This is a genomic window from Streptomyces sp. NBC_01017, assembly GCF_045162795.1.
GTDB classification, from domain to species: Bacteria; Actinomycetota; Actinomycetes; order Streptomycetales; family Streptomycetaceae; genus Streptomyces; species Streptomyces machairae.
Genome location: NZ_CP108683.1, coordinates 803,808 through 1,726,553, shown reverse-complemented (window position 1 = coordinate 1,726,553; position 922,746 = coordinate 803,808). Strand labels below are relative to the sequence as shown.

Annotated in this window: 782 protein-coding genes, 73 pseudogenes and 1 riboswitch (2 of these 856 running past the window's edge); of the genes and pseudogenes, 424 read left to right on the top strand and 431 right to left on the bottom strand. The window is 69.4% G+C overall.

From position 1 onward, the window contains the following. A protein-coding gene (locus tag OG331_RS08190; RefSeq protein ID WP_406193465.1) for a (2Fe-2S)-binding protein crosses the window boundary here: on the top strand, positions 1-408 show its end. Its footprint begins 441 nt before the window's first position; the window shows 408 of its 849 coding nt (coding positions 442-849); the start codon falls outside the window, past its left edge; its stop codon occupies positions 406-408. A gap of 78 nt (positions 409-486) precedes the next feature. Here the strand turns inward: OG331_RS08190 and OG331_RS08185 are convergent, their stop codons facing one another. Further along, positions 487-2,241: an ABC transporter ATP-binding protein gene (locus tag OG331_RS08185; protein WP_406193462.1), complete on the bottom strand. Its 1,755-nt coding sequence runs from the start codon at positions 2,239-2,241 to the stop codon at positions 487-489. A 305-nt stretch (positions 2,242-2,546) separates the two neighbouring features. Here OG331_RS08185 and OG331_RS08180 point away from each other — a divergent pair, with 305 nt between their 5' ends. From OG331_RS08180 to OG331_RS08165, 4 genes are all read left to right on the top strand, one after another. Further along, entirely contained in the window at positions 2,547-2,798 is a 252-nt protein-coding gene (locus OG331_RS08180) for a hypothetical protein (RefSeq protein WP_406193459.1), read from the top strand. 158 nt (positions 2,799-2,956) lie between these two features. Then, positions 2,957-4,045: an S-(hydroxymethyl)mycothiol dehydrogenase gene (locus tag OG331_RS08175; RefSeq protein ID WP_406193456.1), complete on the top strand. Its 1,089-nt coding sequence runs from the start codon at positions 2,957-2,959 to the stop codon at positions 4,043-4,045. Next, a complete protein-coding gene (locus OG331_RS08170; RefSeq protein ID WP_406193453.1) occupies positions 4,045-4,674 on the top strand; it encodes an MBL fold metallo-hydrolase in 630 nt (209 codons plus the stop codon). The genes OG331_RS08175 and OG331_RS08170 overlap by 1 nt, the downstream gene beginning before the upstream one ends. A gap of 154 nt (positions 4,675-4,828) precedes the next feature. Beyond that, positions 4,829-5,743: an SDR family oxidoreductase gene (locus OG331_RS08165; RefSeq protein WP_406193450.1), complete on the top strand. Its 915-nt coding sequence runs from the start codon at positions 4,829-4,831 to the stop codon at positions 5,741-5,743. Here OG331_RS08165 and OG331_RS08160 read toward each other — a convergent pair. After that, the gene (locus tag OG331_RS08160) at positions 5,734-6,282 is read right to left on the bottom strand and encodes a hypothetical protein (RefSeq protein ID WP_406193447.1); all 549 of its coding nucleotides are present in this window, start codon (positions 6,280-6,282) and stop codon (positions 5,734-5,736) included. The two genes, OG331_RS08165 and OG331_RS08160, sit on opposite strands and share 10 nt — an antisense overlap. Before the next feature lie 50 nt (positions 6,283-6,332). On the opposite strand from OG331_RS08160, the gene OG331_RS08155 reads away from it, so the two are divergent. Beyond that, the gene (locus OG331_RS08155) at positions 6,333-7,130 is read left to right on the top strand and encodes an SDR family NAD(P)-dependent oxidoreductase (RefSeq protein WP_406193444.1); all 798 of its coding nucleotides are present in this window, start codon (positions 6,333-6,335) and stop codon (positions 7,128-7,130) included. Between the two features lie 160 nt (positions 7,131-7,290). After that, complete coding sequence (locus OG331_RS08150; protein ID WP_406193441.1) at positions 7,291-7,992, top strand: L,D-transpeptidase family protein; 702 nt, start codon at positions 7,291-7,293, stop codon at positions 7,990-7,992. A 32-nt stretch (positions 7,993-8,024) separates the two neighbouring features. On the opposite strand, the gene OG331_RS08145 is transcribed toward OG331_RS08150, so the two are convergent. From OG331_RS08145 to OG331_RS08130, 4 genes are read right to left on the bottom strand one after another with little or no spacing between them, the layout of a single operon-like run. Continuing rightward, on the bottom strand, positions 8,025-9,227 hold the full coding sequence (locus OG331_RS08145; protein WP_406193438.1) for a Gfo/Idh/MocA family protein: 1,203 nt from the start codon (positions 9,225-9,227) through the stop codon (positions 8,025-8,027). A 14-nt stretch (positions 9,228-9,241) separates the two neighbouring features. After that, entirely contained in the window at positions 9,242-10,579 is a 1,338-nt protein-coding gene (locus tag OG331_RS08140; protein ID WP_406193435.1) for an ABC transporter substrate-binding protein, read from the bottom strand. Positions 10,580-10,601: 22 nt separating this feature from the next. After that, positions 10,602-11,519, bottom strand: a complete 918-nt coding sequence (locus OG331_RS08135) for a carbohydrate ABC transporter permease (RefSeq protein ID WP_365063649.1) — start codon at positions 11,517-11,519, stop codon at positions 10,602-10,604. A gap of 18 nt (positions 11,520-11,537) precedes the next feature. Then, positions 11,538-12,503, bottom strand: a complete 966-nt coding sequence (locus OG331_RS08130) for a carbohydrate ABC transporter permease (protein ID WP_406193432.1) — start codon at positions 12,501-12,503, stop codon at positions 11,538-11,540. Positions 12,504-12,693: 190 nt separating this feature from the next. Between OG331_RS08130 and OG331_RS08125 the strand changes: the two genes are divergently transcribed. The 4 genes from OG331_RS08125 to OG331_RS08110 all read left to right on the top strand — a co-directional run bounded on the left by OG331_RS08125 (position 12,694) and on the right by OG331_RS08110 (position 15,089). Next, a complete protein-coding gene (locus OG331_RS08125; protein ID WP_406193429.1) occupies positions 12,694-13,854 on the top strand; it encodes an ROK family protein in 1,161 nt (386 codons plus the stop codon). A gap of 100 nt (positions 13,855-13,954) precedes the next feature. After that, the gene (locus OG331_RS08120; RefSeq protein WP_328884230.1) at positions 13,955-14,140 is read left to right on the top strand and encodes a hypothetical protein; all 186 of its coding nucleotides are present in this window, start codon (positions 13,955-13,957) and stop codon (positions 14,138-14,140) included. An 85-nt stretch (positions 14,141-14,225) separates the two neighbouring features. Then, positions 14,226-14,414, top strand: coding sequence for a hypothetical protein (locus tag OG331_RS08115; protein WP_406193426.1), 189 nt, complete (start codon positions 14,226-14,228; stop codon positions 14,412-14,414). An 87-nt stretch (positions 14,415-14,501) separates the two neighbouring features. Then, positions 14,502-15,089 carry an EamA family transporter gene (locus OG331_RS08110; protein ID WP_406193423.1) on the top strand — a complete coding sequence of 196 codons (588 nt, stop codon included), beginning with the start codon at positions 14,502-14,504 and terminating at the stop codon, positions 15,087-15,089. Between the two features lie 8 nt (positions 15,090-15,097). Here the strand turns inward: OG331_RS08110 and OG331_RS08105 are convergent, their stop codons facing one another. Beyond that, on the bottom strand, positions 15,098-16,456 hold the full coding sequence (locus OG331_RS08105) for a S1 family peptidase (protein ID WP_406193420.1): 1,359 nt from the start codon (positions 16,454-16,456) through the stop codon (positions 15,098-15,100). A gap of 185 nt (positions 16,457-16,641) precedes the next feature. Between OG331_RS08105 and OG331_RS08100 the strand changes: the two genes are divergently transcribed. The 5 genes from OG331_RS08100 (at position 16,642) to OG331_RS08080 (ending at position 21,885) form a co-directional block, all read left to right on the top strand. After that, positions 16,642-17,817, top strand: a complete 1,176-nt coding sequence (locus OG331_RS08100; RefSeq protein ID WP_406193417.1) for a MalY/PatB family protein — start codon at positions 16,642-16,644, stop codon at positions 17,815-17,817. Positions 17,818-17,906: 89 nt separating this feature from the next. Beyond that, a complete protein-coding gene (locus tag OG331_RS08095; protein ID WP_406193414.1) occupies positions 17,907-18,299 on the top strand; it encodes a PPOX class F420-dependent oxidoreductase in 393 nt (130 codons plus the stop codon). Between the two features lie 187 nt (positions 18,300-18,486). Continuing rightward, positions 18,487-20,322: a serine/threonine-protein kinase gene (locus OG331_RS08090; protein ID WP_406193411.1), complete on the top strand. Its 1,836-nt coding sequence runs from the start codon at positions 18,487-18,489 to the stop codon at positions 20,320-20,322. Between the two features lie 116 nt (positions 20,323-20,438). Further along, positions 20,439-21,242: an FHA domain-containing protein gene (locus tag OG331_RS08085; protein ID WP_406193408.1), complete on the top strand. Its 804-nt coding sequence runs from the start codon at positions 20,439-20,441 to the stop codon at positions 21,240-21,242. Between the two features lie 10 nt (positions 21,243-21,252). After that, complete coding sequence (locus tag OG331_RS08080; RefSeq protein WP_406193405.1) at positions 21,253-21,885, top strand: DUF3558 family protein; 633 nt, start codon at positions 21,253-21,255, stop codon at positions 21,883-21,885. Between the two features lie 17 nt (positions 21,886-21,902). On the opposite strand, the gene OG331_RS08075 is transcribed toward OG331_RS08080, so the two are convergent. The 4 genes from OG331_RS08075 to OG331_RS08060 form a co-directional block, all read right to left on the bottom strand. Next, on the bottom strand, positions 21,903-23,822 hold the full coding sequence (locus tag OG331_RS08075) for a protein kinase domain-containing protein (RefSeq protein ID WP_406193402.1): 1,920 nt from the start codon (positions 23,820-23,822) through the stop codon (positions 21,903-21,905). 240 nt (positions 23,823-24,062) lie between these two features. Next, positions 24,063-26,849 (bottom strand): alpha/beta hydrolase family protein, encoded by a 2,787-nt coding sequence (locus OG331_RS08070; RefSeq protein ID WP_406193399.1) that lies wholly within the window; start codon positions 26,847-26,849, stop codon positions 24,063-24,065. 243 nt (positions 26,850-27,092) lie between these two features. Next, positions 27,093-27,506 (bottom strand): Zn-ribbon domain-containing OB-fold protein, encoded by a 414-nt coding sequence (locus tag OG331_RS08065; RefSeq protein ID WP_406193396.1) that lies wholly within the window; start codon positions 27,504-27,506, stop codon positions 27,093-27,095. A 220-nt stretch (positions 27,507-27,726) separates the two neighbouring features. Further along, on the bottom strand, positions 27,727-28,449 hold the full coding sequence (locus tag OG331_RS08060; RefSeq protein WP_406209837.1) for a TetR family transcriptional regulator: 723 nt from the start codon (positions 28,447-28,449) through the stop codon (positions 27,727-27,729). Positions 28,450-28,788: 339 nt separating this feature from the next. Here OG331_RS08060 and OG331_RS08055 point away from each other — a divergent pair, with 339 nt between their 5' ends. The 7 genes from OG331_RS08055 to OG331_RS08025 all read left to right on the top strand — a co-directional run bounded on the left by OG331_RS08055 (position 28,789) and on the right by OG331_RS08025 (position 37,096). Next, positions 28,789-29,883, top strand: coding sequence for a substrate-binding domain-containing protein (locus OG331_RS08055; RefSeq protein ID WP_406193393.1), 1,095 nt, complete (start codon positions 28,789-28,791; stop codon positions 29,881-29,883). Between the two features lie 115 nt (positions 29,884-29,998). Further along, on the top strand, positions 29,999-31,333 hold the full coding sequence (locus tag OG331_RS08050; RefSeq protein ID WP_406193390.1) for an ABC transporter substrate-binding protein: 1,335 nt from the start codon (positions 29,999-30,001) through the stop codon (positions 31,331-31,333). Positions 31,334-31,578: 245 nt separating this feature from the next. Continuing rightward, positions 31,579-32,580 carry a carbohydrate ABC transporter permease gene (locus OG331_RS08045; RefSeq protein ID WP_406209834.1) on the top strand — a complete coding sequence of 334 codons (1,002 nt, stop codon included), beginning with the start codon at positions 31,579-31,581 and terminating at the stop codon, positions 32,578-32,580. Further along, complete coding sequence (locus tag OG331_RS08040) at positions 32,577-33,503, top strand: carbohydrate ABC transporter permease (protein WP_406193387.1); 927 nt, start codon at positions 32,577-32,579, stop codon at positions 33,501-33,503. Before OG331_RS08045 ends, OG331_RS08040 begins: the two co-directional genes overlap by 4 nt. Positions 33,504-33,550: 47 nt before the next feature. Beyond that, on the top strand, positions 33,551-34,555 hold the full coding sequence (locus OG331_RS08035) for a hydroxyacid dehydrogenase (RefSeq protein WP_406193384.1): 1,005 nt from the start codon (positions 33,551-33,553) through the stop codon (positions 34,553-34,555). An 83-nt stretch (positions 34,556-34,638) separates the two neighbouring features. Continuing rightward, a complete protein-coding gene (locus tag OG331_RS08030; protein ID WP_406209832.1) occupies positions 34,639-36,147 on the top strand; it encodes an HAD-IA family hydrolase in 1,509 nt (502 codons plus the stop codon). 106 nt (positions 36,148-36,253) lie between these two features. Beyond that, positions 36,254-37,096: a hypothetical protein gene (locus OG331_RS08025; RefSeq protein WP_406193381.1), complete on the top strand. Its 843-nt coding sequence runs from the start codon at positions 36,254-36,256 to the stop codon at positions 37,094-37,096. Positions 37,097-37,110: 14 nt separating this feature from the next. Here the strand turns inward: OG331_RS08025 and OG331_RS08020 are convergent, their stop codons facing one another. Continuing rightward, on the bottom strand, positions 37,111-39,555 hold the full coding sequence (locus OG331_RS08020) for a polysaccharide lyase 8 family protein (protein ID WP_406193378.1): 2,445 nt from the start codon (positions 39,553-39,555) through the stop codon (positions 37,111-37,113). A gap of 188 nt (positions 39,556-39,743) precedes the next feature. Here OG331_RS08020 and OG331_RS08015 point away from each other — a divergent pair, with 188 nt between their 5' ends. Then, on the top strand, positions 39,744-40,535 hold the full coding sequence (locus OG331_RS08015) for a cellulose binding domain-containing protein (RefSeq protein WP_406193375.1): 792 nt from the start codon (positions 39,744-39,746) through the stop codon (positions 40,533-40,535). 46 nt (positions 40,536-40,581) lie between these two features. On the opposite strand, the gene OG331_RS08010 is transcribed toward OG331_RS08015, so the two are convergent. The 5 genes from OG331_RS08010 to OG331_RS07990 form a co-directional block, all read right to left on the bottom strand. Beyond that, positions 40,582-40,956, bottom strand: coding sequence for a hypothetical protein (locus OG331_RS08010; protein WP_406193372.1), 375 nt, complete (start codon positions 40,954-40,956; stop codon positions 40,582-40,584). 422 nt (positions 40,957-41,378) lie between these two features. Continuing rightward, positions 41,379-42,299 carry a MurR/RpiR family transcriptional regulator gene (locus tag OG331_RS08005; protein ID WP_406209829.1) on the bottom strand — a complete coding sequence of 307 codons (921 nt, stop codon included), beginning with the start codon at positions 42,297-42,299 and terminating at the stop codon, positions 41,379-41,381. 80 nt (positions 42,300-42,379) lie between these two features. Continuing rightward, on the bottom strand, positions 42,380-43,930 hold the full coding sequence (locus OG331_RS08000) for an ArnT family glycosyltransferase (protein ID WP_406209826.1): 1,551 nt from the start codon (positions 43,928-43,930) through the stop codon (positions 42,380-42,382). Positions 43,931-44,176: 246 nt separating this feature from the next. Next, a complete protein-coding gene (locus OG331_RS07995; protein WP_406193369.1) occupies positions 44,177-46,099 on the bottom strand; it encodes a phosphatase PAP2 family protein in 1,923 nt (640 codons plus the stop codon). A gap of 181 nt (positions 46,100-46,280) precedes the next feature. Beyond that, the gene (locus OG331_RS07990; RefSeq protein ID WP_406193366.1) at positions 46,281-47,189 is read right to left on the bottom strand and encodes an N-acetylglucosamine kinase; all 909 of its coding nucleotides are present in this window, start codon (positions 47,187-47,189) and stop codon (positions 46,281-46,283) included. 269 nt (positions 47,190-47,458) lie between these two features. On the opposite strand from OG331_RS07990, the gene OG331_RS07985 reads away from it, so the two are divergent. The 5 genes from OG331_RS07985 to OG331_RS07965 all read left to right on the top strand — a co-directional run bounded on the left by OG331_RS07985 (position 47,459) and on the right by OG331_RS07965 (position 54,097). After that, complete coding sequence (locus tag OG331_RS07985; protein ID WP_406193363.1) at positions 47,459-48,580, top strand: ROK family protein; 1,122 nt, start codon at positions 47,459-47,461, stop codon at positions 48,578-48,580. Between the two features lie 270 nt (positions 48,581-48,850). Further along, entirely contained in the window at positions 48,851-50,182 is a 1,332-nt protein-coding gene (locus tag OG331_RS07980) for an ABC transporter substrate-binding protein (RefSeq protein ID WP_406193360.1), read from the top strand. A 160-nt stretch (positions 50,183-50,342) separates the two neighbouring features. Beyond that, the gene (locus tag OG331_RS07975; RefSeq protein ID WP_383602449.1) at positions 50,343-51,323 is read left to right on the top strand and encodes a carbohydrate ABC transporter permease; all 981 of its coding nucleotides are present in this window, start codon (positions 50,343-50,345) and stop codon (positions 51,321-51,323) included. A gap of 18 nt (positions 51,324-51,341) precedes the next feature. Further along, complete coding sequence (locus OG331_RS07970; RefSeq protein ID WP_328419979.1) at positions 51,342-52,229, top strand: carbohydrate ABC transporter permease; 888 nt, start codon at positions 51,342-51,344, stop codon at positions 52,227-52,229. A gap of 5 nt (positions 52,230-52,234) precedes the next feature. Beyond that, positions 52,235-54,097: a hypothetical protein gene (locus OG331_RS07965; RefSeq protein WP_406193357.1), complete on the top strand. Its 1,863-nt coding sequence runs from the start codon at positions 52,235-52,237 to the stop codon at positions 54,095-54,097. Between the two features lie 51 nt (positions 54,098-54,148). Here OG331_RS07965 and OG331_RS07960 read toward each other — a convergent pair whose 3' ends face one another. Next, positions 54,149-54,829 (bottom strand): nucleoside/nucleotide kinase family protein, encoded by a 681-nt coding sequence (locus tag OG331_RS07960; protein WP_406193354.1) that lies wholly within the window; start codon positions 54,827-54,829, stop codon positions 54,149-54,151. A 154-nt stretch (positions 54,830-54,983) separates the two neighbouring features. On the opposite strand from OG331_RS07960, the gene OG331_RS07955 reads away from it, so the two are divergent. The 3 genes from OG331_RS07955 (at position 54,984) to OG331_RS07945 (ending at position 57,993) form a co-directional block, all read left to right on the top strand. Continuing rightward, the gene (locus OG331_RS07955; RefSeq protein ID WP_406193351.1) at positions 54,984-55,382 is read left to right on the top strand and encodes a YybH family protein; all 399 of its coding nucleotides are present in this window, start codon (positions 54,984-54,986) and stop codon (positions 55,380-55,382) included. Positions 55,383-55,552: 170 nt separating this feature from the next. Continuing rightward, positions 55,553-57,049, top strand: coding sequence for a hypothetical protein (locus OG331_RS07950; protein WP_406193348.1), 1,497 nt, complete (start codon positions 55,553-55,555; stop codon positions 57,047-57,049). Next, positions 57,046-57,993, top strand: a complete 948-nt coding sequence (locus OG331_RS07945) for a YbhN family protein (RefSeq protein ID WP_406193345.1) — start codon at positions 57,046-57,048, stop codon at positions 57,991-57,993. The genes OG331_RS07950 and OG331_RS07945 overlap by 4 nt, the downstream gene beginning before the upstream one ends. 252 nt (positions 57,994-58,245) lie before the next feature. Here the strand turns inward: OG331_RS07945 and OG331_RS07940 are convergent, their stop codons facing one another. Both OG331_RS07940 and OG331_RS07935 read right to left on the bottom strand, forming a co-directional pair. Then, positions 58,246-59,205: a hypothetical protein gene (locus OG331_RS07940; protein WP_406193342.1), complete on the bottom strand. Its 960-nt coding sequence runs from the start codon at positions 59,203-59,205 to the stop codon at positions 58,246-58,248. An 11-nt stretch (positions 59,206-59,216) separates the two neighbouring features. Next, positions 59,217-60,701 carry an APC family permease gene (locus OG331_RS07935; protein ID WP_406193339.1) on the bottom strand — a complete coding sequence of 495 codons (1,485 nt, stop codon included), beginning with the start codon at positions 60,699-60,701 and terminating at the stop codon, positions 59,217-59,219. A 313-nt stretch (positions 60,702-61,014) separates the two neighbouring features. Between OG331_RS07935 and OG331_RS07930 the strand changes: the two genes are divergently transcribed. Continuing rightward, positions 61,015-61,518, top strand: coding sequence for a DUF5709 domain-containing protein (locus tag OG331_RS07930; RefSeq protein ID WP_406193336.1), 504 nt, complete (start codon positions 61,015-61,017; stop codon positions 61,516-61,518). Positions 61,519-61,533: 15 nt separating this feature from the next. Here OG331_RS07930 and sthA read toward each other — a convergent pair whose 3' ends face one another. Continuing rightward, entirely contained in the window at positions 61,534-62,937 is a 1,404-nt protein-coding gene (gene sthA, locus OG331_RS07925; protein ID WP_406193333.1) for a Si-specific NAD(P)(+) transhydrogenase, read from the bottom strand. Between the two features lie 211 nt (positions 62,938-63,148). Here sthA and OG331_RS07920 point away from each other — a divergent pair, with 211 nt between their 5' ends. After that, positions 63,149-64,288 carry a sulfite oxidase gene (locus OG331_RS07920; RefSeq protein ID WP_406193330.1) on the top strand — a complete coding sequence of 380 codons (1,140 nt, stop codon included), beginning with the start codon at positions 63,149-63,151 and terminating at the stop codon, positions 64,286-64,288. 86 nt (positions 64,289-64,374) lie between these two features. On the opposite strand, the gene OG331_RS07915 is transcribed toward OG331_RS07920, so the two are convergent. Together OG331_RS07915 and OG331_RS07910 are read right to left on the bottom strand one after the other, a co-directional pair. Continuing rightward, complete coding sequence (locus OG331_RS07915) at positions 64,375-64,581, bottom strand: hypothetical protein (protein ID WP_328430330.1); 207 nt, start codon at positions 64,579-64,581, stop codon at positions 64,375-64,377. A gap of 130 nt (positions 64,582-64,711) precedes the next feature. Continuing rightward, complete coding sequence (locus OG331_RS07910) at positions 64,712-65,920, bottom strand: beta-1,3-glucanase family protein (protein ID WP_406193327.1); 1,209 nt, start codon at positions 65,918-65,920, stop codon at positions 64,712-64,714. 475 nt (positions 65,921-66,395) lie between these two features. On the opposite strand from OG331_RS07910, the gene OG331_RS07905 reads away from it, so the two are divergent. Next, a complete protein-coding gene (locus OG331_RS07905; protein ID WP_406193324.1) occupies positions 66,396-67,292 on the top strand; it encodes a GNAT family N-acetyltransferase in 897 nt (298 codons plus the stop codon). 101 nt (positions 67,293-67,393) lie between these two features. On the opposite strand, the gene OG331_RS07900 is transcribed toward OG331_RS07905, so the two are convergent. Then, complete coding sequence (locus tag OG331_RS07900) at positions 67,394-67,759, bottom strand: peptidase inhibitor family I36 protein (protein WP_362386474.1); 366 nt, start codon at positions 67,757-67,759, stop codon at positions 67,394-67,396. Positions 67,760-67,923: 164 nt separating this feature from the next. Between OG331_RS07900 and OG331_RS07895 the strand changes: the two genes are divergently transcribed. Next, complete coding sequence (locus tag OG331_RS07895; protein WP_406193321.1) at positions 67,924-68,361, top strand: hypothetical protein; 438 nt, start codon at positions 67,924-67,926, stop codon at positions 68,359-68,361. Between the two features lie 37 nt (positions 68,362-68,398). On the opposite strand, the gene OG331_RS07890 is transcribed toward OG331_RS07895, so the two are convergent. Beyond that, a complete protein-coding gene (locus OG331_RS07890; protein WP_406193318.1) occupies positions 68,399-69,304 on the bottom strand; it encodes an AraC family transcriptional regulator N-terminal domain-containing protein in 906 nt (301 codons plus the stop codon). Positions 69,305-69,452: 148 nt separating this feature from the next. Between OG331_RS07890 and OG331_RS07885 the strand changes: the two genes are divergently transcribed. Then, positions 69,453-70,214, top strand: a complete 762-nt coding sequence (locus OG331_RS07885) for an SDR family NAD(P)-dependent oxidoreductase (RefSeq protein ID WP_406193315.1) — start codon at positions 69,453-69,455, stop codon at positions 70,212-70,214. A gap of 70 nt (positions 70,215-70,284) precedes the next feature. Here the strand turns inward: OG331_RS07885 and OG331_RS07880 are convergent, their stop codons facing one another. Next, positions 70,285-71,172: a Gfo/Idh/MocA family protein gene (locus OG331_RS07880; RefSeq protein ID WP_406193312.1), complete on the bottom strand. Its 888-nt coding sequence runs from the start codon at positions 71,170-71,172 to the stop codon at positions 70,285-70,287. Between the two features lie 97 nt (positions 71,173-71,269). Between OG331_RS07880 and OG331_RS07875 the strand changes: the two are divergent. Then, positions 71,270-71,356: pseudogene (locus OG331_RS07875) on the top strand (ABC transporter ATP-binding protein); the annotation flags it as partial. Positions 71,357-71,378: 22 nt separating this feature from the next. Here the strand turns inward: OG331_RS07875 and OG331_RS07870 are convergent. Beyond that, entirely contained in the window at positions 71,379-73,856 is a 2,478-nt protein-coding gene (locus tag OG331_RS07870; RefSeq protein ID WP_406193309.1) for a CBM35 domain-containing protein, read from the bottom strand. A 104-nt stretch (positions 73,857-73,960) separates the two neighbouring features. After that, a complete protein-coding gene (locus tag OG331_RS07865) occupies positions 73,961-74,998 on the bottom strand; it encodes a LacI family DNA-binding transcriptional regulator (RefSeq protein ID WP_406193306.1) in 1,038 nt (345 codons plus the stop codon). Positions 74,999-75,115: 117 nt separating this feature from the next. On the opposite strand from OG331_RS07865, the gene OG331_RS07860 reads away from it, so the two are divergent. The 4 genes from OG331_RS07860 (at position 75,116) to OG331_RS07845 (ending at position 80,318) form a co-directional block, all read left to right on the top strand. Beyond that, a complete protein-coding gene (locus OG331_RS07860; protein WP_406193303.1) occupies positions 75,116-77,263 on the top strand; it encodes an alpha-galactosidase in 2,148 nt (715 codons plus the stop codon). Positions 77,264-77,327: 64 nt separating this feature from the next. After that, positions 77,328-78,605: a glycosyltransferase family 4 protein gene (locus OG331_RS07855; RefSeq protein WP_406193300.1), complete on the top strand. Its 1,278-nt coding sequence runs from the start codon at positions 77,328-77,330 to the stop codon at positions 78,603-78,605. 11 nt (positions 78,606-78,616) lie between these two features. Next, positions 78,617-79,435 carry a transferase gene (locus OG331_RS07850; protein WP_406193297.1) on the top strand — a complete coding sequence of 273 codons (819 nt, stop codon included), beginning with the start codon at positions 78,617-78,619 and terminating at the stop codon, positions 79,433-79,435. 25 nt (positions 79,436-79,460) lie between these two features. Then, positions 79,461-80,318, top strand: a complete 858-nt coding sequence (locus OG331_RS07845) for an SDR family oxidoreductase (protein WP_406193294.1) — start codon at positions 79,461-79,463, stop codon at positions 80,316-80,318. A gap of 14 nt (positions 80,319-80,332) precedes the next feature. Here OG331_RS07845 and OG331_RS07840 read toward each other — a convergent pair whose 3' ends face one another. Together OG331_RS07840 and OG331_RS07835 are read right to left on the bottom strand one after the other, a co-directional pair. Continuing rightward, positions 80,333-80,959 carry a TetR/AcrR family transcriptional regulator gene (locus OG331_RS07840; protein ID WP_406193291.1) on the bottom strand — a complete coding sequence of 209 codons (627 nt, stop codon included), beginning with the start codon at positions 80,957-80,959 and terminating at the stop codon, positions 80,333-80,335. A 124-nt stretch (positions 80,960-81,083) separates the two neighbouring features. Next, on the bottom strand, positions 81,084-81,734 hold the full coding sequence (locus OG331_RS07835; RefSeq protein ID WP_406193288.1) for a TetR/AcrR family transcriptional regulator: 651 nt from the start codon (positions 81,732-81,734) through the stop codon (positions 81,084-81,086). Positions 81,735-81,872: 138 nt separating this feature from the next. Here OG331_RS07835 and OG331_RS07830 point away from each other — a divergent pair, with 138 nt between their 5' ends. The 6 genes from OG331_RS07830 (at position 81,873) to OG331_RS07805 (ending at position 98,447) form a co-directional block, all read left to right on the top strand. After that, positions 81,873-83,000, top strand: a complete 1,128-nt coding sequence (locus OG331_RS07830; RefSeq protein ID WP_406193285.1) for a VOC family protein — start codon at positions 81,873-81,875, stop codon at positions 82,998-83,000. Beyond that, positions 82,997-83,956, top strand: coding sequence for a fumarylacetoacetate hydrolase family protein (locus OG331_RS07825; protein WP_406193282.1), 960 nt, complete (start codon positions 82,997-82,999; stop codon positions 83,954-83,956). The genes OG331_RS07830 and OG331_RS07825 overlap by 4 nt, the downstream gene beginning before the upstream one ends. Then, complete coding sequence (locus OG331_RS07820; RefSeq protein ID WP_406193279.1) at positions 83,953-85,860, top strand: acyl-CoA synthetase; 1,908 nt, start codon at positions 83,953-83,955, stop codon at positions 85,858-85,860. Before OG331_RS07825 ends, OG331_RS07820 begins: the two co-directional genes overlap by 4 nt. 619 nt (positions 85,861-86,479) lie before the next feature. After that, the gene (locus OG331_RS07815; RefSeq protein WP_406193276.1) at positions 86,480-87,742 is read left to right on the top strand and encodes an MFS transporter; all 1,263 of its coding nucleotides are present in this window, start codon (positions 86,480-86,482) and stop codon (positions 87,740-87,742) included. Then, positions 87,742-91,113: a type I polyketide synthase gene (locus OG331_RS07810; RefSeq protein ID WP_406193273.1), complete on the top strand. Its 3,372-nt coding sequence runs from the start codon at positions 87,742-87,744 to the stop codon at positions 91,111-91,113. The genes OG331_RS07815 and OG331_RS07810 overlap by 1 nt, the downstream gene beginning before the upstream one ends. Beyond that, positions 91,110-98,447: a MupA/Atu3671 family FMN-dependent luciferase-like monooxygenase gene (locus OG331_RS07805; protein ID WP_406193270.1), complete on the top strand. Its 7,338-nt coding sequence runs from the start codon at positions 91,110-91,112 to the stop codon at positions 98,445-98,447. Before OG331_RS07810 ends, OG331_RS07805 begins: the two co-directional genes overlap by 4 nt. A 64-nt stretch (positions 98,448-98,511) precedes the next feature. Here OG331_RS07805 and OG331_RS07800 read toward each other — a convergent pair whose 3' ends face one another. Then, on the bottom strand, positions 98,512-98,859 hold the full coding sequence (locus tag OG331_RS07800) for a hypothetical protein (protein WP_406193267.1): 348 nt from the start codon (positions 98,857-98,859) through the stop codon (positions 98,512-98,514). Positions 98,860-98,969: 110 nt separating this feature from the next. Beyond that, complete coding sequence (locus tag OG331_RS07795) at positions 98,970-99,932, bottom strand: GlxA family transcriptional regulator (RefSeq protein WP_406193264.1); 963 nt, start codon at positions 99,930-99,932, stop codon at positions 98,970-98,972. A 156-nt stretch (positions 99,933-100,088) separates the two neighbouring features. Between OG331_RS07795 and OG331_RS07790 the strand changes: the two genes are divergently transcribed. Together OG331_RS07790 and OG331_RS07785 are read left to right on the top strand one after the other, a co-directional pair. Next, complete coding sequence (locus OG331_RS07790; protein WP_406193261.1) at positions 100,089-100,550, top strand: DUF2269 family protein; 462 nt, start codon at positions 100,089-100,091, stop codon at positions 100,548-100,550. A gap of 178 nt (positions 100,551-100,728) precedes the next feature. Then, the gene (locus tag OG331_RS07785; protein WP_406193258.1) at positions 100,729-100,947 is read left to right on the top strand and encodes a hypothetical protein; all 219 of its coding nucleotides are present in this window, start codon (positions 100,729-100,731) and stop codon (positions 100,945-100,947) included. A 24-nt stretch (positions 100,948-100,971) separates the two neighbouring features. Here OG331_RS07785 and tgmB read toward each other — a convergent pair whose 3' ends face one another. The 10 genes from tgmB to OG331_RS07735 all read right to left on the bottom strand — a co-directional run bounded on the left by tgmB (position 100,972) and on the right by OG331_RS07735 (position 113,843). Continuing rightward, positions 100,972-101,946, bottom strand: a complete 975-nt coding sequence (gene tgmB, locus OG331_RS07780) for an ATP-grasp ribosomal peptide maturase (protein WP_406193255.1) — start codon at positions 101,944-101,946, stop codon at positions 100,972-100,974. Between the two features lie 16 nt (positions 101,947-101,962). Next, positions 101,963-102,154, bottom strand: coding sequence for a putative ATP-grasp-modified RiPP (gene tgmA, locus OG331_RS07775; RefSeq protein ID WP_406193252.1), 192 nt, complete (start codon positions 102,152-102,154; stop codon positions 101,963-101,965). A 118-nt stretch (positions 102,155-102,272) separates the two neighbouring features. Continuing rightward, positions 102,273-102,569: a YkvA family protein gene (locus OG331_RS07770; protein WP_362386442.1), complete on the bottom strand. Its 297-nt coding sequence runs from the start codon at positions 102,567-102,569 to the stop codon at positions 102,273-102,275. 234 nt (positions 102,570-102,803) lie between these two features. Beyond that, positions 102,804-103,976, bottom strand: coding sequence for a hypothetical protein (locus OG331_RS07765; RefSeq protein ID WP_406193249.1), 1,173 nt, complete (start codon positions 103,974-103,976; stop codon positions 102,804-102,806). Between the two features lie 218 nt (positions 103,977-104,194). Further along, a complete protein-coding gene (locus tag OG331_RS07760) occupies positions 104,195-104,689 on the bottom strand; it encodes a lamin tail domain-containing protein (protein WP_406193246.1) in 495 nt (164 codons plus the stop codon). Between the two features lie 101 nt (positions 104,690-104,790). Continuing rightward, the gene (locus OG331_RS07755; protein ID WP_406193243.1) at positions 104,791-105,756 is read right to left on the bottom strand and encodes a DUF1152 domain-containing protein; all 966 of its coding nucleotides are present in this window, start codon (positions 105,754-105,756) and stop codon (positions 104,791-104,793) included. A 118-nt stretch (positions 105,757-105,874) separates the two neighbouring features. Next, positions 105,875-107,239: an FAD-dependent oxidoreductase gene (locus OG331_RS07750; protein ID WP_406193240.1), complete on the bottom strand. Its 1,365-nt coding sequence runs from the start codon at positions 107,237-107,239 to the stop codon at positions 105,875-105,877. A 179-nt stretch (positions 107,240-107,418) separates the two neighbouring features. Then, positions 107,419-108,231: a chitosanase gene (locus tag OG331_RS07745; RefSeq protein ID WP_406193237.1), complete on the bottom strand. Its 813-nt coding sequence runs from the start codon at positions 108,229-108,231 to the stop codon at positions 107,419-107,421. A gap of 134 nt (positions 108,232-108,365) precedes the next feature. After that, positions 108,366-111,143, bottom strand: a complete 2,778-nt coding sequence (locus OG331_RS07740; protein WP_406193234.1) for a SpoIIE family protein phosphatase — start codon at positions 111,141-111,143, stop codon at positions 108,366-108,368. A gap of 174 nt (positions 111,144-111,317) precedes the next feature. After that, positions 111,318-113,843, bottom strand: a complete 2,526-nt coding sequence (locus OG331_RS07735) for a SpoIIE family protein phosphatase (RefSeq protein WP_406193231.1) — start codon at positions 113,841-113,843, stop codon at positions 111,318-111,320. Positions 113,844-114,127: 284 nt separating this feature from the next. Here OG331_RS07735 and OG331_RS07730 point away from each other — a divergent pair, with 284 nt between their 5' ends. After that, positions 114,128-115,810 (top strand): hypothetical protein, encoded by a 1,683-nt coding sequence (locus tag OG331_RS07730; RefSeq protein WP_406193228.1) that lies wholly within the window; start codon positions 114,128-114,130, stop codon positions 115,808-115,810. Between the two features lie 5 nt (positions 115,811-115,815). On the opposite strand, the gene OG331_RS07725 is transcribed toward OG331_RS07730, so the two are convergent. From OG331_RS07725 to OG331_RS07715, 3 genes are all read right to left on the bottom strand, one after another. Further along, complete coding sequence (locus OG331_RS07725) at positions 115,816-117,609, bottom strand: SpoIIE family protein phosphatase (protein WP_406193225.1); 1,794 nt, start codon at positions 117,607-117,609, stop codon at positions 115,816-115,818. 52 nt (positions 117,610-117,661) lie between these two features. After that, positions 117,662-118,342, bottom strand: a complete 681-nt coding sequence (locus tag OG331_RS07720) for a class I SAM-dependent DNA methyltransferase (RefSeq protein ID WP_406193222.1) — start codon at positions 118,340-118,342, stop codon at positions 117,662-117,664. Between the two features lie 136 nt (positions 118,343-118,478). Next, entirely contained in the window at positions 118,479-119,882 is a 1,404-nt protein-coding gene (locus tag OG331_RS07715) for an MFS transporter (protein ID WP_406193219.1), read from the bottom strand. A 323-nt stretch (positions 119,883-120,205) separates the two neighbouring features. On the opposite strand from OG331_RS07715, the gene OG331_RS07710 reads away from it, so the two are divergent. Genes OG331_RS07710 through OG331_RS07660 form a run of 11 tightly spaced genes read left to right on the top strand, consistent with a single transcriptional unit; the run spans position 120,206 to position 130,314 of the window. Beyond that, positions 120,206-121,693 (top strand): aldehyde dehydrogenase family protein, encoded by a 1,488-nt coding sequence (locus OG331_RS07710; protein WP_406193216.1) that lies wholly within the window; start codon positions 120,206-120,208, stop codon positions 121,691-121,693. 23 nt (positions 121,694-121,716) lie between these two features. Further along, the gene (locus OG331_RS07705; RefSeq protein WP_406193213.1) at positions 121,717-122,691 is read left to right on the top strand and encodes a VOC family protein; all 975 of its coding nucleotides are present in this window, start codon (positions 121,717-121,719) and stop codon (positions 122,689-122,691) included. Then, positions 122,688-123,509, top strand: coding sequence for an aspartate dehydrogenase domain-containing protein (locus OG331_RS07700; RefSeq protein ID WP_406193210.1), 822 nt, complete (start codon positions 122,688-122,690; stop codon positions 123,507-123,509). Before OG331_RS07705 ends, OG331_RS07700 begins: the two co-directional genes overlap by 4 nt. Then, positions 123,506-124,321, top strand: coding sequence for an alpha/beta fold hydrolase (locus OG331_RS07695; protein WP_406193207.1), 816 nt, complete (start codon positions 123,506-123,508; stop codon positions 124,319-124,321). Before OG331_RS07700 ends, OG331_RS07695 begins: the two co-directional genes overlap by 4 nt. Positions 124,322-124,356: 35 nt before the next feature. Then, complete coding sequence (locus OG331_RS07690; RefSeq protein ID WP_406193204.1) at positions 124,357-124,878, top strand: cupin domain-containing protein; 522 nt, start codon at positions 124,357-124,359, stop codon at positions 124,876-124,878. Beyond that, positions 124,871-125,620, top strand: a complete 750-nt coding sequence (locus OG331_RS07685; RefSeq protein WP_406193201.1) for an SDR family oxidoreductase — start codon at positions 124,871-124,873, stop codon at positions 125,618-125,620. The genes OG331_RS07690 and OG331_RS07685 overlap by 8 nt, the downstream gene beginning before the upstream one ends. Positions 125,621-125,646: 26 nt before the next feature. Continuing rightward, positions 125,647-126,441, top strand: coding sequence for an SDR family oxidoreductase (locus tag OG331_RS07680; protein ID WP_406193198.1), 795 nt, complete (start codon positions 125,647-125,649; stop codon positions 126,439-126,441). Between the two features lie 11 nt (positions 126,442-126,452). Beyond that, positions 126,453-128,078 (top strand): thiamine pyrophosphate-binding protein, encoded by a 1,626-nt coding sequence (locus OG331_RS07675; RefSeq protein ID WP_406193195.1) that lies wholly within the window; start codon positions 126,453-126,455, stop codon positions 128,076-128,078. Between the two features lie 13 nt (positions 128,079-128,091). Next, on the top strand, positions 128,092-129,039 hold the full coding sequence (locus OG331_RS07670) for a PDR/VanB family oxidoreductase (RefSeq protein WP_406193192.1): 948 nt from the start codon (positions 128,092-128,094) through the stop codon (positions 129,037-129,039). Between the two features lie 17 nt (positions 129,040-129,056). Then, positions 129,057-129,290, top strand: coding sequence for a recombinase-like helix-turn-helix domain-containing protein (locus OG331_RS07665; RefSeq protein ID WP_406193189.1), 234 nt, complete (start codon positions 129,057-129,059; stop codon positions 129,288-129,290). Between the two features lies 1 nt (position 129,291). Then, positions 129,292-130,314, top strand: coding sequence for a Rieske 2Fe-2S domain-containing protein (locus OG331_RS07660; protein ID WP_406193186.1), 1,023 nt, complete (start codon positions 129,292-129,294; stop codon positions 130,312-130,314). Positions 130,315-130,351: 37 nt separating this feature from the next. Here OG331_RS07660 and OG331_RS07655 read toward each other — a convergent pair whose 3' ends face one another. Beyond that, positions 130,352-130,891, bottom strand: coding sequence for a MarR family winged helix-turn-helix transcriptional regulator (locus tag OG331_RS07655; protein WP_406193183.1), 540 nt, complete (start codon positions 130,889-130,891; stop codon positions 130,352-130,354). A 147-nt stretch (positions 130,892-131,038) separates the two neighbouring features. On the opposite strand from OG331_RS07655, the gene OG331_RS07650 reads away from it, so the two are divergent. Further along, positions 131,039-132,526, top strand: coding sequence for an amidohydrolase family protein (locus OG331_RS07650; protein WP_406209824.1), 1,488 nt, complete (start codon positions 131,039-131,041; stop codon positions 132,524-132,526). 30 nt (positions 132,527-132,556) lie between these two features. On the opposite strand, the gene OG331_RS07645 is transcribed toward OG331_RS07650, so the two are convergent. Beyond that, positions 132,557-134,371, bottom strand: coding sequence for an ABC transporter ATP-binding protein (locus OG331_RS07645; protein ID WP_406193180.1), 1,815 nt, complete (start codon positions 134,369-134,371; stop codon positions 132,557-132,559). Between the two features lie 232 nt (positions 134,372-134,603). Here OG331_RS07645 and OG331_RS07640 point away from each other — a divergent pair, with 232 nt between their 5' ends. After that, positions 134,604-134,777, top strand: coding sequence for a hypothetical protein (locus tag OG331_RS07640; protein WP_328877322.1), 174 nt, complete (start codon positions 134,604-134,606; stop codon positions 134,775-134,777). A gap of 58 nt (positions 134,778-134,835) precedes the next feature. Beyond that, complete coding sequence (locus OG331_RS07635; RefSeq protein ID WP_406209821.1) at positions 134,836-135,243, top strand: hypothetical protein; 408 nt, start codon at positions 134,836-134,838, stop codon at positions 135,241-135,243. Here the strand turns inward: OG331_RS07635 and OG331_RS07630 are convergent. Beyond that, a complete protein-coding gene (locus OG331_RS07630; protein ID WP_406193177.1) occupies positions 135,236-136,162 on the bottom strand; it encodes a GNAT family N-acetyltransferase in 927 nt (308 codons plus the stop codon). The two genes, OG331_RS07635 and OG331_RS07630, sit on opposite strands and share 8 nt — an antisense overlap. Positions 136,163-136,249: 87 nt before the next feature. Continuing rightward, a complete protein-coding gene (locus OG331_RS07625) occupies positions 136,250-136,624 on the bottom strand; it encodes an SH3 domain-containing protein (RefSeq protein WP_406193174.1) in 375 nt (124 codons plus the stop codon). A gap of 159 nt (positions 136,625-136,783) precedes the next feature. Between OG331_RS07625 and OG331_RS07620 the strand changes: the two genes are divergently transcribed. Further along, positions 136,784-137,584: a DUF817 domain-containing protein gene (locus OG331_RS07620; RefSeq protein WP_406193170.1), complete on the top strand. Its 801-nt coding sequence runs from the start codon at positions 136,784-136,786 to the stop codon at positions 137,582-137,584. 300 nt (positions 137,585-137,884) lie between these two features. Here the strand turns inward: OG331_RS07620 and OG331_RS07615 are convergent, their stop codons facing one another. From OG331_RS07615 to OG331_RS07605, 3 genes are all read right to left on the bottom strand, one after another. Beyond that, entirely contained in the window at positions 137,885-138,214 is a 330-nt protein-coding gene (locus OG331_RS07615; RefSeq protein WP_328877317.1) for an antibiotic biosynthesis monooxygenase, read from the bottom strand. Positions 138,215-138,285: 71 nt separating this feature from the next. Continuing rightward, positions 138,286-139,446 (bottom strand): alpha-lytic protease prodomain-containing protein, encoded by a 1,161-nt coding sequence (locus tag OG331_RS07610; protein WP_406193167.1) that lies wholly within the window; start codon positions 139,444-139,446, stop codon positions 138,286-138,288. A gap of 176 nt (positions 139,447-139,622) precedes the next feature. Continuing rightward, positions 139,623-143,711: a discoidin domain-containing protein gene (locus OG331_RS07605; RefSeq protein WP_406193164.1), complete on the bottom strand. Its 4,089-nt coding sequence runs from the start codon at positions 143,709-143,711 to the stop codon at positions 139,623-139,625. 284 nt (positions 143,712-143,995) lie between these two features. Between OG331_RS07605 and OG331_RS07600 the strand changes: the two genes are divergently transcribed. The 17 genes from OG331_RS07600 to OG331_RS07520 all read left to right on the top strand — a co-directional run bounded on the left by OG331_RS07600 (position 143,996) and on the right by OG331_RS07520 (position 160,542). Next, positions 143,996-146,104 (top strand): glycoside hydrolase family 27 protein, encoded by a 2,109-nt coding sequence (locus tag OG331_RS07600; protein ID WP_406193161.1) that lies wholly within the window; start codon positions 143,996-143,998, stop codon positions 146,102-146,104. Positions 146,105-146,180: 76 nt separating this feature from the next. Next, entirely contained in the window at positions 146,181-147,467 is a 1,287-nt protein-coding gene (locus OG331_RS07595) for an ABC transporter substrate-binding protein (protein WP_406193158.1), read from the top strand. Position 147,468: 1 nt separating this feature from the next. Beyond that, positions 147,469-148,404, top strand: coding sequence for a carbohydrate ABC transporter permease (locus OG331_RS07590; RefSeq protein ID WP_406193155.1), 936 nt, complete (start codon positions 147,469-147,471; stop codon positions 148,402-148,404). Then, positions 148,404-149,297, top strand: coding sequence for a carbohydrate ABC transporter permease (locus OG331_RS07585; RefSeq protein WP_406193152.1), 894 nt, complete (start codon positions 148,404-148,406; stop codon positions 149,295-149,297). The genes OG331_RS07590 and OG331_RS07585 overlap by 1 nt, the downstream gene beginning before the upstream one ends. Beyond that, positions 149,294-151,366: an alpha-galactosidase gene (locus tag OG331_RS07580; RefSeq protein ID WP_406193149.1), complete on the top strand. Its 2,073-nt coding sequence runs from the start codon at positions 149,294-149,296 to the stop codon at positions 151,364-151,366. The genes OG331_RS07585 and OG331_RS07580 overlap by 4 nt, the downstream gene beginning before the upstream one ends. Positions 151,367-151,408: 42 nt before the next feature. Further along, a complete protein-coding gene (locus OG331_RS07575; protein WP_406193146.1) occupies positions 151,409-152,191 on the top strand; it encodes an SDR family NAD(P)-dependent oxidoreductase in 783 nt (260 codons plus the stop codon). 40 nt (positions 152,192-152,231) lie between these two features. Continuing rightward, positions 152,232-152,972 carry a FadR/GntR family transcriptional regulator gene (locus OG331_RS07570; protein WP_406193143.1) on the top strand — a complete coding sequence of 247 codons (741 nt, stop codon included), beginning with the start codon at positions 152,232-152,234 and terminating at the stop codon, positions 152,970-152,972. Then, complete coding sequence (gene dgoD, locus OG331_RS07565; RefSeq protein WP_406193140.1) at positions 152,969-154,114, top strand: galactonate dehydratase; 1,146 nt, start codon at positions 152,969-152,971, stop codon at positions 154,112-154,114. The genes OG331_RS07570 and dgoD overlap by 4 nt, the downstream gene beginning before the upstream one ends. Then, entirely contained in the window at positions 154,111-154,965 is an 855-nt protein-coding gene (locus OG331_RS07560; RefSeq protein ID WP_406209818.1) for a hypothetical protein, read from the top strand. Before dgoD ends, OG331_RS07560 begins: the two co-directional genes overlap by 4 nt. Further along, a complete protein-coding gene (locus tag OG331_RS07555; protein ID WP_406193137.1) occupies positions 154,956-155,588 on the top strand; it encodes a bifunctional 4-hydroxy-2-oxoglutarate aldolase/2-dehydro-3-deoxy-phosphogluconate aldolase in 633 nt (210 codons plus the stop codon). Before OG331_RS07560 ends, OG331_RS07555 begins: the two co-directional genes overlap by 10 nt. Next, positions 155,585-156,532 carry an SMP-30/gluconolactonase/LRE family protein gene (locus tag OG331_RS07550; protein WP_406193134.1) on the top strand — a complete coding sequence of 316 codons (948 nt, stop codon included), beginning with the start codon at positions 155,585-155,587 and terminating at the stop codon, positions 156,530-156,532. The genes OG331_RS07555 and OG331_RS07550 overlap by 4 nt, the downstream gene beginning before the upstream one ends. A gap of 266 nt (positions 156,533-156,798) precedes the next feature. Beyond that, on the top strand, positions 156,799-157,740 hold the full coding sequence (locus OG331_RS07545; RefSeq protein ID WP_406209815.1) for a sugar kinase: 942 nt from the start codon (positions 156,799-156,801) through the stop codon (positions 157,738-157,740). A gap of 87 nt (positions 157,741-157,827) precedes the next feature. Continuing rightward, complete coding sequence (locus tag OG331_RS07540) at positions 157,828-158,118, top strand: hypothetical protein (RefSeq protein WP_406193131.1); 291 nt, start codon at positions 157,828-157,830, stop codon at positions 158,116-158,118. Positions 158,119-158,237: 119 nt separating this feature from the next. After that, positions 158,238-158,744 (top strand): SRPBCC family protein, encoded by a 507-nt coding sequence (locus OG331_RS07535; protein WP_406193128.1) that lies wholly within the window; start codon positions 158,238-158,240, stop codon positions 158,742-158,744. Next, positions 158,744-159,802 (top strand): LLM class flavin-dependent oxidoreductase, encoded by a 1,059-nt coding sequence (locus OG331_RS07530; protein WP_406193125.1) that lies wholly within the window; start codon positions 158,744-158,746, stop codon positions 159,800-159,802. The genes OG331_RS07535 and OG331_RS07530 overlap by 1 nt, the downstream gene beginning before the upstream one ends. Next, complete coding sequence (locus OG331_RS07525) at positions 159,799-160,302, top strand: winged helix-turn-helix transcriptional regulator (protein ID WP_406193122.1); 504 nt, start codon at positions 159,799-159,801, stop codon at positions 160,300-160,302. The genes OG331_RS07530 and OG331_RS07525 overlap by 4 nt, the downstream gene beginning before the upstream one ends. Positions 160,303-160,377: 75 nt before the next feature. Further along, entirely contained in the window at positions 160,378-160,542 is a 165-nt protein-coding gene (locus tag OG331_RS07520; RefSeq protein ID WP_406193119.1) for a hypothetical protein, read from the top strand. Between the two features lie 7 nt (positions 160,543-160,549). Here the strand turns inward: OG331_RS07520 and OG331_RS07515 are convergent, their stop codons facing one another. Beyond that, positions 160,550-161,959, bottom strand: a complete 1,410-nt coding sequence (locus OG331_RS07515; protein WP_406193116.1) for a M1 family metallopeptidase — start codon at positions 161,957-161,959, stop codon at positions 160,550-160,552. 109 nt (positions 161,960-162,068) lie between these two features. On the opposite strand from OG331_RS07515, the gene OG331_RS07510 reads away from it, so the two are divergent. Next, on the top strand, positions 162,069-162,620 hold the full coding sequence (locus OG331_RS07510; protein WP_406193113.1) for a YciI family protein: 552 nt from the start codon (positions 162,069-162,071) through the stop codon (positions 162,618-162,620). Between the two features lie 312 nt (positions 162,621-162,932). On the opposite strand, the gene OG331_RS07505 is transcribed toward OG331_RS07510, so the two are convergent. From OG331_RS07505 to OG331_RS07490, 4 genes are all read right to left on the bottom strand, one after another. Continuing rightward, a complete protein-coding gene (locus OG331_RS07505; RefSeq protein WP_406193109.1) occupies positions 162,933-164,009 on the bottom strand; it encodes an ABC transporter ATP-binding protein in 1,077 nt (358 codons plus the stop codon). Positions 164,010-164,376: 367 nt separating this feature from the next. Next, complete coding sequence (gene modB / locus OG331_RS07500; protein WP_406193106.1) at positions 164,377-165,225, bottom strand: molybdate ABC transporter permease subunit; 849 nt, start codon at positions 165,223-165,225, stop codon at positions 164,377-164,379. Next, the gene (gene modA, locus OG331_RS07495; RefSeq protein ID WP_406193103.1) at positions 165,222-166,043 is read right to left on the bottom strand and encodes a molybdate ABC transporter substrate-binding protein; all 822 of its coding nucleotides are present in this window, start codon (positions 166,041-166,043) and stop codon (positions 165,222-165,224) included. Before modA ends, modB begins: the two co-directional genes overlap by 4 nt. 61 nt (positions 166,044-166,104) lie before the next feature. Continuing rightward, a complete protein-coding gene (locus OG331_RS07490) occupies positions 166,105-166,491 on the bottom strand; it encodes a molybdopterin-binding protein (RefSeq protein WP_406193100.1) in 387 nt (128 codons plus the stop codon). Positions 166,492-166,629: 138 nt separating this feature from the next. On the opposite strand from OG331_RS07490, the gene OG331_RS07485 reads away from it, so the two are divergent. The 4 genes from OG331_RS07485 to OG331_RS07470 all read left to right on the top strand — a co-directional run bounded on the left by OG331_RS07485 (position 166,630) and on the right by OG331_RS07470 (position 171,382). Continuing rightward, positions 166,630-167,112 carry a molybdopterin-dependent oxidoreductase gene (locus tag OG331_RS07485; protein ID WP_406193098.1) on the top strand — a complete coding sequence of 161 codons (483 nt, stop codon included), beginning with the start codon at positions 166,630-166,632 and terminating at the stop codon, positions 167,110-167,112. Between the two features lie 169 nt (positions 167,113-167,281). Further along, complete coding sequence (locus tag OG331_RS07480; RefSeq protein WP_406193094.1) at positions 167,282-168,217, top strand: LysR family transcriptional regulator; 936 nt, start codon at positions 167,282-167,284, stop codon at positions 168,215-168,217. 105 nt (positions 168,218-168,322) lie between these two features. Beyond that, a complete protein-coding gene (locus OG331_RS07475; protein ID WP_406193092.1) occupies positions 168,323-169,483 on the top strand; it encodes an NAD-dependent formate dehydrogenase in 1,161 nt (386 codons plus the stop codon). A gap of 147 nt (positions 169,484-169,630) precedes the next feature. Next, the gene (locus OG331_RS07470; RefSeq protein WP_406193089.1) at positions 169,631-171,382 is read left to right on the top strand and encodes a protein kinase domain-containing protein; all 1,752 of its coding nucleotides are present in this window, start codon (positions 169,631-169,633) and stop codon (positions 171,380-171,382) included. 28 nt (positions 171,383-171,410) lie between these two features. Here OG331_RS07470 and OG331_RS07465 read toward each other — a convergent pair whose 3' ends face one another. The 8 genes from OG331_RS07465 to OG331_RS07430 form a co-directional block, all read right to left on the bottom strand. Next, positions 171,411-172,091, bottom strand: a complete 681-nt coding sequence (locus tag OG331_RS07465) for an ABC transporter ATP-binding protein (protein WP_406193086.1) — start codon at positions 172,089-172,091, stop codon at positions 171,411-171,413. Then, positions 172,084-172,995: an ABC transporter ATP-binding protein gene (locus OG331_RS07460; RefSeq protein WP_406209812.1), complete on the bottom strand. Its 912-nt coding sequence runs from the start codon at positions 172,993-172,995 to the stop codon at positions 172,084-172,086. The genes OG331_RS07465 and OG331_RS07460 overlap by 8 nt, the downstream gene beginning before the upstream one ends. Before the next feature lie 50 nt (positions 172,996-173,045). Continuing rightward, a complete protein-coding gene (locus OG331_RS07455) occupies positions 173,046-173,936 on the bottom strand; it encodes an ABC transporter permease (protein WP_406193083.1) in 891 nt (296 codons plus the stop codon). Between the two features lie 5 nt (positions 173,937-173,941). After that, the gene (locus tag OG331_RS07450; RefSeq protein ID WP_406193080.1) at positions 173,942-174,910 is read right to left on the bottom strand and encodes an ABC transporter permease; all 969 of its coding nucleotides are present in this window, start codon (positions 174,908-174,910) and stop codon (positions 173,942-173,944) included. A gap of 26 nt (positions 174,911-174,936) precedes the next feature. Further along, positions 174,937-176,526, bottom strand: coding sequence for an ABC transporter substrate-binding protein (locus OG331_RS07445; RefSeq protein WP_406193076.1), 1,590 nt, complete (start codon positions 176,524-176,526; stop codon positions 174,937-174,939). A gap of 300 nt (positions 176,527-176,826) precedes the next feature. Then, positions 176,827-178,041, bottom strand: a complete 1,215-nt coding sequence (locus tag OG331_RS07440; RefSeq protein WP_406209625.1) for an IS110 family transposase — start codon at positions 178,039-178,041, stop codon at positions 176,827-176,829. Positions 178,042-178,385: 344 nt separating this feature from the next. Continuing rightward, positions 178,386-180,059 carry a purine-cytosine permease family protein gene (locus tag OG331_RS07435; RefSeq protein WP_406193073.1) on the bottom strand — a complete coding sequence of 558 codons (1,674 nt, stop codon included), beginning with the start codon at positions 180,057-180,059 and terminating at the stop codon, positions 178,386-178,388. 237 nt (positions 180,060-180,296) lie between these two features. After that, positions 180,297-180,893, bottom strand: coding sequence for a TetR/AcrR family transcriptional regulator (locus OG331_RS07430; protein ID WP_406193070.1), 597 nt, complete (start codon positions 180,891-180,893; stop codon positions 180,297-180,299). A gap of 105 nt (positions 180,894-180,998) precedes the next feature. On the opposite strand from OG331_RS07430, the gene OG331_RS07425 reads away from it, so the two are divergent. From OG331_RS07425 to OG331_RS07410, 4 genes are read left to right on the top strand one after another with little or no spacing between them, the layout of a single operon-like run. Continuing rightward, complete coding sequence (locus tag OG331_RS07425) at positions 180,999-181,940, top strand: NAD(P)-dependent oxidoreductase (protein ID WP_406209809.1); 942 nt, start codon at positions 180,999-181,001, stop codon at positions 181,938-181,940. Further along, positions 181,937-182,716 (top strand): enoyl-CoA hydratase/isomerase family protein, encoded by a 780-nt coding sequence (locus OG331_RS07420; RefSeq protein ID WP_406193067.1) that lies wholly within the window; start codon positions 181,937-181,939, stop codon positions 182,714-182,716. The genes OG331_RS07425 and OG331_RS07420 overlap by 4 nt, the downstream gene beginning before the upstream one ends. Beyond that, positions 182,710-183,729: an MBL fold metallo-hydrolase gene (locus tag OG331_RS07415; protein ID WP_406193064.1), complete on the top strand. Its 1,020-nt coding sequence runs from the start codon at positions 182,710-182,712 to the stop codon at positions 183,727-183,729. The genes OG331_RS07420 and OG331_RS07415 overlap by 7 nt, the downstream gene beginning before the upstream one ends. Positions 183,730-183,746: 17 nt before the next feature. Continuing rightward, positions 183,747-185,432 (top strand): dolichyl-phosphate-mannose--protein mannosyltransferase, encoded by a 1,686-nt coding sequence (locus tag OG331_RS07410; RefSeq protein ID WP_406193061.1) that lies wholly within the window; start codon positions 183,747-183,749, stop codon positions 185,430-185,432. Between the two features lie 47 nt (positions 185,433-185,479). Here OG331_RS07410 and OG331_RS07405 read toward each other — a convergent pair whose 3' ends face one another. The 10 genes and pseudogenes from OG331_RS07405 to aceA form a co-directional block, all read right to left on the bottom strand. Then, entirely contained in the window at positions 185,480-185,644 is a 165-nt protein-coding gene (locus OG331_RS07405; protein ID WP_406193058.1) for a hypothetical protein, read from the bottom strand. An 80-nt stretch (positions 185,645-185,724) separates the two neighbouring features. Beyond that, positions 185,725-186,196, bottom strand: a pseudogene (locus OG331_RS07400) (serine hydrolase domain-containing protein). Between the two features lie 290 nt (positions 186,197-186,486). Further along, a complete protein-coding gene (locus OG331_RS07395; RefSeq protein ID WP_406193055.1) occupies positions 186,487-188,241 on the bottom strand; it encodes a fatty acyl-AMP ligase in 1,755 nt (584 codons plus the stop codon). Beyond that, positions 188,238-188,513, bottom strand: a complete 276-nt coding sequence (locus tag OG331_RS07390) for an acyl carrier protein (protein WP_406193052.1) — start codon at positions 188,511-188,513, stop codon at positions 188,238-188,240. Before OG331_RS07390 ends, OG331_RS07395 begins: the two co-directional genes overlap by 4 nt. After that, positions 188,510-191,455, bottom strand: coding sequence for an aldehyde dehydrogenase family protein (locus OG331_RS07385; protein ID WP_406193049.1), 2,946 nt, complete (start codon positions 191,453-191,455; stop codon positions 188,510-188,512). Before OG331_RS07385 ends, OG331_RS07390 begins: the two co-directional genes overlap by 4 nt. Positions 191,456-191,469: 14 nt before the next feature. Next, positions 191,470-198,981, bottom strand: coding sequence for an SDR family NAD(P)-dependent oxidoreductase (locus OG331_RS07380; protein WP_406193046.1), 7,512 nt, complete (start codon positions 198,979-198,981; stop codon positions 191,470-191,472). A gap of 265 nt (positions 198,982-199,246) precedes the next feature. Then, the gene (gene metE, locus OG331_RS07375) at positions 199,247-201,565 is read right to left on the bottom strand and encodes a 5-methyltetrahydropteroyltriglutamate--homocysteine S-methyltransferase (RefSeq protein ID WP_406193043.1); all 2,319 of its coding nucleotides are present in this window, start codon (positions 201,563-201,565) and stop codon (positions 199,247-199,249) included. Between the two features lie 178 nt (positions 201,566-201,743). Next, a riboswitch (cobalamin riboswitch) is annotated at positions 201,744-201,938 on the bottom strand. Positions 201,939-202,188: 250 nt separating this feature from the next. Then, positions 202,189-203,058 (bottom strand): 3-hydroxybutyryl-CoA dehydrogenase, encoded by an 870-nt coding sequence (locus OG331_RS07370; protein WP_406193040.1) that lies wholly within the window; start codon positions 203,056-203,058, stop codon positions 202,189-202,191. After that, the gene (gene aceB / locus OG331_RS07365) at positions 203,055-204,653 is read right to left on the bottom strand and encodes a malate synthase A (protein ID WP_406193037.1); all 1,599 of its coding nucleotides are present in this window, start codon (positions 204,651-204,653) and stop codon (positions 203,055-203,057) included. The genes OG331_RS07370 and aceB overlap by 4 nt, the downstream gene beginning before the upstream one ends. A gap of 82 nt (positions 204,654-204,735) precedes the next feature. Continuing rightward, positions 204,736-206,019: an isocitrate lyase gene (gene aceA, locus OG331_RS07360; protein ID WP_406193034.1), complete on the bottom strand. Its 1,284-nt coding sequence runs from the start codon at positions 206,017-206,019 to the stop codon at positions 204,736-204,738. 388 nt (positions 206,020-206,407) lie between these two features. On the opposite strand from aceA, the gene OG331_RS07355 reads away from it, so the two are divergent. Continuing rightward, positions 206,408-207,823: a short-chain fatty acyl-CoA regulator family protein gene (locus tag OG331_RS07355; protein ID WP_406193031.1), complete on the top strand. Its 1,416-nt coding sequence runs from the start codon at positions 206,408-206,410 to the stop codon at positions 207,821-207,823. Between the two features lie 19 nt (positions 207,824-207,842). On the opposite strand, the gene OG331_RS07350 is transcribed toward OG331_RS07355, so the two are convergent. Next, positions 207,843-208,481: a GNAT family N-acetyltransferase gene (locus OG331_RS07350; RefSeq protein WP_406193028.1), complete on the bottom strand. Its 639-nt coding sequence runs from the start codon at positions 208,479-208,481 to the stop codon at positions 207,843-207,845. Next, positions 208,481-209,557 (bottom strand): tRNA (adenosine(37)-N6)-threonylcarbamoyltransferase complex transferase subunit TsaD, encoded by a 1,077-nt coding sequence (gene tsaD / locus OG331_RS07345; protein ID WP_406193025.1) that lies wholly within the window; start codon positions 209,555-209,557, stop codon positions 208,481-208,483. The genes OG331_RS07350 and tsaD overlap by 1 nt, the downstream gene beginning before the upstream one ends. Positions 209,558-209,723: 166 nt before the next feature. Between tsaD and OG331_RS07340 the strand changes: the two genes are divergently transcribed. Both OG331_RS07340 and OG331_RS07335 read left to right on the top strand, forming a co-directional pair. Then, complete coding sequence (locus OG331_RS07340; RefSeq protein ID WP_406193022.1) at positions 209,724-210,881, top strand: HoxN/HupN/NixA family nickel/cobalt transporter; 1,158 nt, start codon at positions 209,724-209,726, stop codon at positions 210,879-210,881. 72 nt (positions 210,882-210,953) lie between these two features. Then, positions 210,954-211,595, top strand: coding sequence for a superoxide dismutase (locus tag OG331_RS07335; protein WP_406193019.1), 642 nt, complete (start codon positions 210,954-210,956; stop codon positions 211,593-211,595). A gap of 141 nt (positions 211,596-211,736) precedes the next feature. Here the strand turns inward: OG331_RS07335 and OG331_RS07330 are convergent, their stop codons facing one another. Both OG331_RS07330 and OG331_RS07325 read right to left on the bottom strand, forming a co-directional pair. After that, positions 211,737-211,961, bottom strand: a complete 225-nt coding sequence (locus OG331_RS07330; protein ID WP_406193016.1) for a twin-arginine translocase TatA/TatE family subunit — start codon at positions 211,959-211,961, stop codon at positions 211,737-211,739. A 90-nt stretch (positions 211,962-212,051) separates the two neighbouring features. Next, positions 212,052-212,627, bottom strand: coding sequence for a TerD family protein (locus OG331_RS07325; protein WP_406193013.1), 576 nt, complete (start codon positions 212,625-212,627; stop codon positions 212,052-212,054). Positions 212,628-212,783: 156 nt separating this feature from the next. Here OG331_RS07325 and OG331_RS07320 point away from each other — a divergent pair, with 156 nt between their 5' ends. From OG331_RS07320 to OG331_RS07310, 3 genes are all read left to right on the top strand, one after another. Then, entirely contained in the window at positions 212,784-213,194 is a 411-nt protein-coding gene (locus OG331_RS07320) for a BlaI/MecI/CopY family transcriptional regulator (protein ID WP_365056727.1), read from the top strand. Positions 213,195-213,200: 6 nt separating this feature from the next. After that, entirely contained in the window at positions 213,201-214,133 is a 933-nt protein-coding gene (locus OG331_RS07315; RefSeq protein WP_406193010.1) for a M56 family metallopeptidase, read from the top strand. A gap of 193 nt (positions 214,134-214,326) precedes the next feature. Then, positions 214,327-215,685 (top strand): LCP family protein, encoded by a 1,359-nt coding sequence (locus tag OG331_RS07310; RefSeq protein WP_406209807.1) that lies wholly within the window; start codon positions 214,327-214,329, stop codon positions 215,683-215,685. Positions 215,686-215,761: 76 nt separating this feature from the next. Here OG331_RS07310 and OG331_RS07305 read toward each other — a convergent pair whose 3' ends face one another. Further along, the gene (locus OG331_RS07305; protein WP_365056721.1) at positions 215,762-216,217 is read right to left on the bottom strand and encodes a tellurite resistance TerB family protein; all 456 of its coding nucleotides are present in this window, start codon (positions 216,215-216,217) and stop codon (positions 215,762-215,764) included. A 138-nt stretch (positions 216,218-216,355) separates the two neighbouring features. Between OG331_RS07305 and OG331_RS07300 the strand changes: the two genes are divergently transcribed. Beyond that, positions 216,356-217,465, top strand: coding sequence for an acyltransferase family protein (locus tag OG331_RS07300; RefSeq protein WP_406193007.1), 1,110 nt, complete (start codon positions 216,356-216,358; stop codon positions 217,463-217,465). 326 nt (positions 217,466-217,791) lie between these two features. Continuing rightward, on the top strand, positions 217,792-218,079 hold the full coding sequence (locus OG331_RS07295) for a DUF3040 domain-containing protein (protein ID WP_406193004.1): 288 nt from the start codon (positions 217,792-217,794) through the stop codon (positions 218,077-218,079). A gap of 405 nt (positions 218,080-218,484) precedes the next feature. Here OG331_RS07295 and OG331_RS07290 read toward each other — a convergent pair whose 3' ends face one another. Then, positions 218,485-218,625 (bottom strand): hypothetical protein, encoded by a 141-nt coding sequence (locus OG331_RS07290; RefSeq protein ID WP_406193001.1) that lies wholly within the window; start codon positions 218,623-218,625, stop codon positions 218,485-218,487. A 52-nt stretch (positions 218,626-218,677) separates the two neighbouring features. On the opposite strand from OG331_RS07290, the gene OG331_RS07285 reads away from it, so the two are divergent. Continuing rightward, a complete protein-coding gene (locus OG331_RS07285; protein ID WP_406192998.1) occupies positions 218,678-219,895 on the top strand; it encodes a cation:proton antiporter in 1,218 nt (405 codons plus the stop codon). A 112-nt stretch (positions 219,896-220,007) separates the two neighbouring features. Continuing rightward, complete coding sequence (locus OG331_RS07280; protein WP_406209802.1) at positions 220,008-221,057, top strand: PucR family transcriptional regulator; 1,050 nt, start codon at positions 220,008-220,010, stop codon at positions 221,055-221,057. Between the two features lie 32 nt (positions 221,058-221,089). On the opposite strand, the gene OG331_RS07275 is transcribed toward OG331_RS07280, so the two are convergent. Then, positions 221,090-222,349, bottom strand: coding sequence for a cation:proton antiporter (locus OG331_RS07275; RefSeq protein WP_406192995.1), 1,260 nt, complete (start codon positions 222,347-222,349; stop codon positions 221,090-221,092). Between the two features lie 6 nt (positions 222,350-222,355). Further along, positions 222,356-222,841 (bottom strand): TrkA C-terminal domain-containing protein, encoded by a 486-nt coding sequence (locus OG331_RS07270; RefSeq protein ID WP_365056709.1) that lies wholly within the window; start codon positions 222,839-222,841, stop codon positions 222,356-222,358. Between the two features lie 144 nt (positions 222,842-222,985). Between OG331_RS07270 and OG331_RS07265 the strand changes: the two genes are divergently transcribed. Further along, positions 222,986-223,435, top strand: coding sequence for a hypothetical protein (locus tag OG331_RS07265; RefSeq protein WP_406192992.1), 450 nt, complete (start codon positions 222,986-222,988; stop codon positions 223,433-223,435). Positions 223,436-223,439: 4 nt separating this feature from the next. Here OG331_RS07265 and OG331_RS07260 read toward each other — a convergent pair whose 3' ends face one another. Then, a complete protein-coding gene (locus tag OG331_RS07260) occupies positions 223,440-225,017 on the bottom strand; it encodes an MFS transporter (protein WP_406192989.1) in 1,578 nt (525 codons plus the stop codon). Positions 225,018-225,685: 668 nt separating this feature from the next. Here OG331_RS07260 and OG331_RS07255 point away from each other — a divergent pair. Then, entirely contained in the window at positions 225,686-226,672 is a 987-nt protein-coding gene (locus OG331_RS07255) for an MBL fold metallo-hydrolase (RefSeq protein ID WP_406192986.1), read from the top strand. Positions 226,673-226,733: 61 nt separating this feature from the next. Here OG331_RS07255 and OG331_RS07250 read toward each other — a convergent pair whose 3' ends face one another. Next, a complete protein-coding gene (locus OG331_RS07250; protein WP_406192983.1) occupies positions 226,734-227,120 on the bottom strand; it encodes a peptidase inhibitor family I36 protein in 387 nt (128 codons plus the stop codon). Positions 227,121-227,139: 19 nt separating this feature from the next. Beyond that, entirely contained in the window at positions 227,140-227,514 is a 375-nt protein-coding gene (locus tag OG331_RS07245) for a peptidase inhibitor family I36 protein (protein ID WP_328877250.1), read from the bottom strand. A gap of 253 nt (positions 227,515-227,767) precedes the next feature. Here OG331_RS07245 and OG331_RS07240 point away from each other — a divergent pair, with 253 nt between their 5' ends. Together OG331_RS07240 and OG331_RS07235 are read left to right on the top strand one after the other, a co-directional pair. Continuing rightward, positions 227,768-228,769, top strand: a complete 1,002-nt coding sequence (locus OG331_RS07240) for a helix-turn-helix domain-containing protein (protein WP_406192980.1) — start codon at positions 227,768-227,770, stop codon at positions 228,767-228,769. A gap of 79 nt (positions 228,770-228,848) precedes the next feature. After that, positions 228,849-230,351, top strand: a complete 1,503-nt coding sequence (locus tag OG331_RS07235; protein ID WP_406192977.1) for a HEAT repeat domain-containing protein — start codon at positions 228,849-228,851, stop codon at positions 230,349-230,351. A gap of 53 nt (positions 230,352-230,404) precedes the next feature. Here OG331_RS07235 and OG331_RS07230 read toward each other — a convergent pair whose 3' ends face one another. The 4 genes from OG331_RS07230 to OG331_RS07215 form a co-directional block, all read right to left on the bottom strand. Beyond that, entirely contained in the window at positions 230,405-231,892 is a 1,488-nt protein-coding gene (locus OG331_RS07230; RefSeq protein WP_406192974.1) for an APC family permease, read from the bottom strand. Next, complete coding sequence (locus tag OG331_RS07225; protein WP_406192971.1) at positions 231,889-232,014, bottom strand: hypothetical protein; 126 nt, start codon at positions 232,012-232,014, stop codon at positions 231,889-231,891. The genes OG331_RS07230 and OG331_RS07225 overlap by 4 nt, the downstream gene beginning before the upstream one ends. 91 nt (positions 232,015-232,105) lie before the next feature. Continuing rightward, positions 232,106-233,572 (bottom strand): aldehyde dehydrogenase family protein, encoded by a 1,467-nt coding sequence (locus OG331_RS07220; protein ID WP_406192968.1) that lies wholly within the window; start codon positions 233,570-233,572, stop codon positions 232,106-232,108. A gap of 182 nt (positions 233,573-233,754) precedes the next feature. Continuing rightward, entirely contained in the window at positions 233,755-234,654 is a 900-nt protein-coding gene (locus OG331_RS07215) for a DMT family transporter (RefSeq protein ID WP_406209799.1), read from the bottom strand. Between the two features lie 252 nt (positions 234,655-234,906). Between OG331_RS07215 and OG331_RS07210 the strand changes: the two genes are divergently transcribed. The 8 genes from OG331_RS07210 (at position 234,907) to OG331_RS07175 (ending at position 242,255) form a co-directional block, all read left to right on the top strand. Further along, positions 234,907-235,812, top strand: a complete 906-nt coding sequence (locus OG331_RS07210; protein ID WP_406209796.1) for a LysR family transcriptional regulator — start codon at positions 234,907-234,909, stop codon at positions 235,810-235,812. 154 nt (positions 235,813-235,966) lie between these two features. Next, positions 235,967-237,136 (top strand): CaiB/BaiF CoA transferase family protein, encoded by a 1,170-nt coding sequence (locus tag OG331_RS07205; protein ID WP_406192965.1) that lies wholly within the window; start codon positions 235,967-235,969, stop codon positions 237,134-237,136. Between the two features lie 28 nt (positions 237,137-237,164). Further along, entirely contained in the window at positions 237,165-237,938 is a 774-nt protein-coding gene (locus OG331_RS07200) for a crotonase/enoyl-CoA hydratase family protein (RefSeq protein ID WP_406192962.1), read from the top strand. A gap of 32 nt (positions 237,939-237,970) precedes the next feature. Next, positions 237,971-238,726: an acetoacetate decarboxylase gene (locus OG331_RS07195; protein ID WP_406192959.1), complete on the top strand. Its 756-nt coding sequence runs from the start codon at positions 237,971-237,973 to the stop codon at positions 238,724-238,726. Positions 238,727-238,758: 32 nt separating this feature from the next. Next, complete coding sequence (locus OG331_RS07190; protein WP_406192956.1) at positions 238,759-239,715, top strand: 3-hydroxyacyl-CoA dehydrogenase NAD-binding domain-containing protein; 957 nt, start codon at positions 238,759-238,761, stop codon at positions 239,713-239,715. Continuing rightward, positions 239,712-240,923 carry an acyl-CoA dehydrogenase family protein gene (locus OG331_RS07185; RefSeq protein WP_406192953.1) on the top strand — a complete coding sequence of 404 codons (1,212 nt, stop codon included), beginning with the start codon at positions 239,712-239,714 and terminating at the stop codon, positions 240,921-240,923. Before OG331_RS07190 ends, OG331_RS07185 begins: the two co-directional genes overlap by 4 nt. 101 nt (positions 240,924-241,024) lie before the next feature. Next, positions 241,025-241,819, top strand: a complete 795-nt coding sequence (locus OG331_RS07180; RefSeq protein ID WP_406192950.1) for an SDR family NAD(P)-dependent oxidoreductase — start codon at positions 241,025-241,027, stop codon at positions 241,817-241,819. Positions 241,820-241,919: 100 nt separating this feature from the next. After that, positions 241,920-242,255, top strand: coding sequence for a cytochrome b (locus tag OG331_RS07175; RefSeq protein WP_406192947.1), 336 nt, complete (start codon positions 241,920-241,922; stop codon positions 242,253-242,255). A 27-nt stretch (positions 242,256-242,282) separates the two neighbouring features. Here the strand turns inward: OG331_RS07175 and OG331_RS07170 are convergent, their stop codons facing one another. Next, positions 242,283-243,722: a carotenoid oxygenase family protein gene (locus OG331_RS07170; RefSeq protein WP_406192944.1), complete on the bottom strand. Its 1,440-nt coding sequence runs from the start codon at positions 243,720-243,722 to the stop codon at positions 242,283-242,285. A gap of 85 nt (positions 243,723-243,807) precedes the next feature. On the opposite strand from OG331_RS07170, the gene OG331_RS07165 reads away from it, so the two are divergent. After that, positions 243,808-244,329 (top strand): PadR family transcriptional regulator, encoded by a 522-nt coding sequence (locus OG331_RS07165; RefSeq protein WP_406192941.1) that lies wholly within the window; start codon positions 243,808-243,810, stop codon positions 244,327-244,329. Positions 244,330-244,371: 42 nt separating this feature from the next. Here the strand turns inward: OG331_RS07165 and OG331_RS07160 are convergent, their stop codons facing one another. Together OG331_RS07160 and OG331_RS07155 are read right to left on the bottom strand one after the other, a co-directional pair. After that, the gene (locus OG331_RS07160; protein WP_406192938.1) at positions 244,372-246,819 is read right to left on the bottom strand and encodes a SpoIIE family protein phosphatase; all 2,448 of its coding nucleotides are present in this window, start codon (positions 246,817-246,819) and stop codon (positions 244,372-244,374) included. A 150-nt stretch (positions 246,820-246,969) separates the two neighbouring features. Further along, positions 246,970-249,045, bottom strand: a complete 2,076-nt coding sequence (locus OG331_RS07155) for a SpoIIE family protein phosphatase (RefSeq protein ID WP_406192935.1) — start codon at positions 249,043-249,045, stop codon at positions 246,970-246,972. A gap of 255 nt (positions 249,046-249,300) precedes the next feature. Between OG331_RS07155 and OG331_RS07150 the strand changes: the two genes are divergently transcribed. Then, positions 249,301-252,675, top strand: a complete 3,375-nt coding sequence (locus OG331_RS07150; RefSeq protein WP_406192932.1) for a pyruvate carboxylase — start codon at positions 249,301-249,303, stop codon at positions 252,673-252,675. Between the two features lie 105 nt (positions 252,676-252,780). Here OG331_RS07150 and OG331_RS07145 read toward each other — a convergent pair whose 3' ends face one another. Both OG331_RS07145 and OG331_RS07140 read right to left on the bottom strand, forming a co-directional pair. After that, on the bottom strand, positions 252,781-253,617 hold the full coding sequence (locus OG331_RS07145; protein ID WP_406192929.1) for an alpha/beta fold hydrolase: 837 nt from the start codon (positions 253,615-253,617) through the stop codon (positions 252,781-252,783). Beyond that, complete coding sequence (locus OG331_RS07140) at positions 253,614-254,384, bottom strand: MerR family transcriptional regulator (RefSeq protein ID WP_406192926.1); 771 nt, start codon at positions 254,382-254,384, stop codon at positions 253,614-253,616. Before OG331_RS07140 ends, OG331_RS07145 begins: the two co-directional genes overlap by 4 nt. 63 nt (positions 254,385-254,447) lie before the next feature. Here OG331_RS07140 and OG331_RS07135 point away from each other — a divergent pair, with 63 nt between their 5' ends. Both OG331_RS07135 and OG331_RS07130 read left to right on the top strand, forming a co-directional pair. Beyond that, positions 254,448-254,921 carry a DUF6194 family protein gene (locus tag OG331_RS07135; RefSeq protein ID WP_406192923.1) on the top strand — a complete coding sequence of 158 codons (474 nt, stop codon included), beginning with the start codon at positions 254,448-254,450 and terminating at the stop codon, positions 254,919-254,921. A 56-nt stretch (positions 254,922-254,977) separates the two neighbouring features. Further along, on the top strand, positions 254,978-255,193 hold the full coding sequence (locus OG331_RS07130; protein WP_406192920.1) for a hypothetical protein: 216 nt from the start codon (positions 254,978-254,980) through the stop codon (positions 255,191-255,193). Positions 255,194-255,242: 49 nt separating this feature from the next. Here the strand turns inward: OG331_RS07130 and OG331_RS07125 are convergent, their stop codons facing one another. The 3 genes from OG331_RS07125 to OG331_RS07115 form a co-directional block, all read right to left on the bottom strand. Beyond that, positions 255,243-256,229 (bottom strand): Ku protein, encoded by a 987-nt coding sequence (locus OG331_RS07125; RefSeq protein WP_406192917.1) that lies wholly within the window; start codon positions 256,227-256,229, stop codon positions 255,243-255,245. 125 nt (positions 256,230-256,354) lie between these two features. Further along, on the bottom strand, positions 256,355-258,469 hold the full coding sequence (locus tag OG331_RS07120; protein ID WP_406192914.1) for a SpoIIE family protein phosphatase: 2,115 nt from the start codon (positions 258,467-258,469) through the stop codon (positions 256,355-256,357). Between the two features lie 64 nt (positions 258,470-258,533). Beyond that, positions 258,534-259,532, bottom strand: coding sequence for a YhjD/YihY/BrkB family envelope integrity protein (locus OG331_RS07115; protein WP_406192911.1), 999 nt, complete (start codon positions 259,530-259,532; stop codon positions 258,534-258,536). 366 nt (positions 259,533-259,898) lie between these two features. Here OG331_RS07115 and OG331_RS07110 point away from each other — a divergent pair, with 366 nt between their 5' ends. The 4 genes from OG331_RS07110 (at position 259,899) to OG331_RS07095 (ending at position 264,061) form a co-directional block, all read left to right on the top strand. Continuing rightward, positions 259,899-260,474 carry a GAP family protein gene (locus tag OG331_RS07110; protein ID WP_406192908.1) on the top strand — a complete coding sequence of 192 codons (576 nt, stop codon included), beginning with the start codon at positions 259,899-259,901 and terminating at the stop codon, positions 260,472-260,474. A 140-nt stretch (positions 260,475-260,614) separates the two neighbouring features. Beyond that, a complete protein-coding gene (locus tag OG331_RS07105; protein ID WP_406209794.1) occupies positions 260,615-261,109 on the top strand; it encodes a gluconokinase in 495 nt (164 codons plus the stop codon). Positions 261,110-261,145: 36 nt separating this feature from the next. Then, positions 261,146-262,093, top strand: coding sequence for a DUF389 domain-containing protein (locus OG331_RS07100; protein ID WP_406192905.1), 948 nt, complete (start codon positions 261,146-261,148; stop codon positions 262,091-262,093). A gap of 129 nt (positions 262,094-262,222) precedes the next feature. After that, the gene (locus tag OG331_RS07095) at positions 262,223-264,061 is read left to right on the top strand and encodes a glycoside hydrolase family 15 protein (RefSeq protein ID WP_406192902.1); all 1,839 of its coding nucleotides are present in this window, start codon (positions 262,223-262,225) and stop codon (positions 264,059-264,061) included. Between the two features lie 13 nt (positions 264,062-264,074). Here OG331_RS07095 and OG331_RS07090 read toward each other — a convergent pair whose 3' ends face one another. From OG331_RS07090 to OG331_RS07040, 11 genes are all read right to left on the bottom strand, one after another. Next, positions 264,075-265,853, bottom strand: a complete 1,779-nt coding sequence (locus tag OG331_RS07090) for a cation:proton antiporter (protein WP_406192899.1) — start codon at positions 265,851-265,853, stop codon at positions 264,075-264,077. 26 nt (positions 265,854-265,879) lie between these two features. Next, complete coding sequence (locus OG331_RS07085; RefSeq protein ID WP_406192896.1) at positions 265,880-266,917, bottom strand: cytochrome d ubiquinol oxidase subunit II; 1,038 nt, start codon at positions 266,915-266,917, stop codon at positions 265,880-265,882. Beyond that, positions 266,914-268,410: a cytochrome ubiquinol oxidase subunit I gene (locus OG331_RS07080; protein ID WP_406192893.1), complete on the bottom strand. Its 1,497-nt coding sequence runs from the start codon at positions 268,408-268,410 to the stop codon at positions 266,914-266,916. Before OG331_RS07080 ends, OG331_RS07085 begins: the two co-directional genes overlap by 4 nt. A 37-nt stretch (positions 268,411-268,447) precedes the next feature. Continuing rightward, entirely contained in the window at positions 268,448-269,287 is an 840-nt protein-coding gene (locus OG331_RS07075; protein WP_406192890.1) for an SDR family oxidoreductase, read from the bottom strand. 162 nt (positions 269,288-269,449) lie between these two features. Beyond that, positions 269,450-271,030, bottom strand: a complete 1,581-nt coding sequence (locus OG331_RS07070; RefSeq protein ID WP_406192887.1) for a GMC oxidoreductase — start codon at positions 271,028-271,030, stop codon at positions 269,450-269,452. A 126-nt stretch (positions 271,031-271,156) separates the two neighbouring features. Then, positions 271,157-272,068, bottom strand: coding sequence for a cyclase family protein (locus OG331_RS07065; protein WP_406192884.1), 912 nt, complete (start codon positions 272,066-272,068; stop codon positions 271,157-271,159). Between the two features lie 158 nt (positions 272,069-272,226). Further along, positions 272,227-273,675 carry a chloride channel protein gene (locus OG331_RS07060; protein WP_406192881.1) on the bottom strand — a complete coding sequence of 483 codons (1,449 nt, stop codon included), beginning with the start codon at positions 273,673-273,675 and terminating at the stop codon, positions 272,227-272,229. 18 nt (positions 273,676-273,693) lie between these two features. Next, positions 273,694-273,996: an SHOCT domain-containing protein gene (locus OG331_RS07055; RefSeq protein ID WP_406192878.1), complete on the bottom strand. Its 303-nt coding sequence runs from the start codon at positions 273,994-273,996 to the stop codon at positions 273,694-273,696. Positions 273,997-274,087: 91 nt separating this feature from the next. Beyond that, positions 274,088-274,531, bottom strand: a complete 444-nt coding sequence (locus tag OG331_RS07050; protein ID WP_406192875.1) for a DUF6325 family protein — start codon at positions 274,529-274,531, stop codon at positions 274,088-274,090. 170 nt (positions 274,532-274,701) lie between these two features. Beyond that, positions 274,702-276,711, bottom strand: coding sequence for a spermidine synthase (locus tag OG331_RS07045; protein WP_406192872.1), 2,010 nt, complete (start codon positions 276,709-276,711; stop codon positions 274,702-274,704). A gap of 146 nt (positions 276,712-276,857) precedes the next feature. Next, complete coding sequence (locus OG331_RS07040; protein WP_406192869.1) at positions 276,858-277,514, bottom strand: TOPRIM nucleotidyl transferase/hydrolase domain-containing protein; 657 nt, start codon at positions 277,512-277,514, stop codon at positions 276,858-276,860. A gap of 156 nt (positions 277,515-277,670) precedes the next feature. On the opposite strand from OG331_RS07040, the gene OG331_RS07035 reads away from it, so the two are divergent. From OG331_RS07035 to OG331_RS07005, 7 genes are all read left to right on the top strand, one after another. Beyond that, entirely contained in the window at positions 277,671-278,390 is a 720-nt protein-coding gene (locus tag OG331_RS07035; protein ID WP_406192866.1) for a DinB family protein, read from the top strand. Positions 278,391-278,484: 94 nt separating this feature from the next. Next, positions 278,485-279,591, top strand: a complete 1,107-nt coding sequence (locus tag OG331_RS07030) for a hypothetical protein (protein WP_406209791.1) — start codon at positions 278,485-278,487, stop codon at positions 279,589-279,591. Positions 279,592-279,837: 246 nt separating this feature from the next. Continuing rightward, the gene (locus tag OG331_RS07025; RefSeq protein ID WP_406192863.1) at positions 279,838-281,043 is read left to right on the top strand and encodes a glycoside hydrolase family 64 protein; all 1,206 of its coding nucleotides are present in this window, start codon (positions 279,838-279,840) and stop codon (positions 281,041-281,043) included. Positions 281,044-281,245: 202 nt separating this feature from the next. Next, positions 281,246-282,664, top strand: coding sequence for an MFS transporter (locus tag OG331_RS07020; RefSeq protein ID WP_406192860.1), 1,419 nt, complete (start codon positions 281,246-281,248; stop codon positions 282,662-282,664). Continuing rightward, the gene (locus tag OG331_RS07015; RefSeq protein WP_406192857.1) at positions 282,661-284,838 is read left to right on the top strand and encodes an FUSC family protein; all 2,178 of its coding nucleotides are present in this window, start codon (positions 282,661-282,663) and stop codon (positions 284,836-284,838) included. Before OG331_RS07020 ends, OG331_RS07015 begins: the two co-directional genes overlap by 4 nt. Positions 284,839-284,848: 10 nt before the next feature. Beyond that, positions 284,849-285,973, top strand: coding sequence for a PP2C family protein-serine/threonine phosphatase (locus tag OG331_RS07010; RefSeq protein WP_406192854.1), 1,125 nt, complete (start codon positions 284,849-284,851; stop codon positions 285,971-285,973). A gap of 177 nt (positions 285,974-286,150) precedes the next feature. Further along, a complete protein-coding gene (locus OG331_RS07005) occupies positions 286,151-286,822 on the top strand; it encodes a hypothetical protein (protein ID WP_406192851.1) in 672 nt (223 codons plus the stop codon). 61 nt (positions 286,823-286,883) lie between these two features. Here OG331_RS07005 and OG331_RS07000 read toward each other — a convergent pair whose 3' ends face one another. After that, entirely contained in the window at positions 286,884-287,702 is an 819-nt protein-coding gene (locus OG331_RS07000; RefSeq protein ID WP_406192848.1) for a polysaccharide deacetylase family protein, read from the bottom strand. Between the two features lie 219 nt (positions 287,703-287,921). On the opposite strand from OG331_RS07000, the gene OG331_RS06995 reads away from it, so the two are divergent. Together OG331_RS06995 and OG331_RS06990 are read left to right on the top strand one after the other, a co-directional pair. Continuing rightward, positions 287,922-289,016 carry a glutamate--cysteine ligase gene (locus OG331_RS06995; RefSeq protein WP_406192845.1) on the top strand — a complete coding sequence of 365 codons (1,095 nt, stop codon included), beginning with the start codon at positions 287,922-287,924 and terminating at the stop codon, positions 289,014-289,016. A 70-nt stretch (positions 289,017-289,086) separates the two neighbouring features. Continuing rightward, positions 289,087-289,545: an SRPBCC family protein gene (locus OG331_RS06990; protein ID WP_406192842.1), complete on the top strand. Its 459-nt coding sequence runs from the start codon at positions 289,087-289,089 to the stop codon at positions 289,543-289,545. A 174-nt stretch (positions 289,546-289,719) separates the two neighbouring features. Here the strand turns inward: OG331_RS06990 and OG331_RS06985 are convergent, their stop codons facing one another. The 3 genes from OG331_RS06985 to OG331_RS06975 form a co-directional block, all read right to left on the bottom strand. Further along, entirely contained in the window at positions 289,720-290,094 is a 375-nt protein-coding gene (locus tag OG331_RS06985; protein ID WP_406192839.1) for an SRPBCC domain-containing protein, read from the bottom strand. A gap of 61 nt (positions 290,095-290,155) precedes the next feature. Continuing rightward, the gene (locus OG331_RS06980; protein ID WP_406209788.1) at positions 290,156-290,800 is read right to left on the bottom strand and encodes a DNA alkylation repair protein; all 645 of its coding nucleotides are present in this window, start codon (positions 290,798-290,800) and stop codon (positions 290,156-290,158) included. An 86-nt stretch (positions 290,801-290,886) separates the two neighbouring features. Next, positions 290,887-291,300: a DUF1398 family protein gene (locus tag OG331_RS06975; protein ID WP_406192836.1), complete on the bottom strand. Its 414-nt coding sequence runs from the start codon at positions 291,298-291,300 to the stop codon at positions 290,887-290,889. A 111-nt stretch (positions 291,301-291,411) separates the two neighbouring features. Between OG331_RS06975 and OG331_RS06970 the strand changes: the two genes are divergently transcribed. The 5 genes from OG331_RS06970 (at position 291,412) to OG331_RS06950 (ending at position 294,915) form a co-directional block, all read left to right on the top strand. Next, positions 291,412-291,846 carry a MarR family winged helix-turn-helix transcriptional regulator gene (locus OG331_RS06970; protein ID WP_406192833.1) on the top strand — a complete coding sequence of 145 codons (435 nt, stop codon included), beginning with the start codon at positions 291,412-291,414 and terminating at the stop codon, positions 291,844-291,846. A 99-nt stretch (positions 291,847-291,945) separates the two neighbouring features. After that, on the top strand, positions 291,946-293,151 hold the full coding sequence (locus OG331_RS06965; protein WP_406192830.1) for an MFS transporter: 1,206 nt from the start codon (positions 291,946-291,948) through the stop codon (positions 293,149-293,151). 107 nt (positions 293,152-293,258) lie between these two features. Next, positions 293,259-293,840 (top strand): sugar O-acetyltransferase, encoded by a 582-nt coding sequence (locus OG331_RS06960; RefSeq protein WP_406192827.1) that lies wholly within the window; start codon positions 293,259-293,261, stop codon positions 293,838-293,840. A gap of 10 nt (positions 293,841-293,850) precedes the next feature. After that, complete coding sequence (locus OG331_RS06955; RefSeq protein WP_406192824.1) at positions 293,851-294,408, top strand: TetR/AcrR family transcriptional regulator; 558 nt, start codon at positions 293,851-293,853, stop codon at positions 294,406-294,408. Between the two features lie 216 nt (positions 294,409-294,624). Continuing rightward, positions 294,625-294,915, top strand: coding sequence for a DUF6355 family natural product biosynthesis protein (locus tag OG331_RS06950; protein ID WP_406192821.1), 291 nt, complete (start codon positions 294,625-294,627; stop codon positions 294,913-294,915). Between the two features lie 111 nt (positions 294,916-295,026). Here the strand turns inward: OG331_RS06950 and OG331_RS06945 are convergent, their stop codons facing one another. Next, the gene (locus OG331_RS06945; protein WP_328419638.1) at positions 295,027-295,170 is read right to left on the bottom strand and encodes a hypothetical protein; all 144 of its coding nucleotides are present in this window, start codon (positions 295,168-295,170) and stop codon (positions 295,027-295,029) included. Positions 295,171-295,367: 197 nt separating this feature from the next. Here OG331_RS06945 and OG331_RS06940 point away from each other — a divergent pair, with 197 nt between their 5' ends. Continuing rightward, entirely contained in the window at positions 295,368-295,916 is a 549-nt protein-coding gene (locus OG331_RS06940) for an NUDIX hydrolase (RefSeq protein ID WP_406192818.1), read from the top strand. Positions 295,917-295,940: 24 nt separating this feature from the next. On the opposite strand, the gene OG331_RS06935 is transcribed toward OG331_RS06940, so the two are convergent. Continuing rightward, positions 295,941-296,588, bottom strand: coding sequence for a dihydrofolate reductase family protein (locus tag OG331_RS06935; RefSeq protein WP_406192815.1), 648 nt, complete (start codon positions 296,586-296,588; stop codon positions 295,941-295,943). A gap of 367 nt (positions 296,589-296,955) precedes the next feature. Here OG331_RS06935 and OG331_RS06930 point away from each other — a divergent pair, with 367 nt between their 5' ends. Continuing rightward, positions 296,956-297,771 carry a DUF899 domain-containing protein gene (locus tag OG331_RS06930; RefSeq protein WP_406192812.1) on the top strand — a complete coding sequence of 272 codons (816 nt, stop codon included), beginning with the start codon at positions 296,956-296,958 and terminating at the stop codon, positions 297,769-297,771. A 43-nt stretch (positions 297,772-297,814) separates the two neighbouring features. Here OG331_RS06930 and OG331_RS06925 read toward each other — a convergent pair whose 3' ends face one another. Then, a complete protein-coding gene (locus tag OG331_RS06925; RefSeq protein ID WP_391402272.1) occupies positions 297,815-298,282 on the bottom strand; it encodes a winged helix-turn-helix transcriptional regulator in 468 nt (155 codons plus the stop codon). Positions 298,283-298,375: 93 nt separating this feature from the next. Here OG331_RS06925 and OG331_RS06920 point away from each other — a divergent pair, with 93 nt between their 5' ends. Further along, positions 298,376-298,876, top strand: a complete 501-nt coding sequence (locus tag OG331_RS06920) for a PaaI family thioesterase (protein ID WP_406192809.1) — start codon at positions 298,376-298,378, stop codon at positions 298,874-298,876. A gap of 43 nt (positions 298,877-298,919) precedes the next feature. On the opposite strand, the gene OG331_RS06915 is transcribed toward OG331_RS06920, so the two are convergent. Both OG331_RS06915 and OG331_RS06910 read right to left on the bottom strand, forming a co-directional pair. Further along, a complete protein-coding gene (locus tag OG331_RS06915; RefSeq protein ID WP_406192806.1) occupies positions 298,920-300,809 on the bottom strand; it encodes a propionyl-CoA synthetase in 1,890 nt (629 codons plus the stop codon). Between the two features lie 168 nt (positions 300,810-300,977). Then, positions 300,978-301,643 carry a TetR/AcrR family transcriptional regulator gene (locus OG331_RS06910; RefSeq protein ID WP_406192803.1) on the bottom strand — a complete coding sequence of 222 codons (666 nt, stop codon included), beginning with the start codon at positions 301,641-301,643 and terminating at the stop codon, positions 300,978-300,980. Positions 301,644-301,707: 64 nt separating this feature from the next. Here OG331_RS06910 and OG331_RS06905 point away from each other — a divergent pair, with 64 nt between their 5' ends. Then, complete coding sequence (locus OG331_RS06905) at positions 301,708-303,222, top strand: monooxygenase (RefSeq protein ID WP_406209785.1); 1,515 nt, start codon at positions 301,708-301,710, stop codon at positions 303,220-303,222. A 51-nt stretch (positions 303,223-303,273) separates the two neighbouring features. Here the strand turns inward: OG331_RS06905 and OG331_RS06900 are convergent, their stop codons facing one another. Then, positions 303,274-304,887 (bottom strand): FAD-binding oxidoreductase, encoded by a 1,614-nt coding sequence (locus OG331_RS06900; RefSeq protein WP_406192800.1) that lies wholly within the window; start codon positions 304,885-304,887, stop codon positions 303,274-303,276. 63 nt (positions 304,888-304,950) lie between these two features. Between OG331_RS06900 and OG331_RS06895 the strand changes: the two genes are divergently transcribed. After that, the gene (locus OG331_RS06895; protein ID WP_406192797.1) at positions 304,951-305,619 is read left to right on the top strand and encodes a TetR/AcrR family transcriptional regulator; all 669 of its coding nucleotides are present in this window, start codon (positions 304,951-304,953) and stop codon (positions 305,617-305,619) included. Between the two features lie 82 nt (positions 305,620-305,701). On the opposite strand, the gene OG331_RS06890 is transcribed toward OG331_RS06895, so the two are convergent. Both OG331_RS06890 and OG331_RS06885 read right to left on the bottom strand, forming a co-directional pair. Beyond that, complete coding sequence (locus OG331_RS06890) at positions 305,702-306,136, bottom strand: hypothetical protein (protein WP_406192794.1); 435 nt, start codon at positions 306,134-306,136, stop codon at positions 305,702-305,704. 28 nt (positions 306,137-306,164) lie between these two features. Then, positions 306,165-307,004: a DUF1206 domain-containing protein gene (locus OG331_RS06885; protein WP_406192791.1), complete on the bottom strand. Its 840-nt coding sequence runs from the start codon at positions 307,002-307,004 to the stop codon at positions 306,165-306,167. Between the two features lie 131 nt (positions 307,005-307,135). Between OG331_RS06885 and OG331_RS06880 the strand changes: the two genes are divergently transcribed. Then, positions 307,136-307,954, top strand: coding sequence for an alpha/beta fold hydrolase (locus tag OG331_RS06880; RefSeq protein WP_406192788.1), 819 nt, complete (start codon positions 307,136-307,138; stop codon positions 307,952-307,954). 98 nt (positions 307,955-308,052) lie between these two features. On the opposite strand, the gene OG331_RS06875 is transcribed toward OG331_RS06880, so the two are convergent. Continuing rightward, positions 308,053-309,273: an RNA-guided endonuclease InsQ/TnpB family protein gene (locus tag OG331_RS06875; RefSeq protein WP_406192785.1), complete on the bottom strand. Its 1,221-nt coding sequence runs from the start codon at positions 309,271-309,273 to the stop codon at positions 308,053-308,055. A 405-nt stretch (positions 309,274-309,678) separates the two neighbouring features. Here OG331_RS06875 and OG331_RS06870 point away from each other — a divergent pair, with 405 nt between their 5' ends. Next, entirely contained in the window at positions 309,679-310,341 is a 663-nt protein-coding gene (locus OG331_RS06870) for an Imm49 family immunity protein (RefSeq protein WP_406192782.1), read from the top strand. A gap of 11 nt (positions 310,342-310,352) precedes the next feature. Beyond that, positions 310,353-310,535: a hypothetical protein gene (locus OG331_RS06865; RefSeq protein ID WP_406192779.1), complete on the top strand. Its 183-nt coding sequence runs from the start codon at positions 310,353-310,355 to the stop codon at positions 310,533-310,535. A 58-nt stretch (positions 310,536-310,593) separates the two neighbouring features. Here OG331_RS06865 and OG331_RS06860 read toward each other — a convergent pair whose 3' ends face one another. The 3 genes from OG331_RS06860 to OG331_RS06850 form a co-directional block, all read right to left on the bottom strand. Next, positions 310,594-312,057, bottom strand: a complete 1,464-nt coding sequence (locus tag OG331_RS06860; RefSeq protein ID WP_406192776.1) for a tryptophan 7-halogenase — start codon at positions 312,055-312,057, stop codon at positions 310,594-310,596. A 100-nt stretch (positions 312,058-312,157) separates the two neighbouring features. Continuing rightward, positions 312,158-320,125 carry an SDR family NAD(P)-dependent oxidoreductase gene (locus OG331_RS06855; protein WP_406192773.1) on the bottom strand — a complete coding sequence of 2,656 codons (7,968 nt, stop codon included), beginning with the start codon at positions 320,123-320,125 and terminating at the stop codon, positions 312,158-312,160. Positions 320,126-320,314: 189 nt separating this feature from the next. Continuing rightward, positions 320,315-320,767: a hypothetical protein gene (locus OG331_RS06850; protein WP_406192770.1), complete on the bottom strand. Its 453-nt coding sequence runs from the start codon at positions 320,765-320,767 to the stop codon at positions 320,315-320,317. A gap of 160 nt (positions 320,768-320,927) precedes the next feature. Here OG331_RS06850 and OG331_RS06845 point away from each other — a divergent pair, with 160 nt between their 5' ends. The 10 genes from OG331_RS06845 to OG331_RS06800 all read left to right on the top strand — a co-directional run bounded on the left by OG331_RS06845 (position 320,928) and on the right by OG331_RS06800 (position 331,396). Then, positions 320,928-321,515, top strand: a complete 588-nt coding sequence (locus OG331_RS06845) for a short chain dehydrogenase (protein WP_406192767.1) — start codon at positions 320,928-320,930, stop codon at positions 321,513-321,515. Between the two features lie 103 nt (positions 321,516-321,618). Continuing rightward, positions 321,619-322,155, top strand: coding sequence for a hypothetical protein (locus OG331_RS06840; protein WP_406192764.1), 537 nt, complete (start codon positions 321,619-321,621; stop codon positions 322,153-322,155). A 383-nt stretch (positions 322,156-322,538) separates the two neighbouring features. Next, positions 322,539-324,665, top strand: a complete 2,127-nt coding sequence (locus OG331_RS06835; RefSeq protein ID WP_406192761.1) for a hypothetical protein — start codon at positions 322,539-322,541, stop codon at positions 324,663-324,665. An 86-nt stretch (positions 324,666-324,751) separates the two neighbouring features. Continuing rightward, the gene (gene pelF / locus OG331_RS06830) at positions 324,752-326,263 is read left to right on the top strand and encodes a GT4 family glycosyltransferase PelF (RefSeq protein ID WP_406192758.1); all 1,512 of its coding nucleotides are present in this window, start codon (positions 324,752-324,754) and stop codon (positions 326,261-326,263) included. Then, on the top strand, positions 326,260-327,672 hold the full coding sequence (locus tag OG331_RS06825; RefSeq protein ID WP_406192755.1) for a hypothetical protein: 1,413 nt from the start codon (positions 326,260-326,262) through the stop codon (positions 327,670-327,672). The genes pelF and OG331_RS06825 overlap by 4 nt, the downstream gene beginning before the upstream one ends. 87 nt (positions 327,673-327,759) lie before the next feature. After that, complete coding sequence (locus OG331_RS06820; protein WP_406192752.1) at positions 327,760-328,761, top strand: GDP-mannose 4,6-dehydratase; 1,002 nt, start codon at positions 327,760-327,762, stop codon at positions 328,759-328,761. A gap of 32 nt (positions 328,762-328,793) precedes the next feature. Continuing rightward, positions 328,794-329,507 (top strand): NDP-sugar synthase, encoded by a 714-nt coding sequence (locus OG331_RS06815; RefSeq protein WP_383240729.1) that lies wholly within the window; start codon positions 328,794-328,796, stop codon positions 329,505-329,507. 6 nt (positions 329,508-329,513) lie between these two features. Then, complete coding sequence (locus tag OG331_RS06810) at positions 329,514-330,440, top strand: NAD-dependent epimerase/dehydratase family protein (protein WP_406192749.1); 927 nt, start codon at positions 329,514-329,516, stop codon at positions 330,438-330,440. Then, complete coding sequence (locus OG331_RS06805) at positions 330,437-331,090, top strand: spherulation-specific family 4 protein (RefSeq protein WP_406192746.1); 654 nt, start codon at positions 330,437-330,439, stop codon at positions 331,088-331,090. The genes OG331_RS06810 and OG331_RS06805 overlap by 4 nt, the downstream gene beginning before the upstream one ends. A 63-nt stretch (positions 331,091-331,153) precedes the next feature. Next, the gene (locus OG331_RS06800; protein ID WP_406192743.1) at positions 331,154-331,396 is read left to right on the top strand and encodes a hypothetical protein; all 243 of its coding nucleotides are present in this window, start codon (positions 331,154-331,156) and stop codon (positions 331,394-331,396) included. A gap of 54 nt (positions 331,397-331,450) precedes the next feature. On the opposite strand, the gene OG331_RS06795 is transcribed toward OG331_RS06800, so the two are convergent. The 4 genes from OG331_RS06795 to OG331_RS06780 form a co-directional block, all read right to left on the bottom strand. After that, positions 331,451-331,957: a GNAT family N-acetyltransferase gene (locus OG331_RS06795; RefSeq protein ID WP_406192740.1), complete on the bottom strand. Its 507-nt coding sequence runs from the start codon at positions 331,955-331,957 to the stop codon at positions 331,451-331,453. A gap of 237 nt (positions 331,958-332,194) precedes the next feature. Continuing rightward, positions 332,195-335,167 (bottom strand): hypothetical protein, encoded by a 2,973-nt coding sequence (locus OG331_RS06790; protein WP_406192737.1) that lies wholly within the window; start codon positions 335,165-335,167, stop codon positions 332,195-332,197. Positions 335,168-335,303: 136 nt separating this feature from the next. Further along, on the bottom strand, positions 335,304-336,356 hold the full coding sequence (locus OG331_RS06785; RefSeq protein ID WP_406192734.1) for an alcohol dehydrogenase catalytic domain-containing protein: 1,053 nt from the start codon (positions 336,354-336,356) through the stop codon (positions 335,304-335,306). 25 nt (positions 336,357-336,381) lie between these two features. Next, entirely contained in the window at positions 336,382-337,389 is a 1,008-nt protein-coding gene (locus OG331_RS06780) for an NADP-dependent oxidoreductase (protein ID WP_406192731.1), read from the bottom strand. 218 nt (positions 337,390-337,607) lie between these two features. Here OG331_RS06780 and OG331_RS06775 point away from each other — a divergent pair, with 218 nt between their 5' ends. The 4 genes from OG331_RS06775 to OG331_RS06760 all read left to right on the top strand — a co-directional run bounded on the left by OG331_RS06775 (position 337,608) and on the right by OG331_RS06760 (position 342,622). Further along, positions 337,608-338,573, top strand: a complete 966-nt coding sequence (locus tag OG331_RS06775) for a YihY/virulence factor BrkB family protein (protein ID WP_406192729.1) — start codon at positions 337,608-337,610, stop codon at positions 338,571-338,573. Between the two features lie 182 nt (positions 338,574-338,755). Then, on the top strand, positions 338,756-339,001 hold the full coding sequence (locus OG331_RS06770; protein ID WP_406192726.1) for a DUF5133 domain-containing protein: 246 nt from the start codon (positions 338,756-338,758) through the stop codon (positions 338,999-339,001). A gap of 343 nt (positions 339,002-339,344) precedes the next feature. Further along, positions 339,345-341,042, top strand: a complete 1,698-nt coding sequence (locus OG331_RS06765; protein ID WP_406192723.1) for an alpha/beta fold hydrolase — start codon at positions 339,345-339,347, stop codon at positions 341,040-341,042. Continuing rightward, on the top strand, positions 341,042-342,622 hold the full coding sequence (locus tag OG331_RS06760; protein WP_406209783.1) for an alpha/beta fold hydrolase: 1,581 nt from the start codon (positions 341,042-341,044) through the stop codon (positions 342,620-342,622). The genes OG331_RS06765 and OG331_RS06760 overlap by 1 nt, the downstream gene beginning before the upstream one ends. 214 nt (positions 342,623-342,836) lie before the next feature. Here the strand turns inward: OG331_RS06760 and OG331_RS06755 are convergent, their stop codons facing one another. Continuing rightward, complete coding sequence (locus OG331_RS06755; protein WP_406192720.1) at positions 342,837-343,016, bottom strand: hypothetical protein; 180 nt, start codon at positions 343,014-343,016, stop codon at positions 342,837-342,839. Between the two features lie 41 nt (positions 343,017-343,057). Between OG331_RS06755 and OG331_RS06750 the strand changes: the two genes are divergently transcribed. Next, positions 343,058-343,231: a hypothetical protein gene (locus OG331_RS06750; protein ID WP_406192717.1), complete on the top strand. Its 174-nt coding sequence runs from the start codon at positions 343,058-343,060 to the stop codon at positions 343,229-343,231. A 5-nt stretch (positions 343,232-343,236) separates the two neighbouring features. On the opposite strand, the gene OG331_RS06745 is transcribed toward OG331_RS06750, so the two are convergent. Together OG331_RS06745 and OG331_RS06740 are read right to left on the bottom strand one after the other, a co-directional pair. After that, on the bottom strand, positions 343,237-343,866 hold the full coding sequence (locus OG331_RS06745) for a hypothetical protein (protein WP_406192714.1): 630 nt from the start codon (positions 343,864-343,866) through the stop codon (positions 343,237-343,239). Between the two features lie 389 nt (positions 343,867-344,255). Then, positions 344,256-345,218 carry a serine hydrolase gene (locus tag OG331_RS06740; RefSeq protein WP_406192711.1) on the bottom strand — a complete coding sequence of 321 codons (963 nt, stop codon included), beginning with the start codon at positions 345,216-345,218 and terminating at the stop codon, positions 344,256-344,258. 312 nt (positions 345,219-345,530) lie between these two features. On the opposite strand from OG331_RS06740, the pseudogene OG331_RS06735 reads away from it, so the two are divergent. After that, positions 345,531-345,869: pseudogene (locus tag OG331_RS06735) on the top strand (cytochrome P450); the annotation flags it as partial. A gap of 136 nt (positions 345,870-346,005) precedes the next feature. Here OG331_RS06735 and OG331_RS06730 read toward each other — a convergent pair. Together OG331_RS06730 and OG331_RS06725 are read right to left on the bottom strand one after the other, a co-directional pair. Beyond that, on the bottom strand, positions 346,006-347,244 hold the full coding sequence (locus OG331_RS06730) for an FAD-dependent monooxygenase (protein ID WP_406192708.1): 1,239 nt from the start codon (positions 347,242-347,244) through the stop codon (positions 346,006-346,008). Further along, complete coding sequence (locus OG331_RS06725) at positions 347,241-348,647, bottom strand: MFS transporter (protein WP_406192705.1); 1,407 nt, start codon at positions 348,645-348,647, stop codon at positions 347,241-347,243. The genes OG331_RS06730 and OG331_RS06725 overlap by 4 nt, the downstream gene beginning before the upstream one ends. A 207-nt stretch (positions 348,648-348,854) precedes the next feature. On the opposite strand from OG331_RS06725, the gene OG331_RS06720 reads away from it, so the two are divergent. Then, positions 348,855-349,487 (top strand): TetR/AcrR family transcriptional regulator, encoded by a 633-nt coding sequence (locus tag OG331_RS06720; protein WP_406192702.1) that lies wholly within the window; start codon positions 348,855-348,857, stop codon positions 349,485-349,487. Positions 349,488-349,510: 23 nt separating this feature from the next. Here OG331_RS06720 and OG331_RS06715 read toward each other — a convergent pair whose 3' ends face one another. Further along, positions 349,511-350,002 (bottom strand): flavin reductase family protein, encoded by a 492-nt coding sequence (locus tag OG331_RS06715; RefSeq protein WP_406192699.1) that lies wholly within the window; start codon positions 350,000-350,002, stop codon positions 349,511-349,513. Between the two features lie 198 nt (positions 350,003-350,200). On the opposite strand from OG331_RS06715, the gene OG331_RS06710 reads away from it, so the two are divergent. Both OG331_RS06710 and OG331_RS06705 read left to right on the top strand, forming a co-directional pair. Continuing rightward, the gene (locus OG331_RS06710; protein WP_406192696.1) at positions 350,201-350,659 is read left to right on the top strand and encodes an SRPBCC family protein; all 459 of its coding nucleotides are present in this window, start codon (positions 350,201-350,203) and stop codon (positions 350,657-350,659) included. Positions 350,660-350,761: 102 nt separating this feature from the next. Beyond that, positions 350,762-350,953: pseudogene (locus OG331_RS06705) on the top strand (hypothetical protein); the annotation flags it as partial. Positions 350,954-351,117: 164 nt separating this feature from the next. On the opposite strand, the gene OG331_RS06700 reads toward OG331_RS06705, so the two are convergent. Next, positions 351,118-351,831 carry a TioE family transcriptional regulator gene (locus OG331_RS06700; protein ID WP_406192693.1) on the bottom strand — a complete coding sequence of 238 codons (714 nt, stop codon included), beginning with the start codon at positions 351,829-351,831 and terminating at the stop codon, positions 351,118-351,120. A 58-nt stretch (positions 351,832-351,889) separates the two neighbouring features. Here OG331_RS06700 and OG331_RS06695 point away from each other — a divergent pair, with 58 nt between their 5' ends. Beyond that, positions 351,890-353,101: an erythromycin esterase family protein gene (locus tag OG331_RS06695; RefSeq protein ID WP_406192690.1), complete on the top strand. Its 1,212-nt coding sequence runs from the start codon at positions 351,890-351,892 to the stop codon at positions 353,099-353,101. Positions 353,102-353,911: 810 nt separating this feature from the next. Next, the gene (locus OG331_RS06690; protein WP_406192687.1) at positions 353,912-354,097 is read left to right on the top strand and encodes a hypothetical protein; all 186 of its coding nucleotides are present in this window, start codon (positions 353,912-353,914) and stop codon (positions 354,095-354,097) included. On the opposite strand, the gene OG331_RS06685 is transcribed toward OG331_RS06690, so the two are convergent. Further along, on the bottom strand, positions 354,087-354,497 hold the full coding sequence (locus OG331_RS06685; RefSeq protein WP_406192684.1) for a DUF6069 family protein: 411 nt from the start codon (positions 354,495-354,497) through the stop codon (positions 354,087-354,089). The two genes, OG331_RS06690 and OG331_RS06685, sit on opposite strands and share 11 nt — an antisense overlap. Next, positions 354,494-355,105: a TetR/AcrR family transcriptional regulator gene (locus OG331_RS06680; RefSeq protein ID WP_406192681.1), complete on the bottom strand. Its 612-nt coding sequence runs from the start codon at positions 355,103-355,105 to the stop codon at positions 354,494-354,496. Before OG331_RS06680 ends, OG331_RS06685 begins: the two co-directional genes overlap by 4 nt. A gap of 288 nt (positions 355,106-355,393) precedes the next feature. On the opposite strand from OG331_RS06680, the gene OG331_RS06675 reads away from it, so the two are divergent. The 4 genes from OG331_RS06675 (at position 355,394) to OG331_RS06660 (ending at position 359,112) form a co-directional block, all read left to right on the top strand. Beyond that, on the top strand, positions 355,394-355,807 hold the full coding sequence (locus OG331_RS06675) for a cytidine deaminase family protein (protein ID WP_406192678.1): 414 nt from the start codon (positions 355,394-355,396) through the stop codon (positions 355,805-355,807). A gap of 379 nt (positions 355,808-356,186) precedes the next feature. Next, a complete protein-coding gene (locus tag OG331_RS06670; protein ID WP_406192675.1) occupies positions 356,187-357,281 on the top strand; it encodes a serine hydrolase domain-containing protein in 1,095 nt (364 codons plus the stop codon). Between the two features lie 401 nt (positions 357,282-357,682). Continuing rightward, the gene (locus OG331_RS06665; RefSeq protein WP_406192672.1) at positions 357,683-358,414 is read left to right on the top strand and encodes a DsbA family protein; all 732 of its coding nucleotides are present in this window, start codon (positions 357,683-357,685) and stop codon (positions 358,412-358,414) included. A 23-nt stretch (positions 358,415-358,437) separates the two neighbouring features. Then, positions 358,438-359,112: a TetR/AcrR family transcriptional regulator gene (locus OG331_RS06660; protein WP_406209780.1), complete on the top strand. Its 675-nt coding sequence runs from the start codon at positions 358,438-358,440 to the stop codon at positions 359,110-359,112. 91 nt (positions 359,113-359,203) lie between these two features. Here OG331_RS06660 and OG331_RS06655 read toward each other — a convergent pair whose 3' ends face one another. Beyond that, complete coding sequence (locus OG331_RS06655; RefSeq protein WP_406192669.1) at positions 359,204-360,556, bottom strand: MFS transporter; 1,353 nt, start codon at positions 360,554-360,556, stop codon at positions 359,204-359,206. A 340-nt stretch (positions 360,557-360,896) separates the two neighbouring features. On the opposite strand from OG331_RS06655, the gene OG331_RS06650 reads away from it, so the two are divergent. The 4 genes from OG331_RS06650 to OG331_RS06635 all read left to right on the top strand — a co-directional run bounded on the left by OG331_RS06650 (position 360,897) and on the right by OG331_RS06635 (position 365,226). Then, on the top strand, positions 360,897-361,820 hold the full coding sequence (locus OG331_RS06650; protein WP_406192666.1) for a TauD/TfdA dioxygenase family protein: 924 nt from the start codon (positions 360,897-360,899) through the stop codon (positions 361,818-361,820). 394 nt (positions 361,821-362,214) lie between these two features. Then, entirely contained in the window at positions 362,215-363,921 is a 1,707-nt protein-coding gene (locus OG331_RS06645) for an aldehyde dehydrogenase family protein (RefSeq protein WP_406192663.1), read from the top strand. A gap of 371 nt (positions 363,922-364,292) precedes the next feature. Then, on the top strand, positions 364,293-364,799 hold the full coding sequence (locus OG331_RS06640) for a GNAT family N-acetyltransferase (protein WP_406209777.1): 507 nt from the start codon (positions 364,293-364,295) through the stop codon (positions 364,797-364,799). A 142-nt stretch (positions 364,800-364,941) separates the two neighbouring features. Then, a complete protein-coding gene (locus OG331_RS06635) occupies positions 364,942-365,226 on the top strand; it encodes a RidA family protein (RefSeq protein WP_406192660.1) in 285 nt (94 codons plus the stop codon). Between the two features lie 202 nt (positions 365,227-365,428). Here OG331_RS06635 and OG331_RS06630 read toward each other — a convergent pair whose 3' ends face one another. Further along, entirely contained in the window at positions 365,429-365,830 is a 402-nt protein-coding gene (locus tag OG331_RS06630; RefSeq protein WP_406192657.1) for a DUF3662 domain-containing protein, read from the bottom strand. Positions 365,831-365,884: 54 nt separating this feature from the next. Further along, entirely contained in the window at positions 365,885-366,979 is a 1,095-nt protein-coding gene (locus OG331_RS06625; RefSeq protein ID WP_406209774.1) for a YihY/virulence factor BrkB family protein, read from the bottom strand. A 227-nt stretch (positions 366,980-367,206) separates the two neighbouring features. Between OG331_RS06625 and OG331_RS06620 the strand changes: the two genes are divergently transcribed. The 3 genes from OG331_RS06620 to OG331_RS06610 all read left to right on the top strand — a co-directional run bounded on the left by OG331_RS06620 (position 367,207) and on the right by OG331_RS06610 (position 372,061). Further along, positions 367,207-367,773: a PadR family transcriptional regulator gene (locus OG331_RS06620; RefSeq protein WP_406192654.1), complete on the top strand. Its 567-nt coding sequence runs from the start codon at positions 367,207-367,209 to the stop codon at positions 367,771-367,773. 79 nt (positions 367,774-367,852) lie between these two features. Beyond that, positions 367,853-369,571 (top strand): acyl-CoA dehydrogenase family protein, encoded by a 1,719-nt coding sequence (locus OG331_RS06615; protein WP_406192651.1) that lies wholly within the window; start codon positions 367,853-367,855, stop codon positions 369,569-369,571. A 333-nt stretch (positions 369,572-369,904) separates the two neighbouring features. Next, on the top strand, positions 369,905-372,061 hold the full coding sequence (locus tag OG331_RS06610; RefSeq protein WP_406192648.1) for a SpoIIE family protein phosphatase: 2,157 nt from the start codon (positions 369,905-369,907) through the stop codon (positions 372,059-372,061). A gap of 42 nt (positions 372,062-372,103) precedes the next feature. Here the strand turns inward: OG331_RS06610 and OG331_RS06605 are convergent, their stop codons facing one another. Continuing rightward, positions 372,104-373,291 carry a type III polyketide synthase gene (locus OG331_RS06605; RefSeq protein WP_406192645.1) on the bottom strand — a complete coding sequence of 396 codons (1,188 nt, stop codon included), beginning with the start codon at positions 373,289-373,291 and terminating at the stop codon, positions 372,104-372,106. A gap of 492 nt (positions 373,292-373,783) precedes the next feature. Between OG331_RS06605 and OG331_RS06600 the strand changes: the two genes are divergently transcribed. From OG331_RS06600 to OG331_RS06590, 3 genes are read left to right on the top strand one after another with little or no spacing between them, the layout of a single operon-like run. Beyond that, positions 373,784-374,134: an ArsR/SmtB family transcription factor gene (locus OG331_RS06600; RefSeq protein ID WP_406192642.1), complete on the top strand. Its 351-nt coding sequence runs from the start codon at positions 373,784-373,786 to the stop codon at positions 374,132-374,134. Beyond that, positions 374,131-374,667: an SRPBCC family protein gene (locus tag OG331_RS06595; protein WP_406192639.1), complete on the top strand. Its 537-nt coding sequence runs from the start codon at positions 374,131-374,133 to the stop codon at positions 374,665-374,667. Before OG331_RS06600 ends, OG331_RS06595 begins: the two co-directional genes overlap by 4 nt. Further along, positions 374,667-375,332, top strand: a complete 666-nt coding sequence (locus tag OG331_RS06590; RefSeq protein WP_406192636.1) for a dihydrofolate reductase family protein — start codon at positions 374,667-374,669, stop codon at positions 375,330-375,332. The genes OG331_RS06595 and OG331_RS06590 overlap by 1 nt, the downstream gene beginning before the upstream one ends. Positions 375,333-375,425: 93 nt before the next feature. On the opposite strand, the gene OG331_RS06585 is transcribed toward OG331_RS06590, so the two are convergent. Together OG331_RS06585 and OG331_RS06580 are read right to left on the bottom strand one after the other, a co-directional pair. After that, complete coding sequence (locus OG331_RS06585; protein ID WP_406192633.1) at positions 375,426-377,015, bottom strand: mucoidy inhibitor MuiA family protein; 1,590 nt, start codon at positions 377,013-377,015, stop codon at positions 375,426-375,428. 4 nt (positions 377,016-377,019) lie between these two features. Beyond that, positions 377,020-379,230 (bottom strand): DUF4139 domain-containing protein, encoded by a 2,211-nt coding sequence (locus OG331_RS06580; RefSeq protein WP_406192630.1) that lies wholly within the window; start codon positions 379,228-379,230, stop codon positions 377,020-377,022. Between the two features lie 320 nt (positions 379,231-379,550). Here OG331_RS06580 and OG331_RS06575 point away from each other — a divergent pair, with 320 nt between their 5' ends. Next, positions 379,551-380,780, top strand: a complete 1,230-nt coding sequence (locus OG331_RS06575; RefSeq protein WP_406192627.1) for an MFS transporter — start codon at positions 379,551-379,553, stop codon at positions 380,778-380,780. Between the two features lie 128 nt (positions 380,781-380,908). Here OG331_RS06575 and OG331_RS06570 read toward each other — a convergent pair whose 3' ends face one another. The 8 genes from OG331_RS06570 to OG331_RS06535 form a co-directional block, all read right to left on the bottom strand. Then, positions 380,909-381,973 (bottom strand): glycoside hydrolase family 5 protein, encoded by a 1,065-nt coding sequence (locus OG331_RS06570; protein ID WP_406192624.1) that lies wholly within the window; start codon positions 381,971-381,973, stop codon positions 380,909-380,911. A 428-nt stretch (positions 381,974-382,401) separates the two neighbouring features. Beyond that, positions 382,402-383,991, bottom strand: a complete 1,590-nt coding sequence (locus tag OG331_RS06565) for a hypothetical protein (protein ID WP_406192621.1) — start codon at positions 383,989-383,991, stop codon at positions 382,402-382,404. Positions 383,992-384,130: 139 nt separating this feature from the next. Then, positions 384,131-385,630 carry an ISKra4 family transposase gene (locus OG331_RS06560; RefSeq protein ID WP_406192618.1) on the bottom strand — a complete coding sequence of 500 codons (1,500 nt, stop codon included), beginning with the start codon at positions 385,628-385,630 and terminating at the stop codon, positions 384,131-384,133. Positions 385,631-386,013: 383 nt separating this feature from the next. Continuing rightward, positions 386,014-386,259, bottom strand: a complete 246-nt coding sequence (locus OG331_RS06555) for a DUF5302 domain-containing protein (protein ID WP_406192615.1) — start codon at positions 386,257-386,259, stop codon at positions 386,014-386,016. A 245-nt stretch (positions 386,260-386,504) separates the two neighbouring features. Then, the gene (locus tag OG331_RS06550; RefSeq protein WP_406192612.1) at positions 386,505-386,990 is read right to left on the bottom strand and encodes a hypothetical protein; all 486 of its coding nucleotides are present in this window, start codon (positions 386,988-386,990) and stop codon (positions 386,505-386,507) included. Positions 386,991-387,160: 170 nt separating this feature from the next. Then, positions 387,161-388,189, bottom strand: coding sequence for a GDP-mannose 4,6-dehydratase (locus OG331_RS06545; RefSeq protein ID WP_406192609.1), 1,029 nt, complete (start codon positions 388,187-388,189; stop codon positions 387,161-387,163). A 52-nt stretch (positions 388,190-388,241) separates the two neighbouring features. Next, entirely contained in the window at positions 388,242-389,462 is a 1,221-nt protein-coding gene (locus OG331_RS06540; protein WP_406192606.1) for an ISAs1 family transposase, read from the bottom strand. A gap of 107 nt (positions 389,463-389,569) precedes the next feature. Beyond that, positions 389,570-390,769, bottom strand: coding sequence for a UDP-N-acetylglucosamine--N-acetylmuramyl-(pentapeptide) pyrophosphoryl-undecaprenol N-acetylglucosamine transferase (locus tag OG331_RS06535; RefSeq protein WP_406192603.1), 1,200 nt, complete (start codon positions 390,767-390,769; stop codon positions 389,570-389,572). 64 nt (positions 390,770-390,833) lie between these two features. On the opposite strand from OG331_RS06535, the gene OG331_RS06530 reads away from it, so the two are divergent. The 3 genes from OG331_RS06530 to OG331_RS06520 all read left to right on the top strand — a co-directional run bounded on the left by OG331_RS06530 (position 390,834) and on the right by OG331_RS06520 (position 393,356). Further along, positions 390,834-391,544: a response regulator transcription factor gene (locus OG331_RS06530; protein WP_406192600.1), complete on the top strand. Its 711-nt coding sequence runs from the start codon at positions 390,834-390,836 to the stop codon at positions 391,542-391,544. Then, entirely contained in the window at positions 391,541-392,974 is a 1,434-nt protein-coding gene (locus tag OG331_RS06525; protein WP_406192597.1) for a sensor histidine kinase, read from the top strand. The genes OG331_RS06530 and OG331_RS06525 overlap by 4 nt, the downstream gene beginning before the upstream one ends. A gap of 151 nt (positions 392,975-393,125) precedes the next feature. Continuing rightward, positions 393,126-393,356, top strand: a complete 231-nt coding sequence (locus OG331_RS06520) for a hypothetical protein (RefSeq protein ID WP_406192594.1) — start codon at positions 393,126-393,128, stop codon at positions 393,354-393,356. A gap of 214 nt (positions 393,357-393,570) precedes the next feature. On the opposite strand, the pseudogene OG331_RS06515 reads toward OG331_RS06520, so the two are convergent. Next, a pseudogene (locus tag OG331_RS06515) lies at positions 393,571-393,899 on the bottom strand (sugar kinase); the annotation flags it as partial. Positions 393,900-394,165: 266 nt separating this feature from the next. On the opposite strand from OG331_RS06515, the gene OG331_RS06510 reads away from it, so the two are divergent. Then, complete coding sequence (locus tag OG331_RS06510) at positions 394,166-394,354, top strand: transposase (protein ID WP_406209771.1); 189 nt, start codon at positions 394,166-394,168, stop codon at positions 394,352-394,354. On the opposite strand, the gene OG331_RS06505 is transcribed toward OG331_RS06510, so the two are convergent. Then, positions 394,351-394,563, bottom strand: coding sequence for a hypothetical protein (locus OG331_RS06505; protein ID WP_406210918.1), 213 nt, complete (start codon positions 394,561-394,563; stop codon positions 394,351-394,353). The two genes, OG331_RS06510 and OG331_RS06505, sit on opposite strands and share 4 nt — an antisense overlap. Between OG331_RS06505 and OG331_RS06500 the strand changes: the two genes are divergently transcribed. Next, entirely contained in the window at positions 394,486-395,694 is a 1,209-nt protein-coding gene (locus OG331_RS06500; protein ID WP_406192591.1) for an RNA-guided endonuclease InsQ/TnpB family protein, read from the top strand. The genes OG331_RS06505 and OG331_RS06500 overlap by 78 nt on opposite strands. A gap of 43 nt (positions 395,695-395,737) precedes the next feature. Here the strand turns inward: OG331_RS06500 and OG331_RS06495 are convergent. Beyond that, positions 395,738-396,174: pseudogene (locus OG331_RS06495) on the bottom strand (PfkB family carbohydrate kinase); the annotation flags it as partial. Positions 396,175-396,650: 476 nt separating this feature from the next. On the opposite strand from OG331_RS06495, the gene OG331_RS06490 reads away from it, so the two are divergent. Next, entirely contained in the window at positions 396,651-398,174 is a 1,524-nt protein-coding gene (locus OG331_RS06490) for a carboxylesterase/lipase family protein (protein WP_406192588.1), read from the top strand. A 168-nt stretch (positions 398,175-398,342) separates the two neighbouring features. Here OG331_RS06490 and OG331_RS06485 read toward each other — a convergent pair whose 3' ends face one another. The 8 genes and pseudogenes from OG331_RS06485 to OG331_RS06450 form a co-directional block, all read right to left on the bottom strand. Further along, positions 398,343-398,744 carry a hypothetical protein gene (locus OG331_RS06485; RefSeq protein WP_406192585.1) on the bottom strand — a complete coding sequence of 134 codons (402 nt, stop codon included), beginning with the start codon at positions 398,742-398,744 and terminating at the stop codon, positions 398,343-398,345. Between the two features lie 348 nt (positions 398,745-399,092). Then, a complete protein-coding gene (locus OG331_RS06480) occupies positions 399,093-399,566 on the bottom strand; it encodes a GNAT family N-acetyltransferase (RefSeq protein WP_406192582.1) in 474 nt (157 codons plus the stop codon). 556 nt (positions 399,567-400,122) lie between these two features. Next, a pseudogene (locus OG331_RS06475) lies at positions 400,123-400,519 on the bottom strand (hypothetical protein). Between the two features lie 246 nt (positions 400,520-400,765). Further along, entirely contained in the window at positions 400,766-401,926 is a 1,161-nt protein-coding gene (locus OG331_RS06470; protein ID WP_406192579.1) for an oxygenase MpaB family protein, read from the bottom strand. A gap of 110 nt (positions 401,927-402,036) precedes the next feature. Next, complete coding sequence (locus OG331_RS06465; RefSeq protein ID WP_406192576.1) at positions 402,037-403,092, bottom strand: polyprenyl synthetase family protein; 1,056 nt, start codon at positions 403,090-403,092, stop codon at positions 402,037-402,039. Then, positions 403,082-403,360, bottom strand: coding sequence for a polyprenyl synthetase (locus OG331_RS06460; protein WP_406192573.1), 279 nt, complete (start codon positions 403,358-403,360; stop codon positions 403,082-403,084). Before OG331_RS06460 ends, OG331_RS06465 begins: the two co-directional genes overlap by 11 nt. A 105-nt stretch (positions 403,361-403,465) precedes the next feature. Then, positions 403,466-405,139, bottom strand: coding sequence for a TlrC/CarA/OleB/SrmB family ABC-F type ribosomal protection protein (locus tag OG331_RS06455; RefSeq protein ID WP_406192570.1), 1,674 nt, complete (start codon positions 405,137-405,139; stop codon positions 403,466-403,468). 522 nt (positions 405,140-405,661) lie between these two features. Next, entirely contained in the window at positions 405,662-405,862 is a 201-nt protein-coding gene (locus tag OG331_RS06450; RefSeq protein ID WP_406209768.1) for an alpha/beta fold hydrolase, read from the bottom strand. Positions 405,863-405,960: 98 nt separating this feature from the next. Here OG331_RS06450 and OG331_RS06445 point away from each other — a divergent pair, with 98 nt between their 5' ends. Together OG331_RS06445 and OG331_RS06440 are read left to right on the top strand one after the other, a co-directional pair. Continuing rightward, positions 405,961-406,248 (top strand): transposase, encoded by a 288-nt coding sequence (locus OG331_RS06445; RefSeq protein WP_406192567.1) that lies wholly within the window; start codon positions 405,961-405,963, stop codon positions 406,246-406,248. 23 nt (positions 406,249-406,271) lie between these two features. Continuing rightward, entirely contained in the window at positions 406,272-407,162 is an 891-nt protein-coding gene (locus tag OG331_RS06440; RefSeq protein ID WP_406209765.1) for an IS3 family transposase, read from the top strand. A gap of 45 nt (positions 407,163-407,207) precedes the next feature. On the opposite strand, the gene OG331_RS06435 is transcribed toward OG331_RS06440, so the two are convergent. Next, positions 407,208-408,851 (bottom strand): IS4 family transposase, encoded by a 1,644-nt coding sequence (locus OG331_RS06435; protein ID WP_406192564.1) that lies wholly within the window; start codon positions 408,849-408,851, stop codon positions 407,208-407,210. A 313-nt stretch (positions 408,852-409,164) separates the two neighbouring features. On the opposite strand from OG331_RS06435, the gene OG331_RS06430 reads away from it, so the two are divergent. Next, on the top strand, positions 409,165-410,385 hold the full coding sequence (locus OG331_RS06430; RefSeq protein WP_406192561.1) for an RNA-guided endonuclease InsQ/TnpB family protein: 1,221 nt from the start codon (positions 409,165-409,167) through the stop codon (positions 410,383-410,385). Between the two features lie 31 nt (positions 410,386-410,416). Here the strand turns inward: OG331_RS06430 and OG331_RS06425 are convergent, their stop codons facing one another. The 3 genes from OG331_RS06425 to OG331_RS06415 all read right to left on the bottom strand — a co-directional run bounded on the left by OG331_RS06425 (position 410,417) and on the right by OG331_RS06415 (position 413,201). Beyond that, on the bottom strand, positions 410,417-411,007 hold the full coding sequence (locus OG331_RS06425; protein ID WP_406209762.1) for a transposase: 591 nt from the start codon (positions 411,005-411,007) through the stop codon (positions 410,417-410,419). A 31-nt stretch (positions 411,008-411,038) separates the two neighbouring features. Then, a complete protein-coding gene (locus OG331_RS06420) occupies positions 411,039-411,335 on the bottom strand; it encodes an alpha/beta fold hydrolase (protein WP_406192558.1) in 297 nt (98 codons plus the stop codon). 360 nt (positions 411,336-411,695) lie between these two features. Further along, complete coding sequence (locus OG331_RS06415) at positions 411,696-413,201, bottom strand: SulP family inorganic anion transporter (RefSeq protein ID WP_406192555.1); 1,506 nt, start codon at positions 413,199-413,201, stop codon at positions 411,696-411,698. A gap of 405 nt (positions 413,202-413,606) precedes the next feature. Here OG331_RS06415 and OG331_RS06410 point away from each other — a divergent pair, with 405 nt between their 5' ends. After that, complete coding sequence (locus tag OG331_RS06410; protein ID WP_406192552.1) at positions 413,607-414,017, top strand: MerR family transcriptional regulator; 411 nt, start codon at positions 413,607-413,609, stop codon at positions 414,015-414,017. Positions 414,018-414,174: 157 nt separating this feature from the next. On the opposite strand, the gene uppS is transcribed toward OG331_RS06410, so the two are convergent. The 3 genes from uppS to OG331_RS06395 are packed head-to-tail and all read right to left on the bottom strand — an operon-like array spanning position 414,175 to position 417,016. Next, positions 414,175-416,085 (bottom strand): polyprenyl diphosphate synthase, encoded by a 1,911-nt coding sequence (gene uppS, locus OG331_RS06405; protein WP_406192549.1) that lies wholly within the window; start codon positions 416,083-416,085, stop codon positions 414,175-414,177. After that, entirely contained in the window at positions 416,085-416,486 is a 402-nt protein-coding gene (locus OG331_RS06400) for a DUF6114 domain-containing protein (RefSeq protein WP_406192546.1), read from the bottom strand. Before OG331_RS06400 ends, uppS begins: the two co-directional genes overlap by 1 nt. Then, positions 416,483-417,016 carry a DUF6230 family protein gene (locus OG331_RS06395; protein WP_406192543.1) on the bottom strand — a complete coding sequence of 178 codons (534 nt, stop codon included), beginning with the start codon at positions 417,014-417,016 and terminating at the stop codon, positions 416,483-416,485. Before OG331_RS06395 ends, OG331_RS06400 begins: the two co-directional genes overlap by 4 nt. A 232-nt stretch (positions 417,017-417,248) precedes the next feature. On the opposite strand from OG331_RS06395, the gene OG331_RS06390 reads away from it, so the two are divergent. From OG331_RS06390 to OG331_RS06375, 4 genes are all read left to right on the top strand, one after another. Continuing rightward, positions 417,249-418,172 carry an oxygenase MpaB family protein gene (locus tag OG331_RS06390; protein WP_406192540.1) on the top strand — a complete coding sequence of 308 codons (924 nt, stop codon included), beginning with the start codon at positions 417,249-417,251 and terminating at the stop codon, positions 418,170-418,172. A 363-nt stretch (positions 418,173-418,535) separates the two neighbouring features. Beyond that, the gene (locus OG331_RS06385; RefSeq protein WP_406192537.1) at positions 418,536-419,120 is read left to right on the top strand and encodes a dihydrodipicolinate synthase family protein; all 585 of its coding nucleotides are present in this window, start codon (positions 418,536-418,538) and stop codon (positions 419,118-419,120) included. Positions 419,121-419,122: 2 nt separating this feature from the next. Further along, entirely contained in the window at positions 419,123-420,616 is a 1,494-nt protein-coding gene (locus OG331_RS06380; RefSeq protein WP_406192535.1) for an aminobutyraldehyde dehydrogenase, read from the top strand. 498 nt (positions 420,617-421,114) lie between these two features. Beyond that, positions 421,115-421,972 carry an MBL fold metallo-hydrolase gene (locus OG331_RS06375; RefSeq protein WP_406192532.1) on the top strand — a complete coding sequence of 286 codons (858 nt, stop codon included), beginning with the start codon at positions 421,115-421,117 and terminating at the stop codon, positions 421,970-421,972. Between the two features lie 294 nt (positions 421,973-422,266). On the opposite strand, the gene OG331_RS06370 is transcribed toward OG331_RS06375, so the two are convergent. From OG331_RS06370 to ltnD, 7 genes are read right to left on the bottom strand one after another with little or no spacing between them, the layout of a single operon-like run. Beyond that, a complete protein-coding gene (locus OG331_RS06370; RefSeq protein ID WP_406192529.1) occupies positions 422,267-423,019 on the bottom strand; it encodes a FadR/GntR family transcriptional regulator in 753 nt (250 codons plus the stop codon). Between the two features lie 5 nt (positions 423,020-423,024). Continuing rightward, positions 423,025-424,071 carry a D-erythronate dehydrogenase gene (denD, locus tag OG331_RS06365; protein WP_406192526.1) on the bottom strand — a complete coding sequence of 349 codons (1,047 nt, stop codon included), beginning with the start codon at positions 424,069-424,071 and terminating at the stop codon, positions 423,025-423,027. Further along, the gene (gene otnI / locus OG331_RS06360) at positions 424,068-424,880 is read right to left on the bottom strand and encodes a 2-oxo-tetronate isomerase (protein WP_406192523.1); all 813 of its coding nucleotides are present in this window, start codon (positions 424,878-424,880) and stop codon (positions 424,068-424,070) included. Before otnI ends, denD begins: the two co-directional genes overlap by 4 nt. A 44-nt stretch (positions 424,881-424,924) precedes the next feature. Continuing rightward, positions 424,925-426,235, bottom strand: a complete 1,311-nt coding sequence (locus tag OG331_RS06355) for an MFS transporter (protein ID WP_406192520.1) — start codon at positions 426,233-426,235, stop codon at positions 424,925-424,927. 54 nt (positions 426,236-426,289) lie between these two features. Further along, positions 426,290-426,982 carry an aldolase gene (locus tag OG331_RS06350; RefSeq protein WP_406192517.1) on the bottom strand — a complete coding sequence of 231 codons (693 nt, stop codon included), beginning with the start codon at positions 426,980-426,982 and terminating at the stop codon, positions 426,290-426,292. Further along, entirely contained in the window at positions 426,979-428,262 is a 1,284-nt protein-coding gene (gene otnK, locus OG331_RS06345) for a 3-oxo-tetronate kinase (protein WP_406192514.1), read from the bottom strand. The genes OG331_RS06350 and otnK overlap by 4 nt, the downstream gene beginning before the upstream one ends. A 1-nt stretch (position 428,263) precedes the next feature. Beyond that, positions 428,264-429,226 (bottom strand): L-threonate dehydrogenase, encoded by a 963-nt coding sequence (gene ltnD / locus OG331_RS06340; protein ID WP_406192511.1) that lies wholly within the window; start codon positions 429,224-429,226, stop codon positions 428,264-428,266. 706 nt (positions 429,227-429,932) lie between these two features. Here ltnD and OG331_RS06335 point away from each other — a divergent pair. The 5 genes and pseudogenes from OG331_RS06335 to OG331_RS06315 all read left to right on the top strand — a co-directional run bounded on the left by OG331_RS06335 (position 429,933) and on the right by OG331_RS06315 (position 436,678). Beyond that, positions 429,933-430,943 carry a LacI family DNA-binding transcriptional regulator gene (locus OG331_RS06335; RefSeq protein WP_406192508.1) on the top strand — a complete coding sequence of 337 codons (1,011 nt, stop codon included), beginning with the start codon at positions 429,933-429,935 and terminating at the stop codon, positions 430,941-430,943. Between the two features lie 189 nt (positions 430,944-431,132). After that, positions 431,133-431,603: an RpiB/LacA/LacB family sugar-phosphate isomerase gene (locus tag OG331_RS06330; protein WP_328430262.1), complete on the top strand. Its 471-nt coding sequence runs from the start codon at positions 431,133-431,135 to the stop codon at positions 431,601-431,603. Between the two features lie 101 nt (positions 431,604-431,704). Further along, on the top strand, positions 431,705-433,078 hold the full coding sequence (locus tag OG331_RS06325) for an MFS transporter (protein WP_406192505.1): 1,374 nt from the start codon (positions 431,705-431,707) through the stop codon (positions 433,076-433,078). Positions 433,079-433,348: 270 nt separating this feature from the next. Beyond that, positions 433,349-433,543 (top strand): annotated as a pseudogene (locus OG331_RS06320) (ADP-ribosylglycohydrolase family protein); the annotation flags it as partial. Between the two features lie 753 nt (positions 433,544-434,296). Then, a complete protein-coding gene (locus tag OG331_RS06315) occupies positions 434,297-436,678 on the top strand; it encodes a phosphoketolase (protein WP_406209759.1) in 2,382 nt (793 codons plus the stop codon). Positions 436,679-436,821: 143 nt separating this feature from the next. Here the strand turns inward: OG331_RS06315 and OG331_RS06310 are convergent, their stop codons facing one another. From OG331_RS06310 to OG331_RS06300, 3 genes and pseudogenes are all read right to left on the bottom strand, one after another. After that, on the bottom strand, positions 436,822-437,079 hold the full coding sequence (locus OG331_RS06310; protein ID WP_406192502.1) for an ANTAR domain-containing protein: 258 nt from the start codon (positions 437,077-437,079) through the stop codon (positions 436,822-436,824). A gap of 108 nt (positions 437,080-437,187) precedes the next feature. After that, complete coding sequence (locus tag OG331_RS06305; protein WP_406192499.1) at positions 437,188-437,538, bottom strand: PRC-barrel domain-containing protein; 351 nt, start codon at positions 437,536-437,538, stop codon at positions 437,188-437,190. A 320-nt stretch (positions 437,539-437,858) separates the two neighbouring features. Then, a pseudogene (locus OG331_RS06300) lies at positions 437,859-438,955 on the bottom strand (IS701 family transposase). A gap of 167 nt (positions 438,956-439,122) precedes the next feature. Between OG331_RS06300 and OG331_RS06295 the strand changes: the two are divergent. The 3 genes from OG331_RS06295 to OG331_RS06285 all read left to right on the top strand — a co-directional run bounded on the left by OG331_RS06295 (position 439,123) and on the right by OG331_RS06285 (position 440,729). Beyond that, on the top strand, positions 439,123-439,527 hold the full coding sequence (locus tag OG331_RS06295) for a type II toxin-antitoxin system PemK/MazF family toxin (protein WP_406192496.1): 405 nt from the start codon (positions 439,123-439,125) through the stop codon (positions 439,525-439,527). A 132-nt stretch (positions 439,528-439,659) separates the two neighbouring features. Further along, complete coding sequence (locus OG331_RS06290; protein ID WP_406190674.1) at positions 439,660-440,202, top strand: winged helix-turn-helix domain-containing protein; 543 nt, start codon at positions 439,660-439,662, stop codon at positions 440,200-440,202. After that, the gene (locus tag OG331_RS06285; protein WP_406190495.1) at positions 440,127-440,729 is read left to right on the top strand and encodes a transposase; all 603 of its coding nucleotides are present in this window, start codon (positions 440,127-440,129) and stop codon (positions 440,727-440,729) included. Before OG331_RS06290 ends, OG331_RS06285 begins: the two co-directional genes overlap by 76 nt. Here OG331_RS06285 and OG331_RS06280 read toward each other — a convergent pair. Continuing rightward, a complete protein-coding gene (locus OG331_RS06280) occupies positions 440,695-440,964 on the bottom strand; it encodes a transposase (protein WP_406192493.1) in 270 nt (89 codons plus the stop codon). The two genes, OG331_RS06285 and OG331_RS06280, sit on opposite strands and share 35 nt — an antisense overlap. A 364-nt stretch (positions 440,965-441,328) precedes the next feature. Here OG331_RS06280 and OG331_RS06275 point away from each other — a divergent pair. After that, a protein-coding gene (locus OG331_RS06275; protein ID WP_406191951.1) for an IS3 family transposase occupies positions 441,329-442,509 on the top strand; the annotation gives its coding sequence in 2 pieces (ribosomal slippage) (positions 441,329-441,593 and positions 441,593-442,509; 1,182 coding nt in all). A 277-nt stretch (positions 442,510-442,786) separates the two neighbouring features. Here the strand turns inward: OG331_RS06275 and OG331_RS06270 are convergent. Continuing rightward, on the bottom strand, positions 442,787-443,389 hold the full coding sequence (locus tag OG331_RS06270; RefSeq protein WP_406192490.1) for a TetR/AcrR family transcriptional regulator: 603 nt from the start codon (positions 443,387-443,389) through the stop codon (positions 442,787-442,789). Positions 443,390-443,517: 128 nt separating this feature from the next. Here OG331_RS06270 and OG331_RS06265 point away from each other — a divergent pair, with 128 nt between their 5' ends. From OG331_RS06265 to OG331_RS06255, 3 genes are all read left to right on the top strand, one after another. Next, positions 443,518-444,603: a DUF2855 family protein gene (locus OG331_RS06265; protein ID WP_406192487.1), complete on the top strand. Its 1,086-nt coding sequence runs from the start codon at positions 443,518-443,520 to the stop codon at positions 444,601-444,603. Between the two features lie 157 nt (positions 444,604-444,760). After that, positions 444,761-445,072: a GTP-binding protein gene (locus OG331_RS06260; RefSeq protein WP_406192484.1), complete on the top strand. Its 312-nt coding sequence runs from the start codon at positions 444,761-444,763 to the stop codon at positions 445,070-445,072. Positions 445,073-445,175: 103 nt separating this feature from the next. After that, a complete protein-coding gene (locus tag OG331_RS06255; RefSeq protein ID WP_406192481.1) occupies positions 445,176-445,307 on the top strand; it encodes a hypothetical protein in 132 nt (43 codons plus the stop codon). 134 nt (positions 445,308-445,441) lie between these two features. On the opposite strand, the gene OG331_RS06250 is transcribed toward OG331_RS06255, so the two are convergent. Beyond that, the gene (locus OG331_RS06250; RefSeq protein WP_406192478.1) at positions 445,442-446,659 is read right to left on the bottom strand and encodes a flavin-containing monooxygenase; all 1,218 of its coding nucleotides are present in this window, start codon (positions 446,657-446,659) and stop codon (positions 445,442-445,444) included. Between the two features lie 194 nt (positions 446,660-446,853). Here OG331_RS06250 and OG331_RS06245 point away from each other — a divergent pair, with 194 nt between their 5' ends. The 3 genes from OG331_RS06245 (at position 446,854) to OG331_RS06235 (ending at position 449,341) form a co-directional block, all read left to right on the top strand. Further along, positions 446,854-447,486, top strand: a complete 633-nt coding sequence (locus OG331_RS06245; protein ID WP_406192475.1) for an ABC transporter ATP-binding protein — start codon at positions 446,854-446,856, stop codon at positions 447,484-447,486. Next, positions 447,483-448,274: a hypothetical protein gene (locus OG331_RS06240; RefSeq protein ID WP_406192472.1), complete on the top strand. Its 792-nt coding sequence runs from the start codon at positions 447,483-447,485 to the stop codon at positions 448,272-448,274. The genes OG331_RS06245 and OG331_RS06240 overlap by 4 nt, the downstream gene beginning before the upstream one ends. 290 nt (positions 448,275-448,564) lie before the next feature. Continuing rightward, positions 448,565-449,341, top strand: a complete 777-nt coding sequence (locus OG331_RS06235; RefSeq protein WP_406192469.1) for an alpha/beta fold hydrolase — start codon at positions 448,565-448,567, stop codon at positions 449,339-449,341. A gap of 655 nt (positions 449,342-449,996) precedes the next feature. On the opposite strand, the gene OG331_RS06230 is transcribed toward OG331_RS06235, so the two are convergent. Continuing rightward, a complete protein-coding gene (locus OG331_RS06230) occupies positions 449,997-451,682 on the bottom strand; it encodes a ribonuclease J (protein ID WP_406192466.1) in 1,686 nt (561 codons plus the stop codon). Positions 451,683-452,144: 462 nt separating this feature from the next. Here OG331_RS06230 and OG331_RS06225 point away from each other — a divergent pair. Continuing rightward, positions 452,145-452,321 (top strand): annotated as a pseudogene (locus OG331_RS06225) (IS5/IS1182 family transposase); the annotation flags it as partial. A gap of 29 nt (positions 452,322-452,350) precedes the next feature. Continuing rightward, the gene (locus tag OG331_RS06220; protein ID WP_406192463.1) at positions 452,351-452,863 is read left to right on the top strand and encodes a GNAT family N-acetyltransferase; all 513 of its coding nucleotides are present in this window, start codon (positions 452,351-452,353) and stop codon (positions 452,861-452,863) included. 177 nt (positions 452,864-453,040) lie between these two features. Here OG331_RS06220 and OG331_RS06215 read toward each other — a convergent pair whose 3' ends face one another. Next, complete coding sequence (locus tag OG331_RS06215; protein WP_406192460.1) at positions 453,041-453,703, bottom strand: hypothetical protein; 663 nt, start codon at positions 453,701-453,703, stop codon at positions 453,041-453,043. A gap of 253 nt (positions 453,704-453,956) precedes the next feature. Here OG331_RS06215 and OG331_RS06210 point away from each other — a divergent pair, with 253 nt between their 5' ends. Further along, a complete protein-coding gene (locus OG331_RS06210) occupies positions 453,957-454,601 on the top strand; it encodes a hypothetical protein (RefSeq protein WP_406192457.1) in 645 nt (214 codons plus the stop codon). A 299-nt stretch (positions 454,602-454,900) separates the two neighbouring features. Here the strand turns inward: OG331_RS06210 and OG331_RS06205 are convergent, their stop codons facing one another. Further along, positions 454,901-455,512, bottom strand: a complete 612-nt coding sequence (locus OG331_RS06205) for a TetR/AcrR family transcriptional regulator (RefSeq protein WP_406192454.1) — start codon at positions 455,510-455,512, stop codon at positions 454,901-454,903. 95 nt (positions 455,513-455,607) lie between these two features. On the opposite strand from OG331_RS06205, the gene OG331_RS06200 reads away from it, so the two are divergent. Then, entirely contained in the window at positions 455,608-456,858 is a 1,251-nt protein-coding gene (locus OG331_RS06200; protein WP_406209757.1) for an NADH:flavin oxidoreductase/NADH oxidase family protein, read from the top strand. Positions 456,859-457,589: 731 nt separating this feature from the next. Here the strand turns inward: OG331_RS06200 and OG331_RS06195 are convergent. From OG331_RS06195 to OG331_RS06180, 4 genes and pseudogenes are all read right to left on the bottom strand, one after another. Then, on the bottom strand, positions 457,590-459,188 hold the full coding sequence (locus OG331_RS06195) for a succinic semialdehyde dehydrogenase (RefSeq protein ID WP_406192451.1): 1,599 nt from the start codon (positions 459,186-459,188) through the stop codon (positions 457,590-457,592). Positions 459,189-459,203: 15 nt separating this feature from the next. Further along, positions 459,204-460,124: an acetoacetate decarboxylase family protein gene (locus OG331_RS06190; RefSeq protein WP_406192448.1), complete on the bottom strand. Its 921-nt coding sequence runs from the start codon at positions 460,122-460,124 to the stop codon at positions 459,204-459,206. Between the two features lie 201 nt (positions 460,125-460,325). Beyond that, a pseudogene (locus OG331_RS06185) lies at positions 460,326-460,457 on the bottom strand (esterase); the annotation flags it as partial. Positions 460,458-461,008: 551 nt separating this feature from the next. After that, positions 461,009-461,617: a DUF2867 domain-containing protein gene (locus tag OG331_RS06180; protein ID WP_406192445.1), complete on the bottom strand. Its 609-nt coding sequence runs from the start codon at positions 461,615-461,617 to the stop codon at positions 461,009-461,011. 97 nt (positions 461,618-461,714) lie between these two features. Between OG331_RS06180 and OG331_RS06175 the strand changes: the two genes are divergently transcribed. From OG331_RS06175 to OG331_RS06165, 3 genes are all read left to right on the top strand, one after another. Next, positions 461,715-462,272, top strand: a complete 558-nt coding sequence (locus OG331_RS06175; RefSeq protein WP_406192442.1) for a TetR/AcrR family transcriptional regulator — start codon at positions 461,715-461,717, stop codon at positions 462,270-462,272. Between the two features lie 419 nt (positions 462,273-462,691). Then, positions 462,692-463,822, top strand: a complete 1,131-nt coding sequence (locus OG331_RS06170; protein ID WP_406192439.1) for a winged helix DNA-binding domain-containing protein — start codon at positions 462,692-462,694, stop codon at positions 463,820-463,822. 152 nt (positions 463,823-463,974) lie between these two features. Next, entirely contained in the window at positions 463,975-464,268 is a 294-nt protein-coding gene (locus OG331_RS06165; protein WP_406192436.1) for a hypothetical protein, read from the top strand. Here OG331_RS06165 and OG331_RS06160 read toward each other — a convergent pair. The 5 genes from OG331_RS06160 to OG331_RS06140 all read right to left on the bottom strand — a co-directional run bounded on the left by OG331_RS06160 (position 464,253) and on the right by OG331_RS06140 (position 470,688). Next, a complete protein-coding gene (locus OG331_RS06160; protein WP_406192433.1) occupies positions 464,253-465,554 on the bottom strand; it encodes a condensation domain-containing protein in 1,302 nt (433 codons plus the stop codon). The genes OG331_RS06165 and OG331_RS06160 overlap by 16 nt on opposite strands. Continuing rightward, a complete protein-coding gene (locus tag OG331_RS06155; protein ID WP_406192430.1) occupies positions 465,544-467,292 on the bottom strand; it encodes a non-ribosomal peptide synthetase in 1,749 nt (582 codons plus the stop codon). The genes OG331_RS06160 and OG331_RS06155 overlap by 11 nt, the downstream gene beginning before the upstream one ends. A 236-nt stretch (positions 467,293-467,528) precedes the next feature. Next, a complete protein-coding gene (locus tag OG331_RS06150; protein ID WP_406192427.1) occupies positions 467,529-469,043 on the bottom strand; it encodes an AMP-binding protein in 1,515 nt (504 codons plus the stop codon). Next, positions 469,040-469,279 (bottom strand): acyl carrier protein, encoded by a 240-nt coding sequence (locus OG331_RS06145; protein ID WP_406192424.1) that lies wholly within the window; start codon positions 469,277-469,279, stop codon positions 469,040-469,042. The genes OG331_RS06150 and OG331_RS06145 overlap by 4 nt, the downstream gene beginning before the upstream one ends. Next, positions 469,276-470,688 (bottom strand): condensation domain-containing protein, encoded by a 1,413-nt coding sequence (locus OG331_RS06140; RefSeq protein ID WP_406192421.1) that lies wholly within the window; start codon positions 470,686-470,688, stop codon positions 469,276-469,278. Before OG331_RS06140 ends, OG331_RS06145 begins: the two co-directional genes overlap by 4 nt. Positions 470,689-470,843: 155 nt before the next feature. Between OG331_RS06140 and OG331_RS06135 the strand changes: the two genes are divergently transcribed. Then, positions 470,844-472,094 carry an MFS transporter gene (locus OG331_RS06135; RefSeq protein WP_406209754.1) on the top strand — a complete coding sequence of 417 codons (1,251 nt, stop codon included), beginning with the start codon at positions 470,844-470,846 and terminating at the stop codon, positions 472,092-472,094. A 5-nt stretch (positions 472,095-472,099) separates the two neighbouring features. Here the strand turns inward: OG331_RS06135 and OG331_RS06130 are convergent, their stop codons facing one another. The 8 genes from OG331_RS06130 to OG331_RS06095 form a co-directional block, all read right to left on the bottom strand. After that, positions 472,100-473,440, bottom strand: a complete 1,341-nt coding sequence (locus OG331_RS06130; protein ID WP_406192418.1) for an acyltransferase domain-containing protein — start codon at positions 473,438-473,440, stop codon at positions 472,100-472,102. After that, positions 473,437-474,657, bottom strand: coding sequence for a hypothetical protein (locus OG331_RS06125; RefSeq protein WP_406192415.1), 1,221 nt, complete (start codon positions 474,655-474,657; stop codon positions 473,437-473,439). The genes OG331_RS06130 and OG331_RS06125 overlap by 4 nt, the downstream gene beginning before the upstream one ends. Further along, entirely contained in the window at positions 474,654-475,832 is a 1,179-nt protein-coding gene (locus OG331_RS06120) for an acyl-CoA dehydrogenase family protein (protein ID WP_406192412.1), read from the bottom strand. Before OG331_RS06120 ends, OG331_RS06125 begins: the two co-directional genes overlap by 4 nt. After that, positions 475,817-476,086 (bottom strand): acyl carrier protein, encoded by a 270-nt coding sequence (locus OG331_RS06115; protein WP_406192409.1) that lies wholly within the window; start codon positions 476,084-476,086, stop codon positions 475,817-475,819. Before OG331_RS06115 ends, OG331_RS06120 begins: the two co-directional genes overlap by 16 nt. A 1-nt stretch (position 476,087) precedes the next feature. Continuing rightward, positions 476,088-476,960: a 3-hydroxyacyl-CoA dehydrogenase family protein gene (locus tag OG331_RS06110; protein ID WP_406192407.1), complete on the bottom strand. Its 873-nt coding sequence runs from the start codon at positions 476,958-476,960 to the stop codon at positions 476,088-476,090. A gap of 56 nt (positions 476,961-477,016) precedes the next feature. Next, positions 477,017-477,754: a thioesterase II family protein gene (locus tag OG331_RS06105; RefSeq protein WP_406192404.1), complete on the bottom strand. Its 738-nt coding sequence runs from the start codon at positions 477,752-477,754 to the stop codon at positions 477,017-477,019. Continuing rightward, a complete protein-coding gene (locus tag OG331_RS06100) occupies positions 477,751-480,393 on the bottom strand; it encodes a type I polyketide synthase (RefSeq protein WP_406192401.1) in 2,643 nt (880 codons plus the stop codon). The genes OG331_RS06105 and OG331_RS06100 overlap by 4 nt, the downstream gene beginning before the upstream one ends. 186 nt (positions 480,394-480,579) lie before the next feature. Next, positions 480,580-481,296, bottom strand: a complete 717-nt coding sequence (locus OG331_RS06095) for a methyltransferase (protein ID WP_406192398.1) — start codon at positions 481,294-481,296, stop codon at positions 480,580-480,582. A gap of 409 nt (positions 481,297-481,705) precedes the next feature. On the opposite strand from OG331_RS06095, the pseudogene OG331_RS06090 reads away from it, so the two are divergent. After that, positions 481,706-482,216 (top strand): annotated as a pseudogene (locus OG331_RS06090) (hypothetical protein). A gap of 6 nt (positions 482,217-482,222) precedes the next feature. On the opposite strand, the gene OG331_RS06085 reads toward OG331_RS06090, so the two are convergent. Next, the gene (locus tag OG331_RS06085) at positions 482,223-482,489 is read right to left on the bottom strand and encodes a hypothetical protein (RefSeq protein WP_406192395.1); all 267 of its coding nucleotides are present in this window, start codon (positions 482,487-482,489) and stop codon (positions 482,223-482,225) included. Between the two features lie 1,033 nt (positions 482,490-483,522). Here OG331_RS06085 and OG331_RS06080 point away from each other — a divergent pair. Next, a complete protein-coding gene (locus tag OG331_RS06080; protein WP_406192392.1) occupies positions 483,523-484,023 on the top strand; it encodes a hypothetical protein in 501 nt (166 codons plus the stop codon). 414 nt (positions 484,024-484,437) lie between these two features. Here OG331_RS06080 and OG331_RS06075 read toward each other — a convergent pair whose 3' ends face one another. From OG331_RS06075 to OG331_RS06050, 6 genes and pseudogenes are all read right to left on the bottom strand, one after another. Next, positions 484,438-484,704: a hypothetical protein gene (locus OG331_RS06075; protein WP_406192389.1), complete on the bottom strand. Its 267-nt coding sequence runs from the start codon at positions 484,702-484,704 to the stop codon at positions 484,438-484,440. A gap of 248 nt (positions 484,705-484,952) precedes the next feature. Next, complete coding sequence (locus tag OG331_RS06070) at positions 484,953-485,927, bottom strand: GNAT family N-acetyltransferase (RefSeq protein WP_406192386.1); 975 nt, start codon at positions 485,925-485,927, stop codon at positions 484,953-484,955. 306 nt (positions 485,928-486,233) lie between these two features. Further along, a pseudogene (locus OG331_RS06065) lies at positions 486,234-486,590 on the bottom strand (hypothetical protein). After that, positions 486,587-486,932 (bottom strand): annotated as a pseudogene (locus OG331_RS06060) (winged helix-turn-helix domain-containing protein); the annotation flags it as partial. The pseudogenes OG331_RS06060 and OG331_RS06065, both read right to left, overlap by 4 nt. Before the next feature lie 306 nt (positions 486,933-487,238). Further along, positions 487,239-488,469: pseudogene (locus OG331_RS06055) on the bottom strand (PP2C family protein-serine/threonine phosphatase). Between the two features lie 437 nt (positions 488,470-488,906). Further along, positions 488,907-490,220 (bottom strand): cation:proton antiporter, encoded by a 1,314-nt coding sequence (locus tag OG331_RS06050; RefSeq protein ID WP_406192383.1) that lies wholly within the window; start codon positions 490,218-490,220, stop codon positions 488,907-488,909. 226 nt (positions 490,221-490,446) lie between these two features. On the opposite strand from OG331_RS06050, the gene OG331_RS06045 reads away from it, so the two are divergent. Continuing rightward, the gene (locus OG331_RS06045; protein ID WP_406192380.1) at positions 490,447-490,707 is read left to right on the top strand and encodes a hypothetical protein; all 261 of its coding nucleotides are present in this window, start codon (positions 490,447-490,449) and stop codon (positions 490,705-490,707) included. A 200-nt stretch (positions 490,708-490,907) separates the two neighbouring features. Here OG331_RS06045 and OG331_RS06040 read toward each other — a convergent pair whose 3' ends face one another. The 3 genes from OG331_RS06040 to OG331_RS06030 all read right to left on the bottom strand — a co-directional run bounded on the left by OG331_RS06040 (position 490,908) and on the right by OG331_RS06030 (position 492,738). Further along, positions 490,908-491,870, bottom strand: coding sequence for an SGNH/GDSL hydrolase family protein (locus OG331_RS06040; RefSeq protein WP_406192377.1), 963 nt, complete (start codon positions 491,868-491,870; stop codon positions 490,908-490,910). A gap of 299 nt (positions 491,871-492,169) precedes the next feature. Then, the gene (locus tag OG331_RS06035; protein ID WP_406192374.1) at positions 492,170-492,421 is read right to left on the bottom strand and encodes a hypothetical protein; all 252 of its coding nucleotides are present in this window, start codon (positions 492,419-492,421) and stop codon (positions 492,170-492,172) included. 29 nt (positions 492,422-492,450) lie between these two features. Next, entirely contained in the window at positions 492,451-492,738 is a 288-nt protein-coding gene (locus tag OG331_RS06030; RefSeq protein WP_406192371.1) for a helix-turn-helix transcriptional regulator, read from the bottom strand. Here OG331_RS06030 and OG331_RS06025 point away from each other — a divergent pair. Further along, entirely contained in the window at positions 492,737-492,931 is a 195-nt protein-coding gene (locus OG331_RS06025) for a hypothetical protein (protein WP_406192368.1), read from the top strand. The two genes, OG331_RS06030 and OG331_RS06025, sit on opposite strands and share 2 nt — an antisense overlap. Positions 492,932-493,337: 406 nt before the next feature. Here the strand turns inward: OG331_RS06025 and OG331_RS06020 are convergent, their stop codons facing one another. The 4 genes from OG331_RS06020 to OG331_RS06005 all read right to left on the bottom strand — a co-directional run bounded on the left by OG331_RS06020 (position 493,338) and on the right by OG331_RS06005 (position 499,371). Beyond that, positions 493,338-494,504 carry a hypothetical protein gene (locus OG331_RS06020; protein WP_406192365.1) on the bottom strand — a complete coding sequence of 389 codons (1,167 nt, stop codon included), beginning with the start codon at positions 494,502-494,504 and terminating at the stop codon, positions 493,338-493,340. 44 nt (positions 494,505-494,548) lie between these two features. Beyond that, entirely contained in the window at positions 494,549-495,367 is an 819-nt protein-coding gene (locus OG331_RS06015; RefSeq protein ID WP_406192362.1) for a dioxygenase, read from the bottom strand. A gap of 205 nt (positions 495,368-495,572) precedes the next feature. Continuing rightward, complete coding sequence (locus OG331_RS06010; protein WP_406192359.1) at positions 495,573-498,119, bottom strand: ATP-binding protein; 2,547 nt, start codon at positions 498,117-498,119, stop codon at positions 495,573-495,575. A 364-nt stretch (positions 498,120-498,483) separates the two neighbouring features. Beyond that, the gene (locus tag OG331_RS06005; RefSeq protein WP_406192356.1) at positions 498,484-499,371 is read right to left on the bottom strand and encodes a helix-turn-helix transcriptional regulator; all 888 of its coding nucleotides are present in this window, start codon (positions 499,369-499,371) and stop codon (positions 498,484-498,486) included. Positions 499,372-499,631: 260 nt separating this feature from the next. On the opposite strand from OG331_RS06005, the gene OG331_RS06000 reads away from it, so the two are divergent. The 5 genes and pseudogenes from OG331_RS06000 to OG331_RS05980 all read left to right on the top strand — a co-directional run bounded on the left by OG331_RS06000 (position 499,632) and on the right by OG331_RS05980 (position 503,615). Next, the gene (locus OG331_RS06000) at positions 499,632-500,648 is read left to right on the top strand and encodes a zinc-dependent alcohol dehydrogenase family protein (protein ID WP_406192353.1); all 1,017 of its coding nucleotides are present in this window, start codon (positions 499,632-499,634) and stop codon (positions 500,646-500,648) included. Between the two features lie 71 nt (positions 500,649-500,719). After that, the gene (locus OG331_RS05995) at positions 500,720-501,385 is read left to right on the top strand and encodes an SDR family NAD(P)-dependent oxidoreductase (RefSeq protein ID WP_406192350.1); all 666 of its coding nucleotides are present in this window, start codon (positions 500,720-500,722) and stop codon (positions 501,383-501,385) included. A gap of 204 nt (positions 501,386-501,589) precedes the next feature. Continuing rightward, positions 501,590-501,937, top strand: coding sequence for a cyclophilin-like fold protein (locus OG331_RS05990; RefSeq protein ID WP_406192347.1), 348 nt, complete (start codon positions 501,590-501,592; stop codon positions 501,935-501,937). 6 nt (positions 501,938-501,943) lie between these two features. Continuing rightward, positions 501,944-502,234: pseudogene (locus tag OG331_RS05985) on the top strand (hypothetical protein); the annotation flags it as partial. A 283-nt stretch (positions 502,235-502,517) separates the two neighbouring features. Beyond that, positions 502,518-503,615 (top strand): aldo/keto reductase, encoded by a 1,098-nt coding sequence (locus OG331_RS05980; protein ID WP_406192344.1) that lies wholly within the window; start codon positions 502,518-502,520, stop codon positions 503,613-503,615. Between the two features lie 247 nt (positions 503,616-503,862). Here OG331_RS05980 and OG331_RS05975 read toward each other — a convergent pair whose 3' ends face one another. After that, on the bottom strand, positions 503,863-504,309 hold the full coding sequence (locus tag OG331_RS05975; protein WP_406192341.1) for an anthrone oxygenase family protein: 447 nt from the start codon (positions 504,307-504,309) through the stop codon (positions 503,863-503,865). Between the two features lie 91 nt (positions 504,310-504,400). Between OG331_RS05975 and OG331_RS05970 the strand changes: the two genes are divergently transcribed. From OG331_RS05970 to OG331_RS05945, 6 genes are all read left to right on the top strand, one after another. Then, the gene (locus OG331_RS05970; protein ID WP_406192338.1) at positions 504,401-504,979 is read left to right on the top strand and encodes a TetR/AcrR family transcriptional regulator; all 579 of its coding nucleotides are present in this window, start codon (positions 504,401-504,403) and stop codon (positions 504,977-504,979) included. A 679-nt stretch (positions 504,980-505,658) separates the two neighbouring features. Then, the gene (locus tag OG331_RS05965) at positions 505,659-506,228 is read left to right on the top strand and encodes a dihydrofolate reductase family protein (protein WP_406192335.1); all 570 of its coding nucleotides are present in this window, start codon (positions 505,659-505,661) and stop codon (positions 506,226-506,228) included. Positions 506,229-506,290: 62 nt separating this feature from the next. Further along, complete coding sequence (locus OG331_RS05960) at positions 506,291-507,178, top strand: GNAT family N-acetyltransferase (protein WP_406192332.1); 888 nt, start codon at positions 506,291-506,293, stop codon at positions 507,176-507,178. 117 nt (positions 507,179-507,295) lie between these two features. Continuing rightward, positions 507,296-508,192 (top strand): virginiamycin B lyase, encoded by an 897-nt coding sequence (locus OG331_RS05955; RefSeq protein ID WP_406192329.1) that lies wholly within the window; start codon positions 507,296-507,298, stop codon positions 508,190-508,192. 38 nt (positions 508,193-508,230) lie between these two features. Next, positions 508,231-508,581: a YciI family protein gene (locus OG331_RS05950; protein WP_406192326.1), complete on the top strand. Its 351-nt coding sequence runs from the start codon at positions 508,231-508,233 to the stop codon at positions 508,579-508,581. Positions 508,582-508,633: 52 nt separating this feature from the next. After that, entirely contained in the window at positions 508,634-511,348 is a 2,715-nt protein-coding gene (locus tag OG331_RS05945; protein ID WP_406192323.1) for an AAA family ATPase, read from the top strand. A gap of 248 nt (positions 511,349-511,596) precedes the next feature. Here OG331_RS05945 and OG331_RS05940 read toward each other — a convergent pair whose 3' ends face one another. Continuing rightward, positions 511,597-512,124, bottom strand: a complete 528-nt coding sequence (locus OG331_RS05940) for a S1 RNA-binding domain-containing protein (protein WP_406192320.1) — start codon at positions 512,122-512,124, stop codon at positions 511,597-511,599. 59 nt (positions 512,125-512,183) lie between these two features. Beyond that, the gene (locus tag OG331_RS05935; protein ID WP_406192317.1) at positions 512,184-512,525 is read right to left on the bottom strand and encodes a hypothetical protein; all 342 of its coding nucleotides are present in this window, start codon (positions 512,523-512,525) and stop codon (positions 512,184-512,186) included. A 120-nt stretch (positions 512,526-512,645) separates the two neighbouring features. Between OG331_RS05935 and OG331_RS05930 the strand changes: the two genes are divergently transcribed. After that, the gene (locus OG331_RS05930; RefSeq protein ID WP_406192314.1) at positions 512,646-513,605 is read left to right on the top strand and encodes a 5'-nucleotidase; all 960 of its coding nucleotides are present in this window, start codon (positions 512,646-512,648) and stop codon (positions 513,603-513,605) included. A 298-nt stretch (positions 513,606-513,903) separates the two neighbouring features. Here the strand turns inward: OG331_RS05930 and OG331_RS05925 are convergent, their stop codons facing one another. From OG331_RS05925 to OG331_RS05915, 3 genes are all read right to left on the bottom strand, one after another. Beyond that, positions 513,904-517,290 (bottom strand): CARDB domain-containing protein, encoded by a 3,387-nt coding sequence (locus OG331_RS05925; protein WP_406192311.1) that lies wholly within the window; start codon positions 517,288-517,290, stop codon positions 513,904-513,906. Positions 517,291-517,810: 520 nt separating this feature from the next. Next, a complete protein-coding gene (locus OG331_RS05920) occupies positions 517,811-518,749 on the bottom strand; it encodes a sigma-70 family RNA polymerase sigma factor (protein ID WP_406192308.1) in 939 nt (312 codons plus the stop codon). Positions 518,750-518,759: 10 nt separating this feature from the next. Beyond that, the gene (locus OG331_RS05915) at positions 518,760-519,950 is read right to left on the bottom strand and encodes an NAD(P)/FAD-dependent oxidoreductase (protein ID WP_406192305.1); all 1,191 of its coding nucleotides are present in this window, start codon (positions 519,948-519,950) and stop codon (positions 518,760-518,762) included. Positions 519,951-520,494: 544 nt separating this feature from the next. Here OG331_RS05915 and OG331_RS05910 point away from each other — a divergent pair. From OG331_RS05910 to OG331_RS05900, 3 genes and pseudogenes are all read left to right on the top strand, one after another. Then, entirely contained in the window at positions 520,495-520,923 is a 429-nt protein-coding gene (locus OG331_RS05910; RefSeq protein ID WP_406192302.1) for an ester cyclase, read from the top strand. Between the two features lie 312 nt (positions 520,924-521,235). Next, positions 521,236-522,966: an IS1634 family transposase gene (locus tag OG331_RS05905; protein WP_406192299.1), complete on the top strand. Its 1,731-nt coding sequence runs from the start codon at positions 521,236-521,238 to the stop codon at positions 522,964-522,966. Positions 522,967-523,267: 301 nt separating this feature from the next. Further along, positions 523,268-523,540, top strand: a pseudogene (locus OG331_RS05900) (transposase family protein); the annotation flags it as partial. Positions 523,541-523,925: 385 nt separating this feature from the next. On the opposite strand, the gene OG331_RS05895 reads toward OG331_RS05900, so the two are convergent. Then, positions 523,926-524,243, bottom strand: coding sequence for a NucA/NucB deoxyribonuclease domain-containing protein (locus tag OG331_RS05895; protein WP_406209751.1), 318 nt, complete (start codon positions 524,241-524,243; stop codon positions 523,926-523,928). A 695-nt stretch (positions 524,244-524,938) separates the two neighbouring features. Here OG331_RS05895 and OG331_RS05890 point away from each other — a divergent pair. Continuing rightward, positions 524,939-525,625, top strand: a complete 687-nt coding sequence (locus OG331_RS05890) for a transposase family protein (RefSeq protein WP_406190792.1) — start codon at positions 524,939-524,941, stop codon at positions 525,623-525,625. Here OG331_RS05890 and OG331_RS05885 read toward each other — a convergent pair. Together OG331_RS05885 and OG331_RS05880 are read right to left on the bottom strand one after the other, a co-directional pair. Beyond that, a complete protein-coding gene (locus OG331_RS05885; RefSeq protein WP_406192296.1) occupies positions 525,607-526,296 on the bottom strand; it encodes a hypothetical protein in 690 nt (229 codons plus the stop codon). The two genes, OG331_RS05890 and OG331_RS05885, sit on opposite strands and share 19 nt — an antisense overlap. Positions 526,297-526,487: 191 nt before the next feature. Then, positions 526,488-527,093, bottom strand: a complete 606-nt coding sequence (locus tag OG331_RS05880) for a DUF6461 domain-containing protein (RefSeq protein WP_406192293.1) — start codon at positions 527,091-527,093, stop codon at positions 526,488-526,490. A gap of 328 nt (positions 527,094-527,421) precedes the next feature. Between OG331_RS05880 and OG331_RS05875 the strand changes: the two genes are divergently transcribed. Further along, the gene (locus OG331_RS05875) at positions 527,422-527,853 is read left to right on the top strand and encodes a PASTA domain-containing protein (protein ID WP_406192290.1); all 432 of its coding nucleotides are present in this window, start codon (positions 527,422-527,424) and stop codon (positions 527,851-527,853) included. 57 nt (positions 527,854-527,910) lie between these two features. Further along, a complete protein-coding gene (locus tag OG331_RS05870; RefSeq protein WP_406192287.1) occupies positions 527,911-528,333 on the top strand; it encodes a sigma-70 family RNA polymerase sigma factor in 423 nt (140 codons plus the stop codon). Positions 528,334-528,502: 169 nt separating this feature from the next. Here the strand turns inward: OG331_RS05870 and OG331_RS05865 are convergent, their stop codons facing one another. The 3 genes and pseudogenes from OG331_RS05865 to OG331_RS05855 all read right to left on the bottom strand — a co-directional run bounded on the left by OG331_RS05865 (position 528,503) and on the right by OG331_RS05855 (position 530,931). Further along, entirely contained in the window at positions 528,503-528,643 is a 141-nt protein-coding gene (locus OG331_RS05865) for a hypothetical protein (RefSeq protein WP_406192284.1), read from the bottom strand. 164 nt (positions 528,644-528,807) lie between these two features. Then, a pseudogene (locus OG331_RS05860) lies at positions 528,808-530,376 on the bottom strand (flotillin family protein); the annotation flags it as partial. A gap of 123 nt (positions 530,377-530,499) precedes the next feature. Further along, positions 530,500-530,931: a hypothetical protein gene (locus OG331_RS05855; RefSeq protein ID WP_406192281.1), complete on the bottom strand. Its 432-nt coding sequence runs from the start codon at positions 530,929-530,931 to the stop codon at positions 530,500-530,502. 247 nt (positions 530,932-531,178) lie between these two features. On the opposite strand from OG331_RS05855, the gene OG331_RS05850 reads away from it, so the two are divergent. The 3 genes and pseudogenes from OG331_RS05850 to OG331_RS05840 form a co-directional block, all read left to right on the top strand. Then, positions 531,179-532,237, top strand: a complete 1,059-nt coding sequence (locus OG331_RS05850) for a PucR family transcriptional regulator (protein ID WP_406192278.1) — start codon at positions 531,179-531,181, stop codon at positions 532,235-532,237. Positions 532,238-532,409: 172 nt separating this feature from the next. Continuing rightward, positions 532,410-533,261: a DUF389 domain-containing protein gene (locus OG331_RS05845; RefSeq protein WP_406192275.1), complete on the top strand. Its 852-nt coding sequence runs from the start codon at positions 532,410-532,412 to the stop codon at positions 533,259-533,261. A 278-nt stretch (positions 533,262-533,539) separates the two neighbouring features. Next, positions 533,540-533,965: pseudogene (locus tag OG331_RS05840) on the top strand (class I SAM-dependent methyltransferase); the annotation flags it as partial. Between the two features lie 183 nt (positions 533,966-534,148). Here the strand turns inward: OG331_RS05840 and OG331_RS05835 are convergent. Both OG331_RS05835 and OG331_RS05830 read right to left on the bottom strand, forming a co-directional pair. After that, positions 534,149-534,610 (bottom strand): hypothetical protein, encoded by a 462-nt coding sequence (locus OG331_RS05835; protein ID WP_406192272.1) that lies wholly within the window; start codon positions 534,608-534,610, stop codon positions 534,149-534,151. Then, positions 534,610-535,854: a molybdopterin-dependent oxidoreductase gene (locus tag OG331_RS05830; protein WP_406192269.1), complete on the bottom strand. Its 1,245-nt coding sequence runs from the start codon at positions 535,852-535,854 to the stop codon at positions 534,610-534,612. The genes OG331_RS05835 and OG331_RS05830 overlap by 1 nt, the downstream gene beginning before the upstream one ends. 113 nt (positions 535,855-535,967) lie before the next feature. Between OG331_RS05830 and OG331_RS05825 the strand changes: the two genes are divergently transcribed. Further along, positions 535,968-537,200 carry a hypothetical protein gene (locus tag OG331_RS05825; protein WP_406192266.1) on the top strand — a complete coding sequence of 411 codons (1,233 nt, stop codon included), beginning with the start codon at positions 535,968-535,970 and terminating at the stop codon, positions 537,198-537,200. A gap of 439 nt (positions 537,201-537,639) precedes the next feature. On the opposite strand, the gene OG331_RS05820 is transcribed toward OG331_RS05825, so the two are convergent. Continuing rightward, positions 537,640-538,749: an SPFH domain-containing protein gene (locus tag OG331_RS05820; protein WP_406192263.1), complete on the bottom strand. Its 1,110-nt coding sequence runs from the start codon at positions 538,747-538,749 to the stop codon at positions 537,640-537,642. Positions 538,750-538,778: 29 nt separating this feature from the next. Continuing rightward, positions 538,779-539,216, bottom strand: a complete 438-nt coding sequence (locus OG331_RS05815; protein ID WP_406192260.1) for an NfeD family protein — start codon at positions 539,214-539,216, stop codon at positions 538,779-538,781. Positions 539,217-539,779: 563 nt separating this feature from the next. Here OG331_RS05815 and OG331_RS05810 point away from each other — a divergent pair. Continuing rightward, positions 539,780-540,400 carry a hypothetical protein gene (locus OG331_RS05810; RefSeq protein WP_406192257.1) on the top strand — a complete coding sequence of 207 codons (621 nt, stop codon included), beginning with the start codon at positions 539,780-539,782 and terminating at the stop codon, positions 540,398-540,400. A 410-nt stretch (positions 540,401-540,810) separates the two neighbouring features. Here OG331_RS05810 and OG331_RS05805 read toward each other — a convergent pair whose 3' ends face one another. Next, positions 540,811-541,668, bottom strand: coding sequence for a universal stress protein (locus OG331_RS05805; protein ID WP_406192254.1), 858 nt, complete (start codon positions 541,666-541,668; stop codon positions 540,811-540,813). A 183-nt stretch (positions 541,669-541,851) separates the two neighbouring features. Further along, the gene (locus tag OG331_RS05800) at positions 541,852-543,579 is read right to left on the bottom strand and encodes a GAF domain-containing protein (protein ID WP_406192251.1); all 1,728 of its coding nucleotides are present in this window, start codon (positions 543,577-543,579) and stop codon (positions 541,852-541,854) included. A gap of 263 nt (positions 543,580-543,842) precedes the next feature. Between OG331_RS05800 and ppdK the strand changes: the two genes are divergently transcribed. Then, positions 543,843-546,530 carry a pyruvate, phosphate dikinase gene (gene ppdK / locus OG331_RS05795; protein ID WP_406192248.1) on the top strand — a complete coding sequence of 896 codons (2,688 nt, stop codon included), beginning with the start codon at positions 543,843-543,845 and terminating at the stop codon, positions 546,528-546,530. Positions 546,531-546,683: 153 nt separating this feature from the next. Continuing rightward, positions 546,684-547,148: a pyridoxamine 5'-phosphate oxidase family protein gene (locus OG331_RS05790; protein WP_406192245.1), complete on the top strand. Its 465-nt coding sequence runs from the start codon at positions 546,684-546,686 to the stop codon at positions 547,146-547,148. 110 nt (positions 547,149-547,258) lie between these two features. Here OG331_RS05790 and OG331_RS05785 read toward each other — a convergent pair whose 3' ends face one another. Both OG331_RS05785 and OG331_RS05780 read right to left on the bottom strand, forming a co-directional pair. Next, positions 547,259-547,921, bottom strand: a complete 663-nt coding sequence (locus OG331_RS05785; RefSeq protein ID WP_406192242.1) for a helix-turn-helix domain-containing protein — start codon at positions 547,919-547,921, stop codon at positions 547,259-547,261. Positions 547,922-547,939: 18 nt separating this feature from the next. Beyond that, positions 547,940-549,010, bottom strand: coding sequence for a zinc-dependent alcohol dehydrogenase family protein (locus OG331_RS05780; RefSeq protein ID WP_406192239.1), 1,071 nt, complete (start codon positions 549,008-549,010; stop codon positions 547,940-547,942). 277 nt (positions 549,011-549,287) lie between these two features. Between OG331_RS05780 and OG331_RS05775 the strand changes: the two genes are divergently transcribed. The 3 genes from OG331_RS05775 (at position 549,288) to OG331_RS05765 (ending at position 551,109) form a co-directional block, all read left to right on the top strand. Further along, positions 549,288-549,680: an STAS domain-containing protein gene (locus OG331_RS05775; protein WP_406192236.1), complete on the top strand. Its 393-nt coding sequence runs from the start codon at positions 549,288-549,290 to the stop codon at positions 549,678-549,680. A 125-nt stretch (positions 549,681-549,805) separates the two neighbouring features. Further along, the gene (locus tag OG331_RS05770) at positions 549,806-550,387 is read left to right on the top strand and encodes a hypothetical protein (RefSeq protein ID WP_406192233.1); all 582 of its coding nucleotides are present in this window, start codon (positions 549,806-549,808) and stop codon (positions 550,385-550,387) included. Positions 550,388-550,545: 158 nt separating this feature from the next. Next, the gene (locus OG331_RS05765; protein WP_406192230.1) at positions 550,546-551,109 is read left to right on the top strand and encodes a universal stress protein; all 564 of its coding nucleotides are present in this window, start codon (positions 550,546-550,548) and stop codon (positions 551,107-551,109) included. A gap of 39 nt (positions 551,110-551,148) precedes the next feature. Here the strand turns inward: OG331_RS05765 and OG331_RS05760 are convergent. From OG331_RS05760 to OG331_RS05715, 10 genes and pseudogenes are all read right to left on the bottom strand, one after another. Then, positions 551,149-552,329, bottom strand: a protein-coding gene (locus OG331_RS05760) for an IS3 family transposase (protein WP_406191951.1) whose coding sequence is annotated in 2 segments (ribosomal slippage) — positions 551,149-552,065 and positions 552,065-552,329 — 1,182 coding nt in all. Because the reading frame shifts where the segments join, the coding sequence is not laid out codon by codon here. 239 nt (positions 552,330-552,568) lie between these two features. Continuing rightward, positions 552,569-553,069, bottom strand: coding sequence for a flavodoxin domain-containing protein (locus tag OG331_RS05755; RefSeq protein ID WP_406192228.1), 501 nt, complete (start codon positions 553,067-553,069; stop codon positions 552,569-552,571). A gap of 16 nt (positions 553,070-553,085) precedes the next feature. Beyond that, positions 553,086-553,815, bottom strand: a pseudogene (locus OG331_RS05750) (CBS domain-containing protein). A gap of 12 nt (positions 553,816-553,827) precedes the next feature. Continuing rightward, the gene (locus tag OG331_RS05745) at positions 553,828-556,533 is read right to left on the bottom strand and encodes a GNAT family N-acetyltransferase (protein WP_406209748.1); all 2,706 of its coding nucleotides are present in this window, start codon (positions 556,531-556,533) and stop codon (positions 553,828-553,830) included. Between the two features lie 192 nt (positions 556,534-556,725). Next, positions 556,726-557,739, bottom strand: coding sequence for a type I glyceraldehyde-3-phosphate dehydrogenase (gene gap / locus OG331_RS05740; RefSeq protein ID WP_406192225.1), 1,014 nt, complete (start codon positions 557,737-557,739; stop codon positions 556,726-556,728). Positions 557,740-557,770: 31 nt separating this feature from the next. After that, entirely contained in the window at positions 557,771-560,152 is a 2,382-nt protein-coding gene (locus OG331_RS05735; protein WP_406192222.1) for a phosphoketolase, read from the bottom strand. Between the two features lie 104 nt (positions 560,153-560,256). Further along, on the bottom strand, positions 560,257-561,123 hold the full coding sequence (locus OG331_RS05730; RefSeq protein WP_406192219.1) for a universal stress protein: 867 nt from the start codon (positions 561,121-561,123) through the stop codon (positions 560,257-560,259). Positions 561,124-561,128: 5 nt separating this feature from the next. Further along, a complete protein-coding gene (locus tag OG331_RS05725; protein WP_406192216.1) occupies positions 561,129-562,151 on the bottom strand; it encodes a zinc-dependent alcohol dehydrogenase in 1,023 nt (340 codons plus the stop codon). A 25-nt stretch (positions 562,152-562,176) separates the two neighbouring features. After that, positions 562,177-563,133 (bottom strand): universal stress protein, encoded by a 957-nt coding sequence (locus OG331_RS05720; RefSeq protein WP_406192213.1) that lies wholly within the window; start codon positions 563,131-563,133, stop codon positions 562,177-562,179. A 165-nt stretch (positions 563,134-563,298) separates the two neighbouring features. Then, positions 563,299-563,934 (bottom strand): hypothetical protein, encoded by a 636-nt coding sequence (locus tag OG331_RS05715; protein ID WP_406192210.1) that lies wholly within the window; start codon positions 563,932-563,934, stop codon positions 563,299-563,301. Positions 563,935-564,170: 236 nt separating this feature from the next. On the opposite strand from OG331_RS05715, the gene OG331_RS05710 reads away from it, so the two are divergent. After that, a complete protein-coding gene (locus tag OG331_RS05710; RefSeq protein WP_406192207.1) occupies positions 564,171-565,886 on the top strand; it encodes a SulP family inorganic anion transporter in 1,716 nt (571 codons plus the stop codon). Here OG331_RS05710 and OG331_RS05705 read toward each other — a convergent pair. The 3 genes and pseudogenes from OG331_RS05705 to OG331_RS05695 form a co-directional block, all read right to left on the bottom strand. Further along, a pseudogene (locus OG331_RS05705) lies at positions 565,880-566,215 on the bottom strand (pyruvate formate-lyase 1-activating enzyme); the annotation flags it as partial. The gene OG331_RS05710 and the pseudogene OG331_RS05705 sit on opposite strands and share 7 nt — an antisense overlap. A gap of 30 nt (positions 566,216-566,245) precedes the next feature. Next, positions 566,246-566,583: pseudogene (locus OG331_RS05700) on the bottom strand (pyruvate formate lyase family protein); the annotation flags it as partial. Next, the gene (locus OG331_RS05695; RefSeq protein ID WP_406192204.1) at positions 566,580-566,720 is read right to left on the bottom strand and encodes a hypothetical protein; all 141 of its coding nucleotides are present in this window, start codon (positions 566,718-566,720) and stop codon (positions 566,580-566,582) included. The gene OG331_RS05695 and the pseudogene OG331_RS05700, both read right to left, overlap by 4 nt. 193 nt (positions 566,721-566,913) lie before the next feature. On the opposite strand from OG331_RS05695, the gene OG331_RS05690 reads away from it, so the two are divergent. From OG331_RS05690 to OG331_RS05655, 8 genes and pseudogenes are all read left to right on the top strand, one after another. Further along, positions 566,914-567,378: a cyclic nucleotide-binding domain-containing protein gene (locus tag OG331_RS05690; RefSeq protein ID WP_406192201.1), complete on the top strand. Its 465-nt coding sequence runs from the start codon at positions 566,914-566,916 to the stop codon at positions 567,376-567,378. A 37-nt stretch (positions 567,379-567,415) separates the two neighbouring features. Next, positions 567,416-567,993 (top strand): annotated as a pseudogene (locus OG331_RS05685) (CBS domain-containing protein); the annotation flags it as partial. A 255-nt stretch (positions 567,994-568,248) separates the two neighbouring features. Continuing rightward, entirely contained in the window at positions 568,249-568,950 is a 702-nt protein-coding gene (locus tag OG331_RS05680; protein ID WP_406192198.1) for a response regulator, read from the top strand. 604 nt (positions 568,951-569,554) lie between these two features. Beyond that, positions 569,555-570,292, top strand: coding sequence for a flavodoxin family protein (locus OG331_RS05675; protein WP_406192195.1), 738 nt, complete (start codon positions 569,555-569,557; stop codon positions 570,290-570,292). A gap of 539 nt (positions 570,293-570,831) precedes the next feature. Beyond that, a complete protein-coding gene (locus tag OG331_RS05670; RefSeq protein ID WP_406192192.1) occupies positions 570,832-571,827 on the top strand; it encodes a branched-chain amino acid ABC transporter permease in 996 nt (331 codons plus the stop codon). 10 nt (positions 571,828-571,837) lie between these two features. Beyond that, positions 571,838-572,830: a branched-chain amino acid ABC transporter permease gene (locus OG331_RS05665; RefSeq protein WP_406192189.1), complete on the top strand. Its 993-nt coding sequence runs from the start codon at positions 571,838-571,840 to the stop codon at positions 572,828-572,830. Continuing rightward, positions 572,820-573,692: an ABC transporter ATP-binding protein gene (locus tag OG331_RS05660; RefSeq protein ID WP_406192186.1), complete on the top strand. Its 873-nt coding sequence runs from the start codon at positions 572,820-572,822 to the stop codon at positions 573,690-573,692. Before OG331_RS05665 ends, OG331_RS05660 begins: the two co-directional genes overlap by 11 nt. Before the next feature lie 2 nt (positions 573,693-573,694). Continuing rightward, positions 573,695-574,435 carry an ABC transporter ATP-binding protein gene (locus OG331_RS05655; RefSeq protein WP_406192183.1) on the top strand — a complete coding sequence of 247 codons (741 nt, stop codon included), beginning with the start codon at positions 573,695-573,697 and terminating at the stop codon, positions 574,433-574,435. Between the two features lie 22 nt (positions 574,436-574,457). On the opposite strand, the gene OG331_RS05650 is transcribed toward OG331_RS05655, so the two are convergent. The 6 genes from OG331_RS05650 to OG331_RS05625 form a co-directional block, all read right to left on the bottom strand. After that, positions 574,458-575,705 carry an ABC transporter substrate-binding protein gene (locus OG331_RS05650; protein WP_406192180.1) on the bottom strand — a complete coding sequence of 416 codons (1,248 nt, stop codon included), beginning with the start codon at positions 575,703-575,705 and terminating at the stop codon, positions 574,458-574,460. A gap of 635 nt (positions 575,706-576,340) precedes the next feature. Then, a complete protein-coding gene (locus OG331_RS05645) occupies positions 576,341-577,597 on the bottom strand; it encodes an ABC transporter substrate-binding protein (protein WP_406192177.1) in 1,257 nt (418 codons plus the stop codon). Continuing rightward, positions 577,594-578,700, bottom strand: a complete 1,107-nt coding sequence (locus tag OG331_RS05640; protein WP_406209745.1) for a branched-chain amino acid ABC transporter permease — start codon at positions 578,698-578,700, stop codon at positions 577,594-577,596. Before OG331_RS05640 ends, OG331_RS05645 begins: the two co-directional genes overlap by 4 nt. Before the next feature lie 151 nt (positions 578,701-578,851). Beyond that, the gene (locus tag OG331_RS05635; protein ID WP_406192173.1) at positions 578,852-579,742 is read right to left on the bottom strand and encodes a branched-chain amino acid ABC transporter permease; all 891 of its coding nucleotides are present in this window, start codon (positions 579,740-579,742) and stop codon (positions 578,852-578,854) included. Further along, complete coding sequence (locus OG331_RS05630) at positions 579,739-580,731, bottom strand: ABC transporter ATP-binding protein (protein ID WP_406192170.1); 993 nt, start codon at positions 580,729-580,731, stop codon at positions 579,739-579,741. The genes OG331_RS05635 and OG331_RS05630 overlap by 4 nt, the downstream gene beginning before the upstream one ends. Continuing rightward, complete coding sequence (locus OG331_RS05625) at positions 580,728-581,633, bottom strand: ABC transporter ATP-binding protein (RefSeq protein WP_406192167.1); 906 nt, start codon at positions 581,631-581,633, stop codon at positions 580,728-580,730. The genes OG331_RS05630 and OG331_RS05625 overlap by 4 nt, the downstream gene beginning before the upstream one ends. 13 nt (positions 581,634-581,646) lie before the next feature. Between OG331_RS05625 and OG331_RS05620 the strand changes: the two genes are divergently transcribed. The 3 genes from OG331_RS05620 to OG331_RS05610 all read left to right on the top strand — a co-directional run bounded on the left by OG331_RS05620 (position 581,647) and on the right by OG331_RS05610 (position 583,971). After that, a complete protein-coding gene (locus tag OG331_RS05620) occupies positions 581,647-582,303 on the top strand; it encodes a hypothetical protein (RefSeq protein WP_406192165.1) in 657 nt (218 codons plus the stop codon). Then, positions 582,303-583,379, top strand: coding sequence for a hypothetical protein (locus OG331_RS05615; RefSeq protein ID WP_406192162.1), 1,077 nt, complete (start codon positions 582,303-582,305; stop codon positions 583,377-583,379). The genes OG331_RS05620 and OG331_RS05615 overlap by 1 nt, the downstream gene beginning before the upstream one ends. 415 nt (positions 583,380-583,794) lie before the next feature. Further along, on the top strand, positions 583,795-583,971 hold the full coding sequence (locus OG331_RS05610; protein ID WP_406192159.1) for a hypothetical protein: 177 nt from the start codon (positions 583,795-583,797) through the stop codon (positions 583,969-583,971). Between the two features lie 10 nt (positions 583,972-583,981). Here the strand turns inward: OG331_RS05610 and OG331_RS05605 are convergent, their stop codons facing one another. Beyond that, the gene (locus OG331_RS05605) at positions 583,982-584,566 is read right to left on the bottom strand and encodes a TetR/AcrR family transcriptional regulator (protein WP_406192156.1); all 585 of its coding nucleotides are present in this window, start codon (positions 584,564-584,566) and stop codon (positions 583,982-583,984) included. 130 nt (positions 584,567-584,696) lie between these two features. Between OG331_RS05605 and OG331_RS05600 the strand changes: the two genes are divergently transcribed. Beyond that, positions 584,697-585,695 carry an NADP-dependent oxidoreductase gene (locus OG331_RS05600; RefSeq protein WP_406209742.1) on the top strand — a complete coding sequence of 333 codons (999 nt, stop codon included), beginning with the start codon at positions 584,697-584,699 and terminating at the stop codon, positions 585,693-585,695. Here OG331_RS05600 and OG331_RS05595 read toward each other — a convergent pair. Beyond that, a complete protein-coding gene (locus tag OG331_RS05595) occupies positions 585,682-585,915 on the bottom strand; it encodes a hypothetical protein (RefSeq protein ID WP_406192153.1) in 234 nt (77 codons plus the stop codon). The two genes, OG331_RS05600 and OG331_RS05595, sit on opposite strands and share 14 nt — an antisense overlap. 506 nt (positions 585,916-586,421) lie before the next feature. Between OG331_RS05595 and OG331_RS05590 the strand changes: the two genes are divergently transcribed. Next, positions 586,422-586,625: a cold-shock protein gene (locus OG331_RS05590; protein WP_406192150.1), complete on the top strand. Its 204-nt coding sequence runs from the start codon at positions 586,422-586,424 to the stop codon at positions 586,623-586,625. A 150-nt stretch (positions 586,626-586,775) separates the two neighbouring features. Here the strand turns inward: OG331_RS05590 and OG331_RS05585 are convergent. After that, positions 586,776-587,381: pseudogene (locus OG331_RS05585) on the bottom strand (hypothetical protein); the annotation flags it as partial. A gap of 165 nt (positions 587,382-587,546) precedes the next feature. Here OG331_RS05585 and OG331_RS05580 point away from each other — a divergent pair. After that, a complete protein-coding gene (locus tag OG331_RS05580) occupies positions 587,547-589,139 on the top strand; it encodes an IS1634 family transposase (RefSeq protein ID WP_406192147.1) in 1,593 nt (530 codons plus the stop codon). A 45-nt stretch (positions 589,140-589,184) separates the two neighbouring features. Here OG331_RS05580 and OG331_RS05575 read toward each other — a convergent pair. Continuing rightward, positions 589,185-589,691, bottom strand: a pseudogene (locus OG331_RS05575) (hypothetical protein); the annotation flags it as partial. A 422-nt stretch (positions 589,692-590,113) separates the two neighbouring features. Between OG331_RS05575 and OG331_RS05570 the strand changes: the two are divergent. Both OG331_RS05570 and OG331_RS05565 read left to right on the top strand, forming a co-directional pair. After that, entirely contained in the window at positions 590,114-590,719 is a 606-nt protein-coding gene (locus tag OG331_RS05570; protein WP_406192144.1) for a TetR/AcrR family transcriptional regulator, read from the top strand. A gap of 29 nt (positions 590,720-590,748) precedes the next feature. Further along, complete coding sequence (locus tag OG331_RS05565; protein ID WP_406209739.1) at positions 590,749-591,717, top strand: DMT family transporter; 969 nt, start codon at positions 590,749-590,751, stop codon at positions 591,715-591,717. 504 nt (positions 591,718-592,221) lie between these two features. Here OG331_RS05565 and OG331_RS05560 read toward each other — a convergent pair. Then, positions 592,222-592,674 (bottom strand): annotated as a pseudogene (locus OG331_RS05560) (IS630 family transposase); the annotation flags it as partial. A gap of 24 nt (positions 592,675-592,698) precedes the next feature. Continuing rightward, a complete protein-coding gene (locus OG331_RS05555) occupies positions 592,699-593,853 on the bottom strand; it encodes a serine hydrolase domain-containing protein (RefSeq protein WP_406192141.1) in 1,155 nt (384 codons plus the stop codon). A gap of 330 nt (positions 593,854-594,183) precedes the next feature. Between OG331_RS05555 and OG331_RS05550 the strand changes: the two genes are divergently transcribed. The 6 genes and pseudogenes from OG331_RS05550 to OG331_RS05525 all read left to right on the top strand — a co-directional run bounded on the left by OG331_RS05550 (position 594,184) and on the right by OG331_RS05525 (position 599,540). Further along, positions 594,184-595,364, top strand: a protein-coding gene (locus OG331_RS05550) for an IS3 family transposase (RefSeq protein WP_406191951.1) whose coding sequence is annotated in 2 segments (ribosomal slippage) — positions 594,184-594,448 and positions 594,448-595,364 — 1,182 coding nt in all. Because the reading frame shifts where the segments join, the coding sequence is not laid out codon by codon here. Positions 595,365-595,416: 52 nt separating this feature from the next. Then, positions 595,417-595,476: pseudogene (locus tag OG331_RS05545) on the top strand (helix-turn-helix domain-containing protein); the annotation flags it as partial. Positions 595,477-595,632: 156 nt separating this feature from the next. After that, positions 595,633-596,376, top strand: a complete 744-nt coding sequence (locus OG331_RS05540; RefSeq protein ID WP_406209736.1) for a GbsR/MarR family transcriptional regulator — start codon at positions 595,633-595,635, stop codon at positions 596,374-596,376. Between the two features lie 303 nt (positions 596,377-596,679). Further along, positions 596,680-596,898 carry a hypothetical protein gene (locus OG331_RS05535; protein ID WP_406192138.1) on the top strand — a complete coding sequence of 73 codons (219 nt, stop codon included), beginning with the start codon at positions 596,680-596,682 and terminating at the stop codon, positions 596,896-596,898. 886 nt (positions 596,899-597,784) lie between these two features. Further along, a complete protein-coding gene (locus tag OG331_RS05530) occupies positions 597,785-598,972 on the top strand; it encodes an LPXTG cell wall anchor domain-containing protein (RefSeq protein ID WP_406192135.1) in 1,188 nt (395 codons plus the stop codon). Between the two features lie 232 nt (positions 598,973-599,204). Continuing rightward, a complete protein-coding gene (locus tag OG331_RS05525) occupies positions 599,205-599,540 on the top strand; it encodes an ankyrin repeat domain-containing protein (RefSeq protein ID WP_406192132.1) in 336 nt (111 codons plus the stop codon). Here the strand turns inward: OG331_RS05525 and OG331_RS05520 are convergent. Both OG331_RS05520 and OG331_RS05515 read right to left on the bottom strand, forming a co-directional pair. After that, positions 599,512-599,667 (bottom strand): annotated as a pseudogene (locus OG331_RS05520) (IS5/IS1182 family transposase); the annotation flags it as partial. The gene OG331_RS05525 and the pseudogene OG331_RS05520 overlap by 29 nt on opposite strands. A 10-nt stretch (positions 599,668-599,677) precedes the next feature. Beyond that, a complete protein-coding gene (locus tag OG331_RS05515) occupies positions 599,678-600,328 on the bottom strand; it encodes a hypothetical protein (protein WP_406192129.1) in 651 nt (216 codons plus the stop codon). Positions 600,329-600,512: 184 nt separating this feature from the next. Here OG331_RS05515 and OG331_RS05510 point away from each other — a divergent pair, with 184 nt between their 5' ends. The 4 genes and pseudogenes from OG331_RS05510 to OG331_RS05495 all read left to right on the top strand — a co-directional run. Then, complete coding sequence (locus OG331_RS05510) at positions 600,513-601,244, top strand: MerR family transcriptional regulator (RefSeq protein WP_406192125.1); 732 nt, start codon at positions 600,513-600,515, stop codon at positions 601,242-601,244. A 93-nt stretch (positions 601,245-601,337) separates the two neighbouring features. Beyond that, the gene (locus OG331_RS05505) at positions 601,338-601,640 is read left to right on the top strand and encodes a hypothetical protein (RefSeq protein WP_406192122.1); all 303 of its coding nucleotides are present in this window, start codon (positions 601,338-601,340) and stop codon (positions 601,638-601,640) included. Between the two features lie 91 nt (positions 601,641-601,731). After that, positions 601,732-603,081, top strand: coding sequence for a hypothetical protein (locus OG331_RS05500; protein ID WP_406192119.1), 1,350 nt, complete (start codon positions 601,732-601,734; stop codon positions 603,079-603,081). A gap of 233 nt (positions 603,082-603,314) precedes the next feature. Then, a pseudogene (locus OG331_RS05495) lies at positions 603,315-603,752 on the top strand (alcohol dehydrogenase catalytic domain-containing protein); the annotation flags it as partial. Positions 603,753-604,470: 718 nt separating this feature from the next. On the opposite strand, the gene OG331_RS05490 reads toward OG331_RS05495, so the two are convergent. The 3 genes from OG331_RS05490 to OG331_RS05480 form a co-directional block, all read right to left on the bottom strand. After that, positions 604,471-605,007: a phosphate-starvation-inducible PsiE family protein gene (locus OG331_RS05490; protein ID WP_406192116.1), complete on the bottom strand. Its 537-nt coding sequence runs from the start codon at positions 605,005-605,007 to the stop codon at positions 604,471-604,473. 370 nt (positions 605,008-605,377) lie between these two features. Beyond that, entirely contained in the window at positions 605,378-605,950 is a 573-nt protein-coding gene (locus tag OG331_RS05485; protein ID WP_406192113.1) for a YceI family protein, read from the bottom strand. 222 nt (positions 605,951-606,172) lie between these two features. Then, positions 606,173-606,343, bottom strand: coding sequence for a hypothetical protein (locus OG331_RS05480; RefSeq protein WP_406192110.1), 171 nt, complete (start codon positions 606,341-606,343; stop codon positions 606,173-606,175). A 230-nt stretch (positions 606,344-606,573) separates the two neighbouring features. Here OG331_RS05480 and OG331_RS05475 point away from each other — a divergent pair, with 230 nt between their 5' ends. Beyond that, positions 606,574-606,891, top strand: coding sequence for a hypothetical protein (locus OG331_RS05475; RefSeq protein WP_406192106.1), 318 nt, complete (start codon positions 606,574-606,576; stop codon positions 606,889-606,891). Between the two features lie 148 nt (positions 606,892-607,039). On the opposite strand, the gene OG331_RS05470 is transcribed toward OG331_RS05475, so the two are convergent. After that, positions 607,040-607,672 (bottom strand): type III effector protein, encoded by a 633-nt coding sequence (locus OG331_RS05470; RefSeq protein WP_406209733.1) that lies wholly within the window; start codon positions 607,670-607,672, stop codon positions 607,040-607,042. A 126-nt stretch (positions 607,673-607,798) separates the two neighbouring features. On the opposite strand from OG331_RS05470, the gene OG331_RS05465 reads away from it, so the two are divergent. The 3 genes from OG331_RS05465 to OG331_RS05455 all read left to right on the top strand — a co-directional run bounded on the left by OG331_RS05465 (position 607,799) and on the right by OG331_RS05455 (position 609,221). Beyond that, positions 607,799-608,230, top strand: coding sequence for an Hsp20/alpha crystallin family protein (locus OG331_RS05465; RefSeq protein ID WP_406192103.1), 432 nt, complete (start codon positions 607,799-607,801; stop codon positions 608,228-608,230). 99 nt (positions 608,231-608,329) lie between these two features. After that, positions 608,330-608,725 carry a DUF2267 domain-containing protein gene (locus OG331_RS05460; protein ID WP_406192100.1) on the top strand — a complete coding sequence of 132 codons (396 nt, stop codon included), beginning with the start codon at positions 608,330-608,332 and terminating at the stop codon, positions 608,723-608,725. A 58-nt stretch (positions 608,726-608,783) separates the two neighbouring features. Continuing rightward, positions 608,784-609,221: a DUF2267 domain-containing protein gene (locus tag OG331_RS05455; protein ID WP_406192097.1), complete on the top strand. Its 438-nt coding sequence runs from the start codon at positions 608,784-608,786 to the stop codon at positions 609,219-609,221. A gap of 526 nt (positions 609,222-609,747) precedes the next feature. On the opposite strand, the gene OG331_RS05450 is transcribed toward OG331_RS05455, so the two are convergent. The 12 genes from OG331_RS05450 to OG331_RS05395 form a co-directional block, all read right to left on the bottom strand. Beyond that, positions 609,748-610,494, bottom strand: coding sequence for a hypothetical protein (locus OG331_RS05450; RefSeq protein ID WP_406192094.1), 747 nt, complete (start codon positions 610,492-610,494; stop codon positions 609,748-609,750). Positions 610,495-610,518: 24 nt separating this feature from the next. Continuing rightward, positions 610,519-610,983 carry a hypothetical protein gene (locus OG331_RS05445; RefSeq protein WP_406192091.1) on the bottom strand — a complete coding sequence of 155 codons (465 nt, stop codon included), beginning with the start codon at positions 610,981-610,983 and terminating at the stop codon, positions 610,519-610,521. Positions 610,984-611,015: 32 nt separating this feature from the next. Beyond that, positions 611,016-612,293: an MCE family protein gene (locus OG331_RS05440; RefSeq protein ID WP_406192088.1), complete on the bottom strand. Its 1,278-nt coding sequence runs from the start codon at positions 612,291-612,293 to the stop codon at positions 611,016-611,018. Beyond that, positions 612,290-613,597, bottom strand: coding sequence for an MCE family protein (locus OG331_RS05435; protein ID WP_406192084.1), 1,308 nt, complete (start codon positions 613,595-613,597; stop codon positions 612,290-612,292). Before OG331_RS05435 ends, OG331_RS05440 begins: the two co-directional genes overlap by 4 nt. Beyond that, positions 613,594-614,676, bottom strand: a complete 1,083-nt coding sequence (locus tag OG331_RS05430) for an MCE family protein (RefSeq protein WP_406192081.1) — start codon at positions 614,674-614,676, stop codon at positions 613,594-613,596. The genes OG331_RS05435 and OG331_RS05430 overlap by 4 nt, the downstream gene beginning before the upstream one ends. A gap of 29 nt (positions 614,677-614,705) precedes the next feature. Further along, complete coding sequence (locus OG331_RS05425) at positions 614,706-615,875, bottom strand: MCE family protein (protein ID WP_406192079.1); 1,170 nt, start codon at positions 615,873-615,875, stop codon at positions 614,706-614,708. Next, positions 615,872-616,924 (bottom strand): MCE family protein, encoded by a 1,053-nt coding sequence (locus OG331_RS05420; protein ID WP_406192076.1) that lies wholly within the window; start codon positions 616,922-616,924, stop codon positions 615,872-615,874. Before OG331_RS05420 ends, OG331_RS05425 begins: the two co-directional genes overlap by 4 nt. Further along, positions 616,921-618,171 (bottom strand): MCE family protein, encoded by a 1,251-nt coding sequence (locus tag OG331_RS05415; protein ID WP_406192073.1) that lies wholly within the window; start codon positions 618,169-618,171, stop codon positions 616,921-616,923. The genes OG331_RS05420 and OG331_RS05415 overlap by 4 nt, the downstream gene beginning before the upstream one ends. An 8-nt stretch (positions 618,172-618,179) precedes the next feature. Continuing rightward, positions 618,180-618,995 (bottom strand): ABC transporter permease, encoded by an 816-nt coding sequence (locus OG331_RS05410; protein ID WP_362380237.1) that lies wholly within the window; start codon positions 618,993-618,995, stop codon positions 618,180-618,182. 3 nt (positions 618,996-618,998) lie between these two features. Next, positions 618,999-619,769 carry an ABC transporter permease gene (locus OG331_RS05405; protein WP_363040501.1) on the bottom strand — a complete coding sequence of 257 codons (771 nt, stop codon included), beginning with the start codon at positions 619,767-619,769 and terminating at the stop codon, positions 618,999-619,001. Continuing rightward, positions 619,766-620,713: an ABC transporter ATP-binding protein gene (locus OG331_RS05400; protein WP_406192069.1), complete on the bottom strand. Its 948-nt coding sequence runs from the start codon at positions 620,711-620,713 to the stop codon at positions 619,766-619,768. Before OG331_RS05400 ends, OG331_RS05405 begins: the two co-directional genes overlap by 4 nt. 141 nt (positions 620,714-620,854) lie before the next feature. Continuing rightward, positions 620,855-621,946 carry a sigma-70 family RNA polymerase sigma factor gene (locus OG331_RS05395; RefSeq protein WP_406192066.1) on the bottom strand — a complete coding sequence of 364 codons (1,092 nt, stop codon included), beginning with the start codon at positions 621,944-621,946 and terminating at the stop codon, positions 620,855-620,857. Positions 621,947-622,372: 426 nt separating this feature from the next. Between OG331_RS05395 and OG331_RS05390 the strand changes: the two genes are divergently transcribed. The 3 genes from OG331_RS05390 to OG331_RS05380 all read left to right on the top strand — a co-directional run bounded on the left by OG331_RS05390 (position 622,373) and on the right by OG331_RS05380 (position 626,437). Further along, the gene (locus OG331_RS05390; RefSeq protein ID WP_406190426.1) at positions 622,373-623,617 is read left to right on the top strand and encodes an IS110 family transposase; all 1,245 of its coding nucleotides are present in this window, start codon (positions 622,373-622,375) and stop codon (positions 623,615-623,617) included. 497 nt (positions 623,618-624,114) lie between these two features. Next, complete coding sequence (locus OG331_RS05385) at positions 624,115-625,191, top strand: polyprenyl synthetase family protein (protein ID WP_406192063.1); 1,077 nt, start codon at positions 624,115-624,117, stop codon at positions 625,189-625,191. 157 nt (positions 625,192-625,348) lie between these two features. Further along, positions 625,349-626,437: a polyprenyl synthetase family protein gene (locus OG331_RS05380; protein WP_406192059.1), complete on the top strand. Its 1,089-nt coding sequence runs from the start codon at positions 625,349-625,351 to the stop codon at positions 626,435-626,437. Positions 626,438-626,461: 24 nt separating this feature from the next. On the opposite strand, the gene OG331_RS05375 is transcribed toward OG331_RS05380, so the two are convergent. After that, on the bottom strand, positions 626,462-627,106 hold the full coding sequence (locus OG331_RS05375) for a hypothetical protein (protein WP_406192056.1): 645 nt from the start codon (positions 627,104-627,106) through the stop codon (positions 626,462-626,464). Between the two features lie 367 nt (positions 627,107-627,473). Further along, positions 627,474-628,532: a UbiA family prenyltransferase gene (locus tag OG331_RS05370; RefSeq protein ID WP_406192053.1), complete on the bottom strand. Its 1,059-nt coding sequence runs from the start codon at positions 628,530-628,532 to the stop codon at positions 627,474-627,476. 154 nt (positions 628,533-628,686) lie between these two features. Between OG331_RS05370 and OG331_RS05365 the strand changes: the two genes are divergently transcribed. The 4 genes from OG331_RS05365 (at position 628,687) to OG331_RS05350 (ending at position 631,735) form a co-directional block, all read left to right on the top strand. Next, on the top strand, positions 628,687-629,319 hold the full coding sequence (locus OG331_RS05365; RefSeq protein WP_406192051.1) for an ABC transporter ATP-binding protein: 633 nt from the start codon (positions 628,687-628,689) through the stop codon (positions 629,317-629,319). Then, a complete protein-coding gene (locus OG331_RS05360) occupies positions 629,316-630,140 on the top strand; it encodes an ABC transporter permease (protein ID WP_406192048.1) in 825 nt (274 codons plus the stop codon). The genes OG331_RS05365 and OG331_RS05360 overlap by 4 nt, the downstream gene beginning before the upstream one ends. An 85-nt stretch (positions 630,141-630,225) precedes the next feature. Then, a complete protein-coding gene (locus tag OG331_RS05355; protein WP_406192045.1) occupies positions 630,226-631,446 on the top strand; it encodes a hypothetical protein in 1,221 nt (406 codons plus the stop codon). 145 nt (positions 631,447-631,591) lie between these two features. Next, the gene (locus tag OG331_RS05350; RefSeq protein WP_406192042.1) at positions 631,592-631,735 is read left to right on the top strand and encodes a hypothetical protein; all 144 of its coding nucleotides are present in this window, start codon (positions 631,592-631,594) and stop codon (positions 631,733-631,735) included. Between the two features lie 691 nt (positions 631,736-632,426). Here the strand turns inward: OG331_RS05350 and OG331_RS05345 are convergent. Both OG331_RS05345 and OG331_RS05340 read right to left on the bottom strand, forming a co-directional pair. Next, the gene (locus tag OG331_RS05345) at positions 632,427-633,545 is read right to left on the bottom strand and encodes a fatty acid desaturase family protein (protein ID WP_406192039.1); all 1,119 of its coding nucleotides are present in this window, start codon (positions 633,543-633,545) and stop codon (positions 632,427-632,429) included. Positions 633,546-633,552: 7 nt separating this feature from the next. Continuing rightward, entirely contained in the window at positions 633,553-634,608 is a 1,056-nt protein-coding gene (locus OG331_RS05340) for a ferredoxin reductase (RefSeq protein ID WP_406192036.1), read from the bottom strand. An 87-nt stretch (positions 634,609-634,695) separates the two neighbouring features. On the opposite strand from OG331_RS05340, the gene OG331_RS05335 reads away from it, so the two are divergent. From OG331_RS05335 to OG331_RS05320, 4 genes and pseudogenes are all read left to right on the top strand, one after another. Beyond that, positions 634,696-635,835, top strand: coding sequence for a PucR family transcriptional regulator (locus OG331_RS05335; protein ID WP_406192033.1), 1,140 nt, complete (start codon positions 634,696-634,698; stop codon positions 635,833-635,835). A gap of 198 nt (positions 635,836-636,033) precedes the next feature. Then, the gene (locus OG331_RS05330; protein WP_406192030.1) at positions 636,034-636,612 is read left to right on the top strand and encodes an IS607 family transposase; all 579 of its coding nucleotides are present in this window, start codon (positions 636,034-636,036) and stop codon (positions 636,610-636,612) included. Then, a pseudogene (locus tag OG331_RS05325) lies at positions 636,605-637,267 on the top strand (IS200/IS605 family accessory protein TnpB-related protein); the annotation flags it as partial. The gene OG331_RS05330 and the pseudogene OG331_RS05325, both read left to right, overlap by 8 nt. A 527-nt stretch (positions 637,268-637,794) precedes the next feature. Beyond that, positions 637,795-638,871, top strand: coding sequence for an IS110 family transposase (locus OG331_RS05320; RefSeq protein WP_406192027.1), 1,077 nt, complete (start codon positions 637,795-637,797; stop codon positions 638,869-638,871). Here the strand turns inward: OG331_RS05320 and OG331_RS05315 are convergent. The 6 genes from OG331_RS05315 to OG331_RS05290 form a co-directional block, all read right to left on the bottom strand. Beyond that, positions 638,825-640,711 (bottom strand): IS701 family transposase, encoded by a 1,887-nt coding sequence (locus OG331_RS05315; RefSeq protein WP_406192025.1) that lies wholly within the window; start codon positions 640,709-640,711, stop codon positions 638,825-638,827. The two genes, OG331_RS05320 and OG331_RS05315, sit on opposite strands and share 47 nt — an antisense overlap. A 52-nt stretch (positions 640,712-640,763) precedes the next feature. Then, positions 640,764-642,833, bottom strand: coding sequence for an endonuclease (locus OG331_RS05310; protein WP_406192022.1), 2,070 nt, complete (start codon positions 642,831-642,833; stop codon positions 640,764-640,766). 310 nt (positions 642,834-643,143) lie between these two features. Then, positions 643,144-643,827 (bottom strand): hypothetical protein, encoded by a 684-nt coding sequence (locus OG331_RS05305; protein WP_406192019.1) that lies wholly within the window; start codon positions 643,825-643,827, stop codon positions 643,144-643,146. Between the two features lie 40 nt (positions 643,828-643,867). Next, positions 643,868-644,017: a M23 family metallopeptidase gene (locus tag OG331_RS05300; protein WP_406209730.1), complete on the bottom strand. Its 150-nt coding sequence runs from the start codon at positions 644,015-644,017 to the stop codon at positions 643,868-643,870. Between the two features lie 937 nt (positions 644,018-644,954). After that, positions 644,955-646,382 carry an IS1380 family transposase gene (locus OG331_RS05295; RefSeq protein ID WP_406191297.1) on the bottom strand — a complete coding sequence of 476 codons (1,428 nt, stop codon included), beginning with the start codon at positions 646,380-646,382 and terminating at the stop codon, positions 644,955-644,957. A 118-nt stretch (positions 646,383-646,500) separates the two neighbouring features. Further along, positions 646,501-647,250, bottom strand: coding sequence for a hypothetical protein (locus tag OG331_RS05290; RefSeq protein ID WP_406192016.1), 750 nt, complete (start codon positions 647,248-647,250; stop codon positions 646,501-646,503). Between the two features lie 1,023 nt (positions 647,251-648,273). Here OG331_RS05290 and OG331_RS05285 point away from each other — a divergent pair. After that, entirely contained in the window at positions 648,274-649,350 is a 1,077-nt protein-coding gene (locus OG331_RS05285; protein ID WP_406192013.1) for a M12 family metallopeptidase, read from the top strand. Between the two features lie 277 nt (positions 649,351-649,627). Here OG331_RS05285 and OG331_RS05280 read toward each other — a convergent pair whose 3' ends face one another. The 3 genes from OG331_RS05280 to OG331_RS05270 form a co-directional block, all read right to left on the bottom strand. After that, positions 649,628-649,819, bottom strand: coding sequence for a hypothetical protein (locus OG331_RS05280; protein ID WP_406192010.1), 192 nt, complete (start codon positions 649,817-649,819; stop codon positions 649,628-649,630). 54 nt (positions 649,820-649,873) lie between these two features. Then, positions 649,874-650,698: a JmjC domain-containing protein gene (locus OG331_RS05275; protein ID WP_406192008.1), complete on the bottom strand. Its 825-nt coding sequence runs from the start codon at positions 650,696-650,698 to the stop codon at positions 649,874-649,876. A 101-nt stretch (positions 650,699-650,799) separates the two neighbouring features. Continuing rightward, positions 650,800-651,165, bottom strand: coding sequence for a hypothetical protein (locus tag OG331_RS05270; RefSeq protein ID WP_406192005.1), 366 nt, complete (start codon positions 651,163-651,165; stop codon positions 650,800-650,802). Positions 651,166-651,219: 54 nt separating this feature from the next. Here OG331_RS05270 and OG331_RS05265 point away from each other — a divergent pair. Beyond that, positions 651,220-651,387: pseudogene (locus OG331_RS05265) on the top strand (DUF350 domain-containing protein); the annotation flags it as partial. 69 nt (positions 651,388-651,456) lie between these two features. Here OG331_RS05265 and OG331_RS05260 read toward each other — a convergent pair. From OG331_RS05260 to OG331_RS05245, 4 genes are all read right to left on the bottom strand, one after another. Continuing rightward, positions 651,457-652,692 (bottom strand): acyltransferase, encoded by a 1,236-nt coding sequence (locus OG331_RS05260; RefSeq protein WP_406192002.1) that lies wholly within the window; start codon positions 652,690-652,692, stop codon positions 651,457-651,459. Beyond that, positions 652,689-653,732 (bottom strand): alpha/beta hydrolase, encoded by a 1,044-nt coding sequence (locus OG331_RS05255; protein WP_406191999.1) that lies wholly within the window; start codon positions 653,730-653,732, stop codon positions 652,689-652,691. The genes OG331_RS05260 and OG331_RS05255 overlap by 4 nt, the downstream gene beginning before the upstream one ends. Positions 653,733-653,929: 197 nt before the next feature. After that, positions 653,930-654,610: a response regulator gene (locus OG331_RS05250; RefSeq protein WP_406191996.1), complete on the bottom strand. Its 681-nt coding sequence runs from the start codon at positions 654,608-654,610 to the stop codon at positions 653,930-653,932. Then, positions 654,607-655,962 (bottom strand): sensor histidine kinase, encoded by a 1,356-nt coding sequence (locus OG331_RS05245; protein WP_406191993.1) that lies wholly within the window; start codon positions 655,960-655,962, stop codon positions 654,607-654,609. The genes OG331_RS05250 and OG331_RS05245 overlap by 4 nt, the downstream gene beginning before the upstream one ends. Positions 655,963-656,045: 83 nt before the next feature. Here OG331_RS05245 and OG331_RS05240 point away from each other — a divergent pair, with 83 nt between their 5' ends. The 4 genes from OG331_RS05240 (at position 656,046) to OG331_RS05225 (ending at position 659,084) form a co-directional block, all read left to right on the top strand. Continuing rightward, positions 656,046-656,249, top strand: coding sequence for an AEC family transporter (locus OG331_RS05240; protein WP_406191990.1), 204 nt, complete (start codon positions 656,046-656,048; stop codon positions 656,247-656,249). A 44-nt stretch (positions 656,250-656,293) separates the two neighbouring features. Further along, positions 656,294-656,908 (top strand): AEC family transporter, encoded by a 615-nt coding sequence (locus OG331_RS05235; protein WP_406191987.1) that lies wholly within the window; start codon positions 656,294-656,296, stop codon positions 656,906-656,908. After that, complete coding sequence (locus OG331_RS05230; protein ID WP_406209727.1) at positions 656,874-657,308, top strand: transposase; 435 nt, start codon at positions 656,874-656,876, stop codon at positions 657,306-657,308. The genes OG331_RS05235 and OG331_RS05230 overlap by 35 nt, the downstream gene beginning before the upstream one ends. A gap of 471 nt (positions 657,309-657,779) precedes the next feature. Continuing rightward, positions 657,780-659,084: a ferric reductase-like transmembrane domain-containing protein gene (locus OG331_RS05225; RefSeq protein ID WP_406191984.1), complete on the top strand. Its 1,305-nt coding sequence runs from the start codon at positions 657,780-657,782 to the stop codon at positions 659,082-659,084. A gap of 232 nt (positions 659,085-659,316) precedes the next feature. On the opposite strand, the gene OG331_RS05220 is transcribed toward OG331_RS05225, so the two are convergent. From OG331_RS05220 to OG331_RS05195, 6 genes are all read right to left on the bottom strand, one after another. Beyond that, positions 659,317-659,493, bottom strand: a complete 177-nt coding sequence (locus OG331_RS05220; RefSeq protein ID WP_406191981.1) for a hypothetical protein — start codon at positions 659,491-659,493, stop codon at positions 659,317-659,319. Then, positions 659,433-659,918, bottom strand: coding sequence for a hypothetical protein (locus OG331_RS05215; RefSeq protein ID WP_406191978.1), 486 nt, complete (start codon positions 659,916-659,918; stop codon positions 659,433-659,435). The genes OG331_RS05220 and OG331_RS05215 overlap by 61 nt, the downstream gene beginning before the upstream one ends. Before the next feature lie 92 nt (positions 659,919-660,010). After that, positions 660,011-661,191 (bottom strand): IS3 family transposase gene (locus OG331_RS05210; protein ID WP_406191951.1). Its coding sequence is split into 2 segments (ribosomal slippage): positions 660,011-660,927 and positions 660,927-661,191, totalling 1,182 coding nucleotides; the frame shifts between segments, so codons are not numbered across the junction. Between the two features lie 20 nt (positions 661,192-661,211). Further along, complete coding sequence (locus tag OG331_RS05205) at positions 661,212-662,006, bottom strand: protein kinase domain-containing protein (RefSeq protein ID WP_406191975.1); 795 nt, start codon at positions 662,004-662,006, stop codon at positions 661,212-661,214. Positions 662,007-662,306: 300 nt separating this feature from the next. Continuing rightward, positions 662,307-663,101 carry a serine/threonine protein kinase gene (locus OG331_RS05200; RefSeq protein ID WP_406191972.1) on the bottom strand — a complete coding sequence of 265 codons (795 nt, stop codon included), beginning with the start codon at positions 663,099-663,101 and terminating at the stop codon, positions 662,307-662,309. 668 nt (positions 663,102-663,769) lie between these two features. Next, positions 663,770-664,831 (bottom strand): Lrp/AsnC family transcriptional regulator, encoded by a 1,062-nt coding sequence (locus OG331_RS05195; RefSeq protein ID WP_406191969.1) that lies wholly within the window; start codon positions 664,829-664,831, stop codon positions 663,770-663,772. 105 nt (positions 664,832-664,936) lie between these two features. Between OG331_RS05195 and OG331_RS05190 the strand changes: the two genes are divergently transcribed. Continuing rightward, on the top strand, positions 664,937-665,332 hold the full coding sequence (locus tag OG331_RS05190) for a VOC family protein (protein WP_406191967.1): 396 nt from the start codon (positions 664,937-664,939) through the stop codon (positions 665,330-665,332). Between the two features lie 111 nt (positions 665,333-665,443). Beyond that, positions 665,444-666,034 (top strand): hypothetical protein, encoded by a 591-nt coding sequence (locus OG331_RS05185; protein ID WP_406191964.1) that lies wholly within the window; start codon positions 665,444-665,446, stop codon positions 666,032-666,034. A gap of 193 nt (positions 666,035-666,227) precedes the next feature. Here OG331_RS05185 and OG331_RS05180 read toward each other — a convergent pair. Next, positions 666,228-666,482: pseudogene (locus OG331_RS05180) on the bottom strand (transposase); the annotation flags it as partial. Between the two features lie 191 nt (positions 666,483-666,673). Between OG331_RS05180 and OG331_RS05175 the strand changes: the two are divergent. The 4 genes and pseudogenes from OG331_RS05175 (at position 666,674) to OG331_RS05160 (ending at position 669,580) form a co-directional block, all read left to right on the top strand. Further along, entirely contained in the window at positions 666,674-667,177 is a 504-nt protein-coding gene (locus tag OG331_RS05175; RefSeq protein WP_406191961.1) for a hypothetical protein, read from the top strand. A gap of 37 nt (positions 667,178-667,214) precedes the next feature. Further along, positions 667,215-667,925, top strand: a pseudogene (locus OG331_RS05170) (IS5 family transposase); the annotation flags it as partial. Between the two features lie 87 nt (positions 667,926-668,012). Further along, on the top strand, positions 668,013-669,089 hold the full coding sequence (locus tag OG331_RS05165; RefSeq protein WP_406209724.1) for a dihydrodipicolinate reductase: 1,077 nt from the start codon (positions 668,013-668,015) through the stop codon (positions 669,087-669,089). Positions 669,090-669,091: 2 nt separating this feature from the next. Beyond that, on the top strand, positions 669,092-669,580 hold the full coding sequence (locus tag OG331_RS05160) for a carboxymuconolactone decarboxylase family protein (RefSeq protein WP_406191958.1): 489 nt from the start codon (positions 669,092-669,094) through the stop codon (positions 669,578-669,580). 83 nt (positions 669,581-669,663) lie between these two features. Here OG331_RS05160 and OG331_RS05155 read toward each other — a convergent pair whose 3' ends face one another. Then, positions 669,664-671,211, bottom strand: coding sequence for a GMC oxidoreductase (locus OG331_RS05155; RefSeq protein ID WP_406209721.1), 1,548 nt, complete (start codon positions 671,209-671,211; stop codon positions 669,664-669,666). Between the two features lie 755 nt (positions 671,212-671,966). On the opposite strand from OG331_RS05155, the gene OG331_RS05150 reads away from it, so the two are divergent. From OG331_RS05150 to OG331_RS05135, 4 genes and pseudogenes are all read left to right on the top strand, one after another. Continuing rightward, positions 671,967-672,764, top strand: coding sequence for a nucleotidyltransferase domain-containing protein (locus tag OG331_RS05150; protein WP_406209718.1), 798 nt, complete (start codon positions 671,967-671,969; stop codon positions 672,762-672,764). A 191-nt stretch (positions 672,765-672,955) separates the two neighbouring features. Continuing rightward, positions 672,956-673,102: pseudogene (locus OG331_RS05145) on the top strand (hypothetical protein); the annotation flags it as partial. Positions 673,103-673,258: 156 nt separating this feature from the next. Continuing rightward, positions 673,259-674,497 carry an IS256 family transposase gene (locus OG331_RS05140; protein WP_406209715.1) on the top strand — a complete coding sequence of 413 codons (1,239 nt, stop codon included), beginning with the start codon at positions 673,259-673,261 and terminating at the stop codon, positions 674,495-674,497. A gap of 31 nt (positions 674,498-674,528) precedes the next feature. Next, positions 674,529-675,899: a DUF4246 domain-containing protein gene (locus OG331_RS05135; RefSeq protein WP_406191955.1), complete on the top strand. Its 1,371-nt coding sequence runs from the start codon at positions 674,529-674,531 to the stop codon at positions 675,897-675,899. 125 nt (positions 675,900-676,024) lie between these two features. On the opposite strand, the gene OG331_RS05130 is transcribed toward OG331_RS05135, so the two are convergent. Further along, positions 676,025-676,276, bottom strand: coding sequence for a WD40 repeat domain-containing protein (locus tag OG331_RS05130; protein ID WP_406191953.1), 252 nt, complete (start codon positions 676,274-676,276; stop codon positions 676,025-676,027). Between the two features lie 33 nt (positions 676,277-676,309). On the opposite strand from OG331_RS05130, the gene OG331_RS05125 reads away from it, so the two are divergent. Next, positions 676,310-677,490 (top strand): IS3 family transposase gene (locus tag OG331_RS05125; protein WP_406191951.1). Its coding sequence is split into 2 segments (ribosomal slippage): positions 676,310-676,574 and positions 676,574-677,490, totalling 1,182 coding nucleotides; the frame shifts between segments, so codons are not numbered across the junction. Between the two features lies 1 nt (position 677,491). Here OG331_RS05125 and OG331_RS05120 read toward each other — a convergent pair. Both OG331_RS05120 and OG331_RS05115 read right to left on the bottom strand, forming a co-directional pair. Further along, a complete protein-coding gene (locus OG331_RS05120; protein ID WP_406209712.1) occupies positions 677,492-679,759 on the bottom strand; it encodes an NB-ARC domain-containing protein in 2,268 nt (755 codons plus the stop codon). Between the two features lie 320 nt (positions 679,760-680,079). Beyond that, a complete protein-coding gene (locus OG331_RS05115; protein WP_406191949.1) occupies positions 680,080-682,860 on the bottom strand; it encodes an AAA family ATPase in 2,781 nt (926 codons plus the stop codon). Between the two features lie 618 nt (positions 682,861-683,478). Between OG331_RS05115 and OG331_RS05110 the strand changes: the two genes are divergently transcribed. Continuing rightward, positions 683,479-684,447, top strand: a complete 969-nt coding sequence (locus tag OG331_RS05110) for a GlxA family transcriptional regulator (protein WP_406191947.1) — start codon at positions 683,479-683,481, stop codon at positions 684,445-684,447. A 378-nt stretch (positions 684,448-684,825) separates the two neighbouring features. Then, the gene (locus OG331_RS05105) at positions 684,826-687,840 is read left to right on the top strand and encodes an AfsR/SARP family transcriptional regulator (RefSeq protein WP_406191945.1); all 3,015 of its coding nucleotides are present in this window, start codon (positions 684,826-684,828) and stop codon (positions 687,838-687,840) included. 328 nt (positions 687,841-688,168) lie between these two features. On the opposite strand, the pseudogene OG331_RS05100 reads toward OG331_RS05105, so the two are convergent. Beyond that, positions 688,169-688,369: pseudogene (locus tag OG331_RS05100) on the bottom strand (hypothetical protein); the annotation flags it as partial. A 562-nt stretch (positions 688,370-688,931) separates the two neighbouring features. On the opposite strand from OG331_RS05100, the gene OG331_RS05095 reads away from it, so the two are divergent. From OG331_RS05095 to OG331_RS05060, 8 genes are all read left to right on the top strand, one after another. Then, entirely contained in the window at positions 688,932-689,714 is a 783-nt protein-coding gene (locus OG331_RS05095; RefSeq protein WP_406191943.1) for a class I SAM-dependent methyltransferase, read from the top strand. Between the two features lie 12 nt (positions 689,715-689,726). Beyond that, entirely contained in the window at positions 689,727-690,440 is a 714-nt protein-coding gene (locus tag OG331_RS05090; protein WP_406191941.1) for a 7-carboxy-7-deazaguanine synthase QueE, read from the top strand. A gap of 35 nt (positions 690,441-690,475) precedes the next feature. After that, complete coding sequence (locus tag OG331_RS05085) at positions 690,476-690,838, top strand: 6-pyruvoyl trahydropterin synthase family protein (RefSeq protein ID WP_406191939.1); 363 nt, start codon at positions 690,476-690,478, stop codon at positions 690,836-690,838. Between the two features lie 37 nt (positions 690,839-690,875). After that, positions 690,876-691,469, top strand: coding sequence for a GTP cyclohydrolase I (gene folE, locus OG331_RS05080; protein WP_406191937.1), 594 nt, complete (start codon positions 690,876-690,878; stop codon positions 691,467-691,469). 162 nt (positions 691,470-691,631) lie between these two features. Then, entirely contained in the window at positions 691,632-692,612 is a 981-nt protein-coding gene (locus tag OG331_RS05075) for an aspartyl/asparaginyl beta-hydroxylase domain-containing protein (protein ID WP_406191935.1), read from the top strand. Between the two features lie 32 nt (positions 692,613-692,644). Further along, positions 692,645-693,334 carry a 7-cyano-7-deazaguanine synthase gene (locus OG331_RS05070; protein WP_406191933.1) on the top strand — a complete coding sequence of 230 codons (690 nt, stop codon included), beginning with the start codon at positions 692,645-692,647 and terminating at the stop codon, positions 693,332-693,334. Then, entirely contained in the window at positions 693,331-694,356 is a 1,026-nt protein-coding gene (locus OG331_RS05065; protein ID WP_406191931.1) for an isopenicillin N synthase family dioxygenase, read from the top strand. The genes OG331_RS05070 and OG331_RS05065 overlap by 4 nt, the downstream gene beginning before the upstream one ends. A gap of 111 nt (positions 694,357-694,467) precedes the next feature. After that, complete coding sequence (locus OG331_RS05060; protein ID WP_406191929.1) at positions 694,468-696,300, top strand: BTAD domain-containing putative transcriptional regulator; 1,833 nt, start codon at positions 694,468-694,470, stop codon at positions 696,298-696,300. A 190-nt stretch (positions 696,301-696,490) separates the two neighbouring features. Here OG331_RS05060 and OG331_RS05055 read toward each other — a convergent pair whose 3' ends face one another. Continuing rightward, positions 696,491-697,672: a GNAT family N-acetyltransferase gene (locus OG331_RS05055; RefSeq protein WP_406191927.1), complete on the bottom strand. Its 1,182-nt coding sequence runs from the start codon at positions 697,670-697,672 to the stop codon at positions 696,491-696,493. 959 nt (positions 697,673-698,631) lie between these two features. Here OG331_RS05055 and OG331_RS05050 point away from each other — a divergent pair. Together OG331_RS05050 and OG331_RS05045 are read left to right on the top strand one after the other, a co-directional pair. Further along, positions 698,632-698,760 (top strand): hypothetical protein, encoded by a 129-nt coding sequence (locus OG331_RS05050; RefSeq protein WP_406191925.1) that lies wholly within the window; start codon positions 698,632-698,634, stop codon positions 698,758-698,760. Then, complete coding sequence (locus OG331_RS05045) at positions 698,757-700,919, top strand: recombinase family protein (RefSeq protein WP_406191923.1); 2,163 nt, start codon at positions 698,757-698,759, stop codon at positions 700,917-700,919. Before OG331_RS05050 ends, OG331_RS05045 begins: the two co-directional genes overlap by 4 nt. A 279-nt stretch (positions 700,920-701,198) precedes the next feature. Here OG331_RS05045 and OG331_RS05040 read toward each other — a convergent pair whose 3' ends face one another. Then, positions 701,199-702,347: a GNAT family N-acetyltransferase gene (locus OG331_RS05040; protein ID WP_406191921.1), complete on the bottom strand. Its 1,149-nt coding sequence runs from the start codon at positions 702,345-702,347 to the stop codon at positions 701,199-701,201. 450 nt (positions 702,348-702,797) lie between these two features. Here OG331_RS05040 and OG331_RS05035 point away from each other — a divergent pair, with 450 nt between their 5' ends. Then, positions 702,798-704,201 (top strand): hypothetical protein, encoded by a 1,404-nt coding sequence (locus tag OG331_RS05035; protein ID WP_406191919.1) that lies wholly within the window; start codon positions 702,798-702,800, stop codon positions 704,199-704,201. A 9-nt stretch (positions 704,202-704,210) separates the two neighbouring features. Next, positions 704,211-705,605: an MFS transporter gene (locus tag OG331_RS05030; RefSeq protein ID WP_406191917.1), complete on the top strand. Its 1,395-nt coding sequence runs from the start codon at positions 704,211-704,213 to the stop codon at positions 705,603-705,605. A 63-nt stretch (positions 705,606-705,668) separates the two neighbouring features. Here OG331_RS05030 and OG331_RS05025 read toward each other — a convergent pair. The 8 genes and pseudogenes from OG331_RS05025 to sbnA all read right to left on the bottom strand — a co-directional run. After that, positions 705,669-705,831: pseudogene (locus OG331_RS05025) on the bottom strand (EamA family transporter); the annotation flags it as partial. Between the two features lie 233 nt (positions 705,832-706,064). Next, complete coding sequence (locus OG331_RS05020) at positions 706,065-706,922, bottom strand: alpha/beta fold hydrolase (protein WP_406191915.1); 858 nt, start codon at positions 706,920-706,922, stop codon at positions 706,065-706,067. Next, positions 706,919-710,176: an amino acid adenylation domain-containing protein gene (locus OG331_RS05015; RefSeq protein WP_406191913.1), complete on the bottom strand. Its 3,258-nt coding sequence runs from the start codon at positions 710,174-710,176 to the stop codon at positions 706,919-706,921. The genes OG331_RS05020 and OG331_RS05015 overlap by 4 nt, the downstream gene beginning before the upstream one ends. 201 nt (positions 710,177-710,377) lie before the next feature. Then, positions 710,378-715,360 (bottom strand): amino acid adenylation domain-containing protein, encoded by a 4,983-nt coding sequence (locus OG331_RS05010; RefSeq protein ID WP_406191911.1) that lies wholly within the window; start codon positions 715,358-715,360, stop codon positions 710,378-710,380. 13 nt (positions 715,361-715,373) lie between these two features. Beyond that, positions 715,374-716,150, bottom strand: coding sequence for a thioesterase II family protein (locus tag OG331_RS05005; protein ID WP_406191909.1), 777 nt, complete (start codon positions 716,148-716,150; stop codon positions 715,374-715,376). Continuing rightward, on the bottom strand, positions 716,108-716,329 hold the full coding sequence (locus OG331_RS05000; protein ID WP_406191907.1) for an MbtH family protein: 222 nt from the start codon (positions 716,327-716,329) through the stop codon (positions 716,108-716,110). Before OG331_RS05000 ends, OG331_RS05005 begins: the two co-directional genes overlap by 43 nt. A 3-nt stretch (positions 716,330-716,332) precedes the next feature. After that, the gene (sbnB, locus tag OG331_RS04995) at positions 716,333-717,328 is read right to left on the bottom strand and encodes a 2,3-diaminopropionate biosynthesis protein SbnB (protein WP_406209710.1); all 996 of its coding nucleotides are present in this window, start codon (positions 717,326-717,328) and stop codon (positions 716,333-716,335) included. 38 nt (positions 717,329-717,366) lie between these two features. Next, a complete protein-coding gene (sbnA, locus tag OG331_RS04990; RefSeq protein ID WP_406191905.1) occupies positions 717,367-718,398 on the bottom strand; it encodes a 2,3-diaminopropionate biosynthesis protein SbnA in 1,032 nt (343 codons plus the stop codon). A gap of 554 nt (positions 718,399-718,952) precedes the next feature. Here sbnA and OG331_RS04985 point away from each other — a divergent pair. From OG331_RS04985 to OG331_RS04975, 3 genes and pseudogenes are all read left to right on the top strand, one after another. Further along, positions 718,953-719,510 carry a YcxB family protein gene (locus OG331_RS04985; RefSeq protein WP_406191903.1) on the top strand — a complete coding sequence of 186 codons (558 nt, stop codon included), beginning with the start codon at positions 718,953-718,955 and terminating at the stop codon, positions 719,508-719,510. A gap of 257 nt (positions 719,511-719,767) precedes the next feature. Beyond that, entirely contained in the window at positions 719,768-720,289 is a 522-nt protein-coding gene (locus OG331_RS04980; protein ID WP_406191901.1) for a DUF4328 domain-containing protein, read from the top strand. Positions 720,290-720,510: 221 nt separating this feature from the next. Further along, positions 720,511-720,639: pseudogene (locus tag OG331_RS04975) on the top strand (transposase); the annotation flags it as partial. A 10-nt stretch (positions 720,640-720,649) separates the two neighbouring features. Here OG331_RS04975 and OG331_RS04970 read toward each other — a convergent pair. Together OG331_RS04970 and OG331_RS04965 are read right to left on the bottom strand one after the other, a co-directional pair. After that, positions 720,650-721,623 (bottom strand): annotated as a pseudogene (locus tag OG331_RS04970) (Clp protease N-terminal domain-containing protein); the annotation flags it as partial. A gap of 167 nt (positions 721,624-721,790) precedes the next feature. Continuing rightward, positions 721,791-722,749 (bottom strand): annotated as a pseudogene (locus OG331_RS04965) (Dyp-type peroxidase). Between the two features lie 1,015 nt (positions 722,750-723,764). Here OG331_RS04965 and OG331_RS04960 point away from each other — a divergent pair. Continuing rightward, the gene (locus OG331_RS04960) at positions 723,765-724,301 is read left to right on the top strand and encodes a hypothetical protein (RefSeq protein WP_406191899.1); all 537 of its coding nucleotides are present in this window, start codon (positions 723,765-723,767) and stop codon (positions 724,299-724,301) included. Between the two features lie 174 nt (positions 724,302-724,475). Here the strand turns inward: OG331_RS04960 and OG331_RS04955 are convergent, their stop codons facing one another. The 7 genes and pseudogenes from OG331_RS04955 to OG331_RS04925 form a co-directional block, all read right to left on the bottom strand. Beyond that, positions 724,476-725,762, bottom strand: a complete 1,287-nt coding sequence (locus tag OG331_RS04955; RefSeq protein ID WP_406191897.1) for an IS701 family transposase — start codon at positions 725,760-725,762, stop codon at positions 724,476-724,478. A gap of 883 nt (positions 725,763-726,645) precedes the next feature. After that, entirely contained in the window at positions 726,646-727,197 is a 552-nt protein-coding gene (locus OG331_RS04950; RefSeq protein WP_406191895.1) for an SRPBCC domain-containing protein, read from the bottom strand. 285 nt (positions 727,198-727,482) lie between these two features. After that, positions 727,483-727,732, bottom strand: a pseudogene (locus OG331_RS04945) (IS110 family transposase); the annotation flags it as partial. Positions 727,733-727,849: 117 nt separating this feature from the next. Beyond that, a pseudogene (locus OG331_RS04940) lies at positions 727,850-728,749 on the bottom strand (IS3 family transposase); the annotation flags it as partial. Positions 728,750-728,763: 14 nt separating this feature from the next. Next, positions 728,764-729,051, bottom strand: coding sequence for a transposase (locus OG331_RS04935; RefSeq protein WP_030596003.1), 288 nt, complete (start codon positions 729,049-729,051; stop codon positions 728,764-728,766). A gap of 70 nt (positions 729,052-729,121) precedes the next feature. Beyond that, positions 729,122-729,436, bottom strand: a complete 315-nt coding sequence (locus OG331_RS04930) for a hypothetical protein (RefSeq protein ID WP_406191893.1) — start codon at positions 729,434-729,436, stop codon at positions 729,122-729,124. Then, a complete protein-coding gene (locus tag OG331_RS04925; protein ID WP_406191891.1) occupies positions 729,433-729,600 on the bottom strand; it encodes a hypothetical protein in 168 nt (55 codons plus the stop codon). Before OG331_RS04925 ends, OG331_RS04930 begins: the two co-directional genes overlap by 4 nt. 68 nt (positions 729,601-729,668) lie before the next feature. On the opposite strand from OG331_RS04925, the gene OG331_RS04920 reads away from it, so the two are divergent. Together OG331_RS04920 and OG331_RS04915 are read left to right on the top strand one after the other, a co-directional pair. Further along, complete coding sequence (locus OG331_RS04920) at positions 729,669-730,394, top strand: transposase family protein (protein WP_406191889.1); 726 nt, start codon at positions 729,669-729,671, stop codon at positions 730,392-730,394. Further along, a complete protein-coding gene (locus OG331_RS04915) occupies positions 730,310-730,936 on the top strand; it encodes an ISAs1 family transposase (RefSeq protein WP_406191887.1) in 627 nt (208 codons plus the stop codon). Before OG331_RS04920 ends, OG331_RS04915 begins: the two co-directional genes overlap by 85 nt. On the opposite strand, the gene OG331_RS04910 is transcribed toward OG331_RS04915, so the two are convergent. Continuing rightward, entirely contained in the window at positions 730,922-731,152 is a 231-nt protein-coding gene (locus OG331_RS04910) for a transposase (protein ID WP_406191885.1), read from the bottom strand. The genes OG331_RS04915 and OG331_RS04910 overlap by 15 nt on opposite strands. A 113-nt stretch (positions 731,153-731,265) precedes the next feature. Then, positions 731,266-732,486, bottom strand: coding sequence for an ABC transporter substrate-binding protein (locus OG331_RS04905; RefSeq protein WP_406191883.1), 1,221 nt, complete (start codon positions 732,484-732,486; stop codon positions 731,266-731,268). 383 nt (positions 732,487-732,869) lie between these two features. Between OG331_RS04905 and OG331_RS04900 the strand changes: the two are divergent. The 5 genes and pseudogenes from OG331_RS04900 to OG331_RS04880 all read left to right on the top strand — a co-directional run. Next, positions 732,870-733,082, top strand: a pseudogene (locus tag OG331_RS04900) (hypothetical protein); the annotation flags it as partial. A gap of 547 nt (positions 733,083-733,629) precedes the next feature. After that, positions 733,630-733,818 carry a hypothetical protein gene (locus OG331_RS04895; RefSeq protein WP_406210915.1) on the top strand — a complete coding sequence of 63 codons (189 nt, stop codon included), beginning with the start codon at positions 733,630-733,632 and terminating at the stop codon, positions 733,816-733,818. Positions 733,819-733,852: 34 nt separating this feature from the next. Then, a complete protein-coding gene (locus tag OG331_RS04890) occupies positions 733,853-734,104 on the top strand; it encodes a DUF5372 family protein (RefSeq protein WP_406191881.1) in 252 nt (83 codons plus the stop codon). Positions 734,105-734,331: 227 nt separating this feature from the next. Continuing rightward, positions 734,332-734,613 (top strand): annotated as a pseudogene (locus OG331_RS04885) (recombinase family protein); the annotation flags it as partial. A gap of 62 nt (positions 734,614-734,675) precedes the next feature. Beyond that, positions 734,676-736,172, top strand: coding sequence for a recombinase family protein (locus OG331_RS04880; RefSeq protein ID WP_406191879.1), 1,497 nt, complete (start codon positions 734,676-734,678; stop codon positions 736,170-736,172). 319 nt (positions 736,173-736,491) lie between these two features. Here the strand turns inward: OG331_RS04880 and OG331_RS04875 are convergent, their stop codons facing one another. Then, on the bottom strand, positions 736,492-739,935 hold the full coding sequence (locus tag OG331_RS04875; RefSeq protein ID WP_406191877.1) for a response regulator: 3,444 nt from the start codon (positions 739,933-739,935) through the stop codon (positions 736,492-736,494). Between the two features lie 197 nt (positions 739,936-740,132). Between OG331_RS04875 and OG331_RS04870 the strand changes: the two genes are divergently transcribed. Both OG331_RS04870 and OG331_RS04865 read left to right on the top strand, forming a co-directional pair. Continuing rightward, the gene (locus tag OG331_RS04870) at positions 740,133-740,264 is read left to right on the top strand and encodes a hypothetical protein (protein WP_406191875.1); all 132 of its coding nucleotides are present in this window, start codon (positions 740,133-740,135) and stop codon (positions 740,262-740,264) included. Positions 740,265-740,533: 269 nt separating this feature from the next. Continuing rightward, a complete protein-coding gene (locus OG331_RS04865; protein ID WP_406191873.1) occupies positions 740,534-741,034 on the top strand; it encodes a transposase in 501 nt (166 codons plus the stop codon). Between the two features lie 296 nt (positions 741,035-741,330). Here the strand turns inward: OG331_RS04865 and OG331_RS04860 are convergent, their stop codons facing one another. The 3 genes and pseudogenes from OG331_RS04860 to OG331_RS04850 form a co-directional block, all read right to left on the bottom strand. After that, entirely contained in the window at positions 741,331-742,629 is a 1,299-nt protein-coding gene (locus OG331_RS04860; protein ID WP_406191871.1) for an ABC transporter substrate-binding protein, read from the bottom strand. A 288-nt stretch (positions 742,630-742,917) separates the two neighbouring features. After that, positions 742,918-743,181, bottom strand: a complete 264-nt coding sequence (locus OG331_RS04855) for a transposase (RefSeq protein WP_406191869.1) — start codon at positions 743,179-743,181, stop codon at positions 742,918-742,920. A gap of 861 nt (positions 743,182-744,042) precedes the next feature. Then, a pseudogene (locus OG331_RS04850) lies at positions 744,043-744,398 on the bottom strand (transposase); the annotation flags it as partial. 473 nt (positions 744,399-744,871) lie between these two features. On the opposite strand from OG331_RS04850, the pseudogene OG331_RS04845 reads away from it, so the two are divergent. After that, a pseudogene (locus tag OG331_RS04845) lies at positions 744,872-745,483 on the top strand (transposase family protein); the annotation flags it as partial. 12 nt (positions 745,484-745,495) lie between these two features. Here the strand turns inward: OG331_RS04845 and OG331_RS04840 are convergent. Next, a complete protein-coding gene (locus tag OG331_RS04840; RefSeq protein ID WP_406191867.1) occupies positions 745,496-746,716 on the bottom strand; it encodes an ISAs1 family transposase in 1,221 nt (406 codons plus the stop codon). 151 nt (positions 746,717-746,867) lie between these two features. Between OG331_RS04840 and OG331_RS04835 the strand changes: the two are divergent. From OG331_RS04835 to OG331_RS04825, 3 genes and pseudogenes are all read left to right on the top strand, one after another. Continuing rightward, positions 746,868-747,008, top strand: a pseudogene (locus OG331_RS04835) (IS5/IS1182 family transposase); the annotation flags it as partial. Positions 747,009-747,347: 339 nt separating this feature from the next. Next, on the top strand, positions 747,348-748,772 hold the full coding sequence (locus tag OG331_RS04830) for an IS1380 family transposase (RefSeq protein WP_406190362.1): 1,425 nt from the start codon (positions 747,348-747,350) through the stop codon (positions 748,770-748,772). A 389-nt stretch (positions 748,773-749,161) separates the two neighbouring features. Beyond that, entirely contained in the window at positions 749,162-749,362 is a 201-nt protein-coding gene (locus OG331_RS04825) for an EF-hand domain-containing protein (protein WP_406191865.1), read from the top strand. A 146-nt stretch (positions 749,363-749,508) separates the two neighbouring features. Here OG331_RS04825 and OG331_RS04820 read toward each other — a convergent pair whose 3' ends face one another. From OG331_RS04820 to OG331_RS04810, 3 genes and pseudogenes are all read right to left on the bottom strand, one after another. After that, positions 749,509-749,952, bottom strand: a complete 444-nt coding sequence (locus OG331_RS04820) for a hypothetical protein (protein WP_406210912.1) — start codon at positions 749,950-749,952, stop codon at positions 749,509-749,511. After that, positions 749,946-750,236, bottom strand: a complete 291-nt coding sequence (locus OG331_RS04815; RefSeq protein ID WP_406191863.1) for a transposase — start codon at positions 750,234-750,236, stop codon at positions 749,946-749,948. The genes OG331_RS04820 and OG331_RS04815 overlap by 7 nt, the downstream gene beginning before the upstream one ends. Positions 750,237-750,261: 25 nt before the next feature. Then, positions 750,262-750,330: pseudogene (locus tag OG331_RS04810) on the bottom strand (hypothetical protein); the annotation flags it as partial. Positions 750,331-750,807: 477 nt separating this feature from the next. On the opposite strand from OG331_RS04810, the pseudogene OG331_RS04805 reads away from it, so the two are divergent. Beyond that, a pseudogene (locus OG331_RS04805) lies at positions 750,808-750,944 on the top strand (IS1380 family transposase); the annotation flags it as partial. A 321-nt stretch (positions 750,945-751,265) separates the two neighbouring features. Here OG331_RS04805 and OG331_RS04800 read toward each other — a convergent pair. The 4 genes from OG331_RS04800 to OG331_RS04785 all read right to left on the bottom strand — a co-directional run bounded on the left by OG331_RS04800 (position 751,266) and on the right by OG331_RS04785 (position 757,072). Beyond that, positions 751,266-752,264 (bottom strand): hypothetical protein, encoded by a 999-nt coding sequence (locus OG331_RS04800; RefSeq protein WP_406191862.1) that lies wholly within the window; start codon positions 752,262-752,264, stop codon positions 751,266-751,268. A gap of 147 nt (positions 752,265-752,411) precedes the next feature. Then, positions 752,412-753,650 (bottom strand): hypothetical protein, encoded by a 1,239-nt coding sequence (locus tag OG331_RS04795; protein ID WP_406191860.1) that lies wholly within the window; start codon positions 753,648-753,650, stop codon positions 752,412-752,414. 626 nt (positions 753,651-754,276) lie between these two features. Then, the gene (locus tag OG331_RS04790; RefSeq protein WP_406191858.1) at positions 754,277-756,811 is read right to left on the bottom strand and encodes a hypothetical protein; all 2,535 of its coding nucleotides are present in this window, start codon (positions 756,809-756,811) and stop codon (positions 754,277-754,279) included. A gap of 72 nt (positions 756,812-756,883) precedes the next feature. Beyond that, positions 756,884-757,072 (bottom strand): hypothetical protein, encoded by a 189-nt coding sequence (locus OG331_RS04785; RefSeq protein WP_406191856.1) that lies wholly within the window; start codon positions 757,070-757,072, stop codon positions 756,884-756,886. Positions 757,073-757,636: 564 nt separating this feature from the next. Here OG331_RS04785 and OG331_RS04780 point away from each other — a divergent pair. Together OG331_RS04780 and OG331_RS04775 are read left to right on the top strand one after the other, a co-directional pair. Further along, entirely contained in the window at positions 757,637-758,593 is a 957-nt protein-coding gene (locus tag OG331_RS04780; protein WP_406191854.1) for an IS701 family transposase, read from the top strand. Positions 758,594-758,971: 378 nt separating this feature from the next. After that, the gene (locus OG331_RS04775) at positions 758,972-759,772 is read left to right on the top strand and encodes a transposase family protein (protein ID WP_406209706.1); all 801 of its coding nucleotides are present in this window, start codon (positions 758,972-758,974) and stop codon (positions 759,770-759,772) included. A gap of 69 nt (positions 759,773-759,841) precedes the next feature. Here OG331_RS04775 and OG331_RS04770 read toward each other — a convergent pair whose 3' ends face one another. The 3 genes from OG331_RS04770 to OG331_RS04760 form a co-directional block, all read right to left on the bottom strand. Then, entirely contained in the window at positions 759,842-760,489 is a 648-nt protein-coding gene (locus tag OG331_RS04770; RefSeq protein ID WP_406191852.1) for a hypothetical protein, read from the bottom strand. An 84-nt stretch (positions 760,490-760,573) separates the two neighbouring features. After that, complete coding sequence (locus OG331_RS04765) at positions 760,574-760,885, bottom strand: hypothetical protein (protein WP_406191850.1); 312 nt, start codon at positions 760,883-760,885, stop codon at positions 760,574-760,576. Positions 760,886-761,119: 234 nt separating this feature from the next. Continuing rightward, the gene (locus OG331_RS04760) at positions 761,120-761,293 is read right to left on the bottom strand and encodes a hypothetical protein (protein ID WP_406191848.1); all 174 of its coding nucleotides are present in this window, start codon (positions 761,291-761,293) and stop codon (positions 761,120-761,122) included. 16 nt (positions 761,294-761,309) lie between these two features. On the opposite strand from OG331_RS04760, the gene OG331_RS04755 reads away from it, so the two are divergent. Together OG331_RS04755 and OG331_RS04750 are read left to right on the top strand one after the other, a co-directional pair. Continuing rightward, a complete protein-coding gene (locus tag OG331_RS04755) occupies positions 761,310-762,548 on the top strand; it encodes an IS256 family transposase (RefSeq protein WP_406209691.1) in 1,239 nt (412 codons plus the stop codon). A gap of 72 nt (positions 762,549-762,620) precedes the next feature. Then, positions 762,621-762,914: a DUF3303 family protein gene (locus OG331_RS04750; RefSeq protein ID WP_406191846.1), complete on the top strand. Its 294-nt coding sequence runs from the start codon at positions 762,621-762,623 to the stop codon at positions 762,912-762,914. Between the two features lie 464 nt (positions 762,915-763,378). On the opposite strand, the gene OG331_RS04745 is transcribed toward OG331_RS04750, so the two are convergent. Then, complete coding sequence (locus OG331_RS04745) at positions 763,379-764,299, bottom strand: hypothetical protein (protein WP_406191844.1); 921 nt, start codon at positions 764,297-764,299, stop codon at positions 763,379-763,381. Positions 764,300-764,426: 127 nt separating this feature from the next. Here OG331_RS04745 and OG331_RS04740 point away from each other — a divergent pair, with 127 nt between their 5' ends. Both OG331_RS04740 and OG331_RS04735 read left to right on the top strand, forming a co-directional pair. Next, positions 764,427-765,176, top strand: a complete 750-nt coding sequence (locus OG331_RS04740) for a transposase family protein (protein ID WP_406191842.1) — start codon at positions 764,427-764,429, stop codon at positions 765,174-765,176. Positions 765,177-766,056: 880 nt separating this feature from the next. Further along, positions 766,057-766,263 (top strand): DUF3303 family protein, encoded by a 207-nt coding sequence (locus OG331_RS04735; protein ID WP_406191840.1) that lies wholly within the window; start codon positions 766,057-766,059, stop codon positions 766,261-766,263. A gap of 557 nt (positions 766,264-766,820) precedes the next feature. On the opposite strand, the gene OG331_RS04730 is transcribed toward OG331_RS04735, so the two are convergent. Next, positions 766,821-768,248 (bottom strand): IS1380 family transposase, encoded by a 1,428-nt coding sequence (locus OG331_RS04730; protein WP_406191297.1) that lies wholly within the window; start codon positions 768,246-768,248, stop codon positions 766,821-766,823. Positions 768,249-768,518: 270 nt separating this feature from the next. Between OG331_RS04730 and OG331_RS04725 the strand changes: the two are divergent. Together OG331_RS04725 and OG331_RS04720 are read left to right on the top strand one after the other, a co-directional pair. After that, a pseudogene (locus tag OG331_RS04725) lies at positions 768,519-768,836 on the top strand (transposase); the annotation flags it as partial. A 907-nt stretch (positions 768,837-769,743) separates the two neighbouring features. Next, a complete protein-coding gene (locus OG331_RS04720; protein ID WP_406191838.1) occupies positions 769,744-770,448 on the top strand; it encodes a transposase in 705 nt (234 codons plus the stop codon). A gap of 45 nt (positions 770,449-770,493) precedes the next feature. On the opposite strand, the gene OG331_RS04715 is transcribed toward OG331_RS04720, so the two are convergent. The 3 genes from OG331_RS04715 to OG331_RS04705 form a co-directional block, all read right to left on the bottom strand. After that, a complete protein-coding gene (locus tag OG331_RS04715; protein ID WP_406191836.1) occupies positions 770,494-771,453 on the bottom strand; it encodes an ISAs1 family transposase in 960 nt (319 codons plus the stop codon). Next, a complete protein-coding gene (locus OG331_RS04710) occupies positions 771,450-771,713 on the bottom strand; it encodes a transposase family protein (protein WP_406190661.1) in 264 nt (87 codons plus the stop codon). Before OG331_RS04710 ends, OG331_RS04715 begins: the two co-directional genes overlap by 4 nt. A 107-nt stretch (positions 771,714-771,820) precedes the next feature. After that, complete coding sequence (locus tag OG331_RS04705; RefSeq protein ID WP_406191835.1) at positions 771,821-772,297, bottom strand: hypothetical protein; 477 nt, start codon at positions 772,295-772,297, stop codon at positions 771,821-771,823. 298 nt (positions 772,298-772,595) lie between these two features. On the opposite strand from OG331_RS04705, the gene OG331_RS04700 reads away from it, so the two are divergent. From OG331_RS04700 to OG331_RS04680, 5 genes are all read left to right on the top strand, one after another. Beyond that, positions 772,596-773,336 (top strand): DUF6879 family protein, encoded by a 741-nt coding sequence (locus OG331_RS04700; protein ID WP_406191833.1) that lies wholly within the window; start codon positions 772,596-772,598, stop codon positions 773,334-773,336. Then, the gene (locus tag OG331_RS04695; RefSeq protein ID WP_406191831.1) at positions 773,333-774,178 is read left to right on the top strand and encodes a helix-turn-helix domain-containing protein; all 846 of its coding nucleotides are present in this window, start codon (positions 773,333-773,335) and stop codon (positions 774,176-774,178) included. The genes OG331_RS04700 and OG331_RS04695 overlap by 4 nt, the downstream gene beginning before the upstream one ends. An 87-nt stretch (positions 774,179-774,265) precedes the next feature. Then, entirely contained in the window at positions 774,266-774,724 is a 459-nt protein-coding gene (locus OG331_RS04690) for a hypothetical protein (RefSeq protein ID WP_406191829.1), read from the top strand. Further along, the gene (locus tag OG331_RS04685) at positions 774,721-775,125 is read left to right on the top strand and encodes a hypothetical protein (RefSeq protein ID WP_406191827.1); all 405 of its coding nucleotides are present in this window, start codon (positions 774,721-774,723) and stop codon (positions 775,123-775,125) included. The genes OG331_RS04690 and OG331_RS04685 overlap by 4 nt, the downstream gene beginning before the upstream one ends. 269 nt (positions 775,126-775,394) lie before the next feature. After that, positions 775,395-775,955, top strand: coding sequence for a hypothetical protein (locus tag OG331_RS04680; RefSeq protein WP_406191825.1), 561 nt, complete (start codon positions 775,395-775,397; stop codon positions 775,953-775,955). Between the two features lie 46 nt (positions 775,956-776,001). Here the strand turns inward: OG331_RS04680 and OG331_RS04675 are convergent, their stop codons facing one another. From OG331_RS04675 to OG331_RS04660, 4 genes are all read right to left on the bottom strand, one after another. Then, the gene (locus OG331_RS04675; RefSeq protein ID WP_406191823.1) at positions 776,002-776,535 is read right to left on the bottom strand and encodes a hypothetical protein; all 534 of its coding nucleotides are present in this window, start codon (positions 776,533-776,535) and stop codon (positions 776,002-776,004) included. A gap of 9 nt (positions 776,536-776,544) precedes the next feature. Continuing rightward, complete coding sequence (locus tag OG331_RS04670) at positions 776,545-776,778, bottom strand: hypothetical protein (RefSeq protein WP_406191821.1); 234 nt, start codon at positions 776,776-776,778, stop codon at positions 776,545-776,547. 251 nt (positions 776,779-777,029) lie between these two features. Further along, positions 777,030-777,230 (bottom strand): hypothetical protein, encoded by a 201-nt coding sequence (locus tag OG331_RS04665; protein ID WP_406191819.1) that lies wholly within the window; start codon positions 777,228-777,230, stop codon positions 777,030-777,032. Next, a complete protein-coding gene (locus OG331_RS04660; RefSeq protein ID WP_406191817.1) occupies positions 777,217-777,606 on the bottom strand; it encodes a hypothetical protein in 390 nt (129 codons plus the stop codon). The genes OG331_RS04665 and OG331_RS04660 overlap by 14 nt, the downstream gene beginning before the upstream one ends. A gap of 50 nt (positions 777,607-777,656) precedes the next feature. Here OG331_RS04660 and OG331_RS04655 point away from each other — a divergent pair, with 50 nt between their 5' ends. Beyond that, complete coding sequence (locus OG331_RS04655; RefSeq protein ID WP_406191815.1) at positions 777,657-777,995, top strand: DUF6233 domain-containing protein; 339 nt, start codon at positions 777,657-777,659, stop codon at positions 777,993-777,995. On the opposite strand, the gene OG331_RS04650 is transcribed toward OG331_RS04655, so the two are convergent. Further along, the gene (locus OG331_RS04650) at positions 777,996-778,175 is read right to left on the bottom strand and encodes a hypothetical protein (RefSeq protein WP_406191813.1); all 180 of its coding nucleotides are present in this window, start codon (positions 778,173-778,175) and stop codon (positions 777,996-777,998) included. Between the two features lie 27 nt (positions 778,176-778,202). Continuing rightward, a complete protein-coding gene (locus OG331_RS04645; protein ID WP_406191811.1) occupies positions 778,203-779,105 on the bottom strand; it encodes a Ku protein in 903 nt (300 codons plus the stop codon). A 1,656-nt stretch (positions 779,106-780,761) separates the two neighbouring features. On the opposite strand from OG331_RS04645, the pseudogene OG331_RS04640 reads away from it, so the two are divergent. Further along, positions 780,762-782,005, top strand: a pseudogene (locus tag OG331_RS04640) (IS110 family transposase). Positions 782,006-782,374: 369 nt separating this feature from the next. After that, positions 782,375-784,351, top strand: a complete 1,977-nt coding sequence (locus tag OG331_RS04635; protein ID WP_406191809.1) for a PxKF domain-containing protein — start codon at positions 782,375-782,377, stop codon at positions 784,349-784,351. 684 nt (positions 784,352-785,035) lie between these two features. On the opposite strand, the gene OG331_RS04630 is transcribed toward OG331_RS04635, so the two are convergent. The 6 genes and pseudogenes from OG331_RS04630 to OG331_RS04605 form a co-directional block, all read right to left on the bottom strand. Then, positions 785,036-785,374 (bottom strand): carboxymuconolactone decarboxylase family protein, encoded by a 339-nt coding sequence (locus tag OG331_RS04630; protein WP_406191807.1) that lies wholly within the window; start codon positions 785,372-785,374, stop codon positions 785,036-785,038. A 529-nt stretch (positions 785,375-785,903) separates the two neighbouring features. Then, positions 785,904-786,164 carry a hypothetical protein gene (locus OG331_RS04625; protein ID WP_406191805.1) on the bottom strand — a complete coding sequence of 87 codons (261 nt, stop codon included), beginning with the start codon at positions 786,162-786,164 and terminating at the stop codon, positions 785,904-785,906. A gap of 1,603 nt (positions 786,165-787,767) precedes the next feature. Next, entirely contained in the window at positions 787,768-789,060 is a 1,293-nt protein-coding gene (locus OG331_RS04620) for an IS701 family transposase (protein ID WP_406191803.1), read from the bottom strand. Positions 789,061-789,134: 74 nt separating this feature from the next. Then, positions 789,135-789,515 (bottom strand): hypothetical protein, encoded by a 381-nt coding sequence (locus OG331_RS04615; protein ID WP_406191801.1) that lies wholly within the window; start codon positions 789,513-789,515, stop codon positions 789,135-789,137. An 867-nt stretch (positions 789,516-790,382) separates the two neighbouring features. Continuing rightward, positions 790,383-790,644, bottom strand: a pseudogene (locus tag OG331_RS04610) (transposase); the annotation flags it as partial. A gap of 582 nt (positions 790,645-791,226) precedes the next feature. After that, positions 791,227-792,972, bottom strand: coding sequence for a PxKF domain-containing protein (locus tag OG331_RS04605; protein ID WP_406191799.1), 1,746 nt, complete (start codon positions 792,970-792,972; stop codon positions 791,227-791,229). 643 nt (positions 792,973-793,615) lie between these two features. Here OG331_RS04605 and OG331_RS04600 point away from each other — a divergent pair. After that, entirely contained in the window at positions 793,616-794,158 is a 543-nt protein-coding gene (locus OG331_RS04600) for an integrase (RefSeq protein ID WP_406191797.1), read from the top strand. 74 nt (positions 794,159-794,232) lie between these two features. On the opposite strand, the gene OG331_RS04595 is transcribed toward OG331_RS04600, so the two are convergent. Then, the gene (locus OG331_RS04595; protein ID WP_406191795.1) at positions 794,233-794,616 is read right to left on the bottom strand and encodes a hypothetical protein; all 384 of its coding nucleotides are present in this window, start codon (positions 794,614-794,616) and stop codon (positions 794,233-794,235) included. Positions 794,617-795,665: 1,049 nt separating this feature from the next. Here OG331_RS04595 and OG331_RS04590 point away from each other — a divergent pair. Continuing rightward, positions 795,666-796,862, top strand: a complete 1,197-nt coding sequence (locus tag OG331_RS04590; RefSeq protein ID WP_406191315.1) for a S8 family serine peptidase — start codon at positions 795,666-795,668, stop codon at positions 796,860-796,862. Positions 796,863-796,987: 125 nt separating this feature from the next. On the opposite strand, the pseudogene OG331_RS04585 reads toward OG331_RS04590, so the two are convergent. Together OG331_RS04585 and ltrA are read right to left on the bottom strand one after the other, a co-directional pair. Further along, positions 796,988-798,035: pseudogene (locus tag OG331_RS04585) on the bottom strand (transposase); the annotation flags it as partial. A gap of 227 nt (positions 798,036-798,262) precedes the next feature. Then, complete coding sequence (ltrA, locus tag OG331_RS04580; protein ID WP_406191793.1) at positions 798,263-799,975, bottom strand: group II intron reverse transcriptase/maturase; 1,713 nt, start codon at positions 799,973-799,975, stop codon at positions 798,263-798,265. A gap of 1,272 nt (positions 799,976-801,247) precedes the next feature. Between ltrA and OG331_RS04575 the strand changes: the two genes are divergently transcribed. Continuing rightward, positions 801,248-801,694 carry a subtilase-type protease inhibitor gene (locus tag OG331_RS04575; RefSeq protein WP_406191791.1) on the top strand — a complete coding sequence of 149 codons (447 nt, stop codon included), beginning with the start codon at positions 801,248-801,250 and terminating at the stop codon, positions 801,692-801,694. 68 nt (positions 801,695-801,762) lie between these two features. Here OG331_RS04575 and OG331_RS04570 read toward each other — a convergent pair whose 3' ends face one another. Beyond that, positions 801,763-802,116 (bottom strand): glycine betaine ABC transporter substrate-binding protein, encoded by a 354-nt coding sequence (locus tag OG331_RS04570; protein ID WP_406191789.1) that lies wholly within the window; start codon positions 802,114-802,116, stop codon positions 801,763-801,765. Then, a complete protein-coding gene (locus tag OG331_RS04565) occupies positions 802,103-802,369 on the bottom strand; it encodes a hypothetical protein (protein ID WP_406191787.1) in 267 nt (88 codons plus the stop codon). The genes OG331_RS04570 and OG331_RS04565 overlap by 14 nt, the downstream gene beginning before the upstream one ends. 878 nt (positions 802,370-803,247) lie before the next feature. Between OG331_RS04565 and OG331_RS04560 the strand changes: the two genes are divergently transcribed. The 7 genes and pseudogenes from OG331_RS04560 (at position 803,248) to OG331_RS04530 (ending at position 809,830) form a co-directional block, all read left to right on the top strand. After that, complete coding sequence (locus OG331_RS04560; RefSeq protein ID WP_406191785.1) at positions 803,248-804,045, top strand: tyrosine-type recombinase/integrase; 798 nt, start codon at positions 803,248-803,250, stop codon at positions 804,043-804,045. A gap of 74 nt (positions 804,046-804,119) precedes the next feature. After that, positions 804,120-805,436, top strand: coding sequence for an IS701 family transposase (locus tag OG331_RS04555; protein WP_406191783.1), 1,317 nt, complete (start codon positions 804,120-804,122; stop codon positions 805,434-805,436). 211 nt (positions 805,437-805,647) lie between these two features. After that, positions 805,648-808,167 (top strand): tyrosine-type recombinase/integrase, encoded by a 2,520-nt coding sequence (locus tag OG331_RS04550; protein ID WP_406191781.1) that lies wholly within the window; start codon positions 805,648-805,650, stop codon positions 808,165-808,167. After that, positions 808,164-808,538, top strand: coding sequence for a hypothetical protein (locus OG331_RS04545; RefSeq protein WP_406191779.1), 375 nt, complete (start codon positions 808,164-808,166; stop codon positions 808,536-808,538). Before OG331_RS04550 ends, OG331_RS04545 begins: the two co-directional genes overlap by 4 nt. A gap of 167 nt (positions 808,539-808,705) precedes the next feature. Further along, the gene (locus OG331_RS04540) at positions 808,706-808,939 is read left to right on the top strand and encodes a hypothetical protein (RefSeq protein WP_406191777.1); all 234 of its coding nucleotides are present in this window, start codon (positions 808,706-808,708) and stop codon (positions 808,937-808,939) included. A gap of 104 nt (positions 808,940-809,043) precedes the next feature. Next, a pseudogene (locus OG331_RS04535) lies at positions 809,044-809,190 on the top strand (IS3 family transposase); the annotation flags it as partial. 181 nt (positions 809,191-809,371) lie between these two features. Then, positions 809,372-809,830: a transposase gene (locus OG331_RS04530; protein WP_406191775.1), complete on the top strand. Its 459-nt coding sequence runs from the start codon at positions 809,372-809,374 to the stop codon at positions 809,828-809,830. 31 nt (positions 809,831-809,861) lie between these two features. Here the strand turns inward: OG331_RS04530 and OG331_RS04525 are convergent. Beyond that, a pseudogene (locus OG331_RS04525) lies at positions 809,862-810,107 on the bottom strand (IS1182 family transposase); the annotation flags it as partial. A 60-nt stretch (positions 810,108-810,167) separates the two neighbouring features. Then, entirely contained in the window at positions 810,168-810,806 is a 639-nt protein-coding gene (locus OG331_RS04520) for a flavin reductase family protein (protein WP_406191773.1), read from the bottom strand. A gap of 72 nt (positions 810,807-810,878) precedes the next feature. Here OG331_RS04520 and OG331_RS04515 point away from each other — a divergent pair, with 72 nt between their 5' ends. Both OG331_RS04515 and OG331_RS04510 read left to right on the top strand, forming a co-directional pair. After that, entirely contained in the window at positions 810,879-811,211 is a 333-nt protein-coding gene (locus OG331_RS04515) for a hypothetical protein (protein ID WP_406191771.1), read from the top strand. An 88-nt stretch (positions 811,212-811,299) separates the two neighbouring features. Beyond that, a complete protein-coding gene (locus tag OG331_RS04510) occupies positions 811,300-811,773 on the top strand; it encodes an ATP-binding protein (RefSeq protein WP_406191769.1) in 474 nt (157 codons plus the stop codon). Positions 811,774-812,029: 256 nt separating this feature from the next. On the opposite strand, the pseudogene OG331_RS04505 reads toward OG331_RS04510, so the two are convergent. Further along, positions 812,030-812,230, bottom strand: a pseudogene (locus tag OG331_RS04505) (cold-shock protein); the annotation flags it as partial. 971 nt (positions 812,231-813,201) lie between these two features. Then, positions 813,202-814,152, bottom strand: a complete 951-nt coding sequence (locus OG331_RS04500; RefSeq protein WP_406191767.1) for a helix-turn-helix transcriptional regulator — start codon at positions 814,150-814,152, stop codon at positions 813,202-813,204. 63 nt (positions 814,153-814,215) lie between these two features. Here OG331_RS04500 and OG331_RS04495 point away from each other — a divergent pair, with 63 nt between their 5' ends. Next, the gene (locus OG331_RS04495) at positions 814,216-814,590 is read left to right on the top strand and encodes a VOC family protein (RefSeq protein ID WP_406191765.1); all 375 of its coding nucleotides are present in this window, start codon (positions 814,216-814,218) and stop codon (positions 814,588-814,590) included. A 1,507-nt stretch (positions 814,591-816,097) separates the two neighbouring features. After that, positions 816,098-817,012, top strand: a complete 915-nt coding sequence (rapZ, locus tag OG331_RS04490) for an RNase adapter RapZ (protein WP_406191763.1) — start codon at positions 816,098-816,100, stop codon at positions 817,010-817,012. 104 nt (positions 817,013-817,116) lie between these two features. Here rapZ and OG331_RS04485 read toward each other — a convergent pair whose 3' ends face one another. After that, a complete protein-coding gene (locus OG331_RS04485) occupies positions 817,117-819,603 on the bottom strand; it encodes a hypothetical protein (protein WP_406191761.1) in 2,487 nt (828 codons plus the stop codon). A 329-nt stretch (positions 819,604-819,932) separates the two neighbouring features. Between OG331_RS04485 and OG331_RS04480 the strand changes: the two are divergent. Together OG331_RS04480 and OG331_RS04475 are read left to right on the top strand one after the other, a co-directional pair. After that, positions 819,933-820,269, top strand: a pseudogene (locus tag OG331_RS04480) (Mu transposase domain-containing protein); the annotation flags it as partial. Positions 820,270-820,361: 92 nt separating this feature from the next. Beyond that, complete coding sequence (locus OG331_RS04475; RefSeq protein ID WP_406191759.1) at positions 820,362-820,619, top strand: hypothetical protein; 258 nt, start codon at positions 820,362-820,364, stop codon at positions 820,617-820,619. Between the two features lie 221 nt (positions 820,620-820,840). Here OG331_RS04475 and OG331_RS04470 read toward each other — a convergent pair whose 3' ends face one another. Then, positions 820,841-821,290, bottom strand: coding sequence for a single-stranded DNA-binding protein (locus OG331_RS04470; protein WP_406191757.1), 450 nt, complete (start codon positions 821,288-821,290; stop codon positions 820,841-820,843). An 828-nt stretch (positions 821,291-822,118) separates the two neighbouring features. Continuing rightward, positions 822,119-823,600 (bottom strand): helix-turn-helix domain-containing protein, encoded by a 1,482-nt coding sequence (locus tag OG331_RS04465; protein WP_406191756.1) that lies wholly within the window; start codon positions 823,598-823,600, stop codon positions 822,119-822,121. A 566-nt stretch (positions 823,601-824,166) separates the two neighbouring features. Here OG331_RS04465 and OG331_RS04460 point away from each other — a divergent pair. Beyond that, positions 824,167-825,411, top strand: a complete 1,245-nt coding sequence (locus OG331_RS04460; protein ID WP_406191754.1) for an IS256 family transposase — start codon at positions 824,167-824,169, stop codon at positions 825,409-825,411. A gap of 20 nt (positions 825,412-825,431) precedes the next feature. Here OG331_RS04460 and OG331_RS04455 read toward each other — a convergent pair. After that, positions 825,432-825,518 (bottom strand): annotated as a pseudogene (locus OG331_RS04455) (IS6 family transposase); the annotation flags it as partial. 132 nt (positions 825,519-825,650) lie between these two features. Here OG331_RS04455 and OG331_RS04450 point away from each other — a divergent pair. The 5 genes and pseudogenes from OG331_RS04450 to OG331_RS04430 form a co-directional block, all read left to right on the top strand. Next, a pseudogene (locus OG331_RS04450) lies at positions 825,651-826,275 on the top strand (Mu transposase domain-containing protein); the annotation flags it as partial. A 49-nt stretch (positions 826,276-826,324) separates the two neighbouring features. Beyond that, on the top strand, positions 826,325-826,471 hold the full coding sequence (locus OG331_RS04445; protein ID WP_406191752.1) for a hypothetical protein: 147 nt from the start codon (positions 826,325-826,327) through the stop codon (positions 826,469-826,471). A 268-nt stretch (positions 826,472-826,739) separates the two neighbouring features. Next, positions 826,740-827,210: a hypothetical protein gene (locus tag OG331_RS04440; RefSeq protein WP_406191750.1), complete on the top strand. Its 471-nt coding sequence runs from the start codon at positions 826,740-826,742 to the stop codon at positions 827,208-827,210. Positions 827,211-827,292: 82 nt separating this feature from the next. Continuing rightward, a pseudogene (locus OG331_RS04435) lies at positions 827,293-827,502 on the top strand (hypothetical protein); the annotation flags it as partial. Between the two features lie 425 nt (positions 827,503-827,927). After that, entirely contained in the window at positions 827,928-828,065 is a 138-nt protein-coding gene (locus tag OG331_RS04430; protein WP_406191748.1) for a hypothetical protein, read from the top strand. Between the two features lie 103 nt (positions 828,066-828,168). On the opposite strand, the gene OG331_RS04425 is transcribed toward OG331_RS04430, so the two are convergent. Both OG331_RS04425 and OG331_RS04420 read right to left on the bottom strand, forming a co-directional pair. Then, complete coding sequence (locus OG331_RS04425) at positions 828,169-830,718, bottom strand: hypothetical protein (RefSeq protein ID WP_406191746.1); 2,550 nt, start codon at positions 830,716-830,718, stop codon at positions 828,169-828,171. A 432-nt stretch (positions 830,719-831,150) separates the two neighbouring features. After that, positions 831,151-831,300 carry a hypothetical protein gene (locus OG331_RS04420; protein WP_406191744.1) on the bottom strand — a complete coding sequence of 50 codons (150 nt, stop codon included), beginning with the start codon at positions 831,298-831,300 and terminating at the stop codon, positions 831,151-831,153. Between OG331_RS04420 and OG331_RS04415 the strand changes: the two genes are divergently transcribed. Continuing rightward, complete coding sequence (locus tag OG331_RS04415) at positions 831,299-831,955, top strand: hypothetical protein (protein ID WP_406191742.1); 657 nt, start codon at positions 831,299-831,301, stop codon at positions 831,953-831,955. The two genes, OG331_RS04420 and OG331_RS04415, sit on opposite strands and share 2 nt — an antisense overlap. Positions 831,956-831,979: 24 nt before the next feature. On the opposite strand, the gene OG331_RS04410 is transcribed toward OG331_RS04415, so the two are convergent. Further along, positions 831,980-832,117 carry a hypothetical protein gene (locus OG331_RS04410; RefSeq protein ID WP_406191740.1) on the bottom strand — a complete coding sequence of 46 codons (138 nt, stop codon included), beginning with the start codon at positions 832,115-832,117 and terminating at the stop codon, positions 831,980-831,982. Continuing rightward, positions 832,089-832,952: a transposase gene (locus OG331_RS04405; RefSeq protein WP_406191738.1), complete on the bottom strand. Its 864-nt coding sequence runs from the start codon at positions 832,950-832,952 to the stop codon at positions 832,089-832,091. Before OG331_RS04405 ends, OG331_RS04410 begins: the two co-directional genes overlap by 29 nt. A gap of 376 nt (positions 832,953-833,328) precedes the next feature. Here OG331_RS04405 and OG331_RS04400 point away from each other — a divergent pair, with 376 nt between their 5' ends. Next, positions 833,329-833,568: a hypothetical protein gene (locus tag OG331_RS04400; protein ID WP_406191736.1), complete on the top strand. Its 240-nt coding sequence runs from the start codon at positions 833,329-833,331 to the stop codon at positions 833,566-833,568. A 201-nt stretch (positions 833,569-833,769) separates the two neighbouring features. Here OG331_RS04400 and OG331_RS04395 read toward each other — a convergent pair whose 3' ends face one another. From OG331_RS04395 to OG331_RS04380, 4 genes and pseudogenes are all read right to left on the bottom strand, one after another. Beyond that, on the bottom strand, positions 833,770-836,178 hold the full coding sequence (locus tag OG331_RS04395; RefSeq protein ID WP_406191734.1) for a putative Ig domain-containing protein: 2,409 nt from the start codon (positions 836,176-836,178) through the stop codon (positions 833,770-833,772). 253 nt (positions 836,179-836,431) lie between these two features. Beyond that, positions 836,432-836,632, bottom strand: a pseudogene (locus OG331_RS04390) (transposase); the annotation flags it as partial. 628 nt (positions 836,633-837,260) lie between these two features. Continuing rightward, positions 837,261-839,663, bottom strand: a complete 2,403-nt coding sequence (locus OG331_RS04385) for a glycine-rich protein (RefSeq protein ID WP_406191732.1) — start codon at positions 839,661-839,663, stop codon at positions 837,261-837,263. A gap of 1,223 nt (positions 839,664-840,886) precedes the next feature. Further along, a complete protein-coding gene (locus OG331_RS04380) occupies positions 840,887-843,277 on the bottom strand; it encodes an Ig-like domain repeat protein (RefSeq protein ID WP_406191730.1) in 2,391 nt (796 codons plus the stop codon). 408 nt (positions 843,278-843,685) lie between these two features. Between OG331_RS04380 and OG331_RS04375 the strand changes: the two genes are divergently transcribed. The 4 genes from OG331_RS04375 to OG331_RS04360 all read left to right on the top strand — a co-directional run bounded on the left by OG331_RS04375 (position 843,686) and on the right by OG331_RS04360 (position 847,046). Then, a complete protein-coding gene (locus OG331_RS04375) occupies positions 843,686-843,886 on the top strand; it encodes a hypothetical protein (RefSeq protein WP_406191728.1) in 201 nt (66 codons plus the stop codon). Positions 843,887-844,009: 123 nt separating this feature from the next. Next, a complete protein-coding gene (locus OG331_RS04370) occupies positions 844,010-844,225 on the top strand; it encodes a hypothetical protein (protein WP_406191726.1) in 216 nt (71 codons plus the stop codon). Positions 844,226-844,839: 614 nt separating this feature from the next. After that, entirely contained in the window at positions 844,840-845,892 is a 1,053-nt protein-coding gene (locus tag OG331_RS04365; RefSeq protein ID WP_406191724.1) for a fibronectin type III domain-containing protein, read from the top strand. 749 nt (positions 845,893-846,641) lie between these two features. Further along, positions 846,642-847,046, top strand: a complete 405-nt coding sequence (locus OG331_RS04360; protein ID WP_406209703.1) for an ATP-binding protein — start codon at positions 846,642-846,644, stop codon at positions 847,044-847,046. 465 nt (positions 847,047-847,511) lie between these two features. On the opposite strand, the gene OG331_RS04355 is transcribed toward OG331_RS04360, so the two are convergent. The 5 genes from OG331_RS04355 to OG331_RS04335 all read right to left on the bottom strand — a co-directional run bounded on the left by OG331_RS04355 (position 847,512) and on the right by OG331_RS04335 (position 850,702). Further along, positions 847,512-847,940, bottom strand: coding sequence for a hypothetical protein (locus OG331_RS04355; protein WP_406191722.1), 429 nt, complete (start codon positions 847,938-847,940; stop codon positions 847,512-847,514). A gap of 114 nt (positions 847,941-848,054) precedes the next feature. Continuing rightward, positions 848,055-848,231 carry a hypothetical protein gene (locus tag OG331_RS04350; RefSeq protein ID WP_406191720.1) on the bottom strand — a complete coding sequence of 59 codons (177 nt, stop codon included), beginning with the start codon at positions 848,229-848,231 and terminating at the stop codon, positions 848,055-848,057. A gap of 306 nt (positions 848,232-848,537) precedes the next feature. Continuing rightward, a complete protein-coding gene (locus tag OG331_RS04345; protein WP_406191718.1) occupies positions 848,538-849,389 on the bottom strand; it encodes a transposase in 852 nt (283 codons plus the stop codon). Between the two features lie 648 nt (positions 849,390-850,037). After that, entirely contained in the window at positions 850,038-850,349 is a 312-nt protein-coding gene (locus tag OG331_RS04340; RefSeq protein ID WP_406191716.1) for a hypothetical protein, read from the bottom strand. Positions 850,350-850,537: 188 nt separating this feature from the next. After that, entirely contained in the window at positions 850,538-850,702 is a 165-nt protein-coding gene (locus tag OG331_RS04335; protein WP_406191714.1) for a hypothetical protein, read from the bottom strand. A gap of 1,293 nt (positions 850,703-851,995) precedes the next feature. Here OG331_RS04335 and OG331_RS04330 point away from each other — a divergent pair. Then, entirely contained in the window at positions 851,996-852,199 is a 204-nt protein-coding gene (locus OG331_RS04330) for a hypothetical protein (protein ID WP_406191712.1), read from the top strand. Between the two features lie 955 nt (positions 852,200-853,154). Beyond that, positions 853,155-853,483, top strand: a pseudogene (locus OG331_RS04325) (transposase family protein); the annotation flags it as partial. A 561-nt stretch (positions 853,484-854,044) separates the two neighbouring features. Here the strand turns inward: OG331_RS04325 and OG331_RS04320 are convergent. Beyond that, positions 854,045-854,383: a VOC family protein gene (locus tag OG331_RS04320; RefSeq protein WP_406191710.1), complete on the bottom strand. Its 339-nt coding sequence runs from the start codon at positions 854,381-854,383 to the stop codon at positions 854,045-854,047. A gap of 107 nt (positions 854,384-854,490) precedes the next feature. On the opposite strand from OG331_RS04320, the pseudogene OG331_RS04315 reads away from it, so the two are divergent. The 3 genes and pseudogenes from OG331_RS04315 to OG331_RS04305 form a co-directional block, all read left to right on the top strand. Next, positions 854,491-854,598, top strand: a pseudogene (locus tag OG331_RS04315) (RCC1-like domain-containing protein); the annotation flags it as partial. 24 nt (positions 854,599-854,622) lie between these two features. Next, positions 854,623-855,054 (top strand): hypothetical protein, encoded by a 432-nt coding sequence (locus OG331_RS04310; protein ID WP_406191708.1) that lies wholly within the window; start codon positions 854,623-854,625, stop codon positions 855,052-855,054. Positions 855,055-855,360: 306 nt separating this feature from the next. Beyond that, a complete protein-coding gene (locus tag OG331_RS04305) occupies positions 855,361-858,123 on the top strand; it encodes a hypothetical protein (RefSeq protein WP_406191706.1) in 2,763 nt (920 codons plus the stop codon). A gap of 179 nt (positions 858,124-858,302) precedes the next feature. Here the strand turns inward: OG331_RS04305 and OG331_RS04300 are convergent, their stop codons facing one another. The 4 genes from OG331_RS04300 to OG331_RS04285 form a co-directional block, all read right to left on the bottom strand. Beyond that, positions 858,303-858,542, bottom strand: coding sequence for a hypothetical protein (locus OG331_RS04300; protein WP_406191704.1), 240 nt, complete (start codon positions 858,540-858,542; stop codon positions 858,303-858,305). Between the two features lie 18 nt (positions 858,543-858,560). Next, positions 858,561-858,998: a hypothetical protein gene (locus OG331_RS04295; protein ID WP_406191702.1), complete on the bottom strand. Its 438-nt coding sequence runs from the start codon at positions 858,996-858,998 to the stop codon at positions 858,561-858,563. A gap of 64 nt (positions 858,999-859,062) precedes the next feature. Beyond that, on the bottom strand, positions 859,063-859,578 hold the full coding sequence (locus tag OG331_RS04290) for a transposase (protein ID WP_406191700.1): 516 nt from the start codon (positions 859,576-859,578) through the stop codon (positions 859,063-859,065). Between the two features lie 132 nt (positions 859,579-859,710). Next, positions 859,711-860,358 (bottom strand): transposase, encoded by a 648-nt coding sequence (locus OG331_RS04285; protein ID WP_406191698.1) that lies wholly within the window; start codon positions 860,356-860,358, stop codon positions 859,711-859,713. Between the two features lie 105 nt (positions 860,359-860,463). Between OG331_RS04285 and OG331_RS04280 the strand changes: the two genes are divergently transcribed. The 5 genes from OG331_RS04280 to OG331_RS04260 all read left to right on the top strand — a co-directional run bounded on the left by OG331_RS04280 (position 860,464) and on the right by OG331_RS04260 (position 866,174). Continuing rightward, positions 860,464-860,772: a hypothetical protein gene (locus OG331_RS04280; RefSeq protein WP_406191696.1), complete on the top strand. Its 309-nt coding sequence runs from the start codon at positions 860,464-860,466 to the stop codon at positions 860,770-860,772. 259 nt (positions 860,773-861,031) lie between these two features. Beyond that, on the top strand, positions 861,032-862,312 hold the full coding sequence (locus OG331_RS04275; RefSeq protein WP_406191694.1) for a hypothetical protein: 1,281 nt from the start codon (positions 861,032-861,034) through the stop codon (positions 862,310-862,312). A gap of 798 nt (positions 862,313-863,110) precedes the next feature. Beyond that, positions 863,111-864,262, top strand: coding sequence for a site-specific integrase (locus tag OG331_RS04270; RefSeq protein WP_406191692.1), 1,152 nt, complete (start codon positions 863,111-863,113; stop codon positions 864,260-864,262). Beyond that, positions 864,259-865,188, top strand: a complete 930-nt coding sequence (locus OG331_RS04265; RefSeq protein WP_406190751.1) for a tyrosine-type recombinase/integrase — start codon at positions 864,259-864,261, stop codon at positions 865,186-865,188. Before OG331_RS04270 ends, OG331_RS04265 begins: the two co-directional genes overlap by 4 nt. Next, on the top strand, positions 865,185-866,174 hold the full coding sequence (locus OG331_RS04260; protein WP_406191204.1) for a tyrosine-type recombinase/integrase: 990 nt from the start codon (positions 865,185-865,187) through the stop codon (positions 866,172-866,174). The genes OG331_RS04265 and OG331_RS04260 overlap by 4 nt, the downstream gene beginning before the upstream one ends. Before the next feature lie 1,190 nt (positions 866,175-867,364). Here OG331_RS04260 and OG331_RS04255 read toward each other — a convergent pair. Then, complete coding sequence (locus OG331_RS04255; RefSeq protein ID WP_406191690.1) at positions 867,365-867,901, bottom strand: dihydrofolate reductase family protein; 537 nt, start codon at positions 867,899-867,901, stop codon at positions 867,365-867,367. Between the two features lie 387 nt (positions 867,902-868,288). Next, a complete protein-coding gene (locus OG331_RS04250) occupies positions 868,289-868,894 on the bottom strand; it encodes a dihydrofolate reductase family protein (RefSeq protein ID WP_406191688.1) in 606 nt (201 codons plus the stop codon). A gap of 205 nt (positions 868,895-869,099) precedes the next feature. Between OG331_RS04250 and OG331_RS04245 the strand changes: the two genes are divergently transcribed. The 5 genes and pseudogenes from OG331_RS04245 (at position 869,100) to OG331_RS04225 (ending at position 872,401) form a co-directional block, all read left to right on the top strand. Next, positions 869,100-869,363 (top strand): hypothetical protein, encoded by a 264-nt coding sequence (locus OG331_RS04245; RefSeq protein ID WP_406191686.1) that lies wholly within the window; start codon positions 869,100-869,102, stop codon positions 869,361-869,363. Next, the gene (locus tag OG331_RS04240; protein ID WP_406191684.1) at positions 869,360-869,737 is read left to right on the top strand and encodes a PIN domain-containing protein; all 378 of its coding nucleotides are present in this window, start codon (positions 869,360-869,362) and stop codon (positions 869,735-869,737) included. Before OG331_RS04245 ends, OG331_RS04240 begins: the two co-directional genes overlap by 4 nt. Before the next feature lie 112 nt (positions 869,738-869,849). Further along, positions 869,850-869,921, top strand: a pseudogene (locus tag OG331_RS04235) (SEC-C metal-binding domain-containing protein); the annotation flags it as partial. A gap of 786 nt (positions 869,922-870,707) precedes the next feature. After that, a complete protein-coding gene (locus OG331_RS04230; RefSeq protein ID WP_406191682.1) occupies positions 870,708-871,856 on the top strand; it encodes an IS1634 family transposase in 1,149 nt (382 codons plus the stop codon). A gap of 86 nt (positions 871,857-871,942) precedes the next feature. After that, the gene (locus OG331_RS04225; protein ID WP_406191680.1) at positions 871,943-872,401 is read left to right on the top strand and encodes a hypothetical protein; all 459 of its coding nucleotides are present in this window, start codon (positions 871,943-871,945) and stop codon (positions 872,399-872,401) included. A gap of 11 nt (positions 872,402-872,412) precedes the next feature. Here the strand turns inward: OG331_RS04225 and OG331_RS04220 are convergent. Beyond that, positions 872,413-872,858 (bottom strand): annotated as a pseudogene (locus OG331_RS04220) (transposase); the annotation flags it as partial. Positions 872,859-872,998: 140 nt separating this feature from the next. Here OG331_RS04220 and OG331_RS04215 point away from each other — a divergent pair. From OG331_RS04215 to OG331_RS04205, 3 genes and pseudogenes are all read left to right on the top strand, one after another. Continuing rightward, complete coding sequence (locus OG331_RS04215) at positions 872,999-873,244, top strand: type II toxin-antitoxin system Phd/YefM family antitoxin (RefSeq protein ID WP_406191678.1); 246 nt, start codon at positions 872,999-873,001, stop codon at positions 873,242-873,244. Continuing rightward, complete coding sequence (locus OG331_RS04210) at positions 873,241-873,690, top strand: PIN domain-containing protein (RefSeq protein ID WP_406191676.1); 450 nt, start codon at positions 873,241-873,243, stop codon at positions 873,688-873,690. The genes OG331_RS04215 and OG331_RS04210 overlap by 4 nt, the downstream gene beginning before the upstream one ends. A gap of 63 nt (positions 873,691-873,753) precedes the next feature. Continuing rightward, positions 873,754-874,222: pseudogene (locus OG331_RS04205) on the top strand (hypothetical protein). 63 nt (positions 874,223-874,285) lie between these two features. Here the strand turns inward: OG331_RS04205 and OG331_RS04200 are convergent. The 6 genes and pseudogenes from OG331_RS04200 to OG331_RS04175 form a co-directional block, all read right to left on the bottom strand. Continuing rightward, a pseudogene (locus OG331_RS04200) lies at positions 874,286-874,459 on the bottom strand (transposase family protein); the annotation flags it as partial. 20 nt (positions 874,460-874,479) lie between these two features. After that, positions 874,480-874,767: a transposase gene (locus tag OG331_RS04195; RefSeq protein ID WP_406191674.1), complete on the bottom strand. Its 288-nt coding sequence runs from the start codon at positions 874,765-874,767 to the stop codon at positions 874,480-874,482. Next, positions 874,754-875,227 carry a transposase gene (locus tag OG331_RS04190; protein WP_406191672.1) on the bottom strand — a complete coding sequence of 158 codons (474 nt, stop codon included), beginning with the start codon at positions 875,225-875,227 and terminating at the stop codon, positions 874,754-874,756. Before OG331_RS04190 ends, OG331_RS04195 begins: the two co-directional genes overlap by 14 nt. A 64-nt stretch (positions 875,228-875,291) precedes the next feature. Continuing rightward, complete coding sequence (locus tag OG331_RS04185; RefSeq protein WP_406191670.1) at positions 875,292-875,861, bottom strand: transposase; 570 nt, start codon at positions 875,859-875,861, stop codon at positions 875,292-875,294. 196 nt (positions 875,862-876,057) lie between these two features. After that, a complete protein-coding gene (locus tag OG331_RS04180; RefSeq protein ID WP_406191668.1) occupies positions 876,058-876,354 on the bottom strand; it encodes a hypothetical protein in 297 nt (98 codons plus the stop codon). Between the two features lie 186 nt (positions 876,355-876,540). After that, positions 876,541-877,338, bottom strand: coding sequence for a transposase family protein (locus OG331_RS04175; RefSeq protein ID WP_406191666.1), 798 nt, complete (start codon positions 877,336-877,338; stop codon positions 876,541-876,543). Between OG331_RS04175 and OG331_RS04170 the strand changes: the two are divergent. The 5 genes and pseudogenes from OG331_RS04170 to OG331_RS04150 form a co-directional block, all read left to right on the top strand. Further along, positions 877,286-877,536 (top strand): annotated as a pseudogene (locus OG331_RS04170) (reverse transcriptase N-terminal domain-containing protein); the annotation flags it as partial. The gene OG331_RS04175 and the pseudogene OG331_RS04170 overlap by 53 nt on opposite strands. Before the next feature lie 37 nt (positions 877,537-877,573). Beyond that, positions 877,574-877,774, top strand: a complete 201-nt coding sequence (locus tag OG331_RS04165) for a hypothetical protein (protein ID WP_406210909.1) — start codon at positions 877,574-877,576, stop codon at positions 877,772-877,774. After that, positions 877,762-877,983, top strand: a complete 222-nt coding sequence (locus OG331_RS04160; RefSeq protein ID WP_406210907.1) for a hypothetical protein — start codon at positions 877,762-877,764, stop codon at positions 877,981-877,983. The genes OG331_RS04165 and OG331_RS04160 overlap by 13 nt, the downstream gene beginning before the upstream one ends. Beyond that, positions 877,929-878,393: pseudogene (locus OG331_RS04155) on the top strand (IS3 family transposase); the annotation flags it as partial. The gene OG331_RS04160 and the pseudogene OG331_RS04155, both read left to right, overlap by 55 nt. Before the next feature lie 61 nt (positions 878,394-878,454). Then, on the top strand, positions 878,455-878,607 hold the full coding sequence (locus OG331_RS04150; RefSeq protein WP_406209700.1) for an IS3 family transposase: 153 nt from the start codon (positions 878,455-878,457) through the stop codon (positions 878,605-878,607). Positions 878,608-879,829: 1,222 nt separating this feature from the next. On the opposite strand, the gene OG331_RS04145 is transcribed toward OG331_RS04150, so the two are convergent. Continuing rightward, positions 879,830-880,012: a hypothetical protein gene (locus OG331_RS04145; RefSeq protein ID WP_406191664.1), complete on the bottom strand. Its 183-nt coding sequence runs from the start codon at positions 880,010-880,012 to the stop codon at positions 879,830-879,832. A 660-nt stretch (positions 880,013-880,672) separates the two neighbouring features. On the opposite strand from OG331_RS04145, the gene OG331_RS04140 reads away from it, so the two are divergent. Together OG331_RS04140 and OG331_RS04135 are read left to right on the top strand one after the other, a co-directional pair. Beyond that, positions 880,673-883,489, top strand: a complete 2,817-nt coding sequence (locus tag OG331_RS04140) for a hypothetical protein (RefSeq protein WP_406191662.1) — start codon at positions 880,673-880,675, stop codon at positions 883,487-883,489. Positions 883,490-884,039: 550 nt separating this feature from the next. Beyond that, positions 884,040-884,333: a transposase gene (locus OG331_RS04135; protein ID WP_406191660.1), complete on the top strand. Its 294-nt coding sequence runs from the start codon at positions 884,040-884,042 to the stop codon at positions 884,331-884,333. 47 nt (positions 884,334-884,380) lie between these two features. Here OG331_RS04135 and OG331_RS04130 read toward each other — a convergent pair whose 3' ends face one another. Then, positions 884,381-884,539 (bottom strand): hypothetical protein, encoded by a 159-nt coding sequence (locus OG331_RS04130; RefSeq protein WP_406191658.1) that lies wholly within the window; start codon positions 884,537-884,539, stop codon positions 884,381-884,383. Between the two features lie 239 nt (positions 884,540-884,778). Beyond that, on the bottom strand, positions 884,779-885,381 hold the full coding sequence (locus OG331_RS04125) for a hypothetical protein (protein ID WP_406191656.1): 603 nt from the start codon (positions 885,379-885,381) through the stop codon (positions 884,779-884,781). Between the two features lie 1,006 nt (positions 885,382-886,387). Between OG331_RS04125 and OG331_RS04120 the strand changes: the two genes are divergently transcribed. Both OG331_RS04120 and OG331_RS04115 read left to right on the top strand, forming a co-directional pair. Beyond that, complete coding sequence (locus OG331_RS04120) at positions 886,388-886,759, top strand: hypothetical protein (RefSeq protein WP_406191654.1); 372 nt, start codon at positions 886,388-886,390, stop codon at positions 886,757-886,759. A gap of 159 nt (positions 886,760-886,918) precedes the next feature. After that, positions 886,919-887,302 (top strand): hypothetical protein, encoded by a 384-nt coding sequence (locus OG331_RS04115; protein ID WP_406191652.1) that lies wholly within the window; start codon positions 886,919-886,921, stop codon positions 887,300-887,302. Positions 887,303-887,374: 72 nt separating this feature from the next. Here OG331_RS04115 and OG331_RS04110 read toward each other — a convergent pair whose 3' ends face one another. The 10 genes and pseudogenes from OG331_RS04110 to OG331_RS04065 form a co-directional block, all read right to left on the bottom strand. Further along, positions 887,375-887,857: a hypothetical protein gene (locus tag OG331_RS04110; protein WP_406191650.1), complete on the bottom strand. Its 483-nt coding sequence runs from the start codon at positions 887,855-887,857 to the stop codon at positions 887,375-887,377. A 124-nt stretch (positions 887,858-887,981) separates the two neighbouring features. Then, the gene (locus OG331_RS04105; RefSeq protein ID WP_406191648.1) at positions 887,982-888,164 is read right to left on the bottom strand and encodes a hypothetical protein; all 183 of its coding nucleotides are present in this window, start codon (positions 888,162-888,164) and stop codon (positions 887,982-887,984) included. 885 nt (positions 888,165-889,049) lie between these two features. Then, positions 889,050-889,172: a hypothetical protein gene (locus tag OG331_RS04100; protein ID WP_406191646.1), complete on the bottom strand. Its 123-nt coding sequence runs from the start codon at positions 889,170-889,172 to the stop codon at positions 889,050-889,052. Then, positions 889,169-889,999 (bottom strand): hypothetical protein, encoded by an 831-nt coding sequence (locus OG331_RS04095; RefSeq protein WP_406191644.1) that lies wholly within the window; start codon positions 889,997-889,999, stop codon positions 889,169-889,171. The genes OG331_RS04100 and OG331_RS04095 overlap by 4 nt, the downstream gene beginning before the upstream one ends. An 85-nt stretch (positions 890,000-890,084) precedes the next feature. Next, the gene (locus OG331_RS04090; RefSeq protein WP_406191642.1) at positions 890,085-890,498 is read right to left on the bottom strand and encodes a PIN domain nuclease; all 414 of its coding nucleotides are present in this window, start codon (positions 890,496-890,498) and stop codon (positions 890,085-890,087) included. After that, positions 890,495-890,743 carry a type II toxin-antitoxin system VapB family antitoxin gene (locus tag OG331_RS04085; protein ID WP_406191640.1) on the bottom strand — a complete coding sequence of 83 codons (249 nt, stop codon included), beginning with the start codon at positions 890,741-890,743 and terminating at the stop codon, positions 890,495-890,497. The genes OG331_RS04090 and OG331_RS04085 overlap by 4 nt, the downstream gene beginning before the upstream one ends. 235 nt (positions 890,744-890,978) lie before the next feature. Next, positions 890,979-891,239: pseudogene (locus OG331_RS04080) on the bottom strand (DDE-type integrase/transposase/recombinase); the annotation flags it as partial. Positions 891,240-891,429: 190 nt separating this feature from the next. Next, positions 891,430-891,690 (bottom strand): transposase, encoded by a 261-nt coding sequence (locus tag OG331_RS04075; RefSeq protein ID WP_406209697.1) that lies wholly within the window; start codon positions 891,688-891,690, stop codon positions 891,430-891,432. After that, positions 891,654-891,995 carry a helix-turn-helix domain-containing protein gene (locus OG331_RS04070; RefSeq protein WP_406191638.1) on the bottom strand — a complete coding sequence of 114 codons (342 nt, stop codon included), beginning with the start codon at positions 891,993-891,995 and terminating at the stop codon, positions 891,654-891,656. Before OG331_RS04070 ends, OG331_RS04075 begins: the two co-directional genes overlap by 37 nt. A 228-nt stretch (positions 891,996-892,223) precedes the next feature. Continuing rightward, positions 892,224-893,246, bottom strand: a complete 1,023-nt coding sequence (locus tag OG331_RS04065; protein ID WP_406191636.1) for a BMP family protein — start codon at positions 893,244-893,246, stop codon at positions 892,224-892,226. A 285-nt stretch (positions 893,247-893,531) separates the two neighbouring features. Between OG331_RS04065 and OG331_RS04060 the strand changes: the two genes are divergently transcribed. Next, entirely contained in the window at positions 893,532-896,957 is a 3,426-nt protein-coding gene (locus OG331_RS04060; protein ID WP_406191634.1) for a response regulator, read from the top strand. Positions 896,958-896,964: 7 nt separating this feature from the next. On the opposite strand, the pseudogene OG331_RS04055 reads toward OG331_RS04060, so the two are convergent. The 4 genes and pseudogenes from OG331_RS04055 to OG331_RS04040 all read right to left on the bottom strand — a co-directional run bounded on the left by OG331_RS04055 (position 896,965) and on the right by OG331_RS04040 (position 901,804). Then, a pseudogene (locus tag OG331_RS04055) lies at positions 896,965-897,770 on the bottom strand (IS5 family transposase). Positions 897,771-898,083: 313 nt separating this feature from the next. Continuing rightward, positions 898,084-898,971 carry a hypothetical protein gene (locus OG331_RS04050; RefSeq protein WP_406191632.1) on the bottom strand — a complete coding sequence of 296 codons (888 nt, stop codon included), beginning with the start codon at positions 898,969-898,971 and terminating at the stop codon, positions 898,084-898,086. 412 nt (positions 898,972-899,383) lie between these two features. Beyond that, positions 899,384-900,697, bottom strand: a complete 1,314-nt coding sequence (locus OG331_RS04045; RefSeq protein WP_406191630.1) for an alpha-amylase family glycosyl hydrolase — start codon at positions 900,695-900,697, stop codon at positions 899,384-899,386. A gap of 903 nt (positions 900,698-901,600) precedes the next feature. After that, positions 901,601-901,804, bottom strand: coding sequence for a hypothetical protein (locus OG331_RS04040; RefSeq protein WP_406191628.1), 204 nt, complete (start codon positions 901,802-901,804; stop codon positions 901,601-901,603). Between the two features lie 482 nt (positions 901,805-902,286). On the opposite strand from OG331_RS04040, the gene OG331_RS04035 reads away from it, so the two are divergent. Beyond that, positions 902,287-903,261 carry an EAL domain-containing protein gene (locus tag OG331_RS04035; protein ID WP_406191626.1) on the top strand — a complete coding sequence of 325 codons (975 nt, stop codon included), beginning with the start codon at positions 902,287-902,289 and terminating at the stop codon, positions 903,259-903,261. A gap of 840 nt (positions 903,262-904,101) precedes the next feature. Then, a complete protein-coding gene (locus tag OG331_RS04030) occupies positions 904,102-905,502 on the top strand; it encodes a hypothetical protein (RefSeq protein WP_406191624.1) in 1,401 nt (466 codons plus the stop codon). Positions 905,503-906,278: 776 nt separating this feature from the next. Here the strand turns inward: OG331_RS04030 and OG331_RS04025 are convergent. Next, positions 906,279-906,890, bottom strand: a complete 612-nt coding sequence (locus tag OG331_RS04025; protein ID WP_406191622.1) for a TetR/AcrR family transcriptional regulator — start codon at positions 906,888-906,890, stop codon at positions 906,279-906,281. Positions 906,891-907,009: 119 nt separating this feature from the next. On the opposite strand from OG331_RS04025, the gene OG331_RS04020 reads away from it, so the two are divergent. Beyond that, the gene (locus OG331_RS04020) at positions 907,010-907,801 is read left to right on the top strand and encodes an SDR family NAD(P)-dependent oxidoreductase (protein WP_406191620.1); all 792 of its coding nucleotides are present in this window, start codon (positions 907,010-907,012) and stop codon (positions 907,799-907,801) included. 184 nt (positions 907,802-907,985) lie between these two features. Here the strand turns inward: OG331_RS04020 and OG331_RS04015 are convergent, their stop codons facing one another. Together OG331_RS04015 and OG331_RS04010 are read right to left on the bottom strand one after the other, a co-directional pair. Then, entirely contained in the window at positions 907,986-908,387 is a 402-nt protein-coding gene (locus tag OG331_RS04015; protein ID WP_406191618.1) for a type II toxin-antitoxin system VapC family toxin, read from the bottom strand. Further along, positions 908,384-908,614: a FitA-like ribbon-helix-helix domain-containing protein gene (locus OG331_RS04010; protein WP_406191616.1), complete on the bottom strand. Its 231-nt coding sequence runs from the start codon at positions 908,612-908,614 to the stop codon at positions 908,384-908,386. The genes OG331_RS04015 and OG331_RS04010 overlap by 4 nt, the downstream gene beginning before the upstream one ends. Positions 908,615-908,757: 143 nt before the next feature. On the opposite strand from OG331_RS04010, the pseudogene OG331_RS04005 reads away from it, so the two are divergent. Next, positions 908,758-909,288 (top strand): annotated as a pseudogene (locus OG331_RS04005) (IS6 family transposase); the annotation flags it as partial. Between the two features lie 264 nt (positions 909,289-909,552). Here OG331_RS04005 and OG331_RS04000 read toward each other — a convergent pair. From OG331_RS04000 to OG331_RS03990, 3 genes and pseudogenes are all read right to left on the bottom strand, one after another. Continuing rightward, positions 909,553-910,221, bottom strand: a complete 669-nt coding sequence (locus OG331_RS04000; protein WP_406191614.1) for a nucleotidyl transferase AbiEii/AbiGii toxin family protein — start codon at positions 910,219-910,221, stop codon at positions 909,553-909,555. 5 nt (positions 910,222-910,226) lie between these two features. Continuing rightward, positions 910,227-910,619, bottom strand: a complete 393-nt coding sequence (locus tag OG331_RS03995; RefSeq protein WP_406191612.1) for a hypothetical protein — start codon at positions 910,617-910,619, stop codon at positions 910,227-910,229. 174 nt (positions 910,620-910,793) lie between these two features. Then, positions 910,794-911,236, bottom strand: a pseudogene (locus OG331_RS03990) (IS200/IS605 family accessory protein TnpB-related protein); the annotation flags it as partial. Positions 911,237-911,407: 171 nt separating this feature from the next. On the opposite strand from OG331_RS03990, the gene OG331_RS03985 reads away from it, so the two are divergent. Beyond that, on the top strand, positions 911,408-911,704 hold the full coding sequence (locus OG331_RS03985; protein WP_406191610.1) for a transposase: 297 nt from the start codon (positions 911,408-911,410) through the stop codon (positions 911,702-911,704). On the opposite strand, the gene OG331_RS03980 is transcribed toward OG331_RS03985, so the two are convergent. Beyond that, positions 911,643-912,041, bottom strand: coding sequence for a PIN domain-containing protein (locus OG331_RS03980; protein WP_406191608.1), 399 nt, complete (start codon positions 912,039-912,041; stop codon positions 911,643-911,645). The two genes, OG331_RS03985 and OG331_RS03980, sit on opposite strands and share 62 nt — an antisense overlap. Then, positions 912,029-912,280, bottom strand: a complete 252-nt coding sequence (locus OG331_RS03975; protein WP_406191606.1) for a type II toxin-antitoxin system Phd/YefM family antitoxin — start codon at positions 912,278-912,280, stop codon at positions 912,029-912,031. The genes OG331_RS03980 and OG331_RS03975 overlap by 13 nt, the downstream gene beginning before the upstream one ends. Before the next feature lie 225 nt (positions 912,281-912,505). On the opposite strand from OG331_RS03975, the gene OG331_RS03970 reads away from it, so the two are divergent. Continuing rightward, the gene (locus OG331_RS03970) at positions 912,506-912,772 is read left to right on the top strand and encodes a type II toxin-antitoxin system Phd/YefM family antitoxin (protein WP_406191604.1); all 267 of its coding nucleotides are present in this window, start codon (positions 912,506-912,508) and stop codon (positions 912,770-912,772) included. Further along, on the top strand, positions 912,765-913,025 hold the full coding sequence (locus OG331_RS03965) for a type II toxin-antitoxin system RelE/ParE family toxin (protein WP_406191602.1): 261 nt from the start codon (positions 912,765-912,767) through the stop codon (positions 913,023-913,025). The genes OG331_RS03970 and OG331_RS03965 overlap by 8 nt, the downstream gene beginning before the upstream one ends. 93 nt (positions 913,026-913,118) lie before the next feature. Here OG331_RS03965 and tnpA read toward each other — a convergent pair whose 3' ends face one another. Next, positions 913,119-913,550 carry an IS200/IS605 family transposase gene (gene tnpA / locus OG331_RS03960; protein ID WP_406191600.1) on the bottom strand — a complete coding sequence of 144 codons (432 nt, stop codon included), beginning with the start codon at positions 913,548-913,550 and terminating at the stop codon, positions 913,119-913,121. A 25-nt stretch (positions 913,551-913,575) separates the two neighbouring features. Between tnpA and OG331_RS03955 the strand changes: the two are divergent. After that, positions 913,576-914,800, top strand: a pseudogene (locus OG331_RS03955) (RNA-guided endonuclease InsQ/TnpB family protein). A gap of 104 nt (positions 914,801-914,904) precedes the next feature. Here OG331_RS03955 and OG331_RS03950 read toward each other — a convergent pair. Both OG331_RS03950 and OG331_RS03945 read right to left on the bottom strand, forming a co-directional pair. Next, complete coding sequence (locus OG331_RS03950; RefSeq protein ID WP_406209694.1) at positions 914,905-915,156, bottom strand: transposase; 252 nt, start codon at positions 915,154-915,156, stop codon at positions 914,905-914,907. 284 nt (positions 915,157-915,440) lie between these two features. Next, entirely contained in the window at positions 915,441-915,983 is a 543-nt protein-coding gene (locus OG331_RS03945) for a hypothetical protein (protein ID WP_406191598.1), read from the bottom strand. Positions 915,984-917,622: 1,639 nt separating this feature from the next. Between OG331_RS03945 and OG331_RS03940 the strand changes: the two genes are divergently transcribed. Next, complete coding sequence (locus OG331_RS03940; RefSeq protein ID WP_406191596.1) at positions 917,623-918,057, top strand: hypothetical protein; 435 nt, start codon at positions 917,623-917,625, stop codon at positions 918,055-918,057. Between the two features lie 327 nt (positions 918,058-918,384). Here the strand turns inward: OG331_RS03940 and OG331_RS03935 are convergent, their stop codons facing one another. Beyond that, positions 918,385-918,555: a hypothetical protein gene (locus OG331_RS03935; protein WP_406191594.1), complete on the bottom strand. Its 171-nt coding sequence runs from the start codon at positions 918,553-918,555 to the stop codon at positions 918,385-918,387. A 16-nt stretch (positions 918,556-918,571) separates the two neighbouring features. On the opposite strand from OG331_RS03935, the gene OG331_RS03930 reads away from it, so the two are divergent. From OG331_RS03930 to OG331_RS03920, 3 genes are all read left to right on the top strand, one after another. Further along, a complete protein-coding gene (locus tag OG331_RS03930) occupies positions 918,572-919,810 on the top strand; it encodes an IS256 family transposase (RefSeq protein WP_406209691.1) in 1,239 nt (412 codons plus the stop codon). Between the two features lie 98 nt (positions 919,811-919,908). Beyond that, entirely contained in the window at positions 919,909-920,100 is a 192-nt protein-coding gene (locus OG331_RS03925; protein ID WP_406191592.1) for a hypothetical protein, read from the top strand. A gap of 395 nt (positions 920,101-920,495) precedes the next feature. After that, a protein-coding gene (locus OG331_RS03920; protein WP_406191590.1) for a CDP-glycerol glycerophosphotransferase family protein crosses the window boundary here: on the top strand, positions 920,496-922,746 show its 5' portion. The gene runs 620 nt beyond the window's last position; 2,251 of the gene's 2,871 nt are visible here — the first part of the coding sequence; the start codon lies at positions 920,496-920,498; the stop codon falls past the right edge of the window.

The following is a 922,746-nucleotide window of genomic DNA, read 5'->3' as shown; positions in this document are numbered from 1 at the left end:
GGGGTCCTGACGGTCCCTCATGAGGAGGCCCTGCGCGCCGAGTTGCGGGCGGTCGTCGCCGATCACATGGGGCCGCTCCTGGACGCGATAGGCCCCGTCACGCGCCGCCGCTCACGCGCCCTGTGGGGCATGGTCGCCGACGACCTGGTCTCGGGCGTCTGGTACCTCGGCCGCACGCTCGGCCGCGAGGACGACGCCGTCGAGGCGGCCACCCGGCTGCTGCCGACCGCCACGATCCCGTACCCCGAGGGCGCCGACTTCCGGCACCTGACGACCGACGACGGGCGCCGGCACCCGACGCGCACCCGCACCGGGTGCTGCATGTACTACACGATCCGACCGGACGAGGCGTGCGGCACCTGCCCCCGCACCTGTGACGCGGAGCGGCTGCGCAGACTCCAGGCCTGAGCCGTCCGGGCACGGTGGCGCACGGGCGTCGTCAGTCGGTACTCGGTTTGCCGCCCGGCTGTGGTCGGCCGGCTGTGGTCACTCGGCCGTCGCCAGGAACTGCGTCGCGGCCAGCTCCGCGTAGAGCGGGTCGGCCGCGACGAGTTCGCGATGCGTGCCCACCGCGCGCACCCGGCCCCCGTCCATCACGACGATCCGGTCGGCCATCGTCACCGTCGAGAGGCGATGCGCGACGACCAGAACCGTGGTCGTACGGGCCACATCGGCGACCGTGTCGCGCAACGCGGCCTCGTTCACCGCATCCAGCTGCGAGGTGGCCTCGTCCAGGAGCAGCAGGCGGGGGCGGCGCAGCAGGGCGCGGGCGATGGCGACACGCTGGCGTTCGCCGCCGGACAGCCTGGTGCCCCGGTGACCGACGAGCGTGTCGACGCCGCCGGGCAGCCGCGCGACCAGACCGTCGAGGCGGGTCGTCTTCAGTACGCGTGTGACGGCGTTGTCGTCCGCGTCGGGATTGCCGAGCAGCAGGTTGTCCCGCAGCGAACCCGACAGCACCGGGGCGTCCTGCTCCACATAGCCGATCGCCGACCGGAGTTGGGGCAGTTCCCAGTCCGCCAGGTCCCGCCCGTCGAGCGTGATGGTCCCGGCCTCGGGGTCGTAGAACCGCTCTATGAGGGAGAAGACGGTGGTCTTGCCCGCGCCCGACGGTCCGACGAAGGCGGTCATGCCCTGCGCGGGCACGGCGAACGTCACCCCGTGGTGGACGTACGGCAGATCGTCGGCGTACCGGAAGCGGACGTCCTCGAAGGCCAGCGCGGCGGGTTCGGCCCCGGCGGAGGGCAACGGGGCGGGCGCGGCAGCCGGTTCGGCGGGCAGTTGCAGTGCCTCCTGGATCCTGGCGAGCGCCGCCGCACCGGTCTGGTACTGCGTGATCGCGCCGACGACCTGCTGGATCGGCGACATCAGGTAGAAGACGTACAGCAGGAACGCGACCAGCGTGCCCACGTCGATCGCCCCGGTCGCCACGCGCGCCCCGCCCACCGCGAGCACCGTGATGAACGCTATCTGCATCGCGAGTCCGGCCGTGTTGCCCGCCGCTGCCGACCACTTGGCGGCCCGCACGCTCTGCCGCCACGACTCCTCGGCGGCCTCGTGCAGCGTCTGCTCCTCCCGGTGCTCGGCGCCGGACGCCTTCACCGTGCGCAGCGCGCCGAGGATCCGCTCCAGCGAGGCCCCCATCACCCCGACGGCGTCCTGCGCCTGTCGGCTGGCCCGGTTGATGCGCGGCACGATCACGCCGAGGATTGTTCCCGCGCCGAGGATCACAGCGAGGGTGACCAGCAGCAGCACCGGTTCCACCACACCCATCATCGCCACCGTCGCCACGAGGGTGAGCCCTCCGGTGCCGAGACCCACGAGCGAGTCGGTCGTGACCTCCCGCAGCAGCGTCGTGTCCGAGGTGATGCGGGCCATCAGATCGCCCGGCTCACTGCGGTCCACGGCGGTGATGCGCAGCCTCAGCAGATACGACGACAGGGTGCGCCGCGCACCCAGCACCACCGACTCGGCGGTGCGCTGCAGCACATACGAACCGAGCGCGCCCACCGCCGCGTTGGCCACGACCAGGCCGGACATGATCACCAACGCCCCGGTGATGGTGCGGTCGTGGGACAGATCGTCGATCAACCCCCGTGCCACCAGCGGCAGGAGCAGCCCCGTTGCCCCGGTGACCAGCGAGAGCACGGCACCCACCAGCAGGGTCCACCGGTGCGGGCGCACATAGCCAAGGAGCAGGCGCCAGGTGGGCGGGGTGGATTCGGTCGCGGCGATGCTCACGGGGCTCCTTGGGAGTCGTACGGAGCCTTCAGGCTACGTCGACGCCCTCCCGCGGAGCCTGCCAGTTTTGTGCCACCGCGAGCGCCAGGGCCGGTCGGGCAGGCTGACGTCCAGGACGTCCAGGACGTCCAGGACGTCCAGGACGTCTGGCGTCGCTGCCTCGGCTCCGACCGGCGCGGGGTAGTGCCGGGGATGAGGGGCAGGGGTGGGGCGCCCGGGCCGAGCGACTCCAAGATCTGGCGGCAGTCGCGGTCGGCACCGCCCTCGACCCGGTACTGCGCGCAACGGTCGGCCTCGACCTGGCCGTGCTCTACGCGGCCACCGTCCGGCCCTTCGACGAGGTCGGCCCGCGAACGGCCGTCCTGGCCGCCGACCACGCGGACGTCGTGCTCGTCGTGCTCGTCGTGCTCGTCGAGCCCGGACTGCCCGGCTTCTCCGCCCGGTACGTCGCCGAGCCCCTCGTCCACGTACCGCACCGGCTGCTGCCCCTGGGCGGCGGCGCCGACGGCCTGGACGAGGACGCCCTGGCCCGGGCGGTCCGGGACTTCCTCAGGTGACCGGGGCCCGGCCGGGCCGCTCCCGATCGGCGAGGGCCGCTCGGAGGCCGGCGGAGGGCGACCACCTGGCCGGATGACGTCTGTCGCACCCCCTTACCGATCAGTCACAACTAGGGTCGGCAGTGGACGAAGACCCGCCGAGGGAAGGGTGGAGCACCATGGCGCAGGAAGTACGCGGCGTGATCGCACCGGGCAAGGACGAGGCCGTGCGCGTGGAGACGATCGTCGTGCCGGACCCGGGGCCGGGAGAAGCCGTCGTACAGGTCCAGGCCTGCGGCGTCTGTCACACCGACCTGCACTACAAACAGGGCGGCATCAGTGACGACTTCCCCTTCCTGCTCGGCCACGAGGCGGCCGGCGTGGTGGAGTCGGTCGGCGAGGGCGTCACGGACGTCGCGCCCGGCGACTTCGTCGTCCTCAACTGGCGTGCGGTGTGCGGGCAGTGCCGGGCGTGTCTGCGCGGCCGGCCCTGGTACTGCTTCGCCACCCACAACGCGACACAGAAGATGACCCTCGCCTCGGACGGCCGGGAACTCTCCCCGGCGCTCGGCATCGGAGCCTTCGCCGAGAAGACCCTGGTCGCCTCGGGGCAGTGCACCAAGGTCGACCCGGCGGTCACCCCGCAGGTGGCCGGCCTGCTGGGCTGCGGTGTGATGGCCGGAATCGGCGCCGCGATCAACACCGGCAACGTCGGCCGGGGCGACACCGTCGCCGTGATCGGCTGCGGCGGCGTCGGGGACGCCGCGATCGCCGGGTCGAACCTGGCGGGCGCGGCGAAGATCATCGCCGTGGACATCGACGACCGCAAGCTCGACAAGGCCCGCACGATGGGCGCCACCCACACCGTCAACTCGCGCGAGACCGACCCGGTGGACGCGATCCGTGAGCTGACCGGCGGATTCGGCGCCGACGTCGTCATCGAGGCGGTCGGCCGCCCGGAGACGTACAAGCAGGCCTTCTATGCCCGCGACCTCGCCGGCACGGTCGTCCTCGTCGGCGTGCCCACCCCGGAGATGAAGCTGGAGCTGCCGCTGCTGGACGTCTTCGGACGCGGCGGCGCCCTGAAGTCGTCCTGGTACGGCGACTGCCTGCCGAGCCGGGACTTCCCGATGCTGATCGACCTGCATCTCCAGGGCCGGCTGCCCCTGGACGCGTTCGTCACCGAGACCATCCAACTCGACGAGGTGGAGAAGGCGTTCGAGCGGATGCACCACGGCGACGTCCTGCGCTCGGTGGTGATGCTCTGATGACCGCCCGCATCGAACGCCTCGTCACCTCAGGCCAGTTCAAGCTCGACGGCGGCACCTGGGACGTCGACAACAACGTCTGGCTCGTCGGCGACGACCACGAGGTGATCGTCATCGACGCCGCCCACGACGCCGACGCCATCGTCGAGGCCGTCGGCGACCGGCGCCTCACCGCGATCGTGTGCACCCACGCCCACAACGACCACATCGACGCCGCGCCCGCCCTCGCCGACCGCACCGGCGCCACGATCTGGCTCCACCCCGACGACCTGTCCCTGTGGAAGCAGACCCACCCGGACCGCGACCCCGACGCCCACCTTGTGGACGGGCAGATCATCGAGGGCCCGGGCGTCGACCTGACGGTCCTGCACACCCCGGGGCACGCGCCGGGCGCGGTGTGCCTGTACGACGCCGGACTGGGCGTCGTCTTCACCGGCGACACCCTCTTCCAGGGCGGCCCCGGCGCCACCGGCCGCTCCTACTCCCACTTCCCGACGATCATCGACTCGATCCGCACCCGCCTGCTCGCCCTCCCACCCGAGACCAAGGTCCTCACCGGCCACGGCGACGGGACCACCATCGGCGCGGAGGCACCCCAGCTTCAGGAGTGGATCGACCGCGGCCACTGACGCACTCGACGGGCGGCTGCGCCCGGCCGGGTGACCCGACGGCAAGAGCGGAGCAAGTCCAGCAAAAGACGACAGAAGATGTCCGGCTTACCCGGCACCCTCGAAGACGACATCGCTCGCAGAGGGTCGGGCGCACAGGGTCGGGAGGCCGGACATGGCACAGCCGTTGAAGGACAAGGTCGCACTCGTCGCAGGCGCGACACGGGGCGCCGGGCGCGGCATCGCCGTGGAGCTCGGGGCGGCCGGCGCCACCGTCTACGTGACCGGACGCAGCACGCGTGCCCGGCGCTCCGAGTACAACCGCCCCGAGACGATCGAGGACACCGCCGACCTCGTCACCGAAGCGGGCGGGCACGGCATCGCCGTACCCACCGATCACCTCGACCCCGCCCAGGTCCGCGTCCTCGTCGACCGCATCGCGGACGAACAGGGCCGCCTCGACGTCCTCGTCAACGACGTCTGGGGCGGCGAGAAACTCTTCGCCTGGGACAGCCCCGTCTGGGAGCACGACCTGGACAAGGGCCTCAGGCTGCTGCGGCTCGGGGTCGAGACACACGCGATCACCAGCCACCACGCCCTGCCCCTGCTCCTGCGCCACCCCGGCGGACTGGTCGTCGAGATGACCGACGGCACGGCCGAGTACAACGGCGGCAACTACCGGAACTCCTTCTTCTACGACCTCGCCAAGACATCCGTCCTGCGCATGGCGTTCTCCCTCGGCCATGAACTCGGACCGCGCGGCGCCACCGCCGTCGCGCTGACCCCGGGCTGGCTGCGCTCGGAGATGATGCTCGACGCGTTCGAGGTGCGCGAGGACAACTGGCGCGACGCCCTGGAACGCGTCCCGCACTTCGCCATCTCCGAGACCCCGCGCTACGTGGGCCGCGCCGTCGCCGCCCTCGCCGCCGACCCCGACGTGGCCCGCTGGAACGGAGATTCCCTCTCCAGCGGGCAGCTCGCGCCGGTCTACGGCTTCACGGACCTCGACGGCAGCCGCCCCGACGCCTGGCGGTACCTCGTGGAGGTCCAGGACGCGGGCAAACCGGCGGACACGACCGGCTACCGCTGAGGCGGCACCGGGTTCATGACCGGGAGCGGCCAGCGCGCCGAGTGGCCCGGCGGCAGGCCCAGATCGTCGCGTACGGCCGCGTAGTAGCCCTCGCGGCCTGCCCGCTGCCGCTCCAGCAGCTCCTGCCAGGCCGCACGGTCGTCCCGGCCCTCCCGCACGAACCGTTCCATCTCCATCGCCGCCACGACCCAGACCCGCGCCTTCTCCACCACCTCGCGGCTGCCCAGCATGAGCAGCGCCTCACCCGAAGGGTCCCGGCGGATGCTCGCCTCGGCCAGCAGCGGCTGGGCCTCTTCGAGACTCAGGGGGTCCGGGTACGGGTCGACGCCCGCCCGGGCGGCTACCCGGTACGTCACCGTGACCGTCTTCTTCACCGACTGCGCGTACTCGGCGTACACCGTGAGCCGCCGCTCCTCCCAACGTGCCGTCTGCTCCCGCCGGAACCTCATCCGGTCGCCCCGCACGACCGCCATGTACGAACCGAGCGCGCCGATCACGACGCCTATGAGCGCGGGGAGTTGCTGAATGAACACGGACATGGACGCACGCTATCTGCCCGGATGATCCTTCCGGCACCACGGTTCGGTCCATGACGGACACAACGCGCTTCGCAGGTCACGGAGTCCTGATCACCGGTGCGGCCCGCGGCATCGGCGCGGCGACCGCCCGCCGGTTCGCCGAGGAGGGGGCCCGCGTGCTCGTGACGGACGTGGACGGGCCCGAGGCCGAGCGGACCGCGGCGAAACTGCGGGGGCACGGACTCGCGGTGCAGGCGTCGGCATGCGATGTCGCCGACCTCGCGTCCGTCGAGGCGGCCGTCGCCCGCGCCGTCGATGCCTTCGGCTCGCTCGACGTCCTGGTCAACAGCGCGGCCTCCTGCTCACCCGACACCGCGCTCTTCGAGGACGGTCCGGACGAGGCGTGGGCCCGCGACCTCGACATCACCCTGACCGGTACCTACCGCTGCTGCCGTGCCGCCCTCCCGCAGCTGGCCGCCACCGGCCGCGGAGCCATCGTGAACATCGGCTCCGTCAACGGCATGCAGGACTTCGGCAACCACGCCTACAGCGCCGCCAAGGCCGGCCTCGGCTCCCTCACCCGCACCCTCGCCGGGCATGCCGCCGCGCGCGGAGTCCGCGTCAACCTGGTGACGCCGGGCACGGTGCGGACCTCGGCGTGGGAGGGGCGGGAGACGGAACTCGACGCGATCCGCCCGCTGTACCCGCTGGGCCGGGTCGGCGAGCCCGAGGACATCGCCGCCGCGGTCGCCTTCCTGGCGTCCCGCGACGCCGCCTGGATCACCGGCGCCGGCCTCACGGTCGACGGCGGCCTCACCTCGGTCAACACCGGTTTCCGGGCTGCGGTGCGGAGCCCTGGCGACGCCTGAAACTCCCCGCTCACCGAGTGAGCCAGACCACATAGGTCACATTCAGGCCTGGCGAAATTTCACCGTTCGGTCACAGCCCGGCGCGCGCCACAACCGAAGCCCCCGTACAGCGGTCTACCTGGCAGAAGTCCACAGGAACACCCAAGGGAGAGGCCCGGCCATGGGGGACATACGCAGACGGCGTGCCGTCGCACTCGGCATCACCACAGGACTCGTCGCACCGCTCGCGCTGACGCTTGCCGCCGCACCGGCGCAGGCGGCTCCGAGCTGCACGACGCAGGCCGGCCCCTATCAGAAGAAGGTGGAGAAGTTCCTCGGCCGCCCGGTCGACGGCAAGCAGTCCAGCGCCGACTGCAAAGCCATCCAGGCCTTCCAGACCAAGCACGGCATCACCCCGAACGCCGGCTACGCGGGGCCCGTCACATGGGGCGTGATGGACCTCATGAACAAGCAGAAGGCCGTCGGCAACAACCCCAACAAGGACGGCAAGTGCCCCGTCAACAAGGGCCGCATCGCCTGCGTGAACCTCTCGCTCCAGCTGAGCTGGATCCAGGACGGGAAGAAGCTGGTGTACGGCCCGGTGCCGGTCCGTACCGGACGTAACGGCTACGAGACGCGCACCGGTCTGAAGAAGATCTACTGGCGCAACATCGACCACGTCTCGACCATCTACAACGTGCCGATGCCGTACGCCCAGTTCTTCGACGGCGGCCAGGCCTTCCACTCGGTCGGCGTCAGCATGTGGAACCCGCCCGGCTCGCACGGCTGCGTCAACATGACCAAGACCGACGCGAAGAAGTACTGGTCGCTGCTGAAGAACGGCGACGACGTCTACGTGTACGGCCGCAAGCCGGGCACCTGACACACGCCAGGCACCCGGCTCGCGCAGGAACGTCACGCCTCGGGCGCGTCCCCGAAGTCCGGGATCTCCAGCCTGGCCCCGCTCTGCCGCGCGGACTCGTGCGCGACGATGCCCGGCAGGGTGTAGCGGGCGGCCACCCACGCGTTCACGGACGGCAGGGTGCGGGTGTTGACCGCGGTCACGAAGTCGTCCACCAGGAAGTGGTGGCTGCCCTCGTGGCCGTTGTGCAGGTTGTCGAAGGCCCGCGGCAGCCGGGCGCGGTCGTGCACGGGCGCCGACCCCGAGGTGAAGGCCGCCCGCAGCTCCGGCGCGATGTGCTGGAGCGACGGGTCGTCGGGGGACATGGTGGGCTTGGGCTCCAGCAGCTCGCTGATGTCCTTGACGCCCTTTTTGTCCTGCCAGAAGGCCACAGTGGCGAGCTGCTCCATGCTCGCCTCGGTGCCGAAGAACCGGAACCGCGACTCCCGTATGTGCGACGGGTAGCCGACCCGCCGGAACTCGTTCGTACGGAACGAGCCACCGCCCGCGACCTCGAACAGCGCGGTCGCGTTGGACACGTCGTTGCCGAACTGGCTGACGCTCTTGTCGAAGACCCCGTCGCCCCGGTCGTCCACGACCCCGATCGCCGACACGCTCACCGCGTGTGTCCGCCAAGCCCCGAGCACACCGCCCACCGCGTGCGTCGGGTACAGCAGCGGGGGATAGCTGGCGGTCGCCTTCCAGTTCTCGCCGCCGCTGTACTGGTACGCCTCGTAGAACCCCAGGTCCATGTCGTGGACGTAGTCGCCCTCGGCGTAGAAGAGCCGCCCGAAGGCGCCCTCGGCGATCTGGTTGCGCGCGTGCACGGTCGCCGGGTTGTACTCGCTGGTCTCGCCCATCATGTACGTCAGGCCGGTCGCCTTGACCGCGTCGATGATCGCCGCGATCTCCTCCGTGGTGATCGCCATCGGAACCGCGGAGTAGACGTGCTTGCCGGCGTTCAGGCCCTGTAGCACCAGCGGGCCGTGGGTCCAGCGCTGGGTGAAGATGGCGACCGCGTCGACGGCCGCCGACTCCAGCATCGCCTCGTACGAGGGGAAGGTGCCGGCCAGTCCCTGTGCGTCGGCGAGCTGCTCGGCCCGCTCGGGCAGCAGATCGGTGACGTACACGTCGCTGACACCGGGGTGGGCCTGGAACAGCGTGGCGAACTGGCCGGAGAACTGGCCGGCGCCGACGATGCCGAGGGAGAACGTCATGGAGTGTGTGCCTTTCACTGGCCGAGGATGAGGTTGATCTGGTCGTTGGTCCTGGTCAGGCCGCTCGCCGGGGCGTCGTTGGCGTAGACGTCCTGCATCGCGGGGCGCATCAGGGAGTACACGTCCGCCGCGTAGTCGGTGATCGGGAAGGAGAACGTGGTGGAGTTCTTCCTGTCGGTGACCGGTTCGGTGAAGGCGGACACGTCGATGCCCTTCTTCCCGTACGCGGCCACGGCCGCGTCGGTGCCGTCAGGGGTCGCGGGGAAGACGATGCCGTAGCCGCCGACGGCCTTCTGGCACTCGTTCGAGGCGAGATACCGCACCCACTTCTTCGCGCCCTCCTTGTTGCGGGCGTTCTTGGTGATCGAGTCGGCGAGGCCGTTCATCATGGTGGCCCGCTTGCCGGTCGGGCCGGTCGGCGTGGGTGCGGTACCGACGTCGAGACTCTTGGTGCCGTAGTAGGTGGAGATCATCCAGGCGCCGTCGAAGGCGGTCGCCGCCTTGCCGGAGGCGACCTGGGCGTTGGCCGGGTTGGCGCCGTCGGTGTAGTCGGTGAAGGGCGCGAGGTAGCCCTTCTTCGCCAGTCCGAAGTACCAGTCGACCACCGACTGGAAGGTCCCGCTGTCGTACTGGTACTTGGTGCCCCAGCGCGCCTGGTCCGTGTAGTGCCAGCCCGCCGAGGCGACGAACGGGCTCCACGTGGTCTGGCCGTCCGCGTCTCCCGCGCCGCCGGTCGCCATCCCGTACACCTTGACGTTGTTCTTGTCGAAGCCCTTCTCGTCGCCGCGCTTGCCGTTCTTGTCGACGGTCAGATGCGCGATGGCCTTCTCGAAGGTGCCGCCGTCCTTCGGGTTCCAGGACAGGCCGTCGAGCCCGTCGGCGGTGAGCCCGGCCTCCTCGACCATCTTCTTGTTGTAGAAGAGGGCGACGGTGTCCCAGTCCTTGGGCGCGCCGTAGCGATGGCCGTCCTGGCCCTTCCAGTTGGCGGCCAGCCCCGCCTGGTAGGCGGAGTCGTCGATACCCAGGTCGTCCAGCGGTTCGAGCACGTTCAGATCGGCGAACTGCCCGAACTTCTGGATGTGGTCGGTGAACACGTCCGGCTCGGTGCCCGCGATGAAGCTCGCGGTGAGCTTGGTCCAGTAGTCGGCCCAGCCCATCTGCGTGATCTTCACCTTCAGGCCCGGATTCTGCTTCTCGAACCCCTTCGCACAGGCCTGGTACGCGGGCAGCTGATTGGCGTCCCACAGCCAGTACGTCACCGTGTTCCCGCCCGACCCGGCCGCGCCGCCCTGCGCGCAGCCGGTGGCCAGGGACAGCGCCATCGCCCCGGTCAGGGCCAGGATCGTACGCATCCGAACTCGCATCCCAGTCCCCTTACTTGACGCCGGTGAAGCTGATGGAGCTGACGATGCGCCGTGCGAAGCAGCCGAACAGCACGAGCATCGGAAGGGCGGCGATCAGCGTGGCCGCCATCAGGCCGGACCAGTCGTAGCCCGTCTGCGGGGTCTGTGCCCGGAAGATGGCCAGCGCGACGGTGAGCACGCGCGAGCTGTCGCTGTAGGACACCATCAACGGCCAGAAGTAGTCGTTCCAGGCGGTGATGTACGTCAGCAGGCCCAGCGTGAGGATCGGCGTGGCCGCCATCGGCAGCATCACCCGGAAGAAGATCCGGATCTTTCCGGCCCCGTCCAGCAGGGCGGCCTCCTCCACCTCCCGCGGCACGTTCATGAAGAACTGCCGCAGGAAGAACACCGCGAACGGCGTCATGAACATCGTCGGCAGGGCCACCCCCAACAGGTTGTCGACCAGCCCGAGTTGCTTGATCAGTACGAAGTTGGGGAGCAGCGTGAAGATCGCCGGCACCATCAGCCCGGCCAGGAACAGTCCGAACACCTTCTCCCGCCCGCGCCAGCGCAGCCGGGCGAAGGCGTACGCCGCCATGGCGGAGAAGAAGATCTGGCAGACGGTGATCAGAGTCGAGACAATCACCGAATTGATCAGATAGCGCCAGAACTTGAGCCCGCCGCCCGAACCGCCCTGGGCGATCGCTTCCTCGGCCGACTGCAGACCGAGCGCCCGCTCGAAGCCTCCGGTCGTCGGATCCACGGGCAGCAGATCGCCGGGGTGGGCGGCGAGCGCGGTGTTCGAGGACAGCGCGGTGCGCAGGATCCAGTAGAACGGCAACAGCGTGATGAGCACGACGGCGGCCATCACCGCCCAGGCCACGGCCCGTCCGAAGGAGGGCCTGCGCCTGACGCGCCGTACGGTCGTGGTGTCTGCCACGGCAGCCATGTCGGTGTCTCCCTTCCCTCAGCCGAGGTCGCTCTGGCCGGCCCGGGTGAGCCGGTACTGCAGGACGGTGATCGCGCTCAGCACGACCAGCAGGGCCACCGACATCGCCGAGGCGTACCCGAACTGGAAGCGCCCGAAGGCGGCGCCGTAGATGTAGTACTGCAGGACGTTCGTGGCGTTGGCCGGTCCGCCCGCGGTCGTCACGGCGACCGTGTCGAACACCTGGAACGAACCGATCACCGTCATGATCAGAACGACCGCCAGGACCGGTCGCAGCAGCGGCATCGTGATCCGCCAGAACATGCGCCACTCGCTCGCGCCGTCGACCTTCGCGGCCTCGTACATGTCGTTGGGGATCGCCATCAGACCGGCGAACAGCAGCAGCGCGGTGTACCCGACATGCCGCCACACATTGATCAGGGCGATCGTCGGTATCGCCCAGGCCTCGTCCGCGAGGAACGGGATGCGGTCGGCGCCGATCCCCGAGATGATCTCGTTGCCGATGCCGAGTTGGGTGTCCAGCATCCAGAGCCAGACGATGCCCGCGACGACGTTCGACATCAGATACGGCGTGAGCACGATCCCGCGCAGCACCGCCGACTGGGTGAGCCGCTGCAGCAGTACGGCGATGGCGAGCGCCGAGACCGTCTGGACGCCGATGTTGATGACCACGTACTCGACGGTGACCCCGAGCGATTCCCAGAAGATCGGGTCGTGGACCATCCGCACGTAGTTGTCCAGGCCGACCCACTCCGCCGGCGTGAGCAGGTTGAAGCGGGTGAAGCTCAGGTAGATGCCCCGCAGCGTCGGCCAGAGCAGGAACGCCAAAAAGCCCAGCATCGCCGGAGCGATGAACACCGCGGCGAGCCGCCCGTCCCCCTCGTTCTCGCGAGAGCGCGCCCGTCGCGTCCTCGACTTGGTCCCCGCTCCCTCGGCGCCACCCAGCGGCAGGCGCGAAGGAGGGCTGCTGGAGGCGATGGTCATCAGGAGACTCCCTCGTCTGCGGCTCGTCCTCGGCGCCACTTACTTTCGTCGCGGAAGAATCCAGCCGTCAAGGGGCGCGCAATCATCTTCTTCAAGCCAGCAGGACCGCTCTAGACTGGTCTTGTTGGTTTCGCATAGAAAAAAATCAGAGAGCAAAACCAGAGAAAGATCATGTGGGAGCCTGACGACCATGACCCCAGTAGCCGACAGCTGGCCCCCTCTCAGTCCCGGTGAACGCTCGGTGGCGATCGAGGTGCTCGTCGGCGGTCCCCTGTCGCGTACCGAGCTCGCCCGGCGGCTCGACCTGTCCGCGGGCAGCCTCACCCGGCTCACCAAACCGCTGATCGAGTCGGGCCTCCTCGTCGAGGTGCCCGAAGCGGGCGTTCCGGCGGAGGTGCGTCAGGGCCGCCCGTCCCAGCCGCTGGACGTCGTCGCCGATTCCCTCTCCTTCCTCGGCTTCAAGATCACCGACGACATGGTCTACGGCGTCCTGACCACCCTCAGGAGCGAGATCGTCGCCCGCTACGACCGCCCGCTGGTCACCCGTGAACCGGCCGCGGTCGTGGACCTGCTGGGGGAGATGACCGACGCGCTCGCCGGCGACCGCCCGCGGCTCGCCGGGATCGGCATCGGTGTGGGCGGCTTCGTCGAGGACCGGGCCGTGGTCGGGGAGTCCCCGTTCCTGGACTGGCGTGAGGTGCCGCTCGCCGAACTGGTCGAGGAACGCACGGGGCTGCCGGTCGTGGTGGAGAACGACGTAGCCGCCCTCGTCGAGGCGGAGACCTGGTTCGGCGCCGGCCGCGGCCTCGACCGCTTCGTCGTCCTCACCATCGGCGCCGGTATCGGCTACGGACTGGTCCTCGGCGGCAAGCGGGTGCCCTACGCCGAGGAGGACCGCGGCTTCGGCCGCCACTGGATCGTGGACCCGAACGGCCCGCTGACCCCCGAAGGGGCGCGCGGCAGCGCCGTCTCCCTGCTGACCATCCCCAGCATCCGCTACCAGGTCCAGGCCGCCACCGGTCGCGACCGCACGTACGAGGAGATCCTGGAGGGTGCCGCGGCGGGTGAGCCGATGTCCGCCCGGGTCGTCGAGGAGGCGGCCCGCGCCCTCGGCACCCTGGTCGCCCAGATCGCCAACTTCGTGCTGCCGCAGAAGATCCTTCTCGCGGGAGAAGGGGTGGGCCTCATGGACGTCGCCGGCAAGACTGTGACGGAGACCATCCGCGCCCAGCGGCATCCGCTGGCCGCGTCGATCGACCTCGAGACCAAGGTGTCCGATTTTCACGACTGGGCCCGTGGCGCCGCCGTTCTGGCGATCCAGGTGCTGGTGCTGGGAGCGACGGACGCCTGAACTCCGCGGTCTGCGGGGACAGATGGACGTGATCAGCAACACTGTCCGGTATGCCCGTATTGCGCAGTCTTGCTCACATGGCCTTCACCTGTGGCGCCGTATGCTTCACAGCATGTCCACCACTGTTGAAATCGCCTCCGATCGATCGGCTGACGAGGTCAACGAGGAGATCCGGGCGCTGTGGCGCCGGTCGGGCGGGACACTGAGCGTCGAGCAGCGCGAGGAATACCAGCGCCTCGTCCTGGAGTGGGCCGCCGCGGCCCTGCAGCCGGCGAAGGCGGCCTGACCGCTCGCCTCGGCGCAGGCCCGAGCATCCTCCTCGGCCCCTCCCGCCGCGTATCGCAACGCCCCGCGCGGGCACCCCTGATCCCATGGGTGCCCTCCTCGCACTGACCTCGGCCGTCTGCTACGGCATCGTCGACTTCGCCGGCGGAATGCTCTCCCGGCGCACACACTTCGCCGCCGTCACCCTGATCGGCCAGGTCGGCGGCCTGCTCCTCGCCACCACAGCCGCCCTCCTCCTTTCTGCCGGTGACGTGAGTCTCACCGATCTGGCTTGAGGCGCCCTGTCCGGCGTCGGCAGCGCTGCGGCGACGCACTTCGTCAACCGGGGCCTGAGCCGGCGCCCGATGAGCACCGGCGTGCCCGTGAGCGCCGTCACGTCCGTCGCGTTGTCCGTGCTGTGCGGGGTGCTGTTGCCCGGCGACCGGCCGGGCGCGCTCGCCCGGACCGGCTTCCTCGTCACCGTGCCCGCGCTCCGGCTCGTCGCGGATGACCGCGGCGGCCCGCGTCCGGAGGGCAACGGGAGCCGACCCGGGACAAGGGCCGCAGGCGGTGTTGCCGACGGACTGCGCGCCGGTGCCGGCGTCGCCGTGCAGTACCTCGCGCTCGGCCGGGCGGGGCCGTCGAGCGGGCTCTGGCCGGTCGCTGCGGGCCGCGTCGCCGCCGTACCGGTGATGCTGCCGGTGGGATTCCGGCTCGGCCGTGAACTGCGGTTGCCGAGGCGCAGGTGCGGCGAGGCGCTGCTGGCCGGCGCGGGAGCGGCGCTCGGCCTCATCCTCTACCTGCTCGCCGCCCAGCGGCAGTTGCCGGCCGTCGCCGTGGTCCTCGCCCCGCTCCACCCGGCGCTGCCCGTCGTCCTGGGATTCGTGCTGCTGCGTGAACCCCTCACCGTGCGCCGGGTGATCGGGCTGACCGGAGCGGCGGTGGCGCCCCTTCCGCTCACCCTCGGGTGACGGGCCACTCACCCCCAGGTCGCCGAGTAGTAGCGCCGGTACGCCTTGCGGTCCTGCTCGGCGCGGATGAAACGGGTCGCCGCCAGGGCGACCAGGCTGCCCGCGATGACCAGCAGACCGGGGCCGACGTTCTTCGGGTCCGCGAGCCGGGACAGCAGCGTCACGGCGGCCTCGCCCGCCACCGGCGCCGACGAACCGGGCGACGCGTCACCGGGCGCGCCCGCGTCCTGCGACGGGGCCGGAGCGGCGCCCTGGCCGGAGCCGTTCTGCGCGGCCACGATCAGCTTCATGTCGAGCGCGGCCAGCGCCTTGGTGACGGGCTGGAAGAACGTCGTACCGCCCGCGTTGCAGTCGCCGCTGCCCCCCGACGTCACACCCAGCGCGACCCCCTCGGAGAACATCGGACCGCCGCTGTCCCCAGGTTCGGCGCACACGTTCGTCTCGATCAGGCCCGTGACCGTGCCCTCGGGATAGTTGACCGTGGCGTTGAGCGCCGTCACCTCGCCGTCACGCAGCCCGCTCGTGCTGCCACTGCGGAACACCTTCTGTCCGACGGCCGGATCGGCCGAGCCGGTGATCCGCACGCCCTTGCCCTCGCCGATGGACACGACGTCGGCCCCGGCCCCGGCGTCCCCGCTCGCGTACTGGACCAGGGAGAAGTCGCCACCGGGAAAGCTCTGCTGGATCGTCTGCCCGATCTGCTGCCGGCCCCGGTTGTCGGCGAACCACACCGAACCGTTCGGCCCGCAGTGCCCGGCGGTGAGGATGAAGTCGCGCTGTCCGTCGGTCACGTTGAAGCCGGCCGAACAGCGCCCGGCCGTCGACAGCAGCGGCAACGCCCCGTTGAGGCGCGTCGTGAACGCGCCCTCGGTGCGCTCCATGCGGACGAAGCCGCCCATGTCCGCCGCGAGGTTCGTCATCCGGGACCAGTCCGCCGCGGAGACGGTGCTGTCGCCCTGTACGACCACCTCGTTGGAGCGGTAGTCCATGACCCACGCCGTACCGGCCACCCGGGGCGCCGAACGCAGCGTCGACGTCGCCGACTTCATCTCGTCCATGCTGTGGTCGACCAGCTTCGCCTGGGCGCCGGCCTTGCGCACCTCGGCGGCGGCACCCTCGTCGGTGACCGCGACGACCGCCTTCCCGTCGGCACCGATCCAACTGCCCGCCGTACGGGACGTGCCCAGCCGTGCGACCAGCTCGCTGCCGGAGTCGCCGGCCGACGCGGCGTAGGTGCGCGGGACGGCCGAGGCGTCCGGAGGTTCGCTCGCCACGGCGCGTGTGACCATCGTTCCTCCGAGGAGGAGTCCGCCGACCGCCGCCAGCCGTGTCACTCGCCGGACGAGACGTCGTCGTGCGTGCCTCATGCATGGCTCCCGAACCAGTACAGCGCGGCGTCAACGCCGCGGGGCCCTCCCGTGGTTGAGCACCCTCACTCCATACGTGGCCCGGGACGCGCGTGTTCACCGCACGGGCAATTCACCGCCCGTCACCGGCCCCTGCGCGTCCTCACCGTTCCCGGACACCGGCACATCCCCCTATCTTGTGCCTCATGACCAGGATTCCGCACGAAATGTCCGGTGAACCGAATCCGCTCCGCGCACTGACCCTCGACCGCCTTCGATCGCGTACGAGCATGAAGTGGCGCGCCTACCCCGAGGACGTGCTGCCCCTGTGGGTGGCCGAGATGGACGTGCCGCTGGCCGAGCCCATCGTGCGCGCGCTCACCGACGCCCTCGAGCTCGGCGACACCGGATACCCGGCGGGCACCGGCTACGCCGAGGCGCTCGCCGGTTTCGCGGACAAGCGGTGGGGCTGGGAGGTCGCCGTGGAGCGAACGGCGATCGTGCCCGACGTGATGCTCGGCGTGGTCGAAATGCTCAAACTGGTCACCGGACCGGGCGATCCGGTCGTCGTGAACTCACCCGTGTATCCGCCGTTCTACATGTTCGTCGAGCACATGGACCGCGAGGTGGTCGAGGCCCCGCTCGGCGCCGACCTGCGCATCGACTTCGACGCTCTCGACGAGACGTTCCGGCGGGCGACCACGGGCGGCCGACGCGCCGCCTTCCTGCTGTGCAGCCCCCACAACCCGACCGGCACCGTGCACACCGCCGACGAACTGGCCGCCGTGGCCGCACTCGCCGACCGCCACGGCGTCCGCGTCGTCGCCGACGAGATCCACGCACCGGTCACCGCGGGCGGCGTCGATTTCGTGCCGTATCTGCGCGTCCCCGGCGCCGAGAACGGGCTGTCGCTGATGTCGGCGTCGAAGGCGTGGAACCTGGCCGGCCTCAAGGCGGCCCTGGCCATCGCCGGACCCGCGGCCGCCGCCGACCTGGACCGGATGCCGGAAGAGGTCAGCCACGGTCCCAGCCACCTCGGCATCATCGCCCACAGCGCCGCCCTGCGTTACGGCACCGACTGGCTCGACGCCCTGCTCGCGGGCCTCGACGACAACCGGCGCCTGCTCGCGGACCTCCTGGCCGAACACCTCCCGGCGATCACGCACCGGCCGGGCGAGGCCACCTACCTCGCCTGGCTCGACTGCCGCGCCCTCGGCCTCGGCGACGACCCGGCGGACGTCTTCCTGCGGCGCGGCCGGGTCGCGCTCAGCTCCGGGATCCCCTTCGGCACCGGCGGAGCGGGGCACGTACGGCTGAACCTGGCGACATCACCCGAGCTGCTCACCGAGGGCGTACGTCGAATGGCGGCGGCCCTCGACTGAGCCGCACGGTGGGGGCGCCCCTGTGGGCGCCCCTGTTGTCGTCGTCCCCACCTGCGCCGCCCGCACCCTCCCTGCCTAAACTGCGGGCCATGGACGATACGTCGCTCGACACTCTCGGCGCGGGCCAGTACCTGCTCATCACCAGCTACCGCAAGAACGGCACCGGTGTCGCCACGCCGGTCTGGGTGGTCCGCGACGGAGACGCCCTGGGCGTGTGGACGGTGGCCGACTCGTGGAAGGTCAAGCGCATCCGCGCCCGGGCCGACGTCCTGGTCGGCCCCTGCGACCTGCGCGGCAGGCCGACCGGCGACCAGGTCCCCGCCACCGCCGAGATCTGCGACGAGGCCACCAGCGCCCACTACCGCCGGCTCATCACCCGCAAGTACGGCATCACCGGCCGCCTCACCCTCTTCGGCAGCCGACTGCGCCGCGGCGTGAACGGCACAGTCGGCATCCGCCTGACGCTGACGCCGGCCGGCTGACCGCCGGTGGTGGCCGTGCCCAGGGGGCAGCGGCAGCGCTTCGGGAGGGTTCCCGCCCGGGTCGAGTGAGCATGGTGCCGACGACCGCCCGTGCCGTCCGTCCGTCGTGCCCGTCGGGCAGGAGGCGGCGGCCGGGGGCGTCGTGGGTACGGCGTGCTCGGTGCGCGGGCGAAGGGGGAGAGCGCTGGTGGCAGGGGAGCGGGAGCGGATCATCGCCGGGCGGTACCGGCTGCGGCAGCGGCTCGGCGCCGGCGGTGGAGGAAGCGTCTGGCTGGCCGAGGACGAGAAGCTCCGGGCACAGGTCGCGGTCAAGGAGATCGACGTACCGGACGAGCCGGACGAACGGCTCGGCGACCCTGCCGACCGGGGCCGCGACGAAGCGCTGAAGGCCGCGCAGCTGCGCGAGCACCCGAACGTGATCACCGTGTACGACGTGGTCGAGGACGACGACCGCCCGTGGATCGTCATGGAGTACCTGCCCGGTACCCGCGACCTGCACGCCGTGGCCAGGCAGCGCGGCCCGCTGTCGAGCGAGGAGACGGCCCGGATCGGGGCGGCCGCCCTCGACGGACTCCGCGCCGGGCACCGGCTCGGCATCATCCACCGGGACGTGAAGCCCTCCAACATCCTGCTGGCGCCCGACCATTCGGGCACCGTCGACGGCCGGGTCCTGCTCACGGACTACGGCATCTCGCTGCGGCCCCGCGAGACCCGGATCACCCGGAGCGGCATGGTCGTCGGCACCCCGGGCTATGTGGCACCCGAGCGGCTGTCCGGCGGCGAGGCGACCGCCGCCTCCGACCTGTTCTCGCTCGGCGTCACCCTCTACTTCGCCGTCGAGGGCACCGCCCCCTTCGAACGCGACACACTCGACGCCAGCCTCCTCGCCGCACTCAACACGGAACCCTCCGTGCCGCAGCGAGCGAGTGCCCCGCTCAGCCGCGCCATCATGGGCCTGCTGACCAAGGACCCGCTGAAGCGCATCCAGGCGGCGGAGGCGGCCGAGTTGCTCGCCGAGGCCGCGGGCGAGGCGGTCGGCACCCCTGGCTCACGGCCCGGCCAACCCGCCCCGCCGGACGAGGGCGGCTCCACCTCCACCCGCCGTACACCGCTGAGTTCCCTCCCCACCCAGGTCCGCCGGCTGCCCGTCCTCCTGGCGCTCACCGCCCTGCTGGTCGGGGGCGCCGGGTTCGCGCTGGGTGCCGTCACCTTCGGCGACGCGGGAGAGGCGACGCAGAGCCCGGAGGTCAGGGCGAAGCCCGTCGGGACTCCTTCCCCGGTCCCGTCCCCGACCGTCACCCGCAGCACGTACCCGTACGGCAGACAGGCGGGCCTGCGCGACGGCCTCACGGCGGGCCAGTGCGTCGACGCCGAATGGAAGGGCGACGACTTCAAGGGGCGGCCGGGCCTCAAGCTCGTCGACTGTCACGACGACGACCCCGAGGGGCAGGTCATCGCGACCGTCACGGCCGACCGCACCGCACCCGCACCGGACGCGAAGTCCGTACAGGGCGAGTGCACCCGGCGCACCGCAAACCTGCGGGGCACCATGCCCGACCCCGTGCTGTACGTCCTGACCCCCGAGGCCGGCCAGAGCGAGCCGCCGGCGTCGGCCTGCCTGCTGTTCCTGAAGAACGCCACCGTCGGCGGCCCGCTCGGCGACTTCCGCAGGTTCGGCGACGAGGTGTACATCACGCAGCTGGGCCCGGGCGACTGCATCAACTCCGAGGACGACGAGGACGGTTCGTCCACCGAGACCCTGGTGAGCTGCGACGGGCCGCACGACGAGCAGGTGGCCGGCTGGACCTGGGCCTCCGGGGAGGGCTCGTCGGACAGCGTCGACACGGGAGGGCTCTGCGAGGAGAAGTACGGCGTCGACTGGGCCCGCGGCAAAGCGCACGAGATGTGGGGCTGGTCCTCCACGGACGAGGAGTGGGACGCCGGTTTCCGCCACGTGATGTGCAGCGTGGCCCGCGAGGACGGCAAGAAGCTGCCCGCTGGAGGGCTGAAACCGGCGTACTGAGCCCGTCGCATGCCGCGTTGGTGGCCCTTTGGGGACGGGTCCCGTCGTGGCTGCGGGACCCTGGTGAACGCATCCGTACGTGCCGAGAGGCCCACGAACCGTCGAGGAGACCAGCGATGCCCCTGTCCGCCAGCCTCGCGCGCGGCGTCGCACCCACGGCGCCCGGAACCCTGCACGCCCGCACGGTGACCGGCGATCTCACCGCGCCGCCGCGACCGGGCATGACGGTGCGATTCGGGCGGGGCGAGCGGCCGGACGTGGACCTGGGCGTCGGGGTGGACGATCTGCGCGTGAGCCGGCGGCACGGCGAGCTGACGTACCAGCAGGGGCAGTGGTGGCTGCGCAACACCGGCCAGCAGCTCGTCCGGCTGCCGCGCGGGCGGATGATGCACACGACGACCGAGCCGATGCCGCTCGCCCCCGGCTACACCCCGCTGTTCGTGAAGGGCTCCGGCTACCGGGAACACCTGGTCGAGCTGTACGTGGCGGGCCACGACGACCAGGGGCCCGTCTCGCGGCGCCGGGCTCAGACGCTGCGCCCGGAGATCTGGTCGCTCGACGACGACGAACGCCTGCTGCTGGTCGTCCTGGGCCAGCGCTACCTGCTGTACGAGGAGGACCCGCGCCCCCTCAGCTACGCCATGGCCGCCCGGCAACTCGCCTACCTGCGCCCCGACGTGGGCTGGAACGAACGCAGGATCGAGTACCGCATCGAGGACGTACGCCGTCGCCTGCACCGCACCGGCTTCCGGTACCCCCTGCTGCACGACAAGTCCCAGGGCCGACCCGGCGACAACCGCCTGCTGCACAACCTGCTGCGCGGCCTGGTGGAGTCCACCACTCTCGTACCGCCGGACCTGGACCTCATGGAGGAGCCCTCACCCCCGGACCCGGGACCGGTCCCGGAGCCCCGCGCCTAGGGTCCCCGGCATGACCCACTCCATCTCGGGACTGTTCGCACGGAGCCGCAGAGCCGGAGCGGCCACGGCGGCGGCATGCCTGGCGGTGTCGGCCACCCTCGCCGGCTGCGGCGGCACGGACGAGGAACCCGCCCAGCCGTCGTCGGACCGGGCGCAGGCCACGCAACGCCCCACCCCGTCCGCCGACCGCAACTCCCCGGCGCCGTCCCCCTCGCCGTCGAGCGCCGCGGACACCCTCGCGGAACTGGCGGAGCGCCCCTGCCTCGCCCTCCACGACGAGGACACCGGACCCGGCAAGCTCTACGTCGTCTTCGAGGGAACCGAGAAGCAGTACAAGGACACCCCCAAGTCCTGCCAATGGGGAGCACAGGGCGGACTGGTGGACTTCACTCCCCACCCCGAGGCCGACCTGACCAAGGACAAGAGATACCGGGACCTCACACCCAGGACGATTGGCGGTCGCCTTGCCCTGCTCGGCACTCCCAGCCGTCACTCGGAGGGGTCGTGCATCGCGTTCGTCTCGGCCGGCAACGGTCAGTCGTTCCAGCTCACCGTCGTACCGTTCGGAGAGGGCGCCCCCGGCCCCGACGCACCCACCCTGGCCACGAACTTCGCCAAGGCGATTCTCGCCCACCTGAAGTGACGTCGGACGCGGCCACCTCAGCGCGCGGGAAGCTTCGCGGCGGCCGAGGTCGCCAGGTCCGTGGCCATCGCGCACAGGTCGTCCATGGGCCGCCGCCCACGCGTGTCCACGCGCAGCATCTCGGCATACGTGTCGGCGTTCCGGCCGCCGTACTCGCGGTACTTCACGAACACCGTGCAGGAGTCGTTGTCGTCCTCCTTCCGCACGACGGCGTCGTGGCCGCCGAGCCGGACCGGGTCACCGTCCGCCGAGGTCTTGGGCTGGTCCCGGTGGAAGGCGATCTCCGCCCCGAGGTCGTCGACGTCGCTGAACCACTCGCAGTCCCAGTTCGCGACACCGACCTCCGGGGCACCGGCCTCGATGCCGGGGACGACGGACAGTGCCTCGGCGTCGAGCAGCTCGCAGGCGTTCGCCCAGGCCAGGGAGGCGGCCGGGTAGGCCTGGGAACGGCGGGGGACCGGGCCCCGGCCGAGGACCTCGGCCGCGCTGCGGGCGGCCGAGTCGGCGACCGTGCACAAGGTGGCGGCGCCGCCGACCACCGAGCCCTCCTCCTCGTTGGCGCGGACGCCGAGCAGGACACCGTCGGTAGCGGCGGGGGCACTGCCGGGAGCGTCGTCCGGCGGGAGCAGCAGGCGCCCGCACTCGTCGCTCTCCGGCTGCTCCTCCATGATGCCGATCCGGCCGACGGTGCGCGTGGGGCGTGCCGTCTCCGGCGGGGTACCCCGGCGCAGGTGGACCGTCACGTCGATACGGCTCTCGTCGTCGGGGTACAGATGCAGCTCGCAGCGGTCGAAGTTGCCGTAGTCCACGTCCACTTCGGTCCTGCCGAACCGGCCGAGGGCGGCGGGGTCGCTCAGAGCGCACAGGTCGGCGGTGTGGGGATCGCCGATCAGGGACTGCCGTGCGGTGGTCGTGGCCCCGTCCGTGGGCAGGCCGTTGGCGGCACCGCGGGTATCGACACTGCCGTCAGAGCCGCCGGGAGCGAGGGCAACTCCGAGGGCCAGCGCGGCGGCGACACCGACGGCCGCGCCGACCAGTGTGCGTCGTCGCCACGGGCGTCCGGAGCTCCGGACGGCCGACGGGGTGTCCGAGGCGGTCCCGGCGACTGCCGCCAGGAGACGCTTGACCTCGCTCGCGCCGGGCCGTTGCCGCGGATCACGCCGGAGCATCGCGGTCAGCGCGGGATACAGCGGTCCCACGGCGTCGGCGTCCACGTCGACGACGCCCTGCTCGGCCTTCCAGTACGTCAGGCGTTCGGCGTCCGCCCCGTCTTCCCCTTCCTCCAGGGACTCCCCACCGCGCGGGGGCGAACCGGTGACGAGCGCGTGGAGGGTGGCCGCCAGGCAGAACATGTCCGAGGCCGGCCGGGGAACGTTGCCCCGGGCCAGCTCGGGGGCGGCGTAGTCCGGGGTGAAGCTGAAGGGGCCGTTGGCCGTGATGGTCTCGGTGCCGCCGACCCGGTGGGCGGCACCGAAGTCCAGCAACTTCGCATCACCGTGCCGGGTGAGGCCGACGTTGGCCGGCTTGACGTCGCAGTGGACGATGCCCGCCCCGTGCAGGGCGGCGAGCGCGTCGGCGAGCTGGGCACCGACACGGGCCGCCCGCTGCGGGGACATCCGCGGCAGCCGGTCCAGGCCGCCGCCGGGCACGTACTCCATGACGAACCAGTACGTCTCGGGCCCGTCGTCGCCCGGAGGCACGGTCACGACGTCGAACAGGGTCACCACGTGCAGGTGGTCGCGGAACTTGGCCATGGCGCGCGGTTCGCCGAGCAGCCGTCGTACCGCGGTCTCGCGGTCGCCCTCGATCCGCTCCGGTTTCAGCGCGACGTCCTGGCCGACCAGCCTGTCGTGGGCCCGCCACACTTCGCCGCCGCGCCCTGCGCCGATGACCTCCTTGAGGACATAGCGACCGGCGAACTCCTCTCCGGAACGCACGGATCCCCCTCACCCCGGTTCACGACGCGCACGGTCACATGGCTGCGCTGCGCGCCTGCGATCAAACCTACGGCGTGAGGGGGCAGTTACTCGGGGTATCCCTGGAGTCTTCATCGGGCGCACTCATCTTGAGCGGCTCAACGGATCAACGTGTCCGACGGGACGAGGACGCGCTGCGGGCGGGCATCCACGAGCCCGCCCGCGAGGCGCGTCGCCTCAACGACCCTCAGGTGCGTCGCCTCAGGACGCGTCCACCACCGTGCCCTTCACCACCGGCGCACCGGGCACCGGTTCCCCCTCGTCGTCGGCCGACCGGAAGCGCACCGACTCGGCCGGTTCGGCCACCGTGTCCTTCACAGTCGGCACCGTCAGTTCCGTGCTCGTGGCGCCCGGCGGGACGGACACCCACAGATTGAGGTCGTCCACGGCGGACAGCGGGCGCTCCGGATCCGGCGCCGCGCCGGAGGTCTCCTGGAGCCACTCGGGATCGACGTCCTTGGTGGACAGCACGGCACCTTCGGTGACCGGCACCAGGGCGAACACGCCGCCCACCTCGACATCGGCTGCCGCGGACAGCGTCACCCGCCACTTCAACGGCTTCCCCTCGGTCACCCGGTCCGCGACCGGTTTCACCCCGATCGTGGGCAACGGGTCGTCGTTCTTTGCGGTCACCCCGCCCAGGTGCGAACCGACCACAGCCGTACGGACCGCCTTGACGAAGACGTTGTGCGGCAGGTCGTAGCTGTAGCGGGTGTTGCCCCGGATCTTCACCGGTACGTCGATGTCCTGCGCACCCGGCCGCACCGTCACCAGCCGGTCCGTGGCCCTGCCGGTGACAGGGTCGGCGACGAACAGCCGTACCTGTCCGCTGCCGCTCCCCGACACCCGCACCGGCACCCGGTACGTCCGTTCGCCCGAGTTCCCTTCCTGCACGGTCAGCCGTCCGACGTCGACCCGGGGCAACGCAGCCTCCCGCACCGCCGGCGTGCCCGGCTGCCACCCCCAGGCATCCATCAGCCAGGCCCGCCCGGACCTCGAACGCGGCGTCAGCTCCAGGGACTTGACGTGCCTCAGGTCGAGCACCGCCGCGTCATCGGCGCCGATCGGCACCCGCACCTCGCGCGCCCAGTACGATGCCGTCCGGTCCGACCCCGGCAGCCCGTCGACCTTGACCCGGCCGAGCGTCCGGTGCCGCCCGGTGCTGTCGGTGACCGAGACGTCCAGCTGAGTCCCGGTGGTGTTCGGCGGCACGATCACACGCAGCGCCAACGCCTTCGCACCCGTCAGGGACACCGGCCGCTCGGGACGTACCCGTACGGCCGACCCCGCCGAGGACCAGCGCAGCGCGACCGCGCGGCGGCCGGGCTCGCGGTCGGTCTCCCACCGCGCGAAGTGCGGGGAGCCGCCGGTCGTCTCCGACGACAGGCACGCGGTGGCGGTGGCGGGATGCACAGCCGAGCACAGCCGGCCGCCTCCTCCGCTCACCGAGACCTTGCCGTCCGGCAGGAGACCGGCGCCCCGCCGACCGCCCACGGCATGGGTGAGGACGCGCGCCGGGTCGGCCGAGGGTGCGCGGCGGCCCGAGCCGTCGAGCAGCGGGCGTACCCGGTCGTCCTTGGCGACGAACAACCGCGCCGCCGCCGCGATGTAGGTCGCGCCCGCCTTGTGCTGCTGATCGGCGGTCAGCCGGGTGCGGGTGCCGGGGGCGCAGACCGGGTCGGGCTGCTCCTCGTCGTTCCAGAAGTCGTCGTCGGCGGGCGCCTCGGCCTGGCCCGGCGTCCACTCGCTGTTGAAGTAGTTGTGGTTGGCGCCGACCATGTACACCGCGCTGTGCAGTGCGGTCCCGCGGCTGGCCCGGCGGGTGCCGTCGACGTACACCTCGCCCTGCAGATCGGAGACATCACCGTCACAGCCCGGCAGGATCGTCATCGACGGTACGTCCGGAACCGGGTTCTGGCCGAAGATCGTCGGGCCGATGAGTACGGTGCCGCGGATGTGCCAGCGCACCGGGCCGCGATAGCCGTCCTGGTTCGCGGGCGGCGGGTAAAGACTGTCCATCGCCGCCCGGTTGACGCCCTCGCCGCCCCGCGAGTGCCCGACGAGCAGCACCCGGGACAGATCGGCCCCGGGCATCTGCCGTACGGTCGCGGGGGCCGTGGCCGGGTGGGCGGACCAGTCGGCCCAGCGGGCGAGATGCTGCCGTACGAGCGAGGAACGGGCCTGCGCGCCGCCGTCCTCGGCGCTCCAGTCCTGGCCGTTGATGCCGTTGGCGGAGATCGACACGGTCACATAGCCCTGGGAGGCCAGAAGCCGCTGGTCGCGCAGATAGCCCCGGTGACTCGGCACCGGCTTGCCGCCGGCGGCACAGGGCCAGTCGCCGCTGATCTCGCCCTGCGGTGTGTAGCAGGTGGAGTGGCGGCCGTGCAGGAACAGGGCGAGCGGACGGCGGCCGTCGGCACCCTTGGGCGCCACCACCACGGCCCGCATCTCGACCGGCTCGGCGTATCCGGGAAGCCGTACCGGGTCGAGGTCGTACTCACCCGTGACGGTCTGGTACGTGCCCGGTTCGCCGGGGTCGACCTGGTTCACCGGCAGCCGTGGCGGGACGGTCACCGCCGAGCGAGCGCTGCCGGCGGTCGGGTCGGGCGCGTCCAACCGGCGGCCCGCGGCCCGTACTTCCAGGTCCTGCACGGAGTCCAGCCGGACCCCGTCGAGGCCGAGCCGGAACGTACGCCCGTCCTTGGCCGGCGCCGGCCGGCCGAGCAGCCGGTCACCCGAGAAGAACTCGACGCGGGCATCGCCCATCGGCACCCGCTCGTCGGCCCGCCACACCAGCTTCCGGGCGGGCCCGTCACCGGTGATGCTCCAGTCGTCCGGCAGGCCCGCACCACCACCACCGTCGGTGTCGGTCGAGTTCGCAAGCGGCCTTGCCTCGGACGCCGGTTGAGCCTGAGCCCACCCTGGCGACGCCCCCACCACCGTGAGCACCGCCAAGCCGGTGACCCATATTCGCCGGGCACGAATCACGTGCCCCTCCTTCCGTTCGCACCGGGACGGCCCCGGGCCCTTCACCTGGGAAGGACGGAAGGTGGTACTTGTGCGTTGCCTGTGGCGGGAGGGAAGACTGCTTGCTCTCGGAGCCAACTATGGTGGCCACGGCCGGAGATGGCCGCGCGAACGAGGGAACGCAGGCGCGGCGCCGGGGAGGGCGAGGAGAACCGTCGGCAGCCTCCCGCACCCGGCCCGGTGTGGGGGAGCGGGGAGCGCGGGTCAGGTCCAGGCGCGGTAGGGCTCGTCGATCAGCTGGAACACCGGCTCGCTGCGGACCGGGTCCTTGGCCGTGGACAGCCGCACCCGGTCTCCGCTGTGAATGCCGATCGGCGGGCCGATGACCCTGCCACGCACGACGAACCCCTCGGCCATCTCTATGAGGGACACATTGCGTGCCGCGGGGGTGTTGCGGTGGACCACCGTGGAGTGCCGGACGGTCCCCACCCCCTCGCTGCGCTCGGTCCGCAGGTCACTGCCCTGACAGACCGGACACAGCAGCCGGTGGTACATGGCCGTACCGCACCAGGTGCAGCGCTGGAAAACGATGGCGTCCCTGTCGGGGGCCGCGGGTTCGAGTACGCCGGCACCGGAGCCGGCGGTCTGGCGAACAACGCTTCCTGAGTGGTGGTACACGCTGGTCAACTCCCTGCGCTCGGCCGGAATCCCACGTGCGCGGGGAACCCGTGCACGCACGTGCCCGGTTCACCGTGCCACCGTGCACGGCCTCAGAGTATGGCACTGAGTGCCACTCGTAAAGGCACTGCGTACCCTGAATTATTCGCCCGGGGCCGAGCACGCGAGTCATGTGCCCGGGCCGAGCGCGCGAACTATGTGCCCGGGCCGAGCGCGCGAACTATGTGCCTGGCCCGAGCGCCGTCTCGATCTCCTGAACGACCCGCCACAGCGGGGCACCGCGCCGGGACACGACGACCACCACGTCCTCGGCCGGTTCGTCACGCGCCGGTTCGTCACGCGCCGGTTCGGCACCCTCCGGTTCGTCACCGTCCGGGCGCGGGGCCGGGCCGGTCCCGAAGGCCGACTGCACATATCCCAGGGCGTGGTCCACCTCGGCGCTCGCGTCGCCCTGGCCGTCGGAGCGCAGCCAGGACCGCAGCGCGTTGTTGTGGGCCGCGACCGCGGCGGCGGCGATCACGTCGGCCTGGAGCGTCCCGTCGCGCCGGCCGGCGAAACGCTCGCGCAGGTACTCGGCCAGCTGCCGCTCGTAGCGCCACACCACGGACAGCTCGTACGCCCGCAGTCCGGGCACGCTTTTGGTGAGGCGGTAGCGCTGTACCGAGAAGGTCGGGTTCTCCGCGTACATGCGCAGCACCAGCCGGGCGGCGTCGCACACCCGGCGCACCGGCTCGTGCTCGTCGCCGCTCGCCGCCAGGAAGGCCGTCATGTCGGCCAGGCACCGCTCGTGGTCGGGGAAGACCACGTCCTCCTTGGACGGGAAGTAACGGAAGAACGACCGTCGCCCGACGCCCGCGAGCGTCACGATGTCGTCGACGGTCGTCTGCTCGTAGCCCCGCTCCAGGAAGAGCTGGAAAGCCGCACCGACGAGGGCGTCCCGCATAGGGGGCTTGGCGGCCGTGGCCTCCGCCCTCTCGCCCTTTCCCGCCCGCTCGGCCTTCTCGCCGCGGCCGGATGCCGCACTGCTGGAGCTCATGGACGGGAACGTAGCACCTGAGCTGGATGGATGGCACTCAGTGCAGTGAGGTGGGGGAACTGAGTGCTGTCCCCGGGTGCCGGCCCTGATGAGGTCCGGGCAGCCGCTCAGCCGGCGCCAACACCGTCGGGTTGATCGTATTGATCGAAAATGATCGATACGATTGTGGGCGTAGAGTGAGCGCTTCGGGATCACGCTCCGCGTGGCCCGCGGGATCGTTCGACCGGCCTCGCCCCAGGGGGAACCATGCGACTGCACGTCGACCAGCGCCACGAGCGGGTGCTCGAACTCGTCCGGGAGCGGGGCAGCCTCCGCGTCGCCGAACTCGCCGCCGAACTCGGCGTCTCCGCCGTCACCCTGCGGCGCGACGTCGAAGCGCTCGCGGCGCAGGGCCGGGTACAACGGCTGCACGGCGCGGTCGTGTGGCCCGGGGACAAGGCCGCCGAGGTGCGCGAACGGCCGGCGGGCGCCGAGGGCGCGGTGATCGGAATGATCGTCCCGACCACGAACTACATCTTCGCCGACATCGTGCGCGGCGCCCGGGAAGCGGTCGCGGCCCAGGGCGGCCGGCTAGTGCTGGGGGTGTCCGGCTACGTCGACGCCGAGGACTCGGTGCAGGCCGACCACCTCCTCTCGGGCGGCGCGGAGGGACTGCTCGTCGCACCCAGCTGGTTCGGCGGCGTGCCCGAGAACGGTCAGGAGAAGTGGCTGCTGGAGCACGACGTCCCCGCCGTCCTGGTCGAACGCCTGGCCCCGCCCGGAAACCCCGCCGCCGTGCTGGACCGGGTGCGCACCGACCGGGCTCACGGCGCCGCGGTCGCCGTCGGTCACTTCGCGAGCCTCGGACACCGCAGGATCACCGCGGTTCTGCAGGAGGGCCCGCACGCCAACCAGATCACCGCCGGCTACCAGGCGGCCGTGCAGGCCCTGGGGCTCGACGTGGACAAGGGCGCCGCCCCGACCGTGCGGGAACACGGGGACTACGAGGCGAGCGTCGACTATCTCGTCGAAGCGGTGAAGAAGCGTCGCGTCACCGCCGCCCTTGTGCACAGCGACGAGGACGCGATCGTGCTGGTGCCACGGCTCCAGGCATGCGGCATCCGGGTCCCGGACGACCTGGCGCTGATCGCGTACGAGGACGAGGTCGCCGGTCTCTCCGACGTGCCGCTCACCGCCGTCGCGCCACCCACGCGCTCCGTGGGGGAGCTGGCCGCCAAGCTGCTGCTGGAGCGTCTCGCCGAGCGTCGCAGCGGGCAGCAGCCGGGGCCGCGTCAACACCTGGACCTGCTCCCGGAGTTGAGGGTCCGCTCATCCTGCGGCGGCGAATCGATCGCCGAATGAGCGAACGACGATCGTTTTGATTGTTTCGCGCGAACGCTCTTGACTCTGATCGTGTGTGCACAAAAGATGTCCTGCGACCGCCTCTGCCCGTACGAGGTCTCGTAGGAGACGTGCCATGACGCGCACTTCACGTTCGTCCCGCACCACACGTTCGTTCCGTACGACCGCCGCTCTCGCCGCCGTCACCGTGCTCGGCCTGCTCGCCACCGCCTGCGGCGGCAGCGGTGACGGCGACTCGACCGGCACCGACGCGGGCGGCAAGCCCGTCACGCTCACCTACTGGACCTGGACACTCGGGGCCAAGTCGACCGTGGAGGCGTTCAACGCAACGCACAAGGACATCAAGGTCGAGTTCACGGAGATACCGAGCGGCACCGAGGGCTACAGCAAGCTCGTCAACTCGGTGAAGGCCGGCAATGCACCCGATGTGGCCACGATCGAGTACCAGATGGTCCCCGAGTTCGCCAGCCAGGGCAATCTGATCGATTTGACCGAGCACGCCGGTGAAACGGTCAAGACGAAATTCCCGCAGCCCATCCAGGACCTGGTGACCTTCGGCGGCAAGACCTGGACCGTGCCGTACGACGCCGCGCCGCAGCTGTACTACTACCGCACCGACCTGTTCAAGAAGTACGGCATCGAAGTCCCCAGGACCTGGGACGAGTTCAAGACGGCCGCCGAGAAGGTCAAGCAGAAGGACAAGAACGCACGGCTCGCCTCCATGCCGAAGAGCGACCCCGCGCTGCTGGCCGCGCTGGCCTGGCAGGCGGGCGGGAAGTGGTTCGACACCGAGGGCGACGCGTGGAAGCCCGCCGTCGACGACCTGGCGAGCAACAAGGTCGCCGCCTACTGGGACGGCTTGATCAAGGACGACCTCGTGCAGTCCTACACCGCCTACAGTCCCGAGGAGACCAAGGCCCGCACCTCCGGCAAGACCCTCTCCTTCCTGGGCGCCTCCTGGTCCGCGGGCGGCATGCAGACCGCCATGCCCGACCAGAAGGGCAAGTGGGCCGCCGCGCCCATGCCCAACTGGGGCACCGCCGCCAGCGGCAACTACGGCGGCACCTCCTACGGCGTCCTCAAGGGCAGCGAACACGCCGACGCCGCCGCCGAGTTCATCACCTGGCTCACCACGAACAAGGCCGGCGTGGAAGCCAGGCTCGCCGACCTCGACTCACCCAGCAGCGCCCTGCCGGCCAACCCCGAGATGCGCGAAGTGGCCGCCGCCAGGTTCGACACCGCCTACCTGAACGGCCAGAACCTCTACGCCCTCGCCTCCGAGCAGGTCGACACCATCGTCCCCGGCTGGACCTGGGGCCCGAACCAGATGGACGTCTACACGGCCATCCAGGACGAGACCGCCAAGTCCGGCTTCACGCGCGGCATCGAGGCGGGGCAGCAGAAGGCGGAGTCGGGCATCGCCGAACGGGGTCTGAAGCTCGCGCAGTAGTGGTGCGGGGTGGTGCGGCGGGGCCGTTCGGTCATGCGGTTCGGTCGTGCGGTTCGGTCGTGCGGTTCGGGGGTGCGACGGGGCCGTTCGGTCGTGCGGTTCGGTCGTGCGGTTCGGGGGTCCTCGCCGACCAGGGAATCAACGGCCCGCCGACGACCGCCCCCGCCAGCCTCGCCCCCAGCCCCTGCACCCCCTCCACCGGCCTTTCCCGCCCCACCCACCAAGGAGCCGCAGTGGCCCCATCCCTGGCCCGCCCCACCAGCCGGCCGGCCAAGAGCCGCCGCACCTCGTCCCCCTCGTCCCAACCCGGTGCCCGGCTCCCGGCCCAGCCCCCGAACACGAGCGCGTCGCCTCTCCTGCGCAGCCAACGGCGTACGGCAGCCCTGCTCATCACGCCGTTCTTCGCCCTGTTTGCCGTGGTCATGGCAGCGCCCATCGCCTACGCCGTGTGGATGAGCCTGTTCCAGGAGCGCTCCTCAGGGCTCGGCTTCGGCGGCACCGAGCGGGTGTTCGCCGGCTTCGGCAACTACACCAAGGCCCTCGCCGACACCGGCTTCCGCGCATCCTTCGCGCACATCGCGCTGTACTGCGCCCTCTACATCCCGGTGATGATCGGCGGATCCCTCGCCCTGGCCCTCCTGGTCGACTCGGCCCTCGCCCGCGCCAAGCGGTTCTTCCAACTTGCCCTGTTCCTGCCGCACGCGATCCCCGGACTGATCGCTTCGATCATCTGGATCTATCTGTACACGCCGGGACTGAGCCCGGTGCTCGAATGGATCGGCGCGTTCGGCGGCTCCTGGGACTTCTACGCCAACGATCATGTGCTGGCGTCGCTGGTCAATCTGAGCGCCTGGCAGTGGATGGGCTACAACATGGTCATCTTCTACGCCGCACTGCAGGCCGTTCCGCGCGAAGTGATCGAAGCGGCCGTCGTGGACGGTGCCGGCGCACTGCGCACCGCGCTGCAGATCAAGGTCCCGATGATCGCCTCAGCGATCGTCATGACTGTTCTGTTCACCTGCGTTGGAGCGATCCAGATCTTCACCGAGCCGAAGCTCCTCAACCAGCGCGGCGCGCCCTCCATCGACACCGAGTGGTCCCCGACCCTGTTCATCTGGAAGGCCGGATTCGTGCAGCACGACTACGGCATGGCCGCCGCCGCGTCCTTGTTGCTGGCCGTCCTCGGCGTCGTCCTCTCCTACCTCGTCACCCGGATCGGCAACCGGTGGAAGGCGGCCACGTCATGAGCACCCTCACCCACGACACCACACCCACCGCCGAGCCCTCCGCCACGCCCCGGCCCACCACGGCCACGCGCCGCCGCCGCACCACCCCGAACACCCTGCTCTCCAAGGGCGCCGTCAACGGCCTGCTGATCGTCGCCGCCGGCTACACCCTTCTGCCCGTCACCTGGCTGCTGTTCGCCGCAACCAAGAACCACCGCGACCTCTTCGCCACATCCGGGTTCGCCTTCGGCGACTTCAACCTGCTCACCAACCTGCACCGGGTGCTCACCTTCAACGACGGCATCTACCTGCGCTGGTTCGGCAACAGCGTGCTCTACTCCGTCGTCGGCTCGGCCGCCTCCACATTCATCTGCGTCGCCACCGGCTACGCCTTCGACAAGTACGACTTCCGAGGCAAGGAGAAGCTGTTCGGCCTGGTCCTCGGCGGAGTCCTGGTCCCCACCACCGTCATCCAGCTGCCGATGTATCTCCTCGCGACCAAGGCCGGTGTCGTCAACACCTACTGGGCGCTGCTGCTGCCCGCCCTGGTCAACCCGTTCGGCGTCTACCTCGCCCGTGTCTTCTCCGAGGGCTACGTCCCGAACGAGATCCTGGAAGCGGCCCGTGTCGACGGCGCCGGCGAACTGCGCACCTTCGCCCGCATCGCCCTGCCGATGCTGGCACCGGGCTTCATGACGATCTTCCTGTTCTCGTTCACCGCCAGCTGGAACAACTTCTTCGGCGCCCTCGTCATGCTCAACGACGAGCAGCTCTACCCGGTCAACCTGGGCCTGTTCATGTGGAACAGCGTCACCCAGCAACAGCCCGAGTTCTACTCGCTCGTCATCACGGGTTCGCTCGTCGCGGTCGTCCCGCTGATCGTCGCCTTCGTCTGTCTGCAGCGCTTCTGGCGTTCCGGCCTGACCGCGGGCGCGGTGAAGTGACGACGCCCTCCGCCACGCCCGCCCCGGAAGGAACCGTCCTGAACGGCATGCGCCGACCCCACACCGTGCTGGCCATGGGAGCCGGCATCCACAGCCGCCTCCTCGCCGACAAGGCCCTCGACCGCCTCGAATCCGTCGCCCACGTCGACACCGCGACCACCGTCACGGACTTCACCACCGCCGACGCCCGTCAACTCGCCCGCACCGAAGTCCTCTTCACCCACTGGGGCGCACCCCCGCTGACCGAGGACGCGTTGCACCGCATGCCCCGACTGCGCGCGGCCGTCCACGCGGCCGGCTCCGTCAAGCACCACATCACCGACGCCGTCTGGCGCCACGGCATCGCCGTCTCCTCAGCCGCAGCGGCCAACGCCGTGCCCGTCGCCGAATTCACCCTCGCCGCCATCCTGTTCGCAGGCAAACGCGTCCTCGACGCCGCCCACACCTACGCCGCCACCCGTACCCAGCCCGACCTGCTGCCGTACTACAGCGGCCACGGCAACTACCACCGCACCGTCGGCATCGTCGGTGCCTCCCGTATCGGCCGCCGGGTCCTCGACCTGCTGCGCCCGTTCGACTTCGACGTCCTGCTCTACGACCCCTACCTGGGCCCGGAGCAGGCGCGCACCCTCGGCGTGGCGCAGGTCGGCCTCGACGAACTCGTGCGGCGCAGCGACGTGGTCTCCGTCCACGCGCCCCAACTGCCCGAGACGCACCACATGTTCGACGCCCGCCGCATCGCCCTGCTCAAGGACGGCGCCACCCTCATCAACACCGCCCGCGGCAGCCTCGTCGACACCGACGCCCTCACCGCGCACCTGGTCACCGGCCGCATCCACGCCGTCCTCGACGTCACCGAACCCGAGGTACCACCCGCGGACTCGCCGCTGTACTCCCTGTCCAACGTCCTGCTCACCCCGCACATCGCCGGTTCCCTCGGCAATGAACTCGGCCGGATGACCGACTGGGCGATCGACGAGGTCGCGCGGTACGCACAGGGCCTGCCGTTCGCGCACGAGGTCGCGCCGGACGAGCTGACCCGCTCGGCGTGAGCGAGCAGCCGAAGCAGGCCAAGCCCGGCAACGCCGCGAAAATCCGCCGGCCCGCCAACCACCAGTCAGGGAAAGGACCTTCCGTGCATCACGCCGCACACCGCGTCCTCGTCGTCGGCATCGACGGCGTACGCCTGGACGTACTGAACCGCCTGCCCACCCCGCACCTCGACGCCCTGGCCGCCGAAGGCTTCCTCGCCCCGATCGAGGTGGACGCCGACACGCCCACCATGTCCGGCCCCTGCTGGGCGACCGTCGTCACCGGCGTCACGGTCGCCAAACACGGCGTGTGGAGCAACGACTTCACCGGCAACCGCCTCGACGTCTTCCCCGACTTCGCCACCCGCCTCGCCGTCCAGGACGGCCGCCGCACCTTCGTCGCCGCAGGCTGGCAGCCCCTGATGCAGGCACACCACGGTGGCCCCCTCTTCCGCGCCCCGTCCAGAGCCGCGTACGTCTCCCCGACAGCCGACACTCCGGAAGCCTGGGAACACTGCGACGAGCAGATCACCGAGGCGTCGGTACGCGTACTGGCCGGCGCCGGTGCCGGTGCCGAAGCGGGAGCCGCAGGGGGAGACGACGATGACGTCGTGGCGTCGTTCGTCTACCTCGGCGCACCCGACGAGACAGCGCACTTCCTGGGCTGCGGCGAGGCGTACGAGGCCTCGATCCGCCGCGCCGACGCGCGCCTCGGCCGGCTGATCGCCGCCGTGCGCTCCCGGCCGTCGTACGCCGACGAACAGTGGACGTTCCTCGTCGCGACCGACCACGGCCATGTCGACGCCGGGGGCCATGGCGGCCGTACGCCCGAGGAGAGCACGGCATGGCTGGCTGCCGCCGGCCCGGGGATCGGACCGGCGCCGCGTCCGCTACGGCATGCCGATGTCGCGGCCCAGGTGTTCGCCGCCCTCGGCCGGCACCCCGACCGGCACTGGACCCTCGACGGCCGCCCCTTCGCCGCCGCCCCGCACGCAGTGCTCCTCGACATGGACGGCACGCTCGTCGACACCGAGTCGCTGTGGCTTCGTACGGTCCGCGAGGCCGTGCCCCGGATCGGCGCCGACGACCTCTTCGATGTCCTGGGCCGTTCGGCCACCGAGGCCGCCGTCCGCCTGCTGCCCCTGACCGGCGACGACGATCCGAAGTCCCTCGCCGCCGACCTGGAAGCCCGCTTCCTGACGGCCGTCCAGCGTGAAGCAGCCCCGCTCCCCGGCGCCCTCGCACTCCTCGATCTGCTCCAGGCGTCGGGCATCCCGACGGCGCTCGTCTCGGCGTCCTCGCGGCAGGTGATGGACGCCGTACTGAAGACGCTGGGCGCCGACAGGTTCCGTACGACGGTCGCCGAGGGCGAGACTCCGCGCAGCAAGCCCGCCGCCGACCCCTACCTCGCCGCCGCCCGGTCCCTGGGCGTGGACCCCGCGGCCTGTCTCGCCGTCGAGGACTCGCCCACGGGGGTTGCCGCGGCCGAGGCGGCGGGTTGCCGGGTGCTCGCCGTCCCCTCGTACGCGCCCATCGACCCCGGTCCTCGGCGCACCGTGCGGCGGGGCCTGGAGGGCATCAGGAGGGAGGAGCTGTGGGCGGCCGGACTGTGACCTGGGCCGGTCCGGCGTCTGTTCGTCGGCCTTGACCGGCCCGATGTTTGTTCGGTGCCTGCCGGTCCGCTTACGATCGGCTCCCGCCGCAGCCGAGGAGCACCGCATGCCGCCCGCCCGACCCCGCCTCCTGTACGTCACCGACCTGGCCTACCAGGCACGCGGGCGGCGCTACTGCGACGAGGACATCTTCCTCACCTCACGGCTGCGGGACGACTTCGACCTCGCCCTGTGCCACCCCCGGGACGCGGCCGCGCTCATGGACGCCTTCGACGCGGTCGTCGTCCGCAACAGCGGTCCGGTGCTGGGCCACCAGGACGCGTACGACGAGTTCCGCCGGCGCGCGGTTGCCGAGAGTACGCGGGTGTACAACCCGCTGTCGGGCAAGGCGGACATGGCGGGCAAGCAGTACCTGCTCGACCTGACCGGCGCCGGGTTCCCGGTCATCCCGACCGTGGACCGCGGCGAGGACCTGCACCTGCTGCCCGAGTGCGATCGCTATGTCGTGAAGCCCAAGCTCGGCGCCGACTCGATCGGGCTGCGGATCGTTTCGGACCCGGTCGCAGAGGGCGTGGGTGAGGAGTCCGGCGGGACCGTCCTGATCCAGCCGTGCGTCGATTTCGCCTACGAGGTCTCCTTCTACTTCGTCGACCACGACTTCCAGTACGCCCTGTACGCGCCGCACACCGACCGACGATGGCAGCTGGAGCCGTACGAACCCACCGACGGCGACCTGGAGTTCGCCCGGCGTTTCATCGAGTGGAACGGCATCGACCACGGTATCCAGCGCGTCGACGCCTGCCGTGCGCCGGGCGGCGAACTGCTGCTGGTCGAGCTGGAGGACCTCAACCCCTATCTGTCCCTGGACACCTTGGACGACAGGCGCAGGGACGCCTTCGTCGCCGCGATGAAGGCGTCCCTGCACCGCTTCCTCGCTGCGGAAGCCTGACCGGAGCCGCGCGCTCACCCCAGGCGAACGATGATCTTCTGTGTCGCGCCCTTCGTCGTGCTCAGGTCGCCGAAGGTGAGCCGCAGTGACGAACCGGTCGTCGCCGCGGTCACCGTGGACGGTTTGGAGACCACCGCGGACACGGCCCGATTCCAGGTGAGCGTCAGGCCCGTCTGCATCCGCATCGGATCGCTGACGCAGATCACCGCCGTACCGTCGGACTTCTCACTGATCATCACGCAGCACGGATCGCTTGCCACGAGAGGCCCGACCGTGCCGCCGAACCAGAAGTTCACGCCGGTGAAGCCGAGCGAGGGAACGGCGACGCCCTGCTGGTCGTTGGTGTTGGCGAGGACGGTCAGCCAGGTCGTGGCGGCGGCGCGGGCCTGGGTCTGAGCGGCTGTCGCACCCGGCATGAGCAGATAGGCATAGCGGCCGTCGGTCGGATTCGCGCCGTGGTCGACGTACAGGGTCAGGTACTTGCGGTTGAGTACCGTCGTGGAGCCGCCCTTGTTGATGTCGCTCCACCGACCGTCCCGCGCGTCCCGCAATGCCTTGACGGTCGCGCCGCCGGGGAACACATAGCCGCCGTGTCCGCCGATGTGCGCCCAGGTGGCGCCGGTGAGCGTCTCCGACCAAGGGTGGCCGGCGGGCTTGGCGGTGCCGTCGACGACGAAGGGGGCGCCGCCCGTGGGACCGAGGTTGCGATTCTCGACCGTCGTCTCCACCGCCGTGCCGTCGGTGCACTTGATGCCGGCACCGAGGCAGACGACCGTGTCGTCCAGGAAGAACCAGGACTTCTTCGCGAGCAGCGTGGACTGCAGGCCCTTCAGGTACTGCCCGATGGCCGCCCGCTGCCCGTCGGTGGCCCCGCCGACCCAGTTCACATCGGGCAGGGAAGCACCCCAGTCGCCGCCCGCCGCGTCCGCGAGCGTTTTGCGCGACGTGGTCGTGCCGGGCAGCCGGTACGGGTCGACCGTGGGCCAGAAGGCGTCGCTGTACTGGCCGTTGCCGAAGGTGTCACCCCACCAATAGAGCATCCCGGAACCGGTGTGCCAGCCCCGCAGGTTCTCCCCGTTGCCGGTCTCGTAGTACGTGACCCGCCGGTCGGCCATGCTGAGCGAGGCGGCCCAGCCGGGTCTGCGGTGCGTGGCCCGGGCCATGTTGGGAAACAGCCGGTGGCCGGTCGGCTCGGCGATCGAAGTGATCGAGGTGTCGTCCAGGACCGACTTGAGGCGTGCCAGGCCGGTGAGGCCGATCGTCGGATTGCTCATGGGCGGGCTGTAGTAGTCGCGTTGCAGCCACCCCTTGACCAGACCGCGCCAGCGCGCGTTCTCCGTGGCACTCGCGCCCTGACCGAGCAGAACGATCGAGGCGAGGATCGGATGGCCCCTCAGGTGATCGTCCTGCTGGACCCCTTTCGTGTCGGACGCGGTCAGTCCCCGGCTGATCGCCCGCCCCGACACCCCGTCCATCACCAGCCCGTTGTGGAGGAACGGCGCCCACGCCCGCTCCACCGCGTCGAACACGATCTGCCGGTTCGCGTCCGTGACCTCCCAACTCGACCCGGCCAGCAGCGCGAACAGCGACCCGAGCCCGCCGAGCAGCACCGAGCCGTACGAGCCCGTGTACGGCACCGTGGTGTGCTGGATGAACGACCCGTCCGTGTAGAGCCCGTCGCCACTGGTCACGTAGGGGAAGACGGGGGAGAGGGCGTCCCGCGCCAGGGCGACCTTGGCGGAGTTCGCGCCCACGATCCCGCGCAGCGCCAGCACCCGGCACAGGTCGACGCGGTTGGCCCCGGTGCTGGTCCCGGTGTAGTCGGCGACCGCCGAGTCGGGCACGAAGTGGTCCACCGCGGCCACGTAGTCGGCGATCAGGTCCGCCGACAGGTGGTCGTACATCAGCACACAGACGTCGAGCAGCGACTGCGGAGCACCGATCTGCCAGCTGTACCAGTTCCCGTAGCGGGCCTGGCCGGCGTTGTAGACCTCCGAGTGGAGGTGATCGAGTCCGGTCAGGATCGTGTCCCTGAGCCCGGTGTCGCCGGTCAGTCCCGTGCTCTGCTGGGAGTACGCCTGGGCGAGTGTGTTGAGCCGGGTGTAGCTGGTGTTCATGTTGCCGGAGTAGCCGTACGACTCCTGATCGGTGTCGGGCTCCGGGTCGGCGTACACCAGGTCCGGCCAGAGCGAACCGGCCGTCGGGGCCATGGAGGACCTCAACTGGCGTGCGGTGCTGCCGAGTTCGGCGAGTCGGCTCTTGAACGGTTCCGAGGTGGGGCTGAACCCCTCGCCCAGAACGAGCGTGCGCCACTTCGCCCGCAGGGTGGTGAACTCGTCAGCCTCCGCGGCCGGTACGGCGGACGGAGGCGCGGCGCTCGCCTGGCCGGACAGGCCGAGCGCGACAGCGGTGCCGGTGCTTGCGGCCAGAAAGCCGCGACGTGACCAACGAGTCGTCATGACGGCGCTTTCTAGCAGGGGAACGTTCAAACGCTCAATAGTCAATACCGAATTGATCGTATTGATCGTTTGGGGGGTGGGGGTGAGAGTGAGGGCGGCCCTCCTCCACTGAACCGGCGGGACGGCAACCCCGTATCACTCCTCGGGGATTGGCGAAGCCCGTGAAGACGGGACGGAAGGAGAGCGGCGTGCCCACTCGGCCCGACCCCGCGCAGCCCGACGAAGACCCGGCCCTGGAACCGATCCGCGTCCTGCGCCCACGCCGCACCGACGCGCTCGCTGAGCTGTTCAAGGAGTTGGAACAGGAGAGGAACGGCTACGAGACCGTGGTCGTGCCCGGTGCCCAGCCCGCCGCCGAGGAAGCGACCCAGGAACTCCCGGCCGTCACCGAGGAGACGAGGATCGCGCCGCGCGGCACTGTAGCTCGCCCGGGCCCGGACGCGCCCGGCCCGGGATTTCGTCGCGCGGCCGTCGCGGTCACCGTGACGGCCGCCGCGGTCATCGGCTTCGGCGGCGCGCTCCTGCTCTCCGGCCGCGACGACGACACGGCGGCGGCGAAGGATCCGGCTCCGTCCACCACGGCCTCGGCGTCGGCCGCGCCCACCCGGAACGCCCCCGGCGCGGGTGGCGCACCCGGCGCCGACGAACCCGGTGACCCTCCCGCCTGCAGCGCGTCCTTCCGGACCGTCAACAGCTGGCAGGGCGGCTATCAGGGTGAGGTGACGGTGACCGGTGCGCCCGCCACCGCGGCCGCCGGCTGGACCGCGACGGTCGTACCGGCCGACGGTGCCCGCCTCACCCAGGTCTGGGACGGCACCCTCACCACGACCGGGGACGGCACGGCCACCGTCGCCAACGCGTCATGGAACGGGAACCTGGCGCCCGGCGCGAGCGTCACCTTCGGCTTCATCGCCGACACCTCGGCGTCCGGTGCCCCGTCCGCGGAGGTCACCTGTGCGGCGACGGCGGATGCGTCCTGACGCCCCCGCACGGTCGCGCGCCTCGGGTCGAAGGAAGAGCGGCCGGTCAGCGCCCGTGGTCGAGCAGCGCCTGCGACACCGCACGCACGCTGCGGGCGATGTGCTGCAGCTGCATGACCTCCGCCGCGTACAGCTTGATGGTGTGTTCGATGACCGACTCCGGCATGCCGAGCGCGGGCAGGTCGGCCCGGGCGGTCTGCAGTGCGGTGCGTGCGACCCGGATCTCGTTCTGGACCTGGATCTGCGCATGGCGGGCGAGCAGCACGGGGTGGCGGATCAGGGCCGGGTAGCTGGCGTAGCGGGCCGGCACCAGCTCGCGCAGCCACTTGGCCGCGGAGCGTTCCCAGTCGTAGGAACCGGGGGCCTTGACCTGGCACGGCCAGTCCGGGGTGATGCGCGTGGTCGTCAGGGGCATGATCATCGCTTCCGGGTGTGCGGCGTCGTCCGGGGTGTTCGACGTGGTCGGGGCGGCCCCGGCCTAGGGGATGACCGGGGCCGCCGCCACGGGCGCTCGCGCAGGCGATGCCCGACCGAACAGCCCGCGCGCCGACGCGGGTAGGAGACGGCGGCAACGGGTGTTCGTTGAGGAGCCCGGAAGGGCAGACGGCAGTCGCACGACGGATGGGGTGACGTGCGCATGAACGGACCGGCTGCTCTCTGCGGGCGGATGGTGCGTGTGAAGTATTTATATATGCCGTCCGCTTTGCAAGACGTATGAAAACATTCATGCGCGCTTTGAAGTGAATGGTCCCCCTGTGGTGCGGTTCGAGCGAAGTGGGGGAACGGCGCCGCGCGGGCGGGTGATGCGGGGGATCGGTCCTGGTGGGGGCGGTTCCGGCGGGATCAGTCCCGGAGGAAGAACTGGTGCTGGTCGGAGATCTGCTCGTAGTCCTCGAGCCGCGCCTGTGTCCGTTCCGGGTCGGCGTCGGTCATGGCCTGCAGCAGCGCGGCGGCCATCACGCCTGGCGCGGCGTAGGAGTCGAAGACCAGCCGGGAGCCGGTGTTGGTGGCGAAGACGACATCCGCGTTGTCGGCCACCGGACCGAGCGCCAGGTCGGTGATCAGGGCGACCCGCAGTCCGGCGCTGCGTGCGACCCGTACGGCGGTCAGGGTCTCCTGGGCGTGCCGGGGCATGGAGAACGCCAGCACCCAGGTGCCGCCCGCCTCGCGCGACTGCAGCAGCGCGTCGTAGGCGACGCTGCCGCCCCGGGTCACCAGCCGCACATCGGGGTGGACCCGGCGCGCCGCGTAGGCGAAGTACTCGGCGAGGGACCCCGAGATGCGCAGTCCGAGGACGGTCAGCGGCGTCGACCGGGACAGCTTGCGGCCGATGTCGATCAACTGGTCGGGATCGCCGAAGTCGCGCCGCAGGTTCTCCAGGTTCTCGATCTCGGCGTCCACGGCGGACTGCAGTTCGTTCGCGCCGTTCTCCTCGGCCGCGGGGCCCCCGGCGAGGTGGCCGAGCGCGATCGACTGGAGCTTCTCCCGTAGCGCGGGGTAACCGCTGAAGCCCACCGCCGCGGCGAAACGCGTCACCGAGGGCTGGCTGACACCGACCCGCTCGGCGAGATCGGTGATCGAAAGGAACGCCGCTTCAGTGATGTGCTCGATCAGATACTGGGCGATGCGCCGCTGTCCGGGGGACAGCCGGGGCTGATCGAAGAGTGTCCTGAGCTGGGAAGTCGGGGACGCCTCCGCTTCGCCGGCGGACTTGCCCGAGGTGATCGCGGATGCCTGTGCGCGTGCCTGCTGCGGCGATGGCAGGGAGGCGGCTCCTTTGTCTTCCACAGTGCTTCAACATAGCTCACACACTGTGGTGACCTGGGCTGGTATGGGGCCCGCGCTCACCGACGATAGATGGTGATCGAATGGCCGACCGTATCGATCGGACGACTACTGTCGATCAATTCGGCCAGTCGGCCGGTCGCCTTGGCCACCGAGGAGTCCGACACGACCAGCAGTCCGCGCACCTCACGGGCGGGTACCTTGCGCGGATCGGCGGCGTCGATGCCGTAGGCGGACGGCACCCCGCTGCCCTTGTACACGAGCCAGATCCGCTCGCCCCGATACCGCTCGCTCAGCCGGTCCGCGAGCCGGCCCAGGTCCTGGCCCCAGTCCACGTTCGAGTCGTGCAGCCGCAGATGGGTCTTCGCCGGACCGCCGAACGCCTCGTTGGAGTACGGCAGGTAGTACGGATACGTCCGCAGGGAGCTGACCGCGACGAACGCGACCAGCGCCCCGACCGCGACCGGCGCCCACCGCCACCGCACCGCGAGCGCACAACCCGCCGCCACCGCCAGGAACATCGGCACGAAGACGGCGTAACGCGTGCCGAAGTCACGTGACCCGAGCATGGCCGCGGCGAGCAGTACGGCGGGGGGCACCAGCAGGTAGGGCGCCGCCGGTCGCAGCCGCCGTACGGCCGGCACCGCCACGACACCCGCCGCCCACAGGGCGAGCATGCCGAGCGGCGTCTTCACCAGCAGGGCGGCCGGCAGGTAGTACCAGAGCGAACCCGTGTAGAGCCGGCCGAAGAGGAAGCCCTGCCACGGGTACTCTTCGAACCCGAACTGCACGCGCATCCCGTCACGGTAGGACTCCGGGAACGGCAGCAGATCGATGACGAGTTCGCGCAGCCCGTGCACCTCGGGTACAGGCTGTTGCGGCGCCCAGCGCAGCCGCGGGTCGACCACCAGGTACGAGGCCCACACGACGGCGATGGCGGCCACCGCCACGACGCCGGCGCTTGCGGCCGCCCACCCGAGTACCCGTCGGCGGGACTCCGAGGGCGACTTCGCGCACCACACCGACACTCCCGTGAGCGCAAGGAGCACCGGGACCGCGGCCAGAGTGCTCATCTTCGTGGCCAACGCCGCACCGAGGGCCACCCCGGCCAGCGGCACGTACCAGCGTGGCCGGCGGCGGGCCCGCCACAACAGCCAGACCGACGTGAGCACGAACCCCGCCGCCGGGACGTCCAGTGTGGCCAGCGAGCCGTGCGCGATGAGGTCGGGGGAGAAGGCGTACAGACCGAGGGCCGCCAAACCGCCCGCCGGACCGGCCAGTTCACGGGCGAAGGCGAAGACGATCAATCCGAACAATAGAGTCAGAACGATCACTGGGAGTCGGGCGAACAACATCAGCCGCCATGGATCATTGCCCGACTCGTACAGCAGGTGCCGCCCCAACTGGCCCTGATCACCGGTGAAGGAGCGGTCGACGTGCGGATCGGCCGCCGCCACTCCGACGGCGACGACCAGCTTTCCGAGCGGCGGATGCTCGGGGTTGTGGATCAGCCGGTGCTCGTGCAGATACTCGGCCGCCGTGCCCACGTACACGGGTTCGTCGATCGTCGGAGTCTGCTGTACCGCCGTTGTCGCCATCGCCACGGCCATCTGGCCGAGCAGCACGACCACGAGGAGCGGCACGAGCCAGGGCCTGCCGGACAGCCGCGAGGGCTGCGAGGGCCGCGCGACGGAGGCTTCGGGCACCCCGGAGGGCGCCTCCGGGGCACAGGCAGGGGCAGAGTGCTGTTCGAGCGCCATCTTCCGCTCCGCGGCGCCGTCGACCCCGCGGCGGCGGGAGCTGATCCGGAGCCGGCCCATGGGCCTACTCTGCACCAGGTCCCGCCGGGGACGGCGTTACCGCTTGAGGAGTCGTACCGACAGACCATCCGTCGTGTAGACGGGTACGGCTCGCAGCGTGCGGGAGTTCAGCTCCACCCGGTCGAACCGGCCGCGCAGCTGTGACGCCTCGATGACGGGCACCGTGGTGCCCGCGACCGGCGGACGCTCCGCGTCGAGGCGCAGCGACAGCACGCTGCCCCGGCCCAGCGAGATCCGGCGGGACACGTCGAGCGCCGGACCGTGGTTCTTGCGGATCAGCAGTTCCAGGGCGGAGCCGCCGTCCTGGACGTACGAACCGCGCACGCGCAGCACCTCGTCCGCCCGCAGCGTGCCGCCCTTCACTTGCACGTCGCCCTCTCCGAGAGCGTTGGCGGAAGCGGCGACCAGCACGCCGTCCAGGAGCACCGTGCCGCCGTGGTACCGGTTGTGCCCGGCCAGGGTGAGCGTGCCGGTGCCGCGCTTGGTCAGGCCGCCGTCGCCGCGGATGTCGTTGCGCCAGACGTCGGCCGCGCCGAAGCCCCCGGCCGCCGCGTCGAGCGTGACGGTCACGTCGGAGTCGAAGGCGCCGTAACCGTCCGCCGCGGTGAACAGGTCGAGCCGTCCCCACTGCTCGAAGCCGTCCAGCAGGACGTACCCGCCAGGCAGCGCGGTCGTGCGCAGCACCTCGCGACGCTGGGCGGCGGTCAGGTACGGCTGACGCGTCTCCAGCAACACCTCCGCGCCCTTCGGCACGGTCAGGGGCTCGTCGCGACCGCGCCGGGTCAGCACATAGGTCAGCTTCGGCTCGACCGTGCGGGCGTTGGCGTCCCGGTCGGCGTAGGGGTCGGTGGCGCGGTCGGCCGAGTGGGCGTACGCGTTGAGGGTGTCGGCCGTCGTGCCGGTCCGCTGCTCGAAGTACGCCAGGGCCTGGGCGCGGGCGGCGGCCTTGAGTTCGGCGTTGGCCGGGTCGGCGAGGGCGGCGGCTGCCAGGGCGGTGGCCATGATGCGGCCGCCGAGGACGTCGACCGTGGAGTGCATGCCCGCCACGATGCGGGTGTGGCTGAGCTCGAAGGCGCGGGTCACCAGCTCCTGGAAGCGCTCGGGCACGGCGTGGGCGTACGCCAGGGCCGCCAGGTGCAGGGCGTTGGTGTGCCCGCTGGGGAAGCCGCCGTCCTCGGACGCGCTCTCGCCGCGCTGGCGCAGCAGCTGCGGGGCGACGACCACCCTCGACTCGTAGACGGGAAAGCCGAACTCGTCCTTCCTGCCGGTGTCGACGACCTCGCTGTCCTCGTTCATCCGCCACGGGCGCGGGTACTGGAAGGCGAACTTGGCCGGGTTGCCGGAGGCGAAGGGGCCGCGCACGGTGTCGACCAGCTTGGCCACCTGACCGAGGTCCGAGTCGTACGATCCCGCGCCGATCGCGGAACCGGCAGGGGCGTCCGCGGGCACGGCGTCGCTGATCTTCCCCGAGGGAGTGCCGTCCGGAGCGCTGGTGATCGATGTGACCGCCTTGGCGCCCGACTTGTACAGGTCGGCAAGCGGACCGAGACCGGCGATCACCGAGTAGCTCTGGTGCTGACGGTCGATGATGAACGATTCCTTCGCAGCAGCGTCCGTGCGTGCGGCGGTGATCCGGACGCTGTAGCGCATGTTGGCGCGCAGCACGTCGGGCATGAGTGGCGTGCCGGTGTTCCAGGCACCGCCCGTCTTCCACATCTTCGCGAAGCCGCCGAGAACGCGGACCACGGCGTTGGTCTCGGGCGTCAGGTTCGCGACGACGTTGGTCTTGTAGTCGTCGACGAACGCGGCTGCCTTCGCCGCGGCCTTGGCGTCAGCGGCGGGGAGCCAGCCGGCGACGGCAGGGACGGCCAGCAGGGCCGCACCGCCGCCGGCGGAGGTCAGGAGAAAGCGCCTTCTATTGAGGGACGGGGTGGCGTGGCGCCCGACGGATGCCGGCATGGTGCCTCTCTCGAGTTCATCGGCCCGAACGGCCGGGAGGAGATCGAAGTGATCGACTCGTCCGTGTGGTGCGACATCTGGCGCACATGAGACACACGAAACACAGCGGTATCGAGTCTTACGAGCGAAGATCTACGGGCGAGTTGTGTCGGACTCGGGAGGGCGCGGAGTCCGGCTGCTGTCACACAAGTGAACGGGCGAGTGCCAGGGCGCCCTCGACCGGCGGCACTTCCAAGCGCCACGGCCGGGCCCCCGGCACGCTCTCGGCGAGAGCTGCGGCGAAGGCGTCGAAGAGGACCGGCTGGGCGAGAATGGTGCTGCCGGCGACCACGACGTCGTCCACCGGGACCCCACGCGAGGCGAGTCGGCCGACCAGCGCGGCCAGCGACCGGCCGCCCTCGTCGATCACCGCACGGGCGAGCGGTGAACCGGCCCGGGCGGCCGCGAACACCACCGGCGCGTGCCGGCCCCACTCGGCGGAAGCGCTCTTGGCGCTCTCCAACGCCGCGCCGAGTGCCGGGACTTCGGCGACACCGAACGCGTCTACGAGCCCGCGCGCCAGCGCGTCGGGTTCCTCGCCGAGATCGTGCGCCGCCCACACGGCCCGTACGGCCTCGCGGACCAGGCCCGCCGAGCCGCCCTCGTCGCCGAGGACCGCGCCCCAGCCGCCGACCTGGACCGCACTGCCGTCGGTCAGCCGACCGACCGCGACGGACCCGGTGCCGGCGACCAGCCCCACCCCCTTGTCCAACCCGGCTGCAGGGACGAGCAGTTCCGCATCACCTACCACCAAAGCCGGTGCGTCGAAGTGGAGTTGGAGCGCAGTGCGGATCTGCCCGCACTGGCGAGGTGTCTCGCATGCGTGCCCGCCGACCGCGAAGGCCGAGGGGCGCCCACCGGTCGGCAGGGTGTCGGCGGCCAGCGCGGCCAGCCAGCCGGCGGCGGCGACCGGGTCGTGCGGTCGCCAGCCGCTGCTGGTGCGGACGTGATCGGCGACCATGACGTCCCCCGCGAATGCGCGCAGATGCGTCTTGGTGCCGCCCACGTCGATACCGACCACGAGAGGGGACGAGTGGGGAGTGTCCTGCACGGATCCTCTTTCGTCGTTGCGCGTTGGCTGCGACGGCGGGCGGACCGTGCCTGGGCGGGCGCAGACGTCGCGACGAGCGGCGTGGATCCGCGCCGTTGAGCGTAGGGAAGCCCCGGGACGGGCTTCGTTGCCGAGTGCGGCAGGCGAGTACCGCTTCAGTTCGTTAGGAAGTTAACTAACGAAGTAGGGTGCGTCAAGAGGCGCGGAATTCCCGTTGCCGAACGATCATTTCGGCGGTTCCGACCGCCGCGGCACGACCAGGGGAGACCATGGACCTGAGCGAGAGCGCGCGTGCGGTGTTCGCGGTGCTGGCCGGGGCGGGCACCGCCACCCGTCCCCAGCTGGCGGCCGGTGCGGGCCTGTCCAAGCCGACCGTCTCCGCCGCCGTCGCCGAACTGGAGGCCGCCGACCTCGCCGCCCACTCCGGCACCGCCTCGGGCGCCACCGGGAGGTCCGCCGCCGTCTACCGGCTCGGGCCGGCAGCCGGCGCCGTGCTCGCCGTCGACCTCGGCCCCGCCGAGACCCAGGTGCGCGGCTGTGCCCTCGACGGCACCCTGCTCGCCGAGGGCACCGGCTCCCGCGACGACGCCGCCGCCACCGTGCGCAAGGTCCTCGACGCGCTGCCCGCCAACGCCCCGCTGCGCGCCGTCGTCGTCGCCGTCGGTGACGTCACGACCCGGGACCGGGACGGCAGCGGAATGCGGCCCGCGACCGCGAAGGCCGGCCCCGTCTTCGACGCCATGGCCGTCGCACTGCCGCCGGGCGTGCCTGTCCACCTGGAGAACAACGTCAACTGCGCCGCCCTCGCCGAACTGCACGAGGGCGCGGCCCGAGGCCGTCGGACGTTCGGGTATCTGCGGATCGGCGTGGGCATCGGTCTCGGCATCGTCGTAGGAGGCCAGGTGCTGCGCGGGGCGAACGGGGCCGCCGGTGAGGTGGCCCGGCTGCCGTACCCGTGGGACGAGGGCCGCGAGCCGCGCCACGAGGCGCTGGAGGACCGCATAGGCGTACGTTCCCTGCTGCGGCGGACGGCCGAGACGTGGCAGGACGACGACGAGCCGAGCCCCGAGACCGCGGAGCGGCTGTTCGCCCTCGCCGGGGCGGGCCACCGCACGGCCGGCGCCGCCGTAGCCGGGCACGCCGCCGACATCGGCCGGCTGGCCGCCGCAGTGGCCGCCGTCCTGGACCCCGGGCTGATCGTGCTGGGCGGAGCCGTCGGCTCGAACCCGCAGCTCGTGCCGGGTGTCCGGGCCGAGCTCGGCAGGCTGAGCTGGCCCACCGAGGTCGTCAGCAGCGCGCTCGGCGACAGCGGCACCGTGGTCGGAGCCACCCGCCTCGCTGTCGCCCGTGGAATCCAAACCGTGACCGGGGCGGTCGAGGCGAAGCATTGACGGACTCAGCCCGCTTCTGCCAATGTCCGGACAAGCGCTTTCTGAGCCGGCGGGACCCGGCTCGGGACGAGGTACTCCGCCGTACGTCGCGTACGGCGAGCCGTGCGAGGGCGTGCTCGTACGGTTACGGCCAGGACGACGGCCGTGGACCCTCGTCCGACACGGCGGAACGACCGGGCGAGGTCGCGGGCCGTAGGGCGCCATCCACAGAAGGATCCGAGCCGCGCTGACCGGCCGGGCAATCCGTCACGCACATCCAGGGAGGACCCGGTGGGTCACCAGATCTCGCGCAGAACCCTCTTCCGCACCGCGAGCGGACTGGCCGTCGCCGGCGCGCTCGGCACCTCGCTCAGCGCCTGCGCCGGAGGCACGGGCGCCGGCAGCACCAGCAGCGACCTGACCATGACGTGGTGGGGCAGCGACGACCGGCACAACGCCTACAAGAAGTCGCTCGCCCACTTCCAGAAGCAGAACCCGAAGATCAAGATCCGCGAGACCTACCAGGGCTACGACGGCTACTTCGACAAGTTCAACACCAACATCGCCGGCGGCAGCGCCCCGGACCTGCTCCAGATGGACACCGCCCTGGTGGCGCAGTACGCCCGCAAGGGCGTCCTCGCCCCGCTCGACTCCTACGTCGGAAAGACCCTGGACCTCACGGGCTTCTCCAAGACGCTCCTCGCCGCCGGCACCGTGGACGGCAAGCTGTACGGCGTCCCGTCCGGGATCGGCGTCAACCAGCTCACCGTCAACCGCAGCGGCCTGGAGAAGCTCGGTCTGAAGCTGCCCGACCGCGAGTGGACCTGGGCCGACCTGAAGAAGGTCGCCCAGGACGTCTACAAGAAGAGCGGCGGCAAGACGTACGGCGTCGACGACGGTGGCGGCTCCACCCTCCAGTGCTTCGAGGTGTTCGCCCGCGAGAAGGGACAGACCTTCTTCTCGGACGACGGCAAGAAGCTCGGCTTCACCTCCGACACCCTCCAGGAGTGGTGGGAGTACTGGGCCGAGATGCGCAGGACGAACGCGTCCCCGCCGCCGGCCATCACTTCCGCCGCGCACAACGACCTCACCAAGAACGCGGTCGTCATCGGCAAGGCACTGTTCACCTTCGACTCCGGTGTCTACGGCGCGGGCGGTTCCATCACCGACGCCCAGCTGGACTTCCTGCCGACCCCGCAGGGCGACTTCTCCGGCGCCCGCGAGGGCAACTTCGTCAACGGCGGCGTGCTGCTGTGCGCCACCAAGGCCAGCAAGAAGGTCGCCGACTCGGTGAAGATCATGAACTTCTTCGCCCAGGACGACACGGCGATCAAGAACATGCAGCTGTTCCGTGGCATCCCGCCGACCGAGAAGGCCCGCAACCTGATCGCCTCGGGCCTGACCGAGACGGACAAGCTGAACATGGAGAACGCGGACTACATCTCCCAGCGCGTCGCGAAGGCGTCCAACGCCCTGCCCGCGCCGGTGCCGCCGCCGCAGGGGGCCGACCAGATCTGGGATCTGCTGTTCCAGTCGAACCTTGCCGTGGCCTTCGGCAAGAAGTCGATCAAGGCGCAGCTCTCCGAGTTCTTCGACCAGGCGGGCGGGATTCTCGGGGGGTAGTGCGCGACGGGAAGTGCTGCGATGTGTGGTCTCGCGTCTGCGGGCTTCGTTGTGGCTGGTCGCGCAGTTCCCCGCGCCCCTGGAGGCGTCGCAGTGAACCGGGGCTTTGAGGAGTACAGCCCCATCTGAAATACCGGGAGAGGGCCAGGGAGACATGAGTATGACCACCGCGCAGACCGGCGAGGTCGTCAAGGAGCCGTCGGTTCCGGTGACCCCGTCCGACCAGCGGGAACGTGACCGTATGCGTCGCCGCCTCGCCAGACGGCGGGGCGGGGGATGGTGGCCGTACCTCTTCCTGGCCCCCTGGTTCGTGGGCCTGTTCGGGCTGACGATCTACCCGATGCTCGACTCGCTGTATCTGTCGTTCACCAACTTCGACCTGCTGACGCCCGCGCAGTGGGTCGGCATGGACAACTACGACCGGATGTTCACCGACGACCCGGTCTTCTGGGACTCGGTGCACGCCACCCTCGTGTACGTCGTCGTCTCCGTGCCCCTGAAACTGGCCCTCGCCCTCGCGGTGGCGATGCTGCTCAACCGCGATCTCAAGGGCATAGGCCTGTACCGGGCGGCCTTCTACCTGCCGTCCCTGCTCGGCGGGGCCGTGGCCATCGCGATTGTGTGGCGGCAGGTCTTCGGCGGCGAGGGCCTGTTCAACGACTTCCTTGGCTGGTTCGGGCTCAACACCGGCCAGGACTGGATCTCCAGCCCGGACACCGCGCTCTACACGCTCGTCCTGCTGGCCGTCTGGCAGTTCGGCACGCCCATGGTGATCTTCCTCGCCGGGCTGAAGCAACTGCCGAAGGACGTGTTCGAGGCGGCCGCGATCGACGGTGCCGGCGCCGTGACCAGGTTCTTCAAGATCACCCTGCCGCTGCTCACTCCGATCGTCTTCTTCAACGTGGTCCTTCAGATCATCGACGCGTTCAAGACGTTCACTCCCGCGTTCGTGATCAGCAACGGCTCCGGCGGACCGCTCAATTCGACCATGCTGTACTCCCTCTACCTGTACAAGAAGGGCTTCACCGACCTGCAGATGGGGTACGCCTCCGCGCTGGCCTGGGTGCTGTTCCTGGTCATCGCACTGTTCACGGCGGTCAACTTCATCGCCAGCCGCTACTGGGTCCACTACGACGACTGAGCGAGGAGTCCTTCACCCATGTCCGCCATCACCCCGCCCCGGTCCTCGACGTCTCCGCTGCACAAGCTCCGCTCGGCCACCGGGACCCGCCGTATCTTCATCCACACCGTGCTCATCGGCGTGGCGATTGTCATGCTGTACCCGCTGATGTGGATGCTCAGCAGCTCCCTCAAGCCCGACACCGAGATCTTCACCCACCCCGGGCTCATCCCGACCGCGCTGCGGCCCGAGAACTACTCCGAGGGCTGGAGCGGCTCCGGCAACTCCTTCTCCCTCTACATCACCAACTCGCTGATCGTCACGATCGGCGCGGTGATCGGAAACGTCATCTCGTGCTCGCTGGCCGCCTACGCCTTCGCACGCTTCGAGTTCCGCGGCAAGAAGATCTGGTTCGGCCTGATGCTCGGCACGCTGATGCTGCCCACGCAGGCCGTCCTGATCCCGCAGTACACGATCTTCTACAACCTGACCTGGATCAACACGTTCCTGCCGCTGATCGTGCCGAAGTTCCTCGCGGTCGACGCCTTCTTCATCTTCCTGATGGTCCAGTTCATCCGCTCCATCCCGCGCGAGCTCGACCAGGCGGCCATGGTCGACGGGGCCAATCCGTGGAAGATCTACTGGAAGATCATCCTGCCGCTGATGAAGCCGGCGCTGATCACCACCACGATCTTCACCTTCATCTGGACCTACGACGACTTCCTGCACCAGCTCGTCTACCTTCAGCAGAACGACAAGTTCACCGTCCCCCTGGGCCTGACGCTGTTCCTCGACCAGACCAGCGGCTCCTCCTACGGCGCGATGTTCGCCATGTCGACACTCGCCCTCCTGCCCACCCTCATCTGCTTCCTCATCTTCCAGAAGAGGCTGGTGGAAGGCATGGCCACCTCCGGCATGAAGGGCTGACACCCGTGCACCTCCCTCGCCAGCTCGGCGCCCTGCACGACCTCCCGGACACCCCTCAGGCCTACGACGCCGTCCTCGCCGGTGTCGCCGGACAGGCCCTGGCCCGGCTCACGCCCGAGGGCAATCTGGAACACCCCGACTGTGTCGACGACATCGGCGACACCTCGCTCGGCGTCACCTCGCTCCTGGCCCTCGCCTGGCAGCGCGGTCAGGACCCGCGCCTGCCGGAGGCGGTGCGCCGCAGCCTCGCCTTCCATCTGCGCGAGCGCGTCTACACCGAGGACAACCCCGGCTACCCGAACCTGCGGGCCCGCAACTCCGGTCTGCCGTACGCCCGTTACACCCTCGCACCCGGCGCCCATCCCATCGGCGACTGGCCGAGCACGGTGTGGGCGCTGCTCCAGGCGGTCAACGTGCTGGACGTCGCGGAGGGCCTCGTCGAGGACGAGCAGCGCGCCGAGCTGATCGAGGTGGCGCACGGCTACTGGCGCTGGCTGACCGAGGCGACCTTCTTCAATCCGCAGGAGGCCGGCAACCAGGCCATCGGCTGCGTCGTCGGCGGACTGATGCTGGCCCGCCACCTCCCGCCGGGCCGGCGAGACCTGGTGCGGTCGCGAGCGATCGCCCTGTACGCCGAGAAGATCCGCGCCCACCGGGTCGCCGACCGCGGCGCACTCCTTCCTCCCGAGCACGGCGGCGCCTACGACAACAACTACGGCCCGATCTCCCTGTCCTTCCTCGCCCAGGCCCACCGGGTCAGCGGCGAGGAGGTCTTCGCCGAGGACGGCGACGCGCTCGCCCGCTACCTCGACGCCCGCCTGACCGGCGGCGGCTTCGACAACGGCGGCCCGCGCTACAGCGAGCAGCACAGCGGCTTCGAGTCGGTCCTCGGCCTGCGCTACTTCAGCCGGCGCATCGGCTCCGACCTCGGCCGGTACCGGGGCGACACCCGGTGGGGCCGGCACGCGGTCAAGGCGGACGGCGGAGTCGACGGCCACTTCGCCTGGATGCTGGTCTGGCAGATCCAGGACACCGCGCGCTGGCACCGCACCCCGTCGCCGGTCCCGGCCCGCCACCAGCTCCGCGCCGGTTCGGTCTCGGTGGCCTTCGACGACCGTATGACCCCGTCCCTGGTCGAGGCGGCGGGCACGTACTACCTCCCGGCGGCGGTGAACCGGCAGCACGGCTTCGGCCCCGTGACGGACGGCTTCCTCTTCTGCCGCCCGATGGGCGAGGTCCGCGTCCGGGACGTCCGCGCCGACGGCCTCACCGCCAAGCTGGTCACCAAGCCGGTCGTCGGCCGCGACCACGTCCTGCGCCATGTCCGGTCCCTGTACGTCACCGACGGCACGGCGCTGTGGGTGACGGTCGCGGTGGAGCGGCTCCCCGGCACGCCGTATCTGCTCGCGGGCCTGCCGTACGCCACCGACGACGGCGAGCGCGTACGCAGGACCGCCGAGGGCGAGGTCACGTCGGCCGGCGCACTCCGTCTGACGCACCCCGAGGCGGACGGCGTCGACCACTTCGACGCCCGTGCGGACCGGACCCAGGAGGAGGCGGCCTTCGCCCTCGCAGCCGACCCTCGCGGCTACGGCAACCCCGACCTGGGCTGGAGCCACCTGGTCAGTTCGACGGCACTGGAGGCCGAACCGGCCCCCGGCGCACCGGAGGACCTCCACGTCTTCGCCGTGCGCTACGGAGCGGGACGCCACGCAGCGGGACGCCACGGATCGACGGGCCCGTTCGCGCCCGCCTTCGCCCAGGACGGTCCGGGCCTGACGGTCCGCACCGAGGCGTTCACCGCTGTGATCGGCGAGGCGGCGGGCGACGCCCACGGAGAACCGGAGCTGACGCTGCAGGCCGTATAGACCGGCCCTGCGGGCCGCATTCGCCGTACTCAAGCCCCCGTCATGCGGCCCTCAAGCCCCCGTACGGGCCGTCGACGGTCCGTACGGGACGGGCACCACCGCGGCCGGCACCACCAGGTCGGCCCGGTCCCGGGTCGCGGCCACCAGCTCGGCGTTGCGCTGGTCGGAGCGCAGCACCCAGGCCACGGCCTCGTCGTGCGGTTTGCCGAACTCCTCGTGCCGGGCGATCAGCCGCCGCAGGCGCTCCGGCTCGTCGAGCTCGCAGAACCACACCTCGTCCAGCTGCGGCCTTAGCCGCGCCCACGCATCCGTCTCCAGCAGCAGGTAGTTGCCCTCGGTCACCACCAGCCGGGCCGTGGCCGCCACCGGAACGGCCCCCGCGACGGGCTGCTCCAGAACCCGCTCGAAGCCGGGCGCGTACACGGTGTCGTCGTCGGGATCCTCGCGCAGGCGCCGCAGCAGCGCCGCGTATCCCGCGGCGTCGAACGTGTCGGGTGCGCCCTTGCGGTCCCGGCGGCCGAGCCTGTCCAGCTCCACGTCGGCGAGGTGGAAGCCGTCCATGGGCACATGCGCGACCCAGGGATCCCCGGCACCATTGAGCTCCCGGACCAGATGCTCGGCGAGCGTGGTCTTGCCGGCCCCCGGACTGCCTGCGATGCCGAGGACGGCGCGGCGGCCGGCGCGTGGGAGGGACCGGGCACGGGCGAGGAGGTCGTCGAAGGTCAGGGCCACACAGCAGAGTGTGTCACCCGGTCGGCGATGACTTCCGATGGTCCGCGGAGTCTCCTGGACAAGGGGCTTCTCCTCGTCACGGGCCATCAAGAGTCATCGCGGCCATCAAGAGTCATCACGAGTCATCACGGGGAGTGGAAGGAAGGCGCGCACCATGCCGGACGACGACACCACGCAGATCCGCACACTGATCACGACCTGGGCCGACGCGGTCCACCGGGGTGACCTCGACGGCGTCCTCGCCGACCACACCGAGGACATCGTCATGTTCGACGTACCGCCACCCCACGACGGCATCCGCGGCCTGCCGGCGTACCGCGCCACCTGGCCGCCGTTCTTCGAGTGGCAGGCCCAGGGTGCCTCCTTCGAGATCGAGTCACTCGACATCACCGCGGGCGCCGACGTGGCGTACGCCCACGCCCTCCTGCGCTGCGGAACCCCGGACGAACTCACCGAACGCCCCACCCTCCGCCTGCGTCTGACGCTCGGTCTGCGCAAGGAGGGCGGCCGCTGGGCGGTCGCCCATGAGCACCACTCGTTCCCGCACGACTGACACACGACTCGCATCGTCCCTGTCAGGCACCTGGCCGAACATCACACTGCACGCTTGCACCTTTGACGTTAGTTTGTCGGTGTTTGTGATGATTTCTCGGTTCCCCGTCGGCCAACTCGCCCGGCTGCGGGGCTCGGAACCCTACGACTCGTAGGGGTGAGGGGTGGACGATGGCCCACGGCACGAAGCCCATGCTCACGAGCGTGGGACGGCGCGACGAGGCGCTCGCGTCCGGAAGGCCGTGGCGGGCCCGCGGCCACGGCCTGCTCGCGGCGGTGGCCGGTGTTTTCACCCTCGCCCAACTCCTCCTCGTACGGCCCTCGCTGGGCCTCGGCTGGGACGAGATCGTGTACGTCAGCCAGGTCGGCACCGACGCGCCGGCCGCCTTCTTCAGCGCGCCACGCGCGCGAGGCGTCACCCTGCTCGTGTGGCCCATCGCCTCCTGGTCGTCGTCCACGACACTGCTGCGCGTCTACATCGCCATCCTGTCCGGACTAGCCCTGTACCTGGCCCTGCGCGTCTGGCGCGGCCTGTTCCCGGCCCGTGTCCTGGCAGGCGCCGGAGCCCTCTTCGCCTCCCTCTGGGTGACCCTCTTCTACGGCCCGCAGGCCATGCCCAACCTCTGGGTCGCGTTCGGTGCCCTGTTCTGCGTCGGCTGCTTCCTGCGGGCCCGCGCGGACCGCTTGGACCGACGGGCCCTGTGGGGCGTCCTGGCCGGTGCCGCAGTGATGGCGTGGATGCGGCCCACCGACGCGGTATGGGTCACGCTGCCCCTGCTCGTCCTCGTCGTTGCGGTACGGCACTGGCGGCTCGGGGCCGCTCTCGCGGCGGGGCTCGTGGCCGGGGGCGTCCAATGGGTGATCGAGGCGTTCGTCAGCTACGGAGGTCTGCGCGAGCGGCTGAACCAGGCCTCCCGCATCCAGGGCGACCTGGGCTGGAACCTCGCCGTCGACGACCAGATGCGCAGCCTGGTCGGAAACACCCTGTGCCGGCCCTGCAACGGCGAGATGCCCGACCCGGCCGTCTACGCCTGGTGGTTCGTCCTCCCCCTGCTCGCCGTCTACGCACTCGCGGTCGCCGTCCTGGACGGACGCACCACCCGCACCCTGGTCCCGCTCCTCTGCGCCGCGACGGCCGCCTTCCCCTACCTGTTCCTGATCGGATACGCGGCCCCCCGCTTCCTGCTGCCCGCCTACGCCCTGCTGGCCATCCCGGTCGCGCACGCCCTGCTCCGCCTGGTCACCACGCCGACCGGCCGGTGGCGCCCGGCGGTCGCCGCCGTGATCGCGCTCGGACTGGCCGGACATCTGGCCGTGCAGTACGCCGTGCTGGACCACACCGTGGACCGCACCACCGCCAACCGCCAGGCCTGGGCTCGCTCCGCCGCCGAGCTCCACCGCCTCGGCGTGCGCCCGCCCTGCCTGCTGACCGGGCACGAAGCGATCCCTGTCGGGTACTACACCGGCTGCGACTCCGGCGCGACGCGCGGCAACAACGCCAACACCACCACGGCCGACATCCTGCGGACCGCCCGCAGCGCCCCGGTCGGCGCCCTCACCAATCCCGGCGGCACACCTCCCCGGTACGCCCGCGGCTGGGAGCTGCACCGCCTCGACGGCCTGGAAGTCCGCATCGCCCCGGCGCGGGGCGCGGGCGGACGGGCATGACGTCGGAGCCGTTCCTCGTCACACCCCAGCGCCGACGGACCTGCTGGCACGCCCTGTTCACGCTCGTCGTCCTCGTGGCCGTGGTGTGGCTGGCCCGCCGGCACTGGGCCGTGCTCGAGACCGGCGCGGTCCGGCTCGCCGTCGCCGACCGGGGCTGGCTGCTCGTGGCCGCCGCGGCCACGCTCGTGACGTGGCCCTGCTCGGCGCTCGCCCAGCAGGGTGCGGTGCCGCTCCGACTGCCGCCCGGCCGGCTCGTGTCAGGGCAGTTCGCCGCCTCCGCGGCCAACCATGTACTGCCCGCCGGACTCGGCGCCGGCGCGGTGAACCTGCGGTTCCTCATACGCTGCGGCATGCCGATAGCCGCCGCGGCCACCGCCATCGCGGTCAAGGGCACCGCCGGTGCGATCCTGCGCGGCGCCCTCATCGCCGTACTCCTCTTCGCCGCCGGCCCCGGACTGCTGCACCTCCCGCACGTCAGCGGGGGAGTGCTGATCATCGGATGCGCCGTGGTCGCCGGCACGATCGTCCTGCTGAGCGGCCCCCTGTGGCCCCGGTGCAGGCGGGCGCTGGCCGCGGCATGGGCGTACATCGTCGCCGTCCACGCGAGACCGGTGCGGGCGGCGGCCTTGTGGGGCGGCTCGCTGGCCTTCGTGACGCTGCACTGCGCCGTGCTGATCGCCGTCACCCGTGCGGTCGCGCTGCCCCTCCCGCCGGCCCGGGTGGCACTGCTGTATCTCGCCGCGAGCACCGCGGCGGCCCTGCTGCCCACCCCCGGCGGCCTCGGCTCCCTCGACGCCGTGCTCGTCCTCGCGCTGGCCGCGGCCGGCGCCCCGGCGACCGCTGCCGCCTCCGCCGTACTCGGCTACCGGCTGCTGACGGTGTGGCTGCCGCTGATTCCCGGGCTGATCGTGCTCGCCGTACTCGTCCGGCGCGGGGCGCTGTGAGCGGCAAAGGCGTTTCCCGGTCGCACGGTTCAGGTAGGAGTCCGGTCCGGACCTGCTGCCCATGCGTCGCACCTTCCCCCGGCGCGACCTGGAGAAGGTGCACCCATGACCCTCATGGCAAAGGCGCCCCACCTCGCCGGCATGATCCGCCAGAACCTCGGCCAAGCCATGGCGGAGCAGCGCAGCACCCGCCCCGACGGGACGAACGCCGCGCCCTGACCCCAACTCTGCGAGGCCGGTCCGCCGCCGCGCTCACCCGCGCAGCCCCACTTCCTTGCGCCACTTGACGAACTGCTTGTCCGGATCGCCGGTGTACGCCCATGGCGCCCGCGTGGCCCGGCGCTGCAGTATCCGGAACAGGGCCGCGGCGATGTCGTGGGCGCCCGCATGACAAGCGGCGTGCGTCAGGTAGTTGAGGTCGCGCAGCTCGCCGGGGGCCACGGTGTTGTCGGTGCGGCCCATGATCCAGCGCTCCCAGGTCCGGCGTACGTCACTGGCGGCCCCGTCGTTGCTCCAGTGCTGTCCGAGGCCGACCGAGGCATGCTGCCCCCGGGCCGCGTCCAGGGCGTAGCGGAACTCCTCGACCCGGGCGTACTGCACCAGCACCGGCAGTGGGCAGCCGGGCGGTGCCACGCCGGCCGCGTCACGGGCGAAGTCGTACATCAGGCCGTGGGTGCCGTGCCAGCGGGAGGAGTAGTAGTGCAGCACCTGGAGGTGTCCCTCCACGCTGTACGGGTCGCGCTGGTGCAACTCGTCCCACCAGCGCGCCAGTTCCTGCCGCCGTACGCCCGACGGATACAGCCGAGCGACGGAGATCAGCGAGATCCACGGTGTCGGATCGTCCGGGTAGGAGTCGGCGGCCTTCAGACACGACAGCACCGCGGTGTCGATGCGCTGCCGGTCGATCGGCACGCCCCGGCCCGCGGTGATCGCCACGTTGAACGCCCGGGCCGTCTCCGTCGCCGCCCGCAGCACCAGCGCGTCGGCGCTGTGCGGCTCGGCGGCCAGCCACGACTCCGCCGTCGAACTGCTCGCGCACGCCTGCGCGAGCAGCCGGGTCCGATGCCCGCGGACCAGCCAGTCGGGGCCGGTCGCCCGCAGCAGTTCCCGCAGCCCCTGCCAGCGACCGATGACGATGTCCTGGCGGGCGCAGGTGAGGGCGGCGTCACCGCAGTCGGGGTCGAAGTCGGGAACGAAGCGGTCTTTCGCCATCGAGGGCTCTCTCAGAAATCGGTGGGAAGACCCTCGTGGACAAGGGAGTCGGTGTCGGACCTGGTGCCGTCACGGCCGGCGGGAACGTAGTCCGCCTCGACGGCCTCGGCGGCGTCCAGTTTCGCCGGCCGGTAGTAGTCGCTGCCCTGCCGCCAGTACCAGAGCATCGGGATCAGCCCGACCGCGAGACCGCCGATGCCGATCGTGATCGCGGAGGTGCTCAGCTCGCTCAGCGACTCGATGAAGATCCAGAACATGAACAGGGCGCCGAACAGGGGCCACACGCCGCCGAGTACGAAGTTGCTCACCGACTTCAGCAGCATCCTGCGGTAGGCGACGACCACCGCGATCCCGGTCAGCCCGTAGTAGACGGCGATCTGCAGCCCGATCGCGGAGATGGCGTCGGAGAGGATCTCGCCCACCGTGCCGAGGGAGTTGGCGGCGACGAACATCCCCAGCGCCACCACGCCGACCACCGCGATCGCCACCCACGGCGTGTTCCAACGCCGGTGAACACGGCCCAGCGCGGCCGGCATCGTACGATCCCGGCCCATCGCGAACAGCGAGCGCGTGACCTGGATCAGCGTGGTCTCCAGGGTGGCGATGGTGGACAGCATCACCGCCACGATCAGCAACTTTCCGCCCCAGCCCGGCCACACCTGCGCACCGAGCACGGCCAGCACGTTGGCGTCGTTGTCCTGGATCTGCTTCGAGGAGAGGATGACGTTCACCGCGATCGTGAACACCTCGAACAGCAGGAACACGATGCCGACCCCGATGAGGCCCGCGAGGCCCGTCGTACGGCGGCTGTTGCGGGTCTCCTCACTGAGGTTGCTGGTGACGTCCCAGCCCCAGTAGTAGAACGCGGCGATCAGCGCCCCCGACGCGAATCCCGTGACCCCGTCGAAGTGACCGAAGCCGAGCCAGGACCAGTCGAACGCCCGGGCGTTGTCCGCGTGGAGCAGGGCGAGTACCGCGAACAGGGCCAGTATCACCAGCTCGACACCGGACATCACCAGCTGCGCCCGGACGGTGAGCCGCGCGCCGCCCAGCACCACGAGCAGCATGACCAGGAACCAGCCGGCGCCGACCAGTGTGGACAGCGCGGTGTTGTCCGCGAGGTCCTCGTCGAAGACGGCGAGCGTCATCGACCCGGCGGGCAGCGAACCGGCCACCATGAAGATCGTCGTCGAGATCACCAGCGCCCAGCCGCTGATGAAGCCCAGGAAAGGGTGCAGGGTACGGCCGACCCACGAGTAACTGGCGCCCGCGTTCACGTCGATCCGGCCGAGATAGCTGAAGGCCAGGGCGATGCCCAGCATGGGTATCGCGCAGTACAGCAGCGCGGCCGGGCTCGCCAGGCCCACCGCGCCGACGAGGACCGCCGTGGTCGCGGCCAGCGAGTACGCCGGAGCACTGCCCGCGACGGCCATCACCACCGTGTCGAACGTACCGAGGGCATTGGCCTGCAGCCCTCTTCCCCTGTTGTTGCTCATCGATGCGCTGCTTTCCGTCGTGCACGACGTAGGGGCGAGCCGGCCCCGACGGCGTATGGGGGGTGGGGGGTGGAACAACGCCACGAACCGGTGAGGGATGACCTCGGGGCAGGGGCGGCGGAGCGGGGGTGGCGGACACTGTACGCCGTTGCGTCGTCGTGCAGTTACGCCGTGTGTGCGAGTGATGATAGCCACACCTCTTGATGCTTCAAGAGCCATGAGATCTTCCGGGGTTGGAGAACGCACAACGGGAAACGCGGTTCAGGACATGCACCGGCACAACCAGCCGCCGCGCGCGAGTGAGGAGGCAGCAATGGGCACCGAACACACGCCCGCCGAGTCGATGGCCGACGATGCGTACCAGCCCACCGGAGGCAACGAGGAACAGCAGGACGCGGCTCCGCTGGACCTCCAGGACGCCGTGGACGAGCGGACCTACGACGACACCCTCGACGAGGGCTACTCCCCGCCCGAGAAGCCGCTCGGCGTCACCAAGTACGGCACCACGGCCGCCGAACAGCACGCCGGCGAGACCCTCGACGAGAGGCTCACCCAGGAGGTCCCCGACGTGGCCGAACCCGTCGGCGACGACGTCGGTGACCTGCCGGGCGGCGACGGCGAACCCGTCGACCCGGAGGCGGGCACCGACCGTGCCGGCCGTCTGGTCGCACCGGACGAGGGCGCCCACGCCGGCACCACGAAGGAGCAGATCGCCTTCGACCAGGGCATCGACGGCGGAGCGGCCGGCGCTGAGGAGGCCGCGATGCACCTGGTCGAGGACGACGCCGACCTCCCGGAGGGCGGCGTGGACACCTGAGCGGGTCCGGGAGGCTCAGTCCGCGATCCGGTCGATCTGCCGCAGCCTGTTCGTGGCGTCGAGCGCGGCGACCTTGTACGACTCCGCGAGCGTCGGGTAGTTGAACACCGCGTCGACCAGATAGTCGACGGTTCCGCCGCACCCCATCACCGACTGCCCGATGTGGATGAGCTCCGTCGCCCCGGTACCGAAGCAGTGCACACCGAGCAGCGTGCGGTCCTCGGGGGAGACCAGCAGCTTCAGCATGCCGTGCGAGTCGCCGATGATCTGCCCGCGGGCCAGTTCGCGGTAGCGGGAGATGCCGACCTCGAACGGCACCCGGTCCTCGGTGAGCTGATCCTCGGTCCGTCCCACGAAGCTGATCTCCGGGATGGTGTAGATGCCGATCGGCTGGAGGTTGTGCATCCGGCCGACGGGCTCCCCGCAGGCGTGGTACGCCGCCGACCGCCCCTGCTCCATCGACGTCGCGGCCAGCGCGGGGAAGCCGATCACGTCGCCGACGGCGTAGATGTGCGGCACCTCGGTGCGGTAGTGCTCGTCGACCGTGATCCGGCCGCGCGGGTCCGCGGTCAGCCCGGCCTTGTCCAGGTCCAGTTCGTCGGTCAGGCCTTGCCGGCCCGCCGAGTACATCACCGCGTCCGCGGGGATCTTCTTCCCGCTCTCCAGGACGGTCAGGGTCCCGCGGGAGTGCCGTTCGACCGCGGCGACCGTCTCGCCGAAGCGGAACGTCACGGCGAGGTCCCGCAGGTGGTACTTGAGCGACTCGATCACCTCGACGTCGCACATGTCGAGCATCCCGGCACGCTTCTCCACCACGGTGATCTTGCTGCCGAGGGCGGCGAACATCGAGGCGTACTCCATGCCGATCACCCCGGCACCCACGATCACCATGGAGCGCGGCACTCGCTCGAGCGCCAGGACGTTGTCCGAGTCCAGGATCGTCCGTCCGTCGAACTCCACACTGGCGGGCCGCGCGGGCCGGGTGCCGGTGGCGATGACGACGTGCTCGGCGGTCAGCAGCCGTTCCTGGCCGGTGACCTCGCGCAGGGCGACGGTGTGCGGATCGACGAAGCGCCCGGTTCCGGCGTACAGGGCGACGTGGTTGCGGGACAACTGGCTGCGGATGACGTCCACCTCACGGCCGACCACGTGCTGGGTGCGGGCGGTCAGGTCGGAGACGGTGATGTCCTCCTTGAGTCGATAGCTCTGGCCGTACAGATCGCGCTGGGTGAGGCCGGTCAGGTAGAGCACGGCCTCGCGCAGGGTCTTGGAGGGGATGGTCCCGGTGTGGATGGAGACGCCGCCGACCATGTCGGGGCGGTCGACGACGGCGACCCGGCGGCCGAGCTTGGCCGCGGCGATGGCCGCCTTCTGGCCACCCGGGCCGGATCCGATGACGAGCATGTCGAAGTCGGGCACCTTCAGGAGTCTGGCAGCCGCGAGACCCCTTCGAAAGGGTGAGCCGGAAACCTTTGACGATCTGAAGTGCCGGAGGAGCGCATGATGTGAAGTGACGTGGGAGCCAGGGGAGTTGTGCCGGCACCTTGCTGATACCGCAAGGCCCGCCCACCGCCGGGAGAGGATGCCGGCCCCGACGCGGAAATGCCCGCCAAGGGTCGATAATGCAGATATGGGGCATCGACTCGTCGACGCGAGCGCACCGGCCCGGCTGGCCGCCCCCGAGGAGGGCATCGGCCGGGACGAACTGGCGCTCGCGGCCCGCAACCACGGCCTGCCGCTCGAAGCCCTGCGCCACGACATCACCCCGCCCGGACTGCACTACGTCCTGACCCACTACGACATCCCGTACGTCCCCGACGACACCGCCTGGCATCTGGCCCTCGGCGGCCTGGTCGGCCGCCCACTGCGTCTGAGCCTGGCCGACCTTCGTACGTTCCCGCAGGTCACCACCCGGGTCACGCTGGAGTGCGCGGGCAACGGCCGGGCTCTGCTGACGCCCCGGCCGGTGAGCCAGCCCTGGCTCGTCGAGGCGGTCGGCACCGCCGAGTGGACCGGCGTGCCACTGCGGCTGCTGCTCGCCGAGGCCGATATCGAGCCCGACGCGGTCGAGGTCGTCTTCACCGGCGCCGATCACGGGGTCGAGCGCGGCGTCGAGCAGGACTACGAGCGCGCGCTGCCCCTCGATGTGGCCCTGGGCGGCGATCCCGAGGTGCTGGTGGCGTACGCGATGAACGGCGCCCCGCTGCCCCCGCAGCACGGCCGCCCGCTCCGGCTGGTGGTGCCCGGCTGGTACGGCATGGCGCACGTGAAGTGGCTGCGCGAGGTCACCGTCGTCGACGAGCCGTTCGCGGGGTTCCAGCAGGCCGTGGCCTACCGGCTGCGCCGGCACCCCGAGGACGAGGGCGAGCCGGTCACCCGCATCGCTCCCCGTGCCCTGCTCGTCCCGCCGGGCTTCCCCGACTTCATGTCGAGGGCACGCGTGGTCCGGCCCGGGACCGTGACCCTGGAGGGGCGGGCCTGGTCCGGGCGGGCCGCGGTGACGCGCGTAGAGGTCAGCGCGGACGCGGGGCGGGCCTGGCAGGAGGCGGAACTGGAGCCGGAGGACGGGCATCGCTGGGCGTGGCGCCGGTGGCAGCACAGATGGGCGGCGATCCCCGGCGAGTACGTGCTGAGCGCCCGGGCCACCGACGCCGACGGGCACACCCAGCCCCTGGAGCAGCCCTGGAACCGCGGAGGCTTCGCGAACAACCTCGTGCAGCGGGTGCCGGTGCTGTGCCTGGACGAGGGCGAGGACGGGTCCGGCCAGTGACGCTGCGGGCACGGGCCGGCCGCACGCGGCCGCCCCGGGCGCGGTGGCACACCCGGGGGCGACCCGTGCGGATTCCGGCGGTCAGGCTAGGGCAGCAGCTTGTCGAGGGCGGAGGGACCCTCGGCGGCCAGCTTGCGCTTGGCCCATTCCAGATTGCGCGGGGTGAGGTCCTTGCCTGAGGCAAGCACTATGTCCTCGGGCGACACATCCGTGCCGGTGCGGGCGTGGAGCAGGTCGTCCGGGGTGACGCGCTCCCCGGACGGCCCGGACGCTTCGGGCTGGGACGTCGGCATCATCTCTGCTCCTCGGATCCGGGTGACTTCTTCGGGCCCGGTGCGGTCATCGGGTCTGATAACACCATTCAACGCCCGAGCAAACCCTGCATCCGGAGCCGCCGGGAGCCCCCCTGCTCGCGGGCCCGCGTCAGCCCTCGAACGGCGTGAGTGTCAGCCGGATCCCGGTCGGTGCCGTGTCCTGGATGTACGAGGCGAAATCGGCGACGTCGTCGAAGGCGAAGCCGTACGCCTTGCCGTCCTCGTGGGCCGCGTGCATGGCCTTGGCGTAGTGGTTGGTCAGCTCGGTCCGGTAGAAGTCGGCGGCGTCGGTCGTCGGCTGGGCGGGATGGCCGATCAGCGTCGAGCGGTTGAAGCCGGCGCCGAGGACGGCGGCGACGGGACCGGTCGTGCCGTCGTTGGGGGCGGCGAGATTGCCGTCGCAGAACAGCACGTCCCGCGTGGACGGCTTGGCGAAGGACACCTGCGCGGGCCCGTCGAAGGCGAACCGCTCACCGCGCACCCGCCCCGTGAAGGTACCCGCGTTGGTGGTGACGGTGAGGTCCCTCCCGGTGTACGTGCTCCAGACCTCGTCGATGGACGGGGCGAAGTAGTCCTTGGCGAACAGTCCGGCGTCCAGGCCGTGGCCCGGGGCGATGATGCGCGTGTCGTCCACGACGAGCGGCGCGAACTCCTCGACCTGGCGCACGGCGGCGAACGCGGCCGCGCGTCCACCGGCGCGCATCTTGCCGGTCGTCTGGTCCTTGGCCCCGGTCAGCCGGATGCTCAGCGGCACGCTGAACATGTCGACCATGGTGGTGTTGCAGAACATTCCGGCGGCGTTGAAGGTGAACTCGGCGCAGTCGTGCAGCACCGGGTAGTTCGGGTCGGACGTCACCCAGCCCGCGGGATACTGCAGCGCCGCGTTGCCGTTGCCGTCCGCGACGGCCTTGAACTTGAGCTTCGCGCCGAGCGACACATAGATCCGGCCGGACATGTGGGGGAGGGACAGCCGGGTCTCGCCGCCGCCGGACAGGCTGATCGCGTAGTCGGTGAAGCCGTCGGGGCCGTTGTCCGACAGGGCGATCGGCGCGAGGGTGCCGTCGGGTGTGACGCGCACCTGCCTGCCGTCCTGGTTGCCGACGATGTAGACGTGGACGTTCGCGTTGTCGAAGGTGCCGCTGTCGTTGACGATCGTCAGCGGCATGGACTCCGCCGCGGCAGGCGCGGCGCCGCTCGCGGGCGTACCCGCAAGGGCGTGGGGAGCCACGGTGGCGATGGCGGGGACGGCCACCGCGGCGCCGCCGAGGGCGAAGAGGAGCCTGCGTCGACCGAGAGTGCGCTGGTGACGGGGTGTCATGTGGGGGGTCTCCCGGAGTACTTGTGCGGGTACTTGGGCTGCGGTGGTGACGGGGCCCGTAGGTCTGAGAGCGCTCTCGAACCGGGCCTGGTCGCCACCGATGGGTCCCGATGCTACGCACGCCCGCCGCTAGCGCCAACGGGTCTGCATCGTGACCAAAGCCCTCTGAACTGCGGGAACTTGAAAAGCCACGGAATGACCACGACCGCTTAACTCTCTCCTAAGTCCCACTTAAGCTCCGCAGGCGTCAGAGACTCTATGAGAGCGCTCTCGGTACCCCTGCGCACCCGTCTGAAAAAACGATGGACGGACCCGGCGAAGATCACATACGGTGTGGCTCCACGCCTTGAGACGGACGGAAGGAGGCGAGTGCCGTGCGGTTCACACCTTTCCAGCGCTCCCTTTCCGTTGCCCCGGCGTGTTTTGCGTGATCTGACCGGGAGCGCTCCAAGCAGCCTGTATCCCGGAGGAATCCGTGACCGATCCGGTCATCCGCGCGCTCTCGACGAGCGACGCCCATCTCTTCGACGCACACCCCGACCCGCTCGGCGCCCGTGAGGGCCACCGGCGAACCAGTTTCCGCCCCGAGTGGAAGCGAGTTGCCCTGCGCGACGGCACGGTCGTCGCTCGCGGCGCCTGGTGGGGCGGCCCCGACGACTCGGAGCCCATCAACATCAACTGGTTCGACGTGGCCGAGGGCGAGGAGGAGGCCGGCGCAGAACTCCTGCGCTCCGCTCCCTGGCAGGTCGAACTCGAGATCAACCTGCCCGGCGGCTGGCGGGACAAGCCCGACCTGAAGGCCGCGGCCGAGGCCCGCTTCGGTGCCGCGCGTGCGGCCGGCTACGAACTCCTGGTGGAACGCTTCCTGTACCGCTGGACCCCGGAACTCGGCCTGCCCGAACGGCCCGGCCGGCTGCGCTTCGTTGCCGAGCCCGATGACGCCGTCTTCTTCGACGCACTGCGCCGCATCCACTCCGTCACCCTTGACGCCCACGCGCTGCGGGCCATCGCGGAGGGCGGCCTCGACCAGGCCGCCCAGGAGGAGCTCGACTTCTTCCACTGGTGCCCGTCCCCGCGGGAGTGGTGGCAAGTGGCGCACACCCCGGAGGGCGAGTTGGCCGGCATCCACATCCCGGCACACAACCCCTCCGGCCCGACGATCGGCTTCATCGGAGTCGTCCCGGAACAGCGCGGCCACGGCTACGCCTACGACCTCCTCGCGGAGTGCACCCACGTCCTGGCCGAACAGGGCGCGGAGTTCGTCTCCGGAGCGACCGACCAGGGCAACTTCCCCATGGCCCGCAACTTCGCCAAGGCAGGGTTCCCCGTGGTCAAGGAGCGCATCAACTTCGATGTGGCGGTCCGGCCGTAGCGGGGAGCAGCCCCGAGTCGTAGGGGATACCGGGCGGCCCGGACCTTGATCTCAGGTCCGGGCCGCCCGGCGCCGCGCCGCCCGAGCGGTCGGCGGTCAGATCAGCATTCGCCGCCCCACACCGCGCTGTGCAGGGTGACGGGGCCCACGAAGTTGTCGGTGTTGGGGTCGTTCGGGTAGTGCAGGCACCCCTGGAAGTTTCCGCCCGGGGCGGTGACGCTGAACCGGATGTGGTCGGCGCCCGGGTAGGGCACACCGTTGTTGACGATGTACATCCCGTGCTCCGAGTGCAGGTCGTACAGATTCCCCGTCGACTTCCAGGTCGGCTCGCCCCACGCCACGTCGTTGTTCCAGACGCAGACGTATCCCCTGGGGCAGTCCGCCACGGCGGCCGACGCCGACGGCGCCGAAGCCACACCCGTGGCCGCCGTCATCAGCAGTGCCGCCACGCCCACGCCGGCCCTCATGCGAAATCGTGCCTTCAACGTTTCCTCCGTCTCAGTCACCGCCGGGCGGCTGTTGTCGGCCCGGCCGCTTCCAAGTGGCCAAGCATTGCGCCCGGTTCAAAGCCCGTGGTCCCTGACAGATGTCTGGGATCACGGGCTCTCGGGCCTGCCTAAAGTGCGGGGCGATGAGTGCGGGACCCTCCCGCGAGCCGACCCGCCACGGCATCGAAAGGAACGTCATGCGCAAGAGGACCGCGGCACTCGCCGCTGCCGGAGCACTCGCCCTCGTGTTCACCACCGCTCAGAGCGCCGCGGCCGAGGGGCACGGCCGCGGTTGGTACGGCGTGTGGGCGAACGGGGTCAACGTCCGCGACATGAACCAGGGCAATTGCGCCACCTCGCCGAGCACCTCGAACTGCCCCACGGTCATCGGGCAGATCAACTCCTGGGACGAGGTGCTCGTGTACTGCCAGATCCCGGGCCAGACGGTCGGCGGCAACCCGTACTGGGTGATGGTCTCGCCGCGGGGCTGGGACAAGTACGGAATCGTGTCCAGCTACTACATCGAGAACAGCACCAACTGGATCGACGGCGTGCCCGGCCCGAACGGCTGCGCGATCTAGCGCCGGAACCCGGTCCAGCAGGTCCTGGGCAGCAGGTTCAGGGCAGGGCGCCTGCCGGAGTGCGCACCGCGTCGCGCAGGCGGGCGGCGTCCTGGCTGGGCGGGGCGCCGAACCGGCGGCGGTACTCGCGGCTGAACTGGGACGGGTTGTCGTAGCCGACGCGGTGCCCCACTCCGGTGACGTCGCCCGGGTGGGTGGCGAGCAGCAGCCTGGCCTCCTGGAGCCGGATCTGTTTCTGGAACTGGATGGGGCTCATCGCGGTCACCGCCTGGAAGTTGCGGTAGAAAGCGGAGACGCTCATGCCGGACATCCGGGCCACGTCCTCGACCCGGAAGGGCTGCGCGTAGTGCTCGCGGATCCAGCGCACGGCCCGCGAGACATGGCTGAGACTGCTGTCGGCGAGGCCGAGCTGGCGCACCGTCGCGCCCTGCTCGCCCGTGATGACGCGCCACAGGATCTCCCGCTTGACCAGGGGAGCCAGTACGGCCCGGTCGCGGGGTTCGTCGAGCAGGCGGAGCAGCCGGATCACCGCGTCGAGCAGGGCGGGCGAGGCGTCGCTGACGGCGATCCCCGACGGCGCGCCTCCGGTCGTGCGCGGAGTGTCCGCGGGCCCGGCCCGCAGCAGCAGCTCGGCGACGGCGGACGGTTCCAGGACGAGCCCGAATCCCAGCGCCGGCTGCTCGGGGTCGGCCTGGGTGAACTGTCCGGTGACGGGCAGGTCGACGGATGCGATCAGGTACTGCCCGGGACCGTACTCGAAAACCCGGTCGCCCAGCGCGAGACGTTTCGCGCCCTGGGCGATGACCGCGAGCACCGTGCCCGACATGGAGGGCGCCGGCGGATCCGGCCGGTCGACCTTGGAGATCAGGACGCCGTCGACGGCGGTCGTCCAGTCGGGCCGGACGTGCCGGTCCAGCAGGGTGCGGAGCTCTTCCAGCTGCATGCCTCCATTGCAGCACCCTCGCGTGCCCCGGCTCCCGGGAACGCGAGGATCGTGCAAGCACGAGAGAGCATCGTTCTAACGTTTCCGCAGGTCAGGTCGGTTGAATGGAGTCATCGAGCTCCAAACGACCGTACCCGGGAGGACCACCATGAAGGTCGCCATCGTCACCGGCGCCAGCTCCGGCATCGGACAGAGCGCCGCGATCGAGATCGCCAGGCGCGGAGTCGGAGTCATCCTGACCTACGGCAACAACCCGCAAGGAGGGAAGGACACCGTCGCCGTCATCGAGAAGGAGGGCGGTACGGCCGTCGCGCTGCCGCTGGACGTCGGCGAGACCGGCACCTTCGAAGGGTTCCGCGACACCGTGGCCGGGGTCCTGCGCGACACCTGGCAGCGCGACTCCTTCGACTACCTGGTGAACAACGCCGGCTTCGCGCAGACCTCACTGATCGAGGACACGACCGAGGAGATGTTCGACAGGCTCATGCGGGTTCTGCTCAAGGGCCCGTACTTCCTCACGCAGAAGTTGTTGCCGCTGATCACGGACGGCGGCGCCATCGTGAACACGAGCAGCAACTCGGCGTCCACCGCCACCGGCCTGGAACCCGGCTACTCGGTGTACGCCGGCATGAAGGGCGGCCTGGACGTGCTGACCCGCTACATGGCCAAGGAGTTCAGCGGCCGTGGCATCCGGGTCAACGCGGTCTCACCCGGGGCGACCCGCACCCGCCTCGGCGACGACGCCTTCACCCGCTTCCCCGAGGTCGTCCCCGCCCTCGCCGCGAAGACCGCGTTCGGCCGCGTCGGCGAACCCGACGACATCGGCAAGATGATCGCCACGCTCGTTTCCGACGAGAGCCGCTGGGTCACCGCCCAGAACATCGAGGTGTCGGGCGGCTACAACCTCTAGGGCTGCACCACCCGCCTCCGGCGCCGGCCCACCGCCTCCTCCAGGGGCTGGGCCCACCCGCCGCCACCCGTCAGACGTCGCCGTTCAACAACGCCTCGGCCGTCGCCAGGATCTCGGTGACCCGCAGGCCGAACGCCGCGTCGCACGGGTGCGGCCGGCCGGTGCGGGAGGCGGTCAGCAGGGCGTCCGCGGCCCGGAGCAGGGCGGCCACCGCGCTCTCGGTGCTCTCCGGCAGCAGCGTCACACCGGCCGTGCCCCGCAGCTCCACGGTGGCTCCCGCCGCGGCGGCCGGCGCCGTGAGGCTCAGGGCCAGGGTGCTGGACGCGCCGCCGGCGTGGTCGAGGACCAGGTGCACTGTGTCGCCGGGCCCGTGTGCGGCCGCCGTCACCCGCCCGGCGTCGCCCAGGACCGGCAGCAGCACGGACAGGGCATGGGGACCCACGTCCCACAGCGCGCCCTTGTCCTGCCGCCACGGCGAATCCGCGAACGGGTTGCCGTCACCGCTGAACACCGCGCCGAGCCACTCAGCCCGACCCGTGAACCAGCCTTCCACAGCCGCCTGTTCGGTGATCCACGCCTCGGTCTCCGGCTGGAAACGGGTGGTGAAGAAGACGACCGAGGCCACGCCGGCCTCCTCGACCGCCTCGACGACCGCCCGTGCCTGCTCCACCGTCGGTGCGAGCGGCTTGTCCAGCAGCAGATGGCAGCCCGCCCGTGCCGCCCGCGCCGCCAGGTCGGCCTGAACGGCCGGAGGCAGGGCGACGGCCACGGCGTCCACGTCGGCGAGCAGCGCGTCGACATCGTCGTAGGCGCGCACGCCGTAGCTGTCGGCCAACTCCTTGGTGGGAGCCGTACGGCGGCCCCACACCCCCACGAAGTCCAGTTCGGTGTGCCGGCTCAGGGCGGGAGCATGAGCCAGCTGGGCCCACGGGCCGGTGCCGAGCAGTCCGATGCGCATGCCGCCGCCTCTCACAATGCCGTCGATCGATCGGGGTGAGCGTGTCACACCAACCCGGAGGCGGCACAAGCGGTTACGTGGGCGATGCCGGCACCGGGGATTCGTCCAGGAGACCGGCACCCACGAGGAACTCCTGCGCCGGAACTGGGCGTATGCCGCACTGCACAGCGGGCAGGTTGCCTGACGGACCCGCCAGGACGGCCGGACTACCGGCCGTCCACCACCCGGCCGAGTTCGATCCGGTCGATGTCCGGTGCCCAAGCCGTCGCATTGCCGAACGTCACCGTGTTGGAGCCCTTCCTCAGCTCCACGGGGAGGCCCACCGTCCAGTAGTCGTCCGAGCTCCAGGTGTTCTTGAAGGTGACCTTCACCGGCGCCGCGTCTCCCACGGTGATGTCCGCCGTGCGGGACATGATGTCCGTGTTGTAGGCGTGGCCGTTGTCCCGCCGGTCGTTGTGCGCGTAGTGCGCGACCAGCAGATAGCGGCCCGCACTCGGCGCCCGCACGGTGAACTCGGCAGTGCTGTCGGGGCTGTTGCCGAGTCGGCCGACGTACGAGCCGCCGGAGGCGTGGACGGAGTCGACGAGCCCGGCCCCGCCCCTGAGGACGGCGGATGCGGCCTCGTACGAGAGCGTCCCGGAGGTCGATCCGGAGCCCGAGACCTCCAGGGCGTGGACGGCGGCGTGCTGTGCGGTCACGGTGACGCGGTTGTTGCCCGCGACGAGGTACAGCCGCAGCGGCCGGCCCGGCGCCGCCGTCACCGTCTCACCGTGCAGGGCGAGCCGCACCGGCGCCGCCGCCCGCGGCACCACCGTGAAGTAGCCGTCGCGCGGGGCGTACACGTCGAAGACCGCCTTGTCGCCGGAGCGCAGCACGAGGGCGCCCGTGCCCACCCCCGCCGAGGAGGAGTAGTCGAACACGGGCTGCCCGCCGATGTCCGCCAGCGTGGCCTCGTACGACGCGGAGGGCACGCCCTCGCGGGCGGTCAGGTCGATGCGGTCGAGGGTGACCTCGGCGTCGCCCTTGGCCAGACTCAGGGTGCGGGTCCCGGCGTCGAGCCGGACGGTGACGTCCTTCTGGGCGCGGTAGGCCCAGTTCTGCGTGGACGGACAGGTGACCGTCGCCGTCTCGATGCCGTCGACGGACAGCTTCTGGGTGGCGGGGCCGCCGGACTGGTTGCCGTACAGGATCGCCAGGTCGTACGTCCCGTCCGCCGGGACCGTCACCCTGAAGTCGACCTTGCTGCCGGCCGCGTCGAGCGAACCGACGTCCTTGGTGCCGGAGGCCGCGTAGCCGTTGGCGTTGCCGACCGTGCCCTGCGTGCAGACCTTGCCGTCGGTGATGGCCGCGTCCTCGGCCTCGTACGACGCCGACCAGGGGACGGAGGCGGGGGAGGGGGTGCCCGAACCGCCGGGCGTCAGGACGATCCGGTACGCGGACATCTTCCGCATACCGCGCAGCGGAACGGTCACCGAGCCGTCGTCCGCCACCTGCACCTTCGTGCGGGCGAGGACCCGCGGCGTCGCGTGCCGCCCCTCGTAGCCGGACCAGCCTGCTTCGGCGACGATGACGGTGACCGTGCGGCCGAAGACGGCACCGGGGACGTTCTCCAGCACGACGTCGGAGTCGCCCGCCGAGCCGCCGAGCAGGACCTGTGCCTGGCGCCGCGAGGTGTCCAGGGCGGCCAGGCCCTGCAGAGTGTCGATGGTGTCGGGCCGAGGCGGGGTCACCTTCACCGTCTCGCCGGTCAGCCCGGCGTACCAGCGGAAGAACCACCAGCCGCCGTTGGGGATGTTGGAGCGTACGACATGCCCGCTGAGGTTGCCTGCCGCGTCCCAGTAGGCCATGTTCGCGTACACCTTGTTCCGCTCGAACATGGAGACCCACTGCACGAGTTGGCCGGGCACCGACAGATCGCGGCGGTTGGCGTACTCGTCGATGTTGATCCTGAGGGGCCGGATGCCCAATTCCCGCTCCAGGGCACGGTAGTTGTCGAAGTGCGCCTGGAAGTCGCGCAGCGATCCGGAGTCCAGCTCGTGCCAGGTCATCACCTGCGGCAGGACGTTCTCCCGCTTGGCGAAGGCGAGGAAGTCCCGCAACAGGCGCGTGTGGTACGCGGCTTCGTTCGGCCCCGCGATCCTCGCGTCCGGGTCGATCGCGCGGATCCGCTGGTACACCGTCTTCCAGTCCTGGAAGAACCGGTCCCGGTTCGCCTCGTACCGGGGTTGGTCCAGGACGCCGAGCTGGTACCAGATCTGGTCGGGCTCGTTGAACGGGATGTAGACGAACCGGTCGCTGTGCGGGTCCGCCGCCACCTCCCTGACGATCTCGTCGACCTTGGGGAGGTAGTCGTCGATGCCGAGATCCTCGTACGGCCACATGGCGTAGACGTCCTGCATCATCACCAGGACCTCACCGCCGCCGTTGCGGAAGAACGACTTGGAGACGGTGAGCGCGTCGCCGTTGGGATGCTGGGCACCGCCCTCCGGCTTCTGGGAGACGCTGGTGACCTTCAGGGGCTCCAGCACGGCGTCGCTGGGCACCCCGTCGTCGCTGAGCCCGTACAGCGCGCCGTTGGCGCCGAGCATCACCGGCCCTTCGGAGGCGGAAAGGTCGACGGTGAGACGCTGCGGGTCGGCGTCGGCAGCGGTCGCGGGGCCCGTCGCGGGAAGAGTGGCTGCCATGGTGGCGGCTCCAAGTGCGGCTGAATTCAGGGTGGTTACGCGGAGTCGGGTTCGGAACCTGGTGCGGAGCCGGTGTGGGTTCGTGCGAGGGTGGGAGTGGGGGTTCAGGCAGCAACAGGCGGCGGGCCCGAGCTCTCCCGGACCACCAGCTCGGGTGCGGACACGGGGTGCGGGGCGATCTGCGCGGCCTCCTCCAGCACTCCGTGCAGCAGGGCGAACGCGGCCCGTCCCAGGCCGGTGAAGTCCAGGCGTACGGTCGTCAGGGACGGCGTCAGATACGCGGAGTGCGGGGCGTCGTCGAACCCGGCCACGCTGACCTCGCCGGGGACGGAGCGGCCGGCCTCGTGCAGGGCGCGCAGCACCCCGAGCGCGAGGTCGTCGTTGCCGCACAGGATCGCCGAGACGGCCGGGTCCTGCGCGAGCCGTCGCCCCGCCGCGTGGCCGCCGGCCGGCCCCCAACTGCCCTGAACCGCGGGGGGTTCGGGCGCCCCGGCCTCGCGCAGCGCCTGACGCCAGCCGCCGGTGCGGGCGCTGGTGCGCCGGGTGCTGGACGGGATGGCGACGTAGTGCACGGTCTCGTGCCCCAGGGAGAGCAGATGACGCGTGGCCTCGTATGCGGCCTCGCGGTCGTCGGTCCAGACCCAGGGGCGGCCCGCGGCGGGCGGCCTCGCCGGGGTCTCGACCACGCCGACGACCGGCAGCTCGGCGGGGACGGCGCCGAGCGCCTTCACACCGGCCGGATCGTACGCGATCACGATCAGTCCGCCGCCCGCGTCCGCGGCCCGCTGCACCTGCGCGGCGACCGCGGCCTCCTCCGCCGACTCCAGGACGCCGATCCCGACCGCGTACGACGCCGCGCGAGCGGCCTCCTCGACGCCCCGGAGGATCGACGCATGGCCGTAGTGCGTGGTGTTCGCGGTGAGCACGGTGACGGCCCTGCTGCGCCCGCTGGCCAGGGCGAGCGCGGTGGCGTTGCGCCGGAACCCCAGTTCGTCGATGGCGGCGAGCACCCGGTCCCGGGTGGCCGGCTTGACGCTGGGGTGGCGGTTGATCACCCGGGAGACGGTCTGGTACGAGACGCCGGCGGCGGTCGCGACGTCCCTGATGCTCGCCGGACGCCTTGTGTGACCGGTCACATTCATGTCAGGATTGTGACCGGTCACACAGGGGTCGTCAAGAGACCGCAACGAGGGATTCATGCGACGGACGCGGCCCCTTCCGGCGGTGTGGGAAGGGCGGGGCCGGGAGAGGGAGGCACCTTGACCGGTACGGCTGATGTGGCGCAGGACAGTGCCAACCACCCACGTGACGCGTTCAGTTGGGGCCACTCGGCGCTGCGGGCCGAGTTCGCCGTCGCCGCGGACGGAACGCTGCGGCTCGTCGGACTGGACCGGCCGGGAGAGGCGGGCCTCGCCGACCCGGAATCCGCCCTCCCCCTCGTCGAGTTGACTGCCCTGGGGCACGGCAGCGGCTGGTCCGGCCCGCGCTTCACCGGTACAGCCCTCGGTGCGCGCCTGACGTACCGGGGACACCGCACCGGCAGCCGGGGCGACCTGGACCGGCTGACCGTCGAACTCCATGACCCGGACACCGGCTTGACGGCGTTCGTCGAGCTGACGTCCCCCCGCGCGGTGCCGGTGCTCCGCTCCCGAGTTCGGCTCCGCAACGACGGCCCCGAGCCCCTCGTCGTCCAGTCCCTCAGCAGCCTCCTCGTCGGCGGCCTGCCCGCACCGGATGACCTCGACGTGCTCCGGGCGCGCAACGACTGGCTCGCGGAGTGCCGTTGGTACACCGAGCCGCTGCGCGCCCGCGTCGCCGACATCAACGTCGACGTCCACCAGCACGACAGCCGCGCCGCCCTCGCCCTGGTGGGACGCGGCAGTTGGCCCACCGACGGTCACCTGCCGATGGGGGCGCTGACGGAGCGGGCGAGCGGCCGGACCTGGCTGTGGCAGATCGAGTCACCGGCCGGCTGGCGCTGGGACCTGGGCGAGAGCGCGCGGGGCACCCATCTGGCGCTGAACGGCCCCACGGACGCGGAGCACCAGTGGCGGGTCCGGCTCGCGCCGGGCGAGCAGTTCACCGGCGTGGCGGGCGTGCTGGCCGTCGATGCCGGGTTCGACGCGGCCATGGGCGCGCTGACCTCGTACCGCCGCGCAGTACGCCGTCCGCACCCCGACCACACCGCACTGCCGGTTGTCTTCAACGACTACATGAACACCCTCATGGGCGACCCGACCACCGAGAAGCTGCTGCCGCTCATCGACGCGGCGGCTCGGGCGGGCGCGGAGTACTTCTGCGTGGACGCCGGCTGGTACGACGACTCGGCGGACGGCAGCTGGTGGGACAGCGTCGGCGACTGGCAGCCCTCGCCGCGGCGCTTCCCCGAAGGCGGCATCCGGGCGGTCCTGGACCGGATCCGGGAGCGCGGCATGGTGCCCGGGCTGTGGCTGGAGCCCGAGGTCGTCGGCGTACGCAGCCCGGTCGCCGCCGCGCTCCCGCCGGACGCCTTCTTCCAGCGCGACGGCATACGCCTCACCGAACAGGGCCGCCACCAGCTCGACCTGCGCCATCCTGCGGCCCGCGCGCACCTCGACGGGACCGTGGATCGCATCGTCGGCGACTGGGGCGTGGGCTACCTCAAGCTGGACTACAACATCGTGATCGATCCCGGAACCCTCGCCCCCGGCGACCTCGCCCCAGGAGCCGGGCTGCTGGGCCACGCCCAGGCCTACCTGGACTGGCTCTCCGAGGTGCTGGACCGTCACCCGCACCTGGTGATCGAGAACTGCGCCTCGGGCGGCATGCGGATGGACGGCGCCACACTGGCCGTCACCCAGCTCCAGTCCACCAGCGACCAGCAGGACCCCCTGCGCTACCCGCCCATCGCTGCCGCCGCACCGACCGCCGTACCGCCCGAACAGGGCGCTGTCTGGGCGTACCCGCAGCCCGGCTTCGACGACGACCTGATCGCCTTCACGCTCGGCGGTGCCCTGCTCGGCCGGATCCATCTGTCGGGCCACCTGGACCGCATGTCGCAGCGCCAACTCGCCCTCGTACGAGACGCGGTGGCCACATACAAGGCGATCCGCCCGGACCTGGCGCGGGCGGTGCCGTTCTGGCCGCTCGGGCTGCCCGGGTGGACCGACGAGTGGCTGGCGCTTGGGATGCGGACGCCCGACGACCGCACGTCGTACGTCCTGGTGTGGCGACGCGGCGGCGATCCCGAACTGAGCCTGCCGGTAGGGCACTTGGCGGGGAGAGAGGTCAGCGCGGAGATCCTGCACCCGTCCTCCGTGTCCCCCGGCTCGGCCGTCCGGAGCCCGTGCGGGCTGCGGGTGTCGCTGCCGTGGACGCCGGCCGTTCTCCTGGTCCGCCTCGTCGCCCGACCGGCAATGCCGCGATGACCTGCAAGACAACGGAGATATAACAACAGGCAACTAAAGGCTGTTCGGTGCGGTCTAGTCCGCCATGAAGATCTCTTTCCTGCTGCACAACGCCTACGGGATCGGAGGCACGATCGCCACCACCTTCAACCTGGCGCACGCGCTGGCCGACCGTCACGAGGTGGAGATCGTCTCCGTGCTGCGGCACCGGGAACGTCCGAACTTCGCCCTGGACCCGAGAGTGTCCTTAAGGCCACTGGTGGACCTGCGGCACGAGAAGGAACATCCCCTGCACCTCAGACCCGCGAAGGTGTTCCCCGTCGCCGAGTACCGCTACCGGCAGTACAGCGAGCTGACCGACCGGCGGATCGGCGAGAGCCTGGCGGCGACCGACGCCGAGGTCGTCATCGGCACCCGGCCGGGGCTCAACGTGCACCTCGCGCGCCAGGCGCCGGAGCACGTGATCCGTATCGGGCAGGAGCACCTCACCCTCGACAACCACCCGCCCCGGCTGCGCACCACACTGCGCCGGGCCTACCGCCGGCTCGACGTGCTGACCACGGTCACGGAGGCGGACGCCGCCGCCTACCGGCGCAAGATGCGGCTGCCCGGTGTCCGGGTCGAGGCACTGCCGAACAGCGTCCCCGATCCGGTGCTGCCCGCTGCGAACGGCACCTCGAAGGTCGTGGTCGCGGCCGGACGGCTGGTCCCGGTGAAGCGCTACGACCTGCTCATCGAGGCGTTCGCCCAGGTCGCCGCCGAACACCCGGACTGGCGCCTGCGCATCTACGGCAAGGGGGAGGAACAGGCACGGCTACGGCAGCTCATCGAGAGCCTCGGCCTGTACGACAAGGCCTTTCTGATGGGCGCCGCCGCCCCCATGGAGGCGGAGTGGGTCAAGGGCTCGATCGCCGCGAGCGCGTCCAACTTCGAACCGTTCGGCATGACCATCGTCGAAGCCATGCGCTGCGGCCTGCCCGTGGTGAGCACCGACTGCCCCTACGGGCCCGGCGAGATCATCAAGGACGGCATCGACGGCCGGCTGGTACCGGTCGGCGACCCCGACGCCATGGCAGCCGCGCTGCTGGACCTCGTCCGCGACGACGAACGGCGCCGGCAGATGGGCCGTACGGCCGTCCGGAACGCGGGCCGGTTCGCCCCGGTCCCCGTCCTGGAGCAGGCCGAGCGCCTGATCGACGAGGCCAAGGCGGCGCGCGGGACCGGGCGACCGGGCCCGGCACCGGAAGGCGGCCCGATAGGGCGCCGAATAGAGCGAGCCCTGGTCAGCCAGGGCTTCGCCGCACGCGACGCCGCGTACGCCGTGGCCTCGCGCGCGCTGCGTACGGTACGGAAGGGGCAGTGATGATCATGGAAATGGGCACAGCGAGTGGCACGAACCTGCGCACCGACTGCGCGGTCGACGCCGACGGCCGGATCACCTTCGCTCTCCAGCGCCCCTCGGCCACTGCTCAGTTGCTTCTGAGACTTCGCCCCAAGAAGGGGCAGCCCGAGAACACCCTCCACGCCCTCGACCTGGAACCTGCGGAGGACGGGCGTCTGCGTGCCGTACTGGATCCGCAGCCCGCGCTCGCCGAGGGCCGGTGGGACGTCTACCTGATCCCCGAACCCGGCGCGCCCCGACAGCGCCTGCGCCCCGGGCTGCGTGACCTGCGGACCCTCGTCGACGGCCGCCGCAGTGACCGGCAGACGCCGGTCGCCGTGCGGATTCCGTACGTCACCAAGGACGGCTACCTCGCGGTGCGGGCATGGCTGCGTCCCGCTCACGCGGAGGTCGAGGACGTCGACATCACGGACCGCTCGATGACGGTCAGGGCCCGGCTGCACGGCGCCTCGCCGGCCGAGGGTGCCACTGTCCGGCTGCGGCTTCGGGGTGGCGGCGGCACCGTACTGACCCTTGCGCCACAGCCCGAGGACGACGGCCGAGGGTTCCGGTTCACCGTGGAGTACGGCGAGTTGGTCGCCGACGGCGGCTCCGGGAACCGTGTCTGGGACCTTTTCGTGCAGACCGGACCTGCCGAGGGGACGGCGCCCGTCCGGATCGGTCGCCTGCTGGACGACGTGGCGGACCGTAAAGAGATCTTCGTGTTTCCGGCGGCCGATGTCGGTGGTTCGGTGGTACGCCCCTACTACACGGTCGACAACGACCTCTCGATACTTGCGGACAGAACCTGACCGCAAGCCTCCGTACGGTCGTTCCATGACTCAGACGCAGAAGATTCTTGTCACCGGCGCCACCGGAACCGTCGGCCGTCAGGTCGTCGCCGAGCTGCTCGCCCGCGGCCACGCGGTCCGCGCGCTCACCCGGGACCCGGCGAGGTCCGACTTCCCGGCCGGCGTCGAGGTGGTCCGGGGCGACCTGACCGAGCCCGACAGTCTGGTCCCGGCCCTGGAAGGAGTCACCGGCCTCCATCTGATCACCTTCGGCGGGGCCTACTTCGCCCCGCTGGAGACCGGTCCGCGCATCCTGGAGCTCGCGCGCGCGGCCGGCGTACGCCGGGTCACCGTGCTGCACGGCGGCGGGCCGTCCCCGCTGGAGGACGCCGTGCGGGCGGACGGCGGGGTGGACTGGACCGTCCTCATGCCGGTCGAGTTCATGGCCAACGCCCTGGAGTGGGCGGACGGGATCGTGGCCTCGGACGAGGTCCGCGAGCCGTTCGTCTCCCGGCTCAGCGCCATGGTCCACGAGGGCGACATCGGCGCCGTGGCCGCCGTCGCGCTCACCGAGGAGGGGCACGGGAGCCAGGAGTACGTGATCACGGGACCCGAACTGCTCACCGTCACCGACAAGGCGGCAGCCGTCGCCGCCGCCCGCGGCCGGGAGATCGCCCTCGTCGAGCTGACGCAGGAGCAGGCCGTCGCCCAGTGGCGGGCGGCGGGTCACCCGCAGGACGTCATCGGCTTCCTGCTGGAGGCGTACGGCAACACCCCGGAGGTGGGCCGTACGGTCGTCGACACCGTCGAGAAGGTCACCGGCCGGCCGGCCCGTACCTTCGGACAGTGGGCGGCCGAGCACGCGCGCGAATTCACGGCACGGTCCGCCGGGGCCGTCTCGTAGCCCTGGCGCAATGCCTAGCGCCCCGCCGCCATCCGGGTCGCCGCGTCGTGGACGACCTGTGCGTGCAGCTCGAACAACGCCACGAGGTCGACGCTCTCGCCCTGGACCTCGCGCTGCACGAACAGGCCGTCGGCGCCGGCGATGGCGTAGGTGGTGAGGGTGTCCACGGCTTGCTCGTCCAGGCCGGGGAACAGGCCGGCGGCCACTTCGGCGATCTTCCGATGGGTGATGTCACGGACCTGGAGGAACGCCGTGCGGCCCCGAGGCTCGGTGGGCCGTCGTTCCAGGGCGAGCATGAGGCCGAGACGGAGGAAGTCCGGTGCGTCGACAAGTGACTTGGCCACGTTGGCGGCCATGGTGGTCACCCGCTCCAGGGGCGTACCGGTCTCTTCGCCGGGCAGTTCGACGGCCGTGAGCCAGGCCTCGAAGCTGCGCTCGATGACCGCGGCGATCAGATCGTCCTTGTCCTTGAAATGCCAGTAGATGGAGCTGGCGGGCAGCCCGCACTTGGCGCTGACGGCCGCGATGGACGTGCCGTCGTAGCCGCGTTCACCGGCGATCTCCACGGCGGCGTCGAGGATGCGCTGACGTGACTCCACCCCGTTGGCACGCTTCTTGCGCGCGGTCTGCGGCCTGGTCATGGGGTGCCCCTCCGGTCGTACAGGGCCTCGGACCCCTGTGAACGATCATGTCCTGAAGCGTCCACTCTAATTGGAGCATCCCCTACAGCAGGAGTGGCGCCGGTACGGCAGGACCGGCGCCGGGTCAGCCGACGAGGGTGTCCACCACATCGAGGTCCGGCAGGTCGAGCGAGCAGATCCGCGCGGCCTCGTCGGCGGGGATCCCGAACTGGCGCAGCAGGCTGCGGGTGACCAGGTCCGCCGACCGGGCGTCGTCACGGTCGGGCTGGGCGTGCAGCAAGGAGCCCAGCGCCAGCACCGCGGCCGCCGTCATCGTCAGGGCGAGGTCCATGTCCTCCACCTCGAACCGGCCCGCGTCCACCGCGACCCGGATGTCGTGGAACGCGCGGGGCGCCAAACCACGCTGGGAGTGGGCCAGTTCGAGCCCCTGGCTCAGCAGGACGCGGCTCAGCTCCGGGTGGCGGCGGTGCAGTCGGCCGGTCAGCCGAAAGCTCTGGGCGAAGGCGACCGCGGGGTCCTCGATGTCCGCGGTGAGGCGGTCCATCAGCGTGCCCCACCACTCCAGCGCCTCCTCGACCGCGACGCGGAAGAGTTCTTCCTTGCTGTCGAAGTGGTTGTAGAAGGAGCCGACCCCGATGTCGGCGAGCTCGGTGATCTCCAGGATGGGGACGTCCGTCCGCCCTTCGGCCAGCAGTCGCTGCGCCGCGCCCACCAGTGCCGTGCGCGTCCGCGCCCTGCGCCGGTCGACTCGCCCGGATGCGGTCCGCTCGGCCATCACACCATCCTCCATGCCGCCCCGTCACTCGCTGCACCCCGCACTCTAGCCGCCCCGCACTTGTTTCCTGAAGATTTCTTCAGTTCTATTGACTGACGGCAAGTTCGGAAGTGAATATTTCTTCAGGAGGTGGTGTCAGTGGGTGGCACGCACAACGACCTGCACTCCGAGCAGGGAGCGCTCCCCGGAGAGCATCCGGGCCGGGCGGCGAACCCGGTGATCAAGGTCCATGACATCGCGTGGCTGGAGTTCTGCAAGCCCGACCTGGACCGCGCCGAGGCCTTCGCCCGGGCATTCGGGTTCGTCACGTCGTACCGCGACGTCGGCGAGCTGCACCTGCGGGGCACCCGGGCGGGAGCGCCGTGCGTGATCATCCGCAAGGCCCGGAGGTCACGGTTCCTCGGCCCGGCCTTCCGCGCGGCCGACCCCCGCGACCTGCTGCGGCTGGCCGACGGCACCGGCACCCGGGTGCACCCGCTGCCCGAGCCCCTGGGCGGGTCGGTCGTGGACCTGTCCGACCCGGGCGGCCTGCGGGTCCGCGTCGTCGCCGACGCGGACGAGCTGCCCGCGGTGGCCGGACAGCGGTCGCAGGCGTTCAACTTCGGCGGCGGCCTCGACCGCACCAACGTCACGCAGCGCCCGCCGCGGGAACCGGCCGGCGTGCGGCGCCTCGGGCACGTCGTCCTCCAGACGACCACCTACCTGCGCACCCTGAACTGGTACCTGGAGCACCTGGGCCTGATCGTCAGCGACTTCCTCTACTACGAGGGCCAGCGCGAGCGGGGCCCCACCATGAGCTTCATCCGCTGCGACCGCGGCCGGACTCTGACCGACCACCACACCCTGGCCCTGACGCTCGGCCCCTCCAACCGATATGTGCACTCGGCCTACGAGGTGACCGACCTCGACGCGCTGGCCGCCGGCGGCGAGCACCTGCTCGGCGCGGGCTACCGGCGCTCGTGGGGCATCGGCCGGCACATCCAGGGCAGCCAGATCTTCGACTACTGGCGCGACCCCGACGGCCTCCTCGTCGAGCACTTCACCGACAGCGACATGTTCGACTCCACCCTGGAACCCGGCTGGGCGTCCATGACGGCCTCCGGCTTGGCGCAGTGGGGCCCGCCGGTCACCAAGGACTTCATGGGCATGGCCCCCGGCCGCGAATCCGTCGCCGAGCTGCGCTCGATCATCACCGCCCTCCGGAACGACGACAACGAGTTCGACCTCGAACGCCTGCGCGGCCTGCTGAAAGTGGCTTCCTCATGACCCTGTCCGTCCTCCGTACCTCCGACGCCTGGTGGGTCGCGCTCGACGAGAGCCGTGCCGTCCGGGTCGAGACCTCCGCGACGACGACCGCCGAGCTCCTCGACGACGTGGTCACGGTCCACATGGCCCTGGCCGAGGCCCGCTCGGGCAACGGGTCGGCGGAGCCGCGCCGCATCGCCGAACTCTCGCTGCTCTCCCCGGTCAGCGCGCCGTGCCGGGTGGTCGCGCAGATGACCAACTACGTCTCCCACGTGCGCGACTCGGGCATGAACCCCGAGACCGTCCCCTTGACGTTCTTCCGCAAGACCTCCGGTTCGATCAGCGGCCCGTTCGACGAGATCGTGAAGCCGGCCCACGTCCGCTTCCTCGACTACGAGATCGAGCTCGGCCTGGTCATCGGACGTCCCCTCGAAGTCGGCGCCACCGTGACCGCCGCCAACTGGAAGGACCACATCGCCGGCCTCGTCATCACCAACGACGTCTCCGCACGCGACGTACAGCTGCCCAAGACCCAGTTCTACGAGGCCAAGTCCTACCCGACCTTCACCCCGGTCGGCCCCGCCCTGGTCCTGCTCGACGCCGCGGAACTCGACCGTCTGTCCGAGCTGAAACTCGTCCTCAAGGTCAACGGGGAGATCCGTCAGAACAGCGACCTGACCGACTTGATCTACAGCCCGCTCCAGGCCCTGCAGGAGCTCTCCCGCTTCCAGGCCCTCGCACCGGGCGACCTCGTCCTCACCGGCACGCCCGGCGGCACCGCCCTCAAGGCGCCGCCCAAGCCGGTGGAGATCATCGGCGCGCTCCTGCCGCCGGCGATGAAGTGGAAGGCGTTCTTCAACTCCCAGGCGAAGAACCCGAAATACCTCCACGACGGCGACGTACTGGAGCTGTCCATCGCAACCCCCGACGGCGCCATCGACCTCGGCACCCAGCAGAACAAGGTGAGGTACGCGTGACCACCGAGGCCCCCACGGCGTGGCCGCGCTACGACCACCCCGACGACCTGGCCGTCATCGAGGCGACGCCGCTCGCCGCACGCGGGCTGCCCGGCACCTCGTACGACGTGCTGCGGCGAGCGGCCGAGCAGTGGCCCGAGCGGACCGCGCTGACGGTCCTGCCCGACGCCGAGTCCTGGCGCACCCCCAGGAACCGCACCTACGCGGACCTTCTCGCCGACGTGCACCAGGCGGCCAACGCCCTGCACCAGCTAGGAGTGCGCCGCCACGACACCGTCGCGCTGCTCTCCCCGAACTGCGACGAACTCGTCACCGCGCTCCTTGCCGCCCAACTCGCCGGCATCGTCACCCCCGTCAACCCGGCGCTCGCCGGTGACCACGTGGCCGAGCTGGTCCGCCGGGCCGGTGCCCGCGTGGTCATCACCGCCTCCCCGGAGCTGGACCCCGGCGCGTTCGCCACCGGCGCCGCACTCGCCCGCCAGGGCCTGGTGGACCACGTGCTCGTCCTGGGCCCCACCGCCGACCGGCAGGAGCCCGCCGCGCTGCCCACCATGGAGAACGCCGTCGTGGCCCGCCTCTGCGACGTCGCGGCAGACCGCCCGCGCGACCGGTTCGTCGGCGAGCCACCCACGGCCGCCGACCTCGCCGCCTTCTTCCACACCGGCGGCACGACCGGGGCGCCCAAACTCGCCGCCCATACACACACCAACGAGGTCACCGACGCCTGGATGATCGCGGCCAACTCCGTCCTGGACGAGGACTCGGTCGTCTTCGCCGCCCTGCCGCTGTTCCACGTCAACGCACTCGTCGTCACCCTGCTCGCGCCGCTGCTGCGCGGCCAGCAGGTCGTGTGGGCCGGACCGCTGGGATACCGCGACATCACGCTGTACGCGGAGTTCTGGCGCATCGTCGAGCACTACCGGATCGCCGCCATGAGCGCCGTGCCCACGGTGTACGCGGTCCTCGCGACGTGTCCGGTCGACGGGGCCGACATCGGCTCGATGCGGTGCGCGATGGTCGGCGCCTCCGCGCTGCCCGACGGCGTGCGCACCGACTTCGAGGCGGCGACCGGAATTCCGCTGCTGGAGGGATACGGCCTGACCGAGGCGACCTGCGCCAGCGTCCGCGGGTTCCTGGAGGTCCCCCGGCCCGGTTCGGTCGGCCGGCGGCTGCCGTACCAGGACATCAGGATCGTCGACCCGGCCACAGCCGAGGAACGGCCGGGCGGTGAGGTGGGCGCCATCCTCATCAGCGGGCCCACGGTCTTCCCCGGATACGTCCAGGGCCGCGACGGGGACGGGTACCTGATCAGCAGTCAGGGCAGGGTGGCCGACGGCTGGCTGGACACCGGCGACCTCGGCTACCTCGACGAGGACGGCTTCCTCCACCTCACCGGGCGCGCGAAGGACCTGATCATCCGGGGCGGCCACAACATCGACCCCCGGGTGATCGAGGACGCCCTGCTCGCGCACCCCGCGGTCACCGGGGCCCAGGCCGTCGGACAGCCGGACCGGCGGGCGGGGGAGGTACCGGTGGCGTACGTCACGATCGCCGACACCACGGTGACCGAGGACGACCTCCTCGCCTGGGCCGCCGCGCACGTCGGCGAGGCAGCCGCCGCACCCAGGGCCGTCCGCGTCCTCGACGCGCTCCCCGTCACCGCGGTCGGCAAGCCGTACAAACTTCCCCTGCGAGCCGACGCCGCCCGCCGCGTACTGACCGACGCCCTGGCCGGCATCGACGACGTGGCAGGCGTCGGCGCCGAGGCCGACTCCGGGTCGGTGGCGGTCACCGTCACGCTGCGCCCCTCGGCGCCCGCCGCCGTGAGGGCCGAAGTCGAGCGCCTGGTCGGCAACTTCGCCGTTCCCTGCCGTATCACCGGACCGCAGCGAGAGGAGAGCTGAGGCACTCCCGCCCGCGAATCGGCCGTATCCGGGGCGTCCTTATTCGACCTTGACGAGGGTGACCCGCATGGACGGCCGGCAAGCGGCTCCGTCGTCGGTGCGCTCGTGAGGACGCTCCGCGATGCGGCTGCGTACACGTCGGAGGTTGTTCGTGCCGGGACCCTTGCCCGGACTCCCGAGCGTCGGCGTGCTCCGTGCCCCGGTTGAGGGCCGCCACGCGCGAGTAGTGGCGCAATTCGATGCCCGAACTCGCCAAATCCGGACCTGAAGTCGTCTAGACCTCCCCTTGAGCCTTGAACCCCCGCGTCCGGGTCTGCTTGGCTGACGGACCAACGGCCGCCGACCGGCGGCACATAGGGGGAATGGTTTTTGTGCTGGGCCGGCACGGGGGCATGGACGCGCCCTGCGACAGCGGTGTGCGCCCCGCCGGGTCGACCGCGGTCGGGGCCGATGAACGGGGATCGGACACCGCGGCGTCGTTACCCGCGCGGCGGACGCGACGGGCGAACGTCCCGGAGCCTGCCGTCCGTATCGACTCCGCCCCGCCGCTGAGCGCGCGGGCGACGCATCCCGGCCTCGCACACCACTCATCCCCTTCATGCAGACCAGGGGAAGGTGCATGAGGAACTTCCGGCTGCTCGTCCTGGGCAACGGCATCTCGGCGTACGGCAGTTACCTGAACATGGTGGCGCTGAACGTCTTCGTCTACGACGCCACGGGCAGCGCGCTGGCCGCAGGCCTCTTCATGGCCGTACGCCTGGCGACGAGTGTCGTGTCGGGCTGGGTGAGCGGGCGTCTCGTCTCGGCCTACGACCGCAAGCGCCTGATGGTCGGCGCCGACCTGTGCCAGGCCGTGGCGCTGCTGACACTGCTGCTCGCACCGGACGCGACCCGCGTGGGGCTGCTCTACGTCCTCGCCGTGGTCACCGGCGGCTGCTCGACGCTCTCCCAGGTGGCCCTGCGCAGCAGCATCCCGGAGATCGTCGGGGCGGAGCACCGAGTGCGCGCCAACGGGCTGCTGGTGACCGGGCGTTCACTCGCGATGATCGCCGGGTTCGCCTCGTCGGGCGTGGTGGTCGCGCAGCTCGGCTACTCCGCGGCGTTCGCCCTGGACGCCGCGTCCTTCCTGATCTCGGCGACGGTGCTGTTCCTGCTGCCCGTACGCACCAGGGCGGTGAAGAAGGATGACGCCGGCGCCGGCTCCGCTGAGTCCTCCGGGGCCGCGCGCTGGACGGCGCGCATGCTGCTGGCCACGGCGCCGCTGCTGATGGCGATGATCGCCATCAGGGCGGTGGACGGGCTGGGCTCCTCCTCCCACAACGTCGCCCTTCCCATCTACTCCAGCAGCCTGGACCCCGACCATCCGGCCACGTTCATCAGCCAGTTCTGGGCCACCTGGGCCATCGGCAACATCGTCGCCCAGCAGGTGATCGGGCGGGTCACCAAGAAGACCGGGCGCACGCCCGGGGAGCGGGCGTTCGCGCTCGGCGCCTGTGTGATGTCGGCCGGGTTCATCGTGGTCTTCAGCGGGCTGCCGACCCTGCCCGCGGTCATCGCCGCGCTCGTCGCCGGCGCCGCCGACGGGTTCACCGAGATCGTCTACGTGTCGCGGCTGCAGGCCGCCCCGGACGAGCAGCGCGGCCGCCTCTTCGGGCTCTCCGCCTCGGCCGAGAACGCCGGCTTCGGCCTCGGCATGCTCGTGAGCGGCGCCCTGCTGGAGACGTTCTCGCCACTGCAGGTCGTGGCCTCCTTCCACGGCCTCGCCATCGTCCTCTGCGGGACGCTGCTCCTGCTGCTTCTGCGCCGGGGCGTCCCACGTGACCATGTCGCTGCGGAAACGATCAGCCAGGACAAACCGACGGTGACGGAGGGACGCAGCTGATGACCACGAACGACCCCGACCCGCGGATGGCCGTCGTCGGCATGGCCTTCCGGCTGCCCGGCGCGAACACGCCCGAGGAGTTCTGGCGTGTCATCCGTGACGGCACGGACTGCATCACCCGGTTCACGGACGAGGAGCTCGACGCCGCCGGCGTACCCGCCGAGGAGTACCGGGCGGCTGACTTCGTCGGCGCCTCCGGGGTGCTGGACGACATCGCCGGTTTCGACGCCCAGCACTTCGCGATGAGCGCCCGCGAGGCCAAGATCACCGATCCCCAGCACCGCATGCTCCTGGAGTGCGCCCAGCACGCCCTGGAGAACGCCGGCTACCCGGACGAACGGGACGGCAGCCGCGTCGGCGTGTACGCCAGCACCGGATATCACCTGTACACCCTGCAGAACTACCTCCTCAACAACGTCCTGCCCAGCCAGGCCGCCTCCGACTGGATGGCCGGCATGCAGATCACCGTCGGCAACTACGCCGACTTCACCGCCACCCGGATCGCCTACCGGCTGGGCCTCACCGGCCCCGCGGTCAACGTCCAGACGGGCTGCTCCAGTTCGCTGGTCGGCGTGCAGGCCGCCGCGCAGTCCCTGCTCCTGGGCGACTGCGACATCGCCCTCGTCGGCGCCACCGCCGTGCATGTGCCGCAGGTCGTCGGCTACCGCTACGTCAAGGGCTCGATCCTCTCCAAGTCCGGCCGCCTGCGCGCCTTCGACGCCGGAGCCGACGGCACCGTCGGAGGAACGGGCGTCCTGGCCGTCGTACTGAAGAGGCTGGGCCGGGCGGTCGCCGACGGCGACACGATCCACGGGGTCGTCCGCGGCTGGGGGATCAGCAACGACGGCGCCGACAAGAAGGCGTTCACCGCCCCGAGCGCCCGGGGCCAGCGCGCGGCCGTCCGCCAGGCCCTGCGGCGCGCCGGCGTCGGCGCGGACAGTATCGGTTACCTGGAGACCCACGGCACCGGCACGCTCAAGGGCGACCCGATCGAGTTCGACGGCGCCACCGGCGCCTACCGCGAGGACACCGACCGCACCGGCTACTGCGCCCTCGGCTCGGCCAAGGCCAACATCGGCCACCTCGACGCGGCCTCCGGACTCGCCGGACTCGTCAAGACCCTGCTGGTCCTGAAGCACGGCGTCATCCCGCCGATGGCGAACTTCAGCGAGCCCAACCCCGCCCTCGACCTCGACCACAGCCCCTTCTACATCCCCGGCACCGCCCGGCCCTGGCCCGAGAGCGACGTGCCCCGCCGAGCGGGCCTCACCTCGCTCGGCGTCGGCGGCACCAACGTCCACCTGATCCTGGAACAGGCCCCCGAACCCGCTCCCCGGACCGACGCCGCCGCACCCGCGGACGTGCTGCTGGTCTCCGCGAGCAGCGAGGCCGCCCTCGCGGACAACGCCCGCGCCTTCCGTGACCGGTTACGGCAGCAGCCGGGGCCCCACCTGGCGGACCTGGTCACCACCGCCGCCCTCGGCCGCGTCCACGGCCGCCACCGGCTCGCAGTCCGTGGCACCACCCCGACCGCTCTCGCCGACGCCCTTGACGCCTTTCTCGCCGGAACGGCCGGGGCGACGGCCACGGCGGGGACGACGCCGGCGGAGGGCCACGCGCGCGTGGCGTTCCAGTTCACGGGGCAGGGCAGCCAGTACGCGGGTATGGCCGACGCCCTGTACGAGCGCTTTCCGGTCGTACGCGAGGTCCTCGACGCCTGCGACGACCACTACCGCGACCTCACCGGCGACTCACTGCTCGCCGCGCTGCGAACGGCAGACGCATCGGGGGAGGGGACACCGGAGCACACGCCCGACGGGCCGTTCGCAGGCACCGACACCGCGCAGCCCGCGCTGTTCGCCCTCCAGTGCGCCCTCGTCCGGCTCTGGCGCGACACCGGCGTCGAACCGTACGCCGTCACCGGGCACAGCGTCGGGGAGTACGCCGCGCTGCACGCGGCCGGAGCCCTCTCACTCCACGACGGTCTGCGTCTCACCACCGAACGCGGCCGGCTGATGCAGCAACGCTGCGCCCCCGGCGCGATGGTGGCCGCGGCGCTGGACCGGGCGGCGGCCCTCGCCCTGGCCGCCGAAGTGCCCGGCCTGGAACCGGCCGTGACCAACGGAGAACGCGCACAGGTGCTCGCCGGGCCGGTCGAGGCCGTGGAACGGGCGTGTGCCCTGCTGGACGAGCGCGGCACGCCGGGCCGGCGGCTGACGGTGACCCGTGCCTTCCACACCGCTCTGATGGAACCGATGCTGGAGGAGTTCCGGAAGATCCTCGACGACGTCGACTTCCGTCCGGTACGGATCCCGTTCGTCAGCGCCCTCGACGGAGTGACCCGCCCACCCGGCTGGACCCCGGACGCCGACTACTTCCTACGGCACACCCGCGAGCCCGTCCGTTTCGACGAGGCGCTCCGCGGCATCGGCGCCGGGCTGCCCGACGCCCTGCTGGAGATCGGGCCGCACACCACCCTCAGCGGCCTGTCGCGCCGGGCGCTGCCCACCGTGCAGTCCCTCCCGTCGTCGCGGCGCGGCGCCGGGCTCGGCGCCCTGTGGGGTGCGGCGGCGGGGCTGCACTGCGCCGGGGCGGACGTCGGCTGGCGGGTCCTGCTGGCCGGCAGCGGTGGCAGGCGTGTCCCGCTGCCCGGATACCGGTTCCAGCACAAGAACCACTGGACAGGGCCGGAGTTGACGGCCCTCAGCACAGGAACACCAGCGAGTAAGGGAGCCGAAGTGGTTCAGCAAGAGGCAGCGGTCGCGCGCGTACTCCACAGCATCGTCGAGGCGACGGCCCGGCACCTCGGCGAGGAGCCGGCGGCGATCGTCGGCGACGCGTCCTTCTTCGACCTCGGCGCCGACTCGCTGCAGATGATCAGCGTGCTGCGGGAGCTGGAGCAGGAGCATCGGGTCAAGGTGACGATGCGGCAGCTGTTCGAGGAGACGGGCACGCCGCGGCGGCTCGCCGAGTTCATCGTCGCCCGGATGCCGGGGACGACAGGCGGGACGGCACCGGTCGAATTCCCGGCGGCGCGGGCCGGGTCGGCACAGCCGGTCACTCCCGAAGCTCCCGCTCGCGAGCCCGCTCCGGAGCCCGTCGCACCCCAGCCCCTCGCGCCGCCCAGCGTTGCCGCACCTGCACCCACACCTCCACCCGCGCCGGTTCCCGCACCCGCGCCCGCCATGACCGCGCCCGCCACCCCCGCACCCGCCCCCGAGTACGCGACCCGCGAGGAGCTGGAGGACCTCGCCCGCAAACTCCAGCAGATATCCCAGATACAGCTGCAGATGATGTCCCAGCTCTCCCAGTTGCTCGCCCTCCAGACGGCCTCGGTGACCGAGCGGCTCAACGGCAAGGTGGCCAAGTGACCGGGCTGCACGGCATATCCGCCGCACTGGACCAGGACCTGGCGGCGATGACGGAACTCTCACAGCGCATCGCCGAGCAGATGGGCGGAGCCGGCGCCTCCGTCCCGGAGCAGCGGTCGCCGGAGGCACCGCGCGTCCACGGACCGCGCGTGACGGTCGCGAAGACCTCCGGGATGGTGCGGGACCTGTCACCGCACTCCCAGCAGGAGCACCTCGCCGATCTCGTACGCCGCTACACCGCAAGGACCCCGACCTCCAAGCGGATCGCCCAGCGCTACCGCCGCGTCCTGGCCGACAGCCGTGCCGTCGTGGGCTTCCGCAGCGGCACGAAGGAGATGCTGTACCCGATCGCGGGCCACCGGGCGAGCGGGGCACGGCTCCAGGACGTCGACGGCAACGAGTACGTCGACATCACGATGGGCTTCGGCGTCCTCCTTTTCGGTCACGAACCCGACTTCGTCACCGAGGCCGTGCGCGAGCACCTGTCCCGGGGCATCCAGCTCGGCCCGCGCAACGTCGAGACCGGCGAGGCGGCGGAACTCCTCGCCGAACTGACCGGCCTGGAGCGGGTCGCCTTCGCCAACTCCGGTACGGAGGCCAACTCCGCGGCCATCCGCCTCGCCCGCGCCGCGACCGGCCGCGACAAGATCGTCACCTTCCTGGGCGCCTACCACGGCCACGCCGACAACGTCCTCGGCCGCGCCTCGGGCAGCGGCACCGACCAGGTCACCGTGCCCGTCTCCCGAGGCATCCCGCAGGCTTCGGTCTCCGATCTGCTGGTCCTCGACTACGGCACCGACGCCGCCCTGGAGGCGATCGCCCGGCACGCCGACGACATCGCCGCGGTCGTCGTGGAGCCGGTGCAGAGCAGACACCCCTCCCTGCGGCCCGTCGAGTTCGTACGGAAGCTGCGCGAGCTGACCGGCCGCCACGGCATCGTGCTGCTCTTCGACGAGATGCTGACCGGCTTCCGCCCCGCCCCGCGCGGCGCGCAGGAGCTGTACGGCGTCACACCCGACCTCGCCACGTACGGCAAGCTGCTCGGCGGCGGCTTCCCCATCGGGGCCATCGCCGGCCGCGCCGACATCATGGACGGCGTCGACGGCGGGCACTGGTCCTACGGCGACGACAGCTACCCGCCCGCCGACACCACGTTCTTCGGCGGCACGTACATCCAGCACCCGGTGTCGATGGTCGCCGCGCGCGCCGTGCTGACCCACCTCAAGGAGCACAGCCCGCACCTCCAGGAGCGGCTCAACGCGCGTACCGCCGAACTGGCCGCGACGCTCAACGGCTTCTTCGAGGCCGAGGAGTTCCCGCTGCGGATGAGCCACTTCGGCTCCCAGTTCCGCTTCGAGCACCGCGCCGACATGGAGCTCCTCTACCACCACCTGATGCTGCGCGGCGTGCACGTCTGGGAGTGGCGCAACTTCTTCCTGTCCACCGCGCACACGGACGGTGACATCGAGTTCGTGGCGGACGCCGTACGGGATTCGCTGCGCGAGCTGCGGACGGCGGGCTTCTTCCCGGGCGGGCGGCCGGTTGCGCCGAAGGCCGCGCCACCCGAACCGAAACCGGCACTCGCACCGGCCCGGGCCGCGGAACCGAAACCGGCTGTTCCCGCGGCGCCCCCCGCCCCGGTCGCCGCCATGGCCTGGAACGCCGCAGCCGTCACCGACTCCCGCACCGCACCCGTGAGCGAACCCGCCGCCCGCACCACCGACTTCAGCGTCTACTTCTTCGGCGACTACCCGCAGGAGGCCTCCGGGCCGGGCAAGGGCGGCCAGTACGAACTGCTCATGGACGTCGCCCGGTTCGCCGACCGGCACGACTTCCATGCGCTGTGGATGCCCGAGCGCCACTTCCACTCCTTCGGCGGCCTCTTCCCGAACCCCGCCGTGCTCGCCGCCGCGCTGTCCCGGGAGACCGAACGCATCCGGCTCAACGCCGGCTCCGTCGTCCTGCCGCTCCACGACCCCATCCGGGTCGCCGAGGAGTGGTCGATGGTGGACAACCTCTCCGGCGGGCGTGTCGGCATCGGCGTCGCCAGCGGCTGGAGCGCCAAGGACTTCGTGTTCTTCCCCGACCGTTTCGGCCGGCACAAGGAGCTGATGTACGAACAGCTGGAGGAGGTAAGGAAGTTCTGGCGCGGCGAACCCGTGCGCCGGGCCAGTGGGGCCGGCGAGGCCGAGGTACGCCTCTTCCCGCGTCCGGTGCAGGACGCCCCGCCCATGTACACCGCAGTGGTCGGCAACCCCGCCTCCTTCGAACTCGCCGCCCGTCACGACCTGGGCATCGTCACCAACCTGATGACCCAGAGCGTCGAACAGCTCCGGGAGAACATCGCCCGCTACCGGCGTACCCGGGCCCAGCACGGCCTGGACCCGGACGCCGGGCGGGTGGCGGTCCTGCTGCACACCTACCTCGCGGCCGACCACGACGTCGCGCGGACCGAGGCGTACGAACCGCTGTCCCGCTATATGCGCGCGTCCCTGTCCGTGTTCAGCGGCGTCACCAACAGCCTCGGACACAACGTCGACCTGGCCGAGCTGAGCGAGGACGACCTGGACACGGTGTTCCGCCGGGCCTACGGCCGTTACTGCGACCAGCGCGCCCTGATCGGCACGGTGGACAGCGTCCGCCCGGTGGTGGACGCGGTGACCGCGGCGGGCGCCGACGAGATCGTCGCCCTCGTCGACTTCGGTGTCGCCCCGGACGACCTGCGCGAGGGCCTGCCACACCTGGACGCGCTGCGCCGCACATACCGGCGGACAGCTGTTTCCGCCCCTGCCGACGCGCCGCTGTCGCCCGGCCAGGAACGGATCTGGTTCCTGGAGCGCCTGCTCCCGGGCCGTACCGCCTACAACGAGGTCAAGGCGATCCGCCTAGAAGGCCCTCTCGACGTACCCGCACTACGTGCGGCACTGCGCGGCCTCGTCGCCCGGCACGAGGGGCTCCGCACGGTCTTCCGGGAGAGCGGAGGGGAGCCACGACAGGTGGTGCGGGCGGCGCCGGTCGAGCCCGACTTCGAGGTCCTCGACGGCACCAGCAACCCGCGGACCGCGCTCGGCGACGTCCTGGCCGCGGAGAGCGCACGCCGCTTCGACCTGGCGGACGGACCGCTGTTCGTCACCCGGTTGGTCAGGCTCGCCGAGGCGGAACACGTCCTCGTGCTGTCCCTGCACCACATCGTGGTCGACGCGGCCTCCGCCACGGTCCTCGCCCGCGACCTCTCCGCGCTCTACCGCGCCGAACGCGACGGCACCACCCCCGACCTGCCCCCGCTCACCTGGAGCTACGCCGACCACGCCAGGGAGCAGGCGGCGTCCGCGAACAGCCCCGAGGCCGACGAGGACCTGGCCTACTGGCGCCGCACCCTCGACGGCGACCTGCCCGTCCTCGCCCTGCCCACCGACCGGCCGCGCCCGCCGACGATGACCTCCAACGGCCGGGCGGTCTTCCACACGCTCGACGCGGAACTCTCCGGACGGCTGCGGGAGTTGAGCCGCGCCCGCCGCAGCACCCTGTTCATGACCCTGCTCGCCGGCTACGGGGCGATGCTGCACCGGATCACCGGGCAGACGGACATCGTCGTCGGCACCCCGATCTCGGACCGGCCCGAGCGGGCCGAGCAGGTGCTCGGCTTCTTCGTGAACACCCTCGCGCTGCGCCTCGACCTGTCCGGCGATCCGGCGTTCGGCACCCTGCTGGACCGCGTGCGCACGGTCGCTCTCGACGCGTACGACCACGCGCGCGTGCCCTTCGAGACAGTGGTGCGCGAGCTCGCCCCGTCCAGGGCGGTCGACCGGACACCGGTGTTCCAGGCGTTCGCGGAGTTCCAGCGTGCCGAACCGTTCCGCTTCGACCTGCCCGGCATCGAGACCACCCCGCTGGACGCCGGCCCGGACAAGTCCCTGACGGACCTCACGGTCTACTTCACGGACCAGCCCGAGGGCATCCGCTGCCACCTGGAGTACAACACCGACCTCTTCGACCAGGAGACGGTCGACGATTTCTTCGCCACCTTCCGGACACTGCTCGCCGCAGCGGTCGACACCCCTGACACTCCGCTGTCCCGGCTCGCCCCGGCGGCCGTCGGCACCGCCGCCGACGGGGAGCCCGTTCCGAGGTCCTGGCGGCACGGCCCGTCCCGCCCGCCGGCGGACACCACCGTCCACGATCTGGTCGCCCGGCAGGCGGCCGCCCGGCCGCACAGCACTGCCGTGATCAGCGCCGACACCCGGCTGACGTACCGCGAACTGAACGACCGGGCCGAGCAGTTGGCAGCCGCCCTGCGGGAGCGGCCCGCCACGGACGGCGGTGCCGAGGTCGTGGCGCTGTGGCTGCCGCGCTCCGTCGACCTCGTCGTCGCCATGCTCGCCGCACTCAGAGCGGGCCGCGCCTACGTGCCGCTGGATCCGTCCCTCGGCCGGGTGCGCGCCGAGCAGGTCATCGCCGAGTGCGGGGCGCGGACCGTGGTGTCGGCACCTGCCGGGGCGGCCGCTCTGAAGCTGCCGCCGGGCGTGACCGTCGTACCCCCCGACGCGACAGCGACCGCGACCGCACCCCACCCGCCGCGCCCCGCGTCCGCCACCGACAACCAGTCCCCGTGCTGCGTCATCTACACCTCGGGCAGCACCGGCACACCCAAGGGCGTGGTGCTGGCGCACCGCGCGGTCGTCGACCTGTGCGAGTGGCACCACCGGCGTTTCGCGTTCACCTCGGCCGACCGCAGCGCCGTCGTGTGCAGCCAGAGTTTCGACGCCTCGATCCTGGAGATCTGGCCGGCACTGACCGCGGGAGCGTCGGTCACCATCGCCGAGGAGGAAGTCCGCAGGGACCCGCTGTCCCTGGCCCGGTGGTACGCCGGCGAGCGCGTCACCTTCTCCATCCTCCCCACCGCCCTGGGCGAACAGTTGCTGCGGCTGCCTCCGCACGAGCAGCCGCACCTGCGTCACCTCCTGCTGGGCGGAGACGTACTGCGCACCAGGCCGCGCCCCGAGGCGCCGTACGAGACGGTGAACGTCTACGGGCCCACCGAGACCACCGTGCTGTGCACCACGGAAACCGTCGCCGCGCACAGCGACGACCCCGCCCGTCCGATCGCGATCGGACGCCCGGCCGACAACGTACGGCTGAGCGTGCTCGACGAGTCGGGCAGCCCGGTGCCCGTCGGCACGGTGGGGGAGTTGTACGTCGGCGGACCGGGCGTGGCCCTCGGCTACCTCCACCGCCCCGAACTCACCGCCGAGCGGTTCCTGCCGGACCCGGACGGCGGCCCGGACGCGCGCAGGTACCGCACCGGCGATCTGGTCCGCTGGACCGGCGACGGGACGCTGGAGTTCTGCGGCCGGGCCGACGACCAGGTGAAGATCCGGGGCTTCCGGGTCGAGCCGGAGGAGGTCTCCCGCACGCTCAACGCCCTGGACGGCGTGGGCGAGGCGGCCGTGCTGGCCCGGCGCAACGATCGCGGGGACGCGTACCTCGCGGCCTATGCCGTCCCCGCCGACCTGATCGGCGATGCGGCCGACGACCGGCAGGCCTATGCCGATCTGCTGGCCGAGGAACTGGCGGCCCGGCTCCCGGAGTACCTCGTGCCGCGCGCCTGGCGGGTCCTGCCCGCGCTGCCCGTGAGCGGCAACGGCAAGCTGGACCGCTCCGCGCTGCCGGCACCCGACCTCGTCACCTCGGTACCGACCCGCACACCGAGTGCCGACGGCGAGACTCCCACTGCCGGTCACCCGACGGGCATCGAGCGACGGGTACGGGAGCTGTGGGCCGAAGAGTTCGGCATCGACGCCGACGGCATCGCGGCCGACGCCTCCTTCTTCGACCTGGGCGGCCACTCGATCACCGCGATGCGGCTGGTCAACCGGGTCCGGGAGGACTTCGCCACCGAGTACCCGATGCTGAGCTTCTACCAGGAGCCGACGCTACGGGCCATGACGGCCCAACTGGCCGCGGCGGCGGGCGAGACGGCGGAGCCGGAACCCGCGAACGCCTCACCCGAGGCCGACGACGACGAACCCGGCACGGTGGAGCACCGCGCTCCCGCCACCGTGCAGCAGTCCCGCTTCGCCACCGTGCACGCCGACCACCGGCTCCCACAGGTCTTCAACGTAGCCCTGCGGATCACCCTCACCGGCGATCTGGACGTGCCGGCCCTGCGCACCGCCCTGGCCGGGCTCGTCGAGCGGCACGAGGGGCTGCGGACCCGCCTGGCCCGCAGCGGCGACGGCTGGGAGCAGCAGGTGTTGCGGGCCCGCCCGGTGGAGCTGCCGGTGGGGGACCTGACCGGGCTGCCCGCGGGGGAACGGCAGGCTGCCCTGGACCGGGCCAGTTCCGAGGCGGCGGAGACGCCACTCGACCCCACCGGCGGGACTCCGATGGCGCTGCGCCTCCTGCGCACCGGCGAGAGCAACTGGACACTGCTCCTCGTCCTGCACCACTCCGCCTGCGACGGATGGTCCGTCAGCCTGCTCCTGAAGGAACTCGCCGCGCTCTACGGCTCGGCCGTGAAAGGCGAGTCCCACGCCCTGCCGCCCGTGCAGTGCCAGCCCGTGGCATACGCCCATTGGCAGCAGGATCAGGTGGACGAGGCCGCCGAGGAGCGGAAGCTGCAGTTCTGGCTGCGCGAGCTCGACGGAGTGCCGTTCTCCGTCGACCTGCCGCTGGACCGGCCCCGGCCGCAGAGCGCGAGCGGACGGGGCGGCGCCGTGATGTTCACCGTTCCGGCCGAGACACGGGCCGCCGTGGAGCGGCTGGCAAGACAGCGGGGGACGACGCCGTTCGTGGTCACGGCCGCGGCGCTGGGCCGGATGCTCGCGCGGAAGTCCGGGCAGTCCGACGTCGTGTTCAACGTCTCCTACGCCAACCGTGAGCGCCGCGCGTTCGAGTCCCTGCTGGCCTGCACGGTCACCGGCTTCGCGCTGCCGGTGCGTCAGGGTGTGGCGGGTTCCTTCGCGACCCTGACGGACCAGGTCGCCCGTACGACCGTGGAGTGCATGGACCAGCCCCTGCCGGTGCGCCGGATCGCCCCGGCGATGCGGGAGCGCAAGGGCGTCGACGTGCCGGACCAGCTGGACGTCGGCTTCGCCTACCAGAGCTCTCTGGACGCGGAGGTCGAACTGCCCGGGCTGACCACGGCCATCGAGGACCTCGCGCCCGCCGCGGCCCGCACGGAACTCACCTTCGGGCTCGTCCCGGCCGGCGACGAACTGAAGGGCTTCGTGGAGTACTCGGCCGACCTGTGGGACCGCGCCACCATCGAGGGCTGGACGCGCGACTACGTCGCTCTGCTGAGCGAGGAGGTCGACCGGGCGCTCGGGGGGTGACGCCCGTCCGTGACGCCGCCCCCGCACCGCGCCGGCCCGGCGCGTGGGTCGGCGTCACGGACGCTCACGCGGCGCTGCTGCTCCTCGGCATCCAGTGCCGGCACGTCACCTCGTGCTCGCTGCCGAGGCTCGTCCACCAGCGCTCGCAGCACGCGGAGTCGAGCTCCGCACGGACAATCGCCTCGGCGGCGTCGCCGGCGCGCCCGGCGCGTGCCGCCAACTCCAGGAGCCACCGCCGCTGTTCGCCGATCACGGTCTCCCGAACCACCGCGATGACCGGCACGAGACTGGCGGCGGCGAACAGGCACGCCGCCCACGCGGGCCCGTACCGGATTTCCAGGACCGAGGTCCAGGCCAGCCCCGCACTCGTGGCGATGTAGAGGACGCAGAGAAGGCGGCTGGAGCAGTTCATGGGCGTACACCGTCCTTGGGGCGGGATCGATACCCTTGTCCAACTACTGACGGCCCGTGTGGACTCGGGTGATTTATCCCACCGTGACCTGACAGCAGGCCTCGCCCCGGTCATGACGCGGCGCCGACCACGGCCTTTGCCTGGAACGCGGCCCGATAGGAGTGCGGCGTGGTGCCGACCACGCGGCGGAAGCGCTCACGGAACGCCGTCGGCGACCCGAACCCCGCCTGCCGTGCGATCCGTTCGATCGGATGGTCGCTGTTCTCCAGCAGATACTGGGCCCGCCGCACGCGCGCCCGCAGCAGCCACTGCAGCGGCGTGGTGCCGGTCTGCTCACGGAACCGGCGGCTGAAGGTGCGCTCGCTCATCCCCGAGCGCTCCGCCAACGCTGCCGAGGTGATCTCCCCGGCCAGGTTGTCCTCGATCCACTCCAGCAGGGGTTCGAGCGCCGAGCCGCGCGGCACCGGCGGATACTCGTGCACGATGAACTGCGCCTGTCCGCCCTCCCGTTCCAGCGGTACGACGGACATGCGTGCCGTGTGCGCGGCCACGGCGGAGCCCAGGTCCCGCCGGATCATGTGCAGACACATGTCCAGTCCCGCTGCGGCCCCGGCGGACGTGAGGATCCGCCCGTTGTCGACGTACAGCACGTCCGGTTCCACGTGGACGTCGGGGAAGCGCCGTGCGAGCTCGTCGGTGGCCATCCAGTGGGTGGTGGCACGCAGTCCGTCCAGCAGTCCGGCCTCGGCCAGGACGAAGGCGCCCACGCAGACGGATGCGATCCGGGTGCCCGCCCGGGCCGCCTCGCGCAGGGCCGCCACCACGCCGGGGGAGGGCGGTCCGGTCTCGTCGCAGCCCGGCACGATGATCGTGTCCGCGTCCTCCAGCCCGTCCAGCCCCCGTTCGATCCGCAGGGCGAAGCCCTCCGTGCGCACCTCCGGCGACTCGGCGCACAGCCGGACCCGGTAGGGACGGCGCCCGTCCGGCAGCCGTGTCCAGCTGAACATCTGGAACGGTGTCGCCATGTCGAACGGCACCACGTTGTCGAGAACAAGGATCGCCACGGTGTGCATGAGGGACACCCTAGGTGGATTCCCGCCACCGGCATAAGTGCAGGTGGCTCCGGTGACGTGTGGTGAAAGGGCGGACAGGGCGGTTGGCGAGAACCCGTTGGAAGCTGTCGTTTCAGCCCCTGTGCGATCACCCGGAAGATCCCTAGCGTGGGGCGGGTGACCAAGATCCTCCTCACCCTTCACGTCCTGGCCGCCATCATCGCGGTCGGTCCCGTCACCGTCGCGGCCAGCATGTTCCCCCCGGCCGCGCGCCGCGTCCCGGCGACCGACGGGGCGGTGGCGGTGGGCACCGTCCGGCTCCTGCACCGCATCTGCCGCGTCTACGGCGGCATCGGGGTGTCGGTCCCCGTGCTCGGCCTGGCCACCGGCCTGGCGATGGGAGTGCTGGGCAGCGGATGGCTCATCACGTCCATCGCCCTGACCGCCGCGGCCGCCGGCATCCTGATCGCCTTCGTCCTGCCCCGCCAGGAGGAACTCGTCGGCCAACTGAGCGCCGAGAAGCCCGTCGAGCGCTCGGCAACGGTTCAACTCGCCATGTTCACCGGCATCTTCAACCTCCTGTGGGCCACCGTCACGGTGCTGATGATCGTCCGGCCCGGTTCCACGACGGGCGCCTGACCCGGGGAGCGGGCAACGGGGAACGGGCGGCACCGCGACCACGCGTCGGGGTGGAACCGCCCGTTCGTCGTACGTCAAGCGCTCTGGCAGAATTCGTACTTCAGTGTGCGTCGGCGCCTAGACTCGACAGCCGTGCCCATCTGCACACAGGGCCACGACATGAAAGGCGCGTTGACGGGTGTTCCAGGATTCCCCCATTTACGACCGGCTCATCGCGGAGCGCGGCGACATCCCCACCCAGGTGCGCAGGGAGGCCGAACGCGTCAGCAGGGAAATCGAGTTCGCCATGCAGCCCCTACTGCAGTCCGGCGGCCACGCGCCCCCTCCCGGACGCCCCGCACCCCCCGCCCCGACCTGGCAGCGCAGCGCCCTGCCTCCGGGGCCGCAGTCGCTCTGAGCCCCGGACGGCCGGGCGGACCGGTCACGGCACCTTCGCGCTCGCCCCGTTGGCGTGCGACTGCTCCCCGGAGGCCGGCTGCGCGAGCCACTCGGCGATGGTGCGGGCGATCGGCTGGCCCGTGTCCACCTCGATGAACCCGAACTGCCCCGACTGGTTGCACTCCAGGAACCACCACGTCCCGTCGGCGTCCTCGACGAAGTCGAAGGCGCCGTAGGCGAGTTCCGCGTCCCTCAGATAGGTGCGGACGCCCTCGGCCACACGCGGCGCGACCTCGACGGGACACCACGGCGCGTCGGACTCGGCGAAGCGGACGTCCACCTCGGCCTCGGCACCGGTCGCCTTGCGGGCCGCCAGCAGCTGCTCGCCCACCGCGGTCAGACGGATGTCGGCACGCTTGGCCACGCGCCGCTGCAGGAGCGTGGGCCCGAACGCGACAGCGGAGAAGTCCGCGTCCGGCCCCACCCGGCTGGTCGGCACCGCGCGCGGCGGATCCTGTGGATGCGCGCCGGACACCGGCTTGACCACCAGATCCGGGTACCGGGCGGCGAACTCACGGGCGGCCTGCGGGAAAGTCGTGATCAACGTGGCCGGAACGGGCAGACCGCAGCGCTGCGCCAGCCGCAGCTGCCAGGGCTTGTAGCGAGCCCGGCGCGCCGCGTCGGGGTGGTTCATCCAGCGCACGTCACAGCCGCGCAGCATGCCGTACAGCGCCTGCTCCGCCTCCTGCGTCAGCCAGGCGGAGGGCACGGCAGCCCGCGCCGCCGCGGCCCCCGGCCTGCGCATCCAGATCGACCGCAGGCCGTTGACGCTCACCAGCCGTCCCGCGGACGACAGATGGCCACGGAAAGAGCCGTGCACATACTCGCCCGACAGGGCGACCCCGTCGGTCACGTCGGCGGGATCGAGCCGGACCACCGGAACGCCGGACGCGTTCAGGTGCACGACCACCATGTCCGCCGTCACGTCCTCTTCGTTGGTCACAATCAAGACCGTCATCGTCGGCGACCTGCGTTCAGTCGTCGAAGTGGGTCTTCGAGCCCGCCGTGGATGTCGTGGTCCCCAACTCCCGCAAGAGCGCGTGATCACAGGCGGCTATTCGCCCGTCACGCAGCACGTTCAACTGCAGACCGGAGTCGTAAGCATATGCAGAGGTGACCTCCAACTCCGCTGCCGGCCGTGCATAGTTGAGCGCGAACGGTTGCATCGTCTCTCCCTCACAGGTGCTGCTCCGATCGAGCTTGGTCACCCAGGGGCGTCCTTCGGCCCGCCGACGCCCTTCGGTTTCCACTTACTTAAACGAATCGAACGAGTGATTGGTTTCCTTACTTTCTGTAATCAACGGCGTCCGGCGGTCCCGCATCGGGAGAACGGCGCAGGGTACGCAGTGCCAGCAAGAGCACGCCGATGTCGTCCAGATACACCGGATCGGGCATCAGATCGGTGGGCAGCACGAAGTACAGAACCGCGCCCCAGAACACCCAGCGCGGCCCCGTCGGCAGCCCGGCACGCCGCATCACACGCCGGGTCCGCACGAGCCGCGCCAGTACCCAGACGGCGACGGCGAGCACGACGGCCGCGAGGGCCACGACGACGACGATCACCGCGGTGGTCGACTCCATGGACCCTCCTCTGCCGGCGGCGCGCACCATGTGCACCTGCCGGTCGGATTCCCCCTTGCGGCCTGTGCATTGCATGGCAGCGCTCACTCGGCCGCACCCCGTCACCCGTCAGGACGGAAGACGCACCGATCGGCCCGGTCACCTGCTCGCGCGGGCGCACGATCTGTCCACCCGCGCGCCGAAGCGAGCCCGCGGGACGCAGTACGCCCCACCCGCTGATCCGGCGCAGCCGTCCTACGCCCCGCGGCGGCCCGGGATCTGCGGCTGCTCCTCGACGGCCTTGCCCTCCTGCGCGTCCCCCGACTCGGCCGCCGGCCGGCGTGTCCGGGTGGAGACCTTGAGGCGCTCGAAGGTCCGGGTCAGCTGCTGGAGCGGGGACGCCGCCGGGGACGCGGGGGTCTCGGGGCGGCTCTCGGGCGCGGCGTCGGCGGACTCCCGGTAGGCGGCCAGCGCGGCGTGCGCCTGCTCGGCGGCCTCCCGGTACAGATCGCGGGACTTCGTCATCGCCTCCAGCGCCTCGGCGTACATCGCCACGAGCTTGCGCTCGCGATCGAGCTCCTCCTCGAGCGTCAGCAGCCGCCAGTCCTCCCGCAGGGCGGTGAGCGCCTCCTCGGCGCCGTCCGGCAGTGGGCGCGACAGGGCGGCGAACCGCGTCACGGCGTGAATGAGCTCGGCCGGTTCGGTGCCGTCGAGGAAGACGCTGCGTACGGCGAAGTCGTCCGCGTCGTAGTCGGACGGCGCCGGACTGCCGGGCAGTACCACGGCGCCCCCGCGCGGCACCTGCACGCCGAGGTCCCGCAGGGCCCAGTTCACGACGCGCAGTTGGCTGGGGGCGGCACGGTGCTCGACCAGCCGGTGCCGCAGGCCCGGCGGCAGCATCCCGGCCAGCGGCGTGCGGCCGCGCTGGTCCGTGGTCATGGCCTCGTGGACGACCACATGGATGCTCCAGCCGTCACGGGCGGAGTCCCGCAGGAGCTGCCGTACGGCCTTGTCGTCCGAAGGCAGGGGGTTGATGTCCGTCAGGCGCAGGTCCGAGACCGGCGTGTGGTCCCAGGTCGCGTCGGGCTCCTGCGGCCAGAACAGGGCGGCCGGCGACGGCCACCGGGGGTCCCACGGCGCCTCCGCCTCCGCTGCCAGTATCCAGTCCTGGCCGCTGCCGGAGTCGTGCTCGACGGTCAGCCGGGCGCGCACGGTCACCGACCCCGCGACCCGCCATCTGGCCTCGAAGATCCACTCCTGGGCGCCCTCGGTCTCGGGCAGTTCCAGGAAGTCGTCGATGGTCCGGCTGTCCTTGAGCCGGCGCAGGCTGAGCCGGAGTACCTCTTCCGCGGCGGGCCCGAGATGTCGGCCACGGGCCAACCACACCGAGGGGGGAGTCGTGGGGCGGGGGCTGGAGGAGCTGGGCATGGGGTCCATCTGTGGGCGGGAGCGCGTGCTCGTATCAGTATCGTCGCCGCAGATGACTGCCCGCCGGGCGGGGTCCGCACACGGGGTGTGCGCCATCCGCACCGGCCGGCGTCCCTCACTCGTGGCCCGCACCGCGTCCGGTCATGACAATGACTCGGTGAGCAGGACCCGCCCACCATCCGCATTGGGGCGGGTCCTGCTCATGGCCCGGTGTCCGCTCAGTTGTGGTACGTGATGTAGCCGTTGCCGTCCCGGTCGTTCCCGCTCTTGGTGTAGGAGTGCGAGTCCGCCCCGGCGCCCGAGGGCTTGTACAGGTAGATCGAGTCCTTGTCGTTGTTCCACAGGAAGTTGCAGTTGTCGCGGTAGACGACGTTCTTCGCGTCGGAGTCGCTGCCGTTGCCGCCCCGGAGCTTCACGTAGTCGCCGGGCTGGAGGTAGTGGTTGGCGGTGAAGGCGAACCGGTTGCCGGCCTTGTCCTTCACGACGTAGCCCTTGAGGTTGACCGTGGTACCGGACGAGTAGTTCTTGATCGTCAGGTACTCCTCGTCGGTGTTGCCGGTCCGGCAGTTGTTCGAGTCGCTGCCGGGTGCGTCGTACTGGATGCCGCGGATCTTCAGCGCGGACGAGTACTCGGTGGCCTGGGCCGGCGCGGCGGACAGCACGGCGAGCGTGCCGGCGGCGACGGCGGTTGTGGCGACAATGCGTATGCGCATGGAGAAAGACCCCCCTGTGTGGAACTTGTGTGAAGATCAGGAGTGTAGGCAACTCCCGCGCGCGGTGTGGAGGCTTCACCGAAATGTGAGACGCGGGCGCTTCAGTGGGGGTATGCGCGCGGTGGCCGTTGATGGGCGAGCTCGTCGCGGAATTCCGCGACGACCGAGCTGATCTGGCGCATCAGCGCGGTGTTCTCGATCCGGTCGAGATACAGGTTGCGGCCGGCCAGGGCGGGGGCGTCGACGCAGAAGTACTGGGTCATGAGCGGATTGATGAAGAGTTCGCTGTTCCTGGTGCGCTCGGTGAACCGGACGTCGCCGAAGTCGCCGCGCACGGCGGCCGCGACGGAACCTTGGACGATGCTCGGATGGTCCGGCGTGGCCCGCTGGGCATGCTCCACCGCGTCGAGGTACGAGCGCCCCTCCTCGCTGTGGCGCGGCAGCGAGAACGTCCCCAGGTAGCCGCCCTCGCGGTCCAGCGCGGCGAGGTTCTCCAGCACCAGGCAGTGGTTGACCCCGTGATAGGAGTCCACACCGAACCCGAGGCAGGCGACGAGCCGCACCGGAACCTCGTCCAGCCCGGACACCGCGGCCAGGCTGGCCATGTCCTCCTCCGGCGTGCCCAGCCCGTGCTCGTCGCCGCGCATCAGAATGTCGGTCCCGCCGTCCACCAGCACGATGGCGTCCACGCCGCCCAGGTGCTCCAGGAGCGTGCGATAGGCGGCCCTGAGCGGCTGGACCCCTGTGAGGGGGAAGGAGTACACCGTGTCGGGCAGGTGATGCTCGGCGAGCCACCGTGCGAGCGTCCGCTCCGGGAAGTAGTCGCCCCGCGCTGCCGTGTCGGGGCGTATCGCCGCGACGTCGTGGTCGACCCACGCGTCGAGTGCGAGCCCGAACAGGTCCGAGAAGGACAGGTTGGCCAGGTGGACTTCCTTGCCGGCCGCGCGGAGCGCGAGGGCCAGGGGCAGTCCGGCGTACACGTCGAAACCGCCGCCCGCACCGGCGACGAGCACGCGCCGCGCGTCGCGCAGCCGGGTGAAGAAAGGCGGCTCAAGGAGGGAGAACACCGGGGGACGCTAACAGGTACCGGTCACCCGAAGCGCGCTGACAAAGACCGTGAGGGCCGGGGGTTCCAACCCCCGGCCCTCACACCTTCAGCTTCAACTCAGCTTCGGCTACGGCGTCTTACGCGCCGCTCTCCCGCAGCATGTCCTCGCGCTCGACGAGCTTCACGCGCTCACGGCCCTGGGGCTCGCCCAGCGCCTTCTCGGCGGCGTCGAGCTTGTACCAGCCGTCCCAGGTGGTGAAGCGGATCTCGCGCTCGGCGAGGAAGGCATCCACGGCCTCCGGCTCGGGCGAACCCGGCGTCTGCAGACGGCCACCTGCGAAGTCTTTCAGCAGGTTCGACACCGTCTCGTTGGCGTCGCCCTTGGTGTGGCCGATCAGGCCCACCGGGCCGCGCCGGATCCAGCCGGTGACGTACGTCGACTGCAGGTGCTCGCCGGACTCCTGGATGACCCGGCCGCCCTCGTCCGGGACCGTGCCCGAGTCGATGTCCCAGGGCAGCTTGGGGAGTTTGTCGGAGAGGTAGCCGACCGCACGGTAGATCGCGGTGACGTCCCAGTCCTTGAACTCGCCGGTGCCCTTGACGTTGCCGGTGCCGTCGAGGGCGGTGCGCTCGGTGCGCAGCCCGACGACCTTGCCGTCCTCGCCGAGGATCTCGGTGGGCGACTCGAAGAAGTGCAGGAAGAGCTTGTGCGGCCGGTTGCCGACGTCGCGGATCGCCCAGTTCTCCAGGGTCTTGGCGACCATGTCGGCCTGCTTGTTGCCGCGCCGGGTCTCGATCGAGCCCTCGTCGTAGTCGATGTCCTCGGGGTCGACGATGACCTCGATGTTGGGGGAGTGGTCCAGCTCGCGCAGCTCCATGGGGCTGAACTTCGCCTGCGCCGGGCCACGGCGGCCGAACACGTGGACTTCCAGGGCCTTGTTGGCCTTGAGGCCCTCGTGGACGTTCGGCGGGATCTCCGTCGGGAGCAGTTCCTCCGCCGTCTTCGCCAGGATGCGGGCCACGTCGAGGGCGACGTTGCCGACGCCGAGGACGGCGACCTTCTCGGCCTCCAGCGGCCAGGTGCGCGGAACGTCCGGGTGGCCGTCGTACCAGGAGACGAAGTCCGCGGCGCCGTACGACCCGTCGAGGTCGGCACCCGGTATCGGCAGTGCCCGGTCGGCCGTCGCACCCGTCGAGAAGATCACGGCGTCGTAGAACGCGCGCAGGTCGTCCAGGCTGATGTCGGTGGGGTAGTCGACGTTGCCGAAGAGGCGGATCTGCGGCTTGTCGAGGACCTGGTGGAGGGCCGTGATGATGCCCTTGATGCGGGGGTGGTCGGGGGCGACGCCGTACCGGATCAGTCCGAACGGCGCCGGCATGCGCTCGAAGAGGTCGATGGACACGCCGGGTTCGGCGGCCACGTCGGACTTGAGCAGGGCGTCGGCGGCGTAGATCCCGGCGGGGCCGGCTCCGACGATGGCTACCCGCAGGGGGCGGGGCATGATCAGGGTCCCTTCGAGCGATGACAAGCGATCTCGTCGGGAAGCCTAAACTAAGGCAAGCCTAAGTCGGTACGCGGGTCCGACCTATGAGCTCATAAATCAATTCTATGGGCTGAAAAGCGTGCGGACGACGCGGGGTGCCGCACCGCACGGCGGCGGTACGGCACCCCCTGGACGGGTCAGCCGATGTGGTAGCTGTCCCCGTACACCTTCCAGTCGAGCGGCGGGTTCAGATCGAGGTTGCCCGCGCGCAGGAAGACCCGCTGGGCGGTGTCGACCCGGCTGGTGTCGCTGTGGGCCTCCTCCTGCTTCATGGCCCACACCCGCGCGTCCAGGAACGCGTGCAGGTAGGTGACCTCGTCACCGCCCTGCGCCGGCGGCCGGGCCTGGTTCAGCGCGCGCCCCCGGATGTTGCGGAAGCTGGTCGGGTCGGTGCCGTCGCCGTGCATGACGATCGCGTCGTAGTACGCGAACTGGCCGAGGACGCGCAGCCCGTCCGTCTTGCCCTGCCGCACGGCCGGACCGAAGTACACGCGGTCGCGCTCGTCGTCCTGCGCCCGCTGGAACTCCTGGTCCTGTGCGGCCCGGGCCCAGTCGCGCGGGAAGTTCGGGTCGAGTCCGTCGTGGGAGTCGGTGCCGTCGACCCGTCGCAGTGCCGGCAGGTACGGGGCGAGGACGTTGCCGGGGCGGCGGTCGGTGTAGAGCTCGACGAGGTCGAGCATGTCGCCCGTGCCGGAGCAGAAGCCGATGATCCCCGCGGTGTAGCCGCGGCCGTCGCCGATGTCCTCGATGTACTTGTACTGCGCCTTCCAGTCGAGCGAGGAGTTCTCCGCGCTCGACACCAGCTTCATGGCGATCTCCTTCTTCGCCGGGTCGTCGAGTCCCACCGCGGCCGCGGATGCGTGGGGGGAGCTGAGGAGTGGGACTGACGCGAGGGATGCGCCGATCAGGGCGAGCAGGGTTCGGCGCGACGTGCGTGCTGGGTGCTTCACGGCTGCTCCAAGTGGAGGTGGGGGGTGGGGTGTTGGTCGTTGGAGATACTGATAGGAAGGTTTCCTATCAGAAGGCGCGCGTGAGGGGCACCGGTTGCGTCGAAGGTTCGTACCTATGTACAAACAGCCGCCGGCTACGGCAGCGGCTGCTCCGCCCAGATCACCTTGCCCGCGGGCAGGTACCGCGTGCCCCAGCGGTCGGCCAGCTGCGCGACGAGGAACAGACCGCGCCCGCCCTCGTCCGTCATGGTCGCGTAGCGCAGATGCGGCGAGGTGCTGCTGCTGTCGAAGACCTCGCAGATCAGGCTGCGGTCGTGCAGCATCCGCACCCGGATCGGCTCACCGCCGTACCGGATCGCGTTGGTGACCAGCTCGCTCAGGATCAGCTCCGTGGTGAACGACAGCTCCTCCAGGCCCCACGCCTGAAGCGTCCGCGTCACGTCGGAGCGCACCTGGCCCACGGCCGCCGGATCGGACGGCACCTCCCATTCGGCGACCAGGTCGGCCCCGAGCGCCCGGGTGCCCGCCACGATCAGCGCGATGTCGTCACCGGCCCGGGCCGGCCGCCGGGCCTCCAGCACCGCCTGACAGGTCTCCTCCGGCGACGGGCCGGCCTGGGACAGCGCGTCGCGCAGCAGTTCGAGGCCCTCGTCGATGTCCCGTTCGCGGTCCTCCACCAGACCGTCCGTGTAGAGCACGAGCCGGCTGTCCTGCGCCAGCTCCAGCTCTGCCGTCTCGAACGGCAGCCCGCCCAGGCCCAGCGGGGGACCGGCGGGCACGTCGGGGAAGCCGACGGTGCCGTCCGGCTGGATCAGGGCCGGCGGCGGATGGCCGGCGCGGGCCATCGTGCACCGCTGGGTCACCGGGTCGTAGACCGCGTACAGACAGGTCGCTCCGGTCACCGGGGCGGTGTCGCCCTCCTGTGCCTCGTCCTGGTCGATGCGGGCGACCAACTCGTCGAGAAGCGCGAGCAGTTCGTCCGGCGGCAGGTCCAGGGCGGAGAAGTTGTGCACGGCCGTACGCAGCCGGCCCATGGTCGCCGCCGCGTGCAGCCCGTGGCCGACGACGTCCCCCACCACCAGCGCGACCCGGGCGCCGGACAGCGGCAGCACGTCGAACCAGTCGCCGCCCACCCCGGCCTGTGCGGGCAGATACCGGTAGGCGATGTCCAGGGCGTTCTGCTCGGGCAGCCGGCGCGGCAGCAGGCTGCGCTGAAGCGTCACCGCCATGCTGTGCTCGCGGGTGTACCGGCGGGCGTTGTCGATCGACACCGCGGCCCGGGCGACCAGCTCCTCGGCCAGCGCCACCTCGTCCGCGTCGAACGGCTCGGCCTTCTGCGACCGCCAGAAGCTGACCACGCCCAGCACCAGGGACCCCGCCCGGAGCGGTACCGCGATCAGGGAGTGGATGCCGAACTCCACGACCTGCGCCGAGCGCTCCAGATCCTGGGCACGCCAGCCCGGCGCCTCGACCAGCCGCGGCTCGATGACGGCCTGTCCGTCCTTCAGCGCGCGGGCCTGCGGCGAGGAGTCGACGAACCTCAGCTGCTCGCCCACCGGGTACAGCGGCGCGTCCTTGCGTATGCCGCTGCACGCCGTGCGGCGCAGCCGCGTCGCCGCCTCCGGCTGCCCGCCGCCCAGCACGGCCTCGTACAGGTCGACGGTGGCGAAGTCCGCGAACCGGGGCACCGCCAGCTCCGCCAGTTCCTCGGCGGTGCGGGTGACGTCCAGGCTGGTGCCGATGCCCACACCGGCGTCGTACAGCATGTTCAGGCGCTCGCGGGCCTCCTCGGCCCGGCCGGACAGGGCCCGCAGCTCGGTCGAGTCGCGCAGGGTGGCGACGCTGCCGGACGGGCGGCCCCGCAGGGTGGTGGGGCGCTGGTTGACGGCCAGCAGCCGGTCCTTGACCAGGTGCACCTCGTCCGTGGCCATCCGGCCGGAATCCAGCAGCTCGGCGGTGTCGGGGGCGAGGCCGAGGTGGAGCACCCGGTGTCCCTCGGCGTCGGCGGGCAGGTCGAGCAGACGGTGCGCCTCGTCGTTGGCGAGCAGCAGCCGGCCCTCGGTGCCCACGATGATCACGCCCTCCCGCACGGCGTGCAGGACGGCGTCGTGGTGCTCGTACATCCGGGTCATCTCGTGCGGCCCGAGGCCGTGTGTCTGCCGCAGCAGCCGACGGCTGACCAGCGCCGTGCCCGCCGTCGACAGGGCGAGCGCCACCGCCGCGGCGGTCAGCACCAGCGGCAGCTGCCGGTCCGCGGTCCCGCCCACGGTCGCCTTGGTGACCCCGGCCGAGACCAGCCCGACGACCTGCCCGTCGGGTGCCTTGATGGGTACCACGGCCTGCACGAGCGGTCCGATGGTGCCCGTGATCTCCTCGGTCACCACCCGGCCGGCCTGCGCGGGTGCGATGTTCCCGACGAACTGCTTGCCGATCCGGTCCGGCTTGGGGTGGGTGTAGCGGATGCCGTCGATGTTCATGACGACGATGAAGTCCACGTCCGTGGCCTTGCGCGCCGCCTCCGCACGGGGCTGCAGCACGGCGGACGGATCCGGGCTGCTCAGCGCCTCCCGCGTGCCGGGCGCGTTGGCGAACGACTCGGCGACGGCCACCGAGCGGTTGCGGGCCTCCTGCGTGGTGTCGTACCGCACCTGCAGTACCAGCGCCACCACCGCGGCGACGACCAGCAGCAGCACGATCACCACCTGCAGCAGGAACACCTGCCCGGCGACACTGCGCCCGCCCACCGCCGACCGCAACGAGGAGAACCACCCCGTGCGCCGCCCCTGAGCCGGCTCGTCGCTCGGAACCCCCGGTTCGGGCACTCCAAGGAAGCGGTCGGACGCACCGCGTGTGCGCAGACCGCTGGGACGAGGGGCCGACCGGGCCCCGGATCGACCCAATAGTCGGACCATGTGCCCATGTCTACACTGCCGCGCCCCGGGAGGCGAGAGACGTCACGGACCGTGACAGGACTTGCCGGCTCTCACACACCACGGCCACGGGCGTGATGCCCGGATTGGGACAACTCCCGTCCCCGCAACAGGGATACGACGCCGAGGCTGCCCACGGCGCCCTCGGCGCGGGCCTCAGCTCGGGCGCAGGGGCGTGGTGCGCCGAGTGGCGAGCAGCAGCGCGATGTCGTCGGGGCGGTCCGCCATGTGCCGGGCCGTCGCGGTGAGCCGGTCGGCCACTCCCGCCAGCGAGCGCCCGCCCGGCCGGGCGCCGGGGGCACCCGCCTTGGCCAGCGCCACCCGCAGACCGCTGATGCCGTCGTCGATGTCGATCCCGGGCCGCTCGACCAGCCCGTCCGTGTACAGCGCCAGGACGGCACCCGGCTCCATCCGCAGCTCCGTCACCGGATACGTGGCCTGCGGGTCCACGCCGAGCACGACCCCGCCGGGCAGGTCGAGGACATGGGTTCGGCCGTCCGGGCGGCGCAGCAGCGGCGGCGGGTGCCCGGCCACGGCAGCCTGGGCGACGCCGGTCCTGGGATCGAGCCGGATGTAGCAGCAGCTCGCGAACAGGCCGGCGTCGAGGTCGATGAGCAGGTGATTCGTGCCGCTCATGACCTCGTCGGGCGGCCGGTCGCCGAGCGCGAAGGCCCGCACGGCGCTGCGCAGCTGGCCCATGGTGGCCGCCGCCTGCACGCCGTGTCCCTGCACATCACCGATGACCAGCGCCAGGCCGTCCCCGGCGGCGACGACGTCGTACCAGTCACCGCCCACCTCCATGCCCTGGGTGCCGGGCAGATAGCGTCCGGCGGTCTCCATCAGCGGGTGCTGCGACAGCCGACGGGGAAGCAGCGCCTGCTGCAGCCCACGGGCGAGGGCGGCCTCGCTCTCGTAGCGCTGCGCCTTCTCCATGGCGTGGGCGATCAGTCCGGCCATGGCGGTGAGCACCGTGCGTTCCTCGGTGCTGAAGCTGCGCGGCCGGTCGAAGCCCAGGATGCAGGAGCCGACGGGTCGCCCGGAGGCGATCAGCGGCAGGAAGGCACGGGCCCCTTCCGTCGCGTCCAGCGCGATGCCCGGATAGGCGTCGGAGAGCTCCTGCATCGAGTCGAAGAACAGGGGGCGGCCACTGGTCAGCGTCTCGACCCCGGGCAGCCGGTCGTCCAGTCCGACACCGTCGAACGGTGCGAGGAATCCCTTGGGGAAGCCCGTCTCCCAGGCCAGGTACAGATGCCGCTCCTGCAGCAGGTAGATGGCGAGCCGTCGGCCGCCGAACGCGGGCAGCAGCTCCCGCATCACCACCGCCGACACCTGCCGCGCGGTGACCGCTTCGGTCAGCGCGATGGCGAGCACGATGGGGCGGTACAGCGGGGCGAGCGAGGGCGCGCCGGTCGTCGCCGGGGTGCCGTGCGCCTCCGGGGCACCGGAGGGGCTGTCCGCGACCCGGTGCCCCAGACGGACCGTGCAGGTCAGAATGTCCGGGCCGGGATAGACGGACAGGGCGAGCCAGTCGCCGGCCAACGGCTGGGGGGCGCGCTCACGGCCGTGGACGGACGGTCTTCGTACGTGGAAGTGGACCGGATCCGGGGACAGCAGCGCGCCGCGCAGATGGTCCTCGAGGGTGGGCTGGTTGAGCCATGGCACGCCCTCCCACAGAGCCCGGCCCAGCAGCTCGGTGCGCGGCCGGCGCAGCAGCCGCGCCGCGGGCGGGTTCGCGTAGACGACCGTCCCGAGCCGGTCCAGACACAGCACTCCGTCCGGCAGCAGATCGGCCGCCGCGTCCGCCACCGTGCCCGGCCCCGGGTCGACGACCACGCCCCGCACGTTGGTCGCACGCGGGCGGGCGGAGTCGTCGTACGGCCCCCAGACCTCGACCAGGCGAAGGGCGCCGTCCGCGGTGCGCACGTACAGCGGCAGCGCCGGCGGCCGGCCACCGGCTGCCTCGCGCAGCGCCGCCAGGATCCGCACCGCGTCGGCCGGAGCGACCGCGTCCGCGAACGCCTCCGCGGTGCTGTGGGCCTCCGCCGCAGCCATGCCGAGTACGGCGTTCAGCCGCTCGTCCGCCGCCAGGACACCCGTCACCGGATCCCAGGTGAACCGCCCGAGGTGGCCGGACGGAGGTCGGCTGGCCGGCGGCCGGACACACAGGGGCCCGCTCTCCCAGGACACCGCTGACGCGTCCTGGTCCTCCAGCTTCTCCAGCGCCGTCCCCAGCTCCTCGGCCAACTGCGCGACGCGCTCGCGCAGGGGGAGCAGCTCGGTGCCGTCCGACGCCGACGGCAGCAGCACGGTCAGCACACCGAAGACGGTCGACGCACCCGCCACGGGAACGTGCACGGACCCGAACGGGAACGGCAGACCGGCCGCGAACTGGGGATAGCGGCGCATCGTCTCCGTCGCATTGGGCAGCGCCACCTCGACCCCGAGCCGATAGGCGTCCGCGACGGGGAACGGCCGGTCCACATGCACCCGCCACCACGGCCGGAACAACGGCCCGGGCAGCCCTTCCAGCACCGCCAGGCGCAGCAGTCCGGGCGTGCTGGAGCGCAGATAGACCCCACCGGCATGGCCACCGGCCGCGCTGATCGCCTCCGCCGAGGCATCGATCAGCAGCGCCGCCAGCCTGCCCGGCGCCCGCTCTGCGCCCTCGGCGCTCCCAGTCATCGGCCCTACCTCGTCCGTACGCCGTCACGCGCGCGACACAGCAAGAATGCGCCACGAGGCCCCCCGCCCGCACCTGGGCGGCACGAACCGACTCACCCGGTCGCGGCACCGGGCTCGTCACCGCACCCCCGCGAGTACCCAGGATGACGCGGACCCACGCCGGCACCCGAAATGGCGGGCCCCCGCAACCGGGCAGTGCCTGTCCCCGTTGTCGGTGCGAGACCCGGTGCTCTCGGGAAGACTCGGGAACGGACCGGCGGGGCGCACAGGCAGGAGACAGAGCGATGGAGTACTACGACCTCGGCACCTACACACGCCCCGTGACCACCTCTTCGGCGCAGGCCCAACTCTGGTTCGACCGCGGGCTGATGTGGACGTACGGCTTTCACCACGAGGAGGCCGTCGCCTGCTTCCAGGCGGCTGCCGAGGCCGACCCCGACTGCGCGATGGCCCACTGGGGCATCGCCTACGCACTCGGCCCGAACTACAACAAGCCGTGGGAGTTCTTCGACGACGAGGACCTGGTGCGCACGGTCGACCGCACCCACGCCGCCGTGGAGACGGCCCACGAGAAGTCGGCAGCCGCCACCCCCGTCGAACAGGCCCTGATCGGCGCGCTGCGCGCCCGCTACCCCCAGGCGAAGGCCGTCGACGACTGCTCGGTCTGGAACGCCCCCTACGCCGACAGGATGCGCGCGGTCTACGAGCTCGCCCCCGACGACCTGGACGTGGCCACCCTGGCCGCCGACGCCCTGATGAACCTCACCCCCTGGCAGCTGTGGGACCTCAGGACCGGCGAGCCGGCCGAAGGCGCGCGCACGGCGGAGGCCCGGGCCGTCCTCGAACGCGCCCTCGCCACCGACGCGGGACGCGACCACCCGGGCCTGGTCCACCTGTACATCCACCTGATGGAGATGTCCCCGACCCCCGAAGCCGCCCTGCCGGTCGCGGACCGCCTGCGCGGGCTGGTGCCCGACGCCGGGCACCTGCATCACATGCCGTCGCACCTGGAGGTGCTCTGCGGCGACTACCGGCGGGTGGTCTCGGACAACACGGCGGCGATCGCGGTCGACGAGAAGTACCACGCCCGGGCCGGCGCGATGAACTTCTACACCCTGTACCGCTCGCACAACTACCACTTCAAGATCTACGGCGCGATGTTCCTCGGCCAGTCGGAAGTCGCTCTCAGGACCGCCGCGGAGCTCGAGGCGTCCATCCCCGAAGACCTGCTGCGCGTGCCGAGCCCGCCCATGGCCGACTGGCTCGAGGCCTTCCTCGGCATGCGGTTCCACGCCCTGATCCGCTTCGGCCGCTGGCACGACATCCTCGCCCTGCCGATGCCCGCCGACCCCGGGTTGTACTGCGTGACGACGGCGATGCTCCACTACGCCCGCGGCGTCGCCCTCTCCTCGACCCACCGCGTCCCGGAGGCGGAGACGGAACGCCGGCTCTTCCACGAGGCCGTCGCCCGGGTCCCCGAGACCCGCATGCTCTTCAACAACACCTGCGCCGACATCCTCGCGATCGCCTCCGCGATGCTCGACGGCGAACTGGAGTACCGCAAGGGCAACCACGACGCCGCCTTCGCCGCACTGGAACGCTCCATCGAACTGGACGACAACCTCCCCTACGACGAACCGTGGGGCTGGATGCAGCCCACCCGGCACGCCTACGGCGCCCTCCTCCTCGAACAGGGCCGCGTCGAGGAGGCGGAGGCGGTCTACCGTGCCGACCTCGGCATCGACGGCAGCCTCCCGCGCGCCCTTCAGCACCCCAACAACGTCTGGTCCCTGCACGGCCTGCACGAGTGCCTGACACGCCTGGGCAGGACCGGGGAGGCACAGATGGTGGCCCAGCAGTTGCGGCTCGCCGCCGCGCTGGCAGACGTACCGGTCGAGGCCTCCTGCTTCTGCCGGCTCGACGCGATCACCGCAGGCGGCACCGAGGGCGACTGCTGCGCCGACTGACGGGTTCAGCCATCCGTAGGTGCGTCGGGCAGGGGCTGCTCGAACCAGACCACCTTGCCCGTGCTCACCCTCGTCGCGCCCCAGCTCCGTGCCAGCTGGTCGACCAGGAACAGGCCCCTGCCGCCCTCGTCGCTCAGCCGGGCGTGCCGCATCCTCGGCACGATCGGGGAGTCGTCACCCACTTCGCAGCGCAGCACGTCCGTGCAGAGCAGCCGCAGGGTGATCGGCCGGGATGCGAAGCGCACGGCGTTCGCCACCACCTCGCTGACCATCAGCTCGGTCGCCTCCACCAGGGACTCCAGTCCCCAGTGGCCCAGCGTCCGGCGGGTCAGCCGGCGGGCCTGGCCCGCGGTCTGCGGACGGGGCGCCATGTACCAGTAGGCGACGGTCTCCGCCAGGATGCCCTCGAAGCGGGCGGCGAGCAGCGCGATGTCGTCGTCCCGGCCACCCGCCCCCAGCGCACCGAGCGCCTCGTCGCACAGCTTCTCCAGCGCCGGGGGCGCGGACCCGGACGAGGCCGCCCGCAACCGTGCGCGCAGCGCCTCCACCCCGGCCAGGACGTCCGAGTCGCGGGACTCGACCAGGCCGTCGGTGTACAGCAGCAGGGTCGCCCCGGCCGGTGCGTGTGTCTCGACGGACTCGAATCCGCCGCTGCCGACGCCGATCGGCGCCCCGGGCGGGACCTGGAGAACCTCCGCTCGCCCGTCGGGATGCAGCAGCACCGGTGGCAGGTGCCCGGCGCTGGACACCAGCAGCCGCTGCTGTACGGGGTCGTACATGGCGTACAGGCAGGTCGCCGTGTGCTCGCTGCCCAGCCGGACCGCCTGCTCGTCGAGGTGGTGCAGTACCTCGTCCGGGGGCAGATCGAGCCCGGCCAGGGTCTGCACGCTGGTGCGCAGCTGGCCCATGATCGCGGCCGAGGTCATGGAGTGGCCCATCACATCGCCGATGACCAGGGCGACCCGGTTGCCCGGCAGCGGGATCGCGTCGTACCAGTCGCCGCCGACCTGCGCGGTCCGCGAGGACGGCAGATAGCGGCTGGCCAGTCGGACACCGGGCGGTTCCGGCAGCGACGGCGGGAGCATGGTGCGCTGCAACGTGTCCGCGATGGCCGCCTCACGCTCGTACAGCATCGCCTTCTCCAGCCCGAGAGCGGTGTGTGTGGCGAGCTGGGAGGCGACGATCAGGTCGTCATCGGTGAACTCGGGGCGGCCGGGTCCGCGGATGAGGACGGCGCTGCCGAGGACGTGGCTGCGGCCGTGCAGCGGGGCGATGATCAGCCGGCGGCCGGCCGGCACCGCCGGAGCGCTCGTCGCCCCCAGCAGCTCGGCGGCGGCGGAGGTGAGGCCCGGGGTGTTTGCGAACACCGGGCACCCGTCCTGGAGCAGTTTGCTGAGCAGGCCGTCGGCGGCGGGGGTCACGACCTCTGCCGCCGGGACGGCGTACGGGTCGGCCGGGGGCGGTCCGGAGCCCCGCGCCTCCGGGTCCCGAGGTGACACGCGGTCCGCGCTGCGCAGCCGCAGGACGCCGGGGGCGGCGCCCGACTCGTCGCCGACCGGCAGCGGGGCGTACAGGTGCACGAACGCGGTGTCGGTGAATGCCGGTACTGCCGCGCGGCACAGCTCGTGCAGGGTCTCGTCGAGGTTCATGCCCCGGGCGATCCGGCGGGTCGCCGCGTCGAGGTAGCGGAGCCTGTCGGTGTGCGGCTCGGCGGCGTCCGGTCCCGCGGCGAGGGGGGTGCCGGGCGGAGCCTGTGTGGCCGGCGGTGCGGGATCACCACCTCCGAGCTGCTTCGTCATGCCTGTCCTTCCGGCCGTGCGGCCTGCACCGGGGCGGGCGGGTCGGGGGTTGTCAGGCGTGCCGTCCGCACCGCAGGAAGATCTGTACCTCGGGCTGGATGTCGGCGACCGCCGGAGCGTAGGTGTACGAGGACTCCCCGACGATCTCGAAGCCGGCCGCCTCGACGACCTCGCGCAGCTCGTCCCGCAGATAGCCGGAGACGCGGATGCTGTTGCCGATGAACGGGATCGCGAAGTCGTCCACGTCGGCCTCCACCATCGACAGCGCGAACAGTCCCCCCGGAACCAGCAGGTGGCGGACGGTCCGCAGGGCGAGGGGGATCTCGGGGCGCGGCAGCATGAGCAGGGCGAAGAAGGCGGTCAGTGCGTCGAAGCGGCCGAGGTCCAGGGAGCCGCCGGGCCGCAGGTCGGCGATGTCGGCCCGGTGGAACTCGCCGCCGGGCACATGGCCACGGGCCAGCGCGACCATCCGCTCCGACAGGTCCACCCCGACGACGTCGAGGCGGCCCTCCGCCAGCTGGCGGGCGGTCGGGAGCCCGGTGCCGCACCCGAGGTCCAGTACCCGGGATCCGGGCGGCAGCGACCCGATGAGCCACTCGGCGGCCGCGACCTGCCCATCCTTGTGCGGGAAGGCCTCGTCATAGCGTCGGCCGATGGCGTCGAAGGCCTCGGCCTGACCGGTGCGGTCGAGCCGCAGGGTCCGGTAGTCGAGCTTGTCGGCGGGGTTGCTCACAAGGGTTCTCCTTGCAGGCATTATGGGCTATTTCTAAGAATTCCTATAGATGCGAGCGATTTGCCGGACTTCGGCGAAGTGCGCCGGGACCCTATGGATCCCGGCGTACCTCGGCGTGTCCCGGCGTGCCGACGGCCTACGGCGCCACGTCCTCCAGCCGCCGCCCGCTCGTCTCCTCCGCCGCCACCCCTGCCGTGACCGCCCCCACCAGGGCGACCGCCGCGAGGGTCACGAAGACGGTGCCGAGGGCGCCGCCCGCGTACACCGCGCCGACGACGATCGGGCCGAGGATGACGCCGAGCCGGTTCACGGCGCCGCCGAGGCTGGTGCCGAGGGCCCGCATCCGGGTCGGGAAGAGTTCGGGCGTGTACAGGTACAGGCAGATGTTGGCGCCGAAGAAGAACACCGCCGACAGGGACGTCCAGATCAGCACGCTGCTCGCCGAGCCGCCGGCGAAGAGGCCGAGGAACAGCAGGCTGAGGGCGGCGCCGCCCAGACACCACGTGACGGTGTGCCGGCGGCCGACGCGGTCCACGGTCAGGGCGACGGCGAGGCAGCCGAGGAAGCCCGCGCAGGACGTCACGGTCGAGTACAGCAGCGCGTCGGACAGGCTCAGGTGGAAGCGGGAGCCGTAGATGGTGGGCAGCCAGGACGAGATGCCGTAGTTGACGAAGTAGCCGCAGAACCACAGGACGCAGACGACCAGGGTGCGCTTGCGGTAGCGGCCCGAGAGCAGCTCGCGCAGGGCTCCCTTGGCGGCGGGCTTGTGCGCGACGGGCGCCGCGGGCGCCGGCTGCGGCAGTGGCTCGCCGGTGATCCGCTCGACCTTCGTCTCGATCGACGCCATCGTCGCCAGTGCCTCCTCGTGCCGGCCGTGGTCCGCGAGCCAGCGCGGCGACTCGGGCACATGGCGGGCGACCAGCACGCACAGCACGCCGGGGATCGCGGCGAGGCCGAACATCCCGCGCCAGCCGAGGACCGGCATCAGCCACCAGGCCAGCACGGCGCACGCGGTGAGACCCGCCGGGAAGACCAGCTCGTACAGCAGGACGAAGCGGCCCCGTTTGTGGGCGCGGGTGATCTCGGCGATGAAGGTGGCCGCGACCGGAACCTCGCCGCCGATGGCGAGACCCTGCACGAAGCGCAGCGCCATGAACGGCCCCGGTGAGTCGCACAGCGTGAGCAGCAGGCTGCCGGCGCTGGACAGGGCGATGCACGCCGCGATCACCTTCACCCGGCCGATGCGGTCGGCGAGGCGGCCGGAGAGCAGCGCGCCGACGAGCATGCCCAGGGAGCCGACCGTGATCAGGGACGTGGTCTGCCCGGTGGTCAGCTGCCACTCGGCGCGCAGTTCGGGCAGGGCGTAGGCGATGAGCAACTGGTCGAAGGCCTCGAAGAAGGTCACCGCGCCGATGATGAGCCGGACGGTGACGTGCCACCGGCACAGCGGCAGGCGTTCGAAGCGGGCGCCGATCGCGGCGACGAGCGCCGCGGTGTCCGCGGGCCGGCCCGCGGTGGCATGGGGAGTGTCGGTCGTCATGGAGGGGTCCTCCGGACCCGCGCACGGGGTGCTGGGAAAGGCACAGGATACGCACGGGACGGTTCGGGCCGGTCGGCGGCGGCTGGACAGCCGTACGCCGGCTCGGCGACAGAGGGGGACGGGGGCTCGGAGATCGGGGGACATCAGGCCATCTGGCTAAGCGCTAAATCTCTCAGCGCTCAAGTTTTATCCCGCCTGTGAAGGGGCCAGTCAAGGGTTCGTCCTCACGTCGTGCAAAAAACTTCCCCGGTTCCCCTTGCGGCAAAAATAGTTAAGCCCTTAGATGTTCAGGACTTCGATACATCCGATCCGGAGGTCCTGCCATGCCGCGCACGCCAGTCGACGAGATCCTCATCGCGGGGTGTTCCAGGCGCGGCGCGGGCGCGCCGATCCATACCGTGAACCCCGCCGACGGCACCCCGATCACCACCGTCCACGCGGCCTCGCCCGCCGATGTCGACGAGGCGGCCGAGGCTGCCGCCGAGGCCGTGGCGACGCCCGCGTGGCGGGACCTGCTCCCACACCGGCGCGCCCGCGTCCTGCACCGCATGGGCGACCTGATCGAGGAGCACGCCGACGACCTGTCCGCCCTGCAGACCGCCGACACCGGCAAGACGCTCACCGAGACCCGGGCGCTCGCGCTGAGCGCCGCGGCCACCTTCCGGTACACGGCCGCCGCACTGGAGACCGCAGAGGACTCGCTCACCCCCACCCGAGGGCCGTACGTCACGATGAGCGTGCACGAGCCGATCGGCGTGGTCGGCGCGATCAACCCGTGGAACTCGCCGATCGCCTCCGACGCCCAGAAGGTCGCCCCGGCCCTCGCCGGCGGGAACGCGGTGCTGCTGAAGCCCGCCGAGTGGACCCCGCTCGTCTCCCTCGCCTTCGGGCGGCTGGTCCACCGGGTGCTCGCCGAGGAGGCACTGCCGACCGCGCTGCTGTCCGTACTGCCGGGCAAGGGGCGCGTCGTCGGGGACGCGATCGTCAACCACCCGCTCGTACGCCGCATCGGCTTCACCGGCGGCACCACCACCGGCCGCGCCATCGCCCGGACCGCCGCCGACAAACTCGCCCCCGCCTCGCTGGAACTCGGCGGCAAGTCACCGACGATCGTCCGCGAGGACGCCGACATCGAGCAGGCCCTCGCGGGCGTGATGTACGGGGTCTTCTCCTCCAGCGGACAGTCCTGCGTCGCCGGCTCCCGGCTCTTCGTCCACCGCTCCCTGTACGACTCCTTCGTCGCCGAGCTCGTCGAGCGCGTACGCAAGCTGCGCGTCGGACCCGGGACCGACCCCGACACCCAGGTCGCGCCGCTCGTCCATCACCGGCACCGGGACGCGGTCGCCGCGTACGTGGACCTCGCCCGGGCGGAAGGCGGGCGCGTCCTGTGCGGCGGCGCGGTCCCGGAAGGGGAGGCGTACGCCGACGGCGCCTACTACCTGCCGACCGTCATCGACGGCCTGCCGAACTCCGCCCGGACCTGCCAGGAGGAGATCTTCGGCCCCGTCCTCGTCGCACTTCCCTACGACGACGAGGACGACCTGGTGCGGCAGGCCAACGACAGCGTGTACGGGCTCGCCTGCGGCATCTGGACCCGCGACGCCCGCGCCGCCTGGCGGCTCGCCCGGCGCATCGACGCGGGGACGGTCTGGATCAACACCTACAAGCAGTTCTCCATCTCCACCCCCTTCGGCGGGATGAAGGACAGCGGCCTCGGCACCGAGAAGGGCCGCGACCTCATCCGCTCCTACCAGCGGCAGAAGTCCCTGTACTGGGGCACCGAATCCACGCCCCTGCCCTGGGCCAACTGAAACGCATCCCGGAGACCCTCACCATGACTCACCCCCCGATAGCCCGGCTGCGCGCCCTGCGCTCGGTCGAGCTGCTCACCCCGGAGTTCACGCAGGCCACCGACTTCTACGAGGAAGTGTGGGGACTGGAGGTCGTCGAAGCCGAGCCCGGCACGAGCTGGCTGCGCGGCACCGGCGACGAGCACCACGCCCTCCAGCTCAGCCGCGCCGACCGGATCGGCCTCGGCCGGCTCGCGTTCGCCGTGGCCACCCCCGCCGAGATCGACGAAGCCGCACGGCGCCTCGAAGCGCGCGGCATCACGCCGGTCTCCGGACCGGGCCCGCTCGACCAGGTCGGGGGCGGCTACGGCCTGCGCTTCCACGACATCGACGGACGGCTCGTCGAACTCTCCGCCGAGACCTGGGCCGTCACCGCCCGCGGGCGTGATGCCGCGGTGCCGGTCGGCGTCACCCACGCCGTGCTCAACACTCCCGACATCGACGCCTCGGTCGCCTTCTACCGGGACGTCCTCGGCATGCGCGTCTCGGACTGGTCCGAGCACCAGATGGCGTTCCTGCGCTGCAACGCCGACCACCACTGCATCGCCTTCAACCAGGCACCGTGGGTGTCGCTCAACCACGTGGCGTACGAGATGAGGTCGGTCGACCACTTCATGCGCGGTCTCGGCCGGCTCCGGCACCACGGCGTCACCCCCGAGTGGGGTCCCGGGCGGCACGGGCCGGGCAACAACACCTTCTCCTACTTCACCGACCCGACCGGCCTCGTCTGCGAGTACACCTCCGAGGTCGCCCAGGTCGTCGAGGACGCCTGGATCTGCAAGGTGTGGCGGCGCACGCCCGAACTCTCCGACGTCTGGGGCACGGCAGGCCCGCCCTCCCCGCAGATCCGCGCCCACATGGCGGGCACACCCGACGGCAGTCCTGTCGTCCCGCCCGTCGACGCCGAAGCCCATGCCGATGCCGATTCGGCAGTCGATGCAGAAGGAGTCCCCGCATGAGCAGCACCGCACCGAGCCGGGCCGAGACCCCCCGCCGAGTCGGCCTCATCGGCTGGGGCGCCATAGGCCGCGTCGTCGGCGGTGCCCTCGCCGCGGGCGAGATACCCGGCGCCGAACTGGTCTGCGTCGTCGACAACCGGCCGCTCGGCGACTCGGTCCCGGCACCGCAGCGCACCCTCGAACAGGCCCTGGACTCCTGCGACCTGATCGTCGAGGCCGCAGGGCAGGGCGTCGTACGGGAATGGGGTACGGCGATCCTCGCCTCCGGCACGGACCTGCTCGTCGCCTCGACCGGGGCGCTCACGGACGAGCAGTTGGCGAAGGAACTCCTCAATGCCGGGCCGGGCCGGGTGTACTTCACCGGCGGCGCGGTCGGCGGCCTCGACCTGCTCCAGGCCGTACGCGCCATGGGCCCCCTCGACGGGGTGCGGCTGACCACCACCAAGCTGCCGTCCACCCTCGAACAGCCGTGGATGGACGAGGAGTTGCTGGGCCGGATGCGGTCGGCGACCGGGCCGGTGGAGGTGATGGCCGGCACCGCGCGGGACGTACCCGTGAAGTTCCCCAAGTCGACGAACGTGGCCGCGTCCGTGGCCCTCGCGGTCGGAGACCTGGACGCGGTGCGGGTGAGCGTCGTCGCCGACCCCGCCGCCGCGCACACCTCCCACGTGGTCGAGGCGAGCGGCGCGCACGGCACCTACCGCTTCGAGGTACGGCACCTGCCCGACGCCGCCAACCCGGCGACCAGCCAGGTCGTCCCCTACGCCGTACTGCGCTCCCTCGCCGCGCTCGCCGGCCGGACGGGGCAGATCCTGTGACCGGCCCTGTGGCCCCGTACGACTTGGCCGGGCTCCACCTGGAGGAGGCGGGGGACAGCGGCCCGCTCGTCCTGTGCCTCCACGGCATCGGCTCGTCCTCGGCCGCCTTCGCCCCGCAGTTCGCGGCACTGAGCGGGTCGTACCGGATGGCCGCCTGGGACGCCCCCGGATACGCCAAGTCGGCTGACCCGACCGGCCCGTTGACGATGGACGACTACGCCGATCTTGCGGCGGACGTGATCCGTGCTCGCGGCGGGGCCGCCCACGTCCTCGGCGTCTCCTGGGGCGGCGTGATCGCGCTGCGGCTCGCGGCACGGCACCCGGACCTCGTCGAGTCGCTGATGGCCGTCGCCTCGACGCCCGGCTCAGGCACCGATCCCGACAAGGCGGCAGCAATGCGGGCACGGGCGGATGAGCTCGCCAGGCTCGGACCGGACGCCTTCGCCGCCGCGCGGGGGCCGCGTCTGCTGACCGCCGGCGCGCCCGCCGGCCTCGTCGAGCGCGTCACCGCCACCATGGCCGCCGCCGTCCGGCTGCCCGGCTACGGCCACGCAGCCGAGGCCATGGCCACCACCGACCTGCGCGGCGAACTGCATCGCGTCACCGCGCCCACCCTCGTCCTGTGCGGCGACCAGGACCGGGTCACCGGTCCCGACGCCTCACACGTCCTGGCCGGCGGTCTGCACAGGACCGCGTACGTGATCGTCAAGGACGCCGGTCACCTGGCCAACCAGGAGCAGCCCGAGCACGTCAACGCCTGGCTCGCCTCCCATCTGCACATCGTCACCGACCGACAGTCCGTCACCCACTGACGGACGTCACCCACCGCTAGGAAGGGCCGATTTCCATGCCTGTGACCACCACCGAGTACGACAACGGCGGCGACCTCGCCAAGTACACCGACGCCCTGATCGCCACCAAGGGCTCCCGCGAGCCCGACTGGGGCACCCTGTCCTTCCAGGAGAAGGCCGGTCCGCAGTACAAGCGCGCGCAGATCCGTTACGTCGGCTCCGGCGCCACCGGCAACCACGAGAACGACAACCGGATCCTCCCCTCCGGCGGCTTCACCTTCTCCAACATGCTGCTGCCGCCCGGCGCCGAGGGCCCCGCCCACACGCACCACGACGTCGAGGAGGCGTTCTTCGTCCTGGAGGGACAGGTCCGCGTCGGCATCCACCGCGGCCCGGACGAGGTCGAGTACCGCACCCTCGGCTACCGCGACATGATCGTGGTGCCGGCCGGCGTCACCCGCTCCCTGAAGAACGAGGGCGACACCGACGCGCTGTTCTGCGTGATCATCGGCACGCAGAAGCCGCAGGTGCCGACCTACCCCGAGTACTCGCCGCTCCACGGCGTCACCCGTGACTGAGCAGAGCACCGCACGCACGGTCGTCGTGACCGGGGCGGGCCGTGGCCTGGGGGAGGCCATGGCCCGCCGGGCGGCGGCCGACGGGTATCGCGTCGTGGTCGCCGAGATCGACGCCGCCCGGGGCGAGCGCACGGCGGCGTCGATCCGCGAGACGGGCGGCACGGCGGAGTTCGTACCGCTCGACGTCGCCGACCCGGAGTCGGTCGCCGCGCTCGCCGACCGGCTGGCCGCCTCCGGGCCCCTCCACGGCCTGGTGAACAACGCGGCGCTCGCCAACGGCGTGGGCGGCAAGGAGTTCCAGGACATCGACGTCGAGACCTGGGACCGGCTCATGGCGGTCAACGCCCGCGGGCCCTGGCTCGTCGCCAAGCACCTGCTGCCGCTGATGACCCGGCCCGGCCGGATCGTCAACATCGCCTCGGACGCGGCCCTTTACGGCTCGCCGCGCCTCGCCCACTACATCGCCTCCAAGGGCGCGGTCATCTCCCTCACCCGGGCGATGGCCCGCGAACTGGGGGAGCGGGGCATCACCGTCAACGCCCTCGCCCCCGGCCTCACCGAGGTCGAGGCCACCGAGACGGTCCCGCCCGAGCGTCACGCGCTGTACGCCGAGGGCCGCGCGATCTCCCGGCCGCAGCAGCCCGACGACCTGACCGGCCTCGTCTCCTTCCTCCTCTCCGAGGAATCCCGGTACCTCACCGGTCAAGTGATCGCCGTCAACGGCGGCTTCACCATGCACTGAACCACCCCATCTGCAAGGAGTACGTCATGGATCTCGGCCTCGCCGGCCGCACCGTCCTGGTCACCGGCGGCAGTTCGGGCGTCGGCCTGGCCACGGTCCGCGCCCTGCTCGACGAGGGCGCCCGCGTCGCCACCTGCGGACGCGACCCCGAACGGCTCGCCAAGGCCGCCGCCTGGCTCGGCGCGGGCCCCGACCGGCTGTTCACGGGAGCGTGCGACGTCCGCGACGCGGCCGCCGTACGGCACTTCACGGAGGAAGCCGCCGAGCACTTCGGCGGGGGCCTCGACGGGCTGGTCAACAACGCGGGGCAGTCCCGCATGAAGCGCCTCGACGAGACGACCGCCGAGGACTGGCGCGACGAACTGGAGCTGAAGTTCGCCGGGGTACTGAACCCCCTTTCCGCCGCCCGGAGTTACCTGCGCGCCTCGGACACGGCCGCCGTCGTCAACGTCAACGCGGTCCTCGCCAAGCAGCCCGAGACCCGCCTGATCACCACCAGCGCCGCGCGCGCCGGCATCCTCAACCTCTCCAAGTCCCTGTCCGTCGAACTCGCCGCCGACGGCATCCGGGTCAACTCCGTCTGCCTCGGCCTGATCGACACCGGCCAGTGGACCCGCCGTCACGCCGCCGCCGCCGACGGCGGCCGGACGTACGAGGAGTGGCAGGCCGACCTCGCCGCCGACCGCGGGGTCGCACTCGGACGCCTCGGGCGCGCCGAGGAGGTCGCCTACGCGATCGTCGCGCTGCTCTCGCCGCGCGCCTCGTACATCACCGGAACCAGCATCGACGTCTGCGGCGGAGTCGGCCGCGGCATCCTGTGAGGACTCTTCCCATGCAGTACGACAACGGGGGCGAACTCCTCGTAGCCCACCTGAAAACCCTCGGCATCGACACCGTCTTCGGTGTCGTCTCGGTGCACAACCTGCCCCTCGTGGAGGCCGTCGACCGGCACCTGCGCTTCGTACCGGTCCGGCACGAGGCGACCGCCGTCAACGCGGCCGACGGCTACGGACGGGCGCGCGGCTCGATCGGCTGCGCCCTGACCTCGACCGGCACGGGGGCGGGCAACGCCGCCGGTTCGCTGATCGAGGCACTGGCGTCCGGGACGGCCGTCCTGCACGTCACAGGGCAGGTCGAGTCGGCGTACCTGGGCAGCGGGCGTGGCTTCATCCACGAGACCAAGGACCAGCTCGGCATGCTGAGCGCCGTGTCGGCGTACGCGGCCACCGTCACGTCCGCTCGTGATGCCGGGCACATCCTGCGTGAGGCGACGTCGGCGGCACTCGCCGTGCCCGGCGGCCCCGCCAGCGTGGAGTGGCCGATCGACCTGCAGTACGCGGCCCAGGACGATGCCGAGGAGACAGGCCCCGGCGCTTCGGCTCCCTCCACGGATGCCGCAGAACTCGCCGCCGCGCAGCAGCTGTTGAGTGGCTCCCGTCGCCCGCTGATCTGGGCCGGCGGCGGTGCGTGCCGTGCCCGACCGGAACTCCTCGCACTGCTGGAGACGACCGGGGCCGGCCTGCTCACCTCCAACTCCGGGCGCGGCTCCGTTCCCGAGGACCACCCCCTCGTGATCGGCAACTTCGCCACCACCCCGGCCGCCCGCGCCCTGCTCGCCGACGCCGACGCCCTCGTCACCGTCGGCACCCACTTCCGCTCCAACGAGACCGCCGACTACGGCCTGAAGCTGCCCGACGCCCACATCCAGATCGACGTGGACGCGGCCGCACTCGACCGGGTCTACCCGGCACGCCACGCCCTGCACGGCGACGCGGCCACCGTCCTGCCCGCCCTGACAGGGGCCGCCGTCCGCGCCGACACCGACTGGACGGCCCGTGTCACCGCTGTCCGCGAGGAGGTCCGAGCCGCCCTGCACGAGGGCATCGGACCCCAGGCCGCCATCTGCGACGCCCTCGCCGCCGCCCTGCCGCGCGGCACGGTGGTCGCCCGTGACGTCACCATCCCGTCGTCCTCCTGGGGCAACCGGCTCCTGCCGATCCACGACCCGCGCGCCAACGTCTTCCCGCGCGGCGGCGGCATCGGACAGGGCCTCGGCATGGGCATCGGCGCCGCGCTCGCCCGCCCCGACGGGCCGACCGTGGTGATCGCAGGCGACGGCGGCCTCGCCGTGCACTTCGGCGAACTCCTCACCGTCGCACAGGAACGGCCCCGTCTGACCCTGATCGTCTTCAACGACGGCGGGTACGGAGTGCTGCGCAACATGCAGGACAAGTACGCCGAACGCCGTTCCGGCGTGGACCTGTTCACGCCCGACTTCGGCCCGCTCGCCGCCGCCTGCGCCCTGCCGTACGCCCGCATCGCCGCCCCGGCGGACGCCGCACCGGTCCTTGAGGCGGCCCTCGCCGCCGACGGTCCGACGCTCGTCGAGGTCGACCTTGCAGCGCTCGGCCCGATGAAGGACCCGTTCACCCCGCCCGTCAAGATCCCCACCGCGTAGGGAGGCCACCGTCATGACCGCCACTGCCGACGAGCACGAACTCGACCTCCTCGTCCGCCGGATGACCTGGGAGGCGGACGGCGTGCTCTCCGTCGAACTGACCCGGCCGGACGGCAAGCCACTGCCTGCCTGGACGCCGGGCGCCCATCTGGACCTGCACATCGGCGGTCTCGTCCGCCAGTACAGCCTCTGCGGCGACCCCGCCGACTCGACGCAGTACCGCATCGGCGTCCTCAACGAGCCCTCCTCGCGCGGCGGTTCGCGCCACGTGCACACCAAGCTGCGCCCCGGGCAGAGCGTCCGTGCGGTCGGCCCGCGCAACCACTTCGCGCTGGAGCCCGCCTCCTCGTACGTGTTCCTCGCCGGCGGCATCGGCATCACGCCGATCCTGGCGATGGCCCGTCAGGCGGACCGGGACGGCATCCCGTACCGCCTGGTCCACGGCGGCCGGTCCCGCGCCTCGATGGCCTTCGGCGCCGAGCTGTCCGCCCTCACCGGCGACGTGACCCTCGTACCGCAGGACGAGCGCGGTCACCCCGACCTGGCAGCCGCCCTTCGGGAACTGCCGGCCGACGCACTGGTCTACTGCTGCGGACCCGAACCCCTACTCAAGGCCGTCGAAGAGGCTTGCCCCGCCGGGCAGTTGAGGGTGGAGCGGTTCGCCGCCCCCGTCGTCGAGCGCACCGGCGACGACACCGCCTTCGAGGTCGAGTGCCGCACCTCGGGCGTGACCCTGACCGTCGACGCCGCCACCTCCATCCTGGAGGCCGCCGAGAACGCGGGGCTGAACGTCAACTCCTCCTGCCGGGACGGCATCTGCGGCTCCTGCGAGACCCGCGTGCTGGCCGGCACCCCCGACCACCGTGACTTCCTGCTCAGCGAGACCGAACGCGCCACCGGCAAGACGATGATGCTCTGCGTCTCCCGGTGCGCCTCCGACCGCCTCGTCCTCGACCTGTGACCCGTACGGAGACCCTGATGACCACCGAAGCCACCACGTGGCCCTACCTCACCCCGCACCAGACCCGCGACCACGAGCCCACCCCCTACGAGCTGAAGCTCGCCCGGACGCTGGAGGAGATCTTCACCCACGACGGCCACGAACTGGCCGACGTCGTCGCCGGGCTCAACGCCCGCCAGGTCCGCACCCCGTCCTCAGAGCCCTGGACCGAGGAGACCTTCCGTTCCGAGATGCACCGCCTGGGAGCCTGAGATGCCACTTTCCGTATCCGACACCGCGGACCACGTCTACGCCCACGGCCTGCGCAACCAGTGGCACCCGGTCGTCCCCTCCCACTTCGTCGCGCGCGGCGGTCTGCGCAAGGTCACCGCCCTCGGCGAGAACTGGCTGCTGTTCCGCAAGGCCGACGGCACCCTGTCGATGCTCGCCGACCGCTGCCCGCACCGCGGAGCGCCGCTGTCCCTCGGCAAACACCTGGGCGACCGGGTGGCGTGCTGGTACCACGGCGTCGAGGTCGACGGCTCCGGCACGGTCACCTCGGTCCCCGGCCTGCCCGGCTGCAACCTGGAGGGCAAGACACTCGTCACGTCCCTGCCGGTGCGCGAGGTCGGCGGTGCGATCCTCGCCTACTTCGGCGACGACGAGCACCCGGAGCCGGCGGACCTGACCCTCCCCGAGCCGCTCACCGACCCCGCCGTCTCCGCCTTCCTGTGCTACGCCGAGTGGAACGTGCCGTGGCGCTACGCCATGGAGAACCTCCTCGACCCGATGCACGGCGCGTTCCTGCACCACGAGTCGCACACCATGTACGACGGCGACACCCAGGCGAAGTTCCGCATCCGGGAGACCGAGCGCGGCTACTTCTTCGAGAAGACCGACCAGCGAGGCGTCAACTTCGACTGGGTGGAACTGTGCCGGACCGGCGTCGACTGGGTGGACCTGTCCATCCCGTACCCGCCGTCGGCGGGACCGGGCGGCCCGTTCGGCATCGTCGGCATGGCCTGCCCGGTGGACGCCGAACGAACCGGTGTCTTCTTCTGGCGCTACCGCAGGGTCGACGACTGGCGGCGCGACACCTGGCGATTCCTCTACAAGACGCTCATCGAGGAACGCCACTGGCAGGTCCTCGAACAGGACCGCGTCATGCTGGAGGCCATGCCCGCCGACGCCGACCAGCACGAGAACCTGTACCAGCACGACCTCGGAGTGGTCCGCCTGCGACGCCTCTACCAGGGACAGGCGGCACAGCAGTCCAAGGCGGCGCCGCAGTCGTAGTCTTCGAGACGCCCCGGGGGAGGGCGCGGCCCGCTCGTCAGCCCGCCGCGCCTTCCCCCGCCGTGTCGGATTCGACGATCGAGAGTTCCAGCCCGGACAGCAGCCGGGCGAGTTGGCGGCGCTCGGTGAGGGTCAGCCCGCCGAGCATCCGCCGCTCGTTCTCCAGGTGCTCCGTGAACACCTCGTCCACCTTCTTCAACCCGGCGTCGGTGAGCCGCGAGTAGACCACGCGCCGGTCCACCGCGTCGCGCTCGCGCACCAGGAGCCCGTCGTTCTCCAGCCGGTCCAGACGCAGCGTCACGCCCGCCGAGGAGATCAGGCCGGAGGCGGCGAGCTGGCCGGCCGTGAGCCGGTAGGGGGCGCCGGACCGGCGCAGCGCCGTGAGCACGTCGAACCCGGCGACCGACAGGCCGTGTTTCTCGATCTGCGCGGTGAGCCGCGACTGGTACTGCAGGTAGGCACGGTGCAGCCGGGCGAGCACCTCCAGCGGCGAGGTGTCCAGACCGGGTCGCTCGCGCGCCCAGTCCTCCACGAGCCGCGCCACGGCATCCGGCCGCTTCGCCCTGCGCTGAGCCATGTCGTCCCTTCGCGGAATCCTGTCGGGAAACGCGGGCTCCGTGGCCCTGCGCGACCCCGGAGAAATCTTAGCCCTGAAACAACGGGCGGCGAACTCCGACGGTCACCTTCACCGGACGCCGCCTTCACCGGGTTCGAGTCGACCGTCATCTACCGCCGCGAGGCCCGCGACCCCGCCCGCACCGTCCCGCGCGCCACCTACATCGCCGTCGGCTTCCTCGGCCTCTTCTACGCCTTCATCGTCTGGACGGGCCTGGTGGACTGTCACAGCCACCCCGTGTGGGGACTGGACATGGCCACCGGGCTCGATCTGTCCTCCGTCCGCGACCTCGGCGGACTGCGGGCCGCACTCGCCGCGGCGGAGCGGATCGACGGCTGGGTCATCGGCTTCGGCCTGGACCACAACGTGTTCGGGGGCCGTCCCGTCGACCGGGCCCTGATCGAGGACGTGCTGGACGGGGCCCCGGCCTTCCTGCGCCTGTACGACGGGCACTCGGCCCTCGTCACCGACGCGGCGTTGCGGGCCGCCGGTGTCACGGGGCCCCGGACGTTCGCCCAACGTTCCCACCTCGCGACCGACGCCGACGGGCGCCTGACCGGGCACCTGGTCGAACACGCCGCGATGGACCTGGTCGGGGAGATCCTGCCCCGCCCCTCGCACACCGAGCGGCGCACCCGGCTCGTCGAGTTGCTCTCGGCCATGGCGGCCACCGGGCTCACCGGGGCCCACGTCATGGACCTGGGCGACCTCGACCTGGTCGACGCCGTAGCGCGGGAGACGGTCCTGCCGGTGCGGCTGCGCTTCGCCCCCTGGTGCATGCCGGGCGCGGACAAGGACGCCCTGGAGGAACTCGTCACGCTGCAGGGCCGCGGCGGGCGGCACTGGCGGGTCGGCGGGGTGAAGTTCTTCATGGACGGAACCGTCGAGGGCGGCACCGCCTGGCTGGAACACCCGGACTGCCACGGCCAGGGCACCGACGCGTTCTGGCCCGACCCGTCCGCGTACAGCGACGCCGTACGCCATCTGCACCGCGCCGGAGTGCGGACGGCGACGCACGCGATCGGCGACGCCGCCGTACGGCACGTCCTCGACACCGTCGAGTCCCTGGGGCCGGGCTCCCACCTCGCCCACCGCGTGGAGCACATCGAGTCGGTGCCCGACGACACCGTGGGCCGGTTCGCCCGCCTCGGCGTCATCGCCTCCATGCAGCCCCCGCACACCGGCTACACCCGGGCCGACCGGTCCGACGAGTGGTCGCTGCGGCTCGGCGACGAACGTGCCTCCCGGGCCTGGCGCCTGCGCGATCTGCGGGACGCGGGGGCGGTCGTCGCGCTCGGCTCGGACTGGCCCATCGCCCACTACGACGCCCGCGCCGTCCTGGCCACCGCACGGACACCCCGGGGCGCGGCCTCCGCCAGGGCGGGACTCACCGGTCTGCAGGCTCTGGAAGGCTGCACCACGCACGCGGGCCTCGCGGCCGGCGAGGCGGCCTTCGCCGGCCGCATCGCCGAAGGCTTCCGGGCCGACCTGACGGCCCTGGGCCTCGACCCGGTCGACGCACCCGCCGACGAGGTTGCCGAGGCGCCGGTCCGTCTCACCGTGACCGGCGGACAGATCGTGCACCGGGGCGCCTGAAGGGCAGCGGCACGAGGGGCCGCAGCCCGGTCAGGGCAACTCCGCCTGCGCCGGGCTGTCCTCCAGGAAACCGCCCGACTGGTGCTGCCACAGCTTCGCGTAGGCACCGTCCACAGTGAGCAGTTCGTCGTGGGTGCCCTGCTCGACGATCCGTCCACGGTCGAGGACGACGAGCCGGTCCATGGTGGCGACCGTGCTCAGCCGGTGCGCCACCACGAGCGCGGTCCGCCCCTCCATGAGCCGCCACAGCGCCTCCTGGACGAGGATCTCGCTCTCGGAGTCCAGGGCGCTGGTCGCCTCGTCGAGCAGCAGGATCGGCGCGTCGCGCAGGATCGCCCGGGCGAGGGCGACCCGCTGGCGCTGGCCGCCGGACAGCTTGATGCCGCGCTCACCCACCATGGTGTCGAAGCCGTACGGCAGGGCGTCGGCGAACTCCGTGACGTGCGCGGCCTCGGCCGCGTGGCGGATCTCGGCGTCGGTGGCGTCCGGCCGGGCGAAGGCGATGTTGTCCCGCAGCGTGCGGTGGAACATCGCCGGGTCCTGCGGGACATAGGCCATCAGGCCGCGCAGGTCCGCCTGGCGGAGCATGCTGATGTCCTGACCGCCGATCAGGATCCGGCCGCCGTCGATGTCCGTCATGCGTAACAGCAGCCGGGTCAGCGTGGTCTTGCCGCCCCCGGACCGGCCCACGAGGCCGAACTTCGCCCCGGCGGGCACGGCCAGTTCGAGGCCCTCGAACAGGGGCCGGCCACCGGCGTGGGCGAAGGTGACCTTCTCGAAGCGGACGTCGGCGGGCGCGGGCAGCAGCGGCTCCGGCAACGGCGGATCGAGCACGGTCGGCGGCGTCAGCAGCAGTTCGGTGAACTGTGCGGCCTCCGTCATCGAGCTCTCCAGCCGACGGTAGATCTGATTGAAGTCGAACATGATCCGCGTCGCGTTGTTGTAGTAGGTGAAGGCCACCACGATCGCCTCCACACCGTGCGCGCCCCCGGCCAGCGTGACCGCGAGCAGCAGCCCCAGCGCGTTGGTCAGCACCGACATCGGCGCGACCAGCGTGTCGATGCGCAGATTGCCGTAGTCCCACGCCCGCAGGGTGAGCCGGCGTGACACCGCGACCCGGGAACGGTGCTCGGCGGCCTCGCGCTCCTCGGCGCCGAACGCGCGCACCGTGTCCATGTTCATCAGGCTGTCGGCCACGTGCCCCGACACCCGGGCGATCGCCTCCTCCCGCTGGTCGACGAGGGCCTGACGGCGCCGGATGAGAGGCACCACGCACCCCGCCGTCAGCGCGATCATCGCCAGCAGCCCGACGACGAGCAGCGGTTCGTAGCGCCACAGCACCACCGCGCCGAACACCAGCGGCACGAAGCTGCCCACGATCTGGAACGTCAGCGTGTCGACGAACTGCTCGAAGCGCGAGGCAAAGCTGAGGACGCGCTTGGTGAGCGACCCGGCGAAGTTGTCGTGGAAGAACGCGGCGTCCTTCGCGAACAGCTCGTCCATCCCGGTCACATACAGATGCTCGATGCCGAGGGCGTCCAGCCGGTTCAGGCAGTGCAGCGCGACCCGCCACAGCGCCTCCGCCAGCAGCAGCACACCGACGAAGCCGAGGACGTACGGCAGCGTCGAACCGACCGTGACCTCCCCGCCGCCGGCGATGTCGCCGATGAGCTTGGCCACGATCAGCGGCGCGACGTAGTTGATGCCGATGTTTCCCAGCGCCGACAGCGCCATCGCGGGAGCCGTCAGCAGGCGAAGCCGGGCCAACTCCCGTCCGTAGTAACGAAGTGCCAGAAGTACCGAGCGCCTGCCCGGTTGAACCTTGTGCGATTCAGGAGTTCCCATTTCGCCCCGAGTGTCCCGTGGCGGCGACCGCGGAGTCCAAGCGTTTTCCGGTCGGTGAGGGGCTCGCAGGGGGCGTTCGGTGACCCGCGCCGGAGCGTGCGGGCGCACGGGAATCACGACTTTCCCGTACCACAAGTAACATGATCAACTTTGTCCTCAGGTGGACCTCGCAGTCACCGCGACACCCGCTCCGCCACCAACCCCCCTTCCGTCGTCAACTCCGAGGACCTCGATGTCGTCCCAGACCGATGCCCTGCAACAGGCACGTGCCGACTACGAACACCACATGCAGACCTGCCGGCAGTGCTACGCCGACTCGGCAGCGTGCGCAGTCGCCAAACACCTGCTGCGCCTGTACAACAACACCCGTAGAAGCGGCGCCCAGCCGGGCGCGAGAGGCCGCTGACCCGTCACCCATGGAGGACCGCGTGCGACGCCTGCCCCGCTCCCTGTCCGGCTGGACCATGGCGGTGTTCGGCGTCCTCGCCGCCGTCATGGGCGCGGTGGGGCTCGTCGCCCCGGACGCCCTGCTCACCGTCATGGGCTTCGCCCCTCAGGCGGGCTCTCGGCGCGCGGAAGGGGACCACACGCTGGTCTTCCTGACCGCCTCCTCCATGGCGGCGCTCAACATGGGCGTCTACTACGTGCTGGCCGCGCTCTCCGACTGGCAGGCGTTCTTCCGCTGGACGGTCCCCTTCCGGCTGCTGACCTGCACGGTCTTCACGCTGGCGGTGATCACCGGCCGCGCTCCCGCCGGTTTCCTGGGCGTGGGCCTGTGGGAGGGGATCGGCGCGGTGGTCACGGGCGCGGCCCTGCGCCTGGAGAGCCGGCGCGCAGCGGGCTCCGACCAGGTCGAGGTCGGGGTCAGCTGAGCACCGTCTCCCAGGTGTCGACGGCGTAGTGCACGGCCATGCCGTGCCGGGCGTACAGCGCGGGCGCCCCGGTGGGGTTGGCGGTGTCCACGCCCAGCCCCACCGTGTCCCGCCCTCGCGCCGCGAACGCGGCGAACGCGTGCCGCAGCAGCACACCGCCGAGACCGGAGCCGCGTGCCTCGCTCAGTACGCCGATGCTCCGGATCCAGCCCATCGCCTCACGGTCGTCGCGGGCGAGCAGGAAGCCGACGTCCCCCAGGTCCTCCGTACCGGCGATCCACACCAGCGACCAGTCGAGCCCCTCGGCGTCGACGTCGTGCAGCCACCGGTCGTAGCTCCGCGGCTGGAAGTCGAAGTGCTCGGCGAAGCTCGACTGGTAGAGCGCGTGGACGCGCGCACGGTCCGTCTCCTCGGCACACGCCCGCAGCCGTATGCCGGCCGGGAGTTCCGGTACGAGGTCCACGGCGGCGTCAACGGGCCGTTGCAGCACGTGATAGCGCCGTACGACGTGCCAGCCCCGGCGCTCGATCAGTTCCGTGTCGAGCGTGGGCTCGGTGTTGAGGTGCAGATGCACCACCGCCCTGGCCGCACCGTTCTCGCGGGCCTTCTCCAGGGCACGGGCCTGAAGCGCGTCCAGGATCAGTTCACCGGCCTGCTGGTGGTCGGGCAGCACGTAGTGGTCGACGTCGACGCGCTCACTGGCCGATTCGTCCCACAGCAGGCCGTACGCGACCAGCCGTTCGCCGTCGAAGGCCAGCCACGAGTCGCTTTCCAGAACGATCTCGGGCCGCTTCAGGTCGGCCTCGACGATGTGCAGGTCGGTCTCGGGCCTGCCTATCTCGATGCGGTCGACTTCGTTGAGCAGTTCGGTGATGGCGGTCGCGTCGGTGAGGCCGGCCGGCCGAAGGGCGTAGGGCATGGGCCAAGGGTCGGGGGAGGGGAGGACGGACGCAACGGATTTACGGTGACCGTCCGCCCGCCCTCCTCTCCACTTACCGGAGGCCGATCAGCAGGTCGCGGAGGCGGGCAGGTCCCCGTACTCGTTGCCCTTGAGGTAGACCGCGCTCACGTAGCCCTCGACGAGCTTGACCCACACGTTGTTGGTGTAGCCGTGGTCGCGGATGGTCTCGCCGCGCACCCAGCAGTACGCGCCGCGCGGCTGGTTCGCCGCGACACTGCCGACCTTGTCGTGCGAACGCGCGGGTCCGGAGCGGACGTTGACGGTCTCGTACGGTACGACGGCGTAGGGCGCGGCCATGATGCGGGCCCCGCCTTCGTCCGCGTCGGATGCCGCCACGGCGGTCGCGGCGGTGAGCGGTCCGAGCAGAGCCGGCGCACCGGCGCCGACGAGCGCGGCCCGGGCGAGGATACGAGCGGACATGATGTGTTCCCCCTGTTTCGACGGTCATGTGCCCGGCACTCGGCCGGTGCCCGGAACACCAGGGAGACGCGAGGATCCACGGACCCTGAGATGTCTCAGGTACCGCGGACGGTCGGGGCCGGCGGCAACCGAGAGCGCCACGTGCTCGTCTTTGGGATCATGGTCACCACAAGCATCGCCGGCACCTTGTCGGCATCCTTGCGCCAGCTGCTCGATTTCGCCTGGATACAGACACGGTCCTGCGCCTTCGCCATCGCCCTGATGTCCGGCGTGGCCGCCTCCGCCCTGCTGCCCGGCCTGCCCGTGGCCCGCTACGACCTGCTCGTCGTCTACGGGGTGCTGCTGACGCTGCTGTTCTGGCTGCGCGGCTGGGAGAACGGGCGGGACGTCGCCGTCATCGCCGTCTGCCACGTCATCGGCCTGGCCTTCGAGCTGGTGAAGGTGTCCCTCGGCTCGTGGAGCTACCCCGAGCCCGCCGTACTGAAATTCGCGGGCGTCCCGCTGTACGGAGGTTTCCTCTACGCCGCGGTCGGCAGCTATGTCTGCCGCGCCTGGCACCTGTTCGACCTGGAGCTGGTCCGGTACCGCCCGCGGGCGACGGCCGTGGTCGCCGCGGCCGTCTACGTCAACTTCTTCAGCCACCACTGGCTCCCCGACGCCCGCTGGCTCCTCGCCGCCCTGCTCCTGGCCGTCACCGCGGGCACCTCGGTCCGCTACACGGTGCACACCACCCGCCGCCGGATGCCCCTGGCGCTGTCCTTCGTCCTGATCGGCTTCTTCCTGTGGGTCGCGGAGAACCTCGCCACCTACCTGGGCGCGTGGCGCTACCCCTACCAACTCGACGGCTGGCAGCCCGTGGGAGTGGAGAAGTTCGGCGCCTGGGCCCTGCTGATCAGTGTGACGTTCGTCCTCGCGGCGGTGACCCGGTCGTGCAGGCGGCCTGCGTCAGCTTGCGAGTGAAGCGATGCATGTGGGGGTGCATCGAGTCGAGCGACCCGGTGAGCACCTGCTCGGGAGTCAGCCATCGGATCGCCGTGAACTCCTCCTCGTCGTAGGAGGTGAGGGTTCGCGCGTCCGCGGTGATGACGTACCAGAACGAGACGTCGGGCTTGCGCGTCCGGTGGACGGGCGCGCCGCCGGCGAGCCACTCACCGGCCAGGCGCAGGTGGGTCCGCTCCAGGTCGACCCAGCGTGCGACCGGAGCCGAACACGGCGGGGGCTTCGCGCCGGCCCCCGCCGCCTACCGCCGACCGCTCGTCGTCACTCGCCCTTCGGCCCCGCCTGCTGCACGACCTCGAAGGACCACAGCGTGGACCCGCTGGCCGCCGGCTTCGGGCGTTCGGCGCCTTCCGTGCCGCCGCCCTGGTGGGCCGACTTCATGGGGCCCTCCATCCACGCCTGGAAGGACTCCTCGTCGCGCCAGCGCGTGTACACGAGGTAGGTGTCGGTGCCCTCGACCGGCCGGAGAAGCTCGAACCACTCGAACCCGTCCGAGTTCTCCACAGCGTGGGCACGGGAGGCGAAGCGCTTCTCCAGCGTCTCGCGCTGCTCGGCGGGCACGGTCAGTACGTTGATCTTGACTACGCTCATGGTCCTCATCCTGCCGCACGGCCGCCGGCAGACGCGCGGCGGCTCGTGCTTCACAGGTGTGGCGCCACGCATCAGGCCGTGTGCAGGGTCAGCCCGTACCGGCCGAGTATCTCGTTCACCGGCTGGAACCAGGTCTCCCCGCCGCCGGAGCAGTTGCCCCAGCCGCCCGAAGTGACCCCTTGGGCCTGGTCACCGCTGATGAAGGAGCCTCCGGAGTCGCCGCCCTCGGCGCAGACGCTGGTCTTCGTCATCTGGTGCACCGCGCCCTGGCTGTAGTTGACCGTCTCGTTCTTGGCCAGCACGGCACCGCAGTGCCAGTGCGTCGTGGAGCCGGAGCGGCATATGGACGTGCCGACGGGCGCCTCGGCCGAGCCGCGCACGAGCTGGTCCGGGACGGTACCCCAGCCGAGGACCACCGGCACGGTCCACCAACCGCTGCCGACGCTCACCCAGGCGTAGTCGTTGTCGGGGAACGAGGAGCCCTGGAACGTTCCGATGTAGCTGCCGTCCCAGCCCCGGACGCCGGCTCCCTGCCCACCGCAGTGCCCGGCGGTGACGAAGCCGCCGTGCACCGAGAAGCCTATGGAGCAGCGGACGTTGCCGGTGTAGTAGGGGTCGCCGCCGACCGTTCCCGCCGCGAAGGTGCGCGGGGCCGCCGCGACCGTCTCCACGGTGACGGGTCCGGCCGCACGGGCGCGGGAGACGAAGCCGCGGACATCGTTGTCCGACCGCTTGTCGCGGACGACCTTCACGACGACCGTGTTGGCCACCGGATCGACGTGCCAACTGCTCACCCCGGACGGCGCCGGGAGACGGTCGATGCGTGCCTTGGCCGCGTCGAGGTCGCGCGCACTGTGCGCGACGGCGCGCACCGTCACGCCGGTGGCGCGGACCGCCCGTACGGTCGCGGGCGCGGCGTCCGCCGTGACGGCCACGGTGAGCCGCTCGCTGTCGGCGTCGAACCACGAGCCGCCGTAGGCGGACCCGGCGGCCTTGCGGGCCTTCGGCGTGACGTCCATGGCGTTGCGTTCCGCGGCCAGGCGCGCCTCGGCCCGCTCCTTCGACAGGCCGAGGTCGCGCTGCATCGCCTGCAGCAGTGCGGGAGAGGCCGGTTCGGCATCCGCCACCGTGGGGGAGTCGTCCGCCGTGGCCTGCGCGGTTCCGCCCGCGCTCCAGCTGCCGAGCACCAGGAGCGCGGCGAGGCCGGCGTACTTGAGTCTGATGCGTCTCAAGGGAGTTGCCCTTCGTCGTTCCAACAAGGTGGGGTGGAACAACCACAATCTGAGAGCGCTCTCATTCAGGGTCGGGCAGAGCTTAGCCCTGACGAAACATCAGGTCCATACCAGCGACCGGGTTCGAGTGGGGGCCGGGTGGCCCGGATGCCTCAGCCGAGGTATCCGTGCCGACCTCACGTGCGCGCCCGGCCCACGGTCGTAGTCGGCACGTTGTAGCCCTCCAGCCGTACGGCCGGCCTGCCGGAGGAGAGGGAAGCGGCCGGCCAGGACAGCGTGACGGTGCGGGACTCGCCGGGGAGCAGCCAGAGATAGTTGTCGCCGTACAGCGTGGGCAGGACCCGGTGACCGGACTCGGCGTCGAGCAGGGAGAGCCGCACCATCGCCGCGACCGTCGTGCCGCGGTTGCGTATGCGGACGGTGAGGCCGTGGCGGTCGCCCGAGCGGTCCGTGTCGGTGATCTCCACCGACACCCTCGTCCGCGCGACCTGGTTCAGGGCGCGCATGTCGCCGGCCTCGCGGTACCGCCAGTAGGTGTTCTCGGCCAGCAGCTCCCCGCGCGCGTCCACCAGGCGCAGCCGCAGCAGATGGAGGCCGGGCAGGTCGTCCGCCCGGCTCGCGGTGAACGCCGGCGCGGTCGACGAGGCGGCGACGTCCACGGTCGCGCGCTGCTCGGCGCCGAGCCGACGGCCGGAGAGGTCGTAGCGGCGCGCCGAGAGCGTCGCGCCCGGGATACGGCGGGGGGTGTGGTTGACCGCGATCACCTCCCCGCTCACCGGATCGGCCTGCACGTGCACGGCCTCGCTCGCCTTGCGGACCCCGTAGTAGGCACCGTTGACGTCGAAGTCGTAGTCGTACGTCTGCCACACCGTGCTGTACCAGGCGGGATGGGACATCCACAGCATCAGCCCGCTCGCGTCGTCCCACAGCCGGGCGTTCCACGCCTCGAACATGGCCCGGAAGTTCTCGTAGTTGACGAACTGCGCCTTGCGGCAGAAGTCGTCGAGATCCTTCGCCTCGCCGAGCCTCGCCTCGATGGCCGCCCGGTAGTTCTGCGGTGCCTGGTTTCCGCGGGTGCTCCAGTCGTGGTAGTACCAGGCGCCCTTGACGGGCCACTCCGGCTCGTCGCCCACGAGCCGGCGCATGGTCTGCGCGGTCGGCAGCACCGGCATGCCGATCTCGGTGTGGAAGCCGAAGCTGCCGCTGCCGTAGGTGGTCGCGGAGGAGTAGCGCTGCGGTTCGACCCAGCCGTACGGGCCGCCGCCGGAGACGATGCCGCCCGCGGAGTTGTTCTGGTACAGCAGATCGGGCGCCTCCGCGCGGACCGCGGCGCGCATGCCGTCGTCGACCGGGCCGGGAGGGTTGCCCTCGTTGGCGCCGCACCACACGACGATGCCGGGGTGGCTGCGGTAGCGGCGCACGGTGTCCCGCGCCAGGCTCAGGAAGGCCTCGTGGTTGGGCGGGTCCATGGCCCAGGCGTTGGGGAAGTCGTTCCAGACCAGCAGGCCGTGCTCGTCGCAACTGGCGTAGAACTCCTCGCGGTTGCTGCTCCCGAGCCAGTTCCTGATCATGGTGAAGTTCATGTCGCGGTGCATCCGCACGGCCGCGTCCATCCGCTCGGCGGGCATGCGCCGCAGCAGCTCGTCCCAGCCCCAGTTCCCGCCCCGGCAGAACACCCGGACCCCGTTGACGCTGATCTTGAGCGGCACGGTCGAGTTGTCGACGGACTTCACGTCCGTCCAGTCCTCGCCGTCGTCGGACACCTGGACGGTGTACTTCTTCGCGTACGCCTGCTCCCACAGGATGACCACGCGGTCGAACGCCACCCGCTCGCCCAGGTCGACCTGGATCGACTGCTCGTCCTCGTACGCCGAGGACCAGCGGGTGCCCGGATCGCCGTCCACGGCATTGGCGGCCGCGCTCCCGGCGCCCTCCTCCGAGGACGCGGTGGCCGCCTTGCGCAGCGCCAGGTCGGTGCCGGGTGAGGAACTGTTCACGACCGACAGGCTCCACATCGACGCGCCCCAGCTCGTCGCCCGGCTGTGGCACAGCACCCGGACGTGGCGCGCGGTCCGCGCCTCGAACTCCACGTTCTGAAGGGCCGCCGCGCCCGTAGTGCGGAAGGGGAGCGGAGCAGCGGTGTTGTCGACGGACGAGGCCTCCCGCCAGTCCTCGCCGTTGTCGGACACCTGGACGGTGTACGTCTTCGCGTACGCCTGCTCCCAGGTGACGACGACGCGGTCGAAGGACACGGCGGCGCCCAGGTCCACCTCGATCCACTGCTCGTCCTCGAACTCCGACGACCAGCGCGTCTTCGGATCGCCGTCCGTCACGTTGCCGGGCCGGTTGGCGGGGTCGTCCACGGACGACGACGTGGCCGGCCTGTGCAGGGCCAGGTCGCTGCCGGGCGACGCGCTGTCCACGACCGACAGGTTCCACATCGACGAGCCCCACTCGGTGGCCCGGGTGTGGCACAGGATCCGCACGTGACGGGCCTTCTGCCGGGCGAAGTCGACGGTCTGTGCGTAGGCGTCGCCGCCGGACTGGAAGGTGAGCGGGACGTCGTACTCGTAGCCGAACTGGCGGATGCCGAACCGGGTCGTGCGCCGGTCGCTGACCTCGCCCGCGACCGAGGCGGTCAGAGTCAGGCGGTGCAGGGCGGGCTCCCCGTACCCGTTGGGCCACCACAACTTCGGCTTGCGGATGCGTAGTTGCGGGTGATCGGCCGGGGTGAAGGTGACGTCGGCCGTCCCGCCCGCGGGAACCGTGACCGTCCGGGTCAGCCGTACGTCGTCGAAGGCGGCGGAGACGGTGACGCTCCGGGCGACGGAGTCCGCGTTGCGCACCGGGACCACCACGGTCAGCTCTGCCGTGCCGGTGTCGGGGAGATCGGGCAGCCGGGTGTCCACGCGCGGGTCGCCTATGACGGCCGCGCCGGTCGAGCGGAGCCGGACGTGGTTCCAGATCCCGGCGGCCCGGTCGCGCACCGCCGGCATCCAGTCCCAGCCCGAAGCGGCCAGATACGTCGGCGAGTTGCGGTTCATCATGTTCGCCCCGGCATCCACGAACGCCAGTCCGGCCGGACCTTTGTCGCCGGGGCTGCCCGGGTACGGCATGGGCTTGATGCGCACGGCCAGGGCGTGATCACCGGCGCCGGTCAGGGACTTCGTCACGTCGAATGCGGCGCGCGCGAAGGGGAAGGTGACGGTGCCGAGCCGGCTGCCGTCGAGCCAGACCTCGGCCTCGTGGTTGATGCCGTCGAACTCCAGCCAGACGCGGCGCCCGGTGCCGGTGCGCAGTCCCTCGGGCAGGCGGAACTCACGTCTGTACCACCAGGCGTGCCGGGAGAGGGCCTCCGGCACGTGCAGGTTGTTGAGCCCGGCGACCGGGTCGGGCAGGTGTCCCTGGTCCACCAGGGAGGACAGCACGGTGCCGGGCACCGTGGCCGGCAGCCAGCGGCTGGTGTCCACCGACGGCTCGGACAGGTCGGTGCCCTCCCCGCCGGCCCAGTCGTCCATCGTCAGGTCCCAGCCGGACTCCAGCGGCACGGTGCCGTCCGCGGCGACCTTCAGCGCCGGAGGCGTGCGGTGCCGGACGCCCCAGTCCGTCCAGCCGGTGGCGTCCGGGCGGCGTTCGCCGCACGTGCCGTACACCTGGAGGCCGTTGAGGCCCAGGGGGTTGGCGTTGGAGCGCTTGTGGACGGTCATGCGCACCCAGCGCGCACTGACGGGCCGGGGCAGCGCGATCTCCACGACGCCGCCACGGCCGGAGTCGGTGCGGTACACGGACGTCCACGCCTGCCGGTCGCGCGAGGTCTCGATCACGAAGCCGACCGAGCAACTGGACAGGATCTCCTGCCCCGTGGTGTTGTCCCGCGGGTTGCCCCCCGGCGCGTCGACGTACGGCGGATCGTCCACGGTCGCCTCGAAGGTGAGCCGCAGCGACTCCACCTCGCACAGCGCCTGGAGGTCGACGCAGATCCACTGCGGGTCACCGCCTGCGGCACGCCAGCCCGTCCCCCGCACTCCCACGCCGTCGAGGCCGTCCACCGCGAACTCGGCGGGCGTGGGGGCGTAGTCGGTGGAGGAGACCGACACCGGTCGGTACGCGGCGAGTTCACCTCGGGCGGGAGCCAGGCGCGGGTGGCCGGTTCCGGCCGCGGCGGCGCCGGGGGGCAGGCTCATGCCGATCCCGAAGCCCGCGAGAAGGGTGGACCCGGCGGTGAGTACGGCACGGCGGGACGGCACAGAAGGCTGATCCGGCATGGGACAAGGGCTCCGATCAGGGATGTCCGGTGAGGGAGGCGACCTGGAAGCATGGGCGTGACAACGTTGTCGAGCGGCGTCTGACAACGTTGCCAAACCCTGCACCGTGGGCGTGAGCCCGTCAAGGCTTCGGACGCGGCCGGATCCGTGTTTCTTTAAATTAGTAATTAATATTGACAGGGTTCCGGCCGCGCGCCACAGTCATCGCCGTGACGCCGACGGCCCGGCCCCCTGCGCGGCCCGCGTCACACCTCCTCCTGCTTCCCAACCTCCGGGAGAGGCACGTGACTTCACTCGCCCTCGCGACCGCGATCTCCGTGGTCCTGACCGCGTCCGCGACCCCCGACGCCACCGCGCACACCACCGTGGACCAGGGCGCGCCCGCCTACTACGACAGCGGACTCGCCCCCACGCCGTACATGGGCTGGAACACCTACTACGGGCTCGGCGCACCGACCGAGAAGGAGGTCAGAGCCGTCGCCGACAAGCTCGTCAGCAGCGGGCTGCGCGACAGCGGCTACGACATCGTGTGGCTGGACGGCGGCTGGCAGGCCGACAACCCCCGGGACGCGCAGGGGCGGTTGACGGCGCACCCCGACCGCTTCCCGTCCGGCATCCCGGCCCTGGTCTCCTACCTCCACCGGCGCGGACTGAAAGCCGGCATCTACACCGACGCCGGCACCTACGACGGCGGCAGGACCTGCGGGCTCGGCAGCCGCGGCCACTACGACCAGGACGCACGGCAGTTCGCCGACTGGAAGGTCGACGCGATCAAGGTCGACTTCCTGTGCGGAATCGGCGCGAAGCTCGATCCCGGGCCCGCGTTCAAGGAGTTCGGCGACGCCGTCGCCAAGTCCGGCCGCAGGATGCTGCTCAACCTCTGCAACCCGCTCACCGACGACTGGGGCCTGCCGCACACACCCGAGCAGGACGCGCACAACACCTACGCCTACGCCCCGACCATTGCGGACTCCTGGCGCACCGGAACGGACATCGCGTGGGGTACCCCGAGCCCCGGTCAGTGGCCCAACGTGCTGCGCAACATGGACGCCAACGCCTGGCACCCCGAGGCTCAGGGGCCGGGCCACTACAACGACCCCGACTACCTCATCCCGATGCGGCGCATGACCGACGGGTCGTACGAGCTGACGCAGGAGGAGTCCACCACCCAGTTCGTGATGTGGGCCGAGATGGCCTCGCCGCTCGTCCTCGGCTCCGACCCGCGCACCCTGTCCGAGTCGATGATCAAGACACTGCGCAACCCCGAGATCATCGCCGTCGACCAGGACCCGCTCGCCGTCCAGGGCGTCCGTGTCGCCTCCGACTCCGTGGGCGACGTCTACAGCAAGGTGCTCTCGGGACAGGGCCGCCGCGCGGTCGTCCTCCTCAACCGCTCCGACCAACCGGTCGAGCGCACCGTGAACTTCGCCGACGCGACGCTGGGCGGTGCGGTCAAGGTGCGCGACCTGCGGGCACGCACCGATCGCGGCACGCACACCGGGTCGTACACCGTCGAGGTCCCCGCCCACGGCACCGCGTTCCTGAAGCTGACCGGCGCGGACGCCCTGCCCGGCACCAGCCTGGGTGAGAAGGCCACCGCGAGCCCGGCCGTGGTGCGCGCCGGCGACACCCTCAGCACCTTCTTCCGCGGACCCCGCGGGAACCTCGTGCAGCACTCGGCGTCGACGAACGGCGGCGGAACGCCGCGTACGAGGGACCTCGCAGGCCCGGCCAGGGGTGGAATCCTCGGCCAGCCCGCCGCCTACGCGTCCGCCGGCGGCCGTATCGACGTCTTCGTGCGCGGCGCCGACTCCCGTGTGTACCGGCGGGTGTTCGCCGACGGCCGCTGGGGTGGCTGGCAGAGCCTGGGCGGGCAGGTCACCGACGCGCCGTCGGTGGCGTTCACCGACCCCACGCACTGGACCCTCGTCGCGCGCGGTGCGGACGGGCGGATCGTGCAGCGCGGGCCGTCTTCCGGCTGGTCGTCGCTGGGTGCGCCGGGTGACCGGCCGACGTACGGCAGGCCGTCCGCCGCCGTCGACGCGCAGGGGCGGGTCCATGTCGTCGTGCGGACCTCGGCGGACGACGTGTGGACGCGGACGCGGGACGCCTCGGGGGAGTGGTCGCAGTGGACCTCGCTCGGCGGGACCGTGAGCGGCAGTCCGACCCTCGTCGCAGTGGGAGACACCGTGGTGCTCTACGCGCGGGCCGGTGACTACACGCTCTGGCAGCGGCGCTACGACGGTGCGGCCTGGCAGGGCTGGTCGAAGCGGGAGGAGTTCCCCAGTGCCGCCTTCGAGGGCTCGCTCGGGGCGGTCGCGGGGGAGGGCGGCGCGGTCGACGCCGTGTTCCGCGGGGTCGACGGGTACGTCCACCGGACCCAGTTCAAATAAATTAGTAATTAATCTTGACGTGGTGGAAGCGCCACGCGAACCTGGATCCGCCGCGCGGACCCACAGGGAGCCCTCCATGACCAACCCTCAGCCCAGCCGACGGCGCTTCCTCGCCGGACTCGGCGCCGCCGGGACGGCCTCGCTGCTCAGCGGCTGTGTCACGTCCACCTCCTCCTCGAAGTCCTCGTCCACGGGCGCGGTCACCCTCCAGTCCAACCTGTCCGCGCCGCAGGCCAAGGCGGCGATGGAGGACATCGTCGCCGCCTACGGCAAGAAGGACGCCGGAGGCGTCAGCCTCAACACGGTCGCCGCGGAGACGTTCCGCACCCAGCTGCCGACGTACCTGACCTCCGCCAACCCGCCGGACGTGTACACCTGGTACCCGGGCTCGGTGGCGGACGCCTACGCGAAGAAGGACCTGCTGCTCGACCTGGGCGAGCTCTGGGACTCACCTGACCTGGGGCGCTACTCCAAGGCACTGAACTCACTGTGCACCGCCGGCTCGGGCAAGAAGGTCTTCGTGCCCACCACCTACTACTGGTGGGGCATGTTCTACCGGAAGTCCAACTTCGCCAAGTGGGGCGTGAGCGAGCCGAAGACCTGGGACGACTTCCTCGACCTGTGCGACAAGCTCAAGAGCAAGGGCGTCGCCCCGATCGGGCTGGGCGCCGGCGGCAACACCGCCTGGGTGGCCTCCGCCTGGTTCGACTACCTCGACATCCGCATCAACGGCGCCGAATACCACCGCCAACTGCTCGCCGGACAGCACCGGTTCGACGACCCCGAGGTCCGCAAGGTCTTCGACCGCTGGCAGGAAGTGCTGCCGTACTTCGACCCGAACGGCACGGCCGGCGCCTTCCAGGACGCCACGACCGCGCTGCTGAACGGCCGCAGCGGGATGATGCTGATCGGCACCTTCTTCGCCGACGCGGCCCCCAAGGACGCCCTCGACGACATCGACTTCTTCCGCTTCCCGGTCATCGACGCGAAGGTCCCGCTCGCCGAAGAGGCCCCCACCGACGGCTACTTCGCCAGCGCCCGCACCGGACGCCGCGACGGAGTGCTCGACCTGCTGGGCTACCTCGCCACCGCCGAGGCGCAGGAGATCTACATCAAGGGATCGTCCGGCACCGCCCTGCCCTGCCACCCCGACGCCGCCGACGCCGGCACCGCGCTGGTGAAGAAGGGCCGTAAGCACATCGAGGAGGCGGCCGAGATCACCCAGTACTTCAACCGCGACTCCAGCGACGCCCTCCAGCCCACCGCCGACACCGCGCTGACCAAGTTCCTCGCCAAGCCCAAGGAGATCGGGAGCATCCTCACCGACTGGCAGCGCGACGCCGAGAAGATCTGGAACGCCTGACATGGCCGTCCTGACCGCCCCCCACCGCAAGCTCCCGGTCCCGGCGCCGTCCCGTGGCGGCCGGGGCCGGGGACCCCGGCGCACACCCCCGCTGGTGGTCGCCTTCGTACTCGTCCCGCTGCTCGCCGAGGCCGTGTGGGTGTTCTGGCCCGCGTTGCAGGGCTTCTATCTCGCCCTGACCAGCTGGGACGGCGTGTCGGCACCGAAGTTCGTCGGTCTGGACAACTTCCGGGAGATGGCGGGGGACGACATCTTCCGCGGCGCGGTCGGGCACACCGTCCTGTGGCTGGTGCTGTTCGGCGGCCTCTCCGCCCTGCTGGGCCTGGCCGCCGCCCTGCTGCTCCAGCAGGAGCGGCGCGGCATCGGCTTCTACCGCGCCGCCCTCTTCCTGCCCGTCGTGTTCTCGCTGGTCGCCACCGCCCTGGTCTGGCAGGCCATCTACCAGCCCGACGGTGTCCTCAACCAACTCCTCGGGTCGGTGGGCCTCGGCAGCCTGCGGCACGCCTGGCTCGCCGACCAGGACACCGCCCTGTACGCGGTCATCGTGCCCGCGCTGTGGCGGCAGATCGGCTACGTGATGGTCCTCTACCTCGCCGGCCTCAAGGGCATCGACCCGGCACTGTACGAGGCCGCCAAGGTCGACGGCGCGAGTGCCTGGCAGCGCTTCCGGCATGTCACGCTGCCCCAACTGCGCAGCGTCAACGCGGTCGTTCTGTCCGTCATCGTCATCGACTCCCTGCGCTCCTTCGACGTCGTGTGGTCGCTGACCCGCGGCGGCCCCTACCACTCGTCCGAACTGCTGAGCACCTACATGTACTCGACCGCCTTCCAGTCCCTGCGCCTCGGATACGGCTCCGCCCTGGCCGTCGTCATCTTCCTGCTGGCGTTCGGCGTCATCGCCTCCTACCTCGTGCGCGCCTTCCGGGAGGCCGACTGATGGCGACCACCCGTACCGACGCCACCCGTACCCCGGCCACGCGCACCTCCGCCGGATCCGCGGCGCTGCGCCGCCGCCGTACCGCCACCGCGGGATTCCACCTCGGCGCCGGTGCGCTCGCGGTGTTGTGGCTGCTGCCCATCGCCCTGGTCCTGGTGACCAGCCTGCGCTCCTTCGACGACATCGCCGCGCACGGCCTGGGCAGTTGGCCCCGCTCCTTCACCCTGGACAACTTCCGGCTGGCCTGGGTCGACGGCGGCCAGCAGCGCGCGCTGATCAACAGCCTGCTCGTCACCGTCCCGTGCGTCCTGGTGACCCTGGCCCTGGCGGCCATGGCCGCGTTCGCCCTCAGCCGCTACGAACTGCCCCTGCGCCGCTCCCTGTTGCTGCTCATGCTCGGCGGCAACCTGCTCCCGCCGCAGATCCTGCTCATCCCGGTGTCCAAGCTGAGCGAGCTGATGGGCGTCCACGACACCCTGACCGCGCTCATCGGCGTGCAGATCGGCTTCGGTGTCGGGTTCTACGTCTTCGTCCTGCACGGCTTCATGCGGGCCCTGCCTGCCGAGATCCAGCAGGCCGCGGTCGTCGACGGCGCCGGACCCTGGCAGATCTTCTGGCGGATCATCCTGCCGCTGACCCGGCCCGCCCTCGCCGCGCTGAGCGCCCTGTCGTTCACGTGGATCTTCAACGACCTGCTGTGGGCGATCACCGTGCTGCGCAGCGACACCAAGATGCCGATCACCGCCGCCCTCATCGGACTCCAGGGCCAGTACGTGTCGATGTGGAACGTGATCGCCGCCGGGTCCGTCATCGCCGCCGCGCCCACCGTCGCCGTGTTCCTGCGGTTCCAGCGGCACTTCGTGGCCGGCCTCAACCTGGGAGCGGTGAAGTGACCTCGCACCGGCGCTGGACCCTGCGCACCGAGCACACCAGCTACACCGTCCGCCTCTCTCCGCAGGGCCCGTGGGCCGAACTCGACGCCTGGGGACCGCTCGGCGTCGAGCACGGCCCCTCCGCCCTCGACCGGTCCAGGCGTACCCACTTCATCACGCCCGCCGACGCGGCCCCCGCCGAGTATCTGCCGCACGGACTAAGGCCGTTCACCGGCGCCGACCTCATCGCGGCGCGCCCGGGCGAGGAGCGGGGCGTGTGGTGGGACTTCGAGGGAGCGGAAGAAGGGGAGGGGACGCTGCGGCTCGCCTTCACCGACGAGACGCTCGGCCTGCGTACGGTCCTCTGCTACGAGACCGTGCCGGGCACGGACGTGATCCTCCGCTGGACCGAGCACACCGGCACGGAGGAACTGCGACTGGAGCGGTTCGACTCCGGCGCAGTGAACATCCCGGTGGCCGACGCCGCCCGGCTCACCTACCTCACGGGCCAGTGGTCGCAGGAGTTCCAGCGCACCCAACTCGACCTGCCCCGGGGGACGTTCACGATGGGCAGCCTCCAGGGCGCCCCCGGACACGCGTACGCGCCCTGGCTCGCCGTGCAGGACGGGGACGCGCAGGCCATGTACGGCATCGCGCTCGAATGGCCGGGCAACTGGCACATCACCGCCGAGGCCGAACCGGGCGGTTCGGTGCGCGTGCGCGCCGGGCGGGTCCCGCACGAAGGCGCGGTCCTCCTCGCGCCCGGAGACACCCTCGTCACTCCCCGCCTCGCCTGCGCCTTCAGCCCCGACGGACTCGACGGGCTGTCCCGCGTCTGGCACCGCTACGAACGCCATCTCGCCGGGGACCGGCTGCACCGCCCCCGCAAGGTCCTCTACAACTCCTGGGAGGCCACCGGCTTCGACGTCGACGCCGCCGGACAGCTGGAACTGGCCAAGGCGGCAGCGGACATCGGGGCCGAACTGTTCGTCGTCGACGACGGGTGGTTCACCGGCCGCGGCGACGACACCGGTGGGCTCGGCGACTGGTATCCCGACCCGGCCGCCTTCCCGCAGGGCTTCGACCGGTTCGTCGACGAGGTACGCGGCCTGGGCCTCGACTTCGGGCTGTGGGTCGAGCCCGAGGCGGTCAGCCCCGGCAGCCGCCTCCACACCGAACACCCCGACTGGGTCTACCGCGTCGACGGCCGGCCCGCCCGACTGATCCGCAATCAGCTCCTGCTCGACCTCGGCCGCACCGACGTCCAGGACTTCGTGATCGGCACCCTGGACCGGCTCCTCGGCACATCCGACATCAGCTATCTGAAGTGGGACATGAACCGCCCGCCCACCGAGCGCGGCCGCCCCGGCGCCGGGCCCGCCGACCGCCTCGACCTGGACGCCGAGCACGTCGACGGCTACCTGCGCGTCCTCGACCACCTGCGCTCCGCCCACCCCCACGTCACCGTCGAGGGCTGCGCGGGCGGCGGCGCCCGCGTCGAGCACGCCGCACTGGCCCGCACCGACGTCGTCTGGCCCAGTGACAACACCGCCCCGCTGGACCGGCTGTCCATCCAGTACGGCTTCCTGCACGCCCACGCCCCGCACGTCATGAGCTCCTGGGTCACCGACGCGCCCGGCGTCTTCGACCCGCGCCCGCGCAGCCTCGCCTTCCGCTTCGTGAACGCCATGTGCGGGGTACTGGGCATCGGGGCCGACCTGCGCGCATGGACGCCGGAGCAGCGGACCGAGGCCGCGCTGTGGGTCGCCCGCTACAAGGAACTGCGCGAGGTCATACACCACGGAGAAGCCCGGCTGCTCGGCTCGCCGGCCGACGCCACCTGCGGGGTGCAGTACGACGCGGGGCACCGCACGGTCGTCGCCGCGCTCGGCACCGGACGGCTCGACGGTTCGCCCCTCGTGCCCGGCCGCCCCGACCGGCTCCGGCTGCGGGCACTGGAGCCGACGGCACGCTACCGGGACACCGCCACCGGGACGACGTACAGCGGCGCCCATCTGCTGCACTACGGGCTGCCGTTCGCCTGGAGTGCCGATCATGATGCGGACCTGGTGGTACTGACACGTCAGTGAGCCGCATATGTTTCCCGCACGGCCTGTCCCCGCTCACGGAGCATGCGCAACACGCTCACGAAGGAGTCGATCACGATGGACCGCTTCACCGGCCGCACGGCCGTGGTCACCGGTGCGGCCTCCGGAATCGGCGCCGCCACCGCCGTGCGCCTCGCGGCTGAGGGAGCCGCCGTAGTCCTCGCCGACGTGTCGCCGGACCGCGGTGCGGCGGTCGCCGAACGCATCACGAAGGACGGCGGCCGGGCCCGGTTCGTGCGGGCAGACGTGGCGGCGGAGGACGACTGGCAGCGGATCGTGGCCGCCGCCCACGACTTCGGACCCGTGGACGTCCTCGTCGGCAACGCCTACACCGTCGACGTCGTCCCGGCCCACGAGATGACCCTGGAGTCGTGGCAGCGGCAGCTCTCCGTCAACCTCACCGCGAGCTTCCTCGGCTTCCGGGCGCTGCTGCCCGATCTGCGGGCCCGGCGCGGAGCGACCGTGCTGACCTCGTCCGTCCACGCCCGCGTGGGCATCCCCGGCCACCCCGCCTACGCCGCGTCCAAGGGCGCGCTGCTGTCCCTGTGCGGTCAGCTCGCCGTCGAGTACGGGCCCGAGGTCCGCGTCAACGCCGTCCTGCCGGGCCCCATCCTCACCGCCGCCTGGGACCGCGTGCCGCCCGAGGACCGCGAGCGCAGCGCCGCCGAGACGGCCGCCCGACGCTTCGGCACCCCCGAGGAGGTGGCCGCGGCCATCGCCTTCCTGAGCGCCGACGAAGCCGCCTACATCACCGGCACGAGCCTCGTCGTGGACGGCGGCTGGAGCGTCCTGAAGGCATCCGCATGACCACCGCCGTCCCCACTCCCCAGCAGAAAGGCTGTACGACATGACGCCCTACGCCCGCCGCGGCGTGCACGGCCAGACAGTGGAGGCCCTCGCCCGCCGCATCCTGGGCGGCCGGATCCCCGAGGGAGCCACGCTCGACCTGGTGGCGCTGCAGAGCGAGTTGGACGTCAGTCTCACCGCCCTGCGCGAGTCCCTGAAGGTGCTCGCCGCCAAGGGGATGGTCGACGCCCGCCAGAAACGCGGCACCTTCGTCAGAGCCCGCGCCGACTGGAACCTCCTCGACGCCGACGTACTGCGCTGGCAGTTCGAGGGCGCCGACCTCGCCACCGACAGCGACCGGACGCTGCTGGCCGACCTCGCCGAAGTACGCGCCATCGTCGAACCGGCCGCCGTGCGCCTCGCCGCCGAGCGCCGCACCGACGCCGACCTGATCGCCCTGGACGCGGCACTGGAGGCGATGGGCGAGCGGGGCTCCGGCCCGGGGCAGGCCGTGGAGGCCGACCTCGCCTTCCACCGCGCCCTGCTCTGTGCCACCCACAACGAGCTGCTCCAGCGCATGGAGATGGTCATCGAGCCCGGCCTCGCCCACCGCGACCGCATCGTGCACAGCCACCCGCACAGCGAGGACCCCGTACCGGCCCACCGTGCCGTCCTGGACGCCGTACGCGACCAGGACCCGCAGGCCGCGGAGACGGCGATGCGGGCCCTGCTCGTCCAGGCCGGACGCGACCTGGACCGGATCGACGGACCCGACGACACGAAAGGCAACGGCGGTAAGTGAAGATCACCCGCATTGAAACGTTCCTGGTCCCGCCGCGCTGGCTGTTCTGCCGGATCGAGACCGACGACGGCGTGGTCGGCTGGGGCGAACCCGTCGTCGAGGGACGGGCCGAGGTGGTCCGCGCGGCGGTGGACGTCCTCGCCGAGTACCTCGTCGGCCAGGACCCGCTGCGCATCCAGGACCACTGGCAGGTCCTCACCAAGGGCGGCTTCTACCGCGGCGGCCCCGTGCTGACGAGCGCCGTCGCCGGCCTCGACCAGGCCCTGTGGGACATCGCCGGCAAGACCTACGGTGCCCCCGTGCACGCCCTGCTGGGCGGCCCCGTGCGCGACCGCGTCCGTGTCTACGCCTGGGTCGGCGGCGACGAACCCGCCGAGCTCACCGAACAGATAGCCGCCCAGGTCGAGGCCGGTTTCACCGCGGTCAAGATGAACGGCGCCGGCGTCACCTCGCCGATCGCCACCGCGGCCGAGACCGCGGCCGTCGTCGCCCGCGTGGCCGCCGCCCGCGAGGCACTCGGCCCCGACCGCGACGTCGCCGTCGACTTCCACGGCCGCTTCACCGCCGCGAGCGCCCGCAGGGTCCTGGCCGAACTCGCCCCGCTGCACCCGCTGTTCGTCGAGGAACCCGTCGTCCCCGAACACGGCCACCTCCTGCCCGGCCTGGTCGCCGCGACCCCGATCCCCCTCGCCACCGGCGAACGCCTCTACTCCCGCGCCGAGTTCCTGCCCGCCCTCACCGCGGGCATCGCCGTGGCCCAGCCCGACCTGTCGCACGCCGGCGGCATCTCCGAGGTCCACCGCATCGCCTCCCTCGCCGACACCTACGGCGCCCAGCTCGCCCCGCACTGCCCGCTCGGCCCGATCGCGCTGGCCGCCAGCCTCCAAGTCGCGTTCGCCACCCCCAACTTCCTGATCCAGGAACAGAGCCGCGGCATCCACTACAACAAGGACGCCGACCTGCTGTCCTATCTCGCCGACCCCGCCCCGTTCCGTTTCGTGGCCGGCCACGCACCGCTGAACGACGCCCCCGGCCTGGGCATCACCATCGACGAGGCGGCCGTACGCGCGGCCGACCGCACCGGACACGCCTGGCGCAACCCCCTCTGGCGGCACGCCGACGGCTCCTTCGCCGAGTGGTGACGACCGTGCCGGCCATCAGCACCGACCCCGGGCACGGCGGCCGCTGGACGTCCCTGCGTTCGGCGGGCCGTGAATGGCTCTGGCACCGTCCGGCGCCGGAACGGGACAAGGCCGTACCGGGTGACGCGTTCGTGGACGCGGGCGGCCTCGAGGAGTGCATCCCCACCGTCCGCGGCCTCCCCGATCACGGCGACGCCTGGTCACGCCCCTGGACCCGCACCGGCGACACCGAACACGTCGAGTGCGAGTCCTTCGCCCTCGCACGGTCCGTCCGCGAAGCGCCCGACGGCACCCAGGTCGACTACACGCTCACCGCACGGCCCGGCTTCCGCTTCGTCTGGGCCGCGCACGCCCTGCTCGACCTCTCCCCGCACGCCACCCTGCGCATGCCGGCCGGCGCGACCACCCGCCTGTTCCCCGAGGCCGCCCCGCTCCTGGCCCGGACCTGGCCCGCCGGGGCACCCTGGATCACCGGCAGCTGGCCCGCGCCCCACGGACTTCCCCTCGACCGGCTCGGTCCTGACGACGGCACCGCGGTCGGGGCGGTCGTCGACTCGGCGCGATGCTGCGTCCACGACGACCGCGACCGGCTCGCCCTGGAGCTGGTGGCGGACGGACAGCCCGTGTCGACCGCCCTGTGGCGCAACCTCGCCGGCTACCCCCAGCCGCACCCGTACCGGAGCACGGGCGTGGAGCCCATGCTCGGCCGCGTCTTCGACCTCGCCGAAGCGGGCCCCGACGACGCCGCGCGGGTACCGGCGTCCGGCGAGGTCCGCTGGCGTCTCACGCTCACCGGGGCCTGCCGCTGCCCCTCGACCCCCGCACAGAAGGAGCACCGTCCGTGGACCTGACCGCCGCGCTCGCCACCCACCGCCTGGTCGCGATAGTGCGGGGCGGTGACCCCGACGCCGCCCTGCGCACCGTGCTGGCCCTGGCCGAGGAGGGCGTCGAACTCATCGAGGTCTCCCTCGCCGCCCCGGACGCCCTCTCCGTCATCGAACGCGCCCGGACCACGCTCGGCCCGGACCGACCCCTCGGCGCCGGCACCGTCCTCACCGCCGAGGACGCCCGCGCCGCCCACCGTGCCGGAGCCGACTTCGCCGTCACCCCCGGACTCGGCGACGGCGTCCGCGCGGCGCAGGAGCTGGGCCTGCCGGTCCTCGCCGGCGTGCTGACCCCGACCGAGATCATCGCAGCCCAGGCCATGGGAGTGGCCGCGCTGAAGGTCTTCCCGGTCGCCGAGGCCGGGGGAGCGGCCTATGTGAAGGCCCTGCGCGGCCCGTTCCCCGACGCCGCGTTCGTCCCGGTGGGCGGAGTCGACGAGGACGTCGCCCGTGCCTGCCTCGCGGCCGGGGCGGTCGCGGTCGGCGTCGGCTCCCCCCTCGTCGGCGACGCGGCCGACGGCGGCAGCATCACCGCCCTCAGGGAACGCGCCCGCGCCTTCCGCAAGGTCGTGGAAGAGGCGACGCGGTGACCGCGGAACTGCGCCCCACCCGACCCGACCGGCTCGAACTGGGCGAGGGCATCCGCTGGACCGGCTCCGGCATCGTCCTCGTCGACATCCTCGCCGGCCGTCTCCTGTCGGCCCCGGACGACCCCACGGCACCCCTGCACACGGTGGCCCAACTGCCCGTCCCCCTGGGTGCGGTGGCGCCCCTGGCCGGTCACTCCGGAACCTGGATCGCCGCCGCGGGCACCGGCATCTGCGTCCTCCACCCCGACGGCACGGTCGACTGGCCGGCTCGGCCGGAGGACAACGCCCGGACCGCCATGCGGATGAACGACGCCGTCGCCGATCCGTTCGGCCGCTTCTGGGCCGGCAGCATGGCCTACGACGCCGAGGAGGGCGCCGGTTCGCTGTACCGCCTCGACCGGGACGGCACGGTCGTACGGGTACTGGAGGGCATCACCGTGCCCAACGGGCCGGCGTTCACGCCGGACGGCAGCGTCATGTATCTCGCCGACAGTGCGCGGGGCGTGGTCCGGCGCTATCCCGTGGACCCCGTGACGGCGGACCTCGGCACACCCGAGGAGTTCGTCACGATCGGCGAGGGCAGCCCCGACGGCATGGTGGTCGACGTCGAAGGCGCCGTGTGGATCGCCGTCTGGGGCACCGGCACCGTTCGCCGCCACCTGCCCGACGGCACGCTCGACCGCACCCTGCGGCTGCCTGCCCGGCAGCCGGCCGGGCTGTGCCTCGCCCACGACGTCCTGCACATCACGACAGCCCGGGTGGGCCTGGCCGTACCGGGCCCGGACGACGGAGCCCTGTTCACCGTGCGGGTGGCCGTACCGGGCACGCCGACGCCCGCGGCCCGGATCGACCTCGCCCGGGGTGCCGCGACCAGCCGGGGGCCGGCGAGGCCGCCTGACGTCGGAGCCTCGGCAAGGCCCGCCGCTGTCGGGGACCAGGCGTGATCGCCGGGCGGCCGTCCGGTACGGCAGCCGGGAGCGCAGCCGCGGAGACATCCGACGTGACCGCGGGGCGGCCGTCCGGTCCGGCAGCCGTAGGGGCATCCGGCACGGCAGCCGTAGGGGTATCCCCGACTTCACCTGCTCAGGCGTCCGGCATGACCGCCGCGCCGCGGTGCGGTGCGGCACCCGCCACGCCCGCCCCCCGGGCATCCGGCACGACCACCCCCTGGCGCCCCACCCCGGGCCCGGTCGTCTGCGTCGGCGAGACGATGGCGGCCCTGGCCCCCGACCCACCGACCCCGCTGGCGACCGCGGCGGACCTGCGGCTGTCGGTGGCGGGAGCCGAGTCGAACGTCGCCATGTACCTCGCCGACCACGGCATCCCGGTGGCCTGGGTCTCCGCGCTCGGCGACGATCCCCTGGGGCACCGCGTGCGCACCGCCGTCGCCGCCGCCGGTGTCGACGTGTCGCACGTGCGCACCGACCCGCACCGGCCGACCGGCCTGCTGGTGAAGGACCCGGGCCCCACCGGAACCCGCGTGCACTACTACCGGCGCGGCTCGGCCGCCTCCGCCCTGGGCCCCGAGGCCCTGGACAGCGAGCCCCTGCGCACGGCCTCGCTGCTGCACCTGACCGGCATCACACCGGCGCTGTCCGAGCCGTGCCGTCAGCTGGTGACAAGCGCGCTGACCGCCGAGGGCGACGCACGCCCGTACGCGGTGAGCTTCGACGTCAATCACCGCGCCGCGCTGTGGCCGGACGGGTCGGCCCCGACGGTGCTGCACGAGCTGGCGGACCGGGCGGACATCGTCTTCGTCGGCCTGGACGAGGCACAGGCCCTGTGGGGCGAGAAGCTGACACCGGCGGACGTACGGGAGCTCCTCCCGCGCCCGCACATCCTCGTCGTCAAGGACGGGGCGCACGCCGCGACCGCGTTCAGTGACGAAGGAACGGCCACGGTGCCGACGCCGCGCACGACGGTGGTGGAGGCGGTCGGCGCCGGCGACGCGTTCGCGGCCGGCTTCCTCGCGGGGCTGCTGCGGGGCGGGACCACGGCACGCGCCCTCCGACTGGGCCACATCACCGCCGCCTCCGCCCTCCAAGTGACCGGAGACCACGGGCCGTTGCCCGACCCGGAGGACGTGGAAACGCTGCTCGGTCTCTCGGCGCGGGAGTGGGCGGAGCGGGCCGCGGGCGTGCCGCCGGCCTGAGCCGGGCCATGCCCCGGTGAGCCTCCGCCCCAGCCGGGATCCGGCTCGACGCGCGGTGCGGCATTTACCTCCCTATGCTCCATTTGTGTGACGAACATTTTCGATGAGCTCGTGGAGAAGCAGCGCGCGGCCGAGCAGGCGCACCATCGCGTGGAGGAGCTGCGGGGTATGTACGGGCCGCCCGCCCAGGAGGGCGGCTGGAGCCCGCGGCAGACCACCACGTACAACACGGCGTGGCGCGCCTGGCGGGACCTGGCTCGTGATCTGCGGACCGCCGTTGCCGACTATGCGAAGGCGCAGGGCGAGCCGCGCAGCGATGTCGAGTCGCAGGTGAGGAAGGCCGTCCTGCAGAAGGAGCCGGGCGACGTCGAGGCGTAGCCGACGCGCAAGGGGCGAGGATCCGCACGGCCTGGCTCCGCACTACTCTTGACGCGGTGAGTCTCGTTACGAAACTCTGAAGGTCACGAGTTCTTCATCGGGGATGGAGTTGGTGCGGAGTGGAGTGGACGGGCGCACGCTATGCGGATACGCCGACGGTCGAGGTGCGGACGTGGGTGGACGCGCCGCCGGACCGGGTGTGGGGGATCGTCTCCGATGTGACGCTGATGCCGGACATGAGCGATGAGCTTCAGTCGGTGCAGTGGCTCGACGGCGCGGTCGGGCCCGCCGTGGGTGCTCGGTTCGTCGGCAGGAGCAGGCACGAGTCCCTGGGGGAGTGGGAGACCACCTCGCATGTGATCGAGTGCGAGCCCCCGCACGTCCTCGCCTGGGCCGTGTCCGACCCTGCCGGCCCCTCCGCCGTCTGGCGCTTCCGCCTGGAGTCCAAGGACGGCGGAACGGAACTGGCCGAGTGGATGCAGATGGGGCCCGGACGGTCCGGTCTGTCCTTCGCCATCGACAGCATGCCGGACAAGGAGCAGAAGATCGTGTTCGTACGCCTGCGTGAGTTCGAGCGCAACATGACCGTCACGCTGGCCCAGATCAAGAAGCTGGCGGAGGCGTGATGAGGGCCGCGATCACGGTCGAGGCGTCGGGTCTCGGCTCCTGGACCCGGCAGGCGGACTTCGTCGTCGAGGCGGAGAAGCTGGGCCTGGACATCTGCTGGGTGGCCGAGGCATGGGGCTCGGACGCGCCCTCCGCCCTGGGCTACTACGCCGCCCGCACCGAACGCATGCTGCTGGGCTCCGGAGTCATGCAGGTCGGGACGCGCACCCCGGTCGCGCTCGCGCAGACCGCGATCACCCTCTCCAACCTGTCCCAGGGACGCTTCCTGCTCGGCCTCGGCCCCTCGGGCCCGCAGGTGATGGAGGGGCTGCACGGCGTTCCCTTCGCCCGCCCGCTGGCGCGCGTCCGCGAGACCGTGGAGATCGTGCGGCAGGTCCTGGCCGGCGGCAAGATCGACCACTCCGGCACCGAGTACCGCATCCCGCTGCCCGGCGGCGACGCCGTACCGATGAAACTGTCGATGCGGGCCGAGCACCCCGTGCCGCTGTACCTGGCCGCACTGTCACCGGCCATGCTCCGGCTGACCGGCGAGGTCGCCGACGGCTGGCTCGGCACCAGCTTCGTCCCCGAGGGAGCGGCGGGTGCCTACTTCGCTCACCTGGACGAAGGGCTGGCGCACGGCGGCCGCGTCCGGGCGGATCTGGACGTCTGCCAGGGCGCCGAAGTGGCCTTCGCCGCCGACGAGGAAGCCCTGAGCGCCATGGTGACCGGCCGCAAGAAGGAACTGGCCTTCAGCCTCGGCGGCATGGGCTCGGCGTCCACCAATTTCTACAACCGCGCCTACAGCAGGCAGGGCTGGACCGAGGTCGCCGAGGAGGTACGGCAGCGCTGGCAGGCCGGCGACCGGGACGGGGCGGCCGGGCTGGTCACCGACGAGATGGTCCTCGCGACCACGTTGATCGGCACCGAGACCATGGTCCGGGACCGGCTGCGCGTCTGGCGCGACGCGGGCGTGGACACCGTCCGCCTGTACCCGGCCGGTGAGGACCTGGCCGCCCGGCTCGACACCCTGGGCCGCGCGATCGAGCTGGTCCACGAGGCCGGAGCGCGGCCATGAGCGCGCGGACGTCCTTCGCGAACTGGCCCTGCTCCATCGCCCGGACCCTCGACGTGGTGGGGGACGCCTGGACCCCGCTGGTCCTGCGGGAGGCGTTCTACGGCTGCCGCCGCTTCGACGAGTTCCAGGGGGAGTTGCGCATCGCCCGGAACACGCTCACCGACCGGCTGCGCCGCCTGGTCGAGGCGGGGCTGCTGGAGCGACGGCTCTACGAGAGCGAGCCGCCCCGCCACGAGTACCTGCTGACGGAGAAGGGCAAGGACCTCTTCCCGGTCCTCGCCGCGATGGCGAGTTGGGGCGACCGTCATCTCGCCGGGCCCGAGGGGCCTCCGGTCACCCTGCACCACGAGGCCTGCGGCCACGACGGTCACGCGGAGGTGGTGTGCTCCACCTGCCACGAGCCGCTGCACGCCGACGACACGACCGCACGGATGGGCCCCGGCTACCCGGACCACCTGAAGTCCCGGCCCGACGTACAGCGCCGCTTCGCAAAGGACTGATTCGGCCGGTAATTCCGGGGCTTGTGATACTCGCTCAACTACCAGTAGGTTCGGGCGAGTTCACTACACAACTTCGTGAACGAATACAACGACCACACCGTCTGGAACAACCAGACCGGTGGTGCACGCGCACTGCTCTGCCTCGGCTACAACGGCACGAACTGCACCGTGACCATTCCCGCCGGGAAGGCGTTCCACGGTTCGCTGACGCCGTACAACTCGATCAAGCTGGTTCCCTGACCGTCCTTCACCGGATGCGGTGCAGCTTCCAGAACGGATTCAGGTCCTTACCCGTCACGGATTGTGCGGCCTTCTTGAATTCCGCGGTGCTGGAGACGCCGTACCAGTGGTCGCGGGCGTACTGCTTGAGGAGGCGGGCCATGGCGTCCGCGCCGAGAGTACGTTCCAGATCCGCCAGGGCGCAGGGGCCGGCCGTATAGAGGAAGTGGTACTCGCCCGGGTGCCCGGCCCAGTACGCCATCGAATTGGTCAGCGCCGTTTCGTCGCTCGGCCACTCGACCTCCGACCAGCAGTCGCGGGTTTCCCAGCCGTAGAAGCGGGCGTTGGCGTACTGGGCGAAGCTCTCGTCGAGCCAGGGCGCGCCGTATTCGTCGTTGCCCACGATGCCGTACCACCACTGGTGGGCGACCTCGTGGACGACGGCGCTGCCCTCCTCGGTGGTGCCGAGGAGTACCAGGCCGGGGTACTCCATCCCGCCGCCGAACCCGCTGGTCATCACGAGGTCGATCTCACCGTACGGATAGCGGCCGAACTCCTCGCCGAACCGGTCGACGGCGGCGGCGCCGTCCTGGCGGGTGAGGCGCACCCCCTCCGCGTTCGTGCCCGGCGCCCAGTACGACCTCACCCGCACGCCTGAGGGCGTGGTCTCGGTGGCCGTGCTGAACGGGCCCGCCGCCCACGCGAAGTCCCGCACTTGGTGCGCGACACTGAGCGTCAGACTGCGACCGGGCTTGGCGGGACGTGTCCAAGTGCGGCCGGTGGCCGGGACCTTGAGGGTCCTTGGGTGGTCGATGGCCACCCGGAAATCGCCGGCCAGGGCGTAGAAGCTCTCCCCGGTCGACACATACGGATCGAGGTGCCAGCCCTTGGCATCGTGCACGGCCGGCACCGGCAGCGCATTGCCCAGGAAACGGAAGGCGCCGTCGCGGCCGAAGCGGTTGTTGCGCTCGGGCACGGCGATGGAGACGTCGAAGGCGACGACCGCACGCTCCCCCCGCGCGAGCGGCTTCGGCAGGGCGATCCGCAGCGCCGTGCAGTTCACGGAGAGCCGGCCGGCAGTGCCCCCGCTGACCCTGGACACCTCGACGGGCGGCGGCGCGCCGGGCGTGCCGCACCTGTCCACGCCGTTGCCCCAAAGGCGTACGTACATCTCACGCAGCGGCCGATCGGAGGAGTTGCGGAACGACACCCGCTGCCGGCCCGTCCAGCGGGAGCCGTCGGCGTTGCCGCGCAGCGTCACGTCGTAGCGAAGCCGATCGGGTGTCGCGGTGTGCGCGGGAGTGGTCGTGGTCGTGGCCTCAGACCTGGCTGCCGTGACGGCGTCGACGCCGGTGCCGCCCTGCGCGGCGAGCAACGCGAGCAGGACAACCAGCAGACGGCCGACGGCCCTTGACGGCCACGCGGGTAACGACGGCATGGGAGCGGATCATGCCACAACGAGTGAGGCATTGGCCCGCACCTACGGCAAGTGGCGAGCTGCGCTCCGCTCCCGGTGGCGTACGAGGGAGGTGGTGAACACTGGGGGCATGGAGTTCTTCTGCTACCACCGTGATCGGCCCGGATCTCTGGAACTGCGCGACCAGTTGCTGGAGGAGCACTGGTCGTACATGGACCTCTTTGCCGCGCAGATGATCGCCCGGGGGCCCACGTTCGCCGCCGACGGTGACACGCCGTCCGGCAGTGTGCACATCGTCGACCTGCCCGATGCCGCCGCCGCCCGCGCGTTCGCCTTCGACGAGCCCAACTACCAGGCCGGCGTGTACCGGGACGTCCTGCTGCGCCGTTGGCGGAACCTGCTCGGGCGCACCATGTGGGACTTCCCCGGCGGCGCCACCGAGGGCAACCGCTACCTGGTGCTCGGCCTCGGCTCGGGACCGGCCGCCGACCAGGAACTGCCGCCCGAGCGGGAAGAGTTGATCGCCTACGGGCCCTTGCTGTCAGACGACGGCACCGCCTGGCTGGGCACGGCGGCACTGGTGCGGGCGCCGGACGCGGCGACAGCACGTGCCGTACTGACACCCGAGCGGTACGCCGATGTCGAGGTCCACGACTGGCAGTTCGGCGGGCGCCAGTCCTGAGGCGAGGCCCTCAGGGGCGGGGACGCATACCTGGCTGTGCGCATCCCAGGCGTCGGCCTTGCCCCGTTCCTTCACGCCGACGACGGAAGGGGAACCGCTGCCCGTATGTTCGCCGCGCCGCGAGCGGACCAGCCGCAGGTGCTCGCGCGGCACGCGGACGTAGGTGCCGGAGCCGGCGCGCCCTTCGAGGAGACCGTCGATGATCTAACGGTCCGTGGCCCTTTGGAGGACGTTGCGTCCGACCTGCCGCGTCCTGGCCTCGTGGGCTGCGACGGGTGACCGCGCCGCGACGGACGCACCTGGCTGACGTTCTCAGACGGGGTACGCATGGGTCTGTGTCGCCTTCACCGTCGCCCAGACCTCCGCGCCCGGGTGCAGATCGAGTTCGGCGGCGGCGACCGTGGTGAGGTCGGCGGCAAGGGGGAGTTCGCCGGTGAGGTCGGCGCGGATCTGATCGCCGTGCGTCTCCAGGCCCGCGACCCGGCACTGCCACAGGTTACGGGCGCTGGAGCCGGCCGGGCGGTCGCGGTGGAGCGTGACGGCGCTCGGCGGGAACGCCACGAAGACGGGGCCGGACAGGTCCTCCGTCGTGGTGACGCACGGGCCGTCGTCGAGCCGGACGGTGTGGCCCTCGGCCTCGCCCCGGTAGAGGTTCAGGCCGACCAACTGGGCGATGTAGTCCGTACGGGGGTGGCGGGCGATGTGGGACGGGGTGCCCTCCTGGACGACCTGGCCGTGTTCGACGACGACCAGCCGGTCGGCCAGGACCATGGCGTCGAGCGGGTCGTGCGTGACGAGTACGGCGACCGCCTCGAACTCGGTCAGGTGGCGGCGGAGTTGGGCGCGGACCTCCAAGCGGGTACGGGCGTCCAGGGCTGCCAGCGGCTCGTCGAGCAGCAGCAGCCGGGGGCTCGTGGCGAGCGCGCGGGCGAGGGCGACACGCTGGGCCTGGCCGCCCGACAGCTTGCGCGGCTTGGCGCCCGCGTGGTCCGTCAGCCCCAGGCGCCCGAGCCACTGCGCGGCCTGCGCCCGCGCCTCCGCCTTGGACGCGCCCTGGCAGCGCGGCCCGAACGCCACGTTGTCGAGCGCGGTGAGGTGGGGGAAGAGCAGGTAGTCCTGGAAGACGACACCTACCGGGCGGGACTCGGGCGGCGTACGGTCCAACTCCGTACCGTCCAGCCGCAGATGCCCGCCGCTGAGCGGGGTCAGGCCGGCGAGGGCACGCAGCGCGGTGGTCTTCCCGGCACCGTTCGGGCCGAGCAGCGCGACGACCTCGCCGGGCGCGACGGCCAGCGCCACGTCGAGGCGGAAGGCACCACGGTCCACGACGAGGCGGGCGTCGAGCCCGTCCAGAACCGCGTCGGCGTGGACGTCGAAGGTCTCGGTCATCCGGCAGTCATCTCAGATTCGGGCAGGTCCGGCCTGGGGTGGGCGGGCGATCCTGCGGTGGTTCGAGGGGCGCGGCGGGCGGGCCGTCCGGCGGTGGTCCGTCGGTCGGGTGGGGCGGGGTGCTGGGTCGGCGGGCGGTCGGAGAGGCTGGGTGGCTGGGCTGTCGTGCAGCGGTCGAGCAGGGCGGGTGGCCCGGTTGTCGTGCCGTGGCGGGTGGGCCCGGGGGTCGGGCTGTCGTGCTGGGGTCGCGGAGGGCAGTGGTCGGGCTGTCGTCCGCGGGCCCGGCAGGGAGGTTCGGCCGGACCGTCGCCCCGCGGTCGGGAGGCCCGGACGGTCCTGCCGGCCTCCCACGGTCGCGCAACCCCGCTCATCCCGCTGTCATCCATCGGTCCCGCAACCCCGCCAGCACCGCGATCGACACGGCCAGCAGCACCAGACTGAGGGCGATCGCGGCCTCCGGGTCGCTCTGGAGGGCCAGGTAGACGGCCAGGGGCATGGTCTGGGTGCGGCCCGGGAAGTTGCCGGCGAAAGTGATCGTCGCGCCGAACTCGCCGAGTGCCCGGGCCCAGGCCAGGACCGCGCCCGCCGCGATGCCGGGGGCGATGAGGGGCAGCGTGACCCGGCGGAACGCGGTGAAGCGGGAGGCGCCCAGGGTGGTGGCCGCCTCCTCGTAGCGGGGATCGGCGGCACGCAGGGTGCCCTCCACGCTGATGACGAGGAACGGCATCGCCACGAACGCCTCCGCGATCACGACGCCCGCTGTCGTGAACGGAAGCGTGATCCCGAACCATGAGTCCAGCCACTGCCCGACGATGCCGTTGCGGCCGAGCGCCATCAGCAGCGCCACACCGCCGACGACCGGCGGCAGGACGAGGGGCAGCGTGACCAGGGCTCGTACGAGGCCGCGTCCGGGGAACTCGACCCGGGCCAGCAGCCAGGCCAGCGGCACGCCGATCACCAGGCTCACCGCGGTGGCGGCCGTGGCGCAGACCAGGGACAGCTGGAGCGCCTGCCACACCTCGGCGCTGGTCAGCTGCTCGGGCAGACTGCGCCACGGGGTCCGTACGAGCAGGGCGATCAGCGGCACGATCAGGAACGCGAGGCCGATCAGGGCCGGGAGCAGCAGGGGGAGCGGCACGCCCGTACGGATGCGGCGGCGCCGCGGCCCACCCCGGAGGGAATCGGTCGCGGCGCCGGCCTTGTCGCTCGGGATCACGGCTTGAGGAACCCGGCCTCGGTCAGGACCTGCTGGCCCTCGGCGGACTGCACCAGCGTGATGAACGCCTTGGCGGCCTCGGCGTTCCGCGCGTCCTTGAGCAGGGTGATCGGGTAGTCGTTGATGGCATCGTCGGACTCGGGGAACTCCACGCCCTCCACCTTGTCACCCGCCGCGCGCACATCCGTCTTGTAGACGACGGCCGCGTCGGCCTCCTTCAGCTCGACCTTCGTCAGGGCGGCCTTGACGTCCTGCTCGTAGGAGACGGGCGTGAGCTTCAGGTCGCTCGCCTCCAGGGCCTTCTGCGCGGCTGCGCCGCACGACACCTCCTTGTCGCAGAGCACGACCTTCAGGCCCGACTTGGTGAGGTCCTTGAGGGAGGCGATCTTGTCGGGGTTGCCCGGCAATGTGGCGATCTCCAGCTCGTTGCGGACGAAGGTCGAGGGTGTGCCGGAGGCGTCCCCCGCATCCGTGACGATCTTCATCGTCCTGGGGCTGGCCGAGGCGAACACATCGGCCGGGGCGCCGCCCGTGATGCTCGCGGCGAGCGAGTCGCTGCCGCCGAAGCTGAAGGTGACCTTCGTACCCGGGTGCTCCTTCTCGAACTCCTTGCCCAGCGTCGTGAAGCTCTCCTTGAGCGAGGCCGCCGCGAAGACGGTCACCTCGCCGGAGAGCTCGCCCGACGAGGACGCGGACGAGTCCGACGTCGTCGAGGAGGCGTCATCGGACGACGAGCAGGCGCTCAGCGCCAGCAGCGCGGCGGCTCCTGCTCCGGCCACCTGCAGGGGCCGGCGGTTCCGGCGCGCGGTACGGGTCATCACGGGTCCACTCCCTCTGGTCCTGACGGACGCACAATCACTGGTGGTCCTGACGGACCATCTACGGTCTCTCGACGACCACGTTGGTCGACTTGATCACGGCCACCGCCGGAACACCGGGTTCCAGCCTCAGCTCCTCAGCCGACTCGCGGCTGACCGTCGCCACCACCCGGAACGGCCCGGCCTGGATCTCCACCTGCGCCGACACATCGCCGAGGCGCACATCGGTGACGATCCCGGAGAGGCGGTTGCGGGCCGAGGAGACGGTGGATTCCCGCTCCATGCGGTGCAACTGCCGGGCGTAGGCCGCCAGGGCCGGCCCGGGGATGATCCGGTGACCCATGTCGTCGCGTTCGGCGGTGAGTTTCCCGCCGTCGACCAGACGCCTCACGGTGTCGGCGCTGACGCCGAGTAAGGCGGCCGCGTCCCCGATCCGGTAGGTGTGCATACGCCGATGATAATGCCGCAGATGCGAGGGGAAAGTCTCCTGTCACATCGCATGAGCCGGAACTGTGATGGAGTGGGATGGCATGTGCGTTTGTACGGGCCGGGGGTCCGGGTACGGTCCTCCGGGAGGTGGTGGCCCGTGAGTCAGTCCTTGGCAGCTGCCGGTACGGAAACCGGACGGGTGGCGGAGCTCGCCCTCACCGGCGATCTGATCCGTCCGGCTCGCCTGACGGTGTCCGACCTGCTCGCCTGGCCGCAGCACGAAGCCGAGGTCAGCTTCGAATGCGCCACCAGCGGCATCCAGCACCACCGCTTCACCGGACCGCTGCTGCACGACGTTCTGTCGGCGGCCGGCCCCGGCTTCGACCCGGCCCGCCGCAAGGACCGCCTGCGCTTTCTGATTGCGGTCTCCGGCGCGGACGGCCATCACGCCCTGCTGTCCTGGGCCGAGATCGACCCGGACTTCGGCCGCGCGCCCGTCCTGCTCGCGGTCGGCATCGACGACACCTCCCTCGACCGCGCCGGCCCGCAGCTCGTCCTGCCCCAGGATCGCTGCGGGGCCCGCCACATCAGCGGCATCAACGCGATCCGCGTGGACGGCGGCTACACCTCATGGGGATGAGACCCCGGCTTCAGCGCCCGCTCGCCCCCTGATCCCGCAGCCCTGCCACACACCCTGTCGCGGGTGAGCGGGACCTGTGTGAAAGGGACGCCGGTCGGGCGGCCCTGCTGTGCCGGTCGTGACCGGCACAGCCGGTGGGTAGGCCCACCGCAACCCCGGGAGGTCAGGCATGCAACTGCGCCAGCTGGAATACCTGGTCGCACTCGCCCGCGAGCGCCACTTCGTCCGAGCCGCGGCCGCCTGCTACGTCTCCCAGCCGTCCCTGTCGGCCGCGATCCGCCGCCTCGAACACGAGCTGAACGTGCCCATCGTCCGGCGGGGCAGACGCTACGAAGGCCTCACTCCGGAGGGCGAGGTGGTCCTGGCCTGGGCGCACCGCATGCTCGCCGAACGCGACGCCGTACGGCAGGAGTTGGCCGCCCTGCGCGACGGCCTCACCGGCACGCTCCGGCTCGGAGTCGTCCCCACGGCACTCCCCGCCGCCACCCTTCTGACGACCCCTTTCTGCGACCGCCACCCGCACGCCCGCGTCAGCATCGAGTCGCTGTCCTCGGCCGACATCACCCACGGCCTGACCGAGTTCGAGCTGGACGCGGCGATGACGTACCTCGACGACGACACACTGGGCGGCCTGCGCAGGCTGCCCCTCTACGAGGAGCGGTACATGCTCCTGACCCCGGTCGACGGTCCGCTCGGCGGTGCACCCACGGCAGGCTGGTCGCAGGCCGCCGTCCTCCCGCTGTGCCTGCTCAACTCCCGTATGCGCAACCGCCGCATCATCGACGAGTGCTTCGCCGCCGACGGCGCCACGGCCACCCCCGCGATCGAGTCGGACACCGTCGCCGGCCTGTACGCGCACCTCCCCGGCGGCCGCTGGTCCAGCGTGATCTCGCACGCCTGGCTGCACATGTTCGGCGTACCGGACGGGATGCGCGTGGTCCCGCTGGAAGGCCCCGCGCACGGGCCGAGGGTGGGTCTGGTGACGGGCCCCGACGACCCGCCCTCCGTACTGGCCGCGGCACTGCTTGCGGTGGCGCGCGAGGCGGGCGTACGGGAGGCGCTGGACGCGTTGCTGCGGACCTACCTCGACCGTCACGACCACTGATAGCCGTCGGCTATACAGGCATAGCGAAGTTCGCTTTGACCAGGGTGTTCGGCGGCGAGGATCGTGAACTGCACCTTCCCGCAACGCCAGTTGAGGAGTCCCGACATGGCCAAGGTGCTCTGCGTCCTGTACGACGACCCCACCGACGGATACCCGACCACGTACGCCCGTGACGACCTCCCCGCCGTCGACCACTACCCCGGCGGCCAGAGCACCCCGACCCCCTCCGCGGTGGACTTCACCCCGGGCCACCTCCTCGGCAGCGTCTCCGGCGAACTCGGCCTGCGCTCCTTCCTGGAGGCGGCCGGGCACACCCTGGTCGTGACCTCCGACAAGGACGGCGACGGCTCGGTGTTCGACCGTGAGCTGCCCGACGCCGACGTCGTCGTCTCGCAGCCGTTCTGGCCGGCGTACCTGACGCCCGAGCGGCTGGCCGCGGCCAAGAACCTGAAGCTGGCGATCACGGCGGGCATCGGCTCCGACCACGTCGACCTCGACGCCGCGATCGCGCACGGTGTGACGGTCGCGGAGGTGACGTACTGCAACAGCATCAGCGTCGCCGAGCACGTGGTGATGATGACGCTGTCCCTGGTGCGCAACTACCTGCCCGCACACCAGGTCGTCCTCGACGGGGGCTGGAACATCGCCGACTGCGTGGCGCGTTCGTACGACCTGGAGGGCATGCACGTCGGCACGGTGGCCGCCGGACGCATCGGCCTGGCGGTCCTGCGGCGCCTCGCGCCCTTCGACGTGAAGCTGCACTACACCGACCGGCACCGCCTCCCCGCGGACATCGAGCGGGAACTGGGCCTCACCTTCCACCCGACGGCCGCCGACATGGCCCCGCACTGCGACCTCGTCACGATCAACGCGCCCCTGCACCCCGAGACGGAAGGGCTCTTCGGCGACAAGCTGCTGGCGACGATGAAGCGCGGTGCGTATCTCATCAACACGGCACGGGCGCGGATCGTCGACCAGGACGCCGTCGAACGCGCCCTGCGCAGCGGCCAGTTGGCGGGATACGCCGGTGACGTCTGGTACCCCCAGCCCGCACCCGCCGACCACCCGTGGCGGACCGTACCCCACCACGGCATGACCCCCCACATCTCCGGCTCCTCCCTCTCCGCCCAGTCCCGCTACGCGGCCGGCACCCGGGAGATCCTGGAGTCCTGGCTGGCGGGCACCCCGATACGCGACGAGTACCTGATCGTGGACGGTGGCGCGCTGGCCGGAGCCGGGGCGCACTCGTACTCCGTCACGAAGTGATCGCCCGGTCGGCCGGCAGCGGCCACGAGGCGATGGCATAGGCGCCGCGACGGGGCCATCAGGGCGGAGCCGCCCCACCTCCAGCAGGTAGCAGGTAGCCGTGACCGCCGGCGAACACTGTCCGTGGCGACAACTAAGCTCCCGCCCATGAGTGAGGCAGACAGAGGTCCCGGCAGACGAGTCGTCGACGGGCGCTTCGAATTGGAGGCCCGCCTCGGTGGCGGCGGGATGGGGACGGTCTGGCGGGCCAGGGACCTGGTGCTGCACCGGCTGGTGGCGGTCAAGGAGGTCCGCCCGCCGGACCGGGACCTCGCCGAATACGATCCCGACAGCGCGCGGATGCTGCGCGAACGAGTACTGCGCGAGGCCAGGGCCCTGGCCCGGATCGACCATCCGAACGTCGTCACCATCCACCACATAGTCGACGGCGGCGACGGCACCTACCCGTGGATCGTGATGGAGCTGGTCAGCGGCGGCTCGCTGGCCGACCGGCTGGCCCAGGGGCCGATGCCGCCGGCCGAGGCGGCGCGCATCGGCCGGGGCGTGCTGGCCGCCCTGACCGCCGCGCACCACGCCGGCATCCAGCACCGGGACGTGAAGCCCGCCAACGTCCTCATGCGGCCCGACGGGCGCCCCGTCCTCACCGACTTCGGCATCGCCGCGATCCGCGAGTCGACCAACCTCACCGCCACCGGCTCCATCATCGGCACGGCCGACTTCATGGCACCGGAACGCATCTCGGGGCACGAGGGCGGCTCCTCCTCCGACCTGTGGTCGCTGGCGATGATGCTGTACAACGCCGTCGAGGGCCGCCACCCGCTGCGCCGGGGCAACACCCTGGCCACCCTCGCCGCGGTCCTCCACGACGACGTGCCGCCGCCGGTGCGTGCCGGGGCCTTGGGGGACGTCCTGATGAGCGTGCTCGTACGGGACCCGTCGGCGCGGCCGTCCGCCGCCGTGCTGGACGGGAGGCTGGCCGAGGTCGAGTCCGGTGCGAGCGGTTCGGACGGGTCGGACGGCCCGGTGGTGCGGGACGAGGCAACGTCGTACCCGCTGAACCCGCCGCCCGCCGACACCTACGCGGCCACCCAGGCCTCCGCCCCTGCAACCCCCTCGTACCCCGCCGGGTTCGGGCCGCCGCCGGTCCAGCCATGGCCGGGGCAGACCCCGCCCCAGCCGGTGACGGTGCCCGCGCAGGCAGCCCCCCGACGCCGCCCGGGCCGGACCGCGCTGCTGAGCGTCTCGCGGACCTCGATCGTCGTCGCCCTGGTTCTGGCGTGGTGGCTGGGTGTGCTGTGGTGGCTGCTGCCCATCGGGGGCGACTCGGGTGACGCGGACGCGCGCGGCATCTCGCCCTCCGCCTCGGCCCCGCAGTCGACCGTCTCACCGACCGACGCCGACGCCGGCGCCGATCCGGCGGCCCGGCAGTCGGAGCAGCCGACGACCGGCACCCTGCTCACCCCGGGCGGCATCCGCGAGGCCATCAAGGCGTTCAAGGAGGAGACCGGCCGCGACAGGTTCGGCGACTTCACCGTGTACCCGGAGTACGCCTCCGCCGAACTGATGGTCGACGGCAGCGACACGAAGTACGACTCCTACACCTACCGCCCGGGCCAGGGTGTGGAGAAGGGCATCATCTCCGGCACCCTCTCCGGCGGCGACCGGCCCGTCAACCTCGACGACTTCGACTGGGACCGGGTTCCCGCGCTCTTCGAAGAGGCAGAGAAGAAGCTCAACGTCGACAAGCCGGAATCCCGTTACCTGCTGGTGCGGCAGCCCAGCGACGTCTTCGACACACCGGCCGGAATCGCCGTCTACCTGAGCGACGCGTACCAGGCCGGCTACCTGGAGGCCGACACCAAGGGCAAGGTGACCCGCGTGATGCCGGCGGAGGACTGACACCCGCGTCCGGGGCACGCGGAGTTGTTCAGGACCGTCGGGCCTCAGGCTCCTCGGCGCCCACGTCGTCCCAGTGGACCGTGCGGTCGCACCACCGCCGCAGCAGCGGGCGGTCGTGGCCGATGGCGAGTACGCCCGCGCCGGTGGTCCGGCGGTAGTCCTCGACGACCGTCGCCAACGCGGCGGTGGTGGACGCGTCGAGCATGGCCGTCATCTCGTCGCACACCAGCCAGCGCGGGCGGAGCACGAGGGCGCGGGCCAGGCAGGCGCGCTGGAGTTGGCCGTCGCTGGCCTCGTGGGGGCGCCGGGAGAGCAGGTCGGGAGTGAGGCCGACAACTTCGGCCAGTTCGGCGACCCGTTCGGCCGAGCCCTCCCGTCGGCCGGTGGCCAGCAGGGGCTCGGCGATCAGCTGGGCCAGGCGCAGCCGGGGGTCGGCGGAGAGGCGGGGTTGCTGGAAGACGACGCCGAAGGCGGTGCGCTGTTCGCGCGGGGCGGCGTGGCGCCAGCGGCGGACCGGGGTGCCGTCGAGGATGACGGTTCCGGACTCCGGGCGGTGCAGGAGCGCGGCGACGCGGGCAAGGGTGGACTTGCCGCAGCCGCTGGGGCCGAGCAGGCCGACGGCTTCGCCCGGTTCGACCGTCAGGGAGGCGTCCCTTACGCAGGGCGCGCCTCTGTCGTATCCGGCGGTGATGGCGCGCAGGTCAAGCACGGGCGTCCTCCGGGACGTGCGGATGGTGGCAGGCCACGGCCTCGGTCACCGGTGGCAGACCGGTGCAGGCGTCCGTGGCGCGGTCGCAGCGCGGCGCGAAGGCGCAGCCGGCGGGGAGGTCGCCGAGCTCCGGGGGCATGCCGGGGATGGGTGCGAAGGCGCGGTCGGGGAGGGCGTCTAGGAGGCCGCGGCCGTAGGGGTGGCGGGGGCCGGGGGTGCCGAAGAAGGCGGCTGCGGCGGTGAGTTCGACGATGCGGCCCGCGTACATGACGGCGACCCGGTCGGCGATGCGTTCGGCCGCCGCCAGGTCGTGGGTGATCATCAGCAGGCCCCGGTCGCCGTCGTCGATGTGGCGTCGCAGTTCGTCGACCGTGTGCTCCACCAGGTCGCGGTCGAGCCCGGTGGTGGGTTCGTCGGCGAGCAGGAGAGGCGCGTCGCCGACCAGGGCGAGAGCGGTCGCGGCGCGTTGGGCCAGTCCGCCGGACAGTTCGTGCGGGTGGCGGTCGAGGTGGTCCAGGGGGAAGGCCGTGCGCTCGGCGGCCGCCTCGGCTGCGGCACGCACGGCCGACCGCCCCCGCACACCCGTCAACGCCCTGACCGTCTCCTCCAGTTGGGAGCGGATGGTGCGGACCGGGGTCAGGTGGGCCGCAGGGCTCTGCGGAACCAGGCCTATACGACGGCCCCGTACCGTGCGGGCAAGTGTTCGCTCGTCGGCGGTGAGCAGGGCGAGGTCGCCGAGCCGGGCCTCGCCCGCGGTCTGGGCGTTGGCGGGCAGCAGGCCGAGGAGGGCGGAGGCGAGGACGGACTTGCCGCAGCCGCTCTCGCCGATCAGGGCGACGCATTCGCCGGCCGCCACGTCGAAACGGGCATCGGTGACGGCCGCGACACGGCGTCCGCCGGGCATGAGGAAGCGCACGGACAGCCCACGCACCGAGAGCACGGGAGGTCGCCCGGTCACAGCATCAGCTCCGATCGGCGGCGCGGGTTGATCCGCTCCCGCCAGGCCCCGGACAGCCCGGCGATGGCGAGGGTGGGGACGATGATGAACAGGCCCGGGAACAGGGTCGGCCACCACTGTCCGGCGAGCAGCGAACCCCGCGCGCCCTGAATGAGGTTCCCGAGACTGGCCAGGTGCGTGGGCAGACCGAGCCCCAGGAACGACAGCGCCGACTCGTGCCACATGGCGTGCGGCACCATCAGTACGGCGGCCAGCGCGGCCTGCGGCAGCACGGCGGGCAGCAGATGCCGTACCGCGACCCGCAGGCGCGACGCACCGCCGGAGACGGCGGCGTCGATGTACGGGCGCGAACGCAGGGACAGGACCTCGGCGCGCACGATCCGGGCGGTGGACAGCCAGTGGGTGAGCGCGACCGAGACGATCACCGGCCAGACGCCCGGCCGGAACATCGCGACGATGAAGATGCCCAGCAGCAGATGGGGTACGGATGAGACCGTGTCGACCACCCGCATCAGCGCACGGTCGGCCCAGCCGCCCAGAGCCCCGGCCGTGGCCCCGACGGCCGTGCCGATGACGGTCGCGGTGAGCGCGGCGGCCACGCCGACCAGCAGGGAGACCCTGAGGCCGTAGACGCAGCGCAGCAGCAGGTCCCGGCCGACGTCGTCGGTGCCGAAGGGATGCGCCCAGGACGGCGGTTGCAGTTTGGCGGCCAGGTCGACGGCCTGCTGGTCGAGCTGCACCAGCGGCGGTACGAGCAGGACCGCGAGGACGGTCACGGCGATCAGCGCGGCCGAGATGCGTATGCGCAGGGTGCGGGTCGAGCGGCGCTCGGTGCCGGGGGAGCGCCAGGCGGGCCCGGACCGCACGTCGGTCTCAACTGACGTCACGGGAGTCACATTTCACTGAGCTTCACCCTCGGGTCGAACAGTCCGTAGAGGAGGTCGGCGAGCAGGTTGCCGACGAGGACGGCGGCGGCAGCCAGCGTCGTGAGGGCCGCGAGCAGGGGGAAGTCGACGGCGGTGGCCGCCTCGACGGTGGCCGCGGCGATACCCGGCCAGCTGAAGACGGTCTCCACGAGCAGGGCGCCCGTGATCAGTTCGGGGACACGGGAGCCGATCAGCGTGAGGACCGGCAGGAGACCGGAGCGCAGCGCGTGGCCGAGCAGGACGGTGCTCTCGCTCAGGCCCCTGGCCCTGGCGCCGCGTACGGGGTCCTCCGCGAGCGCGTCGCCGACTCCTTGCCGTACGTACAGGGCGAACCAGGGGAGTTGGGAGACGGCGAGCACCCCGGCGGGCAGGATCAGATGGCCGACCACCTGCCCCGCGGTGACCTGTTCGCTGGCGGTGTCCGTGAGGCCGCCGGCCGGGAGGACGTCCAGTTGGAGGGCGAACAGCCAGACCGCGAGCAGCGCGATCCAGAAGACCGGTGCCGCCTCCAGGGTGTAGGCGAGCGAGCTGACGGCCCGGTCCAGCATGGAGCCCGGACGTCGGGCGGCCAGCACACCGAGCAGCGTGCCGGTCAGGACGGCGGCGACGAACGCGACCGTGCACAACAACGTCGACCACACGAGGCGTTCACCGACCACCTGCGCCACGGGCTGCCGCAGCACGCTGGACTGGCCCAGGTCGCCGCCGAGGGCGGAGGTCAGCCAGTGCCACCAGCGGGCGGTGAAGGGCTGGTCCACGCCGAGGTTGTCCCGCAGCCGGTCCAGGGTCTCCTGGTCGGCACCGAGGGCGGCCGTGCCGGCGTACGCCTTGACGGGGTCGAAGGGGGATGCGGCGGCGATGGCGAACACGCCGAACGTGACGACCATCAGGACGGGGACGGCGAACAGGGTCCGCCGTCCCGCCAGGCGTGCCATCGCTCCCCAGGGCAGGGACCTGATACTCACTTCTTCGGCTGCCAGTCCTCGATGTTCCACCAGGGGCCGCTGGCGAAGCCGTGCTCGTGCGGTTCGAGCTGCGTGGTCAGCCCGTCCCAGCGGTCGGCGAGCACATAGAGGTGGTCGATGTGGGTGAGGAACGTGTAGCCGGGGTTCTTCACGAGCTCGCGCTGGACCGCCTCGTACGCGCCCTCGCGCTCGGCCGCGGCCTGGGTGCGGCGGCCGGTGTCGAGGGCCTCGTCCACGGCCGGACTGTCGTAGCGGGCCATGTTGTTGAAGCCGTCTCCGGCGAGGGAGGAGTGCAGCAGGGTGTACAGGCCGAAGTCGGGGTCGCCGGTGCTGCCGAAGCCGGCGAGAACGGCGTCCTTCCCCATCCGCGGTTCGATGACCTCCCAGGTGGCGCTCTCCACCGTCACCTCGATGCCGGCCTTCTTGGCGTCGGAGGCGTAGGCGAGGGCGTGGTCCTGGCGGACCTTGTCGCCGGACGGGTAGAGCAGCGTGAACGCGGCCTGCCGCGCGCCCTTGGCGCGGATGCCGCCCTTGCCGGCCTTCCAGCCCGCCGCGTCCAGAATCCGCTGGGCCTTGTCCAGGTCCTGCCCCCGCTCGATGCCCTTGGCGAACGCGGGGTCGTCGACGGGAAGCGGCCCGTACGCCGGTGTGCCCGCGCCGTCGAGGATCTTGTCGACCATGGCTTCGCGGTCCACGGCGGCATCCAGCGCCTGCCGGATCGCACGGTCGCCGGTGACCTTGCCGGCGGTCGGGAGGGTCACGGCGCGGAAGTCGTAGCTCCGCGCCTCGTACGACTGCGTGCCGTCGTCGTTCTTGAAGGTGGCGGCGAGGTTGGGCGGCAGGACCGCGCCGTCCAGGTCGCCGGAGCGCAGTCGGGTGGCGCGCACGTTGTCGTCCGCGATGACCGCCATGGTGAACGTCTTCACCTTCGGCGCGCCGCCCCAGTAGTCCGGATTGGCCTTGAAGGTGAGCTTCTCGCCCTTGCTCCAGGCGGACAGGACGTACGGGCCGGTACCGACGGGCTTGGTGTTGAAGGACCCGGTGTTGGGGTCCTGCCCACCCGCGACATGCTCGGGGACGATCGGCAGGACCGTGCGCCCGGCGAACGGCGCGTACGGGTACTTCAGCGTGAAGACGACCTTGTCCTCACCGCTCGCCCGCACGTCCTTGACGGCGTCCAGCTCGCTGCGGGCCGTGTTGTTGGTCTTCTCGTCCAGGATCGTCCGGTAGGTGAAGACCACGTCGTCGGCCGTCAGCGGCTCGCCGTCGCTGAACTCCACGCCGTCGCGCAGGGCGTACGTGTACGTGAGGCCGTCGGCGCCGATCTCGGGGAGCGCCTTCGCGAGGGCGGGTCTGAGCTTCAGGTCGGCATCGCGGGCGAGCAGACCGTCGAAGAGCTTCGTGTTGCCGTCCTTGCCGTAGCCGAGCAGCGGGCTGAGGGTGTCCGGCTCGGAGGCCACGCCGATCACGACGGAGTCGGCGGTCTTGCCGTCGCCGTCACCGCTGCCGGGTGCGGAGCAGGCGGCGACCCCGGCCAGCATTGCCGCCGCCGTCACGGCGGCACTTCGTACTCGACGGGTCGTCATGAGCGTCACACCCTTGCTGCTTGCGAAAAACCTGCATCCATCTCGTTATTGCGATGAGTATGCAATAAGAGTCGGGGTGCTGTGTACCAGGGGGCTGCGTGGGGGGTGCCCCTATCTGTTTCGTCAACCCTGGCGGGGTTGACTTGTAGGGGTTCGTGATGGTTTTCGGGAACGTTCCGCGAAGCGGGACGTTCCCGGTGAATCGGGTGCGGTGCGGGCAGCCTGGTGGCCGCCTGGCAGGGGTGGACGTGCCGGTGGCGGGGTGGAGCGGGCTGGAACAGGTAGGGGGTGGTGCGGGTGTCAGGCGGCGAGACCTAGGGTGCGGGGTTCGTAGAGGGTGCCGGTGCGGATCATCGCGTGGATGACGTTCACGCGTTGCCTGGCCAGTCGCAGGATCGCCTGTGTATGGGTCTTGTTGCGGGCGCGTTGGCGGTCGTAGTAGATCCGCGAGGACGGATCGGACTTGCAGCCGATCGCGGCGAACGCGGCCTGGAACAAGGCGCGTTTGAGGAGCCGGTTGCCGCGGTGGGGTGCGTGCTCGCCGCGGATGGAGGTGCCCGAGGACTTGGTGGCGGGGGCGAGTCCGGCGTAGGAGGCGAGGTGTCCGGCGGTGGGGAAGCCGGTGCCGTCACCGATCGCGACGATCACGGCAGCGGTGGTCCTGACGCCCATGCCGGGCAGCGACGTCAGGAGGTGGAAAAGAGGGAGGGCCTCCAGCAGGGCGGCGATCTCCCGCTCGGTGGCCTGCCGCCGGCTGTGGGCGGCGGCGAGCTGGGCGGCCAGGCCGGGCACGATCAGCGCGGACGTCTCGGTGCCCGGGACGATCAGGGTCTGCTCGGCCAGTGCCTCGAAGATCTCCTCGGTCAGGTGCTTGGCCTTGCGCGAGCCATGCGCGGTGAGTAGGGCCTGGCAGCGGGCCCGGCCCAGCTTCCTGATCTTCGCGGGGGAGCCGTGCCGGGTCAGGAGGGCCTGGACATATGGGTAGGCCAGGCGCTTGCCCAGGACGCGTTCCAGGGAGGGGTGGATCTGGGAGATCAGGCCGCGCAGCCGGTTGGTGGTGCGGTTGACCTCGCCGGCCAGGTCGTTGTCGTAGCCGGTGAGCATGGTCAGCGCGGCCAGCGTCTCGTCGTCGCGGTCGATCGCGCGCAGGGTGTGCGGCAGGGTGCGGGCGGTGTCGGCGATGACGAACGCGTCGCGGGCATCGGTCTTGGCCTCGCCGGGATACAGGTCGGCAGCCCGCCGCATCGAGAGTCCGGGCAGGTAGGCCACCCGGCAGCCCGCCGCGCGGGCCGCGGTGATCGGCAGGGCACCGATATTGGCGACCTGGTCGACCACGACCAGAACGGTGCCGAACTTCGCCACCAACTTGGTGAACAGCTCGATCAGCTTCGGCTCGGTATTCGGCAGCCGCTTGTCGTGGACGGTCTTGCCCTGCTCGGTCAGACCATGGGCGTGGTGGAACTCCTTGCCCAGGTCCAGACCGAGGAACAGACGTATATCGACGGTGTCGACCATGCTCACGTGCCCCCAGATCCTTCTACGCGTACTCGATGTGCAGTTCCTGGCCGTCCCTGCGGCACCACACGCCGGCAACCACGTTACGCAGACATGCCACCCGGCAAGCGGCCCGGCGTTGCACCGGACCCGGGCGGTCGTCAGGCCCCTCATCAGCGGTCAAGCGGTGCCCCGAAGCCCGGCGGCAACACCCCCCAGGTCATCACCTCGACAGGGGGCAAACAGCCATACCGGACCCGGGGGCCAGGCGCCCCGTTGCAGGGCCATGAGAAAGGTAACGGGGCAGACATGACGGAGGGCCCCCGCAAGCACGTGACGTGCGGGAGCCCTCGGGTTGGTCGGTGTCAGGGGGCGGCGGGTGCCGCGGGCAGCACGTGGTCGCCGACCTTGTCGGTGCTCAGGCACAGGGAGCACACGACGGCGTCATGGGTCCGGCAGGCCGCCACGTCGGGCCGCTCGAACTGCTGTCGGCACACATGGCACTCGTACGTCACGCCGCTGGGGTTGCCGTCCGCGTCCAGGATCGGTTCGGCGATGCCGTCGTCGGTACGGCGCAGGTAGTACTTGCCCTTGGTGGCCACGGCCATCAGCGGGGTGAGGGCGAAGGCGATGACGGCGGCGGCGACGGGGGAGTACGGCTGGAGGGTGTCGCCCAGCGCGTGGAAGTACATGGCGATGGAGAGCCCGGAGGCGGCGACGAAGGCGACGACGCCGACCGGATTGACGGCGTAGAGCATGCCTCGGCGGAACTCGGGGGCGTGCGGCGAGAGCTTCAGGAGGTACTTGTTGACGCCGATGTCGGTGGCGACGGTGACCACCCAGGCGATCGCGCAGTTCGAGTAGAAGCCCAGAATGCTGTTGAGGAAGCTGAACATGTCCGCCTCCATCAGCGCGAGCGCGAAGGCGAGGTTGACCAGGACGAAGACCATGCGGCCCGGGTAGCGCCCGGTGACGCGGGTGAAGGAGTTGGTCCAGGCGAGGGAGCCGGAGTAGGCGTTCGTCACGTTGATCTTGATCTGGCTGATCACTACGAGGACCACGGCCAGCGGGAGCACGAGCCAGGACGGCATCATCGCGTCGAAAGCGCCCTTGAACTGCTGGATCGGCTCGGGCGCGGCGGTGGGCCCTACCTCGGCGAGGATGTAGACGGCGAGGAAGACGCCGATGGCCTGCTTGAGCGCGCCCAGCACGACCCAGCCGGGGCCGGCCATCACCACGGCCGTCCACCAGGCACGCTTGTTCGCCTCGGTCTTGGGCGGCATGAAGCGCAGATAGTCGATCTGCTCGCCGATCTGCGCGATCAGCGACAGACACACGCCCGCGCCCAGCAGTACGGCGGCGGTGTTGACGCCGCCCTCGCCGTCGGTGCCGGCATAGGCGAGGAAACGGTCGACGGTCCCCGGGTCGGTGGCGACCAGGTAGACCAGCGGGGCGACCATCAGCAGCAGCCAGATCGGGGTGGTCCACACCTGGAGTTTGCTCAGCGCCGACATCCCGTAGATCACCAGCGGGATCACCATCAGCGTCGACACCAAGTAGCCCAGCCACAGCGGCAGTCCGAGCCCCAGCTTGAGACCCTGGGCCATGATCGAGCCTTCGAGGGCGAAGAAGATGAAGGTGAAGCTGGCGAAGATGACGCTGGTGAGGACCGAGCCGAAGTAGCCGAAGCCGGAACCCCGGGTGATGAGGTCCAGGTCGATGTTGTAGCGGGCGCCGTAGTAGGCAAGCGGGAAACCGGTCACGAAGATGACGACGGCCGCGACGAGGATCGCGAGCAGCGCGTTTCCGGTGCCGTGGGCCAGGCCGATGCCGGCGCCTATGGAGAAGTCGGCCATGTAGGCGATGCCGCCGAGGGCCGTGGTCGCCACGACCATCGGGGTCCAGCGGCGGTAACTGCGGGGTGCGAAGCGGAGGGTGTAGTCCTCAAGGGTCTCTTTGACGGCCTGGTCGGTGCCCGGCGAAGCCTGCTGCTCGGGTCCGGGCTCGGTGACGTCTGCCAGTCGTGGCTCCGTGCTCACGCCACGCCTCCTTGCTGCGGGTTGGGGACTGCCGTGGGGGGCGCCTCGGTTCGGGAGCGGTGCGAGGGGTGGAGTCCCGCGTGACGAACGTCGGCGAGGCAGGAACGTTAGGCAGGAGTCGTTTCCCCTGAGGACTCCTTGGATGAAGGGCATGTTTCCCGCATGGCCGGAGTGACGGCCAATGGCCTCAAGGGGCCTCAAGGAGCCTCAAGGGGCTCAAGGAGCGCAGGTTTCGTATCAACTCGCCTTGTGTACCGCGGCGTCCAGCAGAGGGCCGAGCTCCCGCGCCACGGTCGTCAGCGCCCGGACGTCCCGCTCCGCGCGCGCCATCAGGATCGCCCCCTCCAGCGCGCTGATCATGAGCGTCGCGAGCGAACCGGACCGCTCCCGCGGCACACCCATGTCCACCAGAGCCTCGGCGACCGGCCCCGTCCAGGTGCCGAACGCGGCGGCCACCGCCTCCCGCGTGGCCTCGCTGGACTCGGCGCGGTCCACCGTGGCGGCGGCGACGGGGCAGCCGCCCGCGAACCCGGCGGTTTCGTACTCGTCGGTCCACTGGCGGACCATCTCCGCGAACAGACCGCTCGGCGTCGGCTCGTCCAGCGCGGCAAGGAACCGGGCGACACGGTTGCCCGCGTACCGGCCCGCCCAGCCGACCGCCTCGTTGACGAGCTGCTCCTTGCCGCCGGGGAAGTAGTGCTGCAGCGAGCCGCGCGGCGCACCGGCATGCACGGCGACCTCACGCATCCCCGTGGCGGCGACCCCGTCGCGCCGGATGAGCTGGGCCGCGCTGAAGACCATCCGCTCGCGCGGCCCTCGTTCGGACACCGCCATCCCGACCTCCAGCGACCGTTCCCCAATGTTCCGGAGTCCAGTCTATGACCGTCGTCATAGTGGGGGGTTACTATGACGACGGTCATAGAGAATCGGCGGTGCATCGTGGACGTGGGATTCATCGGTCTCGGAGTCATGGGACAGCCCATGGCGCTCAACCTCGCTCGGGCGGGAACGCCTCTTGTCGTGTGGAACCGCAGCCGCGACCGCTGTGAACCCCTGCGCGCCGCCGGCGCCCACATCGCCAAGACCCCCGCCGAGGTCTTCGCAAAGGCTCGGACGGTGATCCTGATGCTCGCCGACGAGGCCGCCGTGGACACGGTCCTCGGGCGTGGCACCCCGGACTTCGCCGCACACGTCGCCGGACGTACCGTCGTCCACATGGGCACGACCGTACCGGAGTACTCGGCCGCCCTCCAGGACGCCGTCCGGGCCGTGGGCGGACGCTACGTCGAGGCGCCGGTCTCCGGCTCCCGCGTCCCCGCCGAACAGGGCGCCCTGGTGGCGATGCTGGCCGGCGACGACGCGGTGGCGGCCGTACGGCCCATCCTCGCGCCCATGTGCCGCGAGACGTTCGACTGCGGCGGCGTACCGGGCGCCCTGCTGATGAAGTTCTCGGTCAACCTGTTCCTGATCACCCTCGTCACCGGTCTGACCGAGGCGTTCCACTTCGCCGACCGGCACGGGCTCGACCAACGCCTGCTCCGGGACGTCCTGGACGCGGGACCGATGGCCAGCGCCGTCTCCCGGGTGAAGGGACCCAAGCTGCTGGCCCGGGACTTCGCGGTTCAGGCCGGGGCGGCAGACGTCCTCAAGAACAACCGGCTGATCGCCGAGGCCGCTCGCGAGGCCGGGGTGGCGTCGCCCCTCCTCGACGTCTGCCACGCCCTGTACGGCGAGACCGTCGCCCAGGGCCACGGCGGCGAGGACATGGTGGCCGTACTGCATGCACTGGAGGCCCGCACGGAGGGCTCCGCCGTCCCCGGCTCCCCGGACAGCAGCGCTGATCCCCGCCCCACCGTCGACAACACGGAGGTACGGCCATGAGCTGGACGATCGAGCGGCGGGGCCGGGTGGCCGTGGTGACGATGACGACCAATCCGGTGAATGCGCAGGGCCGTGCGTTCTTCGCCGATCTGCATGAGGCGTTCGACCGGCTGGAGCGCGATCATCCGGAGTGCCCCGTCGTATTGACGGGCACGGCCGGCCGGTTCTCCGCCGGCCTGGACCTGGGCGAGCACTTCCCGCTGTTCGCGGGGGATCGGGCAGCCGTGACGTCGTGGTTCGAGGACTACCGGGCGACGAACATGCGGCTGTTCACGTATCCGCGTCCGACAGTGGCGGCGGTGAACGGGCATGCGTTCGCCGGGGGCCTCATCACGGCCGCGGTGTGCGACTACCGGGTGTCGGTGGCCGAGGGAGCAGAATTCGGGCTGAACGAGGTGCCGATCGGAATCCCGATGCCCTCGGTGTACGTGCGGATGCTCGCGTACGCATGGGGTGAACCGGTGGCGTCCCGCGCCTGTCTGCTCGGCGAGATCTTCAGCCCGGCGCAGGCACATGCACTGGGGATGGTGCACGAACTGGCCGAGGCCGGTGAGGTGGTGGAGCGGGCGGTCGAGGTCGCCGGGATGACGCCGCAGGACTGCATCGAGCAGTACGCGTTCACCAAGCGGGCCTGCCAGGCCGCCGCGCTGCGGGACATCGCCGACCTGGCCGATCCGCTCGACAAGGAGTTGCCTGCCGGGATGACGAGCGACGGGGCGCGGCATGCGCACCGGCGGTACTGGCGGCACCTCAAGGGCGGCCCCGCTCCGTGGTGACAGGCCGCGGCGAGGACGCGACCGACCAGGGCACCGCGCATCTCCCGGCCTGGGTGACATGGCAGCGCAGGCCGTTCCCCGACGCCAACCTCCTCCTGCTGCACGGCCGTCAACCGGCGCTCGTCGACAGCGGATTCGTCGGCCACGCGCAGGAGACGTCCGCTTGGGTGCACGCCAGGGAGAACAGCCTCGCCATGGTCGTGAACACCCACTGGCACTCCGACCACGTCGGCGGAAACGCCCTGCTCCAGGCGAGCGGCGCGGCCGTCGCAGCCGGTGCCCCGGACGCCAGGGCCCTCGCCCGCCGCGACCCCGGGTGCTGTCTGGCGGAGTACCTCGACCAGCCGGTCGCCCCCTACACCGTCGACTTGCCGCTCCACGACGGGCAGGTCCTTCGCCTGGGCGATGCCGACTGGCAGGTCGTGTCCACCCCCGGGCACACGCCGGGCCACCTGGCACTGTGGCAGCCGGAGGAGCGGCTGCTGGCCGTCGGCGACGCGCTGTCCGCCCATGACGTCGGCTGGGTCAACCTCGCCCTCGACGGACCCGACGCCGCGACCCTCGCGCTCAACTCCCTACGCCGGCTGGCGGACCTCGACCCGAAGGTGCTGCTGCCCGCGCACGGACCGATCCCCACCGACCCCGGCGCCGCCTTCGCCACCGCGCTGCGCCGCGCACAGCGCCTCGTCGACGATCCGGCCGGAGCGGTCCGGTACGGCGCCCGGAGAATCTTCGCCTTCGCCCTGATGATCCGCGACGGAGTGCCCGCCGCCGAGGTCGAGTCCTACCTGCTCGCACGAGCCTGGCTGACCGACGCGGCACGACAACTGGACCGCGGGCCCGAGGACTTCGCCGCCGAACTGGTCGACTCGATGCTCCGGAGCGGCGCCATCGTCCTGCGCGCCGGGCGGCTCCACGCGGCGGCCGAGCACACCCCTGTCGCCGCTGCGTCCCTGCGGGCAGTACCGTTCCCGCGGGCATGGCCGACGCAGGGCACGGTCAACGACGGGTGACCGTTTAAGGTCATCCGATGACGAGTAGCAGCGTGTCGCGGGCCCAGGTCCTCGACGGCACCCCGCCGACGGCAACTCCCGACGACTGGCAGGCCCGTCTGCGCCGGTTCGGATACGTCGGACGCCCTCGGACCGACACCCGCGAACGTCTCGTTGCGCCCTTCCCCAAGCCCTCGACCCGCATCCCGACCGAATGGCTCGCATGGCTGGGGCCGGTACTCGTCGCCGCCCTGGCCGCGGCGGTCCGCCTCTGGAACCTCGGGCGTCCGCGGGACGTCGTCTTCGACGAGACCTACTACGCCAAGGACGCCTGGTCCCTGCTGCAGTTCGGCTACGAGGGCACCTGGCCGGACCGGAAGATCGCCGACCCGCAGATACTCGCGGACCCTCAGGTGATCCCGCTCTCCGACACCGGCGCCTTCGTCGCACACCCGCCGATGGGGAAGTGGGTGATAGCCGTCGGCGAGTGGATGTTCGGTCTGGACCCGTTCGGCTGGCGCTTCATGACGGCGATCCTGGGCGCGCTGTCCGTGCTGATGCTGTGTCGAACAGGTCGGCGCCTGTTCCGTTCGACGGCGCTGGGCTGCCTGGCCGGCGCGCTGCTGGCCGTGGACGGTCTGCACTACGTGATGAGCCGCACGGCACTGCTGGACCTGATCGTCATGTTCTTCGTACTGGCGGCCTTCGGAAGCCTGCTGATCGACCGCGACCACGCCCGGGCCCGACTCGCGGCCGCCCTGCCCGTCGGTGAGGACGGCCATGCCCGCCCGGACCGGCACACCGGCGACCACGCCGGGACGGGAGTACGTCCATGGCGGCTCGCGGCCGGCTTCTTCCTGGGGCTGGCGGCCGCGACCAAATGGAACGGCCTGTACTTCCTCGCGTTCTTCATGGTCCTGACCCTGCTGTGGGACGTCGGCTCCCGCCGCGTGGCAGGGGCTCGGCACCCGTACCGGTCGGTCCTGCGCAAGGACCTCGGATGGTCGGTGCTGTCCGTCGTCCCCGTCGCCGTGGTGACGTATGTGGCCACATGGACCGGCTGGTTCCGCTCCGACCACGGCTACGCGCGCCACTGGGCCGACGGCCGGGGCGGCACCTGGTCGTGGATCCCGGCTCCACTGCGCAGCCTGTGGCACTACGAGTACGGGGTGTACCAGTTCAACGTGGGGCTGCACAGCTTCCACAAGTACGAGTCCAGCCCCTGGAGTTGGCTGGTCCTCGGCCGCCCGGTGCTGTTCGACTACGAGTCGCCGAAACCCGGAACGGACGGCTGCCGCACGACGGTCGACTGCTCGCAGACGATCCTCGCCCTGGGTACGCCCCTGCTGTGGTGGACGGCGTGCTTCGCCCTTGCGTATCTGCTCTACCGGTGGGCTCTGCGCCGCGACTGGCGTGCCGGCGCGATCCTGTGCGCGGTGGGCGCCGGCTACCTGCCCTGGTTCCTGTACCAGGACCGCACGATCTTCTCCTTCTACGCGGTCGTCTTCGTGCCGTACCTGTGTCTGGCCGTGGCGTTGATGCTCGGCGCGCTGCTGGGTCCGCCGGGGGCGGGCGAGACGCGCCGTACGGGGGGTGCGGTCGCGGCGGGCGCGCTGGTCCTGCTCATCGCCTGGAACTTCATCTACTTCTTCCCGATCTACAGCGGGCAGACGATCCCGTACGCCGACTGGCACGCCAGAATGTGGCTCGACACCTGGATATGAGTCCAACGGGGGCTCGGCCGACGGGTATTCGAGGGGCGTCCCTCTCGTCACGCGCAGAGCGCCGTCTGTACGGCCGCCCTGATGTCGTCGCTCTGGGCGTCCGGACCAACCGGGCCGAGGTTCACCATGACCGTCGCCTGCCTGCCGTCGACCGTGGCACCGGCTGCCGTCTCGTATCCGGGGATGTCGCCGGTCGCACGGGTCCTCGTCATCTCCCGCAGCTGCGCCGGGCGCAGCAGCTTGCCGCGCAGGAGAGCGGCCAGGAATCGGTTGACGTCGCCGCCGCTGGAGATCAGCTCACCGGACGGGCCGGCGACGTGGGGTTGATCGCGGTGATGTCCCTGAGCGGCGCGTCCTCGCCAGGCCGCACATAACCGCGCGGATGCGGTCCGGGGATCTCCGAGGCGTCACCCGGTACGTACGTCTCGCGCAGACCGAGCGGCGTGATGACGCGCCGGCGGATCTCCTCGCCGTACGTGCGGCCGGTCACCCGCTCGATGATCATGCCGGTCCAGGAAGTCGGGGACGCCGCTGGTGTGCTGGAGCAGCTGACGGACGGTCATCTTCCGTCCGTCGTTGCCGTGTCCGCGGACCACGCCGGGCAGGTAGCGCTCCACCGGCGCGTCGAGGACGACGCGATGCACTCCCACCACCTGGAGCATGACCGTCGCCAGGAACATCTTGGTCATGCTGCCGATCCGGAACCTGCTGTCACGGTGTACCGACGCGTGCGTCCTCACGTCTGCGACACCGCTGGTCAGCACCGTACGGCCGGTGCGGTTGCGCACCTCGACGAGCGCTCCGGGACCGCCGTCGACCGTGGTGAGGCGGTGAAGGATCGCCCGCAGCCGGGCGTGGTCGGTTGTGTTGGCGGACTTGGCGGCGGCGACCGGGGCGCTCGCGCTGAGAGCCGTCGTGTCAGGGAGCGCCGTGTGCCCCGCCTCCCTGTCCCTGTTTCGTGTCCCACGATGGCCGCGGAGGGCTGGGAGGCGCGATGGGGGGATCAACCGGATCGGTGGTGGGTTGACCCCCTGCTGCCCCGCCCTCACGGTGCCTAAGTCATCGCAGATGGATGGAGGTCGGAGTGAAGGGGAGTGAGGTCCGCCGTCCGGAGCTCGTCCCGGGTTCGTGAACGCTGGATCTTGCCACTGGTGGTCCGGGGGACGCTCATCGGTCCGACGATGACGACCTGGACGGCCAGCCGCAGTTCGCGGGCCAGACGTTCTCTGATGAGCCCGGCGAGAACCGCGGGACTGCGGCCGTTGAGGTGCAGGGGGCGGATCTCCTGGACCAGGACGATGCGTTCGTGACCCGAGTCGTCGGTCAGGGCGAAGGCGGCGCACGGGCCGGTGGCGGGGTCGGCCGCCTCGCTGACGCTTTCGATGTCCTGGGGGTGGATGTTGCGGCCGTTGGTGATGATCAGGTCCTTGGCGCGACCGGTGACGTACAGCTCGCCGTCCTGGAAGAAGCCGAGGTCTCCGGTCCGCAGGTACGGTCCGTCGCCGTCGGCGGTGACGGCGGCGAAGTGCTCTACGGTGGCGTCCGGGTCGTTGAGGTAGCCCTCGGCGACGCTCTCACCACGTACCCACACCTCGCCCACCTGCCCGTCCTTGACCGGTCCCGAGGTGGCAGGGTCGACGATGCGGACGTCGGCGCCCGCGGGAGGTCCGCAGCTGACGAGAGCGAGGCCGTCCGGGTCGGGCACGGCGTGGCCCGCCTCCAGCGCGTCCCGGTCGAAGCGCCCCACGGTCGGCCCGCTGCCGCAGGGGGTGCCGGTGACCATGAGGGTGGCCTCGGCCAGGCCGTAGCTGGGCGCCCAGATGCGCGGGCCGAAGCCGATGGGGGCGAGCCGGCGGGCGAACGCGTTCAGGACGTCGGCGCGGACGGGCTCGGCGCCGTTCAGCGCGAACCGCAGACAGTCGAGGTCCAGGTCATCGTCCAGGTCGGCGAGTTGGCTGTCCTTGATGCTTCGCAGCAGCCAGTCGTAGCCGAAATTCGGGGCGAAGGTGAAGTAGGCCCGGTACCGGCTGATCATCTGGAGCCAGAGCAGAGGGTGGGCGATGAAGGAGACCGGGGAGGAGAAGACGAGGTTGCCGTAGCTCACGAGCGGACTGAGCAGCATGCCGACGAGGCCCATGTCGTGGTAGTGCGGCAGCCAACCGGCGCCGGTGGGCGACGGGTCGTGACGCAGTTCGTCCAGGACTTCGGCGGGGATGAGCTTCTCCCTGATCGACAACAGGTTGTGCAGCAGGTTCCGGTGGCTGATGACGACGCCGCGCGGCTCGCTCGTCGATCCGGAGGTGTACTGGATGTAGGCGGTCGCGGTGAGTTCCAGAGCGGCGGGGGACCACGGCCCCGGGTCCGGCAGCGCGGGGCCGTCGGTCGCGACGCACTCGGCGTGCGCGACCAGATCCATGCCGGCGAGCCAGTAGCCGAGCCGGGGCTGGTGTGCGGCGTCGCTGAGGACCAGGCCGACATCCGCGTCACGGATGATGCCCTCGGCCCGTTCCAGAGCGCGCCGGTCGGTGTCCGGCAGCGGGGCGGGGATGGCGACCCGACCCGAGTACAGGCAACCGAGGAAGACCGCGAAGAACTCCAGACCCGCCGGGTACATCAGCAGGACGCGCGCACCGGGCGGCGTACGGTCGGCCAGCCATGCCCCCACGGCACGTGCCCGCGCGTCGAGTTGGGCGTATCCGAGGCGTTCCACCTCGACGAGTTCACCGCGGACGCTGTCCACGCGCGCGTACCAGCGGGTGTCGCCGAGGATCCACATCTTCTCGCGCAGGAACCGGACGAGTTCACTCACCGCCGGCCCCGATCCGCCACACCCGGCTGCTCCGCAAGGGCCTCCTCGACATGGCCGACCACGGCGCCGACCGTATGCAGTTCCCAGGCGACCTCGTCGGGGATGCGTACCCCGAACCGCTCCTCGGCGACGACGGTCATCCGCACCAGAACGAGCGAATCGAGGCCGAGGTCGGCGATGAACGCGGTCTGTTCGTCGACCTCTTCGGGGTCGACGCCGCCGAACTCGGCGAGCATTGCCTTGACCTCGGCGAGGATCTCGGAGCGTTTCACCGGGCAGCTCCCTGCTGCACCTTTTGCGGTACGTCCCAGGCGACGGGCAGGACGCTGAGGCCGCGCTCGAACATGCTGGGCCGCCACCGCGGCATGCCGTCCGGCCGCAGGCCCGGCAGCCGGCGCAGGACGGTGGTGACGGCGGCCTCGGCAGTCATCCGGCCGATGTGGGCGCCCAGGCAGTAGTGGGCGCCGTGGCCGAAGGCGAGATGGCCCGGCGTGGGGCGGTTCAGGTCGAGGCGGTCGGGGTCGGGGAAGCGTGCGGGGTCCCGGTTGGCCGCGCCGACGCACAAGAACAGTGACTCGTCGGCCGGGACGGTCACGTCGCCGAACTCGACGGGCTCGAGGGTGCCCCGCCAGCTGGTGAAGGGCAACGGGCTCTCGTAGCGCAGCAGTTCGCCCATGCCGGTCGCGAGGAGGGCGGGATCGCCGCGGAGCGCGGCGAGTTGGCCGGGGTGGGCGAGCAGGGCGTGCAGGCTGTTGCCGACGCTGTTGATGCTGGGGTCCTGGCCGGCGACGAGCATCATCATCACCAGGCCGTGCAGTTCGTCCTCGCTGATCAGACCGTCCTGGTCACGGGCCCGGACCAGCAGCGAGATCAGGTCGTCGCCCAGGGAGCGGCGCTTCTCGGCGACGGCCCCGCGGACGAACGCGTCGACCTCGTGGGCGAGCGCCTCGACGTAGGGGACGTCGTTGTTCCACTCGGCGGTACGCCAGATCATCGCCCGCAGGTGGTTCATGCGGGGCGGGGTGGCGCCGAGGACGGAGAACAGCACGTTGCCGCCGAGCGGATAGGCCACCGCTGCCATGAGGTCGCCGTGGCCCCGCTCCACGATCCGGTCGATCCGGGCGTCCACGAGGCGCTGCACCCGCGAGCGCCACTGCTCCTGCCGGGCGGGCGTGAAGAACGGCCGCATGATCGCCCGCAGTTCGGCGTGACGCGGGTCGTCGCTGTCCAGCAGATGCACGAACAGCCGCTCCCGCAGTTCGGACGGCCAGTGCCGCAGCCACATCAGGCCGGCGGGGATCCGCTTGCTGTCGCAGGTCACGCGCGGGTCGGTGTGAGCGGTACGGACGTCGTCGTAGCGGGTCAGCAGCCAGCCGGGTCCGTCCGGGCTGAGGACCCGGCTCACCGGCCGGTGCTCGCGCAGCCAGTGCAGTGTGGGGTACGGGTCGTGGTGGAACGCCTCGGTGAACGGGGCCGGCAGACCGCCGGGAAGCTCCTCGGGCGGCCAGCCGGGCGGGTACGCGCGGGCCGCCTCGACCCTGGGCCTCGGCTGCGCCGGGACGTACGGAGCGGCAGGCTGCGAGGGCGGTGCGGACTGCGCCACGGACACGCCCTGGAGGCGGCTGGTGCGCAGCATCGGGTAGTTGAGCTCGGCGAACCTGTCGCCGCTCAGCCCCGGTCCGCCGTGGTTGGACAGGAACGGAACCCCCGCGAGGTGCGAGTCGTTCACCCTCAACTGGCCGCACGAGCGGACGTCCCGCACGAACCTGTCGATGACCTCCGGGCTCTGTGCCCACAGGGAGTTGCGCAACCCGTAGGCGCCGTCGGTGACGAACGACACCATCTGGGCGAGGAGTTCGTCGTCGCCGGCAGGGCGGGGCACGGCCAGGGTCAGCAGCGGGAAGAAGGTCTCGTGCCGCACCGAGCGCAGCTCCCGCGCACGGGCGAGCCCGTCGACGCGGATGAGCGCCGGCTCGGCGAAGACCGCGACGTCACTCTCGCGGCCCTGGACGTCCAGGTGGCGGCCGCCGGTCAGCACGCGGGCGCCCGTCCGCCGTGCGTCGGCGAGGGTGGCGTCGTATCCGGCGGTGTTGGGCGTGGCGGCCAGCAGGACCTCGGGGTCGTCGGGGAAGCCGGGCCGCAGCGCCCGGACCCGGTCCGTCAGCCGGTCGGTGAGCTCGTCGGCGATCTCCGGGTGGACGAGCGCGATATTGGGCGCGCAGCAGATCTGGCCGCTGCCGTGGTAGGACTCCAGCAGCGCCTCAACGGCCCGGTCGAGAGGCGCGTCCCGCCACACCACGACCATGTCGTTGCCGCCGAGTTCCAGGATCGGCTTCTTGCCCGCGGCGAGGCACGCCTTCTCCAGCTGCTCACCGCGGATCGAGTCGCCGAAGTACAGCACATCGTCCACCAGAGGGCTGGCCAGCCAGGCATCCAGTGCCCGGGCCGGATCGGTGCACAGCGCCGACAGGACGCCGGGCGGGGCGCCGGCCTCGGCGAGCGAGGGCGCGGCGACGCGTTCCAGCAGATACATGGCGGCGATCGGCGCGTGCCGGGACAGCCGCACCATCAGCGCGTTCCCGGCCAGTACGGACTGGAAGGCCGCGCCGACACCGAGCGCCGGCGTGTTCTGTGGAGGCTGTACGCATACGACGCCGTCCGGCACCCGGCGCAGCGAGACCGTCCGTCCGTCGGTGGTGTGCCGCGTCTCCAGCTGCCCCAGACACCAGGCGGTGGTCTCGGTGCCGAAGAAGGTGACGAGGTTGGCGACCTCCATCCGGGCCAACCGGACCGGGTGCCCCTCCTCGACGAGGAGGTCGGTCAGCGGGTCCGTGTGTTCACGCAGTCTGGTGCTGAACGCCTCGGCGAGAGCGGCGCGTTGGGCTCGCGTGCTGCCGCCCCATTCGTCGGCCGCCTGCCGGGCGGTGCGCAGGGCGACCTCCACGAGGTCGGGGCCGGCGACCGCGCAGCGCCCCAGGATCGTCTCCGGATGGGCGTCGGGGCCCATGCGGCCGGAGTTGAGCGCGTTGCGGTAGCAGGTGGCGCCGATGGGATCGTCGATCAGTGCGCTCGCGCGGATCGAGTAGACCCACTCGGTCGTGTCGGGGGCGCCGGTCGGGCCGGGGACGGCGGCGCCGCCGATGAGGGGACCGAAGCTGGGGAAGCCTCCGCTGCGGTCCGCCGCCGGAGTACCGGGTTCCTGGCAGGTCACCATGTCGGGCCTTTCTTTCAGCCGTTGGCGGAGTCGGTGGTGCGCACGCCGAGACGCAGCAGCACATGGCGGGCCAGGTCGGTGAGAGTGACGCCGCCCTGGAGGAGTTCCATGGGCGGGATCTCGACGTCGAGGCGCTGCCGCAGCGTGGTCAGCAGTTCGGCGGCCATCAGCGAGTCGACGCCGTAGTCCTGGAGTGGCAGTGCGGGGTCGAGACGTGCGGTGTCCGTCTGCAGGATGCGGGCCAGCACCTCGGCGAGGGCACGGTTGACGGTCTCCAACGCCTCGTCCGCGGTGACGTCGGCCAGAGCGGCCAGGAGGTCCTGGCGGCTGTTGCCGCCGAGTTCGCCGTCGGCGGGCCGCAACGCGGAGAAACGCGGCGTGGCCAGGGCGGGCAACCAGCTGCGCACCCGGGTCCAGTCGTACCGGCCGATCCCCGTGACGGCAGTGCCGGACGCCGCCACGCTCCCCAGGGCGGCCAGCGCCTCGTGCGGGCCGAGCGGTTCGGCGCCGAGCGCCTCCATTGCCGGTGCCAGACCCTCGCGGGCCACGTGTCCGACGTCCCCGAGTGCGCCCCAGCCGACGGCCAGAGCCGGTCCGGTACGGCCCCGTCGCCGGGCCAGTGCTTCGGTGAACAGGTTCCCGCCGGCATAGGCGGCCTGGTGGATGTTGCCGATGGCGGCGGCGAAGGAGGAGTAGAGCCAGAACAGGGCCAGGTCGTGGTCCACCGTCAGGGCGTCGAGGACCGCCGCTCCGGCCATCTTGGGGGCCAGGACCGCACGGATCCGCTCGTCGGACAGTTCCGTGAGGGGGCCGTCGGAGAGGGTCATCGCCGCATGCACCACGCCCGCCAGCCGGTGCCCGGTGGCGTCGAGTGCGCCGATCACCCGAGCCATGGCGGCCGCGTCCGAGACGTCGGCGGCGTACGGCGTCGCGGTCACGCCCCGCGCCGCCAGGTCGGACAGAACGGCCGCGGCCTCGGGGCCGTCGGCGCCGCGACGGGAGACCAGCGCCAGGTGCCGGGCGCCGCGATCGGCGAGCCAGCGGGCGGTGGCGGCGCCGAAGCCGCTCAGCCCGCCGGTGATCAAGTAGCAGGAGTCGGGATCGAGCCGGGGCGGCCCGGGCCGGGTACGGACGGGAACCGGCCCGTCCTGCGGATCGAGGCTGACGACGACCTTTCCGATGTGCCGCGAATGCTGAAGCAGCGCGAACGCCTCGCCGACCCTCGCGGCCGGGTACACCGTGTGCGGGAGTGGCCGGTAGCGGCCGTCCGCCACCCGCTCGGCGACCTCGGCCAGCAGTCGCCGACCGGTATGGAGTCCGGCCGGGTCCGACAGCAGGGCGGTCACGTCGACACCGAAGAACGCGATGTTGCGGCTGAAGGGCCGCATCAGAAGCGGCTTGTTGGCGTAGATGTCGCGCTTGCCGAGCTCGACGAACCGACCGCCGGGCCGCAGCGTCTCCAGGCCCCGGTCGATGGCCTGCCCGGCCAGCGAGTTGACCACCACGTCCACCCCGCGCCCACCGGTGATCCGCAGCGCCTGACCGGCGAATTCGAGGCTGCGGGAGTCCAGTACGTGCTCGACGCCGAGCGCCCGCAGCAGGTCGCGCTTGACCGGGCTGCCCGCGGTGGCGATCACCTGGGCGCCCACGAGACGGGCGTACTGGAGCGCGGCCAGCCCCACCCCGCCCGCGGCCCCGTGCACCAGCACGGTCTCCCCGCCCGCCAGTCGCGCCAGATCGTGCAGCGCATAGTGGACGGTGAGGAAGGCCACCGGCAGGGTCGCGGCCGCCGCGAAACCGAGACCGTCCGGAATCCTCACCACGGCCGACGCGGGAGCCACGGTGTGCGAGGCCAGACAGGCCGGGACGGCAGCGCACACCCGGTCCCCGACCGTCAGCCCGTCCACGCCTGCGCCCACGGCCGTGACGATCCCGGCGCACTCGAAGCCGGGCCGGTCCCCGCCGATCCCCACCTCGCCCGCCTCCGGGGGCAACAGACCGGTCGCCAGCATGATGTCGCGGTAGTTGAGCGCCGCGGCCCGCACGGCGAGCGTCACCTCGCCGGCCCCTGGCGTGAGGGACCGGGACCGCGTCCAGACCGGCTCGTACGACAGACCGGGCGCGCCGATCTCCAGGGCGAAGGGTTCGTCGCCGCCGGGCTCGGAGTGTTCACCGGAAGGCAGTTCGCGTTCCCGGGGTACGAAACGACCGCCCGAGGTCAGCACGATCTCGTCCTCACGTGCGGCCGGGCCCTGGTCGTCACCGGCCGGCGCGAGGGGTGCCAGCAGTTCGCTAACCAGCCGCTGTGCGTCTGCGGCCGGGTCGCCGAGGCGCTCCAGCGACAGCCGGGTCACTCGCAGGTCGGAGTGTTCGTTGGCCAGGGTCCGGGCCATGCCCCAGACGGCGGCGTCCTGTGGCTGGGCGGCCCGTTCGGGTGCCGGCAGTGCGCCGCTGGGCCGGGTCACCAGCCAAAGGGCCGGTCGCGCACCGTCCGGGAGAGACAGGCAGGCCGAGGCCAGGTCGCGCAGCATGCCGGCGCGGCGCACGGCCTGGTCGAGCATCGCCTGCGGGTCGGCGGGCGCCTCGCCCAGCACGAGCACCACGGCCGGATGGCCGGCACCGGCGAGCGACGCCGACCACGCCTCCGGGTCCGAGGGAGCGGGCGTCACCGGGACGGACCGCGTCGCACCGTCGGACAGGAGCCCGGCGACGTGCTCCGCCAACGGCGCTTCCGCCTCGCTCTCCGTGGCCACGATCCACCGGGTATCGACGTCCGGCCGCGGCAGCGCGGGCTGTGCGATCCCGTACGCGGGTGCCGAGGCGAGCAGCACCGAAGCCATGTCCTCGGCGCCCTCGAAGGTGTCACCGAGACAGACGATGTCGGTGAGGCCGCAGGCGCGCAGTACATCGCGCCACTGGTTCCGGCCGAGCAGGGGCGAACCGGGCCGGAGCTCGTCGTCGTGCGCCCAGAAACTGGTCAGCGTGCCGGAGAACGGCAGCAGGTAGTCCGTGTCGTGCGCCTCGAAGGCCAACAGGCGTCCGCCGGGGGCCAGCAGTGCGCGCACCCGGCTCAGGGCTGTGCGCAGGTCCGTCGCGGTGTGCAGGGCGTTGGCCGCGACGACGAGGTCGTATCCGCCGTCGGTGAAGCCCTGCTCGGCGGGGTCGGCGTTCAGGTCGAACGTGCGGTAGTCGACGAAGGAGTGGTCGCCGAAACGGTGCCGGGCGCGGGCGAAGAAGGCCGCGGACACGTCGGTGAAGTGATAGACGGCTCGCTCCGGCGGCAGCAGCGGCAGCACCGCGGCGGTGGTGCCGCCCGTGCCCGCGCCGATCTCCAGGATCCGCAGGGGCCGGTCCTGGGGCCAGGCCCGCACGATCTCCGCCACCAGCGCGGCGACCAGCCGGTTGTGGAGCCGGCAGGACGGCGCCACGTCGTAGAACTGCTCCAGGGCTTCCTGGCAGCCCTGGCCGGTCAGCAGATGCAGTGCGTCCCGTTCGCCGCGCAGCACCTGCGGCAGGTGCGACAACTGACGGACCGCCAGCTGCACTTCGGCACTCCAGGCCGGGAAGTTCAGCGGGAGCCGGGCAGCGAGAGGTTCCGGGTCCGCGGTGCCGGTCAGCCGCCATCGCTCGCCGTCACCGACCGCGGCCAGGCAGTGCCGGGACATCAGGCCGAGCAGGGCCCGCGCCAGCCGGTCGTGTCCCGGGAGCATCCCGTGCCGGACCAGGTCGGAGAGCGTGAACTCGGCCGTGTCGGCGGGCAGCAGGTCCGTGAACGCGGCGGCCGCCATGTGCGCGGTGAGCTGCTTGAACCGGGTCACGGAGTCCGCGAAGCGCACCGAGAGTGCGTCGGCCTGCGCCGCCTCGACGCTCGGTGTGACGGCTCCGGCGAGATCGTGGTTGCCGGGCAGCGGCGAGGCCGCGGCCGGCAGACGGAGGTGGGGCGCGGCGCGCAGCGCGGTCTCGTACCGCATGGGCGCGCGGTCGGCACGGCCCGGCACGCGCCGCATGCGTACGCCGTCGAGTTCGACGGTGACGCTGCCGTCGGGGTCGGTGACGGTGATGTCGAAGCACAGCTCGGTGGCGCCGCGCGTGCGGTCGCGGACGTGCAGCATCCCTGCCGGGGACGGGCTCCGCCAGACGCGTACGGCCCCGATCGCGGCGGGAAGCCAGCACTGCCCGGCTCCCGCCCGAGCGGCCACGACCGGCACGCACGCCTGGAGCGCGCCGTCCAGCAGCGCCGGATGCACCACGTACTGCGCGGTGTCGGTCGTGTCAGTGGTGTGCCGGTAGGCCGCCAGGGCTTCCCCGTCCCCGATGTGCAGCCGCACGAGCTGCCGGAACGCGGGCCCGTAGTCCAGGCCGGCCGCGGCCAGTTCGGGGTACAGCGCGTCGGCGTCGCCCCGGCGGGTGCAGCGGGCGCGGGCGGCGGCGAGGTCGATCCTGGCGGGCGGGCGGCCGATCAGCTCGCGGACCCGGCATCGGGCGTGCGGACGGGGCGGCGCGCCCTCGGCCTCGCCACCGTCGGCGGCCTCGGTGCTGGTGACGGTCACCATGCCGTCGTCGGGCGAGAAGGCGAGTTGCAGACGGACGTCCCCGGCCCGGCCCCACGGCACGACCAGCGGGCGGCTCACCTCCAACCAGGCCAGTTCCACCGGGCCGTCCAGCACCCGGCGGCCGGCGGCCAGGGCCATCTCGACGTAACCGGTCGCGGGCAGCAGCACCGATCCGGCCACCTTGTGATCGGCCAGCCAGGGCACCAGGGCCGGTTCGACGGGTCCCTCCCAGGCGGGCTCCGCCGTCGGCAGCCGCTCGCCCAGCAGCGGATGGTCCAACGGTCGCGATCCGCCCCTGACGGTCCACTGGTGCGGGGTGCCGCTCCAGTGCCGCTCTCGCTGCCAGGGATACGCGGGGAGCTCCGCGACCCGGGCGGGGCGAGGGAACCACCGCGTCCAGTCCAGCTCCGCCCCGGCGGCGATCAGCGCCTCGACCGAACCGCGCAGCGCGCCCGGCCCCGCGGCGTCGCGGCGCAGCGTCGCGAGCACGGCCACCCGGTCGCGTCCGGTGGCGATTCGGCGCAGATACGAAGTCAGCACCGGATGCGGGCCGACCTCCAGCAGCACGTCGACGCCCGCGTCCAGGGCGTGTTCGACGGCAGCTGCGAACCTGACCGGCTCGCGGACGTTGCGCCACCAGTGGTCGGCGTTCAGTCCGCCCGCGGGCACCGGGCCGCCCGTGACGGAGGAGATCAGCGCATCGGTGCTCCCACCCGGGGCAAGCCCGGCCAGTGCGGCGGCCAGCGGGCTCCGGATGCGCTCCATGGCCGGGCTGTGGAAGGCGTAGTCGAGGTCCATGAGCCGGAAGAACAGGTCCCGGGCCGCCAACTCCTCGCCCAGTGCCTTGAGTTGGTTCACCGGCCCGGCGATCGCCACGTCCCTCGGACTGTTCACGGCGGCCACGACCAGGCCCGGGTACCCCGTCAGGACCCGCTCCGCCTCGGCCGGCGGCAACCCGGCCGAGGCCATGCGGCCCTGGCCCGCCGTGGCGGCCTGGGCGCGGCTTCGCTCGGCGATCACCCACGAGGCCTCCGTCGGAGTCAGCGCACCGACGGCGTACGCGGCGGCCACCTCTCCGACGCTGTGCCCGAGCGCGACCGTCCACTTCACGCCCCGCTCGCGCAGGACCGCGACGATCCCGGCCTGCACCGCGAACAGCAGCGGCTGGGCCACCTCCGTGGCCTCCAGCCCCCACTCGTCCGCCGGGCGGCGCAGCTGAGCGACGACCGACCAGCCCAGCCGGGGCGCCAGCGCGGCATCGACTGCCTCCACCTCGGCCCGGAACACCGGGTCGGCGTCCAGCAGGTCCGCGGCCATCCCCGCCCACTGCGAACCGTTGCCCACGAAGACCAGCCCGACCCGGCCATGCTCGACGGCCTCACCCGTCACGCCCTCGCCGGACAGGATCCGCGCGGCCTCGTGCGGGGACGAGGCCAGCGCCACCCGGCGGTAGCGGTGCCTGGCCCGGCGGACGCCGGCGGTCGCGGCGATGTCGTAGAACGCATCCGCGCCCCCTGACTCGGCCGCTCCCGCGGACTCCACCGTTTCGACCGGGGCCGCCAGTTCGCCCGGCGCGCTGCGCGCCAGCCGCGCGGCCAGCCGCCGCGCCGCCTCCCCGGCCGCTTGCGGACTGCGCCCCGAAGCGATCACCGGCAGCTCGCCCGCGGTCTCGGCCCGGGGCCGTGGCGGCATGGCCGGTGGCGGGCCGACGACCACATGGGCGTTGGCCCCGCCGAACCCGAAGGAGTTGACGCCCACGAAGCGCCGCCCCTTCCCCGGCCGCAGCGGACGCGCCCGGTCGACCGGCTCCAGCCCCAGCCCGCCGAAGTCGATGGCGGGGTTGAGCGGTTCCAGGTGCAGCGAGGCGGGGATCGTGCCGTGGCGCAGCACCGCGAGGGCCTTGAGCAGCCCCGCCATGCCGGACGCGGGTTCCAGATGCCCCAGGTTGGACTTCACCGACCCGATGGGCAGCGGGCCGACAGTGCGTGCGGCCCCCAACGCCCGGCCGAGCGCCGCGCATTCGGCCCGGTCTCCCGCTTGCGTACCCGTGCCGTGCGCCTCCACGTACGCCACCTCGTCGGGCGTGATCCCCGCCCGCTCGTACACCCGTCGCAGCAGTTCCTCCTGTGCCCGCGCACTGGGCAGAGCCAGTCCGGTGGTGCGTCCGTCGCAGTTGCTGCCGTACCCGGCGATGACCCCGTGGATCCGGGTCCCTTCCGATAGCGCGTCGGCCAGCGGCTTCAGGACCAGCACGCCCGCGCCCTCGGCCCTGACGAACCCGTCGGCGTCCGCCGAGAACACCGCGCAACGGCCCCGTTTCGACAGCATCGAAGCCTGACTGAACCCGACGAATGCACTCGGGTTCAGCAGCACGTTGACCCCGCCCGCCAGCGCCACACGGCTGCCGCCCGACGCGAGTTCCCGGCAGGCACGTTCCACGGCCACCAGCGACGACGAGCAGGCGGTGTCGATCGCCATGCTCGGTCCGCGCAGGTCGAAGAAGTGCGACAGCCTGTTCGCCGCGATCGAATGGGCATAGCCCGCCATGGAATAGGCGTTCATCTGACGGGACTTGAGCATCTGCAGCCCGCCGTAGGAGAAGTCCGAGATGCCGACGAACACGCAGGTGTCGGAGCCTGCCAATGTCCCGGGGTCGATGCCCGCGTCGTCCAGCGCCTCGACGGCCGTCTCCAGCAGCAGCCGGTGCTGCGGGTCCATGTGGGCTGCCTCCCGCGGCGAGATGCCGAAGTAGTCCGCGTCGAACCCCGCGATGTCCGCCAGGAACGCGCCTCGCGCGGTGTACGACTTCCCGCGCCGTGCCATCGCCGTGTCGACGAACCGCGCGGCCTCGAAGCGGTCCTCCGGAACCGCCCCGACCAGGTCACGCCCGGCCTCCAGCGCCTCCCACAGCCCGGCCAGATCCACGATCCCGCCGGGCAGCCGGCACCCCAGGCCCACGATCGCGAACGCCATCCCCACACCCCATCCCTGAACCCCGCGCAGTCGGACGGCAGGTCAAAGGGGGGCGCCGCCAGCGGCTCCGTCCTCGCGATCAGCCCCGAGTCACCGTCACCACCAGTAAAGTTGATGTCACATTGAGTAGTCATCACTCACACGGCTGAAAAAGGATCATGCGCATCGACCGGCGCCCCAACGCGTCACCACGGTGATGACCCCGTCGTGGATCTGCCGGGGAGCGGAACTCGGGCGTCCGCTCCCCGGCAGATCGCTCCCGGTCTCAGGACGCGGGGAGTTCCTCACGGACCGTGCGGGCCGCTGCGACCAGGTTCTCCAGCGAGGCGCGCGTCTCGGGCCAGCCGCGGGTCTTCAGGCCGCAGTCGGGGTTGACCCAGAGCCGTTCGGCGGGGATGGCCTTGAGCCCGGTGCGCAGCAGGGACGCCGCCTCCTCGGCGCTGGGGACGCGCGGGGAGTGGATGTCGTACACGCCGGGGCCGGCCTCGCGCGGGTAGCCGTGAGCGGCGAGTTCGCGGGCGACCTGCATGTGCGAGCGGGCGGCCTCCAGGCTGATGACGTCGGCGTCGAGGTCGTCGATGGCCTGGACGATGTCGCCGAACTCGGCGTAGCACATGTGGGTGTGGATCTGGGTGTCCGGACGCACGCCGCCCGTGCTGAGCCGGAACGCCTCCGTCGCCCAGGCCAGGTAGGCGGGGTGGTCGGCGGAGCGCAGGGGCAGGGTTTCGCGCAGCGCGGGTTCGTCGACCTGGATGACCGAAGTCCCGGCCGCCTCCAGGTCGTTGACTTCGTCGCGCAGGGCGAGGGCGACCTGCCGGGCGGTGTCGCCGAGCGGCTGGTCGTCGCGGACGAAGGACCAGGCGAGCATGGTGACCGGGCCGGTGAGCATGCCCTTGACCGGGCGGGAGGTGAGGGACTGGGCGTACCGCGTCCAGCGCACCGTCATCGGCTCGGGGCGGGAGATGTCGCCGGCCAGGATCGGCGGACGGACGTAACGGGTGCCGTAGGACTGGACCCAGCCGTGCTGCGTGGCGAGGTAGCCGGTGAGCTGCTCGGCGAAGTACTGGACCATGTCGTTGCGTTCGGCCTCGCCGTGCACGAGGACGTCGATCCCGGTCTTCTCCTGGAAGGAGATGACCTCCTGGATCTCGGCCTTGATGCGCTCCTCGTACCCCGTGGCGTCGATTCGCCCGGCGCGCAGGTCGGCGCGTGCGCTGCGCAGTTCGCCGGTCTGCGGGAAGGAGCCGATGGTGGTGGTCGGCAGCAGCGGCAGGCGGAGATGGGCGCGCTGCGCGGCGGCCCGTTCGCCGTACGGCTGTGAGCGGCGGGTGTCCGCGTCCGTGACCGCCGCCGCCCTGGACCGGACGGCCGGGTCGCGGGTGATCGGCGAGCCGGCGCGGGACGTCAGGTCGGCCCGGTTGGCGGCGAGTTCGGCGGCGATGGTGTCGGTGCCCTGGGCGAGGCCCTTGGCGAGGGTGACGATCTCTGCGGTCTTCTGCCTCGCGAAGGCCAGCCAGCGCAGGACCTGTGGCTCGATGTCCCGCTCCAGGCCCGTGTCCAGGGGCACATGGAGCAGGGAGCAGGAGGCGGCCGCGTCGACCCGGTCGGCCAGCCCGAGCAGGGTGCCCAGGGTGGACAGGGACTTCTCCAGGTCGTTGACCCAGATGTTGCGGCCGTTGACCACGCCGGCGACCAGGCGCTTGCCGGGCAGTCCGCCGACTGCGGCGAGCGCGTCGAGGTTGGTGGCGGCGGCCTCGGTGAAGTCCAGCGCCAGCCCGTCGACGGGGGCCTTCGCCAGCACCGGCAGGGCGTCGCCGAGCCGGTCGAAGTACGAGGCGACCAGCAGCTTCGGGCGGTCGGTGAGGGCACCCAGATCGCGGTAGGCGCGCTCGGCGGCGTTCAGCTCGGCCGGGGTGCGGTCCTGCACGAGGGCGGGCTCGTCCACCTGCACCCATTCGGCGCCGGCCGCGCGCAGGTCGGCGAGGACCTCGGCGTACACCGGCAGCAGGCGGTCCAGGAGGGTGAGCGGCTCGAAGTCCGCGGCGACCCCGGGCGCGGGCTTGGCGAGCAGCAGGTAGGTGACTGGGCCGACCAGAACGGGGCGGGCGGTCAGACCCAGCGCCAGGGCCTCCTTCAGCTCGGCGACCTGCTTGGCCGAGTCGGCCGTGAAGACGGTGTCCGGGCCCAACTCCGGCACCAGGTAGTGGTAGTTCGTGTCGAACCACTTCGTCATCTCCAGCGGCGCCACGTCCTGCGTGCCGCGGGCCATGGCGAAGTAGCCGTCGACGGTGTCGGCCTCGACGGCGTCCCGGTGACGCTCGGGGATCGCGCCGACCATGACGGTGGTGTCCAGGACGTGGTCGTAGTACGAGAAGTCGCCCGTCGGGACCTCGTGGATGCCGGCATCGGCCAGCTGACGCCAGTTGGCGGCGCGCAGTTCGGCGGCCGTGGTGCGCAGGGCGTCGGGCGTGACGCGGCCCTTCCAGTAGCCCTCGATCGCCTTCTTCAGTTCCCGGTTCGGGCCCTGGCGGGGGTAGCCGTACACGGTGGCCCGTGCTGCCGCGGCTGCGGACTTCGTGGTCACGGAGATCTCCTTCGCGAGATGAATCCCTGGGATCCCGGGGACGGGACGAGAGCGCGAAGGGGCGACGAACCGGACGGGCAGAGCGTGCGCGGCTGGGCACGGTCGTCCGCCTGGTATGTACGCCGACCCGCCCTCGAGGTCACCGGGATGTCCGCGCACGAGTTGTCCGCGCGCGGGCAGTTGGCAGGTCTTCGGACTCGCGGGCACGTCCTCCTGACCGGAGGACACCTACTGGCCGTCGCTTCCCAGGCCCTTTCGTCGGGCCCAGTGCGGATGACGGCGGTCGCTCCCACTCACCGCTGCGGGGCAGTCCCGGATTCCCACCGGGTTCCCTCTTGCGACGCATCCCACCTGGCGGGCGGGGCGAACCAGCTGCACCGGCCAGCCTACGGGGTGGCACCTCGGAGGGAGGACGGCGTCCGTCATTCGGATCGTGAAATGGGACACCCGAGTGCCGGGAGTGCCCGGCAGTTCCCCGAGTTCCCCGAGCGTCCCTGGGGTCGCAACGCCACAGGGCGGGAAGCGCGCCGCATCCGCGCCTCCCGCCCTTCCCCCGTGTGCGCCGCGGGAACCCTCACTCCCGGCGGCGACGCGGGCCCCTCAGCCCGCGTCGTACCAGGCCCTCAGTCCTGGTCGTGGATGTGGAACCCGCGGCCGGTCTTCCGGCCGAGCAGTCCCGCCTCCACCATCCGCTGGAGCAGCGGGGGAGGCGCGTAGAGGGGTTCCCTGAACTCGTCGTAGAGCGACTCGGCGATCGAGGCGACGGTGTCGAGGCCGATCAGGTCCGCGAGCTTCAGCGGGCCCATGGGGTGGGCGCAGCCGAGCTCCATGCCCGTGTCGATGTCGGCGGCGGTGGCGAAGCCGGACTCCGCCATCCGGACCGCGGACAGCAGATACGGGATGAGCAGGGCGTTGACGACGAAGCCTGCCCGGTCCTGGGAGCGGATGACGGTCTTGCCGAGCGCGCGGGTCGCGAAGTCCTCGACGGCGGCGATGGTCGTCCCCGACGTGTGCAGCGAGGTCACGACCTCCACCAGGGGCAGCACCGGCACCGGGTTGAAGAAGTGCAGGCCCACCACCCGGTCCGCCCGGCCGGTCGCCATGCCGAGCCGCATGACGGGGAGTGAAGAGGTGTTGGTCGCCAGCACCGCCTCCGGGTCCTCGACGATCTTGTCGAGCGTCGCGAAGACCTCGGTCTTGGCGGCCGGGTTCTCGATGACCGCCTCGACGACGAGCTGCCGGTCGGCGAGATCGTCCAGGCTGCCGCTGAAGACCATGCGGGCGAGGGCGTCCCGCGCCGCGGCCTCCTCCAGCTTGCCGCGGCGCACCGCGCGGTCGAGCGATGCCGCCACCCGGTCCCGTGCCGCGCGGGCCGCGACCGCGTCCACTTCGCAGACCACGGTGTCGAGCCCGGCCCGTGCGCACACCTCGGCGATCCCGGCCCCCATCAGCCCGCCGCCGACCACCCCGACGCGCCGGATGCCCCCGCTCACGCGCCGGCCTCCGTCCGCTTCACGAGGTGCCGGGTGTACGCGTCCGGGGTGAAGAACTGCGGCAACTCGCCTGCCAGCGCCGTCCGTTCGAACAGGGCACGGATCTCGTCGACGGGCGCCCACGGGTATTCGGCGCCGAGCGCGACGACCTCGTCGTCGAGCAGCCGCAGCACCGTCTCCCGGTCGATGACCCGGTGCCGGAGCCACTGCCAGATCTGCACGCGGGCGATCTCGGCGGTGGCCGCGTCCTCCATCAGGCCGTACAGGGCGACGGCGCCCTGCCCGCGCAGCCAGGCGGCGAAGTAGCGCAGCGCGACGGCGATATTGCTGCGGACGCCCTCCGCGGTCGGCGGCCCGCTGATCCTTCGCACCGACAGCAGGTCGGCCGCGGTCACCTCGACGTCGTCGCGGGTACGGTCGAGTTGGTGGGGCCGATCGCCGAGGACACCGTCGAAGACCTCGCGGCAGACGGGGACCAGCCCGGGGTGGGCCACCCAGGAGCCGTCGAAGCCGTCCTCGGCCTCGCGCTCCTTGTCGAGCCGCACCTTGGCGAGCGCGGCCTCGTTCGTGTCCGGGTCCTTGCCGGGCACGTGGGCGGCCATGCCGCCGATGGCGTGCGCGCCGCGACGGTGGCAGGTGCGCACGAGGAGTTCGGTGTACGCCCGCATGAAGGGGGCGCTCATCGTCACCTTCGCCCGGTCGGGAAGGAGGAAGTCGGTGCGGTGACCGAAGGTCTTGATCAGGCTGAACAGGTAGTCCCAGCGGCCCGCGTTGAGTCCCGCGCTGTGCTCACGCAGTTCGTAGAGGATCTCCTCCATCTCGAACGCGGCGGTGATCGTCTCTATGAGGACCGTGGCGCGGATCGTGCCGCGGGGGATACCGAGCAGTTCCTGGGCGAGGACGAAGACGTCGTTCCACAGACGCGCCTCGTACCGGTTCTCCAGCTTCGGCAGGTAGAAGTACGGACCGTACCCGGCGTCGATCTGGCGCTGGGCGCAGTGGAAGAAGTACAGACCGAAGTCGACCAGGGCGGCGGGCACGGGCCGCCCGTCCAACTCCAGGTGCTCCTCGTCGAGATGCCAGCCACGCGGGCGGACCATGACGGTGGCGAGCCGGCCGCTCTCGCCGAGCCGGTATTCCTTGCCCTCCGCCGTGGTGAAGTCGATACGGCGCTCGACGGCGTCGAGCAGGTTGAGCTGGCCGCCGATGACGTTGTCCCAGAGGGGAGCGGTGGCGTCCTCGAAGTCCGCCATCCAGACCTCGGCGCCGGAGTTGAGCGCGTTGATCGCCATCCGGCGGTCCGGCGGGCCGGTGATCTCGACGCGGCGGTCGGTCAGGCCGGGTGCGGGCGGTGCGACGCGCCAGGCCGGGTCGGCGCGGACGGCGGAGGTGACCAGGGGGAAGCCGAGCGGTGAGCCCGACGCCAGCCGCAGCGCCAGCCTGCGGCGCTCCTTCATGAGTTCCCGGCGGCGTTCGCCGAACTCCGCGGCGAGCCGGCCCACGAAGTCGAGGGCGGCAGGCGTGAGGACCTCGTCGTGACGGTGGCCCGGACCGGCGAGGACGCGGACATCGTGGGTCAGTGCGGTGGTGGACATCGGGTCTCCTGAGGGGTGGGAGCGGAGGGGCGGGACGGGGACGGACGCCCGCCCCTCCGCTCGGCAAGTGCGGCCCGGCGGCCTAGTGGAACTGCTCTTCCTCCGTGGACCCGGCCAGCGCGGTCGTGGACGACGCGGGATTGACCGCCGTCGACACCAGGTCGAAGTACCCCGTACCGACCTCGCGCTGGTGCTTGACGGCCGTGAAGCCGTGGGCCTGCGCGGCGAACTCCTTCTCCTGCAGGTCGACGTAGGCCGTCATGCCGTGCTCGGCGTAGCCGCGGGCGAGGTCGAACATGCCGTGGTTCAGGGAGTGGAAACCGGCCAGCGTGATGAACTGGAACCTGTAGCCCATCGCACCCAGTTCACGCTGGAACTTGGCGATCTGGTCGTCGTCCAGCGCGGCCTTCCAGTTGAACGACGGCGAGCAGTTGTACGCCAGCATCTGGTCCGGGTACCGGGCGTGGATGGCCTCGGCGAACTCGCGGGCCTGCTCCAGATCCGGGGTGCCCGTCTCCACCCAGATCAGATCGGCGTAGGGGGCGTAGGCAAGACCGCGGGCGATGACCGGCGCCATGCCGCCCCGCACCCGGTAGAAGCCTTCCGCCGTCCGCTCGCCGGTGACGAACTCGGCGTCGCGCTCGTCGACATCACTGGTGAGGAGGTTGGCGGCGAGAGCGTCGGTGCGGGCGACGATGACGGTCGGCACGTCGGCGATGTCGGCCGCCAGACGGGCCGCGTTGAGGGTGCGGATGTGCTGCGAGGTCGGGACGAGGACCTTGCCGCCGAGGTGGCCGCACTTCTTCTCGGAGGCGAGCTGGTCCTCGTAGTGGATGCCGGCCGCACCCGCCGCGATCATCGCCTTGGTCAGCTCGAATGCGTTGAGCGGACCACCGAAACCGGCCTCGGCGTCGGCCACGATCGGCGCCAGCCAGTCCGTGGTGTCGCCCGCGCCCTCCGCGGTGGCGATCTGGTCGGCGCGCAGCAGCGCGTTGTTGATCCGACGCACCACCTGCGGAACGGAGTTGGCCGGGTAGAGGCTCTGGTCGGGGTAGGTGTGCCCGGCCTGGTTGGCGTCGGCGGCGACCTGCCAGCCGGACAGGTAGATCGCCTGGAGCCCGGCCTTGACCTGCTGCACAGCCTGGCCGCCGGTCAGCGCGCCCAGGGCGTGGATGTAGTCCTGCTCGTGCAGCCGGCGCCACAGGCGCTCGGCCCCGCGCCGGGCCAGGGTCTGCTCCTCACGGACACTCCCGGACAGCCGTACGACGTCCTCGGCGCTGTAGGTGCGCTCGATGCCCTGCCACCTCGGGTCGGTGGCCCAGCGCCGTGCGAGCTCCTCGGCCGCCTGCGTCCTCGCCTCTGCCATGCCTGTCACCGTCTCCTCGGTCTGTTGCGTCTGCCAATCGTGTGCTGCTCTCCCCACGAATGGCACTGCGTGTCTCATGAAGGGGTGCGGCCCGCCGTCACCCCGAAAGGGCGAAGGAGAGCAATGCTGCCGGTACGGGCTGCCGTCCTGCCGGGATCTCCGACGTCAGGGCATGAATCGCGCCCCGGTTCCGGGCGGAGCCTGCCGGGTCCGGCGAGCCGCACTCACACTCTGGCACTGGCACTGAGTGCCATCAACCGTGGAAGGCTGCCAAGCTTTGCGAATCTTCTCGCCGCCGTTTGCCAATCTTGCGAAGGGTGCGGGAGGCGCCGGTTCGCGTACGCTGACCGGGTCTCAGCCGGGTCCCTGACATGGAGGAACGCACGCGGTGAGCAAGACCTATGCGGGGGCACGGCTGCGCAGGCTCCGCGAGGAGCGCCGGATGAGCCAGGCCGAGCTGGCCCGCGTCCTCGCCATCTCGCCCAGCTATCTGAACCAGATGGAGCACGACTCCCGCCCGCTCACCGTCCCCGTCCTGCTCCGGCTGACCGAGACCTTCGGACTGGACCCGAACTTCTTCTCCGAGCGCGACACGACCCGTCTGGTGGCCGACCTGCGCGAGGCGCTCACCGGCGAGATCGCCGAAGCCCGCGTCTCCCCGTCCGACCTCGCCGAACTCGCCTCCCGCATGCCCGCGGTCGCGCGGGTCCTCCTCGACCTGGGCCGCCGCAACCAGCTCCTGTCCGAGCGCCTCGCGGGAGCGGCCGACGGCCGGGAAACCGCCGTCGAGACACCGCGCTCACCCCACGAGGAGATCCGGGACTTCTTCTACCGCCGCCAGAACTACCTGCACGACACCGACCTCGCGGCCGAACGCCTCGCCGAGGAGATCGGCATCCGGCCCGGCGAGGTCGTCGGCGCCCTCACGGCGAGACTGGCCGACGCGCACGACGTCCGCGCGGCCGCCGGGACCGGCGACCGGCTGCACCACTTCGACGCGGCGACCCGCACCCTCCACCTGTCGACCCGCCTGCGCCCCGGTCAGCGAGCGTTCCGCATGGCCACCCAACTGGCGCTCCTCGAATACGGCGACGAACTCGACCGTCAGGCCGCCGAGGACTTTCCGCCCGGCTCACCCGCCCACGCCCTGGCCCGCATCGGCATCGCCAACTACTTCGCGGCCGCGCTGATCCTGCCGTACACCGCCTTCCACACGGCGGCCGAGGAGTTCCGCTACGACATCGAGCGCCTCACCGACCGCTACGGCCTCGGCTATGAGACCGTCTGCCACCGCCTGAGCACCCTCCAGCGACCCCGACTGCGCGGCGTGCCCTTCTCCTTCGTGCGTGTCGACCGTGCCGGGAACATGTCCAAACGCCAGTCGGCCACCGGCTTCCACTTCTCGCGGGCCGGCGGCACCTGCCCCCTGTGGAATGTCTACGAGGCGTTCGCCGCCCCCGGGCGCATCCACGTCCAGATCGCCGAAATGCCGGACGGGCAGCGCTACTTGTGGACGGCCCGCGCTGTCACCCGGCACCGAGGCGGCTGGGGCGAGCCCGGCAGGACGTACGCCATCGGGCTCGGCTGCGAGATCCGCCACGCCCATCGCCTCGTCTACTCCGACGGCCTCGACCTCACCAACGCCTCCGCGGCGACCCCGATCGGCATGGGCTGCCGCGTCTGCGAACGTCTCGACTGTCCTCAGCGGGCGGCTCCTCCGTTGGGCAGGGCACTCGCCGTCGACGAGCACAGCAGCACCTTCGTGCCGTACCCGGTCGAGGCCGAGAACGACAGGCGGGCGTGACCGGCCCGGGTGTTGCCGTTCAGCCGGCAGGAGGAGCCGTACCGGGTGGTGCGGCCGGCCTCTTCGATGCCGGGGACGACGCTCGCGTCAGGGGTGGTGCGGCCAGGGACCTGGCGGGGTGACGAGGGCTCAGGAAGACGACGATGCCCGTGCCGTCGGGGGAGGGGTGGGTGGCCTGCGTCCAGCCGTGGCGGCGGTAGAAGGACATGGCTCGCCCCGACCGGACGGAGGTGAGCAGCCAGGAGCGGCCTTCGGGAGCGTCTGCGGTGACCGCTCTCAGCAGCTCGGCGGCGAGTCCGGTGCCCCGGGTGTCGCCGCGGACGGCGAGCTCGTCCACCTCGCGGGCCCCGCACAGCCAGTCGACGCCGCGGTCGGGGCCGAGCCCGGCGGCGGCCTGGGGGTAGCAGCGGTCGGTGGGGAGGGGGTTGGGGGTGGTCCAGGCGGTGGCGAAGCCGAGGGCCTCCTCGCCGGCGAGGGCGAGCGCGGCGGTGAAACCGGGACGGCGGACGTCCAGTGTGAGCCGCTTGGTGAACTCGACCGCCTTCTCCTCGCCCTCGTTCCATGGTGGGCCACTGAAGGCGTCGAGGTAGACGGCGCGCAGTGCGGCGGAGTGGGCGAGGAGGTCGGCGCCCTTGAAGACCCGGATGACAGGGTTCATCAGGCCGCCACCGCCTCGGCGATGGTCGCCACAGGGTGCAGCGCCGCGTACTCCAGCGGCGCCGACGGATCGATCGACACGTCCAGCGGCGCCGGTTCGGCTCCGGCACGCACGAGGAGGTCGCCGACGGCGGCGATCATCGCGCCGTTGTCCGTGCACAACCGCAGGGGTGGCACGCGCAGTTCGACACCCGCGGCGCGGCAGCGCTCCTCGGCCAGGGAACGGACACGGGAGTTCGCGGCAACCCCGCCGACCACGACCAGGGTGCCCACACCATGCTCGACGCAGGCCGCCACCGCCTTGCGGGTCAGTACGTCGGCGATGGCCTCCTGAAGCGACGCCGCGCCGTCGGCGACGGGCAGTTCACGGCCCGCGTGCCCCTCCGCCCAACGCGCGGCAGCCGTCTTCAGTCCGGAGAAGGAGAAGTCGTACGGCTCGTCGCGCGGGCCGGTCAGCGGGCGCGGGAAGGGGACAGCGCGCGGATCCCCCACGCGCGCTGCCCTGTCGATGGCCGGACCGCCCGGATACGGCAGCCCGAAGACCCGCGCGACCTTGTCGAAGCACTCCCCGGCCGCGTCGTCGAGGGTGTCGCCGAGATGGACGATCGGAGCGCGGGCCAGGTCGCGGACGAGGAGCAGCGATGTGTGGCCGCCCGAGACGATCAGCACCATGCAAGGGTCGGGCAACGGCCCGTGTTCCAGGGTGTCGGCGGCGACATGGCCGGCGAGGTGATGCACGCCGTACAGCGGGACACCGAGCGCGTACGCGATGCCCTTCGCCCCGGCCAGCCCCACCTGGAGCGCGCCCGACAGGCCCGGTCCGGTGGTGACGGCGACCGCGCCGATGTCGGAGAGCCGCAACCCGGCGCCGTCCAGGGCCTGCCGGATCACCGGTCGTACCGCATGCACATGGGCGCGGGCGGCGATCTCGGGTACGACACCGCCGTAGCGGGCGTGTTCGTCCATGCTCGACGCGATGGCATGGCCGAGCAGCCGGCCGTCCTGGACGAGACCCACGCCTGTCTCGTCGCAGGACGACTCGACACCCAGCACGATCGGAGACGCCTTGCGTCCCATACCGGACCACCCCTCTCTGCACCATGAATGCTATTGCAACCTATGTGCAATAAGGAAATCCTGACGTGGGCTTTGCCGCCCCTGCGTTGCTCTTGCAAGTGACGGGCAGAAGCCTGGGCTGCGCGGCTGAGAACAGCCATCGGACCAGCAGTTGGGCCCCACCTCCATGACTTCCTCGTGGCACCGCATCCGTACGTCCATGACCCGCAAGGAGTGGGCGAACCTCGGCGGAATGGCCGCGTTCATCCTGGCGCTGCACGTCATCGGCTGGTTCACCCTCGTGGTGATCGTCGCCCCCGAGCACTACAGCCTGGGCAGCAAGACCTTCGGCATCGGCATGGGCGTCACCGCCTACACCCTCGGCATGCGGCACGCCTTCGACGCCGACCACATCGCCGCCATCGACAACACCACCCGCAAGCTGATGAGCGAGGGGCGGCGACCGCTGTCCGTCGGCTTCTGGTTCTCCCTCGGCCACTCCTCGATCGTCTTCGCCCTCGCCTTCCTGCTCTCCCTGGGCGTCAAGGCGTTGGCCGACCCGGTGCAGAACGACGACTCGGCGCTGCACGGCGTGACGGGCTGGATCGGTGCGACGGTCTCGGGCACGTTCCTCTACCTCATCGCGATCATCAACATCGTGATCATGGTCGGCGTATGGAAGGTCTTCCGGCGGATGCGCACCGGCCACTTCGACGAGGCCGCCCTCGAAGAGCAGCTCAACAACCGGGGTTTCATGAACCGCCTCCTCGGCTGCCTGATGAAGTCGATCACCAAGCCCTGGCAGATGTACCCCCTGGGGCTCCTCTTCGGCCTCGGCTTCGACACCGCGACCGAGATCGCACTGCTCGTCCTCGCCGGCTCGGGCGCGGCATCGGGTCTGCCCTGGTACGCGATCCTGTGCCTGCCGGTCCTGTTCGCGGCCGGTATGTCGCTGCTCGACACCATCGACGGCTCGTTCATGAACTTCGCCTACGGTTGGGCGTTCTCGCACCCTGTCCGCAAGGTCTACTACAACCTCACCATCACGGGCCTGTCGGTTGCTGTCGCCCTCATCATCGGCACCGTCGAGCTGCTGGGCCTGATCGCCGAGCAGGCGGATCTGCACGGCCCGTTCTGGGACCGGGTGTCCGGCCTCGACCTGAACGTCATCGGCTACGTCATCGTCGGCCTGTTCTTCGCCACGTGGGCGTTGGCGCTGGTGGTGTGGAAGGCCGGCCGCATCGAGGAGAAGTGGACGGCCGGCCTGGCGCGGCCCGCACAACAGGGCCCGGGCAGCAGTGGCACCGCGCTGCGACACGGCCCAGGTCCTAGGTCCAATGCCTGATCGAAAAGCTCTCGCTCTTACTGTTAACGTGCAGCTGCATACTATTCGCAATAACGTCGGAGGACGTTGGACATGGCGGTTTACACGCTCCCGGAGCTTCCGTACGACTACGCGTCGCTCGCCCCGGTCATCAGCCCCGAGATCATCGAACTGCACCACGACAAGCACCACGCGGCGTACGTGAAGGGCGCGAACGACACGCTGGAGCAGCTCGCCGAGGCGCGGGACAAGGAGTCGTGGGGCTCGATCAACGGCCTGGAGAAGAATCTGGCCTTCCATCTCTCCGGCCACATCCTGCACTCGATCTACTGGCACAACATGACGGGTGAGGGCGGCGGCGAGCCGCTGGAGAAGGACGGCGTGGGCGAACTCGCGGACGCGCTCGCAGAGTCCTTCGGGTCCTTCGCGAACTTCAAGACCCAGCTGTCCAAGGCGTCGGCCACGACCCAGGGTTCCGGCTGGGGCGTGCTCGCCTACGAGCCGCTCAGCGGCCGCCTCATCGTCGAGCAGGTCTACGACCACCAGGGCAATGTCGGCCAGGGTTCGACGCCGATCCTGGTGTTCGACGCCTGGGAGCACGCCTTCTACCTCCAGTACCGGAACCAGAAGGTCGACTTCATCGAGGCCATGTGGCAGGTCGTCAACTGGCAGGACGTGGCCAAGCGCTACGCCGCCGCCAAGGAGCGCGGCAACAGTCTGCTTCTGGCGCCGTGACGCCGTAACTCGCCGCGGATGTCCTGCTCGTGATCGTCTTCTCAACCTTCACCGGCAGGCAGTACGACGAAGGGCTCCCACAAGAACCTGACTTGGGGGAGCCCTTCGCAGTCTCGTGACGCTGTCTCGTGACGCTCTGCCCTACTGCGCACCCGAGCTCTGGGGCCTCGCCCCCTCCGGGGCGACGGTCTCCCCCTGAATCACCCGAGGCGCCCCCGGAGCGTCCTCGTCCTTCATCGCCCTGGCCTCGGACTTGAGGATGCGCGCCGACTTGCCCGCCGAACGGGCGAGTTCGGGAAGCTTCTTCGCGCAGAGGACGGCGATGACGACGAGGAGGATGATCACGAGTTCGCTCAGTCCGAACATGAGGTCCCGTCCTTCTGGTGAGCTGGGTGACGTGTTGGCGCAGGTGGAGCAGGGGTGAGCAGCGTCCCACGGTCGAGCGGGGCCCCGCTGTCAGACGTCGACACCGAAGTCGGCGACGATCCCGGCGAGCCCGGAGGCGTAACCCTGTCCGACCGCTCGGAACTTCCACTCGGTGCCGTGGCGGTACAACTCGCCGAAGACCATGGCCGTCTCGGTCGAGGCGTCCTCGGACAGGTCGTAGCGGGCGATCTCGGCCCCACCGGCCTGGTTGACGACGCGGATGAAGGCGTTGCGGACCTGGCCGAAGCTCTGGCCGCGGTTCTCGGCGTCGTGGATGGAGACCGGGAACACGATCCGGTCGACGTCGGCGGGCACGGTCGCCAGATCGACCTTGACGGACTCGTCGTCGCCCTCGCCCTCACCGGTGAGGTTGTCACCGGTGTGCTCCACGGAACCGTCCGGGCTGGTCAGGTTGTTGTAGAAGACGAAGTGCCGGTCGGACGGGACCTTGCCGGAGGCGTTCAGCAGCAGGGCGGAGGCGTCGAGGTCGTAGTCGGTGCCGGTGGTCGTGCGCACGTCCCAGCCCAGTCCGACCAGGACGGCGGTCAGGCCCGGCGCCTCCTTGCTGAGCGAGACGTTGCCGCCCTTGGACAGGGAAACTCCCACTGATGCTCTCCCCTTCGCGTGAGGTGATTGCGTTGATTGCGGTCCCCTGAAATCTACATCACTGTAGAAGGAATGGAAGGCCGCCTCTGCTTTCCTTACGATGTACCGCTCGATGGATCGCACATGACGCACAGGTCAGCGGAAGGGAGACAGGGCATGGCGGATGACCGGCAGCGTTCCCGGCGCCGGGGACAGGGCGAGCTGGAGGCGCTGGTCCTGTCGGCGCTGCGGGAGGCGGACGGTCCGGCGACGGCCGGCTGGGTGCAGGAACGGCTCGGCGGGGATCTCGCCTATACGACGGTGATCACGATCCTGACCCGTCTGCTGGCCAAGGGCGCGGTGACCCGGGAGCGTGCTGGCCGCTCCTTCGCGTGGACGTCGGCCTCGGACGAGGCGGGCCTCGCGGCGCACAGGATGCGCAGGGTGCTGGATGCCGAGAGCGACCGCGGGGCCGTGCTCGCCAGCTTCGTCACCGGTCTGGGGCCGGACGACGAGCGGCTGCTGCGTGAACTGCTCGGTCAGTCCCGGAGCGAACCGGGCGGGTCCCGGAGCGAAGGGGACAACTGACACCTCATGGGGGTCTTCGTCTTTCTCCCGCTCGTCCTGCCGCTCACGGCATGGCCGATCGCCCGCCTCGCCGAGCAGCACCTGCATCCCCGCACCGCGACAAGGCTGCTCACCGCCGTCGCCGCCGTCATGGCGGTGTGCAGCACGGTGTGCCTGGGCCTTGCGATGGTGGTCGGCACCGCCCAACTGCCCGGCAACCCGCTGCCCGACGGCTGGTCGGACCCCGAGGTGCGAGCAGCCGTGCCGTACGACGAGATCGTCGGCAAGGCCGCCATTCCGGCGCTGTGCGCGGTGGTTGTGGCCTGCGGCCGGACACTGTGGCGGCACGGCCGGGTCCGCCGCCACGCCCACCGGGCGCTCGCGGGGCTGCCGGGTACCGGTGTGGTCGTACTCCCCGACGAGATGCCGTATGCCTACGCGCTGCCGGGTGGCCGACGGGACCGGGTGGTGGTCACCACGGGGCTGCTGGACCGCCTCGAACCCGCCGAACGCCGGGCGCTGTTCGCTCACGAACGGGCCCATCTGGCGGCGCGGCACCACCGTTTCCTGCTCGCCGTCCAACTGGCCGCGCGGGCCAATCCGTTCCTGCGCCCGCTGCGCACGGCGGTGTCGTACACCGCGGAACGCTGGGCGGACGAAGAGGCGGCCCGGGCCGTCGGCAGCCGCCGCACGGTGGCGAGCGCGATCGGCAAGGCGGCGCTGGTGTCCCGGGGCACGCCGGTCGCGACGCTGGCGGGCTTCGCGGCGCCGGGGCCGGTGCCGCGCCGGGTGGCCGCGCTGCTCGGGCCCGCTCCGCAGGGGCGTCGTTGGCCGTCGCTGTTCACCTCGGTGGGCCTGGCGGCGTGGAGCGCTGCCGCGGGGACGGCCGTCTCGGCGATGTCCTCCGCGAACTCGGCGGTGACCATGGTCCTCATCCTGCGCGCGGCGACGCCGCTCTGAACGGGGGTCTCCCGAGCGGGCGTCGGGGTTCCCGGCCGGCTGTCGACGGGTGCTGCAACGGGAACTTTTCCTGTTCGTGCGATCCAGGCAACGGATGTTGCCAAGATCGTCGTCTGTTCGGGGTGAGGGGTTCGGGCTTCGGCCATTCAGCTACAGAGGGGGCGCGGTGACGGGAACGGGGAAACGCCGGCGGATGCCGGGCGGCGCGGGGAAGACCCGGTTGACGCGGCGGGGGCGGATCCTGGCGTGGGGCGTGGGGGTGACGTCGGCCGTCGTCCTCGGAGTCGCCGGGGTGGGCGCCTGGGTCTACCAGGACCTCAACGACAACATCAAGTCCGCCGACGTCGATGACAAGATCGGCGGGGACCGGCCCGAGAACCTCAGCCCGGGCTCGAAGAACATACTCGTCGTCGGCTCCGACAGCCGCGACGGCGCCAACGCCGAGTACGGCAAGGACCTGACCACCATGCAGTCGGACACGCTGATGGTGCTGCACGTCCCGGCCAACCGGAAATGGGCCACGGTGGTGTCGTTCCCCCGTGACTCCTGGGTGGAGGTACCTGCCTGCGACAAGGGCGACGGCAGCACCTCCGCGCCGCACCACTACAAGATCAACGAGGCGTTCGCGCTCGGTGGCACCAGCGGCGAGGTCGCCGGGGCGGCCGCCTGCTCCATCAAGACGGTCGAGGCCAACACGGGCCTGCGCATAGACCACTTCATGTCCGTCGACTTCCAGGGTTTCAAGGGCATGGTCGACGCCCTGGACGGCATCGAGGTCTGCCCCGAGCAAGCCATCCACTCCAAGAAGGCCCGACTGGACATGGAGCCCGGCTGCCAGACGGTCGGGGGTGAGAAGGCGCTCGGCTATGTGCGTGTCCGCTACGGCGTCGGCGACGGCTCCGACATCGGACGCATCGGACGCCAGCAGGAGTTCATGGACGCCCTCGCCGAGAAGGCACAGGCCAAACTGACCAGCCCGAAGGCGCTCTACGGCTTCCTGCAGTCCGCCACCAAGTCCCTGACCACGGACCCCGATCTCGCCGGCATCAAGCCGCTGTACGGCCTTGCGTCGGAGCTCAAGGGAATCCCGAGCGACCGGCTGACCTTCCTTACGGTCCCCAACTACCCGCGCGAGGCCGACGTGGCCGCCGACAAGGCCAATGTCGTCTGGCAGTACCCGCAGGCCACCGACCTGTTCAACTCCCTCGCCAGGGACAAGGAGGTCGACAAGAAGCGCCTGGAGGCGGACACGAAGAACCCCTTGTACGCCTCCTCCGTGCGCGTCCAGGTTCTCAACGGCACGGGGGTCTCGGGGCTGGCCGGCACCGTCGCGGAGAAGCTGCGCGCGGCCGGCCTCACCGTCGCGGGCACGGGCAACGCGCCGCAGAACAGCGGCACTACGCAGGTCACCTACCCATCGGGCCTGGAGAAGCAGGCCCGGGCGCTCGCGGCCCGGATGCCCGGAGTCCGGGCCACGCCGGACCCGGCCGCGGGGGCGGGAGTGGTCACCCTGGTCGTCGGCGAGGACCTCGACCTCGACGACATCCGCTGACCCGCCGCGCCGGGGCGGACGCCGCCCGCCCCGGCAGCCGGCTGCGTCCGCCCGAGGCCCGGCGAGTGCGGAGCGCTCAGAGGTCGAACTCGTGCGGCGGCAGGTCGAGCGCGTAGCACGCCTCCCGCACCACGGCCTGCTCGTCCTTGTCGAAGTCGCCGTCGGCGCCGCCGATGACGATGCCGATCTGGATGACGGCGCGCGCCTCGGCGGGCTTCTTCTTCGCCTTGGCGATCTCCTGCATCACGCTCACCTTGCCGAAGTCGAAGTCGGTGGTGAGCCGGTTCAGATTCTCCTCGAAGCGCCGGCGCAGATCCTCGGCAGGGAAGTTCTGCAACACCTCGTTGGTGGCGAGCAGTTGGGCCACCCGCTGCCGCTCGGAGGGGTCGACCGTGCCGTCGGCGGCGGCGACGAGCGCACACATCGCCATGCTCGCATCGCGGAAGGCGCCACTCTTGAGGTCGTTCTTCTTCGCCACCAACTGGGTCTGCATCGTCGATGCGGACTCCTTGATGCGGTCCCACAGGGCCATGAGAACTCCAAACGGGGTATGGGCTGCTTCGCGGCCGCCGAAGCAGGCGGCCGTATCTTCTACAATAATGTAGAAGTTGGCGCGTCGGTGCATGGTGCGGTTGAACCGGTGCAGGGACATGTGCTTAGGGTGCTGGCGATGTCCGCTGACGCCACCCCCGCACCCCCCGTCACACGCGCACCGGAGCGACGGCAGCAGCCGCTGCCGTCCGTGGGAGCGGCAAAGAGACGGGTCGAGCGGCGGGACCCCTTCCTCGACAACGCCAAGTACCTGGCGGTCCTGCTGGTGGCGGTGGGTCACGCCTGGGAGCCGTTGCGGGAGGGAAGCCGGGCCGTCACCGCGCTGTACATGCTCGTGTACGCCTTCCACATGCCGGTGTTCGCGGTGATCTCGGGTTACTTCTCGCGCGGCTTCGAGGCGGAACCGCGCAAGCTCGGGCGGCTGCTGACCGGTGTGGTGGTTCCGTATGTGGTCTTCGAGGTGGCGTACACCCTCTTCACGCGGTGGACCAGCCATGATCCCGGCCGGCCGATCAGCCTGCTGGACCCGCTGTATCTGACCTGGTTCCTGGCGGCGCTGTTCGTCTGGCGGCTCACGGCTCCGGTCTGGCGGCTGGTGCGGTGGCCGCTGCCGCTCGCTCTCGGTGTGGCGATGCTGGCCACCCTCTCGCCCTCGATCGGCAGTGACCTCGGTCTCCAGCGTGTCCTGCAGTTCCTGCCGTACTTCGTGCTCGGCCTGCAGTTGAAGCCGGGGCACTTCCTCCTGGCCCGCCGCCGTGAGGCGCGCACCCTCGCCCTGCCGGTCCTCGGCTGCGCCCTCGTGGTGGCGTACTGGGCGGTCTCGCGGATGGACTACGGCTGGTTCTTCCACAGCGAGAGCGCCCAGGAACTCTCCGCCCCCGCCTGGTACGGCCCCCTGATGACCCTGGCCACCTTCGGCTGTTCGGTCGTCCTGGTCGCCGCCTTCCTCGCCTGTGTGCCCGGGCGGCGGACCTGGTTCACGGTGCTGGGCGCCGGCACGCTGTCCGGTTTCCTGCTGCACGGGTTCGTGGCCCAGGCGGCCAAGTACTTCGGCTGGTACGAGCACGCCTGGATCCGGCAACCCGTAGGGGAGATCGCCGTCACACTGATCGCGGTCGCGGTCATGTCCGCGCTCTGCGCCCCCGGGGTCAAGCGAGTCTTCGGCTGTATGACGGCACCACTGGCACCGCCGACGTCCGTGGGCCGGCCCGCCCGATACCTGAGCTGACGCCGCCCGGAGCCGGCCTGACGGCCCTGTGCACCCTTGCGTCCGTGCACGGGCTACGGACGTTGTCGGCAGTGTTCGTGCAGGTCCGCCACCAGGCGTTTGTGCGGGTACGCCACCAGGAAGGATGGGAGTTGGGCCTGATGGCGGGAGCGGCCGGAAGGGGACGCCGGAGCCGGCCGTGTGCGGTGCCGAGCAGATGTGGACGTCGGCCACCGTTCACCCTCGCCCTGCCCGTCACACCTGCCCCCGGCGAAGACGCCATGGCTCCGGCTGCCCCACCGCCCCACCCGATCAAGGACGGCGACCAGTACGGGGAAGGGAGAGCCATGGCTCAGTCCGACGACGAGGGTCTGGGCGCGCTCGAAGCGCGACTTGCGCGTGACGACCCCCGCTTCGCCCGGGCGCTGGGCGCCGGACGGCCCACCAGGCCCCGCGAGTACCGCCGCACCGGCGTCTGGTGGATGCTGACGGGCGCGGTTGCCGTACTGGTCACCGGAATCGTCGTGGCCGACGGACTGCTCATCGCCGCCGGCCTGGTCCTGTCCGGTATCGCCGGGCAGCTCTTCGATCCGCATCGCCCGCGCACAGGGCGCCGCTGCCCACCGCGTCGCTGACGCGCCGGGCCGAGGCGGCCGCGGATACGACAACTTCCGTATGATCATCGGAATTTGGCATGCGCTAGAATCCTTTACCGAGCCCTTACGCTCCGTTGAGCGAGGGGTTGCTCAGTCGTTGGTGGTCGTTGCCGGTTCCGGCCGACGTGATGGGGGGCGTGACATGGGTCCAGTCATCCGTGTGCGCGCCGAGGTCACCTCACGCGTCGAGAACGCCGCCCGCGACGGCGTTCCTGATACCGGCAGCGCCGTCGGCCTGAAGGGCCGCTCCGCGCGCTGACGCGCCCCGCGCCCGACGAGGAAAACCGGCCACGGTACGCCGGTCGCCACGTCACCTCGCGGGCGGGGCCGACCTGCCGGCCCGTTGGAGCCCGCCGCAAGGACACGACCCACCTCGCCATGCGTTCAGCCGCTCACCCGGCCCGCGCACACGAACCTCAGCACCGTCTCGCCGTACGACGCCACCGAGCCGACCGGCCCGCGCGGGTTGCCCGCACCCGCGACGGCACCCGGGCACTCCCGGAGCTGAACTCCGGTTGCCGGCACCCGCACCTGGCACAGACGCCGCCACCGAACCGATCACGGAGGTCAGACGCCCGTGCACAACACCACAGCCATGCTCATCGAACTCGGCGCGATCATCCTCGCCCTGGGGCTGCTGGGCCGCCTCGCCGGCCGGGTGGGCTTCTCGCCCATACCCCTGTATCTGCTCGCCGGACTCGCCTTCGGCCACGGCGGTATCCTCCCTCTCCAGGCCAGCGAGGAGTTCGTCGCCACCGGCGCCGAGATCGGCGTCATCCTGCTGCTGCTCCTGCTCGGTCTGGAGTACAGCGCCTCCGAACTGGTCGACACCCTCAAGACCCAATACCCCTCAGGCGCGGTCGACTTCGTCCTGAACGCCGTCCCCGGCGCCGCGATGGCCCTGCTGCTCGGCTGGGGCCCGGTCGCCGCAGTCGCCCTCGCCGGTGTCACCTGGATCTCCTCGTCCGGCGTCATCGCCAAGGTCCTCGGGGATCTGCGCCGACTCGGCAACCGCGAAACCCCGGTCGTGCTGGGCGTGCTGGTCCTCGAAGACCTCTCCATGGCCGTCTACCTGCCCATCCTCACCGCCCTGTTGGCCGGCGTGAGCCTCGCGGGCGGCGCCCTGACACTGCTGATCGCCCTGGGCACGGTCGGCGCGGTGCTCTACGTGGCGCTGCGCCACGGCCGCCTCGTCAGCCGTGCGGTCTCCTCGGACAGCGCGGAGATGCTGCTGCTGGTCGTCTTCGGCCTCACTCTGCTCGTCGCGGGCATCGCCCAGCAGCTCCAGGTGTCGGCGGCGGTCGGCGCGTTCCTGGTCGGCATCGCGCTGTCCGGCGAGGTCGCCGAAGGGGCCGGCAACCTGCTCACGCCGCTGCGGGACCTGTTCGCCGCGGTGTTCTTCGTCTTCTTCGGCCTGCACACCGACCCCGCCGACATCCCGCCGGTCCTGGTGCCCGCCCTCGCCCTGGCCGTAGTCACCACCCTCACGAAGATCGCCACCGGCTACTGGGCCGCCCGCCGTGCCGGCATCTCACGCAAGGGACGCTGGCGGGCAGGCGGAACCCTGGTGGCGCGGGGCGAGTTCTCCATCGTCATCGCCGGGCTCACCGTCGGCGTCGAGCCGCGCATCGGCCCGCTCGCCACTGCCTACGTACTCATCCTGGTCGTACTCGGCCCCCTCGCCGCCCGCTGGACCGAGCCCCTGGTCCGCCGCCTCGGTCGCCGCTCGCCGCGCGAAACGCCGACCGTGACGACGGTGGCCGAGCCGGCCGAGGTCGCGCATGCGAACGGCTGAGCCGCACAGCCCTGGGCGGGTGGGCGCGATGCCGGCGGGATCGCCGCCGCACGCGCCCGGTCCCGCCGGCCGACGACAACTGCCGTTGCCGAAGGGGGAGAACGTGACGACCATGGAGTGCGCCACCGACGTGTTCCTCGAAGGCTTCGAGCGGATCCTTGCGGACGCCGCCGCCACGGGCCGCCGTCTGACCCGCGACGAGATCGAGTCCCGCAGGGCCCTCGGTGCCAGGGCAGCCGAGGCCGGGCACGGCTGGCGTGCCCTGGTGCGCGCCCATCTCGCCGCGGGCAGCCGCAACCGGCCCGTCCCGGCCGGCCCCGACACGGTCCTCGCCGTCATCGAGCAGGCGGTGGACGCCTTCGCCGACGGCTACGAGCGCGCGCAGCGGCTCGTGATCCGCAAGGAGGAGGCCGCCCGCCGCGAGTTCATCGACGACCTGCTCCACGGGCGCGGCGATCCGGGCCATCTCGCCGCCCGCTGCGAGCGGTTCGGGCTGCGGCTGTCCCGCGCCCACGCAGTGGCGGTGGCCGAGGGACCGGAGAAGTACGACGAGACCGACCCGGCACCCCGCCAGGTGGCGGGGGAGTTGTTCGCACGCTTCGAGAACCGGCGCATCCTGTTCACCACGAAGGACGGGCGGATGGTGTGCATCGCCCCCGGTGATCAGGACGACGTCCTCGCCCACTTCGCCAGGCTCGCGCACGCCGCCACCGGCGTCGGCCAGGTCGCCGTGGGCCGTCCCCGGCAGGGCGCGGTCGGCATCGGCCACAGCTACGAAGAGGCCCTCAACGCCTTGGACGTGGCCCAGCGCATGGGCCTCGACGATCCCTTGCTCCGGGCCGCCGACCTGCTCGTCTTCCCCGTGCTCGCCCGCGACCGGCAGGCGCTGGTCGACCTGGTCCACACCACACTCGGCCCGCTGGAGCAGGCACGCGGCGGCGCGCAGCAGTTGCTCGACACGCTCACCGTGTACTTCGACACCGGCTGCGTGGCCGCCGCCGCGGCCCGGCACCTGTCGCTCAGCGTGCGCGCACTGACGTACCGGCTGGCCCGCATCCGCACCCTGACCGGCAGCGACCCCACCGATCCCGCCCACCGGTACGCCCTCCAGACAGCGGTCATCGGCGCCCGCCTCCTGGACTGGCCGAACAGACCTCTGTGAGCGCCGGGTTCGGACCGTGCGGTTGCGATCGCCTACGACCGGCCGGCGGTGTCCGGATCGTCGACCGTTTCGAGCGGCGCCGCGGGTGATGACGCGCGCTCGGCCGGGACATGGGCCGTCGGCGAGGGCTTCCGCAGGCGGGCGACCAGTCGCATGGCCACCGGTTCGGTGTAGCGGGCGGTGAGCGGGCCGAGGATGACCAGGATGAGTACGTAGGCGGTGGCGAGCGGGCCGAGGGAGGGCTCGATGCCCGCGGTGACGGCGAGTCCGGCGATGACGATGGAGAACTCGCCGCGGGCCACCAGAGTTCCGCCTGCGCGCCAGCGGCCCTTGGCGGAGATGCCGGCGCGCTTGGCCGCCCAGTAGCCGGTGGCGATCTTCGTGAGGGCGGTCACGACGGCAAGAGCAAGTGCCGGTGCCAGGACGGGCGGGATGCTCGCGGGGTCGGTGTGCAGGCCGAAGAAGACGAAGAACACCGCGGCGAACAGGTCCCGGAGAGGAGCCAGGAGATTGTGCGCGCCCTCGGCGGCCTCGCCGGACAGCGCGATGCCGACCAGGAACGCGCCGACCGCCGCCGACACCTGGAGCTGCTGGGCGATGCCCGCGACGAGCAGGGTCAGTCCGAGGACGACCAGGAGCAGTTTCTCCGGGTCGTCGCTGGAGACGAAGCGGGAGATGTGGCGGCCGTAGCGCACCGCGAGCACGAGGACGAGGCCGGCGACGCCGAGTGCGATGGCGAGGGTGGCGCTGCCCGCCGCGAGACCGGCCCCGGCGAGCAGGGCGGTGATGATCGGCAGGTAGACGGCCATCGAGAGGTCTTCGAGTACCAGGATGCTGAGGATGACCGGGGTTTCGCGGTTGCCGAGTCGTCCGAGGTCGCCGAGGACCTTGGCGATGACGCCGGACGACGAGATCCAGGTGACGCCGGCCAGGACTACCGCGGCGACCGGTCCCCAGCCGAGCAGCAGGGCCATGGCCGCGCCGGGCAGGGCGTTGAGGGCGGCGTCGACGAGGCCGGCAGGGTACTGGGTCTTGAGGTTGGAGACCAGGTCACTGGCCGTGTACTCGAGGCCGAGCATCAGCAGCAGCAGGATCACGCCGATCTCGGCGCCGATGGCGACGAACTCCTCGCTGGTGCCGAGCGGGAGCAGTCCGCCTTCGCCGAAGGCGAGCCCGGCCAGCAGGTACAGGGGTATCGGCGAGAACTGGAAACGGGCGGCGAACCGGCCGAGCAGGCCCAGGCCGAGGATGATGGCGCCGAACTCTATGAGGAAGACAGCGGAGGAGTGCAAGGCCGCTCACTCCCGTCCGAGTATCGCGGCGGCCGCCTCCACACCCTCGCGGGTGCCGATCACGATCAGGGTGTCACCGCCCGCCAGCCGGAAATCCGGCGTCGGGGAGGGGATGGCCTCGGCGCGGCGCAGTACGGCCACGATGGACACGCCGGTCTCGGTGCGCATCCGGGTCTCGCCCAGCACCCGCCCGTTCCAGTGCGAGGTGGCCGACAGTTCGACCCGCTCGGCCACGAGGCCCAGGTCGGTCGTGGACAGCAGGTTCGGGCTGTGGTGCGCCGGCATCAGCGCGTCGATGAGGGCCTCCGCCTCTCCCGACGTCATCCGCACCGACAGCGCACACGCGTCCGGATCGTCCTGCTGGTACGCGTTCAGCGTCCGCGACCCGTCCCGGTGCGCCACCACGGACACGCGACGCTGCTCCCGGGTGGTCAGGTCGTAACGGACCCCGATTCCCGGCAACGGCGTACTGCTCAGGCGTGGAGCGCCCACCACGGTCCCCCTGTCTGGTTCGGGTGTTTCTTTGGACAACCTTTAATGACACCCTAACGAGCGCCCGGAACCGACCGCCGGGCAGGTGACCCGGCGGCCGCCTGGAACAATGGGTTCGGGGGAGATCGGGGAGGAAAGGTCAGCATGATCGAGTGGGTGTCCCTCAGCTCCGGTGCCAGGCCCGTTCCCCGGCCCGTCGCCACCCCGCTGGTGTGGGCCGCGGCCTTCAGCGGGGCGCTGGTGCTGGTGGCACTGCTCAACTCACTCGTGGGTACCGACCGGCCCGGGCTCGCCCTGGTCCTACTGTCCCTGCTGGCCGCCCTGCTGGGCCTGTGCGCCCGCTTCACCGCGGCTCCCGGCACGGCCCTGCTGTGCTGGCTGTTCCTCAACGGCTTCGCCATTCCGCCCGCCGGCATCCTCACCTGGGTCGGGCACCGCGACACCTTCTGGCTGACCTGCCTGCTCGCCGCTGCCCTCGTCGGTACGGCTCTGGCACGCCTGCTGCACGCCCGGGCCGCCTACCGCCGCCTGACCGACGGCCTCGGGCCGACGACGCCGGGCACCGGCACCGGCACCGGGCCGTACGACGTCTGACGTGTCACGGACCCGTTCGCCGCTCAGGCTGCCCTGCGGGCGTTTGTGTCGCTTCCGGGGTCGGTGCCGTTTCCGATTCCGTGTACGTGGGTGTCACCGCGCGCCCGCCCGGGTGGCGCAGGGCGCACAGGAAGCCGATGCCCAGGGCGATGGCCATGCCGTAGAACACCCACTGGTTGGCCTCGGCGAAGTCCATGCGCACCGCGTTCATCGATTCGCGCAGAGCCGTGGCGGCAGGTCCCGTGCCGGTGGGTGAACTGTTGTCGCCCGTGCCCGTGATGGACTCACTGATGTTGCGGGCCACGTTTTCCGCCACGTTGGGCGGGAAGCCGCGGGCTTCCAGGGTTTGCGTCACGTTGGAGTTGGTGCGGTGCGTCAGCACGGTGCCGAGGACGGCAAGACCCACGCACGCCGCGTAGTTGCGTACGGTCTGCGTGATTCCCGTGACCTCCCCGTAGGAGGGACCGATCGCCCGGTTGACGGCGTCCGTGGAGGCGGGGGCGAGAATGAAGCCGATGCCCGCGCCGGCAAGGGCGGCGTACGGCCACTGGTCGTGCATGCTCAGATCGGTGAGTTTCTCGGCCCACAGGGCGAAGCCGACGCAGCCCAGGACGCAGCCGATCTTCAGCGCAGGCCGCGCGCCCTGCTTGTCGAGGATGCGGCCGCCCCACTGCGAGGCGATGGCGAAGCCCGCGAAGAAGTACAGCAGGAACAACGCCGCCTGGTTCGGCGAGGCGCTCAGACACACCTGGGCGTACACGGACGCGAAGAAGAACAGCGGGACGAAGGCCAGCATGGCGAAGAAGAGCACCACCGTGTCCACCGTGAACGCCCGGTCCTTGAAGACGCGCAGGTCGATCAGCGGATGGTGCACTCGCCGCTCGTATGCGACGAACCCGCAGAGCACCGCGAGACCGCCGACGATGCAGGCCCAGGTCGCCGCGTTGTCCCACCCCCAGGACCACGCCTGCTGAAAGCCGAGAACGCTCAGACCCATACCGACGACGATCAGAACGGCACCCCGGACGTCGAGCGTGCCGGGTCGTCGCCGGTCGGCGATGTGGGCGAATGCCGTGAGCGCCAGGGCCACGATGGCCACGGGCACGTTGACCCAGAACACGGCGCGCCAGGTCCAGTTCGTGAGCCAGCCGCCCAGGAGAGGGCCGAGGGCCGTCAGCGCGCCGGAGATCCCGAAGAACAGGGCGAGGGCACGTCCGCGTCGCTCGCGCGGGAACACCGCCACCACCACGGCCAGCGCCGCGGGGAACAGCAGCGCCGCTCCGAAACCCTGCGTGGCCCGGAAGGCGATCAGCCAGCTCTGCGCCGCGTCGCCCTCGGGGACGCAGCCGCACAGCACCGACGAGACGACGAAGACCAGAGTGCCGATCATGACCACCCGGCGCGGTCCGTAGAGGTCCGCCAGGCGGCCGCCCAGGGCGAAGAAGGCGGCCAGGGACAGCAGGTAGGCGTTGACGACCCACTGCATGCCAGAGGCTGACAGACCCAGTTCACGGACGATGTCCGGGGCGGCGATGGCGACGATGGTCTGGTCGATGAACGTCATCGCAACCGCGAACATCATGGCCGTGAGCGCCAAAGTCTGTCGTGGTGCCGACCGAGGTTCGGGCGCGGCTTCGCCACGCCCCGGATAGGTGCCACTCACCCGACCAGTCTGCGCCCGACCCGGCGCAGCCGCATCACAAGCGGCTCCCGCGGGTGACGTGGCCCGGGGCCACTGCTCTCCTGAGGTCCGGGCGGGGTTGCGGGAACCACGACATCACCCCTGAAGGGCAAGGGCGCCGTCGCCGTCCTGCCAGCCACCTCCCCATGACACCTGCTGGACTGACCGTCGGTCACACTGCCTTTCACGGACGGAATGCCATGTCGGCAACCACCACTGCCTGTTCGGCCAACGGCCCGCCCCCGTCCTCCCGTTCACCGCTGACGGGATGGCCGGCCTGACGATGACCCTGCCCGGGGGCGCCTGGGTGACCCGGTACCCGCGCACCGTCTTCGGGCGGCGGCCGGCCTGATCGCCGCAGTGGCCGGGTTGGGGGCCTCGTGCTGGACCACACTTCTCCGTCCGCGGTGATGCTGTTGGGCGGCTGTACGGCGGGACTCATGGTCCTGGCAGTAGGAACACGCTGCGCCGCGTGCCTGACTGCCCGTCAACAACCGTGATCCAGGGCGCTCGCCCTATCGTGATGTCGATCGGATCACGAGTCGCAGCGGTCACCAGGGAGGGCCACCATGACTTCTTCTCCGCACAATGACAACGACACCGACTTAGCCGGCCTCCTCTCCAGGCGCCGCTTCGCCCAGCTAGGCGCCCTCGGACTTGCTGGAGGTGTCGGCGCGCTCGGTCCCGGCTCGTCTGCCGTTGCTGCTGGGCGGGACGGGCAGGATTACTACGAGCGTGCCCGGGCGCTCGCCGGAAGTGACCCGGTTCTGCTCGCCCTCGTGACGGCGCTGACGCCCGACTTCGAGTTTCCTCGTCCGCCCGCGCCTCAGCCGTTGAGGATCTTCGACAACCTGGCCTTTCTGAGCGCGGGTTGGGTCTCAGCCATGGCGGTGCTGACCGATGACGGGATCGTGCTCGTCGACGCGCTCACCTCGCCCGCGGACGCCGAGAGCGTTCTCGTCCCCGGGTTGCGTGAGCTGGGCGCCGATCCCGCGACGATCAAGTACGTCGTCGTCACACACGGCCACGACGATCATTTCGGCGGCGCACAGTATCTCGCGGACCGGTACGGAGCGCGCGTTCTGATGGCGCCTGCCGACTGGGACCTCATCGCCCGGACCCGACCGGACAACGCCCCCACCCGGGATCTGGACATCGTGGACGGGCAACGGCTCACGCTCGGCGGCACGACGATCCGACTGCACCACACCCCGGGCCACACGGCGGGCACGGTCTCGCCGATCATCCCGGTACGGTCGGGATCCGAGCGCCACACGGCCATGCTCTGGGGTGGCGTGAAGCCGCCCGGCACGGTGCCGGAACTGTGCACCTACCGCGCGTCCGTGCGTTCCTTCCGGAGCCGGATGCGCGACGCGAAGGTGGACGTGGAACTGTCCAACCACCCCAACGACCACGGCCTCCAACGCGTCGAACAACTGCGGAGCCGACCCGACGGCGTCAACCCCTTCGTACTCGGCGAGCTGCGGGCACAACGGTTCATGGCGGTCCTGGACCTCATGCTGCGGGGTCGGATCGCTGACCGGCGGCAAACATGAGACTTGCCCCGCCTGCAGAGGCGGAGCAAGTCTCCTTGCGTGTGCGTGCGGTGTCAGCGGATCAGCACTCGCCTCGCCAGACGACACGCGTGATGGTGAGCCCCGGCTCGGCGTTGGCCTTGTACTTGCCCGGGCCGGGGTTGTAGTGGAAGCAGTCGGTCGACGGCTGACCGCCGAGGAACGACGTCACGTCGACATGGTCGGCGCCCGGGTAGACGACTCCGTTGTTGAAGATGGAGCCGACAGCCAGGTTGCCGGACCAGTTGCCCGCGACCTTGAGGAGGAGCCGGCCCGATTGGTTGGCGCCGCTGTAGGCGCAGAAGTAACCCTTGCCGCAGCCCGGCGGGTTGGCTTCCGCCGACGCCGCAGGGGCGAGGGCGAGGACGCCGGCGAAGGCGGCCGCGACGGCCCCGGCACCCAGAGCGGCGAGTCGCTTTCCGGTCAGCATGATGAGCATCCCTCCGTTGTCAGCACTCGCCACGCCATACGACCCTGACGACATGGGTGCCCGGAACGGCATTGGCCTTGTAGCCGCCGGGGCCCGGGTTGTAGTGCAGGCACGCCGTTTCCGTGCCGCCCTCGACGGTGTAGGTCACGTCGACGTGGTCGGCGCCCGGGAAGGGCTTTCCGTTGTTGAACGCGGAGCGGAAGGCGACGTTGCCGCTCCAGTTCCCCTTGGTTTTCACAACGAGTTGACCGGTCTGGTTCTCTCCGCTGTAGGCGCAGAAGTACTCCTTCGGGCAGCCCGGCGGATTGGGTTCGGCCGAAGCGGTCGGCGCGGTGACCAGCACGGTGGCGAACGCGGCAGTAGCCACTGCCCCGATCGCGGCACGTTTGCGCATGTCTTTCTTCCCCCTTGGTCGGCATGGCGAAGATCTTGGTCGCGTACGTCTTTCAGGCTGCCCGTCACCGCCCGTTCCTGCCAGGTGATTCGGCGCGCGCCGAAAGTGACTGCTGACGCACATGGACGACGGTGCGCGCCGGGCGAGTTGGCGTGAAAAGAGATTTTGCGATTCACCGAAATACGGGAATATCGGGAGGACCATCCCACGCCGAAACTTCAGTTGATCACGTGACCGACTGAGATGGATTTCCGTGCTCCGAGTGCACTTCACGCACCAAGATCTGCTCAGGACACGCGTCGCCGCCGCACCCGATCCGCTGTGGGAGCTCGTGCTCAGCGTGAACCTGCTGGCGACGCGTCAGGGACGTGCCGTATTCGACGCCTGGCGTGCACAGGCGCGGGTCGGGCTCAACAGGGTGCCCCGTCAGCAACTGCACCTCGTCCGGGCGTTGGCCCCGCCGCGCGGCAGCTTCCCCGACTTCCTCAACCCGGCAGAGGCCTCCGAGGGGTTGTCCGAGGGCGTGCGGGCCATTCTGTCCACGCCTCGCCGACGTCTGACCAGGGAGATGAACGTCCTCACCGCGGCGCCGAGGTGGCTGCGTCCGCTCGCGGACGGCGAGCCCTCCGCTCTGGAGGACCTCGGGCAGGCCCTGCACGGGTACTTCAACGCCGCGCTGGCCCCCTACTGGTCCGCCGTACGGGCACAGATCGAGGCCGACCGTGCGGTGCGGGCGCGGGAAATACTGCGGGGTGGTGTCGACGCGCTGCTGTCGACGCTGGGCCCGTCGATGCGCTGGCGACCACCCGTGCTGGAGACGCAGTATCCGCTGCAGCGCGAGTGGCGCCTCGAGGGCAGGGGCCTGCTGCTGGTGCCCTCCGTCTTCTGCTGGCAGGCACCGATCACCCTGACCGACCCGAGCCTGCCGCCCGTGCTGGTCTATCCCGTCGCGCGCACGCACCGCTGGTGGCTGCCTCCCCAGGGCGCCACCGGATCCCGGGCGCTGGCGAGACTGCTCGGCCACGGGCGGGCCGCCGTGCTCCGGGCCCTGGAGGACGGGTGCACCACGAGCGAGGTGGCCCGGCGCGCGGGGGTGACCCCGGCGACGGTCAGCGAGCACGTGAGGATCCTGCGGGAGGCGGGGCTGGTCGCTTCGGTCCGCGACCGGAACACAGTCGTGCACGTCCTCACCCCGCTGGGCCACAGCCTCCTGACCGCGAACAGGTCCGGCCCGGCGCTCACGGTCGGCGGCTAGCCCGCCCGATCGCCGGGGCCCACGTGCTGCGCCGGTACAACCTCCGGCCGACCTACTGGTCTGATTCCTCGGGGTGTTCATGGGATCCGAGCAGCAAATCGCCTTCTTTCTGCGGGCGTTGAAGCACGGCGACCGATGGCGGCGCGCCGCCGCGGCGAAAGGACTGGGGAGGATCGGACGGGACGAGCACGCGTGGGTCCTCGTCGGATCGGCGGACGACCCTGCACCCGAGGTGCGTGAGGCCGTGGCCGTGGGCCTCGGGCGCGGCGGGGTCGGCGAGGCGGGCCGTACCGTGCTGCCCGCCCTGATGGGCGACGAGGATCCGTGGGTACGGCGCCGGGCCTCGCGCGCCGCGATCCGCCTCGGGCTCGACGGCCCGGCGGTCGTGGACGCCTTCTCCCGCCTGCTGCGCGACCCTGACCATCATCTGCGGATCAACGCCCTGGACGGCTTGGCGGCCCTGGGCGTGCCGGGTGACGTCCCCGGCCTCGTGGCGCTTCTGGGCGACCCGGAGGGAGCCGTGTGGGGACGCGCCCGTGCGCTCGTGTGGCGCTTCCAGGACGACCCGGCCGTCGGCGCGGAGCTGATCCGTACGGCCGAACAGGGCGCACCGGACGCTCGCGTGCAGGCTCTCCAACTGCTGCCCAGGCACTCGACCGTGCGCCTGCGCGATTCGCTGGTCACCGGACTGCGCGACGCGGCCGCCCAGGTGCGGATCGCGGTGACACGTCGGCTGCTCGACGTCGAGGACGCGCACACCCAGGACGCCCTGGTGGGGGCACTGGAGGACGAACGGGACGCGCGCGTCGCGGACTTCTTGCTGGACGCTCTCGGCCGGCGGGGCGAGGAACGGGTCACCGTGCCGGCGGCGCGGTGGCTCGCCCACTCCGCCGTCGGGCCCTCGGCCGCGTACGCGCTCGGAGCCGCCGGAACGCGGACCGCCGCCGCGATGCTGCGTGCGGCCCTCATCGACGCCACGCTGCCCGGCCGTACGCGTGCCGCCGCTGCGAAAGCCGTTGGGGAGGCGGGGCGATGGGACGCCGTCTGGGTGCTGCTGCCGCTGCTGGACGACCCCGACGGCGATGTGCGAGCGGGTGCCGTGGCCGGCCTGGACGCGCTGGTGCAGGAGGGGCTTCGCCCATGGGAACGCCACGCTGTGGCCGAGGCGTTGGTGGCCCACCTCGTCGCCGATCCCCACACCCTCTGGCAGACGCACAACGCCCTCATCGGCCTGGCGGAGGCGCTGCCCGCCCTGCGACGGACCGTGGACCGGACCTCTTCGGCCGAGGTGCGGGCCGCCGCGCTCTCGCTGCTGGACACGTACAACGCCACCGACGAGAACACCGGTCAGGACCTGGCGCGCTTCGTCCATGCCCTGGACGACCCGGACGAGACCGTCCGCTTCCACGCCGCGGAGGGCCTGGCCCACTGGCTGGCGGACACCGGGACCCGGCCGCAGGACGAGGGGCGGCTGCGTGCCCGGCTCAGCGCCCTCGCCTCGGACGCCGCGGAGGCGGAGACCCGCGCGGCGGCCGACGAGGCGCTTCGGGCACTGGACCGGCGCGGTCCCGTCTCGTCGTGACGGCGGCTCAGGCCACCGCCTCGCGACCGCGCTTGTCGGTGTGGATCAGCTGGTCACGATCCGTTGGAGGCCTTGCTGCGGTTGTCCGGCACGGCGTCGCCGGCGAGTGCGTCGCCGCGGCCGTAGTGGTGGGTGGTGAACATGTAGAGCAGGCCGGTGCCCACGACCACCCCGCCGCACAGCAGGACGATCCAGTTCTCCCACCAGGACTTCTCCGGGGTGCGGGCCCAGCAGATGTTGATGATGGCGAGGATGCCGTAGGCCAGCGCGGCGATGTTCACCGTGAGACCCCAGCGGCCCAGGGTGAACTCCCCCGCCGGTTTCCAGCCCTTGAGCCGGGCGCGCAGTGCGGCCAGGACCACCATCTGGAACGAGCCGTAGATGCCGAGGATCGCGAACGAGACGATGTTGGTGAGGGCGTCCTCGGAGAGCAGTGAGGCGAAGGCGATGAGCAGCGGCACCGCCGCGGACACGAACAGCGCCCAGCTCGGCACCGCACGGGCGTGGACGAACCGCCGCAGCAATTGGTGCCCGACGATCATCCTGTCACGGGCGTAGGAGTAGATGAGCCGCCCGGCGGCGGCCTGGAGGCTGATCGTGCAGGACAGGAAGGAGATCAGTACCACGGCCATCACCAGCCGGGCTCCGGTCTCGCCCATGGCGTCGTACAGCACGTCCACCACCGGGTCGGCCTGCTCGCCCGAGATGATCGCGTTGAAGTCCGTGACCGACAGCAGCAGCGACATACAGGTGAACGTGGCCGCCGCGCCGCCGATGTAGATGGTGCGGCGCATCGCGCGGGGGATGACCCGGCCCGGGTGGGCGACCTCCTCGGCGGTGTCGCCGCACGCCTCGAAGCCGTAGTACTGGTAGAGGCCGATGATGGCGGCTGCCAGGAACGCCGGCAGGTAGGAGCCGTCTCCCTCGGTGCCGTAGGTGTCGAAGATGACGCCAATGCTCTGGTGACGGTGGGTGGCCAGCAGGTAGACGCCGACGACGAGGGCGCCGATGAGCTCGCCGGCGAAACCGATGAGCGCCGCCGTCGACAGTGCCTTGGTGCCCATGTAGTTGATGAGGATGGCGACGACGATGAGCACGGCGGTGCACAGCACGGTGGTGTGCACGGTGGCTCTGAAGCCGAAGAGGATGGCGATGTAGGGGCCGGCGCCGTAGGCGACGGAGGTGATGGTCACCAGCAGCGCCCACATGTACACCCAGCCGGTCATCCACGCCCACCGCGTGCCCCACAGCCGCCGGGCCCAGGGGTAGACGCCGCCCGCGATCGGGTACTGGGCGACGATCTCGCCGAAGATCAGCGCGACGAGGAACTGGCCGCAGCCCGCGACCAGGAACGCCCAGATCATCGGCGGTCCGCCGTCGGCGATCGCGATGCCGAAGAGGGTGTAGGTGCCCACCACCGGGGAGAGGTAGGTGAAGCCGAGGGCGAAGTTGGCCCAGGGGCTCATGTCCTTGCGGAACTCCGAGCCCGGTTCCCCTCCGGGGACGCCGGAGGCCGGTGCGGGAGGCTGCGTGCCGGTCACCGCTGCACCTCTCTTTCGATGTGGCCGGGGCGGCCGGTGATGACGGCCTTCGGGGCGTCGGGGGTGCCCAATCGGCGCGTACCCACCGGGTGGTACACGATGTGCGCGGTGGTGGGGGCCATGGGTGCCTTTCTTCGGTGGCCGTCGTGCCAGGGGCGGGCGGCCTTGTGTCGGTGGTCCTCGTGCCTCGGGCCGGCGGCGTACTGCGTTGCCTCAGCCCTTGAACCAACCGGAGCGGGCGGGGGCGAGGTTCTGGTAGATGTGCTTGGCCTCCTGGTACTCGCGCAGCCCGGTGGGACCCAGCTCGCGCCCCACGCCGGAGCGGCCGAACCCGCCCCACTCGGCCTGCGGCACGTAGGGGTGGAAGTCGTTGATCCATACGGTGCCGTGGCGCAGCCGTTGGGCGACGCGCTGGGCGCGGCTCGCGTCGGAGGTCCACACGCCGCCCGCCAGGCCGTAGCGGGTGTCGTTGGCCAGCTCCACCGCCTCGTCCTCGGTGCGGAAGCGCTCGACGGTGACGACCGGGCCGAAGACCTCCTCCTGGACGATGCGCATGGAGCGGTCGCAGTCGGCGAAGATGGTCGGCAGCAGGAAGAAGCCGCTGCTCAGGTCGGGGTCGTCGGGGCGGGTGCCGCCGGTGACGAGCCGGGCGCCCTCCTCCTTGCCGATGGCGATGTAGCTCTCGACCTTCTCGCGGTGCTCGGCGGAGCTGAGCGGGCCGCTCTCGGTGCCCTCCGCCATGCCGTTGCCGAGCCGGATCTGCCGCGCACGGTCGGCGTACGCCTCGACGAACCGGTCGTGCAGGGAGTCCTGGACGAGCAGGCGCGAACCGGCCGAGCAGACCTGCCCGGAGTGCAGGAACGCGGCGTCGAGCGCGTAGTCGACGGCGGCGTCGAAGTCGGCGTCCGCGAAGACGATGTTGGGGTTCTTGCCGCCCAGTTCCAGGGCGATGTTCCGCGGCCCCTCGGAGGCGCTGGCCATGATGGCCCGTCCGGTGTTCAGACCGCCGGTGAAGGACACCAGGTCCACGTCGTGATGGCTGGTCAGGGCCGCGCCTACGGTTGCGCCGGGGCCCAGCACGAGGTTGGCGACGCCGGGCGGTGCGCCGGCCTCCTCGATGAGCCGGATCATCGCGATCGTGGTGAGGGGCGTGACCTCGCTGGGTTTGAGGACGAAGGTGTTGCCGGCGGCCAGCGCGGGCGCCACCTTCCAGGAGGCCTGGAGCAGCGGGTAGTTCCAGGGGGCGATGAGCGCGCACACGCCGACCGGCTGGTAGACGACGCGGCTGAGGACGTCCGGGCCGACGTCCACGATCCGGCCGCCGTCCTTGCCCGCGAGCTCGGCGAAGTAGCGGAACGCGTTCGCCACGTCCTCCACGTCGATGCGGGCCTCGGTGAGCGTCTTGCCCGTGTCGAGTGTCTCGGTGTGGGCGATCTCCTCCTGATCGCGCATCAGCAGGTCGCGCACGCGCAGGAGGAGGTCGGCCCGGTCGCGGGACGGAGCGTTCGACCAGTCGCCCTTGTCGAAGGCACGCCGGGCGGCGCGCACCGCGCGGTCCACGTCCGTGGCGTCGGCCTCGTCGACCGTGGTGACGACAGAGGCGTCGTAGGGATTGACCACATCCCGCCGTCCACCGGCCGTCGCCTGTGTCCACTCGCCGTCGATGTACAGCTCACCCACCGCGGGGCCTCCTTCGCATCCGGCCGGTGCCGATCGGCTCGACGGTCAGCAACATGGCCCATCGGGCGGGCGTCGGCCACGTGGCGCACCGCCGTGCTTGCGTCCGGGTGACTCAGAGGACCCGGGTGGGCTAGGGATCTTCCCCCTGGAGCCGTTCGCCGCCGTACGCCACGGGGCGTCCCTCACGGCATCCGTTCCGCCGCCCGGTCCTCCTCGTCGGGCGCCACCATCGCCTGGGTGAGCGGAATCCGCGCCAGTGCGAGGACGCCGGCGGCGATCAGTGCGACGCCGAACAGCTGGGGCAGCAGCCACCATCCGGTGCGGATGCTCTCCTCGTAGAGCGTGATGCCGAGGGCGAGGCTCACCAGCGCGTCGCCGAGAGTGAGCGCGGGCTGCGAGGCGACCAGCGGACCGGCCTGCATCGCGTTCTCCAGCAGGAACAGCGCGCACACGCCGGTCGCGGCGAAGGCGTACGTCTGCCAGGCGGAGAAGAAGCCTCCGAGTCCCTGCTCCTCGAGGATGTGCACGGAGGCTTTCATCAGCGCCGCGGTCAGCGCGTAACTGATCGCCGTCGCGGCACCCAGACACGCCGCCCGGGCCCGGCCTTCCGGGCGCCGCAGGGCGGCGAGAGCGAGACCGGCGACCAGCCCCATGCAGACGGCGAGCGCGGGAATCCAGCGGTCCAGCTCCACGTGCGTGCGATTGCCGCTGGGGGAGGCGGCGGCGAGCGCGACCGCCAGCCCGGCCACCACCACCGCCACGGCCAGCCAGCCCCTGCCCGGCAGATGCCGGTGCATCAGCAGCGACGCGACGATGAGGGTGAGCGGCAGCTCCAGGATGAACAGCGGCTGCACGATCGTCAGCGGGCCGGTCGCCAGCGCGAGGGCCTGGCAGACGGCGGCGGCGATCACCGCGAGGATGCCGGCCAGCCACACGGGGCGTCGCAGCAGGTCGAGGATGAGACCGGCCCGGAACCCCTTGGAGCTCGGCACGGTGAGCGCCGCCTTGCGCTGGAGCACCGTCGCGACGGCATTGCTCAGTGCGGCGCAGATCGCGAAGAGGACCGAGAGCGGAGTGTGCAGCTCGGATCACCTCCCGGATCGGCGGGCGCGTGACGCCGACTGGCTTGTGCCGGACATGATGGGCGGACTTCCTGGGGCCATGGTCGCCCGGACGGGCGGGCATGCGCGATCGGAGGCAGGGGCTGCGGGCCGTTGACCATGGGCCGGGTGGATGAGCGCGGGGGACTGCGCGGAGCCTGCGCCGAGCGTTGCCGTCGGCCACGCGGCGACCGTGCCCGCGTCGGTGGTTCGACTAGGGTGACCTGCGTGGACATGCTGCACCTGCGTTACTTCGTCGCCGTGGCCGAGGAGCTCAACTTCTCGCAGGCGGCCCGCAGACTGCACATGGCGGCCTCGCCCCTCAGCCAGCGCATCAAGGATCTCGAACGCGAACTCGGGCACGAGCTCTTCGAGCGGACCACGCACCGGGTCGCGCTGACCCCGGCCGGCACCGCACTGCTTCCCATGGCGCGCGACATCCTGGAGCGGGTCAACTCGATTCCCTGGCGGCTGAGCGAGGCGGTGCGCCCGCAGCTGGACAGGCTGTTCATCGGGATGCCCGCAGGAGTGCATCCACTGCTGCGGGAGCGGGTCCGGCTGCTGGAGGAAGGCTGCCGGGAGGTGTGCGAACTCAAGCGCTGGCCCGGTACCTCGGCGGGCCTTGCGGAAGCGGTGCACGACGGCCGGCTGGCCATGGCGCTGGCCCGGCTGCCGGTCTCCGACCCGGCGCTCGAGATCATCGAGGTGATGCGCGAGGGGCTGGGCGCCGCGGTGCCCGCGGACCGGTTCGCCGGGCGCGCCTCGGTCACCCTCGAGGAACTGGCCGACCTGGCCTATGTGGCGTCCCCGAACGATGTCACCCCGGTCTATTTCGAGGAAATCGACGCCCGACTGAATGCGGCCGGTGTGCGGAAGAGAATTCGCATAAACATGGCGGACTATTCCGGCAGCTCGGAACTGATTTCCTCCGGAATTGCGTTTTCGGTGACCATGATGTCGCCGGAGAGCCCCATGCACCGGTACCGGCTGGACAACGTCGCCGTGCTGCCCGTCGAGGACTTCCAACCCACCCTGTCGACCGGCCTGTTGTTCCGCGGCGAGCGGGTCGAAACCGGCGGCGACCTGAGCGACATCGCCGCCCGGGCCCGGCGGGTCTTCGACGAGGTCATCACCGTCTGACGAGTTTTCAGGCGTTCCGGCCCATTCGGAACCGACAGGGTGTGACCGCTGTGGTCATACCCTTGTTCGCCAGTTGATCATTCCCTTCTTCTTTGTTCGCGCATAACGTCGTCGGTGGAAACATTCGACATGAAACTATGTGTGAACAGGAGTGATGATGGACATCACGGTCGCCGACACCGAAGGTCCACTGGACGGCGTGCGGGTGATCGATCTGTCAACGGTGGTCATGGGCCCCTACGCGGCGCAGATCCTGGGTGATCTCGGCGCCGACGTCATCAAGATCGAGTCCCCGTCCGACACGGTACGGGTGGGCCCCTACCGCACCACGCCCGGCATGACCCCGCTCAACCTCAACGTCAACCGCAACAAGCGCAGCGTGACGCTGAACCTCAAGGACGACGCCGACCGCGCCCGCGCCCTCGACCTGATCGACAGCGCCGACGTACTGGTCACCAACATGCGCCCGGGCGCGCTCGCCCGCCTCGGCCTTGCCCACGCCGACATCGCCGCGCGCAACCCGGGCCTCGTCTACGCGCACGCCCAGGGCTTCCGCAGCGACTCCGACCGGGCCGGCAACGCCGCCTACGACGAGACCGTGCAGGCCGCCTCCGGCCTGGTGGACGTGGCCAACCGGGCGCTGGGCACCCCGGCGTACCTGCCGACGATCATCGGCGACAAGGTCTGCGCGCTGACCATCGTCTACTCGGTCCTCGCCGCACTGGTCCACCGGACCCGTACCGGCACCGGCCAGTACATCGAGATCCCGATGACCGACACGCTCATCGCCTTCAACCTCGTCGAGCACCTCTCGGGGCATGTCTTCGAGCCGCCCGAGGGCCCCACGGGATTCCCGCTGTCGATGAAGCAGGGGCACCGCGCGGTGCCCACCCGGGACGGCCTCGCCTGCGTCATGCCGTACAACCCGCAGAACTTCCGGGACTTCTTCCTCGCCGTCGACCGTGCCGACCTCGCCGCGGACCCCCGTGTCAACGGCGCCTCCATCGCCGATGCCGACGTCGACGCGCTGATGGAGCTGGTGGCCCAGTGCTCGCCGGGCCTGACCACCGAGGAGTGGGCCCGGGTCTGCGCCAAGCACAGCATCCCGATGGCGCCCGTACTCGAACTGGACAGGGCCGCGGAGGACCCGTACGTGCGCGATGGCCGGCTGCTCGACGTGGTGGACCACCCCAGCGAGGGCGCCATCCGTTCGGTGGGCATCCCGGTGCGGTTCTCCGCCACCCCGGGGTCGGTCCGCCGGCTCGCGCCGCTGCCCGGCCAGCACACCGAAGAGGTCTTCCAGGAACTCGCCGCCGGCCGCTGACCGGCCGCCAAGCAAGGACACCACCACCATGCACAGCACCACCACCGAGGTGCGGACCGAGACCATCGGCTCTGCCCTGCTCATCACCATCGACCGGCCCAAGGCGCGCAACGCGGTCGACGCGGCCGTCGCCGCCGGACTCTCCGCGGCCCTCGACCAGCTGGAGGCGGACCCCGGCCTGCGCGTCGGCGTACTCACCGGTGCGGGCGGCACGTTCAGCGCCGGGATGGACCTCAAGGCCGCGCTGGCCGGTGAATCTCCGGACATCCCCGGGCGCGGCTTCGGCGGGCTCACCCAGGCGGCGACGACCAAGCCGCTGATCGCCGCCGTCGAGGGCTGGGCCATGGGCGGCGGCTTCGAACTCGCCCTCGGCTGCGACCTGATCGTCGCCGCGGACGACGCCCGCTTCGGCCTCCCGGAGGTCAGCCGCGGCCTGATCGCGGCCGGCGGCGGAGTGATACGGCTGCCCAAGCGCATCCCTCACCACCTGGCCATGGAGCTGCTGCTGACCGGCGAGCCGGTCACCGGCGAACGGGCCGGCCGGCTCGGCATCGCCAACCGTGTCGTGCCGGCCGGGGAAACCGTGGCCGCGGCACTGCAGCTCGCCGAACGGATCGCGCAGAACGCCCCGCTGGCGCTGGCCGCCGTCAAGGAGCTCGTCCGCGCCGCCGACGGGGCCTCGGAGGACTGGGCGTTCGCCGTACAGGCGCGGCACATGGCCCAACTGGCCGCCTCCGCCGACGTACGCGAGGGCATGACCGCCTTCACCGAGCGCCGCTCCCCGGTCTGGCAGGGCCGGTAGCGGCCGAAGGAACCGAGGGAGAGAACCGCATCATGCAACAGCACGACGTGCCACGGCACATCGCGACACCCCTGGCCAACCCCGCCTACCCGCCCGTCGTACCGCGCTTCACCAACCGCGAGTACCTCAACATCGTCTACCGCACCGACCACGAGGCCCTGCGCGCCGTCGTCCCCGAACCGCTGGAGATCGACGAGCCGTTGGTGCGCTTCGAGGTCATGCGCATGGGCGACGTCAGCGGGTACGGGCCCTACACCGAGGCGGGCCAGGCGATTCCGGTCCGCCACGAAGGCGAGCGGGGCGAGTACCTGCACGCGATGTACCTGGACAACCTTGCGGCCATCACCTCCGGCCGCGAAGCCGGCGCCTATCCCAAGACCGCCGGATCACCCGCCCTGTACGTCGACCACGGAGCACTCGTCGGCGTCCTCGACGTGGGCACCCTCCGGGTGGCGAGCGCGACGATGGGCTACAAGCACCACGAGCTGTCGGTCGACGAGGCCGTGGCACAGATCGGTGTGCCGACCTACATGCTCAAGCTGGTCCCCGGCTTCGACGGGGCGCCCCAGGTGGCGCAGTTGGTGCGCACCGAGATCACCGACATCACGGTGAAAGGCGCCTGGACGGGCCCCGCACGGCTGCAGCTCTTCGAGCACGCGCTGGCACCGCTCGCCGATCTGCCGGTGCGCGAGATCGTCTCCGCCGGCCATCTCCTGACCGACCTGACCCTGGCGCCGGTCAAGCCCGTCCACGACTACCTGGCCGAGTCCAGCCGCCCCGTGCGGTGAACGCGGCCACGGACGCACCGGAAGGACATGTGATGACCAAGCCATTCACCACCGCCGCGGTCGTCGGCGCCGGGACCATCGGTCTGTCCTGGGCCGCGCTCTTCGCCGGCCACGGACTGCGCGTACGTATCACCGACCCCCGGCCCGACCTCGCCGAGGCGGTCACCGAGGCACTTGATGCGGCGGCCGGGCAACTGGCCGCGCAGGGCCTGGACGTGGACGGCCTCGCCGAGCGGGTGGACATCGCCGTCGACCTCGCCGACGCCGTGCGCGACGCCGATGTCGTCCAGGAGAACGGGCCGGAGAACGTCGGCTTCAAGCGGGAGTTGTTCACCACCCTGGCCGAAGCCGCCCCCGCACACGCGCTGCTGCTCAGCTCGTCCTCGGCCATCCCCGCAACGGCGTTCACCGACAGCATCGAGGACGCCGGCCGGATCCTCATCGGCCACCCCTTCAACCCGCCGCACCTGGTTCCGCTGGTGGAGGTGGTGCCGGGGCAGCGCACCTCGGACGCGAGCGTGGCACGGGCGGTGGACTTCTATCGCTTCGTCGGCCGCGTCCCGGTCGTGGAGCGCAAGGAGATCCCCGGCTTCGTCGGCAACCGGCTGCAGAACGCGCTCAGCCGCGAGGCGATCCACCTGGTCGAACAGGGCGTCGTCAGCCCCGCGGAGCTGGACACCGTCATGGTGAACTCCCTCGGCCTGCGCTGGGCGACGGTAGGGCCGTTCCTCGGCGCGCACCTCGGCGGCGGCCCGGGCGGCTACCGGCACATGGCCGAGCACATCGGGGTGTCCATGCGGCAGATGTGGGACTCGCTCGGCCGCCCGGAGCAGACCCCCGAACAGACGGAACACCTTGTCACGGAGGTCGAGGACGCCTACGGCTCCCGTTCCTACACCGACCTCAGCCAGGAGCGCGACGCCAAGCAGATCGCCGTGCTCTCCGCCCTGAACAGCACCACCGGCACCAAGAAGGAGACCCTCTCATGACCACCCTGCTGCCCGAGAAGGCCGGCGCCGACGAGCGGTTGACCGCGGACTTCTACGACTTCGAGTCCCTGCTGCCGCCGCACGAGCGCGAACTCCTCCTGCGCGCCCGGACGTTCATGCGCTCCGAGGTCAGGCCGCTGGTCAACGAGTACTGGGCCAAGGGCGAGTTCCCGCGCGAACTCATCGGCATGTTCCGTCAGCTGGGCCTCGCGGGTGTCCCCTACGAGGGATACGGCGACCCGCTCCCGGCCGGGAGCAACCTGCTGGTCGGCATGCTGTCGATGGAGTACACCCGCACGGACGCCTCCAGCGCCACCTTCTTCGGTGTGCACAACGGCCTGGCGATGTACAGCGTCCACCGCGGCGGCGACCAGGAGCAGCGGGACCGCTGGCTCCCGGCGATGGCCGCGCTCGACACCATCGGCGCCTTCGCCATGACCGAGCCCCTCGGCGGCTCCGACGTCGCCGGAGGCATGCGCACCACGGCCCGCTGGGACGGCGAGAACTGGGTGCTCAACGGCGCCAAGCGGTGGATAGGCAACGCGACCTTCGCCGACCTGGTGGTGGTCTGGGCCCGCGACGAGGCGGACGACAAGGTCAAGGGCTTCGTGGTGGAGAAGGGCACTGCGGGCTTCTCCCCGGTGAAGATCGAGAACAAGATCGCGTTCCGGATCGTCGAGAACGCCGAGATCACCCTGACCGACGTCAAGGTGCCGGAGGCCAACCGGCTGCAGCGGATCAACTCCTTCCGCGACGTGGCGGAGATCCTCCGCGCCACCCGCAGCGGGGTCGCCTGGCAGGCCCTCGGCGTGATGATCGGCGCCTACGAGCTGGCGCTCGACCACGCCAGGCAGCGCAGGCAGTTCGGCCGCCCCATCGCACGGTTCCAGCTGGTGCAGGATCTGCTGGTCAAGAGCCTCGGCAACATCACCGCCTGCTGGGGCATGCTGGTCCAGCTCGCACGGCTCCAGGACGCCGGCGTCTTCCGCGACGAGCACTCCGCACTGGCCAAGGCATACGTCACCTCCCGGATGCGCGAGGTCGTGGCCTGGTGCCGGGAGATCTTCGGCGGCAACGGCATCGTGCTCGACCACGACATCGCCCGCTTCTTCGCCGACGCCGAGGCGATCTACTCGTTCGAAGGCACCCGGGAGATGAACACCCTCATCGTCGGCAAGGCGATCACAGGCGAGAGCGCCTTCGTCTGATTGCGCCCATGCAATGTGGGCGGTTGCATGTAGTGCGCGTGTGCAATTAATGTCCCGGGGTACACAGCCACCGAATCCGTAAGTGAAAGGGGCTGCCAGGCATGCAGATCGATCTGAAGGGCCGCACCGCACTGGTGACCGGTTCCACCCAGGGCATCGGCGCGGCGATCGCCGCCGGACTGGCCCGCGCCGGGGCCCGCGTCGGCGTCAACGGCCGTAGCCAGGAGCGCGTGGAGCAGAGCGTCGCCGAGTTGGCCAAGCAGGTTCCCGGCGCCGAGTGGGTGCCGGTGCCGGCGGACGTCACCACCCAGGAGGGCGCGGACCAGGTGGCCGAGACGCTGCCCGAGGTGGACATCCTCGTCAACAACCTCGGCATCTTCGGCTCGGCCGACCCCCTGGAGATCAGCGACGAGGAGTGGCGGCGCTACTTCGAGGTGAACGTGCTGTCCGCCGTACGGCTGACACGGCTGTTCCTGCCGGGCATGACCGAACGCGGCTGGGGACGCGTGCAGTACATCGCCAGTGACTCGGCGATCGTCACCCCGGCCGAGATGATCCACTACGGCATGTCCAAGACCTCGCTGCTCGCGGTCAGCCGGGGATTCGCCAAGCACGCCGCCGGCACGGGCGTCACGGTGAACTGCGTCATCGCCGGGCCCACCCACACGGGCGGCGTCGAGGACTTCGTCTACGAACTGGTCGACCGGGACCTGCCCTGGGACGAGGCGCAGCGAGCGTTCATGCGCAAGCACCGGCCGCAGAGCCTGCTGCAACGGCTGATCGAACCGGAGGAGATCGCGAACATGGCGGTCTACCTCAGCTCGGACCAGGCCTCGGCCACCACCGGCGGCGCGGTGCGCGTGGACGGCGGGTACGTCGACTCCATCCTGCCGTAGCGCAATGCCCGGGGTGAGGGCTCGGGCCGCGGACGGGGCCGTGGCAAAGGTGGGGAGGACGGCTACGACCCCTTCGGCGACGACGCGCTGCTCACGGTGCATGTCGTCCTGGGCGCCACGGCGCTGCTGCTCGCTGCCGCCCGCCTCGCCTGCCGCCCGCCTCGCCTGGCGGCCGGCCACGCTGCTGCCCCCGTGGGCGCCGACCCTCACCGCGCGGGAGCGACGCCTCGCACACGGCACCGAGACCACCCTGTACGCGGCCACGTTCGCCGTACCCGTCACCGGTCTCGCGCTGGTGCTGTCCGGCGACGACGACCTGCTCGGCGTCCATGTCGCGGCCCAGATCGCCCTCTACGCGGCTCTCGCGGTGCACGTCGGACCGGTGCTCAAGCATCGGCTGATCAACCGTGACCGTCTGCGCGGCCGCATGCTCTGAAGCCCGGCCGCGCTCTCCGGCCGGGAGTCAGGCGCGGCCGGTGAACAGACCGTGGAAGCCGTACGGCACGATGTGCGGAGCCTGCGCCCGGGCCAGAACGTCCAGCGTCCGGGCGGACAGGACCAGCAGGGACGACGAGCCGTTCGCGGAGTCGAGGACCAGGGACAGCAGCACGCCGTCGTCCTCGTCGACCGCGTCCGGGGCGGGGACGAAGACCGGCTCGCCGGGGTAACAGCCCTCCTCGTGCCAGGTCCGGGTCGCCCCCGTCCGGGTGTCGACTTTGACGAGCTGGTTGATGAAGTCGTCCTCGCGGCCGTCGAGGGAACTCACGCCGTACGCGTACCGGTAGGCGCGGCCGTTGTGCCGCTCGTAGGCGATGCGCGGCAGCTCCATGGACTCCTCCGCCAGCCGCTCCGTCCCGACGCGTCCGGTGCGCAGACCGATGCGGAAGCGGGTGGGATACGAGACCGGAACGCCCCCGCCGGCCCGCAGCCGGTCCAGGTACAGCGCGTCGATCACCGAGGCGTCGGAATAGGCGCACAGATCGAGCACCAGGTCACCGTCGCGGTCCTCGTCCTCCCAGGCGTTGATGTGATGGAAGGCGAAGCACGCCGTCGTCTCGTACACCCCGCGCACGCCGCCCTCGCGCTGGTCGAAGACGATGAAGCGGGTGCCTCGCTCGGGATCCCAGCGGTAGTTCTCGATGAACGGCCTGCCGCCGAGGATCAGGCTGAGCGGGTTCACGGTGAGCGGGAACTCGGCCAGGACGACGTACCGGCCGGTGATCGCGAAGCTGTGCATGTACCCGGGCCTGGTGACCGGGTGGCGGCCGATCAGCTCGCGTTTCGTGCCCGTCGTCGGCTGGCGGTAGACGCGGTACTCGCTGCGCCGCGCGAAGTGCGTCAGCTGGTTCACCAGATCGCCGGTGCCGGGGTCCTGGTGCGGGTGGGCGGTGGTGAGCTGGCCCTTCAGCGCGTCCTCGTAGCCGACGACACCGGCGGTCGCGAGCGTCTCGGGGTCGAACTCCATTGGCAGCGGTGTCTCGGTCAGCGCCACGAAGCGCTCGCCGAAACGGGCCACGCTGACGTTGGTGTTCGCCACCTCCGGACGCGAGAAGACGCTGAAGAAGCGGGCGAACAGGGAGCGGCACGGGTCGGTGGCGAACTCCGGATAGGCGATCCGGCCCGACTCGCGTGCGGCCCTGCTGCTGGGTGTGTCGACGAACCTGTTCGTGTAGGTGACCCGGCCGTCGGCGAAGGCGAAGCGGTGCAGCATGGCCTGGCCGTCGAACCAGTGCCGGAACGCCCTGCCGGCGGCACCGCTCCCGGCCTCGAAGCGTGCCGGTCCGTTGCGCAGCAGACTGCCGCGCAGCCAGGTCGGCAAGGTGCCCTCCACGGGCAGTTTCCGGTCGCTGACCTCGGTGTCAAGGGTGCGGAACCCGGCCGCGTACCCCTTCTCCGTGTTCATGCGGATCACCCCACAGTCCATAGTGGACTATTGTGTTTGCCATCAAGGCCAACACAGTCCACAGTGGAATGTCAAGGGAAGGCTCATGCCCGGTACCGAGCTCAACGCCTCCGCGGCTTCGCTGCTGGGATTCCTGCACGCGGGCGAGGCCAGCGGCTATGAACTGGTGAAGCTCGCCGAGAAACTGATCGGCGACTTCTGGACCCTGACCCGCAGTCAGGTGTACCGGGAGCTGGCGACGCTGGCGGACCGCGGCCTGGTGCGTGCCGGACCGGCCGGGCCGCGGGCACGGCAGCCCTACCGGCTCACCGACGAAGGCCGTACGGCGTTCGCCGAGTGGGTCACCCGCCCGCCGGGCACCGAGCAGATCCGCTACCCGCTGCTGCTCACCATCGCGTTCGGTTCGGCGGTGGAGCGGGAGCGGCTGCTGGAGTTCGTCGCCGAGCACCGTGCCCTGCACGAGAGCCGGCTGGCCGGCTACCGCGAGCGCGTCGCGGCCGGCGGACTCGACGCGTATCAGCGGGCGACCCTCGCCTTCGGGCTGCGCTACGAGCAAGCAGTCCTGGAGTGGATGGACGAGCTGCCCGGGATCCTCGCCGAGACCTGAGCCGCAGCGCGTCCCGCGCTGCCGGTCGCCCGTCGTGGCAGGTCAGGTATCCGTCTCCTCGTAGGGCTCGGGCAGCGGCTGCTCGGCCCAGATGGTCTTGCTGTTGCGGCCGTAGCGCGTGCCCCACCGTTCGGCCAGCTGGGCCACCAGGAACAGGCCGCGGCCGCCCTCGTCGGTGCTGCTGGCCTGCCGCAGGTGCGGCGAGGTGCTGCTGCTGTCGGAGACCTCGCAGATCAGCTGGCCGTCACGGATCAGCCGGAGCACGACCGGGCCGCCGGCATAGCGGTAGGCGTTCGTGACCAGCTCGCTCACGATGAGCTCGGTGGTGAACGCGTACTCCTCCAGCCCCCACTCGGTCAGCCGGTCCGTCACCAGTGCCCGGGCCCGCGCGGCAGCGGTGGCCTCGGCCGACAGCTCCCAGGTGGCCACCTGCTCCAATGCCAGCACCCGGGTCCGGCCCAGCAGCAGCGTGACGTCGTCGGCGGACCGGTCGGGCAGCATCGCGTCCTCCACCGCCTTGCACGTGTGCTCCAGCGACTGGGCCGGACCGGACAGCACGGTGCGCAGCAGGTCCAGGCCCTGGTCGATGTCGCGGGAGTCGGCCAGGAGGAGACCGTCGCTGTACAGAGCGATCAGGCTGCCCTCGTCCAGTTCGACCTCGGCCGTCTCGAACGGCAGCCCGCCGAGGCCGAGGGGTGGTCCGGCGGGGAGGTCGATCGGGCGGACCTCGCCGTCCGGCCCCAGCACGGTCGGCGGCGGGTGCCCGGCGCGGGCCATGGCGCAGTGCCGGGAGACGGGGTCGTAGATCGCGTACAGGCATGTCGCGCCCAGGATCTGGGGCATGTTCGCATCGATCTGCTGCTGTTCGGTGGCCAGCTGGTCCACCAGGTCGTCGAGCCGGGCGAGGACTTCGTCCGGAGCCAGGTCGAGGTGTGCCAAGGTGCGCACAGAGGCGCGCAGCCGGCCCATGGTCGCCGAGGCGTGCATGCCATGGCCGACCACGTCGCCGACGACCAGCGCGACGCGCAGGCCCGACAGCGGGATGACGTCGAACCAGTCGCCGCCGACCCCGGCCGAGGCCTGCGCGGGCAGATAGCGGTGGGCGGTCTCGACCGCCGGGTGCTCGGGCACCTCACTCGGCAGCAGGCTGCGCTGGAGGGCTTCCGCGGCCTGGTGCTGCTGGGTGTAGCGGCGGGCGTTGTCGATGCAGACCGCGGCTCTGGCGGCGAACTCCTCCGCCAGGGTGAGGTCGTCCTCCTCGAAGGGCTCCGGCCGCTGGGAGCGCCACAGGCAGACCAGGCCGAGGATGACACCGCGCGCGGTCAGCGGCACCACCATCAGGGAGTGGACACCCATCGCGAGTGCCTTCGCGGTCCGTTCCGGCTCGGCGGTGAACCATCCGCGATTGCCCTCCACGAGGGGCTCGAGGACCGGACGCCGTTCGGCCAGGCAACGTGACGGTGCCGTGTCCTCCGGGAAGGAGAACAGTTTGCCGACGGGATACATCACCTGCCGAACCTCGGGCTGGATGCTGTGCGCCGCCATCCTGCGCAGCGGGCCCCTGGCGTCGGGCGCCGGTTCCTCCCCACGGGTCACGGGCTCCAGCAGATCCACCGAGAGAGCGTCGGCGAGTTCGGGAACCGCCGACTCCGCCAGCTCACGTGCCGTCGTGGCCACATCCAGGGTGCTGCCGATCCTGGCGCCGGCCTCGTTGAGCAGCGCGAGCCGGCGACGGGCGCGATGCCGGTCGGTGACGTCCTCGACGATCTCGGTGACGCCCAGCACCTTTCCGGACGGGTCCTGCATCCGGAAGGCGGAGATGGAGATGAACAGTTCCCTACGGGTGTCGTTCAGCAGCCGCGCCGGTTGCTCGGCGAAGATCACGGGCCTGCCCGTCTCCAGGACCGACCGCAGCTTCTCCTCGGCGAGCTCCGCGTCCGCACCGAGGAGGAACTCGCCCGCGCGTCGCCCGCGGTACGCCTCCGGCGGCAGTCCGCCGAACCTTGCGACCGCCCGGTTCATCCGCAGCACGCGCAGGTCCGGCCCGAGAACCACGACACCCACGGGGGACCGGCTGAAGAGGCCGTCCAGCACACCCCTGTCGATCTCCCACTGGATGACGTCCTCGGCACGCGAGCCGACGAGAAACCACTCCACGCTGGAGTCCAGTCGTTGCACACACCGGGCCCTGAACCCCACGTACACGCGCCGGCCTGCGCGGTGCCGAACCGGCAGCAGCCCATACCAGCCGCCCTCCCGCAGACAGGCGTGAGTCACCTCGGCGGCCAAGGGCTCGTCCCCGCTGTCGACCAGGACCTCGCGGACCGGCCGGCCCAGCACCTCGTCGGCCCGGTACCCGAGCAGCTTGGTGGCCTGCTCGCTCCAGGCGACGATCCGACCCCTCCGGTCCACAGCGGCGGAGGCGGACTGGTGGATCGAGAACGGATCCTCCGGGCTCTCGCTGAGCGTCGTCGGGGATGTGTCGTGCATCGCCCACCCGTCCCGCGCCGTTCGCGGGGCCGTGCTGCGGCCCCGGGGCGCTCCTACCGTTCGGCATGCCTGGCAGCGGCTCAGTCCCAGTATCGGGTGTACGGGCAAACCGTGCCTCGGAAGCTGCTCCTTACGGTCCGGCGGGCAAGGTCACCGCGGCAGCGCCCGAGCCAGGAGAACCGCCACGTCGTCGTCGGCGCCCTCGGGCATGACGTGGGCCAGGACGCCGTCGCAGATCTTCGCCAGCGGGCGGCCCGGCCGGCGCAGTGCCTGTGCCAGCCGGCGCATGCCCTGGTCGAGGTCCGTGCCGCGGGTCTCGATCAGACCGTCGGTGTACATCACCAGAAGCCCGTGCGCAGGGAGGACCACCTGCTGGACCTCGCAGTCCATTCGGCCGACGCCGAGGGGCGGGCCCGCCGGGCAGTCCAGAAAGGTGACCGTTCCGCGCTCGTCGGCGACCACGGGCGGCGGGTGACCCGCCCTGGCGATCAGACACCGGCCGGTCCGCGGATCGTGAACGGCGTACAGGCACGTGGCCATCTCGTTCTCGCCCAGATCCGCCACCACGGCGTCCAGGGCGGGCAGCACCTGGTCGGGCGCGGGCTCCCGGCGGGCCAGGGTCCGTACCGCCGTGCGCAGCTGCCCCATGACCGCCGCCGCGTGGATGCCGTGCCCCATCACGTCCCCGATCACCAGGGCGGTCCGGTCGTCCGACAGGGCGATGGCGTCGAACCAGTCGCCGCCGACCTCGTGGTCACCGGCCGGCAGATAACGCCCGGCGAGTTCCAGCCCTTCGACGGGAGGCAGGACGGGGTTCATCAGGCTGCGCTGGAGGGTGAGGGCCGCGTCCCGCTCCCGGCTGTACATGCGCGCGTTGTCGATGTTCAGCGCCGCCCGGGCGACCAGTTCGTCGATCAGCAGCGTGTCCTGATCGTCGAACCTCCCGCGATGCCGGGTCCGGGTGACGATGACCGCGCCGAGCACGCTGCCGCGGGCCACCAGCGGGATCAGGCGCGCCGCGCCCACATGGGTGTGCAGGTAGGAGCGCAGCCGGTCGGCGCCCGGGGCGATGATCATGGGGCCGATGTCGGACCGGGACAGGTTCATGGGCCGGCCCGCCGTGATGACCTGCTCGTACACCGAGCCCTGCGGGACCTGCTGGGTCATGCCGACGGCGAGTTCGTCGGCCGGCGCGGCCGGATCGGTGAAGGACGCCGCGGCGCGGCGCACCACACCGTGCGCCGATGCCGCGGTCTCGTCCGGGGCCACAGCCTCCTCCAGCAACTGCACGTCGGCGGAGTCGGCCAGCCGGGGCACCAGCACGCGGACCACCTCCTGCGCCGTCTGCCGCAGATCCAGCGTGGAACCCATCTGCGTGCCCGCCTCCGCCAGCAGCGCGAGCCGCCGCCGCGCCCGCTCCGCCTCCAGGTGGGCGCGCTGTCCCTCCGTGACGTCGATCACCGAAGCGATCAGTCCGATCCGCCGGCCGGCGCCATCGAGCAAGGGCGCGTAGGAGCAGGACCACGTCCGCAGCAGTTCCGGCTGCGTCGTGCTGACAGCGGAGTAGCGGTAGTCCACCACCGCCTCACCCCGGTCCAGGACCTGCCGCATCACCGACTCCAGCGCCTCGGTGCCGGGGGCGACCTCGCTCACGCGCCTGCCGACGTGCTCCGCCACCGGTACGCCGTCCACACGGGCCAGCGCCTGGTTCACCCGGAGGAAACGCAGGTCGGAACCGAGCATGGCCAAGCCGATCGGGGACTGGGTGAACAGCCCCTCCAGAGCCGCCAGCGCATCGCGCATCTGCTCCACAGCGGTGGTCTCCGCCGCGATGGCCATCACGCCCGTCCGCCGCCCGTCCGCGATCGGGCAGATCCACATGTCCATATCGACCAGATGCCCGTCCCGATGCCGGACCGGCAGCCGTGCGACGACCGCTGCGCCCCCCTGCACGGTCCGGGTGAGCCGCTCGGCCAGGTCGCGGTTCTCCTCGGGTACGAGCACACGGTTGACGTCCTTGCCCACCACCTGCTCCGGGGTGTGACCGAGCAGGTCGTGGGCGGCGAGCGACCACTGCGCCATGCGTCCCTCGGCATCGGCGACCCACAGGGCCAGCGGCAGCAGATCCTGGAACACCCCTGGATGTCCCACCGCGGACATGCGCCGGTCGGGGGTTTCACCGACCGCTTCGTGCGCATGCGCACCGTGGGGACTGGCGCTGGTCATAGGGGCACCTCGCTCACCCGGCACCGGCCCACCGCGACCCGGGGGCCGCGACGGACCGACGCCACCCTTGACCACAGAAGGCTCAAGGACAGCGTAGGCCCGTCCGGCCGCTCAGGGGTCGTCGGTGCGTTGTGACAGATTGCTGAACCTGGGCAGGTGAGGGTGGAGATCGAGAGTGGCCCGGCTCACATGGCGTGAGAGAGGCGCCGCCGACACCATGGGTGCTCCGTCACCGCAAGGCTGAAGGGATCAAGAATGTTCCGCAAGGTGCTGGTCGCCAACCGCGGGGAGATCGCGATTCGTGCGTTCCGCGCAGGCTATGAGCTGGGCGCGCGCACCGTCGCCGTCTTCCCGCACGAGGACCGCAACTCCCTGCACCGGCTCAAGGCCGACGAGGCCTACGAGATCGGCCAGCCCGGACACCCGGTACGGGCGTATCTCTCCGTCGAGGAGATCGTCCGGGCGGCACGCCGTGCGGGAGCGGACGCCGTGTACCCGGGGTACGGATTCCTGTCCGAGAACCCTGATCTCGCCCGGGCCTGCGAGGAAGCGGGCATCACCTTCGTCGGACCGAGCGCGGACATCCTGGAACTGACCGGGAACAAGGCCCGCGCGGTGGCCGCCGCCCGCGAGGCCGGCGTACCCGTGCTCGGCTCGTCCGCGCCCTCCAACGACGTGGACGAACTGGTCCGCGCGGCCGACGACGTCGGCTTCCCCGTGTTCGTCAAGGCGGTCGCGGGTGGCGGCGGCCGGGGCATGCGCCGCGTCGAGAGCCCCGCCCAGTTGCGGGAGTCCATCGAGGCGGCGTCCCGCGAGGCGGCGTCCGCGTTCGGTGATCCCACGGTCTTCCTGGAGAAGGCGGTCGTCGAGCCCCGTCACATCGAGGTGCAGATCCTCGCCGACGGGCAGGGCAACGTCATCCACCTGTTCGAGCGGGACTGCTCGGTGCAGCGCCGCCACCAGAAGGTGATCGAGCTGGCGCCCGCGCCGAACCTCGACCCGGAGCTGCGTGACCGGATCTGCGCCGACGCCGTGCGGTTCGCGCGGCAGATCGGCTACCGCAACGCCGGCACCGTGGAGTTCCTCCTCGACCGCGAAGGCAACCACGTCTTCATCGAGATGAACCCGCGCATCCAGGTCGAGCACACCGTGACCGAGGAGGTCACCGACGTCGACCTGGTGCAGTCGCAGCTGCGCATCGCCGCCGGCGAGACCCTCACCGACCTCGGCCTCGCCCAGGAGACCGTCACGCTGCGCGGTGCCGCGCTGCAGTGCCGTATCACCACCGAGGACCCCGCCAACGGCTTCCGTCCGGACACCGGACGCATCAGTGCCTACCGCTCGCCGGGCGGCTCGGGCATCCGCCTCGACGGCGGCACCACCCACGCCGGTACGGACATCAGCGCCCACTTCGACTCCATGCTGGTCAAACTCACCTGCCGGGGCCGGGACTTCAACACCGCGGTGGGCCGTGCCCGGCGCGCCGTGGCCGAGTTCCGCATCCGCGGCGTGGCCACCAACATCCCGTTCCTGCAAGCGGTGCTGGACGACGCCGACTTCCAGGCGGGCCGGGTCACCACGTCGTTCATCGAGCAGCGCCCGCACCTGCTCACCGCCCGGCACTCCGCCGACCGCGGCACCAAGCTGCTGACCTACCTGGCCGACGTCACCGTGAACAAGCCGCACGGCGAACGGCCCGACCTGCTGGAGCCGTTGACCAAGCTGCCCGAGCTGCCGGCCGGTGATCCGCCGGCCGGGTCCCGGCAGCGGCTCGCCGAACTCGGCCCGGAGGGCTTCGCCCGCTGGCTGCGCGCGTCCCCGACCATCGGCGTCACCGACACCACGTTCCGCGACGCCCACCAGTCGCTGCTCGCCACGCGCGTGCGCACCAAGGACATGCTCGCCGTCGCTCCCGTGGTGGCCCGCACCCTGCCCCAGCTGCTGTCCCTGGAGTGCTGGGGCGGCGCGACCTACGACGTCGCCCTGCGCTTCCTGGCCGAGGACCCGTGGGAGCGCCTGGCGGCCCTGCGGGAAGCCGCGCCGAACATCTGCCTGCAGATGCTGCTGCGCGGCCGCAACACCGTGGGCTACACGCCGTATCCCACCGAGGTGACCGACGCCTTCGTCCACGAGGCCGCAGCCACCGGCATCGACATCTTCCGCATCTTCGACGCCCTCAACGACGTCGCCCAGATGCGGCCCGCCATCGACGCCGTACGGGACACCGGGACGGCCGTCGCCGAGGTGGCCCTGTGCTACACCTCCGACCTGTCCGACCCGTCGGAGCGCCTGTACACCCTGGACTACTACCTGCGTCTGGCCGAGCAGATCGTCGAGGCGGGCGCGCACGTCCTGGCCGTCAAGGACATGGCGGGCCTGCTGCGTGCCCCGGCCGCGGCGACGCTGGTGTCGGCCCTGCGCAGGGAGTTCGACCTGCCCGTCCACGTCCACACCCATGACACCGCCGGCGGGCAACTCGCCACCTACCTCGCCGCCATCCAGGCCGGCGCGGACGCGGTGGACGGCGCGGTGGCGTCCATGGCGGGCACCACCTCCCAGCCGTCCCTGTCGGCGATCGTGGCCGCGACCGACCACTCCGACCGGCCCACCGGCCTCGACCTCCAGGCCGTCGGCGACCTGGAGCCGTACTGGGAGAGCGTCCGCAAGGTCTACGCCCCCTTCGAGGCGGGTCTGGCCTCGCCGACCGGCCGCGTCTACCACCACGAGATCCCCGGCGGGCAGCTCTCCAACCTGCGCACCCAGGCGGTCGCGCTGGGCCTGGGCGACCGCTTCGAGGAGATCGAGGCGATGTACGGCGCCGCCGACCGGATGCTCGGCCACCTGGTGAAGGTCACCCCGTCGTCGAAGGTGGTCGGCGACCTGGCCCTGCACCTCGTGGGCGCGGGCGTGTCCCCGAAGGACTTCGAGGCGGAGCCGGCCAGGTTCGACATCCCCGACTCCGTCATCGGGTTCCTGCGCGGCGAGCTGGGCACCCCGCCCGGCGGCTGGCCCGAGCCGTTCCGCACGAAGGCGTTGCAGGGCCGCGCCGAGGCCAAGCCGGTCCAGGAGCTGAACGCCGACGACCGCGAGGGACTGGCGAAGGACCGGCGGTCGACGCTGAACCGGTTGCTGTTCCCGGGCCCGACCCGCGAGTTCGACACGCACCGCGACACGTACGGCGACACCAGCGTCCTCGACAGCAAGGACTTCTTCTACGGGTTGCGCCCCGGCAAGGAGTACTCCGTCGACCTCGAACGCGGTGTCCGGCTGCTGATCGAGCTGCAGGCCGTCGGCGACGCGGACGAGCGCGGCATGCGCACCGTGATGTCCACCCTGAACGGCCAACTGCGGCCGATCCAGGTCCGCGACAGGGCGGCGGCCTCCGACGCCCCGGTCACGGAGAAGGCCGACCGTGCCAACCCCGGCCATGTCGCGGCACCGTTCGCCGGCGTGGTGACCCTCACGGTCGCCGAAGGTGACGAGGTGACGGCCGGCGACACGGTGGCCACCATCGAGGCCATGAAGATGGAGGCCTCGATCACCGCCGCCAAGTCCGGCAAGGTGGCCAGGCTCGCCATCAATCCCATCCAGCAGGTCGAGGGCGGCGACCTCCTCGTCGAACTCGCCTGAGCGGCCTCCAGGGGCGGTGGCGCAGGGGCACGGTCTCGCGGACTTCTCCGCCGGGCCGTGCCCCCGCCGCTGGAACGGCGTCAGCCCGTCTGTTCTTGAACGGTGTCAGCCTGTCTGTTCCTGGAGGAAAGCCATGAGCACGGCCGTGAGTTCGGCAGGCGCGTCCTCCTGGACCAGGTGGCCTGCGCCGACGATCGGCTCCAGCCGCGCGCCGGGGATCCGGGCGGCCAGCTCGTGGCCCTTCGCCAGGGGAATCCAGGTGTCGTCCTCGCCCCAGCAGACCAGGGTCGGGATGCCGATCTCGCCGTAGCGCTCCTGGACTTCGTCGGTGTAGCGCTGGTCGGCCTGGGCGATCTGCCGGTAGAAGGCCGGTTGGCCGACCTCGCCGAGCCAGGGCAGGGCGAGCCGGTCGAGGACGGCAGGGTGCAGGCCGGGGCTGCTGGCCGAGCTGATGTACTCGCGCACCAGTGCGCGGTGCAGAGCGGGCGGCAGTTGGTCGAAGACGTCGGAGTGCTCGCCGACGAGGCGGAAGAACGGGGAGCCCCACGGGGCCAGCGCCACCGGGTCGACCAGGGCGAGCGCGCGGTAGCGGGCTCCGTGCAGCAGGTGTGCCCGCAGGGACACGGCTCCGCCGAAGTCGTGCGCGACCACCAGAGGTTCTTCGAGGTTCCAGTGCGCCAGGAGCTCGGTGAAGACCCTGCCCTGGGTTGCCAGGGAGACGTCCTGGTCGGCTGACATCTGTGATTCCCCGTAGCCGGGCATGTCCCACACGAACACCTGGTGGCGACGGGCGAGCGCACGGGCGACGGCGCGCCAGACGTACGACGAGAAGGGTGTGCCGTGGAGGAGGACGACCGGATCCTGGCCGGGTTGCCCGAGACCGCCCCAGCGGATGTCGCCCGACGTGCTGCGGAATGTCTCGGTCAGCTGCCATTCACTCACGGGTGCTGGTCCTCTCGGTCGTGTCTGCCGAAGTCGGCCGTGTCTGCCGAAGCCTCAACCATTGTGAGGACGGCACTGAGCGCGACGGCTCCGTCGAGCAGCGCTCTGGAGCGCGTGGCGATGCCGGCCTCCCTGGCGGCCAGCGCGGAGGTGACGTCCTCCGATCGGCGGGCCCGTCGCAGCTCCGGCATGAGGGCCCGCAGGGGTGCGATGCGGTGACCGGCCTGGCGCAGCTGGTGCACGATCCGCGCATCCCGGACCTGGGCGGGTGTGTACCGGCGTGTTCCACGCGCGGGGTCGCGGTTCGGGACGACGAGTTCCTCCGCATCCCAGTGCCGCAGCGTCGAAGTTCGTACGCCGAGAGCGGCGGCGAGGTCGGAAACGCTCATCGAGTCCGACGCCCGTACGTCCTCGATGGGTTCACCGGCGATGGCCCGGGCCGCCTCCTGGGCGAGCCTCAGTTCCGTGCGCTCCGTGTCGAGTCGGGCGTGGGCCGCGTCGAGCAGGGCCAGTGCCTGCGAGGCGGGGGAGTGGTGGACGGCCCGCACGATCCTCTTGGCCTCGGTCGGTCCCACGCCAGCTGCGAGGGCACGGTAGGCCAGCGCCGACTGCAGATGCGGGTCCCCGTAGATCCGGTAGCCCGTGGCGGTGCGGGTCGCCGGCGGAAGGACACCGTCGCGCTCGAGATTGCGCACCTGTTGAACGGAGTACCCGCAGCGCCGCGCGACATCGGCGGTGCGCAGAACACCTGATTTGAGACTTGCCACCCCAAAAGTCCTCCGTCTCCGCCTCAAAGTCTCCACAAGCACTTCAATGCAACGCTAGAGCACATGACCATGGACGAGATCATCAGCTTCGTGGACGGACTCGACGGCGTGCTGACTTTCAGGCCGGCACCCGGCGACGGCACACCGGAGATCAGCTGGGGCGACACGTTCTTCTTCTACGCGCCCGATCGGGTGCCCCCGACAACGACCCAGCCGTTCGCGACGATCGTGACCAAGAACTACCCCGGCGACGAGGCCTCCCGTCTGGACCGGGCGGACACCTTCCGCGTGAACGTCAACGCCGGGAAGGAAGCGTTCGTCCGATGGACCGGTCACGCGCCCCGCGAGCCGGCCACCCGCGAGGACGATCCCAGCGCCGCCGACACCGTGATCGCGCACCCCGTCTACGGCACCCTCGGCTGGCTGGCGGTCGTGAACCCGGGCCCGCGCACGGCAGCGGCAACCCGTGAGCTGCTGCGTGCGGCCCATCACTTGGCACGGTCCCGCCATGAGCGACGCACCGCATCGGCTCCGTGAGTCCGGCCGCGCCCGCCCCGCATGCGCCCGAGCGCACCGCATCGCACCCTGGTGCTATGGCAAGTGCGCAGCCCATCGTCATCTATCCGCCCGCCGAGGACGGCGGCCGGCGGGTGCGTGCGGACACCCGTTTCCTGGGCATGGCGTACGGGCTCCTGGACGTGGCCGATTTCCTGAGCCTGGCGGGGATCGAGGACGCTGATCCCGAATACGTACGGCAGTCCGGGCTCATCGAATGGCGGGGCGGCGGCCCGGACGAGTGGGGGCACTGAGCGGGGACGACCACGACCACAGCCGCGCCTGCACGGGCTCCTCGGTCAGTCAGGCGGCCTTCTTCCTCCCTCGGCGCCCCGCCCGGGCTAGGGCGTCGATCAGCTGGTCACGGGTCATCTTCGAGCGGCCCGGGACGTCCTGGTCGGAGGCCTGCTGGTAGAGCTCCGCCTTGCTCATCCGCCGCAGCTCGCTCTTCTGCGCGGGACGGTCGGCGGCCGACTTCTTCTTGCGCTCTTCCGTAGCGCCACCCCCGGGGGAGCGGGCCTGGTCGAGGCTGTGCTGGAGGACATCCATCAGGTCGACGACGTTGGTCGCCTCGGGGGCCTCCTCGGCGAGGGCGATGTCCCTGCCCTCGGCCTTCGCCTTGACCAGCTCGCGCACCTTCTCCTGGTAGGTGTCGTGGTAGCGGGCCGGCTCCCATTCGGCGCTCAGCGCGTCGACCAGCTGCAACGCCATGTCCAGCTCCTTGCCGCGCCCGGCTCGGCCGGAGGGCAGCTCGGGCAGTTCCCTGCCCGGGTCGCGGACCTCGTCGGCCCAGTGCAGGGTCTGCAGGACAAGGACCTGGTCGGCCGCGCGCAGCGCCGTCAGGTACTGCCTGCCGCGCATCACGAAGGTCGCGATCCCCGCCTTGTCCGCCTCGGCCAGCGCCGCGCGCAGCAGCTCGTACACCTTCAGGTGTTCCTTGCCGCGCGGGGCGACGTAGTACGTGCGGGCGAAGTACACGGGCTCCATGTCGGCCAGGTCGACGAAGTCCGAGATCTCGATGGCCTTCGAGCGGCCCGGCGCGATCTCGTCCAGCTCGTCGGGGTCGATGACGATGTACTCGCCCTCGGCGGCCTCGAAGGCCTTGACGATGTCCTTGCTGTCCACTTCCTTGCCGGTGCGCTCGTTGACCCGCCGGTTGCGGATCCGGTCCGCGGTGCCGCGCTGCAACTGGTGGAAGTGGACGGTGTGGTCCTCGGTCGCGGTGTACAGGCCGACCGGCACGCTGGCCAGCCCGAACGTGATCACCCCTGTCCAGATCGCACGAGCCATGCCGTCCCGCTCCGTCCCGCGTGCAACCGACGGCCCGGTGGGGGCCGTGCCTCACCTCCACGCTCGCACCCCGCACCCCGCCCCGCGCGCGGAGAGCGGATACGGAGAGCGGATCGAGAGCGTCCTCACGTGTCCGCCAGCCGGTTGGGCTGAAGCAGGAGCAGCGCGATGTCGTCGGTGTGACGGTTGGTGCGGCGGGTGTGGCGGACCAGGCGGTCCACGAGTTGGTGCAGGGGCAGATCGCTCGACTCGCTGAGGTGCTGTGCGAGGTCGGCGATGGTCTGGGTGATGTCGGTGCCGGGGACTTCCACGAGGCCGTCGGTGTAGAGGGCGAGGAGCGTCTCCGGGCCCAGGGGCAGGGTGGTGAGCGGGTAGGAGGGGGTGCCGAAGCCGAGGCCGAGTGGAGGGCCGGGGCGGACGTCGACGGGATGGGCCCGGTTGTCGGGGTGGCGCAGGAGCGGCGGAGGGTGCCCCGCGCTGGCCAGGGTCACCTGGTGGCGGGCGAGGTCGAGGTGGGCGTACAGGCAGGAGACGAAGCGGCTGGCGTTTAGGTCGGCGAGGTCGCGGTCGGTGCGGGTGAGGACCTGGTCCGGGGCGGCGCCGGCCGTGGCATGGGAGTGCACGGCCATGCGGACCTGGCCCATGAGGGCCGCTGCCGTCATGTCATGGCCCTGCACGTCTCCGATGACGGCCGCGGCGGTGGTGTTGGTCAGACGGATGAGGTCGTAGAAGTCGCCGCCGATGTTCACACCCTGGCTGGCGGGAAGGTAGCGGGCGGCGACCTCCAGACCGGCCACGGTCGGCAGAGCGTGCGGCAGGAGGGTCTGCTGCAGGGCGTGGGCGAGGTTGTGCTTGGCGTCGTAGAGGCGCGCACGGTCCAGGGCCTGGGCGATGAGACCGGCGAGGGGCGTGAGGATGGACCGTTCGGCGGCGGTGAAGGTGTGGGGCCGGTTGTAGGCGAGGAGCAGGCAGCCGATGGGGCGACCGGAACTGAGCAGCGGCAGGAAGGCCCAGGCGTGCTTGTCGCTGATCTGCGGTGCCCTCGGGTAGAGGCGGGCGAGTTCGCCGCGGTTGGCGAAGAACAGGGACGCACCGGTGGCCAGGGCGCGTCCGGCCGGCGTCAGGTCGGCGTCCGTGGGCAGTCCGTCGAACTGCTCGATGAGAGCGGGGTCGTAGCCACGGGAACCGATGATCTGGATACGGCCGGCGTCCGCGGCCGACATGATCATGCCGTGGGCGCCGAAGGCAGGCAGGATCTGGTCGGCGATCAGGTCGACGACGTCCTGGACACCGACGGCCTCCGTGAGTGCCGCTGTCAGGGCCATCAGCAGATGGATCCGGCTCGCCGGCGGAGTGCTGGCGGGGGAGGCCGGCTGGGTGCCGAGGGGCTTGGACGACTGGTCGGGGGTGATGAGGATGCTGGTGCCGCTGTCGTCCGTGTGCAGGCGCAGGTCCAGCCACTGGTCCGGTGGGCGCAGGACGGTGAGGGCGAGGTGCTCCCGGCTGCTCATGGCAGTGCGGTACGCGTCCATGTACGCGATGTTGTCGAGCCACGGAAGTGCTTGCCAAGGCTCGGTTCCCAGCAGTTGCTTCGCCGGTCTGCCCAGCAGACGGGCGGCTGCGGTGTTCACGTAGGTGATGCGTCCGCCCAGGTCAAGCGCGAGAGTGCCGAGGGGAAGGCGCTCCACGAGGTCGGCCGCCGCGAGCTCGGACTGGGGCCTCGGCTCTGCACGGTGCGGATGGACGAAGCGCGGCCGGTCCGGAATGACCGGAGCGGAGGCCTCCGCGTCCAGAACGCGGGCGATACGGCGCGCGCTGACGGCGATCCGGCCGCGCTCGCGGCGGCTGAGGCGGGGGGACCGGTCCGGGGCCCAGATCAGCAGCAGCGCACCCCGGCAGTGCCGGATCTGTTTCAGCGGGACGATCGCGAAGGCGACCTGGTAAGGGATGGTCGCCGCGGCGCGCGGGTACGCGCGGGCCAGCGCCTCCAGGGAACTCACCCAGACGAGTTGCTCGTGGCGAATCGCATCCTGGGCCGGGCCGCGGATGGCGAACGACATCCGCCACCACGGTGCGAAGGCATCGACCGGGAGACCGCACAGCGCGAGCAGACACATGGCGGTCTCGGCCGGGTCCAGCAGGTAGACACCGCCGGACCTGGCACCGGTGCGACGCACAGCCGCCGCCAAGGCCTCACCGAGCGGATCAGCCACCTCCGGCTGCTCACCGGACCCGCTCATGCGGCGCACCACCCAACGCCCATGTTCAGAACGCTAAGCCCGACCTGGCGTGACGGCATGTGGATCAGGTGTCCTGGACCGTGCCGGGCGGCGACGTCAGCGTTCCGAGGCGGCGCCGCAGAAACGGCTCCTGGGACAGCACGGCCCCCACGCTGAGGCCGACGGCGACGGCCACGCACACGATGATCAGCCAGGACAGCAGGACGAAGACCGGGCCCGCGGAACCGTATTCCGCCAGTGCCCGGTTGAGCGCCCGTGGCATGTAGAAGTGCGCGGTCACGGCCAACGCGCTGACCGCGATCGCCGTGATGACCGCCCCCGGCAACAGGGGCGACCAGCGGATGCTGCCGCCGAGCAGAAGGTGCTGGGTCCACCACCACAGGGCTGTCTCGATGGCCAGGATGACCGGGATTCCCAGCCCCAGCCCCAGGCCGAACCCGTTGTGCAGCAGCCCCTGCACGACCAGTGCGCCGAGCCACAGGACGATCCACGCCAGCCACCGCCACGGAGCGACCTTCGCCCCTGACCGGGGCAGCAGCCAGGCCCGTCTGCACAGGCGCTGCAACGCGCGACTGACCGCGGTGGCCGACAGCAGCACCATCAGTGCGCCCACCACGCCGGTCGCCTGGCGCAGATCGTCGGTCGGGGGCTGGAACGCCTGCTCCAACTGATCCTTCGCCTGCCCGTTCAGACCGAAGACGGCACTGACCGCCGAGGTGACCTGTTCCTGCACCGCCGCCGGCGCGTACGCACTCAGCACGAACACCAGGGGAACGGCAGTCAGGAAGCACTGCGCCGCGATGCGGGTGGCGGAGTCGAAGATGCTCACCGACACCATGCGGTCCACGAGCCCCGTGACCACCGGGAAGCGGGTCTCCACCCGCGCGTGGACTGCCTTCAGCCAGGCAGTCAGTTCCCTGGTACGGCCACGCCACCAGGACGCGTGCAGCAGCGAGCGGATCCGCCGGGGGCCGCCGGCCGGGCGGGTTGCGCGGGCGGCACGGTCCGCCCCGGGCCGACTCTGCGGTTCGCCGGAGTCCTCGCCCTCGCCGCCGCGCGGCATCAGTCACCGGCGCGCGGGGAGCCCGGGCATGGTGTCCGGCCCCCTGCTGCCGACGCCACCCGTGCGGAAGTCTCCATCGCGCCGCTCCTTCCCGGTCTCCAGATTGCGCGACCGAGCGGGCCACGGCATTCCGTCGCCCGCCAAGGGGCGGGTACGCGGACGCCGGGGGCGCCGGCCAAGAGATGCGGCGGATCACGGCCATGCCTACGCTCGTGCCGTACGGCGCCTGATGGGATCACCCATGGTCGTGGACCTGCTGCTCATCGCCCTCGCCATCACGCTCGACCCCCTTCCGCTCATGGCGTTCGTGCTGGTGGTGGCATCCGGCAGGGGGTACGGACAGGGGTCGCCTTCATCGCGGGCTGGATGGCGTGTTTCATCGCGGTGATCGCGCTGGTCCTGACGCTGACCGGAGGGCAGCCCCCGGCTCCCAGGTCGCCTCCGTCCACGGCGAACCTCGCGGCCAGGCTCCTGATCGGGGTGTCGCTGATCGGGTACGGCCTCCACCGGCACAGGCACCGACGACCCGGCCACGACCGCGCATCGGAGGCGACGCCCGACGACGCCGGAGCCTCGCCGTCGCGCGGCAAGTCGTCCTCCTTCCTCGCCACCCGGATGGACCGCGGCGCGATCTGGCCGGCGGCGGCGCTGGCCGTCCTCCTCCAGCCGTGGGGACTCGTCGCGGCGGGCGCCGTGACCGTGGTGGAGGCCGACACCTCCCACGGCACGACATGGGTGGAGCTGATCGCGTTCTGCATCGTCGCGACCGTCGGCCTGCTTGCCGTCGAGCTGTACGTCGTACTGAAACCGGCATCGGCCCATCGCCGACTGCTGAGCCTGCGCACCTGGATGGCGGACCACGCACACCAGGCCATCGTGCTCGGCAGCATCACGATCGGCCTGTGGCTGACGGGAAAGAGCGTCTACGAGCCGGCGAGTTGATGTCCCGGACGTCCCGGAAGGACCACTCGCGCGGCGGACCGCCCGGTCCGGGGCGATAGTGGGCGTACCGGAGCGCTCCACCATCACCTCAGGGAGGGAGCTTGACCGCGAAGGTCGACGGCCCCCGGGTCGTGATCGTCATGGGCGTGTCGGCGTCCGGGAAGTCCACCGTCGGCCCTCGCCTGGCCCAGCAGCTCGGCGTGCCCTTCCTGGAGGGCGACGAACTGCACTCCGCGGCCGAGATCGCCAAGATGGCCGCCGGGCACCCCCTCGACGACGCCGATCGCCGGCCCTGGCTGTCGGCCCTCTCCCAGTGGATCCGGTCGGCCGTGTCCCACGGGGGTGGTGGCGTGGTCGCGTGTTCCTCACTCAAGCGCCGCTACCGGGACGAGTTGCGGAGCGCGGGCGAGGGCGCGCACGTGTGCTTCATCCACCTGGCCCTCGATCATCGGCTGGCGGCGGAGCGGATCGCCGGCAGGAAGGGGCACTTCATGCCGCCGGGGCTGCTGGACTCCCAGTTCGCGATCCTGGAGCCGCTGCAGGACGACGAGCCGGGCGTCACCGTCGACGCCGGCGCACCCCGGGAGCAGGTCGTGGCAGCGGCGCTGCGAGCGGTGGCCGAGCCGGACGGATAGCGGGCGCCTCCCGCTTCCCGCTCACAGGAGACCCGGATGGAACTGGTCCACTTCCGCATGGTGATGCCGTCCGCCCTCACCCGGCCGGCCGTCGTCCTGCTCACCTCGCACGGCAGCGTGCTCAATCTCGTCGTCGTGAGGTCGAGCCAGATCCCCGAGGGCGACGCGGTGGAGTGCGACGTGGTGCAGGGCGCCGCCAACGACGTGCTGACGAAGCTGCGCGAAATGGGCGTCGACCGTACCGGTTCGATCGCCGTGGACGGCATCGACATGATGTTCTCGCAGCAGGCTGAGCAACTGGAAGCCGATCAGCCGAGCGCGCTCGTCCACGCGCCGTTGTGGGCCGGCGTCGAGGCGCGCATCCGCTCGGAGGGCACCTACCGGCCGTCCTTCTACCTGTTCCTGGTCATCGCCGGGATCATCGGCTCGGTCGGCATCATGACGAACTCTCAGATCCTCATCGTGGCGGCCATGGTCGTCGGCCCCGAGTACAACGCCATCACCAGCGTCGCCCTCGGTCTCGACCGCCGTAGCCGGCGCAGGGTCCGCGAGGGGGTGCGAGCGCTGTTGGTCGGGTTCTCCCTGGCGATCGTGGCCACGCTGGGATTCGCCGCGGTGGCCCGGGGCTTCGGCCTTCAGTCGGAAGCCTTCGATCTGGGTCTGCGGCCCGTGTCCAACCTCGTTGGCACGCCGAACTTCTTCTCCGTCGCCGTGGCCTTTCTGGCCGGCATCGTCGGAATCGTCTCGCTGACCGAGGCGCGCGGCAGTGCCCTGCTGGGTGTCTTCATCTCCGTCACCACCATCCCCGCCGCCTCGGACATGGCGGTCTCGCTGGCGTTCGGGGACTGGGACCACGTCTGGGGCTCGTTCGTCCAGCTGCTGCTCAACGTGGTCGTCCTCGTGGCCGTCGGGGTCCTCGCTCTCCGTGTCCAGCGGCGACTGTGGCACCGCGCGACCCGACGCGCCGCGGAAGCCGGCCACTAGGGCGTGCCGGACGGATCCTGCCCGGCCCCGCACTCCCGCCGCCCTCGTCCCCGCGCGCCGATCTCCGACCTCCGGCTTAGTCTGAGGCGGGGGGCATTCGGGTGAATCGCACGCCGAGAGGTGGCCTCGATGGACGAGTACCCCCTGATCGAGAACCACGGCCTCCTCGGCGATCTGCAGACCGCCGCACTGGTGACGACCGACGGTTGCGTCGACTGGTTCTGCGCCCCGAGATTCGACTCGCCCAGTGTGTTCGGGGCATTGCTGGACCAAAACAAGGGCGGGCACTGCACGGTCCGGCCGCAGAACGGCGCCTACGCGACCAAGCAGTTGTACTTTCCCGACACGGCAATCCTGGTCACCCGCTTCATGACCGAGGCGGGCGCCGGTGAGGTGATCGACTTCATGCCCGTGACGGGCACGAAGATCACGGAGAGTCACCGGTTGGTGCGCATGGTCCGCTGCGTGCGCGGCAAGATGACCTTCGAGATCGAGATAGCGCCGCGGTTCGACTACGGCCGGCAGGCGCACCGGTTGCACATCACCACGCACGGGGCGGCGTTCGCCGCACAGGACGGCACGACACTCACCGTGCACCCCATCCGCGAGGCCGACGACGAGCGGTTGCTCGACCTGCTCGCCGACCGGCGGGACGCCCTGCACTTCACGCTGACCCTGGAGGCGGGCCAGGAGCGAGGGCTGGCACTGGAGTGGGGTGCCGACGGGCCGCCCAGGGAAATGCGACTGGCCGAATACCATCGGCTCTTCGACGAGACGGTGCGGTTCTGGCGTACCTGGCTGGGCCAGTCGAGCTACACGGGACGCTGGCGCGAAGCCGTGGAGCGCTCCGCCATCACGCTGAAACTGATGACGTTCGCGCCCACCGGCGCCGTGGTGGCCGCCCCGACGGCCGCACTCCCGGAGCAACTGGGCGGGGAACGCAACTGGGACTACCGGTTCACCTGGATCCGGGACGCGTCCTTCTCGGTGTACGCCCTGCTGGGGCTCGGTTTCACCGACGAGGCAAGGGCGTTCATCCTGTGGCTCGCCGACCGGGTCGGGGAGCGGGCCGGACGGCACGGTGACACCGGTCCGCTGAACATCATGTACAAGGTCGACGGCTCCTCCGACCTGGACGAACAGATCCTCGACCACTGGGCCGGCTATGCGGGTTCGGCGCCGGTGCGGATCGGCAACGGCGCCGCCACGCAGCTCCAGCTGGACATCTACGGCGAGGCCCTGGACAGCATCTACTTCGCGCACCGGCACGGTCTGCAGTTGGGGCACCGCGGATGGAACTCCCTGCTGACCAACCTCGACTGGCTGGTCGACCACTGGGACCAGGCGGAGGAGGGCCTGTGGGAGACCCGCGGCGGCCGGGAGGACTTCACCTACGGCCGCGTCATGTCCTGGGTGGCCTTCGACCGTGCCCTGCGGCTCTCCGAAGCGAACGGACGCCCGGGCCCGTCCGAACGCTGGCGCAGGGCACGCGACGACTGCTACGAGCAGGTCATGGCCAAGGGCTGGAGCGAGGAACGCGGGGCCTTCGTCCAGCACTACGGCAGCGAAGTCCTCGACTCCTCACTCCTGCGCATGTCGACGGTCGGGATCATCACACCGGAGGACCCGATGTGGAAGTCGACCCTCGGCGCCATGGAACAGGAACTGGTCAGCGACAGCCTCGTCTACCGCTACAACCCCGACGCGTCCCCCGACGGCCTGCGCGGCTCCGAAGGCACCTTCTCGCTGTGCACGTTCATGTACGTCGACGCCCTGGCACGCGCGGGACGGACCGACAAGGCGCGGCTGGTGCTGGAGAAGATGATGGGGTACGCCAACCACCTGGGCCTGTACTCGGAGGAGATCGACCCGACGGGCCGTCAGCTGGGCAACTTCCCGCAGGCCTTCACCCATCTCGCCCTCATCGACGCGGCCATCACTCTGAACAAGGCACTGGAGCGGGCCTGACGCCGCCCCCGCTTCAACCGGCCGTGTCCACGCGCGGTGCCGGCGCGGGTCCGAGCAGCACGAGCGTGTCGCCCTCCGCGGCCGTGACCGCCCGTGCCTCGGTCGTCGGCTCCAGGCGCCCGTCCGGCCGTACGACGAACAGCGTCTCGTACCCCGGCGGATACGGGGCCGACGCGGGCTGTACGTGGAAGCGGGCGCCGCGTGCATGGCGGTCCGCGACGGTGTGGCGGACGAGTTCGCGGCCGAAGAGGATCTCTCCGGAGGTGTAGGGGGCGACCACGCCCCGGGTGTCCGGCGGTGGGCCCACCCGGTAGACGGGGCCGTCGACGCTGTCCCGCAGGACGACCGAGACGAGCGCGTTGAAGTCGTCGTCGTCCGTGAGGAGGAAGACCGACGTGATGCCTTCCAGGCGGGCCTGCGGATCGGTCGCCACGGCCATGAGTTCCCCGGCTGCCTGCTCGATGCCCGCCGCGTCGATCCGGGCCCGCCCCTGGGTGGATCCGGCCCACATCAGCACGTCCAGCCCGGCCGTGCGCAGCGCCCGGGCGAGGTCCACGACCCACGGGCCGTCGCCCAGCAGCAACGGCCGGAAACGCGCGGTGCGTACGACGTCCAGCTTGGTGGCCACGGGCTTCGCGGTGAGTCCGTAGACGAGGACCGTGCCGACGATCACCAGGAAGGTGACCGGGAGGATCTTGTCCGCGTCCCGCAGACCCTCGCCGGTGAGCGCGGCGGAGAAGGTCGTGGCGGTGGAGGCGGCGACGATGCCGCGCGGCGCCATCCAGCCGATGAAGGCGCGCTCCCGGCCGGTGAAGTCCGTCCTGAGGGTGGACAGCAGCGCAATCACCGGCCTGACGAGCAGGACGAGCGCCGCGACCAGCACGACGGTGGGCAGCAGCACCGGAACGAGCGACTCGGGCGTCACCGAGGCCGAGATGGCGACGAACAGCAGACCGATGATCAGCTGGATCAGCGTCTCGAAGAACGGCCGGCGGACGGGCATGTCGAAGCCCGGCAGGTTCGCGGCGACGAGGCCGATGACGATCGCGGCGATGAGCCCGGTGTCGTCGTACACCGCGTCGCAGCACGCGGCCACCACCACGACGACGGCGAACTGGGCGAGCGTACCGAGGGTCTCACCCAGGCGGAGCAGCCGGAGGGTGAGCCACAGCAGCACGGCCCCGACCACGCCGCCCGCCAGCCCGACGGCGATGCTGCCCAGGAACGAGCCCACCCGGAAGTGACCGGTCCGCAGGCCGCCGGCGACGATGGAATGGAAGACGACGGCGCCGAGGATGCCGCCGACGGCGTCGATGAGGGAGCCCTCCCAGACCAGCACACGCCGCACCTTGTCCGACGGCTTGACGTGCTCCAGCAGCGGACCGACGACGGTCGGCCCGGACACCACGAGGATCGCCCCGATCATGCTGGCCACGGCCGCCGGAACGCTGAACAGGGCCGGCCCCACGGCCATCACCGCCGCCCAGGTGAGCACCACTTGGAACACCAGGAGCCGGATGACGGTGTTGCGGGTCGCGCCTTTGAGCAGGCGCATGTCCAGCCCCAGCCCGGCGTCGTACAGGATGAGCGCCACCGACAGCGACACCAGCGACGAGAAGTCCTCTCCGACGAGCTGGTCGGGGTGGACGATGTCGGTGAGGGCTCCCGCGGTGAACCCGGCCGGCAGGAGCACGATCAGGGCCGGGATCCGCAGCCGGCCGGCCAGGATCTGGGAGCCGACGGCGAGGGCCACGACCAGGGCGAGCCCCAGCAGGATGTCGTCCTCGCTCACCGTGCCCTCACCCTTCGCAGCGGGGCTCAGCCGTCGTCACCGGCACCGAGCCGCAGATCGGTGTCGGTGAGGCCCTCCAGCTCCCCGTGGGTGTCCAGCCAGTACAGGAGGACGACCGCGGGCATGACGAGCACGACGGCGACGAGGGTGACCACCCCCAGCCAACGCAGGGTCGTGTCCGCGCCCGCGCCCTCCGCGATGGTCAGGGAGGTCGGGACGAGGTACGGCCGCTGCGCCAGGCCCCAGGCGATGACCGCGGACGCCACGACGCCGACCGCGGTGACCCGCGACCAGGCCCCGGACGGGCGGATCAGCAGCCAGGCGGTGGCCAGGGTGCTCACCGCCGCCACGATCACGAACACGAGTCCCGCGCCGTGCGTGAGCCCGTGCCACACGTGCGCCGCGTCGTCGTGCGCGACGATCAGCGTCACCACCGACAGAGCGGCGACGGCGGCCAGGGCGGCCAGTGCCCGCCGCCGGAAGTAGCCCTCCAGGTCCGGCGCTTCGAAGCGCCGGGCGTCCGCGGCGAGGAACACGGCGCCGAGCAGGGCGGTGGTCGCCACGGCGAGCACGCCGAACAGCACCGGGGTGGGGTGGGCCCAGGCGTGGTCCGAGGGCTTGGCGTCAGCGGTCACCCGACCCGACGCCACACCGCCTGCCGCGGCGCCGAGGAAGAACGGCGTCAGGAGCGAGGAGACGGCGAACTCAGCGCCGTACAGGCGCCGTCCGGCCAGCCGCCGGGCGGGCTTGCGCAGCGCGAACCCCGCACCGCGCAGGACCGTGCCCACGACGGCGAGTGCGAGCGGCAGCCACATCGACTGGAACAACTGCTGGAAGAGGACGGGGAAGCCCGTCCACATGATGACGAGGACGAAGATCAGCCAGACGTTGTTGACCTCCCACACGGGCGCCATCGCATGGTCGATCAGCCACCGGGGCCGCTTGCCGCGCTCCGCTCCGCCCGCGATCAGGTCCCAGAACCCGGCTCCGTAGTCGGTGCCGCCCGCGCAGGCGTAGGCGGCGATCGCGAGCAGCAGGACGACGGCGATGACATCGGCGATCACGGCCGGCCCTCCGTGGACGAGGGCGGTCCGTCACCGCCGGAGGGCGGCGCAGCGCCGGACGGGACCGGGGGACGCGGCCCGTAAGGGGTGTGCGTCTCGGGCGCCTCCGCAGCCGCCCGCGCCCCGGTTCCCGCCCTGTCCTCCTCGTCGGCGAGCCGCCAACGGGTGCGCATCCGCAGCAGGATCGCGAGGAACGACCCGAAGATGAACACGTACACGACGACGACCAGGCCGAACATGGTCCACAGCGTGCTGGACCGGGTCGAGGTGACCGCTTCGGCGACCCGCATGTTCTCGTAGACGATCCACGGCTGGCGCCCCACCTCCGTGGTGATCCAGCCGCATTCGACGGCGACGACGGAGGCCACGCCGGCCACGGCTGCGCACCGGTAGAACCAAGGGGAGGCGGGCAGTCGACGGCGGCGCCACCAGATCAGGGCGTACCACAGGGCGAGCGCCACGAGCAGCGAACCGATGCCGACCATGGTGTCGAAGGCCCAGTGGGCGATGGTCGCCTGGGTGGCGTTCGGCCGCTGGTCGGCGGGGACGGAGGTCAGCCCGGTCACCCGGGTGTCGGGACTGAAACCGGCGAGGATGGAGTCGAATTGCGGAATCTTGATGCCGCCGGAGATGCTCCCGTCCGGATGCAGTCGGCCGAACAGGTACTCCGGCACGTGCGTGTCGGTCTTCCAGACGATCTCCATGGCGGCGAACTTCACCGGCTGCTTGTGGAAGACCTGCCGGGCGATGGAGTCGCCCAGCATGAACTGCACCGGCGTGCACACGGCGGCGACCGTGAACGGGATGGCGAAGCCGAGCCGGTGGTAGCGGTCCCGGCGACCGCGCAGCCAGCCCACGGCGTAGACGCCGGCCACGACATAACCGGCCGTCACCAGCATCGCCACGACGAAGTGCCAGTACTGCGGGCCGAACATCGGCGTGAAGATCGCCTTCCAGATGTTCACGTCGACGGGGTTGCCCGCGGAGTCGAGGCTGAAGCCACGCGGCGTGTTCATCCAGGAGTTGGCCGCGAGGATCCCGAAGGCGCCGAGCAGGGCCGTGGCGGGCAGCGGCAGAGCGAGCAGGAAGTGGGTCCGGGCCGGGAGGCGTCGCCAGCCGTACAGGTAGATCGCGATGAGGACGGCCTCCAGGAAGAAGGCCCACGCCTCGACGCCGAACCCGATGCCGAAGACATCGCCCCACCTGCCCATCAGGCCCGGCCAGAGCAGCCCGAACTCGAAGGACAGCACGGTTCCGGTGACCACTCCGATCGCGAACTGGACCGCCATCACCGCCGACCAGCGGCGCGCCAGCAGCAGCGCCGTACGGTCGCCGCGGCGCAGCCCGTAGCCGTGCAGGATGAGCGTGATCAGCGGCAGGGCCACACCCAGGGGCACCAGGATGATGTGGGACGCCAGGGTGAAGGCCATCAGGGATCTGGCCGGCAGCATCTGCGCCGGCGCGTCCGCCAGCACCTGCAAAGTGGTGTGCATATGTGGGTTCCGTCCGGGGGCCGTCGTGCGTGCGCTGTCAGCCGCCGGTGGCGAAACCGGGGAAGAGGGTCATCCCGCCGTCCACGTACAGCGTGGCGCCCACCACGTAGTCCATGAGGTCGGAGGCGAGGCCGACGGCCGCGTGCGCGATGTCCTCCGGGTCGCCGACGCGGCCGTAGGGAATCAGCTTGAGGAGGTCGTCGCGGGCCGCGGCCGTCTCCCAGGCACTGCGGTTGATGGGGGTCGCGATGGCGCCCGGGGCGATCGCGTTCACGCGGATCTTCTTCGGCGCGAGTTCCTGGGCGAGCGTCTCCATCATCATCTGCACACCGCCCTTGGACGAGGCGTAGTTGACGTGCCCGGCCCACGGGATGACCTGGTGCACGGAGCTCATGCAGATGATCTTGCCGGCCGCGCGCGACACCTCCGGGACGACGCCGCGCCGCAGGAACTCCTTGGTGGCCTCCCGGGCGCACAGGAACTGCCCCGTCAGGTTCACGTCGATGACCTTCTGCCACTGGGCGAGGCTCATCTCGGGGAACGCGGCGTCGCGCTGCAGGCCGGCGTTGGCGACCAGGATGTCGATCGTGCCGAACTCCTCGACCATCCGGTTCGTCATGGCGACGACCTGGTCCTCGTTGGAGACGTCCGCCTCGTAGGCCGCCGCCCGCACACCGAAGGACTTGATCTCCTCGACGACCTTCTCTGCCTCGTCGCGGCCGGCCACGTAGTTCACCACCACGTCGGCGCCCGCCCGGCCCAGAGCCACGGCCGTCGCCTTGCCGATGCCGGAGTTCGCGCCGGTCACCAACGCCTTCTGACCCTTGAGCAGGTGAGCGGGGATCACGTCGCGGGGCGCGCCCTCGGGGGAACTCACGATGACTGTCTCTCCATTGCGTGGCCGGATCGCCCGGGCCGTGGCCCGGAGGTCAAGGGGTCACACAATCACCGCGGGCGCGCGGCGGCGCGTGGCACGAGCCGGTGTTGGGCCGACCGGCTCAGGAACTTCGCCCGCCCGAAGGCGAGTCGCCGGGCCCGCTCAACCCAGGCGTTCCAGGAGGTGATCGCCCACCCGCATGGCGTTCGCCATGGCCGTCAGGGACGGGTTGACCGCCCCGATGCTCGGGAAGAAGCTCGTGTCGACCACGTACAGGTTGTCGACGTCGTGCGCCTTGCAGTGGACGTCCAGGGCGGAGGACGCCGGGTCGGTGCCGAAGCGCACCGTTCCCGCCTGGTGCGCGGTCGCCCCGATGGGCATCCCCTTGTGCAGGTAGATGCTGTGCGACAGCAGGTGGTGCTCGTGCATACCGAGATGACCGAGCATGTGCTGGAGCTTGTGCTGCAGGCGCTTCAGCCCGGCCGTGTTGTTGTTCTCGTCGAGGGTCAGGCGGATACGGCCGTCGTTCTCCAGCGTGACCCGGTTGTCCGGCAGGGGCAGGTCCTCCCCGCACAGCCAGAAGTCGACCGCGTGATGGGCCAGCACCTCGAAGGGCATGTCGGGAGCCACCGCCCCGGCCCAGCGCGGGGCCTCGCCGTGGATCTGCTCGGCATCCGACTTGCCGAGCATCTGGATGCCGCCGAGCGGATACTCCCAGTCGTCCGCGCCGAGGTACCAGTCGTGCAGCGCGAGCGTCTTCTGGAACTGGGTGTCGTTGGGCTCCTTCGACACGGCCATCAGGGCGAGGTTGTTGTGCCGCATGTAGTGGCGGCCGACCACGTCGGAGCGGTTCGCCAGCCCGCCCGGGTGCCGGTCGTTCGCCGAAGCGAGCAGCAGCGCGGCCGAGTTGACCGCTCCGCACGCCACGACCACGATGTCGGCCTCGAAGCGGGCCTCCTGCCCGTCTGCGAGCGTGGCGACGACCGCGGAGACGCTGCGCCCCGTCGGGTCGGTGTCGAGGCGCGTGACGTGGGCGTTGGTGATCATCTCGACGTTCGGTTGCTGCAAGGCCGGTTCGACGCAGACCACTTGGGCGTCGGACTTGCCCCGGACCAGACACGGGAACCCGTCGACCCGGTTGCAGCGGATGCAGGCGCTGAAGTGGGTCGCCCCGCCGTTCGCGTCCTGGGTGAGGTCGACCCCGATGGGCAGGTGGAAGGGGTGCAGGCCCTGCTTCTCCAGGTCGTCGCTCAACTGCTGGATACGCGGCTCGTGTTCGACCGGAGGATGGGCGTACTGCTCGCTGTACGGGCCCTCCCAGGGGTCCTCGCCGTGCCGGCCGTGTACCCGGTAGAGGCGCTCCGCCTGGGTGTAGTACGGCTCCAGGTCCTCGTACCGGATTGGCCAGGCGGGGGAGAGGCCGTCGTGGTGGCGCAGCTCCCCGAAGTCCTCGGGCCGCAGCCGGAACAGGGCCGCACCGTAGAACTTGGTGTTGCCGCCGACGTAGTAGTTCACCTCGGGCGGGAACTCGTTGCCGTGCTTGTCGAGCCAGAACTCCGGGGCCCGGTACTTGCCCTTGACGAACACGGCCGTGGAGTCCCAGTTGTCGCGCTCGCGCGGGAGGTAGTCACCGCGTTCCAGGATCAGGACCCGTTTGCCCGACGGGGCCAGCCGGTGGGCGAGCGTTCCCCCGCCGGCTCCGGTGCCGATGATGATGACGTCGTACTGGGGCGAGTCGCCCATGACGACCACCGTCCTTGGCTGGGGTGGTCTCCCGCCGCGGCGGTGACCCGGACACGTCTGGGGCCCTCTTCGAACGTATACGGACCCCGCAGATGCGGCATCCGCAGGGGAACCCGCCCCGGCCGCTCACAGAACGGCGATCGGGTTCACCGGCGAGCCGGTGGCGGACGGAAGCCGCAGCGGGGCGACCACGCACAGGAACTGCGAGCGCGACGCCCCGGCGCAGACCTCCGCGATCTCTTCGAGGTCCAGCCAGTCCAGCAGATGCAGTCCCATGGCGTTCACGGCCAGGACGTGCACGGGGTAGTCGACGCCGGTCACCGCGCTCGGTGCCGCGTCGTTGTTGCCGTCCGATCCGAGTACGGCGACCCCCCGCTCGGCCGGGAAGCGCATCGCCTCCGGATGCAGTCCGGCCCTGGCCTCGGCCGGGTCCCAGGCGCCGAGACTCCGTCGCCGGCCGCGATGCCCCACGCGCACGAACAGCAGATCACCCGGGCCGACGGTGACCCCCTGTGCGGCCTCGGCGGCCTCGAGGTCCTCGGCGCTCACCTGCTCACCGGGCTCCAGCCACGGGACGCCCCGCAGCCGGGGGATGTCCAGCAGCACACCGCGCCCCACGATGCCGTCCCGCACGAGGTCCAGCGTCAGCGCACCGGCGTGGTCCGGCGTCACCTTGCTCGCCGGGACACCGCCGTAGAGCTCCCCGTCGAACATGACGTGACAGAGCGCGTCGAGGTGGCTGTCGGTGTCGCCGTGCACGTTCATGGCGAACCGGTCGCGGGCGAAGTGCAGCCCGTGGGCGGTGGACTCCTGTGCCGTCGGGGCGACCATGCGGTGGGACGCGGGCTGCGGATTGTCGGGCCCCGGCGTGGTCTCGATGGGTGCGGCAAGCGAGACGGTACGCCCGGTACGGACCTCGCCGACGGCGGCGACGACCCGCTCGGGCGTGAGCCGCCAAAGCGCTCCGCGGGGACCACCGGTGCCGTCCGCCTGCTCACGCAACCTGCGGTACAGGGCCCGGAAGGCCGCCTCGGACATGCGCTCCGGCGCCGAGGCCCGCGGACGCGAACTCATCGCGACCGAAGGCCGAGCCCGGCCGGGCTCCGCTGAGCGGTGAGCTGGACGAGCACTGCGAGCGCGGTGCGCTTTCGGCGATCGGCCATGTGAGCTCCTTTCCACGGTGGCTCCCGGCCCCGTCAGGCGCCCTCGGCGCGGTCACCCGGTGCGCCGGGTGACCGGTCGGTCGGGGGCCCGTCCGGTGGGCCGGAGCTCGGGTGGGCCGGGGGGTCGGCCGGTGCGGGGGCCGGCTTGCCCAGGGGTGGGACGGGACGGCCCGGGGGGAGCAGTTGGGCCGTCACGAAGCCCACCACCGCCGCGAGCAGCACCACGGGAGTCATCGCTCCGCTGCCCATGAGCAGCACGACCAGCACGGCACTGCTCACCGGCAGTCGCAGCGCGGCCGCGGCCGAGGCCGCCATGCCCGCCGCCAGGCCGGGCACGACTCCCAACCCGGGCAGGGGTGCCAGCAGGACGCCCAACGCCGCCCCCAGGAACAGTGCGGGGAAGATGGGACCGCCGCGCAGGCTGCCCAGGCACAGCGCGTACGCCGCCCCCTTGCACAGCAGCACGGCGATCAGAGCCCCGACGCCCCAGGAGTGGGGGTCCTCGGCGAGCTTGGCCAGCGTGGCCTGGCCGGAGGACGCCACGTCCTCCGGTGACCGGTCGACGGCCAGCGTGTAGACCGTGCCGCACGCCCCGGCGGCCAGGGCGCAGACCGTCGTATGGACGACGGTCCGCTTTGAGACGAACACCGCGGCCAGGCGCCCGGTGTCCAGGATCAGGTGCACAGCGATTCCGATCGCGACGGCCATCGGAATGGTCCAGAGCACGTCCCCGGCGTCGATGCGGGGCGTGGGCACCCCCAACTTGAGCGTCAGGTTGCCGATGGACAGGCCGGTCCAGCGACCGAACCCGGTGAAGACGAGCGAGCCGATCCCACTGGACAGGAGCGCCGGCAGCATGACGGCGAACAGCCGCGGCCCGCCCACTCCGGCCACCTCTATGAGGATCACCGCTCCGACCAGGGGGTTGCCGAAGATCGCCGGAAGCGCGGCGGCGGCGCCGGCCGCGGCGAGGAGTGCCGTGTTCTGCGCCGTGACCGGGGAGCGCGCCAGTTGCCCGAAGAGCAGGGCCAGACCGCCGCCGAGCGCGATCAGTGGGGCTTCGGGGCCGAGGGTGGCACCCAGTGGCAGGCTGGCCAGGGCCGCCAGGATGACGCCCGGCAGGGTGACCGGGGGCTGTCCCGCGGCGTGGAGGCCCGCGGCGGGAATGTGACCGCCGGCGCCCGGCAGATACCGGACCACGAGACCGACGGTGATGCCGGCGAGCGTCAGCAACGGCAGCGGCCACCACCACGGAGGGGTGTCCCAGCCCAGCCCCGAGGGCAGGTCGGCCCACAGCAGGTGCTCAAGTTCGTGCAGCGCGGCCAGGAACCAGAACGCGGCCAGGGAGACCGGGATGCCGATCAGCGCGGAGAAGACGAGCGCCTTTTGGTAGGCCGGTGTGCGCAGCAGCTCACGCAGCCGGTCGGCCTCTTCCGGCTGCGTTCCGGTGGCGGGCGCGGCCGAGGGTCCCGGCTCAGGCACGGCCCCGTTCCCCCCGCGTCAACCGAGGACCTGGCGCTTCTGGGCCGCGAATTCCTCGTCCGTGAGCACGCCCTGGGCCTTGAGGTCGCCGAGCTGCTTCAGCTGGTCGATCTTGCTGGTCATCTCGTCGGCGGCCGACGGCGGACCGGCGGGCGCGGGCGCGGCGGGCGTCGGTGCGACGTCCTGCTGGTAGGCCACCTGCCGTTCGGGATCCTGCTGGGCCCACCGGCCCGCCTGCCGCCGTGAGACGCGGTTCGACACGGCCGTGGCCGTCCCCGCGACGACGGCGGTGCGGGCGACGCCGCGAAGGAGTCCTGGCATGTCACTCATCTCCCCTGTGATCCGTGGGTGGTGTGGCGCCGGCCGGTGTGGCACCGAGTGGTGTGGTGCTGCGATGGCGGCATCGGTCCCCCTAGGGCGCCGCCGTCGCCTCGGCGGCCTCCAGCGACGCCAGCAACGCGGCCACGGGGATGCGCCCACTGGCCACCACCTCGGCCCCGCCGCGCCGCAGCGCACGGGCCAGGGGGGCGGCCCAGACGTTCTCGTACACGACGACGGCGGCGGAGTTGCCGGCCTCCAGCGCGGCACCGGCGTCATCCAGGTCGCCCTGGTCCAGCAGTCCTGACGAGGCTCCCTCGAACACGGTCAGGTCGACCTCGTCCCCCACGTTGCGGAGTTCCACCAGGTCGACGGAACCGTCGGTGCCCTTGTGGATGAAGACGAGGTCGAGGATGCGGATGACGCCGCCCTCGACCAGGTCGACGAGCAGGGGCAGCCCCTCACCCGTCATACGGCTGCCGGGGAACTCGACGATCAGGTAGTCGACGGGCCCCATGTCCCCGATGTCCTGGTGCATGGCCACTCCTCAGAGGTGGGTACGGGCCCGGGCACACTTCGTCGGACGTCGGTCGCCCGCTGCGCAGCCGGAGGATCAGACCCTCCAGCCATTGCAGCACTCGGCCCGGCGCCCTGCATGTTCACGGGGCGCCAGGGTTGCCCGGCGTCCGACCGGATCCCCGGCCGATGTCAGGTTTTGACGCTCACCGTCTCGTCGGGCATCCGTGTCGTCTGCCCGCCCGGTCCGCGTCCGGCGTAGTGCATGGCGATGCAGGCCCCCAGGTACAGCGCGGCGACGACCAGCAGCAGCGCCTGATAGCCCGTCATCAGGGCCAGGTACTCGAGTGCGCCCCCGGTCAGCGCGCCCAGCAGATTCGCGCCGAACGCCGACGTCGGGTCGGCGGCCTGCGCGAGCCGGTCCGAGAAGATGAGGTTGGCGCAGAAGATGGGCGCGAAGGCCAGGGCGATGGCGGCGGCCAGCCGGCCCGCGGTGGGCAGGGAGAGCACGGCCTGCGGCGGGACGAGAAAGGCCACCGCGAGAGAGCCGAAGAGCATCAGCTGCAACACCAGCATGTTGACCCGCCGCAACCTGCGCCGCACCTCGACCGCGGCCAGGACGGAGAGCAGGACACCGAAGAAGACAAGGGCGTTGACCAGCCAGGTTGTGCCGAAGTACAGCGCGAAACCGATCACGTTCTTCGTTTCGAGCAGCAGGAAGGCCGCGCCCAGCAGGAACATGTCGAAGTAGCGGAACGTGCTTCGGATGCGGACCCCGGCCAGGCGCACCGACAACAGCGTCACCAGCAGGATCGCACCCAGGGCGCCCAGATAGATCGTGGGGATGGTCCGGTGCAGCAGATACGGGAACGGGTGGTCGTCGGTCGCGGCCGCCGGGACGGGGCCGCTCGGCTGCCAGGTCTGCTTGCAGGACTGGTCGGCCGAGGTCATTCCGGCCACCAGCACGGCCGCGTTCCGTTTGAACGTCGTCATGCAGGGGGCGTGGCCGTAGAGGTCGTCGAGGTCGCCGGCGAAGCGGTCGACCAACCAGCTCTTGCGGTAGTAGTTGTACATCGCGAACGCGCCGTCCGGCGTCAGGTGATCGCGGGCCGCTTCGAACGCCTGCCGGGTGAAGAGGTAGCTCTCCAGCCGCAGGTTGCTCGCCCCCGACACCAGGGTCAGGGAGTCCGGCAGCGCCAGGATGATGAGGTCGTACTTGGCGTTCGTCCGCTCCAGGAACGCCCGACCGTCGTCGATGTGGACGTGCACCCTCGGGTCGTCGTACGGCCTGGCGGGGTGCAGCTCCGCGCCGATCTCCTGGAGGCGGGGGTCGATCTCGACCGCGTCCACGCGCTGTGCTCCGTGCGCCAGTGCGACGGCGACGTCGTTGCCGTTGCCGGCTCCGATGATCAGCACGCGCTTGTGCGGGTTGCGGGGCGTCTGGTCGTACGCCTGCCGATAGGGCGAGTTCTCCCGCATCAGCACCGGGAGCGGCGCGGTGCTCTGGTGCGGGACACCGTTGGCGGAGATGTAGTACGTCCGCGTGGTGGTCGGCGAGGACTTCAGCTCGATCTTGTAGTACGGCGACCAGGAGATGCCTGCCGTCGTCGACTCCAGGAACAGCGCGGCGACCATCGCCGCGAGGGGGACACCGTAGAAGAGGGTGTTGCGGCGGCCACCGAGGATCAGCAGCGCCACGGCCGCGAGCACGCCCCACACCACCGAGGGGGCGCGCAGCCAGGACAGTGCGGCGAAGGAGACCGAGCCGGTGATGCTGCCGAGCAGGTCGTAGCGGTAGGCGTCGAGTGAGGGGAGTTGGCGGAAGAGGTCGGCGGTGATCTTGCCGATCCCCGCCATGATCACCGCGGTCAGCAGGAAGATCGCCGGCAGCGTCACCCACTGGGGGAGGCCGGTGGTCTTCACGGCGGTGAAGTAGATGACCTCACTGCTGCTCTGACGTACTTGGACCGGATACGTGCGCACGAGGATGACGAGCAGAGCCAGGGGGATCGGGGTCCAGCGTTTGAGCCACTGTCCGCGCGCGGCGGGGAGCAGGAAGCCGATGCCGATACCGAGGAACGATCCCAGCAGGATGAAGTTCGAGAAGTAGCTGAGATGGACGACGTTGGCGCCTGCCCATCTGATCAGCGCCAGCTCTACGAAGAGCATGGTGGTGCTGGCGAGCACCAGTCTCCAGCGCACCGAACTTACCTTTTGTCCGGAATCCGTCAGCTTCATGCCGGATTACGGTGCCATTTCCGGGTCGACGAGTCGAGATGCCTTGCCGGTGGGAGCCGCGGACATTGAGGCGGACACCGCGCAGGAGCACTGTGGCGAGCAGCGGGACGTCAGACGTGTTCGAGTAGGCGCTCCAGCGGCCGGGGCACACGATCGAGGTCCAGGTGCGCGACCAGCGACTGCGCGTAGAGCGCCTTGCGACCGCTGTGCGTGCCCATGAAGCGCCGGAGTTGGTGCTCGACGGGCCGTTCCCGCTGGGCCGGCTGGTTCCGGAAGGTCTGGAAGGGGCGCCACTCGCCCTGGGTCTCGATGACCTCTTGCACGGTCCCGGCGCCGAGAGCGCGGATCAGCTCGTCCTCCAGGTCGGCGACACACACGTAGAACCCGAGTGTCTCCAGCCCGGCGTGCGTGAGACCGGACCCGAGCCCGACCCGCTCCAGATGGCGCCGGAAATGCCGTTCCTCACCGACGTCGCAGAGACCGGCCAGCGGCAGACCGAGCCCCGGCGGACCGCACACGTCCAGGAAGTGCCCGATGTTCGTCGCACCTCCGAGCGGCACCACCGCGACGCCCTCCGCGCCGAGGTCACGGCCGTGCCGCGTGGCCAGCGCTTCGAGCGCGACCTGGTCACTGCTCCCCTCGACGAGCACGACCGTCCGCACCTGGCCGCCGGCCAGCTCCCGCGCCGTCACAGCGGCCGTACCTGCCCCCGCTCCGCCGGCCGCCCAAGCGACCACCGCGCGGCGCCATCGCGTCAACTCGTCCACGGAACCTCGCTTCCCCGACGCCATCGTGGCACGGCGGAGATCCTGTCCGCGCGGACGTTTTCCCGTGGGCGCGTAATTCCGTCGCGCCCCGCACACTTGAGCCGTTAGCCTCCGGCTGAGGCGCAGCGAGGTGCGTTTCCTCGAAGGGGGCCCGGCATGGACACCGGTGGCGTGCGGACCGACCGATTCGGCCTTCTGCTCGACCAGTTCGACCGCGCAAGGGAAATGGCCGAGGTACGGCTCACGGGACTCGGCGACGAGGAGTACCTGTGGGAACCGGCACCCGGCTGCTGGTCGATCCGGCGCCGGGGCGAGGCGACGACGCCGAGAGCGTTCGGCCCGGGGGAGTGGCTCCTCGACCAGGGCGCCCCGGACATCCCCTCCAACGAGTACGCCGAGGTCGCCCGGCAGGTGGCAGGCGGCATGTCCGTGGCCAAGATCGCCGAGGACTGGAGCGTGAGCATCGAGCGCGTCGAGCAGATCCTCGCCCACAGCGGCCCGACCGAGCCGGACGAGACGCCGATCACCACGATCGCCTGGCGGCTGGGCCACCTGCACTACCAGTTCGCCGGCCAGTGGGAGTGGACCTTCGGCCAACGGCGTCAGGACCCCAAGCTGATGGTCGACTTCAGCCCGTCCGCCGCCCTGACGCTCGACCGCTTCTGGGCAGTGCTCGACCGCTGGCGCGAGAGCGTCGGCACCATGACCGACGAGCAACTCGACACGCTCGGCTTCTCCCAGTACCCCTACGGCTCCGACCCCGACGAGCCGTTCATCTCCGTCCTGTCGGGTGCCAACCTCGAGCTGATCCACCACATGGCCGAGATCGCGCTCCTGCGAGACCTGTGGCGGGCCGGCTTCACCGCGTCGGCGTGAGACCTGTGACCCCTGCGTGATCACCGTCCCGTATTCTCCGCCTGTTCAAGGCAACGGGGACGCGGTACCGAAGGCGGGGGACGGGACGATGACGATGACGTATCGGCGTGCAGTGATACCGGCGTTGGTCGGAGGGGTGCTGCTGACGGCGCTGCTCTGGTGGGCGGGGGCGAGTGTTCACGCGCTGGAACTGCCCGGTGCCGACGGCGTGCTGGGTGGGCAAACCGCCGTGGGACTCCAACAGTGGCTGGCACCTTGGGCGTACGATCCTCCGGCCTCGCTCCAGTACGGCGACCGCTACCGCGAGTTGTACGGCACCGCGCTGCAGATCCGCTTCGGCGCGGCCTTCGCCTTCTTCGTGCTCGGCGCGCTGCTCCTGGTCCGCCGGCTGCCGCCGGTGCGGGGCCGGATCACGGCCGCGTTGCTTGCGCTGTGGGCCTGGGGTCTGGTGGCCGGGACCCTCGCGGTGACTGTCTCGGCGCCGTGGCTGATCGCCGCATGGGGGCACGGCAGTTACCGTTTCCTGCCGCAGTTGGCGAGTGTGGGCGCCTCCGGGCGGCAGATCCTCGTCGTGACCGCGCTGGTCGCGGCGGCGGGCACGGTGCTCGCCGCCCGGGTCGCCGACAAGGGGACCGAGCCGCCGGCACCGGAGGCCGTGCCGGCGCGCGCCGCCCGCCTGGCCGCCACCGTCGGGACCGCGGTGATCGCGCTGTCCCTGGTGGTGCTGTCGTACCAGCGGGTCGCCGCCGCCATCCAGACGGCCGCCGTAGGCGGTGGGCTGCTCTCCGAACCGGGCGACCTGCTGCGCCAGTGGCTGTTGCTGGGCGCCTGGTCGGGCCCCTCGGGGGCGGCTCTCGGTGACTGGCTCGTGGTCCGCCTCGCCGATGTGCTGTTGCTCGCCGTGGTGTGGTGGGCGCTACGGCGGTTGCCGGCGCTGCTCACCCGGGCCACGGTCCCGGCGATGGCGGTGGCCACGGTCTGCGCGACCGTCCTGGGGCTGCTGGCGAGCCAGTTGCTGCGGATCGCGACGGACAGGACGGGCATGAACTACGGGCTGCTGCAGGCGTTCGCCGGCCTGGGCGGCGGCGTCCCGGCCGCACTCACCTTCGGCCTGGCGGCGGGAGCCGCGGCGGCCGTGACCCTGAGGCTGGCCGCCGCGCGACGCGTCGGTGAGACAGCGGAGGCCCCGGTCTCCGCGTAGGCCGGCGGCACAGGCGGCACAGGCGGCACAGGCAGCACAGGCGACATCGGCGGCACAGGCGGCGCGAGCAACGTCAGCGACCGTAAGGGGAGTTGACGGCCCGTCGAGTGCCGCCGAATGCGTCTCCCACCCGCGGACCGGTGTGCCGCGCCAAGCCCCAACTCATTGACAGGTCCATACCAGGGCGCGATTCTGAGAGCGCTCTCAGAAGCGTCCTGATCGACCGGAGTCGAACGGAGACAGAGCATGCTGCGCACACTCAAACGCAGAGCCTCGGCCGTGGGGCTGACCCTCGCCACGGTCCTCACCGGAGGGCTGCTCACGGCAGGCGCGCAGTCGCCGGCCCAGGCCGCGGTCCCGGCGACGATCCCCCTGAAGATCACCAACAACTCCGCCCGCGGCGAGCAGGTGTACATCTACAACCTCGGCACCGAACTGTCGACCGGACGGCAGGGCTGGGCCGACGCGGGCGGCACCTTCCACCCCTGGCCCGCGGGCGGCAACCCGCCGACCCCCGCACCCGACGCCTCGATACCGGGGCCGGCGGCAGGCCAGTCGACGACCATCCGAATGCCGAAGTTCTCCGGCCGTGTGTACTTCTCCTACGGCCAGAAGCTGGTGTTCAAGCTCACCACCGGAGGCCTGGTCCAGCCCGCCGTACAGAACCCGACGGACCCCAACCGGAACATCCTGTTCAACTGGTCCGAATACACACTCAACGACTCCGGCCTGTGGATCAACAGCACACAGGTCGACATGTTCTCCGCGCCGTACGCCGTCGGAGTGCAGCGCGCCGACGGGAGCACGGCCAACACCGGCCGGCTCAAGCCCGGCGGATACAACGGCTTCTTCAACGCCCTCAGAGGACAGCCCGGAGGCTGGGCCAACCTCATCCAGACGCGACCCGACGGGACCGTGCTGCGCGCCCTGTCGCCGCTGTACGGACTGGAAACCGGCGCACTGCCGGCCTCCGTCATGGACGACTACATCAACCGCGTCTGGCAGAAGTACTCCACCTCGACCCTGACGGTCACGCCGTTCGCCGACCAGCCGGGCACCAAGTACTTCGGCCGGGTCTCCGGCGGCGTCATGAACTTCACCAACACCGCCGGCGCCGTCGTCACCAGCTTCCAGAAGCCGGACGCCTCCTCCGTCTTCGGCTGTCACCGGCTGCTCGACGCCCCGAACGACCAGGTGCGCGGCCCGATCTCGCGCACACTGTGCGCCGGGTTCAACCGCTCCACGCTGCTGGTCAACCCCAACCAGCCCGACTCCAACGCCGACGCCTTCTACAAGGACGGCGTCACCAACCACTACGCCCGCAAGATCCACGCGCAGATGGCCGACGGCAAGGCGTACGCCTTCGCCTTCGACGACGTGGGCCACCACGAGTCGCTCGTGCACGACGGCGATCCACGCCAGGCCTACCTCACTCTCGAACCCTTCAACTGACAGCCCGTCACAGGTGAGCCGGGGCAGCCACCGGCACCGTGAGCCGATCGCGGTGCCGGTGGATTCCGTGCCCGCAAGGCCTCGCCGCCGTACGGAGGAGTCGGGCTGCGGTTCGTAGCGGGTCGGCCGACAATGGGCGGTGGATCACTTGTCCGGCCCGCCCAAGGCGCCGCGGCGGCGTCGGCCCGAGAGGAACGTGCTCATGCGCGCTGAGTCTTCGCCGGCCGCGCGGACGGGGGCGTTCATCGCGGTGGCGGTCGCCCTGTTCTGCATCCAGCTCGACTTCTTCGCGCTGAACCTGGCCGTCCCCGGCATCGCCGACGAATTCGCCGTCACCGCCTCGGCCGCCCAGTGGACGCTGTCCGCGTACATGCTCTCCATCGGCTGCTGCTTCATCGTGGGCGGCCGGGTCGGCGACGTCTTCGGCCGCAGAGGCGCACTGCTCGGCGGGACCGCCCTGTTCGCGGCAGGGTCGGTCGGCTGTGCGCTCGCGCCGGGGCTCTGGGCGCTCGTCGGGGCACGGATCGTGCAGGGCATCGGTGCGGGTTTCGTCTTCCCGGTGTCGGTCTCCGTGATCACCAACGCCTTCCCCGACACGACCCGGGCCCGGGCGCTCGGTGCGGTGTTCGGGATCGCCAACGTGGGCACGGCGCTGGGGCCGTTCATCGGCGGCGGCTTCACCGAGGGGCCCGGCTGGCGCTGGATCTTCTGGCTCCTCGCACCACTGAGCGTGCTCGCGCTGATCGTGGCGTACGTGTACGTCCCCGACTCCCGGGACCCGACGGCCCCACGCCAGCTCGACCTGACCGGCTGCCTGACCGTCGTGTGCGCCCTGGCGGCGCTCACGCTGGCCGTGGAGCGGGGCAGCGCCTGGGGCTGGGACCACGCCCGCACCCTCACCCTGCTGGCGATCGCCGCCGTCGCGGGCGCCCTGTTCGTCCGGCGGGAGCAACGCGCCCGGCATCCGCTCATCGACCTGCGGCTCTTCCGCAACACGCCCTACGTCCTGGTGACCGGCGCGGGGACCGTCACCAACATGGGCTACGCCGTCACCATCTTCGTCTCGACGCTGTACCTCCAGCAGGTGCGGGGGCTGTCCCCGTTCGTCGCCGGCGTGGTGTTCCTCGCGCCCGCCGTGCTCGTGGCGCTCAGCGGGCCGCTCGGCGCCAGACTGTCCCCGCACATGCAGCCGACGGCGGTGATGGCGCTGGCCGGGGCGGTCGCCGGTTCGGGCATGATCGTGCTCAGCCTCGTCACTGCCTGGTGGCTGTACGTTCCGGTGTTCGCCTGGTGCGGACTGGGCCTCGGTCTCGGCTGGACGTTCGCCAGCGTCGCGACCCAGCAGGTGGTGGCGCCCGAACGGGCCGGCGAGGCCTCGGGTGTGCTGCTGACGTTCCTGGTCACGCTGGGCGGCGTGGCGCTGGCGGGTGCCGCGGCCGCGATCACGGCGATGGTCCCCGAGCGGTCGGCGGAGGCCGCGTACGACGTGATCCTGCGCTTCGGAGGCGCGGTGATCCTCGCGGCTTCCGTGGTCGTCATGGCCGTACGCCACCGGCTCGTATTCCTCGGCAGAGTCCCTTCGCTCGGCTCGCGGGCGCCACGTGGCGGGCGCCTGCCGTGAAGGGCGGGGCCGAGCGGACGCAGATCCTGCACCGGGCGGTGCGGGTGACTGTCGCTGCGGCCGCGGGTTTCTACAGCTTCGTGTACGGGCTCGACGAACCGGTGCTGGCGCTGTACGCCCTGTTCGCGCCGATCTCCCTCGGCCTGCTGTCCCCGATACCCGGGTCCGGGCGGCAGCGCGCCGAGGTGATGCTGAAGGCGCTGCCCGTGGGCCTGCTCCTGGTCACGCTGGGAACCGGGCTGGCGGTGAAGACCTGGGCGGCGGTGCTCGGCATGCTCGTCGTGGGCTTCTTCCTGGCCTTCGCCGCGATCGCGGGCCCACGCCCGGCCGGAGCGGCACCCGGACTCCAGCTCTTCTACATCCTGGCCTGCTTCCCGCCGTACGAACCCGAGACCCTCGGGCTGCGGCTGGCAGGGCTGACCTTCGGAGTGGCGGCGTTGGTGCTGTGCGAGCTGTTCCTGCTGCCGCAGCCGCCGGACCCGCCGTACCGGACGACCCTCGCCGCGGCGCTGGCGACGGCGGGCGACACCATCGCGGGGCGAAACAGCCTGTCTCCCGAGGCTCTGCGCGAGGCAGGGGCGCGGCTACGGCTGTCCGGCATCCCGCCCGCGGAACGCCCCGCGGGCCCTGGCCGCGCGGCCCGCGGCCTCGCCGAGGCCGGGTCCGCCACCCGTCGGCTGCTCGAACAACTGGCCCATCTCACCGAGACCGGCGAACTGCGCGAACTCGTCCGGGAAGGCCGTGCCGGGGCCGTCGGCGGCCGGGGCGGCACGGGCCGTCCCGACACACCCTCCGGGTTGCTGCTGCCGCAGGTGGCGGCCCTGTGCGACGAGACCGACACCGCCCTGCGCACCGGTCGGCCCGCCCCCGGACCACAGCGGATGGACAAGGCCATCGACGCCTTCCAGCAGTTGCGCGTACGGCAGGCCACGGGACCTGCCGCCTACGTACCGCCGGTGCCCGTGCTGCGTCGGCAGGCGGCGCTGCTGGCGGTCGCCGAGTCGACGCGCATCCTGGAGATCTCCGTACGGGTCGGCCTCGACGGGCGGCGCACCGCGCCGATCCAGCCACGGGAACTCTTCTGGTACACGCAGGCGGCGGCGCCCCAGCTGTGGCTGCGCCGGTTCACCGGCAACATGACGCTGCGCTCGGTGCAGTTCCAGAACGCCGTACGGATCGCCGTGGCTCTCGCCGCGGCACGGCTCGTCGCCGGCTCGCTCGACCTGACCCACGGCTTCTGGGTGCTGCTGGCGGTGCTCACGCTGAGCCGGACCACCGTCGGGGCGACCTGGGCGGCCATCCGACAGGCCGTCACCGGCAACCTCGTGGGCGCCGTCGCGGCGGGCGCCCTGCTCATCGGCCTCGGCCGGCACACCGAGGCGTACGCCGCGATCCTCGCGCCCGCCATGCTCATCGCCTTCGCGCTCGGACCGCTCTTCGGCATCGCCTGGGCCCAGGCCCTGTTCACGCTCGTGGTGGCCACCGCGTTCGCCCAGATCGCCCCGGCCTCCTGGCGGCTGGCCGAGGCACGGATCGTGGACGTGGTGACCGGCAGCGCCATCGGCCTGCTGTGCGCGCTACTCGCCTGGCCAGCCGGCGCCCGCAGAGAGGTACGCAGAACCATGGCGGGGCTGCTGCGGGACTGCGGCCCGCTGATCAAGGGCACCGTCGACATGCTGACTGCCGTTCCGCCGGGATCGGCCCCGGCCCCGCCGACGCTCCCCGCGCTGCACCGGCTGCGCCTCGCCGAGTCCGCGTACGCCCAGTTCCGCAGTGAACCCGGGGCCGACCCGCCGGTGAGTGCCGACTGGCACGGCGTGCTCATCACGGCCAACCACATCCTGCTCGGCGCCCAGTGGCTGGCCCGCTTCGACCTGCCCGCGACCGCGCTGTCCCCGGACACCGCAGACCGGGCACGGAGCGGCGCCCGCGCGCTGGCCCAGGTCACGGACCGGCTCGCCGCCCTGTGCGCCGCCGACCGGACGCAGCCGCTCGGGACACCGCCGACGCCGCCCTCGGAACCGGCCGGACCGCCGCTGCCCGTGCTGGTCGACCTCGACATGTGGCTGCGCAGCCTCACCGTCCAGCTGTCCCGGATCGAGGCGGGGCTGCCCGAGGCACTCGGCCGGACGGCCCGCGGCACGACGGCCGCCCATGGAAGCCAGGGAAGTTAGGGGGCGCGCCGTGTCCAGCCGGAACCTCCGCTCCGAACTGCGGCCGCCCTCGGCGCGAGGGTGGGTGTGGTGGCTTCCGTTGGCCGCGGTGCTCGTCGACGTGGCGGCCGAACTGATCGTCAGAGGACGCGAACCGGTGAGCTTCATGCTCATCGCCGTACCGCCGCTGGCCGCCGCGACACGTGGACCGCGGGGCACCGCCCTGTCGGCGGTGGTGTGCCTGGGGCTCCAGATGTGGATGGCGGCCCGGCGCCCCGGCCACTTCGACGAGCAGCACCACGTCGCGATGTACCTCGCCACCACCCTCATCGGCATCGCCAGCATTGCGCTGGCCGGGCAGCGGGAGCGGACCCGGCAGCATCTGATCCGGGCCAACTCGGTCGCCGAAGCCATGCAGCGCACCCTGCTGCGTCCCGTACCGCGCAGGCTCGGCCCGGTACGCGCCGCCGGGTTCTACGAGGCGGGGGAGGGCGGCACGCTCGTCGGCGGGGATCTGTACGACGTGTGCGAGACGTCCTTCGGAGTACGCGCGATCATCGGTGACGTCCGCGGCAAGGGACTGGACGCGGTCCAGACGGTCGCGGCGGTGCTGGGCAGCTTCCGGGTCTCGGCCCACGAATGGCAGAACCTGAGCAGCCTGGCCGAGCGCCTGGAGCTCAGCATCGCCCGCAACAGCCCGGCCGGCGGCGACGGCGACCCCGAACTGTTCGTGACCGCACTGGTGCTGGAGTTCCCGCCGGAGGGCGGCGAGGTGCGGATCGTGGACCGCGGCCATCCCTCGCCCGTGGTGGTCGGCCCGCAGGGCGCCCGACGACTGCTCACGGCACCCGGTCTGCCCCTGGGCCTGGGCGTGATGGCGCCGGACGCGGTCGACACGACCGTCCACCTGCTCAAGCCCTCCGAGGTGCTCCTCCTGCACACGGACGGCGTGAGCGAGGCGCGCAACGCGGACGGCGTCTTCTACCCGGTCCTGGAGCGGCTCGGCGAACGCTTCTCGGGCCGGCGCGCCATCGATCCGGAGACGGTCGTGTCGTTCGTACGGGCCGACGCCGAGCGCTGGTCGACGCGGTCGGACAACGACGACCGGGCCGTCCTCGGCCTCGCCCTGGACGATGGGCCATCTCGGCAGCGGTAGCGGGAAGTTGACTGTTCACCAGTTCTGAACATCAAGTACAACTTTGCCAGTTCTTGGTGTAGCTCTGCCGTGGATTACGTGAGCCTCGTGGGCACCACGCGGTGACTGCAGGCCCCGCCGTAACAGGGTGCAGCGGCCTGGTCACCACCCCCCACGTACGGTGGAAAGGCAACAACGATGACGATCAACCGCGCTCTGCGGTACGGCGGCCGCACGCTGGCGCTGACGGCGACCGCCCTCGGGACGATCGCGGCGGCCGTGCCCGCTGCCGCCGACGAACAGCCCACTGCGGAGCAGATCCTGGCCGACTGCGCTTCCGGCGAAGGCAAGTGCAGCTTCAACTCCCCCGAGATCGGCGAGGCCTACCTCGGCAAGCCCCGTCAGGTCTCCGAACTGCTCTACAACTGCACCGCCTCGCCCGCCGCCCAGACGATGTCATGGGCCGACACCGTGGGCTCCTCCCACTCGGTGGGCGGCTCGATCACCGTCGGCGGCGGCATCGAGGGCATCATCACCGCCAGCGTCACCGCGACGTACAACTACACGTGGCAGAGCTCGCACACGGAGACGAGTTCCTTCACGGTGAACGTGCAGCCGGGGGAGGTGGGTTGGATCTCCCGCGCCCAGGTGATGCAGGACATATCCGGCACGTGGCAGACCCACTACGACGACCCGAAGTGGGGCCACTACTACTGGTTCGTGCCCGACGTGGTCACCGGCCCCGCCCCGAACGGCACGGACGGCAAGCACAACGCGGTCGTGGTCGAGTCCCGCAAGATGACGGCCGACGAGAAGAAGCTCTGCTCCAACGGCTCCACCAAGAACGAGGTCTTCACCCGCAACAGCTGAACCGGGCCACCTCCGCGATGCGGGCGAGCCGGCCGGAAGACCGGCCGGTTCGCCCCCCGGATCACCTTTGTGCCGCAAGGAGGGAACGGAGGTCGACGACCCGGTAGCCACGGTCGGAGATCGCATCGAGGATGCGTGGCAGGGCCTGGGCATCGATCACCTCGGTGCGGCCCTGCGACGCACCCACGTGCATCTGAAGGATCGCCCCCGGGCGCAGGGCGTCCAGTGCCCTGCGCACCGCGTGGTCGACGGTCATACCGCCCTCGGAGCCCATCCACCCGTTGGTGTCGGTGGTGAACTCGATGTCCGCGAACCCCAGCCCGTTGACTTCCCCGATCTGGGCAGGGCTGGTCTCGCTGTAGGGAAACCGGAAGAACGGGGTCAGCGCCCCGCCCGCCCCGGCCGCGCGCAGGGCCCGGTCCGCTGCCTGCACCTCCCGGCGCCTTCCGGCGGCCGACAGATCCGCGAAGTACGGGTGGCTGTAGGAGTGGTTGCCCAGCCCGTGCCCCGCAGCCGCGATCCTCTTCACCACCTCGGGGTACCGATCAGCGAAGGTGCCGGTCAGGAAGAACGTGGCCGGCGCGTGTCGCCGCTCGAGGTCACCGAGGATGCCGGTCAAGCCGGCGTCGTTCCAGGCCGCGTTGAACGTCACGGCGACCACCCGCTCGTCCGTACGGATCACCCGGTTCTCCGATCCGAACAGTGCCCGCAGCCCTTCCTGGTCCGCGGCCGCCGCCGGGCGCGAGGGGACCGCCCCGGCCGCCAGAACCTCCGGTCCGGGCACCACGGCCCCCCAGAGAAGGGCGAACAGCGCGGCGGCCACCGCGATCAGCCGGCGGCCCACACGCGGGCGCGTGACGACGAGGGAACGAGTCTCCATGCCACCGGCATCGGCCGCCCGGTGCCCTTCCTTGAGTGTGATCGTCTGCGGCGGGCTCACCGTCTCTGATCGGGGACGTTGGTTTGTCGCGCGATTGCCGCGGCACTCGGACAGCCACACGGATGGTGGTGCCCTGCGGGGTGATCAGCGCGGTGTGAGGTGCGTCGGCCAGACGCATCGGGACCTGGCCCGGCAGTCGGGCGGAGCATAGGGCGGTCGATGACGACGATCGGCGTTGAAGAGGAGTACCTGCTGCTCGACCCGGCCACGGGCCTGCCGGTGCCGCAGGGGGCCGAGGTGCGGGAGGCGGCGGGTCTTGGGCGCCTGGCGGCCGACCGGGAGGTGCAGCACGAGCTGCTCCAGGCCCAGGTCGAGGTGGCCACCCCGGTGTGCGACACGCTGGACGAGGCCGGGGGCCACCTGCTGCGTCTGCGGCAGGCCGTCGCGGTGGCCGCCGAGGAACACGGCTGCCGGCTCGCGGCCTGTGGGACATCACCCCTGCGGCGTGGTCGTCCCGTGGCCGTGACCGACGAGGCCCGCTACCGGGCGATGGTCACGCAGGCGCCGCAGCTGGTGGCGGAGCAGCTGGTCAACGGCATGCACGTGCATGTGGCCGTGCCCGGCCGTGAAGAGGGCGTCCAGGTCCTGAACCGGATCAGGGCATGGCTGCCGACACTGACCGCCATGTCGTCGAATTCCCCCCTGTGGGACGGGCAGGACACCGGCTTCGCGAGCTGGCGCACGGTGATCTTCAGCCGCTGGCCGGTCAGCGGCCTGCCCCCGTGCTTCCGGGACGCCGCGGACTACAACCGGCGCGTGCAGCGACTGCAGGATGCCGGTTTGATCGTCGACACCGGCCAGGTGTACTGGCAGGCCCGCCTCTCGCCTCGCTTCCCCACCATCGAGGTGCGGTGCTCGGACGTCCAGCTGACCGCGGACGAGGCGGTCATGCTCGCCGGGATCATCCGGGCTCTCGTGAAGACCGCTCTGAGGGAAGCCGCCGCTGGGGCGCCCGTGCTCGCCCTCGAACCCGAACTTCTGCGGGCCGCCATGTGGCACGCGGCCCGCCACGGCCTGAGCGACACCCTGGTCGGCCTCGGCGGCACGCTCCAGCCCGCCGCCGCCGTACTGCACCAACTCCTGCGCCACATCTCTCCCGCACTCGACGCGTCCGGCGACACCCGGCAGGTCACGGCACTGGTTCGGCGGCTCCTGCGCGACGGAACCGGCGCCGACCGGCAACGCACTGCGCTCGCCGAAGGCGGCCTCCAGGCGGTCACCGACCTGATCGGCGTCCGGAGCACCGTGTCGTGACCGTATGGATTTTGCTCTTGTAGACGGACGGCTCCTGGGTACTCGCCGCACCGTGAAAGGAGGATCAAGGATGAGCACAGTCAAGGAAACCGTGGAAGTCGAGGTTCCCGTCGGCACCGCCTACAACCAGTGGACGCAGTTCCAGGAGTTCCCGAACTTCATGGAGGGCGTCGAGGAGGTCCGGCAGCTCGACGACAGCCACAACCACTGGACGACCAAGATCGGTGGGGTACGGCGGGAGTTCGACACCGAGATCGTCGACCAGCTCCCTGACGAGCGGATCACCTGGCGCACCGTCAGCGGCGACACGCAGCAGAAGGGCACGGTCCGCTTCCAGCGCGTGGACGACACCCACACCCGGGTGGAACTCGTGATGGACGTCGAACCGAGCGGAGCCGCCGAGAAGGCGGCGGACGTGACGGGGACCATCGACCGTCGCATCAAGGGCGACATGCGCCGCTTCAAGGACTACATCGAGCACCGCGGGATCGAATCCGGAAGCTGGCGCGGCCGCATCACTCCCGGATGAGCTCGAACGCCTGGATGGATCGCGGGAGCCCGAGCGGCTTCAAGACCTGGGACCATCCGGGGCACGGAGGACCGGGCGGTGCGCCTCCGGACCCGAACAACTCGGCTCCGGCGGCGCACCGCCGGCCCTGACGTCGAGCGACGGCGAGTTACGACCGTCACGTTCTGTCAGGCGCTACGCGTGGGCGAGCGCGGTGAGCAGGGAAAGAGAGTTCCTCCAGGCCATGGCACTGGTGGCGGCGTCCTCCAGTGCACCGCTCTCGGTGATCCGGACCAATGTCCCGTCGCCCTCCGGCGAGAGGTCGATCTCGACAAGGTCGCCGGGTTCCGGCAGCCACCGGAAGGCGAAGCGGTGGCCGGGCTCGACTGCCTCCACCCTGGCGGGAAATGCTCCGTGCTCGTCCCAGCGCAGGACCATCGCGCCACCCGCTGCCAACTCGATGTCGGCGCCCCCGAATGCGTACCACTGCTCGACGTACCGGGGGTCGGTGATCAGCCGCCAGGTGCGGTCGGGGTCGGCTGGGACGAGGGCCTGTTCGGAGATCTCCATTCCTCGACGATAGGGCCGACGAGCGCGCGGAGCGGGCCCTGGCCATGCGTCCTGGACTTGTCTAGCCCTCCTGCTGACGACGCACCATCTCGCCGATCCAGATGGGCGCGAACGGAGAGGTGCAGTTCGGGGGAGTCGGGTAGTCCTTGAGAACTTCCAGGCGCTCGCCGATGTCGATCGCACGGGCGCGGTACTCGGCGTGCTGAATCCCGATCTGAGCCAGACAGTGGTTCATCGCCCACTGCAGACGATCCGGGGCGTCCTTCATCTCCGCCTCGATGACATCGAGCAGTCCCGCGAGGTCGAGGCCCTCGGGCTTCTTCGCCACCCGCTCGGTGGTCAGCGCCCAGCCGGCACTGGCGACCACCGGATCCGGGTCCGTGAACCAGGCGAGGCGCAGTTCCTCGGAGTGCGGGTTCTTCTTGACCACGTAGTTCACGAGCCAGTCGTGCACCTTGGGGGCACGTGTCTCGCGGACCATGGTGTCCAGTTCGTCCCGCTCGAATGCCTTCGGCCGGCAGATCAGCATGGCGAGGAGCCTCGCGGCGGTGTCGTCCGTCGCCCAGAGCTCGCGCGCAAGATCCTGCTGCGTCTTGAGCTGCTTCGCGAGCGCGCGCAGCTTGCCGAGGTTCACACCGTGATCGTCGCCGCGCTTCTCATTCGCCGCGCGCATCTTCGGGTCCTCGAGCACGGCCAACTCGGCCATGACCTGCGCCACTGTCGTCTCGGTCACCTCGGCCTCCTCGCTTTCGCGCCTGAAATCTAGCCGACGGCCACCAGTCTTGGCGAAGGTCAGACCGCGACCTCGGGGTAGGTCTCGGTGTAGCTGTCGCCGTCGGCGCCGTAGTAGGTGCAGGTGCGAGCGGCGAGGTCGACGTCGTACCAGACCACGCCGGCCCTCCAGCAGCCCTCGATGAACTCGGGGAAGGTGGTCTCGCCTGCCTGCTCGGCGCGCAGAGCCGCCACGAGTGCCTGGCCGTCGAACGGCAGGACATCGACCATGCCGGTCACCAGAGGCTCGCCCTGAACGGCGACGGGGCCGGTCTCGGTGAGGTAGAGCATGGCATTCGACGGCACCGCCATGCGGCAGTGGGCAATGCCGGCCTGCCGCAGCGATTCGGCCAGGTAGGGGAAGCCGCCGACCTTGGGCCGGACGGCGGCCGCGCGCTCCAGCGTGGCCCGCAGGTTTGATATCGCGGTGCTCATGATCTTCTCCAGGGGAGCGGTGGGTGGTGCGGGGCGCGTTGCGATGGCCCCAGTAGTAACATGACAACATGTTTCCTAAGTGGAAACATGTTGTCAACGTGAGGAGCGTGCATGTCCGACGAGGTGGCTCTGCTGGTGGCGGACGTGTACGAGGCAGCCGGAGCGCTGCGAAAGTCGGGGGAGGTGATCGCCGCATCCCAGGGGCAGACCCAGGCGCGATGGCAGCTCTTGAGCGTGGCGTCCGGCACCCCGCTGACGGTGGCCCAGGCGGCCCGCCGCCTGGGAGTCGCCCGCCAAGGCGTGCAGCGCCTCGCCAACGACCTCGCGAACGAGAACCTCGTCGTCTTCCGCCCCAATCCGGATCACCGGAGTTCGCCGCTCCTGGAACTCACGCCCACCGGGCGCCGCGTCCTGGACGAGATCACGGTCCGTGCGGCAGAGGTCCACCGCAGGGTGGCTGCCGACATTCCGGCCGATGAGATCGCCGCGGTCCGTGAGCTGCTACGTCGCGTCATCGACGAGGTCCGCCGCCAACAGGAGGGGTAGGCCTGAAATGCCCTGCCCTCGGGTGCGGCTCGTGGCACTCGGCGGCCTGCGCCGGGTGAGAGTGTACGTTCGTACGCTCCAGCTTGTAGGCTCCACCGCATGACAGTTGACGTATTGCGTCCGCCCACCCGGCGTGAACGGCATGCCCGCGCGGCCGTAGCCATGCTGTTCTTCACGAACGGGGCCCTCTTCGCCAATCTCGTTCCGCGATACCCGCAGATCAAGGCCGACCTCGGCATCGGGAACACCGCGTACGGACTGGCCGTGGCGGCCTTCCCGGCCGGTGCCATCGCGGCCGGCCTGGCCGCAGGTGTGCTCATCCGACGGCTGGGGTCGGCCCGTGTCGCGGTGGCCGGGACCTTGCTGACCGGCGCGGGAGCCCTTGCCGCCGGACTTGCGGGGTCGGTGGCCGCTTTCGCCGGAGCGCTGTTCCTGGCCGGGGCCATGGATGCCATCACCGATGTCGCCCAGAACGCGCACGGCCTGCGGGTGCAGCGCCGCTACGGCCGTTCCATCATCAACTCCTTCCACGCCGTCTGGTCCGTCGGCGCCGTCACGGGCGGTTCGATGGCCGCCGCCGCGATCGCGCTGGGTCTGTCACGCGGGCAGCACCTGCTGATCTCGGCGGTGGTGTTCGGGATCGTTTCCCTCGTAGCGCTGCGCCACTGCCTGCCCGGTCCCGACGCCGAGCCCGTGGGGGAGGAGGCAAAGGCCCAGGACGAGAGTCGGCAGCAGTCCTCCCGGGGCGGCCTGCGCGTGGGGTATGTGCTCGCGGCCCTCGTCGTCATCGCCACGGCCGGCACGGTCGTCGAGGACGCGGGCAACTCGTGGGCGGCGCTCTACCTCTCCGACTCCCTGCACGCGTCGGTCACCGTGGCGGCTTCTGGATTCATCGCCCTGGTCGGCGCCCAGTTCGTCGGCCGTCTCGTCGGCGACCGCCTGGTCGACCGGTTCGGTCAGCGCACCGTGGCGCGCACCGGCGGGCTCATCGCCGCGGCCGGCATGGGGCTGGCGCTGGCCGTGCCCACGGTGCCCGTCACGATCCTCGGCTTCGCCGCGGCCGGGTGCGGCGTGGCCACCCTGGTGCCGGCCGCGATGCAGGAGGCCGACGAACTGCCCGGCCTCAAGCCGGGGTCGGGGCTCACGATCGTGTCCTGGCTCATGCGCCTGGGCTTCCTGTTCTCCCCGCCGGTGGTCGGCCTCGTCGCCGACGCGACCAGCCTGCGCGTGGGCCTGCTGGTGGTGCCGCTCGCCGGGCTGCTCGTGATCCTCCTCGCCCAGGTACTGCAGAACCGGCGCCGGTAACTCCCGTATCGCCTCGACGTAGGAGAGCCCCCTATCGACTCTGAACCCGGGCGACCCCCATGCCCCAGAATGTACGTTCGTACACTCGACGGTGTACGCTCGTGCGCATGCCGACGGACTACTTCGCGCAGGATCCGCGCACGAACCTCGAGCGCATGCAGGCGGGCGACCTCTACATCGCCGACGATCCGGAGATCGCCCGTCGGCAGCAGGAGGCCGTACGCCTGGCCGCTCGCTACCAGGCCGGCTACACCGAGGACGCCGACGCCGCCCGGCCGATCCTCGCCGAACTGCTCGGCGCGCTCGGCGAGGAGGCCCACGTGCGGCCGCCGCTGTACGTCGACTACGGCAGCAACATCACCATCGGGGCGCGCACCTTCGTCAACTACAACCTCACCGCACTGGACGTCGCGGCCATCACCATCGGTGAGGACTGCCAGATCGGCCCGAACGTCCAACTGCTCACCCCCACCCACCCGTTGGAGCCGCAGCCCCGCCGCGACAAGCTGGAGGCCGCCAAGCCGATCACCATCGGCGACAACGTGTGGCTCGGCGGTGGCGCGATCGTCCTGCCCGGCGTCACCATCGGGGACAATTCCGTCATCGGCGCCGGTGCGGTGGTCACCAGGGACATCCCCGCGAACGTCGTCGCCGTCGGGAACCCCGCTCGAGTGGTGCGGAGCCTGTAAGTCTGTCGTCATGGCCACCGGACACACCGACCCCCAGCGCCGCGAACGCATCATCGCCGCCACTCTCGACCTCATCGCCGAGGAGGGCATCGCACGCGTGTCCCACCGGAAGATCGCCGTGCGCGCCGGCGTTCCGCTGGGATCGATGACCTATCACTTCAGCGGTATGGACGACCTGTTGCGCGAAGCGTTCAGCCGCTTCACCGACCACATCGTCGCCGTCTTCGACGCCCACCTGTCCGCCCCGGCGGACCCCGACCAGGCCCGGCAGGCAGTGGCCGACCTCGTCCACATGCTGTCCGAGGGAAGCGGACGCGACCTGGTGCTCACCCAGGAGCTGTACACCCTCGCCGCCCGCCAGCCCGCCTACCGGGAACTCACCCACGAATGGATGCGCCGCAGCCGCGTCCACCTGGAAAAGCACTTCGACCCGGACACCGCCCGCCAACTCGACGCGCTCATCGAGGGCCTGACCCTCCACCGAGCCCTGTCCCGTCAACCCCACGACCGTGCCCTCACGGTCGAGGCGATCGCCCGCATCACCGCGACCGGCACGCGTGCCCCCTGACCCGAGCACAGATGTCTGCACAGCCTTGACCGGTCCGGAACGGGGAACCGGGCAAGATCACCCCATGGATGTAGCGACAGAACGATTCGCCAGGTGAACGGCGCAATACTCCCTCAGCAGCGTGGGGCGGCACGGCGATCCTGATGCAGGTATCCAACTGATCGGCAGGCACCGGGCCTTGGGTCCCGCAGCCCTGCCCTGGCCAAGGAGTCTCCCTTGCGCATTCGTCGTATGCTGACCGGCGCTCTCGGTTCCGCTGCTCTCGTCCTCACGTCTCTGGGCGCGGTGACCGCCCAGGCGAGCCCAGCGGCAGCCGACCCGTGCGGCTTCTACGAGACCGGTTCCGACGCCTTCTACAACCACTGCACGTCCGACGGCTCGCGTGTGGTCATCAAGGTCGAGGTCGCCCTCGCGGCCGACTACGAGCGGTGCGTCAGCCCGGGCAAGACCTGGCTCGGTTCCGCCGGCAAGATTCAGGGCGCCCACTACGTCGGTCGTACCTGCTGACGGATAATCACCGCGGTGATGCACTGCCGGGCAGTTCACGAATGGGTCAGCCGGCTTGGGCCGGCCGGCCCGTTCGGCCGGCCCGTTCGGTTGGCCCCGGCGGACTCGGCGCTAGGGCAGGCGGATGTTGGTGAGCGGGATGTTCCAGTCGTTGCTCTCGACGGTGCCATGGTCGTCATGAGCCGGGGCCGGGGCTGCGAACAGCATCAGCCCGGCGAAGACGGTGGCCAGTACGGCGACGACGCGACGCTTCACAAGTCCTCCTCGACGACGACAGCACCGACCACCTTGCTTCGGGCCGGCAGCCGTGGCCCGCGAAGGCACGCCGCGCAGCCTGCGGATTCAGCCGCTTGGTGGCGGGACCGTCCGTTTGGCGAAGGAACAGGGGCCCGCGGCATCGGCCTGCGTGACCGCACCCAATGGAAAGAGCGATCTCTACGGGAGTGTTGCAAGTGACCGTGAACGAAGAGGCCGTGGCAGCGCCGCAGGCGGATGCCGGATCAGAGCCTGCCGTGGTGTGGGTGCCCCGCGAGGAGTGGATCAAGACCCAGCCTCAGGCGCTCATCGCCTCATGCGTCATGCTCCTCGACAGTCAGGGGCGGATCCTGCTCGTGCGCTACGCCCCCGGTCAACCGATCGCCGGGGACTGGTGGCTGCCGGGCGGAATGCTCGATCACGGAGAGGACCCGTGCGCGGCGGCGCGGCGGGAAACCCACGAGGAGATCGGAGTCGAGCTCCGGTCCCCGCTGAGGCTCATCGGCATCGACCACCGGGTGGACGTCTGCGGAACCGGGCCGGTGCTCGACTGTTTCTTCGACGGCGGAACGCTCGCAGAGGGAACCCCGATTCGCCTGAGTCCCGAGCACGATCAGTACGCCTTCGTCAGCCTGGACGAACTCCAGGACGTGCAAACCGCCGCGGACGTCCGTACCTTGACGGCACTTCACGCTGCGGTTACCTCCGGGACGGCGGTCTGCATGCGGGAAGGTCGGCCGGTGTAGGGATTGGCCGGCGAAATGGTTGGTTCACTGACCCGACCGGGTGACCGTCAGATGCGTGACTCCGCTGGGTGAGGAGGTGGCCTCGACGTCGTAGTCCTTCTCCAGGTCCTCCAGCCCGTCCCAGAGGCGGACGCCTCGGCCGAGCACGATCGGGACCACCGCAACGTGCATGTGGTCGATGAGCCCTGCGGCAAGGAAGTCGCGGATCACGGTGGGCCCGCCGCCGATGCGTACGTCCTGGCCGCCCGCTGCCTCGCGGGCCGTATCGAGCGCCTTGGCGGGTGAGGTGTCGAGGAAGTGGAACGTAGTGTCGCCCTCCATCTCGATCGACGGGCGCGTGTGATGAGTGAGGATGAAGGTCGGCGTGTGGAAGGGCGGGTTGGGTCCCCACCACCCCTTCCACTCCTGGTCCTCGTGCCATCCGGGGTAGCCGTACTTTCCGGCGCCCATGATCTCGGCCCCGATCCCAGGCGTGAACTGCCGCACGAGGGCGTCGTCGAGGCCGCTGGTACCGCCGGGCTCGCCGACCCTTTCGTGCCACCACCGGGTGGCGAACATCCACTCGTGCAGCCTCTCTCCGGCGTGCCCGAACGGCGCGTCACGGCTCAGACCCTCACCGGTGGCGAAGCCGTCGAGCGAAATGGAGAAGTTGTGGACGCGGGCGCGTGACATGGCTGACGACTCCCTTGCGCAATGGATCGGTGACCGAACCGGCAATCGGGCCGGGTTACTCCCGGTCGTCGGTCGGCCACCACCTGGGGCCGCTGGAAGCCGCCACCGAGATCGGTCATACGTGCGCCTCGGCCGCGCCTTCGCCGCGGGACGTTTTCATCGTGGCACGGACTCGTCGGGGGCGGCCATCGGATCGAGCACCTTGGCGCCCCGAGGTCGCGGTGTCGCGGGCGGTGCCGCTCCACAGGTGCTGCTCCACATGCGCGCCCTTGCCGCGATGAGTTCCGCCCGGGTTGCGAGTCTGTTCTGGTGACCGCCGAACGACGCCGTACGACGCTGCCCGGCACCGAACGCCACGGAGGACACCATGACGACCACGCCGCACGACCCGACCACCGAGCTGCCGGGCCGCCCGCCCGTCGTCGACCTGGCCACCTGGCAGGCCGCCCGTGACGAGCTTCTGGTCCGGGAGAAGGCCCACACGCGCGAGGGCGACGCCGTCGCCGCGGCCCGCCGCCGGTTGCCCATGGTGGAGTTCGACGGGACGGTCGAGGTCGTCGGACCCGATGGGCCGGTCCCGTTCCTGGACCTGTTCCAGGGCCGCGACGAGCTCATCGTCTACAAGCACATGTGGTACGACGGCGCACCGCACCAGGGGCAGTGCGAGGGCTGCACCACCACGGCCTGGCACATGAAGGACGCCGTCTACCTGGGCGCCCGCGGCGTCTCCTTCGCCATCGTGACCACGGGCGAGTGGGACGAGGTGGCTTCGTTCGTGGACTTCATGGGCTACATCCAGCCCTGGTACTCGGTGCGCGACGTCGACGAGCCGGTCGGCGGGGACATGGGGTACCTCACCTGCTACCTGCGCGACGGCGACCGCGTGTTCCTGACCTACTCGACGACCGGGCGCGGCAACGAGCCGGTCAACGGGTCCCTCGGCCTGCTCGACATGACGCCCTACGGCCGCCGCGAGGGCTGGGAGGACAACCCGCAGGGCTGGCCCGAGGCCCCTGAGGCGGGCGCCCCGGTCGGTGGGCACGGCTCGCCGATCTGCTGGTACTGGCGCACGGACGCCGACGGCGTCGCCACGTGGGGCCCGACCGGCCGCCCCGTACCGCAGTGGAGCCGCCCCGGTGCGACTCCCGTGGAGACCCTTGGCCGACGGGGTCAGTGCCACTGACGCGTCTCGGCGGAAACAGCACGGCTGAGGTCCCCTCGCCGGCTCACGACCGGCGACGGGCGCCCGGTCCCAGGCGGGCCGTGACATCCCAGGGGTTGAGGGCGGAGTGTTCCGCGGAGCACTCGACGACGACCCGGACCGGAGCGTCACAGTCGGTGTGCCGGATGTCCAGCAGGGTGTCCTCGGGGTCGAGGAGGTACGTCTCGCCCCACTGGCCGAGCGCCATGAGCGCGGGCCACAGGTCCCAGCCCTTGCGGGTCAGGCGGTACTCGTTGCGGGCGCGGCTGCCGGGCTCCTGGTAGGGAACCGTTTTCAGGATGCCGGCCGACGTCAGCTTGCGCAGGCGGTCGCTGAGGACGGCCTCCGACAGGCCGATGTGGCGGTGGAAGTCGTCGAAGCGGCGGACTCCGTTGACGGCGTCGCGCAGGATCAGCATCGTCCATTTCTCTCCGACCACGTCGAGCGTGCGCTGGACGGGGCAGTTCTCCGTGCTCGCCTCAAGCCACTCCATCCCCCCATCGTACGTGCCTGGCTTCTCCATTGACAGTCAGGTGGAAGCGGAGCTAGCTTCAATGGACGAAGTCAGATGGGAAGGCGCTGGACCGTGGGACGAACACGTACGTACTACTGGGACGATCCCGTCCCCCTGGCGGAAGCCGCCGGACGCATGGCAGGGATCGATTTCCTGCGTGAGCTGCAGGCCGGGCGGCTGCCGGGGCCGCCTGTCAGTAACACCCTCGACTTCACCCTGGCCGAGGTGGAACCCGGCAGAGCGGTGTTCTCGCTGACGCCCGGCGAGGAGCACTACAACCCGATCGGCAGCGTGCACGGCGGCATCTTCGCCACGCTGCTCGACTCGGCCGCGGGGTGTGCCGTCCAGTCCACCCTTCCGCAGGGCATGGCGTACACCTCGCTCGACCTGACCGTGAAGTTCCTGCGGCGGATCACGGTGGACACCGGGACGGTGCGCGCCATCGGTACGGTTGTCCATCAGGGGCGCCAAACCGCTCTGGCGCAGGCGCAGTTGGTCGACGCGAAGGATCGTCTGCTCGCGCATGCCACCAGTAGCTGCATGCTGTTCCCGGTGCCGTCCACCCAAGGGTGAGCGGCAGAGGTGCCCTTCGTCGTCCCTGCCGGGACTCAGCCGTTCACGAGGTGTGACCGGAGCGGCGGAGAACGGGCCGCAGGGCCTCGATGACGCTCGCGTCATCCACGGTGGAGGGGATGGGTTCGTCGTGGCCGTCGGCGATGCCCCGCATCGTCTTGCGCAGGATCTTTCCCGAGCGGGTCTTGGGCAGAGCGGCCACGACCGTGACGTCCTTGAGGGAGGCGACGGCGCCGATACGGTCGCGTACGAGCTGGACGAGTTCGGCCTCGACCTCGCCCGGTTCGCGGGCGGTGCCGGCCTTCAGGACCACGAAGCCGCGCGGCACCTGTCCCTTGAGGGCGTCGGCGACGCCGATGACGGCGCATTCGGCGACGTCGGGGTGGGCCGCCAGGGCCTCTTCCATGCTGCCGGTCGACAACCGGTGTCCGGCGACGTTGATGACGTCGTCGGTACGGCCCATGACGAACACGTAGCCGTCCTCGTCGATGTGCCCGCTGTCGCCGGTGAGGTAGTAGCCGTCGAAGGCGGAGAGGTACGAGGCGACGTAGCGGTCGTCGTCGTTCCAGAGCGTCGGCAGCGCGCCGGGCGGCAGTGGGAGCTTCACGACGATCGCGCCGTCGACACCCGGGGGCACAGGGGCGCCGGACGCGTCGAAGATGCGGACGTCCCAGCCGGGCAGCGCGCGGGTGGGGGAGCCGGGCTTGAGCGGGGCGGCTTCGATGCCGGCCGGGTTGGCGACGATGGGCCAGCCGGTCTCGGTCTGCCACCAGTGGTCGATCACCGGGATGTCCAGGAGGGCGCCGGCCCAGTGGTAGGTCTCGGGGTCGAGCCGTTCACCGGCGAGGAAGAGATAGCGCAGGTGAGAGAGGTCGTAGTCCGCCGTGAACGCTCCCTTCGGGTCCTCCTTGCGGATGGCCCGGAAGGCGGTGGGCGCCGTGAACATGGTCTTGACCCGGTACTCGGCGGCGACGCGCCAGAACTGGCCCGCGTCCGGGGTGCCGACCGGCTTGCCCTCGTACAGGACCGTCGTGGCGCCGACCAGCAGGGGCGCGTAGACGATGTACGAGTGCCCGACGACCCAGCCGACGTCGGAGCCGGTGAACATCGTCTCGCCCGGACCCACGTCGTACACGGCGCCCATCGACCAGTGCAGAGCGACCGCATAGCCGCCGCTGTCGCGGACAACTCCCTTGGGTTTTCCGGTCGTTCCGGACGTGTAGAGGATGTACAGGGGATCGGTGGCGGCGACGGGAACGCAGTCGGCCGGCGGTGCGGCGGCGGCCAGCTCGGCCCAGTCGAGATCGTCCGGCCCCAACTCGGCCGGCCCCTGCGGCCGTTGCAGAACGATGCTCTTCTGCGGCTTGTGGGTGGCGAGTTCGATCGCCCGGTCGAGCAGCGGCTTGTACGCGATGACACGCTTGCCCTCGACGCCGCAGGAGGCGGAGACGACCACCTTGGGCGCGGCGTCGTCGATACGCAGGGCCAGCTCGTGCGGGGCGAACCCGCCGAAGACGACCGAGTGGACCGCGCCGATGCGCGCACAGGCCAGCATCGCGACGGCGGCCTCGGGCACCATCGGCATATAGATCACCACCCGGTCGCCACGCCCGACACCGAGCTGCGCGAGCGCCCCGGCGAAGGACGCCACCTCGTCCCTCAACTGCGCGTAGGTGTAGGTGCGTTGGGTGCCGGTGACGGGGGAGTCGTAGACAAGCGCCGGCTGGTCACCGCGGCCGGCTTCGACGTGCCGGTCGAGCGCGTTGAAACAGACGTTGAGCCGCCCGTCGGGAAACCAGCGGTAGAACGGGGCGCCCGAGGAGTCCAGGGCGCGCTGCGGAGCGACGTCCCAGTCGATGGCCTCCGCCGCCGTCAGCCAGAAGCGCTCCGGGTCCTCTGTGCTGGCGCGGAAGACATCCTCGTACATTCCCATCACGAACTCCTTCGTCCCGTCGGTGCCTGACTGCGGTGGCGTGGAAAGGGGCGGGGGACACGAACACCGTATGCCGCCCGAGCGACAAGATCGAGTGGGACGTGGCCGTCGGGGCCGGTCGAGGAGTCCGGTGCCGGTTGCGCGGCCCCGGTGAGCCGGAACCGGAGCTCAGCCCCGACGAACGCGCAGCCCCTCCGTCACCAGGCCGAGTCCGAACTCGAAATGGGGCGTGAAGTCGGTGCTGGTCAGCGTGGGCAGGGTGGCGCTGAGATGCGGATACGAGCCTGCTGTCACCGCGGCGCGCAGGACTTCCGGAGCTGCCGGAGCCCCGCTCTCCGGCTGGCGGGCCGCCTGTTCCTCCAGGGTGTGTCCCACGGTGAGGTTGACCACCGCGAACAGGGCCCGGGCGGCTTCTTCGTCGGTAAATCCCGCATCGCGCAGAACTCCGACGAGGCGGTCGGCGAAGCGCAGGGTGTTCGCCCCGGTGGAGTGCGTGCCGGCGAAGACGCGCGCGCCGTCGCGATGGGCGAGCAGTGCCGCGCGCATCGCGTGGGCGAGGGCGGCCAGCTGCTCGCACCAGTCGCCGTCGGTCGCCTCCCCGTCTGATTCCGCCAAGCCCGCCAGCATCCTCTCCGCCATCGCCGTCAGCAGGTCCTGCTTGGTCGCGAAGTAGCGGTACAGCGCACCGGCTTGGACGCCCATCGCGTCGGCGAGCCGCCGCATGGTCAGTGCTTCGAGGCCGGACTGATCCAGCAGGTCGAGTGCCGTTTCGACGGTGCGCACAGGGTCGAGTCGCGCGGGCCGTCCGCGGGCGGGGGTTGACGTGGAACTCATGGCTCTCACTATAGTGAACGGCGTTCACGTGAACACTGTTCACTAAATGGGAGGCGCGATTCTGATGGACGTCGACGTGATCGTCGTGGGTGCCGGCCCGACCGGGCTCATGCTCGCCTGCGAGTTGGCACTGGCAGGCGTACGTACCCGGATCCTGGAGCGCCGCACCGAAGCGCAGCGCGACTCGCGGGCGCTGAGTCTGCACCCACGCAGCGTGGAACTGATGGACCAGCGGGGGCTGCTCGACCGGTTCCTCCGGCACGGCCGGACCGTGCCGGGCTGGCACTTCGCAGGGCTGCCCACACACCTGGACTTCGGCCGCCTGGACTCCCGGCACGGCTACACGCTCTTCCTGGCCCAGGCCCGTACCGAGGCCCTCCTCCAGGAGCGGGCGCGCGAGCTGGGTGTGGAGATCAGCCGGGGATACGAGACCGTCGGCGTGCGTCAGGACAGCGCCGGGGTCGCGGTGCAGGCGCGCGGCCCCGGGAAGCGTACCGAGACACTGCGCGCGCGGTACGCGGTCGGCTGCGACGGCGGACGCAGCGTCGTACGACAGGCCGCGGGGATCGACTTCCCGGGCACGGACGAGACCCTGACCGGAGTGCTCGGGGACTTCGCCGTCATGGACCCGCAGCCCGGCGCGCTCGACGACGCGCGGGCCCGCGGGCTGATCATCGCGCCGCTTGAAGAAGGGCTGACCCGGATCGTCTGCCTGGACCCGCAGCGGATGCGCGTGCCGTCCCTGGAACCGGTGACCCTTGAGGAGTTCCGTACGTCCCTCATCCGTATCGTCGGCTCCGACTACGGCATCGCCGAGCCCCGTTGGCTGTCGCGCTTCGGCAACGCGACCCGGCTCGCGGCGAACTACCGCTCCGGGCGCGTCCTGCTGGCGGGCGACGCCGCCCACATCCACTTCCCGGCGGCCGGGCAAGGGCTCAACACCGGGCTCCAGGACGCCATGAACCTGGGCTGGAAGCTGGCGGCCGTCATCAACGACTGGGCGCCGCCCGGGCTGCTCGACAGCTACGACACGGAGCGTCGGCCGGTCGGACAGGCGGTCACCGAGAACACCGAGATCCAGACCCTGCTCGTGGAGCTGACACTCGTCCCGCGGTACCAGCGGCCGGGCGCCGCGCTACGGGGGTTGCTCGACCAGCTGCTGGGCATGCCGGAGGTCAACCGGCGGCTCGCCGACCGGATTTCAGCACTCGGCACCGTCTATCCGCCGACGGCCCCGGACGCCGATCCATTGGCGGGGCGGCGCATGCCCGACGTCGGACTCAAGGCCGTGGATTCGGAGGCGACACGGGTGTACGAGCTGCTCCACCAGGGCCGCTTCGTTCTGCTCTCGCCGGCCGGGGACCAGGGCCCGAAGGCGGCCGTCGACTCCGGGTACGCCGACCGGATCACGGCCGTGAGTGTCGACACGTACGACGAGCATGCGGAACTGGACGGGGTGCGCGAGGTCCTCGTACGGCCCGACGGGCACGTGGCCTGGGCCACCCGGACCTGCGATGCCGACGAACGCGGTGATCAGCGGGCCCGCGCGTTGACCGCCTGGGCCGGTACTCCCGCTTGATGCGCTGCCTGCGGGCGTTGAGACGATTCCGGACGCGCGTCGCCGTTTCCGTCAGTCGAGCAGGACGCCGGGGTTGAGGATGTGGTGGGGGTCCAGGGCGTCCTTGGTGGCGCGCAGGGCCAGTGCGAAGGGCTCCGGGCGTTGCAGGTCGTAGCCGGGACGGTGGTCGCGGCCGACGGCGTGGTGGTGGGTGACCGTGGCGTGGTGGCGGTGGAGCAGGTCGGTCACGACGGCCTTGATGTCGTCCCAGACCTCGACCTCGTCTCCCGGGCGGCCGGCGACGGCCACGGTGAAGTAGGGGGCCGCGCCGTCGGGGTAGACGTGGGTCAGACGGCAGTTGATGGCGGCCTCCTGTCCAGCGGCCTTCAAGGCGGCGGCACCGACTTCGGTGCGGACGGCCTCGATCAGCGCGGGGAGCCTGTCCCACGTGGTGGCGGTCTCGAACGTCTCGACCACGGCGCCCATGCGGGCCAGGCCGTCGCGCAGATACGGCATACGCAGGAACGCCGAGCGCCAGGCGTTCACGGGCCCGTCGGCGGGAGCGTCCCCGTGCGCCGTCCGTGCCTCGCCGCGGCCGCCGTGGGCGCGAGCCAGGTCCAGTGCCGTCGCGAGGCGACCGTCGACCCGGGCTGTGGCGGACTCGAACCCCAGGACCAGGACCGCGGAACCGTCGTGCGAGGCGCCGGACAGCGCGGCCTCGCCGGGGTCGAGCAGGCGGCAGTTGGCCGGGAAGAGGTCGGACTGGGCGATCGTGCGCACCGCGTCCAGCGCGCGGTGGAAGTCGGCGAACGCCACCGACGCCGAGGCCTTGTACCGGGGGCGCTCCTGCAGCCGCATCCACGCCTCGGTGATGACGCCGAGCGTGCCCTCGGATCCGAGGAACAGGCGGTCGGGCGACGGCCCGGCGCCGGACGCAGGCAGCCGCCAGGACGTGCCCGCCCCCGCGGGCGTGATCACGCGCAGGGACTGCACGAAGTCGTCGATGTGCGTGTGGAGGGTGGCGTAGTGGCCCCCGGCCCGGGTGGCCAGCCAGCCGCCGAGCGTGGAGAACTCGAAACTCTGCGGGAAGTGGCGCAGCGTGAGGTCGTGGGGCCGCAGCTGTGCCTCCAGCGCGGGACCGAGGGCCCCTGCCTGGATGCGGGCGGCGCGACTGGCGGTGTCGATCTCCAGGACCCGGTCCATCGAGGTCAGGTCGAGCGACAGCACGGCTTGGTGGGCGTCGCCGCGGTACTCCACACCGCCGACCACCGAGGAGCCGCCGCCGAAGGGGATGACGGCCACGCCGCGCTCGCCGGCCCACTCCAGCAGGTCGGCCACCTCCTGGTCGTCGGTCGGGCGGGCGACAAGGTCGGGGATCCGGCGGGGACGGCCGCGCAGGGCCCGGATGACATCGCGGTAGGCCTTGCCCATGGCGTGAGCGGCGCGGGCCTCGGGGTCTTCGGTGACCAGATGCGCCAGGGCGGGCGGCGGCATCACGCCGGGGCGGCCGATGGCCAGGTCGGCGACCCGGGGTATCGGCAGCGGGCGGGCCAGGGTGCCCGGCAGCAGGGCGCCCAGGGCGGCGCATTCGGCGTCGTCGGGGTGGGCGTCGGTGTAGCCCCAGCCCCACCAGGAACGGGGGCGGGAGGCGCCGCGGTCGATCGGGTGGATCGCGGACTCGGGCATGGCGGCGCTCCCGGCAGATTGAATTTACCCTACGGTAATTTACCGTAGGGTAAATTAGAGTCCATGACAAGACTGAACTCCAAGGCCGGTACCAAGGGCGTGCCACGGGCCGCGCGCGAACGGCAGGTCCTCGCCGCGGCGACGGAGGAGTTCGGTCGCCACGGCTACGAGGCCACGACCGTGGCGGCCGTCGCCGCGCGCGTGGGCGTCACCAAGCCGCTGGTGCACCAGTACTTCGGCAGCAAGCAGGATCTCTACCTCGCCTGCCTGAACCCGATCGGCGACCGGCTGCTCGAAGCCATCCGCGCCGCGATGGCCGCGGGCGACACCGGTGGGCCGGCCACGCCCCTGCGTGTGCTGCACGGGTTGTTCACGGCGCTGGACGGGCAGCGCGAGGCGTGGTTCGTCCTGTACGACGCGTCACTGCCGGCGGGCAGCGACGCCGCCGACCGCGCGGCGTACTACCGCGGCGCCATCGACGACCTGGCGGCGATCGGCACCGCCGATCTCGTGTACGCGGACGGTGCCGGCGATCCGCTCGACGCCGACGCGCTCAAGCATGCTTGGCGAGGCCTATGCACCGCCCTGGTCCGCTGGTGGATCAACCACCCCGACCAGTCGCCCGAAGCCATGGCGCAACGGTGTGCGCGGCTCTTCGCCGTCGGACGCGGCGTCCTGGGCACGGGTGGCGACAGCGGGTCACCTTCGGAGCCGAACGCACCTGCCTCGTAATGCGCGTACTCGGGCTTTGGGACCGCGCGACGGTGCGGCGGGCATCGCCTGATCGGACGATGCCCGCCGCTGCCGCCGCCGCTCAGAAGTCCGTGGGCAGCCCGCTCGCCTCGGCAATTCCCCGCAGCTCTTCTGTCTCCCGGTGTCGTTCCCTGATGTAGTCGGCGATCTCGCTGAGGCGGTCGGGGTCGGAGGCGGTGGTCGCGTCCGTGACGATCCGGACCGGGCCGGTGTCGTCCACGTCGATCTCGACCACTTCGTTGTCCATACGGCCGGTGACGGCGGTGGCGATGACCAGGGCGGCCTCGTCGCGCACCTCCTGCGGCAGCTCGTCGCCGCCCCCGGAGTCGAGCGCGACGTCGAGGCCGGAGAGGCGCTCCTCGGCGATCGCCTGGAGGACCGGTTCCACCAGGCGCCGCAGAAGGCGGTAGTCCTCCGTGTCCATCCGGATGCGCAGGAGGTCCAGGTACGCGTCCACGGGCCGGCCGTCGCCATGCGGAATCTCGGAATCGCTCATCTACTCCGTGTTTCCAGTACGACGCCGCTCACACACGTTGCCAGCGAGCCATGGCGAACGAGAACACACCGAACAGCACCAGACCGGCTGCGACGCAGGCCAGCAGCCACGGGCCGAGCGGAGTGTCGGCGAATGTACGCAGAGTGTCGTCCAGCCCCTTGGCCCGGTCGGGCTCGTAATCGATCGCCGCACGGACGGCGAAGACACCCGCCACGGCGAACACCAGCCCGCGCGCCACACCACCCACCACACCGGTGACGTCCACCAGCTGCCGTGCCCGGCGGCTCAGCTGCCCGAGCTTGAGCTTGTCGTGGTACTTCCGCAGGACGGCCCGCACGGCGATCCAGCCGCCGGCCACGACGACGCCGATGCCCGCCGCCGCGACCAGCCACTGGCCGGCGGGTATCTCCAGTGCCCTGGAGGTGGCGTCCCGTGACTGCTGGTCGCTGGATCCGCCGCCGCTCTGGTTCCGGGTCGCCGCGAAGGACAGCACCGAGTAGGCGACGAAGACGTAGAACGCGAAGCGGACGGTCGCCAGCAGTCGCTTGCGCGCGCTACGGCCGTCCTTCCCGACGGAGCCGAACAGTGCCTCGGACAGCCGCCACAGGGCCATGCCGACGAGGCCGATGCCCAGCGCCCACAGCAGCACCGCACCGAAGGGCTTGTGCGACAGTTCCGCCAACGCCCCGCCGCGGTCCGCCTGTTCGTCGGTGGCGCCGAAGGCGATCTGCAGCGCCAGCGCACCGACGAGCAGATAGATCACTCCCCGGGCGGCGAGACCCGCCCGCGCCGCGCCCTCGGTGACCGAACCCCGCGCTGCCCGCTCCGCCCGGAACCGTCCCGTCCGTGCCAACGCACTCGTGTCCATGGAGACCTCCCGGCAGACCGAATGCCCCGGCAATGCCGTCACACACGCTGCCCTGCCGCCGGCCAGGGGAATTTCCGGTCAGCCGGGGCTGGTGCCGTGACGGCGTCGGCGTCCTGGGGCAGGTGTTCTCCATGGGCGCGTACGTGGAAGCCAACGGAACCACGATCTGGACCGAGAGCCGGGGTGGGGGGCCCGGTGTCCTGCTGATCGCAGGGCTGAGCGATCCCGCCGAGGCGTGGCAGGCGCAGCTCGACGGGCTGTCGGACCGGCACCGGGTCATCGCCTTCGACAACCGGGGGTCGGGGCGGACCCCCCTGCCCGACGGGCCCATGTCCGTGGCGATGATGGCCGACGATGCCGCGGAACTGCTCCGGGCTTTCCAGATCGACAGGGCGCATGTCGTCGGTTTCTCGGGCGGCAGCGCGATCGCGCAGGAGCTGGCGCTCCGTCACCCGGCGGCTGTCCGCAGCCTCGTCCTCATGAGTACGTGGGCACGAGCGGATGCCTACTTCACCGGCATGACCCGCTTCTGGCGGTGGCTGGTGGCGCAGGCGCCGGACGAGCGCGCCATGCTGGAGGCGTTCTTTCTGTGGATCTACACGCCGCGCGCCCACGCCGACGGCACGGTGGAGCGGTTCATCCAGGAAACGCTCGCCTTCCCGTACCCGCAGTCCGCCCAGGCTTTCCAGCGTCAACTGGAGGCGTTCATGCCGCACGACACACTCGACCGGCTTCCCGGCATCACGGCACCGACCCTCGTCCTGGCCGGTGAACGGGACATCGCCACGCCGCCGCGGTTCGGACGGACCGTGGCCGACGCCATCCCGGGCGCCCGCTTCGAGATCCTGGCGGGGGAGGCGCATCAGCCGTTCCAGGAGTCCCCGGACATGTTCAACGCACGGGTTGGCGACTTCTGGCGCGAGGTCGAGGATGGGATGCTGCCGAACTGAACCGGCGACAGGTGACCTCGCCGCGATGTCAGTGGCTGCTGCCAGGATGACGTACATGAGGTTGACTTCCTCCCCCTCCTGAAGGGAGGGGGATTCCCTTATGCAGGGGTTCGGCCGGTTGCCCGGCTTACGGGTTCCTGCTTCATAGACCGGCTGTTGCCGAGGTCTCCACAGGCTGACACGGCATGTCCTGCCGCGTGTTTGATGTTGATCGCTGCGTTCACGTCGGCGTGGGCGGTGTGTCCGCAGCCTGTGGCTTTGCACCGGAAGACCGCTTGGCTTTCGCGGTTTGTTTCGGTGACAAGGCCGCAGGCGGAGCACCGCTGCGACGTGTATGCGGGGTTGACCTTCACCACGCGGGTGCCCGTGTACCGAGCCGCGCTGGTGAGGGCGAGTTCGAGGCGGTGCCATCCCTTGTCGAGGATGGCCCGGTTCAGGCCCTGTTTTTGGGCCACACGGCTGCCGGGCTCGGCGAGCGTGCCGGACGCGGCGGCCGTCATGTTGCGGGTCTTGAGGTCTTCCAGAACGACGAGTGCGTTCTTCGCAGTGAGGTACGCGGCCGTGACGGCGCAGAAATCCGCGCGACGGCTCGTGACCCGGCCCATGATCTTGTTCATGTGGGCGCGGACCCTGGCCCGGTTGGCGCTGCCCTTGTTCGTGCGGGCGAGTTGCTGCTGAAGGCGTCGGTAGCGGACGGCTTCGCCGGCGGTGATGAAGGGCCGGTCGAAGAACTCGCCGTCGGAGGTGACGGCCGCCGCTTTCACGCCCCGGTCGATCCCGGCCACCGTACCCGGCATGGCGTGCTGCTCGGGCGTTGTCGCCTGGTCGTTGACGAGGAACGACACGAACCATTGGCCGCCCTTGCGGCTGACGGTCGCAGACCGTATCTCGCCGCCGAGCGGGCGTGACCACCGCAAAGTGACCCATCCCAGCTTGGGCAGCTTTACGCGACCCCACTTGCGGCCGAGACGTTCCACGGTGATGAGATTCCCGGCGGGGAAACGGAACGAGGGCGCCCAACGCGCCTTCGACCGCCACCTCACCTTGAAAGTTCCGTGGTCCCGGCAGGCCCGGTCCAGATCCATCAACGTCTGCTGAAGCACGTGGGAGGGCGCCGCCTTCAACCACGAGTGGTCCCGCTTGGCGTCGGCCAGCTCGGCGGCCTGGGGCACGTAATTCATCCACGCCCCGCGCCGCCGATACTCGCGGCGCTGGTCGAGTCCGGTGTTCCACACCGCGCGACAGATGTTCCCAAACTCCTCACACATCGCAGCCTGCCCGGCAGTGAGCTTGAGCCGGTACCTGCGGCCGGAAAGCACGCGAACACCCCCTCTCGAAGCAACGTGATCACCATAGTGGAGGCCACTGACAACGCACTGACAATGCACTGAACTCCCCCGCTGCGCGGCTCCGTTGCGAGGAAGAGCCAACCCCGCCCTGAAAGACGGGCTCTGCGCTCAAGAGAAACCGATCAAGGAAGTTGCACGTCACGAAGTCGCCGAGCAGCGGATCGAGAACACCCTCGAGCGCGGGGCCCACACGGCCTTCGGTCACGCATCGGCCATGCCCCTCGACGGTCGGCCGTTGCGTCGGAGTCTGCGCGAAATGGGCAGCGATCTGCTCGACTTCGCCGCTGCCCGCACCTGCAGGACCCCGCCCTCGGCGAGCCGCGATCCCGTGCTGTCCTGCTCACGGCGGCGGAGTGCGCCCTGGGGGAGCTGACGTTGGGCTGCTTCCCCAATGGCGACTTCGACATTCCCCTCCCTCTGGTCGGCGAGACGCTCAGCAACGAGGACATCTGGTACCGGGAGCGCAGCGAACCCGCCGTCCCGGCGACCACGGCCCGGACCCGGGTCCAGGCGTTCGCCCTGTGCGTTGCCAGTGGTCTGATATGGCAGCGGGAGCGGGTGATCGGCCCGCTACTGCACGAGGACTACGCGCCCGCCATCCGTGACGGAATCCCGTACTCGGAGCGGGAGTCGGTATCCGCGCCCGGCGACCTCGCCGAGATGGACGCGCTGTGCGCCTACCTGACCGTCGTCCACGGGCCGGTGCCCGGGGCGCTGCCCGGCCCGGTCCCGCTGCGCAAGCCGGACGCGGAGGCCCGTGCGCGGGCGGCCGGGCAACTCGACGCCGGCGGGACGCCGACGCCGGATCAGCGGCTGCTGCGGGTTCTGCTCGACGACGACCAGGTCACCTTCGAACGCGCCCTGGAGGAGCGGCTCGTGGCGCACCGCGAGCACACCGGAAGCGACCCGGCCCCACGCAGCCTGCTGCCGGTGGGTGCCGTCGCGCTGGCGGCGCTGGCCTCCCTCACACACGGCTGGCAGTTGAGCGTACGGTCCGGCTACCTGCCCGAATCCCTGGTCCGTGCCCCGCAGCGGTAGCCGTCGGTAACGTGCCCGATCCGGCATTGCGGGCCCAGGTCACCGACCAGCACCTGCGCGACTGGTACCGCGAACGGGACCTGCTGCCCGACGGGATCGAGACCGTCATCGGCGCAGGGAGCTCGTTGCACGCGACCGTGGACCGCATCATGCGCGAGACGGGCCTGGACGGGGTGCCGGCGATCGACCGCTGAGGGGGACACGGGGGCGGCTGGACCGGCTGACCGATCCGGTGCCGCCCTCCCGTCCGCGTCATGAGACCCAGGACAGGCCGTCCGCAGCGACGGTGAGTCCCTCAGGAGTGGTGGGGCCCGGTTCGTCGAGCGGACTGCCGTACAAGGCCTGTTCCTGGAGGTCGTTACCGGTGCGGAAGGTGTCGGCGACGACTTGGGTGGACAGCAGGGGGTTCACACGGTCGTCGCCGGTCGTCAGGCGGTCCACCGCGCTGTTCAGTTCGGCGGACGCGGCACTCCAGTGGGCGTGGCCGGTCGCGATCACTGCTGTGTCGCCGGAAACCACACCGCCGGCCAGCTCGGCGAAGGCGGCGACTTCGTCGATGTCGACCCGGGTGACCTTCTTCGCCGACCAGAAGTACGACTGCTCGTTGCGCTCCATGTCGTAGAAGGCGATGAGGAACTCGTAGAACACGCCGTACTCGCGGCGGTAGCGCGCCTCGAACTCGGCGAAGCCGCGCTCCTCGGGGACGCTGCCGTCCAGGGCGGAGTTCACCGCGCGGGCGGCCAGCAGGGCGCCGTACGTCGCCAGGTGGACTCCGGAGGAGAGCACCGGGTCGACGAAGCACGCGGCGTCTCCGACGAGGGCCATGCCCGGTGTCCACAGTGACTTCTTCCAGTACGAGTAGTCCTTGCGCACGCGCACCCGGTCGTACGGCGGCTCGGTCGCGACCGGTACGCCCGTCAGCAGGCGGTCGACTTCCGGGCACGCCTTGATCATGTCCTGCCAGGCGCCGCGCGGGTCGTGCTGGACGGCCGCATAGTGCTCGGGTGAGATCACGGCGCCGACGCTGGTGAGGTCGTCGCGCAGCGGGATGTACCAGAGCCATCCGGCGTCGAACGCGGCGCAGAAGATGTTGCCGCTGTTCGGTTCGGGGAGGCGGCGGCCGCCGGCGTAGTAGCCGAACACGGCGAGGTTGCGGAAGAAGTCGGAGTACACGCGGGCGCCGCCGACTTGGCCGTGAATCCGGCTGGTGTTGCCGGACGCGTCGATCACGAACCGGGCGTGCGCCGTGCGCGCGGTCCCGTCGGGGCCGGTGTATTCGACGCCATGCACCCGCTCGCCGTCGGTGAGAACGCGGCGTACGGGACTGCCCTCGCGCACGTCGACGCCGACGCGTTCGGCGTTGCGCAGCAGGATCTCGTCGAACCGGGAGCGCTCCACCTGGAAGGCCGTCGCAGTGGGCTCGGGCAGGCGGGGCGTCATGGAGAAGGAGAACTGCCAGGGCTCCGGGGCGCGGCCCCAGCGCAGTGTCCCGCCGCGTTTGAGGGTGAAGCCGGCTCGCGCGACCTCGTCGGCCACTCCGAGGATGCGGCACAGCCCGTGCACGGTGGCGGGCAACAGCGACTCGCCGATCTGGTACCGGGGGAAGGTCTCGCGCTCCAGCAGGAGCACCCGGTGCCCGCGCAGGGCCACGGCCGTCGCGGCGGTCGAGCCGGCCGGCCCGCCGCCCACGACGACGAGGTCGTAGTCCGAGGTCATCGAAGGGCTCCTGTTCTCAAGTGTGGCTACGCGGCCAGGCATTCGTGAATGTCCATCGGAGTGGTGGTGTACGTCGTCACCGGGGCGTTGTTGCACGTGGTCATCCGGTCAGCCAGTCACGGATCGCCGCTGCCGTGCTGTGGGCACCGCGGTTCAGCACGGAGAAGTGATCGCCGGGCAGGTCCGCGCTGTCGTGGGGCAGCGGCCAGTGCGGCTGCCAGTCCCCGTCAGGAGCCGTCTGCCGCATGTGCGGGGTGGGTCGGCCGCGCAGCAACAGGGTCGGGACCGGCGACGGTTCGGGCTGCCAGTTCTCGAGCACGCGTGCGTAGCCGCCCCCGGTGACCAGCAACGAGTCGTCCAACTGGTCGACCACGTCGTCCGGCAGAGCGGCGCCGGCGGACATCAGGGCCAGCCCGCGAGGGTCGTTGCGGCGCATCAATCCGGCATGGGAGTCGATCAGGATCACACCTGCCGGCGGGTGTCCCGTGTGCGCGAGCCGACGGGCAACGGCGTGCGCGATCGCGCCGCCGGCGCAGTAGCCGACGATCACCGGTGCCTGGTCCGTGGGCAGAGCGCGCACGGTCTCGGCGTGTGTCCGCACCAGCGTGGCCATGCCGTCCGGGACGGCCCGGCGCGTTCCGAACCCGGGATGCTCCAGCAGGTACAGGTCGCGTTCGCCGTCGAACTGCTCGGCCAGAGTGGTGGGTTCGCGGTGGAGGGGCGAGAGGTAGTCCGGGATGTACGCCACCGGTGTGCCGCCGCCGTGAGCGAGCCGGACCGGCGGGACCGCATGCCGGGTGCGTTCCTTCTCGGAGAAGGTCGGCAGGGCGTAGGACGCGAGATGCCGCAGTCCCATCGCCTCCAACGGCCCCTGATCGCGCAGCACTCGGTGGTAGAGGACGCTGAACCGGAAAGGGGAAGAGGGCGGGGAGTGGGGGTCCGGCGCGTCCCGTCCGTCGTGCGCTTCCGCAGTGTTGTCCGCACTATCTGCCGCGGGAGTTGGTGTTTCGGAACCGTCCTGCGGCACCGCGCCCGCATCGACCAGAGCGGCGTGGACGTGCGCGGCCAACGCGGGCAGCGTGGGGAACTCCATCACGACGGTCGGAGCCAGTCGCACGCGTGTGAACGCGCTGAGGCGGTTGCGGAGCTGTACGGCAGTCAGCGAGTCGAAACCGAGCTCGGTGAAGGCCCGCTCGGCGGGGAGCGAGGCCGGGTCGGCGAAGCCCAGGACGGCGGCGACCTCGACGCGGATCAGCTCGGCCAGGGCTGTCTCGCGTTCGGTCGCGGCGACGGCGGCGAGCCGCTCACGCCATGAGCCGGGCGCCTGTGCAGCAGCCCTGACGGCCCCAGCAGCCCCAGCAGCCCCAGGGTTAGGTACGTCAGGGACGTACCGCTCGGACCGAGCCGCACGCTGTGCCACCAGGTCCGCGAGGACGGACGGCGCGGCCGGGCCGCCCGCTGCCGCGAGGTCCAGCGGGATCGGCACCAGCACCGGTTCCGCAAGGCGCATGGCCGCGTCGAGGAGTCGTACGCCTTCTGCTTCGCTGACGGACAGCACGCCGCCCTCGCCGAGGCGTGCGGGCGCGACGCGGGCCGCCATCCCTTCCTCGTCCGCGGTGGTCCACGGACCCCACGCCAAGGCCTGGGCGGGCAGCCCGTGGGCCACGCGGTGCCGGGCGAGCGCGTCGAGGAAGCCGTTCGCGGCCGCGTAGTTCGACTGGCCGGGCCGGCCCAGGACTCCGGCGGCCGAGGAGTACAGCACGAACGCGGACAGACCGAGGTCCTTCGTCGCCTCGTGCAGATGCCAGGCACCGTCCGCCTTCGGCGCGAGCACGGTCGCCAGCCGGTCCGGGGTCATGGTGTCCACCACGCCGTCGTCCACCACCCCGGCGAGGTGGAAGACCGCCGTCGGCGCCGGTCGGCAGGACGCGACCAGGGCGTCGACGGCCGCGCGGTCGCTCACGTCGCACGCCACCACGCGCACCTTCGCCGGCAGACCGCCCGCCCAGTCCGGGACGCGGCCGCCGCGGCCCGTCAACAGCAGGTGCCGTACCCCGCGTTCGGCGACCAGATACCGCGCGAGGCTCTCTCCGAGCGCACCCGTGCCGCCGGTGATGAGCACCGTTCCCTCGGGGTCCGGGGCGGGCGGCTCGGTGGTGGGCGGATCCGTGAGGACCAGGCGGGGCACCAGGACCAGACCGTCGCGCACACGGACCTGTGGCTCGCCGGATCGCAGAGCCGTCTCCAGGTCCCCCGGTGCTGTCTCCAAGTCCCCTGGTGAGGCCGGAACTCCACCCCGGTCGACCAGCACGATCCGGTCCGGGTGCTCGGACTGGGCACTGCGCACGAGCCCGGCGACCGCGGCCTCGGCGAGGTCCGGGTCGTCACCGGTGGCGTTGTGAGTGAGCACCGTCAGACGGCCCGGCCGCGCATCGGAGGTCCATTCGCGTACGGCCTCCAGCACGGCCGTGAGGAGCTCGCGGACGCGTTCGGGCGGAGTGGCGTCCGCGGGCAGGGCTGCGGCGAGTCGGGCCACGTCGAGCAGCTCGTGCTCCGTGCTCGCGTCGTGGACCGGTGCCGCGGGCCGCCAGGTGAGGCGGTATGTCTCGGCTCGCGCTGTGGCTGCCGTCGGGATCGCGCGGGTGACCATGGACTCCACGGCGGCCAAGGGCCGGCCGACGGGGTCGGTGAGGGTGACCCGGAACTCGTCCTCCCCGAGGCGCCGTACGACGGCCCGCGCCGCCGTGGCACCGGTGGCGTACACCGTCAGGCCCGTGCAGGCGAGCGGGGCCCGCGGCTCACGCGGTCGCTCGCCCGGCTCCTCGGCCAGCAGCGCGGAGTGCAGCGCCGCGTCGAAGAGAGCGGGGTGCAGGGTGTACGAGTCGGCTGTCGCCGATTCAGCAGGCGACAGCGCCAGTTCGGCGAAGACCTCACTGTCCCGGCGCCACAGGGCGCTCACCGCGCGGAAGGCCGGCCCGTAGTGGTGGCCGTTCGCCGCGAGGCGCGGATAGTCGACGGCCATCCGCTCGGCGCCGGCGGGCGGCCACGTCCCTGCCGGCTCGGTGGGCGGGGCCTGGACCGGTGCGGTCGTCGCGGTGGCGTGCCGGCTCCACGGCCCCGTGGCGCCTGCCGGGCGGGCCCAGACGGTGACCGGGCGCCCGCCCGCTGCGTCCGGTGCTCCGGCCACCACCTGCACCTGCATCCGATCCGCCGGGGACAGCACGAGCGGCTCGTGGAAGGCCAGTTCGGCCAGCCGGACGGCGCCGGGGGTGCCGGTGGCTCGGCAGGCCAGTTCGGCGAAGAGGGTGGCGGGCACCACTGTCCGGTCGCCGATCGCGTGGTCGGCGAGCCAGGGGTGGTCCGTGGTGGACAGTACGGCGGTGTGCCGGATCCCGGGCCCGTCGGCATCGTGCTGCGGCAGGCCCATCAGGGGGTGGCCGGACGGGGTGCGGTGCCGGACGGCGTTCAGCCAATAGCGCTGTCGCTGGAAGGGATAGGTGGGCAGCGGGCGCCGACGGGCACCGCTGCCCGCGTACACCGACCGCCAGTCCACCGGCACCCCGTGCACATGAAGCGCGGCCAGCGCGTCGAGTGCCGTACGCGGATCGGGGCACGACGTGAACACCGCGCCCGTGTCCGGCGCGACGCAGTCCTCGGCCGCCACCGCGAGCGAGGCGGAAGGTGCGGCCTCGACGTACGCCGTGATGCCTTCGGCGGCCAGCCATCGCACCGCGTCGGCGAACCGAACCGTCTCACGGGCCTGACGTACCCAGTGCTCGGCGTCGGTGAGCGCGTCCTGCTCCGGACGGCCGGTCAGCGTGGACACCAATGGAACGGACGGCCGTTGGTAGGTCACCGTCTCGGCGACCGCGCGGTACGCGGCCAGCATCGGGTCCAGCAGCGGTGAGTGGAAGGCGTGGCTGACCCGTAGCCGGTGGGACGGGCGTCCGATGGCGGCGGCAAGCGCAGTCACCGCGTCCTCGTCGCCGGACAGCACGACCGACGTGGGTCCGTTGACCGCCGCGACCGCCACCCGACCGGGCCCCTCACCGAGATGACGAGTGACCTCGGCCGGCGTCGCACGCACGGCGATCATCGCGCCGCCGGTGGGCAGGGCCGCCATCAACCGGCCGCGGGCGGCGACCAGCCGGACCGCGTCGGCTCGGGAGAACACACCGGCGAGGTGAGCGGCGGCCAGCTCACCGATCGAGTGACCGACCAGGTAGTCCGGCCGTACGCCCCAGTCGGTGAGCTGGGTGTGCAGGGCGACCGTGAAGGCGAACAGCGCGGGCTGCGCGTAGTCGGTGCGATTCAGCAGGGCGGCGTCGGGGGAGTCGATCACCTCCAGCAGCGGCCGGTCGAGCCAGGGCGTGAACTCCTCGCACCACCCGGTGAACGCCGCGTCGAAGGCCGGGAAGGCGGCGCGCAGTTCGCTGCCCATCCCGGGCCGCTGGGCGCCCTGGCCCGCGCAGAGCAGCGCCACCTTCGGACGGGTATGTGCGATGCCCCGCAGCAGCGCCGGTGTGTCGACACCGTCGGCCAGTTCGCGCAGCCCGGCGAGCAGCCCCTCGGCATCGGCGGCCGGCACGGCGGCCCTGTGGGAGAGGGGTGCCCTGGTGGTCGCCAGTGAGTACGAGACGTCCAGCGCCGCGGACTCGCCGGTCACATCGGCCAGCGCGGCAGCCAGCTTCGCGGCATGGGCGCGCAGGCCGGCCTCGTCGCCGCCGCCGATCAGCCAGGGCGGTGTCGGCAGACGGGTCGCCGGCACGGCCGGGGCCGGGAGGGCCTCGGCACCGGGTGCCCGATCCGGTCCTGCGCCCGGTCCCGCGCCGGCTCCGTGGGGGGAACGGACGCCCGGTTCCGTGCTCGCTCCGGCACCGCCCCCGGACCCGGTGGTCCCCGCCCCGCCCCCGGAATCGGCCACCGCCGGCTCCTCGATGATCACGTGGGCGTTCGTACCGCCGATGCCGAACGACGAGACCGCCGCGCGCCGCGGCCGTTCCCGGGGTGGCCACGGCCGCGCCCGGTCGAGCAACCGCACCGCGCCGGCGGTCCAGTCGACGTGCGGGGAGGGCTCCTCCGCGTACAGCGAGGCGGGCAGTTCGCCGTGGTGCATGGCCTCGATCATCTTGATCACGCCCGCCACGCCTGCCGCGGCCTGGGTGTGCCCGAGGTTCGACTTGACCGAGCCCAGCCACACCGGGTCGTCCGGATCGCGGTCCTGCCCGTACGTGGCCAACAGGGCGCCGGCCTCGATCGGGTCGCCGAGCGCGGTGCCCGTGCCGTGCCCCTCCACCACGTCCACGTCGGACGCCCGCAGTCCCGCGTCGGCGAGGGTCAGCCGGATCAGTTCCCGCTGCGCTTCGCCGTTGGGGGCGGTGAGGCCGTTGGACGCACCGTCGGAGTTCACGGCGGACCCGCGCAGCACGGCCAGCACCGGATGGCCGTTGCGCCGGGCGTCCGACAGCTTCTCCAGCAGCACCAGACCGACGCCTTCGCCCCACGCGGTACCGTCCGCGCCCGCGGCGAACGGCCGGCAGCGGCCGTCCGGCGACAGGGCGCGCTGCCGGCTGAACGCGACGAACGGCTGCGGACTCGACAACACCGTCACCCCGCCGGCCAGTGCGAGCGTGCACTCCCCGGCGCGCAGCGACTTGGCGGCCAGGTCCATCGCGACCAGCGAGGACGAGCAGGCCGTGTCCAGGGTCATGACCGGTCCGCGCAGCCCCAGGACGTAGGCGATACGTCCGGAGGCGACACTGCCGGACGACCCGATGCCGATGTGCGACTCCAACTCGTGCGGCGAGACGCCGTTGCCGTAGCCGACGTGCATCAGTCCGACGAACACGCCGGTGCTCGTGCCGCGCACGTCCGGCGCGGGAATGCCGGCGCGTTCCAGAGTCTCCCAGGCGACCTCCAGCAGCAGGCGGTGCTGGGGATCGGTGGCCATCGCCTCGCGTGGCGACATGCCGAAGAACAGGGGGTCGAAGTCCGCCACGTTGTCGAGGAAGCCGCCACGCCGGGTGTACGTGGTGCCGATCCGGTCGGGGTCGGGATGGTGGAGGGAGTCGATGTCCCAGCCCCGGTCGGTGGGAAACTCGCGGGTGGCGTCCACTCGGTCGGCCGCCAGACGCCAGAGGTCTTCGGGCGTAACCACCCCACCGGGGTAGCGGCAGCCGACGGCCACGATCGCCACCGGCTCGGCATGCGGACCGCGCTGCGGTACCGCCGTCGCGGCGGCGGTCGGGCAGGTGGCCGTGGGCGCGGCGGTCCGGTGCAGTCGGGCGTCCAGATAGGCGGCGACCGCGGCCGGGTTCGGGTGGTCCCAGACCAGCGTCGCCGGCAGCCGCAGTCCCGTGCGCAGGCTGAGCCGGTGCCACAGGGACATCGCGTCCATCGAGGTCAGGCCGAGATCGGCGAACGCGGTGCCGGGATCGGCGGCCGACCCGCGGATGGCCGACGCCTCCGCACACACCAGGTCGGTCAGCGCCGCCCGCCGCTCGCCGGACGTGCGGTCGGCGAGCAGTTCGAGGGTCGGCTCGGCCGCCCGCTCGGCGAGGGCCTCGCGCAGCAGGGCCCGGCGCGGCTTGCCCGCAGCGGTGCGCGGAACGGCCGGCGTGAACAGGACCTCGTCGGGGACCTTGTGCGCGGAGAGCACCGCGGCGCAGGCACGCAACAGGCCTGCCGTGTCGAGGGTGGACCGTGCGGGAACCACGAAAGCCACCGGAACCTCGCCGAGCAGCGGATGCGCCCGCGCCACCACGGCCGCGTCCCGCACCCCGGGCAGGCCGCGCAGCACCTGCTCGACCTCGGCCGGGTCGACGTTCTCGCCGCCGCGTACGATCCGGTCGCCGACCCGCCCGGTGACGCTCAGGCAGCCGTGCTCGCCGAGCCGGCCCAGGTCACCTGTCCGGTACCAGCCGTCGCGTACGGCATCGGCGGTCTCCTCGGGCCGGTTGTGGTAGCCGAGCATGACGCCGGGACCGCGGACCCAGATCTCGCCCTCCGCGCCGTCGGTGACCGTCCGTCCGCTCTCGGGATCGACCAGGCGAACGTCCGTACCGGGCAACGGTGGCCCGCTACTCCCGCGTACCGAAGACCCGTCGGGCAGCTCCATCGCGATCTTGCCGCAGGTCTCGGTGCTGCCGTAGCCGTCGAGGAGCGGGGCACCGAACCGTGTCCCGACCTGCTCCCGCAGATCCGGCTCGCTGGGCGCGCCGGCGGTGACACAGAACCGCAGGCCGGGCACCGCCTCCAGACCGCCATCGAGCAACTGCCGGTACGTGAGGGGAACTCCACCGAGGACGGTGGGCGCGTACTCCTCGACCAGCCGGACCAGTTCGCCAGGCTCCGGTGCCGCAGTGATCCGCGCGCTCGCACCGGCCACGGTGGTCCCCAGTACGCACAGCGAGTGGGCGTAGGTGTGCGACAGAGGCAACGGCCACAGCACCCGGTCCGTCGCCGACAGCCCGAGCCGGGGGACGTAACAGGCGACGGAGGACCAGAGCGCGGAGCGCTGGCTGGACACCGCGGCCCTGGGCGTGCCGCTGGTGCCGGACGTGTAGAGCAGCCACGCCGGTTCGTCCAGGCCGAGATCGTCAGGGGGCGAGGCCGGGGTTTCGGCGACGAGGTCCTCGAATCGCCTGGCGCCGTCCGGCAGTTGGCCCTCGCCGGTCACCACCAGCCCCGGTTTCCGACCTGCCGTCAGCCGGGCGATCCGCGGCAGGTTCCGCCGGTCGGTGACCAGTACCTCCGGGTCACAGTCGGCCAGCAGCGCCGCGAGCTCTGCGTCGGTGGCGCGAGAACTGAGCGGCACACCGACGGCGGCGGCCCGAACGGTGGCCAGGAGACCCTCGACCACCTCCACGCTGTTGTCCAGGCATAACGCCACCGTGGCACCCCGGCGGACCGCCAGCCGCACCGCCAGTCGAGCCGTCCGACGCTCCAGTTCGGCCCAGCTCACCGCGCGCCGGTCATCGGCGAACGCGACCTTGTCGCCATGGCGTAAGGAGTTCTCGACGAGCAACTCCGGCACAGACCGCACCTCGAACACGTCCGCCACACCCACCAGGCATCCCCCTCGTCCGGACCGCGTCGACTTGTCGATCAGCGTACGGCGCGGGAAACGGTGCGTGGCGGCGAAGGCCTGTGATTCCGCCGGGGACCTCGCTCACGACCTCAAGGGCGGTCACCGCCACCGAAAGGTCGCGGTGACCGCCCTCGACGAGTGCCGCCAGGTCAGGAAGCGGGCGTTGGGTCAGTCGGCGTAGACCCGGCCGTCCTTGATGACGAAGTGGGTCGGCTCGGAGCAGCCGAGGGACGGAGTGAGGAGCAGGCTCACCGCCAGCGGGGCGGGTTCGGTGCTTGCGGTGGAGAGTTGGCAGACGGCGCCCGCGCCGGTGAGGGGGAACCAGAACCAGCCGTCCACGTCGCCCACGGTGACGCGGTCCGACTCCTTCCAGGTGCCGTCCGACTGCGTGTAGACCTGCAGACGCACGGAGGCGGCGTACTCGTCCTGCGTCGAACGCAGAGCGGTGAGCGTGATCTTGTAGTCGGTACCGAGCACCGACGAGGCGATCTGCCGTGTCTGCGGTGCCGCGGCTGCCGTGCCGGCCGTCGACGATCCGGCGCCGGCGGCGCCGAGTGCGGCCGCCATCAGCATCGTGAGGGCTACGGCCGTGCCGCGGCGGGTGCGGGTGCGTGTACGCATGCGTGCCAAGCTCATGTGTTCCCCCGTTGGAACGAGTTGGGAAGAAACGCTCGGAGGCGTTCCGGTCAGAGGTGAAGACACGTCACCTCGGTCAGGGGTTGTACGGATTTTCGGCCGCGGGCGGGGGAGCACGGATGTCATCCCTGACATGATCGGTGACATGAAGGTAGTAGTGATCGGGGCGAGCGGAACCATCGGCAGTGCTGTCGCCGGGGCGTTGGAGGCCTCTCACCAGGTGGTGAGGGCATCGCGTACCGGCTCGGTGAAGGTGGACCTGGAAGATCCGGCCTCTCTGGACGGTCTGTTCGACGAGGTACCGGACCTCGACGCGGTGGTGTGCTGCGCCGCCGGCGGCCCGCTGGTGGAACTGGCATCGGCGGGGGACGATGAGATCACCGCGGCAGTGCAGGGCAAGCTGCTGGGGCAGGTCGCGCTGGCCCGGCGTGCCATACGGCATCTGCGGGACGGCGGCTCCGTCACCCTGACCGCGGGCACCTTTCCCGCTCCGCTGCCCGGCGGGTCGCTGGGTGCTCTCATCAACACCGGCCTGGAGGGCTTCGTCCACAACGCGGCTGCCGAGCTGCCCCGGAACCTGCGGATCAACGTCGTCAGCCCCGGGTGGATCAAGGAGACCCTGGACCGCCTGGGCATGGACCCGGCCGACGGTGTCCCCGTCGCGGACGTGGCCCGGGCGTACGTGGCCGCCGTGGAAGGCACCGCGCAGGGCCGGACCATCCGCCTGCCCTGACCCGGGCTGCGGATCTCCATCGGCGTTCGTCAGGACGGCGTCTCGTCGGCGGGCTACCGTACAGAAACGCTGCGTTGCCCACGGTCGTCCGAGGAGGAACCCTGTGTCATCGCCCTGCGATCCCGAGAACGCTCCCGTCGGCGATGTGGGTGCAGCGCTCATGATGATCGACTCTCGGCTCAGAACCATCTACGCGGGCAAGGCCGAGACCGACCCCGAACAGCAGCAGTTGGTCGACCAGTTCATCGCGTCGCTGGGTCCCGAGGAAGTCGATGACCTGGTGGACGGCGCGTGCACGCTGATCTACATGTTCATGCAGTGGCTGCGGATGGCCTACGAGGACCATGACAGGGACGTCATCGAGTCCGTGGTGCCCAGTTTCGTGGGTTCGCTGCGCATGATGCCCAAGAGCATCCCTCCGGAGTCCATCCCCACCATGGCCGCCCTGGTCGTCGCGGCCGGCACCGGCCTGAGCCCCAGCCTGTGGCGCAAGCAGTTCGGCGACTGGACCGGGGACGAGATGAACCCCCTGGAAGCCACGGCGTTCCTGCTCGCCGAGCACATCAACCGGATCACCGACGACCGCGACTTCGCCACCCGCATGATCACCGAAGCTCTGTCCAGCTCGAACATGGACTGACGCAGAGGATGACCTGAAACCGGCCCGCAGTCACCCCCGCCCACCGGTCCAGACCAGTGGCGGTCGAACCGGAGCCCCCAAGCAGCCCGTGGATGCCGGATTCCCCCCTCTCACCTGGGCCGCAGAGCCCGAAGCACCCCCCCCGCGGTCGTCCGTGATCCACCGCCAAGGGTGCCGTAAGCCCGGATGGGCCGTTTGCCACGCACCTGCGTTTTTCCGTCAGGTTGCGCAGCAAGACCACGAAAGCTCCACAGATACCTCACTATTTGACGCGACGGATGCGTCGACGACCGGTCTCTGAGGGGGAAGCCGGCGTCACGCGCGGGGGTGCGTTCGCTCAGCGGAGCCGTGCTCGCCCCTGCCCTGGGAGGGGACAGCACCGCATGAAGCGGACCTTAAGCACCACTCTGCTCACGACGGGCGCGCTCATAGCCGCCTTCGGTGTACCGGCCGCATACGCCGCGGACCCGCCGCCGCCCCGCATCGACCTGCGGGTGCTCGTCGTCAGCGATGGCGGCCCGGCCACCGACGCCATCGCCGCCGAACTGGACACCGCGGGAACCCCGTACACGGAGGTCGACCTCACGCAGTCCGGCCGCCCGGTGATCGATGCCGGATATCTCGCGGACACCGTGGACGGCCGGGACCGCGCCAAGTTCCAGGCGGTCGTCCTGCCCAACGACAACCCGTTCCCCGCGAACTCGCCCGAGATGGCCGCCCTGGTGGCCTACGAGAAGGCCTACGACATCCCGCAGGTCGACGCGTACACGTACGCCCGCCCCGAGGCCGGACTCCAGTACCCGGTGTACGGCGGCTACTCGGGCAGCGTCGACGGCGTGCAGGCCCAGGTGACGGACGCCGGGAGGGCGGGTCCGTTCGACTACCTCGACGGTCCGGTGCCCTTCGAGGACAACTCGCCCACCGTCGGCGAGAGTTACGCCTTCCTGTCGACCCCGATGACCGGCGCCGACTTCACCCCCTACGTCCAGGCGCCGATCCCGGGCACGAGCAAGCAGGGCTCGCTGGTGGGGGAGTACCGGCACGACGGGCGGCGTGAACTCGTCGTCACCTTCGTCTACAACCAGTACCAGCAGCAGTTCCGGCTGCTCGCCCGCGGCATCGTCGAGTGGATGACCGGCGGGGTGCACCTGGGCGCCTCCCGCAACTACTTCGCCGTACACGTCGACGACGTGTTCGCGGCCGACGACCGCTGGAACTCCACGCTCAACTGCACACCCGGCGACGTGGACTGCACCGACCCCGATGCCACGCCCGACCCGATCAGGATGACGGCCGCCGACGTCGACCACGCCGTCACCTGGCAGCGCGAGCGCGACTTCACCCTCGACCTCGCCTACAACGGCGCCGGCAGCGTCGACCACCGCGAGGACAACAACGGAGCCGACCCGCCGGCCGACCGGCTCATCTCCGAACGCGCCGAGTTCCGCTGGATCAACCACACCTACACGCACGCCTTCCTCGGCTGCGAACAGGACACCTCGGTGGTGCCGTGGCGGTGCGCCACCAACGCCGACGGCAGCACCAAGTGGGTCAGCCGCGCCGACGTCGCCGACGAGATCGCCCACAATCAGGTGTGGGGGCAGCAGGCCCAACTGCCGCTGTCCGACAATGAGTTGGTGACCGGAGAGCACTCCGGACTGCGGGTGCTGCCGCAGCAGCCGGCCGACAACCCCAACCTGGCGCTCGCCCTCGCCGACACCGGCATCGGCTGGCTGGCCTCGGACAACTCCCGCGAGCCCGGCCAGCGACAGGTCGGCCCCGCCACGACGGTCCCGCGCTACCCGATGAACATCTTCTACAACGCGGGCCGGGCGGCCGAGCAGGTCGACGAGTACAACTGGATCTACACCAGCCGCGCACAGGGCGGCAGCGGCATCTGCGAGGACAACCCGGACACCACGACCTGCCTGCCCGCGCCGCTCGACACGGCCACCGGCTACGCGCAGCACATCGTGCCCCTGGAGCGGCAGATCGCCCTCGGCCACGTCCTCGGCAACGACCCCAAGCCGCACTTCATCCACCAGTCCAACCTGGCCGAGGACCGGATCGCCTACCCGGTCCTGGACGGTGTGCTCGACACCTACGACACGCTGTTCGCGCACAACACGCCGATGGTCAACCTGCGGATGAAGGACATCGGCAACGAGCTGAAGCAGCGCGCCTCCTGGCGGACCGCGGTGGGCGACGGGCAGGTCACCGCCTACCGGATCGGCGACACCGTCACCGTCGACGGCCCCGACGGCATGGCCGTCCCCGCCACCATGCCCGAGGGCACGACTCGGGCCGGCTCGGCCTTCGGCGAGGCGTACGCGGGTGAACGGTCCGGGTGGACGACCCCGGCCGCCGAGCCCCTCACCCTCACCCTGCCGCAGTCCGCGGCCTCCACCACGGCCACCGGCACGGGCGGTTCCGCGCCGGCCACCGGCCCGGCACCGGACGCCCGCGTGCCCGAGGGCGTGGCCGAGCCGGTCCTTCCCGCGGGGAGCTGACCGGCGTACCGGCAGCGAGGTCCCGGCCGCCCGTCGGCAGGCCCGGACCGGCACCCCTCCCCACACCTCGGCCGTGGAGCACATCAATGCACGTTCACCACGGCGCGCGACGCAACGACGCCGCGCGCGTCACCCTGCTCACCGAAGGCACCTACCCGCACAGTCACGGCGGCGTGAGCGTCTGGTGCGACCAGCTCGTCACCGGCATGCCCGACATCGAGTTCGACGTCATCGCCGTGACCGGCACCGGACGGGAGCCGATCGTGTGGGACCTCCCCGACCACGTCCGCGACGTCCTGTCCGTCCCCATGTGGGGCTCCGCTCCGGAGGGCCGCCCACCGCGCGGCCGGTCCCGGCGCAGGCTCACCGGCGCGTACGAGCGGTTCCTGACCGCACTCGTCGACCCCGGCGCCGAGGACGGCTTCGCACCCGCCCTGCACGCCATGGCGTGGGCGGCGGCGAGCGGCGAGCTCAGCCCTTTCCTGCGGGGCGACACGGCGATCGCCATCCTGACCGCCGTATGGACGCGTCCCGGGCTGGCCGTGCGCGAGGCGCGGCCGACCCTGCACGACGCGCTCACCGCCACCGCTCTGCTCGAACACGCGCTGCGCCCGCTGGCCGCACCGGCCCCGCAGGACGGCGTCGCACACGCCGTCAGCGGAGGTGTCGCCGTCCTGCCGGGGCTCGCCGCCCGCGAGCGGCACGGAGTTCCGCTGCTGCTCACCGAGCACGGGGTCTACCTGCGCGAGCGCTACCTCGGATACCGCACCGCGCCGTACCGCTGGCCCATCAAAGCGGTGATCCTGGGCTTCTTCCGGCTGCTGGCCGAGGAGAGTTACCGCCAGGCGGCCCTGATCACCCCGGGGAACCGCTACAACCGGCTGTGGGAGGAGCAGGGCGGCGCCGATCCGGAGTCGATCCGCACCGTCTACAACGGCGTCGATCCCGCCGCGTTCCCGCCGGCCGGTCCGGAGCCGGAGGCCCTCACGCTGAGCTGGGCCGGGCGCGTCGACCCGATCAAGGACCTGGAGACCCTGATCCGTGCCTTCGCGCTGGTCCGGGACCGACTGCCGGACGCCCGCCTGCGGTTGTTCGGGGGCACGCCCCGGGGCGGAGAGGCGTACCGCGAGCGCTGCGAGGCCCTGGCCGCCGAGCTGGGGCATGGCGACGCCGTGACCTTCGAGGGGCGCGTCGACGACATCAAGGACGCCTACGCCGCCGGGAACGTGGTGATGCTGTCCAGCATCAGCGAGGGCTTCCCGTTCACGCTCATCGAAGCCATGTCGTGCGGCCGGGCGACCGTGTCCACCGACGTCGGAGGAGTGCGCGAAGCCGTCGGCGACACCGGTCTCGTGGTGCCGCCGCGCGACCCGGCGGCCATGGCCGCCGCCGCGCTGGAGCTGCTGGACGATCCCGTCCGGCGCCGGGCGATGGGCGAGGCGGCGCGGCTGCGGGTGATCGAGCAGTTCACCCTGCGGCAGACCATCGACACGTTCCGTGCCATCTACCACGAACTGGCGGCAGGCAAAGCAGAGTTGCCCGCCAGAGTCGTGCTGCCCGCTCCGGCGGTCACCGGCACGAGGAGCCTCACCGGATGAGCGGACCGATATCCCTCGAACCCGGCGACGCAGCGCAGGACACCCTCGCCCTGCGGCTGGCCGAACCCCGCCCGCCGCGCCGCCGCCCACGCTGGGCCCTGGACGACGCCACACTCGCGATACGGCTGCCCGGCCACGGCCCCGACGAGGAGGCGGTCAGCACGCTCGCCGCCGAACTCGCCGACGCCATAGGGCCCGCCGTCCATCCCTACGAGGTGGCGGCGCTCCTGGAGGCGGAGGGCCTGTCCGCCTCGCTGATCAAGGAGCGGTACGGCCACCCCAACCTCTTCTCGCTGGCGACCGCGCTGTACGAGAGGGTGCCCCGGACGTTCCCCGAGCCGCCGCCGGCGACCGACCCGTGGCGTCCCGACACCCTGCGCTGCCTGCTGCGCGGCGTGCTCTTCGCGCTCCCTGCCCTGGCCTACCTGCTCATCGCGCCGCTCTGGCCGATCGACCGGCACGCGCCTGTGCTCATCGTGGCGGGCATCGCCTCGTGGGCGTGGGGACAGGCACTGGGCCATCGCGCGCACCTGCGGCTGGTGACGGGACGCCGGGAGGCGTCCGGCACATTGCTGACCGGGTCCGTACTCGGCGTCGCGGTGGCCACGGCCCTCGCCGCGCTGCCCGCCGACGGTGCGATGGCCGTCGGAGTGGCGGCCGCCCAATCGCTGTATCTGGCCGGGGCGAGCGTGCTGCTCGTCCTGGGCCGCGAGCGACTGCTCCTGGCCGCGCTCAGCCCGCTCATTGCGGGCGCCGCGGTGCTCCCGTGGTGGGAGCCCGGACCGCTGCTACGGGTCGGGCTGCCTCTCCTCGCCCTGCTGGCCACGACGGTGGCCGCCGGACGAGTCCTGTGGGCGGGGCGCGCGGGCCAGGCCGCTTCCGACGCCGGGCGGCCGCGACTTCGCGCATCCCTGCCGTACGGCCTGTTCGGACTCGCCGCGGCGGTGCTCGTCATGCTGGAAGGCCGGCGGCAGCCGTACGCGGTGATCGCACTGACCCTCAGCATGGGCCCCGCCGAGTGGCTGCTGTACCGCTACCGCGGCTGGTCGGTCGCCGCGTTGCGCGTCAGCGCGACCCCCGGCACCTTCCTGCTGCGCTCGGCCGCCGTGCTCGGCCTGTGCCTGTCCGGCTATCTGCTGTTGCTGCTGCCGGCCGCCCTGCTCACCGACTCCGAGGCCTCGCTGCTCCTGCTCGCGGCGGCCCTGTGGACCGCTCTGCTCCTACAGGCGTTCGGGGTGGCCTGGCCGCCCGCCGTTCTCTGCCTGGCCGCCGCCGGCGCGGCCGGAGCGGTGACCCTGCTGCACCTGCCCCCGGGACCGGCCGTACTGCCGGCCGCCTGCGGTGTGGCCGCCGTCTGTCTCGCGGCCTGCGCGATACGCCTGCTCGGCCGGCCCTCCCCGCACGCCTGACCACGCGAACCACCCCTGTCAGACCCGGACCCGCAGCCCGTCCACGCCGGGTCTCCCGTCTGACGACCACTACGAAGGGACCAAGAGTTGACCTCCGCACCGCTCGCCGCAGTCACCGGAGCCGAAGGCTTCATCGGCTCGCATCTCACCGAGGCGCTCGTCGCCTCCGGCCACCGCGTGAGGGCCATGGCCCAGTACAACTCCTTCTCCTCCTACGGCTGGCTGGAGACCCTGCCCGCCGACGTCCTCGACCAGGTGGAGATCGTCCTCGGCGACGTACGGGATCCCGGCTCGGTACGCGGCCTGCTCGACGGCGCCGACTGCGCGTACCACTTGGCCGCGCTCATCGCGATCCCGTACTCCTACCAGGCCCCGCACAGCTACGTGGACACCAATGTCACCGGCACGCTCAACGTGCTGGAGGCGGTGCGCGCCCTTCGGACCCCGCGCCTGGTGCACACCTCGACCAGCGAGACGTACGGCACCGCGCAGACCGTGCCGATCACCGAGGACCACCCCATCAACACGCAGTCCCCGTACGCCGCTTCGAAGGCGGGCGGCGACCGGCTGGCCGACAGCTACCACGCCAGTTTCGGCACCCCCGTGGTGACGCTGCGGCCCTTCAACACCTTCGGCCCGCGCCAGTCGATGCGCGCCGTGATCCCCACGGTCATCGGCCAGGTGGCGGCCGGGCAGCGCACGATCACGCTCGGAGACCTGCGCCCCACCCGGGACTTCACCTTCGTCGAGGACACCGCCCGGGCTTTCCTCGCGGTGGGCACCGCGCCGGCCGAGCAGGTCGTCGGCCGCACCTTCAACGCCGGGACCGGCGGCGAGATCTCCGTCGGTGACCTCGTCGCGCTGATCGGCAAGGTCATGGACGCCCCCCTCGACGTCCGCGAGGACCTCGAACGCCTGCGGCCCGCGGCCTCCGAGGTGATGCGGCTCGTCGCCGACGCGACCCGGCTGACCGCGGCGACCGGCTGGCAGCCCGGCCACACGCTGGCGGAAGGGCTCGCGCGAACCGCCCGGTGGTTCGTCGATCCGGCCAACCTGGCCCGCTACAAGACCGGCATCTACAACATCTGACCCGCCCGGCACGCACCCGCAGGAGGTATGTCATGCATGCAGTCATCCTGGCCGGAGGAAAGGGCGTCCGGCTGCGGCCGTACACCACCGCGCTGCCCAAGCCGCTCGTCCCCATCGGGGATCAGCACGCCATCCTGGAGATAGTGCTGCGCCAGCTCTCGACGGCCGGCTTCACCCGCTGCACCATCGCCATCGGCCACCTCGGCGAGATCATCCGCGCCTACGTCGGCGACGGCACCCAGTGGGGCCTCAGCGTCGACTACGCCACCGAGGAGAGCCCGCTCGGCACCATGGGCCCCCTGCTCACCCTGCGCGACCGGCTGCCCGAGAACTTCCTGGTCATGAACGGCGATGTGCTCACCGACCTCGACTACGCCGACGTGCTGCGCAGGCACGAGGCGTCCGGCACGCCCCTGACCATCGCCACGTACGCCCGCAAGGTGCACATCGACTTCGGGGTGCTGACCACCGACGCCAGCCGGGTGGTCGCCTTCACCGAGAAGCCCAGCATCGACTACCGGGTGTCCATGGGCGTCTACGGCGTCTCCCGGACCACCCTCGACGGCTACACGCCCGGGCTGCCGCTGGGCTTCGACGAGCTGGTCATGGACCTGCTCGCGGCCGAACGCCCGCCGCACGCCTACGAGTTCGACGGCTACTGGCTCGACATCGGCCGTCCCGACGACTACGACCGGGCCAACGCGGAGTTCACCAGCCGCAAGTCGATGCTGCTCAAGGGAGCCTGAGGAACCATGCACATCCTCGTACTCGGCGCCACCGGCTACCTGGGCACGCACATCGCCGAGCACCTGCGCGCCCTGCCGGACGCGCGGGTCCTCGTCGGCGGCCGCTCACCCGCCGCCGACGTCAGGGTGGACCTGGCCGCCGACCGTCCGCGGGACCTGGCGGCGGCCCTGGCCGAGGTCGCGCCCGACGCCGTCGTCAACTGCGCGGGCGCGACCGGGGGCGACGCCGTCACCCTCGCGGAGGTGAACGCCCGCGGTCCCGCCGTGCTGTGCGCGGCACTGCGGGACGCGGCGCCCGGGGCCCGCCTGGTCCATCTGGGCTCGGCGGCCGAGTACGGGCCCACCGAGGTCGGAGCGCGGGTGACGGAGTCGGCGGCGACCCGGCCGGCCGGCCCGTACGGCGCCACCAAGCTCGCGGGCACGGTGGCGGTGACCGCGTCCGGGCTGGACACGGTGGTGCTGCGGGTGGGGAACCCGGTGGGCCCGGGGGCCCCGCCCACCGGGCTGCCCGGCCGCCTCGCCGCTCTGCTCGCGGACGCCGGGGACGACCCGGCGGCGACGCTGCGGCTCGGTGACCTCTCCGCGTACCGCGACTTCGTGGACGTACACGATGTGGCGCGGGCGGCCCAACTGGCGGCCACCGTCGCGGGATCGCTGCCGCCGGTGCTGAACATCGGCGGCGGTGACGCCCGCCCGGTGCGGGACCTCGTGCGGGGGCTGGCCGACGCGGCCGGATTCCGCGGCCGGATCGACGAGGCGGAGGGCACCGCATCCGTCCGCTCCGCGCAGGTGTCGTGGCAGTGCTCGGACATCACCGCCGCCCGCCACGCCCTGGGCTGGTCGCCGTCCCACACCTTCGACTCGTCCCTGGCGGCACTGTGGGCGGCCGTCCGCCCACGGGCCCGCAGCGCCGAGGGGGCACCGGCGCGGTGAGCCTGCTGGTCCCGCTGTACGTGCATCCGGCCGAGGACCCCGGCGCCTGGCACCGGCTCATCACGCGCGCCGCGCACACCTACGCCGTCGTACTGAATCCGGCGAACGGCCCCGGCCGGGCCCCCGATCCGGCGTTCGTCAAGGCGGCCGAGGCACTGCGCGCGGCGGGAGCCCGCCTTCTCGGCTACCTCGACACGGACTACGGAGCCCGTGAACACGCCGAGATCACCGCGGATCTGCGTCGGCATCAGGAGTGGTACGCCGTCGACGGCTGCTTCCTGGACCAGGTGCCGGCAGCCCCCGACGCCCTGCCGGACTGCCGCCGCCTGGTCCGCTCCGCCCGCCGGCTCGGGGCCTCCACCGTCGTCCTCAACCCCGGCGTCCATCCCGCACCCGGCTACGCCCGGCTCGCCGACCTGACCGTCACCTTCGAGGGCCCCTGGTCGAGGTACGTCTCCGACTTCAGCCGCCCCTCGTGGACCGAGCGGCTGCCCCCCGACCGGCTGTGCCACCTGGTCTACGGCGTGCCCGAACCGCTCGTGCCGCTCGCCATGAGGACCGCGCATGAGCGGGGCGCGGGCGTGTGCGGTCCGGTGACGGGAGAACCGCCGAACCCCTGGTCCGGGCTGACCCCGGCGCTGACCGAGTGAAAGACCGCTGCGTGTGCGGAAAGGGCCGGCATCATCACGCCGCGTCGGCAGTGAGCCGGGCCGATGACCCTGATGACCTGCCGCCGGGTGGCCGGTGCGGTGCGGTGCGGTGCGGACGACGTCGACGGGGGAGGCGAGGCGGGTCCCTCCGGCGGCCTGCGTCGTGCCCGCCACGTCGAGGAACTCGGTCGGGGTGGTGCCGGGGGACCGGGCCGGCACCCGCGCCACGTTGACGTGCGGCTGCGCCGGCAGGCCGAACTCGTCCCCGTCGTCTGCCTCGCGGCCGTGCGGGGTGGCCGCGACTGAGCCGCGGCGGCCGCGGTGCGAGGCCGGATGCCGTGGCCTCGCACCGCGGGTCGGTCAGATGCCGAACGGTGCGGCGTAGCGGACGGTTCCGCCGGGCAGCGGGTGGTCGGCGTCCAGAGTGAGGGCCATCAGGGCCTCGTCGGGTACGTCGATGGTCAGGCCGATGCCGTGGGCGGAGGCGCGGTCGAAGCCGAACCGGGGGTAGTACGCCGGGTGCCCCAGGACGACGACGTAGTGCTCGCCCTTGGCCTTGGCCGCTGCGAGAGCGGCGCAGATGACCGCGGAGCCGGCGCCGCTGCTTTGCTGCTCGGGTCGCACGGCGCACGGGGCCAGGCACAGGGCCGGGACGTCGCCGATGTGGCAGCGGGTCAGCAGGGCGTGGCCGACGGGGCGGCCGTCGTCGTCCGTGGCGACGAAGGACAGGCCCTCGATCCAGGCGGGGTCGGCGCGCAGTGCGTCGACGAGGTCGGCCTCCAAAGAGGTCTCGAACGCGGCCAGGTTGATGTCGCGGACGGCGGGGATGTCGGCGCTGGCCTCAGCCCGCGTGATCCAGTTGCGCATGATGGATGATGATCCGTTTCAAGGGAGTGTTCGGGCTGGCGCCCCGCGAGCTCACGCTCCCAGCGAGGGCGGGCAGGAAGAGGTCAGGCCACGGCCCGGGACGTGAGGGAGACCCGGACACTGCGCATGGTGGCCACGAGCGCGGTCATCAACCCCACCTCCCTGTTTCTCTGATCACCTGTTGACACGAACAGCCGTCAGCATACACAGGGCGCCTGCGTGAGGTGCTGGGCTGGATCACTCCTCCCGGCACACCGTACGAGGGTCGGCCCCCTTGCGGCCCGGCGGCGCGGAGAGCGGCTCGTCGCTGCCCGCGGGCCGCCCGCACACGGTCGCCGAGCGCACCTTGTGGTCGCGATAGGTCACCCGCACGATCTTGTAGCCGTGCCCCCGCTGGTCGGCGTAGGGCTGGCTGCCGGCGAAACTGACCGTGCCGACCGGCAGGTTCGGGTTGGGCCGCCAGCGCAGGTCGGCCCAGGTCTCCGGCGCGGTCTGCGGGGCGTCCCCGTTCTTCGACGCCCGGTACAGCACCGCGGTGGCGCTGTAGGCCAGCACCGACTGACCGCTGGAGAACAGCGGGTCGTCCCACGGCCGGGCAGGGTCGGCGAGCGCGGTCGTCGCCCCGCCCGCCGGGAGCAGCTCGGTGAGCACGCGGTGGGAGTCCTGGTAGAAGCCGGTCGCGCCGACGAGGTCCATCGGCGCCAGCGCGAAGTGGTAGAGGGTGACCTCCGGCGGGATGCGCAGACTCTCGCCCTCGTCGTAGTTGCTCTTCGTCAGGTCGTCGCCGGTGAACACGGTCATGTGCCGACCGGAACAGCCCGGCGTGGACCCGAGTTGGGACATCAGGTTGGGCACGTCCTCCACCCGGCCCGCGAAGTACAGGGCCCGGGGCACGGGTTGACTCGCGCAGATCGCCTCGACCGGATCGGTGAGCTCCGGTTCGCCGTTGGGGCTGAGCCGGTAGGACCGGGAGGGCAGCAAGGTGAAGCCGGCCCGGTCCAGCATGCCCTTGCCCACCCTGGCCTGCTCGGTCGTGTAGAAGTCCTTCTCGCTGCCGACCTTGCGGGCGAGCACCACGGCCCGGCCGCCGTCCTCGCGCCGGGCGAGCTGCCTGGCGACGACGAGCATCGCGTCGGCCTCCTCCTCGTCGGTGGCGGCCAGCCCGAACCAGTTCGACAACTCCCGCGCCAGATGGCTCCCGGAGTTGGTGGTGCTCACCACGGGCAGGCCCGCGCCCTTGAGGATCTCCACCGCGTCATCGCTCTCCGTGGTGTCCCGTCCGAGGCCTACGACACCCACGACCGACCGGTCGCGCCGGGCCAGTTCGGCTATGTGCCGGGCCATGGGCAGCACCTGGAGCATGTTCTCGCCGCCGTTGGCCAGGAGGACTCTTATCTTGGTCGGCTGGTGAGTGCTGACGTTGGCGTAGCGCTGGTAGAGGTAGACGCCCGTGATCTCCTCAAGCCCCTTGCGGGTGCCGGTCTCGTCGGCCGCGGTGACCGGGCCGGCGTAGACGATCGTCACGTACTTGTCCTTCGGGCCGATCTTCGCGTTCTCGGCCCTGATCGCCTGCTCGACGGCGTCGAAGGTGATGCCCTTGCCGGCGCCGTACAGTTCCAGCGCGTTGCCCGCGGCCAGCCGTACGTCCCCGGTCGCGACCCCGACGCACTCGCCGCCCACGAGGACGGAGTCCGTGTTGGAGCCGACCAGCCGGCCCTCGCAGTAGCGCTGGGCCATCCACCGGTTGCCCAGGAAGCCGAGGCAGAGGGCGATGGCGAGGACGACCGCCAGGCAGGGCCTGGACCACAGCAGCCAGGCCGCGGTACGGCGGATCCTGGTGGTGGAGTGCTGTATGGAGTGCCGGCGGACCAGCTCGTCGGCGGACAGCGGTATCCGCAGGATCCACGGCAGCGCGGCCGACCGCCCGGGGGACTGGCCGACGTTGAGGCCGGTCACCCACTCCTGGTACCTGGCGTCCGCTCCGAAGACGCGCTCAGGATCATCGCCTGCGGACCCGGCCGGATACGGTACGGCGGGCAGCCCGGGGCCTCGGGCGGACAGGCCGGGCTCCTCGGAGCCCGGCGGACGCAACCGCTCGGCCGCCGGGATCGCGGCCAGCACCAGCAGCGGGTCCACTTCACTGCGGCGGCTGCGTACGTTGCTGATCGCCCGCAGCAACAGCAGCCCGCCGTCGTCCTCGGTGGCGCACGGCAGGTACACCACGGGCGGGACCGTGCGCTTACGGCGCCGCAGGTCCAGCGTCCGCGGCCGGAAGTTCTCGCGGAGATCCTCCAGCAGCGCCAGCACCCGCAGCTCCAAGTGGAACTGACGTGCCGTCATGTCGCCGGCCTCGGCGGCGACGATCTGCTGGGCCGCGGCGAAGGCCCGGCCGCGGATGGTCTCCCAGGACTTCGTCGGCCGCCACCGCGACCACTCCGCGGCGGCCGGCCGGTCGCTCGAAGGGGCCAGGAACGTGGTGGTCGCGAACCACCGGCTGGCCCGGCGCAGCCACAGCAGCGGCGGCGCGCTGCGCGCCAGCAGATGCGCCACACCGAACGCCACCAAGGCCAGTGCGCCGCCCCACACAGCCGTCTGCCAGCCGCCCTCGCCCAACAGCACGCTCAGGCAGGCGATGAACATCGCCCCCACGAAACCGGACGGGTTCACCACGGCGCCGACGGTGTCCGCCAGCCCCGAGGCGCGGTTCGAGTCGTCGGCGCCGTCCGGGTCACGCCCCGGCCGCCAGCGCAGCTCGGCCAGCCGTCGCATCAGCCGTTCGCGGCGCTGGGCTGCGGACCACACCGTGCTGACCTCACCGCCGACCTCCGGCGCGGCCTGCTCGATGGCCCGCAGCAGCCTGGAGCGCGGAAAGGCGAACGGCTTGTACTGGGACTGGTTCTGGTTGTCCCAGGGGTGCTCGCACAGCTGGCGCACCATGTCGATCGCGGAGGAATAGGCGTCCACGCCGCCCGAGCCGTCCAGCCGCTTGGCGATCAGCCCCCGCGGCTGATGGCCCTGGCGGACGAACTCCACGACCTGCTCGACCCGCCGGTCGAGCGTGCCGGTGTCGTCCTCCTCGGTGGCCTGCAGGACCACCAGCGGCGTCACCGGAGGGTAGTCCCGGAAGTTGTCGATGAGTCGTCTCATCAACGCGAACACGGCGTCGGCCGCCTCGATCCCGGCGCTGCCGCTCCACACCTCTTTGCCCACTCGCTCCGCCCCCGTCGCATCCGCCCGACCCGGCACACCCGGATCCGATGGAGATACCCACGCCCAAACACCCTGCACCGTAAGGACGTTGCGATTCTCGCGACTCGTCGCCGGCCGGCGTGTGAGCCGGTCGAGGTCAGCCGGTGGGATCGAGGAGGATCTTGCGGACCCCGTCCGAGCGGTCGGCGAAGAGTTCGTACGCGGCAGCGCCCTGGGAGAGGGGAAAACGATGGGACACCACGACCTCCGGCTTGATCCGGCGCGCCTGGGTCAGCGCGATCAGGGTCGGAAGCTCGTAGTGGATCGAGCACAGGCCGATGGCGAACTCGAGTTCCTTGATCTGCGCCAGTCCCATGTGGAAGGGGAACGCCTTGCTGTGGCTGACGCCGATGACACTGACCCGGCCGGCCTGCCGGACCGCCTTGAGGGCGAGCTCGATGGTGGCGTCCGAGCCCACGGCCTCCACCACCGCGTCCGGGCCACGTCCACCGGTCATCTCCCGTACGGCGGCCTTCGTGTCCTCTCCCTCGACCGGTTCGACGCCCAGGGATGCCGCGAACGCGCGTCGCTCCGCGACCAGGTCCGCACCGAGCACCCGCGCGGCGCCCATCGCGAAGGCGGACTGCGCGGCCATCAGGCCGACGGGACCCAGACCGATGACCAGCACGGTCTCGCCGGGCTGGATCCGGGCGCGACGGCAGCCGTACCAGGCCGTCGGAGCATTGTCCGTCAGGACGACGGCAGCCTCGTCGGAGATGCCCTCGGGCAGGTGCACCAGGTTGATGTCGGCGTAGGGCACCGCGAGCGCCTCGGCCTGACTGCCGGGGAGCTGTGGGCTCACGCCGTAACAGAGATCCGTACTGGACTTCGCGTTCTCGCAACGGGCGGTGAACCCGGCCGCGCAGGACCGGCACCGGGTGCAGCCGGCCGAGGCCGGAACGAGGACCCGGTCGCCGGGCTTGAAGCGGGTGACCTGGTCGCCGACGTCGACGACCACGCCGACACACTCGTGTCCGGGTGTGTAGCCCAGTTCCGGACTGAACGGGTTGCCCTGGTAAATGTGCAGGTCACTGCCGCAGATGCCGGCCGTGGTCACCTGGACGACCGCGTGGGTGGGGCTGGTGACGGCCGGATCGGGGACGTCCGTGAAACGGATGTCGTGACGGCCGTGGTAGGTAAGTGCCTTCATCGGAACGCTCCTCCCTCCCGCCGCGTCAGTCCGCGATCTTCAGCACGAGCTTGCCCTGGTTCTCACCGCGGAACAGGCGCATGAGGGTGTCGGGGAACGCCGCCACGTCACCGGACACCACGTCCTCGAGTGACTTCAGGCTGCCTTCCTTCCGCCACGTGGCCATCCGGGCGATTCCCTCGGCGTATCGGTCGGCGTAGTCGAAGACCACCATGCCCGTCATGGTGGCCCGGTTGACCAGCAGCGACAGGTAGTTCGCGGGGCCTTGCGGCTTGACGCTGTTGTACTGGGAGATCGCGCCGCAGACGACGACGCGGGCGCCGCGTGCGAGCCGCAGCAGTACCGCGTCCAGGACGTCGCCGCCGACGTTGTCGAAGTACACGTCGACGCCGTCGGGGGCGTGGGTGCGCAGCGCCTTGCGTAGGTCCTCGTTCTGGTAGTCGATCGCGGCGTCGAACCCGAACTCGTCGACCAGCAGCCGGCATTTGGCCTCGCCGCCGGCGATGCCGACGACCCGGCAGCCCATGATCTTGGCGATCTGACCGACGACGCTGCCGACCGCTCCTGCCGCACCGGAGACGACGACCGTCTGGCCCGGTTCGGGACGCCCGATGTCGATCAGTCCGAAGTAGGCCGTCAGCCCCGACATGCCGAGGGCGCCCAGGTACGTCGGCAAGGGGGCCGCCGCCGGATCGACCTTGATCACATCTCGCCCGTCCGACAGGCAGTATTCCTGCACGCCGAACGACCCCGACACATGGTCGCCGACCGCGAATCCGGAGTGCCGTGAGGCGATCACGCGTCCCACCGCACCGGCGCGCATGACCTCACCGATCTCCACCGGGCGGATGTAGGACCTGCCCGCGTTCATCCAGCCGCGCATCGCCGGATCGATCGACAGGCAGAGCACCTGCACCAGGAACTCCCCGTCGCCCGGCTGCCCGATGGGCTCCTCCACGTGCTCCCAGTCGGTGGACCGCGGCTCGCCCACGGGGCGCGCGGCCAAGCGCACCTGGCGGTTGGTTCGGCTCATCTTCGGCGGCTCCTCAGTCCTCGCGGTGACCAGGTCGGCGGGCATACCATCCGGTCGGTATGGGCCGTGAGCGTACGGTGCCCAGGCGCGTGAGGCAAGGGATGCCGGGCTCGGGACGAGGACCGGGCTTCAGGGCATACCTGAAATCCGAGGTCGGACGAACGGGTTCGGTGGGCATTCGGTCGGGGAGCAGCCGTACGACCAGGAGGGGCGACGCCATGGGTACCGCCGTCCACGTGCCGCAGACCCGGGACATGATCGGGGAGGAGCTCTCCGGAGACGAGGCGTTCGCCGCCCTGCGCCACTACGGGGGGCTGCGGCTGCTGGCCGACTCCTTCGCACGGTTCCGTTACGCGGACGGGTTCACCAACGCCCGAGCGCTGGCCTTCCAGGTGGTGCTCGGGCTGGTTCCCTGCACCGTGGCCCTTGTCGGCCTGGCGACGTCGGTGCACACCGAGGGCGTGGGCCGGGTCGTCGAGCTCACGCTCGGCCGGATTGTGCCCGGCGCGAGCGCGGAGATCGTCGAGGACGCCTTCGACGGGACGCGGCGCACCGCGCACGGCGATGTCTGGAGCACACTCGCCCTGTGGCTCGGTCTGGGCTTCGCCCTGCTGAACCTCGCTTCGGCCATGGGCCAGATCGAGCGTGGCGCCAACCGTATCTACGGCATCGAGCGCGACCGTCCCTTCCCGCGCAAATACGCGCGGGCGATGGTTCTCGCGATCGCCGCCGGTCTGCCCCTGGTCCTGGGGTTCGTCGCGCTCGTCGCCGGTGAGGCCGTGGGCGAGGCGGTGGCGGACACCGCCGGCTGGGCGGACAGCGTGCCGCAGTGGTGGAGTGTGCTCGACATCCCGCTGGGCCTCGCGCTGGCCTGGGTGGCCTCCGCCGTGATCTTCCGCTGGTCGCCGCGGCGCGTCCAGCCCGGCTACACGTGGCTGGCCTTCGGCTCGGCCGTGCACCTGTTGCTGTGGGTGTCGGCCACCTGGCTGCTCGCGCTGTACGTCAAGGAGAGCGGTGCCTTCGGTGCCGTGTACGGCCCTCTCACCGCCTTCGTCGCCCTGCTGCTGTGGGCCAACCTCACCGCCGTCGCACTCTTCCTCGGCATCGCGTTCGCCGCCCAACTGGAAGCGGCCCGCGCCGGCATCGAATCACCGGTCCGGCCCGACCCCGGCCCGGGCAGGTGAGGCCGGCCGTTCCCCCGCGCGAGGGATCGCGGCGGTCCGCAGGCGTAGACCTTTCCAGGTGGGGCACTTGGAGTTCTGCTCGCCCTGATCTGTGTCGGTCACTGGCGTGAGCCATGTATGCAGTCTGTCCCTCGTGGCGGCGTCGGCCGCCTGGCGAGCTGTGCTTCGAGAGAGGAATCGCCATGCTCCTTCCGGCTGAGAAGGAACTGCGTACCGCGCTGGCCCGGTTCGCCGAGGCGCGCATCGCACACGACGTGCTCCCCACCGGTCGCACCAGCCGCGCTCTCGAAGATGCCACGTACACGCTCTGCGTGATCACAGGCGCCCGCACCGCCGAGGACGCCCTGTTCGCAGCGGATGCGCTGCTGCAGAGGTACCGCGCCGACCGTCAGGGCCCCACGCAAGAGGACAAGACGCTGGCCGCGTAGGGGAGGACGACACGGGTGAGCAGTACGCCGTGGTGCCGCGGGAGCGAGGGCGCCCGCAGTCGGTCGCTGCGCTGAACATCGCATGGGCGCACGGCTGTCTCGGCGTGTGGGCGTACGACGAGCAGGACCGCCGTTCCCGTGAGTTCGACCTGCGCCGCTTGCAACCCGGCCGGCCGGTATCCCGCGCCACATACCCTCGGCCGACTTCCCGGCCATAGCGTCGCCCGGCTCCAGCCGCTCGCCCGGCCAGTGGGGGAGAGGCGGATGGGGGTGACTCCGGACTGCTCCGAGTGGAGTCCACGAGTGGTGGACGTTCGTCCGCGCGTTCAGGCTGGCCTACGCCGTGACCGCCCGAAGTGCGTGGTGGCGGGCGGAGCCGCGCGGCGTTGTCGACGTCGGCGCGGCAGGGACGTCGGAGAAACGAGAGCACATGGCCGAACAGGGCATCAGAACGGGCCGGCTGCCGTCCGTTCGCGGAAGGAACGCACGACGACCTCTCCGGGACGCGCGCCACAAGGTGGCGGGCGTCGCCGCAGGTCTGGTCTTCCTGGGCGTCCTCGCCCCGACACCGAGCGGTGCCGTGGCGCCACCCGTGGGCGGGCCGGGGCCGGGGACCACGGCACGGTTCGTGCCCGGTCCCTGCCCGGACACGTCGGAGCCGGTCCCGGGGCGGTGCGGGTTCCTGGAGGTCCCCGAGAACCGCGCCCGGCGCGGCGGGCGGACCATCCGGCTGGCCGTGGCGATCATCCCGGCCGCGTCGGCGAGGCCGGCCGGGGACCCGGTGGTGTTCATGACCGGTGGCCCCGGTGGCGACGCGATCGGGGACATTCCCTTCCTGATCGACGCCGGCGTCAACCGCACGCGCGACCTGATCGTCATGGCCCAGCGCGGAACACTCCACTCACAGCCGAATCTTGCCTGCCCGGAGATCGACCACTTCTACGCCGCCGCCGTGGGGCTGCGCTACGACGCGCCGTCGACCGGGCGGCGCCTGGTGCGCGCGACCAAGGAGTGCCGGGAGCGCCTCACGGCCGACGGAGTCGAGCTGAGCGCCTACAACACCACCGAGAACGCCGCCGACTTCGCCGACCTGCGCAAGGCGCTGGGCATCGACCGGTGGAACGTCTACGGCTACTCGTACGGCACCGACCTGGCCCTCACCTTCCTGCGCCGGCACCCCGCGGGGATCCGATCGGTCGCGATCGACTCCGTCGTGCCGCCGCGTATCGTCAGCCTGCCGTGGACCTGGGACAGCGCCCGTGAAGGGATCAACACGATCTTCGCGGCGTGCGCGGCCCAACCCCGCTGCAAGAGCCGCTACCCCAATCTCTCGCGCACGCTGACACAACAGGTCCGGCGACTGGAGGCGCGCCCCCTCACGGTGAGGGCGCAACCGCCGTCGGGAGGGACACCGGTGAAGGTCGTCCTCGACGGGGGCGCCTTGGTCAACCTGCTGGTCGCCAACGCCGTCCCGGCCGTCGACGTCCCTGCGGCGCTCGACGAACTCGCCCACGGAGATCCGACACGCTTCGCGCGGGCCCGCGCCGCCGGCGCCACGCCGGTCATCGGCGAGTTCGCGCACGGCCTCACACAATCGGTGGCCTGCAGCGAGTGGGTGCCCGGCTACTCGCAGGCCGACCTGCTGAGGGCAGGGCGCCGGGCATTTCCCGGATGGCCGGACACGGTCCTGGCCCAAGCGCCGCAGCTTCCCTTCCAGCACGCCGCGTGCCGCGTGTGGAACGTCCCGGACCGTACCTCCATCCAGCGGGTGACGACCGCAAGTGCGGTCCCGGCGCTCGTGCTCTCCGGAACCTTCGACTCGAAGACAGGGGCGCGCTGGGGAGCGTACGCGGCCCGGACCCTGGCCCGCTCCACCACGGTGCGGATTCCCGGAATCGGCCACTGGGTGGTCCCTCAGTCGCCCTGCGCGCAGAAGGTACTTGGCTCCTTCCTCGTGCGTCCGACGGCGCCCGACACCCGCTGCGTGGCGGGACTGGCGCCGAAACCGTTCACCATCACCCCCCACCCGGAGACCGCATGATGTCCATCCGCTCGCCCCACGACCGGCGCGTCCCACGACGGCTCCCGGCCACGCTGGCCGCGGCCGGTCTCCTCGTCGCCGGCCTCGCCGCGACACCCGCCCAGGCCGGGAACGACGCCGGAGCACCGCTCGGCACAGTCGCCGGGACAGCGGGCCACGCCCGCTTCGTTCCGGGCCCCTGCCCGAGGACCGCGGACCCGATCCCCGCGCTCGAAGGGGCCTACTGCGGCAGGCTCATCGTGCCGGAGAACCGCTCCCGGCCCCACGGGCGGAAGATCAGCCTCGGCGTCGCGATCGTCCATGCGGCCACCAGACGGGCAGCCGACCCGATCGTGTGGTTCGCCGGCGGACCCGGCGACGACGCGGTCTCCGAGGCCCAGCTGGCCATCGACGGCGGCCTGAACCGTGACCGGGACGTGATCTTCATGTCCCAGCGCGGAACCTACTCGGCCGACCCGGTGCTGACCTGCCCGAACATCGACAGGTTCAATGCCCGAGCCCTCGGCCTCGTCTACAACGCCCCGTCCACCGGACGGCTGCACGTCCAGGCGACGCGGGCCTGTCGCGACCAGTTGGCGCGCCGCGGGGTCGACCTCCGCGCGTACAACACGTCGGAGAGCGCAGCCGACTACGCCGACCTGCGCGTCGCGCTGGGCATCAAGCGGTGGAACGTATTCGGCATTTCCTACGGCACCGACCTGGCGCTCACCTACATGCGCAAGTACCCGCAGGGCATCCGGTCCGTCGGCATCGACGGCGTTCTCCCGCCGTCCCTGGCCGGGGCGAGCCTGACCTGGAGCGCCGCACGGCAAGGCTTCGACGGCCTGTTCAGAGCCTGCCGGCAGCAGCCCTCCTGCAACCGCCGCTACCCGAACCTGTCGAGCACCTTCGAGCGCCTCGTCCGCAGGCTCGAAGCCCGGCCGATCACCACCACCGTCACGGTCCCGGATCACCCGAGGCCGGTGAAGGTCGTGCTGGACGGCGGAGTTCTGGTCAACTGGGCGACCTCCGCCACCCACCTGGCGGCCGGCGTACCCCGTTCCATCGACGAACTGGCCCACGGCAATCCGCAGCGGATCGCCCAGCAGTGGGCAGGCGGAAAACTCAGCCCCCAGGCCATCGGCAGACTCGCCCACGGACTCGCTTACGGCGTCTTCTGCAGCGAGTGGACCCCCTTCGAGACCCAGGCCGACGTGATCCGGGCAGGGCGGCGCGCGTTCCCCTCGTTCCCCCGCTCGGTCCTGGCCAACGCCCCCCAACTCCCCTTCCTCCACGCCGACTGCCGCGCCTGGGACGTCCCCCCGGCGCCGCGCTCGATCAGGAAAGTGACGCGCAGCAGCATCCCTACGCTCGTCATGTCGGCCGGCTTCGACGCCCAGACCGGCGCGAGCAACGGCGCCTACGCTGCCCGCACACTGAGCCGCTCCACCGTCGTCACGGTCCCCTACGTCGCACACGTCGCCTTCGCCGAATCCCCGTGCGCCCGAGCGATCACCGTCTCGTTCTTCAACTCCCCGAACGCGCCCAACAGATCGTGCCTGGCAGGCCTTCAGCCGCCGCGGTTCGAGATCGCGCCGTAGGACGGACCGACCCACCGATCGAGGAGGCGCGTCGAGCGCCACGTCCAGGTTCCACGGCCCGGTGTGAGGATCGCGCCGGGCCGGCGGCGTTCCGAGGCCCTGAGGGCACAACCCGGCCGTCGCACAAGAACGCCCGGCCCCCGGATGATGCGCCACGCGTTCAGTCCGATGGACCGTTCGACGAATACGCTGCCGCACAAACGGCCTGGCCGCCTTACTGGCCCTGCTCGGCGCTGCGGGCCCGGTCCAGGCCCACCCCTTCGGCACACCGCCGGTCGCCCGGGTCAAGGCCGAAGGCGGCGCTCTGGAGATCGTCCGGTCGGCTCAGCAGGACGACGTCGCCGTCCTCCACAAGGCTGCCAGGGGTGACGAGGCGGCCTGCCTCGGATCGCACATCACCGCGCACCAACAGGGGCGCGGTGCGCACCGGGCGCGGTGGCCACCCAGCAGATCGTGAGCCAGGGCGCCCGGATCCACGACACTTGCAGTGAACCCGCGGACACGGTCACTTCGACGATCACCGCGCTGACCGGCGTCAACTCGACCCACCTCACGACCGCCGCGACCTCGGCCTCAGCCGGCGCCGCGGGCCGCGTCCTGGCACCGTGAACGTCCTACCGGCCCGGCGCCCTGTCCGTGAGGTCGTAGCCGCCCCGGATCACCTTGGAGTCGGCGGCCGGCGCCATGCACTTGCTCAGCAGCGGCTCGCCGGCCGCGGTGCCTCCGGAGAGCCCGATGCGGCTGGGACCGCTGCCCGCGCCTTCTCCCACGTAGAAGCTGATCCCCATGCGGACGTGCCGCTTCAGATAGTCGTCCCAGGCACCGGCGTTGCCCCCGGTGCGCACGAGGCGTCCGGTCACGGTGGCGGTGGGGCCGCCGCTGGTCAGGCAGTCGACCTTGAAGTCACCCCAATTGACCTTCTCGGGCTCGCCATTGGCGGCAGGCATCCGGTGGTGGATGCGGAAGCTGCCCCAGGCTTTGTCGGGCTTCGTCCAGCCGATCCCCTTGAAGGTGGCGTGAGCGTCGACGGTGACCTGGATGTCGTGACCGGCATCGGGGTAGTCCATGCGGCCCCAGCCCTTGAGGCTGGAGATGAGAGCCGCGGAGGAGGCAGAGGCCCGCGGGGTCGTGTCGGGCGTGGCTGCGGGGGCTGTTGCCGCGGAGGCGATCCCCGCGGTGGTCGCCATCACGGCGGTCGCTGCGAGGAACGTGACGGCGCGGTTGGGCGACTTGAACCGGGACATGACGGGACTCCATTCGGGGCCGTGGAAGACGAAGCGCCGGAGCGACAGGACGACCCCGCTCCGCCACGACCGATCCTGCTCAACACCCGCCCCGTATACGTCAGTCACCGGTCGTGACCTCTTTCCGCCGTGCGGAGGAACCCGCCGGTGCAGCGATACCTCTTACTACGTAGGCACCCACGAGCACGGCGCTGAACCAAGGCGTGTCCGAGGGATCGCGCCTGGAACTGGGCTCCGGCAGCAGCGGCGGGGGCACCCCGTGCCCGCCCTGGCCGACGACATCCCCAGCCGCCTGACCAAGATGAGCGACGACTACGACGCGATGCTCGCCGTCCTCCACGAACGGGCCCCGCACGCCAAGGTCCTGGTGAACTATCACCCCTCACGTCTCACTGCGGCCAAGGCCGGGCGTGTGTGCTGGCCGCGCCGACCGCCGCTCTCGCTGCCCGTTCGACGAGTGAGATCCCGCTTTCCATCGTCGGGTTGCCGTCGCTGAGGACCGAGACGAGATACCGGCGCCCGTGGACCGTGACCTGGCCGACGCTGTTGATGACCCACAGGTCGGTCGTGTTCCGCTGTAGCCAGCCGTTCTTGAGGGCCCATCGGGAGCCGGGGGAGCGGGCGGCGGACACCCCCCAGTCCTGGTCGTCCGTGATGCCGTCCATCAGATTTCCGATGGAGGCACGGGACGCCCGGGTCAGCCCTCTGGGTGCGGGCGGAGCCCATCGGCCCTCGGCGAAGACCGCGCGCAACAGCTTGACCTGGTCCCTCGCGGTGGTCTGGGTGAGGCCCCAACTGATGCCGCCTTGCGTCGAGGAGAGCCCCAGGCGCTCGTTCGCCGCGTCGAGGCCTTCCGCCCTGCCGATCGCCTGCCACAGGACGTTCGCCGCTTCGTTGTCGCTCGACCGGATCATCTCCTCGGCGTGGAGGCGCTCCGGGGACGTCAACTCGCGGCCCTCGTCCTGGGCCTGGAGCAGCAGCGCCGCGAGGATGTTCACCTTGCTGATGCTTGCGGTGTCGAACGTCGCGTCCTCGCCGTACGACGTGATCTGCTGGTAGGCACTGTCCAGGTCGAGCACCGCCACCGCCAACCGCGTGTCGCCGTCCGGCAGGACCGGCCTGAGCGCTCGCGCGAGAGTGGCACGCAGGTTCTCGCGCGGCGGCGCGGCCGGCCCGGGGGCCGGCGCGCCCGCCCGCACGGAAGGCGTCTGCGCCTCGCGGGGGGCGTCGGTGGCGGAACAGGCGGCGAGCGACGCCACGACTGCGGTGGCGGCGCCGGCGGCGCAGACCCTCAGGGCGTGCGCGAGGCGGTCGTGTGTCGGGTGCATCCGGTTGGGCTGTCCGTCGGGCATGGCAGGGCAGGCCTCGGAGTTCCTGTCTGGGCGGCGGAGAACGATAAGAAAATATGACAAACCGGATGTGATGGTGGCGATTGACATCAGGACCGGCGTGTCAGGCCGCCCGCGGGTGCCGCCCGCCTGCTTTCGGCCCTTGCCTTCGCGGTCATTCATTGCAATGCACCGTTGCATTCAACGACAAGGTCATTGCATTAAATTGCTCCGACTGACCTGGGGATACTCATTCATAGAGATTGACCGAACTGTGAATGCAACGTAGCTTTCGGGCATCGTCAAACCCGCGGCATCGCGAGATGAGGATTGGCCATGAGCGAGTCCCTCCACACCGTCACGACGCTGCCGACGCAACGTCAGTCCGGCTGTCCCTTCGACCCGCCGGCAGAGCTGCTCGATGCCCGTCGGCACGGCCCCATCAGCCGCTTCACCCACGAGGGCGGAGGACCCGGCTGGCTGATCACCGGATACGACCTGGTCAGGTCGGTCCTGGCCGACCCGCGGTTCAGTTCCCGCAAGGAGCTACTGAACGTGGGCGACTTCGAAGTCCCTCCGGCGCCGCCGGGCGAGTTCCTCCTCATGGACGAACCGCAGCATGGGCGCTACCGCAAGCCGCTGGTGGGCAAGTTCATGCCGACGACGGCACGACTGCCCCCCGACTCCCATCAGGGGACCGAGCGGCGGCGGAACACGGCCGGGTAGCGGCTCGTCGTCCGGTCGCCTGACGGGACCTTGATCGAGTCAGGGCCCCGACCGCCGGTGACGCCCGTCATGTGCCCGCGTGCGCTCACGTCGTGGGCGTGAATTCGGGCAGGGTGAGAGCCGAATGGGCCGGTCGTCCCTCCGGGGACGGCATGGTGCTGAGATTGCGCAGCATGTCGTTGCGCAGCTCCAATGCCGGAGCGGTGGTCGGGAAAAGTGCGGCATCGCCCTCGCCGACCAACTCCTGGTTCACGGTCACGAACTCACGGGTCTTGTGTTCGTAGGCGGCGAAGCCCGCGGCGTGGTCCCGGTCGGCCAGGGAGCCGGCGAGCATGTACGCGCCGACGAGCGCGAGACTGGAGCCCTGCCCGGTGAGGAACGAGGGCGCGTACGCGGCGTCGCCGACCAGCGCGACCCTGCCGCTGGACCAGCGGGGCATGCGGATCTGGCTGACCCCGTCGAAGAACAGGTCGTCGGCGTCGCGCATGGCGGCAAGCATGCCCGGGACCTCCCAACCCGCGTCGGCGAAGACCGCGGCGACCAGGTCCCGTTGGGCTTCCGGGTTCCGGAACGCGTCGTATGGCGGTTCCGGGTGGGCGAAGTTCAGGAAGGCGTGCACTTCGTCGGTGTCTCCGACGGCGTAAAGCACCGCGGCCCGGCCCGGGGTGTTCCACAGCACGGCCTCGTGGGAGAGCCCGAAGGTGTTGCGCATGGTGAACCCGGCGAAGCAGTAGCCGAGATACCGGTGGAACTGCTCTTCGGGGCCGAACAGGAACTCGCGGGTACGTGAGTGCAGACCGTCCGCGCCGAACACCATGTCGAACGTACGCCTGCTGCTTCCGCGGAAGGTGACGTCGACCCCGTGCCCGGACTGGTCGAGGGTGTCGATGGAGTCGTTGAACAAGAACTCCACGTCGTCACGGACCGCCGTGTACAGAGCGCTGGTCAGATCTCCGCGCCGCACTTCCAGGTCCCGCCCCGCGACACCGCCGGTGACGGTGTGCGGGTTCACCGAGGCCACCTCGCTGCCGTCCTCGTGGAGGAAGGTCAGCCGGCGCAGGTCGATGTGCGCGTCCTGGAGTCGCGGCAGGATTCCCATTCTCCGGACGACCTCAAGGGCGGTGCCGCGTACGTCGATGGGGTACCCACCGCCACGAAGTGCGCCCGCCTTCTCGACCACCGTGACAGCGAATCCGTAGCGGTTCAGCCAGAACGCGAGGGCGGGCCCCGCGATGCTGGCACCGGATATCAGGACCTTGCGCCTCGGCGCCGTACGGATATCCCTCGACTCCGCCGACTCCCTCGACGGATCAGTGCGCGTCATTCCTTGACTCCTTTGCTCATGGTCCGGACGGCAAGCAGGCTCAGCGCCGTGACGGCGCCGGCTATGACGAAGCCGATGACGAAGGCCGATTCGGCTGGGACATCCGACCCGGAAGGGGTCGCGGCGGTGAGGATCGCGCCGCTGACCTGCACACCCACGGCGTAGCCGAGCACGCGAGTCACCAGGACCAGGCTGGTGGCGATGCCGGTGTCGCTCTGCTCGACGGATGTGGCGGTGCTGGTCACCAGCGCCGTGACGCACAGGCCGTTGGCAAGCGCGATCATCATCTTGGCGATGACGAGGTGCCAGACCTCGGTGTGCACGGCGGCCAGGGCGATCAGGGCGGCGGCCATGATGACGATCCCGGCGGTGACCACGGCACGCGAGCCGAAGCGCCGCGCCCCCATGCCACCCATCGGCCCGGCCAGTGACGCGGCCACGGCGCCGGGCAGCAGATAGAAGCCGATCTCGGTGGCGCCGGCCCCAAAACCGTATGCGTCGGCGGACACCGCGAACAGTTGCGGGACGAGATGGACCGGCATCGCGGTGCCGACGCAGATCAGGAACGTCAGCAGACACGACTGCCACACCGCGGGTCGTGCCAGCATGCGCAGATCGACCATGGGCGAGGCGGCACGACGCTCCACGGCGATCCATCCGGTCGCGAAGGCGGCCAGAACCACGATGAGGGCGCCGAGCACGAACGGCTGCGCGCCGATGTCCGGTGCCAGCGCGAGCACGAGCATGAGTGTGACCAGCGTGCCGCTCAGGAGAAGCAGGCCGGGCCAGTCGATCCCGGCGTCGCCCGACCGGTCGGACCGGCCCGGCAGATCGTGCGGCATCAGCCTGTGCACCAGCATGGTGGCCCCGATGACCGCGATCGTCGGCAGCGCGAACATCCAGTGCCGGGACAGCCCTTCCGCCACGGGCCCGGCCGCCAGCGTTCCCGCCATCCCGCCGCCCACGAACAACCCGCTGACCACCCCGATGGCGACCTTCGACTCTCCCGCGGGGAGGTGTTCGCGCACCAGGATGAACGACAGGGGCAGGGCGCCCACCATCGCCCCTTGCAGTACCTGGCCGAGCAGCAGCACGGGCAGGTTCGGCGCCAGGGCGGACACCAGGCCACCGGCCGAGACCACCGCCATCAGCCGGATCAGGACCCGTTTTCCGCCGTAGCGGTCGCCTAACTTGCCTGCGACCGGTGTGATGAGCGCGCCGGTGATGAGGAGCACGATGCTGAGCAACGCCCCTTCGGCCGGACTCATGTCCAGGTCCCGTTGCAGGAGCGGGAGCGTCGGCGTCACCACCGACTCCAGGGCACCGGTGGCGACTGCCAGCAGGCCGAGGGCCGCCACAGCGGCCTTTCCGATGCGGACCGGGGGAGCCAGCGTTGTGGTCATGGACGTCCTTTCCGTCATTGCCGGGCGAGGTGCGCTTTGGTGCTCTGTGGGCAGGCCGGAGGTCGTCCCCCGGCGTGAACCCGGGGAAGTGGCAGCCGAGTTGGCGTATGCACGGCTCCGCCCGGCGGAGCGGGTCAACGAGTGCGGTCCTCGCGATGAGCCGAGATTACACTACACCGTGCAGTGTAGGACGGGTAAGATGTGGCCATGCCGACCACGAAGACACTGCGCGAGGGGTCCACGCCGAAGCGGGCCGCCATCCTCTCGGCGGCCCAGGAACTGTTCCTCGCCGACGGCTTCGACCGGTCCAGCGTCGACGCTGTCGCCGCCCGGGCCGAGGTGTCCAAGCGGACGGTCTACGACTACTTCGGCGACAAGCAGACGCTGCTGAAAGCCGTCGTCGACGCCGTCGGCCAGTCGCTGATCACCACGATCCGACGCACCCTCGACGACACCCTCACCGACCTCACCGAGGACGCCGAACTCGAGGACGCCCTGGTCGCGTTCTCGATGCGGATCGCGACCGACATGCTCGGCTCGGCGGAGTACGCAACGCTGCAACGACTGGTCCGGGCGGAATCCGCCCACCTGCCGAGCCGGGGCTACAACTCCATGGCCGACACCCCCGACGAGGCAATCGCCGAGCGATTCGCCGCCCTCGGCGCGGCCGGGCTGCTCGAGGTCCCCGACCCCCGCCTCGCGGCCGACCAGTTCATCGCGCTGACCTTCGGCGTCGCCCTGGACAGGCTCGGTTCGGCGAACGCCGCGGAGGATGCCCGCGTCCGGCCCCTCATCGTCGAGGGAGTGCGGACGTTTCTCCGGGCCTACCGGACCAGGTAGGCCCGGCCCATCTCGCAGGCCCTTCAGTCCACCGGATGCCCGGGCTCAATCGAGACGGCATCCGATAGCCGCAGCAGTGGCGAGCCGTCGGTCTCCTCGCGCTCGCCGTACTGCACGGGATCCAGGACGAAGCCGACATGGTCGCCTGCGTCGGTCTTCTGCTCGATCCTCCCGACGAACCATGCGCACGCGTCCTGCAGAATGTGGGCCCCGCCGTGCCCCGGGGCCCAAGCCGCACGCGCGAACTTGTCCACCCGGTGACCGGTTTCGCCACCGAACAGGGCGGCGAGCTCCTGCTGCTCCCGGGTCAGGAGATGTACGGCGAGGAAGTCGGCCGCACAGGCCACCTCATACGTCCGGTTCACCTTCGACAGCCACACCACGAACCGCACCGGCCGGATGGAGCACTGCGAGGCGAACCCCACGAGACAGCCCGCCCGCTCGTCGCCCGCCGTGGCCGTGACCACGTACATGTCGGGGTTGAGCCTGTCGGTGAACGCGTCCATGCCCACCATGTTCACCTATACGCCCGCTCCCGACTTCTCGCCTCGCCAGATGCTCGGCGGTCCCATAGGGTCACGGTGCCGATACGACATTACGGACGGCGCGGCCGGCGTGCGCACGAAGCAGCTCCCCACGGCCCGGCGGTCCGGCGGACGTTTCCCGGGGAGCCATGGTCATGCAGCTGTGGCTCAGGCGATTGAGGAGCGCTGATGTCAGGACAGTTTGAAGCGACGGTCGAGGTCGATCGACCTGTCGAGGCGGTGTTCGACTATCTCGCCGACGGACGCAACGATCCCCAGTTCAGCCCCCGAGTGCTCGGGATCGAGAGGGTTCCCGACGCCCCGACGACCGTCGGTACGGTCTTCCGCAGCACCGTCAAGGACGCCGGCATGAAGACCGCCAGGGAATTCCGCATCACCGACCTCGAAGCCCCGGTACGCATCCGGTGGGCCGAGGTGTCGAAGAACACGGTCACGGCCCGCGAGGGCGGATACGACCTGGAGTCCCTGGCCGAAGGCAGGACCCGGGTCCGTATTTACAACGTCCTGGAGGGCCACGGCGTCGGCAAGCTCCTGGTAGGCCTTGCGCTCGCGGCCGCCCACAAGGATGCCGACGCCTTCGGCGCCCGGATCAAGGCAGCGGCCGAAGCGGCGATCGTCCAGCGCTGACGTCTCTCGAACCCCGTCGGCCGGCGAACCAACCGACGGGGCCGTACGTCTGCGTCCGTACGACCCCGGTCAGGCAGCTGGCCCGTAGCCGGCTCCTGCGCGATGCTCGGCGCAACACCGGCGCGCCTCGGGAAGTTCGGGGCGCGCGGCATCAAAGGCCACGAGGCAGTCGCCCGCCGGCTCGATGCTCTCGCCGGTTTCATCACCACCCCCGTCACCGCCCGCCGGGGCCTGCTCGCCCGTCTGCACTACCTCACGCGCACCGACCACGCCCGCGCCGCAGCCCGAGAGGCCGCCCGCCCCGCCAGCGCGTCGCGGTGGTCGACCTCGGCTCCGAACGGGGCCAGTACGCATACGTCACCACCGTCGGCTTCGCCGCCTGAGCAGACCACTCACAAAATCCGGCACTAACAAATCCGAGCGGCCTGCTGCGGGATCAGGAACCGGCGCCCGGACTCTCATCCGCGCTTACGCAGGTACGCCTCCAGCTCCGCGGCCCCGGTCAGCATCGCCCGCGCGCGGGCGGACAGTCGGCCGCGCCAGTCGCACAGGGCGGCCTCCAGTGGTTGCAGACCGCCGGCCGACCGCACCTGGGCGATCAGCGGGGCGATCTGCTCCAACAGGTAGCCGCCCCTCCTGAGTTGGTGGGCCAACCGGGCGTCCCGGACATCGGCCTCGTCGTAGAGGCGGTACCCGGTCCGCGGGTCACGCCGAGGGCTCACCAGCCCGACGCGCTCCCACTTACGCAGCGTCGCAGGCCGGATTCCGAGGTCCTGTGCCAACGGCCCGATGAACGTGCCGCCGGGCTCGGCCGCAGTAGGGGGCTCCAGGTCGCGGAGGGCGCTCTCCACGGCCTGCAGGGTCCGCCGGTCGTCGAGAAGCTGGGCGTGGCTCTCGTCGATGAGACGGCACGCCTCGTCGTCCGAGCCCTGGTTCACGGCCCGCATGATCGACGTCGCCGTCCGGTGACCGTGACCGGGCACCAGGGCAAGAAACGCGCGCAGAGCCCCCGCGTGCAGCGAGGTGTAGGTGCGGTAGCCGTGGAGTGTGCGGCCGGCGGTCGGAAGGATGCCCGCCTCCTCGTAGTTCCTGACCGCTTGCGTGGACAGGCCGTGCCCGCGCGCCAGATCAACCGGCCTCAGCCGTTCCCCGGTTTGAAGGTTTTGTCCCATGTCCCTGCCGATATCGCGAGAAACTCTCAACCGAAGGTTCAACGATACCGTTGAAGGCATGGCGACTCACATCAAGGATTCCATCCAGGCCTTCGAGGCCGCGGCCGTCATGAGGCTGCTGCCCGCCCGACCCCGGCTGCTCGCCCTGGGCGAGCCCACCCACGGCGAGGACACGCCGCTCGAAATGCGCAACGAGTTGTTCCGGCACCTCGTCGAGCAGGAGGGTTACCGGACGATCGCGATCGAGAGCGACTGCATGACGGGCCTGCTCGTGGACGACTACGTCACCTCGGGCAGGGGGTCCCTCGATGAGGTCATGAAGCACGGATTCAGCCACGGCTGGGGCGCCTACCCGGCCAACCGCGAGCTCGTGCGCTGGATGCGCGCCCACAACGACGGCCGGCCCGCGTCCGAGCAACTCCGCTTCGCCGGCTTCGACGGCCCGCTGGAGATCACCGGCGCCGCGAGCCCCCGACAGGCCCTCACCGCACTACACGGCTACCTCGCGGCCCAAGTGGACGCGGACCTGCTTCCTTGCACCGCGGACACACTGGAGCACCTGCTCGGTCCCGACGACCGGTGGACCGACCCTGCCGCGATGATGGACCCGGCCCAGTCCGTGGGACAGTCGGCAGAGGCCGCTCAACTGCGGCTGCTCGCCGACGATCTGGTCGCGCTGCTGGACACCCAGACACCGCACCTGCTCACGCCGACCTCACGGGACGACTGGGACCGGGCACGCCTGTACGGACGCACGGCGACCGGCCTGCTGCGCTACCACCACTGGATGGCCGACACCTCACCGGCGCGCATGACCCGGCTGTGCGCACAGCGGGATCTGATGATGTCCCACAACCTCCTCGCCGTCGCCGCTCGGGGCCCGGCATTCATCCACGCCCACAACTCCCATCTCCAGCGGGCGAAGAGCACGATGCAGATGTGGGAGGGGCCGGTGGAGTGGTGGAGCGCCGGGGCTCTGGTGAGCGCCCAACTCCGCGAGGAGTACGCCTTCGTGGCCACGACCGTTGGCACGATCCGACACCAGGGAGTGGACACCCCGCCCCCGAACACCCTCGAAGGTCTCCTGTACGCCCTCCCGGACGACCGCTACGTCATCGGCGCCCCGCACCTGTCCACCGCCCTCGGCGACACGCGGCCGACGCTCCGCGAATCCCCCTGGTTCGGCTACGCCCCCTTCGACCCGGCCCACTTGGCGCACACCGACGGCATCGTGTTCGTCAGGGACGTCCTGGACGTCCCGCACAGCTGAGGCCGGCGAAAGGAGTCGATGTTCTCGCTCACCCAGTCGTCGTAGGTTCGGCTCGGGCGGCCGATGATGTCCTGCACGGACGGCCGTTGGTCGGCGGTCCACTGAACGAGTTCGTCGAAGCGGGCGCCGTACCTTCAAGTGCGCACAGCGCCACCTCGATCGCTCCGTCCGGCCCAGCCACGGCGTCGCCGGATCGCCCGACTCTCCTCCGCCGCCAGTTCGACCGTGCCGATGTCGTGCCCGAGAGCGGTGGCGATGGCTCCGTATCCGTGAACGTGTGCTCAGCGGTGGGCCCACAGCCTCGACGACCGTCCCGGCGTAGTCATTGGTCATCAGGGCCGCGGCGACGACCGCAGCGAGATCCTCCTCGTGGATGAAGGGGTCGTGACCCTGATCGAGGAAAGCCTCCCGGACCACCCGTCGGCCCGGACGGTGTCGGACCAGTCCGACCCTGCGGCCTCACCGGCCCACTCCGCGATCGTCCAGCAGTTCTTTTGCGGCAGGTCCGCCAGCAGCCCTCGGGCGAACTTCCCCACCCGACGGCGGCGTTCGGCACGCGCGAGCCTTCCGGCTATGCGCCGCGTCATCCCTACGAGGTCATCGTCCCAACGGCCCGGGTCTACGCCGGGACCAGCGGCCACCGCCTGATGGTCAGTCTTCACACACCGGTGATCACCGGGGCCGCACCCGTCTCCGACCCCCACCCCCGACCTCCCCGACCCCACCCCCGACCTCCCCGACCCCACCCCCGACCTCCCCGACCCCGCGCACGGCTCCGACATCGCTGACATCGGCTTGACCATCCTGGCGGTGGCCATCGCGATCTGGCACGAGGGTCCGCTCCTGCTGGGCCTCGGCCCGACCCACCAGGTATCGCTCTTCGTCTTGATCGTGGTGGGCACTCTGACGGTCGTCCCCGACCGCGCGACGCAACAGCAGGGCTGCTTCCATCTGGCGCTGTTCGCGGCGTACTTGGTGCTGGCGTTCACCCCCTGACGGCACCGGCTCCCGCCCCGGCGGACCTGCCGCCCAGCCCCGGGATCAGCACCGCCGCCACCGCCAGGTGCATCAGAGCGAGGGAGACCCGGGTGCCGCCGTCCATGCCGTCGCCGATGAACGGCAGGAAGGACACGGCCAGTACGGCACAGGCCACCCCGGTCCAGAGGGCGCGGGCGCGCCGTGCCCCGAATCGCTCCAGGGCGGCCAGCAGTCCCCAGCCGGAGAGCGACGCGAGCAGGGCGACGACCGTCACGGGCACGGCGCCGATGTCGAGCGACTGCTCGCCGTCGGCGATCCGCAGCCGGTGCCCCAGGAGTGGGTCCGCGACCAGCCACACCAGGACGGGGGCCAGGACGGCCAGGGCCGTAGCCCCCAGGCGCCTTGTCCGCGCGCTCACTTGACGCCCCCCGAGAGCGCCCCGTGCAGGAAGACCTCCACCAGCTCCTGCGGGGTCAGGTCGGGCTCGTCCTCCGTACGCGGCTGGGTGAAGAGCAGCCCGAAGAAGAGTGCCGCGATCTGCTCCGGTGGCCGGCGCAGGGCGGCCTTCTCGGGCTCCAGCAGCTCCGCGAGGGCCGCGCGGATACGGGTTGTCGACTCGTGGCGGCCCGCGCCGCGCACCGTGCCGGGGTGCTTGCCGCCGCGATGCCCCAGCGAGCCGGCGATCGCACCCATCCTGGCCATGTGCGCCTGCAGTGCCTCGGCCGCCTCCGCGAGCCGGTCGGGCAGCGGCTGGGACAGGTCGATCGCGTCGAGCTCGCGCACGGCGTTTTCGGGGGACAGCGCCTCGGCCATGCAGGCCTGCAGCAGCTCCTCCTTGTCGGCGAAGACCCGGAAGATCGTGCCCTCGCCGATGCCCGCGGCGCGGGCGATCTTCGCGGTCGTCACCGCGGCGCCGTACTCGGCGATCAGAGGGATCGCGGTCTGGATGATCATCTCGCGGCGCTGCTCCGGCGACATGCCGGGGGCGCGGCGGCGGGTGGGTTGGTTCTCCTTAGGTGCTGTCATGACTGCGAGAGTACGGAGTGAGTACTCACTCCGTCAATGAGTGAGTACTCACTCCGCTCACTTTTCCCGCACTCGGCGGCTTGTCGAACCGCATCAAAGCCCAGTTCATCGACCACCGCGACTTCACGCTGGACGGCATCGACCACGCCAGCCACAAAGAGCAGGGCAGCACGATCCGCCGCTCCACCCTCTGCCGGAACAAGCGCGCCGTGGATAGCCGTAGTTATTCGCTTGCACGTCATCGTCACTCGGGTCAACGTCGCCTGACACCTGACGAAGGCAGAGAAGATGACCATGCAGACCCACCCCGTCGACCACGAACTCATCCAGGCCGCGGCGCACATCGCCAGCACCCGCTGCCGGGGCGACAACCACACCATGGCGGCCGCGGCCCGCGCGCAGGACGGCCGGATCGTCACCGCGGTGAACGCCTACCACTTCACGGGTGGCCCCTGCGCCGAGCTCGTCCTCATCGGCGCGGCAGCCGCCCAGGGCGCCTACGGGCTGGAGACGATTGTCGCCGTTGGCGATCGCAACCGGGGGGTTGTCCCCCCGTGCGGCCGGTGCCGTCAGGTCCTCCTCGACTACTTCCCCACCCTCAAGGTCATCGTCGGCGAACACGACCGCGTCCGAACCGTCCTCATCACCGACCTGCTTCCCGAAAGCTACGTCTGGGCCGACCACCAGCTCGACGCCGAGTAAGCGCCGAGTAAGCAGAGCCACCCGGACTGACGCCGTCGCCCAAGAGGACGCCGTCGGCCGCGAACAGGGCGAACGTTGCTGATGCGAACGGGAATGCCATGGACTCCTTCCAGTTCTGCCAGGCCATCGGGGCGGATACCTGCCGAAAGCCGTCCGCGAGCAAGCCGAGGCTGAGCCGGCAGAAACGCGATGTGCTCTCGGCCAGAGGCCGGTCGGGTCGCAGACGGCAGGCCCGCCCAACTCCTGCGCAGGAGCAGCCTGCTGGACGCGATCGGTTGATGGTAGGCGTTTTGGCACATCGGCATGTGGCAGCCGAGCGGAAGGCCGGGCGGCGGAGCGGATGACATGGTGCGCCCGACGAACGACGGAGGTGTTTGGCGTGGACGCGGTGACATCGCGATACGGCGGTGAGGTCCTGCAGGAGCAGGGCCGGGCCGGCGACCCCTGGGAGGGGGTGGACGCGGCAGCTCTCGCGCAGGCCGTGCGGGCCCAGGCGGGGCGGCCGGTGGCGGGCATCGGCGACATGGCGTCGTATCTCGCCCGCCAGGTGTCGGACGCCTCCCACCGCGAGGTCCTCGGCCCGCTTCTCGACGGTCAGGGGGCCTGCGGTGTCGTCGTGCGGCGCGGCGCGGTTCTGGCTTCGTGGGGCGACCCGGCCCGAGCGGAGATGGCCTACAGCGCCACGAAGAGCGTGCTGTCACTGGTGGCGGGCATCGCCTTCGACGACGGGGCGTTGCGCCTGGACGAGCCCGTGTCGGAGTCGGTGGACCTGCCCGAGTTCGGCACCGCCCACGGGCGTGCGATCACCTGGCGCCAACTGCTGGACCAGACCAGCCAGTGGGAGGGCGAGCTGTGGTCCAAGCCGACCTGGGTGGACGCGCAGAGCACCCGCGAGGGCACGGAGTCGGCGGGCGGACTGCCCGGCGTGGGCTGGGCCTACAACGACGTGCGGGTGAACCTGACGGCTCTGGCGCTCACGGTCCGGTTCGGCCGTGCCCTGCCGGACGTGCTGCGCGAGCGCGTCATGACGCCGGTCGGCGCCTCCGGCGGCTGGTCCTGGCACGGCTACGAGAACTCGGTGGTCGACATCGACGGCACCGAGGTGCCGGTGGTCTCCGGTGGCGCGCACTGGGGCGGCGGCCTGTGGATCAGCGCCCTGGACCTGGCCCGGATCGGCATGCTGTGTCTGCGCGGCGGGACATGGTGGGAGCGCCAGGTCCTGTCGCGTCGCTGGATCGAGGAACTGTGGACTCCCTGCCGGGTCAAGCCCGAGTACGGCCTGTCGTGGTGGCTCAACGACCACGGCACGGTGTGGCCCCGGGCCCCGCGCACGGGCCGCTGCGCCCGCGGCAATGGCGGCAACCACCTGCTGTGGGTGGACCCGGCACGCGACCTGGTGATCGCCTCACGCTGGGGCGCCGAGGTGGAGCGCCTCCTGGCCGAGGTTTCATCGGCGGTGCCGCCCCACGCGTGACGCGCAGGAGGCGCTTCTCGGCTCGTCTTTCACGGCATCCTCGCCACGCGTGCCCCGTGTTGCCGGCGGTGCCCCCTGCCGCCGAGGAGCTAGGCGATCTCGCAGGCGGCACGGGCCACCGAACCACCTTGCGTCCGGGTCGTCTTGCCAGGCACCAGCGGCCGCAGGCCCCTGCGCCGACCGACTCCCGAATCACTCCCACGCGGTGGTCACGCAGGGCGACAGCCACCGCCTCGCCGAGGCCACCACCGGCCCTGGGCGTCGTCCCACTCGACTGACCCACAGCTGGGGAGACTGTGCCGGCAGAGCACCTGCGGGCGGTCCTGGTACAGGGCCTTTACTGGTGCGGTTGTCGTACGGATGATCTAAGGTCGCGCTGTTCTCTGGGGAGGGGATGACGCATGGTGCGTGTGGGGCGGTGGGCTGTGCTGTGCGCGGCCGTGGTGCTGGTGGTGGCGGGGTGCGGACAGCGGGCGGCGGAGTTCGGGCCTGACTTCGCGAGCGCTGAGGAACTGCCGGAGAGGCTCGGTGCGGACGGCACCACCATCACGGTCGGCGATCCCGACGCGCCGGTGAAGGTGCACCTGTACGAGGATCCCCGCTGTCCGTACTGCGAGGAGTTCGAGATCACCGGCGGCGGTCCGCAACTGCGGGAGGCCCTGCTCGACCGCTGGGCCCGAGCCGAGTACACCCTCGCCTCCTTCCTGGACGACCGGGTCGGCGGCACCGGGTCGAAGAAGGCGGTCAACGCCCTGCGTGCCGCGCTGGAGGAGGGCAAGTTCGTTGAGTACCACGAGGTGCTCTACGCCAACCAGCCCGAGGAGAGCGTCGACGGCTACACCGACGCCCACCTGCTGGAACTGGCCGGCAAGGTCAAGGGCCTGCGCAGCCCGACCTTCGACGCGGCCGTGAGATCCATGAAGTACCGCGCCTTCGTTACGGCCTCCCAGAAGGCTTATGAGAAGGCCGGCGGAGCCAAGGAGCCCGGAGGTCCAGGTACACCCACCGCGGTGATCAACGACAAGCGGATCCCACTGCAGTACAACGCCCTCCTCCTGGAGGGCGAGACCTTCGCCGAACTGCTGCAGAAGGTCTACGACCAGCCCGGGGAGTGGCAGGACACCACTCTGTGAACCGCACATGCACCAGCACCTTGGTGCTGGTGATCGTGGAGCCCAAACCCGCTGATCAGCGCGACACCCTCGGCGCCCGTTATTCTCAGGGCATGGTCGGCGCACAGACACAGAAGGCCGAACGGGGGCCGGGGCGACCGCGGCAGGAACGTGTCACGGACGACACGCTCGAGGCGGTCATCGAGTTGGTGACCCAGCAGGGCGTGAGGGCGGTCACGATGGACGCCGTGGCCGAGCGTGCCAAGGTGAGCAAGCCCGCCATCTACCGGCGCTGGCCCTCGAAGCAAGCCCTGATCATCGCGGCTGCCGAAACACGTATCGGCCCTCTCTCGGTGCCGGACCTGGGTGACATCCGCGCCGAACTGCGCGAGGTGCTGACCGCCCGCCTCGCGGCCTACCGACTGCCGGGAACGGCCCGGCTGCTGGCAGAACTGGTCGCGTTGGCCGCCGAAGGGGAAGGCGCGCGCGGCGAATACGCGGAATACACCGAGCGGATGATGGCCGAGACGCGCACCATCCTTCAGCGGGGCATCGCCCGCGGCGAGGTGCGGCCCGACATCGACATCCGGTCGGCCGCCACACTCGTGGCTGCGCCCCTGGTGTTCCGATTGCTGGCGGAAAGCGACCTGCCCAACGCTCGGTTCGTGGATGACGTGGTCGACCTCGTCGTCCGGGCGGTCGGCCGGCCTGCGGACTGAGCGTTGCCCGGCCGGAGATTTTGGACTCCGTGCGGACAGTGCCGACCGTCGCAGGGGCAGAGGGGCGCGGAGCGGCGGTCGGCGCCGGCTCTCATGCCGCCAGGCGGCGAGCGTCGCGGGCCGGGTCGATCAGGGTCACGGCTGCCGTGCCGCCCAACAGGAGGAGTACGGCTGCCAGGAGCACGGCGTGCTGGTAGCCCTCCCTGCCCTGAGTGTCGACCAGATAGCCCGTCAGGACGGGGGCGATCAGGCCGCCTGTCGTGACCACGGCGTTCATCAGTCCCAGGGCGCCGCCGCGCCGACGTGCCGGGACGACTTCGGCGACCGTGGTCACCGCGATGGTCGACATCGCTCCGCAGAATCCGAACCCGACGAGTAGCAGCAGCACGGCAGCCGACCCGCTCCCGACCTGCGAAAGGACCGCGCAGGCGAGGGCGGAGAGCAGCAGGGTGCTGCCGCCGACACGGGCACGGGCCCACCGGCTGCTCACTCCGCGTCGCAGCAGCCATCCGGTCGCTCCCGCCTGCCCCAGCAGCGCGGCGCCGCTGACCGCCCAGATCCCGGCGATCAGGCCGGCGGCGGTGGTCGTGGAGTAGCCCAGCCCGTCGTGCAGGTAGGAGGGCGCCCACACCAGGGAAAGGCTGATCATCCAGTAGGTGCTGAAATAGCCGATAGTGGCGCCGATCCACGTGCCGGTACCCATGATGCGGCGGTACGAGGGGACAGGCCCGCTCCCTTCGTACTGCCGGCTCCCGTCGTCATGCCTGCTCTCTTCGTCATGGCTGCTGCCGGTCGTGGAAACGGCACCGCCATCATGGGCTCCGGCTTCCGCGTCCCTGCCGAACACGGCCCAGGCCGCCGCCCACACCACGCCCGCGATCGCGACGGCGGCGAAGGCGGAACGCCAGCCGTGGTGCTGGATCATCCAGGTCAGACCTGGGGCCGCAACGACAACGCCGAGAGTGACGCCGATGCTGATCAGCGCGCCGGGCAGGTTGCGTTTGCGGTCCGGAAACCACGCCAGCGCGGCGTGCTGGGCCACAGGGAAGGCGGGCCCCTCCGCGGCCCCCAGCAGGATTCGTGAGACGACCAGGGCGACCAGTCCGCCGCCCAGGGCCATGGGCGTCTGGGCCACCGACCACAGCAGCGCCATGCCCAGCAGCAGCCACCGAGGCCGCATCCGGTCCGACAGCAGCCCGACCGCGGCGCCGCAGACCGAGAAGAGCAGGAAGAAGGCGCTGTTGGCCAGCCCGAAGCCGGTCGCCGACAGGCCCAGGTCGCGGCGGATGGGACCGGCCGCCAGTCCGAGGACGGACTTGTCGGCGAAGTTGACCATCATGAAGACCACCAGCAGTCCGGTGACGGTCCACGCGCGGCGTGTGTGCCCCGGGCTGTTCGTGGCGGTCTCGGCCGGCGTGACGCGTGTGTCATCGGTTCTGGGCACTGGGGCTCCATGTAGGTAGCTGCTTTTCGGGCAGGCAGGCGTGGTCGGCGTGCAGCGCAGGAAGGCGGGACGCCGGCAAGCGGGGCGCCGGCAAGCGGGACGCGCTGATACGAGCCGATCGCCGCGGCAACAAAATCGTTCCGTGCAGTATCGATACGTGTGGGCGTGACGGCAAGACCCGAGCGTGGCGCACGATGCCTGAGGCTCCTGTCCCGAGACGCCAGTCAAGTCAGCGACTTACGGACGGCGCGGTGAAGTGGTCACGCGGAGCTCTTGCCGTACAGGCCGCCAATATCGATACTTCGAGTAACGATTACCCGATGCGACCGTGGAGAACCGCATGGACACCACCGGAACCGACAAGAACCCTCTCCTGGCCAAGCCGCTGTTCCACTCCGGGCGGCGGGTGCTGGACCGGACCGCGCCGGGTGCGGCGCAGTCCGAGTACCGGCTGCTGGAGATCGCGCCGATGACCCCTCACATCGGGGCGGAGATCGCCGGCGTCGACCTGTCCCGGCCGATCGACGAGGAACTCGCGAAGGAACTGCGGCAGGCGCTGCTGGAGTGGAAGGTCATCTTCTTCCGCGGCCAGCACGACTTCGACCCGGCTTCCCACTTGGCGCTTGCCGCCGTGTGGGGCGAGCCGGAGCCGAACCCGTTCTTCCCCAAGGGCGACACCGTCGGCGTCTCGCGGCTCGCCAAGGACGCGACCGCCATCGGCCAGGAGAACATCTGGCACAGCGACCACTCGTTCATGGCCGCCCCCGCCCTGGGCTCGGTGCTGCGCTCGGTCGAGGTCCCGCCGGCCGGCGGCGACACCATGTGGGCCGACATGGGTGCCGCCTACGACAACCTCACCGCCGAGATGCGGCAGCGTATCGACGGCCTCACCGCCGTACACGACTGGGAGCCCAGCTGGGGCGCGTTCATGACCCAGGATCAGATCACGGCTCTGCGCCGGTCGTTGCCCCCGGTCGAACACCCCGTCGTCGTGAGCCACCCCAACACCGGGCGCAAGACCCTGTACGTCAACGAGCCCTTCACCACCCGCATCGTGGGCCTGCCCGAGGACGAGAGCCGGGAACTGCTCCACGAGCTGGGCCTGCAGGCCCGCATCCCCGAGCTCCAGGTGCGCTTCCGCTGGCAGCCCGACTCGGTGGCGATCTGGGACAACATCGCCGTCCAGCACTACGCGATCAACGACTACTACCCCCAGCGCCGCGTGATGGAGCGCATAGCGATCGCGGGCGTCCCACTGTCCTGAGCCACTCGTCCCTCAGCCAGGCCGCGCACCCCTGCGAGCTGACGGCGGGCCGCCGTGGTGCGCCCTGCTGGGAGCCCTCGACTCCCACGGTTGGGGTTCGGGGGCAGGGTGGGGTCGGCCGCCTGCGCACCGGTTCCTGGTGGCCGTGTGGTCCGCGCTCGGCCGCACGGCCACCGTTCCCGACCCTGATCGACCCCGCTCGCGCCACGCGCCACGCGCCACGCGCCACGCGCCACGCGCCACGCGCCACGCGCCACGCGCCACGCGCCACGCGCCACGCGCCACACGAGACGCGGCACGCGCCACACAAGACGCGACATGTGACACGCGACGACGCCGCGTCACGTCACCACCCCCGTTCTGGATCTGCTTGTTCGCCCCGCCAAGGAGTGACGTGAACAGCCCTGCCCTCGACACCCCCGCCCTCGACCGCGCCCTGACAGAGCTGCGTCACAACGCAGCGTCCTGGGCGGCCGCGTCGCTCGCCGAACGTGTCGGCCTGTTGGAGCGGCTCATGCCCAGGATCCGCGACGGCGCGGCCGACCTGGTCGCGGCCGGCGCCCGCGCCAAGGGATACCACCCCGACTCCCCGTGGGCCGGCGAGGACTGGGCGGGAGGTCCGTGGGCGCTGGCCCAGAACGTCGCCGCGCGCCTGCACGTGCTTCGGCGCCTGGCCGCCGGCCGGAGCCCGGTGCCCGCAAGGTCGGTGCACGAGCAGGGGGGCCGCACCTCCGTGGACGTCTTCCCCGCCACCGGCTGGGACCGCGTGCTGCTCAACGGCTACTCGGCCCGGGTCCGGATGCGGGCCGGGATCACCGCCGAACAGGTACGGGACCGTGCGGCCGGACAGTACCGCGGCCGTGCGCAGCGCCCCGGTGTCGCGCTCGTCCTGGGTGCCGGAAACGTCGCAGCGCTCACCGCGACCGACATCCTGCACAAGCTCTACGCCGAGGGCCACGTCGTCATCGCCAAGATGAACCCCTTCAACGCCTACCTGCGCCCGCACTTCGAGCAGATCTTCGCCGAGTACGTCCGGCACGGCTGGGTGCGGTTCGTGGACGGCGGCCCCGCCGAGGGCGCGTACCTCACCGCCCACGACGCAGTGGATTCCATCCACGTGACCGGCAGCGACCGTACCCACGATGCCATCGTCTGGGGCACCGACGAGCACGCGGAGCGGCGTCGCCGCGAGGACGCCCCGCTGATCGACAAGCAGTTCACCAGCGAACTGGGCGGGGTCAGTCCGTGCATCGTGGTGCCGGGGCCGTGGAGCCGGGCGGACTTCCGCTACCAGGCCGAGCACATCGTCACGAGCAAGATGAACAACTCCGGCCACAACTGCATCGCCGGCCAGGTACTGGTGCTGCCCCGCTCCTGGCCGGGAACCGAGCGGCTGTTGGAAGAGATCCGGCGGGTGCTGCGTGCACTGCCGCCGCGTGCCGACTACTACCCCGGCGCCCACCACCGCCTCCAGGCAGTCCTCGCCGCACACCCCCAAGCGGAGTGCCACGCCGACGACAGCCGGATCCTGGTTCCGGACATCACCGACCACGACGACGTGCTGCTCACCGGCGAAGTCTTCGCCAGCGCCCTGGGGGTGGTCCGCCTGCCGGGCGAGACCGCCGCGCATTTCCTGCGCCACGCTGTCGACTTCGCCAACACCGTCCTCCCCGGCACGCTCGGCGCGACCCTCATAGTCGATCCCAGGACCGAGAGGGCGCAGCCGGCCGCGGTGGAGTCGGCCATCTCGGAGCTGCGCTACGGCACGCTGGGCGTCAACTCCTGGTCCGGCGTGAACTTCCTGCTCGGTTACACCCCTTGGGGCGCGTACCCCGGCCATACCCGGCAGGAGATCGGCAGCGGCATCGGCTTCGTCAACAACGCCTTCATGCTCGAGGACATCGAGAAGACCGTCCTGCGCGCCCCCTTTGCACCCGCCCCTCGCGGTCTGCTCACCGGCTCCCCGTCCCTGTCTCCCAAGCCGCCGTACTTCGTCTCCCACCGCACCGGCCGCACCACCCTGGAGCGCGTCACCCGTTTCACCACAGCGCCCGGCATCAGCCGGCTGCCCGCCGTCTTCGCCTCAGCCCTGCGCGGCTGACCAGAAAACCCCCGCACCTGAACCTCCCCGACTCCCTCACCCGCGCCGCCCGCCTCCACGGCGTTCCCCTCGCCATCGAGCTCGAAAGCCGGCAACTCACCTACGAGAGGGCCTGATGCCGGCCAACCTGGCAGTACGTGCGCGACAGCGGCATGGTTCTCGTCCTCGCCCACCAGGACGTGGCCACGCAACGGCTGGACATGCAGGGCGGCTCCACCCTTACGACCTGGTGCGCAATTGCCTCGCGCTGAGCCGCGCAGCGATCTACCCTCGCGGCCATGACGTCACACGATGCGCCGGCAGGCTCCCGGATCGCTCCCGGTGGTGCCGGGCTGGTGATCCGGCAAGAGACCGCTGACGATCACCGAGATGTGCGCGAGGTTCATACGCGCGCCTTCGGTGACAGCGATCGGGTTCCCGGGCTCGTGGAGGCACTTCGCGTTGCGGAGGCTGCGTTGGCGCCGATGTCCTTCGTCGCTGTCGTTGATGACCGGGTCGTCGGGCATGTCCTGCTGAGCGCGACGCGGTTGGATGCTCCGCGCCGGATCGTGGACGTCCTGTCCCTGTCACCGCTGGGCGTGGTCCCGGAGTTCCAGCGTCAGGGCATCGGTACACAGCTCATCGCCCACGCCCTGGAGGCGGCCGACAGGCAGGGTGTGCCGTTGGTCTTCCTGGAGGGTTCGCCGCGCTACTACGGCACGCGCGGCTTCGAGAGTGCCGGCGCGGTGGGCTTCCGTTCGCCGTCGCTGCGTATCCCTGAAGCCGCGTTCCAGGTCGCCCGGTTGTCCGCTCACGAGCCGTGGATGACGGGCACCTTCGTCTACTCAGAGGCCTTTTGGGCCTTTGACTGCGTCGGCCTGCGCGACCCCGAGAACTGAAGGGCTCGATGGGCCCGTACGGCCCTGCCTCATTTTGCCTTCACGGGCCTGTCGCGTGCACATCTCGGCAACTGGTCACCCTCGCCCACCTGCGGCTGGATCTCACCCACGCGGCCCTGGCCGAGGTGTTCGACGTCGACCGGTGCACCGTGACCAAGGCCATCGGAGGAATCAAGCCGCGTCCGTCACCAAGCCCGTCACCGAGCGCGAACGCGTCAGCGCCGATCCCGACTGGTACGAGACGGCCGGAATCTCACTGGGGGTCCACGTCACCGACATCACCCAGCAGGACGTCTACGCGGCACTGCGCGCCGAACACTTCCCCGAACGACCCCATCCGGCGGAATCCTTCGTGGAAGTGTCCTCGCTCGCCGACCCCGCGTGGATGATCGAGATAGAGGCCATCGGGCTCATCCACCAGGGCTGACACCAACACGGCCGCCGGCCGGGGACTGCGCCTGCCACGCTGATCCCCGGCGGAGGCACCGGGGCCGGACGGTTCGTTCCGTCGGCCGCTTCCTGGAGACTGCGGTGACCAGTCCGGTGCTGCGACGGTGATCATCCTGGCGCCCATGCCTTCGAGGACCGCGTCCATCCCGGGATCTCCGTGCGACGGACGGCCACCGACTTCAGACGTTCGAGGGCTGGAAACCCTCGGCGCTGACGTTGGGCATCACCGTGCTCGTCACGCGGTAGCGGCCGTTGGGGACGTCGCAGGATTTGGTGACATGCACAGCCAGCGGTCCGGCCCATTCGTACCCTTGGTGCTCGCCGTGCTGTGCCAGCCTGTCGGTGAGAGCCTGCCCCACCTGGCCTGTGTTGCGGGCGAGTTCATCGTGGACGTGTTCGGCCAGTTCCACGTCGTACGCGTTCGGGACCACGACCCGGCTTTGACTGCACACCACGGCGTTGCTGTCACATTCACGCCGCAACGCATCCACCAACTCGACCGGGTCCCTGCGGAAGAACTGTGCCCAGAGCGCCTCTCCGGCGCGCTCCAGAGTCCGTTCCCATCCGGTGAGCGTGCTCATCTGCTCGTCACTCCTTCGTCCTCGTCATCTCACACTCGGCAGCGCCCGCGTCGCCTACTCGAAGCGGCACCGGTCCTCCTCGTTCCACGAGCGGGTGTCACGCGGCTCGACGTACGGCTCCTCCTGTGGCGGGTACCCTCCGGCGATGGCGCGCTGGCGGGCAGTCTCGGCGTCGAACTCAAGGCCCAGCAGGACGGCGATGTTGGTGATCCACAGCCATACCAGGAAGACGATCACGCCGGCGAAGGCGCCGTAGGTCTTGTTGTAGGAGGCGAAGTTCGCCGCGTAGAACGCGAAACCGGCGGAGGCGATCATCCAGATGGCCAGGGCGAGGACGCTGCCCGGCGTGATCCATTTGAAGCCGCGGATCTTCGCGTTGGGACTGGCCCAGTACAGAATCGCGATCATGAAGGTCACCAGGATGACCAGGACCGGCCATTTTGCGATCGACCACACCGTCAAGGCGGTGTCACCCACCCCGAGCACGTCGCCGGCTCGGCGGGCGACGGCGCCGGTGAAGACCACGATCAGGGCGCTGAGCACCGCGAGGATCATCAGCACGATCGTCAGGGCCAGCCGTAGCGGCAGAACCTTCCACACGGGGCGGCCTTCCGGCACGTCATAGACGGCGTTGGAGGTGCGGATGAACGCCGCCACGTAGCCGGACGCCGACCACACTGCCAGGGCCAGGCCGACGATCGCCATGATCGACCCGATGCCGGAGGTGCCCTGCAGCTGGTGCACCGCGTCGCGGATCACGTCGTGGGCGGCGCCCGGGGCGAGCTGCTGGACGTGGTCCAGCACCGTACTGCCGGCCGACTGACCGGCAACTCCCAGCAGGGACACCAGCACCAGCAGGGCGGGGAACAGCGACAGGATGCCGTAGTAGGTCAGGGCTGCCGCGCGGTCCGTCAGCTCGTCGTCCTTGAACTCCTTGAGTGTGCCGCGCAGCACCGCCAGCCACGACTTCTTCGTCATCCGGGCGGGTGTGTCCGGCTCCTTGCGTTCCACGTCCGGACCCGGACCGAACCTTTCCTGCTCGCCCGTGCGGGCGTGCCTGTCAGGGCGGTCTTCCTGCGCGCCGCCCTCCGGGCCCTGTGTGGGGCCACGGCCAAGGTGAGCGTCCTCGCGTCTGTGTCCCGGTTTCATGAGCTTCGCCATACGCGGCGGGTAACCACAAACGACGTAGTCACCCGGCTCGGCCCCTACTGCGGGATGCCGGCGCGGTGTTGCCCGGGCCGACGTCCTCACGGGCGGCGAACCGAACCGGAGGGGGAGCCGCCGCCCATCGCGCACGGCCACCGCCTCGCGTGAGCCCTGTCTCACCTGGGCGGCGCCACTTGGCTATGCAACGAGTTGCATATAAAGATCGAGGTATGGCGCTCGAGCACGCGATCCTCGTCTCCCTGCTGGAGAAGCCGGGCACCGGCTATGAGCTGGCCCGGCGGTTCGACCGGTCCATCGGATACTTCTGGACCGCCACGCACCAGCAGATCTATCGCGTCCTCAAGCGCATGGAGAGCGATGGCCTGCTCGCCGTTCGCGGATTGCCGCAGCAGAGCCGGCCGGACAAGAAGGAGTACTCCGTCGTGGGGCCCGGCCGCGCCGTCCTCTCGCGGTGGCTGCACGAATCGATCGAACCCGAGAGCATCCGGCACGAGCTCGCCGTGAAGATCCGCGGCGCGGCCTTCGACGACCCGTCCGTGCTGATCCGTGAAGTCGAACGGCATCGGCAGGTGCACAGCGACCGGCTGACGCACTATCTCGCCGGTGAGCAGCGCGACTTCACCGGACCGGCGGCCCCCGCCCGGCTCGACGCCGGTCAGGAACTCCAGCATGTCGTGCTGCGCGGCGGCATCGCGTACGAGCGAATGACCGTCGCCTGGCTCGACGACGTACTCGCCACGCTCCGCCGGCTCGGCACGTCAGACCCGCACCCCTGAACTGCCGGCCACGGCCGCTCACGCTCCTCGACCTTCAGTTCTGCACCCTCAACCCCCAACCCTCGGAAGGCGGACCTCCATGGCCGACCCTCTCCTCTTCAACCCGCGCACGTACGACCCGGCGCAGTTCGACCCCGAGACCCGCAGGTTGCTGCGCGCCACCGTCGACTGGTTCGAGGACCGGGGCAAGCGCAGGCTCATCGAGGACTACCGCTCCCGCGCCTGGCTGGCCGACTTCCTGGCGTTCGCAGCCAAGGAAGGGCTGTTCGCGACCTTCCTCACCCCGGCGTCCGCCGCCGGGAACAAGGACCAGCGCTGGGACACGGCGCGGATCGCCGCCCTCAACGAGATTTTCGGGTTCTACGGTCTCGACTACTGGTACGCGTGGCAGGTCACGATCCTCGGTCTCGGCCCGGTCTGGCAGAGCGACAACACCGCGGCTCGCACCCGCGCGGCGGAACTCCTCACCCAGGGTGAGGTGTTCGCGTTCGGCCTGTCCGAGAAGACCCATGGCGCTGACATCTACTCCACCGACATGCTGCTGACGCCGGACGGCGACGGCGGCTTCACGGCGGAGGGTTCCAAGTACTACATCGGCAACGGCAACGCCGCCGGGCTCGTCTCGGTCTTCGGCCGACGCACCGACATCGAGGGCCCGGACGGCTACGTCTTCTTCGCCGCCGACAGCCGCCACCCGGCGTATCAGCTCGTGAAGAACGTCGTCGACTCCTCGAAGTACGTCAGCGAGTTCCGCCTCGACAACTACCCGGTCGGTCCGGACGACGTCCTGCACACGGGCCGCGCCGCGTTCGACGCCGCCCTCAACACCGTCAACGTCGGCAAGTTCAACCTCTGCACCGCCTCGATCGGCATCTGCGAGCACGCGATGTACGAGGCGGTCACCCACGCACACAACCGCATCCTGTACGGCCGCCCCGTCACCGCATTCCCGCACGTACGCCGCGAGCTGGCCGACGCGTACGTCCGCCTCGTCGGCATGAAGCTGTTCAGCGACCGCGCCGTCGACTACTTCCGCTCCGCCTCGCCGGACGACCGCCGCTACCTGCTCTTCAACCCGATGACGAAGATGAAGGTGACCACGGAGGGCGAGAAGGTCATCGACCTGATGTGGGACGTGATCGCGGCCAAGGGCTTCGAGAAGGACACCTACTTCGCACAGGCCGCCGTCGAGATCCGTGGGCTGCCCAAGCTCGAAGGCACGGTCCACGTCAACCTCGCGCTGATCCTCAAGTTCATGCGCAACCACCTCCTGAACCCGGCCGAGTTCGCGCCCGTGCCGACCCGCCTCGACGCGGCCGACGACACGTTCCTCTTCGAGCAGGGACCGGCCCGCGGCCTCGGCTCCGTGCGCTTCCACGACTGGCGCCCGGCCTACGACGCTTTCGCCGGCGTGCCGAACGTCGCCCGCTTCCGGGAGCAGGCCGACGCCCTGTGCGAGTTCGTCGCCACCGCAGCCCCCGACGAGGAGCAGAGCCGCGACCTCGATCTCCTGCTCGCCGTCGGCCAGCTGTTCGCGCTCGTGGTGCACGGCCAGCTGATCCTGGAGCAGGCCCGCCTGACGGGCCTTGACGAGGACGTCCTCGACGAGCTGTTCTCCGTCCTCGTCCGGGACTTCTCCGCGTTCGCCGTCGACCTGCACGGCAAGGACTCCGCCACCGCGGATCAGCAGCGTTGGGCGCTCGGTGCCGTCCGACGTCCCGTGATCGACGAAGCGCGCTCGGGACGCGTCTGGGAGCGTGTCGAGGCACTGGCCGGGGCGTACGAGATGGCGCCGTGACGGGGCGCCCGGAGGGCTCGTCGGTACGTGACGGGCATGGTCCCCGGGAGCAGTGACGCCCCGTACCGCCGACGTCGCCATGTACCTGCCGTGGCCTTGCCGCGGCGGGTACCGGCGATGTCCCGCCCGCTTGCTCAGCAACGCATCGGCGAGGAAGAGAGGGAGACGAAACGTCTCGTGAGAGCGTTTCGTGGTTCACCGCGCGATTCGCTGATGTGGGCGAAGCCGCCGCCGGTGTTATTCAATGAGGTGTGCGGTGAGGGACCTCGGGGCCCCGTCGCACGGGTCCGAGTACGGCCCCGGTGCTGCGCCGGGGATTGCTGAGAGAGTCGCATGGACTCCACACCCTCCCGCTCATCCTCTTCGGCGTTCCACCTGGTCAGCCGAGCCCTGGGGCGCTACATCCCCCGCGGTGGAGCGGCTGCCGGGCCCGCCGACGCGCAGGGCGACCGCAGCACGCGCCACCCCGTACCCGACGACCCGGCAGCCAGTCACCAGGAGCAGATCCTCGGCGCGGTCAATGTGGACCGGGATTTGATGATCACCCGCGCCAACCTGGACGCCCCCGTGTTCGCGGGTCTGGACGCCGTGGCAGGCAAGCCGATCGTCGATCTCCTGCCACCCTGGGACGTACCGACGGTCACACGGCGGTTGCGGCAGGTCATGGAGAGTGGCGAGGCGCACGTCGCCCGAATCCAGCGCCTGCGCCGCAGGGACGGGTCGGAGCTGGTGGTCTCGCTGAGCATCCTGCCCGCCGCGGCGCCCGAGGACGGCCTGACCGTCTCCATGATCGCCATGGCCAGGAGGCTGCACCTGTACGCCGCCGAGACCGCGATCGGCACCTCCCTGGACATCGGCGAGACCGCGCAGTCGCTGGCGGAGTCCCTCCTGGCCTGGGGAGACGTGGCGGCCGTCGACCTCGACTTCGCCGTGTGGACGGGTGAGGGAGTCACCGGGCAGGTGCAGAGGCGCATCCGGCTGCGGCGGGCAGCCCTGGTGCCGGACCGGGCATGGCCCGAGGGCTACGTAACACCGGGCGGCGACCTCCCCAGCGACGCCAGTCGCCTGCTGGCGCAGGCAGTGCTGCAAAACGATGCTCCGCAGACCATCGTCATACCCGACCGGGAGGCGATCGAGCGCGTACTCGACAACCCACGCGTCGTGCGTGCCCTCGTGCCCGTCGACCGGTCGGCGGGTGTGGCGTGCATACCACTGGTTCTGGACGGCGTGCCGCCCCTGGTGCTGGGCGTGGCGGAGGTCTGGCGGCGGGCGGACCGCCCCTTCCGCGACAGCGAGCTGTTCGACTTGCAGGAACTCGTGGCCAGGACCGCCCACCACGTCGACCTGGCTCGCCAGCACCAACGAGAGCACACGCAGGTGCTGGCGCTGCAGCGCCGACTCCTGCCGCGGACCGGCGGCGACACCATCGAGATCGCCAGCGTCTACCAGCCCGCCACCCCCGACAGCGCCGGCGTCGGCGGCGACTGGGTGAACAGCTTCCCGCTGCCGGACGGCCGTACCGCGCTGGTGGTCGGTGACGTCGTCGGGCATGGCCTGGGAGCTGCCGCAACCATGGGCCAGCTGAGTATGGAAGCCCGCGCCCTGCTCTCCGCGGGGCTCGCGCCCGACGAGGTACTGGAGCACCTGGACGAGACCGTGACGCTGCTGGACGACGCGGAGTCGGGTCTGACGGCCGGCTACAGCGCCCTCGGGTCGACCTGCTGCATCGCCCTCTACGACCCGGTCAGCCACCACGTGGCCCTGGCCAGCGCCGGCCACCTCCCCCCGATCCTGATCACCCCGGACGGGCACGCCGGCCCGCTCCCGCTGCGCCCTCACCCCGGCCTGGGCGCCGAGTTCGCGCTGCGGGAGCCGTTCGACGTCCACACCTTCGTCGCCGCCCCGGGCTCCCTGCTCGCTCTCTACACCGACGGTCTGGTCGAGGATCCCGCCCTGTCGATCGACGAGGGCATCGACAGGCTGGCCGCCGCCGTGTCCACGGTGCACCCCTGGGACACCCTGCAGCAGGCCGCACGGCACGTCGTCTCCGAACTGGCTCCCGTGCACCCGCGCGACGACGTGACCCTGCTGCTCGCGCGGATGATCGGCTACCGCAAGGGGGACACGGCGACCCTGCGGCTGGCCGCCCGCTACGACGCCCCCGCTCGCGCACGGGCGCAGGTCTTCGCGCTGCTGACGCAATGGCGCATCAGCGACGCCACCCGGGACAAGGTCGTGCTGCTGGTCAGCGAGCTGGTCACGAACGCGGTCCGCTTCGCTGCCGGTCCCATCACGGTACGGCTGATCAGGGCCGGCAACGGCCTGCTGTGCGAGGTGGGCGACACCGGCAACGGCAGGCCACGCCTGAAGCGGGGCGACCTGCTCGACGACGGCGGTCGTGGCCTGAGCATCGTGCACAGGCTCACCACCCGGTGGGGGGTGCGCTGGACGGACACCGGGAAGGTCGTCTGGGCGGAAGTCGCGAGGTGAAGCGGCTGGAGTTCTCGCGGTACGGGGTAGCGCGGCCCCGTTCTACAGCCACTGCCCTTCCAGGGCGGTGGCGGTGAGACCGGGCGCCGCCGCGTACAGAACGGCGCGATTGCCGGGCTTCTGCTTCCCCGCGTCATGCGCCCGCCGCAGGATGTCGAACACGGCGGCGCCTCCGCGGTTGCCGCTGGTGTAGCTGTCCCGGCTGTAGTCCAGCAGCCCCGACGGCCACGCCTCGGGCATCGTCTGCTCCATGTACTCCAGCACCCGGGTCCCGCCGGGGTGGGCGAGCAGCACGTCGGGGTGCCAGGAGTCGGGGTCGTCCTGGTAGCGCACGCGCAGCCAGTCCCACATCGCCGTGACCGTCTCCTGCACCGCACGCGGTCCACGCCGGTCCATCACGAAATGGGTGCCGTCCGACCGTGTCTCCAGACGGTGCAGGTCCTGGGTGCCGGGCAGGGTGTGATTCCAGGCGGCGTCCAGCCGCAGCACCGACTCGGGCCTCGGGCGGCCCGTGACCACCGCGGCCACTGCCGTGTCCGCGAACAGCAACCGGACGATCAGCGACTCAAGGGTGTCGTCTGCGGGCTGGTACGTCGTGCTCAGCGCCTCCGAGATGACGATCAGAACCACCCGGTCGGGGTCTGCGGCCACGAGATCCGCCGCGAGCGCCAGGGAGCGGGTCCCGGCGATGCAGGCCCACTGCGTGGCCGGCAGCAACATCACATCGCTGCGGAGCTGGAGCCTGTTGGCCAGGGCCATGTCCAGTCCGGGCAGCGCCGGCGTGGTGGAGTGACTGGTGATCAGGCAGTCGACGTCCGAGGCGTCCAACCCGGCTGTCTGCAGGGCCCCGCGCGCCGCACGCTCCCCGTAGGACTGCACGGCCTCCCAGGCCGGCGCCGTGCGCTCCTGGACGGTCTGCGGCGCGGGTATGGCTTCGAGGGCGGCGATCACGCGGTCCACGTCCTGCTGTGCGAACCCGTCGCGCACAAGCGCCTCTTGGGCCGGCTCGACGCCGACAGCCCGCAGGGCGCTGCCGCTGCCGGGCGCGACGGCGGTCTCCAACGGCAGCATCCACCCGCGGGTCTCGATGCCCGTACTGGCCGCGATGCCGTCGACCCGCGGCGCCCACGCCGCGTCCGGGTGCCGGTCGCTCACCTCGGCCACGATCTGGCTGGTCTTCACTGCGTGCTCGCCGTGTATCACGGCAGGAGGCGAGAGGTAAGCGGCCATGATGGGGCACCTTCCAAGAGGGAACGGGGGAACAGGGGAGGGGGGAACGAGGGGGAGGGCCACAAGTGCTGTGTCATGGGCCACGTAGGAACTTCGCGCCCAAGAGCATGCAGACGGGCCCCACTTCGGGAGTCTGTGTCCGTTCAGAGCCTGGCGCTAAATGGACATTTACGCTGTGATGCAGACAACTTAGGCGCGGACTGGAATCCGTGACACGGCACACACCGCTACCTACGACGGAAGCGCGCCGTCAGGTCGGCGAGCCTTGATGTCGAGCCGTACCGCGATGAGTTCCCCCAGTTCCGCACGCGGTTCGGAAAACGGCGTCGGCATCGCCGAGCGGCATCCCCGCGAGCAGATGCCCGTCCAACCGCTCGCACTGCATGGGCGACGGACCTTCCTGCGGTCGTCCATGTGCCGCACTGCCCGAGCCGTCCGTTGGGCGCAGGGCCCTCGCGTTGACGCATGCCGATATAGGCATATGATTGCTGCATGGCACGAGCGGCGACGACCTCGGACGCGTTCAACGCGATCGCCGAACCGCAGCGGCGGGAGATCCTGCTGCTACTGCGGGGCGGCGAGCGGCCCGTGACCGAACTGGCGCGGGACCTGGGGATGACCCAGCCGCAGGCGTCCAAACACCTGCGGGTGCTTCGCGAGGTCGGGCTGGTGCGGGTCCGCGGGGCGGGCAAGCAGCGGCTGTACGCCCTGGACGCCCGCGGGCTACGGCCGGTCCACGAGTGGGTGGGCGGCTTCGAACAGTTCTGGCACGAGACCTTCGACCGGCTGGACGAGTACGTGCGAGATCTGAAACAGGGCAAGACGGGAGGAACCACCGGATGACGACGACCAGTGGCGGTGGCGAGCATGACCACACGACAGCGGACCGCGAGATCTTGGTCTCCAGGGACATCGGCGCCCCACGGGAGCTGGTGTTCGAGGCGTTCACGCAGGTCCGCCACCTGTCGCGGTGGTGGGGTCCGGACGGGTTCACGACCACGACGCGGTCCTTCGCGTTCCGTGCGGGCGGGGTCTGGGACTTCGTGATGCACGGGCCGGACGGGACCGACTACCAGGAGTGGATCACCTGGACCGAGATCGTCCCGCCGGAGCGGATCGCGCTGGTGCACGGCGAGTCCCGCGACGACCCCAACGCCTTCGAGTCGGTCCTGACCTTCGAGCCGGCCGGCGAGGAGACCCGGATCATGATGCGCACGGTGTTCCCCACCAAGGAACTGCGCGACGAGGCGGTGGAGAAGTACCACGCGATCGAGGGTGGCGAGCAGACGTTGCGCAACCTGGCGGACCACGTCGCCCAACTCACCTCGAACGAGACCGCCCGCAACGAGACCACACCGAAGGGGGCGGAGGGCTGATGGCTGGGAAGGTGTTCTTCAGCGTGACGATGTCACTCGACGGCTTCATGGCGCCGGAGGCCGTGCCCGTCGAGGACGTGTTCTCGCCCGAAGGCCAGAACGACCCGAGGGTCCAGCGCTGGATGGCGAAGTGGTCGGAACTGCAGGCGTGGGCGTTCCCGCAGCGGTGGTTCAGGGAGAACCTCAAGCTCGGCGAGGGCGGCGAGGAAGGACTCGACAACGACATCGCACGGGCGACGTACGAGCGCACCGGCGTGAGCGTCATGGGCAAGCGCATGTTCGACGCCGGCGAGCCGTCATGGCCTCAGGAGGCGCCGTTCCACACCCCGGTGTTCGTCGTCACCCACACCAAGCGCGACCCTTGGGAGCGGCCGGGCGGCACCACCTTCCACTTCGTCAACGACGGCATCTCCAGCGCCCTCGACCAGGCCCGCGAGGTCGCCGGAGACCGCGACGTCCGCATCGCCGGCGGCGCCGAGACGATCCAGGAGTACCTGGACGGCGGCCTGATCGACGAGTTCTCGATTACCCTCGCGCCCGTGCTGTTCGGCACCGGCATCCGCCTGTTCGACCGCGTGGACCCGGCCCGCCTCGCCCTCGAGCAGACCCGCACGGACGCATCATCCCGGGTGACCCACCTGACCTACACCGTCGGGAAGCGGTAGCCCGCGCACCACGCCGGCCAGCGCCCCACCCCACGGCCCGAGTCGCGTGGAGTGGGGGGCATCTTCACGAGAGTCCCGGGCGGGCACGGCCGCTCACAGTCCCGCGACCTTGCCGCTCGCCGAGATCTCGTAGACCAGGGTGACCGTGCGGTGTCCGCCGGGCGCCAGACGCAGGTCCCAGCGTGCGATGCCGTCGGCGTCGACCGCTTCGGGCTCCGGGGCGCAGGCTTCCTTGCGCAGGCGTACCTCCACCGCCGAGACCTCGGAGACCGGGATCCGCTCCCGAAGCGCGATGACCTGCTCGCGCTGTTCTCCGGGCGCGGTGAAGCGGGACACATGCAGCCGGACCGTGCGGGTGATCACGCTTCGCTGGGTCAACGTCGCAGTGTCGCGGGACTCTTCGGCCTGCCGGATCACCCGGTAGTCGTCGTGGCTGCCGAAGGCGACCTCCACAGGGGCACCCGGTGCGGTGAAGCTCAGCGTGCCGCGGCCGGTGAAACCGCTGCCGCGAACCAGGTCGACGGGCCCGGCCAGCAGCGCGTGGCCGGAGACGTTGTCGAACCGCACGACTTGGGTGACCAGCGGCGACAGTTCGGGCGAGGAGGAGTACTCGCTGCTCGCGGTGGTGGTGACGGCGGTGAGCGGTACCCGGTGGGCGCGGCCGTCCGCGGGGACGGAGACGGGCGCGGGGGAGTGCAGTACACGCGTCCGGCCGCCGTCGTCCACTCCAGGAAGACCGAGGACCGGGGCCGGCCCGAGGTCCGCGGTCTCCTCCTCGCGCAGTTCCACGTCGACCGTGCGGCGCTCCGCGGCCGAGCGATCCTTGAGGGTGAGACGGTCCTCGGTCAGCTGCGGCGGGTCGGTGGTCAGTGCGGAGCGCGCCGTCGACAACGTGAGGCGTACGTCCGGCCAGTCCTCGCCGGTGCGCTGCCAGACCATCGCGTCAGTCTCCAACGTCAGCGATTCCCCGTCGAGTACGGCCCGGTAGGCGGGGCGCCACAGCGCACACGAGGTGAGGTGGGTCAGACGCAGCCGGACCGGCTCCGCGACTGCGGCCTGTACGGTCAGCTCGACATGGCCCACCAATTCGGCGGGCTGTTCCTCGGAGAGGTCGATGGCCTGCTGGGCCTCCGTCGACTCTCTGGCGAGGGCCGTCAACCGTGCTTCGGCGGCACGGAGTTGCTCGGCGTACGAGTCGCGCTCGGCGTCGATCCGGTCCAGTTCGCGGGTCCAGCGGGCTTCGTCCGTCTCCCCGTAGCCGGTCCCTTCGGCGATGTCCCGCAGCAGATCGGCGGCGAGTCGGCCGAGGAGGTCGAGGCGGGCGCGCAGCCGGTCGCGTGCATGGCCGAGGGCGAGCTGTTCCTCTTCGAGGGCGTGAATCCGCGTGCGCAGGGTGGAGTCGTCGGGCGAGGGCAGCGGCGCCTGCGGTGTCCAGGTGCGGACGATCCGCACGTCGAGGACGGTCGCCCGGTGGTCGCCCGTCAGCTCCGCGTGGAGTGTGCGGTCGACCGCGAGTGCGCTGATCGGCCCGAGACGCAGTCGCTGGATACCCGCGCTCAGGTCGAGTTCGGCGGTCCGCTCGATGTGGGCGCGGTCCTCCAGGCAGGTGACAGCTGTGACGGGCAGGGGGATCGGCCGGGTGTCCGGCTCTGCGACTGCGACTGCGTCTGTGTCCATGGGCATGGTGTCAGCTCCTGCGGTTGCCGCCGGCCAGGGCCTTGGCGGCCGGGACGCGGATGTCGTAGCCGCCGTCGAGGGTGGCGCTGCCGCCGGCAGGGAGGTCCACCCGCCAGACGCGGGTCCCCGGGGCGTGCCGGTCGGGGCCGCTGTCCTGCTCGGGCGCCGTCCAGTCGGCCCGTTCCTCGATCCGGACGTCGGGTTCGGTGGTGACCGGAACCTGTTCGTGGACCTCGACGGCGACGGCATGGGCCAGTCGGTTGCCCAGTTCCACGTGGATCTGATGGGCGAGCACGGTCGTGTTGTTGCGCAGACCCGATGTCGACTCGCGCAGGTTCGTGCGGCGGGTGACCCGGATGCCCTCGGCCGGTCCCAGGCCCATCCGGCGAACGCCGCCGGGAGCCAGCGTGGGCAGAGCTGCGGTCGTCAGGAAGTCGTCGTCGCTCGTGACCTCCACCGGCCCCGCGAGCAGGGCCTGGTCGGTGGCGTTGGACAGCACGAGCGTGGCGTAGACCGTCTGTTCCACGGACGGCACGCACACGTACTCGGTGCGCAGGCCGACCGGGATGCCGGTGACGGTGACGGTGTGCCAGGTGCCGTCGGAGGGGATGTCGGCGCGGGCGACGGCGTCGTAGCGGTGGTCGAAGGAGCCCGCCGACTCGCGGGGCCGCACGGCATGCCCCGGCAACGGCAGCGCCGACACCGCGTCGGCGCGGCGGCGGTACTCGTCCGCCACCGCGTCGTAGGGCGTTTCGGGGAAGAGCCTGCCCCGGCGGCCGTCGCTCTCCTCGGCACCCGACAGCACGAGCGCGGCGTAGTCGAGCTCCGCGCCGCTGGGCTGCGGCGGACCGACGGCCGCCGGCGATGACGGCGGTGGCGGCGGCGAGCCTGCCTGGGCCGCAGCCTCCTGGGCCGCGGCGGCGGGAGCAGCGACGCGCCTGGCAGCGGGCCCAGCCCCACCGCGCGGTCGCCCCGACGGCCTCCTCGGCGCCGCCGGGGCCGGACCCGCGGCGCCGAACGCTGCCGACGGAGCACCGGCGAAGCCAGTAGGTTCAGCGGGTGCAGGGGGCGGCGGGCCGTACCCCTGCGGTGCCGGCGGAGGCGGCGGGACGGGACCGGGCATGGCGGGCGGCATGCCATACCCCAGCGATGCCGGCGGCGGGGGGACTTGCGCGGGTGCGGGCACGGCGGGCGTGCCATACCCCTGCGGTACCGGCGGTGGGGGGACGGGACCGAGCGCGGCCACCGGCACAGGCCCTGCGGCCGAAACAGGACGGGGACCTGCCGCGTCGTAGCCGGAGAACAGATCGGCGAGCCCCACAGGGGGCTCCCGCCAGCCGGAGGGCGCGGGGGCGGGCTGCCGCCGTCCGACCCGGACCGAACGCAGCCTCGGCAGGTCGGTGCGGCGCCGCAAATCAGCGGTGGCCAGACCGATGCGGACCCCGGTCCAGTCCTCTCCGGTGCGCTGGGCGACCGAGGCACGCAGTACCAGAGCGCCGCTGTCGTCGCCCTGACGGTGCGTAAGACGGTAGGCAGGGACCCAGACGGCCCCCGGCACACCGTACTCAAGCTCCAGTTCCACAGTTCCGGTTCGGGTTCCTGTTCCTGTTCCTGTTCCTGTTCCGGCGAGCGTCAGGACCGCGACGACCGTGGTCGCGACGTGCCCGGACTGCACGTCGGTGGAGGCGCGGACCCAGCGATCCGTGGCCACGGAAAGTTCGTGCTCGACGCGGCGCAGTTCCTCCTCCAGTTCGACGAGCCGGAGGTGCAGGCCCCGCAGCCGCTCGTCGACGAACTCGGCCAGCCGCAGCCACGCGTCGGCGGGCGTACGGCGGGGCGGGTCCTCGGGCTTGCGGGTCGGCGGAACGGGGCGCAGGGCCGTCACTTCGGAGATGAGGCTCAGCTGCCGGTCACGGCGGCCCTGTGCCGCGGCGCAGACGTCGCGCAGCCTCTCCATCTCGTGCCGCAAGGTGTCGGCCGCGTCGGTGCCGGAGGGTTCGGCATCCACCTCCACACGCACCTCGGTGACGCGTACGCCTTGGTCACCGACGACTCTTGCGCGCAGCGAGCCCGGGTCCATCGACCGGGGCATTCCCGTCACCCGCACCCTGCCGTCCGCCGGCAGGGTGCCCCGCGCCACCCGGGTACAGAGCGCACCCTGCGCGTACACCACGACCGCGTCGAGCGACGACGCCCATCGCTGCGCTACCCCAGACTCCATACACTCCGCCCCCGTTGTGTCCGTGCCGACCGAAGCCTACGCCCAGGCCCAGGCCGAACAAGCCGGGACCGGTTGACCTCCGCCGACGGTGGGCGTCGCCGCTGAGGCATGACATAGCTCACGTCAAACGCGGCCGGATCTTGGAATGCGCGGTCTCCGGCGGCTGCTGCACTGTTCATGGGCTCGCCCTGTGTGGGGGCGCGCTGGGCAACGGTGCTCGACGCGGCCGGCCGAGGCAGGTGTCCCCCCGACCTCGGCCTTCTCTGCTCCCTCGTCCTGCTCGTCCTCGGACCGCTGTCTTCGAAAGGTTCCCCCGCACCATGCCTCTGGCTCTGCTGGCCCTTGCCGTTGTCGCCTTCGGCATCGGCACGACCGAGTTCGCCACGATGGGGCTGCTGCCCCAGATCGCCGACGGGGTCGGGGTGTCGGTGCCGCACGCCGGCAACCTCGTTTCGGCGTACGCGCTCGGCGTCGTCGTCGGTGCCCCCGTCCTGACCGGGATCGGTGCACGCATACCGCACAAGAAGCTGTTGCTGCTCTTGTCGGGACTGTTCGTGGTCGGCAACATCGCCTCCGCGCTCGCCCCGAACTTCGGCCTGCTGTTCGCCGCACGTTTCCTGGCGGGACTGCCGCACGGCGCGCTGTTCGGAGTCGGCGCCGTCGTCGCATCCCGGCTGGTCGCCCCCGAAAGGGCCGCACGCGCCGTGTCGATGATGTTCCTCGGCCTGACGGTCGCGAACATCGTCGGCGTCCCGGCCGGCACCGCGCTCGGCCAGCAGCTCGGCTGGCGGTCCGCCTACGTCGCCGTCGCCGTCATCGGGCTCGTCGCGCTCGCCGCACTGGCCGCGTTCGTCCCGCACCAGCCACGCGGTCAGCAGGCCGGCATCCGCCACGAGGTGCGAGCCATGAAGAACCGGCAGGTCGCGATCGGCCTGGCCACGGCGGTGGTCGGGTTCGGCGGCTTCTTCGCCGTCTACAGCTACCTCGTGCCGATGCTGACGCACCTGACGGGCATATCGGACACCTCGACCACTCTGGTCCTCGCGCTGTACGGCGTAGGCATGACGGTCGGCACGCTGATGGCCGGCCCTCTCACCGACCGAGCCCTGCGCCCGACCCTGTACGCGGGCCTGGCACTGCTCGCGGCCGGACTGGTGACGTTCTACTTCACGGTCCACAGCACCGTTCCGGCCCTGGTCACGATCACCTTCATCGGCGCGATGGGTGCCCTCATCACCACCCCCGTCCAGATGTTGCTCATGGCGAAGGCCAAGAACGCCCCGACGATGGCCGCGGCCTCCAACCACTCCGCCTTCAACCTGGCCAACGCGGGCGGGGCCTGGCTCGGCGGACTGGCCATCTCCGCGGGCTGGGGCTGGGCGTCACCCAACCTCGTCGGCGCCGCCCTGGCCGTCGCAGGCCTCGGCCTGGCCGTCACGGGGGGCCTCATGGACCGGCGCGGCGGACGCTCCGCGACCTCCGAAGTGATCACGTCATCCGCTGCGGAAACCCCGACGGAGGCGGCACCCACCACACCGGCCAAGGGATGACCCCGGGTCGGCGACGTCGCTCCGCAAGATGAGGTGGCCTGTGTGAGTCACACAGGCCACCGGCTCGATCCCGCTCATTTACGTTCGCCCATGACCAAGTGTCCGGCGACTGCCCCTTGTTCCCGGGACTACCAGTTGTCCGGCGACATGATGCGCTCGCGAACCCAGACTCCGGCGGGCTTCAGCGGGGAGGTGCCGGTCCAGGGGCCGGACCTGTCGCACGTCCCGGTCTTGAAGACGGCACCGGAGCGGTCGTCGTCGGAGAAGTTCCAGTTCGTCCAGCTGATCTTCTTGGAGGCCATGAGGTCGAGGTAGCGCTGCGACATGGCGAAGTCGTTGCTGCCCTCGCCGGCGTAGTTCTGGGTGCCGAACTCGGTGACGAACACCGGGAGCTTGTCGGCGGCGCGGGAGAGGGTCGCCAGGTACTCGTCGCGGTGCGAGTACGCGTAGAAGTGGAAGGTGTACATGATGTTGGACGCCCTGACCGGGTTGTTCACCACCTCCGACTCGTTGACGCCCTCGGAGACACCGAACGAGGACCAGGCGCGGGTACCGACCAGCACGGGAGCGTCGGAGTCGATGGTGCGGATGGTCGGGATGATCTGCTCCGCGTAGCTCTTGATCCGCGACCAGCTCACGCCGCTGGGCTCGTTCGCGATCTCGTAGAGGACGTTGTTCTTGTCCTTGTTGCGGTTGGCGATGTCCGTGAAGAACTGCCGGGCCTTGCTCAGGTTCGTGTTGGGGTCGCCCGGGGTGAGCATGTGCCAGTCGACGATCACGTACATGCCGCGGTCGGTCGCCTGCTGGATGAGGGAGTTCGCGAGGTTGGTGAAGTGCTGCGGGTTCGTCTCGTAGCCGCCCTCCTGCACGTAGGTCGAGACGCGCAGGACGTCGGCCTTCCAGTCGCCGGCCAGAGCGTCGAGTGAACCGCTGGTCAGGCAGTGCGGGTACCACTGGGTGCCGTGGGTGCTCATGCCTCGCAACTGGATGGGGTTCCCGCGGCTGTTGCACAGCTTGGTGCCACAGACTCTGAGCTGGCCGTTGACGGAGACCGGCGTGGCGGCCGCGGCACGCTGATCCGTGCCGGCCGCTCGGGCGGAGCCGGTCGGGATGACGCTGAGGAGGAGCAGGAGGATGCTGCCGAGCGCGGCGGCTACCGCACCCTGCCGAAGCGACAGAGGTGATGCCCTCATATGAACCTCGTTCAGGTGGGGGATTGATAGGAAACTTTCCTAACCAGGAAAGCAGAGCCTACTTGGGGCTACAAGAGCCCTGTCGTCATCCACAATTGCTTCGGCATTCACAGAGATGTGGTTCGCGTATGTGATTGAGAGGCATGCCCGGAGCCGGGACCTCTGCCGAGGAACGAGCCTGGCGGCCGGCCCGGCTGCGGGGGCGCCGGCGCTGCTCGCCGGAGCCACTCGCCGAGCCAAGGGGCGTTGTTGTGGTCTGGTCCCTGTCGGACCGGCGTGCGGAGTGGTCACGCACCTGGCGCTCGGAGGACCGAGCGGTACGCCGGCCCGAGGCCGACAGGCCTGCGGGGACGCCGATCTGTCACCGGGGCGGCGTCCACCGCCGTACGCCGGTCGCAGCCATCAACAACCGGCTGCGACCAGCACGTTCATGGCCGGCCCTGGTCCCCGTCGTGTACGGACGTGAGTCCGTTGAAGACGCCCGTGTACGCGGTGCCGTCAGGGCCGATGGTGACCGGTGCCCAGTTGTTGTCGTAGAGAAGGCCGGTCCCGACGAGTTGCTTCCACCGCGTGGCGCCCGTGCGGAAGTCGACGGCCGTCAGGTACCAGGCGGCGACGCCCATGGAGTTGGGGTCCTTGGTGTACAGGTAGATCAGGCCGTTGGCGGTGGAGAGCTTCGGCACGACGGACGGGGCTCGCTCGCCGCTCTCCCAGACGGTGTGGCATCCGCTGCCGTCGGGGCGGACGTCGATGCGGGTGACGCCGCCGACGACGCTCCGTCCGAAGGTGAGCGATCCGACGTTCTCGTAGCCGTAGTTGTTCTCGACGACGAGGCTGTTTCCCCAGCTGATCAGGGAGTTGTCGGTCGTGGATGCGCCGGAGCCGAAGACCGGAACCTTGCACAGCAGCCGCTCGTCCGCCGGCAGACCGGTGCCGCGCCGGTAGACCAGCACGTTCATGCGGTCGTCGGCGTTGTCGGTGATCGCGACGTACTGCCCGTCGGGGCCGAAGATGTCCGGGGTGGTGCCCGAACCCTGGTTGACGGAACCCGGCTTGCTGCCGGTGCCCCTGTCGTAGTTCTGCCGCCACACCACGGTTGGTGTTCCGTCCGCCGCGGCGGTGAACTCGTACAGGGCATGGTCGGAGACGATCGACACACCGTCGGCGGCAACCGAGAAGGAGTTCTGGATCTCCTCGCCCGCCAGACGAATCGAGCGGACAGCGCCGGTTCCGGGATCGACGGTTCCGACGCGGCCTTGCCGGGTGACCCACCAGATGCGGCCCTGCCAGTCCGGCATCACCGACGTGACGGGGTCGCACTCCCCACTGGGGTACAGGTTGGTCCAGGTCACGCAGTCGTGCGGGATGTGGCCGGTCAGGTCCCAGTCGTCGGCGACGGTGAACTCCCAGCCGCCGTCGGGCTGTTGCCGGTGGGCGAGACGGATGATGTGCTGCCGGGAGTCCGCGAGCACCAAGCGGTCTTCATTGTCCAGGTAGGAGTACGCGCCGCCGGACGTGTCCTTGAAGATCCGGGAGAAGTCCAGCCGGGTGATCGCTTCCACGGTGGACGGGCGCTGCGGCAGCTTGTACTCCGCCAAGGTCGCGAGCGTACGGGGATCGAGCAGCTTGACCAGGAACCCGGTGAACGTCCCGCATACCGTGACGATCCGTCCTGCCCTGTCGAAGGTCACATTCGCGCACTCGCCGCCGAGCGCCGCCATCTTCTCGCTGCTGACCTGCGGCGCCCGACCCAGGGGGCCGCTCCACGGATACGTCGCGCTGCCCCACGCGTCGGCGTGCATGCCGCTGCGGCCGTTGGCTGCCATGTAGGGATGCTGGGGTGGCTGCTCCCCGGGCAACGGCTCGGGCTCGGCGGGCTCGCCCGAGTAGCCGGCCACGAGACGATGGCCGGGCGCCTTCGGGATCGGGTCCGCGTGCACGGGCACCGTGGCGGCCACCAGCGTGGCTGCCACGCTCAGGGCGACGGCCGAGGCACGTCTGACTGTTGGTAAGGACATACGGCTCCTTGGATGCGTACGACGATGCCGCGCCGTCGGCGACGGTAGGAGCCGGACCTTGAGGTGTCCACGCAGATGCGGGACTTTTCAAGGGACTGCAATCATTTGGGGGTGCAGCTCTCGTAGAGGGACGAAGTGATCATGCGGCGAGGGCGTAGGCCTCCTGGTAACGGGGGCCGTGCACGCGCTGGTGGTGTTGCCGCTTGTGGAACGCCCAGTATTCGTCGAAATCGCCGTTACTGATGACCGCTCGGAGTTGGAGGACTGCCTCGGCTCCGGCCAGGCCCCATCTCGCTCCGGTGATCTCCATCCGGTCCTTGATCAAGTAGCGGCAGGCCCCTTCGATCACACCCGAGGCGATCGGCCATCCTTGTTCCAGCGCCTGGTCGTACCTCAGGTAGGGACGTTTGTTGACCAGGTAGGTGATGGTCTTCTCCAGTCGGGCTCGCTTGTCGGCGACCAGACCGCGGCAGGTTGCCTTGCGCCGGAGAGCGGCTACCACGAGGTCGGAGCGCCCGGCCAGGATTCGGCGGGCGTGCGCGGCAACCCACTCCTCGGCGGCCTTGGCTCCCTCAGCGAAGAAGCACCAGGCGCTGGCCCACAAATATTCCAGAACATGGATGAAGTCGATCACAATGGGCACGGTGATCTGCCGTGCCGTGGCCTCGGCCTGGATCCGCTCGATCTGGTGGTTGTTGCCGTCCACCACCGCGGCCCAGGGCCGCTGGTGTCCGGGATCGCGGCGTTCGGCCTCGTCGAAGACCTCGCTGATGACGGCGGCAGCATCTTCGGTGACCGAGGCGGTCAGCCACTTCCCCTGGGCCTTGGGGCCCTTGACGTGCTCACTGTCCGTGCCGAGCGTGATGACCTGCTCGGGAGTACGGGACACGGGGGCGGCGTCGTAGACGGCTCCGACCTCGGCCATCCGCTTGCGGTTGCGCTTTTCTCCCCGGCTGGTGCGGGTGGCCAGCTTCGGTTTGGCGTCGGCGGCCTTCTTGGCGGTGTCTTCACGCAGCGCTTCGGGGCGCATCACCACGCCTTTGCCGTCCATCTGCAAGATCAGCAGGTCGTCAGTGCCGGCCGGGCTGGTGCGGCGGGTGGAGTAGAACAACGCGATGTCGGCGGCGGCTGTCCTGGCCAGCTGCTCGACCTGACGGGTGGCTACCCCCACGCCCCGGGCCCGCTCGATGGCCGCGCTGGCATCGGCGAACGACCCGCGCACCGCTTCCACGGCGGCCAAGCGCCGCAGCCCCAACGAGTGGAGCTCCACGGGCAGGTTCAGCTCACCATCGGCCGGGTACGCATTGCGTGCCCCTTTCACGCGGTACGCCTGGCGTCTGACGCGGACCTGACCGAAGACCGTGAACAAACTCCGCTCGTGCCCCTCCTCGACGCTGGCACGCCGGACGCCGTCCGTCCCGGTGACCTCTTCGCGCCGCACCTCACGAGCCGCCCGCAAGTCCAAGTGGTCCTGGAACAGACGGCGCATCAACTCCTGCGAGTGCGCGGTGAGCAAGTCCTCCACCTCCGTGTGCGTCCGTCCGTCCTCCGGGTCGGACAAGTCCTGGACGACGGCCTCGAAGTACTCTCGCGAACTCACGAAACCGTCATGGGCGGGCACGGATGCGTAGGTTTCCATCGGGCTCCTTCAACGTCGTTCAGGCCTCAACACCATGAACGAGCGAGAAGGAGCCCGTCCTACGCCCTCTTCACCAACCCTGTCACCAGAAAGTTGCTGATGGCAGACCTACAAGCGCTCCCTCTACGAGAGCTGCACCCATCATTTGGCGGGCCCAGCGATCGCGCTGGTCCGGGTTTCGGCCACTCATCGCACGTGCCCACGTGCCTCTTCGGCAGCCGCCCGCGCTGCCCCCCGGCCGCATACGCCGAATGCGCTCAGGCCGCGGGACGTCCCGGTCGGCAGCCGTGCCTTCGTCCAGGGGCCGTACGGGGGCGTTCACCTCGTTGCCCCGGACAGAAGGTGTTCCTCCCGCTGGCGCGGGAGGAACCGAAGGGGCAAACTCAGCCGCCGCTCTTTCGCCGGAACGACCGCTGACTGGCGGCCGGGCCGTGCGCGCCCCGAATCTTCGACGCGTCGGTGTTCGCGGACAGGGTCGCCGCGTCCTCCTCCTGCCTGGCGCGCTTGCGCGCCAGGGCCTCCCGAAACTTGCCCTTCAGGTCGTACTGGCCCTCCTCGTCGGGTGCCAGGGCAGGGCTCTCGGACTCGACCGGCTCCGAACCTTCTTGCCGTTGAGACTCTGTAGTCATGGTGACCTTCCTGGGTTCGGGCAGTGTGAGCACAGCTTGTCATGCTGGGTCACGCACTGGGCCCCGCGTCCGGCGTCGAGCGATCCGCCGCCCGCCTCACACCCCGGCAGGCGGCCGCTCCCGCGACTGGGTGAGCCCCTCAGGGGATGGGCGGGCAGAAGCGCGAGGTGACCTCAGCGCAGCCAGGTCGGATCAGTTGGCCGGCCCGGCCGTTTGCCGTTGCCGGCGTGTGCAGGCGGGTCAGGTCACGAGCGGGGCGCCGATGCTGCCGGAGCGCGGTGGTCTTTAGCGGAGGCTCCGGCTGTCCAGACACGCCTTGCGAGGGCGAGAGTCCGCACAGTGGCCAGGAAGATCGGCATGAGGGTGATGGCGATGCCGCCGACAGCGATCGCGTAGAAGCAGAAGCCGGCCACCGTGGGTTGCGGACCCGCATCGCCCACAGCCAGCCACCGCAGCGCCAGGATCGTGGTGAGCAGCAAGCAGGTCGAAACGGCCGCCCAGAGCAGCGCGAGACCGGCGAGGAGCGTCGAGTTCCGCAGCCGCTTCCACGCGGCCGTCACCCATCCGTGCGGGTGGGTGACGGCCTGCCCGGCCAACTCGGCGACATCGTGCTCAAGACGCTCTGTGGCTTCCTGCCAACGGCTGACCAGGCGCTTGGCGACCTGGTGGTACTCCACCGCCCCTACAAGCCACAGCACCGGAGCGACCGCTGCGACCGAATCCCCTGACATCCTCATGATCACAGTCTGGCCTTGCGGAGCAGTCGGCGACAGACCTTCTCAGGGGCGCTCTCCTTGCACAGCAGGCATGCGCCGCACCACAGATCGCCGTGGGGTGTCGGCGGCCCACATGGCTCGTACGGGCCGCCGGTGCGGACGATGTGCTGCGGACCGCGGCTTGATCAGACCTGGTAGCGGTCGGCGGCGAAGAGGTGGAGGTTGTCGGCGACCCAGTCGGAGGTGCGCCGCAGTCCTTCCTCGAGCGGGACCCGCGGCTCCCAGCCGGCCCATTCGCGGGCGCGGGAGTTGTCGGACAGCAGCCGGTGGACCTCACTGCCCGTCGGCCGCAGCCGGCCCGGGTCGACGACGATCTCGGCGTCGCGGCCGGAGGCGTTGATGAGCGCCTTGGCGAGGTCTCCGACGGAGATCTCCTGCCCGGTGCCGAGGTTGACGCTGTGGCCGAGGGCACGGTCGCAGGCGGCCAGGGCCAGGAAGCCGTGGGCGGTGTCCGTGACGTAGGTGAAGTCGCGGGTGGGGGAGAGCGAGCCGAGCTTGATCTGCCTTGCTCCGGCGTGCAGTTGGGACAGGATGGTGGGGATCACCGCACGGGCGGACTGCCGGGGGCCGTACGTGTTGAACGGGCGCACGACCGTCACCGGCAGCTCGAAGGCGTGCCAGTGGGACAGCGCCATCATGTCCGCGCCGATCTTGGAGGCGGAGTAGGGGGACTGCGGCTGGAGCGGGTGGTCCTCGCCGATCGGTGCGGTACGTGCGGTGCCGTAGACCTCGCTGGTGGAGGTGTGCACCAGGCGCCGTACCTGGTGCCGGCGGCAGGCCTCGGCCACGTTCTCGGTGCCGACCATGTTGGTCTGGACGTAGGCGCCGGGGGAGTCGTAGCTGTAGGGGATGCCGATCAGCGCGGCGAGATGGAAGACGGTGTCGCAGCCCTCGACCGCGTCCATGACCCGCCCCGCGTCCCGGACGTCGCCGGCGAGCATCTCGACGGGGCTGTGCGGGTCGGCGAGGTAGGAGGCGAGGTGGCCCTTGTCGGCGTAGGGCTTGTAGTGGACGAAGGCGCGGACGCGGGCACCTCGGGAGACGAGGAGATCGACGAGAGTGGAGCCGATGAAACCCTCGGCGCCGGTGACCAGCACGGTGCGTCCGGTCCAGTCGAAGTCGGCGGGCGTGGGCTGGGGAGCGGGGGTGGTCATCGGGCGATCTCCGTCTCGTTCGTCGTGGAAGGGATGGGGTGGCAGGGCTTGATCAAGTTCCGTAGGTGTCGCGGTTGTTGATGATGCCCAGGATCGGGAGTGCTCGTTCGGGTTCGTCGCGGATGGCCCGGGTGGTCTTGGCGATGTTGTTGGCTCCGAGGACCTTCAGCACGCCGATGGCGAGGTTGCGGAAGGTCGCCATGGCCCGGGGCGCGGTCCCGGTGTGGACGGTGGAGGCGTCCTCGGCGAAGGTGACGTCTCTGATGTGGTGCGAGGAGTTCTCCACTCCCCAGTGCCCGCGAATCGCGGCGGCCAGGTCGGCCGGGCAGGCCTGGTGGGCGTCCAGGCTGGTCACGGCGTAGACGCTCTCACGACTCTCGCGCCGGCCGGTGAGCTTGCGGCGGCGGTGAGTGCGGATGGCCAGGCGGGCGTGGGGAAACGGGATTCCGCCGAGTTCGTCGGCGATTCCGCAGGTTTTGATCGAGCGGGACTCCCGCCGGCCGTGCCCGGTCCCGGAGGCGGTGTGCTGGACGGCGATGTCCCGCCAGGGCAGGGCCGCCAGCCGGCGGTGGGCGGTCGGCTGGTTGGTCTTGATCACGGCGATGTAGTGCGCTTTCTTCGTCTCGACAAGCCAGGAGACGTTCGCCTTGACCGAGTGCAGCGCGTCGAAGGTGACGACAGTGCCGGCCAGGTCCAGCGGCTCCAGCAGCGGGCGGAAGTGGGTGGTCTCGTTCGTCTTCGCGCCGACCTCCACCTGGCCGAGGGTCACGACTGGGCCGTGGGTGACCACCGACAGCAGGTGCCGGCGTGCCGAGGTGAGACGGGCCGAACCCTTGAGCGCTTTGCCGTCAAGGGCAAGGACGCGCAGCCGCCCGGGCGCGGGTGCCGCCGGCTGCCCCGTGGCCCTGGTCGCGGTGCCGGTGACGGCGTGGTGCCGGTCGGTCAGGTAGGCGCCCACCGCCCGGTCCAGGGCATCACCGTCCACGGCGCCCAGCACGCGCCCGATCGTCACGGGCGAGGGGGTGCGCCGCCACCCGAGCAGATGACGGCGGATACCCAGGGCCGCCAGTAGCCTGCCCGAGGCCCTCGCACCCCATTCGGCGAGCTCGTCGATGCTCTTCGCTCCCGAGACGACCGCGCAGGCACACACCAGCAGGATCGACGTCAGCGAGTACCACCGGCCCCGCCGCGAGCGTGGGTCGGGGATGGAGTCGAAGTAGGGACGCAGGTCGGCGACCTGGCCGACGTCCAGCGACCCCAGATTCCCCAGCACGGCAGGGATCGGAGAAGATACAGCGGCAGGCACGGGCCACCTCATGATCATCGGGCGTAAGACACCACAATGATCACGAAGCCCGTGCCTGCACTGCTATCTACCCCTCACGCAACAACTGCCGCGAGCATGGAATTTGAAGCCGCCCTGATGGGGTGGCGGGAGGGGCGGCCGGCCAGACGCAGCACATGGGCGGCCAGCAGTTCGGCCGCCTGTGCATGCCGGCCGGGGGGCGCGGCGGCGGACATCGCGGCCAGCCGGGACGGCTCGGCCAGCAGTGGCTCGGTGAGGGCCGCGAGGCGGTCGGCGTCGGTTTCGGCGTCGGGCAGCAGCAGTCCGGCGCCCGCGTCGGTCAGGACCCTGGCGTTGTGGGTCTGGTGGTCGCCCGGCGCGTACGGGTAGGGCACCAGGACGGCCGGGGTACGGGTCGTCGCGAGCTCGGCGACGGTCGCGGACCCCGCGCGGCAGACGGCCAGGTCGGCGGCCGCGTACGCCAGGTCCATGCGGTCGAGGTAGGGCACGGCGGTCGCCACCCGGTCGCCGCCGGTCACGGCGAGCTGCCGGTGGGTCTCGTCCAGGGCGGTCGGCCCGGTTTTGATCAGCAGGTGTACGTCGGTGCGGTGCCGCCAGCGCTGGGCGAGGCCGGTGGCCGCTGCGGTGAGCCGGGCTGCCCCCAGGCTGCCGCCGTTGACCACCACCAGTCGGCCCTCGACCGGAATCCCGAGCGCCCGCCGGGCCTCGGAGCGCTGCCCCGTTCGGTCCAGCGCGGCCAGTTCCGCTGCGATGGGCATGCCCACGACGTCGGCGTGCCGACTCCCGGTCAGGTGCCCCCGGCTCTCCTCGAAGGCCAGGGTGATCTGGTCGGTGAGCAGTGCGGCGAACCGGTTGGCGCGTCCGGGGACCGCGTTCGATTCGTGGATGACGCTGGGCAGCCCGGCCATCCGCGCCCCGACGATCACCGGGGCACTCGGGTAGCCGCCCATGCCGACCGCGACCTGCGCGCCCTGCGCGCGCAGCACCGCCTTGGCCTGGGTGCCGGACTTGATCAGCGCCGCCGGCAGCAGGAAGCGTCTGGCGCCGAGCGACGGATCGAACGGGATCATGTCGACGGTGTGGAGGCGGTAGCCGGCCTCGGGGATGAGCCGGGTCTCCAGCCCGCGCTCGGTGCCCACGAAGGAGATCACGGCGTCGGGCGCGGCGCGTCGCAGCGCGTCCGCCAGGGCCAGACCGGGATAGATGTGCCCACCCGTGCCGCCCGCGCCGATCACCACCGACAGCCGGGGCTGGGATATGTGCGGTGTCCTCATGGCGATCACGCTGCTGACCGCGTCTAAGAAGTTCCTAAGAGCGCGTTTTGGCAGGCTGTCTGCCATGAGTGGTGCTGGTGGGTGCCTGAGCGCACCGAAGGTCCTGGTGGTCGACGACGAGCCGGAGGTGCGGTACGCCGTGGAGGACGGGCTCGCCGTCGAGGGCTATCAGGTGCGCGGGGCGGAGGACGGCATGGCGGCGCTGACCGCCATCGCCGACTGGGAACCCGACGCCGTGGTGCTCGACGTCATGCTCCCCGGCCTCGACGGCCTCGCGGTCTGCCGTTGCCTGCGTACCCTCGGCGACCGTACGCCGGTGCTGGTGCTCACGGCGCTCGGCTCGGTCAGTGAGCGAGTGGACGGTCTGGAGGCAGGGGCCGACGACTACCTGGTGAAGCCGTTCGCGCTGGACGAGCTGGTGGCACGGATCAGGGCCCTGCTGCGCCGTACCGCCGCCGCCGAGCCGGACGCGGGTGCCGAGCTGGGCTTCGCCGACCTCGTGGTCGACCCGGCAACCCGGACCGGACGCCGGGCAGGGCGCGCGATCGAGTTCAGCCGCACCGAGTTCTCCCTGCTGGAGCTGCTGCTGCGGCACCCCGGACAGGTGCTGCCCCGGGAGACGATCCTGGAACGGGTCTGGGGCCGCGACTTCGGCCCCGAGTCCAACTCCCTCGCCGTCTACGTCGGCTATCTGCGCCGCAAGCTGGAGGCGGACGGCGAGACCCGGCTCGTCCACACCGTGCACGGAGTCGGCTACCGGCTGGACCTGCCATGACCGCATCACGACGACACCGCTCGCAGCCCGAGCCGCCACGAAACGGTCGACGCCGGCACGCCCGATGGCTGCGCCGCCGCCCCCTGCGTACCCGTCTGACCCTGACCGCCTCCCTGGCGGTGGCGGCCGTCGCCGTAGGGCTGTGCGCCGCAGCCTTCCTGGTCATCCGCCACCAACTGCTCCACCAGCTCGACCTGCACCTGACCCAGTCGGCGCGACTCGCCGCCCAGCAGTACCGGCACGAGCCGCCCGGCGTCGTGCAGGGCCAGTGCCGCTTCCTCGCCGCCCCGGCCTGCGCCCAGTTGGTCCCCGCGCAGCCCGCTGACGACCCGTCGCAGCCGTATCTGCTGCCCGTCACCGACGCCACCCGCGACGTAGCCTCCGGCTCCCACGGGCCCTACTACAGCGAGGTGCGACTGGCGGGCCACAGCGCCAGGATGCTCACCACGCCACTGGACGAAGGCCGCGCCATCCAGGTCGCCGTGCGTGCCGACACCGTCGACCGAGGGGTCCGGCAGGCCGCGGTACTGCTCACTGTCATGGGCGGGGCCGGCGTGGTGCTGGCCGGGGTGCTCGGATCCTGGGTTTCCCGCACGGGTCTGGCACCGGTCAGCCGACTCACGGCCACTGCCGAGCGCATCGCCTCCACGCGCGATGCCCGGCACCGCATCGAGCTGCCGCCGGAACGCCCTGGCCGGGACGACGAGATCACCCGCCTCGCGGCCTCCTTCAACACCATGCTCGACGAGTTGGAGAAGTCCGTCACCGCTCAACGACGTCTGGTCGCCGACGCCTCCCACGAACTGCGCACCCCGCTGACCGCGCTGCGCACCAACGCCGAACTGCTCACCAGGGCCTCCCGCCTCAACGACGTCCAGCGCGACCGCGCGGCGACCGCGATCGCGCGCCAGCTGCGCGAGGTGACCCTCCTGGTCAACGACTTGATCGAACTGGCCAGGGACGAGGAACCGGACCCGCTGATCGAGGACGTACGTCCGGCTGACGTCGTGGCGCATGCCGTCGACGCAGCCCGCGATCACTGGCCGGCCGTGCCCTTCACGCTCTCGGCCGACCCCGAAGTGCGCACCGCCACCGTCGCCGGTGTGCCGGCCCGGCTCTCCCGGCTGCTGTCGAGCCTGTTGGACAACGCCGCCAAGTTCAGCCCACCCGGCCGGCCGGTCGAGGTCACCCTCACCACCGCCCCCGGCGTACTGGAACTGACCATCCGCGATCACGGCCCCGGCATCTCCGACGAAGACCTCCCCTACGTATTCGACCGCTTCTACCGGGCCCGCACCGCCCGTGCCCTGCCCGGCTCCGGCCTCGGACTGGCCATGGCCCGCCAGATCGCCCACGCACACGACGCCGAGCTGACGGCCGAGCACGCGTCCGGGGGAGGGGCGCTCTTCCGGCTGCGGGTTCCGTGTTGATGCGCTTGACGCTCCGGCGAACATGGCGACGGAGCGCCGCTCGTGCGGCAGTGGTCGGCGGTATGTGCCGTACGGCTATCCGAGGTTGCGGTCCGGCCTCGAACGCCGCTGAGGACGTTGCCCGCCCGGCCGACCGAGGGTTGAACGGCGCATGGACGATTGGTTCGCAGCGCTGGACGGCGCGACCCCGACCCCACCCGACACCGCGGGCTGCCCCTACTGCGCCTGTCTCCTGGCCGCACACCCGGCGGCTGACGGTGCCTCACCCGAAGCGGAGCAGGGGGACGACGGCGACAACTTCGCGAGGTGGCTGCGCCTGTGCATGGTGCTCGTCGCAGGGGTGAGCGTGGTGCTGACGTTGTCCGGAACGTGGGCAGGATGAGGTGCGCAGGCACGTCAGGGCTTTTGCAGCGGCAGCCGAGGACGAAGCTGCGGAGCCTGGCAGGCATGAGGCGTGGGACCGCGCCCCGTACGCCGCGGTTGGTCAGATGCCGACGGCCAGATGCCGAACGATGCGGCGTAACGGTTCGGCTGGGCAGCGGGTTGCTGGCATCTTGCAAGAGCGAAACCCGGACCCACCTTTGGTCAGTTGTTGGTCAGTGCATCCAGGCTCGGGTGCCGAACGAGGCGCATGCCTGTGAGGCGATGAGGGCGGCGGCGTGCAGGCCTTGGACGAAGCTCTGTGAGGTCAGGTGCCGCTTGTCGGCGAGGTGATGGGTGAGGGCTCCGTGCAGGATGTCTCCCGCGCCGAGAGTGTCCGCCACCGGCACGGTGGGCACAGCGATGGTCCCGCTGTCGTCGGGGCAAAATCGGCGGAGCAGACGGCCACGTCGATCCACCGCAGGAGGTTCTGTGTCCCCGGCTTCCAGCTGCCTGCGTCGAGGACGGTGCGGCGGCCGGCGTCTCGCGCGGCTCGGGCGGTGGCCGTGCAAGTTCCATCAGCTGGCTAGCGAGGGGACCCGCACCATGGGGCGTGGGGGAATCGCTTCTCGGGGCAGCTCTGACCTCAACTTCGCGCACGGGTCTGCACTGTTGAGGGCAGTTAGATCTGTGCCGTGTGTATCGTGATCGTCATGACTGTGACGCGGAAGATTCGCTCGCCGGTACTCCGGCGACGTGTAAGACTTCGGCCTCCACGTGGTGTGACCGAAGTACCGCCGCCGGGTTCTCGGTGGCCGTGTCGCGGTCCGGCTGCGTGAGCTGATAGGGCAGAAGGTGGCTGAGAGGGGCTGGGAGGTCATCGCCCTTGAGGTGATGCCGGATCACGTCCACCTGTTCGCCAGGCATGGGCCGAAGGCATCCGCCTCCTACGTGGCGAACCAGTTCAAGGGCTCCGCCTCCCGTGTGCTCCGTTCCGAGTTTCCGCGCCTTAAGAGTTAGCGGCCCACGCTGTGGTCGTCGTCGTTCTCCGTCGCCTCGGTCGGCGCGGTGAGCGCGGACATGGCGGAGAAGGACATCAGCACCCAGCGGGAACGCTCCAGGACGAAGAAGTAGAAGGAGGAGGAGCAGGCGTGATACGTGCTTACAAGTTCCTCCTTCGCCCCACAAGCCGCCAGGCGCAAGCCCTGGGTGAAATGCTGCGGGATCACTGCTCCCTCTACAACGGGGCCCTGCAGGAGCGCCGCGACGCCTACCGGCACACCTCGAAGACGAGTGTCAGGTACAAACAGCAGTCCGCGCAGCTCAAGGAGATCCGCTCCTTCGACCCCGAGCGGCAGGGCCGCTGGTCTTTCTCTTCTCAGCAGGCCACCTTGCGCCGGCTCGACAGGGCATTCCAGGCGTTCTTCCGGCGTGTGAAGGCCGGGCAGAAGCCGGGCTACCCCCGCTTCCGGGGCGTCAACTGGTTCGACACGGTGGAGTTCCCGACCGACGGCGACGGTTGCCGCTGGGCCTCCACCCCGCACGACCCCGTGACCCGCGTCCGCCTCCAGGGCATCGGACACGTCCGCGTGCACCAGCACCGCCCCGTGAAGGGCCGTGTCAAGACGATCAGCGTGAAGCGCGAGGGCAAGCGCTGGTACGTCGTTCTCGCCTGCGACCAGGTGGAGGCCGAGCCGCTGCCCGCAACCGGCGCGGTGACAGGCATCGACATGGGCGTCACGCACTTCCTGACCACCTCCGGGGGCGCGCACGTCGAAAACCCACGGCACGGCAAGCGCAACGCCGATGCCCTGGCCAAGGCGCAGCAGGCCCTCACCGCGTTCCCCCGCCGGAAGCGGGAGAACCGCACCGCCAAGCACCGCCGGATGGTGGAGAAGGTCGCCGCTCTGCACCGCAAGGTCCGCCGGCAGCGCCTGGACCACGCGCACAAGACTGCGCTCGCCCTGGTCCGCGACTACGACCAGATCGCACACGAGCGGCTGAACATCGCGAGTATGGTCCGCACCCCCAAGCCGAAACCCGACCCCGCCACGCCCGGCGCGTTCCTGCCGAACGGCGCGAGCGCGAAGGCCGGGCTCAACCGCAGCATTATCGACGCGGGTTGGGGGGTGTTCCTGGGCATCGTCGCGCAGAAGGCTGAAAGCGCCGCGCGTGTTCTGATCCCGGTGGACCCCCGCCACACCTCGTGCACCTGCCCCGGATGCGGGCACGTGGACGGCAGGAACCGCGACGGCGAAAAGTTCCAGTGCACCGCGTGCGGGCACATCGACCACGCTGACCGTGTGGGCGCCTGGAACGTTGCACTCAGGGCCGGGCTGGCCCTTCCCGGCGTGGCGTAGCCACCGACAGGAGAAGCCCCCGGATTCATCTGCGGGGAGGAGTCACGTGATGGCCGTCGAGTTGGTCGCAGCCTGCCACCAGCGCGTCCAGATCGTCGGGTGGGGCGAGCCTGTGTCCGGTTGCGTTGGTCGAGGCGACGGCGCGTTGTCTGTTGGAGGCGGTGACCATGATGGAGGACACAGCGGGCGGGTCGGTCGACCGAACAGCCAGGTCCGACACGGTCACTCCTGCCCGCTCCAGGTCGGCCTTGATGGCGAGCCCCAGCGGGTGGGAGCCGATCGCGGTGAGCAGTCTGGCTGCGCCGCCCAGGTACGTGAAGGTCACGGCCTGTTCGCGGCCGGGTCGCCGGCGGCCACGGTCTGTTCGCGGGCGGTGAGTTTCTCGTCGGGCGCCGGGACGTGATCGACGAGCTGGATGACATCCAGGGTGCACAGGCCGACGAACAGCCCTTCAGGCCGGCTTCTCTTTCGGGGCCCCATCCAGTTACATCTCCTCTCGGCCCGGCGCCCGGGGGTCACGTCGTGGACTCGCCGCCTCGCCGAGATCAACGTGCCCGGTTCCTTTCTCCGTGCCCCGGCCCGCCTGGTGGCTGCCGCGTCGGCTGGACCGGATCCTGCCCGATCTCGACGTCGAGGGAACCAGCCTCCAGAAGGCCCCGGCGACGGACGACAGGCAACTCCGGCCCGTCACCTGGGCCTCTGCCCCCACGTCATCCGGTCACCGGGGCGCTGACCGTGTCCGTGCGCGGGTGGGTGTCCATGGGGCGGAGTGACGTATGCCGGGGGGCCTCGCTTCCACGACAGCTAATTGATATTTCAAAGATATCGGGGCAGGATGGTCGCGTGGAGGCGGTTTGCTTCGCTCGCCGTACGGCCGTCCCGGCTGCTGCACTTCAGGGACCTGATCCCGTGTACGGACCGGAGGCCGCTGGGTTGGGGTCTCTTGAGGAGCCATCATGAGCGGTGCCGAGTTTCCAGAGGTCACGACCATGGCGGGCGCGCTGCGCGGCCGTCGCGAGGAGGGCCTGGCGGTCTTCCGCGGTATTCCGTACGCGCAGCCGCCGGTGGGCGAGGCGCGCTTCGCGGAGCCGCGACCGGTGCGGCACTGGGACGGTGTGCGGGAGGCGTTCGCGTTCGGTCCGCCGCCCCCGCAGGAGCCGCTCGGCCCTGACACCGCGCCTGCCGACCGCGTCCCGTCCGGTGGTGACGACTGGCTGACGGTCAACGTCTGGACGCCGGACCCGGACAGGGCTTCTGGCCGCCCCGTGCTTGTGTGGATCTACGGCGGCGCCTACAAGTTCGGCTCTGCCGACGACCCCGCCTACGACGGCAGCCGCCTCGTCCGCGACGGCGACCTGGTCGTCGTCACCCTCAACTACCGCGTCGGCGTCGAGGGGTTCGCCCGGATCGAGGGCGCCCCCGCCAACCGTGGTCTCCTCGATCAGGTTGCGGCCTTGGAGTGGGTGCGGGAGAACATCACCGCGTTCGGCGGTGACCCCGACCGGGTCACCGCGTTCGGCGAGTCGGCAGGCGCCGGGTCCATCGCCGCATTGATGGTCATGCCGCGCGCCCACGGCCTCTTCAGCCGGGCCATCGCCCAGAGCGTGCCGGGTACGTTCTTCTCGGAGGCGCTGGCCGCGGACATCGCCGGAAGCATCGCGGGCGAGCTGGGGCTGCGCCCGACCGTGGCCGACCTGTCGGGCGTCGACCCGCGCAAGTTGCCCGCGGCGGGGGCCGCGGTGAGCGCCCGGATGCGCGAGTACGTGCACCGGTGGGGCCCGGTCGCCCTCACCCCGACGCCGTTCTCACCGGTCGTCGACGGCGAGGTCCTGCCCGCCACGCCGTGGGAGGCGTTGGCGAGCGGCACAGCCCGGGACATCGAGCTGATCGTCGGGCACAACCGGGACGAGTACCGTCTCTTCCTCGTGCTCGGTGGCCTGCTCGGCCGGGTGGACGACAACCTCGCTTCGACGGCCCTGAGTCTGTTCGGCCCGACACCGGACGCAGCCCGCGCCTACCGGTCCGCGTTCCCGGAGGCCTCCGCGGAGTACCTGTTCGAACTTGTCCAGTCCGACTGGCTGTTCCGCATGCCCTCACTGCACCTCGCTCAGGCCCACGCGGCGGGTGGCGGCCGGGCGCACCTGTACGAGCTCACCTGGACCGCCCCGGCGAACGGCGGTGTCCTGGGCGCCTGCCACGGCCTCGACGTGCCCCTGACCTTCGGCATGTACGGCGGCCTCGGCGCCATGCTGACCGGCCCCGCACCCACACCTGAGACGGAGTCTCTCTCCGCCCGCTTCCGCTCCGCCTGGACCGCCTTCGCCACCACGGGCGACCCGGGCTGGCCTGCCTACGACACCGAACAACGCCTCGCCCAACTCCTGGACGCCGCCCCCGCGGTGGCCCCCTACCCCGAGGAGACCTCCCGCCGCCTCTGGGAGCACCACACGTTCGCTCCGCTGACCTTGGCGACCCCGTGACGGTTCCTGCGCCCCATGTGGCCGCGCTCAAGGTCCACGTCCCCGGGAAGGAACCCTTCATGCCCGTCACGGACGGAGCCCTCGTCCTCCCCGGCCTCGAACCCTGACGAGCCGTAACGGTGGTCGAACCCCGGCGCGATGGGAACGCGCCGGGGTTGGACCACAGGCTCAGTACCGCGTGGGGAACAGTTGGAGCTTGGCCTTGTTGCCGGAGACCGACTTGACCCAGATCTTCTGGTTGTTGAACTTGACGGTGCCGCCCGGGCTGGTGCTGCCGCTGAGGCTTCCGCCGGCGGCGGACATCTTCACGGATCGGGAGCTGATGCTCGTGATCTTCAGGCTCCCGAACCCGAACTTGCGGCTGTCGACCTTGATGGTCTTGGGCGCAGACACGGTGGTCCTGCACCGCCCGTCGTAGCAGGGCCCGTTGGCGGCAGACGCCGCCGGCGTCATCAGGCCGAACCCGAGTGTGCCCGCCATGGTCAGTGTCACGCCGGTCGTCGCGGCGCGCCGGCGCCCACCGGCGGTGTTCAGCAGGGTGGCGGCTGTCAGTCGGCGGATACGGTTCACGTCATCGCCCTTCGATGGGTTGGAAACGGTACGGCGGGAGTTCCTGCCGCCGCCGGAGCCCATACGCCCTGGCGGGCTCGGTCCGGCCCGCCCGGCTGGTGCCCCGCAGCACCGATTCCAGCGCCTGCCTGGTTGTTCAGTAACCCGCTCCTTCACCCCGAACAACCCGCGGCACACGCGAGACGGTGGTGTGGAGACCCCGACGGCCACGGAGGAGTGGAACTGGCGAAGTTTCACAGGCGGACGACTATCGCCGAGACGGACGATGGTGCTGCCAGCTGCGGAATTGGAGCGCAGGGGGAGGTAACCCTGGAGGAACAGTCTCCAGGGCCACCACCATGAGCGCCGTTACTGGTCCGGACTCGTGATCCTGAACCGGGCAGTGTTCCCCTCGGTGGCCCACCGATGGAAGCCGGCCTTCTCCAGGACTCGAACCGAGGGCGGGTTCGACAGTTCCACGTTCGCGGACACGGTGTGGACCACTGACACGGTGAGGGCGAACTCTGCCAGGGCCCGGGTGGCTTCGGGGGCATAGCCCCGTCCGCGGCGGGAAGCCACGATGCCGTATCCGATCTCGAGGACGCCCTCGCTGGGCGGCCAGAACAGGCCGATCGATCCGACCACCAAGCCGCTCTCGCGCTCGACGATCAGACGGTGGCCGTACGCGCCGAGCCAGGCGGGGTGCTGGTCGAGGAGGCCCGCGATCACGCGATCGCCGTCAGCGGGAAAGTCGTCCGCCCAGTGCGGGGACCTGGTGTCGTGAAGGACCGCGGTGGCCTCGCTCGTTGTCCAGGGCCGAAGAACGAGACGCTTGGTGATCACGTCGGCGTGGGCAGGTGAAGAAGCGGAACAAGGGGAAGACACGTGTCTCTCCTGGTCGTTGAAACGACCCGGGCCGCGCTCTGCTATCGCGCGGGCCGGATGAGGGCATGCTGATGGGTGCCGACGGCGGCCATATTCATCAACCTCCCTGTCCCGTGATCACGTGTCTCTCGAACGGGCGTGACGCTAATAGCTGCTCTCAGCCTGCGCAACACGTTTCGAGGCTGCTGGGAAGGCTGCTCCAGCCCGTTCAGTATCGAGCCTCCCCTACAGTACGTCCGTGGAAATCAAGTGCACCCAGTGCCAGGCCGCTGATCTGCGGCCGTGGTTCATTGAAGACGGCGGTGACCACGCGAGTGGGTATTCCCGTTGGATACCCGGGCCATTGGAGCGGGGCATCTTCGGTGGAGCCAAGCGCTGGGGGCGTCCGCGGTACCGGATAGATGCCTACCGGTGTTCTTCCTGCGGCCATCTCGAACTCTTCGCCCCGCACGAGGTCTGACGGCACTCCACGTTCAGCCGGGCCACTTGACCTCGCCCGTGGCGCGATCCCGCCCTAGGCGTCCCGGCGTCGATCCCGGACCTCAGGGAGCGGCCGGAAGCCGGCTGCCCGATTGGCGGCAACGGCGCCCGCATTGGAGCTCGGGGTGCAGACGATCGCGCTCGACGAGCCCCAGCTCCTGGAGCGAGGCCGCCGCGGCGACGGTGATCGCCTTGCCGTAGCCGTGACCGCGACGTTCCCGGTGCACGCCCATCGGCTTGAGCAACCCGGGCTATCCGTCTCGGCTCCAGGTCCGGACCGCCGCGGCCGTCGCCTCTGCACCGAACCGCCAGAACCAGCCCAGGTCTCCCGGATGCAGCTGTATCGGTGCCCCGTCGTAGTGCCACTCCCGCAACACGCCCAAGGCGTCGCCCGACCCGTCAACTCCCGCTTTGCCCAACGCAATCGCCATAGCCCCGATACACACCGCCGCGGCGACAGCCCGCACCCGGTTTCCGGCCGGCCGCCATGCTGGGGACTTGGGGACCGGGTAGGGGCACGAGGCGGGCTGACTCATCTCTCACGTCGCGTTCAAAGTCCCGAGGACCGACGAACGGCAGGTGCTCGCAGCCCTGCTCAGGACGGTACGTCTCAACTGATCCTCCGATGGCTGGCGCAGCGAGGGCAAGACCGATGCCACGGAGGTTGAGCAAGCGGGTCAAGAGACTGTAGCCGCTGGTGGGTTCCATCGGTGGGTGCGCGGCACGTCTCGGGAGACGCCGTAGTCCTGTTTGAGCTGTTCGGGGATGGCGTAGTGCATGACTCGCCCGCGGGTGAGGGAGGACAGCTCCAGGATGGTGGTCAGGTGGCCGAGACGGTCCAGGGCCCAGGCGCCGAGCGGGGAGCGGTCCTCGATGGTTTCGAGGATGCCGAGGAGGTGGGGCAGGGCCTTGACGACGGTGTCCCATGGCGTCCGGGGCACGTGGAGCCAGTCGGCGCAGGTGTCGCCGATGAGGTGGCGGATGAGGGCGGAGACGATCGGATCGAGGAAGGTGCCGGGCACGACCTCCTCGTAGAGGTCGATGAGTTGCCGGGTCAGGTGCGTGCCCTCCTCGGAGGGCCCCATGTGCCGGATCATGTACAGATCGAGGAACGCGCGCGCCTCCTCCAGGGTTTTGGGGACGGCGTCCTGGTCGACGCCGAGCATGGCCCCGACGACGCGCCACGCGTAGTAGTAGGCTTCGGCGCCTTCCTGCGACATGTGGATGCCGAGTCGGTGCAGGCTGTCCAGGACGAGCAGGGAGAAGAACATCTGCCCGCCGATCATGTCCTCCTGGCAGATCGGCGTTCCCAGCACGGTGGTGTCCCACCGGTTCTCGCGCTTGAGGTGGTGGCGGATGGAGGCGTGCAGGAGGCGCACCTTCTGGGCGGCGGGGATGAAGCGGCTGCCGCTCTCGAAGGCGTCCGGCTGCATCAGGTAGACGGTGAACTGACCCGTCTCCGCCATGCGTTTGGAGGGGTACTTCAGTCCGTGGGTGGCCGACAGCAGTTTTGCGACGTGTGGGACGACGTAGCAGGCGGGCATGGAGGCGAAGGAGAGCGCGGTGGAGATGTGCACGTTGTTGTCGATGAAGAACAGCCGGGCCTTTTCCATCTCCGTCCAGTCCACCCAGGACGGCGGGACTCGGGTGGCCTCAAGGTACTCCCGGGCGACATCGGGCAGCCCGTCCGGCAGGGGAGCCCCGGCGGCGGAGACGTAGCGCATCAGGGTGTTGAACGTGCCTACCTGGCCGCTTTCGAAGAGTGCGGCGACGGTGGCGTCGGCGAGTTCGTCGCCGTCGTGCCGTAGGGCGTCCATGGATGCCTCGGTGTAGGTCATGGCGGGGCTCCTTGCTTCGTCGGGACCGTCGACGACCGATGGGTGGTCGGCGGCCGGTCCGGGGTCGGCGGCCGGGCATGGCGTGGTTGTGCCGACCGGGGTGTAAAAGCTCAGGACTGGCGGTCTGCCGCGGACTGCGCCAGCGTGGCCAGAGCCCTCGTGGCATGTGCCGGTACGGCCAGCTCGTGGAGAGCACCGAGTGCCTCGTGGACGCGTGCGCTGATCATGTCCTCGATGCGGTCGGGTGCCCCGAGCCGGCACATCACCTCGCGCACCGCGTCCAGCGCATCCGCGTCCGGACGGCGCCGGCCGAGCAGGGCGCGCAGCCGTTCGCGGTCTGCGTCACCGGCAAGGCGCCAGGTCTCTGCCAGCAGGGCCGTGGGCCGGTGGCCGCGCACGTCGTCGGCGTTGGCCTTACCGGTGCGTTCCGGGTCTCCGAACAGGCCGAGCAGATCGTCCCGCAGCTGGAATGCCTCGCCCAGCGGCAGCCCGTATGCGCAGTAGCCCTCACGCAGCCGCGTCCCTGCCCCGGCCAGCGCGCCGCCGATCAACAGGGGCTGCTCGACGGTGTACTTGGCGGTCTTGTAGCGGATCACCTTCAGCGACGCGGTGGTGTCCGGACCGGCTCCGGTGCGCAGGATCTCCAGGCACTCGCCCGCGATCAGCTCGCGAGCCATCACCGACCACAGGGGGCGAGCCCGGGCGAGGTATGCGGCGGGTAGCCCGCTGGTGGCGAACAACTGCCCGGCCAGCGCCATCAGCAGGTCCCCGACCAGCATCGCCAGCGACCTCGCATGGGCGTCGCGGCGCGGACGGCGCCGCACGGCACCACGCAGCGCGATGTGCGCTGTGGGGCGACCGTGCCGCAGCGGGCTGTCGTCGATGAGATCGTCGTGCACGACCGCAGCGGCATGCACCAGCTCCATGGAGGCCGCCGCACGCACCAGTGCGTCGCTGTCCGGCTGCCCCACCGCACGCCAGCCCCAGTAGCAGAATGCCGCCCGCAGCCGCTTGCCGTCCGCGACCGCCGCCTCCAACTGCTCGGCCACCGGGGTCAGGAGCGGGTCGATCGCGGCGAACTGGTCGGCCTCCTGGGCGACGAACTGGTGCAGTACCTCGTCGATCCGGGTCTTGAATACGGCCGGCTCCCACCGGTCAGATGCCATCGGCGGCCTTCCGGGACTGGGCGTGCCGGGCGAGGATCTCCAGGTGGGCCGGGGGCACGGCAGCGTACCGATCCAGGGCCAGGCGCCCACGCGCCGTCAGCTCGTTCTCGGCCTGCGCTGCCAGCTCTGCGGAATCCGAGCGGCGCAGCAGCCCTCGCAGCGTCCCTACGGCCGAGCCCAGCGTGTGCACCGCCAAATCGGCCAGCCCGGCCACGAGCAGCACCGCCTGCTCGTCCAAGCCGTCACGCCGTCCCGCTTGTCGCGTCATGGTCTTCCCCACCCCAAAGAACGTTCCGGAGGCGCCGGTCACGCGCCGTGCTTCCGAGCATCGGTCAGACCGGGCGTGACAGCAGAAGAACTCACCATCGAGGGATCACATCGCTCGAGAGTGCGGATCAACGGCGGGGCATCCCTGGCCGACCTTGGCCCTGTCCGGCAAGTGCAGGTGCTCGCCCCGGAACTGTGTCCGCAGTGCGCGGTCATGGGTGACCAGGACGATTGCGCCCGGGTAATGGGCCAGCGCGGCCTGCAGTTCTTCGACCAGCGCGGGGGAGAGATGGTTCGTCGGCTCGTCGAGCAGCAGGAGGTCGGCGGGCTCGGAGACCAGCCGTGCCAGTTCCACGCGGCGGCGCTGGCCGTACGACAGCTCGCCGATGCGGAGTCGGAGTTCCGCCGGGCGGAAGAGGCCGAGGGTCAGCAGGGCGTCCGCGTGCTCGTCGGCGGAGCCCACACGGCCCAGCGCGAACGCCTCCGCCACCGTCAGGCCCGGCGGCCATGGCGTCTCGTCCTGGCGCAGATGTCCCACCCGGCCCGGCACCCGTACCGAGCCGTCGTCGGGCCGCAACTCACCTGCGAGCAGCTTCAGCAGCGTGGTCTTGCCCGCGCCGTTGGGGCCGGTGACCAGTAGCCGGCCGGAAGGGCCGAGGGTGAGTGAGTCCAGGTGAAGGCGGTGTCCTACGCGTACGTCCGACAGCTGTACGGAGGGGAGCTCCGCCGCTGACGTATCTGTGCCGTCCCCCGCCGTGCCGATGCGCGCGGTGAAGGTCAGCGGCTCCGGTGGCGGGGCCACCGGGTTCGCCGTCAGCCGGCCGACCCGCTCGCGCGCGTTGCGGATACGGGCCATCGCGCCGTGCGCCCGGCCGCGGGCCCGGAAGCCGCCGTGGCCGAAGTTGGCCAGCGGGGCCTTGCGCGGGATGCCGTCGAGGCGGACCGCATGGCCGGTCGCCAGCCGCTCGTTGCGGGCCAGTTCGGCCCGCCACTCCTGGTACTCCTGGAGCCGGGTGCGGCGTTCCGCGGCCTTGGCGGTGCGGTAGCCGGCGTAGCCGTCTCCGTACCGCGTGACCTTTCCCGCCTCGGCCTCCAGGACCGTTGAGGTCAGGCGCTCCAGGAAGACGCGGTCGTGGGTGACCGCGAGCACCGTGCCGCGGTGTGCCCGCAGCTGCGCCTCCAGCCACTGAACGGCATGGTCGTCCAGGTCGTTCGTCGGCTCGTCCAGGAGCAGCAGCTCCGGACGGCCGGCGAGAACGGCGGCCAGGGCCAGTCGGGAGCGCTCGCCGCCGGAGAGGGTGCCGAGTCGCCGGTCGCGGGGGAGCGCGGGCAGGCCGAGATGGTGCAGGGCGAGGTCGATGCGGTGGTCGGCGTCGTAGCCCTCGCGCGCCTCGTAGCGTTCGAGGAGGGCGGCGTACGTGGCGAGCGCCGTCGGGTCCGCGCCGTCGCCGAGCGCCTGCTCGGCTTGGCGCAGCTCGGCCTCCAGTGCGCGCAGATCCGCTAGGGCCAGGTCGACGGCGTCCTGGACGGTGGCGGTCGGGGGCAGGGGGATGGTCTGCGGCAGGTAGCCGATGCCGTCGGCGGCCGTCACGGTCAACTCGCCGCTGTCCGGGCGTTCCTGGCCCGCGATGAGCCGCAGGAGGGTGGACTTGCCGGAGCCGTTGTCACCGATGAGGCCGGCTTTCTCGCCCGGCTTCAGGGTGAAGGAGACCTGGTCGAGGACGGTGCGGCCGGGATAGCGCTTGGTGACGTGGTGAAGGGTGAGTTGTGAGCAGTGCATGAGAGGTTCCCCTCCTGGCCGCGGGCTTCGCCCCGGGCCGGATCGGGTGGATGAGAGGGCACGGTGGGGCGCGGCGATGGCGGAGCGGTGCTCTACGCCGTCGGCGCCGACTTTCTCACAGGGAACCCATGCGTAGGACGGTACGACATGGTGGAGACTTTGGCAAGACGATACGTATCGTCGCGTAGGTGGGTGTCATCGTTGTGGCGCCGCCTTACGGAGGCGGGTGCTGGTCATGGCGCTGCGCTGGCTGCAGCGTTTCAACTGCTCGGGGTTGCATGGCCGGAGCATCTGGTGGGCCGTGACGCATGCGGAGGATCACCCAGGCCGCAGAGGGCCCAGCCGTCGACATCCGGGTGTCCAAGACCTGCCCCCGTACGTGCGTATCCACTGCGGCAGCCGCCCCTCGACCTGTCCGGTCCGGCGGCTCTGGCGCGTGTGGAAGGAGGCCGCACGACTCGACGCCCCGGACCGCAGTGGTTCCTGTGGTTCCCGTCCGGGGATCCGTTCCGCCGGCCCTCCTCACCTGTCTGTGGGGAACCCGGCGGTGAGATGAGCCAACAGCTGCCCCAGTGCGTCCTCCTGGAGAAGGTGGCCCGCGCCCTCGATCCAGTGCAGCTCAGCGTGTGGGATGCGCTGGTGCAGCCATTCGGCGTACTTCGGGGGGAGGATGCGGTCCTCGCGACCCCAGAGGAGGCGTACCGGAAGGGACATGCCACCCAGCAGGTGCTCGTTGAAGCTCCCCCCTTGACCTGGACAGCCTGATACTGGGACGGAAGGTCCTGGAGGAAGCAGTCAAGGTAGTGAGCAAGAAGAGCAACATGAGCAAGCGGTACACGGCCGAGTTCAAACGCGACGCTGTCGCGCTGGCGCTGTCGTCGGACAAGACGGTCACCGAGGTCGCCCGGGACCTGGGGGTGAGGCCGGAGGGTCTGCGTGGCTGGGTGAAGCAGGCCAAGGTCGACCGGGGCGAGGGGCCTGCCGGGACTCTGACCAGCGCCGAGCGGGAAGAACTCGCCCAGCTGCGGCGTAAGGTCCGCGAGCTGGAGAAGACGGTCGACATCCTGGGGAAAGCGACCGCCTTCTTCGCGCAGGACAAGATGAGGTAGACACCGCCACGCGGTGCCGCTTCATCGACGCGGAGAAGACATCGGACGACAATCACGCAGGTCACAGCGTTGCGCTGCCGTGCCGTGCGCTCGGAGTGCCGCGCTCTACCTACTACGCGCACCGGGCGGCCGAGTCAGCGCGCCGGGTCGCGCGGCGCGAGGAGGAACGCCTGGTGGACGAGATCCGAGTGCTCCACGCCGGATCGCGCGGCGCCTACGGGGCCCCGCGGATCCACGCCGCCCAGCGGCGGGCCGGGCGGGCGGTGAACCCGAAGAGGGTCGAGCGGCTGATGCGCAAGTACCGGATCGTCGGGATCACCCGCCGCCGGCGTCGGGGCCTGACCAGACAGGCCAGGCGGGCGGTGTTCACCGCCGACCTGATCGGCCGGGACTTCACCGCCCCCCGTCCCGGGATGCGGCTGGTCGGTGACATGACCGAACTCGTCACACTGGAAGGGAAGTTGTATCTGGCGACCTGCATCGATCTCGCGACGCGGGAGGTGATCGGCTGGGCGATGGCCGACCACCACCGTGCCGAGCTGCCGGTCGTCGCCCTGCGGATGGCGGCCGGACGCGGCGGTCTGGAGGACGGCTGCATCATGCACACCGACCGCGGCAGCGAATACACGAGTGATGAATTCCGCACCGAGATACGCAAGTTGCGCATGCGACAGTCGATGGGACGTGTCGGCTCTTGTTACGATAACGCTGCTGCGGAAAGCTGGTTCGCCGTCCTCAAAGCGGAGATCGGAACCACCGTCTGGGAGACCCGCGAGGCCGCCCGGGCCGACGTCTTCCGCTACATCGAGATCGAGTACAACCGCAGCCGACTTCGCAGACACCCCGAGTACGGGTACGTCACCCCACTCGAAACGAGAACCTTGCTCAGGCAAGACCTCACCCCCGCAGCGTAAACACCCGCTGTCCAGGACCCGGGGGGAACTTCCAAGGCCGGGTAGTTAGCGTTTTTGCAGGTCACGCAAGGGGGTCCTTTCCGGTGCGACTGCCGTGTAGCGTCCCGTGCGAACCCTCTTGATCATTCCCTTCTCGGTCCAGCGGGCGAGTTGTCGGTAGGTGGCGACGAGGGTGACGTCGCCGAGTAGTTCGGCGATCTCCCTTGAGCGCCAGAGCCGTTCGGGTTCTGCCTGCAGGATGGCCAGGACGCGTGTCATTCGGTTGCTGGTCTGGCCGGGGCCGACGTACTGGGGGACCGTGGTCGTGGGCAGTGTGGGCTCCGGCGTCGGCGGCGGCAGGAGAGTGATCACCGTCGAGGTCACGGCCTTGCTGGCGTCGGGGCGGCCGTCCAGTTTCCTTTCCGCGTAGCGGGAGATGGGGGACTTCACCTTGCGGGTACTGACGCGGCCCCGGCGTGCGGGCGACAGCGCTGACAGGACGCGCCGGCCGATCTCTCCAATGCCCTGCTCGAAGACTCCTTCTGCACCTACCAGCAGGTCACGGGCGGTCTGGAGGGCGACGGTGAAGCCGCAGCGGTCGGGATCGGTACCCGGCCGGGACTCCGCCGCCTGGACCATGGTGCGGCGCAGGAGTTGGTAGAGGGTGAGCAGGGCCCACATCTCCTGCTCGACGCCGGCCGGGTCGTGCGAGCGCAGGACACGTCCGTGCAGGATGGTGTGGCGCAAGGCGTAGTAGGCGCTCTCGTGCTCCCAACGCTCGTGATACAGGTGCACGAGGCGGTCGGCGGGGTGGCGGCGGGCGTCCAGGAGCGTGGTCACCAGACGGTAAGAGCCCTCGAAGTTGCTGCCATCGGTGCAGGTGATACTCACCTGGGCTTCGATGATGCGCACCGGGACGCCGCCGATGACCGAGAGATAGGAGAAGTCGGCGAGAGTTTGAAGGACTGGTGGGCGGCGGCGCCGGCGGATGCGGCCCAGGACCTGTGCGCCGGTGGCGTGCACGGCGGAGAGGAAGTCGTTGCCGTCGAAGCCCCGGTCCCACAGCACCAGCATCTCGGGGCCCAGATGGTGCAACAGCCTGGTGGCGTAGGAGGTTTCGCCCTCCCGGGTGGGACCGAAGACCGCCGCGATGACGGCCCGGGTGCCGGTCTCGACGAGCGTCATCAGCTCGACCTGGGGATACCCACCGTGCGGGCACCGCCCCAGCCAGCCCCGGTTGCGTTCGCTGTCAGGCACCTTGATCGAGCTGCAGCCGTCGAACGACACCGTCCGATACGGGCCGAACCGCACCCCCGGCATGGTCGGCCGGGCCAATGGCCCGGCCAACACCTCGAACAACGCACGCACCGGCGCGACTCCGAGCCGCCGGCGCAGGTCACGCAATGCCTTCCCGGTCGGGCAGACCACCGCCATCCCGGACAGGCCGGCTGTCAGCTTGGCCCACACGAGCCGGTAGCCGACTTCGGGGAACATGCACATCGCGAACAAGAAGTAGACCCCGACCCGCGAGGGCAGATCACGCAGCCGCCGCTGCACGACCCTCGTCTCCGACAAGACCGCGTCAACCAGCTCGAACGGCACGATCGCCGTCAGCTCCCCCAGATGACCCGGCGCGAACCGGCCCGCGGCCACAGTGACCGTACGGGTGATGGTCGCCAGTGGCGACGGCAGGACACAATGACCGGGCAACGGAGCTCCTTCGGGAACAAGCTGTCTTGGACGACTGCCTGTACCAACGAGCTCCGTTGCTCCGTGTCAGGACTTCCTCAACTCCCTTGCGTGACCTGCAAAAACGCTAACTACCCGGCCTTGGGGGAACTTCACGTACGCGGCGGTGTCCGCCTTCCTGATCGGTTTCTCTTGAGCGCAGACTCCGTCTTTCAGGGCGGGGTTGGCTCTTCCTCGCAACGGAGCCGCGCAGCGGGGGAGTTCAGTGCATTGTCAGTGCGTTGTCAGTGGCCTCCACTATGGTGATCACGTTGCTTCGAGAGGGGGTGTTCGCGTGCTTTCCGGCCGCAGGTACCGGCTCAAGCTCACTGCCGGGCAGGCTGCGATGTGTGAGGAGTTTGGGAACATCTGCCGCGCGGTGTGGAACACCGGACTCGACCAGCGCCGCGAGTATCGGCGGCGCGGGGCGTGGATGAATTACGTGCCCCAGGCCGCCGAGCTGGCCGACGCCAAGCGGGACCATTCATGGTTGAAAGCGGCGCCCTCCCACGTGCTTCAGCAGACGTTGAAGGATCTGGACCGGGCCTGCCGGGACCACGGAACATTCAAGGTCAGGTGGCGGTCGAAGGCGCGATGGGCGCCCTCGTTCCGTTTCCCCGCCGGGAACCTCATCACCGTGGAACGCCTCGGCCGCAAGTGGGGTCGCGTAAAGCTGCCCAAGCTCGGATGGGTCACCTTCCGGTGGTCACGCCCGCTCGGCGGCGAGATTCGGTCTGCGACCGTCAGCCGCAAGGGCGGCCAATGGTTCGTGTCGTTCCTCGTCAACGACCGGGCGACAACGCCCGAGCAGCACGCCATGGTGGACACGGCGGCCGGGATCGACCGGGGCGTGAAAGCGGCGGCCGTCACCTCCGACGGCGAGTTCTTCGACCGGCCCTTCATCACCGCCGGCGAAGCCGTCCGCTACCGGCGGCTTCAGCAGCAACTCGCCCGCACGAAGACGGGCAGCGCCAACCGGGTCAGGGTCCGCGCCCACATGAACAAGATCATGGGCCGGGTCACGAGCCGTCGGGCGGACTTCTGCGCCGTCACGGCCGCGTACCTCACTGCGATGAACGCACTTGTCGTCCTGGAAGACCTCAAGACCCGCAGCATGACGGCCTCCGCGTCCGGCACGCTCGCCGAGCCCGGCAGCCGTGTGGCCCAGAAACAGGGCCTGAACCGGGCCATCCTCGACAAGGGATGGCACCGCCTCGAACTCGCCCTCACCAGCGCGGCCCGGTACACGGGCACGCGCGTGGTGAAGGTCAACTGCGCATACACGTCGCAGCGGTGCTCCGCCTGCGGCCTTGTCACCGAAACAAACCGCGAAAGCCAAGCGGTCTTCCGGTGCAAAGCCACAGGCTGCGGACACACCGCGCACGCCGACGTGAACGCAGCGATCAACATCAAACACGCGGCAGGACATGCCGTGTCAGCCTGTGGAGACCTCGGCAACAGCCGGTCTATGAAGCAGGAACCCGTAAGCCGGGCAACCGGCCGAACCCCTGCATAAGGGAATCCTCTCGTTCAGGCGGGGGAGGAAGTCAATTGGCTGTACTGGCGGTAGTCCATGCGGCCTGTCCTGCGGCACCCCGCCACGGTGCGCGGGACGCTTCGAGCACTTCCGGCGGGAAGCCGATGTGCGTCGCGTGCCGCATGTGGCTGGCGACGAGCGCTTCGTGCACGTAGTCCGGAAGCTGCTGGAAGACATCCGCGTGCTCCAGGACGAGCTGGGAGAGTCCTCGCTCCCAGTCACCGCAGCTCACCGCGTCGAAGAGCGTCAGGTCCCGGTAACTTCTCTCCTCCAGCAGCAGTGTCCGCTGTGCCACGGCCCCGCCGATGTCGAATCTGCCGGTCCGGAACTTGGGAATCTCCAGGTCCAGGTCGCCGGCTGGCGTGGTCAGGGTCTTGTCCCGGTGGCCGTTGCGTAAGGCCGTCCTTGATGCGGTGTGCTCGTTCCAGCCGGCACCGATGTGCGCACTCACCTCGGCCTCGATCAGTTCCTGCAGCATCCGCTCGGCCACGCTGCGGACAAGCTCGATTCCATCAGACGAGCGTAGTGACTCCAGCAGCCGTAACAGGTCAGACTGGGACAGGGCCATCGCGTACTCCTCATGGTTGAACTGGGCGTTCACCAAGGAGAGTTACGTGATGGCCCGCCTCGCGTCAGGGAGCGGCAGGCACCAACAGAAGTGCGCCCCGAGCACCCGCCCGCGCACGCCCGCACCTTGATCGGCTACACCACGACAAGGGACGCCATCCGCGCTGGTCCGACTGGCCGAAGCCGAGATGGTCGAAGACGAAGACCGTACGGGTGCGGGCGAGTGCTGGAGCGATGTCCACCCAGAGAAAGGAGGAATACGGGGTGCCGTGCACCAGCACGACCGGATCCCCGCTGCCGAGTACCCCCCACCGCACCATCCCCTCAGGCGTCTCGAATTCCTCGCCAAGTGTCCAGTTCACCCTTGGTCTCCTCTTCTCCAGCGTGACCAGCACCCTTCACCAAGACCATGGCCGATGCCGACGGGGCAAGAGGCCCAGTGCCCCTCAACGACACCCATCCGGGGAACGGGCGCTTTCCCAAGCCATCGACAACTGACTTCCCCCTTCTCTGGGGAGGCTGTGTGGGGCGAGGCACGAGCGGAGGGTCCGAGCAGCTCAGCGCCCCTGCCGACCCACCTGGTTGGCGCAGCAGGTGTGGCGCCGCCGCCGAATCGACCGGTACTCAGGTGTTCTGTTCACACCCCCTGCAGCAGACACCGCGAGGGCAGCCGCCGTGGACGCTGGTGGGTCCGCGGCGGCCCTCGTGGGCGTGACAGTCGGTCAGTGGTTGCCGGCGAGTTCGCCGCTGAGCCTTTCGTGGATCTGGGCGCTCGGCTTGTTCAGGCCGATGATCTCGACGGCCTTGCCGCGCTGGGCGTACTTGGTCTCGATCGCGTCGAGTGCGGCGACGGAGGAGGCATCCCAGATGTGGGCGGCGCTCAGGTCGATGACGACCTTGTCGGGGTCGGTGGCGTAGTGGAACTGGCCGACGAGGTCGTTGGAGGAGGCGAAGAACAGCTCGCCGGTCACGGAGTAGACCACGCTGCTGCCGTCGGGGTCGGTGACCGCCGTGACGTTCGCGAGGTGGGCGACGCGCTTGGCGAAGATGACCATGGCGGTGACGGAGCCGACGACGACGCCGATGGCGAGGTTGTCGGTGGCGACCACGCAGGTGACGGTGATGACCATGACGGCGATTTCCCCGGCCGGCATCCGCTTCAGCGTCTTCGGGGCGATGGAATGCCAGTCGAACGTCGCGAACGACACCATCACCATCACCGCGACCAGGGCCGCCATGGGGATGTCGGAAACGACCGGCCCGAAGACGATGCACAGCACCATGAGGAAGGAACCCGCCAGGAAGGTGGACAGGCGGGTTCGCGCGCCGGACACCCTCACATTGATCATCGTCTGGCCGATCATCGCGCAGCCACCCATGCCGCCGAAGAAGCCGGTGACGATGTTGGCGATGCCCTGCCCGATCGACTCTCGCTGCTTGGAGGAGTGCGTGTCGGTGATGTCGTCGACCAGCTTGGCCGTCATCAGCGACTCCATCAGACCGACCAGCGCCATCGCGAGCGCGTAGGGGGCGATCGTTGCCAGGGTGTCCGTCGTGAAAGGCACATCCGGCAGGCCGGGCACCGGGAGGGATGAGGGCAGCTCGCCCTTGTCGCCCACGGTCGGCACCGCGATGCCGGCGGCCACCGTGATCACGGTGAGGATCACGATGGACACGAGCGGGGCCGGGATCACCGTGGTGACCTTCGGGAAGAACACCATGAGCGCCAGCCCGGCGGCGATGAGCGGGTGGACGGGCCAGGGCACGTCGTGCATCTCGGGCACCTGGGCCATGAAGATCAGGATGGCGAGGGCGTTGACGAAGCCGACCATCACGCTGCGGGGCACGAACCGCATCAGCTTGGCGACGCCGAGCACGCCGAGGACGATCTGGAAGACGCCGGCCAGGATCACCGCGGCGACGAGGTAGCCGAAGCCGTGCTCGCGGTTGAGCGGAGCGATGACCAGGGCGACCGCGCCGGTCGCGGCCGAGATCATCGCGCGGCGACCGCCGACGATCGAGATGGTCACGGCCATGGTGAAGGACGCGAACAGGCCGATCGCCGGGTCGACCCCGGCGATGATGGAGAACGAGATCGCCTCGGGGATCAGCGCGAGCGCGACCACCAGGCCGGCCAGGACCTCGGTGCGCCAGACCTTCGGGTCGGACAGCCAGTCGGGGCGCAGGCCGCGCAGCCGCGCGGTCGGGGACGGTGCGGACGTTGACAAGAAAGGTACCTGTCGTGCTCGGGCACGTCCGGTGTCGTGGAGCGTGCAGGAAGGCGCAGGAAGGCCGGGACGGCCAATCCCCGAAGCCCACGTACGGCGGGCTTAAGTCGGAAGGCGGCAGCGGTCGGGAGCGGGAGTCTGCGTGGCCGCTCAGGGGCGAAGGATCACGGCGGGCAGGCGGCGGCGTTGGCCGCCATGGGCATGCGCACGCTTTCTCCTGCAGGCTTCGGTCTTCGCCGGGGGCATCGTCGGCCCCGACACGGCTGACGGCTACGATCCACCCCGCACCGCGGGCGGAGTCGGCACGAAGCCAACCCCGACGATCACTTACTCTACCCTAACGTTAGGGTAGAGATCGGCGTCGGCCGCCTGTGGCCTTGGCGACGGATGAGGAAGGGCGCCCGCGTGAGCAGCGAGCACATGCAGATCGGCGAGGTCGCCGCACGGACCGAGCTGTCGTTGCGCACCATCCGGCACTACGAGGAGACCGGTCTCGTCATCCCCTCCGCCCGCTCCCAGGGTGGCTTCCGTCTCTACACCGACGCCGATGTCGCCCGCCTGATGGTCATCCGCCGCATGAAGCCGCTCGGCTTCACCCTGGACGAGATGCGTGACCTGCTGGAGGTCACCGACCGCCTCGACTCCGGCGAGGAACTGACCTCGGCGGAGCGGGAGGCTCTGCTGGAGCGCGTCCGTGGATACGAGCAGGGTGCTGCCGAGCAGGTGGAGAAGCTCCGCACCCAGCTGGCGCGGGGCGAAGAGTTCGCCGCGACGCTGCGCGAGCGCCTGGCCCAGGACAAGGTTGCGACGACTTAGCGGCGTCCGGAAACCCGATACCCAGGATCCGGGCGGGGAGCCACCTTGTCAGGTCCTGCTGGATGGACCTCAAAACCCGCGACGCGCCCGGCACAGCACTGGCGCTTCGCGGATGGGGCTGGCGCCGGGCACCCGGGCGTCGGCCTCCCGTGCGTGTCTATCCGTCCCTCGATGTCCCGCTTGCCGCCGCCGTGTTGCGGCGTTGGTCCGGGACGGGCGCGGGGCGGGGGTGGGGGAGGCGTGGGACGGAGCCGTAGCGGCGGTTTCTGGCTGTGTACTGTTCGATCGCTTTCCACAGGTCGCGCCGGTCGAAGTCGGGCCAGCGGGTGTCGAGGACCATGAGTTCGGCGTAGACGGCCTGCCAGGGCAGGAAGTTGGAGGTGCGCATGTCGCCGCCGGTGCGCAGCAGCAGGTCGACATCGGGCAGTTCAGGCACATGCAGGTAGCGGCTGAAAGCGTGCTCGGACAGGGCGCGGGGGTGGACGTCTCCGGTGGACGCCTCTTGGAGGAGTTTGGCTGCGGCCGCGGTGATTTCGGCGCGCCCACCGTAGTTGACGCATGCCGTCAGGGTCAGGCCGGAGCGGGTGCGGGTCGTCCGCTCGGCTTCGGTGAGGGTTTCGATGACGTCGGGGGGCAGGCCCGTGGGCACTCCGGCCCACCGCACGCGTACGTCCAGCGGACTGGTGCCGTCGTACAGGCGGCGCAGGCCGGCCGGGATCTCGCGCATGAGAGCCTGCAGTTCGTCGGCAGGGCGTTTCCAGTTCTCGGTGGAGAACATGTAGACGGTCAGGTGGCTCAGGCCGATTTCGAGTGCGCCGTGGACGACGTCGATCAGCGCCTCGGCGCCTGCCCGGTGACCTTCGGTGCGGGGCAGGCCCCGGTCGGTGGCCCAGCGGCCGTTGCCGTCCATGATGATGGCGACGTGTCGGGGCGTCGCGTCGGCGGGGAGTTGGGGCGGGCGGGCGCCGGACGGGTGGGGGTCCGGTTCGGCAAGCGGCCGTTGCTGCTCGCCGATCGAGCGCACTGCCTGGGCCAGACTCTGCCGGGCGCCCGTAGGGGGTGGTTCGCCGGTCTCCGACGCCGGTGACGGGCGCAGGGGGAAGGGGAACAGGCTCCAGGCGAGTGCTGCCTTGGCCCGGGCGGGGGCGAGGAACCTGTGACGCTGCTGCCAGGGCAGGGCGGGCCGCCTGTGCAGCAGTGCTCCGGGGGCGTTGGCCGCCGTGGCGAGCCGCAGCCGGTACAGGTCGCGGTAGGTGCCCAGGGCAATGCCCACCGCCGGATGCAGCACCGGCGGCAGGACCGCCCGGTCGAACCACTGACGGGCCCGGTCGGTGAGTTGGTGCACCATCTGCTCGAAGGCCGGGGTGAGGTGCCGGGCGAACAGGTCTTCGCGGCGTACCCCTGCTTCCTCCAGTGCCTCGGCCGGGAGCGGAACGTGGCCACGGGTGAGGTCGTGGGCCAGGTCCACGAGGGCGTCGGTGAGGTAGATGGCGTCCACCACCGACTGCCAGGCCACCGCCGCTTCGGGCGCGCCGGCGGCCATCGTCTCCGGTTCGAGGGGCAGACCGGCCGCTCTGATCAGCAGAGAGGCGGTGCGCAGCACGAGTGGGGTGTTGATCAGGCTGGAGTAGCGCCGCCATTCCTGCCAGGTGGCGAACTCGCGCCCGTGGACGTCCTGGCGCAGCTCCTCGAAGAGGGTGTGCAGGAAAGCGGTCGACAGGTTCCAGGTCTGCGTCGTGTGGATGAGTGCGTGCCGTACGGGGTCGGTACTGCGGCCGTCGCGCAGGTCCGCGTCGAACGCCGAGATCCACGCCTCCAACCGCCGGGCGCGGTCCTCGGCGCTGCCGTCGGTGGCGTCGGCCAGGTCGTCCACGGCGCGCACTGCCCCGTACAAGGCCCATGTGGCCAGACGCAGTGGCGGAGGCAGCAGCAGGGACGTGGCGTACTCGATCTCGCCTGTGTCGCGTGTGGCGCGACGGCACACCTCGAAGCCGCGGCGCAGCAAGGGGTCGTGGATGCCGCCGCGACGGAAGACGTCGCCGACGATCGTGCGGGGACCGGCAGGCATCAGCTCACCCCGCCTTCGCCATGGGTGTCCTGGGCTGCTGTTGGCGGTACCCAGGCGAGGGCAAGGGCACTGCCAACGGCGGCAAGCAGGAAGCCGACCAGCAGGCCGCCGAGGTTGGCGGCGATCAGGCTGACCAGGGACAGGACACCGGCCAGTACGCCGGCGAAGTGGCGCAGCGCCGGGTTCCACCAGGTGGTCGCTCCCGACGCGAGCAGCAGAGCGCCAACAGCCCAGGAGGACGCGCCGGCGAGGCCGGTGAACTGCAGGAAACCCAGTCCCGCCCAGGAGACGGAGATGAGTTCCAGCCCGCCGAGCCCGAGCAGCAGGCCGGCCAGGAAGGGGCGATGGCCGCACCAGAGTCGCCACCGGCTCGCATCACGGTCGCTGACGACGGCTCTCACGACGTTCCCTTGCCCTTCCCGCTGTGGCAGCCGCCAGTCCCGCGATCGACGGCGATGTCGATCTCGTGGGCGGTGATCGTGCCGGCCGTGAAGGCATGCGGCTGTGTCGTCACCCGGCGCCCGTCCACGTTCTGTGCGCCCACGGAGAACAGCCCGGTGGGCTTCTGTGGCGACAGCTGCGGTGTGTTGAGCCGGGCGCCGGTCAGCGTCACGGACTCGGCCGTGGCCATGTCCGTCTCCACCGACAGGCCCGCGGCCGACGCCCGCCCGATGCGCACTGTGACCGTGACCGGTCCGACGACGGGGAGTTGCGCGGTGGACGTGGTGCAGGCGTTCTTGACCTCGCCCTTCTCCAGCCGGGTGACCAGAGCCGGCAGCACACCGCCCCGGCCCGAGACGCCGGGAGAGGCAGTCACGTTCGAGCCGGACACGCGCTCCGCGTGCACGGTGAGCGGCACCTGTCCGGCGAAGGCCATGGACACCATGCCCGTAGCGTTCCCGGCCAGCAGCACGGAGGCGCTGACCAACATGGGCGTCAGTGCGACGACGAAGCGGACCCTGCTCGTACGTCCCGTACGCGGACGATTGCCTGCCCGGCCGGGCCGCTGCGGCTTCTCGCGGCGATGAGACGGTTCGGGGTCATCGGAAAAGATCACGAGCGGCCCAACGAGCCCTGCCACCAGGAGTGTCGGCCATCACACTATCCGTTGAACGTCACCTCCGGGCCCGTGACGTCCCGGCCCTGGGGGAGTTCACCGGGCGATGACGAGCCGACCGACCAAACCGCTTGCCGAAACGGGGCCGGAGTCTTTGCTGGGACGCTCCATCGGACAGTGGTCCTTCTTGCTGGTCTTTCCCCGCGCCATCCTGCTGCAGGTGGCGCACCCGGCGGTGGGGGCCGGCGTGGCCCAGCATTCCATCTACCGCACCGACCTCTGGCAGCGCGGCTACCGGACGCTGGCCCACCTCCAGCGCCTGGCCCACGCGGATCCGGCCGACGGCGAGCGGCTCGGCCGGCAACTGAGGCGATGGCATCGCGACATCCACGGCGTCGACAGCCACGGACGGCCCTACCACGCCCTGCGACCCGAGCTGTTCCTGTGGGTGCACGCCACCTACCTCGACAGCATCCTCACCCTGTGGGACCTGTGCGGCAGGCCGCTGGACGCCGAGGAACGAAGGCAGTTGTACCGCCAGTGGCTCCGTGTCGGCCGGTGCCTGGGTCTGCGTCAAGAGGAACTCCCGCCCGACCTCGACGCTTTCACCGCCTACTTCACCGCCACGCTGACCTCCCTCGAACACACCGAGCCCGTGCGGCACCTCCTCGGCCCGGCCCCGTTGACCCCACCCCGGCCGGTCTCCGGCCTGCCGCTCGCTGCCGCGTGCTTCCGGGCCTTCGGACGGGTGCTGTTCCCTCACCTGACCAGGATGACCGTGGCCCTGCTGCCCCTCGAAGCCCTCACCGCCATGGGCCTGCCCTCGGCCCACCGCGTGTACTCATACTTGGCCCGGGGCCTCGCCCGTGCCCTCAACGCCGTTCCCTGGCGGCGTGTGCCGTACCGTGCCGGCGTCCGTACCTCGAACTCGCCGAGGAAACGGCAGCCTTGCGCGACGAGGCTTCGGCTCGGCAGCCGAATCCGAGGGCGCCGCGGCGCGCGTACGACGCGGTCGTGGATGCCCTGGTGAGGGCCCCGGAATCCATGGCCGGCCAATGGGCCTCGACCGTTGAGGTCCGGTGCGTGCCGCTGCGGAAACCCAAGGGCGCCCTCCGGCCACAGCCCTCGGAGGCGGCGGAGAACCCGCGGAACTTGCAGGCTGTGGCCTGATCTCATCGACGGCGACGCGGACGAGGCCGCTCTTTCCATGGGACGCGTGGTCGGGGTCGAGGCGGCGATCCGCAGCGTCATCTGAGCTGACCGGTCCGGAAGACCCTCGTCGACACCGCGGCCGTCGGCCAAGTCCTCCGCGTCAGCGTGCTGCGCCTCGCGGCTCCCCCGGGCGCAAGCGGGGCCTGCCCGCCAGGGTGGTCCACAGGTACGGCTCGACATCGTGCTCGGACAACTGAGCGATCATGAAGCGGACGCAGCGCTCGACGAGACGTTGCGCTACCTGCGCACGGTGGCCGACTCCGTGGACATCCCGATCATGCTCTACAACCTGCCCGGCGCCACCGGCGTCAACCTCGCCCCGGACACCGTCGGGCAGCTCGCCCGCGAGGTCGACAACATCCGGTACATCAAGGACACCAGCGCCGACATGGCCCAGGCCGGGCAGCTGATCCACCGCCACGGTGACGTCATCTCCACCTTCGTCGGCTGGGACAGTCTGCTGCTCCAGGCGATTGCCGAGGGCGCCGCCGGAGTCATGGCCGGGACCGCGAACGTCATGCCGGCCGAACTGGTTTCGATCCACCGGGCGTTGCGCGCCGCCGACCTCGACCGGGCGCGAGCGGAGTGGGCGCGGATCTATCCGCTGATGGACGCGATCATGTCCGCCCCGTTCATCCCGGCGATCAAGGCCGCCGTGAACGCGACCGGGCTGTCGGTCGGAGAGCCGCGTGAACCGGTGCTCGGGCTGGACGCCGCGACGACCGCCAGGATCGCCTCCCTCGTCGAGGCAATGAGGAGCCACTGACCATGACCCCTTCCGCTGTCCGCCGGGCACCGCACGCGCCGTCCCTGATCGGCGACGCCGACCTTCCCCCGGCCCGGCACTTCATCGACGGGACCTTCGTCGAGGGCTCGACCGACCGTGTCATCGACGTGGTCGACCCATGTACGGAGAAGATCATCGCCCGCATTCCCGAGGGCACCGCCGAGGACATCGACCGGGCGGTCGGCGCCGCTCGCAAGGCCAAGGCCGAGTGGGCCCGGCACGTCCCCAAGGAGCGCTCCGAACTGCTGCACGCGCTCGCCGACCGGGTGGCCGAACACGCCGATCTCCTCAGCAGGCTGGAGTCGGCCAACACCGGCAAGCCGCTCGCGGTGTCCCGCGACGACGTCGCCATGACCGTCGACACCTTCCGCTTCATGGCCGGCGCTGTGCGCGCGACCACCTCCATGGCCGCCGGCGACTACGCCGAGAACCACCTGTCGCTCATTCTGCGCGAACCACTCGGGGTGATCGGCGTTGTCACCCCGTGGAACTACCCCCTGCTCATGGCGGCCTGGAAGATCGCCCCCATCCTCGCCGCGGGCAACACCCTGGTCCTCAAGCCCTCCGAGCAGACCCCGCTGACCACCCTGAAGTTCGCCGAACTCGTCACCGATCTCCTGCCGTCCGGGGTGCTGAACATCGTGAACGGCTACGGCGCGACCGCCGGCGCCCGGCTCGCCGAGCATCCGGACGTCGACATGATCGCCCTGACCGGCTCCGTCGCCAGCGGCCGCGCCGTGGCCCGGGCCGCCGCCGAGAGCCTCAAGCGCGTCCACCTCGAACTCGGCGGCAAGGCACCGGTGGTGATCTTCCCGGACGCCGATCTGGCAGCTGCGGCTTCGGGATTGCGCGTTGCGGGCTTCTGGAACTCGGGCCAGGAGTGCGACGCCGCCTGTCGCGTACTGGTCCACGAGTCGGTCGCCGAGCGGTTCGTCGAGCAACTCGTAGACGAGGTACGGGCGTTGGTCGTCGGTGAGCCGACCTGCGGCGAGGACGTGGAAGTCGGCCCCATGGTCTCCAAGGCCCACTTCGACCGTGTGTGCGGGTACTTGGAGCGTGCGAAGAAGGACGGCGTCCGAGTGGCGACCGGCGGGGAGGCTCTCGACGGCCCCGGCTACTTCATCGCCCCGACCGTCCTGACCGACGTGTCCGAAGGCGCCGAGGTCGCCCGCGAGGAGATCTTCGGCCCGGTGATCACGGTCGAGACCTTCGCCGACGAGGAGGAGGCGGTACGACGGGCCAACGACGTCCCGCTCGGCCTGTCGGCGTCGGTGTGGACGGAGAACGCCCGCCTCAGCCACGACATCCCGGCGAGGCTCGACTTCGGGACCGTCTGGGTCAACTCCCATCTGGTACTGGCCGGCGAGGTCCCCTGGGGCGGCTTCAAGGGCTCCGGCTACGGCCGCGACCTGTCGATCTACGCCCTGGACGACTACTCGCGGACCAAGCACGTGATGCACAACCACGGGTGCTGACACGGGAGCTGGGAAATCCTTGGATGTGCGGGGTGAGTGTCAACGACCCCCTGGGTCGGGGCGTCCACGGGTGATGGTGGGCGCCCTCGGTGCTGACGGAGCCGTTCCTGGCGTTGCGGAGTTGTCGCCTCGGCCGGTGCCGGTGCCGGTGCCGGTGGCTGGGTGGAGTGCTGCGGCCCCCGGACCAGGACGTAGAGGAACGGGGCTGCCATGACGGCGACTCCTACCGCGAGGTGATGACGCCGAGGGTGATCGGCGTGATCATCGCGGCGCCGACGCCGCCGAACAGCCGCGCGACGTGGGTCCTGGCGCGGGTCTGCCGGCTACGCCTTCCGAGCGGGACGTTGGCACTCCGGCGTCCTACCCAACAGCGCCACAGGCAGCAACGACCCCAGCACTGCCCACTGTTCGTCTGAGAGATCACCTCGCCCCACATCGAGATCATCGAGGCACGGGGAGAGACACCACCCGCGTGGAAGGCGTGGCAGGATCGCGGCCATGTCCCTCCGCGTTCCTCGCCTCTGGATCGGCTCGACCGAGATCATCGCCCTCGCCGACGGAGAGGGCCCGTTCTTCTCCCCGCGCGCCGAGGCCTTCCCCGAGGCCACGGCCGCTCAGTGGGCCGAGGCCGACCGCTACGACCCGGGCGCGGTCGACGCCGAGGGCCGCTGGCGGCTCCAGTTCCGCGCGTATGCGATACGCGGTGACAAAGGCCTCACCGTCGTGGACGCCGGGATCGGTCCGGCGGACAGCCCGGCCGGCTCGTGGGCGCCCGTGCCCGGTGCGCTCCCCGAGTCCCTCGCCGGCGCCGGCATCGACCCGGCCGAAGTCGACACCGTGGTGCTCACACATCTGCACACCGACCACGTCGGGTGGGCGGTCGTGACCGAGGCGGCCGTCCCGTCAGTGGGCGGCGCGGTGGACGGCAACGCTTCGACCGGCGGCCGCCGCCCATACTTTCCGAACGCCGAATACCTGCTCCAGCGGGCCGAGTTCGACGCCCTCGACGCGCTCAACCCGCAGCTTCGTGAGACCCTCACCGACCCGCTCGCGGCCGCCGGTCGGCTCCGGCTCCTCGACGGGGACACACCGCTGCGCGCCGGGCGCGCGGTCGCCACGCCCGGTCACACGCCCGGACACCAGAGCGTGCTGGTCGCCGAGGGGCGCGAGCTGGCGCTCGTCACCGGCGACCTCCTGGTGCACGCGCTGCAGCTGCTCCACCCCGAGCTCGCCTACGCGCACGAGGACGACCCTGAGGCGGCCAGGCACTCAAGGGAGCGCATGCTCGGCCGCGGAACCGCCACCACGCTCCACCTGGCGACGCCGCATCTGACGGAGCCGTTCCTCTCGGCGTGATCGCGGTCGTTCGACGAGGGCCAGGCCGAGAGGGCATGCAGACGCTCCCATTTCTCGGCGGTCCTGTCGTCGACGGGACTGAAGACTGTGAGGCGGCAGCCGCCTTTGGGCTGGAGCTACGTCCGGTCCGCGAAGCTCAGCTTCGAGGTTCAGCCCAACGGCCCGGGTGAAGCTGAACGCCGACGGGCTCGGCACGCTCGGCGAGAGCGAGTCCCTGAGAGTAGCCCCGCATGGGCAGGACCGGGGCGTGCAGGCGACTCGTGGGCGACCACGGGCAAGCGGCCATTGACCCGTTCAGCGAGCAGCGTCCAGGTCCACGGCCAGGTCCTCCGTCTCCGTCCAGAACCGTTCGTCCGCGTCCTGGAGCCGGGAGGCCGCGTGCTTCATGTGGGTCAGCGCGGCGGCGCGAGCCGCGTCCGGGTCGCCGGTGCCGATTGCCGCGAAGATGGCGTGGTGTTCCTTGCGGACCTCTTCGATGAAGTCGCCGCGGCGGGCCTCGTTGGCGCGGGTGACGCGGATGCCACTGCGCATGACCTCGCCCAGATACCGCATGGTCGAGACCATGACCGCATTGCCGGTCGACTCGGCGATGGACCGGTGGAAGGCCAGGTCCTCCTCCACACCGTCACCGCCGGCCGCGACCGCCGCGTCGATCGCGTCCAGGGCCTCCCGCATACGGGAGAGGTCGGCGGCCGTGGCGCGGGCGGCGGCGAGGGACGCGGCCTCGCCCTCCATGGCGCGCCGCACTTCCACGATCTGCAGGACCTTGGACTTGGTGTCGGCGGCCTCGGCCTCCAGGTCGAGCGGCCGGGTGCGGCGCGGCAGGATGAACACGCCGCGGCCCTGGCGCGGCTCGACCAGGCCCGCGTTGCGGAGCCGGGACACGGCTTCGCGCACCACCGTCCGGCTGACGCCGAGCTGCTTGACCAGCTCGACTTCCGTCGGCAGCTTGTCGCCCTCGGCCAGCCGTCCGGACTCGATTTCCTCCGCGAGGATCGCGGCGACCTGATCCGCGAGCCGGACGGGACCGCTCACCTTGGAAAACATGGTGTTCAGTCTATCGGCGCGGACCCCGTCGAACTCGCCGCGAGCGGCTCGACGACCGCCTCCGGGTGCGCCTCGATGTAGTCGCGTACCACTGACTCGAAGCTCGGGTCGGGCTCCAGGCCGAGGGCGGCGGCGCGGGCGTTGTCGAACTCGGCCGGCCATGAGCCCACGATGGCCTCGACCGCCGGGTCGGGTGAGATCGTCACCAGGTCGGCGACGGAGTCCCCGGCGACCCGCCGCAGTGTGGCCAGCATGTCGGCGACGGACACCGTGAGCGCCGGCAGGTTGACCGGCACCCCGCCGTCGATCCGGCCCGGACCGGAGCCGCGCTCGGCCTCGGCGATGCGCAGGATGCCCTTGACGGTGCGCCGCGGCGAGGCCAGGGCCACCCGCAGGGCGGGATCGACCGGGCAGGTCGCCGGCAGGCCCGCGAGCGGTTCGCGGACGATCCCGGACAGGAAGCCGGAGGCGGCCGCGTTCGGCTTGCCCGGCCGCACCGACACGGTCATCAGCCGGGCCACCCGCCCGTCGAGGAAACCGCGCCGCGTGTACTCGGCGACGAGTTGCTCGCAGACCAGCTTCTGCGTCCCGTAGCTCGACCGTGGGGTCGGCAGCGTCGCCTCGCTGACGACCGGCGGCAGCGGCAGCGTCGGGTCGGAGCCGTACACCGCGACGCTGCTGGAGAACACGACGCGTACCGTCGGCCCGCCGGCGGCCGACTGCGCCCGCGCGGCGTCGAGCAGCGCCCTGGTCGTGTCCAGGTTGGCGCCCATCCCAAGGTCGAAGTCGGCCTCGCACTCGGCCGAGACCGCGGAGGCGAGATGGATCAGCACGTCCACCGGCTCCGCGAACACCTCGCCGATCCGGTCGCCCAGATCGCCCTGCACGATGTCGACCAGCGGATCGGCCGCTTCGGGCGCCTCCGCCGGTACGAACCGGTCGGCGAGGACGAGCCGGTCGACGGGCGCGCCGCGGAACGTCCGGCGCTCCAGCAGTGCGGCGGCGACCCGGCGGCCCAGGAAGCCGAAGCCACCTGTGATGACGATCCTCATGCGGTTTCTTCTCCTCGGAATCCTCGGACGTGCAGGTTGTTCTTCAGCCAGCCGAGCCCTTCGCTCGTACCGGCGCGGGGGCGGTACTCGCAGCCGATCCAGCCGTCGAAGCCCAGCTCGTCGATGACGGCGAACAGATGGTCGATGGCGAGTTCGCCCTGGTCGGGCTCATGGCGGTCGGGCACGCCAGCGATCTGCAGATGGCCGACCCGGCCGGTCGGCAGGTCCCGGCGCAGGGTCGTGGTGAGGTCACCCTCGACGATCTGGCAGTGGTAGAGGTCGAGCTGCACCTTGAGATTCGGCGCGCCCACCGACTGGACCACGGCGTGCGCTTCGGCCTGCCGGCTCAGGAAGTAGCCGGGCATGTCACGGCCGTTGATCGGCTCGATCAGGATGTCGACGCCGACCGCGGCGGCCTTCTCGGCGGCCCAGGCGAGATTGGCCAGGTACGTGTCCCGGGCCGCGGGCACGGCGTCGGGCCCGACCAGTCCGGCCATCACGTGCACCCGGGGGCTGCCGAGGGCCGCCGCGTACTCCAGGGCCCGTTCGATCCCGGCGCGGGTCTCGGCCTCGCGCCCGGGCAGCGCCGCGGTACCGCGCTCGCCGGAGTCCCAGGCGCCGGGCGGTGCGTTGAAGAGGACCTGGCGCAGGCCGTTCTCGTCGAGCAGGCGGCGCAGTTCGGCGGCCTCGTAGGCGTACGGGAAGAGGTACTCGACGGCCTCGAAGCCGTCCGCCGAGGCCGCGGCGAAACGGTCGGGGAATTCGTGCTCGGTGTACATCATCGACAGGTTCGCGGCGAACCTCGGCATGGTGTGGCTCCTCGGTCGGGCCGGCGGTTGACGATCCGGCCCGGCTAGCGGTTGACGATCTGCTTCTTCGTGGTGAGGACCGCGCCCGCGCCGACGACGAGGCTGAGCGCCAGCACGTACATCGGGAGCTCGGTCGAACCGGTCGCGTCCTTGAGCGCGCCGATCATGTACGGGCTGACGAAGCCGGCCAGGTTGCCCACCGAGTTGATGACGGCGAGACCGGCGGCCGCGGCGGTGCCGCCCAGGAACGCGGTCGGCAGCGACCAGAACAGCGGGGCACAGGTCAGCACACCGGCCGCGGCGAAGGACAGCGCGGCCAGGGACAGTGCGGTCGACCCGGACCAGCTCGCCGCGAGCGAGAAGCCGACGGCGCCCATCAGCGACGGGATCACCAGGTGCCAGCGGCGCTCACGGAGCTTGTCCGCGGATCGCCCGAACACGTTCATCGCGACGAGCGCGGCAAGGAACGGCACGGCGCTCAGCACACCGATCGCGAGGCTGCCCTCGATGCCGGTGGACTGGACGAAGGTGGGCATCCAGAAGGTCAGGGCGTACTGGCCCATCACGAAGCAGAAGTAGATGAGGCACATCAGCCACACCTTGGGCTCGCGGAACGCGTCCCACACCTTGCCGTGCACCGTCTGGTGCGCGGCGTCCTCGGCGATCGCCCGCTCGACGATGCCTTTCTCCTCGTCGCTGAGCCACTTCGCGTCGCGCACTCCGTTGTCGAGGTAGAACAGCGTCGCCACACCGATGATCAGCGCCGGGATGGCCTCCAGCAGGAACATCCACTGCCAGCCCTGCCAGCCGTTCACGCCCTGGAAACGGTCCATGATCCAGCCGGAGAGCGGGTTGCCGAAGATGCCGGCGACCGGGATCGCGGACATGAACAGCGCGATCACCCGGGCCCGCCGGTGCGAGGGGAACCAGTAGGTGCAGTAGAGGATCACGCCCGGGTAGAAGCCGGCCTCCGCGGCACCGAGCAGGAACCGGAGCACGTAGAACGTGGTCTCGCTGTTGACGAACATGAACGACGCCGAGACCAAGCCCCAGGTGATCATGATCCGGGCGATCCAGGTACGGGCGCCGATGCGCTGCAGCATCAGGTTCGACGGCACCTCGAAGAGGAAGTAGCCGATGAAGAACAGACCGGCGCCCAGGCCGTACGCGGCCTCGCTGAACCCCAGGTCGTCCGACATCTGCAGCTTGGCGAAGCCGACGTTGACGCGGTCCAGGTACGAGAAGGCGTAGCAGAGGATCAGGAAGGGGACGATGCGTCGTACGACCTTGCGGAAGACGGCGTTCTCACGGGCGAGGTCGGGGGTGGCCTCGCCCGTCGTCGCAGACAGGGACATGCAGCAATCCTTCGTAAGCGGCTCAGGGGATTCTCTGACGGGGTGGGGGGCTGGTCACCACGCTGCTCGGAACGTGGACCTCAGTTCGTCGATCGCGTGACGGGGGAGTGGCTCAGGGCGACGATCGGTCAGGAGCCAGAGACGTGCCGTCTCCTCGAGTTCCTCGAGGACGGCGAGGGCGGTGGCCGGATCGGGACCCCAGACGACGGGGCCGAGACGTTCCAGCAGCACTGCCCTGATCGGGGTGCCGCCCGCCGCCCGGTCGGCGATCCGGGCGGTCACCAGGTCGGCCACACGCGGATCGCCGGGCCGGTGGTAAGGGACGAGCGGAACGTGCCCCACCTTCATCACGTAGTACGGGGTGATGGGCGGGAGCACGTCGTCCTGGTGCCACACACCGGCCAGGGTGAGCCCGACCAGGTGCGTGGAGTGGGTGTGGACGACGAACCGGGCCGTGGGGTCGGCCTCGTAGATGCGCCGGTGCAGCGCGAGGGTCTTGCTGGCGCGGTCGCCCGCCACCTGCTCACCGGAGGCGTCGACCAGCGCGAGCCGGTCGGGGTCGAGGAAGCCGAGGGCGGCGTCGGTGGGTGTGATCAGGTGGCTGTCACCGACCCGCGCGCTGATGTTTCCGGCACTGGCGTGCACGTATCCCCGGGCGAACAGGCTGGTGCCGACCCGGACGATCTCGCGGCGCGCGGCGTCCACGGTGGTGTCCGGTGTGGTGTCCGTGGTCCTGTCGGTGGTCACGACGCCTCCCCCTCCAGGAGGGCCAGCGAGCCTGTGAAGAAGTCGGGGCCGCCGAAGTTGCCGGACTTGAGGGTGATGTGGAGGGTGTCGCCGCCGGGCAGCGTCGCCGCGCACCACGGCACCCCGGGCGCGATCTGCGGTCCGATACGGAGGCGGGTGATGCCGAGCGCCTGGACGACGGCGCCCGAGGTCTCGCCGCCCGCGACGACGAGCCGGCGGACCCCGCGCTCCACGAGTCCCTGTGCCACCCGGGCCAGCGTCCGCTCCACCAGCTCACCCGCCTCGGCGGCACCGAGCCGGACCTGGACGGCCCGTACCGTATCGGGTGCCTCGGTGGAGTAGACGAGGACCGGCCCGTCGCCGAGGTGCGCGTCGGCGAAGGCGAGCGCCTGCCCGGCCACGTCCTCACCGGCCGCGATCCGCAGCGGGTCCACGCTGTAGGCGGGCCGTCCGGTGCGCAGGAACTCCAGCACCTGCCCGTTCGTGGCGGTGGACACAGAACCGGAGACGACGGCGGCGTGCCCGCCGGCCGGCGGCAGTTGCGCGGCCGCGGCGGACGGCTCGAAGCCCCAGTTCGCGGGCAGCCCGATCGCGAGTCCGGAACCGGCTGTCACCAGCGGCAGGTCCCGTGCCGCCTCGCCCAGCCGCACGAGGTCGTCGTTGGACACGGCGTCGACGATCGCGACCCCGGCACCCTCCTTGCGCAGCTCGTCGAACCGGGTCCGGACGGCGTCGGCGCCGCCCGCGACGACGGTGTGGTCGACGAGACCGACGGGCCGCCCGGTCTGCGCCTGCAGTACGGACACGAGGTTGGAATCGGTCATCGGCGTGAGCGGATGGTGCCGCATCCCGCTGTCGCTGAGCAGCACGTCACCGACGAAGAGGTGGCCCTTGAAGACAGTGCGGCCGTTGTCGGGGAACGCCGGAGTGGCGATCGTGAAGTCCGCGCCCAGGGCGTCCATCAGCGCCTCGGTGACCGGGCCGATGTTGCCCGCAGGGGTGGAGTCGAAGGTGGAGCAGTACTTGAAGTAGATCTGCTCGGCGCCGGCGGACCGCAGCCAGGCGAGGGCCCGGAGTGAGGCGTCGACGGCGTCGGAGGCGGGGGTCGTCCGCGACTTGAGGGCGATGACGACGGCGTCGGCGTCGATGGCCTGCCCGTCGATCCGGTCCTCCGGTACGTCGATCAGCTGGACGACGCGCATGCCCGCACGCACGAGGTTGTTCGCGAGGTCGGTGGCGCCGGTGAAGTCGTCGGCGAGGCAGCCGAGTCGGATTCCCATGTCAGCCCTCCGCCTTGGGCAGGTCCGTCGGATCCGGGAGGTTGGCCGGCTTCGGCAGGTCCACGCCCGGGAAGATCTTGATCACCGCGCTGTCGTCCTCGCCGCCGAGCCCGGAAGCCGAGGCGTGCAGGAACACCTGGTGCGCGGTGGAGGCGAGGGGGAGCGGGAACCTGTCGGGTCGCGCGGCGTCGAGCACCAGCCCGAGGTCCTTGACGAAGATGTCGACTGCGGACAGCGGCGTGTAGTCCCCGGCGAGCACATGCGCCATGCGGTTCTCGAACATCCAGGAGTTGCCCGCGCTGTGCGTGATGACCTCGTACAGGGCTTCGGCCGGGACCCCGGCCTTGATGCCGAGGGCCATCGCCTCGGCCGCCGCCGCGATGTGCACGCCCGCGAGCAGCTGGTTCACGATCTTGACCTTGGAGCCGAGCCCGGCCCGCTCGCCCAGCCGGTAGACCGTGCTGCTCATGGCCTCCAGGACCGGGTCGGCGAGTGCGTACGCGGCGGGGGAGCCGGAGGTCATCATGGTGAGCTCGCCGGCGGCCGCGCGGACGGCGCCGCCGGAGATGGGGGCGTCCAGGTACAGCACGCCCTTCTCGGCCAGCCGCCCCTCCAGCTCGGCGGACCAGCCGGGGTCGACCGTTGAGCACATCACGTAGACGGCACCCGGGCGGAGTCGGTCGGCGGCGCCTTCGGGGCCGAACAGCACGGCCTCGACCTGCGCGGCGTTGACCACGACGCCGACGAGGACGTCCGTCTCGGCGGCGAGGGCGGCGGGGGAGGCGTACGCGGTGCCGCCGTCCCGGGCGAAGTCCGCGGCCACCTGCGGTCGGAGGTCGTGGACCCCCACCTGGTGGCCCGCGCCGCGCAGGCTGCGTGCCATGCCGAGACCCATGGCCCCGAGCCCCACCACGCCCACGCGCGGCGGCCGTGCCGACCTGTCCGGCGTCTGCTGGTCGTTCATGCCCATCCTCGTCCTGCTGTGCGGCTCTCACCGGGCGCGGCCCGGTCTCGGACCGCGCGCGGCCTTGCTCGCTCGCCCGGTCGTGCGGCGATCGGGTCATATGATGACCTGAGGATGAACTCCCTGCATACTGTGATGCCGGTCACATGAATGCGGGATCGCGGTCGGGGTCCTGAGACGGGGCGGGCAAGAGTGCCCGCTGCCGGTCCTGCGACAGCTCCACGGGTCCGGGCGAAGGCACCTCGGGCGAGGTGCTGTCGCTGGGTGCGGACAGTCCATGGGAGGGGGGCCGTCACCACCGGTGCTGCGCGATGCCGTCAAGCAACTACATCGCCGTCTGGTTCCCCGGCGCTTGGGTCGCGTCCGCGCCGACCCGCGTCCGCGCCGACCCGCGCTCGGGTCGTACCGCTCAGAAGGCTCCCGCGACGAGGGTGGTCGTGCCGAACGGGCCGAACGAGAAGTGCGCCTGCCAGTGCGGCTCACTCGGACAGGGAGGTCCTGGACGGTGCGGTGCGGCGGTTCGGTGGAGATCAGCGAGGCGATGAAAGCCGCCGCCGGCGCGGCGAACGGTGTGGTGTCAGAACCCTTGACGCGCCGGAACGGTGTCCTCCATGATCCCGGCGGAAACGTTTCCATGGAAACGTTTCCGCCACTCCTCGGGCCCGTTCGCCCAAGGACGCACAGCCTTCGCACCCGAGAGGCGACCATGGACAACACCGTGACCATCAAGGATGTCGCAACCCGCGCGGGCGTCTCCGTGGGCACCGTCTCGCGTGTGCTGTCCGGTAGCCCCGCGACCTCGGCCGCGGCACGGGAGCGCGTGCGGAGCGCCGTCACGGAACTGGGCTACCGGCCCGACGCACGTGCGCGCGCCCTGCGCTCGGCCCGCAGCAACGCGGTGGGCCTGCTCCTGTCCGACGTACGCAACCCGTTCTTCGCCGAAGTCGCGCACGGTGCCGAACAGGCGGCGCTCGCCGCGTCGTACGTGACCCTGCTCGCCAACGCGAACGAGGACACCACGCAACAGGACACCTATCTGGAGGCGTTCCTCACCCAGCGGGTCGACGGGATCATCGTCGCCCCGCAGGGTGAGGGCAGCGGGAACCTGCGCGCGCTCGAACAGGCCCGCACTCCGCTGGTGTTCGTCGACCGGACGGTTGAGGACTTCGACGTCCCCAGCGTGACGGCCGACAACGCACAGGGCGTCGATCTCGCCGTCGCCCATCTCGCCGCCCACGGCCACACCCGGATCGGCTACATCGGGGGACCGCCGTCCGTGTCCACCGGCCGTGCCCGGCACGACGCGTTCCTGGCCGCCGTGGCCAGCCACGGCCTGGACGAGGATCCGGCGCTCATCGCCGTGGGTGACTTCCGCAGCGCGAGCGGCAGCACCGCGGCCGCCACGCTGCTCGCCGGCAGACGTCCACCGACCGCAATGCTGGCCGCGGACAGCCTCATGGCGGTCGGGGCACTGGGCGAGGTACGGCGCCGGGGGCTGCGCATCGGCACCGATCTGGCACTGGTCTCGTTCGACGACATCGAATGGTTCAAGGAACTCGACCCGCCGCTGACCGTGGTGGCCCACGACGCACGCGCGCTCGGCGAGAGCGCGATGAGGCTGCTGCTGGACGTCATCGAGGGCCGGCCCGCCGAGTCCGTCGTCCAGCCCATGCGGCTCGTCGTACGCGAGTCCTCCACCGGACGGCCCGCCGACTGACCGACCGGGCGGCGCCATTCCCCCCGCCACCGACGGCCGTTCAAGCCGGCAACATCCCGACACCCCGACCCGAGGGCTGGACGGGGAAACCGGCATGCCGACGGTGTCCCCTGCCCGCACGACGACATCGATCAAGAACCGCGCGAGGTCCTGAACGGCCCGCGCACCCCTCACCGGAAAGGACCGACCATGCGCATCGCACTCGGGAACGACCACGCGGGCCTGGCGCTCAAGGAACACGTGCGCCAGGTGCTGCTCGGACTCGGCCACGAAGTGCTCGACCGGGGAAGCGACAGCGAGACACCCGTCGACTTCCCGGACATCACCTTCGCCACCTGCGACGCGGTACGCCAAGGCGAGGCCGACCGGGCCGTTCTGGTGTGCGGCACCGGCGCGGGCGCCCTGATGGCCGCCAACAAGATCGCCGGGATCCGGTGCGGACTGGGCCACGACGTGTACTCGGCCCACCAGGCCGTCGAGCACGACGACGCCAACGCCATCGCCATGGGTGCCTGGCTTGTCGGCCCGGCGACGGCGACCGAGGTCCTGGAGGCGTTCCTCGCCGCGACGTTCGACAACGACGACGACACCGTGCGGCGCGTCGCCAAGCTCCACGAACTGGAACTCCGGTCGGCACGAGAGCTCGCCGACCGGCTCTAGGAGGTGTGCGCCCCCGCACCTCCATCCCCACAACTCCCCACCCCCCACAGGCCGATGGGCCAACCGTCCCCCGCGCATACCGCGATCGAAGGAGACCCGGCATGAGCGCGCCCAGTACCCCCACCGTCGACAGCGCCCGAACAGGACGTATCAAGACCGCACTCGCCTCCGCGGCAGGCACCTGTGTGGAGAACTACGACTTCGTCGCCTACGGCACCGCCTCCGCCCTCTACTTCGGCGATGCCTTCTTCCCTGAGTCCGATCCCGTCGTCGGCACCCTGCTCGCCTTCGTGACCCTCGGCGTGGGTTTCCTGATGCGCCCCGTGGGCGGCGCGCTCGGCGGGTACCTCGGCGACCGGCACGGCCGCAAGCCTGTGCTCGTCGGTGCGCTGCTGGTCATGGGCTTCGCCACGGTCCTGATCGGCCTGCTGCCCACGTATCAGCAGGTGGGTGTCATCGCACCCGTTCTGCTGGTCGTCATCCGTTGCGTCCAGGGCCTGGCGTTCGGCGCCGAGTGGGGTGGCGCGGTGATGATGACGTACGAGCACGCTCCCCGCAGGCGCCGCGGTCTCTATGCGGCGATACCGCAGGCCGGCAACCCGCTCGGCATCGCGTTCGCCAACATCGCCTTCCTGCTCTCCGCGTCCCTCGACGGCGACTGGGCCTGGCGGCTGCCGTTCCTCGCCAGTTCCCTGCTGATCGTCGTGGGTCTCGTCGTACGGATGAAGCTGAGCGAATCCCCGGAGTTCGAGGCGGCCAAGGCCGAGGGCGGCACCGTGCGCAATCCGCTGGTGTCCGTCCTGCGCGACGACTGGCGCAACATCCTGCGCATCATCGCTCTGCGTGTCGTCGAGTCGTGTGCCTACTACCTGACGGCCACGTATCTGCTGTCGTACATCACCGACCGCGACGCGGACGACCGCAGCGTCGCACTGGCCGGCGTGGTCGTCGCCAGTCTGGTGGCCGTGGGCACCACGGTCCTGTCCGGCGCCCTGACCGACCGCGTGGGACGCCGGCCCGTCTACCTGGTGGGCTGCCTGCTGGCCGCGGCCTTCGGCATTCCGATGTACGTGATGGCCAACACCGGCGCGCCGGTGCTGATCGTGCTGGTGTTCCTCATCGCCATCGGCGTCATCCACGCGGCGCTGACGGGTACTCAGGCGGCGTGGTTCGCCGAGCTGTTCCGCACCGGAACTCGCACCTCGGGTGCCTCGCTCGGCTATCAGACGGCCGCGTCCGTGGCAGGGTTCGCGCCGTTCGTCGCCGTGCTGCTTGCCGATTCCTTCGACTGGTGGGGCCCGGCGGGCTTCTATGTGACCGTTGCCCTCATCGGGCTCATGGGTGTGCTCGCCACGCGCGAGACCTGGGGTCCCGCTCAGCGGGCGTCCGCTGCCGCCGCCGAGGCGACGGTGAAGCTGGACGGTATCCCGTCGCAGCAGGCATCCCGCCATGATGCCTCCCGGCAGCGTCCCTGATCCGGCGATCCGGCGATCCGGCGATCCGGCGGTGCGAGCGGCGTGCCACGACCTCCCCGGGCTGTGGCACGCCGCCGCATGTGCCCTCGTCCGCCACACCATGGGCAGAGCCTCCCCGGGGCGCGGTTCATGGGATTCCGACGGCCGGAACAGACATACGGGAGCCGGCCGACAGCCCCGCCATCCAGGGAGTTGCCGTGACGCTCACATGCAATCGCGGACCGACCGAACAGGCCGCCACCGCGGCATTCGTGGACGAAGCCGTTCACTCGTGCGGCGATCAACCTCGGCGGCGACACGGACACCGTCGCCGCGGTGAGCGGAGGCCTCGCAGGGGCGTACTACGGGCTGGATGCGATCCCCGCCCGCTGGACCCAGCCGCTCCATGTCCCCCTCCCAGGGGCCGACGGACGGGTGCTGCACCTGGCAGATCTGCTCCGCCTTGCACACCGCCTCGGAGGCTGAACCGATCGGTCTCCACCCTCATGCTGCCCTAGGAGCTCGAAGGCGCCCTCGTACGGGAAGGCCGCAGCGCCTCCCGGCTGGTGACGGGCATCTGCGGTCACGGCGGCATCACCGAGGCGCTGCTGGGGGTCGGCGAGCCTGACCGTCGCCGGGCACGCGCATTGCCCGATGGTCGTCGCACGCCGCAGTGACGACAACCAGGTCCGGCCGGGAACGCACAGCCACATCGTGGTCGGCCTCGGCGGGAGCCCGGCGACGCCGGCGGTGCGTTTCGCCGCAGCCGAGACGCGGCGGCGGGGGCTCGGTCCTGGACGCGGTACGGGCCTGGCAGTGCCTCACACGAGACCATCGACCACCCTGTGCTCGCCGGGGAACCTCCCCGCATGCATGAGCAGCAGGCGGTGGAGGTACTGGAAGCGGTGGAGGTACTGGAAAAGGCGCCGCGCGACGTCCCCGCCCCTGTCGTAACTCACCGGCCTGCGGTCGAGGTCACCACCTGGAACGTCGCGGACGCCTCGCGCGGGGCCCAGCCTCCGGGGCGTGGGCGCCGAGCGTCACCACCGGCACTTCGGGCTGCGGTTGGGCCGGGTGGCCTACGGAGTGCTGTACAACTCGGCCTGTCCGGTCGCCATCGTGCCCGAGCGGGGGCGAGCATTCGGGCAGGACGCCCTGCTCGACAGGGTCGCCGTCCTGCGGCTGACCCTTCCAGTTTCACGGCCCTGCGACCTGAATCGACGACTTCCGGAGTTCCCAATGTCCAAGGTGGAACACCAGAACGCCACCGCACTGCCCGACGACGAACTGCGTACGCTCGAAGCCCACTGGCGCGCCGCCAACTACCTCGCCGCGGGACAGATCTACCTGATGTCGAACCCGCTGCTGACCGAGCCCCTGAAGCCGGAGCACATCAAGCCCCGGCTGCTCGGCCACTGGGGCACCTCGCCCGGGCTCAACCTCGTGTACACCCACCTCAACCGTGTCATCAAGGCGCGCGGACTCGACGCGCTGTGCGTGTGGGGCCCCGGGCACGGCGGTCCGTCCGTACTCGCCGGCGCGTGGCTGGACGGCAGCTACAGCGAGATCTACCCGGACGTGTCGCGCGACGCGGAGGGGATGGCGCAGCTGTTCCGGCAGTTCTCCTTCCCGGGGGGTGTGCCCAGTCACGTGGCGCCGGAGGTGCCGGGGTCCATCCACGAGGGCGGCGAGCTCGGCTACTCGCTCGCCCACGCCTACGGCGCCGCCTTCGACAACCCGCACCTGCTCGTCGCATGCGTCATCGGCGACGGTGAGGCGGAGACCGGACCACTGGCCGCTTCCTGGCACTCCAACAAGTTCCTCGACCCGGTCCACGACGGCGCGGTCCTGCCCATCCTGCACCTCAACGGCTACAAGATCGCCAACCCGACCGTGCTGTCCCGCCTCCCCGATGCCGAACTCGACCAGCTGCTTCGGGGATACGGCCACGAGCCGCTCCACGTCACCGGCGACGACCCCGCCGCCGTCCACCGGGCGATGGCCCAAGCCTTCGACGAGGCACTGGACCGGATCGCCCTGATGCAGCGCTCCGCCCGCGAGGGCGACGCCGGTGAACGCGTCCACTGGCCGATGATCGTGCTGCGCACCCCGAAGGGCTGGACCGGCCCTGCCGAGGTCGACGGCCTGCCGGTGGAGGGAACCTGGCGTGCCCACCAGGTCCCACTCGCCGGCGTACGGGAAAACCCGGAGCATCTACGGCAGCTGGAGGCATGGCTGCGCTCGTACCGGCCCGAGGAACTGTTCCACCCGGACGGCCGACCCGTCGCCGACGTCCTCGCCTGCGTTCCCGACGGTTCCAGGCGCCTGGGCGCCACCGCGTACGCCAACGGTGGGCTCCTCCTCCGAGACCTGCCCATCAGGCCGCTTGACTCCTTCGCCGTGCCCGTCGACAAGCCCGGAACGACCCTCCACGAACCGACCCGAGTCCTCGGCGACCTCCTCGAGCAGGTCATGAAGGACACCGCACGCCGACGCGACTTCCGCCTGGTCGGCCCGGACGAGACCGCGTCCAACCGGCTCCAGGCCGTGTTCAACGCCAGCGGCAAGGCCTGGCAGGCCCAGACCCTTCCGGTCGACGAGCACCTGGACCGGCACGGCCGGGTGATGGAGATCCTCTCCGAACACCTCTGCCAGGGCTGGCTGGAGGGCTACCTCCTCACCGGCCGGCACGGACTGTTCTCCTGCTACGAGGCCTTCGTGCACATCGTCGACTCGATGGTCAACCAGCACATCAAGTGGCTGAAGACGTCCAGGGAGCTGCCGTGGCGCGCCCCCATCGCCTCCCTCAACTACCTGCTCACCTCGCACGTGTGGCGGCAGGACCACAACGGCTTCTCCCACCAGGATCCCGGCTTCGTCGACCACGTCCTCAACAAGAGCCCCGAGGTCGTACGGGTCTATCTGCCGCCGGACGCCAACACCCTCCTGTCCGTCGCCGACCACGCCCTGCGCAGCCGCGACTATGTCAACGTGATCGTGGCCGGCAAGCAGCCCTGTTTCGACTGGCTGTCCATGGACGCCGCCCGCGCCCACTGCGCACGCGGCGCCGGCATCTGGGACTGGGCCGGCACGGAGAACGGCGCCGAACCGGACGTCGTCCTCGCCTGCGCCGGCGACGTGCCCACCCAGGAGGTCCTGGCCGCCGCCCAACTGCTCCGCCGTCACCTGCCCCAACTCGCCGTCCGCGTGGTCAACGTCGTCGACATGACCCGGCTGCTGCCGCGCGAGGAGCACCCGCACGGCATGCCCGAGTTCGAGTACGACGGCCTGTTCACCACCGACAAGCCGGTGATCTTCGCCTACCACGGCTACCCGTGGCTGATCCACCGCCTCGCCTACCGCCGCACCGGCCACCCGAACATGCACGTACGTGGCTACAAGGAGTCCGGTACCACGACCACACCGTTCGACATGGTCGTCCGCAATGACCTGGACCGATACCGCCTGGTCATGGACGTCATCGACCGCGTCCCCGGCCTGGCCGTCCGGGCCGCCGCCGTACGCCAACAGATGGCCGACGCCCGCACCCGCCACCACGCCTGGATCCGCGAACACGGCACCGACCTGCCCGAAGTCGCCGAATGGGCCTGGAACGCCTGAATTGGCCTGCTCCCGGAAGGAGTTCACCCACCTGCACCGTACGGGGCGGCAGCGGCTTGGGCCGCATCTACCTCCGCGCGGCACTGGGCCGCGCGGAGGCAGTCACCCAGGACGTCGAGGTGGTCGCGATCAACGACATCACCTCACCCTGCCACGCTTGCCCATCTGCTGGAGTACGACTCGACGTTCGGGCGCATCGGACATCCTGCCGTTCGCCAACGGCGTGGCGGGCAAGGGCCGCATGCACCCTCGCCGACCAACACCTCGAGCGGTGCGGCGCCTTGGGCGTACTTGAGGACTTCTTCGGCGACCTGGCTGAGTTTGATGTTGGTGTGCTGTGAGACCTCTCGGAGCACCGTGAAGTTGCCGTACGGCGTTACTCGGCCCAGCGTGGTCAGCACGCCGATGGCTCGTCCGGGCCCGCGCGCCGTGTCCTGCCGCCTGGACCGGTTTGGTTGTCGGCCGGCCGGCGTGCGGGCGCCATACTCACGCCCGCACCCACTCAGGTCTCAGGCTCGGTGGCTGCCGTAGTAACCGCCGAGCTGCTCGTGATAGCCCGCATCCCCAGCGTGCTTGTCCTTGTCGAACTCGGGAGCGTTCTTGATCTGCTCTTTGGTCCGGTCGACGTAGATCGTCTCGGCGGCCGTGTCGATGCCGCTGACGAGGCCGGCCGGGATTAGGACATGCTTGCCGAAGATCCACACCCCCGTGTCGACCACGAGGTGGGAGGCGCCGACGTCGTCGGAGTGCTTGTCGACCTTGCCGATGCTCCCGTCAGTCGCTTCGACCTTGTAGCCGATCAGGCTGCTGCCCGCCGTATACCCAGCCGTCGGCTCGTAGCCCCACATGTCCGCACTCACGAATCCATCTCCATCTTCAACGATTTCACGGCCGAAATAAATCATCACGGCCCGGATTCCTTGAATTGCTCATGCGTCGAGTGCCCACTGCTGCCGACCGTATTCATCACCCGGCGCGTACATCGCAGAAATTTGGGCAATCCTTTGTGCCGGCGGTAATCCCGGCGCGGTTCCAGCACGCAGACACCCTGCCCGGCAATACCCGCTACCCAGAGAACGGTGCGCTGACATTTCGAGTGCGCCCCCCGCATGGAAATGGGGAGGCCTCGGGGCCAAAGCACTTGAGCAAACAGAAGAATGAGCAGCAAGGGAAACCGCAATTATCGGCCTGGGTGAGCGGCATGCTTCCCCTTAATACTCCAGCCGTAGTTCGTGATCTTCATTCCTGAGTGGCTGGCTTGGGATCGGGCCTGGTGGCGGCGTCGCCAGTTCGACCAACCGAGCCGGTCGGCTGTGTCGTGGACAGGTCGGACGACGAGGGTGATGAACAGGCGCTGGATCTCGTTGCAGGTGAGCGGAATGAGGGCATCGGGTGCGGGGCGGGTGTGCTCGTCTGCGCGGACGACGGCGAGGAAAGCGTGCGCGAACATGGCGAGGGTGGTGACCCAGCGGGTCCAGGAGGTATAGCGGCGGACTTGGTGCTCGTCGAGTGCGGCCAGGCCCTTGCCCGACTGGAAGGACTCCTCCACCCGCGATCTTGATCCAGCGACTCTGACCACCACGGTCAGCGGCACGGACGCGGGCGAGTAGCAGCGGTAGTAGGCGAGTTCGCCGGTGCTGCGGTTACGGCGGATCAGTAGCTGACGACTCCCGGGGCGGGGGTCGGGGAGGTCGATGACTGCCCAGTTGTAGACGCGGTGGCCCTTGGCCCCGGCCCCTGCGGAGAGCTTCTGCCAGGCCCGCTTGGGCACCTTCTTGGCCAAGATGTCCGCACGGAACTTCCCCGCACCGGTGGTGACTTCGTGCGAGCAGGCCACCGCGAGGACGTAGCCGGTGCCGCGTTCCTCCAGTGCGGTTCGCAGCTTCGGGTTGCCGCCGTAGACCTCGTTGGCGCTGGACGCCGACCGTGCCAGTGCCTTTCTTCACATCGCCGGTCTCGTCGACGACCAGCACCGCCCGGTCGTCGTGCAGGTGCAAGCCGGAGCTGGCCACTCGTATGGTCGCCCGGTTCCTGGACGCCGGCCACCAGGCCGCATGGGTTGCTCCACTACGTAGCCGCACACGTCGTCGCGGACCTGATCGGCATTCCACTTGGCCCTGCCCAACAGGTGCTGCATGCCGTCCGGAGTGGTCTCGCCGGCCCACTCGGCGATGGTCCAGCAGTTCTTGCGCGGCAGGTCGGCCAATGGACCGAGCACCAACCGCGCCGCCCTGCGCCGGGTTCGACCCGGGCGAAGCGCCCCGCGATCCGGCCCATCAGGCCCTCGAATGCGTCCCGCCAACGGGTGGGTTCTATGCTGTGACCTGAGGCCACCGTCTCTTCGTCAGTCCACACAACTCACGATGATCAACGGTGGCCGCACCCGTCTCCACAACGCGTCAGGGTCGCGCAGTTCCGCCTGCCGTCCTGAGTCAGGAGGACATGTGCAACGTGGCGAAGTCTGGTGGGTGGAGTTCGACGAGCGGCGGCTGGTCGTACTGCTGGCGGCAGACGACGCGTCCAGGATCCGGGCGATGCAGGTCGTCACTCCTGCGGGCGTCGACATCAGCGGTCTGGGCGTCGAAGTGCAAGTAGGTGCCATGGAAGGACTGCCCTTTGAAGGCGTGCTGCGGTTCGCGTTCCCGGGCCCGGGCTTTACCCCCTGCACGTGGCTGACCACAGTGTCCCAGGACGACCTGATCGAGCGGGCGGGCGTCCTGTCCTCCGCGAAGCTCAGCGAGATTGAGGACGCCCTCCGTCTCGGCGAACAGGCGAAGGAACGGACCCCGGCGACAACCGCGAAGCTCAGCGAGATAAGGGACGCCCTCCGTCTCGGTGAACTCGGGTAGGCGGAGAGGCGCCACTCACCATCGAGATCACGATCTACGGCTGGAGTATTGAAGGGCGTAGCTGTACTCAGCTTGAACTCGTAGACGCCGAGAGGGCGTGACGGTCCTTGATCCCTGCGGTATGGCAGGTGCATGCGGTATGCGCAGAGGGGCGGGTATACGCCTGCCGAGCAGGAACGACGTGAACAACTGCGGCTGAAGGCCGCTGAGTTATTTGAGCAGGGCGAGAGTTCTGGTGCGGTCGCGGCGGAGTTACGGGTAGCGCCGCGCACTGTGCGGCTGTGGCGTCAGCGGTGGCGCGAGGGCGGGGTGCAGGCCCTGCGTTCCAGGGGACCGGTGTCGCCGGAGCGTCTGTCGGCGCGGCAGTTCGCGCGTCTGGAAGCAGAACTGCGGCGCGGCCCGCCGGCGCACGGATTCGCCGACGACCAGCGGTGGACGCTGAAGCGGATCAAGGCGCTGATCGGGCGGCTGTTCCATGTGGGCTACACGGTGCAGGGCGTGTGGAAGCTGATGCGGCGCCACGGCTGGTCGTGCCAGGTCCCGGTGCGCCGGGCCGTCGAGCGGGACGAGGAGGCCATCGAGGTGTGGAAGCAGGAGGTGTGGCCGCAGGTAAAACCAGTGCGGCGGACCTGGGCGCCTACATCTGCTTCGAGGACGAGGCGGGGCAGGGCCTGAGGCCGCCGAAGGGCCGCACATGGGCCCCGCGCGGGGCACGGCCCGTGGTGAGGGTGCGTGGCAGAGGTTCCGGCCGGGTCAACGTGGCCGGCGCGGTCTGCTTCCGCCCCGGCGAGCGCCCGCACTTCTTCTACCGGCTGCACGTCTGTCACGGGCGCAAGGGCGAGCCCAAGAGCTTCGCCTGGCACGAGTACCGCGAACTGATCCTCGCCGTTCACCAGCAGCTGCACGCGCCGCTCGTGTGGTGCTGGGACAACCTGAACGTGCACCTGTGTGCACAGATGAAGGAGTTCGCCGACGAACACCAGGAGTGGCTGCGTGTGGTCCAGATGCCCGCGTATGCACCCGAGCTGAACCCCACCGAGGGCGTCTGGTCACTCCTGAAACGCTCCATCGCCAACTTCGTCGCCGCCGACCTGGGCGGCCTCGTCCGCATCGTCAAGCGCAAGCTCAAGAAGATCCAGTACCGGCCCGACCTGATCAACGGCTGCCTCACCGAGACCGGCCTGGTGATCGAACCACCGTGATCCACCAGCCGGCGTCTACGAGTTCAAGCTGAGTAGCGGCGCTGTTGGACTGTGGGCGACCATCGCTCGGCAATCTGGCCTCGGACGTCCACGACCCGAACTCCTCCGGCAGGCCACTCCACGGCATTCCGGTCCGGTACTTGAACGCGATCGCGTCAATTATCTGCCGGTGAGTCCGCCACCGACCGCCACGTCTTGGCGTCCGGTCCGGCAGCAATGGCTCGATCCGCGCCACTGCGCGTCAGGCAGCGACACAGATCAACCAACGATCAGATGATCCTCTGGAGGCGACTCTGCGCTGCGGCATGTCAGGCCAGCTTGAAGCCGCTCCGGAATACGCCGCTGTACTCCCCAGGCGTCACCCAGCACGTCCACGGCAGGCATCGTACGGCTCCCTCGAACACGTGTGGCCTCCAGCCATCCTCACCCCAGAACACCCGGGCACAGGCTCGCCCGGCGGCCCCACTCTCATCACTGATCCGAAAAAAGACCTAGCCCATAAGCACGCCGAGCAGGCTCCGCTGAGAACCGCTGGGATGCCCCGAAGTTTCCGGACAGGCGTCCAATAGGATCGTCTGAACTGGAAACGAGGAATCGAAGTGGCACCACCGAGCAAGTACACGCCTGAGTTCCGTGAGGAAGCCGTCCGGATCGCGCTGGCTTCCAGCAAGACCGTAACCGAGGTCGGCCGTGAACTCGGTATGAACCCCGAAACCCTCCGGGGCTGGGTGAAGAAGCATAAGGAACGGAATGAACCTCCTGCCGGTACCGAGCTGTCCCACGATGAACGCGCTCGCCTGAAGGAACTTGAACGCCGTATCCGTGAAGTCGAGATGGAGAATGCGTTCCTGAAAAAAGCCGCAGCGTACTTCGCGAAGGATCCCCGGTAGCGAGCAAGTACGAGTTCATCGATGAGATGCGACTCGACACAACGGAGTACGCATATCCCGTCGAGTTCATGTGCGAACGACTCGGCGTATCCACATCTGGCTACTACGACTGGCGGGGCCGCCCGAAATCCGCGACGGCGCAGCGACGCGAGGAGTTGAAACTGCTGATCAAGAAAGCATTCGACGATTCCGACAGCACCTACGGCTATCGGCGCATCCACGCCCAGCTCCATCGCTGGGGCCACGCCGCGGGCCCGGAGCTGGTCCGCCGGCTCATGCGGGAGCTGGGACTTGAGCCCTGCCAGCCGAAGCCCAGACGCTTCGGCCTCACCCGAGGCGCGCCCGCCGCCGTGCCCGACCTCGTGGGCCGGAACTTCACCGCCGACGCTCCGGGTGAAAAACTCGTCGGGGACATCACCTACATCTCCACCGGAGAGGGCTGGCTGTATCTCGCGACCGTCATCGACTGCTGCACGAAGGAGGTTGTCGGCTACGCGATGGACGACCATTTTCAAACCCCTCTCATAGCCAGAGCCATCCGTAACGCAGCACGGAACAGGAAACTCGCCAGGAACGCAATATTCCACTCGGACCGCGGAAGCAACTACATGTCGGCCGAGTATGCTGTGGTTCTGGGCGAGCTCGGCCTGCGGCGTTCTGCCGGCCGTACCGGGATCTGCTTCGACAATGCCATGGCCGAATCATTCTTCGGCGCCCTGAAGAACGAGCGCGTTTCGAGGGTGACTTACCTGACCCGCGACATCGCCAGGCAGGACATCACCCGTTACATCGAATTCTGGTACAATCACAAACGCCTTCACTCGGCGGTGGGTTACCGTCCTCCCCGCGAAGTCCACGCCGCGTACCAGAAGTTGCGAATCGTCGCGTGAGTCAATAGTCAGATGCCTGTCCGGAAAACACGAGGCCCCTCACCGCCGCGGGCCTCACTCATAGCTCGACGATGCGAGCTCTGCGGAAGTCGACAGCGCCCGGACCGCCGACCAGTGAGGCTCGCTGGGATGCGGTCTTCGCCGCCCGTCAGGAACGGACGCGGCGGCGCTGGGCCAAGTACATTGCCGGGGTGATACAGCGGGCCATGGTTCATCGCCGCGCTGTCATGACGCAGATCATGGCCACTCTGCATGGCTACGGGCGTCGGCGCCGGGCTCAGTCCCGCGGCATGCGCAGCGCGTTCGTCCACAGCCGGGTGACGGTCCCGACCAGCGTGTCGAAGGGCACGGATTGGCCCAGGACGAAGGTCACGTACGCAAGCCGGCTGACCATCGCGCTCAGCGCCCGGGCGGTGATGTCCGGGTCGAGTTCCGGATCCGCGAGGCCCGACTGCTGGAGGCGGGCGATGGCGGCGGCGCTGCGGTCGATGAACACATGCGACCGTTCCAGCCGCACTCGCACGAACTGCGGGTCGACGGCGGCGGCCTGTTCCATGGCGGCCATCAGTCCGGCGTTGCGGCGATAGGACTCCAGGTAGGCGCGGTTGGCGTCCTCGACCCCTCGCCACAGGTCCTTGCGTCCGCCTCCACCGTCGCCGCCGTCCTCGTCACTGCCGTCGCTCACTCCCGCGTGCAGCATCTCGTCCTGCAACAGCGCCAGGACGGCGGCAAACACGTCCTCCTTGGACGTGAAGTGCGTGTAGAAGCTCCCGGTGGCCACGCCGGCTTCGGCCGCGATGTCGACAATGCGGGCATCCAGATAGCCGTCCCGCTCGAAGATCCGCCGGGCCGCGCCCACCAGGGCGTCACGAGTGCGCATGCCGCGCCGGGTACGCGTCCCGGCCGGCTGTGGCTGCGCGGGGTGATCGGTTCCAGGATCAGGGGGGAGCATGTGTGCATCGTAGCCCAGTATTGAATCCGAATCCGGATTCAAGTACGTTCCGGCCCATGGACAACACCTCTGCTGCCACCGCCTGGAACCTGCTCGTCCGCCGCGACGACCTGTCGACCGCGGAACTGGAGGACGCTCCCGTCCCGCAGGTGCAGGACGGCGAGGCACTGCTGCGCGTCGACCGGGTCGGCCTGACCGCCAACAACGTCACCTACGCCGCGCTCGGCGACTCGTTCCGATACTGGGAGTTCTTCCCCTCTCCTCGCGCCGGCTGGGGCATCGTCCCCCTCTGGGGCTTCGCCGACGTCGTCGCCTCCCGGGTCGACGGCATTGAGACCGGCAGCCGCTACTACGGCTACTTCCCGTCCGCAAGCCACCTGCTGGTCCGCCCCGACCGAGTCGACGCACGCGGCTTCCGCGAGGCCAGTGCTCACCGCGTGCCGCTGCCCCGGCCCTACAACGCCTACGCCCTCACCACGGGCGACATCGCCTACGAGGCCGGCCGCGAGGACCTTCACGTCCTGTACCGCCCGCTGTTCTGGACCTCGTTCATGCTGGCCGACTGGCTCGTCGACAACGCCTGGCTAGGTGCGAAGAGCGTCGTCCTGTCGTCTGCCTCGAGCAAGACGGCCTACGGTGCCGCCCACCTGCTCCAGGGGCAGGGATGCGAGGTGGTCGGCCTGACCTCCCCGCGCAACCTCGCCTTCACCGAGGGCCTCGGCTGCTACGACCGGGTGCTGACCTACGAGGACGTCTCCCGGCTCCCACGCACACAGACGCTGTACGCCGACTTCGCGGGCGACCAGCAGCTGTCCACCCGGCTGGGCGCCCACCTGGGCGACGCGCTGGTGCACCAGGTGGTCGTCGGCATCACCAACCAGGAACCCGCGCCCGCCGGCACCCTGGCGGAGACCGGGCCGGCCATGTTCTTCGCCCCCGACCAGATGCGCAAGCGGATCGGCGACTGGGGGAGGGAAGGGCTGGACCGCCGTTTCGCCGAGGCGTGGAAGGAGTTCCTGCCCGTGGCCGACGGGTGGGTCGACATCGTGCACGACAACGGCCCGCAGAGTCTCGAACGGGTCTGGCACGAGGTCCAGTCGGGCCGGACCTCGCCGCGCACCGGCCACATCATCACCCCGTAGCGACGGCCGTCGCCCTCGACGTGCGGCCCCGTTGCACACGGCCGCACTCACCCCGCCTCGAACGGGACGCCCATGGGGCGTCGGGTTCAGTTCCGGCGGCCACTGGTCCAATGGTGGCTACACCGCCGAGAACACGGCCGCCCAGCGTGCGGAGACCATGGCGCGGACGTTCGGTGCGGGTACGGTCGCCCTGGTGTTGTACGCCCGGCCTATCGTCGTGGCCAGCGGCGACTACATCCCCCGCAAGTGCGGCCCCGGCATCACCACCGCCGACCTCTTCGTCATCAACAAGACCGACCTCGCCCCGCACGTCGGCGCCGACCTGGACACCATGGCCGTCGACGCGAAACGACAGCGCGGCGACCTCCCCGTCATCTTCACCAGCCTTACCGCCGGTGGCGGCATTCGTGAAGTCGCCGACTGGGTCACCGTCCACCTCACCCGGTGGCGCGGCGAGGCAACGGCATGAGCCCCTCCTCGCAACTCATCCCCGTCCGAACCGCCTCCGCTCCCGGCATTCCCCCAGCCGGTGCCCAGGAGTCCGCCGGACACCACGACGGTGTGTACGTGCCATGGCCCGTATCCGCGCCGCGCACAACGAACGCGTCACCACCCTTCCGCAACTGCACAGCGACATCCCCTTCCACCTGCGGCGACTGCGCACCCACGGCAACGCCGCCAGAGTGGGGATCATCAGCACCTAAGGGGCACCAGAACGCGGCTGGGACGGCCCGGCCATGCTGAACGGACACCGGGGTCGCGCGGGCCGCCGCGTCGGCGGCCCGAGGCGCTCGAACCGCAGGCCAAGTTGCTGGAAGGGCAAGTTCTTGAGGCCCCGTCACCTCGGAGCGCGTCCTCTGTGCACTGTATCGGCGGTCCTGGGGGTGGGCAGTAATGACCGCACCGTCTCGCGTCGTAACGCGAGGGCGATGGCGCGCGCCTCGATGCCCGCCTGACGAAGGACACCCGTGAGGGGATTGGTGTATCCGGCAAAGTACAGGCGTGCGGCTTCGGGGTGGGTCTGTGCCCCTGCGGCGAGGGGTTGCCCGTCCTCGTCGAGTACGCCCAGGGGCCCGACCAGGTCGTGCAGGTTGGTCCGGTACCCGGTGGCGGCGATGACCGTGTCGGGGCGCAGTCGGGTGCCGTCGGCCAGTACCACGTCGGGGCCGTCGAATGCCTGGACGGCCGCGACCGGCTCGACTCGACCGGACCGGACGGCGTTCACGAAGCCATGGTCGAGCACGGGGTTGACCCCTTCACGGGCATTGCGGGTGTACAGGCCTGTGCGGGGCCGGGGCAGTCCCCATGAGGTCAGGTCGGGCACCGCTAGACGTTGCGTGAGCAGGGAGGTGCGGTCGCGCCACGCGAGCGGGAAGGCCTCCGTCAGCCGGCCGGCCGCATGCCATCGTGCGCTGGAGCGGGGCAGGATGTTGGGTGGGGTACGGACTGCGATCCGTACCCGCCCGGCTCCGGCCCCGGCCAGGACGCTCGCGATCTCGGTGCCGCTGTTACCGGCGCCGACGACCAGGACGTCCCGCCCGCGGTAGGGGGCCGGAGAGCGGTAGTGGGCCGAGTGCAGCAGGGTACCGGTGAAGGTCGAACGCCCGGGCCAGCGGGGGAGGTTCGGGGTGTGGCAGCGGCCCGTGGCCACCACGACCGCACCCGTGGGCACCGGGCCATCGGGGGTGTGGACCAGCCACTGTGCTCCCGAACCGGGCTCGGCCCGTTCGATGCGGTCCACCGGGGTGGTCACCCGGACGTCCAGTCGGTGATGGGCTACGTAGCGCTCCAGGTATCGCACATAGTCGTCCCGGCTCACCCACGGGCCCGCCTGGCGCGGCACCGACAGGCCGGGGAGCTTCGACGTGCTGGGAGTGGTATGCAGTCGCAGGTGGTCATAGCGCTGCGCCCAGCTCGATCCCACTCGGTCCGACCGTTCCAGGATCACGGTCGGCTCTCCGGAGCGGTTCAGTAGCGCGGCAGCCGCCAGGCCGTGGGGGCCGGCTCCGATCACGATCGTGGGAGCGCTGAGGTCTCGTTGTGGTGTCGGGGGCATCGCCTTTTACAACGGCAGACCGCGGCGCACGTCACGCCCAAGTGGCAGGTACAGAAGAGCGGGTGACCGCCGTTACACCGGCGGTACGGACTCGTTGGACAGCGGGCAGCAGACGTTGCGCGGGGGATCGGTCCGCCCAGGGCCGGCCGTCCGGGTCGGCTCGTTACATCTGTCCGATCATTCGAGGGGCTCATGTGCAGGCAGCAACGACGCGCCACCGGCCACGGCTGCGGATCAGCGGAGTCTGCAAGGCGTTCGGCGGCAGGCAGGTCCTGCGCGACGTGGATCTTGATGTGTCTGCCGGGACGCTGGTGGGAGTCGTCGGCGAGAACGGGGCGGGAAAGAGCACTCTGTTGCAGATCGCCGTGGGACACCTCGCACCCGACCGCGGAACGGTGGCACGGACCGGGGCGGTGGGGTACTGCCCGCAACGGGCGGTACTGAACGATGCGTTCACCGTCGGACAGCATCTGCGGTTGTTCCAGATGGCCTACCGGCTGCCGACACTGGAGCGCGCCGGCGAGCTGATGGAGCTGCTCGCGCTGGCCGGCTGCCGGCGACAGCAGGTCGGCGAACTCAGCGGCGGAACGCGACAGAAGCTGAACCTGCTGATCGCTCTCATGCACGATCCGCAGTTGCTGGTCCTGGACGAGCCCTACCAGGGCTTCGACTGGGACACCCATCAGCGGTTCTGGACCCTGGCCGCCGACCTGCGTGATCAGGGCCGGTCGATCATCGTGGTCTCTCACCTGCTGCACGACCTGCACCACTTCGACGCGATCACTCACCTGCGCCAGGGCCGTCTGCTCGAGGAGACCAACCGTTGAGGCTCGCCTGGACGGCATTCACCGAACTGCTGCGCTGCACTCTTCGGGGCCACCTGCGCAACCGGCTGGCGCTGGTCCTGGCGATCGCGTTCATCCCCATCTGGATCGCCGTGGCACGCCTGTGCACCTCCGATCAAGTGGTGCGCATCCGGCTGGACGCCATCAGCACCCCCGTCTCCGCCCCGGCCAGCCAGGCCGGCCAGGTGGCCAGCGCGCTGGGTGCCATCACCATGGTCGCCGGCTTCATCACCTTCATCGAGACCTTCCGATCGCGGGAGATGGACCGCCGTCTGCTGCTGGCCGGCTACCCCCGGCTGCCGATGCTGCTGGCCAAACTTGCTGCCGTCGCCCTCACCGCCGCCGCGCTGGCCCTCTACACCACGATCCTGCTGTGGATCTCCCTGCCCGTACACCACACAGGTCCTCTGGTATTGGCCCTTACGGGTGCCGGCCTCGTCTACGGCGGCATCGGCCTTCTGCTCGGTTCTCTGGTCCGCGGCGAGCTGGAGGGCTTCTTCCTCATCATCATGCTCAGCCTGGTCGACACCGGCCTGCAGAATCCCGTCTTCAAAACGCTCATGGACGTGGCGGGCGTGTCCGCGCTTCCCCTGTACGGCGTGAACCAGTTGGCGCTGAGCTTGGCCCTCACCCCCCACACTCCCTGGTCCCACGGTCTGCTCTCCCTCACCTGGTCCGCAGCGACCGGCGCCCTGGCGCTGCTCGTCCTCCACACCCACCGCCCTTCCCGCTCCCCGTGGTCCCGCAGGACGAGCGCCCAGGCAGGGTGATCACGGTGAGGACAGTCTTCCTCCCGGCCCTCGTTAGGGCAGTTTCGCGTTCCACCGGCTGGTGTGCTTCCTGGCCGACACCGGCGAGGCGTTTGCGTGGTCGCATGCGGCTGGACGACCAGGTGGCCCTCGCGGGACCGTCTGGAGGTTCCCGGGCCGGGGTGGCCTGACCAGCAGGATTCATCTGGCCTGCGACGCCTTCGGTCGCCCGCTCACGGTGCTACGCCGTCGGAGCGAATCCACAAGCCGATGGGATTCCGGGCCCGGCCCGGAGGGGGAGACCCAGCGTTGTGACAGGCCGTGTAGCAGGACACGTAATTCCGTATGAGGTACAGGGCAACGGTCCGGAGCGGGTCCTCGCACTTCACCACTGGCTCGGCGACAGATCGAGTTTCGGCCATCTGCGGCGGTATCTGGACGGGAGCGCGTTCAGTTACGCGTTCGTGGACTGCCGTGGGTACGGCGAGGCGATGGATACCCCCGGCACGTACACGATGGAGGAGGTCGCGGCGGACGCCCTCGCCGTGGCCGACGACCTCGGCTGGAACACCTTCTCGGTCATTGGTCACAGCATGGGCGGCAAGGCGGCCCAGCTGATTTTGCTGGACGCCCCGTCGCGGGTCCGCTCGATCGTCGGCATCTCACCGGTACCCGCATCCGGGTTCCCGCTCGAAGGGGAGATGTGGGAGCTGTTCGTCGGGGCCGTGGAGAATTCCGGCAACCGCAGGACGATCTTTGATGTCACCACCGGCGGTCGGCACAACGATGCATGGCTGGATGCCAGGGTGAGCGGCTCGGAACGTGCCGCGTCGGCTGCCCTGCGCTCGTATCTCGAATCCTGGACTCGCGGCTCCGACATCCACGAACGGCTCGAGGGAAATCCGACGCCGGTGCTTGTCGTGGCTGGTGCGAACGACCCGGCGATGGGCCCCGACACCATGCGGTCCACCTGGCTGCAGTGGTATCCGCACGCCGAGCTCGAGGTTTTCAACGACGCCGGCCACTTCGCCCCGGATGAGAGCCCAGAGACTCTGGCGACGGTGGTCGAAAGATTCCTCGGCCGCTAGCCACCGCCTTTCACTTGCGGCAGCGTCCGGATCCCTAGCGGAAACGCGAAAGTGCCTCCTGAGCGCGGGATGCTGAGGCTTGTCTCGGGCTTCTGTCACCACAGGAAGAAGGAACTTTCTGCGTGCACCTACCGGGTTGCGTCCCAAGCTCGTCGTCTCGGCCGACGGCCGCGGGGTGGTCACCCACGCCGGATCCCGCATGCTCGCCGATGTCACTGGGTCTGACTGGAGCATTCACGGACGCGCCGCGCAGGCTGCGACCGCGTGGCACCGGGCATAACCCCTGTGCCGATGGCGTCGCCGACGTCCGGTGTGAGACGGGCAGGTCGGCTTCGACGAGTTCGTGGCCCAGCCCGGCGAGGAGCCCGATGGCGCCGTCCAGGGCCGCGAGGCAGTCGGCGTGCGGGCAAGAAGCGTCAGCATGTTGCACATATCGCCCACTCTGAACGTAACGCACACCAACAGCCTGTCCAATTTGCGCCATACAAGTCTCTGACCTGCTGTTTTCCGTAACATGCTTTTACTGGGGGGTTATTTCTATGACTCATCATGGCGAGTGCGTTGCCACCCCGGCCCCGGGGTGCTGACTGCGTGTCCTACCTCGATGCCGGCGAGACCCCCGCCGGAACTAGGTGGGTGCTCCCCGGGCGGTCGCTCAGGCATCGATGATGACAGGGATGATGAGGGGCTTGCGGCGGTGGGTGCGGAACGCCCAGTTCGCCACGGCGCGGGCGACGAGTTGTTCGAGTTGGCGCGCGTCGCCGACACCTTCCTCGGCCGCGGTGGACAGCGTCTTCTCGATGACGGGGATGACCGGCTCGAAGGTGGTGTCGTCGTGGACGAAGCCCCGGGCCAGGAAGTCGGGGGCCTCGGCGAGGGCGCCGGTGTCCGCGTCGACGATCGCCACCACCGTGACCACGCCTTCGGCGGCGAGGGTGAGGCGGTCCTTGAGGGACGCTTCGGTGGCGCCGCCGACCTCCATGCCGTCCACGTAGACGTTGCCGGCGGGGACCTTGCCGGTGATGGAAGCGCGCCCGTCGACGAGGTCGACGACGACGCCGTCCTCGGCGATGACAACCCGGTCGGGGTCGACGCCGGTACGGATGGCGAGGTCGCCGTTGGCCCGCAGGTGGCGCCATTCGCCGTGCACGGGCATGACGTTGCGGGGTTTGACGATGTTGTAGCAGTAGACGAGTTCGCCGGCGCTGGCGTGTCCGGAGACGTGCACCTTGGCGTTGCCCTTGTGGACCACGTGGGCGCCCCACCGGGTAAGTCCGTTGATCACCCGGTAGATGGCGTTCTCGTTGCCGGGGATGAGGGAGCTGGCGAGCAGTACCGTGTCGCCCTTGCCGATGCGGATCACGTGGTCGCGGTTGGCCATCCGTGACAGCGCGGCCATCGGTTCGCCCTGGGAGCCGGTGCAGACCAGAGTGATCTTGTGGTCCGGGAGCTTTTCCAGCTCCTTCGTGCTCACGACCAGACCGGACGGGACCTTCAGATATCCCAGGTCACGGGCGATGCCCATGTTGCGGACCATCGACCGGCCGACGAAGGCAACCTTACGGCCGTGCTGGTGGGCGGCGTCCAGGACCTGCTGGATGCGGTGCACATGGCTGGCGAAGCTGGAGACGATGACGCGGCGCGGCGCGGTGCGCATCACCTGCTCGATCGCCGGGTTCAGCTCACGCTCGGAGGTGGTGAAGCCGGGTACTTCGGCGTTGGTGGAGTCGGTGAGGAACAGGTCCACGCCCTCCTCGCCGAGGCGGGCGAAGGCGCGCAGATCGGTGATGCGGTCGTCGAGAGGGAACTGGTCCATCTTGAAGTCGCCGGTGTGCAGCACCATCCCGGCGCCGGTGCGGATCGCGACCGCGAGGCCGTCCGGGATGGAGTGGTTGACCGCCACGAACTCGCAGTCGAACGGTCCGAAGCCGCGCCGGTCGCCCTCCCGCACACGCACCGTGCGCGGCCGGATGCCGTGTTCCTTGAGCTTGGCCTCCAGAAACGCCAGCGTCAGCTTGGAGCCGACGACGGGAATGTCGGACCGCTCGCGCAGCAGGTACGGCACGCCGCCGATGTGGTCCTCGTGGCCGTGGGTGAGTACCACGGCCACGATGTCGTCCAGCCGGTCCCGGATCGAGGTGAAGTCCGGCAGGATCACGTCCACGCCGGGCTGGGTCTCCTCGGGGAACAGCACGCCGCAGTCGACGATGAGCAGTTTGCCCGCATGCTCGAAGACGGTCATGTTGCGGCCGATCTCACCCAGGCCGCCCAGGGCGATGACCCGCAGCCCTCCTTCGGGAAGCGGTGGGGCGGCTTTCAGGTCGGGGTGTGGGTGACTCATACCTTGACATTACCCGGGGAGCGGGAGGGGGTGATCCATTGCAGCGTGATCTCTTCCTCCGACGGAGCGGGATATGGGCAGTGGGTGCCCCCGGGACGCTCGGATCACGCCGACGGGCGGGCATGCCCTCACGGCGACTGAAGGTGAGCTTGGAGTGGCCATGTCCTGCGGGCCCGGGCCGGGGGCCTCTGGGTGCGGGGAGGACTGGCGGGTGCACGGCTCACCCCGGCCCGGGCCCGCCTGGGGTTCCGGCACCTCCCCCGCACGTGCACTGCCCGCCCCGTGCACCGAAACCCTCAAGAAGTCGGGCGCGGAAAGGCCGGTGAACCCGGCCGGCTCGCCGGTGGGCCGGATCTCCACGGCGAACAGGCCGAAGCCCTGTGAATCCCACTTGCTCACCCATGCCTGGACCCCGCCGCGAGACAGCTGTTAGTCACGGCCGCTGCCGTCACGGATCCACCGCTCGCCCGCAAAGGCATCGATTCCTCCCAGCGGCTGGGTCGGCACAGTGGGTAGCCGAGCGCACCGTAGCCCTGGCTGAACGGCTTCCGTCTGCACCGCAGCTCCGAACATCGCCCTGACCACTTCCTCGCCTTCGTCGGCATCGACTTCGCAATGATCAGCCATCGCAAGCTGACACGATGGGATGGATTCGAAAGGGGGAGGGAATGCCAGACGTGCGCCAGGCTCTGGAATCCGACCACCGCACGCTCGTGGAGTGCGTGCAGAAGTGGTGGGGTGACTCACGCACCCCTGACCAGGCCCGCGAGTTGTCCCTGCTGTTGCCGAAGCTGTTCTTGCAGTTCTTCTCCAGTACCAGCCTGGTGCTGGAGGATGACACGGGGGTCAAAGCGTTCCTGGTCGGCTTCCACTCCGCCGACAACGATGATGTAGCGTACATCCACTTCGTGGGGGTGGACCCGAAGCTACGTGGACAAGGCGTGGCTCGCAGGCTTTACACAGCGTTCCTACAACGCGCCGCCGAGGCAGGCCGCGAGGAAGTGCGTGCGACCACCTCGCCCGCGAACACCGGGTCCATCGCGTTTCACCGTGCCATGGGCTTTGACCTCGAAGAGGGCGATCGTGAGATCGATGGCCTGCCTGTCCACAGCGACTACGACGGCCCTGGGCAGGACCGCGTGTGCTTCTACAAGAGGATCGCACCCCGCGCCGGTTCGTAGAATTCGCCCCGGCACTTACGTAGGCACCCCAGACAGCGGCATCCGAGACCGCTGGTGGTGGTCTGTTCGGGGGCGGCCTTCTTGAGTGCCCCGCGCATTGCAGCGGCGGCGGCTTCCAGGGCATTGGGAGCGGGCTCGCGGCCGTTCTGACCCCCGTATGGCGTGGCATTTGCCGCTCTACCGCTGGGCGTTGCCGTACTCACCGTCAATCTCGTAGATCCGGCTTTGAAGCCGTTCGCCGGCCCAGTCCAGCCCGACGCCCAGGTCAAACCAGTGCCGATCCTTGCGGACTTCGGGCGGTGAGAGGTTCACCGCCGCCCAGGAGAACACGCCCAGGAGGATGGAACGCCCGTGTTGCGTTGTGCGCACCGACAATGCAAACGGCGCGGCTAGTGCCGCGCGGGTGACCAACATGGCCTGTTCGTCCCCAGAATGTCGACGCCCACCCGTGAGAAACCGGGGCGTTTCGAGGATCTTGACCCACTCGACCACTGCGTCTGCCACCTGGGCACGCAAGGACTCTTCGATGCCCTTTCGGACGGCGGTCGCGGGATCATCGCCGAGCCAGCCAAGCCAGTGATCAGGATCTGTGAGCTTGCTGAAGTCGTCCTGGGGCACCCCGTGACGGGGATTCTCCTGGTACTCACCTGTCAGTTGCCCGCTGCCATCCACCAACCACGCGCCGCGGATAGCTTCGGGAGGTACGTAGCCGTTCGGGTCGTCGACATACGTCGGGTCGATCTCGGCGACGCTGCCACCGGGATTCTCAGCTGCCGCAGCAAGTAGCGCCGGGTCGTTCGGTATCCCCTTACGCCGGCTTCGCGAGCCAAAAAGCCCCACGTTCCCACCCCCACCGTTGCCCGCCCGTTGCCCGCGATTGTGCCGCACCCGGTCAGGACCGCACGAGGGGGGTGTGTGCGTGACGGCGACGGGTGGGTGAGGAATCTCAGCGAGCAGGACTGTCTCACCCCCAAGTAAGGGGTGGGGGCTTTCACGGTTCTGGCAACGGTTTCGTGAAGGGCACTATCAGGGCGAGGTCTTGGGCCGCCAAAGTGAAGTGCGAGCCGTGCTCTGCAGGCCGTAGCGTCCTGGGATGAGCAGCTTCAACACGCACCGGAGACGGGTCTACGACGAGGGTCGGCCCGCGCGTGTGCGGCATACAAATCTACGGTCTTGCCTCGTCCACTTCGCGCCCTATGGCTTCCGAGCGACGTATCACCACCTCTGTCTCAGTGCGGGGATTCCCAAGAATCTGGAGAAGGATCCGAGCTCCCTGATACGCGCCGTCGAGGAGCTGCACCACGCCCGACAGCTCTGGCTCGCTGACGAACGTGCCTATGCCAACAGTCGCCGAGCGGACAAAGCGCGTGGCTTTCGGCAGGTGAAAGCAGACGAGTCCTGGCGGGGCTGGCAGCGTGGGTGGGGGAACATTGCCTACTGCCCCGAGCCGACGATCCATCCTGACGAGCCGCTGCCAGTGGTCGTCGAGCGGGTGCTCCGTTCGTCGGTCCCACCCGCTGAAGCTCCTGCGCTGACATGCCGTGTATGCGGAAACCGGGACAACACCAGCGCCTGGCACGACGGCGTCTACTGGATCCATCAGCTATGCAGGGAATGCGGGGTCAGCCTCGCGGTGCAGCGGGCCGACGCGCCCGACCGGCGGTTGGCGGCCGATCACGCCCGGCAGTGGAAGGAAATCTGGAGGCTGCGCAATGAATCTTCTCGCAACCCGAGCTGAGTTTCGGCCATGGGTCTGCATCACGGGGGGGGGGAGAGACAAGCTTGATTCTGCATTCGTGGCCCGTAACCACGCCGGAGCTGTAGAAGAGGTCGCCGCACAGTGCGGCATGCTGCTCTCGCTGCCGGACGAAGGGGTCGTGGGGCCCTCAATGTGGGGCCCTCAACTGCGTGACCGTCAACGCCTCCGTCACCACCCTCGTGGTGGGTACGTCCGGAACCATGCTCCTGACTTTCAACGAGCACGCTCACTTCGCCGGCGATCGCCGCCACATGCTCGCCTACCGCTGAACTACACGGTCACCTGTTCGCCGGCGCTGCCGCCTGGGAGAGGGCGGGGGCCGCGCTGAAGAGCGCGTGGACGGAGGCGCGGACTTGGTCTGCGACCACCTCGGGTGTGGAGCTGTCCAGCTTGCCGTCGAGGTGCAGGAATGCCAGGCCGTGGACGAGGGCCCACACGGTGGTCGACAGCGCCTCCGAGTTGTCCGCACCCGGGAAGGCGTCGCGGACGATGCCCTGCACGTACGCGGTGATCACGGCAGTCGCGGCGACACGTTCCGCGCTGGTCGGATCGCAGGGCTCGGCGAACATCGCCCGGAACAGAGCCGGATGATCGAGCGCGAACTGCACGTAGACGACCGCGACCGCGGCCAGATCATCGGGAGTCGACGGCGCAGGGTGGACCGCTGCCAGGTGCTCGGCGAGCTCGCGGTATCCCTCGGCGGCGACCGCGGAGACGAGTGAGTCGCGGTCCGCGTAGTGACGGTAGGGGGCGGTCGGCGACACGCCGGCACGGCGGGCGACCGCGCGCAGCGAAAGTCCTGCGCTGCCGTCCTCCTCCAGCAGCTCCCGCGCGGCCCGCAAGCAGGCGGCGCGCAGGTCGCCGTGATGGTACGTGCCGCTTTGCGACATAGGTCACACTTCCTCATGTTTACAGTGCTCACATCGGTGTCCTAATGTGAGTGGTGTATACATCGTAAGTGATCGACATGGAAGAGGGAACCGGGATGACCACCGAGCTGTTCTCGCCACTGCTCCTCAGCTCCGGGCAGGTGCTCAGCAACCGGATCGCGAAGGCCGCCATGGAGGAGAACATGGCCGGCGACGGCCAGCTTCCCGACGAGCAGCTCTTCACGCTCTACCGGCGCTGGGCCCGCGGCGGCACCGGACTGATGATCACCGGGAACGTGATGGTGCATGCGGAGGCGCTGACCGGCCCTGCCGGAGTCGTGCTCGACGAGCACGCACCCCTGAAGCCGTTCACCGAGTGGGCGAAGGCCGGCAAGTCCGGCGGCGGGTCGATCTGGATGCAGATCAACCACCCCGGCCGCCAAGTGGCGTCCGACATGCCCGGCGTCGTGTGGGGCCCCACCGACATCGGCGTCGACCTCGGCAAGCACAGCAGCCGCTTCGGCCGCCCGACGGCCATGACCGCGCAGCAGATCGAGGACACCGTGACCCGCTTCGCCGTCACGGCCCACCGCGCGGAAGAGGCCGGTTTCGACGGCGTCGAGATCCACGCCGCGCACGGCTACCTGCTGTCGCAGTTCCTCTCCCCGTTGGTCAACAAGCGCACCGACCAGTGGGGCGGATCACTGGAGAACCGGGCCCGGATGCTCCTGGACGTCGTGCAGGCGGTCCGCGCCGCCGTCTCGCCGTCCTTCGCGGTCGCGGTGAAGCTGAACTCCGCCGACTTCCAGCGCGGCGGCTTCGACGCCGACGACGCGCGCCAGGTGATCGCGATGCTCGAACCGCTCGGCGTGGACCTGGTCGAACTGTCCGGCGGCAGCTACGAGAGCCCTGCGATGACCGGGCGCCCCGCCGATGACCGCACCCGGGCCCGGGAAGCCTACTTCCTGGACCTCGCGAAGGACCTGGTCAAGACCAGCCCCCTCCCGTTGATGCTCACCGGCGGCATCACCCAGCGCGTCACTGCAGAGAGGGTTCTCGACAGCGGGGTGGCGGTCGTCGGCATCGGCACCGCCCTCGCGGTCACCCCCGACCTCCCGGACCGCTGGAAGCAGTATCGGGAGGCGGACCGCCAGATGGAGCCGGTGACCTGGTCGGACAAGGCCCTTGCCTCCGCTGCCGGCATGGCAAAGGTCCGCCATCAGATGCGCCGCCTCGCCCGTGGCCACACGTCCAAGCCCGGCACCCACCCGGCGATCGCCCTGATCTGCGAGCAGCGCAAGCAGCGAAAGGCCCTGCGCGGCTACCGCACCTGGCTGTCCAAGGCGCAGAGCACCGCGGGCCGTTGAACCCGCCCTCGTGGTGATGTCCTCGGATGTGCCCGGTGTACCCAGCTCAGCCGGGTACACCGGGCACATCCGCACGCGGCCCCCGGGACACTGCCGCGCCGCGCCAGGGGACCCACGTGATCACCGACGGGTGGTGCGGGGCGGATCGACCGTGAGGGCGGACGTACGGCTTCTGCCTCAGAGCGGCACGCTCTTGCTCGCTGAGGTCGGCACAGCGGCGGTGCGCATGGCTGCCGCAACGACATCGAGCCGGACGGCGATTCGCCCGGCTCATTCGACTCGTGCTGCGTCCGCGGCTGCCGTGGTGGGCTGGAGGACTGGCGCAACGAGCACGAACTCATCGGCGACGTCAGCAAGCTCGGATTCGGGCGCGACCCCGTGTCGCCGCCGGTCGCGATGCAACTCGGTGCCACCGTCTGGTTCAGCGTCAATGCCGAGCAGAGCGACAGGCCGGTGATCGAGCTGTCCACAACCGAGCTCCGTCGCCGGCTCTCTGGTGCCGAATGCGACCTCGCCGACTACGCCGCGCTGGTGCCCGCGTGGCCTCCAGGCGCCTGCCCGACACTGCGCTTCCGTCACGGCGGCTTTCGCCCGTGGCCTCGGCCTTCCTGCCGCGCTGCCGGAGCGGTAGGCGGTGTGCAAGGCGAAGAGGGCGAGCTCGTCGTGTGGACGGGCCGCCCTCTTTTCGCGGCGCGGCCCGATCGGGGCCACGGTCGTATGGCAGTCGCTGTTCAGCGCATGCCGGCTGCCTTCAGGACCTTCAGGGCGCCGGTCAGCAAAGTGGCCCAGGTCTCGGGGGAGATGCGCTTCGGCGGGGTGAACCCTTGGATGCGCTGGTGGGCGACGGTTTGGGGCTCGGTGTACTTGAGCATGCCGTCGGCGCCGTGACGGCGGCCGAGTCCGGAGTCGCCCATGCCGCCCATCGGTGCGTCGATGCTTCCCCATGCGGCGGCGAAGGCCTCGTTGACGTTGACGGTGCCGGCGTGCACGCGGGCAGCGACGGCGCGGCCCCGGGCCCCGTTCTCGGTCCAGACGCTGGCGTTGAGGCCGTACGGTGTGGAATTTGCCTGCGCGACTGCCTCGTCGACGTCACGGTAGGAGTGGATGGACACGACGGGGCCGAAGGTCTCGTGGTCGTGCAGCGTCATCTCGGGGGTGACGTCGGTGAGGATGGTCGGTTCGTAGAACAGCGGCCCCAGGTCTGGGCGTGCCTTGCCGCCGGCGAGGACGGTGGCGCCTCTGGTGACGGCGTCGTCGACGTGTTCGGTGACGGCTTTCAGCTGGGACGGGGTGGTGAGGCTGCCGACGTCGATGCTGTAGTCGTATGCGACGCCGATCTTGAGCTTCTTGGTGCGCGCGACGAACGCGGTGACGAACTTGTCGCGGATGGACTCGGCCACGTACAGGCGCTCTATGGAGACGCACAGCTGTCCGGCGGAGGGAAAGCAGGCGGCTACGGCGCCATCGGCGGCCTTCTCGATGTCAGCGTCGTCGAGGACGATCATGGCGTTCTTGCCGCCGAGTTCGAGGGAGGCGCCGATGAGGCGGCGGCCGGCGTCACTCGCGATCTGCCGTCCCGTGGCGGTGGAGCCGGTGAACATCATGTAGTTGGCGTTGTCCATCAGCGCGCCGCCGATGGAGCTGCCCCTGCCGATCACCATCTGCCACACGTCGGCCGGCAGCCCGGCCTCGTACATCAGGTCGAGCGACCACAGCGCGGTCAGAGCGGTCTGGGTGTCGGGCTTCTGCACCACGGCGTTGCCGGCCATGAGAGCCGCTATTGCATCGCCGGCGGCCATGCTCAACGGGTAGTTCCAGGGGGAGATGACGGCGATGCAACCCTTGGGGTGGCGCAGTTCGGTGGTGTGGGTGAGGACGGGGATGGCGCCGCGGCGCCGCTTGGGGTTGAGGTACTTGGCGGCGTTGCGGGCGTAATAGCGGGAGGTGATCGCGATGTCGACCACTTCGAGGTGCGCGTCGCGGCGCGTTTTGCCGTTCTCGGCCTGCATGAGGTCGAGCGCCTCGTCCTCGCGGGCCAGGACGAGATCGTGGTAGCGCAGCAGGATCCTCTTGCGCTCCTTGAGCGGAGTGGCCGCCCAGGCCGCCTGTGCAACGCGGGCGCGGGCGAACGCCTCCTCGACGTCCGTGGGTGTCGAGACCGGCAGGTCGGCGAGCGGGGCACCGGTGTAGGGGGCGTCGGTGGTGACCCGCGCGGCGTCCGGAGCGGCCGAGGCGCGGGCGCTCAGCCGCTGGAGCACGGCGGGAGTGATGTATGCGGGCAGGTTCGGGGCGTGGGCGGCGGTGGGGCGGGTGGCGTGGTCGGTGGCCATGACGGGCGCTCCTCGCTACTTGTTCCGGCTCTGGACCGAGGTCGGGACCGGCATGTGCAGGGCGAGCTGGCCTTCGGTCATGACGTCGAACTGAATGGTCCTGAACGGCTTGAGCGATCGCAGGTCGTCGGCCATGCGGCCTTCCCCGACCTGGAGGGTGACGTCACGCGGGACGCGCGTGGTCCCTGCGCTGAGCACGTTGGTCTGGCTCAGGGTCGAGTGCCACGCGCCGTTGATCGTCGTGTACGAGGTGAGCGAGCTGACGCGTTCGCCGCTGGGGCGGGCGGTCTGCTTCGGTGTGGTTGCCAGGAGCGAAAGGTCGACTCCGCCGGTGTCGTTGGCCACGCGGGCGGTCGTCCGGCTGTGGTCGATGTCCACGGCGAGCTCGGTGACCCACTTGGGGAAGCCGTAGCCGTCGTGGCCGCGTACCTGGGCGATTTCCGTGCTCACCGGCAGGGACAGGACGTAGGAGGCGAGGTGCTCGTTCTTGAGGCCGGCGACGAGGTCGACGAATCCGAGCCTTCCGTGCCGTGCGGGCTTTACGGCGATGCCGACAGCGGCTTCGGTGTAGAAGTCGATGTCGCACACGTCGTAGCGGAAGAACATGACGGAGATCAGCCCGAGACCCGGAGCGATCTCCAGCGGCGCGAGCTCTCCAGGCAGCCGGGTGCGGATCGCGCGGGACGGCGCGAGCATCGTGAGTCGGGCGGTCGAGACGCGGTAGTAGAAGTTCGGGGTGAGCGTGGGGCCGATCGGAGAGTCGACCTTGATCTTGGGCAACTGGCGGAAGAAGTCCACGCCGCTGACGCGGGGGTCACGGGCGATCCCGTCAAGGTCGGGGTTCATCCGGTACCGGTCGTACAGGCCGCCCTTGGGGACCGTGACTGCACGGCCGCCCAGGTCGACCTTGAGGGTGTCCTTCTGTACGGAAGACATGGCGTGGGTTCCTCTCCCTTATGTAAGCGGTGTTCACATGACTGTAGAGAAGTAATGTAAGCACCGTCAACAATCGGGGTGGCGGGATTCTGCGGACGAGTCCTGCGGACGTGGGCCCGCCCGCGCCGCGAGGGCGTCTGGGGGCCCGGACCGTACATCCATCCGGAACGTAGGCGCGGTGGATGTGGACCGGGTTCTGTCTCAGCTGCCGTGCAGGGTCTTCCTCGGCGCGTCGGCGGCGAGTGTGCGCGCGTGGTTGGCGGCGCGAGTGGCGCGGAGGCCGTCCAGCAGGAGGAAGTCATGGACCATTCCGGCGGCGCGCACGGAGGTGACGCTGGTCCAGGGAGGCCGGGAGTGGGGAGGCCGGACGGGCATCGGTGGCGCGGGTTGCGAGAAGCCGCGAACTCACCCGATTGCCGGCATCGGCAACTGGTCTCCACGCCCCAGACGCGAGCCCGACAGGCGATGGCTGACCGTCGTCGTCCCTCTGGCTTGTCTCGGCACGGGACCAGTCCGCAAGGTCTCCTTCTGGCGGCGAGATGAGGCGCCGGCTTCCTGGCCCTGTGATCTGCCGGGTGTCGCGCGACGAACCTGTCTGGCGGTTGAGTTGCAGTCCGTTGTCGAAAATCAGTCGCAGTGAGCCTATTCTGAAGCCTCAGCCGACACGGCCTTGGCCCCGATCAGGGCCAAGGCTGCAGCTACGTCCTGCTGTTCACGGAGAAGACCCGCAGTCCCCGTCGGGTGGGGTCGGGGCTTACTGGTGATCAGCCCTTCCTCGGCACTCAGGAGGGGCCCAACCCCCTTTCGTAAACGCTCCGCTGTTCATCCGTGGAGCCGCCGGGGGGGGTGGGTTGGGGGTCACGGGTTGCGGGGGAGGGGGCGCATCAGCGGGCCGTTCGGCTCGCCGTGTTTTCTCGCCACTCCCGGCCGATCGATCGCATCAGGGCCGGGTACACCCCCAGGTACCGGAACGGTTTGATGCCGATCATGTACAGGGAGCCGAGGCGGCCATCGGGCTTGACCAGGACGGCCATCTGGCCGCGGTAGCCGCCGTGGCCGTCGGAAACCCAACCGATGTGCATCACCCCGTGCATGGTCTTGTTGGCGTACTCGGCGGCCCACTCGTCGTGTGTCTGGAAGACCGAGGTGAAGGGCGCCGTGTTGAGGTCGGGCCCCCGCGGCCCTTCGCGCAGGTCGTCCGGCAGCCGGTCGCGCAGCGTCCCCACCCGGCCGCCGACGCCCGAGTCCGGCTTGTCCCAGCCGAGCAGCGCGCCGAGCTTCCAGCGCACCGCGAAAAGGAAGCGGCCCACGGGGTTGCCGCCGTCCGGGCCGTCCTGGCCGTCCGCCATCTGCTGAACCAGGTGGTGCAGGTCGTCCGGGCCGCCCGGCGTAGGCAGCGCCCACAGATCCTCGAGCCGGAAGTCGCCGGTGATCTCGTGGATCCGCCAAGGGCGGGACGTGTGGTCAGTTGAGGGAAGGCGCAGATCACTCATGGCAGACCCTTATCTATACGGTGGCGTATAGATCGAGCATAGACCCATCTATACGGCTCCGTATACTTGGCCGGGGCAAGTGAAGGGGAGCCACGGCATGGGCGCGATCCGTACGCCACGGGACAAGTGGATCGAGGAGGGGCTGCGGGCGCTCGCCGCCGGCGGCCCCGAGGCTGTCCGGGTCGAGGTCCTCGCCCAGGCGCTCGGCGTCAGCAAGGGCGGTTTCTACGGCTACTTCCGTAACCGCGCCGCCCTGCTGGAGGAGATGCTCGACACCTGGGAGCGCGGGGTCACCGGCGATGTCATCGAGCGGATCGAGCGCGACGGAGGCGACGCCCGCGAGCGGCTCGGGCGTCTCTTCGACTTCGTCGGGTCGGGCGGGGCACCCGTGACCAGTGCCGGGGTCGAGCTTGCGATCCGCGACTGGGCCCGGCGCGACGAGGGCGTCGCGCGTTGCCTGCGCCGGGCCGACAACCGGCGCATGGACTATTTGCGCGAGCTCTACGGGGCCTTCTGCGCGGACGAGGGCGATGTCGAGGCCCGCTGCCTGATCACCTTCTCACTGCGCATCGGCGACCACCTCATCGCAGCCGACAACGGCCCGCGCAGCCGCACGGAAGTCCTCGCCGCGGTCAGGAGCCGGTTGTTGGGCTGAGAACTCGTGACACGTTCTTGTTGAGGTGTTCCGGTTGGGCGTGACCGGTGTGACGATTCGGCTGTTCGCGGTGCCGCGCCGCTGGGGCCGTGATGATCAGGGGGACAGGCGGACAGGCGGACGGTGGCTCGTCGCCGCACTGACCCGCTTCTGCGGTATTCACCTGGCTTCAACTTGCGTCCGACGGGACGTTCTCCGCCACCGGTGTATCGACAGACAGATCCTTCAAAACCCGAAGACACTCGCGCCGAAATGCCTGAGACGCAGGCTCATCTGCGCAGGCAGTCCCCGGCCTACGCGCGCCTGAGGCGATCCTGGTGACAACGACCCTGCCTACGGACGCGGACGCGGATTCCTGTCACTGAACTGGGAACGCGAGGCTCTGGCAGGTCCGGGGCGGGACGGTACCCTGCCCCGTTATGATCACCGCGCGCGAACTCAACCGGGCGACCCTCAGCCGTCAGTTGCTGCTGGAGCGTGAGCCGTTGACTGTTGTTGATGCGGTACGGCGCGTGGTTGCGCTTCAGGCACAGCACCCGGCTTCGCCGTATGTCGCGCTGTGGAATCGCATCACCGGTTTCGCTCCGGCCGAACTCGATGCCGCCTTCACCGGGCGTGCGGTGGTCAAGGCGACCCTGATGCGGATCACGCTGCATGCCGTGCATGCCGAGGACTATCCGGTCTTGCGCGCGGCGATGCAGCCCACTCTGTACGCCTCCCGGCTCGGTTTCCGCTTCGCCGAGGCGGGGCTGACCCCGGCGGACGCCGGCGAACTGGTACCGGAGCTGCTGGCCTTCGCCCGCCAGCCACGGACTTCGGCACAGATGCAGGAGTGGGTCGAGGAGCGGCTCGGTGCCGAGAAGAAGGACGGGGCGTGGTGGGGGCTGAAGGCTTACGCGCCACTGCACCATGCCCCGACAGGCGGGCCGTGGTCATTCGGCCTGCGGCCGTCCTTCGTCGCGGCGGGGCCCGGGATCGTCCCCACGGGGCGGGCAGTGGATCCACAGGCGCTGCAGACCCTGATTCTGCGCTACCTGGCAGGTTTTGGGCCTGCGTCGGTGGCCGACGTGGCGCAGTTCGCCATGGTGCAGCGGGCACCTGTCCGCCAGGCGCTGTGCGCTCTGGACGGCGCCATCGAGCAGGTCCAGGGGCCGGACGGCAACACGCTGTTCGACCTCCCGGCCGCCCCCCGGCCGTCCGCGGACACTCCCGCGCCGCCCCGGCTCATGGCGATGTGGGACAGCATTCTGCTTGCCTACGGCGACCGCAGCCGGGTGATACCCCCGGCCTATCGTCCCCTGGTGATCCGCAGGAACGGAGATGTACTGCCCACATTGCTGGTGGACGGCTATGTCGCCGGTGTATGGCGCCCGGTGGGAGGCGGCATCGAGGCCACGGCTTTCCATTCCCTGTCGCCTGCCACCTGGGACGGGCTGGCCGCGGAGGCCCAGTCCTTGAAGGCGTTCCTCGGCGACCGCGAGGCGGAGGTCTACAGCCGTTACCACCACTGGTGGGCGAAGCTCCCACAGACCGAGGTGCGGATGCTGTGACCAGCTGATGTGCCGCTCAGACTTCAGCGGTCCCGTCTCAGTAGCTGTTGTCTTTCCGGGCTTGAGGGCCGCGAGTTCGCTGGTGGGGCATAGGGTCGGCGGTCACGTGGGAGTTGTGGGCTGTCGTGTCGTCGTTCCTGCGGAGGTTGCGGATGTCGCTGGTCGTGGGACTGCCGGAACAGCACGAACTCTCCGCTCGGCGCCGGGTGGAGGAGTTGCGGGAGGAAGCCGACCGTATCCAGGCCGAGTTGGCCCTGACCGAGCTGGAGCGGAATGAGTGGGCCATCGCCCGATCGCGGGTCGGTGCGGTGCTCGTTCCGGAGAACGGCAACGTTGATGCGAAGGCCGCTCGGGATCTGCGGGATGCGGCGGGCTCCGGGGAGGCCCCGAACCCGAGGGGCACAGCTGCATTTCTGGTACGAGTGATGCGTCAATCGAGGCTCTGAAGCGGGTCGGCAGTGGCGGAGGCAAGGAGTGCTTGGAACTGTTCGGCCAGGCTGTGAGCGCTCGCTGCCTTGAAGAGATCGCTGCTGTACTCCAATCGGCCCGAGTAGTGCCCTGCCGCATGGGTGATGCTCAGAGACACGTCGAGCTTCGCCGTCGAGGTGTCGCCGTAGTCCGCGGTGGTCTGGCAGCCCGGCAAAACAAGCCCAGGCAGTTCTCCCTCCTGGTAGCCGAGCATGAGCTGGAAGAGCGGATTGAACGCAGGGTCCCGCACGGGGTTCAGTTCCTCGACCAGCATCTCGAACGGCAGGGCCTGATGGACGATCGCCCTGCGGCTCTCATCGCGCGCCCTGTGCACCAGTTCCTGGAAGGTCACTCCCTCCGGCACCTCCAGGCGGAGGACGGCGGTGTTCACGAACATGCCGATAAGCCGTTGGTGGCTCTCCCGCTGCCGGTTCGTGACGGGCGTGCCGATCACGGCCTCCGAGCCGCCGCCCCGCAGCCGGACCAGGGCCGCGAAGGCCGCCAGGAACACGGTGAACGGAGTCGCGCGACATGCCCTGGCCAGCGCGTTGATGCGTGTCCCCACCGACCGTTCGACAGCGAAGCGCACATGACCACCAGCGAAGCTGCGCGTGGACGGGCGGGGGAGATCGGGCGGGATGGTCACTGACGCGGGGACGTCGGCGAGCCGTTTGCGCCAGTAGTCCGATGCCGGTTGCAGCGACGGCCCGCCGAGCTGAGCCGCCTGTTCCTCGGCGAAGTCGGCGTACTGCTCCCGCAGTGGCGGCAGTTCGGGGACCGTACCCGCGTGCCAGGACCGGTAACAGGCCGACAGTTCGCTGTGCAATATGTGGAGCGACCAGCCGTCACAGGCGATGTGGTGCAATGTGAGGCAGAGCCAATGTCGGCCGGGCGCCAGCCGCAGCAGCAGTGGACGGATCATCGAGTCCGCGCCCAGGTCGAAGGGGCGGCGGGCCTCAGTGGCGGTCAGCCGTTCCGCTTCGGCTTGCGGATCCTCGTGGTCCGAGATGTCCAGGACGGGTATCCGTACCAGTTCCGCGGGCCGGACGACCTGTCGGAGTGCGCGGGACCGTAGCCGGTAGACCGTGCGCAGGACTTCGTGTCTGCGGACCACCTCGGTCAGCGAGCGTTCCAGCAGCGCGACGTCCAGGTCTCCGTCGATCCGGTGGATCAGGGGAACGATGTAGGCGGCGGATCCCGGACCGAGCCGGTCCAGGATCCACAGCCTTTGTTGTGCACGGGAGACGGCACGGTCATCCGTCATGGGAGACCTCGGCCGCCAACCGGATGACGGTTGGATCGTAGAGGAAGTCGCCGAGCGCTACCTCCGTGACGAATGTGTGGTTGACCTTGGACACCAGCCGCATGGCCAGCAGGGAGTTGCCGCCGAGCGCGAAGAAGTCGTCCGTGACCCCAATGGAGGCAAGCCCGAGCATCTCCGCGACGATCTCGGCGAGTTGTCGCTCCAGGTTGGTGCGTGGCGCGACAGCCTCGTCGACCGGGTTGTCGTCCGGCACCGGAGGCAGTGCTGCCCTGTCGACCTTGCCGCTGGTCGTCAGGGGCAGTCCGGCAGAGAACACATAGACGGCGGGGATCATCCACTCGGGCAGCCGACCGACGAGGAACTCGCGCATCCCGGCGGGTGTCGTCCCTGGCGCGATGGGCACAACATGAGCCACCAGCCGCCGTGTGCCGGTGGTCTCGTCCACGGCCACAGCCAGCTGCCTGATGTCCGGATGCTGGCCAAGCACTGCTTCCACTTCGCCCAGCTCCACCCGGTAGCCCCGGATCTTGACCTGGTTGTCGACCCGGCCCAGGAACTCGAGCACCCCGTCCGCACGTTGCCGCACCATGTCCCCGGTGCGGTACATGCGTGCGTCCTCCCCCTGGGTGAAGGGGTCGGGCAGGAAGCGCTCCTCGGTCTCCTTGGGCCGTCCCGCATACCCCCTGGCCACTCCCGGACCGCCGATGAACAGTTCCCCGGCTGTCCCGTCCGGGACCGGTTTCAGGTCCGCGTCCAGCACATAGCACGAGGTGTTCGCGATGGGCTTGCCGATCGGCACGGACGAGGCGTCCGCCGGGACCGAGTCGATCAGCCCGCAGACCGCGAAGGTCGTGGTCTCCGTCGGGCCGTAGCCGTTCACCAAGCGTGCCGGGCGGACGGGCCACTCGCTTTCGACCAATTGACGCGCCCGGGAGACGCTGACCGCATCTCCTCCGACCAGTAGGTTCCTGAGGCCGGCAAAACTGTCGGGCTTGTCGGCCATCACCTCGGTGAAAAGCGCCGAGGTGAGGAACATCGTGGTGACGCGGTGGGCAGTCACTGCCTGACCCAGCCCGCCGGGGGTCAGGATCGCATCAGTCGGGATCACACACAGCGTGCCGCCGTGCAGCAGCGCCCCCCAGACTTCGAAGGTGAAGGCGTCGAACGACGGGTCGGCCACCTGAGCGATCCGCTCATCGGGTCCGAAGTCGACATAGTCGGTGTCGCAGATCAGACGCAGCACTGAGCGGTGCTCGACCATGACACCCTTGGGCCGGCCGGTCGACCCCGAGGTGAAGAGCACGTACGCGAGCGCACGGGAGTCCACTCTCACCGGTGGATTGTGTGCCGGACCGTCCGCTGTCGCCTCGTGCACCTCGTCCCGTGTCACCACCACCGACACATCCGCGTCGGTCAGCATGTCCCGTTGGCGCTCCCGGGGGTCCCTGGGGCTGATGGGCACATAGGCACCTCCGGCCTTCAGTACCGCGAGGACGGCGGTGACCAGTTCGTGGCCGCGGTCCAGCAGCACCCCGACTCGCGCCTCGGTGCCCACGCCCCGAGTGTGCAGCCAGTGCGCGAGTCGGTTCGACCGCTCGTCCAACTCCGCATACGTGATGGAGTGTTCTCCGTCGACGACGGCGATGGCGTTCGGACGCGCTTCCACCTGCTGGGCGAAGAGCTCAGGAAGGGACGAGTCGGCCGGAAAGGGTGTCGTGGGGCCCCACAGTGTGCCCAATTCGATTCCTCCAGTTGCTGATTCGGGGGCGTCAGGCGGCTGGGCCGCCCGTCTGTCTGTCGTTCGCGTGGGGCCATTGCGCGCCATTGACTGTCGAGCGTGAAGCCCGAGGCTTGCCCGAAGACGAAGGAGGTACCTGCCTGCTCTTCGGGGCACCGTCCAACACGGCCATCGCGGCGCCGGTCGTCGCCGGGCGGTGGAGCAGGACGAAGGCGACGCCCGGCGACGCCATGGGTTCAGGGATGTCCGCCATCCAGGCTCTCTCCGGCGAGCGCCCGGAGCGCACCCCGGTCCGTCTTGCCATTGGAATTGAGCGGGAGCGTCTCCAGGTGCAGGAAGCGGCGGGGTACCAGGTGAATCGGCAGGGTCGTGCGCAGGGCGCGCAACAGGTCGCGTCGGGGGACCGGCTGCCCCGTGTAGCAGGCGACCAGCTCGCTGACGCCGTCCCGGCCGGCGACGACCACGACGGCGTCGTGTACTTGGGGCAGCTGTCGCAGTGCCGTTTCCACATCGCCGGGTTCCACCCGGACGCCCCTGATCTTCACCTGGTCGTCCAGGCGCCCCAGGTGGACCAGTTGCCCGCCCTCGATGCGGACCCTGTCTCCGGTGCGGAAGTAGTGCTCGGGGCCCGGTTGGCCGGCGCCGGTGTGGTCCAGGAAGCGGCCCGCGTCGTCCTGTGGGTCCAGATAACCGTCGAATCGCTGGGCTCCGCGGACGCACAACTCACCTGTGTCCTCGATGATCAGGGACTCCAGGTGGTCGAAGACGCGGCCGATGGGAACGGTGTCGTTGGAGGTGCTCGGCCATTGCGACGGATCCCGGGGCAACCGGAACGTGGAGCAGCCGACGGCGACTTCGCTGGGCCCGTAGCTATTGTCGATGAGGGAGTCCGGTGCCACCGCGTGCCATGTTCGTGCCTGGCCGTACGTGAACTGTTCGCCGCCGAAATGGCTGTAGCGCAGCGTGTTCGTCCGTCCGGTGGGCAGTTGACCGAGCTGGGCGCTCACCGACACGGCCGAGGGGACGGAGAACCAGTGCGTGAGTTCCCGGCGTGCCAGGTACTCGGCCGGGCTGAACATCTCGGACCGGTTCGGCACCACCAGTACTGCTCCGCCGCCCCAGGTGACGAAGAGGTCGTAGACGGAGGGGTCGAAGGTCAGGTCGAAGGTGTGCGACATGCGGCACCCCGGACCGACCTCGTACCGCGCGATGCTGTGCTCGACGAAGGGCAGCACGTGGCGGTGCCTGATCGGTATGCCTTTGGGGCGCCCGGTCGTGCCCGAGGTGAACAGCATGTAGGCCGGCCGATCGGGATCCATGTCGTACGGCGGAAGGTGGCCGCTCGGTGCCGCGGCCAGTACGTCCTCGTCGGTCAGCAGCCCGACGGGAAGGCCGTCCGCCCACCCTTGTTCGTCCCGCTTCCAAAGGGCCGCATCGGCCACCACGACGTCCACGTCGGCCAGTTCGCGGACGCGCCGGTTGCGGGCGGCGGGAAAGTCGGGATGGAACGGTACGACCGCCGCGCCGAGGCGGAGTGCGGCCAGGTAGCCGGCGAAGGCCACCGTGCTGCGGGTGGCGAACAGTCCGACCCGCGCGACCGGAGGGTGTGCGTCTCGGATCTGTTCCGCGACCGCTTCCGCAGCGTTCCTCACCTGACGGTACGTCAGAGTTTTGTCCGGCAGTTCGACAGCGGGAGCGTCCGGTTGACGGTCAGCGGTGTCGGCGAACAGTTGGTAGAGGGTGCTGCTCATAGGTCCGCCACGAGGAGTTGCACCTGGGCGCGCACAGTGGGGTGTTGGAACAGATCCGTTGCCTGCACGCTGTGGTTGGTCAGCTCGTCCAGCTGTTCCCACAGCAGCACCAGCAGCAGAGAGTTGCCGCCGGCATCGAAGAAACCCTGATCGAGTGGTACGTCTTCCGTGTCGATGCCCAGCGTCTCGGCCCACGCGCCGCGCACCGCTTCGAGCAGGTCGTCCTCGTCGGTCACCTCAGGCCCTGCCTCTCGTTCAGGGCTGACACCAGCGCCCGCGGGTTCACGGTCACCGCGGTGAGCAGCCTCTCGTACTGGCCGGCCACCCGCTCGATGGTCTCGGCGTCGAACAGGTCCTGGTCGTACTCCCAGATGAACTCGATGTCCCCGGACTCCTGTGCCCCGCCGTGCCCGATCGCCTGTTCGGCACGGGGTATCGCGATGACACTCAGGTCGAACTTGGCGCTGCCGTTCGTGACACCCGGCGTCACCTCGGCTTTGAGACCCGGCATCCGTACGGTGCCCAGCGGTGCGTCGTGGAAGGCGAACAGCACCTCGCACAGCGCTTGCCGGCCAGGAATCCGGGGCGGACGCAGTGCTGCGACCACGTGGTCGAACGGGATGTCCTGGTGCTGCAGCGCGCCGAGGGTGGTCGTGCGCACCCGGTCGAGCAGTTCGCCGAAGTCCGGATCGCCGCGGAGATCAGCGCGCAGCGCCACGGTGTTGACCACCATGCCGAGCAGCCGCTCGGTCTCGGGCCGGCTGCGGCCCGCGATGCCCGATGCGACACAGAAGTCGTTCATACCCGACCAGCCGTGCAGGAGTACCTCGAAGGCGGCGAGCATCACCGTGAACAGGGAGACCCGCTCGCTCCGGGCCAGCGCACGGACCTGGTCGGCGAGGTGCGCCGGGACGGTGAACCGGGGGGCGTCACCCACGAACCGGCGTGCCGCGGTACGGGGGCGGTCCGTGGGCAGATCGAGGAAGTAGGGGACCCCACTGAGCTGCCTCGTCCAGTACGCGAGCTGCTTCTCGGCGTCCGGTCCCGCCAGCCAGGTCCGCTGCCAGGCCGCGAAGTCGGCGAACTGGAGCTCTGGTTCGGGCAGCGGAGACACCCTGTCTGAGGCGTATGCCTCGTAGAGGGCGCACAGTTCCTCGACGAAGACGTTGAAGGCCCAGCCATCGTGGATCAGGTGGTGTTCCAGGTGGAGCAGAATGTGTCGGTCGGAGGCCACGCGCAGCAGTCGCCAGTGCACCAGGGGCAGACGCCCCACCGGGATGTTCTCGGCGATCGCCTCACGGATCGCCTCCTCCGCCGCCGCGTCGGGGTCCGGTGCGTCCCGTAAATCCTCGACGGGCAAGGGGACTTGGAACGGCGGGTGCACAACCTGCGCGGGTCCCTCGGGCCCATCGGTGAAGGTCGTGCGGTAGATCTCGTGCCGACGGACCACTTCGGTCAGAACTGCCGCGAGGGCGTCGGCATCGAGCGCTCCGACCAGCTTGATCTCTGCCTGGAACTGGTAGGCGCGGATGCCCGGATGGAGTTGCAGGACGAACCACAGCCGCTCCTGTGAGGAGGACAGTGGTAGGTACCCGTCCCGTGGCACGGGGCGGATCTCCGACGAGTGCATGGTTCCATCGCTCATCTGCAGCCCCCTCAGCCCGCATGCCATGATCAATTTAGAGGCGAACCCTCGCTCGCTGTCAATGGTGACTTCGTGCGCATGACACAAACACAGGGAATGCCTATCGTGGGACGTCAACGTCGAGGAAGGGCGGTAGTGATGACCGTGGCTGCTTGGTGAACCGCGGAAGCTTGTGGCGTTCACCGGACTTCCTACGGCTGTGGGCTGCCCAGTCGATCAGCGAGACCGGAACGCAGATCGGCCAGCTCGCGGTCCCGTTGCTAGCCATCGGCGCCCTGCACGTCTCCGCCACCGAGCTCGGCTTCCTGACCAGTGCTCGCATGCTGCCGTTCATCGTGCTCGCCCTGCCGGCCGGGGCGATGCTGGACCGGATGCGGCGGCTTCCCGTCATGATCGGTTCCGACATCGCCCGCGCGCTGCTGCTGGCAGGCGTGCCCGTGGCGTACGCCCTGGGCATGCTTACGCTGGCCCAGCTCTATGTGGCCGTCCTCCTCGTCGGCGCCTTCACCGTGACGTTCGACGTTTCTTATCAGAGCTATCTGCCCGCGCTGGTGCGGCGGGAGGAACTGGCGGACGCCAACGCCAAGCTGACTGTGAGCAGTTCGGCCGCCGAGATGGCGGGACCGGCCGTGGCCGGCCTCCTGGCCGGTGTCGTCGGCGCCGCCGCGACGGTGCTGCTGGACGCGCTCAGCTTCCTCGCCTCGGGCCTGCTGTGCCGAGCGATCCGGCGCCCCGAGCCCGAGCCCGAGCGCGCGGACCCCGGCACGCCCAGGTCGCTGAGCAAGGAGATCGGCGAAGGCCTCGGCTTCATCCTGCGGCAGCGCGTGCTCCGCGCGGTCGCGGCCTGCGCCAGTCTGCTCAATCTGAGCTATGCGATGCTCACCGTGCTGCTGACGCTCTACATGGTGCGGTCGCTCGACTACTCCTCTGCGAAGGTCGGTGTCGTCTTCTCGGTCGGTGGCGTGGGGCTGGTGGCCGGGGCGATGTGCGCCAGCCGTCTCATCGAGCGTCTGGGATACGGCCGTTCGATCATGTCCGGCGTCGTACTGTGCGCGGCTGGCCTGGCTTTGATGCCCGCCGCGTCGCCGGCGTTGTCCTTTCCGTTCCTCGCCGGCGGGTACTTTGTGTTCGGCTTCGGTGCGCCACTCTTCAACATTGCTCAGGTGACGCTGCGTCAAGCCATCACGCCCGACCGGCTGCAAGGGCGCATGAACGCCTCCATACGGTTCGTTATCTGGAGCACGATCGCGGTCGGCGGCCCCCTCGCGGGCTTCCTCGCCGAGACCGTTGGGATGCGGAGCGCCATCGCCACCGGCGCGGTGATCGGTGTCCTCGCCTGGCTTCCCCTCCTGGGATCGTCGGTCCTGTCCCTTCGTCGGCTGCCCGAGGAACCCGCGAAGGTCTGACGCCCTCATTCCTGGCGTAGTCCATGCCAGTCGATCTCCAGTCCCGCGGTCCACAGCTGTCCCACCGCGGCGAGCAGAAGCTCCTGTTCTGTGCGGCTCTCGAACTGACCCGGCAGGGTCTGGACGACGGGTGCCGCCGCGTCGGCCGGGCGGCTCGGGTGCTGCAGCGCGAGTCGCGACAGGGTCTGCCCTGGGCCCAGCTCGACTAGGAGCGGGTCGGCGAGCCGCCAGAGCTCGGCCACCCCGTCGGCGAACCGTATGGTCCGGCTCAGGTGCCGCGCCCAGTAGGCAGGACTGGTCGCCTCCTCCTCGCGCAGCCATGTCCCGGTCACGTTCGACAGCACGGGGATGTCCGGCGGTCGGAGCGGGAGCGTGCTGAGCAACTCCTCCAGCGGGCCGGTCACTGGTTCCGTCATCGTCGAGTGGAAGGCGTGCGAGGTCGCGAGACGTCGGCAGGCAACCCCGGCGGCGGTCAGCCGCCGAGCAGTCTTCTCGATGGCCTCGACCGGTCCGGAGAGCACGCTCTGTTCGGGCCCGTTCAGTGCGGCGAGCGAGACCTGACCGCCCACATACGGGGCCACCGCTCCGGGACCGGCCACCACGGCGAGCATCGCGCCCGTCGGCAGCTCGTCCACCAGCTGGGCACGGCGGGTGACCAACCGCAGGGCATCCTCGAGAGGGAAGACCCCGGCGACACATGCGGCGGCATACTCGCCGACGCTGTAGCCGGCCACGGCGGATGGCTGCGCTCCCAACGTGCCCAGGGCGCGGGCCAGCGCGTACTGCAAGGTGAACATCAGGGGCTGCGCCACCACCGTACGGTGGATCTCCTGAGTCGTCTCTCGTTGGTCGAAGAGCGCGGCCAGGTCGGGGCGGCCGTCGCCGGGGCCCGCGGACGTCTCCGGCGGGAACAGCACGGCACGCAGGTCCAGGTCGTGCTCGGCGGCGAGGAACCCGAAGCACCGGTCGAGTTCGCGCCGGAACTCCGGCAGGCGCCGGTAGAGTCCGGCGCCCAGCCGCGGGTACTGGTCCCCGACTCCGGAGAAGAGGAACACACGGGATGTACGGGTGCCCGGGCCGCCGGTGAACACCCGGCGCGGGTCACGCTTCCGCAGCCGTCGAGCCGCCTCGGCCGCCGTGCCCGCCGCGATCGCGCGCCGCACGGAGCCCACTGGCACCTGCGCGTCCGGTAGCTCCGGTAGCTCCGGAAGCTCCGGAAGCTCCGTGAACCCCGTGTCGCCGAGGCTCTCCAGCCGTGTCGCGAGTTCGTCGGTCGCTCGCTCCAGCGCCGCGGACGTGGGCGCGGACAGGGTCAGCAGCCGAGGCCGAGAGGTCTGTCCGCTCATAGCGCCACTGCCGTCCTGACGGCTGTGGGCCAGCCCTCGGGGTCGACCCCGTGCCGGCACAGGAACGCAAAAGCGAGCCGCTCCAGGCCGAAGCCGGCGCAGCCGGTGAAGACGGGCTCGCCGACGGCGTCGAGGATCCCGAAGGACCTCCCGAAGAACTGTTCGTGGTAGTTGAACGAGGCAACCGAGACGTCACGTGGCCTGTCTTCAGAGCCTACCGAGCCGCCCTCGGCCTCCTCGTCCAGTGGCAGCCGCAGTTCGTACTTCTGCTCCAGCAGGCGTTGCGACCAGGTGCGTGCCGCGGTGCCCTCGTTGAGGAAGAACGGATCGCTGGCGACCTCGCACCGGCCGCCCAGCCCGAGGGACTCCATCAGGGCGTAGACCCTTTCCATCAGCCGGGTGCGGGAACTGAGCACGAACTCCGGCGAGCCGAGGAACACGATCTCCCGGATGGTGAAATCCCATAGCCGTTCCAGGGAGCGGCGATACCGCGACTCGTGCCGGAACGACTTCCCGCAGGCGGTCACTACCAGCGAAGGAGCCGGCAGCGTGCGGTCCGCGAACTGGTGGTAGGTGTGGAAGCACATGGTCGGCGGCAGACAGTGATCGAATCCGCCGCCCTGCTCGCGCAGCGCCTCGGACAGATCGCCGCTCTCCGCGAGGGAGTCGAGGAACCCCTGATAGCTGTCGACGTCGCCATGCAGTCTGGAGACGAACATCAGCAGCTGCGGAAAGGACTCGGCATAGCCGGTGCGCCGCAGCGCGTCCGCTGTCATCAGGGTCGGATAGCGGTACTCCCGCGCTCCGAACTCCGCCATGACCAGGGCTCGTATCTCGCCGTCCAGGTGGTCCATCAGCGACAGGACGGGCTCGCCCAGGGCGATCTGTCCCTCACCGAGTTCCGTGGCGGCTCCCCGGGCCAGCAAGTCGTCGAAGGCGTACCGTGCCGTTCCCGGGGTGGCGGCCCGCCAGACCACCTTGGGTTCGACGTGTCGCTGGCCGAGCACGTCGTTCGTCACGACGACATGCAGTTTTCGGGCGAGTTCAACGGGGTCGACCGGGCTGGACGTCTCCGTGATCATGTCCACGCCTGTGATCTCGTCTCCGGAGCGGATCAGGGAGAAGCCGGTGATCGCGTCCGAGACGAAGTAGACCCGCTTGGCCAGCTCGTCGGCGAGCGCCGAGGGCACCGGAGTGGTGAGCGGAATCCTGGTCACTGCGCCCCGCCTCCGGACAACGCCCCGCGCACGCCCAGCAGTTCGGCGAGAATCCCGCGTTGCACCGCGTTGGTCCCGGCGTAGATGGGGCCGCCGAGTGCGTCGCGCAACTCCCGCTCGATCCCGTCATCGGTGAGGTATCCGCGCGCTCCGTGCACCTCGACCGCTCCCATCGCTGTCTGCACCAGGCTCTCACTGATGAAAATCTTGGCCATCGTGGCCTCCAGCAACGCCAGCCGGCCCTCTCGCTTCAGCCAGCCCACGCGGTACAGCAGCATCCGGGCCAGCTCCAGCCGGATCTTCATGTCCGCGATCGGGTGCGAGACCGCCTGGAAGGCGCCGATCGGGCGCCCGAACTGGTGCCGGGAGTTGGCGTGCCGCACCGAGGTCTCCAGCAGTCGTTCCATGGCCCCCACCTGGGAGGCGAACATGAAGGACCGCTCCCACTCGATGGACGAGGTGAAGACCGAGTAGCCGGCACCCTCCCGCCCCAGCAGGTTGTCCGCCGACACCGGAGTGCCGTCGAACTCGACGACACCCATCGGTGTGGTCCGCAGCCCCATCTTCGGCAGTTCGCACTTCTTGACGACACCGGGCATGTCGCTGGTGACGATGAACGCGGACAGCTGATTCTGCGCCCTTCCCTCGTCGCCGGTCCGGGCGAGGGTGACGAAGACGTCGGCGACCGGGCCGTTGCTGATGAAGCACTTGGTTCCGTGCAGCCGGTACCCGTCTCCGTCGCGGCGCGCTGTGGTGGTCAGACCGAGGAGGTCCGACCCCGCTTCGGGTTCCGACAGGGCCTGGGCCCCGATGAGTGTGCCCGCGCACAGGGAGGGGAGGTAGCGCTGCTTCTGCTCCTCCGTGCCGTGCAGCAGCACATGGATCGCGCAGCCCCAGAGGTGGTTGTTGATGGCGAACACCAGGCCGTTGTCCCGGCATCCGTAGCCGAGCGCCTCCAGGGCAACCATGGTGGTCAGCGGGTCGAGGCCGCGCCCCCCGTACTCCTCGGGCACCGGCCAGCCGAGCACCCCGAACTCCGCGCACCGGCGCCAGTCCTCCGCGGGAAATCGGGCGTCATGGTCGTCCGCGGCTGCTTCCCGGCCGAGTTCCTTCTGGGCGAAGGAGATGACCTCTTTGCGGAGCCGGCGTTGCTCGGCGGTCAGTTCGAAGTCCACGCGCCGCCTCCGGCCAGGGTGCGCTTGCCGTCCACGAAGGCGGCGATGGCATCGATCGTTGAGAAATTCGCGAAGTCGAGGTCCTTGCCTACGAGTTGGAGGTCGAAGGTCCGCTCGATCCACATGACGAGCTGTACGGCGAACAGCGAGTTCACGTATCCGCTTGCGAAGAGATCCTCGTCGTCGTCCACCGGCACGCCCTGCATGTTCGTGGAGATGAACTCGCGTATCAGGTGCTTGTCGTCTTCAGCCATGTCACCGGACCCCCGACTCGTTGGAGCGTTCATAGGAATGGAAGCCCTGCCCGGTCTTCCTGCCGTGCAGACCGACGTCGACCAGCCTCCGAAGTAGAGGGCACGGACGGTACTTGGGGTCGTTGAAGTCGCCGTACAGGACCTCGAGGGACAGCAGCACGGTGTCCAGTCCGATGAGGTCCGCGGTCTCCAACGGGCCCATCGCGTGCCCGAAGCACTCTTTGAACAGCCGGTCGATGTCCGCTGCCGAGGAGACACCCTCGTGGAGGACGAAGATCGCCTCATTGAGCGTGAGCATCAACACCCGGTTGGTCACGAATCCCGACGAGTCGGCCACCACGATGTGTCGCCTGCCGACGTCGTCCAGCAGTGCCTGGGTACGGGCCAAGGTCTCGTCCGAGGTGTGGTGGCCGCGGATCACCTCGACCGTGGGCTTGAGGTGGGCCGGGTTCATGAAGTGAGTGCCGATCACACGGTCTGCCCTGCTGGTGGCCGCCGCGACGCGGGTGATGGGAATCGCGGACGTGTTGACGCCGAAGGGCACCTTGGGCGGGCACAGTGTGTCGAGCTCCTCGTAGAGCGGGCGCTTGACATCCCATCGTTCCGTGACGTTCTCGACGAGGTAGTCCACGTGACGCAGCTGCTTGAGATCGGTGGTGAACAGGATGCGCCCGGTGACTTGCTCCGGCGGTCGCTCCGGTGTCCCCGGCCGGACGAGCGGCGCGAGCCGTATGTTCCTGCTGATGTCGGCCAGCGCGTTCTCGAGGATGTGATCTGCCACGTCCACGAGCACGACCTCATGGCCGTGCTCGGCGAAGAGCTGCGCGACACCGGTGCCCATGGTGCCGGCGCCCACGACGCCTATTCGGTCCACTCGGGGTCTCCTTTCATCGTGAATTCGTGAAGGTCGTCGTGCGGTTGCGCAGACGATCACTGCGAAGTCGTGGAGACAGCCGTTCGCAGGGCACGCATTGCCTCCTGCCGCCCGTCGCGGAAGTAGAAGTGGCCCCCGGGCAGGAGCTCGACCTCCGTGGGACCGCGGGTGTACGCGGCCCAGTCGCCGGCTCGGGGCGTCCACGGCTCCTCGGTACCCGCGAAGACCGTGACCGGGCAGTCGAGTGGGCTGTCGTCCGGCTCGTGCCGGTACCTCTCCAAAAGGGTGAAGTCGGCCCGAAAACAGTCGAGTACGTGGGCTCTCAGGTCTGGGTCGCCACGCAGGTGATCCAGGGACTCGCCCCAGCTCCGCTCGATCTCGGCGAGCAGCTCGTCGTCCGCCAGAGCGTGCACCGGCGGGCGGGCGGGCGGCATGAGGGGCGGGGCCGGGCAGGACGACACGATCAGCCGGTGCGGCTGTGCGTGACCCCGTCGGCGCAGCTCCTTTGCGGTCTCGAAGGCCATCAGCGCCCCGAGGCTGTGGCCAAAGAGCACGAACGGCCCGTCGAAGGAGACGGCCGACACCAGGGCGTCCACCAGCGGTTCCATGCGAGTGAACGGCGGCTCGGCCCGGCGGGTGGTGCGGCCGGGCAGATGCACTCCCCAGACCTGTACGTCGGGCAGGTCGTCCGACCAACGCACGTACTCGCCTGGTGATCCGCCGGCGTGCGGAAAGCAGTAGAGGGAGGCCCTGGCGTCCGCACGCCGGTGCCGACGGACGGTCCAACGCGTCATCGCGTACCCTCCGCGGTCATACGGTCATCGATCAGGGTGGCGAGTGCGACGGCGGTGGGAGCCTCGAAGAGGTTCCGGGGCACGAGGTCGACCGGGAAGACCTCGCGCACCTGCGCCACGAACCGGGCGGCCATGAGGGAGTCGCCCCCGAGGTCGAAGAAGCTCTCGTCCGGCTCGATGTCCGGGAGTTCGAGGAACTCGGAGAACAGAGCGGTGATCACGTCCAGGGTCTTGGCTTCCGGGGACGGGGCAGTGGGTGCGGGGATGATCGCGGAGGCGGCGTGACTGAGGGAGGGCTCGTCCACCTCCACGATGTACCGCCGCCGTTCGAAGGGATAGGTGGGGAGGGCGACTCGTCGAGACCGCCCTTCGTGTACCGCCGACCAGTCGATTCGCGCGCCGGTCAACCAGAGGTCTCCGAGCATGCGCAATGCGGTCTGTTCATCGGCCGGGGGGCCTCCGGCCTCCACATCCAGCACCACGCGTCGCGTGTCGTCCGGCAGCGCGGTGGGCACCTCGTGGGCCGTCCTCGACTGCTGCCGCAGGCACGCGGCCCAATAGGCCGGGTCTGTGACCTGGGCGGACGATACCCGCTTCATGTCGCCCGTCCAGAGGGGCATCGCGGGTGCACGCGGGCCGATCCGCCGGATCAGTTGCTCCAGTGCTACGGCCTCAGGCTCCCGGAACGCCATCACCGCCAGCCTGGCCGCCTCGGTCGGCTCGAACACCCCGGCCACGGCCGCCGCCACGAGCGCCGTGAAGCCCTCGCCCACAGCCCCGGCCGGCTCGACGCCCCATCGCGACCACATGCGTGCAGAGGCGTACCAGCCGGCGAAGGCGATCAAGGTGCCGGAATCGTCGGTGCCCGTGGAGGACGTCATGTCAGTGCTTGTCGAACGCACGGAATGCCCGGGCTGGATCGTGTCGTCCCCAACTCGGAGGGAAGCGGCCAGGGCCTGGAACTCGGCCCGGGCACCGCAGTCGTCGACAGAGCGGCGGAACACCGGCTCGACCTCGTACAGGCGTGCCCATCTAGCATGCTCCATACGGGAGTCGACTCCCGGAAAACGGAAGATCAGTGGCCGGGAGCCAGTCTCCTGGGGGGCGGTGACGCATCTGTCCGACTGCTCTCCGGCCAGTACCCGTACCGCGTCCGCGGCCCCGTCGACGAGCGCGAACCTCCGGTACCCGTGCTCCCGGCGTCCGGTCTGCAGGGTCCAGGCCACGTCGGCGAGCGGGGTTCTCGGATTCGCGCGCAGGTGCTCGGCGAGGCGGTCCGTGGCGGCGGTCAGGGCGGCGGGGGTCCTTGCCGACAGAGGCAGCAGCTGCCAGGAGGACGGTTGCGGGCAGAGATGTCCTGGCCGCGGTGCCTGTTCCAGGACGACATGCGCGTTGTTTCCGCCCACGCTGAACGCGCTGACCCCCGCGCGTAGGGGCGCCTCCTGCGCCTTCCATTCCTGCGGCTGTGTGATCACCCGAAACGGGCTCGCCTCGAAGTCGATCTGCGGGTTGGGCGTCGCGAAATGCAGACTGGGCGGAATGACGCCGTGCTTCAGTGCGAGGACCGTCTTGATCAACCCCGCGATTCCCGCGGCCGCATCGGTGTGTCCGATATTGGTCTTCACCGAACCGACCCCGCAGAATCCGCGTTCATCGGTGGTGCGGCGGAAAGCCTTGGTGAGTGCGGCGATCTCCACCGGGTCGCCGAGCGGTGTACCCGTCCCGTGAGTCTCCACATAAGTGCAGGACCGCGCGTCCACCCCTGCGGCACGCTGTGCGCTCGCGATCACCGAGGCCTGCCCGTCGACGCCGGGCGCGGTGAAACCGATGCCGCCACCGCCGTCGTTGTTCACGGCGGATCCACGAATCACCGCATCCACCCGGTCGCCGTCGGCCACCGCCTCCGCCAGACGTTTCAGTACGACGACGCCTGCTCCGTCCCCGCCCACGATCCCGCGGGCGTCGGTGTCGAAGGCCCTGCAGACGCCGTCCGGTGACAGAATCCCCACTTCGTCGGAGGAGTCCAGCGTCGACGGGACACGTACCGTGACACCCCCGGCCAGAGCGAGATCGCAGTCCCCGTTCAGCAGACCCTGTATCGCCAGGTGGACGGCGACCAGTGAGGTGGCGCAGGCAGCCTGCACCGCGACGGCGGGACCGCGCAGACCAAGCTTGTGGGCGACCCGGCTGCACAGGAAGTCGGGCCCGTTGGCCACCCGGATCTCCCAGTCGGATATCGAGGACAGCTGCGCCCGCCCTGCCTTGAGGATCTGCGCGTATGCGTTCTCCCCGGCACCCGCATAAACGCCGACGGCACCGGAGTGGCGGACAGGGTCACAGCCGGCGTTCTCGAGTGCCTCCACGGCGCACTCCAGGAAAATCCGCTGCTGCGGGTTGATGACCCGGGCCTCCCGAGGCGAGATGCCGAAGTAGTCGGCGTCGAACCACTCGGGGTCCTCCAGCAGGCCTCGCGCTGCCACTCCCTGCGGTCCGGTGAGGCGGGTGATCGAGTCCGTGCCGTTGAGCAGGTTGTGCCAGAACGCTTCCGGGTCACGCGCCCCGGGGAAGCGGCAGGCCAGGCCGATGACGGCTATGTGCGTGGCTCCGTCGGCCGACTGTCGGGCATCGGCCGTGCTCACCGCGGTAGTTGTCACTGGTCACCAACCTTCTGTCGTGCGGGATTGAAGCCCGATGAAGTCGGACATACCGTCTGGCCGGTCAGGCAACGGCAGGACTGAGCCGCCAGGCACCGGATATGTGGAGGACGGCCAACCGGGCCCGGTCGCTGTCCACTGTCGCGGAGGCGGGAGAGACGAGGTCCTGGCTCACGCCTCGCGAAACTCGTAGAGGGTGTAGTCCACGTTCGTATCGCCGCCCGATGTCTCAACACCAGGCACGCTGATGGGAAGGCTGAACACTTCCCGCTGGTACACCGAACCTGTAAATCCCGCCGTCGTGGCCAGATCCATCAGGCGTGCACTGTTGCCCAGGGTGTCGCTGAAGCCGAGGAACAGCCGGGCGCCGTCGGTCATGTATCGGTGTGCTTCGGCAAAGTACCTCTGGTGCATCGCATAGTCGGCGTCGAAGACGGCGTAGTCGAGCTGACTCTCGTACAAATGGTCGGTCGGTGCCTCGGCGAAGGGGGAATTCCAGTAGATCAGATCGAACCCATTGGACGAACCGAGCTCCGAGAAGAGGTCGCTCCTCAGGATCGTGATGCGTTCACTCACGCCGTGCCGAACAGCGTTCAGCCTGGAATTTTCCACGGCTGCCGGACTGATGTCGAGGGCGCATACCCGAGAGCAGCCTTGCAGTGCGGCGGTGACAGCCGTCACCCCTGTCCCGCAGCCCACTTCGAGGAAAGTATCGGCTTCCTTGTACGGCAGCCAGGAAGTGAACAGTCGGGTCGCAATCGCGTTTCCCGGCCACACATCGGGAAGGAGGCTCCACTCTCGGTCCAGGGCGGTAAAGGTGTCCTGCGGGGAACGCTCCCTGTACCGAGCCAGGTCCCAACGTCCCACCTGATAGCCGAACTTACGCAACGCATGCCCTCCTGGCGTGACCGGTCAGGACGGGCAGTCGTACCCGCCGACTTGGTTGGGGGAACGATACGTCATCCATGATCAGTTGTGAGGGGCAGCGATGGCGCCGTGAGTGACGTTTCCCGGCTTTGATGGCAGAATCGCCACCTTCCAAGAAGTGGAACTATCAAGTCCGGAAAGGGGCGCTCTGAATCGCCCCGGTTCGAATGGCGACGCCGGACCGTCCCGATTTGGGTGGAGCCGAGCCACTTGGTTTCACGCTACCGGCAGGTCCGGAGTTTGTACTTCACCGGCTGAGTAGCTGTTGTCTTTCCGGGCTTGAGGGCTGCGTTCTCGCTGGTGGGGCATAAGGTCGGCGGTTCCGTGGGAGTGGTGGGCTGTCGTGTCGTCGTTCCTGCGGAGGTTGCGGATGTCGCTGGTCGTGGGACTGCTGGAACAGCACGAACTCTCCGCTCGGCGTCGGGTGGAGGAGTTGCGGGAGGAAGCCGACGGCATCCAGGCCGAGTTGGCCCTGTCCGAGCTGGAGTGGAATGAGTGGGCCATCGCCCGCTCGCGGGTCGGCGCGGTGCTCGTTCCGGAGAACGGCAACGCTGATGCGAGGGCCGCTCGGGATCTGCGGGATGCGGCGAAGCCGGAAACGCGGGTTCCAGTGTGGCGTGAAGGGCTGGGCTGGGTGATGCTGTCGGTCGACTACCAGCGCATTCTGCAGGCGCTGACGGACCGTCATGACCTCCGCCAAGGGCCGCTGACCTGCCAGGAGATGGCCGCGGTGTTCGGCATGGACGTGGTGCCGGCAACGGTCGAGGCGCTGCGGTCGAAGGCGACACGTCTGGTGGCCCGCGGCTGGCTCGCCGAGTCCGCGGCCCGGCCGGCTCATGCTTCCCGACCCCGTCGCCTCGCGGCCAGGCGATGGCTCATGAGGAGCGTCATCGACCAGTAGAGCATCGCCTCGGCGCTCGTGGTGCGGCGCTCGAAGTCGCGCACCAGGCGGCGACTTGCATCAGGTGGGCGAAGAACCGCTTGACGATCCACCGCTTGGGCACCTCCACGAACCCCTTCTTTCCGTCGCTGCGCTTGACGATCGCCAGGACCAGCCCCAGCGCGGCCAGGCAGTGCTCGACGAGGCTGCCGGTGTAGCCGGCGCAGGCTGGTGCGGCGCTCCGCGAGGGGACTGCGTCTGGGGCTGAAAGCACGAGCTCCGTGCCGGCGGCGCGACGGGTGCCGGCTCCCGCACCGGTGACCGCTGCGGTGGCGGCCGGGTCGGTGATGGCGCCAACGCCACCAGCTCGAACATCGCCACGACCGGTACCACGGCTGGCAGCGGTGGCTGGGACGACTGGCGGCGGCAGCGCGGGCGGGACCGTCCTCGGTGGTGGCCGTGGGCGGAGCGGGAACGAGTAGGGCCGCCGTCACGGTTGGGGCTGGGTGGGCACGGCCGCGGCTGGGAGGCGGTGACTGGCGCGAAGGCCACTGCCGGCTGCGGAGGCTGTGGTGCGGCCGGCGAGGATGGCAATCCCTGGCTTCGGTCCTGGACCGCGGGCGGCCGGGCGCCCGGGCCGAGGCCTCGGCCGCGCTGGTGCCTACGGCTTTTCTCGCGCCAGGGGTATGTGTCGTGCGCTGGGCTGTTCCTGGACCAGGGCTGGGTTCGGGGTTTCGGCAGCGCGGATTCTCGGGCCGGGGCGATGGTACCCCGCTCCGGTGGTGGCCGCGGGTTTTGACTTGTCGTCGGTTACCTGGGGTGTCATGGTCCTGGTCTCTGGCAGGTCACCTGGCTGTCGCTGCGGTGGTTGTGTCTGGACCGGCCGCGTTGCGGTCATTGTGCGGTGGTGTCGGCAAGTCTGTCCGTGGCGGCTGTGTGTGCCCGCTACAGTTCCTGATGTGAGGCGCTGATCAGGGCAGATCCAGATGTCCGTAGGTGGCGCCCTAGCCGTCGTGCGGTGCGTTGTCAATGGCCGACACGCGCGCAGAAGTGTGACGAGGTGTCAGTCAGTCCCCCGTATGGCCCCATGGTGTGGCCAAGTCACTTCTGATGTCACTTTTTGATGACCCGTCACATGTGCTGTTCCGGGTTCTTGAACGCCCGATCGGCCCCTTTCTGGTGTCTGTCGCAGATTTCTGAAGTGGCGACAGTTTTCGGCGTGAGTAGGTTCTTTCGTAGGCGGCCGGGTCGGCTGGCATCCCATGAGAGATGGAGAAAACGAAATGCCTGCGAGAGGGAGAAGCGGAATGCGTACGCGTACCGTGGTCGGGATCGCATTGTCGGTGGGCATCACCGTCGTCGCTGCGACGACCGTGAATTATGCGTCGGCTTCGAGTTCCGTACCGGAGTCCGCCGCGTCGGTGCAGGAGGCCGCTGCCTCCTTGCCTCAGGGAGGGGACGTGGGCGGGGACGGCCAGACGGGCGGGAACGGGCAGTCGAAGTACGGCGACTGGAGGGACGATGACGATCGCGGACGGGTCTATGTCAACGAGCGAACGTATTCGGTAGAGGGGGGTGAGTGCATCGCTGTAATCAGTAGTCCGGCGACCAGCTTCAACGTCCGGAACGAATCTGACAAGAGGATCGAATTCTTCACCGGGATTACGTGCGACAACGGTGCTGCAATTGCGACTATCGGGCGCGGAGACTCCAGCAGCGCAATCCCCGGAACGGTGGTTTTCGACGGCAGCGTGGTGCCGTTCGCGCTCGTCGGCAGCTTCCGGGCAGTCGACAGGAAGCACCACTGATCCCGATCCACGGAACCGCATGCGGCGGAGGCCGCTCTGGTCGAGCAACTGCGGGCTGGCCAGATCCAACTCGCGCACCTTCAGGTCGGCCCCGGTCAGCGCGGCTCGGATCGCACTGCCTCAGCTCCATGCCGCCACTGCGCCCGGTGTGCGCGGCGGCCAATTCTTCGGCCCTTCCGGCTTCAAGGAGATACGCGGCCGTGGCGTGAAGGCAGCTCACCCCGGTGCCGAAGCCGCTGCCCCAAGCCAGGCCAACGACTCTGGACAGAGGCCGAACAACTGACCGGGTCACCTACCTCTGATCAAGGGAGCTGACCCGGCAGCGGCCGAGTTCGGCCGCAACACGCCACCCTCGGCTGGCCCTGGCCCTGGCCCTGGCCCTGGCGCGTGGCGGCCTAGCGGCGGAGCCCCTGCTTATGTCATTTCGTCGCGGATCGTGTTGCGGTGTTCCTCGTAGACGAGCCGCGCATCGTTACTTGGCAGCGCCTTGGTGGCGAGGCCGCAGGTACACGTCACCACGGTGAGGCCGCATGGAGTGCGCAGTGTGTGCCCCTCGGGACTGGTCCAGGCGCCGCCGGCCGGGTTCTCGTAGCGGAGGCTGTGGCGGTAATGGGACGTGCGGGTAAGGCTCGAGGTACAGCCGATGCCGGTCTGCTCAACGCTGAAGTGGTGCTTGCTCATGGCTCCAGTGTGGCCGTCGGCGAGCGATCGGCCGGGATGCGAGGGGCCTCGCGTTTTCCGGACAGGTGCCTACTGACCTTCAAAGCGTGGTGTCGTAGGGGCTGCCGTCTCGTGATCCTTGCGGAATGCCGAGGGGTCGGTAGGAACGGTGACGGGCGGTCAGCGACCGGTCGTTCAGCGTGGAGTCCTGGTGTCAGTCGTCTCCTGACGGCATCGGGTCTTCCCCGAAGCCGAGTACGGCGGTGGACTCAGCGCCAGTCGTCGATCACGTAGGCGTTTGGGTGGCTGTAGCCAGGTTCGTTGGGCTTGTGCATGGTCACGCCTTGCAGCCAGGTACGGAAACCGCGGTCGACCATGCGCTGGTAGGCATCCTGGCGGGCCAGGCTCATTCCGGCGTCCAGTTGCCCCAGTCCCTTCTCGGCGGCCAGTTGCTCGCACGCATTCAGCAGTCGTTCGAACCGGTCCGCGGCGTCCGGGCCAGGGCGTACGGCGCCGAATTTGACGAAGCACACGTCCTCACCGGCCTCCGACCCCGCTCCGCAGTGGCAGACGGCCAGACCGTCGAGGTCGGAGGCGGCACCCTCGAGAAGGATGGTGTCACCGAGCCCCTGTGCCTGTGTGGCCATGATCTCGCGCTCCAAGCTCAGGCCCTCGTACACGGCCCCCGTCAGTGCGCGACTGAGGCTGAGTGCGTCGGGCCGCTCAGCGGCGGTCAGCTCACCGAACAGCACTCGGCCGGGGCTTGCGGCACTGACGGCGACCTGTTTCTTCATGATGGCTGTCAGGAATCGGGGCCAGAAACCGTACCGGCGGTAGAGCTCGAGGTGCTTGGGACTGTGCGAGAAGGTGAACAGGCCGAGGTGGCGGTTCTCCCAGGTGTCGAAGCAGGCCATGACCGGTTCCATGAGGCGCCTGCCGATGCCCTGGTCCCACAGATCCGGACGTACGGTCAGCGGGCCGAAGAACCCGACGCTGCCCCAGTTGGCGGCGAAGTTCGATCCGACGACCTCGCCCTCGACGGTCGCTGCGAAGGCCGCGTGTGGATCCGCCGCCCAGCGGGTGCGGACATAGTCGACGGTCCCGAAGAACGTCTCCGGCTCAGGGGCCCCGAGGAAGGTCCCGAAGGCGACCCTGAAGATCTCGTCGGCCCGATCCAGGTCCGGCTCGACCAGCGGGCGGACCGACCCCGAGGTGGCGACACTCGTTCGCTTCGCTGCGGTCATGATCGCTCTCCTCTCCGCCCCCAGTTCCATCGCACCACGGACGTGCGCCGCGGGCGAAGCGACAGATCCGGCGGTACATCGAGGATCGAGCGGCCGCACTCCCCGACGACCGGGCGGCGGCCGTTTTCCTGCCGATCGGCGACCCGCTGGGCCCCGGTCTGCCGGGGGCCTCCGAGGAGCCGTAGGAGCGCCGACTGTGCCTGCTCTACCGCCTCGCCCCGCCGTGGTTATCGCCGCCGTCGACAAGTTCGCCCAGCGAACTATTGGAGCCCGCCATGGCTACTTGACCTTGAATGCGTGATGTCGTCATGGTGGCTGGCGTCGGAGGCCGGTGCCGGTGAGGCAGCCGTCGAGGACGTCGTGGCGTGCTGGAGCTGGCGGAGGCAGCGTGGGACGGCAGTGATCAAGTCATCGGGGTCCGGCGAAGGCACGATTGGCCACGGTGGTGCGTCGCAGGACGGAGCAGATGCCTCGACCGGGAGTAGAAGCTTTGCGCCCATCGGGTCGGACGTCCGGGCATGGCCGGTAGATCAGCCGCGAGGACTCGCCGGCCTTGTAGCAGGCCAGGGCGGCCACCGATAAGCGGCGGCGGCAGCGGCCCCGCACGTGGACCACAGGGGTCTGGCCGCGGCGGGACCAGGTGCGGGTGGTCGGCAGCGTCAACGAGAATCTGGCTTCGTCCTCGAAGACGAGCCAGGCGTCGAGCGCCGCCACGGTCCTTCCACCTGCGGTCAGGTCTCCTTCATCCAGCCGGCCATCACGTTCTCGTCCCGCTCGACCGCCCGCCGGGCGGGGACCTGGAAGCTACAGCCGTGCCGCTTGAGCAGGGCGGCCACCCCTTGCACGGTGTAGCTCCTGAGAAAGCGGCGCCCGATCAGCGTCTTGATCCGCGACAGGGTCCACGTCCGGGCCGGCCACCCATGCGCCACCGGCCCCTTGGCCGGCTCACGCTCCAGCACGGCGAAAGTCGTCGCTTACCAGCGGCAGCGATGCCGGGCCCTCATTTCACGCGGCGATTCGCAACTTCTCGTACTCGGCGTGGACTTCGCGTGGAGGGCGGTAACCCACGGCCGAGTGGCGGGTGCGGTGCCGGCGTGTGGGGTGGCGCCATCGGCCGGCTCTGTCCCGGGCGACGTCGACGTCGACTTCCCCGGGCGGGGGAGGACCCCCGGCCAGACCTCGGTGCTGACTTCGCTGCCGCTGACGGCCTACACGGCTGGTCAGCAGGGCAGGCATGGAGTGGGGCCCGCAGGAGCGTGATCTGCGTGGGCGGCGCAGTCCCCGGTGTGGACCCGGTTGACTTCGAGGTGCTCAGTCAAGGACCGCGAGGTGGTCAGCGGCACCCCCGCGCCACTCGATCATGAAAAGAGTGGCGTCGTCGCTGGTACGCCCGCCCCGTTCGCTCTTCAGCACGTGGGAGAGCATGCGCAGGTCCGCCCGCACCCCCTGGGAGGGCTCCTCTCCCAGGCGGTTGACACAGTCGATGAGGCGTTGCTCGCCGAACTGCTGTCCGCCGGTGATGTGCTCCTCGATGATGCCGTCGGTGTAGCAGAGCACTCGGTCGCCTGGCTGGAGTGTGTGCTCTTTGATCCGGGGCTCCTCCCCGCCGAAGCCGACGGGCAGTGTCGTCGCGCTCTCCAGCTGCTGCACGACCTGGCCGTCGCGGATCAGCAGCGGCGCCGGGTGGCCGGCGTTGACGAGCTCCATCTCACCGGTGGTGACGTTGAGGTGCATCAGCTGTGCCGTGACGAAGTGGTCGGGGCCGAACTGGCTGGAGATGGCATCGTTCATGAACGCGTGCTTCTCGGCCAGGCCGATGAACACGCGCCGGGCGTGCCGGTAGGCGCCGATGGCCACGGTCGCCATGGTGGCGGCGTCCAGGCCGTGGCCCATCGCGTCGATCACGACGATGTGCAGGATGTTGTCATTGAGGGCGTAGTCGGAGCTGTCGCCGGCGACGCGGTAGGCGGGGTTCCAGGATGCCGGCCACGTCGAACTGCGGTACGGGCATCGACAGTGGCGGCAGCAGGGTCCACTGGATCTCCGCGGACACGCTCATCGGCTCCCGGCGCCAAGCCTGGAAGAACTGGTCGGTGTAGGCGTTCTTGGTGACCAGCAGGTCGGCGACCAGGCATGAGAGTCGGCGCAGCAGGCGGCGGTCGTCCTCACCGACGGTGTCCAGGGTGAGAGCCATCACGCCCACCGTGTCGCTGCCGTCCAGCAGCGGCAAGTACATCCGTACGACACCGTGAGTCTGCGGCACTTCGACGACCTCCCCGCGCAGGAAGGCCCGGCCGGCGGGGGAGTCGATCACGGATTCGGGCTGGCTGACGTGAAGTTTCCGGCCCGGCAGCGGCACCAGCAGTTCCTGCGCGTAGTCCTGGAGCAGGCTGGAGACGTCACGGCCTCCGATTCTGGCGACCTCCTCCGCGATCAGCGGGGCGATCAGCTGCGGCGGTAGATGCCGCGCCCGTTCCAGCAGCAGGCCCAGCAGTCGCTCGCCGAAACCCTCCGACCGGTCCTCCGGAATCTCCGCGCCCATGGCCCTGCCCGCCGCTTTCGTCCTGCCGCACCGTGGTGATCGCCTGTGCACAACGTGACCTGTGAGGCTTGTCCGGGCCGCTCATTACGCCATGTGCGGCATGTCGGATGGCGGTAAGCAGCTGCTTCGTGCTTCTGCTTGATCAATACGGTCAGGGCTGACGCCGCGAGCTGATCGTTGACGCGAAAGCGATTCCGCCCTGGGGTGTAAGGCCGAGTAGGACGTTGCCCCCAGGCCGTGCGGCCATGTTCTTGGGCGATCGCTCAGGCGTTTCCCGGTGCCCGTGCGCCTCGGCGGTGGTCTCTCGCTCAGCCGGGGATGAGGCATCGAACCGGGTCATGGACTGACACCTCCTCGCCCATGGTGACATCGGCCCGCCCCGTCGCCACGAAAGCAGAGCACGCGTGGCGCCTCGGTGACAGGTCGATGACGTCGTCTCACGTCTCTGTCTGGTCCGGGCGGCCGAGCCTGCCGCGTACCGGGGTGTCGAGTACGGGGCTGCCCTCGCGCAGATCCCGCGAGGTGGCCGAGGCCTTCTCGTGCCAGCGGCCGTACCGCTCGGCGAGGTATACGGCCGACACGCCGTGCAGGAGGACGCTGAGACCGACGGTGATCGCGACCACCCGCCCGAGCAGTTCCACCCCCGGGACGTGTTCCTCCACCACGAGCAGCGCCAGGACCACGGAGGCAAGACCGCGCGGCCCGAACCAGCCGATGTACGCCACTGTGGGCAGCCGTAGCCCGCTGCCGGCGAGCGAGAGAGCCACGGGCAGCAGCCTGACCACGGTGAGGCTGAGGACGGCGTACAGGATGATCCGCCAGCTCAAGTGCTCCAGCGCGGGGCCGAGCAGCACCGCCCCGAACACGAGAAGACTGATCGCAGCGAGGAGTTCACCGAGGTTCTCGGTGAACTCGGCTGTGTGGTCCGGCTGTCCCTTGTCGCTCTCGATCCTGTGGCGGCGCAGTGCGAACCCGCAGGCGAACCCGGCGACCCACGCGGCGATGAAGCCACTGCCGTCCGTCACGACGGCGAGTTCGTACGCCCCGGCCGCGACGGCCGGCAGATAGACGTGCCGCCACTCCCGCGTGACCCATCCCTTGGCCCGGGACCACTGCAGAAGCCGCCCACCGACCCACCCGACCAGCAGCCCCAGCGCGGTGCTCAGCACCAGGGCCCGCCAGAAGATGCCGGCCACGCCCTCCTCCGCGTAGTGCGTGCCCGGGATGGCTGCCAGGAACAGGAGGAAGAAGGGCAGCACCATGCCGTCGTTCAGGCCGCTTTCGACATTCAGTCCGTGACGTACGAGCGCCGGGACCCGGGGGTGGGTGATGGCGGTCTTTCCGAGGGCGGCGTCGGTCGGGGCAAGGATGGCGCCGACGAGTGCGAGCTCCCACAGCGTCAACCCCGGCAGCAGCGGCCAGGCGAGCAGCCAGCCGGCCCCGATACTCAGCGGAAGCCCGATACCCAGCAGACGACCGGGGAGGAAGCCGCCCGTCCGAAGGTCTCGTCTGCGCACCGTCATGGCATCGGTGAACAGCACCAGCCCCAGGGTGATTTCGAGAAGCGCGACGATCGGCGCGGCGTCGTGCGCCAGGTCGACGATGTCCAGCACCGCTGGTCCGATGAGGATGCCGGAACCGACGAACACCATCCCCGACGAGATCGGGGTCGTGGACAGCCGACGCGAGCCCAGCGCGTACGCGGCAGTGACTGTGGCCACCGCGGCGCCCGTCCAAGCACCACTGCTCATGTTCCAGCCCTCCGGATGATCGACCCTGCCCTTCTACAGGTCGGCGTACCGCTGCCTGCCGACACCGGCGGGGACACGCCGGGCCGCACCGCCCAGGAAGTGGAACGGCGTGGCGCGGTCGGTCGGGTACGCGCGGCGCTGTCACACCGCCAAAGACAGGCGAAACATGGCTCACCAGCGACTGTGTCGGCCGCCTGAGCACGCCCATTCCTCGTAAGGACCCCTGATGCGCTCTCGCGCCACCGCCGCCGCGGCCACCTGCGCCCTGGCACTGGTTGTCGCCGTTCCCGGTCCGGCCTCCGCCGAGATCCTCGGCAACTTCTACTACACGTACACCGACGCGAGCGGTGCCGAAGAGCAGGCCAACGTGGAGGGCCTGCCGACCGCGACGTGCGTCAACCTTCCGGAGGCGGCGGACCCGCGCACGGAGTTCCGAGAGGTTCGCGAGCCCGGGTGCTGGTCGCGCTGCTTGCGGGTGATGACGTAGCGCACGGAGGGGGCCCACCGCTCCATCACCGGTGCCAGGAACCACCCGCAAATGGAGACAGCCGCCCGAGCCGTACCTGGGCATCTTGCGATGGCAACCGGCGCAGTAGCCGACCTGGTCGCCGGGGCAGCTCGGTACAACGGCAGGGAGCCGCATCGGGCCGGCTGCCCGATGCGACTCCCGAGGATGGCGGAGATGGCTCAGTTCACGCCCAGGGCGTCCAGGATCGCCGCGGAGACGTGATCGGAGGCGTTCCTGTGGCCCTTGGCGTTGGGGTGCACGAAGGCCACGTCACTCGGGAAGGTGGTGAAGACGCCCTCCACCCACTTGCCCGCGTCGCAGACGCTGTGGTTCCGGGAGGAGTCGGTGAGGTCGACGAACGCGTCGCCGTGCTCACCGGCCGTCTTCTCGATGGTGGCGTTGAGCGGTCCCAGGACGTCGTCGCGCAGCCAGTCGAGGTCTCCCGGGGTGATCGAGGCGAACTGCTCCCAGTCGTTGTACCGGCACTTGGAGGTGTCCTCGGGGATGACCGTGGGGTAACCGACGTTGAGGATCTTGGCGTGCGGGGCGCGCTCGTGGAGGGTGGCGAGCATGTCGTCGTAGTCCTGGCCCACCTTGGTCAGCCGGTCGGGGATGTTGTCGGCGAGGGCGTCACGGCATGGCGTGTCGACGCCGCCGCTGCCGTCGCCGAGTTGCAGGCAGGTGAAGAGGATCTCGGCGAATCCGAGGGTGTTGCCGCCGACGCCGACGGTGATCACGTCGGTGCCGGGGTGCACCGCCTCGGACTGGGGCGGTACCGGGGGGAACGGGTAGTCCGGGTCTTCGGAGAAGGGCGGCAGGTGGCGGCCGATCGGCTCCTGGGCGTTGAAGGTGACGTCCTCGATGGTGGCGGCGCCGCAGCTGACGTTGGTCAGCTCGATCAGTGAGCCGAGGTCGCGGTCGATGACCTGCGGGTAGGACTGGTCGGTGCGCTCGCAGCCGTCCCGGGGGACTTCGAAGGTCTCGCCCGCCGCCGGGATGACGCCGGCGGTGTAGGAGTCGCCCAGGGCAACCCACTCGTAGGCCGCCGCGGCTGCCGGAGTTGCGGCGGAGAGTTGCAGGGGGACGAGGGCGCCTACGGCGAGAGCCACGGCGGAGCCCAGCACGGCCAGTCGAGTACGCACGTTTGCCACGAATCCTCCAGGAGTACGGGGTTGACGGCGTTATGACCGTACGAGGAGCGTCACTTAGTGCACTAGATCCAATGCGGACAGTTACTATCCGTCGAGCCTCCAGGGTTCTCAGGACCGCTTGTGGCGCGTTCTGTGCAGGTTGGCTCGGCATGCGGATCACGCACGCCCGTCTGCTGATAGAGCTGTCGCCGCATTTGATCGCTGCGCGGCGTTATCCCGGGTGGTCCGTCGGACCCCGGCCCGCCGCGCAGTTCCCGCCCGCTGTCCTGTTCACGCCCATCCACCGCCGGTCAGCGGCGAGCCGCACAGGTCGACGCGGGCCTGCCTCGACCGCGGCTCCCGGGGTGGACGTCACGGCAGGAATCCCAGTCGCCGGCATGGACCTGGACCGGGGTGCGTTCGGCACCGATGCCGAGTTCGACGATCCAGTCCGGTGGTCGGGGACGGTTGCCCCGGCCGCGTTCTTCTTCGGCCTGTCGTCGCTGCAGGGCTGCGATCTTCGCGTCGATGCGCTCCACCCGCAGGGCGTGCCAGACCCGCATTCTGTGGAATCAGCAATGTCAAGCCCTCATCACCGGGTCTGACTGCCCACGGCGGGCTGGCCATCCTGAGTTGGCTGCGCGAGGTCATTCCCGAGCTTGGCGAAGACTTTGCGCAGGTGGTACGGGGCGGTGCGGGGGCTGATGAAGAGGCGGGTGGCGATTTCGGGGTTGGACAGTCCGTCACGGGCCAACCTTGCGATCTGAGCTTCCGGAGCGGTCAATTGCTCGTGCCGTGCTGGGGCTGTTCGTTTGCGGGGAGTTGCGCTGGTGGCTTGTAGTTCGCGGCTCGCTCGCTCGGCGAACGCTGCTATGCCCATGGCGTCCAGTGGTGTCCAGCATGCTGTGCGCGGTGCGCAGTTGCTTCCGTGCTGCGTTGCGGCGGCGTTCCAGGCGCAGCCATTCGCCGTACAGCAGATGGGCGCGAGCGAGGTCGACGTGCATCCGGGTCTTGCCCAGGTGAGTGATGGCTTCACGGTATCGGCGCTCTTCCGCGTCGCCTTCGTTCAGTAGCGCACACGACCGTGCCTGCACCCCGAGTACCCAGTCGGTGCCACTGGCCTCCGCCATTTCGGTGAGCCGGCTGTAGGCACGCAGGCCGGCGGCCAGGGCCTTGTCGTAGTTCCCGAGGCCGTTGTTGAGGGTGGCGTTCCCGTGCTGCTTGAGGGCTGAAGCGATGCCCGATGGTCCGGCGTGTTCGATCTTGCCTCCTCTGACAGGGGCGGCGCGGTCTGGGCGACCGCCGGCATCGACGTGGTGACGCTGGACGGCCTGCGGGCAGGCGGCGATCGGGGAGCCCCGAGCACGGCGCAGGAAACGCCGGGAGCCGGGGCTTCCCGAGACCGGATTCGGGGAGCCCCGGCGTTCGCGCGCAGGGTTGAGCGTACGTGTGCGGGGTCGGCCGCGTACGTGTGCGAGGTCAGCCGGCGAAGCGGACGATCCGCGGCAACAGGTCGCCCTTGGTGGCGATGCCGACGGCCCACAGCGCGGAGCTGCCGGGCACGGCGCCGAGCCCGCGGGCGCTGATGCCGGGCGCGGCGAGCTTCTCCCAGCGGCGCTCGGCCTTGTCCCAGCGCAGGGCGATCGAGGCCGAGCCCTTGCCGCCGACGGCCCAGACAGAACCGTTCGCCGCCTGGCCGACTGCGCGCAACCGGCCGTCGGGGACCTCGGGGGTCGCCGTCTTCGTCCAGGCCTTGCCGTCGTAATGCAGGGCGTACGGCTGGTCGCCCGAGTCGGTGAAGCGGCCGCCGACCGCCCAGAGGTCCTTCGCGGACGGTGCGGCAAGCCCGCTGAGCCAGGTCGCGTGGCTGGACGTTCCGGGCAGCTGCGCCTCGGTCCACGACGCGCCGTCGAAGTGCAGCGCCAGCGGCTCCTGATCGGACTGGGCATCGGCGGCGTAGCTCGTGCCGACCGCCCACACGTCGTCCTTCGACAGGGCGACGATGCCGTTCACCTCGCCGTTGCCAGTGGCCGGCAGCTCATGGCGCACCCACCGCTTGCCGTCCCAGGACTGGATGGACGGCACACCGGTCTTCACGCCCATGCCCATGGCGCGGCCCGCGGACCAGACGCTGCCGTCCGGGGCCGAGGCGAGGGCCTCGGGCATGACCCGTCCCGCCGGGTCCTGTGCGGCCCGGACCTGGGTCCAGGCCTTGCCGTCCCAGTGCACAAGCGTGGAGCCGGCGGCCCAGATGTCATCCGCCGCCGTCACGGTGAGGGTCGTCGGGAAGACGCCGTCCAGCATGGTGGATTCCTGCTTCCATGCGGTGCCGTCCCAGCGCAGCGCGACATGCTCCACCTCGTCGTAGGACTTGAGGTTGTAGCCGACCGCCCATGCCTGCTTGTCGTCGAGCGCGGCGACAGCGGTGATGTCGCCCTTCTCGAACGGCACGGAGGTCTGCTGCCAGCCGCCGGGTGTGCGCTCGCCGTTGGCGACCGGCGCGGTACCTGTCCCCGAGCCCTCGGAGCCGTTGTACAGCTGCACCCCGGCGAGACCGGCGGCGAGCGTCAGGGCGGCGACGGCCGTGGGCAGCACCGTCCGCCGCAGGCGCCGCTTCCGCGCGCCGGGGGTGGTGTTCTCGTCCATGAAGAAGTCCCTTGCGTCCACTGTGTCTTAGGCGGTCGGCGGCATCAGACGGTGGTCTTGATGACGAAGTCGAAGGTGCCGTTGTAGTTGCCGTCCTCGCGCGCTTCCAGGGCGACCACGCAGGCGCGGTTGAGGAGCTGGTCCCGGGCGTTCAGCAGCGCGAAGTCACGGCCGTACGCCTGGGTGTCGTCCGGGAAGTACAGCTGCGTGATGAACAAAGGACCGCCCGGGGCCTGCGCCTGGACGTGGATGTGCGGCGTGCGTTGGCCCCAACGGCCCCAGTAGTCACGGGGGATGATGGTGGCCAGCCGGTACTCGCCCCGGGCGTTGGTGTACTGGTGGCCGCGCAGCGAGAATCCGGAGGTGTCGTAGTCGCCGTTGTGGTCGGTCTGCCAGAACTCCAGCAGCGTGTCGGCGAGCGGGTTGCACTCGGGGTCGTACACGACACCGCGCAGGGTCAGCAGCACGCCCGTGATGCCGGGCGTGACCACCTCGGTGCGCTGCGGGGACTCCGGTTTGAACAGCGGGCCCTCCATCTGCGCGGGAGTCTCACTGCCGTTGCAGGAGGGCGTCAGGGCGAGCGGGGAACCTGCGGCCTTCGCGTCGGCGGGTCGGACGCCAGCTGACGCCGGAGCGGCGGTCGAGGCCGAGATCCCGGCGGCCGCGATGGCCGCCGAGCCGACGCCTATCGAGGTGTTGCGGATGAAAGCGCGGCGGGACCTGGGCTCGGGAGTGTCCTCGGCGGGGTCGGCGGCCGCTGCGGTGACGACGTGGGACGAGTCCGCCGCGTCGGGTGCGGGCGACGTGTCGGGCCGTTGGCCGGGGACGCTGCCGGCTGGTCGGTCGTGACCGTGTTGGCGCATGGCGCTCCTTGTGGGGGAGGCCCCGGCACGTTCTTGGGGAAGCGAACGGCGCCGGGTGCAAGGGCGAAAGAGGTGAGACAGGGGAGGCCCCTGCCGAGCACTGACCCTGCTGCAGGTGCACGCATGGCACATCCGGCGGATGACGGACGACGCGAGAAGTGTTACGAAACCAAGCACGCTTGCTCGTACGTCGTCCTGACCGGGATCAGCCCTGGCCGCGGCCCCGTTCCCGGCGTTCGCCCCGCTCCCGCAGTGTCCCGGCCGCCGCCCGGTCGGCCAGCCACACGGCGATCCGGGTGCGCGACCGCACCCCGAGCTTGTCGCGGATGTGGTCGAGATGGGCCTCGACGGTCCGCGGGGACAGCCCCAGCCGGGCAGCCACCTGAGCATTCGTCAGGCCCTCCGCCACGAGCGAGGCGACCTGGATCTCCCGCTCGGTCAGCGGGCCGCCGTCCGCGCCGCGCCGCGACCGCACGCTCGGTGCCCGGGCCGAGCGCAGCGCATAGGCGACCAGCCGGTCCCCGGACAGGCGCTGCCCCGCGGCCTGAGCCGACTGCGCGGCCTCGGCGTCGAGTCCGCTGCGGGCCCGGGCGACCGCGGCGTCGACCTGCCGCTGCCACTCCGCGTCGGGCCGCACGCCGATCCGTCCGCGCACCTCTGCGGCGGCAGCCGCGAGCCGCAGCGCCCTACGCGGCTCACCGCGCTCGGCAGCCACGATGGCCAGGCCCTCGACCGGATACATGGCGTGAAACGTATCCGGTGGAACAATCCGCAGCCCTTCGACGAAGGCCTCTTCGGCGGCCTCGTCGTCCCCGGCCGCGAGTGCCAGCACCCCGGCGGTGTGCACGGCCGCGCTGTGGTGGTGCGACGCGGCCTCGGTACGGAGCACCGGCAGGCACTGTGCCAGCAGCGCCCGCGCCTCGGCCACGGCGCCCACGTGCTGCAGCGCCCATGCGAGCCGGTGCCGGGACACCGCCGTGGCGAGGTCGTTGCCGAGACGCCGCGTGATGTCGAGGCAAGCCCGCTGCGCGACGACCGCGGCGGCGAAGCCCCGGCGCGCCAGCAAGGCCACGCCCAGCGCGTCGAAGGCGTCCGCCAGCGCCGCCGGCCGGTCGTGCCCGCGCGCCGCGGCGACGGCCTCCTCCGCCAGCCGCAGCGTGTCCGCCCGGTCCCCCTGCTTGTACGCGATACGGGCGGCCAGCGCGAGCGCGTCGCTCCGGTACGGCGCCGACGGCACCCTGCGCAGCGCGGCGTCCAGCGTTCTGCGGGCGGCCGTGAGCTCGTCCAGTTCACGGTGCACCCGGGCCAGCGCCACCGCCAGCCGCATGTGCCGGTCCCCGCCCTCGTCCTCGGTGCACGCCACCGCGGCCGCGAGATTGTCCCGCTCGGCCACCAGCTCCCGGGTCACGAGGACGGCGGGCGGGCTGTCCACGGTGTCGTCCGTCAGCCCCGCCAGCCAGCACAGCGCGCGCTCGCGCACGAGCGCCAGCTCCCCGGACGAGGCGAGCCGGCCGAGCCCGTACATGCGGATTGCCCTCAACTGCCGGAAACGCGCGCTCGGTTCCTCGCCGGGCACCCGTACCAGCAGTGACTTCTCCTCCAGGGAACACAGCAGCCGCAGCACGTCCCTGGCCGGGACACCGTCGCCCGCGCACACCGCCAGCGCCCCGTCCAGGCCGAACCCGCCCGCGAGGATCGACACCCGCCGAAGGACGGCCTGTTCGGCCGGATCCAGCAGCCGGTGGCTCCACGCGATCGCCGCGCGCAGCTCCCGGTGGTGCGCCGGTCCGATCCGGCTGCCGTCGGTCAGCAGCGCGAGCTGGTTGTCCAGTCCGTCGAGGATCTGCCCGAGAGGCAGGCCCGCCACTCGGCGCGCCGCCAGCTCGATGGCGAGCGGCAGCCCGTCCAACCGATGGCAGATCCGCGTGACCTCGTCCACCGTGTCCGCGGTGAGGTCGAAACCGGGCGCGGCCGCCCGCGCCCGCTCCACGAACAGCCGCACGGCGTCGGAGCCGATCACGTCGTCCACGCAGATGTGCGAGCGGTCCTGCGCACTGTCCTCGGCGGGCGCGGGCGGCAGCGACAGCTCGCCCACCCGGAAGATCACCTCGCCGGGCACCCGCAGGGCCTCACGGCTCGTGGCGAGGATGCGCAGCCGCGGACAACGGGTCAGCAGTAACGCCACCAACTCGGCGCAGGACTCGGCCAGATGCTCACAGTTGTCGAGCACGAGCAGCAGCCCCGTCACGCTCAGCGCCCGTGCCAGCGCCTCCTCCTCGACGGGACCGTGCTGGTCACCGAAGCCGAGCGCGGTCGCGACGAACTGCGGCAGCAGCGCGGGGCGGCGCAGCGGGTCGAGCGCGACGAGCCGGGTGAGCTCCTGCCGCCCGGTTGACTGCCCACCGGCCAGATGCAGCGCGAGCCGGGATTTGCCCACACCGCCTGGCCCGACCAGGGTCAGCAGCCGTGTTGAGCGCAACAGCCCGCGCAGCCCCGTCAACTCGGCCGCTCGGCCTATGAACCGGTCGAGCGGCAGGGGCAACGCGCCCCCGGGCGGCGGGCCGAGGCGTTCGTCCGTCGCCGCGCGGATGCCGCCCGGAACGGCGGCGTGCACGATCGGCGGCTGCCGTGCCTCGGAGGTGGCAGCCGCACGGTTGCGGAAGGCGCGTTGACGGCAGGCGTTGGAGCAGTACTTGGCGGGCCGGCCGCCTTTCCCCGTGCCCCGCTCCCCGTCCCGGCGCGGGGCGGCCACCGGGCCACCGCACGCCTGGCACGTCCGCTTCGTCGACGCCACTGCGGGAACCTCGTGTGTACGGGCCCGGGGCAAGGCCGGTTCCGGGCGCGGTGGGACCGCGTACCGATCAGTACGAGCCTTGGGAACAGCTCACCCTACTGTCCGTTCCTTTGAGTCAGCCATGAGCTTGTCGGCCGAGTGGCAGCCCGGCTCGGTTCGGAATCCGCGCCCAGCAGGCGAAGATCACGCCGGTGATCACGGAGCGGATCGGCTGGGCATGGGGCCTGACCGTCGGCAGGCCGGCACATCGGCCATCAGCCCTGGCGTGGGCCCGAATTCGGGAGCCCACAGCCTGGTCACGGCTGGTTGCCGGATGCCCTGGTCAGCTGCTGGTGGAGGGTTCCGTGGCGTCGGTTTCTTGGGTGGCCGCCCAGGATGCGAGGAGGCGCAGGCCCTCTTCGGAGGGTGAGCCGGGTTCGGCGGTGTAGATGGTGAGGGTGAGGCCGGGTTCGGCCGCCATCTCCAGGCCCTCGAAGGCGAGGGTGAGCTCGCCGACGGTCTGGTGGTGGAAACGTTTGGTTCCGGTGCCGTGGTGGCGGACGTTGTGGGCGCCCCAGCGGGTGCGGAACTCGTCGCTGCGGGTGGACAGTTCGCCGACGAGGTCGTGGAGTTCCTTGTCGTGGGGGTTGCGGCCGGCCTCGGTACGCAGGATGGCGACGCCAACGTCGGCGGCCTGGTCCCAGTCGGGGTAGAAGCGGCGGGAGGCCGGGTCGAGGAAGTTGAAGCGGGCGAGGTTCGCCTGGTTGTGGCGGGTGGCGTAGACGTCGGTGTAGAAGGCGCGGGCGAGCTGATTGGCGGCGAGGATGTCCAAGCGGCCGTTGCGGACGAAGGCCGGTCCGGCGGTGATGGCGTCCAGCGTCCATTGCAGGCTGCGGTGGGGTGTCCACTGCCGGGTGCTGCGGCGTCGGCGTCGGGTGAGTGCGTCCGAGCCGTCGGCGGCCTGCGCCAGGTGGAGCAGGTGGGCGCGTTCGGCTTCGTCGAGCTGGAGGGCCCGGGCCGCGGCTTCGAGGACGGCGGGGGAGACACCGGCGAGGTTGCCGCGTTCGAGCTTGGCGTAGTACTCCACGCTCATGTCGGCGAGGGCAGCGACCTCGCTCCGGCGCAGGCCGGGCACGCGCCGTCGGCTGCCGGACGGTAGCCCCGCCTGCTCCGGCGTGATCTTTGCGCGGCGCGAGGTCAGGAACTCGCGGATCTCTTCACGGTTGTCCACAACTCGACGGTAAGGCCGAGAACCCCGAAGAGGGGTGTACCGCCGGTACACCCTTCACTGATGCCTCGCTGCCTGCGGGGATACGCGGTTACCTGGATGAAGAGGCATCCAGGAAGCCGCCCCGGCGGCAGCTTGCGGGATGCCCGAGCCCGGCCACAGGGAGCAGCGACACGCTTCCCGTTCCGGGTGGGCAACGGCACCCGGCGCCATCCGGTACCACTGTGTACCGGGGCGCCTTCACCAGGTAAGGAATCCCCCTCATGCGCGGCACAGTGATCCACGCCCCCGGCGACATCCGCTTCGAAAGCCTGGAGAATCCGAAGATTCTCCACCCGACCGACGCGATCATCCGCACGGCCGTCACCTGCGTCTGTGGCTCCGACCTGTGGCCCTACCGTGGCCTGGAGCCGACGGATGAGCCGCATCCGATGGGGCATGAGTACGTCGGCTTCGTGGAGGAGGTCGGCAGCGAGGTCACCTCGGTCAAGCCGGGGCAGTTCGTCGTGGGGTCGTTCGCCACCTCGGACAACACCTGTGCGAACTGCCGGAACGGCTTCCAGTCCAGCTGCCTGCATCGCGAGTTCATGAGCACCTGCCAGGCCGACTACGTGCGCATCCCCAACGCGCAGGGCACCCTGGTCGCCACCGACGAGATCCCTGATGAGGGGTTTTGGCCTGGGCTGCTGGCTGTCTCCGATGTCATGGGCACCGGTTGGTGGGCCGCCGAGGCCGCCGAGGTGAAGCCCGGCTCCACCGCGGTCGTGGTCGGCGACGGCGCGGTCGGCCTGTGCGCGGTGATCGCCGCGAAGGAGATGGGCGCCGAGCGGATCATCGCGATGAGCCGCCACGAGCCACGGCAGAAGCTGGCCCGCGCGTTCGGCGCGACCGACATCGTCACCGAGCGCGGCGAGGAGGGCGTGGCCCGGATCAACGAGCTGACCGGCGGCATCGGCGCCGACAGCGTCCTGGAGTGCGTCGGCACCGCCCAGGCCATGCAGCAGGCCCTGCACTCCGCCCGGCCCGGCGGGAACGTCGGCTTCGTCGGCGTCCCCCACGAGGTCGCCGTCGACGGCCAGGAGCTGTTCTTCTCCCACGTCGGCCTGCGCGGCGGCCCCGCCCCCGTACGCCGCTACCTGCCGGACCTCATCGACCGCGTCCTGGCCGGCGCCATCGCCCCGGGCATGGTCTTCGACCTCACCCTCCCCCTGGACCAGGTCGCCGAGGGCTACAAGGCCATGGACGAGCGCCGCGCCATCAAGGCCCTCCTGACGCCCTGACCCAGGCCCTCACCGCACAGGGGACCAGCACCTCACCGCGCCCCCCGATGCGCTCCCGCGAAGGATTCGGCATGACCACATTCGCTCTGATCGGCGCCGGCCCCGGCCTGGGTCTGGCCACCGCCCGCCGCTTCGGAAAGGCGGGGCACAGCATCGCGCTCATCGCGCGCAACCGCGACAGCCTCGACCGCCTCGCCGGCACACTGCACGAGGACGGGGTTCAGGCCCGCGGCTACACCGCCGACGCCCTGGACGCCGCCTCCCTCAGCACGGCCCTCCAGGCGGCCGCGGACGAGCTGGGGCCGATCGAGGTCCTGCAGTACAGCCCGGTACCGCGGGCCGACTTCATGAAGCCGGTCCTGGACAGCACCGCGACCGATCTGGACGCCCCGCTGGCCTTCTCGATCAAGGGGCCGGTCACCTGCGTGAACGCGGTCCTGCCCGGCATGCGGGCGCTCGGCCGCGGCACCCTGCTGTTCGTCAACGGCAGCAGCGCGGTGCGCCCCCACCCCGGGCGGGCAGGCACCTCGATCGCCTTCGCCGCCGAGAGCGCGTACGCGGCCATGCTGCATAGCGCGCTCGCCAAGGAGAACATCCACGCCGCCCAGTTGATCATCCCCGGTGCGATCCGCCCTGACGCCGAGCGCTCGAACCCCACCGTTCTGGCCGAACGCCTGTATGCGCTGCACACCGAACGCGACGCTTTCCGGCACTACGCCGAACCCATGCCCGAGTGACGTGACGGACGACGCCCCCCCACACACACACCACCCCGCCGGACGCTGCTCCGCGCCTCCCAGGCCGCCGGCTGGCTGCTGGCGCTGGCCGCGTGCTCCCACGACGCACCGCAGTCCCCCTCGCGGTCCGAGTACTCCTTGTCGGCGGGGCGGCAGGAGACAGCGGCGTCCAGCGTCCCCTCCGGCTCCGACAGGAACACCGCCATGGACATCCGTGTCACCCTTGGCGGCCGGGTCGTCGAGGCAACGTTGAACGACAGCCCCGCCGCGCGCGACCTGGCCACCTTGCTCCCGCTCACCCTGGACCTGGAGGACTTCCACGGGACGGAGCGGATCGGCTACCCGCCGCGCAAACTCACCACCGACGGCGCCCCCGCGCCGGTCGCGGCCAGGGCCGGCGAAATCGCCTACTACGCGCCGTGGGGCAACCTCGCCCTCTTCCACCAGGACGGCCCTTCCGCGTCCCGGGATCTCCTCATCCTCGGCCACATCGACGTCGACACCGACCAGTTGGCCCGGGTCGAGCAGATCACCATCGAGCCCGCCTCCTGACGCGCGCTGAATCCCCTCCGTCCACCCCGCACAGATCCCGTTGGGAGACACCGTCACGAACCCCACGTACGACTTCAGCGGGAAGGTTGCCTTCGTCACCGGCGCCAGCTCCGGCATGGGCCTGGCCCCGCATGCGCCTTCGCCGCCTCCGGTGCCGCCGTCCGCCCTCGCCGACATCGACGAGACCGCCGTCAACAGCGCAGCCCAGCAGCTCAGCAGCTCAGGGACGAGGGGCACCAGGCTTTTGTCCTGGTGTGCGACGTTACCGACGAGGGCCAGGTGGCCGCCGGGGGCGACCGTACGGTGGAGACCTTGGGCCGCCTTGACCTCGCCTACAACAACGCCGGTATCCAGATCCTCATGGTCAGCGACGTGATCGCCAAGGGGAACCGGACCGCGCCGAGGCCGACCAGCCCATCAACCGGCTCGGGATCGCCGACGAGATGGCTCGGGCCGTCCTGTGGCTGTGCAGCCCCGGTGCCAGTTTCGTCGTCGGCGTCGCCCTGCCCGTCGACGGCGGCTACACCGCCCGCAGCCGGATTCCACCGAACCGCCCCAAGCACCGAAAGGAACTGACGCCATGCCCAAGCAGTCCGCCCCCAAGGAACTGGACGCGATCGCACCCAAGCTCGTCGAGGTCACCAACGAGGTCCTCTTCAACGACATCTGGGAACGCCCCGGCCTCTCACCGCGTGATCGCAGCCTGGTCACCGTCAGCGTCCTGGCCGCCCTGTACCGCAGCGAACAGCTGCCTTACCACCTGAGCGTGGCGCTGCAGAACGGCCTGAGCGTCGACGAACTGTCCGAGGCCATCACCCACCTGGCCTTCTACGCCGGCTGGCCCAACGCCATGACCGCCTACGGCCCCTACGCCAACGAGGAACTGGTGGGCGAGGCGCTGGCGCCCGTACGCGACCAGGTCGTGATCGCGACCAAGTTCGGCTGGCGCATCGAGAACGACACGTCGGTCGGCCTCGACAGCCGCCCCGAACAGATCAGGCGCGTCGCGGACGCCTCGCTGCGTCGCCTGCGCACGGACACGATCGACCTCTTCTACCAGCACCGGGTTGATCCGGACGTGCCGATCGAGGACGTCGCGGGCGCGGTCGCGGAGCTCGTACAGGCAGGCAAGGTACGGCACTTCGGCCTGTCCGAGGCGGGCGCGGCGACGATCCGCAGGGCGCACGCAGTGCACCCCGTCAGCGCCGTCCAGAGCGAGTACTCCCTGTGGACTCGCGACCCCGAGCCCGAGGTGCTGCCCACACTCACCGAACTCGGCATCGGATTCGTGCCGTTCAGCCCGCTCGGCAAGGGCTTCCTCACCGGCACCGTCGACACCACGACCGCGTTCACGGAAGGCGACATCCGCACGACCATCCCGCGGTTCGACGAGGACAACCTCGCCGCCAACCAGACCCTTGTCGACCACGTCGCCGCGCTCGCCCGCGCCCGCGACGCCACCCCGGGGCAGGTCGCCCTGGCCTGGCTGCTCGCCCAGCAGCCCTGGATCGCGCCGATCCCCGGGACCCGCCGGGTCGAGCGCCTGACGGAGAACGCCGGCGCCGCGCAGGTCGCCCTGTCCTCCGACGACATCGCGGACCTCGACGCCACCGCGGCCCGCATCGGCGTGCACGGCGACCGCTACAACGAGATGCACTTGGGCCTGGTCGGCAAGTGACACGACTGCCTCGACCCGGACGTTCAGCGCGGGCCCTGGATACCGGCAGAGGAGGATCGCCACACGACACGCACACCTCGTCGACTCAGCCCTGTGCCCCAGCTCCCCACCCCCGGGTCGGGCCTTGATACGCCACTCGCATCGCGAACGGCCTCCGAGAAATGACACAACTCCGAGACCGAGAAGCGATCACACGCGCTGAGAAAGGCACAGAACCAATGCCTCCAGCGCGGTGTCGGCCGGCGGCTCAGGCGAGGGCGGCGACGAGCAGGGTGAAGGCGGCGATGATGACGGCGACGCGGATGTAGTGGAAGCGGTCCCAGCGGTTCATCTGCTGCTTCCAGTCGGCGGGCCGATTCTCGGGGGTCCATGTCTTGCCCCGGTTGTTGATCGGGACGAGCAGCAGGAGCGACATGATCACGCTGAGGATCAGCAGCGCGCCGGCGGTGACGGCGAGGCCGGTGCCGTCGTGGTGCCATCCGGCGATGGCCCAGACCGCGACGAGGACGAGTGAGCCGATGTACCAGACCGGCATCAGGGCGCCGAGCATCCGGCCCCCGTGGGCGCGGCCGAGTTGGCCACTGTCCTCGGGGAGGGCGTTGAGGATCGGGTTGATGACGAAGGCGACGGAGAACTCCACCCCCACCATCAGGCCGACGACCACGGTGGTGAAGACCTCGAGTGCGTTGAGCATGGTGCCCCCTCCTGGGATCTAGCGGCGCTAGATGATGGGGCAACGCTAGTACTGCCGCCGCTCGATTGTCTAGCGCTGCTAGGGTCGAATCATGTCGGTACAGGAACGCAAGGAGCGCGAACGGGTGAGCCGCGAGCGCCTCATCGTGGCGACGGCCCGTGAACTCGCCGAGCAGCAGGGCTGGGACGCGGTCACCACCCGCCGGCTCGCCGAGCGCATCGAATACAGCCAGCCCGTCCTCTACAGCCACTTCCGCGGCAAGCGCGAGATCATTGGCGCCGTCGCCCTGGAAGGCGCCACCGAGATGGCCGCGGCGCTGCGGGCCGCGACCTCCGCCGCTGACGGCCCCCGCACCCGGGTCACCGCCCTCGCCCGCGCCTACCTCGACTTCGCCGAACGCAACCCGGCGGTCTACGACGCCATGTTCCAGCTCGACGGTGGCCTGGCGTTCGCGAACGAGGACACCCCGGAGCCGCTGAAGGACGGCTTCGCCGCTCTGCTGGAGACTCTCGGCGAGGTCGCCGGCGAGGGCGTCCACCCGGGACTGTTCACCGAGGTGTTCTGGGCGGCCCTGCACGGGCTGGCCACCCTGACCCGGGCGGGACGGCTGCCGCCTGGAGACGCCGAGCAGAGGGTGGAACTGCTGGTGGACCGGCTCGCCATGGTCTGACACACCGTCCCGGCGGTCACGCAGTCGGGTCCTCGGGCCCCGTTGGCTGCCTGCGGCATCGCTTACGGTCGCTCGCGCCCACACGGCGCAGCCGCAGATCGCCGGGTCCCGTACCCCAGACGGGCACCCGCACCGCAAGCTGCAGGCTCAACTCGGTGAACAGACTATCCGTGAGGGCTCCGACGCCGTGATCACGCCGGCCACAACAAGATCATCTCTCGGCCTCGGAGGGCCTTGGCTACGGGCCCCCGGATACTGAGGGCGTTTCCCGCCTGGAGACGTTGACGCTTGCCGCCGAGACCGTCAGCGAGAAAATGCGCCTCGAACAACTCTGGGTGGGCGAGTCCTTGGCGGGCCGCTGGTTCGGTCGGCACGTTCTGCGACCACTTCATCGCTTCCTGCGCGTCCAGAGTCAGGGGCACGGTGCGCTGGCACCTGGGCCGTGGCACGGCCCAGAACCGGTCGATCGTCTCGGAGCGCCCTCGGTACATAGGGGATCGAGGTGTGGGAGAAAGAGCGGCCCTGACCCCCCGGCCCGCCGGAACCGACCCCCGGCACCGCTACCGATGCCGGCCCGGGCGAGGCGGGTCACGTTACGTCGCGATGACCGATGCCCTCCTGAATCGGGGTGCCTACTGTCATCTCGTCCCTGGTGGAACCGGATCGGAATCGGACCCGCATGCGTCTGCTCACGTACCTCGTCGGCTGCAGTGTCGACGGCTTCACTGCCGGTCCTGACGGACAGTGCGATCCCCTCGGCTTCGACGGCGATCTCAAGGCCGCCGTTCTGGCCGAGTACCCCGAGACCGTCCCGGACCATGCCCGCAGGCCGCTGGGCGTCGTCAGCACGCGGAACAGATTGTTCGACACGGTCGTCATGGGGCGCGGCGTCTACGAATCCGCTCGGGCGGCCGGTGCCGACAGCCCGTATCCCTGGCTGCGGCAGTACGTGGTCTCCTCGTCCCTGAAACGGCCCGCGTCAGGCGTCGATGTCGTCGCCGGGGACCCGGCGGAGTTCGTCAACGGGCTGAAGCGGCGGCCGGGCATGGGCATCTGGCTGTGCGGTGGCCCGGTGCTGGCCGGGCGCTTGCTGCGCGAGGTCGACAAGCTCGTGGTCCACCGCCACCCGGTGGTGTTCGGGGCAGGCGTTCCGCTGTTCCACGCGGCATTCGACCCTGCCGCTTTCACGCTGACCGACTTCCGGGTCTTCGCCACCGGCGTGACTGTCACTACGTACACCAAGCAGTAGGAGCACATGTGTTGTTTCGCCCCACGACCGAGGCCGATCAAGAGCGTGTCGCAGCAGTCATCGTGGACGAACCGGTGGGCTGGATCGACGCCGACCGCTACCTGGACGAGTTGAAGCAGGGGATGTACCGGCCGGAGTGGACCTGGATCGCCGAGGACGACGGGCGGATCGTGGGGCGTTCCTTGTGGTGGGGGCGGCAGGACAGTGCTCACCCCGTCGCCCTGGACTGTCTGCATGTCGACCCGACGCTCCCCGACCGCGTGGAGGTGGCGGCCGGACTGCTGACCGCCGCGCTTCGGGCGTTCGCCGACGCCGGTGCGCCCAAACCTCCGCTCTACAACCTGACGCTGCCCGTCGGCTGGCGTGACACCCCGGCCGCGATGGCCGCCGTGGAGTGGCGGCGCCGGGCCGCCGTGGCAGCAGGCCTCACGCACGAGGTGGAACGGCTGCGCCTGCAATGGACTGCCGACGTCGGCCTCCCCGCGTCCAGGGGCCGGCTGACGTTCGCCCCCGCTTCGGACGAGGAGTTCCTCCAACTGTTCCGTCGGATCGCCGTCGGCAGCCTGGACGAGGAGACCCGCAGGAACATCGCCGTCAAGGGCGCCGAAGCCACGGCCAGGGACGAGATGGACTTCTATCTCGGTTGCCCCGGTCGGCGCGAGTGGTGGCGCGTGGCCCACACCCCGGACGGGCAGGTCGCGGGCCTCGCCCTCCCTTCCGCGACACCGTATGCCCGCAATGTGGGCTACCTGGGCGTCGTCCCCGAGTTCCGCGGCCATGGATACGTGGATGACCTCCTCACCGAGATCACCCTTCTCCACGCGGAATCCGGTGCCGAACTGATCACAGCCACCACGGACACCGGAAACGCCCCCATGGCCGCGGCCTTCGCCCGCGCCGGCTACCGGACTTCGGAGATCCGCATGCTGTATTCGGCGCCGGTGGCGTAGGGGGCAGAGACGGAGGCCCCTTCGCCCGAGGGAGACGGACGGTTGAAGAAGGGCGGCAGCGGGCGCGCCCTATGAAGAGAGCCGTATGAGCCGTATGAGGAAAGGAGAGCCGGTCTGATGCCGGTTTTCATCGAAGAGTTCACCGTGGCCGGGAGCGACAGCGGTCCCTACGCGCTCACCACGGGCCCGGACGGGGCGCTGTGGTTCACGCTGGTTCACAGCGGGGGCATCGGGCGTCTCGTGCCCGGAGGGGTACTCACGCACCATCAACTCGATCCGGACTGCGGGCCGATGATCATCGCTGTCGGGCCGGACGACGCCTTGTGGTTCACCGAGCACCGGGCGCACCGCATCGGCCGGATCGCCCTCGACGGCAAGGTCGAGGAATTCACCGTACCGACTGCGGAGTGCGGTCCGTTCGGAATCGCCGCCGGGCCGGACGGAGCGCTGTGGTTCACCGAGACCGCCGCCGACCGGATCGGCAGGATCACCACCGACGGCCGGGTGACCGAGTTCCCGCTGCCGGTCACGGGGGCCTACCCCTCCGCGATCACCGCAGGCGCCGACGACGGGATGTGGTTCACCCTGAACCAGGCCGACGCGATCGGGCGGATCGGCATGGACGGAGCTGTCACTCTGCACCCGTTGCCGACGAGTTCCGCCGCCCCGGTGGGCATCGCGGCCGGGCACGACGGGGCGGTCTGGTTCGTCGAGATCGGTGCAGGGCAGATCGGGCGGATCACTCCCGGCGGCGGGATCACCGAGTTCCCGCTGCCCGACCGCGCGTCCCGCCCGCATGCCATCACCCCTGGCAGCGACGGCACGTTGTGGTTCACCGAGTGGGCCGGCAACCGGGTGGGCTCCCTCACCCCCGACGGCACTGTCACCGTGCACGACCTGCCGACCCCGGGCTCGGAGCCGCACGGGATCGCCCTGGGCCCGGACGGAGCTCTGTGGACAGCGCTGGAAATCGGCGCACTCGCCCGCATCGGCGTCCATGTCAGCAGCACGTAACGAAGCAACAGACAACAAGGGAACGAAAGGGAACGCTCATGAAGTACGCACTCGTGATCTTCGAGACCGATGAATCGCGCCACCGGATCCGGACCGACCGGGCCGCTCACCGAGCGGCGTACGAGACCTGGATCGGCAAGATCGCGACGGCGGGCAAACTGATCAGCGGCGATGCCCTGGACAGCGAGTCGGCCTCCGCGGCGACCGTGCGCAAGACCAGCCAAGCAGCGCCCGCCACGGTGACCGACGGGCCCGCGCACCCCGGAGAGGAGACCCTGGGCGGCTGGTTCGTCATCGACGTGGCCGACCGTGAGGAAGCCGTGGAACTCGCCAAGGGGCTCGGCACCTTGGAGACCATCGAGATCTGGCCGGTGCTCGAAGGCGCCTGAGGACGGCCCGTTGCGGCATCGCCCCTCCCTCCGACATACAGTGTCGATCACGATGCTCGGTTGCTGCCGGGGGGAGCGGACGGTGCAGGGGCGCGCAGAAGAACGACGCCATATTGAGCGAATGCTCGCCAACTCCCGGCGTGGCAGCAGCAGTTCACTGCTGCTGCACGGCGAGGCCGGCATCGGCAAGACCACCCTCCTTGAGTATGCGGCCGCCCACGCGGACGGCATGAGCGTGCTGCGGGTCGAGGGCATCGAGTCGGAGATGGAGCTCGCCTTCGGAGGGCTCCATCAGCTCTTCCTGCCGGTGCTCGATCTGCTCGACAGGCTGCCGGGACCGCAGGCCGGGGCTCTGCGCACCGTCTTCGGCCTCAGCGACGAGCCCGTACGGGACCGTCTCACCCTGGGGCTCGCCACACTGTCGCTGCTGTCCGAGGCGACCACGGACGACCCCCTGCTGTGCCTGGTCGACGACCTGCAGTGGCTCGACCGGCCGTCCGGAGACGCGCTGACCTTTGCCGCCCGGCGGCTGCGGGACGAAGGCATCGTCATGCTCTTCGCCACCCGCGGCACCTCGCCGGAGAGCGGATCGAAGGCGCTGCCGCGCGTACACGTCACCGGCATCGACCGGCGGTCGGCCGTGGCGCTGCTGCCCGGCCTGGCGCCCCCGGTCGCCGAGCACATCCTCGACCAGGCGCAGGGAAACCCGCTGGCGCTGCGGGAGTTGGCCGCCGCGCTGACCCCGGCGCAGCGCGCCGGACAACTGGGGCCGCTGGCGCCGGCCGAGGCGCGGCCCGAGCTGCCCCATCAGCTCCAGGACGCGTTCGCACAGCAGATCCGCCGACTTCCCGACGCGACGCAGCGCACTCTCGCGGTGGCCGCGGCCGACGACATCGGGGACCTTCCCACCGTGCTGGCCGCCGCGGGCCGGCTCGACGGAGAGGTCAGGGATCTGGAGCCCGCCGAGCGTGCCGGACTGGTCTTCGTCTCCGCGCAGAAACTGCGTTTCCGGCACCCCCTCATCCGGTTCGCCGCCTACCAACAGGCCCCGCTGGCCTGGCGGATCGAGGCGCACCGGGCGTTGGCGGCGGACCTGGAAGGCGCCCAGCACGCGCACCGGCGCGCCTGGCACCTAGCCGCCGCGACGACCGGCCCGGACGAAGAGGTCGCCGCGGAGTTGGAACGGGTCGCCGAGTGGGCCGGGAGCAGGCAGGCGATGGCGTCCGCGTCCGCGGCGTACGAGCGGGCCGCCCGCCTGACCGCCGATCCGCACCGGCACGCCCGCCGCCTGATCACCGCCGCGCAGAAGGCGAGCGAGGCCGGCCAGGACGAACGGTGCCGCGCTCTCACCGACCAGGTGCCACTGCCGTTGCGGGACCCAGGGATGGCGGCGGACTTCGCCCGCGTACGCTCCGTGGTCGAGCTCGGCTACGGCAGCCCCCGCCGGGCCGCCCGCATCCTGGCCGACTGCGCGGACACGATCTCGGCCGACCGCCCCGACAAGCTCGCGCCGCTGCTGACCGATGCCGTCCACGCGGCATTCTGCGCGGGCGACGCACCCCTCATGGTGGAGATCGGCGTCCGCACACCCCATCTGCCGATCCTGGCCGTGCCCGCCCACCTCCTTGCGGGCGACCTGCCCGGCGCGCGCCGGGCCCTGGACACTCTCGTACGGGCCGGGCGCCTCGCCGACGTCGGGTTGATGGACCAGTTGGTGACCGCGATCTACTGCCACCTGATGGCCGATCACGCGACCGCGCACGAACTGGCCGCCGCGGCGGTCGCCCTCTGCCGCGAGCAGGGCATCGGTGGATGGCTGCCCACCACGCTGCATCTGCGCGCCCAGGTGGAGCTGGCGCTCGGCCGGCTCGACGACGCGCACGCACACGCCACTGAAGCGCTCCGGCTGGCCGACGGCTACGACCTGGACCACCGAGCAGCCCATCTGCGTGCCCTGTTGGCGGTGTTGGCCGCCGTCCAAGGGGAGGAGGCGCAGACCCGGAGAATGGCCGAACAGGCACTGGAGTACGCCCGCCCGCGCGAGGTCGGACGGGGTGCGGCGGAGGCGCTGTGGGCGCTGGGGCTGCTCGACCTCGGCCTCGGGCGGGCGCAGGACGCGCTGCGCCATCTGGAGGCGGCCCGGCAGGCGGCGGGCCACCCCTTCCTGGCCAGGCACCTGTTGCCGGATCTGATCGAGGCGGCCGTGCGCGCCGGACATCCGGAAGGGGCGCGGGCACCCGCGGACCAGCTCATGACTTGGGCGGCCGACCTCGGACAGCCCCACTTCACGGCCCAAGCGCATCGCTGCGCGGCCCTGACCAGCCCGGACACACAGGCCGAGCAGCCTTATCTGGCCGCCTTGGACCTGCACAGCGACGGCGACGACTTCGATCGGGCGCGCACCCAACTCCTCTACGGCGAATGGCTGCGCCGCTCGCGCCGCAAAATCGACGCCCGCGACCAACTGCGCACCGCACTGAAAGTCTTCGATCAGCTGAACGCCCGACCCTGGGCCCACCGCGCTCGCACGGAACTCCAGGCAGCCGGCGAAACCCACGACCCGTCCGACGCCACCGACTCCCCTCTGACCCGCCTGAGCGCCCAGGAGCGCGAAGTCGTCCGCCTCGCGGCCACCGGTGCCACCAACCGCGAAATCGCCACGCACCTGTTCTTGAGCCCACGCACCGTCGGCCACCACCTCTACCGCGCGTTCCCCAAGCTCGGCATCAGCTCCCGAACTGAACTCGCCGACCTGCTCACGCCCTGACGGGTGTTTGCCTGTCAGGCCCTGGGAGTTGCGGGTCAGCACCGAAGGCCAGGAGAACAGCGGTGGTATGCACAGTCAGTGGGTTGCCGCTCTGCAAGGCGCCATCGCCTACCGCGTCAACGGCCTGCGTCAGGAGCGGCACGTTGTCGCATGCCTCATCGGGGCGGGGTCCACACCCTGGCTCTTCGCCATCGACGGAGGTGCCGCCTCCGCCCGAACGCTCATCCACAGGCGCCGGGTCGCCGCTGTCAGCCCCCGTCGCGCAACCCCAGCTTGACCCGGCGCCGGTCGAGGTTGATATCGGCGATCTCGACCACCAGCACATCACCGACAGCCGGATGCTGGTCGTCGTCCTCCCGCTCAGGCAGCTCCGAGGCTGGCAGCAACCCTTCGACGTGATCGTGGACACGAACGAAGACTCCGATCGAAGCCACCTCGGTCACCCTGCCCGGAACCACGTGTCCAACGTGCGTGCGGGCGAACTCACGGAACGGATCATCCTGCAGAGACTTCAAGGACACGGTGAGCCAGTCCCGATCGGCGTCCACGTCCAGGACTGTGACGGTCACGTCCTGTCCCACTCGCAGCACCTGGCCCAGCGGCACCTCGCGACGTTGCCAGGACACCTCAGGAGTCCGCAGCAGCCCGTCGAACCCGCCAAGATCAACGAGGGCATCGACATCACTGACCGATGAGACGGTTCCTCTGCGGACCTGTCCCTTCTCGAGCGTTCTCAGAAAAGCCCGGCGAGCCTCACTCGCAGGAACGTCTGCCACATCACCACCCCTTCACCGCGGACCAGATTCGCATGTCCGCTCAGCACATGCCTACCTCCTCACGTGAGCCCGTGCTTCGCACTGCACATGACGAGGCGGACGCAGCGGGGCGCTCCGATGCGGCGGGCCAGGAGGAGGGACTTGGTGGCGGCGGCCGCGGCGGGCTCGGGTTCCTTCAGATTGAGGTGGCTCGCGGCGCGATAGGCGAGGAATAGGCTCCTGGTTTTGTCCCGGGCAGGCGGCAGCAGGCGTTCGTCTTCGCTGATGAGCTGATGAGCTGATGGGCTGGTGGGCGCGGCCGGTGTCGCCGAGGTCCGGGAGGGTCTGGCCGGAGTCGACGGCGAGGTGTTGCTCGGCCGCGGTGAGGGCGCGCAGGACTGCGCGGCGTTAGCTTCGGGCACCTCGTGCGGCGAGGGTGCGAGCCAGGCGCAGTTGGAGCAGGCAGCGGGCGGCAGGGTTCTGGGCGCGGGTCAGGGGCATTGTTGGAGACGGGTGTGCGAATTCATGTCGGGGAGGACGCCGTGGCCGTCTATGAACTCAAGAACCGTTTGGTCGTCGGTATCGCCTCCAGTGCACTGTTCGACCTGGAAGAGGCGGATGCGGTCTTCCGGGATCAGGGGGAGGAGGCCTACCGCGCCTACCAGGAGGAGCACCTGGACGACACGCTGGACAAAGGAGTCGCCTTCCCCTTCATCCGCAGGCTCCTGTCCCTGAACGACCTGTCACCCGACGATCCTCCGGTCGAGGTCATCATCCTGTCCCGCAACGACCCCGACACCGGGCTGAGGGTCATGCGATCCATCCAGTCCCACGGCCTGCCGATCAGCCGGGCCATCTTCATGCAGGGCCGCTCGCCCTACCGCTTCATGCCCGCCCTGAACATGTCCCTGTTCCTGTCCGCGAACGAGACCGACGTCCGCGAGGCCGTCACGCTTGGGCTGCCCGCCGGCCGCGTCCTCGGTCCTGCCACGGCCGACGAGGACGAGGACCAGGACCTGCGGATCGCCTTCGACTTCGACGGAGTCCTCGCCGACGACGCCTCGGAACAGATCTACCAGGCCGACGGCATCAAGGGCTTCCACTCCCACGAGACGACGAACGCCGCCACGCCACACGACCCGGGCCCACTACGGGACTTCCTCGCCGGCATCAACCGGCTGCAGCAGCGCGAAGAAGAACAGCGGGCACAAGACGCCGACTACAAGATCCGCGTCCGCGTCTCCCTTGTCACCGCCCGTAACGCACCCGCTCACGAACGCCCGGTGCGCAGCCTGAAGAACTGGGGCGTGACCGTCAACGACGCCTTCTTCCTCGGTGGCATAGACAAGAGCACGATCATGGAGGTCCTCAAGCCCCACATCTTCTTCGACGACCAGGTCAGCCACCTGACCGGCACCGCCCGCAGCACCCCCAGCGTGCACGTCCCCTTCGGGAAGATAAACCAACCGGGCCGCCCGGCACCTGAGCAAGCTCAGCGATGAGCCTCGTGCCGGACAACGCCGACGCCGACGCCGAGGAACGGGGCCGGCCCGTCTGCGACGACGTAACCGCCCCTTCACGCAGGGCCGTTGGCCGAGCCGAGCCGGATCCTGTTGCCCCCTCGCGGAGACTACGGCGGGGGTCCAGGCGCTGCAGTAGACGGTGAAGGGCCTTTGGTCAGTGCCTTGACCTAGGAGGGGGCGCCGCCGGGGAGGTGCCGCGTTGTGAGTGCGGGTCACCAAACGGATGCCATGACGCCGGGGCTCTACGGCGGCCCCGGCGTCATGACGATCGAGAGTGCTACGGAGCCGGCGTCGTGGTGCCGTTGATCACGAACTGCGAGCCCGGTTCGATGAGGACGTTCCCGTCGGCCGAGTCACTGATGGTCACATTGGTCAGTGTCGCGCTACCGCGTGCGCCTCCCATCGCGCGGATACTCGCGCCGTTGTTGGACTTGGTGATCTTCACGTTGTCGATCTTGGCGTTCGGTACGGCACCGCCACCGGTCTTGAACTGGATGCCGTCGTAGGTCGAGTCGTGGATCTCCGTGTCGCGGATCGTGACACCCGGGATGTCGGGACCCGCTGCGAAAAGCGTGATGGCGCCGAACTCCTGGGCCTCGCCCCAGAACGCACCGCCCGTGCGGTACAACCCATTGTTGGCGATCAACGTCTGCCCCGAGAACGGGATCGGATCGTGGTCCGTGGCGAGCATGATGCCCGGGTAGTTCATGGTGTCGTAGACGAGGTTGTTCTCGATGGTGTTGCCGTAACCGCCGTACACGGCGATGCCGTTGGCGCGCCACGGCAGCTGGACGGTGTTGTTGCGGAAGTGGTTGTCGTGGCCGATGTCCACCGACTGGTCCTTCACGTACTTGCTGGCCCACACCGCGAGCGCGTCGTCACCGGTGTTGCGGAACGAGGAGTTGAACACGGTCGAGTTCCGTGTCCCGTTGGTGAAGTTCACACCATCGGCATACGTGTTCCGGACGCGCATGCCGCTGAACTCCAGGCGGTCGCCGGGGCCCCACAGGTCGGGGATGTTGGAGTAATCGCGGCCCACCCAGACGCCCACGTTGGCGTGCTCGATCCATACGTTCGTGATCTTGGTGTCCTCGCCGAAGCGGCCGTTCAGGCCGACTCCGCCCTCCGCGCCGCCGTCGCCGCCGCGAATGGTGCCCGAGCCGAAGATGGCGATGTCGGAGATCTTGGTGTTGTCGTCGATGTCGAAGCCGAAGTTGCCCTCGTGCGGGTGGTTGATGCCGCCGGCCTGGTGCGGCGGGGTCAGGGTGTAGAGCTGGGAGTGCCACATGCCCGCGCCGCGGATCGTGACGTCCCGGATGCCCACCTGGTTGTAGTCGCCCCGGTTCAGCGGGTCGTCGGTGAGGATCTTCTGTTCCTGGCGCCACTGCCCGGCCGGGATCCACACACAGTCGATGGTGCCGTTCTGGTCGGCCGTCACCGCCCGCTGGATGGCGTCCGTGTCGTCGATGCCGTCGTTCGGGATGGCGCCGTACTCGGTGATCGAGGTGCACTCGGCGGGCCTGCTCGCGGCCGGCGCCACCTGCTCCAGGTCGATCATGTCGACGATGTAGTACGCCGCGTTGTCACCGGCGTCGCGCTGCAGCTTGAACTTGGTGCCCGCCGGATACGTCTGCGACAGCAGCGCGTGCGACTCGTCGAACAGCCGTCGCGCATCGGTCTGCGGGGTGTTGGTCAGGCCCTCGGGGTCGTCGGAGTTGCCGTACAGCCAGCTGTACTTGGAGGTGAGGGTCAGCTTCTGCACGAACGTGCCGTTCGCATAGAGGCTGAGCGTGGCCTCCTGGCCGCCGCCGCCCGCGGCATCCGGGATCGAGTTGCGCACGACAATGGAGTTCGACGCGCTGGTCGAGGTGAACTCCACATACTGACCTGAGGAGTTGAGGCGTACGGACTCGCGCCCCGACGACTCGGTGGCGAAGTTGGTGTGCCCGAAGGTGCGTTCGCTGTCGGTCTGCAGGAGGGTGCCCGTGTACTGGGCGTCCTCGGCCTCGTACTCCACGTACGGCACCGCCGCGCCGCGGCCGACCACGATCGAGCGCGCGAACACGTTGTTGTTCTCGTTGGTCTCGGTGACCACGCCGGTGGCGTCCGCGGTGGCGGTGAGGGTGGCGCCGCCGTTGGTCGCGGTCCAGCTGCCGCCGACGGCCACCGTGGCGGTGTCACCGGCGGAGATCGCGGGAGCGGTGCCATTGAGCGTGGTTCCGCCGACGGTCAGCCGGGTGACCGAGCCGGCGCCGACGGCGCTGGTGCCACGGTTGTGCACCTTCACGTTGAAAGTGACGTTCGAGCCCACGGCCGGGTTGGCCGGGCTGGAGACGATGTCCGTGACCTCCAGGTCGGGACCGGGGGCCTGGCCGACGACCAGCTTCGCGTCCGCCGTCCGGCTGTTGTTGCTGTTGTCCAGCTCAGCCACGGTGTCGTTGGGGTCGACCACCGCGGAGACGGTGTAGCCGCCCATTGCCCGCTTGCCGACCGTCACCGGGACGGTCGCCGTCTCTCCCACGCCGAGGGCGCGCACCGAGCCGCTGCCGGCGACCGTGCCGCCCAGACTGACGTTCAGCGTGGTCGCGGCCCCGGCCGCGGAACCGCCGTTGCGCACGGTGGCGTTCACCGTGATCGCGTCGCTCTCGCTCGGCGCTGCGGGAGTCCAGGTGAGGTCGGTGACGGTGAGGTCCGGGTTGGGGGCCCCGACTCCGATGACCAGGAACTCGGCGACCTGGCCGCCGAAGCCGGAGCTGTTGCTGTAGATCTTCAGCTGGACGTCGGCGTAGCGACCGGTCACCGGGATCGTCACCGCGTTCTGGTTCGACGACGGATTGAAGGTGTAGTCGGCGCGCGCCTTCAGCGAGGCGTACTCCGAGGCGTTCTGCGCACGCCCGAGCACCTCGATGTTCTGGGTACGGGTTGACCATGCGGCGTCGGGGTTGAGCTTGACCACGACCCCTTCGAGGTCCGCGTCGGCGCCCAGCTTCACCGTGAGCGTCGACGGACTGCCGGCGGACTCCCAGTAGGTGCCCGTGTTGTTGTCGTTGGCGTTGGCGGCCAAGTAGTTCTGCGTCGAGGAGGACGCCTCGATCGGCTTGTTGACCGCCAGGTTCGTCCCGTTCACAGGCGGCGGGGGCTCGCCCTCCTCTCCGTAGATCTCCAGCTCGGATAACTGCGCCGCGGGCCAACCGGTGTTCGCGGTCACCTGCACCCGCACGTAACGGACGTCCGTGGAGTCGAAGTCGACCGTGACGCTGCTTGATCGTGACGGGTCGAACTGCCGCCCGGCGGAGCCGGAAAGGGTGCTGAAGCTGCTGCCGTCACTGCTGCCCAGAACTCTCAGAGTCTGCGTACGGGCCTCCCATGAGGTGGGGAGCTTCAGGACGACCTGGTCGATCGCGGCGCTGCCGCCGAGGTCGACCTGAATCCACTGCGGGAAGGCGTTGGACGGGCTTTCCCAGTACGTCTGCTGGCTTCCGTCAGTGACGCTCCCTGCGGGATAGCCGCTGTGCGACCCACTCGCCGTGGCGGTCTTGCCCAGGGCCAGGTTGGGGACTGCGGCTTCGGCTGCGGAGGCGGCGACGGGCAGGAGCCCGACGGTGGTGAGACCCGCTATCAGCGAGCCGACGACCAACCGCCGGACGGCGTGCGTCCATCTCATGGTGTCCTCTGTTCCACGGGGATGCAGGGATCCGTGCAGAGCGGGACACATCCGGCAGATCTGTCCACACTCGGTGAACTTGCGCGTGTGCCTTCGGAATTTGAGTGATTCAGTCGAAGTTTTGCGTACCGTACGTCACAGATTTCATGGAGGCCTTGGGATTGTCAACGGCTCTCACCGGACTGCCCTGTTGCACCCTTGGACCTCGCTCGCCGAGTGGGCAACAGGAGAGACACGGGCCCCGGTCGAGCATCACTGCCTCGGCGGGTTCGGTGGTCGTGTAGATGACCGGGCGTCAGCGACCACGGCGCGCAGCGCGTCCTCGAGGTCGAGTCGCCGGGCGGCTGTCAGGGCGAGGACGTCGCGGAAGACGACGCTGCCGCGGGCGCCGGTCGGCCTGCAGAAGGTGGAACTCCGGCGCGGCCGGGGTCCAGGTCGGCGTCCGGCCCGAACACGTCAAGGATCCGCCCTGGTCAGCCTTTCCGTGACGAGTCGTAGTCGGCTACGCAGGGGGCGCCGGTCACCATGCCTTGATGACCGGCGCGTCGGGTTCGTGCTGCCGCCAGGCCTCGTTGAGGCGCGCGAGCCGGTCTGCGGCGGCGATGCCGCACAGGGACGCGACCTTGCCGTCACTGACTTCGAACGCCACGGCGCCCACGACGCGGTCGTCGACCACGGCGAGGACGGCCGGGGAGCCGTTGACCAGGGCGATATGCATCGCGGGCGAACCGCCGGCCAGTCGCCGCTTCGCCGGCGTGGGCTTGAAGCCGGCCCGCACGTAGGAGGCGACCCGCTCGCGCGTCTTGTACCGCAACAGCCGCGTGGCCAGTCCGGCGCCGTCCGAGACCGCCGTCACGTCGTCGGTGAGCAGCGCCACCAGCCGTTCGGTGCGCCCCGAGGTGGCAGCGGCGAGGAATTCCTCGACGACCCGGCGCGCGGACGCGGGGTCGGCCTCGCCGCCGCGGCGGCGCTCGGCGGTGACCCGGATCCGGGCCCGGTGGACATGCTGCTGGCTCGCGGACTCGGTGATGTCGAGGATCCCGGCAATCTCGGAGTGGCTGTACGAGAAGGCCTCACGCAGGACGTAGACGGCCCGTTCAACCGGCGAGAGCCGCTCCATCAGGGTCAGGACGGCGAGGGACACCGATTCGCGCTGCTCGAAGGTATCGGCCGGGCCGAGCATGGGGTCGCCGTCGAGGAGCGGCTCAGGCAACCAGGCACCGGCCGCTCGCTCGTGGCGCGCCTGCGCCGAGCGGAGCCGGTCGAGGCAGAGATTGGTGACGACCTTGGTCAGCCACGCTTCCGGCACCTCGACTCGTTCGCGGTCGGCGGCCTGCCAGCGCAGGAACGTGTCCTGCACGGCGTCCTCGGCGTCGGCGGCCGAGCCGAGCAGACGGTACGCGAGTGAGGCCAGCCGGCCCCGGCTGGCCTCGAACCGATCGATGGCTGAGCTGTCCATGCTGAACAGCCTATGCAGTGGCCCTCGCACCGGCACTGTCAGGCGCGGTCGCCAGGCGGCGCTTGCGCTTCGGCATGCCGAAGGTGGGGTGGGCGATGCCCCACCCGGCCCCCTTGAGCACGCCCGACTTCAGCCGCGCGGCGGTCCGGCCGCCCAGGTACCAGGACTTCGACCGGGCGTCCCTGTCCACCATCTGGAAGATTGCGTCCTGCCGCCCGAGGCTGATGTGGTTGCCGTGGTACTTCAGCCCGGTGGTCGGGACCTCGCTGCCCGTCAGGCGCGAGATGATCGCGGCGGTCGCCTGCATGTTGGTGAAGCCGGCCGAGGCGCAGGACATCGGCAGCGGTCGGCCGTTGTCGCCGATGGCGTAGGCGCAGTCACCGGCGGCGTAGACGTCCGGGTGGGAGACCGAGCGCATGGTGCGGTCGACGACGATCTGGCCGGTCTCTGCGATCTCCAGGCCGCTGGCGGCCGCGATGGGGTGCACGGCGAACCCGGCCGACCACACGGTCACGTCGGCGGGGATGGACGTACCGTCGGCGGCGATCGCCCGTGTCGGCTCGACGGTTTCGATGCCGGTGTGCTCGTGGACGGTGATGCCGAGCCGGTCGAAGGCATGGCGCAGGTGACGGCGGGCCTTCGGGGAGAGCCAGGCGCCCAGCTCACCGCGGGCGGCGAGCACGACCGAGAGGTCGGGCCGGGACTCGGCGAACTCGGTGGCGGTCTCGATGCCGGTCAGCCCCTCACCGACGATCAGCACGGTGCCGCCCTCGCCCAGTGTGGCCATGCGCTCGCGCAGACGCAGCGCCGAGGACCGGCCGGTCACATCGAAGGCGTACTCGGCAACGCCGGGGACGCCATGGTGGGCTACGGAGCTGCCGAGTGCGTAGAGAAGCGTGTCGTACGCGAGCTCGCCGTCGCCGTCCTCGCCGGTCACGGCGACGGTCCTGCGCCCGGGGTCGACGCTGGTGACGCGCGCCAGGCGCAGCCGCACCCCGGTGCCCGCGAACACGTCGGCGAGCTTGCGGAACGCCAGGTCCTGGCCGATCGCGAGCTGGTGGAGCCGCATCCGCTCAACGAAGTCGGGCACAGCGTTGACGACGGTGATCTCGATGTCGGCGGGGGAGAGCCGACGGGCCAGGTTTCCGGCGGCGAAAGCCCCGGCATATCCGGCGCCGAGTACGACGATGCGGTGCTTCATGGCGTTGCTCCTGTCTCGTTCGCGTGCCCTTCGAACGAGACGGCGCCGCGATTCCTGACAGAAGCCGGGTGTGATGTGGGTCACGTAACTGAGACGAGCGACTGGGCCTCCGACAGACGCTTAGGCCTGTCTTGGGCAGTCGAAACGGTGCGATGGCCAAGTATCGAGGCTGGTGGCGAGGTGACGCCGGTGCGGCGGCGGGAGACCGAGGCGTGGATCGCCCGCATGTGCCGCAGATCCGTCCCGAACGTCAGGCCGCGCAGGCGGCCGGGTCGCGGAGCACGGGCGGGAGGCGCGGCCCTGTGGCCAGGGTGTCAGGGCGGGGCGGGAAGAGGAGTGAGGAACGGGAGCGGCTTTACAAACCTGACGTTGCGTCAAGGTCAAGGACGCCCGTGCGCGGCGTAGGGCCTGCTGGGCGCAAGGAGTGCAAAGAGGCAGGCTGTGGCAGGCTTGACCTTGGCGCGACGTCAGGGTTTCTACTGAGTGCATCCGGCCCGAAGCGCTGACCGAGCATGCGGGACGATCCCTTGAGAGGACCCCTGCGATGACCGCGACCGTCGAAAAGAACATGGCCTTGATGCGCACCGCGTACCGGCTTGTGGAGAGCGGCGAGTTCGACGAGGCCGCGCAGATGCTCACCGAAGACTTCATCGCCAACGTCCCCGGGTGCCCCGACCCGCTGCACGGCCGGGAGATCTGGTACCAGGGCACCAAGATCATGAAGGACGCCTTCCCCGACTTGAAGATCAACGTTCAGGACATGTTCGGCGTCGGCGACAAGGTGACGGTGCTGGTCCATTTCGAGGGCACGCACCAGGGTACGTTCCTGCAGTTCGAGGCGACGGGCCGCCAGGTCGGCTACCGGAGCGTGGAGGTCTACCGCTTCGAGGGCGACCAGATCGCCGAGGAGTGGGTCGCTCCGGACATGCTCAGCCTCCTGCAGCAGATCTCGCCAACCCCCGCCCGCCACTGACGCCGACCCGTCCACCCAGCCGCGTGCCAGGGATCCAGATGGTTCGGCTGCTTCTGCTGCTGCGGTTCTTCCGTGCTGCCGCCGCGTTCATCAATCCCATGCTCACCTCAACCGCCCAGGGCACCTGGAACCCGCAGAACGCGACCTGGTCGTAGAACCCGAGTTCGACAGTTGGTGGGCATGTGGGAGGGGCCGGCGGCGGATTTGTGCAGGTGAAGGGGGGCGGCCGGGTGTCTGGGCCTCGAATAGGTGTGGGCAAACGTTTTTAGCTTGTGATTGCTCTGGGCTTGACTGTTACCGCATGATGCAGGCATGTACTTGCGGAAGATCCAGCGGCGGAACAAGGATGGGTCGGTGGTGCGCTACCTCCAGCTCGCTCACAACCGGCGCAAGGACGGAACGACCCAGGCGGAGGTGCTGGTCAACTTCGGCCGTGAGGACCGCCTGGACGTCGAAGGGCTACGCCGCCTGGTGGCCTCGATCAACCGCTACCTCGGCGGCGAGGACGACGCCGCGGCTCCGCTGGGCGCCGAGGCCGGGCCGCTGGCGGTGGAGTCCTCCCGGCCGCTCGGGACCAGTTGGCTGCTGGACGGTCTGTGGAAGCTGCTCGGCATCGACACCGCGCTGACCGAGGGCCTGGGAGAACGCCGGTTTCGTACCGATGTCGAGCGCATCGTGTTCGCGCTGGTCGCCAATCGGGCCATCGCCCCGGGCTCCAAGCTCGCCGCCGCCGAGTGGGCCACCTGTGACCAGGTCATCCCCGGCCTGCCCGAGCTCGCCGAGCAGCACGCCTACCGGGCCATGGACCTGCTCGTGGAGGCCGATACCCAAGGCGCTGTGCAGGAGGCGGTGTTCTTCTCCGCCGCACACCTGCTCAACCTCGAAGTCGACCTGGTCTTCTTCGACACCACCTCCACCTACTTCGAACGCGACGAGGCCGACGACCCCGACGGCGAGGGCAGCAGCCTGCGCCAGTACGGGCACTCCAAGGACCACCGCAAGGACCTGCCGCAGATCGTGATCGGGCTGGCCGTCACCCGCGAGGGCATCCCCGTGCGCTGCTGGACATGGCCCGGTGGCACGAACGACCAGACGGTGGTCACCGAGGTCAAGGACGGCCTGCGCGACTGGCGGCTCGGGCGGGTCGTGACCGTCGCCGACTCCGGGTTCTCCTCCGAGGCCAACCAGGCCTACCTCAAGCGGGCCGGCGGCCACTACATCACCGGCATCAAGATGCGCGAGGGCTCCAAGAAGGCCGACCAGGCCTTGGCCCGCCAGGGCCGCTACCAGGAAGTGCGCGACAACCTGCGCGTCAAGGAGGTCCGCCTCGACAACGACGAGCACCGGCGCTGGATCATCTGCCACAACCCCGCCGAAGCCACACGCGACCAAGCCAGACGTGAAGACCAACTGGGCGCCATCCGCGAGGAACTGGAGCGGATCAAGATCGCCCGCGCCGCGGACGCGAAGAAGGCCAAGGACAAGGCCGCCAAGACCGGCGCACGAGTGACCCCCTCGGACGCACCGCATCGCAAGGCCGAGTGCGCACTTCGCGACCACCCCGCCCTCGGCCGCTGGCTCAAGCAGCACCCCACCACCGGACGCCTGTCCATCAACGCCGCGAAGGTCGCCGCCGAGGCCCGACTGGACGGCAAGTACCTGCTGGCCACCAGCGACCCCGACCTGTCCGCCGAGGATGTCGCGCTCGGCTACAAGAATCTCCTGGAAGCGGAACGAGCCTTCCGCACGATGAAATCGACCTTGGACCTGCGGCCCGTCTACCACCGCCTGGACGAGCGGATACGCGCCCACGTGCTGCTGTGCTGGCTCGCCCTGCTGCTGATCCGCGTCGCCGAACGCCGCACCGAGCTCACCTGGCCCCGCATCAACACCGAACTCGGCCGGATCCACCAGGTCACCCTCACCGGACCGGCCGGCAGCCTCCAGCAGACCACCCGCCTCACCGACACCCAGACCAAACTCTTCAAAGACTGCGGCGTGCCACTACCGCCAAAGATGAGCAGCCTCAAGACCCCTGAATAGCCCCTGAGCTGGGAAAACGCCCTCCGGAGCCGTGGGCAAACGGCCCCGGAGCCCCTCTATGCCCATCACCGCAGGTCACACCGCAGATTCCACCCTGCCGTGTGCCTATCAACTGTCGAACCCGGGTAGAACGGCGGCCGGCTGAGAAGCCAACGGCGGCCGCCAAGGCGATGGGCCGGCGGACAGGGCGCGCCCCATACGGGCCGTCCTGATCAGCCCGCGGCCGGTACAGAGTGTGCACATTCGGGGCCCGGACCCCGTCGGCCGATATCCGGGCCGCCGCGCTCCCACTAGGGTTGCTGTGATCACGGAGTCCGAGCCGTCCTGGGTAACGCCGTTCACCGGGCTGAGCCCGCGTCAGCTCGGCAAGTCAGTCACCGGACCATGGCGCGAAGGCGCGGATCAGTGGGCAAAGGCCGGCCATGGAGCCTGCCGCTGGAGGACCGGATCCTGCTGGTGGGTGCGTACTGGCGGAACGAAACTGACCCTGCGGCAGCTAGCTCCACTGTTCGACATCTCGAAGTCCGCAGCCGACCGCGTAATCGACCGCTCGGCCCAGGCCCTGGCGGTACAGCACGCCCTTGAGTCAAACCGCGAAGGTGTCGCCAAGGCAGGCTTGTTGTCACCAGGACCGCCGGACAGGGCGCGCCGGACTGGCCGCCGGGCCGCTGCGCAGCTCAGTCCCGGTTGTGCGTGCACAGGCGCCCCGTCGAGCATGCCTCGCATCCGCGGTGGTCGGGCCAGCTCGCTGGCTTGCACGGCGGCGAAGAGCCGACGCGCGTGGCCCGGACTGTCGACACCGCTGAATGTGGCGAACTCCTCCGGATCGGATCCCCGAAGTTCTGCCTTACAGGCTCGCATGTGGAGCCATGCGCCCATGGGAGAGTCGTGCCTGGCGCCGCGCACGGGATGGGCACGGCGCCAGGACGTTTCATGACTCACGCGGCCGGAGGCCTGGGTCACCGGGAGATGCGTACCTGGAAGGCATCGTTGCGCGATTTCGAGAACTTCTTGTCCCACGCCAGGACCCGGCTGTCGACATAGAAGTTCTTCGCCTGTGTGCCGGCGCTTCGGTTGACGCCCCTGGTGACGGCGCGGACGGAGAAGTCCCAGTAGGTGTTGGCCGCCCCTTCCCTAGTGGATGCGAACGGCCACTCATCGCAGTCCTGGCCCTTCTTGGGCGGCGTGGGCAGACCGGTCCTCTCGTACGGGGGCTTTCGCTTGCACGCCTTCTTCACGTGCTTGCGGTTCTCAGCGTCCTGCCCGCTGTCCGGCAGGATGCGGTGCAGCGTGCGTGGGAAGCGCTTGGCGCGCGGGTCTTCCTCGTCCGCCGGGGCGAGCCACGGGTAGCTCAGGTTCGGAAATGCGTAGGAGTCCCTGATGTGGGGCCACCTCTTTGACCTTCGGGTTGGACAGCGAGTACCTGAGCGTCGGCATACCTGCCCCAGGGAAGACGCACGCCTCGGGATATTTCGCGTGCTCGCCCTTTGTGAAGTAGTCAGCCGAGTCGCAGCGCATCGCCCGTGGCTGGGTCTTGATCGGACCGCCCCTGTAGCCCTGGCCTTCGCCCCCGTCGAACTCCATCCTCCAGCGGTTACGGGTCACCGTGTCGCGTCCCTTGCCGGTGGTGTCCAGTCCGTAGATGTCCCAGTGGTACCAGCGGTCCTGGTTGTCCCAGCTCGCCGACGGCTGGTTCACGGAGCTGGGTCCTGCGTTGCACAGCGGCAGCCCCTCGCGGCAGTCGCCCATGATGGACAAATTGATGCCCGGAGGCCTATTCACGGGGTGGTGGGGCGCCTGGGTTCCTTGATCATCAGTACGGCCCTGCTCGGTAGTCTGATGTCTGCGACAACGTCAGAAGTGAACCGGGGCAGGGCCGTTGAGCTGGAACGTTACGGCAGGGTTGGACAAGGATCAACTGGACGGGCTGGTGGTGCGGGTCCATCGGATACTCATGACGGATCCTGATCCTGTGGTGTCTCCGGCCCGGATGTGGTCACTGGGCCTGTACCGGTCGGTGGTCCTGGTGCTGTTCCTACTGCGGCAGAACCCCGTCCAGGAGGCGGCGGCGGAGCTGTTCGGTGTCAGCCAGGCCACTGTTTCCCGGCGGTGGACGGGGCTGCTTCCGGTGGTGGAGAAGGCCCTCGCCGGGCATGTCCCCGATCCCGTGGAGGCCTCCGCCGGCCGGATCGTGCTCATCGACGGCACCCTGGTCACCACGTGGGACTGGGCGAGCGAAGGCACCACCCTGTTCTCCGGCAAGCACCGCGACACCGGCTTCAACCTGCAGGTTGCGGCCACGCTGTCCGGGGACCTGCTCGCGGTGTCCGAGCCCGTCCCGGGCTCCCGGCACGACATGTACGCCTGGCGCCGGTCCCACTTCCCGGAAACCTTCGCGGAACGGCAGAGCATGGGCGATCTTGGCTACGTGGGCTCCGGCATGCTCACCGCGAGACGCAGACCACCTGGTCAGGAACGTCCCACTGGCGACAACGTCTACAACGGGAGCATCAGCAGACTCCGCGCCGCCATCGAGCGAGCGATCGCACACCTGAAAGACTGGAAGATTCTCGCGACCCGCTACCGCGGCCCCCTGGCCAAGTTCCCCCTCGTTGCCAAAACCGTCACCGCCCTCACCTTCTACAAGAAGGGCTGGTGAGACCCCGTGAATAGACCTCCCGGCGCCACCCACAAGTCGTCAATCGGCCCCCAGTCATAGTCAAGCGATCCCTTGACGATCCGGGAAAAGGCCCGGATGCGGCGATCCTTGTTGTCGCCCTGAGCGAAGACCTGATAACGGAACTTTGTGGTGCCCTGGTACTCGGGCGGAGCTCCCTGGCGCATCTTGTAGAAGTCGAACTTCATCGAGCCGAGCTCGCAGTAGGTGAACCGGTCCAGGAAGCGGCGCCCACTGCCGTCCCCCTCGTTGAAGCACGCCTTGAGCTTGCCCTCGTCCGGGTTCCGCCCGATCGGCGCCGGCGGTCCCGGATGGTAGGAACTGGCTTGGCCCGCACCGCCCTCGGCGGAAGGCAACGGAGCAGGGGACGGCTTGGGAGGCGGCTGGTTCCCGGCGGCCTTCGCCTTCCTGCGGCCCTCGGCCCGTAGCTCATTCAACTGCTGCTCGCTCAGTTCGATGCGGGCATGATGCTCCCCGCCGCCCTTCAGCGGCTTCCATTCCGGCTTGGCCGGGGCGGGGTTGTCTTGCCTGGCGTCTGTCTTACTGCTTGCGGTGGTTTCGTACGCGTCGGCCGTGGCGGGCACCACTGCGAACAGCAGCCCCATCGCCAGCACGGTTCCCCACAGACGGCGCGGTTTGGTGCGTGCGATCACAACAACATTCCCCCCGGAATGCTCCGCCGAGCCGGGGGCAGCAAAGTGCGGGCTCGGCACGTTGGTTCGGGCTTCGCAGCGGCCCTGGCACCCCCCCCTTTCCGGAGACGTCTCGTGCTTTCGGAAGGCAAAGCGCCAAGAACGCTAGTGGGGCATGTCTGCTAGACACACCCCACTTTTCAGCCCCACGTTCACGCCAGTTCCGCCGGAGCGAGCCCACCCGTCCACGGATCCGTGAACAGCCCCTCGTGCCACTCCACCCCGGTCAACGCCCGCACCGCGACGGCCGTACGCTGCGCTGCACTCAGAACACGCAGCTCCTCCGCGTCGTTCTCACCCATCTCGGTCAGATCGAACCCAGCCCTTTGCAATGCCTCAGCGGCAGCATCGGTGTTTTCGCCGTCCAGGTCGGACACCAGCGGGTCGAACCGAGCCCAGCACTCTCCTCCCGTGCTGTAGCTCACCTCCTGCTCAGCAGGCAAATACATCGCCGCACAGGACACACCCTGCTCGGAGAGCTGCTCCAAGACTTCCCACTCGTGCCCCAGAAAGCCCGAGGACCCGTCGATCTCCAACACCATCGACCATCCGTGGTCAAGAGAGCGCCCCAACAGCAGGATCGACTCGCTCTCGCCACCGCCCGCCACAGCGCGTTCGGTCGCCTCGTGCAGATCCGTCGCCCGTTGCTCGGCCCCCGGAACGCCCAGCACCTCCAGCATCTCGGCGAGCGGCTTGCGAGCCAGGAGCACGCTCCACCCTTCGCCGAGCGTGTCCGTCAGATCGATGGGCTCTATCATCGCCAGCCTCCAAGGTCGATCCCACCAAGGCCATGCCACAAACGCTACCCACGGCCGCTCATCCGACGACTGACGGAGCACCGAAAGCCGGTGCCACCAACCATGCTTCGTGCACTGCTGGTGACCGGTAACGCGTCGATCTGGTGACAAGCATCGTGGCCTCACGGTTCGGCATGCCCGGACCCAGGCGCAATGAGGCCGCCGTGCACCGTGCGGGCCTTCGTCCAACTCACCCATCCATGTCACAGGAACGCCACTTCGCCTTCACGGTGCCCCCACGTGGCGCATGATGCTGCCCTAGCTCACGGAACAGCCCTGGGGGGACACCATGCGCATCCGCACCATCGCGGCCGGACTCGCCGCCGCAGCCCTGCTGACGCTCACCGCCTGCGAGGGCACCAGCGACACCGGCTCCAACAAGCCGGACACCACGGTCGAGGGCACGAGCGGCCAGACGAAGCAGGACACCGACACCACCGAGGGTGACACGGACGCGCCCGCTGACGACGCCACCGAGACCGAGACCGAGGCCGTGACCGCGACGCTGCCCGACCTCGTCGGCCAGGACCTGCAGGCCGCACAAGACGAGGCTCAAGCCGCTGGGTTCTACGTCCTCGACGACCAGGACGCCAGCGGCCAGAACCGCTTGCAGGTCTTCGACCGCAACTGGACCGTGTGCAGCCAGAAGCCCGCGTCCGGCACGCACCCGACGGACACGCCCGTGACGCTGTTCGCAGTCAAGGACGAGGAGACCTGCTGAACCACCCTCGGCGCCTTCAACTCGCGCAAGGTCGCCGAGCCGCCGACAAGCCCTGGGGTGTACCGCTACGTCTACTGCCGCGTTGGCGGGAAGGCCACGGCGGAAGACCTCACCAGCGAGGTTTTCGCGCGCGACTTGCTGAGGATCGGGACCTTCGCCTGGCAGGAACGTGGCCTGGAAGCATGGCTGGTGACGATCGCCCGCAACCCGATCGCCGATCATTTCAGGTCGGGCCGCTTCCGCCTCGAAGTGACCACCGGCGAGGTGCTCGACGTGAACGAGACCGAACGCAGCCCGGAGGACTACGTCGTTGAGTCCCTCACGCACACCGATCGCGTGCTGGCACTCGGCCGGTTGCCGCACCGGCTGCGGCAGGCGATCTTGCTCTGGGCCACAGGGGCCTCCACCGCAGAGATCGCTCAGCGTCTGGGGATCACCCGCCGTACGGTGCGGGTGCACCTCCATCAAGCACGCCAGTGACTCTCGGTCGACCCCGCGCTCACCTGCGCGCTCATAGCCGTCACACACCGCTGAGGCACCGTATGGCGCTCCCGCTGCCGAGGGCCCGGCGGTGGTGCGCATTCGAGCGACCGAAGTTTTTTGGTCTCGCGTGTAAAGAGGACGGGCCGCTCGTGCCACGCTGAGTGCGTCACCAGGCGCGTCGTCTGACCGCAGCCCCGCAGTTGCGGACCTCGAGCGGTACGCCGTGCCGGTCGGCCACCGAGGAGAGGTAGCGCGGGCGCGAGAAGTGAGCAGCCAAGACGTCATGGTCGGTGCGTGCGCAACTCATGCGCGACTCCCTGCCGCCCGACCGCCGGACGCAGGAAAGGCGCCCTGCCGGAGGGACCAGTACGCTGCGGCCAGGTGTGCCGGGAAGTCTGGTCGGCGATCAGTTGGCCCTGCCATCACGGAGTTCTCGATGCACATCTTCCGCTCGCGCCGTCGCGGACAGCGGCCGCGTGAGGCGTCGTCGAGGGCGGCCATCACGGCGGCCTTCTGGGTCAGACCCTCAGCCTCGGCCTTGAGCTTCTCGCCGATGGCCGCGGCCTCCGCCAGTGCCTGGGCCTGCGCGCCCTCCGCTTCGGCCCGCAGCCGGGCCTCGGTGGCGACGGCCTCCGCACGACCGGCCTTCTCGATGACGTCGGCTTCCTTGTCGCGGACCTGGACGGCGGCGAGTCCTTCGGCGGCAGCTTCGGCCTGGACGCCCTCGGCGAGGCGGAGCTTGGCGCGGGCGTCGAGGTCGGCCGTCTTCAACCGGGCCTCGGCGAGGGTGAGTTCCTCGGAGGCATGGTGCGTTGCCACCTGCTGGGCTGCCTCGGCGGCCTTGATGTTCTTGACCAGCTTCTCCTGCGCCTCCGCCTCGGCGGCGATGATCACGGCCTGCCGCTGCCGCTCCGCCTCCTCCACGGCACGCAGCTTCTTGATGGACTCCTCCTGCTCGGCGACGGTACGGTCCACCGCGACCCGCTCCCGGATGACCTCGGCGATCTCCCGCTTCTCCGCCTCGACTTCCTTCTCGGCGGCGATCCGGGTCAGCTGTGTCTCCCGCTCCCGGGCGATGACTTCGAGGAGGCGGTACTTCTCGATGCGCTCGTTCTCGACGGCGATGACCCGCTCGCGGTTCTTCGCGGCGACGGCGACCTCGCGGGCCTGGTTCTCGCGCTGGACGCCGAGCTTCTCCTCGGTGGCCAGGAACGCGCCCTGGGCCCGCAGCCGCTCCTCCTCCACGACCCGCGCCGTCTAGGCCTCCTCCCGGGCCCGTACGGTCGCAATCTCCCGCTTCTGCTTGGTCTCCGCGTCGACCTGCCGGCGCTCCAGCTCCAGGATGGCTTCACGGGCGTCGACGTTCTGCCGCGTGATCTCCTTCTCCTCGGTGCGCTGGGCCTCGTTGGTGCGCACGTGCTCGAGGGCGGTCAGCTCCGTGATCTTGCGGATGCCCTGGGCGTCGAGGACGTTGGCCGGATCGAGCTGGGTCAGCGGCGTCTGCTCCAGGTAGTCGATCGCCGCGTCCTCCAGGTGATAACCGTTCAGGTCGACGCCGATGACCTCGATGATCCGGTACCGCAGCTCGTCGCGCTTGGTGTACAGGTCGGTGAAGTCCAACTGCTTGCCGACGGTCTTCAGCGCCTCGGAGAACTTCGCGTGGAACAGCTCCTGCAGCGTGTCCCGGTCACTCGCCCGTGCGGTCCCGACCGCCTGGGCGACCTTGATGACGTCCTCGACCGTCTTGTTGACCTTCACGAAGAACGTGATCCGGATGTCGGCCCGTATGTTGTCACGGCAGATCAGCCCGTCCTTGCCGGTCCGCGTGATCTCGATGGCCTTCACCGAGATGTCCATCACCTCGGCCTTGTGCAGCACCGGCAGCACGACCTGCCCGGTGAAGGTCACCTCGGCCTTGCGGAGCTTGGAGACGATCAGCGCCTTGCCCTGCTCCACCTTGCGGAACAGCTGGGAGACGACGAGGACGGCGAGTGCGGTGACGGCGATGAGCAGGCCGACGCCCAGAGTGATGGCATTCATGGCATACGTCGTTGAGGCATAAGGAAGGTTATGCGTGAGAAAGGTGGCGCGTGAGAAAGGAGGCGCTTGAGGAAGGAGGCGCTTGAGGAAGGAGGCGGGCACGCGACCCGATGGAGCCGTGTGTCAGGCTGCGTGGTCCAGGTCGTCCCTGTGGTCCCGCTCCCGTGTCCGGCCGAGGCCGGACAGACCGGATTCATCGGGGAAGAGACGGTGCAAGGGCCGTACGAACAGGCGAGTCATCCGCCACGCGGCGAGCAGTGCCAGGACCGGCACGACCATGCGCAGCAGTCCGGAGGCGGGTCCCGGCGACGTGAACGCGACCAGGACGAGAGTCCCGCCGACACTCAGGGACCAGGCGAGAACTGTCAGCGAGGAGACGGCGATCGTCACCGGTACGCCGCCCATGCCCCACGCACGAAGGTCCAGGTCCGCGTCGAAGCTGTAGGCGGTGGTGAAGCCGGCGGCAACCAGGAACCAGAAGCACACCATCACGACGAGGGCGGCGGTCAGAAGGATCGTGGGCAGGCCGGTGGCCACTGCCAGAAACGTCCGCATGGTTGGTCCCCCCTTTCCGCCCGCAGTGGTGGTCCCGCGTGCTCGGTGGCGCATCGCGCGCTCCGGGCTCCGGTCCGGACACCTGCCGGTGTCCGGCACCGGAATCCCCCGTAGTGCTCCCCGCAGGTCATGGTGCACGGCAGGCGCGCGTCAACGCATTGCCGGTTTCCGGCAGCGTTCACTAGGGTCTGCATGCCGGTGAACCGCTAAGGAACCGTCATCGGCGCGTCAAGAACCCGGGGGCGACATGACGGAACGGGACGTTCCCGAGCAGTATGTGGAGGGCTGTGCCCAGATTCTGGCCGAGGTCTCGGCCACGGGGCGGCGCCTCACTCGGGAGGAAGTCACTTCCCGCCAGGAGCTCGGTGAGCTGGCCGCGGACGCCGGCCACGGACTGCGCGCCCTCGTCAGCGCCCATCTGACCGCCGCCCGCGCGGCATGGCCGACCGCTCCCGGCACGGCCGACAGCGCCTTGGCCGCCCTGCACCAGGCCATCGACGCCTTCTCCGAGGGCTACGAACGCGCCCAACGCCACGCCGTGCGTCAAGAGGAGGCAGCCCGCCGGGAGTTCATCGACGACCTCCTCTACGGACGCAGCGACCTGGGCCGCCTCGCCGAACGCGCCGAACGCTTCGGTCTGCGCCTCTCACACGCCCACGCCGTGGCCGTCGCCCAGGGCCCCACCACCTACGACGAAGGCGACAAGGTTCCCCAACAGGTGGAACGCGCGCTCATCTCCCGCTTCGGCGACCGCAGCATCCTGCTCACCACCAAGGACGGCCGCATGCTGTGCATCGCCCCCGGCCACCAGGACGAGGTCCTCGCGTATTTCGCCAAGCAGGCCCACGCAGCCACGGAAGGCGGCCAGGTCGCCATCGGCCGCGCACAGCCCGGCCCCGGCGGAGTCGTCCACTCGTACGAAGAGGCGCTCAACGCCTTGGAACTGGCCGAACGTCTGGACCTGGAAGACCCGGTCCTGCGCGCCGCCGACCTGCTCGTGTACCCCGTCCTGACCCGCGACCGGCAAGCCATGGCCGACCTCGTGCTGAACAGCCTCGGCCCGCTCACCGCGGCTCGCGGTGGCGCCGAGCCTCTCCTCGGCACCCTCACCGCCTACTTCGATTCGGGCTGCGTGGCCGCCGAGGCCGCCCGCCGTCTCTCGCTCAGCGTGCGGGCCCTGACCTACCGGCTGGAGCGCATCCACAAGCTCACCGGCGCCAACCCCGCCGATCCGGCTCACCGTTACATACTTCAGACCGCGGTGATCGGTGCCCGACTGCTGGACTGGCCGGCAAAGGAACTCTGACCTCACGGCAACGCACCCCTGTGGCAACAGATGGAAGGTGCGGGAGAACCCGCCGGCAGCGGACTGGCAGGGCACAATGCGGATCGTGCTGCATGTACGAGTGATCAGCCCTGCTCACCGGACGGCAGAGGTGCTCCAGATCGCCCTCGAATGTCCGGGAGCCGTCAATGTCGTGAAGTTCCTCGGCGCCGCCACGTCGCCCGAGGGCGACGTGGTCGAGTTCAGTCTCGCCAGGGAAGCCGCCAACGCGGTACTCGACCAGTTGCAAGGGCTGGGACTCAAGGACAGCGGATCGATCAGCGTCGAGCAGCTCGACCTCTCCATCTCGGCAGCGGCGGAGCAAGCCGAGAAGTCTGCGCCCGGCGACCCCCAAGATGCCGTGATCTGGGATGAGCTGGCTGCCCGTGTCACGGCAGACACCCAGTTGAGCTGGTCCTATCTGGCGTTCCTGGCACTGGCCACGCAGATTGCCGGCATCGGTGTCCTCTTGGACCAGCCGATCCTGATCGTCGGCGCCATGGTGCTCGGTCCGGAGTTCGGCCCGGTGGCCGCATTTTGCTTCGGTGTTCTGCGGCGCCGACCCGCTCTGATGGGCTCTGCCGTGCGCGCGCTGGTGGTCGGCTTCGCTGTCGCGATCGCCGTCACCACAGTGTGCGCCGGGGTGAGCCGCCTCCTCGGCTGGATCACGCCGACGATGCTCGACAACAGGCCGATGACGGAGTTCATCGCGCACCCCGACCGCTGGTCCTTCATCGTGGCGCTCCTGGCAGGCATCGCCGGGATCCTGTCGTTGACTGCGGGCAAGTCCTCCGCTCTGGTCGGAGTCTTCATCTCCGTCACGACCGTACCGGCGGCGGGCAACATCGCCGTCGCCATCCCCTTGGCGCACTGGGGAGAAGTAGGAGCGTCGCTCAGGCAACTCGGCGTGAACCTAGCAGGCATGATCATCGCCGGAATCCTCACGCTGCTCGTTCAACGCCTGCTGTGGGCACGCTTCGGACTGCGTATCGCATCCGCTCCCTGAAGCCAGCCGGCCTCGCACCCAATGGCTGTCGAGCACCGGCAGGTCCATGCGCTACCCGGCTGGCGGCGCCCGCGTACGACCGTTGCGATCCTCAAGCCTCGCGCCGGGCGCGCTTCCGGGCGGCCTCCATCGGGTCCCGGCGCTCCGACGTCCGCGTTTCACAAGCAGCACAGACCGATTTGCCCGGCTTTTCTTCGTAGGGTGAGAGCCGTGACCACCGATCCGGATCACGGGAAGTTCGCGTCCCGGCCGACCCGGTACCGTGCGGCGAGGCACCGATGACCACGACGCCCGCGGCCTGGGCCGCCGCCGATCCCCCCGCCACCGCCCTGCGTACGGGCCGTGGCCCGCTGTTCCTGCGCCGCATTGACGGCTGGCTGCTGCCCCTCGACGTCGAACGCTGGTGCGCGCACGCCGACCCGGTCGATCTGGAGGTACTGGACCGGTGTGAGGGCGCCGTGCTGGACGTCGGCTGCGGCCCCGGGCGCCTGGTCGCGGAACTCGCCGCCCGTGGCCGGCCCGTCCTCGGCATCGACGTCAGCGAGGCCGCCGTCCACAGCGCCGTGCGGCTGGGGGGCGAGGCACCGCGGCGCTCCGTCTTCGACCCCCTGCCCGGCGAGGGTCGCTGGGACACCGTCCTGCTCATGGACGGCAGCATCGGCATCGGCGGCGATCCGCGCGCTCTGCTGGACCGGGTGGCCGGGCTCCTCTCCCCGTGTGGCCTGTTGATCGCCGAGACGGCAGCAGTGGACATCGACGAGCGCGTCGAGGTCCAGGTCGTCGACGTCGTCGACAGTCCCCACCTCCGACGGTGCGTTGCCCTGGGCGCGGCTCGGCGCGCCGGCCCTGCTGCGGCACGCCAGCCGCACACGGTGGAGTGCCGTCGGTCACTGGACGGCCGGTGGCCGCTGCTTCGTTGCCCTGCGCAGCCGCAGCGCCAGCAGCAGCGCCGAGCCGGCGAAGAGCACGGCGGTGATCAGCAGCCATCGGGCGAGGAAGCCGTCCGGCGACAGTCCGGTTCCCAGCCGGTAGCGCTGCTCCACCTTCCCGCTGATCAGCGGGAACCACACGAGCAGGAGCAGGCCGGACAGCGCTGCCGGGACACGGACGTACATCGCCAACTCCCGGTGGCCTGCCGCGCCGAGCCCTCGTACGACGGACCGGTCCGCCACCGTGTACAGCGGCAGCAGGACGAGATCGTGCAGCAACGCCGCCCCCACGAACCACACCGCCACCGCAAACCAGTCGTCGGCGAGAAGGCGAACGCCTGCATAGGCTGCGAGGGCGAACGAGGCCGCGAGCAGCAGAATTTGGAAGGGACTACCTACAGGGATCCGCGGTCGGCGCATCAGAGGTCTCCGAACGTCATGCGGGCCACCCACTTGGTGTTCAGCACGCCGGGGGCCGCGGGCACGATGACCCGTGCCGGGAAGCCGTGGTCGGGGGACAGGTCCTCGCCGTTGACGTACAGGGCGAGCAGGGAACGTGGGTCGGCGACCTGGTTGGCCCGCAGGGCGGCACGGCGGAAGGCTCCGCGCCGCTGCAGGGACTCGACGAGCACGTCCGGTGGATCGTCGTCATAGCCGACGAGCGCGGCGAGGTCGCTGAGCCGCACCCCGCGCCACCACTGGTCGGACGTCGACCAGCCCTCGACGCAGGCGATGGGCAGCGCCGCGCTGTGCAGGGGAAGCCGGACCAACTGGGCACGGCTCAGGCGGACGGTGCCGGTGCGTCCGGTCACCACGAGGCGCCAGGCGCTCTCGCCCGTCTGCGACGCGTCGATCCCTGCGTACCGGGCGGTCTTGTTGATCTGGAAGCCGTTCGGGCCACTGCCTGGTTCGGCTCCACCGCGCGGGGCCAGCAGGGCGGTGCGCCGCAGCAGCCCGTCGAAGCTCTGCCCGACGGTCGTCGCGAACAGCAGTAGCGAGCCGCCCCCGACGAACCACAGGGCACCCCGCCGGGAGACGGTCGGCGGATCCGGACGCGGGGAGACCAGATCGGATGATGGGTCAGGATGGGACGGCCCCTTCTCCTCGAGCCGGCGCAGGTTGCGCAGAGCCGCGGGAATCTTCAGTACGGCGTGGGCGACGAACGCGGCGATGAAGACCCATGCCCCGTAGAAGTGCAGGGTGTAGAAGGACCCCGGAAAGATGTAGTCCAGCTGGATGTTGAGCACGCCTGTCACGAACTCGAACAGCGCGCCGCCGACCAGGAGCAGCAGGGAGATCCGCTCGAGGGCGTGTGCGAGTGAGCGGGCCGGCGGCAGCGCGAACAGCCTCGGGATCACCGACCACAGCTTGGCCAGCAGCACAGGGATCAGCGTGATGCCGAGGGTGACATGGACGCCCTGGTTGAGCCGGTACAGCCAGTGCGGGTCGGTGGGCCAGGGGAAGAGGTAGAAGCCCAGGATCCCCTTGTCCGGGGTCTGGTCGTTGACCCGTGCCAGGTTCGGGTTGTAGGCGGCGTAGGACACCAGCCCGGTCACGAACAGCACCGTGATCCCGCCGAGCAGCACCACGCCGAGCACGGACGTCAGCCACGGACCGCGCAGGGGACTGCGCCAGAAGCCCGGCGAGGAAGGAGACCGTGTCATGGCTCGACCGTAGGTCCGAGACACCCCCAAAGCGGGCCCGTGACCTATGCCGAAACGCTGACATGCGGCCCGGACGGCCGTATCCTCCGCGCCGCACGGCCTAGCGTACGGAGGTGACCCGCCCCCTCCTCCGCAATCTGTACGCCGCCCTGGCCGCCGCTCTCCTCGTTACGGCGGCCGTCCTGGTCGGACGGCACATCCAGCACTCCCGCCACACTCTGTTCGTCAAGTGGCCACCGGTGCTTGCCGTTTGGGACCCGCACGTCGATCCCGGCACTCCGGCGGCTCTGGTCGTGGCGGCAGCCGGTGTCGTGTACGGTCCCGTCCTCGCCGCCCGACTGCCCTGGCGGGCCCTGCTCGTGACAGCCTGGGCGACGGCGACAGCCTGGATCGCTTCCCTTGCCCTGATCGACGGCTGGCAGCGTGGCATCGCGGGTCGTCTCACCGCCCGCCACGAATACCTCCAGGTCATCGACCGCTTCGACAACATCCCGGCCGCCCTTCGGGACTTCACCCATCACATCCTCGTGGAATCACCGGACAACTGGCCCGCCCATGTCGCCGGGCACCCTCCGGCGGCGCCGCTCACCTTCGTCCTCCTCGACCGGGTGGGCCTGTGGGGCGGAGGGTCGGCCGGCGTGTGGTGCATCGCCGTCGGCGCGACGGCATGTGTGGCCGTGCTGGTCGCGGTACGGGTGCTGGCCGGTGAGAGCCTCGCGCGACGAGAGGCCCCCTTCCTCGTCCTGGCCCCGGCCGCGGTGTGGATGGGAGCCTCTGCCGACGCGTACTTCGCGGCGGTCGCGGCGTGGGCTGTGGCGCTGCTGGCGCTCGCGATCAGGGGACGGTCATCGTGGTGGGCAGCAGCAGCTGGACTGTTGTTCGGGCTCACCTGCTACCTCTCGTACGGCCTCACGCTCGTCGCGCTGATCGGCGCGGCGGTATCGCTGCTGGGTCGACGGAGTGTCCGGGAACGGCCCGTGCTGCTCGCGGCGTTGGTCGCCGGTCCCCGCCGGTTCGACGACCACAGGCGCCGAGGACCGTCGTCCCGGAGCCCGGCTGACACTCCGGGTGGCCCGGCTGCCCCCACAGCGGGGCGACCGCCGCCTGATCCGGCGTCGCTCCGGTCAGCCGCCGCGTCACGCCTCCAGAACCGGCCGGTCCTCGGCATTCGACGCGCGAAGTTGTTGCCCCACCTCGGCATCGATCCGCTGCGCCGGCCTCCGCTGGCCAGGCCGCGCTCCTCCATCCAACGGAGCGCGTACGTCTCGAATCCGACCGCGCCAGCGTCCGGATCGCGCCTGACGTTGCGCTCAATGTCCGCGCTGACGAGGTTGAGCCAGCCCTGAGCGTCGGACCTGGTCTCGAACGTCTCCGGTGCCTTGTGCCGCTGGCCGTCCGGTGTCCGAAACAGCGGGCCTGCCACCGGCCGGAAGCGGGCTTGCGTACCGTGCCGAACTCGCGTCGCCTCTGCGGCTTGCGTCCCGTCATCAGGCCGCCTTCCCGTAGCGGGCACGGATGCGGCGGACCGGCTCGCCGGTGTGCGCCTCGACGTACTCGGCGACCGCGTTCTCGGGGATGCGGACCGGCGGCCGAGCTTGACGTAGCGGGATGCGGCGTTCGGCGATCAGGCGGCGGACGAAGCGCTCGCCCGCTTCTGCGTGGTCACCCTGTGACCTCCCGCATCCTGTGCTGGACCACCGGGGTGTCGGGTTTGCGCACGAAATGCACGGCCGACCGAGCGCTCTGGAAGCCTCACGGCGGTCCTGGCGGCAACCGAGGGTGGGCTCAATCGCCGGACGTCTGCGCCCGGCGCGGTACCTGGGGCGTCTTCGCAGCCTCGGCCTCTGCTTTGGCATCGCTCACCGCGGCGGCGGCCTGCTTTCCGGCCTCGTCAGCAGCCGCCGCCGCGTCGAGCGAGGCCTTCCGGCCTGCATCGAGCTCCGGATTCCCGCCTTCGGCCGACGTGTCGTCGGCTGTGGCGGTGGCTGCTTCCTCCGGCTGCACGGTTTGGGGAGGACCCGCAGTCGACTGGTCACCGAACGCCCGGGTGACGGTCCGAACTGCCTCGGTCAGCTCCCCCGGGATAACCCAGAACGTGTTGTTGTCGCTGCTGGCCAAGTGCGGGAGCGTCTCAAGGTACTTGTAGGCCAGGATCTTCGGGTCGGCGTTGTTGCGATGAACGGCCTGGAAGACGAGCTCCACCGCCTTTGCCTCGCCGTCCGCCCGCAAGATCATGGCTTGTTGCGTGCCTTGTGCCTCCAGGATGTCCTTCTGCTTCGTGCCTTCCGCGGTAAGGATCTTGGCCTGCCGCTCGCCTTCGGCGTGCAGGATGGCCGCGCGCTTGTCACGCTCGGCCCGCATCTGCTTCTCCATCGCTTCCTTGATGGTGTGCGGTGGATCGATGGCCTTGATCTCGACGCGGTTGACGCGGATACCCCACTTGCCGGTGGCGTCGTCGAGGACGGCGCGAAGCCGGGAGTTGATCTCCTCACGCGAGGTGAGCGTCTCCTCCAGGTCCATGCTGCCGATGACGTTCCGCAGCGTGGTCACGGTGAGCTGATCGATCGCGTGCAGGTAGTCAGCGACCTCGTAGGCCGCGGCCCGTGGGTCCGTGATCTGGTAGTAGAGCACGGTGTCGATGTTCACTACGAGGTTGTCCTCGGTGATCACTGGCCTGGGGTCGGATGAGTAGACCTGCTCGCGCACGTCGAGTTTGGTGTTGACGCGGTCCGCCACCGGCAGGACCAGGTTCAGCCCGGGTTGCAGCGTCCTGCGATATCGGCCGAACCGCTCGATGTTGTAGCGGCGTGCCTGCGGGACGATCCGTACCGCGGAGGCCACGAGGAAGACAACGACAATGGCCGCCACAAGAAGGGGAATGACAACTGGATCCACAGTGCCTCCGTTGCTATGTGCTCAGCCGTTCACGGAAGGAGTTCGCGGGGGTAGACGATGGCTGTGGCGCCTTCGATCTCCATCACATCCACCAGTGCTCCCACCGGGATCACAAGGCTCTCGTCGAGGGCGCGGGCGGACCATTCTTCGCCGGAGAGTTTGATCAGGCCGCGGGTCGCGGTGACCTCCTGCATGACTTCGGCCCGCTTGCCGATCAGCGCATCCGTGCCGTCGCGTGTGAGGGGTTGCTGGGTCATCTGCCGCAGCGCGACAGGACGGACGAGGATGAAGCCCGCCGCCGCTGCTGCCGCCAGGGCCAGGAGCTGGCCGAGGATGCCGATTCCCACACCAGCGACTACGGCGGCAACCAATGCGGCGCCCGCGAACAGACCGAAGACGAGTGTCAGGGTGAAGAACTCAGCGACACCCAGTGCCGCGGCGGCGAGCAGCCATGCGAACCACGGCATCGGATCGCCCTCCTTCAGGGGCCCTGTCCACCAAGCTACCTCCCGGACCGCCGGACCGAACAGGCACGGCAACTGTGGTTCTTGGGCGCCCACCCGGCCGCGATCGGCCCAGCCGTCACGGCGCTGCGCCCGCAGAGTGTCCTCAGGAGCGGACATCAGCGGTCACCAGCGGAGGCCAACCCGCTCCCGCGCGGCCACCGCTGCGTCACATAAGCGCAGGTCAATGGCTACGCAGCCGTCCACGCGCCGTCGCTTCCCAAACCGATAGTGAGTTCGATTCTCGTCACCCGCTCCACGACAAGCCTTACGTACGGTCACGTCGAGACCGGCAGCAACTTCCTGCTGTCTCGCGTCATCGGAGGGCGGTAGATCATCGCGGCCTTCTCGGAGTACTGAGCGGCGCGGACCACCGACGTGAATGACGCCCGAGCCGGTGGACAGGGTGTGTCCGGTGCGGCGCGGGTGTAGGTGCGTCGTGCGACGGTGCCGGCGTCGGCTTACGGATGTCTTACGCATGGCCGACGGGCGCCCAGCGCCACCGGGCGGCTGCCTAGTGTGAGCCGATGCGATCCCTCCGTACGTTGCGCGTGATGGTCCTGGTGACCGCCACTCCACTGCTGTTGGCAGGCGCCGGCTTGATGCACCCGCGACATCTGACGGCGACGACGGCAGGCCACTGGGCCGGACTGCACATCGCCCTGCTGCCCGTCTTCCCGCTCCTCGTGCTCGGACTGGTGGTGCCCTTGTGGGGCAGGCCGCGCCGCGACGCGGAGGGAGCTTTGGTGGTGCTCTCCTGGGCCGGATGTCTCTGCTTCGCCGCGTACTACTCGGGTCTCGATGCGGTGGCGGGCATATCCGCCGGCGTGGTGGTGGATCACGGGGTGCACGGGGCGGCCGGTCAACTGTTCGTCACGGGCGATGAGTTGGGGCGATCCGGGGTGTACGGGCTGGCCGTGGCCTCGCTGGCCACCTGTGCGGTGCTGTGGCGGCGGTGTGGTGTGCGGGTACTGCCGGGCGCCGCGATCCTGTTCGTCGCCTGCTGGTCGTTCGTCGACAGCCACATCTTCTGGCCGAGGGGTGTGTTCACCATGCTCGGCTTCGCCGTGGCGTTCGCCCTGCTGTCGGCGGCGGTACTCCGATCCGCCGAGGGCGAGCGGGATGCGCGACGGCCGACGGACTCCTGACGTCCGCGCGCCGAGCGGCCCGTCGCGCCGGCGGGCCGCAGCGGACACGAACGTGCGCTGGTGGTCCGGTGTGCTGGTCGAGGCGGTCGGCGGGCCGCAACACAGGCCCAGGTCCGTAGGCAGAGGGGCTCTGGGGCAGGTGTCCGGCGCGGGGTGACGGCTGGCGATCAGTTCACTCAGATCGCCAACGGGCTGTTCCGCGATGCGCGATTGTCCTTTGGGCCGTTGGGGTTGTCCTTGATGGTGACGGCCCGGTTCGTGTAGGCGGAGGCCGACTCGACTTGCAGACCAGCGCTGAGGTCCCGTGACGCCCGGAACGCGGCGGCACCTTCAAAGCGCGGCCGCCGTAGATGGGGCATAGGTCGTCGCCGCGGATGCCGATAGCGGGCCGCCTCACGAGTGGACAGCGTTCACGCCAACTGCGGAACGACTGCGACCGGGCAGTGCGCGTGGTGCAGCAGCGTGTGGCCCACGCGGCCGAGCTGCAGACCGAAGTGGCCATGCCGGCGACGCGCCCCGATGATCACGAGATCCGCGGCGGCCGAACGGGTCACGAGGATGCGGCTGGCCGGGCCCTCGACGGTGGCTCGGCGTACCGGGACGCCCGGATGTTCGGCCACTGCCTCGCGCAGCACTTCGTCGAGCTGAGCTGCCGCGCGCCTTTCGCGCTCGCGCGCGGGATGGTCCGTGCCCTCTTGTGCGGACCAGCGCCAGGCGCGTACGGCGTCGAGAACACATCCTCGTGCCTCGGCCTCGCGGAAGGCGAAGTGCACGGCCCGGCCGCCGGTGGCCGGATCTCCCGCGCCGAACAAGATCCGCTCGTGCATGCCGACCATGCCCGCCTCGTCGCCCCGGACCACGATCACCGGGCAGTGCGCTCGGGCGGCCACGCCCAGGCCCACCGATCCGAGAAGCAGTCCCTTCAGCTCACCGCGGCCCCGGTCTCCCGTCACCACTCCGCAGGCGTTGTGGCCCTCGCGCAGAAGGGCGTCGACCGGCTCGGCGGGGGCGATGTCGGTGGTCACCTTCACCGCCGGGGCGCGCCGTGCGGCACGCTCAGCCGCCGAGGCGACGATGTGCTCGGCCAGCACGCGCTCAGAGGGGCGTTCCCGCTCGAACGACGGTACGGCGGCGTCGTAGCGCTCCCAGAGGGAGGCGTACACCAGCCGCAGCGGCAGATCGCCTCGTGCGGCCTCGTCCACTGCCCAGTCCACGGCCAGCAGACTCGCGTCTGATCCGTCGACGCCTACGACCAAGGGGAGTGTCATCGCCCTCACCGCCTTATGTCGGGCTGCCCTGTCGGACAGCCAGGGCTCTGATCTCAGCGTCGTACTCGCGGGGGACCGTCACGAGAGGCGGATGGGGCAAGTACTGGGGACGCTCGGCCCATGCCCCCGGTCCGAGTGGTGCCGACTTCCCCGCCCAGCCCGGTCGGCCCCCTCCCAAAGGCTCTACTCGGTCGGCACGGGCACTCTCCACACCAATGTGGTGCCGCCCTCGCCCGGACTGCTCAGCTCCAGCTCTCCGCCCAACTGCCGTGCCCGCTCCGCCATGTTGCGCAGCCCGCTGCGGCGCCCGTCGACCGGGATGCCGACGCCGTTGTCGGCGACGGTGAGGCAGACCTGGTGGGAGCCGGCGTTCAGGACGATGTCGGCGCGGTCGGCGTGGGCGTGGCGGGCGATGTTGGTGAGGGCCTCGGAGAGTACGGCGACCACGTGGTCGGCGATCTCGCGCGGCACCTGGGTGTCCACGAGGCCCTCCATGCGCACGCTGGGCGCGAAGCCCAGCACCGGCGCCGCCTCGCCCGCCACCCGCACCACACGGGCCCTCAGCGCGGACCCGCCGGTGCCCTCGCGCGAGCGCAGGCCGAAGATCGTCGATCTGATGATCTTGATGGTCTCGTCCAGGTCGTCCACCGCGCGCACCACACGCTCGGAGGCTTCGGGGTGCTCGATGAAGCGGCCCGCGCTCTGCAGGGTCATGCCGGTGGCGAAGAGCCGCTGGATCGCCAGGTCGTGCAGGTCGCGGGCGATGCGGTCGCGGTCCTTGAGGACGGCGACCTCCTCGGCGTCCTGCCGGCGCTCCGCGAGCTCCATGGCGACGGCGGCCTGTGCCGCGAAGCCTTGCAGCGGTTCGATCTCCTTTCCGGTGAACACCGTCTGCCCCGCCTCGCGGATCAGCAGGACGACGCCGCGTACGCCACCTTCACCCGTCCCGACTGGAACAGCGACCGCCGGGCCCAGGCCGGTGAAGCGTGGTGGGCCCACCGAGACACGATCGTCGTGGGAGACGTCCGGGGTGGTGACGGGGGCGACCGTCGAGAAGGCTTCGCCGATCAGGCTTCCGTCGACGGGCAATACCAGTCCGCGCAGCGTCTCCGCCTCCGACCCGATGGCGAGCTCCACACTGAGCGAGGCGGTGTCCTCCATCGGCATCGCGACGACCGCGAGCGCGGCTCCCGTGATCTCCCGGGCGCGCTCGGCGATCAGTCCGAGGACCTCGCCGCGCTCGCTGCCGGACATCAGGCTGTGGGTGATCTCCGCGTTCGCCTGCAACCAGCGCTCCCGCAGCCGGGACTCCTCGTAGAGGCGGGCGTTGTCGATGGCCACGCCGGCGGCCACAGCCAGAGTCGACAGGACCGACTCGTCATCCTCGTCGAACTGCGCCCCGCCGCGCTTCTCGGTGAGGTACAGGTTGCCGAAAACCTGGTCGCGCACCCGGATGGGGACGCCGAGGAAGGTGTTCATCGGAGGGTGGTTGGGCGGGAAGCCGTACGACGACGCGTGCTCGGAGATCTTCGCCAGGCGCAGCGGCTCGGGATGGCTGATGAGTTCCCCGAGAATGCCATGGCCCTCCGGATAGTGGCCGATCCCGGCGATCTGGTCCGCGCTGACCCCGACCGTGTGGAAGGCCGACAGGCGCTTGCCGTCGGGCCCGATCACGCCCAGGGCTGCGTACTCGGCGTCGACCAGCACCGCGGCGGCCTCGACGATGCTGTGCAGTGCCTGTTCCAGGTCCAGCTCCCGGCCGACCGAGAGCACCGCCTCCAGCAGGCTGTGTACCCGGTCGCGCGTGCCACGGGCCGCGTCCAGCCGGGCCTGGAGCTCCTCCAGCAGCTCGTCCAACCTCAGCTGCGGCAGCCGTACGCGGGCTTCCCGAGGCTCCTCGGCGCTTCCCACCTGCGTCTCCTCCGGTCCCGTGGGCGGTCTGACACCGGCCGCTCCGGTCATGGGTCACGCTACCGGGCCGTGGCGCGGGGCGGTACGGGATCGGAGACGGACGCGGGCCCGCAGCGGCCAGATCGCAGCTCGGGTGCTTGGGCCGTTCGGCCCTGACCTGGGGACGGCCAGCACATGCCGACCAGGCCCCTGTCGTCCGACGCTGGAAAGGAGTCGCGGCCCGACAGCCGGACCGTACCCGCCGAGCCGAGGAGCGCAGCGTCATGGTCCGTTACGTGTACGACTTCCGCGAGGGGCGCCGCGACATGGCGGACCTCCTGGGCGGCAAGGGCGCCAATCTGGCCGAGATGACCCGGCTCGGCCTGCCGGTCCCGCCGGGTTTCACGGTCACAACCGACGCGTGCCGGGCCTTCCTCGGCACCGGAGCGGAACCGGACGGCATGCTTGCGGAGGTGTCCCGGCACCTGTCAGCCGTCGAGGACGCCGCCGGTCGGCGGCTGGGCCAGCGGGACGACCCGTTGCTGCTGTCCGTCCGGTCCGGGGCACGGTTCTCGATGCCCGGGATGATGGAGACGGTCCTCGACATCGGGCTGAACGACGATTCCGTCCAGGGGCTGGCCAAGGTCTCGGGCAGTGAGCGGTTCGCCTGGGACTCGTACCGCAGGCTCGTCCAGATGTTCGGCAGTACGGTCATGGGCGTCGACCCGGCGTTGTTCGAGCGGGCCATGACGACGCTCAAGAGCCTGCGCCACGCCCCCGACGATCTGCACCTGGACGCCCGCGACCTCGCCGAGCTGGTGGAGGCGTACAAGCAGCTGATCCGCGACGAGACGGGGGAGGACTTCCCGCAGTCGCCCGCCGAGCAACTGCGCAGGGCGATCCTGGCGGTGTTCGGCTCCTGGAACGGCGAACGCGCCCGCCTGTACCGGCGTCGCGAGCACATCCCCGACGACCTCGGCACCGCCGTCACCGTGCAGCGCATGGTCTTCGGCAACCTCGGCCCCGACTCCGGCAGCGGCGTCGCCTTCACCCGCGACCCGGCCACCGGCCGCAGCGGACTTTACGGCGACTATCTGCCCAACGCGCAGGGCGAGGATGTCGTTGCCGGCATCCGCAACACCGTGCCGCTGGCCGAGCTGGAGCGACTCGATCCCCGGTCGTACGAGGGCCTGCTCACCCACATGCGGACCCTGGAGCGGCACTACCGGGACCTGTGCGACATCGAGTTCACCGTCGAGCGCGGCACGCTGTGGATGCTGCAGACCAGGGTCGGCAAGCGCACCGCCGAGGCCGCGTTCGCCATCGCTGCCGAGCTGACCGACGAGGGGCTCGTCACCCCGGACGAAGCCCTGGCGCGGGTCGGCGGTGACGAGCTCGCCCGGCTGATGTTCCCGCGCTTCGACGCCTCCGCGACCGCTGAGGCACTCGCCCACGGCATCTCCGCCTCACCTGGTGCAGCGGTCGGCGCCGCGGTCTTCGACTCCGCCGAGGCGGTACGGCGTGCCGCAGCCGGCGAGAAGGTGGTCCTCGTCCGCCAGGAGACCACCCCCGACGACCTGCCCGGCATGATCGCCGCCCAGGCCGTCCTGACCAGTCGCGGCGGCAAGACGAGTCACGCGGCCGTGGTGGCCCGGGGTATGGGCAAGGTCTGCGTGTGCGGCGCCGAGGAACTCGCCGTGGACACCGAGGCCCGGCGCTTCACCACACGTGCCGGCACCGTCGTCGCCGAGGGCACCGTCATCTCCGTGGACGGCTCCGCAGGTGCCGTGTATCCGGGGGCGGTCCCCCTGGCCGACTCAGAGGTCATGCGGTTCCTGGAGACCGGCGAGCGGTCGGCGGACGTGGTCACCGCCGTGGCCCGCGCTCTCGAACACGCCGACTCCGTAAGACGGTTGGAGGTGCGGGCGAACGCCGACACCCCCGAGGACGCGCGACGCGCCCGACGCTTCGGGGCGCAGGGCATCGGGCTGTGCCGTACCGAGCACATGTTTCTCGGCGAGCGCCGCAAGCTGGTCGAGGACATGATCCTGGCCCCCGACGACGCCGAGCGCGAGCGGGCGCTGGAGGCTCTCCTGCCGCTCCAACGGCAGGACTTCACCGACATCCTGGAGGCGATGGACGGTCTGCCGGTCACCATCCGCCTTCTGGATCCGCCGCTGCACGAGTTCCTGCCCGACCGCACCGAACTCGCCGTACGCGTGGCTGCCGCCGAGGCGCGCGGTGAGGAACCCGATCCGCACGAGCAGGCGTTGCTGGCAGCCGTGGGACGTATGCACGAGGAGAACCCGATGCTCGGCCTGCGCGGCGTGCGCCTGGGCCTGGTGGTCCCGGGCCTGGTCGCCATGCAGGTGCGGGCCGTGGCCGAGGCCGTGGTGGCACGCACGCGGGCCGGGGGCTCACCGCACGCCGAGGTCATGGTGCCGCTGGTCGGCGCCGTCGAGGAACTGCGCATCGAGCGCGCGGAAGTGGAGCGGGTGCTCGCCGAGGTGTCCGCCGAGTCCGGCGTGCCCGTGCGGTGCCCGGTCGGCACGATGATCGAGCTGCCCCGCGCCGCGCTCACCGCGGGCCGTATCGCCGAGGAGGCCGAGTTCTTCTCCTTCGGCACGAACGACCTCACCCAGACCACCTGGGGTTTTTCACGCGACGACGTCGAGGCGGAGTTCTTCTCGGCCTACCTCGACAAGGGCATCTTCCCCACCTCGCCCTTCGAGACGATCGACCGCGACGGCGTGGGCCGACTGCTGCGGATCGCGGTCGACGAGGGCCGCGCCGCCCGCCCCGGCCTGATGATCGGCGTCTGCGGCGAACACGGCGGCGACCCCGACTCGGTCCACTTCTTCCACGCGGCGGGAGTGGACTACGTGTCCTGCTCGCCGTTCCGGGTGCCGGTGGCGCGTCTGGAGGCCGGCCGGGCGGCGCTTTCCGGGACCGAGGGCAGCGACAGCCGGTGAGGGCCATCCGGGCCCTGACCGGGGCCCATCGGCTCTGGCGCCCGGCGATTGCCGGAGGGATCGTAGATGCAGGAGCGGCACCGATCCCCCGCGGTGTCGCTCCGTGAGTAGGCAGACCGAGCAGTCAGCAACGACCTTCAACGGAAGTCAGCCATGGCCCACGACCACGGTCGGCCGGTCCTCGCAGGACCGCGCCGGCGCATCGAGCTCGACAGCGCCGAGGCGCTGCGGCTGCTGGGCAGCGTGCCCCTGGGAAGGATCGTCTTCACCCGGCACGCGCTGCCGACCGTGCGACCGGTCAACCACGTCCTGGACGACGGAGACATCGTCATCCGCACCCACGAGGGCGCCGCCCTGATCTCACAGACCCAGTCGGCCGACGGCCCTGGTGTCGTCGTCGCCTACGAAGCCGACGCCATCGACCCTCAGACGCATCTCGGCTGGAGTGTGGTGGTGACTGGATTCGCGCGGCCGGTGACCGATCCCGACGACTTGGCCCGCTGCCGGGCGCTACTGCAGCCGTGGGTGGAGCAGGCCATGGATCAGGCGATCCGCATCCGGCCCGACCTGGTCACGGGCATCCTGCTCACCGCGGGCGGCCGCTCGGGCGAGGCCTGAGCCAGCCGCCTTCGGAGCAGGAGTCGAGGAGTACCCGCAGGGATGCCTAACGGCCCTTTGGGGCAGGACCGTTCGGCTTACGACGCGGGCGTGCGCGTAGGGCAGGAACGTCACACGGCGATCCGCCTCCCGGTGACCGCCTGCTGTTCGACCCGCACCCACAGATCGCGTCCGCCTCCTGCCCAGGGGCGGCTGTACGCGCTCTCAGCGAGCCTGTGTGCCTCATCGGGATCCGTCACGGCTCGGGCACGCCCGCGCACGAGCACGCTCCAGCCCCGGCTGAACGCGTCGTCGATGCGGTCGACCTCGAAGGCCACTGGGCGGCCGGCAGCCAGTGAAGGTGTCGTACCGGAGGCCGTGCGGAACACGATCGCGCCGTCGACGACGCTGTAGTTGACGGGCACGACGACGGGGCCCGATGCGGTGGACAGTGCGATTCTCCCCATGCCGTGCGGGCCGAGGAGGGACCTGCACTCGTCCGGGCTCAGTTCCGTGAACTCGGGGGTGTGGGCGGCCTGTTCCAGCCCGGGCGGCAGGTCGGTGGCGCCGCCGGTGAGCTCCGAGACCGTGGTCTCCAGGGCTGCTGCCAGGCTGAGGAGCGCTCCCCTGTCGGGCGCGGCGCCGGGATGCTCCTCCAGGTGCTTGAGGTAGCTGGATGTCATGCCGGCCCGGGCGGCCGTCTCACGCCGGGACAAACCGAGTTGCGCGCGCCGCGCGGCGAGGCGGCGTCCCAGATCGCCCAGAGGCCGTTCGGTCTGCGTCCGTTCGGCCATCGTCGTCACGTCCCTTCGTCAGGCCGCGCCCACGGCGACGACCTCGTGCTGCTCCCCGCCGAGCACGACTTTGAGGGCCCCGGTGTCGGCGGCCCCGGCGAAGACGTCGTACGCCTCCTCCATGCGGTCCAGCGGGAAGGTATGGGTGACCAGCTGCGAGGTGGGCAGGCGGCCGGCGGCCGTCATCCGCAGCAGGGTGGGGGTGGAGTAGGTGTCGACCAGGCCGGTGGTGATGGTGATGTTCTTGATCCAGAGGTCTTCGAGGTGCAGGGTCGCGGGGGCGCCGTGCACGCCGACGTTGGCGACGTGGCCGCCGGGCCGCACCATGCGGGTGCACAGTTCGAAGCTCTCCGGTACGCCGACCGCCTCGATGACGACGTCCGCGCCGAGGTCGTCGGTGAGGTCGGCGACCAGCTGCTCGGGGGTCTCCCGGGCGTCGGCCACCGCGTCGGCGCCGAGCTGCCGGGCGGCCTCCAGCCGGGCGGCGGCAAGGTCGACCGCGACGATCCGTTCGGGGGAGAACAGCCGGGCCGTGGCGATGGCCGCCAGTCCGATGGGGCCCGCGCCGACCACGACGACGGTGTCTCCGGGACGGACATGGCCGTTGAGCACGCCCACCTCGTACGAGGTCGGGAAGATGTCGGCGAGCAGGACGGCGTCCGCGCTGTCCATGGCCCCCGGCAACGGGTGCACGGACAGGTCGGCAAAGGGCACGCGGACGTAGTCGGCCTGGGTGCCGTCGATCAGATGGCCGAGGATCCAGCCGCCACCGCCCCGGCACTGGCCGTACGCCCCCTGCCGGCAGTAGGCGCAGCGCCCGCACGCGGTGATGCAGGAGACCAGTACCCGGTCACCCGGCCGCACGGTCCGGACGTCACTGCCGATCTCGACGATCTCGCCGACGGCCTCGTGGCCGAGGACCGTACCGGGGCGTACTTCAGGAACGTCGCCCTTGAGGATGTGCAGGTCCGTGCCGCAGATGGTGACGGCTCCGACGCGCACGATCGCGTCGGTGGGATCCTTGATCGCTGGGTCGGGGATCTCTTCCCAGGCGGACTGTCCGGTGCCGTGGAACACGTAGCCTTTCATGACGTCCCTCTCCCACTCAACGGTCTGCGCGGCCGGGTCCGGCGGCGGGATCCCGGCGCCACTACGAGCCTGGCGCCGACCTGCGTCGGATGTGCCCCGCAAGTCCAGCTTGGCCCGCATGCGGGCGGACTGCATGGGCCGGTCGGGCCCCTTGAAGGACCGGGCGGGGGCGGGTTCGTACGGTCGCCGCGTGCGGATTCCCGCGGGCCCGACAGACCCACCCGGCAGGGACCGTTCGGCCCTTCCGCACGATCACCGGCGGTTCTTTGATCAGACTATGTACGAGAACCACGCGAGGTTCGCACCGTCCCAGGCGGTACACACCGTCGACAGGACGACGGTCGTCGAGCTGCGCGGCGAGATCGACCTCGTGACAGCGATACCGCTGGCAGCACGTCTCGACGCCCTGTCCTCGGGCCCGCACCCGGACCTGGTGCTCGACCTGCGTCCCGTGGCCTTCATCGACTGCGCCGGCCTGGGCGTCCTGTGCCGGACACGGAACCGCGTCCTGGCCCGTCACGGTCGACTCCGGCTGATCACCGGCAGCAGACGCTTCCTGCGGATTCTCCGGGAGGCCGGCCTGGGCGAAGTGTTCGAAGTGCACCCCGACCTGTCCAGGGCACTGGCCCGTACGCCGACTGTCGACGTCCCTCCGGTCGCCATGGGCTGAACGGCCCACCCTCAGCCGTGAATTGGTGCCGGGCGGCCCTGGGGCATCGCCCCCTCGGCCCATGGGGCCAACGCTCCGGTGACTGCCACTTTCGAAAGTGTGACGACCGGAGGAGGTGCGGAGCCATGGATGGTGGCAAGCAAGCGGGGACGCGGTTCTGGCGCTGGCGGAGCAATCCGCTGCGACGTCGGGACGATGTCGTCGAGGCTTGGATCGTGCTGGCCATGTGGACGGTCGTCGCGGTGGGAGGCAGCGTCGCCGGTCTGGTGACGGCAACCACCGCCGAGGAGACGTTCGCACGGCAGCGTGCCGAGCGGCACCCTGTACGCGCCGTACTCCTCGCTGACGTGCCAGAGCCCGACTCGGCACTCCGGTCGTCGGGCGACAAGGCTCTGGCCAAGGTTCGCTGGACGGCGCCCGACGGCTCCGCCCGCACAGACCTCACGCTGGTCGGCACAGGACTGAAGGCCGGAACCGGACTGACGGTCTGGCAGGACGGCCACGGCACGCCGGCCACCGCACCACCGAGCCCCCCCGAGGCCGCCGTCGAGGCAGGCCTCCTCGGCACCTTCGCAGGACTCGCCCTCACCGGCGCCGTCTACGCCACGGGAGCCCTCGCGCGGTGGCGGCTCGACCGACGGCGCATCGACGAGTGGGGCCGGGAGTGGGACCTGGTGGGTCCCAAATGGGGGCACCGGACCGGCTGAAGGTGCGCCGTCCTGCCTGCCGCACGAACACCTGCGAGTCGAGGCGGCTCCACGGCCACTGCACTGTCCACAACACCCTGCGACAGCCGTCCCGCGTCTCAGTCGACTTCGGCTGACATGCGACGGCGTCTGTCCTCGCGAGAGGAAGGCAAATCGTCATGGAACGAGTTGTCGTTGCCCGCAACGACGGCTCGGGGTCCGGCAGAGCCGTTGTCCGCTGGGCCTCACAGGAAGCGACGCTGCGCGGACTTTCCCTCCGGGTGATCCGTCACCCGCTGCCGGACGTCCTGGACGAGGCACAACTGGTCGTGGCCGGCATGCGTGCACTGGACGCTGTCGCGTTCTCGGCCCGCCCTGTTGTCCTGATCCCGGCGAAGCGCGCAGTTCGGCATCCCACTCACCACGACGGCGAGATCGTGCTCGCTGTGGATGCCCGCGATCCCGCCGACGGGGCTCTCGATCTCGCCTTCGACACCGCCCGGCTGTGGGGCGTACGACTGCGTGCCGTGCATGCCTGGAGGTTCCCCTCCCGCGCGACCGAGCTGCCCTTCGGCGTACCGGAGGAGGATCGCGCCGCCTGGGAGGACCACGAAGTGCAGCTGCTGGCCGACGCGCTGCGGCCGTGGCGGGAGAAGTACCCAGCGGTGCGTGTACTGAAGGACGTCCGGCTGTTCACTCCGGCCCATGCCCTGCTCCAGCTGTCCGCGAGCGCCGGGCTGTGAGGGGCCTCGTGTTTTCCGGACAGGCATCTGACTATTGACTCACGCGACGATTCGCAACTTCTGGTACGCGGCGTGGACTTCGCGGGGAGGACGGTAACCCACCGCCGAGTGAAGGCGTTTGTGATTGTACCAGAATTCGATGTAACGGGTGATGTCCTGCCTGGCGATGTCGCGGGTCAGGTAAGTCACCCTCGAAACGCGCTCGTTCTTCAGGGCGCCGAAGAATGATTCGGCCATGGCATTGTCGAAGCAGATCCCGGTACGGCCGGCAGAACGCCGCAGGCCGAGCTCGCCCAGAACCACAGCATACTCGGCCGACATGTAGTTGCTTCCGCGGTCCGAGTGGAATATTGCGTTCCTGGCGAGTTTCCTGTTCCGTGCTGCGTTACGGATGGCTCTGGCTATGAGAGGGGTTTGAAAATGGTCGTCCATCGCGTAGCCGACAACCTCCTTCGTGCAGCAGTCGATGACGGTCGCGAGATACAGCCAGCCCTCTCCGGTGGAGATGTAGGTGATGTCCCCGACGAGTTTTTCACCCGGAGCGTCGGCGGTGAAGTTCCGGCCCACGAGGTCGGGCACGGCGGCGGGCGCGCCTCGGGTGAGGCCGAAGCGTCTGGGCTTCGGCTGGCAGGGCTCAAGTCCCAGCTCCCGCATGAGCCGGCGGACCAGCTCCGGGCCCGCGGCGTGGCCCCAGCGATGGAGCTGGGCGTGGATGCGCCGATAGCCGTAGGTGCTGTCGGAATCGTCGAATGCTTTCTTGATCAGCAGTTTCAACTCCTCGCGTCGCTGCGCCGTCGCGGATTTCGGGCGGCCCCGCCAGTCGTAGTAGCCAGATGTGGATACGCCGAGTCGTTCGCACATGAACTCGACGGGATATGCGTACTCCGTTGTGTCGAGTCGCATCTCATCGATGAACTCGTACTTGCTCGCTACCGGGGATCCTTCGCGAAGTACGCTGCGGCTTTTTTCAGGAACGCATTCTCCATCTCGACTTCACGGATACGGCGTTCAAGTTCCTTCAGGCGAGCGCGTTCATCGTGGGACAGCTCGGTACCGGCAGGAGGTTCATTCCGTTCCTTATGCTTCTTCACCCAGCCCCGGAGGGTTTCGGGGTTCATACCGAGTTCACGGCCGACCTCGGTTACGGTCTTGCTGGAAGCCAGCGCGATCCGGACGGCTTCCTCACGGAACTCAGGCGTGTACTTGCTCGGTGGTGCCACTTCGATTCCTCGTTTCCAGTTCAGACGATCCTATTGGACGCCTGTCCGGAAACTTCGGGGCATCCCACTGGTTGTCGTGGGCCGGGGTTTCGAGGGCGAACCGGGGCCCACCGTGCGGGCACTCCTCGCCGAGTCCCTGTGTCCCGTCGCTGTCGTGCCCACATAGCCAGGCCCCCGACATACGACCCTGGTGCCCGCTGTCCGGGCACCAGGGTCGTCCAATTCCGTCTGCGCGTCCGCTAATCACCACCCGCCATCTCAGCGGCCACACGCCCCGCCCACTCCTCGATCGCGGTGAAGTCCCGGAAGTCCCCACCCTTCCCGGAGCGCAGGATCATCCCGGCCACCCACCCCTTCGCGCCTTCCTCCAGGCAGCCGCCGAAGGTGACGTGCTCCTGGGCATCCAGCCGCGTCATGACCTTCTGCACTCCGGGCACTGGCGGGATGTCGCGCTCGGAGGCCGAGGGGTCGAGGGGGCCGCTGCTGAAGAGCCAGAGCGGACGTTGGGCGAGGGCCCGGCCGTGCCGCCGGACGAAGCTGCGGGCGTCCTTGTGCCAGCGTCCGGCGTACAGTCCGCCGCCGACGACGACGGCGTCGTACGAGGACACGCTCGCCACGTTCCGGGCCGGTAGCGCATCCGCTGTCAGCCCGTCCTTGCGCAGGACGTCGGCGATGGCTTCGGCGATCTGCGCGGTCGATCCGTTGGTCGTTCCGTAGGCCACCAACACGTTGCCGGTCATGGTGGTCCGCCTCCTCTCAGAGTCGGCGCAGCCAGTCGTCGGCCACGCCCTGCAGAGCCGGCTCGTCGGGCCGCAGCCGCGTGTCGTCCAGGCTCCAGGTGAGCTGGTCGACCACGGCGACGACGCCGTCGATCTGGCGGGTCATGGAGACGGCGATGGCCGTCTCGCTCTTGCGTTCCGTCTGGCCGGTGAGGGTGACGACCCCTTCCGTGACGGAGACGTCGACGCTGGGGGGTAGCAGCCACAGGGCGCGTATCAGCACCTCCTGGACGATCTCGTCGCGGATCTCCGCGTCGGGCCGCAGGAAGACCTGGAGCAGGTCGCGCCGGGTGACGATGCCGACCAGCCGCTCCTCCTCGTCGAGAACCGGCAGCCGATCCACGCCGCTGGGCCATCGTCCGGGCGGCCTCGATGATGGTGTGGTCGGCGTGCACGGGGACCGGGGGTTCGGTCATCAACTGACCGGCTGTGCGGGCCCTGGCCTTCGCAGCCTGCCGCCGGGCGCTGCGGGTCAGGCCGGCCAGTCGGAAGCGGCGCTTCGGCTCGTACGGGTCGGGGGTCGTGGCCTGGCGGGCCATCAGGTCCGTTTCGGAGATGACGCCGATGACCTTGTCGTCCTCGTCGACCACCGGCAGTCCGCTGATCCTGTGGTCGGCGAGCAGCCGCGCGATCTCCTTGAACGGGGTGCCGTACTCGGCCCGGACGACGTCACTCGTCATCACGGAGCCGACCTTGTTGTGCTTCATGACTGTTCCTCCTCAGCGGCCTCGGCGGAGCCGGCGCAGATAGGGGTCGTGGGGCCGGCGCGGCAGCAGGCGGACGCGTGCGTCGAGCACGGTGACCTGGTCCGGTGTCGCGAGGACCGGGTTGAAGTCGGCCTCGGCGAGCTGCGGTAGGTCCGCGGCCATGCGGGAAATCCGCAGCAGCAGCTGTTCCAGGCACTCGAGGTCGACGGGTGCGCTGCCGTGCGCGCCGAACAGGAGCGGGGCGCAGCGCGGAGACGTGATCAGGTCGTGCACGTCGTGGTCGGTGAGCGGGGCCAGGCGGGCGGCGTGGTCGGCCAGCACCTCGGTGGCCGTACCGCCGAGCCCGAACAGCACGAGCGGCCCGAAGACCTCGTCCTGGACGACGCCCGCGAACAACTCGGTGCCCCGGGCGGCAAGCGGCTGCACGACCACTCCGGTCATCAGCCCCGCGAATCGCGTCTGGAAGTCCCGGAACGCGGTACGGACCTGGGTGTCGCCCCGCAGGTCGAGGTGGACCGCGTGCTGCTGCGTCTTGTGCACCAGCCCCGGCCAGTGGGCCTTGATCACCACCCGTCCATCGACGCCGCGTAGCCGCTCGGCGGCTAGGACGGCGGCGTCCTCGGTCTCGGCCCAGGCCCATGGGATCTGAGGGATGCCGTAACAGGACAGGAGGTCGGCACAGGTGCTCGGGTCGAGCCAACCGCCGTCCGGATGCGCGCGGAGATGGTCGTCGACAATCGCGTGTGCGCGCGGGACGTCCACGTCTGCAAGCTCGGGGACGGAACCGGCGGGGCGCCCGAGCCAGCCCGCGCGGGCGGCGGCGTGGGCCAGCGCGTGTGCCGCCGAGTGCGGTTCCGCGTACGAGGGGATCGTTCCGCCGTCGGCGGTGGGCAGGAGTTCGACCGGTGGAGCCTGTTCCAGGCGTACGACGGCGACGGGCCGGGCACGGCGTCCGGGGGACCGGGTGAGTGCCCGCACCAGGTCGTCCCCGGTTGCCTCAGCGACTGCGGTGGGGACGAGGGCCACCAGTACGGCGTCGATGCCCGTGCACCGCATGAGCCGGTCCACGCACGTGCCGAGTTGTTCCTCGGTCACGGCGGCCGTGGCGTCGACGGGGTTGCCGATTGCGGCACCGTCCGGGAGTACGGCGAGCAGGTCGTCGACCGTCGACGGCGTGAACGCCGGCAGGGAGAGCCCGGCCTCCGCGCAGGCGTCCGCCGCCAGGACGCCCGCGCCGCCCGCGTTGGTGACGATCGCGACCCGGGAGCCCTCCGGGAGCGGCTGGGAGTGCAACAGGGCTGCGGTTTCGAGGAGTTCGCCGACCGAGCGGGTGGCGGTGATGCCGGCCTGGGTGAACAGGGCCTGGCGGGTCATGGTGCGGGTGGCGGCGGCCGCGGTGTGCGAGGCGGCGGCGCGGCGGCCCGCGTCGGTGCGGCCGGCGTCGACGGTGAGCACCGGCATGCGGCGGGTCACCCGGCGGGCCGTACGGGAGAAGGCGCGCGGGTTGCCGAAGGACTCCAGGTGCAGCAGGGCGAGGTCGGTGCGGCCGTCGCTCTCCCACCACTGGAGCATGTCGTTGCCGCTGACGTCGTACTTGTCGCCGAGGGAGACGAACGAGGAGACGCCGATGCCCAGGCGGGACAGCCCGTCGAGCAGGGCGATCCCGATGCCGCCGGACTGGACGGCCACGCCCGCCGTGCCAGGGTGCGGATGGCCGGCGGCGAACGTGGCGTCGAGGCGCAGGTCCGGCTCGGTGTTGGTGATGCCGAGGCAGTTCGGGCCGACGAGGCGCATACCGTGGGTGCGGCAGGCGGACAGCAGTGCCTGCGCCTGATCGCTGTCGAGGCCCGCGGTCACCACGAGCAAGGCCCGCACGCCCGCCTTGCCGCACTCCTCGGCGGTGGCCGGGACGGACGGGGCCGGCACGGCGATGACCACGAGGTCCGGGGTCCTGGGCAGCGTGGTGACCGAGGGGTGGCACGGTATGCCGAGGATGGAGGTGGCGCCGGGGTTCACCGCGAACAGGCGCCGGGTGAATCCGCCGGAGTGCAGATGGTGGAGGAGCGCCCGGCCCACCGAGCCGGGCTTGCGTCCGGCGCCTACGACGGCAACCACGTCCGGCCGCAGCAAGGGCTGGAGGCTGGCCACATCGGCGCGGCGCCCGCGGGCCTCCACGGCTGACAGGTAGGCGTCGTCCTCGTCGAGCGGGACGGTGCAGCGCACCTCGGGGCCGTCGAAGCGACGGGCGACGCGTAGGCCGAGGTCGGAGAAGAGGCGGAGTACCTCATGGTTCTCGCTGAGGGCGTCGGCGGTAAAGGTGGTGATGCCTTCGGCGCGAGCGGCGGAGACCAGGTGCTCGACGAGCAGGGTGCCCACGCCACGGTGATGGAGTCCGTCGGCCACGGCGATGGAGATCTCGGCTGAGTCCGCCTCGTCCCCCGTCTCGTACTCAGCGAGGCCGATCACCTGGCCCTGTGTCTCGGCCAGCAGAGCCCGGTAGCCGGGGCGGGCCGGAGCACAAGCCCGGTCGGCGGCCATGGTGGCCGACCGCCGACTGGCCGCGAAGAACCTGAGGCGCAGGTTCTCGGGGGACATCTCGCCGTAGAGCCCCTCCAGCTGATCGTGGTCGGCCGGCGCAACGGGGCGGATGCACACGGTGGTGCCGTCCGCGAGAAGGGCGTGGGCCGGGGATCGGTCGTGCTCGTCGTCGGTGGTCATGGTCATCGTGGGTCTCCTCCAAGCCTCTCGACACTTCGAGCATCCAGCGGATAGGCGAGGGGTCCCATGGGCTGTCCGGGGTGGTCCGGGGGCCGGTCGGCCCAACGTTGTCCGCTGGTCGTCCCTGCTGGTCGTCCCAGGTACGCGGAAGGGACCGGTGATCGGCGCCACCGGTCCCTTCCCGGGCGGATGTCAGGCGTCGGCGACGAGGGCCGTGAGGTCCAAGAGCCGGTTGGTGTAGCCCCACTCGTTGTCGTACCAGCCGAAGACCTTGACCAGGTTGCCGTTGGCCTGCGTGAGCGCCGGGTCGAAGACGCAGGAGGCGGGGTCGCCGATGACGTCGCGGGAGACGATCGGGGCCTTGGAGACGCGCAAGATGCCGTTGAGCGGTCCCTCGGCGGCTGAGGTGAACACCTCGTTGATCTCCTCCACGCTCGCCTCACGGTTCAGGACAACGGCGAGGTCGGTGAGCGAGCCGTCCTCGACGGGGACGCGCACCGCGATCCCGTCCAGCGCGCCCGCCAGCTCCGGCACGACGAGACCCACGGCGCGGGCGGCACCCGTGCTGGTGGGGATGATGCTCAGCGCGGCCGAGCGGGCCCGGCGCAGGTCCTTGTGGGGGCCGTCGAGGAGGGCCTGGTCGTTGGTGTAGCCGTGGATGGTGGTCATCACGCCGCGCTCGACGCCGAAGGCTTCGTGCAGCACCTTCACCATGGGGGCGACGCAGTTGGTGGTGCAGGAGGCGGCCGAGACGATCCGGTCGCGATGACGGTCGTAGGTCTCATCGTTGACGCCCATGACGATGGTGGCGTCCACGCCCTTGCCGGGCGCCGACAGCAGCACGGTGTGGGCGCCGGCCTTGAGGTGCAGGGCGGCGGAGTCTCGGTCGCGGAAGCGGCCGGTGGACTCGATGACAATGTCAGCGCCGTAGTCGGACCAGTGGAGTTCCGCCGGATCGCGCTCGGCGCTGACGGCGATGCGTCGCCCGTCGACGGTGATCGAGCTGTCGTCGTGGACGACCTCGCGCCCGATGTGACCGAACGTCGAGTCGTACTCCAGCAGGTGAGCCAGAGTGGCGGGTGCGGTGATGTCGTTGATCGCGACCACCGCCACGTCCTGAGCGCCCGATTCGGCGCGGTCGAGGGCGGCGCGGAGGTAGGTGCGGCCGATGCGGCCGAAGCCGTTGATGCCGACGCGTACGGTCATGATGGCGAACTCCTTCCGGTAGCAGGGGCGTTCAGCTGTTCCAGGTCCATTCGGCGACTTCGGGCAGGTCGGTGCCGTGTTCGCGGGTCCAGGCGTGGTGGCGGGTGCGGGCGTCGGCCATCTGTTGGCGTACGGCGGCGGCGCGGACGGCGAGGCCGGGGACGCGGTCGATGACGTCCATGACCAGGCGGTATCGGTCGAGGTCGTTGCGGACGACCATGTCGAACGGCGTGGTCGTGGTGCCGGACTCCTTGTAGCCACGTACGTGCATGTTTGGGTGGCCGGTGCGGCGGTAGGCGAGGCGGTGGATCAGCCACGGGTAGCCGTGGTAGGCGAAGATCACCGGCTTGTCGGTGGTGAACAGGCCGTCGTACTCGAACTCGGGCATGCCGTGCGGGTGCTCCTCGCGCGGCAGCAGCCGGGTCATGTCGACGACGTTGACCACGCGGACGGCGAGTTGGGGCAGGTGACGGCGGAGCAGTTGGGCGGCGGCCAGGACCTCCTGGGTGGGCACGTCGCCGGCGCAGGCGAGGACGACGTCCGGTTCGGCGCCGTTCTCCGTGCCGGCCCAGTCCCAGATGCCGGCGCCGCGTGCGCAGTGGGCGCGGGCGGCGTCCATGGACAGCCAGTCGAAACAGGGCTGCTTGCCGGCCACGATCACGTTGACATAGTCGCGGCTGCGCAGGGCGTGGTCGGCGACGGACAGGAGGGTGTTGGCGTCCGGCGGCAGATAGACCCGTACGACCTCGGGGCTCTTGTTGAGGACGTGGTCGACGAAGCCGGGATCCTGGTGGGAGAAGCCGTTGTGGTCCTGCCGCCACACGTGCGAGGTGAGCAGGTAGTTGAGGGAGGCGATGGGGGCGCGCCACGGCAGCTCCCTGGACGTCTTCAGCCACTTGATGTGCTGGTTGACCATCGAGTCGACGATGTGCACGAAGGCCTCGTAGCAGGAGAACAGTCCGTGCCGGCCGGTGAGGAGGTAGCCCTCCAGCCAGCCCTGGCAGAGGTGTTCGGAGAGGATCTCCATCACCCGGCCGTGCCGGTCCAGGTGCTCGTCGACCGGAAGGGTCTGGGCCTGCCAGGCCTTGCCGCTGGCGTTGAACACGGCCTGGAGCCGGTTGGACGCGGTCTCGTCCGGGCCGACCAGGCGGAAGTCGCGTCGGCGTGCGGTGTCCTTCATGACCTGCTCGAGGAGGTCGCCGAGGACTCGGGTCGGTTCGTGGAGGGTCGTTCCGGGCTTGTCGACGGGCACGGCGAAGGAGTCAAGCGGCCTGATGGGCAGGTCTCGGAGGAGGAGCCCACCGTTGGCGTACGCGGTGGCGCCCAGGCGCCTGGAACCGTCGGGAACGCAGGCGAGGACGTCGGCGACGGGTCGGCCGTCCGGGTGGAACAGTTCCTCGGGCCGGTACGAGCGCAGCCATGCCTCCAGCTGCCGTAGATGCTCCGGGTTTTCCCGTACGCCGGCGAGTGGGACCTGGTGGGCACGCCAGGTTCCCTCCACCGGCAGGCCGTCGACCTCGGCAGGGCCGGTCCAGCCCTTCGGGGTGCGCAGCACGATCATCGGCCAGTGGACGCGTTCACCGGCGTCGTCCTCGCGGGCGGTGCGCTGGAGCAGTGCGATGCGGTCGAGCGTGTCGTCGAGGGCGCGGGCCATGGCGCGGTGGACGGTGGCCGGGTCGTCGCCGGTGACGTGGATGGGTTCGTGGCCGTACCCCCGGAGCAACGCGTCCAGTTCGGGCTCCGGCAGGCGGGACAGCACGGTCGGGTTGGCGATCTTGTAGCCGTTGAGGTGCAGGATGGGCAGGACCGCGCCGTCGTGGACCGGGTCGAGGAACTTGTTGGAGTGCCAGGAAGCGGCCAGTGGTCCGGTCTCCGCCTCACCGTCGCCGATGACGCACGCGACGAGCAGGTGCGGGTTGTCGAAGGCGGCGCCGTAGGCGTGGGCGAGCGAGTAGCCGAGCTCGCCGCCCTCGTGGATGGACCCCGGCACCTCCGGCGCCACGTGACTGGGCACACCCCCCGGGAAGGAGAACTGCCGGAACAGCTGCGCCATCCCTGGGGCGTCGCGCGACACGTCCGGGTAGATCTCGCTGTAGCTGCCGTCCAGCCACGAGCCGGCGAGTACGGACGGACCGCCGTGCCCGGGGCCCCACACGCACAGCGCGTCGAGTCCGCGTGCCTTGATGACACGGTTGAGGTGGGTGTACACGAGGTTGAGCCCGGGCGAGGTGCCCCAGTGGCCCAGCAGCCGGGGCTTGATGTGCTCCGGCTTCAGGGGCTCGGTCAGCAGCGGGTTCGACATCAGGTAGATCTGTCCCGCGGCGAGGTAGTTGGCGGCGCGCCAGTGGGCATCGAGCGTACGCAGTTCGTCGTCGGGCAGTGCGGTGGCGTTCTGGTGTTCCACCTTGGACATACGGAGACTCCGGAAGTCGTCGATTCAGGTCGCAGGGCCGTGAAACTGGAAGGGTCAGCCGCAGGACGGCGACCCTGCCGCGCAGGGTGTCCGTCCTCGCATGCTCATTCCCGCTCGGGCGCGATGGCGACGGGACAGGCCGAATGGTGCAGCACCCCGTGGGCCACCCGGCCCAATTGGAGCCCGAAGTGCCGGTGGTGGCGCTCGGCGCCGACGACCAGGAGGTCGGCGTCACGCGAGGCAGCCACCAGGACGTCCCGGGTGTGGCCTTCGACCGTACGGCGGTGGGCTTCGACATCGGCGGGGACGTCGCGCGGCGCCTTTTCCAGTACCTCGACCGCCTGCTGCTCATGCATCCGCGCGGGTTCCCCGACGAGCAGGGGGTGGTCCGTGGTCTCGTGCGCGGGGCACCGCCAGGCTCGGACGGCGTCCAGGGCCGCGCCCCGCAGCCGCGCCTCGTCGCAGGCGAAGCGCACCGCTGCCGGAGTCGTCGGCCTCTCGCCGACGCCGACCACGATGCGGCCGTGCGTTCCTGGCTGGTTGTCGTGGCTGCCGCGCACGACGACCATCGGGCAATGCGCGTGCCCGGCGACGGTCAGGCTCACCGAACCCAGCAGCGCCTCGGCGATGCCGCTGCGGCCACGGGTGCCCGTCACCAGCAGGGAGGCATGGCGGCTCTCCCGCACCAGTGTGTACTCGGGTTCCTCTGGCAGTGTGTCGGTGGAGATCTTCAGATCGGCATGACGACCGTGGGCGCGCCGGGCTGCGGTCTCCACGATGTCCTGGACCCGTATCTGCTCGGACGACCGGCCCAGGTCGTCGGCGAGGGCGGCGCCCTCGTACCGCTCCCACAGCGAGGCGTACACAAGCCGCAGCGACGCCCCGCGGAGTGCGGCCTCGTCGGCCGCCCAGTCGACGGCCCGCAGGCTGGGCTCGGAGCCGTCGACGCCGACGACGATCGGCAGGTCCATCGCCCTCACCGTCCCGCACCGAGGTCGAAGACGATGCGCGCCTTGACCTGGCCGCGCAGCACGTCGTCGATGGACTCGTTGACGGTGGCGAGCGAGCGGGTCTCGCAGATGACCCTGGTACGGCCCGCCACGTGGAGCTGGAAGACCTCGGCGAGGTCCTGCCGGGTGCCGACGATCGAGCCGATCACGCTCGTCCCGTTCAGGACGGTGTCGAAGATCGGAACCTCGATGGTGCCATGAGCGGGCAGGGCGACCATGACAAGCTTGCCGCCGCGCCGCAGCCCGGAGTTGACCGCGGCGAACGCGGCCTCGTTCACCGCCAGCGCGATCGCGGCGTGGGCGCCGCCGTGCCGCTTCAGCACCTCGCCCACGTCGTGCTTGCGTGCGTCGATGACGAGGTCGGCGCCCAGCTCAGCGGCGAGTTCGAGCTTCTCGTCGGCGACGTCGATGGCCGCGACGGTCGCTCCGGCGATCTTCGCGTACTGCACGGCCAGGTGACCGAGTCCGCCGATCCCGGAGATCGCGACGAGCTGCGTGGGCCGCACGTCGGCGACCTTGAGCGCCTTGTACGTGGTCACGCCGGCGCAGGTCAGCGGGGCGGCGTCGACGGCGGTGACGCCCTCGGGCACCGGCTGGGCGAAGTCGGCCCAGGCCAGCATCTTCTCGGCGTAGCCGCCGTCGCAGCCGTAGCCCGTGTTGATCTGCTGCTCGCACAGCGTCTCCCAGCCGGAAAGGCAGTGCTCGCACCGCCCGCAGGCCTTGCCCAGCCACGGCACGGCAACCCGCTGACCGACGCTGAGGTGGGTCACACCGTCGCCGAGCTTCTCAACGAGGCCGACTCCCTCGTGGCCGGGTACGAACGGCGGGCTGGGCTTGACGGGCCAGTCGCCGTGGGCGGCGTGGATGTCGGTGTGGCACAGCCCGGAGGCCTCGACCCGGACGCGGACCTGGCCGGGGCCCGGCTCGGGGTCGGGGCGGTCCTCGATGACCAGGGGCTCGCCGAAGGCTCGTACGACCGCTGCCTTCATGGTTTCTTCTCCTCGGGTTCTTCCGTCAGTGGTGGGGAACGACAGCGACGGGTGCGGTGGAGTGATGCAGCACGGCGTGCGTGATGGGGCCGATGTGCGCGCCGACCGGGTTGCGGCGGATGCGCTTGCCGACGACGACCAGGGAGGCCTCGCGGGAGACGTCGACGAGGTGGCCCGCGGGGGTGCCGTAGTGGGACTCCTCGGTGACCTCGACGTCCGGGTACTTCTTGCGCCACGGGCGCATGACCTCGGTCAAGGCGGTGGTCTGGGCCGCTGCCAGCGATCCGTGGAGTTCGAGGTCCACGGACAGGCCGTGGGCGTAGTACGGGGGTATGTTCCAGCCGTGCACCACCCGCAGGGAGGTGCCGCGGCGGGAGGCGGCGGCGAACGCGAACTCGATCAGCTCGTCGTCCGGGCTTTCGATGTCCAGGCCGAGGACGACGGGCCGGTAGGTGGTCGCGGCGGACGGGATGCCGACGGGATCCATCTCGTGCTCGTCGGCGGCCTGTTCGCCGGCGCGGACCAGGACGACCGGCCGCTCGGCGTGTGCCACGACCGAGAGTCCGACCGAGCCGACCAGGAAGCCGCCGATCCCGCTCAGTCCGCGGGAGCCGAGGACCAGCAGTTCGGCGTCCTTGGCCACGTCGGCCAGCGCTTCGGCGGGTCGGCCCGACAGCTGCTCGGTGAACACGTCGAGGCCGGGGTGGCGCACTTGGATGCCCTCCGCCGCTTCGCGGGGGATCCTCCCCCAGCCTTCGGCCGGGGGTACCCCCATCTCGCTTCGCTCGGTCCAGTGCTGCCGGGTCTCGGCGCCGAGCAACGGGGCCTGCGCCATGGGTGCCGGTACGGGCTCCCAGACGTGGACCAACTTCAGCGGCAGCCCGAGCAACTGCGCTTCGCGGGCCGCCCACTCGGCCGCCGCGCGGCTCTCACCTGAGCCGTCGAGACCGGCGGTGACGCTGAGGGTGACGGTGCGGATCATGATTCCACCTCCTGAATCGGTGGTCCCGATTCGAGCTTCGTCTTCGGATGCGGCCTCCGACAGGGGCCGCAGGTCCCTTCAAGGGGCCAACCGGCCCTGGCCGGTCCTGTGCCGTTCGGATGGGCCCACGGTCGGGCCCACCCGAACCTCTCCCCTCCCTTCGGGTCAGCGCAGCCAGGGGCTGCGGCGGACGAGCGGGAGCCTGGCCCAGATCTTGCCGAGGCCGAGGGTGTCGCCGGCGGAGACGGCGGCCAGGGCGATCAGGACGACGGCGTAGATGAGGTGGTACTCCGCGAACGGGTTCGTCGACATGCTCGGCGAACCGTCGGAGAGGGTCTGGGCGGGCGGCCACTCGGCGACCCACATCAACGCCATCATCACGGTCCCCGCGGCAGCCGCGAACCGCAGCGCCACACCCGCCATGAGCGCGAGGCCGATCCCGAGCAGACCGAGCATGAACAACCATTCCGCCCAGGCGTCCCCGGCCCAGGAGTGGAAGGTGGACTCCATCGGCCCCGCGGCCACCCCACCGAGGAAGCCCTTGGTCGGCGAGCCGCCGTCGATCCAGCCCTTGCCGGACTGGGTCGCGTATCCGAGGCCGAAGGTCTTGTCGAGGAACGCCCACAGGAAGACGAACCCGGTGAGCAGGCGCAGGGACGCGAAGACGTAGGCCCGCACGGTGTGCGTCTCGCTGTGCACCGACACGGCGGACTCGGGGGCGGAGGCGGGGGCGATCCGGTTCCCGCGGAAGGACGGCAGGCGGAGGCCCGCGCTCCGGTGAGGGTGCTCGTGCACGGCCATGGTGGTGACCCCTTCGGGGAGGGTGAGGATGGTCCGTTCGGTGTCTGACGCCCTCACTCTCGTCTGACGAGGCGGTGGCCGCCGGATGCCGAAGGTCCGTAGCCGTAGGGCTGAACGGCCCTGTCTGCAGGGCCCGTTGGGGTGCATGCTCGGATGCCGACGGATGGCGCACGGCCCGCTTCTCGCGGTACTACGCGTGCCGGTGGATCCTGAGGTCAGGCAGAGAAAGGTGGCGTATGTCCCAGGGCACGGGCGAGCACATGCCGGGGTGGCGCCGTCTGGTGCCCGGGGGCGTGGTCCTTCTCGGCTACCGGCGTGCATGGCTGAGGGGCGACCTGCTGGCCGGCCTCACGGTGGCCGCGTATCTAGTCCCCCAGGTCATGGCGTACGCGGGTGTGGCGGGGCTTTCGCCGGTTACCGGGCTCTGGGCGATCCTGCCCGCCCTCGCGCTGTATGCGCTGTTCGGGTCCTCGCGCCTGCTCTCAGTCGGCCCCGAATCCACGACCGCGCTCATGACGGCCACGGTGGTAGCCCCGCTCGCCGCCGGCGCCCCCGGGAGCTACGCCACACTGGCGGCCACTCTCGCGGTCACGGTCGGACTCCTGTGCCTGGTCGCACGCGCACTACGGCTGGGCTTCCTCGCGGACCTGCTCTCGCGCCCCGTGCTGATCGGCTATATGGCGGGCGTGGCGCTGATCATGATGGCGGACCAGCTGCCCAAACTCACCGGAGGCGGGACGACGGAAACCAGGTTCTTCCCCCAACTGTGGTCCTTCGCGGGGGACCTGACCGATGCCCATACGGCAACTGTCGTCCTCTCTGCCGCCCTCCTCGCGTTGCTCTTCACGGTGGCGAGGTACGTCCGTGCCGTGCCCGGACCGCTCCTCGCCGTGGTCCTCGGCACGCTCGCCGTGGTGGCGTTCGACCTCGACGACCGGTACGGCATCAAGGTGATCGGCGAGGTCCCGTCGGGTCTGCCCGACCTCGTGTGGCCGGACTGGACCGAGGTGCCGCGTCTCGTCCTGCCCGCCCTCGGAGTACTGCTGGTGGCCTACACCGACTTCATCCTCACCGCGCGGGCGTTCACCGGACGCAACGATGACGACGGCCCCGGGCTCAACGCCAACCAGGAGTTCCTGGCGCTGGGCGCGGCCAACCTCGGCGCCGGCGCACTGCAAGGCTTCCCCGTCAGCAGCAGCGCCAGCCGCACCGCGCTCGCCTCCTCGGCAGGCGCCCGCAGCCAGGCGTACTCTCTGGTCGCGGGGGCTGTGGTCCTCGCGGTCCTCCTCTTCCTCAGCCCGCTGCTCACTCGCACGCCCTCCGCCGTCCTCGGCGCGCTCGTCGTCTACGCCGCCGTCCGCATGATCGACCTCGCCGGCTTCCGCCGCCTGGCGTCCTTCCGCCGCCGCGAACTCCTGCTCGCGCTCGGCTGCCTGGCCGGAGTGCTCGCCCTGGACATCCTGTACGGCGTCCTCGTGGCCGTCGGGCTGTCGGTGGCCGAGCTGCTGACGCGTGTGGCCCGCCCGCACGACGCGGTCCAGGGAGTGGTGCCCGGGGTGGCGGGCATGCACGATGTCGACGATTACCCTCAGGCTCGCACGATTCCCGGTCTGCTGGTCTACCGCTACGACTCACCGTTGTTCTTCGCCAATGCCGAGGACTTCCGCCACCGCGCCCTGGCAGCCGTCGACGAACAGACCGACCCCGTCCGCTGGTTCGTCCTCAACACCGAGGCCAACGTGGAGGTCGACATCACCGCCCTCGACGCCGTGGACGAACTGCGCCGCGAGCTCACCGACCGAGGCGTCGTGTTCGCGCTTGCCCGCGTCAAGCAGGACCTCCTGGACGATCTCCAGGCGTACGGCCTCACGGACTCTGTCGGCCCCGACCTCATCTTTCCCACCCTGCCGACCGCCGTGGCCGCCTACCGGAAATGGAGCCGCGTTCAGTAGGCCGACAGACCGTGGGCTCTGAATCGTGCACGGACGCGTTCGGTCAGTCCGGGAGCGGGGACGGGGGTATCGCGCATCGGGAACGGGAGGCCGAGGGCGTCGTACTTCGCGGCGCCGAGCTTGTGGAACGGCAGGACGTCCACGCGGTCGACCGTCCCCAGGCCCGCCACGAAGCGGGCCAGGCCCTCGACGGCCTCCTCGTCGTCCGTCCAACCGGGCACCAGGACGTACCGGATCCACATCGGGACACCGAGCCGGTCGAGCCGGGTGGCGAAGCTGAGGGTGGGAGCGAGTTCGCCGCCGGTCAGCTTCCGGTAGGTGTTGATGTCGGGCGCGATCATGCCGAACGGCGGCCTGCGGATGGTCGACTTCAGCGGGGCGTCGGTCTGAAGGCCGACGATCAGTTCGCGGTCGCGGTGGATGTAGCCGGGGGCGTGCGAGGTGATCGTGGAAGGGGTGGCGGTGTCGACGTCGAGGATGCCCTTCGCCCACTCCTTCGGGAACGGGGCGCTGACCATTCCCCAGACGGTGCGGGTGCGGTCGGTGGGGACGGTCAGGAAGGCCGCGTTGCCTTCGTACGGCGTGTAGTTGTGGCCTGGATGAAGTCGCGCACGTCGACGCGCTCACGCCACCCGAGGCCGGCGAACCCGCGCCAGGCACCGGCGGTCCGGTTGTCTGCGGTCAGAGTGACGGTCATCGCGGATCCCTCTCGTTCTCATTCCGGTGCAGGGCCAGCGCGTCGAGCAGGGCGGTCACCACAAACGTGACCGCCGTGGAGATCACCAGGAGGACCGCGAGGAGCCTCCAGAAGCCGGGCGTGAGTGACGTGTCCACAGCGCTCACCTCCTCGAGCGGGTCCTCTCACGCCTCCATGGAACCGCCGCATCGGGATCGTGTGAGGGTGCCGGACGTCTCCTAGTCGGACCCGGCCGGCCCGCATCGAAGGGTCGGGTGGCCCATGGCCCGCCACCGAGGGCGGGCAGACGCTGGTCATGGAAGTCCCCGCACCTCGTCCGGGAGGCACGCCGTGATCACTACGCCCACACCCAGCATGCTGCGCGCCCTGCCTGCCCAGCACCGGCACCGGCTGATGTGCGTCGCCCGCGAGGTGTCGTTCCCGCAAGGAACGCGCCTGTTCGAGGAAGGCGGCAAGGCCGACCGGTTCTGGATCATCCGCACGGGCACCGTCGAACTCGACATGCGCGTACCAGGCCGCCGTCCCGCCGTCATCGAGATCCTCCGGCACAACGAACTCGTCGGCTGGTCCTGGCTCTTCACCCCGCATGTCTGGCACCTCGGCGCCGCTGCGACGACCCCGGTGCGCGCGTACGAGTTCGACGCCACGGCTGTCCGTTCGATGTGCCAGGACGACCCGGCCATGGGCCACGCTGTCACCCAGTGGGTCGGCGAGGTACTCGCCCACCGACTCCGCTCCGCCCGGACAAGGCTGCTGGACCTGTACGCCCCTTACGGCGCCGGTAGTTCCGTCTGAGCACGCGCGAGCCGAAGCGAGGAAGGAGCCAGCCACTATGCTCAGTGCCCTGCCCGTCCTCGAAGGCGAAGGCCGCGTCGTCGGCGTCGTCTCCGAGGCCGACCTCCTGCCCAAGGAGGAGTTCCGCGACAGCGAACCCGACAGGTACACGCAGCTCCGCCGTCTGTCCGACCTGGCGAAGGCCGGCGCAATCACCGCTGAGGAGCTGATGACCTCCCCGGCACTCACCACCCGCCCCGACGCGACGCTCGCCCAGGCCGCCCGGACCATGGCGCACGCCAGGGTCAAGCGCCTGCCGGTGGTCAACGAGCTAGGCATGCTGGAGGGCATCGTCAGCAGGGCCGACCTGCTCAAGGTCTTCCTACGCAGCGACGACGAGATCGCCGAGGAGGTGCGCCGCGAGGTCGTGGCCTACCTCATCCCGCGCCTGGCTCGGCTCTCCGGGTCCAGGTACGCGACGGAGTGGTAAAGCTCGCCGGGCGCGTCCGGGACACCTCCCTGATCCCCATAGCCGCCCGTCTCGTGCGTGCCGTCGAAGGCGTGGTGGACGTGGACTTCGAGCTGGAGGGTCGCAGCGATACCCCGAACGCGGGCGGCTCGTCGGACACGAGGGCCGCGGGAAGCTCGGCTCCGGTCCAGCGTCTCAGCAATCCGGTGCCCTCAACCAGGTCCTACGCGCTACCTGGCGCCCCACCTGGCCGAACGCCCCGGGTGGGGCCGCCGGACCGTGGCAGTTGGGCCGGGTAGGGACATATGTCGAAGCGGGGTGGGCCGGACGGCCCTAGTGCATCCGGGCCCGGCGAGCAATGATCGTCGTCAGAGGCAGTCCGTGGTCCGCGGACCGTGAGCCACCGGGAACAAGGGGTCGTCATGACCGAGACAGGCACCTTCACGGAGCAGAACCCGATCCGCGTGTTCCTGCTGGACGACCACGAGGTCGTACGACGGGGCCTGACCGACCTCCTCGACGCCGAGCCGGACATCTCGGTGGTCGGCGACGCGGGCACCGTTGAACACGCCCTCGCCCGCGGCCCGGCGCTGCGCCCGCACGTCGCCGTGCTCGACGTACGCCTCCCCGACGGCGACGGCATTACGGTTTGCCGGGAGCTGCGCAGCCAGATGCCGGAGCTGGCCTGTCTCATGCTGACGTCCTTCGATGACGAGGACGCCCTCCTCGACGCCATCATGGCCGGGGCCTCGGGTTACGTCCTCAAGCAGATCAGGGGCTCCGACCTGGTCTCGGCGGTCCGCACGGTCGCCTCGGGCCAGTCGATGCTGGACCCCGCGACGACGGCCCGCCTGATGCGCTCGCTGCGCGCCGACCCCGCTGAGACCCCCGCCTTGGCACCCGAGCTGGCGAGCCTGTCCCCGCGTGAACGGGACATCCTCGCACTGATCGGCGACGGCCTGACCAACCGCGAGATCGGCAAGAAGCTCTACCTCTCGGAGAAGACCGTCAAGAACCACATCTCCCGGCTGCTGGCCAAACTCGGCGTCCAGCGCCGCGTCCAGGCCGCGGTCCTGGCCTCCCACCTGGAGCAGACGGACACCGGCGACCGCCCGACGAGGTGAGCAGCGGCTGGGCCGTCCAGAACCCAGGGCCGGACGGCCCCTCCGTAGGCGTCGGCGGGGAGGAAGAGTACGGGTAGGCGGTCCGTGCGCGGGAATGGTTTCGCCGGGAGACACAGCCACTGGTATCGGTCTCGCCACGAGCTGAGCGGGCGCCGAGGCAGCACCGGGGCGGTTCTAGTGTCGGCACGGGTGCTGCGGCCGGGGCCGTGGGCCGCCCGCGGCCTGTTGCGCGAGACGTACTCCGCCCCGTCGGCAAGGCCGGCCAGCACCGCTTGGTGACAGACGGTGTCGAGACCGGCCGGCGCGCAGACGACCGCAGCCAGGCCCCGCACATCGGCGCCGGGCTCCTCTCGGAGGTCGTACACCAACGGCTCGTGCCTGTGAGCCGTGAGCGCCTGGACGACATGGGACCCGGTGCACCCGGCACCGCCGGTGACCGGTGCAGGCATACGGTCACGCCAGATCCGCGGCGGTGCGGGATCCCGTGAGCCGCCCGACACGCCATCACTCCGTAAGACATCGAAAGCGCGTCGGAAGGGGGCAAATCGGCACCTCCGCGAGACGCTGCCGTATGCGCCCCTCACCGTCGCCCAGGGAGACCGTCATGGCAACGTCGCCTTCCCCGTCCGCGCACGACTCCTACCGCTTCGACGACCTCACCGCCCTGTTCGTCAACTGCACGCTCAAACCGTCCCCGCAGCTGAGCCACACCCAGGGGCTGATCGACATGAGCGCGGCGATCATGATGGGTCGCGGCGTCACCACATCCGAGGTCCGGGCCATCGACCACGACATCGCCCCCGGTGTATATCCGGACATGACCGAGCACGGCTTTGCGGTCGACGAGTGGCCCGCGCTGTACGAGCAGGTGATGGCCGCCGACATCCTGGTGCTCGCTGGACCGATCTGGCTCGGCGACAACAGCTCCGTCACCAAGAAGGTCATCGAGCGGCTCTACGCCTGCTCCTCATTGCTCAACTCCCAGGACCAGTACGCCTATTACGGCCGCGTCGGCGGCTGTCTGATCACCGGCAACGAGGATGGCGTGAAGCACTGCGCGATGAACGTCCTCTACAGCCTCCAGCACCTCGGGTACACGATCCCGCCCCAGGCCGACGCCGGCTGGATCGGTGCGGCCGGCCCCGGACCGTCGTACCTCGACCCCGGATCGGGCGGCCCGGACAACGACTTCACCAACCGCAACACCACGTTCATGACCTGGAACCTGATGCACCTCGCGGCCCTGCTCAAACGCTCCGGCGGCATCCCCGCCCACGGCAACCAACGCTCCGAGTGGGACGCCGGCTGCCATGCCGACGCGGCGAACCCCGAACACCGCTGAGGCGCTCACGCCCGAGGCGTAAGACTTCCGCCGTCTCTCCCGCGCTGTATGAGGGCCGTCCGATCTGTTGAACTGGGCAGCGACAGGAGATCCTCAGGAGGCGATGCCGGAAGGGAGCAGACGCGGAGGAGGCTGCGCCGACCGCTGGTCGTCGGCACCCTCGCGGTGGTCGTCGCCGCGTGGCCGGCACCTCGTCGAAGACGCGGAGTACGTCAGCCGTGCGACCGCTTCGACGTGTCCTTCGGCGCCGCAGAACTCGTACGGGCCTGACGCCGGTGCAGGGCTTGGCCGCGTTTGCCGAGGAACGCCTCTTGTCGGCTGGGGGCCAAGACCACAGCTCGCAGGAATGAATCCAGGGTCCTGCCGTCTGACCTGGCCGGCCCGGCGCCGGGCCGGCCAGGTCAGACGGCGAGCGTCCCTCCCCGTCTCGCATCCTCTGTTCTCCGTGGGCGTTCACACCGGCCCACTGCCCATCTCACCGCCCCGACCTGTGCTTACACTGAGCACATAAGGGACGTTCGTGACGTACCGGAACCATCGTGCGCTATCAGCGGATGCTCGTACCGGCCCTCGCCCTGGTCCTCGTAGTGGTGCCCGCGATCGCCGCGCGGGCACAGGGTGAGGAAGTCCCGCGCGGCCCCACGTTCGCCGCGCGCGCTCTGCAGGCGCTGATCGACGGTATCCAGTTCGGAGTGATCATCGCGATCACATCGGTCGGGCTCTCGTTGATCTTCGGCACGATCCACCTGATCAACTTCGCGCACGGTGAGTTCGTCACGATCGGCGCCACCTTCGCGTTCTTCCTCAACGCCTCCGCGGCCGGCCCGGGCTGGCACCTGATTCCCGCCGCCCTCGCCGCGGTGGTCCTGGGCGCCCTGCTGGGCGGAGCGGTCGATCGCGGCATCTGGCGCCCGCTGCGGGCACGGGGCACCGGGCTGATCAACATGTTCATCGTCACCATCGGGCTCTCGCTACTGCTGCGCCACGTCGTACTCGTGCTGTACGGAACCCGCCCCGCCTCCTACGCGCAGTACGACATCCAGAGCACGATCGACCTGGGCCCGGCCGGCATCACCCCACGGGACCTCACGGTCACCCTGCTCGCCGTGCTGGTGCTGCTCGGCATCGCCGCGCTCCTGCAGAAGACGCGGATCGGCACGGCCGTCCGGGCCGTCTCCGCCAACCGTGACCTCGCGGAGGCGTCGGGCATCGACGTGCAGCGGGTTGTGCTGTTCGTGTGGATGCTCGCCGGCGGACTGGCCGCACTCGGTGGCGTCCTCTTCGGCCTGGTGGAGATCGTCACCTGGGACATGGGCTTCAAACTCCTGCTGCTCATGTTCGCGGGGGTCATCCTGGGCGGCCTCGGCTCCGCCTACGGTGCGATGGCCGGCAGCCTCGTCATCGGCATCGTCGCCCAGATGTCCACCCTGTGGTTCCCGGTCGACCTGCAGTACGCCTGGGCGCTGCTCGTCCTCATCCTCGTTCTCCTCGTCCGGCCGCAGGGCATCCTCGGCCGGGCCGAACGCGTCGGGTGAGGAGCGCGCCATGGACTTCTCGGCCATCGTCTCCGACGCACTCCGCTCCGGAATCGGCCCCATCGCCGCCATCTACGCCCTCGCCGCGATGGGGCTGAACCTGCACTTCGGTTACACGGGACTGCTGAACTTCGGCCAGGTCGGATTCATGCTGGTCGGCGGTTACGGACTCGCCATCACCGTGTCGACGTACGGCGGCCCCATGTGGCTCGGCGTCCTGGGCGGAATCGCCTGCGCGATCGTGCTGGCCCTGCTCCTCGGCCTGCCCACCCTGCGGCTGCGCGCCGACTACCTCGCGATCACCACGATCGCGGCGGGGGAGGCACTACGGCTGTTCTACCGCTCCAGCTGGGCCGAGCCGGTCACCGGCGGGGTGTTCGGGCTGCAGAGATTCGCGAACGACTTCTACGAACTCAGCCCCATCGAGCCCGGCACCTACGGCGTGTGGCTCGTGAGGTTCAGCTCCCGCGATCTCTGGGTGATGATCGTCGGATGGGCGCTGGTGCTCGTGGTCGGAGGTCTGCTGGCCCTGCTGATCCACAGCCCCTGGGGCCGTGTCATCCGGTCGATCCGCGATGACGAGGTCGCCGCGCGCAGCCTCGGCAAGAATGTCTACGCGTACAAGATGCAGAGCCTCGTGCTCGGTGGCGTCATCGGGGCGGTCGCGGGCATGATGCAGGCGATCCAGGTGCAGTCCGTGAACCCGGACAACTACGACCCGGGCGTCACGTTCTTCCTGTACACGCTGCTCGTGCTGGGAGGCGCCGGGCGCATCCTCGGGCCGGTCGTCGGCTCGATCCTGTTCTGGTTCGTCCTCAGCTTCCTCGACAGCGCGCTGCGCCAGGCCATCGACGCCGAGTACATCTCGCCGGACCTCATCAGCACGTCGGAGGTCGGCGCGGTGCGCTTCGCCCTGGTCGGGGTCGCCCTGATCCTGCTGGTCACGTTCCGGCCACAGGGCATCCTCGGCAGCCGGAAGGAGATGCTGCTCAGTGGCCGCTGATCCTGTCGTGTCCCGACGGGGCCGACTCTCCGCGATCGACCCAGAGCCGGGGGTGCGCAAGCCCGATCCCCTGCTGGTCCTGGACCAGGTGACCCGCACCTTCGGCGGCCTCGTCGCCGTGCGGGTCGAGCACCTGGAGGTGCAGCGCGGGGCCATCACGGCGCTCATCGGGCCCAACGGTGCCGGCAAGACCACGTTGTTCAACGTGGTGAGCGGGTTCGACCGGGCCGACGGCGGCCGTTGGTCGTTCGACGGACATCCGCTCACCGGCGCCCCGGCGCACCGGGTGGCGCGGCGCGGAATGGTTCGTACGTTCCAGCTCTCCAGGGCGGTCGCCCGGCTCACGGTGCTGGAGAACCTGATGCTCGCCGCACCCGGACATCGCGGCGAGCGGGTGCTGCCGGCGCTGCTGCGACCGCTGTGGCGCGGGCAGGAGCGGGAGTTCGAGCGCCGGGCCGACGAACTGCTGGACCGGTTCCGGCTCGGGCCCCTGCGCGACGACCATGCCGGCACGCTCTCCGGCGGCCAGCGCAAACTGCTGGAACTGGCCCGCGCGCTGATGACCCGGCCGGTCATGCTCCTGCTCGACGAGCCGATGGCCGGGGTGAACCCCGCGCTGACCCAGTCGCTGCTCGGACACATCACGCAGCTGCGCGACGAGGGGCTGACGGTGTGCTTCGTCGAGCACGACATGGACGTGGTCATGGGCATCAGCGACTGGGTGGCCGTCATGGCCGACGGCCGTCTTGTCGCCGAGGGCCCACCGCACACGATCGGCCGGAACGCCGCCGTCGTGGACGCCTACTTGGGTACGCGGCACGACGAGCCGGAGGCGACCGACGAGAAGGGCAAGGAGGGGTAGCGATGTCCGCCGAGGAGCAGGCACCGGTGCTGGCGGCCGACGGCATCGTCGCCGGTTACGTCCCCGGTGTCGATGTGCTGCGTGGATGCAGCGTCGAGGTGCGACCGGGCGAGGTGGTCGGCGTGATCGGCCCCAACGGCGCCGGCAAGTCGACGCTGGTCAAGGCAGTCTTCGGCTTGCTGCGGGTGCGCGGCGGGACCGTGCGGCTGCGGGGCCAGGACGTGACCGGCCGGCCCGCGCACGAGCTGGTCCGGCGGGGCGTGGGCTACGTACCGCAGCTGCAGAACGTGTTCCCCACGCTGACCGTCGAGGAGAACCTGCGGATGGGCATGTATCTGCGGCCCAAAGACCACGCGCGGCGGGTCGCGGCCGTCGAGGAACTCTTCCCCGTTCTGGCCGACCGCCGCAAGCAGAAGGCCGGCGCGATGTCCGGCGGCGAACGACAGATGCTCGCGATGGCCCGCGCCCTGATGATGGAGCCGCAACTGCTGCTGCTCGACGAGCCGTCGGCCGGCCTGTCACCACTGCATCAGGACCACGTCTTCGACCGGTGCAGAATGATCAACAGCGCTGGCGTAGCCGTGCTCATGGTCGAGCAGAACGCCCGCCGGTGCCTGCAGTTCTGCGACCGCGGCTACGTCCTCGACCAGGGCCGCAACGCGTATACGGGCACGGGTGAGGCCCTGCTGCACGACGAGAAGGTGATCGAGCTCTACCTCGGCACGCTCGCCCGTGTCCGTTGACTCCCGCGGTCAGTCCTCCCGGTCACCCCTCGGCCTTGCTGGTCTCGGTGCGCAGGGTCTGCAACTTTCCTTCGTCGTCGTAGCCGTACACCTCGATCGACGCCTGGCCGGGTTCGCCCTTGTCGGTGAAGTCGAGCGGCCCGCTCACACCGTTGTAGTCGATGTCCCTGCCGTCGGCGAGCAGCTCCTTGCAGGCGGCGAACGAGTTGCACTTCTCGCCGTCCTTGGTGATCCCGTTCATCTCCTTCACGTACTCGCCCGGGTCGTCGGACTCCGCCTTCTCGGCGGCGAGCGCGATCGTCGTCACGCAGTCGAACACCTGCGGTGCGAACTGCAGCTCCTTCAGATCCGGCGCGAATTCCTTGAGGTCCTTCACATACTGCTCGTTCGACGCCGATGCCGGTGCGGTCCCCTTCATCCCGGAGAGCTTCTCGGGCTGGCCCGGGGCGACCAGCGAGGGCAGTTCCTCACTGCGCAGTCCGTCGGCGCCGTAGACGCCGATCCGGTCGGGCCCGAGTCCGGACTCGATCATGCCCTGCAAGATCTGCGTGCCTTCCTCGAACGCGATCACCACGGCGGCGTCCGGCTTGGAGTTCTCCATCTGCTGAACGACCTGGTCGAAGTTGGTCGCCTTCGGGTCGTAGGTCTCGGCGAGCGTCACCGTCGCTCCGCGGTCCTCCAGCGTCTTCCGGGTGGCCTCCATCAGGCCGCGACCGTAGTCGTCCGCCCGTGCGACCAGGGCCACCCGATTGTGGCCGTCATCGCGGACGACATCCGCCAGGATGGGCCCCTGCAGTGCGTCGCTCGGGACGGTACGGAAGTAGAAGCCGTCGTCCTCGTAGTCGGTGAAGGTGGGAGCGGTGTTCGACCCCGAGCACTGCACGACGCCCGATCCGGTCACCCGGTCGATGAACGCCAGCGACATTCCGGAAGCCGCGGCGCCGACGATCGCGTCCACGCCTGCCGCGAGGACCCGGTCCGCCGACTGCGCGGCGACGGCCTCCTGGCCCGCCTCGTCACTGGAGACCACAGTCGGCACGGACTTGCCCAGGACCCCGCCGGCGTCATTGATCTTCTGTATCGCGAACTTCAACGACTCGATCTGGGGTGGACCGAGGTAGGCCAACTGTCCCGTCTCCGGCAGGACGTAGCCGAACTGGAGCTCACCGTCACCCGGCTCGGCCTGGGCAGTGCCCGTCGCACCGCAGACGGCTATCACAAGAGCAGCCGCGCTTGCGAAGATCGCGGACCGCCGTATCGACGCTTTCATCTCCGCCTCCGCTCGTTACAGGCGGCGGTGGTCGACTGGCCGGCCGTCCGCCCGCCATCTGTACATGAGAGTAGAACTCATTTGGAGTCGAGAAAAGTGCAAACGTACACTTTTGCGATTGATTGCGCTTCTCGCCCCGGCCGGTCAGTGCCGACGCCGGGTGGCGGCGCCCAGGATCGACTTCATCGACGCGAGCCGAGATGGCATCGCTCCCTGGCGACCAGGCGGACAGTACGCAGCATGACGGAGGCCTCGACAGGTTGTTGAAACATCCGTGGTGCTTGGCGTCCTCGCCGCCGACGGACCCCACCCCTTGACGAGCATGGTGAAGACCGCCCGGGGCACCCGGGCGGTCTTCACGCGGTCGGTCCGCCGTTGCGGTCAGACGTCGGTGCGCGGCGGGAGGCCGTCGTCCCGGACGATGCGGATCCGAGGCCTCGCGCGCGGGGATGAGCGGCTCGTCGGGCGAGCGGACTACGTCGGAAACCCTCCGGTACTGCCCGGGCAGAGCCTTCTCGTCCATGCCTTTCTCGCGGTGTGGCCTTAGCAGCACCGCCCGGCCCGCGGCCCGCCCCCACGAGTTCCTCCTGCTCAGCCCGGACAGTTCGGTGGCCGTGCCCCTGGGTCGGGCCGGTTCAGGCCTTGGGCAGGGTGTAGGTCTGCGCCGCGGGCACCTCGTGGGCCGGTTCGACGTTCGCGAGGCCGCCGGTGGCCGTCTTCGCCGGTTTGTGGATGAAGCTCTGGTACGTCGCCGGCTTGGTGCGGTCCGAGAAGTTCAGCGGCACGCCGAGCACGGTGAGCCGGGACTGCTTGCGGTGGGCAGCGGCTATGCCCTCGCGCGTCAGGTCCTTCGCCTTGCAGGCCGCCTTGAGGTCCTCGCCGAGGACACTGATCGCATTCCAGCCGCTGACCACACCCGGGTCGAGCGGGTCCTTCGGGTACTTCGCCTTGTAGTCCTTGGCGAGCTTCTGCATCGCGGGGTTGTCGGCGCTGAACGCCGGGGCGGGGCTCACCACCTGGAGCATCTTCTCCAGGGCGGGTCCGACCGGGGTCGCCAGCAGCTGCGGGGCGAAGCCCGGCGAGCTGGTGAGAACCGGGACGGCGAAACCCGCGGCGGCGGCGGTGCCGACCAGGGCAGCTGTCTGACGCGGACCGGCGCTGATCAGGATGGCCTTGACGCGTGCCTGCTTGAGCGCGCTGACCTGGGCGGTCAGGTCCTGGTCGGTGGGCTTGATCTTCTGCCCGACGACGGTCAGCTTCGCCTTCTTCGCCGCGTAGGTGGCACCGGCGAGCGCGTTCTCGCCGTACTCACCCTCGAAGTAGACGTGGCCGATCTTGTCGCCCGCTTTCAACTTGGCCGTACGGACGACGTGGTCGACTCCGTTGATCATGTCGATGTCGTAGGTGGAGCCGACCACCTGGACGTATTCGCGGCCCAGCAGGGTGGAGGCCCAGGCCATCGGGAACGTGAGCAGGTGCTTGGACTCGAGCTCCTGGGACAGCGAGGACACCACCGGGGAGCCGACCATCTGGGACACGGCGGCCACGTTCGGCTCGGTCTCGGTGAACGCGGACACCGCCTTCTGGACGTCGTAGCCGTGGTCCTTGACGGTGATCCTGACGGTCCGGCCGCAGATGCCGCCGGAGGCGTTGAGCTGGTCGGCGTACAGCTGCTGGGCGTTGACGATGCTCTTGCCGAGCGAGGCGTACGGGCCGGTGAGGTCGGTCAGCGCGCCCAGGGTGATGGTCTTCTCCGTCACGCCGGGGCCGGTCTTGACGCCGTCGCTGCCGGCGCCGTTCGCGTCGGTACCGCTCTTGGTGCTGCAGGCCGTGGCGCTCAGGGCGAGTGCGGTGATGACGGCTGCTGCCGGGGCAAGTCGGGTGCTTCTCACGGGGTGTGCTCCTTCGGGGCGGTGCGGGTGCGCAGAGGGAAACGCCGGGTGCGGGGGGAGCCGTCGTCCTTGCGGCGCGGCCGTCTGTGAGCCAGTCCGGCCAGGCCGCCGGGGGCGAAGATCAGAACGAGGACGATCGCGGTGCCGTAGAGGTAGCGGGCCGCGTCGCCCGGGGACAGGCCGGATCCCGTGGTGCCGGGAGCGGTGAGCAGGGGCAGGTCGTCGGCGTACTTGGTGAGCAGGTGGGGGATCAGGGCGACGAAGACCGCGCCGCAGGCCGCGCCGCCCACCGAGCCGAGGCCGCCGATGACGATCATCGCGAGGTAGTCGATGGACAGCAGCAGGCCGAAGTGATCGGGAACGACGCGCTTGAACACCAGGGCCAGCAGGGCGCCCGCGGCACCCGCGTACATCGAGGAGACGATGAAAGCGGAGGCGCGATAGCGGGTGAGATGGACTCCCATCACGGCGGCGGCGACCTCGCTGTCGCGTACGGCGCCGAGGGCGCGGCCAGGGCGTCCACGCAGGATGTGTCGGGCGGCGAGCCAGGCCACGGCCACCAGGGCCAGGCCGACGTACCACAGACGCTCCAGTCCGCCGAAGGGGACGCCGAGGACGGCGAGCCCGTCGGGGGAGGTGTCGGTGAAGGAGAAGCCGAGGATGTCCAGCGGCGGTACGGAACGGCCGTTGAAGCCGCCGGTCACGTGCGGGGCGTTGAGCATCATGTGATGGCCGAGGAAGACCAGGGCGAGGGTGGCGATGCCCAGGTACATGCCGCGCAGCCGGCCCGAGATGGGGCTGAACAGGCCGCCCGCCGCGCCGGCGAGCACGCTCGCAAGCACGAAGGCGAGGACCGGCGGGAGCCCGAGGCCGTACAGGCTGCTGGAACCGGTGCCGGACGGCTCGGCCGCCAGCCACACATAGCCGTACGCGCCGACGGCGAGGAAGAAGGCGTGGCCGAGGGAGAGCTGTCCCGTCGTCCCGGAGAGCAGGTTCAGTCCGATGGCGCCGATGACGGCGGCCATCGCGAACAGGCCCGTCTGGAGCCAGAACGAGGTGACGTAGAAGGGGAGGGCGAGCAGGACCAGTACGCCGGCGGTCATAGTGGTCGCGCGCCGCCCGTGGGGGGCGAGCCTGCCGGACCACCGGGCCTGGACGGACGGGGGATCGGCGGGCGTGGGGGTGGGAGCCGTCACGGGGTCGACGGTGTCAGTGGTGTCAGTGGTGTCAGAGGAGCCAGTGGTGTCGGGGGTGTCAGACACGGGTCAGCTCCTTCGATCCGAAGAGACCGGTGGGGCGGACCAGGAGCACGAGCACCATCACGAGGTAGGGGGCCACATCGGAGAAGCCGGCGCCGAGGACGCTCAGTTCGTTCTGGTAGCCGGCCGCCATGGCCGCGGTCAGGCCGATCACCAGACTTCCGATGAGTGCGCCGACGGCCGAGTCCATGCCGCCGAGGATCGCCGCGGGGAAGGCGCTCAGGGCGATCTGACTGGTCGTACGGTCGAGTCCCGGCGCGGGGAAAGCGGCGAGGAACACGGCGGCGAGCGCGGCCAGCGCCCCGGCGACGCACCAGGCTATGAGCCGTACGCGGTCCAGCCGTATCCCCATCAGGGCCGCGGCTTCCGGGTCGGCGGCGGCGGACCGCATGGACAGGCCCCAGCGGGACCAGCGGAAGGCGGCGAAGAACGAGCCGATGACGATGACCGCGACGACGATGCTCGCGATCCGCGCGTCGGCGACGGTGATGCTGCCGAGCCGGGTCACTTCGGCGCCCCAGGGGTCGCCCATGGTGAGGTAGTCGGCGCCGACCTGCCGGTTGAGTTCGGTGCTGAGCAGAACGTCCACGCCGATGGTGAGGATGGTCAGCGTGTGGATCTCCGTACCGCGCAGGCCGCGGGTGGCCAGCAGTTGGACGAGTCCGGCGAGAGCCGCGGCGAGCGCGGCGCCGACGAGGACGGCGGGGACGAAGCCGATGGCGTCGTGGAGGCGGGCCGTGACGTAGCCGCCGAAGAGCAGCAGGGAGCCGTGTGCGAAGTTCATGACGCCGGACGCCTTGAAGATCACGACGAATCCCAGGGCTATCAGCGCGTAGACGGAGCCGAGCGCCAGGCCGTTGAGGACCGTTTCGGTGAGCTTGATCATGATGCTTCCTCCGAGGCGCGCTCGGTGTCCGTGCCGGTGTCCGAGGCAGTGGCCTCGGCGGTGTCCGTGCCGGTGCCGGTGTCCGCGTTGTTATCCGCGTCCGTGTCCGCGGCAGTTTCCGGTTTCGGCTCGGCTTCCGGTTTCGGCTCGGTGTCCTGGACCGGGGTGCCGAGATACGCGCTGATGACCGCCGGGTGGTTCTGGATGTGCTCGGGCGGCCCGTTCGCGATGAGGCGGCCGAAGTCGAGCACGGTCACCGAGTCGGCGATCCGCATGATCAACCCCATGTCGTGCTCGACGATCAGGATCGAGATGTTCAGAGCGTCACGCACCCGGGCGATCGTCTCGGCCATCGCCGAGCGCTCGGTGGGGTGCATGCCGGCGACTGGCTCGTCGAGCAGCAGCAGTCTGGGCTCCATGCAGAGCGCACGCGCCATCTCCACCCGCTTGCGGTCGCCGTACGCGAGCCCGCCGACCGGCTTGTCGAACGCCGGCCCGAGGCCCAGGAAGTCAGCGATCTCGGCCGCGCGCTCCCGGTGACGACGCTGCTCGCGCACCGTATGGGGCAGCCGCAGCGCGCTCGCCGTGAAGCCTGCCCGGGCCAGCCGGTGCCGGCCGAGCATGAGGTTGTCGGCGACGGTCCCGTGGGTGAGCACGATGTTCTGGAAGGTGCGGGCCACGCCGAGCCGAGCGATGCGGTGCGGTGCGAGGCGGGTGAGGTCCTTGTCCGCGTACCGGACGGCTCCGGCGGTGGCGCGGTAGACGCCCGAGATGACGTTGAAACAGGTCGACTTGCCGGCGCCGTTGGGGCCGATGAGTGCGTGGATCGTGCCGGGCGAGACCGTGAAGGACAGCTCGTCGAGGGCGACCAGGCCGGAGAATCGCACGGTCAGGTTCTCGACCGCGAGGGCCGGGACGGGGCCAGGTCCGCTGTCCGGTCGGGGGGCCGTGACGGCCTCGGAGGTCGTGGGCGTCGTGCCTATGCTCATCCGTTCCACCTGCCAAGCTCGGTCAGTCCCGGTCCCGTCACGGACGGAGCACTCGCGGCCGTCGCGTACGAGGCGTCGCCGTCCGCGTCGGGCGCGCCGCATCCGGTCTCGTACGTCTCGCCCAGGTACAGCCGTCGCACCTCGTCCGCCGCGGCGAGGTCGGCCGACGCCCCCTCCAGCCGCACCTGGCCGACGTCCAGCACCGACGCGCGGTATGACAGCTCCAGGGCCATCGCGGCGTTCTGCTCGACGAGGAGGATCGACGTCCCCTGGGCGTTGATCTCACGGATGATCTCCGCGATGCGCTGGACCATCAGCGGTGCGAGCCCCAGCGAGGGCTCGTCGAGGAGCAGCAGCCGCGGCGACGCCATCAGTGCGCGGCCCATCGCGAGCATCTGTTGCTCACCTCCGGACATCAGCCCGGCGGCCTGCCGCCGCCGCTCGGCCAGCACCGGGAACTGCGCAAAGACGCGCTCGCGGGCCGCCCGAAGCTCGGCGCGGGAGCGGGATGCCGAGCCGAGGAACCCGGCCCGGAGGTTGTCCTCCACCGAAAGGGCGCCGAAGATCCGCCGGCCCTCGGGCACCTGCACCACGCCGGCGGCCACGGACCGCGCGGCGTCGCCGCTCAGTCGGGCGCCGTCGAAGTGCACCGTGCCGCGCTCGACCGTGCCCCGGTGCAGGGCGAGGGTCCCGGAGACCGCACGGAGCAGCGTGGACTTTCCCGCTCCGTTGGAGCCGAGTACGGCCACGATCCGACCCTGCGGAACGGTCAGCGACACCCCGTGGAGCGCCTGCACGGACCGTCCATAGCTGACGTGCAGATCGCTGACCCGAAGGGTCCCGGCCTCGCTCCCGGCCTCGGTCCCGGCCTCGGTCTCGACCTCGGTCTCTGGTGGGCTCATCAGGGCGTTCTCCTTGCTCATCGTCGAGCGGGCGGGCGCCGCCGCCGGGCTGATGGGGTTGGGCGCGTCGACATCCAGCCTCGAGATCATCGACAAAGCACTGGAGGTTCTCCAAGAAGCCGAGGACCTGTGCGATGAGGGACGACGCATCACCTATCTCGGACTTCGCGGTGAAATCCTGATCCGCCGCTGGCAGATCACCAGGGAACGGCCGGACCTGGACAGGGCCATCGAACTCCTCGTCCAGGCCGCGGAAGATCCCTCCGACAACGTCCACGCCCGCTCTGTGGCCGCCCACCACGGCAACTCTGCTGCTACGGCGCTCTATCGGCGGTTCCGCCGGCGTCGACATGCGGAGGACCTTCGCGAAGCCGAGCGTCAGTTGGAGCGTGCGATCACGCGCGCGTCGGCCACCGACACCGAACTGCTTGAGCAGATGAACGGTCTCCTGGAGCACATCCGCGATTTCGGCGTCAAACCAGAAGTCACGCTGCTTCACACAGATATCACCGAGTTCGACAAGGAAGATCTTGTCTCGCCTCATGCCATGATGAACCTGGAGGCGTGGAAGGCTGGCACAGCGCGGCAATCCGGGTTGTCATGGGTGCACGCGCGGGACGTATTTGAGCAGACGGAGAGTTCCGAACCACAGACTCCCGAGGTGATCTGATGGCTGGCCGCCGTGTGCTGTTCCTGCGCACCTTCAGGAACGATGACACCAACTTCGTCATCGTGAACAGCCTGGCGCTCGCGCTCGACGAGGAGGACCGCATAGAGGTCGTCGGTGACCACCGGGACCGGCAACTCGCCACCGAGCACTGGCAGAGGGCGTTCGGGCTGCACAGCCAACCCGAGAGCCGCATCGACTTCATCGTGTCCACCCGGACCGATTGGCGACGTAAGGTCATGGAGAGAATCCATGCGGCCGACGTGATCGTCCTTTTCATCAGCCCGAAGGACCTCGACTTTCCCGAATTCCCGTTCTCGCAGTCCCGATCCGAGATCGGCGGTGCAGGCGACTGGGAGCGTTTCATGCGCGAGCCGATGACACGTCCTCTCACCGGGCAGGGGCTGCTTCACGAGATTGCCTATCTGAACCGCCTGCAACGCCTTCCCCACACCGTGGTGGTATGCGACGCAAAATTCCAGCCCACCCTGGACGACCTGATCGTGCTCGGCGGGATGATCGGCTACGCCGTCGATATGGCTGGCAATTTCATCACCCCGAAACTCACCGCCACGGACAAACAGGTCGGACACCTGCGGAAAGCGTTCCGTGGCGTTACCTACCAGCGGGCCGATCCGAATTGTCCGATCCTTCCGCTCCTCGCTGACGCCGTCCGGGACGCCCTCGCAGAGATGGCTGCCACAGGCAGTACGCGGCACCTGCCTCCCTGGAAGCTAGAGGATCTTACCGGCCCATCACCGGAACCGAGACGACTGCCTCCGGACAATGAACTCAAGATCATCGCATTCAGTGATGTGGAGAAGGTGTTCTTCATCCCTTCCGGCGAGTTCATTCAGATCGAGGACCAGGAGATGCGTCGGATACTCAACCGTACGGCGGTCCGTACTGGGTGCCCTTACTGCCGGGCCCCCATTGAGAAGATGTTCTTCTACACGAGAGGGCTGACGAGGCTGGGTCTCGGCAATGCCTCTGGAGAGAATGACTGGCCGAACGCCAAGTGTCAGGTGTGCGGCAGCAAGTCGAGCCTGTTCGGCGAGGACATGCTCGCTCCGCAGTAGCTGGCACGCTCTGAGCCTCTCGGCTGCTGTGGCGCCGGGGAGGTACAGCTCGGGGCATTGCGACGGTAGGACCCCGCGCAAGGCAGCCCGGAAGCGCCCGTTCACCTGCGGTCAGAAACCCGAGTTCCGCAGTCGATGGGCACGCGAGAGCCCTGTGGTCCCGCGACCTGCTGGGATACGCCAGGCAGACGTGTGCCTACGAGCCCTTCCTCAGGCTGTGACCTGGGGGATCGAGTGCAGTTTGCTCTTCCAGATTCCCCATCCGGATCGACAGGATCTGACGGTTCGTCCGGGTTATTGACAAATCGTCACATCGCGTCCTGTGATTCGCTGTTGAGAAACCCGCCCCGCCACCCTCATGTGGGCATGCGAGATCGGCGGCGTCGGCGCAGGTCAGCAACTCGGGGTACCGCGTATGCCCACCAACTGTCGAACTCGGGAGAAACTGTCCAACACGGCGCTGGCCGCGGCCCGGACGCCTGTCGAGCACGGCACCTTGCAGGTGCTCGGCAAGCTCACGCATCTGGTTGACGGCCGGCCGATGATCGCGGTGGATCTCCCGTTGCGGCTCTCTGCGCGCGCCTGCCGGTGATTGGAGGGTTTCACCGTTCGCCGTACACACCTGTGCCCCGGCCGCCGCCTGCGCTGGTCAGAATGGCGCTTGCGATGATGCCGAAGAGGTGGCTGGCGCGGGGTGCGAGCGCGGGTTGATCACCGGTCCAGGCGAGCATGGCTATCAGCGCGAACAGGTCGTCGCCATCGATGTCGTTCCGGGCCGCACCTGTGGCCTGAGCCCGGGCGAGGAGCCGGGCACCGGCTGCGCGCAGGGCGACGCACGAGGCGTGCAGTGCGGATTCGGGGTCGTCGATAGCGGCCGCCATCAGCACCGTCACCCCTCGGTATTCAGTTGTCCAGGCGACGCAGTCGCGGACCCATGAAACGAGTGCGTCTTCGGCCGCATGCGATGTCTCAAGCTCGCTCGCTTTGGCTGTCAGGTCGCCGAAGCTCGTGTGGAGCAGGGCCTCCAGCAGCGCCTCGCGCGTCGGGAAGTGCCGCAGCAGCGTCGCGAGCCCGACGTTGGCTGTGCGCGCGATGTCGCGCATCGATACGTCGATGCCCTGCTCGGCGATGGTGGTGCCCGCCACCGTGAGCAAGTGGTCGCGGTTTCTCTTGGCGTCGGCCCGCATCGGTCTCCTCTCTTGACTAAGCGGTTCACTGATCCATATATTCGGATCGGTGAACCGTTTATGTGGTTCACTGATCCGAATCAGAGTATCCCGCGCCGCGGGCAGGAGGAAGACGGTGCCGATCCAAACGATGAAGGCGATCCGGCTGCACGAGTTCGGCGGCCCTGAGGTGCTGCGTTACGAGGAGGTGGCAGTTCCCGAACCGGCGCAGGGTGAGGTGCTCGTCCGTGTGCACGCGGTCGGTCTCAACCCGCCCGACTGGTACGTACGCGAGGGCATGCCCGGCATTCCCCCCGAGTTCAGGCCCCCGTTCGGCCTGCCCCTGAGTCCGGGGACCGACATCTCGGGGGTCGTGGAAGCCGTCGCCGCCGATGTCCATGACTTCGCGGCCGGGGACGAGGTGGTGGGCCTGCTGCGCTTTCCCGCCCTGATGCAGAGCGGTGCCTACGCCGAGTACGTCACCGCGCCGGCATCCGACCTTGCCCCTAAGCCGGCCACCGTTGACCACGCGCACGCCGCCGGGCTGCCCATGTCGGGGCTGACGGCGTGGCAGTACCTGATCGAGGTCGGGCACGACCATCCCTCCCCATTCCAGGAGGCCAGCCACCACCCCATGGCACTGGGCAGCGACACCACCGTGCTCATCAACGGAGCCGGCGGCGGCGTGGGTCACCTCGCCCTGCAGTTGGCCAAGTGGAAAGGGGCCCGCGTCATCGCTGTGGCCTCCGGCACCCACGAGACATTCCTTCGCGACCTCGGCGCCGACGAGTACGTCAACTACGCCGAGCAGCGCCCCGAGGACGTCGTCCGAGACGTCGACCTCGTCCTGGACGCCGTCGGAGGTCCCGCCAGCCGGCGCTTCCTGCCCACCCTCAAGCGCGGCGGCGCACTGTATCCGGTGTACTTCGGGGAGTTCGATGACGAAGAGAATGCGAAACTGGGCGTCACCGTCACCGGCACACAAGTTCACGCGAATGGTGCACAACTCGCCGAACTAGGGCGCCTGCTCGACGCGGGCACGATCCGCGTCGCGATCGACAGCACGTTCACCCTCGCGGACGCCCAAGCAGCACACAAGCGCGCCGCCCAGGGGCACATCCAAGGCAAGATCGTGCTCACGGTCCCTTAGGGCTGGTTCGGCCGCCTGCAGGCGAGTGTGAGGCTCGGCCGTGTTCCTCGTACTGCTCGCGGGTGATCCAGGTGGGTGTGAAGTCGTCATGCCGGACCTGGGTTGCCCCGCCGGTCCAGGCGGCCGGCTGCGGGGACGGGGCGGTGGTGATCGAGATCGGCTGCGTTGGGGCGAGCGTGGTGAGTTCAGCCGCAAGCCGGTCCTCGAGCCCCGCGCCCATAGCGTCTACCAGTGCATGCCCAACGTATCGAGCTCGGTGCGGCGTTGGGGGCTGAGCTTGTCCGCCCGCCGACGGGCATTCGCGCAGCGACCGCATCGTCAACCGAGGCCCAAGCCGCCGGAGACACCCGCATGATCTGCGAGCTGTTCACCCTCAGCTTCGCAGCCGCCTCCCGCTACACCCGCCCCTGCGCCGACGCGCCCGCAGCTCAGTCGCCGCTCGCCTGATCCTCCCTCTCCCGCAATCGACGGCGCGACGGACGGCTGCTGTGAGTGCCGACGGCAGCGCCATGGCGTCCCCGATCTCCGGCCGTCCTTCAGCGTCCTGGCCCGATCACGCTGCTCCCACCGCAGGGCGAGGTCGGCGTCCCGTACGAGTCGGGTGTGTCGTCGGTCGGATAAGCGGAGTGGTCCCGGGGTAGAACGGCGTGAGGCTCGTGCGGTTGCAGGAGCTTGGGCATGCCCGGTAAGTGGGCTGTTCTCGCGCATGAACGAAGGATTGACGGTATGGCCAGCGGCACCGTGAAGTGGTTCAACTCTGAGAAGGGCTTTGGCTTCATCGAGCAGGACGGCGGGGGTCCCGACGTGTTCGCGCACTACTCCGAAATCAATGGCAACGGGTACCGCGAACTGACCGAGGGCGAGCACGTGACCTTTGACATCGGTCAGGGCCAGAAGGGGCCGCAGGCGCAGAACATCGTTCGGGGCTGAGCGAAGGGGTCCGTGCTGTGTGCGTCACCGGCACGGACCCTCCTGTGCAGGCTCTCACGTGGGGCCGCCTCAGCACGGCAGCGCCTCCGCGATCCGCCAACTCGTCCTATACGCGACGCCTCAACACGCGAGCCACCAGTCAAGGCCGCGCTAGGACCGTGTCGCCCTCCCGCACTCGTCCCCAGAGGTCTCGCCCCGCCCGACCGGCGTGCTGCGGTCGTACGGGTCGACCAGCGTGCCGGCCTCGTCCGCCCGGCGGTCCGTTCCGAAGGGTGGGGTGAAGTAGCCCGTGGGGGCGCCGCAGCCGCCGTTGGTCATGTTGTATTTGTACGAGACGATCGAGAACGTGCCCGCCTTGGTGATCACCTTGGCAGGGTCGTCCCAGCTCAGGACCAGCTCGCGCCGGACGATCGTGCGCACGATCTCGTCGTCGCCGCCCGCGTCCGCGCGGGTGACCGGGTAGACGAAGGTGACGTCGGCGGTCACCTGGAGCGCGCCGCGCTCGCCCTCCCGATAGGTGAGCCGGCCCCGGGTCTTCACGACGTCGCCGACCAGGCGGGTGCGGGAAGGCTGGAAGCGGCTGAAGAGGAGGAGGGGGTCGTTCTTCTCGCTCGGTGTTCGGAAAGCGGTTTTCAGGAGGTCTTGGACGTCCTCCTGGTGCGGGTTGATCAGTGCAATCGCCTTCTCGGGCCGCTCGCCTTGCAGCACCCCGCGGTCCAGACCGGAAGCGACGAGGAAGTCCCGGCTTCGGGCTAGACCCATCCTCCGCACGTAGCGGTATCGGTTGAATCCGCTGGTGGGCCGTGACGGCGGGCGGGGTGTCGGTGTTGTCCAGGCGTGTTGATGACTCCGCCTCCTGGCCGTCGTGTCGCTGTCCGGCGTGAGCGTGGCCCGCTGCGCATGCGCGCGGTGGTGACCCAGGTGGTGACCAAGCGTCTGGGCGCTCTGCCCGTGGTCGCGGAGTTTCTGCATCGACTGCGAGTGGCCCAGACCGTCGACGGGCTGTGTCCGGCGCGCGATCTGGCGCTGGCCACGCACGGCGAGGTGATCGAGGCTCTGGTCGCCAACCGGCTCACCAGCCCCCGGCCTCTGGTCCGTGTGGAGGACTGGGCCCGCACCTGGGCGGTCAAGGAGGTCATGGAGCTCGATCCCGAGCTGCTCAACGACGACCGGCTCGGCCGCGCGCTGGACGCGATCGCCCCGCACCTGGACGAGATCACCGGATCGATCGCCGCGCAGGCGATCTGCGAGTTCGGGATCGACACCGCCACCTTGCACTGGGACATGACCTCGATGTCGCTGACCGGGGCCTTCGATCCCGACGACCAGGACCCGGACTATCCGGTGGTTGCCTACGGGCACCCCAAGGACCGGCGGGTGGACCTCAAGCAGATCCAGGCCGGCCTTGGGATCAGCGCGGACGGGGCCGTCCCGCTGCTGGCCACGGCGATCTCCGGCCAGAGCGGTGAGATCACCCAAGTGGTCTCGGCGATAGCGCAGTTCCAGAAGACCGCCGCCGTCAAGCGCTTCTTGATGATCGGCGACAGCAAACTCGTGTCCTACGACAACCTCAACGCCCTGTCCGGCGCGCAGGTCGAGTTCATCGCGCCGCTCGCGGCCTCGGCCACCGACCCGGCGGTGTTCGCCGCCCTGGACCCCCAGACCGCCGAGCGCGTCGAGTACGTTCCGCTGCGGGTGGCCGACCGCCCCACCATGGACCGCCCCCACTACCGGGTCCTGGAAGACACCCATACCCTGACCGGCAAACGCAGAAGCGACCCGCCGATCACCGTGCGCCGCATCCTGGTCCACAGCGCCGGCAACGCTCTCGCGCAGGCCAAGGCCCGCGACAAGCGCCTTGCCAAGGCCCGCGAAGACCTGGACAAGCTGGCGCGGCTGGCCGGCGGCCGCTACTACCCGACCCGCGACAAGGTCTCCGCGAAGATCGGGGTGATCGCCGCCAAGCGGCGCGTCACCGACTGCCTGCGCACCCACATCACCGACAGCCCCGACCAGAAACCGTCCCTCACCTGGCACTTCGACCAGGACGTGCTCGCCATCCAGGCCAAGGCCGACGGCTGGTACGCCCTGATCACCAACCAGGAACCCGCGAGAGCGGACGCCGCCGCGATCTTCCTGGCCTACAAGGGCCAACCGCAGGTCGAGCGCCGCTACGGCGAGCTCAAGGGCCCCCTGGCCGTGGCGCCGGTCTTCCTCCACGGCAACAAGCGCATCGCCGCGCTGCTGCACGTCCTCATGCTCGCGCTGCTGGTCTACAGCCTGATCGAACGACAGGTACGCCGTGCCCTGGAACGCGAAGGCAGCCCGGACGGCAGGATGACCGGCCTCTACCCCGACAACCGCCGCGAACGCCCCACCGCCCGCATGATCTTCTACCACCTCGGCGAACTCGACCTGGCCACCAGCCCCGACAACTGCACGCCCCCGACGCTCCACATCACCCGCGGCGTGCAACTGCACCTCCTCGACCTGCTGGAAATCAACCTGTCCTGACCAGCGCCAGCCCGACAAACGTCACTCAGACCAGTGACGTGCGGAGGATGGGGCTAGAGCACGCTCGACCTCGGCCGCGCTCATCCAGCCGACTGCCGTGGCTTTCGGCACAGTGATCCCCGCCACTCCGCTCGCCCAGCGCGCCGCCGGCGAACCGCGGAACGGCTCCTCCTTGGTGGGGTGTTGGGCCGCCTCCGCCGGGGGTGCCTGGGTCGGTCGGGCGGTCTCGGCCGCCAGCGGCGGGGAGTCAGGGTCGTCGCCGGCGAACAGGTTCACTATCTGTCCCGGCGCGAGCGCCACTACCAGCACCACCAGCGAGGCCAGCAGTCCGACCACGTACCAGCCCGTGCGCCGCTTGGGCCGCGCGGGCGTGTAGCTGCGCCAGCCCTCCAGGTCGCGGCCGGGTTCCGCGCGCAGCCGCTTCGCCACGTCGCGGGCCCGCGCCGACGGCTCCTTGGGCGAGTCGACGGCACCCGCCACCGACTCGCGCAGAAACCACTCCCACTCCTCGTCGGACCTGGACGAGCCGTCCGGCTCCGTACCCGCGCCCATCCCCAACCCCCTGGCAATCAATAGACCCGCGGCCCGCTCCCCTGGGACGCGTCCGCATCATGACACAGAGCGCTGACAGCGAAGCCGGCTCAGCGGACGGTGTGGGCGCGCCACCCTTTCTCAAGTCGCCACATCACAGCCGCATCAGAGAGCGACGCACACGCTGAGTGCCTGAACTCCTCGGCAGACATTGAATACGCGACACCTCGGCGTGCAAGCCCGCCGGCCCCGGGGAGGTCAGTGGAGGCCGATGAGGCGTGCTCTACCTCCCCTCGATTCACCCGCCCGACCGGATCGGCGGGCACCACCCGGCCGCGTCGCGCCTCACGGCTGACGCAACAGCCGCCGGCTGTCTGCTCGACTTCCGTGATTCCCGCCCCTGACCTACTCTAGGTAGACCTACCTACCTAGTTTGGATTGTGATGAGCGAAAGCGACGCGAGCGTGGCGGGGAGCGGTCGGCGGCGGCCGGCCCGGGAACGGCTGCTGGAGGCGGCGGCCCGGCGCTTCTACGCCGACGGTGTGGCGGCGACCGGCATCGACACGATCACGGCCGAGGCTGGCGTGGCGAAGATGAGCCTGTACAACAACTTCTCCTCCAAGGCCGACCTGGTCCGGGCCTACCTGGACGTCCGGCATGAGGAGTGGCTCGGCCTGTACCGGGACCGGCTGGAGCACGCCGACGGCCCGTGTGAGGGCGTGCTGGCGGTCTTCGACGCGTACGCCGATCACGCGGCCTTCGCGTACGAGCACGGTTTCCGCGGCTGCGGGCTGCTCAACGCCGCCGCCGAGCTCCCGGCCGGCGACGAGGGCCGGGCCGTGGTCCGCGCTCACAAGGAGGAGGTCGAGCGCCTGATCGCCGGCCATCTGGAGCGTCTGCTGCCCGGCCGGCCCGGCGAGGCCCGCGCGGCGGCCGAGCACCTGTCCTTCCTGCTGGAGGGCGCGATGGCACGCGCCGGCCTGGAGGGCGACGGCGAACGTGTCCAGCACGCCCGCTCGATGGCCGCGGCCCTGCTGGACCGGCTGTGACCGGCATCGACCGCGGCCGGTCCGCGGGAATGGGGGCCCTGTGCGTGCTGGCCGCCTCCGTGCTGTGGGGGACGACAGGCACGGCCGCCACCTTCGCTCCCGGCGTGGGCCCGCTCGCGATCGGCGCCGTCGCCATGGGCCTCGGCGGACTGCTGCAGGCCCTGATTGCCGCCCCGCAGATCCGTCATCTCGCATCCGGGCTGTGCGACCAGCGCGGCACGGTCCTGCTCGGCGCCGTCTCGGTGGCGGTGTATCCCCTGGCGTTCTACAGCTCCATGCACCTGGCCGGAGTCGCCGTCGGCACCGTCGTGTCGATCGGCACCGCCCCGCTCGCGTCAGCCCTGATCGAGCGCATCATGGACGGCCGCCGCCTCACACGTCGCTGGACCCTGGCTGCCACCCTCGGCCTGCTCGGCACCGTCCTGCTGTGCGTCGCCGAAGCCGCCCACGCCTCCGACGGCACGGGCCGCAGCTCCATGGCCGGAACGCTGCTCGGCATCGGCCTCGGCCTGGTCGCCGCCGTGACGTACGCCCTGTATTCCTGGTCCGCACACCGGCTCATCACCGGCGAGATCCCCTCCCGGGCGGCGATGGGCGCCGTCTTCGGGCTCGGCGGACTGCTCCTCCTGCCGGTCCTCCTCGTCACAGGTGCCCCGCTCGTCGCTTCTTGGTCCAACGCCGCCGTCGGCGCCTATATGGCGCTCGTCCCCATGTTCGCCGGCTACGTCCTCTTCGGCTGGGGCCTCGCCCGTGTGCCCGCCAGCACCGCCACCACCCTGTCCCTGCTCGAACCGGCCGTCGCTGCCGTGCTCGCCGTCCTGGTCGTCGGCGAACGCCTCCCCGCCACCGGCTGGACGGGCATCGTCCTCGTCATCGCATGCCTCGCCGTCCTCACCACCCCCACACGCGCCCGCCGCCGCTCACGCGAACGGCTACGGAACCCTGGCAGCGACAACAGCGAGGCCAGAGTGACCAGCATTGCCAGCCACGCTGATTGACGACAACGCTCGCGTGGACTCAGGTGTGGCGGTGTGGGCGGTATTCGGGCCGGGGAGATCCTAACGGCCCCCTGCATACAGCGAGTTGACCGAGAGGGCAGAGGGCCAGGCTGATTGCAGGGTGACCACATGCCGAGGCGTCGTCTTGCATCAGCGAAGGTGTGCGTCTGCCCTGAGTGCGGTGCCCTGAGGAAGGCGAGCCTGCGCACCGGTCACCTCCACGCCCCGAGTTGGCCCGCACGCTGGGCTTCGACCACAGCGGGCCCCCTCGACGCACGCACCGGCCGGGCGATGACCCTGCTCGTCCAGGGGCAGGCGCCATCTGATCCCCCTGACGGTCTCGGCTGACCCGGTGCTCGGCAAGGCGAGTGAGGGCCGGGGTGGCGACGGTGCGGAACTGAACCCTCTCCGCGAGGGCAGAGTTCGGCGAGGCCGCACTGACGGACGGTGAGCAAGGGCGGGACCAGCCTGCCTACATTCGGCCTGGCTCACTCCAGAGCGGGAGACCGAGTGGCAGCCGTGGAAGTACGTCACGACACGGGTGCGGTGGAGGGTGGCCGGCGAGCAGTCTGGACATCCCTTCGGCGCCCAGCAGGATCCGGCGGCCGGGCGGATACCAAGCGGCCCGAACTCGTCGAAGGTGAAGGTCCGGTCGGGGCGCCGGGTGAGCGGACTCGATCCGCTCCAGCTTGGCATCGAAGTCCGGGTCGGTGGACTCCTTCCAGGTCTGGGTGCGCTGGAACGTGACTCCGCGGCGGGCCAGCGGCGTCCGCAGGGCCTCACGACCGATCCATATCGGACGGGCCACGTTGCGCCGCAGGTGATCTGAGCTTCCGGACTGACCAGCGGGTGAAAGGCTCGCCCAGCTTGGCGGGGCGAGTGGTGGCCGTCCGGATGACGAACTCCTCGTCGTTCACTGAGCAGGCGGGTACGGCCTGCCGCCCATCGGGGGCCCAGGCAGGCTGGGCAGTTTCGTTTGGATCAGTTCGACTCAGAGGATGACGATTCCAAACAAGACAGCCCGATGCCTCGTGTTGTGCCCGACTCGGCACTGCGGCTGAACTCGGCCTCCAGGACATCGGTGAAGATGCCGATGGGGTCCTCCCAACGTCCTGTCACCCAGTCGGCGTTGACGTTCACTGCGAGCATGTGTGTGCCATCGAGTGTGCCGTAGACGTACGACCAGGAGCCAAAGAGCGCGCCGCCCATGCCCCAGACCCGCGTGCCGGAAGGCAAGGTCAGGCGGGAAACGCCGAGACCGTAGGCAGCATCCGGAAGCCAGTTTTCTGTTGGGACCGTCGTGAACATCTCGCGTTGTTGTTCCGGCCGCAGGAGCCGCCCTTTGAGCAGTGCTGTGAAGAACCGGTTGAGGTCGGCGACAGTGGAGATCATGCCGCCCGCCGCCCAGTACGGACTCGTCTCCAGTTCTGTGACGTTGTGGACCGTGGCGTCCGGGTCGGGGGAGAACAGTTTGGTGTAGTGGCTCGAATGAGGTCCGGAGAGCACCGGGTCGGCGCCGAGCGGCAGGGAGGTTCCCATCAGGCCGAGCGGGCGGGCGAGACGGTCAGTGATCTCATCGGCGAGTATCCGGCCGGTCACATGCTCAACGATCATCCCGGCGAGGATGTAGTTGGTATTGGAGTATGTCCAGCCCGTCCCCGCCGGGAAGTCGGCCGGATGCGACATGGCGATCTCCACGAGTTCTTCTGGCGTGTAGCTCTCCTGCCTGCTCAGTGCCGGCTGGTCGCTGGTGTGGCTGAAGACTCCGCTGGTGTGGTTGAGGAGCTGTCGGACAGTGATCGTGTTGCCGTCGTGCCCGTTCCCGGTGACCACGCCCGGCAGCCATCGTTCCACCGTGTCATCCAGGGTCAGTTGGCCCTCGGTCACGAGTTGCAGGATCACTGTGGCGGTGAAGGTCTTGGTGATGCTGCCGATCCGGAACCGGTCCTCGTGCCCGCGCGCCCGACGAGTCCGTGTGTCGGCGACCCCCGCCGTGCCGAACCAGTGCCCGCCGCCGTCATGGACCTGAGCAAGAATTCCCGGCAAGCCCCCCTCCCTCACCGCTTGGTCGAGCACACGCTGAACGGCGTCATGATTCCTGCGGGTGACGTGCGCTGCGGGCGTGGCATCTTCCATGTGAACCCCTTGGTTTCATCTTTTCGCGGCACCTGAAAGCTACGTAGCACATGCATCCACGGAAGCGGTGCAGGCCTTGGAATCTCCAGGGACTGGGGAGTTTCCCGGAACTTGTAGCGTTGCCTGTGACGGCTAACGCAACGCACGAGGGTGTGCGGAGTCGGTCAAGTCCGGCCGGCTCGTGGCGCGCACGGTGGAAGGGCGGGTATGGGCGGCGGGAGACTCACCGCGGAGGACCGCAGGGACATCGAGGCGGGACTGGCTGGGATGCCCCGAAGTTTCCGGACAGGCGTCCAATAGGATCGTCTGAACTGGAAACGAGGAATCGAAGTGGCACCACCGAGCAAGTACACGCCTGAGTTCCGTGAGGAAGCCGTCCGGATCGCGCTGGCTTCCAGCAAGACCGTAACCGAGGTCGGCCGTGAACTCGGTATGAACCCCGAAACCCTCCGGGGCTGGGTGAAGAAGCATAAGGAACGGAATGAACCTCCTGCCGGTACCGAGCTGTCCCACGATGAACGCGCTCGCCTGAAGGAACTTGAACGCCGTATCCGTGAAGTCGAGATGGAGAATGCGTTCCTGAAAAAAGCCGCAGCGTACTTCGCGAAGGATCCCCGGTAGCGAGCAAGTACGAGTTCATCGATGAGATGCGACTCGACACAACGGAGTACGCATATCCCGTCGAGTTCATGTGCGAACGACTCGGCGTATCCACATCTGGCTACTACGACTGGCGGGGCCGCCCGAAATCCGCGACGGCGCAGCGACGCGAGGAGTTGAAACTGCTGATCAAGAAAGCATTCGACGATTCCGACAGCACCTACGGCTATCGGCGCATCCACGCCCAGCTCCATCGCTGGGGCCACGCCGCGGGCCCGGAGCTGGTCCGCCGGCTCATGCGGGAGCTGGGACTTGAGCCCTGCCAGCCGAAGCCCAGACGCTTCGGCCTCACCCGAGGCGCGCCCGCCGCCGTGCCCGACCTCGTGGGCCGGAACTTCACCGCCGACGCTCCGGGTGAAAAACTCGTCGGGGACATCACCTACATCTCCACCGGAGAGGGCTGGCTGTATCTCGCGACCGTCATCGACTGCTGCACGAAGGAGGTTGTCGGCTACGCGATGGACGACCATTTTCAAACCCCTCTCATAGCCAGAGCCATCCGTAACGCAGCACGGAACAGGAAACTCGCCAGGAACGCAATATTCCACTCGGACCGCGGAAGCAACTACATGTCGGCCGAGTATGCTGTGGTTCTGGGCGAGCTCGGCCTGCGGCGTTCTGCCGGCCGTACCGGGATCTGCTTCGACAATGCCATGGCCGAATCATTCTTCGGCGCCCTGAAGAACGAGCGCGTTTCGAGGGTGACTTACCTGACCCGCGACATCGCCAGGCAGGACATCACCCGTTACATCGAATTCTGGTACAATCACAAACGCCTTCACTCGGCGGTGGGTTACCGTCCTCCCCGCGAAGTCCACGCCGCGTACCAGAAGTTGCGAATCGTCGCGTGAGTCAATAGTCAGATGCCTGTCCGGAAAACACGAGGCCCCTCAGGCCGAGGACTTGGCGTACGCCGCGATCGCCCGACGACTGGGACGGCCGACTTCGACCGTCAGCAGGGAGGTTGCCCGTAACGGCGGGCCGCGCGGCTACCGCGCGGAGCACGCCGACCGGGCCAGCGCCTGGCAGCGGCGAAACCGGTCGCCTGGGCCCGCGACGCCACCGGCCACCGACGCCGAGGCCGCGCACGGGCGGGACCCCGCAGCCGTCCATGCCTACATGGACAGATTCGCGACCATGATGATCGCGACCGGCCTGCCCCGCACGGCCGCCAGGGTGCTGGCCTGCCTGGTAACTGCCCCCTCTGGTGCCCGAACTGCTGCGGAACTCGCCCAACGGCTGGGGGTCAGCCCGGCCTCGGTGTCCAAGGCCGTGGGATACCTCGAAGGGCTCGACGTCCTTACACGCACGTACGAGCCCGGCCGACGCCGCGCACACCACGTCATCGATGACGACGTCTGGCTCCGCGCCTGGCTGACCAGCGCCCAGAAGAACGCGGTGTGGGCCGAGACCGCCCAGGAGGGTGTCGACCTGTTCGGACCCGGCACCCCCGCAGGCGCACGCCTCCAGGTCATGCACAAATTCTTCGTCGGGATCCACCGGGACATGACCGGTCCGGCCACCACCGTGCCCCTCGAGGACGCGATTACCGTACTCGCCGCCCTTCTTCACGCAGCCCGGCCCCTCACCACCAGCGAACTCGCCGCAGCCCTCGGCTGGCCAAAGGCACGCGCCGCCACGGCTGTGCAAGCCGCCGAGCTCCAGCCGGAAGCCTGCGGACCACTGGCACTTCAGCGCACCCCCTCCGGCGCCCACCTGGTCACAGCCCAGCACGGCAGGCTCACTCCGGCCCAGCGCACGGCTCTCGCCCAGCGTCCAGGACACTGCCCAAGCGGGAGCCCAGACGACAGGCCTTGGACGTGTTCCGCTGCCGAGCGGTGCGGGTCAGCTCCATCGCACTGATGAGCCGCGACCTCAGACGGCGATTCTGCGCGTTTCGACAACTGCCCCTCGGGCCATGTTGAGACAGAGTCGTGTCGCTTCTGTAGGTGATTAGCAGGTCTTGTCAGTGTCTCCGTGCCAGAGCCACCGGTGTGGCCGTAGCATGCACGGTGGCTGACACCTGTGGCTCACCCTCCGGGTGACGATTCCACGGCACGGCGTCGTCCGCTGCTGAAATGTTGCCGGCCCAGACCGCGGTAGGAGCCCAGCCCCGCCTCCACCCGTCGCCGCACCGAAGCGGTCTCCCCTGACGAACTCGTTGCGATGCAGCAGACGGCCGACGACGCGCATCTTCAGCTGCTGCGCCTTGACGATCACGAGGAGCGCGACCGACAGCGCCGGGCGTGGTTCGAAGTCGCTGGGGCTGTCCAGGACGCCGTGACCCGGTACGCCAGGGCGAAGGGTCTCAACCGGGACGAGGTGGAGAAGCGGCTACGCCAAATCGTCCGGTATCCGGAGGCGGAGCCGAGCTGGGCGCCGTAGCGCAGCGAGTCCGGCAGGGCCTGTGCGCCGAGCACGGCACCATGGCCGCGGGCGAGCCAGCTGGTTGCCACGTGCTCCTGCGGCGACTGTGGCGCCCCGGATCTCGCTAACCGGCCGCCACCTCCAACGTGGGCCCTGCGGCAGCCAGTCAGAAAACTGCTCCAGCCGGGACGCAGACGTACCGTGCGGCCCTAAGCCTCCACCGACCCGATAGCGCCCACGGCGTCCAGAAGTTGGGAGGTGGCGTGACGCAGCAGGCACTCCGGCCGGGTGCCGTCGGCCTGGGCGGCGTCGCGCCGCGGGACCGAATGTGTGTCGGACGATGCGCCGGCCCGACAAGAGCGTGAGGCTCGCCCTGCCCGCCGTGTGCATCGGATACGTCGCGGCGCCCGTGACGTTGGCGCCGATCTTCCATGCGCAACTGACACCCAGCGCTGGAGGTACTGGCGACGGTTCTGCCACCACTGCAGGCGGTCGGCGGAGTCCCGGGGCAAGACGACCTGGACGACGTCAAGGACGAGGGTGAGGCCGAGGCACAGGACGGTGTACCACCAAGGGGAGCCGGTGAGCACGGCCCCCAGCCCGCCGGCGCCGAAGAAGGCGACGGCGCTGGGCCGGAAGTCCCAGGGGCGGGACTGGGTGATCGAGCTGCGGGGATTCCCCCGCCGTTGTTCCTGGGCACGGCGGGAGGCTGTTCGGCGGACCGATGTTGCGGGCAGCGGGGGCGACATCGGTGCGGGGCTCACGGCGTCCGGTAGGTGCGATCGCCCGGCGGAGGACGCACCGGACGTGCAACCGTTCGGGATCGGCAAGAGTCTAGCGATCGAAGGGCTGGTCTCCTGGAAGACACCGTCCGTTTACCCGCGTCCCGACAGAGGTTCTCCCCATGCCGATGCCCCCGCACAACCGTCGCGCCTCCCGTGCCGCCGTCGCCGTCCTCGGCGCTGCCGGCCTGGTCACGCTGGCTGCGGCTCCCGCCGCCTTCGGAGATGAAACCGCACCCGAATTGGTCATTGGAGGCATCGAGCCGATCGACGGGGTGAAACCGGGGAGCAGCTTCGATCTGCCGGTCACCGTGGCGAACAAGGGCACCGGGGCCGCCGAGAAGGTCTGGGTCTCCTACTCCGTCACCCGGGGACTCGACTTCGCGGAGGTTCCCTCCAACTGCCGAGCACAGCATGTCCCGTCCTACGACGAGATGCCCGAGAGATGGATCGCGGTGTGCGCGTTCGACCAGGCGGTGGAGCCGGGCGTCGTCTACACGCCCGAGAAGCCTCTCCGTGTCAAGGCACTGGACCGCGCGCTCAACGACCAGCTGCGCGTGCGTGTCGGGGACGTCGATCCCGGGGCGGACGAGAACGGCACTGCGCCGGTGGCGGGAACCGCACCGGCGGTGAAGCTGGTCGAGGGACAGGCCGGGGGCGAGGGGTCCGCGCGATTCGTCGATGTGCCCGTCACCTCCGTCAACACGGCCGACTACCAGGTGACGGGTGCCGCGTTGAAGGGGAGCGTCGGTGACACGGTGACGATGAAGGTGAAGTTCACCAACGCCGGGCCCGCCTGGGTTCTGACCAAGGAAGGGGACCGGCTCGTCAGGGTCATGATCACGCCTCCCGCCGGAACGTCGGTCGTCAAGCCCCACGGGTTCTGCGAGGCCAAGGGTGAGGCGTACGCCTGCGGCACCAGTCAACGGTCGGTCAATGAGGGCGGCCAAGAGACCTACACCTTCCAGCTGAAGATCGACAAGCGGGTGGCGGACGCCAAGGGCTCGGTGGCGCTGAGCACCGAAGCGCGGCCGTTCGACCCCAACAAGGCCAACGACAAGGCCGACATCACGCTGGACGTCACGGGCGGGGGGACGACCGGCTCGACGGGCAGCCCGACCCATGGCTCGGACGGCTCGGCGGGAGGGTCGTCGTCGACCGGCGACGACGGGACGACGACGAACGGCGACACCCTGGCGGAGACCGGCTCCTCGACGCTGCCGATCACGGGCGCGGCTGCCGCGGCGTTGGTCACGGGTGCGGGCACGCTCCTCATCGTGCGCCGCCGCCGGGCCCAGAGCCTGAGCTGACGACCGTCGGATGCGAGCGGTGGTACCCGTCCCGGGCCTCTGGTCCGGGACATCCGCGCCGCCTTGACTGGTGGCGCCTCAGGCGGTTCCGGGGTCCCGAGCCGGCTTGTTCAAGTCCGGGCGCATCTCCGCCAGGTCGTGCTGGTCGACGAGCCCGGACTGATCGAGGTATTCGGCGACCGTCGACGACCAGGCCTGCGGGAGACACTTGCGGTGGCGGTTGAATGGCCAGGTGAGTGAGTACTGGACACCCGCCCATCACGCGGTCGAGCACGAGGATGCGGAGACCCTGACCCGTTTGCCGGCCGACGGTTCCGATCCCGATGAGGTCTTCAGCAACATGACGCTGCTGACGCACGCGATCGATGTCGAGGGCGACAGTTCCCTGCAGAGCGGGAGGCCGTTGACCGTGCATACCACTGCTGTGCTGCTGGCCTTTGGAGCTGATCCGGAGCTGGCAGATCCAGACGGGCACACCCCTATGGATTTGGCCGATCACTACGGCCACGGTCTGGCGGTGGAGTTGCTGCGGGCCCACATCAACGGGCGAGCCGCCGATAACAGATGAGGGTGCAGGCGATGCTTGTGAAGGCCGGGAAGTGCTCGGCCTTGCGCTCGTAGCGACGGGGGAGACGGCGGCAGCCGGCGAGCCGGGACATGGTGCGTTCGATGGTCCAACGGTGACGTACCAGCCGCTGTGAGGTCTCAACTCCCGCCGTCGAGCAGCCGGCTGTAGCGCAGGCGTAGTGCTCGCTCGGTGCTGGCTGTCGCGGTGGCGAGGCCGAGCGCGGTGTTGCCCCACCACGGCAGGTCGATGGGCGAGATGAAGGTCCCGGTGTAGTGGGCGATGCCCTCGGCCTTGGTGAGTTGTTCGGCGCTCTGTGGGATCAGGAGGGCCAGGCTGGCGAGGAGCACGCCCAGCGAGAGGAGACCGAGCGTGCGGCTCAGCGCGGGCTGCCCGCGTTCGAGGCGCGCGCGGCGTCCCTCAGCGGAGTGGGGGTCCGGGACGAGCTGGTACTCGGCCCCCTCGGCGGTGACGTAGTGGCAGCGTTTGAGCCCGAAGGCGCTCATCCTCACCTCGATGGTGCCGCCCGGGACGGGGAAGGCTGCGGGAAGTTTGGACATGGCGTGCTGTCGGCCGTCGCGGTACAAGTGGGCCTTGAGGTTGTCGGACGCGTGGTTCGACCAGTGCCTGACGTCAACGGCGTAGACGGTGGGCCTGCCGTCGTCGTTCGTCAGCCGAAGATGGAACAGCGCGCGGAAAGGCAACTGCCACCAGCGGAAACGGATCAGTGGTCGTCCGTCCCCGGGTTCGACCCGCTGCAGGGCCCGACGCCGCCGCCATTCTTTGATCATGCTTTCGCTCCCGTTATTCGCTCGGCCCAAGGGCCGCGGATGAGAGCCTGTGGCGGGCGCTCCCCGGTGGTGAGCCACGCTTTGCCTCTCGCGGCCGTGGTCACCACCCATCACATTCCGTGCCCCAAGGGCATGGTCAAATGCGTCTTGCGAGGAACGGATCACTCGAGGAGAGGGCCTGCCGGTGGCGTGGAGTACCAGTCAGCTGGCCGAACTCGCCGGCACGACACTCAAAACCGTCCGGCACTATCACAAGATCGGCCTGCTGGACGAGCCGGAACGCGCGGCCAACGGCTACAAGCGATACGGCGTAAACCACTTGGTCCGCCTGCTGCGCATCCGCAGACTGGTCGACCTCGGCGTGCCTCTGTCGGACATCCCTTCGGTCGAGGCCGCCGATGAGACGGGGGAGCTGATCCTGCGCGGCCTGGACGCGGAACTCGCGGCGAGTATCGAACGCCAGCAGCGGATGCGACGGGAATTGGCGGCGATCCTGGACAACCGGGCCTCGATCGACTTGCCCGCGGATTTCAAGGCGCTCGCCGACGATCTGCCGGAGGCGCAGCGTTCTCTCCTGCTGGCGTACTCCAGCTTCCTCACCCCCGCGGCGATGTCCGCTCTCAAGGAGCAGCTCTCGGCGCCTCGCAGCGATGTCGGTGCACAGTTCGAGTCCCTCCCCGCGGACGCGCCCGATGACGTGCGGCGGCAGCTCGCTGTGCGCCTGGCGCCGGAAGCCCGCAAGCAGCAGAGGGACCACCCGTTCCTGGGTGACCTGGAAGCGTCCTCCCGCCGGAAAGGGGCGATCACCCAGTCGGTTGTCGTGCAGGCGCTGGTCGAGTTCTACAACGAGGCTCAGCTCGACGTCCTGCGACGCGTGCACGAACTGCTTTCGCAGGACGACGCCGCCGGGGAATGAGCGTCGCTTGACCGTGCCCCGAGGGCATGGTTCGCAATGGAGGCAGTCAGCGTGACCGGCTGACCCCATGCGAGATCGAAGACCAGGAGATCCATGCGTACACCCCGACGACTGCGGGCCGCGGCTGTCGCCGCCGTCGTGCCCCTGACGTTGCTCGCCGCCTGCGAGCCGGGAGCAGAAGCGAAGGCCGGCGCCGCCTCCGCTGGTGCGCTCGACCGGTACTACGACCAGAAGCCGGCGTTCGAAGCCTGCGAGCCGCCGCCAACGCCCGGCGCAGCGGAACCGAAGAAGCCCTGGCCTGGGGCCAAGTTCGAGTGGAGGCCCACGCACAGCGCCCGGGCTCGGTTGACGCGGACCATCCCGCCTGCCAGCCGCCCCTACGCCGGCAGGACGTAGCGCTGTCCCCTCGCAGCCGTTCTGGCTCTTCCCGCGTGGCAGGGCTTTGCCGGACTCCGGCTCCCGGGCGGACACCGAAGCGGGGTGGTCGGTGGCGCTGAGTGCGGTGCGTGCCGGGGTGATGCCTGAGCGGGTCTTGTCGCTGGCGGACGCGATCGCGGCCCGGTGCTGGGAGCAGGCCCTGTGCTGGGAAGACGAGGAGATCCGGCCGTACCGCCTGCCCCTGCAGGCGGAGGCCGGCGTGTCACGCGGCGTCGACGTTACCTCGGCGGCGTCTGCGGGCACTTGGGATCGCGGGGCAGCCGACGAGGAGGGCCCAGTCATGCGGGTGTCGCAGGGCGTTACGGTCGTGGCTCTCCTGGCGGATCCGGACGCGCCGACGGAGGTCGCGCAGCGCATGGCCCGGACACTTGCTGCTCGGCTCGCCGACAAGTCGGGCCAGGGGCGACGGTTCGACATCGAGGTGGTCAGTGAGCCCTTCACCTCGGGGACCGAGGACCCGCCCACCTTGATGCGCCGGATCATGGACCGTGGGAGTGCGGAGAACTGGGACATCGTCGTGGCCCTCACTGACCTTCCGCTGCACTCACACGGGCGCAAGGTCGCTGTGGATCTGAATCACGAACACGGCTTGGCGCTGCTCTCTCTTCCTTCACTGGGGGGCCTGCGGCTGCAGTCGAGAGCCCGGCGGGCCGTCGAAGAAGCCGTGCTTGGCTTAGCGGGTCCGCAAACCACTGGAGCTGAAGGACCTCCGCGAAGTCAGACGCTTCTGGGGCCCTTCGTCAATCGTCTCGCGCCTATTCATCCGGGCCCAATCGATGAGAAGGAGACCGACGAACTTCGGTACGTCGTCAGCGGACCGCGCGGTTACCTGCGGGTGCTCGTCGGTATGGTCCGCGCCAACCGGCCGTGGCGGTTGGTGCCGGGCCTGTCGAAAGCCCTGGCGGCCGCACTCGCCACGGGAGCAGTCGCCACCGTGAACTCCACCGTCTGGAGCCTGGCCGCGTCCCTGAGCACGCCACGCCTCGTGATCGCCATGGTCGGGTCTGTCGCGATCATGGTCGGCTGGCTGATCGTGGACGCGGAGCTGTGGCATCGATCAGCAGAGAGCTCGCCGGAGGCGAGGCAGAGGGCGCGGCTCTACAACGCCTCGACGGTCGTGACCGTGGGTATCGGGGTGCTCGTCTGCTACGTGGGTTTGATGGTCATCAACTGGGTGTGGGCGCTGTTCATCCTCAACGACCAACTGTTCGCTTCCGTGACACGAAACCCACTGCACGCCGAGGAGTACCTCACGTTGTCCTGGTTCGTCGCTTCGGTCGCCACCGTGGGCGGCGCGCTGGGATCAGGCCTGGAGAGCGACGAGGCGATCCGGGCAGCCGCCTACTCCAAGCGCGAACAGGAACGTCGCCACAGGCTCCAAGACGATCACGATGACTAGCCGGGGTCCGAGTCGGAGATACGTCGGTGGTCGGTGGTCGTCCGGATAGGAAGATTTCGCTGATCAATGGGCGCGTGCCCGTTTCGCGTAGAGGGCCGACGCGGACCCGGACGGCACGCCGCCGGAGCGCCGGTGCTCCTGAACCGGGTGAACGACCCGCAGAGGCATGCCGGAGCCACGGACCGCGTCCCACCAACCCCCAGGCGTTATACGAAGGCCCACGAACGGTGACGGTGACGGACGTACCGGACGCGAAGGTCGAGCACCCCTGCGACATCATCGTCAAGATCACCACCAACATCTGCGGTTCGGACCTGCACATGTACGAGGGCCGCACCTCGTTCGAGTCCGGCCGCACCCTGGGACACGAGAACATGGGCCAGGTCGTGGAGGTCGGCTCGGCCGTCCGCGAGGTCCAGGTCGGCGAGTATGTGGTCCTGCCCTTCAACATCGCTTGCGGCTTCTGCAAGCAGTGCGAGCAGGGTCTGACCAACTACTGCCTCATCATGCAACCGGAACCGGCCCTCGCCGGAGCCGCCTACGGATTCGCCGACATGGGCCCCTACCAGGGCGGCCAGGCGGAACTGCTGCGCGTGCCCTACGGCAACTTCAACGCGCTGCGTCTGGGGGAGGACGCCGCCGACCGGCAGACCGACTATGTGATGCTCGCCGGCTCGCCGACGCGGACCTTGGCGCCCGGGCGGAGGGAAGCGGGCGGGACCACGCACTGGAGTTGCTCGACGCGGCCGCCGACGTCCTGGACGCGGCCGCCCGTTCGATCCGCCGCGGCACTCCCGCCGAGGTGCCGCCCGGGAGCGCTGGACGTCCTGTGCGTCGACGAGGAGGGCGAGGCGCTGGAGGGGCCCGTCCGGCAGGCCGCCGAACGGCTCGTAAGTGCTCCGAGGCTACGCCGAACCGACCCGTGAGCGTCGCCGACATGCGCAGGGCCCTGCTGGCGGGCAGGGAGGCATGTGCCGCCTGTCATGAGGCCTACGACCAGGCATGGCAGGAACCGGTCCGCCCCAGCTCTGACGTCACGCGAGGCGGAGGAGGCGCTCAAGGGGTTCGACCGGGCGGCGATGCTCATGGAGAGCCACTTCCCGCGGGCCGACAGTCGTCTCGCCGCCGAGGCGGAGAGGTTCACCGAGGCCTTTGGAGGCAGACACCGCGCGGGCGGCAGTCGGCGTTGCGCGAGCACAGGAATCCGGACTGGGGACGCGTGGAGGAGGCGGAGGCGCTCCACGCGTGGGAGGGCGCCGCCGGGGACCGAAGCCCGGTGCTGCGGCGCGGCGCGGAACTGCAGAAGCGGGCCTTGGACAACCTCGCAACAGCGGTAAGCCGCACACCCCTGGAAGGGTGCGGGCGGCCATGGCTGCGGAAGGTGACGGATCATCGCCCGCGCACCGGGGTGGGTGACGGCTCCGGCGACGGGGCGCGCCGCGCCTCCTGGAGCGGGAAGTAGTCTCCCGGCCGCGTCGAGCGCCGCCACACGTACACCGCTGCCGCCATCACGAGGATCAGCCCCGCCAGGATGAGCAGTTCGATCCCCTGGGAGTTCCACCGGAAGGACTTCTCCGCCTCGGCCGTCACGATGAGCACCTTGCGGATGCCGGCAATCAGGCCGACAACGAGGAATGGCTCGGCGTCGAGGGTCTGGTTCCTGATGGTGAGGCGGACGGTGTGGAGCAGCTCGGCCACGATGAACAGCACCAGGCTGCTGTCCAGGGCGGAGAGAACGACCGTCTCCTCGCGGTACGGCCCCTGGATCGATCTGATGACGTCATGGACGACCCCGACGGTCAGGAGCCCCGCGAGCAGTACGAGGAGCGCCGCGACGACGAGGTGGATGCCGTCCTCGATGAGCTGTAGGAGGCCCTGTACCCGGCCGCCCTCGATCTTCGGGAGAATGGGTCGCACAGTCAGCATGCTAGGGGTGCCCCGGCCCGCAGGCGCGGCGTGCTGCCGAACGGGTGGACAAGCGGATCCCTCCAGTGGGTGGCAGTCTGGGAAGCGGCGAGGAGCGGCCTGCTGAGCCAAGTTGCAACAGGCTCAGCGGCAGAGTGGCCGCTTGCCCTCGACCCGCCAGCCTTGTGCGTCGGGCTTTGCTGGGATCACGCAACGCTCATCACGGCCTGCCCGGGCTTCGCCGTTCGGGGAGCGGGTTACTGTCCTTGGCGATGCCACACTGACCGGACTGCGCGCTCGATCCAGACGGTCATTCCATCGCGAGCTGTACAAGCCACACCCACCGTTGCCGTTCGCTGCTCGGTCGGCTCGCAGCTCCAGATGGTCGTGCTCAGGCGGCCATTTCACCGGCATCGAGGACGGCTTCGACGTCGACCACGACATCTACCATGGGGCTGACGACCACTCCGCGGCGGTCGACCACGTCGTTCCAACTCACTCCAAAGTCATGTCGATTAATACGCGTCGTGGCGGCGAAACCGGCGCGTCGCCTGGGCCCGATGTCCCGCCCCTCCTCCCACCAAGGGGTATCCCACTGTCCCAAGTAAGTGACGTCGAAGGTTACGCGGCGTGTCACGCCACGTACCGTGAGATCTCCCGTGACCTCGAACTCGGTTCCGCTCACCTGATGAATGCGCGAACCGACAAACGTCCACGACGGGTGGTGCTCGACGTCGAAGAAGTCGGCACTGCGGAGGTGGGCGTCGCGCTGGGGCTGACCGGTGTACACCTGGGTCGCGTCGACTGTCGCCTCGACGTGGGCTTTCTCCGGCTCGTCGGGATCGACCTCCAGCAAGCCGTGCACGTTCTTGAGCTGCCCGCGCACGTAGGTGACCATCATGTGCCTGGCGCGGAACTCTGCCGCGGTATGACCGGGCTCGAAATACCATTTGGTCCTGGTCATGTGCACCCCTGACGGAATTACCCCTTCAACCAGGGTAGGTCCGATGGCGGGTCATGGAGCACGTACGGCAGTGGTGGGGCCGAGGTGCTCGTGGTGCGTCACCGGTGTTCGTTCACGCCCTCGGCGATGAGGGAGAAGCCGATCCCCAGGCATCCATACGTCTTTGGGTAGCACGGTTCCCTGCTCGGTCGGGCGCAGGCTGCCTTCCCGCCGCATCCACGGCTACAGCGGCAGGGATGGCCGAAGGAGATTGGCCGGAAAGACGGTGATTTCGTTGGTCTTGCTGCCCACCTCGCGCTGGGCGGTGACCAATCCAGTGCCGGTCATCGCGGCGAGCCGGTGGACCTGGGTGCCGTCGGCGCGACGGGCGCCGCGCACGGTCTTGCCGTTCACGGCAGCGCAACGATCACCGCGCGAGCAGAACCGTCCGCGGGCCCACTCATCAGACCCGGACAGCCTGACACCGTCCGCGTCGATGCTGACGGGCTGTACGCCCGGGGACATGTGCCCGTCGCGCACATGCGGGACAGCCGGCGTTCGGGCGGCCGTCTGCACCATGGAGGACCGGTGGGGCGACGGGCCTGGCCTACGAGGAGATCAGCGCATTCCGGCAATGGGCCGTGGTGGAGATCCTGCGTCTGGCTGGGCTGCGTCGCGAGGAACTCGTCGAGCCAATCCACCTGAGCGTCCGTCTGCCCCCGACGGAGTACCGCCGGCCCACTGACGAGGAGCGGAGCGACTTCCAGGAGCACGTCGACAAGCGCAAGGTCCAACTCGGCTCCTGCGGACGCCCCTGCGGCACGCCCTGCGCGCATGAGCACGCCTGCATCCGATGCCCGATGCTGTCGATCAGGCCCAAGATGCTGCCCCGGCTCGACGAGTTGGAGGCCGACCTCCTGGCCCGTTCGTCAACGCGCGATCGACGAAGGCTGGCGCGGTGAGGTCGAAGGCCTCGACCTCACCCTGAGGTTCCTGGCCAGCAAGCGCGCCCAGGCCCACCGGGCTGCCGCGACAGCGGGTGTGGACCTGGGCATGCCACCACGGCCGGGGCCCGAGCAGGAACGGAACACAGGACCGGAACGGGTGGGTTCAGGGGGGTGTGAGGGTGTCGAGTTGCGCAGCGAGGTCGGGGTGGGTGGTGGCCAGGTGGGGGCGGGTGGCGTTGAGGGGGCGGATGAGCTCGGCGGGATCGTCGTGGGCAAGGGCCGCGTGGAGCTGGCTGAGCGGGAGGCGGGCCGTGGTGGGCAGGTCGGTGAGCGCGGTGATCTGGCCGGCGATGCGGCGCAGGTCGGCTGCGTTGCGGCGGGCCCAGTTGGCGTTGCTGCGTACAGCGGCGCGGCTTTCGCGGGTGGCCTGGACGCGTTGTTCGCCAGTGGTTCCGGCGGGGCCGGGGCGGCCGCGCAGGTAGCGGCGTTCGGCTGCCTGGCGGCTGGCGACGCCGAGGGGGCGGGCGAGATCGGCCCAGCTGGCTCCCGCGTCGCGGGCGGTTTCGATCAGGCCGGTCTCCCATCCAGCGAGCTGCTCGCGTACCTGTCGCAGCAGCATCAGGGAGGCCAGTGCCTGCTCCGGCACGGGGCCGGGAGCATCCGGGGTGTCCGGGGACTGTCGCTGGGCGTCGCGCAGGGTGTCGTCTATGGCATGCAGGGCCGCCGCGGCGGCGAGGAACGACGCCGGGCTGCGGGCATTCGTGCTGGTCGGGGACGGCTGGTCGGCTGTGGTCACGGACACCTCCCTTGTTGTCATCATGTAGACGACATCGTGTTTGTCATCCATTGGATGACATGTTACAACGGTGTCAGTGAGGCGCATTGGCAGTAACTGCCTGAACCTGCTGGAGGTGTTTTCACGATGTTGATGCGCACTGACCCCTTCCGTGAGCTGGACCGGCTGGCGCAGCAGCTGATGGGCCCGGGTACCTGGTCGAAGCCGTCGGCGATGCCGATGGACGCCTACCGCGAGGGCGACGAGTACGTGGTGGCCTTCGACCTTCCCGGTGTCAGCGCGGACGCGATCGACGTCGACGTCGAGCGGAACATGCTGACCGTCAAGGCCGAGCGGCGGCCGGTGGCGAAGGCCGACGACGTGCAGATGGAGCTGTCCGAGCGGCCGCTGGGTGTCTTCTCTCGCCAGATCGTGCTCGCCGACACCCTCGACACCGAGCACATCCAGGCCGACTACGACGCGGGCGTGCTCACACTGCGCATCCCGATCGCCGAGCGCGCCAAGCCCCGCAAGATCTCCATCGGTGTCGGATCCGGCCGCAAGGAGATCTCCGGCTGACACCGGCCGGACGGGTGCGGAAGGCGGGTACCTGATCTCCTCTCACCCCGCCCTCCGCACCCCCGCGGGCAGTCCGAAGAAGAAGGGGTGGCAGCCGAGATGACTCTGCGATGCGAAGCGTTCCTCGACCGCGTGAAGGAACGCGGCGAGTACGACTCTGCGGAGGAAGCCGAGCGCTCGGCCCGTGTGGTACTTGCCCTCCTCGGTGCGCACCTGGTCGGCGACGTCCGCGCCCAGCTCGCGGCGCGCCTGCCGGAGGAGTTCGCCCTGATCCTGCTCAACCCGCTGCAGAGCGCCGAGCCGCTGCCCCCGGAGCGGTTCGTCCGCGCAACCGCCGCGTGGATCGAGGGAGCCACCGAGCAGACCGCGGCCTGGGACGTCAGCGCCGTGCTGTCCACCGTCGCCGACGCCGCTGGCGAGGACCTGCTGGGCCAGATCCTGCTCCAGCTCCCCGTCGGCTACGACCTGCTCTTCGGCCGCCCCCAGCCCACCTGACCATCCCGTATACCCCGGTGCCCGACCACCGGCCACAGCAAGAAAGGCAACCACCCCAGTGATCTCCGACCGGCACGCACCGCCCCAGCAGCCCTACGGGACGGCATACGAGCAGATGCTGGAGAAGGTCCGCTACGAGGGCGCATACCCCACCCGCGAGAGAGCCGACGAAGCCGTCCGCCTGGTTCTTGCCGGACTGGGGCGCCAGCTGACCGGCGACGAACGCGTCGACCTGGCGCGCTGCCTGCCCCGGGAAGCCGCACGCGTACTGACCGCGCAGATCCCCGACCCCCAGCCCCTGACCGGCTGGGCCTTCGTCAAGGACCTCGCCGCCCGCACCGGCGCCTCCCTGGCCACCACCCGCTGGGACACCGGCTCCGTCTTCTCCGCCGTCTCCGCCTACGCCGGCCCCAACCTGATCACCCGCATCCTCCACCAGCTCCCCACCGGCTACGCCCTGCTGTTCGGCCGCGCCGAACTCACCCCGGCCGCGTAGACGGAGACGTGCGTACTCGGGGCGGGCGCGACGACCACTGCGTCGCTGTCCGCCCTACGCCCCCGACGCGTTGCCTTCCTGGCCGGGGCCCCGGCCAGGGGGGTGCCGTTCTCCGGACTGATGAGGGCGGCTGCCTCCTCGGCGCGTTCCACACGCAGCGTGTTGAAGCGCGCGACGACCTCCTGTCGTGCTTCCGGCGTCATCCTGGGCCAGGGCCCGTGGTCGACGGCATCGCGGGCGGCGGACACCGATATCGGCCGGGACGCCCTTTGCGGCGCGACTGATCAGGTGCCGGTCGTGCGGCGAACGGATGTCCAGCAGCTCGGGGTTGGCGGGTGCGATCCACTGGCCGCCGATGAGCGGCACCTATCGGGAAGGGCCTGGCCACCCTGGTGCCGGCCAGGCGGTAGGACCCGGTGGCGGTCTCGATGATGTTCCTGCCGAAGGTGAGCCGGTCGAAGATCCGCTTGACCGACTCCAACACGGCCCTGAACGGTGGAATCCAGCTCCTGGCGATCGGTCTCCGTCAGAGCGCGTCGACCGCGCTCACCTTCCACCCCTCGTCCGTGCGGGACATCGTCATTCGTACTCTGTTCAGGTCGACCCGGGACCCCGAGACCTGTGTGCTCTTGGTGACCTGGTTGACGAAAAGCAGGACCACGACCTTGTCCGGGGTGGCCGAGACGAAGGAGGCGGCCGGGGCGCCGGTGGCGCGGGCGGCGACCGTCGCCTTCACAACGCCCTGGTACTTCTTGGCCGTCGGGCCGACCACGGTCTTCGTGGTTTTCTCGTACTCGTCGCGGAAGTCCCCGGTCAGGTGGGCACGGGCCCTCGTGAAGTCACGGTCCAGGTGGCGGTAGTCGTACGACAGGACGACCGGCGCCGCCTTGCGAGCGGCCGCGACCGCCACGGCCCGGGCGCTTTCCGCCTGGTGTCCGTCCCGGTACTGCCAGCCCAGTACGGCCACCGTCATCAGGCCGGCCATCAAGAGGGCGCCGAGCACCACGGTGAGCAGTCGGCGTCGACGGGGCCGGCCCTCGTCCTCTGGCGGCTCGTGCTCCTCGAACGACTCGAGCGACTCGAGCGACGGCTCGGGCGGATCGTCCCAGCCGTCCTTCGGAGCCTCGATGAATACGGTGCGTCCGGCGACGGGGTCCTCCGGGGCCGGTTCGCGGTGACCGCGTTCCGCACGCTTTGCTGCCGCCCGGGCTGCAGCCGTCATCGTGCGCCGGGTGCTGGTTCCAGGGGCGCGGCTGGTGGTTGTCTTCGGCATGGTCATACTCCTCGTTGGTGCTTGTCAGCCGACGAACTCGACGTCGGAAGTCAGCCAGCGGCCGTCCTGGTGGACCAGGTCGAGCTGGAGCCGGTAGGTGCGCGCCTCGCCGTGGGGCACGGCCGTGTTGGTCACCTTGCTGTCGGCCACCACCAGGACGCGGGCCGAGCTCTCGTCGGAGCGGACGATGCCCGCCTCCAGGACCTGGCCCTCGGAGACGGACTTGTTCGTGGCTACGAGCTGCGTCAGCTGCTCGGTCTGTGCCGCGAACTGTTTCTTGAAGTCGCCGGTGGCGCCTGCCAGTACGTTCGCGCTGTCGCGGTCGTAGTGCCGGTAGTCGAGGGAAGTGAAGTTCAGTGCCGACTGGCGAGCCGCCGCCAGCATGGCCTGGTGGCGCTGGTCCACTTCGCGTTGTGCGTAGAGGCCGAGGGTCAGCCAGATCGTGAGTGCCGTGGTGAGGACCGTCGCGGCGACGAGCCCAGCCGTCATTGCCCTCGAGCTCCTCAAATTCCTCAAGCTCTTCATGCCATTGGGCCAACGAGCAGCCATTGCCACGACTCCTTTCCGAACGCGGCCTGCTGGCCGCCCGTCGAACCGATCTCGAGTTGCCTTCCGTCCGGGCCGATGGTGGTGCCGGTTCCCGGGTCGTATGGGGTGACATACGCGGCCGAGTTGGCGCTGCCGGACGTGGCCCGCCCGCCGGGGGCGTTCTGCGCGCCCCGTACCGACGACTCGCTGCCTCGCGGGAGCGTGCAGCGGGCGTTGGTGTTCGCCGCGCGTGTGCTGGTGTCGGCGGGGTCGCGCCGTGCCGTGCCGTAGCCCTGGGTGCAGGCCGGCGGGTCGTCGGCGTTCACCACGAGTCCGAAGTGGGTGGTGCCGTCGCCGGGGACGACCGTGTAGCTGCCCGCCACCATCACCGGGAAGGTGACCAGGGCCTGCTCCACGCCGGGCAGGCGGGCCAGCGTCACCTGGCCGCCGCTGATCAGGTTGGCCAGCAGGACCGACAGCGCCGGCCCGGCCGACTTCAGCAGCGAGTTCACCTCCTGGCCCGCCGGCCTTGCGTTGCCTATCAGCCTGCGCAGGTCGCCGTCGCTCGCCTTCAACTGGGCCGTGAGGGCAGCTAGATCGCTTGCGAAGGACTTGATCGACGAGCCCTGGTCGGCCTGTGTCTTCAGCACCTTCCGTGAGTCCTCGATCAGTGCGATCGTCTGCGGTAGGGCGTCCGACGCCGACTCGATCAGGCCGTTGCCCGAGTCCACCAGGCGGCTCAGGTTCGGGCCCGTTCCCGCGAACGCCTTGCCCAACTCGTCGACGGTGACCCGCAGATCCTCCTTGCCGACCGAGTTGACCAGCCGGTCCAGGCTGAGGATCAGGTCGGTCGTCGGCAGCGGCACGCGTGTGCTCGCGCGCGAGATGGTGCTGCCGTCCAGCAGATACGGGCCCTGGGAGGTGCGGGGTTGCAGGTCTACGTACTGCTCGCCCACCGCCGAGCGGTTCGCCACCACGGCGAGGGTATCCGCCGGGATTCGCGGTGCCCCGTCCTCGATGTCCAGGGCGACCGAGACGCCGTCGGCGCCCGTCAGGTGCAGGGCGCCCACCCTCCCCACCGGTACCCCGCGATACGTCACCTCGGCGCCGGGGAAGATGCCCCCGGAGTCAGCGAGGTCCGCCCGCACGGTGTAGCCGCGGTCCAGGACTTCGTCCACCAATCCCGTGTACTCGGCGCCGACGTACGACACTCCTACGGCCGTGATGGTGGCGAAAGCGAGCAGCTGGGCCTTGACCGTACGTGTGATCACGGCTGGACTCCCTTCAGCATCAGCTCGGCCAGTTCGAGGTTGATCCCCTCCGGCCAGCCGCCCCCGGTGCCGTAACTGCCGTCATTGCTGTAGCTGCTGGTGCACACCGGCGGGCACAGCGGGTCGCCGGCGCCGCCGGAGGAAGCCGAGGGGGACGATGGCACGCTCGGTGTGCTCGGGAGCGCGGTGGGTGTCGGGACGGCCGGCAGGCTCGGAAGATCCGGTACGTCCGGGAGGTCCGGGGTCTCGGGGAGCTCGGGTCCTCGGGTTTCTCCGTCGCCACCCCGACTGCCGCCCGGTTCCTCCGTCCCGTTGCTGTAGATCCCTGCCAGATCGAGGTCCGCGGTGATGTGCAGGTTGACGTAGTCGCCCTTGATGGCGTCCACCGCGTTGCGTGGAAACGGGTAAGTCGTCAGCAGTTCGAGGGAGTTGGGCAGGTCGGCGCCGGCCTTGTTGAGCTGTTGCAGGATCGGGCGCAGCAGCTTCAGGTTCGCGACGGTGTCGTCGTGCGAGGCGTTGACCACCTTCGTGCCCGTCATGCCGAGCTTCGACAACGCGGTGAGCATGCGTGTCAGGTCGCGCCGCTGGTCGGCCAGGACCTTCAGGGCCGGCGGCATCGCGTCGACGGCGTCGGCGATGGTCTTCTTCTCCTTGCCGAGTCGCTTGGCGAGTCGGTCCACGGCCTTCAGGGCCCGGATGATGTCGCCCTTCTGTTCGTCCAGGCCGCCCAGGAACGTGTCCAGTTCGTTCAGCAGCGCCTTGACCCGGTTCTCCCGCCCCTCCAACGCCTTGTTCAGTTCCACGGTGATCGTCTTGAGCTGGGCCACTCCGCCGCCGTTGAGCAGCGCGGACAGGGCGGACAGCACTTCCTCGATCTCCGGGTTGCGGCCGCTGCGGGAGAGGGGGATCACGTCGCCGTCGCCGAGGCGTCCGACCGATGCGGTGCCCGGCGGCTTGGACAGCGCTACGTACTTCTCGCCGAGCATGCTGGTCTGCCGTAGTTCCGCGATCGCGTTGCCGGGCAGCTTCACCGAGTCGGCGACCCGGAGGCGTACGCGCGCGTGCCAGCCGTCCAGCTCCACCTTCTCGACCGCGCCCACGGTGACGTTGTTGACCTTCACCGCCGACTGCGGCACGAGGTCGAGGACGTCACGGAACTCGACGGTGACGTGGTAGGCGTGGCCGTCGGCAGCTGCTCCGCCGGGCAGCTGGACGTCGTACCAGCCGGTGAACTCGCAGCCGGACATCAGCAGCGTCCCGACGGCCGCCCACGCGACCGCCTCGCCCTTGCGCAGTGCCCTCATGCGCTCGCCCCCAGGATTCCGCCGAGGGTGCGGTCGACCGTGCCGGTGACCGCCGGTCCCCGCGGCACCTCGGGCAGGGAGGCGAAAAGGTCCCTCAGGTCCCGGCAGTCCGTCTTGTCCTCGGTCGTCCTCAGGATCGAGCACAGCAGTGAGGCCGGGTCCTGCGGCTGATCGGCGTTGTTGCGGGTGTCGAGGGTGCCGGCCGACGGGTTGTAGGCGTTGTTCAGGTTCGACATGCCGGTCGGGGCCACCTCCAACAGCTCCTCCAGCGCGGCCCGTTGGGTGACCAGCACCTTGGTCACCTTGCTGAGGCCCGCCACGTCAGAGGTCAGCGACTTCTTGTTCCTCTTCACGAAGTCGGACACGTCTCCCAGCGCCGTCCCCAGGTTCTTGAGCGCCGCCGCCAAGTCCTTGCGCTCGCCTGCCAATTGACCTGCGATCTTCGCGAGGCTGCTGTTGAACGACCTCACGCTCTTGTCGTCGGCCGCCAGCGCCGCAGTGAAGACCTGGAGGTTTCGGATCGTGCCGAACAGGTCCGTGCGGCCGTCGGACAGGGTGGCGACTGCTTTCGACAGGTCCTCGACCGTCCGGTGCAGGTTCTCGCCCTGGCCGTCGAGGTTGTCGGCGCTCACCCCCAGCAGCCGCGACAGGGAGCCGTCCTTGTTGGCGCCCTCGGGGCCGAGCGCCTCGGCAGTGGTGTGCAGGCTGTCGAAGATGCGGTCCAGTTCTACGGGTACGGCGGTACGCGACTCAGGAATGTCGTCCCCGTCCCGCAGCACCGGACCACCGCGGTACACCGGCAGGAGCTGCACGTAACGGTCGCTGACCACCGAGGAGTTGATGATTGCCGCCTGCGCGTGCGCAGGGACCCTGCGGTCGGCCTCGTACTCCAGCTCCACCCTTACCCGGCCGCCCTCCGGCGTGATCTTCTTGACCTCGCCGATCGTGACGCCGAGCACGCGTACGTCCGAGCCGGGGTAGATGCCGACCGTGCGCGGGAAGTACGCCGTGACGTGGACTGGTTCTGGGCGGGGCCACAGCACGTAGGTGAGCGCGGCGACCAGGACCAGGGCTGACATCGAGGCCGCGGGCCTCTTCCAACGGCTGCTCACTGCGCCCCTCCCGTCCGCGGCACCACCGGAGCGGCGACCAGGTTCTGGACGTAGGAGTCGAACCAGCGGCCGTTGCCAAGAGTGTTGGTGAAGAGCCGTACGTAGGGCGCCAGGAGCTTGATGCTCCGGTCCAGGCTGGATTGGTTCCGTTTGAGCATCTGCACCACGCGGTTCAGGCCCTTGAGCGCCGGCCCGATCTCCTTGTCGTTGTCCTGGACCAGGCCGGAGAGCTGGATACCGAGTGCGGCGGAGCTCTTCAGCAGTTTGTGGATCGCGTCGCGCCGCTTGCTGATCTCCTTGAACAGCTTGTCGCCGTCCTTGACCAGAGTGGTGAAGTCCCCGGAGCGGTCGGCCAGGACGCCCGTGACACCGTTCGCGTGGTCGAGCAGCTCGCGCAACGCCTTGTCGCGTGAGGCCACCGTCCGGGAGATCTGCGACAGGCCCTTGAGGGACGCCCGTACCTCTTCCGGCGAGTCCTCGAAGGTGGTGGAGATGGTGTCCAGGGCCTTCGCCACGCGGTCGGTGTCGACTTTCTCGGTCGTGGTGGTGAGGTCGCTGAAGGCCTGTACGACGTCGTACGCGGGGACAGTGCGCTTGAGCGGGATCTCGCTGCCGGGCGCCAACTGGCATCCGCCCTTGGGGTGCAGCGCGAGGTACTTCGCGCCGAGGATCGTCTTGACCCGGATCGATGCGCCGGTGTCGGTGCCGAAGTCCGGCTCGCCCTTGATCTTGAAGGTGACCTTGACGTGATCGCCGTCCAGGTCGACCTCCTCGACCTTGCCGACCTTGACCCCGGCGACCCGCACCTCGTCACCGGGCTTGAGCCCGCCCGCTTCCGCGAAGGCCGCGCTGTACGTCTCGCCGTCGCCGATCACCGGCAGGCGGTCGGCGTTGAACGCGGCCATGGCCAGCAGTGCGAGGGTGGTGAGGCCGACGGCGCCGATGGCGACCGGGTTGCGGTCGCGGAACGGGGTGAGGCGCGGGCGACGGATCCGTATCTTCGGCAGCTTGGGCGGCTCGACGCGCACTTTGATCAGCGGCTGCGGGCCGCGCGTGCGGGGCTTCCGGCGCGGCACGAGCCGTACCTTCGACAGACGTATCCTCGGCAGCCGCGGCGGCTCCACCCGCACCTTGAACAGCGGCTCGGGACCCTGTTTACGGCTCATGCCCCGCACCTCGCCCTCGCCACATGCAGATCGGGCGTGAGCACCTGCTGTGACGTCGACTCCGTCTTCGGCAGCACGATCCGCCCGTCGAAGTCGCACAGGTAGAAGTTGAACCACGAGCCGTAGGACGCCGTCCCGGTCAGCTCGTTGAGCTTGCTCGGCAGCCGCTTCAGGACGCCCTCCACGGTCTTCTCGTTGTCGTTCAGCGTTCCGGTGAGCTCGGTCAGCTCGGCGATGTCGTCCTTCAGTGACGGACGTGCGTCTTCCAGCAGCCCCGAGGTGGCCTCGGTCAGATCACCGATACTCACCAGCGACTGCCCGATGGGCTTGCGGTCAGCGGACAGGCCCGAGATGACCCGCCGCAGTTGCTTCAGCAGCCCGGAGAAGCGGCTGCCCCGCCTGTCCAGCGTCTTCAGCACGGTGTTGAGGTTGTCGATCACCGAGCCGATCAGCTTGTCGCGGCCGGCCAGCGACGACGTGAGCGAGGCCGTGTGCGTGAGCAGGCCGTTCACCGTGCCGCCCTCGCCCTGGAGCGTGCGAATGATCTCGGTGGCGAGCTGGTTGACGTCCTTCGGGCTCAGGGCGGCGAACAGCGGCTTGAAGCCGTTGAGCAGGGCGTTGAGGTCCAGGGCGGGCTGCGTGCGCGAGAGCGGGATCGTTGCGCCGGGCCGCAGCCGGGTCCCGTCGCCCGCGCCCTCGGTCAGCGCGACATACCGCTGCCCGACCAGGTTGCGGTACCGGATGACCGCGCCCGTGCCGGTCAGCAGCGGCCGGTCCTGGCCGACCGTGAAGGTGACCTCGGCCAGCGTCCGGCCCTTGATCCGGATGCCCTCGACCTCGCCGACCCGCACTCCGGCGACGCGGATGTCGTCTCCCTCCTCCAGTCCGGTGACGTCGCTGAACACCGCGCGGTACGTGTGCTCCGGGGTGAAGGAGATGTTCACGATGGTGGCCGCGAGCAATGCCGTCGCCAGCACGGTCACCACCGCGAACACGCTGAACTTGATGAGCGGGGCAGCGGTCCGCCGGCTTCCTCCCGTGGTCCTCATGCCACACTCACCGCCGTCCCGCGCGCCAGCGGCCCGAACAACAGCGTTGCGACCGGCGGCACCTCGTCGGTGGGCACGCCGAGGACAGGGGCCACGAGCGAGCCGACGGCCCGCTGCTCGGCCCGGGTGGCGGAGACGCCGAGTGGGCCGTCGGAGGGCGAAGCCCCGGATTTCGAACCGTCGTTGAGGTGGGCTCCGGGCGCGGGTACCGGCGGACCCGGCAGATCACGGCAGTTGGGCCCCGACCGCTCGCCGTAACGCGGCTCCTCGCCCGGTTCGTACGCCCCCTGCGGCCTTACGACCTCCAGCGTGATGTGCATCTTTCCGCCCCCGAACGCCTCCTCCGAGGCCTTCTCCTGGCGGACCAGGCCGGCTAGCAGGCACGGGTACTCGGGGGAGTAGCGGGCGAACAGCTCCAGAGTCGGCCGTGAGACCTGCCCGAGGGTGATCAGCCGGTCACCGTTCGCCTCGAGGAAGTCCTCCGCCGTGTCCGCGGCGGTCGCCGTCGAGGTGAGCGCGGCAGCGAGCCGGGCCCTCTGATCGACGATCGTGCGGCTGGTGGTGACGGTGTTGCGCAGGATCTCCATCAGGTCGGGCGCCGCGTCGCCGTACATCTCGGCGACCTCGGCGAAGCGTGCGATGTCCTCGGTGAGGGACGGCAGATGGGGGTTGAGGCGACGCAGGTAGGCCTCCAGGCGGGTGAGGTTGTCGCCGATGCGGTCGCCGCGGCCGTCGAGGGCGGTGGCGAACGCGGAGAGGGTTGCGCTGAGCTTGCCCGGCTGGACCGTTCGGAGGAGGGGCAGCAGGTCGTTCATCAGCTGCTGCACCTCAATGCCGACTCGGGTGCGGTCCTGGGTGATGACTTCACCGGCGCGGATGGGGCGAGCTGAAGTGGGCGCAGCGCCCTGGGGCGCGACCAGGTCGACGTACTTCTCGCCGAACAGCGTCTTGGGCAGCAGTCTCGCCTGGACGTCTGACGGGATGTACGCGACGTGCTCCGGCTTGAGCGCGATGTCGAGCGTGGCCTTCGTCCCGTCGGCCCGCACTTCGCGCACCTCGCCGACCAGCACCCCGCGCAGCTTGACGTCGGCCCGCGGATCCAGCTGGTTGCCCAGACTGTCGGCCTCCAGCGTGATCCGCACGACCGGCGTGAACACCTGCCGGTAGACGGCGACCGACAGGGACAGCAGCAGTGCGAGTACGGCGAGGAAGACGACGCCGTACAACCGCAGTCTCAGCACCCTCATCCGGCGGCTCACCCCGCGATCCGTACGGTCGTGTTGGCGCCCCAGATCGCGAGCGACAGGAAGAAGTCGAGGACGTTGATCGCCACGATCGAGGTCCGCACCGCACGACCCACCGCCACGCCGACGCCTGCCGGGCCGCCGCTCGCGTAGTAGCCGTAGAAGCAGTGGACAAGGATGATCAGGACGGCGAAGACGAGCACCTTGCCGAAGGACCACAGCACGTCCACCGGTGGCAGGTACTGGTGGAAGTAGTGGTCGTAGGTGCCGGCCGACTGGCCGTAGTAGACGGTGGTGATGGTGCGGGCCGCGAGGTACGAGGACAGCAGGCCGATCACGTACAGCGGGATCACCGCGACGAACCCGGCGATCATCCTCGTCGTCACCAGGAACGGCAGCGAGGGCACGCCCATGACTTCGAGCGCGTCGGTCTCCTCGCTGATCCGCATCGCGCCCAGCTGGGCCGTGAACCCGGCGCCGACGGTCGCGGACAGCGCGAGCCCGGCCACCAGCGGGGCGATCTCGCGGGTGTTGAAGTACGCCGAGAGGAACGCCACGAAGTTGGAGGTGCCGAGCTGGTTGAGGGCGGCGTAGCCCTGGAGGCCGACCTCCGTGCCGGTGAAGAAGGACAGGAAGGCGATGACGCCGACCGTGCCACCGACCACGGCGAGCGCGCCCCGGCCGAAGCTCACCTCGGCGAGCAGCCGGAGGATCTCCTTCTTGTAGCGGCGCAGGGTGCGGCCGGTCCAGGCCAACGAACGGCCGTAGAAGGAGAGTTGGGTGCCCAGCGCTTCGAGGGAGCGCAGGGGGCGGTCGAGAAGTCTCATCGGCTAACCCCTCTGCGGGACGACCTGGAAGTACACCGCGGTCATCACGAAGTTGGTCACGAACAGCAACATGAAGGTGATCACCACCGACTGGTTCACCGCGTCGCCCACCCCCTTCGGGCCGCCCTTCGCGGTCAGCCCTTTGTACGAGGCGACGATCGCGGCGATCGCTCCGAAGACGAGCGCCTTGATCTCGGCCGCCCACAGGTCGGAGAGCTGGGCGAGGGTGGTGAAGGAGGCGAGGTAAGCGCCCGGAGTGCCGTTCTGCAGGACGACGTTGAAGAAGTAGCCGCCCGCCACGCCGACCACCGACACCAGGCCGTTGAGCAGCACGGCCACGACCATTGACGCCAGCACGCGGGGCACGACGAGGCGGTGGATGGGGTCGATGCCGAGCACCTGCATCGCGTCGATCTCGTCCCGGATCTTCCGGGCACCCAGGTCCGCGCAGATCGCCGTGCCGCCGGCGCCCGCGATGAGCAGCGCGGTGACGATCGGCGAGGCCTCGCGCAGCACCGCGAGCACGGAGGCGGCGCCCGAGAAGGACTGGGCGCCGAGCTGCCGCGTCAGGCTGCCGATCTGCAGCGCAATGACTGCGCCGAAGGGGATGGAGACCAGGGCCGTCGGCAGGATCGTCACGCTCGCGACGAACCACGCCTGCTGGATGAACTCCCGCGCCTGGAAGGGCCGTCGGGGAATCGTCCGGACGACGTCCAGCGCCATCGCGAACAGGCTGCCCGAGTGCCGCAGCGCTCCGATCGGTGAAAGGCTCATGCGCCGACCACCGTCTTCTTGTGCAGTGCGGCCTCGCGCCGGGCGATGGCCTCCCAGCGGGGTGGCCGGGGGATACCCGGCCCCGGCAGAAGGCGGGGAGTCATGGTCTGACTGCCGGGAGACTGTGTGCCCTTGCCGTCGTCGCCGAGGGCGGCCAGCTCCTGCTCGACCTGCGCGGCGTCCTTCTCCTCCGCCATGCCGATGGGGCCCTGCATCCTGCCGTTCAGGAACTGGCGTACGACCGGCTCGTTGCTGGTCAGCAGCTCCTCGCGCGGCCCGAACATCACCAGCTCGCGGCGGAACAGCAGCCCGATGTTGTCCGGGACCTGGCGGGCCGAGGCGATGTCGTGCGTGACGATCAGGAAGGTGGCGTCGATCTGGGCGTTGAGGTCGACGATGAGCTGGTTGAGGTAGGCGACGCGCACGGGGTCGAGGCCGGAGTCGGGTTCGTCGAAGAGGATGATCTCGGGGTCGAGCACCAGGGCCCGCGCGAGGCCCGCCCGCTTCCGCATCCCGCCGGAGATCTCGCCGGGCAGCTTTCCCTCGGCGCCGATCAGCCCGACCATGTCCATCTTCTCCAGCACGATGCGCCGGATCTCGCTCTCGGACTTACGGGTGTGCTCGCGCAGGGGGAAGGCGATGTTGTCGTACAGGTTCATCGAGCCGAACAGCGCGCCGTCCTGGAACAGCACGCCGAAGAGCTTCCGTACCTCGTACAGGTCGTGCTCGCGGAGCCTGGTGATGTCCCGGCCCTGGATCGTGATCGAGCCGCGCTCCGGCTTCAGCAGTCCGACGAGCGTCTTGAGGAACACCGACTTGCCCGTGCCCGAGGGGCCGAGCATGACCGAGACCTCCCCGGCGGGCAGCGTCAGCGAGACGTCCTGCCAGATGACCTGGTGACCGAAGGACTTGGTCAGCCCTTCCACACAGATCTCGACACCCATCCGGTCCACCCTTTCAGCCCCTGGAGCAGCTCTGACATCTGCTCTACGGGGAGGGGAGGGGCGTCCGTCGCTGGGTGGCGGATCTTTTTTTGAGGGGGGCCGGGGCGCGGGTTCGGGGGGGACCTACGGCTGGGTGGGGAGTTACGGCAGTGGGGTCGCCGTCGGGAGGGGATACGAGGCGGACGGCACGACGGAGGGCTCGACCGGCAGGTCAGCAATCTCGGGCTCAGCATCCTCGGACAGGACAGGGACGTCGGGCAGTGCGGTGACCTCCGCCAGTTCCGGGACCTCAGGCACCTGCGGGACCTCCGGCGCGGACAGCACTGGCAGCGGGGACACGGAGACCGCCGGCACCGGCACTTGCGGCAGCGACGGCACGGACAGCGGACGGAACGATTCTCCCGGTGGCGATCCGGCCGCCGTCCGCTCGGCCGCCGTGGCCGTAGGCCGGCTCCCCCCGGGCGTACTGGCCCCGGCACTGCCGTCCGACCGCAGCGCTTCCACATCCGGAGAGGCAACGGCGGGCCGCGGAGCCGAACCGGCCCCAGCCGCGCCCTCGCCCCCGTCCACGTCGAGCGCGTACGGCAGCACGAACCCTGCCACCGCCAGCGTCGCCGCCGTCGAGGCCACCGCTACGGCCTGCACCTTGCCGCCGCCGCGCGGCCGTCCCCACCCGATGAGGAACAGCGCGTACCCGAGCGTCGCGGCCAGCGACTGCCGCAGCGTCCTCCGCGCCCGGGCCAGCAGCGACTCGACGGTCCGGTAACTCAGCCCCATCCGGACGGCGACCTGGCCGACGTCGAGGTCCTCCGACTTCAGCCGCAGCGCCTCGGCCTGCCGCGCGGGCAGCTCATCACTGCGCACCGCCAGCCACTTCGCCTCGGCCCGGTCGCACACCGCCTCTTCGACGGGCGCGGGGCCGGGGGCGATGAGGGTCGGACTGGCGCGTACCTCGGCCTCCCGGTTGACCTGCCGGTGGCGGTCGACACACAGCCGCATCGTGACCGTCGTCAGCCAGGCCGCCAGCCGTTCGTCGTCCAGGTCGGGGCGCTCGGCGGCGCGCAGCATCGCCTCGTGCACCGCGTCCTCGGCGTCCTCCGCACTGATCGACCGGCGCCGGGCCACCTTGAGCAGATGCTCGCGGTGGCTCCACATGCGCTGCCAACGGTCGTCGGCCGCGTTTGCCGCCGCAGGTGTCCCTGCGGGCATGTCCGCAGGCATGTCCGTTGCCATGAGGCCTCCTTCGCGCTCACCCACCGATCTCGTGCCGTTCGGCGGTGCGCGACATTACCGCCGAGTATCAGCGCCTGTGGAGGGGGCGGGGGCTATCGAGGCCGCGCTGTTACTGGTCAGCAACCCAGCGCACCTTCGGTGCGCGCCGGGGGCGTGGTAAATGGTGTGGTGTGCTGCGGGTGCTTCTCGCGCGCTCTGCCGGGTTGGTGCGATGGCCGCGAGCATGATCGTGGGCTGGTCGTTCCGGTCGAAACCGACTCCTCTGTGATGCTGTGCAGCTCGTTGGTCAGCATGGTGCTGAGGGCCGTCCACGGGAACCGTGGAGTGTTGCTGTGAGCACGGGTGTCAGATTCCTGATTTGCCCTGGCCCTCCCGGAGCGGGCAGTTCCTGTGGACTGTCTGCTCGGCCGGAAGGGGAACGGGACCATGGATGTGCTGCACGAGCGGTGCGCGGGGATGGATATCAGCAAGAAGGACGCCAAGGTCTGCGTGCGGACGCCGGGTGGCAAACGCCGGGGAACGTTCACCAGTGAGATCACTACCTGGGGTGCGACCACCAACTCGGTCCTTGAACTGCGTGATCATCTGGTGGCGGCAGGCGTGACGCTGGTAGTGATGGAAGCGACGTCGGACTACTGGAAGCCCTTCTACTTCCTGCTCTCCGAGGACTTGAATGTGATGCTGGTCAACGCGCGGGAGGTCAAGAACCTGCCCGGCCGCAAGACTGATGTCTCGGACTCGGCCTGGCTGGCCCAACTCGGGGCGCACGGCCTGGTGCGGGCTTCGTTCGTGCCGCCGCAGCCGATCCGCGAACTGCGGGATCTGACCCGGATGCGCACTCAACTCACCCGCACCCGCGGACAGATCGTCCAGCGGCTGGAGAAGATGCTGGAAGACTCCGGGATCAAACTCTCCGCGGTCGCCGCCGACATCATGGGTGTCTCCGGCAGGGCGATGCTGGAGGCTCTGATCGCCGGTCAGGACGACCCGCACGCGCTCGCCGACCTGGCCAAGCGTCGCCTCCGCAACAAGATTCCCGAGCTCACCGAGGCATTGACCGGGCGTTTTCGCGAACACCACGGCTTCCTGGCCCGCGTCCACCTCGACCACTACGACCACCTCACGACCGCGCTCGACACGCTGAACACGAGGATCGCGGAGGCGATGTCTCCCTTTCGGCCCGTCCTGGAACTCCTGGACACCATCCCGGGTGTCAACCAAACCACCGCCGAAGTGATCGTCGCCGAGACCGGCGGCGACATGAGCCGCTTCGCCAGTGACAAGCATCTCGCCTCCTGGGCCGGCGTCTGCCCCGGCCATCACTCCTCCGCCGGCCGGAGCAAGACCACCAAGGTCCGGCCCGGAAACCCGCATCTCAAAGGCGCCCTGGGCCTGGCCGCGTTCGGTGCGGTGAGAACCAAAGACACCTATCTCCAGGCCCGCTACCGACGCCTGACCGCCCGCCGGGGCCCGATGAAGGCCCTGGTCGCCATCGAACACTCGATCATCACCGCGATCTGGCACATGCTCACCGACCAACGGCCCTACCACGAACTCGGCGGCACCTACTTCACCCAGCGCGACCCCGAACGCGCCGCCCGCAAAGCAGTCGGCCAGCTCAACCAGCTCGGCTACCGGGTCACCCTCGACCCGATGAACAGCGCGGCCTGAAACTCCGTCCACCCAGACACCGGACGGCCCTCGCATCACCACCGCCCGGTCACCACCCCTGCCCGAAAACGCCCTGACCTGCATGTATTTACGTGTCAGTGTGCAGTCGCCGGCGAGCAGGTCGGCGCCGGGGAGCTCGATGTCCGTGGCGGCGAGGTGGAGTTGAGGATCTCTTGGGGTGACCCGCGGACGGGCGGTGGGTGTCGAGTGTGAGAGGGGCCTGGCCATGATCCTTCCGACGGCGAAGGAATCGCCTGTCGCGCTGGCCCGGTTTGCTGCAGCGCGCATCGAACACGTCCACTGCATCGCGCCCGAGGTCGAGATCAGCGCGTGATCACGGGAGACCTTGGTCGTTGACGGGGTATGAAAATCAAACGCGTGACCCGGAGCTTGAACGCACTTGAGGTCTCAAGGGCTCAGCCGCGCACGGTAATCAAAACTTGGTGGGCGACCGGTCACGGGAGCGCACCTGCGCCCACTGTCGGAGTGCTGAGCCTGTGATCTTGAGTGTCATCGATGCCGAGGAGATCGACCTGCGTGCTGTGCGGGTGGAGGTCGATGCGGTGTTGGAAACCTTTCTTGAGGGCAAGGCCCAAGCGGCGGCAGGCAGGGGGCATACGCCGGAGATGGTCGAGACCTTGCGGGACTTCCTGTCCGCCGGCGGCAAGCGCATCCGGGCTCTGCTGTGTGTGGTGGGGTGGCATGCCGCGGGCAGGGGCGAGGACCCTGCGTCCGTCGTGCGTGTGGCGGCGTCACTGGAGATGTTCGTGGCCTTCGCCCTCATCCACGACGACATCATGGACGACTCCGTCAGCCGTCGCGGCCGCCCCGCTGTCCATCGTGCCCTTCGAGCGCGCCTTGGGCACTCCGAGCGTGCGGGGCGGCTCGGCGCGGGCGGCGCACTCCTGGTGGGCAACCTCGCGCTGATCTGGGCCCAGGAGCTGCTGCACACAGCCGAGTTGGATGCCGAGCGGCACAGAGCGGTGCACGGCCTGTACGACGCGATGCTGGAGGAGGTGATGTACGGCCAGTACCTGGATGTCATGGGCACCGGCCGCAGCGATGACGATGTCGAGGCAGCCCTGGAGATCATCCGGTACAAGACGGCCACTGCGACGGTCGAGCGCCCACTGCAGCTGGGGGCCGCTGTGGCCGGAACGGATGCGGCCACATTGGACATCTGTACTGCGTTGGGCATTCCGCTGGGAGAGGCGTTCCAGATGAGAGATGATCTCCTGGACGTGTTCGGCAGCACGGACGGCGCCTGCGCGCCGGGCCTGGGTGATCTGCGGGAGGGCAAGCGAACCGTCCTTCTGGCCCTGGGCCTGCAGGCAGCCGACGCCGGTCAGCGGCAGCGCCTTCGCCACCTGGTGGGCCGGGCCGACCTGGATGAGGACGGAGCTGCGGAGGTGCGGACCATCCTGGCGTCGACCGGAGCCCGCGCGCGTACGGAGCACATGATCGCTTCACGCTATGGGCAGGTCCTGCAGGTACTGAAGTCCGCCGGATTTCCGCCGCCGGCCTCGAACGCTCTGCACCGCCTGGCGGTGACCGCTACGCGGTACACCTCCTGACGCTGCTCGCGCCCCGGAAGCGCCATGGTCAGGCCGACCGGATTGCACCGGCCTGCCAGCGGTTCCGCACGGGGCAGGTGCGGCGGAGCGGCGCACTGTCCACTGCCAGAACCTGACGCGCGCTCTGCGCGTCACTCCCGGAACGGAAGACTCTCGCGTGACCGAAACCGCCGTCCTCGCCGAACGGATCAAGGGACGTCTCTCTGCTTACGAACGCCGTTTCAACACACGCTTCGAGCAGTACTTCCAGAGCCTGCACAACACGTTGGACGCGTCGGCACTCAGTCGGTTCACGCCCGAATGCCTGGGCCTCCTGCGCGATATGTCACTGCGTGGGGGTAAACGCCTGCGGGTGGCGTTCATCCATGAGGCGGCCCGGCTGGTGACGACCGAGCCCGTTGCCGGCCTGGAGGAAGCTGCGCTGAGCATCGAACTGCTGCAGACACATCTGCTGGTCCACGACGACATCATCGACGACAGCCCCACCCGCCGCGGCGGCCCCTCCACCTATTACGCCTACCGCGCGAAGTTCCCCGGCGATCCGCAGGCCGCGCTGGGGCTCGCCCTGCTCGCCGGTGACCTTGCGCTGGCCCTGTCCTTGCAGGTCCTCATTGACTCCGAGGCTTCCCTCCCGGTGCGCCATGCCATGGTCGACGTGCAGACGAGGGCGGCGTCCGACACGTTCCTGGGGCAGATCATCGACGTGGAGAGGGACTTCACCGACCTCCCGTCCGGGGAACTGCTGCACTGCGTATCCGACTACAAGTCCGCCCGCTACTCGATTCTCGCGCCCCTACAGCTGGGACTCCTGGCCGCGGGTGAGCAGCCGGATCGCTTCGATGACGAATTGCGCCGCTACGCCCGGCTGCTCGGGATCTGCGGGCAGCTGCGCGACGACTACCTGGACCTCTTCGGAGACGCGCAGACCATGGGCAAGCCAACCGGCACGGACATCCGTGACGGCAAGCGCAGTTACACGGTCAGCGCACTTCTGGCGGCCGCCAACGGAGCTGAGCGCACAGTCGTGGAATCGGCGCTCGGTGATGCCTCCTGTCCCCCTGAGACGATCGCTGCCGTCCGGGAGATCGGCCAACGCTGCGGCGTCGAGCAGAAGCTGCGGGCGGACATGCGGCGCTATGCGGAACTGGCCTCGGCCGAAGCCGCAAACTGGCGGCCGCGGTGGCGTCAGGAGGCAGTCACCTTCTTCGAGCTGTTGCCGCTGTGGAGCGTCGAGCGAGTCCGGTGAGCGGCTGGTGAAGACATGCACTTGTCACCGCAGGAAACCGAACACCACGCCGCCGACAGCTGCTCCCATGATGGCCCCGACGGTTACCTGGGCGGGGGTGTGGCAGCGCAGCCGGATCCGGGACCAGCCGATCAACGCGACCAGTGGAACCAGCAGGCCGGCCCAGGGCCCGAAGACCGACACGAGGATGGCGATGGCGCCCGCGGCGACAGCCGAATGCACCGACACCTTCCAGGAGAAGGTGATGACCAGCAGGGCGAGCAGGACGGCAAGCATCGCGGCGACCAGCGCGCTCACCTCGCTTGGAGCCCCCAGCACGAACAGCAGCACCGTACCGACGATGACCGATGCCAGGACACCGGGGGCGGCCACGACGCGATCCTGGCGTCGGCGCACCTTCCGGTCTCCCCAGTAGTTGCGCCGCTCGCCGAATCGCAGGAACACCGTGGGCAGCACCGCGGTGAACACAGCCGCGGACAAACCCCAGCCGACGCCTGCGAATCCGTCCGCGTGCCAGCCCAACAGCACCGTCAGGAACACCATCCAGTTCCTCGGCTCGAACCCCTCGCTCACCAGCCACGCGGAGGGCGCCTCATCACGGGCCGCCCTGAACTCCCGTGCAGCATGGCCCAGATAAGCGGGGCCCGATGCGCGCTCTGCCGAGTCCATCGCCGCAGCCTCCTGCTCGGACAACCCAAGCCCTCGCCATCTCGGTTCCGACATCCCTGGACGAACGCCCACCCCCACAACGAACCCAAATGGGGCTGGTCACGCCAGGCGCCGCAGACGTGGCGGGGCATGATGGCGCTGGGGCGGGCTCCGCGACGCCGTTCGTTGCCTCCTGGGCGCTCGCGGCAGCCGCTCCGTACGTGCGGGTGCGTACTGCGAAGGCGGCCATGCCCCATGCCGCCGTTCCCGGCGCCCACAAAGGTGTATCCACAAGATCGCCGCCGCGCGGGACGGGCAGAAGGCGCACACTGCGTCGCTCGATGCGTGTCTGAATGTCTGACGAGTGCCATGGGGGTGCTCGCAGGCGTCAGAGTGCTCGCCTGGGCGTGTCGGTTCCTTCGTGTTTCGTCCGCATGAGTGCCTGAGTGACGGCGCTGAGCAGCAGGACCGGTGCCAGCAGGGCCACGGTGGTCGTCAGTCCCATGCCGAGGGCGAGAAGGGAGCCGGTGAGCACGAGACGTTCCAGGACCAGTACCTCGTGCGCGTGCAGCGCCAGCAACGGCGGTGACTGCGGGGAGAAGCGGAACAGCAGCATGAAGTCCGCAAGCCCCATCCCGGTGGCAAGGAAGAGGAACGCGAAGACCCCCGGCCTGGCCGCTTCTTGGGCCAGGAGCGAGCCGACGACAGCCACGTTGAGCAGAGAGACGGCGTAGAGGGCGGCGGCGGCCCGCACCGTCGCGGCGACACCACGACGCACGGGCATGGTGTGGTATCCGCATGCTCGGTCTCCGTCGACGTCCCGGAGGGTGCCGATCAGGTTGGAAGCGGTGTCGTGCGCCCAGAAGGCCGGCGCGAAAGCGATCACCTCGAGCGGGGGCCAGGGTGAGACGGTCATGGAGCCGAAGACGAAGGCCATCGAGGTGAGTGCCCCACGCGTCACATTGCCCGCCAGCCCACGCGCTTTGAAGAAACGGCTGTAGGCCACGATGCCGGCGCCGATGGCTGCTACCAGCACGACGGACCGCTGGTTGGCAGCCAACGCCAAGCCGGAGAAGCCGATGAGGCAGAGCGTCCCGGCGGTGACGGCACCAGCCGAGCTCAGACGCCCGGAGGGAATAGGACGGCGCGGCTTGCTCACCGCGTCCAGATCCCGGTCGAAATAGTCGCCCAGGTAATGGCCCGCCAGCCAGCCCAACGTGGGCCCGCCCCAGGCAACAGCCAGTAGCCACGCGGCAGCATGTCCCTGGCCGGCCAGCACGCCCCCGGCGAGTCCCACCAGACCCGCGTACCACACCGTGTAAGGCCGCCATGTCTGGAGATGAGCGAACCAGCTGCCACGCCATCGTGGGGTGAACATCTTCGTCATCGCGACAAGGGGCTGTCGGATCATGCGGCCTGCCTTGCCCCGGGTGGCCAGGTCGGTCATGAGGTCCCTTCTCTCGCGGCCGGCTTCGCGGGGATAACGACCAACGGCTCCCGGAGACACAGACACGGCCACCGGGCGTCGCCCCGTCACCGCTGTCGCGCCAACTCGTTGACATCCCCGGAGACTTCGTTCGGCTGGAAGGAATGCGGTGGTGATGGCCGGCGAGCCGGTGCTGCGGATTCGGGATGTCCGCAAGAGCTATCGGAAGCGGCCCGTCCTGCGCGGCGTATCGCTGGATCTTCTTCCCGGCCAGTTGGTGGGCATCGTCGGGGAGAACGGCGCCGGCAAAAGCACCTTGCTGCGCATCCTGGCCGGGGACCTCGCCGCGGACTCCGGCACGGTGGAGCTCGTCGGGAGGCTGGGCTGCTGCCCCCAGGACGCGGTGCTGCACGGCGCCTTCTCCGTCGATCAGCACCTGCGGTTCTTCCGGACTGCCTACGAACTGAGCAGTCTGGACCGGGCTTTCGAGCTGATGGAGCAGTTGCACTGCCTCGGCTGTCGCCACGAACGTGTCGCGGAACTGAGCGGCGGCACGCGGCAGAAGCTCAACCTGGTCCTGGCGCTGATGCACGATCCCGAGGTACTGCTCCTGGACGAGCCGTATCAAGGCTTCGACTGGGAAACGTACTTGCGGTTCTGGGACCTGGCGGCGGCCTTGCGGGACCGTGGCTGCGGGATTCTGCTGGTGTCCCACCTCGCCTACGACGTCTCTCGCCTGGACGCGTTGTTGCGCCTGCGGACAGGGGTGCTGGAGCCGGCGGAAGGATGGGAGGTGGTGCAGGTATGAGGCGATGGTGGTTCTGCTTCCGCACGGCCTTGCGGTTCGCACTGATCGAGCAGGCCCGCAACAGGCTGGCGCTGCTCATCGTGGTTCTGTTCGTCCCGCTGTGGACGACGCTGGCATTCACCGTGGTGGCCAGCACCCCCTTGCGGTTCCGGATCCGTCCGGTCGGCCGCGAGGTGGTCATGGACGGCAACATCCTGGTTCAGATCGACGGTGCGCTCCAGGCTCTGTCGCTGGTGACCGCGTTCATGATGTTCATCGCCACCGCCCGTTCCGCGCTGTTCGACCAGCGTCTGGTGCGGGCCGGCTATCCCCGCTCGTGTCTGGTGCTGGCGAAGTACGCCTCGCTCGGGCTGGTTGCGGCCGCGGTCGCCGTCTACGTCACCGCGTTCATGCGTCTGTTCTGGCGTCCCGAGCAGCCCGCAGTGCTCGCCGCGGGAATGTTCACCAGCGCTCTGGTCTACGGCGGTATCGGCATCGTGCTGGCGGCTGTACTGCACAGCGAGCTGGCCGGCATGTTCCTCACGACCGTGATCGGCTCCGTCGATCTGGTGCTGCAGAACCCGGTCGTCAACCAGAATGCGGACAATTCTGTCACCCGCTTCTTGCCGGCCTACGGGGCGGTGCAGACATCGGTGGCCGGCGGTGGTCTGCAGGCGATCCCGTGGAGCTGCCTGGTGCTCGGCGGCTGCTGGGCGGTGGGCATGGCAGCGCTGGGCATGGCCACGTTCGCCGTCCGCACTCGCACCCATCGCCCACGCGCCACGCAGGGACGTCCATCGGGTGCCGAACAGCCCGCTCCGGGGCGGTCGGCGCCATCGTGACGCCGCCGCATCCTGCACCTGTCTTCGACCTTCTGGGGTGATGTGTATGAGCCGGCCTTTGAATCCCAGCGCTGCCGATCTCCTCATGTATGAGCTGGAACGGCAGGCGGGGCATCCGGACGCCAACTCCACGACCGGGGTGGTGGTGCACCTGCGCGGTGCAGTGCCGGACCTTGCCGGTCTGCGCGACCATGTGACCGCGCGCCTTGCCGGTCTGCCGTGCCTCACGCACGTGCTGGCCGGCGACGGACCGCAGGCCCGGTGGACGTCTGCTGCCCCGGACATGACCCGGCAGATCCGCGCCCAGCAGGTGGACAGCGGGCCGGAGGCGCTTGAGGCAGCGGTACGGCTCCTGCTGCGAGCACCTTGGCCCGAGGGCGTCCCGACCTGGCGCATGATCCTGCTGCACGGTCACGAGCCAGACGGATTCGCTCTGCTGTACCTCACCCACCACGCCATCCAGGACGCCGCCAACATCGGCGCGGTCTTCGAAACCCTGTTTGGGCAGCGGTCGGGACAGGGGCAGTTCTCGGTGCTGTCTCGGGACGTCCCCTCGGACGCCCAGCCCCCGCTGCGTCAGACCCTGAGCAGCGCCGTGACTCTGTTGCGCCACGCGCGCAAGCACCACCTGTGGCAATGGCCGGATCATCCGCTGTCCGACCGCCGTGACCTGACGTGGATTCAGGTGCCATCCGCGAGCCTGCGTACCGCAGCCAGAGTCGGCGGAGTCAGTACCAACGACGTTCACCTCGCCGCCTTGGCCCACGCCATCACCCAGTGGGCCGAGAGCGCCTGGCCCCGCGCCGCCGGCAGGGCGCTCCCCGTCCTGGTTCCTGTCAACCTGCGTACGGCCGACGAAGTAGCGGCGCCCGGGAACCGCCTGTTCCTGGCCCCGATCGATCTGCCCGGCAGCAGCATGTCTGTCAGCCGACGGCTGGCGCATACCCGGGCAGTCACCCCAGCCTTGAAGTCCGCAGGACACAAGACCGTGCTCAGAGCGGCCCTCACGCGCCTGCCCTGGTGGTTGTTGCGACGGATCATGGCGGCCAGCACCGTCCCCGACCGGCTCACCGTGTGCGCCTCTCATCTCGTGGGGCGCCGGCATCTGCACTACGGCGAGGCGGCCGTGCACCGCATCGACCCCATCATCATCTGCCCGCCCGGCGTCCCGATGGCCGTCGTGACGATGACCTACGGGGACACGACCAGCGCGTGCTTCCGTGTCGACCGAGCCCTCCCCGACGCCGACAGCCTTCCCCTGCTCTGGCGCCAGGCCCTCACGGACCTGGCGGACACAACCCCGTAGGCCACGGACTGTGACCACGCACATACGGGGCGCAGGGGCGAAGTGCTGCGCGAACGCGACGCCGGCACGCTCCTGTTCACCACCGGCGGGTCCTCTCTGGAGGTACTCGCCGGGCCGCCGGAGTACGGCAACAGTCGCCGTCGCCATGGCCGCCCTGCGGGCCTACGTGCTCAAGCTCACCCAGGTGCTCACCGGCACGGGCGTGTACGCGGCGCACGTGCCGATCTTCGCCCGGATCGGCTCCGGTGGCCCGGAAACAGGTCGTCGAAGCCTATGCGAGCCCGGGTGACCTCGTCCCGGGTGCGGCACCCTGGCAAGCATTGGGCGGGGCCTCCGCCGTCCAGCCAAGCGCATGCGTAGCCGAGCCGACCGCGATGCCTGAGGTGGAGGTGGACGGGACAACGAGGGCCACGTCCCGGTCGAGGACAAGTCGCCTGAGACACCGAGCACCTGAGACACCTCTGCAGGTCACGTAGCGCCGTCCAGTGCCGTCGCGTCCGGCAGCCGGCTGCTCCCGGATTCGATCTCCGGGAACGAAGCCGCCAGGCTCGTGCCCTGCCGTGAGTGCAGCACTACTCGGCCCGCGGCGACGGAGACCAGGGCCCGCCACCGTCCCACTTCGGCTCACCCGCCCACCCCGGCAGCAGCGCAGGGTCTGACACAGGGGCGGCGAGCATTGGTTCCGGCAGTGTCCGCGTCGTAGCCCATGCCTTCCACTCAGCCCGCTCGTCGGCAAACCGAGTGCACGTACGCACCCGACTACCGGCCCGACCATGGCAGGTCAGCGCACTACAACACCTCGCCGGGGGTTGTGTGCTGAGCTCCTGGCGCACGTCCAGGTAGCAGCGCAGCCGGACACTGGCTGCCCCGGATCCCGTGTCGTACGGTCTGATGCCGCGGTCGCCCACCGTCCGCAACGTATCTCACCGAACCCGGCGGTGTATCCGGTACGGCCGAGAGATCTGAACCCATACCGGGAATCAGGCGGCGACGAGCTGCTGCTCGCGGTCCGGCGTTTTGACCTTGGGCTTCTTGTTCGGCAGCGAGAGCCGGAAGACCTTGTGCCACGCGGAGAACACCTGCTTGGGCAGCGGGCCGGTGACGTACTCCAGCTCGTACTTCTCGAACAGCGCGCGCACCTTCACCGCGACCTCGGCGTACCGGTTGCTCGGCAGGTCCGGGAACAGGTGGTGCTCGATCTGGTGCGACAGGTTGCCGGTCATGAAGTGCATGGCCTTGCTGCCGCTGATGTTCGCCGAGCCCATCATCTGGCGCAGGTACCACTGGCCGCGCGTCTCGCCCCTGATCGATCGGCGCTCGAAGACCTGTACGCCCTCGGGGAAATGCCCGCACATGATCACCGAGTGGGTCCAGAGGTTGCGGACCAGGTTCGCGGTGAACGTGGCGGCGAGCGTGGGGAGGAACGACGGGCCCGACAGCAGCGGGTGGATCACGTAGTCCTTGAGCACCTGCTTGCGGATCTTGCGTCCCACGGCCTTGGCCCGCGCGCGGAACTCCGGGTTCTTGCGGCGGCGCTTGTGCAGGTTCTTGCCGAGCTCCAGGTCGTACGCGGCGATGCCGTACTCGAAGAAGCAGGCGTTGATGAAGTTCCACAGCGGCTGGCCGAGGTGGAACGGGTGCCACTTCTGGTCCTCGTCGACGCGCATGATGCCGTAGCCGAGGTCGTTGTCCTTGCCGATCACGTTGGTGTACGTGTGGTGCAGCTCGTTGTGCGAGTGCTTCCACTGATCGGCCGGCGAGACGTGATCCCAGTCCCAGGTGGTGGAGTGGATCTTCGGGTCCCGCATCCAGTCCCACTGGCCGTGCAGGATGTTGTGGCCGATCTCCATGTTGTCCATGATCTTCGCCACGGACAGCCCGGCGGTGCCGATCAGCCACGCGGGCGGGAAGAACGAGAACAGCAGCACGCCCCTGCTGACCAGCTCGAGCTTGCGCTGCGCCGAGATGACCTTGCGGATGTAGGCGGCGTCCTTCTCGCCGCGGCCGGCGATCACCTCGTCGCGGATCGCGTCCAGCTCGCGACCCAGCTCCTCGATCTGCTCCGCGGTCAGGTGGGCGGTGGGGTCGATGGCGGTCAAGGTGCTCCTACCGTTCGATGTCGCAGGGGCCCGCCGCGGCGGACACGCAGGTCTGGATGAGGACACCCGGCTCGGCCTCGGTGATCTCGCCGGTGCGCAGGTCGCGGACGGCGCCCGCCTTGAGCGGCGTGACGCAGCCGAAGCAGATGCCCATGCGGCACCCGGAGGGCATGAGCACGCCGGCTTCCTCGCCGATGTCCAGCAACGGCGTGGCACCGTCCGCGTCGACGGTCTTGCCGGTGGTGCTGAACGTGACCTCGCCGCCGTCGCCGGCGACGACGATGCTGGGGCGGAAGCGTTCGGTGTGCAGGCGCTCGTGGACGCCGTGCTCGCTCCAGTGCTTCTCGGCGGCGTCGAGCAGGCCCGCGGGCCCGCAGGCCCAGGTCTCGCGCTCGGCCCAGTCGGGCACGAGTGCGTCGAGACGGGCGAGGTCGAGCATGCCGTCCGTGTCGGTGTGCACCTCGGTGAGCCGCAGCTTCTTGTCCGCGGCCAGGTCGTGCAGTTCGTTGCGGAAGATCACATCTTGCGGCTGTGGCGCGCAGTGGATCATGACGACGTCGTCGAACTCGGTGTCGCGCAGCATGCCCATCACGGGCGTGATGCCGCTGCCGGCCGTCAGGTAGAGCACCTTGGCGGGCTTGGCCTGCGGCAGCACGAAGTCACCGGTCGGCTGGTCGAGCTGGATCAGCGTGCCCGGTTTGGCCCTGCGGACCAGGTGGTTACTGACCTTGCCGTCCGGGATCGCCTTCACGGTGATCGTGAAGCGGCCGTCCTGGCGGTTTGTCGGCGAGGTGAGGGAGTAGGCACGCCACAGGCGCACCCCGTCGACGTCGACCCCGATCCGCACGTACTGACCGGCTGTGTGGCCGCGCCAGCCCCGCCCCGGCCTGATCACGACAGTCGCGGCGTCACCCGTCTCGGGGTGCACGGCCTCGATGCGCCCACGCAGGTCAGCGCCCGCACGCAGCGGGCTGACCAGGTCGAGGTAGTCCGACGGCAGGAGCGGCGTCGTGACCATCTCCAGCAGTTTCCACGCCCTGCTGCGGAGGGCTGTACTCGTCATGACCCCAGCTTGCTGCGCCTCAAGGCGTAAAGTCCTGACCGCAGGACGTAAATCTGGCCGACTGAATTGTTCGCAAGGAACAAAAACATGAGCCATGCAATCCGGAGGGCCAGCGAGCTGGCCCTGGATGAGACGACCGTCACCGCACTTCGGGCCGCGCTGAAGAGCACCGCCGACGAGGTCGTCCAGGCGATCATCGACGAGGTCCCTCCCTACGCCAACGCCCTTTCGGGCCACATGGGCGCCACCATCCGCCGAGCCGTCCGCACCGCCCTGGGGCACTACCTGGACCGCGCGAGCGGGAACGCCACAGGCGGCGACGCCGGTGACGCAGCCTACGAGCTGGGCCGCGGCGAGGTGCGCGACGGCCGTTCGATGGACGCCCTGCTCAGCGCCTACCGCGTCGGCGCCCGCGTGGCCTGGCGATGCCTGGCAGCGGGTGCCGTACCCGCAGGTCTGCCCGCCGCCGAGGTCGCCAAGTTCGCCGAGCTGACCTTCGCCTACATCGACGAGCTCTCCGCCGCGAGCGCCGCGGGCCACGCCGACGAACTGGCCGCCCGGGGCCGGGACCACGAGCGCCACCTGGAACACCTGGCCCGCGACCTCCTCGCCGGCGCGAGCCCGGACGTGCTGCTGACCTCTGCTCAACGGGCCGGATGGCAGCCTCCGGTTTCGCTGACCGCGGTCCTGCTGCCCGCCGCCCAGGCCCGGCCCGCCTACCGAACGCTCGACCCGAGCACCCTCGTCCTCGACGATCTGCCGGATGCCACCGGTGTGCTGCTCGTCCCCGATGCCGACCGATCACATCTCCTGCGGCAGCTGACCGACCGCACCGCCGTGGTCGGCCCGGCCCGGCCATGGACTCGTGCGTCCGCCTCGTACGCACGAGCCGTACGCGCACGCTCCCTCTCCTCTGATATTCGCGACACCGAGGACCACCTGCCCGAGCTGGTGCTGACCGCCGACGTGGAGGCGTTCGCAGACCTGCGTACCCGAGCCCTCGCACCGTTGCGGACCTTGCCTGCCGCGACCGCACGGCGGCTGGAGGAGACGTTGCGGGCGTGGCTGCTGCACCAGGGCAGGCGGGACGAGGTGGCGGCGGCGTTGTTCGTCCATCCCCAGACAGTCCGGTACCGGATGTCGCAGCTGCGGGAGCTGTTTCCGGATCTCGCATCGCCACACCGAGTCCTTGAACTGACGCTGGCGGTCGGTCTTCGGGGCAGCTGACGCGTACTTCGACCGTCCACGACCGCGTCCGCGAGCGGTCCAGGAATCGTGCCTCGTTCTCGGTGCCATCAGCTGGCTTATGCGGCCCGGGTAACGGGGGAGCGGTATGAGCCAGCTGAGACTGGGGGTCAGAAACTGCTCTCGTATAAGTGTCTATGAGTGTCTTTTAGGTGTCACGAGTGTTGTACGATCTTGTGTATGAACCTGACGGAATGGGCACGCTCGCAGGGGATTGCCCCGCGTACCGCGTATCGCTGGTTCCGTGAGGGCACATTGCCGGTACCTGCGGAGCGCGTGGGACCGCGCACGATCCTGGTGAATATCGACGCGAACACCTCACCGTCCGTGACCGGTGGTGTAGGTCTGTATGCCCGGGTCTCCTCGCATGATCAGAAGCCGGATCTGGAGCGGCAGACCGCTCGCCTGTCGGCATGGGCGGCGAAGGCCGGGCAGGAGGTCGTGCGGATCGAGTCCGAGATCGCCTCGGGTGTGAACGGCTGCCGCGCGAAGGCGAGGCGGCTGCTGGCCGACCCGGCGGTGACCACGGTCGTGGTCGAGCACAAAGACCGCCTCGGCCGGGTGAACGTGGAGCTGATCGAGGCCGCCCTGTCCGCGACTGGTCGCCGACTCGTCGTCCTCGATGACGGCGAAGTTGAAGACGATCTGGTCCGGGACAAGGTGGAGGTGCTGACGTCGTTCTGCGCCCGCCTGTACGGCCGTCGGTCGGCGAAGAACCGGGCGAGGAAGGCTCTCGAAGCGGCGGCTGCCGATGAGTGAGCCGAAGAAGCAGCAGAAGCTCCGTACTATCGACGCGCCGTTCGTCGCGCTCGGGCCGTGCGGGGTGGCGATACGCGACCGCCTCAAGCACCTCACCGACGTGGACGACACGGTGTTGCGGCTGGTCGGTGAACACCTCGGACGCCTCGCCTCGCTGGACCTCAAGAACCGCTGCGCTGACGGCCTGGACCACAACAGCGACATGTGGGCCGCCCGCAAGCAGCACCTGACGGCCGACTCCTCGTCCCGGTGGGCCGGTTCGATCACGAAGGCCACTCACGATCAGTGGGTGCTGTCCCGCCGCTGTCAGCTCGCCCACATCCGAGGGCTTGAGGCCGGTGTGCGGATGCTGATGCACCGTCTCTCCCAGCCGATCGGGGAGAAGGGCACCAAGCGGGCACCCGGCGGATACCGCAGTCGGGGCGAGTGGTTCCACAAGTCCCGCCGTCTGGCGACCCTGGAATACCGCCTGGGCGTGGCCCGCGCCGAGCGTGAGGCCGGTGTCGTGCACGTCACGCGCGGCGGCCGGCGCCTGATCAACAACCGCCACAACCTCGAAGCCGCCCAGCTCACCGCCGAGCAGTGGCGTGAGCGGTGGGAAGCCCAACGGTGGTTCCTCTCCGCCGACGGCGAGTCCGGCAAACGCTTCGGCAACTTCTGGTCGGTGATCTGGGCCGCTATGCCCTGGAAAACGGCTTTCATGTCGTCGTGGAGGGCGCTGTCCTGGCGCGAGCTGACCCACGGGTGTGCGGCGGGCTGCAGCTGGGTGACCGGCGGGGCGGCCAGGCCGGGTCACCAGGGGCCGGGGGGCGTCATCCCCAGTAGGCGCGGCTTCTCGAACTCGGCCATGCCGAGAAGGCTCGGCGAACAGGGCCGACAGGTGTCAACGGCTGTGAGACTCGGGGTGGCCGGTCTGGGATCGGCTGCCAGGGTGGTGTCGGTCGTCCCGCCGTGTGGTGACTCTTGTCAACGGTGGCCCCCAGAAGGTGCCCTCAAATGGACTTGTCCGACGTGGTGGGAGCCGACGCCGCCCTGGCCCACCTCGGTGTCCTGATCAGGAGATTGCCCGCCGTTCACGGCGTGGCCCGTCACAGTCCTGGCCCGGAGTGACTCTTGCCCAGACCGACGCCGGCCGTCAGCGGCCGAACCGTTGGTCCCTGGACTGAAAGGCACCCGACCACCGTGACGATTGTCGCGCACAGCCACCCGTACGTCATAGGCGTAGACACCCACGCCCGCAACCATGTCTTGGCCGTCCTGTCCGCGCCCACTGGCGAACTGCTCGATACGGCTGAGTTCCCTACGAGCAAATCCGGCATGACCCGGGCGGTTGCCTGGGCCGCTCGTCGCACCGGCGGCGACCTCGCCGCACTATGGGTCATGGAATGCATCGCGACCTTCGGCGCCCAGTTCGCCCGCACCGTCGCCGAGGCCGGCTACCAGATCATCGAAGCACCTCGGACGGGGGCTCATCGCGGCAAGGGCAAGTCGGACCCGATCGACGCACGGCGCATGGCCGAGGCCGCGCTCCCGCTCGAGGAGCACGAGCTGCGCCACCCCCGCGCTGACGACGGAGAACGGGCCGCGTTGCGCGTGCTGGTGACCGCCAGAGACCAGATGACCGATGAGCGGACCGCGAACGTCAACGCGCTGACCGCGTTGGTTCGGGTCGTCGACCTCGATATCGATGGGCGTCGGGCACTGACCGGTCGACAAATTCTCGAGGTCTCCCGCTGGCGCACCCGTGAAGAGCCCGTCGCGACCATGACCGCTCGAGGGGAAGCCGTGCGCCTGGCCAAGCGCATCTTCGCGCTCGACGAGGAACTGAGCGCCAACGCGAAGTCGATGACAGCGCTGGTGCGCGCAACGCCGGCCGCAGGGCTGCTGGATAAGCCCGGGATCGGGCCCGTCACCGCAGCTGTTGTGATGACCGCCTGGTCACACCGTGGGCGGGTGCGCTCCGAAGCCGCGTTCGCCTGTCTGGCCGGCGTAAGCCCGATCCCTGCATCCTCGGGTAACACCGTCCGCCACCGGCTCAACCGCGGCGGCGATAGACGTCTGAACCGGGCCCTGCACATGGCCACGGTCAGCCGCATGATCCACGATCCCGATCCCCGCGCATACGTCGAACGCCGGCGCGCTGAAGGCCGCACCAACAAAGAGATTCGCCGAAGCCTCAAGCGCTATCTCGCACGCCAGATCTACCGTCACCTCAACACCGCCGATAGCCCACCCACCGCCTCGACTTGCGCGTCATAGGAGAGTCCATCGGGATGCCCAGGTAGGTGGCCGTGGGGTGTCCAGGTTGGTGGCCATCAGAAACCCAGACGTGTGGCCGGTGGTGTTCCCGGGGTGGGGTCAGTTCAAGGGGACCACTCCCTTCCCGGCGAGGGCCTCGGCGAGGCGATGCGAGTCCCCGGTGGTGGTCACGAGGTGAGCGTGATGCATGAGGCGGTCGGTACTCGCGCCCGCGAGGGTCTTCGGCATGATCGTGTCGAAGCCATCTGGGATGGATGTTGCTGGTCACCGCGATGGACCGGCGCTCGTAGGCGGCATCGATGATCCGGTAGAACGCCTCTGCGGCGTCCTCGTCGACCGGCAGTAGCCCGATGTCGTCGATGACGATCAAATCGGCCCGGCAGATCCGGGCGACGGTGCGAGCGGTGGACCCGTCGACCTTCGACTTCCCGATCGCGGCGCTCAGCGTCTCCAGGGTGAACCAGGAGACCCGCAGATCCTTCTCGATCGCGGCCTGGGCGAGTCCCTCGGTGAAGTGACTTTTCCCTGTGCCGCTCGGGCCGGCGATCACCAAGTTCTCTGCCCGGCCGATCCATTCCAGGGTGATCAGGGAGTTCTGGGTGGGTTCGGGGATGGTGGAATCCTCGGCCCGCCAGGAGCCCAGCGTCTTGCCGGTGGGGAAGTTCGCCGAGTGCCGTCGAAGCCGCCGGGTGGCCGCGTCACGACCGGTGACCTCCTCGGATATCAGCAGCCGCAGGACCTCGGCGGGGTCCCAGCGTTGAGCGCGGGCGGTGGCCAGGACATCAGGGGCCGCCTTGCGCATATAGGGCAGCCGCATGCGACGCAGCCAGTAGCCGGTGGGTGCTTCGGCGCCGTCGGGCCATTCGGCCAGCAGTGTGACCTCAGGCAGGACGCCGTCCCAGTGGCCGTGTGAGGCGAGGGCGGCGGCCTGGGCGAGGCGTTTGGATTTGATCCCGGCGGGCCGCACCTGCAGGGACAGGAAGTGTGAGCGCAGCGGTCCGCGGGATCCTTCCCGCCAGGTCACCTCGGTGAAGGCCTGCCGTCCGTGGCCGGCCACCAGCGCGGCCACCGGAGTCGGCCTGTCGCGGTAGCGGGGCTGCGGCTTGCGGCCGTTGCCGGACCAGGTGGGGGCCATGGGCATCGCATCATGCGGGTGGACGGTCACATCCGAGCGGATCGCCACCACGTAGTCGATGCTGCGATGTTCCAGGCCGTCGCGGAAGTCGGCGTTCTGTCCGTAGCCGGCGTCGGCCACCAAAACCGGAGGCACCAGACCCCATCCGGCCAGCTCATCGATGGTGTCCAGGGCCAGACGCCACTTCTCCCGGTGCCCGATCTCGTCGGGCATCCCGGTCTTGCGCCGGCGAACCGGATCGTGCGCCCACTCCTCAGGCACGAACAGGCGCCATTGCAGCGGACAGGACGCCGTGTCGGAGACCGCGTGCACACTCACTGCGACCTGGCAGTTGGCCTGCTTGCCCAGCGCCCCGCAGTACTGGTGGGCGACCGCCACCGACATCTTCCCGTCCTTGGGAAACGACACGTCATCGACCGCCCACGCGTCCGGACCGACCAGCGGCACCATCCGCTGCGCAATCCGCCGCCGCACCGGCAGCGGATCCCACGTCGACTGGTTCACGAACTGCTGCAGATTCTGCTCGTTGCCGTCCGGCAGCCGCTGCGCCATGGCCTGGATGGACTTGCGGCGACCGTCCACCATCAGTCCCCGCAGATAGCAGTCGCTCTTGGCCCGCTGGTCCTTGCGCGGCACCGAGGCGAACACATCAGCCACGAATAACGCCAACTTCGCCCGAGCCCGGTTCACTTCATGTGTATCCACACCTTCAGCGTTCCCCCAAACAGGACCGACAGGCAGACATAACGGAGTCCTACTAGGGCCAGACGCCGGAGAAGTCGATCTCGCGGGCCCACTCGGGATGGTCTATCAGCGGATTCCGGTTTCCCTGGATCTCCGCTATGGCCGCGTTGCGGTGCAGTTCGTACTCGGTCACCGCCTCGCTCGCGTGCCACTGCAGCAGGAGGGGCAGCCGGTCCTCGGGGAACTCCCGCGCGACGTCGCCGACCTGGCCCGGATAGCGCAGCAAGAAGTACAGGGTGGCACGGGCGACCGCGCCTTTGCCCTCCTCCGGCTCGAAGCCCACGCTCTCGCGCATCCCGCACGCTTCCCGGACCGCTTCCTCGAAGTTGGGGAAGTTGAAGTACGGGAAGTTACCGCGGAAACTGTTACAGCCGACCTCGCACGCGAACAGATGGTGCAGGTCGCCGCGCATGGGCTCCTGCTTCCCGAACCACGACTGCGGCACCACATGCTCGCAGTTGAACGGCATCGACGCCTCCAGCGCGTCGAACTCCGCCTCGAACTCGACCGGTCCTGCCGTGCTCTCCAGCAGCAGGAGCTCCTGCACGCGAGCCAGCCGGGCCTGCGCCACGGTCGCGTCGGCCCGTATGAGCTCCTCGGCGGAGAAGTCCTTGCCCGAGTAGATGCTGCGCAGCTGTCCGTCCTTGTGCAGGTCGACCCATGGATAGACCAGCCTCATCGGCTTGTATTTGGGCTGGGGCTCGTGGCTCTCCGCCAGCAGCTTCGTCAGCGCGCGGCGCAGCGCGTCACCGTCGCCGGTGCGGATGTTCGCGTAGTACGCCTCGCGCGCGGCCGCGTCCGCGACGCGGTCGTAGTAGGGGCGCTCCTGTGCGACCCGATGGTTGATCAGGGCCGCGTCGACATCCTTCTCGACCGCTGATGCGACGTCCGGCCGCCCGGCCGGCGGCACCGGTGCGAGAGCGGGTGGCGGGGCCAGGACAGCGGTTGACGAGAACGACGAGGCATCGAAGCCGATGCTGATCCGCAGGGGGAGAAGGAACTGGGTTGTGCTGTCGCCTGCCTGAGTGATTGTCCAGCCTTGGGAACCGTTGGTACCTGGTATGGAGCCGTTGGTACCCCGCGTGGCGGACTCGCCGTTGAGGGGTGCTATCGGCGGGGCGCTCGACCCGGGAGGCGGGGTGAGCCTGGCGGTGAACACCTCATCACGCAGCCGTGCGGCCTCTCCGGTCAGGGGTACCTCGTGCAGGGCCCCCAGCACGCGGCTGATACGTACCCCCTCGTTGGCCAGCCAGGCCAATTGCTGCTCGCCCATCTCGGGCCGCCACACCGCGCCGTCGACGCTCAGCGGCCGGCCCTCGGCATCGGTCTTCGGAACGGCCGAGTGATGCAGCGCGACAACTTCCCATTGGTCGTTGAAGACCGGAGAACCCGAAGAACCCTCACGGGTGTCGCACTCATAGTGCAGGAACCGCTCCAGAACGTCGACGATCTGGTTCTCGCGCAGCGCGATCTGCTTCGGCTCGCCCCTGGGATGCTGGATGATGTTGACGAACTCTCCGATCAGGACCTTTCCTTGCGTCTCGCTGAGCATCAGCCGGCCGAACAACGACAAGTCCTCTCCCTGCGCCCCACGCGGAGCCACCGCGACGAGGCTGTAGTCGAGTGCTCGGTCGGTGACGAAGAACCGGATGGGCTCCAGCTGAAATACCGCCGGCAGGAGCGGGCTGCCGTCGACGCTGTCCTGGAACGCGAAGGCGACCTTGCTGCGACTCGCATCCTGCGTGCCGCGCAACACGTGGTTGTTGGTGAGCAACAGGGAGGGGGAGACCATGAAGCCGGTTCCGTGTCCGCCTCCGGGTCCGCTGATGGTGATCCGGCCGACCGAGCGCGAGACCTGGACACCTTCCTCCAGGAACGCGACCGGGGTGAGGTTGTTGCGCCCGATCAGGCGCTCCAGCCCCAGCGCGTCACTGGTGAAGGCTTCCGGGGGCAGCTGCAGGGTGCTTCCCGCGCTGCTGGCCGGTTCCGTCCGCGTCCGCTCGATCGCCCGCGCCATGGCCCAGTCCGCACCGAGACGCGCCAGCCGCTTCTCGACCCGCTCGGGGGTGTCCGCATACAGCACGCCACGTGACTCGAGAACGGATTGGTTCCCCTCGCGCCGTTCGGAGCGATTCGCGTAGCGGGCTGCGGCCATGGTGAGTTGTGACAGGTAGTCTGATTCTCGTTCGGAAGCGAGTTCCGCCGTGGCCATGATTCGCCTCCAGCCTCTAGTGGTGGTCGCTGTTTGTGTTGATGCCGACAGACCCGATTTATTACGCGGAGGGTGGAGCGACGATTCGACATGGTCCTCCGAGACCGGCCCGACCTCCGTACTTTCGTAGTTGAGGCGGAATCGAACTGCCTCGACCTCCGGAGTGCGCCGAGCTTCAGCTTTAGCGTCCCGGCTGAAGCCGCCCGTCCACCGGCAGCAGGTCGAAGAAGTTGTGTTCGGCGGCGGGCGCGTACCGCACGATGCCCGCGAAATTGGGGACGCGGACCGTCACCTGCGCGATCGCTTCGGGCGCGGCCTCCTGCAGGGACTCGCACACCGTGCCGTGCCAGTAGCCCGCGTCGTGCAGCGCGTCGCCGGTCGGCTCCTCCACAGGCGGCGAGGAGGACAGGTTCACCGGCACGTACAGCTGCCTGACGCCCTTGTCCGCGCAGGCCTGTGCGAGCAGCCGGCCGGTGAGACCGTCGCCGCCCTTCTCGCCCGGTGCGAACTGGGCCAGCATCACCAGCAGCGGTCGCTCACCGACACACGGCCAGGACTGCGCGAACAAGCCCGGTTCGCCGCTGTCCTGCGGACCGTACCGGCCGACGGCCTCGTCCTTTTGCTCGGGGCGAACCTTTCCCTCGAAGTAGGCCCACCGCCAACCCTCGGTCCTCCCATCGGCGTTGCCCGCCAGGGCACCCTGTGCCCAGGCCTCTGCGTAATCGGGGTCGCGCACCAGCGGTGTCCGGGGTACGTCCGGTGGCGAGCTGATGGCCTCGTCATAGCCGTCCTGCCAGGCTCTGACTCCGACCGGCACGAACACACCGGGCTCCACCGGCACGGAATGGGGATTGTGCTGAGTCATGACCGGCCTCCTTCACCAACTGGGCTTGGCGACGTTGCCGTTAGGACCAGGTAGAGCTCTTCGACATCTCGAAGTGCAGATGGGGCCCCGTGGTGTTACCGGTTTCGCCGACCTGTCCGAGCTGCTTTCCGACGCTGACCTTCTGACCGGTTCTCACCTGGCGTTGTGAGAGGTGGCAGCAGGTGCATATGTGGCCGTTGTCCGCGCGCAGCCCGATCCACTGCCCATATGCGAAAATTCGCCTCCCTTTAGCGTGCCCAGCGGGTCATCGAGAGCCACATCCGCGCGTTCTGGCCGAGAAGCGGGGCGGCAGTGTCAGCAGTTCGACCTCGTTGGCCCAGGCTCCGGCCCTGGACGGTGAGGAGGGTCGGCCCTGCGACCGCGGTGGGTACTGATGGAGCCGCTGACCTCAGAGCCCCGGGTGGTTGAGAGCGATGCAAGGGGAGACGTCGACGACGAAGGTGTCGTCGGCGTCAGCCGTCTGCTCCGTGGCCGCAGAAGTTCGGCAGGCCGTGTCGTTCCGTATCGCTGTCGCCGACCACAGACACACGACCTCTTCGACGGCGCCATGGCGGCCATACCGACGTCCTTCCGTTTGCGAGGAAGACAGCCAATTCCACGCTACGGAACTGCCGTCAGCCCAGCGTCATTCCGGCGTCATTCGCGGCCGTCGGGAGGCGGGAGCATACGGGCGAACGCGGGAGAGGGCGCGACGCCCAGTTCCTCGTGCAACAGGCGCCGAAACGCGTGTCGCCGCAGCAGCGGATCAGGAGCGGGTGCCGCGGGGCAGTTTCCACAGGGTGGTGCGCAGGCTGCCCCTGGCGTGCTCCTCGGATACCTCTGGCCACAGGGTTTGGCTGCCTCTGAATGCAAGGGGGAGCCCCGACGCGAAGGCTCGAGGCCCAGGCACGAGCACATAGACGCCGAGATACCAATACGACTGTGGGCGTCTAGCCTCGATTCTTCGGTGGGGTTTGGTCGTTGAGTGGCCTGGTGGTTCGCCCGTAATGTCCCTCGCCGTGTGAGGGTGGGCCGTCGCGTCTCGCTGCGGGGTGCGCCGGGTTCCACGGACCCGGAGGCTGCTGGCCTTCCTCCTCTCGGTGTGCGTTGGGGCAAGGGGCTGGTCGTCAGGTGGCGACCGTCAGGTTGTTGATCCGCTTCCAGCTGGTCGTGAATGTCTCGGCCCAGGGCCAGGTCCGTTCGATGCGCAGGTGGCGGCGGCGTGCGTGGTGGGCGAGGCGGGCGGGCAGGTGGTAGAGGCGGAAGCGGATCGTGTCCGGCTCGGCGTCGGCGAGGTCCGCTTGGTCGTGGAGGGCCAGCAGCCGCATCCAGGCGTCGAGATCGGCGGCGAGGTTCGCGGTGAGCATCCAGCTCGCGTTCGTTTCCCAGGACTTGGACGGCAGGTTCGCCAGTCCCATCGCCTTGTTGGTGCGCACGCGGTCTTCGACCTCGGCGTGATCGCGGTGGAGGACGTCGAGGAACTGCACTTGGTGGGTGCCGGCGATGTGACCCATGTGCCGGATGTTCGTTGCAGTGATCGAGTAGCGCCAGCCGGTCTTCTGCTCAAACGCCGTCAGCTTCCCCAGGTGCCGGCGGGAGGGCTTGACGCGGCGGACGATCAGCCGCATGCCCTTGGGCCAGCCCTCACGAGTGTTCAACCCGGTCAACTCGGCGACGAAGTAGCCCTCTTGGACCTCGCCGTCCTGTCGCAGGGAGGTTTCCCAGGCGGCTTCGGGGAGGCGGGCGATGGCGCGTTCGTCCTCGGGCGTGATCGTCCAGCCGACGGTGTAGCGGACCGTGCGCCGCGTGGTGTTCAGCGCCTGAAGGCGCTTGAGCAGGCCGTGCGTGGCACCGGCGCCGTCGACCCGCACCAGGATCTTGGCCTGGGAGGAGCGGGGTATCTGCGCGAGCGCGGCATCCAGCACCCGCAGGTGATCGGCGACGGTGTTCGCGCCGGCGTTGCCCTCCCTCAGCTCCATCGCCAGGCACTCGTCGGTGTTGGCCAGCCACGCGGCCAACGGGTGGAAGCCGAAGGTGCCCTTGAACGTGCCGGCGGCGCCCTGTTTCCTGGAGGCCGCGGTGATGACCGTGGCGTCCATGTCGAGCACGATCCAGCCCTTCAGATGCCGCCCCGCGACGGTCAGATACGGGAAGCCGCCGGGCCGCAGGTGCAGCAGCGTCCAGACGTGGCGACGCACCCGCTGTCGTACCTTCGCGATCTGCGCGCGCGTCGTCTCGTCCGTCGTGGACAGCAGCCGGTGCAGCGTGGAGTCCGACACTGCCGGTCCGAACAGCGGGCCGTGGTGGAGCTGGAGTTGCTCGGCCTCCAGCAGATTCGTGGCGCCGAGCGTGATCGCGACGACGAGGCCGACGAGCGCGGTGGCCCGGTCCCGCCACGACGAGGTCGTGCCCGATGGAAGCACTCCCGCCAGTGCGTCGGTCAGGCCCACGCGGTCGGCGAGCCTGCGCAACAGCACTGCCCCGGCATGCCCGACCAGCCCTTTCCCGTCGGCCGTCACAGACAGACCGCGGTCCCACCCTGTACGCTCACTCACCAGAAAGGTGCCCTGACTCCTGCGCCGGATTCGATCTAGACACTCGCATCCTTGCAGGTCGGCGGCACCTTTCTGCCGTCAGGGCGTCAGATCGACCAATTCCGCTGAAGAGCCGGGGCTAGGCGTTGGCCTCCGCCAAGGCGGTGAGGATGCGGCGGGTCTTGTTCTCGGGATGTTCGGAGAGGGGCACCCCGCGATCCCGCACCGCATCTTTGAGCTGTCGCTGCCGGCGCTCGGCCCGCGCCGCGAGTTCCTTGACGTCGTCCTCGTCCTTTGGCTTCACACGGATCGAAGCCTCCAAGAAATCCAGACCAGCGACCGACCACGCCTCCAGGTCCGCGTCCAGGTCATCGAGTGGAACGTCGTCGAACTTCGTCGAGTGAATCGGCCCCAGCACGATCAGCCCGTCGACCCAGACGGCGGGAGCGCAGGCGTGCAGGAACTGGTCCTGCACGGCGTCGATCGCCGTGGCGGGATCGGCCCCGGGCTTCACGGCGGCCGACAGCATTCCCTGCGTGTGACCGTGCACCAGCGAGGCGGCCAGCACACGGTTGTCCCCCGACCAGTCCTCCTCGATCTTGTACGTGAAGGGCGTCGCCTCGAACGGAGCCGAGAACCGGCCGACAAGTTGCTCCCGGAGGCATGGACGCAACTTGACGGTCAGGTCGTCCGGGCCGCCCCCGATCCTGAAACGCACGATTACGCCGCTGTCCAAGAGGGGCACCCGTCCCGCGACGATGCCGGCCCGTTCCTCAGCGAACCAGATTCGACGGCTGCTCATCGCACGGCCCGACGTGCCGAGGGCTGACAGCGCCGCCGCGACGTCGCCCTCGATGTTGACCTTGATCTCGACCGGCAACAGGTTCATCGCGTTTCTCCCGCACGGGTTCCAGACGTCGTCGCCTACGTTCGTGCTGACGCTGCGGGACGGCGGCGTTGAGTGCCGCCGATTTCCCGCACCGTAGGTGAATCCCATCCGGACCTGTCAGGTGCGGCTGTGCTCGTCATTCCGTCTCACTTCAGCGTATCCAGACCACACGCGGGCTGCAGCCGGGAGGCCGGACGACCGGCCCCGACGCTTTGAAAGGTGCGCACTTCAAAGAAACTGAGTGCCCACGCACTTGGTTGGAACCGGACGGTGCGGTGTAGGCCGCTCATGCCCGTGCTCGCCGCCTGGTGGCGCTCATCGGGCCATGCGGGCATGTCGTCGGCACGGTGCATCGAGGACACCGGGTTCACGTGCCGGCGAGTCACCTCGAGGAAGCCATCACAGCATCATCGAGGCGAGGGCCATCGTGCCCGGTCGCACACGCCGCGAGTGCCGTTCGCGCTTCAACTGTGCAGTGTCCAACGGAATTCGCCAACAGCCCGGGGTGCGGAACCGTAACCACGGGCGGAGGATGGAGTGGAGGGGGACCCCGTTTCCAGGAGCAGTGTGATCTGCCGTCCACCGCGGCGTGGGGCAACATATCCGGTGACGCATTGACGTCCCTGGACTCGGCTCCATATCGAACCCTCGCTCCCGCCGTTCCGGATGGTTGATTCCGATGCCGTTTCACATCGGGAGATTCACCTCGCGGAGGCCCTGAGATGCCCGTGCTCTTCTTCGACATCGGGGCGACTTTGACGGATGCCCGCCGTGATGGGGCATGTCACGGAAGGAGCCGAGGACAGCGATCGGCCGCAGTCCAGACAGTGGCCGGGGCATCGGTGAGGGCACTTGGCGGACAGAAGCGCGCGGTCGTCGCGGACCTGGAGGGCCGCCGTGTCCTCCACCGGCCGCCGCAAGCCCGAGCGGCGCCGCGCGCCACCTCGGCATTCGGTGAGCACACCCGAAGGAACTGACAACGACGTGACCTACCCACCCGGCAACCCACAGAAGGGAAAAGTCATGGCACTGGCCCACAACGAGGCACCCACGAGCCAGGAAGGGACGACAGCACCCGCCTACTGCGCACAACCCCCGGTGACCGAACCGATTCTGCGCCCGGACCTCAGCCCCGACCGGCTCAGTGCCATAATCCTGAGCCGGACCAAGTGGGTGAACGGCACGGTACTGCGCTACTGCCTCCTCAACGAGTCCGACGGCGCCTCTGCCGAGCAGCTCGACGAGGTCCGCAAGGCCTTCCAGGACTGGAAGGACATCGGTATCGGGCTGGAGTTCCGTGAGGTGGACCGGCCCTCGGAGTCCGAAATCCGCATCGGCTTCCGTCAGGGCGACGGCTCCTGGTCCTATGTGGGCCGGGATGCGCTGGGCATCAGCACGCGCGAGCGCACGATGAACTTCGGCTGGGACCTGACCAGCCCGCACGGCAAGGCCACCGCCAGACACGAGATCGGACATGCGCTCGGCTTCGCCCACGAACACCAGAACCCGTTCGCAGGTATCGAGTGGGACGACGAGAAGGTCTACGTCACACTGGCCAGCCCTCCGAACAACTGGCCACGGGAGCAGACCTTTCACAACATCCTGCGCAAGCTCTCCATCAGCGAGGTCGAAGGATCCGACTGGGACCCGGAATCCATCATGGAGTACCCCTTCCCTCCTGGCCTGATCCTCCGACCGGAAAAGTACCACCGGGAGGGCATACCGGATCCCCTGCTCATCTCCGAGAACGACAGGACGTACATCAAACGGTGGTATCCGCCCATGGAGGACAAGCTGGCCGAACTTCACCCGTTCCAGTCGGTTGAGCTGGACCTCGCTGCCGGTGAGCAGTCGGACTTCGCCATCGTCCCTTCGGAGACGCGGATGTACGAGATCGGCACGCTCGGGGACAGCGACGTCGTCATCGTGCTGTTCGAGGAGGTCGACGGCGAACTGCGCTACTTCACAGGCGAGGACGACAGCGGCGAGGACACCAACGCCCGCCTGAAGGTCAGGCTCTTCGACGGACGTCGCTACGTGCTCCGCACCCGGCTCTACTCGGCCTGGGGCCCGGGGCAGGCCGCGCTCATGCTCTGGTGACCGCGTAGCGGAATTCCCTCCGATTCCCAGCCTTCTCACCTACGCGAGCCCGGCCAGGGCAAGGCCGCTGGCGAGTGTGTGGAGGCTGGGCACGCCGTTGTTCGGAGGGTGGCGAGCCAGTCCGGGGCAGCCCGACGGTAGTTCGGGCAACTCCATGCATGTGACGTGGTGATGCAGCACCAGAGCGAGGTTGCCAAGGCCACCGTCGTCGGCTCGACGACAGGCCCGACCACGGTCAGTGGACTGCTTCGTTGCCGGAGCGGCAGCTGAAACGGCCTCAGTCTTCGTGTCCGGCGGGCGGCAGCTTGATGCTGGCCACGCAGCCCGTGAAGGACGCGTTGGGGCAGAAGGCGTCGAAGCCCATGCCGTACCGTGCGAAGGATCCCCAGGCCGCGTTGCGGACCTCGGGGTACTGGGCTTCGGTGGCACTGCTCTTGAGGTCCTTGAGCGCCCGCAGGACGCGGAGCACCAGAGGCCCGATGTCCCCGAAGTCCCCGGGCCCGTGAAGAGGAAATCGTCGCGGTCAACGGATAGCGGGGAGCCCGGCCGTCCGCCACGGGGGTAGCGGACGGGCCGGGGCTCGTGGAGAGCTGGAGTCAGGTGGTGTATTCCAGCTCGGTCGTGGCGGCCTGGCGAACGGCCACGGTGAGCTGGTCCATGTCGAATCCTTCGAGGTACTCCAGAGCGCCTGGCGGGTCTCCCGTACGCGATCGGCGAGGTTCGGTTCGTTCAGGATGTCCTCGGGCAGAAGGATGCGGCGGAAATCCGGCTTCTCGACTGCCGATGCGATCAGCTTCTCGGCGATCCAGAGCGGAGTGCGCTCCCGGATCGCGAAGGTGAGATGGATGCTCCGCTCGTCGGAGTCCAGGGCGTGAGGGTTGTGAACCCACCCTCGCGGCAGGAGGAGCGATTGTCCTGTCTTCAGATCGACTTCCAGGTCAGGGCCGGCGGCTTCCCACTTCGGGATGAAGTCAGGGTTCCAGACTCGGAAGGACTCCTGGTACTCGCGCATGGGCGCGGGGTACTCCGGGCGCCGGAGTTGCCACCGCTTCACGCCTTCGATCTGCACGATCACGGCCATCTGCTGATCCCAGTGGTGCAGAAGACCTTGGCTCCGCGGTGGGGTCAGGAACGCGTGCAGGTAGTTGCTGTAGCCGGTCTCACGCTGGATAGCGCGGGCCGCGTCTGCCAGGAACGGGATCACGCGCTGGAGGTTGCCGAGTCGAACGGTGTAGCCGTCGCTGTAGAGCTTGCGGAGCTTGACCGGGTCAGTCCGGCCTCGCGTTCGGTGGCAGTCAGGGTGCAGTGAAGGACCGGACTTCACGAGAGCGATCTCGTCGGCGTTCACGCAGCCCGTGTCGATGTAGTGGTCGAGGAGTTCCGGCGTGATCGTGCGGTCCAGCTCCGTAGTGCCCCGCTCGTACACGCGGGGCTCATTCGGCCAGGAGGCTAGGAGGGCGGTCCCGCCCTCGTCAGGGAGTAAGAGGCTGAGCGACATTGCGTCGGCTCCTTACGACGGCGGGAGTGGGCAAGGGATGTCCGGGTGGAATCGGTTCGGGCAGGCACGACCGAGAACGAGATCAGGTTCTTTGACGGCGTGTAGTACGCCCAGCTCACATCGACGCCCCGAGGAAGAACGTCCGTGGCGTACTCCAGCTTGTTTTCGAGGCTGCTGTACGCCTGGAGCCTGTCCGCCCGGATGAAGGGCGGGTTCTCCTCGTACTCCTTCGTGAGCCAGGCGAACGCGATTCCCAGATCGGCCCAGGTGCGGTCAGCCGAGACCTGGGTCTTCTTCATCAGCCAGTGGCCGGTCATCGTGGGCGGCACGTTGCCCGTCTGGAACTCGGCGGCAGCTTCGCGGTACCGGTCGGCGTGCTCGGCCTGCTCCTGATGGCGGTCGCCTTCCTGGTGCTCGACCTGGTGACCCCGGGCAAGCTCGGCGCCATCGTCGTCGACCCGGAGCCCCACCCGGCGGTCTGGGGCTCGGCCGCCTGCAACCTGGCCGTGGCCGCGATCGTGGCCGCCTCGATCGCCTGACGCGGAGCACCCGTACACGACGAGAGCGCCGCTCCCCACAGGGAGCGGCGCTCTCGTCCTAAGCGATGGCTACGCGAGACCCAGCGCGAACACCGCGAACCCCGCCGCCAGCAGCCCCGCCACCGTCCGGCGCAGCGCCCGGCTTCCGCGCACTCCCGCTGGTGGATGCTCGAACCGGCGCGCGTACCGGGCGATGCCCACCAGCAGCGCCGCGAACACCGGCATCCATGCGACCCGCGCCGCGATCCAGCTCAGGCTGTCCGGGGCGGTCGTCAGCCCGGCCGGCCCGCCTCCGCCCACGAACGAGCCAGGTACGGCCGCGGCCAGCATGGCCGTCTGGTGCCAGCACAGGATCGTCATCGCGCACAGGTTGATCACGACCACCGGAGCCCACAGGACCGGCCGGGCCAGCAGCTTCGCCAGCCGGTCGCGCAGCAGGATCGCCGCACCCGACTGGGCCGAGGCCAGGGCAAGTACCAGCAGCGACGGCGGATGAGAGTTGGTCCGCGCGGCTCCTGGTACGCCGACCATCGACGCCGGATAGTGGAAGACCGACAGCAGCGCCGCGAACAGCAGGGTCCCGCCGGCCAGCAGCAGCCAGGCCCCGTGCCGCCCGATCCGCCGCTCGCCCCACGAAACGCCCAGCTGGTACGCGAACAGCCAGCCCGGCAGGATGTTCACCAGGGACAGCCAGGACGGTATGGAACCGGCGAGCGGCCCGTAGCGCAGGAAGTCCACCACGGCCACCGAACCGAGCAGCGGGGCCGCGGCCCAGCCGCCGAGGCGGCCCGCCGCCCGCACGCAGTACGGGGTCAGCGCGGTGATCACCACGTACACCCCGACGAACCAGAGCGGCTGGATCACCAGCGTCGCCCCGGTGCGCAGCGAGGCCTCCGGCACCCCGGCCGCGTACAGCACCGGCGCGGCCAGCGCCCATGCCGCGGTGACCCCGAGCACCGGCCGGCCCAGCCGGACGATCCGGCCCTTCAGCCACGCGCCCGCCGAACCGGGGCGGCGCCCGTAGGAGAGCGCCGAGGCGTAGCCGCCGACCAGGAAGAAGATGCCGAGCATCTGGAGCACCCAACTGGCCGGTGCCAGAGCGCCGAACGCCGACAGCGGGCTGGCGTTGTGCAGCCCGCCGTCGGAGTCGAGGGTGAACCCGCCGAGCAGCCAGTGGCCGGTCGGCACGGCGAGCAGCGCCAGGGCGCGCAGCCCGTCGACCGCCCGGTCGCGGCGGGCGGGCGTCTGGCGGTCGATCCGCTCGGCGGCTTTCCTCAGCGGGGCCACGGCGGCGGAGGCGCTCATCGGGCCTCGCCCCTCGCGATCGCGGCGAAGGCCTCCAGAGACTGGGTGCCGGGCATGAAGTAGCCGGTGTGGCCCTGGACGTCGGCGGCGGGCACCCGGCGGGCGCCGAAGCCCGCGGAGGTGGGGTCGGCCCCGTGGCCGATGTCGGCCAACCGGACGTTCGGGACGTCCGCGATCCAGTCGGAGGGGCCCCGGGCCACCCAGACGCGGGCGCCGGTGCGCAGCCCGGCCGCGGTCTCGGCGCGCATCCCGGGGGAACCGAAGGCCACGATGTCGGAGGCGTCCGTGTGACGGGCCGCCAGCCCGCAGACCACCGAGCCGTAGCTGTGGCAGAACAGCACCGGGTCGGGCGCGCCGACCGCGTCGAGCCCGGCGGTGAACCGGGCCAGGCGCGCCGCCCCGGCCGTGGCCAGCCGGCCGTCGGCCGCGTCCATGCCGACACCGACCGGGGTGGTGTAACCCGTCCACGCCACGACGGCCGCGGACCCCCCGGCCGCCTCGCGCAGCGCCCGGGCCATTCCGGCCGGGCCGGTGTTCGGCGTGCGCCGCGCGTCGTGCGTGGTGGCGTCGTTGTCCGACCCCGGCACGATCACCGAGACGCGCTCCGCGTGCTCCAGGTCCCCGAACACCTCGGCGACCTGGCCCCGGCCGCGCGGGTCGAAGGCCAGGATCCGCCGGTCCGGCGCGGCGAGGGAGGCGTACCGGGCCTCACCCGTGGCGGCGATCGCGATCCGGTTGGCCTCGTACCGCAGGGGGACTGGTGCCCCCTCCAGATTGCCGACCACCAGCGGGTGGTCACGCAGGAGTTCCCGGCACGCCGCCTCGTCGAGCCCGGCGAAGAACCGGGCCACCTCGCGCGGTGTCGCGGTCGCCGGGTCGGGCAGCGCCCGGCCGGACGCCGTAGCGGCCCGCCAGCCCGCGGTGCCGGGCGGTGGCCCGGTGACCGCCTCCTGGCTCTCGCCCGAGGCCCATCCGGCGGTCCCCCCGACGACGGCCACCGCCAGCGCGGCTGTGACCAGCGTCCTTCCGAAGCGGCGCATGCCCCTTCTCCTCTCCTCGTGACGAGGAGGAAGGTAGGAAGGAGGTGTCGGCGCGCACGTCGGACCGTGGTGCCAAGTCGGATGTCATACCCCGGTAGGGGGTGGAGGAGACGGGGGCCGGCCATCCCCGCCCAGGCCCCCCGGTCTGTCCTGCTGCGCCCCGCCGTCCGGTCGGACCGGGGTGCCCGGTCTGCCGCTCAGGCGGAGTCGCCCGGCCGGACCAGCCCCGCCTCGTAGGCGAAGATCACGGCCTGGGCCCGGTCCCGCAGGTCGAGTTTGGCCAGCACCCGTCCGATGTGGGTCTTCACCGTCTGTTCCGCCAGCACCAGATGGCCCGCGATCTCCTGGTTCGACAGTCCGCGCGCGATGAGTTCCAGTACCTCGGTCTCACGCGGGGTGAGGCCGTTCAGCCGCAGCGCCGGGTCCTTGCGCGGAGCCGGCCGCTGCTGGACGAAGTCCGCGATGAGCCGCCGGGTCACCGTGGGCGCCAGCAGTGCCTCGCCCGAGGCGACGACGCGTACCGCCGCGATCAAATCGGCCGGCGGGGCGTCCTTCAGCAGGAAACCCGAGGCGCCCGCGCGCAGCGCCTCGTACACGTAGTCGTCGATGTCGAAGGTGGTCAGCATCAGCACCTTCGGCCGGTGCACGACCCCGGGCGGGGGATCGAGGATCTCCCGGGCCGCCGTGAGTCCGTCCATCTCCGGCATCCGCACGTCCATCAGCACCACGTCGGGGTGCGTGGAGCGGGCCACCTGCACGCCCTGCCGCCCGTCGGGCGCCTCGCCCACCACGTCGATGTCGGCCTGCGCCGACAGCAGCGCGGCGAACCCCGCCCGCACCATGGCCTGGTCGTCGACGATGATCACGCGGATGGTCAACTTGCGTCCTCGGTCGGGTCGTTCAGGGGCAGGCGGGCGGCGACCCGAAAGCCGCCGTCGGGCAGCGGACCGGTGTCCAGGGTCCCGCCGGTCAACCGTACGCGTTCCCGCATCCCCACCAGACCGTGCCCCGTGCCCGAACTCTCCAGCTCCACTACGGCGTCCCGGGCCGGACCGTTGACCACGAGCACCAGCACCTCGTCCTCGTCGACCGTCACCGAGACCCGGGTGCGCGCGCCCGGCGCGTGCCGCACCACATTGGCCAGGGCCTCCTGCACGATCCGGTACGCCGACAGGTCCACCGCCGGCGGAGCCGCCCCGGCCGCACCCGCCGCCAGCGACAGCTCCACCGGCTGCCCGGCCCGTACGGTCGCCTCCACCAGCTGCTGCAGCCGGTCGATGCCCGGCTGGGGGGCCCGTTCACCCGCGCCGCCGTTCGCTCCGTCGCCGCGCAGCACGGTCAGCAGCCGCCGCATCTCGCCCAGCGATTCCCGGGCGCCGGCCGCGATCGCCGCGAACTCCTCCTGGACCGCCTCGGGCATGCCCGGCAGCCGGTACGGCGCCGAATCCGCCTGGACGGTGATCACCGACATGTGATGGGCCACCACGTCGTGCAACTCGCGGGCGATCCGGGCCCGTTCCTCCAGCAGGGTCCGCCGGGACCGCTCCGCCTCGCTGATCCTCTCCTGCTCGGCGATCCGCTGCTGGGCGTCGCCCAGACCGCGCAGCGCGCCCGTCAGCACCAGCATCACCCCGCTCAGCACGAACAGCAGGGCGGCGGAGTTCATCACGCCGTCCGGCTGGAAGAAGCCCAGCGCCGCACCGAGCGCGCCGGTCACCAGCCACACCCCGACCAGGGTCCGGATGGATTCGCGCAGCCCAAGGCAGGCCATCAGCACCAGATACCCGACGATGGTCATGGGCGGCCACGGCCAGGAGTGCCCGGCCACCTTGTCGGCACCGATCAGCAGGGCCGCGCTGGCGAAGTCCGCCGCCAGGGCGATGCCCCAGGCGGGCAGCGGCCGCACCACCGCGAGCAGCAGCGGCACTGTCTGCGCCACCCCGAGCGCGCCCGCCCAGTCGCCGTCCAGCCCGTAGTCGTTGGTCAGCACGGCGATGGTCACCGGCAGCAGCGTCACCACGAAGATGCCGACGACGACGTACGGCAGCATCCGCTGCCAGCGCTTGGCCGCCTGCCCCAGCAGGGGCTGCGCCGGCCGGGCGGGCGTGCGCAGCAGCACGGCGAGCCGGCCCAGCGCGCCGGGCACACGCGCACCGGGCGTGCCGGCCGAAGGGGCGCGGGTGCGGTCGCGTTTCCGGCCGCCCCGCCAGGTGCGGGATCTGTCGCTCATGATCGGACCAGCCTATGCCCGGCCGGCCCCCGAACCGGGGGTAAGGGTAGGCTGCTCCCCAAGCGATCACGGGGGAAGAGAGCATGGGCGGGGCAGCCGCGCTGGAGAAACTGGTGCCGGTGCACCTGGCCTTCGGCGGCGGGGTGCTGCTCGCACGCCGCAAGATCGTCCCGGCAGAGGCCTCCAAGGTCTTCTCCGACTACGCCTTCCTCTTCGCCGTCCCCTGCTACCTCTTCGGCAACATTACGCCAGTGACCTCGCGGCCCTCTTCAACTGGCGGGCGATAGGCGGCTACGCCGGGTCGGCGGCCCTCGCGGTCGCGGCCGTCGCCGTGGCGGCGCTCGTCCACGGCATCCGGGAGCCCCGGATCGTGGCGCTGCGCGTGATGGGCGGGGTCCAGGTCAACACGGCCTACTTCGCCGTCCCCGTCTTCATCACCATGTTCAGGACGGCGGCTCCGATCTTCCCGATCCTGCTGTTCCAGGTCTGCGTGCTGTCCCTGGTCGTCATCGCCCTCATGGAACTGGGCCGTGCCGGCCTGGCCGCGGGCGGTCCGGCACGACGCCTCGCCCGCGCCGTCGGAGCCTCGCTCACCACCCCCGTGGTCCTCGCCTGCAACGCGGGGATCCTGCTCAACCTGCTCGCGGTGAAGATCCCGGCCGTGGTCCTGGACGGCGCCGCCTTCGTCGGTGACAGCGCCTCGCCGGTCGCCCTGTTCGCCCTCGGCCTCCACCTCGGCGGCCTCGGTCTCGACCTGCGGGGCACCACGCGCGAGGAGCTGGCCCTCGTGGGCTTCAAGTGCCTGGCGTTCCCGCTGCTGACCTGGGCGGTGTGCGGGATGCTCTTCGGCGTCCGGGGCGAGTGGCTGGCGTACCTCGTCCTGATCGCGGCGATGCTGCCCCGAGGGCAAGATCAGCGCCAGCTGGTCCGACCAGCGAAAGAGTAGCGGAACTCCCGTCGCGCGGGTGCACTTCACTGCCCAGGACTGCGGGAGCTGCCCCGTACGCGAGAAGTGCACCAAGGCGGCGAACGGCAAGTGGGGCCGCAGTCTGACATTGCTTCCCCGGGGCCAGCAGGAGGCGTTGGAAGCGCGGCGCCGCGAGCAGCTGACCGACGAGTGGCAGCAGCGTTACAACATCCGCGCCGGCGTGGAAGGCACGATCTCCCAGGCAGTGCGGCGCACCCGCATCCGCCGGACCCGCTACACCGGCCTGCCCAAGACCCACCTCGGCCACGTCTTCGCCGCCACCGCCATCAACGTCATCCGACTCGACGCCTGGCTCACCGAAACCCCACTCGGCGAGACCAGGACCTCGCATCTGGCCCGACTTGACCTGGCCGCATAAAGGCCCCGCCCACACCCGGTTTACGGATTTCCCAACGGAGTCCTTCAGGAGGGGGAGGAAGTCAATCGCTTGTGCGCCTCGGCCGAGGCAGCGGGAACCCCGGTCACGCGAGGTCCTCCAGATCAGTGTGATTCGAGGTTCATTGAGGGTCGTTCAGGGATCAAGGAGCAATATAGTGGCAGGAGTTGGGGAGAGAGGCGCCCCGAGACCTGGCGCTCGGCTCAGGACGAGCGCAGTCTGACCTGACCAGGGAGAGGCTCAGCCGCCGAACGCTCAAATGGCGGTCAGATTGGAAGGTTCCGGCATGAACGGATCGGCCCCACGCGCCGTATCCTTACCCGATCGAGGCGCGCATTCGATCGAATTCCTCGGTCTTCATGGGGTTTGTGCACACGGGTCGTGAGTACTGCGGCCATGGGGGGATGAGAGGCAACCATGGCGGCGGCGAGTAATACGGTGCGTACAGGCACCATGCTTCCGGTGGACGCGGCGCGCTGGGCGATGTGGACGTTCGTCATCGTCAATGTGGTGATCGTCGAGGTGCTGTTCGTCAGCGCCGGTGAGGGCAAGAACGGGGTACTCACAGTCGCCAAGTTCTTCGGCCTGCACGCAGCCCTGCTGATGCTGTTCCAACTGCTGCTGGTGGCCCGGCTGCCGTGGCTGGACCGCCGTATCGGAATGGACCGGCTCACGGTGTGGCATCGCTGGGTCGGCTTCTCCTTGCTGTGGACCGTCCTCACCCACGCCACTTTGGTGTTGCTCGGCTATGCCACTCTCGACGACGCGTCCATGGGGAAGACGTTCGTCGCGCTCAGCGGGGTGCCGGCCTCCTTGCTGGGCATGCTCGCAGCGGCGATCATCGTCGTGATCGCCGTGATCTCCACGCGGGGCCTGCGGCGCCGACTGCAGTACGAGGTCTGGCATGGCCTGCACCTGCTGCTCTACGTGGCATTGGGCCTGGCATTCGTCCACCAGTTGCAGGAGACGACGACGTTCACGTCCTCCGCGTTTGCCACGGCCTACTGGTGGATCCTGTGGCTGTTCGCCTTCGGCGCTCTGCTGACCGGGCGTGTCGCCGTGCCGCTGTGGCGCAACGCCTACCACCAGTTCCGCGTCGCTGCCGTCGTGCCGGAGTCGGACAACGTGGTCTCGGTGTACGTCACCGGCCGACACCTCGACAAACTCCCTGGCCGGGCCGGCCAGTTCTGCATCTGGAGGTTCCCCGGGCACCACCACTGGTGGCTGGCCAACCCCTTCTCCCTGTCGGCGGCGCCCGGCGGCCAGGGCCTGCGCCTCACGGCGAAGGCGGCGGGCAGCGCCAGCGCCGGTCTGCGGGACGTCCTGGTAGGCAGCCGCGCCTTCGTCGAGGGACCGTACGGGGCGTTCACCTCGTTGCATCGGACCCGGCCCGGGGTTCTGCTGATCGCCGGAGGCGTGGGGATCACGCCCGTGCGGGCCATGCTGGAGGAACAGGCGACCGGCGACGTCGTTGTGCTGTACCGCGTTCGTAGCGAGGCCGATGCCGTGCTGCTCGACGAGGTGCGTCACCTAGTCGCGCTGCGGGGCGGAAGGTTGCAGCTGCTCACTGGCAGGACGGGCGAGGGCGGCGTCCCGCCGTTCGACCCGGGCAGCTTGTACCGGCTGGTCCCCGACATCACCGAACGCGACGTGTACGTCTGCGGCCCACCGGCCATGACCAGGGCCGTGCTCTCCGGCCTTCGAGACCTGCAGGTCCCCGCGAGACAGGTGCACGCCGAGCGGTTCGGCCTGGCCTGAGTTGGTGCTGGGCCCAACGTCCAGACCCACCAGGGCAACACGAGGGGGCGGGCACGGCCATTCCCGGCTGCCGCCGCACTCCAGCAGGTGCGGCGCCGCCCCTCCTTCTTGACCGGTGCTGCACCTCATCGAGAGCGAGGTTCTCTGGCGCTGCGGACATCGGCGAAGGTGAGGGAAGGGGTTGCTGGGCGCGGCAGCGCGAGGCTTGGGTGGTGCGAAGTTGGCCGTCTCCTCACCGCTCGTAGTCGGCGAGGAAACGGAGCACTCTCTCCACGTGTGGCCGTACGCGTTCGGGGACGCCGCGCTCCTCGATGACCGTGCGGTCGCTGGTGCGGTAGCCGGCTGCGATCAGCGCGGGGAGGTCCTCGGCGGGCAGTCGGGCTGTTTGAAGCGCTGGTCGAGCCAGCACACGTACAGGCTCATGGTGTGGATGGCGTCCGGCGGTGACAGGTGGTCCTTGTCTCCGTCGCCGTCGCCATCCACGGCCCAGGCCCGGAACACCGATGGCGTCCACATGGCGATGCCGTGCTCGTCGGAGGCCGGTCGGGCCGCGTTGGCGTCGAAGCCGCTTTCCGCTTTGAGTAGCGCGGCGAGCAGCGCGGGTGTGACCTCGGCGTCGGTGCAGCGCCGGGCGGCACCGACGATGACCGGCCGGAGCGCTTCGGGTACGTCGGAGTTCTGCGGGATCTCCCCGGCGGCCACGACGGGCGTACCAGTGAGGACGGCCGGCGTGCCACGCCCGCCGCGGTCTTCATCCTCGTCACTGCCGCTGCCGAACAGTGCGAACCCGGCGACGGCGACAGCGGTGGCGGTTGCGACGCCGGCAAGCGCCACGCCGGAGGCCGGCAGCAGTCGGCGTCGGCGGCGACGTGCGCCCGGAAGGTTGAGGGGCCTCGTGTTTTCCGGACAGGCATCTGACTATTGACTCACGCGACGATTCGCAACTTCTGGTACGCGGCGTGGACTTCGCGGGGAGGACGGTAACCCACCGCCGAGTGAAGGCGTTTGTGATTGTACCAGAATTCGATGTAACGGGTGATGTCCTGCCTGGCGATGTCGCGGGTCAGGTAAGTCACCCTCGAAACGCGCTCGTTCTTCAGGGCGCCGAAGAATGATTCGGCCATGGCATTGTCGAAGCAGATCCCGGTACGGCCGGCAGAACGCCGCAGGCCGAGCTCGCCCAGAACCACAGCATACTCGGCCGACATGTAGTTGCTTCCGCGGTCCGAGTGGAATATTGCGTTCCTGGCGAGTTTCCTGTTCCGTGCTGCGTTACGGATGGCTCTGGCTATGAGAGGGGTTTGAAAATGGTCGTCCATCGCGTAGCCGACAACCTCCTTCGTGCAGCAGTCGATGACGGTCGCGAGATACAGCCAGCCCTCTCCGGTGGAGATGTAGGTGATGTCCCCGACGAGTTTTTCACCCGGAGCGTCGGCGGTGAAGTTCCGGCCCACGAGGTCGGGCACGGCGGCGGGCGCGCCTCGGGTGAGGCCGAAGCGTCTGGGCTTCGGCTGGCAGGGCTCAAGTCCCAGCTCCCGCATGAGCCGGCGGACCAGCTCCGGGCCCGCGGCGTGGCCCCAGCGATGGAGCTGGGCGTGGATGCGCCGATAGCCGTAGGTGCTGTCGGAATCGTCGAATGCTTTCTTGATCAGCAGTTTCAACTCCTCGCGTCGCTGCGCCGTCGCGGATTTCGGGCGGCCCCGCCAGTCGTAGTAGCCAGATGTGGATACGCCGAGTCGTTCGCACATGAACTCGACGGGATATGCGTACTCCGTTGTGTCGAGTCGCATCTCATCGATGAACTCGTACTTGCTCGCTACCGGGGATCCTTCGCGAAGTACGCTGCGGCTTTTTTCAGGAACGCATTCTCCATCTCGACTTCACGGATACGGCGTTCAAGTTCCTTCAGGCGAGCGCGTTCATCGTGGGACAGCTCGGTACCGGCAGGAGGTTCATTCCGTTCCTTATGCTTCTTCACCCAGCCCCGGAGGGTTTCGGGGTTCATACCGAGTTCACGGCCGACCTCGGTTACGGTCTTGCTGGAAGCCAGCGCGATCCGGACGGCTTCCTCACGGAACTCAGGCGTGTACTTGCTCGGTGGTGCCACTTCGATTCCTCGTTTCCAGTTCAGACGATCCTATTGGACGCCTGTCCGGAAACTTCGGGGCATCCCAGGTCGTCCATGCGGGCGGCGAGGCTGGCGGCGGTGTGCGGGAGGCGGGCTGCGTGGTCCGGTGCCAGGCAGTCTCCGATGAGCCGGCGCCAGTCCTCCTCGAGTCCGGCATCCAGACGCAGTGGCGCGCTGCCGCGGGTGTAGGCCTGCGCGGCGAGCGAGCGGGCGCGGGCGGTGGCCCCGGAGAACGGGTGAAGGCCCCCGGTGAGCACTTGATGGGCCAGTACGCCGAAGGCCCAGATGTCGGCGGTCGGCCGGACCACCGACCCGTCGGCGCCGGTGCGCTGGGACCACCACTCGGGCGGCAGATGGTCGAGTGTGCCGAGCGGTGGCATGTGGGCGTGGGTGCCGTCGAGTTCGGTCGTGAGGCCGAAGTCGGCGAGCCAGACCTCGCCGCCTGCGCCCAGCAGCACGTTGGCGGGTTTGAGGTCGCCGTGCACCCACCCGGCGTCGTGCATGTGGGCGAGCCCGGCAACAACACCCCGTAGCAGGTGTACCGCGTCGGGGACAGGGCGGCCGGTCTCGGCGGCGTCCAGGATCTGGCGCAGGCTGGCCTCGGCACGGTCCATCACGAGTGCGATCGCACTGTCCAGCGCGGGCAGCTCCGGCACGTCGAGGGTGCACACGGCGCGGGTCCGTATGAGATGCGGATGGTCCGCCTCGGTGCTGAACCGCACCTCACGCGCCACCAGTTCACCGAGCGCGGCACGCTGGCCTGGTGCCAGAGCGCCGGTGGGCAGCACCTTCACCGCCACCGTCGGCGACGGACCGGGCCTCGTACACGGTGCCCCAGCCGCCGGAGCCGATGACCGCATCCAGCTCCCAGCCCTCGATACGGAATCCCGCCGGCAGTCGCGGCGCGGGCGCCCCCAGCGTGTCCTCCTCGTCCCCCGACGGCGCCGGCGCCCCGTTGCCGTCCCCTCCTGATGCCCCCAGTGCGTCCTCCCCGTCCCCTGACGGCAGCGCACCGCCGCCGTCTCCTGATGCCCCCAGCGGACCGCTCTCGTCCCCTGATGCCCCCAGCGCGCCGCCCCCGGCGCCTGACGGGGTCACGCTCCAGCCCTCTGCACCCCAGCCCGCCTGCGCGACGGCAGCAGCGCGAGATGCTCCTCGCGCACTAGACCGAAACGCAGAGCGAGCGAGGCCAGCCGGGCACGTTTTGCGCCTGTACGGCCGTTGCCGTCCGCCCTGGGCTCCTCGCCCACGTCCAGGCGCAGCTTCGCCAAGGCCAGATAGTCGATGTGGTAGTTCACCGCGGAACGGGTCAGACCACGGCAGCTCTCCAGCGGACGCAGCCGCTCCGCAATGTCCCCAGCCCCCGGCAGGGCCCCGTCCGACCCCTCACGGAGCCGCGGCTCGCACAACGCCACCAGCACCAGGAAATACTTGGCCGTCACATCGAGCGCGTAGGGAAGCACGGTCTGCTCACCCGCATCCGGCACGGACCGCTCGTCCAAGAAGGCGTGCTGCGGGGCGAACACCTTGAACTCCGCGGTCCCGCTCAGCGCCGGCAGCACAACCCGGGAAAACTCGAACGGGACCGGCGCCCCGAGCCTTCTCGGCGCAACGGTGATGTACTCACCGGCACCCTCGAGGTTCTCCACCACATACGCGCAGTCACAGTTGAAGTTCGACAACCGCCAGTAGTCCTCGGCCGCCTCCAGCCGCCCCGCCCGCCGGGAGATCCCGGGATCGGGCAAGACGATCGAGACGTCCCCGCTACCGGGCAGTCCCCGCCCGAAATCGGCCACATCACCCGGCCCCATGTACAGCAGCCCGGGCCCGCCCGCCCCGGCAGCGCCCGGCTGCACCGGACCGGACGGCTGGACAATGATCGTTTCCATGCCGACTCTCCCCCCGAAATGATCGCCAGGACTGCGGGCGGTACCGGTTACCGCCGGCCCGGCGTGATACGTGTACGCAACATCGCAACTCCCGGCGACGGATGGTCAGTCCAGCCCCCGGTCGGCAACGACACCGAGAGCATCACCGGTCACGGCCGCCGCCGCAACCTCCCACACCCACCGCCGGGCCATGGAACCATCCCTCCCCAGCTGACCTGCAGCAACGCAAGAGCCTGGGATACCCCGGCCGCGCCCGCACCTCCGTCAGAGCCCTACAGCGGCAGGGCGTTGCGCAGAGTGGCACGCTGGCGGGCGGGGGCCCGAGAGCTCACCGAGAGCCCGCCGGCAAGAACCACCAGCTGCCCGTCCACGGCCACCGCGCCATTCAGCACTCGTGAGAGGACCTGCCGCGCACAACACGGCGGACCTGCTGTCGCACTGGCGGGGATTCGGACGAGAGCCCAGCCGCCCGCAACGACGAAGCGCCTACCGGAGAGGGCGACGGCGATGATGCATCTGAAGACAGGGGGCATCCGATCGTGAACGGCCCTGCAGCCGACAGCCCCGCTGCACGCGGCCCTCACACACTCCGCCACGGACGGGAGAATCTGCGCCCGCGCCACACAGAGAATCCGCGTCCGAGCAACGGGGAGAATCCGACTCAGGCGTCATCTGATCCGGCCGGCCCCGTGGACCGTCCCCCGAGGCGCGAATCGTGGCGCGCGTTCCGCCATCGCCGGCAGCAGGAGCGGCCCCGCCCGCTTGGCGCGCCGCTGAACAAGAGCGCTCTCCATCCGGCCGATGCCCGCCAGCGAGCCCAACTCGCCTGCCAGGTAGTCATACAGAGCGCCGGTGTCACGGCACTGCACCATGGCGAACACCGACGCCCGGCCTGTGATGACGGCAGCGAAGGCGACTGCAGCGTGCTGTGACAGCGCCTGCGTCACCTCACCCAGCGCGGCCGGCGCCACCTCCAGCCACAACAGCGCCTCGACCGGGAAGCCGAAGTGCGACGGACTCACATCCACCTCGAAATGCAGCACCCCAGCGGCCCGCAACCCGGCGATACGGCGCCGCACGGTCGAGGCCGACCACCCGGTGGCAGCGGCCAGCCGCGCGACGTCCGCCCGGCCGTCCAGGGCCAGTTCACCCGCCAGCCGCGCCTCCGCCTCACCCCAGCCGGACACCTCGGCAACGACGTCCGGGCCCTGCGGTGACTCGGGCGCGGAGTCGAGGAGAGCCGCCTGCTCGGATGCCTCCAGCGCGCTTGTACGGCCTGCCCAGCCATCGACCCCGGCGACCGCCCGCAGTACACAGCCCGCCTCGACATCTCGAATCCCCGGGGTCCGCAGCAAGTGGTCGAAGAGTGGCCGAGCGCCCTCCGCCCCCGCGCCCGGTGTGCGGACCATGCACGTCAGCCGCGTCCCGCCGGCGAGCGGGGCGATCCACGAGGTGTCGTCCCGCTGCGCGAGCGCGGCGGTCAGCGCGTCGGTGGACTCCGGCGTGCAGTCGATGCGGACGAACCAGTCGAGCATGCCGATCTGCTGGCTGTCGACAAGCCCGACCACCCGGACCACCAGGGCCGACCGCAGCCGCTGGTAGCGACGCGCGACAGTGCGCTCCGGGACTTTGAGCACGGCGGCGATCCGGCTGAACGAGGCGCGCCCGTCGATCTGGAGTGCATGGATCAGACGACGGTCCAGCACGTCGAGCGTGACCGATTGCGTCACCAGACCCCCTCCCAACGTCCGATCATGTCCAACTCGGCGACCCTACAGCGCGCAGCGGAGCACCCGGCAGGACACTGGCGGCAACCCACCGCAGAAAGGCAGACCATGCTGACCGTCCTTCCCATCAGGTACGTGGCCGACGTCGACGCGTCCCGCAACTTCTACGCCGGCCTGGGGCTCAACGTCCGCCAAGAGCCCGGCGATGCCGTGTGGGTTCGCTTGACCGCCGCATCCGGCGCCGTCGGCATCCACGACGCCGCCGTCTCGCAGGGCCGGCCACCCGGCACCACCGAACTGGGCTTCACGACGGACGAGCCACTGGAACAGGTCGCGCAGCGCCTCGAACACAGCGGCTACCCCTACGAGCTCGTCGAGGAGAACTTCGGTCACAGCATCCGCGTCACCGACCCGGACGGGGTCGTCATACAGATCCAGAACATCGACCCCGACACCGTCCGCAGGTCGGCCGCGGCCGCGGCCGTGGCCGACGACACCGCCTGACGGGCCGGTCGCGGCAAACGCCCCGCCGACCGCCCCCGCACCTCAAGACGGGCCGTCACGACATCCACCACGGCATCCACCACGACATCCGTCACGGCAGAAAGAACCGGCATGGAACCGCTCGTCACACTCGTCGTCGTCACAGGCCTGCTGCTGCTCGCCGGGGCGCTCGGTGCCATGCGGCTCCGTCGGCCGACCAACGCCCTGCGCGGTGGCCTCGCAGCCATGTTCGCGCTCACCGCCGGCGCGCACTTCGTCGGCATGCGCGACGAACTCGTCGCCATGGTGCCGCCCGCCCTGCCGGCTCCCGGCCTGCTCGTCACCTTGACCGGCATCGCCGAATTCACCTGCGCGCTCGGATTGCTGTGGTCACGAACGGCCCGGCTCTCGGCCGGCGTGCTCAGCGCGATGCTGGTCGTCATGTTCCCGGCCAACGTGCACGCCGCCACCGGCGACGTGCCCTGGTACGACGAGCTGGGCCCCCGGACCGCCACGCAGACCGTGTTCCTGGCAGCCACCATCACCGTACTGGCCCGCCACCGCCGGCCAGCAACGGAGACCCCTGCGGTTCGCTCACTCGGCCCCCGCCCCCGCCCCCGCGACCACCGCCGGGCCGAGGCCGGAGACCGCGGCGATCCGCAATCCGGACCCGCGCCAGATCACACTCCCCGGACGTCGTCCAGTTCGGCGAGTCCGTCGTAGCAGGCGAATGCCCAAGCAATGCTCGCGCAGCCTCCAAGTAAGGAGATCACCGACGCCATCGCGGCACACATCAGCACCGGATGACATCGCCGGCACCCGTGGCTTCCCGGCCCACCTGCACCGGCCTGCCCAGGGATGCCGGCTCCTGCGGTCACACCCTTGCACGGACCGGGCCTAGGCCGTTTCCTTCGGATCATCGCGCTGACCAGATGAAGATGGCGGCGAGGTGGAGTCCGGCGAGGTAGATGGTGGCGGTCTTGTCGTAGCGGGTGGCCAGGCCGCGCCATTGCTTGAGCTTGTTGATGCAGCGTTCGACCGTGTTCCGCTGCTTGTAGGCGTCGCGGTCGGATGCAGGCGGCCTGCCGCCGTGGCTGCCGAGGCGTTTGCGGTTGGCGGCCTGGTCGGCCGGCTGCGGGATCGCAGCCCGGATCCCGCGCCGCCGCAGATGACGGCCGGTCAAGGCCCCTTCCGCAAAGCGCGCAGAGGTTGCCCCGATCCCGCCCTATTCCACGACGCGGCGGCGGAAAGGCGCGTCAGGTCGACCGAGCTCCGTGCCGTACTCTCCGCCGGTTGATCTTCGCGGGTACGCTAGCCCACTCAGTTTCAGGACCTGACGGGGTCCAACTATAGGAGAAATACATGAAGTTCAGAAACTTCCGCATGCCGAAGCTGTTCGCCGCGTTCCTCGCGGCAGTCGGCTTCGTTACGTTCACAGCGACGCCCTCAAGTGCCCACCCGACATGGCAGACGTACTCGGCAGACTCGAACTGGCAGTGCGGACCGAGCGAGCCCCTCACCATATCCACCCAGGCAGTTTCCCAGGTCTGTCTGATCTGGACGCCGAATCGGAAGAACGCTCAGGCTGTGGTGGTCGTCTCAAACCGTTCGACCAAGACGATCGAGCTGAAGGGCGGCTACTTCGACTCGTCGCTCTACGGCGCATACGACAGCGTGTCTGACCTGGACGGCGGATACTGCGGCTCCCACAAGCTCGTGGGCAAGACGGCCCGAGCGTGTTTCGGTGAGACCGTCGACCACGTCTGCAGTTTGAACCCCGTCGCGCACAGCGGAATCGTCTGGGCGAACAACGCCGACGCCGACTTCACGGCCCCGTTGCGAACTAAGCGGACCGCCGGCTGCTAGCCCGTCTCAGTCGGATCAACCGATCGTTGGTTGATGTGTGTCGCTGACTGACGCTCAGTGGGCACGCATTGAGCCGTTGCTGCCGGACCGAACGCCGAAGCGGGGTGGACGCTGGCGTGATCACCGGCAGGTGATCGACGCGATCGCGTTCAAGTACCGTACCGGGACGCTGTGGGATGGACCTACCTGAGCACTTCGGGTCCTGGAAGGGCGCTCACAACCGCCTGCGGAAGTGGGCCGCCGATGGCACCTGGGAGAAGGTCCTCACCGCCCTGCTCACCCAGGCCGACACCGAAGGCGACCTCGCCTGGGCCGTCGCGGTCGACTCCACGATCGTCCGTGCCCACCAGCACGCCGCCGGGGCTCGCCAAAAGGGGCCCCGGCCAGCGAGCCGGCCGACCATGCCCTCGGACGTTCCCGCGGCGGACTGACCACCAAAATCCATCTCGCCGCCGACAGCCGCTGCAGGCCACTCGCATTCGTTCTCACTCCTGGCCAGGCCGGTGACGCACCCGCATTCCTGCAGGTCATGGCCCGATTGCGGGTGCCCAGGCCGGTCGGCGGGCCCAGAGTCACGCCGGACGTGGTCTTGGCGGACATGGCGTACTCGTCCCGGGCGATCCGCCGTCATCTGCGGCGGCGCGGGATCCGGGCTGTGATCCCGCAGCGCGCCGACCAGGCCGCCAACCGCAAACGCCTCGGCAGCCACGGCGGCAGGCCGCCTGCATCCGACCGCGACGCCTACAAGCAGCCGCGCCGGACTCCTCCGCCCGCTGGGCCCGATTCCTCTTGCACGGCTATGGGAAGTTTTAGGGCGCATCGTTACCCTCCGCCCATGATTCCCACGGTGGTTTGGGGCACAGGCAACGTCGGACGCGCAGCCATCCGAGCTGTTGCGGCACACCCGATGCTCAGCCTGGTGGCCGTGCTGGTGTCGAACCCCGCCAAGATCGGCAAAGACGCGGGCGAACTCAGCGGACTCGACCGGCACCTGGGCGTGGCGGCCACGGACGATGTGGACAAGGTCCTCTCCGAAAACCCCCGCGCGGTCGTGTACGCGGCCTCCGGCGACGTCCGCCTGGACGGCGCCATCGACGACATCACGCGCGCGCTCCGCACCGGCGCCGTAGTCGTCACACCGTCCCTGTACGGCATGTACGACTGCACCAACGCACCGGACGAGATCCGTGACGTACTGCTCGCGGCCGTCGAGGCCGGCGGCGGCTCGCTGTTCGTGTCCGGCGTGGATCCCGGCTGGGCCAACGACATACTCCCGCTCCTGATCAGCGGACTGGGGTCCGACATCGACGCCATCCGCTGCTTGGAGATCTTCGACTACTCGACCTACGACCAGGAGGATGCAGTCCGCCACCTGATCGGCATGGGACACTCCCTGGACTACCAGCCGCTGATGCTCGCCGACGGCATCCCGACGATGATCTGGGGCGGACAACTGCGGATGATGGCACGAGCCCTGGGCGTCGAACTCGACGGCATCGAAGAGACCTTGGAGCGCCGCCCCCTCGAAACGTCCGTCGTCACCGACACGATGGGGGAGTTCGCCGCCGGCACTCAGGGAGCGGTGCGCCTTGAGGTGCAGGGTCTGGTGGAGGGCGAGCCCCGCATCATCGTCGAGCACGTCACCCGCATTCACGCCACCTGCGCCCCGGACTGGCCCGCACCACCGGACGGCGGAGCGGGCGCACACCGCGTGATCATCGAAGGGCGCCCCCGCCTCGAGGTCACAGTCGAAGCCACGGACGAGGGACACAACAGAGCCGCCGGCGGTAACGCGACAGCAGCCGGACGCCTCGTCAATGCCATCGACTGGCTCGCCGAGGCCCAACCCGGCCTCTACGACGCACTCGACATCCCGCTGCGCCCGGCGGTGGGCAAACTGGGAAAGAAGTGATCATGCACATCGACATCCCCGACGGCGCCGAGCCGATCCCGTACGTCTGGGGCGACCTGGTGCCCGAAATCGGCCATGCAGCCAGCGCCTTCTCCCTGGCCGTCTATCAGTACACGACCCTCGGGCTGCGCGAGTTCGAGGCCGCCCGCCTGCGCATCGCGCAGATCAACGGATGCCTGTTCTGTTTGGACTGGCGCACCGAACGCGACGGAGAGAAAGTCGAGAACGAGTTCCTGGACGCGGTCGCCCAGTGGCGGACCACGGACTCCTTCGACGTACGGACGCGGCTCTCCGCCGAGTACGCGGAGCGCTACGCACTTGACCATCACAGTCTGGACGGCGAGTTCTGGGACCGGATGAAGGCGCACTACAGCCAGGCGGAGATCGTGGAGTTGAGCATGAGTATCGGCTCCTGGCTGGCGTTCGGCCGCCTCAATCATGTGCTGGGGCTCGACAGTGTCTGTGTGCTGCCGTCGCCACAGGGTTCTTGACGAGGCGCGCTCAGGGCTGTGGGCCGGGGCTTGCGGCCGCGGCCCACAGTTCCGCACGGCGGACCGGCGGGACGCGGTAGCGGTCAGAAGTCCTCGGCGATGATCTTCTCGATGTTGCGCTCGGCGAGCGCGGTGATGGTGACGAAGGGATTGACGCTGACGTTGCCGGGAATCAGTGCACCGTCCGTCACGTACAGACCCGGATGCCCGTGCAGCCGGCCGTAGTTGTCAGTGGCCTTGTTGAGAACCGCCCCACCGAGCGGGTGGTACGTGAGGTGGTCGCCCCAGATCTTGTACGCGCCGAAGAGGTCTGTGCGGTAGATGGTCCCTTCCTTGGCGTTGATCTTGTCAAAGATCGTTTTCGCCATGGTGATCGACGGCTGTTTCCACGCCGTCTGCCAGTCCAACTCCACCTTCCCCGCCGACGCGTTCCACGTGAACCGACCACGGTGCGGATTGTTCGTGATCGACAGGTAGAACGACGCCCAGGTCTCGATACCGGTCGGCAGCGGCGCCACCTCGGCGAACGCACCCCCCGCGGCCCAGTTGTCGATGCCCGCCGTCGGGATCGACGACTGGAGCGCCCCGGTCGGGTCCCATAGATGATTGGCCCGGCCGCACATCACGTTGCCGTTCTCGCCCCAACCGCTGCCGACCTCATTGTTGAGCCCGGGCAGCGCACCCGTCGCCTTCAGACGGACCAGCAGCTTGCTGGTGCCGACGCTGCCCGCGGCGAAGAACACCCGTTGCGCCCGGACGGTCTTGGTGGTGGTGACGGCTCCGTTCGTGTCGAGTTGCTCCATGGTCACGGAGTAGCCGCCGGTGGCGGGCGTCACCGCAGTGACCCTGTGCAGGGGTGAGATGGTGACCCGCCCGGTCGCGCGGGCCTGCGCGAGGTAGGTCTTCGGCAGCGACTTCTTGCCGTGGTTGTTGCCGTACAGGATCTCGCCGGCCAGCGCCGACTTGGTCACCGCCCCCGCAGCCTCCTGCTTCATGTAGTCCCAGTCGTAGACGTTGGGGACGAACATGAAGCGGAAACCGGACCGCCCGGCGTGTTTGCGGCCCACGCGTGCGTACTGGTAGGCCGCGGTTGTCTCGAACCAGGCCGGGTCGATCGTGGTGACGCCGAGGGTGCTGTTCGCCCGCGGGTAGTAGAGGTCGTACATTTCATCGGCGTCGACCGACGGGAGCACGCCGGGGAAGCGGCTTCGCTCGGGTGTCACCGCCATGCCGCCGTTGACGAGGGAGCCGCCTCCGACACCGCGCCCCTGATACACCACGATGCCGCCCATTTCCTCGGCGTCCAGGATGCCCGTGTACCGCGGCACGTCCCGGTCGAGCGGGAAGCCGAGGAAGTTGCTGATGGGCTGCTTGGTCCGTGTGCGAAGCCAGAAGGACCGGTAGTCCGGGGTGGTGGTGTTGGCGAAGACCTTGCCGTCCGTCCCCGGCGTGTCCCAAGCCATGCCCATTTCCACCATGTGTACATCCACGCCGGCCTGGGCGAGCCGGAGCGCGGTGACGGACCCTCCGTACCCGGTGCCTATCACGAGTGCGCTGACCTGTGCACCGGGTTCGATCAGGCCGGGCTCCTCAGGCAGTGCGGCAGCGGCCGGCAGGTCGAATGCGCCCAGAGCGACGGCGCCGAAAATAGAACCAGTTCTACCAATGAAGCGACGGCGGGAGAGACCTCTTCCCTCCCGTGTTTCAGGTAGTTTGGAGTCCACGTAGATCCCCTTTCTCTCACGTAACAGAAACGAGTTCTACTGAAAGTCGTGAAACAAGTCACGAGAAACCTACGGGTAACTTGACTGCTGTCCTCGGGTTTCCCGCATCAGGAATAGTCCGCTAACGCACCCGCCTCTTCAGTACCGATCCAAACCCGCGGACCATGACGCTACAAAAGTGATCCCTTTTCAAATTCACCGGGCGAGCGCGACGCAGGAGACGTTCGCGGTGACCGGCCGAGGACTTGCCAGGCTCCGACCCCGGGCCGGCCGACCGCCCCTCACCGACCGGTGCTCCCACACGCCGGCGTCAGCGGCGGCACCCTCTTGGCCTTCTGCGCAGGAGGGTGGGGCGGAGGTCTCTATCGCCTTGAGCAACCCGAGCGCCGGCTACTCGCGCGGGGCGGAGCTCGGAAAGAAGCCCCGGTGACCAGGCCCCCCACCACAGACGGCAATCTGCGGGCCGAGGCGTAACGGCTGAGTGCGGAGAACCAGCAGCGGGCAGGCGTCTCCCACGCCGTGGTCGACCAGGCCATCGGCGTCCCGACCGACGTGGGCCAGATAACTGCTCCTCGGCAGCCGACGGCTGAGGGAGCCTGGTAATTCGGTCGCAGGAGGCGGTGTGGTTCTGCAGAATCCGGTTTGTGGATCGCTTGGTGGAGATCGCGGATCGGTTGACCGCCGTCAGCGGCGTTGTCGGAGTGTGTTTGGGAGGCAGCCGGGCGAGCGGCACGCACCGTCCTGACTCCGACTACGATCTGGGCCTGTACTACCGGCCGCCCCTCGACACGGATGCCCTGCGCCTGCTCGCGGCCGAGCTGACCGGCGAGCCGGTCGACGTGACTGAGCCGGGTGGTTGGGGACCGTGGGTGGACGGCGGTGCCTGGCTAACCGTCAACGGTCATCGCGTGGACTGGATCTACCGAGATCTGGAACGGGTGCGTCGAATCTGGCGGCAGTGCCAGGACGGGCAGTTCGAGGTAGGGGTCCAGCCCGGCCACCCACTGGGGTTCTATTCCCACGCCTATGCCGGTGAGGTGGCCCTCGGGCGCATCCTCGCCGATCCGAGCGGTGAGCTGCAGACTCTGCGTCAGCAGACTCACAGTTATCCGCAGCCGCTGCGCGAAGCGCTCATCGCCAACGCGCAATGGGAGGCGCCGTTCATCCTGGCCGGCGCCCGCAAGGGTGCGGCTCACGGCGACACTTTCTATGTCGCGGGTTGCATTTTCCGCGCGGTTGGGCTTCTCGCGCAGGCCCTCCACGCTCAGGCCAGGTGTTGGGTACTCAACGAGAAGGGGATGGTTCGGGCCGCGGGAGAACTTGCCGTCGGGCCGGCCGATTTCGCCGAGCGGGCCCACGAACTGTTCTCCGCGCTCGGCGCTTCCCCGGACACGCTCACTGCCGCGCTCGATGAGGCCGATCGGCTGGCTGCCGAGGTGTGTGAACAGCTGGCCTCCTGACCGCGTCCATGACGATGAGCGCACAGTCATGGACACGGCTGGTCCGTGACGGACCCGTGCGACGTCTCTGTGCCCACATCACGCGTCTGCGCCGAAGCCCTGGCTCCGGACCAACCAGAGCTGCGGCTGGGGTGTCAGTGCGCTGACGTATCCTTCCCGCTGCCGCACACCGACTGGGAGGACCAAGAGAATTGACTGGCCTGTCTGCTTTCCCGCTGCCCTTTCATGCTTCCCGTTCCATATCGTTCGCGACACCCCGAACGCTGCGGGAACTTCAGATGATGCAGTGCAGCGCCCACATTCGGGCGAAGCCGGGGTGGTTCGACAAGATGAACGATGGCGTCCCTTGTTGTGGTGTAGCCGATCAAGGTGCGGGCGTGCGCGGGCGGGTGCTCGGGGCGCACTTCTGTTGGTGCCTGCCGCTCCCTGACGCGAGGCGGGCCATCACGTAACTCTCCTTGGTGAACGCCCAGTTCAACCATGAGGAGTACGCGATGGCCCTGTCCCAGTCTGACCTGATACGGCTGCTGGAGTCACTACGCTCGTCTGATGGAATCGAGCTTGTCCGCAGTGTGGCCGAGCGGATGCTGCAGGAACTGATCGAGGCCGAGGTGAGCGCGCACATCGGTGCCGGCTGGAACGAGCACACCGCATCACGGACGGCCTTGCGCAACGGCCACCGGGACAAGACCCTGACCACGCCAGCCGGCGACCTGGACCTGGAGATTCCCAAGCTCCGGACTGGCAGCTTCTTCCCCAGCCTGCTGGAACGCCGGCGGCGTATAGATCAGGCTCTGTATGCCGTGATCATGGAGGCCTACGTTCACGAGGTCTCCACCCGCTCGGTCGATGACCTGGTCAAGGCCCTGGGCGGGGACAGCGGGATCTCGAAGAGTGAGGTCTCCCGGATCTGCGGCGAGCTCGACGAGCCGCTGACCGCGTTCCGCACCCGTCCCCTGGACCACACCAGGTTCCCCTACCTCTACCTGGACGCGACGTACTGCAAGGTGCGGGTGAACCATCAGATCGTCTCCCAGGCCGTCGTCATCGCTACCGGCATCACCGAGGACGGCGGCCGCGAGGTCCTGGGGGTCGCCGTGGGTGACAGCGAGACCGAAGCATTCCGGAGCGAGTTCCTGCGCTCGCTCCGCGCCCGCGGCCTGGGCGGCATCTGCCTCGTCATCGCAGACCACCACAGCGGACTGGTGGCCGCGATCCGCAAGGTGATGCTGGGTTCCTCCTATCAGCGGTGCCGCGTTCACTTCCTGCGCAACTGCTTCGCGCACATCCCCAAAGGTGCTGGTGAGATGGTGGCCGCGACAATCCGGACCATCTTCGCCCAGCCCGCCACGGCACTGGTGCGGACCCAGCTGGACACCGTCGCCGACATGCTCGGCGAGCAGTTCCCCAAGGTGAAAGAGACGCTCCTGGCAGCGAAGGAGGACCTGACCGCGTTCGCGGTCTTCCCACTCCAGCACTGGAAGAAGATCCAGTCCACCAACCCCCTTGAACGGCTGAACCGGGAGATCAAGCGCAGAACCGACGTCGTGCAGGTCTTCCCCAACCCCGACGCCCTCGAGCGCCTGGTCACCGCCGTGCTCTTCGAACTGCACGACGAATGGATCGCCTTCCCCCGTCGGTACCTGCCCGAAGGCAGCATGACCGAGCTCTACTCCGAGCTCCCCGAACGCACCCCCGCACTACCCCACACCACCAACAAGCCCACCGATTGATCGGCTACACCACGAAGGGGGACATGACCAGATGAACGACGCCGACATTGCCGCCAGGTGGACGCAAGAAGCGGTCGCCCAGGGCCTCACTCAAGCGCAGGTTCGTTACGTGCTTGCCGAACTCGCGCATTACGCCGCACTGCGGGACGGACGTACCGGCGTCGAGGTCTCCGCTGTCGACGGGGTGTGGCAGTCGGACGCACTGGTCAACAACGAGCTCAGATCCCGGCTGCGCGAGGCGGTTCGGGTTCTGGAACAGGTCCCTGAAACGGAACAGGACTGGCATCCCGGATCCGATGGTCAGGTGCTGGATCTGGTTCATCCCTCACTGTTCTGTCTGGTGCGCGAGGTGAGCGGCGCGCCCGAGCGGGCTTGGCAGAATCCGACGGACCGCTATTCGCGGTACGAATTTTCGGAGAAATTCCAGTGGCTGCCCACGGACGTCGACGTCAGTGACGACGGCGATGTCGCTTTCCGTTCTTACGTGAACAACGTCTACCCCGATACTCACTGCGAACTGGCCGCTGTCCTACCAGACTTGTTCGCGCGCATGCGCCCGCTGCTGGAGAACGTGCTCACCGATCTGCGTCATCCGCGGCCCCTGAGGATCGAGGCCGATCCTTACGGGTGGTACGACTCGGAGCCGGAGTACCCGGACAAGTCTGCCTACAGTGATGATGGGGCCTACCAAGAAGCGGTCCGTACTTGGGGAGAGGCCCAGGACGACTGGTGGGAAAACCGCCGCCCGGTCATCCCGGACGCCCCTACGTTCACCCCGCCCGAGTTGCCCGACGACTCGGCCCGAGTCGATCTGCGCGGCCGCCGTCTGCAGGTCATCGTCAAGCTCGCCACCATTCATCTCACGCCGGACAAGCCCGAGTACCTCGGCGGTTCCTGGCATGTCGAGGGGATGATGAACGAGCGGATCGTCTCGACCGGCATCTACTACTGGGACAGCGAGAACATCACGGAAAGCCGGCTGAGCTTCAGGGCGGCACTCGATGACCCGAGCTACGAGCAGAACGACGACAACGGACTGCGTGAGGTCTATGGCCTGGAGGACGAAGACGCACTGAACCAGATGCTGGGATCGGCATCGACCCCAGCGGGCCGCTGCCTGGCGTTCCCGAACATCCTCCAACACCGCGTCGGCTCATTCCGCCTCACGGACCCCACCCGCCCGGGACATCGCAAAATTCTCGCGTTCTTCCTGGTCGACCCGTCGGAAAGGATCGTCTCGACATCCGATGTGCCACCGCAGCAGCCATGGTCCCCGACCTCGACCATGACGCTTGAACAAGCCAAGGAGTACCGCGAACAACTCATGCGGGAACGCAAGTTTTTCGTCGACGAACACAACGAGCAGCTCTACGAACGAGAGTTCTCCCTCTGCGAGCACTAGGAGCTCCGCGGCCGGCTGCGCTCCCCGATCCGCACCGCCACCGAGCGGGCATCGGGAGCCGCACCGCCCCCCGGCCGCTTCGTCCTCTGTGTACTCGTCCCGAGGAACAAGCCTCATACCCAGTGTCAAACGAGCAGTCCGTACAGATACACCCCATAGCGGCCTACCACCGCGAGACTCTGGCTGTCCGGCCCCCATGAACACGCGGTCAGTGGCCCTTCGGTGCGCACCAAGGCCACGGTGTGGTGCCTGACGGCGTCCCAGATCCGCACGGTGCGGTCACGGCCGACAGTGGCAAGCCACGCTCCGTCCGGTGTGATCGCCATCGCCGTTACACGCTCGGTGGGATGCCCCGAAGTTTCCGGACAGGCGTCCAATAGGATCGTCTGAACTGGAAACGAGGAATCGAAGTGGCACCACCGAGCAAGTACACGCCTGAGTTCCGTGAGGAAGCCGTCCGGATCGCGCTGGCTTCCAGCAAGACCGTAACCGAGGTCGGCCGTGAACTCGGTATGAACCCCGAAACCCTCCGGGGCTGGGTGAAGAAGCATAAGGAACGGAATGAACCTCCTGCCGGTACCGAGCTGTCCCACGATGAACGCGCTCGCCTGAAGGAACTTGAACGCCGTATCCGTGAAGTCGAGATGGAGAATGCGTTCCTGAAAAAAGCCGCAGCGTACTTCGCGAAGGATCCCCGGTAGCGAGCAAGTACGAGTTCATCGATGAGATGCGACTCGACACAACGGAGTACGCATATCCCGTCGAGTTCATGTGCGAACGACTCGGCGTATCCACATCTGGCTACTACGACTGGCGGGGCCGCCCGAAATCCGCGACGGCGCAGCGACGCGAGGAGTTGAAACTGCTGATCAAGAAAGCATTCGACGATTCCGACAGCACCTACGGCTATCGGCGCATCCACGCCCAGCTCCATCGCTGGGGCCACGCCGCGGGCCCGGAGCTGGTCCGCCGGCTCATGCGGGAGCTGGGACTTGAGCCCTGCCAGCCGAAGCCCAGACGCTTCGGCCTCACCCGAGGCGCGCCCGCCGCCGTGCCCGACCTCGTGGGCCGGAACTTCACCGCCGACGCTCCGGGTGAAAAACTCGTCGGGGACATCACCTACATCTCCACCGGAGAGGGCTGGCTGTATCTCGCGACCGTCATCGACTGCTGCACGAAGGAGGTTGTCGGCTACGCGATGGACGACCATTTTCAAACCCCTCTCATAGCCAGAGCCATCCGTAACGCAGCACGGAACAGGAAACTCGCCAGGAACGCAATATTCCACTCGGACCGCGGAAGCAACTACATGTCGGCCGAGTATGCTGTGGTTCTGGGCGAGCTCGGCCTGCGGCGTTCTGCCGGCCGTACCGGGATCTGCTTCGACAATGCCATGGCCGAATCATTCTTCGGCGCCCTGAAGAACGAGCGCGTTTCGAGGGTGACTTACCTGACCCGCGACATCGCCAGGCAGGACATCACCCGTTACATCGAATTCTGGTACAATCACAAACGCCTTCACTCGGCGGTGGGTTACCGTCCTCCCCGCGAAGTCCACGCCGCGTACCAGAAGTTGCGAATCGTCGCGTGAGTCAATAGTCAGATGCCTGTCCGGAAAACACGAGGCCCCTCACGGTGTGGCCGGGCAGTGTGGCACGGCAGGTTCTGGACGCCAGATCCCAGAGCCGCACGGAGCAGTCTTCGGATGCGGTGGCGAGCCAGGATCCGTCGGGTGCCACCACTGTCGCCGTCAGACGCTTCGTGTGACCTGTCAGGCCGGCAAGGCGTGAGCCTGACGCCGGGTCCCATATCCGCAAGGAGCGGTCTTTGCTGGAAGTCGCCAACCAGGCGCCGTCCGGGGCGATCGCCATCAGATGGACCGGATCGGTGTGGTCGGTGAAAACGGTGGTGCAGGTCCTGGACACCACGTCCCACATCCGCACCGACCCGTCGTGACTGGCGGTAGCAAGCTGCGTCCCATCCGCCGTGATCGCTACTGAGTGCACTGGCCTGGTGTGTCCGGCAAGCGTCGCAAGGCAGGTTCCGGACGCCAAGTCCCAGATTCGCGCTGTGCGGTCATCACCGACGGTGGCGAGCCGCGCTCCGTCCGGTGTGACCGCTACCGACCGCAGTTGGTGGGTGTGACCGGTGAGCGTGGCTGTACGAGTTCTTGATGCAGCGTCCCAAATTCGCACCGACCCGTTGTAACTGCCGGTGGCAAGCTGCGGCCCATCCTGCCGGACCGTCAGCAGCCAGAAGGCCCTGCCGTAGCCGGAGAAGGCGCGTTGGACGACAGAGGCGGGATGATCGGGTGGAATCCATCGATTCGCCAGAAGCGGATGCTGGGAAGCATCCTGCTCACGCGCAGTGACCTGATCGCCCCAGTGTTGGTTGGGCTGGAGGCGACTGTAGAGGACACCGGCCAGCGCTCGCGCGGGATCTGTGGGCATGAGGAGGTGGCCCGCCTGGGCGAGGCTGAGGGCTGCCGCGCGAGCCCGAGGAGTGTCGATGAGGGTGAGATCACTCCAGGGTGCGGTGGGGCCACGCTGAGTCAGTCGCGTTTCGACCCAGCGTAGGTCGCCTGCCACGGCTTCCGCTTGGGCGGTGAGGTTCGCCGCGAGAAGGTGCTCTATGAGGTGGTCGAGCAGGTAGCCCTCTTGAAGGCTCCACCAAGCGCGTCCGGGATCGGGCGCAGTCGGCGCCAGTGGCCCGGCTTCGGGCAGCGTGGCAGCGACTGCGCTCACCAGACGCGCATGTAGGGCGGTGAGTGGAGCTTCGCCGAGACGGCCACGCAAGTAGTCACGGATGACGTCGTGCAGGCGGATGCGGCCGCCTTCATCAGGTTTGAGCATCAGCAACGACAAGCGCTCCATGGCGCGGCACAGAGCGCGTGACTGCCCTTCGGTGAGTCCACCTGTCTCACGCCACAGAAGTGCGACCAGGACGAGGGGGATGGCCTCATCCTCCGCGAAGACGGCGAGTTCGGCGAAACGGGCCGCACCGTCCGGGGGCAGCAAGGTGATCGCTGCCTCGATCGACGCCTGGACGGCTTGGCTGCGACGCTGGGGGTCGTCCAGGTCCCAGGCTCCTGCCGGTTCGTCCACGGCAACCGGCCCCAACACGCGTAGCTGCTGCAAGATCTGGGTTGCGGCAGCTGCGGGAGCAGCGCCGGTCGCGGTCTGCTCGGCGATCAGCCGGTTGGTCAGGTGCAGCAGGAGGGCCCACCGGCCTGTGGTCTCCAAGAGCGCGTCGATGATGTCGGCGGGGAGTGGCGGCAGTTGCCAGGCCAACACCGCACGGGCTTGGTCAGGGGACATCTCATCGACCCTGATGGGTCGGGCGCCGAGCGGTAGCAGATTGGGATTGCGGGTGGTGACCAAGCGAACGCAGCGACGACCACCGCGCAGGAACGGGGTCAGCTGCTCGTCCTCCCAGACATCATCGAGGACCAGGAGGATACGAGGCCGCTGATCGAGCAGGCGGCCCAGGTGGTCGCCGGCCAGATTCGGATCGTCGAACTCGGTGGTGTCACCTGTGATGAACAGGGTCACTTCCGCGATCTTGGCCGCCACTGCTGCCCGGCCGCGAACATCCCGGCCGATCGTGACGGTGTAGATACGGGAGCGAAAGCGCCGTCGGACTCGCTTGTGTGCGCATACCGCGGTAGCCAACGCCGTCTTTCCGAATCCGCCGGCGCCCCACAGCGACGTGGTGATTCCTACTGCGCGACCACCGAGGCATACCGCTGCCACTGCGTCGAGAGTCTCTGAGCGAGCCACGAACCAACCTGGTACCTCCGTCGGCTGTGGGGGTGGAGGGTCGTCGAGACCAGCAGATGGGCGCCCCTGCTTCCAAGTCATTGCGCCGGCGACGGCAACAGACAGGACCACCAACACGGCGACCGAGGGCCACGATTGTCGCCGCAGACTGTCCAGCAGGCCCGGCCAGTGTTGCTTTGCCGTAGCCGCGTTAGCGGCCAGCGACAACAGCGCGGCCAGCACGACGCTCGCACCGACGAGCGCCACCATCCCAATGCGTCCCCGCACGCCACACTCCCCGTGAACAGCCTCGCAGCCAGGAGACACTACCCGTACTTCCGTTCCCGAACTGGTCGATGCCGCCACGAGTACAGGGTTGTTCTTCGGTTCGAAGGCGGGCGCTTCGCCCTGCCATACCCGCCCTACGTATCCCGGCCGCCGACCAGGGATCCGTACACCACGTCGCCCCCGGACAGGGCCGCGCTCAGCGCGCTGCGCCGGTGGATGCCCAACTTGCGGTAGCAGTGCGTCAGGTGGGTCTCCACGGTACGGCGGGCCAGATGCAGCAGATCCGCGATCTCCGCGTTGGTGCGTCCCCCCACGGCCAGTTCGGCGATGCGGCGCTCGCTGGCGGTGAGCGAGGCAGCACCGGTCCGGGTCGCCGGACGACGCGCGCCGCCCGCCCGCAGCGCCTCTTCTGCCAGGTCCCGCAGTCGTATCGCGCCCAGGCGTTCGGCGAGCCCGGCCGCCTCCCGCAGGATGTCGCGGGCGCGGGACGACTCGCCCGACGCGGTCAACTGACGGCCCAGGGCCGACAACGCCGCCACGAGCTCCGGTCCTGCCGGGCCGCCACGCAGTAGGCGTACCGCCTCCTGAGTCAGCTCCAGACCCCGGTGTCCGCCGGTCGCGGTGCCGAGGACCCGCAGTGCCCGGCCCACCGTGCGGGGCGTGTTCCACACCCGGGCCAGGCGCAGCTCCTCCTCGGCCAGGGCGAGCGCCTCGCGTGGGACACCCAGGGCCAGATGGCACTCGGCGGCGGCGGTGCGCCACGGGGTGACGACCGGGCTGAACTCCTTCCGGGCCGACTGGCGGCGCCCGCACTCCAGGAAGTCGTGCAGGGCTCCTGCCAGGTCACCGTTCGCGGCGCGCAGTTCCCCGCGCGCGTACAGGCACCGGTTCAGCTCCGAGGACTCCGGCGCCGTCCGCAAGTCGATCGCTTCGGCGAGGCGTTCGGCTTCGGCGAGGCGGCCCGTCTCCACGAGTGCCGACAGCGCGTGGGCATGGGTGTGGGTCGGGCCCGCGGCGTCGGGCGGCGGCTCGGCCAGCAGGCGGGTGTAGTCGGCCCGTGCCGCGACGATGTCCATACGGGTATTGAGCAGCGCCTCGTGCATGGGGTGCAGGATGTCGGGCCGTTGCCCGGTCAGACCGCGCTCCACCAGCCGTTCGGCCTCGTCGAGTTCGTCGGCCCACAGGGCGACCACAGCGGCTGTCCCCAGCAGGTACGGCTCGGACAGCGGGTCGGCCGGTTCCGCCAGCAGACCGCGAAGGCGCAGCATCGCTTCCGTCGCCGAGCTCCGACCTGCCGTGACCGCGTATTTCACCAGGAACGCGTGACCGGCCGTGCTGATCGACTCCGGCGCGTGCTCGGCCACCTCGGCCAGCCGCTTGTAGGCCTCCTGCCGCACCAGTTGTTCCTTGTCGGACAGTTGCAAGAACGCCTGCCGCAGGATGCGCACCAGGTCGGGACGGTCGGTGAGCGCGTCGTACAGCGAGCGCAGCACCTCGACCCCCTCGCGAGTCCTGCCACGGCCGGTCAGCGCCGTCCCCAGGGCGACCGCGGCGCGCACCCGTTCCTGCGCAGGCCCGGGCAGCCGCAGCGCCTCGGTGAGCCTGAGGATCGCGGCCGAGGAGCCGGGCACCGCGTACTCCAGTGAGCCCAGATCGGTCAGCAGGCGTTGTCTGTCCTCATCGGAGAGGGGTTCGTCCAGAGCGCGGCGCAGGAAGGCCACCGCGTCCTCGATGTGCCCCTCACGCAACGCCAGTGAAGCGGCGTCCTGAAGCACCGGCAGCGTCCAGGGCGCGTCCACCACGTCGGTGAGCAGCAGTTGACGGGCGACCAGCTCGCTGCAGACACCGCGGTGCAGCATCGCCTCGGCGGTCGTCCGGTGCGCGGCACGCCGCCGGTCCTCGGGCACGCCGATGAGCACCGAGTCCCGCAGGAGCGGATGGGCGTAGCGGGCGCGGCCCATGCCGTCGGGGCGCAGCAGTCCGAGGCCGGTCATCGCGGTGATCCAGCCCGCGACCCGGGCCGGGTCGGCGCCGGAGAGTTCAGCGAGGAGTGACGGGATGTGGAGGACGGGGACCCCTGGGCTGAGGGCGGGCCCGTGGTCCCAGCCCTCGTCCAGGATCGCCAGCGTCCGCGCCACCTCCGCGGTACCCGGCCCGGCACAGTCGAGCCACCATTGCACGGCCGCCGGAAACCCACCCGAGTACAGCGCCGCCGAGGTGTCCGGCACGACCTGGTGTGTGCCGTCGGAGAGGTCGTCCAACAGGGCCCGCAGCAGCAGGGGATTGCCCGCGCCGGCCCGTACGCAGTCCTCGATCCAGGAGTCGTCGGCGTCAGCGAAGGCCGAACGGACCTCTGTCGCCGCCGACTTGTCGGACAGCGGGGTCAGAGTGTGGGTGGTGACCAGGGCGGGGGAGAGGCTGTGGGCGAGGCCCGGTGCGGGCGGGTCGACGTCGTACTGGCTGCGCTCGGTGGCCGCCAGGACGATCGGCAGCTGGTCCATGAGCCGTGCGGACTCCACCAGCCAGCGGCGGGACGCCGGGTCAGCCAGGTGCACATCGTCCACGGTGACCAGCAGCGGCGACTGCTCCGCGTAAGAGCGCAGCACCCGTCGCAACTCGGCGCCGATCGCCCGTTCATCGCCGTCCCAAGCCGGAACGGCGAACTCGGATGCAGGGCACAGCAATTGCCGGACTGCGGCGAAGGGGATCTCGGAGTCGCCGGCGGAGCAGCGAGCGCGCAGCACCTGCATGCCGTGGGCGGCGGCGTCCTCGGCGGCGGCCTCCAGGACCGTGGTGCGGCCCGTGCCGGTCGCGCCGCGCACCAGAACCAGACGACCGGTGCCCGCATGAGCGCGGTCGGTCGCGGCGGCCAGCAGCTGTGCTGCTTCCCGTAGTGCACATGCCGGTCGGGACATCCCTGCCTCCTCGTGCGGACGTGAGCGCCCTCACTCACGAGGACGGAGTGCGCCGCACATCGGTGGCGTGACCCCCACCGTGAGAAGAACCACCATGATCGCGCAGCCGTGCGAAGGAACCGGGATGCCGCTTCCGCCATCACGTTCCCACTGTCGTGGTACCGGGCCGGACGATCTCGTGGTCCGTGTCGTGGTGCTCCACGATTGCGCTGGTCACGAGGGTCACATGAGGGTGAACAGCCTCCGCCCGCCTCTGACCCCACAGAAGTGGCGCGGTCGCGGACAGGAGACAGGGTGCTCAACTCAATCCGGATGACACACACCGGTACGGCGGACGTCGGCGCCGTGCCGTCGGCTCAGGTCCCCGTGGCGGAGCCCGCCCGCCTGGTGAAACGGCGTCAGCCGACGTGCTGGTTACGTCTGCCGTACCACGTGACGGCGTGGACGAAGCGCCCCGAGGACGAACACCGTCTCGCCTTCGCGGTGTTGGTCGAGCGGGAACCGGAAGTACGTCCACCCGCCGCGCCACCGAAGGCGAAACCTGGCGCCAGGCCAATGGCGGAGATCGTCATGTTTGTGTCCTTGCTGCCAAATGGCACGGCGGGCCAGGATGATCAGGTGACTCAACGGCGCGTCGTCTTTCTTGTCTATCCGCGGTTTCAGGTACTGGACCTGGCGGGACCGCATGAGGTGTTCGCGCAGACGCAACGGTGGGTGCCCGAGGACGAGGCCTATGCCCTGGAGATCGTCGCAGGCCGGGCCGGAGCGGTGCCCGCCTGTCACGGGATCGACGTTACTGCCGGCAACAGCGTCCAGCAGTGCCAGGGACCGCTGGACACACTGGTGGTCGTCGGTGGACCGGGCGATCGGGAGGTGGTGGATGATGAAGAGCTTGTCGGCTGGCTCAGGGCCGCGGCCGGGAGGGCCAGGCGGGTCGCCTCGGTGTGTACGGGCGCGTTCCTGCTCGCGCGAGCAGGACTGCTCGACGGACGGCGCGCGGTGACACACTGGGCGGCCTGCGAGCGGCTGGCCCGCGACCACCCGGACGTCACGGTCACCCCGGACCAGATCTTCGTACACGACGGGGCGGTGTGGACCTCCGCCGGAATCACGGCGGGGATGGACCTGGCACTCGCCATGGTCGAGGAGGACCACGGGCCCGAGGTCTCCCGGGCCGTCGCACGGATGCTGGTGATGTTCGTCCAACGCTCGGGCGGACAAGCCCAGTTCAGCACCCAGCTCGCGGCGCAGCGGCCCACGCGTGAGCCCCTGCGGGACGTACAGGCATGGGTCACCGACCACCTCGCCGACGACCTGACCGTCCGGGTGCTCGCCGAACGGGCCAACATGAGTGAGCGCAACTTCACCCGGGTCTTCCGCGCCGAGACCGGACTCACCCCGGCCGCCTACGTGGAGACCGTCCGTGTCGAGGCTGCCCGGGCTCTACTGGAGACGACGGACACCACCATCGACGCGATTGCTCGAGCCTGCGGCTTCGGCTGCGCCGAGACCCTGCACCGCCGCTTCAAGCGGACCCTGGGCGTCACACCGGGCCAGTATCGCCACCACTTTTCCAGAGCAGGGTGAAGTAGCGGCCGGCCTGCCCGTCGCGGTGCGAAGACCGAGTGCCACCGGCATGTCTCCTTGAGCGCCTGCGCGCACCGCGGATTGTGGAGCGACGCCAGCCCTGCGCCGACCGGACGCCGACCTGGCCGTGGGACTGCACTTCCACACCCGGACCTGGCACGGACAGCGCATGCAGCGCACGTGCCGGTCAGCGACGCGGTACACCACGACCTCGGTCTCTCCAGCCGGGCACACCGCACCCTCCTTCCCACCGAGCTCTTGAAGGCGCTTGGCGACGCGGCCAACGGTTACGGCTGAGTAGCCAGGTCGGTATGAGTTCCGTCCAACTTTGCAAGCCGGCCTACATCGCCTGGCTGATACCACAGAAGCAGGTCATGCATGGCAGTCTCGTTAGACCACGACGGCAGCGGCGTAGCGGCAGCTCCTTTTCGGGTGCTCGGGCCACTTGAGGTGAGCGGCGAGCTGGGGGCCGTAGCCGTGGCCCCGGGGCGTCAAGAGATCGTCCTCGGGGCACTGGTGCTCGAACTGAACCGGGTGGTGGAGACGACCCGTCTGGTGGATGTCATCTGGGCTCACGATCCGCCGAAGACCGCACGCGCCCAAGTGCAGATCTGCATCTCCAGGCTCCGCAAGGCGCTTTCGGACGGGGGAGTCGACGCCACCATCGAGACCCGCGCTTGCGGGTACATCTTGAATGCGCCGGAGGATGCGACCGACGTCGGCACTTTCCGTCGCCTGGTGGCAGAAGCGCAGACGCTGGCCCGTGATGGTCTGAAGATGCCTGCGGTGGAAACGCTTCGCTCGGCGATAGGCCTGTGGCGGGGGCGGTGCCTGGCCGGTGTACCCAGCGAAGTCCTGGCCGGTACGGCAGCGCAGTGGGACGAGAGCCGCCTGGAAGCGGTGGAGACCTGCATGCGGCTGCTGCTGGAGCTGGGCCGTCACGAGCACCTGGTCTGCGAGCTGATGCAGCTTGTCGCCGACCATCCTCTGCGTGAGCGGCTGCGGGGGCACCTCATGGTGGCGTTGTACCGTTCGGGCCGGCAGGCGGAGGCGCTGGATGCCTACCACCAGGGCCGCGTGATGCTCACCGAGGAACTGGGCCTGGACCCGGGAAGGGAACTACGAGACCTGGCGCAGGCAATCCTGACCGACGACGCTGAGCTGGCACTGGCCGAACCGGCCGAACCGGCACCGGCCGAACCGGCACCGGTCGAACCGGCACCGGCCGAAGTGGCCGACATGGCCGACGCGGCCGAACCACGGTCTCTCGTGGCGACGCCGCTCTCCGAGGCGGCGCAGGAGCGCAGTGCCGATCCCGACACGGTCGTCACCCCAAGGCAACTTCCCGCCGACATCGGCGACCTCGTAGCCGACGACACCATCGTTTCAGCGGTCTGCGACGCCGTCACCGAGGGACAGGAAATGGGGCACCTGAACGTGGTCCTGGTGCTTGGCAGACCTGGTGTCGGCAAAAGCACGTTGGCCAGGCACGTGGCGCACCGAGTCGCAGCCGAGTACTTCCCGGACGGACAGCTCTACTGCGACCTCCGTGGGCCGGGCGGACAACCGGTGGGTCCCGCCGAGGCGTTGGGGCGGTTTCTACGAGCGCTGGGCGTGCCGGGCCATGCCATACCCGATGCGCTTGATGAGCGCGCGGAGATGTACCGCAGTCTGCTGGCCGATCGCCGGATCCTGGTGTTGCTGGACGACACGGTGAGCGAGTCGCAGGTGATGCCCCTGCTGCCCGGTACCAGCAGCAGCGGCGTGCTGGTCACCAGCCGTGGCCAGCTCACGGCGTTGCCGGGGACAAGCCGGTTCGACTTGGAGCCGTTGAGCTCGGAACAGGCCGTCCAGCTCCTGGGGCGGATCATTGGAGAGAGCCGTGTGGAGAGCGAGTGGGAGGCAGCGCGGGCCCTCATTCACTTGGTGGGCGGGCTGCCCCTCGCACTGCGTATCATCGGCGCGCGCCTGGCCGCGCGCCCGCACTGGTCACTGACCTCCATGTGGCACCGGCTTGAGAACGAGCAGCGCTGGTTGGACGAGCTGACACACGGCGAGCTGTCGATCCGGGCAAGTCTTTCGCTCAGCTACGACGGCCTGGCGGCGGCCGACCGTCGCCTGTTGTGCCTGCTCAGCCTGGCCGACGGGACGGAGATTCCGAGCTGGCTGGGTGCCGCACTCATCGACGACCGCACGCAGCACCCCACTGACCTGCTGGAACCGCTCATCGACATGCGGCTCCTCGACATCACCACCATGGACCAGGGCGGGGGATTCCGATACGGACTGTCGCAGATCGTACGGATGTTCGCGCGCGAACGGCTGCCCACGGAGATTCCCGAGGCAGAACGCGCCGGAGCGGTGCGGCGTATGGTCGGCGGCTGGATGGCGCTCACGGAGACGGCGCACAAAGAGATCTACGGCGGTACGCACACCATCGTGGCGGGTCGGGGCGAACGGTGGCATCCGCCGGAGGACCAAGTGCAGCGGTGCCGCCGCGACCCGCTCGGGTGGCTGGAGAGCGAGCAGAACAACCTCGTGAACGCCGTCGAGTTGGCGGCCCGGCCCGGGCTCGACGAGTTGTGCTGGGAGCTGGCCACGACTCTGGTGACGCTCTTCGAGGCCCGTGGCCGTCCCGACCTCTGGGAGCGCACACATCTGGTGGCGCTGACCGCGGTACAGGAGGCCGGCAACGAACGGGGCCAGGCAGCGGTACTCGGCTCGTTGGGGACCCTGCACCTTTACCGGGGCGAGCATGAGGCAGCAGGCCCTTACCTCACCTCCGCTCTGGAGATCTTCGAGCGGGTTGGTGACGTGCGTGGTCAGGCGCTCTGCCTGCGTGACCTGGCGCGCACCGAGCGGCGCCACGGTGACGACGATCGGGCACTGGTCCTCTACGGGAGCGCCGAGCGCAACTTCGTGCGGGCGCACGACGCCATCGGCCGGGCGTACGTGCTCGGCGAGATGGCACACATCATGATGCGGCGTGCGGACTTCGCCCGAACCCGTTCATATCTCGACGAGGCTCTTGGGATCTGCCGCGCAGCCGGCTTCGACCGGGGCCAGGCCCTCGCACTGCGACGGCTGGGTCAAATGCTGATGTACCAGCAGCGGTACGAGGCGGCGGAACGAACCCTGCTCGAGGTCCTCGCCATGGTCGCGGCGAGCGGCGACCTGGTCGGAGAGGGGTACGTGCTGCACGATCTCGGCCGGGTCAATGCCCACCTGCGCCGCATGGAACAGGCCGTCCAGTACTACTCGCGATCGGCCAGGATTCGGGAGCGCATTCTGGACCACAGCGGGGCCGCGGCGGTTCGGGCCGACATCGTTGTCGCCCTCGGTAGCGCGACAGGGTCAATGCGTGAGCGAGATCTGTCCGGGTTCGCCAGGTGAGGCCGAGGGCCCTGTAGGTGCCGGTGGTAGTGGCGGACGGTGGCCGCGATGCTGGTCCGGCCGGCCTGGCGCAAGACGATGATGGCGAGGTTGCGCAGGGAGGCCATGGGCCGGGGCAGGGTGCCGGTGCGGCAACCGGTTGCCGCGGCTGTCCTGGTCCGCGAGCCGCGCACCACCTTGCCGTCGACCGCGATGACCTGCCGCGCTGACCGATTCCCCTCCGGCGACCGTGCGGGCGCGGCTCTGGCCGGCAGGGACGCTCCCGTACCTCTGCGTCGACACGGTCCAGCAGACGCCGTGCGGTGGCCGCGTACGGCACCGGCGGCAGCCCGGACGGGTCAAGGCGGAAGTCGAGGACGTCCAGCACCTGTTGTGGGGCATCCGTGATCCGTTGGCTGATCGCGATGAGTGAGCGGGCCCCGGTCAGTACCGCCGCGATGGCCGCGCACAACAACGCGAGAGCAGGATATGTGCGGCCTCGCGCATCGGACGTGCGCTGATTCCTGATCCATGTCGGCGATCCCCGCATGGGTTTCGACAACCACATGCTCACCGGCACCGTGCCTGCTCTGCTGTCCGGGTTGCCTCTGATCACACCGGACGTGACGTCACGTCACGCATGAACCCGGCGAACGGGTGCTTCGGCGGCCGGCGTCATGGCGACCGGGCCGTGCTTCACGCCGTGTTCCCTCCCTTCGTCACCTGCGTCAGGGCGTTGCTGAAGCCGGCGTGAACCAGGTGCTTATCGCGGTCCCATGCTCACGCTATCGCCGCCTTATCCCGGCCCCGTCCCGCCGTGGATGCGCTGTGATGCCGGGCCGATAGGGCGACACCGGAGATTGGGTCCTGCCGACCTCGGCGCCCCTTCGGGGGGATGGCCCTCAAGGAGTGGTTCGCATGACCGTAGCGACCCGGGACGCAGTGACGCCCGCCGCGTTCGGCGTCCCGGAAACCGAATCGCAGCGCAGCAAAAAGGAACCCGCGGCAGCAGCGGTAGACCATGTCAGGGATTTCCTACGGAAGGGGAAGGAACCGGGGCGTGCACTCCAGGGCCTCTCCTCGACCGTGGCTCAGGGGAAGGTGCACGGTCGATGACGATGGACGCGGAGTTCTACTCCCGGGTGGCCGAGCGGTTCGGCGGGTACTTCAGCGATGCGCGGAGCACCGACGTATTCGCCGACGGCCGCCCGGACGCCGTCTTCGATGAACTGGTGAATGCCCTGGGAACGTCGGACGCCCGACTGCTGGATGTCGGCTGCGCCGACGGGCGTAGTTTGTTGCGAATCTCTCGTGCGTACGGCGCCGTAACCGGGATAGATCTGTCGCCGTCGATGCTGGAATGCGCCGCGCGCCATCTAGCGGAGTCAGGTCTGTCGCATGTCACGTTCGAGCTGTGCGATGCCACCCACACGGGCCTGCCTGATGAGTACGCTGATGTGGTCACTTCCCGTCGCGGCCCGCTGATAGCCGGTGAGTTCGAGCGGGTGCTGCGCCCGGGTGGGTTCGTGGTGTACATGGGGATCGGCGAGCAGGATGCTCGCGAGCTGAAGGAAACGTTCGGCCGCGGCCAGAACTTCGACAGCTGGAACGCCAAGCCCCTGTCGGAGGAGATTGCTCAAGAACTCTCCGACGCGGGCTTCATTGTGACGCGAAATCAAGCGTTCCGTTTCGAGGAGTTCTACCACTCCGCGAGCGATCTGGATACTTTTCTGCATCAAGTGCCGATCGTCGACAACTACGATTCCGAGGCGGACAAGAAGGCATTCGATGGATATGTCGCCGCGGTGACCGCCAGTCAGGGCATCCGGCTGAGCCGGCATTGGTTCGTAGTGCAGGCGCAGAAGCCGGCTCGCGTCGAGTCGTCCCACTCATAGGAACGGTGCACCATGACGCAGGATCTCGTAGTCAACGAAATCTTCGGTCCGACGGTTCAGGGCGAGGGTCAGTCCCTGGGACGCAGGTGCGCGTTCCTGAGACTCGGTGGGTGCAACCTGTCGTGCTCGTGGTGCGATACCCCATACACGTGGGACTGGACCGGTGCCGGGGACAGCGGGGTCGCCCACGATCCGCGCAAGGAGCTGCACCGCCGCCCCGTCGAAGACGTCGTCGCAGAATTGCTCGAATTCAACACCGGCCTGATCGTGATCTCCGGTGGTGAGCCCTTGGGGCAACAGGAGCGGCTGATTCCCTTGGTGGCAGCGCTGACCGAACGCGGTAGAGAGATTGAGATCGAGACGAACGGGACGCACGCTGCGCACCCTGAACTCATCGCCGCCGGCGTCAGGTTCAATGTCTCGCCGAAGCTTTCGCACTCCGGTGACACCCTGCAGCGCAGGATCGTCCCTGATGCACTGACAAGCCTCTCGGCACTGCCTGGAAGCACGTTCAAGTTCGTCTGCCAGAACATTCGCGATCTCGACGAGGTGGCGGAGATAGTCGCTTCCTTCAACCTGTCCTCGGTGTGGATCATGCCGATCGGGCGTACCGCCGACGATGTCACAAAACACATGGGCGAGTTGGCCGATGCAGTGGTGGAGCGCGGCTGGAATCTGACAACCAGACTGCACACCCTGCTATGGGGCGACAAGCGTGCCGTTTGAGTAACGGGAAATGCAAGAAGAGGGGATGTACATCGATGGCATTTCGCATCACGAAGAAATTTGAATTCTCGGCCAGTCACCAGCTCTCTGGTCTCGCTCCTGAACACCAGTGTGCCCGGATGCACGGGCACAACTATGTGATCGAGTTGGAGCTTGAAGCGGATGACAAGAGTCTGTTGCCCGTAGGCTTCGTTCGAGACTACGGAGATTTGTCCGCATTCAAGACCTGGCTCGACAAACACCTTGATCATCGGCATCTGAACGATGTGATGGACGAAAATCCGACGGCTGAGAATATGGCGGTCTGGGTCTACAAGACATGGTCGTTGGAGTTCTCTGAGTTGACCTGCGTGCGCGTCTCAGAAACTCCCAAAACTTGGGCCGAGTACCGGCCGTGAGGTCCGAAACTTCAGTGCCCGGACGAAAGGTGGCCGCATGTCGGTGACGAAAATGGACCTTGGTGGTGACGCCTCGGCGTCGACGACGACTACTGAGGATCCGCTGGTCGAGCTCGCCCGCCAACTGCTGAAGGAGATCGGCGAGGACCCGAATCGCGATGGTCTGCGCGACACACCTGCGCGGTTCGCCCGCTGGTGGCGCGAGTTCATCAACTACGACCCGGGTTCGCTGGGAACGCTTTTCGAGTCCGTCGGCACGAGCCAGCTGGTGGTCGTCTCGGACATTCGAGTCTGGTCGCTCTGTGAACATCATCTTCTACCGTTCAACTGCTCTGTGACCATCGCGTACCGCCCGACGGGGCAACTGCTCGGTCTGTCGAAGTTCGCCAGGGTCGCCCATCAGTACGCGCACAAGCTGCAGGTCCAGGAGCGTCTCGTGGACCAGATCGCGCTCGAGATCAGCACCCTCAGCGGCACCCCGGACGTGGCGGTCATAGCGAAGGGCGAGCACCTCTGCATGTCGATGCGCGGCATCAAGGCTGCTGCGCAGATGACATCGACCGCATACCGCGGGGAGTTCGGCACGGATGCCGGGCTTCGGAGCGAGCTGTTCGACTTGCTCCGGGCGTGACCAGCTGTCCGACTCCGAAAGCGAAAGCAGTGAGCGATCGCGAACCCTGGCCCTGCCGGGTGCCCGCGGAGCCGTCACGGTCCTACTGCGGTGACTGGTCGAGCGCGGCCGACGGGGTCGACACACCTGCGAATCCGGTCCGCTCGACATGAAAGGACAACGATGGACGTAAATGATTCTTCGACGCCTGCGGAAGCGGTTCGGCTGCTCCCCGTGCTGGACGCCGACCGGCTGGTGGCCGACCTCATGACTGCGCGTGACCACCTGTGGGATGAGCAGAGCTCGTACACCAACGGGCGAGTGTCCAGGTGGGCCGGACAGGACTGGCGCTGCCTCTCGGTGCGCAGCCCCGGTGGTGACAAGACACGTACCGACCCGGGGGGCCCAGGCGGAGTGGAGTTCGCCGACACCGAGTGGCTGGACCACATGCCGTACGTGCGGGAGGTCCTGCGCTCGATTCCCGGGCCCCTCTACGCAGCCCGGTTCATGGATCTTGGACCCGGCGTCGTCGGATACCGCCATTCCGATCCCAAGTTCGCCCCGGACTGGGGTATGGCCCGGCTGCACATCCCGGTCATCACCCACGAGGAAGCCTCGCTGGACCTGGACGGAGGGATCTATCGCTGGCAGCCCGGTGAGTTCTGGTTCGGCGACTTCAGCCGCAAGCACCAGATCCAGAACCTCGGTCCCGAGCATCGGGTGCATCTCGTCGTGGATGTGCTCGTCACACCGGAGCTCGCACAGCTGTTCCCGGCTGACTGGGCCGACTACTTCAACGGCTCGGATGTGCTCTACAACCGTCCGGCGGTGGCCACGACCGACCGAGAGCGGGAAGCTGCGCGGTGCACGTTCGACGCGCCGGCACACCTGCTGGAGATAGAGGTGTTCGGGTCGCTCACCGGCCCGCAGTCGCAGGCCACCTTCAGCATCGTGGACACCGGCACGGGCCTTGCCATTCGATCTCCCCAGGGCCACCTCTTCCCGTTGGTGGCCCTCGGCGGACACGAGTACCGCCTGGTTGGGTGGAGCGAGGAGCGGACCGTCACCACGAGGCTGGACGGTCCGCGGCCCGAAGTCGAACTGACCTACCGCAAGGGCCACCGGTCGACCGGGCTGGTCGTCCCGGCCACGCCGGCGCCGTGACGGCCGCCCGCACGTCCGCCGGAGGGCGTCGTATGCCGAAAACTGTCGCAATCGTGTCCGGCGGCCTGGACTCGGTCACCATGGCCTACCACCTCCAGGCGCAAGGACACACACTCCGCCTGCTGTCTGTGAACTACGGCCAGCGTCATCTCGTCGAACACAAGTTCGCCGAGAAGGCGGCTCGATCGCTCGGCGTGCCGCACGACATCGTCGATCTCAGCCCCGTCGGCAAGCTCCTGAGCGGCTCGTCGCTCACCGACCCGACCGTCGACGTGCCGGATCACAGCAGTGGGTCGTCCGGCGGGAGCCCGAACGTCGTACCCAACCGCAACGCCCTTCTGCTGTCCGTCGCCTTCGCGGTCGCCGTCGCCGAGGAGGCGCAAGCGGTGGCCGTCGGGGTGGTCGACGACCTGCAGGCCGCGCCCGACAGCAATGCCGCGTTCATCGATTCCTTCCTCGCCATGGAGCGGATCGCGACCCGCGGATACGCGCACCCCGACCTGACCCTGACAGCGCCGCTGGTCAGGCTGCGCAAGAGCGATGTGGTGTCGCTCGGCGAGGAACTCGGCGTCCCCTGGACCGAGACCTGGAGCTGCTTTCGCGGCGACGCGCTGCAGTGCGGACGGTGCGCCGCCTGCCGGGAGCGGCAGGAAGCGTTCCGGGACGCCGGCGTGACCGACCCGACGCACTACCAGACCAGCGCTACGAAGGAGCTGCGATGACCGACACCTTTCCCGTGCTCGACCTGCGTGACGCCGCCGGCTCGGAAGAAACCCGGGCAGAGTTCCTGAACCGGTTGCGCAAGGCCATCCACGAGGTCGGCTTCTTCCAGCTCGTCGGCCACGGTGTCGAGGACGCCGACGGCATGCTCGAGCTGGCCCGGCGGTTCTTCGCTCTGCCCGAGGCCGATCGGCTCGCGCTGAACATCCTCGACTCGCCGCTGTTCCGCGGCTATTCCGAACTCGGCCGCGAACACACCAAGGGCATCCCCGACCAGCGCCGGCAGCTGGACATCGGGCCGGAACAACCCGCGAGGACGTCCGCGCCCGGCGATCCCGCCTACCGGTGCCTGATCGGCCCGAACGAGTGGCCCGAGGCGATGCCCGAGCTGCGCCCGGCCATCGAGTCATGGATCGCCCGGCTGACCGACCTGTCACATCGACTGCTACGGCTGATGCTCGAGTCGCTCGACGCCCCCGCCGGGTTCCTGGACGACGTGGTCGACCCGGATCCGCAGATCCACCTCAAACTCCTGCACTACCCCGGTCCCGCGCACGCGAGCGAGGACGCCGGCGAGGGCCAGGGGACCGGCATACACAACGACCTCGGGCTGCTCACCCTGCTCGTCCAGGACGACAACGGCGGCCTCCAGGTCGCGGTCGAGGACGGCAAGTTCGCCGACGTGCCGGTGATCCCGGGGGCGTTCGTGGTCAACCTGGGAGAGCTGCTGGAGGTGGCGACGAGGGGCTACGTGCGTGCCACCCTCCATCGCGTGGTCCGGCCCGCCCCGGGCGTCAACCGTTACTCCATTCCCTTCTTCTACAACCCTCGGCTGGACGCCACGATGCAGCCACTGCCCAGCCCCTATGTCGACGGCGCCGGGGGAGTCATCGACGTCGCCGACAACCCGTTGTTCGCCCTCTACGGCGACAACGTCATGAAGGGGCTGATCCGCTCCTTCCCCGACATCGTTGCCCGACACCACCCGAACCTGGCCGCGGTAGCCGGGTCCAGGAGTTCCTGACACCGGGCGGCCGAACACATCCTCACCGCCCGGCTCGAGCGGTCGGGCCCGGCGGTGGCGTCGCCGGCCGGTCCGACGGGGAACGAACGAACATGAGGCAGGGCGAATTTCATGAGAATCAACCTTCTCGGGCCACTCCAGGCCTACGGGGACGATCACCGCGTCGAGATGGCGCCTGCCGCCCAGAAAGTACGGCAGACGCTGGCCATGCTCGTGCTGAACGCGGGCCGGGTGGTGCCCTTCGAGCACCTCATGGACGAGCTGTGGAACGACAACCCGCCGGCCAGCGCGCACACCGCCCTGCAGACGTATGTGTACCAGCTCAGGAAGCGGTTCTCCCTCGGCAATCCGAGGAGCGGCGGCGCGGTACGGGCGGCCGGGCCGCTGCTGGGCACGGTCGACGGCGGCTACCAACTGTCGCTGCCCGCCGATCACGTGGACGTCTTCCGGTGTGAACCGTTGCTCGCCCGTGCCCGGGCGGAGTTCCGTGATGAGGACTTCGCCCGGGCCCGCGACACGGCCGCCGCGGCGCTGCAGCTGTGGCGGGACGACGCCCTGGTGGACGTACGCAAGGGGCCCACGCTGAACGCCGAGGCGGTCCGCCTGAAGGAGTTGCGTACCAGCGCACACCACCTGCGGATCGAATCCGACCTGCACCTCGGCCGGCACCACGAGGTGCTCGGCGACCTCACCTCGATGGCCGGGCGGGAACCGACGGACGAGCGGGCCCAGGGCAATCTCATGACGGCTCTGTACCGCATGGACCGGCGGGCCGAAGCGCTCCAGGTCTACCGGCGGGCACGCGAGCGGATCGCCACCGAGCTGGGTCTCGAACCATCGCCCCAACTCCAGGCCCTGCACACGGCTGTGCTCACGTCGGACGAGGCGCTGCTGCGTCCTGGCGGGCGGCTTGTGGCCGTGACCGCGGCCACCCGGGCGCCCTGCCATCTGCCCGCCCCGCGCGAGCGGCTGACCGGACGTGCCGGCCAGTTGGCGCGCCTCACCGCGGTGTTGGCCGGCCGGGCGCGGGAGGACCGGCCGCTCGTGATCGTGGGGGGCGCCCCCGGCACGGGGAAAAGCGAGCTGTGCCTGCACGCCGCGCATCAGGTGAGCGGTCACTACCCGGACGGACGGCTCTACGCGAGTCTTCGTGACGGCGCCGGCCGGCGGGTGCGGCCCGCCGAGATCCTTCGCTCGTTCCTGCGTGGACTCGGCGCGACGGAGGAGCAGTTGCGACTGGGCACGAACGACCTGAGCCTGCTGTTCCGTACCTGGACCGCCGATCTGCGCGTCCTGGTCGTGCTCGACGACGTGTGCGACGTACGGGACTTGACGCCGCTGCTGCCGTCCGGTGCGGGCTGCGGTGTGGTGATCGGCAGCCGACGGCGGCTGTTCGTGTCCACGTCGGCGGTCCACGTCGAACTGGCCGGACTGCCCTTCGACGACTGTCTGCACCTGCTGGCGTCCTCCGTGCCGAGACACCCGATCGCCACGGACGCGGAGGGGCTGCGACGGCTGGCCGGGTTGTGCCGGGGGCTGCCGGGCGCGCTCTTCGCGGTCGCTTCGCAGCTGCGCCGCCGCCCGCACTGGACGGCCCGGCAGGCCACTGCCTGGGTCCTCGGGTCCGGGGGCGCCGACAGCGACCCGCTGGGCGTGCGGGCCGGATTGGACCGGACGCTCGCGACGCTGCCCGCCGAGTCGCGGTCCCTGGCGTACGCGCTGTTGTCTCCCGGCGTCCCCGATCGGCTCACGCCGGCGCTTGCCGCCGCGGCCCTGGGCATCAGCGACCAGCGGGCCGAGGACCTGCTGGAGGAGCTGGCGGAGAGCTACCTGCTGCGCGTGCGGCACCCGTGTGTGAACGGCCGGTTCTCCTACGCATGGGAGCCAGGAATTCGCCCGTTCGCGGCGCGGCCGAGCAGCGCGCCGGTGATGTGCTCCGCCTGACGGTAACGCTCCCTGACCACCGGCCCGTCGTGCCGCGCGTCCCCAGCGCGTGGTGCGTGGCGGCCGATTCGGCGAGCGGGAAGCGGTGGACCGCGGGGGTGAGGACGCTGAGGTCCGCGAGGGTGAGGACGCTGAGGTCCGCGAAGTCGGGCGCGGCGAGGCCGGTTCCTCACCCGTGCCCCGCACGCGGTCAGTCCAGCAGCCAGTCGTCGGTGTTGATCCCACCCGTCACGTATTTATTGTGCTTGGCCAGGAAATCCGCCGATCGGGTTCGGTTGTACTCGCGCACGACACTGTCCTGCGCCTCCAACGGCCGGTCCACGCCGACGAACACGCTGTAAAGCGGGGTGGGCTGGCCTCCTCGGCGCATCTTGGCCTCATAAGTGTTGATGCCCAGGTGGATGCTGGAGACCTTGCGGCCCACACCGGAAGCAATCTGGTGGTAGAACATCAAGTTGTAGTAGTCGTCAGCGTTGGGCACCGAGTAGTCGAACCCGGCGGCGCGGGCGTACAGCATGTCGTGCTGCCGGTAGCGCAGCACGAAACCGACGGCCTTTCCGTTCTCCTTGCAGAGCAGCACAGAGCTTTCATCGCCGAGGAAACGGCTCTGCCTATCGAAGATGGTCACCGCGCGCTCCTCGTCGTGCGCGGCGTGCCCGTACTTCTGCATGAGCGCACTGTTCAGCGGCGCGATCTCCCTGACCACCTCCGGCAGCGGCAGCTCGGTCACCACTCGCCCGCTCTCCCGGAATCTGCGCAGCTCGCGGCGAACGCGCTGCCGCCGGCCGGCGGGCAGCCAGTCGACGTAGTCGTCGAAGTCCGCCCACAGGCCGATTGGCATCCTGGTCTCAACATTGTGCAGGAGCATTACTGCTCCGTCCGAGGCGTGAGCCTTCGTCAACTCGCGTGCGGTCTCCAGCGGTAGGTAGCAGTAGGCCAGTACGCTCGAGTCCGCTTGCTCGGCGAACCGCAACGCTTCCGCAGTGAGCTGGCTGAGGGCCGACTCCCGTTGCTCGGCGGAGGCATTGACGTGCCCGGGCACCTGTCCGCGAAACTCGGACCAGCCGGCCGCGATGGATATCGGCCTCGTGTTCAGACGGGCTGCTCGCTCGTCACTGATCACCTCACCCAGCACGTCCCCAGGGGCGTAGAGATCATGCGGTGCCTTGGTGAAGCAGTACACCTCGAGACCCGCAACCGGGGTGCCGTCGCTGTCGCGCGCCAACAGGTAGCGGGCGTGCGCTTCGGGTGGTAGTGCCTCCTCGCGCACTCCCACGAATCCGCTGGTGGAATAGATGTTGGAACCGACCGTGAGCGCGTCCCAGTCAGCGGCAGGCAACTCCGCGAAGGAGTCATAGGCCGAGACAGACATAGAAATCTCCTGTGGCGAGGGGATGGGGCGGGCGGCGATTGCTGGGATGGATCGCTGGGCGCCAGCGCCAGCCAGTAACTTCAGGTCGCTGCCACCGGTGTGGCCGAGTGCGAGCGTGGAACCCCAGAGCACGGTCGACAGAGGCCCAGTTCCATCCATGCGCACGTGGTCAGTACCGAAGCGGTGGAGTTCGTGGCCGGACAGCAGGACGCCCTGACCTCGCAGCACGAGCGGCTGCCTTCGTTGCGGCTGATCAGCACCAGAAGAACACATCCAACCTTCGAACCAGGAAATGGGGGCGGGCGAATCCAACGGCCACGGTCGGCCTCGGACCGAGGGAGTCACTGAATCGGGACGATAGGAGCTGCGCCTCAAGCGCGGTTCAAGCCGGCTTACAGCGCGGCCCCGGCCGGTTCGGCTACCGGTCCGTGTACCCGCCGCTTCCATGGCACGGATCGCAGCCTGGTCGCGGTCGAGTCCGGCCGCGCGGTCCGCGACCACGGGGAGTCGAAGCCGGGTGAGCCGGCCAAGATCCCGGTGTCCGGGAGGTCGATGTCGTCGTCGGTGAGCGGGCGCAGGTACGCGCCTGACGGACGTCTCGGACACGGACGCGAAGGCGAGCGCCGTGATCTTGCGCCGCCAGGACCCGGGGCAGGCGGCCCGTAGTCCTACCGGCTAGGGCAGTTCCAGCAGCGTCTCGTGGGTGATCCGAATCTCCTCGGTGGCCCGTCGCGCACCAGCCTGCGGTGCAGCATCCGGATCCCGTAGGCGCGCTCTATCGCCCAAGCACACTGCGCTTATGGATAGTCAAAGTAGTGAGCGGACGCCGATAATCGGCCGTGAGGGCCTGCAGCGGTTGGTCGCTGTGGCCCGACGGTTGCGGGGCCGGCTGAGTGACGAGGGGAACGGGTCGTCATGCGAGACGACAGTGACGTCGGCCCAAGACGACGATTCCGGTGGTGCCGGACGGGCAGGTGTGGGCGGCGCTGCCGGAGGTGAGCCAGCAGGCGGTGGTGGGGCAGTTGGTGCGGCTGGCGAGCCGCGCGTTGTCGGCCGCCGCGACGGCGAGTGAGCGGGACCGGCGATGACCTCGGTGATGCCGTGGGAGCGGCCCGGCAGCAAGATCGACGACCGTCACCTGCAGCGACTCGCGGTGATCTATGTCCGGCAGTCCACCCGCCAGCAGCTCGTCGACCACCAGGAGTCGACCCGGTTGCAGTACGCGCTGGTGGACCGGGCGGTCGCGCTGGGCTGGCAGGCGGACCGGGTCCTGGTGATCGACGAGGATCTGGGCAAGTCGGGGTCGAGTGCGGTGGCCCGCACCGGCTTCCAGCGTCTGGTCACCGAGATCGGGCTGGACCACGTCGGTCTCGTGGTGGGGATCGAGATGTCCCGTCTGGCTCGCTCCGGCAGGGACTGGTACCAGCTGATCGAGCTGTGCGCCCTGTCGGGTGCGGTACTGGCGGACACCGACGGGGTCTACGACCCGGCCGAGTACAACGACAGGCTGCTGCTGGGGCTCAAGGGCACGATGAGCGAGGCCGAACTCCACCTGATCAAGCAGCGGATGTGGAGTGGACGCCTGAACAAGGCCCGCCGTGGCGAGCTGGCCTTCCCCCTGCCCAGCGGTTACGTCCGCCGCCCGTCCGGGGAGGTGGCCCTCGATCCGGACGAGCAGGTGCAGACCGTGATCCGCCTGATCTTCGCGCAGTTCGAACGGCTCGGCACGCTGCACGGTGTGCTGCGTTATCTCGTCGAGCACGACGTCCAGTTGGGCATCCGGCTGCGGGAGGGGCCGGACAAGGGCACCCTGGAATGGCGCAGGCCGAACCGGATGACGCTGCAGACTCTGCTGCACAATCCCGCCTATGCCGGCATCTATGCCTACGGACGGCGCCGGGTCGACCCGCGCCGCCAGGACCCGGCCCGGCCGAGCACCGGACGGGTCGTCCGCTCCCGGGACGGATGGCATGTGATGATCCCGAATGCCCTGCCCGCCTACATCACCATCGCCCAGTTCGAGGCGAACGAGGCGAAACTCGCGGCCAACCGTGCCCGCGCCGAAGCCATGGGAGCGGTCCGGGGCGGCCCCGCGCTCGCGGCCGGGCTCGTGCACTGCGGACGCTGCAACCGGCGCATGAGTGTGCGCTATCACACCCAGCACAGCAAGGCCCTGCCCGAATACGTGTGCGCCCGGGACCTGACCAACTACGGCGCGCAGAAGGGCTGCCAGCTACTTAACTCCGCCTGTGTGGACGCCTTCGTCGAGCAGCAGGTTCTCGCGGCACTGACGCCCGCCGCCGTCGAGGTGTCCCTGCGCGCGGCCGACCAGGTCCTGGCCGAGCGGGCCGAGCTGGAACGGCTGTGGTCGCAGCGGCTGGAACGCGCCGCGCAGGACGCCGACCGGGCACGGCGCAGCCACCACCTCGCCGAACCGGAGAACCGCCTGGTCGTGCGCCAGTTGGAGAAGGAATGGGAGATCGCCCTGGCCGCCCAGCAGCGGCTCGGCGAGGACTACGACCGCTTCGCCCGCAGCAGCCCACACATCCTCACGCCCGCCGAGCGGCAGACCATCACGGCTCTGGCAGGCGACATCGAGGGCTTGTGGCGTGCGGACAGCACCACGACAGCGGACCGCAAGGAGATCGTCCGCGCGGTCGCCGACAAGGTCGTCGTCACCGTGCACGGCACCAGCGAGCAGGTGAACGTCACGATCGTCTGGGCCGGCGGGACGACTACGGCGGGAGAGGTGATCCGCCCGGTCCAGCGGCTGGAACAGCTCAGCTACTACCCGCAACTGATCGATCGGATCCGCGAACTCGCAGGCCAGGGCATCGGCGCCAGCGGGATCTCCGACCGCCTGGAAGCCGAGGGCTTCCGGCCCGCGAAGGGCGGCAAACGGATCTCCGCAGCCACCGTCCGCGACCTCATGCGCCGCCTCGCCTGCCCCGCAGGCCGCGTCCACCAGCACCGCCCCGCACCACCCGGCGAGGAGCCCGGCCCGGACGAGTGGTGGCTCAAGCACCTGGCCGCAGAGCTGAACATGACCACCTCCACCCTCTACGCCTGGATCAACCGCGGCTGGATCACCACCCGCCGGGAGAGCCACTGGCCCCACCGGCTCATTGCCCACGCCGACCAGCGAGAACTCGCCGAACTCCGCGAACGCCGCACCCGTCCGCCCGGCTGGTACAGCCGCCGCATCTGGACCGAGACCGCCGAAACAGCAGAGCAACAGACTCCATGAGTGCACTGTGCTTGACAGATCTCCACGACCCACCGTTTGGCCTGGGGAACGAACCCGACAAGCTCGGGGTTGCGGACCTCGGCTTCGCCCTCGACCTCGATGCCGACCTTCTCCCCGGGCGCGACGACGGCGTTCTCCAAGCCCTGTCGACCAGGGCCTTCCCTCCGACGGTGTCGGTGTCGGCGGCGACCTTGTCCACCACCCCGTGGCAAGTGGGGGGATGGCTCACGGCACTCATCCCTTGCTCCGTCACAGCTCGCCCTGTGGCGGCAGTTGGCCTCAGCAGTACGGCTCCCAGTGCTCGTACTCCAGGGCGTCGGAAACCGCGGGCGAGGAGTCGCGCAGGCGGGCGAGCAGGGCGCGGTTGTGCTCGCGGATCTCCTCGTCGTACCCGGCCAGCGGGCTGTCCTCGGACAGGTCCAGCAGCCACAGCGGCCGGAGCTTCGCACCGCGCAGTGCCTTTCCTTCCGCGGTCTCGGTGCCCGCGTGAATCCGGCGCACTCCCGGGAGGCGCGCCGCCATGTAGTAGGTGAGGTTGAAGTACTCGGCGGCCGAGGCGAGTTGGTCGTGGTCGAGGCCGAGCCCCCGCAGGTACACGGTGTCGCCGCAACGGTAGTAGAGGCAGAAGCCGACCGGCGGTTCGCCGGGGCGCGAGCACAGCACCACTTCGGCGCGCGAACCCGCGAGTTCACCCTGCTTGCGGAAGGACTCGGCCATCGGGGCCACGTCGACAGTTCTGCCGTAGCGCAGTAGGGAACGGGCCAGCAGCCGGGCGACGTCCTGCCAGGACTCGGCGAGCGTCCGGTGCTCTACCTCGTATCCGGCCTTCTCGAACTTCCGTATCTCGCTGCGGATACGGCGGGCCCGGTGCGCCGACAGTGACTCCAGCCAGGCGTGGTAGCCGCCGGGCGGGATCTCGATCCAGGCGTCGGTCTTCAGCGCGACCGGGGCGGTCCGCACCCCCGCCGCGCGTAGCGCCTCCACGTCCTCGGTGGTCAGGTACATCGCCACGCGGGGGATCTTCGACTCCTCGTGCAGGGGTGAGCGCAACGCGCGGACGGCGTCGAGCACCGCGGCGGCGGCCTCGGTCCGGTCGGCTCCCTCGCTGGTCAGCAGGTGCGCCAGGTAGCCGCGGCGCTGGCCGATGAGCAGGCCGCCCGGTTCGGGAGTCGGCAGGCCGCGCGCGGCAAGCAGGTCGTGCCACCGCAGGTCTGGGGTGGGCTCGTCGGTCACCGCCGCCACGGGGATCGCGGCCCGGCCGCCGCCCGGGGTCTCCACGTGCAAGCCGCCGGAGACCGCCCCGGGCTCGAGGGCGCATACCCGCAGCCACAGCGCCGAGGAGTAGAACCTGCCGCCGGCGAGGCGGTCCCACTCGCTGTCCCCGAGCCCGCCGATGGCGTCGGCGAAAGTGTCCGTCGTGGCGGGCATGTGAGCCTCCCATAGTCTCTGCCTGACCCTGCCGGCGAGTCCGCTGCGCGATCGGATGCCGAGTGTGCCGAACGTCTTGCGTAGGTGATCACCGGCCGTGTGCGGCGAGCGGTCGACAAGGGTGGCGATCCGGCTGTTGGTGAAACCGTCGCTGACCAAGGTGGCGCTCAGCCTCGATCCCCCAGGCCGGCCATGGCGCCCGCGGCGGGGTGGGCGGGCTCGCCGGGGCGTACGGACTCGCCGCGGGCCCCCGCCCGCATAACGTTCCCCCGTGGCTGCGGAGTTGTTCTTGTTCCGGTCTTCGATCATTCCAGTCTTAACACAGATGTTGAGTGTCCACGGGAGCCGTTGGCCGTCAATTGAGCCGCAATTGAGTCGCACCCGGAACCGGGGTGAAAGGGTGCCCCGTGCGGGCCGAAGGGTCCAGTCACCATCGAGCAGGGAGACTTCATGTCGGCGGAGCGGGTAGTAGCCCAGTACAACGAGGAGTTCCGCCCGCCGGGCAGTGACTTGCGTACGGTCGCCCAGCACATCAAGGACTTTCCGACGCTCGCATCTTGGCATGGCGAGAATTTGGCCAGGCCCCTCTTCGTGGCTGAGCGTGAGATTCGCGAGTTCGCTAGTGACCTGCAGCGCCTCGTCGAAATACTCTTCTCCTTGCCGAACCGGACGTTCGGCGGCGATCTGGACGCATTCCGGTCGGTGCTTGGCATCAGCGCCGGCGAATGGGAAGCGATAAGGCGGTTCGGTGACCTAATGCCGCCCTACTACGGCCGGGCCGACATGTACCACGACGGCACGTCATTCAAGCTCCTCGAGACCAATCTTGGGAGCGAGACCGGCGGCTGGGGCCTCGCGAGTGAAATGTCCCGGGCGGCGTTGGAGGTCGACGCCTTCGCCGACTTCGCGCGCCGGAACCGTCTCGGTTACGTGCATCCCGTTCGCGCCGTGGTGGAGGCGCTGCGCCGCTTCGGCGCCCGGGTAGCACCCGGGCGCGACCCGGTGGTGGCCCTGCTGGAATGGCGCAGCGGTCTGACCGACTACGGCGAACTCTGGCTCAACTTCCAGTCCGCGCTGCGCTGGGAGGGGCTCGACATCCTGGTGGCCGAGGTCTCCGACGTGCACGAACGCGGCGGGGCGCTCTACCTCGGGGACACGAAGATCGATGTGGTCTACCGCTCCTTCGTCCCGGACCAGATCGCCGAGGAACCCGACGGCTGGGACCTGGTCGCACCTCTGCTGCGTGCGCACCGGGCTGGCGGGACGCTGCTGTGGACCCCCCTTTCCAGCACCATGTTCGCCAACAAGGCCTGTATGGCGCTGCTTTCGGACCCGGCGCGGCGGCGCGACCTCAGCGAGGACGAGTGCCGGCTCATCGACCGGGTGCTGCCCTGGACCCGGCTGATCAACACCGACGCGCTCAAGACCGACACCGACCTCGTCGACGAATGCCTGGAGCGGCGCGAGGAGTTGATCCTGAAGGTCAACGCACGCGGCGGCGGAGTCGGCGCCGTGGTGGGCTGGGAAACCGACGACGCCACTTGGCGGCGGGCTCTGGAGAACTCCGCCGTCGAAGGATGCGTCGTACAACAGCGAGTGATCCCCCGGCCTGAGCTTGTGGTGGACCCGGAATCCGGGGAAACCGAGGAATGGCATGCGGTCTATGGCATGTTCTACACCCCGCGTGGTTGTGCAGGAGCAGACGCCAGGGTGGTACCGGCCGGTTCGGGCGGGATCATCACCGGCACGTCACATGCCAAGGCGCGCTACGCAACCGTCTTCCATCAGAGCGAGCTGCCCGCCTGGGGCGAGGTGCCTGCCGCGGGCGAATTGCCCGCCGACGCAGCGAAGTAAAGAGAAGTCATGGTGCCGCAGCATTCCCCCGCGCATTCAGCGTGGCGGCGGATTCAGACGGCCTGGGGTCTGCCGGACCTCTCAGGAAAAGGCCGATTCGTCACGGCCAATCTGATCGACAGCCTGGGAAACGGGTTGGTGATGGCGTTCACCGTCGTCTTCTTCGTTAAGACGACGTCGCTGTCGCTGGTCGCCGTCGGTGCCGCGCTGACCGCCGGCCAACTGCTCGCCCTGCCCGTTCCGCCCCTTCTCGGGCCCCTGTTGGACAAATACGGTCCGCGCACCGTGGTCGCTGTGGGTAACTGGGTTTCGGTGGCCGGATTCATCGGTTTCCTGTTCTCGCACGCGTCCTGGCAGATCGTGCTGTGGCAGTTCGTGGTGCAACTGGGTTCCACAGCCTTCTGGATGGGCAACAGTCCGCTCATCGTGCTGGTCGCCCGGGGCGACGAGCGGGCCCGCTGGTTCGGCTTCATCCGTGCCCTGCGCAATGTCGGCATCGGTTTCGGCGGCGCCGCGTCCGGGGTGGCTCTGAGCATAGGAACCGTCGACGGGCTGCGGGCGGTCATGGTGATCAACGCGGTCTCCTTCGCCGTCGCAGGCTGGCTCATCATCACCTTCCGGGGCGCGGACACGAGCGAGGCGGCCGACGCCGGGCACGCAGAGCCGAGGCCCGCAGAGCCGAGGCCCGCAGAGCCGAAGCCCGCTGAGCCGGAGCAGCCGGCGGGCGAACCCACCGGACAGCCCTCAGGCGGCTATCGCACCGTGCTGAAGGACACCCGGTATCTGCGGCTGGTCGCGACGAACATCTCCTTCGCCTTCGCCTCCACGGTGATCACGGTCCTGCTCGCCGCCTACGTGGCGGACAACCTCGATGTCGGCTCCTGGATCGTCGGCGTGCTCGTCGTGCTGAACACGGCCATGGTCGCGCTGCTCCAGACGCTCGCCAGCCGGTGGATCGAGGCCCGCAGGCCGGTGACGGTGCTGGTGCTGGCCCTGCTGTTCAACGCGGCGGCGTTCATCGTCTTCGGCGTGCTTCTCGTGCTGCCCGGCTGGGCGGTGATCGCCGGGCTGCTGATCGCGATGGTGCTGTACACGGTGGGCGAGATCCTGGGCTCGCCGCCGACCAGCGAACTGAGCGTGGTGATGGCCCCCGAGCATCTGCGGGGCCGCTATCTGGGCGTCTACCAGATGTCCTGGTCGGTCGGCGGTGCCCTCGCCCCGGCGCTGCTCACAGCGCTGTTGGAGGGCGGTGCGGCGCTGCCCTGGGTGTTCCTCACCGCGATCAGTGTGCTGGCCGTACCGCTCGTGCTCGGCCTCGACCGGCGGGCCGCGGCCACGAGCAAGGCCGCACCGGCCGGGGACGTCGCCCCCGTGGAGCAGCTCGACGGCGACGCCGTCGGCTGAGCCTGCCCACGCCTGTTGAGCGCGCACCGCGCTCGCCGTTCGTCAGTCCGGGGCCCCGCGGCCTCATGCCGTCCCGGCCGGCACCGGCGAACAGCCCGCGAGGCCGAGCGCTCCGAGCCGTTCGCCGGCGGGCGGCGATGCCGGAAGCGGCGGCCCACAGCGGTTCCGTGCAGAGCAGCAGGCTGACCCGGGACGGGGACGTACGGCGCACGGCCCACTGAGGAACGGGCACACCACATCGAGCGACCGGTGGCGTACATAGGTGGCGAATGTCCGCGATCGGCCAGGCAGCCGCTGGAGGGGACCGGGGCAGTGCGACCCGCCCGGTCGGGCATCGCATCGCTCGAACCTGCCAGTCGTCCCGGCTGAGGGGAGCCATGTCACGAGCGCCTCGCGGTCGACGAGTGCGGCCTGGACGCGATCGGGCGGCCCAGGTGATCACCCTCATCGTGGGCACGGCTACAACTCGGTGGCTGCGGTCGTGCCTCCCCGTGCCGCTTCTCCAGCCGTTTGTGCCTGTTCGAGCTTGTCGATCAGGCGGGCGAACTCCTGGGGATGACTGACGTGGGCGGCATGGCGTGCGTCCTGGATCTCCACGAACTGCCCGTGCGGCAGCAGGTCGGCGAGTCGTAGAGCGACCTCACGGTGATGGGGGACAGACAGGGAGCCGGCGGCGACAACGGTGGGCGTGTGGACGTCCAGCGGGTCGAAGAACGGCACATTGAAGGTCGGATCGGCCATCTCGGCCAACAGCGAGGCTCCGTCGGCAGCGAGATCTGCCGGCTGTGCACGAGCGAGCACCAAGCGACCTGTCCGGCCGAGGATTTCGGTGAGCATCGCGCGAGCCGCCTGCTCGGGTCCTCCGTCGGCCGCGCTGCGGCTGACCGTTTCCTCCCAAGGGTCGGACGCAGGCCACCACGGCAGCCACCGCACCGGAGGTTCGAACGCGACGACGCCCGCGGTCGACTCCGGCCTGCGGGCGGCGGCGGCCAACGCCACCAGCGCGCCATAGCTGTGGCCCACCACCACGGGTGGCGCGTCCAGCTCAGCCAGGACTGCACAGAGATCGTCGACATGCGTCGCCATGGACACGTTCGGACCGCCCATCGATCGTGAACGGCCCCACCCGCGCCGGTCGTAGCCGACAACCGGCCGCCCCGGGAGGTAGTCCACCACCCGCCGGAAGCCGATGCTGCGGTCCATGGAACCGTGCACGAACACCACCGGAGCAGCCGCCGCAGGGACTGCGCCGCTCACCTTGCTGACGGCAGGCCTGACCCGCAGCTCACTCGGTTCTGCGCCCGAAATCCTGCTCATCGCGCTTCCTTCCGCCGGCCCACCAACCGCACCACACCGGCCAGCGTGGGGTCTGCGAGCAGTTCCTCCACTCGGATCTCCATGTCGTACCGCCCTTCGGCGGACACCATGAACTCGGCCATGGCCAGCGAGTCTCCACCTGCCGAGAAGAAGTCGGTGTCCAACTTGACGGCCGCCTGCGGCAAGCCCAGGCAGGACGAGAAGAGACGGGCAAGCTCCCAGGTGATGTATGAGGGCTCGTCGGTGCCTTGGGCGCGGTCTTCGGTGGGCTGAGAGACTCGGCAAGGGGACGCCGCGGCCGGCCCGCCCCCGCCCGGTTCGATCCCCTGGGCGTGAGCCCGCTCCGGCGCATCATGCCCCGCCTTGCCATTGCGGGTGAGGGGCAGCTGTTCGGCGAGGGTGAACGTTGCGGGGATCATCCCGGTGTGCAGGTGCGCCGCGAGGTACGTACGTACCTCGGCCTCGCGCCACGGACCAGGCGCTGAGGGCACGACGATGGCGGTCAGCCGACCGTCGCGTTCCGTGACGAGGCATGTGCCCACCCCTGGCGCCCTTTCCAGGATGCGCTCCACTTCGTCCAACTCCACCCGCTGCCCTCGGATCTTGACCTGCCGGTCGCGACGGCCCACGTACTCCAGGACCCCGTCCGCGCGCCACACGCACACATCACCGGTCCGGTACAGCAGTCGTCCCGGCTCGTCGGCGAACATGTCCGGCACGAAGGAGTCGGCCATGCGCTCCGGGCGGCCGAGGTACCTACCGACGCCCGCCCCTCCGATGTAGAGCTCGCCAGGGCAGCCGACGGGCAGCAGCCGCCGGTCGTCGTCGAGCACATAGACGCGTTTTCCAGGAACCGGCCGCCCGATCGGCGGGTCGTCGTCGTCCGAGCACTCGTGCCACGTGGACCAGATCGCGGCCTCCGCGGGCCCGTAGAGGTTGAGCAACCGGCGTCCCCGCACCCGCCACCGGCGCACCAGATCGCCGCGCAACCGCTCGCCGGCGAACGCAGCGATCCGCAGGTCGGGTAGCTCCAGATCGGGAATCACAGCCCACACCGATGGGGTCATGGTTGCGATAGTCACCCGCCGTTCGCGCAACAGGCGCGCCAGGGACGGGCCCGGCATGAGCTCCGCTGTGCTCGCCAGAACGAGGGTCGCTCCGCACAGCAGCGGCAGCACGATCTCAAATATGCAGCCGTCGAAGTTCAGGGACAGAAACTGCAACACCCGGTCCTGGGGATGCACCTGGAACACACGTCGCTGGGCAATGTGCAGGTTCGCCAGCGACTCATGGCTGTTGATGATGGCTTTCGGCTGCCCCGTGGTGCCGCTGGTGAACACGACGTACGCGGTGTTGCCCGGCATGACACCTGTGATCGGCGGTTCGGCTGCCGGAGTGGCCCTGTCCAACAGGGTGACAGCCGCGGAGACATCGAGTCCTTCGATCCGGTCGACGGTCATGTCATCGGTGAGGACCACGCGCACGTGCGCCTGCTCAAGCATCGTCTTCAGGCGTTCGGTGGGGCACGCGGCGTCCGCCAACAGGAAGGCGCCGCCCGCCTTGGCAACCGCCAGTAGCGCCACGACGAGGTCCACGGATCGTCGCATGGTGATGGCGACGACAGACTCGGGTTCGATGCCGAGCGCGCGCAGGCGGTGTGCATTGCCGTTCGCGAGCGCGTCGATCCTGGCGTACGAGTAGGGCACGCCTTGGTCTTCGACCGCAATGGCGTCCGGTGTCAGACGGGCTCGTTCCTCGAACAGCAGATGCCAGCAGACCAAGGCGGAGGTGCCGACCAGGGCGCTGGTTTCGTTCCATTCCGTGACCAGCTGGTGCCGTTCGAGTTCGGTGAGCGTCTTCGGCTCCTGGGGGACATCCTGCGCCCTGTCCGGTGGGTCGACGCTGGGAGCGTTCTCCCTGGGGCCGCGCTGAACAGTCATCCCGGCGTGGGCCCGGGACCGCGTGTTGCCATGCGGCCCCCACTGAACGGCGTCTGACGGCCCGTCGAGCGGAGTGAACTCCTGGTAGTGCTCGATGAAGCCCTGAATCGCCCATCCGGCCAGTCGTTCCGCGAAGGGCGCGCCGAGGCAGTAGTGCGCTCCCGCTCCGAAGCCCAGGTGACGCCCCTCACTGCGGCCTATGTCGAAGACGAGCGGCTCCGTGAACTTCCGCGGGTCGAGGTTGGCAGCGCCAAGAAGCACGATGACACTCGCTCCGGCCTTGAGCCGCGCTCCTCCGACCTCGACATCGCGCACCACATGGCGTCCCACGTACTGACTCGATCCGTCGATACGCATCAGCTCGTCCACCGCGGAGTCGATGAGGGACGGCTCGGCGCGCAGTCGCTTGAGCTGCTCAGGTTGCTCGGCGAGCAGCAGTAGGCCGGTGGATACCAGGTGAGTGAGGGTCTGGTAGCCGCCGGCGAGCATCACCATGGTGTTGGCCGCGACCAACTGCAGTAGTTCCTCGGGCGGTTCTCCAGAGGAAACCGAGCGAGGGCTGAAGTCGCCCTGCAGGCCGGTCGCGAGGGCGGAGATGAGGTCGTCACCAGGCGTGGCCAGACGCTCGGCCGTCAGCCGGCGGAGTCCGGCGAGTGCCTCGTCGATAACCGAAACGATCTCGATGTCCGTCCGGCTGGGAAAAGTGGACACACTGCTCAGCAGCCGCTCGTAGGCATCCGCCCACCGGGTCAGTTCCTCGCCCCGGCCGTCCATGCCCAGCAGATACGTCATCAGGCGCGTCGGCAACTGCTCGGCGAAGTCCGCCACAACGTCGACGGTCCCGTGGTCGGGCAGCGAGCGCAGCAACTCGGCGACCATGTCCCGCATTGCCGGATCGTGCCGCCGCACGCTCGCCCGGGTGAACTGCCCGCGCAGCGCGTACCGAATTCTGGTGTGCTCGGGCGGATCGCTGAACAGGATCTGCGCCGAAAGCATTTCTGCGGTCGGTAGGAAATGTTCCATGCCACGCTGCTGCAGATCTCCGGGGGCATGATGACGGGCAGAGGAGAAGACCCGGCCGTTGGAAAGAATCTCGGCCGCTTCGGAATAGCCGGAGCACACCCAGACGCCTCCTACTTCGTCGTAGAAGATCGACGGAAGCTCCGCAATCGCGTTCCAGTACAGTTGCGGATCGGCAATGACGTCAGCACGCTGAAGGTTGTGGACTCCGTGTCGTACACGGTCATAGCCAGAAACGGGTGCGGGACTCCTGGGAACCACTGTTTTTCCCAGTTCATCTTCACCGGGGGTCATCTTGTCACGTCCCTTGCTGGTGTCTCGTGATCTGGCATGTGACGGCGGATGTGGCCCTGCGCACCGGCTTCGTGTTGTGGGCCGCTGAGGGCCGTCGCCGTGGACCGCACCAAGACCCGGTACAGCGAGTACAGGTCGTAGTGCCCGGGTCCGCAGGGCGGCGGTGCTCGACCAGGACGACGCTTGTGCTGTCGGTGCCGCTCATCGCGGTGTGTCCGCCTCCAGGGCCTCGGCGAGGCCCGCGACGGTGGGGTTTCTGAAGACCAGGACCGGCGAGACCCGGCGCCCGAGTCGCTCGCTGAGCCGGCCCGCGACCGTGGTGATGGTCAACGAGGTGCCGCCGATATCGAAGAAGTCGTCCTGCGGCCCGAAGTCGTCCTCGACGCCCAGGCACTCCCGCCACACATCGGCGACGAGGAGCTGCTGCTTGGTGACGGCCCGGCGCGTGGCGGGGCCCGGGGCGGGCACCGGACGTGGGTCGGGCAGGGCGTCCCGGTCGACCTTGCCGTTCGGGGTGAGGGGGATCTCGCCGATCACGGTGTAGCTCTGCGGCAGCATGTACGGCGGCAGTTGCTCCGCCAGATGGGCGCGCAGTTCCGCCGGGTCAGGGGCGGGCCGGTCGGGGTGCTCGGGGATCAGGTAGGCCGCCAGCTGGTCCACACCGGCGGGGGTGCGGCGCACGGCCACCACACAGTCGGCGAAGGCCGGGTGGCTCTGGAGCGCGGACTCGATCTCGCCGAGCTCGATGCGGAAGCCGCGCACCTTGACCTGGTGGTCGTTGCGGCCGAGGAAGACCAGATTGCCGTCGGGCAGCAGCCGGACCACGTCGCCCGTGGCGTACATACGGGCGCCGGGGTCCGCGGCGTACGGGTCGGGCAGATACGCCCCGGCCGTGCGGGCCGGCCTGCCGAGGTAGCCGCGGCCGACCGCGCTGCCGCCGACGTACAGTTCGCCGCGACAGCCCGGGGCGGCCGGGCGCAGCCGTGGGTCCAGCACGTAGAGGTGCGCGTTGTCGGTCGCCCGGCCGAACGGGACGCTGGGGCGATGGCTGTGCCGGTCGAGCAGCTCGTCGGTGATCGGGCAGAACGCCGAGGTGACGGTCGCTTCGGTGGGCCCGTACTCGTTGAAGACCCGGCATTCCGGCGCGGTGGCGGACAGGATGCGGCGGGCCACATCGTGCGGTACGGCCTCGGCGCCGGTGAACACCAGGCGTGCGGAGCCGAGTCGGGGAGCGGGATCCGTACCGGATTCCAGCAGGATCCGCATCTGCGAGGGCGTCGCGTTGAGCGTGGTGATGCCGCGCTCGGCGACCTCTCGCAGGAACTCCTCGGGGTCGTAGGCGGCGGTGGGGCTCGCCAGGTGCAGTTCGGCGCCGGACACCAGGCACTGGAAGATCTCCCAGACCGAGTTGTCGAACGCCACCGAGTGGTTGAGCAGGGCCCGGTCCCGCCAGGTGAGTCGGCACAGCCGCTGGTTCCACTCCAGGAACCCGGTGATGTTGGCGTGGGTGATCGCGACGCCCTTGGGGTTGCCGGTCGAGCCGGACGTGTAGATCACGTAGGCGAGGTGGTGGGGCTGTGCCTCCTCGGCATGCCCGGGGTCCGTCCCGGGTTCCTGGTCCACCGCCACAAGACGCACGCCGTCGCCGAACAGGGCCGACGTGGGGTGCCCCGGGTCCGCGACGATCAGGCGTACGCCCGAGTCGGCCAGCAGGTACCGCAGCCGGTCAGCCGGGTAGCCGGGGTCGAGCGGGACGTAGGCACCGCCGGCCTTCAGCACGCCCAGCAGGGCGACCACCAGCTCCACCGAGCGTTCCAGGCAGACGGCGACCAGGCTTTCGGGGCGCACGCCCTGGGCCCGCAGCTCCCTGGCCAGGGCCGAGGCCCGCGCGTCGGTCTCGGCGAACGTCAGCGACCGGCCGTCGCCCACGACGCAGATCGCGTCCGGGGTGGCCTGCACCTGGCGGTCCCACAGGCGGACCAGGGTGGTCGGCTCGGGCAGCGGCTCGGCCCGGTTGCCGATGGAGAGGGCACGAAGCTCATCGGCCGAGACGATCTCCAGCTCGGACAGTCGGGCCGTGGCGCCGGACACCATCTGCTCGATCACCCGCAGGAAGTGCCGGCCGAGGCCCCGCACGAAGTCGGCTTCGAACAGGTCAGTGGCGTACTCGATGGAGATGCTGAGGTCACCGGCCCCGGCGGCGTGGTCCGTCACGTCGAGGGCGAGGTCGAAGCGGGCAGTGCCGAGCCGTCCTTCCAGCTCCTTGCGGTCGTACAGCTCGGTGACGTGACCGGCCCTCGGCTCCTCGTGCAGGGCGAACAGCACCTGGAAGAGCGGGTTGCGGCTCAGATCGCGCTCCGGGCTCAGCTCCGCCACCAGCTTCTCGAAGGGCAGCTCCTGGTGCGCGTACGCCTGCCGCGCGACCTCGCGGACCCGGCCCAGCAGCTCGCGCCACGTGGGGTCGCCCGACAGGTCGGTGCGCAGGACGATGGTGTTCACGAAGTAGCCCACCACATCGTCCAGTTCCGGGCGCGGGCGACCGCCTGCCAGGGTGCCGACGGCGACATCGCTCTCGTCGGCGTACCGGCCGAGCAGCACCTTCAACGGGGCCAGCAGGCCCATGAACAGGGTGACACCCTCGGCCCGGCACAGCTTGCGCAGCCGGTGCGTCAAGTCGGCAGGGATGCGCAGCAGCTCGCGGCGACCGCGGTGGCTGGCGACGGCAGGCCGGGGGCGGCTGATCGGCAGCTCCAGGACGGGCACGCCGGACAGCCGGGTGCGCCAGTGGTCGAGCAGCCGCTCCAGCTCGGCGCCGGTGAGTCGCTCGCGCTGCCAGGCCGCGTAGTCGGCGTACGTCACTGGCAGTGGTGCCGGGGCGGGGCGACGGCCGGCGGCAAGCTCCGTGTAGAGCTGGCCCAGTTCCCGCACCATCAGGTCCACCGATGCGCCGTCACAAGCGATGTGATGAACCGTCAGCAATGTGATGTCACGCCTCGGGGTGCGCAGTACGTCCGCGCGTAGCAGCGGGGGGCGGCCGAGGGCGAAGGGGGCGCGGATCCGCTCGGTCACGAGCGCGTCCAGGTCCTCCTCGGTGACCTCGGTGCAGCGCAGCGGCACCGGTCCCGGCTCGCGTAGTTCGGGACGGACCCGGCCGTCGACGGCGACGAGCGCCGTGCGCAGCACCGGGTGCCGGTGCACCAGCGCGGACAGGCAGTCCTGCAGCAGCGTCAGGCCGACGCGCCCGCCGGGCAGGGCGAGGGCGACCGGCAGGTGGTAGGCGGGACTTGCGTCGTTCAGCTGCTCGAAGAAGTGGATCCGTTCCTGTCCGAAGGAGAGTTCGGCGGTGGCGGCCGCGGGAATTGGCTCGTCGTCCGCGGGCGGTACGCCGTCCAGGGCGGCGGCGAGCGCGGTGGGTGTCGGATGCGTGAAGACCGACTGGGCGTCGACCGGCAGGCCGAGTTCCGCACGCAGCCGGGCCACCGCCCGTACCGCGGTGAGCGACTGGCCGCCCAGGCCGAAGAAGTCGTCGTACGGGGACACGTCGTCGAGCCCGAGCACCTCGGCCCACACGCGGCGCACCGCCGCGGTGTGCGGCGGCAGCGGGGCGGCGTCGGGGATCGGTCCGCGCGCGCGGACCGGGCTGTGCGGGATCCGCTGCACCGCGCCGCGGTCGGCCTTGCCCGCGGGGGTGCGGGGCAGCGCGTCGAGCACTGCGTAGCCTTGGGCCACCATGTGGGCGGGCAGCCGCTGTGTGAGGTGGTCACGGATCTGGCGGGGGAGGTCCTCGGATACGTTCCGCTCCTCGGATACGTTCCACGCGTCATGCGCGGGCACGAGGTACGCCACCAACTGGTCACCGCCGGCTGCCTCGCGGTCGACGACCACCACGGCGTCCGTGACGAGGGGATGGCTGCGCACGCAGGCCTCGATCTCGCCGAGCTCGATGCGGAAGCCGCGCACCTTGACCTGGTGGTCGTTGCGTCCCAGCACCTCCAGCATGCCGTCGGCGGACCAGCGGGCCAGGTCCCCGGTCCGGTACAGGCGCCCGGAGGGGTCCCCGAACGGGTCGGGCACAAACCGGTCGGCGGTCAGCGCGGGGCGATTGAGGTAGCCGCGTGCCACGCCCGCGCCGCCGATCCACAGCTCTCCGGTGACTCCTGGGCCGGCCTCCCGCCCGTCCTCGTCGACGACGTGCAGCCGGGTGTTCGCCAGCGCCGTGCCGACCGTGACCCGGTCGGCCACGGAGTCGATACGCGCGACGGTGGCCCACACCGTCGCCTCGGTCGGCCCGTACAGGTTCCACAGGCTGCCGCCGGTGGCGAGCAGATCGCGGGCCAGCTGCGGATCGAGCGGCTCACCGCCCGACAGCAGCACCCGGCCGTGCCCGTCCGTCCAGCCGGACGCCAGCAGCATCCGCCAGGTGGTGGGGGTCGCCTGGACGACGCTCACACCCGCCTCGGCGATGGTGGCGGCCAGCAGCTCGGGGTCGGTGTTGGCGGCGCGTGGGGCCATCACCACCGTCGCTCCCCGGGTCAGCGGCAGGAACAGCTCCAGGATCGAGATGTCGAACGACAGCGGGGTCAGCGCGAGGACCCTGTCGTCCGCCCCCAGGCCGGGGCGTTCGGCCACACTCCGCAGGAACGAGGCGAGCGCCGCGTGGTCGACGGCGACACCCTTGGGCAGGCCGGTCGAACCGGAGGTGTAGATGACGTAAGCCAGGTGGTGCGGGTGTGCCACCGGAGCCACCGGGGCCACCGGTGCGGCAGGTTCCGCGCGAATGTCCTCATGTTCCGCGGGAATGTCCTCGACCAGCAGGACGTCGGCCACGCCGGACGCCAGGGCCTGCGCGCGGTGGTCCGTGTCGCACAGCCACAGCCCGGCCCCCGAGTCGGTGGTCATGTGCCGCAGCCGGTCGGCCGGGTAGCTCGGGTCGAGGGGCAGGTACGCGGCGCCCGACTTCAGGATGCCGAGCAGGGCGACGACCATCTCGATCGAGCGGCCGAGACAGACGCCGACCAGGTCCTCCGGTCCGATGCCGCGTTCTTGCAGCTCGGCGGCGAGTGCCGTGGCCCGCCGGTCCACGTCGGCGTAGGTGGCGCGGTGCGCTCCCGCGACGACGGCGACCGCGTCAGGTGTCGCGGCTGCCTGCTGCTCCCACAGTGCGACGAGGGTGGTCGGCGCCATGAACGATCCTTTCTCAGCCCCGTGCGGGGAAGGTGCGCGTAATCGTCTCTGCCAGCTGTCGTTCCGCGCCGCGCACATACAGGTGAGGGGCGCCCGGGAACAGGCGCAGTTCGAAGTCGGCCGAGGTGTGCTTGCGCCAGCCGGCGAGCTCCGTCCCGTCGACGCTGTGGTCCTCCGAGCCGGCCAGAACGGTCAGGGGACAGGGCAGGGGTGCCTCGGCCCGGTGCGTGTACGTCTCGCACAGCGTCAGGTCCGCGCGCAGCAGCGGCAGCAGCAGCTCCTGCAACTCGGGATCCACGCCGTCGAATTCGGCTGTGGCGAGCAGCTTGTCGTCCGGCAGGGTGTACCGCGGGTCCCGGTCCGGCAGGCCGGGGGCGCGCATGCCCGACAGGAACAGGCGGTCGGGTAGGGGCGTGCCGAGTGCACGCAGCCGCCTGGCCGTCTCGAAGGCGATCAGGGAACCCATGCTGTGCCCGAAGAAGGCGTATGGCAGGTCCGTGTGGTCCGCGATGAGCGGCGCGAGCGCGCCCACGGCCTCGTCCACGGACGTCAGGGCCGGTTCGGCGAACCGGTTTTCCCGGCCGGGCAACTGGACCGTACAGACTTCGACGGTGTCCGGCAGGTACGCCGCCAGCCGGTAGGCGGAGGCGCCGGCTCCGGCGTGCGGGAAGACGAACAGGCGCCGTTGCGCGGTGGGTTCGCGGCTGCCGAGCCCGCGTATCCAGGCCGCCGCGAGGTCGGCGGCGGTCATCGTGACGCTCGCGCGGAGCGCGGGGTCAGGTCGGTCCACACCTGCTCGATGTGGTCCAGGCACTCCTGGCGGGTGCCCTGTGTGCCGGTGGCAGTCCAGCCGGCGGGCAGGGCACGGTCGGCGAACCAGACCGAGTACTGCTCCTCGTGGTTCACCACCACGGTGTACCGGTCTCCGGCGTCGGCGTCGGCTGGGCGCGGGGCGGCTGAGTGGCTCATGCGTCAGACCTCCACCCCGGTGAAGAAGTCGCTCTCGTGGTGGCCTCGGCCCGCGGCGACGACCCGGTCGTGCACCCACTTGCCGACGGCGAGGTCGAGTACGCCGAGTCCGAACGGCGAGAAGATCGCCGGCCGTCCGTGGTCCCGGCTCTGCCGCCCTCGGAGCAGGTCGCCGAGGGTGCCGTCGACGAAGTCCCGGTTGCCGGTGCGCTGTTCGGTCAGGTGCAGCGAGGTGCGCTCGCGTACGGCGTGGTCGATGTCGTCGGTGAAGTTCTGGGCGGCGAGGATCATCTCGGGGGCGAGGTCGCGCAGGGACAGGTGCAGGACCACAGGGTTGTGGGCCAGCAGCCGGGGGTCGTGCAGGTGCGGTTCGCCGGCCACGGTGGTCAGCAACACCAGGTCGCAGTCGGTGAACGCGTCCTCCACCGTGTCGGCGACCACGAGTTCGGCCTCGGTGTGCTCGGCCATGACGGCGCCGAAGCGGCCCGCCGCCGCCGGGTCGAGGTCGAAGAGCCGGAAGCTGTCGATCTCCCAGTCGAGATCACGCAGGAACCGCCATACGTGCTGGGCGATCAGACCCGTGCCCACGATGCCGACTCGGCGGGCACGGCGCGCGCCGAGCAGCACCTGCGCGCCGAGCACCGCGGAGGCCGCGGTCCGCGTCGCCGAGACGATGGAGGACTCCATGCACGCGAACGGGTAGCCGGTGACGCAGTCGTTGAGGATCAGCGTGGCCGAGGCGCGGGGGATTCCGTGCTGCGTGTTGTCCGGAAAGCTGGCGATCCACTTGTTGCCGGCGACCTCGAAATCGCCTCCCAGATAGGCGGGCAGGGAGATGATGCGCGACCGGTTCTGGTGCGGGAAGCGCAGGAACGAGCTGTGCGGGTTCGAGCTCTGTCCGGCGTCGTGCGCGAGGTAGGCGGCACGGACGACCTCGAGGAGCTCCGGACGGTGGCGGTCCGTCTCGGCGGCGATGTCGCCCGCGCCGATCACGGTCATGGGCGGTGGGGCCAGGGGGGACACAGAGTGGTTCTCCTTCAGTTGACGGCCAGGGCTTCGACGCCGACGGGCTGTACCGCTTCCGCGCGCAGCTGCTGGACCCACATGGGGTCGTAGACGGTCTGGGCGTAGGCATGGCCGCGGTCGGCGGCGATGAAGGCGACCCGGGGACGGGTTGCGCCGGGACGGGTCGCGCCGGGACGGTGACGAGCGAAGTAGTCCTGGACGGCGGCATAGGCGCTGCCCGTCGAACCGCCCGCATACAAGCCGTACTTGGCGACCAGGGCGCCGCAGGCCTCGACGGCGCGCGCCTCGGGGACGATCTCGACGTGGTCGATCAGCGCCTGACCGCACAGCGGCGGCACGATGCTGGAGCCGATGCCGGGGATCCGCCGTTTCTTGGGCGGGCCGCCGAAGATCACCGAGCCCTCGGTGTCGACAGCGACGACCACGCAGCCCGGGTACGTCTCCTTGATCCGGTGGGAGAGCCCGGCGATCGTGCCGCCCGTACCCACGCCGACGAAGAGGTAGTCGAGCGGGCCGGCCTGCGCGATCAACTCGCCCGCGGTGAAGCGGTAATGCGCTTCACGGGCATCAGGATTGGCGTACTGGTTGGGCCAGTAGGCGGAGTCGAGGTCGACCAGGAGTTCCTGCACCCGGGACAGTCGAGACGTCAGGTAGCTGTCCGCCGCATCACGGATGGCAACCTTCTCCACTCGTTCGCACAGCAGCCGGAGTTGGGTCTCGGTGGCCTTGTTGCAGTTCGGATCGATGACCGGGACGAACGAGATGCCGAGCATGCGGCAGTAGAAGGCCAGGGCCAGCGCGAAATTGCCGGACGACGACTCTACCACCGTGGTGTCGCGCGCTATCTCCCCGCGACCGATTGCCTGTTCCAGAATCCACAGCGCCGAACGGTCTTTGGTGCTTCCGGCGGGATTGCAGAATTCCAACTTGGCGACGAGGTCGCACTGCTCGTCCGTCAGGGGAATCAGCGGAGTTTCCGTGAGGCCCCTGCGTAGTTGCTTTGTCCGTTCGATCAGAAATTGATCAGCGCGCCTGTGGAGCATGGGCCGAGTGTTGCAGGGTGTCGGTCGAGGCGGCTCAACTGCGACTCAAGTGCGGTGCAGCAGCAGCCTGTCGGGGGTGAGAGAGGGCTGCTGCGTTCGCGTGAACGCGGCTGGGATCGCTCAAGAATCCTGCTGGTCACCCACGGCATGCTTGTCTTCGCATCGTTTGGTGTGCTACCGCTATTTGCAGATGGAGATGGCCACACACCCCGGGGTTTTAAGACCATTGGTCATTCTGGCTATGGCCTCAGTCGTCTACAGCTATGTGCAAACCACCAAGCTCTGTGAAACGAAGGCCGCACCAGCGCGGCAGCCGGAACCGCGACCTTCGACCCGAACCGGTCTAAGCGATGTTGCATCCGATTGGACGAGGAGGTTGCTCGCCGACGCCAGGGCCGGCCGTGGACAGCAGCCCGGCCGTGGACAGCACCCCCGGGCTGGCGCGAGGGCGCTGGGGGCTGGGGTGGTAGGTCGGCAAGAGCTCCTTCAAGAGGGCAACCGTGTCTGCGCAGGGCCGGGTAAGATCCGCGGGTCGTCTTGCAGGGGGAGGGGCCATGGCCGAGGGCCGCGAAGTCACCAACAACAGCATGAACAGCGCTGCCGATGTGGTGGAGGAGGCGGTAGTGCAGTTGGCGTACCGGCCGTCGCCCGCCGATACATTGGTCGGTCTGCGGGTCCGGCAGCGGATCAAGCGGTGGGGGCTGGTGCTGCGAAGCGTGTTCCTGACCCTGTGGGTCGCGCAGTGGCTGTTGGGCACCATGAGCCGGGGCCGTGTCGACGTGTTCTCAACCGTTCTGTTCTTGTTCGTTGTCCTGATTGTGGGGGGCTATCCGCGGCTGCAGGCCGCCCAGGTGCAGAGGCTCGTCGGATGGCAGGGCGAGTACCGCACCGTGGTGTCCCCGGCTGGTATCACCACCAGCAGTGACCACAGCACGCTCATCCAGAAGTGGTCGGTCCTGCAGGGCTACCGGGAGACACGCGGCCACTTCGTCTTGCTCAGCCGGGACCCCAACATCATGTGCCTTGAGGTCCTGCCCAAGCAGGGGCTGAGCACGGCTGACGACGTGGACCGGCTGCGTGCCCTCCTGTACCGGCACTCCACCCGCGTCTGACACCCGGGCCGTCCCGCCCCAGGACGACGACGGCCTGCCCGCCGTCAGGTGGTGGCAGCCCGCCCGAGGTCAGGCTGGCCAGCCGTTACTATCCTCTGCCGACCTGCGGAAACTGCGGCCGGGTGGCTTTTCGGAGGTGTGAGATGGCCAGGCCTGTGGCCCCGCCGGGGTGGTTGGCCCGGGTGCTGTGCGGAACACTGGCAGTGTGGGCGGTAGCCAACGTCTTGACAGGGCTGGCGGCGTGGAACAGGTATCAGTTGCTGCTGGCACTGCCGTCGGAGCATGTCCCCAGAGGCAGTGAGGCGCTGGTGACGGCGGACATGTGGCTCGGCAACCTCATGGAATGGCGGGAGGCCGCGTTCGTCATACCCATGCTGCTGCTCATCGCGTGGCTGGACGACATGCGCGGTCGCGCGGACGGGGCCTGGCCCCAGGGGCAGCGGCGGAGCCGAGCGTGGTTGATCTTCGCGTGGGTGCTGCCCGTGGGGAATCTGTTCACATGCCGACCTGAGAGCCCTGGGCGCGGCATGGAACACCTCGGGCATGATGCCGGCCGGTACGACGCGCATGGCGACGTAGGCGAGGACGAGCGTCACGATCGACGCGAGTGTGGTCCTGACGATCCCCGCGAAATCCTCACCCCTGACCTTGTCCATGGCGCGCCATGCGACCAGGGGCAGAACGACGACAGCGAGGAGGATCATGGCGATCATCGTGGCGGGCTTCCTTCAGCGATGGAGGGAGTGCTCATGTCTCGGTCCCGGCCTTCAGTCCGCTAGGTGGTGCGTTGGCTGCGCTGTGATCGGTCCTCCGGTTTATGGGGTATCGATGAGAACGTTCGTGCAGGTCGTCAGTGTGTGTTGCGCATGCATGTTCACTTGGTTTTCGAGACGAAGTATCGGCACTCCGTCTTCACCGACCGGCATCTGATGCGGAGGCTTCGAAGATTCATTGCCGGAGGGACACCGCCCGCATGATCTCCTCGCAGGACTTCGAGGCCGAGCTGGTGGAGTTCAACGGCGAGGCCAACCACGTCCACCTGCTGGTGAACTTCCCGTCGAAGGCCGCCGTGTCCAGGCTGGTGAACTCCCTCAAGGGCGTGTCATCCCGCAGGCTCCGCCAGGAGTTCCCCGACCTCGTCCACTACTGGCGGGCACAGCGACCACGACCGTGTGCATTTCGTCGATGAACAGGATGATGTCGCCGCTCGCCGCCTGGACGTCCTCGATGACCTTCTTCATCCGCTCCGCGAACTGCCCCCGGTACTGCGCGCCCGCGACCATGCCCGACAGATCGAGGGCGACCACCCTCTTGTCTTTCAGCGTGTCGGGCACCTCCCCTGCGACGATGCGCTGGGCCAGGCCCTCGACGATCGCGGTCTTGCCCACGCCGGGCTCGCCGATTAGCACGGGGTTGTTCTTGGAGCGCCGGGAGAGGGTCTCGACGGTCTGTTCGATCTCCTCGGCCCTGCCGACCACGGGGTCGAGCCTTCCCGCCTTCGCCTCGTCCGTGAGGTCCCGGCCGAACTCGTCCAGCGTCGTCGCCGGCTCCTGCTTGCTGTCCGCGGGCTGCCCCTCGGTACGGGCCGCCTGCTCCGCGACGCCCGTCAGCCGTCCGACGTTCTGGCCCTCGGCCTGGAGCAGCCGGGCGGCACCGGAGTCCGCGTCCGCGACCAGCGCGCCGAGGATGTGTTCAGGGCCGATGTAGGACACCTCGGCCGCCTGAGACCGGGTGTAGGCGGCGGCGAGAGTGCGTTTGGCCGCAGGGGTCAGGCCGGGCTCCGAGGACGGTTCGTCCGACTCGTGAGGGAGCACCTTGGCGATCTCGGCCCCAGCACATAGGGATTCACCTCGGCGCGGGCGAGCAGGGAGCGTGCCGGTTCGACCTGCGTGGCGGCCCAAAACAGATGCTCGGCATCGAGGTCGGCCGTACCGTCCTCCACGGCACGCCGTGCGGCGAGGTTGAGGAGTTCCTGCGAGGACTCGGTCAACAGCCGTCCGATCGGTACCCGTTGGACCGCCGGTGGCGATGATGCCGGTGACATGCCGAAAAAGCGGTTCAACATATCGCTGAACGGGTCCGGCGAGCCGAAACCGAATGACGACATCGACATGGCAGCTCCTGGGACATCGACGGGTCCCTTCCACCAAAACGCGGCAGTCCGCGCCCTGTAAACAGAGCGGAAGAAAGACCGGGGCGGGCAGGTGAGCCCGTGGCAGCCCGTGTTCTCGGGCGCTACGCGCTGTGATGCGGGGAGGCGCGCGGTCTCCTCCGTCCCTTTTACGGCGGACCGGTCGCCGCGTCCTTCCCGCCGGGAGCGGGCGGCAGGTCGTCGAGGAAGGTGACGGTCGGCACGTGGAAGAGACAGCCGGTGACGGCGGTCGAGTAGTCGAGGATCCGGTCGTGGGTGGCCGGGCCGTTGCCGAGGAACATGTGCCTGAGCATCTGCTCGGTCACATCGGGGGTCCGGGCGTAGCCGATGAAGTATGTGCCGAACTCCTGCTGCCCGACTGTGCCGAACGGCATGTTCTCGCGGACGATCTTGCGCTCGTCGCCGTTGTCGTCGGTGACGGTGTTGAGGGCGACATGGGAGTCGGCGGGCTTGGTGTCGTCGGGCAGCTCGACGTTGGCCAGCTTGGTGCGGCCGATGACCCGGTCCTGTTCCTCGGTGGGCAGGGCGTGCCAGGCCGTGAGGTCGTGCAGGTACTTCTGCACGATCACATAGCTGCCGCCCCTGAAGCCGGGTCCTCGTCGCCGATGAACACCGCGTCGGCCGCGGACGCGCCCTCCGGGTTCTCGCTGCCGTCCACATAGCCGAGCAGGTCCCGCTCGTCGAAGTACTTGAAGGCGTACACCTCGTCCACGACCGTGCCGGCGCCGAGCAGCCGCTCCGCGATCAGCCGCGCCAGCTCGAAGCAGAGGTCCATGTGGCGTGCCCGCACATGGAACAGCAGGTCGCCAGGCGTGGACGGAGGGTGGTGGTGTGCCCCGGCCAGTTCCACGAAGGGGTGCAGGTCGCGCGGTCGGGGGCCGTCGAAGAGCCGGCCCCAGGCCGCCGAGCCGATACCGACGACACAGGTGAGCTCGTCGGCGGGCGCTCGGAAGGCCACCGAGCGGTGCAGACCCGAGACGTCCTTCAGCAGGTCCCTGACCGTGTCCTCGGCGGCCGCATCGATTGTGGCCACGAGGAACACCGCGGCTGGGGCCGGCGGCACGACCACGGGCTGCGACTCAAGCACGATCCGGCCTCCTCAGCGGGCGCGGCTGGTCCGTCCCGAAGGGCGTGATGCCCCTCCATGGTGGAGGGTCGCCGGGGAAATCGCACGAGCACGCTCCCCAGGCCTGCCGTTCAACCGTGTGGGCTGAGGCGGTCGGAAGTCGTCGTCGACCAAGCCCAGGGCAACCTCCGCCGGGCGCGTGGGTTGCGCAGCTGCTTCTCACTGTCTGGGGCGAGATCCCAAGGTCCCGATCGTCGGATCGCCAAGAGTGCCGACGTGTGCCGCTCGACTGGTGGCAGCGGCAATGTCTGGGTTCAGTCGTGGCTGTGGGTGTCCGGTGCGCTCGCGGCCAAGACCTCGGTCATGCTGGCGTCCGTTGCGTTTCTCGCGCTGGGGCATGCGTGGTGTGCTGGGCCGGGGCTGGGAGGCGGTGACTGGCGCGAGGACCGCTGCCGGTTCGCGGTTTCGACAGCGCGGATTGTCGGCATGGGGTGATGGCACCCCGCTCTGGTGGTGGCTGCGGGTTTGACTTGTCGTCGGTTGCCTGGGGTGTCATGGTCCTGGTCTCTGGCAGTTCCCCTTGCGTGGCTGCAGCGACTGCGACTGGACCGCGAGCGGTCCGACCTTCGTGCGGCGGCTTCGGCAAGTCTGTCCGTGGTGGCTGTGTGTGCCCGCTACGGTTCCTGCTGTGAGGCGCTGATCAGGGCAGATCCCGATACCCGAGGATGGCGTCTTAGTCGTCGTGCGGTGCGTTGTCAATGCCCGACACGCGCGCAGAAGTGTGACGAGGTGTCAGTCCTTCCCCCGTATGGCTCAGTGTAGTGGCCAAGTCGCTTCTGCTGTCACTTTTTGATGGATCGTCACATGTGTTGTTCCGGGTTCTTGAACGCCCGATCGGCCCCTTTGTGGTGTCTCCCGCAGATTTCTGAAGTGGCGACAGTTTTCGGCGTGAGTAGGTTCTTTCTTAGGCGGCCGGGTCGGCTGGCATCCCATGAGAGATGGAGAAAGCAACATGCCTGCGAGAGGGAGAACCGGAATGCGCACGCGTACCGTGGTCGGGATCGCATTGTCGGTGGGCATCACTGTCGTCGCTGCGACCACCGTGAACTATGCGTCGGCTTCGAATTCTGTACCGGAGTCCGCTGCGTCGGTGCAGGAGGCCGCTGCCTCCTTGCCTCAGGGAGGGGACGTGGGCGGGGACGGGCAGACGGGCGGGAACGGGCAGACGGGCGGCAACGGGCAGACGGGCGGCAACGGGCAGTCAAAGTACGGTGACTGGAGGGACGATGACGATCGCGAACGGGTCTATGTCAACGAGCGAACGTATTCCGTCGAAGGGGGTGAGTGCATCCCTGTAATCAGTAGTCCGGCGACCAGCTTCAACGTCCGGAACGAAACTGACAAGAGGATCGAATTCTTCACCGGAATTACGTGCGACAACGGTTCTGCAATTGCAACTATCGGGCGCGGAGACTCCAGCAGCGCAATCCCCGGAACGGTGGTTCTCGACGGCCGTGTGGTCCCGTTCGCGCTCGTCGGCAGCTTCCGGGCGGTCGATAGGAAGCACCACTGACCCCAGGGCTTCGGCGTAGTACGCCGCCTGAGTGGTTTTCCCGGTGTGCCGGTGGTGGCACAGATGAGGACAGGCACGAGCTTCCAAGATCATGTGGGTGTCGAGTCCAGTGATCTCTACGGAAGTCCGTGCCTGCCGTCGTATCGTCTCCGACACGGCAGCTGTAGTTCTTGATCACGGCTGGTCGTGGCAGCGGTGTCGTTGCTGGTGGCAGGCGGTTGCGACGGCTTGGTGACGGCGCCTCCAGGCGATCCAGCGCAGGACATGATCACGGTCGCGGGCGGCTGGGGGCAGCACGATGGCCCGCAGGAGACGGATGAGCTCGGGACAGGTCAGCGGGACGAGTCCGGGTTGCCGCTCGGAGCCCTCATGGATGGCTGCGGCCGTGAGAGCGAGGACGACGGCGGCGAACAGGGAGAACAGTGACCAGCGCATCCAGGAGTTCCAGCAGGTCACCTGACCCTGGTCGAGCCCGGTGAAGCCCTTTGTGAGCTGGAACGTTTCCTCGATCCGCCACCTGCGCGAGATCACTTCCATCAGTGTGGCGAGGGCGACGTCGCCGGGTGCCCAGCAGCGGAAGTAGGACACCTCGCCGGTGTAGCGGTGCCGCCGCGCGACCAGCACGCTCGTCCCCGCCCCGGCCGCGTTCTCGTTCTCGTTCTCGTTCTCGTCGGGAGTGTCGTCGGGGCGGACGTCGAGCCAGGCCCAGTCGTACTCGCGGGTGCCCTTGGTGCCGTGTCCGGTCTGCCGGCGCATCCACTGCTCGGGACGCACCTTGTTGATCAGTTTGCGGGCCTCCCACCGGCGGCCGCCCCCGTCGGTGACCTGGTACGTAGCGGCGATGCCGACCGTGTAGCCCAGACCCAGTGAGCGTATGCCCCGGCGCAGTTCACGCCCGCAGTACACCTCGTCGCCCGCGAACCAGCGTGCCTCGATCCCCGTGGCGAGTGCGCCGGTGACCATGGACAGCGCCTGCTGCGGCTTCGTCGCGAACCCGACCTCCTCCGGCACCCCGGCGACCTCGCGGCGTTCCTCGTCCGCGGCCCAGTCCGCCGGGAGATACAGGGCCCGGTCGATGATCACCTTCGTGGTCGCGGAGACCGCCGCCAGATGCACCGCCACCTGACACAGACCGACACCGCCGATCGCACCCGAGTACTGCCGTCCGGCTCCCACACACTCCGTCGAGGACTTCGCATCGCCCGTCTCGTCCACCACCAACACCACGTCCTGCCCGGCGAGTTCACCGGCCACCAGGCGGACGATCTCCTTCCCCGCCCGATCGTGATCGAACCGGGCACGGGACAACAGGTGCTGCAGCCGGTGAGGGCCCGGATGTCCCAACGCCTGCCCGAGCGTCCAGCAGTTCCGCGTGTCCACCTCCAGCAACGGTCCGGCGACCAACTCGGCGGCTGTCGCCCGCGTTTCACGCCGTGTGAAACAGCCCGCGACGGTTGCCATGACCCTCCCGAATGTCTCGCCCCACGTCTGCTCCGCTATCGTGGCCTCCGCGGCCACCGTGTCTTGATACGTCGTCACAAACGTTCATGATCGCGGTGGCCGTCCTCATGCCCGCACGCACCCCCGACAAGACACTGACCAGCCCAGACGCTGGAACTACAGCTGCCGTGTCAGCTACCGGGGACCCTGGCGTCTCCCCGGACCGGACTTACACCGGCTGGCTATCCTGAGCTTGGCGTCCGGTTACATCACCCACACCCCTTCTGAGCTGCGATGACGCCCGGGCTGCTGGACGTACGCTTGGCGTTTAACCTCGCTGGACTTGGTGTTCCTTGATCGATTCGGCGCGTTTGATGGTCTTGCCGACGTCGTGGTGGCCCGGCCCGTTGCTTGTACTTCGAGACCAGGACATGCCAGGCGGTGTCGAAGCCCCGTGGAGCCGACCGTGAGACCCGTCGCCAACGCCCCGGCCAAAGTACTGGCCGGGACGGGCGGGCAGGTGGCGCGAGCCTGCCGCACCAGCGGCAAAGGGAAACGGGAGACCGTCGTCAGGACACCGAAGCGCAACCCACGCAGGGGTGACACCGACAGGGATCCTTCAGACGGAAACGTCTGGAAAGCATGGGAGTCACCGAGACTCTGAGCAACGGCCAAGCCACGCCCGGAGCGCCGCCGCCCGGATTGCTGACGTGGCGGCGCAATTTTCGTTCGAAGACTCCCCGGTGCCAAGCCACTCCGTGGCCTGGGAGTGCCCTTTTGCCAGCCGTGGCAGGAGCTGACCGAGGTCGGCGCCTTGGTGACGCGCTACGGGGTAACGCCGTGTACGGCGACGCCAGCCGACTCGCTAACGGCGTTCAGCCGCAGGCACTTGTTGAAGACGACGCTACCCGATGTGTGCTGCGTGCCGCTTGAGTGCAGCCGTTTCGGCGGCCATGCCGGCGCGCATGTGCTTGCCGATGGTGAAGTCCGTGACGGACGCGAGCGGGCCGTCGAGCAGGAGCTCGCTCGTGTAGAGCACCGAGCCGTCGGGCTGTTGCTGGAGCGTTCGGCAGCGCTGGCCGTAGACCAGGAGCGCGTTCCAACCGGCATCCCGCCAGCACAAGCGGGTGTTCTTCTCGACCACGAGGACCGTGTGCTGGGCGTGCATCGTGTGGCTTCCCAGCACCACATCCACGTTGACGGTCGCTCCGCGGGCGAGAGTTCCGTCAGCTCGGACGACCCACGGGTTCCACGAGGAGTAGCCAGGGAGGTCGGTGATGAGCTGCCAGATGTGCTCGGGGGGAGTAGCGATGACAGCCTGCTCGCGGTAGATGACCGAATGAGCCGACGGTACGCGTGGGTCGAGGCCGTCGCTGGTGCCTGCCGCCGCCCCAGATGGAGCGGATAAGAGCAGCAGTGATGAGACGGCTGCCAGTACGGCGGCGACGCGGCGCATAGGTACCTCCTTGTGTGCAGGGCAGGACCGTCCCCGCGAAGGTGCGGAGGCGGCCTGGGCCTACTCGCTTGTGGTTCATGAGATAAGCGCACACTCGCCTGACAGGCGAGGTAGCTACACACAATCGGCTGAAACCGGTGCCCCAGCAGGAGCGGCGGGGCGGTCGACGGCCGGTGAGCGGGAGCGGCTGAGGCGGACTGCCAACAACCGAACGAGGCCGTTGACTCATGTGTCTCGCACGCCACTCCATCTGGGGTGCCAACGGTGTTTCCGAACAGCAACGTAGCCGGTTCCCGGGACGACGACGGTTTGTTCGTCGAGGGCGTCGAAGACGTCGTCGATCAGCCGGGCGGCCATGCGGGGAGCCTTGGGACGGATCACTCGACGAGTTTGCGGCGGCGGATTTCCGCAGAGCGTTGGGAGATCCGTAGCGTTGCTCCAGCAGCCACGTGACGGCCTGGAGGTCGAGGCCGGGGCCCAGGACGCCTTCCACACACGCGTGGGACTGGGTGAGCAGGCCGCGTATGCGGGTGGCTTCGACCCACGCGGCGGGAGAAGCAGTCGATGACGGTGGCGAGGCAGAGAAACTCGCCGTCGCTGACGGGCCGGTAGGTCACATTGAAGTTCCCCCCGGGTCCTGGACAGCGGGTGTTTACGCTGCGGGGGTGAGGTCTTGCCTGAGCAAGGTTCTCGTTTCGAGTGGGGTGACGTACCCGTACTCGGGGTGTCTGCGAAGTCGGCTGCGGTTGTACTCGATCTCGATGTAGCGGAAGACGTCGGCCCGGGCGGCCTCGCGGGTCTCCCAGACGGTGGTTCCGATCTCCGCTTTGAGGACGGCGAACCAGCTTTCCGCAGCAGCGTTATCGTAACAAGAGCCGACACGTCCCATCGACTGTCGCATGCGCAACTTGCGTATCTCGGTGCGGAATTCATCACTCGTGTATTCGCTGCCGCGGTCGGTGTGCATGATGCAGCCGTCCTCCAGACCGCCGCGTCCGGCCGCCATCCGCAGGGCGACGACCGGCAGCTCGGCACGGTGGTGGTCGGCCATCGCCCAGCCGATCACCTCCCGCGTCGCGAGATCGATGCAGGTCGCCAGATACAACTTCCCTTCCAGTGTGACGAGTTCGGTCATGTCACCGACCAGCCGCATCCCGGGACGGGGGGCGGTGAAGTCCCGGCCGATCAGGTCGGCGGTGAACACCGCCCGCCTGGCCTGTCTGGTCAGGCCCCGACGCCGGCGGCGGGTGATCCCGACGATCCGGTACTTGCGCATCAGCCGCTCGACCCTCTTCGGGTTCACCGCCCGCCCGGCCCGCCGCTGGGCGGCGTGGATCCGCGGGGCCCCGTAGGCGCCGCGCGATCCGGCGTGGAGCACTCGGATCTCGTCCACCAGGCGTTCCTCCTCGCGCCGCGCGACCCGGCGCGCTGACTCGGCCGCCCGGTGCGCGTAGTAGGTAGAGCGCGGCACTCCGAGCGCACGGCACAGCAGCGCAACGCTGTGACCTGCGTGCTTGTCGTTCGATGTCTTCTCCGCGTCGATGAAGCGGCACCGCGTGGCGGTGTCTACCTCATCTTGTCCTGCGCGAAGAAGGCGGTCGCTTTTCCCAGGATGTCGACCGTCTTCTCCAGCTCGCGGACCTTACGCCGCAGCTGGGCGAGTTCTTCCCGCTCGGCGCTGGTCAGAGTCCCGGCAGGCCCCTCGCCCCGGTCGACCTTGGCCTGCTTCACCCAGCCACGCAGACCCTCCGGGCTCACCCCCAGGTCCCGGGCGACCTCGGTGACCGTCTTGTCCGACGACAGCGCCAGCGCGACAGCGTCGCGTTTGAACTCGGCCGTGTACCGCTTGCTCATGTTGCTCTTCTTGCTCACTACCTTGACTGCTTCCTCCGGGACCTTCCGTCCCAGTATCAGGCTGTCCAGGTCAAGGGGGGAGCTTCACATCGCCCATGTACTTCAGGTTCGGTGCGGGTGCAGTGAAGTCCGGTTTGAACAGGGCCGGCACTGGCGTCTGCGACGGCTCCGGGACCGTGGGACGCACGCGCTTGCGCAGGCGCACGCCGGCGATGCGGAACTTGCGCATGACGCGGGCGACCCCTTCTCGTTGATCTCCATATCGTCGGGACTCACGGCCGTCGCGCCACTTGTAGTAGGTGGAGCGGCCCACATCGAGCACCTGGCACAACTGCTGATCCTTGAAGGTCTTCCTGTGGTCCTCAATGAACTGGCAGCGGTTCACCAGCTCATCTCGCCGGCGAAATATTTGGTGGCCTGACGCAGGATGTCCCGCTCCGTGGTCAGCGTCGTGTTCTCCTTGCGGACCTGCTTCAGCTCCGCGCGCAGGGCCGCTGCCGCGGCTTCCAGCTGTTCCTCTCGGGTGGGCTCGCTCCAGGGCGGTTGCAAGTTCCGGGATCGAGTGGATCGTCCGCCCCAGCGGGAGTTGACGGGGCAACAGCATAGGCACGAGACCGGTGATCATCAGGGTGTCTACGCCTGCTGATCACATCAAGGTCCCGTGCCTGCCGCTCCGTCCTCCACGATCCCTGCCGTCCTGGCGAAACTGGGCCCCCTTTCACCAGTGCGACACCGGCCGTCTGCGCACCCACCTCCAGCGCCTCCCCGACCCCCGTTCGCGTCGCGGGCGGTGGTATCCCCTGGCCGGCTTGCTGCTGATCTGCGCCTGCGCAGTCGTCTCCGGCGCCCGGACCATCACCGAGATCACCGAGTGGGGACAGCGCGCCACCACCACGGTGCTGGAACAGCTCGGCATCCGCCGCCACCTGCCCGGACATCGACGCACCCCATCCCATGCCACCCTCACCCGGCTCCTGGCCGCCCTCGACGGCGATGCCCTGGACACCGTGATCGGCGCCTACCTGGCCGAACACGACCACACCGATGTCGGCGGCACCGGCTCGGTGCCGCGGCCGGCGATCGCGGTGGACGGCAAGGCGCTGTCCGGCTCCGCGCACCGACAGCAGCGCCACCGGCCCCTGTTGTCCGCCGTCACCCACGCCCCCACCGTCACCCTGGCCCAGCGGGAGGTGGGGGCCAAGACCAACGAGACGGCCGCTTTCCGTCCGCTGCTGGAACCCTCGATCTGGCCGGTGCCGTGGTCACCTTCGACGCCCTGCACCGTGTCAAGGACCAGGTGCGCTGGCTGGTGGAGGAGAAGAAAGCCCACTGCATCGCCGTGATCAAAGGAAACCAGCCGACCGCGTCCGCCCAGGTCAAAGCCCTGCCATGGGAGCAGGTGCCGATAGCGCACACCGTCTCCGGGACCGGGCACGGGCGGCGGGAGTCCCGCTCGGTCGAGGCGATGGCTATCGCGGCGAACCTGGGCGGGATCGCTTTTCCGGAAGCACGGCTGGCCTTGTGTATCCACGGGCGCCGCCGGGACAGCGGCAAGCGGCAGACCCGGGAGACGGTCTACGCCGTCACCAGCCTCGATACCCACCAGGCCAGCCCTGCTGACCTGGGCGGATACGTCCGCGGGCACTGGGGAATCGAGAATTCCAGCCACCATGTCAGAGATGTGGTGTTCGTCGAGGACGCCTCCACCGTCCACACCGGCAGCGCGCCGCGAGCGATGGCGGCCTTGCGGAATCTGGCCATCGGCAGGCTGCGGCTGCTGGGAGCGGACAACATCGCCAAGACCACCCGAGCGATCCGGGACGCACCCGAACACGCCATCTGGATCTGGGGCATCACCGACAGCCCACTCCTACCGGGAACCTGAAGCCGCCCTGGGCTCGCTCACCGCGGCCGGCTCCTTCATCGTGCTCGTGTTCGTGCTGTCCACCCCGCCATGACGGGCCCGCTCGGCGGATACCCAGTCGGGCAGTGTGTCCCGGCTCACCCCGAGATTCTGAGCCACCCCGGCCAGGGCGTGGCCCGCATCCGAGAGGTACAGGGCGACAGCATCCGCCTTGAACTCCGGCGAGTAGAACTTCATCAACATAGGGGACCCCTCTTCCTCGGCCCCAGGTCAGGGCCTGATCGAGGTGTCCACCACCCAGGGGGAGGTGCCCAGCATGGAGGCGGCGAGCTCGAAGAGCGCGTCGAGGGTCAAGGCGCAGGGACGCCGTCTGACGGAGCTGGTGGTAGGGGTGCGGTGACGGGAACTACGGGGCCGTTGCCGCCGTCGGTAGTTAGTGGCTGACCCTGAAGGGTATAGGCGGTGCCCTGGATACTGGCGATCTGAGCCCCGGTATAACCGCCATGCTGGGTGGTACTGAAGTCGAAAGGAGTCAGGCCCGGCCCCGGCGATATCCCGCCTTTCTCCAGAGTTGTAGTCAATGACTCTCTGGTTAGATTTCGCCCGTTACGTTGAAGCGCTTCGACGAATGTGTACGCCGCAGACATTCCATAAACGAACCATTGATCGAATGGCTGGGTTGGAGCGTATTTATCATGAACTCTTTTCATTAGCCGGTTCCAGCTGCTTGAGGTTTCGCTGATGGGTGTCAGGAAGGTGTCTGTGATGATTGGGCTAGATGTGGAAGGCAAGGCTGCCAGGGCATCCTGATCGATGCCGCCGAAGCTGACTGCCAGCTGTGCGTTATTGCCGAGTCTTAGCTGGGTCAGCCGTAGCAGCGCGGCGTAGGCGGGTTGGGTAAACGCAATGATCACGTCGGCCTTGGCTCGAATTATTGCCTGTACTTGCGAGTCGAGGTTGTGAACGCCTATCGGGTGCTTCTGCCGGGTGACCACCAGGGAGGAGGGGACGACGAGGTCCAACCCTTTTACGCCACCTCTGCCGTAGCCGTCGTCTTGGTAAAGGTAAGCAATGCGCTTCCCGGGGAATTTTCTCTTCATGTAGAATCCGAGTATCTTCCCTTCTCGGGTGAGGTCGGTTTGCCAGCCGAATGTGTATGGAAGTTTTCCGGGGTCATTCCAGCATGGACAGCCACTGGCGGGAAACAGATCTGGAACTTTGTGCTTGTTGAGATAATTGACGACTGCTGAATGCGGACCGGTGCCAAGTCCGTTGAATATCGCGAATACCTTGTCCTGCTCAACCAGTTTGGGCACGACTTGGACGGCGTTGGAGGGAGTATAGGCATCGTCCCGATATGCGTATATGATTCTTCTGCCGTGGACGCCGCCGTGGTCATTGACGAAGTCGAAGTATGCCTTTGCCGCTGGTGCAACACCGCTATATGCGGCCGATGTGGTCCCGGTGAGGGGCTGATGACTTCCGATCGTGATGGTGGTTGAAGTAACACCGGGCGTGGAGGACTCACCATCTGAACCGCAACCAGCGGCCACCAGGAGGAGGGCAGCCATGGAAGCGATCACGCGTAGGCCAGCGCTCTGATGGGCCGATCCGTGCTGGAGAGTACGAACCTGCGGTCGCCGCGCCCGAGTACTTCTTCCTCTGAGCAACATCACCGTTACCTCTGTTGACCCGCGGATTCGACATCGATCCGCGATCTTGTCGGGCTCCAGCCCGATCGGTTGTAGCCGAAAGGCAATGCCCTCCACGTACTCTGGTCCGCTGGCCCAGCGGCCGCAACTGCGAGGATCGGACAGCCCGCGTCGGCCTTCACCCCGCGCCATGTACGTGTGGCGGAAGGTGTCAACGACTCCTGAATTTGGTTCTCGATCACTTTTGGTGCCGTAGCCACGGAGGGTCACCACAACCGCGATCATGAACGGCCGCGAGTGATGTGTTCCTCCAGGACCTCGTTCGACCACGTCGAAGGCGTTGTGATCGAAAGCGTGGTGGTCGACGGCGAGTATTGATTGTGCGGAGCCGTGCATCGGCGGAGCGGGCCGCGTGTCCCGCTTGTGGGACGGTGTCGGGCCGGGCGCACAGCAGATACGCCGACACTGCAGTCGGCGGGCGGCATGTGGTGATCGAGTTACAGGTTCGGCGGTTCCGCTGCCGCGACCGCACCTGGCGGCAGGCCACGTCCGTCGAGCAGATCGACGGGCTGACCTTCCGGCACGGGAGACGGGGGACCGGGCTGCAGTCGGCACCGGAACAGGTAGCGGTGATGCTGACGGTCCGAGCCGGTGCCCGACTGGCGGACACGCTCGCGCTCCGGGGCGAGCCGGTCGACGCTCCTACAGACGCGCCGCATGCCGGAGCCCGAAGGGCACACGCCGCGGTGCGGTCATCCAGCACCGGGCCCTACTGCGCGAGCCGGGGAGAACAGCCCCGGTCCGCGCCGCGGAGTCCATGGAGGGCCTGGAGATTAGGCCGCGTTCCCCGGATGGGCCACGACAGTCAGGCCGTCTACCCGACCGGGTGCGCGAGCTGCACGCGGCTGTCCATGGCCTGCTGGAGCGGCTCGGGTTCCGGGCCGATCGCCTGCCGACTGGGCATGACCGCACCGTGCGCCGCCTCGCGCGTGCGGCCACCACGGACCAGCTCCTCGTCGGACAGTGGACCGGCCGGACCAGCATCCTCGATCCCCACAGGTCGTGGCCGCGCAGGGCGTCGAGGTCTTCCTCGACAGGCTGCGGTCGCCGTTGAAGGGCCGCAGCTTCACCCCGGTTCCGGTACGGGAACGGTTTTTCGACGACGGCCGAGTTCAGCCGACGCCGACACGGATGAGTCCGAAGGCGAACGGTAAGCTGCATCGCCTGGGCTTCCCGACGGTCCTCGCATAGGGCCGCATCATCCAGGGAGCTATTGGGTTCGCTGGTGGTCACCCACCCGTTCCACCCGCTCACCGGTCGTGAGCTGGAGATTCTGTACGTCAAGCGCCGGAGCTTTGCGCTGGTCTTCGTCTGCGCGAGCGGTGCAGGCCGGAGCGTGACGCTGCCGCAGGCGTGGACCGACCTAGGGGTTGCGGCCGAGCAACACCCGCTCGCGGTCGAGGGCCTGTGTGCTGCCCGTGCCCTGGTGAATGCCCTGGTGAGCCGTGGTGCGGACCAGTACGGGGGCGGATCCTGATGGCATGTGAGACGTGTCGCGCGAGTGCCCTGGCGTGGGCGGGAGCGAGGGGCCGTGCCGCGGATCGGGGTGTTTGGCGAGAAGGTGATGGTGCTGGCCAACATGGTCGAGTCCGTGCTGGGAGGCGGCCGTGAACGGGCAGTCGAAGATCACCTCGTCGCACCGGTCCCGGCAGGCGGTGGTCTACCTGCGGCAGTCGACGTATGTGCAGGTGAGGGACAACACCGAGTCTACGGCCAGGCAGTACGCGCTGGCTGGTGGCGAAGGTCTGTCTGGGCGAGGTCGGGGCGGTCTTCGGGCTGGAGGTGTCCCGCCTGGCCCGGTCCTCGGCGGACTTCGCCCGGCTGCAGCTGGCCCGGCTGACGGACGCGCTGCTGGTGGACGGCGACGGGGTCTACGACCTGGCGGACATCAACGACCGGCTGCTGCTGGGGCTCAAGGGCAGCATGAGCGAGGCCGAACTGCACATTCTGGCTGGTCGGTTGCAGGGAGCGAAGCGGGCCGCCGCGGAGCGGGGCGAGTTGCACTTCCCGCTGCCGGTCGGCTACGTCTACGACGACGAGGGCGATGTGTGCTCGACCCGGACGTGGAGGTGCAGACCGCGATCCGGGACGTCTTCGCGTCGTTCGCGGCGGGCGGGTCGGCCTATGCGGCGGTGGCCGCCTTCGTCGGCCGGCGTTTCCCGCTGCGGGCCTATGGAGGCGTGTGGGCAGGCCAGTTGCGCTGGGGAAAGCTCACCCACGCCAGGGTGCTGGGAGTGCTGAGCAACCCGTGCTACGCGGGCACCTACGTCTACGGCCGGTACGCGACCCGGCGCACGGTGGAGCCGGATGGCACTGTGCGCACCGGGGTGCGGCTGCTGCCGAGGGACCAATGGCCGGTGGTGCTGCATGACCACCACGAGGGCTACATCACCTGGCAGAACTTCCTGGGCATCGAGGCGAAGCTGAAGGCCAACTGCACTCATGACGGTGCCCGCCCGGCCCGCGAGGGCCTGGCCCTGTGTCAGGGGATCATCGGCTGCGGCTCGTGCGGGCGCCCGATGACCACCCGCTACCACCGCGGCGGGCAGGCGGCCTACGAGTGCTCCGGGTCGAAGGCCGACCACCAGGGCACACCGACTTGCCGGTCCATCAGGGCGGACGTCGTCGATGACGCGGTGGCCGCACGCCTGCTCGCCCGGCTCACCTCGGACCAGATCACCGTCGCGCTGGCCGCCGCGGACGAGGTCACCACCCGGCACACGCGTGTCCACCGGGCGGCCGAGTTGGCGGTGGAACGCGCCCGCTACGAGGCGGACCGCGCCGAGCGGGCCTTCACAGCGGTCGATCCCGGAAACCGGCTCGTCGTCCAGACGCTGGAGAGCCGGTGGGAGGCCAGGCTCACCGCCCTGGCCGAGGCCGAGGCGGCTCTCACGACGGCACGGGAGTCCCGCCCGTCGCTGCCCGACCGGGACGGCCTGTTGGCTTTGGCCACCGGTCTGCCCCGCCTCTGGCACGCGGCCGACACCCGGGACAAGGACAAAAAACGCCTGCGTGTCGGACGTGACGCTGCTGCCGGAGACCGACCGATGGCGAGCCCGTGTCGGCTTGCGTTGGCACACTGGGGCGAGCGAGGAGGTCGCTCTCGAACGGCCCAAGCCCGCGCCGGAGGCTCGGCGGACCCCGTCGTCGGCGCTCGCGCTGATCAGCCGGCTCGGTCCGCAGCTTCGCGACGCCGAGATCGTCACCGAACTGGCGGCGGCCGGCATCACCACCGGCTCCGGCCGCCCGTTCGACGAGGCCGCGGTGCGCTGGGTCCCCCACGTCCACAAGATCCCCTCCCCGTTCACGGTCCCGTTCAGGGACGGGAGATCTCGGTCAAGGAGGTGGCCCGCCGCCTGGTCATCGCGGCCGACGCGGTCTACTACTTGATCACCCACGGACAACTGGCCGCCCGCAAGACTCCCAGCGGACGCTGGTGCGTCCCCTGGGACGAAGAGACCGAGGCCGACTGCCGACGGCGCATCGCCGAATCCGGGCACCCCACCCCGAAAACCCGAACCATCACAGCAGGAGGGGCAGTATGAAGCCGCCATGCCCACCGTGGCGGACCGGCCTACCGGTCCAGGCATCCTTGAAGCTTTGCTGGAACCGATCTTCGTGTTACTAAGGGTTCCGTCCGAAGCACCGGACCCGTGACGCCGGCGCTGAGACTCGCTTTCCTGACCAGCTACTCCAGGTGGTGGAGGGCGATATCGAGCACCGTCTTGGAGTGGATGCCGTTGCGGGTGTTGCCGTTGGTCGTCTTCTCGTGCCCAAGGTGATCGGTGATCTTACCCTCGAGAGCCGACTACGGGATCCTCTTCGACAACTGCTGCAGCAGGCCGCCCTCGCCAGCCGGGCACTTCATTCTGTGGTGTGGGCGTACCGGCCGAGGGTGGTGGCCAGGGTCTTGATGGTGAGGGGCTTGGTGAGGAAGTCGTCCATGCCGGCGGCGGTGCACGCCTCATAGTCTTCTTGCATGGCGCTGGCGGTTAGGGCGATGATGCGCGGGCGCTGGTCCGTGGGCCATTCCTGGTGGATAGCCCGCGAGGCGTCCAGACCGTTCATAACGGGCATCTGGACATCCATCAACACGACGTCGTAGTGCTGGCGGCGGAGAGCTTCGAGGGCCTGGGCTCCGTCGCCGACCGCGTCCGCCGAGTAGCCGATCTTAGACAGCATGCGCAGAGCGAGCTGCTGATTGACGTTGTTGTCCTCGACCAGCAGGATCCGCAGTGGTGCTGGCTCAGGGCTTGGTGCTGTCCTGATGGCGGGGCGTTCGGCTGCGGTACCCCCTTCGGGAATCAGTGCCTGGCGCAGACTGGCATACAGCTGTGCGGCTTTGATCGGTTTGGTGTGGTAGGCCGAGAACAGCGACAGATCCTCGGGGCGGACATCTGCCTTGCCTAGGGAGGTCAGGAGGATCATCGGCAGGTTGTTGCGTAGAGCGTTGATCTCACGGGCGAGGGCTACGCCGGTCATACGAGGCATTTGCATGTCCAGGACAGCTACGTTAAAGGGGTCGCCGTCGCGGATCCATCCGAGGGCCTCCTCGGGCGATCCGGTGGCGCGGACGTGCATACCCCAGAGCTCGCCTTGGCGGGTAAGGATCATGCGGTTAGTCGGATTGTCGTCGACAGCCAGCATGCGCCGGCCGCGCAGATCATCGCGGGGTGTGGCGTGGGAGTGCCGCACCTGCGAGGGAACCTGCTGGGTGGGGGTAGTGAAGTGGAACTTGGAACCATGACCAGCTTCCGACTCGGCCCAGATGGTTCCGCCCATCAGCTTGACCAGGCGTTGACTGATGGCCAGTCCCAGCCCGGTGCCGCCATAGCGGCGGGTGGTGGAGGAGTCGAGCTGCTCGAATGGCTGGAAGAGCTGTTTCATCCGTTCCGGGGGGATCCCCATCCCGGTGTCGCGGACGCAGAAGTGCGCCGTGAAGGCCTCCCGCCCGTTGGGCTGACCGTTCGGCGGCACGGCTGGTTCGAGTCGGTCGACGGTCAGCACGATCTCGCCGGTGTCGGTGAACTTCACGGCGTTGCTGAGGAGATTGATGATGATCTGGCGCAGGCGCAACCCATCGCCCATGATTTCGTCGGGCAGTGCGACGTCAATGATGTATGCCAGGTCGAGGTTTGACTTTTCCCGTGTTCTCGGAACGATCAGATCGAAAGCCGATTCGATGCACTGGCGCAGGTCGACTGGTGTCTGCTCCAGTTCGAACTTGCCGGCTTCGAACTTGGAGAAGTCGAGGATGTCGTTAATGATCGTCAGCAGGCTGTCAGCGCTGGTGGCGACGATCTCGGCGAGGCTGCGCTGCTCGTGACTCAGTGATGTGTCCAGCAGCAGCTCGGTCATGCCCAACACGGCGTTCATGGGGGTGCGGATTTCATGACTCATGGTGGCAAGGAACGCGCCCTTGGCCCGGTTGGCACTCTCGGCTGCCCGCGCTGCGGACTCGAGTTTTTGTGCTGCGATTTCCCGCTCGCGTACCCGGCCGAGCTGGCTGACCAGGTTGGTGATGAGTGCCGTGGTTGATGGGTTCAACTCGTCGGACTTCGTGGTGAAGAACTCCACGACACCGGCGTTGCCCTGGTGGACAAGCACTGGGAAAGCAACTGCCCCGGTGATGCCTTCCTTTTCAGGGAGCGCAGCGGCCCAGCCGGTACCTGGTGTCAGCGGCTCTGGACCCTGCGGCTGGCCGCTTGAGCAGGCGCGAAGGGCCAGCGGGGACGGTTCGAGCTCGGCCAGCGTGCGTACTTGCTTCAGCTGTGGTGCAGACCATTGGGTACGGGTGTACCAGCTGGGGGAGGCCGCAAGGATGTCGGTGGCTGCGCCGGCGGGGGAGTCGTCGAAAGAGTTGGTTGTGTAGGCGTGGGCAGCTGGCCAGCTCATGAGTTCGCAGATCAGAGGCAGGCCATTGGCAAGGGCCTCATCCCAGGTTATGGCCTTGTTGGCGGCGATGGCGACGCCTTGCAGAAGGTTGAGTGAACGGGTGCGCTGGTGCAGCTCATCGGTCCTCACGCGTACCTTCTCCTCGACGGCGGTGTAGCTCTCCTGCAAGTGGTCGGCCATGGAATTGAATGTGTCTGCCAGCGTGGCGATTTCGTCATGGCTGGATACTCGGGCGCGCCGGCCAAGATCTCCCGCTGTTAGTGACCGCGCAGCTTCAGCAACGGAGGAAACGTTGCGGGCGATGCTGCGGGCCATCAGGGTGGTCAACGCGACGATCAGGGCCAGCCCTGTGCCGATGGCCACCAGCAGCACGGTGTGGCGCGTTTCGACCTGGCTGATCCGCGTCTGCAGCATATGTTCTTCCTGGTCGAACATCGCGTTCCACAGTTGCTTGCTGGCGTGCAGGGCATCGCGGGTCAGCGCCTGCGCATCCCCCAGGGACAGGTCTGAGCGGCCGGACGACACCTGCTGGTTCGCGCTGCCGATCAAGGCGTTGACAGAGGTACTGACCTGGCTCAGGAGCGGTGCCAGCGTGGGACGCAGGTCGTCGTTCTGGTTGTTGGACAGAGTGCCCTCGAAAGCACGATTGAGGGCATCGGTGAGCTGCTCAAGCTGCTGGCTGAGCAGGAGACCGGTCGCCTGAATGCGACTATCTGAACGGCTGGGACTGTCGGCCTGCGTGGCGGTGATAACGGAATCGCCGAGCTGGCTGATCTGATTGACCAGTGGCGGTTCGAGCTTCAGCATCGCGGAACCGGTGTAGAAGGTGTCCGGCTGGGGATCAAAGTTGATCTTGGAGGCGTCACCCAAGTAGGAGTAGAGCAGCAGCACGTTGTTGATCAGTTGCGGTGTGAAGCCTGCACTAAGAGCATTGACTGGGCCGGTCGTTTTGATGCCCTGCCACTGGTTGATCAGATTCGCGAGAGTCAGCTGCCCTTTGCCCTCTGCTTCTACTGTCGCGTTCATGCGTTCCTGCAATGAGCGATCAGTCCGGCTCAACTGGGCGAAATCGCGGTCCACTGCGGCTTGGGCTGCTATGACCTCATGGGCTGGGACCTGCCTGCTCTGCCCCATCTGGGTGCTCAATGAGCGATATGAGAGAAGATCGAGGGTGAGAATGGTCAGGGGCCGGGCATACTCGACACCCTGCACCTCTTCATGGGAGGTGCGCAGGCTGTTGCCCTGCTGGCTGACCAGATAGACCGCCGCCAGGATCAGCGGCACCAAGAATGCCAGTGCGATGATGGTGAGTTTTTGCCAGATCTGCAGCCTGACACGCCCGAAGCGCAACTGCCCAAATGGCAGCCGCCTCCTGACCGCTGGAGCCTCGGAGGCTGGGCCTGTGCTGCTCATCTTGGCCTTCAGTGGGTCGCCGGGACATCACTTTGGGTTACCGCTGGCAGATGCCTGCTGCGTATTCCCAGTTTGGAGCACCTCGTGCAATGTTGCACATTTCGCTGTGCTTGGCGGGGCCAACTGAAGGAGGCAGCGCATCTTCCCCCACGGCAGCTGTAGATAGCCGTTCCTAGACGCGGGAGGCGTTCGCGCAGATGACTCGGGGCGCGGCCTGGGTCGTGGAACTCCTCGATGACGGCGACGGGCGCCTGATCACGGACGCGACGGGGGACCTGAAGTCCTCGACCGACGCGGTGGGCGGGATGGTGTCCCGCCAAGTGGTGTAGCAGCGATCACCGCGTAGGTGCAGGTCGTGGGACAGATGCAGGCGCCCGCCCGCCGGATGGGTCTGACGCTGCGCCAGTTGGTGACGCCTACGGCGCGACACTGTCGACCTTGCCGCGACCTTCTCCGAAGCCAGGGCCAGGGCTCCTCGCCGGCCGCCCCGGCCTACCTGATGACCAGTCAGGTCAGCAGGGGTGTCGTGCAGGCTGATTGGCCGTGCGACCTGCATCTTCGCCGTGATCGCTGCTGCACCACACTGCGGGACACGACTGTGGCCGCGGTCCGCCAGTACTCCGGCTCGGTCGGCGGAGTCCATCTGTGCCAGGTCGCCGTGCACGTCACCGTAGCGACGTCCGCCTGGCACTGCCTCATCGACCGGCGTTTGTATTTCACCACGGAGTGGGCCGGAAACGCGGAACGCCGCGAATTGACCGGTGTGCCCGACGAGCTATGGTCCGCGACCAAGCCCCAGCTCGCGGCGGACATGCTCCGTGCTGCTGGCCAGGACATATCCGCCTCCTTCTTCCGGAGCGATGAGGTCCACGGAGGGCGGGAGCTGCGTACCGCCTGCCGCGAGCTCGGCCTTGGCCGCGTCGTGGCAGTGTGCTCCAACCACCAGGTCAGCACCCCTGCCACGAAGCTGAGCGTGGCCAAGGCCAGCACCCTGTTGCTGAAGCGGACCTGGCACAGGAGGCCGACGGGTGCGAGGCAAAGGGGCGTACGCGACTATGACTGGGCGATGATTGAGGTCACCGCCGACGACACTCCTTAGGGACTCGACCGCGACGCGGGAACGACCGCCCTGCTGGTAATGTCGGCACCGATACACCCGTACCCTGTACTGCCACCGCTGCTTCGCCCCCGGGCCGGTGACACTGGCGCGGCTTGTATCACTGCTGTGCCGCAGGTTTCCCCTCAGTTGGGAACGAGCTGTTTCACGAGCGTGGCGGAGGCGGGATGCCGGTCGCGGGGGCGGGCGGTAGGGCTGTCGTGTAGGGGGTGACGGGGCCATCCCCGTCGTCTGTAACAAGTGGTTTTCCCTGCAAGACGATGGCGTTTCCTTTGATCTCACCGATCTGGGTTCCGATGTAGCCGCTGTGCGAGGTGCGACTGTAGTGAATGGAACGAGCCCGAATCCAGGCGAGAATCCGCTGCCGTGTTCGGGCCTTCACCCGAGGCTGGTGGCGGCGCCGTGGGGCCGGCTGCGTCGGGGATGCCGTTGGCGGGTGGTTCGGCGGAGGGGGCGGTGTGGGAGGTGACGGGGCCGTCTGCACTGTCGGTGATCATGGGTAGGCCCTGCAGCGCGATGGCAGTGCCTTTGATGACGCCGATTCGGGTTCCAGTGTATCCGGCGTGCGAGGTGGGGCTGTAGTCCAGCGGCGTCACGCCGGGGCTGGGGAAGCCGCCTTGTTCCAATGCGGCGACCAGTGATGCGCGGGTCAGGTCCCTGCCCGTTCGTTGCAGCGCCTGGACGAACAGGTATGCGGTTAGCACACCGACTTCTGTGTAGCGGGTCAGCGGCTGGTCCGGCAGGGAACGGGCGTGGATCATCTTCACCAGCTGGATCCACTTGTTCGAGGTGTCGGAGATCGGCGGCAGATACGAGTCGGTGACGATGCCCTGGATTTGCGCCGCTCCTCCGTTCTGTTGTGTGTCGGCGGTTTCCAGGAGGCCGGAGAGGGTTTCCGGATCGGATCCGGAATAGCTGACGACCAGATCGGCGGTGTTGCCCGATTCCTGCTGGGCCAGACGCAGCAGCGCCGTCTGGCTGGGGACGGAGAAGCTCACGATGACTTCAGCCCGGGCCCGGGCGATCGCCTGCATCTGTTCGGTGGCGTCGTTGTAGCCGGGCCGGTAGCTCAACCGGGCGACCACCGAGGATGCCGGGATAGTTTTGTCGAGGCCTCGGACCCCGCTCCTGCCCAGGTCGTCGTTCTGGTAGAAGTAGGCGACTCTCTTTCCGGGGAAAGTTTTATTGACGTAGTCACCGAGAATTTTCCCCTCCCGAACGAAGTCTGTTTGTAGGGCAAATGTATACGGAAGTCTTTTAGGGTCGTTCCAGCAAGGGCACCCCGAGACGGGGAAGAGATCGGGAACCTTGTTGGTGTTGAGGTAGTCGACGACTGCCTGGTGAGGGGCGGTGCCCAACCCTGCCAGGATGGCGAAGACTTTGTCCTGTTCCACGAGCCTACGCACAACGCGGACCGTATTGTCGGGATTGTAGGCATCATCCCGATAATTGAAGAAGATCTTGCGTCCATGGACGCCACCGTTGGCATTGACATAGTCGAAATAGGCTCTAGCAGCCGGCGCGAACTGGCTGAAACCGGCAGCGGCAGGGCCGGTGAGCGGCTGGTGACTCCCCACGGTGACAGCTGTATCGGTAACGCCAGGGGTCGGACTTCCGGCATCACTCTGCGTCGAGCTACAGCCGGAAATCACGAGGAGCAGGGCACCCAGCGCAGCAAGAGCGGGAATCCACGCACGCCTGATCATGACGTTCTCTGCAGCATGGCGACCTCGACTTTCTCAGGCCAGCACCCGCACCGTCACGCGCCCACAGGCAGGCCCGCTGCTCTCGACGCCAGTGGCGGCCGACAATGTCTCAACAGAAGCAGTCCGCCAACTACTGCGCAACCGCAAACCGATCTGCCGTCAGACCGTTGCTGCAACGTTTCGGACGCTGGTCAATCCCGCCCGCAGCCCGAGATCGTCCCCATCCCACCGTTGAACTTCGCGTGTGTGAGGGGCGCCCTCGCCCCGGTCCGCCTTCGCCCGGTGGTACCAGCCCCGCAGGGACTCGGAATCTTTGCCGAGTTCCCGGGCGATGGCGGTGACCGTCTTGCCTGAGGAATCGACGAGCGCGATCGGGTCCCGCTTGAACTCCTCGGTGTACCGCTTCGTGTACTTGCTTCCCACCTGGTACTACTTCCTCTGGAACCCCAAGATCCCAGTCTCCAGGTGTTCACGATCAAGGGGATAGCTTCGTCCTGCGTTCGGGCGAGCTCGCCCCGGTGCATCTGGAGGCTTGGGGGGCACACCTGACGGTCCAGCACTGTCTTTCCCGCGTGATCGTCGACATCGCCGGCCGGCATCGCCTGGACCAGGACCGGATCTCCTTTGTCGAGGCCCTCAAGGCGGTACGCCGCAGCGTCGTCCAGTGTCGTCCAGCAGGCGACGAGCCCCCCGCCGGCTCGGGAAGTTCCTTACCACCGTCGCAGCCAAACTCCGCAAACTCGACATCGGACCGCGCCGCGACCGCGAAGCCGACCGACTCGTCAAGCGCTTCAAGCTCAGTGCGCCGCCCTCCCGAGATTGGTTTAGCTATCAAGCAACTGCATTGAGACACACCACGCCCACTACCAGCCTGCTTGGCCCACAACGGCATGCCCTATCTGGCACAGGCGCGGAGGGCCACAAGCCTGCCCAGGGAGCGACCTACGGGGTACGGGCCGACTTGCTCACCGTGGCCGGGAAGTAGACCGTGGTGACGTCAGCACCACGCAGCGTAGGCGCCGGCAAGATCTCACTGCAGCTGGGCCCTACCAGCGGTGGAGGAGCGGTCATGAAAAGGCTCCGTGCATCGCTGCGGCAATGGGACTCCTTGTCATCGCCGCGACAGCGTGCACCGACACTGACAGCGGCTCTTCAGCTCCTGGCGTGAGCGGCACCACGATTACCATCGGTAGTCACATGTCGCTCACTGGCCCGGTGGCTGTTGCAGGCAGCCAGGTCACCCCAGCCGCGAAAGCGTACTTCGACAATGTCAACTCAGCAGGGCCTGACCAGGCCGTGGGTGTCGAGCTGGGCCAGCCAGGCTGCATCGGAGACGTCCGTCTTGCGGCCGGGCAGGTTCTTGACCTGCCGGGCGTTGACCAGGATCACGTTCAGGCCCTCGTCCAGCACGTAGTGGAAGGGGCTTCCGGTAGTCCGAGGTCGCCTGGATCGCAACCAGCGTCACCTGTGTGGCGAGCGGGTGGTCCCGCAGGGCGAGGACTGCGTTCGTCGTCGATCCCCACGTTGTGGTCTGGGTTGTGAAGGACCCCCGGCTGTTTCGTACTCGGGGTTCGGACGCAGGCCTTGGCGTCCTTCTTGCCGATGTCGAGGCCTGCGCAGCGTTCGTGTAGTACGTCCAGGGCCTTGCTTCCTCCCTGGCGGACGAACCCGTCGTACGTCGTTCCGGGAGGGCCAGGGTGTATCAGGAATTCTGACGCACGTGCTCGCATCAACACTGCACGGTTTCCGTGGGTGGCCCCCGGTACCACGCTGACCTGCGAGCTCACCGGCATCACAGAGGTATCGGTTTCGGCCGGAACGAGTTCCTCCGGCGTCCCGGACCGGCATCAGCCCATGTCGGGGGAGACAGAAGTATCCCCAGCGCGCCGCGGCATTTACCACGCCCTTGGCGTGTACCGAAGGTGCGCTGGATCGCTGACCTGCGAATGCTCAGGTTGAAACAGGTTCACTGAGCCGTTTTCATCCTGTCTCTGGGGGGTGAACTGGCAGGTCAGTGGGGGTGGGTAACGAGACGAGGCCCCTGGTCGTTGCGGTGGTGTTCTCTACGCACCACGCATCGCCCGAGGAGCCTCGCTTGGTCCCGTATCGTGCCATGGTCGACGTCCCGCATGAGTTGGTTGAGCACGTTTCCTGGCTCATCTACGCACGAAGGTGTGAACGCCGTACGAGGTGGCGGAAGCTGGGCTGCTTCAAGCGGGCCTTGCTCGCCCTGGTGCACCTGCGCAAGAACGAGACGATAACCGCGCCGGCGGCAGGCTTCGGTGTCTCGACAGCCACTGCGTGGCGCTACGTCGACGAGACCCTGGACGTCCTTGCGGCCTGGGCGCCGGGCCTGCAGGAAGCCCTGGCCGGGCTGGGCGAGGGCGACTTCGTCATCGTCGACGGCACCTTGATCGCCACCGACCGCGTCCACGCGGACGGGCCGTACTCCTCCCAAAAGCACAAGCAGCACGGCATGAACGTCCAGGTGATCGCACGTCCCGACGGCACACCGCTCTGGTTCTCCCGGGCCACGCCAGGACGCACCCACGATCTGACCGCCGCCCGTGCTCACGGCATCATCCAAGCCTGCCTCACGAGACAGATCCTCGTGCTCGCGGACCGCGCCTACCAGGGCGCCGGCGCCACCGTCCGCACCCCATACAAGAACCACCGCGAACAACCCGCGCGCTACCAGGAGTTCAACCGCGATCACGCCCGGCTGAGCAGGGCTTGATCAAGTTCCGTAGGTGTCGCGGTTGTTGATGATGCCCAGGATCGGGAGTGCTCGTTCGGGTTCGTCGCGGATGGCCCGGGTGGTCTTGGCGATGTTGTTGGCTCCGAGGACCTTCAGCACGCCGATGGCGAGGTTGCGGAAGGTCGCCATGGCCCGGGGCGCGGTCCCGGTGTGGACGGTGGAGGCGTCCTCGGCGAAGGTGACGTCTCTGATGTGGTGCGAGGAGTTCTCCACTCCCCAGTGCCCGCGAATCGCGGCGGCCAGGTCGGCCGGGCAGGCCTGGTGGGCGTCCAGGCTGGTCACGGCGTAGACGCTCTCACGACTCTCGCGCCGGCCGGTGAGCTTGCGGCGGCGGTGGATGCGGATGGCCAGGCGGGCGTGGGGAAACGGGATTCCGCCGAGTTCGTCGGCGATTCCGCAGGTTTTGATCGAGCGGGACTCCCGCCGGCCGTGCCCGGTCCCGGAGGCGGTGTGCTGGACGGCGATGTCCCGCCAGGGCAGGGCCGCCAGCCGGCGGTGGGCGGTCGGCTGGTTGGTCTTGATCACGGCGATGTAGTGCGCTTTCTTCGTCTCGACAAGCCAGGAGACGTTCGCCTTGACCGAGTGCAGCGCGTCGAAGGTGACGACAGTGCCGGCCAGGTCCAGCGGCTCCAGCAGCGGGCGGAAGTGGGTGGTCTCGTTCGTCTTCGCGCCGACCTCCACCTGGCCGAGGGTCACGACTGGGCCGTGGGTGACCACCGACAGCAGGTGCCGGCGTGCCGAGGTGAGACGGGCCGAACCCTTGAGCGCTTTGCCGTCAAGGGCAAGGACGCGCAGCCGCCCGGGCGCGGGTGCCGCCGGCTGCCCCGTGGGCCTGGTCGCGGTGCCGGTGACGGCGTGGTGCCGGTCGGTCAGGTAGGCGCCCACCGCCCGGTCCAGGGCATCACCGTCCACGGCGCCCAGCACGCGCCCGATCGTCACGGGCGAGGGGGTGCGCCGCCACCCGAGCAGATGACGGCGGATACCCAGGGCCGCCAGTAGCCTGCCCGAGGCCCTCGCACCCCATTCGGCGAGCTCGTCGATGCTCTTCGCTCCCGAGACGACCGCGCAGGCACACACCAGCAGGATCGACGTCAGCGAGTACCACCGGCCCCGCCGCGAGCGTGGGTCGGGGATGGAGTCGAAGTAGGGACGCAGGTCGGCGACCTGGCCGACGTCCAGCGACCCCAGATTCCCCAGCACGGCAGGGATCGGAGAAGATACAGCGGCAGGCACGGGCCACCTCATGATCATCGGGCGTAAGACACCACAATGATCACGAAGCCCGTGCCTGCACTGCTATCTACCCCTCACGCAACAACTGCCGCGAGCATGGAACTTGAAGCCGCCCTGCCGGCTGAGGGCGCCGGGCGAACGCGCCTTCGCACAGCTGAAGTCCTGGCGACTGCTCCGGCGGGCCAGATGCTCCACCCGCCGCATCGGCACCATCGTCCAAGCCGTCCACACGCTGATGACCTGCAGCTATTCAGGATGAAAACGGCTCACTGAGCCTCGTCAACCTAGATCAGCTGTTGATCGGACACAGACCTGCTGTGAACGCATGGGTGTCCTCCCGGGCCCGGCGTGCCTTGTTCTGCTGGTGACCGGGGTGGTGCCCTGCCGGCCCCGGGTTGTGCCGTTCTGCCCCGTGCGGGATTTGTGGTGCGCTGATGGTTTCGGCTGGCCACCGGGGCGTGCGTACCTGGTCGGCGTTGACCTCCGTTCTTCAGCGGAGTTGGGTGACCTGGCGGCCCGATAGAAGAAAGGTGCCCGTGACCTGCAAGGATGTGAGTGTCTAGGTCATATCCGGTGCAGATGTCAGGACACCTTTCTGGTGATCGAGGGTACAGCGTGGGACCGCGGGCTGTCCGTGGGGGCTGGCGGGAAGGGCATGGTCGGGCATGCGGGAGCGGTGCTGCTGCGCCGGCTCGCCGACCGGACGGGGCTGGTCATCGCGCTGACCAGGGTGTTTCCCGCGGGCGGGAGCGGTTGGCGGGACCGGGCGGTGGTCTTCGTGCAGCTGGCGATATCGATCGCGCTGGGTGCCCGGAGCGTTCTCGAGGCCGAGCAGCTCTCGTTGCACCAGCGGCGGGTGTTCGGGCCGGTGGTGTCGGACTCGACGATGCACCGGATGCTCGCGGCCTTCGACGAGGACATGTTCGCCGCCCTGTCCCGGGCGAGGGCCCGGGCGAGACGCGTCGTCTGGACCTTGCTGACGCTGCGGCCGAACGGTTTTCCCTGGATGAGCGTGGCAGGCAAGCGCCTGGACAAGTGGGTGATCGTCGACGTCGATGCCACGATTATCACGTCCGCGTCGAAGAAGGACGGGGCGGGCGCCACGTTCAAAAAGACATACGGCTTCCATCCACTGGCTGTCTGGTGCGCGAACACCGGCGAGTGCCTGGCCATGATGCTGAGAAGCGGGAACGCCGGCTCGAACACGGCCGAGGACCACATTGCCGTGCTGGACGAGGCCCTCCGCCAGATTCCAGGCTCCTCGAGCGCGAAACTCCTGGTCAGGGTGGACGGCGCCGGGGCCACCCACAAACTGCACGAGTATCTGCGGGATTTGACCACCCGCCGTCGCCGGGTCCGTTTCACTACCGGCTGGACCATCACCGATGCGGACGAGGCGGCGATCGCCCGCCTCCCGGAACGGGCCTGGGAGCCGGCCCTGCAGCAGGACGGCAGTCCTCACGAGGAGTACGAAGTCGCGGAGTTGACCGGGCTGAACGAGCGGGAAGGCTGGATCGACGGACTGCGGCTGATCGTCCGCCGGGTCAGACCGTCCCGAAGGCACCTGAAGAACCTCACCGACCTGGAGAAGAAGACCGGCTGGAAGTACTCCGTCGTCGCGACCGACATCAGCAAGATGACCCGCATCCCCGGCTCGCACCAGATCCAGTGGCTGGACGCGCTGCACCGGCAGCACGCGGTCGTTGAGGACCGCGTCCGGACCGGCAAGGCCACCGGCCTACACAATCTTCCGTCCAAGTCCTGGACCATCAACCGCAGTTGGATGGCGGCAGCCAACACGGCCGCGGACCTGGATGCCTGGCTGAGGCTCCTGACCCTGCACGACCAGGACGACCTTGCCGAGGCCGAGCCGCAGACCATGCGGCTGCGGATCTATCACCAGCCCGCCCGCCTGGCCCGCCACGCAAGGCGCCGATACCTCCGCCTCGACCCGAGTTGGCCCTGGACGGACGCCTTCGTCCTCGCCTGGAATCGACTCACCGCCCTGCCACAGACCACTTGACCTGCACGAACGCATTCCGACGCGAGCCAGGAAGGAGGAAGACCCGCAGTCCCGGGCCAGTGGAACCCGGCGCAGCCGCAGCGACACGCGACGACTCCACGCGCCCACTGGCGGAACAAACGGGGTGAAGCCACGACCTCAGACCGTCAGCAACCCCGTTGAATGATCGAGGTTGAGTTCTCGGGTCGATTGTCACTCTGGCTTGGTGTTCGTCGTGGTGGTGGGGCGGTCATTTCCGGGGTCGGGCGAGGGATTGTATGGAGATCGAGTGCGATTGCTGGGGGAGCCGTCGTAATGCCTTGTCGGCGGTCGGGGGTTAGCATGAAGTGTGAGGGAGCTGATAGTGGGCTCAGTAATCACCTCGGTAATCACTGTGTGAGGGAGGCCTTGTGGCTGGCGACAAGCGGGCGGCATTCGACGAGATCGACACGGACGGCGACGGGTTTATTACGGCTGCGGAGTTCGCTGCAGCGCTGAGGGCCGGCAGTGAGAACGTCTCTGACGATAATGTCGCCGTGATTATGGGGATGGCCGACAAAAACGGGGACAAGAAGATCAGTTTCGAGGAATACGTGACGTTCGTCCGCTGACCCTTGCTGACCCTTCAGTCCTAGAGCGCGGTTGGTGGCCGGGTGGGGTTCTGGCGTCGGTTCGGCGTTTGCGGTAGCAGGCACGGGCAAGGGCTTGGTGGAGGCGGCGCCATCGTGACCAGTGCAGACCGTGACGGATCCGCTGCTCACGCGATGGCTGAGGAGCCATCAGGATGAGGAGGCGGGCGGCCTCGAAGGCGGTGAGGTTTGATCGGGATGAGTTCACCGGGGACGGTGGGGTCACTCCGGTTCCACTGTGTGGGGCGGAACGGCTTGCGCGTCGCGGCGTTCGGCGGCGGCCTGGACAGCCAGGAACGCGGCGGCCAGCTGGGACAGGGTGATGTGCCGGTACCAGCTGTGGAAGTCTCGGGGCGGCGCCGGGCCAGCAGCCGGCGGGCGGTGCCGCTGCCGGCCGGTGCGTCCGGAGCGGGTATCCGGCGCACCCACCACTGCCAGGTACGGGGGTCCAGTTGGGAGGGGCCGGCGGGCAGTTCGACCCCGTCCTCACCCGCGCAGCGTTCCACGAGGCGGGCGAGGTGGCGCCAGCCGGGGCGGGGCAGCACACCCTGGTTGGCCTGCACCGTCACCACGTAGGGCAGGCCCAGGTCCTCCAGGTGCCGGCGGAGGCGCCGTCGCGGCCGTAGACCTCGTCGGCGGCCACCCACACCCGCCCCTGCGGCAGGTCCGGCACCGCCCGGTCGATCATCTGCTCGGCCAGGCGCGGCTTGACGGCGAAGGCGACCCGGTCGGGAACGCGCGCGCGGCGACACCGCTTCCGGTCCTTTGTCCACTCGCGGGGCAGGTACAGCTCCCGGTCGATCAGAGCCTGGCCGGTGCCGCTCGCCCAGGCGGCCGGCACCCGCCCGCCTGGCAAGGGAAAACTCCGCCAGAGCGCCGCAGTACCGGCGCGCCACTCCGGCCGAGGCGTTGCCGCGCTTGGCGAAGCCAGTCTCGTCCACCACCAGCACGCCTGCTCCACCGGGCCCGGCCCCCGCCCCGTCGCAAGAGCGCCTCGCGGACAGAGTTTCCCCACTGCATCAAGGCTCGCTTCGCGCGCTTGTCCGGCGGCCAACGGCGCTCTTCGATCATCGCCAACCCGGCCGGCGCAGACTCTGCCCAAGCGCACCAACGGCCGCTTCCGGCCCGCACGCCACCGCCACCACGATCCGGCCTCGAGATAGGAAACGCAACAGCGGTCGGACCATAGCACCCCGATTCCGGGGCCACAGCGCACCCCTTTCCACCCGGTTGCCTACGCCAGTAGGTCGGATCAACCGAGGGCTGCGCAAGCGCGGCGGCGTCGGCCGGTCGCCGCCGCGTCGTCTCCATGTCTTCGCCACCGGCTGCACGTCGCCGCCCGTCCGTCGCCACACGCAGCGGCCACATTCCAACACGGGCACGGGGGCGAACGATGATCCCCAACGGTTACGGTCAAAATCGCTTTCCTGGCGGTCGCGCTGAGCGGGGACTGTCTGGCGAATGTCGGGATGCTGCCGGGCGGAGCGGCCGTGTTCGGACCGGTGGCCCCCGACCCGACCGCTTCCGGCTCATCGACAAGCTCGCCGCGTACGAATCGAAGAGTGAGCCTTTTCAACTCGGAACTTCGTGGAGGAAGGAAGCCGCCGCCGAACTGGGCAAATTGGTCAGGCATGTCACCCGATTGGTGGGCGCTCTGAAGAGGCTCGGTCTGAGCGCGATCCGGGGTCGGCGCGGGCCGAAGTACGCGAGCGGGCCTGGAAGTTGGGTGGCTCTTCTTCGCCGGACGCCACCGGACAAGCGATCGTGGAGTGGGACGGGGTACAGGCCCTGACCCATTCCATCCCTCAGGCTGCAGAGTTGAGACGTCAGACATCTCGCTCAACAGTCCGGGGGCCTCGCCTGCTACGCGTCGGCGCCGTGACGATTACTTGTCCTTCGCCTTCGTCGGTGGCAGCGCGAAAGCGGGAGCCCGAGAAAGCATGCGTGAAAGTTCTTCACATTCTCTCATTATTTCAGCGATGAAATTCTCCAAAATCTCAATTTTCACATTCATTATGGCGCGTATCCTCTCGGCCTTGGCGCCGTCAGATTCCTTGGCAGCATCCACTTCCAAGTTGGCGGCATCGCTGGCCAAATCCCTGTATTTCTCGCCGGTCTTGTACTTGGCTTGCTGCCGCTGTGAGTACACGTCCCTTTGCTGGAGGCGCGTATTGCTGCCCTGTCCACCATACAGCTGTTTACATTTTATTATTCCGCCCGCGAGAACACAAATGAAAAACACGAGCGCAAAGATGGACGCGATAAGGGATCCGATACCCAGTCTTTCCTCTCTGTCAGCCACGCCAGGCGCCGTGTCATTACTGCCGCGGACTGCTTCGCTGCTTGCCATCCAAGCCCAAGCGATGAACGCGCTGGATATTGCGGTCCCCAGGGTCGCTACCGGATAAAGGATAGAATTCGAGGCCAAAGACCAGCGTTGAGCCTCTTCTTCTTGCGTTTCGCCGCGAAGGTCTCGCTTAGAGAGCTCATGGTTCAGAGTGTACACACCCTCTTCCGCGTGAATATCATAAATCCTCCTGCAGTTCTGGACAGTCGCCCATCCGAGGTTCGTGAGATCGTACCAGATATCCCCCAGTTCGCCGGCCATCTCCTCAGGGGGATTTCCATTCCCGATCCAGCCTTCAATTGTAGGAACATCGACCCCGAAATACTTCGCCAGGGCCAGGTTGGTAGCGCGCACTACCAGTTCCCCATCCCTGTTTTCTTTTACCCCCGACTTTACTGCGCGATCGATGGTCACCTTCATTCGACGCTGTAGGTCATCAACAGAGAAATTCGAGTACTTCTTCTTACTCTTCGGCTTCACATCCGGGTCTTTACCTTTACTGTCTGCGAAGCCTTTGTCGCTGCTGGTGTCTTCCATGGCTGCACCGCCTTCCATGTCTCGGGTTCCGAGGTTGCTTCGAGTGGAGAGGAGTCATTGGAGGAATACCTTTCCATGATCCCTCTGTGGCGAAGTTTCAGCCGCTCCGGACGGCCTCAATGCGTGCTCACCTGAAGCGCAGGAATGTCAGCCATCGCCGTTCTCCATCTCCGCCAGCAGGTCCAGGACATTCGGGGTGATCCCGAACATTTCTTCAAGGAACTTCTCCGGCTTGTCGCCGTACTGGGCAAGTTTTGCGAGCTGGGGAAGGGTCTCCTCGAACTCTTCCTTGCTTTCGAACAGTTCCGATAGAAGGCGGGTGTCAGTAAGAGATTCCGGAGCAATATCGGGCATCTGTACAAGGGGCGCATCCGAGTCGGCGAAAAACTCGGAGAATTGTGCCAGCAGGGGACCGGCGGCAGCGAAGGCTTCGCTGTTTCCGAGCAGGTCCGATATCATGGAAATTGTAGCGGCTTGGGGCATCTGTGCGTCATTCGGCGCGGCGGTAATGTCGTGGGTGCCCATGTCCTGCCCGGAGAGTGCGCACCGCGACGCGAATTCGATCAGAGTCTGCTGTGGATCGGTGGCACCGCGTGCTTCGATTTCTGCCAGGAGGAGTGGGGCGATGGGGAGGCCGGCAGGCACTCCAGCGACCGTGAAAGTGTCCTCAAATGTGAGCTTAAATGAGTCGAGGAGGACATTGCTTACCCATGTCTTCATTGCAAGCACATACTCGGCATCGACAGCTTCCGCACCCACTGTGGCGCAAACGGCCTCGGCAATGACCGGCGCGTCCGCGGCGAATGCACACAGCAATGAGAAATCGGACACGGTCTGCTGTGGATCGGTGGCGCCGCGTGCTTCGATTTCTGCCAGGAGGAGTGGGGCGATGGGGAGGCCGGCAGGCATTCCAGCGACCGTGAAAGCGTCCTCAAATGTGAGCTTAAATGAGTCGAGGAGGACATTGCTTACCCATGTCTTCATTGCAAGCACATACTCGGCATCGACAGCTTCCGCACCCACTATGGTGCAGACAGCCTCGGCAATGGCAGAAGCGCCCGCTTGCACATCAGGTGTGCGCTCAGCTTTCACGCCAGGTGTGTGCATACCCATGGCCGTGTCCTGCTCGGCGGCTGCACATAGCCTCTCGAAAACGGACATGGCCTGAAGTCCATCACCGACGCCGAGGACCCGGAGTGCTCCCAGGAGCGGCTCAAGGATTTGAGCAGCCCCCTCGACCACTTTCCCGTCTTTGAAAACCAGGCCGAAGTCCCGGCCGATGAAATCGGTTACCCACGCCCTCACGGAGAGCACGTAGGAGGAGTCAGTTTGGCCCGCCTCCGCCACCTCACGGATCGCCGCAGCAATCCCTTCTGCATTATCCATAGAATTCCCCAGTGACGACAGGATCGATACTTCGCAAGGCAGAGCCCCTCCGCGCCCTCAACTGTCTCCCGGCCCAGACCCAGACCACCAGCCTGGCCAGGGCAGACCTAAGGGCACGGCCACGAACCCACTTGGCCCGCCTTCTTCTCCTGCGCAGTCACAGGTCTGGAGAGTGCAGACGAGCGGGACGGTGAGGTTCCCTCGAGATTGAGAGAGGGGCCAGAGCGGCGTCGTTCAGAGGTTCGATCCGATTCGATGCTGGTGCAGGTGACGGATATGGCTGCGGAGTTCGCGGGGCCGGAACGCAGGCAGGCACGGCCTCCGGGTGATCACGAGGCGTCGAGCCCCTGATCACCACATGGCGAGAGCCCGCCTGCCCGTTGATCATCGCCCACCCCGCCGGCCTGAGCCGCCCGCGTTGTCCGGTCCACCGGGCCCGGGGATGACCCGGGGCTTGTCTGCCTCGCAGGCGGTGCCGGATCCCCCGACGGGCGCAGGGACGGCGTCATCTCCTCACCTACATCCTCACGCTCGCCGCGTCCGCGTTCTGGCCGGTAGTCGGGGGCGGTGTGGTGTGGTCGTGGGGGATTGCGGTTTTCGGTGCAGGTGTTTTTGGGGTGGTTTGTTTACCGTTCCACGAAGTATCCGCCGCCGATGTATCCGTCGTCGTCGTCGCGGGTGGTTGGGTCTGGCTGGGGGTCTGGCCGGCGGGCCTGCTCGTTCGGTTCGTCGTCGTCTTCGTTGTCTTCGGCTTCTGTGGAGTAGGGCGTGGGGGTTGGGGTTGCGGGTCCGAGTTCGCTCAGGTCGGCTGAGGACGGCATGTGCTCCTTCATGGTCTCGGCCCAGTTGGTTTCCGCGGTGGACACTCCTTCGCGTGAGGCGTCCACTCCGAGAGCTTCGCATTCGTCGGCCGTCAGGAGCAGGGCAATGTTCTTCGGCGGTCTGTCTTTCGCCGTGAGCTGCTGCCATGCCTCGCGAAAGGTCTCAAGATCCTCCATTTTTTGGACCTGGGAGAGCGCAGTCACGTAGTCCTTGCCTCGGGACGCTTCATCCAGGAGGTCGGTGCCGTACAGGTGGGCGCATTTGACGTACGCCTGATGGAATTTCCTTTTTCTCCTTTTAAGCTCACGGGGATCGTCTTCGATTTTGCAAAGCATTCTTGCACTGTTGATGTCAGCCGTGATACCGCCCTTGATGAATCCCCTGGCCGCTGCGTTGCGGGCGGTGTCGTGGCGGGTCTCCAGTTCTGCGTAGGTAATCGGTTCGCCACTGTGGTCCAGGGCCTGGTCGAGAGCGCCTGCTCGCAGCATGGTGTCCTTGTATGTCGTTGTCCCGCCGGATCGGTCGGAGGCCACGAGTCTGACGTTGCTGGCATGGAGCATGAATCGGTTTCTCAACAGCCACTTGACGGCATTTTCATGGTTTTCCACCAGCGGGCGGTAGTGGCCGCTGTCGTTGTCGGCCACCGACAGCACGTCATCCACGGAGAAAGCCTGCTCGAAACCCGTGATGAGCGCCGTGCCTTGCTTGTTCGCGGGCAGGTCGCCTTCCGGCACCAGGACGGTGGCGCCGTCGTCGCTTTCCGTGGTGTACAAGGGCTGCCCTTCGGCGTCCGTGGCAGGGACCTGGACCTGGGCGACGGTGCAGATGCCTGCGCTGATGACTCGCCCGCCCTGCACGTTGCTGCTGTGGCGCAGCACGACCTCGACGACTCGGTGCCTGGACGGATCCTGCTCCGTCTGCAGGCGTTCGAGGAGTTGGGGGATATTTCCGAAGGTCTGCAGGTCGGCGTTCTGCAGAATCTCGGGCGGAATGTCGAGGTTTTGTGCCTGGCCGTCGACTGTCTCAAGTTTCCAGATCAGGTTCAGGTCGTCATTGAAGAGATAAAAGTTGAAGTCCGGGTCGAGTACCCAGCCGTAGCGCCCGGCGGGCACCCTCTCCCCGCCTTGCATGAACACCCACGGTTGGGGCGGCTCTGCCCCCTCGTCGAGCACACGAGTCACTTTGCGCCGGCTCCGTGTCTCCTTGGGCAGATACAGGACCAGCCGCGACGGCTTGACATCGTCTTCGACGTACGAGTGCCCCATCGGTACCGTGGCGTCGGGCGCCACCGTCGACTTCATGGCCTTCCGTTCCGAGGACGAAAAGCGCGCCTTCGCCGCTTTCCTCCGCAGGGCCCGCACGCCGTCGGCGTAGAGCATTTTCACTTCGCTGAACTGCTCGTCACTGGAGTACTGCATTTCGGAACCGCCCGCGCCGTCCGCGACCTGCCGGACCCACCATACCGGTTTGCGCTTGCGCAGCTTCTTCGGTTTATCCTCGTCAGGCTCCGCCGGTTTGTCCTCGTCAGGCTCCGCCGGTTTGTCCTCGTCAGGCTCCGCCGGTTTGTCCTCGTCAGGCTCCGCCGGTTTGTCCTCGTCAGGCTCCGTCGGTTTATGCTCGTCAAGCAGCTTCGGTTGGGACAGCAACGTCCCCTTCGGGGGTACGCTGGCGGCGGCCATTCGTTCGTCCCATTGGGCAAGAAATGCCGTCGTCCGTGCCCTGTCCTCCGGGGTGAACGTGCCATCGAGAGAGTATTCCCCTTCGGTGGCGGAGATCTCGCGGTAGAAAAGGGTCGTATCGCCGAAGACGTAGGACTGGAGCGCCTTCACCTCGAAACTGTAGGTGGGCTCTGCCGGTTCGTTCCAGTAAAGCAGGTAGCCGGCTTTGTCCTCCGCTTCGAGGACCTGGTTGTTGTCGCCGACGCTCTCGAGCCAGGGCGCGCCGCGGGTGCTGTGCCGCACGGCGCGAACGGTTGGCGTCAGCGCGCTCAGCACCATGCTTTCGATCACCCATTCGGGCAGGTCGAGGGGCGGTTCAATGTATGACGCGTCCTGGGGCGAGGGGACTCCCTCGCCCGGATCGGAATCGATCATGTAAGTCAACAGGCCCCGCAGGCCGCCCTCGGTCTCTGTGCCCCACAGCAGCGAGCGCAGGTCGGCCCGTTGGGCACACAGAGCGTCACGGAACGCCCGCCACGTATCGGGTACGGCTATCTCCCTGACGGCCTGCTTCACCGTCGCAAACTTAGGGTCCAACACACTCATCAGGATCTCCTCATGCTCCGACAGCTGCCCCTCTGCGGCCATGCCCGCGCCGGCGGACAGGTTCCCTACGGCCACCGCCGGCACCCTCACGCTAGACGCACCGGCCGCCGGCGGAGCGGGCCTGCAGGGCAGCCAAGAAGGAAGACCTCAGTTCCCGAAGCCAGGACCGGATTCAGCCGCATCCAGCGGCGCCGGGCCGGCTGTTGAGGTCTGCGTTTGCGGTGTGGCGTTTTGGCTGCGTCCTGACCAGCCGGTCGCGGTGACGAATCCGTGGACCGGGCCGGGCCGGTACTGCACCTGTTCGAGACGGATCCGGACCAGCTCGGCGGAGGTCATCGATGCTGCACGGGGTCCTTGCGGACGGTCCCGGCGCCGCCGGCGCGGCGGACGCACTGCAGCAGTCCGGCCGGCCTGGTCCGCGGACCGTTGGGCCTGGGCGCCGCCGGGCAGCAGATCACGCAGCAGCGCGTGGAGCCGGCCGGCCGTGCGGGCCCGGGCCCGGGCCGGCCGGGGGCCCGGGTCCGGGCCGGCTTCTCACGCCGTTCGTCCCCGAGAGCCGGCGCCGTGGTGTGGTCCTCGGGCTCGACATCCGTCCGTCTTTCTGCCAAGGGGGTGACGGTGGCTGCGGCCGCGGCGCCGATCGTTTTTGCGCCGTCCGCCGTGGGAGAGTTCGCGCACTCGACTGCTCGCCGCGGCAGGCACGTCGACGACGCTCGCGCCGCGGGCGACGAGCCGCTGAGCGAGATGCCGGCCCGCTCCGTCCGGCGTTGTCCACGGCCGGCTTGCGCTGCGGCCGCCGCTCGGCCCGGGCCGGCAGCCGCCGGTAGTCCGTCGGGCTCGCCTCGATCCGACCAAGCGCTCACCCGCCGGTACGCCGTCGCCGGGCTGGCGGACGACGGCGTGGGCGCGGGGCCCGGCGGGGCCGGGGTGCTGGTGGTGGACGAGACCGGGTTCGCCAAGCGCGGGAAGGCTTCGGCCGGGGTGGCGAGACAGCACTCCGGGACGCTCGGCGGGGTATTCCCCTGCCAGATCGGGGTGATGTGCGCGTGGGCCACCGGTGCGGGGCAGGCGTTGATCGACCGGGAGTTGTACCTGCCGCGGGAATGGACGGACGATCCGGATCGCTGCCGGGCCGCGCACGTGCCCGGGCAGCGCGGGTTCCTGACCAAGCCACGGCCGGCGGAGGCGATGATCGAGCGGGCGCTGCCCGGCCTGCCCCAGGAGACGGGGAAGGTGTGGGTAGCCGCCGACGAGGTGTACGGGCGCGAGCGTGCGTTCCGTTTCTTCCTGGAGGAGCATCGTCTGCCGTACGTGGTCAACGTGCAGGCGAACTCGCCGGTGCTGCAGCGTCCGGGCCGGCGGCACGCCGCCCGGCTGGTGGAGCGGGTCGCCCGGGAGGAGGACTGGGTCGAACTGCCCGCCGGGCCCTCCCAGTTGGATACCCGCACGTGGCAGTGGTGGGTGCGGCGACTCCCCGGCGAGGAGGAGATGGCCGATGGCCAGGCGTGGGCGCGATGGCTGGTCGCGCGACGCCGCCTGGAGGATCCCGGCAAACGCGACTACTACCTGGGCCGGGGCCCGACCGACACCCCGGTCGAGGAGATCGTTTTGGTGCCGGGTGCGCGCCGGCGGGTGGAAGAGGCGATCAAGCCGGCGAAGTCCGCCTGCGGGATGGCTGACTACGAGGTCCGCTCCTTCCACGGCTGGTACCGGCACGTCACCCTCGCCCAGCTGGCCGCCGCGTTCCTGGCCGGCTGCGACGCAGCCACCGCCCGCGAGAACGGCCCGCCGGCCCGGACCCGCTACGGCCGGCCCCCGCCGACAGCGCCCGTAGCCGAGAGAGGGGGACCCGCCTGATCCCAGCAGCCCGCCCGCCCCCGTCCGCTTCACCGCCTTCGAGATCAGGCGCCTGCTCATCTTGCTCACCCCGCTGCCCGAACGCCACCAACGCATCCGGCACGCCATGGCCTGGTCCGCCTACCGCCGCCTCCACCAGGCCGTCGCCCGTGCCTGCCACCGACGCCGCCGAACACGCGCTCACACCGTCCCAGCCGAACCCGACACACTGAGTCTTTCCCGGTAAGCGGCCGTCGCTCGCTGTGATCGTGATGCTTCCGCTGCGGCTCGTGTGGTCCCCAAGTCCGGGCAGGCGTAAGGCCCCTGGTAGGAACGATCTTGCGACGGATTGTTCTGACCGAGGGGCCTCACGTGCCGACCAGTGTCACATACACCGCGGTGCTCGACGTGGAGCGGTCCACCGCCGAGCACCTGGCTCGGCTGCTGCGCGACCACCGCATCGCGGCCGGAACCCGCAGGGGCAGGCGTGCGCCGGGCTGCTTCCGGCAGGCAGTGCTCGTCCTGCGCTGGTTCATCGACAACGCCCGCCTTTCCCAACTCGCCCGCGACAACGGCCTGTCGACCTCCACCGCCTACCGTTACCTCCATGAAGGACTGACCGTTCCGGCGGCCGGGGCACCGGACCTGGCGACTGCGCCGGAACGCGCGAAGGCCGCCGGGCTGACACATCTGAACCTCGACGGCACCGTCGTCCGCACGGATCGCGTCGCCGCTCCCGGCCCCAACGACGCGGACCTCTGGTGGTCCGGAAAACATCAGCACCATGGCGGGAACGTGCAGGTCATCTCAACCCCGGACGGCCGGCCGATCCGGGTCTCACCGGCCCGCCCGGGCCGCGAACACGACACCACCTGCGCCCGCCACCACGGTCTGCTTGACGCCCTCAACCGGATCGCCGCCGAGCTGGACATGCCGACCCTGGCCGACCTCGGCCACGAGAACGCCGGCGACGGCTTCCGACACCCGTACAAGAAGCCCGCCGGAAGCGAGCTGACCGAGGCCCAGCAGACGTACAACAAGGTCATCCGCGGCATCCACGGCGTCTGCGAGCGCGCCAGCTCCCTGCTCAAGACGACCTTCAAAGCCCTGCGCCGGATCAGCCTCGACCCCAGCCGCATCACGAAGATCGCCGCCGCAGCCCTCGTCCTGCTCCAGCTCGAGTACGACCGCACCATCTGATCAATCACGCAACGTCATGATCCGTTACTGGCAAAGACTCACTGACAGAACTCCTGCAGCCACCGTGATCTACAGCTGCCGTGACAGTGCCTGATCGGCCAGGCGGTAGATTTCCTGGCCTGTTTCGCTGGTGCAGGTTTCACCGAGCTCGGTCCTGTACCACATGATCATTCGGCTCATTTCGGCAATCTTGCTGTCTGCGTATTTGATGGATATTTCTGTTGCTTTCGCTTGGGCTATCAGTGTGTCATGGTCGGCGTCGCCTGCAGCCCGGGTGATGGCGAGGACGGCGGCGCCGTCGAAGGCCTGCTGCCGACTGCTTTCCCTGAATTGAGTAAACGCGCTCAGTCGTTTCTCCGCCAGGAGCAGTTCGCGGCGCATGTCGGCGACCTCCGAGATCTTCGCAAGGATCCATCGGTGGTGGCGAATGTAGTCTTCCGCTGCTTCCCGGGTGGCCTGTGAGGGCGGCGGTCTTTCCTTGTCCGGGTCCATGGCGTCCGGGGCCCAGTTGAGGTCCGCCTCTATTTCTTCGGACTTGAAATTTTTCCCGGACATGTCCTGGAGGAAATTCCAGAAAGGAAGGCGATACTTTCCGGGATTTATATTCTGGAGTATGTCGTGCTGATCGGGTACGTCATTGGGGCTGGCGCTGTGCATTGCGGAAATCGTATAGGCGGAGAGTGTTGGTCCGCATTCAGTTGCCCTGCGGATTTCCATTGTTAATCCTTGGGTTTTGTATGCGATGTGCCATTTGCGGTGATGCCGTCCTTGCCTGTGGCCGAACCCCTGTTGGGACGCCGGTCAGGCCCTCAGCCCCATGGGCAATCCCGCCACGCCGGGCGGGCCGTGGCCGGTGCGGCCGGTGGCGGCGGGGGTTGCGGGCTGGTGGCAGTTCCAGCACGTGCTGTCGGTGTCGTACCACGTGACATCGCACTGCCTGCATTCGAAGCGTTGCGCGACGATGGCTTTTTGCGCGGGGACCTGCGCGCTGACGGCTTTTTGTGCGCAGACCACAGGCCGGCACCACTGTCCTTGTGCAGGAAGCGGGGCCATCGGCGGGTGCCATGTCTCGTGCTGCGCCGGCGGCGCGTCGGGCGGGATGGGTTGCGGCATGCTTCGCATCCTGGCGCGGCGGGGGAGTGCGCTGGATGGGCCTTCGGGCACTTCCTCGGGCAGCTGTAACGTCCCCGCGGTCGGGACTGCCCGGCTCCCGGTTTCGGGCAGGCGCCGGCGCAGCCCATCGGAGCAGGTACATGCCGATGATCTCGCCCTTGATCGCGACATGCGACACGGACGGAGGGCGAGAGGTTGCCGCCCTGATCACTCGAGGAGAGGCTGAGCGGGACGTCACCGGGTCTCAGCGAGCGCGGACGGGACGATGGTGTCCCTCGTCGTGGTGTTGCGGATCAGCGGCTGGGAGTGCGCGGGCGTCTGCCCGGGGCGCACTTCCACGGGTGAGTGCCGCTCCCTGAACAGGGGGTGGGCCACCGCGTAACTCTTCTTGGTGAACAGCCAGTTCAACCACGAGGAGTACACGATGGCCCTGTCCCAGTCTGAGCTGATACGGCTGCTTGAGTCACTACGCTCGACCGACGGAATCGAGTTCATCCGCACCATCGCCGAGCGGATGGTGCAGGAGCTGATCGAGGCCGAGGCGAGTGCCCATATCGGTGCGGAGTGGAACGAGCACACGCCGACGCGGACCACCATCCGCAACGGGCACCGCGAGAAGGTGCTGACCACGCTGGCCGGCGACCTGAACCTGGAGATCCCCAAGGTCCGCACCGGCAGTTTCTTCCCGTCACTGCTGGAACGGCGGCGCCGGATCGACCAGGCCCTCTATGCCGTGATCATGGAGGCATACGTGCACGGTGTGTCCACCCGCAGCGTGGATGACCTGGTCAAAGCCCTGGGTGGGGACAGCGGCATCTCGAAGTCGGAGGTCTCACGGATCTGCGCGGCGCTGGACGAACCGCTGACCGCGTTCCGCACCCGCCCACTCGACCATGTCCGCTTCCCCTACGTCTACCTGGATGCCACGTACTGCAAGGGGCGGGTCAACCACCAGATTGTCTCCCGGGCCGTCGTGGTGGCCACCGGCATCACCGAGGACGGCAACCGCGAGGTCCTGGGCCTGATGGCCGGAGACAGCGAGAGCGAGGCGTTCTGGAAGGAGTTCCTGCGCTCCCTGCGTGAACGCGGACTGTCCGGGGTCCGCCTCGTCGTCACCGACCAGCACTCGGGTCTGGTCGCCGCGGTCCGCAAGGTGATGCTGGGCGCCGCCTGGCAGCGGTGCAGGGTTCATTTCCTGCGCAACGTCTTCGGCGTGATCGACCGGGACTCCGGTGAAATGGTTGCCGCGACGATCCGCACGATCTTCACCCAGCCCACTGCCGGCCTCGTGCGCACCCAGCTCGACACCGTCGCGGACATGCTCGGCACCCAGTTCCCCAAGGTCAAAGCCATGCTCCTCGACGCGAAGGAAGACCTGACAGCATTCGCGGACTTCCCACCGAGGCACTGGAAGAAGATCCAGTCGACCAACCCGCTGGAGCGGATCAACCGGGAGATCAAGCGCCGCACCGACGTCGTCCAGGTCTTCCCCAACGACGACGCGCTCTTGCGGCTCGTCACCGCCGTGCTGTTCGAGATGCACGACGAATGGATCGCCTTCCCCCGCCGCTACCTCCCCGAAGGCAGCATGGACGAGCTCTACTCCGAACGCCCCGAAAGCGCCCCCGCACTACCCAACACCCCGAACACGCCCACCAGTTGATCGGCAACACCACGACGGGGGACACCATCGACGGGACCGCGCCGGTCGTGGTGGGCGGAAGGAGCGCGTGCGATGAGGGTCATGCTGAGAGCGCAGCTGGACACTCAGATGTCGAATGAGGCGATCAAGAACGGCACACTGCCGAAAGTCATGCAGTCGATGACGGAACAACTCAAGCCCGAGGCGGCCTACTTCGGCCCCAGCCAGGGCGGGCGATCGTGCACCTTCGTCTTCGACATGCAGGACAGTTCAATGCTCCCCACGATCGCGGAGCCCCTCTTCGAGGGACTCGGCGCGAAGATCGAGATCCAGCCGGTGATGAACAGCGAAGACCTGCAGAAGGGTCTCGCCGCGCTGCAGGACTGACAGCCTCGTCAGCCGCCGGCAACGCTCGGTCCGCTGATCCAAGTCGCGATACGGAGTGAGAGAAGCAGGATCCGTCTGCGGGGTCACGCGGTCAGTGGAGCCTCAATAGGCGGGCCAAGCCTGTCGGCGATCTTGAAAACCGTCGTCGCAGCGATGTGACCGTGGGTTCAAATTCCACACCTACCGCAGGTGGACGGCCCCTGACCAGGCAGATCGGTCAGGGGCCGTCGTGTTGGGTCTTGCCCGTGAGTGACCGCTGTTCCCCGAGGTACCCCGCTGGATCGGGCACGGCTGAGGCACGCCCACCCCTCGCAAGTTGCCCCTCGATGCGAAGCAACTTGGGTGAACCCCTGACCTTGGGCGGCTGTGGCTCTCACCTGTACAAGGGTGGGCAGGCGTCCGCTCTTGTTCGCCGCTGTTCGCCGGCGTTATCACGCAGATCCGATAGCATGCGGCAGCAGCAGCTAGATTTTCTCCATACCGACGATGTGCGCACTGTCGAACACGACAATCTCCCTCCAGGGGGATAGATACATCGCAGAGTACCCCTTTTCCTTGAGGAAGATTCCAATCGCGGATTCGGACACGCCACTTCCTGCATAGACAGACTTGATCAGCTCCGTGAGGCGAGATTCATCCGCAGCGGACTCGATGAACGGGAATTCTGAAAAGTCGCCCTTCTTCACGGTCTGCTCGACCTTCTGCTGATCGATGAAGGCGACGGATCCGCTTATCCTTGCTGCAATCACCGGGCCCTTCCCCTTGACCCGCATATCATCGGCCGACCAGCTCCGTGCGCTCTGTACCGATTCCGTAAAATAGAAACCGTCCCCGAATCGTTTTCCGTTGCGTGACATCCCTGGTTTAAAACCTTCCTTAAGGAGATCATCTACATAACGACTCCATGTCCCATGGAACACGCGATCGAGAACCTTGACGGGCTTCTGGGCCGCACGCACAGGTGGTGCGGGGTCCTGCTGCGGCACAAAGGCCTGAGTGCCCCCGGATGGTGCTGCATCCGGGGGCTCCTGCATCCCCGACACGCCGCTGGCAGCGCCGGCCGGATAGGCACGGTTCCATACGAGAGAGCCGACGGCATTAAAGGAGGACCGATCGTCACTCCATACAGTGCCCTGGCTGTCGCAACTCGAGGCCGGGTGCCGTACGTTGAAATCGTCGAACACCTCCGCCCAGTCCAAGGTCCAGTACCGTCGGGTCGCCTCGTCAAGCTGGTAGCCCGTTTGCGGAGAAAAGAGGAACCGAAGGAGAGCGAGCAGATCCTCAAGGTTGGGTTCCCCTTCAGCAGCCGTGGTGTGGAGCACGCATCCCGTCTCCCGCCCGCGCTCCTCCCGCGCTTCCACAGCCGCTTCCAGCCGCAAGTACAAGGTCCGTAGATTGAGGTTCTTCAGAGTGGCCACTGATCGGGTGACCGGCGGCGGGGCGTAACAGGCGAGGCCCTCGGGCTGTTGAGCGAGATGTCTCACGTCTCGACTCGCCAGCCAGGGGGCCTCGTTGGTGACCTATCCTTGCGCACTCGACCTGCCGCATGCACTGGTGGAGTGGGTGACCATGCTGATCGTCACCCGCGAGGGTGACCGCCGCTGCAAGCTGCGCCCCTCCCAGCGGGCCATGGTGGCCCTGGTGTACCTGCGCGAGCACACCACCCTCGCCAAGATCGCCGCGGGCTTCCGGATCAGCGAAGCCACCGCCCACGCCTATGTACACAGCGTCACCGCGTTGCTGGCGGACATGGCCCCGTCTCTCACCCGCGCACTGCGGCGGGCCAAGCCCGACCACGTCCTCGTGGACGGCACCATCGCCGAGTGCGACCGGGTCGGCGACGGCGAACGCGACTACTCCGGCAAGGCCAGACGGCACGGAGTGAACATCCAGGCCGTCACCGGACCGACCGGCAAGCTGATCTGGTACTCGCCAGCCCTGCCGGGCCGCACGGTGGACATCACCGCCGCCCGCACCCACCGCATCATCACCGTATGTGAACGCCTGAAGATTCCCGTCCTGGCGGACAAAGCCTACGAAGGAGCCGGCGGAACCTTCTGCACACCATACAAACGGCACCGCGGCCGTGAGCTGACCGCGCACCAGAAGTCCGTCAACCGCGCGCACGCACGGCTCCGCAGCCCGGTCGAGCGGGCCTTCGCCCTACTCAAGTCCTGGCGGATCTTCCGCCGCGCCCGCTGCAGTCCCAACCGCCTGACGTCAATCGTCAAGGCCATCCTCACCCTGGAGAAGCACCGCTGAAGAACCTCATTGAGAGTGCTTCCGACACGGAATTCTTCAGTGTTGTACTGATTCCAGTCGACACGGTTGAGTGACGTCGGGTCCACGGCCGCCTGCATGGACCTGAGGACTTCAGCATCACGATATGGGCTGGGCTGGCCGGCGTAGCAGGAACAGATATCGGCCAGCCACTGGGGTTCACTCATGCGCTTCCCCGTCCTTACCTGCGAGCCCGACACAACTTGTACAAGAGCGGTCCAATGACGCTCCGCACAATATGTCCTGCCGCGCTGCAGAAGCACAGCCTGAAGTACCAGCATTCGGTCTGGCGGCGATTCCCTCCCGACGGGCTCATCGGGCACCCTCAAGCGACCTGAGAAGAAACCGGAGCATTCTCAACCACGAATTCATTGCACGCGGGCTGTGCGGAATCGCTTCGGTCGGGGCGACCGCCAGGCGGACCACGTCCTGCACACCACCGCACCCGTCCGGAGCGGGTCCGCCCTGGGTCCGCCCACACGTCGGCATGCGCCGCCCGGCGCAGCTCAGAGGGCATGCCCATGGAGGACATCCTCCGCTGCCTCGAACGCTACTTCGCGAGGCACAGGTATTGGACAGGCCGAGGCGAGGAGCAGACTGCCGTCCCCGCTCCTCAGCCCACCATTCCCCCCAGCTTCCGTCCCGTCCGCCGTCGACCCACACCGCGGTGGAGCGGGCGTGGTCCATGGCGTCCAGGTGGAGCGCCCCGCCGGACGTACGACCTGGACGCCATGGGCCACGTCTGCTCGGCTCTGCCTGGTCGACGGCGGGCGGGACGGAAGCCACCCCACACACGCCACCCACGGACCCGCAGTCGGCGACGATGCCCCCTCCCTCCCGGTGCCGGCCGATCATGCAGTCGATGACGGAACAACTCAAGCCCGAGGCGGCCTACTTCGGCCCCAGCGAGGGCGGGCGATCGTGCACCTTCGTCTTCGACATGCAGGACAGTTCAATGCTCCCCACGATTGCGGAGCCCCTCTTCGAGGGACTCGGCGCGAAGATCGAGATCCAGCCGGTGATGAACAGCGAAGACCTGCAGAAGGGTCTCGCCGCGCTGCAGGACTGACCTGTTCAGCGGCCTGCAGCACTCGGTCCGCTGATCCAAGTCGCGACACGGAGTGAGAGAGGCCGGACCGTCTGGGGGGTCACGCGGCCAGTGGAGCCTTACTAGGCGGTCAAGCCTTTCGCCGATCTTGAAAACCGTCGTGGCAGCGATGTCACCTCGCAAGGGGTGATGACAAATTCCGCAAAGTGAATTCGACAGCGTCGGCGGGGCTGGAGTTTCGTCCATGAAGAAGAGTCGACCAGTCATTCCAGAGCTCACGAAACGTGAGATTCGGCAGCGATGCGGATTCGGATGCGTGCTTTGCGGTTTGCCGCTCTACGAATATGAGCATATGGCTGAGTGGTCCAAAGTGAAGGTCCACAATCCAAACAGCAGCGAGGTTAACCTCGATTCTTCGGTGGGGTTTGGTCGTTGAGTGGCCTGGTGGTTCGCCCGTAATGTCCCTCGCCGTGTGAGGGTGGGCCGTCGCGTCTCGCTGCGGGGTGCGCCGGGTTCCACGGACCCGGAGGCTGCTGGCCTTCCTCCTCTCGGTGTGCGTTGGGGCAAGGGGCTGGTCGTCAGGTGGCGACCGTCAGGTTGTTGATCCGCTTCCAGCTGGTCGTGAATGTCTCGGCCCAGGGCCAGGTCCGTTCGATGCGCAGGTGGCGGCGGCGTGCGTGGTGGGCGAGGCGGGCGGGCAGGTGGTAGAGGCGGAAGCGGATCGTGTCCGGCTCGGCGTCGGCGAGGTCCGCTTGGTCGTGGAGGGCCAGCAGCCGCATCCAGGCGTCGAGATCGGCGGCGAGGTTCGCGGTGAGCATCCAGCTCGCGTTCGTTTCCCAGGACTTGGACGGCAGGTTCGCCAGTCCCATCGCCTTGTTGGTGCGCACGCGGTCTTCGACCTCGGCGTGATCGCGGTGGAGGACGTCGAGGAACTGCACTTGGTGGGTGCCGGCGATGTGACCCATGTGCCGGATGTTCGTTGCAGTGATCGAGTAGCGCCAGCCGGTCTTCTGCTCAAACGCCGTCAGCTTCCCCAGGTGCCGGCGGGAGGGCTTGACGCGGCGGACGATCAGCCGCATGCCCTTGGGCCAGCCCTCACGAGTGTTCAACCCGGTCAACTCGGCGACGAAGTAGCCCTCTTGGACCTCGCCGTCCTGTCGCAGGGAGGTTTCCCAGGCGGCTTCGGGGAGGCGGGCGATGGCGCGTTCGTCCTCGGGCGTGATCGTCCAGCCGACGGTGTAGCGGACCGTGCGCCGCGTGGTGTTCAGCGCCTGAAGGCGCTTGAGCAGGCCGTGCGTGGCACCGGCGCCGTCGACCCGCACCAGGATCTTGGCCTGGGAGGAGCGGGGTATCTGCGCGAGCGCGGCATCCAGCACCCGCAGGTGATCGGCGACGGTGTTCGCGCCGGCGTTGCCCTCCCTCAGCTCCATCGCCAGGCACTCGTCGGTGTTGGCCAGCCACGCGGCCAACGGGTGGAAGCCGAAGGTGCCCTTGAACGTGCCGGCGGCGCCCTGTTTCCTGGAGGCCGCGGTGATGACCGTGGCGTCCATGTCGAGCACGATCCAGCCCTTCAGATGCCGCCCCGCGACGGTCAGATACGGGAAGCCGCCGGGCCGCAGGTGCAGCAGCGTCCAGACGTGGCGACGCACCCGCTGTCGTACCTTCGCGATCTGCGCGCGCGTCGTCTCGTCCGTCGTGGACAGCAGCCGGTGCAGCGTGGAGTCCGACACTGCCGGTCCGAACAGCGGGCCGTGGTGGAGCTGGAGTTGCTCGGCCTCCAGCAGATTCGTGGCGCCGAGCGTGATCGCGACGACGAGGCCGACGAGCGCGGTGGCCCGGTCCCGCCACGACGAGGTCGTGCCCGATGGAAGCACTCCCGCCAGTGCGTCGGTCAGGCCCACGCGGTCGGCGAGCCTGCGCAACAGCACTGCCCCGGCATGCCCGACCAGCCCTTTCCCGTCGGCCGTCACAGACAGACCGCGGTCCCACCCTGTACGCTCACTCACCAGAAAGGTGCCCTGACTCCTGCGCCGGATTCGATCTAGACACTCGCATCCTTGCAGGTCGGCGGCACCTTTCTGCCGTCAGGGCGTCAGATCGACCAATTCCGCTGAAGAGCCGGGGTTAATGATCAAGCTGAGTCGGCGTTGGCGTATATGCGGGTTTTGACTGCCTCGTTGACTCTGGTGCGCAATTCCTGACGCGGGGTCGGCTGAGTACGCGATGATCGCCTGAGCGGTCGCCTTTCCCGTCGTGCGGCCGCGGGGGTGATGTAGATGTCGATGCGGCCCAAGGGCCTGCCACCGGTTCCCGAGCAGACCGCGGCGGTGGCCCGCGCCGCGTTCCCCAAGGGCACCCTGGCGATACGGGTCCGCGACCGGCTCGCGGAAGTCTTCGCCGACGAGCCGTTCGCCGAGGCGTTCGGGGTGCGCGGGGCGCCGGGCCTCTCGCCGGGCGCCTTGTCGCTGGTTACGGTGCTGCAGTTCGCCGAGAACCTCACCGACCGGCAGGCGGCGGCGATGGCGATACGCGCGATCGACTGGAAATACGCCCTCGGGATGGAGCTGGCGGACACCGGCTTCGACCACAGCGTGCTGCCCCGGTTCCGGACGAGGCTGGCCGAGCACGGCCTGGAGCGCACGGTTTTCGACCGGCTGCTGGAGCACTGCAAGGAGGCCGGGCTGGTGGCCGCCGGCGGCAGGCAGCGCACCGACGCCACCCACGTCATCAGCGCGGTCCGGGACCTGAACCGCACCGAGCTGGCCGGCCAGAGCGTGCGGGCGGCCCTGGAGGCACTGGCGGTGGCCACCCCCGCCTGGCTCGCCGAGGCAGTCGACATCGCCGAGTTCGCGCACCGCTACGGGGAGCGGATCAACGGCTGGACGATGCCCACGTCCAAGACCAAGCGTGAACGGCTCGCCCAGGTGTTCGGGCAGGACGCGCTGACACTGTGCCGGGCGGCCTGGGCCGATGCCACCCCGCCGTGGATCCGCGAGATCGAGGCCGTGCAGCTATTGCGGCAGGTGCTGGTGCAGACCTACTACATCCACACCGACAACCGGGGGCGGGAGGTGGTCAGGAAGCGGGAGGCCGACACGGACGGAGTCCCGCCCGGCAGTATCCGCCTGGCCTCGCCCTACGACGCCGATGCGCGCTGGGCGGCCAAGGGCGAGGAACTGTTCTGGCTGGGCTACAAGGTCCATTTGACCGAGTCCTGCCACACTCCCCGAAGCCGAAGCCGAAGCCGAAGCCGAAGCCGAAGCCGAAGCCGAAGCCGAAGCCGAAGCCGAAGCCGAAGCCGAAGCCGAAGCCGAAGCCGAAGCCGAAGCCGAAGCCGAAGCCGAAGCCGAAGCCGAAGCCGAAGCCGAAGCCGAAGCCGAAGCCGAAGCCGAAGCCGAAGCCGAAGCCGAAGCCGAAGCCGAAGCCGAAGCCGAAGCCAGGGACAGGGAAGGACGCGGGGAGGAGGACGGCGGGCTACTGCCGCCGAACCTGATCACGGATGTGATGACCACCCACGCCGCCGTCCCCGACGTGCAGGCCACCGCACCCATCCAGCAGCGGCTGCGCGAGCACGGCCTGCCGCCCGGCGAGCACTACCTCGACTCCGGCTACCCCTCCGCCGACCTCATCCACGCCGCCGCCAAGCTCGGCACCGAAATGGTGACCCCCGCCCTGCTCGACCACTCCCGGCAGGCCAGGGCCGCCGAGGGCTTCGACAAGAGCGCGTTCTCCATTGACTGGAAGGCCCGCCAGGCGCGCTGCCCGGCCGGACGCACCAGCAGCAATTGGAACCCCGTCCAACAGCACCGCAGGGACGCCATCGTGGTCACCTTCGCCGCCACAACCTGCGGGAGCTGTCCTCTCCGCGACCGGTGCACCACCTCCCGCCAGGGCCGCCGGATGCTCACCCTGCGCCCCCGCGAACTGCACGAGACCCTCGCCGCCGCCCGCGCCGAACAGCAGACCGACGCGTACAAGGCCCGGTACAGGCTGCGGGCCGGCGTGGAAGGCACCATCAACCAGGCCCTCGACGTCACCGGGATGCGCAGAGCCCGCTACCGCGGCCTGCCCAAGGTCCGTCTCCAGCACGCCTTCTCCGCCACCGCGATCAACGTCGTGCGGCTCGACGCCTACTGGAGCGGACACCCGCTCGACCGTACCCGCAGCAGCCGCCTCACCCGGCTCAGCTACCAACTCGCAGGCTGACGCACGAATTGCGCACCAGAGTCCTCGTTGGAGCGCAGGGCTTGATCAAGTTCCGTAGGTGTCGCGGTTGTTGATGATGCCCAGGATCGGGAGTGCTCGTTCGGGTTCGTCGCGGATGGCCCGGGTGGTCTTGGCGATGTTGTTGGCTCCGAGGACCTTCAGCACGCCGATGGCGAGGTTGCGGAAGGTCGCCATGGCCCGGGGCGCGGTCCCGGTGTGGACGGTGGAGGCGTCCTCGGCGAAGGTGACGTCTCTGATGTGGTGCGAGGAGTTCTCCACTCCCCAGTGCCCGCGAATCGCGGCGGCCAGGTCGGCCGGGCAGGCCTGGTGGGCGTCCAGGCTGGTCACGGCGTAGACGCTCTCACGACTCTCGCGCCGGCCGGTGAGCTTGCGGCGGCGGTGGATGCGGATGGCCAGGCGGGCGTGGGGAAACGGGATTCCGCCGAGTTCGTCGGCGATTCCGCAGGTTTTGATCGAGCGGGACTCCCGCCGGCCGTGCCCGGTCCCGGAGGCGGTGTGCTGGACGGCGATGTCCCGCCAGGGCAGGGCCGCCAGCCGGCGGTGGGCGGTCGGCTGGTTGGTCTTGATCACGGCGATGTAGTGCGCTTTCTTCGTCTCGACAAGCCAGGAGACGTTCGCCTTGACCGAGTGCAGCGCGTCGAAGGTGACGACAGTGCCGGCCAGGTCCAGCGGCTCCAGCAGCGGGCGGAAGTGGGTGGTCTCGTTCGTCTTCGCGCCGACCTCCACCTGGCCGAGGGTCACGACTGGGCCGTGGGTGACCACCGACAGCAGGTGCCGGCGTGCCGAGGTGAGACGGGCCGAACCCTTGAGCGCTTTGCCGTCAAGGGCAAGGACGCGCAGCCGCCCGGGCGCGGGTGCCGCCGGCTGCCCCGTGGCCCTGGTCGCGGTGCCGGTGACGGCGTGGTGCCGGTCGGTCAGGTAGGCGCCCACCGCCCGGTCCAGGGCATCACCGTCCACGGCGCCCAGCACGCGCCCGATCGTCACGGGCGAGGGGTGCGCCGCCACCCGAGCAGATGACGGCGGATACCCAGGGCCGCCAGTAGCCTGCCCGAGGCCCTCGCACCCCATTCGGCGAGCTCGTCGATGCTCTTCGCTCCCGAGACGACCGCGCAGGCACACACCAGCAGGATCGACGTCAGCGAGTACCACCGGCCCCGCCGCGAGCGTGGGTCGGGGATGGAGTCGAAGTAGGGACGCAGGTCGGCGACCTGGCCGACGTCCAGCGACCCCAGATTCCCCAGCACGGCAGGGATCGGAGAAGATACAGCGGCAGGCACGGGCCACCTCATGATCATCGGGCGTAAGACACCACAATGATCACGAAGCCCGTGCCTGCACTGCTATCTACCCCTCACGCAACAACTGCCGCGAGCATGGAACTTGAAGCCGCCCTGCCATTGGGGCCCTTGCCTGTCTCTACGAAGTACTTGGCGGGCTCCGTCAGCTCAGCCAGGACGTAGCCCCACTCTGTCAACACGAGGTTTTCATCCACGAATTTGCAGTCCACGTACAGGCCGAGGGTGTCGAGCATAGCCAGTGCACCCACGGCAGCGTTGGCATCATCTCCACTGGTGGAAGCTCGTAGCTGCTGGACCTCGGGTATCCCGGTCCCTCGTGTTCGGATATCTCGGCGTCCGCGGATCTGGTCCGGGCTGCACAGCCTCTCGTGCAGCGACAGGAACAGATCCCGCTTGTTCAGCTCCACCGCCTGCTGCGTTGTTTCCTCGTGGGTCTTCTTGCCGAAGCGGTATGCGGAGAACGCCACGAGGCCGGAGACGAAAGCAGCAGCGGCAGAGGCCACGGAGATGATGAAAGCAGCGACGACCATATGAGCAGGCCAGCACTGGGCTGCGGCCGAGGCCTCGCGGGTTACTCCAAATGGGCCCCGCTGTTGCCCTCTCCGTACCCTCGCCGGGCGCGACCGATGTGTGCCATACGAGTGCCAACACCCTCGGAAAGCCGCAGGTCAGGCCCAGCAAACCGCATCACCTATGCGGTTAGAGGTCACTGCGAGTTGCGCGCAATCACCGCCTGGCCGATCACCCAAGCAATCCGCCGCAATCTCCCAGCACGCCCGCGCTATCCCGAGCATCCTGAAGCCCCAACCAGTCGACACGGAGGACGACATGGCGCTCAGGTTCCTCGGCACGACCAGCGACGGCGGCGACTGCCCCACCCTCTACGAAGTGGAAGGCACCAGCGAGATCCTCGTACAGGGCGACGTGGTCAACGACCCCGAGCACCTCGCCCAGCTGCGGGACGTGAAGCCCTCCGAGACCTTCGTACGGGTACCGCGTGAGCTCCTCACGCGCTTCGCCCCGCGCAGCGAGCCGTCCGAGGTGATCCCCTTCCGGGACGTGGCGCACGTGTTCACCGACCTGAAGCACACCGCGTGGCGGCTGGAGACCCGCCGCGGCTACGCCACCGACCGAGGCAGCGAGACGTGGGCGCGCTGGAAGGCCGGCGAGGACGTCGCCCACGACGAGCCGGATGGGTGGCGCCGCAACGTCGCCGAGCAGGTCGCGCAAGGCAAGACCTTCGGCCGCGTCCGGATCGTCGACCAGCCGCTCACTCAAGGGCAGGAGTTCCTGCTGACGCGGGCGCCGAGCAACGTGGCCGTCGGCGACGAGGTGCGCTACCTGTGGCGGGCGGACGCCGTACAGCTCGGCCTGCCCGACTTCGACTTCTGGCTCATCGACTCCCGCACCCTGCTGCGGTTCGTGTTCGACGAGCAGGACACCACGATGGGCGTCATCGTCTCCGAGGACCCCGCCGAGGTGCTCGCCGCTTGCCAGGCCCGTGATGCTGCCTGGCACCACGCTGTGGCTGCCGCCGACTTCGCAGAGCGGGTACGTTCCACCATGTGAGCAGCGACTACCAATCCGGCCGTGTCGCTCTCGGTGCGCGCATGCGCGAGCTGCGCACCGAGGCGGGCCTGAACGGCAAGGACTTCGCCGAGCGGCTCGGCTGGCAGCGCTCGAAGGTCAGCCGGCTGGAGAACGGCAAGCAGACCCCGAGCCGTGACGACCTCGCCGCGTGGGCCGAGGCCGCCGGCCGGGCTGACGTGGTGACCGAGTTGGCCGGTCGGCTCGCAGGCCTTGAGACGCGTTACCGGTCGTTGCGAAAGCAGTACTCCAACGGCCACCGCGCCCGCCAGGAACAGGGCCTGATCGAGACGGAGCAGACGAAGCTGCTGCGCGCCGTCGAGGTGATCCGGATCCCCGGGTTGTTCCAGACACCCGAGTACGCGCGGGCCGTGTTCGCCGCTAACGCTGCATTCCGCGACGTGCCGGCCGCGGACATCGAGGACGCCGTGCGTGCCCGCATGCGCCGCCAGCAGGCCCTGTACGAGCCTGAGCGCAGCTTCCGCGTCCTGCTGTGGGAGGGCGCCCTGTACGCGCTGAACGCGCCGAGGCCGGTGATGGCCGCGCAGTTGGACCGGCTGCGCTCCATGGTCGGCATGGACACGGTGCAGCTCGGCATCATCCCCTTCGCTGCCGAGCTGCGCCGCAGTCCGTCTCACGGGTTCTGGATCTACGACCGCCGCCTCGTGATCGTCGAGACGCTGAGCACGGAAATGTGGCTGGACGACGACGAGTCCATAGCCCTGTACGAGCGCGCGTGGGACTGGCTCGCCGATTCGGCCGTCTACGACGCCACCGCACACCGGCTCATCGGCCGTGCGAGCGCCGCTCTCAACCTGTCGTAAGCAACCCGCGGCAACACCAGCACTCGCGCCCGCAATCCCGCGCAATCGCCGCACACACGCGCAACCTCCCTGCATACGGTCCTGGCCATGGCCCTACCGAAGTCCGACCAGCGGTACGAGGCCGGGGACGCGTGGCTCGCCGACTGCTCCGCGCACCCGGCCCTCATCCGTCCGGCATGGGACAGCGAGGCGCTCGCCCCGATCGTGTCCGGCGGCCGCTGGCTTGCTGCCGAAGCCCAACTCGCCACCCGCTACCCGATGGTCGTCCGCATCCCCGCCGAGCACCGCGGGCCGGTCCTCGCCGACCCGGAGATGGACAAGCTGTGGTGGCTGGTCCCGCTCGACGCGGCCGAGGAACTGGCCGACGTGCGGCAGCTCGTGGTGCGGCCTCCGGGCTGGTGCCTGCGCTGCCCGCCGACGGGGTGGCAGATGGACGGCCGGATGTGGATCACGCGTCCTGACGGCTCGGGCCGACTCACCGATCCTGCCGTACTCGCCGCCGCGTTCGGCCCTGGCGGGTACCGACTTCCCGCGGAGGCATCATGACGACGACCGAGACCAGAGCAACACCCGCCGACGCTGTCGACACCCCCACGCTCGGGCAGCTGCTCGTCGAGTCGGCCCAGAGCCGGCGGGGCTGTGCGGCCGCCCAGGCCCTGGCTGAGGAGGGCACGCTCCTCGCCCGGGACAACGTGCGCAGGGCCCTCGTCGTCAAGGAGGCCGGCCGTATGCGGGCCAACTGGGAGGGCCTCATGGGCCGCGTGTACACGCTCGGCCTCGACGAGCAGGACCGGGCGTTCATGGGCCTGGTGCTGTCGATGGTGGGCATCGGCACCACGCCACTGATTGCCCTCGAACAGCTCGATGAGCGCCGCCTGCTGATCCTGATGCGTGCGCTGCCGCTGCTCGCGGACAACGAGCGGATCGCGGTGGGCACGCGCATGTAGAGACTCGGCCGGTTTGGCAATGGCCGGCCCGAGGCGCGGCCGCTCCCGTCACCCCCGGCGGGGGCGGCCGCTCAGAGTTCCCGCCCGTCCACTCAGCACCCCAGGCAACACGAGGGGGCGGGCGGGGTCGCACCTCCCCCCGAGGCCACCCAGGGCGACAGGCAATCGGACCATCGCCCACTCAAGGTCACAACTCGGGCACATCCCCTCCACGCGGTGCACACGCGGCTGGATGATGCCGATCAAGCACCAACTGCCTTTGGGGGCTCATGACTGACGCCACGCCACCGCCGCCCATGCCCGACTTCCCGCCGCCACAGCGGAAGCGACGCGCACCCCTCACATGGTTCGCCGCAGCCTGCGTCGCCGCAGCCCTGGCCGGCGGTGGCGCCGCCCTACTCACCAGGGGCGACAGCGGGGGTGAGTCGATCGCGGACCCGGCCGCGTGCAAGGCGAAGCTCACAGAGAACTACCGCAAGGTCATGGCCAACGGAGCCAAGGGCCCGACACAGAAGTCGCCCACGGCATGCGCCGGCCTCGACGAGGAGACGTTGAACCGGATGACGGGTGAGGTCATCGGCGAGTACCTGGACAGCGACCAGGCGGAGAGGGATGTCGCATCGCTACTTCCCTCCCCGCTGGGGTCGGCGTCGGCGAGCGTGTCGCCCGAGTGCCGCACGTGGATCAAAGCTGAACTCCTCGACGACACCGAGGAGATCGACGCAACGCCGGGCTACGACGCATGCGGGCATCTGTCGGGAGAGGAGCTGCAGGCAGCGATCGACGCGGTGACGGAGGAACTGTCCGCGCAGATCACCCCGGAGTCGTAGGTCTAGGGGGCCCCGCCGTTCACCCGTGGACGACGGGGCCGTCGCGTCAGCCGACCTGCCGCAGCTCGCCCAGGTGAGTCTTCGTCCAGTGAACCCCGGCAGCGTCCGTAAATGCGATCTCAACTGCGCCGGTGCGGCTGGGATCGCTCCTGCGCTGGAACCAGCCAATCCGCCCAACACCCAAGGTGTCGAGGTGGTGCTGTTCCTGCCCCTGCAACTGCTCAAGGACCATGCTGAGTGACGCCTCAGCCCCCTCTGCCCGCGCAGACGCTGCTCTGACAGGAGGTTGGCCATCCTCCAGGCAGTGCACCTCCGCGAGGGGGTCGTCACTGCGGTTCCGCACCTTCACGTAGGAAGGTGTTACTTCGAGCTCGATCTTCCTGGCCTGGTCCTCGCGTCTGTCTTGCGCGGAGGCCAGAAGTTCCTGCCGTTCCAGGGCGAGCGTCGCCGACTGCTCGGCAATGAACTGCCGCTGTTCGCCGATCTGGTCGCGCTGGCTCTTCAGGGTCCAGAGTGTTGCGCCGGCCGCGATGGCAGCGAAGCTGGAGCCGACCCAGGTTGCGAGGTCGCCGCTGTCCATGCTGGCTCCTCAGCCGTAGTACTGGTCGGTGTAGGCCGGACCGCCGGGTTCGTCCTCGCAGCCTTGATCTCGGTCAGGGCTTCCGCCGTGGCTGATGACGAAGGCGTAGCTCTGGCCAAGGTCGCAGCCTTTGTCGGTCCAGGAGTTGGCCATGGCTGTCCAGACGATAAGGAGCAGCAGCGCGGTGATGATCTTCTGTGTGCGGGAGGGGCGCCAGCCGCTTCGGGGTGTGGTGTCAGGCATGCGCGCGAGTGTGACGTACGCGATGGATGTCTGATGTGCGTGTTGCTGGTTCGTGACGTATAGGGGCTCCGCCCGAGATGGACCGGGCGGGGCCTTCGTCATGCCGTGTGCTACTGCCCGCGCGGCGTACGCACCTTCCTTCAGCTCACCGGCCCTCACCTTGCCAACGAGTCCGTCACAGGCTCCAGAAGAGCCGTCAGCAGCCAGTCCGGCTGCGCACGGCGGGTCATGATCCCCAGCATGGCAGGCGGCTAGTGGGGGTCGGGCCAGCTCGTCAGCACGGTGCGCTCCTGCTCGTCGGTGAGGGTGACTCGGACCTTGGGCAGGCTGCCGTACGCGCCGATCCAGCGGGAGAACTTCAGGCGCGCGGCCGCCTCGCCGCCCCACCACCCGTGTATCACCGGGCGGTCAGCGACCGTCAGCGTGAGGTGAAACCGGTCACGGCTCTTCATGACGTCTCCGCGCCCAGTGGGCCCTGTCTTCGAACTCCTCCGCTGTCATGATCCGCATGGTGAGTCCGAATTCGGCGGCAAGCTTCCGCATGTCCGCGAAGATGCCCTCCACCGTTGTCGGCATCTTCAGCGCCGGCGGCCTCGTGAGCAGGGCGTGATCCCAGCACAGGTCAACCCAGCGCGGCCCGTGCTGGAGGCTGTCGTAGGGGCAGGCAGTGGCGCTCGGTCCGGTACACACCGAGCACGGCCACGGAGGCACGCGGAGGATGCGCTGCATCTGCTCGTCGCGGGCCGGCAGGGCAGGCGCAGGCGTCAGGGTGTCCAGGTCGAGGTGCTGCTGTCGCAGCAGTTCTCCCAGGTCCATACGGTCTCGCACGCGGCCTCCCTCTAGGTGCGGGCGGCAGCCTACTGTCTAGAATCGAACGTGTGAACGATCCTGTCCCGTCGAGACTCATGCAGCTCCGCTTTCTGGAGCGTGTGCAGCTGCGGGATCTGGAGCGCACCCGGCGGTGGATTGCCGATGAGGAACGCCGTGCAGCCGAGCGGCAGCGCGGCCTGCAAGCCCGCCCGCTGGCGCCGGACTGGCTGATCGAGCAGAGCCTCAGCCGGCACGTGGCGCCGGTGTACGTGCACGTCGGTGGCTGCCACATGGCGGGGAAGCGGTCGAAGGGCATGACGAGGGAGCAGGCACTGCGGGCGCTGGCGGATCGGGTGGATCCCTGTCCACACTGCCGGCCGGACTCCGAGCTCGGCGTGCTCGACTAGTCAACCGATCTTGTCGAGCATGTCCTTCTCAGACTCCTCCTTCTTCTTCTGGACAAGGCGGCTGAGCGCGTCTGCCGTGTTGTAGTCCGCCATGAGCTTCTGGATCTCACGGTTCCCTAGCCGATCCAACGCGGTCATACGAAGTGGCCCGTCGCTACCCTGCCGGTCTACACGAGTCATGATCTGCTCCTTGCCTCTGCGTGGCGGTCAGGCGCTCCGCGGCTGGCGCCCCGCCGACTTCTTCGCTGCGGTCTTCTTCGCAGGAGCCTTCTTCGCAGTCGTCTTGGCGGTCTTCTTTTTCGGCATCTCGTGCACCTCGGCGTCCTCGCCGCGGGACGCCTTGGCCTTCTGCACGGACTCCTGCAGCGCCGCCATCAGATCGACCAACTGGCCCGGCTTCTCAGGCTCCGGCGCCTCGGGCAGCGGCCTGTCTTCCCGTTTCGCCTCGATGATTTCGGCGAGGGCATCCGTGTAGCTGTCGCGGAACTCTTCGCCCTCCAGGCTGTCGCGGGTCATCGAGTCCATGAGGGAGAGCGCCCCGTCGATCTCCTCGTCGGTGAGTTCCACCGGCTCGGGCAGCAGCTCGGTGGGGTCGCGGATCTCGTCCGGCCAGCGCATCGCATGCAGCACCAGCGTGTCATCGCGCACCCGCACGAGGCCGAGGCGCTCGCGGCCAGACCATGCGTAGCGTGCGACGGCGACCTTCGACGAGCGACCCAGGGCCTTCACCAGTAGCTTGTACGGCTTCGCCGCGACCTGCCCCTTCGGTGCCAGGTAGTAGCCGTCGCCGATGCGGATCGGGTCGATCGACTCCAGCGGCACGAACCCGGCAATCTCGATCGCCTTCGCCGTCGGCAGCGGCAGGTTGCTCAGGTCTTCATCGGTGACGGCGACGACCTGGTCCCGGGCGTACTCGTAGCCCTTGCCGATCTCCGACTGGCTGACCTCGCGGTCCTCCAGCTCGCACACCTTGCGCACCCGGACGCGGCCCATGTCCTGCAAGTGGTACTGGTGGAACTGGATGCTGTGGGTCTCGGTGGCGCTGACCACGTTGATCGGCACCGTGACCAAGCCGAAGCTGATCGCGCCGGACCAGATGGTTCGGGGCATGACTAACCTCCGCGACTACCCCGAGCACCACCAGACTATGAGCGCCACAGTCGCCACGCATGCGCACACAACCCAGGCCCACACCGTGACGTCACGGCTAACGCACAGCGCCCGCGGCTGGCCTAGCCCCCGACCTTCTCTACCTCATCAAGCCCCGCCCTTCCGGGCGGGGGGCGGGGATCCCTCTCGGTCCACAGCCTGTGGAGGCCGGCCGACCTCGGCCGTGGCGCACTTGGAATTGACAAGACTCCACAGCTCCACCACGGGACACCGCAGCCTCTCTGTGCTCAAGCGCCCTCGGCGCAGCACCGTAGCCCCTCTTGGTCCAGGGCCCACGGCGTCGTGGCCCAGGTAGGGGCTCTTGGTCTTCGGCCATCCGGTCGCGCTGTCCCCATGGCTTTCCGGCCGCCGCTACGCAGGATCACACCCCACCGGCCCGCACTGCGGGCCGGCGCGGGCTCGGGGCTCGGGGCTGCGCTCCTGCCTTCGGCCCGCGCCGCCCCGGCCCCGGCCCCGCGCCACCATCGTTGCCCCGGGATGATCCGCGTTTCACGCTCTGGCCCGCCCAGGGGCCGATGCACCGGACCGAGCCTGAACCCCCCACCATGGCCCACACCACCAGGCCCGACCCGAGGACAAGGCACCGCACCATGGCCAACAGCACCCGATCCGCGCGAACCCTCAAAAGACGCTTTGATCCAAAAGCAGGTGCGCCACGGCTGAGGTCGGGCGGCCTCCACGGGCTGTGAACCGAGAGGGACGAGTGTTGTGCTCCTGCCTGAACGCAGCCACGGTCAAAGCCGATGCCTCCGGCGGGGGATCGGCCGGCACCGGGATCCAGGGGGCGCCGTTGCCGACTGCGGGCACATTGTGGCGAGCGTTGAGGGGCTTCCATCCCGTCCGCCGTCGACCCAGGCAGAGCCGAGCAGACGCGGCCCATGGCGTCCAGGTCGTTCGTACAGTGGCGCGCTCCACCTGGACGCCATGAACCACGCCCGCTCCACCACGGTGTGGGTCGACGGCGGACGGGATGGAAGCCGGGGCCAGTGGTGGGCTGATGCCGCAACGGAAGCGACGCCGGGCCCTGCAAGGCAGCAACGACTTCGGACAGTCCTCAGCCGTCGCCGACAAGCTGCGACCCCCCGGGCGTGGAGCCGAGTAACGGATGGCCGGCGGGCGGTCCGGGGAACCCGTGAGAGTTGCCTCGCGGTGCCGGAACGGCTTCCGGAACCCGTTCCGGCCATGGAGACGCGCCGTGTGCCACGGCCTGCGACGGAGTTGTCCGGGCAGTCGGCAAGGCATGCGGCTGGTACCGCACTCTGCCCTCACGGTACGGAAGGCACTGGTCAGCAACCCAGCGCACCTTCGGTGCGCGCCGGGGGCGTGGTAAATGGTGTGGTGTGCTGCGGGTGCTTCTCGCGCGCTCTGCCGGGTTGGTGCGATGGCCGCGAGCATGATCGTGGGCTGGTCGTTCCGGTCGAAACCGACTCCTCTGTGATGCTGTGCAGCTCGTTGGTCAGCATGGTGCTGAGGGCCGTCCACGGGAACCGTGGAGTGTTGCTGTGAGCACGGGTGTCAGATTCCTGATTTGCCCTGGCCCTCCCGGAGCGGGCAGTTCCTGTGGACTGTCTGCTCGGCCGGAAGGGGAACGGGACCATGGATGTGCTGCACGAGCGGTGCGCGGGGATGGATATCAGCAAGAAGGACGCCAAGGTCTGCGTGCGGACGCCGGGTGGCAAACGCCGGGGAACGTTCACCAGTGAGATCACTACCTGGGGTGCGACCACCAACTCGGTCCTTGAACTGCGTGATCATCTGGTGGCGGCAGGCGTGACGCTGGTAGTGATGGAAGCGACGTCGGACTACTGGAAGCCCTTCTACTTCCTGCTCTCCGAGGACTTGAATGTGATGCTGGTCAACGCGCGGGAGGTCAAGAACCTGCCCGGCCGCAAGACTGATGTCTCGGACTCGGCCTGGCTGGCCCAACTCGGGGCGCACGGCCTGGTGCGGGCTTCGTTCGTGCCGCCGCAGCCGATCCGCGAACTGCGGGATCTGACCCGGATGCGCACTCAACTCACCCGCACCCGCGGACAGATCGTCCAGCGGCTGGAGAAGATGCTGGAAGACTCCGGGATCAAACTCTCCGCGGTCGCCGCCGACATCATGGGTGTCTCCGGCAGGGCGATGCTGGAGGCTCTGATCGCCGGTCAGGACGACCCGCACGCGCTCGCCGACCTGGCCAAGCGTCGCCTCCGCAACAAGATTCCCGAGCTCACCGAGGCATTGACCGGGCGTTTTCGCGAACACCACGGCTTCCTGGCCCGCGTCCACCTCGACCACTACGACCACCTCACGACCGCGCTCGACACGCTGAACACGAGGATCGCGGAGGCGATGTCTCCTTTCGGCCCGTCCTGGAACTCCTGGACACCATCCCGGGTGTCAACCAAACCACCGCCGAAGTGATCGTCGCCGAGACCGGCGGCGACATGAGCCGCTTCGCCAGTGACAAGCATCTCGCCTCCTGGGCCGGCGTCTGCCCCGGCCATCACTCCTCCGCCGGCCGGAGCAAGACCACCAAGGTCCGGCCCGGAAACCCGCATCTCAAAGGCGCCCTGGGCCTGGCCGCGTTCGGTGCGGTGAGAACCAAAGACACCTATCTCCAGGCCCGCTACCGACGCCTGACCGCCCGCCGGGGCCCGATGAAGGCCCTGGTCGCCATCGAACACTCGATCATCACCGCGATCTGGCACATGCTCACCGACCAACGGCCCTACCACGAACTCGGCGGCACCTACTTCACCCAGCGCGACCCCGAACGCGCCGCCCGCAAAGCAGTCGGCCAGCTCAACCAGCTCGGCTACCGGGTCACCCTCGACCCGATGAACAGCGCGGCCTGAAACTCCGTCTACCCAGACACCGGACGGCCCTCGCATCACCACCGCCCGGTCACCACCCCTGCCCGAAAACGCCCTGACCTGCATGTATTTACGTGTCAGCGGGTGTTGTGATGTAGGTCTCTCATCCGGCCGGCAGATGCGGTGTCCCAGGATCGACGCCGCTCCGCGCTGTCCACCGTCTCCAGGCGAGGCAGCACGGTGGCACGGGCCCTGTCCGCCACCCAAGGAGCCAGGATGTCCACCACGTCTGCCCCACCCTCACAGCCCGATGCAGCCCCCGTCACACCACGCAGCAGACGGCGTACACCCCGGCGTCTCGCCGCGGCCATTGCCTGCTGCCTGACCGCAGCCACCGTCGTACCCCTGACCATGACGAGCAGCGCATCGGCCGCGGACGGACCCTGCGAGACCGCCGGCCACACCGTCACCTGCACCTACACCGGCACCGGCACCGAACAGTCCCTCACGCTGCCCGACACCGTCGACACCGTCGACATCACCGCCACAGGCGCCGCAGGAGGCGACGCCACCCTCGCCAGTACTTTCCTTGGAGCTGGTGGCCGGGGGGCGATCGTCGACGCCCACGACGTGCCGGTCACCGACGCCGCAGTCACGGGCCACCAGCGGACCCTGTATGTCATGGTCGGCGGCCGCGGCGTCGACGGGAAGGCCCTCGGTGGAGGCGGCGAAGGCGGCTTCAACGGCGGAGGCGGAAACCCGCAAGCCGGCTCCACCTACGCCTACGGTGGCGGCGGGGGCGGTGCCAGCGATGTACGCACCAAGCCCGCAAGCGTAGCTCTCACCGAACAGGACAGCCGCCTCGTGGTCGCCGGCGGCGGCGGAGGCGCCGGAAGACGCGGCGGACAAGGCGGCACTGCAGCAGGCCCCGGCGGCATCAACGACTACGAGTCGGGCTACGGCGGCGGCCTGGACGGGCAGGACGGCGGCGGCTTCGGCACGCCCGGCGGCGACGGCGCAGACTCCAGCGGCGTTTTTTCCAACGATCCGCGCACGGGCGGTGAAGGGGGCGGAGGCGGCGATCCCCACGTCGCCGGAGGCGGAGGCGGCGCATCCCCCGACAGCTATGTCAATGGTGCCCCGTTCGACGGCGGACCCGGCGGCGGCGGGGGCGGTACCACCGGCGGCAAGGCAGGCCAGCCATGGGACTCGGACTACAGCGGAGACGTCGACGCGACGGACGGCACTCTCGGACAGGGCGGAAATTCAGGAGTCATAGTGTCGGCCGCGGCCGCGGGTGGTGGCGGCGGCTATTACGGCGGCGGCCCCGGCGGAACCGAGGCTCCGCTTTCCAATGCGGGGGGTGGGGGTGCGGGTTCGTCGTACTCGGTGACCCTCGACGCCACGGTCGTTCCGGTCCCCGCGGACAATCCCGTTCCATCCCAGGTGGTCATCTCCTACACCGTGCCGGACCTGGAGGCGGTGTTCACCGACTCCCTGCCCGCCGCGAAGATCGGCGACGACTACAGCCACCTCCCGATCACCGGACCGCCCACCGGCGGCACCGCCCCCTACGCCTACACCGCCACCGGCCTGCCCGACGGCCTGGACATCGACCCGGACACCGGACTGATCACCGGCACCCCCACCGGACCCGCCGCAGACGACCAGCCCGTGACCGTCACGGTGACCGACGCCGGCACCGGCAGCCTGCAACAGTCCGTCACATCGCAGGACTACACCCTCGACGTGAACAAGGCGGACAGCAGCACCACCCTGTCCTCCAGCCAAAACCCCTCGGCACCGGGCGAGTCCGTCGTCCTCACCGCGCACGTCGACAGCAATACCGCAAGCCCCGGCGGCGACGTGGTGTTCAGCCGCACCGGGAGCAGCACCCCGCTGGGAACCGCCCCGGTCGAGGCCGGTAGCGCCTCCTTCACCGTCCCCGCCGCATCCCTCAACGCGGGCGACAACGCCTTCACCGCCGCCTACCAGGGCGACAGCACCCACAACGGCTCCGCGGGCGAGATCGTGCAACGGGTGCAGTACACCACCACCGATCCCTTCTTCCTCTCCCCCATCGACCCCGACGCCGTCAACCTCCTCAAGGCCGGCCAGGCAGTACCCGTCAAATTCACCCTCGACGGCAACCAGGGCATGAACGTGATCGCCGCCGGCTACCCCCGCTACACCCGAACCGCCTGCACCAGCGAGGAAACCGTCGACCTCACCGACGAGACCACCACCAGCCAGGCCGGACTCACCTACGACAACGGCACCTACAGCTACGCATGGAAGACCAAGAAGGACTGGGCCGGCCAGTGCGGCACCCTCAACATCAAACTCGCCGACAACACCACCCACACCATCCAGGTCCGCTTCAAGTGACCACCTGAACCACACCCCACACCCCACCCCCCACCCCGAAAGGAACAACACCCCCCCTCACAACCCAACCAAGACCCCGGGCCCTCACCAGGCGTGCACCCCACCCCGGCGAGGGCCCACCCGCGACATCAGGCACCGAGGCGGCAACCCCAACACCCCAGCCGTGCCCCGCACAAGCCCTCCGCAACCGGCCGACCAACCCCGCAAACCCCGGTGACCGCCCCGCCCGAAGTCCGCACCGCGCAGGCGCTCCAGGCGGCCGGTTCCACGTGCACCATCGGATGACCCAACCCCCTTAACGGAACGTAAAGTTGGACCAGCCTCGCGACGCTCTACTCCTGGTCGCGCGCAACGTCAAGCGGGCCGCTGATGTCTGACATCACCGGCTGACATCAACAGCCACGAACAGTCCCGGCTGGCGCCGAACCCTGACGGCCGACTACCGGGGACATGCCGGACGAGGGACTGGGACAGGCCGAGCAAGGGGCCCAGAGCCAGGCTCTGACTGGCGGCCAATAGGTAGGCCGTCGACACATCTGTGTCGGAGCCTTGGGCGCTGATCACTGCTGGCATGATCACAAGCAGCCAGGCCAGCAGAGCCGGGCCGACGTTGACCGCCCAGCAGCCGACGGCCAAAACGGCAGGACACCGGAGGCACGTTGACTGCCGGGGTGGGTCCCTCCCTCAGCCCTTGGCCTTGGCCTCGGCTTCGATCTCGGCCTCGGCTACCGCGATCGTCATGCCAAGCGCCTCTGCGATGTTGCGCGCAGCCGTCATCACGTGGGCGGTACCCACGATGGGGGCGACGGCGACCAGGACGTCCTGCACCTGGGCGGCGGTCAGGCCGGCCCTGAGAGCAGGATCGATGTGAGCGAGGTAGGAGATGGGAGGCGCGTCCGAAGCGGCGAGCGCGGCGATGCGAGTGAGGATGAGTGTGTCCGGGGGCAGCCCACATCGCTCAAGAGAGTCGACCGTCATGGCGACGAGAGTGTCCAGGACCGGGGTGTCGGATGCTGTAGCCATTGCGAAGGGCCTCCTAAAGGCGCTGACGCTCCGAGACGGGCGCAGCGGAGGCGGACAGAACAGGCATCCGCAGGCGCCACGTTCTCCCTCAACCGTAGAAGCGTTCCGGGCATGGCGCGCGATGAGCCACGAGACCCGGCAGAGCGCGAAAGCCGTCCGGCACCTCGGCGAGGCGGTACAGCAACGAAGTACAGCAACCCCAGCAACCGCCAGCGCCCCGCGCCGGCCATCACAGGCGATCCGGCAGCCTGAATGACCTCAAATGACCGATCTCTGGAGAGCTACGGATCAGAAGTTGCCCGTGCCCCTGCCGTGGGAACACCGGGCAGTTACGGTTGCCGGACATGAGAAGGGCCCCTGACCAAAAGCCCAGTTCAGGGGCCCTTCTCAGTGCTCGCAGAGCGGAGGCGGTGCGATCTGAACCCACGGTGCCATCGCTGCCACGACGGTTTCAGGAGTGTCAAGCAGCAAGCCCGTCGCCCCCGTGGCACGCAGTCAAACGCCTCAGGGGGCTAAGGCTGATGCGTTCTCAGGCGTCGAGCTCGAGTAGTTGGAGTGCGTGGTCGGTTCGTGACCGGTAGTGGTCGGTTGGCGGCGGAGATGTTGTCCAGCCTGCCTGGCGGATGAGGCCGATGGCGAGGTTGCGCATGGTCGCCATCGTCCTGGGGGCAGGTGACGGGCAGGGCAGATCGACGTCTCCGCCGTGGCGCTCGAGAACGTCGATCAGCGAGGATGGCGCGCGAACGCGACACCCCTGTTCGTGATCAAAGGCTTCGAGAACCTTGACCATCAGGGGTCGCATTCGCCGCATCCAAGCGGATAACTAGCCATCAGGTCACGTAAGCCCACAAGTAACCTATCTTGCCGCGTGAGACCGCACGAACCCTGGCCTCCCAGGCCCCGACAGTCCGTAGCCGTCGGGGCCCGAGTCGACGGCGTCCCTCAAGAAGCCACGGTGGCGCAGACTGCAAATACAGAAAGAGTGAGATCTATTGTTCCCGTGTTCCTCCCCTGCACAAACCACGCATCGGTGTCGGGAAGGCTGGTTTCGACCACGCCGCCTGCCGCGCTATTGAAGTTGAACCCGCCTCCGAGGACTTTTTTACCTGTTGGACACTGTGCCTCATGAAAACGACCTTGCCCAGGCGGGACTATTACTATGCTTCGCACCTGTATCCAACCGGAAATTCCAGGTTCGCCTTGTGGGCCGGGTTCGCCTTTCTCGCCGGCGGCACCGACCTGGCCTTGAGGCCCTTGAGGCCCTTGAGGACCTTGAGGACCCTCAGGGCCGCGGGGACCGACAGGGCCGCGGGGACCCCGAAAGCCCACGGTGCCCCATTTCGTGCACCAGCGGTAATACTTAATCCAGCACGCATCGCTGCTTTTGTCTGGCGCAAATCGCGATGAAGCTACTTCCGCTACGGCTGATGAAGGATTGGGGCTGGCTGCGGCTGTTGCTGGTGTGGCGAATAGGGGCAGGAAGGCTAGGGGTAGGCTCAGTCCGAGTGCGGCGGCGAGGGCTCGCCTACCCGTTCGCGACGGTTGCAAGGCCGCAATGCGTGGCCATATTTGCCTCCCCTGCCCGTGTTTGACAAACGGGCGTCCCGCACCGTTTGCCGTGTTCGCAGCATCGCTCGTCGTATGACGGTGGGGTATGCAACTGGAGGGCTGCTCGCGCTTGACGGGGGACGGCTCGTGCTCGGCTGGGGTGATCTTGTGGGTCGGGTGTGAAACCTGACGGTCGTTTCTCATCTGGGTTCTCCATGGACAGACGCCGACTGCTTTGGCAGTAAGAGGGGGAGTCCAGGATGGCTCGATGCCAGTCGTCGCGGTTGCCCGTAGGGTTAAGGTATCGGGCAGTAGTTTTTATTGAGCCGCTTTCAGGCTCTCGGGCCGAAGGCCGGACCGCTGTAGGTTCTGCTGAACCGGGCCGCCGCAGCGAGTGTCGAGGTCGGTGACCATAGGGTTGATCGCGATCGCCTTCCGCTTGCGGGCTGGCAGCATGCCGACGAGCAGTTCGCGGGAAGTTTCGATCCCTTTCGAAGTCGGGTTCTCAGCCGTGTCGCCCGTGCTCTGTAAGCAGCTCCAGGTCGACTACTGTACATGCCTTCTATTCACCCAAAGTGATCGCTCGGCAGTCTCCGCTCTTGCTGCCGTTTGATGCTGCTACCGCCGTTTAGGCATTAAACCTCCGTGGCGAACGGTCCGATAATTACTTCTTGCGGAGGGTCATCTGATCAGGCGTCGCCACACAACGGAACGGTGTCGTCGTCGTGCATCGTGTCATTAGCGTCGTTGGGGACTGCGGGCACTCCTCGGAACAAGGGACTGGTAAAAGCGCTGCCGCGGAGTTCGTAGCGTCCGGGGGCTGTCACGGCAGCTGTAGTTCTTGATCACGGCTGGTCGTGGCAGCGGTGTCGTTGCTGGTGGCAGGCGGTTGCGACGGCTTGGTGACGGCGCCTCCAGGCGATCCAGCGCAGGACATGATCACGGTCGCGGGCGGCTGGGGGCAGCACGATGGCCCGCAGGAGACGGATGAGCTCGGGACAGGTCAGCGGGACGAGTCCGGGTTGCCGCTCGGAGCCCTCATGGATGGCTGCGGCCGTGAGAGCGAGGACGACGGCGGCGAACAGGGAGAACAGTGACCAGCGCATCCAGGAGTTCCAGCAGGTCACCTGACCCTGGTCGAGCCCGGTGAAGCCCTTTGTGAGCTGGAACGTTTCCTCGATCCGCCACCTGCGCGAGATCACTTCCATCAGTGTGGCGAGGGCGACGTCGCCGGGTGCCCAGCAGCGGAAGTAGGACACCTCGCCGGTGTAGCGGTGCCGCCGCGCGACCAGCACGCTCGTCCCCGCCCCGGCCGCGTTCTCGTTCTCGTTCTCGTTCTCGTTCTCGTCGGGAGTGTCGTCGGGGCGGACGTCGAGCCAGGCCCAGTCGTACTCGCGGGTGCCCTTGGTGCCGTGTCCGGTCTGCCGGCGCATCCACTGCTCGGGACGCACCTTGTTGATCAGTTTGCGGGCCTCCCACCGGCGGCCGCCCCCGTCGGTGACCTGGTACGTAGCGGCGATGCCGACCGTGTAGCCCAGACCCAGTGAGCGTATGCCCCGGCGCAGTTCACGCCCGCAGTACACCTCGTCGCCCGCGAACCAGCGTGCCTCGATCCCCGTGGCGAGTGCGCCGGTGACCATGGACAGCGCCTGCTGCGGCTTCGTCGCGAACCCGACCTCCTCCGGCACCCCGGCGACCTCGCGGCGTTCCTCGTCCGCGGCCCAGTCCGCCGGGAGATACAGGGCCCGGTCGATGATCACCTTCGTGGTCGCGGAGACCGCCGCCAGATGCACCGCCACCTGACACAGACCGACACCGCCGATCGCACCCGAGTACTGCCGTCCGGCTCCCACACACTCCGTCGAGGACTTCGCATCGCCCGTCTCGTCCACCACCAACACCACGTCCTGCCCGGCGAGTTCACCGGCCACCAGGCGGACGATCTCCTTCCCCGCCCGATCGTGATCGAACCGGGCACGGGACAACAGGTGCTGCAGCCGGTGAGGGCCCGGATGTCCCAACGCCTGCCCGAGCGTCCAGCAGTTCCGCGTGTCCACCTCCAGCAACAGTCCGGCGACCAACTCGGCGGCTGTCGCCCGCGTTTCACGCCGTGTGAAACAGCCCGCGACGGTTGCCATGACCCTCCCGAATGTCTCGCCCCACGTCTGCTCCGCTATCGTGGCCTCCGCGGCCACCGTGTCTTGATACGTCGTCACAAACGTTCATGATCGCGGTGGCCGTCCTCATGCCCGCACGCACCCCCGACAAGACACTGACCAGCCCAGACGCTGGAACTACAGCTGCCGTGGCTGTCGCCGTTACCCTTCTGCAGGTCTTGGCTGTTCATCACCGGCTGGATCTCGATCTTCGCGCCGAGCCCCTCGCAGAGGGGCTCCGCGATCGTGGGCAGCAGTGAACTGTCCTGCATGTCGAAGACGAAGGTGCAGGATCGCCCGCCCCCGGTGGGGACGAAGTAGGCCGCCTCGGGCTTGAGTTGTTCCGTCATCGACTGCATGACCTTCGGCAGTGTGCCGTTCTTGATCGCCTCATTCGACATCTGAGTGTCCAGCTGCGCTCTCAGCATGACCCTCATCGCACGCGCTCCTTCCGCCCACCACGACCGGCGCGGTCCCGTCCACGCTCGCTGAGAACCGGTGACGTCCCGCTCAGCCTCCCTCGGGGAGAGTTATGCCTGCACCCGGAGAACTGGGTTGACCTGCGTTAACCTGCGTTGACAACCGGGTGAGTGTCTAACTGCGTGACAACGCCGACGCACACTGGCGGACGAGCGGGGACGCCTACGGACCATCAGCGCAGACGGGCGGCACATCAGCCGATGGCCGAGCGCCCGCCCAAGTTCCTTCGGGACGAAGAGGTCTCGCTCTCAGTGCCGAGTCCGTGGGCCATGCCTGGGCCAACGCACCTGACGCGCCACATGGTTGATGCATCGGTGCAGGTCAGGGCCAATAACTGCCGCGGCAGGGCAACGGTCTTGAAAACCGTCGTGGCAGCGGTGTCACCGGGGGTCCAGATCCCGCCGCCTCCGCTCTGCGAGCACTGTGAAGGGGCCCTGCTCACGTCCGGCAACCGTAACTGCCCGGTGTTCCCCGTGGTTCCGCGCACGATCGGGTACGGCAGGGGCACGGGCACGGTGATGTGCAGCTCTGCAGAGATCGGTTGTTGGAGGTCATACAGGCTGCGGGGAGGGTCGTGAGAGCGGGTGTCGGGTCCTGAACGGCCGTGAACGTAGCTGAACGAGACGGAAACCGAGGGCCCGTGACCGGCTGCCGAAGCCACCGTTGCCGGTCGGAGCTAGTAGACTGTCGTGGCTAATTCTTGGGATAAAGGTGGCGCAGTTTGATGCGTGCGTCATGGGTGGTGAACTGCCAGTCCACTTGGCGTTGGTGGGTGTTGGTGGCGTTCTGCCAGGCCGAGAGTTCGGTGTTGAGTGTGTCGAGGTCGCCGATCCGGCGGTCGAGGCATTGCCGGGTCAGCGCGGAGAGTTCGATCTCGGCGATGTTGAGCCAGGAGCCGTGTTTGGGTGTGTGGTGGATCTCGAGGCGCTGGGCCAGGGCGAAGGCCTCTTCTGGTTCGAATGCCTCGTACAGGGAGGCGATGGTGTGGGTGTTGAGGTTGTCCATCACCAGGACCACGGTTTCGGCGTCGGGGTAGTCCACGGTCAGTAGCTGTTTGACCTGGCCGGCCCAGTCGATCCGGGTCCGTCGGCATGTCCAGGAAGGACATCTTCGGTTGCCTGAATCGCCTTATCGCCCGCGAGGTACCGGCATCTGAGACAGGCCGAAGCGAGCAGCGACTGTGCCTCCGCTTCCGTCCTCGCCCCTCGGCCCACCACTCACCCCGGCTTCCATCCCGTACGCCATGGGCCGTGTCTGCTCGGCTTGGCCTGGGTGGCTGTTGATGTCAGCCGGTGATGTCAGACATCAGCGGCCCGCTTGACGTTGCGCGCGACCAGGAGTAGAGCGTCGCGAGGCTGGTCCAACTCTACGTTCCGTTAAGGGGGTTGGGTCATCCGATGGTGCACGTGGAACCGGCCGCCTGGAGCGCCTGCGCGGTGCGGACTTCGGGCGGGGCGGTCACCGGGGTTTGCGGGGTTGGTCGGCCGGTTGCGGAGGGCTTGTGCGGGGCACGGCTGGGGTGTTGGGGTTGCCGACTCGGTGCCTCATGTCGTGGGTGGGCCCTCGCCAGGGGTGGGGTGCACGCCTGGTGAGGGCCCGGGGTCTTGCTTGGGTTGTGAGGGGGGTGTTGTTCCTTTCGGGGTGGGGGGTGGGGTGCGGTTCAGGTGGTCACTTGAAGCGGACCTGGATGGTGTGGGTGGTGTTGTCGGCGAGTTTGATGTTGAGGGTGCCGCACTGGCCGGCCCAGTCCTTCTTGGTCTTCCATACGTAGCTGTAGGTGCCGTTGTCGTAGGTGAGTCCGGCCTGGCTGGTGGTGGTCTCGTCGGTGAGGTCGGTCGGTTCGCCGCCGGTGCAGGCGGTTCGGGTGTAGCGGGGGTAGCCGGCGGCGATCACGTTCATGCCCTGGTTGCCGTCGAGGGTGAACTTGACGGGTACGGCCTGGCTGGCCTTGAGGAGGTTGACGGCGTCGGGGTCGATGGGGGAGAGGAAGAAGGGATCGCTGGTGGCGTACTGCACCCGTTGCACGATCTCGCCCGCGGACCCGTTGTGGGTGCTGTCGCCCTGGTAGGCGGCGGTGAAGGCGTTGTCGCCCGATTGGAGGGACGCGGCCGGGACAGTGAAGGAGGCGCTACCGGCCTCGACCGGGGCGGTTCCCAGCGGGGTGCTGCTCCCGGTGCGGCTGAACACCACGTCACCGCCGGGGCTTGCGGTACTGCTGTCGACGTGCGCGGTGAGGACGACGGACTCGCCCGGTGCCGAGGGGTTTCGGCTGGAGGACAGGGTGGTGCTGCTGTCCGCCTTGTTCACGTCGAGGGTGTAGGTGATGATCACCTGGGATGCCACGGGATTGTCCGCGGGGACCGGACCGGCGGTGGCGTTGGTGGTCACCGAGTACGACGAGCCTGCACCCCCACCCCCAGCACCGCCAAGCTCACCCTGGGTGTCGCCGGGGCCGCCGCCGTAATAGCCGCCGCCGCCGCCCGCGCCCACGGCGCCGAAAACTCCTGGGTTTCCGCCCTGTCCGAGAGTGCCGTCCGTCGCGTCGAAGCGATACTCGACGTCCAATGGCTGGCCTGCCTTGCCGCCGGAGGTGCCGCCCCCGCCACCGCCGGGGCCTCCGTCGACGTCGGATTCTTGAATTCTAAAGCTGTCGGGGGATGCGCCGCCTCCGCCGCCGGCGACGTGGAGATCGTCGCCTACGCCGCCTCCGCCTCCGCCTCCTTCACCACCCGTGCGCGTCTGGTGAAACACGCCGTTGGAGTCTGCGCCCTTGCCGCCGTGACTGTCGAAGCCGTCGCCGTCCTCCCCGTCCAGGCCGTCGCCGTACCCCGTGTCATAGTCGTTGATGCCGCCGGGGCCTGCTGCAGTGCCGCCCTGTCCGCCGTATCTTCCTCCGCCTCCGCCGCCGCCGGCGACCACGAGGCGGCTGTCCTGAAGGGTGAGAGGTGTGCTCGAGGAGGACCGCGTGCGTACATCGCTGGCACCGCCCCCGCCCCCACCGAGGGAAGTGGTACCGCTGCCTTCTTGCGAGTATCCGCCTCCGCCGTTGAAGCCGCCCTGGCCGCCTCCATCGGACTGTGCCCCGTCGGCGCCGGGACCGCCGACCATGACATACAGGGTCCGCTGGTGCTCCGTGACTGCCGCGTCGGTGACCGGCACGTTGTAGGCGTCGACGATCGCCCCCCGGCCACCAGCTCCACTGATGACAGAACCGCCGTTGGTCAGGGAGTTGCCTCCTGCGGCGCCTATGGCGGTGATGTCGACGGTGTCGACGGTGTCGGGCAGGGTCAGGGTTTGTTCGGTATCGGTATGGATGTAGGTGCAGGTGACGGTGTGGCCGGCGGTCGTGCAGGGTTCGTCTGCGGCCGATGCGCTGCTCGTCATGGTCAGGGGTACGACGGTGGCTGCGGTCATGCAGCACGCAATGGCCACGGCGAGACGCCGGGGTGTACGCCGTCTGTTGCGTGGTGTGACGGGGGCTGCACTGGGCTGTGAGGGTGGGGCAGACGTGGTGGACATCCTGGCTCCTTGGGTGGCGGACAGGGCCCGGGCCACCGTGCTGCCTCGCCTGGAGACGGTGGACAGCGCGGAGCGGCGTCGATCCTGGGGACACCGCATCTGCCGGCCGGATGAGAGACCTACATCACAACACCCGCTGACCAGTGCCTTCCGTACCGTGAGGGCAGAGTGCGGTACCAGCCGCGTGCCTTGCCGACTGCCCGGACAACTCCGTCGCAGGCCGTGGCGCACTGCGCGTCTCCATGGCCGAGCCGGCTTCCGGAAGCCGTTCTGGCCACCGCGAGGCAGCTCTCACGGGTTCCCCGGGCCGCCCGCCGGCCATCCGTTACTCGGCTCCACGCCCGGGGGGTCGCAGCTTGTCGGCGACGGCTGAGGACTGTTCAGAGTCGTTGCTGCCTTGCAGGGCCCGGCGCCGGTTCCGTTGCGGCATCAGCCCACTGTCGGCAACCCACCACTGGCCCCGGCTTCCATCCCGTCTGCTCGGTTCTGCCTGGGTCGACGGTGGACGGGATGGAAGCCTCTCAATGCTCGCCGCAATGTGCCCGCAGTCGGGAACGGCGCTCCGCTCGTCTTCGCTCCGCCCAAGCGCGGCAAGGTGCGTGATGTGCCCCTCGCCGGCGAGGTATCGGCCGCGCTGCAGGAGCACATGAAGCAGTTCCCGCCGGTCGAAGTTGCGTTGCCCTGGCTGACGCCGACCGGCCGGAAGGGCACGCATTGGCTCGTCTTCACGAGCAGCATCGGCGCCGCCATCTGGAGCCAGGGGTTCAACGACCAGTCCTGGAAACCCGCGCTGGCATCGGCCGGCATCATCCCCGCCCCCGAGAAGGGGCAGCGCTACGCGGCGGCCCGCGAGCACGGGATGCACGCCCTGCGGCACTTCTACGCCTCGGTCCTCCTGGACGCCGGGGAGAACATCAAGGCTTTGAGTCTCTGCCTCGGTCACGGCGATCCGGGGTTCACGCTCCGCGTGTACACGCATCTCATGCCGTCCGGCGAGAGCCGGACGCGCAATGCCATCTCCGCGATGTACCGGGCCGCCGGTTACGCTCACGACGGCCCAGAGACGGCCCAGGCTGCCTGAGACGGCCCCTCGTCGGTGGGAAACCTGCTGGTGAGGGGCCTTTTCATGCCCTCTCGCGGTAACACCCCATCTGCCTACGCGTCCACGCCGGCCCCGAAGGAAGCGACTACGACTGGCAGATCAAGACGCTGCACCAGGTCGGCGCACCAGAAGACTGGATGGCCCGCGCTTTTCCCGAGGAAGCGGTCCAGCACCACGACCAGCATTGTCAGGCGGGACGGCTGCAGTAGCAGGAGCGTCTGCCCATCGGCCGAGAGAAGGCCGCGCATGCCTGGGCCGGACTTGCCGTCGTCGGCATCTCCTATGACCGCGGAAGCCCTGCCGGCCCGCTGGCCTACCGCCGCGCAGAAGGTGGAACTCCTGCAGCCGAGGAGATACCCGGCCCCCATGGCGCGTTCGCGGGCAGCCGGCAGAACGTGCACGCGGGAGCAGTCACAGAAGGACAGGCTGCCGAGCATCGACCCGGCCGGCTCTGTTGGCCATGGCTTTCTCCGGGGCTGCTGCCGGCCGGGGCGACGTGGTGAAATCCGCGTCGCCGTCCTCGACTGCCAGGGTCCGGTCGGCTCCGACCGCGCTTGACACATGCAGACGCCCACCGGGCCCGCCTTGCAGGCCACTGTCCATGACACCAGCCCCAGGGCCACAGACCCCGCCGGTCAAAGGCCCAAGTCCGGTCTCCTGGACGTCAGTTCCCCTCATTCTTCTCGTGCGGTTCCGTTGGACGGATCTGCGCTGGCGGGCTGTTCGATTCGTGGAGACGTGACGGTGATGCGCGCTTTGACCTGACAGGCCGGATCAACGCCACGCGGTGCGTCTGATGGTCTGCGGCCTCGAGCCGGAAACGGAGCGGTACGAGTTCATCGCCGACGTCGATGAACTCCTCGAGGGGGTCGCCCCGTCAGCTGAAGGGGCGGCCTGCGTCCCACGCGCTGGGAGGTCACGTCGTGGATCTGCGCCGGCGCGATCATGTCCGACGCTCGTGCGGCCGGGCACGTGCCTCCCAGGCCGCGGCCCCATGGGGACCAGATTCAGGCCCCGTACCCTCCCATCGAGCTCATCGGGGGACACACTCTGTGCAAGTACACGAATCAGGGTGAGGTGAGCGAAGCGGAAGCTCAACACCCAGATCATTCAAGCCGATTCGATACCCGCGAGTAGCTTCTCTGACTGCTGCGCCTCCTCACGGCGCCCACGTTTTCCGCAGGGCTTTCACGCTCGGCGCGCGCAGCGCGCGCGTCTGCCCTGCCCGTCCGGTTCGACACGGGGACGCAGGGAAGGTTCACGTTTTCTCGACGGAAGCCCCATACATGCGAAGGAGAGCCGGGCGTGTCGCGGCGGGGCCCGGTTCTGTCCGGTTCCCGCGCTGACCCGCGGCTGATCGGGTCGCGAGTGCATGGAATCCACTGCATGAGCACATCAATGAGTCACGGCTTCCACCGCAGATCACCGGAGATTTTGCGGTTGAACACTCAACCCCCCACAAAGACCGGCGAGGAGACCCCTCTTCATGGCAACTCACAAGCGCTCGAACCGGATCCGGCTCACCGCCGTCACCGTCGCGGCCGCCGCGGCAGGCGTCACGCTGCTGAACCCGTTCTCCGCCGGCGCCGCGGCGCCCGCCGAGGGCAAGATCTACGGAGCGAACGCCGACGGCGCCGTCGCGGGCAGCTTCATCGTCATGCTCGACCAGCAGGCCGACAAGCAGGAGTTGGCCAACGAGTACGGCGGCACACTGAAGCGCACCTACCGCTCCGCCATCAACGGCTTCTCGGCCGGCGGCCTTTCACAGACCGAGGCCAAGCGCCTGGCCGCCGACCCGGCCGTCGCCAAGGTCGTGCAGAACAAGAAGTTCACCATCAACGCGGAGCAGCAGAACCCGCCCTCATGGGGCCTGGACCGCATCGACCAGGCCGACACCGCCGGAGACAGCAAATACACCTACCCCGACTCCGCAGGCGAGGGCGTCACCGCCTACGTGATCGACACCGGCGTCCGCATCTCGCACAAGGACTTCGAAGGCCGCGCCACGCACGGCTTCGACGCGATCGACAACGACGACAGCGCCGACGACGGCAACGGTCACGGCACCCACGTCGCCGGCACCATAGCCGGTGCCACGTACGGCATCGCCAAGAAGGCGAAGATCGTTGCCGTGAGAGTCCTCGACGACAACGGCTCCGGCACCACGGAGCAGGTCGTCGCCGGCATCGACTGGGTCACCCAGCACCACCAGGGGCCCTCCGTCGCCAACATGAGCCTGGGCGGCGGCGCCGACGAGGCCCTCGATGAGGCCGTTCGCAAGGCCATCGCCGCGGGCGTCACCTTCGCTGTCGCAGCCGGCAACGACTCCGCCGACGCCGGCAAGGGCTCCCCGGCCCGCGTCAAGGAGGCCCTCACCGTCGCCTCGTCCACCAAGGACGACGCCCAGTCCGACTTCTCCAACTTCGGTGAGGTAGTGGACATCTACGCGCCGGGCTCGGACATCACCTCCGCGTGGAACGACAGCGACGAGGGCACCAAGGTCCTCTCCGGCACCTCGATGGCCACCCCCCATGTCGTCGGCGCCGCCGCGGTCTACCTCGCCGGCCACAAGGACGCCACCCCCGCGGACGTCGCCACCGCCCTGACCAAGAGCGCCACCCCCGACAAGATCACCAGCCCAGGTGCAGGCACACCCAACAAGCTCCTGAAGATCACCGAGTAACACCCCCTCGCACCCGCCGCGCCCCGAGGCAGACCACGGCCCGCACGGCGCGGCGGGTGGCACGAGCCGTGGGCCGACCAGGCAAAAACTCGTCGCAGCCCAATCGGCCGCAACGGAAATCAAATGAGCATGCGGTTGAAGAGGTTGCGCTGGGCGGCGGCGTGCCAGTCTCCCTGGTCGTCGCGGCGGCGCCGGTAGTGGGTCTTGGCGCCGGGCGAGGCGGTGATGGAGGCGAAGGCCCAGAGGTAGCCGGCGTGGTTGAGCCGGTCGTTCCTGACCCACCTGCGGGTGATGCTCGACTTCTTGCGGGAGGCCCTGGTGATGGGCGAGGCGCCGGCGTCGGCGAAGCGGGTCTTGTCGTCTCCGGTCTCGGCGAGCACCCGGGCGCCGGGCTGGATGCCGAGGCCGGGGAAGCCGAGGGTGATCTCAGCGTCCGGGTGCTGGGGGAAAGCCTCTTCGACCGCCTCGTGAGGTCGTCGGCGGCGGTGCATGCGGCCTCCAACTGGACCAGGAGGGCGAGCATTTGCTTGCCCAGCGCGTCCTCGACCAGCGGCGGCTGGTGGGCGTAGCCGGCGCGGAAGACGCCACGGAGCCGCTCGGCCTCGGCCGTGATGCCGCGCTTGGGGCCGGCCCGCTTGAGCGCGGCCTCCAGCTGCATGCGGGTCAATCGCGCGGCCCGGGCCGGAGTCGGGGCCGCCTTCAGCAGCTCCCGGGCCTGCGGCCGGCACAGGCCGTTGCGCCAGGGTTCGAAGGCCGCCCGGGCGGCCGGGTAGTACTCCCTCAGCAGCGAGCGGAGCTGGTTGGACAGCTGCTGCCGGTTCCGCAGAGAGTCCTGCTGAGCACGGGCGAGAACGGCGATGGCCCGGCCGGGGCCGCTGTCATCGGGCAGCGGCCGGTGGGCGTGCATGTCGGTGCGCAGGATGTTCGCGAGGACCAGGGCGTCGCCGGGGCCGGACTTCTTGCGCGAGACCGAGTGCCGGTCGCGGTAGCGGCGGCGGCCATCGGGCTGATCGCGGACACCTGCCGCTTGCCGGTCCGCAGCACCGCGACGAGCAGGCCCCGCGAGGTCTCGACCGCGACCGGGATCGGGTTCTCCTCGCTGTCGCCGTACTCGACCAGCAGGGCCGGCAGGATCTTGTAGCCCGCGGCGTCGTCGGTGATGTGCCGCTTGGCCTGGCGGACCCAGTCCCGCACCGCCGTCTCGGTCAGGCCGACGTCCTTGGCGACCTGACCGACCGAGCGGTCACCGCGCCGGCACAGCTCGACGATCTCGGTTTTGAACTCCGGCTGAACGAGCGGCGAGGACGCGGCTTCTTCGCCGGGTAGCGGGAGCGCATTACCGCGCTCCCGCCCCCTCAGAACCGGACGTGCGACTCACGCCGCATCCGGCTCAAGCGGGCCTATGGCCGTTGGGAATTCGCATCCTTCTTCCGGTCACCGGCGCGAAGCTGCCGGTGGCATTGCGTGTGAATGACTTCCAGGTTTCCGAGGTGGTCGGAACCACCTCGACTGCGGTAGGTGAGGTGGTGCACATGAACGCCCCGGTAGAGCGCCGTGAACCAGCTCGCCCAATCGCGGACATCGTCGGGGTCATACCCCGCACCCTCGATCAAATCCTGACCGCACCTGGTGCACAGTCCCTTCTGGCGGTTCGCGAGGGAGAGGATTCTCTTCGATTCGATCTCCGGCAACCGCTTTCGGGCTCTGAGCGTCCAGTACGTCTCTAGTTCCGCGTCATCCCGCGATGCGTCGCTCTTGACGAGCGTGTGTCGCACGATAGGGGTCCAGGCGAACTTCACTAGATGTTTGGCCGGAGAGCCGAACACCCACTTGTCACCTCGGCCCTTGCGGAACTCTCCCCAGTAGCGCTCCCTGACCCACCGAGTGGTCTTGTTCGGATGAACTCGCAAGGCCCACCTTTTCAGGGTGGCGTACGTGTAGGCGTCGAGCGTCCTGAACGTTCGCTTTGAGACAGCGTGCCGATAGTAGGTCGACCACCCTCTCACGAAGGGGTTCAGGGTATCCACCAACCTTTCGGCTGACTGTCCGCGATGTGCTCGGACGATACCCTTGACCCTTTTCCTGGCTCGCCGTACTGCATCCTTACTCGGTTTGGTGATCATCTTGTCGTTGTAGCGCCGGACGTTGAAACCGAGGAAGTCAAATCCATCTTCGAGGTGGACGACGCGCGTCTTCTCCTCGTTGAAGGCCAACCCTCTCGGCTCAAGCCACTCCGCCAGCTGGACTTTTAGCTCACCCGCTTCGTCCTTCGTAGTGCAGATCGCTACAAAGTCGTCCGCGTATCGAATAAGGGTCGGGGATGGCGCCCTCCGTCCCGCCTGTGGCCGGTTGGCGCCAATTGCATCCCCCATCCCGTGCAGGGCGACGTTCAGCAGCAGCGGACTGATGACTCCGCCTTGCGGCGTGCCCTCGGTCGTGTGCGCGTAGGTGCCCTGCTCCATGACCCCAGCCCGAAGCCACCCTTGGATCTGCCGCCGGCCTGGGAACAGGCCGATGGTGTCCATCAGTTGCTCATGGCTGATGCGATCGAAAGCTGCCGACAGATCTGCGTCAAGAACCCACAGGCGCCGTGCTTTCTTCTGGGCCGCCGCTAAGAAGATCGCCTCGATGGCATCGTGGCATCCACGTCCCGGTCGGAATCCATAGCTCCGCCCCTCGAATCGTGCTTCCCATTCCGGCTCAAGGGCGTTCTTGGCCCTTGCCTGGTTCACTCGATCTCGAATCACGGGGATACCGAGCGGTCTTCGCTTCCCGTTGGCTTTCGGAATATACACACGCTTCACAGGCGCCGCAGGAAGACTGGGCTCGGCAAGGGTCTGCCGGGCCAGCTTCCCACGATTCTTCGGAGTCAGTGCAACTTCCCCGTCGATGCCTGCTGTCTTCTTTCCGGTGCTCTGCTGTGTCACCCGGCGCACGCTTGTCAGGGCGTTTGCTCTGGATCGCAGCATGAGCTTTTGCAGGTTGCGCACCTGCTTCAGGTTGCCGTTCCTAGCGGCCCTGTAGATTCGCTGGCGAAGTCGCTTTACAGACTCCTCTTCCTGGCGCCAGTTGATGCTGGTCCAGAATTCGGCGTCGCCCTCGGGTCCGTTCATCAGGCGAACCAACGAAGCGGATGCCACTGCGTCGTTCCCCCTCTGTCTAACTTGCGCCTCGGTGCAAGTTCCCACCCAGTGTCCTTACATGGCCTACCTGATCCACGTCAGCTCCCTTTCGGGTCCAGCCACGGACGGCTGGTATCCGCCGAGTTATAGCCAGAGGGGGGAGAGTCCCCTGCGTCTGGCCTTTCCTCTGGGCTTTCGCCCTAGCGGCATTCGCTTCTTGGATCATCCTGTTCCCGCACGGGACTTCCGCCTTCGTTACCTCCGGCCTACCGGCTGACAAACCGGACCCGTACGGGGTTTCCGCGTTCCACTACCAATAGTTGCATCCGGATTGGGCGCCCTCTGTGAGCCGACTCCCACGGTGACCTACGGAAGGGAATTGTTTCTTCCCGTGGCCCCGGGAAAACAGGGCCCCGCCGTGATGTGCTTCGCAGCACCAGGAGTTTCCACCGCCGATTGCTCGCCATAGACGCGGTGTAGATCTGACGACTCGTACGTACGAGGGTTCACGATGGTTCACCCGCCCGGACTTCCGCTTCGCTTGTGGCTCGATGATGGCCCACCGTCCCTTGAGCTTGACCACCTCGGCTCAGCACCCCCACGTTGCCGCGGACGCACCCGAGGCTGCGGACCGACCGTCGGTCACGGATCGGAGGAGCCACGTTCTCTCGCTGTGGCCCCCGCTACAAGGCAGCAACCTCGCGTCGCAATTCCCCATGCTCTCCATGATGGACATCATCCTTCCGGGGCTGAAGCCCCTGATCTCAGATGTCCGTCAAAGCGGATCAAGCCCAGGGATCCGGCGACCTTGCATGCCGCGTCGCGGGCGACGGTCAGCGCCAGACGGGTGCCGGCTGCGGGTCCTCCAGCAGGCCGGCGGCCTTCCGCGCCAACTCCGCACTATGCAGCGAAGACAGCTGTCCGAACCCCACTCTCATCGCCCAGGAGCCAGCCGTACCTCAGGCCGTGCCTTCATACCGCCTGCCCTGCGCCTTCCCCTCGTCCGGGGCTGCAATCAAATCCCCACTTTCAGGCCATTTCACGCCCCGAGTGAATCGGCCACGCCTGCATTCTGCGAAGGGAACGGATGGCCTCTCACCTCCTCCACCATGAGGACCGGTCAGCCAATCAGGCCACTGATTGAACGAGCAATGGGGTCCGAATTCCAATGGCCGGACAGAATTCGGCTCCAGCGGCCTGTGGCGACAGGAGCGAGGCGGGTACTTCGAGGCATCGGACACCGCAACAGAAAGGAGTTGCACCATGCGCCCGATGACACGCTGGGCCATGACAGGAGCCCTGCTCACCACGGCCGTTGCCGGCCCTCTGAGCGTGCCCGCCCACAGTGCGCCCGCCGCCGCACCGGCCTCGCTGTACGCCCCCTCCGCCTTGGTCATGACCACCGGCCACGGCGAGAAGGCCGCGACGGCCGCACCACAACGCGCTGTCACACTGAACTGTGCGTACACCACCACGGGCACGCACCCCGACCCGCGGCAAGCCTGTGCGGACCTGGACCGTGTGAACGGGAACCTCGACCGCTTGGCCACACTCCGGGGAAATGAGACGGGCCAGCTCTGCACCAGGGAATACCGTCCCATTGTCGTCACCGTTCAAGGGGTATGGCGCGGTACGCGCGTAAACTACGAGCACACCTTCGCCAATCCGTGCATAAAGGAAACGCAGGGGGCTTCGGCGTTCGCCTTCTGAGCCGCCACGGCTGAGGTAAAGCCGCTCATGGACGGGGCGGGCCGCACAGTTTTGGGTGGCCCGCTCGTTCATTGTTCAATGCCCCTGCGCAGCGCCCGGTCACAGCAGCAGACATCCTGCCTGAAGACGGGAACCACGTTCTGTGCAGCGAAGATGTGCTTGGGGTCCTCGAGCGGGACGAGTCCGAAGCGGGATCCTGCCGGGTCTGTCGAGACGATGTCAGCCGCGTCGACTGTGCCGTTTGCGCAGTCCGGTCTGGGTGATGCTCCCACTCGGCGACAGAGGCACGAACTGCTTGAAGACCACGACTCCCGGTCGGTCCAGTCACGGCCCTCGCCGCCCAGCGACCGTCTGACCGGCCACAGCCGTTCAAGCGGAACCAGTATGCGCGTGACGGAAGGGTCCTTCTCAAGCCAGAGCATCCGGGTCGATGCCCTGGGCCCGGGCCAGAGCGAACAGAACCCGCTCGATGCCATCCAATCGCTGTGTGATCGTGCGTTCTCCGGGTGCGCCGATGGCGTTGGCGAGTGAGTCAATGTTCCCGAACGCCGTGGTCTGCTGCTCGCGAATCTCCCCGAGCTGCTCACCATGCCCGGCCAGGGTGCGCCCCGTACGGAACGCTTCCGCCTCCAGGTCCCGGAGCCGTTCGTCGTGTGTCTTCGTCTCTCCCGCCATGCCCCCATCCTGGCAGATGCCACCCCGCGCCGATGCCGGTCGCCCGCCAACCCGTCAGCGGGGGTCCTCCCGCCAGGTCAGACCCATGCAAAGTAGCTGCCAAGAGAGCCCACCGGCATGACCGGCGCCGGGCCGTGCGGCCGCTGGGTCCACAGCTCGGACCAACTGGACCATCCCCGCCACAAAGTGATCTACCTGGCGAACCCCGCCGTCGGGGTCGCGGGCATCCACCCACGCGACCGTCACCGCGCTCGGCGGCGTCCCGCGCCCGCACAAGTCCACGCTGATCCCGCAGGCCACCGCCCTGCTCGCCACCGAGAACAACGAGCGCGGCCGCGTCCCCATCCTGATCATCGAGGAGGCACACCTGCTCGACCACGAGCAGCTGGAAGCGATCCGGATGCTGACCAACTACGACATGGACCTGTTGACTGAACTACTGGACTTCACTTGCCAGTTCAGCGGACAGCCCCTGGCTCGGGCCGTTACGTTCCCGATCCATGATTCGAGAAGACGACGATCGTCGGGACCTGGCCACGATCGCGGTCCCGTTGGCCGGGGCCCTACGGGCTACGGACGATCCGTGGGAGCCGTACCAACTGCATGACTTTTCGGGGCAGATCGTGCCGTCCGTGTCGGCGTACTTGAACGATCTCCAGGCTGCAGGGCGTGCTGCAACGACCCAGCGGTCCTACGGGATGGATCTGCTGAGGTGGTTCCGGTTCCTCTGGGCGATCGAGGCGCCCTGGGACCAGGTGACCCGCGTCGAAGCCCGGGATTTCTCCCGGTGGCTGCAGCTCACCGACAAGCCCCGGCGGAACAGGCCCGCTGCATCACCGGGGACATCTGGTTCACTGCGGCCGGGGACCCTGAACCCCGTGACGGGGAAGCCCTCGCCCGGCGTGAAGTACGCCGTGACGACGACCGCGCACAGCGAGAGCGTGCTGCGGCATTTCTACGACTTCCACCTTGAGACCGGGACCGGCCCGATGGTCAACCCCTTCCCGCTGGCACGGGGCCGCAGGGGCCGGGGCATCAATACCCACCGCAGCCCGATCGAGCCCGCGCGCAATCAGAAGTCCGGGCTGTTCCGTCCGGCACTGCCGCAGCGCATTCCACGCAACATCCCGGATGAGAAGTTCAACGAGCTGTTCGCCTTGCTGCCCTCGCTGCGAGACCGTGCGCTGGTCGCGTTCTGGATCTCCACCGGCGCCCGCGCCTCAGAGTTGCTGGGCGTCCGGCAGGCCGATGCCGATCCAGGCCAGCAGCTGATCACCGTGGTCCGCAAGGGAACGCGCGCGCTGCAGCAACTACCCGCGGCGCCCGACGCGTTCGTCTGGCTTCGGCTCTACCAGGCTCAGATTCACGGGCTGGTCCCGCAGGGGCGGGACGAACCACTGTGGTGGACGCTGCGCAGGCCGTTCCGGGCCCTGAACTACCACGCCGCACGAGCGATGTTCACCCGGGCCAACGCCGTACTCGGCACGAACTGGACCCTCCACGACCTGCGGCATTCCGCCGCTTACCGCATGGCACGCGACCCGCAGATGCCGCTCACCGACGTGCAATGGGTCCTCGGACACGGCAGCTGTAGTTCCAGCGTCTGGTCTGGTCAGTGTCTTGTCGGGGGTGCGTGCGGGCATGAGGACGGCCACCGCGATCATGAACGTTTGTGACGACGTATCAAGACACGGTGGCCGCGGAGGCCACGATAGCGGAGCAGACGTGGGGCGAGACATTCGGGAGGGTCATGGCAACCGTCGCGGGCTGTTTCACACGGCGTGAAACGCGGGCGACAGCCGCCGAGTTGGTCGCCGGACTGTTGCTGGAGGTGGACACGCGGAACTGCTGGACGCTCGGGCAGGCGTTGGGACATCCGGGCCCTCACCGGCTGCAGCACCTGTTGTCCCGTGCCCGGTTCGATCACGATCGGGCGGGGAAGGAGATCGTCCGCCTGGTGGCCGGTGAACTCGCCGGGCAGGACGTGGTGTTGGTGGTGGACGAGACGGGCGATGCGAAGTCCTCGACGGAGTGTGTGGGAGCCGGACGGCAGTACTCGGGTGCGATCGGCGGTGTCGGTCTGTGTCAGGTGGCGGTGCATCTGGCGGCGGTCTCCGCGACCACGAAGGTGATCATCGACCGGGCCCTGTATCTCCCGGCGGACTGGGCCGCGGACGAGGAACGCCGCGAGGTCGCCGGGGTGCCGGAGGAGGTCGGGTTCGCGACGAAGCCGCAGCAGGCGCTGTCCATGGTCACCGGCGCACTCGCCACGGGGATCGAGGCACGCTGGTTCGCGGGCGACGAGGTGTACTGCGGGCGTGAACTGCGCCGGGGCATACGCTCACTGGGTCTGGGCTACACGGTCGGCATCGCCGCTACGTACCAGGTCACCGACGGGGGCGGCCGCCGGTGGGAGGCCCGCAAACTGATCAACAAGGTGCGTCCCGAGCAGTGGATGCGCCGGCAGACCGGACACGGCACCAAGGGCACCCGCGAGTACGACTGGGCCTGGCTCGACGTCCGCCCCGACGACACTCCCGACGAGAACGAGAACGAGAACGAGAACGAGAACGAGAACGAGAACGAGAACGAGAACGCGGCCGGGGCGGGGACGAGCGTGCTGGTCGCGCGGCGGCACCGCTACACCGGCGAGGTGTCCTACTTCCGCTGCTGGGCACCCGGCGACGTCGCCCTCGCCACACTGATGGAAGTGATCTCGCGCAGGTGGCGGATCGAGGAAACGTTCCAGCTCACAAAGGGCTTCACCGGGCTCGACCAGGGTCAGGTGACCTGCTGGAACTCCTGGATGCGCTGGTCACTGTTCTCCCTGTTCGCCGCCGTCGTCCTCGCTCTCACGGCCGCAGCCATCCATGAGGGCTCCGAGCGGCAACCCGGACTCGTCCCGCTGACCTGTCCCGAGCTCATCCGTCTCCTGCGGGCCATCGTGCTGCCCCCAGCCGCCCGCGACCGTGATCATGTCCTGCGCTGGATCGCCTGGAGGCGCCGTCACCAAGCCGTCGCAACCGCCTGCCACCAGCAACGACACCGCTGCCACGACCAGCCGTGATCAAGAACTACAGCTGCCGTGTCGGACACGCCCATTTATCGACCACTCAAATATATATTTCGGCTCCGGTCGAGGACGTGATCGCCAGCGTGCTCGCGCACCACACCCGCCAACGCGGCGATGCCGATCGGCAAGCCGGCGGGGCTGGAGCTCAGGAGCCTCTGCGGTATCGGCCCGAGTCACTCGACATCCTCTTCCGCAGGGACGAGCCATGAACGTCGTCAAGGGACGGCACCGCCATGTCGACCCGCCGTCTCTCGCAGCCGACAAGCCCGATGCGTTCGGCCGGCCGACGGACGACGTCGCAGAGTTGCTCATCCGGTTTCCGCCCCGCTCGACCCCGGCCACGTGGTCGGCCACCGAGCGGACGCGCGAGCAGGTCCTGGAATGCCTGTTCGCACCGCCGTTCCTGCCCGACAACCCCACCAGCCAGGCCCAACGCCGCCGTGGGCTTCGACGGACGCTGGACTGGCTCGCCGACCAGCCCGGTGACACCTGGCAGCAACGCTGGAGCGCCGGCGGAGCCGAGGCCACCGCGGGCACCGCGGCCTGGCGGGCACTGGTGATGGACTGGATCCGCTCCAAGGAGATCGGATTCGTCGAGGACTCCTATCTTCACCTCGGCGGCGCTCTGCGGACCCTGATCTGCGCCGATGTGATCCGTCCGTCCCTGCACTGGCTCACCGCCCCCACCACGGTCCGCTACCTGGCCGCGGACATGGCACGCGTCCGCGATCCCGAGACCTTCGCCGAGTTGAACGCCTTGATGGAAGACGGCACGGAGCGGTCGATGGACAAGCCGCCGCCTGCGACCAGGATGGAGGTCCTCTGCCGGATCGCCACGATCATCGCGGCCAAAGGCGGCGGTGTCCGCGACATCGTCGTCGGCGATTGCCTGGAGCTGCTGGAGTACATCTCCGAGAAGGGCGTCGGCAACCGGCGCAAGCGCAACAATCTGAGCTTCTACCAGGCACTTCACACGCTCGACGTGTTCCCGGAGGACGCCCCGAACACCGTGCGGGTGTTCCGCACCCGAGGCCAACTGCCCATCGAGGAGCTGATCGACCGCTATGACATCGTCTGTCGTCCGGTCCGGGACCTCATCGTGGACTACCTCCGAGAACGCCAGGTCGGGCTCGACCACAGCAGTCTTCGTCACCTCGCCTACCAGCTCGGGCGCCTGTTCTGGAAAGACCTCGAGCTGCACCATCCGGGCATCAGCGACATCCGGCTCACCCCGGCGGTCGTGGCGGCACGGAAGAAGCGGATCCAGGTCGTCACCACCAAACGCGGCACCCGGCCCCGCGCCGGCGCCCTGAACTGCCTGACCACCGTGCGCGCCTTCTACCTGGACATCGCGCACTGGGCCACCGAGGATCCCGCCCGCTGGGGGCCGTGGGTGGTTCCCTGCCCGATCCGCCTGGAGGAGGCATCCCACGCCAAGGAACGTCAGCACCGCAAGTCGCGGATGGACCAGCGGACCCGCGAACAGATGCCGATTCTGCCCGTCCTGGTGGCCACGGCCGACCGAAGACGGCGGGAGAGCGCCGAGTGGCTGGCGGCCGCCCAACAGGTCGCCCCAGGCCAGGAGTTCACCAGCGGGGATCAGCGACTGCGCCGCTCGGTCACGACCCGGCAGGCCGGCGCCCGGATCTGGGCCGACGACCCGGAAACCGGGCAGCGCCGGGACCTCACCCTCGAAGAACACCGCGGATTCTGGACCTGGGCCGCGGTCGAGGTTCTTCGCGCCACCGGCCTGAGGATCGAGGAGCTGAAAGAACTCAGCCATCACAGCTTCGTCCAGTACGTCCTGCCCTCCACCGGAGAGCTCATCCCGCTGCTGCACATCGCCCCGTCCAAGACCGATACGGAGCGTCTTCTGGTCATCTCCCCAGAGCTGGCCGACGTCCTGTCGGCGATCGTCTCCCGCGTCCGCGACAGCAGCGGAGCAGTCCCGCTCGTGGTCGACTACGACCGGCACGAACGCACCTGGAACCCGCCCGCACCGCTGCTGTTCCAACGACGCCTTCGAGTGGAGAACCGGCCGATCGCCGAAGCCGCCATCCGCGGTCTGCTCAAAGACGCCCTCACCGAGTCCGGGATCACCGATGCCAGCGGCCAGCCTCTGGTCTTCCGTCCCCATGACCTGCGCAGGCTCTTCATCACCGATGCCGTCATGAACGGCATGCCGCCGCACATCGCTCAACTCGTGGTCGGACACAAGGACATCAACACCACGATGCATTACAAGGCGGTCTATCCCGAAGAAGTCATCAACGGGCACCGAGCCTTCATCACCCCTCGCCGATCGCTCCGCCCCACCGAGGAGTACAGGCTGCCGACCGAGGAGGAGTGGGAGGAATTCCTCGGCCATTTCGAACGCCGCAAGGTCGCCCTGGGCACCTGCGGGCGGGCGTTCAGCACTCCTTGCATCCATGAGCATTCCTGCTTGCGATGTCCTCTCCTGCGGCCCGAGCCGACCCAGCGAAACCGTTTGGCCGAAGTACACGACAACCTGCTCGCCCGCATCAACGAAGCCCAACGCGAAGGCTGGCTCGGCGAAGTCGAAGGACTCAAGGTCAGCCTCGCCGGAGCCCAGCAGAAGCTCGCCCAAGTCGACCAGATCATCCGCCAGAACACCGCCGTCGACCTCGGAATGCCCGCTGTCCCTTCGCACCTCGTCGGCAGCCACATCACCAGCGGACGCCACCCTTGGAAAGGATCCGCATGACCGTCCCGGACGAACACCTCCACCTGCGGCTGCGAGCACACGCCCGCGGCCTGCACAACTCGACCGCCGCCGTCGAACTCCTCATCGCCCACCGCTGCTGGCTCCACCGCGCCGACTTCCGGGACCAGTTCCTGTTCACCGGGACCGACTTCGACACCGCAGAAGTGACCACCTGCATCGACTGGCCTCGCTCCGTGATGGCCCTCAACCGCGGACGTCTTCCCTGCTCAGGAAGCGAAGCCAGGATGCTGCGAATCGCCGCCAGCATCGGCGAAGGTGTCCCCGTCGACCTACGCGAGGCCCTCACAGAACTCGACACCGTCAATACAGCCCTGATCGCGAACGCCGTCACCCGCGCGACCGGACACTGAACCGCAGGCCAGAATCACGAACAGCGACGAGTCACAAGTTCAGAGAAGACTCTTCCAGCCCGCTGGCATGCCTGCTGCACGGCCAGCCGACCCTGCGGCACAAGATCAAACTCGGTGTCCTGGCCGCCCTCGACCAGCGCATCCAGGTCCGCTACAACATGCCGTCCATGACCGGAGAGGAGACCAGTTCCTATCTGGTCCGCCACCTCGCGCTGGCCGGCCGCACCGACACCCTGTTCGCCGACGACGCGATCACACTGATCCACGACACCGCCCGCGGCTATCCCCGCGCCGTCAACAACCTCGCCGTTCAGGCCCTGTTGTCCGCCTGCGCCGAGGGCAGACCCATCGTCGACGAGACCAGCGCATGCGCCGCTGTCGCCGAAGTCACCGCCGAATGACGACCGCGCCCACCCTCGGCACCGTCAACATCCCAGTGACACCATGAAGATCAAACAGTCCGCCGGAACCCGAGCCGTGCGAGCGCCGGCGGCGCGATGCGGAACTGACCGAGCACACCCGCAGGATCCACGCCGACTCCGGCGGGATCTACGGCTCGCCCCGCATCCATGCCCAGCTCAAACGGGAGGGCGTGCACGTGGGCCGCAAACGCGTCGAACGCCTGATGCGCCAGGCCGACCTGCAAGGCGTCAGCCCGCGCCGCACCAGGGGCTTCACCCGCCGGGACCCCGACGCCGGCCTCGCCGCCGACCTGGTGCAGCGCGACTTCACCGCGCCCGCGCCGAACCGGCTGTGGGTCACCGACCTGACGATGATCCCCACGCACGAGGGGCCACGTGGCTGTCAGCCATCCGTGACGCTTCTCCCGCCGCGTGGTCGCCTGGGAGACCTCCCACAAGGCGGACGCCGACCTGGTCCTCACCGTCCTGGAGTACGCCCTCGCCTCCCGCGAGGTCACACCCGGCACACTCGTCCATCACGCCGATCACGGCTGCTCCGGGCAGTACACCTCCGTGAAGCTGACAACAAGACTGGTCAGGGCAGGCGTTGAAGCGTCCATGGGGTCGGTCGGCGACAGCTACGACAACGCCCTCGCCGAGAACCTGTGGTCCACGATCAAAACCGAGTGCATCCGCGGCCGCGTCTTTGCCACCCGGGCCGAGGCGAACCTCGCGCTGTTCGAATACCTCGACGGCTTCTACAACCCCCGCCGCATCCAGAAACGGCTCGGCTACCTCAGCCCCATCGAGTACGAGGAGAAGCACTACGCCGAACAGGCAGCAGCCGAACGGACGAACCTGAACACCCATCAACCCCAGCTGACCAGCTGACCAACACCTCCCGAGCAACGGGGGAAGCTCAGGGCGGGTAGCCGCGCTTCTCGGTGTAGTCGGACAGGATCGGCGCGAGGTCGAGCGCCTGGTCAACCAGGTCGGCGACGAAGCGGGCCAGGTGGTCTTCGGGCAGCCAGTCGTCCAGTGACGGCGGCAGCAGCAGGATCTGGTGCGGGTCGAATGCCCGGAACCGCTTGTACACCACCGTCGGACGTGCCCGCGGCTGCTTCGGCTCAACCGGCTCGGCATCGAATAACCCGTCCCTGTGGCGCATACCGTGATCATCTCGCACGAATGGTCACGAGATGCAGGCGGGTGGCCGCCGGATGCCTGCTCAGGCGACCGTCGACTGGAGCTGGTGCGGCATGTTCCAGCCCTCGGCGAGCCTCGACGGGTGAACGTTGTGGCCGCCGCCGAAGAACTCGCAGAACTTCATGATCAGCGGGTCCCAGCCGAGCGGGTCCACGTAGTGCGTCCCCGGGATGACCAGGTCTTCCGCGACATGGGCGCGAAGGACTTCGACCTCGAAGGCGGTGGCGTGCGACTCGGGGCCGCCGAAGGGATGGGCCGAGGCGACCTTGCACTCCAGCTGGACCGGACATTCCGCGGCTCTGGGGGCCCGGACCAGGTCCGATGCCTGCTCGGTCAGGTGGGCTGCCGAGAACTTTTCCGGCTCGTACCGGTAGCCCTGCTCCTTCTTGTAGTCCGGCATGGCCTGCTTCCCGGTGGTGAGCGCGATCCGGTCGACAGCATCGACCATCGCCGACGAGGGCAGGTTGAGCACGCACTCGCCCTCCCGCAGCAAGTTCGCGGTGGTCTGGGCGTTGTTGCCGAGACCGAGCATGCAGGACTGGCCCAGCCACCACGCCGAGGACATCGGCGCGAGATTGGCCGTGCCGTCTTCGTTGAGTGAGCTGATCAGCACCACCGGAGTTCCGAAGTACAGGACCTTGAGCCCGGGGACGACGTGCATGCGCTGTGCCTTTCGCGGAGTGCCAGACGGACAGGCCCGCGATCGGGAACACGAGCCTTCGCTGACTCTCTCGTGAGCGAGCCACTGGCACTGGCGGAAATGCGACATCGCGTTTCGGGCGAGGGAACGATCATCCGATGCCAGAACCAGCCCGGCGTCGGTTACTGGGACACGCTCCTAGCCGCCGGCGCGTACGGCACGGTCACGGGGTTGATACCGGATGACCTGCAGCGCATGGGCGAACTGGTCCGCCAGTACGCGAGTCTGCCGCTCGGCGGCACGGACGCGTCGGTCATTGCCGTCGCCGGGCGGATCAAGACGCTGCGCGTCGCCGCACTCGACAGACGCCACTTCACCGTGGTCCGCTCCCGCCGCGGTGAAGCGTTCACGCTCTACCCAGCGTGACTCATACCTCGTGCTTGACCGGCCTGATGTGAAGGTTCGGGGGCAAACGAGCGAAGCACGTGTGGGCGCGGGGCGAGGGCGGGTCGGCATGGAACAGACAGCAGGCGGCGAGGACGGGCAATCGCTGCTGGGGGACGTTCTCTCGGTGTCCGGCGCGTTCGAGGGCAGCGAGGACATCGCCGTTGCCCGCGGCCTGGCCCGCTGCTTCCTCACCGATGTGCAGGCCGTGCACGGGCTGCCGGTGTCCGGACGGGCGATGGGCATGGTGCAGCTCGTCGTCAGTGAGCTGGTTACCAACGCCCGGAAGTACGCGCCCGGACCGTGCCTGCTCACCCTGGAGATCAGCGGCGGTGCCATCGAGGTGGCCGTGTGGGACAGCAACCCGACCCCGCCGGTGATCCTCGCGCCTGACCCGACCCGGATCGGCCGGCATGGGCTGGAGATCGTTATGGCGGTCGGCCAGAGCTTCGCCATCCACCGTGAACCGGTGGGCAAACGGATCACCGCGGCGATCGTGCTGGCCGACGACCCCGGCGGGGATATCACCGGCCGTCAGCTGTGACAGCGTAAGACCCGGGTGTACGGGTAGCCATCTGGAGCCGGCCGGGGAAGGGCCATGGCGCCTGGGGAGGTCGCAGGGTCCTTCCCTGTCGGCGGGATCCGGCGACTGGCACCCACAGCCGGGGCAGGCATCGGCCGCTGATTCCTCCGCCGGCACCACGATTTCCGTTTCCGTCCGGCGTCTCTACGCGGAGTTTCACTGAACGGGCTTGACCTCGTACTCCGCGGTTGGGCGGCGGGGCACTGTCCGGGGGGCATGCAGGGGTGACGTTCTCGGCCTGCAGTCCCTTGTGTCCCTGGACGACCTCGAAGCTGACCTTCTGGCCCTCGTACATTTCCCGGTAGCCGGAGCCGGTGATGCCCGTGCAGTGGACGAACAGGTCGGGCCCGCCGCTGTCCTGCAGGATGAACCCGAATCCTTTTTCTGCGTTGAACCACTTCACCGTGCCGGTGGCCATGGGCGTCCTCCTGCCGTCGATGATCAACCAGCAGAGCACTGTGCTACAAACCGTGTCTACCCGATGCCCGTTGCCGGCTGTGCCGAACGGGGACGTCGCCAACTGACGACCGCATGCCCTTTCTGTGGGTGAGGGCCCCGGGACTTTCGAGGCCATGACGTCCCGGGGCCCCATCTCACCGGCAGGCTCAACCGGGAGGAGCGGATACGCACCCTGGTTGAGCCGGCCGAGGGCGCTCGGTCGCCCAGGGTGTACATCCGCATTCGCGCAGTTCAACGACGTTGCGGGAGGAAGGATGCGGGCGGATCGGCCTTGGGAGGCACGTCGGCCGACGTCTCGTCGGCGGTGACGTGGCCGCCTGGTGGTCACGCGCCACCGCCTGACCCCGGGCCAGAGCCGTGCGGCGTTCCTTGGCGGCTCTCGCGCTTGCAGCAGTCGGCCCGCACCGAGCAGAGGAGGGCGCGGACCGACTGCACCACGGCTGTCTTCCAGAGGTGTGTCCTCATCGCGGCAGCCGGAGATTCCGGCCGGGGGGTGAAGCCGGTTTCCTGCTCCGGAATCTCGCGGAGATGAACGAGTGAGGTGATCAAGCAGTTACGGCGCCAAGGCTGTCCGCTGGTCACCTGCGGGTCAGGGGCTTTGGCCATGGCACGAAGCTTGCCGAGAAGGAGGCGGCAGTCGGCGACGGCGTCGTGCGGCCCACCGAGGGGCTGGCTGCAGTAGGTGCCACGCTTGGCAGACCACAGACCGCAGACCGCAGACCGCAGACCGCAGACCGTGCCACACCGCGTAGGGCACCATGGCGTCGTGCCGGCGCAAGCGACCAGGCCAGGCCCGGGCGGCATGCACGTCGCCGAGGTGACGGCGCAGTTCCCGCTGGAATACTCCCCGGTCGAAAGCGGCGTGGCCACCACGGCATGCCCGTCCAGCACTTCGGCCAGCCGCGGCAGCAGCCACCTTGATTCTTGCCGTCAGCTGTTGGCTGCCAGGAGGGCTTGGGCCCGCCGGGCAAGTGCTTCGCGCACTTCGTTCGGGGACAGCACGGTCGGCGGGGTGCCCAGGTTGAGGAGGTAAGCGGCCAGGTGCTCGGCGCTGTTGCCGCCGATCCGGACCACGGTGGCTTCGGGGCCGTCGGGGCTGTGGGTGCCGATGGTGGGCGGGACCGCTTCCAGGGCGCGGTCCAGGGGCAGCGGAAGGCGGATGGTCGTGTACACGGGGTAGGTGACGCTCGCGATGCCCCGGGAGACCAGCTGCGCTGCCTCAGGGGGATCGGTCAGGTCGGATGGTTCGGTGGTGGAGTGCACGTCGCTCACCCGGTCGGCGCGGAACGTGCGCCACTCCTGCTTGACCACGTCGCGTGCCACCAGGTACCAGCGAAGGCCGGTATGGACCATGCGGTAGGGGTCGACCTCCCGGACAGTGGCGCGGCCGGCGTGGTCTCGGTAGGACAGGGTCGCGCGCAGCCCGCTGCTGCAGGCCCGCGTCAGTTCCAGCAGCATGGGCATGTCGATCTGCGGTTCGCCGGAGCGGGGGGTGTGATCGAGGGCTCCCTCCAGTACGGCCATCTGGTCTGCGAGGTGTTTGGGCAGGACCTGGCGGAGCTTGAGCAGCGCTGAAAGGGCGGCTTGACCGGTGCCGAGGACTCCGCTGAGAGCAGCCTCGCGCAGGCCGACGGCGACGGCCAGAGCCTCCTCGTCGTCCAGCACCAGCGGTGGCATCCGGGCGCCGGGACTGAGTCGGTAGCCGCCCCAGGGGCCGGGCTCGGACTCGACGCCGTAGCCCAGGTCCCGCAGCCGGGCGATGTCCCGGCGGATCGTGCGGTCGGTGACCGTCATCCGCTCGGCCAGGTCACGACACGTCCACACCGGGCGCGCGGACAGCAGCGACACCAGGCGCAGCAGGCGGGAGGAGGTCCTGGTCACAGTCAACAGTGTCCACCATGACCAGGACACAAGCTGTCCTGGTCATGGCCTACCGTCCGGTTCATGAGCACACCCGAGATACGTCTCCTCTCCATTGACTTCGACTGCCTTGACCCGCATGAGCCGGCGCGCTTCTACAGCAGTGCCCTGGATCTGCCCGTGCTCTACAGCAGCGACGACTTCGTCCTGCTCGGCAGGGAAGGGGCGCCCGGCCTCGGCTTCATCCGCCAGGCCGACTTCCGCCCCCCGACCTGGCCCGATCCGGCCCAGGGCAAGCAGGCTCACCCGGAACTGAGCGTCGACGACCTGGACGCCGCCCAGGAGCGGATGCTGGCCCTGGGCGCCACTGTGCCGTCCTTCCAGCCGCGCCCCGACGCATGGCGGGTACTCCTGGATCCGGCAGGTCATCCCTTCTGCCTGGCGAAACACGGAATCTGAGCTGCCCTTATGGCGAGTTCGAGGCCGGTTCCGGCAAGGAATGCGGTGAGGAGTCCGCCCCGGATGACAGGGCAGCCACGGCCGACACGCCGACTTCCAAAACCAACCGGCCGGGACACGTCTGTGCCGGGTCGGGCCGCGGACGGACACCGCGCCGCCGGCATACCCTGGGACAGCCGGCCGGCAAGGCAGACGGTTCACGCGGCACCCGGCCCGCCGTCACTACGGCACGCTACGAGGTCGTGTCCCGCGACGTGGCGGAGAGGATCAAGCGCTGGGCGTTCCGGGGCCGAGGCCCAGGGAGATCTGGAGATCTGTGCGGAGGTGGCTTTCCACGAAGCCTCCTGGCAGGGCGAGCTGGGCGCCCGGTCGGGCCGAGCCACCGTCCCTGGTCTGCGCATTCCAGTGCCTTGATCCCCTACACCACCTGACGGGACGCCACCCGCTACGAGCGGCCAACCCAGCCTGAGCGCGCCCCGCTCCATACAGGTCGGCGGTTCATGCCTCGGTTGCGGCCGGCGCACCCTCAGCTTCGACCCTCGCGCGTACGCCGCCCGGCCGGCCGGCTGGAGGCAGCCGGCCACGCCGTCGCCCTCACCCGGGCGGACGCCCTGGCGGCCGACCCCCTTTTTGGGACGCCTTTTTGGGACGCCGGTCGGGCCCTCAGCGGCCCCTCACCAGCAGGGGGGCCGCCATCCCGCCAGGTCGGGCGAGCCGTGGCCGGTGCGGCCGGTGGCGGCGGGGTGTGCGGGCCGGTGGCAGTTCCAGCACGTGGTGTCGGTGTCGTACCAGGCGACATCGCACTGCCTGCATACGAAGCGTTGCGCGACGATGGCTCTTTGTGCGGGGACCTGCGCGCTGACGGCTTTTTGTACCGGGAACACAGGCGGGCACCACTGTCCTTGTGCAGGAAGCGGGGCCATCGGCGGGTGCCATGTCTCGTGCTGTGCCGGAGGCGCGTCGGGCGGGATGGGTTGCGGCATGCTTCGCATCCTGGCGCGGCGGGGGAGTGCGCTGGATGGGCCTTCGGGCACTTCCTCGGGCAGCTGTAACGTCCCCCACCGGTTGGGAATGCCCGGCTCCCGGTTCGGGCAGGTGACAGTCCCCTGTGGCCGTGCAAGAGCCTGCAGCGGTCCGCCGACAGGCACGCCGCAAGATGCCCGGAGCCCGCCCGTCGTTGTCCACGCAGCCCGCCCGGTCCCCTCAAGGTGCCGATGTCCGGTCGAGTCGGTGTGCTTGTTGAGCGGCCCGTTGGGGCGGTGTTCTTCCGGCTGGAAGGTGATGGGGTGAGCACCCCAAAGGGGCCTGCCTCGTTCACGTGTGGACCGGGTGCGTGTCCGGGGCGGGGCTGCGGTCCCGCAACCGATACCGGCCCCCCTGGTGCATCAGTTCCGAGGAGGCCAGGAGCAGCCGCCACGACCCAGCTGACGGCGGCTGACCCCGACACGGGCACGGACCCCGGGAACGCCGTGACCGCTGGGCCCGCAAAGAACGACGAGGGCACAAGATGACCGAGTGCGACCCGCAGCCCACAGCGCCGCGAGATCTGCAGACCATAGCGGCCCTCCCACAGCTGCTGTTCGTCTCCGGCATGTCCGGAGCGGGCCGTTCCACGGCGGCGAAGTGCCTGGAGGACCTCGGCTGGTTCGTCGTCGACAACCTGCCGCCCGCGCTGATCCTCACCATGGTGGAGCTGGGGGCCCGCTCCGGGGGGAACGTGGCGCGGATCGCGGTGGTCGTGGACGTACGCGGCCGCCGCTTCTTCGACGATCTACGCGAATGTCTCGCCGGCCTCGAGGCCAAGCACGTCACCCGGCGGATCGTCTTCCTGGAATCCTCCGACGAGGCCCTGGTACGCCGCTTCGAGTCGGTGCGCCGCCCGCACCCCCTCCAGGGCGACGGCCGTATCGTCGACGGCATCGCCGCCGAGCGCGAGCTGCTGCGCGAGCTGCGCGGCGACGCCGACCTGGTGATCGACACCTCCAGCCTCAACGTGCACGAACTGCGCGCCAAGATGGCCGCCCAGTTCGCCGGCGAGGAGGAACCCGAGCTGCGGGCCACCGTCATGTCCTTCGGCTTCAAGTACGGCCTGCCCATCGACGCCGACCTGGTCGTCGACATGCGCTTCCTGCCCAACCCGCACTGGGTGCCGCAGCTACGCCCGTACACCGGCCTCAACGAGGAGGTGTCGGCGTACGTCGCTGGCCAGCCCGGCGCGAAGGAATTCCTCGACCGCTACGCCGAGCTGCTCCAGCTCATCGCGGCCGGATACCGCCGTGAGGGCAAACGGTACGTGACCATCGCCATCGGCTGCACCGGCGGCAAGCACCGCTCGGTCGCCATGTCGGAGAAGCTCGCCGCCCGTCTCGCCTCCCAGGGAGTGGAGACGGTGGTCGTACACCGGGACATGGAATGCGAATGACGGAGCATCCTTGAGTGCAGGCCCAGCCGTTGGCCCCCGGTGAGAGGCCACGCAGCCACAGCCAATAGAGCGACACCCAACTACGCAAACCCCGGGACACGCCGTCAGCGGTATGTACCCGGATCGCGGAATATTCCCTGTGCTTCCAGCCGGCGCAGCTGTTTACGGATCTTGCCGGCGGTTCCTGCCAACCCCAGTTTCTCACCCAGCCTCTCGATCGCTCCCTGGATACCTTTGGGGCTTGTTGGCGCCCCATTTCCCGTTCTTGCAGCTGTACCGGCGATGATCTTCACCGTGTCATAGCTGAGGGCTGCGCCGAGCAGCCACCACTCCACCTCGGTGAGACTGTCCAAGGCGCCCTGCACGTCCTCGGCGGCCGGTAGGGGGGCGGGACCCGGCCTGTAGAGGTCGGGGTTTTGCAGTTCGCCGTTGTGCTCCATGGCGTGCAGCTGCTCGCGGATCTCCTGCGTAGTTCCCTGCAGACCGAGCTTGCCCCCCAGGACGTCGATTGCCTTCTCAATGCCTTGCGGTGACGTGGGTGCGCCGGCGGGTTTGGCCTGCTGGGCGATCTTCCGGAAATTGTCGGTGCTGAGGGCCGCGCTGAGCAGCCACTGTTGTATGGGGGTGAGACGGTTCAGGGTGGGCTGCATGTGCTGGGCGGCGGGTTGGGGGGCGGGAGCCGGTATGTAGAGGTCGGGGTTTTGCAGTTCGCCGTTGTGCTCCAGGGCTCGTAGCTGCTCGCGGATCTCCTGCGTAGTTCCCTGCAGACCGAGCTTGCCCCCCAGGACGCAGATCGCGTCCTTGATGCCGGACGCTGCGGTGGGTGCGCCGGCGGGTTTGGCCTGCTGGGCGATCTTCCGGGGATTGTCGGTGCTGAGGGCCGCGCTGAGCAGCCACTGTTGTATGGGGGTGAGACGGTTCAGGGTGGGCTGCATGTGCTGGGCGGCGGGTTGGGGGGCGGGAGCCGGTATGTAGAGGTCGGGGTTTTGCAGTTCGCCGTTGTGCTCCAGGGCTCGCAGCTGCTCGCGGATCTCCTGCGTAGTTCCCTGCAGACCGAGCTTGCCCCCCAGGACGCAGATCGCGGCCTGGATGCCGGTATCTGTGGTGGGTGCGCCGACAGCTTCGGCCTGCTGGGCGATCTCCCGAGGATTGTCGGTGCTCAGGGCCGCGCTGAGCAGCCACTGTTGTATGGGGGTGAGACGGTTCAGGGTGGGCTGCATGTGCTGGGCGGCGGGTTGGGGGGCGGGAGCCGGTATGTAGAGGTCGGGGTTTTGCAGTTCGCCGTTGTGCTCCAGGGCGTGCAGCTGTTTGCGGATCTCCTGCGTAGTTCCCTGCAGACCGAGCTTGCCCCCCAGGGCGCGGATCGCGCTCTCGATGCCGGTATCTGTGGTGGGTGCGCCGACAGCTTCGGCCTGCTGGGCGATCTCCCGGGAATTGTCGGTGCTCAGGGCCGCGCTGAGCAGCCATGGTTCGTAGTCCGGTTGCTTCCGTTGGCGTTTCCTGGTGGGGGTGGGCGGGGGCTGGGGAGCAACGGTTTGCTGCAGGTCGTGGTAGGCGGTTTCCGGGTCGGTGTATGTCCTGCCGAGCCGGTGGCGGGCGAGGGCGATGATGTAGTTTGCGACGTCGATCTGCTGGACGTGTGCCCTGCCGCTGATATCGGCCAGGGTTGTGTGCAGGGGCAGGCGCCGGGCGAGGCAGGCGTTCACCAGGGCCTCGTGGTCCGGCGCGGGTGCGGCAGCGGGCACCGGGCCCGGGGTCCCCTGTCCGGCGCCGGACGGGGCCTGTTCCTTTGCCACGATGGCCTTCCAGGCCTGGTCCCAGTCCAGGCCTTGCAGGCTGACGGAGGAGTTGTAGGCGATTCGGGCCAGTGAGTGCTGTACCCGTTCCCGGCTGAGGTCCCACTGGGCAAGGTAGGCGGCCAGAGCGTCGAAGGTCAGGGCCTGCAGCTGCGGGTCGCGGACGCACCCGAGCACAGCCGAATCGTCGCTCTGATCCCGGTCCCCGTCCTGGTTCTGGTAGACGGTGGTGGTGTGCCCGGTTGCGGGCGGGGGCGCGGTGGCCGGGTGCTGCTGCCCGGCGGCGGGTGTGCTGCTGGTGACGATGGCCTGCCACAGGCCGTCGGGGTCGGCGCCGGCGGTGGGAAGGCGCAACCGAGCGGCCAGCCTGAGCAGCCAGCCGTCGATTTCTTGCGTCTCGTACTGCCATTGCGTCATGACGCCGGCACAGACCTGCTGGTACGAATAGCGGGCGTAGCCGTAGTCGATACACCACTGCAGCAACTGGCGGTCGTCGCCGATACCGGCGCTGGTGTACGGGGCCGGGGCAGTGGTGGGCACCGCGGCGTAGGCGACGGCGGTCGGCGGCCCGGCCGCCGCGGCCGCCTCAGCCGCCAGATGTGCCACTACCAGGGAGGCCAGGTCCTCATTGCCCGCGACGGTGATCCCGTAACTGTCCGCGACCTCCTTCAGTACACGGAGCGCGTCATTTCCCAGCTGCTCCGTCACACCCTGGCCGGTCCAGACGTCCGGGTCGCCCAGCCCGTTCAGGGCATTCCACACCCGTTCCTGGGACGTCGCGCTCTGTCCGAACAAGGACTGTGCCCCAGGCGCCGGTGTGGGTACAGCTGCCTGCTGGGGCTGCCGGCCCGAAGAAGAGTCATCCGCGTCAATCCAGGAACCGTCATCGAGGTCGAATTCCCACGGGTTCCACTCTGTCATCGCGCCTCCAAGCCTTGTCCGCCCTCCGGCACATCCCACCGTAGGGGCGCACTCCTGCGGGCCCTGCGCACCTCCAGGCAGCAGGACATGCACCACCAGCTGCCTCACACACTGCCCCGCAGAGGGCTGAAGGGAAGTGTCATCCCTGAAACGGCGGGGCCGGTCAAGGCCTGGTCTTGTCCGGGTTCTTCCTGTCGAGCTTCGTCCGTGATCATGTGCCGGCAGGCCGGGCCTTCTCCTCCATCGAGGAGATGAATGCCGCCTTCGCGGCCTGGGTGCCGCTGCGGCGGAGGCTCTGCGTCCGTTGCCGAAGTCCCCCTATGTGGTTGCCCAGCGGCATCTGCGTCACGTCGGAGGGGACTGCTTGGTCGCCTTCGACGCGAACCTCTACTCGGTGCCCGCCCGCAAGGTCCGCCCCCGCCGGCTGGTCGGGATCAGGGCCACGAAGTCTCAGGTCACACTGCGCTCCACCGTCGCTGACGCCGTTGCCGGACGTTGCTGGCCGTCCACTCGCGGGCGCTCGGCCGTGGAGCCCGCGTGGATACCCAGTCGGTCAAGGGCGCCTCCACCGTCGGCCGCAACAGTCGCGGCTACGACGCCTCGAAGAAAATGGCCGCAAGCGACATATCACCGTGGACACGCTCGGTCTGCCCATGATGATCACGGTGATGCCCGCCGACCTCCAAGACCGCGACGCCACCCGCGACACCTTCTGGCGGCTGCGTCTCACCCAGCCGCAGATCACCCAGGTCTGGGCCGACCGCGGCTACGCCGGCGAACTCGCGGACCGGGCCCGCAAACGCCTCTGGCTCACCTTGCGCATCGTCTCCCGCCCCAAGGGCGCCAAGGGTACGTCGTGCTGCCGCGCCGCTAGAAAATCGAATGCATGATCGACTGGTGCATGAACAGCCGCATCGTGCGCGACTACGAACGCCTCCCGCAGCACAGCGAAGCCCACCTGAACTGGGCACTCATCAGCATGATGACCCGGCGCCTGACCGGGAAAAGCCCCGCGCCAGCCAGTGGACGAAAGAGCCAGGCCCAGCAACAACTGACGCGCTCGTCCCAATTCTTCTGCACGTCGCGGTTCACGTTCACGGGCGGCGACCACTCAGAACGGGTGCGAGTCCCCCTCGGCGCTGGGCTGTTGAGGCTGCTGACGCGGCGCCGGCGCGGATGCCCCACTCCCGCCAGGCCGATAGGTCTTGCTGACCGACACGGTCGCATACGCAAGGGAGACCGCGATGTCTTCGGCATCCATCTCGACGACCGTGCGGCGCTGTCCCTCGTTGTCGTCGAAGGTCCGCTGCTTGAGTCGTCCGCTGACGATGACACGCGTGCCCTTGGTCAGCGACCCGGCAGCGTTCTCGGCGGCCTGCCGCCACAGCGAACACCGCAGGAACAGCGGTTCACCATCTACCCACTCCGCCCGCTCACGGTCATACGTCCGCGGCGTGGACGCCACCGTGAAACCGGCCACTGGAATCCCTGAAGCGGTGAACCGAAGTTCCGGGTCCGCAGTCAAGTTCCCCACAATCGTCGCCAGCGTCTCGCCCGCCACTGCCCATCACTCCCGCCGGATCGTCCAAAACCTCCGCCCACAGTAGCCCGTCGCCCCGACACTCCGGCGCCCGAACTCAGGCCATGAACAGCCGCTTTCAAGTATTCAGGAAGTAAAATATCTACTGAACACCGGCAGGAAACGTGACACCTGATTCCCGGACTCACCGACAAACCCAGGAGCCCCGAACCACAGGCCGCCCCGGCCCCGTCACGCCCTCAGCCGGCACCCTCACCACCTCTTCAGCATCCGCTACGAAGGATGGCCTGAGAAAAGAAGGTCCCACACTTGCTCGCGGAGCTTACGCTCCGCCTCAGTCGGCTGTTGGCCGCCCGTGAGAGCCTCAATCCACTGCCGCGCGAAAATCCTGAACATCCCCACTCCCGCAGTAGTCGAGAAGGATGTCCAGCTCATCGGCGTCAGCATCGGACCAGGTCTCCACGTCTCCCGTTACACGGCTCTTGCCACTCCGATCACCAGGCCACAGACGCCACTGTGGTCCATCAGCACCATGTCCAGAAGTCAGTCCTACAACCAACTCCCTTTCACGTTCAGGACACAACCCACCAGCCCACCCGGCAGCACGAACGCGCGATGAGAGTCCGCGACAAGTTCGCCCCCCGCTGCCGGTCCTTTCACGGCAGATCAGCTGCGCCGACCAGGCACTGAAGTCGACCACTCCCGGGTGGCCGTCCAGCGGACCCGGCCGACGTCTACTGTGCCGGTCTCCGGCACAGTAGACGTCGGCACGGGCCCGGTGGCCTGCCTCCGGTGGCCATGGTGGTCCGGATCTCCATGTTCGTCCGCAGGGCAGACAGGGCTATCAGTTCAGTCGGTCCACGAAATCTTCCGCCCCGTTGCCTTCTGGTAGAGCCGGCGCAGCTCCGTGCGGACGCTTTCCTTGTCTTGCAGTCCTGCCGTCAGGAAGTTGATCCACTTGTTAACTTTCTCCTGGCTCTCTACTGCAGGTTCCTTGCTCCCGTGCTCCCAATTCGCAATCGTTGCGTGCGATACGCCGACTGCAGCCGCGACATTTGTTAGGCGGAATTTCCCCTCTCCGCGGAGTTGACGCATCCGTTCCCGGAATGCCAGCATTGCGGGATCCCTGCCGCCTTCCCCGCCTTGGTATATTTCATTATAGAGCGTTTGAAGCTTTTCTTGAATTTTTGGGTTGCCTGTCACCGCCTGGATCCAGCGGCGTGCCCTGTCCGGATCGATGTAGCTGCCGGACTCGCCTCTCCAAATAAAATTCTGTGTGACACCGAACCTGTCTGCAATCTGCTGCTGCGTCAGGTTTGCGCGCAGTTCCTTCATTGTCTGGCTGAAAGCGTTTTCGCCAACGGCGCGTTGGCGTTGGCGTTGGCGTTTACGTTGGTTGTCTTTTTGTTCAGTGAAGTTAGGGTCTGGTGCGGGTTGTTTCCGCTTCCCGGGCCTTGATTGTCCGCTCGAGGATGGTGGAGCCGGGTGGGGTGTGGGCTGGTTTCGGGAGTGCTGCTGTTGGGTCTGGGGGTCGGGGGTCCAGGTGTATGTGGGTTGCTGGGGCTGGTTTTGGGTTTGCTGTTGCTGGTCGGCGAGGGCCCACTGGGTTGATTGCCAGGCGTAGGCGATTTGTGCATCGAGGGTTATGGAAGCGTCGGCTCGCTGGCGGTTGTATTGCCGCAGGTATGCGATCCGTCCGCGGGAAGACTCCCAGGCAGCGGTCCACCAGGCTGCGGGGTCGTCGTCGATTTCTTCCTCCTCCAGGAGTTGCGCCAGGCCGTCGGTGATGGTGTCCCATGTGGGTTGCTGGTCCATCAGGGCAACCCACGTGTCGAGCATGCGGATGAGGGCACCTTCGTCCATCTGTGACCAGGCGTGTGTGGCGGGGGGGTGGACGGGCGGGGCCGCGGCTGGTGCGGGTTGTGGGGGCGGATCGGGTGTCCAGACGTAGCCGGCTCCCTGGATCTGCTGTTGCTGTTGCGGGGCGGATACGGGTCCGGCTGCGGGGCGGGCGGCCGGCTGGTAGACGGCGTTGTACCACGTGTAGTAGGCGCCGACGAGATCGTCCCAGGCATCCTCGGCCCCATCGGCAGTAATGGGGCGGTTGCCGCACAGATTCGCCACGGTGGGAGAACTCCCGTACATCTGGCACAGCCACAGCTCATGATCGAGGTAGCCGTCGTTGTAGTGGGTCTGGAGCTGGTGGCCAAGCCATTGGAGATCAGGGTTTTGAAGGGTGGTGGACTGGAAGAGGATCGCCTGGAGGATGTTTTCCTCCTCGTTGCCGGCCTGCCCGGCGCTGCTGGCGGCAGGAGGGGGGTAGTTCTCCATTGTGTCTGTTCCGTTCTCCTGGCCCCGCCCCCCTTTTTTTCTGTGTCCCGGGCTGCGGGCTGCGGGCTGCGGGCTGGGGGAAGGACGGGAAGCGGAGGCGCTGTTCGGCCCTTTGCGGAGCAGGGGGCCGGTTGTCCTGCACCGCATTGTGCGGTCCGTGACCGTATCCGGCCCTGCCCTGGGGGGCAGGGGGCAGGGACGGCGGACCCTCCCAGGAGGGTGCTGCTGTTGTCGGGGGCGTGATCGGCTGGGGGTGTGACCGGGGGCGGGGCGGCCTGTGGTTCAGGTCGTGGCGGGCAGGCTCGTGCCGGCCGGTGATGTGGTTCCAGACGGTGAAGCGGATCATCATGTCGAGGCGGTGGCGGCCGGCGGCCGCCAGGTGGCGGTGGGGGTGGAAGTGGGGTGAGATCCCGGTGAACGCGGGATGGCGTCCCTTGTTGTGGTGTAGCCGATCAATGTGAGGGTGTGCGCCTGGGGGCGTACGGCCGCCTGGATTGCGCTCCCTGCCTGGCAGACGGCCACCATGCAATTCTCCCTGGTAGAAGGCCAATTCGACCAGGAGGTGCATGGTGGCCCTGTCCCAGCATGACTTACTTCGGCTGCTGGAGTCACTGCGTTCGGCGGACGGGCTCGAACTCGTCCGTTCCGTGGCCGAGCGGATGCTGCAGGAGCTGATCGAGGCCGAGGCGACGTCGAGGATCGGTGCGCAGTGGAACGAGCAGACCGAGACACGCACCGCGCTGCGCAATGGGCACCGCGACAAGACGCTGACCACGCAGGCCGGTGACCTGGACCTGGCGATACCTAAGCTACGCGCGGGCAGCTTCTTCCCGAGCCTGCTGGAACGACGCCGCCGCATCGACCAGGCCCTCTTCGCGGTCATCATGGAGGCGTACGTTCACGGCGTGTCCACACGATCGGTCGACGAGCTGGTCAAGGCGCTTGGTGCGGACAGCGGGATCTCCAAGAGCGAGGTCTCCCGGATCTGCTCCGACCTGGACATTCAGCTGACGGCGTTCCGTGGCCGGCCCCTGGACCACGTCCGCTTCCCCTACATCTACCTGGACGCCACCTACTGCAAGGCGCGGGTCGCCCACCAGATCGTCTCGCGTGCCGTGGTGATCGCCACCGGCATCACCGAGGACGGCGGCCGCGAGGTACTGGGCGTGATGGTCGGCGACAGCGAGACCGAAGTGTTCTGGACCCAGTTCCTGCGTTCCTTGCGTGAACGCGGCCTGGGCGGTGTCCGGCTCGTGCTCGGTGACCACCACGCGGGCCTGGTCAAGGCGATCCGCAAGGTCATGCTCGGCGCGGCCTACCAGCGCTGCCGGGTCCATTTCCTGCGCAACGTGTTCAGCGTGATCAGCAAGGACTCAGCGGAGATGGTTGCTGCGACCATTCGCACCATCTTCGCCCAGCCCACCGCCGATGCGGTCCGCACCCAGCTGGACACCGTCGCCGACATGCTCGGCACACAGTTCCCCAAGGTCAAGGAGATGCTGCTGGAGGCGAAGAGCGACCTGACCGCCTTCGCCGTATTCCCCGAACGACATTGGAAGAAGATCCAGTCCACCAACCCGCTGGAGCGGATCAACCGCGAAATCAAACGCCGCACCGACGTCGTCCAGGTCTTCCCGAACGACGACGCACTCCTGCGACTGGTCACCGCCGTGCTCTTCGAACTCCACGACGAATGGATCGCCTTCCCCCGCCGCTACCTGCCCGAGGGAAGCATGGACACGATCTACCCCGCCGAGCGCCCCGAAAGCGCCCCCGCACTACCCAACACCACCAACACGACCACCGGATGATCGGCTACACCACAAGAAGGGACACGACCGAACGCGGACAGGGACCGTTGTGCTGATCCGACGGACCGGAAGCCTTTCATCGCGCGTTCACGCTGCCGGGGGTGCTGTCACATGGGGAACGCGGGCGTCTGAGAGGGCATTTGATCTAGGCGGCGAGGAGGGGTGAAGGGAAGTGTCACCACTGAAACGGCGGGGCCGGTCAAGGCCTGGTCTTGTCCGGGTTCTTCCTGTCGGGTTTCGTCCGTGATCATGTGCCGGCAGGCCGGGCCTTCTCCTCCGTCAAGGAGGTGAATGCCGCCTTCGCGGCCTGGGTGCCGCTGCGGCGGGCGAAGGTCCACCGCACCTACGGTGAGGTCATCGGACACCGGGCCGCGCGCGACCAGACGGCTCTGCGTGGGTTGCCGAAGTCCCCCTATGTGGCTGCCCAGCGGCACCTGCGTCACGTCGGAGGGGACTGCTTGGTCGCCTTCGACGCGAACCTCTACTCGGTGCCCGCCCGCAAGGTCCGCCCCCGCCGGCTGGTCGGGATCAGGGCCACGAAGTCTCAGGTCATACTGCGCTCCACCGTCGCTGACGTTGCTGGCCGTCCACTCGCGGGCGCTCGGCCGTGGAGCCCACATCATGGACGAATCGCACTGGGATGGCCTGCCCACCGGCGCCGGCCGCCGGGTCACCACCGGCGACTCTCTGCCTTCGCCCGGCCGCGGCCAGCCGGTCGGATCGGGAACCGGACCGCTGCAAGTTCTGCTGAACCGAACCGCAGCCGCACGTGTCGGGGTCGGCCGGCGTCCGCTGTCCGTCTATGACGAGCTGACCGGCACCCGTCCCTTCACCGCCAACTCCCGCAGCAAGGACGTCCGTTGAGTGTCCGGCCGAAGACGCCACGGCAACCGCCGGCTCGGGTGCCGCGGCCATGGCCGCCTCCCGCACCAAGGAGAAGACCTGCCTCGGAGCCCGCTATCACCGGCTCGTACCCCGCCCGGGCAGGAAGAAGGCCCTCGTCGCTCTCGAATACCCGGTCCCGGCCGCGGACAACATGCTCGCTGACGGCGTCGCCTAGCACGACCTCGGGCGGCGGCCACTACGCCGAGCACGCCCCCGAGCGAGCCATGCGCCGCATCACCCCGTCAGGCCAGCGCCCCCGGCTTCACCGTCCACTTCGATCCCATCGAGGCCGCCGGAACACACCCCACCGATCACCCCACGGACCTGGGTCATCCTTCACTTTTTGGACCAGACCCGCTCGGAGAGGCATGTTGTCCCTTTGTGCCTGAACGGGAAACCTGCCGGGGAACCCGGAACTGGTGTCCAGGTGACAGCATCGGTACATGACGTGGTGGACGAAAGAGAACTATGCGGGAGAGATCGCTGCTCCGCCCGGGGCCCGGGAGTACTTTCGCGAGCTGAGCCTGCGCGGCCCGGAGCGTATCCCGCTGGGTGCCAGTCAAATGTTCGGAGTGGACGGCGATTGGATCGACGTTTTGCAGGACGTGGTCGTCGTCGAATTTCTGCTGCGTACGGCGAGAGACGCGACGACCGAGGGGACCGCGGAAGACGAATCAGTCACCTGCAAGATGCGGCTCTGGGACGTGCTCAACTCCTCCTCGGTCACCTCCGATGGGTCCGACGAGTTCACTGTCCGATTCGAAGCGGGGGAGAGCGGAAGGAAATGCCTGGTCATCCGAAACTTCGATCAGGTATCCCGACGGCGTGATACCCGTGCGCCCCGGTGTCTGTACAGCATTTGGCTGGAATCCAAGGACGAAAACGCGGAGGTGTGGGTCTCTCTGTACGCCTGACGGCCCGGGGCGCGGACCGCGTCGTGATCAACCCCTTTTCAGTTGGAGATCGGCGGGTCCGCAATAGTTCGGCGCTCGGCTGATGGGGGTGGAGGCCGTCCGGCCGGTGAGGCGCCTCTTCGCGGACAGGGACCCCATGCGGGACCACGGCCGCCGTGATCGCCGCCATCGGCGACGCCAGAGGTTTCCCCACCGCTGGACACCTCGCCCCTACACCGGACTCGCCCCCGCGACGAAGTCCTCGGGGACCTCCATCCGCGGCGGGGACGCACCCCATCGCGGTAACCGCCTGCTCGAACGCGCCCTGTTCCGGACCGTGTTCGCCGCGATCGGCTGCACCAGCGCCCTGTCCGCCCGGGTAACTGGAGTTCACGCGGGTTCCTGGAGACGTACCGCGGTCACATCAACGCACGTACGCAGGTGGGCACCCTGCACCGGCGAATCAGCGAGCGCCCGAAGTTCTCGCACTCACTGGCAGATTCCGCGAGTGGAGCCGGGAACTTGCCGAGGAGAGCGGGAATCCAGAACCTGCGCATCAGGCAATCCACGCCTCGCCGTGTCGATACCGATCCAACCCCCAGCGGAGGAAGAACGGCAACCCCAAGGGCGCGCCGGCCAAGTCCCGCCGGCCACGGACCGTGCCGGTCACCGCCGACCTGGTCGCCCCGTACACCGACTACCTACGAGTGCCACACCGCCGGCGCGGACGGCGGCGACATGGACTTCGTCCATCTCTTCCGCCCGCCGGTGGGCCGGCCGATGTCCTCCCTCAACATCAAGGGCGTGCTCGACCGCCTGGCTCGCGCCGCCGACCACCCCTTTTGCGCCTCCACATGCTGCGCCACTCCGCCGTGACCACGTGGCTGCGCGGCGCAGTGGGCCGGGCTCGGGCACTGCCGAGTGGGTCTGTCCAGGACCGTACAGACCCCAGGCCTGGGTTCACGCCCCGGCAGGGTTGTCAGTTCTGGTTGCGGGCGGTGTTGATGCGGTCGCGGAGGCGTTGGATGGTGGCCAGAACCCCGGCGCCGGTGTCGTTGAGTCCGAGCGCATTCCCCAGTTTTTTCAGCGCATTGTATACGGGGTGGACGGTTGTGTATCCGAGGGCGGTCTGTACTCCGGGGATGGTGGCGTTGTCGAGGGCTGCTTGGAGGGTGCGTCGGTGGAGGGGGTTGGTGAGGGTGAGGGTGTTGTTCACGGTGGTGTCGTCGGTGTGGAGGGTGTCGGCGAGGTTGCGTTCGGTGGTGTCGTAGGTGCCGGGGTCGGTGATCCGGTCTTTGAGTGAATGGATCTTCAGGCGGACCTGGTTGGGGGTCAGCTTCAGCCCCAGTTCCCGCCCCAGGTCCCGCCCCAGGTCCCGCAGCATTTTTTCGATGCCCGTTCGGGTGTACGTGGCCGTGCCGCGTGTCCGGGTGCGCTGGAGGGTGCGGGTGATGGTGTCGATGTTCTCGCCGCTGAGGGCGGCGCTGAGGATGAGGCGCAGGCGGTCGTCAGTCCCCACCGCGAGTCGGTTGGCGCGTTCGGCGATCGTTGCGTCGTCGAGGAGAGCGGTGTCGAGGTCGCGGTCGGCGGTGGTGTAGAGGCCGGGGTCGTTGATGGCGCCCGGCTTTGAGCGCTGCAGCTCGAGGAGCTTGGCGCGCATGGTGTCGGGTGTGTAGTGAGCGGGCATGCCGAGCGCGCGGCTCAGCCGGTCCAGGCCTCTGTCGACAGAGGCCGCGTTTTTGGGGGTGCCGTTCGCCCGCAGGGTCCGGGTGATCTGCGGGGCGCTGTCGCCGTGGAGGACGGCGGAGAGGTACCACCGGTGCGGGCTGGCGGGGTCGGCGGCGATGGCGTTGGCCCGGGCGATGTAGGTGGCGTCGTTCTCGTGCACGGCGTGGAGGGCTTCGTAATGGGCGCCGTGGTAGGTGCCAGGGTCCTGGATGCCTAGCACGCGCAGGTCGTTGAGCAGCGTCTCGGGTGCGGTGCTGAGGCCGAGCGCCTCCCCCACTGTCTGGATCGTCGTAGCCACCGTGTGTGCGGGGGCGGCGGTGTCGGTCGCTTCCGGACCGGTGTAGTAGATGCGGTAGGTGCCGATCTGGGCGGGATCGTGGCCGTGGAGGAGGCCGCTGACGATCCACCGCTGGTAGTCGCTCAGGCGGTCCAGGCGGTCCTGGACGGCCTGGGCGTCGACGGTGGCGAGGTCGACGGCGGGGGCGGAGCCGCTGCCGGTGCGCCGGCGTTTGGGTGCGGGCGGGCCGGTGTCCGGCCCGGTCGCCGGCGCCGGGTGCTGTGGGATGTTCCGTGCCGGGATCTGTGGCAGGGCCGGCGGGGGCGCGGGTGTGGGGGGTTGTGTGGGGTTGGTGAGGTAGGTGAGCCAGGCGGTGGCGTTGTCGGCTGGGGTGGGGGCGTTGTCGGGGTGGGTGTTGATGATGGTGTGGGCGGTGGAGGAGTAGCGGCGGGCGTTGTGGATCCAGGGGCCGGCTTTGGCGGGGGGAGGCTGGAGGCGGGCGGTGAGGTAGGTGTGGAGGGTTTTCAGGGTGGGTGCCGGGCGGGGGCCGCCGGGCTGGGGGTGGCTGTAGGGCTGGAGGAAGTCCTGCAGGGTCTGCTCGTCCGCGTCGGTCCACCGGCTGGCGCGCAGCAGGGTCCAGGCCTGGTACAGGTAGGCGGGGAGGTCTTCGGTGCTGGTGGGGGCGGGCAGGCCGGCGGAGGTGGCGGCGGGTACCAGTTGTTCGGTGACGAAGGTGGAGTTGCGGAAGGCTCCGGCCAGCCACGTGCGGGTGTCTGCGGGCCGCGGGCCGTCGCCGGCGGCTGCGTAGTGTGCGTCGAGATGCTCCTGCAGCCCGTCCAGGGTGGGCTCGGCCAGGCCGAGGTCGAGGTCGGCGCCGTTCAGGAAGCTGAGCAGGATTTCCTTGTCCCGTGTCGACCACTGCCACGGCGCAGCGGCCTCCCGCGCGGGTGCGTCGGCCATGACCTGGTCGTCCGCACCGTCGCCCCGGCCGCCGGCGGGCATGTCATCGGCGGCGGGTGTGCTGCTGGCGACGATGGCCTGCCACAGGCCGTCGGCGTCGACGCCGACGGTGGAAAGGCCGAACCGAGCGGCCAGCCCGAGCAGCCAGCCGTCGATTTCTTGCGTCTCGTACTGCCATTGCGCCATGACGCCGGCACGAACCTGCTGGTACGGAGAGCGGGCGTAGCCGTAGTCGATGCACCACTGCAGCAACTGGCGGTCGTCGCCGATACCGGCACTGGTGTACGGGGGCGGGGCAGTGGTCGGCGGCGGGGTGTAGGGGTTGTTGGTCGGCGGCCCGGCCGCCGCGGCCGCCTGAGCCGCTAGATGTGCCACTACCACAGAGGCCAGGTCCTCATTGCCCGCGGCGGTGATCCCGTAACTGTCCGCGACGTCCCTCAGTACACGGAGCGCGTCATTTCCCAGCTGCTCCGTCACACCCTGGCCGGTCCATTCTTCCACCGCACCCAGCTCGTTCAGGGCATTCCACAGCTGCTCCTCGGACGTCGCGCTCTGTCCGAACAAGGACTGCGCCCCAGGCACCGGTGTGCGTACACCTGCCTGCTGGTCCTGGCGGCCCGAAGCAGAGTTATCCGTGTCATTCCAGAAACCGGAATCATCCGCGGGGTCCCACGGCCACTCTGTCATCGCGTCTCCAAGCCTTGCCCCACCCTCCGGCACATTTCTCACCGTAGGGCCGCCCCCCTGCGGGCCCTTCGCACCTCCAGGCAGCAGGACATGCACCACCAGCTGCCTCGCACACTGCCCTGCAGAGGGCACCGTCACGTGGTCGAGGGCCTCGGCCAGGGTTGTCAGAGTGCGGAACGTGAGGTCTTGTCCGTTTCGTGGTTGAGGCTGGGGAGGGATTGCTGGTCGCGAGTGGGAGTCCTCAGGTGTTGGGGCGGGCGAACAAGCCAGGTTCGGGTTCGTTGAGGATGCCCCGGCTGACCAGGCGTTTCAGTTCGGGAGGATTGGCAGGTCGAGGGCCCGGCAGAGGTCGCGGGCGCGCATCGGCCGGCCCGCGTCGGCCAGGGCGGTGAGGATCTGCTGGTAGGCGGGGTGGTCCGGGATGTCGGGGCGGTCCGGCCCGGGGGCGGATGAGGGCATGGCAAGGGTGAGAGACCGGACTGCCGTCGGACGGAAAAGGCCGGCCCTCCTCCACGTGGAGCGGTCCCGGCACCATGGTCCGGCCATCCCAAACAGCAGCCCGCTGCTGGTCGACGTCACGATCACCTGGGCCGGAGGATTCGAGACCCACAGCCGGGCGGTGCGACCGGTCCTGCGCTACGACCAGCTGTCGTACTTCCCGCACCTGCTGCAGCGGCTGACCGATCTGGCCGGTCAGGGGCTGAACGTCGGCCAGATCACCGCACGGCTCAACGCCGAAGGGCTGCGGCCGCCCAAACGCACCACCCGCTTCACCACCGAGCAGGTCGGCAATCTGTTGATCCGCCACGACATCCGCGTCCCCGGGCACCGCCGCACCCCCGCCCCGGACCTGCCTACGGACCAGTGGACCGTCAAGACGCTCGCGGCGGAGCTCGACCTGCCCATCAACACCGTCTACTCCTGGATCTACCGCGGCTGGATCACCTCGGAAAGGCGCCCCGGCCTGCGATTCCGGATCATCCGAGCAGATGCCGCAGAGATCCAGCGGCTCCGCGCACTGCGCGACCTGCCCCGCGGCCATCACACAAAAACCCGCTGGCAGGCCCCGGTCCCACCCGAACCCCACAACGACACCGAGAGGCAAGAGCCATGAAAGACCATCCCGATATGGGGAGCACTACGGGTGGCACACCTCGACCATCCACCGCTGACCCGCGGTGATCACCAGCTCGGCCAGAGTGCCGGGGGTGTGGTGGCACAGGAAGTAGGCCACCTCGCGGACGAGTTCACCGTTGTTGTTCTTCTTGTTCGGCACGGTGGAGCGGCGGATCAACAGGGTCCGTGCCAGGCCGTGAGGGGTATCGGCCAGGGCGACGACGGCGAAGTCGTAGGCGCGCGGTCCCTTGGCCCCGTCCGCGCAACTGCGGCGCTCCATCAGTGTCCCGGGAAGCCTCGCTCACAGCTGCCGCGCCTGATGGGCAGGGCCGTCTGCCAGCGGCAGCACCTCGTTCTTCGGGATCGCCATCACGCAGCGGACCTGGTGTTCTTTTGAGCCAGGCGCGCAGGGCGCGCGAGCCGCCGTAAAGCTCGTCGGCCAGGAAGTAGCTGAAGGGCACCCCGGCCTCGAGCGCACGCTCGACCATGCGCCGGGCCGGCTCCGGTTTGGTGACAACGGCGCGGGCCCGCTCCTGGGGTATCGAGGCCTCCTCGCAGCGCCGACGGTGTTCCTCACCGCGGCCGGCCCAGTGCTGCCCGGCATACAGCTCCCGGTCGATGATCGCCCGCCCGCGCGAGGATCCGTAGGACAGGTGCACGCTGACCTGGGCGTTCTCGACCTGCCTGGTGACACCTGTGTACTGGCGGTCCACCCCCGCACTCTTGGTGCCCTTCTTGATGTCACCGGTCTCGTCCGCGATCAGCACCGCGTCCTCCGCCTGCAGCGAGTCCACCACGAACTCCCGCACCCGGTCGCGCAGTTCGTCGGCGTCCCAGGCGGCCCGGGCCAGGAAGTCGGGCAACCGGTCCAACAAGGCATGCCCGGCCGCCTCCGCGACCTGCCCCATGTTCTTGCGCGGCACATCCGACAGCAGCCCGCGCACCATCGCCCGCAGATTCTCCCGCGACGCCGGCCGACGGAATACATCGTCCACCGACACGCACAACGCCTCCAGGTCCGCCTCCCAGCACCTCCGCGGTCAGCTCATCACGCCGGACCAGACCCGACGGCAGCAACAGCCCCATACACCAGCAACGAGTCCGATCATCATCACGTCACGTGAACAACCGGCTGTAGTACCGGGCGAGGAGCCGGGTCTCTCGGGGGATGAACGGGCGCGGCTAGGCCCGAGCAGGAACGCGAGCTGAGTGAACTGCAGCAGAAGGCCGCTTCCTGGGAAAAAGGTCGCGGCGTCCTGTGCCGAGGAGTGCATCAATTTGCGCGGCCCGACGGCCGGAAAAGAGCCGGCGGGAGCCGCAGTTCGTGGCGGTGTGCATGTGGTGCGGCCGTCGTCGTCCAGGAGCAGGATCGTGACGGGCCAGGGCCAGGGCCAGGGGCGGGGCCAGGGCCAGGGGCGGGGGCCGGGGGACCGGGGAGGGCGGGTCACCGAGCCGGGGGAGTACGTGGCCGACCCGGATGACGTCAACGATGGTACCTGGCTCGACTCGGGTGAGCGGCTGGGCATGTCCACCGGCGTCGGCTGCGCTCGCGGAGCCGGGGGCGCCAGGAGGACGGGTGGCCGATCGGCCGTCCCCGCCATGCGCCACTGATCGGGCCCGGCGCCGTTTCGACCGGCCTGCACCGGCCCGGTGCTGCTTGGACGGGCCTGCAGCTGGATCGCCTGGCGTGGGGGCGGGCGTCCGGTGGGGGTGGGGTACCCACTGGACGCCCGCGGTGTGTGCTTGTCGTGTTCAGCTGCTCCTATGTTGTCTGCCTTGTCTGCGTTGTTGGGGGGGGTAGGGGTTGGGGGGTTAGGGGGCGAGTGTTTCGCATTGGGTGCCGAGGGGGGTGCATTGGTCGGTGCCGGGTCCGCCGTTGATGGCGTTGGTGCCGGTGCCGGCGCGGATGGTGTCGTTGCCGTTGCCGCCTTGGATGCTGTCGGTTCCGGTGCCGGTGGTGAGTTGGTCGTTGCCGTCGTCGCCCTGGACGCTGTTGGTGCCGTTGCCGGCGTTGACGGTGTCGTCGCCGGCTCCTGCCACGATGCTGTCGGTTCCGGTGCCGGTGGTGATGGTGTCGTTGCCGGCGCCGGACTGGACGCTGTTGGTGCCGTTGCCGGCGTTGATGGTGTCGTTGCCGGTGCCGGTTTTGATGCTGTCGGTGGCGTTGCCGGTGGTGACGGTGTTGGTGCCGTTGCCGGCGTCCACGGTGTTGGTGCCGTCGCCGGCGTTGATGGTGTCGTTGCCTGCGCCGGTGGTGATCTTGTCGTTGCCGGTTCCTGCGCAGATGAGGTCGTTGCCGCCGGCGCCGTTGATGGTGTCGTTGCCGTTCTTGCCGAGGATGATGTCGTTGCCGGGGGTGCCGGTGAGGACGTCGTTGCCGGCGGTGCCGTTCACGATGTGGACGGCGTGGGGGTCGAGGCCGGTGGTGGTGCAGGAGACGGGAGAGACGGTGAGGTGGTAGGTGCGGGTAGCGGGCGGCAGGTCGGATTCGTCGTTGGTGGCGGTGACGGTGAAGTCGGCGGTGCCGGCAGTGGTGGGGGTGCCGCTGATCAGGCCTGCGGCAGTCAGCTCCAGGCCGGCGGGCAGAGTGCCGTCGGTGACGGCGAAGTCGGTGTTGTCGGTGTCGTCGCCGGTTGTCAGCTGGGCGGTGTAGGGGACGTACTGGGTGGCGTCCTGGAGCGTGAGCGGCGTGATACTCGGGCCGACATCAAGGCGGAAGCTCACCCCGCGCGTGGGGACGCTGTATACGGCGTCCCCGCTGTAGTGGACGCCCAGGAGGTAGGTGCCGGCGGGCAGCTGCAGATCCCGGAACACGGCCTTGCCGTCGGAGACGTCTGCCTGCGCCAGGACGGGGCCGGGCCCCTCGGTCAGCGTGGCGGTGCCGGTGGGAGCGGGCAGTCCGCTGACACCGGATCCGGCTCGGACGTCGGCAGTCACCGTGATCTTGTCGGTGGCGGAGGGCGCGGACGGATCCGTCCCGGTGATTCTGACGGTGGTCGGTGCCTTCGCGACGGTGAGCGTGAACTCCTTGGACGCGGTCCCGGAACTGTTCTCGGCCGTGACCGTGAAGGTAGGCGTGCCGAGGTCGTCGGTGCCCGCCGGTGTGCCGGTCACGGTGCCGGTGCCGTCACCGTTGTCGGTGAAATCTGCCCAGGACGGCAGGCCTTGCGCAGTCAGGGCGGGAGTGGGTACGCCGCTGGCGGACACCGTGAACTCGCCTTCGCTGCCCAGCGTGAAAACAGCCGGATCCGTATCGGCGAACACCGGCGCACTGGCCTCGTACGTGATGGTGACGCTCGGCGCCGCACTCGTCAGGGCAACGGAACCGCCGTCGGGAACGAGGGAGGAACCTCCACCGCCACCGCCCGCACCACTGCGACCGGAGCCGGCGGGGACCTGGTCGCCGCCGCTTCCGCCGCCGTAGAGCCCGCCGCCTCCGCCGCCGCCGGTCCCCCCGGCGCCGCCGGAACCAAGCGTGCCGTCCGCCCCATCGGGTGTGCCGCCGCCTCCGCCTTCGGTAGCGGTGCCCGCGGCGCCGCCGGTTCCGCCGGCGCATTGGCCATTTCCGCCCGGCTGCCCAGCGCCCCCGCCCAGGCCTCCGACACATTGTCCGAAGCCGCCGCCGCCAAACTGGCCGATGTTAAACCGTCCGCCTCCTCCGCCGCCTGCCGCCACGACGAGGCGGATGTCCTCCTCGGCGCGGATGTCGGAGGCTCCGCCCCCTCCTCCTCCGCCGTCCGAGGTGCCGCTGCCGCCGCCGTTGAAGCCTCCGACACACTGCACACCACCAGTACAAGACCCGGCGGTTGCGTTTCCGCCGACCCGAACGTAGAGGGTCGGTACATCGTCCACAGCGAGGGTTGCCGAGACCTGGGCGCCCTGTCCTCCAGCCGCCCCGGCCGAGAAGCCGCCGTGGCCGCCGATCGCGGTCACCTCCACGGAGGTCACCCCGTCGGGGACCGTGAAGGTCTGTTCCTCCCCTGTGGATGTGGAGAGGAACGTGCAGGTGATGGTGGTGCCGGTGGGCTCGCAGTTGTTGTCCAGGGCGTGTGCGGTGCCGGACAGTGTCAACGGCATGACTCCGGCGATGCACAGGACTCCGGCCGAGCTCAGGGCAGTGGCCATCGTGGCCGGCCGCCGGGGGCCGCGCCGTCTGCTGTCCCCTCCGACGGGATCGTGGCCGGGCCTTCGGAACAGGGTGGTCATCGAGGCGAGTGACATCGCGACTCCTTGGGGGTGACGAGAGACAGGGCCGCGACGACCTTCTGGCCCACGGCAGCACGACGTGGTGCGGGCACCGCGGGTATCCGGGGGACACCCCCCTGCCAGCCAAATGAGAGACCCACATCACACCACGCCCACCTCGGGGCCACCCCGCCCCACAGGGCCGGTCCCGGTACCCCGGGCTCTGCCCGCGCGCCCGCCCCCGCGCACCGGGCAGCCGGTAGCGGCGACAGCGCAATCAGCAGCCCGGCCCGCGGGAGTTCAGATCGACCGCCCATGTCACGTCCCGGCCCAGGTCGAGCACATCACCGATGAGCTCCAGCAGTTCCGGCTCGTTGTTCGCCACTTGCCGCGAGAGCACCACCTGGGCGTCGCCGTCGATCACCGTGCAGTGATGTTCCGCCTTGCCCGCGTCCGTACCAGCCCACAGTTCGGGCACGGCCACCTCCATCGTCGTCCGTCGTATGTCCCAGCAGACGACCTCGCCGACGTGTCCTTACACAGCGATCCAGTTCGCACATCCCCATGAGCGGCCGAGTCGTCGCGGGGCTCCGGGCGGCCAGTCACAGTGAGCCACACCAACGGCATGAGGATGGCAGCCACACCCGGAACCCTGGGCCTCCCGATTGGACGAAGGACCAGGACGAACCCAAGCAAGAAGGTAAGGAGGATGTCGGCTGTACCGCCCGGGGTGGTCTGACCCGCCGAACCCTCGACGCTTCGGTTGTCCTTTCCGGGAATCGTCGACCGTCCGGGCGGTACGCGGCGTGCATGCGTCCGGGCCGGGCGCCGGTGACCTTGTAGAAGCTCGGCCTCAGCTGTCGTCCGCCGTGACTCCCCGCGGCTTGCCGCCGGGGCGGGCACACGAAGGGCACCGGGTTGTTGCCGTACTCCCGGGCTGCCGGATGCGAAGGTTCGGCACGGTGTCGCTGAGGTCCGCCAGGCACGCCTGGCGTGGGGGCGGGCGTCCGGTGGGGGTGGGGTACCCACTGGACGCCCGCGGTGTGTGCTTGTCGTGTTCAGCTGCTCCTATGTTGTTTGCCTTGTCTGCGTTGTTGGGGGGGGTAGGGGTTGGGGGGTTAGGGGGCGAGTGTTTCGCATTGGGTGCCGAGGGGGGTGCATTGGTCGGTGCCGGGTCCGCCGTTGACGGTGTTGGTGCCGGTGCCGGCGCGGATGGTGTCGTTGCCGTTGCCGCCTTGGATGCTGTCGGTTCCGGTGCCGGTGGTGAGTTGGTCGTTGCCGTCGTCGCCCTGGACGCTGTTGGTGCCGTTGCCGGCGTTGACGGTGTCGTCGCCGGCTCCTGCGACGATGCTGTCGGTTCCGGTGCCGGTGGTGATGGTGTCGTTGCCGGCGCCGGACTGGACGCTGTTGGTGCCGTTGCCGGCGTTGATGGTGTCGTTGCCGGTGCCGGTTTTGATGCTGTCGGTGGCGTTGCCGGTGGTGACGGTGTTGGTGCCGTTGCCGGCGTCCACGGTGTTGGTGCCGTCGCCGGCGTTGATGGTGTCGTTGCCTGCGCCGGTGGTGATTTTGTCGTTGCCGGTTCCTGCGCAGATGAGGTCGTTGCCGCCGGCGCCGTTGATGGTGTCGTTGCCGTTCTTGCCGAGGATGATGTCGTTGCCGGGGGTGCCGGTGAGGACGTCGTTGCCGGCGGTGCCGTTCACGATGTGGACGGCGTGGGGGTCGAGGCCGGTGGTGGTGCAGGAGACGGGAGAGACGGTGAGGTGGTAGGTGCGGGTAGCGGGCGGCAGGTCGGATTCGTCGTTGGTGGCGGTGATGGTGAAGTCGGCGGTGCCGGCAGTGGTGGGGGTGCCGCTGATCAGGCCTGCGGCAGTCAGCTCCAGGCCGGCGGGCAGAGTGCCGTCGGTGACGGCGAAGTCGGTGTTGTCGGTGTCGTCGCCGGTTGTCAGCTGGGCGGTGTAGGGGACGTACTGGGTGGCGTCCTGGAGCGTGAGCGGCGTGATACTCGGGCCGACATCAAGGCGGAAGCCCGCCTTTTTCACGGAATTCTTGTATATGGCGTCCCCGCTGTAGTTGATACCCAGGGCGTAGTGGCCGGCGGGCAGCTGCACGTCGTGGAACACGGCCTTGCCGTCGGAGACGTCTGCCTGCGCCAGGACGCTGCCGGGACCCTCGGTCAGTGTGGCGGTGCCGGTGGGAGCGGGCAGTCCGCTGACACCGGATCCGGCTCGGACGTCGGCAGTCACCGTGATCTTGTCGGTGGCGGAGGGCGCGGACGGATCCGTCCCGGTGATGGTGACGTTGGTCGGTGCCTTCGCGACGGTGAGCGTGAACTCCTTGGACACGGTCCCGGAACTGTTCTCGGCCGTGACCGTGAAGGTAGGCGTGCCGAGGTCGTCGGTGCCCGCCGGTGTGCCGGTCACGGTGCCGGTGCCGTCACCGTTGTCGGTGAAGTCTGCCCAGGACGGCAGGCCTTGCGCAGTCAGGGCGGGAGTGGGTACGCCGCTGGCGGACACTGTGAACTCGCCTTCGCTGCCCAGCGTGAAAACAGCCGGATCCGTATCGGCGAAGACCGGCCCGCTGTGGTACGTGATGGTGACGCTCGGCGCCGCATCCGTCGGGGAATCGGTTCCGCCGTAGGAGGAACCGCCACCGCCACCACCCGCACCACTAATAATGAAGTCAGGCTGATGGATGAGTATGCCTCCGCCGCCTCCGCCGCCGTAGAGCCCGCCGCCGCCTCCGCCGCCGGCGGCGTTCCACTCCGCGGTGCCGCCGGAACCAAGCGCGCCCCCTGCCGCGCCTCCGTCACCGGCAGCGCCGCCTCCGGTAGCGGTGCCCGGCCCGCCGCCGGCCCCGCCGTTGCAATCGCCAGGTCGGCCCGCCTCCCCAGCGGCCCCGCCCACGCCTCCGGCACATTGCCCAGACTGTGCGCCTCCTCCGCCGCCTGCCGCCACGACGAGGCGGGAATCATCATCGGTCAGAGGGATGTTGCGGGGCTCGGTGCGGATGTCGGAGGCTCCGCCCCCTCCGCCGCCGGCCCAGCTGTTGGCGCCGCCGTTGAAGCCTCCGATACACTCCACACCCGGAACTGCTTGACAAGTCCCGCCGGTTGCGTTTCCGCCGACCTGAACGTAGAGGGTCGGTACATCGTCCACAGCGAGTGTTGCTGAGACCTGGGCGCCCTGTCCTCCACTCACCCCGCCGCCTGACCTGCCGCCGTGGCCGCCGATCGCCATCACCTCCACGGAGGTCACCCCGTCGGGGACGGTGAACTGGTGTTCACCTGTGGTGTTGTATGTGCAGGTGATGGTGCCGGCGTTGGGGGGCTCGCAGTTGTTGTCCAGGGCGTGTGCGGTGCCGGACAGTGTCAACGGCATGACTCCGGCGATGCACAGGACTCCGGCCGAGCTCAGGGCAGTGGCCATCGTGGCCGGCCGCCGGGGGCCGCGCCTGCTGCTGTTCCCTCCGACGGGATCGTGGCCGGACCTTCGGAACAGGGTGGTCATCGAGGCGAGTGACATCGCGACTCCTTGGGGGTGACGAGAGACAGGGCCGCGACGACCTTCTGGCCCACGGCAGCACGCGACGTAGTGCGGCACCGCGGGGATCCGGGGGACACCCCCCTGTCAGCCAGATGAGAGACCCACATCACACCACGCCCACCTCGGGGTCACCCCGCCCCACAGGGCCGGTCCCGGTACCCCCGGTTCTGCCCGCACGCCCGCCCCCGCGCAACCCGGGCAGCCGGTAGCGGCGACGCTTTCACCCCGTCACGGTCGACGGTTTGCGTCCCGCACGCCGTCGACCCACACCACGTACACCGTGGTGGAGCGGGCGTGGGTCTGGGCGTCCAGGTGGAGCGAGCCACTGTACGAACGTCTGTGAGGATGTCGGCTGTATCGCCTGGGGTGGTCTGACCCGCCGAACGATTGACGCCTCGGTTGTCCTTTCCAGGGATCGTCGACCGTCCGGGCGGTACGCGGCATGCATGCGTCCGGGCGGGGTCGTGTCCCGCATGTGGTGTAGCAGCGATCACGGCGAGATGCAGGTCGCACGGCCAATCAGCCTGCACGACACCCCTGCTGACCTGACTGGTCATCAGGTAGGAGGCCTTGGCCGGGGCGGCCGGCGAGGAGCCCCGGCCCTGGCTTCAAAGAAGGTCGCGGCAACGTCGGCAGTGTCGCGCCGTAGGCGTCACCAACTGGCGCAGCGTCAGACCCATCCGGCCGGCGGGCGCCTGCATCTGTCCCACGGCCTGCACTTACGCGGTGATCGCTGCTACACCACTTGGCGGGACACCATCCCGGGCCGGGCGCCGGTGACCTTGTAGAAGCTCGGCCTCAGCCGTCGTTCGCCGTGACTCCCCGCGGCTTGCCGCCGACAGCGGGCACGTGACGGGCACCGGGTTGTTGCCGTACTCCCGGGCTGCCGGATGCGAAGGTTCGGCACGGTGTCGCTGAGGTCCGCCAGGCAGGTTAGGCGGCGGTCGCAGATATCGCACCACCGTGACCGATCCGGCTACCGCGCCACTGATCGGGCCCGGCGCCGTTTCGACCGGCCTGCACCGGCCCGGTGCTGCTTGGACGGGCTTGTGCTGGATCGCCGGGCGTGGGGGCGGGCGTCCGGTGGGGGTGGGGTACCCACTGGACGCCCGCGGTGTGTGCTTGTCGTGTTCAGCTGCTCCTATGTTGTCTGCCTTGTCTGCCTTGTCTGCCTTGTCTGCGTTGTCTGCGTTGTTGGGGGGTTAGGGGGCGAGTGTTTCGCATTGGGTGCCGAGGGGGGTGCATTGGTCGGTGCCGGGTCCGCCGTTGATGGCGTTGGTGCCGGTGCCGGCGCGGATGGTGTCGTTGCCGTTGCCGCCTTGGATGCTGTCGGTTCCGGTGCCGGTGGTGAGTTGGTCGTTGCCGTCGTCGCCCTGGACGCTGTTGGTGCCGTTGCCGGCGTTGACGGTGTCGTCGCCGGCTCCTGCCACGATGCTGTCGGTTCCGGTGCCGGTGGTGATGGTGTCGTTGCCGGCGCCGGACTGGACGCTGTTGGTGCCGTTGCCGGCGTTGATGGTGTCGTTGCCGGTGCCGGTTTTGATGCTGTCGGTGGCGTTGCCGGTGGTGACGGTGTTGGTGCCGTTGCCGGCGTCCACGGTGTTGGTGCCGTCGCCGGCGTCGATGGTGTCGTTGCCTGCGCCGGTGGTGATTTTGTCGTTGCCGGTTCCTGCGCAGATGAGGTCGTTGCCGCCGGCGCCGTTGATGGTGTCGTTGCCCGCGAGCCCGAAGATCACATCATCGCCCGGGGTGCCGGTGAGGGTGTCGTTGCCCGTGGTGCCGGTGATCGTTGCTGTCGCGTTCGCGCAGGTGAGGGCGTTGACAGTCTGGGTGAGCTCGGGGCTGGTCGAGCCGTTGTGCGTGGCGTCGCCGCTGTAGTGGGCGGTGATCTGGTGTGAGCCGATGGTCAGGGTGCTGGTGGTGAATGTTGCGGTGCTGGAGCCGCTCAGGGCGATGTCGTCACCGATGACGGTGGTGCCGTCTGTGAAGTCCACGGTGCCGGCCGGGGTGGGGTCGGTGACGGTCGCGGTGAACGTCACGCTCTGGCCGGCGATGGAGGGATTCGGTGTGGAGGCCAGGGTGGTGGTGGTGTCGGCATACGCCACCGTGTAGGTGCAGTCTCGACTCGTGGTGTTGCCGGCCTCGTCGGTGGCCGTGGCGGTGAAGGTATGGGGTCCCCCGGTGCTGGTGTCAGGGCTGCCGGTGAGATGGGTGTCTGCCAGACCCGAGCCGGCGTCGGTGGCCGTTGCGGTGAAGGTGGCACCGGACTGCTGCAGGGTGTAGGCGGGGGCCGGGTCGGGGCAGGCGATGACCGGGCTGATGGCATCGACCGAGAACGTGACGCTCTGTACTGCCTCCGCATTGCCGGCATTGTCGATGCTCGCGGCGTACAGGGTGTGCTCACCGCCGGACACCGGATCGTCGCCGGTGTAGGGGCAGGGCTCGTCGGGGAGTGCAGCGAAGTTCTGCGGGGCTTGGGCCGGGTCGAGGACACAGCGGGTTTGCGCTACTCCCGTGCCGTCGTCCGTGGCGGTGACGAGCGGAGTGACGGGGCTCTTGTACCAGTCGTTGGAGCCGTCGGGAGTGCTGGGGTTCAGGGCGAGGGACGTGTGAGGTGCCGTGTTGCCCGCCAGCGTGTAGGTGATGGTGATGCTCGGGTCAGCATCGGCGTCGTCCACCCGGCCGCCGAAGGGCACGAGGGAGGACCCGCCGCCGCCGCCGCCCGCACCGACGTCAATATAGGCACCCCCTCGTCCGCCTCCGCCTCCGCCTCCGTAGAGGCCGCCCCCGCCCCCGCCGCCGGGGCCGTAGAAACCGGGGGTCAAAGCGTCACCGCCGGAACCAAGCGCGCCCGCCGTCCCATCTGGTGTGCCGCCGGCACCGCCGCCGGTAGCGGTGCCCGTGCCGCCGCCGGTTCCGCCGTCGCACGGGCCGTTCATGCCCGCTTGGCCAGCGTTTCCGCCCTTGCCGCCCGTACACTGAGCGCTATATCCGGAGCCGGTTCCGCCGCCGCCTGCGGCGACGATGAGGCGGGAGTCCTTGGTGGTGAGGGGGGTGGTGCGGGGCTCGGTGCGCAGGTCGGAGGCCCCTCCTCCTCCTCCGGAGGTGTAGTTACTGTTCCCGCCGCCGTTGAACCCGCCGATACACTCAAAGTACCCGTTAGCACAGGCCCTGCTGCCTGTTGGGTTTCCGCCGACTTCGACGTAGAGATCCTGCCCGCTGATCAGGCCTTTGAGGTTGCCCGAGACTCGGGCGCCCCGGCCTCCGTCCGTCCCCCCGTAATTTTGGCCGCCGTGGCCGCCGATCGCCATCACCTCCACGGAGGTCACCCCGTCGGGCACCGTGAAGGTCTGCTCCCCCCCTGTGAAGCCGTACGTGCAGGTGATGGTGGTGCCGGTGGGCTCGCAGTTGTTGTCCAGGGCGTGTGCGGTGCCGGACAGTGTCAACGGCATGACTCCGGCGATGCACAGGACTCCGGCCGAGCTCAGGGCAGTGGCCATCGTGGCCGGCCGCCGGGGGCCGCGCCGGCTGCTGTCCCCTCCGACGGGATCGTGGCCGGACCTTCGGAACAGGGTGGTCATCGAGGCGAGTGACATCGCGACTCCTTGGGGGTGACGAGAGACAGGGCCGCGACGACCTTCTGGCCCACGGCAGCACGACGTAGTGCGGCACCGCGGGATCCGGGGGACACCCCCCTGTCAGCCAGATGAGAGACCCACATCACACCACGCCCACCTCGGGGCCACCCCGCCCCACAGGGCCGGTCCCGGTACCCCCGGCTCTGCCCGCACGCCCGCCCCCGCGCAACCCGGGCAGCCGGTAGCGGCGACGCTTTCACCCCTCACGCATCACGGGTCGACGGCTTGCGTCCCATACGCCGTCGACCCACACCACGCTGGAGCGGGCATGGACCAGGGTGTCCAGGCGGAGCGTCCTGCCGGACGTACGACCTGGACGCCCCTGGGCCGCGTCTGCCCGGGATCGGCTACGCGACGTCAAAGGGCGTGCTCTTTCACAGCGTCCGCGGCAGCGAGTACGTCTCCCGCCGGTTCAAGCGGTCCTGTAGCCGCCTCGGCGTGACCCGGTCGATGGGAGGCGTCGGCTCGTGTTTCGATGACGCCGTCAGCGAGGCGTTCAACAGGGTCCTCAAGGCCGCATACGTCCACCGGTATACCTTCGCCGCCCGCACCGAGGCGCCGGGCTGAAGACCGCCACGTGGATCACCGGCTTTTGCGACACCCGCCGACCGCACAGCGTGTGCGGGCAGCGCAGCCCGATCGATCACGAGCACGGCCACCGGGCCAACCCTGCCCTGGAGCCGGCCGGCAATGGCGACACGGCTCATCCTCGCCCTCGCGGCAGTCCATGCCGCCCGGGTCGCCCAGATCGCCAACCTCATGCTCGACGACGTCGACCTCGGCAATCTTCGGCTGACCATCGCCGGCGCGTCCGCCCGCTCGACGATCTCACGCGGAACCTGCTGCTGGACTGGCTGGAGCGCCGGCGCCGCGGGTGGCCGGACACCGCGAACCTCCATCTGCTGATCAATGCCGCCACCAAGACCAGCCGCGCCAGCAACCACTGGATCAGTGCCGCGATGCGCGGGCAGGGCGCCACGTTGGAACGGCTCCGCGTCGACCGGCAACTCGAAGAGGCCCTGACGCACGGGCCCGATCCGCTCCACCTCGCCGAGGTGTTCGGGCTCGACGCGAAGACCCGATGCGCTACGCGGACTCCGCACGGGCCCTGCTGGAGCAGGCCGCCGAGACCGACCCCGCGGGTTGACCGCGAACCCACGGGTCCATCCACTGGAATCAGGAGCGCTGGGAAGTGCGCGTCCGGCCCTGAAACTCTGCCCTCAGATCGCCGCAGGAGTGAAAGCGTTCGGCCGCGACCCGGGCGGATACTCGATACCACCTGCCGTCCGAACGATTGGGTTTCCATGCCGCTACTGTTTCGATGCGATCCACACCGCCTTAGCCAGCCCGAGTCTGAACCGGTGAGAAGGCGCAGGCGTACCCGACTAGTCGCCACGCTAGGCATGCTCGCAGTGCCCGTATGGGCATTGGCCGTGCCGGATGCCCATGCCGCTTCGACTGCACCGGGTGCCGGCCCACCCCTTTATGTGGCCGAATACACTCGCGGGACAGTTGTGAAGGTGGCCTCGGACGGAACTCAGTCTTCGATTATCGACGGTTTGAATACTCCATACGCGATAGCGGTGGACGCCGCAGGTAACCGGTACATCGCGGACCTTTACGGTGACAAGGTAGTGAAGGTACTCCCTGATGGAAGCAAGACCACGATCGCCCATGGTCCAGCAGACGGCGGCCCATCAGACCTCACAGGTATCGATGACGCCTTTGGGGTGGCCGTGGATAGCACTGGAAATGTTTTCATCGCTGACTACAAACACCAGCGGCTGGCCAAGCTGACCCCTGACGGCACCTTGACCACTCTTGCTGACGGCTGGGACGGCCCGACCGGGGTAGCCGTGGATTCCGCAGGAAACGTCTACGGCAGCAAGTACTGGCTTGGTCAGGTTGTGAAAGTGAAGCCCGACGGTACGCAGAAGATTATCGCCGACTTCGGGCCGAATACACATCCCGACGGTATCGCGGTGGATGCCGCCGGAAACGTCTATATCGCAGTGTCACTGAGTAATAAAGTGGTCAAGGTGAGCCCTGGCGGAAAGCAGACTCAAATCGGCGGGACCATGCTCTTTCCCTGGGGTGTCGCAGTCGACTCCGCCGGCAACGTCTATGTTGCTCAGCAGAGCGGCGGTGATGTGGTGAAGGTGCCGCCGCGCTGTACCAGCAACGACTGCCATATCCCCGTCGGATCCGGCCTTGCCAATACCGCCGGTGTGGCGCTGGCGCCTCTGCCGTCCGCACCAACGAAGGTGAGAGTGCCCGCACCATGGAAGGGTCTGACACAAGGCCGGGCTGCCGTGTCGTTCAAGCCAAGTACTTCCCCTTCTGTCGTCAGCTACACCGTCACCGCCCGCAACCTTACACACCCCAATAAAGGTGGCCAGATCGCCCAGGGGACCCGATCACCGATCACCGTGGCCGGCCTCAGCCCCGGCGACCGTTATACCTTCACTGTGACCGCAACCAACAGGGCAGAGGGAACCAGCACACCATCTGCAGCCAGCAAACCGGTCTGGATCTCTGCACACACCAGCCCTTGGTGGCGCATCCTCTGGTAACTGCGCGTGGCAGTCGTGGACACCGACCCGCGCGCAACCCCCGCCCAGGGGGCGTTGAGTCACGTTGTTGGTGACCGGGTGGAATGCTCTTCGGGTTGGTTGTGTGGCGGGTAATCGGCCGTCTCGGGTGCGAGGCCGTCGTGCAGGAATCCACCGCTACCCGGCGGAGATCATGCCGCACTGTGTGTGTCGGCACTTCCGCTTCCCTGACTTCATACAGCTCGAGACACCTGACAGGCCGCCGCTGAACCGGCAGCGGATGGCCTTGGCCCGCAGGAACGAGCGGTGTTGCCCCGAATGCTGCGCATGGCTCCCGGACGTCGCGCAGGTGAAACCGTCGTGCAGTCGCGACGCAATTGGCCGATGATCTCCGGCGGGAGCGGAATCCCGGTTCGACGGCGTGTCCGCGAGCAGCCCTCCAGCGGCCCCCGACGGTCGGATGATCACGCCGTCGGGAGACGGCCGCCGCCCGGCCTGGCAATGCCGTCAGTGCCATCCTCTTGGACGCCTGTCCGGGAACCTCGAAGAACCTCGGTGTGGTGTTGACTGGAACAGGAAGGGCGTGGGACCGGGTCCGCTCCGGCGGCTGGTCTGCCTGATGCGCAACGGGCTGAAAGAGGAAGTGGGAAGTGATCGTTGTGGACCCCACTGTTACAGCCATCCCGGTCAAGCGGGGAGTCGGCCGCAGGAGCGCGGGACTGATCGTGACCGCGGCACGGGCAGCGGGAGGCGTCGCTCCCCGCCCGTGCATGTGGCGGCTGCCCCATCGGGCAGAGTCGGCGGGGACAGCACGCCGGATCGTGCGGCTGGTGCTGCACGAGTGCTGTGACGTGGATGAAGACACCCTCAGCGGCGCCGAGCTCGTCGTGTCGGAACTGGTCACCAACGCAATCGAGCATGCCCGCCCCCCTGTTGTCCTGTATGTCGAAGCCGACAGCTCCGCCGAAGGCGGCACCTGCAGCGTGCATATCGAGGTAACGGACGGCGGCCCCGCGGCCCAGGACGGCGAGTGGACCTCCAGTTGTTCCGAGGACGAGCACGGACGCGGAAGTGGCATTATCGACGTGCTCGCTTCCGACCATGGCACCCGCCCGCTTGGTCACGGAGTCACCCACTGGGCCGACATGCCTCCCACAGCCGAGCAGACTCCCTGAACCGGCTCACTGAACCTCTTTCATCCTGAATAGTCGCAGGTGAGGAGCGTGTGGTGGCCTGGACGGTGCGGCCGTGTAGGCAGCGGTAGCCGGTGGCCTGTGAGACACCCGCGCCGCGGGCCGGGCAGTGCACGCAGGGACCGGTCGCGGAACCAGCACAGCACCAGGACCGCTTGCCGGAAGGGTCCCAGGGTCCGCGAGCCCTTGGCAGTGCCGATCCGACACCGATGATTGGCCGTCAGTTTCGCCGGCATCTCTATGGCATGGCGCGGAACGTCGAGCAGGGCAACATGGGTGACCAGCGTGAAGCCCCCGGTACAGACGGTCTTGTAAGAGGGACCTGTCCCGCCAGGGCTTCACGCCTATCTGCAGCCGCCCTCATGCACCGGCGACGGCGAGATCATTTCATTGAGAAAACCTCAGTTTTCACACAAGGGCGACCGTGAGCCCGCAGAAGCCCCGGTTTTACGAATTTGGATCCATCATTTGAAACAGAACATATCCGTCCTGCAGGCCCATGCAGCGCAGGCCGGGTCGCTGCGCGACGTCGTTAAATCCCTCAAACCAAATATCGAATAGCTGGGTCGGGTCATAAAGCACGACAGGATACCGCCCGTTCCCGTCGTCCATGAACCACACGAGGGTGTCAGTGGGCGGCAAATTATCGTCGGGCATCTGCCCAGGCCAGGAAACCACGTTCTCCTCGTTCGGATTTTTATTCTCGCGAACAACCCTCACATTTATAACAGGCATACTGCCGTCCTCTTCCAGCGATTCCTTCGGCGCCCCGGCTCCCCGGCTCCCCGAGTTCCATGAGTATTCCGGCCGGCCGTCGTCTTGAGTTGGGCCAAAAGGACAGGTCTGCTGTGTACAGTCTTTTTCCCTTTCGTGCACACCGTGTTTGCAGTCCGTGGAGCGACATCTGCCCCGGCCGCGGTGTTCAGGAGGTCACTGGAGCGGTTTAGGGGCTCGCAGTCTCTGAGGTGAAAAACCTTCCGCAGTTGATCGTCAGGCTGCGGGAGGTTCGGCGGTGCTCTGATAGCCGAGGTCGCGGAGCCCGGCGAGGTGGCGGGCCACTCGGCGGTCGGGGGAATCGGGTCGGGTGAAGTAGTCGGCGCCCAGATCGGGATCGGGCCGGCTGCGGTCGAGCATGCGGTTGATCGCGACGATGATGGAGTGTTCCACCGCTCTGCCTTGGCGTTTATGCGGCTCTGCTGCTTGCGACGGTCGTGATGGGATTCAGTTTGTCCTGTTTTCCGGCGGGGGGTGTTCATGTGCGCGATGCTTGTTCTTCACGCCCGTTGGCCGACCAGGTCCTGCGGTGCTCGTTCTCGGTGCGCCGGCCGGCTGAGGGGTCTTTTCCGTGGAGGCGGCGAAATCCTCGACGGACGCGTGGGGGTGTGAGGCGTCCTTGGCGCGCGGGCCGTTCCCAGGTTCTGCGGAGGTCTTCTGCGAGGGGCCGGGCAAGGCGGAGTTGGGTGTGGGCGGCGATCACGAGGTACTGACCAGCCAGGTCCAGTGATCGGCGGCGGCCGGCTCGCGGAGTTCGGGAGTCGTCCAGCCCAGCGTCTGCTTGGACACCCTGAAGGTGTGTTCAAGGCCGAACCTGCGCAGGAAACGCCTGCCAGAGCCGGTCCACATCCCAGGCGGTGGCGCCGGTGACTGACCACCACAGCCAAACCGGCCGGGGATTGCGCTCGCCCCGTAGATGGTCGACCTGAAGACGGACGACGGTGTTTTCGATGACCGGCAGCTGTCCTTCAGGGTAGTTGGCCCAGGCCGAGCGCCGGACCAGCAGTGGGTGCAGGCGGTCAACACCGCGGTGGCGTCGGCCTTGCCGTAGTGCGTGGTGTCAGTCAGCGTGGTGACGGACGGAACTGGCTGGGTGGCCGGATCCTCGAACGTGAACTCCGCCCCGCGCTTGGGCGTGCACCCGCGTTTGCCCGCCGGCTGCGGCAGGGGCGGGAAGTACACGACGCGCTCCGAGCGCATCCGGCCCAGCAGCTCAACGGGCAGCTCAACGGGCAGGTCAGCGAGCAGGAAAGCCAGGCGGCTCAGGTCACAGCCGGCATCGACGACGATCAGGACGGGCGGGGCGCCGCCCTGCCACTTGCCGGCCACATACAGCCGCTGGAACACCCCCCGGACCTGGACCGCGGTGACCGTGATCTCGTCGTCCCGGGGCCGCAGCCGGGGCCGGGCCACGTCCAGCTCGGCCGTCCACGACGTCCGGCCCGGCTGCGGAGCAGCGACGAAGGAATAGGGCCGCCCGGGGATCATCTGAGCCGAACCCTGCCCGGCCGTATGTGGGGCAGAACAGCCGGTCGCCGCTGGTATTCGCATCCGCCGCAGTCAGTTGCCGACATCGACCGCCCGGACCAGCCGCACCTCAGCGAGCGTGAAACCGGCGCGGGCCCGGCCGGCCGCGCGCGACCAGGCGTTTCGCCTCCGACCAGGGCCAGGTGAGGAGCGTGTGGATGGCCTGGACGGTGCGGCCGTGCAGGTAACAGTAACCGGTGGCCTGCGAATGACCGGCTGACTACCGCCGAGCGTGCGGAGTCGGCCGACCTCCGCACGGAGAATGCCCGGCTCAGGCAGGCGAATGACGTGCTGCGCACGGCGTCGGCTTTTCTCGCGGCGCAGCTCGACCCCACCCGCCCAGATGACGGCGCTTGCCGGAAGGGTCCCAGGGTCCGCGAGCCCTTGGCAGTGCCGATCCGACACCGATGATTGGCCGACAGTTTCGCCGGCATCTCTATGGCATGGCGCGGAACGTCGAGCAGGGCAACATGGGTGACCAGCGTGAAGCCCCCGGTACAGACGGTCTTGTAAGAGAGACCTGTCCCACCAGGGGCTTCACGCCTATCTGCAGCCGCCCTCATGCACCGGCGACGGCGAGATCAATTCGCTGAGAACCTCAGTTTCACACAATGCGACCGAGGCCGTCCCGCTTCATGAGCCCGCAAAAGCCCTGTTTTACGATTGGATCCATCACTCAAACCGAAGATATCCGCCGCCGCCCTCCCACCAGCCCGTGCAGCGATGGCCGATTCGCTGCGGGGAACCCTCAAGTCCCGTCCCCAGCACCCAAATATCGAAAGTTGCGTTCGGGTCACTCATCACATCAGGCATCGGTCCGTCCAAAAGCACCAAGGTATCGGCACTATCGTCGGGCATTACTCCCGTCCAGGAAGCCACCGCCGTCACCGGTTCTCCCTCGCGAACAATCGTCACATTTACCAGCGGCATGCTGTCGTCCTCTTCGTAGTGATTCCTTCGACGCCTCGGCTCCCCGAGTTCCATGAGTATTCCGGCCGGCCGTCGTCTTGAGTTGGGCCAAAAGGACAGGTCTGCTGTATACAGTCTCCTTCCCTTTCGTGCACACCGCGTTTGGCCGTGGAGCGACATCTGCCCCGGCCGCGGTGTTCAGGAGGCCACAGGAGCGGTTTAGGGGCTCGCAGCCTCTGAGGTGAACCTTCCGCAGTTGATCGTCAGGCTGCGGGAGGTTCGGCGGTGCTCTGATAGCCGAGGTCGCGGAGCCCCGCGAGGTGGTAGGCGGCTCGGCGGTCGGGCAAATCGGGGCGGGTGAAGTAGTCGGCGCCCAGATCGCGATCGGGCCGGCTGCGGTCGAGCATGTGGTAGATCGCGACGATCATGGAGTGTTCCACCGCCTTGGCTTGGCGTTTATGAGCTCTGCTGCTTGTGACGGTCGTGACGGGATTCAGTCTGTCCTGTTTTCCGACGGAGTGCTCACGTGCGCGATGCTTGTTCTTCATGCCAGTTGGTCACGTCATAGCCGGCATCGACGACGATCAGGACGGGCGGGGCGCCGCCCTGCCACTTGCCGGCCACATACAGCCGCTGGAACACCTCCCGGACCTGGACTGCGGTGACCGTGATCTCGTCGTCCCGGGGCCGCAGCCGGGGCCACGTCCAGCTCGGCCGTCCACGACGTCCGGCCCGGCTGCGGAGCAGTGACGAAGGGAATAGGGCCGCCCGGGGATCATCTGAGCCGAACCTCTGCCCCGGCCGTATGTGGGGCAGAACAGCCGGTCGCCGCTGGTATTCGCATCCGCCGCAGTCAGTTGCTGACATCGACCGCCCGGACCAGCCGCCCCTCAGCGAGCGTGAAACCGGCGCGGGCCCGGCCGGCCGCGCGCGACCAGGCGTTTCGCTGTCGACCGCAGTACCTCCGCCCGCGTCGGCACCATGTCCAGGCCGAACAAGACAGCCATTCTCCTGGCAGGTCAGCGGCCCCTGACGAAGCCGGGCCCGGTCCGCGGAATGCGCTGGTGGTCCACCGACAGCGCCGACCGGGCGAGCCCCTCACGCCACACCGACACCTGCGACTTCGCCGTGGTCGGCGCTGACGGTGTCTCCCCGGCCTGCCCCGTGGCCGGCGTTGTCCCCTCGGCCCGGGCGTGGGTCCGGGCTCGTCCACGGGGGCCGGTGCCTTGCCGACCTGCGGGCGGGCGATGGCCCACACCGGCTGTTCCCGCTCGGCCACGGCCAACTCGGCCTGAATACGGTCGGCTTCCTCCCTCAGCCCGTCCTCGCGACGGCGCGCGGCTCGAGCAGCGGGCGCTGTTCCGCAGCCCCACGACCGACGGCATCCACGACCTCCACCGCCAGCGACGACACGCCACCACTCCCACCGAAACGTCCGCGGTGCTATGCCCGAGCACCGAAAACGCAGTCCCCAAGTCCGGCACCCCCCAGGCAGGCAGGCGGGCGGGCCACCGAACCGGCCCGTTGTCCTGCCCTGCCGCCACCACACTCCTTCACGCGACCCTCCCTGCACGGCACGTTCCCCCGACATCCACAAAGGCCCCCGTGGAAACTGACTCAGGACACCCCCCCACCCCCGCTGCGCCGGCACCGGACACAACCAGCGCACCCGCTCGGGTATCTGGGACCGAGCGGCCGACGACGACGCCCACCCGTGCGCCGTGCGGGCCTTCATCATCAGTTCCTGCGCCCTCATCCAACTGACCACCCTGTGCCTGCTCACCCTCAGCGGCAGCCTCCCCGCCACCCACGCCTACCTCATGGCAACACCCCCCGCCGCCGCAGCCGCCACAAGCCTCCTCGCCCTGCTCACCGCACACAAAACCCGCTCCCCACAAACCCCTCAGCGGCTCCCGCGGAGTTAGGCCGGCTCGGGGCGGCGCATTGACTGCGCCATCCGCTCGGCCACGTCCGCCCGGACCATGCCCAGATGCACGTACGGCGCTGCCGCTGTGGGTCACCATCGGGCGCACGCCGCCCCGCACGCGCTCGGGGAGACCGAGACAGGCCAGGGCCGCCCGGGATCGCATCCGCCGCGTCCGTGGCCTGCCGACGGCCCTCCCGGTACGTCTCCATGTCCGTGGGCGCCATCAGTGGCCCTCGCGTGGTCCCGGATCGCCGTCAGCTGTCCGGGCAGCCTGGGCGCTGTCGTGGCGTTCCCTGGCTGCGCTGAGCTTCGTTGGGGTGGCGCGGCAGGGAGATGAGCCGGTCCAACTGCCCGGCCATGACGAGCGGCGGCACGACCAGCCATCGCAGTTTTCTGGGACGAAGGTCCCGGAGGAAGGCCTCAAAAAGTCCAACCCGGCACTACCCAACCATAGTTGACGCAACAACAGCCCCTCCCCGATCTCGACGCTGTGCCTACACCACGTCTCATTCATGGACGGGTTGCCCATTACGTGATCACCGGCAGTCTTCCGAAAATACTGACAGCCGGTCAGATCCGGAGGCCACCAGGCCACCCGGATTAGCTGTCCGGTAGCCAATGCACCGGTGCCCTGGCGCACCGTTCAAAGAAAGAAGGAACTGTCATGGGTCAGTGGATCATTGACACAGTCGATGTCATCGTCCGAGGCCTGCTTTTCATCTTCGGCCTGTAATAGCGGCCCAGGAATCGGCCACACCAGCCGTCGCTCTCTGACCCGGCGCCTGGGCCATCCATGTAGTCCGGAATGGAATGTATTCCGGCTGCAAATGCCCTCGCAAAGGATCGGGTAGGCGGCCCGCACTTACTTCACTGAACCTCCTTCATCCTGTGCTGCAGGGTGAAATGGGCTGGTCAGCGGCGGTGGTGACGTGGCAGAGCCCCTCGTAGCCGGCGTGGTGATTTCCCTCATCACACCGGCTACGAGGGGCTCTGTTGGTTGGTTCCGCATCCTTCCATGCTCGACGTCCCGTACGAGCTGGTCGAGCATGTCGCCTGGGCATGAACGGAACTCTCCCTGGCGGAAGCTGGGTTGCTTCAAGCAGGCCTTGCTGGTCCTGGCCCACGTGCGGAAGAACGAGACCTTCGCTCGGGTGGGGCCGGGTTCGGGGTGTCGGAGGCGACGGCGTGGCGATACGAGCTTGGCCAGGAGGCCGGTCTGGGGCTTGGTGAGGGTGGTGACCTGCTGGAACAGGCCGGTGGGGCCGGTGAAGGTGCCGAGGTGGAGTCGGTCGAGTTCGCGGTGGACGGTCGGCCAGGTCACGCCGGTGGTGGAGGCGAAGAATTGTTCATCCCGCCATACGGGGTCTCTCAAGCTGGCGGCGGCGGAGGGAGAGGTCCTTCTCGTATCGTATATCTCGCAGAACGAATCATTCGGTCCACGGTCTTGCGCAAGAGTATGAAGAGGCGTTCAGCACGTACATGGTCGTCTCCGGTCACGATGACGTCCCGGTCAATTTCGTGAGGGAATGACCTGGACTCCGCCAGGCCCCGGCCCGGGTCGGCGTCCGTGCGGAGGTCTCCCCGGCCGCCCCCCGACGTGATGAACGCGTCCCGGATCGCGGACAGCCACAGGGGCCCCCTCACCGGTCGCAGTCATCGTGAGGTCGGTGACTCACAGCCGGTTCGGGGCGGGTGCGGTGAAGTCCCGCTCGACCAGGTCCGCAGCGGGCGCCCCCTCGCCAGGACAGCGTGAGTCAAAGACCGGGCGGGGCCTTCTCGACTCCGGCAAGGAACAGCCACCGCGGCCTGCGGTCGCGCAAGGCGCCGACCTGTCCGGGAAGGGTCAGCCCGAGACGCAGAACTCGTTGCCCGCAGGGTCCTGCAACGTGGTCCACGCAAGACCCTCCGGCGCAGTGTGCTCGCCGACGACCCTCGCCCCCATCCCCACAAGCCGGTTCACCTCGCCCCCACGGTCCGCAGAGGAGAAGTCAACATGGACACGGTTCTTGCCCAGCTTCTCCTCGGGCACACGCTGGAACCCCAGGACGAGGGGCCGGGCCGCGAGGATGACGAACCCGCCGAAGTCCTGGGCAACTTCCACCCCCAGGACCACCGCCCACCAGTCGGCGAGCTCCCGGGGTTCTGCGCAGTCAATCGTGATCATCTTCGCCGTCAGCTCCATGGACTTCACCGTAGGGCAGAAGGGACGACCGACGCCTTCAGCTACTGCCTGGCAACCCGGTGAACCTACGCGGTCACAGCACCTAGCCTTAAACCCCGTTCTCCTTCATTTCATTCATCCCTTGGGCTTTCAGAAGGGCGACCGCCGTCGCTGCCGGCCGCGACCACAGTCTGGCGCCGCTGGACGACGGCACCGTCCGCGCCTGGGGCGCCAGCAGCAACGGCCAGACACTCGTGCCGGTGGTTTCGAACGGCGGGACGATCACCGCGATTGCCACAGGCGGCGAGGATCACAGCCTGATGATCATCGTCTATCCCTACACTTGCGAGAATCTCCCGCCCCGGACCGGAGCCGGTTACACCTGTCAGAGCGCCGGCCCGCAGAACACCTTCACCGGCACCTCCGCCGACGACGTGTTCCTCGGCACCGGTGCCAACGACACCGGCAACGGCGGCGGAGGAAACGCCGGGAACGGCACCAACAGCGTCCAGTCCGGCGCCGGGAACGACACCATCACCACCGGCACCGGAACCGACAGCATCCAAGGCGGCAACGGCAACGACACCATCCGCGCCGGCACCGGCATCAACGCCGTCAACGGCGGACCCGGCACCGACCAATGCACCCCCCTCGGCTACACCACCACCCAATGCGAAGCACCCGCTCCCTAACCACCCGCCCCCGCCGCCGGCCACTGAGCCTCAACAACCAAGATCAGCCGTTGGCTGCGGACTTGATGCTTTCGTGATCACCGGCTCTCCAGTGATCACGGCGTGAATGATCTCGTGGAACGAAGAGCCGGCGTAGCCGCTGTCGACACACCACTGCCGTCCGCGGCGTCCCCCGGTGCACGGGATGTGTCATGTCCCGGCTTCCCCGCCAAACCCTGGCGACGGACCATGTGGGCAGCAGGAACACGTGGTTGGCACGGACTGTCTCCCTTTCGTCTCTTTTCTTGGCCGCTCGGGGGAGTGAACGTGAAACTCGGCCATACGCCTGTCACCGACGAGGAAGTTGCAGAGATGGAAGCTTCACAGCCTCTGACCAAGCCGGAACGCCCCTACAGCCCACCGGAGATGGTCATCGATGGTGTGGTGTGGACGAATCACTCCATGAGCAAGGCCTTGAGCGTCTACAAGGCACCGGGAAAGACCTTTCATATCACCGTGGAGAACAAGTCCGGAAAAGCACATGCTTCTCCCGAGGAAAGTGCTGGTGCCCTCTTCGGGACGGCTCTTCATGTCTACGCCTCGGGTCCGGTGGACAATTGGGTGGCGGCGGGCCTGCAGGGTGAGGTTGCCTACTGGCTGGGTGGAGGACGCGAAGATTCAATGCGCCAAATCTGCGCGGAGTTCAAGAAACAGTGGCCGGATGCCATGGAAAATATGGAAACCGCCTACGCAACGGCAAAGCAGCAGTACCTGATATCGAAGTCGAAGGCGGAGGCGAACAGGCCGGGGCTTTCGAGGGAAGAGGCAGATGCGATAGCCAGAATGGAAGCCAGGAAAAGGAGGAAGCTGGCACACCGGCTGGAACGTGCCATTCCAGTCCGCATAGAGATCGACCCGGAGCTGCAGGGGGTCTGGCTGGTCCAGCCCGGCGGCGAGAGCGCGGACCTTTACGCGCTCCCTACCGCTTTTTTCCACCCCGCGAAGACTTTCAAAGGCCTGTGGACCGAGCAGGCCCTTGGCATGGCTTCTCCCGGAGGATTCTTCCTGGCGGCACGGGAAGACGGCCGGCTGTACATATGCGCGACGCGCCGTCTGGCCGACCGGTATAAGGTCGACCAGGACTTCAGGGCCCTGATGAAGCTGCCCGAGGCCCAAATCTCTAATGGTCTGCTCCGCGCCGGCAACGGAAGCTACCGGGTCAGTCCGGAAAAGATCCAGAAAATTCTCAAGCTGGCCCCCGCTCGTTTCGACGCGAAACGACCAGGGGGGTGGTACCGGGTCGACACCGATGGCCGGAGCGTGCCGGTGCGGCCGGAAGACCCGGAGCTCGGCCTCTTCAGCGTGGAGAAATGGAAGACATGGCTGAATGATCTCCCCGAGGGCGTGTTCAAAGACTCGGTCGTCACTGTCACCACTGAAGGCGGTAAAGAACAGCGGTACCTGTGGCAGGGTACATGGCCGGCCGAGCCGGAGTTTGGAGCCGAGGGGAAATACCACAAGATTCTTGCATCCGATGGAGTCTTTGTTGTATCCCTCACGGACCGGAGGTACTTCCTGCCGATGAAGCCGGGCGTTGACCCATTCACAATGTGGAAGTCAAGCCTGCCCGAAATGAAGGGAAAGCTTCATAAATACGGCACCCTGGTCCTGCGCGCCGGCGGTCTGGTGTACATCGTCAAGCGCAACGAGCATGAGGAATTTCTTGCGGCGGCGGCAGCGCGAATGGGGGAAATCAAGATAAATACCCCAGGATGCTTCACCTACGCGCCCGGTTCGAAATTGGGTCCTGGCCGAAAAAAGATGATCATCGATCCCGCAGCGCACTCCGAACTGATGACGGAGCAGAAATGGAAGGACATCACCGCAGGTGTCGCCGAGGCAAAGTTCGACGAAGTTGCAGGCGTTATCTCCTTCCTCGACAATGGCGTCTACTGCACGATGAGCGTCATAAAAATGCCGGAGAAGAATTGTTCGTCCCGTCAGACGGAGTCTTACAAGCTGAAGACGGCGGACGGAGAGATCCTTCTCGTATCGGTTACCTCGCAGGGAGATTCATTCGGCTCCTGGGAGCCTCGCCGTACGAAGGAGCATGAAGATTGGATGTGGAGTCTTCCGTGGGGCTCGTACAACCAGGACACCCATGAGGCAATAGCTGACTTTGGCTCAGGAGAGCAGAGGTACAGGATGACCGTTTACACCTGGAACTCTATTGCGCTGAACCGAAAGATTGGAGTTACAAGCGAACCCGAGGGAACATTTTTTATGCTGGCTCTAGACGGTGACATAAAGAACGGGCACATGGGTCCGTTCGATTCGGGCTGGCCTCAGCTGGTTCCTGCCGATGAATGGGATGCGTGGGTGGCTGGAATGCCGGCTGCCGAGTTTCTGACCGACGTGGATGGGGACCCGGTTTTCGTCTTCGGCTACGGCCCTCAGACGCGGGTCTTCCGATTTTTCGAGACTGATTACAAGGAGCCACAGGTCGGCACAGCCGGCTGCATCTTGCTTTGGTTGGACGACGAGGAGGAGATGGTTCCTGTTCTCGCGAAGGGCCTTGACGACTATGACGTAAACGCAAAGAACCTGGAGCGCCTGATCGGACAGGAGGCGTACGCAGAGGTTGCCGACCGCCTGGCATGGCTGTACCCCGGGCAAGAAGACTACCTGGAGGAACTGGAAGCAGGCGGTGCGGAAGTCCCCCGGCTGTTGCATGACGGGGACGGTTTGACCCTGCACAACGAGACCATGCTGGCCAAGGCGCCTTTGAGCGCGGTGGACGGTACCGGCGCAGCAGCGGGCGCTGATTTCGTTTATGCCTACTTCACCGGCCAGACGCTCATCCTCTGGGGAACGTCGAGCGCGCAATTCTACAGTCAGCAGCAGCAGGAGGATCTCGCCTGGGACAGGGGATGGACGCAGATTCTCATCTTTAAGATCAAGGACGAGTGTGTGTCCGGGTACAGGCTGCAGGTCTGCGGTCTTGCGGAAGAGTATGAAGAGGCGTTCCGCGAGTACATGATCCTCTTCGGTCACAATGACGTCCCGGTCAATTTCGTGAGGGAGTACTGATCTTTAACCTCGATCCGTCAGCGGGGTTTGGTCGCTGAGTGGCTCGGCGGTTCGCCTGAAGTGTCCCCTGCCGGTCGGGGGTGGGCCGTCGCGTGACGCTGCGGCTGCGCCGGGTTCCACGGGCCCGGGGTGGTGGGGGTCTCCTCCGTTCTGGTCTTCGTCGGGACGGAGCCGGTCCGTCAGGTGAGGGCCGGATGTCCAGTGAGTCGCTGCCGGCAGGCGGTGAACGCCTTGGCCCAGGGCCAGGTGGAGTCGATGCGGAGCCAGCGGCAGCGGGCGTGTTTCGTGAGGCGGGCGGGCAGGTGGTAGAGGCGAAAGCGCATGGTGTCGATCTCGGCGTCGGCCAGGTCGTCGACGTCGTGCAGGCCCAGGAGCCTCAGCCAGGCGTCGAGGTCGGCGGCCAGGTTCGCGGCGAGCATCCAGCCGCGGTTCACATCTCAGGACTTGGATGGGAGATTGTGCAGGCCCATCGCCTTGTTCGTCCGCACCCGGTCCTCCACTTCAGCGTGATCACGGTGGAGGACGTCGAGGAATTGAGGCTGGTGGGAGCCGGCGATGCCCCACATCCGGCCGATGTTCGTCGCGGTGATGCTGTAGCGCCAGCCGGTCTTGCGCTCGAAGTCGGTAAGTTTCTTGATCTGCCGGCCCGACGGCTTGACCCGCCGGACGATCAGCCGGGTGCCGTCGGGCCAGCCCTCCCGGGTGTTCAGGCCGGTCAGCTCGGCCACGAAGTAGGCGGCCTGGAGGGAGCCGTCCTGTTTCAGGGAGGTCTCCCAGGCTGTCTCGGGCAGCTTCGCGATCGCGGCCTCGTCTTCATCGGTGATCTTCCAGCCGACTGAGAAGCGCACCGTGCGCCGCGCGGTGTTGAGCGCCACGAGATGCTCCAGTAGCCCGTGGGTGGCGCCGGCGCCATCGGCCCGGATGAGGAGTTTGGCCTGGCTAGAAGGTGGCTGCCGCTCGTTCCTTCTTCGAGGCCGCGGTGATGACTGTGGCGTCCATGTCTACCACGATCCAGCCCTTCAGCCGCCGCCCGGCCACGCTCAGCCAGGGGAATCCTCCAGGCCGCAGGTGCAGCAAAGACCACACGTGCCGGCGCACCGTCCGCCGGGCCTTCGCCATCCGCGTCAGTGCCGACTCGTCCAGGGCGGCCAGGGTGCGGCGGGTGGTGGAGTCCGATGCGGCCGGACCGAACAAGTTGCGGTGGTGCAGGGCAAGTTGCTCGGCCTCGCTCAGGTTCACCGCGCCGAGCGCGATGGCCACCGCAAGCTGGACGACGACCGCCGCACGCTCCCGCCAGCCGTGCCCGACACCCACTGGCAGCACGGCCGCGAGCGCCCCGGTCAGCCCCACCTGGTCCGCGCACCTGCGCAGCAGCACCACCCCGGCGTGCCCGACCAGCCCTTTGCCGTCGGCCCGCACGCGCAGCCGACGGTCCCACCCTGTACGCTCGCTCACCAGAAAGGTGCCCTGACTCTTGCATCGGATACGGACTAGACACTCGCATCCTCGCAGGTCAAGGCACCTTTCCTGCTACCGGGGCGTCAGATCACCCAATTCCGCTGAATAGCCAGGGTTAACCTCGATCCTTCAGTGTCCGGTCGGTGGTGAGTGTCTTGGCCGGGTGCCCGGTTTGTCCTCGGTGCCGGTGAGGCGGGCCGTCGCGTGACGCTGCGGCTGCGCCGGGTTCCACGGGCCGGACCGGCTCTCCTTCCTTGGCTTGTCGGGGTGGTGACCGTCGGCTGAGGGCCGGAAGCCGGGTGAGGCGATGCCAGGCTCCAGGGCGAACGCGTCGGCCCAGGGGCCAGGTGCGTCCAAGCGGAGCTGGCGGCGTCGGACGTGTCGGACGAGACGGGCCGGGATGCTGTAGAGGCGGTGGCGCATGGTGTCGGGCTCGGCGAGCGCCAGGTCCTCGACGCCGTGCAGGGCCGGGAGGCGGACCCAGCAGTTCAGGTCGTGGCCGAGGTTCGCTGCCGGCATCCATGCGGCGTTGACCTGCCACTTCTTGCTGGGAAGGTTCCGCAGGCCCATCGCCTTGCCGGCTCTGACGCGGTCTTCGACCGTGGCGTGGGAACGCGCGAGTGCGTCGAGGAACTGGGGCTGGCGGGAGCCGGCGATGCCCCACATGTGGCGGATGTTGGTGGCGACGATCGCGTACTTGAAGCCGGTGCGGACCTCGAGGGCGCTGAGTGTGCCGGGCGGAGGGCTTGACCCGGCGGACGCATACGGGTGTCGCACCCGGGGCTCGTGGGGGTGGTGTCCGGATGACCGGGATGGCCGGCAGTGTGACCCGGCAGCGCTACGACGAGCTGGTCAAGCTGGGGCGGGGCTGGGGTCGAGACGATGAGTAGCGTCCAGTGGCAGCCCGGGGACGCAGGCCTGGAGATCAAGCCGATGCGCTCCTACGGGGGCACGAACCCGTCGGGGAGCGACGGGATTCTTCTGCCGCACCAGAAGAAGAAGCCCGACGACCCCTACATCCGCACGGTCATGGCGCAGATGGGCGCGATCGAGTCCACCCTGCATTGTGGCCGCAGCGGTCCGCCCGGACCCCGGTCTCGCAGGTGTGCCCTGGAGGTTGTTGTCGGCCGCCCGCGCCGGAAGGAGGTTCCCAGCCGACGTGGTGTGGTGGGCGTACGACTGAGCGGATGACTGGGGCCAGCGGCAATGCTGCCCCCTGGGGTCGGCCTTACTGCCTGATGCATGGCGCAGAAGGCCCCCGTCTCACCGGCGTTCACAGACGATCCTGCTGAATATACATTATTCGATACGAGAGGTTGGCTTGGGCATGGCACTATATTTCGTAGCGCACTCCAGGTCCCAGGAATATCCACAGACCTTTGTCCCTGCAGGAATGAAGCTCACCTGTTTTGCAGACTTCGGACTTACGTCAGGAGTGGCGGCATCTCTCATGTCGGTGACGCTGATGACAGTAGTGGGGATGAACAGCGTGAAAACATCGCTTGTCGGCCCCAAGGAAATTGAAAATAGGGCACTAACGCCGCTTACCAAGAAGGAATTCGCAAGGATCAAGGGGGCGGCGTCGTCAGGGACGCTAATCCAGACCTTGGGGGGAGAGTGGGTTCCAGGGGATCGCATCAGCCTCTGTGAGGGCAAGGACGGCTTGTGCAGTGATGGGGTCCACCGCTGTGGTGGCCTGCTCTCGCGCCTCATGGAGTACGGCAGTGAGGTCTACCTGATTTGCTGTCGCGGAAGCGCCCCGGATGCAAAGGCAGATCATTCCCTTCAGCCATATACAAAGGAAGAGGAAAAAGACGCGGCCATTTACGCCGGAGCAATGGCGAAAGCCGATCAGATTCTTGATCTGTCATTTCGGTCCGATAAGACGGAATTCCTTCGATCCTACGACCGCCTGCCGTCGAGGAGTAAGAGCATTCTTGAGAGCCGCAAGCCAAATTATGTCCGCTGGGCTGGCGTCTCACACAGGGCTCAGGAAAAGTATGAGACCGCTGGTGGTGGCGATGCTGGGATCACAGCACTTCTGCGCCACTACATCGAGAGCAAGGCATTCCGGCACCTGGTGAAGCTGATGGGCAAAGGCAAACTTGGGGCGTTCCAGTCGGACCCTGCTTCCTTTGTGGCGTTTGAGGACGGCTGGTACCTTCTGGACCAGAGCGAGAGGGAAACATTGCGGAGCATGGACGGGCCTTTGCAAGAGGTCTTCGGCCGCAGACCGGACAGGAAGCTGCCTTCCGTGCCCTCCCTCAGCGATTCGGAAAGCGCTTTTTCCTCGTATGCGGCCACCCCCATCGAGACCAGCCCTACCGTCTCACCTCCGCCCGAGGTGTCCGGCAAGGTGGTGATCCCGGAAGGCGGGGAGTCATGGCAGCAGGAGGTCCTCTACTTCAGGTCCAGTTGGCAGATGCAGGAGTTCCGCGACCTCATCAGCTCCGCCAACCGTGAGACCCTCGCCAGTCTCGGCTCGGGCCAAGAGACTTCGTTCATCTCTGCCGACGGGATGATCTTGCTCGACCCCTCCGTTGCCTACCCGGCAATGGGCCGATACATGAGTTATCTCACCGGCTACCGGGAGGGGCAGTTGGTGAACGGCGATCCTGTGCTCATCAGTGGATGCGAAATGGATGATCTGGAGTGGGAGTACTTCCTGGAGACAGCCGTGAAGTGCGGACTTGAAGGATTCACATTCCAATTCAGCCCATCCGTCCAGTGATTTCCATGGGTCTGGCTGATATGGATCGTCGGACGGCGTCGACCTTCGCCAGACGCTGCCCAACGGCACCTTCCTCGACAGCCTGCGGCTCAGGGCTCGTGCAAGGTCGATGTGATCTTGTGAAGGCGCTGGTCAGGCCAGGCGTTACCAGGGCGACCGAAGCTCCGTTGAGGTGAGCGATTTCTCAAGTCGCTTGCTATCAACGGAGCTTCGATGCGTTGTGACTCTTCCATGCCTGCCGCGGTGCTGTCGTGCGTCGTCACCGGTGTGGGTGACGGGCCGCAGGAGTGGGATCCGAGGGATCGGCGTGGGCGCCGGTATCCGCTGCTCGCGCTGGTCCGGGCGGCGGCCTGCGCGGTGGTGGCCGGGGCCCGTTTCTGCGCGGCGATCGGCCAACACGCTGGAACGGCTGGGCCTTTTGCCGCGGGGTGTGCTGGGAGTTCGGCCGGCCGCATCGGTGGACACCGTGCGCCGGGTGGCCGAGAAGCTGAGAGGCCGTTTTCTCCCGTTGTTCCATCCCGGAATCTGCTGTTTGCTCTGCGGTGTCGGGTCGCGCCGGGAGATGACGTTCCCGCTGGTGGGACGGCGGGCCATGAGGTCGGTCATGGCGATGTGGATCATGGCTTCGGAGCGGACGGACAGGGTTTCGTACTATTCCGCGCTTCGCGTTATCCCGACCTGACACGAACCGCGCAGGCTGAGGCGGTGAACGGGTACGGGGCGGTCGGAATAATGCAGGGGTCGCGTTCTGCGGCTTGGACTGCCTGACTGGTTGGGAGCCCAGTCTGGAGGGCGGTCATGTATGAGCGTGATCCGTCGCGAGTAGTGGTGACGGGGCCGCTGGCTCCGTACGCGGTCGGCTTGTGTGCCGCGGTGCTGCACCAGGGCTACACCCCCAAGTCTTCCTGTGAGCTGATGCAACTCACGGCCCACTTGAGCCGGTGGATGGGTGCCCGGGGCGTGGAGCCGGAAGCCTTGGCAGGGCCGGTGATCGCGGAGTTCCTCGCCGTTCGTCGGCGGGACTACCGGAAGCGAACGAGCTCGCGTGCTCTCGTTCCTCTCCTCGCCCATCTGCGCTCGGTCGGGGCAGTGCCGGAGGCCCTGGTGCCCGTCGACGACAGCGAGGTGGGGGTGTTGCTGAGCGAGTACCGGCAGTACCTGCGGGACGAGCGTGGGGTGGTTGAGGTTTCGGTCCGCCGCTATCTGCCGCCGGTACGGGCGTTCTTGTCCACGGTGCCGTTGCCGCTGGCGCAGGGCCTGGCCGGTCTGACCGCCGAGCACGTCACCCGGTTCGTCCTGGAGGGGGCTGCGTGCCGCAGCACCGCCGATGCCAGGCCGCTGGCGGGGGCGGTGCCCACGGTGGCGAACCGGAGACTCGCCACGTTGCCGGGCCGCCTGACAGCCGACGAGGTGAACACGCTTTTGTCCGGATGCGACCGGAGCACCCCTGCCGGGCGGCGCGACTTCGCGGTCCTGACCGTCCTGTCGCGGCTCGGGCTGCGTGCCTGCGAGGCCGCCGCGATCGAGATCAACGATGTCGACTGGCGGTCCGGTGAACTGACCATCCGCGGCAAGGGCGGGCTCACCGACCGCCTCCCGCTGCCGGCCGACGTCGGCGAGGCCCTGGCTGACTACCTGATGCACGGCCGTCCCTCCGACTCTTCCACCAGCCGCCTGTTTCTCTCCGGGCGTGCCCCTCGCCAGTCCGTCACCGCCAGCGGCATCCGTGCCCTCGTCGCCCGTGGCTGCAAGCGGACCGGCCTGCCGCGGCTGGGCGCCCATCGGCTGCGGCACACGGTGGCCAGTGACTTGCTGGCCGCCGGAGCACCCCTGCCCGAAGTCGGCCAAGTCCTGCGGCACCGGTCCCAGTTGTCCACGGCGATCTACGCCAAGGTCGACCGAGTACGGCTGCGGGAATTGGCCCGGCCCTGGCCCGGGGAGGCGTCATGACCAGTCTGCGCGAGCACGCGGGGGACTACCTGACCATGCGGCGGAACCTGGGGTTCACGCTGGAGGGCCACGGCAGGATGCTGATGGACTTCATCAGCTACCTCGAAGGCGTCGGCGCCATCACCATCACCACCGACCTGGCGGTGGCCTGGGCTACGCGGACCGCGCCCGGCGTGAACCCGGCTTCCTGGAACAAGCGACTCACCGTGGCACGGATCTTCGCCCGGCATCTGCAGGCCCTCGACCCGGCCACCGAGATTCCGCACCCGGATCTGATGCCCCTGCGCTATCGCCGCATCGCCCCGCACCTGTTCGCCCCGGACGAGATCGTCGCACTGATGGCGGCCGCCACCGGGCTCCGCCATCCGCTGCGGGCGCTCAACTACGCCACCCTGATCGGTCTGCTGGCCGCCACTGGCATGCGCGTCGGTGAAGCCTGCGGACTCGACCGCTCCGACGTCGACTGGGACGCCGGGGTGCTCACTATCCGGGCGGGGAAACTCGGCAAGGCCCGCGAGGTCCCCGTGCACCCCAGCACGATGCAGGCGCTGCACGTCCACGACCAGCGGCGCGACCTGCTCCAGCCCGTGGTGTCGACCCCGGCGTTCTTCGTCAACACCCGCGGGGATCGCCTGGACGCCCATCACGTCCCCGAGACCTTCGCCCGGCTCCGCGACGCTGCCGGCATCCGTCCAGCGGCGGGCGGCCGGAAGCCCCGCATCCACGACCTGCGGCACACCTTCTGCATCGCCACAATGCTCAACTGGTACCGCACCGGCACGGACGTCCAGGCACAACTTCCACTGCTGTCCACCTACTTGGGCCATGTCGATCCGGTCTCGACCTACTGGTATCTCCAGGCGGCCCCCGAACTGCTCGCCCTGGCCGCAGGCCGGCTCGACGCCTTCCTCGGAGATCTCCCATGAGCTCACCGGCACCCCTCGTCCAGGGCTTCTTCACCGACCGGCTCGCCCACCAGCGCCAGGCAAGCGGCCACACCGTCGTCGCCTACCGCGACACCATCCGTCTGCTGTTTCGCTATGCGAGCCAGCAGACCGGCAAACAGCCCACCGACCTCGACCTCGCCGACCTCGACGCCGCCCTGATCGGCGCGTTCCTCACACACCTGGAGAACACGCGGGGCAACGGCACCACCACCCGCAACGCGCGACCGGCCGCGATCCACTCGCTGTTCCGATACGCGGCCTTCCGGTCCCCTGAGTACTCCGCCCTGATCCAGCAGGTGCTGGCCATCCCCTCCAAACGCACCGAGCGACGCGACGTCTGCTACCTCACCCGGGACGAGATCGAGGCCCTGCCGGCCGCACCCGACCTCAGCACCTGGTGGGGGCGCCGCGACCACACCCTTTTGCACCTGGCCGTCCAGACCGGTCTGCGCGTTTGCGAACTCACCGGCGTCCAACTCCAGGACATCTACCTGGGACGCGGCCCGCGCGTCCTTTGCCACGGCAAGGGCCGCAAGGACCGCGCCACCCCGCTCACTCGCCACACGGTCACCGTCCTGCGCGGCTGGCTCGCCGAACGCGGCGGAGACCCCACCGACCCGCTGTTCTGCACCCACCGCGGTGGCCGGCTCAGCCCGGATGCCGTCGCCCGCCTCGTCGCCAAGCACACCGCCGCCGCGTCCGTGGCCTGCGCGTCTCTCCGCACCAAGAACGTCACGCCCCACACCCTTCGGCACACCGCGGCGATGTCCCTGCTGCACGCAGGGGCCGACACCTCCGTGATCGCCCTCTGGCTCGGCCACGAGTCGCAGGAAACCTCGATGATCTACCTCCACGCCGACATGACGCTCAAGGAACGAGCCCTCGCCCGCACCACACCACCCGACAGCAAGCCGGGCCGCTACACCGCCCCCGACCCCGTCCTCGCCTTCCTCGACAGCCTCTGACCGCGCCCGTTATGCCGAGCACCAGCACCTCGCAACTCCGCTGACCTGCACGGTCGGTGTCAGCTCGGGATAACTCGAAGCGCGGAATAGTACGAATTACTCCGAGCTCGGAGTAACTCGTAGTCGCGGGCCAGTCTGCGGTGGAGCATGAGCCAGCCGGTTGGTCGGCCGCGCGGTGAGGTGCCCGCCGAGGCAGGTCCTGTTCCGCGCGGCCTCCCGCCGAGTGAAGACATGACGGTTGCCTGCGTGGAAGCAGGCCTCGGACTTGCCCTGCTGCCGGTGGTCAGTGTGAAAGCCGGCCTGGCATCCGGCGAAGCTCTGCGCCGCACAGAGCTTCCCTGATATCCCCGTCCAAATGCTGCGGCACCGCAGCCGCTGGCCGACCCCGGCAGCGCAGACCGTCATGGCTCGGCCGAGCCGACTCGCTGCTGACGGCTGGCCGGACGCGCAGTCCGGTAGCGGCCTGCAAAGTTGACCTTCAATGCTGACGGTGTACAGACCGCCAAGCCCTCCGCGCCGTCCTCTTCGACCCCATGCCGTGCAAAGTCCGCGGCAACGCCGTCCTGCTGCTGGACGGGCTTCTCCTGCTCTTCCCACCAGGGCCGCCAGACGCTCTTCGAGGACACCGTAAAGAAAACCAAGCACAAGCCGACGGATGGCTTTCCGGGCTGACTTCGTCGACGGCCGCCCCGTGCACCTGCACGGTGCCGCAGCTCGTCACGAAGATTTCCAACGCCGAGTACCTGGTCGAGTCGAGCGACCGGATGGGCCCCGCGGCCCCGCTCTGCCGGTGCCGGTTGCCGGACCTATGGCGCGCGGTGCGAATGGCCGAGACGCCGGACCTTCAGCACGCCCCTCACCTGAGGCGACCGCTCGGCGGGCGACTCCGGGGTCCCGTCTCCGGATGCAGCGGCGTCTTCGCTGGTCGCTGGCGGGGACGGTCGAGCATGTCCTCGATCCAGGCGGCAACCGTGTCCGCACCGGCCAGTACGGGATCTGTGCCTTCAACTGCACAGAACCGCAGGTGGTCCTTGACCGCCCGCCCGCCCGTACGCGTCGATCGTGTGGGAAGCCCGACCGGTGTTCGCCATGAACTGCAGCCACCGTCTGGCCAGTTGATGTTCAGGAGACTGGGGAACTTGCCCCACGGGATGGGGGCCATGACAGCAGGCCAGTAGTTGCGGCCGTGCCTACTTGCGCACGTGGAAGCGCAGCATGGTGACCCCGCCCGACTGGACGTTGCTGAACGGTTCCAGGTCGATCCGGTCGAGGCCCGGCGGGGCGAAGCGGACGCCGTCGCCGAGCAGCACCGGCAGCACGTACACCAGGATCTCGTCGACGAGGCCGTGCTGCAGGCACTGGGCGGCCACGTCGGCGCCGAGGATCTCCAGGTTCTTGTCGCCGGCGGCGCGGCGTGCCGTGGCCACGGCTTCCTCGATGTCGCAGGTGAGGAAGGTGACGTTGGGGTCCGGCTCGTCGGGCGGGCGGTGAGTGAGGACGAACTGCGGCCCGCCGTCGTAGCCGGTGTTCTCGTCGGACATGCGCTTGCCGACCTCGTACGTGCCCCGGCCGATGAGCATGGCGCCCGTGGCCGCCATGACCTCCGGGAACGTCGCCGACGTCATGTGCTCGAAGATCCAGTCCATCGTGTGGCCGGGACCGGCGATGAACCCATCGAGGGACATCACCCTGTTCACGACCACTTTGCCGGTGCTCGCATCCGTCATGCGTCTTCTCCAAGCAGGTGGAGGGCCGGGATCGCATCATAGGTCGGTGAGCGACATCTTCTCCGGCGGTAGCCACGACCTGGACCTGTCCAATGGCTACCGCCGCGGTGTTCATCGACGTGCTGATGCCGGCCGTGTCCGATCTCGCCTCCGAGGACTGGGACGTCCGCTTCGCGGCGCTGTTGACCCTGCAGGACCAGAACGTGATGGGGCGCGGTGCCGTCGGGTTCGACCTGGCGGAGTTCGACTGGGGTGCGACGGAGCGGGAACGCGCCCGCGCGAAGGACTTCGTGCTGCGTGCCACAGCACTCGCGGCGAGCGGACACCGCTGCTCCGCGCTCGTCGGTGCCGGCCTGGCGGCCGTCCAGACCGGCGGACGGGGCGGCGTCAGGCAGGGACGCCGAGCGGTGGGTGCTCGAGCACGCGGGGCTTGTACTCGACCAGCTGGATGCGGCCGTCGAAGGTGCGGTGCTCGATCATCTCGAGGGCAACGTCCGGATAGCCGTCGTAGATGCGTTCTTCGCCGGTGGCCCCGGTGATCACCGGGAACATCACGACCCGGAAGCGGTCGACGAGTCCGGCTCGTAGCAGGGACCGGCACAGGCTGAGGCTGCCGATCGTGCTGAGGAGCCCCGAGCCGTTCGACTTCATGGCGCGGACCGCCTCGACGGCGTCGTCGCGGACGAGCGTGGAGTTGGCCCACGTCAGTGGCTCCTCGAGTGAGGAGGAGAACACCACCTTGGACGCCTGCGTGAGCTCGTCGACGGACGCCTCTTCTTCGGGCCTGAACTCGTCCTGGCCATTGGGGACCTCGCCTGCGGCGAAGCCCGACATCAGGCGGTAGGTGTTCGCTCCCATCAGGTAGGTGGCCTTGGGCTGCTCGCCGAGCCATGCGAGGTACTCCGGGCCCTCGAGGCCCCAGAACCCGGGCCATCCCTCTCCCGATGCGTGGCCGTCGAGGGAGGTGATGAAGTCGACGAGAAGCTCCGACATGGCGGTGTCCTTTCCTAGGTGTCACGAGCTTGGACCGGGCGGGAGCAACAAACTCATCGGCCGCGCTGCGGAGTAACGAGAAAACGGCCTGGGCCAACCATCACGCTCAGCCGCCAAGTACCACGCTCAGGGGCCGACTGAAACGCTCAGCCACAACATCGCCAGGGACTCCCTGCTGGTGTTCTACTCGCGGTAGAGTGGCTTTATGGGTGAGCAGGACACCAGTATCAAGACCACCAGGGACGTCCGTGACCGCCTGCGGATCCTGGCCAGCGAGCGCGGCACCACCATGAACGAGCTCTTGGCGGAGCTGGTGACACGTGAGCTGACCGAGGAGGAGAAGGAACAGCGCGTGCGGCAGGCACTGGAAGAGGTCCGGCAGATGACCGGCGTGTCAGTCTCTGACGACGTGCGGGCCCGGGCCCGATCCTTCCTGCAGGATCTCGGACGGGAGCACCACGCCGCGTGATCCGCGTCCTGTTCGACCACACCTGCGTCCTGGCGCTCGCCGAAGGGGACGAATTCCTCAACGGTCTGTACGTCGAAGCCGGCTACGGCTACGCCGAGATCGTGATCCCCACCCTGTCCGCAGCCGTCGCCGAGCGTGAACGACCAGGCACCGGACAGCACATCCTGGGGCGCCGCTTCACCACGGCCGCCGACTTCACCAGTGCCCACGCTCTGGTGGCCGGCGCATGGCGGCAGGCGGACTGGCGGGTGATGCATCCGGCATCCTCAGTGATCGTCGCCCGGCAGGCAGGGGAGGACGCCACCCTGCTGTCCTTGGACACCGACCTGTATGCGGGCACCGGGGTCAGCCCACTGAACCCCATGAGCCCGTAACCGAAATCCACCCACGACGAGGACCCCTCCCCGCGGGACGGGGACACCCGGGCCCGACACGCCGCCGGCCTCGCCGCCCGGGGGCCAGGCCCACCCATGGCCCCCCCGGCCCCGCAACAGCCCCTGCCGGTGCGGCTCTTCCCGCAAGCACAAAAAATGCTGCGGCAACCTTGCCCGGACCTGACCAAATCAGAAGGCACCGCCGGCCGCTGCCGCTTCGAACTGAGCGTCCGTTTCACCATCTGGAACCGGATCACCGGCAACATCAGCATGCCCGCCACGGCCTGGACAACGGCGCCCTCCCGCCGCCCTGAGCATGCCCTGACGCAGCATCAACCAAGTGCGCTACCGACAACGTGACAATGCCCTTTCTTCCGGTGCGCGAGGCGGCGGCCAGACGATGGAATTCTCTGGCGGGTCTGCCGGAAAGTGACACCGCCCGGTGATTAGGCTGATGGCGGTGAATCTGCCGTTGCCTTGCCGAAAGCGACGGCGGAACGCTCCGGCGGGGATCCGGGCCACTGGCCGCTCTGGCACCCCGCCACTGCGCCGCCGCCTCGCGTTCTGGCCACGTAGTTGGCGAGGCGGCGGCGCCCGGAAGGCTATTTCAGGACTTGTTGATCATGGTGTGCTTTCGGGGACGGAGCAGATCGAGCTGGATACGCGCTCGTGACCACGGCCGAGACGGACCCTCGATCATCGCGGCGAACCGGAGCGCAGGGCCTACGCCTCGCCGGTCACCGCCCGGAGCAGGCACCGACTGAGTTCTCCCCGACCTGCCGCAGTGACGAGGACGTAGTCACCCGCCACTCCCACCTGAGTTCCGCAGTTCGTGGGCACGTAAGGTCTGCCGGGCGGTGTCGGTGCAGGTCACGGTGTTGCCCGTGGCGTTGAGTCAGGAAAACGCGTGGGCACACGTTTTCTGAAGTGAGGGTTGAATCCTCCTGGGGTGATCGTTCATGCTGTGGGCATGTACTTGCGGACCACCCAGCGGAAGAAGAAGGACGGGACGGCGGTCCGCTACGTGCAGCTCGCGCACAACCACCGCGTGGGCGGCAGTACTCAGGCCGAGGTGCTGCACAACTTCGGCCGCGAGGACCAGCTCGACACCGACGGTCTGCGCCGCCTGGTCACTTCGATCAACCGTTACCTCGGCGAGGGCGGTGACGCGGCGGCACCGGTGGCCGGCGGCGGCCTGCAGGTGACCGGCTCGCGTCCTCTGGGAGCGGTCTGGCTACTGCAGGGCCTGTGGCGGCAGTTGGACATCGACGCCGCGCTCACGAAGATCCTGGGCGCGCGCCGATTCCGCACCGACGTCGAGCGCGTGCTGTTCGCCCTGGTCGCCAACCGCGCCATCGCCCCGGCCTCGAAGCTCTCGGCCGCCGAGTGGGCCGGCCGCGACACGGCGATACCGGGCCTGCAGGCGATGGACGAGGACCAGGCATACCGGGCGATGGACCTGCTGGTGGAAGCCGACGCCCAGGCCGAGGTCCAAGAAGCGGTGTTCTTCGCGGTCGCCAACCTCCTCAACCTCGAAGTCGACCTGCTGTTCTTCGACACCACCAACACCTACTTCGAACGCGACGAGCCCGACGCGGGCGAGAACCCGTTTCGCACTTACGGCAAGAGCAAGGACCACCGCGACGACCTGCCGCAGATCACCATCGGACTGGCCGTCACCAAGGAGGGCGTGCCGGTTCGCTGCTGGTGCTGGCCCGGTGGCACCAGTGATCAGGCGATCCTTCCGCAGGTCAAGGACGACATGCGCGACTGGAAGCTGGGACGGGTGATCACCGTGGTGGACCGCGGCTTCTCCAGCGCGGACAACCTGGCCTACCTCACCCGCGCCGGCGGCCACTTCATCGCCGGGATGCGCATGCGCGACGGCAATGACCTCGCCGAGGCCGCCCTCGCCCGCCAGGGCCGCTACCAGAGCGTCCGCGACAACCTGCGGGTCAAGGAGGTCAAGCTGACCAGGCCCCTGGCCGACGCTTCGTCATCTGCCACAACCCCGCTCAGGAGGAACGCGACCGCCACCACCGCGAGGAGGCGATCACCCGTATCGAGGCCGAACTGGAGCGCATCCGCACCCAGCGCGAACGCGACGCCAAGCGCCTGACCACTGCGAAGGCCCGCGAGCGCGCGGAGGCCACGCACGTGCGCGCCGAATGCGCTCTGATCGAACACCCCACCTTGAAGCGGTGGTTGAGGACATCGAAGAGCGGACGCCTGGCGATCGACCGCGCCAAGGTCAAGGCCGAGGAGCGGCTGGACGGCAAGTACTTGCTGACCAGTTCCGACCCGCACCTGACCGCCGAGGAGATCGCGGTCGGCTACAAGGCGCTCCTGGAAGCGGAGCGCGGATTTCGCGACCTGAAGACGGTGCTGGAACTGCGGCCGGTCTTCCACCGCCTGGAACATCGCATCCGCGCGCACGTACTGCTGTGCTGGCTCGCCCTGCTGCTGATCCGCGTCGCCGAACGCCGCACCGGCCAGACCTGGAACCGGATCAGCACCGAATTGGGCCGCGTCCACGAGATCACCCTCACCGGCGACGCCGGACAGCTGACCCAGACCACCCCGCTCACCAGCGAGCAGGCCACGATCTACCGCGGCTGCGGCATCAAACCACCGCCCCGGATCACCGCCGCAGACCCCGCCTGACCAGCCACAACCTAGCCGCGTGGGCACACGCACACCCGGCCACGTTCCGCATGTTCCCGCAGCTCAGACCCCATATCGGCCGCATCCGCATGCCTACCAACTGCGGAAGTCAGGTCCCAGGGGGCACGTTCTTTGCGCGCGGCGGCCAGGACGCCCGGGTGGCGGGTGTCAGCGTTGCGCCGGCGCAGGTAGGCGTGCGGGGCCCGGGTCTGCACGGTGTGGTCGGGATAGTGCAAGTTGGCGATGGTGAACTGCCGCAGCGGTCCGAAGTGAGCTTCGATGGGGTTCGCCCAGGACGCGTAGTCGGGGTGAAGCACAGTTCGGTCTTGTTCTTCTTTGCCCAGCGGCGGATGTCGGCGCCCTGGTGGGCGGACAGGTTGTCCAGGATCACGTTGATCGGGGCGCCGTCCGGGCGGGCGGCGCGGATCGATTCCAGCGCGGTCAGCGTGTTCGCGGCTTTCATCCCACGCCCCACCCGACAACGCGACCGAGCCGTTTGGCGACATGACTCCACGACATGATCCGCGGCACGCATGTGGTAGGGGTCGTCGCGCCCCAGCCCCACAAGCACGCGACCAACGTAGTACCATGTATTACATGGAGGCCACGGCGCGCGAATTCAACCAGCAGTCCTCAGCACTGCTTGCCCAGGCCGAGAACGGCAAGCTGATCACCGTGACCAAGAACGGCCGCCCCGTCGCCCGCCTCGTACCGATCGATCACGAGGACGTGCCCCCGCACCCGACGACCCCCATCGGCCCCATCGACCTACCCGAGTTCGACCTGGGCGACCCAATGAGCAACCAGGACATGGACGAGATCCTGCGGGGCATGGGCCAGTGACCATCCCTGTCACTATCGCTGACACCAATGCCCTGATCCGGCTTCTCGCGCCGCGCGAGACAGGGCACACCGAGCACAAGGCCGCCTTCGAGCAGATGGCCCACCTGGTCATCTCGCCGCTCGTGCTTGCAGAACTGGACTATCTGGTCACGAGCCGGTCGAGCCCCGAGGCGGCGCTGGGGATCGCGCGGTTCATCGAGACGCAGCGCGCCTTGAACCGGTTCACCGTCGCGGACATCGCCCCGCACCTGTCGACTGCGATCGCGGTCGCCGACGGCTACACCGACGCACGCCGCGGCAAGAGCATCGGCCTCGCCGACGCGATGAACGTCGCCCTGGCCAAGGCCTACCGCACTGATGCCCTGTTCACGACGGACAAGGACTTTCGCATCATCCAGCCGCTCACCGGGCACGCGACGTTCCGGCTGTTGCCCGAAGACCTGTGAGGGCTCCGCCGCGTTGCCGGGTGGGGGATGATCTTCGGGCTGTCCGTGTGGGGAGGGGGCGTCGTGTCGTCGGTCGCGCCGTCGTACCGCAATCACCGCTACCCGGTCGAGGTCAACTCGCCCTGCGTGTGGCTGTACTTCCGCTTCGACCTCCGTGAGGTCGCGGAGCCGATGCTGGAGCGCGGTGTGATCGTCTCCTACGAGACGGTCCGGCGCCGGTGCCCGAAGTTCGGTCACCTGCGGGGCTGCGCACCGTGAGGTGATGCCCTCGGTCGAGCACCGCTCCCACAAGGGATGGATCAACCGGGCGGAGAACCCACACCAGCGCACGAGGCAGCATGAACGCGCGATGAAAGGCTTCCCGGCTGTCGGACCGGTGCAGCGGTCCCTGTCGGCGTTCACGGGGATCTCACCCATTTCCGACCCCACCGGCACCTCATGACCGCCGGACACCACTACTTCGAGATGACCATCGGATTCACGATCCGGAAACCAGATCACCGGCAGCGCCGGTTTGCCTGCCACGGCCTGAACAACAGCCCCCGGCCCCGTCACGCCCTCGGAAGACCTCACCGACAACGTGACTGAGCCTCTTTCATCCTGAGTAGTCGCAGGTCAGGAGTGTGTGGATGGCTTGGACGGTGCGGCTGATGCGGCGGGTTGAACAGCGTGCTTTGCGGAGGATCCGCCAGGACTTCAATTGAGCGAAGGCGCGTTCTCCCGGTGCTCGGAGGCGGGCGTGGTCGCGGTTGAACTGCTGGTACTGATCTTTATTTCAGCGCTTGACGGTCACTCCAGCAATGCCAGCCCAGTTCCGGCAAGGAATCCACGCAGGAGATGCGGCGCCTTCTTGATCTTGCTGAGCGCTGCTTCGGCGGCCTCCGCCAGCTCACGAATCGAACGGAATGCACGGTTCGCGAGGAGATCTTTGACGAGCTTCCACAGGAGCTCCACCGGGTTCAGTTCGGGGGGGTACGGCGGCAGCTGGACGATCCGCAGCCGGCGCTCCTGCCCCCCGGCCCACTCCCGCACCTCGGCGCTCGTGTGGCTGGAGTAGAAGCCCCTATGTTTCGTCAAGCGGGAGGACAGAGTTGGCTGGGGGCTGGATGTGGCGGTAGAGCTCGCGGGCGACGTATCGCTTGAGGCACCGGATGATCTCGCGCTTGGACATGCCCTCTGCGGTGCGTCGCTGCAGGTAGGCCTGTGTGCGTTCGTCCCAGCGTATGCGGGTCATCACGATGCGGTAGAGCGCGGCGTTCGCTTGGCGGTTGCCTCCGCGGTTCAGGCGCCGTCGGTGTGTCTTGCCCGAGGATTGCTCGACCGGGCTGACGCCGCACAGGGCGGCGAAGGATGCCTCGTCAGTGATCCGGTCAGGGTCGTCACCTGTGGCGATGAGGAGGGCCGCGGCACTGTCGGGCCCGACACCGACCAGGTCCAGCATCTGGGGCCGGCAGGAGCGGACGGCCCTGGTGGTGCGCCGGTTGAGCTCTTTGACCTCGTCGGACAGGTGCTGGATTCTGCGGGCGAGCAGGCGCATTGCAAAGACGGCCTCGCCTCGGTCATCGGCATCGAGGTCCGCGCAGGTGGCGACCAGCGCACGGTTACTCAGATCTGTGAATAGTTCGCGCAGGTCCGGGCCGATGGTCAGGACAACGGCCTTGAGCGCCGGGGTACGTGGCCTTGATGGCTGATTCCTTGGCCAGTCGCAGGACCCGCATGTCCGCTGCGGGGCCGTCCGCGGTCTTCGGCACGGTGGTGGCGCGTCCGGACAGCACCGCGCGGGCGGCTGCGTCCGCGTCGACGGCATCTGTCTTGCCGTGCTTGCGTCGGGTGGCACGGTCGGGCTGGTTGACTTCGACGACATCGATGCCTTCCCTGCACAGGGACCGGGTCAGCGCGGTTCCGTAGGATCCGGTGCATTCGACGCCCGCCCGGTGCAGGACACCGAACGACCTTGCCCAGGCCAGCAGTTGGCGATAGCCGACGGCGGTGGCCGGGAACTCCTGGTGGGCAAGCGAAGCGCCCAGGGTGGTGATGACAGCGGCGACGTGGATGTCCTTGTGGGTGTCCACCCCCAGGACCACTTCCTCGGCCGGGACTCGCTGCGCGGGCAGTGTCGGCTCGGGCCTGCTGGTGACGGTCACGCGGCGGCCGACCGCCTGCCGGGACACCCAGCAGCCGGGCCACCTGCACCTGCCTCACACCCTGTTCAAACAGGTCGGCAGCCTGCATCCGCCCGCCTCCCGCTCAGCCTGCCCCCAACGCGCTCCATTCGAAGTCCCCATACCTCCCTTATGCCCGCCCTGACAGATCGCCAAGAGCAGCCTTAAGATCAATAGAGGCACGATGAAATAGGTTCACAGACGATTAGAGCAGGGTGAACACGGCAATGTAGGGGTCAGGTTGACCGTTATCCAGGGGCGCTTGGCCCACATAATTGACCCCATTACGTTGCCATATATCTCGCGAAACCTCAGGAACCCAAATATCAAATCTTTGCCCCTGATCCTTGACCTCCGCAGGAGTTCCATTCTGGAAATACACGGCAGTGGAGTAGTCGTAATGTGCGTAGAGGGATCCGGACCAGCCTTTATTGGTACCTTCAAGGGGGTTCACGTCTTCGTAAACGACTATTGCTTCTTGGTTTGTGTTTGTGTTTTCCATGGCTTTCCTTCTGTTCCGGAGGGACTCTCCCGGCGATGGGTGCCGAGATGCTCGGTACGTCACGAGTATCGTGAGCTTCGGCTGCCTCTGGGCTGACCGGAAGGCCGGTTCACGACACAAGTCCTGTTTCCCTGAAGGCAGGCCTGGAGGGCAGGGCTTCTGCGTGTTCGGTTGAGTGAACCTCTTTCATCCTGAGTGTCCGCAGGTCAGGAGGGTGTGGATGGCCCTTACGATCCGGCTGATGCGGTTGGTGGAACATCGTGCTCGCCGGAGGACCTGCCAGGATTTGAGCTGGGCGAAGGCGCGTTCGCCGGGTGCTCGCAGGCGGGCGTGGTCGCGGTTGAACTGCTGGTAGTGCTCGGGCTGTTCGCGGTGGTGGTAGTAGGGGGTGCGTACCGTGGCGCCGGCGCCTTGGTGGGCGTGGTCGGCCAGGACGAGGATCTTCCGGGTCAAGCAGGCTTGGACGATGCCGTGGGCACGGGCGGAGGTCAGGTCGTGAGTGCGGCCGGGTGTTGCTCGTGAGAACCACAGCGGGGTGCCGTTCGATGCGGCGACGACCTGCACGTTAATGCCGTTCTTGCGGTGTTTTTGCGAGTAGTACGGCTCATCCGCACGGACGCGGTCGGTCGGGATCAGGGTGCCATCGACGATGACGAAGTCGCCCTCGCCCAAGCCGACGAGGACCTCGTGCAGGCCGGGAGCCCACGCGGCCAGGACCTCCACGGCCTCCTCCACGTACCGCCAGGCCGTCGCCTCCGAGACCCCGAACCCGGCTCCGACCTGAGCATACGTCTCGTTCTTGCGTAGATGGGCGAGTGCAAGTAGGGCCTGTTTGAAGCAACCCAGTTTGCGCCAGGGCGAGTTGATCTCCTGGCGGTGTTCATAAAGCAGCCAGGCGACATGCTCGACGAGTTCGTGCGGAAAATCGAGCGTGGCAGAATACGGGACTGCTGAGGAGAACGTACGGCGTCTGCGCCAGCGCATCCTCGCGGCGACGCAGGCAGGGGACCTGAAGAAGGTTCGCAACTTGCAGAAGCTGATGCTCCGCAGCCGCAGCAACCGCTGGTCAGCGTGCGACGGGTCACGGAGATCAACGCTGGCCGCCGGACGGCGGGCATCGACGGCCGGGTCGTGCTGACGGCCCCAGGAAAGGCCGAACTGGCCAGTGTGGCGAGGCGCTCGCCCAGGTCCCCGGTCGAAGGCGACGATCCTGGTGCGGGTGGACGGCGCGGGCGCCACCCATGGCCTGCACGAACACCTGCGGGATCTGAACAACATGCGGCGCACGGTCTGCTTCACCACAGGCTGGACCATCACCGACGAGGACGAGAAGGCCATCGCCCGCCTGCCCGAGAGGGCCTGGGAGACCTCGCTCAAGCAGAACGGAAGCCTCCAGGAGGGCTCTTCGTGGCCGAGTTGAGCGGGCTGAACCGCCGGGATGGCTGGATCAAGGGGATGCGGCTGATCGTCCGCAGGGTCAAGCCGTCCGGCCGGCAGGTGAAAGACCTCACGGCCTTCGAGAAGAAGACCGGCTGGAAGTACTCCACGCCGCCCTCCTGCACGAGGGGCACGAGGTGGCCCGCTGCACAGTCGAGCGCCTCATGCACGCGGCCGGTCTGCGCGGGGTGATCCGGGCCAAGAGCCCGCGCACCACCCGCCCCGCACCCGAGACCGACCGGCCCGCGGACCTGGTCGAGTGGCAGTTCACCGCGACCGCCCCGAACCAGCTGTGGGTCGCGGACATCACCTACATCACAACCTTCTCCGGCTGGGTCTACGCGGCCTTCGCCATCGATGTCTTCTCCCGCATGGTCGTCGGTTGGCAGGTCGCCACTTCCCTCTATACGGACCTGGCCCTCGACGCACTGGAGATGGCGATCTGGCGGCGCCGGCACACCGGCGCCGACCTCACCGGCCTCACGCACCACTCGGACCGCGGAGTCCAATACCGAGCCCTGCGCTACACCGAACGTCTCGAACACGAGGCCGCCGTGGCCTCGGCCGGCTCCAAGGGTGACTCGTACAGCAACGCCCTGGCCGAGGCGTTCAACAGCCTGTTCAAGGCCGAGCTGATCCGCAACAAAGGGGCCGTGGACCGGCATCAACGACATCGAGATTGCGGTCGCCGAATACATCGACTGGTTCAACCAGCGCCGCCTCCACGGCGAGCTCGGCCACGTCACCCCCGCCGAACACGAGGCCGCCCACTACCTCGCGGTCAAACCCCCTGCGTCACTCCAGAAAACCAGCTGACTCACTCTCCATAAAACCCGGGGCTTGACAACCATCTGCACTGGTCACACTGGTGAAGACTCAGCCAGACACGGGCCCGCACAGCCACTACAACAACGCGGGCACACCCCATAACTGTGATTGCAGTTATCAGGAGCTGCCGGTGATATGGCGCTCCGGTGTGCTGGTGACGACCCGCATCCAACACATTGCCAGGTCTACGGCTGCCTCTTCGCGTGTCTTTCCTCGCGGGCCGGGGAGGCCGTGCTTGCGAGGATGGCGGCCGCGACTCGGTCGGCAAGGAACCGTACGGCCTCGGCGTTCGTCCGGGGGGAACTGCCGGCGTCCTCCCATTGCCGTGCCGCGCGCCGGGCAGCGGCGTCGACGGCGGCGAAAAGTTCGGCGCCGGTGTCACGGATCAATCCGGCCGGGCCATCGTCCGGCGAAGGCGCCGGGGCATCCGTCGGTGCGGATTGCGCGGCCGCCGTTCGTCGCAGTTGGGCGAGCTCTTCAGCCTGTCGCCGCCGGTGCGCCGCCTGCCTGCACGCACCTGAGCACGTCCGCCGTGCCCGGCCGCGCCCTTGGACCAGCTCGGTTCCGCAGATCTCGCACTGAGCCATACCTGGCCCCCGGCTCGTTACATGACGACTATGGGGAACAGACTACGCCGCCGCCCTGGCTGAGAATTTGTCACGTAACGAACCAGAAGTGCGCGTTGGTTCGTTACGTGACACTTCCGGAGCGCTGGCGAGGCGGCCGCCACTCGGTCGGTGAGGAACCGGACGGTCTTGGCGCGTGTCCGGGCGTGTGCGCGTGACTACCCGCAGACCGGCGAGTACAGCGGACGCACCCACGATGGGACCCGGCGGCCGGAGAGCGAGCGGTGAGTCGAGCAGCAACCAAACGCTTCCGCTTCCGCCTGTTTGAGCTTCCCCCGGAGCCGGGCTGTGTCGTTGTGGACGACTCAGCGATGCCGGAGAAGGAGGCGGTCTGTGTCTCGGGCGAGGATCCGACTGCGGGGAGAATGGTGTCCCGCCGAGTGGTGTAGCAGCGATCACCGCGTAAGTACAGGTCGTGGGACAGATGCAGGCGCCGGCCGGCCGGATGGATCTGACGCTACGTCAGCTGGTGGTGCCTGTGGCGCGACACTGCCGACCATGACGCGACCTCCTCCGAAGCCAGAGCCAAGGGGAGTCGTGCAGGCTGATTGGGTGTGCGACCTGCATCCTCGCTGTGATCGCTGCTACACCACACTGCGGGACACGACCCGGTAGACACCGTAGTTAGCTTCGAACACCCGAGTGATCAGCGTCTTCAGCTCGACGTCGCGGACGGTGCGGGCGGTGCGGGCGGCGGGCTCGGCCCGGCGTTTGTGGTGGGCGTAGTAGGCGGAGGGGGCGATCTTGCAGTCGCGTGCGGTCAGCACACGGCAGATCGGCTCGACGCCGCCTAAGCGGTCCTTGTGCTCGTCGATGAACGCTACGAGCGTGTGTGTGGCCGGTCGCGCTCGGCCGCGAAGAAAGACGTCTTGGATTCAACCGGTCGATGCAACAGTGGCTGCGAGCAATCCATCGTCGTCCGTCATATGTCCCAGCAGACGACCTCGCCGACGTGTCCTTACACAGCGATCCAGTTCGCACATCCCAATGAGCGGCCGAGTCGTCGCGGGGCTCCGGGCGGCCAGTCACAGTGAGCCACACCAACGGCATGAAGATGGCAGCCACACCCGGAACCCCTGGGCCTCCCGATCGGACGAAGGACCAGGACGAACCCAAGCAAGAAGGTAAGGAGGATTGATCCGGTGCCGCTTCGGGTCGTGGTCCGACCCGCAACGTGACCGGCTGCGTGCCTTGGCGTTGATCTGCCGGCCGCCTGCCCGGAGCGGTATTCACTGCCGCCGGGCAGGGGACGCGTCCCGACAGGGCGATCCGTAGCCGTCCGCGACGTCCCTCGGTACACGGGACGTGTCCCATGTCCCAGCCTCCCCGCCAAACCCTGGCGACGGACATGGCGAGCAGCAGGAACACCTGGTTGGCACGGACTGTCTCCCTTTCGTCTCTTTTCTTGGCCGCTCGGGGGAGTGAACGTGAAACTCGGCCATACGCCTATCACCGACGAGGAAGTTGCAGAGATGGAAGCTTCACAGCCTCTGACCAAGCCGGAACGCCCCTACAGCCCACCGGAGATGGTCATCGATGGTGTGGTGTGGACGAATCACTCCATGAGCAAGGCCTTGAGCGTCTACAAGGCACCGGAAATGCTCTTCCACATCACCGTGGAGAACAAGTCCGGAAAAGCACATGCTTCTCCAGAAGAAGGTGCCGGTAATGAATACGGTACGGGTGACCTTTTCGGGACGGCTCTCCATGTTTACGCCTCGGGCCCGGTCGACAATTGGGTGGCGGCGGCCCTGCAGGGTCAGGTCGCCTACTGGCTGGGTGAAGGACGCGAAGATTCAATGCGCCAAATCTGCGCGGAGTTCAAGAAACAGTGGCCGGCGGCCGTTGAAGCAATGGAAACCGCCTACGCAACGGCAAAGCAGGAGTACCTGACATCGAAGTCGCAGAAGGAGGCGAACAGGCCAGGGCTTTCGAGGGAACAGGCAGATGCGATAGCCAGGATGGAAGCCAGGAAAAGGAGGAAGCTGGCACACCGGCTGGAATATGCCGCACCAGTCCGCATAGAGATCGACCCGAAACTGCAAGGGGTCTGGCTGGTCCAGCCCGGTGGCGAGAACACGGACCTCTACGCGCTCCCTACCACTTTTTTCCACCCCGCGAAGACCTTCCAAGGCCTGTGGACCGAGCAGGCCCTTGGCATGGCTTCTCCCGGAGGATTCTTCCTGGCGGCACGGAAAGACGGCCGGCTGTACATATGCGCGACGCGCCGTCTGGCCGACCGGTATAAGGTCGACCAGAACTTCAGAGCCCTGATGAAGCTGCCCGAGGCCCAAATCTCTTACGGTCTGCTCCGCGCCGGCAACGTAAGCTACCGGGTCAGCCCGGAAAAGATCCAGCAAATCCTCAAGCTGGCCCCCACTCGTGTCGACACGAAACAACCAGGGGGATGGTACCGGATCGACATCGATGGCCGGAACGTGCCGGTGCGGCCGGAAGACCCGAAGCTCGGCCTCTTCAGCGTGGAGAAATGGAACACCTGGCTGAACGATCTCCCCGAGGGCGTGTTCAAAGACTCGGTCGTCACTGTCACGACTGAAGGCGGTAAAGAACAGCGGTACCTGTGGCAGGGTACATGGCCGGCCGAGCCGGAGTTTGGAGCCGAGGGGAAATACCACAAGATTCTTGCATCCGATGGAGTCTTTGTTGCATCCCTCGCAGACCGGAGGTACTTCCTGCCGATGAAGCCGGGCGTTGACCCATTCGCACTGTGGAAGTCAAAGCTGCCCGCAATGAGGGGAAAGCTGCACCGCTACGGCACCCTGGTCCTCCTGCTCAACGACATGCCTGCATACATCGTCAAGCGCAACGAGTACAAGAAATTCCTTGTGGACGCGGAAGCGCGAATGGGGAAAATTGCCATAAATACTCCAGGATGCTTCGCCTTCGAACCCGGTTCGCAATTCGGTCCTGGCCGAAAAAAGATGATCATCGATCCCGCAGCGCACTCCGAACTGATGACGGAGCAGGAATGGAAGGCCATCACCGCAAAGTTCGACGAGGCAAAGTTCGACGAAGCTGCAGGCGTTATCTCCTTCTGCCACAAAGGCGTCGACTGCACGTCGCGCGTAATAAAAATGCCGGAGGAAAATTGTTCGCCCCGTCATACGGAGTCTTACAAGCTGACGACGGTGGACGGAGAGATCCTTCTCGTATCGTTTACCAAGCAGAAAGATTCATTCGGTCCCTTTGCGCCTCGCCATACGAAGGAGCATGCAAAATGGGTATGGAGTCTTCCGTGGGGCTCGTTCAACCCGGACACCCATGAGGCAATAGTTGACTTTGGCTCAGGAGAGCGGAGGTACAGGATGACCGCTTACACCTGGAACTCTATTGTGCTGACCCGGGGGATTGGAGTTACAAGCGAACCCGAGGGAAGATTTTTTACGTTGTCTGTGGACGGTGACAGAAAGAAGGGGTTTATGGGCCCGTTCGATTCGGGCTGGCCTGAGCTGGTTCCTGCCGATGAATGGAATGCGTGGGTGGCTGGAATTCCGGCTGCCGAGCTTCTGACCCTCGTGGAGGGGGACCCGGTTTTCGTCTTCGGTTACGGCCCTCAGACGCGGGTCTTCCGATTTTTCGAGACTGATTACAAGGAGCCAGAAGTCGGTACAGCTGGCTGCATCTTGCTGTGGGCGGACGAGGAGTGGGGGAAGGTTCCTGTTCTCGCGAAGGGCCTTGACGACATGGACGTGAACGCAAAGAACCTGGAGCGCCTGATCGGTCAGGAGGCGTACGCACAGGTCGCCGACCGCCTGGCATGGCTGTCCCCGGAAAAGGAAGAATACCTCGAGAAACTGGAAGAAGGCGGTGCGGAAGTCCCTCAGTTGTATTACGGGGACGGTCTGAACCTGCCGGGGGACGAAGGCCTGAACCTGGCCGGTCTGACCCTGCACAACGAGACCCTGCTGGACCAGGCACCTTTGAACGTGGTGGACGGCGCTGGCACAGCAGAGGGCGCCGATTTCGTTTATGCCTACTTCACCGGCCGGACGCTCATCCTCTGGGGAACGTCGAGCCCGCAATTCTACAGTCAGCAGCAGCAGAACGAACTCGCCTGGGACAAGGGATGGATGCAGATTCTCATCTATAAGATTGAGGACGAGTGCGATTCTGGGTACAGGCTGCAGGTCAACGGTCTCGCGGCAGAGCATGAAGAGGCGTTCAGCACGTACATGATCGTCTTCGGTCACGATGACGTCCCAGTCAATTTCGTGAGGGAATAACCTGGACTCCGCCAGGCCCCGGACCGGGTCGGCGTCCGCGCGGGCGGAGGTCTCCCCGGCCACCACCCGACGTGAGAACGCGTCCCGGATCACGGACAGCCACAAGGGCCCCTCACCGGTCGCAGTCATCGTGAGGTCGGTGACCCACAGCCGGTTCGGGGCGGGTGCGGTGAAGTCCCGCTCGACCGGGTCCGCAGCGACCGTGGCCGTGGGATCGCGGCGCGTGAAGCCGCCCACCGTGGGCTGATCCTCGAGATCTCGGCCTCGCGCATCAGTACCGGCCGACCCTGGTCGGCCCCTACCGCGAGCACCTGCGCGAGCGCCGGGCGGAGGACCCGGCTGTCCCCGTCACGCACCCTGCGGGAGATCAGGGAAGTGGGCTACACCGGCAGCGCCGATTCCTGGTCCGCTGCGTCACCCAGGGGCGTGTCGAGGCCGGCCACGCGAGCCTCTCCCGGCGCCGGGCCGCCGGCCTCCTGCTCACCAACCCGGGAACCTGCGCGAGGACCGGCGAACCCTGCGCGACCAACTCGCCGGTGCCTGCCCGGAAATGACCATCCTGACCGCCCTGGCAGGTGATTTTGCCGAACTGCCGGCCCCGGCCGAGGGCAACGCCGACAAGCCAACTCCGTGGATCACCCGGGCCCGGGGCGCCCATCTGTCCTTCCTTGGCTCCTGCACGACCGGCCTCGAACGTGACCGTGACGCCGTCGATGCCGCCCTCACCTTGTCGAACCACAACGGGCGAACCGAGGGCGTCAACCATAAGATCAAACCGGTCAAGCGGCAGATGTACGGCCGGGCCAAGCGCCCCCTCCTGCGCCGGCGTATCCTGCTCGACTGACACTCCACCGACCGCCGGCTACGAAATCCTTGGAAGACCCAAGTCCCTTACACGCCCCGACGGGCGAACGTTGCCTGATGCGGCTGATGCGGCACCGGGTAACCCTTGGTGTGCAGTTCCTCGTGGGGAATCGTCGCGGTGGGCCGCTGCCGCGTCCCCGCGTTGGTGCAGGCAGTCGTGGTGGCGGCGTCGTCGGTGGTGGTCACCTCGCTGGGTTTCGGGCCGCGTCCTGCCTGTTGACTTCCAGGACGGCAGTCTGCCCGGCCCGGCACGCCCGGAGCGTCGTGGGTGACCGGTTTGTGTGCCGAGCGGGACGTGATCCCTGTGGTGTGGGGAGGTCTGTCCTGTGGTGCCGGGAGATACGCCGGTGGTTGGGTCCGGCTGTGTGGGGCGCACCCGCCCGGCCCTTTTGCTGTCCGCGGGCCGGGGGTGTGCTGCGTGCCGGTCAGTCGGCCTGCGGGGCGGCGGGCGCACTGTAGAAGACGGAGGAACCCTTTTTGGTGCGCCGGGCCTGGTTCTTGGCCACGAGGTTCTCCAGGGTGGTGCGGACGACGGTGATCTTGATGCCGCGTTCGGGGTGACTGTCCTGCAGGGCCTGCGCGATCTGAGCGGCAGAGTGCGGCTGCTCCTGCCCGGCCAGGCGACGGCGGGTGAGTTCGACCAGGGTCGGCTTGTCGTCCGTGTCCGACGAGGGGCGCCGCGCGTTGTTTTTGGCTGTCGTGGAGGGCGTGGCTGCTGCGGGAGCGGGCGGCTGCACTGCCGGCGTGTCCCGCTCGGCGTCCAGCGGCGCGGGCTCCTGGTGCCGCGGCGAAGGCAGCGGGCTTGTGGATGCGCCCGTGCCCGCAGGTGCCGGTGCGCTCACGCCGAGAGCCTGAGCCACGGTCACCAGGACACTGTGGTCGCGCTGCAGACGGGACAGCTTCTCCTGCAGCGCCGAGATCTCGGCGCCGAGGCGTTCTTGCTCCTGGACGTTGTGTTCCAGGTCACTGGTCACCTGGGTGGTGTACTGGGATGTCACATCTGCGGCAGTGGCCGTCATGCCTGACATGAAGATGACCTTCCTTTGCTGTTCTCATACTCAAGCGCACGTGTACGTGGCACAGCCAAGCACATATACAGGCCGGTTCGGTACCTGTACCGCTGCGGCCGGGGCATCATTTCGGCTGCGGCCCGGGCGTCCGCTACCGCAAGTGCGCCGGGTGTGTGCTCCCGGCGCCGCCCATCTCAAGCCGGCCTGCCCGGTCTGTCACCGTCTTGACGGTTCAATGCGTGTGGGTGACCCGGCGGCAGGGCCGGTGCGAAAGCGGCGCCTGCCGCCCTGCCGCCGCACCTACCCACAGGCTGCGATGCGACACCGGTCCTGTCCGACCGGGCCCGCCTCCGCCTCGAGGCGGCATGTCCTCGCCCGGGTGCAGGGCTGTGCCCTGCCTGGTCTGCGCCATGAGGTGACCCGAATCTGCGAGTGACCCCCGCCGGGTGACGGGCGCGGGCGTGGCAGGGGGAGGCCTTCGAAACTGGTGAGCGGCATGTCTCATGTCCCGACTCGCCGGCCAGGGCCCTTGCCTGCGGGCGAACTGCCCTTGCGTACTCGGCCCGCCGCACGCGCCCGCTCGAGCGGGCGTCGACGCTGACTGTCACCCGGGAGGGTGACTGCCGCTGCAGGCTGCGCCAGCCCAGGGGGCCATGGCGGCCCTGGTGTATCCGTGTTGAGCACACCACCCTCGCCGAGATCGCCGCGGGCTTTTGGACCGGCGAAGCCACCGCCCACGCCTGTGCACGCAGGGTGACCGCGCTGCCGGCCGACATGACCCCGTCTGTGACCCGCTGCGGCGGGCGAACTCACCCGCTGAAATCAGCCAAGGGCCGGTGGACGGTGGCGCAGCGGCGCAGGGCAGCACCCCACCCCGCACTGCCGGCCTCCACACGGTGCCCCCGCTCCGCGTAAAGGGGCATGCCGGTGGGCCCGAAAGACGGCCCGGGCAGACGTCGGTGACGTGACCGCCGGGCCTCACGATGAACGGCAGAACCCGGCACCTCACGCACAGGGGGATACCTTGATCAGCCGATTCGACCTCGTGGTGGGTTCCGTCCGGGCGGCGGAACTCATCAACAGCTACCGCGAGCGGCTGGAGCGTGAGGACCTGCTGAGCAACCAGACTGCCCTGAACGTCGCCTGCATCGCCTACGCCACCGGCAACATCTACACCGTGATCGCGCCCGGCCAGATCTGGGAACTGATAGACGCGGCGGACGAGACCTTTCCGGCCGAACTCACCGTGGTCGGTGTGGAGGAGGACTGCCGTCACGGCAAAGCCGCCGTATGCCGCGACCGCGGCGGGACGCTGGTGCGCACCTCGCTCACCGTCCTGGACGAGAAGTATCGCCTGGTGGCATGGCCACGCGCGGCGGAGAGCCGCCACAGCTGAGAGTCCCCACACCGTGTCGAGTCGGCTGCCAAGCCCACGGCCGGCGAGAACGCCCTTGAGCCGGCGGCCGTCGAGGATGCACCCCAGGGCGCGGGCTGAGCCACCGGAGGGGTCAGGAAAGCGCGCATGCACGCCCGCCCCACAAGAGAGGAGCAGACTATGACAGCCAGCCATGCACAGGTCTACGCAGCCCTGCCCTTCAGCTACGAGGAGGTGCTTGCCCTTGCTGTTCAGCTCCGCAAGCAAGACATCAGCTACGCCCATACGCGGGCCGTGGGCTGCGCCGCGGAGTTCCTGGGCGTGCTCTCGGGCGACGGTGACAGCCGCCGGCCCCTTCCGCACATCTACAACGAGCTTGCCTACTGGGTGGGAAAGTGCAGATTCACTCTCCCCCTCCACACGCAGGAGGCGCTGTGGCATCCCGCCCCGGGACAGGATCCGGTGACCGGCCAGGTCTCTCTTGCAGACATCACCCATAGGATTCTCATCCCGCTCTTCGAGGCAGGAGTGACGCTGGAACTCACCCCCGCCGTGCAGGGTTGACGCCCCGCGCCCGTGCCGCCCGCCCCGCTGGAACGTAGGTGCTGACGGGGGTGAGCGCGCAGCTTGCGCTGATCAGGCGGAAAACTCTGCCACCGCTGTCCCGGCTGTGCAGGCGGTGAGGTAGCGCAGGTACTGCTGAAGCCCGTTCCACCAGGCCCAAGCGGTCGGAGGGCCGGCAGCCGACGGCAGGGGCCAGGAGGCTGTGAAGGTGACGACGCCGGGATGGGCACAATGCCGTGCGGCCCGGCTCAGCCAGGCCGCCGTGTCCGCAGCGGCCCACTCCACAGTGCTGCCAGGGCGGCGGACGAGAAGAGGGGGCAGCTGGTCGAAGGGCAGCTGCATGGCGAGAGCGTGCAGCAACACCTCGGCGTCCGCTGCGTCGAACGGCCCTGCCCCACCGGCAGGCACTGCATGGGTGCTACAGGGGCCGGCGGCACCGGGGGCACCGTGAGGCGAGGACACCGAAGCGGCCGCCTGCCGTCCGGGCAGGCCGCCGGCGGGCACCGGGACGACGCCTTCGGCGGCCGGCTCTTTGGCCGTCGTCTCGGCGGGCATCAAGACCTCCTGCGGCCACGGGGCCGGTACGACAGGCAACGCAAAGCGGCGCGGCGGGGTTTTGCTGGATCCGCGGGCCCAGGCGATGAGCACCGGGTCCGCCTGTCAGGCGACGCCGCCCGGTTCACCCGTAGACGAACAGGGAAACCGAAGTGCGTTTCCCGCAGGAGTGGAAGGGGGAGCTGCCGGGACTGATGGAGGTGAAGGCTTCGAGCCCCACCTCGTTGGCGCCTTGCGTAATGGGCAGGTTGGGGGAGAGCCCGAAGCTGATGCGCTTGGGGTCGTCCTCCCCGGAGCGGCACGTCACCCAACCTGCGTAGTGATCGGTGACGCCCAGCAAGGCGGGGAAGGGCCAGGACACTGCTGCTCACAAAACGCTCATTGGCGTGCAGGTGTTCGTCGGCGCAGTCGGTGGCAGCGCTGGTGCGTAGTCATCGGGCTTGAAGAACGACATGGTGCCATGGTCGATACGAAAGGAGGCGGTGGTGCTGCCCTGTGGGGCCGCAAGTCAAGGCAGCCTCCTGGGTGCGGCAGGGCACCGAGCGGGATATGTACGCCGCCGTCGCACAAACGGCCGCCGGACAACGTCGCCTGCGCACCCGGTGTGTGGGGCGGGGGTGGCCCGGTTTTCCTGCCGGATAAGCGGTGACACCCACGGCGGCCCGTACGTAGGCTCTGGTGGGCAGGTGGATCTCGGCGACCAGGGCAAGGCCGAACGGGGAGCCCGGGTAGGCAAGGACTGGATCGCTCCTGCGTCACACCGCATCTGACGTGCAGCCTTGCGCAACGGGTATCGGGTCTCCCGCAAACGTCGACCCGTATTCGGCGGAGGTGCGTTGTCGCCCGTCTCACCGGAGCGAGGTGGGGCGGGTTGGGTTGTGACGTGTGCAGTGCCGGCTTCGGCGGCTGAGTCTTTGGGCTACGCCGGCATCTGCTGTTGTCCGCGAGTTCCCCGTTCAATCTGGCGCGGTTGTGGCGCGGCTCGAGCTGTTCCGGCTTGTGGGCGCTCCGTTTCGAGAGAGCGGCAAGGATGCCCCAATTCCGGCGTGGACTGTCCGAGCGGGGCCGAGGTGAACACGAGGACTCTGCCTTGTCCTGCGGCCTGGCGGGGTGGGCAAGGGGGTGAGCCCTCCCGTGGTGGGGGAGGGCCCGGTGAGTTGTTCTCCCTATGCGGTGGGTGGGTGCTGTCGGGTCAGGGGGTGATGGCGAATACCTGGGAGGTGCTGTTGGTGGGGACGCCGGCGATGCCGGCGTGTTTCACGGCGTGGCCCTCGGGGCTGCTGACCTGGCTGAAGCCGGTCCAGCTGCCGTTCATGTTGCGGATGTTGAACCTGAGGTCGCCGTTTTGGTCGACGAGGAGGGTCTGGCTACTGCCGTTGGGCATTCCGGTGATGGCGACGCTGGTGGCGGAGATGTTGAGGGCTCCCCATCCGCTGTAGACGGGGCGCCGCCGGGGCCGGTGGGGGTGCGGAGGATGTGGTAGACCTTGCCGTCCGTGCCGATGGCGAGGAACTGGCTGGAGTTGTTCGGCATCGCCAGGCCGTTGGCCCCTGCGCCGACGGCCAGGTCCGGGCCGAAGCCGCCGTCGCCGCCGGGGTCCACCTGTGACCAGGTGGTCCAGGAGGTGCCGGCCGCGTTGCGGGTGGTGGTGTACAGGCCGTTGTTGTCGGAGCTGTATGCGTAGACCTGGGCGGTGCCGTCGCCGATGCCGGCGATGGCCACCTTCCTGGCGGGGAAGGTGCTTTCACCTGGCCGCCCCTGCATCTGGGCCCAGGGCGTCCAGGTTGTGTCGTTGTTGCGGATCCGGTGGTAGAGACGGCCGTCGAGTCCGATTCCGACGACCTGGGCGGAGCCGTCGGGCATGCCGGCGATTGCCGGTCCCAGCCCGCTGAAGGAGGCGGCACCGTTGTAGCCGTTGGGCTTCGCCCAGCCCTGCAGAGTGCCGTTGCTGTAGCGAATGTTGTGGTAGAGGAAGCCGTCCGACTTCTTCCGCGCCATATACTGCACGGACCCGTCGGGCATTGCGGTCATGGACTCGAAGTCAGTTTCGAATCCGTCGCTGCTGAAACTGTGCCACGTACCGGTGCTGGAACGGGAGCCGTAGTAGTCGGCTTTGGATGCGGCGGACCATTCGATCTTCACCGACGGTGCGTCGGCCGGCTCCCCTCCCCAAGGCATCAACCCGAAGATCATCCCACCCCGTCAGCAGCAACGTGACAGTGCCCCTTTACGGCCGAGAGCCGTCCATGAGCATCATCGTGGGTTGCCCGGTGTGCCGGGCGATCGCCTCGAAGTCGCGGTCGCAGTGCAGCAGGATGAGGCCGGACAGTTCGGCCACCGCCGCGACAAGAAGGTCGACCGGACCGGCGCTGCGGTGCTCGCCGTGATCGACAAGAATCTCCTGGACCTGCACCGCCCGCCGGAAGGCGCCGTCCGGGATTGGCGCCCACGCGTAGAACCCGCTCAGATACTGCTGCATCTGCTTGTGGTGCGCAGATGACCGTGCAGAGCGAAGGACCTCTATCTCCGTGACCTCGCACATGCCGACCAGTCCGGAGTCCAGCGCTTCTCCCCATCCCCAGGCGTCCGCGCCGTGTCGCAGGAAGCGTGCTACCGCTGAGGTGTCGGCCAGGTACTTCACGCAGCCTGACCCTTGTCGTCGCCGACGGTGGGGCCGGGGCGGTAGGCGGCCTTGTCCGTCAGGGCATCGAGCTCCAGGGCTTCGGCGGCGATGCGTTCTGCTGCCATGCGCGCCTCGTGGCGCCTGACCCGGTCACTGACCTCGCGCAGGGCACGGTTGACGGTGTCCTTCTTCGTCTTGGTGCCGAACGCGTCCTGCGCTACGGCCAGTGCGTCTTCGTCGATCTCGATCAGAGTCTTGCCCATTCAGTCCCTCTCTTCGTATATCCAAAATCTAGCATAGATATATGGAGGTGGTGGTCGCACAGTGGTCATCAGGTGAGCGGAAGCGTTGCCCGGTGGCATGATCATCTGCCTGGTCGGGGTCGCCGGAGGGGCTGTTCGTGGACACGGTGTCGTACGGACGGGGCCGGACGGCGTTGTCACGTTGTCGGGGGCGTGGTCGGCCGAGGGCGCGGCGAGGCCGGTGGTGGTCTGTGGTTCAGTCGGTGGCAGGCATGCCGATGCGGCCGGTGATGTGGTGCCAGAGGGTGAAGCGGATCATCATCTCGAAGCGGTACCGGCCGGCTGTCATGAGGTGGCGGTGGGGGCGGAAGTGGGGTGAGATCCCGGTGAACGCGGACAGGAAGCGTTGCGCGGCGCCCGGGCTGCGGAAGCCTTTCATCGCGCGTTCGCGCCGCCTCGTCGGCTGGTGGGAGTTCTCCGCCCGGTTGTTCAGTCCCTTGTGCGAGCGGTGCTCCACGAGGTTGTCAATTCCTTTATGTATGTAGAGGTATGCGGTCTTGCTGATCGGATCCGTGGGTTGGTTATTTTGGGTGGTCTTGCTGGGGTCAGAGGGTGAGGCGGTCGGGGAAGGCGAGCATGAAGTGGTTCATGGCGCGTTTCCAGCCGAGAGTCCGGTGCCGCGGACGCGTCCCTTGGGGATGGCGCCGTCACCGTCGATGTGGCGGCCTTCGATGCGGCGGATACCGAGGTAGAGGAGCCTGATGGCGGCGGCGGCGGCGTCGGCGTCGGAGGAGCCGGCGTGTCTTGGTGATCTTGCGGAGCTGGTAGTTGAGGGACTCGATGGCATTGGTCGTGTAGATCACGCGGCGTATCTCGCGGTCGAAGGCGAGGAAGGGGATGAACTCCTCCCAGGCGCGCTCCCAACTGGCGATCAGGCCGGGGTAGTTCTTGCCGTAGTCGGTTCGCAGCTCGTCGAGTGCCGAGAGCGCCTCGGACTCGGCGGCGGCGGTGTAGATCGGTCTTTCGAAATCTTGAAGGCGCCCGAGCGGTGCGGCTTCAGATTCTCCTCACGCCAGATGCGGGCAATGTAATGACACGACACGGAGACACCTTCCCGCCGCTTCAGATGGTCGGCCAGGGTCCGCGTCGACCAGTGCGACAGGCCGGATTCCGCCGGCGGCGACATCCTGGTCAAAGCGATCACCCGAGCCCGCACCTGCGGCGGCACCTGGGTACGCGGCCCGCCACGGCGCTGCTCCTCCAAGCCGGCCATGCCCCGCTCGGCATACCGGCCTTCCAGCGATCCACCGTCAGCGGCGCCACCCCGGCGAGCTCGGCGATGTCCTTGCGCCGCCGCCCTTCGCCGGACACAACACGATCCGTGCGCGAAGCGCCACACCGGCCGGAACATCCCGCGACCCGGCCAACTCCCGTAGCTCTGCCATCTGTTCAGAGGAGAGATCCATAGATTCACGGCGGGCTCCGAGAACCAGATGGTCTCTTACTCGGTGGGGACATTCACGGTGCCGGAGATGATGTCCTGCTTGGCTTTCCCTATCCGCTGTTTCGTTGCGTCGTCGAGGAAGCCCCCGGAGGTAGCGTATCCGACTCCATTGTTGGAGAGGCTGAAGCGCTGGATCCCGGTGAGGGGCTTTCCGTCCTCGACTGACTTGACGTAATCGAATACTGCGGCGTCGACGTTCTTGAGGGCAGAGGTGAGGATCACGTTCCTGTAGGGTGCCAGGCTGGACTGCTGGTACTGGTCGGAATCGACTCCTATCGCCCATGCGCCTCCGTGGGCGTTCACGGCGGCGATGACTCCCACACCAGATCCGCCGGCTGCGCTGTAAATCACATCCGCGCCGGCATCGAGTAGGTCGTTCGCCGCGGTTTTGCCAAGTTCGGGAGAGATGAATCCGGCGAAGTCCGGCGGCTTGGTCAGGTATTTTGAGATCACTCTGTTATCGGGCTTGACTGATTTCACTCCGGCGGCGAACCCGGCCTCGAATTTATGGATCACCGGAATATCTACGCCGCCGATGAACCCAATGATGTCGCTCTTCGACTTCAGTGCGGCAGCCACGCCGACCAGGTACGAGCTCTGTTCCTCGCTGAAGACCAGGCTAGTGACGTTGGGTAGCTTGACAGAGCTGTCGTCGACAATTGCGAACTTTATCTCCGGATGCTTCTGCGCTTCGACCTTTACGGCGCTGGCGAGCTGTGATCCGACCGCGATGATGGGGTCACAGCCACTCTGTATCGGCTGCTCCAGGAGGGATTCGTAGTCGGCTTCGCTTGCCGTGCTGGGAATGGTCAGCTCCTCAGTTGTGATGCCCAGCTGATTCTTGGCCCTGTCGAGCCCCTTGGCGGCGGAGTCGGAGAACGATTGATCACCCCGCCCTCCCCAGACCACGCCGACCTTGATATTCTTTGCGGAACTATCACTGGAATCACATGCGGTGATTTGAGTGACACCCAGGACACCGACTGTGACCGCTATGATGAACTTTACTGCCCGATACACGGATTCCCCCTTGAATCGTGCCAGTCATGTCATTCATTCGAGGAAGGCAGTAGGGTACGGTCTATTTTACCCACCGAACTTGAGAGTGCATGGGGCTGTCGGGGTGCAGTGTCACAGCACGCCCCCAGAGCGATGCATCACCGCCGCCGCAACGTCGGGGCCTCGCTGGTGTGTTCAACACGCCAGGTCGACGCCATGGACAGCCGCCCCACAGAATGGAATCTGTCGGCCGGCCGGACATCAATCATGTGAGGCTGCGCCAACGGCTTCCCCAAGGACGCTCTCATGAGCCATGACGGACCGCATGCGGAACCGGGCCCCCCGCCCGGCCCGGCACGGCTGCGCGCACGCCGTTTCGAGCCGCGCATCGGGCACAAGCTCGCCGCCATCGCTCTGGCGTTTCTCGTGCCGCTGGGCCTGGCCATGGCGTACCTGATCGGACAGCAGACCAACAGCGTCGATGCCGCCCGAAGCGAGCTCCGCGGTGTGCAGTACCTCCGCCCACTGAGCTCGCTGACCCTCGATCTGGTCCGCTTCCGTTCGCTGTCCACCGACGTTGCCGGCGGGGTCGCCGTAACACCCCAGCAAATTGCCAGCGCAGAGGCTGCTGTAGACAAGGATTTCTCCCGCCTGAGCACGGCAGATCCGTCGCTGCAGAAACAGCTCGACTCCGTTGTGACAGCAGCAGGCAAAGGGGAGCTGATGCTGTCGGCTCTCAACGCCCAGTGGAAGGGCGTCAAGGCGATTGGGCCGAAGGCAGCGCTGAGTACCGGTTACTCACCGCAGCTGGTGAGCAACGTCACATCGCTGTTCCCCTATCTCGGCAGGGTCTCCAGACTCAACCTGGACCCCGAGCCGACCACCTTCTACACCGCTGACGCGCTGCTTGCCGAAGAGCCCGAACTGGTCAATCAGACCGTCCATCTAGGAGACGTCCTCACCTCCCTACCGGCCGACGGGCAGACCAGCCTCGACATCATCCAGCTCACCGGGCTGCTCAGTCAGCAGCTAGGCCGCCTGCAGGACTCCCTCAGCCTCGCCTTCGACAGTGTCTCCGACTCCAGCACGAATGCCGCCCTGCAGCCCACGCTGGCACCCCTGCTGGATCAGGTAACCGTCACCGTCCAGCCCCTCATCAGCGCAGCCAAGCAGCAGTTCGGGAAAGCCGGTGCCCCCGGTTTGACGACGTCATCGGACATACGACAGCTGACCAATGCAGCCATCCAGTCCAATGCCCGGCTGTGGAACGCTCTGCTCGATCAGCAGGACCGCATGCTCAGCACGCGGATCGCCTCCGCCGAGGACTACAACACCACGCTGCTGACCGTGATCATCGTGTCGCTGGCGCTCATCGTGGCGCTGACCACCTTGTTGTCCCGGCGCATCGCGCACAACCTGGGCCACGTGGCCCACGCGGCTCGGGAACTCAGCGCAGGCCGCCTCGACCGGCGGGCCCAGGTGACCAGCCGTGACGAGATCGGGATGCTGGCCAGGACGTTCAACACCATGGCAGAACACCTGGAGGCGAGCTACACCGCCGTCGAGGACAAGGTGCGCACCCGCACCCGCACACTGCGCCTGCATCGAGGGGTGGCCGCCGCCGCGAACCGGGCGACGACGTGGGACGAGGCCCTCTCCGCCGGACTTCCGCTGATCTGCGATCACCTCGGGTGGCCCGCCGCCCATGCGTACACCGCTGACCCGGCAGGAGAAGACGGCACTGTCACACTCGAGGCCTGCCCGGTCTGGTATGTCCGCAACGAATGGCCGAACCGGCTTGAGGAAGTCATGCGTGAAAGCGCCCGCACGCAGGTGTCCCCAGCAGTCGTACGGGCCAGCGCCAGCACGCGACCGGAGGGCCCGGAGCGCTTGCCACCGACAGCTCTCGCCGCAGAACTCACCACATATGCAAACATTTCCGGAACAATCGCCTGTCCCGTAGTCGTGCACGGAAGCACCGCGGCCGTCGTGGAGTTCTTCGTCACCGGTCTCGAACCCCTCGACGAGGCCACCGTCAACCTGATGGAAGGCCTGTTCGAACAGCTCGGCCGAGTGAGAGAACGAGAGATCGCAGCCAAGGCACTCGAGTCCGCGGCTGTCGCCGCCGAAGCCGCCAGCCGCGCCAAAGGCGCCTTCCTGGCGACCATGAGCCACGAGATCCGCACCCCCATGAATGCCGTCATGGGCATGATTGAACTCCTGCTGGACACGCCACTGACAGCGGACCAGCGAGAACTCGCCGAAATCGTAAACACCGGCGCCGACGACCTTCTGGTGATCCTCAACGGCATTCTGGATTTCTCCAAAATCGAAGCCGGGAAATTCGAGATCGAGCAGCGGCCGATCGATCTGCGGGAGTGCATCGAATCGGCCTTCGGCCTGATCTCTCTCAAGACCCGGGAGAAGGACACCGTCGATCTGGCGTACGTCATCGACCCGAACCTGCCCGACGAAATCATCGGGGACGGCCTGCGGCTGCGGCAGATCCTGATCAACCTGCTCGGCAATGCTGTGAAGTTCACCGACTACGGGGAGATCCTGCTCACCGCCTCCCGGGGTGATGACACCACGCGAGAGAAGGCGGAGGCAGCAGCGAGGACAATGGGGGACGAAGGAGACATTCAGAGACCTCTGATCGTACGCTTCACCATCCGCGACACCGGGCCGGGCATCCCGCAGGAACGGATCGATCAGCTCTTCCAGCCATTTGAACAGCTGGACTCATCCACCACCCGCCGCTTCGGTGGTACAGGGCTGGGACTGGCAATCAGCCGGCGACTGGTCGAGATGATGGGCGGCAATATCTGGGTGGAATCCGAAGTCGGACACGGATCCACCTTCCACTTCACCATTTCCACTCGAGAAGTGCCTGCATCCCTGCGCCGGTCGTCGACCCGCTCAGCCGGACCGGACCACGACCTGCGAGAACGGCGAATGCTGGTCGTGGACGACAACATGACCAACCTCACGATCATGACCCGGCAGGCCGAAACATGGGGCATGAAGGTCCGCGCCACCCGCTCACCCCAGGAAGCCCTCAGCTGGGTCCGCGGCGGGGAACCCTTCGATGTGGCCATCCTCGACCTGCAGATGCCAGGTATGGACGGCGTCACCCTCGCACGACACATCAGCCGCCACCTGGACGGCATACCCATGATCCTGCTCACATCCACTGGCAGCCCCGAGGACTTGACGCTCTTCTCCGCCCATCACTCCAAACCGATCAAGTCGGCCCAGCTCTACGCAAGCCTCCACCGGGCCTTGGTGCCCCAGCGGACCGTACCCGCGCCTGCCTCGCCCCCCTCCCCGGCCCGCCCCGCTCCCGCACCACTGCGGATCCTGCTGGCCGAGGACAACACCGTCAACCAGCAGCTCGCACTGCGCATGCTGGCCAAAATCGGCTACGAGGCAGACGTGGTCGGCGATGGGGCCCAGGCCCTTGAGGCAGTGCGCAACCACACCTACGACGTCGTACTGATGGACGTTCACATGCCCGTGATGAACGGCCTGGAGGCTTCCCGGGCCATCCACCGGGAGCCGCACGCAAAACGACCGGTCATCGTGGCACTCACCGCCAGCGCCATGCCGGAGGACCGCGAAGCGTGCATCGCCGCCGGCATGGACTACTACCTCACCAAGCCCCTCAGCCTAGACGCCCTGGCCACCACCCTCTCCCGCCTCGGAGGAGCTATACGCAGAAGGAGCCACTGAGCCTCTTTCATCCTGAATAGTCGCAGGTCATGAGTGTGTGGATGGCTTGGACGGTGCGGCTGATGCGGCGGGTGGAGGAGCATGCTCTGCGCATGATGCGCCAGGACTTGAGCCGGGCGAAGGCGCGTTCGCCGGGGGCTCGGAGCCGGGCGTGATCGCGGTTGAACTGCTGGTAGTGCTCGGGCTGTTCGCGGTGGTGGTAGTACGGGGTGCGGAAGGTGGCGCCGGCGCCCTGGTAGGCGCGGTCCGCCAGCACGAGGATCTGCCGGGTCAGGCAAGCCTGGACGATGCCGTGGGCGCGGGCCGAGGTCAGGTCATGTGTGCGGCCGGGTGTCGTGCGGGAGAACCACAGCGGTGTGCCGTCAGGGCGGGCGATGACCTGCACGTTCATGCCGTGCTTCTTGTGTTTCTGCGAGTAGTACGGCTGATCGGCGCGGACGCGGTCGGTGGGGATCAGTGTGCCGTCAACGATGACGTGGTCGCCCTCACCGAGGCCGGTGAGGGCTTCATGGAGGCCTGGGGCCCAGGAAGCCAGCACCTCCAGGGCCTCGTCCACGTAGCGCCAGGCGGTGGCCTGCGATATCGCGAACCCGGCGCCGAGCTGGGCGAACGTCTCGTTCTTGCGCAGGTGGACCAGCGTGAGCAGTGCCTGGTCAAGCAGCGGAGCTTCCGCCAGCGGGTGTTACGTGCGCGGCGGTGCTCGTACAGCAGCCAGGCGACGTGCTCAACGAGCTCATGCGGGACGTCGAGCGTGGCAGGATACGGAACCAACAGGGCCCCTTCGGTCGCCGGTGTGCTGAGTGGAATCACCACGCCAACGACGAGGGGCCCTGCCTCGTCACCGCAGCCACTGACCAGCCCATTTCACACGCCAGCACAGGATGAAAGAGGCTCACTGACCTCAAGACCGGTAACTTGGGCTCGCAGATCATCAATACTGCAACCGCATGTGTGGGTCGTGGCCTCGGCGTCGGTAAGAGCAGCGGCGGGCTCGGGCCTGGCTGCGACGCCGGAAGTGACACTGGAACTTTCTGTTTACCTGAGCGCCTGTCGGACAGCCCACTTCCATGAAAATGCGAGGCCTGTGTGGGTTACGTCGGGTCGTGACGGATGGCGCAAGCGGTCTTCACGGGTTGAGCCGATCATTTTGCTTGCTCCGTTTCAGAAGTCGACAAAAACTGATGAGTACTTCAATGTCCGCAAGTATCGTTTCCCTAAAATAGGGCAGCAGGTTCACTTTACACCTGAGGGTGTAGAGAATCTGGAATTCCTCGAGGAACGTCAAGGCATTTTCTAATCCGAATTCGTCCAGGCGGCTCACGTCGGACTCATGAGGGCTGGAGCAGTCCGTGATACCGTCCATGAAGCCGTTGAGCGCCTCTAGCGTATCTACTCCTTCCCGGGCGGTATTGGGGGGTGTCCCGGTTTCCTTCTCCGGCAGAGACGACAGATGCGTAAGCAATAGTGTCACTCTGTCGTAGCTGAGCGCCCAGCGGGCAGCGATTTCTGCAAATTCGCCAAGCGTGCCGTTCCGTGGGGCCCGGCTTGCTGCCTTTCCGGGGCGGCTTGCGGAGAGGTGACTGGTCGCATCATCGGCGGGCGGGAAGCCTTCGACCGGTGTGTGCCAGCGTAGGGTTGACTGGTCGCATGTGTTCTCAACAGGTGGCGTTCTCTCGTCGCTTCTCTTTCCCTCGAGAGGGGCGCCCCTGGTGGCTGCGCTTTCTCCCTCGGAAGCAAGAACTTGCCGGATTTGGCATTCCGTTTGTAGCTCCGCAAGCCAGGCATCCCAGCCTGCTTTGGTTTTTATTGACGGCTGCGCAAGCGTATAGCCCAATCTTCGAAGGCCGAGAACGAGAGGTGAGCAAGTACAGGCAAGCCGCAGCCATTGCTGAGTCTCCAGCGGCGACTGCAGAGGAATGCGGATCATTATCCCGTCCGTGGTCGGCATCTGGGTGCCGCATTCGTGGATGTAACGGATGAGGTGACGCTCGTCCTCGTTTTCCCAAAGCTGCATAGCTTTTTCCCTTCGGGTGTGAATTGTGGCGAGGTCTTGCGTGCGGATGGATCTGGGCAAGTGGAACGTAGACAAATTTGGACGGCAGCGAACGGAAGATCGTGAATATCGCGAATGATGGCCCAAGAAACTCAATGGAGGTAGGTGAGGCCGGAGCGCTGAATGTAGCTACACCGCAGGGGAGCCACGGTGCAGAGGGTCCTTTACTGCATGGAGCGTCATGAACCGGCCCTAATGCGAGCGAGGCAACGCACTGCTTGTGAGTGCTCTCGTCGGACCGGGTTCTCTCGCGGCTGGCGGGTTCGGGCTGTCGCGCCGGGCTGAGGGCCGACAGTGAGGGCGCGACCGGGGCCGAGTCGGTGCTGATTCGGCTACCAGAGCAGCACAGGTTGCCCTGGCTTTGTGGCAGGCGTTAAAGGCCGCAGGCTTCAGATTGGCCGCAATGCCGAGGGGCGAGGCGGGGTGAGGAGGTGTTCAGAGAGCTTGCGCCCGGCCGCCGGAGCCTGCCGCGTGGTTGGACGTGTTCGGATGGGCCGATGCGAGGGCGAGACCCTCGGTGGCCGGCGAGTTCTTTGCTTGGGGCCGGCCCAGACGCCGGCCACGATGACGGTCTGGCCGTTGAGCGTCTGTCGCCGCCGCCCGTGGAGTGCGGTCCGCCGCCGCAGGTGCCGGCGCCGAGGGTCAGCGCCGGCGTGGTGCAGCCGGTGAGCAGGGTGGTACGTCGTCGCATCATCATCGATGTCCCTTCTGGTACTCCGGCTGCGGCAGCCACGCCTTGACCCCCGCGACACCGGGTGAAGCCGAACGGCCTGACCGGATCAGTTCGGCGGCACCCGCAGCCGCCGCGGATGCGGGCCCGGCTGCCGGTGCGGGGGAAGATCGGGTGGGTCAGGACGTCGTCGATCAGGCCCAGTCCCTCGCCCTGATCGATGGAGGCGGATCCGGGCAGCGCCGAAATCAGAAGGGCCGCCGTGCGGGCGCGGGCGCCGAGGCCGCCGACCTCGGCGGCGGGTGCGCCGTAGCGGGTGACGGCGCGGACCTGGTCATGATTGTTGAGGACCCAGGTCACCGTGGAAGCGGCGGTTTCCTGCATGGCCTCGGAGATGACCTTACGGAAGGCATCGGTGCCCCACAGAGCACCGAGCAGGTCGAAGAAGAACGCCCGGTGCAGCCCACCGGGACGGAGGTACTTCGCCTGTCCTTCAGTCGTTGGCACGGACACCTCGCCGGTCACCCGGCGTTCGCGGCCGTTGCGCTCGGCGTGCTCCATGGCGTGCCAGCTGTGGGGCAGTTCGCTGCTGTTGGCGCCGTGGCCGTCGGCGAAGTGCAAGCGGGCGCGGACCGGGCTGCCGGATGCGCTGGCCAGTGCCTCGCGGAACCATGGATGCTCGCCGGAGCAGTGGCTGGGGACGATGTCGAGCAGCACCTTGATGCCGTGCCGGTGCACGTCCGCCATCAACAGGCCGAACTCGGCGAGGTCACCGAAGAGCGGGGCGATGTCGCAGCCCTCGGCCACGTCGTAGCCGTGGTCGTGCCGTGGCGACGGGTGGAACCGACTCAGCCGAATCCCGTCGACACCGAGCATGTTTCGATACGACAGTCCCGCGCGGACCCCGGCGAGTTCGCCGATGCCGTCGTCGGCGCTGTCAAGAAAGTTGCGGACGTAGACCTGGTAGATCACCGCATCGCGCCACCAACGACGGATTTCAATGTGCTTGGCATTCACCCCCGTTGACCTTCCTGTGCGTGAGGAGAGGCCCGGACTCCGGCCCGGCGGCTGCACATAGGCTATGTGAGCGAGTGGTGAAGGAGTCAACGATCGTGTGTAAAGAGTGCACACTCGTGCAGCCCCGCTGTGCGAACAGAGGGCCGCACCTCGCCGATTGCCTCGCCCTCAGGACCTGGTCCAAGACGAAGAGGCCATCGGGAAGACCCTCCTCACTGCCTACCACCCAGCCAAGGGACGGGAGTTCGACACGGTGATCCGGCCCGGGCTGCTCAACGGCGTCATCGCGCGCAGCGTTGCAGACCGAGCCCAGCCACCGCGGGGAACGCGCCGAGCAACGGCGCACGTTCTGCCTTTGGTCTTGGCCGGTGCTCCGGCGTTTACTGGCGTATGACGGTCAGGGGCGCCCCGCTGCTGCTTTTGGCGAAGTAGGAGCCGGACTCGTCATAGAGAGAGCTGTGTGGTGGTCAACTGGGCGTGTCCCAGGACCTATTGGACTTCGGTCAGTGGCGTCCCCGGGTCTCTCCCCATCCGGTAGGCGGCGGTGTGCTCAGATCATGCAGGCTCCGGTTTGCCCCGATCATGGCGTTGACCCGCTGGAGCATCCGGTAAGCCGCCGGATAGGACAACGGGTGCAACGGGCGGCGCAACGTCCACCACAACGGACCGTCGGCCGCCGGCTCGACCGGCCCGTCCATCTCAGATGTCTGTCAAAGCGGATCAAAGCCAGGTGAGCCAGAAGACGTGCTCGGCCGGTTCATGCCGGATGTCGCAGGGAAGGGGGCGGCACCAACAACCGCATCTGACCCCAGAAATCAATCCAGGTACACCGTCTACTGGACAGGAACCGCCGGACGGGGAGGACTTCGGCCCGTGGCCGCCGCTCGTGCCGGCCGGCTCGTTTCATCCATGCAGTTCGGGCTGAGGGGTTTGTGGGGAGCGGGTTTTGTGTGCGGTGAGCAGGGCGAGGAGGCTTGTGGCGGCTGCGGCGGCGGGGGGTGTTGCCATGAGGTAGGCGTGGGGGGCGGGGAGGCTGCCGCTGAGGGTGAGCAGGCACAGGGTGGTCAGTTGGATGAGGGCGCAGGAACTGATGATGAAGGCTCGCACGGCGCACGGGTGGGCGTCGTCGTCGGCCGCTCGGTCCCAGATACCCGGGCGGGTGCGCTGGTTGTATCCGGTGCCGGCGCAGCGGGGGTGGGGGTGTGTCCTGAGTCAGTTTCCACGGGGGCCTTTGTGGATGTCGGGGGAACGTGCCGTGCAGGGAGGGTCGCGTGAAGGGGTGTGGTGGCGGCAGGGCGGGCGGGGCAGGACAACGGGCCGGTTCGGTGGCCCGCCCGCCTGCCCGGGGAGGCGGGGTGAGGGTGGCTGTGATGCGGGCGGCAGCGGCCAGGGGGGCCTGCTGGTACGGGGCCTGCTGCGGGCGGCTGGGGGTGTGGTGTGGGCTGAGGTGAGGCCTGCACGTTCAGCTGCCTTGGCCGCTCTTGGGTGGGGGCTCATTTGCGTGTAGTGCTGGAGGGCCCAGGACAGCGAGGCGATGGTTGGGTGGGTGGGCTATGGCGAGACAGCCGGGGCACAGGCGGATGTTCAGTGTGGCGCGCTGGCTGGTGGGTGGGGGACTGCTGACGGTTTGGGGGTTGTCGGTGGTGTTCCTCGTGGTGTTGGTCGGGGGTGGCCGGGTAGGGGTGGCCGGGTATGTGGTGTGGGTGTGTGCGGCCGTTGCGGGGATGTCTGTGTTTGCCTGGTGTGCGGGGCGGGTGCGGCGTGCGGTGGCGGTGAGGGTGGGGCCGGCGCCGTCCGTCAGCGCGGGGGAACTGAGGTTGGCTTTGTCCAGGGGGGAGTTGCAGCTGCACTATCAGCCGCAGGTGACGGTGGGCGGAGACGTGGTGGCGATGGAGGCATTGCTGAGGTGGCCCGGCCCGAGGCGGCCCGAGGTGGGCGCGGAGGAGATTCTTCGGGCGGCTGATGCCTGCGGTATGGGCGGGCGGGTCACTGCTTTCGTGCTGGAATCCGCGGTGGCTCAGGCCGCGGTCTGGCACAGGCAGGGCTGGGCTGTGCAGATCGCGGTCAACTTTGCAGCGGCTGACGTGCTGCGTCCGCACTTCGCCGCTGGTGTTCTGCGCTGTCTGCGGCGTCATCGCCTGGCCCCGGAGGCGTTCAAGGTCGAGATCACCGAGCACGGCGAGTTGCGTGATGGCCGCCGGGCGGCTGGGGCCCTTGCGGTTTTGCGTTCTCACGGCGTGACGGTCAGTCTGGACGATTTCGGCACCGGTCATTGTTCCCTTTCGCGTCTGCGGATGCTTCCGGTCGACGAGTTGAAGATCGACCGGTCGTTCGTGTCGGGGATGATCACTGATGAGCGGGATGCCGCGATCGTGCGCTACTCACTGGGCCTGGCCCGCTGCCTGCAGCTGACCGTGGTGGCTGAAGGAGTGGAGACCCAACAGGAGCTGGACCGTCTGGTTGCCTATGGCGGGTGTCTCGTCCAGGGATGGCTGGTGTGCAGGCCCCTGCACGGTGCGGCGGCAACGCAGTGGCTCAAGGACCATGCGTCCTGCCTGCGTTGAGCGGTGCCCGCTGCCCGATGCCACCGCTCTGGTGCTCTCCCGCGCCCGGCAGGGCCGGTGCCTGCTGTGTGTGCTTCAGATGGCGTCCCGTCAGGAGGTGTAGGGGATCAAGGCACTGGAATCCGCAGACCAGGGACGGTGGCTCGGCCCGACCGGGCGCCCAACTCGCCCTACCAGGAGGCTTCGTGGAATGCCACCTCCGCACAGATCTCCCTGGACCTCCAACCCGGAACGCCCAGCGCTTGATCCCCTGCACCACGTCGCGGGACACGACCTGCTTCTTGCTCGCCGCCCGGCCTGCGGGCGCCCGGAAGGCGGCCGTGTATGGGGGCGGCGGGGAGCGCAGCAGGCGGCAAAGTGTCCTTACTGCAGGGCGCGGGCGTCGTTGGCGGGGCCGGCTGAAGGCGCCGCAGCGGGCCTCGCCGGGGCGGTATCGCGGCCGGAGCCTGGTCGCCCTCGGGCCTTCCACCCGGGAAGTGGACACCATCTCACGTGCTTATGCGGGTGTCATCGCAGTTGACTGTTGTTCGTAGGCGACGGGGCTGATCCGCCCGTTCGCCGAGTGGCGACGCCACCGCCCGCAGCCGGTGTGCGCGGCCGGCAGACCGTTCACCGCAAAGAGGGCTCTGCCGACCGGGGCAGGCCCCCGCGCGAACAGGCCGCCGGCCCGGCCAGGCCGAGACGGACCAGCCTTTTGGGAAGCGGATTTGGCATGATGGCCCGCCCTTGCTCGCGCAGAGCCCTCATCGAGGCGTCACTAGGCTGCCTCCCATCCCATGCACCGTCGACCATGCCCATCAGCCCCCGGCGGCGCCGCAGACCAGGCCAGTGGAGGTGAGCGTGGAAGCGGACGAGCTCGAGACACAGCTCAAGACAAACCTCGGGGATATGTGGAATTTCCTCGACAAGGTCTCAAGATTCTACGAACAACTGTATGAGCTCCTCGAGCTGTGGGAAATGTGGTGCCGCGACAGGCACCCCGATCTGTCGTATGCGGCCACCTACATTTCCTGCCACTTGCGCAAAGATGAAACAAACAAGCAAGCCTGCGCTGACGTCCTCGAAATTCAGAATCCCGAATTCCCCAAGAGTGGATCCGGCAACGACGACAGCTCCCGTCTGCTGTGGGCTGCAAACGAACTGATCCTGATCTACCCCTCTTGGGAGCACAGAGCGTGGGTCGAGGAAAATCTTGACTGGAACCAAAGCCGTGTGGTGCAGAGCCCGGTGCAGACCCCTGCGGTGCAGTATCCGGCGTCCGTCTACGGCACCGTCGACACGCAGGCCCCCTCTGGAGGCAACGGGCCCCAGCAGGTCGGTCTTCCGTCGGCCCAGGGACCAGGACGCCCCGCCCGCCCGGGCGGGACGAGTGCCGCAGTCCAGACGCCGGACACACCTGGTCAGTCAGACGTCCGACCGCGGCGCAGGCATGCCCGGGCGAGGCGGAAGGACGGGCCGGACGGGACGGCCCAGCAAGGGGCCAAGGCCCCAGAACGCCGGGCGCGAACGGACGGCGCGCGGACAGACGGCCAGCCGGAGCAGCAAAAGCCCGTCATGGGTGCGGTCCGGAAGAGAGCGGCGGCCCGCAGGGAGGAACGCGCACCGGGCCGGGGCGAAGAAGCGGCAAGGCCCGGCTCTGCGCAGCAGCGCGACCGGGCTCTTTCCGTCATGAGCGAGCGGAACACGATAATAGAAATACCCGGGAATGTGAAGGCCAATAGGCCGGTCAGCCCGAACGACATAGTGGACCTGATGCAAACGGCCAATCTGATTCCCGCTCCGCTGACGCTGGATAGCTTCCGCAAGCGCTTGGGAAAGCGTTACGTCATGCTCGAAGAAGGAGAGAGGAGGAGAGTCAAGATCGGGCGGGACGAGCAGGGTGATCTGGTGCTCAGGCGGAGCGGGGGCCGGTTCATTTTGTTCGTGCCGATGCAGTTCGATTCCGCGAAGACCGTGTGGGACACGGTGGGCGGGAGCCGGATGCGCTACTGGCCGGTGGGCGGATCTCTTCTTCTTATGCCCGAGCGGGATGCCAGGAGCAACGCGCTGCGTCCCTTCATGGAAGTGGTGTGCCTCAGCGGAGGGGCGCGCAAGATGGGCCTCGTGCGGCGCCATCTGCTGGTCGGCCCGCGAGGCAGGGAAACGAGCGCCCAGGCCATGGAGAAGCAGGCCTGGGAGAATTTCCTGAAGAGCGTCAGGCCCCGCTACAAACTTCAGGTTGTGGCGGCAAGTGAGATTTGAGCATTCCAGCCGCCTGCGGGCGGCCCCCGTCCTCGCCGCAGGTCCGGGCCCGGGCAGGCACGCCGCAACGGGCAGCCCTGCGGGAGCCGTTCGCGAGCAGGAAGGCTGCCCCGCAAGGCCTACTGCCAGGTGACGGCGGGCGGGAACCTGTGGGTGCGCCCGGACGCCGGGGCCTGCCGGGTCTGGGGCACGCGGCGCCGCCGTGTCCGTGCGCGCTCCCCGCAGCCGGTGCACCCATGAGGGGTTTGCGGCAGCGGGTCGCCTGTTCCCGTGCGGACTGCTCGCAGATGCCGTGCTCGCACGGCAGTCGGCCGGGCCGGGACCTGTGCCGCACGACCGTACGGCCGCGGGGCGGCCGTTTGACAACACACGACGACCAAGGGGTGCGTGGACGGTGATTCAGGAAGTGTCCGTGTCCGGCAAGCGGGGCGGTCTTGGTGCGGGGCCGGACGGGGGCGGGCACGCGAGAGCGCATGCGCCGCTCAGGGTCTTGTGGTGTTTGTGCAGGCGGCACGTTTTTCAGGTCCTCAAGAGCCTGGGCCGGGGGTGATCGCCGTGGCAGGTCGCCAGCGGCACCCTGTCACGGCGGCGATCACCCTGATCTGGCCGGTGCGGTCTCCTCAGCACCACAGCGCCGGCACCGCAGCGGTGCGCGCACCCGTGTCCCGGGCGAAGCCGCAGCCCGCGTCCGCACGCGTGTGCCCCTCGCAGGCCAAGGGCGGTATGCCGTGATCTTTCCCGGCCGCAGATGCAGGACAGCGTGAAAGGGCCGCAGTCTAGGCAGGGGTGGGCTCGGGGCCGCTGCAAGAGCCTGGGGCGGTGCCGGCGGCGTTGTGCACCTGCGGCAGGGCCGCAAGGATGTCGGCAAGCGTGCCGGCGACGGAGCCTGTGGCCAGACGGCGCAGCTGCTGCCCGAAGACCAGGCAGACGACGGTGCCGGCCAGGCGCTCGGCATCCGGCACACCCAGCGCGCCGAGGATCCGGGCGGTCAGCCGGTCATAGGCGGCGAAGCACTGGGCGGCGGGGACCTGCAGCCGCTCGTCCCGCCCAGCCTGCAGATACAGTTCGAAGGACGCGATGCACGTGTGGTCGGACTCCGGCGTCTGCAGAGCCTCCTCCACCGCCTGTGCGGCCCCGCCCACCTCCTGCCAGTCGTCGCTGCAGGCATCGGCGAGCAGGGTCAGGCGGCGTATCTCCTCGTCCACGAACTGCACCAGGCTCTCGCGCAGCAGTTCGTGCTGGGTGGGGAAGTGGTAGGTGATGGATCCCAAAGAGACCTCTGCCTCGCGGGCGATCCGGCGGTTGGCGAGGGCGGCGATGCCGTCCTGGCCGATGATGCGCACGACGGCGTCCACGATCCGGCGTCGGGCAGGGGCGGCGTTGTCCATGCCCGCCATTGTCTCCGGTGCCCGTGCGCCGGCCGGCCCGCCCCACGCACTGGGGGTGGACAGCGCCACCCCGCCCCTCTACCGTTCGTTCGAACGAACAGTTTGACCGGAGGGCAGGCATGCGCATCCAGGGCTCCACCATTCTCCTGACCGGCGTGACCGGCGGCATCGGGCAGGCCCTTGCGGCAGCGCTGGCCGCGCGCGGCGCGCAGCTCGTGCTGACAGGCCGCCGCCCCGATGCGCTCGCCGCCTGCGCCGGCCCCCTGGGCGCCCGGACCATCGTCGCTGACCTGGCCGATCCGGCCGATGTCACCCGGCTCGCCGAGGAGAGCAGCGGATGCGACATCCTCATCGCCAACGCCGCCCTTCCCTCCAGCGGAGAACTCCTCAGCTACACCCCCGAGCAGGTGGACCGGGCACTCGCGGTCAACCTGCGGGCGCCGGTGATGCTGGCCCGCCTGCTGGCTCCCGCCATGGTCAAAACCGGCGCCGGACACATCGCGCTGGTCGGCTCGATCTCCGGCAAGGCCGCCAGCCCCATGACATCCCTGTACAGCGCCACGAAATTCGGGCTGCGCGGCTTCGCTCTGAGCCTGCGGCAGGACCTTCGTGGCTCGGGGGTGGGTGTCTCCCTCATCCAGCCGGGCTTCGTGCGGGACGCCGGGATGTTCGCCGCCACCGGCGCCACCCCGCCCAGCGGCATCCGCACCGTCTCCCCCCACCAGGTGGCGCAGGGCACCGTCCGTGCCGTCGAACGCAACCTCGGTGAGGTCAACATCGCCCCGGCGGAGCTGAAGATACTCAGTGCCATCGCCGGCCAGTTCCCCGCCCTCGCCGAGAAGGTCCAGTCGCGCGCAGCGATCCACCGCTTCGCCCGACAGCTGTCCGGCGCCCAGGAAACCAGCCGCTGACCGCGGCGAAGCGCCGTTGCTCAAAGTCTCAGTGACTGAGGTCAGGGGGCGAGCGCTTTCGCATTGGGTGCCGAGGGGGGTGCACTGGTCGTTGCCGGTCCGCCGTTGATGGCGTTGGTGCCGCTGCCGGCTCCTGCGCAGATGAGGTCGTTGCCGCCGGCGCCGTTGATGCAGGTTGTTGAGGTCAGCTCGAGCCGAAGACCTCGACGCTGCACTTGGCTGCGCCACTGCGTTTGATCCGCCAGTCGCAAGTGATCAGCGGGACGCCGAGGGATTCGGCGAGCGCGACGTACTGGGCGTCGTAGGCGCTCAGGTTGGCGTGGAGGCTGCGGACCCGATCCCACAGAGCGAGGGTGTTGTGCTTGTCCAGGGGTAGCGCCGTGAAGTCAGCCATGGCCTTGGTCACCTGCTTCTCGGTGAGCTTGCCGCCGTGCTGCAGCCCCAGCAGCGCTGATTGGATTTCGTAGTCGATCAGTGTCGGTGCATAGACCGTGGTGGCTTCACTGACGCGCTTGCGGATGGCGCTGCCGGTGGTGCCGTGATGGGTAAGGAAGATCACCAGTGCTGACGTGCCGATGACGATCAACGGCCCACTCGTCCCTCGTCGATCGCTGCCAGGACGTCCTCGGCCGTGTACTGGGCAGTGGCTTCGCGCTCCAGCTGTGCAGCCATGTCCGCGATGGTGGGCTTGGTGGCCTCCCTGACGATCAGTTCCTGCATGTAAGCCTGGAGGGACTTCCCGGCCTGGGCGGCACGGGTCTTGAGGACGCGGACCTGGTCTTCGGGCACGTCCCGGATGGTGAGGACAGTCATGCCTGCATTGTAGCGAAAAATTCTGCATTCTGCAGATGCCGTGGGTCCGGCTCAGCACCCCACTCCCGCCTACGCATCCTCTCCAGTCGGATATCTGCAGCTGTCGGGGTGCCGGCCTCGTTCTGCGGGGCGGGGAGCCGGTGGTGTCGGATGCGGGGCCGTCATACAAGAACCACCGCTACCCGGTCGGGGTCATCTCGCACTGCGTGTGGCTGTATTTCCGCTTCCGCTCAGCTACCGCGAGGTCGAAGAGCTGATGCTGGAGTTCGGCGTGGTCGTCTCCCACGAGACCGTGCGTCGCTGGTGTGTGAAGTTCGGCCAGGCCTACACTGACGGGCTGCGCCGCAGGCGTCCGCAGCCCGGGTGACACGTGGCATCTCGACGAGGTGTTCATCAGGATCAACGGTGTGCAGAAGTACCTGTTGCGGGCCGTCGACGCCGACGGCAATGTTCTCGACATCCTCGTCCAGAACCGGCGGGACAAGGCCGCGGCCAGGCGATTCTTCCGCCGGCTGCTGAAGGGGACCGGGCAGGTGCCCCGGGTGGTCGTCACGGACAAGCTCGCCTACGCAGCCGCGCACCGGGAGGTGATGCCCTCGGTGGAGCACCGCTCCCACAAAAAGCTGAACAACCAGGCGGAGAACTCCCACCAGCCGACGAGGCAGCGCGAACAGTCCTAGGCGAGTCCCAACTCGGCGAGCAGCGCGGGTTTGTCCGCGGCGAATTTCGCGCCTCGACTTGGTCTTGGTGTTGGAGAGGTTTGACTTCGGTGCTGCCTTCCCTGGAGCCCACCCGGCCGGCCCCGACATCCGCACCGCCCGACCTGCGCCGCCCGCCCGTGAACGCAGTCGGTACGGTCCCGCCGCTCGCGGTGCCGGGCTTCGGCCTCAGACAACGGGTGGAGCGGCCAGATGGGCCAGGATGGAATCTGGCTGTGATCAGTTGATGTCCGGACCATCGGCCTCTTCCAGGAGACGCGCCGCGAGGTCGTCGGCCCACTGCACGGCCCAGGCGCGGAGAGCGGTGATTGTGGCGTCACCGAGCCCATAGGCGGCGAAGGCTTCGTCGTCAGTCCACTCGGCGCCTGTGAGGTTCGACTGCAGATCCTCGTGCTCGAACCGGCCACGGGCGTGGCGGCGGCCGAACTCCTCCAGCTCGGCGTTGGCCCAGCGGCGAGAGGCCGCGAAAACGTCGATCAGGTCGCGGGGCGCCCCGCGGTCGGCCAGGGCGCGGACTTTGGTCCCGATCACGTCCTCCGCCGCGAGGACGGGCCCGTACGGACTCTGGGCGACCGGCCGCCAGAAGATCTCCTTGAGGATGTCGACTTCGCAGTCCTGCCCGGTTTCAGGATCGGATACGGTGAAGCGGGCGGACAGCGGGGCGGTCTCCAGCGCTTGCACCTGCCAGCCTCGTGCTTCGAGACCGCTACGGAGCGCGGCCGCGATATCGGCCATGGGCGCCGGGTTCTCGGTGGCGACATCGAGGTCTTGGCTGGGGCGATTCACGAGGCGGTGCGCCCGCACGGCATATCCGCCGGTGAGGACCAAGGGATATGGGGCCCCGAGGGCGATCACATCCGCCAGGAGCCGTGTGTGCAGCTCCGGCATGTCCGTCACGCGGCTGCCCGGGTGCGGAGCGTGAGCTGGGGGAAGGCGTCTTCCCATACGGTGCGCACAGTGCGACCGACGAGGGTGCGCAGGACGGGCCACATCTGGAGGAGCAGATCCTGGTTGAGGTAGCGGGGCAGATCGTCGTGTAGGCCCTCGTGCAGGACGGTGCGGTACAGGCCCATGCGCTGGCGAGGCTTGCTCATGTCGTACGAGGTCATCCCCGACCAGGCCATGTGCACCGGCAGCTCCACGACCCCCTGAGTGGGGCCGTGCAACTCGTCCAGCGACTCTGGCAGACGCCGCCGGAACTTTTCCCGGTACAGCGCGAGGTCCTGGCTGTCCGCTCCCGAGAGGTCCCTCGGGGCGGGCACGGGGTGCTGTGGGCTGGAGGACATGGGTCCATTATGGGGGCGGGAGAAGTGGTACGGGCCGTGACGTGAGAGCCGGTGTCCGGGGTGAGCCACATCACCGGCACCACCGGCCTGTCCGCCACGGCATGAACGGCGGGTTACTCCGAGCCCTGGCACGTCCTGACGCGTCATCAGCCGAGCTCACTGCCGACAACGTGACAACGCCCATGCCGGAGACAAGCTGCCGGAACCGCTTCTTGCGTCCGTGTTTCTCCCGGGTCTTCTCGGCGGCGAAGTCCGGGTTCTCCATGCCGATCGCGTTCACCCCGGCCTGTTTGGTCCAGTACAGAAGCTGGGTGAGAGCGTGCCGGATCTGGGCGTCGCGGTGGTCGGCGGTGCCCGACAGGTCGTAGGGGAAGCGCCGCGGATCGCCCGTCGGGTTGCCGTGCCGGTCGAGCCGGTAGGCGGCGAAGTGGTCCGCGTTGGTGTCCGCACCGGCCATGCCCTGGGCCAGTGCGCTCTCCAGCCAGATCGTCTGCACCACGGGCCTGGTCCACGACGCGGTGAAGTACCAGCGGCCAGGTTCCACGTCCAGGTGGATGCGGTAGGCGACAGCCCCATTTCGTCTCGATACGGTCGCGCCGCTCCTCGCCCCGGCACGCCAGACGGCTCGCGGGCTTCAACGGGCAGATCCTGTCGCTGTACGCCCGTGGCATGAGCGTGCGCGGCATCCGCTCCCACCTCGCCGGCATGTACGAAGTGGAGGTCTCACCGGTCCCGATCAGCTCGGATCGGTCGCTTCGAAGCCGGTCCACCTCGCGGTCGGCGTTGACATGGACGGCTGCAAGGACGTCCTGGGCCTGTGGGTCGGGGATGAGGGCGAAGGCGCCACGACCTGGATGACGGTCCTGTCCGAGCTGCGCAACCGCGGCATCGAGGACGTGTGCATCGTCGCCTGCGACGGATTGAAGGGCCTGCCCGAATTTCCCGTTCAGTTTGGAGGAGTTCGTCGAATTGTTTTCGGGTTTCGAGGTGAGCAGCCGAGGTGCCGTCAATCGTCCGGGCCCGTCACAGCCGACGTACACGAACACCGGGAAGGTCGTCGAAGCGAGCTCGCTTGTCGTAGGTGACCACTGTGCGTGCGGTGGTCAGGGCGGTTGCCGCGATGATCAGATCGTGAGCTCCTCTGGGCTGGCCGGCTCTGCGTATGTGGGCGAGCAGCCGCGCATGAGCTCGCGCAATGTCCACGGTGTAATCCTCGACCGGAATTGTGGCGAGGATGGCGTCGACGAATGACTGGCGGGCAAGCCGGTTGGTGTCGTCGGCCAGTTCGACGCCCTGGAGCAACTCCGCGGCCGTGATGGCGGCGATCACCGGGTCGTCATCGTCCGCGAGTACATGGTCGAGGACGACCTTCCGGCGCTCGACCGCGATCAATACGCCGGTGTCCAGGATCAGTCGTTCCACGGATCGTCCAGGGTTAGCAGATCACGGGAGCCCATCACATCGCCCTCGAAGGCGTCGTCGAGGGTGCCGACGTAGGGCAGGAGAGCATCCTTCATCGCCCGGCCGGTGGCTTTGGGCGCCGGGCCGAGCACGGCCAGGCGTTTGCCCCCGCGGGTGATCACGATGGTTTCGCCGCGTTCCGCACTGTCCAACACGGAGGCGAAGTTCCGTGATGCTTCGGTAGCGGTCACCATCTTCATGACCTCATATTCTCAGAGAATCCGATACCCGACAAGGCGGCGGCCGAGCCTCTGATGGGGGACTGTCCTCTCTGAAATGATCACTCCGGAATCAAGCCGGTGGATCCGGGCTCAGGCAGCTCCTGAAGGAGATCGGAACGGGGGGCCAGTGTCTGACCTACTTGATGCAGTCGAAGCTCTACTCACCCGTTGTGTACACATAGAACACCCGGTACCTTTGAGGGCATGACGCAGATGCCCACAGAGTCCATCCGTGACGTTCGCGCGCACCTGGCCGACGTCGTCGAGCGGGCCGACCGCGACGACCAGCCAACCGTGATCACCCGTCGAGGCAAAGAGGTCGCCGCCGTCGTCTCGATAGACGTCCTGCGCAAATACCAGCAGTGGGAAGAGCGCGAGATCAACCGCATCGTCGATGAGCGCATGACGAACCGCGCGGCCGGTGTTCCGATCGAGGACGTCATGAAGGAGACGCTGGCACGCAGTGAGTGAATACCGCACCGTCTTCCGTCCGGAGGCGCAGGCTGAACTCCGGAAAATCCCCCGAGACGCAGCTCTTCGCATCCTGGCCAAGCTGACAGAACTGGAGAGCGACCCTCTGGGCTTTCACACCACTGCGCTCGTATCCCAGCCGGAGCGCCGCCGCTTGCGAATCGGCGACTATCGAGTCACTTACACCATCGACAACGGCGAGCTGGTCGTCTGGGTCGTGCACGTCGGGCACCGGTCGACCGTCTACCTTTAATCTTGGCCAGTGCTCCGGCGTTTACGCCGGGGGTGAAGGCCATCTCAGGACTGCTCTGACCCGCGCTGTGGGCACGGGTCCGAAGTGTTGCCCTCAGCCCGTGGGGCGCTTCTGGTTCTCGATGTACTGCTTCACGACGGTCAGGGGCGCCCCGCCGCAGCTTCCGGCGAAGTACGAGCCGGACCAGAAGTGACCGCCCCACAGGTATCGGCGCACGTGAGCGTCGTACTCCTTGCGCAGCAGCCGTGTGGATACGCCCTTGAGGGAGTTGACCAGCTTGGAGAGCTGGACCTTTGGCGGGTAGTGCACGAGGAGATGTACGTGATCGTCCTCGCCGTTGAACTGTTTCAGCTCGGCCTCGAAGTCGGCGCACACCTCCCTCATGATCTCTTCGCAGCGCGTCAGCATGGCGTCCGTCATGGCCTTGCGCCGGTACTTCGTGACGAAGACCAAATGAACGTGCAGGTTGTAGACGACGTGGCGGCCGGTGCGTACATCGGGGTTTGGGTTCCAGCGTGGTGACATGAACCAAGTATGTATGATGATCGCTATGCAGCTTCGGTATGGGTTCCGCCTATACCCGAACGGCCCTCAGCGCTCGGCGCCGGCCAGGGCGTTCGGGTGCTCGCGGGTCGTCTTCAACGACGCGCTCCGCGTCCGCGAGGACGCCCGCGCCGCCGGGCTGCCGTTCATCACCGCCGGCGAGCTGTCCAAGCGGCTCACCGCGTCGAAGAAGACGCCGGAGCGGGCATGGCTCGGTGGAGTGTCCTCGGTGATCCTCCAGCAGTCCCTTCGGGACCTGGACACCGCGTACCGGAACTTCTTCGACTCCCTCAAGGGCAAGCGCCCCAGGATGGGGCCGCCCCGCTTCAAGAGCCGTAAGGAACCGGCAGGCCGTACGGTTCACCGCCAACGCCGGATGGAAGATCACTCCCGGCGGGAAGCTGCGCCTGCCGAAGGTCGGCGATGTGAGCGTGAAGTGGTCCCGCTCCTTTCCCTCGGTCCCGTCCACGGTGACCGTGATCAAGGACGCGGCCGGGCGGTACTTCGCGAGCTTCATCGTGGAAACCGACGCGAACGAGGTTCTGCCCGAGGTCACGCCCAAGGTCGGCATCGACCTGGGCCTGTCCCACTTCGCGATCCTCTCCGACGGCACGAAGATCGACAGCCCCCGCTTCCTGCGCCGGGCCGAGAAGAAGCTCAAGGCGGAACAGCGCCGCCTGTCCCGCAAGGCCAAGGCCGGCAACAACCGGACCAAGGCCCGTATCAAGGTCGCCCGTGCCCATGCGCAGGTGGCCGACGCACGGCGCGAGTTCCACCACCAGCTCTCCACCAAGCTGATTCGCGAAAACCAAGCGGTCGCGGTGGAAGACCTGGCGGTCAAGGGGCTCGCCCGTACGCGCATGGCCAAGTCCGTGCACGACGCCGGATGGTCGGCGTTCCTGGCGATGCTGGAGTACAAGGCCGCCCGGTACGGGCGCACCCTCGTGAAGATCGGCCGCTTCGAGCCGACCTCTCAGGTGTGCTCGCAGTGCGGCGTCAAGGACGGCCCCAAGCCGCTGCACATCCGGGAATGGACGTGCGGGGCGTGCGGGGCCGTCCTCGATCGGGACATCAACGCGGCGGTCAACGTCGCCAAGGCGGCTGGACCAGCCGTTTCAGCCTGTGGAGCGCAGGTAAGACGGGCATCCGTGCCCGCACAGCGCGATGAAGCAGGAACCCACCCGAACGCAAGCCGGACATCCGGCAGCCAGACGGGAATCGCCCTCCATTAGGTGGGCGAGGATTTCAAGACACGTGATCCCGGCCCCACCCGGCACGGAATCGGCTTCAGACGGACCCAAGAACCGGATGAACCGCGAGGAGTGGGTCTGTGTGCTCACCGGTGTAATTGATGGTCATGGAAGAGGCATCGAGTGACTGACACTGTCACCGAGTTCGTGGCCGCCGTTGACCAGGCGGATCCGTCGCCCGAGACCGCGACGGTCGAGCAGAAACTGAGAGCCCTTCTCGAAACCGATGACCTTGAAGGGTGCTGCCAGCGGCGGAAGAACCGGTAGACCGCCTTCCACGGCGGCAAGTCCACCGGCATCTCGGCCCACTTGATCCCGTTGTTCACCAGGTACAGCACCGCGAGGTCCGAGGAGTACACGCGCTCCCGCAGCGTGCCATCGGCCGTGTTCCCCGCTCGATGCGCCTATACAGGCACAGCCGTGAGCAGCCGATTTGCCCGGCTCCACGGACTCGGATGTACTGAGGCGCACCAACGGGACCTCGGTTTCGGCGTGTTGCGGAAGTAGAGAGCCCGCACGCTAGAGCCAGGTCCCGTTGCTATGCCGCGATCTTTCCGATCACCGCGCCATCCGAATGTCATTCCACATCATGACGCCGCTACCCGGATTCGCGAAGGGTTTCTCAATCAGTCGCCGCGTCCGAACGCTGCACCGCAGCAACCCATGCGACGGTCTCGGCGCGGTCCGGTAGTGCCGGGTCACCGTAGCGGATCTCGGTCTTCCGCTCCCCTTGTGCAACCGTGAAGATGACCTCTCGCCACTCCCGCGGGTGGTGCTGCCCGAGACCGACCGGACGGACCTGTGCGGTGGCGGGGACGTAGGCGAAGTAGATGCCCTGCCCGTCTTCGCGGTCTGCATCGCTGATCAAGCGGAACAGAGGCCTGCCGTCGAAGGTGTCGGAGGGGTTACGCACGGCATTGTGTGCGAGGAACTCCGTGCCTTGTGTGTGCGAGGAGCCTGCCGTGGTGATGCCGGAGTCGTACGCACCCGCAATGTACAGCGCCTCTTCGACGTGGTTGGGGTCGCCATACATAACGGCTACGTTTGTTGCCGCGCCCCTTCTGATCTGTACCAGCGAGGGTGACTCCACGGTCGACCGCGCGATGTCGCCGGTAACGAAACCGCTGCCCTGCTGCTCGTGAAGCAGGTCGTATGTGAAGAACACCCCGTGTCCATCCACTGCAGGATACTTGTCGAGTACGAGGCGCCAGCTCGGCGGACCTCCGAGCTGGCCCCTCTGTACCCACTTGAGGTTGTCCAGACGGAGGCCGGAAACCTCGGCCGGAGATAATGTCTCGCCGGTCGCCAGAGGTTGCGCCGCGATACCCGGCGACGGGGCGGGGTGCGCGGCAGGTGCTGCGGCGCCCATGATTCCACAGCACGTCGCTACTACCGCCACGAGTGTGCGCTTTGAATACACTGCTACCTCTTTTTTTGTAGGCCAATCGTCACGACCGCAGCCAGTACAGCTGCGTGTCCGACCTTGGCGCACACCGTAGATCGCCGGCATCGGTGCCGGGCAATCGTGGAGTTCATTATCGGCCAGTGCCGAATGAGGCGTTGGCTCAAGCGCGCTCCTGCAGCGGATTTTGACCTTTGGCCCGACGCCGGTGGCCCGCTGCCGCTCAAACAGGCTTCTTCCTACTGCGTTCGCAGCCAGGACCGATCAGCTCTGCCTGCGCCCACTACGACAGGGACAGAGCCCAGGGCAAGCGCCATGCCGAAGCGCTCCTGTGCCTCACGGGACGGCGGGCCGACGTGCTGTTTGCGATGCTCCGCAACGACGCGTTCCACGATGTCCCACCCACTCGAATTGGCTGCCCACCGGCAACGATGACCAACCGTTTTGAATGGGCGTCGGCCGGAGCCCGTGGCGTCGAGGGGTGGTCCGGTACGGGTAGTGGCTGCGGTGGAGTTCAAGCAGCTGCGCATCTTCGCGCAGTCGGCCAAAAAGCTTCGGGACAGGGGCGTCTGCTTGCCGGTTGACGCTTTAGCCAGGCACCGAGCCCCGCCCTTCCCTTTCGAGCAGAATGGGGAGCCCTATACTGCCCTATAGGGCAGTCCGTTGATGTATTCCTGGACTGCTCACTGCATTCGGTGCCGACGCTGCTCAATCTTTTTCTCCACCAACCGTACTGTTTCCGGCCATGCCCGATGGAGTCGATGCTTTGCACACTGTGTGAACCCGCCAGAAGACATTCGGCCAGGATCCTGTGCATCCAAGGCGAAGCCCCCGCCCTTCAGTAGGGTCGCAATGTCCAGGCAATCCATCGGCGAGGCCCTTGAATCACGCTGGAGCCCAGGCTTGAGAGTCGTGGGCACGCAGGGGATGAATCCCGCACAAGCACCAGCCGCGCGACGGTGGATCCCAGCCAACTGCAGTCACTTCGCCAGGCACACAAAAGGGGTTCTGGCTGGGCTGAATAAGATCGCCCTGGTTTGCTGCCGTGGAAATCGGCGTGCAAGGCTGACCGGACTTCGATCTTCCGGAGACGAAGTATGTGCCACGTGAACAGTGCCGGAGTCGAAAGAGCCGGCAGGCGGACACTGCGAACAGCGTGCCCCTGACGCTCTTTTGATACCGCTGGCAGCTTGCGCCCGCGTTCTGACATCACCTGGGCAACCGCAGGCGTGCATGCCGAGCGGCTTGCCCAGATGAGTCTTGCGGACCCCCTCTGCCGACAGGGACGCGGCCCCCTGGCCCCTTGCCTGTCGCACAAGCCTGCCGCCACCCGGCACAAGGCTGGCGCGCCCCATTTCAACGGCCGGCACCAAAGAACCGGCCCACCACGGAAGGACACCGCATGCCACGCTCGAAGCGACACCATGTCATAGCACTGGCGGCTGCCACAGTTTTCCTGAGCGGACTCTCCGCACCAGCCGCATTTGCCGACACCTCTCCTCCGCAGGCACCGGTCACCAGCGCTGCTGCTGACCTGCAGCTTGACAATGTGCGCTGGACCCCGATGTCGACTATCAGCGGCTCCACGACGTGGCTGCTCCGCCTGGACAGCGACCCTGGTGTCGAGCCCGGAGGACGCTACTTCCTTTGGAACCCCGACACCTCCGAGCACGCCGGGAAGTTCGCGGTCGGCGACGATGTACAGGTGTCGACTGTCGGCACCTGGCAAGCCGCAATGTTCCGGCCCGACTACACCGCTCACCGCATCGAAGTCCGATACGGCGACCCCAGCACCCCTGAAGCGGGACGAGTGGTCGCCACCGTCACGCACATCTAAACTCGCCGCCATCGGTTGACGAGTCACTCCCGCCCTTGCCTCCCGCGAGGGCGGGACTTTTCCTCACCCACCCTGCCGTCGGGGTGTCGCACCGTCTGGGCCCCGAGATGCCGGTGCCGGGGGATCGGGGTTTCGACGGCAAGGACTTCCTCGCCGCCGTGCACGCCACCGGCGCACGGTCCCGGGCCGCATCTCCCGGCGCCTGCGGCCACCGGTCCTCCAGCCACTCGACGACTCGTCCCATCTCTCGGCCATCGGCGGCGTCCCGGCGCGCATCATCGAAGCCCGGGTGAGCCTCACCTGCGCCGACGCCGACTTCGAGGGCTCCTACCGTCCGGCAACCACGCCCGGATGGATGGTGTCCCTCGTCGTGGTGTTGCGGATCAGCGGCTGGGAGTGCGCGGGCGTCTGCCCGGGGCGCACTTCCACGGGTGAGTGCCGCTCCCTGAACAGGGGGTGGGCCACCGCGTAACTCTTCTTGGTGAACAGCCAGTTCAACCACGAGGAGTACACGATGGCCCTGTCCCAGTCTGAGCTGATACGGCTGCTTGAGTCACTACGCTCGACCGACGGAATCGAGTTCATCCGCACCATCGCCGAGCGGATGGTGCAGGAGCTGATCGAGGCCGAGGCGAGTGCCCATATCGGTGCGGAGTGGAACGAGCACACGCCGACGCGGACCACCATCCGCAACGGGCACCGCGAGAAGGTGCTGACCACGCTGGCCGGCGACCTGAACCTGGAGATCCCCAAGGTCCGCACCGGCAGTTTCTTCCCGTCACTGCTGGAACGGCGGCGCCGGATCGACCAGGCCCTCTATGCCGTGATCATGGAGGCATACGTGCACGGTGTGTCCACCCGCAGCGTGGATGACCTGGTCAAAGCCCTGGGTGGGGACAGCGGCATCTCGAAGTCGGAGGTCTCACGGATCTGCGCGGCGCTGGACGAACCGCTGACCGCGTTCCGCACCCGCCCACTCGACCATGTCCGCTTCCCCTACGTCTACCTGGATGCCACGTACTGCAAGGGGCGGGTCAACCACCAGATTGTCTCCCGGGCCGTCGTGGTGGCCACCGGCATCACCGAGGACGGCAACCGCGAGGTCCTGGGCCTGATGGCCGGAGACAGCGAGAGCGAGGCGTTCTGGAAGGAGTTCCTGCGCTCCCTGCGTGAACGCGGACTGTCCGGGGTCCGCCTCGTCGTCACCGACCAGCACTCGGGTCTGGTCGCCGCGGTCCGCAAGGTGATGCTGGGCGCCGCCTGGCAGCGGTGCAGGGTTCATTTCCTGCGCAACGTCTTCGGCGTGATCGACCGGGACTCCGGTGAAATGGTTGCCGCGACGATCCGCACGATCTTCACCCAGCCCACTGCCGGCCTCGTGCGCACCCAGCTCGACACCGTCGCGGACATGCTCGGCACCCAGTTCCCCAAGGTCAAAGCCATGCTCCTCGACGCGAAGGAAGACCTGACAGCATTCGCGGACTTCCCACCGAGGCACTGGAAGAAGATCCAGTCGACCAACCCGCTGGAGCGGATCAACCGGGAGATCAAGCGCCGCACCGACGTCGTCCAGGTCTTCCCCAACGACGACGCGCTCTTGCGGCTCGTCACCGCCGTGCTGTTCGAGATGCACGACGAATGGATCGCCTTCCCCCGCCGCTACCTCCCCGAAGGCAGCATGGACGAGCTCTACTCCGAACGCCCCGAAAGCGCCCCCGCACTACCCAACACCCCGAACACGCCCACCAGTTGATCGGCAACACCACGACGGGGGACACCATCCCCGGATGCCCGCCGTTACCCCGCCGGCCGTCTCGTGCGTCTTTGCCATGAGCGGTCTACTACGACGCCTTGCCTCACACCATCCTGCAGGGACGTGCCCTGCGCTCGCGCGACCCGGCCGGCGTCGAGCAGGAGATTGTGGGCCCTGCTCACCTCTTCTACCGGCTCCTGCGCCGCACCGTGGTCGAGGCGGCGGAGTCCGTGCCGGGCACCGCTCCCGACCGCTCCCGGCTTCACCATCGCCCCCCAAACCGCGCGTGACCTGCTGGGTATGTGCGCAAGGAGTCTTCGCAGGGCATCGGGGAGATCGGCCGCCGAGTCGTCGCCCCTGGCGCCTGCACGGCGAACCCGCGTCAGCACCCGCAAAGTGAAGTCACCCGTCTCCCGTCACGCAGCGCAGACCGTCAAAACAGTCCGCACGGGCCGCTGCACAGCCATCACCCGGATGACGAAACCACGTGCGGGACCTGCGGAAACGCTAACCACCGGCCTGGGGGAAACTCCAGCAGGTTGGAGAGCGCTGAGCTCACTGGCGTTGTGCCGGTCCGGTTGTGGGCAACTCCTGCGTACGACATTCCCGACGTTGCCGCAGTCGATCGCCCCGACCATTGCAGCAAGTAATGTAAGCGGCACAGAACGTAGCAGATGGGAAGAATGTGAACTCTCCCGACATCTCCGTGGTCGTGACCGTCTACAACGACGCCAAGCGATTGCCCGCCGCTGTCGCCTCCGTCGTCGCGCAAACCTACCGAGGTGTGGAGGTCTTGATCGTCGACGACCACAGCACTGACGGCTCGTGGGAGACGGCACAATCCCTTGCTGCCGGCCGGCCTGACCGCATCCGCGCCTATCGCCTGCCGGAGAACAGCGGCGGCTGCGGCGCGCCGCGCAACCGGGGTCTCGAGGCAGCGCGCGGCCGATACGTGATGTTCCTCGACAGTGATGACACGCTGCACCGCGACGCCTGCCGCAACATGGTGGATGCTGCTGAGCAGAGCGACGCCGACATCGTCTCGGGCATGTGCGTACGGGTCCATGTCGACTCCAGAGACGGCAAACGTGTCGAGTGGCACCCGTGGCTGTACTCCCAGACCCGCACCCTCGAGTCCATCGCCGAGCTTCCTGGCCTTCTGGCGTTCGATACGTTGTCCACCAACAAGTGCTACCGCCGCGACTTCCTTCGTGAATGGGACCTGACCTTCCTGGCCGGCCTGCCCTACGAGGACTTGCTCTTCACCGCCCAGGCTTATGTCGCTGCGCGGCGCATCACCCTCATCCCCAACCATGTCTACTCCTGGAACGTGTACGACAAGACGACGACAAGGTCCATCTCAAGCCGGCGCCACGAGATCACGAACTTCGCGCACCGCATGGAGATCCACCGTCGGGTGGACGAACTGCTGGCCGAGTACGGCATGACGGACCTCCGCTTCCACAAAGACGTGAAGTTCCTCAAGCACGACCTCGTCCTCCACCTGCAGGATCTGCCGTTGCTGGATGCCGAAAACCGGCACAGAATCGCCGATCTGGCCCGCCCCTACCTCGCCGCCCTGCACCCCGACGCTTACGCCGAGGCGCAGCCCCTCCAGGCGATCTGCGCCTACCTGATGGCCCGTGGGGACATGCGAAACCTTCTGCCGGCGGCGGACTCGCTCACCAACCCGGGCAAACTCTCCTCGCCGCTGAACGAGCGGGACGGCCGCATCTACTGGTGCGCCGAACACCTCGACGATCCCGCAGGCCGCCGCATTCTCGACGTCACCGATTCCGGCTGGCCCGTCCGCCCCCTCCGGCAGCTCTTCCTCCGCAACGAACTCACCCACTACGAAGACGACGGACGGGGTGCTGTCTCGCTTGCCGGTAGCATCGTGAACCCGCTGGGTCGCATCAAAAGCGACTCGCGCATTCGAGCCCAGCTGGAGTTCCGCGCCCGGCGCCGATCGCCGAAGGCCTTCCGGTTCCCCCTCACCTCACTGCGCCGCACCGAGCAGTCCCTTGAATGGCAGGCGCAGGTGCACCTCGCCAAACAGCTGCGTCCCCTCGGCGTCATCGACACGGTCTGGGACGTACGACTCCTGCTCGACGTCGACGGCGTACCGCTGCGCACCCGGCTTTCGGCGACCAGCGCCCAGCTCAGCGACGCCTCGCCGCTGCATGTGCGGCCCCGGCTGACCCGGCTTGTCGCCGACCGCCTGGAACCGAGCGTCTCGCGCCGAGGCCACCTCTCCTTTGTCCTGACCGCGCACGGCCCTGCCGCTCGGCACTCGAGCGAGATGGTGCGCTTGGCCATCGCGGGCCCGGCCGGTTCCCTGATCAAGGACGCGGTACGCAAAGGCCGCCGGGCCAAGCAACGGCTCAACTCCGGCGACACGAAGATCCGCGTGTATCACAAGGTCTTGTGCCGCCTGCCGATCCGTAAGGGGCTTGTCGTCTTCGAAAGCAACCTCGGCAAGCACTACAGCGACAGCCCCCGTGCCCTGTACGAGGAGATGCGCCGTCAAGGCGTTGCCTTCCGGCCCGTATGGTCCCATGCGGAAAGCCGACCCGAAGGCTTCCCCGCTGATGCAACCTTGGTACGGCGCTGGAGCTGGCGGCACCTGCGGGCCCTCGCACAGGCAGACTTCTGGATCGACAACCAGGGCATGCCGCTCAAGCTCGCCAAACGGCCCGGCACCACCTACATCCAGACCTGGCACGGCTCGGCCCTGAAACGAATGGGATTCGACGAGCCGACCTACCGGGCCCGCAGCCAGGCGGCACGCGCTCACTACCAGCGGGCACTGAACCGATTCGACCACTTCCTCATCCGCTCCGAGCATGATGTCCGCACCCTTGCCAAGGCCTTCCATCTCCGCGACGAGACCCTCATCAAGAGCGGCTACCCCCGCAACGACGCGCTCGTGGCCG

Excerpts from the sequence above, each read along its gene's own strand:
- OG331_RS07885 (WP_406193315.1), top strand. The coding sequence starts at position 69,453 with ATGAAGGTCGCCATCGTCACCGGCGCCAGCTCCGGCATCGGACAGAGC.
- OG331_RS07460 (WP_406209812.1), bottom strand. The coding sequence starts at position 172,995 with ATGCCCGGCGGACGCCGTGTCGCGGCCGTCACCGATGCCCGTTTCGAC.
- OG331_RS07265 (WP_406192992.1), top strand. The coding sequence starts at position 222,986 with ATGATCGAGTGGGTGTCCCTCAGCTCCGGTGCCAGGCCCGTTCCCCGG.
- OG331_RS07680 (WP_406193198.1), top strand. The coding sequence starts at position 125,647 with ATGGATCTCGGCCTCGCCGGCCGCACCGTCCTGGTCACCGGCGGCAGT.
- OG331_RS05515 (WP_406192129.1), bottom strand. The coding sequence starts at position 600,328 with ATGATCAAAGAATGGCGGCGGCGTCGGGCCCTGCAGCGGGTCGAACCC.
- OG331_RS07835 (WP_406193288.1), bottom strand. The coding sequence starts at position 81,734 with ATGGCCGAGCGGACCGCATCCGGGCGAGTCGACCGGCGCAGGGCGCGG.
- OG331_RS04060 (WP_406191634.1), top strand. The coding sequence starts at position 893,532 with ATGAGCCATGACGGACCGCATGCGGAACCGGGCCCCCCGCCCGGCCCG.
- OG331_RS06615 (WP_406192651.1), top strand. The coding sequence starts at position 367,853 with ATGGCCGACCCTCTCCTCTTCAACCCGCGCACGTACGACCCGGCGCAG.
- OG331_RS06270 (WP_406192490.1), bottom strand. The coding sequence starts at position 443,389 with ATGCGCACTCGTGACGCCCTGGTGGGCGCGGCCCGGCGGATCTTCGAG.
- OG331_RS07760 (WP_406193246.1), bottom strand. The coding sequence starts at position 104,689 with ATGCGCATACGCATTGTCGCCACAACCGCCGTCGCCGCCGGCACGCTC.
- OG331_RS05850 (WP_406192278.1), top strand. The coding sequence starts at position 531,179 with ATGACGGAACGGGACGTTCCCGAGCAGTATGTGGAGGGCTGTGCCCAG.
- OG331_RS04270 (WP_406191692.1), top strand. The coding sequence starts at position 863,111 with ATGTATGAGCGTGATCCGTCGCGAGTAGTGGTGACGGGGCCGCTGGCT.
- OG331_RS07235 (WP_406192977.1), top strand. The coding sequence starts at position 228,849 with ATGGGATCCGAGCAGCAAATCGCCTTCTTTCTGCGGGCGTTGAAGCAC.
- OG331_RS04050 (WP_406191632.1), bottom strand. The coding sequence starts at position 898,971 with ATGCAGCTTTGGGAAAACGAGGACGAGCGTCACCTCATCCGTTACATC.
- OG331_RS04555 (WP_406191783.1), top strand. The coding sequence starts at position 804,120 with ATGGCAACCGTCGCGGGCTGTTTCACACGGCGTGAAACGCGGGCGACA.
- OG331_RS04190 (WP_406191672.1), bottom strand. The coding sequence starts at position 875,227 with ATGCGCCTGCTCGCCCGCAGAATCCAGCACCTGTCCGACGAGGTCAAA.
- OG331_RS05780 (WP_406192239.1), bottom strand. The coding sequence starts at position 549,010 with ATGAAAGGCTACGTGTTCCACGGCACCGGACAGTCCGCCTGGGAAGAG.
- OG331_RS08170 (WP_406193453.1), top strand. The coding sequence starts at position 4,045 with ATGACCGCCCGCATCGAACGCCTCGTCACCTCAGGCCAGTTCAAGCTC.
- OG331_RS07605 (WP_406193164.1), bottom strand. The coding sequence starts at position 143,711 with ATGCCGGATCAGCCTTCTGTGCCGTCCCGCCGTGCCGTACTCACCGCC.
- OG331_RS05605 (WP_406192156.1), bottom strand. The coding sequence starts at position 584,566 with ATGCGGGCCGACGCCAAGAGAAACCGCGACCACTTGCTCACGGTGGCG.
- OG331_RS04320 (WP_406191710.1), bottom strand. The coding sequence starts at position 854,383 with ATGGAGCTGACGGCGAAGATGATCACGATTGACTGCGCAGAACCCCGG.
- OG331_RS06070 (WP_406192386.1), bottom strand. The coding sequence starts at position 485,927 with ATGACCGCAGCGAAGCGAACGAGTGTCGCCACCTCGGGGTCGGTCCGC.
- OG331_RS04175 (WP_406191666.1), bottom strand. The coding sequence starts at position 877,338 with ATGCGCTGGCGCAGACGCCGTACGTTCTCCTCAGCAGTCCCGTATTCT.
- OG331_RS07165 (WP_406192941.1), top strand. The coding sequence starts at position 243,808 with ATGCCCGGTACCGAGCTCAACGCCTCCGCGGCTTCGCTGCTGGGATTC.
- OG331_RS04645 (WP_406191811.1), bottom strand. The coding sequence starts at position 779,105 with ATGCCCCGAACCATCTGGTCCGGCGCGATCAGCTTCGGCTTGGTCACG.
- OG331_RS07850 (WP_406193297.1), top strand. The coding sequence starts at position 78,617 with ATGGGCACAGCGAGTGGCACGAACCTGCGCACCGACTGCGCGGTCGAC.
- OG331_RS07185 (WP_406192953.1), top strand. The coding sequence starts at position 239,712 with ATGACCACCCTGCTGCCCGAGAAGGCCGGCGCCGACGAGCGGTTGACC.
- OG331_RS05625 (WP_406192167.1), bottom strand. The coding sequence starts at position 581,633 with ATGAGCCCACCAGAGACCGAGGTCGAGACCGAGGCCGGGACCGAGGCC.
- OG331_RS06970 (WP_406192833.1), top strand. The coding sequence starts at position 291,412 with ATGTCCGACGAGGTGGCTCTGCTGGTGGCGGACGTGTACGAGGCAGCC.
- OG331_RS07945 (WP_406193345.1), top strand. The coding sequence starts at position 57,046 with ATGACGTCGGAGCCGTTCCTCGTCACACCCCAGCGCCGACGGACCTGC.
- OG331_RS03975 (WP_406191606.1), bottom strand. The coding sequence starts at position 912,280 with ATGAAGATGGTGACCGCTACCGAAGCATCACGGAACTTCGCCTCCGTG.
- OG331_RS05355 (WP_406192045.1), top strand. The coding sequence starts at position 630,226 with ATGTATGAGCTGGAACGGCAGGCGGGGCATCCGGACGCCAACTCCACG.
- OG331_RS05305 (WP_406192019.1), bottom strand. The coding sequence starts at position 643,827 with ATGACTCAGCACAATCCCCATTCCGTGCCGGTGGAGCCCGGTGTGTTC.
- OG331_RS05980 (WP_406192344.1), top strand. The coding sequence starts at position 502,518 with ATGCCCAAGCAGTCCGCCCCCAAGGAACTGGACGCGATCGCACCCAAG.
- OG331_RS07125 (WP_406192917.1), bottom strand. The coding sequence starts at position 256,229 with ATGGCTCGTGCGATCTGGACAGGGGTGATCACGTTCGGGCTGGCCAGC.
- OG331_RS07910 (WP_406193327.1), bottom strand. The coding sequence starts at position 65,920 with ATGACACCCCGTCACCAGCGCACTCTCGGTCGACGCAGGCTCCTCTTC.
- OG331_RS05775 (WP_406192236.1), top strand. The coding sequence starts at position 549,288 with ATGTACGAGAACCACGCGAGGTTCGCACCGTCCCAGGCGGTACACACC.
- OG331_RS05835 (WP_406192272.1), bottom strand. The coding sequence starts at position 534,610 with ATGCGCCGACCGCGGATCCCTGTAGGTAGTCCCTTCCAAATTCTGCTG.
- OG331_RS04910 (WP_406191885.1), bottom strand. The coding sequence starts at position 731,152 with ATGAAGTTCTACTCGCCGGAGTTCAAGGCGGATGCTGTCGCCCTGTAC.
- OG331_RS07750 (WP_406193240.1), bottom strand. The coding sequence starts at position 107,239 with ATGCCCCGCCCCCTGCGGGTAGCCATCGTCGGAGCCGGCCCCGCCGGG.
- OG331_RS07255 (WP_406192986.1), top strand. The coding sequence starts at position 225,686 with ATGACTTCTTCTCCGCACAATGACAACGACACCGACTTAGCCGGCCTC.
- OG331_RS04395 (WP_406191734.1), bottom strand. The coding sequence starts at position 836,178 with ATGTCACTCGCCTCGATGACCACCCTGTTCCGAAGGCCCGGCCACGAT.
- OG331_RS06740 (WP_406192711.1), bottom strand. The coding sequence starts at position 345,218 with ATGCCCGACGGACAGCCCAACCGGATGCACCCGACACACGACCGCCTC.
- OG331_RS04955 (WP_406191897.1), bottom strand. The coding sequence starts at position 725,762 with ATGGCAACCGTCGCGGGCTGTTTCACACGGCGTGAAACGCGGGCGACA.
- OG331_RS06555 (WP_406192615.1), bottom strand. The coding sequence starts at position 386,259 with ATGACTACAGAGTCTCAACGGCAAGAAGGTTCGGAGCCGGTCGAGTCC.
- OG331_RS06020 (WP_406192365.1), bottom strand. The coding sequence starts at position 494,504 with ATGGACGAGAACACCACCCCCGGCGCGCGGAAGCGGCGCCTGCGGCGG.
- OG331_RS06180 (WP_406192445.1), bottom strand. The coding sequence starts at position 461,617 with ATGAGTGATCTGCGCCTTCCCTCAACTGACCACACGTCCCGCCCTTGG.
- OG331_RS07995 (WP_406193369.1), bottom strand. The coding sequence starts at position 46,099 with ATGCCGGCATCCGTCGGGCGCCACGCCACCCCGTCCCTCAATAGAAGG.
- OG331_RS04905 (WP_406191883.1), bottom strand. The coding sequence starts at position 732,486 with ATGGCTGCCCTCCTCCTGGTGGCCGCTGGTTGCGGTTCAGATGGTGAG.
- OG331_RS06665 (WP_406192672.1), top strand. The coding sequence starts at position 357,683 with ATGGTGCGTGTGGGGCGGTGGGCTGTGCTGTGCGCGGCCGTGGTGCTG.
- OG331_RS08000 (WP_406209826.1), bottom strand. The coding sequence starts at position 43,930 with ATGGCCGTGGCGATGGCGACAACGGCGGTACAGCAGACTCCGACGATC.
- OG331_RS07845 (WP_406193294.1), top strand. The coding sequence starts at position 79,461 with ATGACTCAGACGCAGAAGATTCTTGTCACCGGCGCCACCGGAACCGTC.
- OG331_RS06890 (WP_406192794.1), bottom strand. The coding sequence starts at position 306,136 with ATGAGCGATTCCGAGATTCCGCATGGCGACGGCCGGCCCGTGGACGCG.
- OG331_RS04690 (WP_406191829.1), top strand. The coding sequence starts at position 774,266 with ATGGCCCTACCGAAGTCCGACCAGCGGTACGAGGCCGGGGACGCGTGG.
- OG331_RS07490 (WP_406193100.1), bottom strand. The coding sequence starts at position 166,491 with ATGCACACCTACCGGATCGGGGACGCGGCCGCCTTACTCGGCGTCAGC.
- OG331_RS06605 (WP_406192645.1), bottom strand. The coding sequence starts at position 373,291 with ATGGCCGCTTACCTCTCGCCTCCTGCCGTGATACACGGCGAGCACGCA.
- OG331_RS07620 (WP_406193170.1), top strand. The coding sequence starts at position 136,784 with ATGGTCACCACAAGCATCGCCGGCACCTTGTCGGCATCCTTGCGCCAG.
- OG331_RS07870 (WP_406193309.1), bottom strand. The coding sequence starts at position 73,856 with ATGGCAGCCACTCTTCCCGCGACGGGCCCCGCGACCGCTGCCGACGCC.
- OG331_RS07690 (WP_406193204.1), top strand. The coding sequence starts at position 124,357 with ATGCCTGTGACCACCACCGAGTACGACAACGGCGGCGACCTCGCCAAG.
- OG331_RS06075 (WP_406192389.1), bottom strand. The coding sequence starts at position 484,704 with ATGAGCAAGCACCACTTCAGCGTTGAGCAGACCGGCATCGGCTGTACC.
- OG331_RS05435 (WP_406192084.1), bottom strand. The coding sequence starts at position 613,597 with ATGAGGGCACTGCGCAAGGGCGAGGCGGTCGCGTGGGCGGCCGTCGGG.
- OG331_RS04595 (WP_406191795.1), bottom strand. The coding sequence starts at position 794,616 with ATGCTCGGCAGCCTGTCCTTCTGTGACTGCTCCCGCGTGCACGTTCTG.
- OG331_RS07645 (WP_406193180.1), bottom strand. The coding sequence starts at position 134,371 with ATGGGAACTCCTGAATCGCACAAGGTTCAACCGGGCAGGCGCTCGGTA.
- tgmB (WP_406193255.1), bottom strand. The coding sequence starts at position 101,946 with ATGACGGTCTTGATTGTGACCAACGAAGAGGACGTGACGGCGGACATG.
- OG331_RS04445 (WP_406191752.1), top strand. The coding sequence starts at position 826,325 with ATGGCCGCCTCCCGCACCAAGGAGAAGACCTGCCTCGGAGCCCGCTAT.
- OG331_RS06390 (WP_406192540.1), top strand. The coding sequence starts at position 417,249 with ATGACGAGCCGACCGACCAAACCGCTTGCCGAAACGGGGCCGGAGTCT.
- OG331_RS07000 (WP_406192848.1), bottom strand. The coding sequence starts at position 287,702 with ATGGAGACTCGTTCCCTCGTCGTCACGCGCCCGCGTGTGGGCCGCCGG.
- OG331_RS07110 (WP_406192908.1), top strand. The coding sequence starts at position 259,899 with ATGGCGTGTTTCATCGCGGTGATCGCGCTGGTCCTGACGCTGACCGGA.
- OG331_RS05530 (WP_406192135.1), top strand. The coding sequence starts at position 597,785 with ATGCCGATGCCCCCGCACAACCGTCGCGCCTCCCGTGCCGCCGTCGCC.
- OG331_RS04370 (WP_406191726.1), top strand. The coding sequence starts at position 844,010 with ATGGCGACACGGCTCATCCTCGCCCTCGCGGCAGTCCATGCCGCCCGG.
- OG331_RS05570 (WP_406192144.1), top strand. The coding sequence starts at position 590,114 with ATGAGCGAAAGCGACGCGAGCGTGGCGGGGAGCGGTCGGCGGCGGCCG.
- OG331_RS05090 (WP_406191941.1), top strand. The coding sequence starts at position 689,727 with ATGACGCAGGATCTCGTAGTCAACGAAATCTTCGGTCCGACGGTTCAG.
- OG331_RS05260 (WP_406192002.1), bottom strand. The coding sequence starts at position 652,692 with ATGAGCGCCTCCGCCGCCGTGGCCCCGCTGAGGAAAGCCGCCGAGCGG.
- OG331_RS05815 (WP_406192260.1), bottom strand. The coding sequence starts at position 539,216 with ATGCCGTGGTTCGCATGGCTGCTCGCCGCCGCGGCACTGGGTGTCGCT.
- OG331_RS05805 (WP_406192254.1), bottom strand. The coding sequence starts at position 541,668 with ATGACACTCCCCTTGGTCGTAGGCGTCGACGGATCAGACGCGAGTCTG.
- OG331_RS04675 (WP_406191823.1), bottom strand. The coding sequence starts at position 776,535 with ATGGACAGCGGCGACCTCGCAACCTGGGTCGGCTCCAGCTTCGCTGCC.
- OG331_RS04260 (WP_406191204.1), top strand. The coding sequence starts at position 865,185 with ATGAGCTCACCGGCACCCCTCGTCCAGGGCTTCTTCACCGACCGGCTC.
- OG331_RS05505 (WP_406192122.1), top strand. The coding sequence starts at position 601,338 with ATGCGTACACCCCGACGACTGCGGGCCGCGGCTGTCGCCGCCGTCGTG.
- uppS (WP_406192549.1), bottom strand. The coding sequence starts at position 416,085 with ATGCCTGCCGGTCCCCGCACGATCGTCGGCGACGTCTTCCGTCGCGGC.
- OG331_RS07160 (WP_406192938.1), bottom strand. The coding sequence starts at position 246,819 with ATGCACGACACATCCCCGACGACGCTCAGCGAGAGCCCGGAGGATCCG.
- OG331_RS07660 (WP_406193186.1), top strand. The coding sequence starts at position 129,292 with ATGCCACTTTCCGTATCCGACACCGCGGACCACGTCTACGCCCACGGC.
- OG331_RS06570 (WP_406192624.1), bottom strand. The coding sequence starts at position 381,973 with ATGAGGGCATCACCTCTGTCGCTTCGGCAGGGTGCGGTAGCCGCCGCG.
- OG331_RS07205 (WP_406192965.1), top strand. The coding sequence starts at position 235,967 with ATGATGGACATCACGGTCGCCGACACCGAAGGTCCACTGGACGGCGTG.
- OG331_RS05810 (WP_406192257.1), top strand. The coding sequence starts at position 539,780 with ATGCGATCCCTCCGTACGTTGCGCGTGATGGTCCTGGTGACCGCCACT.
- OG331_RS04215 (WP_406191678.1), top strand. The coding sequence starts at position 872,999 with ATGGAGGCCACGGCGCGCGAATTCAACCAGCAGTCCTCAGCACTGCTT.
- OG331_RS07655 (WP_406193183.1), bottom strand. The coding sequence starts at position 130,891 with ATGGCTCAGCGCAGGGCGAAGCGGCCGGATGCCGTGGCGCGGCTCGTG.
- OG331_RS07525 (WP_406193122.1), top strand. The coding sequence starts at position 159,799 with ATGAGCGCGCGGACGTCCTTCGCGAACTGGCCCTGCTCCATCGCCCGG.
- OG331_RS04300 (WP_406191704.1), bottom strand. The coding sequence starts at position 858,542 with ATGCTCGCCGCGAACCTGGCCGCCGACCTCGACGCCTGGCTGAGGCTC.
- OG331_RS06290 (WP_406190674.1), top strand. The coding sequence starts at position 439,660 with ATGCGGTATGCGCAGAGGGGCGGGTATACGCCTGCCGAGCAGGAACGA.
- OG331_RS05410 (WP_362380237.1), bottom strand. The coding sequence starts at position 618,995 with ATGAGACTTCTCGACCGCCCCCTGCGCTCCCTCGAAGCGCTGGGCACC.
- OG331_RS07170 (WP_406192944.1), bottom strand. The coding sequence starts at position 243,722 with ATGAACACGGAGAAGGGGTACGCGGCCGGGTTCCGCACCCTTGACACC.
- OG331_RS08100 (WP_406193417.1), top strand. The coding sequence starts at position 16,642 with ATGACCAGGATTCCGCACGAAATGTCCGGTGAACCGAATCCGCTCCGC.
- OG331_RS07410 (WP_406193061.1), top strand. The coding sequence starts at position 183,747 with ATGACGAGTAGCAGCGTGTCGCGGGCCCAGGTCCTCGACGGCACCCCG.
- OG331_RS05340 (WP_406192036.1), bottom strand. The coding sequence starts at position 634,608 with ATGACGAGTACAGCCCTCCGCAGCAGGGCGTGGAAACTGCTGGAGATG.
- OG331_RS07480 (WP_406193094.1), top strand. The coding sequence starts at position 167,282 with ATGCAACTGCGCCAGCTGGAATACCTGGTCGCACTCGCCCGCGAGCGC.
- OG331_RS07710 (WP_406193216.1), top strand. The coding sequence starts at position 120,206 with ATGCCGCGCACGCCAGTCGACGAGATCCTCATCGCGGGGTGTTCCAGG.
- OG331_RS05040 (WP_406191921.1), bottom strand. The coding sequence starts at position 702,347 with ATGCCCGCCACGACGGACACTTTCGCCGACGCCATCGGCGGGCTCGGG.
- OG331_RS04540 (WP_406191777.1), top strand. The coding sequence starts at position 808,706 with ATGACCGGAGAGGAGACCAGTTCCTATCTGGTCCGCCACCTCGCGCTG.
- OG331_RS04510 (WP_406191769.1), top strand. The coding sequence starts at position 811,300 with ATGGAACAGACAGCAGGCGGCGAGGACGGGCAATCGCTGCTGGGGGAC.
- OG331_RS06335 (WP_406192508.1), top strand. The coding sequence starts at position 429,933 with ATGGACAACACCGTGACCATCAAGGATGTCGCAACCCGCGCGGGCGTC.
- OG331_RS06810 (WP_406192749.1), top strand. The coding sequence starts at position 329,514 with ATGCACATCCTCGTACTCGGCGCCACCGGCTACCTGGGCACGCACATC.
- OG331_RS05540 (WP_406209736.1), top strand. The coding sequence starts at position 595,633 with ATGGACAGATTCGCGACCATGATGATCGCGACCGGCCTGCCCCGCACG.
- OG331_RS05045 (WP_406191923.1), top strand. The coding sequence starts at position 698,757 with ATGACCTCGGTGATGCCGTGGGAGCGGCCCGGCAGCAAGATCGACGAC.
- OG331_RS04670 (WP_406191821.1), bottom strand. The coding sequence starts at position 776,778 with ATGCCTGACACCACACCCCGAAGCGGCTGGCGCCCCTCCCGCACACAG.
- OG331_RS05365 (WP_406192051.1), top strand. The coding sequence starts at position 628,687 with ATGGCCGGCGAGCCGGTGCTGCGGATTCGGGATGTCCGCAAGAGCTAT.
- OG331_RS04755 (WP_406209691.1), top strand. The coding sequence starts at position 761,310 with ATGGCCCTGTCCCAGTCTGAGCTGATACGGCTGCTTGAGTCACTACGC.
- OG331_RS08155 (WP_406193444.1), top strand. The coding sequence starts at position 6,333 with ATGACGGACACAACGCGCTTCGCAGGTCACGGAGTCCTGATCACCGGT.
- OG331_RS06650 (WP_406192666.1), top strand. The coding sequence starts at position 360,897 with ATGGACACCACCGGAACCGACAAGAACCCTCTCCTGGCCAAGCCGCTG.
- OG331_RS07175 (WP_406192947.1), top strand. The coding sequence starts at position 241,920 with ATGTCGTCCTGGGCGCCACGGCGCTGCTGCTCGCTGCCGCCCGCCTCG.
- OG331_RS06535 (WP_406192603.1), bottom strand. The coding sequence starts at position 390,769 with ATGAGGACACCGCACATATCCCAGCCCCGGCTGTCGGTGGTGATCGGC.
- OG331_RS07320 (WP_365056727.1), top strand. The coding sequence starts at position 212,784 with ATGGCGGATGACCGGCAGCGTTCCCGGCGCCGGGGACAGGGCGAGCTG.
- OG331_RS05905 (WP_406192299.1), top strand. The coding sequence starts at position 521,236 with ATGTACTTGCGGAAGATCCAGCGGCGGAACAAGGATGGGTCGGTGGTG.
- tnpA (WP_406191600.1), bottom strand. The coding sequence starts at position 913,550 with ATGTCACCACGCTGGAACCCAAACCCCGATGTACGCACCGGCCGCCAC.
- OG331_RS07450 (WP_406193080.1), bottom strand. The coding sequence starts at position 174,910 with ATGGCACGCCTGGCGGGACGGCGGACCCTGTTCGCCGTCCCCGTCCTG.
- OG331_RS05590 (WP_406192150.1), top strand. The coding sequence starts at position 586,422 with ATGGCCAGCGGCACCGTGAAGTGGTTCAACTCTGAGAAGGGCTTTGGC.
- OG331_RS07350 (WP_406193028.1), bottom strand. The coding sequence starts at position 208,481 with ATGAACCCTGTCATCCGGGTCTTCAAGGGCGCCGACCTCCTCGCCCAC.
- OG331_RS06395 (WP_406192543.1), bottom strand. The coding sequence starts at position 417,016 with ATGTTGGTCAGCGCCTCCGTGCTGCTGGCCGGGAACGCTACGGGCATG.
- OG331_RS04985 (WP_406191903.1), top strand. The coding sequence starts at position 718,953 with ATGGCCGAGGGCCGCGAAGTCACCAACAACAGCATGAACAGCGCTGCC.
- OG331_RS06220 (WP_406192463.1), top strand. The coding sequence starts at position 452,351 with ATGCCAGACGTGCGCCAGGCTCTGGAATCCGACCACCGCACGCTCGTG.
- OG331_RS07445 (WP_406193076.1), bottom strand. The coding sequence starts at position 176,526 with ATGACGACCCGTCGAGTACGAAGTGCCGCCGTGACGGCGGCGGCAATG.
- OG331_RS05400 (WP_406192069.1), bottom strand. The coding sequence starts at position 620,713 with ATGGGTGTCGAGATCTGTGTGGAAGGGCTGACCAAGTCCTTCGGTCAC.
- OG331_RS06880 (WP_406192788.1), top strand. The coding sequence starts at position 307,136 with ATGGGCGCGTACGTGGAAGCCAACGGAACCACGATCTGGACCGAGAGC.
- OG331_RS05010 (WP_406191911.1), bottom strand. The coding sequence starts at position 715,360 with ATGGCGCCGACCACCCTCGTCGCACTGTGGGAGCAGCAGGCAGCCGCG.
- OG331_RS08010 (WP_406193372.1), bottom strand. The coding sequence starts at position 40,956 with ATGATCATGCCCCTGACGACCACGCGCATCACCCCGGACTGGCCGTGC.
- OG331_RS04570 (WP_406191789.1), bottom strand. The coding sequence starts at position 802,116 with ATGCTCTGGCTTGAGAAGGACCCTTCCGTCACGCGCATACTGGTTCCG.
- OG331_RS04705 (WP_406191835.1), bottom strand. The coding sequence starts at position 772,297 with ATGGTCGTCGCTGCTTTCATCATCTCCGTGGCCTCTGCCGCTGCTGCT.
- OG331_RS06815 (WP_383240729.1), top strand. The coding sequence starts at position 328,794 with ATGCATGCAGTCATCCTGGCCGGAGGAAAGGGCGTCCGGCTGCGGCCG.
- OG331_RS06520 (WP_406192594.1), top strand. The coding sequence starts at position 393,126 with ATGGACGATTGGTTCGCAGCGCTGGACGGCGCGACCCCGACCCCACCC.
- OG331_RS05735 (WP_406192222.1), bottom strand. The coding sequence starts at position 560,152 with ATGTCCAAGGTGGAACACCAGAACGCCACCGCACTGCCCGACGACGAA.
- OG331_RS05285 (WP_406192013.1), top strand. The coding sequence starts at position 648,274 with ATGGCACTGGCCCACAACGAGGCACCCACGAGCCAGGAAGGGACGACA.
- OG331_RS05055 (WP_406191927.1), bottom strand. The coding sequence starts at position 697,672 with ATGTCTGTCTCGGCCTATGACTCCTTCGCGGAGTTGCCTGCCGCTGAC.
- OG331_RS05330 (WP_406192030.1), top strand. The coding sequence starts at position 636,034 with ATGAACCTGACGGAATGGGCACGCTCGCAGGGGATTGCCCCGCGTACC.
- OG331_RS07250 (WP_406192983.1), bottom strand. The coding sequence starts at position 227,120 with ATGCTGACCGGAAAGCGACTCGCCGCTCTGGGTGCCGGGGCCGTCGCG.
- OG331_RS07955 (WP_406193351.1), top strand. The coding sequence starts at position 54,984 with ATGCCGGACGACGACACCACGCAGATCCGCACACTGATCACGACCTGG.
- OG331_RS05730 (WP_406192219.1), bottom strand. The coding sequence starts at position 561,123 with ATGGACCTGCCGATCGTCGTCGGCGTCGACGGCTCCGAGCCCAGCCTG.
- OG331_RS05070 (WP_406191933.1), top strand. The coding sequence starts at position 692,645 with ATGCCGAAAACTGTCGCAATCGTGTCCGGCGGCCTGGACTCGGTCACC.
- OG331_RS05015 (WP_406191913.1), bottom strand. The coding sequence starts at position 710,176 with ATGACCCCCGGTGAAGATGAACTGGGAAAAACAGTGGTTCCCAGGAGT.
- OG331_RS07920 (WP_406193330.1), top strand. The coding sequence starts at position 63,149 with ATGGGGCATCGACTCGTCGACGCGAGCGCACCGGCCCGGCTGGCCGCC.
- OG331_RS05865 (WP_406192284.1), bottom strand. The coding sequence starts at position 528,643 with ATGAGTTGCGCACGCACCGACCATGACGTCTTGGCTGCTCACTTCTCG.
- OG331_RS05715 (WP_406192210.1), bottom strand. The coding sequence starts at position 563,934 with ATGGCCGTGCACGAGCACCCTCACCGGAGCGCGGGCCTCCGCCTGCCG.
- OG331_RS06895 (WP_406192797.1), top strand. The coding sequence starts at position 304,951 with ATGACAAGACTGAACTCCAAGGCCGGTACCAAGGGCGTGCCACGGGCC.
- OG331_RS05945 (WP_406192323.1), top strand. The coding sequence starts at position 508,634 with ATGCTCGGTTGCTGCCGGGGGGAGCGGACGGTGCAGGGGCGCGCAGAA.
- OG331_RS04875 (WP_406191877.1), bottom strand. The coding sequence starts at position 739,935 with ATGAGCAGCACAGGCCCAGCCTCCGAGGCTCCAGCGGTCAGGAGGCGG.
- OG331_RS05920 (WP_406192308.1), bottom strand. The coding sequence starts at position 518,749 with ATGGACAGCTCAGCCATCGATCGGTTCGAGGCCAGCCGGGGCCGGCTG.
- OG331_RS06325 (WP_406192505.1), top strand. The coding sequence starts at position 431,705 with ATGAGCGCGCCCAGTACCCCCACCGTCGACAGCGCCCGAACAGGACGT.
- OG331_RS04750 (WP_406191846.1), top strand. The coding sequence starts at position 762,621 with ATGAGGGTCATGCTGAGAGCGCAGCTGGACACTCAGATGTCGAATGAG.
- OG331_RS05000 (WP_406191907.1), bottom strand. The coding sequence starts at position 716,329 with ATGAGCCACTCAGCCGCCCCGCGCCCAGCCGACGCCGACGCCGGAGAC.
- OG331_RS06980 (WP_406209788.1), bottom strand. The coding sequence starts at position 290,800 with ATGGCCGAGTTGGCCGTGCTCGAGGACCCGAAGATGCGCGCGGCGAAT.
- OG331_RS04000 (WP_406191614.1), bottom strand. The coding sequence starts at position 910,221 with ATGCCGGAGCTGCACACACGGCTCCTGGCGGATGTGATCGCCCTCGGG.
- OG331_RS07515 (WP_406193116.1), bottom strand. The coding sequence starts at position 161,959 with ATGCCGTCGTTACCCGCGTGGCCGTCAAGGGCCGTCGGCCGTCTGCTG.
- OG331_RS04440 (WP_406191750.1), top strand. The coding sequence starts at position 826,740 with ATGACGTGGTGGACGAAAGAGAACTATGCGGGAGAGATCGCTGCTCCG.
- OG331_RS07730 (WP_406193228.1), top strand. The coding sequence starts at position 114,128 with ATGGAGTACTACGACCTCGGCACCTACACACGCCCCGTGACCACCTCT.
- OG331_RS06380 (WP_406192535.1), top strand. The coding sequence starts at position 419,123 with ATGACCCCTTCCGCTGTCCGCCGGGCACCGCACGCGCCGTCCCTGATC.
- OG331_RS06470 (WP_406192579.1), bottom strand. The coding sequence starts at position 401,926 with ATGACCTACACCGAGGCATCCATGGACGCCCTACGGCACGACGGCGAC.
- OG331_RS06710 (WP_406192696.1), top strand. The coding sequence starts at position 350,201 with ATGTCAGGACAGTTTGAAGCGACGGTCGAGGTCGATCGACCTGTCGAG.
- tsaD (WP_406193025.1), bottom strand. The coding sequence starts at position 209,557 with ATGGGACGCAAGGCGTCTCCGATCGTGCTGGGTGTCGAGTCGTCCTGC.
- ltnD (WP_406192511.1), bottom strand. The coding sequence starts at position 429,226 with ATGAACGACCAGCAGACGCCGGACAGGTCGGCACGGCCGCCGCGCGTG.
- OG331_RS06525 (WP_406192597.1), top strand. The coding sequence starts at position 391,541 with ATGACCGCATCACGACGACACCGCTCGCAGCCCGAGCCGCCACGAAAC.
- OG331_RS08035 (WP_406193384.1), top strand. The coding sequence starts at position 33,551 with ATGCGCCGACCCCACACCGTGCTGGCCATGGGAGCCGGCATCCACAGC.
- OG331_RS05555 (WP_406192141.1), bottom strand. The coding sequence starts at position 593,853 with ATGGAAGATGCCACGCCCGCAGCGCACGTCACCCGCAGGAATCATGAC.
- OG331_RS08165 (WP_406193450.1), top strand. The coding sequence starts at position 4,829 with ATGGCACAGCCGTTGAAGGACAAGGTCGCACTCGTCGCAGGCGCGACA.
- OG331_RS06795 (WP_406192740.1), bottom strand. The coding sequence starts at position 331,957 with ATGCGCAACTGGATCACGCGGGCTGAGGCCAGCGCCGACATCCCCGCC.
- OG331_RS07630 (WP_406193177.1), bottom strand. The coding sequence starts at position 136,162 with ATGCCCTACGCCCTTCGGCCGGCCGGCCTCACCGACGCGACCGCCATC.
- OG331_RS05140 (WP_406209715.1), top strand. The coding sequence starts at position 673,259 with ATGGCCCTGTCCCAGTCTGACCTGATACGGCTGCTGGAGTCACTACGC.
- OG331_RS04950 (WP_406191895.1), bottom strand. The coding sequence starts at position 727,197 with ATGCGCCGCGTCGCCGCCGTACTGGCAGCCGTCTCATCACTGCTGCTC.
- OG331_RS05720 (WP_406192213.1), bottom strand. The coding sequence starts at position 563,133 with ATGATCCGCACCGTCACCCTCAGCGTCACCGCCGGTCTCGACGGCTCA.
- OG331_RS07295 (WP_406193004.1), top strand. The coding sequence starts at position 217,792 with ATGGCTCAGTCCGACGACGAGGGTCTGGGCGCGCTCGAAGCGCGACTT.
- OG331_RS05595 (WP_406192153.1), bottom strand. The coding sequence starts at position 585,915 with ATGGGCGCGGGGCTCGAGGACCGGCTTGCGGCTGAACTCACCACGCTC.
- OG331_RS04550 (WP_406191781.1), top strand. The coding sequence starts at position 805,648 with ATGAACGTCGTCAAGGGACGGCACCGCCATGTCGACCCGCCGTCTCTC.
- OG331_RS06375 (WP_406192532.1), top strand. The coding sequence starts at position 421,115 with ATGTCCCTCCGCGTTCCTCGCCTCTGGATCGGCTCGACCGAGATCATC.
- OG331_RS07900 (WP_362386474.1), bottom strand. The coding sequence starts at position 67,759 with ATGAGGGCCGGCGTGGGCGTGGCGGCACTGCTGATGACGGCGGCCACG.
- OG331_RS07890 (WP_406193318.1), bottom strand. The coding sequence starts at position 69,304 with ATGCAGCTGGAAGAGCTCCGCACCCTGCTGGACCGGCACGTCCGGCCC.
- OG331_RS05095 (WP_406191943.1), top strand. The coding sequence starts at position 688,932 with ATGACGATGGACGCGGAGTTCTACTCCCGGGTGGCCGAGCGGTTCGGC.
- OG331_RS07735 (WP_406193231.1), bottom strand. The coding sequence starts at position 113,843 with ATGACTGGGAGCGCCGAGGGCGCAGAGCGGGCGCCGGGCAGGCTGGCG.
- OG331_RS05225 (WP_406191984.1), top strand. The coding sequence starts at position 657,780 with ATGCTTCCGGTGGACGCGGCGCGCTGGGCGATGTGGACGTTCGTCATC.
- OG331_RS06015 (WP_406192362.1), bottom strand. The coding sequence starts at position 495,367 with ATGCGCCAACACGGTCACGACCGACCAGCCGGCAGCGTCCCCGGCCAA.
- OG331_RS07035 (WP_406192866.1), top strand. The coding sequence starts at position 277,671 with ATGGACACCGGTGGCGTGCGGACCGACCGATTCGGCCTTCTGCTCGAC.
- OG331_RS08125 (WP_406193429.1), top strand. The coding sequence starts at position 12,694 with ATGACCCCAGTAGCCGACAGCTGGCCCCCTCTCAGTCCCGGTGAACGC.
- OG331_RS04070 (WP_406191638.1), bottom strand. The coding sequence starts at position 891,995 with ATGGCCGGCTTGGAGGAGCAGCGCCGTGGCGGGCCGCGTACCCAGGTG.
- OG331_RS06965 (WP_406192830.1), top strand. The coding sequence starts at position 291,946 with ATGACAGTTGACGTATTGCGTCCGCCCACCCGGCGTGAACGGCATGCC.
- OG331_RS05745 (WP_406209748.1), bottom strand. The coding sequence starts at position 556,533 with ATGACCACCGACGACGAGCACGACCGATCCCCGGCCCACGCCCTTCTC.
- OG331_RS06770 (WP_406192726.1), top strand. The coding sequence starts at position 338,756 with ATGCTCCTTCCGGCTGAGAAGGAACTGCGTACCGCGCTGGCCCGGTTC.
- OG331_RS06990 (WP_406192842.1), top strand. The coding sequence starts at position 289,087 with ATGAGCACAGTCAAGGAAACCGTGGAAGTCGAGGTTCCCGTCGGCACC.
- OG331_RS04800 (WP_406191862.1), bottom strand. The coding sequence starts at position 752,264 with ATGGAAGACACCAGCAGCGACAAAGGCTTCGCAGACAGTAAAGGTAAA.
- OG331_RS04960 (WP_406191899.1), top strand. The coding sequence starts at position 723,765 with ATGCGCACGCGTACCGTGGTCGGGATCGCATTGTCGGTGGGCATCACT.
- OG331_RS04685 (WP_406191827.1), top strand. The coding sequence starts at position 774,721 with ATGACGACGACCGAGACCAGAGCAACACCCGCCGACGCTGTCGACACC.
- OG331_RS05925 (WP_406192311.1), bottom strand. The coding sequence starts at position 517,290 with ATGAGATGGACGCACGCCGTCCGGCGGTTGGTCGTCGGCTCGCTGATA.
- OG331_RS05085 (WP_406191939.1), top strand. The coding sequence starts at position 690,476 with ATGGCATTTCGCATCACGAAGAAATTTGAATTCTCGGCCAGTCACCAG.
- OG331_RS06190 (WP_406192448.1), bottom strand. The coding sequence starts at position 460,124 with ATGTCTTCCGTACAGAAGGACACCCTCAAGGTCGACCTGGGCGGCCGT.
- OG331_RS07855 (WP_406193300.1), top strand. The coding sequence starts at position 77,328 with ATGAAGATCTCTTTCCTGCTGCACAACGCCTACGGGATCGGAGGCACG.
- OG331_RS05465 (WP_406192103.1), top strand. The coding sequence starts at position 607,799 with ATGTTGATGCGCACTGACCCCTTCCGTGAGCTGGACCGGCTGGCGCAG.
- OG331_RS06030 (WP_406192371.1), bottom strand. The coding sequence starts at position 492,738 with ATGGGCATAGCAGCGTTCGCCGAGCGAGCGAGCCGCGAACTACAAGCC.
- OG331_RS08060 (WP_406209837.1), bottom strand. The coding sequence starts at position 28,449 with ATGCGGGACGCCCTCGTCGGTGCGGCTTTCCAGCTCTTCCTGGAGCGG.
- OG331_RS07305 (WP_365056721.1), bottom strand. The coding sequence starts at position 216,217 with ATGGCCCTGTGGGACCGCATCAAGGAGTCCGCATCGACGATGCAGACC.
- OG331_RS07590 (WP_406193155.1), top strand. The coding sequence starts at position 147,469 with ATGGCCGTCCTGACCGCCCCCCACCGCAAGCTCCCGGTCCCGGCGCCG.
- OG331_RS05165 (WP_406209724.1), top strand. The coding sequence starts at position 668,013 with ATGATTCCCACGGTGGTTTGGGGCACAGGCAACGTCGGACGCGCAGCC.
- OG331_RS07665 (WP_406193189.1), top strand. The coding sequence starts at position 129,057 with ATGACCACCGAAGCCACCACGTGGCCCTACCTCACCCCGCACCAGACC.
- OG331_RS04230 (WP_406191682.1), top strand. The coding sequence starts at position 870,708 with ATGTACTTGCGGACCACCCAGCGGAAGAAGAAGGACGGGACGGCGGTC.
- OG331_RS06265 (WP_406192487.1), top strand. The coding sequence starts at position 443,518 with ATGGACAACACCTCTGCTGCCACCGCCTGGAACCTGCTCGTCCGCCGC.
- OG331_RS04795 (WP_406191860.1), bottom strand. The coding sequence starts at position 753,650 with ATGGATAATGCAGAAGGGATTGCTGCGGCGATCCGTGAGGTGGCGGAG.
- OG331_RS06730 (WP_406192708.1), bottom strand. The coding sequence starts at position 347,244 with ATGACGCGCACTGATCCGTCGAGGGAGTCGGCGGAGTCGAGGGATATC.
- OG331_RS04765 (WP_406191850.1), bottom strand. The coding sequence starts at position 760,885 with ATGCCGCAACCCATCCCGCCCGACGCGCCGCCGGCGCAGCACGAGACA.
- OG331_RS07715 (WP_406193219.1), bottom strand. The coding sequence starts at position 119,882 with ATGACGACCGACACTCCCCATGCCACCGCGGGCCGGCCCGCGGACACC.
- OG331_RS04245 (WP_406191686.1), top strand. The coding sequence starts at position 869,100 with ATGGGTGAGCAGGACACCAGTATCAAGACCACCAGGGACGTCCGTGAC.
- OG331_RS06700 (WP_406192693.1), bottom strand. The coding sequence starts at position 351,831 with ATGGGACAAAACCTTCAAACCGGGGAACGGCTGAGGCCGGTTGATCTG.
- OG331_RS05950 (WP_406192326.1), top strand. The coding sequence starts at position 508,231 with ATGAAGTACGCACTCGTGATCTTCGAGACCGATGAATCGCGCCACCGG.
- OG331_RS07530 (WP_406193125.1), top strand. The coding sequence starts at position 158,744 with ATGAGGGCCGCGATCACGGTCGAGGCGTCGGGTCTCGGCTCCTGGACC.
- OG331_RS06610 (WP_406192648.1), top strand. The coding sequence starts at position 369,905 with ATGGACTCCACACCCTCCCGCTCATCCTCTTCGGCGTTCCACCTGGTC.
- modA (WP_406193103.1), bottom strand. The coding sequence starts at position 166,043 with ATGACCCGTACCGCGCGCCGGAACCGCCGGCCCCTGCAGGTGGCCGGA.
- OG331_RS04420 (WP_406191744.1), bottom strand. The coding sequence starts at position 831,300 with ATGCCCTCATCCGCCCCCGGGCCGGACCGCCCCGACATCCCGGACCAC.
- OG331_RS04665 (WP_406191819.1), bottom strand. The coding sequence starts at position 777,230 with ATGAAGAGCCGTGACCGGTTTCACCTCACGCTGACGGTCGCTGACCGC.
- OG331_RS08050 (WP_406193390.1), top strand. The coding sequence starts at position 29,999 with ATGACGCGCACTTCACGTTCGTCCCGCACCACACGTTCGTTCCGTACG.
- OG331_RS06260 (WP_406192484.1), top strand. The coding sequence starts at position 444,761 with ATGGCGCGGACGTTCGGTGCGGGTACGGTCGCCCTGGTGTTGTACGCC.
- OG331_RS05460 (WP_406192100.1), top strand. The coding sequence starts at position 608,330 with ATGACTCTGCGATGCGAAGCGTTCCTCGACCGCGTGAAGGAACGCGGC.
- OG331_RS04460 (WP_406191754.1), top strand. The coding sequence starts at position 824,167 with ATGGTGGCCCTGTCCCAGCATGACTTACTTCGGCTGCTGGAGTCACTG.
- OG331_RS04620 (WP_406191803.1), bottom strand. The coding sequence starts at position 789,060 with ATGGCAACCGTCGCGGGCTGTTTCACACGGCGTGAAACGCGGGCGACA.
- OG331_RS07700 (WP_406193210.1), top strand. The coding sequence starts at position 122,688 with ATGAGCAGCACCGCACCGAGCCGGGCCGAGACCCCCCGCCGAGTCGGC.
- OG331_RS05675 (WP_406192195.1), top strand. The coding sequence starts at position 569,555 with ATGGCAACGTCGCCTTCCCCGTCCGCGCACGACTCCTACCGCTTCGAC.
- OG331_RS06585 (WP_406192633.1), bottom strand. The coding sequence starts at position 377,015 with ATGCCCATGGACACAGACGCAGTCGCAGTCGCAGAGCCGGACACCCGG.
- OG331_RS04250 (WP_406191688.1), bottom strand. The coding sequence starts at position 868,894 with ATGTCGGAGCTTCTCGTCGACTTCATCACCTCCCTCGACGGCCACGCA.
- OG331_RS06080 (WP_406192392.1), top strand. The coding sequence starts at position 483,523 with ATGCGTACGCGTACCGTGGTCGGGATCGCATTGTCGGTGGGCATCACC.
- OG331_RS06975 (WP_406192836.1), bottom strand. The coding sequence starts at position 291,300 with ATGAGCACCGCGATATCAAACCTGCGGGCCACGCTGGAGCGCGCGGCC.
- OG331_RS05915 (WP_406192305.1), bottom strand. The coding sequence starts at position 519,950 with ATGAAGCACCGCATCGTCGTACTCGGCGCCGGATATGCCGGGGCTTTC.
- OG331_RS07930 (WP_406193336.1), top strand. The coding sequence starts at position 61,015 with ATGGGCACCGAACACACGCCCGCCGAGTCGATGGCCGACGATGCGTAC.
- OG331_RS04520 (WP_406191773.1), bottom strand. The coding sequence starts at position 810,806 with ATGCACGTCGTCCCCGGGCTCAAGGTCCTGTACTTCGGAACTCCGGTG.
- OG331_RS07880 (WP_406193312.1), bottom strand. The coding sequence starts at position 71,172 with ATGCGCATCGGACTGCTCGGCACCGGCCCGTGGGCCCAGCTGGCTCAT.
- folE (WP_406191937.1), top strand. The coding sequence starts at position 690,876 with ATGTCGGTGACGAAAATGGACCTTGGTGGTGACGCCTCGGCGTCGACG.
- OG331_RS05830 (WP_406192269.1), bottom strand. The coding sequence starts at position 535,854 with ATGACACGGTCTCCTTCCTCGCCGGGCTTCTGGCGCAGTCCCCTGCGC.
- OG331_RS07950 (WP_406193348.1), top strand. The coding sequence starts at position 55,553 with ATGGCCCACGGCACGAAGCCCATGCTCACGAGCGTGGGACGGCGCGAC.
- OG331_RS05190 (WP_406191967.1), top strand. The coding sequence starts at position 664,937 with ATGCTGACCGTCCTTCCCATCAGGTACGTGGCCGACGTCGACGCGTCC.
- OG331_RS04650 (WP_406191813.1), bottom strand. The coding sequence starts at position 778,175 with ATGACTCGTGTAGACCGGCAGGGTAGCGACGGGCCACTTCGTATGACC.
- OG331_RS04680 (WP_406191825.1), top strand. The coding sequence starts at position 775,395 with ATGACTGACGCCACGCCACCGCCGCCCATGCCCGACTTCCCGCCGCCA.
- OG331_RS07840 (WP_406193291.1), bottom strand. The coding sequence starts at position 80,959 with ATGACCAGGCCGCAGACCGCGCGCAAGAAGCGTGCCAACGGGGTGGAG.
- OG331_RS05245 (WP_406191993.1), bottom strand. The coding sequence starts at position 655,962 with ATGAGCGACAGATCCCGCACCTGGCGGGGCGGCCGGAAACGCGACCGC.
- OG331_RS08150 (WP_406193441.1), top strand. The coding sequence starts at position 7,291 with ATGGGGGACATACGCAGACGGCGTGCCGTCGCACTCGGCATCACCACA.
- OG331_RS07155 (WP_406192935.1), bottom strand. The coding sequence starts at position 249,045 with ATGACCAGCGCCAGTCCCCACGGTGCGCATGCGCACGAAGCGGTCGGT.
- OG331_RS05995 (WP_406192350.1), top strand. The coding sequence starts at position 500,720 with ATGACCACATTCGCTCTGATCGGCGCCGGCCCCGGCCTGGGTCTGGCC.
- OG331_RS06835 (WP_406192761.1), top strand. The coding sequence starts at position 322,539 with ATGAAGCGGACCTTAAGCACCACTCTGCTCACGACGGGCGCGCTCATA.
- OG331_RS05640 (WP_406209745.1), bottom strand. The coding sequence starts at position 578,700 with ATGACCGCCGGCGTACTGGTCCTGCTCGCCCTCCCCTTCTACGTCACC.
- OG331_RS05375 (WP_406192056.1), bottom strand. The coding sequence starts at position 627,106 with ATGGACTCGGCAGAGCGCGCATCGGGCCCCGCTTATCTGGGCCATGCT.
- OG331_RS06465 (WP_406192576.1), bottom strand. The coding sequence starts at position 403,092 with ATGGCATCTGACCGGTGGGAGCCGGCCGTATTCAAGACCCGGATCGAC.
- OG331_RS04340 (WP_406191716.1), bottom strand. The coding sequence starts at position 850,349 with ATGGAACTCGGGGAGCCGAGGCGTCGAAGGAATCACTACGAAGAGGAC.
- OG331_RS05880 (WP_406192293.1), bottom strand. The coding sequence starts at position 527,093 with ATGATAGAGCCCATCGATCTGACGGACACGCTCGGCGAAGGGTGGAGC.
- OG331_RS07210 (WP_406209796.1), top strand. The coding sequence starts at position 234,907 with ATGCTGCACCTGCGTTACTTCGTCGCCGTGGCCGAGGAGCTCAACTTC.
- OG331_RS06850 (WP_406192770.1), bottom strand. The coding sequence starts at position 320,767 with ATGCGTACACGCACCCGCACCCGCCGCGGCACGGCCGTAGCCCTCACG.
- OG331_RS05160 (WP_406191958.1), top strand. The coding sequence starts at position 669,092 with ATGCACATCGACATCCCCGACGGCGCCGAGCCGATCCCGTACGTCTGG.
- OG331_RS07915 (WP_328430330.1), bottom strand. The coding sequence starts at position 64,581 with ATGCCGACGTCCCAGCCCGAAGCGTCCGGGCCGTCCGGGGAGCGCGTC.
- OG331_RS05175 (WP_406191961.1), top strand. The coding sequence starts at position 666,674 with ATGAAGTTCAGAAACTTCCGCATGCCGAAGCTGTTCGCCGCGTTCCTC.
- sbnA (WP_406191905.1), bottom strand. The coding sequence starts at position 718,398 with ATGCTCCACAGGCGCGCTGATCAATTTCTGATCGAACGGACAAAGCAA.
- OG331_RS07095 (WP_406192902.1), top strand. The coding sequence starts at position 262,223 with ATGGACGAGTACCCCCTGATCGAGAACCACGGCCTCCTCGGCGATCTG.
- OG331_RS08120 (WP_328884230.1), top strand. The coding sequence starts at position 13,955 with ATGCTTCACAGCATGTCCACCACTGTTGAAATCGCCTCCGATCGATCG.
- OG331_RS07940 (WP_406193342.1), bottom strand. The coding sequence starts at position 59,205 with ATGGCGAAAGACCGCTTCGTTCCCGACTTCGACCCCGACTGCGGTGAC.
- OG331_RS04785 (WP_406191856.1), bottom strand. The coding sequence starts at position 757,072 with ATGACCTCCGCCGAGCTGGTCCGGATCCGTCTCGAACAGGTGCAGTAC.
- OG331_RS05785 (WP_406192242.1), bottom strand. The coding sequence starts at position 547,921 with ATGGCCGAACGGACGCAGACCGAACGGCCTCTGGGCGATCTGGGACGC.
- tgmA (WP_406193252.1), bottom strand. The coding sequence starts at position 102,154 with ATGCAACCGTTCGCGCTCAACTATGCACGGCCGGCAGCGGAGTTGGAG.
- OG331_RS05630 (WP_406192170.1), bottom strand. The coding sequence starts at position 580,731 with ATGAGCATAGGCACGACGCCCACGACCTCCGAGGCCGTCACGGCCCCC.
- OG331_RS05755 (WP_406192228.1), bottom strand. The coding sequence starts at position 553,069 with ATGACCGGCAACGTGTTGGTGGCCTACGGAACGACCAACGGATCGACC.
- OG331_RS07420 (WP_406193067.1), top strand. The coding sequence starts at position 181,937 with ATGAGCTGGACGATCGAGCGGCGGGGCCGGGTGGCCGTGGTGACGATG.
- OG331_RS06490 (WP_406192588.1), top strand. The coding sequence starts at position 396,651 with ATGAGCGGTGCCGAGTTTCCAGAGGTCACGACCATGGCGGGCGCGCTG.
- OG331_RS04125 (WP_406191656.1), bottom strand. The coding sequence starts at position 885,381 with ATGTCAGGCATGACGGCCACTGCCGCAGATGTGACATCCCAGTACACC.
- OG331_RS05360 (WP_406192048.1), top strand. The coding sequence starts at position 629,316 with ATGAGGCGATGGTGGTTCTGCTTCCGCACGGCCTTGCGGTTCGCACTG.
- OG331_RS07595 (WP_406193158.1), top strand. The coding sequence starts at position 146,181 with ATGACCAACCCTCAGCCCAGCCGACGGCGCTTCCTCGCCGGACTCGGC.
- OG331_RS07245 (WP_328877250.1), bottom strand. The coding sequence starts at position 227,514 with ATGCGCAAACGTGCCGCGATCGGGGCAGTGGCTACTGCCGCGTTCGCC.
- OG331_RS07795 (WP_406193264.1), bottom strand. The coding sequence starts at position 99,932 with ATGCACACCGTGGCGATCCTTGTTCTCGACAACGTGGTGCCGTTCGAC.
- OG331_RS05910 (WP_406192302.1), top strand. The coding sequence starts at position 520,495 with ATGACCGCGACCGTCGAAAAGAACATGGCCTTGATGCGCACCGCGTAC.
- OG331_RS06675 (WP_406192678.1), top strand. The coding sequence starts at position 355,394 with ATGACCATGCAGACCCACCCCGTCGACCACGAACTCATCCAGGCCGCG.
- OG331_RS07200 (WP_406192962.1), top strand. The coding sequence starts at position 237,165 with ATGCACAGCACCACCACCGAGGTGCGGACCGAGACCATCGGCTCTGCC.
- OG331_RS07180 (WP_406192950.1), top strand. The coding sequence starts at position 241,025 with ATGCAGATCGATCTGAAGGGCCGCACCGCACTGGTGACCGGTTCCACC.
- OG331_RS04415 (WP_406191742.1), top strand. The coding sequence starts at position 831,299 with ATGGCAAGGGTGAGAGACCGGACTGCCGTCGGACGGAAAAGGCCGGCC.
- OG331_RS05725 (WP_406192216.1), bottom strand. The coding sequence starts at position 562,151 with ATGAAGGCAGCGGTCGTACGAGCCTTCGGCGAGCCCCTGGTCATCGAG.
- OG331_RS08145 (WP_406193438.1), bottom strand. The coding sequence starts at position 9,227 with ATGACGTTCTCCCTCGGCATCGTCGGCGCCGGCCAGTTCTCCGGCCAG.
- OG331_RS07975 (WP_383602449.1), top strand. The coding sequence starts at position 50,343 with ATGACCACCGCGCAGACCGGCGAGGTCGTCAAGGAGCCGTCGGTTCCG.
- OG331_RS04635 (WP_406191809.1), top strand. The coding sequence starts at position 782,375 with ATGACGAGCAGCGCATCGGCCGCGGACGGACCCTGCGAGACCGCCGGC.
- OG331_RS03985 (WP_406191610.1), top strand. The coding sequence starts at position 911,408 with ATGGACGGCTGCAAGGACGTCCTGGGCCTGTGGGTCGGGGATGAGGGC.
- OG331_RS05855 (WP_406192281.1), bottom strand. The coding sequence starts at position 530,931 with ATGCGGACGTTTCTGGCAGTGGCCACCGGCCTGCCCACGATCCTTCTG.
- OG331_RS06025 (WP_406192368.1), top strand. The coding sequence starts at position 492,737 with ATGGCGTCCAGTGGTGTCCAGCATGCTGTGCGCGGTGCGCAGTTGCTT.
- OG331_RS06930 (WP_406192812.1), top strand. The coding sequence starts at position 296,956 with ATGACGACCACGCCGCACGACCCGACCACCGAGCTGCCGGGCCGCCCG.
- OG331_RS07865 (WP_406193306.1), bottom strand. The coding sequence starts at position 74,998 with ATGAATGTGACCGGTCACACAAGGCGTCCGGCGAGCATCAGGGACGTC.
- OG331_RS03930 (WP_406209691.1), top strand. The coding sequence starts at position 918,572 with ATGGCCCTGTCCCAGTCTGAGCTGATACGGCTGCTTGAGTCACTACGC.
- OG331_RS07385 (WP_406193049.1), bottom strand. The coding sequence starts at position 191,455 with ATGGTGACCTGCCAGGAACCCGGTACTCCGGCGGCGGACCGCAGCGGA.
- OG331_RS04385 (WP_406191732.1), bottom strand. The coding sequence starts at position 839,663 with ATGTCACTCGCCTCGATGACCACCCTGTTCCGAAGGTCCGGCCACGAT.
- OG331_RS04565 (WP_406191787.1), bottom strand. The coding sequence starts at position 802,369 with ATGGCGGGAGAGACGAAGACACACGACGAACGGCTCCGGGACCTGGAG.
- OG331_RS08135 (WP_365063649.1), bottom strand. The coding sequence starts at position 11,519 with ATGGCTGCCGTGGCAGACACCACGACCGTACGGCGCGTCAGGCGCAGG.
- OG331_RS05240 (WP_406191990.1), top strand. The coding sequence starts at position 656,046 with ATGGGCGGGGCAGCCGCGCTGGAGAAACTGGTGCCGGTGCACCTGGCC.
- OG331_RS04770 (WP_406191852.1), bottom strand. The coding sequence starts at position 760,489 with ATGGAAATCCGCAGGGCAACTGAATGCGGACCAACACTCTCCGCCTAT.
- OG331_RS07740 (WP_406193234.1), bottom strand. The coding sequence starts at position 111,143 with ATGGTCCGACTATTGGGTCGATCCGGGGCCCGGTCGGCCCCTCGTCCC.
- OG331_RS04345 (WP_406191718.1), bottom strand. The coding sequence starts at position 849,389 with ATGCGAATACCAGCGGCGACCGGCTGTTCTGCCCCACATACGGCCGGG.
- OG331_RS07225 (WP_406192971.1), bottom strand. The coding sequence starts at position 232,014 with ATGGCCCCCACCACCGCGCACATCGTGTACCACCCGGTGGGTACGCGC.
- OG331_RS05030 (WP_406191917.1), top strand. The coding sequence starts at position 704,211 with ATGGTGCCGCAGCATTCCCCCGCGCATTCAGCGTGGCGGCGGATTCAG.
- OG331_RS06445 (WP_406192567.1), top strand. The coding sequence starts at position 405,961 with ATGAGCAAGCGGTACACGGCCGAGTTCAAACGCGACGCTGTCGCGCTG.
- OG331_RS07070 (WP_406192887.1), bottom strand. The coding sequence starts at position 271,030 with ATGGGCGACTCGCCCCAGTACGACGTCATCATCATCGGCACCGGAGCC.
- OG331_RS05610 (WP_406192159.1), top strand. The coding sequence starts at position 583,795 with ATGCCCACCAACTGTCGAACTCGGGAGAAACTGTCCAACACGGCGCTG.
- OG331_RS05710 (WP_406192207.1), top strand. The coding sequence starts at position 564,171 with ATGTCCCAGGGCACGGGCGAGCACATGCCGGGGTGGCGCCGTCTGGTG.
- OG331_RS07080 (WP_406192893.1), bottom strand. The coding sequence starts at position 268,410 with ATGCACACCACTTTGCAGGTGCTGGCGGACGCGCCGGCGCAGATGCTG.
- OG331_RS07280 (WP_406209802.1), top strand. The coding sequence starts at position 220,008 with ATGGAGTGCGCCACCGACGTGTTCCTCGAAGGCTTCGAGCGGATCCTT.
- OG331_RS05635 (WP_406192173.1), bottom strand. The coding sequence starts at position 579,742 with ATGATCAAGCTCACCGAAACGGTCCTCAACGGCCTGGCGCTCGGCTCC.
- OG331_RS08085 (WP_406193408.1), top strand. The coding sequence starts at position 20,439 with ATGCCCCTGTCCGCCAGCCTCGCGCGCGGCGTCGCACCCACGGCGCCC.
- OG331_RS07615 (WP_328877317.1), bottom strand. The coding sequence starts at position 138,214 with ATGAGCGTAGTCAAGATCAACGTACTGACCGTGCCCGCCGAGCAGCGC.
- OG331_RS06695 (WP_406192690.1), top strand. The coding sequence starts at position 351,890 with ATGGCGACTCACATCAAGGATTCCATCCAGGCCTTCGAGGCCGCGGCC.
- OG331_RS05065 (WP_406191931.1), top strand. The coding sequence starts at position 693,331 with ATGACCGACACCTTTCCCGTGCTCGACCTGCGTGACGCCGCCGGCTCG.
- OG331_RS06845 (WP_406192767.1), top strand. The coding sequence starts at position 320,928 with ATGAAGGTAGTAGTGATCGGGGCGAGCGGAACCATCGGCAGTGCTGTC.
- OG331_RS06105 (WP_406192404.1), bottom strand. The coding sequence starts at position 477,754 with ATGACGCGTTGGACCGTCCGTCGGCACCGGCGTGCGGACGCCAGGGCC.
- OG331_RS04430 (WP_406191748.1), top strand. The coding sequence starts at position 827,928 with ATGGACTTCGTCCATCTCTTCCGCCCGCCGGTGGGCCGGCCGATGTCC.
- OG331_RS05120 (WP_406209712.1), bottom strand. The coding sequence starts at position 679,759 with ATGACTTGGAAGCAGGGGCGCCCATCTGCTGGTCTCGACGACCCTCCA.
- OG331_RS05485 (WP_406192113.1), bottom strand. The coding sequence starts at position 605,950 with ATGACCAGGACCAAATGGTATTTCGAGCCCGGTCATACCGCGGCAGAG.
- OG331_RS05665 (WP_406192189.1), top strand. The coding sequence starts at position 571,838 with ATGGACTTCTCGGCCATCGTCTCCGACGCACTCCGCTCCGGAATCGGC.
- ltrA (WP_406191793.1), bottom strand. The coding sequence starts at position 799,975 with ATGAACGGACCCGAGGGCGACGCCGAATTCTGGACCAGCATCAACTGG.
- OG331_RS04085 (WP_406191640.1), bottom strand. The coding sequence starts at position 890,743 with ATGGGCAAGACTCTGATCGAGATCGACGAAGACGCACTGGCCGTAGCG.
- OG331_RS04590 (WP_406191315.1), top strand. The coding sequence starts at position 795,666 with ATGGCAACTCACAAGCGCTCGAACCGGATCCGGCTCACCGCCGTCACC.
- OG331_RS05615 (WP_406192162.1), top strand. The coding sequence starts at position 582,303 with ATGGCTGGCCGCCGTGTGCTGTTCCTGCGCACCTTCAGGAACGATGAC.
- OG331_RS04700 (WP_406191833.1), top strand. The coding sequence starts at position 772,596 with ATGGCGCTCAGGTTCCTCGGCACGACCAGCGACGGCGGCGACTGCCCC.
- OG331_RS06130 (WP_406192418.1), bottom strand. The coding sequence starts at position 473,440 with ATGAGCGGACAGACCTCTCGGCCTCGGCTGCTGACCCTGTCCGCGCCC.
- OG331_RS05135 (WP_406191955.1), top strand. The coding sequence starts at position 674,529 with ATGAACGACGCCGACATTGCCGCCAGGTGGACGCAAGAAGCGGTCGCC.
- OG331_RS07025 (WP_406192863.1), top strand. The coding sequence starts at position 279,838 with ATGCTGCGCACACTCAAACGCAGAGCCTCGGCCGTGGGGCTGACCCTC.
- OG331_RS05975 (WP_406192341.1), bottom strand. The coding sequence starts at position 504,309 with ATGCTCAACGCACTCGAGGTCTTCACCACCGTGGTCGTCGGCCTGATG.
- OG331_RS06530 (WP_406192600.1), top strand. The coding sequence starts at position 390,834 with ATGAGTGGTGCTGGTGGGTGCCTGAGCGCACCGAAGGTCCTGGTGGTC.
- OG331_RS05020 (WP_406191915.1), bottom strand. The coding sequence starts at position 706,922 with ATGAGCAGGATTTCGGGCGCAGAACCGAGTGAGCTGCGGGTCAGGCCT.
- OG331_RS05255 (WP_406191999.1), bottom strand. The coding sequence starts at position 653,732 with ATGCGCCGCTTCGGAAGGACGCTGGTCACAGCCGCGCTGGCGGTGGCC.
- OG331_RS04020 (WP_406191620.1), top strand. The coding sequence starts at position 907,010 with ATGCGCATCCAGGGCTCCACCATTCTCCTGACCGGCGTGACCGGCGGC.
- OG331_RS06725 (WP_406192705.1), bottom strand. The coding sequence starts at position 348,647 with ATGACCACAACGCTGGCTCCCCCGGTCCGCATCGGAAAGGCCGCTGTG.
- otnI (WP_406192523.1), bottom strand. The coding sequence starts at position 424,880 with ATGCCGAGGTTCGCCGCGAACCTGTCGATGATGTACACCGAGCACGAA.
- aceA (WP_406193034.1), bottom strand. The coding sequence starts at position 206,019 with ATGGCAGAGGCGAGGACGCAGGCGGCCGAGGAGCTCGCACGGCGCTGG.
- OG331_RS04115 (WP_406191652.1), top strand. The coding sequence starts at position 886,919 with ATGACAGCCAGCCATGCACAGGTCTACGCAGCCCTGCCCTTCAGCTAC.
- OG331_RS05425 (WP_406192079.1), bottom strand. The coding sequence starts at position 615,875 with ATGAGCCGTAAACAGGGTCCCGAGCCGCTGTTCAAGGTGCGGGTGGAG.
- OG331_RS08140 (WP_406193435.1), bottom strand. The coding sequence starts at position 10,579 with ATGCGTACGATCCTGGCCCTGACCGGGGCGATGGCGCTGTCCCTGGCC.
- OG331_RS07765 (WP_406193249.1), bottom strand. The coding sequence starts at position 103,976 with ATGCCCAGCTCCTCCAGCCCCCGCCCCACGACTCCCCCCTCGGTGTGG.
- OG331_RS06720 (WP_406192702.1), top strand. The coding sequence starts at position 348,855 with ATGCCGACCACGAAGACACTGCGCGAGGGGTCCACGCCGAAGCGGGCC.
- OG331_RS05420 (WP_406192076.1), bottom strand. The coding sequence starts at position 616,924 with ATGAGGACCACGGGAGGAAGCCGGCGGACCGCTGCCCCGCTCATCAAG.
- OG331_RS06170 (WP_406192439.1), top strand. The coding sequence starts at position 462,692 with ATGATCACCGCGCGCGAACTCAACCGGGCGACCCTCAGCCGTCAGTTG.
- OG331_RS06625 (WP_406209774.1), bottom strand. The coding sequence starts at position 366,979 with ATGAAACCGGGACACAGACGCGAGGACGCTCACCTTGGCCGTGGCCCC.
- OG331_RS07725 (WP_406193225.1), bottom strand. The coding sequence starts at position 117,609 with ATGACGAAGCAGCTCGGAGGTGGTGATCCCGCACCGCCGGCCACACAG.
- otnK (WP_406192514.1), bottom strand. The coding sequence starts at position 428,262 with ATGGGAATCCGACTCGGCTGCCTCGCCGACGACTTCACCGGCGCCACC.
- OG331_RS05875 (WP_406192290.1), top strand. The coding sequence starts at position 527,422 with ATGCGCATCCGCACCATCGCGGCCGGACTCGCCGCCGCAGCCCTGCTG.
- OG331_RS06455 (WP_406192570.1), bottom strand. The coding sequence starts at position 405,139 with ATGCACTGCTCACAACTCACCCTTCACCACGTCACCAAGCGCTATCCC.
- OG331_RS05770 (WP_406192233.1), top strand. The coding sequence starts at position 549,806 with ATGGATGGTGGCAAGCAAGCGGGGACGCGGTTCTGGCGCTGGCGGAGC.
- OG331_RS05445 (WP_406192091.1), bottom strand. The coding sequence starts at position 610,983 with ATGACGGCTGGGCTCGTCGCCGCGACGGTCCTCACCACGGCACTCACG.
- OG331_RS06900 (WP_406192800.1), bottom strand. The coding sequence starts at position 304,887 with ATGCCCGAGTCCGCGATCCACCCGATCGACCGCGGCGCCTCCCGCCCC.
- OG331_RS07815 (WP_406193276.1), top strand. The coding sequence starts at position 86,480 with ATGAGGAACTTCCGGCTGCTCGTCCTGGGCAACGGCATCTCGGCGTAC.
- OG331_RS07800 (WP_406193267.1), bottom strand. The coding sequence starts at position 98,859 with ATGAACTGCTCCAGCCGCCTTCTCTGCGTCCTCTACATCGCCACGAGT.
- sbnB (WP_406209710.1), bottom strand. The coding sequence starts at position 717,328 with ATGACCGTGATCGGCGCGGGCGACATCGCCGCCGAGACGGACCGCCAC.
- OG331_RS05655 (WP_406192183.1), top strand. The coding sequence starts at position 573,695 with ATGTCCGCCGAGGAGCAGGCACCGGTGCTGGCGGCCGACGGCATCGTC.
- OG331_RS03970 (WP_406191604.1), top strand. The coding sequence starts at position 912,506 with ATGACGCAGATGCCCACAGAGTCCATCCGTGACGTTCGCGCGCACCTG.
- OG331_RS05200 (WP_406191972.1), bottom strand. The coding sequence starts at position 663,101 with ATGGAAACGATCATTGTCCAGCCGTCCGGTCCGGTGCAGCCGGGCGCT.
- OG331_RS08115 (WP_406193426.1), top strand. The coding sequence starts at position 14,226 with ATGGGTGCCCTCCTCGCACTGACCTCGGCCGTCTGCTACGGCATCGTC.
- OG331_RS04935 (WP_030596003.1), bottom strand. The coding sequence starts at position 729,051 with ATGAGCAAGCGGTACACGGCCGAGTTCAAACGCGACGCTGTCGCGCTG.
- OG331_RS07970 (WP_328419979.1), top strand. The coding sequence starts at position 51,342 with ATGTCCGCCATCACCCCGCCCCGGTCCTCGACGTCTCCGCTGCACAAG.
- OG331_RS08095 (WP_406193414.1), top strand. The coding sequence starts at position 17,907 with ATGGACGATACGTCGCTCGACACTCTCGGCGCGGGCCAGTACCTGCTC.
- OG331_RS06935 (WP_406192815.1), bottom strand. The coding sequence starts at position 296,588 with ATGTCACGCGCCCGCGTCCACAACTTCTCCATTTCGCTCGACGGCTTC.
- OG331_RS06230 (WP_406192466.1), bottom strand. The coding sequence starts at position 451,682 with ATGAGTCACCCACACCCCGACCTGAAAGCCGCCCCACCGCTTCCCGAA.
- OG331_RS07670 (WP_406193192.1), top strand. The coding sequence starts at position 128,092 with ATGACCGCCACTGCCGACGAGCACGAACTCGACCTCCTCGTCCGCCGG.
- OG331_RS05115 (WP_406191949.1), bottom strand. The coding sequence starts at position 682,860 with ATGTCCCGACCGGCATGTGCACTACGGGAAGCAGCACAGCTGCTGGCC.
- OG331_RS05290 (WP_406192016.1), bottom strand. The coding sequence starts at position 647,250 with ATGAACCTGTTGCCGGTCGAGATCAAGGTCAACATCGAGGGCGACGTC.
- OG331_RS06630 (WP_406192657.1), bottom strand. The coding sequence starts at position 365,830 with ATGAGCACGCTCACCGGATGGGAACGGACTCTGGAGCGCGCCGGAGAG.
- OG331_RS06050 (WP_406192383.1), bottom strand. The coding sequence starts at position 490,220 with ATGAGCAGTGGTGCTTGGACGGGCGCCGCGGTGGCCACAGTCACTGCC.
- OG331_RS06955 (WP_406192824.1), top strand. The coding sequence starts at position 293,851 with ATGGCCACCGGACACACCGACCCCCAGCGCCGCGAACGCATCATCGCC.
- OG331_RS06250 (WP_406192478.1), bottom strand. The coding sequence starts at position 446,659 with ATGCCCCCGACACCACAACGAGACCTCAGCGCTCCCACGATCGTGATC.
- OG331_RS04265 (WP_406190751.1), top strand. The coding sequence starts at position 864,259 with ATGACCAGTCTGCGCGAGCACGCGGGGGACTACCTGACCATGCGGCGG.
- OG331_RS07810 (WP_406193273.1), top strand. The coding sequence starts at position 87,742 with ATGACCACGAACGACCCCGACCCGCGGATGGCCGTCGTCGGCATGGCC.
- OG331_RS06715 (WP_406192699.1), bottom strand. The coding sequence starts at position 350,002 with ATGGTGGGCATGGACGCGTTCACCGACAGGCTCAACCCCGACATGTAC.
- OG331_RS07585 (WP_406193152.1), top strand. The coding sequence starts at position 148,404 with ATGGCGACCACCCGTACCGACGCCACCCGTACCCCGGCCACGCGCACC.
- OG331_RS07705 (WP_406193213.1), top strand. The coding sequence starts at position 121,717 with ATGACTCACCCCCCGATAGCCCGGCTGCGCGCCCTGCGCTCGGTCGAG.
- OG331_RS05450 (WP_406192094.1), bottom strand. The coding sequence starts at position 610,494 with ATGCCGAAGACAACCACCAGCCGCGCCCCTGGAACCAGCACCCGGCGC.
- OG331_RS06370 (WP_406192529.1), bottom strand. The coding sequence starts at position 423,019 with ATGTTTTCCAAGGTGAGCGGTCCCGTCCGGCTCGCGGATCAGGTCGCC.
- OG331_RS04615 (WP_406191801.1), bottom strand. The coding sequence starts at position 789,515 with ATGAGGGTCATGCTGAGAGCGCAGCTGGACACTCAGATGTCGAATGAG.
- OG331_RS05765 (WP_406192230.1), top strand. The coding sequence starts at position 550,546 with ATGGAACGAGTTGTCGTTGCCCGCAACGACGGCTCGGGGTCCGGCAGA.
- OG331_RS04180 (WP_406191668.1), bottom strand. The coding sequence starts at position 876,354 with ATGGAAAACACAAACACAAACCAAGAAGCAATAGTCGTTTACGAAGAC.
- OG331_RS07770 (WP_362386442.1), bottom strand. The coding sequence starts at position 102,569 with ATGGAGTCGACCACCGCGGTGATCGTCGTCGTCGTGGCCCTCGCGGCC.
- OG331_RS06620 (WP_406192654.1), top strand. The coding sequence starts at position 367,207 with ATGGCGCTCGAGCACGCGATCCTCGTCTCCCTGCTGGAGAAGCCGGGC.
- OG331_RS04465 (WP_406191756.1), bottom strand. The coding sequence starts at position 823,600 with ATGGAGAACTACCCCCCTCCTGCCGCCAGCAGCGCCGGGCAGGCCGGC.
- OG331_RS04280 (WP_406191696.1), top strand. The coding sequence starts at position 860,464 with ATGAGTAGCGTCCAGTGGCAGCCCGGGGACGCAGGCCTGGAGATCAAG.
- OG331_RS06195 (WP_406192451.1), bottom strand. The coding sequence starts at position 459,188 with ATGGCCACCGACCACGCCACCCGCCCCACCGCCGCCCACGCCCCGAAC.
- OG331_RS07135 (WP_406192923.1), top strand. The coding sequence starts at position 254,448 with ATGACCATGGACGAGATCATCAGCTTCGTGGACGGACTCGACGGCGTG.
- OG331_RS06115 (WP_406192409.1), bottom strand. The coding sequence starts at position 476,086 with ATGGCTGAAGACGACAAGCACCTGATACGCGAGTTCATCTCCACGAAC.
- OG331_RS07335 (WP_406193019.1), top strand. The coding sequence starts at position 210,954 with ATGGCGGTTTACACGCTCCCGGAGCTTCCGTACGACTACGCGTCGCTC.
- OG331_RS06355 (WP_406192520.1), bottom strand. The coding sequence starts at position 426,235 with ATGTCCCTGTCTGCGACGACGGGCGAGGCCACCCCCGACCTCGCCCGT.
- OG331_RS05395 (WP_406192066.1), bottom strand. The coding sequence starts at position 621,946 with ATGGCAACGGACATGCCTGCGGACATGCCCGCAGGGACACCTGCGGCG.
- OG331_RS05105 (WP_406191945.1), top strand. The coding sequence starts at position 684,826 with ATGGCAGTCTCGTTAGACCACGACGGCAGCGGCGTAGCGGCAGCTCCT.
- rapZ (WP_406191763.1), top strand. The coding sequence starts at position 816,098 with ATGACCGAGTGCGACCCGCAGCCCACAGCGCCGCGAGATCTGCAGACC.
- OG331_RS06000 (WP_406192353.1), top strand. The coding sequence starts at position 499,632 with ATGCGCGGCACAGTGATCCACGCCCCCGGCGACATCCGCTTCGAAAGC.
- OG331_RS07315 (WP_406193010.1), top strand. The coding sequence starts at position 213,201 with ATGGGGGTCTTCGTCTTTCTCCCGCTCGTCCTGCCGCTCACGGCATGG.
- OG331_RS06885 (WP_406192791.1), bottom strand. The coding sequence starts at position 307,004 with ATGGACACGAGTGCGTTGGCACGGACGGGACGGTTCCGGGCGGAGCGG.
- OG331_RS08025 (WP_406193381.1), top strand. The coding sequence starts at position 36,254 with ATGCCGCCCGCCCGACCCCGCCTCCTGTACGTCACCGACCTGGCCTAC.
- aceB (WP_406193037.1), bottom strand. The coding sequence starts at position 204,653 with ATGTCCACCACCGCACTGACCCACGATGTCCGCGTCCTCGCCGGTCCG.
- OG331_RS07675 (WP_406193195.1), top strand. The coding sequence starts at position 126,453 with ATGCAGTACGACAACGGGGGCGAACTCCTCGTAGCCCACCTGAAAACC.
- OG331_RS04110 (WP_406191650.1), bottom strand. The coding sequence starts at position 887,857 with ATGCCCGCCGAGACGACGGCCAAAGAGCCGGCCGCCGAAGGCGTCGTC.
- OG331_RS07005 (WP_406192851.1), top strand. The coding sequence starts at position 286,151 with ATGACGATCAACCGCGCTCTGCGGTACGGCGGCCGCACGCTGGCGCTG.
- OG331_RS07505 (WP_406193109.1), bottom strand. The coding sequence starts at position 164,009 with ATGACCGAGACCTTCGACGTCCACGCCGACGCGGTTCTGGACGGGCTC.
- OG331_RS07935 (WP_406193339.1), bottom strand. The coding sequence starts at position 60,701 with ATGAGCAACAACAGGGGAAGAGGGCTGCAGGCCAATGCCCTCGGTACG.
- OG331_RS07625 (WP_406193174.1), bottom strand. The coding sequence starts at position 136,624 with ATGTCCGCTCGTATCCTCGCCCGGGCCGCGCTCGTCGGCGCCGGTGCG.
- OG331_RS06175 (WP_406192442.1), top strand. The coding sequence starts at position 461,715 with ATGGGCGCGATCCGTACGCCACGGGACAAGTGGATCGAGGAGGGGCTG.
- OG331_RS07570 (WP_406193143.1), top strand. The coding sequence starts at position 152,232 with ATGACGCCCTACGCCCGCCGCGGCGTGCACGGCCAGACAGTGGAGGCC.
- OG331_RS05535 (WP_406192138.1), top strand. The coding sequence starts at position 596,680 with ATGCAGCAGACGGCCGACGACGCGCATCTTCAGCTGCTGCGCCTTGAC.
- OG331_RS08105 (WP_406193420.1), bottom strand. The coding sequence starts at position 16,456 with ATGAGGCACGCACGACGACGTCTCGTCCGGCGAGTGACACGGCTGGCG.
- OG331_RS05955 (WP_406192329.1), top strand. The coding sequence starts at position 507,296 with ATGCCGGTTTTCATCGAAGAGTTCACCGTGGCCGGGAGCGACAGCGGT.
- OG331_RS06905 (WP_406209785.1), top strand. The coding sequence starts at position 301,708 with ATGGACGTCGACGTGATCGTCGTGGGTGCCGGCCCGACCGGGCTCATG.
- OG331_RS05990 (WP_406192347.1), top strand. The coding sequence starts at position 501,590 with ATGGACATCCGTGTCACCCTTGGCGGCCGGGTCGTCGAGGCAACGTTG.
- OG331_RS07120 (WP_406192914.1), bottom strand. The coding sequence starts at position 258,469 with ATGAGCGGGTCCGGTGAGCAGCCGGAGGTGGCTGATCCGCTCGGTGAG.
- OG331_RS03995 (WP_406191612.1), bottom strand. The coding sequence starts at position 910,619 with ATGTCCTCCAGCCCACAGCACCCCGTGCCCGCCCCGAGGGACCTCTCG.
- OG331_RS07430 (WP_406193070.1), bottom strand. The coding sequence starts at position 180,893 with ATGGCGGTGTCCGAACGAGGGCCGCGCGAGCGGATGGTCTTCAGCGCG.
- OG331_RS06550 (WP_406192612.1), bottom strand. The coding sequence starts at position 386,990 with ATGTCAGGGGATTCGGTCGCAGCGGTCGCTCCGGTGCTGTGGCTTGTA.
- OG331_RS06745 (WP_406192714.1), bottom strand. The coding sequence starts at position 343,866 with ATGTCCCGGTTCAAGTCGCCCAACCGCGCCGTCACGTTCCTCGCAGCG.
- OG331_RS06560 (WP_406192618.1), bottom strand. The coding sequence starts at position 385,630 with ATGGAAACCTACGCATCCGTGCCCGCCCATGACGGTTTCGTGAGTTCG.
- OG331_RS07440 (WP_406209625.1), bottom strand. The coding sequence starts at position 178,041 with ATGGTCGACACCGTCGATATACGTCTGTTCCTCGGTCTGGACCTGGGC.
- OG331_RS04545 (WP_406191779.1), top strand. The coding sequence starts at position 808,164 with ATGACCGTCCCGGACGAACACCTCCACCTGCGGCTGCGAGCACACGCC.
- OG331_RS07150 (WP_406192932.1), top strand. The coding sequence starts at position 249,301 with ATGTTCCGCAAGGTGCTGGTCGCCAACCGCGGGGAGATCGCGATTCGT.
- OG331_RS06200 (WP_406209757.1), top strand. The coding sequence starts at position 455,608 with ATGACCACCGAGCTGTTCTCGCCACTGCTCCTCAGCTCCGGGCAGGTG.
- OG331_RS04605 (WP_406191799.1), bottom strand. The coding sequence starts at position 792,972 with ATGACCGCAGCCACCGTCGTACCCCTGACCATGACGAGCAGCGCATCG.
- OG331_RS06150 (WP_406192427.1), bottom strand. The coding sequence starts at position 469,043 with ATGAGCAGCACCCTCTACCAACTGTTCGCCGACACCGCTGACCGTCAA.
- OG331_RS07635 (WP_406209821.1), top strand. The coding sequence starts at position 134,836 with ATGGCGGTGTTCGGCGTCCTCGCCGCCGTCATGGGCGCGGTGGGGCTC.
- OG331_RS07575 (WP_406193146.1), top strand. The coding sequence starts at position 151,409 with ATGCGCAACACGCTCACGAAGGAGTCGATCACGATGGACCGCTTCACC.
- OG331_RS06860 (WP_406192776.1), bottom strand. The coding sequence starts at position 312,057 with ATGACCTCGGACTACGACCTCGTCGTCGTGGGCGGCGGGCCGGCCGGC.
- OG331_RS05790 (WP_406192245.1), top strand. The coding sequence starts at position 546,684 with ATGGCCCACGACCACGGTCGGCCGGTCCTCGCAGGACCGCGCCGGCGC.
- OG331_RS05035 (WP_406191919.1), top strand. The coding sequence starts at position 702,798 with ATGTCGGCGGAGCGGGTAGTAGCCCAGTACAACGAGGAGTTCCGCCCG.
- OG331_RS04010 (WP_406191616.1), bottom strand. The coding sequence starts at position 908,614 with ATGACTGTCCTCACCATCCGGGACGTGCCCGAAGACCAGGTCCGCGTC.
- OG331_RS06915 (WP_406192806.1), bottom strand. The coding sequence starts at position 300,809 with ATGGGAATGTACGAGGATGTCTTCCGCGCCAGCACAGAGGACCCGGAG.
- OG331_RS07300 (WP_406193007.1), top strand. The coding sequence starts at position 216,356 with ATGTCCGCTGACGCCACCCCCGCACCCCCCGTCACACGCGCACCGGAG.
- OG331_RS06825 (WP_406192755.1), top strand. The coding sequence starts at position 326,260 with ATGAGCGGACCGATATCCCTCGAACCCGGCGACGCAGCGCAGGACACC.
- OG331_RS05370 (WP_406192053.1), bottom strand. The coding sequence starts at position 628,532 with ATGACCGACCTGGCCACCCGGGGCAAGGCAGGCCGCATGATCCGACAG.
- OG331_RS08055 (WP_406193393.1), top strand. The coding sequence starts at position 28,789 with ATGCGACTGCACGTCGACCAGCGCCACGAGCGGGTGCTCGAACTCGTC.
- OG331_RS04100 (WP_406191646.1), bottom strand. The coding sequence starts at position 889,172 with ATGAACGGCAGCTGGACCGGCTTCAGCCAGGTCAGCAGCCCCGAGGGC.
- OG331_RS05490 (WP_406192116.1), bottom strand. The coding sequence starts at position 605,007 with ATGCTGACTGTGCGACCCATTCTCCCGAAGATCGAGGGCGGCCGGGTA.
- OG331_RS08160 (WP_406193447.1), bottom strand. The coding sequence starts at position 6,282 with ATGTCCGTGTTCATTCAGCAACTCCCCGCGCTCATAGGCGTCGTGATC.
- OG331_RS07020 (WP_406192860.1), top strand. The coding sequence starts at position 281,246 with ATGCGCGCTGAGTCTTCGCCGGCCGCGCGGACGGGGGCGTTCATCGCG.
- OG331_RS06800 (WP_406192743.1), top strand. The coding sequence starts at position 331,154 with ATGACCCTGATGACCTGCCGCCGGGTGGCCGGTGCGGTGCGGTGCGGT.
- OG331_RS07380 (WP_406193046.1), bottom strand. The coding sequence starts at position 198,981 with ATGGCGTTCGCGATCGTGGGCCTGGGGTGCCGGCTGCCCGGCGGGATC.
- OG331_RS04135 (WP_406191660.1), top strand. The coding sequence starts at position 884,040 with ATGACCATCCTGACCGCCCTGGCAGGTGATTTTGCCGAACTGCCGGCC.
- OG331_RS07310 (WP_406209807.1), top strand. The coding sequence starts at position 214,327 with ATGCCGGGCGGCGCGGGGAAGACCCGGTTGACGCGGCGGGGGCGGATC.
- OG331_RS04575 (WP_406191791.1), top strand. The coding sequence starts at position 801,248 with ATGCGCCCGATGACACGCTGGGCCATGACAGGAGCCCTGCTCACCACG.
- ppdK (WP_406192248.1), top strand. The coding sequence starts at position 543,843 with ATGGTCCGTTACGTGTACGACTTCCGCGAGGGGCGCCGCGACATGGCG.
- OG331_RS05390 (WP_406190426.1), top strand. The coding sequence starts at position 622,373 with ATGGATGTGCTGCACGAGCGGTGCGCGGGGATGGATATCAGCAAGAAG.
- OG331_RS07100 (WP_406192905.1), top strand. The coding sequence starts at position 261,146 with ATGGAACTGGTCCACTTCCGCATGGTGATGCCGTCCGCCCTCACCCGG.
- OG331_RS04735 (WP_406191840.1), top strand. The coding sequence starts at position 766,057 with ATGACGGAACAACTCAAGCCCGAGGCGGCCTACTTCGGCCCCAGCGAG.
- OG331_RS05965 (WP_406192335.1), top strand. The coding sequence starts at position 505,659 with ATGCGTCTGCTCACGTACCTCGTCGGCTGCAGTGTCGACGGCTTCACT.
- OG331_RS05650 (WP_406192180.1), bottom strand. The coding sequence starts at position 575,705 with ATGAAAGCGTCGATACGGCGGTCCGCGATCTTCGCAAGCGCGGCTGCT.
- OG331_RS05970 (WP_406192338.1), top strand. The coding sequence starts at position 504,401 with ATGTCGGTACAGGAACGCAAGGAGCGCGAACGGGTGAGCCGCGAGCGC.
- OG331_RS08130 (WP_406193432.1), bottom strand. The coding sequence starts at position 12,503 with ATGACCATCGCCTCCAGCAGCCCTCCTTCGCGCCTGCCGCTGGGTGGC.
- OG331_RS07405 (WP_406193058.1), bottom strand. The coding sequence starts at position 185,644 with ATGACGAGGACCCGTGCGACCGGCGACATCCCCGGATACGAGACGGCA.
- OG331_RS06680 (WP_406192681.1), bottom strand. The coding sequence starts at position 355,105 with ATGACAGCACCTAAGGAGAACCAACCCACCCGCCGCCGCGCCCCCGGC.
- OG331_RS05430 (WP_406192081.1), bottom strand. The coding sequence starts at position 614,676 with ATGTCAGCCCTGGTCCTGGTCGCCGCGCTCACCTACGTGCTGTGGCCC.
- OG331_RS05680 (WP_406192198.1), top strand. The coding sequence starts at position 568,249 with ATGACCGAGACAGGCACCTTCACGGAGCAGAACCCGATCCGCGTGTTC.
- OG331_RS07640 (WP_328877322.1), top strand. The coding sequence starts at position 134,604 with ATGTCGTCCCAGACCGATGCCCTGCAACAGGCACGTGCCGACTACGAA.
- OG331_RS04380 (WP_406191730.1), bottom strand. The coding sequence starts at position 843,277 with ATGTCACTCGCCTCGATGACCACCCTGTTCCGAAGGTCCGGCCACGAT.
- OG331_RS06925 (WP_391402272.1), bottom strand. The coding sequence starts at position 298,282 with ATGGAGTGGCTTGAGGCGAGCACGGAGAACTGCCCCGTCCAGCGCACG.
- OG331_RS06165 (WP_406192436.1), top strand. The coding sequence starts at position 463,975 with ATGTCGCTGGTCGTGGGACTGCCGGAACAGCACGAACTCTCCGCTCGG.
- OG331_RS06210 (WP_406192457.1), top strand. The coding sequence starts at position 453,957 with ATGAGCAGCTTCAACACGCACCGGAGACGGGTCTACGACGAGGGTCGG.
- OG331_RS07545 (WP_406209815.1), top strand. The coding sequence starts at position 156,799 with ATGGCGGCCCTGGCCCCCGACCCACCGACCCCGCTGGCGACCGCGGCG.
- OG331_RS06045 (WP_406192380.1), top strand. The coding sequence starts at position 490,447 with ATGCGCTCTCGCGCCACCGCCGCCGCGGCCACCTGCGCCCTGGCACTG.
- pelF (WP_406192758.1), top strand. The coding sequence starts at position 324,752 with ATGCACGTTCACCACGGCGCGCGACGCAACGACGCCGCGCGCGTCACC.
- OG331_RS07115 (WP_406192911.1), bottom strand. The coding sequence starts at position 259,532 with ATGCCGCGCGGCGGCGAGGGCGAGGACTCCGGCGAACCGCAGAGTCGG.
- OG331_RS06255 (WP_406192481.1), top strand. The coding sequence starts at position 445,176 with ATGGCCCGTATCCGCGCCGCGCACAACGAACGCGTCACCACCCTTCCG.
- OG331_RS07475 (WP_406193092.1), top strand. The coding sequence starts at position 168,323 with ATGGCCAAGGTGCTCTGCGTCCTGTACGACGACCCCACCGACGGATAC.
- OG331_RS08175 (WP_406193456.1), top strand. The coding sequence starts at position 2,957 with ATGGCGCAGGAAGTACGCGGCGTGATCGCACCGGGCAAGGACGAGGCC.
- OG331_RS04495 (WP_406191765.1), top strand. The coding sequence starts at position 814,216 with ATGAGCACACCCGAGATACGTCTCCTCTCCATTGACTTCGACTGCCTT.
- gap (WP_406192225.1), bottom strand. The coding sequence starts at position 557,739 with ATGACCGTACGCGTCGGCATCAACGGCTTCGGCCGCATCGGCCGCACC.
- OG331_RS05270 (WP_406192005.1), bottom strand. The coding sequence starts at position 651,165 with ATGACCGGCCACTGGCTGATGAAGAAGACCCAGGTCTCGGCTGACCGC.
- OG331_RS08080 (WP_406193405.1), top strand. The coding sequence starts at position 21,253 with ATGACCCACTCCATCTCGGGACTGTTCGCACGGAGCCGCAGAGCCGGA.
- OG331_RS07130 (WP_406192920.1), top strand. The coding sequence starts at position 254,978 with ATGGCAAGTGCGCAGCCCATCGTCATCTATCCGCCCGCCGAGGACGGC.
- OG331_RS06960 (WP_406192827.1), top strand. The coding sequence starts at position 293,259 with ATGCCGACGGACTACTTCGCGCAGGATCCGCGCACGAACCTCGAGCGC.
- OG331_RS06460 (WP_406192573.1), bottom strand. The coding sequence starts at position 403,360 with ATGACGCGACAAGCGGGACGGCGTGACGGCTTGGACGAGCAGGCGGTG.
- OG331_RS06315 (WP_406209759.1), top strand. The coding sequence starts at position 434,297 with ATGTCCAAGGTGGAACACCAGAACGCCACCGCACTGCCCGACGACGAA.
- OG331_RS04025 (WP_406191622.1), bottom strand. The coding sequence starts at position 906,890 with ATGGACAACGCCGCCCCTGCCCGACGCCGGATCGTGGACGCCGTCGTG.
- denD (WP_406192526.1), bottom strand. The coding sequence starts at position 424,071 with ATGAGGATCGTCATCACAGGTGGCTTCGGCTTCCTGGGCCGCCGGGTC.
- OG331_RS07195 (WP_406192959.1), top strand. The coding sequence starts at position 237,971 with ATGCAACAGCACGACGTGCCACGGCACATCGCGACACCCCTGGCCAAC.
- OG331_RS06160 (WP_406192433.1), bottom strand. The coding sequence starts at position 465,554 with ATGACGGATGACCGTGCCGTCTCCCGTGCACAACAAAGGCTGTGGATC.
- OG331_RS07050 (WP_406192875.1), bottom strand. The coding sequence starts at position 274,531 with ATGCACCAGGACATCGGGGACATGGGGCCCGTCGACTACCTGATCGTC.
- OG331_RS06575 (WP_406192627.1), top strand. The coding sequence starts at position 379,551 with ATGCCTCTGGCTCTGCTGGCCCTTGCCGTTGTCGCCTTCGGCATCGGC.
- OG331_RS04275 (WP_406191694.1), top strand. The coding sequence starts at position 861,032 with ATGTCGGTGACGCTGATGACAGTAGTGGGGATGAACAGCGTGAAAACA.
- OG331_RS06595 (WP_406192639.1), top strand. The coding sequence starts at position 374,131 with ATGACGACGACCAGTGGCGGTGGCGAGCATGACCACACGACAGCGGAC.
- OG331_RS04255 (WP_406191690.1), bottom strand. The coding sequence starts at position 867,901 with ATGACGGATGCGAGCACCGGCAAAGTGGTCGTGAACAGGGTGATGTCC.
- OG331_RS06910 (WP_406192803.1), bottom strand. The coding sequence starts at position 301,643 with ATGAGTTCCACGTCAACCCCCGCCCGCGGACGGCCCGCGCGACTCGAC.
- OG331_RS07260 (WP_406192989.1), bottom strand. The coding sequence starts at position 225,017 with ATGATGTTCGCGGTTGCGATGACGTTCATCGACCAGACCATCGTCGCC.
- OG331_RS06995 (WP_406192845.1), top strand. The coding sequence starts at position 287,922 with ATGACGACGATCGGCGTTGAAGAGGAGTACCTGCTGCTCGACCCGGCC.
- OG331_RS05060 (WP_406191929.1), top strand. The coding sequence starts at position 694,468 with ATGAGAATCAACCTTCTCGGGCCACTCCAGGCCTACGGGGACGATCAC.
- OG331_RS07065 (WP_406192884.1), bottom strand. The coding sequence starts at position 272,068 with ATGTCCGAGGCGGCCTTCCGGGCCCTGTACCGCAGGTTGCGTGAGCAG.
- OG331_RS05600 (WP_406209742.1), top strand. The coding sequence starts at position 584,697 with ATGAAGGCGATCCGGCTGCACGAGTTCGGCGGCCCTGAGGTGCTGCGT.
- OG331_RS05075 (WP_406191935.1), top strand. The coding sequence starts at position 691,632 with ATGGACGTAAATGATTCTTCGACGCCTGCGGAAGCGGTTCGGCTGCTC.
- OG331_RS06590 (WP_406192636.1), top strand. The coding sequence starts at position 374,667 with ATGGCTGGGAAGGTGTTCTTCAGCGTGACGATGTCACTCGACGGCTTC.
- OG331_RS04625 (WP_406191805.1), bottom strand. The coding sequence starts at position 786,164 with ATGGTCAAGGTTCTCGAAGCCTTTGATCACGAACAGGGGTGTCGCGTT.
- OG331_RS07895 (WP_406193321.1), top strand. The coding sequence starts at position 67,924 with ATGAGTGCGGGACCCTCCCGCGAGCCGACCCGCCACGGCATCGAAAGG.
- OG331_RS05405 (WP_363040501.1), bottom strand. The coding sequence starts at position 619,769 with ATGAGCCTTTCACCGATCGGAGCGCTGCGGCACTCGGGCAGCCTGTTC.
- OG331_RS04870 (WP_406191875.1), top strand. The coding sequence starts at position 740,133 with ATGACTCGGGGCGCGGCCTGGGTCGTGGAACTCCTCGATGACGGCGAC.
- OG331_RS08040 (WP_406193387.1), top strand. The coding sequence starts at position 32,577 with ATGAGCACCCTCACCCACGACACCACACCCACCGCCGAGCCCTCCGCC.
- OG331_RS07470 (WP_406193089.1), top strand. The coding sequence starts at position 169,631 with ATGAGTGAGGCAGACAGAGGTCCCGGCAGACGAGTCGTCGACGGGCGC.
- OG331_RS06760 (WP_406209783.1), top strand. The coding sequence starts at position 341,042 with ATGTCCATCCGCTCGCCCCACGACCGGCGCGTCCCACGACGGCTCCCG.
- OG331_RS06785 (WP_406192734.1), bottom strand. The coding sequence starts at position 336,356 with ATGAAGGCACTTACCTACCACGGCCGTCACGACATCCGTTTCACGGAC.
- OG331_RS06565 (WP_406192621.1), bottom strand. The coding sequence starts at position 383,991 with ATGTCCTTACCAACAGTCAGACGTGCCTCGGCCGTCGCCCTGAGCGTG.
- OG331_RS07985 (WP_406193363.1), top strand. The coding sequence starts at position 47,459 with ATGGACCTGAGCGAGAGCGCGCGTGCGGTGTTCGCGGTGCTGGCCGGG.
- OG331_RS05565 (WP_406209739.1), top strand. The coding sequence starts at position 590,749 with ATGGGGGCCCTGTGCGTGCTGGCCGCCTCCGTGCTGTGGGGGACGACA.
- OG331_RS05335 (WP_406192033.1), top strand. The coding sequence starts at position 634,696 with ATGAGCCATGCAATCCGGAGGGCCAGCGAGCTGGCCCTGGATGAGACG.
- OG331_RS05185 (WP_406191964.1), top strand. The coding sequence starts at position 665,444 with ATGGAACCGCTCGTCACACTCGTCGTCGTCACAGGCCTGCTGCTGCTC.
- OG331_RS04630 (WP_406191807.1), bottom strand. The coding sequence starts at position 785,374 with ATGGCTACAGCATCCGACACCCCGGTCCTGGACACTCTCGTCGCCATG.
- OG331_RS06035 (WP_406192374.1), bottom strand. The coding sequence starts at position 492,421 with ATGCGGGTCTGGCACGCCCTGCGGGTGGAGCGCATCGACGCGAAGATC.
- OG331_RS05415 (WP_406192073.1), bottom strand. The coding sequence starts at position 618,171 with ATGAGGGTGCTGAGACTGCGGTTGTACGGCGTCGTCTTCCTCGCCGTA.
- OG331_RS04335 (WP_406191714.1), bottom strand. The coding sequence starts at position 850,702 with ATGATCGTCGCGATCTACCACATGCTCGACCGCAGCCGGCCCGATCGC.
- OG331_RS05350 (WP_406192042.1), top strand. The coding sequence starts at position 631,592 with ATGGCCGCCCTGCGGGCCTACGTGCTCAAGCTCACCCAGGTGCTCACC.
- OG331_RS07030 (WP_406209791.1), top strand. The coding sequence starts at position 278,485 with ATGACGTATCGGCGTGCAGTGATACCGGCGTTGGTCGGAGGGGTGCTG.
- OG331_RS07510 (WP_406193113.1), top strand. The coding sequence starts at position 162,069 with ATGGAGTTCTTCTGCTACCACCGTGATCGGCCCGGATCTCTGGAACTG.
- OG331_RS07055 (WP_406192878.1), bottom strand. The coding sequence starts at position 273,996 with ATGCCAGGACTCCTTCGCGGCGTCGCCCGCACCGCCGTCGTCGCGGGG.
- OG331_RS04360 (WP_406209703.1), top strand. The coding sequence starts at position 846,642 with ATGTGGCGGCTGCCCCATCGGGCAGAGTCGGCGGGGACAGCACGCCGG.
- OG331_RS06545 (WP_406192609.1), bottom strand. The coding sequence starts at position 388,189 with ATGACCACCCCCGCTCCCCAGCCCACGCCCGCCGACTTCGACTGGACC.
- OG331_RS06140 (WP_406192421.1), bottom strand. The coding sequence starts at position 470,688 with ATGAGCGATGGAACCATGCACTCGTCGGAGATCCGCCCCGTGCCACGG.
- OG331_RS06205 (WP_406192454.1), bottom strand. The coding sequence starts at position 455,512 with ATGTCGCAAAGCGGCACGTACCATCACGGCGACCTGCGCGCCGCCTGC.
- OG331_RS06600 (WP_406192642.1), top strand. The coding sequence starts at position 373,784 with ATGGCACGAGCGGCGACGACCTCGGACGCGTTCAACGCGATCGCCGAA.
- OG331_RS03940 (WP_406191596.1), top strand. The coding sequence starts at position 917,623 with ATGCCACGCTCGAAGCGACACCATGTCATAGCACTGGCGGCTGCCACA.
- OG331_RS06780 (WP_406192731.1), bottom strand. The coding sequence starts at position 337,389 with ATGAGCCGAACCAACCGCCAGGTGCGCTTGGCCGCGCGCCCCGTGGGC.
- OG331_RS06775 (WP_406192729.1), top strand. The coding sequence starts at position 337,608 with ATGGGTACCGCCGTCCACGTGCCGCAGACCCGGGACATGATCGGGGAG.
- OG331_RS07105 (WP_406209794.1), top strand. The coding sequence starts at position 260,615 with ATGGGCGTGTCGGCGTCCGGGAAGTCCACCGTCGGCCCTCGCCTGGCC.
- OG331_RS07190 (WP_406192956.1), top strand. The coding sequence starts at position 238,759 with ATGACCAAGCCATTCACCACCGCCGCGGTCGTCGGCGCCGGGACCATC.
- OG331_RS06580 (WP_406192630.1), bottom strand. The coding sequence starts at position 379,230 with ATGGAGTCTGGGGTAGCGCAGCGATGGGCGTCGTCGCTCGACGCGGTC.
- OG331_RS06985 (WP_406192839.1), bottom strand. The coding sequence starts at position 290,094 with ATGGAGATCTCCGAACAGGCCCTCGTCCCAGCCGACCCCGACCGCACC.
- OG331_RS06330 (WP_328430262.1), top strand. The coding sequence starts at position 431,133 with ATGCGCATCGCACTCGGGAACGACCACGCGGGCCTGGCGCTCAAGGAA.
- OG331_RS07825 (WP_406193282.1), top strand. The coding sequence starts at position 82,997 with ATGACCCTGTCCGTCCTCCGTACCTCCGACGCCTGGTGGGTCGCGCTC.
- OG331_RS08020 (WP_406193378.1), bottom strand. The coding sequence starts at position 39,555 with ATGACGACTCGTTGGTCACGTCGCGGCTTTCTGGCCGCAAGCACCGGC.
- OG331_RS07330 (WP_406193016.1), bottom strand. The coding sequence starts at position 211,961 with ATGTTCGGACTGAGCGAACTCGTGATCATCCTCCTCGTCGTCATCGCC.
- OG331_RS07340 (WP_406193022.1), top strand. The coding sequence starts at position 209,724 with ATGACTTCCTCGTGGCACCGCATCCGTACGTCCATGACCCGCAAGGAG.